The sequence below is a fragment of the Alloalcanivorax sp. C16-1 genome (assembly GCF_046507805.1).
Lineage (GTDB): Bacteria > Pseudomonadota > Gammaproteobacteria > Pseudomonadales > Alcanivoracaceae > Alloalcanivorax.
In genome coordinates this window covers 111,874-1,007,087 of the sequence record NZ_JBKFTK010000001.1, presented here as the reverse complement: position 1 = coordinate 1,007,087, position 895,214 = coordinate 111,874, and the positions used below count along the sequence as shown (strand labels likewise).

The 895,214-nt window shown below is 65.9% G+C and carries 850 protein-coding genes, 3 tRNA genes, 1 other RNA gene, 5 pseudogenes and 2 riboswitches (2 of these 861 only partly in view); of the genes and pseudogenes, 451 read left to right on the top strand and 408 right to left on the bottom strand.

The features are described 5' to 3' along the window. The 4 genes in view from ACLD0W_RS04840 to pilG are tightly spaced (at most 49 nt apart) and all read right to left on the bottom strand, a layout consistent with a single transcriptional unit that may run on beyond the window. Window positions 1-725: the 5' portion of a methyl-accepting chemotaxis protein gene (locus ACLD0W_RS04840; protein ID WP_410306357.1), read on the bottom strand. It extends 1,300 nt beyond the left edge of the window; the window shows 725 of its 2,025 coding nt (coding positions 1-725); its start codon is at window positions 723-725; the stop codon falls past the left edge of the window. Window positions 726-774: 49 nt separating this feature from the next. Beyond that, window positions 775-1,323, bottom strand: a complete 549-nt coding sequence (locus ACLD0W_RS04835) for a chemotaxis protein CheW (RefSeq protein WP_410306356.1) — start codon at window positions 1,321-1,323, stop codon at window positions 775-777. A 7-nt stretch (window positions 1,324-1,330) separates the two neighbouring features. After that, window positions 1,331-1,699 (bottom strand): twitching motility response regulator PilH, encoded by a 369-nt coding sequence (gene pilH, locus ACLD0W_RS04830; RefSeq protein ID WP_204426765.1) that lies wholly within the window; start codon window positions 1,697-1,699, stop codon window positions 1,331-1,333. Window positions 1,700-1,743: 44 nt separating this feature from the next. Next, the gene (gene pilG / locus ACLD0W_RS04825) at window positions 1,744-2,121 is read right to left on the bottom strand and encodes a twitching motility response regulator PilG (RefSeq protein WP_067606169.1); all 378 of its coding nucleotides are present in this window, start codon (window positions 2,119-2,121) and stop codon (window positions 1,744-1,746) included. 312 nt (window positions 2,122-2,433) lie between these two features. Here pilG and gshB point away from each other — a divergent pair, with 312 nt between their 5' ends. From gshB to ruvX, 4 genes are all read left to right on the top strand, one after another. Continuing rightward, complete coding sequence (gene gshB, locus ACLD0W_RS04820) at window positions 2,434-3,381, top strand: glutathione synthase (protein WP_410306355.1); 948 nt, start codon at window positions 2,434-2,436, stop codon at window positions 3,379-3,381. Between the two features lie 82 nt (window positions 3,382-3,463). Continuing rightward, a complete protein-coding gene (locus ACLD0W_RS04815; RefSeq protein WP_410306354.1) occupies window positions 3,464-4,333 on the top strand; it encodes an energy transducer TonB in 870 nt (289 codons plus the stop codon). A 55-nt stretch (window positions 4,334-4,388) separates the two neighbouring features. Continuing rightward, window positions 4,389-4,952: a YqgE/AlgH family protein gene (locus tag ACLD0W_RS04810; RefSeq protein ID WP_410306353.1), complete on the top strand. Its 564-nt coding sequence runs from the start codon at window positions 4,389-4,391 to the stop codon at window positions 4,950-4,952. Continuing rightward, on the top strand, window positions 4,952-5,356 hold the full coding sequence (gene ruvX, locus ACLD0W_RS04805) for a Holliday junction resolvase RuvX (RefSeq protein WP_410306805.1): 405 nt from the start codon (window positions 4,952-4,954) through the stop codon (window positions 5,354-5,356). Before ACLD0W_RS04810 ends, ruvX begins: the two co-directional genes overlap by 1 nt. Window positions 5,357-5,414: 58 nt before the next feature. Here ruvX and ACLD0W_RS04800 read toward each other — a convergent pair whose 3' ends face one another. Then, window positions 5,415-5,993, bottom strand: a complete 579-nt coding sequence (locus ACLD0W_RS04800) for a DUF2780 domain-containing protein (RefSeq protein WP_410306352.1) — start codon at window positions 5,991-5,993, stop codon at window positions 5,415-5,417. Window positions 5,994-6,178: 185 nt separating this feature from the next. Here ACLD0W_RS04800 and pyrR point away from each other — a divergent pair, with 185 nt between their 5' ends. Genes pyrR through ACLD0W_RS04785 form a run of 3 tightly spaced genes read left to right on the top strand, consistent with a single transcriptional unit; the run spans window position 6,179 to window position 8,977 of the window. Then, window positions 6,179-6,694 carry a bifunctional pyr operon transcriptional regulator/uracil phosphoribosyltransferase PyrR gene (pyrR, locus tag ACLD0W_RS04795; protein ID WP_410306351.1) on the top strand — a complete coding sequence of 172 codons (516 nt, stop codon included), beginning with the start codon at window positions 6,179-6,181 and terminating at the stop codon, window positions 6,692-6,694. Continuing rightward, the gene (locus ACLD0W_RS04790; protein WP_228232780.1) at window positions 6,691-7,707 is read left to right on the top strand and encodes an aspartate carbamoyltransferase catalytic subunit; all 1,017 of its coding nucleotides are present in this window, start codon (window positions 6,691-6,693) and stop codon (window positions 7,705-7,707) included. Before pyrR ends, ACLD0W_RS04790 begins: the two co-directional genes overlap by 4 nt. Continuing rightward, window positions 7,697-8,977, top strand: coding sequence for a dihydroorotase (locus tag ACLD0W_RS04785; protein ID WP_410306350.1), 1,281 nt, complete (start codon window positions 7,697-7,699; stop codon window positions 8,975-8,977). Before ACLD0W_RS04790 ends, ACLD0W_RS04785 begins: the two co-directional genes overlap by 11 nt. Before the next feature lie 16 nt (window positions 8,978-8,993). Here ACLD0W_RS04785 and dsbG read toward each other — a convergent pair whose 3' ends face one another. Both dsbG and ACLD0W_RS04775 read right to left on the bottom strand, forming a co-directional pair. Further along, complete coding sequence (dsbG, locus tag ACLD0W_RS04780) at window positions 8,994-9,566, bottom strand: thiol:disulfide interchange protein DsbG (RefSeq protein ID WP_410306349.1); 573 nt, start codon at window positions 9,564-9,566, stop codon at window positions 8,994-8,996. Between the two features lie 3 nt (window positions 9,567-9,569). Continuing rightward, on the bottom strand, window positions 9,570-10,388 hold the full coding sequence (locus tag ACLD0W_RS04775) for a prolipoprotein diacylglyceryl transferase family protein (RefSeq protein ID WP_410306348.1): 819 nt from the start codon (window positions 10,386-10,388) through the stop codon (window positions 9,570-9,572). A 124-nt stretch (window positions 10,389-10,512) separates the two neighbouring features. On the opposite strand from ACLD0W_RS04775, the gene ACLD0W_RS04770 reads away from it, so the two are divergent. Further along, window positions 10,513-11,175: a response regulator gene (locus ACLD0W_RS04770; RefSeq protein ID WP_410306347.1), complete on the top strand. Its 663-nt coding sequence runs from the start codon at window positions 10,513-10,515 to the stop codon at window positions 11,173-11,175. Beyond that, window positions 11,172-12,479 (top strand): sensor histidine kinase, encoded by a 1,308-nt coding sequence (locus tag ACLD0W_RS04765; RefSeq protein WP_410306346.1) that lies wholly within the window; start codon window positions 11,172-11,174, stop codon window positions 12,477-12,479. Before ACLD0W_RS04770 ends, ACLD0W_RS04765 begins: the two co-directional genes overlap by 4 nt. Here ACLD0W_RS04765 and ACLD0W_RS04760 read toward each other — a convergent pair. Further along, window positions 12,451-12,975, bottom strand: coding sequence for a DUF4136 domain-containing protein (locus ACLD0W_RS04760; protein WP_410306345.1), 525 nt, complete (start codon window positions 12,973-12,975; stop codon window positions 12,451-12,453). The genes ACLD0W_RS04765 and ACLD0W_RS04760 overlap by 29 nt on opposite strands. A 59-nt stretch (window positions 12,976-13,034) precedes the next feature. Continuing rightward, window positions 13,035-13,934, bottom strand: a complete 900-nt coding sequence (locus ACLD0W_RS04755) for a LysR family transcriptional regulator (protein ID WP_410306344.1) — start codon at window positions 13,932-13,934, stop codon at window positions 13,035-13,037. Window positions 13,935-14,031: 97 nt separating this feature from the next. Here ACLD0W_RS04755 and ACLD0W_RS04750 point away from each other — a divergent pair, with 97 nt between their 5' ends. The 5 genes from ACLD0W_RS04750 (at window position 14,032) to ACLD0W_RS04730 (ending at window position 18,003) form a co-directional block, all read left to right on the top strand. Then, window positions 14,032-14,655 carry an FMN-dependent NADH-azoreductase gene (locus ACLD0W_RS04750; protein WP_410306343.1) on the top strand — a complete coding sequence of 208 codons (624 nt, stop codon included), beginning with the start codon at window positions 14,032-14,034 and terminating at the stop codon, window positions 14,653-14,655. A 47-nt stretch (window positions 14,656-14,702) separates the two neighbouring features. Beyond that, on the top strand, window positions 14,703-15,707 hold the full coding sequence (locus ACLD0W_RS04745) for a glutathione S-transferase family protein (RefSeq protein WP_410306342.1): 1,005 nt from the start codon (window positions 14,703-14,705) through the stop codon (window positions 15,705-15,707). 46 nt (window positions 15,708-15,753) lie between these two features. Further along, the gene (locus ACLD0W_RS04740) at window positions 15,754-16,611 is read left to right on the top strand and encodes a pirin family protein (RefSeq protein ID WP_410306341.1); all 858 of its coding nucleotides are present in this window, start codon (window positions 15,754-15,756) and stop codon (window positions 16,609-16,611) included. A gap of 68 nt (window positions 16,612-16,679) precedes the next feature. After that, window positions 16,680-17,123, top strand: a complete 444-nt coding sequence (locus ACLD0W_RS04735) for an Rrf2 family transcriptional regulator (RefSeq protein ID WP_410306340.1) — start codon at window positions 16,680-16,682, stop codon at window positions 17,121-17,123. Continuing rightward, the gene (locus ACLD0W_RS04730; protein ID WP_410306339.1) at window positions 17,113-18,003 is read left to right on the top strand and encodes an FAD-dependent oxidoreductase; all 891 of its coding nucleotides are present in this window, start codon (window positions 17,113-17,115) and stop codon (window positions 18,001-18,003) included. The genes ACLD0W_RS04735 and ACLD0W_RS04730 overlap by 11 nt, the downstream gene beginning before the upstream one ends. A 25-nt stretch (window positions 18,004-18,028) precedes the next feature. On the opposite strand, the gene ACLD0W_RS04725 is transcribed toward ACLD0W_RS04730, so the two are convergent. From ACLD0W_RS04725 to ACLD0W_RS04705, 5 genes are all read right to left on the bottom strand, one after another. Next, window positions 18,029-18,343, bottom strand: a complete 315-nt coding sequence (locus ACLD0W_RS04725; RefSeq protein ID WP_410306338.1) for a HigA family addiction module antitoxin — start codon at window positions 18,341-18,343, stop codon at window positions 18,029-18,031. 24 nt (window positions 18,344-18,367) lie between these two features. Then, a complete protein-coding gene (locus tag ACLD0W_RS04720; protein WP_410306337.1) occupies window positions 18,368-18,652 on the bottom strand; it encodes a type II toxin-antitoxin system RelE/ParE family toxin in 285 nt (94 codons plus the stop codon). Between the two features lie 182 nt (window positions 18,653-18,834). Next, window positions 18,835-19,260, bottom strand: a complete 426-nt coding sequence (locus tag ACLD0W_RS04715) for an OsmC family protein (RefSeq protein ID WP_410306336.1) — start codon at window positions 19,258-19,260, stop codon at window positions 18,835-18,837. A gap of 139 nt (window positions 19,261-19,399) precedes the next feature. Then, window positions 19,400-20,518 carry a PilT/PilU family type 4a pilus ATPase gene (locus ACLD0W_RS04710; RefSeq protein WP_410306335.1) on the bottom strand — a complete coding sequence of 373 codons (1,119 nt, stop codon included), beginning with the start codon at window positions 20,516-20,518 and terminating at the stop codon, window positions 19,400-19,402. A 13-nt stretch (window positions 20,519-20,531) separates the two neighbouring features. Then, window positions 20,532-21,566: a type IV pilus twitching motility protein PilT gene (locus ACLD0W_RS04705; RefSeq protein ID WP_410306334.1), complete on the bottom strand. Its 1,035-nt coding sequence runs from the start codon at window positions 21,564-21,566 to the stop codon at window positions 20,532-20,534. Between the two features lie 61 nt (window positions 21,567-21,627). Here ACLD0W_RS04705 and ACLD0W_RS04700 point away from each other — a divergent pair, with 61 nt between their 5' ends. From ACLD0W_RS04700 to ACLD0W_RS04690, 3 genes are read left to right on the top strand one after another with little or no spacing between them, the layout of a single operon-like run. Next, window positions 21,628-22,320 carry a YggS family pyridoxal phosphate-dependent enzyme gene (locus ACLD0W_RS04700; protein ID WP_410306333.1) on the top strand — a complete coding sequence of 231 codons (693 nt, stop codon included), beginning with the start codon at window positions 21,628-21,630 and terminating at the stop codon, window positions 22,318-22,320. 23 nt (window positions 22,321-22,343) lie between these two features. Next, the gene (proC, locus tag ACLD0W_RS04695; RefSeq protein WP_410306332.1) at window positions 22,344-23,153 is read left to right on the top strand and encodes a pyrroline-5-carboxylate reductase; all 810 of its coding nucleotides are present in this window, start codon (window positions 22,344-22,346) and stop codon (window positions 23,151-23,153) included. A gap of 20 nt (window positions 23,154-23,173) precedes the next feature. Next, window positions 23,174-23,932, top strand: a complete 759-nt coding sequence (locus ACLD0W_RS04690; RefSeq protein WP_410306331.1) for an IclR family transcriptional regulator — start codon at window positions 23,174-23,176, stop codon at window positions 23,930-23,932. Window positions 23,933-23,973: 41 nt separating this feature from the next. Here the strand turns inward: ACLD0W_RS04690 and ACLD0W_RS04685 are convergent, their stop codons facing one another. Continuing rightward, window positions 23,974-24,990 (bottom strand): LysR family transcriptional regulator, encoded by a 1,017-nt coding sequence (locus tag ACLD0W_RS04685; RefSeq protein ID WP_410306330.1) that lies wholly within the window; start codon window positions 24,988-24,990, stop codon window positions 23,974-23,976. A 43-nt stretch (window positions 24,991-25,033) separates the two neighbouring features. Here ACLD0W_RS04685 and ACLD0W_RS04680 point away from each other — a divergent pair, with 43 nt between their 5' ends. The 4 genes from ACLD0W_RS04680 (at window position 25,034) to ACLD0W_RS04665 (ending at window position 28,431) form a co-directional block, all read left to right on the top strand. Next, complete coding sequence (locus tag ACLD0W_RS04680) at window positions 25,034-26,320, top strand: MFS transporter (RefSeq protein ID WP_410306329.1); 1,287 nt, start codon at window positions 25,034-25,036, stop codon at window positions 26,318-26,320. Between the two features lie 35 nt (window positions 26,321-26,355). After that, window positions 26,356-27,285 (top strand): nitrilase-related carbon-nitrogen hydrolase, encoded by a 930-nt coding sequence (locus ACLD0W_RS04675; RefSeq protein WP_410306328.1) that lies wholly within the window; start codon window positions 26,356-26,358, stop codon window positions 27,283-27,285. A gap of 38 nt (window positions 27,286-27,323) precedes the next feature. Beyond that, window positions 27,324-27,803: an ester cyclase gene (locus ACLD0W_RS04670; RefSeq protein ID WP_410306327.1), complete on the top strand. Its 480-nt coding sequence runs from the start codon at window positions 27,324-27,326 to the stop codon at window positions 27,801-27,803. A gap of 133 nt (window positions 27,804-27,936) precedes the next feature. Continuing rightward, the gene (locus tag ACLD0W_RS04665) at window positions 27,937-28,431 is read left to right on the top strand and encodes a carboxymuconolactone decarboxylase family protein (RefSeq protein WP_410306326.1); all 495 of its coding nucleotides are present in this window, start codon (window positions 27,937-27,939) and stop codon (window positions 28,429-28,431) included. Between the two features lie 59 nt (window positions 28,432-28,490). Here the strand turns inward: ACLD0W_RS04665 and ACLD0W_RS04660 are convergent, their stop codons facing one another. Together ACLD0W_RS04660 and ACLD0W_RS04655 are read right to left on the bottom strand one after the other, a co-directional pair. Beyond that, complete coding sequence (locus ACLD0W_RS04660; RefSeq protein WP_410306325.1) at window positions 28,491-29,987, bottom strand: CoA-acylating methylmalonate-semialdehyde dehydrogenase; 1,497 nt, start codon at window positions 29,985-29,987, stop codon at window positions 28,491-28,493. Window positions 29,988-30,023: 36 nt separating this feature from the next. Beyond that, window positions 30,024-31,181, bottom strand: coding sequence for an iron-containing alcohol dehydrogenase (locus ACLD0W_RS04655; protein ID WP_410306804.1), 1,158 nt, complete (start codon window positions 31,179-31,181; stop codon window positions 30,024-30,026). Between the two features lie 246 nt (window positions 31,182-31,427). Between ACLD0W_RS04655 and ACLD0W_RS04650 the strand changes: the two genes are divergently transcribed. After that, a complete protein-coding gene (locus tag ACLD0W_RS04650; protein ID WP_410306324.1) occupies window positions 31,428-31,976 on the top strand; it encodes a YggT family protein in 549 nt (182 codons plus the stop codon). An 18-nt stretch (window positions 31,977-31,994) separates the two neighbouring features. Here ACLD0W_RS04650 and ACLD0W_RS04645 read toward each other — a convergent pair whose 3' ends face one another. Next, window positions 31,995-32,873, bottom strand: coding sequence for a crotonase/enoyl-CoA hydratase family protein (locus ACLD0W_RS04645; protein WP_410306323.1), 879 nt, complete (start codon window positions 32,871-32,873; stop codon window positions 31,995-31,997). Between the two features lie 165 nt (window positions 32,874-33,038). On the opposite strand from ACLD0W_RS04645, the gene ACLD0W_RS04640 reads away from it, so the two are divergent. The 3 genes from ACLD0W_RS04640 to ACLD0W_RS04630 all read left to right on the top strand — a co-directional run bounded on the left by ACLD0W_RS04640 (window position 33,039) and on the right by ACLD0W_RS04630 (window position 36,832). After that, on the top strand, window positions 33,039-33,908 hold the full coding sequence (locus tag ACLD0W_RS04640; RefSeq protein WP_410306322.1) for a hypothetical protein: 870 nt from the start codon (window positions 33,039-33,041) through the stop codon (window positions 33,906-33,908). An 82-nt stretch (window positions 33,909-33,990) separates the two neighbouring features. Further along, window positions 33,991-35,604, top strand: coding sequence for a carboxypeptidase-like regulatory domain-containing protein (locus tag ACLD0W_RS04635; protein ID WP_410306321.1), 1,614 nt, complete (start codon window positions 33,991-33,993; stop codon window positions 35,602-35,604). Between the two features lie 85 nt (window positions 35,605-35,689). Further along, on the top strand, window positions 35,690-36,832 hold the full coding sequence (locus tag ACLD0W_RS04630) for a hypothetical protein (RefSeq protein ID WP_410306320.1): 1,143 nt from the start codon (window positions 35,690-35,692) through the stop codon (window positions 36,830-36,832). An 11-nt stretch (window positions 36,833-36,843) separates the two neighbouring features. Here ACLD0W_RS04630 and ACLD0W_RS04625 read toward each other — a convergent pair whose 3' ends face one another. Next, entirely contained in the window at window positions 36,844-37,764 is a 921-nt protein-coding gene (locus ACLD0W_RS04625) for a hydroxymethylglutaryl-CoA lyase (protein ID WP_410306319.1), read from the bottom strand. Window positions 37,765-37,962: 198 nt separating this feature from the next. Between ACLD0W_RS04625 and ACLD0W_RS04620 the strand changes: the two genes are divergently transcribed. From ACLD0W_RS04620 to ACLD0W_RS04595, 6 genes and pseudogenes are all read left to right on the top strand, one after another. Continuing rightward, on the top strand, window positions 37,963-38,796 hold the full coding sequence (locus ACLD0W_RS04620) for an alpha/beta fold hydrolase (protein ID WP_410306318.1): 834 nt from the start codon (window positions 37,963-37,965) through the stop codon (window positions 38,794-38,796). A gap of 74 nt (window positions 38,797-38,870) precedes the next feature. Beyond that, window positions 38,871-39,320, top strand: coding sequence for an OsmC family protein (locus tag ACLD0W_RS04615; protein WP_410306317.1), 450 nt, complete (start codon window positions 38,871-38,873; stop codon window positions 39,318-39,320). A gap of 121 nt (window positions 39,321-39,441) precedes the next feature. Further along, window positions 39,442-40,581, top strand: coding sequence for an acyl-CoA dehydrogenase family protein (locus ACLD0W_RS04610; RefSeq protein ID WP_410306316.1), 1,140 nt, complete (start codon window positions 39,442-39,444; stop codon window positions 40,579-40,581). A 164-nt stretch (window positions 40,582-40,745) separates the two neighbouring features. After that, window positions 40,746-41,216, top strand: coding sequence for a hypothetical protein (locus ACLD0W_RS04605; protein WP_410306315.1), 471 nt, complete (start codon window positions 40,746-40,748; stop codon window positions 41,214-41,216). Between the two features lie 186 nt (window positions 41,217-41,402). After that, a pseudogene (locus ACLD0W_RS04600) lies at window positions 41,403-41,618 on the top strand (DUF2834 domain-containing protein); the annotation flags it as partial. Window positions 41,619-41,708: 90 nt separating this feature from the next. Next, window positions 41,709-42,032 (top strand): hypothetical protein, encoded by a 324-nt coding sequence (locus ACLD0W_RS04595; protein WP_410306314.1) that lies wholly within the window; start codon window positions 41,709-41,711, stop codon window positions 42,030-42,032. A gap of 419 nt (window positions 42,033-42,451) precedes the next feature. On the opposite strand, the gene ACLD0W_RS04590 is transcribed toward ACLD0W_RS04595, so the two are convergent. The 3 genes from ACLD0W_RS04590 to ACLD0W_RS04580 are packed head-to-tail and all read right to left on the bottom strand — an operon-like array spanning window position 42,452 to window position 43,824. Further along, window positions 42,452-42,784 (bottom strand): helix-turn-helix transcriptional regulator, encoded by a 333-nt coding sequence (locus ACLD0W_RS04590; RefSeq protein ID WP_410306313.1) that lies wholly within the window; start codon window positions 42,782-42,784, stop codon window positions 42,452-42,454. After that, window positions 42,768-43,106 (bottom strand): type II toxin-antitoxin system RelE/ParE family toxin, encoded by a 339-nt coding sequence (locus ACLD0W_RS04585; protein ID WP_410306312.1) that lies wholly within the window; start codon window positions 43,104-43,106, stop codon window positions 42,768-42,770. Before ACLD0W_RS04585 ends, ACLD0W_RS04590 begins: the two co-directional genes overlap by 17 nt. Window positions 43,107-43,158: 52 nt before the next feature. After that, a complete protein-coding gene (locus ACLD0W_RS04580) occupies window positions 43,159-43,824 on the bottom strand; it encodes a GntR family transcriptional regulator (protein ID WP_410306311.1) in 666 nt (221 codons plus the stop codon). A 129-nt stretch (window positions 43,825-43,953) separates the two neighbouring features. Between ACLD0W_RS04580 and ACLD0W_RS04575 the strand changes: the two genes are divergently transcribed. Beyond that, the gene (locus ACLD0W_RS04575; protein ID WP_410306310.1) at window positions 43,954-45,102 is read left to right on the top strand and encodes an alkane 1-monooxygenase; all 1,149 of its coding nucleotides are present in this window, start codon (window positions 43,954-43,956) and stop codon (window positions 45,100-45,102) included. 26 nt (window positions 45,103-45,128) lie between these two features. Here ACLD0W_RS04575 and ACLD0W_RS04570 read toward each other — a convergent pair whose 3' ends face one another. The 6 genes from ACLD0W_RS04570 to def form a co-directional block, all read right to left on the bottom strand. Then, window positions 45,129-46,388 (bottom strand): MFS transporter, encoded by a 1,260-nt coding sequence (locus ACLD0W_RS04570; RefSeq protein ID WP_410306309.1) that lies wholly within the window; start codon window positions 46,386-46,388, stop codon window positions 45,129-45,131. Window positions 46,389-46,472: 84 nt separating this feature from the next. Next, entirely contained in the window at window positions 46,473-47,924 is a 1,452-nt protein-coding gene (locus ACLD0W_RS04565; RefSeq protein ID WP_410306308.1) for a TrkH family potassium uptake protein, read from the bottom strand. A gap of 9 nt (window positions 47,925-47,933) precedes the next feature. Continuing rightward, window positions 47,934-49,310, bottom strand: coding sequence for a Trk system potassium transporter TrkA (trkA, locus tag ACLD0W_RS04560; protein WP_410306307.1), 1,377 nt, complete (start codon window positions 49,308-49,310; stop codon window positions 47,934-47,936). Next, window positions 49,307-50,650 (bottom strand): 16S rRNA (cytosine(967)-C(5))-methyltransferase RsmB, encoded by a 1,344-nt coding sequence (rsmB, locus tag ACLD0W_RS04555; RefSeq protein WP_410306306.1) that lies wholly within the window; start codon window positions 50,648-50,650, stop codon window positions 49,307-49,309. Before rsmB ends, trkA begins: the two co-directional genes overlap by 4 nt. After that, window positions 50,643-51,599 (bottom strand): methionyl-tRNA formyltransferase, encoded by a 957-nt coding sequence (gene fmt, locus ACLD0W_RS04550; RefSeq protein ID WP_410306305.1) that lies wholly within the window; start codon window positions 51,597-51,599, stop codon window positions 50,643-50,645. Before fmt ends, rsmB begins: the two co-directional genes overlap by 8 nt. Beyond that, window positions 51,596-52,105: a peptide deformylase gene (gene def, locus ACLD0W_RS04545; protein WP_204431247.1), complete on the bottom strand. Its 510-nt coding sequence runs from the start codon at window positions 52,103-52,105 to the stop codon at window positions 51,596-51,598. The genes fmt and def overlap by 4 nt, the downstream gene beginning before the upstream one ends. 167 nt (window positions 52,106-52,272) lie before the next feature. Between def and ACLD0W_RS04540 the strand changes: the two genes are divergently transcribed. The 6 genes from ACLD0W_RS04540 to ACLD0W_RS04515 all read left to right on the top strand — a co-directional run bounded on the left by ACLD0W_RS04540 (window position 52,273) and on the right by ACLD0W_RS04515 (window position 57,985). Then, window positions 52,273-53,361, top strand: coding sequence for a LysM peptidoglycan-binding domain-containing protein (locus ACLD0W_RS04540; RefSeq protein ID WP_410306304.1), 1,089 nt, complete (start codon window positions 52,273-52,275; stop codon window positions 53,359-53,361). A 34-nt stretch (window positions 53,362-53,395) separates the two neighbouring features. Then, the gene (gene dprA, locus ACLD0W_RS04535; RefSeq protein WP_410306303.1) at window positions 53,396-54,463 is read left to right on the top strand and encodes a DNA-processing protein DprA; all 1,068 of its coding nucleotides are present in this window, start codon (window positions 53,396-53,398) and stop codon (window positions 54,461-54,463) included. A 58-nt stretch (window positions 54,464-54,521) separates the two neighbouring features. Next, window positions 54,522-55,067 (top strand): L-threonylcarbamoyladenylate synthase, encoded by a 546-nt coding sequence (locus tag ACLD0W_RS04530; RefSeq protein ID WP_410306302.1) that lies wholly within the window; start codon window positions 54,522-54,524, stop codon window positions 55,065-55,067. A 21-nt stretch (window positions 55,068-55,088) separates the two neighbouring features. Beyond that, window positions 55,089-55,997 carry an oxygen-dependent coproporphyrinogen oxidase gene (gene hemF / locus ACLD0W_RS04525; protein ID WP_410306301.1) on the top strand — a complete coding sequence of 303 codons (909 nt, stop codon included), beginning with the start codon at window positions 55,089-55,091 and terminating at the stop codon, window positions 55,995-55,997. Then, on the top strand, window positions 55,994-56,815 hold the full coding sequence (gene aroE, locus ACLD0W_RS04520; protein WP_410306300.1) for a shikimate dehydrogenase: 822 nt from the start codon (window positions 55,994-55,996) through the stop codon (window positions 56,813-56,815). The genes hemF and aroE overlap by 4 nt, the downstream gene beginning before the upstream one ends. Window positions 56,816-56,998: 183 nt before the next feature. After that, the gene (locus tag ACLD0W_RS04515; RefSeq protein WP_410306299.1) at window positions 56,999-57,985 is read left to right on the top strand and encodes a lipid A deacylase LpxR family protein; all 987 of its coding nucleotides are present in this window, start codon (window positions 56,999-57,001) and stop codon (window positions 57,983-57,985) included. Here the strand turns inward: ACLD0W_RS04515 and ACLD0W_RS04510 are convergent. After that, a complete protein-coding gene (locus ACLD0W_RS04510; RefSeq protein ID WP_204431254.1) occupies window positions 57,969-58,514 on the bottom strand; it encodes a gamma carbonic anhydrase family protein in 546 nt (181 codons plus the stop codon). The genes ACLD0W_RS04515 and ACLD0W_RS04510 overlap by 17 nt on opposite strands. Window positions 58,515-58,565: 51 nt before the next feature. On the opposite strand from ACLD0W_RS04510, the gene prlC reads away from it, so the two are divergent. Genes prlC through ACLD0W_RS04495 form a run of 3 tightly spaced genes read left to right on the top strand, consistent with a single transcriptional unit; the run spans window position 58,566 to window position 61,118 of the window. Beyond that, entirely contained in the window at window positions 58,566-60,602 is a 2,037-nt protein-coding gene (prlC, locus tag ACLD0W_RS04505; RefSeq protein ID WP_410306298.1) for an oligopeptidase A, read from the top strand. Window position 60,603: 1 nt separating this feature from the next. Beyond that, entirely contained in the window at window positions 60,604-60,804 is a 201-nt protein-coding gene (locus ACLD0W_RS04500; RefSeq protein WP_410306297.1) for a YheV family putative metal-binding protein, read from the top strand. A gap of 38 nt (window positions 60,805-60,842) precedes the next feature. Further along, window positions 60,843-61,118 (top strand): YrhK family protein, encoded by a 276-nt coding sequence (locus ACLD0W_RS04495; protein WP_410306296.1) that lies wholly within the window; start codon window positions 60,843-60,845, stop codon window positions 61,116-61,118. A gap of 30 nt (window positions 61,119-61,148) precedes the next feature. Here ACLD0W_RS04495 and ACLD0W_RS04490 read toward each other — a convergent pair whose 3' ends face one another. Next, window positions 61,149-61,742 carry a hypothetical protein gene (locus tag ACLD0W_RS04490; RefSeq protein ID WP_410306295.1) on the bottom strand — a complete coding sequence of 198 codons (594 nt, stop codon included), beginning with the start codon at window positions 61,740-61,742 and terminating at the stop codon, window positions 61,149-61,151. A gap of 229 nt (window positions 61,743-61,971) precedes the next feature. After that, window positions 61,972-62,748: a ferredoxin--NADP reductase gene (locus ACLD0W_RS04485; RefSeq protein WP_410306294.1), complete on the bottom strand. Its 777-nt coding sequence runs from the start codon at window positions 62,746-62,748 to the stop codon at window positions 61,972-61,974. Between the two features lie 168 nt (window positions 62,749-62,916). Here ACLD0W_RS04485 and ACLD0W_RS04480 point away from each other — a divergent pair, with 168 nt between their 5' ends. Further along, window positions 62,917-63,807 (top strand): LysR family transcriptional regulator, encoded by an 891-nt coding sequence (locus ACLD0W_RS04480; protein ID WP_410306293.1) that lies wholly within the window; start codon window positions 62,917-62,919, stop codon window positions 63,805-63,807. A 9-nt stretch (window positions 63,808-63,816) separates the two neighbouring features. On the opposite strand, the gene ACLD0W_RS04475 is transcribed toward ACLD0W_RS04480, so the two are convergent. Together ACLD0W_RS04475 and ACLD0W_RS04470 are read right to left on the bottom strand one after the other, a co-directional pair. Continuing rightward, on the bottom strand, window positions 63,817-64,695 hold the full coding sequence (locus tag ACLD0W_RS04475) for an RsiV family protein (RefSeq protein ID WP_410306292.1): 879 nt from the start codon (window positions 64,693-64,695) through the stop codon (window positions 63,817-63,819). Between the two features lie 94 nt (window positions 64,696-64,789). Then, window positions 64,790-66,496 (bottom strand): alkyl sulfatase dimerization domain-containing protein, encoded by a 1,707-nt coding sequence (locus ACLD0W_RS04470; protein ID WP_410306291.1) that lies wholly within the window; start codon window positions 66,494-66,496, stop codon window positions 64,790-64,792. A 90-nt stretch (window positions 66,497-66,586) separates the two neighbouring features. Here ACLD0W_RS04470 and ACLD0W_RS04465 point away from each other — a divergent pair, with 90 nt between their 5' ends. Continuing rightward, complete coding sequence (locus ACLD0W_RS04465; protein ID WP_410306290.1) at window positions 66,587-67,585, top strand: AraC family transcriptional regulator ligand-binding domain-containing protein; 999 nt, start codon at window positions 66,587-66,589, stop codon at window positions 67,583-67,585. A 92-nt stretch (window positions 67,586-67,677) separates the two neighbouring features. Continuing rightward, complete coding sequence (locus ACLD0W_RS04460) at window positions 67,678-68,154, top strand: hypothetical protein (protein WP_410306289.1); 477 nt, start codon at window positions 67,678-67,680, stop codon at window positions 68,152-68,154. Window positions 68,155-68,223: 69 nt separating this feature from the next. Here ACLD0W_RS04460 and ACLD0W_RS04455 read toward each other — a convergent pair whose 3' ends face one another. Beyond that, the gene (locus ACLD0W_RS04455; protein ID WP_410306288.1) at window positions 68,224-68,928 is read right to left on the bottom strand and encodes a winged helix-turn-helix transcriptional regulator; all 705 of its coding nucleotides are present in this window, start codon (window positions 68,926-68,928) and stop codon (window positions 68,224-68,226) included. Window positions 68,929-69,049: 121 nt separating this feature from the next. Here ACLD0W_RS04455 and ACLD0W_RS04450 point away from each other — a divergent pair, with 121 nt between their 5' ends. Further along, window positions 69,050-69,772, top strand: a complete 723-nt coding sequence (locus tag ACLD0W_RS04450; RefSeq protein ID WP_410306287.1) for a DUF1428 domain-containing protein — start codon at window positions 69,050-69,052, stop codon at window positions 69,770-69,772. A 15-nt stretch (window positions 69,773-69,787) separates the two neighbouring features. Here the strand turns inward: ACLD0W_RS04450 and recG are convergent, their stop codons facing one another. Both recG and ACLD0W_RS04440 read right to left on the bottom strand, forming a co-directional pair. Then, the gene (gene recG, locus ACLD0W_RS04445; protein ID WP_410306286.1) at window positions 69,788-71,866 is read right to left on the bottom strand and encodes an ATP-dependent DNA helicase RecG; all 2,079 of its coding nucleotides are present in this window, start codon (window positions 71,864-71,866) and stop codon (window positions 69,788-69,790) included. Window positions 71,867-71,890: 24 nt separating this feature from the next. Further along, window positions 71,891-72,793 (bottom strand): hydrogen peroxide-inducible genes activator, encoded by a 903-nt coding sequence (locus ACLD0W_RS04440; protein WP_138773740.1) that lies wholly within the window; start codon window positions 72,791-72,793, stop codon window positions 71,891-71,893. A 51-nt stretch (window positions 72,794-72,844) separates the two neighbouring features. Between ACLD0W_RS04440 and ACLD0W_RS04435 the strand changes: the two genes are divergently transcribed. The 3 genes from ACLD0W_RS04435 to ACLD0W_RS04425 all read left to right on the top strand — a co-directional run bounded on the left by ACLD0W_RS04435 (window position 72,845) and on the right by ACLD0W_RS04425 (window position 75,431). Beyond that, window positions 72,845-73,681, top strand: coding sequence for an NAD-dependent epimerase/dehydratase family protein (locus tag ACLD0W_RS04435; RefSeq protein ID WP_410306285.1), 837 nt, complete (start codon window positions 72,845-72,847; stop codon window positions 73,679-73,681). Between the two features lie 140 nt (window positions 73,682-73,821). Beyond that, complete coding sequence (purE, locus tag ACLD0W_RS04430; RefSeq protein WP_228232882.1) at window positions 73,822-74,322, top strand: 5-(carboxyamino)imidazole ribonucleotide mutase; 501 nt, start codon at window positions 73,822-73,824, stop codon at window positions 74,320-74,322. Further along, window positions 74,319-75,431 (top strand): 5-(carboxyamino)imidazole ribonucleotide synthase, encoded by a 1,113-nt coding sequence (locus ACLD0W_RS04425; protein ID WP_410306284.1) that lies wholly within the window; start codon window positions 74,319-74,321, stop codon window positions 75,429-75,431. Before purE ends, ACLD0W_RS04425 begins: the two co-directional genes overlap by 4 nt. Before the next feature lie 70 nt (window positions 75,432-75,501). On the opposite strand, the gene ACLD0W_RS04420 is transcribed toward ACLD0W_RS04425, so the two are convergent. The 6 genes from ACLD0W_RS04420 to gmk all read right to left on the bottom strand — a co-directional run bounded on the left by ACLD0W_RS04420 (window position 75,502) and on the right by gmk (window position 82,879). Next, entirely contained in the window at window positions 75,502-76,938 is a 1,437-nt protein-coding gene (locus ACLD0W_RS04420; protein ID WP_410306283.1) for an alpha/beta hydrolase family protein, read from the bottom strand. A gap of 214 nt (window positions 76,939-77,152) precedes the next feature. Next, complete coding sequence (locus ACLD0W_RS04415; protein WP_410306282.1) at window positions 77,153-78,937, bottom strand: alpha/beta hydrolase; 1,785 nt, start codon at window positions 78,935-78,937, stop codon at window positions 77,153-77,155. 284 nt (window positions 78,938-79,221) lie between these two features. Further along, on the bottom strand, window positions 79,222-79,608 hold the full coding sequence (locus ACLD0W_RS04410; RefSeq protein WP_228232888.1) for a RidA family protein: 387 nt from the start codon (window positions 79,606-79,608) through the stop codon (window positions 79,222-79,224). A 43-nt stretch (window positions 79,609-79,651) separates the two neighbouring features. Beyond that, window positions 79,652-81,769, bottom strand: a complete 2,118-nt coding sequence (gene spoT, locus ACLD0W_RS04405; RefSeq protein WP_410306281.1) for a bifunctional GTP diphosphokinase/guanosine-3',5'-bis pyrophosphate 3'-pyrophosphohydrolase — start codon at window positions 81,767-81,769, stop codon at window positions 79,652-79,654. 184 nt (window positions 81,770-81,953) lie between these two features. Next, window positions 81,954-82,217: a DNA-directed RNA polymerase subunit omega gene (rpoZ, locus tag ACLD0W_RS04400; RefSeq protein ID WP_204431273.1), complete on the bottom strand. Its 264-nt coding sequence runs from the start codon at window positions 82,215-82,217 to the stop codon at window positions 81,954-81,956. 29 nt (window positions 82,218-82,246) lie between these two features. Next, window positions 82,247-82,879, bottom strand: a complete 633-nt coding sequence (gene gmk / locus ACLD0W_RS04395) for a guanylate kinase (protein WP_410306280.1) — start codon at window positions 82,877-82,879, stop codon at window positions 82,247-82,249. Window positions 82,880-83,057: 178 nt separating this feature from the next. On the opposite strand from gmk, the gene doeB reads away from it, so the two are divergent. Together doeB and ACLD0W_RS04385 are read left to right on the top strand one after the other, a co-directional pair. Continuing rightward, window positions 83,058-84,071: a N(2)-acetyl-L-2,4-diaminobutanoate deacetylase DoeB gene (gene doeB, locus ACLD0W_RS04390; RefSeq protein WP_410306279.1), complete on the top strand. Its 1,014-nt coding sequence runs from the start codon at window positions 83,058-83,060 to the stop codon at window positions 84,069-84,071. Between the two features lie 24 nt (window positions 84,072-84,095). After that, window positions 84,096-85,058 (top strand): MBL fold metallo-hydrolase, encoded by a 963-nt coding sequence (locus tag ACLD0W_RS04385; protein WP_410306278.1) that lies wholly within the window; start codon window positions 84,096-84,098, stop codon window positions 85,056-85,058. Between the two features lie 12 nt (window positions 85,059-85,070). Here ACLD0W_RS04385 and ACLD0W_RS04380 read toward each other — a convergent pair whose 3' ends face one another. Genes ACLD0W_RS04380 through ACLD0W_RS04345 form a run of 8 tightly spaced genes read right to left on the bottom strand, consistent with a single transcriptional unit; the run spans window position 85,071 to window position 92,551 of the window. Then, on the bottom strand, window positions 85,071-86,378 hold the full coding sequence (locus ACLD0W_RS04380; RefSeq protein ID WP_410306277.1) for a TRAP transporter large permease: 1,308 nt from the start codon (window positions 86,376-86,378) through the stop codon (window positions 85,071-85,073). Further along, the gene (locus ACLD0W_RS04375) at window positions 86,371-86,949 is read right to left on the bottom strand and encodes a TRAP transporter small permease (protein ID WP_410306276.1); all 579 of its coding nucleotides are present in this window, start codon (window positions 86,947-86,949) and stop codon (window positions 86,371-86,373) included. The genes ACLD0W_RS04380 and ACLD0W_RS04375 overlap by 8 nt, the downstream gene beginning before the upstream one ends. A gap of 28 nt (window positions 86,950-86,977) precedes the next feature. Beyond that, the gene (locus ACLD0W_RS04370) at window positions 86,978-87,388 is read right to left on the bottom strand and encodes a hypothetical protein (RefSeq protein ID WP_410306275.1); all 411 of its coding nucleotides are present in this window, start codon (window positions 87,386-87,388) and stop codon (window positions 86,978-86,980) included. A gap of 5 nt (window positions 87,389-87,393) precedes the next feature. Further along, window positions 87,394-87,849 (bottom strand): MaoC family dehydratase N-terminal domain-containing protein, encoded by a 456-nt coding sequence (locus tag ACLD0W_RS04365; RefSeq protein WP_204431278.1) that lies wholly within the window; start codon window positions 87,847-87,849, stop codon window positions 87,394-87,396. A 51-nt stretch (window positions 87,850-87,900) separates the two neighbouring features. Next, complete coding sequence (locus tag ACLD0W_RS04360; RefSeq protein WP_410306274.1) at window positions 87,901-89,052, bottom strand: C4-dicarboxylate TRAP transporter substrate-binding protein; 1,152 nt, start codon at window positions 89,050-89,052, stop codon at window positions 87,901-87,903. A gap of 60 nt (window positions 89,053-89,112) precedes the next feature. Then, window positions 89,113-90,342 carry a CaiB/BaiF CoA transferase family protein gene (locus ACLD0W_RS04355; RefSeq protein ID WP_410306273.1) on the bottom strand — a complete coding sequence of 410 codons (1,230 nt, stop codon included), beginning with the start codon at window positions 90,340-90,342 and terminating at the stop codon, window positions 89,113-89,115. Next, window positions 90,339-91,268 carry a hydroxymethylglutaryl-CoA lyase gene (locus ACLD0W_RS04350; protein ID WP_410306272.1) on the bottom strand — a complete coding sequence of 310 codons (930 nt, stop codon included), beginning with the start codon at window positions 91,266-91,268 and terminating at the stop codon, window positions 90,339-90,341. Before ACLD0W_RS04350 ends, ACLD0W_RS04355 begins: the two co-directional genes overlap by 4 nt. Further along, window positions 91,265-92,551, bottom strand: a complete 1,287-nt coding sequence (locus ACLD0W_RS04345; protein ID WP_410306271.1) for a hydroxymethylglutaryl-CoA reductase, degradative — start codon at window positions 92,549-92,551, stop codon at window positions 91,265-91,267. Before ACLD0W_RS04345 ends, ACLD0W_RS04350 begins: the two co-directional genes overlap by 4 nt. 140 nt (window positions 92,552-92,691) lie before the next feature. On the opposite strand from ACLD0W_RS04345, the gene ACLD0W_RS04340 reads away from it, so the two are divergent. Beyond that, window positions 92,692-94,062 (top strand): PLP-dependent aminotransferase family protein, encoded by a 1,371-nt coding sequence (locus ACLD0W_RS04340; protein ID WP_410306270.1) that lies wholly within the window; start codon window positions 92,692-92,694, stop codon window positions 94,060-94,062. On the opposite strand, the gene ACLD0W_RS04335 is transcribed toward ACLD0W_RS04340, so the two are convergent. The 3 genes from ACLD0W_RS04335 to ACLD0W_RS04325 form a co-directional block, all read right to left on the bottom strand. Beyond that, a complete protein-coding gene (locus ACLD0W_RS04335; RefSeq protein WP_410306269.1) occupies window positions 94,020-95,777 on the bottom strand; it encodes an alpha/beta fold hydrolase in 1,758 nt (585 codons plus the stop codon). The genes ACLD0W_RS04340 and ACLD0W_RS04335 overlap by 43 nt on opposite strands. 111 nt (window positions 95,778-95,888) lie before the next feature. Continuing rightward, window positions 95,889-97,898 carry a hypothetical protein gene (locus tag ACLD0W_RS04330; RefSeq protein ID WP_410306268.1) on the bottom strand — a complete coding sequence of 670 codons (2,010 nt, stop codon included), beginning with the start codon at window positions 97,896-97,898 and terminating at the stop codon, window positions 95,889-95,891. Between the two features lie 336 nt (window positions 97,899-98,234). After that, window positions 98,235-99,098 (bottom strand): YicC/YloC family endoribonuclease, encoded by an 864-nt coding sequence (locus ACLD0W_RS04325; protein WP_410306267.1) that lies wholly within the window; start codon window positions 99,096-99,098, stop codon window positions 98,235-98,237. 196 nt (window positions 99,099-99,294) lie between these two features. Between ACLD0W_RS04325 and rph the strand changes: the two genes are divergently transcribed. From rph to ACLD0W_RS04310, 3 genes are read left to right on the top strand one after another with little or no spacing between them, the layout of a single operon-like run. Next, a complete protein-coding gene (gene rph / locus ACLD0W_RS04320) occupies window positions 99,295-100,014 on the top strand; it encodes a ribonuclease PH (RefSeq protein ID WP_410306266.1) in 720 nt (239 codons plus the stop codon). A 16-nt stretch (window positions 100,015-100,030) separates the two neighbouring features. Next, complete coding sequence (gene pyrE, locus ACLD0W_RS04315) at window positions 100,031-100,681, top strand: orotate phosphoribosyltransferase (protein WP_410306265.1); 651 nt, start codon at window positions 100,031-100,033, stop codon at window positions 100,679-100,681. Then, the gene (locus tag ACLD0W_RS04310; RefSeq protein ID WP_410306264.1) at window positions 100,678-101,313 is read left to right on the top strand and encodes a hypothetical protein; all 636 of its coding nucleotides are present in this window, start codon (window positions 100,678-100,680) and stop codon (window positions 101,311-101,313) included. Before pyrE ends, ACLD0W_RS04310 begins: the two co-directional genes overlap by 4 nt. On the opposite strand, the gene slmA is transcribed toward ACLD0W_RS04310, so the two are convergent. The 11 genes from slmA to ACLD0W_RS04255 all read right to left on the bottom strand — a co-directional run bounded on the left by slmA (window position 101,310) and on the right by ACLD0W_RS04255 (window position 112,219). After that, a complete protein-coding gene (gene slmA / locus ACLD0W_RS04305) occupies window positions 101,310-101,903 on the bottom strand; it encodes a nucleoid occlusion factor SlmA (protein ID WP_410306263.1) in 594 nt (197 codons plus the stop codon). The two genes, ACLD0W_RS04310 and slmA, sit on opposite strands and share 4 nt — an antisense overlap. A 34-nt stretch (window positions 101,904-101,937) precedes the next feature. Then, the gene (gene argB, locus ACLD0W_RS04300) at window positions 101,938-102,837 is read right to left on the bottom strand and encodes an acetylglutamate kinase (RefSeq protein ID WP_410306262.1); all 900 of its coding nucleotides are present in this window, start codon (window positions 102,835-102,837) and stop codon (window positions 101,938-101,940) included. A 21-nt stretch (window positions 102,838-102,858) separates the two neighbouring features. Beyond that, window positions 102,859-104,742, bottom strand: a complete 1,884-nt coding sequence (locus tag ACLD0W_RS04295; RefSeq protein ID WP_410306261.1) for a hypothetical protein — start codon at window positions 104,740-104,742, stop codon at window positions 102,859-102,861. Between the two features lie 65 nt (window positions 104,743-104,807). Continuing rightward, window positions 104,808-105,260: a dUTP diphosphatase gene (gene dut / locus ACLD0W_RS04290; RefSeq protein ID WP_410306260.1), complete on the bottom strand. Its 453-nt coding sequence runs from the start codon at window positions 105,258-105,260 to the stop codon at window positions 104,808-104,810. 118 nt (window positions 105,261-105,378) lie between these two features. After that, complete coding sequence (locus ACLD0W_RS04285) at window positions 105,379-106,149, bottom strand: ABC transporter permease (protein WP_410306259.1); 771 nt, start codon at window positions 106,147-106,149, stop codon at window positions 105,379-105,381. Next, window positions 106,146-106,988: an ABC transporter ATP-binding protein gene (locus tag ACLD0W_RS04280; protein WP_410306258.1), complete on the bottom strand. Its 843-nt coding sequence runs from the start codon at window positions 106,986-106,988 to the stop codon at window positions 106,146-106,148. The genes ACLD0W_RS04285 and ACLD0W_RS04280 overlap by 4 nt, the downstream gene beginning before the upstream one ends. 19 nt (window positions 106,989-107,007) lie before the next feature. Beyond that, window positions 107,008-108,036: an ABC transporter substrate-binding protein gene (locus ACLD0W_RS04275; RefSeq protein WP_410306257.1), complete on the bottom strand. Its 1,029-nt coding sequence runs from the start codon at window positions 108,034-108,036 to the stop codon at window positions 107,008-107,010. A gap of 66 nt (window positions 108,037-108,102) precedes the next feature. After that, window positions 108,103-109,074, bottom strand: coding sequence for an isopenicillin N synthase family dioxygenase (locus tag ACLD0W_RS04270; RefSeq protein ID WP_410306256.1), 972 nt, complete (start codon window positions 109,072-109,074; stop codon window positions 108,103-108,105). 15 nt (window positions 109,075-109,089) lie between these two features. After that, entirely contained in the window at window positions 109,090-109,857 is a 768-nt protein-coding gene (locus tag ACLD0W_RS04265) for an SDR family NAD(P)-dependent oxidoreductase (protein WP_410306255.1), read from the bottom strand. Next, window positions 109,854-110,960, bottom strand: a complete 1,107-nt coding sequence (locus tag ACLD0W_RS04260) for a DUF1116 domain-containing protein (protein WP_410306254.1) — start codon at window positions 110,958-110,960, stop codon at window positions 109,854-109,856. The genes ACLD0W_RS04265 and ACLD0W_RS04260 overlap by 4 nt, the downstream gene beginning before the upstream one ends. Beyond that, window positions 110,957-112,219 (bottom strand): amidohydrolase/deacetylase family metallohydrolase, encoded by a 1,263-nt coding sequence (locus ACLD0W_RS04255; protein WP_410306253.1) that lies wholly within the window; start codon window positions 112,217-112,219, stop codon window positions 110,957-110,959. Before ACLD0W_RS04255 ends, ACLD0W_RS04260 begins: the two co-directional genes overlap by 4 nt. 293 nt (window positions 112,220-112,512) lie before the next feature. Between ACLD0W_RS04255 and ACLD0W_RS04250 the strand changes: the two genes are divergently transcribed. Then, window positions 112,513-113,001: a MarR family winged helix-turn-helix transcriptional regulator gene (locus ACLD0W_RS04250; RefSeq protein ID WP_410306252.1), complete on the top strand. Its 489-nt coding sequence runs from the start codon at window positions 112,513-112,515 to the stop codon at window positions 112,999-113,001. A gap of 13 nt (window positions 113,002-113,014) precedes the next feature. On the opposite strand, the gene coaBC is transcribed toward ACLD0W_RS04250, so the two are convergent. Beyond that, a complete protein-coding gene (gene coaBC, locus ACLD0W_RS04245; protein WP_410306251.1) occupies window positions 113,015-114,211 on the bottom strand; it encodes a bifunctional phosphopantothenoylcysteine decarboxylase/phosphopantothenate--cysteine ligase CoaBC in 1,197 nt (398 codons plus the stop codon). Between the two features lie 226 nt (window positions 114,212-114,437). Here coaBC and radC point away from each other — a divergent pair, with 226 nt between their 5' ends. The 16 genes from radC to ACLD0W_RS04165 all read left to right on the top strand — a co-directional run bounded on the left by radC (window position 114,438) and on the right by ACLD0W_RS04165 (window position 127,675). Next, a complete protein-coding gene (radC, locus tag ACLD0W_RS04240; RefSeq protein ID WP_410306250.1) occupies window positions 114,438-115,115 on the top strand; it encodes a RadC family protein in 678 nt (225 codons plus the stop codon). A gap of 99 nt (window positions 115,116-115,214) precedes the next feature. Further along, window positions 115,215-115,448 (top strand): 50S ribosomal protein L28, encoded by a 234-nt coding sequence (gene rpmB / locus ACLD0W_RS04235; RefSeq protein ID WP_138773779.1) that lies wholly within the window; start codon window positions 115,215-115,217, stop codon window positions 115,446-115,448. Window positions 115,449-115,461: 13 nt separating this feature from the next. After that, window positions 115,462-115,632 (top strand): 50S ribosomal protein L33, encoded by a 171-nt coding sequence (gene rpmG, locus ACLD0W_RS04230; RefSeq protein WP_262731151.1) that lies wholly within the window; start codon window positions 115,462-115,464, stop codon window positions 115,630-115,632. Between the two features lie 472 nt (window positions 115,633-116,104). Continuing rightward, window positions 116,105-116,335 carry a Flp family type IVb pilin gene (locus tag ACLD0W_RS04225; protein WP_410306249.1) on the top strand — a complete coding sequence of 77 codons (231 nt, stop codon included), beginning with the start codon at window positions 116,105-116,107 and terminating at the stop codon, window positions 116,333-116,335. 6 nt (window positions 116,336-116,341) lie between these two features. Next, the gene (locus ACLD0W_RS04220; protein ID WP_410306248.1) at window positions 116,342-116,797 is read left to right on the top strand and encodes a TadE/TadG family type IV pilus assembly protein; all 456 of its coding nucleotides are present in this window, start codon (window positions 116,342-116,344) and stop codon (window positions 116,795-116,797) included. 46 nt (window positions 116,798-116,843) lie between these two features. Then, window positions 116,844-117,764, top strand: a complete 921-nt coding sequence (gene cpaB, locus ACLD0W_RS04215) for a Flp pilus assembly protein CpaB (RefSeq protein ID WP_410306247.1) — start codon at window positions 116,844-116,846, stop codon at window positions 117,762-117,764. Next, complete coding sequence (locus tag ACLD0W_RS04210) at window positions 117,754-118,914, top strand: type II and III secretion system protein family protein (RefSeq protein ID WP_410306246.1); 1,161 nt, start codon at window positions 117,754-117,756, stop codon at window positions 118,912-118,914. Before cpaB ends, ACLD0W_RS04210 begins: the two co-directional genes overlap by 11 nt. 2 nt (window positions 118,915-118,916) lie before the next feature. Next, the gene (locus ACLD0W_RS04205; RefSeq protein ID WP_410306245.1) at window positions 118,917-120,104 is read left to right on the top strand and encodes a CpaE family protein; all 1,188 of its coding nucleotides are present in this window, start codon (window positions 118,917-118,919) and stop codon (window positions 120,102-120,104) included. A 3-nt stretch (window positions 120,105-120,107) separates the two neighbouring features. Beyond that, window positions 120,108-121,274 (top strand): CpaF family protein, encoded by a 1,167-nt coding sequence (locus tag ACLD0W_RS04200; RefSeq protein WP_410306244.1) that lies wholly within the window; start codon window positions 120,108-120,110, stop codon window positions 121,272-121,274. Then, window positions 121,267-122,181: a type II secretion system F family protein gene (locus tag ACLD0W_RS04195; RefSeq protein ID WP_410306243.1), complete on the top strand. Its 915-nt coding sequence runs from the start codon at window positions 121,267-121,269 to the stop codon at window positions 122,179-122,181. Before ACLD0W_RS04200 ends, ACLD0W_RS04195 begins: the two co-directional genes overlap by 8 nt. Continuing rightward, window positions 122,174-123,043 carry a type II secretion system F family protein gene (locus ACLD0W_RS04190; RefSeq protein ID WP_410306242.1) on the top strand — a complete coding sequence of 290 codons (870 nt, stop codon included), beginning with the start codon at window positions 122,174-122,176 and terminating at the stop codon, window positions 123,041-123,043. The genes ACLD0W_RS04195 and ACLD0W_RS04190 overlap by 8 nt, the downstream gene beginning before the upstream one ends. Before the next feature lie 21 nt (window positions 123,044-123,064). Beyond that, window positions 123,065-123,739 (top strand): tetratricopeptide repeat protein, encoded by a 675-nt coding sequence (locus ACLD0W_RS04185; protein WP_410306241.1) that lies wholly within the window; start codon window positions 123,065-123,067, stop codon window positions 123,737-123,739. Further along, the gene (locus ACLD0W_RS04180; RefSeq protein ID WP_410306240.1) at window positions 123,736-124,002 is read left to right on the top strand and encodes a hypothetical protein; all 267 of its coding nucleotides are present in this window, start codon (window positions 123,736-123,738) and stop codon (window positions 124,000-124,002) included. The genes ACLD0W_RS04185 and ACLD0W_RS04180 overlap by 4 nt, the downstream gene beginning before the upstream one ends. Before the next feature lies 1 nt (window position 124,003). After that, a complete protein-coding gene (locus tag ACLD0W_RS04175) occupies window positions 124,004-125,701 on the top strand; it encodes a pilus assembly protein TadG-related protein (RefSeq protein WP_410306239.1) in 1,698 nt (565 codons plus the stop codon). A 60-nt stretch (window positions 125,702-125,761) separates the two neighbouring features. Further along, window positions 125,762-126,304 (top strand): outer membrane beta-barrel protein, encoded by a 543-nt coding sequence (locus ACLD0W_RS04170; protein WP_410306238.1) that lies wholly within the window; start codon window positions 125,762-125,764, stop codon window positions 126,302-126,304. 264 nt (window positions 126,305-126,568) lie between these two features. After that, the gene (locus ACLD0W_RS04165; RefSeq protein WP_410306237.1) at window positions 126,569-127,675 is read left to right on the top strand and encodes a phosphatase PAP2 family protein; all 1,107 of its coding nucleotides are present in this window, start codon (window positions 126,569-126,571) and stop codon (window positions 127,673-127,675) included. On the opposite strand, the gene ACLD0W_RS04160 is transcribed toward ACLD0W_RS04165, so the two are convergent. Together ACLD0W_RS04160 and ACLD0W_RS04155 are read right to left on the bottom strand one after the other, a co-directional pair. Further along, a complete protein-coding gene (locus ACLD0W_RS04160) occupies window positions 127,648-128,850 on the bottom strand; it encodes a fatty acid desaturase (protein WP_410306236.1) in 1,203 nt (400 codons plus the stop codon). The genes ACLD0W_RS04165 and ACLD0W_RS04160 overlap by 28 nt on opposite strands. Window positions 128,851-128,917: 67 nt before the next feature. Further along, a complete protein-coding gene (locus tag ACLD0W_RS04155) occupies window positions 128,918-130,894 on the bottom strand; it encodes a hydantoinase/oxoprolinase family protein (protein WP_410306235.1) in 1,977 nt (658 codons plus the stop codon). Between the two features lie 98 nt (window positions 130,895-130,992). Here ACLD0W_RS04155 and mutM point away from each other — a divergent pair, with 98 nt between their 5' ends. Both mutM and ACLD0W_RS04145 read left to right on the top strand, forming a co-directional pair. Continuing rightward, window positions 130,993-131,802 (top strand): bifunctional DNA-formamidopyrimidine glycosylase/DNA-(apurinic or apyrimidinic site) lyase, encoded by an 810-nt coding sequence (gene mutM, locus ACLD0W_RS04150; RefSeq protein ID WP_410306234.1) that lies wholly within the window; start codon window positions 130,993-130,995, stop codon window positions 131,800-131,802. A 178-nt stretch (window positions 131,803-131,980) separates the two neighbouring features. After that, complete coding sequence (locus ACLD0W_RS04145; protein WP_410306233.1) at window positions 131,981-132,334, top strand: hypothetical protein; 354 nt, start codon at window positions 131,981-131,983, stop codon at window positions 132,332-132,334. A 115-nt stretch (window positions 132,335-132,449) separates the two neighbouring features. Here ACLD0W_RS04145 and ACLD0W_RS04140 read toward each other — a convergent pair whose 3' ends face one another. The 6 genes from ACLD0W_RS04140 to ACLD0W_RS04115 form a co-directional block, all read right to left on the bottom strand. Beyond that, on the bottom strand, window positions 132,450-135,539 hold the full coding sequence (locus ACLD0W_RS04140) for an efflux RND transporter permease subunit (RefSeq protein ID WP_410306232.1): 3,090 nt from the start codon (window positions 135,537-135,539) through the stop codon (window positions 132,450-132,452). Between the two features lie 8 nt (window positions 135,540-135,547). Continuing rightward, window positions 135,548-136,732 carry an efflux RND transporter periplasmic adaptor subunit gene (locus ACLD0W_RS04135; RefSeq protein ID WP_410306231.1) on the bottom strand — a complete coding sequence of 395 codons (1,185 nt, stop codon included), beginning with the start codon at window positions 136,730-136,732 and terminating at the stop codon, window positions 135,548-135,550. A gap of 159 nt (window positions 136,733-136,891) precedes the next feature. After that, window positions 136,892-138,028 (bottom strand): radical SAM family heme chaperone HemW, encoded by a 1,137-nt coding sequence (gene hemW / locus ACLD0W_RS04130; protein ID WP_410306230.1) that lies wholly within the window; start codon window positions 138,026-138,028, stop codon window positions 136,892-136,894. Window positions 138,029-138,042: 14 nt separating this feature from the next. Then, on the bottom strand, window positions 138,043-138,642 hold the full coding sequence (gene rdgB / locus ACLD0W_RS04125) for an RdgB/HAM1 family non-canonical purine NTP pyrophosphatase (RefSeq protein WP_410306229.1): 600 nt from the start codon (window positions 138,640-138,642) through the stop codon (window positions 138,043-138,045). Window positions 138,643-138,658: 16 nt separating this feature from the next. Further along, window positions 138,659-139,288 carry a methionine biosynthesis protein MetW gene (metW, locus tag ACLD0W_RS04120; RefSeq protein ID WP_410306228.1) on the bottom strand — a complete coding sequence of 210 codons (630 nt, stop codon included), beginning with the start codon at window positions 139,286-139,288 and terminating at the stop codon, window positions 138,659-138,661. Further along, window positions 139,281-140,435 carry a homoserine O-acetyltransferase gene (locus ACLD0W_RS04115; RefSeq protein WP_410306227.1) on the bottom strand — a complete coding sequence of 385 codons (1,155 nt, stop codon included), beginning with the start codon at window positions 140,433-140,435 and terminating at the stop codon, window positions 139,281-139,283. The genes metW and ACLD0W_RS04115 overlap by 8 nt, the downstream gene beginning before the upstream one ends. A 170-nt stretch (window positions 140,436-140,605) precedes the next feature. Here ACLD0W_RS04115 and ACLD0W_RS04110 point away from each other — a divergent pair, with 170 nt between their 5' ends. After that, window positions 140,606-141,178 carry a type 1 glutamine amidotransferase domain-containing protein gene (locus ACLD0W_RS04110; protein WP_410306226.1) on the top strand — a complete coding sequence of 191 codons (573 nt, stop codon included), beginning with the start codon at window positions 140,606-140,608 and terminating at the stop codon, window positions 141,176-141,178. A gap of 57 nt (window positions 141,179-141,235) precedes the next feature. Here the strand turns inward: ACLD0W_RS04110 and ACLD0W_RS04105 are convergent, their stop codons facing one another. Continuing rightward, complete coding sequence (locus tag ACLD0W_RS04105) at window positions 141,236-141,751, bottom strand: hypothetical protein (RefSeq protein WP_410306225.1); 516 nt, start codon at window positions 141,749-141,751, stop codon at window positions 141,236-141,238. 112 nt (window positions 141,752-141,863) lie between these two features. Here ACLD0W_RS04105 and ACLD0W_RS04100 point away from each other — a divergent pair, with 112 nt between their 5' ends. Further along, window positions 141,864-143,195 (top strand): MFS transporter, encoded by a 1,332-nt coding sequence (locus ACLD0W_RS04100; RefSeq protein WP_410306224.1) that lies wholly within the window; start codon window positions 141,864-141,866, stop codon window positions 143,193-143,195. Between the two features lie 153 nt (window positions 143,196-143,348). Continuing rightward, window positions 143,349-143,945, top strand: a complete 597-nt coding sequence (locus ACLD0W_RS04095; protein WP_410306223.1) for an outer membrane beta-barrel protein — start codon at window positions 143,349-143,351, stop codon at window positions 143,943-143,945. Between the two features lie 6 nt (window positions 143,946-143,951). Here ACLD0W_RS04095 and trmB read toward each other — a convergent pair whose 3' ends face one another. The 11 genes from trmB to ACLD0W_RS04040 all read right to left on the bottom strand — a co-directional run bounded on the left by trmB (window position 143,952) and on the right by ACLD0W_RS04040 (window position 154,782). Beyond that, window positions 143,952-144,671, bottom strand: a complete 720-nt coding sequence (gene trmB, locus ACLD0W_RS04090; protein WP_410306222.1) for a tRNA (guanosine(46)-N7)-methyltransferase TrmB — start codon at window positions 144,669-144,671, stop codon at window positions 143,952-143,954. Between the two features lie 25 nt (window positions 144,672-144,696). After that, window positions 144,697-145,476: a thiazole synthase gene (locus ACLD0W_RS04085; RefSeq protein ID WP_138773805.1), complete on the bottom strand. Its 780-nt coding sequence runs from the start codon at window positions 145,474-145,476 to the stop codon at window positions 144,697-144,699. A gap of 107 nt (window positions 145,477-145,583) precedes the next feature. Further along, window positions 145,584-145,784, bottom strand: coding sequence for a sulfur carrier protein ThiS (gene thiS / locus ACLD0W_RS04080; protein WP_410306221.1), 201 nt, complete (start codon window positions 145,782-145,784; stop codon window positions 145,584-145,586). Window positions 145,785-145,828: 44 nt separating this feature from the next. Next, on the bottom strand, window positions 145,829-146,197 hold the full coding sequence (locus ACLD0W_RS04075; protein ID WP_204430067.1) for a DUF423 domain-containing protein: 369 nt from the start codon (window positions 146,195-146,197) through the stop codon (window positions 145,829-145,831). 116 nt (window positions 146,198-146,313) lie between these two features. Beyond that, the gene (gene rpoH / locus ACLD0W_RS04070) at window positions 146,314-147,180 is read right to left on the bottom strand and encodes an RNA polymerase sigma factor RpoH (protein WP_410306220.1); all 867 of its coding nucleotides are present in this window, start codon (window positions 147,178-147,180) and stop codon (window positions 146,314-146,316) included. Between the two features lie 198 nt (window positions 147,181-147,378). Then, window positions 147,379-148,368: a permease-like cell division protein FtsX gene (gene ftsX / locus ACLD0W_RS04065; protein WP_410306219.1), complete on the bottom strand. Its 990-nt coding sequence runs from the start codon at window positions 148,366-148,368 to the stop codon at window positions 147,379-147,381. Beyond that, window positions 148,358-149,089, bottom strand: coding sequence for a cell division ATP-binding protein FtsE (gene ftsE / locus ACLD0W_RS04060; RefSeq protein WP_239549823.1), 732 nt, complete (start codon window positions 149,087-149,089; stop codon window positions 148,358-148,360). The genes ftsX and ftsE overlap by 11 nt, the downstream gene beginning before the upstream one ends. 16 nt (window positions 149,090-149,105) lie before the next feature. After that, window positions 149,106-150,326: a signal recognition particle-docking protein FtsY gene (gene ftsY / locus ACLD0W_RS04055; RefSeq protein WP_410306218.1), complete on the bottom strand. Its 1,221-nt coding sequence runs from the start codon at window positions 150,324-150,326 to the stop codon at window positions 149,106-149,108. Between the two features lie 82 nt (window positions 150,327-150,408). Further along, window positions 150,409-151,992 (bottom strand): DHA2 family efflux MFS transporter permease subunit, encoded by a 1,584-nt coding sequence (locus ACLD0W_RS04050; RefSeq protein ID WP_410306217.1) that lies wholly within the window; start codon window positions 151,990-151,992, stop codon window positions 150,409-150,411. 26 nt (window positions 151,993-152,018) lie between these two features. After that, entirely contained in the window at window positions 152,019-153,242 is a 1,224-nt protein-coding gene (locus ACLD0W_RS04045) for an efflux RND transporter periplasmic adaptor subunit (protein ID WP_410306216.1), read from the bottom strand. Window positions 153,243-153,258: 16 nt separating this feature from the next. Continuing rightward, on the bottom strand, window positions 153,259-154,782 hold the full coding sequence (locus ACLD0W_RS04040) for an efflux transporter outer membrane subunit (protein ID WP_410306215.1): 1,524 nt from the start codon (window positions 154,780-154,782) through the stop codon (window positions 153,259-153,261). Between the two features lie 101 nt (window positions 154,783-154,883). Here ACLD0W_RS04040 and ACLD0W_RS04035 point away from each other — a divergent pair, with 101 nt between their 5' ends. The 10 genes from ACLD0W_RS04035 to ACLD0W_RS03990 all read left to right on the top strand — a co-directional run bounded on the left by ACLD0W_RS04035 (window position 154,884) and on the right by ACLD0W_RS03990 (window position 165,989). Continuing rightward, window positions 154,884-155,600 carry a CerR family C-terminal domain-containing protein gene (locus tag ACLD0W_RS04035; RefSeq protein ID WP_410306214.1) on the top strand — a complete coding sequence of 239 codons (717 nt, stop codon included), beginning with the start codon at window positions 154,884-154,886 and terminating at the stop codon, window positions 155,598-155,600. A gap of 126 nt (window positions 155,601-155,726) precedes the next feature. Beyond that, window positions 155,727-157,088, top strand: coding sequence for a M16 family metallopeptidase (locus ACLD0W_RS04030; RefSeq protein ID WP_410306213.1), 1,362 nt, complete (start codon window positions 155,727-155,729; stop codon window positions 157,086-157,088). After that, on the top strand, window positions 157,085-158,485 hold the full coding sequence (locus ACLD0W_RS04025; RefSeq protein WP_410306212.1) for a M16 family metallopeptidase: 1,401 nt from the start codon (window positions 157,085-157,087) through the stop codon (window positions 158,483-158,485). Before ACLD0W_RS04030 ends, ACLD0W_RS04025 begins: the two co-directional genes overlap by 4 nt. Continuing rightward, window positions 158,460-159,056, top strand: a complete 597-nt coding sequence (rsmD, locus tag ACLD0W_RS04020) for a 16S rRNA (guanine(966)-N(2))-methyltransferase RsmD (RefSeq protein WP_410306211.1) — start codon at window positions 158,460-158,462, stop codon at window positions 159,054-159,056. Before ACLD0W_RS04025 ends, rsmD begins: the two co-directional genes overlap by 26 nt. Continuing rightward, complete coding sequence (locus tag ACLD0W_RS04015) at window positions 159,053-160,045, top strand: calcium/sodium antiporter (RefSeq protein WP_410306210.1); 993 nt, start codon at window positions 159,053-159,055, stop codon at window positions 160,043-160,045. Before rsmD ends, ACLD0W_RS04015 begins: the two co-directional genes overlap by 4 nt. A gap of 50 nt (window positions 160,046-160,095) precedes the next feature. Continuing rightward, on the top strand, window positions 160,096-161,190 hold the full coding sequence (locus ACLD0W_RS04010) for an AI-2E family transporter (RefSeq protein ID WP_410306209.1): 1,095 nt from the start codon (window positions 160,096-160,098) through the stop codon (window positions 161,188-161,190). A gap of 30 nt (window positions 161,191-161,220) precedes the next feature. Next, window positions 161,221-162,009 (top strand): hypothetical protein, encoded by a 789-nt coding sequence (locus ACLD0W_RS04005; RefSeq protein WP_410306208.1) that lies wholly within the window; start codon window positions 161,221-161,223, stop codon window positions 162,007-162,009. 76 nt (window positions 162,010-162,085) lie between these two features. Continuing rightward, entirely contained in the window at window positions 162,086-163,177 is a 1,092-nt protein-coding gene (locus tag ACLD0W_RS04000; protein ID WP_410306207.1) for a patatin-like phospholipase family protein, read from the top strand. 159 nt (window positions 163,178-163,336) lie between these two features. Continuing rightward, complete coding sequence (locus ACLD0W_RS03995; RefSeq protein ID WP_410306803.1) at window positions 163,337-164,611, top strand: MATE family efflux transporter; 1,275 nt, start codon at window positions 163,337-163,339, stop codon at window positions 164,609-164,611. A 34-nt stretch (window positions 164,612-164,645) separates the two neighbouring features. Beyond that, on the top strand, window positions 164,646-165,989 hold the full coding sequence (locus tag ACLD0W_RS03990; protein ID WP_410306206.1) for an amidohydrolase: 1,344 nt from the start codon (window positions 164,646-164,648) through the stop codon (window positions 165,987-165,989). Between the two features lie 54 nt (window positions 165,990-166,043). Here the strand turns inward: ACLD0W_RS03990 and fghA are convergent, their stop codons facing one another. Together fghA and ACLD0W_RS03980 are read right to left on the bottom strand one after the other, a co-directional pair. Continuing rightward, window positions 166,044-166,901, bottom strand: coding sequence for an S-formylglutathione hydrolase (gene fghA / locus ACLD0W_RS03985; protein WP_410306205.1), 858 nt, complete (start codon window positions 166,899-166,901; stop codon window positions 166,044-166,046). Window positions 166,902-166,951: 50 nt separating this feature from the next. Then, window positions 166,952-168,061 carry an S-(hydroxymethyl)glutathione dehydrogenase/class III alcohol dehydrogenase gene (locus ACLD0W_RS03980; RefSeq protein WP_410306204.1) on the bottom strand — a complete coding sequence of 370 codons (1,110 nt, stop codon included), beginning with the start codon at window positions 168,059-168,061 and terminating at the stop codon, window positions 166,952-166,954. 105 nt (window positions 168,062-168,166) lie between these two features. Between ACLD0W_RS03980 and ACLD0W_RS03975 the strand changes: the two genes are divergently transcribed. From ACLD0W_RS03975 to ACLD0W_RS03965, 3 genes are all read left to right on the top strand, one after another. Then, a complete protein-coding gene (locus tag ACLD0W_RS03975; RefSeq protein WP_410306203.1) occupies window positions 168,167-169,045 on the top strand; it encodes a LysR substrate-binding domain-containing protein in 879 nt (292 codons plus the stop codon). Window positions 169,046-169,193: 148 nt separating this feature from the next. Further along, window positions 169,194-170,003, top strand: a complete 810-nt coding sequence (gene dkgB / locus ACLD0W_RS03970; RefSeq protein ID WP_410306202.1) for a 2,5-didehydrogluconate reductase DkgB — start codon at window positions 169,194-169,196, stop codon at window positions 170,001-170,003. A gap of 125 nt (window positions 170,004-170,128) precedes the next feature. Continuing rightward, window positions 170,129-171,157: an AraC family transcriptional regulator gene (locus ACLD0W_RS03965; RefSeq protein ID WP_410306201.1), complete on the top strand. Its 1,029-nt coding sequence runs from the start codon at window positions 170,129-170,131 to the stop codon at window positions 171,155-171,157. 210 nt (window positions 171,158-171,367) lie between these two features. Here the strand turns inward: ACLD0W_RS03965 and ACLD0W_RS03960 are convergent, their stop codons facing one another. From ACLD0W_RS03960 to ACLD0W_RS03950, 3 genes are all read right to left on the bottom strand, one after another. Beyond that, complete coding sequence (locus ACLD0W_RS03960) at window positions 171,368-172,261, bottom strand: alpha/beta hydrolase fold domain-containing protein (protein WP_410306200.1); 894 nt, start codon at window positions 172,259-172,261, stop codon at window positions 171,368-171,370. A gap of 75 nt (window positions 172,262-172,336) precedes the next feature. Beyond that, a complete protein-coding gene (locus tag ACLD0W_RS03955; protein WP_410306199.1) occupies window positions 172,337-173,281 on the bottom strand; it encodes a DegV family protein in 945 nt (314 codons plus the stop codon). 103 nt (window positions 173,282-173,384) lie between these two features. Next, on the bottom strand, window positions 173,385-174,440 hold the full coding sequence (locus tag ACLD0W_RS03950) for an AbrB family transcriptional regulator (RefSeq protein WP_410306198.1): 1,056 nt from the start codon (window positions 174,438-174,440) through the stop codon (window positions 173,385-173,387). Window positions 174,441-174,698: 258 nt separating this feature from the next. Between ACLD0W_RS03950 and leuC the strand changes: the two genes are divergently transcribed. Both leuC and leuD read left to right on the top strand, forming a co-directional pair. After that, window positions 174,699-176,126, top strand: coding sequence for a 3-isopropylmalate dehydratase large subunit (gene leuC / locus ACLD0W_RS03945; RefSeq protein WP_410306197.1), 1,428 nt, complete (start codon window positions 174,699-174,701; stop codon window positions 176,124-176,126). Then, window positions 176,126-176,734 (top strand): 3-isopropylmalate dehydratase small subunit, encoded by a 609-nt coding sequence (leuD, locus tag ACLD0W_RS03940; RefSeq protein WP_410306196.1) that lies wholly within the window; start codon window positions 176,126-176,128, stop codon window positions 176,732-176,734. Before leuC ends, leuD begins: the two co-directional genes overlap by 1 nt. Window positions 176,735-176,743: 9 nt before the next feature. On the opposite strand, the gene ACLD0W_RS03935 is transcribed toward leuD, so the two are convergent. Then, complete coding sequence (locus ACLD0W_RS03935; protein WP_410306195.1) at window positions 176,744-177,931, bottom strand: citrate synthase; 1,188 nt, start codon at window positions 177,929-177,931, stop codon at window positions 176,744-176,746. Window positions 177,932-178,109: 178 nt separating this feature from the next. Here ACLD0W_RS03935 and ACLD0W_RS03930 point away from each other — a divergent pair, with 178 nt between their 5' ends. The 6 genes from ACLD0W_RS03930 to ACLD0W_RS03905 all read left to right on the top strand — a co-directional run bounded on the left by ACLD0W_RS03930 (window position 178,110) and on the right by ACLD0W_RS03905 (window position 185,178). After that, window positions 178,110-179,399 (top strand): CitMHS family transporter, encoded by a 1,290-nt coding sequence (locus ACLD0W_RS03930; RefSeq protein ID WP_410306194.1) that lies wholly within the window; start codon window positions 178,110-178,112, stop codon window positions 179,397-179,399. Window positions 179,400-179,495: 96 nt separating this feature from the next. Then, on the top strand, window positions 179,496-180,881 hold the full coding sequence (locus ACLD0W_RS03925; RefSeq protein WP_410306193.1) for an OprD family outer membrane porin: 1,386 nt from the start codon (window positions 179,496-179,498) through the stop codon (window positions 180,879-180,881). A gap of 45 nt (window positions 180,882-180,926) precedes the next feature. After that, window positions 180,927-181,940 (top strand): phosphoglycerate dehydrogenase, encoded by a 1,014-nt coding sequence (locus tag ACLD0W_RS03920; protein ID WP_410306192.1) that lies wholly within the window; start codon window positions 180,927-180,929, stop codon window positions 181,938-181,940. Between the two features lie 23 nt (window positions 181,941-181,963). After that, complete coding sequence (locus ACLD0W_RS03915; RefSeq protein WP_410306191.1) at window positions 181,964-183,379, top strand: acyclic terpene utilization AtuA family protein; 1,416 nt, start codon at window positions 181,964-181,966, stop codon at window positions 183,377-183,379. Further along, the gene (locus ACLD0W_RS03910) at window positions 183,372-183,680 is read left to right on the top strand and encodes a DUF4387 domain-containing protein (protein ID WP_410306190.1); all 309 of its coding nucleotides are present in this window, start codon (window positions 183,372-183,374) and stop codon (window positions 183,678-183,680) included. Before ACLD0W_RS03915 ends, ACLD0W_RS03910 begins: the two co-directional genes overlap by 8 nt. A 133-nt stretch (window positions 183,681-183,813) precedes the next feature. Further along, window positions 183,814-185,178: an MmgE/PrpD family protein gene (locus ACLD0W_RS03905; RefSeq protein WP_410306189.1), complete on the top strand. Its 1,365-nt coding sequence runs from the start codon at window positions 183,814-183,816 to the stop codon at window positions 185,176-185,178. 15 nt (window positions 185,179-185,193) lie between these two features. On the opposite strand, the gene metF is transcribed toward ACLD0W_RS03905, so the two are convergent. The 4 genes from metF to ACLD0W_RS03885 form a co-directional block, all read right to left on the bottom strand. Beyond that, window positions 185,194-186,024: a methylenetetrahydrofolate reductase [NAD(P)H] gene (metF, locus tag ACLD0W_RS03900; protein WP_410306188.1), complete on the bottom strand. Its 831-nt coding sequence runs from the start codon at window positions 186,022-186,024 to the stop codon at window positions 185,194-185,196. Between the two features lie 73 nt (window positions 186,025-186,097). Further along, complete coding sequence (gene ahcY, locus ACLD0W_RS03895) at window positions 186,098-187,486, bottom strand: adenosylhomocysteinase (protein ID WP_410306187.1); 1,389 nt, start codon at window positions 187,484-187,486, stop codon at window positions 186,098-186,100. A 20-nt stretch (window positions 187,487-187,506) separates the two neighbouring features. Then, window positions 187,507-187,584, bottom strand: a riboswitch (S-adenosyl-L-homocysteine riboswitch). A gap of 105 nt (window positions 187,585-187,689) precedes the next feature. Beyond that, a complete protein-coding gene (gene metK / locus ACLD0W_RS03890) occupies window positions 187,690-188,838 on the bottom strand; it encodes a methionine adenosyltransferase (protein ID WP_410306186.1) in 1,149 nt (382 codons plus the stop codon). A 32-nt stretch (window positions 188,839-188,870) separates the two neighbouring features. Beyond that, window positions 188,871-189,854, bottom strand: a complete 984-nt coding sequence (locus ACLD0W_RS03885) for an ArsR/SmtB family transcription factor (protein ID WP_410306185.1) — start codon at window positions 189,852-189,854, stop codon at window positions 188,871-188,873. Window positions 189,855-190,044: 190 nt separating this feature from the next. Between ACLD0W_RS03885 and ACLD0W_RS03880 the strand changes: the two genes are divergently transcribed. From ACLD0W_RS03880 to ACLD0W_RS03835, 10 genes are all read left to right on the top strand, one after another. Beyond that, window positions 190,045-190,569 carry a hypothetical protein gene (locus ACLD0W_RS03880; protein ID WP_410306184.1) on the top strand — a complete coding sequence of 175 codons (525 nt, stop codon included), beginning with the start codon at window positions 190,045-190,047 and terminating at the stop codon, window positions 190,567-190,569. Between the two features lie 140 nt (window positions 190,570-190,709). Next, window positions 190,710-192,716: a transketolase gene (gene tkt, locus ACLD0W_RS03875; RefSeq protein ID WP_410306183.1), complete on the top strand. Its 2,007-nt coding sequence runs from the start codon at window positions 190,710-190,712 to the stop codon at window positions 192,714-192,716. Between the two features lie 25 nt (window positions 192,717-192,741). After that, entirely contained in the window at window positions 192,742-193,755 is a 1,014-nt protein-coding gene (locus tag ACLD0W_RS03870) for a type I glyceraldehyde-3-phosphate dehydrogenase (protein ID WP_410306182.1), read from the top strand. A gap of 66 nt (window positions 193,756-193,821) precedes the next feature. After that, window positions 193,822-194,985: a phosphoglycerate kinase gene (locus ACLD0W_RS03865; RefSeq protein ID WP_410306181.1), complete on the top strand. Its 1,164-nt coding sequence runs from the start codon at window positions 193,822-193,824 to the stop codon at window positions 194,983-194,985. Between the two features lie 31 nt (window positions 194,986-195,016). After that, window positions 195,017-196,081 carry a class II fructose-bisphosphate aldolase gene (fba, locus tag ACLD0W_RS03860; RefSeq protein ID WP_410306180.1) on the top strand — a complete coding sequence of 355 codons (1,065 nt, stop codon included), beginning with the start codon at window positions 195,017-195,019 and terminating at the stop codon, window positions 196,079-196,081. 116 nt (window positions 196,082-196,197) lie between these two features. Next, on the top strand, window positions 196,198-196,833 hold the full coding sequence (locus ACLD0W_RS03855) for a TetR/AcrR family transcriptional regulator (protein ID WP_410306179.1): 636 nt from the start codon (window positions 196,198-196,200) through the stop codon (window positions 196,831-196,833). Window positions 196,834-196,995: 162 nt separating this feature from the next. Further along, complete coding sequence (locus ACLD0W_RS03850; protein ID WP_410306178.1) at window positions 196,996-197,382, top strand: hypothetical protein; 387 nt, start codon at window positions 196,996-196,998, stop codon at window positions 197,380-197,382. 192 nt (window positions 197,383-197,574) lie between these two features. After that, window positions 197,575-198,528 (top strand): alpha/beta hydrolase, encoded by a 954-nt coding sequence (locus ACLD0W_RS03845; protein WP_410306177.1) that lies wholly within the window; start codon window positions 197,575-197,577, stop codon window positions 198,526-198,528. A 20-nt stretch (window positions 198,529-198,548) separates the two neighbouring features. Then, window positions 198,549-198,848, top strand: coding sequence for a hypothetical protein (locus tag ACLD0W_RS03840; protein WP_410306176.1), 300 nt, complete (start codon window positions 198,549-198,551; stop codon window positions 198,846-198,848). Between the two features lie 211 nt (window positions 198,849-199,059). Further along, complete coding sequence (locus tag ACLD0W_RS03835; RefSeq protein ID WP_410306175.1) at window positions 199,060-199,449, top strand: hypothetical protein; 390 nt, start codon at window positions 199,060-199,062, stop codon at window positions 199,447-199,449. A gap of 63 nt (window positions 199,450-199,512) precedes the next feature. On the opposite strand, the gene ACLD0W_RS03830 is transcribed toward ACLD0W_RS03835, so the two are convergent. Continuing rightward, the gene (locus ACLD0W_RS03830; protein ID WP_410306174.1) at window positions 199,513-202,809 is read right to left on the bottom strand and encodes an Ig-like domain-containing protein; all 3,297 of its coding nucleotides are present in this window, start codon (window positions 202,807-202,809) and stop codon (window positions 199,513-199,515) included. Between the two features lie 255 nt (window positions 202,810-203,064). Continuing rightward, window positions 203,065-203,718 carry a ribose-5-phosphate isomerase RpiA gene (gene rpiA, locus ACLD0W_RS03825; protein ID WP_410306173.1) on the bottom strand — a complete coding sequence of 218 codons (654 nt, stop codon included), beginning with the start codon at window positions 203,716-203,718 and terminating at the stop codon, window positions 203,065-203,067. 121 nt (window positions 203,719-203,839) lie between these two features. Between rpiA and ilvA the strand changes: the two genes are divergently transcribed. Both ilvA and ACLD0W_RS03815 read left to right on the top strand, forming a co-directional pair. Further along, window positions 203,840-205,357 carry a threonine ammonia-lyase, biosynthetic gene (gene ilvA, locus ACLD0W_RS03820; RefSeq protein ID WP_410306802.1) on the top strand — a complete coding sequence of 506 codons (1,518 nt, stop codon included), beginning with the start codon at window positions 203,840-203,842 and terminating at the stop codon, window positions 205,355-205,357. A gap of 375 nt (window positions 205,358-205,732) precedes the next feature. After that, window positions 205,733-205,882, top strand: coding sequence for a hypothetical protein (locus tag ACLD0W_RS03815; RefSeq protein ID WP_204431385.1), 150 nt, complete (start codon window positions 205,733-205,735; stop codon window positions 205,880-205,882). Here ACLD0W_RS03815 and ACLD0W_RS03810 read toward each other — a convergent pair. The 4 genes from ACLD0W_RS03810 to ACLD0W_RS03795 all read right to left on the bottom strand — a co-directional run bounded on the left by ACLD0W_RS03810 (window position 205,863) and on the right by ACLD0W_RS03795 (window position 207,281). After that, window positions 205,863-206,444: a 5-formyltetrahydrofolate cyclo-ligase gene (locus tag ACLD0W_RS03810; protein WP_410306172.1), complete on the bottom strand. Its 582-nt coding sequence runs from the start codon at window positions 206,442-206,444 to the stop codon at window positions 205,863-205,865. The genes ACLD0W_RS03815 and ACLD0W_RS03810 overlap by 20 nt on opposite strands. Before the next feature lie 83 nt (window positions 206,445-206,527). After that, window positions 206,528-206,713: non-coding RNA, 6S RNA (ssrS, locus tag ACLD0W_RS03805), on the bottom strand. Between the two features lie 35 nt (window positions 206,714-206,748). Beyond that, window positions 206,749-207,069, bottom strand: a complete 321-nt coding sequence (locus ACLD0W_RS03800; RefSeq protein WP_410306171.1) for a cell division protein ZapA — start codon at window positions 207,067-207,069, stop codon at window positions 206,749-206,751. Next, on the bottom strand, window positions 207,066-207,281 hold the full coding sequence (locus ACLD0W_RS03795; RefSeq protein ID WP_161382493.1) for a TIGR02449 family protein: 216 nt from the start codon (window positions 207,279-207,281) through the stop codon (window positions 207,066-207,068). The genes ACLD0W_RS03800 and ACLD0W_RS03795 overlap by 4 nt, the downstream gene beginning before the upstream one ends. 179 nt (window positions 207,282-207,460) lie before the next feature. On the opposite strand from ACLD0W_RS03795, the gene ACLD0W_RS03790 reads away from it, so the two are divergent. The 4 genes from ACLD0W_RS03790 to ACLD0W_RS03775 are packed head-to-tail and all read left to right on the top strand — an operon-like array spanning window position 207,461 to window position 211,828. Beyond that, the gene (locus ACLD0W_RS03790) at window positions 207,461-208,042 is read left to right on the top strand and encodes a UPF0149 family protein (RefSeq protein WP_410306170.1); all 582 of its coding nucleotides are present in this window, start codon (window positions 207,461-207,463) and stop codon (window positions 208,040-208,042) included. Between the two features lie 44 nt (window positions 208,043-208,086). Then, window positions 208,087-209,409, top strand: coding sequence for a Xaa-Pro aminopeptidase (gene pepP, locus ACLD0W_RS03785; RefSeq protein WP_410306169.1), 1,323 nt, complete (start codon window positions 208,087-208,089; stop codon window positions 209,407-209,409). Further along, window positions 209,406-210,575, top strand: a complete 1,170-nt coding sequence (locus ACLD0W_RS03780) for an FAD-dependent monooxygenase (RefSeq protein WP_410306168.1) — start codon at window positions 209,406-209,408, stop codon at window positions 210,573-210,575. Before pepP ends, ACLD0W_RS03780 begins: the two co-directional genes overlap by 4 nt. Before the next feature lie 20 nt (window positions 210,576-210,595). Further along, window positions 210,596-211,828, top strand: a complete 1,233-nt coding sequence (locus ACLD0W_RS03775; protein WP_410306167.1) for an FAD-dependent monooxygenase — start codon at window positions 210,596-210,598, stop codon at window positions 211,826-211,828. A gap of 10 nt (window positions 211,829-211,838) precedes the next feature. Here ACLD0W_RS03775 and ACLD0W_RS03770 read toward each other — a convergent pair whose 3' ends face one another. The 4 genes from ACLD0W_RS03770 to ACLD0W_RS03755 are packed head-to-tail and all read right to left on the bottom strand — an operon-like array spanning window position 211,839 to window position 217,066. After that, on the bottom strand, window positions 211,839-212,072 hold the full coding sequence (locus tag ACLD0W_RS03770) for a formate dehydrogenase subunit delta (protein WP_410306166.1): 234 nt from the start codon (window positions 212,070-212,072) through the stop codon (window positions 211,839-211,841). A gap of 10 nt (window positions 212,073-212,082) precedes the next feature. Beyond that, complete coding sequence (gene fdhF / locus ACLD0W_RS03765) at window positions 212,083-214,980, bottom strand: formate dehydrogenase subunit alpha (protein ID WP_410306165.1); 2,898 nt, start codon at window positions 214,978-214,980, stop codon at window positions 212,083-212,085. Continuing rightward, the gene (locus ACLD0W_RS03760) at window positions 214,974-216,530 is read right to left on the bottom strand and encodes a formate dehydrogenase beta subunit (RefSeq protein ID WP_410306164.1); all 1,557 of its coding nucleotides are present in this window, start codon (window positions 216,528-216,530) and stop codon (window positions 214,974-214,976) included. The genes fdhF and ACLD0W_RS03760 overlap by 7 nt, the downstream gene beginning before the upstream one ends. Further along, a complete protein-coding gene (locus ACLD0W_RS03755) occupies window positions 216,530-217,066 on the bottom strand; it encodes a formate dehydrogenase subunit gamma (RefSeq protein ID WP_410306163.1) in 537 nt (178 codons plus the stop codon). Before ACLD0W_RS03755 ends, ACLD0W_RS03760 begins: the two co-directional genes overlap by 1 nt. Window positions 217,067-217,200: 134 nt before the next feature. Between ACLD0W_RS03755 and ACLD0W_RS03750 the strand changes: the two genes are divergently transcribed. Further along, on the top strand, window positions 217,201-218,286 hold the full coding sequence (locus tag ACLD0W_RS03750) for a substrate-binding domain-containing protein (protein WP_410306162.1): 1,086 nt from the start codon (window positions 217,201-217,203) through the stop codon (window positions 218,284-218,286). 24 nt (window positions 218,287-218,310) lie between these two features. Here ACLD0W_RS03750 and ACLD0W_RS03745 read toward each other — a convergent pair whose 3' ends face one another. Beyond that, complete coding sequence (locus ACLD0W_RS03745) at window positions 218,311-219,960, bottom strand: OFA family MFS transporter (RefSeq protein WP_410306161.1); 1,650 nt, start codon at window positions 219,958-219,960, stop codon at window positions 218,311-218,313. Between the two features lie 626 nt (window positions 219,961-220,586). On the opposite strand from ACLD0W_RS03745, the gene ACLD0W_RS03740 reads away from it, so the two are divergent. From ACLD0W_RS03740 to ACLD0W_RS03705, 8 genes and pseudogenes are all read left to right on the top strand, one after another. Then, window positions 220,587-221,948, top strand: a complete 1,362-nt coding sequence (locus ACLD0W_RS03740) for an outer membrane protein transport protein (RefSeq protein ID WP_410306160.1) — start codon at window positions 220,587-220,589, stop codon at window positions 221,946-221,948. Between the two features lie 11 nt (window positions 221,949-221,959). Beyond that, window positions 221,960-225,034, top strand: coding sequence for an Ig-like domain-containing protein (locus tag ACLD0W_RS03735; protein WP_410306159.1), 3,075 nt, complete (start codon window positions 221,960-221,962; stop codon window positions 225,032-225,034). A 192-nt stretch (window positions 225,035-225,226) separates the two neighbouring features. Beyond that, entirely contained in the window at window positions 225,227-226,312 is a 1,086-nt protein-coding gene (gene gcvT / locus ACLD0W_RS03730) for a glycine cleavage system aminomethyltransferase GcvT (protein ID WP_410306158.1), read from the top strand. A 22-nt stretch (window positions 226,313-226,334) separates the two neighbouring features. Continuing rightward, the gene (gene gcvH, locus ACLD0W_RS03725) at window positions 226,335-226,721 is read left to right on the top strand and encodes a glycine cleavage system protein GcvH (protein ID WP_204431370.1); all 387 of its coding nucleotides are present in this window, start codon (window positions 226,335-226,337) and stop codon (window positions 226,719-226,721) included. A 162-nt stretch (window positions 226,722-226,883) separates the two neighbouring features. Beyond that, complete coding sequence (gene gcvPA / locus ACLD0W_RS03720) at window positions 226,884-228,242, top strand: aminomethyl-transferring glycine dehydrogenase subunit GcvPA (protein ID WP_410306157.1); 1,359 nt, start codon at window positions 226,884-226,886, stop codon at window positions 228,240-228,242. Further along, window positions 228,239-229,714, top strand: coding sequence for an aminomethyl-transferring glycine dehydrogenase subunit GcvPB (gcvPB, locus tag ACLD0W_RS03715; protein ID WP_410306156.1), 1,476 nt, complete (start codon window positions 228,239-228,241; stop codon window positions 229,712-229,714). Before gcvPA ends, gcvPB begins: the two co-directional genes overlap by 4 nt. 395 nt (window positions 229,715-230,109) lie before the next feature. Then, entirely contained in the window at window positions 230,110-230,334 is a 225-nt protein-coding gene (locus tag ACLD0W_RS03710) for a hypothetical protein (RefSeq protein WP_410306155.1), read from the top strand. 225 nt (window positions 230,335-230,559) lie between these two features. Further along, window positions 230,560-230,697, top strand: a pseudogene (locus tag ACLD0W_RS03705) (hypothetical protein); the annotation flags it as partial. Between the two features lie 71 nt (window positions 230,698-230,768). On the opposite strand, the gene ACLD0W_RS03700 reads toward ACLD0W_RS03705, so the two are convergent. From ACLD0W_RS03700 to ACLD0W_RS03690, 3 genes are all read right to left on the bottom strand, one after another. Further along, window positions 230,769-231,074: a type II toxin-antitoxin system RelE/ParE family toxin gene (locus ACLD0W_RS03700; RefSeq protein ID WP_410306154.1), complete on the bottom strand. Its 306-nt coding sequence runs from the start codon at window positions 231,072-231,074 to the stop codon at window positions 230,769-230,771. A gap of 10 nt (window positions 231,075-231,084) precedes the next feature. Next, a complete protein-coding gene (locus tag ACLD0W_RS03695; RefSeq protein WP_410306153.1) occupies window positions 231,085-231,315 on the bottom strand; it encodes an addiction module protein in 231 nt (76 codons plus the stop codon). A gap of 223 nt (window positions 231,316-231,538) precedes the next feature. After that, window positions 231,539-231,730, bottom strand: coding sequence for a SymE family type I addiction module toxin (locus ACLD0W_RS03690; protein ID WP_101675524.1), 192 nt, complete (start codon window positions 231,728-231,730; stop codon window positions 231,539-231,541). 773 nt (window positions 231,731-232,503) lie between these two features. Here ACLD0W_RS03690 and ACLD0W_RS03685 point away from each other — a divergent pair. The 6 genes from ACLD0W_RS03685 (at window position 232,504) to ACLD0W_RS03660 (ending at window position 238,490) form a co-directional block, all read left to right on the top strand. Then, entirely contained in the window at window positions 232,504-233,613 is a 1,110-nt protein-coding gene (locus ACLD0W_RS03685; protein WP_410306152.1) for a hypothetical protein, read from the top strand. A 120-nt stretch (window positions 233,614-233,733) separates the two neighbouring features. Continuing rightward, entirely contained in the window at window positions 233,734-234,927 is a 1,194-nt protein-coding gene (locus tag ACLD0W_RS03680; RefSeq protein ID WP_410306151.1) for a DUF3800 domain-containing protein, read from the top strand. Window positions 234,928-235,197: 270 nt separating this feature from the next. Then, window positions 235,198-235,860, top strand: coding sequence for a hypothetical protein (locus ACLD0W_RS03675; RefSeq protein WP_410306150.1), 663 nt, complete (start codon window positions 235,198-235,200; stop codon window positions 235,858-235,860). A 533-nt stretch (window positions 235,861-236,393) separates the two neighbouring features. Next, window positions 236,394-236,702 (top strand): hypothetical protein, encoded by a 309-nt coding sequence (locus ACLD0W_RS03670; RefSeq protein WP_410306149.1) that lies wholly within the window; start codon window positions 236,394-236,396, stop codon window positions 236,700-236,702. A 421-nt stretch (window positions 236,703-237,123) separates the two neighbouring features. After that, a complete protein-coding gene (locus ACLD0W_RS03665; protein WP_410306148.1) occupies window positions 237,124-238,017 on the top strand; it encodes a hypothetical protein in 894 nt (297 codons plus the stop codon). Further along, on the top strand, window positions 238,017-238,490 hold the full coding sequence (locus tag ACLD0W_RS03660) for a hypothetical protein (RefSeq protein ID WP_410306147.1): 474 nt from the start codon (window positions 238,017-238,019) through the stop codon (window positions 238,488-238,490). Before ACLD0W_RS03665 ends, ACLD0W_RS03660 begins: the two co-directional genes overlap by 1 nt. An 85-nt stretch (window positions 238,491-238,575) precedes the next feature. Here ACLD0W_RS03660 and ACLD0W_RS03655 read toward each other — a convergent pair whose 3' ends face one another. Then, window positions 238,576-238,776, bottom strand: a complete 201-nt coding sequence (locus ACLD0W_RS03655; RefSeq protein ID WP_410306146.1) for a SymE family type I addiction module toxin — start codon at window positions 238,774-238,776, stop codon at window positions 238,576-238,578. Window positions 238,777-239,152: 376 nt separating this feature from the next. On the opposite strand from ACLD0W_RS03655, the gene ACLD0W_RS03650 reads away from it, so the two are divergent. Beyond that, entirely contained in the window at window positions 239,153-239,458 is a 306-nt protein-coding gene (locus ACLD0W_RS03650; protein WP_410306145.1) for a hypothetical protein, read from the top strand. A gap of 42 nt (window positions 239,459-239,500) precedes the next feature. Here the strand turns inward: ACLD0W_RS03650 and ACLD0W_RS03645 are convergent, their stop codons facing one another. The 6 genes from ACLD0W_RS03645 to ACLD0W_RS03620 all read right to left on the bottom strand — a co-directional run bounded on the left by ACLD0W_RS03645 (window position 239,501) and on the right by ACLD0W_RS03620 (window position 246,490). Continuing rightward, the gene (locus tag ACLD0W_RS03645; RefSeq protein ID WP_410306144.1) at window positions 239,501-240,712 is read right to left on the bottom strand and encodes a PepSY-associated TM helix domain-containing protein; all 1,212 of its coding nucleotides are present in this window, start codon (window positions 240,710-240,712) and stop codon (window positions 239,501-239,503) included. A 13-nt stretch (window positions 240,713-240,725) separates the two neighbouring features. Next, window positions 240,726-243,056, bottom strand: a complete 2,331-nt coding sequence (locus tag ACLD0W_RS03640) for a TonB-dependent siderophore receptor (protein WP_410306143.1) — start codon at window positions 243,054-243,056, stop codon at window positions 240,726-240,728. A gap of 101 nt (window positions 243,057-243,157) precedes the next feature. Then, window positions 243,158-243,559, bottom strand: coding sequence for a hypothetical protein (locus ACLD0W_RS03635; protein WP_410306142.1), 402 nt, complete (start codon window positions 243,557-243,559; stop codon window positions 243,158-243,160). A 228-nt stretch (window positions 243,560-243,787) separates the two neighbouring features. Continuing rightward, window positions 243,788-244,702 (bottom strand): FecR family protein, encoded by a 915-nt coding sequence (locus ACLD0W_RS03630; RefSeq protein WP_410306141.1) that lies wholly within the window; start codon window positions 244,700-244,702, stop codon window positions 243,788-243,790. Then, window positions 244,690-245,256: a sigma-70 family RNA polymerase sigma factor gene (locus ACLD0W_RS03625; protein ID WP_410306140.1), complete on the bottom strand. Its 567-nt coding sequence runs from the start codon at window positions 245,254-245,256 to the stop codon at window positions 244,690-244,692. The genes ACLD0W_RS03630 and ACLD0W_RS03625 overlap by 13 nt, the downstream gene beginning before the upstream one ends. A 130-nt stretch (window positions 245,257-245,386) precedes the next feature. Beyond that, window positions 245,387-246,490, bottom strand: coding sequence for a helix-turn-helix transcriptional regulator (locus tag ACLD0W_RS03620; protein ID WP_410306139.1), 1,104 nt, complete (start codon window positions 246,488-246,490; stop codon window positions 245,387-245,389). 454 nt (window positions 246,491-246,944) lie between these two features. On the opposite strand from ACLD0W_RS03620, the gene ACLD0W_RS03615 reads away from it, so the two are divergent. Next, the gene (locus tag ACLD0W_RS03615; RefSeq protein ID WP_410306138.1) at window positions 246,945-247,223 is read left to right on the top strand and encodes a DUF3601 domain-containing protein; all 279 of its coding nucleotides are present in this window, start codon (window positions 246,945-246,947) and stop codon (window positions 247,221-247,223) included. A gap of 50 nt (window positions 247,224-247,273) precedes the next feature. Beyond that, on the top strand, window positions 247,274-247,753 hold the full coding sequence (locus tag ACLD0W_RS03610) for a DUF1294 domain-containing protein (RefSeq protein WP_410306137.1): 480 nt from the start codon (window positions 247,274-247,276) through the stop codon (window positions 247,751-247,753). A 144-nt stretch (window positions 247,754-247,897) separates the two neighbouring features. Here the strand turns inward: ACLD0W_RS03610 and ACLD0W_RS03605 are convergent, their stop codons facing one another. Both ACLD0W_RS03605 and ACLD0W_RS03600 read right to left on the bottom strand, forming a co-directional pair. After that, window positions 247,898-249,202, bottom strand: coding sequence for a PQQ-dependent sugar dehydrogenase (locus ACLD0W_RS03605; RefSeq protein WP_410306136.1), 1,305 nt, complete (start codon window positions 249,200-249,202; stop codon window positions 247,898-247,900). A 1-nt stretch (window position 249,203) separates the two neighbouring features. Continuing rightward, window positions 249,204-249,632: a DUF2231 domain-containing protein gene (locus tag ACLD0W_RS03600; RefSeq protein ID WP_410306135.1), complete on the bottom strand. Its 429-nt coding sequence runs from the start codon at window positions 249,630-249,632 to the stop codon at window positions 249,204-249,206. A 186-nt stretch (window positions 249,633-249,818) separates the two neighbouring features. Between ACLD0W_RS03600 and ACLD0W_RS03595 the strand changes: the two genes are divergently transcribed. The 3 genes from ACLD0W_RS03595 to ACLD0W_RS03585 all read left to right on the top strand — a co-directional run bounded on the left by ACLD0W_RS03595 (window position 249,819) and on the right by ACLD0W_RS03585 (window position 253,090). Next, window positions 249,819-250,229, top strand: coding sequence for a low affinity iron permease family protein (locus tag ACLD0W_RS03595; RefSeq protein ID WP_410306134.1), 411 nt, complete (start codon window positions 249,819-249,821; stop codon window positions 250,227-250,229). A 336-nt stretch (window positions 250,230-250,565) separates the two neighbouring features. After that, window positions 250,566-252,752, top strand: coding sequence for an OsmC domain/YcaO domain-containing protein (locus ACLD0W_RS03590; RefSeq protein ID WP_410306133.1), 2,187 nt, complete (start codon window positions 250,566-250,568; stop codon window positions 252,750-252,752). A 2-nt stretch (window positions 252,753-252,754) separates the two neighbouring features. Further along, window positions 252,755-253,090 (top strand): hypothetical protein, encoded by a 336-nt coding sequence (locus ACLD0W_RS03585; protein WP_410306132.1) that lies wholly within the window; start codon window positions 252,755-252,757, stop codon window positions 253,088-253,090. A 155-nt stretch (window positions 253,091-253,245) separates the two neighbouring features. Here the strand turns inward: ACLD0W_RS03585 and ACLD0W_RS03580 are convergent, their stop codons facing one another. Next, on the bottom strand, window positions 253,246-254,274 hold the full coding sequence (locus ACLD0W_RS03580; protein ID WP_410306131.1) for an AraC family transcriptional regulator ligand-binding domain-containing protein: 1,029 nt from the start codon (window positions 254,272-254,274) through the stop codon (window positions 253,246-253,248). Between the two features lie 146 nt (window positions 254,275-254,420). Between ACLD0W_RS03580 and ACLD0W_RS03575 the strand changes: the two genes are divergently transcribed. Beyond that, window positions 254,421-255,287, top strand: a complete 867-nt coding sequence (locus tag ACLD0W_RS03575; RefSeq protein WP_410306130.1) for a metal-dependent hydrolase — start codon at window positions 254,421-254,423, stop codon at window positions 255,285-255,287. Beyond that, window positions 255,287-256,123 carry an SDR family NAD(P)-dependent oxidoreductase gene (locus ACLD0W_RS03570; RefSeq protein WP_410306129.1) on the top strand — a complete coding sequence of 279 codons (837 nt, stop codon included), beginning with the start codon at window positions 255,287-255,289 and terminating at the stop codon, window positions 256,121-256,123. The genes ACLD0W_RS03575 and ACLD0W_RS03570 overlap by 1 nt, the downstream gene beginning before the upstream one ends. A 25-nt stretch (window positions 256,124-256,148) precedes the next feature. Here the strand turns inward: ACLD0W_RS03570 and ACLD0W_RS03565 are convergent. From ACLD0W_RS03565 to ACLD0W_RS03550, 4 genes and pseudogenes are all read right to left on the bottom strand, one after another. Then, a pseudogene (locus ACLD0W_RS03565) lies at window positions 256,149-256,802 on the bottom strand (PA1136 family autoinducer-binding transcriptional regulator); the annotation flags it as partial. 5 nt (window positions 256,803-256,807) lie between these two features. Then, window positions 256,808-257,179, bottom strand: a complete 372-nt coding sequence (locus tag ACLD0W_RS03560) for a hypothetical protein (RefSeq protein ID WP_410306128.1) — start codon at window positions 257,177-257,179, stop codon at window positions 256,808-256,810. A gap of 280 nt (window positions 257,180-257,459) precedes the next feature. Continuing rightward, window positions 257,460-257,864 carry a PaaI family thioesterase gene (locus ACLD0W_RS03555; RefSeq protein ID WP_410306127.1) on the bottom strand — a complete coding sequence of 135 codons (405 nt, stop codon included), beginning with the start codon at window positions 257,862-257,864 and terminating at the stop codon, window positions 257,460-257,462. Window positions 257,865-257,923: 59 nt separating this feature from the next. Continuing rightward, window positions 257,924-258,496, bottom strand: coding sequence for a TetR/AcrR family transcriptional regulator (locus ACLD0W_RS03550; RefSeq protein WP_410306126.1), 573 nt, complete (start codon window positions 258,494-258,496; stop codon window positions 257,924-257,926). A gap of 92 nt (window positions 258,497-258,588) precedes the next feature. On the opposite strand from ACLD0W_RS03550, the gene ACLD0W_RS03545 reads away from it, so the two are divergent. Beyond that, window positions 258,589-258,873, top strand: a complete 285-nt coding sequence (locus tag ACLD0W_RS03545; RefSeq protein ID WP_410306125.1) for a hypothetical protein — start codon at window positions 258,589-258,591, stop codon at window positions 258,871-258,873. Here the strand turns inward: ACLD0W_RS03545 and ACLD0W_RS03540 are convergent. Further along, the gene (locus tag ACLD0W_RS03540) at window positions 258,853-260,490 is read right to left on the bottom strand and encodes an FAD/NAD(P)-binding protein (protein WP_410306124.1); all 1,638 of its coding nucleotides are present in this window, start codon (window positions 260,488-260,490) and stop codon (window positions 258,853-258,855) included. The genes ACLD0W_RS03545 and ACLD0W_RS03540 overlap by 21 nt on opposite strands. Before the next feature lie 209 nt (window positions 260,491-260,699). Here ACLD0W_RS03540 and katG point away from each other — a divergent pair, with 209 nt between their 5' ends. The 3 genes from katG (at window position 260,700) to ACLD0W_RS03525 (ending at window position 264,555) form a co-directional block, all read left to right on the top strand. After that, window positions 260,700-262,868: a catalase/peroxidase HPI gene (gene katG, locus ACLD0W_RS03535; RefSeq protein ID WP_410306123.1), complete on the top strand. Its 2,169-nt coding sequence runs from the start codon at window positions 260,700-260,702 to the stop codon at window positions 262,866-262,868. A 156-nt stretch (window positions 262,869-263,024) separates the two neighbouring features. Continuing rightward, window positions 263,025-263,315: a helix-turn-helix domain-containing protein gene (locus tag ACLD0W_RS03530; protein ID WP_410306122.1), complete on the top strand. Its 291-nt coding sequence runs from the start codon at window positions 263,025-263,027 to the stop codon at window positions 263,313-263,315. Continuing rightward, the gene (locus ACLD0W_RS03525) at window positions 263,308-264,555 is read left to right on the top strand and encodes a type II toxin-antitoxin system HipA family toxin (protein WP_410306121.1); all 1,248 of its coding nucleotides are present in this window, start codon (window positions 263,308-263,310) and stop codon (window positions 264,553-264,555) included. Before ACLD0W_RS03530 ends, ACLD0W_RS03525 begins: the two co-directional genes overlap by 8 nt. Before the next feature lie 8 nt (window positions 264,556-264,563). Here the strand turns inward: ACLD0W_RS03525 and ACLD0W_RS03520 are convergent, their stop codons facing one another. The 4 genes from ACLD0W_RS03520 to ACLD0W_RS03505 all read right to left on the bottom strand — a co-directional run bounded on the left by ACLD0W_RS03520 (window position 264,564) and on the right by ACLD0W_RS03505 (window position 267,611). Beyond that, a complete protein-coding gene (locus ACLD0W_RS03520) occupies window positions 264,564-264,983 on the bottom strand; it encodes a type II toxin-antitoxin system VapC family toxin (protein ID WP_410306120.1) in 420 nt (139 codons plus the stop codon). Further along, window positions 264,980-265,225, bottom strand: a complete 246-nt coding sequence (locus tag ACLD0W_RS03515) for a FitA-like ribbon-helix-helix domain-containing protein (protein WP_410306119.1) — start codon at window positions 265,223-265,225, stop codon at window positions 264,980-264,982. Before ACLD0W_RS03515 ends, ACLD0W_RS03520 begins: the two co-directional genes overlap by 4 nt. A 75-nt stretch (window positions 265,226-265,300) precedes the next feature. Continuing rightward, complete coding sequence (locus ACLD0W_RS03510) at window positions 265,301-266,488, bottom strand: fatty acid desaturase family protein (RefSeq protein ID WP_410306118.1); 1,188 nt, start codon at window positions 266,486-266,488, stop codon at window positions 265,301-265,303. Between the two features lie 10 nt (window positions 266,489-266,498). Further along, entirely contained in the window at window positions 266,499-267,611 is a 1,113-nt protein-coding gene (locus tag ACLD0W_RS03505) for a ferredoxin reductase (protein ID WP_410306117.1), read from the bottom strand. A 192-nt stretch (window positions 267,612-267,803) separates the two neighbouring features. Between ACLD0W_RS03505 and ACLD0W_RS03500 the strand changes: the two genes are divergently transcribed. The 4 genes from ACLD0W_RS03500 to ACLD0W_RS03485 all read left to right on the top strand — a co-directional run bounded on the left by ACLD0W_RS03500 (window position 267,804) and on the right by ACLD0W_RS03485 (window position 270,233). Beyond that, window positions 267,804-268,262: a nucleoside deaminase gene (locus ACLD0W_RS03500; RefSeq protein WP_410306116.1), complete on the top strand. Its 459-nt coding sequence runs from the start codon at window positions 267,804-267,806 to the stop codon at window positions 268,260-268,262. A 95-nt stretch (window positions 268,263-268,357) separates the two neighbouring features. Further along, window positions 268,358-268,696 carry a zinc ribbon domain-containing protein YjdM gene (locus tag ACLD0W_RS03495; protein WP_410306115.1) on the top strand — a complete coding sequence of 113 codons (339 nt, stop codon included), beginning with the start codon at window positions 268,358-268,360 and terminating at the stop codon, window positions 268,694-268,696. A 144-nt stretch (window positions 268,697-268,840) separates the two neighbouring features. Further along, on the top strand, window positions 268,841-269,710 hold the full coding sequence (yghU, locus tag ACLD0W_RS03490) for a glutathione-dependent disulfide-bond oxidoreductase (protein ID WP_410306114.1): 870 nt from the start codon (window positions 268,841-268,843) through the stop codon (window positions 269,708-269,710). A gap of 7 nt (window positions 269,711-269,717) precedes the next feature. Then, entirely contained in the window at window positions 269,718-270,233 is a 516-nt protein-coding gene (locus tag ACLD0W_RS03485; RefSeq protein WP_410306113.1) for a hypothetical protein, read from the top strand. Between the two features lie 13 nt (window positions 270,234-270,246). Here the strand turns inward: ACLD0W_RS03485 and ACLD0W_RS03480 are convergent, their stop codons facing one another. The 7 genes from ACLD0W_RS03480 to ACLD0W_RS03450 all read right to left on the bottom strand — a co-directional run bounded on the left by ACLD0W_RS03480 (window position 270,247) and on the right by ACLD0W_RS03450 (window position 278,040). Continuing rightward, on the bottom strand, window positions 270,247-270,948 hold the full coding sequence (locus ACLD0W_RS03480; RefSeq protein ID WP_410306112.1) for a DUF2894 domain-containing protein: 702 nt from the start codon (window positions 270,946-270,948) through the stop codon (window positions 270,247-270,249). Continuing rightward, window positions 270,941-271,567, bottom strand: coding sequence for an OmpA family protein (locus tag ACLD0W_RS03475; RefSeq protein WP_410306111.1), 627 nt, complete (start codon window positions 271,565-271,567; stop codon window positions 270,941-270,943). Before ACLD0W_RS03475 ends, ACLD0W_RS03480 begins: the two co-directional genes overlap by 8 nt. Continuing rightward, entirely contained in the window at window positions 271,567-273,858 is a 2,292-nt protein-coding gene (locus ACLD0W_RS03470) for a DUF802 domain-containing protein (protein ID WP_410306110.1), read from the bottom strand. The genes ACLD0W_RS03475 and ACLD0W_RS03470 overlap by 1 nt, the downstream gene beginning before the upstream one ends. Further along, a complete protein-coding gene (locus ACLD0W_RS03465; RefSeq protein ID WP_410306109.1) occupies window positions 273,855-274,595 on the bottom strand; it encodes a DUF3348 family protein in 741 nt (246 codons plus the stop codon). The genes ACLD0W_RS03470 and ACLD0W_RS03465 overlap by 4 nt, the downstream gene beginning before the upstream one ends. 90 nt (window positions 274,596-274,685) lie before the next feature. Next, a complete protein-coding gene (locus ACLD0W_RS03460; protein ID WP_410306108.1) occupies window positions 274,686-275,900 on the bottom strand; it encodes an MFS transporter in 1,215 nt (404 codons plus the stop codon). A 36-nt stretch (window positions 275,901-275,936) separates the two neighbouring features. Continuing rightward, window positions 275,937-276,800, bottom strand: coding sequence for a TIGR03915 family putative DNA repair protein (locus ACLD0W_RS03455; RefSeq protein ID WP_410306107.1), 864 nt, complete (start codon window positions 276,798-276,800; stop codon window positions 275,937-275,939). Window positions 276,801-276,813: 13 nt separating this feature from the next. After that, the gene (locus ACLD0W_RS03450) at window positions 276,814-278,040 is read right to left on the bottom strand and encodes a putative DNA modification/repair radical SAM protein (protein ID WP_410306106.1); all 1,227 of its coding nucleotides are present in this window, start codon (window positions 278,038-278,040) and stop codon (window positions 276,814-276,816) included. 107 nt (window positions 278,041-278,147) lie between these two features. Between ACLD0W_RS03450 and ACLD0W_RS03445 the strand changes: the two genes are divergently transcribed. Continuing rightward, the gene (locus ACLD0W_RS03445; protein WP_138773919.1) at window positions 278,148-278,411 is read left to right on the top strand and encodes a DksA/TraR family C4-type zinc finger protein; all 264 of its coding nucleotides are present in this window, start codon (window positions 278,148-278,150) and stop codon (window positions 278,409-278,411) included. Window positions 278,412-278,507: 96 nt separating this feature from the next. On the opposite strand, the gene ACLD0W_RS03440 is transcribed toward ACLD0W_RS03445, so the two are convergent. The 3 genes from ACLD0W_RS03440 to ACLD0W_RS03430 form a co-directional block, all read right to left on the bottom strand. Continuing rightward, window positions 278,508-280,166, bottom strand: coding sequence for an FAD-binding dehydrogenase (locus ACLD0W_RS03440; RefSeq protein ID WP_410306105.1), 1,659 nt, complete (start codon window positions 280,164-280,166; stop codon window positions 278,508-278,510). 76 nt (window positions 280,167-280,242) lie between these two features. Beyond that, entirely contained in the window at window positions 280,243-280,755 is a 513-nt protein-coding gene (locus tag ACLD0W_RS03435) for a methylated-DNA--[protein]-cysteine S-methyltransferase (RefSeq protein WP_410306104.1), read from the bottom strand. Window positions 280,756-280,850: 95 nt separating this feature from the next. Then, window positions 280,851-281,951: an AI-2E family transporter gene (locus ACLD0W_RS03430; protein WP_410306103.1), complete on the bottom strand. Its 1,101-nt coding sequence runs from the start codon at window positions 281,949-281,951 to the stop codon at window positions 280,851-280,853. A gap of 214 nt (window positions 281,952-282,165) precedes the next feature. Between ACLD0W_RS03430 and ACLD0W_RS03425 the strand changes: the two genes are divergently transcribed. Next, on the top strand, window positions 282,166-283,473 hold the full coding sequence (locus tag ACLD0W_RS03425) for a short-chain fatty acid transporter (protein ID WP_410306102.1): 1,308 nt from the start codon (window positions 282,166-282,168) through the stop codon (window positions 283,471-283,473). On the opposite strand, the gene ACLD0W_RS03420 is transcribed toward ACLD0W_RS03425, so the two are convergent. Further along, window positions 283,460-284,500 carry a methyl-accepting chemotaxis protein gene (locus tag ACLD0W_RS03420; RefSeq protein ID WP_410306101.1) on the bottom strand — a complete coding sequence of 347 codons (1,041 nt, stop codon included), beginning with the start codon at window positions 284,498-284,500 and terminating at the stop codon, window positions 283,460-283,462. The two genes, ACLD0W_RS03425 and ACLD0W_RS03420, sit on opposite strands and share 14 nt — an antisense overlap. A 380-nt stretch (window positions 284,501-284,880) precedes the next feature. Between ACLD0W_RS03420 and ACLD0W_RS03415 the strand changes: the two genes are divergently transcribed. Both ACLD0W_RS03415 and ACLD0W_RS03410 read left to right on the top strand, forming a co-directional pair. Then, window positions 284,881-285,087, top strand: coding sequence for a cold-shock protein (locus ACLD0W_RS03415; protein ID WP_410306100.1), 207 nt, complete (start codon window positions 284,881-284,883; stop codon window positions 285,085-285,087). 161 nt (window positions 285,088-285,248) lie between these two features. After that, window positions 285,249-286,346, top strand: coding sequence for a histone deacetylase (locus tag ACLD0W_RS03410; RefSeq protein WP_410306099.1), 1,098 nt, complete (start codon window positions 285,249-285,251; stop codon window positions 286,344-286,346). On the opposite strand, the gene ACLD0W_RS03405 is transcribed toward ACLD0W_RS03410, so the two are convergent. After that, window positions 286,343-288,316 carry a hypothetical protein gene (locus tag ACLD0W_RS03405; RefSeq protein WP_410306098.1) on the bottom strand — a complete coding sequence of 658 codons (1,974 nt, stop codon included), beginning with the start codon at window positions 288,314-288,316 and terminating at the stop codon, window positions 286,343-286,345. The genes ACLD0W_RS03410 and ACLD0W_RS03405 overlap by 4 nt on opposite strands. Before the next feature lie 212 nt (window positions 288,317-288,528). Here ACLD0W_RS03405 and ACLD0W_RS03400 point away from each other — a divergent pair, with 212 nt between their 5' ends. From ACLD0W_RS03400 to ACLD0W_RS03365, 8 genes are all read left to right on the top strand, one after another. Next, on the top strand, window positions 288,529-289,755 hold the full coding sequence (locus tag ACLD0W_RS03400; protein WP_410306097.1) for an acetyl-CoA carboxylase biotin carboxylase subunit family protein: 1,227 nt from the start codon (window positions 288,529-288,531) through the stop codon (window positions 289,753-289,755). Window positions 289,756-289,967: 212 nt separating this feature from the next. Continuing rightward, on the top strand, window positions 289,968-290,945 hold the full coding sequence (locus ACLD0W_RS03395) for an IclR family transcriptional regulator C-terminal domain-containing protein (RefSeq protein WP_410306096.1): 978 nt from the start codon (window positions 289,968-289,970) through the stop codon (window positions 290,943-290,945). Window positions 290,946-290,978: 33 nt separating this feature from the next. Then, window positions 290,979-292,133, top strand: coding sequence for an acyl-CoA dehydrogenase family protein (locus ACLD0W_RS03390; RefSeq protein WP_410306095.1), 1,155 nt, complete (start codon window positions 290,979-290,981; stop codon window positions 292,131-292,133). A 38-nt stretch (window positions 292,134-292,171) separates the two neighbouring features. Further along, the gene (locus ACLD0W_RS03385; RefSeq protein ID WP_410306094.1) at window positions 292,172-293,134 is read left to right on the top strand and encodes a Bug family tripartite tricarboxylate transporter substrate binding protein; all 963 of its coding nucleotides are present in this window, start codon (window positions 292,172-292,174) and stop codon (window positions 293,132-293,134) included. Window positions 293,135-293,150: 16 nt separating this feature from the next. Further along, a complete protein-coding gene (locus tag ACLD0W_RS03380) occupies window positions 293,151-294,128 on the top strand; it encodes a tripartite tricarboxylate transporter substrate binding protein (RefSeq protein WP_410306093.1) in 978 nt (325 codons plus the stop codon). Between the two features lie 2 nt (window positions 294,129-294,130). After that, entirely contained in the window at window positions 294,131-294,601 is a 471-nt protein-coding gene (locus tag ACLD0W_RS03375) for a tripartite tricarboxylate transporter TctB family protein (protein ID WP_410306092.1), read from the top strand. A gap of 42 nt (window positions 294,602-294,643) precedes the next feature. Continuing rightward, window positions 294,644-296,140, top strand: coding sequence for a tripartite tricarboxylate transporter permease (locus ACLD0W_RS03370; RefSeq protein ID WP_410306091.1), 1,497 nt, complete (start codon window positions 294,644-294,646; stop codon window positions 296,138-296,140). Between the two features lie 5 nt (window positions 296,141-296,145). After that, on the top strand, window positions 296,146-297,360 hold the full coding sequence (locus ACLD0W_RS03365; RefSeq protein ID WP_410306090.1) for a CaiB/BaiF CoA transferase family protein: 1,215 nt from the start codon (window positions 296,146-296,148) through the stop codon (window positions 297,358-297,360). 24 nt (window positions 297,361-297,384) lie between these two features. Here ACLD0W_RS03365 and ACLD0W_RS03360 read toward each other — a convergent pair whose 3' ends face one another. Then, on the bottom strand, window positions 297,385-297,807 hold the full coding sequence (locus ACLD0W_RS03360; protein ID WP_410306089.1) for a VOC family protein: 423 nt from the start codon (window positions 297,805-297,807) through the stop codon (window positions 297,385-297,387). Window positions 297,808-297,883: 76 nt separating this feature from the next. Here ACLD0W_RS03360 and ACLD0W_RS03355 point away from each other — a divergent pair, with 76 nt between their 5' ends. From ACLD0W_RS03355 to ACLD0W_RS03340, 4 genes are all read left to right on the top strand, one after another. Next, a complete protein-coding gene (locus tag ACLD0W_RS03355; protein ID WP_410306088.1) occupies window positions 297,884-299,338 on the top strand; it encodes an amidase in 1,455 nt (484 codons plus the stop codon). Between the two features lie 172 nt (window positions 299,339-299,510). Continuing rightward, window positions 299,511-300,554 (top strand): TRAP transporter substrate-binding protein DctP, encoded by a 1,044-nt coding sequence (gene dctP / locus ACLD0W_RS03350; RefSeq protein WP_410306087.1) that lies wholly within the window; start codon window positions 299,511-299,513, stop codon window positions 300,552-300,554. A 77-nt stretch (window positions 300,555-300,631) separates the two neighbouring features. Next, a complete protein-coding gene (locus ACLD0W_RS03345; protein WP_410306086.1) occupies window positions 300,632-301,186 on the top strand; it encodes a TRAP transporter small permease subunit in 555 nt (184 codons plus the stop codon). Next, window positions 301,186-302,496, top strand: coding sequence for a TRAP transporter large permease subunit (locus ACLD0W_RS03340; protein ID WP_410306085.1), 1,311 nt, complete (start codon window positions 301,186-301,188; stop codon window positions 302,494-302,496). Before ACLD0W_RS03345 ends, ACLD0W_RS03340 begins: the two co-directional genes overlap by 1 nt. 61 nt (window positions 302,497-302,557) lie before the next feature. Here the strand turns inward: ACLD0W_RS03340 and ACLD0W_RS03335 are convergent, their stop codons facing one another. Both ACLD0W_RS03335 and ACLD0W_RS03330 read right to left on the bottom strand, forming a co-directional pair. After that, entirely contained in the window at window positions 302,558-303,793 is a 1,236-nt protein-coding gene (locus ACLD0W_RS03335; RefSeq protein WP_410306084.1) for a dienelactone hydrolase family protein, read from the bottom strand. A 142-nt stretch (window positions 303,794-303,935) separates the two neighbouring features. Then, a complete protein-coding gene (locus ACLD0W_RS03330; RefSeq protein WP_410306083.1) occupies window positions 303,936-305,555 on the bottom strand; it encodes a long-chain-fatty-acid--CoA ligase in 1,620 nt (539 codons plus the stop codon). A gap of 248 nt (window positions 305,556-305,803) precedes the next feature. Here ACLD0W_RS03330 and ACLD0W_RS03325 point away from each other — a divergent pair, with 248 nt between their 5' ends. After that, complete coding sequence (locus ACLD0W_RS03325) at window positions 305,804-306,718, top strand: recombination-associated protein RdgC (RefSeq protein ID WP_410306082.1); 915 nt, start codon at window positions 305,804-305,806, stop codon at window positions 306,716-306,718. Between the two features lie 88 nt (window positions 306,719-306,806). After that, the gene (locus ACLD0W_RS03320) at window positions 306,807-307,199 is read left to right on the top strand and encodes a nuclear transport factor 2 family protein (RefSeq protein WP_410306081.1); all 393 of its coding nucleotides are present in this window, start codon (window positions 306,807-306,809) and stop codon (window positions 307,197-307,199) included. On the opposite strand, the gene ACLD0W_RS03315 is transcribed toward ACLD0W_RS03320, so the two are convergent. The 3 genes from ACLD0W_RS03315 to ACLD0W_RS03305 form a co-directional block, all read right to left on the bottom strand. Continuing rightward, window positions 307,196-308,323 (bottom strand): zinc-dependent alcohol dehydrogenase family protein, encoded by a 1,128-nt coding sequence (locus tag ACLD0W_RS03315; protein WP_410306080.1) that lies wholly within the window; start codon window positions 308,321-308,323, stop codon window positions 307,196-307,198. The genes ACLD0W_RS03320 and ACLD0W_RS03315 overlap by 4 nt on opposite strands. Next, a complete protein-coding gene (locus tag ACLD0W_RS03310) occupies window positions 308,320-309,711 on the bottom strand; it encodes a hypothetical protein (RefSeq protein ID WP_410306079.1) in 1,392 nt (463 codons plus the stop codon). The genes ACLD0W_RS03315 and ACLD0W_RS03310 overlap by 4 nt, the downstream gene beginning before the upstream one ends. 82 nt (window positions 309,712-309,793) lie before the next feature. Continuing rightward, window positions 309,794-310,555 (bottom strand): TSUP family transporter, encoded by a 762-nt coding sequence (locus tag ACLD0W_RS03305; protein WP_410306078.1) that lies wholly within the window; start codon window positions 310,553-310,555, stop codon window positions 309,794-309,796. Window positions 310,556-310,671: 116 nt separating this feature from the next. On the opposite strand from ACLD0W_RS03305, the gene ACLD0W_RS03300 reads away from it, so the two are divergent. Both ACLD0W_RS03300 and ACLD0W_RS03295 read left to right on the top strand, forming a co-directional pair. Then, window positions 310,672-311,442 carry a hypothetical protein gene (locus tag ACLD0W_RS03300; RefSeq protein WP_410306077.1) on the top strand — a complete coding sequence of 257 codons (771 nt, stop codon included), beginning with the start codon at window positions 310,672-310,674 and terminating at the stop codon, window positions 311,440-311,442. Between the two features lie 28 nt (window positions 311,443-311,470). Next, window positions 311,471-312,124, top strand: a complete 654-nt coding sequence (locus ACLD0W_RS03295) for a hypothetical protein (protein WP_410306076.1) — start codon at window positions 311,471-311,473, stop codon at window positions 312,122-312,124. Window positions 312,125-312,134: 10 nt separating this feature from the next. Here ACLD0W_RS03295 and ACLD0W_RS03290 read toward each other — a convergent pair whose 3' ends face one another. After that, complete coding sequence (locus ACLD0W_RS03290) at window positions 312,135-315,197, bottom strand: efflux RND transporter permease subunit (protein WP_410306075.1); 3,063 nt, start codon at window positions 315,195-315,197, stop codon at window positions 312,135-312,137. 3 nt (window positions 315,198-315,200) lie between these two features. Beyond that, complete coding sequence (locus ACLD0W_RS03285; protein ID WP_410306074.1) at window positions 315,201-316,310, bottom strand: efflux RND transporter periplasmic adaptor subunit; 1,110 nt, start codon at window positions 316,308-316,310, stop codon at window positions 315,201-315,203. 170 nt (window positions 316,311-316,480) lie between these two features. On the opposite strand from ACLD0W_RS03285, the gene ACLD0W_RS03280 reads away from it, so the two are divergent. The 3 genes from ACLD0W_RS03280 (at window position 316,481) to alkA (ending at window position 319,312) form a co-directional block, all read left to right on the top strand. Further along, window positions 316,481-317,116, top strand: a complete 636-nt coding sequence (locus ACLD0W_RS03280; RefSeq protein ID WP_410306073.1) for a TetR/AcrR family transcriptional regulator — start codon at window positions 316,481-316,483, stop codon at window positions 317,114-317,116. A gap of 68 nt (window positions 317,117-317,184) precedes the next feature. Continuing rightward, the gene (locus tag ACLD0W_RS03275) at window positions 317,185-317,736 is read left to right on the top strand and encodes a DedA family protein (RefSeq protein ID WP_410306072.1); all 552 of its coding nucleotides are present in this window, start codon (window positions 317,185-317,187) and stop codon (window positions 317,734-317,736) included. A 100-nt stretch (window positions 317,737-317,836) separates the two neighbouring features. Beyond that, window positions 317,837-319,312 (top strand): DNA-3-methyladenine glycosylase 2, encoded by a 1,476-nt coding sequence (gene alkA, locus ACLD0W_RS03270; protein WP_410306071.1) that lies wholly within the window; start codon window positions 317,837-317,839, stop codon window positions 319,310-319,312. Here alkA and ACLD0W_RS03265 read toward each other — a convergent pair. Continuing rightward, on the bottom strand, window positions 319,276-320,490 hold the full coding sequence (locus ACLD0W_RS03265) for an MFS transporter (RefSeq protein ID WP_410306070.1): 1,215 nt from the start codon (window positions 320,488-320,490) through the stop codon (window positions 319,276-319,278). The two genes, alkA and ACLD0W_RS03265, sit on opposite strands and share 37 nt — an antisense overlap. A gap of 163 nt (window positions 320,491-320,653) precedes the next feature. Between ACLD0W_RS03265 and ACLD0W_RS03260 the strand changes: the two genes are divergently transcribed. Beyond that, the gene (locus ACLD0W_RS03260) at window positions 320,654-320,872 is read left to right on the top strand and encodes a DUF1653 domain-containing protein (protein WP_410306069.1); all 219 of its coding nucleotides are present in this window, start codon (window positions 320,654-320,656) and stop codon (window positions 320,870-320,872) included. A 37-nt stretch (window positions 320,873-320,909) separates the two neighbouring features. Then, on the top strand, window positions 320,910-322,112 hold the full coding sequence (locus ACLD0W_RS03255) for a class I SAM-dependent rRNA methyltransferase (RefSeq protein WP_410306801.1): 1,203 nt from the start codon (window positions 320,910-320,912) through the stop codon (window positions 322,110-322,112). 10 nt (window positions 322,113-322,122) lie between these two features. On the opposite strand, the gene ACLD0W_RS03250 is transcribed toward ACLD0W_RS03255, so the two are convergent. Continuing rightward, complete coding sequence (locus tag ACLD0W_RS03250) at window positions 322,123-322,725, bottom strand: LysE family translocator (RefSeq protein WP_410306068.1); 603 nt, start codon at window positions 322,723-322,725, stop codon at window positions 322,123-322,125. Window positions 322,726-323,006: 281 nt separating this feature from the next. Between ACLD0W_RS03250 and ACLD0W_RS03245 the strand changes: the two genes are divergently transcribed. Beyond that, on the top strand, window positions 323,007-324,818 hold the full coding sequence (locus ACLD0W_RS03245) for a hypothetical protein (RefSeq protein ID WP_410306067.1): 1,812 nt from the start codon (window positions 323,007-323,009) through the stop codon (window positions 324,816-324,818). A 68-nt stretch (window positions 324,819-324,886) separates the two neighbouring features. Here ACLD0W_RS03245 and ACLD0W_RS03240 read toward each other — a convergent pair whose 3' ends face one another. From ACLD0W_RS03240 to ACLD0W_RS03220, 5 genes are all read right to left on the bottom strand, one after another. Beyond that, a complete protein-coding gene (locus tag ACLD0W_RS03240) occupies window positions 324,887-325,582 on the bottom strand; it encodes a Fe2+-dependent dioxygenase (RefSeq protein WP_410306066.1) in 696 nt (231 codons plus the stop codon). A gap of 12 nt (window positions 325,583-325,594) precedes the next feature. Then, window positions 325,595-327,886 carry a catecholate siderophore receptor Fiu gene (locus ACLD0W_RS03235; RefSeq protein WP_410306065.1) on the bottom strand — a complete coding sequence of 764 codons (2,292 nt, stop codon included), beginning with the start codon at window positions 327,884-327,886 and terminating at the stop codon, window positions 325,595-325,597. 246 nt (window positions 327,887-328,132) lie between these two features. After that, window positions 328,133-328,558 (bottom strand): DUF411 domain-containing protein, encoded by a 426-nt coding sequence (locus ACLD0W_RS03230; protein ID WP_410306064.1) that lies wholly within the window; start codon window positions 328,556-328,558, stop codon window positions 328,133-328,135. 22 nt (window positions 328,559-328,580) lie between these two features. Continuing rightward, on the bottom strand, window positions 328,581-328,946 hold the full coding sequence (locus tag ACLD0W_RS03225) for a cupredoxin domain-containing protein (RefSeq protein WP_410306063.1): 366 nt from the start codon (window positions 328,944-328,946) through the stop codon (window positions 328,581-328,583). Then, window positions 328,943-331,462: a heavy metal translocating P-type ATPase gene (locus ACLD0W_RS03220; protein ID WP_410306062.1), complete on the bottom strand. Its 2,520-nt coding sequence runs from the start codon at window positions 331,460-331,462 to the stop codon at window positions 328,943-328,945. The genes ACLD0W_RS03225 and ACLD0W_RS03220 overlap by 4 nt, the downstream gene beginning before the upstream one ends. A 211-nt stretch (window positions 331,463-331,673) precedes the next feature. Here ACLD0W_RS03220 and ACLD0W_RS03215 point away from each other — a divergent pair, with 211 nt between their 5' ends. Beyond that, window positions 331,674-332,270 (top strand): hypothetical protein, encoded by a 597-nt coding sequence (locus tag ACLD0W_RS03215; protein WP_410306061.1) that lies wholly within the window; start codon window positions 331,674-331,676, stop codon window positions 332,268-332,270. A gap of 110 nt (window positions 332,271-332,380) precedes the next feature. Here ACLD0W_RS03215 and ACLD0W_RS03210 read toward each other — a convergent pair whose 3' ends face one another. Both ACLD0W_RS03210 and ACLD0W_RS03205 read right to left on the bottom strand, forming a co-directional pair. Next, the gene (locus ACLD0W_RS03210; RefSeq protein ID WP_410306060.1) at window positions 332,381-333,166 is read right to left on the bottom strand and encodes an aldo/keto reductase; all 786 of its coding nucleotides are present in this window, start codon (window positions 333,164-333,166) and stop codon (window positions 332,381-332,383) included. Next, on the bottom strand, window positions 333,166-334,383 hold the full coding sequence (locus ACLD0W_RS03205; RefSeq protein WP_410306059.1) for an FAD-dependent oxidoreductase: 1,218 nt from the start codon (window positions 334,381-334,383) through the stop codon (window positions 333,166-333,168). Before ACLD0W_RS03205 ends, ACLD0W_RS03210 begins: the two co-directional genes overlap by 1 nt. Before the next feature lie 103 nt (window positions 334,384-334,486). Between ACLD0W_RS03205 and waaA the strand changes: the two genes are divergently transcribed. Then, the gene (waaA, locus tag ACLD0W_RS03200; protein ID WP_410306058.1) at window positions 334,487-335,764 is read left to right on the top strand and encodes a lipid IV(A) 3-deoxy-D-manno-octulosonic acid transferase; all 1,278 of its coding nucleotides are present in this window, start codon (window positions 334,487-334,489) and stop codon (window positions 335,762-335,764) included. On the opposite strand, the gene ACLD0W_RS03195 is transcribed toward waaA, so the two are convergent. Continuing rightward, window positions 335,710-337,131, bottom strand: a complete 1,422-nt coding sequence (locus ACLD0W_RS03195; protein WP_410306057.1) for a TolC family outer membrane protein — start codon at window positions 337,129-337,131, stop codon at window positions 335,710-335,712. The genes waaA and ACLD0W_RS03195 overlap by 55 nt on opposite strands. Before the next feature lie 200 nt (window positions 337,132-337,331). Here ACLD0W_RS03195 and thiC point away from each other — a divergent pair, with 200 nt between their 5' ends. The 4 genes from thiC (at window position 337,332) to cpdA (ending at window position 341,306) form a co-directional block, all read left to right on the top strand. Beyond that, window positions 337,332-339,209 carry a phosphomethylpyrimidine synthase ThiC gene (gene thiC, locus ACLD0W_RS03190; RefSeq protein WP_410306056.1) on the top strand — a complete coding sequence of 626 codons (1,878 nt, stop codon included), beginning with the start codon at window positions 337,332-337,334 and terminating at the stop codon, window positions 339,207-339,209. Then, the gene (locus ACLD0W_RS03185; RefSeq protein ID WP_410306055.1) at window positions 339,202-339,828 is read left to right on the top strand and encodes an NUDIX domain-containing protein; all 627 of its coding nucleotides are present in this window, start codon (window positions 339,202-339,204) and stop codon (window positions 339,826-339,828) included. The genes thiC and ACLD0W_RS03185 overlap by 8 nt, the downstream gene beginning before the upstream one ends. After that, the gene (locus ACLD0W_RS03180) at window positions 339,825-340,283 is read left to right on the top strand and encodes a DUF1249 domain-containing protein (protein WP_410306054.1); all 459 of its coding nucleotides are present in this window, start codon (window positions 339,825-339,827) and stop codon (window positions 340,281-340,283) included. The genes ACLD0W_RS03185 and ACLD0W_RS03180 overlap by 4 nt, the downstream gene beginning before the upstream one ends. A gap of 216 nt (window positions 340,284-340,499) precedes the next feature. Next, window positions 340,500-341,306 carry a 3',5'-cyclic-AMP phosphodiesterase gene (gene cpdA, locus ACLD0W_RS03175; protein WP_410306053.1) on the top strand — a complete coding sequence of 269 codons (807 nt, stop codon included), beginning with the start codon at window positions 340,500-340,502 and terminating at the stop codon, window positions 341,304-341,306. On the opposite strand, the gene ACLD0W_RS03170 is transcribed toward cpdA, so the two are convergent. Beyond that, window positions 341,300-342,946, bottom strand: coding sequence for a Na/Pi cotransporter family protein (locus ACLD0W_RS03170; RefSeq protein ID WP_410306052.1), 1,647 nt, complete (start codon window positions 342,944-342,946; stop codon window positions 341,300-341,302). The two genes, cpdA and ACLD0W_RS03170, sit on opposite strands and share 7 nt — an antisense overlap. 159 nt (window positions 342,947-343,105) lie before the next feature. Here ACLD0W_RS03170 and ACLD0W_RS03165 point away from each other — a divergent pair, with 159 nt between their 5' ends. The 4 genes from ACLD0W_RS03165 (at window position 343,106) to ACLD0W_RS03150 (ending at window position 348,875) form a co-directional block, all read left to right on the top strand. Then, entirely contained in the window at window positions 343,106-343,690 is a 585-nt protein-coding gene (locus ACLD0W_RS03165) for a YqiA/YcfP family alpha/beta fold hydrolase (protein WP_410306051.1), read from the top strand. Window positions 343,691-343,718: 28 nt separating this feature from the next. After that, complete coding sequence (parE, locus tag ACLD0W_RS03160; RefSeq protein WP_410306050.1) at window positions 343,719-345,605, top strand: DNA topoisomerase IV subunit B; 1,887 nt, start codon at window positions 343,719-343,721, stop codon at window positions 345,603-345,605. 91 nt (window positions 345,606-345,696) lie between these two features. Further along, entirely contained in the window at window positions 345,697-347,937 is a 2,241-nt protein-coding gene (parC, locus tag ACLD0W_RS03155; RefSeq protein ID WP_410306049.1) for a DNA topoisomerase IV subunit A, read from the top strand. 53 nt (window positions 347,938-347,990) lie between these two features. After that, window positions 347,991-348,875 (top strand): acyltransferase, encoded by an 885-nt coding sequence (locus tag ACLD0W_RS03150; protein ID WP_410306048.1) that lies wholly within the window; start codon window positions 347,991-347,993, stop codon window positions 348,873-348,875. A gap of 8 nt (window positions 348,876-348,883) precedes the next feature. Here ACLD0W_RS03150 and ACLD0W_RS03145 read toward each other — a convergent pair whose 3' ends face one another. Then, window positions 348,884-349,618 (bottom strand): TIGR04219 family outer membrane beta-barrel protein, encoded by a 735-nt coding sequence (locus ACLD0W_RS03145; protein ID WP_410306047.1) that lies wholly within the window; start codon window positions 349,616-349,618, stop codon window positions 348,884-348,886. A 152-nt stretch (window positions 349,619-349,770) separates the two neighbouring features. Here ACLD0W_RS03145 and ACLD0W_RS03140 point away from each other — a divergent pair, with 152 nt between their 5' ends. The 5 genes from ACLD0W_RS03140 (at window position 349,771) to ACLD0W_RS03120 (ending at window position 355,476) form a co-directional block, all read left to right on the top strand. Then, window positions 349,771-350,307 carry a DUF2058 domain-containing protein gene (locus ACLD0W_RS03140; protein WP_410306046.1) on the top strand — a complete coding sequence of 179 codons (537 nt, stop codon included), beginning with the start codon at window positions 349,771-349,773 and terminating at the stop codon, window positions 350,305-350,307. Window positions 350,308-350,318: 11 nt separating this feature from the next. Continuing rightward, entirely contained in the window at window positions 350,319-351,149 is an 831-nt protein-coding gene (locus ACLD0W_RS03135; protein ID WP_410306045.1) for a S1 RNA-binding domain-containing protein, read from the top strand. 53 nt (window positions 351,150-351,202) lie between these two features. Beyond that, a complete protein-coding gene (locus tag ACLD0W_RS03130; RefSeq protein ID WP_410306044.1) occupies window positions 351,203-351,970 on the top strand; it encodes a helix-turn-helix transcriptional regulator in 768 nt (255 codons plus the stop codon). A gap of 113 nt (window positions 351,971-352,083) precedes the next feature. Then, complete coding sequence (locus tag ACLD0W_RS03125; RefSeq protein ID WP_410306043.1) at window positions 352,084-354,453, top strand: penicillin acylase family protein; 2,370 nt, start codon at window positions 352,084-352,086, stop codon at window positions 354,451-354,453. Window positions 354,454-354,549: 96 nt separating this feature from the next. Continuing rightward, a complete protein-coding gene (locus ACLD0W_RS03120) occupies window positions 354,550-355,476 on the top strand; it encodes an alpha/beta fold hydrolase (protein WP_410306042.1) in 927 nt (308 codons plus the stop codon). 54 nt (window positions 355,477-355,530) lie between these two features. On the opposite strand, the gene epmA is transcribed toward ACLD0W_RS03120, so the two are convergent. Next, entirely contained in the window at window positions 355,531-356,469 is a 939-nt protein-coding gene (gene epmA / locus ACLD0W_RS03115) for an EF-P lysine aminoacylase EpmA (RefSeq protein ID WP_410306041.1), read from the bottom strand. An 8-nt stretch (window positions 356,470-356,477) separates the two neighbouring features. Further along, complete coding sequence (gene efp / locus ACLD0W_RS03110; protein WP_204427450.1) at window positions 356,478-357,047, bottom strand: elongation factor P; 570 nt, start codon at window positions 357,045-357,047, stop codon at window positions 356,478-356,480. Window positions 357,048-357,100: 53 nt separating this feature from the next. Between efp and epmB the strand changes: the two genes are divergently transcribed. The 3 genes from epmB to ACLD0W_RS03095 all read left to right on the top strand — a co-directional run bounded on the left by epmB (window position 357,101) and on the right by ACLD0W_RS03095 (window position 361,835). Beyond that, window positions 357,101-358,108, top strand: coding sequence for an EF-P beta-lysylation protein EpmB (gene epmB / locus ACLD0W_RS03105; RefSeq protein WP_410306040.1), 1,008 nt, complete (start codon window positions 357,101-357,103; stop codon window positions 358,106-358,108). 103 nt (window positions 358,109-358,211) lie between these two features. Then, window positions 358,212-359,675, top strand: coding sequence for a hypothetical protein (locus ACLD0W_RS03100; protein WP_410306039.1), 1,464 nt, complete (start codon window positions 358,212-358,214; stop codon window positions 359,673-359,675). Window positions 359,676-359,756: 81 nt separating this feature from the next. Further along, window positions 359,757-361,835: an EAL domain-containing protein gene (locus ACLD0W_RS03095; RefSeq protein ID WP_410306038.1), complete on the top strand. Its 2,079-nt coding sequence runs from the start codon at window positions 359,757-359,759 to the stop codon at window positions 361,833-361,835. Window positions 361,836-361,874: 39 nt separating this feature from the next. Here the strand turns inward: ACLD0W_RS03095 and serB are convergent, their stop codons facing one another. Beyond that, window positions 361,875-363,104, bottom strand: a complete 1,230-nt coding sequence (gene serB / locus ACLD0W_RS03090) for a phosphoserine phosphatase SerB (protein ID WP_410306037.1) — start codon at window positions 363,102-363,104, stop codon at window positions 361,875-361,877. A 134-nt stretch (window positions 363,105-363,238) separates the two neighbouring features. On the opposite strand from serB, the gene ACLD0W_RS03085 reads away from it, so the two are divergent. Next, complete coding sequence (locus ACLD0W_RS03085) at window positions 363,239-364,459, top strand: hypothetical protein (RefSeq protein WP_410306036.1); 1,221 nt, start codon at window positions 363,239-363,241, stop codon at window positions 364,457-364,459. On the opposite strand, the gene ACLD0W_RS03080 is transcribed toward ACLD0W_RS03085, so the two are convergent. Beyond that, window positions 364,393-365,199, bottom strand: a complete 807-nt coding sequence (locus ACLD0W_RS03080) for a RimK family alpha-L-glutamate ligase (protein WP_410306035.1) — start codon at window positions 365,197-365,199, stop codon at window positions 364,393-364,395. The two genes, ACLD0W_RS03085 and ACLD0W_RS03080, sit on opposite strands and share 67 nt — an antisense overlap. A 144-nt stretch (window positions 365,200-365,343) precedes the next feature. Here ACLD0W_RS03080 and ACLD0W_RS03075 point away from each other — a divergent pair, with 144 nt between their 5' ends. Further along, a complete protein-coding gene (locus ACLD0W_RS03075) occupies window positions 365,344-366,117 on the top strand; it encodes an enoyl-CoA hydratase-related protein (RefSeq protein WP_410306034.1) in 774 nt (257 codons plus the stop codon). 226 nt (window positions 366,118-366,343) lie between these two features. On the opposite strand, the gene asd is transcribed toward ACLD0W_RS03075, so the two are convergent. From asd to rsgA, 3 genes are all read right to left on the bottom strand, one after another. Beyond that, on the bottom strand, window positions 366,344-367,204 hold the full coding sequence (gene asd, locus ACLD0W_RS03070) for an archaetidylserine decarboxylase (RefSeq protein ID WP_410306033.1): 861 nt from the start codon (window positions 367,202-367,204) through the stop codon (window positions 366,344-366,346). Between the two features lie 25 nt (window positions 367,205-367,229). Continuing rightward, window positions 367,230-368,054, bottom strand: coding sequence for a sulfurtransferase (locus ACLD0W_RS03065; protein WP_410306032.1), 825 nt, complete (start codon window positions 368,052-368,054; stop codon window positions 367,230-367,232). Window positions 368,055-368,130: 76 nt separating this feature from the next. Continuing rightward, on the bottom strand, window positions 368,131-369,159 hold the full coding sequence (gene rsgA / locus ACLD0W_RS03060; protein WP_410306031.1) for a small ribosomal subunit biogenesis GTPase RsgA: 1,029 nt from the start codon (window positions 369,157-369,159) through the stop codon (window positions 368,131-368,133). Window positions 369,160-369,316: 157 nt separating this feature from the next. On the opposite strand from rsgA, the gene orn reads away from it, so the two are divergent. Both orn and ACLD0W_RS03050 read left to right on the top strand, forming a co-directional pair. Continuing rightward, the gene (orn, locus tag ACLD0W_RS03055; RefSeq protein WP_410306030.1) at window positions 369,317-369,862 is read left to right on the top strand and encodes an oligoribonuclease; all 546 of its coding nucleotides are present in this window, start codon (window positions 369,317-369,319) and stop codon (window positions 369,860-369,862) included. A 21-nt stretch (window positions 369,863-369,883) separates the two neighbouring features. Beyond that, complete coding sequence (locus tag ACLD0W_RS03050; protein ID WP_410306029.1) at window positions 369,884-370,543, top strand: cytochrome b/b6 domain-containing protein; 660 nt, start codon at window positions 369,884-369,886, stop codon at window positions 370,541-370,543. Between the two features lie 19 nt (window positions 370,544-370,562). Here ACLD0W_RS03050 and ACLD0W_RS03045 read toward each other — a convergent pair whose 3' ends face one another. The 3 genes from ACLD0W_RS03045 to ACLD0W_RS03035 form a co-directional block, all read right to left on the bottom strand. After that, window positions 370,563-370,997: a c-type cytochrome gene (locus ACLD0W_RS03045; RefSeq protein ID WP_410306028.1), complete on the bottom strand. Its 435-nt coding sequence runs from the start codon at window positions 370,995-370,997 to the stop codon at window positions 370,563-370,565. 73 nt (window positions 370,998-371,070) lie between these two features. Next, entirely contained in the window at window positions 371,071-372,129 is a 1,059-nt protein-coding gene (queG, locus tag ACLD0W_RS03040) for a tRNA epoxyqueuosine(34) reductase QueG (protein ID WP_410306027.1), read from the bottom strand. Window positions 372,130-372,154: 25 nt separating this feature from the next. Beyond that, the gene (locus ACLD0W_RS03035; RefSeq protein WP_410306026.1) at window positions 372,155-373,066 is read right to left on the bottom strand and encodes a DMT family transporter; all 912 of its coding nucleotides are present in this window, start codon (window positions 373,064-373,066) and stop codon (window positions 372,155-372,157) included. An 84-nt stretch (window positions 373,067-373,150) separates the two neighbouring features. Here ACLD0W_RS03035 and ACLD0W_RS03030 point away from each other — a divergent pair, with 84 nt between their 5' ends. From ACLD0W_RS03030 to ACLD0W_RS02965, 14 genes are all read left to right on the top strand, one after another. Then, complete coding sequence (locus ACLD0W_RS03030; RefSeq protein WP_410306025.1) at window positions 373,151-374,647, top strand: NAD(P)H-hydrate dehydratase; 1,497 nt, start codon at window positions 373,151-373,153, stop codon at window positions 374,645-374,647. Then, window positions 374,631-375,071: a tRNA (adenosine(37)-N6)-threonylcarbamoyltransferase complex ATPase subunit type 1 TsaE gene (gene tsaE / locus ACLD0W_RS03025; RefSeq protein ID WP_410306024.1), complete on the top strand. Its 441-nt coding sequence runs from the start codon at window positions 374,631-374,633 to the stop codon at window positions 375,069-375,071. Before ACLD0W_RS03030 ends, tsaE begins: the two co-directional genes overlap by 17 nt. Further along, window positions 375,058-376,419, top strand: a complete 1,362-nt coding sequence (locus tag ACLD0W_RS03020; RefSeq protein ID WP_410306023.1) for an N-acetylmuramoyl-L-alanine amidase — start codon at window positions 375,058-375,060, stop codon at window positions 376,417-376,419. Before tsaE ends, ACLD0W_RS03020 begins: the two co-directional genes overlap by 14 nt. 11 nt (window positions 376,420-376,430) lie before the next feature. Then, window positions 376,431-378,308, top strand: coding sequence for a DNA mismatch repair endonuclease MutL (gene mutL, locus ACLD0W_RS03015; RefSeq protein ID WP_410306022.1), 1,878 nt, complete (start codon window positions 376,431-376,433; stop codon window positions 378,306-378,308). Next, a complete protein-coding gene (gene miaA, locus ACLD0W_RS03010) occupies window positions 378,309-379,295 on the top strand; it encodes a tRNA (adenosine(37)-N6)-dimethylallyltransferase MiaA (protein WP_410306021.1) in 987 nt (328 codons plus the stop codon). It begins immediately after the preceding gene. A 259-nt stretch (window positions 379,296-379,554) separates the two neighbouring features. Further along, window positions 379,555-379,851, top strand: a complete 297-nt coding sequence (hfq, locus tag ACLD0W_RS03005) for an RNA chaperone Hfq (RefSeq protein WP_410306020.1) — start codon at window positions 379,555-379,557, stop codon at window positions 379,849-379,851. 80 nt (window positions 379,852-379,931) lie between these two features. Continuing rightward, window positions 379,932-381,299 carry a ribosome rescue GTPase HflX gene (gene hflX / locus ACLD0W_RS03000; protein WP_410306019.1) on the top strand — a complete coding sequence of 456 codons (1,368 nt, stop codon included), beginning with the start codon at window positions 379,932-379,934 and terminating at the stop codon, window positions 381,297-381,299. A gap of 11 nt (window positions 381,300-381,310) precedes the next feature. Then, entirely contained in the window at window positions 381,311-382,501 is a 1,191-nt protein-coding gene (gene hflK, locus ACLD0W_RS02995; protein ID WP_410306018.1) for an FtsH protease activity modulator HflK, read from the top strand. After that, window positions 382,501-383,583 carry a protease modulator HflC gene (hflC, locus tag ACLD0W_RS02990; protein ID WP_410306017.1) on the top strand — a complete coding sequence of 361 codons (1,083 nt, stop codon included), beginning with the start codon at window positions 382,501-382,503 and terminating at the stop codon, window positions 383,581-383,583. Before hflK ends, hflC begins: the two co-directional genes overlap by 1 nt. A 251-nt stretch (window positions 383,584-383,834) precedes the next feature. Further along, window positions 383,835-385,595: an ATP-binding protein gene (locus ACLD0W_RS02985; protein WP_410306016.1), complete on the top strand. Its 1,761-nt coding sequence runs from the start codon at window positions 383,835-383,837 to the stop codon at window positions 385,593-385,595. After that, a complete protein-coding gene (locus ACLD0W_RS02980) occupies window positions 385,592-386,332 on the top strand; it encodes a response regulator transcription factor (RefSeq protein ID WP_410306015.1) in 741 nt (246 codons plus the stop codon). Before ACLD0W_RS02985 ends, ACLD0W_RS02980 begins: the two co-directional genes overlap by 4 nt. A 206-nt stretch (window positions 386,333-386,538) precedes the next feature. Further along, a complete protein-coding gene (locus ACLD0W_RS02975; protein ID WP_410306014.1) occupies window positions 386,539-387,255 on the top strand; it encodes a response regulator transcription factor in 717 nt (238 codons plus the stop codon). A gap of 230 nt (window positions 387,256-387,485) precedes the next feature. Continuing rightward, entirely contained in the window at window positions 387,486-388,664 is a 1,179-nt protein-coding gene (locus ACLD0W_RS02970; protein WP_410306013.1) for an ATP phosphoribosyltransferase regulatory subunit, read from the top strand. 18 nt (window positions 388,665-388,682) lie between these two features. Then, entirely contained in the window at window positions 388,683-389,975 is a 1,293-nt protein-coding gene (locus ACLD0W_RS02965) for an adenylosuccinate synthase (RefSeq protein ID WP_410306012.1), read from the top strand. A gap of 57 nt (window positions 389,976-390,032) precedes the next feature. Here the strand turns inward: ACLD0W_RS02965 and ACLD0W_RS02960 are convergent, their stop codons facing one another. The 4 genes from ACLD0W_RS02960 to ACLD0W_RS02945 all read right to left on the bottom strand — a co-directional run bounded on the left by ACLD0W_RS02960 (window position 390,033) and on the right by ACLD0W_RS02945 (window position 394,007). Next, a complete protein-coding gene (locus tag ACLD0W_RS02960; RefSeq protein ID WP_410306011.1) occupies window positions 390,033-391,658 on the bottom strand; it encodes a hypothetical protein in 1,626 nt (541 codons plus the stop codon). A gap of 94 nt (window positions 391,659-391,752) precedes the next feature. After that, window positions 391,753-393,498, bottom strand: coding sequence for an alkaline phosphatase PhoX (locus tag ACLD0W_RS02955; RefSeq protein ID WP_410306010.1), 1,746 nt, complete (start codon window positions 393,496-393,498; stop codon window positions 391,753-391,755). Between the two features lie 95 nt (window positions 393,499-393,593). Next, window positions 393,594-393,812 (bottom strand): hypothetical protein, encoded by a 219-nt coding sequence (locus ACLD0W_RS02950; protein ID WP_410306009.1) that lies wholly within the window; start codon window positions 393,810-393,812, stop codon window positions 393,594-393,596. Window positions 393,813-393,920: 108 nt separating this feature from the next. Then, window positions 393,921-394,007, bottom strand: a tRNA-Leu gene (locus ACLD0W_RS02945). Between the two features lie 191 nt (window positions 394,008-394,198). Here ACLD0W_RS02945 and rnr point away from each other — a divergent pair. The 12 genes from rnr (at window position 394,199) to ACLD0W_RS02885 (ending at window position 406,314) form a co-directional block, all read left to right on the top strand. Next, window positions 394,199-396,640: a ribonuclease R gene (gene rnr / locus ACLD0W_RS02940; RefSeq protein WP_410306008.1), complete on the top strand. Its 2,442-nt coding sequence runs from the start codon at window positions 394,199-394,201 to the stop codon at window positions 396,638-396,640. After that, the gene (gene rlmB / locus ACLD0W_RS02935; RefSeq protein WP_410306007.1) at window positions 396,637-397,416 is read left to right on the top strand and encodes a 23S rRNA (guanosine(2251)-2'-O)-methyltransferase RlmB; all 780 of its coding nucleotides are present in this window, start codon (window positions 396,637-396,639) and stop codon (window positions 397,414-397,416) included. Before rnr ends, rlmB begins: the two co-directional genes overlap by 4 nt. A 93-nt stretch (window positions 397,417-397,509) precedes the next feature. Beyond that, a complete protein-coding gene (gene rpsF / locus ACLD0W_RS02930; protein WP_138772679.1) occupies window positions 397,510-397,851 on the top strand; it encodes a 30S ribosomal protein S6 in 342 nt (113 codons plus the stop codon). Window positions 397,852-397,874: 23 nt separating this feature from the next. Next, entirely contained in the window at window positions 397,875-398,162 is a 288-nt protein-coding gene (priB, locus tag ACLD0W_RS02925; protein WP_410306006.1) for a primosomal replication protein N, read from the top strand. Window positions 398,163-398,183: 21 nt separating this feature from the next. Beyond that, on the top strand, window positions 398,184-398,414 hold the full coding sequence (gene rpsR, locus ACLD0W_RS02920) for a 30S ribosomal protein S18 (RefSeq protein ID WP_161384846.1): 231 nt from the start codon (window positions 398,184-398,186) through the stop codon (window positions 398,412-398,414). Window positions 398,415-398,429: 15 nt separating this feature from the next. Then, window positions 398,430-398,882, top strand: coding sequence for a 50S ribosomal protein L9 (rplI, locus tag ACLD0W_RS02915; protein WP_410306005.1), 453 nt, complete (start codon window positions 398,430-398,432; stop codon window positions 398,880-398,882). Window positions 398,883-399,009: 127 nt separating this feature from the next. Next, entirely contained in the window at window positions 399,010-400,401 is a 1,392-nt protein-coding gene (gene dnaB / locus ACLD0W_RS02910; protein ID WP_410306004.1) for a replicative DNA helicase, read from the top strand. Between the two features lie 7 nt (window positions 400,402-400,408). Then, window positions 400,409-401,476 carry an alanine racemase gene (gene alr / locus ACLD0W_RS02905; RefSeq protein ID WP_410306003.1) on the top strand — a complete coding sequence of 356 codons (1,068 nt, stop codon included), beginning with the start codon at window positions 400,409-400,411 and terminating at the stop codon, window positions 401,474-401,476. A gap of 32 nt (window positions 401,477-401,508) precedes the next feature. Next, complete coding sequence (gene radA / locus ACLD0W_RS02900; RefSeq protein WP_410306002.1) at window positions 401,509-402,873, top strand: DNA repair protein RadA; 1,365 nt, start codon at window positions 401,509-401,511, stop codon at window positions 402,871-402,873. A 42-nt stretch (window positions 402,874-402,915) separates the two neighbouring features. Further along, entirely contained in the window at window positions 402,916-403,566 is a 651-nt protein-coding gene (locus tag ACLD0W_RS02895; RefSeq protein ID WP_410306001.1) for a potassium channel family protein, read from the top strand. Next, the gene (locus tag ACLD0W_RS02890) at window positions 403,563-404,933 is read left to right on the top strand and encodes a TrkH family potassium uptake protein (RefSeq protein ID WP_410306000.1); all 1,371 of its coding nucleotides are present in this window, start codon (window positions 403,563-403,565) and stop codon (window positions 404,931-404,933) included. Before ACLD0W_RS02895 ends, ACLD0W_RS02890 begins: the two co-directional genes overlap by 4 nt. Before the next feature lie 10 nt (window positions 404,934-404,943). Continuing rightward, window positions 404,944-406,314 carry a TrkH family potassium uptake protein gene (locus ACLD0W_RS02885; protein WP_410305999.1) on the top strand — a complete coding sequence of 457 codons (1,371 nt, stop codon included), beginning with the start codon at window positions 404,944-404,946 and terminating at the stop codon, window positions 406,312-406,314. Between the two features lie 6 nt (window positions 406,315-406,320). Here the strand turns inward: ACLD0W_RS02885 and ACLD0W_RS02880 are convergent, their stop codons facing one another. The 12 genes from ACLD0W_RS02880 to ettA form a co-directional block, all read right to left on the bottom strand. Beyond that, window positions 406,321-406,752 carry a hypothetical protein gene (locus tag ACLD0W_RS02880; protein WP_410305998.1) on the bottom strand — a complete coding sequence of 144 codons (432 nt, stop codon included), beginning with the start codon at window positions 406,750-406,752 and terminating at the stop codon, window positions 406,321-406,323. A 121-nt stretch (window positions 406,753-406,873) separates the two neighbouring features. After that, window positions 406,874-407,977, bottom strand: a complete 1,104-nt coding sequence (locus tag ACLD0W_RS02875) for a PepSY-associated TM helix domain-containing protein (RefSeq protein WP_410305997.1) — start codon at window positions 407,975-407,977, stop codon at window positions 406,874-406,876. 17 nt (window positions 407,978-407,994) lie between these two features. Continuing rightward, window positions 407,995-410,136 carry a TonB-dependent receptor gene (locus ACLD0W_RS02870; RefSeq protein WP_410305996.1) on the bottom strand — a complete coding sequence of 714 codons (2,142 nt, stop codon included), beginning with the start codon at window positions 410,134-410,136 and terminating at the stop codon, window positions 407,995-407,997. 83 nt (window positions 410,137-410,219) lie between these two features. Next, on the bottom strand, window positions 410,220-411,023 hold the full coding sequence (locus ACLD0W_RS02865) for a DUF547 domain-containing protein (RefSeq protein ID WP_410305995.1): 804 nt from the start codon (window positions 411,021-411,023) through the stop codon (window positions 410,220-410,222). Between the two features lie 40 nt (window positions 411,024-411,063). Continuing rightward, complete coding sequence (locus ACLD0W_RS02860) at window positions 411,064-412,671, bottom strand: methyl-accepting chemotaxis protein (RefSeq protein WP_410305994.1); 1,608 nt, start codon at window positions 412,669-412,671, stop codon at window positions 411,064-411,066. A 163-nt stretch (window positions 412,672-412,834) separates the two neighbouring features. Continuing rightward, window positions 412,835-414,979 carry an FAD-dependent oxidoreductase gene (locus tag ACLD0W_RS02855; RefSeq protein WP_410305993.1) on the bottom strand — a complete coding sequence of 715 codons (2,145 nt, stop codon included), beginning with the start codon at window positions 414,977-414,979 and terminating at the stop codon, window positions 412,835-412,837. A 200-nt stretch (window positions 414,980-415,179) separates the two neighbouring features. Next, the gene (locus ACLD0W_RS02850; RefSeq protein ID WP_410305992.1) at window positions 415,180-416,223 is read right to left on the bottom strand and encodes a methyltransferase domain-containing protein; all 1,044 of its coding nucleotides are present in this window, start codon (window positions 416,221-416,223) and stop codon (window positions 415,180-415,182) included. 97 nt (window positions 416,224-416,320) lie between these two features. Further along, entirely contained in the window at window positions 416,321-417,565 is a 1,245-nt protein-coding gene (locus ACLD0W_RS02845) for an EAL domain-containing protein (RefSeq protein ID WP_410305991.1), read from the bottom strand. 103 nt (window positions 417,566-417,668) lie between these two features. Then, window positions 417,669-418,283, bottom strand: a complete 615-nt coding sequence (locus ACLD0W_RS02840; RefSeq protein WP_410305990.1) for a hypothetical protein — start codon at window positions 418,281-418,283, stop codon at window positions 417,669-417,671. A gap of 18 nt (window positions 418,284-418,301) precedes the next feature. Next, window positions 418,302-420,629 (bottom strand): FdhF/YdeP family oxidoreductase, encoded by a 2,328-nt coding sequence (locus ACLD0W_RS02835; protein ID WP_410305989.1) that lies wholly within the window; start codon window positions 420,627-420,629, stop codon window positions 418,302-418,304. Between the two features lie 37 nt (window positions 420,630-420,666). Next, a complete protein-coding gene (fdhD, locus tag ACLD0W_RS02830; protein WP_410305988.1) occupies window positions 420,667-421,500 on the bottom strand; it encodes a formate dehydrogenase accessory sulfurtransferase FdhD in 834 nt (277 codons plus the stop codon). Window positions 421,501-421,698: 198 nt separating this feature from the next. After that, window positions 421,699-423,366, bottom strand: a complete 1,668-nt coding sequence (ettA, locus tag ACLD0W_RS02825) for an energy-dependent translational throttle protein EttA (protein WP_410305987.1) — start codon at window positions 423,364-423,366, stop codon at window positions 421,699-421,701. A gap of 194 nt (window positions 423,367-423,560) precedes the next feature. Between ettA and ACLD0W_RS02820 the strand changes: the two genes are divergently transcribed. The 5 genes from ACLD0W_RS02820 (at window position 423,561) to ribD (ending at window position 430,214) form a co-directional block, all read left to right on the top strand. Beyond that, window positions 423,561-425,201: a methyl-accepting chemotaxis protein gene (locus tag ACLD0W_RS02820; RefSeq protein WP_410305986.1), complete on the top strand. Its 1,641-nt coding sequence runs from the start codon at window positions 423,561-423,563 to the stop codon at window positions 425,199-425,201. A 199-nt stretch (window positions 425,202-425,400) separates the two neighbouring features. Further along, window positions 425,401-427,035, top strand: coding sequence for a methyl-accepting chemotaxis protein (locus ACLD0W_RS02815; protein WP_410305985.1), 1,635 nt, complete (start codon window positions 425,401-425,403; stop codon window positions 427,033-427,035). Between the two features lie 41 nt (window positions 427,036-427,076). Continuing rightward, window positions 427,077-428,333, top strand: a complete 1,257-nt coding sequence (gene glyA, locus ACLD0W_RS02810; RefSeq protein ID WP_410305984.1) for a serine hydroxymethyltransferase — start codon at window positions 427,077-427,079, stop codon at window positions 428,331-428,333. Window positions 428,334-428,520: 187 nt separating this feature from the next. Next, window positions 428,521-429,000 (top strand): transcriptional regulator NrdR, encoded by a 480-nt coding sequence (gene nrdR / locus ACLD0W_RS02805; RefSeq protein WP_410305983.1) that lies wholly within the window; start codon window positions 428,521-428,523, stop codon window positions 428,998-429,000. 38 nt (window positions 429,001-429,038) lie between these two features. Beyond that, window positions 429,039-430,214, top strand: coding sequence for a bifunctional diaminohydroxyphosphoribosylaminopyrimidine deaminase/5-amino-6-(5-phosphoribosylamino)uracil reductase RibD (ribD, locus tag ACLD0W_RS02800; protein WP_410306800.1), 1,176 nt, complete (start codon window positions 429,039-429,041; stop codon window positions 430,212-430,214). Here the strand turns inward: ribD and ACLD0W_RS02795 are convergent. Then, window positions 430,172-431,437 carry a diguanylate cyclase gene (locus tag ACLD0W_RS02795; protein ID WP_410305982.1) on the bottom strand — a complete coding sequence of 422 codons (1,266 nt, stop codon included), beginning with the start codon at window positions 431,435-431,437 and terminating at the stop codon, window positions 430,172-430,174. The genes ribD and ACLD0W_RS02795 overlap by 43 nt on opposite strands. 412 nt (window positions 431,438-431,849) lie before the next feature. Between ACLD0W_RS02795 and paaA the strand changes: the two genes are divergently transcribed. From paaA to ACLD0W_RS02705, 18 genes are all read left to right on the top strand, one after another. Continuing rightward, the gene (gene paaA, locus ACLD0W_RS02790) at window positions 431,850-432,854 is read left to right on the top strand and encodes a 1,2-phenylacetyl-CoA epoxidase subunit PaaA (RefSeq protein ID WP_410306799.1); all 1,005 of its coding nucleotides are present in this window, start codon (window positions 431,850-431,852) and stop codon (window positions 432,852-432,854) included. 26 nt (window positions 432,855-432,880) lie between these two features. Further along, window positions 432,881-433,162 (top strand): 1,2-phenylacetyl-CoA epoxidase subunit PaaB, encoded by a 282-nt coding sequence (paaB, locus tag ACLD0W_RS02785; protein WP_256244643.1) that lies wholly within the window; start codon window positions 432,881-432,883, stop codon window positions 433,160-433,162. Between the two features lie 11 nt (window positions 433,163-433,173). Next, window positions 433,174-433,929 carry a 1,2-phenylacetyl-CoA epoxidase subunit PaaC gene (paaC, locus tag ACLD0W_RS02780; protein WP_410305981.1) on the top strand — a complete coding sequence of 252 codons (756 nt, stop codon included), beginning with the start codon at window positions 433,174-433,176 and terminating at the stop codon, window positions 433,927-433,929. Beyond that, a complete protein-coding gene (gene paaD / locus ACLD0W_RS02775; RefSeq protein ID WP_410305980.1) occupies window positions 433,916-434,455 on the top strand; it encodes a 1,2-phenylacetyl-CoA epoxidase subunit PaaD in 540 nt (179 codons plus the stop codon). Before paaC ends, paaD begins: the two co-directional genes overlap by 14 nt. Before the next feature lie 29 nt (window positions 434,456-434,484). Further along, complete coding sequence (gene paaE, locus ACLD0W_RS02770; protein WP_410305979.1) at window positions 434,485-435,561, top strand: 1,2-phenylacetyl-CoA epoxidase subunit PaaE; 1,077 nt, start codon at window positions 434,485-434,487, stop codon at window positions 435,559-435,561. A 336-nt stretch (window positions 435,562-435,897) separates the two neighbouring features. Further along, the gene (paaZ, locus tag ACLD0W_RS02765; protein WP_410305978.1) at window positions 435,898-437,949 is read left to right on the top strand and encodes a phenylacetic acid degradation bifunctional protein PaaZ; all 2,052 of its coding nucleotides are present in this window, start codon (window positions 435,898-435,900) and stop codon (window positions 437,947-437,949) included. Between the two features lie 152 nt (window positions 437,950-438,101). Next, the gene (locus tag ACLD0W_RS02760) at window positions 438,102-438,614 is read left to right on the top strand and encodes a hypothetical protein (RefSeq protein ID WP_410305977.1); all 513 of its coding nucleotides are present in this window, start codon (window positions 438,102-438,104) and stop codon (window positions 438,612-438,614) included. A 16-nt stretch (window positions 438,615-438,630) separates the two neighbouring features. Next, window positions 438,631-439,191, top strand: a complete 561-nt coding sequence (locus ACLD0W_RS02755) for a hypothetical protein (RefSeq protein ID WP_410305976.1) — start codon at window positions 438,631-438,633, stop codon at window positions 439,189-439,191. Between the two features lie 132 nt (window positions 439,192-439,323). Then, on the top strand, window positions 439,324-439,617 hold the full coding sequence (locus ACLD0W_RS02750) for a SymE family type I addiction module toxin (RefSeq protein ID WP_410305975.1): 294 nt from the start codon (window positions 439,324-439,326) through the stop codon (window positions 439,615-439,617). Between the two features lie 609 nt (window positions 439,618-440,226). Continuing rightward, window positions 440,227-440,427, top strand: coding sequence for a hypothetical protein (locus ACLD0W_RS02745; RefSeq protein WP_410305974.1), 201 nt, complete (start codon window positions 440,227-440,229; stop codon window positions 440,425-440,427). Further along, the gene (locus ACLD0W_RS02740) at window positions 440,411-441,337 is read left to right on the top strand and encodes a DUF4007 family protein (RefSeq protein ID WP_410305973.1); all 927 of its coding nucleotides are present in this window, start codon (window positions 440,411-440,413) and stop codon (window positions 441,335-441,337) included. Before ACLD0W_RS02745 ends, ACLD0W_RS02740 begins: the two co-directional genes overlap by 17 nt. Continuing rightward, on the top strand, window positions 441,334-444,834 hold the full coding sequence (locus tag ACLD0W_RS02735) for a hypothetical protein (protein ID WP_410305972.1): 3,501 nt from the start codon (window positions 441,334-441,336) through the stop codon (window positions 444,832-444,834). Before ACLD0W_RS02740 ends, ACLD0W_RS02735 begins: the two co-directional genes overlap by 4 nt. Further along, on the top strand, window positions 444,821-445,651 hold the full coding sequence (locus ACLD0W_RS02730; RefSeq protein ID WP_410305971.1) for a phosphoadenosine phosphosulfate reductase family protein: 831 nt from the start codon (window positions 444,821-444,823) through the stop codon (window positions 445,649-445,651). Before ACLD0W_RS02735 ends, ACLD0W_RS02730 begins: the two co-directional genes overlap by 14 nt. Before the next feature lie 29 nt (window positions 445,652-445,680). Beyond that, window positions 445,681-447,300 (top strand): DEAD/DEAH box helicase, encoded by a 1,620-nt coding sequence (locus tag ACLD0W_RS02725; RefSeq protein ID WP_410305970.1) that lies wholly within the window; start codon window positions 445,681-445,683, stop codon window positions 447,298-447,300. Then, window positions 447,297-449,120, top strand: a complete 1,824-nt coding sequence (locus ACLD0W_RS02720) for an ATP-binding protein (protein WP_410305969.1) — start codon at window positions 447,297-447,299, stop codon at window positions 449,118-449,120. The genes ACLD0W_RS02725 and ACLD0W_RS02720 overlap by 4 nt, the downstream gene beginning before the upstream one ends. Window positions 449,121-449,171: 51 nt before the next feature. Beyond that, window positions 449,172-450,065: a phospholipase D family protein gene (locus ACLD0W_RS02715; RefSeq protein WP_410305968.1), complete on the top strand. Its 894-nt coding sequence runs from the start codon at window positions 449,172-449,174 to the stop codon at window positions 450,063-450,065. Window positions 450,066-451,019: 954 nt separating this feature from the next. Beyond that, the gene (locus tag ACLD0W_RS02710; protein ID WP_410305967.1) at window positions 451,020-451,844 is read left to right on the top strand and encodes an HNH endonuclease; all 825 of its coding nucleotides are present in this window, start codon (window positions 451,020-451,022) and stop codon (window positions 451,842-451,844) included. A 139-nt stretch (window positions 451,845-451,983) separates the two neighbouring features. Continuing rightward, on the top strand, window positions 451,984-452,445 hold the full coding sequence (locus tag ACLD0W_RS02705; protein WP_410305966.1) for a DUF488 family protein: 462 nt from the start codon (window positions 451,984-451,986) through the stop codon (window positions 452,443-452,445). Here the strand turns inward: ACLD0W_RS02705 and ACLD0W_RS02700 are convergent. Beyond that, window positions 452,417-453,226 carry a hypothetical protein gene (locus ACLD0W_RS02700; protein WP_410305965.1) on the bottom strand — a complete coding sequence of 270 codons (810 nt, stop codon included), beginning with the start codon at window positions 453,224-453,226 and terminating at the stop codon, window positions 452,417-452,419. The genes ACLD0W_RS02705 and ACLD0W_RS02700 overlap by 29 nt on opposite strands. Window positions 453,227-453,298: 72 nt before the next feature. Between ACLD0W_RS02700 and ACLD0W_RS02695 the strand changes: the two genes are divergently transcribed. The 5 genes from ACLD0W_RS02695 (at window position 453,299) to ACLD0W_RS02675 (ending at window position 455,560) form a co-directional block, all read left to right on the top strand. Beyond that, window positions 453,299-453,532: a HigA family addiction module antitoxin gene (locus tag ACLD0W_RS02695; protein ID WP_203103138.1), complete on the top strand. Its 234-nt coding sequence runs from the start codon at window positions 453,299-453,301 to the stop codon at window positions 453,530-453,532. A 97-nt stretch (window positions 453,533-453,629) separates the two neighbouring features. After that, window positions 453,630-454,292: a nucleotidyltransferase domain-containing protein gene (locus ACLD0W_RS02690; RefSeq protein ID WP_410305964.1), complete on the top strand. Its 663-nt coding sequence runs from the start codon at window positions 453,630-453,632 to the stop codon at window positions 454,290-454,292. Then, window positions 454,240-454,605: a hypothetical protein gene (locus tag ACLD0W_RS02685; protein WP_410305963.1), complete on the top strand. Its 366-nt coding sequence runs from the start codon at window positions 454,240-454,242 to the stop codon at window positions 454,603-454,605. Before ACLD0W_RS02690 ends, ACLD0W_RS02685 begins: the two co-directional genes overlap by 53 nt. 306 nt (window positions 454,606-454,911) lie before the next feature. Then, window positions 454,912-455,142: a hypothetical protein gene (locus tag ACLD0W_RS02680; RefSeq protein ID WP_228232062.1), complete on the top strand. Its 231-nt coding sequence runs from the start codon at window positions 454,912-454,914 to the stop codon at window positions 455,140-455,142. Then, window positions 455,135-455,560 (top strand): PIN domain-containing protein, encoded by a 426-nt coding sequence (locus ACLD0W_RS02675; protein ID WP_410305962.1) that lies wholly within the window; start codon window positions 455,135-455,137, stop codon window positions 455,558-455,560. The genes ACLD0W_RS02680 and ACLD0W_RS02675 overlap by 8 nt, the downstream gene beginning before the upstream one ends. Here the strand turns inward: ACLD0W_RS02675 and ACLD0W_RS02670 are convergent. Next, a complete protein-coding gene (locus ACLD0W_RS02670; RefSeq protein ID WP_410305961.1) occupies window positions 455,557-456,567 on the bottom strand; it encodes a LysR family transcriptional regulator in 1,011 nt (336 codons plus the stop codon). The genes ACLD0W_RS02675 and ACLD0W_RS02670 overlap by 4 nt on opposite strands. A 14-nt stretch (window positions 456,568-456,581) precedes the next feature. On the opposite strand from ACLD0W_RS02670, the gene ACLD0W_RS02665 reads away from it, so the two are divergent. From ACLD0W_RS02665 to ACLD0W_RS02655, 3 genes are all read left to right on the top strand, one after another. Beyond that, window positions 456,582-456,998, top strand: a complete 417-nt coding sequence (locus ACLD0W_RS02665; RefSeq protein ID WP_262730139.1) for a VOC family protein — start codon at window positions 456,582-456,584, stop codon at window positions 456,996-456,998. Between the two features lie 11 nt (window positions 456,999-457,009). Continuing rightward, complete coding sequence (locus ACLD0W_RS02660) at window positions 457,010-457,606, top strand: glutathione S-transferase family protein (protein WP_410305960.1); 597 nt, start codon at window positions 457,010-457,012, stop codon at window positions 457,604-457,606. Window positions 457,607-457,741: 135 nt separating this feature from the next. After that, a complete protein-coding gene (locus ACLD0W_RS02655; RefSeq protein ID WP_410305959.1) occupies window positions 457,742-458,140 on the top strand; it encodes a VOC family protein in 399 nt (132 codons plus the stop codon). A gap of 19 nt (window positions 458,141-458,159) precedes the next feature. Here the strand turns inward: ACLD0W_RS02655 and ACLD0W_RS02650 are convergent, their stop codons facing one another. Beyond that, on the bottom strand, window positions 458,160-458,555 hold the full coding sequence (locus ACLD0W_RS02650) for a VOC family protein (RefSeq protein ID WP_410305958.1): 396 nt from the start codon (window positions 458,553-458,555) through the stop codon (window positions 458,160-458,162). Between the two features lie 138 nt (window positions 458,556-458,693). On the opposite strand from ACLD0W_RS02650, the gene ACLD0W_RS02645 reads away from it, so the two are divergent. From ACLD0W_RS02645 to ACLD0W_RS02630, 4 genes are all read left to right on the top strand, one after another. After that, entirely contained in the window at window positions 458,694-459,587 is an 894-nt protein-coding gene (locus tag ACLD0W_RS02645; RefSeq protein ID WP_410305957.1) for an AraC family transcriptional regulator N-terminal domain-containing protein, read from the top strand. Between the two features lie 191 nt (window positions 459,588-459,778). Further along, window positions 459,779-461,494, top strand: a complete 1,716-nt coding sequence (locus ACLD0W_RS02640; protein WP_410305956.1) for a tannase/feruloyl esterase family alpha/beta hydrolase — start codon at window positions 459,779-459,781, stop codon at window positions 461,492-461,494. A gap of 144 nt (window positions 461,495-461,638) precedes the next feature. Further along, window positions 461,639-462,703 (top strand): hypothetical protein, encoded by a 1,065-nt coding sequence (locus ACLD0W_RS02635; RefSeq protein ID WP_410305955.1) that lies wholly within the window; start codon window positions 461,639-461,641, stop codon window positions 462,701-462,703. Window positions 462,704-462,756: 53 nt separating this feature from the next. Then, entirely contained in the window at window positions 462,757-464,601 is a 1,845-nt protein-coding gene (locus ACLD0W_RS02630; protein WP_410305954.1) for a WD40 repeat domain-containing protein, read from the top strand. On the opposite strand, the gene ACLD0W_RS02625 is transcribed toward ACLD0W_RS02630, so the two are convergent. Continuing rightward, window positions 464,575-466,509, bottom strand: a complete 1,935-nt coding sequence (locus ACLD0W_RS02625) for an amidohydrolase (protein WP_410305953.1) — start codon at window positions 466,507-466,509, stop codon at window positions 464,575-464,577. The two genes, ACLD0W_RS02630 and ACLD0W_RS02625, sit on opposite strands and share 27 nt — an antisense overlap. 246 nt (window positions 466,510-466,755) lie before the next feature. Here ACLD0W_RS02625 and ACLD0W_RS02620 point away from each other — a divergent pair, with 246 nt between their 5' ends. Beyond that, a complete protein-coding gene (locus tag ACLD0W_RS02620) occupies window positions 466,756-468,141 on the top strand; it encodes a hypothetical protein (RefSeq protein WP_410305952.1) in 1,386 nt (461 codons plus the stop codon). A 9-nt stretch (window positions 468,142-468,150) separates the two neighbouring features. Here the strand turns inward: ACLD0W_RS02620 and ACLD0W_RS02615 are convergent, their stop codons facing one another. Further along, window positions 468,151-469,980 (bottom strand): 5'-nucleotidase C-terminal domain-containing protein, encoded by a 1,830-nt coding sequence (locus tag ACLD0W_RS02615; protein WP_410305951.1) that lies wholly within the window; start codon window positions 469,978-469,980, stop codon window positions 468,151-468,153. Between the two features lie 223 nt (window positions 469,981-470,203). On the opposite strand from ACLD0W_RS02615, the gene ACLD0W_RS02610 reads away from it, so the two are divergent. After that, the gene (locus ACLD0W_RS02610; protein ID WP_410305950.1) at window positions 470,204-470,899 is read left to right on the top strand and encodes a DUF3592 domain-containing protein; all 696 of its coding nucleotides are present in this window, start codon (window positions 470,204-470,206) and stop codon (window positions 470,897-470,899) included. 89 nt (window positions 470,900-470,988) lie between these two features. Here the strand turns inward: ACLD0W_RS02610 and oadA are convergent, their stop codons facing one another. Next, on the bottom strand, window positions 470,989-472,803 hold the full coding sequence (oadA, locus tag ACLD0W_RS02605; protein WP_410305949.1) for a sodium-extruding oxaloacetate decarboxylase subunit alpha: 1,815 nt from the start codon (window positions 472,801-472,803) through the stop codon (window positions 470,989-470,991). A gap of 16 nt (window positions 472,804-472,819) precedes the next feature. Continuing rightward, the gene (locus ACLD0W_RS02600) at window positions 472,820-474,238 is read right to left on the bottom strand and encodes an acetyl-CoA carboxylase biotin carboxylase subunit (RefSeq protein WP_410305948.1); all 1,419 of its coding nucleotides are present in this window, start codon (window positions 474,236-474,238) and stop codon (window positions 472,820-472,822) included. Between the two features lie 151 nt (window positions 474,239-474,389). On the opposite strand from ACLD0W_RS02600, the gene ACLD0W_RS02595 reads away from it, so the two are divergent. Continuing rightward, window positions 474,390-475,289 carry a LysR family transcriptional regulator gene (locus ACLD0W_RS02595; RefSeq protein ID WP_410305947.1) on the top strand — a complete coding sequence of 300 codons (900 nt, stop codon included), beginning with the start codon at window positions 474,390-474,392 and terminating at the stop codon, window positions 475,287-475,289. 97 nt (window positions 475,290-475,386) lie between these two features. Continuing rightward, window positions 475,387-477,690 carry a hypothetical protein gene (locus ACLD0W_RS02590; protein ID WP_410305946.1) on the top strand — a complete coding sequence of 768 codons (2,304 nt, stop codon included), beginning with the start codon at window positions 475,387-475,389 and terminating at the stop codon, window positions 477,688-477,690. Window positions 477,691-477,720: 30 nt separating this feature from the next. Here the strand turns inward: ACLD0W_RS02590 and ACLD0W_RS02585 are convergent, their stop codons facing one another. The 5 genes from ACLD0W_RS02585 to ACLD0W_RS02565 all read right to left on the bottom strand — a co-directional run bounded on the left by ACLD0W_RS02585 (window position 477,721) and on the right by ACLD0W_RS02565 (window position 482,438). Next, complete coding sequence (locus ACLD0W_RS02585; protein WP_410306798.1) at window positions 477,721-478,425, bottom strand: ABC transporter ATP-binding protein; 705 nt, start codon at window positions 478,423-478,425, stop codon at window positions 477,721-477,723. Between the two features lie 110 nt (window positions 478,426-478,535). Beyond that, on the bottom strand, window positions 478,536-479,321 hold the full coding sequence (locus ACLD0W_RS02580) for an ABC transporter ATP-binding protein (RefSeq protein WP_410305945.1): 786 nt from the start codon (window positions 479,319-479,321) through the stop codon (window positions 478,536-478,538). Further along, complete coding sequence (locus ACLD0W_RS02575; RefSeq protein ID WP_410305944.1) at window positions 479,318-480,328, bottom strand: branched-chain amino acid ABC transporter permease; 1,011 nt, start codon at window positions 480,326-480,328, stop codon at window positions 479,318-479,320. Before ACLD0W_RS02575 ends, ACLD0W_RS02580 begins: the two co-directional genes overlap by 4 nt. Then, a complete protein-coding gene (locus tag ACLD0W_RS02570; RefSeq protein ID WP_228232080.1) occupies window positions 480,328-481,203 on the bottom strand; it encodes a branched-chain amino acid ABC transporter permease in 876 nt (291 codons plus the stop codon). Before ACLD0W_RS02570 ends, ACLD0W_RS02575 begins: the two co-directional genes overlap by 1 nt. Before the next feature lie 77 nt (window positions 481,204-481,280). Beyond that, entirely contained in the window at window positions 481,281-482,438 is a 1,158-nt protein-coding gene (locus tag ACLD0W_RS02565; RefSeq protein ID WP_410305943.1) for an ABC transporter substrate-binding protein, read from the bottom strand. Between the two features lie 257 nt (window positions 482,439-482,695). Here ACLD0W_RS02565 and paaX point away from each other — a divergent pair, with 257 nt between their 5' ends. After that, window positions 482,696-483,622 (top strand): phenylacetic acid degradation operon negative regulatory protein PaaX, encoded by a 927-nt coding sequence (gene paaX / locus ACLD0W_RS02560; RefSeq protein ID WP_410305942.1) that lies wholly within the window; start codon window positions 482,696-482,698, stop codon window positions 483,620-483,622. Here the strand turns inward: paaX and ACLD0W_RS02555 are convergent. Then, entirely contained in the window at window positions 483,619-484,221 is a 603-nt protein-coding gene (locus ACLD0W_RS02555) for a phenylacetic acid degradation protein PaaY (protein WP_410305941.1), read from the bottom strand. The genes paaX and ACLD0W_RS02555 overlap by 4 nt on opposite strands. A 292-nt stretch (window positions 484,222-484,513) precedes the next feature. Between ACLD0W_RS02555 and paaG the strand changes: the two genes are divergently transcribed. The 5 genes from paaG (at window position 484,514) to ACLD0W_RS02530 (ending at window position 489,045) form a co-directional block, all read left to right on the top strand. After that, window positions 484,514-485,314, top strand: a complete 801-nt coding sequence (gene paaG, locus ACLD0W_RS02550) for a 2-(1,2-epoxy-1,2-dihydrophenyl)acetyl-CoA isomerase PaaG (RefSeq protein WP_410305940.1) — start codon at window positions 484,514-484,516, stop codon at window positions 485,312-485,314. A 72-nt stretch (window positions 485,315-485,386) separates the two neighbouring features. Further along, window positions 485,387-485,848, top strand: a complete 462-nt coding sequence (paaI, locus tag ACLD0W_RS02545) for a hydroxyphenylacetyl-CoA thioesterase PaaI (RefSeq protein ID WP_410305939.1) — start codon at window positions 485,387-485,389, stop codon at window positions 485,846-485,848. Further along, window positions 485,845-487,053: a 3-oxoadipyl-CoA thiolase gene (gene pcaF / locus ACLD0W_RS02540; RefSeq protein ID WP_410305938.1), complete on the top strand. Its 1,209-nt coding sequence runs from the start codon at window positions 485,845-485,847 to the stop codon at window positions 487,051-487,053. The genes paaI and pcaF overlap by 4 nt, the downstream gene beginning before the upstream one ends. 61 nt (window positions 487,054-487,114) lie before the next feature. Further along, window positions 487,115-488,422 (top strand): phenylacetate--CoA ligase PaaK, encoded by a 1,308-nt coding sequence (paaK, locus tag ACLD0W_RS02535; RefSeq protein ID WP_204427344.1) that lies wholly within the window; start codon window positions 487,115-487,117, stop codon window positions 488,420-488,422. A 296-nt stretch (window positions 488,423-488,718) separates the two neighbouring features. Beyond that, entirely contained in the window at window positions 488,719-489,045 is a 327-nt protein-coding gene (locus ACLD0W_RS02530; protein ID WP_410305937.1) for a YnfA family protein, read from the top strand. 306 nt (window positions 489,046-489,351) lie between these two features. Here ACLD0W_RS02530 and ACLD0W_RS02525 read toward each other — a convergent pair whose 3' ends face one another. The 15 genes from ACLD0W_RS02525 to ACLD0W_RS02455 form a co-directional block, all read right to left on the bottom strand. Next, complete coding sequence (locus ACLD0W_RS02525) at window positions 489,352-490,227, bottom strand: putative RNA methyltransferase (protein ID WP_410305936.1); 876 nt, start codon at window positions 490,225-490,227, stop codon at window positions 489,352-489,354. Window positions 490,228-490,486: 259 nt separating this feature from the next. Further along, complete coding sequence (locus ACLD0W_RS02520; protein WP_410305935.1) at window positions 490,487-490,687, bottom strand: hypothetical protein; 201 nt, start codon at window positions 490,685-490,687, stop codon at window positions 490,487-490,489. An 8-nt stretch (window positions 490,688-490,695) separates the two neighbouring features. Beyond that, the gene (locus ACLD0W_RS02515; RefSeq protein WP_410305934.1) at window positions 490,696-491,118 is read right to left on the bottom strand and encodes a PH domain-containing protein; all 423 of its coding nucleotides are present in this window, start codon (window positions 491,116-491,118) and stop codon (window positions 490,696-490,698) included. Window positions 491,119-491,231: 113 nt separating this feature from the next. After that, entirely contained in the window at window positions 491,232-492,134 is a 903-nt protein-coding gene (locus tag ACLD0W_RS02510) for an EamA/RhaT family transporter (protein ID WP_410305933.1), read from the bottom strand. A gap of 95 nt (window positions 492,135-492,229) precedes the next feature. After that, window positions 492,230-492,742 carry an aromatic-ring-hydroxylating dioxygenase subunit beta gene (locus tag ACLD0W_RS02505; protein ID WP_410305932.1) on the bottom strand — a complete coding sequence of 171 codons (513 nt, stop codon included), beginning with the start codon at window positions 492,740-492,742 and terminating at the stop codon, window positions 492,230-492,232. 11 nt (window positions 492,743-492,753) lie between these two features. Then, window positions 492,754-495,606 carry an FAD-dependent oxidoreductase gene (locus tag ACLD0W_RS02500; protein ID WP_410305931.1) on the bottom strand — a complete coding sequence of 951 codons (2,853 nt, stop codon included), beginning with the start codon at window positions 495,604-495,606 and terminating at the stop codon, window positions 492,754-492,756. Window positions 495,607-495,678: 72 nt separating this feature from the next. Continuing rightward, window positions 495,679-496,959 carry a TRAP transporter large permease gene (locus tag ACLD0W_RS02495; protein ID WP_410305930.1) on the bottom strand — a complete coding sequence of 427 codons (1,281 nt, stop codon included), beginning with the start codon at window positions 496,957-496,959 and terminating at the stop codon, window positions 495,679-495,681. Window positions 496,960-496,983: 24 nt separating this feature from the next. Then, window positions 496,984-497,496, bottom strand: a complete 513-nt coding sequence (locus tag ACLD0W_RS02490) for a TRAP transporter small permease (protein ID WP_410305929.1) — start codon at window positions 497,494-497,496, stop codon at window positions 496,984-496,986. A 22-nt stretch (window positions 497,497-497,518) separates the two neighbouring features. After that, window positions 497,519-498,532, bottom strand: coding sequence for a TRAP transporter substrate-binding protein (locus tag ACLD0W_RS02485; RefSeq protein WP_410305928.1), 1,014 nt, complete (start codon window positions 498,530-498,532; stop codon window positions 497,519-497,521). Window positions 498,533-498,806: 274 nt separating this feature from the next. Continuing rightward, complete coding sequence (locus tag ACLD0W_RS02480; protein ID WP_410305927.1) at window positions 498,807-499,769, bottom strand: amidohydrolase family protein; 963 nt, start codon at window positions 499,767-499,769, stop codon at window positions 498,807-498,809. Continuing rightward, window positions 499,766-500,404 carry an isochorismatase family protein gene (locus ACLD0W_RS02475; protein ID WP_410305926.1) on the bottom strand — a complete coding sequence of 213 codons (639 nt, stop codon included), beginning with the start codon at window positions 500,402-500,404 and terminating at the stop codon, window positions 499,766-499,768. The genes ACLD0W_RS02480 and ACLD0W_RS02475 overlap by 4 nt, the downstream gene beginning before the upstream one ends. Continuing rightward, window positions 500,401-501,174, bottom strand: a complete 774-nt coding sequence (locus ACLD0W_RS02470) for an Asp/Glu racemase (protein WP_410305925.1) — start codon at window positions 501,172-501,174, stop codon at window positions 500,401-500,403. Before ACLD0W_RS02470 ends, ACLD0W_RS02475 begins: the two co-directional genes overlap by 4 nt. Window positions 501,175-501,218: 44 nt before the next feature. Beyond that, on the bottom strand, window positions 501,219-502,037 hold the full coding sequence (locus ACLD0W_RS02465; protein ID WP_410305924.1) for an alpha/beta fold hydrolase: 819 nt from the start codon (window positions 502,035-502,037) through the stop codon (window positions 501,219-501,221). A gap of 200 nt (window positions 502,038-502,237) precedes the next feature. After that, window positions 502,238-502,741, bottom strand: a complete 504-nt coding sequence (locus ACLD0W_RS02460) for a MarR family winged helix-turn-helix transcriptional regulator (RefSeq protein ID WP_410305923.1) — start codon at window positions 502,739-502,741, stop codon at window positions 502,238-502,240. Between the two features lie 143 nt (window positions 502,742-502,884). Next, the gene (locus ACLD0W_RS02455; RefSeq protein ID WP_410305922.1) at window positions 502,885-503,835 is read right to left on the bottom strand and encodes a helix-turn-helix transcriptional regulator; all 951 of its coding nucleotides are present in this window, start codon (window positions 503,833-503,835) and stop codon (window positions 502,885-502,887) included. Between the two features lie 217 nt (window positions 503,836-504,052). On the opposite strand from ACLD0W_RS02455, the gene ACLD0W_RS02450 reads away from it, so the two are divergent. The 7 genes from ACLD0W_RS02450 to ACLD0W_RS02420 all read left to right on the top strand — a co-directional run bounded on the left by ACLD0W_RS02450 (window position 504,053) and on the right by ACLD0W_RS02420 (window position 512,473). After that, on the top strand, window positions 504,053-507,925 hold the full coding sequence (locus ACLD0W_RS02450; protein ID WP_410305921.1) for an autotransporter domain-containing protein: 3,873 nt from the start codon (window positions 504,053-504,055) through the stop codon (window positions 507,923-507,925). A gap of 171 nt (window positions 507,926-508,096) precedes the next feature. Beyond that, window positions 508,097-508,765, top strand: coding sequence for a riboflavin synthase (locus tag ACLD0W_RS02445; protein WP_410305920.1), 669 nt, complete (start codon window positions 508,097-508,099; stop codon window positions 508,763-508,765). 31 nt (window positions 508,766-508,796) lie between these two features. After that, window positions 508,797-509,906, top strand: a complete 1,110-nt coding sequence (gene ribBA / locus ACLD0W_RS02440) for a bifunctional 3,4-dihydroxy-2-butanone-4-phosphate synthase/GTP cyclohydrolase II (RefSeq protein ID WP_410305919.1) — start codon at window positions 508,797-508,799, stop codon at window positions 509,904-509,906. Window positions 509,907-509,953: 47 nt separating this feature from the next. Further along, a complete protein-coding gene (gene ribE, locus ACLD0W_RS02435; RefSeq protein ID WP_410305918.1) occupies window positions 509,954-510,424 on the top strand; it encodes a 6,7-dimethyl-8-ribityllumazine synthase in 471 nt (156 codons plus the stop codon). Further along, window positions 510,424-510,921, top strand: coding sequence for a transcription antitermination factor NusB (gene nusB, locus ACLD0W_RS02430; RefSeq protein WP_410305917.1), 498 nt, complete (start codon window positions 510,424-510,426; stop codon window positions 510,919-510,921). Before ribE ends, nusB begins: the two co-directional genes overlap by 1 nt. A gap of 18 nt (window positions 510,922-510,939) precedes the next feature. Next, window positions 510,940-511,863 (top strand): thiamine-phosphate kinase, encoded by a 924-nt coding sequence (gene thiL / locus ACLD0W_RS02425; RefSeq protein WP_410305916.1) that lies wholly within the window; start codon window positions 510,940-510,942, stop codon window positions 511,861-511,863. Between the two features lie 130 nt (window positions 511,864-511,993). Further along, window positions 511,994-512,473: a phosphatidylglycerophosphatase A gene (locus ACLD0W_RS02420; RefSeq protein ID WP_410305915.1), complete on the top strand. Its 480-nt coding sequence runs from the start codon at window positions 511,994-511,996 to the stop codon at window positions 512,471-512,473. A gap of 21 nt (window positions 512,474-512,494) precedes the next feature. On the opposite strand, the gene dxs is transcribed toward ACLD0W_RS02420, so the two are convergent. The 4 genes from dxs to ACLD0W_RS02400 all read right to left on the bottom strand — a co-directional run bounded on the left by dxs (window position 512,495) and on the right by ACLD0W_RS02400 (window position 516,112). Continuing rightward, complete coding sequence (gene dxs / locus ACLD0W_RS02415) at window positions 512,495-514,417, bottom strand: 1-deoxy-D-xylulose-5-phosphate synthase (protein ID WP_410305914.1); 1,923 nt, start codon at window positions 514,415-514,417, stop codon at window positions 512,495-512,497. Between the two features lie 84 nt (window positions 514,418-514,501). Then, complete coding sequence (locus tag ACLD0W_RS02410) at window positions 514,502-515,404, bottom strand: polyprenyl synthetase family protein (protein WP_410305913.1); 903 nt, start codon at window positions 515,402-515,404, stop codon at window positions 514,502-514,504. Next, window positions 515,394-515,630, bottom strand: coding sequence for an exodeoxyribonuclease VII small subunit (locus ACLD0W_RS02405; protein WP_204430172.1), 237 nt, complete (start codon window positions 515,628-515,630; stop codon window positions 515,394-515,396). Before ACLD0W_RS02405 ends, ACLD0W_RS02410 begins: the two co-directional genes overlap by 11 nt. Before the next feature lie 71 nt (window positions 515,631-515,701). Next, window positions 515,702-516,112, bottom strand: a complete 411-nt coding sequence (locus tag ACLD0W_RS02400; RefSeq protein WP_410305912.1) for a GFA family protein — start codon at window positions 516,110-516,112, stop codon at window positions 515,702-515,704. A 190-nt stretch (window positions 516,113-516,302) separates the two neighbouring features. Here ACLD0W_RS02400 and ACLD0W_RS02395 point away from each other — a divergent pair, with 190 nt between their 5' ends. The 7 genes from ACLD0W_RS02395 (at window position 516,303) to ACLD0W_RS02365 (ending at window position 525,682) form a co-directional block, all read left to right on the top strand. Beyond that, window positions 516,303-517,247, top strand: a complete 945-nt coding sequence (locus ACLD0W_RS02395) for a tRNA dihydrouridine synthase (RefSeq protein ID WP_410305911.1) — start codon at window positions 516,303-516,305, stop codon at window positions 517,245-517,247. A 120-nt stretch (window positions 517,248-517,367) separates the two neighbouring features. Then, window positions 517,368-517,625 (top strand): DUF4212 domain-containing protein, encoded by a 258-nt coding sequence (locus ACLD0W_RS02390; RefSeq protein WP_410305910.1) that lies wholly within the window; start codon window positions 517,368-517,370, stop codon window positions 517,623-517,625. A gap of 19 nt (window positions 517,626-517,644) precedes the next feature. Continuing rightward, window positions 517,645-519,441 (top strand): sodium:solute symporter family protein, encoded by a 1,797-nt coding sequence (locus tag ACLD0W_RS02385; RefSeq protein WP_410305909.1) that lies wholly within the window; start codon window positions 517,645-517,647, stop codon window positions 519,439-519,441. An 85-nt stretch (window positions 519,442-519,526) separates the two neighbouring features. Beyond that, window positions 519,527-521,350 (top strand): DUF294 nucleotidyltransferase-like domain-containing protein, encoded by a 1,824-nt coding sequence (locus ACLD0W_RS02380; protein ID WP_410305908.1) that lies wholly within the window; start codon window positions 519,527-519,529, stop codon window positions 521,348-521,350. Between the two features lie 18 nt (window positions 521,351-521,368). Continuing rightward, complete coding sequence (locus ACLD0W_RS02375; RefSeq protein WP_410305907.1) at window positions 521,369-521,974, top strand: 3'-5' exonuclease; 606 nt, start codon at window positions 521,369-521,371, stop codon at window positions 521,972-521,974. A gap of 11 nt (window positions 521,975-521,985) precedes the next feature. Then, the gene (locus tag ACLD0W_RS02370) at window positions 521,986-522,207 is read left to right on the top strand and encodes a hypothetical protein (RefSeq protein ID WP_410305906.1); all 222 of its coding nucleotides are present in this window, start codon (window positions 521,986-521,988) and stop codon (window positions 522,205-522,207) included. A 4-nt stretch (window positions 522,208-522,211) separates the two neighbouring features. Next, window positions 522,212-525,682, top strand: coding sequence for a NahK/ErcS family hybrid sensor histidine kinase/response regulator (locus ACLD0W_RS02365; protein ID WP_410305905.1), 3,471 nt, complete (start codon window positions 522,212-522,214; stop codon window positions 525,680-525,682). A 9-nt stretch (window positions 525,683-525,691) separates the two neighbouring features. Here ACLD0W_RS02365 and ACLD0W_RS02360 read toward each other — a convergent pair whose 3' ends face one another. The 5 genes from ACLD0W_RS02360 to ACLD0W_RS02340 form a co-directional block, all read right to left on the bottom strand. Beyond that, window positions 525,692-526,342: a response regulator gene (locus ACLD0W_RS02360; protein ID WP_410306797.1), complete on the bottom strand. Its 651-nt coding sequence runs from the start codon at window positions 526,340-526,342 to the stop codon at window positions 525,692-525,694. A 344-nt stretch (window positions 526,343-526,686) separates the two neighbouring features. Further along, complete coding sequence (locus tag ACLD0W_RS02355; protein WP_410305904.1) at window positions 526,687-527,085, bottom strand: ectoine synthase; 399 nt, start codon at window positions 527,083-527,085, stop codon at window positions 526,687-526,689. Window positions 527,086-527,166: 81 nt separating this feature from the next. Continuing rightward, window positions 527,167-528,471, bottom strand: a complete 1,305-nt coding sequence (gene ectB, locus ACLD0W_RS02350) for a diaminobutyrate--2-oxoglutarate transaminase (protein ID WP_410305903.1) — start codon at window positions 528,469-528,471, stop codon at window positions 527,167-527,169. 53 nt (window positions 528,472-528,524) lie between these two features. Continuing rightward, window positions 528,525-529,067 carry a diaminobutyrate acetyltransferase gene (ectA, locus tag ACLD0W_RS02345; protein ID WP_410305902.1) on the bottom strand — a complete coding sequence of 181 codons (543 nt, stop codon included), beginning with the start codon at window positions 529,065-529,067 and terminating at the stop codon, window positions 528,525-528,527. A gap of 5 nt (window positions 529,068-529,072) precedes the next feature. Beyond that, complete coding sequence (locus ACLD0W_RS02340) at window positions 529,073-529,609, bottom strand: MarR family winged helix-turn-helix transcriptional regulator (RefSeq protein WP_410305901.1); 537 nt, start codon at window positions 529,607-529,609, stop codon at window positions 529,073-529,075. Between the two features lie 200 nt (window positions 529,610-529,809). Here ACLD0W_RS02340 and ACLD0W_RS02335 point away from each other — a divergent pair, with 200 nt between their 5' ends. Next, entirely contained in the window at window positions 529,810-530,403 is a 594-nt protein-coding gene (locus ACLD0W_RS02335) for a TRAP transporter small permease (protein WP_410305900.1), read from the top strand. Between the two features lie 27 nt (window positions 530,404-530,430). Continuing rightward, on the top strand, window positions 530,431-531,714 hold the full coding sequence (locus tag ACLD0W_RS02330) for a TRAP transporter large permease (protein WP_410305899.1): 1,284 nt from the start codon (window positions 530,431-530,433) through the stop codon (window positions 531,712-531,714). Between the two features lie 21 nt (window positions 531,715-531,735). Here ACLD0W_RS02330 and dctP (ACLD0W_RS02325) read toward each other — a convergent pair whose 3' ends face one another. Further along, complete coding sequence (gene dctP, locus ACLD0W_RS02325) at window positions 531,736-532,758, bottom strand: TRAP transporter substrate-binding protein DctP (protein ID WP_410305898.1); 1,023 nt, start codon at window positions 532,756-532,758, stop codon at window positions 531,736-531,738. Between the two features lie 188 nt (window positions 532,759-532,946). Here dctP (ACLD0W_RS02325) and ACLD0W_RS02320 point away from each other — a divergent pair, with 188 nt between their 5' ends. Both ACLD0W_RS02320 and folE2 read left to right on the top strand, forming a co-directional pair. Then, window positions 532,947-533,849 carry a tetratricopeptide repeat protein gene (locus tag ACLD0W_RS02320; RefSeq protein ID WP_410305897.1) on the top strand — a complete coding sequence of 301 codons (903 nt, stop codon included), beginning with the start codon at window positions 532,947-532,949 and terminating at the stop codon, window positions 533,847-533,849. Window positions 533,850-534,069: 220 nt separating this feature from the next. Continuing rightward, window positions 534,070-535,032, top strand: a complete 963-nt coding sequence (gene folE2 / locus ACLD0W_RS02315) for a GTP cyclohydrolase FolE2 (RefSeq protein ID WP_204430200.1) — start codon at window positions 534,070-534,072, stop codon at window positions 535,030-535,032. 104 nt (window positions 535,033-535,136) lie between these two features. Here the strand turns inward: folE2 and ACLD0W_RS02310 are convergent, their stop codons facing one another. From ACLD0W_RS02310 to thrS, 8 genes are all read right to left on the bottom strand, one after another. Next, window positions 535,137-535,667, bottom strand: coding sequence for an outer membrane beta-barrel protein (locus tag ACLD0W_RS02310; protein WP_410305896.1), 531 nt, complete (start codon window positions 535,665-535,667; stop codon window positions 535,137-535,139). A 118-nt stretch (window positions 535,668-535,785) separates the two neighbouring features. After that, window positions 535,786-537,099, bottom strand: coding sequence for a hypothetical protein (locus tag ACLD0W_RS02305; protein ID WP_410305895.1), 1,314 nt, complete (start codon window positions 537,097-537,099; stop codon window positions 535,786-535,788). Window positions 537,100-537,133: 34 nt separating this feature from the next. Then, window positions 537,134-539,206 (bottom strand): TonB-dependent receptor domain-containing protein, encoded by a 2,073-nt coding sequence (locus ACLD0W_RS02300; protein ID WP_410305894.1) that lies wholly within the window; start codon window positions 539,204-539,206, stop codon window positions 537,134-537,136. 80 nt (window positions 539,207-539,286) lie between these two features. Continuing rightward, window positions 539,287-539,577 carry a hypothetical protein gene (locus ACLD0W_RS02295; protein WP_410305893.1) on the bottom strand — a complete coding sequence of 97 codons (291 nt, stop codon included), beginning with the start codon at window positions 539,575-539,577 and terminating at the stop codon, window positions 539,287-539,289. After that, on the bottom strand, window positions 539,570-539,800 hold the full coding sequence (gene yidD / locus ACLD0W_RS02290) for a membrane protein insertion efficiency factor YidD (RefSeq protein WP_138772544.1): 231 nt from the start codon (window positions 539,798-539,800) through the stop codon (window positions 539,570-539,572). Before yidD ends, ACLD0W_RS02295 begins: the two co-directional genes overlap by 8 nt. Before the next feature lie 104 nt (window positions 539,801-539,904). Continuing rightward, window positions 539,905-541,290 carry a cysteine--tRNA ligase gene (gene cysS / locus ACLD0W_RS02285; protein ID WP_410305892.1) on the bottom strand — a complete coding sequence of 462 codons (1,386 nt, stop codon included), beginning with the start codon at window positions 541,288-541,290 and terminating at the stop codon, window positions 539,905-539,907. 26 nt (window positions 541,291-541,316) lie between these two features. After that, window positions 541,317-541,742 (bottom strand): phosphoribosyl-AMP cyclohydrolase, encoded by a 426-nt coding sequence (gene hisI / locus ACLD0W_RS02280; RefSeq protein WP_410305891.1) that lies wholly within the window; start codon window positions 541,740-541,742, stop codon window positions 541,317-541,319. A gap of 29 nt (window positions 541,743-541,771) precedes the next feature. After that, on the bottom strand, window positions 541,772-543,685 hold the full coding sequence (gene thrS, locus ACLD0W_RS02275) for a threonine--tRNA ligase (protein WP_410305890.1): 1,914 nt from the start codon (window positions 543,683-543,685) through the stop codon (window positions 541,772-541,774). A gap of 139 nt (window positions 543,686-543,824) precedes the next feature. Here thrS and ACLD0W_RS02270 point away from each other — a divergent pair, with 139 nt between their 5' ends. Beyond that, window positions 543,825-545,393, top strand: coding sequence for an HD-GYP domain-containing protein (locus ACLD0W_RS02270; protein WP_410305889.1), 1,569 nt, complete (start codon window positions 543,825-543,827; stop codon window positions 545,391-545,393). Between the two features lie 10 nt (window positions 545,394-545,403). Continuing rightward, on the top strand, window positions 545,404-546,642 hold the full coding sequence (locus tag ACLD0W_RS02265) for an MFS transporter (protein ID WP_410305888.1): 1,239 nt from the start codon (window positions 545,404-545,406) through the stop codon (window positions 546,640-546,642). Here ACLD0W_RS02265 and ACLD0W_RS02260 read toward each other — a convergent pair. Further along, window positions 546,639-547,862: a GGDEF domain-containing protein gene (locus ACLD0W_RS02260; protein WP_410305887.1), complete on the bottom strand. Its 1,224-nt coding sequence runs from the start codon at window positions 547,860-547,862 to the stop codon at window positions 546,639-546,641. The genes ACLD0W_RS02265 and ACLD0W_RS02260 overlap by 4 nt on opposite strands. Before the next feature lie 127 nt (window positions 547,863-547,989). Beyond that, complete coding sequence (locus ACLD0W_RS02255) at window positions 547,990-548,262, bottom strand: Arc family DNA-binding protein (protein WP_410305886.1); 273 nt, start codon at window positions 548,260-548,262, stop codon at window positions 547,990-547,992. A 155-nt stretch (window positions 548,263-548,417) separates the two neighbouring features. Here ACLD0W_RS02255 and ACLD0W_RS02250 point away from each other — a divergent pair, with 155 nt between their 5' ends. Then, entirely contained in the window at window positions 548,418-549,368 is a 951-nt protein-coding gene (locus tag ACLD0W_RS02250) for a LysR family transcriptional regulator (protein ID WP_204430231.1), read from the top strand. 7 nt (window positions 549,369-549,375) lie between these two features. On the opposite strand, the gene ACLD0W_RS02245 is transcribed toward ACLD0W_RS02250, so the two are convergent. Further along, window positions 549,376-550,287, bottom strand: coding sequence for a 6-pyruvoyl trahydropterin synthase family protein (locus ACLD0W_RS02245; RefSeq protein ID WP_410305885.1), 912 nt, complete (start codon window positions 550,285-550,287; stop codon window positions 549,376-549,378). Between the two features lie 185 nt (window positions 550,288-550,472). Between ACLD0W_RS02245 and ACLD0W_RS02240 the strand changes: the two genes are divergently transcribed. The 4 genes from ACLD0W_RS02240 (at window position 550,473) to ACLD0W_RS02225 (ending at window position 552,616) form a co-directional block, all read left to right on the top strand. Continuing rightward, the gene (locus ACLD0W_RS02240) at window positions 550,473-550,811 is read left to right on the top strand and encodes a histidine triad nucleotide-binding protein (protein WP_410305884.1); all 339 of its coding nucleotides are present in this window, start codon (window positions 550,473-550,475) and stop codon (window positions 550,809-550,811) included. 95 nt (window positions 550,812-550,906) lie between these two features. After that, the gene (locus tag ACLD0W_RS02235; RefSeq protein ID WP_410305883.1) at window positions 550,907-551,323 is read left to right on the top strand and encodes a hypothetical protein; all 417 of its coding nucleotides are present in this window, start codon (window positions 550,907-550,909) and stop codon (window positions 551,321-551,323) included. Window positions 551,324-551,420: 97 nt separating this feature from the next. After that, window positions 551,421-552,017 carry a GNAT family N-acetyltransferase gene (locus tag ACLD0W_RS02230; RefSeq protein WP_410305882.1) on the top strand — a complete coding sequence of 199 codons (597 nt, stop codon included), beginning with the start codon at window positions 551,421-551,423 and terminating at the stop codon, window positions 552,015-552,017. Further along, window positions 552,014-552,616 carry an ACP phosphodiesterase gene (locus tag ACLD0W_RS02225; protein ID WP_410305881.1) on the top strand — a complete coding sequence of 201 codons (603 nt, stop codon included), beginning with the start codon at window positions 552,014-552,016 and terminating at the stop codon, window positions 552,614-552,616. The genes ACLD0W_RS02230 and ACLD0W_RS02225 overlap by 4 nt, the downstream gene beginning before the upstream one ends. Window positions 552,617-552,619: 3 nt before the next feature. Here ACLD0W_RS02225 and ACLD0W_RS02220 read toward each other — a convergent pair whose 3' ends face one another. Beyond that, window positions 552,620-553,453, bottom strand: a complete 834-nt coding sequence (locus ACLD0W_RS02220) for an SDR family NAD(P)-dependent oxidoreductase (RefSeq protein WP_410305880.1) — start codon at window positions 553,451-553,453, stop codon at window positions 552,620-552,622. 89 nt (window positions 553,454-553,542) lie between these two features. Then, window positions 553,543-554,391, bottom strand: a complete 849-nt coding sequence (locus tag ACLD0W_RS02215) for an alpha/beta fold hydrolase (protein WP_410305879.1) — start codon at window positions 554,389-554,391, stop codon at window positions 553,543-553,545. Window positions 554,392-554,414: 23 nt separating this feature from the next. Here ACLD0W_RS02215 and ACLD0W_RS02210 point away from each other — a divergent pair, with 23 nt between their 5' ends. Further along, entirely contained in the window at window positions 554,415-554,891 is a 477-nt protein-coding gene (locus ACLD0W_RS02210) for a 3D domain-containing protein (RefSeq protein ID WP_410305878.1), read from the top strand. Window positions 554,892-554,900: 9 nt separating this feature from the next. On the opposite strand, the gene ACLD0W_RS02205 is transcribed toward ACLD0W_RS02210, so the two are convergent. The 4 genes from ACLD0W_RS02205 to ACLD0W_RS02190 all read right to left on the bottom strand — a co-directional run bounded on the left by ACLD0W_RS02205 (window position 554,901) and on the right by ACLD0W_RS02190 (window position 558,632). Then, window positions 554,901-555,659 carry an SDR family oxidoreductase gene (locus tag ACLD0W_RS02205; protein WP_410305877.1) on the bottom strand — a complete coding sequence of 253 codons (759 nt, stop codon included), beginning with the start codon at window positions 555,657-555,659 and terminating at the stop codon, window positions 554,901-554,903. Beyond that, the gene (locus ACLD0W_RS02200; RefSeq protein ID WP_410305876.1) at window positions 555,656-556,597 is read right to left on the bottom strand and encodes an alpha/beta hydrolase; all 942 of its coding nucleotides are present in this window, start codon (window positions 556,595-556,597) and stop codon (window positions 555,656-555,658) included. The genes ACLD0W_RS02205 and ACLD0W_RS02200 overlap by 4 nt, the downstream gene beginning before the upstream one ends. Beyond that, window positions 556,581-558,035: a flavin-containing monooxygenase gene (locus ACLD0W_RS02195; RefSeq protein ID WP_410305875.1), complete on the bottom strand. Its 1,455-nt coding sequence runs from the start codon at window positions 558,033-558,035 to the stop codon at window positions 556,581-556,583. Before ACLD0W_RS02195 ends, ACLD0W_RS02200 begins: the two co-directional genes overlap by 17 nt. Window positions 558,036-558,161: 126 nt before the next feature. After that, on the bottom strand, window positions 558,162-558,632 hold the full coding sequence (locus ACLD0W_RS02190; RefSeq protein WP_204430257.1) for an LEA type 2 family protein: 471 nt from the start codon (window positions 558,630-558,632) through the stop codon (window positions 558,162-558,164). Between the two features lie 164 nt (window positions 558,633-558,796). On the opposite strand from ACLD0W_RS02190, the gene ACLD0W_RS02185 reads away from it, so the two are divergent. Beyond that, window positions 558,797-560,137 carry a nicotinate phosphoribosyltransferase gene (locus ACLD0W_RS02185; RefSeq protein WP_410305874.1) on the top strand — a complete coding sequence of 447 codons (1,341 nt, stop codon included), beginning with the start codon at window positions 558,797-558,799 and terminating at the stop codon, window positions 560,135-560,137. Between the two features lie 7 nt (window positions 560,138-560,144). Here the strand turns inward: ACLD0W_RS02185 and ACLD0W_RS02180 are convergent, their stop codons facing one another. Together ACLD0W_RS02180 and ACLD0W_RS02175 are read right to left on the bottom strand one after the other, a co-directional pair. Beyond that, window positions 560,145-560,282, bottom strand: a complete 138-nt coding sequence (locus ACLD0W_RS02180; protein WP_410305873.1) for a DUF2256 domain-containing protein — start codon at window positions 560,280-560,282, stop codon at window positions 560,145-560,147. Continuing rightward, on the bottom strand, window positions 560,279-561,019 hold the full coding sequence (locus ACLD0W_RS02175) for an SDR family NAD(P)-dependent oxidoreductase (RefSeq protein WP_410305872.1): 741 nt from the start codon (window positions 561,017-561,019) through the stop codon (window positions 560,279-560,281). Before ACLD0W_RS02175 ends, ACLD0W_RS02180 begins: the two co-directional genes overlap by 4 nt. Window positions 561,020-561,369: 350 nt before the next feature. On the opposite strand from ACLD0W_RS02175, the gene ACLD0W_RS02170 reads away from it, so the two are divergent. The 4 genes from ACLD0W_RS02170 to pdeM are packed head-to-tail and all read left to right on the top strand — an operon-like array spanning window position 561,370 to window position 567,089. Next, entirely contained in the window at window positions 561,370-562,380 is a 1,011-nt protein-coding gene (locus ACLD0W_RS02170; protein ID WP_410305871.1) for a ligase-associated DNA damage response exonuclease, read from the top strand. Beyond that, complete coding sequence (locus ACLD0W_RS02165; RefSeq protein ID WP_410305870.1) at window positions 562,380-563,990, top strand: ATP-dependent DNA ligase; 1,611 nt, start codon at window positions 562,380-562,382, stop codon at window positions 563,988-563,990. Before ACLD0W_RS02170 ends, ACLD0W_RS02165 begins: the two co-directional genes overlap by 1 nt. Continuing rightward, on the top strand, window positions 563,974-566,439 hold the full coding sequence (locus ACLD0W_RS02160; protein ID WP_410305869.1) for a ligase-associated DNA damage response DEXH box helicase: 2,466 nt from the start codon (window positions 563,974-563,976) through the stop codon (window positions 566,437-566,439). Before ACLD0W_RS02165 ends, ACLD0W_RS02160 begins: the two co-directional genes overlap by 17 nt. After that, window positions 566,436-567,089 (top strand): ligase-associated DNA damage response endonuclease PdeM, encoded by a 654-nt coding sequence (gene pdeM / locus ACLD0W_RS02155; RefSeq protein WP_410305868.1) that lies wholly within the window; start codon window positions 566,436-566,438, stop codon window positions 567,087-567,089. Before ACLD0W_RS02160 ends, pdeM begins: the two co-directional genes overlap by 4 nt. Here the strand turns inward: pdeM and ACLD0W_RS02150 are convergent. Together ACLD0W_RS02150 and ACLD0W_RS02145 are read right to left on the bottom strand one after the other, a co-directional pair. Further along, complete coding sequence (locus ACLD0W_RS02150) at window positions 567,084-568,115, bottom strand: phospholipase A (RefSeq protein WP_410305867.1); 1,032 nt, start codon at window positions 568,113-568,115, stop codon at window positions 567,084-567,086. The genes pdeM and ACLD0W_RS02150 overlap by 6 nt on opposite strands. Window positions 568,116-568,138: 23 nt before the next feature. Then, window positions 568,139-568,327 (bottom strand): Trm112 family protein, encoded by a 189-nt coding sequence (locus ACLD0W_RS02145; protein ID WP_410305866.1) that lies wholly within the window; start codon window positions 568,325-568,327, stop codon window positions 568,139-568,141. Between the two features lie 252 nt (window positions 568,328-568,579). Between ACLD0W_RS02145 and ACLD0W_RS02140 the strand changes: the two genes are divergently transcribed. The 6 genes from ACLD0W_RS02140 to ACLD0W_RS02115 all read left to right on the top strand — a co-directional run bounded on the left by ACLD0W_RS02140 (window position 568,580) and on the right by ACLD0W_RS02115 (window position 580,022). After that, a complete protein-coding gene (locus ACLD0W_RS02140; protein ID WP_410305865.1) occupies window positions 568,580-570,376 on the top strand; it encodes an acyl-CoA dehydrogenase C-terminal domain-containing protein in 1,797 nt (598 codons plus the stop codon). Between the two features lie 54 nt (window positions 570,377-570,430). Continuing rightward, window positions 570,431-570,865: a YbaN family protein gene (locus ACLD0W_RS02135; protein ID WP_410305864.1), complete on the top strand. Its 435-nt coding sequence runs from the start codon at window positions 570,431-570,433 to the stop codon at window positions 570,863-570,865. A 39-nt stretch (window positions 570,866-570,904) separates the two neighbouring features. Next, on the top strand, window positions 570,905-572,680 hold the full coding sequence (locus tag ACLD0W_RS02130) for an acyl-CoA dehydrogenase C-terminal domain-containing protein (RefSeq protein WP_410305863.1): 1,776 nt from the start codon (window positions 570,905-570,907) through the stop codon (window positions 572,678-572,680). A 233-nt stretch (window positions 572,681-572,913) separates the two neighbouring features. Next, window positions 572,914-577,401 (top strand): phosphodiester glycosidase family protein, encoded by a 4,488-nt coding sequence (locus ACLD0W_RS02125; protein ID WP_410305862.1) that lies wholly within the window; start codon window positions 572,914-572,916, stop codon window positions 577,399-577,401. Window positions 577,402-577,412: 11 nt separating this feature from the next. Further along, window positions 577,413-578,150 (top strand): hypothetical protein, encoded by a 738-nt coding sequence (locus ACLD0W_RS02120; RefSeq protein WP_410305861.1) that lies wholly within the window; start codon window positions 577,413-577,415, stop codon window positions 578,148-578,150. Between the two features lie 189 nt (window positions 578,151-578,339). Further along, window positions 578,340-580,022, top strand: coding sequence for a carboxylesterase/lipase family protein (locus ACLD0W_RS02115; protein ID WP_410305860.1), 1,683 nt, complete (start codon window positions 578,340-578,342; stop codon window positions 580,020-580,022). A gap of 11 nt (window positions 580,023-580,033) precedes the next feature. Here the strand turns inward: ACLD0W_RS02115 and ACLD0W_RS02110 are convergent, their stop codons facing one another. Beyond that, the gene (locus ACLD0W_RS02110; protein WP_410305859.1) at window positions 580,034-580,726 is read right to left on the bottom strand and encodes a 4'-phosphopantetheinyl transferase; all 693 of its coding nucleotides are present in this window, start codon (window positions 580,724-580,726) and stop codon (window positions 580,034-580,036) included. Between the two features lie 120 nt (window positions 580,727-580,846). On the opposite strand from ACLD0W_RS02110, the gene ACLD0W_RS02105 reads away from it, so the two are divergent. From ACLD0W_RS02105 to ACLD0W_RS02095, 3 genes are read left to right on the top strand one after another with little or no spacing between them, the layout of a single operon-like run. Continuing rightward, window positions 580,847-581,407 carry an NADPH-dependent FMN reductase gene (locus tag ACLD0W_RS02105; protein ID WP_410305858.1) on the top strand — a complete coding sequence of 187 codons (561 nt, stop codon included), beginning with the start codon at window positions 580,847-580,849 and terminating at the stop codon, window positions 581,405-581,407. Window positions 581,408-581,449: 42 nt separating this feature from the next. Continuing rightward, a complete protein-coding gene (locus tag ACLD0W_RS02100) occupies window positions 581,450-582,169 on the top strand; it encodes an SDR family oxidoreductase (protein ID WP_410305857.1) in 720 nt (239 codons plus the stop codon). After that, on the top strand, window positions 582,166-583,098 hold the full coding sequence (locus ACLD0W_RS02095) for an acyl-CoA dehydrogenase family protein (protein ID WP_410305856.1): 933 nt from the start codon (window positions 582,166-582,168) through the stop codon (window positions 583,096-583,098). The genes ACLD0W_RS02100 and ACLD0W_RS02095 overlap by 4 nt, the downstream gene beginning before the upstream one ends. A gap of 62 nt (window positions 583,099-583,160) precedes the next feature. Here ACLD0W_RS02095 and ACLD0W_RS02090 read toward each other — a convergent pair whose 3' ends face one another. Further along, complete coding sequence (locus tag ACLD0W_RS02090; RefSeq protein WP_410305855.1) at window positions 583,161-584,189, bottom strand: hypothetical protein; 1,029 nt, start codon at window positions 584,187-584,189, stop codon at window positions 583,161-583,163. A gap of 140 nt (window positions 584,190-584,329) precedes the next feature. Between ACLD0W_RS02090 and ACLD0W_RS02085 the strand changes: the two genes are divergently transcribed. Then, a complete protein-coding gene (locus ACLD0W_RS02085) occupies window positions 584,330-584,632 on the top strand; it encodes a DUF1330 domain-containing protein (RefSeq protein WP_410305854.1) in 303 nt (100 codons plus the stop codon). 24 nt (window positions 584,633-584,656) lie between these two features. Here ACLD0W_RS02085 and ACLD0W_RS02080 read toward each other — a convergent pair whose 3' ends face one another. Together ACLD0W_RS02080 and ACLD0W_RS02075 are read right to left on the bottom strand one after the other, a co-directional pair. Then, on the bottom strand, window positions 584,657-585,856 hold the full coding sequence (locus tag ACLD0W_RS02080) for a type II toxin-antitoxin system HipA family toxin (protein ID WP_410305853.1): 1,200 nt from the start codon (window positions 585,854-585,856) through the stop codon (window positions 584,657-584,659). Next, entirely contained in the window at window positions 585,853-586,113 is a 261-nt protein-coding gene (locus tag ACLD0W_RS02075; protein ID WP_410305852.1) for a helix-turn-helix domain-containing protein, read from the bottom strand. Before ACLD0W_RS02075 ends, ACLD0W_RS02080 begins: the two co-directional genes overlap by 4 nt. Before the next feature lie 122 nt (window positions 586,114-586,235). Between ACLD0W_RS02075 and gdhA the strand changes: the two genes are divergently transcribed. Continuing rightward, the gene (gene gdhA, locus ACLD0W_RS02070) at window positions 586,236-587,588 is read left to right on the top strand and encodes an NADP-specific glutamate dehydrogenase (RefSeq protein ID WP_410305851.1); all 1,353 of its coding nucleotides are present in this window, start codon (window positions 586,236-586,238) and stop codon (window positions 587,586-587,588) included. A 361-nt stretch (window positions 587,589-587,949) separates the two neighbouring features. After that, the gene (locus ACLD0W_RS02065) at window positions 587,950-588,192 is read left to right on the top strand and encodes a GreA/GreB family elongation factor (RefSeq protein WP_410305850.1); all 243 of its coding nucleotides are present in this window, start codon (window positions 587,950-587,952) and stop codon (window positions 588,190-588,192) included. A 46-nt stretch (window positions 588,193-588,238) separates the two neighbouring features. Here the strand turns inward: ACLD0W_RS02065 and ACLD0W_RS02060 are convergent. The 5 genes from ACLD0W_RS02060 to rpsU form a co-directional block, all read right to left on the bottom strand. After that, window positions 588,239-588,315, bottom strand: a tRNA-Ile gene (locus ACLD0W_RS02060). A 140-nt stretch (window positions 588,316-588,455) separates the two neighbouring features. Beyond that, window positions 588,456-590,360: an RNA polymerase sigma factor RpoD gene (gene rpoD, locus ACLD0W_RS02055; protein WP_410305849.1), complete on the bottom strand. Its 1,905-nt coding sequence runs from the start codon at window positions 590,358-590,360 to the stop codon at window positions 588,456-588,458. Window positions 590,361-590,493: 133 nt separating this feature from the next. Further along, on the bottom strand, window positions 590,494-592,425 hold the full coding sequence (dnaG, locus tag ACLD0W_RS02050) for a DNA primase (RefSeq protein WP_410305848.1): 1,932 nt from the start codon (window positions 592,423-592,425) through the stop codon (window positions 590,494-590,496). Window positions 592,426-592,481: 56 nt separating this feature from the next. Then, window positions 592,482-592,928, bottom strand: coding sequence for a GatB/YqeY domain-containing protein (locus tag ACLD0W_RS02045; RefSeq protein WP_204430352.1), 447 nt, complete (start codon window positions 592,926-592,928; stop codon window positions 592,482-592,484). A gap of 39 nt (window positions 592,929-592,967) precedes the next feature. Then, complete coding sequence (gene rpsU, locus ACLD0W_RS02040; protein WP_014993329.1) at window positions 592,968-593,183, bottom strand: 30S ribosomal protein S21; 216 nt, start codon at window positions 593,181-593,183, stop codon at window positions 592,968-592,970. Window positions 593,184-593,380: 197 nt separating this feature from the next. Here rpsU and tsaD point away from each other — a divergent pair, with 197 nt between their 5' ends. After that, window positions 593,381-594,412: a tRNA (adenosine(37)-N6)-threonylcarbamoyltransferase complex transferase subunit TsaD gene (tsaD, locus tag ACLD0W_RS02035; protein ID WP_410305847.1), complete on the top strand. Its 1,032-nt coding sequence runs from the start codon at window positions 593,381-593,383 to the stop codon at window positions 594,410-594,412. Here tsaD and plsY read toward each other — a convergent pair. Next, a complete protein-coding gene (gene plsY / locus ACLD0W_RS02030; RefSeq protein ID WP_410305846.1) occupies window positions 594,396-595,010 on the bottom strand; it encodes a glycerol-3-phosphate 1-O-acyltransferase PlsY in 615 nt (204 codons plus the stop codon). The genes tsaD and plsY overlap by 17 nt on opposite strands. Before the next feature lie 46 nt (window positions 595,011-595,056). On the opposite strand from plsY, the gene folB reads away from it, so the two are divergent. After that, window positions 595,057-595,413: a dihydroneopterin aldolase gene (gene folB, locus ACLD0W_RS02025; protein WP_410305845.1), complete on the top strand. Its 357-nt coding sequence runs from the start codon at window positions 595,057-595,059 to the stop codon at window positions 595,411-595,413. Continuing rightward, window positions 595,413-595,904 (top strand): 2-amino-4-hydroxy-6-hydroxymethyldihydropteridine diphosphokinase, encoded by a 492-nt coding sequence (folK, locus tag ACLD0W_RS02020; RefSeq protein ID WP_410305844.1) that lies wholly within the window; start codon window positions 595,413-595,415, stop codon window positions 595,902-595,904. The genes folB and folK overlap by 1 nt, the downstream gene beginning before the upstream one ends. An 18-nt stretch (window positions 595,905-595,922) precedes the next feature. Here folK and ACLD0W_RS02015 read toward each other — a convergent pair whose 3' ends face one another. From ACLD0W_RS02015 to ACLD0W_RS01995, 5 genes are all read right to left on the bottom strand, one after another. Then, window positions 595,923-596,855: a hypothetical protein gene (locus ACLD0W_RS02015; protein ID WP_410305843.1), complete on the bottom strand. Its 933-nt coding sequence runs from the start codon at window positions 596,853-596,855 to the stop codon at window positions 595,923-595,925. An 81-nt stretch (window positions 596,856-596,936) separates the two neighbouring features. Beyond that, window positions 596,937-597,815, bottom strand: a complete 879-nt coding sequence (locus ACLD0W_RS02010; protein ID WP_410305842.1) for a hypothetical protein — start codon at window positions 597,813-597,815, stop codon at window positions 596,937-596,939. Window positions 597,816-597,939: 124 nt separating this feature from the next. After that, complete coding sequence (locus ACLD0W_RS02005; protein ID WP_410305841.1) at window positions 597,940-598,857, bottom strand: hypothetical protein; 918 nt, start codon at window positions 598,855-598,857, stop codon at window positions 597,940-597,942. Window positions 598,858-599,256: 399 nt separating this feature from the next. Then, a complete protein-coding gene (locus ACLD0W_RS02000) occupies window positions 599,257-599,994 on the bottom strand; it encodes a pteridine reductase (RefSeq protein ID WP_410305840.1) in 738 nt (245 codons plus the stop codon). Then, complete coding sequence (locus ACLD0W_RS01995) at window positions 599,982-601,223, bottom strand: multifunctional CCA addition/repair protein (protein WP_410305839.1); 1,242 nt, start codon at window positions 601,221-601,223, stop codon at window positions 599,982-599,984. Before ACLD0W_RS01995 ends, ACLD0W_RS02000 begins: the two co-directional genes overlap by 13 nt. A gap of 195 nt (window positions 601,224-601,418) precedes the next feature. Here ACLD0W_RS01995 and ACLD0W_RS01990 point away from each other — a divergent pair, with 195 nt between their 5' ends. Both ACLD0W_RS01990 and ACLD0W_RS01985 read left to right on the top strand, forming a co-directional pair. After that, on the top strand, window positions 601,419-602,342 hold the full coding sequence (locus tag ACLD0W_RS01990; protein ID WP_410305838.1) for a DMT family transporter: 924 nt from the start codon (window positions 601,419-601,421) through the stop codon (window positions 602,340-602,342). A 63-nt stretch (window positions 602,343-602,405) separates the two neighbouring features. Beyond that, window positions 602,406-603,383, top strand: coding sequence for an NAD(P)H-dependent flavin oxidoreductase (locus tag ACLD0W_RS01985; protein ID WP_410305837.1), 978 nt, complete (start codon window positions 602,406-602,408; stop codon window positions 603,381-603,383). Here the strand turns inward: ACLD0W_RS01985 and ACLD0W_RS01980 are convergent. The 12 genes from ACLD0W_RS01980 to ACLD0W_RS01925 form a co-directional block, all read right to left on the bottom strand. Further along, window positions 603,356-604,417 (bottom strand): ABC transporter ATP-binding protein, encoded by a 1,062-nt coding sequence (locus ACLD0W_RS01980; protein ID WP_410305836.1) that lies wholly within the window; start codon window positions 604,415-604,417, stop codon window positions 603,356-603,358. The two genes, ACLD0W_RS01985 and ACLD0W_RS01980, sit on opposite strands and share 28 nt — an antisense overlap. Before the next feature lie 10 nt (window positions 604,418-604,427). Then, window positions 604,428-606,029, bottom strand: coding sequence for an ABC transporter permease (locus ACLD0W_RS01975; RefSeq protein ID WP_410305835.1), 1,602 nt, complete (start codon window positions 606,027-606,029; stop codon window positions 604,428-604,430). Window positions 606,030-606,033: 4 nt separating this feature from the next. Beyond that, window positions 606,034-607,056 (bottom strand): Fe(3+) ABC transporter substrate-binding protein, encoded by a 1,023-nt coding sequence (locus tag ACLD0W_RS01970; protein WP_410305834.1) that lies wholly within the window; start codon window positions 607,054-607,056, stop codon window positions 606,034-606,036. A 115-nt stretch (window positions 607,057-607,171) separates the two neighbouring features. Then, window positions 607,172-608,683: a SpoVR family protein gene (locus tag ACLD0W_RS01965; protein ID WP_410305833.1), complete on the bottom strand. Its 1,512-nt coding sequence runs from the start codon at window positions 608,681-608,683 to the stop codon at window positions 607,172-607,174. Then, the gene (locus ACLD0W_RS01960) at window positions 608,680-609,960 is read right to left on the bottom strand and encodes a YeaH/YhbH family protein (RefSeq protein WP_410305832.1); all 1,281 of its coding nucleotides are present in this window, start codon (window positions 609,958-609,960) and stop codon (window positions 608,680-608,682) included. The genes ACLD0W_RS01965 and ACLD0W_RS01960 overlap by 4 nt, the downstream gene beginning before the upstream one ends. A 25-nt stretch (window positions 609,961-609,985) precedes the next feature. Beyond that, window positions 609,986-611,908, bottom strand: coding sequence for a PrkA family serine protein kinase (locus ACLD0W_RS01955; RefSeq protein ID WP_410305831.1), 1,923 nt, complete (start codon window positions 611,906-611,908; stop codon window positions 609,986-609,988). Between the two features lie 409 nt (window positions 611,909-612,317). Further along, a complete protein-coding gene (locus ACLD0W_RS01950) occupies window positions 612,318-613,127 on the bottom strand; it encodes a symmetrical bis(5'-nucleosyl)-tetraphosphatase (protein ID WP_410305830.1) in 810 nt (269 codons plus the stop codon). Window positions 613,128-613,143: 16 nt separating this feature from the next. Next, on the bottom strand, window positions 613,144-613,533 hold the full coding sequence (gene apaG, locus ACLD0W_RS01945) for a Co2+/Mg2+ efflux protein ApaG (RefSeq protein WP_410305829.1): 390 nt from the start codon (window positions 613,531-613,533) through the stop codon (window positions 613,144-613,146). Next, window positions 613,530-614,336, bottom strand: coding sequence for a 16S rRNA (adenine(1518)-N(6)/adenine(1519)-N(6))-dimethyltransferase RsmA (gene rsmA / locus ACLD0W_RS01940; RefSeq protein WP_410305828.1), 807 nt, complete (start codon window positions 614,334-614,336; stop codon window positions 613,530-613,532). The genes apaG and rsmA overlap by 4 nt, the downstream gene beginning before the upstream one ends. Then, entirely contained in the window at window positions 614,333-615,325 is a 993-nt protein-coding gene (pdxA, locus tag ACLD0W_RS01935) for a 4-hydroxythreonine-4-phosphate dehydrogenase PdxA (RefSeq protein WP_410305827.1), read from the bottom strand. The genes rsmA and pdxA overlap by 4 nt, the downstream gene beginning before the upstream one ends. Then, entirely contained in the window at window positions 615,322-616,614 is a 1,293-nt protein-coding gene (locus tag ACLD0W_RS01930) for a peptidylprolyl isomerase (RefSeq protein WP_410305826.1), read from the bottom strand. Before ACLD0W_RS01930 ends, pdxA begins: the two co-directional genes overlap by 4 nt. Continuing rightward, entirely contained in the window at window positions 616,607-618,877 is a 2,271-nt protein-coding gene (locus tag ACLD0W_RS01925) for an LPS-assembly protein LptD (protein ID WP_410305825.1), read from the bottom strand. The genes ACLD0W_RS01930 and ACLD0W_RS01925 overlap by 8 nt, the downstream gene beginning before the upstream one ends. A gap of 145 nt (window positions 618,878-619,022) precedes the next feature. Here ACLD0W_RS01925 and ACLD0W_RS01920 point away from each other — a divergent pair, with 145 nt between their 5' ends. The 6 genes from ACLD0W_RS01920 (at window position 619,023) to ACLD0W_RS01895 (ending at window position 623,988) form a co-directional block, all read left to right on the top strand. Then, window positions 619,023-620,012: an aminoglycoside phosphotransferase family protein gene (locus ACLD0W_RS01920; protein ID WP_410305824.1), complete on the top strand. Its 990-nt coding sequence runs from the start codon at window positions 619,023-619,025 to the stop codon at window positions 620,010-620,012. A gap of 17 nt (window positions 620,013-620,029) precedes the next feature. Continuing rightward, window positions 620,030-620,695: an N-acetylmuramate alpha-1-phosphate uridylyltransferase MurU gene (murU, locus tag ACLD0W_RS01915; RefSeq protein WP_410306796.1), complete on the top strand. Its 666-nt coding sequence runs from the start codon at window positions 620,030-620,032 to the stop codon at window positions 620,693-620,695. Between the two features lie 21 nt (window positions 620,696-620,716). Beyond that, window positions 620,717-621,385 carry a ribulose-phosphate 3-epimerase gene (gene rpe / locus ACLD0W_RS01910; RefSeq protein ID WP_410305823.1) on the top strand — a complete coding sequence of 223 codons (669 nt, stop codon included), beginning with the start codon at window positions 620,717-620,719 and terminating at the stop codon, window positions 621,383-621,385. A 113-nt stretch (window positions 621,386-621,498) separates the two neighbouring features. After that, a complete protein-coding gene (locus ACLD0W_RS01905) occupies window positions 621,499-622,161 on the top strand; it encodes a DUF4396 domain-containing protein (RefSeq protein WP_410305822.1) in 663 nt (220 codons plus the stop codon). 63 nt (window positions 622,162-622,224) lie between these two features. Further along, window positions 622,225-622,821, top strand: a complete 597-nt coding sequence (locus ACLD0W_RS01900; RefSeq protein ID WP_410305821.1) for an NlpC/P60 family protein — start codon at window positions 622,225-622,227, stop codon at window positions 622,819-622,821. Window positions 622,822-622,875: 54 nt separating this feature from the next. Then, window positions 622,876-623,988 carry an NADH:flavin oxidoreductase gene (locus ACLD0W_RS01895; RefSeq protein ID WP_410305820.1) on the top strand — a complete coding sequence of 371 codons (1,113 nt, stop codon included), beginning with the start codon at window positions 622,876-622,878 and terminating at the stop codon, window positions 623,986-623,988. Window positions 623,989-624,098: 110 nt separating this feature from the next. Here ACLD0W_RS01895 and ACLD0W_RS01890 read toward each other — a convergent pair whose 3' ends face one another. Then, complete coding sequence (locus ACLD0W_RS01890) at window positions 624,099-625,412, bottom strand: MFS transporter (RefSeq protein ID WP_410305819.1); 1,314 nt, start codon at window positions 625,410-625,412, stop codon at window positions 624,099-624,101. 223 nt (window positions 625,413-625,635) lie between these two features. Between ACLD0W_RS01890 and cyoA the strand changes: the two genes are divergently transcribed. The 7 genes from cyoA to ACLD0W_RS01855 are packed head-to-tail and all read left to right on the top strand — an operon-like array spanning window position 625,636 to window position 632,316. Further along, the gene (gene cyoA, locus ACLD0W_RS01885) at window positions 625,636-626,664 is read left to right on the top strand and encodes a ubiquinol oxidase subunit II (protein WP_410305818.1); all 1,029 of its coding nucleotides are present in this window, start codon (window positions 625,636-625,638) and stop codon (window positions 626,662-626,664) included. A 23-nt stretch (window positions 626,665-626,687) separates the two neighbouring features. Further along, complete coding sequence (cyoB, locus tag ACLD0W_RS01880; protein WP_410305817.1) at window positions 626,688-628,688, top strand: cytochrome o ubiquinol oxidase subunit I; 2,001 nt, start codon at window positions 626,688-626,690, stop codon at window positions 628,686-628,688. After that, window positions 628,681-629,322, top strand: a complete 642-nt coding sequence (cyoC, locus tag ACLD0W_RS01875) for a cytochrome o ubiquinol oxidase subunit III (protein ID WP_410305816.1) — start codon at window positions 628,681-628,683, stop codon at window positions 629,320-629,322. Before cyoB ends, cyoC begins: the two co-directional genes overlap by 8 nt. Beyond that, complete coding sequence (gene cyoD / locus ACLD0W_RS01870; protein ID WP_204431178.1) at window positions 629,319-629,696, top strand: cytochrome o ubiquinol oxidase subunit IV; 378 nt, start codon at window positions 629,319-629,321, stop codon at window positions 629,694-629,696. Before cyoC ends, cyoD begins: the two co-directional genes overlap by 4 nt. Window positions 629,697-629,700: 4 nt before the next feature. Further along, the gene (locus ACLD0W_RS01865) at window positions 629,701-630,477 is read left to right on the top strand and encodes an SURF1 family protein (RefSeq protein ID WP_410305815.1); all 777 of its coding nucleotides are present in this window, start codon (window positions 629,701-629,703) and stop codon (window positions 630,475-630,477) included. Then, window positions 630,455-631,759 (top strand): ATP-binding protein, encoded by a 1,305-nt coding sequence (locus ACLD0W_RS01860; protein WP_410305814.1) that lies wholly within the window; start codon window positions 630,455-630,457, stop codon window positions 631,757-631,759. Before ACLD0W_RS01865 ends, ACLD0W_RS01860 begins: the two co-directional genes overlap by 23 nt. Continuing rightward, window positions 631,759-632,316 carry a response regulator transcription factor gene (locus ACLD0W_RS01855; RefSeq protein WP_410305813.1) on the top strand — a complete coding sequence of 186 codons (558 nt, stop codon included), beginning with the start codon at window positions 631,759-631,761 and terminating at the stop codon, window positions 632,314-632,316. Before ACLD0W_RS01860 ends, ACLD0W_RS01855 begins: the two co-directional genes overlap by 1 nt. Window positions 632,317-632,332: 16 nt before the next feature. On the opposite strand, the gene ACLD0W_RS01850 is transcribed toward ACLD0W_RS01855, so the two are convergent. Continuing rightward, window positions 632,333-632,881: a hypothetical protein gene (locus ACLD0W_RS01850; RefSeq protein ID WP_410305812.1), complete on the bottom strand. Its 549-nt coding sequence runs from the start codon at window positions 632,879-632,881 to the stop codon at window positions 632,333-632,335. Window positions 632,882-633,146: 265 nt separating this feature from the next. Here ACLD0W_RS01850 and trpE point away from each other — a divergent pair, with 265 nt between their 5' ends. From trpE to trpC, 4 genes are read left to right on the top strand one after another with little or no spacing between them, the layout of a single operon-like run. Then, entirely contained in the window at window positions 633,147-634,637 is a 1,491-nt protein-coding gene (trpE, locus tag ACLD0W_RS01845) for an anthranilate synthase component I (RefSeq protein WP_410305811.1), read from the top strand. Beyond that, entirely contained in the window at window positions 634,637-635,227 is a 591-nt protein-coding gene (locus tag ACLD0W_RS01840; RefSeq protein ID WP_410305810.1) for an anthranilate synthase component II, read from the top strand. Before trpE ends, ACLD0W_RS01840 begins: the two co-directional genes overlap by 1 nt. Continuing rightward, window positions 635,224-636,267 carry an anthranilate phosphoribosyltransferase gene (trpD, locus tag ACLD0W_RS01835; RefSeq protein WP_410305809.1) on the top strand — a complete coding sequence of 348 codons (1,044 nt, stop codon included), beginning with the start codon at window positions 635,224-635,226 and terminating at the stop codon, window positions 636,265-636,267. The genes ACLD0W_RS01840 and trpD overlap by 4 nt, the downstream gene beginning before the upstream one ends. Window positions 636,268-636,272: 5 nt before the next feature. Continuing rightward, a complete protein-coding gene (gene trpC / locus ACLD0W_RS01830; RefSeq protein ID WP_410306795.1) occupies window positions 636,273-637,067 on the top strand; it encodes an indole-3-glycerol phosphate synthase TrpC in 795 nt (264 codons plus the stop codon). Window positions 637,068-637,139: 72 nt separating this feature from the next. Here the strand turns inward: trpC and crp are convergent, their stop codons facing one another. Then, window positions 637,140-637,769 carry a cAMP-activated global transcriptional regulator CRP gene (gene crp, locus ACLD0W_RS01825; protein ID WP_138772954.1) on the bottom strand — a complete coding sequence of 210 codons (630 nt, stop codon included), beginning with the start codon at window positions 637,767-637,769 and terminating at the stop codon, window positions 637,140-637,142. 259 nt (window positions 637,770-638,028) lie between these two features. Here crp and ACLD0W_RS01820 point away from each other — a divergent pair, with 259 nt between their 5' ends. Beyond that, window positions 638,029-638,451, top strand: coding sequence for an OsmC family protein (locus ACLD0W_RS01820; RefSeq protein ID WP_410305808.1), 423 nt, complete (start codon window positions 638,029-638,031; stop codon window positions 638,449-638,451). Window positions 638,452-638,481: 30 nt separating this feature from the next. Further along, on the top strand, window positions 638,482-639,285 hold the full coding sequence (gene speD, locus ACLD0W_RS01815) for an adenosylmethionine decarboxylase (RefSeq protein WP_138772952.1): 804 nt from the start codon (window positions 638,482-638,484) through the stop codon (window positions 639,283-639,285). A 25-nt stretch (window positions 639,286-639,310) separates the two neighbouring features. On the opposite strand, the gene coq7 is transcribed toward speD, so the two are convergent. The 10 genes from coq7 to prmA form a co-directional block, all read right to left on the bottom strand. Next, window positions 639,311-639,961 (bottom strand): 2-polyprenyl-3-methyl-6-methoxy-1,4-benzoquinone monooxygenase, encoded by a 651-nt coding sequence (gene coq7, locus ACLD0W_RS01810; RefSeq protein WP_410305807.1) that lies wholly within the window; start codon window positions 639,959-639,961, stop codon window positions 639,311-639,313. A gap of 84 nt (window positions 639,962-640,045) precedes the next feature. Beyond that, window positions 640,046-642,748, bottom strand: coding sequence for a response regulator (locus ACLD0W_RS01805; RefSeq protein ID WP_410305806.1), 2,703 nt, complete (start codon window positions 642,746-642,748; stop codon window positions 640,046-640,048). A 37-nt stretch (window positions 642,749-642,785) separates the two neighbouring features. After that, window positions 642,786-643,895 carry a cyclic nucleotide-binding domain-containing protein gene (locus tag ACLD0W_RS01800; protein ID WP_410305805.1) on the bottom strand — a complete coding sequence of 370 codons (1,110 nt, stop codon included), beginning with the start codon at window positions 643,893-643,895 and terminating at the stop codon, window positions 642,786-642,788. 125 nt (window positions 643,896-644,020) lie between these two features. Beyond that, a complete protein-coding gene (locus tag ACLD0W_RS01795; RefSeq protein ID WP_410305804.1) occupies window positions 644,021-644,767 on the bottom strand; it encodes a TSUP family transporter in 747 nt (248 codons plus the stop codon). A gap of 9 nt (window positions 644,768-644,776) precedes the next feature. Next, window positions 644,777-646,063 (bottom strand): phosphoribosylamine--glycine ligase, encoded by a 1,287-nt coding sequence (gene purD, locus ACLD0W_RS01790; protein WP_410305803.1) that lies wholly within the window; start codon window positions 646,061-646,063, stop codon window positions 644,777-644,779. Between the two features lie 136 nt (window positions 646,064-646,199). Continuing rightward, a complete protein-coding gene (purH, locus tag ACLD0W_RS01785; RefSeq protein WP_410305802.1) occupies window positions 646,200-647,768 on the bottom strand; it encodes a bifunctional phosphoribosylaminoimidazolecarboxamide formyltransferase/IMP cyclohydrolase in 1,569 nt (522 codons plus the stop codon). A gap of 119 nt (window positions 647,769-647,887) precedes the next feature. Further along, complete coding sequence (gene fis, locus ACLD0W_RS01780) at window positions 647,888-648,169, bottom strand: DNA-binding transcriptional regulator Fis (RefSeq protein WP_138772945.1); 282 nt, start codon at window positions 648,167-648,169, stop codon at window positions 647,888-647,890. A 44-nt stretch (window positions 648,170-648,213) separates the two neighbouring features. Next, on the bottom strand, window positions 648,214-649,269 hold the full coding sequence (gene dusB / locus ACLD0W_RS01775; protein ID WP_410305801.1) for a tRNA dihydrouridine synthase DusB: 1,056 nt from the start codon (window positions 649,267-649,269) through the stop codon (window positions 648,214-648,216). 150 nt (window positions 649,270-649,419) lie between these two features. After that, window positions 649,420-650,574 (bottom strand): zinc-ribbon and DUF3426 domain-containing protein, encoded by a 1,155-nt coding sequence (locus ACLD0W_RS01770; RefSeq protein ID WP_410305800.1) that lies wholly within the window; start codon window positions 650,572-650,574, stop codon window positions 649,420-649,422. A gap of 114 nt (window positions 650,575-650,688) precedes the next feature. Next, entirely contained in the window at window positions 650,689-651,564 is an 876-nt protein-coding gene (gene prmA, locus ACLD0W_RS01765) for a 50S ribosomal protein L11 methyltransferase (protein ID WP_410305799.1), read from the bottom strand. A gap of 173 nt (window positions 651,565-651,737) precedes the next feature. Here prmA and ACLD0W_RS01760 point away from each other — a divergent pair, with 173 nt between their 5' ends. Continuing rightward, on the top strand, window positions 651,738-652,322 hold the full coding sequence (locus ACLD0W_RS01760) for an isoprenylcysteine carboxylmethyltransferase family protein (RefSeq protein ID WP_410305798.1): 585 nt from the start codon (window positions 651,738-651,740) through the stop codon (window positions 652,320-652,322). Window positions 652,323-652,354: 32 nt separating this feature from the next. Next, entirely contained in the window at window positions 652,355-653,017 is a 663-nt protein-coding gene (locus ACLD0W_RS01755) for a toluene tolerance protein (RefSeq protein WP_410305797.1), read from the top strand. A 222-nt stretch (window positions 653,018-653,239) separates the two neighbouring features. On the opposite strand, the gene accC is transcribed toward ACLD0W_RS01755, so the two are convergent. The 4 genes from accC to dsbD form a co-directional block, all read right to left on the bottom strand. Next, window positions 653,240-654,586, bottom strand: a complete 1,347-nt coding sequence (gene accC / locus ACLD0W_RS01750) for an acetyl-CoA carboxylase biotin carboxylase subunit (protein ID WP_410305796.1) — start codon at window positions 654,584-654,586, stop codon at window positions 653,240-653,242. A gap of 12 nt (window positions 654,587-654,598) precedes the next feature. Then, window positions 654,599-655,063 carry an acetyl-CoA carboxylase biotin carboxyl carrier protein gene (gene accB, locus ACLD0W_RS01745; protein ID WP_204431600.1) on the bottom strand — a complete coding sequence of 155 codons (465 nt, stop codon included), beginning with the start codon at window positions 655,061-655,063 and terminating at the stop codon, window positions 654,599-654,601. 2 nt (window positions 655,064-655,065) lie between these two features. Continuing rightward, the gene (aroQ, locus tag ACLD0W_RS01740) at window positions 655,066-655,515 is read right to left on the bottom strand and encodes a type II 3-dehydroquinate dehydratase (RefSeq protein ID WP_410305795.1); all 450 of its coding nucleotides are present in this window, start codon (window positions 655,513-655,515) and stop codon (window positions 655,066-655,068) included. A gap of 131 nt (window positions 655,516-655,646) precedes the next feature. After that, window positions 655,647-657,674, bottom strand: a complete 2,028-nt coding sequence (dsbD, locus tag ACLD0W_RS01735; protein WP_410305794.1) for a protein-disulfide reductase DsbD — start codon at window positions 657,672-657,674, stop codon at window positions 655,647-655,649. Between the two features lie 196 nt (window positions 657,675-657,870). Here dsbD and ACLD0W_RS01730 point away from each other — a divergent pair, with 196 nt between their 5' ends. The 3 genes from ACLD0W_RS01730 (at window position 657,871) to ACLD0W_RS01720 (ending at window position 660,974) form a co-directional block, all read left to right on the top strand. Continuing rightward, on the top strand, window positions 657,871-658,539 hold the full coding sequence (locus tag ACLD0W_RS01730) for a response regulator (RefSeq protein ID WP_410305793.1): 669 nt from the start codon (window positions 657,871-657,873) through the stop codon (window positions 658,537-658,539). Then, on the top strand, window positions 658,539-659,858 hold the full coding sequence (locus ACLD0W_RS01725) for an ATP-binding protein (protein WP_410305792.1): 1,320 nt from the start codon (window positions 658,539-658,541) through the stop codon (window positions 659,856-659,858). The genes ACLD0W_RS01730 and ACLD0W_RS01725 overlap by 1 nt, the downstream gene beginning before the upstream one ends. A 117-nt stretch (window positions 659,859-659,975) precedes the next feature. Next, window positions 659,976-660,974 carry a DUF2333 family protein gene (locus ACLD0W_RS01720; protein WP_410305791.1) on the top strand — a complete coding sequence of 333 codons (999 nt, stop codon included), beginning with the start codon at window positions 659,976-659,978 and terminating at the stop codon, window positions 660,972-660,974. 2 nt (window positions 660,975-660,976) lie between these two features. On the opposite strand, the gene cmoA is transcribed toward ACLD0W_RS01720, so the two are convergent. After that, entirely contained in the window at window positions 660,977-661,711 is a 735-nt protein-coding gene (cmoA, locus tag ACLD0W_RS01715; protein WP_410305790.1) for a carboxy-S-adenosyl-L-methionine synthase CmoA, read from the bottom strand. A 91-nt stretch (window positions 661,712-661,802) separates the two neighbouring features. After that, the gene (locus tag ACLD0W_RS01710; RefSeq protein WP_410305789.1) at window positions 661,803-662,672 is read right to left on the bottom strand and encodes a metal-dependent hydrolase; all 870 of its coding nucleotides are present in this window, start codon (window positions 662,670-662,672) and stop codon (window positions 661,803-661,805) included. A 91-nt stretch (window positions 662,673-662,763) separates the two neighbouring features. Here ACLD0W_RS01710 and ACLD0W_RS01705 point away from each other — a divergent pair, with 91 nt between their 5' ends. Beyond that, window positions 662,764-663,810 (top strand): AraC family transcriptional regulator, encoded by a 1,047-nt coding sequence (locus ACLD0W_RS01705; RefSeq protein ID WP_410305788.1) that lies wholly within the window; start codon window positions 662,764-662,766, stop codon window positions 663,808-663,810. A gap of 7 nt (window positions 663,811-663,817) precedes the next feature. Here ACLD0W_RS01705 and ACLD0W_RS01700 read toward each other — a convergent pair whose 3' ends face one another. The 7 genes from ACLD0W_RS01700 to ppa form a co-directional block, all read right to left on the bottom strand. Continuing rightward, the gene (locus ACLD0W_RS01700; RefSeq protein WP_410305787.1) at window positions 663,818-664,468 is read right to left on the bottom strand and encodes a tetratricopeptide repeat protein; all 651 of its coding nucleotides are present in this window, start codon (window positions 664,466-664,468) and stop codon (window positions 663,818-663,820) included. Beyond that, window positions 664,465-665,250, bottom strand: a complete 786-nt coding sequence (locus ACLD0W_RS01695; RefSeq protein WP_410305786.1) for an SDR family oxidoreductase — start codon at window positions 665,248-665,250, stop codon at window positions 664,465-664,467. The genes ACLD0W_RS01700 and ACLD0W_RS01695 overlap by 4 nt, the downstream gene beginning before the upstream one ends. Beyond that, window positions 665,234-665,926: a TenA family transcriptional regulator gene (locus ACLD0W_RS01690; protein WP_410305785.1), complete on the bottom strand. Its 693-nt coding sequence runs from the start codon at window positions 665,924-665,926 to the stop codon at window positions 665,234-665,236. Before ACLD0W_RS01690 ends, ACLD0W_RS01695 begins: the two co-directional genes overlap by 17 nt. Next, a complete protein-coding gene (locus ACLD0W_RS01685) occupies window positions 665,916-667,349 on the bottom strand; it encodes an AMP-binding protein (RefSeq protein ID WP_410305784.1) in 1,434 nt (477 codons plus the stop codon). The genes ACLD0W_RS01690 and ACLD0W_RS01685 overlap by 11 nt, the downstream gene beginning before the upstream one ends. After that, window positions 667,333-668,013 (bottom strand): thermostable hemolysin, encoded by a 681-nt coding sequence (locus tag ACLD0W_RS01680; protein ID WP_410305783.1) that lies wholly within the window; start codon window positions 668,011-668,013, stop codon window positions 667,333-667,335. Before ACLD0W_RS01680 ends, ACLD0W_RS01685 begins: the two co-directional genes overlap by 17 nt. Window positions 668,014-668,203: 190 nt before the next feature. Beyond that, window positions 668,204-668,875, bottom strand: a complete 672-nt coding sequence (locus tag ACLD0W_RS01675; RefSeq protein ID WP_410305782.1) for an OmpW/AlkL family protein — start codon at window positions 668,873-668,875, stop codon at window positions 668,204-668,206. A gap of 223 nt (window positions 668,876-669,098) precedes the next feature. Further along, window positions 669,099-669,629, bottom strand: coding sequence for an inorganic diphosphatase (gene ppa / locus ACLD0W_RS01670; protein WP_410305781.1), 531 nt, complete (start codon window positions 669,627-669,629; stop codon window positions 669,099-669,101). A gap of 213 nt (window positions 669,630-669,842) precedes the next feature. On the opposite strand from ppa, the gene upp reads away from it, so the two are divergent. Next, on the top strand, window positions 669,843-670,469 hold the full coding sequence (gene upp, locus ACLD0W_RS01665; RefSeq protein ID WP_410305780.1) for a uracil phosphoribosyltransferase: 627 nt from the start codon (window positions 669,843-669,845) through the stop codon (window positions 670,467-670,469). Between the two features lie 23 nt (window positions 670,470-670,492). Next, window positions 670,493-671,797 carry a uracil-xanthine permease family protein gene (locus tag ACLD0W_RS01660; RefSeq protein WP_410305779.1) on the top strand — a complete coding sequence of 435 codons (1,305 nt, stop codon included), beginning with the start codon at window positions 670,493-670,495 and terminating at the stop codon, window positions 671,795-671,797. 150 nt (window positions 671,798-671,947) lie between these two features. Here ACLD0W_RS01660 and ACLD0W_RS01655 read toward each other — a convergent pair whose 3' ends face one another. Both ACLD0W_RS01655 and ACLD0W_RS01650 read right to left on the bottom strand, forming a co-directional pair. Next, window positions 671,948-672,529, bottom strand: a complete 582-nt coding sequence (locus ACLD0W_RS01655; protein ID WP_410305778.1) for a TIGR00730 family Rossman fold protein — start codon at window positions 672,527-672,529, stop codon at window positions 671,948-671,950. A gap of 188 nt (window positions 672,530-672,717) precedes the next feature. Continuing rightward, window positions 672,718-673,986 carry a porin gene (locus ACLD0W_RS01650; protein WP_228232376.1) on the bottom strand — a complete coding sequence of 423 codons (1,269 nt, stop codon included), beginning with the start codon at window positions 673,984-673,986 and terminating at the stop codon, window positions 672,718-672,720. Between the two features lie 181 nt (window positions 673,987-674,167). Here ACLD0W_RS01650 and ACLD0W_RS01645 point away from each other — a divergent pair, with 181 nt between their 5' ends. The 8 genes from ACLD0W_RS01645 (at window position 674,168) to ACLD0W_RS01610 (ending at window position 683,906) form a co-directional block, all read left to right on the top strand. Beyond that, on the top strand, window positions 674,168-675,082 hold the full coding sequence (locus ACLD0W_RS01645; protein WP_410305777.1) for a LysR family transcriptional regulator: 915 nt from the start codon (window positions 674,168-674,170) through the stop codon (window positions 675,080-675,082). A gap of 128 nt (window positions 675,083-675,210) precedes the next feature. Next, a complete protein-coding gene (locus ACLD0W_RS01640; protein WP_410305776.1) occupies window positions 675,211-676,746 on the top strand; it encodes an ABC transporter substrate-binding protein in 1,536 nt (511 codons plus the stop codon). Further along, window positions 676,743-677,666 carry an ABC transporter permease gene (locus ACLD0W_RS01635; protein WP_410305775.1) on the top strand — a complete coding sequence of 308 codons (924 nt, stop codon included), beginning with the start codon at window positions 676,743-676,745 and terminating at the stop codon, window positions 677,664-677,666. The genes ACLD0W_RS01640 and ACLD0W_RS01635 overlap by 4 nt, the downstream gene beginning before the upstream one ends. 3 nt (window positions 677,667-677,669) lie before the next feature. Beyond that, on the top strand, window positions 677,670-678,596 hold the full coding sequence (locus tag ACLD0W_RS01630; RefSeq protein WP_410305774.1) for an ABC transporter permease: 927 nt from the start codon (window positions 677,670-677,672) through the stop codon (window positions 678,594-678,596). Window position 678,597: 1 nt separating this feature from the next. Next, window positions 678,598-680,670 carry a dipeptide ABC transporter ATP-binding protein gene (locus ACLD0W_RS01625; protein WP_410305773.1) on the top strand — a complete coding sequence of 691 codons (2,073 nt, stop codon included), beginning with the start codon at window positions 678,598-678,600 and terminating at the stop codon, window positions 680,668-680,670. Further along, a complete protein-coding gene (locus tag ACLD0W_RS01620; RefSeq protein ID WP_410305772.1) occupies window positions 680,667-681,758 on the top strand; it encodes a hypothetical protein in 1,092 nt (363 codons plus the stop codon). The genes ACLD0W_RS01625 and ACLD0W_RS01620 overlap by 4 nt, the downstream gene beginning before the upstream one ends. 19 nt (window positions 681,759-681,777) lie before the next feature. Beyond that, window positions 681,778-682,578 carry an alpha/beta fold hydrolase gene (locus ACLD0W_RS01615; protein ID WP_410305771.1) on the top strand — a complete coding sequence of 267 codons (801 nt, stop codon included), beginning with the start codon at window positions 681,778-681,780 and terminating at the stop codon, window positions 682,576-682,578. Further along, window positions 682,575-683,906 carry an adenylosuccinate lyase family protein gene (locus tag ACLD0W_RS01610; protein WP_410305770.1) on the top strand — a complete coding sequence of 444 codons (1,332 nt, stop codon included), beginning with the start codon at window positions 682,575-682,577 and terminating at the stop codon, window positions 683,904-683,906. Before ACLD0W_RS01615 ends, ACLD0W_RS01610 begins: the two co-directional genes overlap by 4 nt. 27 nt (window positions 683,907-683,933) lie before the next feature. Here ACLD0W_RS01610 and ACLD0W_RS01605 read toward each other — a convergent pair whose 3' ends face one another. The 5 genes from ACLD0W_RS01605 to ACLD0W_RS01585 all read right to left on the bottom strand — a co-directional run bounded on the left by ACLD0W_RS01605 (window position 683,934) and on the right by ACLD0W_RS01585 (window position 689,584). Next, entirely contained in the window at window positions 683,934-684,125 is a 192-nt protein-coding gene (locus tag ACLD0W_RS01605; RefSeq protein ID WP_410305769.1) for a hypothetical protein, read from the bottom strand. Further along, window positions 684,122-685,273, bottom strand: a complete 1,152-nt coding sequence (locus ACLD0W_RS01600) for a PepSY-associated TM helix domain-containing protein (protein ID WP_410305768.1) — start codon at window positions 685,271-685,273, stop codon at window positions 684,122-684,124. Before ACLD0W_RS01600 ends, ACLD0W_RS01605 begins: the two co-directional genes overlap by 4 nt. A gap of 49 nt (window positions 685,274-685,322) precedes the next feature. Further along, window positions 685,323-687,497: a TonB-dependent receptor gene (locus ACLD0W_RS01595; RefSeq protein WP_410305767.1), complete on the bottom strand. Its 2,175-nt coding sequence runs from the start codon at window positions 687,495-687,497 to the stop codon at window positions 685,323-685,325. Between the two features lie 73 nt (window positions 687,498-687,570). After that, window positions 687,571-688,269, bottom strand: coding sequence for a sulfite exporter TauE/SafE family protein (locus ACLD0W_RS01590; RefSeq protein ID WP_410306794.1), 699 nt, complete (start codon window positions 688,267-688,269; stop codon window positions 687,571-687,573). A gap of 52 nt (window positions 688,270-688,321) precedes the next feature. Further along, complete coding sequence (locus ACLD0W_RS01585; protein ID WP_410305766.1) at window positions 688,322-689,584, bottom strand: 6-phosphofructokinase; 1,263 nt, start codon at window positions 689,582-689,584, stop codon at window positions 688,322-688,324. A gap of 138 nt (window positions 689,585-689,722) precedes the next feature. On the opposite strand from ACLD0W_RS01585, the gene ACLD0W_RS01580 reads away from it, so the two are divergent. Further along, window positions 689,723-690,244: a hypothetical protein gene (locus ACLD0W_RS01580; protein ID WP_410305765.1), complete on the top strand. Its 522-nt coding sequence runs from the start codon at window positions 689,723-689,725 to the stop codon at window positions 690,242-690,244. Window positions 690,245-690,319: 75 nt separating this feature from the next. On the opposite strand, the gene ACLD0W_RS01575 is transcribed toward ACLD0W_RS01580, so the two are convergent. Together ACLD0W_RS01575 and ACLD0W_RS01570 are read right to left on the bottom strand one after the other, a co-directional pair. Further along, window positions 690,320-691,246, bottom strand: a complete 927-nt coding sequence (locus ACLD0W_RS01575) for a response regulator (protein WP_410305764.1) — start codon at window positions 691,244-691,246, stop codon at window positions 690,320-690,322. Next, a complete protein-coding gene (locus ACLD0W_RS01570) occupies window positions 691,243-694,590 on the bottom strand; it encodes an ATP-binding protein (RefSeq protein ID WP_410305763.1) in 3,348 nt (1,115 codons plus the stop codon). Before ACLD0W_RS01570 ends, ACLD0W_RS01575 begins: the two co-directional genes overlap by 4 nt. Window positions 694,591-694,829: 239 nt before the next feature. Between ACLD0W_RS01570 and urtA the strand changes: the two genes are divergently transcribed. From urtA to ACLD0W_RS01525, 9 genes are all read left to right on the top strand, one after another. After that, complete coding sequence (gene urtA / locus ACLD0W_RS01565; RefSeq protein ID WP_410305762.1) at window positions 694,830-696,086, top strand: urea ABC transporter substrate-binding protein; 1,257 nt, start codon at window positions 694,830-694,832, stop codon at window positions 696,084-696,086. A gap of 66 nt (window positions 696,087-696,152) precedes the next feature. Then, window positions 696,153-697,079: an urea ABC transporter permease subunit UrtB gene (gene urtB, locus ACLD0W_RS01560; protein WP_410305761.1), complete on the top strand. Its 927-nt coding sequence runs from the start codon at window positions 696,153-696,155 to the stop codon at window positions 697,077-697,079. 9 nt (window positions 697,080-697,088) lie between these two features. Then, window positions 697,089-698,264, top strand: a complete 1,176-nt coding sequence (gene urtC / locus ACLD0W_RS01555) for an urea ABC transporter permease subunit UrtC (protein WP_410305760.1) — start codon at window positions 697,089-697,091, stop codon at window positions 698,262-698,264. Beyond that, a complete protein-coding gene (gene urtD, locus ACLD0W_RS01550) occupies window positions 698,264-699,007 on the top strand; it encodes an urea ABC transporter ATP-binding protein UrtD (protein ID WP_410305759.1) in 744 nt (247 codons plus the stop codon). Before urtC ends, urtD begins: the two co-directional genes overlap by 1 nt. A gap of 16 nt (window positions 699,008-699,023) precedes the next feature. Beyond that, window positions 699,024-699,713, top strand: a complete 690-nt coding sequence (gene urtE, locus ACLD0W_RS01545; protein WP_410305758.1) for an urea ABC transporter ATP-binding subunit UrtE — start codon at window positions 699,024-699,026, stop codon at window positions 699,711-699,713. A 35-nt stretch (window positions 699,714-699,748) separates the two neighbouring features. After that, complete coding sequence (locus ACLD0W_RS01540; protein ID WP_138772891.1) at window positions 699,749-700,789, top strand: aliphatic amidase; 1,041 nt, start codon at window positions 699,749-699,751, stop codon at window positions 700,787-700,789. A gap of 13 nt (window positions 700,790-700,802) precedes the next feature. Further along, window positions 700,803-701,843 (top strand): AAA family ATPase, encoded by a 1,041-nt coding sequence (locus ACLD0W_RS01535; RefSeq protein ID WP_410305757.1) that lies wholly within the window; start codon window positions 700,803-700,805, stop codon window positions 701,841-701,843. 332 nt (window positions 701,844-702,175) lie between these two features. After that, window positions 702,176-703,405, top strand: coding sequence for a formamidase (gene fmdA / locus ACLD0W_RS01530; RefSeq protein ID WP_410305756.1), 1,230 nt, complete (start codon window positions 702,176-702,178; stop codon window positions 703,403-703,405). Window positions 703,406-703,419: 14 nt separating this feature from the next. Then, entirely contained in the window at window positions 703,420-703,752 is a 333-nt protein-coding gene (locus ACLD0W_RS01525; RefSeq protein ID WP_410305755.1) for an FmdB family zinc ribbon protein, read from the top strand. An 84-nt stretch (window positions 703,753-703,836) separates the two neighbouring features. On the opposite strand, the gene ACLD0W_RS01520 is transcribed toward ACLD0W_RS01525, so the two are convergent. Continuing rightward, window positions 703,837-704,295: a MaoC family dehydratase gene (locus tag ACLD0W_RS01520; protein WP_410305754.1), complete on the bottom strand. Its 459-nt coding sequence runs from the start codon at window positions 704,293-704,295 to the stop codon at window positions 703,837-703,839. A 71-nt stretch (window positions 704,296-704,366) separates the two neighbouring features. On the opposite strand from ACLD0W_RS01520, the gene mpl reads away from it, so the two are divergent. Further along, window positions 704,367-705,725 (top strand): UDP-N-acetylmuramate:L-alanyl-gamma-D-glutamyl-meso-diaminopimelate ligase, encoded by a 1,359-nt coding sequence (mpl, locus tag ACLD0W_RS01515; protein ID WP_410305753.1) that lies wholly within the window; start codon window positions 704,367-704,369, stop codon window positions 705,723-705,725. A gap of 41 nt (window positions 705,726-705,766) precedes the next feature. Here the strand turns inward: mpl and ACLD0W_RS01510 are convergent, their stop codons facing one another. From ACLD0W_RS01510 to ACLD0W_RS01485, 6 genes are all read right to left on the bottom strand, one after another. Further along, on the bottom strand, window positions 705,767-706,555 hold the full coding sequence (locus ACLD0W_RS01510; RefSeq protein WP_410305752.1) for an energy transducer TonB: 789 nt from the start codon (window positions 706,553-706,555) through the stop codon (window positions 705,767-705,769). Continuing rightward, complete coding sequence (locus tag ACLD0W_RS01505) at window positions 706,552-707,022, bottom strand: ExbD/TolR family protein (protein ID WP_410305751.1); 471 nt, start codon at window positions 707,020-707,022, stop codon at window positions 706,552-706,554. The genes ACLD0W_RS01510 and ACLD0W_RS01505 overlap by 4 nt, the downstream gene beginning before the upstream one ends. Continuing rightward, window positions 707,019-707,399, bottom strand: a complete 381-nt coding sequence (locus tag ACLD0W_RS01500; RefSeq protein WP_410305750.1) for an ExbD/TolR family protein — start codon at window positions 707,397-707,399, stop codon at window positions 707,019-707,021. Before ACLD0W_RS01500 ends, ACLD0W_RS01505 begins: the two co-directional genes overlap by 4 nt. 4 nt (window positions 707,400-707,403) lie before the next feature. After that, window positions 707,404-708,093, bottom strand: a complete 690-nt coding sequence (locus tag ACLD0W_RS01495; RefSeq protein ID WP_410305749.1) for a MotA/TolQ/ExbB proton channel family protein — start codon at window positions 708,091-708,093, stop codon at window positions 707,404-707,406. A 202-nt stretch (window positions 708,094-708,295) separates the two neighbouring features. Further along, complete coding sequence (locus tag ACLD0W_RS01490; RefSeq protein WP_410305748.1) at window positions 708,296-708,721, bottom strand: copper resistance protein NlpE; 426 nt, start codon at window positions 708,719-708,721, stop codon at window positions 708,296-708,298. Between the two features lie 479 nt (window positions 708,722-709,200). Next, complete coding sequence (locus ACLD0W_RS01485; protein ID WP_410305747.1) at window positions 709,201-709,872, bottom strand: glutathione S-transferase; 672 nt, start codon at window positions 709,870-709,872, stop codon at window positions 709,201-709,203. 171 nt (window positions 709,873-710,043) lie between these two features. On the opposite strand from ACLD0W_RS01485, the gene ACLD0W_RS01480 reads away from it, so the two are divergent. The 6 genes from ACLD0W_RS01480 (at window position 710,044) to ACLD0W_RS01455 (ending at window position 718,308) form a co-directional block, all read left to right on the top strand. Next, a complete protein-coding gene (locus ACLD0W_RS01480) occupies window positions 710,044-710,607 on the top strand; it encodes a sigma-70 family RNA polymerase sigma factor (RefSeq protein ID WP_410305746.1) in 564 nt (187 codons plus the stop codon). Then, the gene (locus tag ACLD0W_RS01475) at window positions 710,604-711,590 is read left to right on the top strand and encodes a FecR domain-containing protein (RefSeq protein WP_410305745.1); all 987 of its coding nucleotides are present in this window, start codon (window positions 710,604-710,606) and stop codon (window positions 711,588-711,590) included. Before ACLD0W_RS01480 ends, ACLD0W_RS01475 begins: the two co-directional genes overlap by 4 nt. Before the next feature lie 276 nt (window positions 711,591-711,866). Further along, window positions 711,867-714,299, top strand: coding sequence for a TonB-dependent siderophore receptor (locus ACLD0W_RS01470; protein WP_410305744.1), 2,433 nt, complete (start codon window positions 711,867-711,869; stop codon window positions 714,297-714,299). A gap of 102 nt (window positions 714,300-714,401) precedes the next feature. Then, complete coding sequence (locus ACLD0W_RS01465) at window positions 714,402-714,929, top strand: sigma-70 family RNA polymerase sigma factor (protein WP_410305743.1); 528 nt, start codon at window positions 714,402-714,404, stop codon at window positions 714,927-714,929. Next, on the top strand, window positions 714,926-715,864 hold the full coding sequence (locus ACLD0W_RS01460) for a FecR domain-containing protein (protein ID WP_410305742.1): 939 nt from the start codon (window positions 714,926-714,928) through the stop codon (window positions 715,862-715,864). Before ACLD0W_RS01465 ends, ACLD0W_RS01460 begins: the two co-directional genes overlap by 4 nt. Window positions 715,865-715,950: 86 nt before the next feature. Further along, window positions 715,951-718,308, top strand: coding sequence for a TonB-dependent siderophore receptor (locus tag ACLD0W_RS01455; RefSeq protein WP_410305741.1), 2,358 nt, complete (start codon window positions 715,951-715,953; stop codon window positions 718,306-718,308). On the opposite strand, the gene dacB is transcribed toward ACLD0W_RS01455, so the two are convergent. After that, on the bottom strand, window positions 718,305-719,834 hold the full coding sequence (gene dacB / locus ACLD0W_RS01450; protein ID WP_410305740.1) for a D-alanyl-D-alanine carboxypeptidase/D-alanyl-D-alanine-endopeptidase: 1,530 nt from the start codon (window positions 719,832-719,834) through the stop codon (window positions 718,305-718,307). The genes ACLD0W_RS01455 and dacB overlap by 4 nt on opposite strands. Before the next feature lie 151 nt (window positions 719,835-719,985). Here dacB and ACLD0W_RS01445 point away from each other — a divergent pair, with 151 nt between their 5' ends. Next, the gene (locus tag ACLD0W_RS01445) at window positions 719,986-720,348 is read left to right on the top strand and encodes a DUF6164 family protein (RefSeq protein ID WP_410305739.1); all 363 of its coding nucleotides are present in this window, start codon (window positions 719,986-719,988) and stop codon (window positions 720,346-720,348) included. Between the two features lie 49 nt (window positions 720,349-720,397). Here the strand turns inward: ACLD0W_RS01445 and lipA are convergent, their stop codons facing one another. From lipA to leuS, 16 genes are all read right to left on the bottom strand, one after another. Beyond that, window positions 720,398-721,402 carry a lipoyl synthase gene (gene lipA, locus ACLD0W_RS01440; protein WP_228232426.1) on the bottom strand — a complete coding sequence of 335 codons (1,005 nt, stop codon included), beginning with the start codon at window positions 721,400-721,402 and terminating at the stop codon, window positions 720,398-720,400. Window positions 721,403-721,439: 37 nt separating this feature from the next. Beyond that, the gene (gene lipB, locus ACLD0W_RS01435; protein WP_410305738.1) at window positions 721,440-722,096 is read right to left on the bottom strand and encodes a lipoyl(octanoyl) transferase LipB; all 657 of its coding nucleotides are present in this window, start codon (window positions 722,094-722,096) and stop codon (window positions 721,440-721,442) included. Continuing rightward, window positions 722,096-722,365 (bottom strand): YbeD family protein, encoded by a 270-nt coding sequence (locus ACLD0W_RS01430; RefSeq protein WP_410305737.1) that lies wholly within the window; start codon window positions 722,363-722,365, stop codon window positions 722,096-722,098. Before ACLD0W_RS01430 ends, lipB begins: the two co-directional genes overlap by 1 nt. Window positions 722,366-722,470: 105 nt before the next feature. Next, window positions 722,471-723,643 (bottom strand): D-alanyl-D-alanine carboxypeptidase family protein, encoded by a 1,173-nt coding sequence (locus tag ACLD0W_RS01425; RefSeq protein ID WP_410305736.1) that lies wholly within the window; start codon window positions 723,641-723,643, stop codon window positions 722,471-722,473. A 37-nt stretch (window positions 723,644-723,680) separates the two neighbouring features. Beyond that, window positions 723,681-724,616 carry a septal ring lytic transglycosylase RlpA family protein gene (locus tag ACLD0W_RS01420; protein WP_410306793.1) on the bottom strand — a complete coding sequence of 312 codons (936 nt, stop codon included), beginning with the start codon at window positions 724,614-724,616 and terminating at the stop codon, window positions 723,681-723,683. After that, window positions 724,616-725,665, bottom strand: coding sequence for a lytic murein transglycosylase B (gene mltB, locus ACLD0W_RS01415; RefSeq protein WP_410305735.1), 1,050 nt, complete (start codon window positions 725,663-725,665; stop codon window positions 724,616-724,618). Before mltB ends, ACLD0W_RS01420 begins: the two co-directional genes overlap by 1 nt. 23 nt (window positions 725,666-725,688) lie before the next feature. Beyond that, complete coding sequence (rodA, locus tag ACLD0W_RS01410; RefSeq protein WP_410305734.1) at window positions 725,689-726,831, bottom strand: rod shape-determining protein RodA; 1,143 nt, start codon at window positions 726,829-726,831, stop codon at window positions 725,689-725,691. Beyond that, a complete protein-coding gene (mrdA, locus tag ACLD0W_RS01405) occupies window positions 726,828-728,717 on the bottom strand; it encodes a penicillin-binding protein 2 (RefSeq protein ID WP_410305733.1) in 1,890 nt (629 codons plus the stop codon). The genes rodA and mrdA overlap by 4 nt, the downstream gene beginning before the upstream one ends. A gap of 21 nt (window positions 728,718-728,738) precedes the next feature. Continuing rightward, on the bottom strand, window positions 728,739-729,209 hold the full coding sequence (gene rlmH / locus ACLD0W_RS01400) for a 23S rRNA (pseudouridine(1915)-N(3))-methyltransferase RlmH (RefSeq protein ID WP_410305732.1): 471 nt from the start codon (window positions 729,207-729,209) through the stop codon (window positions 728,739-728,741). Window positions 729,210-729,301: 92 nt separating this feature from the next. Further along, window positions 729,302-729,661 carry a ribosome silencing factor gene (rsfS, locus tag ACLD0W_RS01395; RefSeq protein WP_138772871.1) on the bottom strand — a complete coding sequence of 120 codons (360 nt, stop codon included), beginning with the start codon at window positions 729,659-729,661 and terminating at the stop codon, window positions 729,302-729,304. After that, window positions 729,658-730,332 carry a nicotinate-nucleotide adenylyltransferase gene (gene nadD / locus ACLD0W_RS01390; protein ID WP_410305731.1) on the bottom strand — a complete coding sequence of 225 codons (675 nt, stop codon included), beginning with the start codon at window positions 730,330-730,332 and terminating at the stop codon, window positions 729,658-729,660. Before nadD ends, rsfS begins: the two co-directional genes overlap by 4 nt. Before the next feature lie 21 nt (window positions 730,333-730,353). Further along, the gene (locus ACLD0W_RS01385) at window positions 730,354-731,613 is read right to left on the bottom strand and encodes a glutamate-5-semialdehyde dehydrogenase (RefSeq protein ID WP_410305730.1); all 1,260 of its coding nucleotides are present in this window, start codon (window positions 731,611-731,613) and stop codon (window positions 730,354-730,356) included. A 79-nt stretch (window positions 731,614-731,692) separates the two neighbouring features. Further along, window positions 731,693-732,544, bottom strand: coding sequence for a class I SAM-dependent methyltransferase (locus ACLD0W_RS01380; protein ID WP_410305729.1), 852 nt, complete (start codon window positions 732,542-732,544; stop codon window positions 731,693-731,695). A 176-nt stretch (window positions 732,545-732,720) separates the two neighbouring features. Beyond that, window positions 732,721-733,722: a DNA polymerase III subunit delta gene (holA, locus tag ACLD0W_RS01375; RefSeq protein ID WP_410305728.1), complete on the bottom strand. Its 1,002-nt coding sequence runs from the start codon at window positions 733,720-733,722 to the stop codon at window positions 732,721-732,723. 3 nt (window positions 733,723-733,725) lie between these two features. Then, entirely contained in the window at window positions 733,726-734,220 is a 495-nt protein-coding gene (gene lptE, locus ACLD0W_RS01370) for an LPS assembly lipoprotein LptE (protein WP_410305727.1), read from the bottom strand. 2 nt (window positions 734,221-734,222) lie between these two features. Continuing rightward, complete coding sequence (leuS, locus tag ACLD0W_RS01365) at window positions 734,223-736,691, bottom strand: leucine--tRNA ligase (protein WP_410305726.1); 2,469 nt, start codon at window positions 736,689-736,691, stop codon at window positions 734,223-734,225. A gap of 73 nt (window positions 736,692-736,764) precedes the next feature. On the opposite strand from leuS, the gene ACLD0W_RS01360 reads away from it, so the two are divergent. Then, on the top strand, window positions 736,765-737,388 hold the full coding sequence (locus ACLD0W_RS01360; protein WP_410305725.1) for a YdcF family protein: 624 nt from the start codon (window positions 736,765-736,767) through the stop codon (window positions 737,386-737,388). Between the two features lie 15 nt (window positions 737,389-737,403). Here the strand turns inward: ACLD0W_RS01360 and ACLD0W_RS01355 are convergent, their stop codons facing one another. The 4 genes from ACLD0W_RS01355 to lnt form a co-directional block, all read right to left on the bottom strand. After that, window positions 737,404-739,131: a SulP family inorganic anion transporter gene (locus ACLD0W_RS01355; RefSeq protein WP_410305724.1), complete on the bottom strand. Its 1,728-nt coding sequence runs from the start codon at window positions 739,129-739,131 to the stop codon at window positions 737,404-737,406. A 10-nt stretch (window positions 739,132-739,141) separates the two neighbouring features. Next, window positions 739,142-739,483: a TIGR01244 family sulfur transferase gene (locus tag ACLD0W_RS01350; RefSeq protein WP_410305723.1), complete on the bottom strand. Its 342-nt coding sequence runs from the start codon at window positions 739,481-739,483 to the stop codon at window positions 739,142-739,144. Then, complete coding sequence (locus ACLD0W_RS01345; protein ID WP_410305722.1) at window positions 739,480-740,379, bottom strand: MBL fold metallo-hydrolase; 900 nt, start codon at window positions 740,377-740,379, stop codon at window positions 739,480-739,482. Before ACLD0W_RS01345 ends, ACLD0W_RS01350 begins: the two co-directional genes overlap by 4 nt. A 114-nt stretch (window positions 740,380-740,493) precedes the next feature. Next, window positions 740,494-741,981, bottom strand: coding sequence for an apolipoprotein N-acyltransferase (gene lnt, locus ACLD0W_RS01340; protein WP_410305721.1), 1,488 nt, complete (start codon window positions 741,979-741,981; stop codon window positions 740,494-740,496). A gap of 205 nt (window positions 741,982-742,186) precedes the next feature. Here lnt and ACLD0W_RS01335 point away from each other — a divergent pair, with 205 nt between their 5' ends. From ACLD0W_RS01335 to ACLD0W_RS01300, 8 genes are all read left to right on the top strand, one after another. Next, a complete protein-coding gene (locus ACLD0W_RS01335) occupies window positions 742,187-743,167 on the top strand; it encodes a LysR family transcriptional regulator (protein WP_410305720.1) in 981 nt (326 codons plus the stop codon). Window positions 743,168-743,271: 104 nt separating this feature from the next. Further along, the gene (locus ACLD0W_RS01330) at window positions 743,272-744,222 is read left to right on the top strand and encodes a tripartite tricarboxylate transporter substrate binding protein (protein WP_410305719.1); all 951 of its coding nucleotides are present in this window, start codon (window positions 743,272-743,274) and stop codon (window positions 744,220-744,222) included. A 29-nt stretch (window positions 744,223-744,251) separates the two neighbouring features. After that, a complete protein-coding gene (locus ACLD0W_RS01325; RefSeq protein WP_410305718.1) occupies window positions 744,252-744,701 on the top strand; it encodes a tripartite tricarboxylate transporter TctB family protein in 450 nt (149 codons plus the stop codon). Between the two features lie 9 nt (window positions 744,702-744,710). Next, window positions 744,711-746,213 (top strand): tripartite tricarboxylate transporter permease, encoded by a 1,503-nt coding sequence (locus tag ACLD0W_RS01320; protein WP_410305717.1) that lies wholly within the window; start codon window positions 744,711-744,713, stop codon window positions 746,211-746,213. A 218-nt stretch (window positions 746,214-746,431) separates the two neighbouring features. After that, window positions 746,432-747,982: an acyl-CoA synthetase gene (locus ACLD0W_RS01315; RefSeq protein WP_410305716.1), complete on the top strand. Its 1,551-nt coding sequence runs from the start codon at window positions 746,432-746,434 to the stop codon at window positions 747,980-747,982. 29 nt (window positions 747,983-748,011) lie between these two features. Further along, the gene (locus tag ACLD0W_RS01310) at window positions 748,012-749,205 is read left to right on the top strand and encodes an acyl-CoA dehydrogenase family protein (protein ID WP_410305715.1); all 1,194 of its coding nucleotides are present in this window, start codon (window positions 748,012-748,014) and stop codon (window positions 749,203-749,205) included. After that, entirely contained in the window at window positions 749,202-750,317 is a 1,116-nt protein-coding gene (locus tag ACLD0W_RS01305; RefSeq protein ID WP_410305714.1) for a CaiB/BaiF CoA transferase family protein, read from the top strand. Before ACLD0W_RS01310 ends, ACLD0W_RS01305 begins: the two co-directional genes overlap by 4 nt. Before the next feature lie 126 nt (window positions 750,318-750,443). Further along, on the top strand, window positions 750,444-751,538 hold the full coding sequence (locus ACLD0W_RS01300; protein WP_410305713.1) for a porin: 1,095 nt from the start codon (window positions 750,444-750,446) through the stop codon (window positions 751,536-751,538). 35 nt (window positions 751,539-751,573) lie between these two features. Here the strand turns inward: ACLD0W_RS01300 and ACLD0W_RS01295 are convergent, their stop codons facing one another. The 6 genes from ACLD0W_RS01295 to cysW all read right to left on the bottom strand — a co-directional run bounded on the left by ACLD0W_RS01295 (window position 751,574) and on the right by cysW (window position 757,064). Further along, on the bottom strand, window positions 751,574-752,443 hold the full coding sequence (locus ACLD0W_RS01295; protein WP_410305712.1) for an HlyC/CorC family transporter: 870 nt from the start codon (window positions 752,441-752,443) through the stop codon (window positions 751,574-751,576). Further along, window positions 752,443-752,964 carry an rRNA maturation RNase YbeY gene (gene ybeY / locus ACLD0W_RS01290; protein ID WP_204427076.1) on the bottom strand — a complete coding sequence of 174 codons (522 nt, stop codon included), beginning with the start codon at window positions 752,962-752,964 and terminating at the stop codon, window positions 752,443-752,445. Before ybeY ends, ACLD0W_RS01295 begins: the two co-directional genes overlap by 1 nt. Beyond that, window positions 752,936-753,925, bottom strand: a complete 990-nt coding sequence (locus tag ACLD0W_RS01285; protein WP_410305711.1) for a PhoH family protein — start codon at window positions 753,923-753,925, stop codon at window positions 752,936-752,938. The genes ybeY and ACLD0W_RS01285 overlap by 29 nt, the downstream gene beginning before the upstream one ends. A 181-nt stretch (window positions 753,926-754,106) precedes the next feature. Then, window positions 754,107-755,066: a zinc-binding alcohol dehydrogenase family protein gene (locus ACLD0W_RS01280; RefSeq protein ID WP_410305710.1), complete on the bottom strand. Its 960-nt coding sequence runs from the start codon at window positions 755,064-755,066 to the stop codon at window positions 754,107-754,109. Between the two features lie 73 nt (window positions 755,067-755,139). After that, a complete protein-coding gene (locus tag ACLD0W_RS01275; RefSeq protein WP_410305709.1) occupies window positions 755,140-756,234 on the bottom strand; it encodes a sulfate/molybdate ABC transporter ATP-binding protein in 1,095 nt (364 codons plus the stop codon). Beyond that, entirely contained in the window at window positions 756,231-757,064 is an 834-nt protein-coding gene (cysW, locus tag ACLD0W_RS01270; RefSeq protein ID WP_410305708.1) for a sulfate ABC transporter permease subunit CysW, read from the bottom strand. Before cysW ends, ACLD0W_RS01275 begins: the two co-directional genes overlap by 4 nt. Window positions 757,065-757,306: 242 nt before the next feature. Between cysW and ACLD0W_RS01265 the strand changes: the two genes are divergently transcribed. From ACLD0W_RS01265 to ACLD0W_RS01255, 3 genes are all read left to right on the top strand, one after another. Beyond that, on the top strand, window positions 757,307-759,310 hold the full coding sequence (locus tag ACLD0W_RS01265; RefSeq protein WP_410305707.1) for a hypothetical protein: 2,004 nt from the start codon (window positions 757,307-757,309) through the stop codon (window positions 759,308-759,310). 135 nt (window positions 759,311-759,445) lie between these two features. Next, window positions 759,446-760,000, top strand: coding sequence for an RNA polymerase sigma factor (locus tag ACLD0W_RS01260; RefSeq protein ID WP_410305706.1), 555 nt, complete (start codon window positions 759,446-759,448; stop codon window positions 759,998-760,000). Next, the gene (locus ACLD0W_RS01255) at window positions 759,997-760,674 is read left to right on the top strand and encodes an anti-sigma factor domain-containing protein (RefSeq protein WP_410305705.1); all 678 of its coding nucleotides are present in this window, start codon (window positions 759,997-759,999) and stop codon (window positions 760,672-760,674) included. Before ACLD0W_RS01260 ends, ACLD0W_RS01255 begins: the two co-directional genes overlap by 4 nt. A 16-nt stretch (window positions 760,675-760,690) precedes the next feature. On the opposite strand, the gene cysT is transcribed toward ACLD0W_RS01255, so the two are convergent. From cysT to miaB, 3 genes are all read right to left on the bottom strand, one after another. Continuing rightward, complete coding sequence (gene cysT / locus ACLD0W_RS01250) at window positions 760,691-761,521, bottom strand: sulfate ABC transporter permease subunit CysT (protein ID WP_262731517.1); 831 nt, start codon at window positions 761,519-761,521, stop codon at window positions 760,691-760,693. 6 nt (window positions 761,522-761,527) lie between these two features. Next, window positions 761,528-762,529, bottom strand: a complete 1,002-nt coding sequence (cysP, locus tag ACLD0W_RS01245) for a thiosulfate ABC transporter substrate-binding protein CysP (RefSeq protein WP_410305704.1) — start codon at window positions 762,527-762,529, stop codon at window positions 761,528-761,530. Window positions 762,530-762,659: 130 nt separating this feature from the next. After that, window positions 762,660-763,994: a tRNA (N6-isopentenyl adenosine(37)-C2)-methylthiotransferase MiaB gene (gene miaB / locus ACLD0W_RS01240; protein WP_410305703.1), complete on the bottom strand. Its 1,335-nt coding sequence runs from the start codon at window positions 763,992-763,994 to the stop codon at window positions 762,660-762,662. A gap of 159 nt (window positions 763,995-764,153) precedes the next feature. Between miaB and ACLD0W_RS01235 the strand changes: the two genes are divergently transcribed. From ACLD0W_RS01235 to ACLD0W_RS01225, 3 genes are all read left to right on the top strand, one after another. Further along, on the top strand, window positions 764,154-764,726 hold the full coding sequence (locus tag ACLD0W_RS01235; RefSeq protein WP_410305702.1) for an SCO family protein: 573 nt from the start codon (window positions 764,154-764,156) through the stop codon (window positions 764,724-764,726). After that, window positions 764,704-765,147 (top strand): copper chaperone PCu(A)C, encoded by a 444-nt coding sequence (locus ACLD0W_RS01230; protein WP_410305701.1) that lies wholly within the window; start codon window positions 764,704-764,706, stop codon window positions 765,145-765,147. Before ACLD0W_RS01235 ends, ACLD0W_RS01230 begins: the two co-directional genes overlap by 23 nt. A gap of 92 nt (window positions 765,148-765,239) precedes the next feature. Next, window positions 765,240-765,689, top strand: a complete 450-nt coding sequence (locus ACLD0W_RS01225; protein WP_410305700.1) for a copper chaperone PCu(A)C — start codon at window positions 765,240-765,242, stop codon at window positions 765,687-765,689. A gap of 176 nt (window positions 765,690-765,865) precedes the next feature. Here the strand turns inward: ACLD0W_RS01225 and ACLD0W_RS01220 are convergent, their stop codons facing one another. From ACLD0W_RS01220 to ACLD0W_RS01210, 3 genes are all read right to left on the bottom strand, one after another. Next, window positions 765,866-766,564: a TorF family putative porin gene (locus tag ACLD0W_RS01220; RefSeq protein ID WP_410305699.1), complete on the bottom strand. Its 699-nt coding sequence runs from the start codon at window positions 766,562-766,564 to the stop codon at window positions 765,866-765,868. A 243-nt stretch (window positions 766,565-766,807) separates the two neighbouring features. Next, on the bottom strand, window positions 766,808-767,287 hold the full coding sequence (locus ACLD0W_RS01215) for a hypothetical protein (RefSeq protein ID WP_410305698.1): 480 nt from the start codon (window positions 767,285-767,287) through the stop codon (window positions 766,808-766,810). 105 nt (window positions 767,288-767,392) lie between these two features. Next, complete coding sequence (locus ACLD0W_RS01210; protein WP_410305697.1) at window positions 767,393-768,436, bottom strand: M14 family zinc carboxypeptidase; 1,044 nt, start codon at window positions 768,434-768,436, stop codon at window positions 767,393-767,395. A gap of 175 nt (window positions 768,437-768,611) precedes the next feature. Here ACLD0W_RS01210 and ACLD0W_RS01205 point away from each other — a divergent pair, with 175 nt between their 5' ends. Next, window positions 768,612-769,307: a hypothetical protein gene (locus ACLD0W_RS01205; protein WP_410305696.1), complete on the top strand. Its 696-nt coding sequence runs from the start codon at window positions 768,612-768,614 to the stop codon at window positions 769,305-769,307. Here the strand turns inward: ACLD0W_RS01205 and ACLD0W_RS01200 are convergent. Beyond that, entirely contained in the window at window positions 769,207-769,680 is a 474-nt protein-coding gene (locus ACLD0W_RS01200; protein WP_410305695.1) for a methyltransferase family protein, read from the bottom strand. The two genes, ACLD0W_RS01205 and ACLD0W_RS01200, sit on opposite strands and share 101 nt — an antisense overlap. Before the next feature lie 251 nt (window positions 769,681-769,931). Between ACLD0W_RS01200 and ACLD0W_RS01195 the strand changes: the two genes are divergently transcribed. Then, window positions 769,932-771,389, top strand: a complete 1,458-nt coding sequence (locus ACLD0W_RS01195) for a PhoH family protein (RefSeq protein ID WP_410305694.1) — start codon at window positions 769,932-769,934, stop codon at window positions 771,387-771,389. Between the two features lie 49 nt (window positions 771,390-771,438). Here ACLD0W_RS01195 and ACLD0W_RS01190 read toward each other — a convergent pair whose 3' ends face one another. From ACLD0W_RS01190 to ACLD0W_RS01160, 7 genes are all read right to left on the bottom strand, one after another. Then, window positions 771,439-772,449: a hypothetical protein gene (locus ACLD0W_RS01190; protein WP_410305693.1), complete on the bottom strand. Its 1,011-nt coding sequence runs from the start codon at window positions 772,447-772,449 to the stop codon at window positions 771,439-771,441. Between the two features lie 94 nt (window positions 772,450-772,543). After that, on the bottom strand, window positions 772,544-772,879 hold the full coding sequence (gene glpE, locus ACLD0W_RS01185) for a thiosulfate sulfurtransferase GlpE (protein WP_410305692.1): 336 nt from the start codon (window positions 772,877-772,879) through the stop codon (window positions 772,544-772,546). A gap of 11 nt (window positions 772,880-772,890) precedes the next feature. Then, window positions 772,891-774,114, bottom strand: coding sequence for an ATP-dependent RNA helicase RhlB (gene rhlB / locus ACLD0W_RS01180; protein ID WP_410305691.1), 1,224 nt, complete (start codon window positions 774,112-774,114; stop codon window positions 772,891-772,893). Between the two features lie 130 nt (window positions 774,115-774,244). Next, complete coding sequence (locus tag ACLD0W_RS01175; protein ID WP_410305690.1) at window positions 774,245-774,832, bottom strand: DUF938 domain-containing protein; 588 nt, start codon at window positions 774,830-774,832, stop codon at window positions 774,245-774,247. A gap of 32 nt (window positions 774,833-774,864) precedes the next feature. After that, a complete protein-coding gene (locus ACLD0W_RS01170; RefSeq protein ID WP_410305689.1) occupies window positions 774,865-775,698 on the bottom strand; it encodes an SDR family NAD(P)-dependent oxidoreductase in 834 nt (277 codons plus the stop codon). A 105-nt stretch (window positions 775,699-775,803) separates the two neighbouring features. Then, on the bottom strand, window positions 775,804-776,544 hold the full coding sequence (locus tag ACLD0W_RS01165) for a lysophospholipid acyltransferase family protein (protein WP_410305688.1): 741 nt from the start codon (window positions 776,542-776,544) through the stop codon (window positions 775,804-775,806). Window positions 776,545-776,630: 86 nt separating this feature from the next. Beyond that, a complete protein-coding gene (locus tag ACLD0W_RS01160) occupies window positions 776,631-777,374 on the bottom strand; it encodes an START domain-containing protein (protein ID WP_410305687.1) in 744 nt (247 codons plus the stop codon). Window positions 777,375-777,609: 235 nt separating this feature from the next. On the opposite strand from ACLD0W_RS01160, the gene ACLD0W_RS01155 reads away from it, so the two are divergent. Together ACLD0W_RS01155 and ACLD0W_RS01150 are read left to right on the top strand one after the other, a co-directional pair. Beyond that, window positions 777,610-778,911: a sialidase family protein gene (locus ACLD0W_RS01155; protein WP_410305686.1), complete on the top strand. Its 1,302-nt coding sequence runs from the start codon at window positions 777,610-777,612 to the stop codon at window positions 778,909-778,911. Further along, window positions 778,908-779,546, top strand: a complete 639-nt coding sequence (locus tag ACLD0W_RS01150) for a hypothetical protein (RefSeq protein ID WP_410305685.1) — start codon at window positions 778,908-778,910, stop codon at window positions 779,544-779,546. Before ACLD0W_RS01155 ends, ACLD0W_RS01150 begins: the two co-directional genes overlap by 4 nt. Here the strand turns inward: ACLD0W_RS01150 and ACLD0W_RS01145 are convergent. Together ACLD0W_RS01145 and ACLD0W_RS01140 are read right to left on the bottom strand one after the other, a co-directional pair. After that, a pseudogene (locus tag ACLD0W_RS01145) lies at window positions 779,547-781,003 on the bottom strand (sodium:solute symporter family transporter). Further along, window positions 781,000-781,602 carry a cold shock domain-containing protein gene (locus tag ACLD0W_RS01140; RefSeq protein WP_410305684.1) on the bottom strand — a complete coding sequence of 201 codons (603 nt, stop codon included), beginning with the start codon at window positions 781,600-781,602 and terminating at the stop codon, window positions 781,000-781,002. Before ACLD0W_RS01140 ends, ACLD0W_RS01145 begins: the two are co-directional and overlap by 4 nt. Window positions 781,603-781,777: 175 nt before the next feature. On the opposite strand from ACLD0W_RS01140, the gene ACLD0W_RS01135 reads away from it, so the two are divergent. Further along, window positions 781,778-782,863, top strand: a complete 1,086-nt coding sequence (locus ACLD0W_RS01135; protein ID WP_410305683.1) for a GNAT family N-acetyltransferase — start codon at window positions 781,778-781,780, stop codon at window positions 782,861-782,863. On the opposite strand, the gene ACLD0W_RS01130 is transcribed toward ACLD0W_RS01135, so the two are convergent. From ACLD0W_RS01130 to ACLD0W_RS01100, 7 genes are all read right to left on the bottom strand, one after another. Then, on the bottom strand, window positions 782,809-783,201 hold the full coding sequence (locus tag ACLD0W_RS01130; protein ID WP_410305682.1) for a hypothetical protein: 393 nt from the start codon (window positions 783,199-783,201) through the stop codon (window positions 782,809-782,811). The genes ACLD0W_RS01135 and ACLD0W_RS01130 overlap by 55 nt on opposite strands. Window positions 783,202-783,253: 52 nt before the next feature. Next, window positions 783,254-785,035, bottom strand: coding sequence for a M48 family metalloprotease (locus ACLD0W_RS01125; RefSeq protein WP_410305681.1), 1,782 nt, complete (start codon window positions 785,033-785,035; stop codon window positions 783,254-783,256). 10 nt (window positions 785,036-785,045) lie between these two features. Beyond that, the gene (locus ACLD0W_RS01120; RefSeq protein ID WP_410305680.1) at window positions 785,046-785,633 is read right to left on the bottom strand and encodes a LemA family protein; all 588 of its coding nucleotides are present in this window, start codon (window positions 785,631-785,633) and stop codon (window positions 785,046-785,048) included. 90 nt (window positions 785,634-785,723) lie between these two features. Then, entirely contained in the window at window positions 785,724-786,641 is a 918-nt protein-coding gene (gene cyoE, locus ACLD0W_RS01115; RefSeq protein ID WP_410306792.1) for a heme o synthase, read from the bottom strand. 48 nt (window positions 786,642-786,689) lie between these two features. Beyond that, a complete protein-coding gene (locus ACLD0W_RS01110; protein ID WP_410305679.1) occupies window positions 786,690-787,769 on the bottom strand; it encodes a COX15/CtaA family protein in 1,080 nt (359 codons plus the stop codon). A gap of 33 nt (window positions 787,770-787,802) precedes the next feature. Next, the gene (locus ACLD0W_RS01105) at window positions 787,803-788,414 is read right to left on the bottom strand and encodes an SCO family protein (RefSeq protein WP_410305678.1); all 612 of its coding nucleotides are present in this window, start codon (window positions 788,412-788,414) and stop codon (window positions 787,803-787,805) included. A 6-nt stretch (window positions 788,415-788,420) separates the two neighbouring features. Next, entirely contained in the window at window positions 788,421-789,152 is a 732-nt protein-coding gene (locus ACLD0W_RS01100; RefSeq protein WP_410305677.1) for an SURF1 family protein, read from the bottom strand. Window positions 789,153-789,252: 100 nt separating this feature from the next. Here ACLD0W_RS01100 and ACLD0W_RS01095 point away from each other — a divergent pair, with 100 nt between their 5' ends. Further along, a complete protein-coding gene (locus ACLD0W_RS01095) occupies window positions 789,253-789,501 on the top strand; it encodes a twin transmembrane helix small protein (protein WP_228232519.1) in 249 nt (82 codons plus the stop codon). A gap of 64 nt (window positions 789,502-789,565) precedes the next feature. Here ACLD0W_RS01095 and ACLD0W_RS01090 read toward each other — a convergent pair whose 3' ends face one another. Genes ACLD0W_RS01090 through coxB form a run of 4 tightly spaced genes read right to left on the bottom strand, consistent with a single transcriptional unit; the run spans window position 789,566 to window position 793,908 of the window. Beyond that, window positions 789,566-790,447, bottom strand: a complete 882-nt coding sequence (locus tag ACLD0W_RS01090) for a cytochrome c oxidase subunit 3 (RefSeq protein WP_410305676.1) — start codon at window positions 790,445-790,447, stop codon at window positions 789,566-789,568. A gap of 30 nt (window positions 790,448-790,477) precedes the next feature. After that, window positions 790,478-791,062 (bottom strand): cytochrome c oxidase assembly protein, encoded by a 585-nt coding sequence (locus tag ACLD0W_RS01085; RefSeq protein ID WP_410305675.1) that lies wholly within the window; start codon window positions 791,060-791,062, stop codon window positions 790,478-790,480. Window positions 791,063-791,083: 21 nt separating this feature from the next. Then, entirely contained in the window at window positions 791,084-792,685 is a 1,602-nt protein-coding gene (gene ctaD / locus ACLD0W_RS01080; protein ID WP_410305674.1) for a cytochrome c oxidase subunit I, read from the bottom strand. 14 nt (window positions 792,686-792,699) lie between these two features. Then, the gene (gene coxB, locus ACLD0W_RS01075; RefSeq protein ID WP_410305673.1) at window positions 792,700-793,908 is read right to left on the bottom strand and encodes a cytochrome c oxidase subunit II; all 1,209 of its coding nucleotides are present in this window, start codon (window positions 793,906-793,908) and stop codon (window positions 792,700-792,702) included. A 403-nt stretch (window positions 793,909-794,311) separates the two neighbouring features. Here coxB and ACLD0W_RS01070 point away from each other — a divergent pair, with 403 nt between their 5' ends. Continuing rightward, the gene (locus ACLD0W_RS01070; protein WP_410305672.1) at window positions 794,312-794,644 is read left to right on the top strand and encodes a DUF1820 family protein; all 333 of its coding nucleotides are present in this window, start codon (window positions 794,312-794,314) and stop codon (window positions 794,642-794,644) included. A gap of 366 nt (window positions 794,645-795,010) precedes the next feature. Here the strand turns inward: ACLD0W_RS01070 and ACLD0W_RS01065 are convergent, their stop codons facing one another. After that, window positions 795,011-795,199 (bottom strand): hypothetical protein, encoded by a 189-nt coding sequence (locus ACLD0W_RS01065; RefSeq protein ID WP_410305671.1) that lies wholly within the window; start codon window positions 795,197-795,199, stop codon window positions 795,011-795,013. Window positions 795,200-795,289: 90 nt separating this feature from the next. Beyond that, window positions 795,290-795,736 carry a hypothetical protein gene (locus ACLD0W_RS01060; protein WP_410305670.1) on the bottom strand — a complete coding sequence of 149 codons (447 nt, stop codon included), beginning with the start codon at window positions 795,734-795,736 and terminating at the stop codon, window positions 795,290-795,292. 134 nt (window positions 795,737-795,870) lie between these two features. Between ACLD0W_RS01060 and ACLD0W_RS01055 the strand changes: the two genes are divergently transcribed. Then, a complete protein-coding gene (locus ACLD0W_RS01055; protein WP_410305669.1) occupies window positions 795,871-796,596 on the top strand; it encodes a dienelactone hydrolase family protein in 726 nt (241 codons plus the stop codon). 32 nt (window positions 796,597-796,628) lie between these two features. Here the strand turns inward: ACLD0W_RS01055 and ACLD0W_RS01050 are convergent, their stop codons facing one another. The 3 genes from ACLD0W_RS01050 to ACLD0W_RS01040 form a co-directional block, all read right to left on the bottom strand. Then, window positions 796,629-797,279, bottom strand: a complete 651-nt coding sequence (locus tag ACLD0W_RS01050; RefSeq protein ID WP_410305668.1) for an alpha/beta hydrolase — start codon at window positions 797,277-797,279, stop codon at window positions 796,629-796,631. Between the two features lie 11 nt (window positions 797,280-797,290). Continuing rightward, complete coding sequence (rapA, locus tag ACLD0W_RS01045; protein ID WP_410305667.1) at window positions 797,291-800,170, bottom strand: RNA polymerase-associated protein RapA; 2,880 nt, start codon at window positions 800,168-800,170, stop codon at window positions 797,291-797,293. A gap of 71 nt (window positions 800,171-800,241) precedes the next feature. Then, window positions 800,242-801,018 carry a helix-turn-helix domain-containing protein gene (locus ACLD0W_RS01040; RefSeq protein ID WP_410305666.1) on the bottom strand — a complete coding sequence of 259 codons (777 nt, stop codon included), beginning with the start codon at window positions 801,016-801,018 and terminating at the stop codon, window positions 800,242-800,244. A 97-nt stretch (window positions 801,019-801,115) separates the two neighbouring features. Here ACLD0W_RS01040 and ACLD0W_RS01035 point away from each other — a divergent pair, with 97 nt between their 5' ends. From ACLD0W_RS01035 to murI, 6 genes are all read left to right on the top strand, one after another. Then, entirely contained in the window at window positions 801,116-801,529 is a 414-nt protein-coding gene (locus tag ACLD0W_RS01035; RefSeq protein ID WP_410305665.1) for a hypothetical protein, read from the top strand. After that, window positions 801,526-801,879 (top strand): DUF4345 family protein, encoded by a 354-nt coding sequence (locus tag ACLD0W_RS01030; RefSeq protein ID WP_410305664.1) that lies wholly within the window; start codon window positions 801,526-801,528, stop codon window positions 801,877-801,879. Before ACLD0W_RS01035 ends, ACLD0W_RS01030 begins: the two co-directional genes overlap by 4 nt. A gap of 58 nt (window positions 801,880-801,937) precedes the next feature. Then, window positions 801,938-802,117 (top strand): hypothetical protein, encoded by a 180-nt coding sequence (locus ACLD0W_RS01025; RefSeq protein WP_410305663.1) that lies wholly within the window; start codon window positions 801,938-801,940, stop codon window positions 802,115-802,117. 15 nt (window positions 802,118-802,132) lie between these two features. Next, the gene (locus ACLD0W_RS01020; protein ID WP_410305662.1) at window positions 802,133-802,324 is read left to right on the top strand and encodes a DUF1272 domain-containing protein; all 192 of its coding nucleotides are present in this window, start codon (window positions 802,133-802,135) and stop codon (window positions 802,322-802,324) included. Beyond that, window positions 802,321-803,184: an alpha/beta fold hydrolase gene (locus ACLD0W_RS01015; RefSeq protein ID WP_410305661.1), complete on the top strand. Its 864-nt coding sequence runs from the start codon at window positions 802,321-802,323 to the stop codon at window positions 803,182-803,184. Before ACLD0W_RS01020 ends, ACLD0W_RS01015 begins: the two co-directional genes overlap by 4 nt. A gap of 124 nt (window positions 803,185-803,308) precedes the next feature. Next, window positions 803,309-804,148: a glutamate racemase gene (gene murI / locus ACLD0W_RS01010; RefSeq protein ID WP_410305660.1), complete on the top strand. Its 840-nt coding sequence runs from the start codon at window positions 803,309-803,311 to the stop codon at window positions 804,146-804,148. A 42-nt stretch (window positions 804,149-804,190) separates the two neighbouring features. On the opposite strand, the gene uca is transcribed toward murI, so the two are convergent. The 10 genes from uca to ACLD0W_RS00960 all read right to left on the bottom strand — a co-directional run bounded on the left by uca (window position 804,191) and on the right by ACLD0W_RS00960 (window position 814,591). Next, window positions 804,191-807,793: an urea carboxylase gene (gene uca / locus ACLD0W_RS01005; RefSeq protein WP_410305659.1), complete on the bottom strand. Its 3,603-nt coding sequence runs from the start codon at window positions 807,791-807,793 to the stop codon at window positions 804,191-804,193. Between the two features lie 83 nt (window positions 807,794-807,876). Beyond that, window positions 807,877-808,515 (bottom strand): urea amidolyase associated protein UAAP2, encoded by a 639-nt coding sequence (locus tag ACLD0W_RS01000; RefSeq protein ID WP_410305658.1) that lies wholly within the window; start codon window positions 808,513-808,515, stop codon window positions 807,877-807,879. Window positions 808,516-808,531: 16 nt separating this feature from the next. After that, window positions 808,532-809,248 carry an urea amidolyase associated protein UAAP1 gene (locus tag ACLD0W_RS00995; protein ID WP_410305657.1) on the bottom strand — a complete coding sequence of 239 codons (717 nt, stop codon included), beginning with the start codon at window positions 809,246-809,248 and terminating at the stop codon, window positions 808,532-808,534. After that, window positions 809,245-810,039: an ABC transporter ATP-binding protein gene (locus ACLD0W_RS00990; RefSeq protein ID WP_410305656.1), complete on the bottom strand. Its 795-nt coding sequence runs from the start codon at window positions 810,037-810,039 to the stop codon at window positions 809,245-809,247. The genes ACLD0W_RS00995 and ACLD0W_RS00990 overlap by 4 nt, the downstream gene beginning before the upstream one ends. Window positions 810,040-810,049: 10 nt before the next feature. Next, window positions 810,050-810,865, bottom strand: coding sequence for an ABC transporter permease (locus tag ACLD0W_RS00985; protein WP_410305655.1), 816 nt, complete (start codon window positions 810,863-810,865; stop codon window positions 810,050-810,052). Between the two features lie 19 nt (window positions 810,866-810,884). Next, on the bottom strand, window positions 810,885-811,955 hold the full coding sequence (locus ACLD0W_RS00980) for a putative urea ABC transporter substrate-binding protein (RefSeq protein ID WP_410305654.1): 1,071 nt from the start codon (window positions 811,953-811,955) through the stop codon (window positions 810,885-810,887). A 58-nt stretch (window positions 811,956-812,013) separates the two neighbouring features. After that, a riboswitch (guanidine-I (ykkC/yxkD leader) is annotated at window positions 812,014-812,113 on the bottom strand. A 199-nt stretch (window positions 812,114-812,312) separates the two neighbouring features. After that, the gene (locus tag ACLD0W_RS00975; RefSeq protein ID WP_410305653.1) at window positions 812,313-813,086 is read right to left on the bottom strand and encodes a dienelactone hydrolase family protein; all 774 of its coding nucleotides are present in this window, start codon (window positions 813,084-813,086) and stop codon (window positions 812,313-812,315) included. Between the two features lie 54 nt (window positions 813,087-813,140). Then, window positions 813,141-813,461: a hypothetical protein gene (locus tag ACLD0W_RS00970; RefSeq protein ID WP_228232557.1), complete on the bottom strand. Its 321-nt coding sequence runs from the start codon at window positions 813,459-813,461 to the stop codon at window positions 813,141-813,143. A gap of 69 nt (window positions 813,462-813,530) precedes the next feature. Further along, on the bottom strand, window positions 813,531-814,088 hold the full coding sequence (locus tag ACLD0W_RS00965; protein WP_410305652.1) for a glutathione peroxidase: 558 nt from the start codon (window positions 814,086-814,088) through the stop codon (window positions 813,531-813,533). An 89-nt stretch (window positions 814,089-814,177) separates the two neighbouring features. Continuing rightward, window positions 814,178-814,591 carry a hypothetical protein gene (locus tag ACLD0W_RS00960; protein WP_410305651.1) on the bottom strand — a complete coding sequence of 138 codons (414 nt, stop codon included), beginning with the start codon at window positions 814,589-814,591 and terminating at the stop codon, window positions 814,178-814,180. Window positions 814,592-814,663: 72 nt separating this feature from the next. Between ACLD0W_RS00960 and ACLD0W_RS00955 the strand changes: the two genes are divergently transcribed. The 6 genes from ACLD0W_RS00955 to ACLD0W_RS00930 all read left to right on the top strand — a co-directional run bounded on the left by ACLD0W_RS00955 (window position 814,664) and on the right by ACLD0W_RS00930 (window position 818,787). After that, window positions 814,664-814,987 carry a GIY-YIG nuclease family protein gene (locus tag ACLD0W_RS00955; protein WP_410305650.1) on the top strand — a complete coding sequence of 108 codons (324 nt, stop codon included), beginning with the start codon at window positions 814,664-814,666 and terminating at the stop codon, window positions 814,985-814,987. Next, window positions 814,984-815,574, top strand: coding sequence for a LemA family protein (locus ACLD0W_RS00950; protein ID WP_410305649.1), 591 nt, complete (start codon window positions 814,984-814,986; stop codon window positions 815,572-815,574). The genes ACLD0W_RS00955 and ACLD0W_RS00950 overlap by 4 nt, the downstream gene beginning before the upstream one ends. A gap of 19 nt (window positions 815,575-815,593) precedes the next feature. After that, entirely contained in the window at window positions 815,594-816,334 is a 741-nt protein-coding gene (locus ACLD0W_RS00945; RefSeq protein WP_410305648.1) for a TPM domain-containing protein, read from the top strand. Further along, complete coding sequence (locus ACLD0W_RS00940) at window positions 816,335-816,946, top strand: TPM domain-containing protein (protein WP_410305647.1); 612 nt, start codon at window positions 816,335-816,337, stop codon at window positions 816,944-816,946. Window positions 816,947-817,079: 133 nt separating this feature from the next. Then, window positions 817,080-817,697, top strand: coding sequence for a c-type cytochrome (locus ACLD0W_RS00935; protein WP_410305646.1), 618 nt, complete (start codon window positions 817,080-817,082; stop codon window positions 817,695-817,697). Window positions 817,698-817,719: 22 nt separating this feature from the next. Continuing rightward, window positions 817,720-818,787, top strand: a complete 1,068-nt coding sequence (locus tag ACLD0W_RS00930) for a c-type cytochrome (RefSeq protein ID WP_410305645.1) — start codon at window positions 817,720-817,722, stop codon at window positions 818,785-818,787. Between the two features lie 153 nt (window positions 818,788-818,940). Here the strand turns inward: ACLD0W_RS00930 and ACLD0W_RS00925 are convergent. Next, a tRNA-Met gene (locus ACLD0W_RS00925) sits at window positions 818,941-819,017 on the bottom strand. 194 nt (window positions 819,018-819,211) lie between these two features. Between ACLD0W_RS00925 and iscR the strand changes: the two genes are divergently transcribed. Both iscR and ACLD0W_RS00915 read left to right on the top strand, forming a co-directional pair. Further along, on the top strand, window positions 819,212-819,676 hold the full coding sequence (gene iscR, locus ACLD0W_RS00920) for a Fe-S cluster assembly transcriptional regulator IscR (RefSeq protein WP_204427139.1): 465 nt from the start codon (window positions 819,212-819,214) through the stop codon (window positions 819,674-819,676). A 24-nt stretch (window positions 819,677-819,700) separates the two neighbouring features. Next, a complete protein-coding gene (locus ACLD0W_RS00915; protein WP_410305644.1) occupies window positions 819,701-820,864 on the top strand; it encodes an IscS subfamily cysteine desulfurase in 1,164 nt (387 codons plus the stop codon). A 25-nt stretch (window positions 820,865-820,889) separates the two neighbouring features. On the opposite strand, the gene ACLD0W_RS00910 is transcribed toward ACLD0W_RS00915, so the two are convergent. From ACLD0W_RS00910 to sufB, 7 genes are read right to left on the bottom strand one after another with little or no spacing between them, the layout of a single operon-like run. Continuing rightward, the gene (locus tag ACLD0W_RS00910; RefSeq protein ID WP_410305643.1) at window positions 820,890-821,342 is read right to left on the bottom strand and encodes a SufE family protein; all 453 of its coding nucleotides are present in this window, start codon (window positions 821,340-821,342) and stop codon (window positions 820,890-820,892) included. 14 nt (window positions 821,343-821,356) lie between these two features. Then, on the bottom strand, window positions 821,357-821,938 hold the full coding sequence (gene sufT / locus ACLD0W_RS00905; protein WP_410305642.1) for a putative Fe-S cluster assembly protein SufT: 582 nt from the start codon (window positions 821,936-821,938) through the stop codon (window positions 821,357-821,359). 1 nt (window position 821,939) lies between these two features. Continuing rightward, window positions 821,940-822,308 carry a HesB/IscA family protein gene (locus ACLD0W_RS00900; protein ID WP_410305641.1) on the bottom strand — a complete coding sequence of 123 codons (369 nt, stop codon included), beginning with the start codon at window positions 822,306-822,308 and terminating at the stop codon, window positions 821,940-821,942. Between the two features lie 22 nt (window positions 822,309-822,330). After that, window positions 822,331-823,545: an aminotransferase class V-fold PLP-dependent enzyme gene (locus ACLD0W_RS00895; RefSeq protein ID WP_410305640.1), complete on the bottom strand. Its 1,215-nt coding sequence runs from the start codon at window positions 823,543-823,545 to the stop codon at window positions 822,331-822,333. Continuing rightward, on the bottom strand, window positions 823,542-824,801 hold the full coding sequence (gene sufD, locus ACLD0W_RS00890) for a Fe-S cluster assembly protein SufD (RefSeq protein WP_410305639.1): 1,260 nt from the start codon (window positions 824,799-824,801) through the stop codon (window positions 823,542-823,544). Before sufD ends, ACLD0W_RS00895 begins: the two co-directional genes overlap by 4 nt. Next, on the bottom strand, window positions 824,798-825,580 hold the full coding sequence (sufC, locus tag ACLD0W_RS00885; RefSeq protein ID WP_410305638.1) for a Fe-S cluster assembly ATPase SufC: 783 nt from the start codon (window positions 825,578-825,580) through the stop codon (window positions 824,798-824,800). The genes sufD and sufC overlap by 4 nt, the downstream gene beginning before the upstream one ends. Before the next feature lie 51 nt (window positions 825,581-825,631). Beyond that, window positions 825,632-827,089: a Fe-S cluster assembly protein SufB gene (gene sufB / locus ACLD0W_RS00880; protein WP_410305637.1), complete on the bottom strand. Its 1,458-nt coding sequence runs from the start codon at window positions 827,087-827,089 to the stop codon at window positions 825,632-825,634. A 215-nt stretch (window positions 827,090-827,304) separates the two neighbouring features. Between sufB and ndk the strand changes: the two genes are divergently transcribed. The 12 genes from ndk to ACLD0W_RS00820 are packed head-to-tail and all read left to right on the top strand — an operon-like array spanning window position 827,305 to window position 841,399. Next, complete coding sequence (ndk, locus tag ACLD0W_RS00875) at window positions 827,305-827,736, top strand: nucleoside-diphosphate kinase (protein ID WP_204427147.1); 432 nt, start codon at window positions 827,305-827,307, stop codon at window positions 827,734-827,736. Window positions 827,737-827,765: 29 nt separating this feature from the next. Next, window positions 827,766-828,953: a 23S rRNA (adenine(2503)-C(2))-methyltransferase RlmN gene (rlmN, locus tag ACLD0W_RS00870; protein WP_410305636.1), complete on the top strand. Its 1,188-nt coding sequence runs from the start codon at window positions 827,766-827,768 to the stop codon at window positions 828,951-828,953. Continuing rightward, on the top strand, window positions 828,950-829,747 hold the full coding sequence (gene pilW / locus ACLD0W_RS00865) for a type IV pilus biogenesis/stability protein PilW (RefSeq protein WP_410305635.1): 798 nt from the start codon (window positions 828,950-828,952) through the stop codon (window positions 829,745-829,747). Before rlmN ends, pilW begins: the two co-directional genes overlap by 4 nt. Beyond that, window positions 829,744-830,676 carry a RodZ domain-containing protein gene (locus ACLD0W_RS00860; RefSeq protein ID WP_410305634.1) on the top strand — a complete coding sequence of 311 codons (933 nt, stop codon included), beginning with the start codon at window positions 829,744-829,746 and terminating at the stop codon, window positions 830,674-830,676. The genes pilW and ACLD0W_RS00860 overlap by 4 nt, the downstream gene beginning before the upstream one ends. A gap of 59 nt (window positions 830,677-830,735) precedes the next feature. Next, on the top strand, window positions 830,736-831,854 hold the full coding sequence (gene ispG / locus ACLD0W_RS00855; RefSeq protein WP_410305633.1) for a flavodoxin-dependent (E)-4-hydroxy-3-methylbut-2-enyl-diphosphate synthase: 1,119 nt from the start codon (window positions 830,736-830,738) through the stop codon (window positions 831,852-831,854). Between the two features lie 23 nt (window positions 831,855-831,877). Further along, window positions 831,878-833,155, top strand: coding sequence for a histidine--tRNA ligase (hisS, locus tag ACLD0W_RS00850; RefSeq protein WP_410305632.1), 1,278 nt, complete (start codon window positions 831,878-831,880; stop codon window positions 833,153-833,155). A 12-nt stretch (window positions 833,156-833,167) separates the two neighbouring features. Then, window positions 833,168-833,803: a YfgM family protein gene (locus ACLD0W_RS00845; RefSeq protein ID WP_410305631.1), complete on the top strand. Its 636-nt coding sequence runs from the start codon at window positions 833,168-833,170 to the stop codon at window positions 833,801-833,803. Between the two features lie 10 nt (window positions 833,804-833,813). Then, a complete protein-coding gene (gene bamB / locus ACLD0W_RS00840) occupies window positions 833,814-834,971 on the top strand; it encodes an outer membrane protein assembly factor BamB (RefSeq protein WP_410305630.1) in 1,158 nt (385 codons plus the stop codon). A 6-nt stretch (window positions 834,972-834,977) separates the two neighbouring features. Beyond that, complete coding sequence (gene der / locus ACLD0W_RS00835; RefSeq protein ID WP_410305629.1) at window positions 834,978-836,387, top strand: ribosome biogenesis GTPase Der; 1,410 nt, start codon at window positions 834,978-834,980, stop codon at window positions 836,385-836,387. A 21-nt stretch (window positions 836,388-836,408) separates the two neighbouring features. Then, complete coding sequence (locus ACLD0W_RS00830) at window positions 836,409-838,535, top strand: TonB-dependent receptor plug domain-containing protein (RefSeq protein WP_410305628.1); 2,127 nt, start codon at window positions 836,409-836,411, stop codon at window positions 838,533-838,535. A gap of 37 nt (window positions 838,536-838,572) precedes the next feature. Continuing rightward, entirely contained in the window at window positions 838,573-839,517 is a 945-nt protein-coding gene (locus ACLD0W_RS00825) for a hypothetical protein (RefSeq protein WP_410305627.1), read from the top strand. A gap of 10 nt (window positions 839,518-839,527) precedes the next feature. Further along, window positions 839,528-841,399 (top strand): ATP-binding protein, encoded by a 1,872-nt coding sequence (locus ACLD0W_RS00820; protein WP_410305626.1) that lies wholly within the window; start codon window positions 839,528-839,530, stop codon window positions 841,397-841,399. Between the two features lie 23 nt (window positions 841,400-841,422). On the opposite strand, the gene xseA is transcribed toward ACLD0W_RS00820, so the two are convergent. After that, window positions 841,423-842,769 (bottom strand): exodeoxyribonuclease VII large subunit, encoded by a 1,347-nt coding sequence (xseA, locus tag ACLD0W_RS00815; protein WP_410305625.1) that lies wholly within the window; start codon window positions 842,767-842,769, stop codon window positions 841,423-841,425. A 276-nt stretch (window positions 842,770-843,045) separates the two neighbouring features. On the opposite strand from xseA, the gene guaB reads away from it, so the two are divergent. From guaB to ACLD0W_RS00770, 9 genes and pseudogenes are all read left to right on the top strand, one after another. After that, window positions 843,046-844,515: an IMP dehydrogenase gene (guaB, locus tag ACLD0W_RS00810; RefSeq protein ID WP_410305624.1), complete on the top strand. Its 1,470-nt coding sequence runs from the start codon at window positions 843,046-843,048 to the stop codon at window positions 844,513-844,515. 204 nt (window positions 844,516-844,719) lie between these two features. Then, a complete protein-coding gene (guaA, locus tag ACLD0W_RS00805; protein WP_410305623.1) occupies window positions 844,720-846,291 on the top strand; it encodes a glutamine-hydrolyzing GMP synthase in 1,572 nt (523 codons plus the stop codon). Window positions 846,292-846,541: 250 nt separating this feature from the next. Further along, window positions 846,542-847,339, top strand: a complete 798-nt coding sequence (locus tag ACLD0W_RS00800) for an FRG domain-containing protein (RefSeq protein WP_410305622.1) — start codon at window positions 846,542-846,544, stop codon at window positions 847,337-847,339. After that, window positions 847,336-848,412, top strand: coding sequence for a DUF262 domain-containing protein (locus ACLD0W_RS00795; RefSeq protein ID WP_410305621.1), 1,077 nt, complete (start codon window positions 847,336-847,338; stop codon window positions 848,410-848,412). The genes ACLD0W_RS00800 and ACLD0W_RS00795 overlap by 4 nt, the downstream gene beginning before the upstream one ends. Before the next feature lie 509 nt (window positions 848,413-848,921). Further along, window positions 848,922-849,350: a virulence RhuM family protein gene (locus ACLD0W_RS00790; RefSeq protein WP_410305620.1), complete on the top strand. Its 429-nt coding sequence runs from the start codon at window positions 848,922-848,924 to the stop codon at window positions 849,348-849,350. Further along, window positions 849,326-849,895, top strand: coding sequence for a type II toxin-antitoxin system death-on-curing family toxin (locus ACLD0W_RS00785; RefSeq protein ID WP_410305619.1), 570 nt, complete (start codon window positions 849,326-849,328; stop codon window positions 849,893-849,895). The genes ACLD0W_RS00790 and ACLD0W_RS00785 overlap by 25 nt, the downstream gene beginning before the upstream one ends. A 66-nt stretch (window positions 849,896-849,961) precedes the next feature. Then, a complete protein-coding gene (locus ACLD0W_RS00780) occupies window positions 849,962-850,393 on the top strand; it encodes an acetyltransferase (RefSeq protein WP_410305618.1) in 432 nt (143 codons plus the stop codon). A 42-nt stretch (window positions 850,394-850,435) separates the two neighbouring features. Then, window positions 850,436-851,203 (top strand): annotated as a pseudogene (locus ACLD0W_RS00775) (aminoglycoside adenylyltransferase family protein). An 81-nt stretch (window positions 851,204-851,284) separates the two neighbouring features. Next, window positions 851,285-851,764, top strand: coding sequence for a hypothetical protein (locus ACLD0W_RS00770; protein WP_410305617.1), 480 nt, complete (start codon window positions 851,285-851,287; stop codon window positions 851,762-851,764). 152 nt (window positions 851,765-851,916) lie between these two features. On the opposite strand, the gene ACLD0W_RS00765 is transcribed toward ACLD0W_RS00770, so the two are convergent. Genes ACLD0W_RS00765 through ACLD0W_RS00750 form a run of 4 tightly spaced genes read right to left on the bottom strand, consistent with a single transcriptional unit; the run spans window position 851,917 to window position 856,024 of the window. Continuing rightward, the gene (locus tag ACLD0W_RS00765; protein WP_410305616.1) at window positions 851,917-852,954 is read right to left on the bottom strand and encodes an alcohol dehydrogenase catalytic domain-containing protein; all 1,038 of its coding nucleotides are present in this window, start codon (window positions 852,952-852,954) and stop codon (window positions 851,917-851,919) included. 50 nt (window positions 852,955-853,004) lie between these two features. Next, window positions 853,005-853,961: a fumarylacetoacetate hydrolase family protein gene (locus tag ACLD0W_RS00760; protein WP_410305615.1), complete on the bottom strand. Its 957-nt coding sequence runs from the start codon at window positions 853,959-853,961 to the stop codon at window positions 853,005-853,007. A gap of 14 nt (window positions 853,962-853,975) precedes the next feature. After that, on the bottom strand, window positions 853,976-855,049 hold the full coding sequence (locus ACLD0W_RS00755) for a VOC family protein (RefSeq protein ID WP_410305614.1): 1,074 nt from the start codon (window positions 855,047-855,049) through the stop codon (window positions 853,976-853,978). A gap of 6 nt (window positions 855,050-855,055) precedes the next feature. Next, window positions 855,056-856,024, bottom strand: a complete 969-nt coding sequence (locus ACLD0W_RS00750) for a phytanoyl-CoA dioxygenase family protein (protein WP_410305613.1) — start codon at window positions 856,022-856,024, stop codon at window positions 855,056-855,058. Between the two features lie 167 nt (window positions 856,025-856,191). Here ACLD0W_RS00750 and ACLD0W_RS00745 point away from each other — a divergent pair, with 167 nt between their 5' ends. From ACLD0W_RS00745 to ACLD0W_RS00710, 8 genes are all read left to right on the top strand, one after another. Continuing rightward, window positions 856,192-857,781, top strand: a complete 1,590-nt coding sequence (locus ACLD0W_RS00745) for a bifunctional 3-(3-hydroxy-phenyl)propionate/3-hydroxycinnamic acid hydroxylase (RefSeq protein WP_410305612.1) — start codon at window positions 856,192-856,194, stop codon at window positions 857,779-857,781. 82 nt (window positions 857,782-857,863) lie between these two features. Further along, window positions 857,864-858,523: a TetR/AcrR family transcriptional regulator gene (locus tag ACLD0W_RS00740; RefSeq protein WP_410305611.1), complete on the top strand. Its 660-nt coding sequence runs from the start codon at window positions 857,864-857,866 to the stop codon at window positions 858,521-858,523. Between the two features lie 305 nt (window positions 858,524-858,828). Then, window positions 858,829-859,587 carry a hypothetical protein gene (locus ACLD0W_RS00735; RefSeq protein WP_410305610.1) on the top strand — a complete coding sequence of 253 codons (759 nt, stop codon included), beginning with the start codon at window positions 858,829-858,831 and terminating at the stop codon, window positions 859,585-859,587. Between the two features lie 120 nt (window positions 859,588-859,707). Then, the gene (locus ACLD0W_RS00730) at window positions 859,708-861,282 is read left to right on the top strand and encodes an SIR2 family protein (protein WP_410305609.1); all 1,575 of its coding nucleotides are present in this window, start codon (window positions 859,708-859,710) and stop codon (window positions 861,280-861,282) included. A gap of 88 nt (window positions 861,283-861,370) precedes the next feature. Continuing rightward, window positions 861,371-862,252 (top strand): hypothetical protein, encoded by an 882-nt coding sequence (locus tag ACLD0W_RS00725; protein ID WP_410305608.1) that lies wholly within the window; start codon window positions 861,371-861,373, stop codon window positions 862,250-862,252. A gap of 108 nt (window positions 862,253-862,360) precedes the next feature. Further along, window positions 862,361-863,179, top strand: coding sequence for a pentapeptide repeat-containing protein (locus ACLD0W_RS00720; protein ID WP_410305607.1), 819 nt, complete (start codon window positions 862,361-862,363; stop codon window positions 863,177-863,179). After that, window positions 863,179-863,808 carry a nucleotidyltransferase domain-containing protein gene (locus ACLD0W_RS00715; protein ID WP_410305606.1) on the top strand — a complete coding sequence of 210 codons (630 nt, stop codon included), beginning with the start codon at window positions 863,179-863,181 and terminating at the stop codon, window positions 863,806-863,808. The genes ACLD0W_RS00720 and ACLD0W_RS00715 overlap by 1 nt, the downstream gene beginning before the upstream one ends. Then, a complete protein-coding gene (locus ACLD0W_RS00710) occupies window positions 863,801-864,088 on the top strand; it encodes a hypothetical protein (RefSeq protein ID WP_410305605.1) in 288 nt (95 codons plus the stop codon). Before ACLD0W_RS00715 ends, ACLD0W_RS00710 begins: the two co-directional genes overlap by 8 nt. 717 nt (window positions 864,089-864,805) lie before the next feature. On the opposite strand, the gene ACLD0W_RS00705 is transcribed toward ACLD0W_RS00710, so the two are convergent. Further along, window positions 864,806-864,964, bottom strand: a complete 159-nt coding sequence (locus tag ACLD0W_RS00705; RefSeq protein ID WP_410305604.1) for a hypothetical protein — start codon at window positions 864,962-864,964, stop codon at window positions 864,806-864,808. Window positions 864,965-865,074: 110 nt separating this feature from the next. Between ACLD0W_RS00705 and ACLD0W_RS00700 the strand changes: the two genes are divergently transcribed. The 4 genes from ACLD0W_RS00700 (at window position 865,075) to ACLD0W_RS00685 (ending at window position 868,984) form a co-directional block, all read left to right on the top strand. Next, window positions 865,075-865,305, top strand: a complete 231-nt coding sequence (locus tag ACLD0W_RS00700; RefSeq protein ID WP_410305603.1) for a helix-turn-helix domain-containing protein — start codon at window positions 865,075-865,077, stop codon at window positions 865,303-865,305. Window positions 865,306-865,370: 65 nt separating this feature from the next. Next, the gene (gene lldD, locus ACLD0W_RS00695) at window positions 865,371-866,513 is read left to right on the top strand and encodes an FMN-dependent L-lactate dehydrogenase LldD (protein WP_410305602.1); all 1,143 of its coding nucleotides are present in this window, start codon (window positions 865,371-865,373) and stop codon (window positions 866,511-866,513) included. A gap of 210 nt (window positions 866,514-866,723) precedes the next feature. Continuing rightward, window positions 866,724-868,337 carry a Fic family protein gene (locus ACLD0W_RS00690; protein ID WP_410305601.1) on the top strand — a complete coding sequence of 538 codons (1,614 nt, stop codon included), beginning with the start codon at window positions 866,724-866,726 and terminating at the stop codon, window positions 868,335-868,337. 62 nt (window positions 868,338-868,399) lie between these two features. Beyond that, complete coding sequence (locus ACLD0W_RS00685) at window positions 868,400-868,984, top strand: TetR/AcrR family transcriptional regulator (RefSeq protein ID WP_410305600.1); 585 nt, start codon at window positions 868,400-868,402, stop codon at window positions 868,982-868,984. Between the two features lie 34 nt (window positions 868,985-869,018). Here ACLD0W_RS00685 and ACLD0W_RS00680 read toward each other — a convergent pair whose 3' ends face one another. Further along, a complete protein-coding gene (locus tag ACLD0W_RS00680; RefSeq protein WP_410305599.1) occupies window positions 869,019-870,002 on the bottom strand; it encodes an NAD-dependent epimerase/dehydratase family protein in 984 nt (327 codons plus the stop codon). Between the two features lie 130 nt (window positions 870,003-870,132). Then, window positions 870,133-870,555 (bottom strand): putative quinol monooxygenase, encoded by a 423-nt coding sequence (locus tag ACLD0W_RS00675; RefSeq protein ID WP_410305598.1) that lies wholly within the window; start codon window positions 870,553-870,555, stop codon window positions 870,133-870,135. Between the two features lie 131 nt (window positions 870,556-870,686). On the opposite strand from ACLD0W_RS00675, the gene ACLD0W_RS00670 reads away from it, so the two are divergent. Next, entirely contained in the window at window positions 870,687-871,583 is an 897-nt protein-coding gene (locus ACLD0W_RS00670; protein ID WP_410305597.1) for an AraC family transcriptional regulator N-terminal domain-containing protein, read from the top strand. Window positions 871,584-871,630: 47 nt separating this feature from the next. Here ACLD0W_RS00670 and ACLD0W_RS00665 read toward each other — a convergent pair whose 3' ends face one another. Next, the gene (locus ACLD0W_RS00665; RefSeq protein ID WP_410305596.1) at window positions 871,631-872,812 is read right to left on the bottom strand and encodes an MFS transporter; all 1,182 of its coding nucleotides are present in this window, start codon (window positions 872,810-872,812) and stop codon (window positions 871,631-871,633) included. 149 nt (window positions 872,813-872,961) lie between these two features. Here ACLD0W_RS00665 and ACLD0W_RS00660 point away from each other — a divergent pair, with 149 nt between their 5' ends. The 3 genes from ACLD0W_RS00660 to ACLD0W_RS00650 all read left to right on the top strand — a co-directional run bounded on the left by ACLD0W_RS00660 (window position 872,962) and on the right by ACLD0W_RS00650 (window position 875,412). Further along, a complete protein-coding gene (locus ACLD0W_RS00660) occupies window positions 872,962-873,408 on the top strand; it encodes an Lrp/AsnC family transcriptional regulator (RefSeq protein ID WP_410305595.1) in 447 nt (148 codons plus the stop codon). A 374-nt stretch (window positions 873,409-873,782) separates the two neighbouring features. Then, a complete protein-coding gene (locus tag ACLD0W_RS00655) occupies window positions 873,783-874,571 on the top strand; it encodes a type IV toxin-antitoxin system AbiEi family antitoxin domain-containing protein (protein ID WP_410305594.1) in 789 nt (262 codons plus the stop codon). A gap of 178 nt (window positions 874,572-874,749) precedes the next feature. Beyond that, complete coding sequence (locus ACLD0W_RS00650) at window positions 874,750-875,412, top strand: hypothetical protein (RefSeq protein ID WP_410305593.1); 663 nt, start codon at window positions 874,750-874,752, stop codon at window positions 875,410-875,412. Window positions 875,413-875,450: 38 nt separating this feature from the next. Here the strand turns inward: ACLD0W_RS00650 and ACLD0W_RS00645 are convergent, their stop codons facing one another. The 4 genes from ACLD0W_RS00645 to ACLD0W_RS00630 form a co-directional block, all read right to left on the bottom strand. Continuing rightward, entirely contained in the window at window positions 875,451-876,317 is an 867-nt protein-coding gene (locus ACLD0W_RS00645) for a PA4780 family RIO1-like protein kinase (protein ID WP_410305592.1), read from the bottom strand. 63 nt (window positions 876,318-876,380) lie between these two features. Next, window positions 876,381-878,561: a TRAP transporter permease gene (locus tag ACLD0W_RS00640; protein WP_410305591.1), complete on the bottom strand. Its 2,181-nt coding sequence runs from the start codon at window positions 878,559-878,561 to the stop codon at window positions 876,381-876,383. Beyond that, a complete protein-coding gene (locus ACLD0W_RS00635; protein ID WP_410305590.1) occupies window positions 878,558-879,040 on the bottom strand; it encodes a DUF1850 domain-containing protein in 483 nt (160 codons plus the stop codon). The genes ACLD0W_RS00640 and ACLD0W_RS00635 overlap by 4 nt, the downstream gene beginning before the upstream one ends. Window positions 879,041-879,109: 69 nt before the next feature. Then, entirely contained in the window at window positions 879,110-880,177 is a 1,068-nt protein-coding gene (locus ACLD0W_RS00630) for a TAXI family TRAP transporter solute-binding subunit (protein ID WP_410305589.1), read from the bottom strand. Between the two features lie 219 nt (window positions 880,178-880,396). Between ACLD0W_RS00630 and ACLD0W_RS00625 the strand changes: the two genes are divergently transcribed. From ACLD0W_RS00625 to ACLD0W_RS00605, 5 genes are all read left to right on the top strand, one after another. Then, a complete protein-coding gene (locus ACLD0W_RS00625) occupies window positions 880,397-880,735 on the top strand; it encodes a helix-turn-helix domain-containing protein (protein WP_410305588.1) in 339 nt (112 codons plus the stop codon). Beyond that, window positions 880,725-881,975: a type II toxin-antitoxin system HipA family toxin gene (locus ACLD0W_RS00620; protein ID WP_410305587.1), complete on the top strand. Its 1,251-nt coding sequence runs from the start codon at window positions 880,725-880,727 to the stop codon at window positions 881,973-881,975. The genes ACLD0W_RS00625 and ACLD0W_RS00620 overlap by 11 nt, the downstream gene beginning before the upstream one ends. A gap of 69 nt (window positions 881,976-882,044) precedes the next feature. Next, window positions 882,045-882,584 carry a hypothetical protein gene (locus tag ACLD0W_RS00615; RefSeq protein ID WP_410305586.1) on the top strand — a complete coding sequence of 180 codons (540 nt, stop codon included), beginning with the start codon at window positions 882,045-882,047 and terminating at the stop codon, window positions 882,582-882,584. Between the two features lie 70 nt (window positions 882,585-882,654). Further along, on the top strand, window positions 882,655-883,047 hold the full coding sequence (locus ACLD0W_RS00610) for a VOC family protein (RefSeq protein ID WP_410305585.1): 393 nt from the start codon (window positions 882,655-882,657) through the stop codon (window positions 883,045-883,047). Between the two features lie 181 nt (window positions 883,048-883,228). Beyond that, entirely contained in the window at window positions 883,229-885,013 is a 1,785-nt protein-coding gene (locus tag ACLD0W_RS00605; protein WP_410305584.1) for a hypothetical protein, read from the top strand. 31 nt (window positions 885,014-885,044) lie between these two features. Here the strand turns inward: ACLD0W_RS00605 and ACLD0W_RS00600 are convergent, their stop codons facing one another. Continuing rightward, window positions 885,045-886,112 carry an MBL fold metallo-hydrolase gene (locus ACLD0W_RS00600; protein WP_410305583.1) on the bottom strand — a complete coding sequence of 356 codons (1,068 nt, stop codon included), beginning with the start codon at window positions 886,110-886,112 and terminating at the stop codon, window positions 885,045-885,047. Between the two features lie 120 nt (window positions 886,113-886,232). Here ACLD0W_RS00600 and ACLD0W_RS00595 point away from each other — a divergent pair, with 120 nt between their 5' ends. Both ACLD0W_RS00595 and ACLD0W_RS00590 read left to right on the top strand, forming a co-directional pair. Next, window positions 886,233-886,850, top strand: a complete 618-nt coding sequence (locus ACLD0W_RS00595) for a TetR/AcrR family transcriptional regulator (RefSeq protein ID WP_410305582.1) — start codon at window positions 886,233-886,235, stop codon at window positions 886,848-886,850. 78 nt (window positions 886,851-886,928) lie between these two features. Next, window positions 886,929-887,624, top strand: a complete 696-nt coding sequence (locus ACLD0W_RS00590; protein WP_410305581.1) for a class I SAM-dependent methyltransferase — start codon at window positions 886,929-886,931, stop codon at window positions 887,622-887,624. Between the two features lies 1 nt (window position 887,625). Here ACLD0W_RS00590 and ACLD0W_RS00585 read toward each other — a convergent pair whose 3' ends face one another. Then, window positions 887,626-888,879: an NAD(P)/FAD-dependent oxidoreductase gene (locus ACLD0W_RS00585; RefSeq protein ID WP_410305580.1), complete on the bottom strand. Its 1,254-nt coding sequence runs from the start codon at window positions 888,877-888,879 to the stop codon at window positions 887,626-887,628. Window positions 888,880-888,994: 115 nt separating this feature from the next. Here ACLD0W_RS00585 and ACLD0W_RS00580 point away from each other — a divergent pair, with 115 nt between their 5' ends. The 6 genes from ACLD0W_RS00580 (at window position 888,995) to ACLD0W_RS00555 (ending at window position 893,314) form a co-directional block, all read left to right on the top strand. After that, window positions 888,995-889,564: a hypothetical protein gene (locus ACLD0W_RS00580; RefSeq protein ID WP_410305579.1), complete on the top strand. Its 570-nt coding sequence runs from the start codon at window positions 888,995-888,997 to the stop codon at window positions 889,562-889,564. Window positions 889,565-889,611: 47 nt separating this feature from the next. After that, window positions 889,612-889,842, top strand: a complete 231-nt coding sequence (locus ACLD0W_RS00575) for a DUF1413 domain-containing protein (protein ID WP_410305578.1) — start codon at window positions 889,612-889,614, stop codon at window positions 889,840-889,842. 100 nt (window positions 889,843-889,942) lie between these two features. Then, entirely contained in the window at window positions 889,943-890,518 is a 576-nt protein-coding gene (locus ACLD0W_RS00570) for an NnrU family protein (protein WP_410305577.1), read from the top strand. Between the two features lie 3 nt (window positions 890,519-890,521). Further along, complete coding sequence (locus ACLD0W_RS00565; RefSeq protein WP_410305576.1) at window positions 890,522-890,989, top strand: hypothetical protein; 468 nt, start codon at window positions 890,522-890,524, stop codon at window positions 890,987-890,989. A 122-nt stretch (window positions 890,990-891,111) separates the two neighbouring features. Continuing rightward, a complete protein-coding gene (locus tag ACLD0W_RS00560) occupies window positions 891,112-892,671 on the top strand; it encodes a phospholipase D family protein (protein WP_410305575.1) in 1,560 nt (519 codons plus the stop codon). Window positions 892,672-892,717: 46 nt separating this feature from the next. Further along, on the top strand, window positions 892,718-893,314 hold the full coding sequence (locus ACLD0W_RS00555) for a hypothetical protein (RefSeq protein ID WP_410305574.1): 597 nt from the start codon (window positions 892,718-892,720) through the stop codon (window positions 893,312-893,314). A 4-nt stretch (window positions 893,315-893,318) separates the two neighbouring features. Here ACLD0W_RS00555 and ACLD0W_RS00550 read toward each other — a convergent pair whose 3' ends face one another. Further along, window positions 893,319-895,214 carry the 3' portion of a TonB-dependent receptor domain-containing protein gene (locus tag ACLD0W_RS00550; protein ID WP_410305573.1) on the bottom strand. Its footprint extends 504 nt past the window's final position, so only the last 1,896 of its 2,400 coding nucleotides appear in the window; its start codon lies beyond the right edge, outside the window — the gene reads right to left on this strand; its stop codon occupies window positions 893,319-893,321.

Here is an 895,214-nt window from a genome sequence, read left to right as displayed (position 1 = left end):
TGCAGATAGTTGAGCGCCTCGGGGTTGGTGATCTGCTGGATGCCCATGGCCGGGTCGCCCTGCAGCATGCCGTTGAGCACGCGACCGAACTCGGTGGCGTCGCGGCCGAAGTTGTCGGCGGCGATCACCGCGTTGTCATCGCCTTCCAGTACCCGGGAAATGGAGCGCAGAATCCGTTCGGTGAGCAGAATCTGACGCTGGGCGAAGGCCACCTGATCGGGCGCGGCGTTGGTCGCCACCAGGATGTCCACCACCGCCTGGTATTCGGATTGCAGCTGGGGGATGGCCTGGGCCAGGGTATCCGCCACTTCGTGCAGGTCGAGCACCGCGTCGCGGCCGTTCAGAATGGTGGCGGTGTCCTCGCTGGCCTGATCCCACAGGGCCTGCAGGCGCTGCTTGACCTGATCGTTGGCCACCGGTTCTTCCTTGAGCCGGTTCCAGGCACCCTGAAAGTCGCCACGGGAATCCTGCAGCAGCACGAAGGCGTCGGCGTTCCCGGACGAAGCCTCCAGCGCGTTCTTGGCGATCTGCTGGGAGACCACGCGCAGTTCCGAGGCGTCGGTGATGTTTTCCTGGGCCAGGTTGGCCCGGGTCGCCGACAACAGAAAGTTGGCCAGCGCCAGGGCGATGAAAATGGCAAGCCCGATGTACAGGGCGATATTGAGCGGATTGCCCCCCGCGCTCCCCCGTGCCTTGCTGAACACGTTTCCCGGTTTGAACTTCATAACTGGCTCCTGGCCTGGCTCTGTTCTTATCTCCCCGGCGCGCCTTGCCTCAGCCCGTGCGGGCCGCCTGCATGAAGCGCGGATCCTGTGCCAGCCGCGTCAGGCTGAACACGGACCAGAGTTCCCCGTCCCTCAGATAGCCGCCACGCAGATAAGGCCCCAGGTCCTCGTACTCCGCGGTCGGCACCGGCCGGTAGGCATCGAGGGGGAAGTGCTGCATGCCCTGCACCTCATCCACGATGACTCCGGTATAAAGATCGTGCTGATCCAACACCAACAATCTGCGCCGTCGTTCCTGCAGCTCCGAAGCGCGGCCCAGGAAACGGCTCAGATCCATGATCGTCATCAGGCGGCCGCGCACGTTGGCCACCCCTTTCATCCAGGGCATCACCCCGGGCACCCGGGTGTAGGCCGGCACCGAGAGGATTTCCGACACCTCGTCCATGGGCGCCACCAGCCGGTGACGGTCCAGGGTGAAGCCCACGCCGCTCCAGTAGTCGACCGCGTCTTCCTGCATCGGCAGGCTGGCGGCCAGCCGGCGGCAGCGGACCAGATAGTCCGCCAGTTTGACGAAGGCGGCGGAGGCGGCGGTGCTCATGGATGCGTCACGCGCCGGTCAGCTGCCGGTCCACGGTCTGCAGCAGCACGTCTTCGTCCACCGGCTTGGTCAGGTAATCGCGGGCGCCCTGACGCTTGCCCCAGACCCGGTCGGTTTCCTGATCCTTGGTGGTCACGATGATGATCGGGATATGGGCGGTATCGGCGCCCTTGGTCAGTTGCCGGGTGGCCTGAAAGCCGTTCAGGCCGGGCATTACCACGTCCATCAGCACCAGGTCGGGCAGTTCGGAGCGGGCCAGCGCCACGCCGTCGGCGCCGTTGGCGGCCTCCAGGACGTGGTGGCCGTGTTTTTCCAGGATCTCCCGCAGTTTGTAGCACTCGGTGGGAGAATCATCGACGATCAGAATGCGTGCCATCTTTTCCTCTTCGGGTTGAGCGTCGCGGCTGCATTGAAGCGGTATTAAACGTGTTGACGAATGGCGCCCAGCAGTTCGTCCTTGGAGAACGGCTTGGTCAGGTATTCGTCGGACCCCACGATCCGGCCCTTGGCCTTGTCGAACAGGCCGTCCTTGGAGGACAGCATGATCACCGGCGTCGCCTTGAAGGCGCTGTTGTTCTTGATCAGGGCACAGGTCTGGTAGCCGTCCAGTCGCGGCATCATGATGTCCACGAAAATGATACTCGGCTTGCTGTCGGCGATCTTGGCCAGGGCATCGAACCCGTCGGTGGCGGTAATCACCTCGCAGCCCGCTTTCTTCAGCAAGGTTTCGGCGGTACGACGAATGGTTTTGGAGTCGTCGATCACCATTACCTTCAGGTCTTGGAAATTGTCAGTCATGGAGAACTGCCTTCAATCGTGAACCGTTACGGGCCGCAACGTCATGTCAGCGGGAGGCGCGGGCACAGCCGCCGTCCGGCGACGCCGAAAATCAGAGTTATTATGGGTCCGGTGAGCCTCTTCTTTGATCCCCGTTACGACTTTGTTCGGAGGCCCTACTGGGTGAAACAGCCCAAGCCGAGGTTTTAACACAGTTTCTACATTCAATCTATAAGACCCTGTGGGACCTGAGAAAAGCGTCCCGTAGCGGCCCGCGCGAGGCACTGATACCATTGCCCGGCATCCCTGCCGCGACTATTTCCTGGAGCCTCCATGAGCCTGAACATCGGCGTGGTGATGGACCCCATCGACCACATCAAACCCTGGAAAGACACCACCCTGGCCATGTTGCTGGAAGCCCAGCGGCGCGGTTGGGCCATCCATTATATGGAGCCCGCCGATCTGTACGTGCGCGACGGCGAGGTGCGGGCGGTAACCCGCGACCTGACCGTGCGCGACAATAATGACGACTGGTTCACACTTGGCGAGCCGGCGCCCCGGCCCCTGGCCGGTCTGGACATGATCCTGATGCGCCAGGACCCGCCCTTCAACGCCGCCTATCTGTACGCCACCTATATGTTGGAGAAGGTGGAGCGCGAAGGCGTGATGGTGGTCAACAGACCGGCCAGTGTCCGCGACAGCAACGAAAAACTGTTCGCCACCGATTTTCCCCAGTGCTGCGTGCCCACCCTGGTGTCCGGCCGCGCCGATCGTCTGCGCGAGTTTGTAAAGGAGCAGGGTGACACGGTGATGAAGCCGCTGGACGCCATGGGTGGCACCAATGTGTTCCGCATCGAGCCGGGCAGCGCCAACCTGAGCGTGATCATCGACGTGCTCACCGAGAACGGCAAAACGCCGGTGATGGCCCAGCGCTTCATTCCCGAGATCAAGGACGGCGACAAGCGCATCCTGATGATCAACGGCGAACCGGTGGACTACGCCCTGGCCCGCATTCCCAAGGAAGGCGAATTCCGGGGCAACCTGGCCGCCGGCGGCACCGGTCAGGGGCGTGAGCTGACCGACCGGGATCGCTGGATCTGCCAGCAGGTGGGCCCGGTGCTGCGCGAGAAGGGGCTCTACTTCGTGGGTCTGGATGTGATCGGCGACTACCTCACCGAGATCAATGTGACCAGCCCCACCTGCGTGCGCGAGCTGGACCAGATCTACGGCATCAATATCGCCGGCCAGCTGTTCGACGCCCTGCTGGAACTGCGCGGCTGATCGGGGAAATGCGCGCTACGTCCTGGGCGGCGTGGCGTGTTCCGGGGACAATGGGCACGATAATAAAGACACAAGATCCTTCATGGCTGCTCCTCAGGTAACCGCCGCCGACCGGCTCGGCTTCACATTGTTTCTGGCCCTGGCCGTGCACGGCGTGGTGCTGTTCGGCGTCCGTTTCGCGCCGGAGAAGCCGCGCGCGGCGCCCAACAGCCTGGAAGTGACCCTGGCCATGCACCGCGCCGACCAGGAACCGGAAGAGGCCGATTTCATCGCCCAGGCCAACCAGGCCGGTGCCGGTGACCAGGCGGAGAAGCGTGAGCTGACCACCACCGAAACCGCCCCGTTCAGCGACCCGGACACCGACACCGTGCAGCTGCAGGCGCCGTCCGCCCGGGAGCCGCGCCCGGTCACCCGCCAGAAGATCATCGTCACCCGCGCGCGCAGCGACCGGCCCGAGGAAAGCGAACAGAGCGACCGCCAGGAAAAAACGCCACGTCAGAAGGCGGAGCGGGACAACATGGACGAACTGAGCCGGGAGATCGCCAGCCTGCAGGCGCGCCTCGATCAGCAAAAGCAGGCCTACGCCAAGCGGCCCCGCATCCGCCGGCTCACCTCGGTGTCCGCCAAGGCCCATTACGAAGCCGCCTACATCGACGCTTTCCGCCGCAAGGTGGAGGTGGCCGGCACCCGCCACTTCCCCCGCCAGGCCCTGGAGAACAACACCTTCGGCGGGGTGCGGTTGATGGTGGCGCTGCGCCGCAACGGCGACATCGAGGAAGTGAAGGTGCTGGAATCCTCCGGGCACCGGTTCCTGGACCAGGCGGCGATCCAGAGCGTGCGGTTGGCGGCGCCGTTCGAGCCGTTCACCGACGAGATGCGCGAGCGCATGGACGTGCTGGAAATCATCCGCACCTGGCGCTTCGACGCCGGGCGCCGGGTGTCGTCCCAGTAGCGCCGGCGGCGCTTGTTCCCTTGCCCTCGCCGGGGCCGCGCCGGATACTGTGGCCATGGACAACGCCAGCCTCAAACATCAGCTTCTGATCGCCATGCCGCAGATGGACGATCCCAACTTCGAACACACCGTCACCTACATGGTGGAGCACAGTGACGAAGGCGCCATGGGGTTGACGCTGAACCGACCGGTATCGCTGAGCCTCAACGACATCCTGGCGGACATGGACATCGAGGTGGAAGTGCCCCCGTCCGAGCACCACCAGGTGGTGGCCGGCGGCCCGATCCAGCAGGACTCCGGTTTCGTGCTGCACCGCAGCACCCCGCGGCTGTGGGACTCCAGTATTCAGCTGGCCGACGGCCTGTGCCTGACCACCTCCCGGGACATCATGGAAGCCATCGCCCTGGGCGAGGGCCCGGAGGCCACCCTGGTGTGCCTCGGCTACGCCGGCTGGGACCGGGGACAACTGGAACAGGAGCTGGCCGAGAACGTCTGGCTGAGCGCCGCCAGTTCCCCGGAACTGGTGCTGGACACTCCCTTCAATCAACGCTGGCAGGCCGCCGCCGCCGGCCTCGGCGTGGACATCAGCCTGATCGCCACCCAGGTGGGCCACGGTTGATCCTGCTGGCCTTCGACTACGGTACCAAAAAGATCGGCCTGGCCACGGGCAATGATCTGATCGGTACCGCCTCGCCTCTGCCGCCGCTGCCCAGCCACAACGGCCAGCCGGACTGGGACCGGGTGACGGCCCTGCTCGACGAATGGCGCCCGGACACTCTGGTGGTGGGGCTGCCGCTCAATATGGACGGCACCGAAAGCCCCTCCAGCGCCCGCGCGCGCAAGTTCGCCCGCCGGCTGCACGGCCGCTTCGGCCTGCCGGTGGTGATGGTGGATGAGCGTCTGTCCACCCGCGAAGCCCGCGAACGCACCGGCCAGCGCGGCCCGGACCCGAAAGTGGACTCCATGGCCGCGGTGGTGATCGCCGAGGGGCTGCTGAACGGCGCCGAGCCGATACCGCCGTGACGGGCGCCCGGCTCAAGGCACGCCGCCGACGCCGCTGAGGGCGTCGGCGGCATCAGGCTCAGGTGGCCGGGGCCCAGAGGTTCTGGAGGGCGCCGATGACCGGGCCGGCCACGCCCTGGTTGCCCAGGAACTGAGTAATGATCGGCGTGAACTGGCCGATCATTTCCGGGCTCAGGCCCAGGGCGTTGAACGCCTGCTGCACGCCGGCCAGGGTCTTCACGTTGCCGAGCACGCCGCTCAGCAGGCCGCCGCCGGCGCCCTGGCCACCGCCGAGCAGGGTGCCGAGGCCGGAGACCTGGTCGGTGACGCCGCTGAACTGGTCGCCGGACAGCTGGGTTTTGGCCAGCGAGAACAGCGCGGCGGTGCCGCCGGCGGCCTGTTCGGTGGACACACCGAGCTGACTGGACAGATCGTTCACCAGGGTGGCGGTGTCGCCGGCCAGCCGGGCGCCGTCCACGGTGGCCTGGGATCGGTTGGTGGCGTCGGTGGCTTTTTTCTGTGCCTGATCCACCGCCTTGTTGGCGGAATCCATGGCGCCCTTGAGGTCGAACGCCTGAACCGGTTGCGCGAACGCGGCCACCAGGGCCACCGCTGCTATACTCTTGGTAAAGGCCATGCTCTTGGTAAAGAGTGTCATCCTAATTCCTGTTTTCCGTATCCATGTTGATGAACCCCCTAACGCCGCTCCGGCGCCGGTGGCCGTGGCGCGAGTGTAAACCAGGATGGGCTCCGGCAGGTTGGCGCGGCTCGCAAAAGACGCACGGCGCGCCGGCGATCTGCTACTCTACGCCGGTTCGAATCATCCACTTTCAGGAGACACCCTTGCGCTGGAACGAAGCGGAGATCGAGGCGCGCCTGGCCGCCATGGCGGAGCGGGTCGCGGCCGAGTATGGCGAGGCGCCGCCGGCGCTGGTGGGCATTCAGTCCGGCGGTGCCTGGGTGGCCGAGGCGCTCAACGCCCGGCTGGCCACCGCCGCGCCCCTGGGGTCCCTGGACGTGAGTTTCTACCGGGACGACTTCGACACCCGCGGACTGAAACGCACGGTGAAGCCGTCGGATCTGCCGTTCGAGGTGGACGGGGCCCATCTGCTGCTGGTGGACGACGTGCTGATGACCGGCCGCACCATCCGCGCCGCCATGAACGAACTGTTCGATTACGGCCGGCCGGCCTCGATCCGGCTGGCGGTGCTGTTCGACATCGGTCACCGGGAATTGCCGATCCGTCCTGATATTTGCGGGGAAACTTTGGCATTGCCGCCCCATCAGCGGGTAGAATTACGCGGGCCCGCGCCCCTGGTCGCGGAGGTGATTGAGATCCCCGTAAAGGCTGACGAATGACGCTTGCGCCGCCGCCCTCCTCCCGCGTGCAGCTCACCGATGACGGCAAGCTGCGACACTTTCTTTCCGTCGAACATCTCTCCCGTTCCCTGCTGGAAGACATCCTGGACACCGCCGCCAGTTTCGTCGACGTGGGCGGGCGCGCCATCAAGAAGGTGCCCCTGCTGCGCGGCAAGACGGTGGTGAACCTGTTCTTCGAATCCAGCACGCGCACGCGCAGCACCTTCGAGCTGGCCGCCAAGCGGCTCAGCGCCGACGTGCTCAACCTGGACATCGCCAAGTCCGCCACCAGCAAGGGCGAGACCCTGCTGGACACCCTGCGCAACCTGGAGGCGATGGCCGCCGACATGTTCGTGGTGCGCCACCAGGATTCCGGCGCGCCCTTCTTCATCGCCAACGAGGTGACCCCCGGCGTGGCGGTGATCAACGCCGGCGACGGCCGCCACGCGCACCCCACCCAGGCGATGCTGGATATGTACACCATCCGCCACTATAAGGGCGGCTTCGCCGGCCTGCGGGTGGCGATCGTCGGCGATGTGCTGCATTCGCGGGTGGCCCGCTCCCAGGTGCACGCGCTCAATATTCTGGGCGCCGAGGAAGTGCGCCTGATCGGCCCGCGTACCCTGCTGCCGGTGGCCGCCGCCGAGAGCCTGGGCGTCACCGTTTGCCACGACATGGCCCAGGGCCTCAAGGACGTGGACGTGGTGATCATGCTGCGCCTGCAAAAGGAACGCATGGACTCCGCCTTCCTGCCCAGCGAGGCGGAATTCTTCCGCCTGTACGGGCTGAACAACGAAAAACTGCGCCACGCCAAGCCGGACGCCATCGTCATGCACCCGGGACCGATCAACCGGGGCGTGGAAATCGCCTCCGAGGTGGCCGACGGCCCCCGCTCGGTGATTCTCAACCAGGTGACCTTCGGCATCGCCGTGCGCATGGCGGTGATGTCCATGGCCATCAGCGGCCAGGAAAGCAGCCAGAACCCGGAGCAGGGAGACCAGCATGGCCGCTAAGGCGCATCTGTTGATTCGCAAGGGCCGGGTGATCGACCCTGCCTCCGGCCGCGACGAGGTGGCCGACCTGCTGGTGGAGGACGGCCGTCTGGTGCGCATCGGCGCCAGCCTGGACGCCCCCGGCGCGGAGATCGTGGAGGCCGAGGGCCTGTGGGTGATCCCCGGCCTGGTGGACGCCTGCGTGCATCTGTCGCTGCCGGACAGCGGCCGCGCCGGCGACGTGACCTCGGAAACCCGCGCCGCCGCCGCCGGCGGCATCACCCACCTGGCCGCCCAGCCGGATTGCGGCCCGGTGGATTCCACCGCGGTGGTGCGCCTGATCCGCGAACAGGCCGGCCAGGCCGGCTTCGCGCGGGTGCTGCCGGTGGCCGCCCTGACCCAGGATCTGGATGGCGTGCAGTTGGCCGAGATGGCCACCCTGGCCCGGGCCGGCTGCATCGCCGTGGGCCAGGCCGGCGCGCCGGTGGCGGACGCCCTGGTGCTCAAGCGCGGCCTGGAATACGCCGCCACCTTCGATCTGCCGGTGATGTTCCGGCCCCAGGACGCGGCCCTGGCCGCCGGCGGCTGCGCCCACGACGGACCGGTGGCCACCCGGCTGGGGCTGCCCGGCATTCCGGCGGTGGCGGAATCCGTGGAGCTGGCCCGGGACCTGCTGCTGGTGGAGGCCACCGGGGTGCGCGCCCACTTCCAGCAAATCTCCAGCCGCGAATCCCTGCCCCTGCTGCGCGCCGCCAAGGCCCGCGGGCTGCCGGTGACCGCCGATGTGAGTGTTCACCATCTGCTGCTGGACGAATCCGCCCTGGAAGGCTTCGACAGCCACTGCCACGTGATCCCGCCCCTGCGCGGCGCCGCCGACCGGGAAGCCCTGCTGGCGGCGGTGGCCGACGGCACCATCGATGCGGTGTGCTCCCAGCACCAGCCCGCCGGCTCGTTCAGCAAGACCGCCCCGTTCCCCGCCACCCGGCCGGGCATCTCCGGCCTGGACACCCTGCTGCCGCTGATGCTCAAGCTGGTGGACGACGGCGCCCTGCCGTTGCACCGGGCGCTGGAGGCGGTGACCGCGTCGCCGGCGCGCTGCCTGGGCATCCAGGCCGGCCATCTGGAAGCCGGCCGGCCGGCCAGCCTGTGCGTGCTGGCGGCGGGCGAGAGCCGCACCCTGTCCAGCCACTGGCTGTCCGCCGGCCGCAACTCTCCCTGGCTGCACAGCCGCCTGCCCGGCGCGGTGAAACTCACCGTCTGCCAGGGCAAGGTCAGCTGGCTGAGCGACTGAGGGCCGCCGGCGGCCCTCAGTCCAGCTGAAACACCAGGCCGCGCAGGGTTTCCGGCTGCAACACGCCGGGGGCGAACTCCAGCTTGCCGGCCGGGTCCCGGAAAATCGTCGCCGGCGTGCCGCGAATGCCGAACTCCCGCATCAGCGCGTTGTTCTCCCTGAGCTGACGGCCCATCGCCTCGGGCACCGGGTCCAGCGGCTTCAATTCGCCCTTCTCGCCTTGCGCCAGCGCCGCCGCCGGGTCGTCCGCGGCCAGCACCGCCGCCCCTTCCCCGTAGCTGCCCGGGCGCAGCACCGCTACCACCACATGGCGCACCTGGGTGCGGTTGTCCGGGTCCGCCAGCAGGGGGCGCATGTCCCGCCACTGGCGCTCGCAATAGGGGCACTTCAGGTCGGTGAAGGTGTACACCACCCGGTCCGGGTTTTCCGCGCCCTCCGCCACCCAGTGGCTCCGTTCCAGTACGTCGAAAATCTGTCTTTCCAGCGCCGCCCGGTCCTTCGGCGTGTCCTCTTGGGCCTGGACGGCACCGGCGCTCAGAGTGGCGATCAGCAGCAGGGTCAGGGGGCGGAAAAAGCGGGATAACGGCACGGTTCACTCCGGGTCGGATGGAAGATGGGGGCGCAAAAAATGGCGCAGGCTGGCCGGCGACAGCGGGCCCAGGTGGCTGTTCACCACCCGGCCCCGGTCGTCCACCAGCAAGGTGGTGGGCAGGCCGCCGCCCAGGGCGCGGCCCAGGTCCCGGTGGGGGTCCAGCAAGACCCGTTCCAACCGCAGACCCCCGGTGCTCAGATACTGGCGCACGGTGTCGGCGTCCTCGCCCTGGTTGGCGTACAGAAAGCGCACCGCCGGGTAATCGGTTTGCCCCTGCTGCAGCACCGGCATTTCCCGCCGGCAGGGCGGGCACCAGCTGGCCCACAGATTGATCAGGGTCAGGCGTCCTTGGGTGGCGTCCGTCAGGGCCACCGGCGTGCCGCCCAGGTCGTACAGCGTGGCCTCGGGCAAGGGGGCGTCCCCGGCGCGCAGCGGCGCCAGGGCCAGGCCGGTCAGCAGGGCCGCCACCGCGCCGACCGTGCCGACACGTCCGGCTTCGGCCAGCGCCTTGCGATGGCCACGCCAGCGGGCCAGGGCGAGCCCCGCCAGCGCCCCCAGCACCGCCCCCGGCCACCAGAAACCGCCGTCGCGCACGTCCAGCATGGCCAGCGGCCCGGTGTACTGGTCCAGGTAGCGGAGCACGAACGCCAGCCGCGCGCCGATCAGCCCGCTGAACAGCATCCAGCTGAGCACCGGCTCGGCGTCCGGCCGTTTCCGGCGGCGCCGCCAGGCGGCCAGTATCCAGGCGACGATCACGCCGGCCAGCCAGGGCAGCACGGCCAGCGGCAGGGCCAGGGGGCCCAGATTGAAGGCGGTCATGAAAGCGGCTTTCTCCCGAGCGGTCTCTTGAGCGGTTGTCGACGACAGGCTGGCCGCCGATGATTAACGCCCGGTTAATTCGGCGCGGCCAGGATACCCGGCACGGTGAGCGGTGGGAGCGATAATGCACATTCTGCTGGTGGAAGACGATGCCCTGTTGGGCGACGGCGTACAGGCGGGCCTGGAGGTGCACGGCTTTTCGGTGGCCTGGGTACCGAATGCCGGCGCCGCGGAGGCGGCGCTGGCCGGCGCGGCATTCGATCTGGTGGTGCTGGACCTGGGCCTTCCGGATCGGGATGGTCTGTCGCTGCTGCGCCAATGGCGTCGGCAGGGTCGCGATGAGCCGGTGCTGGTGCTGACCGCCAGGGACGGCATCGCCCACCGGGTCGCCGGGCTCAACGCCGGCGCCGATGATTACCTGGAAAAACCCTTCGACCTGGACGAGCTGGTGGCGCGGGTACACGCCCTGTTGCGCCGGGCGGAGGGCCGGGCGGCGCCGCTGGTGGAATATGGCCGGCTGCGCTTCGACCCGGCCCGCCAACAGGTCTGGCTGGATCAACGGGAAATGGCCCTGACGCGCCGGGAGCGGGCTCTGCTTCAGGCGCTGCTCGGCGCCCGGGGGCGGGTGCTGACCGCCGACGACCTGGCCGACCGGGTCTACGGCTGGACCGAGAGTGTGGAGAGCAATGCCCTGGCGGTGCACATCCACAGCCTGCGCCGCAAGTTCGGTGAGGGGCTGATCGAGACCGTGCGCGGCGAGGGCTATCGTCTGGGGACCCCACCGTGAGGCTGGCGCCCGCCAGTTTGCGCGGCCGCCTGCTGCTGGGACTGGGTCTGGGTCTGTCGGTGCTGTGGCTGCTGCTGGCGGTATGGCTGCACCACGAGGTGCGCGACCGGGTGGCGGCGGTGCTCGACCAGCGGCTGGCGGCGTCGGCGCGGATGGTGGCGTCGCTGGTGGACGCCGGCGCGGCGGTGCCGGCGGCCCTGGCGAAAGGTGGCCGGCTGCCCCTGCGTGGCATCGCCTGCGAAGTGAGCGGTCTGCGCGGGGAGCTGCTGGCCCGTTCCAGCGGGGCCCCGGAGGGCGGTCTGGCACTGGATGGGGATGGCTTTGGCCAGCGCCATCTGGACGGTGAACTCTGGCGGGTGTTCACGGTGACCCAGGGTGATCTGAGAGTGGCATCCGCCGAACGCATGGCCGGGCGCACCGGCTTTATGCGTCAGGTGGCCCTGGTGCTGCTGGCGGCCCTGTCCCTTGGCCTTCTGGCCAGCCTGGCCCTGGTCTGGTGGGCGGTGGGCCGGGCCCTGGGCCCGCTGTCCTCGTTGCGCGACCAGCTGGCTGGCCGCGATGCCGGTGACCGGCGGACGGTGGCCACGCCACCGGGGGCGGTGGAACTGGAACCCATGGTGGCCACGCTCAACCAGGTGTTCGGCCGCGAACGGGAGGCCCTGGATCGGGAGCGCCGGCTCACCGACGACCTGGCCCATGAACTGCGCACCCCCTTGGCGGCGATCCGCACCCAGCTGCAGGTGGCGCAGCGCACCGAGGGGCCCCGCGCCGAACACGCCCGGGACGCGGCTCAGCAGGCGGCGGAGCGGCTCGGCCACAGCCTGGACCAGTTGCTGGCCCTGGCTCGGGAGCGCAGTGCCCCGGCGGATCGGGCGTCCCTGGACACGGTGCTGGACGGGGTATTGGAGGAACTGGCGGCGTCGCTTCGGGAACGGAACCTGAGCGTGCGGCGGGAGGCCGTGGCCGGCGTGCCGGCGGCGCCCGCCGGGCTGGTGCGCATCGTGCTGCGCAACGTGCTGGAGAATGCGGTGCGTCACAGCCCGGAAGGCGGGGTGATCACCTTGGCGCCGTTGGACGACGGGCGCGTGGGGCTGTGCATTGATGATCAGGGGCCCGGCCTGACTCCGGAACAGCGCCGCCGGGCCCTGCAGCGGGGTTGGCGCGGCCATGGCGGTGGTCGTGGCCTGGGGCTGGCCATCGTCACCACCATCATGGCGCGTACCGATGGCCGGGTGGCCCTGGACGGGGCGCCGGGCGGCGGCCTGCGCGTGCGGGTCAGCTGGCCGCCGGCGGATAGCGCTTGAGCATCTCGGCCACCATTTTGTCGATGCGCTCGGCGCGCCGCTGGCTGCTCAGTTCTTCATAGAGGGTGTCGCGGCTGGTGGCTTCCCAGACCACGTCCTTGGTGGCGCGGTCCACCATGGCCACCTGCAGCTTGTATTCCTTGTAGGTTTCGCCTTCCACCGGGGTGCTGGTGGACAGGCCATAGCCGCGCCCGAACCAGCCGAAGCCGAACTGCACGCCGCTGCCCTGGAATTTCTCCACCGGCACGAACCGGTAGCGCACCAGCATATCCGCCTGGTCCTTACCCGCGCTTTGCAGCGGGTGGTTGGCCAGCTCCCGGCGCAAGGCCTGCTGCACCCGCTGGCCGTCCAGGCTGAGCACCTCCTCATCGTCCGCGGGCGGATCAATGGCGTAGCTGCTGTATTCGGCGAAATCCGTGCCGCTGCGGTGATCCACCACCACCGGCGACACGCAGCCGGCCAGGGTCACGGCGAGAAACAGGGCAAACCAGCGCATGGTCTTTCTCCAGAATGGAAACGTGAGCTCCAGTATAAGCCGGTATCGGCGGGGTTACGTCAATGCCCGTCCTGGTCCTCGCCGGACGCCAGTTGCGCTTTGATGCCCTCGCCGAGAAAACGGGCGGCGCGCCCGGCGTACTGGCCGTCCGCGTAAACCAGGTAGAGGTCCTGGTAGCGGTCCACGCCTTCCCGCAGGGGCAGCGGCGTGAGCGCGCCGGAGGCCAGGTCGTCACGGATCTCCGGTTCCGGCACCCAGGCGAAGCCCAGGCCGCGCAGCAGCGCCTGCCGGCGGGTGTGGCCGTGGGAGAAGGTCCAGCGTTTCTCGGCGCCCAGCCAGCCGGAATCCACCCGCTGGCGACCGGAGTCGCGTACCACCAGCTGGCGGTGGGGGCGCAGATCGTCCAGGCCCAGCGGGCCCTGATGGTGCAGCGGGTGCCCCGCCGCCGCCACCGCCACGAAGCGGATGCGGATCAAGTGGTCGCCCATGAAGCCCGGCGGTACCCGACCGGTGATGGCCAGGTCCGCCTCGTGGCGCAGCAGGGCCTCCTCCGAGCCGGACAGAATGGTCTCCTGAAACTCCACCCGGGTCAGCGGGCTTTCCTCCGCCAGGCGCACCAGGGCGCACAGCACCAGGGTCTGCGGAAACAGGCCGTCGGCGGCCACTCGCACCAGGGGCTCCCAGCCGTGACCGAACTGGATGGCACTGCTTTCGATGCGGCCGGCCTCCTCCAGCAGTACCTTGGCCTGCCGGTAAAGCAGATGACCGGTTTCGGTCAGTTTGGCCCGGCGACCCTCCAGGGCGAAGGCGCGCACGCCCAGCTCGGTCTCGATTTTCTGCACCGCGTAGCTGATCGCCGACTGGCTCTTGTCCAGCGCCTCGGCGGCGGCGGCGTAGCCGCCCTCGTCCACCACCGCGATCAGTGCCTGCCATTGGTCCAAAGTAATTTTGGTCGACATATCGAATCAGTTGGCCATATCACACAGATGGATGCCGTTTTATATCGGATGATCCGAAAAGACAATGGGGCCATTCCCATCTTCCACGGAGACGGCCATGACCCGCATCCTCTATCTGCAAAACAGCCTGTTCGGCGCCGACGGCGCCTCCAGCCGCCTGAGCCGCGCCTTTATCGACGGTTACCGCGACGCCCACCCGGACACCGAGGTGGTGACCCGGGATCTGGTCAGTGACGGCGTGCCGCACCTGGACCTGGAACGGGCGGGTGCCCTGCGCGGCTTCAGCGACGGGCTCAACCAGGCACAGAAAGACGTTTTGGCCCGCTCCGACGCCTTCGTGCAGGAACTGCGCGACGCGGACCTGGTGGTGATCGGCATGCCGATGTACAACTTCGGCGCGCCCACCCAGTTCAAGGCCTGGATCGATCACATCGCCCGTGCCGGCGTCACCTTCAAGTACACCGACACCGGCCCGGTGGGCCTGCTCGAGGACAAACCGGTTCGCGTGTTCGCGGCCCACGGCGGTGTGCACGCCGGCCAGCCCTACGAAACCACCACGGTGTTCGTAAAACAGATTTTCGGTTTCATGGGTATTCGCGACGTCCGTTTCATTTACGCTGAAGGGCTCAACATGGGCGACGAGGTCAAGCACCAGGCGCTGGCCCGGGCGGAGGCGGAAATCGCCGCCGAACTGGAGGCGCTGAGCGCCACCGCCGCCTGAGCGCGGCACCGCCAACCCGGAAAGTCAGACACGGACAGGAGAGCGATATGGGACTGCTGGTCGACGGACAATGGCAGGACAAGTGGTACGACACCAAGAGCACCGGCGGGCGCTTCAAGCGCTCGGAAAGCCAGTTTCGCAACTGGGTCACCGCCGACGGCGCCGCCGGCCCGTCCGGTGACGACGGTTTCAAGGCGCAATCGGGCCGCTACCACCTGTACGTATCCTTCGCCTGCCCCTGGGCGCACCGGGCGCTGGTGATGCGCGCCTGGAAGGGCCTGGAACAGCACATCGACGTGTCGGTGGTACACCCGCACATGCTCGAGAACGGCTGGGAGCTGCGCGACGACTTCGACGGCGCCACCGGCGACCCGCTGTACGGCCTGGACAAGCTCTATCAGCTGTATCTGAAGGCCGACCCTCATTACACCGGCCGGGTCACGGTGCCGGTGCTGTGGGACAAGGAGCGGGAAACCATCGTCAGCAACGAGTCGGCGGACATCATCCGCATGCTCAACGGCGCTTTCGATGATCTCGGTGCGCGGCCCGGGGACTATTACCCCGAAGACCTGCGCGAGGCCATCGAGGCGATCAACGAGCCGGTCTATCACCATGTGAACAACGGCGTCTACAAGTCCGGCTTCGCCACCGGCCAGGAGGCCTACGACGAGGCGGTGACCGCCCTGTTCGACACCCTGGAGGACCTGGAGCGGAGGCTGGGCGAGAGCCGTTACCTGGTGGGCAACACCCTCACCGAGGCGGACCTGCGGCTGTGGACCACGCTGGTGCGTTTCGACGCGGTCTATGTCACCCACTTCAAGTGCGACCGCAAGCGCATCGTCGACTACCCGAATCTGAACGGGCTGCTCAACGAACTGTATCAGCTGCCCGGCGTGCCGGAGACGGTGCACATGGACCATATCCGCCACCATTATTTCCGCAGCCATCCCACGGTGAACCCCCACGGGATCATCCCGATCGGCCCGGATCTGGATTTCACCGCGCCCCATGGCCGTGAGCGGCTGGGCGAGCGGGAAATACGCGGCGCCTGAATCGGCCGGCGCCGCCGTGGATGCCCGCAAGGGCGAGGAGGCCATCATGAAAGATCGTCGTGTACTGCATACCATCCGGGCCCTGGAAACCTCCGACGGCGCCGGCGTCCGCCTGAAGCGGGCCCTCGGCCACAATCCCTCGGTGAGGCTGGATCCTTTCCTGATGCTGGACGCTTTCTCCTCGGACAATCCGGACGATTACATTGCCGGGTTCCCCGCGCACCCGCACCGGGGTTTCGAGACCGTGACCTACCTGGTCGAAGGGCACATGAAGCACCGCGACCATCTGGGCAACGAAGGCGACCTCAAACAGGGCGGCGTGCAGTGGATGACCGCCGGGCGCGGTATCATCCATGAAGAAATGCCCCAGCAGCAGGACGGTCTGCTGCGTGGCTTCCAGTTGTGGATCAACCTGCCGGCCCGGGAAAAAATGAAACCGGCGGGCTATCGGGACGTGGCGGACACGGAGATGCCGCGCCTTGACCTGGCCGGTGGCGGCCAGGTCAAGGCGATTGCCGGCGAGGTGGTGCTGGACGGGGAAACCCTGAGCGCGCCGGTCAAAGGCGGCGCCACGGATCCGCTGTATCTGGACGTGAAACTGCGTGCGGGTGAGTCGCTTACGGTGCCGATCAAGGCCGGTTACAACGCCTTTCTGTACCTGTTCGAGGGCGGCCTGAGCGTGGCCGGCGAAACGGTGCCGGCGGAACACACCGCGGTGCTCGACGACGGCGACCAGGTCACCCTGGCAGCCGGCGACCGGGGCGCGCGGCTGGTGCTGCTGGCGGGTAAACCCCTGGGCGAGCCCATCGCCCAGTACGGTCCTTTCGTGATGAACACTCAGGAAGAGATCGAGCAGGCCCTGCGCGACTACCGCGCCGGTACCCTCACCGAACCCGCGGCCTGACGCGATAGCCCTCGTCTCCATGCAGCGAGGGCTTTCTTTTTCCCATTTCATGTAATATCGTAAGTTACATGAAAAGAGACAGTCGATTATCCGGCGTTCTCCATGTGTTGCTGCACATGGCCGAAGCCGACCGCCCCCTGACCTCCGAAGCGCTGGCCTCCATGATGGCCACTAATCCGGTGGTGGTCCGCCGTGTCCTGGCGGGCCTGCGCCGGGAGGGCCTGGTGCACTCCGAAAAAGGCCATGGCGGTGGATGGCGCCTGACCCGGGACCTGCGGGATGTGACCTTGCGCGATATCCATGAGGCGTTGGGTGAACCCGGGGTGTTGGCCCTGGGGCACCGTACCGAGGCGCCGGGTTGCCTGGTGGAACAGGCCGTCAATGCGGCCATGGAGAAGGCTTTCCAGGAGGCGGAGGCGGTGCTGCTGGCCCGTTTCGGTGAAATCACCCTGGCGGCGCTCAGCGCCGATTTCCATGAACGTTTGTGCAGGCGGACCGGCGATGCGGTTTGATGTGATCGTAGTAGGTGGCAGCTATGCGGGTATGGCCGCGGCATTGCAATTGGCGCGTGCCCGGCGCCGGGTGCTGGTGTTGGATGGCGGGCAGCGCCGTAATCGTTTCACGAGTCATGCTCATGGCGTGTTGACCCAGGATGGGCGCGATCCGGCGGCGATTGCCGCCGACGGTCGCGCTCAGTTGTTGGCCTATCCGGATGTGACGTGGCGCCAGGACCGTGCGGCCCGGGCGGCGCGAACCGGAGCCCGTTTCGAGGTGAGCACGGAGAGCGGCGATCGGTTTGAAGGTGAACGTCTGATTCTCGCCTACGGGGTGGTCGACCAGCTGCCGCCGGTGCCTGGACTTTGGGAGCGCTGGGGCCGAACCGTGCTGCACTGTCCTTACTGTCACGGCTACGAACTGAACCAGGGTGAGCTGGGTGTGCTGGCCAGCGGTGCCCTATCGTTGCATCAGGCGTTGCTGATCCCCGAATGGGGGCCGACCACCTTTTTCACCAATGGCGTGCTGATACCGGATGCGGGCCAGCGGGCGCAATTGGCGGAGCGTGGTGTCAAGGTGGAAGAAGAATCGGTGCTGGCGGTGAAGGGCGAAGCGGAAGTGTGCCTGGCTGATGGCCGGTCATTGTCGCTGGCCGGGCTGTTCGTGGCCCCTGCTATCCGGGCGGCCAGCGACCTGGCGGTACAATTGGGCTGTGAAACCAGCGATACGCCGTTGGGGCCCGTGGTCAAAACAGACGCCCGTCAGGCCACCACGGTGGCGGGTGTATTCGCCTGCGGCGACCTGGCGCGGGGAGCGGGCAGTGTGTCGCTGGCGATCGGGGACGGTGCCATGGCGGGGACCGCAACGCACCAGTCGCTGGTGTTCCCCGCCACCTGAACCGCGGCGGAGAGCACGGCGCCGCTCAGGCCGCGGTCAGCGGTTTGATGCGCTCGATCTGGTCGCGAATGGCCTGTTCGGCGTCCCACAGATCCACCGCGCGCTGCGCGTTCAGCCAGAAGTCCGGCGTGTTGCCGAACAGGCGGGCCAGGCGCAGCGCCATTTCCGGGCTCAAGGCCCGCCGTTCGCGCAGCAGTTCGTTGATGGACTGGCGCGACACGCCCACCGCCGCGGCCAGGGACGTGACCGTCAGCCGGTAGTCGGGCAGAAAATCCTCGCGCAGCATTTCCCCGGGATGGGTGGGGCGGCGCTGCATGCCGGTGACACTGAAGAGGGCCATGGTGTGCCTCCCGCCGGCGGCGTTTTATGAATGGTAGTCGCAGAACAGCACGTCGTGGGCGTCTTCGCCGTCAAAGCGAAAGCAGATGCGCCATTGTTCGTTGACGCGGATGGAGTACCGTCCTTTCTGATCGCCTTCCAGCCGATGGAGCCGGTTGCCCGGTGGTACCCGCAGGTCATCCAGGCAGGTGGCCAAGTGCACATATTCCAGCTTGCGCGCGGCTCTGCGCTCCACATCCGGCGGCACTCCCAGGCAGCGGCCCGTGGCAAACAGGCGCCGGGTGGTTTTGTCGGCGAAAGACACGATCATTTGTAACTCATCACGTGATGGTTGTCAATGATGCTCCAGCGATTACCCGGGTGAAGACAGGAGCGGCAACGGTCAGTGTGACGAGGAACGTCGGGCAGGGGGATCAGCGATCTCTCAAGGATGCCGTGAGAGATCGACCATGATGATTGTAGGCGCCCGCCCGGGGCGGGCGCCGGGGACAGTCAGCTTTGCAGTTTGGCGTCCAGGGAGATATCCGCGTTGAGCAGCTTGGAGACCGGGCAGCCTTCCTTCGCCGCCTTGGCGATTTTCTGGAACTCGTCGTCGTCGATGCCGGGAATCTTCGCCGTCATATCCAGGTGCACCTTGGTGATGCTGAAGCCGTCGCCGTCCTTCTCCAGCGTGACCTTGGCCTTGGTGTCGATGCTGTCCGGGGTGTAGCCGGCATTACCCAGTTGCAGGGAGAAGGCCATGGAAAAACAGCCGGCGTGGGCGCCGCCGATCAGTTCCTCCGGGTTGGTGCCCGGCTCGTCCTCGAAGCGGGTGTTGAAGCCATAGGCCTGCTCCTTGAGCGCGCCACTCTGGGTGGAGATGGTGCCCTTGCCCTGCTTGATATCGCCTTGCCAATGAGCGGAAGCGAACTTGTTCATGATGGTGCTCTCCTTTTCCACGGTTCCAATGTTCATAACGCCCTGAGGGGGCGGGGGCATTCAGGAATAGCACGACGGCGCGGGCCGGCCCCAGCGCGGGCCGGCGGAAAAAGGTAAAAGAAGGCAAAACGGAGGCGGCTCAGTCGCCCTCGATGCTCAGGCCACGGGTGGCATGGTCCAGGCTGGAGGCGTCGGTCTCGTTGCCGAGCTTGATCATCAGGCGCAGATCGTTGGGGGAATCGGCGTGGGCGATGGCGTCTTCGTAGGTGATCTCGCCGGTATCGTAGAGGTCGTAGAGCGCCTGGTCGAAGGTCTGCATGCCCTGCTCCCGGGATTTGCTCATCAGCGCCTTGAGCAGATGGATCTCGCCCTTGCGGATATGATCGGACACCAGCGGTGTGTTGAGCAGTACTTCAATGGCGGCGCGGCGGCCCTTGCCGTCCGGGGTGGGAATCAACTGCTGGGCGACGATGCCGCGCAGGTTCAGCGACAGGTCCATGTACAGCTGCCCGTGCCGGTCGGCGGGGAAGAAGTGAATGATCCGGTCCAGGGCCTGGTTGGCGTTGTTGGCGTGCAGGGTGGCCAGGCACAGGTGGCCGGTCTCGGCGAAGGCGATGGCATAGTCCATGACTTCCCGGCTGCGCACCTCGCCGATCAGGATCACGTCCGGGGCCTGGCGCAGGGTGTTCTTCAAGGCGACGTCGAAGGACTCGGTGTCGATGCCCACCTCGCGCTGGGTGACGATGCAGCCCTGATGCTGATGCACGAATTCGATCGGGTCCTCGATGGAAATGATGTGGCCCTTCGAGTTCTTGTTGCGGTGGCCGATCATCGACGCCAGGGACGTGGATTTACCGGTGCCGGTGGCACCCACGAACAGCACCAGGCCGCGCTTGGTCATGGCCAGGTCCTTGATCACCGGCGGCAGGCGCAGCTCGTCCACCTGGGGAATCTTGGTTTCGATGCGGCGCAGCACCATGCCCACCAGATTGCGCTGGTAAAAGGCGCTGACCCGGAAGCGGCCGATGCCCCGGGCGGAAATGGCGAAGTTGCACTCGTGGTGTTCGAGAAATTCCTTACGCTGTTTCTCATTCATCACGTTGAGCACGATGTCCCGGGTCATGTCCGGGGTCAGGGCGTTGCGCGTCACCGGCAGCACCTTGCCGTGCACCTTCATACTGGGCGGCACGCCGGCGGTGATGAACAGGTCCGAGCCGCCTTTTTGCACCATCAGTTTGAGCAGATCATCGAATTCCACGGTGTCCCTCCCCTTAGAACGCGTCCGGGCTTTTCGCTTTTTCGCGGGCCGCCTCGCGGGACACCACGCCTTTTTGCACCAGCCCCTGCAGGCACTGATCCAGGGTCTGCATGCCCAGGGCGCCGCCGGTCTGGATCGCGGAATACATCTGCGCCACCTTGTCCTCGCGGATCAGGTTGCGGATCGCCGGGGTGCCGATCATGATCTCGTGGGCGGCCACCCGGCCGCCGCCGTTCTTCTTCATCAGCGTTTGGGAAATCACCGCCTGCAGGGATTCGGACAGCATCGAGCGGACCATGGATTTCTCCTCGGCGGGGAATACGTCCACCACCCGGTCGATGGTCTTGGCGGCGCTGGTGGTATGCAGGGTGCCGAACACCAGGTGCCCGGTTTCCGCCGCGGTCAGCGCCAGCCGGATGGTTTCCAGGTCGCGCATCTCACCCACCAGAATGATGTCCGGGTCTTCCCGCAGGGCGGAGCGCAGCGCCTCGGCGAAGCCCAGGGTGTCGCGGTGCACCTCGCGCTGGTTGACCAGGCATTTCTTCGATTCGTGCACGAATTCGATGGGGTCCTCGATGGTGAGGATGTGCTCGTAGCGGGACTCGTTGATGTAGTTCATCATCGCCGCCAGGGTGGTGGACTTACCGGAGCCGGTGGGGCCGGTGACCAGCACGATGCCGCGCGGAAAATCGGAGATCTTCTGGAACACCTTGCCCATGCCCAGATCCTCCATGGTCAGCACCTTGGAGGGAATGGTCCGGAACACGGCGCCGGCGCCCCGGTTCTGGTTGAAGGCGTTGACCCGGAAGCGGGCCACGCCGGGCACGTCGAAGGAGAAATCGGTCTCCAGGAACTCCTCGTAGTCCTTGCGCTGCTTGTCGTTCATGATGTCGTAGACCAGCGCGTGCACTTCCTTGTGTTCCATGGGAGGCAGGTTGATCCGGCGCACGTCCCCATCGACGCGGATCATCGGCGGCAGCCCGGCGGACAGATGCAGGTCCGAGGCGCCGTTTTTGGCACTGAAGGCAAGCAGTTCGGTGATATCCATTGGAATGACGTTTCTTCTCAGTAGAATTTCCTAAACTTAACCGCTCCCCGGAAGCCATTCAATGATGCCCGACACCGAGACGCCGCTAACCTCGATTCGCGCACGAATCCAGGCCGCCTGCGCCGCCGCCGGCCGCCCGCCGGAGGCGGTGACCCTGCTGGCGGTGAGCAAGACCCGGGGCGCCGACGAGATCGCCGCCCTGGCGGACCAGGGCCAGCGTCACTTCGGCGAGAACTACCTGCAGGAGGCGCTGGACAAGATGCCGGCCCTGGCCGGCCGGGGCCTGATCTGGCACTTCATCGGCCCGCTGCAATCCAACAAGACCCGGGACGTGGCGGCCCGCTTCGACTGGGTCCATTCCGTGGACCGGGCCAAGGTGGCGCGGCGGCTCAACGACCAGCGCCCGGCGGAGCTGCCGCCGCTCAACGTCTGTCTGCAGGTCAATGTGGACGACGAGGACAGCAAAAGCGGCGTGCCGCTGGCGGCGGTGCCGGCCCTGGCCGGGCAGTTCCAGGACTGGCCCCGGCTGCGGCTGCGCGGCCTGATGGCGATCCCCCGGGTCGACGCCGAGGACGGCAACCGGGCGGCGTTCCAGCAGCTCGCCATGACACTGTCACATTTGCGCAATACAATGCCGGCCCTCGACACCCTGTCGATGGGCATGAGCGCGGATTACCCCGTGGCCATCGAAGAGGGTGCCACCCTGGTCCGGATCGGCACCGCCCTGTTCGGACCACGCCCGCCGAAGGCGTGACGGACAAGAGGAACGGCGCAGTTATGGCACAGCAACTGATCGGATTCATCGGGGCCGGCAACATGGCCAACAGCCTGGCCGGCGGCATGATCGCCAAGGGCATCCGCCCGGCGCGCATCTGGATGAGCGACCCGTCCCGGGACCGCCTGGACGAAGTCGCCCAGCTGCACCGGGTGCACGTTACCGAGGACAACCTGGAGGTGTCCCGCCGGGTGGACGTGCTGGTGCTGGCGGTGAAGCCCCAGGTGATGGGCGACGCCTGCGCCGCCCTGCGTGAGGTGATCGAGGAGCGCCAGCCGCTGATCATCTCCATCGCCGCCGGCGTCACCGTGGAGAACCTGCGCCACTGGCTGGGCGATGCGCCCATCGTGCGCTGCATGCCCAATACCCCGGCGCTGGTACAGGCCGGTGCCACCGGCCTGTACGCCGCCGACGGCGTGAGCGAGGCCCAGAAGGACATGGCCAGCCAGATTCTGGGCGCCGTGGGCCTGACCTTCTGGTTCGAGGAAGAGAAGGAACTGGACGCGGTCACCGCGGTGTCCGGCTCCGGCCCGGCCTACTTCTTCCTGCTGATGGAATCCCTGATCGACGCCGCCGTGTCCCAGGGGTTGCCCCAGGCCACCGCCCGGCAGCTGGTGCTGCAAACCGCCTGGGGCGCCGCCCAGCTGGCGATCACCAGCGAGGTGGGTCCGGACGTGCTGCGCCAGCGGGTCACCAGCCCCGGCGGCACCACCGCCGCCGCCCTCGGGGTGTTCGAGGAGGCCGGCTTCCGCGAGCAGGTGCAGGCCGCCGTGGCCGCTGCCCGGGAGCGTTCCGAGGAGCTGGCGGACTAAGCTGAGTAAGGGGCGAACACATGGTCGTGAACAGACGAGAAAAGGGTTCGTCGATTACCCGGGTGCTGGGCATCATCGAGCGGGTATCCCGGGAGCAACGCCCGATCTCGCCGGCGGATCTCTCCCATCTTCTCGACATTCCCAAACCCAGTGTCCACCGATTGCTGCAGCAACTGGAAAAGGAAGATTTTCTGCGCATGGACAGTCGTGGCCTTTGGATTCCCGGCCCACGTCTTTACCGGATATCGCTGGATGTATTCCAGAGTGACGGTTACCGGCTGGAGCGTGAGGCGATTCTCAACAGGCTGGCGACACGGATCGGTGAGACCTGCTCCATCGCCATCCCCATGCAACTGGAGATGATGTACTCGGATCGGGCGCAGGCCAACTGGCCGCTGCACATTCATTTACCGGTGGGCACGCGCACACCCGTCTGGTGTACCGCCAGCGGCAAGCTTTATCTGGCGTTGTTGCCTGAAGAGCGTCGACGCTCGGTGGTGGCTAACCTGCCGTTGACCCGCATGGCGCGCAACACCTTTACCGACGAAGTCCGATTTCTTGATGAGTTGGCGGCCATCGCCGAGCGGGGAGAAAGCGAGGACAACGAGGAGTTCATCGACGGCATGGTGGCGGTGGCGGTACCGATCCGTGATTCTGACGGTCAGCCGTTCGCGTTTCTCAATGCGCATGCGCCGGTGATTCGTACCGACCTGGCCACGCTGCGCAATGCCTTGCCTCTGATGCGTGAAGCCGCCCGACAGTTGAGTGACGCCCGGTAGCGTCTGGCCCTTCTGTCGCCCGCCGACCGGATGGGAGCCGGTTACCCACCTTGGCCATGCAAGATGTGGGCATCCTGATGGGTAATGGTTCTTAGAAAGTCCATTACAGCTCGAATGCGCGGTACCTTCTCAAGATCCCGGTGTACCACCATCCACCAATCCCTGGTCAGGTTGATCTCGTCTCGAAACAGACGCGTCAGTCGGGGCTCGTTCTCCGCCATGAAGGCAGGCAGCATGGCCAGGCCGGAGCCCGCGCAGGTAACCTGAAACTGAGCGACCAGGCTACTGCAACTCAGTCGCACCCTGGGAGAGTCGAGTATGTCGGGTAACCACTGCACATAGGGCACTTCAATCAAATCCTCCACATAGGTCACAAAGGTGTGATCCGCCAGATCTCTCAGGCTTCCTGGCTGCCCGCTGCGTTCCAGATAGGACGGTGCGGCGTAGAGCCCCACGGAAAAGCGAGTCAGCTTCTCAACCAGAAAACGACCGCGCTGAGGTTCCATCATGTTCAGGGAAATGTCCGCTTCTCGTTCCGCCAGATTGACGATATGCGGCGCGGTCACCAGCTGAATGCTCAAATTGGGATGGGCGGCAACGAGCATTCCCAGCTTGGGCGCCAGGTAAAAGCTTCCAAATCCCTCCATCGTTGAAATACGAACCACGCCCAAAAGATCTCGCGACGCATCCGTCACGCTATTGGAAATTTCCTCACTTAACGTCTCCATGCGGCTGGCAATGGAATAGATGCGCTCGCCTTCGGCATTGAGTCGAAGCGATCTCCCGTGTTTCTCAAACAAACCGATGCCGATCTCTTCCTCGAGTCCGGCCAACCGTCGGCGCACCGTGGTCACATCCACACCAAGTCTTTCGCTTACCGCCGCGAGAGAAGGGCCGCGAGCCACTTCCAGAAAAATATTCAGATCGGACCAGGATGGTTTAAGCATAAGACGCCCCTTAAAAAGCGCGGCAAAAATGCACGGAAAGAAGTGGTTTTTTTGCCTGTTGTGTAAAAAAAATCTCAAAAATATACTGCTTTTTTTTGAGAATTCCAGCAACAGAGGGCCTCACCAAAACAGATAAAACCCTAGAGGGGAAACCATGAAATTCTGGATATCTGATCTTAACAAACAAGAGCGGCGCACCATGAGTGCCTGCTTCGGTGGTTGGGCGCTGGATGCGTTCGATGTGCAAATATACAGCTTTGTCATACCGACGCTTGTTGCCGTATGGGGAATGACAAGAGCCGAGGCGGGCTACCTTGGTACGGTCGCGCTGGTCTTCTCCGCCGTTGGCGGTGCCGTGGCCGGAAGGCTCAGTGATCGTATCGGGCGCGTACAGGTCCTTAAACTGACCGTAGCCTGGTTCGCTTTTTTTACCTTCCTGAGTGGATTCGCACAAAATTTTGAGCAGCTACTGGTTCTGCGGGCGCTTCAGGGCCTGGGGTTCGGCGGTGAATGGGCCGCTGGCGCCGTGCTCATGTCGGAGATCATTCGTCCTAAGTATCGCGGCCGTGCGGCGGGGACGGTGCACAGCGGCTTTGCCGTGGGATGGGGCGGCGCGGCATTGGTATATGCGCTGGTGTTTTCCTTGGTGCCGCAGGAATACGCATGGCGATGCCTGTTCTGGCTGGGGATTCTTCCGGCTTTTCTGATTGTCGTGATTCGTCGCTACGTCAAGGAATCGGAGACTTTTGAGGAGAAAGCCAAGCAAACCTCCACGCACAAGATCAGTGCGTTAGGAATTTTCAAACCGCCATTGCTGCGAAAAACACTGGCATCCTCGTTATTTGCCATTGGCATGCAAGGCGGGTACTACGCGGTGGTCACCTGGCTGCCCACTTACTTGAAAACCGAGCGCAACCTTTCGGTGCTCGGCACCGGCTCCTATCTTGCCGTGGTCATTGTTGGTGCATTCCTGGGTTTTCTTCTGGGCGCGCACTGCGCGGATGCCTTAGGGCGAAAAAAGACGCTGATGACGTTCGGTATTCTGTCCGCCGCGATGGTGTGCCTGTATATGTTCGCGCCGCTATCGAATTCCGCCATGTTGATACTCGGCTTTCCGCTTGGTTTGTTCGCCAACGCCATGTTTGCACCCACCGGAGCCTTCTATGCCGAGCTGTTTCCCACCGAGCTGCGAGGTACCGGGCAGGGCTTCGCGTACAACCTGGGAAGGGGCGTAGGCGCGTTTTTCCCCGCCCTGGTGGGTTTGTTGAGTGCCACCATGCCGCTGGGCATGGCCATCGGCATCTACACCGTCAGCGCCTACGGTATTGCCATCGTTGCGTTGCTTTTCCTTCCAGAGACACAGGGCGTGGCGCTGGATCAAGAGTCAAGTCCGGGCGAGCGCTTGTCCGGAGATGAACAACCGGGAAACACACCGGCATAAACCACATCCTGCCCTGTATTCAGAAGGAGATTGAGATGCAAAACCATGTACGCGTCGCGGTTATACAGACCGGCTCGGCGATGTTCGATATTGATGCCACGCTCGATAAGGTCGAAGCAAATGCCGTTTCGGCGGCGAAGAAGGGCGCCGAATTGGTGGTGTTTCCCGAAGCCTTTGTTTCGGCCTATCCAAAGGGCCTTGATTTTGGCTCGACCATCGGCCGGCGTACGCCGGAAGGCCGGGAAGACTATCGTCGCTATTACGACAGTGCCATTGAGGTGCCCTCGACATACAGTGAACGCCTCGCGCAGATCGCGGGCGACCTGAAGCTCTATATGATTATCGGCGTCATTGAGCGTGATGGTGGCACGCTCTATTGCACGGCTCTGTTTCTTGGGCCAGAGGGAACCGTGCTTGGCAAACACCGAAAGCTGATGCCAACGGCTGGAGAGCGGTTGGTTTGGGGCTCCGGGGACGGGTCGACGCTGCCGGTCTTCGATACGCCTTTCGGGCGTCTTGGCGCGGTGATTTGCTGGGAAAACTACATGCCGCTAATGCGTATGGCGATGTACGCCAAGGGCGTGCAAATCTACTGCGCGCCGACCGCCGATAACCGACCCACCTGGGTGCCGACCATGCAGCATGTGGCCCTGGAAGGTCGCTGTTTCGTGCTTTCTGCCTGCCAGCACCTGCGACGCAAGGATGCGCCTGAGTGGTACCGGGCCGTTCAGGGTGACGATCCGGACACCGTTCTGATGAGCGGTGGCAGTTGCATCGTCAGCCCGCTGGGCGAAATCCTCGCCGGTCCGATTTTCGATGAGGATGCCATTCTTATTCATGAACTCGACCTTGCCGATCTTGCCCGGGCGAAATACGACTTTGATGTGGCCGGGCACTACGCCCGCTCCGACGTCTTCCGCCTGCATGTTAACGAAGCCCCCATGCCCCCGGTTGTCTTTGAGTGACGCTGGCGGCCGGTTATTACGAGGAGAAGTATCCAAGCATGAAACATCATCCCGAAGAAAGCGAAATTGATCTTGAGCCCAGCCGTCTATCCACCAGGAAAAACGTTGTTCGGGTTTTCTACAAGGACATATGGGATCAGCAAAAGGTGGATTTGATTCCGAAGGTCTTTCACCCGGACTTTACCTTTCGCGGCTCCCTCGGGCCGGTACTGGTGGGCCATGAGCAATTCAAACAGTACGTTCTGTGGCTGACCGAGGCGCTGGAAGACTACACCTCGGACATACTGGACCTGATTGAGGAAGACGATCAGGTATCCGGCAAACTTCGCTTTCATGGTATCCATCGTGCCACGTTCTTCGGACACTCACCGACCCATGAACGTGTTTGGTGGCATGGCGCTCCGATCTTCACTTTCGACGGGGATAAGATCAGAGACCTTTGGGTACTGGGCGATATCTACGGTTTGGTGAAACGGCTGGAACTGTCCGAAAGCGCGGTGGAATTTTCCGTGCGATAGCCCTGCCAAGCGACCGATGTGGCAGCGCCTGCCGGCCACCGGCCGGAGGCTGGGCGGTGGGCGCGCTATTCATTGGAAAACGAAGGAGAGAATGAAGATGGTAGCGCGCTTACCCCGGATGGATCGGTCAAGCATGAGCACGGAGCAGCGGGCAGTGGCCGATGAAATCATCGCCGGGCCCCGAGGGCGTCTCGAGGGTCCTTTCCTCGCTTGGATAAACAGCCCTGATTTTGCCAGACACGCCCAGCGTCTCGGCGCCCTATGCCGTTATCAAAGTGGCTTGCCGACCAGGCTCGCGGAGCTGGCGGTGATGGTCACGGCGGTTCATTGGCGTTCGAACACCGAGTGGAACATTCATTATCGGATCGCGCGCGAAGCCGGCCTTTCCGAGAGCATTCTGGCGCTGATTCGCGCGGGCGCTTCCCCGGATTTCGGTGATCCTGAAGAGCGATTGGTTTATCACTTCACCAGGCAACTGCAGGATTCCGGAAGAGTCTCCGACAGGATATTCAATCAGGCCGTTGAGCGCTTTGGATTACGCATCGTGACCAATCTGGTGGGTTTGATCGGGTACTACACCAGCGTGGCGATGACCTTGAATGTGTTCGAGATAGAGCTCGACGAGTAACCATTAAGCGGCCAAGGTATTGCCTTGGCCGCCTGTGAAACGTCGAACCTGGTTGCAGGCTATCGCATGGTCGGCATCGAGAACTCGGCGTTCTCACGCACCGCCGAGGACGGCCAGCGCTGGGTCACGGTTTTGCGCTTGGTGTAGAAGCGCACGCCATCCGGGCCATAGGCGTGCAAGTCGCCGAACAGGGAGCGCTTCCAGCCGCCGAAGCTGTGGTAGGCCACCGGCACCGGCAGCGGGATGTTGATGCCCACCATGCCCACCTGAATGCCGTCGCTGAAATAGCGGGCCGCTTCCCCGTCTCGGGTGTAGATGCAGGTGCCGTTGCCGTACTCGTGGTCGTTGATCAGCGTCATCGCTTCTTCCATGGAACCGGCGCGCACCACCTGCAGCACCGGGCCGAAGATTTCCGCCTTGTAGCTGTCCATCTCGGCGGTGACGCCGTCGATCAGGGTGGCGCCCACGAAGAAGCCCTGTTCATAACCCGGCACGGTCAGATGGCGGCCATCCACCACCACCCGGGCGCCCTGGTCCTCGGCGCTGTCGATGTGGCCGATCACCCGGGCCTGGTGTTCGCGGGTGATGGTCGGGCCGAAGTCGTTGCTTTGCTCTTCGTAGACGCCCACTTTCAGGCCGGCCATGGCGTCCTTGAGTTTTTCCACCAGTTGATCGGCCACCTGGTCGCCCACCGCCACCGCCACGGACAGCGCCATGCAGCGTTCGCCGCAGGAGCCGAAGGCGGCGCCGAGCAGGGAGTTGACCACGTTGTCCATGTCCGCGTCGGGCATCACGATGGCGTGGTTCTTGGCGCCGCCCAGGGCCTGGCAGCGTTTGCCGTTGGCGCTGGCGGTGGCGTAGATGTACTCGGCGATGGGGGTGGAGCCGACGAAGCTCACCGCTTTCACGCGCGGATCGTTGAGCAGGGTGTCCACCGCTTCCTTGTCGCCGTTGACCACGTTGAACACGCCGTCCGGCAGACCCGCTTCCTTGAGCAACGCGGCCATCAACATGGAGGCGCTGGGGTCGCGCTCGGAGGGCTTGAGCACGAAGGTGTTGCCGCACACCAGCGCCATCGGGAACATCCACAGCGGCACCATGGCCGGGAAGTTGAACGGCGTGATGCCGGCCACCACGCCCAGGGGCTGGAACTCGCTCCAGGAATCGATGCCCGGGCCCACGTCCTTGGAGTATTCCCCTTTCAGCAGTTCCGGGGCGCCGCAGGCGTATTCCACGTTCTCGATGCCGCGCTGCAGTTCGCCGGCGGCGTCATGCAGAATCTTGCCGTGTTCGGAGCCGATGGCCCGGCACACCGCGTCGGCGTTTTGTTCCAGCAGTTCCTTGAAGCGGAACATGATGCGCGCGCGCTTCATGGGCGGGGTGGCACGCCAGGCGGGGAACGCCTGCTCAGCGGCGGCGACTGCCTCTTCAACGGTGCTCTTGGCGGCCAGCGCCACCTGGCTGCTGACTTCGCCGGTGGCCGGATTGAAAACGTCCTGGGTACGGCCGCTGTCTTCGCGCTCGGCGCCGTTGATGAAATGGCCTATCACTTTCATGGGGATACCTCGAATCGGTTCTGTTAAATCGCGGGCTCAGGCCCACAGGCTTTCGTAAAGGGTGACGATCTCGGCGGCGTCGGGAACGCGCGGGTTATTGCCCGGCGACCCGGAGGCCAGGGCCTGCTCGGCCATGGTCTGGCGCACCTGGAAGAAGTGATCGCGGTCAATGCCGAAATCCGCCGGCGTGGGCACCCGCAGTTCCCGGTTGATGGAAACCAGCGCCTCCAGCAGCTTGCGGTTGGCGTCGTCGTCGCCGTCGGTGGCGGCGGCGAAGCCCAGGGCCCGGGCGCAGTTGGCATAGCGCGGGCCGGCGCTGGGGATCGAATACTCGGTGACCGCTGGCAGCAACATGGCGTTGGAGAGGCCGTGGGGCACATGGAAAAAGGCGCCGATGGGGCGGCTCATGCCGTGCACCAGGGCCACCGACGAATTGCAGAAGGCGATGCCGGCCAGGGTGGCGCCCAGCATCATTCCTTCCCGGGCCTCACGGTCCTGGCCATCGTGGTAGGCGCGCCGCAGGTTGGGGCCGATCAGGCGCATGGCGGCCAGCGCCTGCTGGTCGCTGTAGGGGTTGGCCTTGCGGCTGACGTAGGCCTCCATGGCGTGGGTCATGGCGTCGATGCCGGTGTCGGCGGTGGTGCGCGCCGGCAGCGACAGGGTCAGCTCGAAGTCCACCAGGGCGGCCACCGGCATGAAGCTGGCGCCCACGCACAGCAGTTTTTCGTCGCTGTGGTCGTCGGCGATGATGGTGAAGCGGGTGGCCTCGGAGCCGGTGCCGGCGGTGGTCGGCACGGCGATGATCGGCAGCGCCGGCTCATTGACCTGCCGGGGGAACGCATAGTCGCGGATATCGCCGCCATGGCGGCCCATCACGGCGATGGCCTTGGCGCTGTCGATGGGGCTGCCGCCGCCCAGGGCGATGATGGCGTCGTAGTCGCCCTGCCGTACCCGCTCCACGCCGGCGGCGATCGACGAGGCGGTGGGTTCGGGGACGGTATCGGCGAACACCTCCACCTGGATGCCCAGGGGCTTCAGCACGTCGCGCACCCGGTCCACATAGCCCAGCTCCACCATCATCCGGTCGGTGACGATCAGCGGGCGGCGGCTTTGCAGGGTGGTCAGCACCTCGGGCAGGCGGGCCAGGGTGCCGGCGCCGATTTCCAGGATGCGGGGAAGAAGGATCGAGGCCATGCGGGTTCTCCTTATCGCGCCGCCGGGCACCCGGGTGGAGAAGGTGTCGAAGCGGCGGCGGGCCATCAGGTTTATTTTTTGATCATACATAACGATACGATACGTATCATTATTTGATAGGGATGAAATGTCAACCGATGGCGGGGCGGGGTCGGGGGCGGTGGAAATCGACGCGCCGCGTCCCGGTTTGAATTCGCCGCGCTTTACCCCAATACTCTGTCGCCAAACGGACAGTCTGGAGTCACCATGAACCCTCAGGGTGCCGCGGTTTTCCTGATCGATTTCGCGTTCAGCATCTATATCTTCATCGTGCTGACCCGCTTCGTGCTGCAGCTGGCGCGGGCGGACTTCTACAACCCGATTTCCCAGTTCGTGCTGCGCGCCACCAACCCGCTGCTGGCACCGCTGCGGCGCATCATTCCGGGCTATCGGGGGCTGGACATCGCGTCCCTGGTGCTGGTGGTGCTGCTGATCATCGTCAAGGCGCTGATGCTGATGACGCTGCAAACCGGGGGCATTCCGTCGGGGATCGGGCCGGCGTTGCTGGTCTATACGTTGCGGGAGCTGGCCACCCTGCTGCTGAACTATATCTTCTGGGCGGTGCTGATCCGGGTGATTCTGAGCTGGGTGGCGCCGGATCCGTCCAATCCCGTGGTGCGGGTGGTGATCCAGATCACCGAGCCGATCATGGCGCCCTGCCGGCGGCTGCTGCCGGCCATGGGCGGGCTCGATCTGAGCCCGCTGATCGTGTTGCTGGGCGTGCAGGTGCTGAAGATTCTGTTCCAGCTGCACTGACGCCCATGGGGCGGCCGCCTATTTGAACGGCGGCTCGCCCTGCCAATCGAAGAAGTCCGGCAGGTCTTGGGATACCTTGTCCGGGAACACCGCCGGCCGCTTCTCCAGAAACGACATCACCCCTTCCTTCACGTCCTCGGAACCACCCCGGGACTTCATCGCCTTGCTGTCCAGCTTGTGGGCTTCCATGGGATGCTCGGCGCCGGCCATGCGCCAGATCATCTGGCGGATCACCGCCACCGACACCGGCGCGCTCTGCTCCACCATTTCCTTGGCCAGGGCCACCGCCGCCGGGTACAGCTCGTCGGCCTTGTGCAGTGAGCGCACCAGGCCGCGCTCCTTGGCTTCGGCGGCGCTGAACACGCGGCCGGTGAAGCACCACTCCAGGGCCGAGGAGATGCCCACCACCCGGCTCAGGAACCAGGACGAGGCCGCCTCATTGACGATGCCCCGGCGTGAGAACACGAAGCCGAACTTGGCGTCCTCGGAGGCCATGCGCACGTCCATGGGCAGCTGCATGGTGATGCCCACGCCCACGGCGGCGCCGTTCACCGCGCCGATCACCGGCTTCAGGCTGCGGTAGATGCGCATCGCCACCTGGCCACCGCCGTCCCGGTGCGCGTCGTCCGGGTTGGCGCCTTCGCCGCCGCGCTTCTTGTAATCGAAGGTGTCGCCGCCGGAAGACAGGTCGGCGCCGGCGCAGAAGGCACGGCCCTTGCCGGTGACGATCACCGCGCGCACTTCGTCGTGCTGGTCGGTGAAATCGAAGGCGGCGAGCAGCTCGTCTTTCATCTCTCGATTGAAGGCGTTCATCTTCTCCGGGCGGTTCAGGAACAGGGTGGCGATGCCGTCGTCATCGACGGTCAGCGCCAGGGTGTTGAAGGCGGGAATGTCCATGCTGGGTCCTCGATACAAGCGTGATCGACCATCATTGGTCAGGCCCGGGGCCCCCGCAACCGCCAGTTACGACACTGGAGCGGCGGTTTCGGTCATGGTCGCCCCTGGGCGCGGCGCCCCGGCGGCGGTAGTCTTGCGGCTTTGAAATTGGTTGGGAGAGCCGCTTTGAACCCTGGAAGCAAACCGGACGGAGTCTGGCGCACGCCGCACGCCTACCCGTTCCAGCTGTCGCTGACACCGCACTACAGCCATCTGGACACCGAGCGCCACGTCAACAACGTGGCGGTGCACAGCTTTCATCTGGAGGCGCGTACCCGCTTTCTGATGGCGCGCCTGGACCGCCCGGTCTGGTACTCCGATGACCTGCTGCTGCGGCCGCGCCGCACGCTCACCCAGTTTCTCGGCGAAACCCACTACCCGCACCCGGTGACCGCCGCGGCCGTGGCGCTGCACGCGGACGGGCAGGGCGCCCATCTGCGCACCGCCCTGTTCCAGAACGAGGAATGCGTGGGTATCCAGGACTGTTTGCTGGGCGCCTGGCAGGGCGACCAATGGGTGCCGTTCCCCGAGTCCGTGCGGGCGGCCCTGGCGGGCGACCAGGGCCCGGCGGACTGGCCGCCGGAGCTGCCCCTGGACGCCGGCGCCTTTGCCGGCTATCCGGAACGGGTACCGCTGGTGTCCCGCTATGCGGACCTGGACCCGGACCGGGTGCTCTCGGAGCTGGCGCTGGCCCGGTACGCGGAGCAGGGCCGGGCCGGTTCCCTGTCGGTGCTGCGCCAGCCGCAACTGGGGTTGCTGGTGGCACGCATCGACCTGCGTTTCGGGCGCTGGGATCGGGGCATGGGCGAAGTGGCCCTGGCCACCGGCCTGTCGCGCATCGGCAATACGTCTTTTGTGCTGCGCGGCGGCATCACCGTGGACGGCGTCGCCACCGGCACCGTGGAAAGCGTCATGGTGCTGATCGACCGGGACAGCCACAGGCCCACACCGGTGGCTCCCTACGCGGACGACATGGCGGCGATCAGCATCGACTGAGCCCCCCTATTCGCGGGGGGTTCCGCTCGCCGGCGCTGCTCTAGGATGTGACGAAATAAAATCCAGTGCATGGAGAATCGTCATGTCCGTTCTTTCTACCTTCCGGCTTTTGCCGCTGGCCGGCCTGTTCGGCACGGTGTTGCTGGTCGCCGCCTGCGGCGGCGACAGCGACGACAATGATCCCGCCCCCGGCGGTGGAGGTGGCGGGCCCGAGGCCACTACGCTGAGCGGCTCGGTGGCGGTGGGGGCGCCGGTCGACGGCGCCACCGTGCAGGTCACCTGCCGGTCCGGCACCGGCGTGGCCTCGGTGACCAGTGCCGCCAACGGCGGCTATACGGTGCAAATTCCGAGCGCCGATTTTCCCTGTATTCTCCGCGTGACCGGCGGTGACCTGCCCGCCGGTATCGGCGCGCTGCACTCCTTCGCGCCGTCCGCGTCCCAGACCACCGTCAATGTCACCCCGCTCACCGACCTGGCGCTGTCCCTGGCGGTGATCAGCCAGGACGGCAGAAGTCTGGCCGACTGGTTCCAGGATCCGGACAACTGGGACGCGGTGAGCGGCGGGCTGAGCGCCGCCGCCGATTCCCTGCGCACCCGCCTGGACGATGCCGACTATTCGCTGCCCTCGTCCTGGGCGCCCGCGCAGTTGATGGCGCCGTTCTTCCTGGCCTTCACCCCCAGCGCGACGCCGGCGGCGGACACCCTGGATCGCCTGCTGGAAGACTTGCAAGCGGCCATCGAAGCCGCCGCCAGCGACTACCAGACGGTGCTGGCCAACGTCACCAGCGGCGGCGCCTTCCCGGACCCGGTGGAACCGGACCCCACGGACCCCACGGACCCCACTGATCCGACCGACCCCACCGATCCCCCGACGCCGCAGGGCGCCGTGGCCGCGGCGGACCTGGGTGACAACGCCGGGCCGACCCCGTCGGAATTCCTCAGCGTGATCTCGCGGACCTGGCCGGTGGCGATCTACGACGTGCCCGCCGAGCACCCGGAATGGTACGGCGAAGGCTCGCTGACCATTGGCGGCACCACCGACAACTGGACCGTCACCCTGCTGGGCGCCGATGGCGGCACCATCGTCAGCCAGTCCGCCGAAGGCGCTTTCACCCGGGCGCTGACGCCCTTCTCGGTCTCGGATTTCGGCTTCGGGCCGATCTATATGTCCGGGCAGGTGTTCATCAACCAGGGCACCGCCATTACCGACTTCGTCAACACCTTCCTGGAGTGGGACACGGGGCTGATCGAAGGCAGCGCCGGTGGCAACGGTGAAGTGAAATTCCGCAACAGCGTGCTGGCTTATGGCGAGGGCGTACCGGACATTTTCACCGACCTGGCCGGCACCTGGACCGGTTCCGCGCAGGTGTCCTGCAACGGGACGTTCGGGCCGTTCACCACGGTCACCAACACCATCACCATCACCGAGCAGGGCCAGTTCACGCTGGAGGGCCAGACCCAGCTGTGCGGTGGTGTTCTGCCCCGGGAAAATCAATGGGGCGGCAAGGATGATTTCCTGATCCCGGGCGTGGAAGAAAGCGACGGCGCCTTCCTGATGCACGTCGACGCGCAGGACCTGGTCAATGTCAGCGCCGGGCAGGTGCAGATCCGCTTCGACGACAACATGGCGGTGATCAAGATGAGTGCCTGGGTGGGGGGCGAGCTTTTCGAAATGAGAAACCCCGCCAGGCAATAACAACCTCAAGCGATAACAACCCATGGACACGACGCGCGGGAAGTTTTCCCGCGCGTTCTAACGCCACCGAGTCGGGAAGACAATCATGAAAATAATTCCGCGGAACAAGACCGTTCCCGCCATGACGCTGCTCGCGCTGGTATCCGGTTGTGCCGTTACCGGCGGCACGCCGGCGCCGGATTACAACGCCAGTAGCAGCGCCGCGAGCCAGGCCGGTACCTTTATCGAAGCCGACAACGAAAAACACATGCAAGGCGTGAACAAGGTGGGCGTGCTCTCCTGCAACGTCATGTTCGGCATGACCAGCGCCGCCTCCGCCTCCACCAGCGGTGGCTTCCGGGCCGGGGCCGACCGGGCCACCGGCACCATCAGTCGCTCCGATGTGAAAGTCACCGTGACCTACACCGTGGACGGCGTGGAAGAGAGCGAGCTGCAACGCATCGCCGACGACGCCTGCGCCGACGCGGAAACGCAACTGGCCGGCGCCGGCTTCCAGGTGGTGCCGCTGGCGACGATCCAGGCCAATCCCAATTACAGAAAGATTCAGGCCGGCGGCCGCCCCAGCCCGTTCGAATACAAAGAGAAACGCGGCGGTACCCGCTATCTGGTGCTGGCACGTACCGGTGAGACCGTCACGGACCCGCGCTATACCGGCGCCGCCCAGGGCTTCGCGCAATCCTTCAAGGCGGTGGCCGGTGACGCCACCGAACAGCTGGAAGGCCAGTTGATCAAGGACCTGGGAATGACCGGCGTGAACATCAATCTGCTGGTGGATTTCGCGTCCCTGGAATCCGACGGCCACAAAACCTTCGCCGGCCTGGCCAACAAAAACTCGGCCAAGGTGAAAGCCGATATCCAGCTGGCGGTGAGCGGTGACCTGCGCTTTCAGCCGCTACCCGCGCAAAAATGCTGGAAGGAATACGGCAAGGAAAAATGCCAGATCAAACTCAATCAGCAGCCGGTGTTCGCCACCCGGCAGCCGGTGGCCAGCGCCCGGCCGTTCTACACCAGCATCGAGAACGTCACCACCACCGGTGACAAGGTGACGTCCGGGCTGACCAAGGCGGTGGGCATGTTGAGCGCGCTGAGCGGCACCTCCAGCAAAGTGGCGCGCGACATCACCCGCTACCAGGTGAACGTGATTCCGGACGTTTACCAGACGGAAGCGGTGACGTTGTCGAAAGGGTTCGCGGGCATGGCGGCGGCCAAGGCCGCTTCGACCCGTTGAGCTGGCCGCCCTCACACACAGGGCGTTTTTCCCTGTTTCTCCTGGGACGCCATCCACGCAAGAATGCGCCCGCCCAGCGGGCGCTCCGTGGCTTCGGCGGCCAGGGCGATGGCTTCGCGCAGGCCCTGGATATCAATGCCGGTTTTCAGACCCACGCTTTCCAGCAGGTAGACCAGATCCTCGGTGGCCATGTTGCCGGTGGCGCCGGGGGCGAACGGGCAGCCGCCCAGGCCGCCCAGGGAAGCGTCGAAGCGGCGCACGCCCAGGTCCGCCGCCGCCCAGGCCATGGCCGCCGCCAGACCCCGGGTGTCGTGCAGGTGCACGTAGAAACGGTCGGCGCCGAACTCGCGGATCAGCGGCGCCATGATGTCCTTCATCTGGCGCGGATTGCCGCCGCCGATGGTGTCGGCGATGGCCACCTCGTCGCTGCCGGCGGCGAACATGCGCTCCGCCAGGGATTGCGTCAGCGCCACCGGTACCGGGCCGTCGTAGGGGCAGGCGAACGCGCCGGAGATGTAGGTGCGGGTGGCGACCCGGTCTTCCCGGGCTGCCTTCAGAATCGCCTCGCAGCTGGCGGCGGCCTGCTCCAGGCTCATGTTCAGGTTGCGCTGGTTGAAGGTGTCGGTGGTGGACAACACCAGTGCCACGGTGGGGTAACCCGCGTCGCGGGCCAGCTGATAGCCCTTCAGGTTGGGCACCAGGGCGGTGTAATGCAGGTCGTCCCGGCGCGGCAACCGCTCGGTGAGCGCCGCCGCGTCCGCCATCCGGGGCACCGCTTTCGGGCTCACGAAACTGACCGGCTCCAGATAACGCACGCCGGCGCTCACCAGCGCGTCGGCGATGCGCGCCTTGGCGTCGGTGCTGACCGGGACGGGCTGATTCTGCAGGCCATCGCGCAGGCCCACTTCATTGATGATGGCGGTATCGGTCACAACAGGCCCTCGCTGGGAACCACGGGGCCAGCAGTGTGCCACGGGCGACCGGCAGCGGCCACCGGCCGCTACGCCAACCGCCCCGCCCGGTCAATGGCCGCACCGGACCGGCGGTTGGCGGCGATTCGTTGTGATCGGGGGCGGGCCTGGGTACTGTCGATGCCAACAAGGGTGGCGAAGCGCTGTTGGAGAGCTCCTGTGATCTGGATTTTGTCCGTTGTGCTGGTGGTGGTCGCCCTGATCCCCACCTACATTACCCTGGCGTTCTATCTGGTCTGGTTCTATGACCGGCGTAATTTCCCCCAGTCGGAACCGGCCACCCTGCGCCCGGGCCGGGCCCTGGGCGCCATGCTGCTGGAGGCGGCCAGCCTCACCTTTCTGGTGGCCACCTATCCGCTGCGTCTGGTGCAGGACGCCTCGCCCAAGCGCAGCCGCGCCTGGGACCGGCCGCCGGTGATCCTGGTGCACGGGTACGGCGGCAACAGCGCCAATTTCCTGTGGATGCAGTGGCGCCTGCGGCGCTGGGGCTTTCGCAATGTCTACGCGGTGAGCTACACGCCGCCGCACATCAACGCCCGCAAACTGGCCGCCCAGGTGGCCCGGCACGTGGAACGGGTGCTGGAACGCACCGGCGCCCAACAGGTGGATCTGGTGTGCCACTCCATGGGCGGCCCGCTGAGCCGCTACGCGATCAAGAACCTGGGCCTGGCCGGCCGGGTGCGCACCGTGATCACCCTGGGCAGCCCCCACCACGGCACGCGCATCGCCGCCCTGTTCCCGGCCCGGGGTGCCGCCGCCCAGATGCGTTACCGCAGCCCCTTCGTGCGGGAACTGGCGGACGGCGGCGAATGCCCCGGCGGCGCGCGTTTCCACTGCCTCTACTCGGACATGGACAATTTCGTGATGCCGGCGGCCACCGCCACCCTGTCCGACGCGGCGGACAACCTCTGCCTGCCCTATCTCGGCCACTGCGCCCTGCTCTACAGCCCCCGGGTGGCGCGGGCGGTGGCGGAGCGATTGCGGATCGATTGATCTGGCACAGTATTGCCACTGGCGCACGGACATAGCATGGTTGGAGGTAAAACCAGAACGAGGGGAGAGGCACCATGAGTGAATACGGCGCGACCGTGGCCTGGCACCTGGCACCGGATGCCAGCTTCGACTATGAAACCTTCGACCGTTCCCATGAATGGACCTTCGCCGGCGGCGAGGTGATTTCCGCCTCCGCGTCGCCGGAATTCTTCGGCTCCGGCAACCGGGTCAACCCGGACGAAGCGGTGATCGCCGCCACCGCCAGCTGTCACATGCTCACCTTCCTGTCCATCGCCGCCAAACAGCGCCTCAAGGTGCTCAGCTACGTGGACCGGCCCCATGGCGTGGTGGAAAAGAACGAGGAAGGCCGCCTGGCGATCACCCGCATCGAGCTGCGTCCCCGGGTGGTGTTCGAAACCGACCCGGACGCGGCGGCCCTGAAGAAGCTGCACGACGCCGCCCACCGCAACTGCTTCGTGGCCAACTCCCTGCGCGCCGACGTCACCGTCGACCCGGACGCCTAGCCCGCCGCCGTGACCGGCCGGCCACGCCTGGCCGGCGACCGGGCGGTGCCGAATCGCTAAACTGTCGCCCTCCCCGGCGGCCAGGGGCCGCCTTTTTCCGCCAACGCAGAGAGGGCGAGCCATGCTTGATCAGAACGAAATCGACCTGTTTCGCGACAACGTCCGCAAGTTCCTGGAGAAGGAAGTACAGCCCCACTACGACCAGTGGGAAAAGGACGAAAAACTGCCCCGCGAACTCTGGAACCGCATGGGCGAAAACGGCCTGCTGTGCGTGGACGTGCCCGAGCAATACGGCGGCTTCGGCGCCGACTTCCGGCTCTCCGCCGTGATGGTGGAAGAAGCCTCGCGCATGGGCTTCGGCGCCCTGGCCTCCAACCTGTCCGTGCACTCCGACATCGTCGCCCCCTACATCCTCCACCTGGGCACCGAGGAACAAAAACAAGCCTGGCTGCCGAAAATGGTCACCGGTGAAGCCGTGGGCTCCATCGGCATGACCGAACCCGGCGCCGGCTCCGACCTGCAGGCCATGAAAACCCGCGCCGAAAAAGACGGCGCCGGTTACGTCATCAACGGCCAGAAAACCTTTATCACCAACGGCCAGCACTGCGACGTCATCGTGCTCGCCACCAAAACGGACCCCAACGCCGGCGCCAAAGGCGTCACCCTGTTCACCGTGGACGCCTCCCTCCCCGGCTTCTCCCGGGGCCGCAACCTGGAGAAAATGGGTCACCACGCCGCCGACACCTCGGAGCTGTTCTTCGAAGGCGTCCAGGTCGGCGCCGACCAGATCCTCGGCGGCGAAGGCAAAGGCTTCTTCAACCTGATGAACGAACTGCCCCGCGAACGCCTGATCCTTGCCCTCGGCGCCGTCGCCGCCTGCGAAGGCATGATCGACCGCACCGTGGCCTACACCCAGGAACGCCAGGCCTTCGGCCAATCCATCAGCAAATTCCAGAACACCCGCTTCGTGCTGGCGGACCTGCACGCCCAGGTCCAGGTCAACAAAGCCTTCTGCGCCCAATGCACCGACCAATACGACCGCGGCGAACTCAGCACCACCAACGCCTCCATCGCCAAACTCACCACCACCGAACTGCAAGGCAAGGTCGCCGACCAATGCCTGCAACTGTTCGGCGGCTACGGCTACATGAAGGAATACCCCATCTCCCGCGACTTCGTGGACGCCCGCATCCAGCGCATCTACGGCGGCACCAGCGAGATCATGAAAGAAATCATCGCGCGGGATATTCTCGGCCGCTGACCCCGGCCAGGCCGCCGGCGCCACCATGGAGCCCTGTGCCACCACGCACAGCGTCCCGGCGCCGGGCCCGGCCGACTGAAGCCATACCCCAAATGGGGCATGCGCGACGAGAAACCAACCCGGATCATCCAGTGCATCTCTTTCATTAACTTTGGGGACGCACCATGATCCACTCCACCTCACTCCAACGGGGCCTCGCCCTGCTCCTCCTCGCCGCCCCGGTGGCCGCCCTCGCCGTCGGCCCCGGCTCCGGCTCCCAAAGCCAAAGCAACATCCGCGTCGGCAACTGCCAGGTCAGCAACATACAGGTCATCTATAAACTGGACAGCCTCATGGGCGAACCCACCGTCAGCGGCTCCTACAAATGGACCGGCAACGGCAACTGCTCGCTCCCGTCCTCCACCACCATCTGGCTCAAAGTCGAAGACGGCAGCGGCGGCCGCGGCTACGTAAGGCTCAAGCCGGCGGTTCCCCAAGCCAACGGCGCCTACGGCTACAACACCTCCGGTTCCCCCGACTGGGACGAAGCCCTCTGTGGCTTCGACGGCAACCGTCGCACCAGCTGTCTGCCGCCCAGCGGTGCCAAAAACCTCTGGAAAAGCGGCCGCGTCACCGACTTCAGCGTGACCTGGTAAAAATACCCGCCTCAGGCAGGCGGGCAGACCTTCGGCCACCGCGCACAGCGCGTGCGGTACCGACATAAGAACGCGGTTTCGGCCGCGTTTTTTGTGCTTTTGCGGCAGGGCTTTGTTCGGGGCTGTCGACTTGGCGCTTTTTGGCATGACCTGAGAACCCCGATGTAGGGGGGCGCGTTCACGGCAGGTTTCGTGAACCCCTATTCGAGCGGCTATTCGATGGATGTGCTTGTGTGCTGGGTCATTCTTGCTGTCTGGGTGGCTTATGAAGCCAGGGCCTATGAGGTCCGAAGGGGGTGGGTTTGCCTGTTGCTTGGCATTGTGCCGGGTGTGGCGATGGGGTTTGCGCTATATTTGCTGCTTCGGGGAAAGCAAATCCGGGGGTTCAAGCGTGATGCATGACCGGCCGATCAAATACATTCTGTCCACGAAAAGGTCGACTTTCGCCAGGTTTGCCGGCGCCGGCCTTATTACTACAGCGGGGGGGTATCAGTGAAAAGAATTCTCCTGTTTTTTGCTTTGAGTATGGTGCTTTTGGGCTGTGATGCTGCTAGTGACATGAAAGAAATTTTCAATAAGCAGGAAGCAGCACAAAACTATGTTAAGGAAAAATATGGGTGGCAGTCTCAGCTGGGTTTCAACATCCACAATGGTGTTCTATCACAAGTGACGCTGATTCTTAGAGCAGAAGATGTGCGTAATGAAAGCGTGTCCCATCTAGAAGAAATTGCGAGAGAGGTTGTCTCTGCCTCCTTCAAGAGCACCCCAAAGGTGGTTTATATTCAGATAGTCACCACTGCCAGTGAGGATTCATAGCGAGCAGGGGGGCGGGTTAAATGAAAAGAAAAATACTATTGCGCGCGGTGATGGGCAAAAAATATGGATAACACGGCAGGGCTGATGATCATGTTCGCTTCCGTGGCCACGGTTTTGGGTGTTTCTCTTATCAGTGGCTACGTTGAGGGCCGGAACCGATCTGCCGTCGAGCTGATAAAGGGGCCGGGAATGAAATTTCATGCGGCGGGCAAGCAGGTTAAGTGCGTCCATTGTGGAGGCGAATCCTTCTCAAGTCGTCAGGTTCAACTCAACACTTGGTTGCGACGTTCTTGAACCTCGATTGGCTGAACCGAAGGGCGACGACCCCGGAATGCACATCCTGTGGGCAGATCCAATGGTTCAAACAAAAGCCGATGACCGCGAGCGAGAATGATTGAGCTGCGGTGACTAATGTCGGCCTAAGCCGCTCGGGGCTTGCCAGAAGAAATGACTCTCCCGACCTCTTTTGACGAAATGCCGAGGGCGAGTAGCGATCTCATAAGCAAATCCATGGAAACGCTCGGGTCGCCGGCTTCCATCTTGGCCACTCGAGACTGGCTGGACTTGATCAGTTTCGCCAGCTCTACCTGGCTCAGGTTTTTCTTGCGTCGACTTTCTTTGAGCGACTGACTGAGCGCCAGTTTCATTTCAATGTAGGCGGACTCTTCAGGGGCGAGCTCCAGGAACTCATCCGCATTGCCGATTTTCCAGCCGCTTTCCTCAAGCTTTTTACGCTTATTCGCATGCATCATCATACATCCTGAATCTGGTCTTACATGTATCGATTACCGTCTTCGGAGTTTTGCCGGTCTTCTTCTTAAGGATCTCCGCTATGACAATGGCATCCCTGTCTATCCGGTAAAATATACGCCAGATCTTATCGTCGTCCGTGATGCGAAGTTCGTGGCAATGAGCGCCGATGGAGGGCATGGGTCTGGAGTGCGGCATGGTAAGTGTTACACCGCGCTGCAGCTCACGCAGCAGGTAGCCCGCTTCTAATCTGGCGGCGGCCGAGAAAGGCGGCGTCTTTACATATCCATGTAGCCAGATCAGCGGCTTGTCCTTGGGGCTCATGTTCTACATGATATGTCAGATTCGACATGTCATCAAGCAGGTGTAGTGCCTGCTAAGCCGCGTTCCGCTTCGCCACCGCCCTCAGCACGATCCGACACTGATTCTCCCCGTATTCGCGAATGTCAGCGGCGGCCTGTTCCGGGTTGCGGGCGAGGACGTTTTCCAGGAGCCGCTGGAAGATCTTCAGGGACATGTCGAATTCCGTGGTTTCTTCCTGCAGGGCGATGTAGGAGAAGCGCTTGAGCAGGGGCACCAGGTCCTCGATGTCGGCGGCCAGGTAGCGGTTATCGGCGAAGCGGCGGGTGGCCAGTTCCACGAAGCGGAAGGCGACCTGGTGGGCGGCGGGCAGGTCGTTGGCCTGAAAGTGCCGTTCCAGCTCGGGCAGCATTCGGGCCAGGTCCTCGATCTGGCCGGGTTGCCAGTCCCGGGCGGCGCGGGCGGCCATGTGCGAGAGCAGCAGGAACAGAAAGCCGTACAGGTCACGGACCTCGCTTTCCGTGACGTCGCAAACCCGTGCGCCCCGCCGTGGTTGCAGTTCGATCAGGTGACGCTTTTCCAAGAGGCGGAAGGCTTCTCGGAGTGAGTTAGTACTCACATTTAGGCTTTTTGCCAGTTCCGCTTCGGGCAGTTTGGTGCCCGGGGCCAGTTCCCCCCGCACGATGCGCTCGCCGAGGTGATCGGCGATCTGTTCGCTGAGACTGACGGCTTTCAGGGACATCTTCTCCTCCTGTGGATGGCGCCATTATCCGCGTCGCGGCTGTCTATGTCACTAATTGAGTTGTTTGACAATTCAAGAAAGGCTGCTAATCTTGCCATCGAGGACTGATAACGTCACGGGAGACCGATCATGTTCGCCAACATGCATTCCGATACCATGCTGAAAATAAAAAAATGGGGGTATCTGGCCTTTTGGGCCCTGGTGCTGCCGCTGTTGCCGATGAGTGCCTTTATCGGGCGCGAGGCCGGGACCCAGGATTACTGGGCCTGGTTCATCTACTTCGTGGTGTTCGGCATCATTCCGGTGCTGGACTACCTGATCGGCAAGGACCCGTCCAATCCGGACGAGGAGGTCCAGGTGCCGTCGCTCAGCCAGGAGCGGCTTTATACCTATTCCCTGTTCCTGATGGGTTTCCTGTGGCTGGCGGTGTTGTTCTTCGCCGGCTGGGTGTTCGTGAACAACAACTATTCCTGGTTCGGCCAGCTGGGCTGGATCATTTCCATCGGCACCGTGGGCGGCATCATTGCCATCAACCTGGGCCATGAGTTCGTGCACAAGGACCCCAAGCTGGAAAACTGGATGGGCGGCCTGCTGTTGTCGTCGGTGACCTACGCCGGCTTTAAGGTGGAGCATGTGCGCGGCCATCATGTGCACGTGTCCACGCCGGAGGACGCGTCGTCTTCCCAGTACAACCAGGGGCTCTATGAATTCCTGCCCCATGCGTTCAAGCACAACTTTCTGAACGCCTGGAAGCTGGAGAAGCAGTACCTGGAGCGCAAGGGCAAGAAGAACCTGAGCGTCCACAACGAGCTGATCTGGTGGTATGCCATTTCCGCGCTGTTCGCGGTGGCCTTTGGCTTGGCGTTTGGCTGGATGGGCGTGCTGTTCTTCGTGGCGCAGAGCTTCGTGGCCGCCTTCACCCTGGAAGTGATCAACTACATCGAGCACTACGGTCTGCACCGTCGGGTGCGCGATAACGGCCGCTACGAGCGGGTCACCCCGGCGCACAGCTGGAATTCCAACTATCTGCTTACCAACCTGGCCCTGTTCCAGCTGCAGCGCCACAGCGACCATCACGCCTACGCCAAGCGCCGCTACCAGGTGCTGCGCCATTACGACGAGAGTCCGCAGCTGCCCGGCGGGTACGCGGCCATGTACGTGCTGGCGCTGGTGCCGCCGCTGTGGAAAAAGGTGATGAACCCGCGCGTGGAAGCCTATTACGAAGGCGAGATGGATCAGCTGTTCCGCGGCAGCCGCCGGGTCAACAATATCGCTTGAGGGGCGTGGCGGCGGGAGCGTCGCCGCTAGGTTTTTGTGGCCGGCGGTGTGTCCGCCGCCACGTCCTCGATGCGGTCCACCTTGCGCAGCGCCGGGAAGGCGCTCATCCACAGGCCCACCACGGCCAGGGTGCCGACCCCGCCGATCACCGCCGCCGGCACCGTACCGAACCAGGACGCGGTCACCCCGGATTCGAATTCGCCCAGCTCGTTGGAAGCGCCGATGAACAGCATGTTCACGGCGTTGACCCGGCCGCGCATGGCGTCCGGGGTGGCCAGCTGCAGCAGGGTCAGGCGCACGTACACGCTGATCATGTCGGCGGCGCCGGCCACGAACAGCGCCGCGAACGACAGCCAGAACTCCCGCGACAGGGCGAACACGATATTGGCCACGCCGAACACCGCCACCGCCGCGAACATCACCAGGCCGGCGCGCCGCTGAATGGCGCGCACGCCCAGATACAGACCCATCACGAAGGCGCCGGCGGCGATGGCGCTGCGCAGCGCGCCCAGCCCTTCCGGCCCCACATTCAGCACTTCCTCGGCGTACACCGGCAGCAGGGCGGTGATGCCGCCGAACAGCACCGCGAACAAATCCAGGGAGATAATGCCCAGGATCACCGGCTTGTGGCGGATATACAGGATGCCGGCGGTAAAGCGCCGCCAGGCGCTGGTTTCCGCCGGTGCCGGGTCGCCCCGGTAACGTATCCGCACCGCGAACAGCATCAGCACGCCCAGCACGAACAGGCTCAGGGTGACGCTGTAGGCCACCACCGGGCCCAGCGGATAGAGCAGGCCCCCGGCCACCGGGCCACCGATCACGGCGATCTTCATGATCGAGGAGTTCAGGGCGATGGCCTTGCCCAGCAGGCCGCGGGGCACGATCTGTGGCAGCAGACTTTGCAGCGTCGGGCCGGTGAAGGCGCGGGCGGCGCCGAACAGCACCAGCACCGCGTAGAACAGGCGGACGTCGGTGTCGGCGCGCCAGGACAACGCGATCAGCAGGGCGCTGCACAGCGCCTGCACGCCCCAGCTCAAATGCAGCAGCAGGCGCCGGTCCAACCGGTCCACCAGGTCGCCGGCGGGCAGCAGCAGGACCACCATGGGCAGAAACTGGGCCAGCCCCACATAGCCCAGCGACAGCGGGTCCCGGGTCAGGGCGTAGACCTGCCAGGCGACGATGATGGCCTGGATCTGCATGGCCGCCGAGGCGAACAGCCGGGCGATCAGAAAGGGCACGAAGCCGGGTTGGCGGTAGACGGCCGTGGCCGGATCGGAAACCGTCATGCTGGACCTGTGGCGGGCGGAGGGCCGCTCAATCAACCACCTTGCGGTTTTTGGGTCAAGCTTCCAGACCTACTGCTTCCAGATCTATTGTTTCCAGAAGAGCGGCGTGAACAGCACCAGGAAGGTAAAGATCTCCAGCCGACCCAGCAGCATCAGCAGGGTCATCATCCATTTCGCCGCCGGGGTGATGTTGGCGAAGCCGGCGCCCACCTGGCCGATGCCCACGCCCAGGTTGTTGATGGAGGCGGCCACGGCGCTGACGGCGGTGGTCAGGTCCATGCCGGTGACGGTGAACAGCAGGGTAAAGATCACCGAGATGGTGATGTAGACGCCAACGAAGCCCCACACCGCCTGCAGCACCCGGTCGTTGACCACGTGCTTGCCGAAGCGCAGCGCGAACACGCCGTTGGGGTAAATCAGCCGGCGCAGCTCGCGCAGGCTGTGGCGGGCCACCAGGGCGGCGCGCACCGCTTTCATACCGCCGCCGGTGGAGCCGGCGCAGCCGCCGATAAAGCTGATCAGCACCAGCAGATAGGGGATGTAGCCGGGCCAGGCGGCGGCGTTGGTGCTGGTCAGGCCGGTGCCGGTGCCGAACGACGCCACCTGGAAGGCGGCATGGCGGAACGCCTGATCCACCGGGTCGTGAACGTGGAACACCATCAGGCCCAGCCCCACCAGCAGGATGTAGAGCAGCATCAGGCCCATGAAGAAGCGGAATTCCGGGTCGCGCACGAAGGTCAGCAGCGAGCGGCTGCGCCAGGCGGCGAAGTGCAGCGCGAAGTTGACGCCACCGATCAGGATAAACACGGTCGCCACCCAGTCGATGGCGGCGTTGTCCCAGTAGGCCATGGAGGCGTCGTGGGTGGAAAAGCCGCCGGTGGAGACGGTGCTGAAGCTGTGGCAGATAGCGTCGAACAGGGTCATGCCGGCGGCCCAGAACGCCAGCGCGCAGGCCACGGTGATCGCCAGGTACACGTACCACAGGGCCTTGGCGGTTTCGGCGATGCGTGGGGTGAGCTTGGCTTCCTTCATGGGGCCGGGGATTTCCGCCTTGTAGAGCTGCATGCCACCGATGCCGAGCATAGGCAGAATCGCCACCGCCAGCACGATCACGCCCATGCCGCCGAGCCATTGCAGTTGCTGGCGGTAGAACAGCACCGACGGCGGCAGGTCGTCGATGCCGGACAAAATGGTGGCGCCGGTGGTGGTCAACCCGGACACGGACTCGAACACGGCGTCGGTGAAGCCCACCGGCACCGCGTCGGAAATCAGCAACGGCAGGGCGCCGATCAGGCCCAGCACCGACCAGAACAGGGTCACCACCAGAAAGCCGTCGCGGGTCTGCAGCTCGGCGCGATGGCGGAAAAACGGCAGCCACAGGGTCAGGCCCAGCAGCAGGGAAATACAGAACGAGGTCAGAAACGGCCCTTCGGTGCCGTCGCCGTAAAAAAACGCCACCGCCACCGGCGGCATCATGGTGAAGCTGAACACCACCAGCAGCAGACCGAGCACCTTGGAAATCAGCGCGAAATGCATCGGCCGGCCCTAGAAGAAGGTGAACCCGACCTGGAACAACTTCTCCACGTCGCGGGTCCGCCGTTTGTCGATCAGGAACAGGATCACATGGTCGTCCGGCTCGATCACCAGATCGTCATGAGCGATCAGCACTTTCTCACCGCGCACGATGGCGCCGATGGTGGTGCCCTCCGGCAGATCGATGTCCTCCACGGCGCGGCCCACCACCTTGGACGACTTGGCGTCGCCGTGGGCAATCGCCTCGATAGCCTCCGCCGCGCCACGGCGCAGGGAGTAAACGTTGACCACGTCGCCGCGCCGCACATGGGTGAGCAGGCTGCCGATGGTGGACTGCTGCGGTGAGATGGCGATGTCGATGTCGTGGCCCTGCACCAGGTCCACGTAGGCCGGGTTGGCGATCAGCGTCATCACCTTGCGCGCGCCCAGCCGCTTGGCCAGCAGCGAGGCCATGATGTTGGCTTCGTCGTCGTTGGTCAGCGCGCAGAACACGTCGGTGTTTTCGATGTTGGCCTTGAGCAGTTCATCCCGGTCGGTGCCCAGGCCCTGCAGCACCACCGTGTGATCCAGCTTTTCGCCGAGCCATTCGGCGCGCTGCGGCGAGCGCTCGATCAGCTTCACGTTGTAGCGGTGCTGGATGCTCTTGGCCAGGCGGTAGCCGATGTTGCCGCCGCCGGCGATCAGCACGCGCTTGTAGTTGTGCTCCAGGCGGCGCAGCTCGCTCATCACCGCGCGAATATCGTTCTTGGCGGCGATAAAGAACACTTCGTCGTCCGCCTCGATCACCGTATTGCCTTCCGGAATGATCGGCCGGTTGCGGCGGAAAATCGCCGCCACCCGGGTGTCCACGTTGGGCATGTGCTTGCGCAGTTCGCGCAGCTCGTTGCCCACCAGCGGGCCGCCGTAATAAGCGCGCACCGCCACCAGCTGCACCCGGCCGCCGGCGAAGTTCACCACCTGCAAGGCGCCCGGGTGTTCGATCAGCCGCTTGATGTAATCGGTGACCACCTGCTCGGGGCTGATGATCACATCGATGGGAATGGCGTTCTCGTTGAACAGCTTGTCGGCGCGGGCGGTGTAGTAGGCGGTGCGGATGCGGGCGATCTTGGTGGGAGTGCGGAACAGGGTGTAGGCGACCTGGCAGGCGACCATGTTCACTTCGTCGGAATTGGTCACCGCGATCAGCATGTCGGCGTCTTCGGCGCCGGCATCCTTGAGCACCCAGGGGTAACAGCCCATCCCCTGCACGGTGCCGATGTCGAGGCGGTCGCCCAGCTCCCGCAACCGCTCGCCGTCGATGTCGATGACGGTGATGTCGTTGCGTTCCCCCGCCAGGTTCTCCGCCAGGGTGCCGCCCACCTGGCCGGCACCGAGAATGATGATCTTCATGATCCGGGATCGATCGCCTTCTTGTTGGGGCCGCCCTGGTCCGGGTGCGCTTTGTCCAGACAGGCGAGGTAGAAGCCGTCCGGGCCGCCGTCGCGGGGCAGCAATTGCCAGCCCGCCGTTACCGCCACCGCCGTGTCCGGCCGTGGCGTGCGGTCCCGGGCGTCGTCGGTGCGCGCCAGAAACGCGGCCACCTGCTGGTCGTTCTCCGCGCGCAGCACCGAACAGGTGGCGTACACCAGCCGGCCCCCGGGCCGCAGAAGCGGCCATAGTGCATCCAGCATCCGCGCTTGTAAATCCACCAGCAGCGGGATGTCCGCCCGCCGGCGGTGCCACTTCACGTCCGGCTGACGGCGCAGGATGCCGGTGGCGGAACAGGGCGCGTCCAGCAGGATGGCGTCGAACGGCTCGCCGTCCCACCAGCCGCTCGGGTCGGCGGCGTCGCCCACGCGCGGGTCGGCCGCCACGCCCAGCCGGGCCAGCGTGTCGCGCACCCGGGCCAGGCGCCCTTCCGCCAGATCCAGGGCGGTGACCCGGGCGTCGGTGAACGCTTCCAGAATCTGGCCGGTCTTGCCGCCGGGGGCGGCGCAGGCGTCCAGCACCCGGCCACCGGCGGGCACGTTCAGATATTCCGCCGGCAACTGCGCGGCTTCGTCCTGCACCGAGAACGCGCCGGTCTCGAAGTCCGGCAATGCGGTCACCGGGCGCGGCGGGCTCAGATACAGGCTCCAGGGCGCCAGTTCACCGGGGCGGGCGCCGTCGCCAAGCAGCGCCAGGGCCTGCTCGCGAGTTTGCCGCCGGCGGTCCACGCGCAGCGTGAAAGGCGGCGGCGCCAGGCTGGCCTGGACCAGCTCCCCGGCCTGCGCCGGCCAGTCGTCCTGGAACTGGCGCCACAGCCAGTCCGGCAGGGAGCCGGCCACCGCCGGCGGGTAGTCGGCGAAGACGGTGGCGGCGTCGGTGCGGTCGGCCTTGCGCAGCACCGCGTTGGCCAGGCCGCTGGCCCAGCCGGCCTTGAGGCGCCGGCAAAGCTCCGGGTAGGCGTTGACCACCGCGTGGGCCGGCCGCTCGCTGAACCACAGCTCGTAGATGCCGCACAGCAACGCCAGCCGTACCGGCTGGGCCTTGGCCTTGAGGGGCTTATCGAGTTGGTCGTTGAGCCATTGATTGAGGGGGCGCAGATAGCGGCACACGCCGAAGCACAGGTCGCGGGTGAGGCCGCCGGCGCTGCCGTCGGGGACGCCGCGGCGCAGCACTTCGCGCAGGCTGGCGCCATCGCCCTGGCCGGGCAGTACGCGGTTAAGGGCGCGCACCGCGGCCAGGCGTGGATCCGGGCTTTCAGCCAAGGAAGGCTCCTGGTTGGAACAGATCGGGATGGCCACGGCGGATTTCCGCCACGGTCAGGGGTTTCTTGCCGGGCAATTGCAGCCGGGTCAGGCGCACGGCGCCGTCGCCGCAGGCCACCAGCAGGCCCTCGTCGCTAACAGTGAGAATGCGCCCCGGCTCGGCCTCGTCGTCGACGGCCTCGGGGGCCTCTTCCGCGCCCCACAGGCGCAGGGGCTGGCCGTTCAGCTCCACCCAGGCCACCGGCCAGGGATTGAAGGCGCGCACCCGGTTGACGATGGCCCGGGCCGGCAGGCCGAAGTCGACGCGGGCGCCGGCCTTGCTCAGCTTATGCGCGTAGGTGACGCCGTCCTCGGGCTGGGGCTCGGCCCGCTCCAGATGGCCGGGCAGGTCGTCCAGCACCGTGCTCAGCAGCCGGGCGCCCTGCTCGGCCAACCGGTCGTGCAGCTCGCCGCCGGTCTCCCGGTCGCCGATGGTCAGCGCCTCGCCGAGCAGCATGGGGCCGGTGTCCAGGCCCGCGTCCATCTTCATGATGGTGTTGCCGGTCTCGGTGTCGCCGGCCACGATCGCCCACTGGATCGGCGCCGCGCCGCGCCAGCGCGGCAGCAGCGAACCGTGCACGTTGACGCAGGCCAGGCGCGGCAGGTCGAGCACCGCGCGCGGGATGATCAGGCCGTAGGCCACCACGATCAGGGCGTCCAGGTTCAGGTCGGCGATCCGGCGCTGAATCTCCTCGCCTTTCAGGGATTCCGGCTGCAGCACCGGCAGATCGTGGGCCAGCGCCAGCTGCTTCACCGGGCTTTGCACCACCTTCTTGCCGCGCCCGGCGCCCCGGTCGGGCTGGGTGAGCACGGCGGCGATCTCATGGGGGCCGTCGATCAGGGCTTGCAGGCTGACGGCGGCGAAATCCGGGGTGCCGGCGAACGCGAGTCGCAGGGGGGAAGTGCTCATCCGGCGTTCTGGCGGTGGATTTTCTGGAGTTTCTTCTTGATCCGGTCGCGCTTCAGCCGCGACACGTAATCGACGAACAGCTTGCCGTCCAGATGGTCGATCTCGTGCTGGATGCAGGTGGCCAGGATGCCGTCGGTGACGATCTCGAAGGGCTCGCCGTTCCGGTCCAGGGCATTGATGCGCACCTTGGCCGGGCGCTGCACTTCCTCGTAGAAACCGGGCACCGACAGGCAGCCTTCCTCGTAGGGGGCCAGGTCCTCGGTAAGCGGGGTAATCTCCGGATTGATGAACACCAGGGGCTCGTCGCGGGCCTCGGACACGTCGATCACCAGCAGGCGCTGGTGCACGTTGACCTGGGTGGCCGCCAGGCCGATACCGGACGCGTCGTACATGGTCTCGATCATGTCGTCGATCAGTTTGCGAAGCGCGTCATCCACCTGCTCCACCGGTTTTGCTACGGTGCGAAGCCGTGGGTCGGGAAATTCCAGTATCTCCAGCTTTGCCATGGGGCTCCCGTGGGTCTCTTTTACGGACGAACAGCTACTTGCGAAGCTGCTTTAAATTCGGTTGCTAAATCTATGATCGCGTTGCTAATATCCGAGAACGACTGTGCTCGATCTGGGGGTGCGTTCGCCGTTTCGCGGACGCCGATAATGATAAAAGGAATCCGCTGATGATGAAATCGCTGCGGCGAATCCTGTGTCTGGGGGTCCTGTGTCTGGGAATGGGGTCCATCGCGTCCGCGGTGGTGGCCGATACCGTCCAGTTGCGCGACGGGCATCCCGATGTTTACTACGTCAAGAAGGGCGACACCCTGTGGGACATCAGCGCCCGCTTCCTGGAGAACCCCTGGCAGTGGCCGGAACTCTGGCACGACAACCCCCAGATCGACAACCCGCATCTTATCTATCCCGGCGATGAAATCCGCCTGTTGTGGGCCGATGGCGAGCCGCGCCTGACGGTGCGCCGCGACGGCAACAGCCGCACCGAACTGGCCGACGGCACCGTCAAACTGACGCCGCGGGCCCGGGAGCTGGACCGCGACAGTGCCATCCCCGCCATTCCCATGAACGCCATCCAGAGCTACCTGAAGGAAGCCCTGGTGGTGACCCGGGCCGAGATCAAGGCCGCGCCCTATGTGGTGGGCGGCCAGGACCGCCGGGTGGTGTACGGCATGGGCGACACCGTTTACGCCCGCGACCCGGATGACCAGTTCGAAAACGCCCCGCCGCGCTTCGGCATCTACCGGGTCGGCGAGGAATACGTGGACCCGGAAACCGATGAAGTGCTGGGCTACGAGGCGCGCCAGATCGGCCTGGCCACCATCACCGCCCACGACGAGGACATGGTCACCATGAAGGTGGTGCGCTCCTCCGAGGACGTGCGGGTGGACGACCGCCTGTTCCCGCAGCCGGACCGGCTGGTGCGGGCGGTGCTGTACCCGCACGCGCCGGCGGAGAAAACCACCGGCCACATCATCCGCTTCTTCGACCGCATCAACAGTGTGGCCCGCAACGACGTGGTGGTGATCAACAAGGGCGAGCGTGACGGCATGGAGCCCGGCCACGTGCTGGACATCTTCCAGCAGGGCGAGCTGGTGCGCGACCGCCAGCGCGACGAAATGGTGCGCCTGCCCCGCTCCCGCTCGGGCACCCTGGTGCTGTTCCGGGTGTACGAAAAAGTCAGCTACGGCCTGATTATGGAATCGATCCGGCCCATCTACATGAAAGACATCGTGGAAAGCCCGGAGGGCAGTTACTGATACTGACCTCTCGGCGCGCACAGGGAGGTGCGCGATGGACCCTCAACTCAAACGGCTGGCCCTGGCCGCCGCCTTTTCCCCCGCCTCCGCCCGGCTCGGCCGGGCGTTGCGCGAACGATCCCCGGACCGTCACCGGCCGCTCGATTATCTGAAGCATTTGCCGCCGGCCGGCGACGCCGGTGCGCTGCGTGACCCCGAAACCCTGGCGCCGGTGCTGCATAGGCTGGCCGACCTCGGCTGGCGCTGGCTGGCCCTGGGCGATGACGACTATCCACCGCTGCTGGCGGACCTGGAGGACGCCCCCGGGGTGCTGGCGGTACGCGGCGACCCGGCGGTGCTGGCGGCGCCGCAGCTGGCCCTGGTGGGCGCCCGCCATGCCAGCGCCGACGGCCTGGACAACGCGCACCGCTTCGCCCGCGCCTTCGCCGGGGCCGGCTTCACGGTGACCAGCGGCCTGGCCCTGGGAGTGGACGGCGCCGCCCATCAGGGGGCCCTGGCCGGGGGCGGCGCCACCGTGGCGGTGCTGGGCTGCGGCCCGGACCGCGTCTACCCGCCTCGCCACGCCGGTCTGGCCGAGCGGATCGTCCAGGGCGGCGGCGCCCTGGTCACCGAGTTCGCCCCCGGGGCCGGGCCGCTGGGTGCGCACTTTCCCCTGCGTAACCGGGTGATCAGCGGCCTCAGCCTGGCCACCGTGGTGGTGGAGGCGGCGTTGCGCAGCGGCTCGCTGATCACCGCGCGCACCGCCGCCGAGCAGGGCCGTGAGGTGTTCGCGGTGCCCGGCTCGCTGCACAATCCGCTCAGCAAGGGCTGCCACCGGCTGCTGCGGGACGGCGCCAACTGGCTGGAAAGCGTGGACGATGTGCTGGCCGCCTTCGGCGAATTCCGCCGCACCCTGGAACACAGCCCGGCGCTCAATACGGCGCGCCCCAGCGGCTTGCTCCGCCACTTCACCGGTGGCGTCAACGACCTGGACGCCCTGTGCCGGCGCAGCGGCCTGGCCATGGCCGAGCTGGCCGATCAGCTGGCGGAACTGGAACTGGAAGGCCGCGTGCAGCGGGTGGCCGGCGGGTACACGGCGCGCACCGCGCCGTCCCGGGACTGACGTCGGCCACCGCAATCGGTATCCTTGCCCGGTCCCTGACTACCGATGCCCGCGACCCATGAATCAGCACCTGGACACGGCCCTCCGCATCCTCCGCGCCGGCGGGGTCATCGCCTACCCCACGGAAACCGTCTACGGCCTGGGCTGCGACCCGTTCGACCAAGCGGCGGTGCGCCGGTTGCTGGCGATCAAGCAGCGGCCGGTGGAAAAGGGCCTGATCCTGCTGGCCGCCGACCTGGAGCAGCTGGACGACCTGGTGGTGCTGGACGACGCCCAGCGCCGCCGGCTGGCCGACACCTGGCCGGCGCCGGTCACCTACCTGCTGCCGGCCACCGAGCGGGTGCCGGTCTGGATCCGTGGCGCCCACGACAAGGTGGCGGTGCGGGTGGGCCCGCACCCCGTGGCCCGGGCCCTGGCCCGGGGGCTGGGCACGCCGCTGGTGTCCACCAGTGCCAACCGGGCGGGCCGGCCCGCCGCGCGCAACCGCTTTCTGGCCACGCGCCATCTGGGCCGGGACGTGGACTTCGTGGTCACCGGCGACACCGACCCGCGCGCCCGGCCCTCCGCCATCATCGATCTGCAAAGCGGCCGCGTGCTGCGCTAGTGCCCTGAAGGAGCGAGCAAGATGCAAGACGTGTCCCCGGACGCCGTGAAAGCCTGGTTGCTGGAGCTGCAGGACCACATCGTGGCGGAACTGGAAGCCGAGGACGGTGGTGGCCGCTTTATCGAGGACGCCTGGGACCGGGCCGAGGGCGGCGGTGGCCGCAGCCGGGTGCTGGCGGACGGCGCCGTGTTCGAAAAGGCCGGTGTGAACTTTTCCCATGTGTTCGGCGCCCGTCTGCCGCCGTCCGCCTCCGCCCATCGGCCGGAACTGGCCGGCCGATCGTTCCAGGCCATGGGCGTGTCCCTGGTGATCCACCCGCACAATCCCTACGTGCCCACCAGCCACGCCAACGTGCGTTTCTTTATCGCCGAGAAGGAAGGCGAGCCGCCGGTATGGTGGTTCGGCGGCGGCTTCGATCTGACGCCCTTCTACGGCTTCGAGGAGGACGCGGTGGCCTGGCACCGCACCGCCCGGGACGCCTGCGCGCCCTTCGGCGAGGACCTCTACCCCGAATTCAAGGCCTGGTGCGACGACTATTTCTTCATCAAGCATCGCGATGAACCGCGCGGCGTGGGCGGTCTGTTTTTCGACGACTTCAACCGCCTCGGCTTCGAGGACAGCTTCGCGCTCACGCGCGGCATCGGCGAGGCCTTCATCCACGCTTACCGGCCGATCGTGGCGCGCCGCAAGGCCCTGCCGTTCGGCCAGCGTGAGCGGGACTTCCAGCTCTACCGGCGCGGCCGCTACGTGGAATTCAATCTGGTCTACGACCGGGGCACCCTGTTCGGTCTGCAGTCCGGCGGGCGCACCGAATCCATTCTCATGTCCCTGCCGCCCCTGGTACGTTGGGATTATGACTGGCGGCCGGACCCGGGCAGCCCGGAAGCCGAGTTGTACGAGAAGTTTCTGATCCATCGGGAGTGGCTATGACTGATCGCTACGCGGTGTTCGGCAATCCGGTCAGCCATTCCCGGTCGCCGGACATCCACCATGCCTTCGCCGCCCAGCGCGGCGAGGACCTGAGCTACGAGCGCATCGAGGCGCCGGTGGACGACTTTGCCGGCGCGGTGGCGGCGTTTTTCGACGCCGGCGGACGCGGTGCCAATGTGACCGTGCCCTTCAAGGAAGAGGCCCATGCCCTGTGCGGCGAACTCACTGAGCGGGCCCGCCAGGCCGGCGCGGTGAACACCCTGTGGCGCCGCGAAGGGGTGCTGCACGGTGACAACACCGACGGCGCCGGCCTGGTGGCGGATCTGCGCGGCAATCAGGGCTGGGCCTTGCAAGGCAAGCGCCTGCTGGTACTGGGCGCCGGCGGCGCGGTGCGCGGTGTGCTCGGCCCGCTGCTGGCCCAGGCGCCGGCGGAGCTGGTGATCGCCAACCGCACGGTGGCCCGTGCGGAGACCCTGGTGGAACGGTTCGCGGGCCTGGGCGTGCCGCTGTTCGCCAGCGAACTGGACACCCTGAAAGGGCCGTTCGATGTGATCATCAATGCCATCTCCGCCGGCCTGCACGGCGAGATGCCGCCGCTGCCCGAGGGGCTGATCGGTGACGCTACCGTGGCCTGTGACATGGTCTACGGCGCCGAGCCCACGCCGTTCATGCGCTGGGCGCGGCAGGCCGGCGCCGCGGCGGTGTGCGATGGCCTGGGCATGCTGGTGGAACAAGCCGCGGAGGCCTACGCGGTATGGCGCGGCCACCGGCCGGACACCGCCCCGGTGCTGGCCGACCTGCGCCGCCAGCGGGGCTGAGCCGGTCCCGTATGTTGATGCGGTTTTACAACTTTTGTCGTCGCCCGTCTGGCGGCGTCGGCGCGGACGCGGTGAAATATTCGTCGGCGGCCGCCGGGGCGTCCGCCTTTTCCGCCTGATTGATTGTTTTTCGCGCCGGTCGACCGGCGTGCTTGCCCGTTTGCGTTTCGTGGAGATTCACCAATGCGTGCACTGTTGGGTGCGATGGTGTTGGCCGGCCTGCTGGGTCCGACCTTCGGCCAGGCCGATACGCTCGGCTTCTCGTGGGACAACGACCTGTTTCTCGGCCAGGACAAGAACTACACCAACGGAGTGCGGTTCAGCTGGGTGGGCGACGGGCAGGACGATTGCGAGCACAACGGCGGCGCCACCTGCGCGGTGGCCCGCACCCTGGACCCGCTGCCCGGTATTTCCGCCGCCGACGAGCGCCACGCGCTGACCGTCAGCCTCGAGCAGATCATGATCACCCCCTCGGACATCGAGCGGACCACGCCGGACTACAACGACCTGCCCTATGTGGGCTACGCCAACCTGGAAGTGGGTCTGTTCAGCTGGGACCAGCGCAACCTGTACGGCTACGGTCTGCGTGCAGGCGTGGTCGGGCCGGACTCCGGCGCCGAGAACAGCCAGAAATTCGTGCACCGGGTGGTCGGTTCCAACGAGCCCCAGGGCTGGGACAATCAGCTGGGCCCCGATGCCATCGGCGGGGTCTGGTTTCTGCACGCCCACCGCCTGTTCCGCCACACCGGCGACAATGGCTATGAGACCGAGCTGGGCACCGCCTGGGGCGTCGATGCCAACAACTTCGACGGCCATGCCCAGGCCGGCGGCTTCGTGCGCTTCGGACGCAACCTGCCGGGCAACTTCATTCCCGACTACGCCGGCATCGGCACCGCCGGCTCCCTGGTGGGCCTGTTCGACCGCCGCGGCTTCGGCTGGGAGCTGTTCCTGGGGCTGGCCGGCCAGTACAACGGCTATTCCTACATCGAGGAGCACGCCGGGCCCTACGACATCGAGGCCCGCGACTTCACCGGCACCGCCATCGGCGGCTTCGGTCTGCGCAACGACGGTTTCAGCTTCACCATGACCCTGCAGACCTCCACCTCGCCGCTGCGCGACAGCAACGACCCGCTCAGCTTCGGCAACCTGTCGTTTATGTGGGCGATCTAGCCTCCGCCCGGTAATCGTCCTTGAGTTTGACGTAGTTGCCGGCCACGTAGGGCAGAAAGCGCAATTCCTGCTCGGTCAGTTCGCGCACCGGCCGGGCCGGTCGGCCCCGGTACAGCCAGCCGGATTCCAACCGCTTGCCCGGGCTCACCAGGCTGCCGGCGGCCAGCATCACGTCGCTCTCCACCACGGCGCCGTCCATGATCATGGTCTGCATGCCGATCATCACCCGATCGCCCACCGTGCAGCCGTGCAGCATGGCCTGGTGGCCGATGGTCACGTCCTCGCCGATGTCCAGGGGGAAGCCGCCGGGATTGAACTCCGAGGCGTGTGTGATGTGCAGCACCGCGTTATCCTGCACGCTGGTGCGGGCGCCCACGCGAATGCGGTGCATGTCGCCGCGCACCACGGCGCCCGGCCACAGGGACACGTCGTCGGCCAGTTCCACCTCGCCGATCACGGTGGCGGCCGGGTCCACCCAGACCCGTTCACCCAGCGTCGGCGCCTTGTCTTTGAAGGGGCGAATCCCCATTTCACTACTCCTGAACGTTTCCGTTACCGCCCGTTTATACCGAGAGGTCCCATGAGCCACAATCCGCTGATCGATTATCCGGATCTGCCGCCGTTTTCCGACATCCGCCCCGAGCACGTGAAGCCGGCGGTGGAGACGCTGGTGGCCGCCGGTCGCGAACGCATCCGCGAGGTGCTGGCCAAGGGCGACTTCAGCTACCGCGCCCTGGAGCAGACCCTGGCCGAGGAAGACGACCGTCTCGGCAAGGCGTTCGGCCCGGTGGGCCATCTCAACGCGGTGGCCCAGAACGAAGCGCTGCGCGAAGCCTACAACGCCTGCCTGCCGCTGCTCAGTGAATACGGCACCGAGGTCGGCCAGAATGAAGATCTGTTCGCCGCCTACCAGGCGCTGCGCGACAGCGACGAATTCCAGCAGCTCAGCCCGGCCCAGCGCAAGGACATCGACAATACCCTGCGTGATTTCCGCCTCTCCGGCGTGGCGCTGTCCGGCGAGCAGAAAAAGCAGTACATGGAGAACGCCAAGCGGCTCTCCGAGCTGACCACCCGCTTCGAGAACAACCTGCTCGATGCCACCCAGGCGTGGAGCAAGCTGGTCACCGACGAAGCCGAGCTGGACGGCCTGCCGGAAACCGCCCTGGCCGGCACCGCCGACCGGGCCCGTGCCGAGGGCCATGAACAGGGCTGGCTGCTGACCCTGGACGTGCCGGTGTTCATCGCGGTGATGAGCCATGCGCGCAACCGCGCCCTGCGCGAGGAAATGTACCGCGCCTTCACCACCCGGGCCTCCGACCAGGGGCCCCAGGCCGGCGAGTACGACAACGCCGAGGTGATGGACGAGATTCTCAAGCTGCGCCATGCCCAGGCCAACCTGCTCGGGTTCGCCAATTACGCCGAGGAATCCCTGGCCACCAAGATGGCCCGGGACGTGGACGAGGTCACCACGTTTCTGAATGACCTGGCGCGCCGCGCCAAACCCCAGGCGGAGCAGGAGCTGGCGGACCTGAAGGCGTTCGCCGCCGAACAGGGCGCCGACGATCTGCAGCCCTGGGACCTGGGCTTCTGGAGCGAACGGCTGCGCGAAGCCCGCTACGACCTGTCCGAGGAGGCCCTGCGCCCCTGGTTCCCGGCGGAGACCGTCATCGACGGCATGTTCCAGGTGGTGGGCCGCCTGTTCGGCATCCGCTTCCGCCCCCGGGAAGACGTGGATACCTGGCACCCCGACGTGCGTTTCTACGAGCTGGTGGACGACGACGGCACCGTGCGCGCCGCCTTTTACCTGGACATGTACGCGCGCACCGGCAAACGGGGCGGTGCCTGGATGGACGACGCCCGCATCCGCCGCCGTCGTCCCGACGGCAGCCTGCAAACGCCGGTGGCCTACCTGACCTGCAATTTCGCGCCGCCGGCCGGTGGCAAGCCCGGGCTGCTGACACACGACGAGGTGGTCACCCTGTTCCACGAGTTCGGCCACGGCCTGCACCATATGCTCACCGAACAGGACGTGCCCGGGATTTCCGGCATCAACGGTGTGGCCTGGGACGCGGTGGAACTGCCCAGCCAGTTTCTGGAAAACTGGTGCTGGACCGAGGAAGGGCTGGCGTTGATTTCCGGCCACTACGAAACCGGCGAGCCGCTGCCCAAGGCGATGCTGGAAAAAATGCTCGCCGCCAAGAACTTCCAAAGCGCCATGGGCATGATGCGGCAGTTGGAATTCTCCCTGTTCGACATGCGCCTGCACGCCGAGTACCGGGACGGGCTGAGCATCCAGCAGGTGCTCGACGACGTGCGCGAGCAGGTGTCGGTGGTGCGGCCGCCGGCCTTCAATCGCTTCCAGAACGGCTTCGCGCACATCTTCGCCGGCGGCTATGCGGCGGGCTATTACAGCTACAAATGGGCGGAGGTGCTGTCCTGCGACGCCTATTCCCGCTTCGAGGAAGAGGGGCCGTTCAACGCCGACACCGGTCGGGATTTCCGCGAGAAAATCCTCGCCCAGGGCGGCAGCCAGGAGCCCATGGAGCTGTTCGTGGCGTTCCGTGGCCGTGAGCCGAGTGTGGAGCCGCTGCTGCGGCACAGCGGTATCGGAGGCTGAGATGGCGGTAAAGCGTCAATTCATCGCCGGTGCCGCCTGCCCGTCCTGCGGCGCGGTGGATCGGGTCCAGCGCTGTCTGGACGGCGAGCGCATCTGGATGGAGTGCGTCGCCTGCGGCATGGTCCGCGATCTGGACGAGCAGCCCGCCGCCGTCGATGCCAATGAACAACCGGTCGCTTTGCGAGGGCCAAAACCACGCTGATTGCATCAATGCTGATTGGATAAAAGAGGGAGGACAGGATGGCGAACCGTCGAATCGATGACCCGCTGACGCTGCATCTGGGCCACGAGGAACTGGTGATCCGGAGGCGTTACGAAACGCTCAGTATCATCAACGACTTTCTGATCGCCATCTGGTTTCTGGTGGGAAGCGTCCTCTTTCTTTATCCCAGCCTGGCGGAGCCGGCGGCCTGGCTGTTCATCATCGGCAGCTTCCAGTTTCTGATCCGGCCCACGCTGCGGCTGATCAGCCAGCTGCACCTGCAGCGCATGCCGGAGAGCAACTGGGAGCGCTAGCGCCGCTCCCCACTGCCGCTCCCCGCCGCCTCAGGGCATCCAGTTGGCCGTGGAGAGGGTGTAAAGGAACAGGGCGGCGCCGATCAGCGCCAGCACCATCAGCACGATGGCGATGATGCCCAGCACCATGCCGGCGGTGGTCTGCGGGCGGCCCCGTGGATCCATGGTGCCGGCCTCCATGGCCGCCAGATCGCGAATCCCCAGCACCATGGCGATCACCCCCAACGGCGCGAAAATCGCCACCGACAGGATCCCCATGACCAGAATCGGCGCCCCCCGGTGGGGCCGGGCATCCGGCGCCACCTCCACGACCGGGGCGGCCCGTCCGGCGAACACCGCCGTCAGCAGCAGCCCGGACGAGCCGATGCCGAGGATGAAGTGCACCGTCGAAGCGATCAGGCTGTAGGTTTCCCAGGTAATCACCCCGTCGCTGGCCAGGCGCACCAGGAACATGTTGGCCAGCATCATGAAGGCCCCCTGGAGCAGCAGCAGGACGCTGGCGATGATTACCATGATGGCCGGCTTGCGGTAGCGGGACAGAAACGCGCAGCCCAGAACGATGCCGATCAGGGCGGGTACGATCAGCGGAAAGATAGCCAGAAAATTACCAAACACTGCGGACATACCGGTCAAGCTCCTTGAAGGTTATGCGCGGGACCATACCGGGCCGCGCCGCCGCTGTCAGGCGAGAGCGCCGCATCTCACCAAAAAAACGCCGGGAGCTTTTTTTGACGTCGCGTCAGCGACGGCCCGAAGGGTGGCCGCCAGGGACGGCAGGCCACAAAAAAAGCCCCGCCGGGCGGCGGGGCAGGTACTGAAGATTCAGCGCGGGCTTATTTCGCGGGCTTAAGGCTTATTTCTCGACGAAAGCGCGTTCGATCACGTATTCGTGGGCGTGGCCGCCCCGGGACTCGCGGAAGCCCCAGCCGTCCAGAATGTCGGTGAGATCCTTGAGCATGGCCGGGCTGCCGCACAGCATGAAGCGGTCTTCTTCCAGATTCGGGGTCGGCAGGTTCAGATCCTCGAAGATCTTGCCGGAGGTCATCAGATCGGTCAGGCGGCCCTTGTTGCGGTACGGCTCCCGGGTCACGGTGGGGTAGTACAGCAGCTGGTTGCGCACGTACTCGCCGAAGAATTCATTGTTCGGCAGTTCGTTCTCGATGATTTCCCGATAGGCCAGCTCGGAGGTATAGCGCACCCCGTGGGTGAGAATCACCTGGTCGAACTGGTCGTAGATTTCCGGGTCCTTGATGATGCTCAGGAACGGCGCCAGGCCGGTGCCGGTGGACAGCAGCCACAGGCGCTTGCCGGGCAGCAGGTGGTCCGCCACCAGGGTGCCGGTGGGCTTGCGGCTCACGTAGATCTTGTCGCCGGGCTGGATTTTCTGCAGCTGGGAGGTGAGCGGGCCGTCCGGCACCTTGATGCTGAAGAACTCCAGCTCTTCCTCGTAATTGGCGCTGGCGATGGAATAGGCGCGCAGCAGCGGCCGGCCACCCTCCTGCTCCAGGCCGATCATGGTGAAATGACCGTTCTTGAAGCGGAAACCCGGGTCCCGGCTGGTGGTGAAGCTGAACAGCGTGTCGTTCCAATGGTGCACGCTGGTGACGGTTTCAGTATTCAAATTTGACATAAGCTAATGCGCTTTTATTCCCGAATCTTCAGTTGGTGAGAATGTAACCACTTTGCCGATATCGGTAAAATGGGTAATTCCGATATTTGATATCGGCATTGCCGATATATAAACGCTAATAGTTCGCATTTGTGCGCCGCGGGCGCATATATACACGGGATCGCCGCCATGCGCTACACCCTGAGGCAGTTGGAAGTCTTCCTGGCCACCGCCCACTTTGAAAACGTGAGCCGCGCCGCCGCCCATCTCAGCATGTCCCAGTCCGCCGCTTCCGGGGCGCTCAAGGAGCTGGAATCCCAGTTCGAGGTGAAGCTGTTCGAGCGCGCCGGCAAACGGCTGCGCCTCAACGAACTGGGCCGTCAGCTCTGGCCCCGGGCCGAGGCATTGCTGGCCCAGGCCCGGGACCTGGAGGCCGGCCTGCTGGCCCATCAGGAACTGGGCCAGCTCAAGGTGGGGGCGACCCTTACCATCGGCAACTACCTGGCGGTCAGCATCATGGCCCGCTACATGGCCGAGCAGCCCGGTGCCCGGGTGCAGCTGGAAGTGGCCAACACCCGCAACATTGTCGATCGGGTATTGGGCTTCGACCTTGATCTGGGTCTGATCGAGGGTGAAATCAATCACCGGGACCTGGATCTGTTGCCCTGGCGGGACGACGAACTGGTGGTGTTCTGCGCGCCGGACCACCCGCTGGCCAGGCGCGAGCGCCTCGACGACGACGATCTCAAGGCGGCCACCTGGATCGTGCGCGAGCCCGGCTCCGGCACCCGCCAGACCTTCGAGCGCGGCATGCACGGCATTCTGCCGGACCTGCACCTGCTGCTGGAGCTGGAGCACACTGAGGCGATCAAGCGCGCGGTGGAAACCGGGCTGGGCATCAGCTGCCTGTCACGGGTGTCCCTGCGCGAGGCGTTCCGGCGCGGCTCCCTGGTGCCGCTGGCGGTGCCGCACCGGGACTTCAGCCGGGCTTTCTATTTCGTGCTGCACCGGGAGAAGTACCGCAGCCCCGGGGTGGAGCGCTGGCTGGAGCTTTGCCGGGCGTCCACCCGTCCGGGCTGACCGGCCCCCTCAATGGGGCCGGTAACGGGGGCGGATCACGCCTTCCAGGTCCTTCCAGGGCACGGTCAGCTCCGGCTGGCCCATGGCGTAAGGGGCGATGCTGTAAACGTCGTAATGCAGCACCACCCCGGCCGGGGTAAGCCGGTAGGACTCGCTCTGCTGGAACGGCCAGTCCTCCCGGAAGCCGGCGTCGTCGGGGGCCTGTTTTTCCACCCAGCGGGCGTGGGCGCGCTCGGCGGCGTTCCAGAAGGCGCTTTCCTGGCCGGATTCGATCAGCCGGCCCAGGGGCACCGCGTGGTTTTCGCCCAGATCCCAGTTCAGCCAGCGGGTGACCGGCAGGCCATGGGCGCCGCCGGTGAATTCATAGCTACTGATGGCGATGGTCACCAGATCCTTCCAGCGACCCAATTGGCGGGTTTCGCCGGTCAGCTCCCAGCCATGGCTGCCTTCCCCGGAGACGCCGGCGGCGGTGCTCAGGAACTGCTCGGCGGCGGCCTCCAGGCTGTCCGGGCTGGCCGGGTTCTCGCTGGTGACCACCAGCTGCGAGGTGAGTTGGCGGCGCACCGCCGCGTTCAGCTCCGGCTGGCCCTCATAGACCTGCAGGCGTACCTCGAAGTGGGGGCAATCGTCCCCGTCGCAGCCTTGCGGGCGCCGTTCCAGGGTTTCCATCTGGTGGGTCAGCTTGGCCGGTACCGGCCGGGCCGCCTGTTTGTCGCCGCCGTCGGTCTCCACGGGCCGGTCCGGTTGCCCGTTGTCCGTGGCCGGCGCGGTGTCTTTCTTGTCGGGCTCGGCGGGGGCGTCGGTGCCGTTGTCACAGGCGGCCAGCGACAAGGCCAGGGCCAGGGCGGAGACGATCAGAAGGGGCGATTGCCCGGAGCGGCGCATCATGGCGAATTCCCGTCGGTTCCATCGAAAAAAGCGGCGCGGCCTGAGCCGCGCCATGGTCCGGGAGCATGCCTTGATTGCCCGCCATCGGGCAAGCTCAGTCCATTTTTTCGAAGTAGCCGAGAATGCGCAGCGCCGCGATCTTGCCGCCGCGGATATCCAGGTCGTCCCCGGCCAGGGCCATGGCCGGGTTGCGCTGGCCGGCGGCGATCTGTTTCCAGACCGGCTCGCGGGTGACCAGCACCGCGGCGGTGTCGTCGTCCAGGCCCTCGTGCACCACCGCCACGCCGTGACGGATGACCAGGGTGAAGGCGCGGCCGGAATCGGTGAACTCGAAGCCCAGCTTCTCCTCCGCGTCCAGGGTGTCCTCGGCCTTCAGGAACGCCGGCATGGCGTGCAGGAAGTTGTCGATGGGCAGGGTGGCCAGGAAGCCGTCCGGCGGCGGCGTCCGGAAGCCCGGCTTGAGCCCGTCGGCGGCTTCCCGGGCGGCGGTGAAGTAATAATTGCGGGCGTTGGGGTTGGCCTCGCCCTCGGCCAGCCGGCGCAGGGCGGCGGCGCGCAGATCGGCCACCTGGTCGTCGTCCGGGCGCAGCACCGCCAGATCGTCACTCAGGCTCAGCGCCCATTGGGCATCACCCTGTTCCAGCGCCTCGCGGGCCTTGTCCAGCAGGGCGGCATCGCCGCCGGCCAGCTCCGCCATATGCCGGGCGCGCTCGCCCTCCGGCAGGGGTTGCAGGGTGCTCGGGTTGCCGTCGAACCAGCCCAGGTAACCGTCGAACACGGAGCGGATCGACCAGCTGACCTTGCCATAGAACGGCTGCAGCCAGGGATGCTCCGCCAGATGCGGCGGCAGGTGCACCCGCTCGACGATCTGATCCGGCGTATAGCCCTTGTTCATATAGCGCAGGGTCTGGTCGTGCACGTACTGGATCGCGTCCCGATAGGCGGTCAGCGTCTTTTCGATGGTGTCGGCGCCGGTGAGCGGTCGGGTATGGCTGGGTACCAGGTACTCGGCGCCCAGCGCGCGGATCTTGTCGAGGCTGGCCACCCACTGCCCGGTGTCCCGGTAGGGGGTGCCGCGAATGGTGTACAGGTTCGGGAACGCCTGATAGATGTTGTCGCCGGACAGCACCACTTTCTTGTCCGGCAGCCACACGAACAGCTGGTCGTTGGTCTCCCCCGGGGCGTGCACCAGTTGCAGACGCAGGCCGGCGATGGTCACGTCCAGCTGTTCATCCACGGTATGGTCCGGCGGCAGGGCGAACAGCTCGCTGTCCTCGGCGACCCCCAGGAAGGGGCCGATGCCGTCGTTGATCAGTTCCCCTTCCGGCAGATGGTGGCCGAACATGCGCATGGAGCGGGCGGTAATGATCGGGCGGATCTGGTTCACCACCCGGTTGATGTAGTAGCCGGTGCTTTCATGGGCGTACACCGGTACCTCGCCGGGGGCGGCGAAGGCGCGCGCGCCGAACACATGGTCGGCGTGGTTGTGGGTGTAGATCAGCGCCTTGATCGGTTTGTCGGTGATGTTGCGGAATTCCGCCAGCACCCGGCGCCCCTCCGCCACCGTTTCCATGGTGTCGACAATGATGATGCCGTCGTCCCCTTCCAGCATAATGGAATTCGCCAGCCCGTAGCCGATCGCCACATACACGCCGTCGGTGACTTCCACCACGCCTTGCTTGAACACCTGGGTGTGCGCCTTCAGGGCCTCCGGCGCGGGGGTTTCGGAGGCGGCGATGGTGGTCTCGTCGTCGCCGCAGGCGGCCAGCGCCAGCGTCAGCAGAATAAAAAGGTATCGCATGGAATCTTGTCCTTATTGGAATGCCTGTCGGCAGGCTAGCCCCACGCCCGGGCCACACCAAGGTGGCAAACGGCCAGCGGATGGTGGCCGGTGACCACCGCCACCACCGTGGCCGCCTGGCCGCTGGCGCTGGTCGGCACCCTGGAGCGCGGCGGAGTGTCGGCGGCGGCATTGCTGGAGGCCGCCGGTCTGGAGCCGGCCCTGCTCGGTACCGAACCCGGCGGGCGTGTGCCGGTGGACGCCATGAGCCGGCTGTGGACGGCGGCGGAACGGCTCAGCGGCGACCCGGCCATCGGCCTGCGCGTGGGCCAGGTGGCGCAACCCATGCATCTGCGGTTGCTGGGCCTGCTGGTGCAGACCGCCCCGACCCTGGACCGGGTGCTGGATCTGGTGGTGCGATTCCAGGCGCTGATTTCCACCAGCGTCACGGTATCCCGGCTGCACCGGCCCGGCGCCGAGGGTCTGGCGATCCAGGCCCTGCCCGGCGAGCCGGTGCACGCCTGCGCCCTGGACGCCTTTGTCGCCGTGCACGTGAAACATCTGCAGCGGGTGGCGCGCCCCGGCGTGGTCCGTGATATCGAACTGAGCCGCCCGCGTCCGGCGGTGGCCGGCCTGTGGCGCGAGCGTCTGGGGGTGGAGGTTCGTTTCGGCGGTGAGCGCAATGTGATCTGGCACGACGCCGGCGGCCTGCGCGACCCGCTGCCCCTGGGCGACGCGGCGCTTTGCCGGCAGCACGAGCAGCTGGCGGAGCAGGCGCTGGCGGAACTGGACCGGGCGCCGCCGCTGATTCGCACCCTGCGCGGGCTGTTGCGGCTGCGCCCGGACAACCCGCCCTCCCTGGCCGAACTGGCCGCCTCCGTGAATCTCAGTGAGCGCTCACTGCGGCGCCATCTGGCGGAAGCCGGCAGCGGCTATCGCAAGCTCATCGAGGCGCAGCGGGCGGAGCAGGCCGCCGACTGGCTGCGCCGCGACGGCCTGCCGGTGGGCGAGGTGGCGCGGCGTCTCGGGTTCTCCGACGCCAGCAATTTCGGCAAGGCCTTTAAGCGCTGGTACGGCGTGAGCCCCGACCGGTTTCGGCAAGTTCGTTGAACTAACCCCTTGTTTTTCAGTGTTTTGCACCCATGTGTAATGGGGAAGACGATAATAGAGGAGTATCAGTGCCGAATTCCCGGAGAGACCCCATGCGACGACCTTCCCTTCTTCTTGCCGCCGCCTTGATGATGGCCACCACCGCCAGCAGTTGGGCACAGGACGCCACCGAAGGCGTTCCCAACGTGAAGCAACCCGAGCAGCAAAACGTTCAGGCCCAGATGCGCGACACCTGGCAAGCCATCAAACAGTTTTCCGTCGAACAGAAGGATCAGGCGCTGGCCGCCCTGAGCCAGGCCATGACCGCGCTGGACGAAGACATCGACCATGCCCGCGCCAACATCGACGAAAACTGGCAGGACATGTCCCAGGAAGCGCGCCTGCAGAAGCAGGAAGCGCTCGCCGACATGAAAGACAAGCGCGAGGACCTGGGTGAGGAATACCAGCAACTCAAAGCCGCCTCCGCGGACAATTGGGAAGTGGCCAAGGCCCGCTTTGGCGGTGCCTGGGAAAAGACCAAGGACGCCTGGGCGGAACTGACCGCGCCCCAGCCGAAAGCCGCCGATTAATCGGCGCCCTTCCCGTCACGTCGCGAGGGCCCGTCGAGCCGCGCGGGTGCTCTCCGTTCAGGTAGCCGTTCAGGTCTCGGTTCGGGCGGGCAGGACTTCGCCGTGGGGCGTAACCGTTCGAGGCGCGAGGCTGAACCCCGCCACGAACCGTTGCGCCGCGACGACATCACCGTTCAATTCAATCACCCCTTCATCGACCAGCGACGTCAACGGAACGGCGCCATAAACCGCTCTCGCCAGCGCGTTGCCATCGCCGGCCAGGGTAAAGTCCGTGTCCGGACGCGCCACCCGGCGGGTCGACAGCCGCCCTTCCCGCACCCGCATCTCAAAGGCTTCCTTGCCGAAATCGAACCCCGCCGACCCGGGCGGCTCGCCGGCTTTTGCCGGTACCTGATTCGCACCCATTGAAATCATCAACGCCGACGGACTGATGAACCGGGAAGGGTCGTGGCCCGGCACCGTCAGTGCCCATTGGCACAATCCCTCCAGAACCGGCAGCAGCCCCTGGCCGGTGGCCGTCAACGCATAGCTGCCCAGGCGTTCGTCGTGGGTGACCACGCCGGCTTCCCGCATCTGGGCCAGCCGTCCGGTCAGGACGCTGGCGGTGATGCCGGGCAGCCCGGCGCGAATCATCTGAAACCGTTTCGGCGCGAACATCAGTTCGCGCACCACCAGCAGTGCCCAGCGGTCGCCGATCAGGTTGAGCGCGTGGGCGGCCAGGCAGCCCTCGTCATAGCGGGGGCGGGATGCGGGCTTTTGGGTGCGACTAGTCATGTTTAAATACTATTGGTTGTTTTTTACTACTTCAAGTGCGATGCTGATTTCGCCCGGGGAATGGACGGCCCGGGCGACACGGTTTGAGCGTGTACTTGACGACGTCCCAGGAGAACTGGAAATGACCTATTACACCGGCTCCATCACGGCGGTGCCGACCAACAACAAACGCCAATACGAAGAACACCTGGTGGCCGCCTGGGCCATGCTGGAGCCCCTGGGCGCGACGCGAATGGTCGAGGGCTGGGGCGTGGATGTCCAGCGGGGCAAGGTCAACGATCTGTTTGGCGCGGTGCGGGCCAAGGACGACGAGAGCATCGTCTATGGCTGGATCGAATGGCCGGATCAGGCCAGCGCGGATGCCGCTTGGCAAAAAATGCAGGAGGACCCGGCGTCGCACCCCATGCCGGACATGCCCTTCGATGGCAGCCGTGCCATCTTCGGGGGCTTCAACCCCATCCTGGTGGCCGGCACGGACCGGGGGGTGGGTTATATCCAGGGCTTCGCGCTGGCGGTGCCGGAGCGCAACCAAAGCCGGTACCTGGACATGGCCCGGGGGGCCTGGGACGAGGCGTTCGGCCCCCGTGGGTGCCTGGGCATGGTGGAAGCCTGGGGCGTGGATGTTCCCCGTGGAAAGCAGACCGACTTCTACCGCGCCACCCTGGCCGAGGACGGCGAGGTGCCGGTGGTGGGTTGGACCCTGTGGCCGGACAAGGCCACCTGCGACGCGGCGGCCCGGGCCATGGAGGCGGACATGGAAGGCCAGGAATTCCCGGAGATGCCCTTTGATGGCATGCGAATGATGTGGGGTGGATTCGAGCTGCTGTTCGATTCGGCTCGCTGATTCCTCCCCGGCGCCTCAGACGTCGGCGAAATCCTCGCCGCCGCGCAGCCAGCGCCGCAGCAGCCGCTCCACCTGGTGCGGATGGTGCGCCAGCAGCTCGGCGGCCACCTGCCGCGCGGGGCCCATCAGTGCCTCATCGCGGACCAGGTCGGCGATGCGGAACGCCAGATCCCCGGTCTGGCGGGTGCCCAGCCATTCGCCGGGGCCGCGCAGCTTCAGATCCTCCTCGGCGATCACGAAACCGTCGCTGGTGTCGCGCATCACCGCCAGCCGCTTCTTGGCGGTCTGCGACAGGGGCGTCTGATACAGCAACAGACAGTAGCTCTGCTCACCGCCCCGGCCCACTCGTCCCCGCAACTGGTGCAACTGCGCCAGCCCCAGCCGTTCCGCGTTTTCCATCACCATCAGGGTGGCATTGGGCACGTCCACGCCCACCTCGATCACCGTGGTGGCCACCAGCAGCTGCGCCTCGCCCCGCGAGAAGCGCCCCATCCGTTCCTGCTTTTCCTTCGCCTTCATGCGCCCGTGCACCAGCTCCACGGTCAGTTCCGGCAACGCCTCGCGCAGGGTCTCGAAGGTGGCCTCGGCGGCCTGGGCCTGCAGCTCGTCGGATTCCTCGATCAGGGTGCACACCCAGTAGGCCTGGGTGCCCTCCAGGCAGGCGGCGCGGATGCGCGCGACCACGTCGTCGCGGCGCGAGGTGGGCAGCGCCAGGGTCTGGATCGGCTTGCGCCCGGGCGGCATTTCGTCGATCACCGAGGTGTCCAGGTCGCCGTAGACGCTCATCGCCAGGGTGCGCGGAATCGGCGTGGCGGTGAGCGTCAGCTGGTGCGGCACCTGGTTGCCGAAACGGCCTTTCTCGCGCAGCGCCAGCCGCTGCTGCACGCCGAAGCGGTGCTGCTCGTCGATGATGATCAGACCCAGGCGTTGGAACGCCACCGCCTCCTGGAACAGGGCATGGGTGCCCACCACCAGGGCGCCGCTGCCGTCGGCCAGAGCCGCCAGGGTTTCGCGCCGGGCCTTGACGCCGACACTGCCCGCCAGCCAGTGCACCGGGATGCCCAGGGGCGCCAGCCACTGGCGGAAATTGTTCAGATGCTGCTCGGCGAGCAATTCGGTGGGCGCCATCAGCGCCACCTGATAGCCGGATTCCATGGCGACCAGGGCGGCGGCGGCGGCCACCAGGGTTTTGCCGGAACCCACATCGCCCTGGATCAGCCGCAGCATGGGGTGGCGGCGGCGCAGGTCGGCGCGGATCTCGCCGATCACCCGCTGCTGGGCGCCGGTGAGCGCGAACGGCAGGCTCTGGAGCAGCCGGGCGGTGAGCCCGTCCCCTTGCAGGGCCGGCGCTTCCAGGGCCTTCTGGCCGGCCCGCTTGGTCAGCATGCCGAGCTGATGGGCCACCATCTCTTCCATTACCAGCCGCTTCACCGCCGGATGGTTGCCGTCCAGCAGCAGGTCCACCGGATCGTCGGGCTGCGGGTGGTGGAGCTTGCTGAGCGCTTCCGCCAGGCCGGGCAGGCCGCTGCGATCCAGCAGCCCGGCGGGGATCAGTTCCTCCGGCTCGTGGGTGCGCAGCCATTGCAGGGCCTGGCCGGCGAGATTGCGCAGCAGCTTCTGGCTGACGCCATCGGTGGTGGGGTAGACCGGGGTCAGGGATTTTTCCAGCGGCGGCAGGTCCGGGCCGGTCTGGTACTCCGGGTGGTAGAACTCCAGGCCGGCGGCGCCGGGCCGGGGTTCGCCGTAAACGCGAATGGCCCGGCCCTTCTCCAGGGCGTTCTTCTGGGCGGCGCTGAAATGATAGAAGCGCAGCACCACCAGACCGGTGCCGTCGCCCACCTTGCAGAGCAGCGAGCGGCGTTTGCCGAACACCACGTCGGCGGCCAGCACCTCGCCCTCGATCACCACCCCCTGTTCCGGGCGCAGGCCGCCGATGGGGGTGATGCGGGTGCGGTCCTCGTAGCGGAACGGCAGGTGAAAGAGCACGTCTTCCAGGGTGTGCAGTCCCAGTTTGGCGAGCCGCTCCGCCGCCCGGGGGCCGACCCCCTTGAGGCGGGTGATGTCGATGCGTTCCGGCGCGTCGGGCCGGCTCATACCGGAGCGCTCATCGGGACAAAATCAGGCCGCCAGTCCTTCACGGGGCACCGAATGGCGCAGCACTTCGATGGCCTTCGGCCGCGGGAAGCTGTCGCGCCACACCAGGGCGATGGTGCGCGACGGCACCGGCGGCGCGAACGGGCGCACCGCGAAGGTGGACTTGTCGTAGCCGTGCTGGTGCAGGGCGGAGTCCGGCAGCACCGTGATGCCCAGGCCCGAGGCCACCATGTGTCGCAGGGTCTCCAGGGAGCCGCCCTCGATCTGCACCAGGTTGCGCTGGCGCTCGGAATCGATGGCCGGGCACAGCTCCAGCACCTGATCGCGGAAACAGTGGCCCTCGCCGAGCAGCAGCAGGGTTTCTTCCAGCAGCTGTTCCGGACGGATCTGTTTCTGTTTGGTCCAGGGATGGTCGCCGGGCAGCAGCACCGAGAAGGATTCCTCGTACATTTTGGCGCGCACCAGGCCGCCGCCGGAGAACGGCAGCGCCACGATGATGGCGTCCAGCTCGCCCCGGTCCAGCTTGCCGCGCAGCACGTGGGTGTAGTTCTCCTCGATGAACAGGGGCATCTCCGGCGCTTCCGCGCGCACCCGTGGCACCATGGTCGGGAACAGATAGGGGGCCACGGTGAAGATGGCGCCCACCCGCAGCGGCGAACCGAGCTGGTCGCGCTGGCTCATGGCCATCTGCTCCAGCAGGTCGGCCTGCTCCAGCACGCGCTGGGCCTGGGCGACGATGGGCTCCGCCTGGGGCGTCACCACCACTTCCCGGGGGCGCCGCTCGAACAGCGGCATGCCCAGTTGTTCTTCCAGTTTCTTGATCGCCGCGCTGAGCGTCGGCTGGCTCACGTTGCAGACCTGGGCGGCGTGCCCGAAATGCCGTTCACGGGCGAGAGCGACCAGATAGCGAAGTTCTGTTAGGGTCATAAGCGCCAGAAGTTTTTTCGATGATGCACCATTCTGCCGGACTGCTACCCAATGAGCCATATTCTGATTGCCGGTCTCGGTGACCTGGGCACCGGCCTGGCCGCGCGGCTGGGCGCCGACGGCCACCGTATCAGCGGCATCCGCCGTGGTCACACCGCCCCCGCCGGGGTGGATCTGTACAGCCAGGACCTGCTCGACGGCGCGCCGCGCCTGCCGCCGGACCCGGTGGATCTGCTGGTGGTGATCATGACCCCGTCCCGTTACGACGAGGAAGGCTACCTGCAAGCCTATGTGCGGGCACCGCTGAATCTGCTGGACGGTCTGGCGGCGCGGCAGCCGCTGCCGCCGGTGCTGTTCGTGTCGAGCACGGCGGTGTTCGGCGACCAGGACGGCGACGTGGATGAGACCACCCCGCCCCGCCCGAGCCGCTACAACGGCAAGGTGGTGCTGGCGGCGGAAGAGGAAATCAGCGCCCGGGGGCTGGCCACGGCGGTGCGCTTCTCCGGTATTTACGGCCCCGGGCGCCATCGTCTGCTGAGCAAGGTGGAAAAACTGGCGCGCGGCGAAGAGGCACTGCCCGGGGCCGCCTGGAGCAACCGCATTCACCGCGACGACTGCGTCGGCCTGCTGCACACCCTGGCCACGCGCTGGCTGGCCGGCGAGACGATGCCGCCGCTGGTGGTGGGCACCGACAACCATCCGGCCAGCAATCTGGAGGTGTACGCCTGGCTGGCGGAACGCCTGGGATTGTCGCTGGCGGTGCCGGACGCGACCCCCACCGGCAAGCGCATCCACAGCCGGTTTATCGCCGAAGGCGGTTACACCCCGCGCTACGGCGATTACCGGGCGGGCTACCAAACGGTGCTGGCGGAGCACCGGCCGGAATGACCGTCCCGCTGGGCCTGAGGGGCGCGCTGCGGTATCTTTAGCGCCCTTGGCCGGGCTTGTGCCCGGGCCTGGAATCGGTACAGTGTGCGCCTTTCAGATCGGGCGCCGAGGGCGCGACCGCCCCAGGGGAGAATGAAGCGATGACGATACCGGTAGCCGTGGTAATGGGTTCCCAATCCGATTGGGAGACCATGAAGGAAGCCTGTGACGCCCTCAGCCAGTTCGGCGTGGGCTGGAAGGCCGAGGTGGTGTCCGCCCACCGCACGCCGAAACGGCTGGTGGAATTCGCCGAGCAGGCGGTGGACGAGGGCTACCAGATCATCGTCGCCGGCGCCGGCGGCGCCGCCCACCTGCCCGGCATGATCGCGTCCCTGACGCCGCTGCCGGTGCTGGGCGTGCCGGTGAAAAGCCGCGCCCTGTCCGGCCTGGACAGCCTGCTGTCCATCGTGCAGATGCCCAAGGGCGTGGCCGTGGGCACCCTGGCCATCGGCGCCTCCGGGGCCTGGAACGCCGGCCTGCTGGCGGCGCAGATGCTGGCCACCCGGGACCCGGACCTGCTCAAGCGCATCGCCGACTGGAAAGCCTCCCGCGCCGACGAGGTGCTGGCGGACGCGCAGCTCGGCCAGGAAAGCTTCGAATGAACCGGGTGCTGGTGCTCGGCGGCGGCCAGCTCGGCCTGATGATGGCCGAGGCGGCGGCCCGGCTCGGCCTGGTGGTGGACCGCTACGACCCGGAGCGGGCGGTGTTGCTGCCCGGTACCTCCGATCTGGCGGTGCCGATCACCTGGGAAGAGTGCCTGGAGCGCTACCCGGTGATCACCGTGGAACGGGAGGCCTTCCCGGATACCGGCCTGTCCGCGCAACTGGCGGCCAGTGACCGCTGCGCGGCGCGCGGCGCCCTGGCCACCATCCCCGACCGCTTCGATCAGAAAACCATGCTCGACCGCTTGGGCATCCCCACCGCGCCCTGGCGCCTGCTCGACCAAACCGACGATCTGACGGCGGCGGTGGCGGACTTCGGCGGCGTGGTGGTCAAGGCACGCAGCGGCGGCTACGACGGCCGTGGCACCTGGATCGTGGGCGAAGGCGGCGATCTGAGCGCGGTGCCCGTGGATGAGCTGGCCGGCCGGGCCATCGTCGAGCAGAAGATTCCGTTCCGCCGCGAGCTGTCCATCGTCGGCGCCCGGGCGCTGTCCGGCGAGACCCTGTTTTACCCGCTGACCCGCAACTGGCACGTGGACGGCATTCTGCGACTGAGCCTGGCGCCGGCCAATGCCAGCGCCGCGCTGCAGCCCCACGCCGAGGACATCCTGCGCCGCATCATGGAAGAGCTGGACTTCGCCGGCGTGATGGCGGTGGAGTTCTTCGAGCAGGACGGCGAGCTGCTGGTCAACGAGATCGCGCCGCGCGTGCACAACTCCGGCCACTGGACCCACGAGGGCGCCGACTGGTCCCAGTTCGACCTGCACGTGCACGCCCTGGCCGGCGTGCCCCTGCATTCGCTCAACGTGCACGGCCCCACCGCCATGGTGAACCTGATCGGTACCCCCTTCGATCAGGCCTGGCTGCAGCATCCCGGCGTGGTGCACTGGTACGGCAAATCCGTGCGCCCGGGCCGCAAGGTGGGCCACGCCAACCTGACCGCCCCGACCCTGGACAAACTGCGCGAGGACCTGCGCGCCTGGGCCGACGTGCTGCCGGAAGGGTTTGAGAAGGTGCTTAACTCGGAGCTGGACCTGGATCGCGGTTGAAGCGACCCCGCCCAATAAAAACGCCCCGCTCAGCGGGGCGTTTTCGTTTCCGGTCGATGGAACCCGCCGGTTACGGAGGCGTACAGGACGGCAGACCGGCGCGGCTGCTGCTGAACTGACAACCGAAGTCGTCGTTGGCCACCGCGGCGGCGTCCAGGAAGTCGTCCCCGTCGGGCACGATCGAGTTCTGTTCCCAGTTGATCATGTCGTCGAAGGCGGTTTCCTGCTCTTCCAGGGTGAAGTCGCAATGAGACAGGGACCGGATTGCCCGTTGTACCAGCCAACCGCCGCTGCCATTGGCTTCCGCCCGTTCGCGGTAAATCTTGCCGTGCTCGAACGGTACGTACAGATCCCCGAGCCCCTGCAGGCTGACCACCGGCACGTTGAACTCGCCGTTGATCACCGGAATCCAGCGCAGGCCGTCGCCACGCGGACCGTTGGCCGCCGGGTTGCCTTCCACCCGCAGGATGGTGTCATTGAAAGCCTGTTCCTCGCTGGTCAGCGCCGGATCGTTATCGAACTGATATTCCACGCCGGCGTTGCCGCTGAGATCACCGGTGAGGATGCCGTTGACGGTGCCGTCGCGGCCACCCGTGCCCATCACGGTACCCCAAAGGGCGGTTCGGAAACCGAGGTCGGCCAGGGGGCGCTCGCCGCCGGTAAGGTGCCGGAATAACGCCTGGAGTTTTTCGCCCTCTTCAGTGAGCACCCCCAAGGTCGCGCCTTGGGGCACCGTGCTCCATACCACGTCGTTGATGGCGGCCACATCGAAATTGGTGGCGGGAAACGCCTCCAGGGGCGGGGCATTGGGATCGACGGTGTGGGCGAAGTGCTGCGCCGCCAAAGTGGCCCGGGTCAGATAGTCAAACTCGTAGGTGTCGCCCACCACGCCGCAGAAGGGCACGGCGCCGTTGTACTGCACCTTGTTGTTGGCGGTCTGGTAGGTCTCCTCCTCGATGGCCGCGGCGGTGACGTGGCCGCCCATGGAGCCGCCCATGATGTAGATCTTGGTGGGCGCGGCCAGGCTGCGGCCGTTGTCCTCGGCGATGTCGTTGAACGCCAGCGCCAGCTCGTTGGTGTCCTCCACGCCGGTGCGCACGTCGTAGTAGTTGGTGGAGTAGCTGGAGGCGGCCCAGGCGTAGCCCTCATCGAGAAAATGCTGGCGGATGCTCGGGTTGCCCACGGTCAGCTCCTGGCCCTCGCCCCGGTAGCCGTGGGCGTACATGACGAGCATACCGTTCCAGGTTTCCGGCACCTCGATGCGGTAGCCGGCGCCGCTGGGGCGCACGCCCCACCAGCGGCTGGCGTTGGCGTGGCCGGTGACACCGGCCTCATCGAACGGCAGCGTCGCCTCGTTCACGGCGAACGTGCGGCTGTCCTGCTGGCGTTGAGGTTCGGGGGTTTCGGTGTAGTCGTTGTCGCTGTCGCCACCGCAGGCGGTGAGCAGTCCGGCGGCCAGCAGGCCGGCGAGCAGGGATCGGGTGCGTATTCCGGATGGAAAATCCACGATAAGTCTCCCGTTATTCTTGGCGTTATGGGTGTATTTTTCTTGCTGTCTTACCTGGTATTCCGCTCTGCGAAATAGCATTTTCACAAAGCGTGGAGCTAATATCCGGCTCGGTCGGAGAGGGTGTCAAGCGGAGAAGTGTATTTCGGTGAGGCTGTTCCGCTGTGCGGAATGGAAGCCCCGCCTTGGGCGGGGCCTCGCGGAGGAGAAACGGCTAGAAGTCCACCCGCTGCATCACCAGGTCGGTGATCTGCACGGTGCCCGCCGGGGTTTGGTCGAAACTCAGCTCCACCGCGTCGAGGCGGGTGAAGTCCACGCCGTCAAACGCGGTCAGCGGGATGTCCACGGCGTTGAGGGTGGTCTTCTGGGATCCGTGGTTGCTGTCGTAGAAGGCCCGGCCCGGCGGATAGAAAAGGCCGTCACTGTAGTCGCTGGCGAGCACCTCGACCCGCTTGCCATCGCGATCGGTCAGGGCCACATGGAAATCCTGGCCCGCCTGATTGTCGGTGTCGCCGTGGGAAATGCCCACGCGCACGGACAGCACCTGATAGTCGGTGGCGTTCAATCCGAGCAGCTCCGAGCGGTAGGTGGCGGTGGTGTCCCAGGCCATGAACAGCTGCTCGGCGATGTTGAAGGTAGGCGTGGCCACGTCGCAGCCTTCGCCGGGCCGGCCATTGGTCTGGCAAATCCCGTAGGAGGAGAAGCCGTCGAACCAGACCGAGCCGCCCAGGTTGTTGGTGGTCAGGCTGGCGGCGTCCAGGGTGTCGTCGATCACCAGCCGGTCCGCCGCCGGTGCCAGAACGCTGAGCAGGTAGCGGTCGTCGCACGGCCCCTGGCCGTCGGGGCAGATGCCCCCGGGCACCGGCGTCTGACCGTTCCAGTAGGCGCCGAATGCCTGTTCATGGCCGACGAAGTAGCGGAAGAAGGAGGCGATGAAGAACAGCCCCTGGGCCTGCTGCAGGTCCGGGGTGTCGCGGCCGTTGCCGGCGGCGTTCTCGCCGCACCAGGGGTCGTCGCCGTCGCTGTCCAGGATGGTCCAGTCGTCCGGGCGGCTGTCGCTGGTCCACACCGTGTTGTAGTAGTTGTGGTTGGCGCCCATGGGGATCAGCTGGAATTTGGGATAGGGATCATTGGCCAGGGCGTAGCGGCTGGTGTCGTAGGCGAAGTTGCCCATCAGGTCTTCCACGTCGCCGTCGCAGTAGCCGGCCAGCGCCACGAAGTTCACCCGGCTGACGGTCTGGGTGTTGTAGTCGGTGGGCGCCAGGGAGAACACCGCCGTGATGTTGTGGGGCTCCGGCCGGGCGCGGTTATAGAGCACGGTCTGGTTGACGCCCTCGCCGCCACGGGAGTGGCCCATGATGCCGATCTCGCTCATGTCGAGCTTGCCGACCAGGGCGTCCAGCCCCTGACCGCCGCCGGCGTTGATGGTGCGGAATTCGTCCAGATGGCGCACCACCAGCATGGCGCGGGCCAGGCCGCCGGTGTCGCCGTTGGAGGGGCCGCTGTCGTGGTCATTGATGTCGTTGGCGTCCACGGAAATCACCGCGTAGCCATGGCTGACCAGATTCCTGGAGATGTATTCGTAGCCCCGGAAGCTGGGAATCGGGTTCGCGCAATCGTCGTCGTCGATGCCTCGGCCGTCGTAGCAGGTGCCGTGCCGGCCGTGCAGGAACAGCACTACCGGGAAGGGGCCATCGGCGTCCTCCGGGTATTGGATATAGCCGTGGATGTCGGTGTCGTAGCTGTCGCCATTCTTGTTGTCGTACACGGTCATGCGGCCGAAGTCGTACTCTTCCTCGGCGACGGCGAAGCCGCCCATGGCGGCGGCATCGGCGGCGACCGTGTTGGTGACGGCGTCCGGCTGTGTTTTCGGCGCGGGTGTGCCGGTGGAATCGTCGTGGCTGTCGGAGTCACCGCCACAGGCGCTCAGTACCAGGGTGGCGGCTAAAACAAAGGTGCTCGTTCCCTTGTGAAAAAGGGAGGACATGGAAGTCGTCATGCTTTGTTCCCCGTTCATCAGTTGGCAAAAGCCCAGAGTCTGGACGGGGAGGAGCAGGCAAGTTGAATGCCATGCGGTGGCGGCGGGGAAAGGGAGCGAGGGGGTTGGGGCAAAGCTGTTGATTCTTCACGGGAATCATCGGGGCCGGCCATACCGGGTGGTATCGGGGCCCTCGGGAAGGCGGACCAGGCCGTGGTCCAGACCCGTGCGGACGCTAACAAAAAGGGGCATCACAATGATGCCCCTTGGTGCAAACCCGGTGATCCAGTCACCGGCGGATGGCGTCAGGCGATGTCCATGATGCCGTCCATTTCCACGCCGGCGCCTTTGGGCAGGGCCGCCACGCCGATGGCGGCGCGGGCCGGGTAGGGTTCCTGCAGGTAGCTGGCCATCACCTCGTTGACCAGGGCGAAATGGCTCAGGTCGGTGAGGAAGATGTTCAGTTTGACGATGTCCTTGAGGCCGCCGCCGGCCGCTTCGCAGACCGCGGTGAGGTTGTCGAAGACCTGGCGGATCTGGGCTTCCATGTCGCCGTCCACCAGTTCCATGGTGGCCGGGTCCAGGGGAATCTGCCCGGACAGGTAAACGGTGGCGCCGGCCTTGATGGCCTGGGAATAGGTGCCGATGGCGGCGGGCGCCCGGTCGGTGTTGATCACGGAACGATTGGACATGATTGTGCTTTCCTGCTGAATGAATGGCACCGGCCCGGCGGGCTCAGGCGCTGATACGGTGAATCCTCACAACATTATCCAGCGTACGCAAACGTTTGATGATGCGGGCCAGATGAATGCGGTCCTTGACGGTGAGGGTGACGTTGATGATCGAGAGCGTGGGGTCCTTCTCGGCCATGTCGATGGTGTCGATGTTGGAACCCAGCTCGGAGACGCTGTTGGCCAGGGTAGCCAGCACGCCGCGCTTGTTGACCAGCTCGATGCGCAGGGCGGCGGTGAATTCCTGGCCCACTTCCTTATCCCAGTCCAGGGGGATGCATTTTTCCGGGGCGCTGCGCATTTCCGCCAGCAGATTCTTGCAGGTGTCGCGGTGCACGACGATGCCGCGCCCGGCGCTCAGGTGGCCGAGGATGGTGTCACCGGGCAGCGGATAGCAGCACTTGGCGTAGGTCACCATCAGCCCTTCGCTGCCGCGGATCGCCAGCGGCCGGCGGTCCCGGTCGCGGCTTTCCTCTTCGTCCTCGCGGGCGCCGGCCAGTTTGCGCGCCACCAGCGGCGCCAGCCGGTTGCCCATGCCGATGTCCTCGAGCAGATCCTCGAAGCTGGCGTAGTTGTTGTCCGCCAGCTCCACCGCCAGGCTCGCCTCGGACAGCCGGCTCAGTTCCATCTCATAGCCGCTCAGGGCTTTTTCCAGCAGGCGCCGGCCCAGTTCGGCGGCGTCCTCCCGGCGTTGCTGTTTGAGGAAATGACGGATGTTGGAGCGTGCCTTGCCGGTGACCACGAAATTGAGCCAGCCCGGGTTCGGCGTGGCGCTGGGGGCGGTGATGATCTTCACGGTCTGGCCGGATTCCAGCGGCGTGGACAGGGCCGCCAGCTTGCCGTCGATGCGCGCCGCCACACAGCGATTGCCCACCTTGGTGTGCACCGCGTAGGCGAAGTCCACCGGGGTGGCGCCGGCGGGCAGTTCCTTGATGTCGCCCTTGGGCGTGAACACGTAGGCCTCGTCCGGGAACAGGTCCACCTTCACGTTTTCCAGGAACTCCATGGAGTTGCCCGCTTTCTGCTGGATCTCCAGCAGGCGCTGCATCCAGGACTGGGCGCGGGTGTGGGTGGGCGAGCCGGACTCGTCGCTGGCTTTGTAGAGCCAGTGGGCGGCGATGCCGTTGTTGGCCATCGCCTCCATTTCCTCGGTGCGGATCTGGATTTCCAGCGGGATGCCGGAGTGGGCCTTCAGGGTGGTGTGCAGCGACTGGTAGCCGTTGGCCTTGGGAATCGCCACATAGTCCTTGAAGCGGCCCGGAATCGGGATGAAGTGGTTGTGCACCGCCCCCAGCACCCGGTAACAGGTGTCGACCCGGTCGACGATGATGCGGAAGCCGAACACGTCCATGATCTCCGAGAACGGCTTATGCTGTTCCTTCATCTTCTGGTAGATGCTGTAGAGGTGCTTCTCGCGGCCCAGCACCCGGGCCTCGATGCCCTCTTCCTTGAGGCTGTGTTCGATGCTGGCCTTGATCGAGGAGAGGATTTCCTTGCGGTTGCCGCGCGCCGCCTGCACCGCCTTGCCGATGCGCCGGGCGCGCATCGGGTGGATGTTGTGGAAGGCCAGGTCCTCGTATTCCACCCGCATGTTGTACATGCCCAGGCGGAAGGCGATGGGGGCGTAGATCTCCAGGGTCTCGGTGGCGATGCGGCGGCGCTTCTCCGGCTTCATCACGTGCAGGGTGCGCATGTTGTGCAGCCGGTCGGCCAGTTTCACCAGGATCACGCGGATGTCGCGGGTCATGGCCAGCATCATCTTGCGCAGGTTCTCGGCCTGCTGCTCGGCCTTGGACTCGAACTTGATCTGGGCGATCTTGGAGACGCCGTCCACCAGCTCGGCCACCTCTTCGCTGAATTCCTCGGCGATCTGCTCCTTGCTGTAACCGGTGTCCTCGATCACGTCGTGCAACATGGCCGCCATCAGCGAGGCGGAGTCCATGTGCATGTCCACCAGGATGTTGGCCACCGCCAGCGGATGGGTGATGTAGGGGTCGCCGGTTCGCCGGTACTGGCCCTCGTGGGCCCGCTCGGCGAAATGGTAGGCGCGGGTCACCTGGGCGATCTGGTCGTCCGTCAGGTAACTGCGCAGCCGTTTTTCCAGGTTACGAATGGAGGGCAAGGGGCCTCGCCGTGCCGCCAGGGCGTTGAAGGTTAACGTTGATTCCTAGCTTAGGAGTGGCGTGACAATTTGTCTACGATGGGGCTCGTGAGTGCTTGATAAAGCAGGGATTTCCCCGGCGGGGGCACAACGAAAAAGCCCGCCTCGAAGGGCGGGCTCGCTCGGACGGCGTCAGTGGCGGCGATTATTCGCCGAACGACTGGGTCAGCAGGGCCAGGTCGTCCACTTCGGCGCCCTGATCGGCCATCGGGTTTTCCACCGATTCGGCGGTCACGTGGCCTTCGGCGATCTCACGCAGCGCCACCACGGTGGGCTTGTCGTTTTCCCAGGCTACCCGCGGCTCCTTGCCGCCGGTCTGCAGCTGGCGCGCGCGCCGGCTGGATACCAGAACCAGCTCGAAACGGTTGTCCAGTTTTTCCAGGCAGTCTTCTACGGTTACACGGGCCATGGAGGTTCTCCTGTTGCGGGAGCGGGATTTTACTGGGTTTCCGTGCCCGACAACAAGTCGGCAAGGGTGGCGGCCTGGCGGACCGCCTGGCGGGTGGTCCTCAGCCGGTCGGCCTCGACGATGCAGGCCATCTCGTGCAGGGCCCGCTCGAAGTTGTCGTTGACCACCAGATAGTCGAACTCGGCGTAGTGGCTCATCTCCTCCCGGGCGCCGGCCAGGCGCTTCTCGATCACATGGTCGTGGTCGGAGGCGCGGCCGCGCAGGCGCTGCGCCAGGGTCTTCAGGCACGGCGGCAGGATGAACAGGCTGACCGCATCGGGCATCAGGTGACGGATCTGCGAGGCGCCCTGCCAGTCGATCTCCAGGATCACGTCCTCGCCGTTGCGCAGGGTGTCCGCCACCCAGTCGGCACTGGTGCCGTAGAGGTTGCCGAACACCTCGGCGTGTTCCAGGAAGCGGCCTTCCTCGATCATGCGCACGAACTGCTCGCGGGCGGTGAAGTGGTAGTTCACCCCTTCCACCTCGCCCTCCCGGCGGGGCCGGGTGGTGTGTGACACGGAAATCCGCAGCCGTGGCAGCTTCTCGATCAGCGCGGCCACCAGCGATGTCTTGCCGGCGCCGGAGGGGGCCGACACGATATAAAGGGTGCCTTTGTCGGTCATGGGGGCGTCCTGTATGGCGGAGGGCGCGGCCGGGCCGCGAAAACCGGCATTATAGGGACAAAGCCCCGGCCCGTCATGGCCACGGACGCCGGGGCCCGCGGGGCTCGTAGAGGGGCGCGCCGGCAGGCTATATTGGCCTGCCCCCGCACCCGAACCACGCCGATCGCCAGGAGACCCCATGCAGGACAGCCCGACGCCGGACAGCCCGATCACCGCCACCGTGGACTACCACCGCGACGGCGTGCAGCACGGCTTCCTCAAGCTGCCCCACTCCCACGACGACTCGGCCTGGGGCAGCCTGATGATCCCGATCACCGTGGTGCGCAACGGCGAGGGCCCCACCGCCCTGCTCACCGGTGGCAACCACGGCGACGAATACGAGGGCATCACCGCCCTGCTGAAACTGGCCCGGCGCCTGCGCGCCGAGGACGTCACCGGCCGGGTGATCATCGTGCCGATGATGAACCACCCCGCCGCCCTCAACGGTACCCGCACCTCGCCCATCGACAAGGGCAACCTGAACCGGGCCTTTCCGGGCAACCCCACCGGCACCCTGACCGAGCGCATCGCCGACTATTTCACCCGCTATCTGGTGCCGCTGTGCGACCTGGCCCTGGACATTCACTCCGGCGGCCGCACCCTGGACCTGCTGCCCTTCGCCGCCACCCACCGGCTCGACGACGGGGACCTGGCCCGCCGCTGCCTGGAAGGCGCCCTGGCGTTCGGCGCCCCCAACACCCTGCTGATGGCGGAACTGGAAGGCGCCGCCCTCTACGACACCGTGGTGGAAGCGCAGGGCAAGGTGTTCATCAGCACGGAATTGCGCGGCGGAGGCACCTCTACCCCGGAAAGCGTGGCCCTGGCGGAACAGGGCGTGGAAAACGTGCTGCGCCACGCCGGCATCCTGGCCGGCGAACCCCAGGCCGGCCCCACCCGCCTGCTGGAAATCCCGGACGCCGCCCACTATCTGCAGAGCGAGCACGCCGGGCTGCTGGAATTCGCCGTCAACCTGGGCGACCCGGTCACCGCCGGCGACCTGATCGCCCGGGTGCACAGCCTGGAGCGCACCGGCGTCGACCCGGCGGAATACCGGGCGCCGGTGGACGGCCTGCTGATCGGCCGCCGCCACCCGGCGCGGGTCAGCCTGGGCGACACCTTCGCGGTGCTGGCGGTACCGCTGGACGCCTCATAAAAAAACGACTGGGGAGACGGATCTGTGTCCTTTTCACGCTACGAAGACCTGGGCCACGACATTACCCGCATCGACACCGCCATGCTCCGCGAGGAACTGGCGGCTTGCTATCTGCTGCGCGGCGGCGACGAGTTCGCCATCATCGAAACCGGCACCCACCACACGGTGCCGATCATTCTCGACCTGCTGGCGGAGCGGGGCATCGCTCGCGAACAGGTGAAATACGTGATTCCCACCCATGTGCACCTGGACCACGCCGGTGGCGTGGGCGGGCTGATGGCGGCGCTGCCCGAGGCCACCCTGCTGGTGCATCCGCGCGGGGCGCGGCACATGATCGATCCGGCCAGGCTGGTGGCCGGTGCCACCGCCGTGTACGGCGAGGCGGCGTTTCGCGAGACCTACGGCGAGATCCTGCCGGTGCCGGAATCGCGGGTGCGCACGCCCGGCGATGGCGACGAGGTGACGGTGGGGGATCGGCGGCTGGTGTTCCTGGATACGCCGGGCCACGCCAAACATCACTTCTGCGTGTACGACCCGGCCTCCGCCGGGGTCTTCACCGGCGATACCTTCGGGCTCTCCTACCCGTCGCTGACCACGGAGAAGGGCCCCTTCATTCTGCCCACCACCACGCCGGTGCAGTTCGATCCGCCGGCACTGCAGGCCTCCATCGGTAAGCTGATGGCATTGGACGCCGAGCGCATGTACCTCACGCACTATGGGCCGGTGGAAAACCCCGGCACCCTGGGCGAACGGCTGCGCGGCCAGGTGGACGATTACGTGGATCTGGCCGAGCGGGTGGCGGGCGAGGTCGAGGATGACCAGCTGGAGGCGGCGCTGCGCACCGCCCTGCGTGATTACCTGTTCCGTCAGGTCCGCGAGCACGGCGTGCGGCTGGACGATCAGCGGCTCGACGCGGTGCTGGGCATGGACCTGACGCTCAACAGCCAGGGGCTGGCGGTGTGGCTGCGGTCCCGGCGGACGGCCTGAGCCGCGCGCCGATCAGCCCAGCACCCGGGGCAGGAACAGAATGATGTCCGGGAACGCCATCAGTACCGCCAGCACCAGGATGTCCATTACCAGGAACCAGAGCACGCCCTTGAAGATGGCGCCGGTGGCGACCAGGTCGCCGACCACGCTTTTGATCACGAAGATGTTCATGCCGATGGGCGGCGTCACCATGCCGATCTCCAGCAGCTTGGTCAGCACCACCCCGAACCAGATCAGGCTGAGATCCACGCTATCGATGATCGGCAGCACGATGGGCAGCGTCAGCAGCATGGCGCCGATGGGTTCCAGGAACATGCCCAGCAGCAGATAGATCAGCACGATGATCAGCAGCACCATGAAGGTGCTGGCGCCGGCGTCGATCACCAGTGACGACAGAAAATCGCCGGCGCCGGACAGCGACAGGAAGCGGGTCAGCAGGCTGGCGCCCATGGCGATGATCAACAGCGTGCCGGTGGTGAGCAGGGTTTCCAGCACCGCGTCGCGGAAGCGGCCCCAGGTGAGCGTGCGTTTGCACAGCGCCACCACGCAGGCCAGAGCGGCGCCCACCGCGCCGGCTTCGGTGGGCGTGAACAGCCCGGCGAACAGACCGCCAAAGATGCCGACCATGATCGCCACCACCGGCCACACTTCCCACAGGGCTTTCCATTTTTCCGCGCGGTCGATGTGCTCGTCGGTGGCGGGCGCCAGCGCCGGATTCAGCTTGACCCGGGTCACCACCACGATGATGTAACCGAGCACCGTGATCAGGCCGGCGGCGATGCCGCCCAGGAACAGCTTGGTGATCGACTCCTGGGCGATGATGCCGTACAGAATCATGATGATCGACGGCGGCAGCAGCGCGCCCACCGTGCCGGCGATGGCCACGGTGCTGGTGGCAAGCCCGGGCTGATAGCGGTGTTCGATCATCTCCGGCACCGCCACCCGGCCCATGGCGGCGGAGCAGGCCACCGACGAACCGCATACCGCCGCGAAGCCGGTGGTACCGAAGATCGATGCCACCGCCAGCCCGCCGGGAATACGGGTCATCCACAGGCGCGCCGCCCGGAACAGGCCCTGGGTCAACTGCGCGTGGTAGCACACGTAGCCGAGCAACAGGAACATGGGCACCGAACTGAGCACCCAGTTGGCGGAGAACTGATAGGGAATCAAGCCGAGTGAGCCCCAGGCGATGCCCCAGCCCATCATGTACCAAAGGCCGGCGAAGGAGACGCCGATCAGCGCCAGCCCCACGGGCAGGCGCAGGGCGATCAGCACGAACAGCACCGCCAGCCCGGACAGACCGATCTGCACATCACTCATGGTGCCCGCCCTCCGCGTCGGCCTGGGGACGCACGTCCGCCTCGCGGCGGCGTTCCTCGTCGCTGACGCGCAGCCCGCTTCGGGCACCGGTCAGGTAGATCAGAAATTTATAGGCCAGTACCAGCACCATCAGACCGAGGCCCAGCGGCAGCATGAAGTAGCCCGGCCAGGTGATGATGGTGGTTCCGCCCTCCACCAGCGCGGCGCCGCTCTGGTATTTGGTGATCGCCTCGTCCCAGGTTTTCACGGTCATGAAGCCCAGCACCGTGGCGCTCACCGGCAGCAGCCAGTGGGCCAGATGGCGCTGCACGTTTCGCGGCAGCCGCTCCACCACCACCTCCACGCTGACATGAGCGTCGAGCTTTTCCGCGTAGGCCAGCGGCACGAAAGCGGCGATCACCATGTAGTAGTTGGACACATAGGTGATGGTGCCGGGGGGCGGTGACGAAAACAGAAAGCGCAGCACCACATCGGCGGTGATGTGCAGCATCATCAGCGCGATGGCGAGCCCGCCGATCAGGGTGGTGAAATCCGTCAGGCCCGAGAGCCAACGTCCTAGCCGGTACATCATGTTTTCTCCCGCATGCCCACGGGCCGGTTCAGGCGCGCGCCTGGAAGCGCACCCGGGCGGTGGCCACGGTGGTGGTTTTATCGTTCTGATTGTTCAGCGTCAGGCTGAGGGTGGCGCCCTGTTCATCGCACTCGGTGACCTGGCCGGCACCGGTCAGCACGTCGCCGAGATAGGCGGCCAACCGGTTGCTATAGGTAAACGAGGCCAGCACGCCATGTTCGCCGAGCCACTCCTCCACCATCTGTGTCAGCCAATCGCCCTGCAGCGGACCATCGATCAGCAGCTGCGGGTGGCCTTCGGCCTGTTGCGTGTAAGGCAGGTCGTAATGAATGCGGTGCGGATTCCAGATCGCCGCGTTGTAAAGAAAAAGCTGCACGCTGTCCGCTTCGAAACGGCGCGTTTCCAGAGTATCGCCAACGGCGACCGGAAGCCTGGACATGGCGGTTACCTCGCGATCCGGGTGAGATATTCGGTGACCACGGGTTCGCCGTCCCGGGTTTCGAAACGGTTTTCGAACACCATGAAAATCAGCGGCCCGGAGCCGCCCTGCTTTTCGTAAAGGTCCGACAGCTTCTGCCGGCAAACCAGTACCTGCCCGGGCAGGATGCGGCCGTGAACACGGTATTCGCTGCCGCCGGCCATGATGCGTTTCAACGGCAGCTCGGGAATCAGCGGGCTGTCGGGCTGGCGACCGTCCGGCAGCAGTTCGGACAGCGGAATCACCGGCATCATGGCGCTGAACAAAAACAACAGCGGTGCCTCGTCGCCGTTCAGATACCGCTGCTGGCGCTGGCCGGTGGCCACCGCGTACTTACGGATGTCGTTGCGGCTGATCTCGAACTCGAACGGCGCCACCTCGGTGCCGATCAACGCGCGCAGCTCGTCGGTCAGAATACTCATGTCTTTATCGCCAATAAAAAAGGGCGCGGCCACGAGGGCCGCGCCTTACTCTTAAAGACCGTGCTGGCTGACGTCCACCTTGGAGAAAATTTCCTGCCAGTAGAGATCGGCCAGCGCCTGTTCGCTGTCCACGTTCTGCACCAGGCCGGTCCACTTCTCCAGCAGCGCGCGGAATTCCTTGATCAGTGCCTCGCCGTTCTCGACGCCATAGCGCGCTTTATAGTCCTCGGCGATATGTTGCATGTCCTGCTCGATAAAGGCACGGTTCTTCTCGATCAGCGCCGCATCGGCATGATGGATTTTGACGCCCCGTTCCTTCGCCTCGGACAGAATACGATCTTCATGCTGATGGTAAATCCAGGGCACGCCGGCGGAGAACACGCTGGCGGCGCGCAGCATCACGGTGCGCTGCTCCTCGGAGAGAGCCTTCCAGGTATTGGCGTTGATATTGGTACCGGCGATCGGCATCGGGCCGCCGGGCACGTCCATATTGATGTCGGTGACCACGTCGGTAAGGCCGAAGTTATGAATCTCCGGCGAGGCCAGCACGATGCAGGACACCACACCCTGGCTCAAGGCCTCGAACATTTCGTTGGCGGACATGGTCACCGGCGAGGCGCCCACCGCCTCCGCCCAGCGTGACCAGTTGGCGGCGCCCACGCGCAGGCGCATGCCTTTCAGGTCCGCTTCCGTTTCCACCGGTTTGTTGCACACCAGGCCGTAGGACGTACCGCCGGTGCTGCCGGTATAAACCTGGTTCTGCTTCTTGAACTCCTGGTTGCACTCCGGGCATTTAAAGAAGGTGAACTCGGAGAGCGCGCCCATGAAGATCATACCTTCCCGGCCGCGTGCTTTTTCACCCAGCAGGCCCACCAGCATGGAAGCTTCCACCGCCACATTGCTGTGCGGGAATTCGGAGGGAAAGTAGGAGGTCAGCACGAAGCCGATGTCGGCCATGCCGTCGCGCACGCCGCCGGAGGTTTCCGCGAAGTTCAGCAGCGACATGGGGAAGACGCGCACCTTGAGATCACCGTCCGACTGTTCCTCGACGGTCTCGGCGTACTGTTTGGCGACATCCACCACGAAGGAGCTGGGTGGATGACCGATGGCGTACCGCAGGGTGCGGGCGTCGGCGGCGCCGCTCAGAGCGCCGAACAGGACGGTGCAGACCAGCGCCAGGCTGGCGAAATGTTTACCGTTCATAGCGATACCTTATTTTGTTGTTTAATGGTTTCTTGCTCAGGAAAAAAGGCGGACGCGGCGTTACACCACGCCGTCCCGCCGCAGTGCTTCCAGCTCTTCCTCGGAGCGTCCCAGCCAGCCCTGGTACACCGCCTGGTTGGACTCGCCCACCATGGGCGCACGGGCACCCTGCTCGTTGGTGCCACCGGACATCTTCACCGGGTTGCCGAACACCTGGAACCGGGCGCCCCGATAGTCCACCGGGATCACCATGTTGCGCTCGCGCACATGGGGATCCTCGACCACCTCGTCGATGGTCTTGATCGGTGACAGCGGGAACCGGGAGCCGGTCATCTCTTCGAGCTCCGCCTTGGTGTAGGTGGCGCACCAGCGCTCCACCACCGGATGCACGCGGCGCTGGTACACCTCGTGGTCGAAGCGCTTGGCCATGGTGTCGATTTCCGGATCGCTGATCAGGGCCTCGTCGCCGAACACCAGGCAGGCTTCGCGCCAGAATTTGTCCGTGTAGGCGCCGAAGAACACATAGCCGTCCTTGCAGGCAAAGCGGCCGTAGGGTTTGACGAACGGGTGGCCGTTGCCTTCCGGCACCGCCACCTTGCCGGTGGCGGTGTAGTTGACCAGGGCGTTCTCGGTGAGCGAGATGATCGAGTCCTGCTGGGAGATGTCCACATGCTGGCCGTGGCCGCCACGCTCCGCTTCGCGAAGGGCCCCCAGGGTGCCGATGGCGCCGTACAGGGCGGCGCTCAGATCACCGAGTACGGTGCCCACGCGCATCGGTTCCTCCACGGTACCGTTCATCGACCAGAGCCCGCCGGACGCCTGGGCACTGCTGTCGAAGGCGGGGCGCGGCGAGTTGGGCCCGCTTTGCCCGAAGCCGCTGATCGAGGTCATCACGATGGCCGGGTTGGCGGCCTTGAGCACCTCGTAACCCAGGTCCAGTTTGTCCATGGTGCCGGGCCGGAAGTTCTCCAGAACGATGTGCGCCTTGGCCACCATCTCCAGGAACAGTTCGCGGCCGGCGGTTGCTTTCAGGTCGAGGCTGATCGCCATCTTGTTTCTGTTGTATTGCGCGAAGAAGCCGCTGATGGCGTCTTCGCTTCCGCCGAGGGCCGGAGGAAAAGCGCGGGTCAGATCCGGATCACGAGGATGCTCGATCTTGATCACCGTGGCGCCCATGTCGGCCAGCAACATGGCGCAGTAGGGGCCGGCCACGACGCGGGTCAGGTCGAGGACGATGACATCCTTGAGCGCGCCCTTCGGCGGCATGGTCAGGCCGGTGTTATCGATCATGTGTTCTCCGAATTTATTGTCGTATTGGCGGCGTCCCTGGCGTGGTGGGCCCGGGCCACCCGGGATTGGGTGGCCCGGCCCAGGTGTCCGTCGACGAAGGCGCCGGCGGCCACCAGCCGGTCCAGGTCCACGCCGGTGTTCAGGCCAAGACCTTCGAACAGGTACACCAGCTCCTCGCTGGCCACGTTGCCGGTGGCGCCCGGCGAGTACGGGCAGCCGCCCAGGCCGGACACGGAGCTGTCGAACACCCGCACGCCCTGCTCCAGGGCGGTCAGACAGTTGGCCACCGCCATGCCCCGGGTGTCATGAAAATGCACCGCCAGCCGTTGCATCGGTATTTCCGTGGCGCAGGCGGCCAGCAGGGCTTTGACCGCCGACGGCACGCCGGCGCCGATGGTGTCACCCAGGCTGATCTCGTGACAGCCCAGGCGCGCCAGCGCCGAGGCGGTTCGCACCACCTGCTCCACGGGCACGTCGCCCTGGTAAGGGCAGCCCAGCACGCAGGACACATAGCCGCGCACCGGCACGCCCTCGGCTTTCGCCTGTTCCAGCACCGGCTCGAAGCGGGCCAGGCTGTCGGCGATGGAGCAGTTGATATTGCGCTGGTTGAACGCTTCCGAGGCGGCGGTGAACACCGCCACCTCATCGGCGCCGGCGGCCAGCGCCGCGCTCATGCCGCGTGCGTTGGGCACCAGCACGCTGTAGGTCAGGTCCGGCCGCTTCGGCAGCCGCGCCAGCACCTCATCGGTGCCGGCCATTTGCGGCACCCAGCGCGGCGACACGAAGGCGCCGGCCTCGATGTGCCGAAGGCCCGCGTCGACCAGGCGTCCGATCAGCTCGGCGCGCACCGCCGGCGCCAGCGTGCGGGCTTCGTTCTGCAGCCCGTCGCGGGCGCCGACCTCCACCAGCCGGACCGCCTCGCTCATTGCTCGCGCAACGCTTTCAGCAGGGCTTCCGCGCGGTCCGCGCGCACGTCGTGGTTCTCCACCATTTGCCGCACCAACTGATCCACCTCGGCGCCCCGGGCGCCGGCGGACAGCGCGATATTGCGTGCGTGCAGCGCCATATGACCGCGCTGGATGCCCTCGGTGGCGAGCGCGCGCAGGGCGCCCAGGTTCTGCGCCAGGCCCACCGCCACGGCGATTTCCGACAGCTCCTGGGAGGTCTTCACGCCCAGCAGGCGCAGGGACAATTGCGCCAGCGGATGGGTCTTGGTGGCGCCGCCCACCAGGCCCACCGGCATCGGCATCTCGATGGTGCCCACCAGATGGCCGCGGGCGTCCTTCTCCCAGGTGGTCAGCGAGCCGTAATGGCCCTTGCGGCAGGCCCAGGCGTGGGCGCCGGCCTCCACCGCCCGCCAGTCGTTGCCGGTGGCGACGATCAGCGGATCGATGCCGTTCATGATGCCCTTGTTGTGCGTGGCCGCGCGGTACGGATCGATGGCGGCGAAGGTGTAGGCGTCGATGATACGGTCGATCACGTCCGCGCCACCAAAGGCATCTGTTTCAAAGTGTTCGGGGGCGATGGAGACCTGGGCGCGGGCCAGCCGCAGATCGGCCAGATTGGACAGGATACGCAGGCGCACCTTGCCGCCGGTGACTTCCTCCATCAGCGGTGCCACCGCCTCGGCCATGGTGTTGACGGTGTTGGCGCCCATGGCGTCACGCACGTCCACCACCAGGTGGGCCACCACCATCGGGCCGCGCGGGCTGTCGGTGAACAGGTGCACCTCCAGATCGCGGCAGCCGCCGCCCAGCTTGTTGAGCAGGGCGTCCTTGCTGTTCGCCAGCTCGATGATGCGCTGGCGATGGCGCAGCAGGCTGAGGCGGGCGTTGGCCGGGTCGTCCAGGCCGATGATCTGGATCTGGGCGCGCATCAGGGGCGCGCTGCTGGAGGTCAGGAAGCCGCCGGCCGGTCGCGCCAGTTTGGCCATGTAGGACGCCGCCGCCACCACCGAGGGCTCTTCCACCGCCATCGGCACCACTACCTCGCGGCCGTTGATCATGAAGTTGCCGGCCAGCCCCAGGGGCAGCTCGAACTTGCCGATCACGTTCTCGATCATGCCGTCGGCGATCTCCAGGGGCAGCGCGCCCTGGTCGCGCAGCAGGGCGGTGTCCTCCTCGCTCAGCCCGAACTGTCGGCGCAGCACCTCCAGGCGCTCGGACGGAGAAAGATTACGGAAACCGGGGAGTTGGGAACTGGCAGTCACTGAAGACCCCTTCTGGGCAGCGTTGTTGTTAGAGAGCGCGTGTGATGGCGCCGGTTTCGATCTAACATATCGGCGCCTGTACCCATGAAAAAGGTACAGTTAGCGCAAACAGTGGGGCGGACCGGAAGGACATCGTGACGATGCGGCGAATCACCCTGACACAACGGATCGCGTCCGATATCGCGGGACAGATTACCGAGGGCATTCTCCGCGAAGGGGACAAGCTGCCGTCGCTGCGCGAGTACATGCGCCTGCACGGCTATTCCAAGAACACCGTGATCACCGCCTACGAATACCTGGCCGCCGAGGGGCTGGTGGAGGCCCGCCACGGGCGCGGCTTTTTTGTGCGCGCGGTGCCCGCCGCCGGCGAGGGGGACCAGACACCGCCGCCCTATGCCCGGGCATTGGACACCATCTGGATGATGCGACAGCAACTGGTGCGCGAGCCCGGCCATTCTCATCTGGGCGAAGGCTTCCCGCCGGTGGACTGGTTGATGGACATGCGCCTGGACAAGTTTCATCGTCAGGTGGTGCGCGGCGGCGTCACCACCCTGTTCCGCTACGGCAACCGCTACGGCAATGCCAGCCTGCGCGAGCAGCTGGTGAAGAAACTGGCCGGCTACGGCATCAACGCCAGCCCCGCCCAGATGCTGACCACCTTCGGCGCCAACCACGGCATGGACCTGATCATCCGCCGCTTCGTCAAACCCGGTGACCCGGTGCTGGTGGAAAGCCCCGGCTATTACCCCCTGTTCGGCAAGCTGCAACTGCAAGGCGCGCGCATGCTGCCGGTGCCCCGCCGCATCGACGGCCCGGACCTGAACGCGCTGCAACGCTACCTGGAGCGGGAAAAGCCCGCCCTGTTCTTCATGCAATCGGTGGGGCACAACCCCACCGGCACCGACCTCTCCGAAACGAAGGCCCGACGCATTCTCGAACTGGCGAACAAGCACAACCTGCTGGTGGTGGAAAACGACGCCATGGCCGACTTCAAGCTCAATACCTGTACCCGGCTTTCCACCCTGGATCAGCTGAAGCGCACCCTCTACGTGGGCAGCTTTTCAAAGCCGATCTCCGCCGCCCTGCGGGTGGGCTTTCTGGCCGGCGATGAAGGGCTGATCAGCGAGCTGGCGGACGTGAAAATGTTGCTGCACATCGGCGGCACCGAATACGCGGAACGCACCGTGGACGTGATTCTGCGGGAGGGAAACTACCTGCGCCATCTCTCCCGGCTGCAGGAAAAACTGCGCGCCGCCACCGTCACCGGCCTGCGCGTGCTCGACGAACTGGGCGCCGACGTCTTTCACCGCCCGGAGCAGAGCCTCTATCTGTGGGCCCGCTTCCCCGGCATCGGCGACGCCAACGACCTGACCCGCCGCTGCCTGGAACGGGGCGTGATGCTCGCCCCCGGATCGATCTTCTCGGTGGACCGCCGCGACCGGGTACCCTGGACCCGCCTCAACGTAGCCTATCTGGACGACCCGGCGTTCCGGGCCAGCTTGCGGACCTGAGCGGCGGCTGGCGCCGTCACTCGATGTTCTTTATCGGGTGATTCCTCGGGGCAGGAAAGTTCGAGCAGTTCAGTTAAAAACGCCTTCCAGACCCTGTAGATCATAAAACGCCCCAGGCTCGGGAAACTGCGAAAGCTGACGTTGGGCAGGCCAGCGGCAAGGCCACGGGCGCTGCCGACGGAGATGATGCGGTCGTCTTCCCCGTGCCAGTAGGTGATAGGCACGCTGATCTGGCTGAGATCCACATGCCAGGGGTGCTGCATACGCAGATACTCATCAATGATGATGCGGGCGCCTTGGAAGTGACTGAGCTTCATGCGCTCGATCAGTCGGGCCAGCAGGTCCGGGTTTTCGAGTACGGCCTGGTCTTCGGGGCACAGAGATTTGGCCAGTCGTGAGAAATACTTTTCCGGCGAGCGCTGCATTCCGCGCAGGGCGAGCCGTCCCACCAATACGAACAGACGTGGATCCTTACGGAAGATACGCAGGAGCATGGCGTGGATAGGGTCAAGCTTGTCCAGTTCGAAATGTTCGATCGGAACAGTACTGGATAGCAGCCCCAGTCGATCAAACAGATCCGGGTCCATGGCGGCGGAGCACAGTGCATAGGGGCCGCCGCCGCAATAGGCCGCCATCGGCGGTCGTTCGATATCGAGATGGCGGCATAGCGCGCGGATATCCGGACTGAAATCGCGGAACTCCATCTCCGGCCTTGCGGTTGAAAGGCCGTAACCGGGCCTTACGATCAGTATCATGCGCAGACCCTGTTCGCGATACCAGGTTTCGAACAGGCGGTGGTCGGGGAGTGCGCCACCGAGGTTATCCAATGTCAGCACCGGCCGCCCGGTTGGATCACCGTACTCGAACCAGCTCAATACCCGGCCGTCGGCCAGAGTCATGGTGCGCTCCGGTACTGGTGACGTAGTCCCGGGCGGCGCTGTCTGCACCAGAGCATGCCCCATTGCCTGGCTTACCAGTTGTACCTGGCTGTTAACGTCCAGCTTTGCCATGGCGGACTTGATCTGAGCGCGAGCGGTGTGAACGCTGATCGACAGTAATGCCGCGCTTTGATTGAGATTTCCGATCTTACACAGCAGGTGAAGAAGGCGGGATTCCGCGTGAGTGATGGGGAAGATGGCTTTCAAGGATTCCGGAGAGGGAGTCACTACATTCTGACCCGCCAATACCCAGATAATAGTCCGCACCCGGCTGATGGTGCCCGCGGCGTCGGACTTCTTCACTGGCAGACAGAGCAGGGTCACCGCGGCGTGTCGTGAAGTGAGTAGTTGGGTATGCCGGCCGGCCGCGCGGCTATTGACCCGCTTCAGTGACTGCTTCAGTTCCCGGTCGGCGATACGTAGTTGACCATCGGGCAGCAAGGTTACCGGCTCCCGGGTGAGCGTCTGACGCGCCGCCACGTTGCATTCCACTACATGCATTTCCTGGTCGAGCATCAGCATTGGCCAGGGCATTTGATCATACATGGTACTGAGGAGCTGTGTGCGGTCCTCAAGAGCATGTATATAGGCGCTGCCGCGTACCGCCCGCTCAAGGTGGCCGATCAACCGTTCCACATGAACGGGCGCATCGGGGGTATCCTTTGGCGGCGTGGTGTAGGTCCAGCCGGTAATGGTGTCCAGCAGTTCCACCCAATCGCCGGGGGACAAGGCTGTTTCATAGATCTTGCCAATCAGATCGTCATTATCATCCTGCAAGACAGAGGCCCCGGGCTCGGCGAAATATGACCTTGATCATAGAAAGCGTTTGCCGGCGGCGCAACGAAAACGGCCCCGACGGAGCGGGGCCGGAAATAGCCTGCTGATTTTTTACTGTATGTCGGGAGTGTCTTCCGTAACATCGACCAGGACCACCAGGCCGAGTTCATTGGGATCGCCATCATCCGGTACCCAACGGGTGGTGAATACACCCAGGCTGGCATCCTGGTTGAAGAACCCTTCCATGATGTTATGGCCGTCTTCGTCGTTGAGGGTCAGTGTTGTGGCGCCCTGGGCGTCGACGCTCACGGCCACGGGTTGATTGACGCTGTCCTGCTCCACGGAAAGATCACCGCCGAGACCGCGTTTTGCCACCACGGTAAAGTCACCGTCCAGGGTGCCGGCGGTGGCACTGCTCAGATTGATGTAGCTGTTGAACCGGCTGTTGATCATCTCAATATCACTGGTGCCGTTACCGACTCCTTCCAGTGACACGGACAACAGCATCAAACGGTATCGCTTACCGGCGATATCCGGGGTGCTTTCCGGTAATTTCACCATCAGGGTTTTGTTGAATTCCGCCCAGAAGGTGTCGTTGTTTTCGGTTTCCGCGAAGGCGATGAAGTCGAAGCTGTCGTTGATGAACCCATCGGTGGCCGTCGGCTGCCCTTGTTCGCTGCCCGCCGAAACAATATCCCCTTGGGCGGAGATGACAATCGGCTCTCCCGTGGAGCCGGTTTGGGATAGGGCCATATAGGTGTCGCCGCTGCTTTCCAGTCCGACCCGGTGCCCGCTGCCGTCGCCTTGGTCGAAGGTGCCGTCGCCGTTGAAAGTGACGCGGCTGACTTCAGTTTGCAGCTCGATAACACCGGCCTGCACGTAGGTCTCCATGAAAATCCGCCCGAAAGTGCCGTTGAGATCGGAGTTCTCCATGGACGAGGGAGAGCGTGCGAAGACCTCCAGGGCCCGAAACGCCTCGTCTCCTTTCCGGTCATTGGGGTTCAACGCATCTGGTTGCTGATCACCATTGGTGTCGGTAGTGCCATAGCGTACCGCGGCTTCCTGGGAAAGCAGGAAAAACAGGCCTTTTTCTTTCACTTTCTGCAGGTTGTAGACCATTGCGGGGTAGCGAAAGGCGTAATCACCGTTCACGCTTTCTTCGAAGGGGCCCTCTATGGTGAGGAGACCGGAATCACTCAAGGTACCCGAAAGGACTTCACTATCCCCGATGCCGGCTTCATAGAACAGTGAAGCGGTTGCCACGCTGGGGCCGGAGAAGTTGGAATACGCATTCTCTTCGGCCTCTAACGTGATTGACACGATATTGTCGCCGCCGTCGGCGAAACTGAATTCGCTTAGCCAAAGGTCATTGGCGAAGGTGCCGAAGTTTTCGTTGTCGCTGTCATGCAACCCCAGGCCGAAGGCGGAGCTACGATAGTTGCCGATAACGCCGCTGGCATCGCCCGGTTGACTATTGATGGCCGCGACCTGCTGTTCCACAAACTCACCCACTTCCAGGTCCAGTTTGGAAAGCATGTCACTGAGATCGTTGCCAGCGGTGAGGTCGAACGTATCCACCTTGCCTTTTAATGTCACCACTTCGGAGACGGTCAGCTGGTCAAGATCCGCCCCTTGTTCAATAAATTTTCGCAGCACGAATTCGGATGCCGGATTGATGTCCACTATCTCGTCGACCACCTGGGCGCGCATCTGAGCGCCGGACCCGGTGATACGCACGAGCAGATTGCCCGCCAGGTTCACATCTTGTGGCAGGGTCAAAGTGTAATCCCCGCTGATCGAGGTAACCGTTTCCGCAAGCACGTCTCCCACCGGGTTGCCTTCGTCATCGATTCGCAGAAGTTGGACGGTGGCGCCTGCCACCGGATCAAGACCGGTGATCGCCGCATTGGCGGAGGAAATCAACAGGTTCAGGGCGATCTCCAGGAAGCCCGGTTGAGGGTGAATGGCCACCGCGCCGGCTGGAGCGGTGGCGGTACCGTTGATGCTCAGGCCGGCATCGCCATCCCCGGCGGCGCCGCCGGAAGAGGAGGAGCCGCCGCACCCGGAAAGAAGTGTGGCTGATGCCACCGAAGCAATGAGGAGTAAGGCCGTTTTTTTCATCGTCGTTCCACCAGTCCCAAATCAGAGTTTCTTGAGTGTAGGGAGTAGGTAGAACGCGGACATACCCCATATGGGCTATCGGTGGATTCCACCGGGGCCAGAGCCTGTGCCCCGGGTGCCGATGGCCTTGATCACCGTGACTCTATCCGCTTCCCCCGTCCCCTGGGCCCTTCCTTTCTTTATTACTCCGGCTTGAACTCGGGCTTAGGTGCCCACGAGATTGCCCACCTTTTATGGTGGACAGTGGTGGATATCTTCGGACTATCTGGGAGGGTGGTTTATGAGAAAGTGCATTGAAAACAGGGGTTTAAGGATATAAAGGGATGCCCTGAGACTTTATTCGATGTTCTGCACCTGTTCGCGCATCTGCTCGATCAGCACCTTCAGTTCCACCGCGGCGGCGGTGGTGTCCGCGTCCACGGATTTGGAGCCCAGGGTGTTGGCTTCCCGGTTCAGTTCCTGCATCAGGAAGTCCAGGCGGCGGCCGGCGGGGCCGCCCTTGGTGACCACGCGGCGGACCTCGGCCACGTGGGTCACCAGGCGATCCAGTTCCTCGTCCACGTCCATTTTCTGGGCGGCCAGCACCAGTTCCTGTTCCAGGCGGTCCGGGTCGGGGCTGTCCACCGCGTCCTGAACGCGCTGTTTGAGGCGTTCGCGGAGGGCGTCGCGGATCGCCGGCAGCGCCTGGCGGACCCGTTCCACTTGCTGCTCCACGCGGTCGAGCCGGTCGAGGATCATTTTGCCCAGTTGTTCGCCTTCCCGTTCGCGGGTTTCCAGCAGGGCGTCCAGGGCCTGGTCCAGCAGTTCCAGGGCGGCGGCCTCCAGGGCGTCGCCGTCGATCTGGCGGGCACTGAGCACGCCGGGGAACTGCAGCACCTCCAGGGGATTCACCTGGCCGGGGTGCATGATCAGGTCGCCCACCCGACGGGCGGCGTCGGAGAGACGTTTGACCAGGGCTTCATTGAGCTCCAGCTCGGCGTCGGTGGCGTCGGGCTGGTAGCGCAGGGCGATGTCGACCTTGCCGCGGCCCAGGCGCTGGCGGCAGCGCTCGCGGGTGGCGTTCTCCAGGCCGCGCAGGGCGTCGGGGAGCCGTGGTATGAGTTCCAGGTAGCGGTGGTTCACCGAGCGGAGTTCCCAGGCCAGTTCGGCGCCCTGGAGGTGGCGGTCGGCGCGGGCGAAGGCGGTCATGCTGCGGATCATGGGCGTCCCCGTGGGTGGTTGCCTGTGGGCGGGTTGGGTACGACGAAGGTCGAATGAGCCCGACAGTGTACCGGTTCACACCGTCGCTGACATGGCCCGGCGCGGCGCGGCGGCGGGCCCGCCGGTGGTGGCGCCTCGCACAGGCCGGTGGGGGTTCGCTACAATGGGTCGCCTTTTCATCCATCAAGGAGTTTTCATGCGCCCTTCCGGCCGACAGCCCGACCAGATGCGCGAAGTATCCTTCGTGCGCGATTTCACCATGCACGCCGAAGGGTCGGTGCTGGTGACCTTCGGTAACACCAAGGTGCTGTGCACCGCGTCCGTGGAGGACGGTGTGCCGCGCTTCCTGAAAGGCAAGGGCCAGGGCTGGATCACCGCCGAATACGGCATGCTGCCCCGGGCCACCCACACCCGCTCCGGCCGGGAGGCGGCGCGCGGCAAGCAGGGCGGGCGCACCCTGGAGATCCAGCGTCTGATCGGTCGCTCCCTGCGCGCGGCGGTGGACCTGAAGAAGCTGGGCGAGAACACCATCTACCTGGATTGCGACGTGTTGCAGGCCGACGGCGGTACACGCACGGCGGCCATTTCCGGGGCCTGCGTGGCGCTGGTGGACGCCTTCACCACGCTGCTGGAGCGCAAGCGCATCAAGGAAGACCCGCTCAACGGCCTGATCGCCTCGGTGTCGGTGGGCCTGTACAAGGGCGAGCCGGTGCTGGATCTGGATTATGATGAAGATTCCAACGCCGACACGGACATGAACGTGGTAATGACCCAGCATGGCGGTTTCGTGGAGATTCAGGGCACCGCCGAGGGCGATGAGCCGTTCACCCGGCAGCAGTCCGATAGCCTGCTGGGGCTGGCCGAAAAGGGCATCGCCGAGATCGTTCAGAAGCAACAGGCCGTGCTGGGCTGGTGAGCCGGGGGAGACACCCATGAAGAACTACAAGAAGCACTTTCTGCGCTTCGCCGAGGAGCGTCAGGCACTGAAGTTCGGTGAGTTCACGCTCAAGTCCGGGCGCATCAGCCCTTACTTCTTCAATGCCGGCACCTTCCACACCGGCGAGGCGCTGGCGCGCCTGGGCCGCTATTACGCCGACGCCATCGTCGAATCCGGCATCGAGTTCGACATGCTGTTCGGCCCCGCCTACAAGGGCATCCCGCTGGTGGCGGCGGTGTCCGTGGCGCTGGCGGAGCACCATGGCCGCGATCTGCCCTGGGCTTTCAACCGCAAGGAAGCCAAGGACCATGGCGAGGGTGGCTGGCTGGTGGGCGCGCCCCTGCGGGGCCGGGCCCTGGTGATCGACGACGTGATCACCGCCGGTACCGCCATCCGCGAGGTGGCGGACCTGTTTGAAAAGACCGAGGCCAGCATCGCCGGGGTGTTCGTGGCGGTGGACCGCCAAGAGCGCGGGCGCGGCGAGTTGTCCGCCATCCAGGAAGTGCAGGACACCCTGGGCGTGCCGGTGCGCAGCATTGTCAGCATGGCCGATATCATCGGCTGGCTGGAGGAGGAGCCCGACCGCGAGGCGGACCGGGCGGCCATGCAGGCCTATCGGGACGAATACGGAGTGGCCGGCGCGTGAAACGGGCGGCGGTGTTGTTGCTGCTGCCGGTGCTGTGGTGGCCGGCCCTGTCGCCGGCCGCGCCGGCCCGTCCGGACCCGGACGCCGGTACGGTGATGTACCGTCATACCACCCCGGACGGCAACATCGCCATCAGCGCCACCCTCAGCCAGCAGGCCATCTTCGCCGGTTACCAGGTGCTCGATCACAATGGTCGGATCATCAAGGAAGTGGCACCGGCCCCACCGGAAGAACAGGCCCGCCGGCGCCAGGAACTGGCCGCCCGTCAGCAGGCCGCGCGCCAGGCGGAGCAGGACGAGTCCCTGCGGCGTCTGTACGCCGGCCCGGAGGACGCGGAGCGCGCCCGCGAACGGCAGGTGGATGCCCTGGAGCTGAAAATCGGCTACGCCCGCAACACCCTGGTGCAGCTGGAAAACAAGCGCGACGAGGAAATCAGCAACGCGGCGCGGGCGGAACGGGCCGGCCGCGACGTGCCGGACGGCACCCGCGAGGCCATCGAGCGCTATCACCGTCAGATAGCCGATACCCGCGAGGAGATCGCCGCCCATCACAAGGACATCGAAGCGGTGCGCGCCCAGTACGAGCCGATCATCGAGCGGCTGCGCCAGCTGGAGCGACAGGGCGCCCGTTAATCCCGCTCGCGAAACACGGTGGGCGCCAGCAGCGCCCATTGCTCCGGCCAGTCCTGGCCGGGGCGAATGCGGAAGCCGGAACGCACGAACTGGGCGATGCGCCCTTCCACCACCGCCATCAGCAGATTGGCGGTCACCGTGGGGGTGGCCCGGGTGCGTTTGTCTTCCTTGAACTCGGCGTCGCGCACCACCTGCTTGATCTGGCTCTCCACCCGGTCATAGAACTGCTGGATGCGCCGGTGCAGCCGCTCGTTCTCGCCGGTCAGGGCGTCGCCGGTGAGCAGCCGGGTGATGCCCGGGTTGCGTTCGGTGAAGCCCAGGATCAGGGTCAGGATCTGCTCCACCTGCATCAGCGCGTGGCCTTCGCCGGTAATGCGGTTGATGCGCGAGAAGATCGCGTCCTCGATGAAGTCGATCAGCCCTTCGAACATCTTCGCCTTACTGGGAAAATGCCGATACAGGGCGGCTTCCGATACCCCCACTTCCCGCGCCAGCCCGGCGGTGGTGATGCGTCCGCCGGGCTCGGCCTCCAGCATGTGTGCCAGGGCCTGCAGGATTTGCTCCTTTCTGGATGGTTTGTTCTCGGTCATTGGGTCCCCGTTGTCCGTTCGTTCCCCCGAAAAATCAGTCCTTGCTGATCAGCGTCCCCACGCCTTTGTCGGTCAGGATTTCCAGCAGCACCGCATGGGCCACGCGGCCGTCGATGATGTGCGAGGTGCGCACGCCGTTTTCCACCGCCTCCAGGGCACAGCGAATCTTCGGCAGCATGCCACCGTGGATGGTGCCGTCCTTGATCAGGGCGTTGACCCGTTCGGCGGTGAGGCCGGTGAGCACCTGGCCTTCCTTGTCCTTGAGACCGGCCACATTGGTGAGCAGGATCAGCTTTTCGGCGCGCAGCACTTCGGCCACCTTGCCGGCCACCAGGTCGGCGTTGATGTTGTAGCTGACGCCCTGATCGTCCACGCCGATGGGCGCGATCACCGGAATGAAGTCACTGCCGCCGAGCAGATCCAGCACCTTGGTGTCGATGCTGCGTACTTCGCCCACGTGGCCGATATCGATGATCTCGGAGGTGTTCAGTTCCGGGTCGTCGGTGTCCAGGTTCTTGAGCAGCATCTTGCTGGCCCGGATCAGGCGACCGTCCTTGCCGGTCAGGCCCACCGCCTGCCCGCCGTTGTGCTGGATCAGGTTGACGATGTCCTTGTTGACCAGCCCGCCCAGCACCATCTGCACCACGTCCATGGTTTCCTGGTCGGTGACGCGCATGCCCTGCACGAACTTGCTTTCCTTGCCGAGGCGGGCCAGCAGGTCGCCGATCTGCGGGCCGCCGCCGTGGACGATCACCGGATTGATGCCTACCTGCTTCATCATCACCACGTCGCGGGCGAAGCTGTTCTTGAGTTCGTCGTTTTCCATGGCGTTGCCGCCGTACTTGATCACTACGGTGGTGCCGGAGAAGCGCTGAATATAGGGCAGCGCTTCAATCAGAACGCGGGCGGTTTCCTGGGCGCTCTTGGTGTCCATGTGGTTACTCCAACCATCCAATCAAAAAGGCAGTTCCAGGGCGGCGAAGGCCCGGGCGCTGTCGCCACTCTGCAGCGACAGAATCTCCAGCAGCCGGGCGGCGGCATAGAGCCCGTCGTCGAACCCGAACCAGCGATCGGCGAAGCATATATGCCCGTCGCCGTCGCCGGCCAGCGGTGCCCCGCTTTCCCGCAGCCGCGCCTTAAGTGCGGTGATGCCGGCCTCCGGCACGATCACCGGCCGGCCGCCCAATTGGCGTACCGGCGTCGAGAGGGCACCGCCGCATTCTACGTCGAACAGCACGTCGCTGCCCGGATTCCGGCTCAGCACATCCCGGGCCAGCAGCAACAGTACCCGGCGCGGGTCCACGGTGGCGCCGTCCGCGGCCACCACCGTCAGGCGGGTGCCGTCGGCGCTCCAGGTCAGCCCCAGGTCCGCGCCGGCCGCGGGCACCGCCACCGCCAGCTCGGCGCCGTCCGCCCGCTGCACCGTGCAGCCCAGTTCCTGGAACAGCGCCTCGGCGCCCGGGGCCGGGGACCCGATCACCACCTTCATGGGGCGCGCCAGCACGATGTCGTCGCCCAGGTCGCGCCAGTAGCGCGGCGCCGGGTCGCGGGTTTGCCGCTCGCCGTGGCCCTGGTCCAGGCGGCCTTCGCGCAGGCGCTGGCCGAGAGCGGCGAGGGCGTCGCCGGTCAGGGTGGCGCCGTCCAGGCGCACTTCCAGGGTGGGGCCGTCGGTGTTGCCGCCCAGGTACAGGCCGCTCTGCGACTCCAGCACCTCGGTGGCGTAGTACAGCACGGGGCGGGGGGCGACGCCCAGATCCAGGACCGGCCGGCCGCTGGCCAGCAGGCCCGCCGCCAGGGCCTCGTACAGGGCATCATCGGGCCCATCCGGCTGGTGCGGCGCCCGGGCCAGAAACAGCGCGGGCTGGCCCACGGCCCCGGCCTCGGTGCCGATGGCCCGGCCCAGGTGGCGCAGGGCCTCGGCGTCCAGCCCCGGGCCGCCCAGGTGATCGGCGCGGAACAGGTCATCGTCGAGCTCCGGGCCCGGCGGGGGCGCCGGCCGGGCCGGCACGCTGGCCGGAGGCGGGTCGGGCCGTTTCGCCCTGCTCGGTGCGGTCGGCGTGGTCGGTGTGGCGCCGGGCTTGCCGGCGGGCGCCGCCGGCGGTGGCGCGCGGCGGCGCCGCACGATCAGCGCCAGGGCCGCGCCCAGCAGAATCAATGCGACGACGCCGCCCGCCGGCAGCAGCAGGGCGGCCCAGGGCGGCATCGCGGGGGGCACCGCCACGGTCAGGCGGAACGGGCCGCTTTGCGCTCGCGAGCGGGGTGCCGACTCGCCGGCATCGGCGCCGTGCCGGAGCACGGTCAGGCCGTCCTGTTCCAGGATCAGGACGGCGCCGGCGGGGAATGGGCGGGCGCTGTCGGCGAGCCAGCGGTCCAGGGCGTGTTCCAGAATCAGTGCGCCGCCGGGCCCGGCGCGGGCCAGCAGCAGGGCGGGTCGGGTGCCGCCCCGGGACGACAGGGTGGTGTCACCCTGCTCCGCCAACCGACGCAGCAGATCCTGCAACACATAGGAAAGCGCCGGGTCCAGGGCGGCGGCGGTGGGCACCAGCAGCAGGCGGCGGCCCTGGTCGTCCGGGTCGTCCTCGACCAGGCGGCCGCCGGCGAGGGCCTCACGGGCCCGGGGTGTGCGCGCCTGCTCGTCCAGGTGCCGCCGATCCCGCGCGATGAGGCCGTCCAGCGACGCCGCCCGCTCCTTTACCTGGACGCGGGCGGCGTCGGCCGCCTGCTGCCGGGCCCGCAGCTGAAGATAATGGTCCAGCCCCCCGGCGGCGAGCCCGATCAACAGCGCCGCGACCAACAGCAGCGGCGCCGGCCCGCTGAACGGGTTCTTGCTGTGCGCCATGCTCCCCCCTTTTTTTATTTCGCGGCGCGCCCCCCGCGCGCCGGCCATGCAGAGAACGTTGACCGTCAGTGCCGGCCGCTGTGGCCGAAGCCGCCCTCGCCTCGCTCGGTGTCGCTGAAAGCGTCCACCTGACGCAGGGCCACCTGCATCACCGGCACCACCACCAGTTGGGCGATGCGTTCGCCGGGCTCCACGGTGAAGCTGTCCCGGCCCCGATTCCAGCAGGACACCATCAACTGGCCCTGGTAATCGGAATCGATCAGGCCCACCAGGTTGCCCAGCACGATGCCGTGCTTATGGCCCAGCCCGGAGCGCGGCAGAATCAGGCCGGCGTAAGCCGGGTCGGCGATATGAATCGCCAGGCCGGTGGGCAGCAGGCTGGTGTCGCCGGGTTCCAGGGTCAGCGGGGCCTCCACCATGGCGCGCAGGTCGAGGCCGGCGGAGCCGGTGGTGGCGTATTCGGGCAGCGGAAAATCCCGGCCCAGGCGCGGGTCGAGCAGGCGGTATTGCAGTTCCACGGTGACGGGGCACTCCGGTTCGGATGGCAAGGCCGGCGGTGCCGGCGCGTGAAGACGCTACTTTACCACCGGGTGCCCGGGTTTGCAGAGGTCGACAAAGGGCCAGGTGAGCGGCGAGTCACAGAGAGCCGCCGCCGCGGGTGGCCCAGCGGGTGGAGCGTCGCTCGATCAGATCCGCGATCAGGTACATCAGGATACCCAGCACGCCCACCACCAGCAGCGCCGCGAACACCAGCGGCACCCGGAATGAAGAACTGGCGGTGAGCAGGAGATAGCCGATGCCGCCGTCGCTGGCCACCATTTCAGCGATCACGGAGCCGACGAACGCCAGGGAGATGGCGACTTTCAGGGAAGCGAACAGATACGGCAGCGCCCGCGGCAGGCCCACCTTGCGCAGTATCACGCTGCGTTTGGCGCCCAGGGAGCGCAACACGTCGGCCAACTCCGGCTCCAGGGTAGCGATGCCGGTGGCGACGTTGGCGAGAATCGGGAAGAAGGCGGTCAGGAAAGCGGTCAGGATGGCCGGCACGGAGCCGATGCCGAACCACATTACCAGCACCGGAACCATGGCCACCTTCGGCACCGAGTTGAAGCCGATCAACAGTGGATTGGTGGCGCGATACATGGCCTGGCTGGAGCCCACCAGGGCGCCCAGGGCCACGCCCACCACCAGGGCGATGAAGAAACCCACCAAGGTGGTGTACAGAGTCTGCATGGAAGCGGACAGAATCACCGGCCAGAACTCGATGCCGGCGCGCACCGAATCAATCGGCGACGGCAGAATCGATTGCGGGATATCAAACGCCAAACAGGCCACCTCCCAGACCGCGAAGAAGCCGCCGGCGGTGATCCAGGGGCTCAGGGCCTGGCGCAGTTTGCGTCGGTTCATGACGGGTCCTCCTGGGCATGTCCCACGTGCTGGCGGAGCTGGTACACGGCGTCGGCGAAGGCCGGAGAGAAGCGGTCATCACGGGTACGGCGCAACTCAGCGGGGATACGCTGGGAGTGCACCACCCGCCCGGGGCGCGCCGAGAGCACGTGCACGCTTTCGGCCATGTACACTGACTCGGTCAGGTCGTGAGTGATCAGTACGGCGGTAAACCGCTGTTCCTCCCAGAGCGCCTTCATGGTGTCCCACAGGTCCTCGCGGGTGAAAGCGTCCAGGGCGCCGAACGGCTCATCAAGCAAAAGAAGATCCGGCTCATGAATCAACGAACGGCACAATGAAACCCGCTGCTGCATGCCACCGGACAGCTGCCAGGGGAAACGATCCGCCACGTCCTTGAGCCCCACTTTTTCGAACAGCGCCATCGCGCGTTCCGCATGTCGGGCCCGTTCCCTGCGGAAGCTGCGGCGGTGCGGCTCGACGATTTCCAGGGGCAACAGCACATTGTCCAGCGACGTGCGCCAGGGCAGCAGCGTCGGGTTCTGGAACGCCATACCGACGATCTTCAGCGGTTTGCTGACCTCCTTGCCGGCGACGATGACGCCACCGCTGTCCGGTTGACGCAATCCACTGATCAGCTTCAGCGTGGTCGACTTGCCGCAGCCGGACGGGCCCACCAAAGCGGTGAACTCCCCCTGGCGTACGGAAAGGTTGAAATCCTGGAGGGCCAGCAGCCCATCGCCGAATTCACCGTAGGTCAGGCTGACGTTGGTGAGTTCGACGAACGGACGCTGGCCCGCCGACACTGGTTCCTCCGAGGTCGGCGGGGGCGTGTTGATCATGGCTGGGTACCCCATGCGATTACTCGGCGGACCAGGTCAGAATGTCGTCGGCGGGCAGATAGGCGTCGGTGTAGACGTCGTCGGGCTCCGGCACCGCGATACCCAGCGCCCGGGCGGCACCACTGGTGGTGTCGGCCAGCCGTTTCGGGTCCACCTGGCTCATGCCATGCTCGACCACCCAGGGCGTCGCCACGGACCAGTCCAGGGACAGTTGCAGGCGTTCCTGTTCCACCGCCTTGTCGGTAAGAGGATCTTTCCTGGCCAGTACCTCGATGGCGCCTTCCGGGTCCCGGGCGCTTTCCATGAACGCCTGTGCCACGCAGCCGATAAACTGCTTCACCGCCTCCGGATGTTCCTCGGCGAATTGCGGGCGGGTGACCAGGGAACTGCCGTAAAGTGGCACGCCGTTTTCCGCGTAGCGCAGCACCACCAGTTGATCCTCCGGCACGCCGGCGGCCTTGGCACCGATATAGCCGGTGAAAGCATGGCCCGCGATGGCGTCGGCCTGTTTGCGTGCCAGAGTGCTTTCGCGCAGTTCCGGCGACACGCTTTTCCAGTCCACATCGTTCTCATCAAAGTCGTTGGCCTTGGCGAGCAGACCGAACAGCCGCCGGGAGGCGTCGCCGGGCGGCGCGGCGATGGATTTGCCCACCAGGTCCGAGGGCCCGGTCACGCCGGTATCCTTACGGGTAATGATCGACAGCGGTGAACCGTCGTAGATTACGAAGATGGCGATCAGGGCATCGTCCGGATTGCGGGTGTTGAATTCCAGCATGGCGTTGATGTCGGCGAAGCCCACGTCGTAGGCGCCGGTGCTGACCTTGGTGATGGTGTCGCCGGAACCGAAACCCCGGTCGGTAACCACGTCCAGGCCGGCCTCGTCATAACAGCCGTTTTCATGGGGCAACAGGAACGGCGCCTGCGGACCCTGAAAAGCCCAGTCGGCGGCGAAGCGAAGATCCGCCGCGGAAGCGGCGCCGGCGGCGCACAGAACGCCGGTGAAACCCAGCGCGCGCAAGGCACGTAGAAGCTTGGTGGTGGAAGTCATGCTGCGTATACCCTCTTGTGGATAAACAAAAAAGAAAAACAAAAGTGAAACGGCCCGCGTCGATACTCAGCTGCGGGTCACCCGATACTTCTCATCGCGGTATTCGCCGGACAGCACCGGCGGGTACCTGGCTTCTCCCGGAGAAGCCACGCTCTCGATCAAGGCGTCGTAATTGGGATGGTGGAAGAAGCCAATGGAAATGCGCTGCGACAGGGACGCCGCGCTGGCGGGTGGATTCACCACCCGGTGCACGTTGGAAACCCAGCGATCATTGGTCCAGCGCATCAGCAGATCGCCGATGTTCACCACGAAGGTGTCCGGCGCGGTCTCCACGGGAATCCATTCACCGTCGCGTACCTGAACCTGCAAACCGCCCGGCTTGTTTTCGCCGTTGAGAATGGTGAGCAGGCCGTAGTCGGTGTGTTCGCCGGCACGCAATTGCCCGGGTTCCGGCGCGGTCTTCTGTTCGGGGTAAAAGTTGATGCGCATGGCGGTGATGTGCCGGTCGATCTTGTCGGCGAAGAACTGTTCGTCGAGGCCCAGCGCCAAAGCGGTCAGTTCCATCAGCTGTTCAGCCAGCGTTTCCACGCGCCGGTAGTAATCGGCGGCGGCGTCGGCAAAGTCCGATGGGCGGTCCGGCCAGCGGTTGGGAACGAAAAAGCGCTGGCCTTGTTCGCTGCTGTAATAAGGTTCGTCCGGCCAGCTCGGGCGGCCGAAATGGTAGTACTCCTTCAGATCCGGCGGGGTGTCGATGGTGTTGCCGTGGGAGAGTGCCTCGAAGCCGATGGCGCGGTAGCCACGCGGCACCGAGGGATTGTCCGGCTGCGCGCGCAGCTTTTCCGGCAACGGCAGATTGAAGAAGCGGCTGGCCCGGTCCCGCAGCCGGTCGATCACTTCCACCGGCACGCCATGACCGCGAATGGTGAAAAAGCCGACCTCGGTACAGGCGGCGTCGATCTCGCGGGCCACGCGGACCCGCTCACGGTGATCGCCACGGAGCGCCAGGGCCAGATCAATAACGGGAATGGAGGCGATCATGGAAGGCTCCTGGGATCAGTGAAAGTAAGCGCCGCCATCCACCACCAGCGTCTGGCCGGTGACGAAGGCGGCCTGGTCGCCGGCGAAGAAATCAATGGCGCCGGTGAGGTCGGCGGGCAACATGTCGCGGGCCAGCACCCGGTTGCGCAAAGAAGGTTCCTTGACGCCGGCCACCAGGTCCGCATTGCCGTGCACGCCGTCGCTCAGGGTGAAGCCAGGCGCCACGCTGTTGACGGTGATGGCGTGGCTGCCCAGCTCGGTGGCCAGCGCCCGGGTCAGCGAGATCACCGCGCCCTTGCTGGCTACGTAATGGGCCATCCACGGGTTGCCCTTGAAGGCCACCCCGGAGGAAATATTGATGATGCGAGCGTGTTCGCTGCTTTTGAGCAAAGGCAGCAACGCACGGCAGACCAGGAAAATGCCCATCACGTTGACGTCGAACACGCGCCGCCATTCGTCCAGGGAAAGCGTTTCGAAGGGGGCCGGTTTCAAGGACGAGTAGATCCCGGCGTTGTTGAGCAGAATGTCCAGCCGACCGTGGTGGTCGGTGACGGTGTCGGCCAGAGCGCTCACGGCGTCTTCCGAGGACACATCCACGCTGGCGCCGTGGGCGGACAGGCCCAGTTCGCGCAAATCGGCGGCGGCGTCTTCAGCGCCTTCGCGGTCGGCGATGATCACGGTGGCGCCACGCTGCGCCAGATGTCGGCCGGCGGCGAAGCCGATCCCCAGGGCGCCGCCGGTGACCACCGCCACGCGCCCGGCCAAGGGCAGTTGCGGATTCATGCCGGGTTCTCCGGAAAGTCGAAAAGACTCAAAGGGGGTTGGTAGAAGCCCCGGCCGAGCAGACCGGAAGCCTCGTCGCGGCCGAGAATCGCCAGATTGATGATCGGGGGGCGGCCGTCGGCGAGCAGCCGGGCCGGGTCCAGCGTGCCGGTATCCGCGTCGAACAGATCACGTCGTTCGCCGGCGTACCCGGGCAGGCTGTCGGCCCACTCCGCAAGCAGGGCCGGCGAGGCGCTGAGCGCCTGACCGCCCAGACCGCAGGCATCGATTACCGCGCTGTCGCCGATGGCACCGAGGGCGCTGTTCGAGTTCGCGCCGGGCAGAAGGGTGCCGCGTGGAGGTGCCGCCGGCACGGTGCGCCACTGGCTGGAGCCGCGCGGGCACACGCCGAAATCCACACCGTTGCCGCCGACCGCCCGGATCGGCGCCGCTCGCAGCAGCCAGGCGCTGGCCGCCATCAACGGAGTGAGCGCAAAAGACGCATTGGCGCCCAATTCGGCTTTTACCGGCCCGGGGAGGCCCTCCAGCCGGTCGAGCAGGGCCCGGGTCAGGGCGCCGGTGCGGGAATGGCAGTCGTCGCCTTCGGTAAGGGCGGACGCCACCACGGCGTGAAAGGAGATCGGATGTTTGCGGACTGTCGTTGCCAGATGGTCGGTGGCCAGTTGCGCCAGGTGCCGGAAGCGGAGCTGCCCGTCAACGGTCAGCGAACCGAAACGCACCGCCGGCGGAGGACCTTCCACCAGCGGTGCATAACGGGCGGTATCACCATCACCGGCCACGACCAACGGCATGCTGGCGCTTACCACCTGGGCCAGCGGCGTCACCACACCGTAATCCTGGGCCGGGGCCAGGGTCAGATGACCCTGCTTAAGCATATCCAGGGCTTCCGCCGCGCGGCTGGCCAGGCCTTCGAACAGAGCCGCCACCACCGCGGCGTTGCGGATGGCGTTGGGGGCGGCGCCGCGCAGCGGCGGGCCGGCGTGCAGCAGAGTGCGATCCGGCAGATCCGGCAGTGCCTGTCGGCGCGGTATCAGGTCGTGCCATAGGGCACCGGCGAACGGTGCCGCGAAGGGGTGGCCCGGATGTTGCGTGGCGCGACTCATACGGCGGTCCTTGCCAGATCCGGCAGAATCGGTGCGTCGGCGTCGTAACGCACGCCATTGAGCAGACAGAACAGCGGGCTCAGAAGACGCTGTGCGTCGACCGCCGTGTTCTCGTTGTCGCGCAGCACGAAACGACCGCGCTGATCGTCCAGAACGGTGATGTCCGCCGGATTCCCGGGTGCCAGCGAGCCGAGTTCTTCCGGCAGGCCGAAATTGGCCACCACATTGGTGGTGACCATTTTCACCACCTCCACCAGCGGCAGCCCCAGCGCCAACATGGAGGTCATTGCCGAGGCCAGCGAAAAGCGCTGTTTACCGAAGAACATGTGTTCCTTGTCGGTGTGTTCTTTGGGGGTACCGGCGGGACGGGGCACATGGGTGTTGTAGCCGTGCATATCCGCGCCCAGGGTGTGCGGCACGATGCCGGCGTCCAGGGCGATGCGCGCCATCTTGAAACTGAAATGCGAGCCGTGGCCCACATCCACCTTCAGGCCCCGGTCCAGCGCCTCGCGCACCATCGGGTGCACTTTGCCCTCCTGGTTGACGAAACCACCCGGGTGGCGCGTGAAAGGATGGGCCAGCATGTCGCCTGGCTTCAGTAGCGGCACCACGTCATCCAGTACCGAGTCGGGATCGATCGGGTGTTTGTCGGTGGGCAGCGGCCAGAGCTGGCCGAAATGAATATACAGTGGCAGGTTCGCGCGCTTTCCAATTTCCGCGCATTGGCGCATGACATCCAGCCCCCAACGCGACATCCCGCCGATCTCCGCATGGGCTTTGAAACCCTTTACCAGATCCGTGTTGGCCAGCGCCGAGGTCACCGTGGCTTCAACGTCCACGCAATCCGGTTTGTAGAGAGAGGGGTAATAGTGACCTTCCAGGCCGCCGACCAGATAGGTGGAAAGAAACGCGAAGGCCCGGGAACGATGTCCATTCGCGATGTATTCCCTGAACGCCGGTAACGTCATGCACGAGGGGCCGCCCTGATCAATCAGCGTGGTGACACCGGAGCGAACTCCACAGAGGTCAGGGTCGAGGCCGAAGCGCCCGGTCACGTACTGAAAGACATGGGCATGAGTGTCGATCATGCCGGGAATAACCAGCTTGCCGCCGACATCAATCGTTTGCGCCGCTGATGCCGCGCCGCCGGGTTCGGCCACCGCCTCGATGCGACCGTCGGTCACCAGCACGTCACGGGGGCCATCAATGTTCTGGGCGGGGTCGATCACATGCCCGCCCCTTATTAGCAGATCCGTCATGATCCGGGCTTGTCCTCTTGGTCCGTTTGGTGGAGGAAAGCTGCAACGGATATGCCAATGGTGCGGAGAACTTGAGCGGGGCTTTTTTAAGTTGTTGAAAACGAATGGTTTTCTCTGACCAATTCTTGATCTTTATAGGTGGTATGCCTCTTACATGGTGAGACTCGGGATTTTCGCATGCCGCATTAAGAGGCATACCACCTATATGCTGCACTGGTGCGGCGCTTGTTGCGTCCGCCCGGTGAGCTGGGGTGCAATAGAGCGGTTACCGCTACTCTTTTGAAGGAACATTGATGGAAGCGTCTTCTCCGCCCGCCTCGGTTGCCTCCCGGTCTTCACTCCTGGATCGGCCCGGCTTTTTGATCCGCCGGTTGCACCAGATTCACTGCTCCCTGTTTCTCGAAGAAACCCGCCGCTTCAATATCACACCGGTGCAATACAGTTTGTTGACGGCGTTGGCGGAGCGGGGAGAGCTGGATCAGGTGGGGCTGGCCACGGAAATCGGTTTGGAGCGCACCAGCGTAGCGGAAGTCATTCAGCGTCTTGAGGCGCGGGGACTGGTTTCGAGGCGACGCAGCGAAAGCGACCGGCGGGTGAAGCGGGTGCGTTTGGAGCGTAAGGGCCGTGCACTGGTCAAGCGTGTGGACGAGGCCGCGCAGCGGGCACACGATCGCACCATCGAGGCACTGCCCGAGCCGGAGCGGGCGGCCCTTTTGTCGCAATTGGTACGCCTGGTGGAGGCCAACAACGACAAAGGACAGGCGCCCTTTCGAATGCCCTAGGGCCGCCGCCCGCTCAGCTGTGGCGGATGGCGATCAGTTCGATCAGCTGCTTGGCGATCTGCGCCTTGGACGCCAGCGGCAGCACCTTGTGGCCATTGGGCCAGATCACGGTGAGGGCATTGTTGTCGCTGTTGAAGCCCACATCCGTACCGGACACATCGTTGGTGGCGATCATGTCCAGGTTCTTGTTTTTCAGCTTGCCCTGGGCGTACTCGATCACGTCCTGGGTCTCGGCGGCGAAGCCCACGGTGAAGGGGCGGTTGGCGTGGTCGGCCACGGCGGCGATGATGTCCGGGTTTTTCACCAAGGTCAGGTGAATTTCCTCGGTGGATTTCTTGATCTTGTGGTCGGCGGTGACCGTGGGCCGGTAGTCGGCCACGGCGGCGGTGGCGATAAAGATGTCGCAGCCTTTTTCCACCGCGTCCAGGCTGGCCTGGTACATTTCCTCGGCGCGGGCCACGTTGATGCGCTCCACCCGGTTGGGGGTGTCCAGCACCACCGGTCCGGCGATCAGCGTTACCCGGGCGCCGGCCTCGGCGGCGGCGGCGGCCAGGGCGAAGCCCATCTTCCCGGAGCTCTTGTTGGTCAGGTAACGCACCGGGTCGATGGGCTCGCGGGTGGGCCCGGCGGTGATTACCACATGGCGGCCGGTGAGCAGCTCATAGTCGAACACATCCGCCGCCTGGCGGATGATCTCCTCCGGTTCCTGCATGCGGCCCGGGCCCACTTCGCCGCAGGCCTGGCCGCCGCTGCCGGGGCCGAAGATGTGCACGCCTTTTTCCTGCAGGATCAGTTGGTTTTTCTGGGTGGCCGGATCCGCCCACATTTGCTGATTCATGGCCGGCGCCACCGCCACCGGGGCGCCGGTGGCCAGGCACAGGGTACTGAGCAGGTCATTGCCGTGGCCGTAGGCCAGCCGGGCCAGGAAATTGGCGGAGGCCGGGGCGATCAGCACCAGGTCGGCCCAGCGGGCCAGCTCGATGTGGCCCATGGCCGCCTCGGCGCGGGGGTCCAGCAGATCGGTGTGCACCGGGTGCCCGGACAGGGCCTGCATGGTGAGCGGCGTGATGAACTCGCAGGCGCCCTGGGTCATCACCACCCGCACTTCGGCGCCCGCGTCCTGCAGGCGGCGCACCAGGTCGGCGGCCTTGTAGGCGGCGATGCCGCCGGTCACGCCGAGGAGGATTCGCTTGTTGACCAGTCGCTGCATGCTGTTATTCCGTACAGTATTTTAAGATTTGGCTTACACGGTGGGTAGCCGATGTCGTCTGCCGTGATGGCGGCGGCTTTGGTGTAATGGGTGCCGCGGCGGTCGGAAACGGGCCGCGGCGTTCGGCAACCAGGGCCGCGGCGTTCAGAAACAGGGCAATAGAGTAGCACCAGCGTTGGCGGGCCGCATCAGGGTACCGGCGGGCGAGCCGGGAAAGGGAGGCAAGATGGCGATCTGTGATTGGCCCAAGGAAGAGCGGCCCAGGGAAAAGCTGCTGGAGCGGGGCGCGGCGTCGTTGAGCGACGCGGAGCTGCTGGCGATCTTTCTGCGCAGCGGTTCCCGTGGCCGCACCGCGGTGGATGTGGGCCGCGATATGTTGAAGCGTACCGGCAGCCTGCGTGGCCTGCTGGATCTGCCGCCGGCGCGGCTGGCGCAACTGCCGGGGATGCGGTCGGTGAACCGGCGGGCGCTGGTGCTGGGCGCGCTGGAGCTGGGTAAGCGCTACCTGGCCACGGAGCTGAAGCGCGGTTTCAGCCTGGACAATCCGGAGCCGGCGGCGCGGCTGCTCACCGCGGAATTGCGCGGTGAGCCCCGGGAGGTGTTCGCGGTGTTGTTTCTGGACAACAAGCACCGGGTGATCGGCTTCGAGAAAATGTTCTATGGCACCGTGGATGGCGCCGCCGTCTATCCCCGGGAAGTGGTGCGCCGGGCGCTGGAATTCAACGCGGCCAGCGTGATCGTGGGCCACAACCACCCGTCCGGCGTGGCCGAGCCCAGCCAGGCGGACCGGGACGTCACCGACCGGCTGCGTCGGGCCCTGGAACTGGTGGACGTGCGGGTGCTCGATCATCTGGTGATCGGGGACGGCCACTGGGAGTCGTTCAGCCGCCGCGGCTGGGTGTGAAAGCGCCGCCGGGCTTGATCATTGGCCGGGGGGATGGTATAAAACGCGCCCTTTACGGGGCTGCCCCGCCCCACAAGTTTGCATCACGGGAGCAAGATCATGTCCAAGGTTTGCCAGGTGACCGGCAAGCGGCCGGTGACGGGCCACAATGTGTCCCACTCCAACATCAAGACCAAGCGCCGCTTCGAGCCGAATCTCCACTACCACCGGTTCTGGGTGGAAAGTGAAAAGCGCTTCGTGCGCCTGCGTGTGTCCTCCAAGGGCATGCGCATCATCGACAAGAAGGGTATCGACACCGTTCTGGCCGATATCCGCGCCCGTGGCGCACTGTAAGGAGAGCTGACAGATGGCATCCGGTCCGATTCGCGAAAAGATCCGTCTGGTGTCCTCCGAGGGCACTGGTCACTTCTACACCACCACCAAGAACAAGCGTCTGCATCCCGAAAAGATGGAGACCAAGAAGTTCGATCCGGTGGTACGTAAGCACGTGATCTACAAGGAAGCGAAGATCAAGTAACGCTTCCTGCTTCCCGCTGCCAGCCTGGCAAGGGGCATTTGAAAAACCCGCCGTGGGGAATCCACGGCGGGTTTTTTCGTGTGTCTGGGATTCAGGTGGGGCCGCCGAGGTGGGGCCGCCCGGGCAGGGCCGCCATTTTGTGGCCCGCATCGCGAAAGAAACAATAAATTTCATAACGTCACAAAGTCACGCTTCCCGTTTTCCCCCAAGTTGACCATATTAAAGTCCGACGTGAGTTCCCGTTGAGGGATCCATTAGCGTCTTTTGTCCGGCGATTTCGGACGGGGCCAACAACCGGTTATCGCTCTAAAGGTACCGGTCGTCGTTCGTTTGTAACATGTAACTTGTTGATTTATTGGGGGAGTGAAACATCTATGCAATTCCATCCTGTTGTGATCAACATCACAAAGTGCCTAGTATCCCTGAGGGAAGCGTCATTGATCGCACAAGAAAGTGCCAAGGAGAGCTCACTATGAAATCGATCACTCAACTTCAATTCGGTCTCCAGAAACTGGCGGTACGGCTGTTCGGCGGTGTCTCCACCCGCGCCGACAAGCAGCGTGGGGCCAGCGCACTGGAATACATCGTTCTGGCGGCGGCGATCATTGTGATCGTCGGGGTGTTGGCGACCGTTTTCGGTGGCGACAGCAATCCGCTGTCCGATGCGTTCAGCAACCTCTTCAACAGCGCTCAAACGCCGTGATCAAAGGTGAAATCGAGCTTTAGTCGTCACCGAGGGGCGGTGGCATTGGAATTTCTGATGCTCTTCCCCTTCGTGGTGGCCATGCTCTACGCCGCCGCCGTCTACGGCATCGTGTTCTTCAGCCAGTACCGGCTGCAGAGCGTGGTGGACCGGTCGGTGGCCACGGCCCTGTACGTGGACCGTTCGGCCTATAGCGCCGATGAATTGGAAACCGAGGTTGAAGGCCGTGCCCGGAACGCGCTGACCGCCCTGCTGCAACAGCAGCCGGAACCGTTGGCGAGTATGGATCTGGACGGTGCTTCCTGTGGGGTGGAGGACGTTGGCGGCGTGACCATGTTGCACTGCCAGCTGACCTATAACTATGAGGAAAATCCCATCGTGCCGGTGATGAGTTTCGGCATGCTGGGCACATTTCCCCCGGTGCCGTCCACCCTGAACGCGGAGGCGCGAGCGGCCTTCTGACCTCCCCGATACGCTGTCGACCGACAGGGACGTTTTCGGAGGGGACATGGGATCGAAACTGCTGTACACCCTGCCGGCCCTGGGGTTGGCACTGCTGGCCCTGGTGCTGGCCCTGTTCGGCCTGAGCCGGGAGCCGGACTCCGATGGCTCGCGAAAGGTGGCTGAGAAACCGCCCGCCAGCGAGCAGGCGCCGACCTATCAATACTGGGTGGTCCGCCAGCCGGTGCCGGTGGGCGAGACGCTGTCCGAGGACAAGCTGGGCGTGGTCTCCTCGCCCACGCCGATCCCGGAGGCGCTGGCCGCCGACCAGCCCGTGGCCGGTAAGGAAGTGAAGCGCTTCGCCCGTGCCGGCGAACTGCTCGGCCCCCATCATCTGGCTGCCGGTGGCAACCTGCCCGCCAGCCTGCCCGAAGGGCACCGCGCCATCGCCATCGCGGTGGACAACGTGGTCAGCGCCGGTGGCCTGCTGCAGCCCGGCGACCGGGTGGACGTGGTCACCGCCTTCCGCCGTTCCGACAAGGACAACCCGGTGGCGCTGGTGATGCTGCGCGGGATCACGGTGCTGGCGGTGAAAGGCGCGCTTTCCGGCGCCGAGCAGAGCGACGACAACCGCCGTAACGAGACCGTGGTGCTGTCGATCCCGGAGGAAAAGGTGTCCGCGCTGATGCTGGCCTCCTCCCAGGGCCAGGTCCGTCTGGCGGTGGTGGCCGGCGACGAACGGCCCGGGACCCCGGAGGCGGAGGAACAACAACGCACCGCCGATACGACCCCGCCAACGTCGGCCACCGCGCCGGCGACGCCCCGGGTGGCGGCCAGTGACGAGCCGGCTCCGGCGCAACCCTTCTACTTCGACGACTTCTTCCCCGAAACGCCCAAGGCGGCGGCACCGGCGGCGCCCCGTGCCTCGCCGGGCCGTCGGGTCCAGGTGTTCGAGGGCGCGGAAGCAAGGAGCACCTATGTTCGCTAGCCGCGTACTGCTCGCCGCCGTGGCGCTGCTCTGCAGCCTGGTGGCTCAGGCCGAGCCCCTTTCCGGCTCCACCCGCCTGGCGCCGGGCGACCAGAAGGTGCTGACCTTCCCGGCGCCGGTGACCAAGATCGCCACCTCCAACCCGGAGGTCGCCCGGCTGACGGTGAGTGGCGACCAGGAAGTGCTGCTCACCGCCATGGCGGAAGGCACCTCGGAACTCACCATCTGGCTGCGCAATCGGGAGGCGCCCCTGCGCAGCAGTGTGGCGGTGGCCACCACACTCGGCGGCAGCCTGCCGTTCGGCACCCAGGTGCAGACCGACATCCGGGTGCTGGAGGTGAGCCGTTCGGAACTCAACAGCCTGGGCGTCTACTACGCGAATCTGTTCAACGGCGGTGAATCCGCCGTGGGCATAGCACCGCCGGGCAGCGGCTTCCGGGGCTTTCCCGGCGCCGGCGGCGCCCAGGCGCCGATCGGTGGCGACGGCTTCAACCTGTTCGGCATCGGCAGCAACTCCCTGACCATCATCAACGCCCTGGAAAGCGGCGGCTTCGCCTACACCCTGGCGGAACCTTCGTTGACCAGCCTGAGCGGCCAGAGCGCCTCGTTTCTGTCCGGCGGCGAATTCCCGGTACCCACCCGCAATGACAACAACGGCGTGCAGGTGGAGTTCAAGGAATTCGGTGTCGGCCTGAGCCTCACGCCCACCGTGATCAGCGGCGAACAGATCATCCTCAAGGTGGCCCCGGAGGTCAGCGAGCTGGACTTCTCCGCCGGCGTGGAAACCGGCGGCGTGGCGGTGCCCGGGCTGCGCGTGCGCCGCGCCGAAACCACCGTGTCCCTGGCGCCGGGGGAAACCTTCATCATCAGCGGACTGGTCAGCCGCAGCACCATCAACAGCAGCGACCGGGTGCCGGGCCTCGGCAACCTGCCGGTGCTGGGGGCCTTCTTCCGCTCCAGCCGCATTTCCCGGGACGACAAGGAGCTGGTGATGGTGGTGACGCCGCACCTGGTGACGCCCCGCAAAGCCGGCCGGCCGCCGGTCACCCTGCCCGGCGGCGCCTATCATGAGAGCAGCACCGGCTGGCTGGACATGGCCACGGAACCGCGACGCGGCTCGCAACCCATTCGCCACGGAGTGAGCTGGTAGCCATGAGCGACAACGACATTGTTCTCTCCGTAATCGACGATCCGGGCATCAAGAGCTGGCTGGAGCGGGCGGTGGACGATCCCTTCCGGGTGGAATTCGTGAGCCGCTCGGACGTTACCCGGGTGCTGCGCCTGCTGGAAGCCACCACCGCCCACCTGGTGCTGGTGGAGGTGAGCGAAAGCGATCTGGATCAGTCCCTGGCGATCATCACCGCGCTGACCAGCGCGCGGCCCTGGGTCACGGTGATCACCGTGTGCGGCTACGCCAATCAGGAGCTGTTGCTGCAGAGCATGCGCGCCGGCGCCCGGGACTGCTTCCTGGCCGGCAACGATGCCGCCGAGGTCCGTGACCGTCTGCGCCGGCATCAGTTGGTGCGCACCGGTCATTACGGCGACGAGACCCGCTCGTCGGTGAACAACCTGACCCTGGTGGCCGGCGCCGACGCCACCGTGGACACCCGCTTCCTGACCCAGAATCTGGCCATCGGCATGAACCGGCGGCACCCGCAATGGCGCTGTCTGGCCATTGATACCCAGCCCCGTGAACGGGGCGTCTTCTATCTGGAAGCCGGCAACGAGTTCACCCTGGAGAACCTGCTGTCCAGCCCGGAAACCCTGGACGAGACCCTGATCGAAACCGCCCTGGAGGAATATCGCCCGGGCCTGCGGCTGCTGTCCGGTGGTGGCGTGGTCGGCGAGCCCGCCGGCGACCGCAGCGCCGATTTGTTTATCGCCCTGAACCGCCTGATGCAGATGTTCGACCACGTGGTGGTCAATGTGGGCGTGATGCAGAGCCGCTACTGGGTGCGCGCCCTGGGCGTGCACACCCGCCATCTGCTGGTCGGCATGCAGCCGCTGGTGGACCACGTGCACGCCGCCCGCACCCTGGTGCAGGACTGGCGCTCCCACCTGGGCAAGGGCAGCGAGTTGGGCCTGGTGGTGGACGGCTACGACAGCGCCGTGCCACCGGACAAGAACGAGATCAGCGAGACCGTCCGCGCGCCGGTGTTCGCCACCCTGCCGATGGACTGGCGCCACCGTCTGATGGCGGTGAACTCCGGTCGACCGATACTCGAACAGGCGCCGCGCTGCGCCTACAGCCGCCACCTGGGCGGGCTGCTCAACATCATGGATGGTGACGCGGACACTTCGCGAGGGCAGGGCCTGCTGACTCGCGTCCTGGGGAGATAAGCCGTGCCGGGCCGTATCGACCAGGAATATCAGCAGCTGAAGGAGCGCGCTCACCGTTGGGTGGTGGAGCGCCTCGACGAGGAAGGCATCGAGGTGGGCCGCGCCGAACGGGAGGTGCTGGCGGAGTTCGTCAACCACCAGGTCGCTCAATACATAACGCAAAACCGGGTGCCCCTGTCGACGCAGGACCTGAAGCAGCTGTCGCGGGACACTCTCTTTGAAGTGGTGGGCTTCGGCCCGCTGGAGCCGCTGCTGATGGATGAGCGCGTCAACGACATTCTGGTCAACGGTCCCGAACATGTGTTCGTGGAAGTGGCCGGTATTCTTCAAAGAGCGCATACGCGTTTTATCAACGACGAACATGTGATCCGTGTGATCCGCCGTATGCTGGCGCCGCTGGGCCGGCGCCTGGACGAAGCCAGCCCGATGGTGGACGCCCGGCTGCCGGACGGTTCCCGGGTCAACGCCATCATTCCGCCGCTGGCGCTGGACGGGCCGTCCATCAGTATCCGTAAGTTCACCGGTAACCATCTGACCGCGCGGCAACTGATCGAAAGCGGCTCCATGACCCAGGCCTGCCTGGACGTGTTGATCCGCGCCGTGGAGTCGCGCCGCAATATCATCATCAGCGGCGGTACCGGCACCGGCAAGACCACCATGCTGAACCTGATCAGCCAGTACATCCCACGGACCGAGCGCATCCTGACCATCGAGGATTCCGCCGAGCTGGTGCTGCACCATCCCCACGTGGTGCGGCTGGAAACCCGTCCGGCCAACACCGAGGGCAAGGGCCGCATCTCGCCCCGGGAGCTGGTGGTCAATGCGCTGCGGATGCGCCCGGACCGGATCATTCTCGGTGAGGTGCGCTCCGCGGAAATCATCGAGCTGCTGCAGGCCATGAACACCGGCCACGAAGGGTCGATGAGTACCATCCACGCCAACAACACCCGCGATGCCCTGGTGCGCATCGAGACGCTGCTGGCGGTAAGCGGCTACGACGCCAGCGAAAAGGCCATCGGGCGGCTGATCGGCTCGGCGCTGGACATCATCATCCAGCTGGTACGCCGGCCGGACGGCAAGCGGGCGGTGAGCGAGGTGGTGTCGCTCAGCCCCACCGACACCGACCCGTACCATATGGATTACCTCTACCGGAGCCAGCAGGATGAGTAGCGTCGCGCTGCTCGGCGCCGCCCGGGCCCTGGCGATTCTGGCGGTGCTGCTGCTGGCGGGCCAGTTGCTGTGGATACGGTTCCGGGAGCGGCGTTATCTCAATGAGCGCGTGCGCCAGCGCATGAGCGTGGCGGCCACCGCCAGCGACGGCGCCGCGCGGGTCAAGCTGACGCCGCTGGAGAGCACCCTGCTGCGCGCTGATATTCAGCTGTCGCGACCCCAGCTGATGCTGATCGGCCTGCTGATTCTCACCTTCCTGGTGATGGTGGCGGCCATCAAGGGCACCCTGGTGGCACTGATCAGCGGTGTGCTGATCGCCATCACCCTGTGGATGTACTGGCGTATGCGTTTTCAGCAGCAACGCCGCCGTATCTACGAAGAACTGCCGGGCATCATCGACTCCGTGCTGCGTTACATGAGCGCCGGCCGTTCGCTGGAAAGCGCGTTGGTGGAAGCGTTCCGGGAAAGCTCGGCGGTGTTCGATACCCTGCAGTTCCGCTTGCGCAGCGCGGTGGAAGCGGGCCGCGACTACACCGGCCTGTTCGAGGATTACGCCGCCCTTTACCGGGTGCCGTCGTTGGTGCTGGTGTCCATCGCGCTGCGCACCTCGGCGCGTTTCGGGTCTTCCATTCAGCCGGTGTTCAGGCAGGTGGCCGGTTCGCTGCGTTCACAGCAGGAGCTGCGCCGGGAGTTCCTCGCCGCCACCGCCGAAATCCGCTTCACCGCCCTGGCCTTCGCGCTGCTGCCGGTGGGGCTGGCCGCCTACATGATCTTTATGAACGAGAACTACTCGGACGTGCTGCTGAGCAGCGACACCGGCCATTGGATGCTGGGCATCGCCGGCGGGTTGCAGGCCCTGGGCATGATCCTGATCTGGCGCATGATCCAGGGGGTGGGCCGTGACTGAAGCGCTGTTTCTGCTGGCTCTGTTGTTCGCCCTGTCGGCCGCCTGGGTGGGGCTTTATATGACGCCGCGCTGGATACGCCGTGCGCGGGTGCTGCGGCGTCTGGACCCGGGCGCCGCCGACACCGATGACGACGCCCAGTTCTGGCTGTCCCGCTGGGCCCGGCGGCTCACCGAGTCGTCGCTGGCGCGCGAGGATTATCGGGAGATCGGTGACGCCTTCCTGGTCACCGGTCGTTCCCCGGAGCGCGCCCAGTTGCTGTATCTGCTGTTCTGCTGGCTGGTACCGGCGATGGTCATCGTGGCCGGGTTCATGCTGTTCGGGGTATTGCCCGGCATGCTGATCGCCGCCGCCGCCTTTCTGGTGCCACGGCGCACCATTCGTTCCCTGGGCCACAAAGCCGAGCAGCAGCAGAACCTGGAAGCCATCGAGCTGTGCCACCTGACGCGCATGCTGATGGAAGCGGGCCTGTCCCTGGAGCGGGTGCTCAGATTGATCGCGGTGCAAGGCCGGCCGTTGCTGCCGGCCCTTTCGGTGCGACTGGACCGCTTCAACCGGTTGATGGAATCCGGCGCGGAACGCAGCCTGGCGCTGGATGAGCTGGGCGAGAACCGCAATATTCCGGTGCTGCGCAGCTACGTGATCCTGATGAAGCAAAGCAGCCAGGTGGGCGCGGCGGTGTCGGAGAGCCTGGACCAGATTATCGACGAAGCGCAGAACGTGGAGCGCAATCGTATCAGCGAACAGACCAATAAAATCGGCGCGAAAATGACCGTCATCATGATGGCTTTCATGCTGCCCGCGCTGTTCATTCTCATTGGCGGCCCGGCGATGATTTCCATCGCCGACTCACTGAGCCGATAAAGACAGGAAGGGAGTAGAGGGATGCGTTCAACGATTCTCGGACTGACGGTGGCGGTGCTGGCCGCCGGCTGTGCCTACCAGCCGCCGGCGTCCGACACCACGCATCGCACGGCGCCGGAGAACCTGACCTGCAACGCGCGCATACAGCCGGAAGAACAGGTGCAGCTGGACCGCGTGGACACCCTGATGGCGCGGGACCATGACCACGCCGCCCTGGCGCAACTGGAGGCGCGCCCGCTTTCCACGGTGGATCACTGGGTCCGCTACGGTCAGTTGAAGGCCGCCACCGGCCAGCTCGATGAAGCCGAGCGCGTGTTTCAGGGGCTGGTGGACCAGTGCGGTACCGGGCGTAGCCACCATGGGCTGGGCATGGTGCTGCTGAAGAAAGACGAAGTGCTGGCGGCGCTCAATCACCTCAAAGTGGCCCGGGAGAAAACGCCGGCGTCCGCCCAGGTGCGTAACGATTACGGCTATGTGCTGCTGATGATGGGCGAATACGACCAGGCGGCCTACGAACTGCGCACCGCCATGGAACTGGGCGACGGCCAGGGGCCGGTGCGCCAGAACCTGGCGGTGGCCTATCTGTTAACGGAAAACTGGGCCGGACTGCAGTGGATGACCCAGGAATACAACTTCACCGGCAAGGAACGGGACTACGCGGAACGCCTTGCGCAGACCTTCAGGAGCGTGCAATGAAAGCCTGGCTCGCACTACTCATCGCGCTGCCGCTGGCGGCCATCGCCGATCAACCGCCGGCCCATGGCCTGTCCGGCGACATCGCCGCCGACCGGCTGCCCACCGCCACCGAACGGGCACTGGAACAACAACGCCGCTCGCCACCGGCCACGCACAGCGAGATCTCCAACGGCGTCTACGTGGATTCTCAGCGCCGGCTGAGCGACAGCTTCCGCCAGCCGATCCCGGACAGTTTCGGCAACCAGACCCGCGACGAGAACTGACATGAACCGGCAGCGCGGCGCCCTGACTTTTATCGTCCCGTTGATCATGGTGATCATCGTGCTGTTCGGCACCCTGGCCATCGATGGCGCGCGCCTGTATTCGTTGCGCCAGGACATGCAGAGCCAGGTCAACGCCGCCGCCACCGCCGCGGCGGACAGCGCGCACAGCTGCTCGAGTTTTTCTTCGGTGCAGAGCGCGGGTCAGATTCAGGCCCTGGCCGAAGACGCCGCGAAGGCCAGCGGCTGGGACGGGCAAGGTGAGTTCCAGGTTGCCACCGGCGTTATCGATGGTCAGGAAGGCAGCCTGAATTTCCGGCCCGCTGATGTCCTTCAGGCCAACGCGGTGGCGGTGCGCTATGAACGAGATGTGCCAATTTCCTTATTGCTTCCGGATCGTTTCGCCAATCTCTCGTTGACGGTCAGTGCGGCGGCGAAGAAGGAAGTGCTGGCTACGGTCAGCGCCGCCGGAACCACGGCGGTAGCGGGCGGTGGAACGGGTTCGGCCACGGTGCTGAACAGCCTGTTGGGTGCGCTGTTCAATGGCGGTCAGCCTTACGCGTTTTCACCCACGGATCTCAATCAGCTGGCGGATGTGACCGTCCGGCTCGGTGATCTGCTGGACCAGACCGGCGTCGGAGGGGTGGTGAATAACCTGCCCGTGGACGCGGAAGGGCTCGCCGAAAATCTGTCGGGCGTGCTGGGCGCTTTGAGTCCCGCCGGCAGGCTGGCGGACGACCTGCTGGATTCGGCGGTGGGTCTGGATGGGGTCAGCGTGGAACAGGTTTTGAAACTGGCCGAGGAAGGCGCGGCGGTTCCCGAGAACGCCAGTATTCCGGTTTACGATCTGTTGATGAGCCTGGCTTTGAACACGCTTGAAGGCACCTCCGTGATGTTGGAAAACATCGGCGTCAGCGTGCCCGGCCTGGCCGACGTGGATGCCCGCGTGGAAGTGTTCAAAGCGCCTTCCGTGGTGGTGGCGCCGGCGAGACAGGACGAGAACGGAGAGTGGCTGGGGCATGTGGAAACCGCCGACGTGGCGATCCGCTTGGCCACCAAAATCGATACGAATCTTACCATTCTAGGAACCGGACTGAGAGCGCGTATTGATCTGCCTTTGGATGTGGAAACCGGCAGTGGTGAGGCGGACTTGGTACGAGCCCGTTGTGCCTCGGGTGCCGGCAATGACGTGGTGTTCGGTCTCACCGGGCGCATCGGCATTGCCGGTATCGATGGCGCCGCCGATATCAATGTGCAGCTCCAACTTTTGGGTATACCCATCACGCTTCTGGGCTTGCGGCTCAATGTGGACCTGCCGGTGGATGGTGGACCTTTTGATATTGAGACCGACCCGATTTCACTGAACGCCGTGGAAAAACAGAGCTTCGTACGTGGTGGCGATTTGCAGCTAGGGGGATTATCCGATGCGAACCTTTCCATTGAAGGGTCGGCGCACGCGGCCAGTTACAACTGTGGTCTGATTTGCGGTGCTGTAAATGTTCTGTTGAGCCCGATTGTTGCACTTTTGAATGGCGTGCTTCAATCCAGTTTGCTTGGGCTAGTCACCAATATTCTGGAAGCCGTGGTCAATCCGCTGCTGTCTGGCCTGGGCCTGGACCTGGGTGTGATGAATGTCGCGGTTACCGATGCGCAGCAAGGCCGGGTGGTCTTGATCGAAGGCTTGCAGGAGGACGTCTTCTAAATCATGTGGAGGTATGGGGGCGCTCCAAGGAAGATCACAATTAGAAAAGGAGAAACTAAGATGAAAATAAGGAAAGCGAAAACTTTTGGGGTTTGGTCCGCCGGCGTGATTCCGCTCGCTGCCGTGTTGGCGTTGCCTGTCAACGCTCAGGCCCGGGAAGGCCTGTTTTTGGGCGTGGGCGCAGGCTGGTCAGGAAGCGATGTGCAACTGGACTCCGGCCCGGTTCTTGATATTGACGGTGTTGCAGCGGATGGTCTGGCGGGCATCGCCTTCGCCGGCTATGGCTGGCGTGGTCGCCAGGGTTTCTTCGCCGTGGAGGCGAACATGGGTGCCCGCAATGCCGACGCGGACATTAATTTCGCCGGTGGCAAAATCAGTGTGGAAAGCTCAACCAGCTACGGACTTGGCGTATTGCTGGGCGGGGCGTTGGAAGGCGCAACGCCCTACTTGAGGTTGGGGTGGCAGGTATCGAACTACGAAGTGAGCGCTTTCCAAAGCGACGATCAGGATCACGATGGGTTCCGCTATGGTTTGGGGGCATTGCTGCCGCTTCAGGAGGGCCTGGACATGAGACTGGAGTGGACCCAGACCCGCTATGGATAGGAAAAATACTTCCAGAATCAGCTTGAGGTGGAGCCCACCGAAAACCTGTTTTCCGTGGCCCTTTCGTTACGCTATTGAGCATGACGATGCTGGCGGTCCGCCCGGTGAAGCCGGGCGGAACCCGCGTTCAGGGGTGTCGCGGTGGCGCCTACGGTATGTGATCAGAGGAGCGTTATGTGCTCGTCATCTTCCGGGGCTGATCGGCTCGTAAGGAAACCTGGTTCTACCGGCGTTGATCGGCTTCGCTTCCGTATCGTTCGTGGTATGCGCCAGGTCCTTATAGAGGATGGCGATATCATTACCCTTTTGCTCGCTTTCTCCGGCGCCACCTGGGCGGTCGCCCACCTCTATAATCTGGAAAACAGGTTTTCACTTACCATCTATCCGAGGATCGCGCTTATCGCTATCGGTGCGCTACTGGGGGTTCTTTTTCTCTGGCGTGCGTTGCGGCTGTTGTTGGTCATCAGGCCCGCCTATCCTCTGCGGGAGATGCTGCAAGAGGCAGTCGCTTTTGTTCGAGGGGCGGGGGTGCTGAGGACGGCGACTCTGCTTTTTTGCTTCAGCCTGTTCTTCTCCGCCGTTTCTTCCTTCAAATCCTTTATACCCGTGATCAACCCATATCACTGGGATGGCTTTTGGCTTGAGGCGGACAGAATTCTGCACGGAGGCACGGACCCGTGGCGGATCATCCACGACTTTGTCGTTTCCCTCCGCCTGACCTGGCCTATCAACGTTCTGTACAACCTGTGGTTTTTTCTGGTCGTCGGCGTGCTGTTCTGGATGATTGTCGATCATCGGCGGCCCGTGCTGAGAAAGCGCTTTATCATCAGCTACGCGTTGGCGTGGATCGTGAATGGTTGCCTGCTGGCGCTGCTTTTTTCTTCCGCGGGGCCCTGCTATTTCGGTCGGTTGTTCCCCGGTGTGGAGAATCCCTATGCGCCGCTGATGACGTACCTGGCGCAGGTGAGTGATGGTCAGCCGGTATGGGCGGTGGCCACGCAGAACTATCTCTGGGAACTGTACGAGAAAAACCGCTTTGCCATCGGTTCCGGCATATCAGCCATGCCCAGCATGCATGTTTCGCTGGCCTGGCTGCTGTTCCTGGCCGCGACGCGGATTGGCCGGCGACTGGCGGCTCTGGCCTTTGCCTACTCAATGGTGATCTTGCTGGGGTCCGTGCATCTTGGGTGGCATTATCTGGTGGATGGCTACCTTTCCATTGCCACCACGACCCTGATCTGGATCGTCGTTTGCCGTTGCTACGCGGGAGGGGGATCCAGGAAACCGGATCGAACGGTATTGTGGAATGATCCGCCCGGCGAGGCCGGGCGGTTCGGTCGGGATCAGGCGCGCACGGCGCTGACGCGGTAACCCTTCAACGTTTGCACGAAGTCCTGCAGGGCGTGGATGCCGGACGCTTCCGCGTCGCGGCACCATTGCGCCAGGGCTTCCAGCATATGGGCGGAGTCGCGGCTTTTCTGGCTCCAGATGGCCTGCAGGCGCAGGCGGTAATCATAGATCGTCGCCAGGGTATGGTTGTGCTCGGTGAGCCGGGTCAGGTCGTGGGTGTGGCGTTTCTTGAAGAAACGCTGATCCCGGTGCAGCAAGGCGCTGGCCCGGTGATAGAGGTCGCGGGTGGCGTCACAGGCGCGGGCGCGTTCCTGGGCGAACACCGGCTTGATCACCGCGCGGCGGTACTGCGCCATCACCTGGAAGCGGTGCTGCATCAGCGCGCGCAGGGTGTCCAGGTCGACGCTGTGCCGGGGACGGGCGAGCACCGGCTTGGGCGCCACTTTTTTCACCTTGGCGAGACGCAGGATCTCGAACAGGCGGATCCAGGCCCAGCCCATGTCGAACTCAAAGCGCCGCACGGACAGCTTGGCGGAGTTCGGGTAGGTGTGGTGGTTGTTGTGCAGCTCCTCGCCGCCGATCAGGATGCCCCAGGGCAGCACGTTGCGGGAGGCGTCGGCGCACTCGAAATTGCGGTAACCCCAGTAGTGGCCGATGCCATTGATCACCCCGGCGGCGAACAGGGGGATCCAGATCATCTGCACCGCCCAGACGGTGATGCCGGCCACGCCGAACAGGGCCAGATCAATGGCGCCCATCAGGGCGATGCCCAGAAAGCTGTAGCGGCTATAGACACGGCGCTCGACCCAGTCGTCCGGGCAGCCGGCGCCATATTTGTCCAGGGTTTCCTGGTTGGCGGCTTCCGCCTGGTACAGTTCGGCGCCTTCGCTGAACACCTTGCGAATGCCCAGGACCTGCGGGCTGTGCGGGTCTTCCTCGGTGTCGCAGCGGGCGTGGTGTTTGCGGTGGATGGCGGTCCAGGCGCGGGTGTTCTGGCCGGTGGTCAGCCACAGCCAGAAGCGGAAAAAGTGCTGCAGGGCCGGGTGCAGATCCAGGCTGCGGTGGGCCGAGTAGCGGTGCAGATAGACGGTCACGCTGACGATGGTCACATGGGTGAGAGCCAGGGTGATCAGCAGCAGGGTCCAGGGGCCGGGCGCGAGCAGGCCTCCGGAGAGGAAGTTCAGTACATCATTCATGGGAAGTAACACGGTTGCGGGACGCATGGCCCCTGATGGTAATCGGTATTTTCCGTGGCTAAGGGCCTCATTCCGAGGCGCTCCGGATCATCAGCAGATGACCCAAGGAGTGTACCCGAGCCCGCCAGCCGGGTGCCAGATAAACCGTGCCGACGGCCTCGAAGATCAGGGCCGGCCCGTCCAGGGTCTGGTCCGGCGCAAGATCCTCCCTGGCATAGACCGGAATCGGCGCCGACAGTTCCGCGATTCGGGCGTGCCAGGCCGGTGCCCCGGCGCCGCCGGCCAGCCGCGCCGGCGCCGGGGCGCGGGCGGCGGCCTGGCAGCGCACGCGCACGTTGACGCGGCGCACGGGCAGGGCCAGGCGGTGGCCGTAGCGGCGCTCATGGAGGGCATGGAAGGCCCGTTCGCAGGCCGCCGGGTCCCCGGTCCAGTCCAGGGCCAGGGTGGACGATTGGCCCTGATAACACAGATCCAGGCTTACCTCGGCGTGAATGTCGCTGTCGGCCACGCCCTCGGCGGTCAGTTCGGCGCGGCCGCGCCGCTCCAGGGCCGCCGCCAGGGCGTCCACGGCGTCGGCACAGGCGTCGGTGGACAGCGCCTGGATCAGCTCCCGCTTGCGCGGCGCGTAGACCAGCCCCTCGGCGGACAGCACCCCGGCGCGCACCGGCACCACCGCCCGCGCCATGCCCAGGTTCTCCGCCAGGGCGCACACGTGCAGCCCGCCGGCGCCGCCGAAGCTGACCAGGGTGAAATCCGCCGGGTCGAAGCCCTTCTGAATGGAGATCACCCGCAGGGCCTGGCTCATGTGCTCGTTGGCCAGGTCGACAATGCCCCGGGCCGCCGCCTCCGGGTCCAGCCCCAACGGCGCCGCCAGCCGCGCCACGGCCGCGCGGGCGGCGTCCACGTCCAGGCGCAGGCTGCCGCCCAGGGCGAAGTCGGGCTGCAGCCGGCCCAGCACCACATTGGCGTCGGTGACGGTGGGCGCCTGGCCGCCGCGCCCGTAGCAGGCCGGGCCCGGGTCGGCGCCGGCGGATTGCGGCCCCACGTGCAACAGTCCGGCGTCGTCCACCCGGGCCAGGGAGCCGCCGCCGGCGCCGATGGTGTGCATGTCCACCATCGGCACCGCCACCGGATAGGGGCCGATGCGCCCATCCCGGGTCAGGCGCACGTCGCCGTCCAGCAGCGCCACGTCGGTGGAGGTGCCGCCCATATCGAAGGTCATCAGATGGTCCTGGTCCAGATCCCGGGCCAGGCGCCGCGCCGCGTTGAGGCCGCCGGCGGGGCCCGAGAGCAGCAGGTTCACGGCGCGGTCGGCGGCCTGATCGGCGGCCACGGTGCCGCCGTGGGACTGCATGATGGCCAGGGGCGCCGGTCGGGTGTGCTCGGACAGCCGGTTCAGATAATGCCGCAGGCGGGGCGCCAGCCAGGCGTTCAGCCAGGTGGCCAGGCCGCGCTCGTACTCGCCCCGGGTGGGCAGCACCTGGCTGGACAGACTGACCGGAAAACCGGCGGCCTCCAGGGCCCGGCCCAGGCGGGTTTCGTGCTCGTCGTTGAGGTAGGAGAACAGCAGGCTGACCGCCACGGACTCAGGTTTGTGGGCACTCACACGCGCCACAAGGTCCTGAATATCGGACTCTTCCAGCGGCGTCACGATCTCGCCGCCGGCGCCCAGGCGGGCGTCCACGCCCTCCGTCGGGGTGTCGTGGAGGGCGGTGCGGGGTGCCGCCGGCGTCAGGTTGTACAGTTCCGGGCGGTTCTGACGGCCGATCAGGGGCACGTCCTCCAGGCCCCGGTTGGTGACTAGCACGGTGCGCGCGCCCTTGCCTTCCAGGGCCGCGTTGGTGGCCACGGTGGTGCCGTGCACGATGATCAGCTCGCCGGTGGCCAGGGCGGCCTCCAGGCCCAGCTCACGGATGCCCCGCAGGATCGCGTCCTCCGGCGCGGACGGCGTGGACAGCACCTTGTGAATGCGCGGCTCGCCCTCCCCCAGCAGCACGAAATCCGTGAAGGTGCCGCCGGTGTCCACGCCCAACCAGTACGCCATGGTGTCTCCGTGTTCCCTGTCCACTACAATGCGCACTCATACTAATGTGCCCGGCGGGTGCATGCACTCGCCCGCGACCCCGGATGCCTTGCCCGACCATGCCTGAACTGCCCGAAGTGGAAACCACCCGGCGCGGCATCGAGCCCTATGTGGCCGGCCGCGTGCTGACCGCCGTCACCGTTCGTGAACCGCGCCTGCGCTGGCCGGTGGACGCCCGGGTGGGCGACCTGCGTGACCGCCCGATCCGTGCCCTGCGGCGCCGCGCCAAATACCTGCTGATGGACCTGGGTGATCTGGAACTGGGCATCCATCTGGGCATGTCCGGCACCCTGCGGGTGGTGGAAGCGGACACGCCCCTGCGCAAACACGACCATGTGGATCTGCATCTGGATTCCGGCCGGCTGCTGCGGTTCAACGACCCGCGCCGGTTCGGCGCGGTGCTCTATCTGGGCGAAGGGCTGAGCCACCCGCTGCTGGCCAATCTGGGCCCGGAGCCCCTGGACGATGCCTTCGACGGCGACTGGCTGTACGCCCGCAGCCGGGGCCGCAAGGTGTCGGTGAAGAGCTTCATCATGGACAACGCCACGGTGGTCGGGGTGGGCAACATCTACGCCCAGGAAAGCCTGTTTCTGGCCGGCATCCATCCGTCCCGCCCGGCCGGGCGCATCAGCCTGGCCCGCTACCAGCGCCTGGCCCTGTCGATTCGCGCGGTGCTGGCCAAGGCCATCGAGGCCGGCGGCACCACGCTACGGGATTTCACCCGCGCCGACGGCCAGCCGGGCTACTTCGCCCAGCAACTGCTGGTCTACGGCCGGGCCGGGCAGCCCTGCCCACAGTGCGGCGCGCCGTTGCGCGGCGGCCGCCACGGCCAGCGCAGCACCGTGTTCTGCGCCGCCTGCCAGCGCTGAGGGCTGGCAGGCGGCAATATTGCCGGTCTCAGAACAAAGCTGTAGATTGTGAAGTGCTTGTCGGAAGAAGAATGTATTAGAAACGACAATAGGTCCGGAACGACCCTGGAACCTGTGAAAAATAAGTGCGAACGGTAAGCGCAAAAGAATAAGCGCGAACGATGAGAGGGGAACCACCATGAAGCGAGCTTTGCGCCTGATCGCCACCACGGCCTTCGTCTCGACGCTGTCACTCGGCGGGCCGGCCCAGGCCCGCGAGATGGAGCTGGACGACGCCCGTCCGTCGGCGCTGGCCATGTTCGGCGACGCCTTGATCGTCCGTCCGGTGATGACCGTGGCCACCGTGGGCGGCGCCGCTGTCTGGCTGGTGACGCTGCCGTTCAGCGCGATCGGTGGCAATACCGGCGAGGCCGCGGAAACCCTGGTGAAGGACCCCGCCGCCACCGCCTTCGTGCGTTGCCTGGGCTGCACCCCGCAGCAGCACGAGCGCCTGCGCGCGGACAAACGGGTGGCGCAAGCCAACGAAGAGTGATCCCATCGCGGCGGATGCCGCGATCAAGCCGGATAAAAAAAGCCCCGCCTTGTTCATTCAAGGCGGGGCTTTTTCATGGCGGCGGGTTCAGGGCGGGCAACGCCCGCCGCTCCGGTCAGTGGGTTACCGCCCCCTGCTCGCTGTCGTCGTGGCCTTCGTCGCGGCCCAGCAGCATGTACATGGCCGGCACCACGAACAGGGTAAAGAGCGTACCGATGGTCATGCCGGCGGCCACCACCAGGCCGATGGCGAAGCGGGCGCCGCCGCCGGGGCCGCTGGCGATCAGCAGCGGCACCATGGCCAGCACCAGCGCCGCGGTGGTCATCAGCACCGGCCGCAGCCGCACGGCGGCGGCGTGCTCGATGGCGCGGCGCTTGCTCATGCCCTCGTCCTGCATCTTGTTGGCGAATTCCACGATCAGAATCCCGTGTTTCGAGATCACCCCGATCAGCGTCACCAGGCCCACCTGGGTGTAGATGTTCAGGGTGGTCAGGCCCAGGCTTACGAAGATCATGGCGCCGCACACCGACATGGGCACGGTGATCAGCATGATGATCGGGTCACGCCAGGACTCGAACTGGGCGGCCAGCACCAGGTAGATCACGATCAGCGCGAAGAAGAAGGTCAGGACCAGGTCGCTGCCCTCCTTCTTGAACTGACGGGACTGGCCGGAGTAGTCCACCGAGTAACCCGGCGGCAGCACCTCGTTGGCGGCTTTTTCCAGCACGCCCAGGGCTTCACCCAGGGTCACGCCGGGGCGCTGCACGCCGGAAATGGTCACCGAGTTCAGCTGCTGGAAGCGTTTCAGTTGCTGCGGCTGAACCGTCTCTTCCAGGCTGATCACCGTGGCCAGGGGGACCAGGTCGCCGGCGCCGGTGCGCACGTAGTACTGCTTGAGCTGCTCCGGGGTCAGCCGGCCGCCGCGCTCCACCTGGGGAATCACCTTGTAGGAACGGTTCTCCAGGGAGAAGCGGTTGGCGTAGCCGCCGGCCAGCATGGCGCCCATCTCCTGGGCCAGTTGTTGCATGGTGATGCCCAGGCTGGCGGCCTTTTCCCGGTCGATAACGATGTTGTAGCGCGGCTTGTCGATCTTCAGGTCCGAGTCCATGAAGATGAACTTATTGCTGGCCCGGGCCTTGGCCAGCACCTCATTGGCGAACTCCTGAAGGTTCTCGGTGGGCTCGGTGGTCCCGATCACGAATTCCACCGGCAGCATGCCGCCGGCGGTGGGCAGGGAGGGCGGCACGAACGACGCCACCTGCAGGCCGGCGATGTTATTGATCTTCCCGGACAGCTCGGTGTTGGCTTCCGCGGTGGTCTGGTCGCGCTCATTCCAGCTTTTCAGCACGAAGCCGGCCAGGGCGGTGTTGGAAGCGGCGGTGCCGGCGCCGCCGCCGATGCCGTTGAGCAGGAACACATTGCCCACCGACGGCATGCTGTCGGCGATCTGATTGAACTCCCGGGTGAAGGGCTCCAGGTAGTCCAGCGTCACGTAAGGGTCGGCGGTGGACGAGGTCAGCACGAAGCCCTGGTCTTCTGCCGGTTCCAGCTCGCTGGGCGAGGTCACGAACAGGAAGTAACAGGACACCAGAATGATCACGCCGAACACGTAGATCACCGGCCGGTCGTTAAGAGCACCGTGCAGGCGCCGCTCGTAGCCTCGCTCCATCTTCTCGAAATTGCGGTTCAGCCATCGTTCGAAGCGGTGGCCTTCCCGGCCCGGATCGTGGGGCTTGAGGATCTTGGCGGCCATCATCGGCGACAGGGTCAGCGCCACGATGCCGGAGAGCAGCACGGCGCCGGCCAGGGAGAAGGCGAACTCCACGAACAGGGTGCCGGTGAGCCCGCCCATGAAACCGATGGGCAGGTACACCGCCACCAGGGTGGTGGTCATCGCCACCACCGGCCAGGCCAGCTCGCGGGCGCCCTTGATGGCGGCGTCGAACGGTGACAGGCCCTCCTCCACGTGTCGGTGCACGTTCTCCAGGACGATGATGGCGTCGTCCACCACGATGCCGATGGCCAGCACCATGGCCAGCAGGGTCAGCAGGTTGATGGAGAAGCCCATCAGCAGCATCAGGAACAGGGCGCCGACCATGGACAGCGGCACCGCGATGGCCGGGATCAACACCGAGCGCAGGGAGCCGAGGAACAGGTAGATCACCAGGATCACGATCAGCACCGCCTCCACCAGGGTCTTCACCACCTCGTCGATGGAGTCCTGAATGTACTCGGTGCCGTCGTAGGGAATGTCGCCGTTCATGCCTTCCGGCAACTGCGGGAAGATCTGGTTTTCTAGGGCGCCGCGGACTTCCGCGATTACATCCAGGGCATTGGCGTCGGTGGCCACTTCCACGCCGATAAAGGTGGCCTGCTTGCCGTTGAAGGTCACCGAGGACTGGTAGGACTCCGAGCCCAGCTCCACATCGGCCACGTCGCCGAGCCGCACGATGGCGTTGCCCTCGGAGCGGATGATCAGCCGCTCGAACTGCTCCGCGGAATTCAGATCGGTGCCGGCTTTCAGATCCAGGGCCACGTTGGTGCCCTTGGTGCTGCCCACCGCGGCCAGCACGTTCTGTTGTTGCAGGGCGCCATACACGTCCGAGGGCGTCACGCCCAGGGCCGCCATGCGCTCCGGCTTCAGCCAGGCGCGCATGGCGAAGGTGCGGTCGCCGAGCACGCGGGCGCGCTGCACGCCGGGGATGGTGGCGAGTTTGGGCTGGACCTCGCGGACGATGTAATCGGTGATCTGGTTGTTGTCGAGAATCTCCGACGAGAACGACAAATACATGGAGGCGATGTCCTCGCCCACCGCCAGTTCGATGGTCGGGTCCTCGGACTCCTGGGGCAGCTCGCTGCGCATCTTGTTGACCTTGGCCACGATCTGCGTGAGCGCCTCGTTGGGGTCGGCGCCCAGGCGGATGTAGGCCTGGATCGAGGACGCGCCCTGCAGGGAGGTGGAGACCAGGTAATCGATGCCCTCGGCGGAGGCGATTTCCTGTTCCAGGGGCGTGGTGATAAAGCCCTGGATCAGGTCCGCGTCGGCGCCGGTGTACACCGTGGTCACGGTGACCACGGCGTTTTCCATTTCCGGATACTGGCGCACGTTCAGCTCCGTGGCGGCGCGCAGGCCGAGCAGGAAGATGAACAGGCTGACCACGCTGGCCAGCACCGGTTTATTGATGAAAATATCCGTGAATTTCATGGGTGGCCTCAGCTGTTACCCGGCGTCGGCGCCGGGTCGGCGGAAGGCTGCACATCGTTTTCGATGGTCACCTTGGCGTCGTTGCGCAGTTTCAGCAGGCCGCTGGTGGCCACCACTTCGCCGGGCTTGAGCCCCTCCACCACCGCCACCAGGTCGCCGCGCTGGCGGCCCAGTTTCACGAAGCGCTTCTTGACGATCTTCTGAGGCTCGCCCTCGCTCTGGTCCCCGCTCTTGCCGTCGGCTTCCTCGCCATTCTTGCCCGCGTCGCTGTCCTGCAGCACGAACACGGCATTGCCGTAGGGCGCGTAGCTGATCGCGGTGCGCGGCACCACCACCACCTCTTCCGCCTGGGGCAGCTGAATGTCCACCTTGGCGAACATGCCCGGGCGCAGTTTGCGGTCCGCGTTCTCGAAGCGGGCCTGAATGTTCACGTTGCGGGTGGCGGCGTCCACCCCCGGCTCGATGGCGCTGATTTCGCCCTCGAAGGTCTGGTCCGGGAAGGCGTCCAGCCGCACCCGCACCTTGAGCCCCTGCTCCACCTTGCTGAGTTCCTGCTCGGGCAGGGAGAAGTCCACGAAGATCGGCTCCAGCTGGGTCAGGCTCACTACCGCGGTGCCGGGTTGCAGATACTGCCCCAGGTCCACCTGGCGAATGCCGAGGCGGCCGTCGAAGGGCGCGCGCACGGTTTTGTAGTTGAGCTGTTCCTGCTGAGCCTGGGCCTGGGCCATGGCCTGGTCGCGCTGGGCGCGGCGGTTGTCCAGCTCGGATTTGGAAATGCTGCCCTGTTTGGCCAGCCGCTCGTAACGGTCGAATTCCTGCCGGGACAGCCGGGCGGTGGCTTGCAGCGCGTTCAACTGGGCGCGGTCGGCGGCGGATTCCAGGGTCACCAGCACATCGCCTTTCTTGACCGTGTCGCCGGACTCGAACTCAATCTTCTGCACTTCGCCGGCCACCTGGCTGGTCACGTTCACGCCGTTCACCGCGTTGACGGTACCCACCGCTTCCAGCATCAGCGCCCAGCTGTCGGGGCGCGCTTCATAGGTGGAGACGGCGGCGGCGGGCTGCGGCATGTTGTCGAAGAACTCGTTCATCTTCATGCCGACGAAGGCCTTGAAGCCGAAGATCAATCCGAACACGACGGCCAGGATGATCAGCATGATCACCATGCGCTTGCTGATAATGCGCTTACTCATTGATCTGGACCCCTGATGAAAGGCGGTATTTTTAATGGTTGTGCCTGTAAGGGTATTGCTTGCGTGCCTGCCCGTGGGGGGACGTCGTTCCCTGGAGGTCGGTGTTATTCCCTTACAACGTAAAATCTGACCGCGAGCATACGACAGCGTGGCGGGATATTAAACCAGCCGTTCGAACAGGCGTTCCAGAACGGTATCCAGATGGCGCAGGCCCAGCGCCGTACACGCGGCCCGATCGCCATGTTCGACCAGCAACCCTTGCGCCCGGAATGGCGCCAGCGCGTCCTCAATGGTCGCCGCCGCCACGCCGCTGCGGGCGGCCAGGGTGTTGATACTGACGCCGTCGAGCAATCGCAAGCCGTTGAGCAGCGCTTCCTGAAGTGGCGCCTCGATGACCGTTTGGTGACGACGAGCCGCCGCCGGATCGGCCAGATAGTGGGCCGGCAGGCGGGTTTTCTGGTAACGCAGGCGGCGGTCCGGCAGGGTCAGTTTGCCGTGGGCACCGGCGCCGATGCCGAGGTAATCGCCAAAGCGCCAGTAATTGAGATTATGACGGCATTCCCGGCCGGGGCGGGCGAAGGCCGACACCTCATAGCGCCGGAAGCCGGCGTCGGCGAGCAGGGCGAAGCCGGCCTCCTCGGTGTCGGCCCGGTCGTCGCCGTCGGGCTGCGTCGGCGGCGCCCGGTAAAAGGCGGTGTTGGGTTCGATGGTGAGCTCGTACCAGCTCAGATGGGTGGGTTCCAGTTCCAGCGCGGCGCGCAGGTCGTCCAGGGCCTGCCCGGTGCTCTGGCCGGGCAGGGCGTGCATCAGGTCCAGATTGAAATTGTCGAAGCCGGCGGCCCGTGCCTCAAGGGCCGCCGCCCGCGCCTGATCCGGCCCGTGGATGCGCCCCAGGGCGCGCAGGTGATCCGGGTGGAAGCTCTGCACGCCGATGGACAGGCGGTTGATGCCGGCCTCGCGGAAGCCGGCGAAGCGGCCGGCCTCCAGGGTGCCGGGGTTGGCTTCCAGGGTGATCTCCGCGTCGTCGGCCAGGGTCAGCCGGTCGCGCAGGCCGAGGAACAGATCCCGGTAAAAGCCGGCACCCATCAGGCTCGGCGTGCCGCCGCCGATGAACACGGTTTCCACCGGTCGGCCGTCCAGCAAGGGCAGATCCTGGTCCAGGTCCGTGAGCAGGGCGCGCAGGTAGGCGTCCTCCTGCGGGTCGCCCTCGTGGGAGTTGAAGTCGCAATAGGGGCATTTGCGCACGCACCAGGGCACATGCACATAAAGGCTCAGCGGCGGTGTATCAGTGCTCATGGCCGTTAGCGGCTTCAGTTGCGATCCCCGTTCAGGCGGGCAATCAATTCCGCCATGGCGCGGCCGCGATGGCTGACGCGGTTCTTTTCCGTCGGGTCCAGCTCGGCGGCGGTCTTGCCCAGATCCGGCAGCAGGAAGTAGGGGTCGTAGCCGAAGCCGTGTTCGCCCCGGGGTTCCAGCACGATCTCGCCCTCCCAGGTGCCCTGGCAGATCAACGGCGTGGGGTCCTCGGCGTGACGCATCAGCACCAGCACCGCCTGGTAGCGGGCGGTGCGCGGTGCCTCCGGCAGGTCGCCCAGCATTTCCACCAGCAGGGCGTTGTTCTTGGCGTCGCTGGCGTCGGCGCCGGAGAAGCGGGCGGAATAAATGCCCGGCGCGCCATTGAGGGCGTCCACTTCCAGGCCGGAGTCGTCGGCGATGGCCGGCAGGCCGGTGACGCGGGCGGCGTTGCGCGCCTTGAGGATGGCGTTCTCCACGAAGGTCAGGCCGGTTTCCTCCGCCTCCGGCACGTCGAAATCGCTCTGCGGCACCACCTCGCGGTCCAGCGGCGCCAGGATGGCGCGCATCTCCTCGAGTTTCTTGCGGTTACCGGAAGCCAGTACCAGGGTAGCCATGATGTTCTCTCCGCGATCAGCGGGTGACACGGTAAACAGCGATTTCGCCGAACAGATTGGGCCAGGCCCGGGTCAGGGCACCGCTGCGATGGTGGCGGTTGACCACGGTGCGCTCGATGATGCGGATATCGTTGCGCTGACAGTGGACCTGGAAATCCTTCACCGTGCACAGGTGAATGTTGGGGGTGTCGTACCACTCGTAGGGCAGCGCCGAGGACACCGGCATGCGGCCCTTGAAACCCAGATAGGAGCGCACCCGCCAGTGGCCGAAATTGGGGAAGGTGATGATCGCCTCGCGGCCCACGCGCAGCATCTCGTCGAGAATCGCGTCCGGCCGCAGCACCGCCTGCAGGGCCTGGGTCATGATCACATAGTCGAAGCGCTCGCTCTGGAAGTTGCCCAGGCCCTTGTCCAGGTCCTGCTCGATCACATTGACGCCTTTTTCGAAGCAGGCGGCGATGTTGTCCTGATCGATCTCCAGACCATAGCCGTTCACGTCGCGCTCCTGGCGCAGGGAGGCCAGCAGGGAGCCGTCGCCGCAACCCAGGTCCAGCACCGTGGCGCCGCGCGGAATCCAGTCGCTGATCAGGCGCAGGTCGTCCCGATGGGCCGCTGTCTTGCGGGGGTCGGTGAAGGCTTCAGACATCGGCGCGCACCTCGTCCGCCACCCGGCCCAGGTAGGCGCTCAGCAGCTTGGTGTATTCAGGAATCGGCAGCAGGAAGGCATCGTGCCCCTTGGGGGTGTCGATCTCCGCGTAGCTCACATCGCGGCCCGCCTGCACCAGCGCGTTGACGATCTCGCGGCTGCGCTCCGGCGCGAACCGCCAGTCGGAGTTGAACGACATCACCAGAAACTTGCAGCGGGTCTGTTCCATGGCCTTTTCCAGGGAATGCTCGTAGTCCCGGGCCGGGTCGAAGTAGTCCAGCGCCTTGGTCATCAACAGATAGGTGTTGGCGTCGAAGTTGCGCGAGAAGGTCTCGCCCTGATGACGCAGATAGGATTCCACCTGGAACTCCACGTCGAAGCCGAAGTGGAAACGCCCGGAGCGCAGATCCCGCCCGAACTTCATGCGCATGGCATCGTCGCTCAGGTAGGTGATGTGGCCGACCATACGCGCCAGGATCAGACCCTGGCGCGGGTAGGTGTCGTGCAGATAGTAGCGCCCGCCGTGAAAGTTCGGATCGGTGAGGATCGACTGCCTCGCCACCTCGTTGAAGGCGATGTTCTGCGCGGACAATTTGGGCGCGCCGGCGATCACCACGGAATGACGCAGGCGGTCCGGGAAGTCGATGGCCCACTGCATGGCCTGCATGCCGCCCAGACTGCCGCCCACCACCGCCGCCCACTGCTGGACGCCCAGGGCGTCCGCCAGGCGGGTCTGGCTTTTCACCCAGTCCTTCACCGTCATCATCGGGAAATCCGGGCCCCACAGCTCGCCGGTCTCCGGATTGCGGGACAGCGGGCCGCTGGAGCCGTGGCAGCCGCCCAGATTGTTCGGGCACACCACGAAGAAGCGGTCGGTATCGATGGGCTTGCCCGGGCCGATGCAGCTGTCCCACCAGCCGGGCCGCTTGTCGTCGGCGCCGTGATAGCCGGCGGCGTGGTGATGGCCGGACAGGGCATGGCAGATCAGGATCGCGTTGGAGCCATCGGCGTTGAGGGTGCCGTAGGTCTCGTACACCAGGTCATAGGCGGGCAGCACGCGCCCGCATTCCAGCTCCAGGGGCTGGTCCACATGCAGGGTCTGGGGTTCAACCAGGCCCACGGAGTCCTGGGGAATCGATTCGGGCATTTCGGCTAACCATCCAAAGGTGGGCAAAGTCTATCGGCCACCCCCCGGCCGTGCAACGCGGGCGGTGCCTTCGGCGCGGTGCGTCTTTTGCAGTTTTTTAGGCGCCGTTGCCGTGCCGGCGGCCCGGAAAGGTCTAGCATGGGGCCTCATGCACGCAACAGGAGTACGTCATGAACACCCAAGCCTTGAACGGTAAGCGGGTGGCGATTCTCGCCACCGACGGTTTCGAGGAATCCGAATTGTCCGTGCCCAAGGCCTCCCTGGGCGGTCACGGTGTCGATGTGGACGTGGTGGCGCCGGCAGGGAAAGCCGACGGCATTCGCGCCTGGGCGGAAACCGACTGGGGCGACACCTATGAGGTGTCACGCACCCTGGATCAGGCCAAGGCCGCCGACTATCACGCCCTGGTACTGCCCGGTGGCCTGTTTAATCCCGACGCCCTGCGGCTTGACGAGGACGCGCTCAAGTTCGTGCGCGCCTTCTTCGAAAGCGGCAAACCGGTGGCCGCCATCTGTCACGCGCCCTGGATACTGATCAACGCCGGCGTGGTGGAAGGCCGCAAGATGACCTCGGTGCCCTCGGTGGCCCAGGACCTGAAGAACGCCGGTGCCCACTGGGAAGACAGCGAGGTGGTGGTGGACAACGGTCTGGTCACCAGCCGCACGCCCAAGGATCTGGACGCCTTCTGCAAACGTCTCGAGGAAGAGCTGGCCGAAGGCCGCCACTCCGGTCAGCACGGCTGATCCGGCGCGCCGGACCGGGGTCCCGCCCCGGTCCGACCATCCGGCGGGCCGGATCACTCAGAAGAACGGACTGAAAGAGCTTTCGTCGTCCCGGCGCTCGGCCCGCACGCTGGCGTCCAGCACCCGGTGAACGCGCTCGCGCTCCGGCTCCGAGTCCACGTCCACCATCAGCAAATAGAAGCCGCGGCGGATGTCCTTCAGATAGGGTTTCAGATGCCGGTTGTTCTGGGAAATGCCCCACATGCCGCCGGTCCAGGCGCCGTGGGCGCCGAAGAACAGCACGCACAGCACCACGCCGAGAAACCCGATCTGCACGCCCCACGGATCGATGCCGCTGAGCGCCCAGCCCACCAGCAGCCCGAGACCGCCGCCGATCAGCGCGCCGTAGAAGCCGTTGGTCATCAGGTTGGTGTCTTCCCAGGGGGTGGTGGCGTGGATGCCCTCGGCCCGTAGCTGACCGTTGTCGCGGGTCACCACGTGGGTGCGGTTGTCGCCGATGCCGGCGCGTTTGAGACCATTCAGAGCAACCTTCACCTGATCCAGGCTGCGTACGAGGTAATACACTCGGTACATGGTGATATCCTCCTTGAGAGCCTCTGATCTCCGCTTCCACGATGGTCCCGGGGAGGAAGGGGAACAAGGGGATTTTTCAAGGTTTTAAGAGGGAAGGATTCAAGGGGAAACAATGAGCAACCCGACGACCCGGGTGCGGGCCGGTGAGGACCGCGCCACTCTGTCCCGGCTGTATGCCCTGGTGGCCAACGATGAGGATGCGCGCACCTGTACCGACATCAGCGAGGAGGCCTGCCGGGAAGTGCCCGGCAATTTCTTCAAGATTATTCTGGCGAACCTGCTTTCCAAGATCGGCGACCTGCTGATCAATCCCAAGACGGTACTGGCCTGGCTGATCGGCGCGGTGGGCGCGCCCGCCGCCCTGGCCGGCGCCCTGGTGCCGATCCGCGAGTCCGGTTCGCTGATTCCGCAGCTGCTGATCGGCGCCTGGGTGCGCCGCCATCCGGTGCGCAAGGGATTCTGGGCCCTGGGGGCGGTGCTGCAGGGGCTGTGCGTGCTGGGCATGGCGCTGGCGGTGTGGCACTGGCGGGGCCTCGCCGCCGGGCTGGCGATTGTCGGGCTGCTGGTGATCTTCAGCCTGGGGCGCGGGTTCTGTTCCGTGGCCATGAAGGACGTGCAGGGCAAATGCATCCCCAAGTCCCGCCGTGGCCGCCTCACCGGCCTGGCCTCCACGCTCTCCGGCCTGGCCACCCTGGCGGTGGGGGTGTTTTTGTTCGGCGCCGAACAGGAGCCGGGCCTGCTGTTCTATTCCGTGCTGTTGGCGGCGGCGGGGCTGGCCTGGTGGCTGGCGGCGGCGGTGTTCGCCAGCGTCGACGAGTTCAAGGGTGAAACCGCCGGCGGCGGTCACGCCCTGCGCGAGGCTCTGGCCAGCCTCAACCTGCTGGTCGCCGACCGGCCTTTCCGCGATTTCGTGATCACCCGGGCGTTGCTGATGGCCTCCGCCCTGGGCTCGCCGTTTCTGGTGGTGCTGGCCCAGAAACAGGGCCAGGGGGCGGCGCTGCTGGGCGGCTTCCTGGTGGCCTCCAGCCTGGCCAGTACCCTCAGCGCCAGTGTCTGGGGCTACATGGCCGACGCCTCCAGCCGCCAGGTGATGATGCGCGGCGGCGGGCTGGCGGCCCTGGTCTGTCTGGGGGTGGCGGCGGTGGCGCTGCTGGCGCCCGACGCCGGATGGCTGGCCGGGTTCTATCCGGTGGCGTTCTTCGTGCTGTCGGTGGCCCATTCCGGGGTGCGCATCGGCCGCAAGACCTATCTGGTGGACATGGCCGGTGGCACCAAGCGCACCGACTACACGGCGGTCAGCAACACAGTGATCGGCGTGCTGTTGCTGGTGGTGGGCGGCATTAGTACCGGCGTGTCGGTGGCCGGCGCCCAATGGGCGCTGGTGTTCCTGGGATTGATGGGCGCCCTTGGTACCTTCTGGTCCTGGCGGCTGAAAGAGGTTTGAACGCTCTTTTCCAAGAGGCGCGGTTTTTAAGCGCGAGCCGGTTGTCAATTGGCCCGGGCACCGGCGCATCCGGAAAATCGGATTTACCTTTTATAACTTTTTTGTGTAGATTCCATCGCTCTATTAATAAAAAGCCATATTGGAGGGATCCCAATGAAAAAATCACTTTTGCTTGCCACCACCGCCGCCCTGGCCTTTTCGCCGCTGACGGTTCAGGCCGACCCGGGTTTTCTGATCGGGGCGTCCATCGCCCGTGATCAGAGCAACGCGGACGACTTTTTCGAGGACGCGGTGAACAACGTGGTCGATGCCGACTCGCCGGACGCGGAAATGGGCGGGGACGTTTACGTGGGCCTGGCGGCCAACGATATCTTCACCTTCCGGTTCGGTTACCGGAAATTTGGCGACGCGGAAGCCGATGTCCTGGGCGGCATCGGTAAATTCGAGGTGGAGGCCGATGGTTTCTACGTGGCCGCCGACGCCATGTTCCCGCTGACCCCGTCGTTCTACGTGGGTGGCACCCTGGGTATCCAGAACGCGGACATTACCTTCCGCGTGCGCGGCCCGGGTGGCTCCGACAGCATGGACGACGATGCCCGGGACTTCTTCTACGGTCTGCGCGCGGCCTGGCTGTTGAGCGAACAGGCCGGCGTGACCGCGTCCTACAGCCGCTATGCCTTCGAGGCGGACGACGTCAGCGAGGATCTGGAATACGACAGCCTGGCCGTGGGCCTGGAATACCGCTTCTAAATCCGCCTAGGGGGCCTTCTCGAACAGCAGGTCCCAAACGCCGTGGCCCAGACCGGCGCCACGGCGTTCGAATTTGGTTTCCGGGCGCCATTCCGGGCGCTCGGCGAACCGTCCGGCCCCGGCGCGGTTTTCAAAACCCGGTGCCCCGGCCATCACTTCCATCATGTATTCCGCGTAGTTTTCCCAGTCCGTGGCCATGTGCAGCACCCCGCCGGGGCGCAGCTTGCGGCCCACCAGCGCCACCCAGTCCGGCTGCACGATGCGCCGCTTGTGGTGTTTCTTCTTGTGCCAGGGATCGGGGAAATAAAGCTGCACCCGTTCCAGGCTGCCGTCAGGAATACACAGCTTGAGAATATCCACCGCGTCGTCGCAGTAGCTGCGCACATTGGCCAGCCCGCGCTGCTCGATCTCGATCAGCAGCGCGCCCACGCCGGGTCGGTGCACCTCGATGCCGATAAAATCCTTGTCCGGTGCCGCCTCGGCCATGGCCGCCAGGGAGGCGCCCATGCCGTAGCCGATCTCCAGCACCCGGGGCGCGTCCCGGCCGAACACCGCCACCGGGTCCAGCTCACCCTGGCCCCGTTCCAGGCCGAAGCGCGGCCACAGGGTGTCCAGGGCACGGCGCTGGCCGGCGGTGAGACGGCCCTCGCGCAGCACGAAGCTGCGCACCCGGCGCATCACCTTGCCGGTTTCCGGGTCCTTGTCCTGGTGCAGAAAATCGAGCATGTCGGGCGAATCCTTGGTTCGAGGCTCAGGACACCAGGCCTTCGGAGGGCGAGGACGGGTTGGCGAAGGCGCGCTTGGGCATGCGACCGGCCAGCAGGCCCTCGCGGCCGGCTTCGATGGCTTTTTTCATGGCGCTGGCCATCAGCACCGGGTTGCGGGCATGGGCGATGGCGGAGTTCATCAGGATGCCATCGCAGCCCAGTTCCATGGCCAGGGTGGCGTCGCTGGGGGTGCCCACGCCGGCGTCGACGATGATCGGTACCTTGGCCTCTTCCATGATCAGCAGAATATTGTGCGGGTTGAGCACGCCCAGGCCGGAGCCGATCAGCGAGCCCAGCGGCATCACCGACACGCAGCCCATGTCTTCCAGTTCCTTGGCGACGATGGGGTCGTCGTTGGTGTAGACCATCACGTCGAAGCCGTCGTCCACCAACTGTTGGGCGGCGCGCACGGTATGGGCGATGTTCGGGTACAGGGTTTTCTGGTCGCCCAGCACTTCCAGCTTCACCAGTTTGTGGCCGTCCAGCAGTTCCCGGGCCAGCTTGCAGGTGCGCACCGCGTCCTCGGCGTTAAAGCAGCCGGCGGTGTTGGGCAGGATGGTGTATTTGTCCGGGCTGACGAAATCGAGCAGGTTGGGCTCGCCGGCTTCCTGGCCCAGGTTGGTGCGGCGCACCGCGACGGTAACGATCTCCGCGCCGCTGGCTTCCACGGCCTGGCGGGTTTCCTCGAAATCCTTGTATTTGCCGGTGCCGATCAGCAGCCGGGACTGGTAGGTTTTGCCTGCGATGTGAAGCGGGTCGGACATGGTCATTTCCAAGGTTGGTTCGGTGATGTTCGTTGGGGGGCGCGGTGCCGGTTGGAGCGCCCGGCCCGGACGTCCTGTCCGGTCGTAAATCGCGCCGTAGGCGCGATTTACCCACCCCCGATGGCGTGCACGATTTCCACCACATCGCCGTCTTGCAGGCGGTGCTGGCCGTGCTCGCTCTTGGGCACGATGTCCCGGTTCACTTCCACCGCCAGCCGGCGGCCCTGCAGCTGCAGCTGGGCCACCAGGTCCGCGACGGTGGTGCCTTCCAGAGTCATGGGATCGCCGTTGACGGTCAGGGAAGTCATGGTCTTGCTCGCTATCCGTGGGTGAGGGTCGGCGTGGGTGCGTGTCAGCCGTGGGCGCGCCACAGGGACCAGGCCAGCCACAGCCAGCCCACGATCAGGGCGGTGCCGCCCAGGGGCGTGATGGCGCCCAGCCATTTCTGGCCGCTCAGCACCAGCGCGTAGAGGCTGCCGCTGAACACCAGGGTGCCGGCGAACAGAATCCAGCCGGCGGTCACCGCGCCGGCGCCGGCCTGGCGCGCCAGCAGGCCCACCAGCAGCAGCGCCAGGGCGTGGTAGAAATGATACTGGCTGGCGGTGCTCCAGACGTCGAGCATGGCCGCGTCGACGCGGTTTTTCAGCCCGTGGGCGCCGAACGCCCCGAGCGTGACCGCCAGGGCGCCGTTGAGGGCACCCAGCACAAGCAGGTATTTCATGGTCACCGGTGTGTTGGTCCGTGGAGACCCGATTGTACTGGAAATCGGGCGATGCCAAAAAAAAGCCCCGGCAGGGGGGTGCCAGGGCAAGGGGTAGTCGGCTTCGCGGAATCGCCTCAGGCGGCGATGGCGTTGCGAAGTTTCTTCAGCGCGTTGTTTTCAAGCTGGCGGATCCGCTCGGCGGACACACCATATTCATCGGCCAGTTCCTGAAGGGTGGCCTTCTGATCGGCCAACCAGCGGCGTTCAAGAATGTCGCGGCTGCGCTCGTCCAGGGTCATGATCGCGGAACCCAGCTGGCGGGAGCTGCGTTGCTGGTAATCTTCCTCTGCGACCAGGTCCGCCGGGTCGCTGTTGTCACTGTGCAGATAGGCCGCCGGCGACGGAATGGCGTTGTCCTCGTCGTCGTTGGTGGGGCCGTCGAAGCTGGCGTCGAAGGCGCCGAGGCGGCCTTCCATTTCCTTCACCTGGGCCGGAGTCACGCCCAGATCGTCCGCCACCCGCTTCGCTTCCTCGGTGGTCAGACGACCGAGGCGCTTCTTCTGGCCGCGCAGGTTGAAGAACAGCTTGCGCTGGGCCTTGGTGGTGGCGACCTTGACGATGCGCCAGTTCTTGATCACGTATTCGTGAATCTCGGCCTTGATCCAGTGCACCGCGAAGCTCACCAGGCGCACGCCTTTGTTCGGATCAAACCGCTTTACCGCCTTCATCAGGCCCACGTTGCCTTCCTGGATCAGGTCGCCCAGGGGCAGGCCGTAGCCGGTGTAGCTGCGGGCGATATGCACCACGAAGCGGAGATGGGCCAGCACCATGTTACGGGCGGCGTCCAGGTCCTCTTCAAAATACAACCGCTCGGCCAGCTGACGTTCCTCGTCGACGCTGAGCACGGGCACCGTGTTGACCGCGCGGATATAGGCATCCAGGTCGTCGCCCGGAACCGCCAGCGGCAACGCGTGGGCCTGTTGCAGTTGTTGGGTGGTCATTTCCCTTCTCCCTGTTTGGAATGGGATGGATATTAGCACTCGGGTTATAGGAGTGCTAATAGCCGGAATAGTTCCCCGTCATTCAATTCATCAATCGGTGAAAGGCGGGGGCCGGCGGGCCTTTTGGGCCCGGATCGGAGACTGTCCACTTTAGGCAAAAGCGCGGCGGGCGGGGGTAAAGAAACGAAAAACCGACGGTTAGAACTGCGGCTCGATGTCTCCCAGATGCCGGCTGACCGCCAGCCAGGCGCCAAGCAGCCCCAGGGTGCCGCTGAACAACGGCAGCACCAGCACGGTGGACGGGTTCATGCCGGTAAGCGAGTGCTCGCTTTCATAGAGGCGCAACAGCTCGTCGATGGGGCCGCCCAGCCACCACAGGGCCACGCTGATCAGGATCAGCGCCAGCACGCCGCCGGCGAAGCCGACGCAGAAACCGCTGTACAGGAAGGGGCGGCGCACGAAGCCATCGGTGCCGCCGACGATCTTGATCACCACGATCTCTTCGCGACGGCTTTCGATGGCCAGCCGAACGGTGTTCACCACCACCAGCACCACCGCCAGGGCCAGGCCCAGGGTAAGCACGCTGATCATGCGGTCGCCCAGCTCGATGATGGCGTGCAGACGCCGCACCCAGGCCACGTCCAACTGGGCGTTGTCCACCTCGGGCAGGTTGTCGAGGCGGCGCTGCAGGGCTTCCACCTGGCCCGGGGCCACGTCCTTCGGATACACCACGATCAGCGGCGGCAGCGGGTTGTCCGGCAGCGCTTGCAGCACATCGCCGAATCCGGACAGGGTTTTGAATTCTTCCAGGGCCTGGCCGCGGGTAATCACCTCGGTGCGCGCCACCGTGTCGAACCCGTCCCACTCCCGGGCCAGGGCGCGTTGGCGCTCCTCGGCGGTGTCCAGCTTCAGGAACACGGACAGGTGCGCCTGGCCGTCCCAGCCCTTGGTGATGGCGCGGGCGTTGTCCATCAGCACCGCCAGCCCGGCGGGCAGCGCCAGGGCGATGGCGATCACCAGCACCGTCATCAGCGCGGCGGTGGGCGCCGCCGCCATGCGGCCCAGGGCATCGCCCAGGGAATCCCGGTGATGCTGGCGCCAGGCGGTAAGGCGGTCGCCCAGGGAGGTGCGCGTGCTGCGCGCGCCGGCGGGCCGCCGCTGACGGGGTGGGCGAGTGTTACGGGCCACGGCGGTCCTCCCGGGGGCGGGCGTAAAGGGCCAGGTCCTGGTCGCGCTGGGACACCCCTTCCTCGCCATCGTGAATCAGGCGGCCCTCGCGCAGGGTCAGCAGCCGGTGCCGGTAGCGGGCGATCAGCGACAGGTCGTGGGTGGCGATCAGTACCGCCACGCCGACCCGGGCGAAATCGTGGAACAGGTCCATGATCTCGGCGCTGAGCGCCGGGTCCAGATTACCGGTGGGCTCGTCGGCGAGCAGCAGCGGCGGCTTGTTGACCACCGCCCGGGCGATGCCGATGCGCTGCTGTTCACCGCCGGAGAGCATGATCGGGTTGAGCTTTTCCTTGTCCAGCAGGCCGACCTTGTCCAGGGCGGCGCGCACCCGCTTGCCGATGTCGGCGCGGGCGAAGCCGGCGATCACCAGCGGCAGGGCCACGTTGTCGAACACACTGCGGTCGAACAGCAACTGGTGGTTCTGGTGGACCATGCCGATCTTGCGGCGCAGGAAGGGAATGTGGCGGCTGCCCACGCCGGTCAGGTTCTGGCCTTCCACGAACACCTGACCCTGGGTGGGGCGTTCGATCATCATGATCAGCTTCAGCAAGGTGGACTTGCCCGCCCCGGAGTGCCCGGTCAGGAAGGTCAGTTGCCCGGCGGGCAGTTCAAAGCTGATCTGCCGCAGGGCGTCCTTGCCGTTCGGGTAGCGTTTGCCGACCCGGTCGAATTTGATCATGGGTGCCTTGGGTTGATTATTTGGCCACGTCTTCGAACAACGCCTGCACGAACTCCTCGGCGTTGAAGGGGCGCAGATCCTCCAGCCGCTCGCCCACGCCGATAAAGCGGATCGGCAGCCCGGTGCGTTTGGCCAGAGCGAACAGGATACCGCCTTTGGCGGTGCCGTCGAGCTTGGTCAGCACCAGGCCGGTGACGCCGGCGGTGTCGCGGAATTCCTGGGCCTGGTTGATGGCGTTCTGGCCGGTGCCGGCGTCCAGCACCAGCAGCACCTCGTGGGGCGCCTCCGGCGACAGCTTCTTCATTACCCGGGTCACCTTGGAGAGCTCTTCCATCAGGTTGCCCCGGGTGTGCAGGCGCCCGGCGGTGTCGGCGATCAGCACGTCGGCGCCCCGGGACTGGGCGGCCTGCACCGCGTCATAGACCACGCTGGCGGAGTCCGCGCCGGTGTGCTGGGCCACCACCGGAATGTCGTTGCGCTCGCCCCACACCTGCAATTGCTCCACGGCGGCGGCGCGGAAGGTATCGCCGGCGGCCAGCATCACGCTGCGGCCCTCGGCCTTGAAGCGGCAGGCCAGCTTGCCGATGGTGGTGGTCTTGCCGACCCCGTTCACGCCCACCATCAGAATCACATAGGGCTTTTTCGAGGTGTCGATTTCCAGCGGGAGGTCCACCGGCACCAGCAGATTGCGCAGTTCTTCCTGCAGGGCTTCATAGAGGGCGTCGGCGTCCACCAGTTCCTGGCGGCCGACCCGTTCGGTGAGATTGCCGATGATGGTGTCGGTGGCTTCCACGCCCACGTCCGCCACCAGCAGCTGGGTTTCGATCTCCTCGAAGATCTCGTCGTCGATCTCCTTTGCACCCACCAGCAGGTCCGCCAGGCCCTTGCCCAGGTTCTTGCTGGTCTTGCTCATGCCCTGCTTCATGCGCGTCCAGAAGCCGCCGCCTTCGCCGGCGGGCTCCGGGGCGGGCGCCGCCGCCGGCTGCTCGGCGGGCGCCGGCGGGGTGGCCGGTTCGGCGCGCACCGGTTCGGGCGGGGCGGGCTCGGAGGGTGCCGGCTCGGAGGGGGCCGGTTCCCGGGTCGCGGGTTCCGCCGGCGTGCCGGTGTCGGGCTCCGCCCGGTCGCTGGACGGCGCCGGCTCCGGCTTGTCCTCGGGCTTGCGCCGGAACATGCGCGAGAAGAAGCCGCCTTTCTGCGCTTCCTCGTTGCGATCGTCGTCGCGGGCGTCGTCGTTCATCGGGTCGGATCCTGTGGGGTCGAATGCGGGGCGGTCGGTATGCTACCACCATGGGGGCGGGCAAAAAACGCCGGCGGCCCCCTCAATGCGCCCCGGCCGGCGCCCCCTGGCCGGCCACGCCGCGGCGGATAATGAACACCAGCGGCACCATGCACAGGAACAGAATCGCCATGAACTTAAACACGTCCAGGTAGCCCAGCATGCTGGCCTGGTTGAGCAGGTCCTGATACAGGATGCCGTGGCTGGCCAGGTCGCCGGCGCCGGTGGCCTGGCCGATCTGATGGATCTGGTCCTGGTAGGCCGGGTTGTAGGGCGTGATCTCCTCCGCCAGCCGCGACTGATGAAACTGGCTGCGCCGGGCCAGCAGGGTGGTGGCCAGGGAAATGCCGATGCTGCCGCCCAGGTTGCGGGCCAGGTTGATGATCGCCGAGGCGTCGTTGGATTTCTCCATGGGCAGGCCGTCGTAGGCGGCGGTGCTAATGGGAATGAACAGGAAACCCAGCGCCGAGGCCTGCAGCACCCGTGCCATCATGATGGTGTTGTAGTCCGCCTCCAGGCTGAAGCCGGTCATGGTGTACAGCCCCACGCCGCTGACCAGGAAGCCGAAGCCGATCAGATAACGGGTCTGCACCTTGCCCACCAATCGCCCCACCAGGGGCATCAGGCAGATGATGGCGATGCCGCCGGGGGTCAGCACCAGCCCGGCCTGGGTGGCGGTGTAGCCCATCAGTTCCTGCACGTACAGCGGCAGCACCGCGGTGCTGGCCAGCAGCACGAAGCCGAGGATCATCATGAACAGGTTGGCCACCGCGAAGTTGCGGTTGCGGAACAGGTGCACGTCGACGATCGGGTCCTTGTCGTACCACTCCCAGATCAGGAAGGCGATCAGCCCCACCGCCGCCAGGCAGGTCATGGCCAGGATAAAGCCGGAATGCCACCAGTCATCCTGCTGGCCCCGGTCGAGCATGATCTGCAGGGCGCCCAGGCCCACCACCAGCAGGCTGAAACCGATCAGGTCCACCCGGGGTCGCTTGCCGCCGCGCTTGTGGCGGGCGTCCTTCATGTAATCCGGGTCGCGGATCAGCGCCTGCACCAGGGGAATCAGAATCAGCCCCACCGGCAGGTTGATCAGAAACACCCAGCGCCAGGAAAAATGGTCGGTGATCCAGCCGCCCAGGGTGGGTCCGATGGCCGGCGCGAACACCACGGCGATGCCGTACATGGCGAACGCCATGCCGCGTTTGGCCGGCGGAAAGGCGTCCGACAGGATCGCCTGGGACACCGGCTGCAGGCCGCCGCCGGTGATGCCCTGCAGGCAGCGGAACAGGATCAGGGTGCCGAGGGTGGGCGCCAGCCCGCAGGCCAGGGAGGTGAGCGTGAAGCCGGCGATGCAGATCATGAAGAAGCGCTTGCGGCCGACCACGTTGGACAGCCAGCCGCTGATCGGCAGCACCACCGCGTTGGTCACGGTGTAGGAGGTGAGCACCCAGGTGGCTTCGTCCTGGGTGGCGGACAGCCCGCCGGCGATGTGCAGCAGGGCCACGTTGGCGATGGAGATGTCGAGCACCTCCATGAAGGCGGCGATGGCCACCACCGGGGCGATCACCCAGGGGCTCACGTTGTTGCGCGCCCCCGGGGTGCCGGCGCGGATGGAATCAACGGCCATGACGATTCTCCTCGTGGGCGCCGGGCTCAGGAGGCGCGGTCATCGCCGCCCCGGTTGGCGGCCAGGATCTCGGCGATCAGCGCGTCCACTTCACTCTGGTCGCGGCGGTACACGCCGGTTTCGAAGCGGGCGCCGGACACCGGCGCCTCGGCCAGGGTGCGGCCGTCCCGGTCGCGGGTTTCCACGGTGACTTCCATGGACAGCCCCACGCGCAGCGGGAAATCGCGGAGGTCGTCGCCGTCCAGGCGGATGCGCACCGGCACCCGCTGCACCACCTTGATCCAGTTGCCGGTGGCGTTCTGCGCCGGCAGCAGGGCGAAGGCGTTGCCGGTGCCGGCGGCCAGCCCGGCCACCTTGCCGTGGTAGACGTGGTCGTCGCCGTACAGATCGGCGGTCAGCTCCACCGGCTGGCCGATGCGCACATGGGTGAGCTCGGTTTCCTTGTAGTTGGCGTCCACCCACACCTGGTCCAGGGGCACCACCGCCATCATCTTGCTGCCGGGCTGCACCTCCTGGCCCACCTGCACGCCGCGCTGGGCCAGGTAGCCGTCGGTGGGCGCCAGAATGCGGGTGCGCTGCAGACGCAGCCAGGCCTGGCGCAGGTCCGCCTCCGCGCGCAGCACCTGGGGATGGTCGTCCAGGGTGGTGTCGGCCACCGCCGCGCGGCTGGCGGCCAGCTGATGGCGGGCTTCCTGATAGGAGGCGCGGGCGGTTTCCAGCTCGGTCTCCGCGTGCTGGAAGTCCTGGGTGGAAATGCCGCGCACCTGCTGGAGCCGCCGGGCCCGTTGATAGTCGCGGCGGGCCTGTTCCAGGGAGGCCTTGCGCAGGGTCACGGTGGCGTCCAGCTGGTCGGCCTGATCGAACAGGCGGCGCACTTCGCGCACGGTCTGGGCCAGGTTGGCCTTGGCCTGTTCCAGGGCCACGCGGGCGTCGGTGTCGTCCAGGGTCACCAGCAGGTCGCCGGCGGCCACCCGGTCGGTGTCCTCGGCGTGGATCGATACCACGGTGCCGTTCACCTGGGGCGATACGCTGACCACGTTGCCGCCCACGTAGGCGTCCTCGGTGGTAATGTGGAAGCGGCCCCACAGCAGCCAGTAGGCCAGGTAGCCGGCGGCGGCGATCACCACCACCAGGGCGAGAATCAGAAGCAGGCGTTTGCGTTTGCCGCCGTTGTTGTTCTCGGCGGGGGTGTCGCCGGACGGTGGCGGGGTGTCGCGGTTGGTGTCGGTGGGGGTGTCGTGCTCGGCCATGAAAGGTCTCCGGCGTTCAGGGGGCGGTCGGCGCGGCGGCCGTCCGGTCGTTCCGTTCGGGGGGTTCGCTCCACCAGCCGCCGCCCAGGGCGTGGTAGAGCGCGGCGGTGTCCACGTAGCGCTGACGCACCGCGTCGATGCGCGACAGCAGCGCCTGGTTGTAGCGTTGCTCGGCGCTGAGCACGTCCAGATAGCCGGCGGCGCCGGCCCGGTATTGCTTGCGCACCAGGGCCAGGCTGTCGCGGTTGGCTTCCAGGGAGTGGTCGCGGGCGTTGAGGGCGTCGGCGTCGCGCTGGATGGCGTCGAGCACGTCGGCCACCTGCACGAAGGCGCCCAGCACGGTGTCCCGGTAGCGGGCGTACTCCGCTTCCCAGGCGGCCTGGGCGGCTTTTTTATTGGCGCGCAGGGTGCCGCCATGGAACAGCGGCGCGGTCAGATCGGCGCCCAGGGTCCAGACCTTGGCGGCGGGTTCGAACAGGGCGTCACCGTGGTTGGCCACGGAGCCCAGGCTGGCGGTGAGATTCAGGTTGGGATAGAGCCGCGCGGTGGCCAGGCCCACCTGGGCGTTGGCGGCGTGCAGCTGCTCTTCCGCCGCCAGGATGTCGGGGCGCTGGCGCACCAGCTCCGAGGGCAGGCTCACCGGCAGCTCCGCCGGCAGGTTCAGGTCCGCCAGCGACAGCGGCGGCGCCTGGAAGGTGGCCGGGTCGGCGCCCACCAGCCGGGCCAGGGCATGCTCGGTGGTGGCCAGATCGTGGCGCAGGGAGGGCAGCTGGGCGCGGGTGTCGGCCAGCTGCGCCCGGGCGCGCAGCACGTCGGCGAAGGCCACCGAGCCGGCCTGTTCCTGCTCACTCAGCAGCTCCGCCTGATCACGTTGCAGGCGTACGATGGCTTCGCTGGCGGCGAGCCGGTCACGCAGGGCGGCCAGGCGCACCGTGGTCACCACCACGTTGTCCACCAGGGTCAGCATGCTGCCGCGCAGCAGGTTCCGGGCGTACTCCACCCGGGCCACCTGGGCTTCGGTCTCCCGGTCCGAGGCGCCGAACAGATCCAGGTCATAGCTCAACGCCAGCCGCGCTTCGTAGAGGTTGAAGACGTTGTTGAACATGGGATTGTCCTGGCCGATCCGCGCGCCATTGGAACGCTGGCGGGTGGCGCCGCCGGACAGGTCCAGGTCGGGCAGGTCGGAGCCGGACACCGCCTCCAGCTGGTGGGCGGCCTGGCGTAGGCTGGCCTGGCTGGCGCGCAGCGACGGGCTGTTGTCCATGGCCTGGCGGATCAGCGCGTCCAGCGCCGGGGACTCGAACAGCCGGTACCAGTCGGCGGCGATGGGCGCGCCCTCGGTGAACCGCTGGGCCTCGCCGCCGGGGCCGTCGGTGCGGGTGGTCTCGCCCGCCGGCGCCCGCACCTGGTAATCGTCGGCCAGCTCGTCCGCCGGCGATTGGAAGTCCGGGCCCACCGCGCAGGCGCCCAGCGTCAGCGCCATCAGCGCGATCAACGTGGGGCGCCGCCAACGGCGGACGGGGATGGGGGAACTGGGCATGGAACGCCTCCCGATGAAGTCGGGCAACATTCTTGAACAGTCCAATGACAAAATCAATCGATTGAATTAATATTGGCCCTTTCACGCCACCGGAACCGAGCATGGCCAAGCCCGGCACCGGGCCCGCCCCGGGCCCCGAATCCGCCCCCTCCGCGGGGCCCGCCCGCGCCGAATCCGCGCGCAGCGAAGCTACCCGCAAGCGGCTGGTGGACGCCGGCTTGCGCCTGTTCAGCCGCCAGGGCTTCGACGCGGTCAGTACCCGGGCCCTGGCGAACGCCGCCAAGGCCAATCAGGCCGCCATTCCTTACCACTTCCAATCCAAGGAAGGGCTCTACCGGGCGGTGGCCTGGCGCATCGTGGAAACCGTGCGCCCGGCCATGGAACCCGCCGTGCTGGAGGTGCGCGCCCGCCACGCCGGCGGCGTCACCGACCTGGCCCGGGCCCGCGAGGACGTGGCGTTGCTGGTGGGTGCCCTGCTCGACAAGATTCTCGCCCAGCGCGACAAATACGAGGTCGGCTACTTTCTTTTGCGCGAACAGATGCAGCCCACCGCCGCCATGGACATCCTCTACGACGAACTGATCCTGCCGGTGCACGAACTGCTGGCGCGTTTGGTGGGGCCGCTGCGCGGCAAGCCGGAAACCGACCCGGATGTGATCATCGAAGTGCAGGCGCTGTACGGCGAGGCTCTCGTGTTCGGCGTGCACCGCACCACCCTGATCCGCCGCCTGGGCGTCAAAAGCCTGGACGACGATCACCTGGCGCGCATCGCCCGGGTGGTGCGCGAAACCCTGCTGCGCCAGTTCCCGCTGCCGTAACCGTCGCCGGAACCTAACCGGCGTCGGGTCAGTCCTACCGGGTTATGGCCGCCGACGGCTCGCGTCGGCGGGGGCTAACCATCATAATCGCCGGTTCCCTGACCCCGGTTGTTCAGAGGAAAGCGCATGAAAAAACTGTGGATCGCCCTGGCGTTGAGCCTGGTCGCGGTGACCGCGCGGGCGGACCTGCCCACCCATGAATTCCAGCTCGACAATGGCCTGAAGGTACTGGTGCGCGAAGACCACCGCGCGCCGGTGATCACCGTGATGATCTGGTTCAAGGCCGGCAGCATCGACGAGGCGCCCTACGAAACCGGCGTCGCCCATCTGCTTGAGCACATGATGTTCCGCAACAGCAAGCACCTGGCCCCGGGGGAATTCGCCCGGCTGGTGGCGCGCTACGGCGGCTCCAACAACGCCTTTACCAGCTACGACTACACCGCCTATTTCCAGCAGTACGAAGCGTCGCGGCTGCCGCTGGCCCTGGAACTGGAAGCCGAGCGGCTCAAGAACCTGCGCATCGAGGACGACGACTTTTATCGTGAGCTGCAGGTGGTGATGGAAGAGCGCCGCCAGCGCACCGACGACCAGCCGTTCGCCCTGGCCCAGGAGAAATTCCAGGCGGTGGCACGGCCCGGCACCGGCTACGCCCACCCGATCATCGGCTGGCGCGATCAACTGGCCCAGCTCAAGCCGGAACAGGCGCGCAGCTGGTACGACCGCTTCTACGTGCCCGGCAACGCCACCCTGGTGATCGCCGGCGACGTGACCGAGGCGCAGGCGCGGCCGCTGGTGGAGAAGTTCTTCGGCGACATGCCCGCCGGCGAAACGCCGCCCCGTCCCAAACCGACCCTGAACCCGCCCGCCGGCGAACGGCGCATGACCCTGCATCTGCCGGTGCGGGTGCCGGCGCTGTTCATGCAGTACAACGTGCCGTCGCTGACCACGGCCGAGGACCCGGCCACCTTCTACGCCCTGACCATGCTGGCCGGCGTGCTGGACGGTGGCCTCAGCGCCCGGGTGGAAAGTCATCTGGTGCGCGGCCAGCGCCTGGCCGCCGGTGCCGGCGCCAGTTACGACGGCCTGCAGCGCGGCAACGGCACCTTCAGTTTCTCCGCCTCGCCCAACCCGGGCGTCAGCCTGGAGCAGCTGGAGCAGGGCTTCGAAGCGGAAGTGCGCAAGATCGCCGAACAACCGCCCAGCGCCGAGGAAATGGACCGGGTGCGCGCCGGCGTGCTGGCCGGGCAGGTGTTCCAGCGCGATTCGGTGATGGGCCAGGCCATGGAACTGGGCCGGCTGTCGGTGCTGGGCGTGGACTGGCGCCTGGCCGAACGCTTCGACGAGAACCTGGAGAAGGTCACCCCGGAGCAGGTGCAACAGGCCGCCCGCGACTGGCTGGTGGCCGAGCGTGGCGCCGTGGCCTATGTGTACCCGCCGGAGCCGCCCGCCGAGGCGTCACCATCCACCCGTCAGGAGGCGTCGCAATGATCGTCTGGAAACCCTTCGCCGCCGCCCTGTGCGCCCTGGCCCTGGCCGGCTGCGCCAGCTTTCCCACCACCGCCGCCCGGGTCGATCAGGCCAAGCCGGCGGCCCCGGCACTGACCATTCAATCCTGGACCACCGGGCAGGGCGCGAAAGTGCTGTTTGTGCCCTCCGACGCCCTGCCCATGCTCGACGTGCGCCTGGTGATGAACGCCGGCGGCGCCCGCGACGGCGACCAGCCGGGGCTGGCGTCCATGACCAGCGCGCTGCTCGGCGAAGGCGCCGAGGGCCTGACCGTGGACGACATCGCCCGGGGCTTCGAGGACCGGGGCGCCAGCTTCTCCACCGGCAGCTACCAGGACATGGGCGTGATCAGCCTGCGCACCCTGTCGCGGCCCGAATGGCGCGACGACGCGGTGAACCTGCTGGCCCGGGTGATCGGCTCGCCCAGCTTTCCCCAGGACGCCCTGGACCGGGTCCGCACCCGCGCCCTGCAGGGCCTGAAGATGGACCGCCAGGTGCCCGGGCCCCAGGTGGAAAAAGCCTTTCAGAAGGTGGTCTTCGGGGACCATCCCTACGGCCACGCGGACGACGGCACCCTGGAGAGCCTGCCCGGCATCACCCGCGCCGACGTGAGCCGCTTCTACCAGCGCTATTACGCCGCCGGCAACGCGGTGATCGCCCTGGTCGGCGACGTCAGCCGCGAGCAGGCGGAAGCCATCGCCGCGCGCCTCAGCGAGGCGCTGCCGGAGGGCGGCCCGGCGTCGCCGCTGCCCCGCGCCCAGCGTCTCACCGAGCGCACCGTGGAGCACATCGACTTCCCTTCCAACCAGACCCACATTCTGATCGGCAACCAGGCCACCTGGCGCGGTAACCCTGACCATGCGGCCCTGTACGTGGGCAACTACATCCTCGGCGGCGGGGGCTTCGCCTCCCTGCTCACCCAGCAGGTGCGCGAGGAGCATGGCTACGTGTACGGCGTATCCAGCTACTTTCAGCCGATGGCCGGCGGCGGCCCGTTCCGGCTGCAGCTGCAGACCGCCAACGACAACGCCGACCAGGCCCTGGCGCTGACCATGGGCATCCTGCGCGACTTCATCGCCGACGGCCCCACCCAGGAACAGCTGGACAACGCCAAGGCCAATATTCTTGGTCGCCGGGCACTGGAAACCGCCGACAACAGCGATATCATCGGCCAGCTCGGCGCCATCGGTTTCTACGACCTGCCGCTGGATTACCTCCAGCGCTTCAACGAGCAGGTCGAAGCGGTCACGGTGGCGGACATTCGCAACGCGTTCCAGCGCGCCCTGGACGCCGACAAGCTGGCCATCGTCAGCATCGGCCCGCGCGCGCCGGACGTGCCGCAAGGCGCACAGGATGAAATCCAGGGGCAAAACCAGTAAGGGTCAGGTTCGCATCATCGGCGGCGAGCGCCGTGGCCACCGGCTGCATTTCGTGGACCAGCGCGGCGACCTGCGGCCGTCCTCGGACCGCCTGCGCGAGACGCTGTTCAACTGGCTGCGGGCGGACGTGCCCGGGGCCCGGGTGCTGGACCTGTTCGCCGGCTCCGGCGCCCTGGGCGCCGAGGCCCTCAGCCGGGGGGCCGAACGGGCGGTGCTGGTGGAACGCAAGCGCGAGCGCTGCGCCGACCTGAGCCGGCAGCTGGAGCCGCTGTTCGCCGAGCGCGTGCGGGTGCAGTGCGCCGACGCGCTCAAGTGGCTGCCGCGTTGCGCCGAGCGGTTTGACCTGGTGTTCATCGACCCGCCCTATGATCTGGGGCTGGCGGCGCCGGCCTGCGCGGCCCTGGAAGACCTGGGCCTGCTCGCCGACGACGCCCTGATCTACGTGGAATCCCGCCGCCAGGCGGACGCCCCGCCGGTGCCGGAAAGCTGGGAGCTGATACGGGAAAAAGACGGCGGCGACGTGCGAGCGCGGCTTTATAGAAAAACTTCTTTTGTTGGAGGTCCATCTTGAGTCTTGCCATAGGCGCGGTGATCGCCGGGCTGATTTTGCTGATCTGGAGCGCCGATCGTTTCGTGGACGGGGCGTCCGCCACCGCCCGCCACGCCGGTATGCCCACCCTGTTGATTGGCATGCTGGTGATCGGCTTCGGCACCTCGGCGCCGGAGATGGTGGTGTCGGCGCTGGCCTCCCTGGACGGCAACCCGGGTCTGGCCCTGGGCAACGCCTACGGCTCCAACATCACCAATATCGCGCTGATTCTCGGCCTGACCGCCGTGATCAGCCCGATCGCCGTGCATTCCTCGGTGCTGCGCCGTGAGCTGCCGGTGCTCACCGTCATCACCCTGGTGTCCGGTTATCAGCTGCTCGACGGTCAGGTGGATACCGGCGACGCGGTGGTGTTGCTGGCGGCCTTCGCCGGGCTGATGGGCTGGTCCGTGTACCAAGGCATGCGCGGCAAGGGCGACCCCCTGGGCGGCGAGGTGGAAACCGAGCTGGACAGTCAGCCCATGCCCCTGGGCAAGGCGCTGTTCTGGCTGCTGCTGGGGCTGGTGCTGCTGGTGGTCAGCTCGCGCCTGCTGGTGTGGGGGGCGGTGACCATCGCCGAGTCCCTGGGCGTCAGCGATCTGATCATCGGCCTGACCGTGGTGGCGGTGGGCACCTCACTGCCGGAACTGGCTTCCAGCCTGGCGGCGATCCGCAAGAACGAACACGATCTGGCGCTGGGCAATGTGCTAGGCTCGAACCTGTTCAACACCCTGGCGGTGGTGGGCATCGCCGGCGCCATCAGCACCGTGCCCACCGAGCCGGCGGTGCTGTACCGGGACTGGACGGTGATGGCGGCGCTGACGGTGGTGCTGTTTCTGTTCGGTTATGGCTTCCGGGGCGCCGGCGAGGGCCGCATCAACCGCCTGGAAGGGGGCGTGCTGCTGGCCGCCTACCTGGGCTACACCGGCTACCTGATTTCCACCCTGGTCACCGCCCCCGGCGTCACCGCCTGAGCGACCGTGATAAGGCCGCACTGATAAGGCCGCACTGATAAGGAGAGTCGATGCGCTCGCCGCTCGAACAGAAGTCCTTCCTGGCCCTGCTGCTGGTGGTGAGCGTCGGCTTCCTGTGGGTCCTGAAGCCGTTCTACGCGCCGATCTTCTGGGCCTGCGCGGTTGCGCTGATTTTCTTCCCGATGCAGAAGAAGCTGCTCGCCAGGTGGCCGAACCGGCCCAGTCTGGCGGCGGCGGTGACCCTGCTGGTGTGCACCGTGGTGGTGGTGATCCCGGTGCTGGCGGTGGCCGCCTCCTTCGTCACCGAAGGGGTGGCCGTGTACCAGAAGATGCAGCAGGGCGACCTGGACCCGCAGAAATACATCGACGCCTTGCGCACCGGTTTTCCCTCCGCCTACCACCTGCTGGAGCGCGCCGGGGTGGAATTCGGCAACCTGGGTCAGCAGCTGATCGAGGGCCTTAAAAGCGCCGGTCAGTTCCTCGGCAAACGCGCCCTGGCGGTGGGCCAGAACACCTTCCAGTTCTTTATCGACCTGGGGCTGATGCTCTACCTCACCTTTTTCCTGCTGCGTGACGGTCCGCGGCTGGTCAATATGCTGATCCGCGCCCTGCCCCTGGGCGACGACCGGGAACGCCTGCTGTTCGACAAGTTCGCCGAGATCACCCGCGCCACTATCAAGGGCAACCTGGTGGTGGCGGCGGTGCAGGGCGCCCTGGGCGGCCTGATCTTCTGGATTCTCGGTATTCCGGCGGCGCTGCTGTGGGGGGTGGCCATGGCCCTGCTGTCGCTGATCCCGGCGGTGGGCGCCGGCCTGATCTGGCTGCCGGTGGCCTTGTACCTGTACGCCGTGGGGCAAACCGCCGACGCCGTGATCCTGACCCTGTTCGGTGCGCTGGTGATCGGTCTGGTGGACAATCTTCTGCGGCCAATTCTGGTCGGTCGGGATACCAAATTGCCCGATTATGTGGTGCTCTATTCGACGCTGGGCGGCCTGGCGCTGTTCGGCATCACCGGCTTCGCCCTGGGCCCGCTGATGGCCGGCCTGTTCGTGGCGTTCTGGCAGATATTCATCCAGGAATTCAACACGGAACCGCCGCCGGAACAGGCCGGTCCCAATGAACAACAGACCAATGAACAACAGTAAGAACAGGGACGCAATCCCGGGAGAACAACCATGAATCTGTTCTATGTCATGCCCATCGTGGTGGCGGCCGCCGTGGCCAGCAGCTGCGGCGACGACGAGGACGGCGGCTTCGGGGGCCTGCGTTCCGACGCCTCGGTGTTCTATTACAACCAGATCACCAGCAATGGCGCCGACGACCAGAGCACCCTGACCGCCGATGTCACCCTCTCCGGGGACGACAGTGATAGCGTATCCGGCGTGGGCTATTCCCGGGATGATGAAGGCCCGGAGTTGCGGGTTCGTATCGACGAGGGCAACGACAACGACGACAACAGCGTTTCCCTGGAGGGCGTGAACGGCAGCGGCGGCCGCCTGTTCCGGGCCCGGGTGAACCTGGCCAACAACAGCAACTACACGGCGGTGTCCTACGGCGACACCAGCTTCAATTCCACCGGGGTGGCGATTTTCGAGCAGGACGGTAGCGACGTGGATTCCGGCGCGCGCTTCCGGGTGATCAACACGGTGAACCCGGAAGATTTCAATGCCACCGGTTTTTCTCTGCGTTACAACGACGCCGGCACCGGTACATATTTTGCCACCGGTTTGCGCCTGGGACAGGCCACCGACTACCAAAGCACCAATGCCGGCAGCCTCAACCTGGTGGTGGCGCGTAGCGGCGTCAGCCCGGAGGAGCGGTTCGACCGGGTGGATTGCTCACTCAGCGGTTCCCGCACCTATGATGTGATCCTGGCCTCCGAGGACCCGTTGAATCCGCCGCTCAGCGAGAACGAGGCGGACGGCGCCCTGGTGCTCTATTGTCATCCCCAAGAACGAAATTGAGCGCAACCATTCCCGTCATTGTGTTTCCCGCGCCAGCGGTTAGCATGGCCCGGATCCGTTAGCCGGGGGAACCGCCTTGCCCGCCATCCATACCCGCCAGCCGGCGCTGGTGCTGCGCGCCGGCGCCCGGGCGCGCCAGCACCTGCTTGACCATGGCCTGCGCGCCGACGACGTGGACATCGTGCCCGGCGCCGCCGGCGGCCCCAAGGCGGTGGGCCTGGCCGGCCTGGACCGGGCCGTGTTCGGTGACTTCCTGCCCCGGGCGCCGCGCCCGCGCACCCTGATCGGCGCCTCCATCGGCAGCTGGCGGTTCGCCGCCGTGGCCGGCGCCCGGGACGGCCGTGATGCCGCTCACCGCCTGGCGCGGCTGGCCGATCTCTATACCTCCCAGCGGTTTCCCAAGGGCGTCACGCCCCGGGAGGTGTCCCGCCGTTGTGAAAAGATGCTGGCGGACCTGCTCGCCGACAGCGACGACCGCATCCTCACCAACCCGGACTACCGGCTGGTGGTGGTGGTGATCCGCAGCCGCCGGCTGATCAGTGGCGACCGGCCCCTGGGTCTGGGCCTGGGGCTGGCCGGGGTGATCGGCGGCAACCTGCTCAGCCGCCGGACCCTGGCCGCGTTCATGGAGCGCGGCCTGGCCTACACCGGCGAGCCGGAACTGCCCCTGGACGCCCTGCGCGACTTCGCCACCCACGCCATCCCGTTGGATGTGCAGAACCTGCGTGCCCTGCTGCTGGCCAGCGCCGCCATCCCCATGGTGCTGGAAGGGGTGCGCGACATTCCCGGCGCGCCGCCGGGGGTGTACCGGGACGGCGGCCTGCTCGACTACCACCTGGATCTGCCCTACCGCAGCGACGGCCTGGTGCTCTATCCGCATTTCACCGACCGGGTGATCCCGGGCTGGTTCGACAAGCCGCTGCGCTGGCGCAACGGCGACCCGGGCCGGCTGGCGCGCACCCTGCTGGTGGCGCCGTCGGCGGACTATCTGGCCCGCCTGCCCCACGGCAAGCTGCCGGACCGCAGCGATTTCAAGCGTTACCAGGGCGACGACCCGGGCCGCGAGCGCACCTGGCGCCGGGCCATCGACGAAAGCCGGCGCCTGGGCGACGAGTTTCTGGAGTTGGTGGAAACCGGCAAGCTCGCCGACCGTCTCACGCCGCTGTGATGATCGCGACCGGGGCGGCGCTCCGCTTCAGTCGCGGTCCCGCCGCCCATGACCACGGGCCTGCTGTGTTAGGCTTGCCGCTTCCCTGAAACCGCCGGAGCCCCAGTGCCCCACGTCGACGCCTCCCTGACCCGTCAAATCTGGCAGCAGACCTGGCCCATGACCCTGGGCGTGATGTCGCTGCTGGGCTTCAATCTGGTGGACAGCGTGTTCGTGGCCCGGCTGGGCACCGAGCCCCTGGCCGCCCAATCGTTTACCTTCCCGCTGGTGTTTCTCACCATCGGCGTGCAGGTGGGCATGGGCATCGCCATCGCCGCGCTGATCTCGCGGGCCATCGGCGCCGGCCAGGAACACCGGGCCGGGCGGCTCGGCGTGCTGGTGCTCACCGGCGGCGGCGCGGTGATGGCGGTGCTGCTGTTTCTGCTGTGGGCGGTGCAGGACCCGGCCTTCGCGCTGCTCGGCGCCAGCGAGCGCATCCGCGAGGTGATCCGGCCGTTCTGGAACGTGCAGGTGCTGGCCTCCTGGACCGGCGCCATGGCCTATTTCGGCTACAGCCTGTTCCGCGCCCACGGCAACACCCGCTTCCCCGGTTCCATGATGGTGATCACCAGTCTGGTGAACCTGGCGCTGGACCCGCTGCTGATTTTCGGCCTGGGCCCGGTGCCGGCCCTGGGTCTGGAAGGGGCGGCCTGGGCCTCCCTGGCGGCGTTCGCCACCGGCGGGGTGATCACCGCGGTGTACCTGCGCGGTCGTGGCTGGCTGGAGCGGGACGGCGTGCTGGCGGAGGTGCGGGCCTCCGCCGGACCCTTCGCCCACATCGCCGGGCCGGCCATGGTCAGCCAGCTGATGCCGCCGCTGGCGGCCATGCTGGCCACCGGCCTGGTGGCGCGGCTGGGCGAATCGGCGGTGGCCGCCTGGGGGCTGACCAGCCGTCTGGAGAGCTTCTCCATCGTGCTGGTGCTGGGCATGACCATGGCGCTGCCGCCCTGGCTGGGCCGTTGCTACGGCGCCGGGCGCTGGCGGGAGGTGCAGCAAGTGATGGCCACCGCCGCGCGCATGGTGGTGATCTGGCAGGTGGTGCTGGGCCTGCTGGCGGCCCTGTTCGCCGCGCCGCTGGCGGCGCTGCTGGTGGAGAGCCCGGCGGTGCGCGAGGCGCTCACCCAACTGATCCGTTTCCTGCCGCCCAGCTACGGGCTGCTGGGGGTGTGCATGCTGGTGGTGTCGGCCAGCAACGCCCTGGGCTGGCCCTGGCGGGCCATGCTGATTTCCTTTTTACGGCTGTTCGCCTGCTATCTGCCGCTGCTGTGGCTGGGCGCCTGGCTGGGCGGCCTCACCGGCCTGGCCATCGGCGCCGGCTGCGGCAATCTGCTGGCCGGCGTGATGGCCTGGACGTTCTATAAGAAGGGCCTGCGCCGGCACCTCGACGCTTCGTAGGCCCGCGGGTCCACATTTAACCAGGGGAGAGTGTATGTCTGTTTCATTGTCATGGCGGAAATCGCTGGCGGCGGCGCTGATGCTGGCCGCGGCCGGGGCCCAGGCCGCCACCGGGCTGAACGAACGGGTGGCCGAACTGGCCGAGGCCCAGGCGGATCAGCTCGAAAGCACTTTCAAGCACCTGCACGCCCATCCGGAGCTGGGTTTCCAGGAAACCGAAACCGCCAAGATGGTCAGCAAGCGTCTTAAAAAGCTCGGCTATCAGGTGCACACCGGCATCGGCGGCACCGGCGTGGCGGCGGTGCTGAAAAATGGCGACGGGCCGGTGGTCATGTTCCGCAGCGACATGGATGGACTGCCGCTGAAGGAAGACACTGACCTGGATTACGCCAGCAGCAAGCAGGTGACCCTGGACGACGGCAGCAAGGTGCACGTGGCCCACGCCTGCGGTCACGATGCCCACGTGAGCTGGCTGCTGGGCATCGCCAAGGTGATGCGCGACACCCGCGACGACTGGTCCGGCACCCTGGTGCTGGTGGCGCAGCCGGCGGAAGAGCTGCTGGAGGGCGCCCAGGCCATGGTCGACGACGGTCTTTATGACCGGGTGCCGAAGCCGGAATTGCTGATCAGCGCCCACGTTTTCCCGGCCTGGCCCTCGGGCACGGTAGCGGTGCGTGCCGGACGCCGCATGGCCGGCAGCGACCAGTTGGATGTGACCCTGCACGGTGTCGGCGGTCACGGCTCCATGCCGCAGGCCACCATCGACCCGGTGGTAATGGGCGCCCGCTCGGTGATGGCCTACCAGACCATCGTCAGCCGCAATGTGGACCCGCAGAAACCGGCGGTTCTTACCGTTGGCGCCAGCCAGATCGGCGAAGCCAACAACGTGATCTCTGAAACCGGTGTGCTGAAGCTCAACCTGCGTTGGTACGAAAAGTCGGTGCGCGATCAGATGATCGAGGCGATCAAGCGGGAAACCAACGGCATCGCCCTGGCCGCCGGCGTGGCCGAGGACAAGCTGCCGGAATACACCTTCAAGGGTTACTCCGAGCCGGTCTACAACGATGAGGCGTTGGCCAAACACGCCCAGGGCCTGCTGGCCGAAGGGCTCGGCAAGGACGCGCTGATGCCCGGCTTTCCGCCGGTGATGGGCTCCGAGGATTTCCCCATGCTGGTGGCCGGCATCGAGGACACCCGGACCCTGTTCATGGAAGTGGGCGGTGGGCCCGCGGACGTGGTCAAGAACTACATGGCGACGGGTAAGCTGCCGCCGATGAACCACAATCCCAAGTTCGAAATCATCGACCCGCGTCGGGTGATCACCACCGCCATCGAGGCCAACAGCCTGTTGCTGCTGGACGCCCTGGCGCCTCAATAGCAGCCTGGATGCTGCCGTGGGAGCGGCTGAAGCCGCTCCTACCGATCCGTGCTCTCAGGCGCTGCGCAGGTGATGCGCGTGGTAGCGCAGGTGGTCGTCGATAAAGCTGGCGATAAAGAAATAGGAGTGGTCGTAACCCGGCCGCATCTGCAGGGTCAGGCCGATGCCGGCGTCCTGGCAGGCCGCTTCCAGGGCCTCCGGACGAAGCTGCCCGTCCTGGTAGAAGTTGTCCGCGTCCCCCTGATCCACCTTGATTTCGTCCACCCGGGCGCCGCCGGCGATCAGTTCGCAGGCGTCCCATTCCTTCCAGCCTTCCCGGTCGTCGCCCAGGTAACCACCGAACGCCTTCTCGCCCCAGGGGCATTGGGTGGGGTTGGCGATGGGCGCGAACGCGGACACCGAGGTGTAGCGGTCCGGATTCTTGAGTGCGCAAATCAGCGCGCCGTGGCCGCCCATGGAATGGCCGCTGATCGCCTCGCGGCCATTCAGTGGGAAGTGTTCGCGCACCAGCGCCGGCAGCTCTTCGGTCACATAGTCGTACATCCGGTAGTGCTTGTTCCAGGGCGCCTGCTCCGCGTTCAGATAGAAGCCGGCGCCGGAACCGAAGTCGTAGCTGTCGTGTTCGCCGGGCAGGTCGGTGCCGCGCGGGCTGGTGTCCGGGCACACGAACGCCAGCCCCAGCTCCGCCGCCACCCGCTGGGCGCCGGCTTTCTGGGTGAAGTTCTCGTCGGTGCAGGTCAGGCCGGACAGCCACCACAGCAGCGGCACGTCCCGTTCCTCCGCCGCCGGCGGCAGGAAGATGGCGAACACCATCTCGCAGCCCAGCACCTTGCTTTGGTGCTTGTAGCGCTTGAGCCAGCCGCCGAAGCTCTTGTTGGCGGAAACCAGCTCCAGTTCGTTGGGCGTGGTCATGCTATCTCCTCGGGTACGTCGGGGGCGGTCGAACGACCGCCCCCACGGAATCAATAAAGAATGACGGAGCGGATGCTCTTGCCCTCGTGCATCAGATCGAACGCCTTGTTGATGTCATCCAGCGGCATGGTGTGGGTGACGAACTCGTCGATCTTGATCTCGCCCTTCATGTAACGGTCCACGTAGCCGGGCAGTTCGGTGCGGCCTTTCACGCCGCCGAAGGCGGAGCCTTTCCAGACCCGGCCGGTGACCAGCTGGAACGGGCGGGTGGAAATTTCCTCGCCGGCGCCGGCCACGCCGATGATGATCGATTCGCCCCAGCCTTTGTGGCAGCACTCCAGGGCGGAGCGCATCACGTTGACGTTGCCGATGCACTCGAAGGAGTAGTCCACGCCGCCGTCGGTGAGCTCGACGATCACTTCCTGGATGGAGTTGCTGTAATCCTTGGGATTGATGAAGTCGGTGGCGCCGAACTGGCGGGCGATTTTTTCCTTATCCTTGTTCACGTCGATGGCGATGATGCGCTCCGCCTTGGCCATCACCGCGCCCTGGATCACCGACAGGCCGATGCCGCCGAGGCCGAATACCGCCACCGTGGAACCGGGCTCCACCTTGGCGGTGTTGAGCACCGCGCCGATGCCGGTGGTGACACCGCAGCCGAGCAGGCAGATCTTGTCCAGCGGCGCTTCCTTGCTCACCTTCGCGAGGGACACTTCCGGCACCACGGTGTACTCGGAGAAGGTGCTGGTGCCCATGTAGTGGTTGATTTCCTTGCCGTTCAGGGAGAAGCGGCGGGTGCCGTCGGGCATCAGGCCCTGGCCCTGGGTGGCGCGCACCGCCGAGCACAGATTGGTCTTGCCGGACAGGCAGAACTTGCACTTGCCGCATTCGGCGGTGTACAGCGGGATCACATGGTCACCGGGCTTGACGCTGGTGACGCCCTCGCCCACTTCCTGCACGATGCCGGCGCCCTCGTGGCCGAAAATGGAGGGAAACAGCCCTTCCGGGTCCTTGCCGGACAGGGTGTAGGCGTCGGTGTGGCAGACGCCGGTGGCGACAATCTGTACCAGCACTTCACCGGCCTTGGGGCCGGCCACGTCCACTTCCTCGATGACCAGCGGCTTGCCCGCTTCCCAGGCCACGGCGGCTCTTGATTTCATGGTGTTCTCCCTCTGTGTCCATATGGCGTTGGCGCCCATGGTAGAGCAGCGCCGGGGGGCGGATTAAGGCATCATGGCGCAATAGATTATTGCTCAGGAGCAACAATGCAGCATTGGGACCGGATCGAGGCGTTCGTGGAAGTGGTGCGGCACGAATCCTTCGCCGGGGCCGCCCGCGCCCTGGGCGTCTCCAGCTCCCATGTGAGCCGGCTGGTGGCGCGTCTGGAAACGGAGCTGGGCACCCAGCTGCTCTACCGCACCACCCGGCGGCTGGGGCTCACCGACGCCGGGGCGGTCTATTACGAGCACTGCGCCCAGCTGTTCGACGGCTTCCAGGAGGCGCTCACCGCCATCAGCGACTATCAACAGCAGCCCAAGGGCGTGCTCAAGCTGACCTGCGCCACCACCTTCGGTGAGAAATTCATCGCGCCGGTGGTCAACGATTTCCTGGTCGCCCACCCCCAGTTGTCGGTGCGCATGGACTTCACCAACCGCCGGGTGGACATCGTCGACGAAGGCTTCGACGTGGCGATCCGCACCGGCGCCCTGCCCGCTTCCACGCTGATCGCCCGCAAGCTGTGCCCGCGCCGGGAGTACGTGGTGGGCTCGCCGGCCTATTTCGACCGTCACCCGCGCCCGCACACCCTGGGGGAACTGGCCGGCCACAACTGTCTGCTCGGGTCCACCGAGCACTGGGCCTTCGACATCGACGGCCAGCACCGCACCTGGCGGGTGCAGGGCAACTGGCGGGCCAACTCCGGGCTGGCGTTGCTGGACGCCGCCGTCAAAGGGCTGGGGCTGGTGCAGTTGCCGGACTATTACGTGGAGCCGGGGCTGGCGGACGGCAGCCTGGTGTCGGTGCTGGACCAGTACGGCTGCGGCCACACCGCCGTCTGGGTGGTCTATCCGCGCCATCGTCATCTGTCGCCGAAGGTGCGGCAGTTCGTGGATTTTCTGGTCGCCGCCATGGCGGATCGCGACTGAAGCGGAGCGCCGCCCGGTCGCTCCTACTTCGCTCCCCTGTAGGAGCGACCGGGCGGCGCTCCGCTTCAGTCGCGATCCGACCCTTGAAAGCCGCTTCACCCGCCGTCAGGTACAACCTTGTTGATGGATCAAACGGCAAGGAGAGATCATGGCTAAGGCGAACATTCCGGCCCTGGGGCTGGGCACCTTCCGGCTCAAGGGCGAACAGCTGATGGGCAGCATCCACACCGCCCTGGACCTGGGCTACCGGCACATCGACACGGCCCAGATGTACGACAACGAGGAGACCGTGGGCGCCGCCCTGGACGCCCACGACTTGCCCCGGGACGAGGTGTTTCTCACCACCAAGATCTGGCACGACCGGCTGCGTCACGACGACCTGCTGAAAAGTCTGCAGCAAAGCGTCAACCGGCTGCGCACCGACGCCGTCGATCTGGCCCTGATCCACTGGCCCAGCCCCGATGACGAAGTGCCCATGGACGAGTACATCGGCGCCCTGGCGGAAGCCAAGGCGCGCGGGCTGGCGCGCCATATCGGCGTGTCCAACTTTACCGTGGCGCAGCTGGAACAGGCCCTCAGCGTGCCCGGCGGCGAGCACATCGTCACCAACCAGATCGAGGTGCACCCGTTCCTCACCAACCGCAAGGTGGTGGACGCGGTGAAACGCGCCAACCTTACCGTCACCGCCTATATGCCGCTGGCGGTGGGCAAGGTGATGGAGGACGACACCCTGAAACAGCTGGCCGGAAAGTACGACGTGACCCCGGCCCAGCTGGTGCTGGCCTGGCTGCACCAGAAGGACATCGTGGTGATCCCGTCGTCCACCAAGGAGGCGCACCTGAAGGCCAACAAGGCGGCCCTGGACCTGACTCTGGAAGACGACGACATCGCCATCATCGAGCGGTTGGACCGGGGCGAGCGCATCGCCGATCCGGATTTCGCGCCCGCCTGGGACTGACCTTGCCCCGCTAAACCCTCCGGCCGGGTTCGCATGGAAAGTGTGAACCCGGTCTTAAACTTGTGCGCGGGCCCGCGCCGTGGTACCTGTTTTTGCCTATGTCCGGGTTTTCAGGAGACCACGGGATGGCGACTCCCACGGATCGCGCCGCTGCCTTGCCCCACGACCTGTTTCGCGCCGACCAGCTGCCCGAGGCGGACCGCTTTCCGGTCTGGCGGGAGAGCGTGCGCCCGCTGTTCGACTCCCTGCCGGCCACCTCGGAGCGCTTCGACGCCTGGGTGGAAAGCTACGACCTGCGCGAAGTGTTCATGGCCCGTTGCGGCTTTTCGCCGCTGACCTTCCAGCGCCGTGCCGGCGACACCGCCGACGGTGACCACTGGCTGGTGCAGCTTTATCTGCAAGGCGGCTATCTCGGCCACAACGGCGACCGGCCGGTGCGGGTCGGCCGCGGTGACATCGGCCTGCTGGACCTGGGGCGCGCCCTGGAGACCCGGGCGCCGGCCTCCCAGGTGCTGTCGGTGGTGATCCCGCGGGACGTGTTCCGCGCCCTGGTGCCCACCGCCACGCCCCGGCACGGCACCGTCCTGGCCGCCGGCCGCCCGGTGACCACCATCCTGACCCACCACCTGTCCACGGTCTGGAACAGCCTGCCCGAGCTGACCGTGGACGACCTGGAAGGGGTCAACCGCACCCTGGTCGGGGCGGTGGCCGGTGCCTTCGCCGGCGCCGGCGCGGGGGAAGCGTCCCGGGAGGCGCTGGCCCGGGCCGGCCTGGACGCCATGCTGGCCTGGATTCGCGATCACCTGGACCAGGACCTGACCCCGGAGCGGCTGTGCCGGCGGTTCGGCTGCTCGCGCACCGCGCTCTACCGGCGGTTTCAGCCGCTGGGCGGCGTCGCCGCCTATGTGCGCGAACAGCGGCTGCTGCGCTGCTATCGGGACCTGCGCCGTGCGGCGGTGACCGGTGAAAAGGTGGTGGACGTGGCGGTGCGCTGGGGCTTCGACAGTCAGAGCCACTTTTGCCGCCTGTTCCGGCGCGCCTTCGCCATGACCCCCAGCGACGTGATCGATCAGGCCCTGGCTCAGCCCGCCGACGGGGCCGGGCTGGCGGGGCTGGCCAGCCCCGCCTTCCATCATTGGCTGCGTCATCTGTGATCGGGACGCACGGTCAACGGATTCGGGACGTTCGGGCAAGCGCGGTTGCCCGGGCTTAATGCAAAATGGTGATGTGACCGTCGTTGAAACCGCAAGGGTTGTGAGCAATGCTCGGCGATATTGAGACGGTCGCCGGCGCCGGCACCGCTTAACCGTCGCGTCGCCCACCGGGGGGAGGGCGGCGCGGCGGGCGGCCGGACCGATCCTCGTTCAGTGCCCGTCGGGCGCCGTCAGGTGGCGCTCCAGAAACCGCAGCCCCGCCTTCTCCGCGCCGCCTCCGAACAGGAAGGTGGCCACATGGCCCCGCCCCTTCAGCAGATACAGTTCCGTGTCCACGCCGTTGTCCCGCAGGGTGTGATAAAAATCCACCGCGTGATCCTTGGGCACGGTGTGGTCCCAGGTGCCGTGGTACAGAAACACCGGCGGCGTGTTCGGCGTCACCGAGGTCACCGGCGAGGCCGCGGCGTAAACCGCCGGGATCGCCTCGCGCTCACCGCCCAGAAATTGCGGCACCAGCTCGCCGCCCTTGAATTTGCGCAGATCGCTGGGCGTGCCGCCGGCCACCACCGCCTTGGGCCGCGTCACCGGCCCGCCATGGGGTTGGTTCAGCGGATTGTCCGCGTCGCTGGCCACGGTGGCCAGCAGCGCCACCAGATGGGCGCCGGAAGAATAGCCCCAGGCGCCCACCCGGGTGCGGTCGATGCCGTACTCGTCGGCGTGCACGTGCAGCCAGCGCATGGCCATCTGCAGGTCCTGCAATTGCGCCGGGAAGGTGTAGGCCGGGGCGAACCGGTATTCGATGTTCACCGCCACCAGACCGTGCTCCGCCAGCCAGCGGGACAAATCCTCCATGTCCGCCGGCGAGCGCCTCGCCCAGCCGCCGCCGTGCACCACCAGCACCGCCGGGTAGCGGCCCTCGGCCCGGGGCCGGTAGACGCTGGCGTGCAGCGCCCGGGGCCAGTCGTCCGGCGTATAGACGCGGTCGTGGACCACGGCGATCGGCGTGGTCTCGGGCAGGGCCGCCGGTTCGCCGGCGGGGGCGCCGAGATGACGGACACAGCCGCCCAGTGCCAACAACAGCAGAGCGGGGAACAACAGACGCATGGCGTTTATCCTTGGCGTTTCCGGCCGTGGGCAAAACGCCATGCTGGCCCGGCCCGGATCAAGGCCGGGTGACGGTCAGTCCAGGAAGGTGGGGTCGTCCACGATCATGCCCAGGCTGAGCGCCCCCGGGCCGATGTTCACCGCGCCGGTGAGCCCCATGGTGCTGAGCAGCAGAGCCACGTCGTGGTCCTGGGCCGCCGCCGCCAGTTTGTCGAAGCCGGGCATCTGGCGGATGCGGCTTTCATCGCCGGCGTAGCTGATGCAGATCACCGGCGCGGTGAGGCCGCGCTCGATGCAACGCACCGCGTGGCGGAAGATCGCCTCCACCCCGGCGTCGAAGCCGCGCATTTTCGCCACCGGGAAGGTTTCGTCCTGGCGCGCGCACAGCACCGGCTTGATATCCAGGGCATTGCCAAGAATGGCACCGGCCCAGCTCACGCTTTTGTCGCCGCGCTTCTTGGCCCGTTTGTGCAGATAGTAGATGTCCGGCACCACCGCGTAGCCGGTGGCCTGGCTGGCCAGCACCTCCACGCTCTGGCGAATCTCGGTGATTTTCATGCCGGACTCGATCAGGCGCACGGTCTCCGCCGCCAGGGCGCCCTGGCCGGCGAACAGGGTCTGGCTGTCGGTGACGCGCAGGGCGAACGGCCCTTCCACCCCGGCACGTTTGCGGATCGGTTTGTACTCGCGAAGGATGGCGTGGGACGCCTCGGTGGCGTTGGCGAAAATCGGGCTGCGGCTTTTCGGTACCGTCTGCACCAGCGCGTAGTCGAAATCCAGCACCACCCGCTCCAGGAACAGCGCCTTGATCTGCTCCATGGTGAACGGCACGGACACGGCGTCGTGGGCTTTTTCCGCCACCTCGGTGGCGTAGAACTGGCGGGTGCGGTCAGGGTCCCGGTCATCGACGATCACCTGATCGCCCAGCCGGATCGAGACCGGCAATACCAGCAAACCGTATTCGTCGATAAAGGACTTGGGCAGGTCGCAGCCGGAGTCCACCACCAGGCCGATTCTCATCGTTATTATCCCCCGAGGTGTTTGAAACGAGTCTAACCAAAACGGGAGGGCCTGCAACCGCATTGAAAAATCCGCCAGCGACGCCCGGGCGGCGTCGTAGGCTTTACTTCGGAATCGGTGGATGGCGGCTCTGCCAGACCGCCACGGTGCGGGCCACGCGCGGCCCGATGGAAAGCACCATCAGCAGGCGCAGAAACTGCGAAGCCAGGATCAAGGGCAGCACCACGTCGGCTTCCCGGGCGATGATGATAATGGTCTCGATGCCCCCGGGGCTGAGCGACAGATAAGCGGTGAGCAGATCCATGCCGGGCACCAGCCACGTCAGCACCACCGCCATCAGCCCGCACATCAGAATCACCACGGCCGCCGCCGCCAGCATGATGGGCAGCAGTTTAAGACAGTGCTTGATGGCGGCCCGGGTGAAGGTCAGGCCCACGTACCAGCCAGTCAGGGTGAAGGCGGGGATGAAGAGGGCGGGCGGTACTTCGATGGTGACCACGCCGGCGCCCTGCAGGGCGGTGCCGGCGAAGGCCGGAATCAGCAAGGCCAGGGTGCCGTTGCCGCTGATCTTGCTCAGGGTATAGCCGAAGATCGCCAGCGCCAGAGCGGCGACAACCGGCAGGTACGCCGTCGGCAGCGACCAGGTCACCGGCAGCCCGCCGGAGCCGGCGTGCGCGGCACCCTGGGTTTGCTCCAGCAGCGCCGCCATGGCAATGGACGCCACGGACACCAGTACGATGCGCGAGTACTGCATCATCGCCACCACGCGGGGATCGGAATGGTGCGCGTCGGCGAGCAGGACCATGGCGGAGGCGGCACCGGGGAACAGGCCCCAGATGGCGGTGGTATCCGGCAGCCACCGGCGCCGGGCGATGGCCACGCTGATAAGCACGATCACCGCCATGGTGGACAGGTTGAGGGTGGTCAGCATCAACCAGTGGTCCCGGTAGGCGGCCAGCAATTGCGGAGTGATGAAGCCGGCGATCAGGCAGCCCATGACGCTTTGCGCGGCCACCGAAAAATTGCGATGCAATCGCAGGCCGCCGCCGCTCAAGGCGATCACCACGCCGGCCACCATCGGGCCGAGCATGAACGCCGCCGGCAGGGTCAGCAGGCGCATCAGCGTGGCGGCGCCGGCGGACAGCAGAATCAGGAGCAACCACAGGGCCGCCGAGCTTCTTGTTCGAAGGGGCATGACGATCAACATCGAAACGGTGGGTGATGGATCGTCGGAAGATATACCACTGATTCCGCTGAAAAAATCTGTACGCAATCGATCAACATCAGGTTCTTTCCGGGGTCGTTCCGATGCATGAAAACCGTCAATGATTGACAAAAACAGTAAACATTTACACATATTTTGTGGGTGTATATGCTCCGACCTTTCGTTGTCCCCCCGGCGAATTCTGGAGCAGCCATGGCCCCGAAGACCCTCTACGACAAACACATCGATTCGCACACCATCCGCAAGCTGGACGATCACGGGCATGTGCTGCTTTACATCGACCGGCAGGTGGCGAACGAGTACACCAGCCCGCAGGCGTTCAGCGGCCTGCGCGAAGCAGGGCGCAAGGTGCGCCGACCGAGCGCCACCCTCGGCGTGGTGGACCATGTGAACCCCACCGCGCCACAACGCACCGCGGAGGTGGCCGACGCCGGCGGCGCCCGCCAGGTGAGCTATTTCGGCCGCAACTGCGAGGACTTCGGCATCGAGTTGTTCGACATCCTCGACGGTCGCCAGGGCATCGAACACGTGGTGGCGCCGGAGCAGGGTTTCGTTCTGCCCGGCATGGTGGTGGCCGCCGGCGACAGCCACACCACCACCTACGGTGCCCTGGGGGCGTTCGGCTTCGGCATCGGCACCTCGGAGATCGAGCACCTGCTGGCCACCCAGACGCTGGTCTACAAGAAGCTCAAGGCGATGCGGGTGATCGTGCACGGGCCGCTGGCGCCGGGCGTCACCTCCAAGGACGTGATCATGGCGTTGATCGGACGTATCGGCGCGTCCGGTGCCTCCGGCTTTGCCATCGAGTTTTGCGGCTCCGCCATCGACGATCTGTCCGTGGAGGCGCGCATGACGATCTGCAACATGGCCGTGGAAGCCGGCGCCCGGGGTGCCTTCATGGCGCCGGACGACAAGGTGTACGCCTATCTGGCCGACAAGCCCCGGGCCCCCAAAGGCGAGATGTGGGACCGGGCGGTGGCGCAATGGCGGCGGCTGTACAGTGACCCGGGCGCCCACTTCGACCGGGTGGTGACCCTGGAGGCCGGCGAGCTGGCGCCCATGGTGACCTGGGGCACCAGCCCGGACCAGGTGGTGAGCATCGACGGCAGCGTCCCGGATCCCAAACAGGAACCGGATCCGCTGCGGCGGCGGGACATGGAGCGGGCCCTGCGCTACATGGACCTGGCGCCGGGCACCCGGCTCGACAGTCTGCCCATCACCCACGCCTTCATCGGCTCCTGCACCAACTCGCGCATCGAGGATCTGCGCGCCGCCGCCCGGGTGCTGCGCGGTCGCAAGGTGGCCGGCGGCGTGCGCGCCATGATCGTGCCCGGCTCCACCCCGGTGAAACGTCAGGCGGAAGAGGAAGGGCTGGCGCGGCGGTTCATCGACGCCGGCTTCGAATGGCGCCAGTCCGGCTGCTCCATGTGCCTGGCCATGAACGACGACGTACTCGCCCCGGGCGACCGTTGCGCGTCCAGTACCAACCGGAATTTCGAGGGCCGGCAGGGCGCCGGCGCGCGTACCCACCTGATGAGCCCGGCCATGGTGGTCGAGGCGGCCATCGCCGGGCGGCTGGCCGATGTCAGAAACACCCAGGGCAAGGAACCGGAGGCCTGATGGAACCTTTCACCACCGTCAGCGGCGTGGCCGCGCCGCTGCTTTCCGCCAATATCGACACCGACGTGATCATGCCCAAGCAATTCCTCAAGGGCATCGACCGGTCCGGCCTGGACCGGGGCACTTTCCACGATCTGAGGTTCCGGCCCGACGGTTCGGAAGACCCGGACTTCATCCTCAACCGACCGCCCTGGCGGCAGGCCCGCTTTCTGGTGGTGGGGCCCAACTTCGGCTGTGGGTCGAGCCGCGAACACGCGGTCTGGGGGCTGCGCCAGCTCGGCATCCGGGCGCTGATCGGCAGCAGCTTCGCCGGCATCTTCTTCGACAACTGTCAGCGCAACGGCGTGCTGCTGATCGAGCTTGATCAGGCGCGGGCGGCGGAGATCGGCGAGGTGGTGTCGGAGGCCGGCGCCGCCACCCTGGAGATCGACCTGCCGGCGCAGACCCTCACCCTGGCCAACGGCGTGGTGGTCGAGTTCGACATCGACGGGTTGCGTAAGGACGCACTGGTCTCGGGTCTGGACGCCATCGACCGCACCCTCACCCTGAGCGACCGCATCGAGCGGTTCGAGGCCCGGCATTTCGCCGCGCAGCCCTGGCTGGCCTGACGCCGGCGTTCAGGTCGGCAGCTTGCCCACATAGTTGGCGCGCTGCCGGGACACCGGTTGCTGGCATTGCTCACTGGCGTGGGCGATCCAGCCGATGGTCCGGGCGATGCCGGCCAGCGCCAACTCCTCGCCGACCAGGCCGCACTTGCGCCCCACGAAGCTGGCCAGCAGCACGAACTCCGGCGGCTTTCGCACCAGTTCATTGGCCACCTCGGCGGCTTTCATCAGATTCTGGAATTCCGGGTCGGACCCGAACATGGCGGCGAGGGCGTCCAGTAAATTCGCCACCCGCGGGTCTTCCACCTTGTGGGTGGAATGATTGAAACCGGGGATCTCACCGTTCTGGCTGAAGTACTGCAGCACCGGCGGGGTCGGGTCCCGGGCGGTGCAGATTTCCGTAAGCAGCCGATTGGCCGCCTGATGGCGGGCGTACGCCGTGCGCCGACCCTGGTAGGTGGTAAGGCCGGCAATGGCGGCGTAATAGGGCGTCACCCCGGTGCGCGCCGCCGCCCGCACGCTGTAGGTGCAGTGGTCGAATTCGTGGTCGATGAACAGCACCAGCAGGCGCCGGATCAAATCCTCGTAGGCCGGGTCCAGCCCCAGCTCGCGGGTCAGGGACTGGTGCAGCGGCGACGCATCCGGCACGCCCCGGCCGGCGATCAGCGAGGCCAGAATGCGCACCACGTCGGCGCCGGTGCGGGCGTAGGCGTCCGGCGACAGATCAAAGGCGCGCGGGTTCTCCCGCTCGACCAGCGGAAACAGCGCGATCGCCTTTTCCGACACGGTCATGCCCCGGTACAGCTCCAGCAGGGGCCGGGTGGCCCGGGGCATGGTCGGCAGCGACGCCGAAAACGCCCCCGGTGACTGCCAGACCAGCTCGGCGGCTTCTTCCACCGAGGCGGTATCGGCCAGTTCCGTGGCGCTCACGCCGCGGTAGTAGACGCCGTTGTCCGTCAGCAGGGTGATGGCGCTGCTTTTCATGCCCAGGTCCAGGTCCGGTCGCCGCTCGGTGGCCGGCCGGCCTTCGCCGCTGGCCAGCGTCTCGATGTCCGCCGCCCAGTAGCGCCGCTTTCGCGACCCCTCCACTTTCACCGAACGAATGCCCTTGCGGCTTACGTAGGCGTACAGCGTGGGCAGGCTCACGCCGAGCTTGCCGGCGGCCTCCTCGGCGGTCAGGTACAGGTGATCATCACTCACGGGAATCGGTCCTGTTGGTTCGCGAACGTGGCTCCGCGGCATTGGAACACGGATGAATAGTTATTGTAAATATGAACGATAAAAATCCAGATTTACTTGATTATAATCAATGTGTACGGTTCAGGCTTGATCGCCCAGGGGCGGTTCGCGTTATTCGGAAAATAAGAAGGAAAGCGATATGGCTTGGATTGGTTTCGGTATGGTCATCACCTTCATGACGCTGATCATGACCAAGCGGTTGTCCGCCGTGGTGGCCCTTATTCTTGTTCCGGTGCTGTTTGGTCTGCTCGCCGGTCTGGGGGCCGACATGGGCGGCATGATCATGGACGGCATGCGCAAGGTGGCGCCCATCGCGATCATGCTGGTGTTCGCGATTCTGCTGTTCTCGATCATGTACGACGCCGGCCTGTTCGAGCCGCTGGTTCGTTGGATCACCCGCTTCGCCGGCCACGATCCGCTGCGCATCGCGCTGGCCACCGCCTTTCTCGGTGCCGCCACCTCCCTGGATGGCGACGGCACCAGCACCGTGCTGATCGTGGTCACCGCCATGCTGCCGGTCTACCTGCGCATTGGCATGAATCCGCTGATCATCGCGCTGCTACTGCTGCTCACCAACACCATGATCAACATCATTCCCTGGGGCGGGCCCACCGCCCGGGTGGCCAGCGCGCTGCATCTGGATGTGATGGATATCTTCGTGGGTCTGATCCCCGCCGCTCTGCTGGGGCTGGTGTACGCCGCCGGGGTGGCCTGGTGGCTGGGCATGAAGGAGCGCAAGCGGCTGGGCTGGGCGCCCGGCAAGGATATGCTGGAGCCGGACGCCGCCCAGCACATGCCGGAGGCCGACAATGGCCACCAGCGTCCCCGGCTGGTCTGGGTGAATCTGCTGCTGATGCTGGGTATGGCCGCCGCCATGGGCACCGGCCTGGCGCCGCTGCCGGTGGTGATGGTGGTGACCTTCGCTCTGGCCCTGCTGATCAACTACCCGCGACTGGCGGATCAAAAGGCGCGCATCGCCGCCCACGCGGAAAATGCCGTTACCGTGGCCACGCTGATTTTTTCCGCCGGCGTGTTCACCGGCATTCTCACCGGCTCGGGCATGGTCGACGCCATGTCACAGGCCTTTGTGTCGATCATCCCGGACGCCGCCGGCGAGTACATGTCGCTGATTACCGCCTTCGCGTCGCTGCCGTTCACCTTCTTTGTCTCCAACGACGCCTACTTCTTCGGCATCGTGCCGATCCTCGCCTCCGCCGGGGCGGAGTACGGCGTTGATCCGATTCACATCGCCCGCGCTTCCATGCTGGGCCAGCCGGTTCATGCGCTGAGCCCGCTGATCGCCGCGGTCTATGTGATCAGCGGGTTGCTGAAACGGGAGGTGGGCGAGCTGCAGCGGTTCTCGCTGGTGCCCGCCGTGGTCGCGTCCCTGGTCTTTATCGCCGGAGCCTGGTTGACCGGCGCCATCTGAAACAACACCGGATAAAAAAACGGGCGCGCATCCGGCCACGCCGGGTGCACGGAGCCCCTCTGTCAAAAATAAGTATAAGAGGTAGCAAAGATGAACATGAAAAACGCAATGCTGACGGCGCTGGTGGTGGCCGTTCCCGCGCCGGCGATGGCGGTGAACATCCACGATTACGACCGCACCGGCAACGACGGTGAACTGAATGTATACATGCGCGCGGTGCATATCGATACCCGCATCGAGAACGATCTGATGGATGAGCTGCTCGGCGGCATCCCGATCGGCGAACGGTTGGGCGGCACCGCGCTGGGCGTGGTCACCGACTACGAATCCCGCTACTGGATGGACAGCGTCGGCTTCGACGCCTCCCTGTACGGCGTGGCCAAACTGGATGCGCGGCCCGAGGATCGGGACCTGTTCGACGATACCTCCGGCGACAGTAAGAGCTTCGGCAAGTTGGGCCAGGCCAACGTCAAGTTCCGCCATGGCGGCGAGAAGTGGCTGGCGGCGTTTCAGGTCGGCCGGGGCCGCTTCGACGCCGGCACCGTGGTGACCAAGGACACCCGCGCGGTACCGGGCAGCTATCAGGGCGCGCGCGGACAGATGCGTTTTGAAGGTCTGGATATCGGCCCCCTGCCCGGCGTGTTCAGTGTCGACGCCGCCTACATCAACCGTGCCTCGCCCCGGGACCGGGAAGACTTCGAGAAAATCGTCAGCGAAAGCGGGCAGGAGATCACCGACATCAAAACCGTCGGCGTGGAATACGACGCCCGCCTGTTCGCGCTCAAGTTCGCCCGCGGCGTGGCCCGCGATTTCAACCGCAACACCAGCTACGCGCTCACCCTGCGCGCGCCCATCGGTGAGGACGGCGGCGCCATTCTGGAAACCCAGTACTACGACTTCCAGAAGGACGGCGATATCTGGGAGCGTGACCTGGCCGCCGGCGAAGCGGCTTATGACGACGACGCCAATTGGTTGAACGTCAATCTGGGGCTGGAGATCGCCCGCTGGGGTCTTGGCCTTTCCTACTCCAAATCCGAGGCCGAGTTGAGCAACGGGCAGCTCGGCTACGCCTACTTCGACCATGGCGACAACGCCGATGGGCTGATGGACGCCTGGACCCGCTCCGGCAACGACTTCAACAACGATGGCGAGGAAGCCTGGCAGATCGGCCTGCGGTATGACTTCAGCGGCCTGTCCCTGGGCCGTATTCCGCTGGACGGCGTCAACGCCATGGCGCTGTTCAAGCGCGGCGAGTTCGACGCCACCAACCCGCTGACCGGCGTCAATACCGACGTGGAAGAAAAGCAGCTGGAGTACCGCCTGAACTACCGGTTCGACGAACCGGAGCATGAGGGCGTGTCCGTGGGCCTGATCTACACGCGCTACTGGATCAATGAGGACTTCGTGGCGCTGGTGTCCGCGCATCCGGACAACGTGCTGAACGGCGAGGAGCTGCGCGTCTATGTCGATTACGCATTCTGATATGGAAAGAAAGGCAGGGCGGCAAACGTGAGCGGTGAAACCAACATGGTAGATGAAAGAAAGTCGGTGGTGGTGACGCAGAAGTTCTTTGACGAGGGCACCCTTCGCTTCCTCGAGGAGAACGGCTGCGACGTCACCGTGGCCCGTTTCGCGGACGGTGTCACCGACGCCACCGCCAGTGAGGCGGAACTGATCGCCCTGCTCGGCGGGGCGGACGCCTGGATCGTCGGCCACGCCAGCGTGACCCTGAGCCTGCTGCGGGCGCTGCCGCGCCTGAAGGTCGTGGCACGTCGCGGCGTCGGCTACGAGAAAGTGGATCTCGACGCCGCCAAGCAAACCGGCAAGGCGGTGACCATCGCGGCCGGTGGCAATGAGGAAAGCGTGGCCGACCGCACCCTGGCGTTGATGCTGGGGGTGGCCCACCGGCTGCGCGAATCCCAGCAGCAGCTGATCGACGGCCCCGGCGCCATTCTGCTGGGCCACGATCTCTACGCGCGCACCGTCGGCATCGTCGGTCTCGGGCGCATTGCCCGCAACGTGGTGCGGAGGCTGAAAGCTTTCGATGTCACCGTGCTGGTCCACACGCCCCGGCCGGACCCGGCCTACGCGGAGGCCATGGGCGTCGAGTACGTGGACCTGGCCACCCTGCTCCGGCGCAGCGACTTCGTCTCCCTGCATGCGCCGTTCAAGCCGGATACCCGGCACCTCATCAACGCCGAACGGCTGTCCTTGATGAAGGGCGATGCGGTCCTGATCAACACCGCCCGGGGCGGCCTGGTCGATGACCGCGCTTTGCTGGCCGCGCTTGCCGCCGGGCGGCTGGGTGGCGCCGGGCTGGACGTGTTCGAAAGCGAGGCGGCGCCGGACCTGGCGGACGTGACCCGGGAGCTGGTGCGCCGGCCCGACGTGGTCGCCACGCCGCATTCCGGCGCCTCCACCCACGAGGGCCTGCGGCGCACCAACCGGGTGGCGGCCCACTGCGTGGTGTCGGTACTGAACAACCAGGCGCCGCCGGCCGGCTGCCTGATCGTCGGCCCCGCTCCGCGGCGCTCCGTTTAATGAAAGGTGTGGAGGACACTCTGATGAAACAGGATTCGGAACACAGCATTAAGGTGATCGTGCCTTGCGGCTCCCTGGGCGCCGGCGTGCGCGAGGAGGAAATCGAGCGCGGTTTCCGGCTCGGCGCCCGGGCCATCGCCACCGACGCCGGGTCCACCGACAGCGGCGCCGCCTATCTGGCGTTGGGCAAATCCAAGAACAGCCGGGGCGCGGTAAAGCGGGACCTGAAGATTCTGATGCGGGCCCGGGCCGGGCACGGCGTGCCCTTGATCGTGGGGACCTCCGGCCAGGCCGGCGGCGACCTGAACCTGGCCTGGACCCGGGACATCGTGTTGGAGGTGGCCGATGAGCTGGGCCAGTCCCCGCGCATCGCGCTGATCCACTGCGAACAGGACAAGGCCACGCTCAAGCGTCTGAACGCCGAGGGCCGCATCGCCCCGCTGCCGCCGCTGGGTGACCTGGAAGACGACACCATCGACGCCTGCGAGCACATCGTCGCCGCCCTGGGCGTGGAGCCGTTCGTGGCGGCCCTGGAGCAGGGCGCGGACATCATCCTGGCCGGTCGCGCCACGGACACCGCGGTGATCGCCGCCTTCCCGATCTGGAAAGGCGCACCCTGGGGCCCGGCCTGGCACGCCGGCAAGATCGCCGAATGCGGCGTGCAGTGCGCGGAAGATTCCACCGGCGGCTCCGGCGTGCTGATCAGCGTGGACGCCGACGGGTTCCAGGTGGAGCCGTTGGACCCGGCGAACCGCTGCACGCCGAACAGCGTGTCCGGGCACATGCTCTACGAAAACAGCGACCCATTCCGGCTCACCGAGCCCGGCGGCGTGCTGAACGTCACCGAAGCCCAATACCGGTCCGTGGACGAGCGCACCGTGCGGGTTACCGGCTCACGCTGGGAAAAACACCCCTACACCATGAAGCTGGAAGGCGCCGCCGCCGGCCCCTACCAGACCATCATGCTGGTCGGCATCCAGGACCCGGATGTGCTCGCCGACATCGAAGGCTTCCACGACCGCCTGCTGGCGGCGCTGTACCAGCGCACCCGGCAGAGCATTGCCGAGGAGGAGCTGGGCGAGTTTCATATTTCCCTGCGCATGTACGGCTGGAACGCGGTCACCGGCACGACGCCGCCACCGGGCACGCCGACGCCGCCGGAGCTGGGCATGCTGTTCGTCGCCACGGCGGACACCCAGGAACTGGCGAACACCATCGCCCACGCCTGCAACCCGTACTTTTTCCACTACCCCAGTATTCTGGGCAAGGAGCTGCCCTCCTACGGCTTTGCGTTCTCACCGGCGGATATCCCCCGTGGCCGCGTTTACGAATTCAAGCTCAACCACGTCGTCAAACTGGATGACCCCTTCGAGCTGATCACCACCGAGTGGGTCGGCCGGAGCGGTGCCCACCAACCCGAGGAGAAAGTGGATGCCTAAGCTGCGCGAAGTTTGCCGGTATGTGCGGTCGAAGCAGGCGGGTCCGTTCTGGATCACCTTCGATGTCTATTTCGATAGTCGGGAAAACTTTGATCGCTATCACCGGAGCCCGGCGCTGTCGGTGCAACGGTTCGCCACCCTGTACGGCGCCGATCCGGCGCTGGTGAAACACATACCGGTGCCACAGCTGAGCATGGTGAAGATTTCCTATCCCCGCCCCACGCCGCAGGGCGGCATGGTGGAGCGGGACATGCATGCCGGGCAGCAGTATGCGCGGTTGCTGGATGTTCAGCTGGATTGACGGTGTGCCATCCCTGATGTGGCTTGTGGTCGTCACATAGGGCTTTCGTTGCCCGCCTGGGCAGGCGCCGCCTCTTCGTTCGAAGCGGCGGCGTCCTCTTTACCTTCGATGAGAAATTGTGAGAGAAACCGCCGTGACACTTGCCAAGCGCCTCGCGCGTTACGCCTTCGATTTTCCTGCCGCCGATCTTCCCGAATCCCTCCGAGCCATCGTCCGCAGCCGGCTGCTGGACAGTCTGGCCTGCACCCTCGGCGCCTACCAGGCCGCCCCGGTGGACGCCGCCCTGGCCTACGCCTCGTCGTCGTCGGGACCCTGCGGGCTGTTCGGGTCGGCGCGCACCACCACCCCGGAGATCGCCGCCTTCGTCAACGGTGTGATGGTGCGTTTTCTGGACTACAACGACGGCTACATGGGCCTGGAGCCGGGCCACCCCAGTGACAACATTCCCGCCTGTCTGGCGGTGGCGCAGGCGGAACAGGCCGGTGGTGAGGAACTGATCGCCGCGATTCTGCTCGCCTATGAAATCCAGATGCGCTTTCAGGACGCCGCCAGTCTCAACAAGAAGGGCTGGGATCACGTCAATTACATCAATATCTCCGCCGCTCTGGCGGTGGGTAAACTGATGAAACTGAACCCGGACCAGCTCGAGCAGGCCATCAATATCTCGCTCAGCGGCCATCTGGCCCTGCGGCAGGTTCGCTCGGGTACGCTTTCGGATTGGAAGGGCTGTTCCGCCGCCAACGCCGCCCGCAACGCCATTTTCTCGGCGCAGCTGGCACGCCATGGCATGACCGGCCCGGCGCCGGTTTTTGAAGGGGCCATGGGGTTCGAGAAGCAGATCACCGGCGAGCTGGACCTGGACGTGGACCGCTTCGCAACGCTGGAGAACGACGATTTCGCCATCCGCCGCTCGCTGACCAAGACCTTTCCCACCAATGGTGAACTGCACACCGCCGTGTGGGCCGGTATCGACCTGCGTAAGCGCATCGACGATCTGGCCGCTATCCAGACCATCCGTATCGAGACGTCCGAGTTCAACCGGCGGGTGCTGGCGGACGGCGCCGACAAATGGCGCCCGAAAACCCGGGAGACCGCCGACCACAGCCTTCCCTACAACGTGGCCCGTGCCCTGCTGGACGGCGACATCACTCTGGCGTCTTACTCGCCGGAGAAGATCGCCGATCCGGCGGCGATCCAGTTGATGGACCGGACCACGGTGACCGTGGACCCGGCGCTCACCGCCCTGTTTCCCAAGCATCTCGCCAACCGGGTGGTGGTCACGGTGCACTCGGGGGAACGTCTGGTCAGCGAGGTGATCAGCGGACCGGGTTCGGTGGAAACACCCATGACCCCGGCGGCGTTCGAGGAAAAATTCCGCAAGATGGCGGCGCCGCATCTCAGTGACGGTGCCCAGGAAAAGACACTGGCCTTTGTCGCCGATCTGGACAGCCAGACCGGCTTCCAACCGCTCTTCGATGCCATGGTCAAAACGGTCTGACCATGGCGTCGCGGATCAAAGACCCAGGTTGTCGAGCACGCGCAGGATCGGCGCGGCCTGATTCATGGTGTAGAAGTGCAGGCCCGGCGCGCCCATGGCCAACAGCCGCTCGCACAGGCGGGTGACCACCTCCTCGCCGAACGCCTTCACCGCCGCCTCGTCGTCCTGCAGGTCGACGAGGCGGCCGCGCAGCCAGCGCGGGATGTCGGCGCCGCAGTTGTCCGAGAACCGGAACAGGTTGGCCACGTTGAGGATCGGCATGATACCCGGGTACACCGGCGCGTCGCAGCCGCGGCGGCGCAGCTCGTCCATGTAGTAGCCGTAGGCGTCGGCGTTGTAGAAATACTGGGTGATGCCGCTGTCGGCGCCGGCCGCCACTTTCCGTTTGAAGTGATCGATGTCGTCGCCGAAGCTGCGCGATTGCGGGTGGTTTTCCGGGTAGGCGGCCACTTCCAGATGGAAATGGTCGCCGGTCTCGGCGCGGATCAGCGCCACCAGGTCATCGGCGTATTTCACTTCGCTTTGCGCGTAGCCCATGCCGGAGGGCAGGTCGCCGCGCAGGGCGACGATGCGGGTCACGCCCTTTTCCTTGTAGCCGTTCACCAGTTCCATGATCTCGTCACGGCTCTGGCCGATGCAGCTCAGGTGCGGCGCGGTGTCCGGGTGCTGCTCGCGCAGCAGGTCCACCATTTGTTTGGTGTAATCCCGGGTGGAGCCGCCGGCGCCGAAAGTGCAGGAAAAGAATTCCGGTTTTTTGACCAGCAGTTTTTGCTGGGTGTTCAGCAGTTTCTCCCGGCCCTGTTCGGTTTTGGGCGGAAAGAATTCGAAGCTGATGCGTTTGGACATGGCAATACACGGGCCCCTTGCGGGGCCCCGTGCCTTTACAGATGACAACGGTTCCGGCGCACCGGAACAATATTCAGTACTTGTAGTGGTCCGGCTTGAACGGGCCGTCGGTGCCCACGCCGATGTAGTCGGCCTGGTCCTGGGTCAGTTTGGTGATCACGCCACCGAAGCCCTGCACCATGTACTTGGCCACTTCTTCGTCGAGATGCTTGGGCAGCACTTCCACCTTGAGCATCTTTTCCTTCACCGTGTCGGAGTGGCCGGCGAAGCCCTGGTCGAACAGGTACATCTGCGCCAGCACCTGATTGGCGAAGGAGCCATCCATGATGCGGCTGGGGTGGCCGGTGGCGTTGCCCAGGTTGACCAGGCGGCCTTCGGACAGCAGCAGCAGGAAGTCGGCGTTTTTCTTGTCGCGCCACACTTTATGCACCTGCGGCTTCACTTCTTCCCATTCCCAGGTGTTGCGCATGAAGGCGGTGTCCACTTCGTTGTCGAAGTGGCCGATGTTGCAGACCACGGCACCTTTCTTCAGCGCCTTGAGCATATTGGCGTCGCACACGTTCAGGTTGCCGGTGGTGGTCACCAGCAGGTCGGTGTTGCCCAGCAGCGCCCTGTCCACGGAGGCTTCGCTGCCGTCGTTGATGCCGTCCTTGTAGGCGCTGACCACCTCGAAGCCGTCCATGCAGGCCTGCATGGCGCAGATCGGGTCGATCTCGGTGATCTTCACGATCATGCCTTCCTGGCGCAGGGACTGGGCGGAACCCTTGCCCACGTCGCCGTAGCCCACCACCAGCGCTTTCTTGCCGGACAGCAGGTGGTCGGTGGCGCGTTTGATGGCGTCGTTGAGCGAGTGACGGCAACCGTATTTGTTGTCGTTCTTGCTCTTGGTGACGGAGTCGTTCACGTTCACCGCCGGCACTTTCAGGGTGCCTTTCTTGAGCATGTCGTAGAGACGGTGCACGCCGGTGGTGGTTTCCTCGGTGATGCCGTGGATGTTGTCCAGCATCTCCGGATAGGTGTCGTGGATGTAGGCGGTGAGGTCGCCGCCGTCGTCCAGGATCATGTTGGCGTCCCACAGCTTGCCGTCGCTGTCGCGGCAGGTCTGCTCGATGCACCACATATATTCTTCCTCGGTTTCGCCCTTCCAGGCGAACACCGGCACGCCGGCGGCGGCGATGGCGGCGGCGGCGTGATCCTGGGTGGAGAAGATGTTGCAGGAGGACCAGCGCACTTCCGCGCCCAGGGCCTTGAGGGTTTCGATCAGCACCGCGGTCTGAATCGTCATGTGGATGCAGCCGATGATGCGGGCGCCTTTCAGCGGCTGTTCGGCGCGGTATTTTTCCCGGATCGCCATCAGTGCGGGCATTTCGGTTTCCGCGATCTCGATTTCCGAGCGACCCCATTTGGCCAGGGAAATATCCGCGACCTTGTAGTCCTGCAACGCTTCTGCTTTTGCGTTCATTGCTTTCTCCATTCGTGGTTAGCGAATGGGCGCCGTTGTTCGTTTCGACCCCGTTTCATCGAGCCTCGCGGATGTCCGCTGCAGCGCCCCTCGATGATGATGGGGTTGTGTAGGAGCGGCTTCAGCCGCGAAGGGCGCCTATTCGCGGCCGGTGTTTCGCGGCTGAAGCCGCTCCTACGGAGGTTTTGATTTACGTTTTCTGCTTACAGCGCCGCTTTCAGCGCTTCGGCCTTGTCGGTGTTTTCCCAGCTGAAGCCTTCCCGGCCGAAGTGGCCGTAGCTGGCGGTGGGCCGGTAGATCGGCCGGCGCAGGTCGAGCATTTCGATGATGCCGCGCGGGCGCAGGTCGAAGTGTTCGCGTACCAGCGCCACGATCTGTTCGTCGGAGATCTTGCCGGTGCCGAAGGTGTTCACCGAAATGGAGGTGGGTTCGGCCACGCCGATGGCGTAGCTCACCTGGATTTCGCACTTGCTGGCCAGGCCGGCGGCGACGATGTTCTTGGCCACGTAGCGGCCGGCGTAGGCCGCGGAACGGTCCACCTTGGACGGGTCCTTGCCGGAGAAGGCGCCGCCGCCGTGGCGGGCCATGCCGCCGTAGGTGTCGACGATGATCTTGCGGCCGGTGAGCCCGCAGTCGCCCATCGGGCCGCCGATCACGAAATTGCCGGTGGGGTTGATGTGGTAAAGGGTCTTGTCGTGCAGCCACTCGGCGGGCAGCACCGGCTTGATGATCTCTTCCATCACCGCTTCACGCAGCTCGGGCAGTTTGATGTCCGGACAGTGCTGGGTGGAGAGCACCACCGCGTCCACCGCCACCGGCTTGCCGTTTTCGTAGCGCAGGGTCACCTGGCTCTTGGCGTCCGGGCGCAGCCAGCCCAGGCGGCCGTTCTTGCGCAGTTCCGCCTGGCGCTCCACCAGCCGGTGGGAGAAATAGATCGGAGCCGGCATCAGGGTGTCGGTCTCGTCGGTGGCGTAGCCGAACATCAGGCCCTGGTCACCGGCGCCCTGTTCCTTGTTGTCCGCCTCGTCCACGCCCATGGCGATGTCCGCGGACTGTTTGCCGATGCCGTTGAGCACCGCGCAGCTGGCGCCGTCGAAGCCCACGTCGGAGCTGTCGTAGCCGATGTCCAGGATCACCTTGCGGACGATGTCTTCCAGTTCCACGTAGGTGTTGGTGCGGACTTCACCGGCGACGATCGCCATGCCGGTTTTGACCAGCGTTTCCACCGCCACGCGGGCGTGGGGGTCGTCGGCGATGATGGCGTCCAGCACCGCGTCCGAGATCTGGTCGGCCATTTTGTCCGGATGGCCTTCGGAGACCGACTCGGAGGTAAAGATGGAATACTCACTCATTAGGGGGTCTCCCGTGATTTAACTGGTAACTTTCAACTGCTCTTTTCAAAACTTCTTACCTGCACCTGAAAACCGTTGCGCATGGCCAGAAACAGGCTTTCGCGCAGGCTCAGACCGGCCCGGCCGGCCCAGGCCACCAGATCGGCTTCGTCGAAGCCGAGCCAGAAATCGCCGCAGGCGTCCACCGCCCAGCGTTGATCGTGGCGACATAAATCAGTAACCACCAGCACGCCGCCCCCGTTCAGTTGCGCCGCCGCCGCCTTGAGGGCGCTGGCCGGCGAGGGCAGGTGGTGCAGCACCATGTTGAGCACCACCGCGTCCACCGGCGGTAAGCGCTCGCCGTCCTGGGGCCACTCGCCGGCCACCAGGGTCACATTGTCCAGTTTCGCCTCGCGCACCCGGCGCCGGGCCAGGGCCAGCATGGCCTCGCTGTTGTCCAGCGCCAGCACCTGCTCGAAACGGGCCGCCAGGGGCGCCAGAAAGCGGCCGTCGCCGGGGCCGATCTCCAGGGCGCGCCGCGCCGGAGCGCCGGCCAGGGCCCGGTCGAGCAGCTCGCAGGCCTGCTCGGCGTACTGATCGTACTCGGCGATCAGTTCCTGCTGGCGCGGCAGGTCGTCGGCGTGGCGGGCGAAAAACGCCCGGCTCTGCGCCGCCCGCTGGGCCTGCACCCCGGCCAGCCGCTCGGCGGTGCCGGTATCCAGCAGCGTTTCGTCCAGCTCCTCGAACAGGGCGCCGTGCAGCTTTTCGGTGGGCGCCTGGGGCGGCGGCAGCCGCCGCCGGTAGAAAATCGAGTTGCCCTCGCGGCGTTTCTCCACCAGCCCGGCCTGGGCCAGCACCTTGAGGTGGTGGCTCATGCCCGACTGCTTGATGGCCATGATCTCGCCCAGCTCCAGCACCCCGAAGCTGTTCTGCCCCAGCACCCGCAGCACCTCCAGACGCAACGGATCGCCCGCCGCCTTGAGGAAGGCGGCCAGGGTATCCAGGGGCTGCTCCAGCGGTGCCGCATCAATGGTCATAAGGCGCGAGTCTAAAGGAAGCGGAAGTCTGCATCAAAGTTTATTGATATAGGTGTCCCGGTGGCGTGAAAGCCGTGCTGCGTGGCGCCCGGGGCGGCTGGCCGGCCTGTCCCATTGTTGCCATCGGTCTTCACGTGTCACAAAAATCGTGTTCCCCGCGTGCATGGGTACCCGGGGCGGATAAAAATGAGTGTGGGGCTGGGATTCAGGGTTATTAATCGAAGCTGTATTGGGGGCGGATGTGAAATCAACGATCAAGAAAGCCGTAATCCTTTTTTTCGGGGTGCCGGGCACCCTGATCTACTTGCCCGCGCTGGCACTTTTTCTCGTTGCTTGTCTCCAGTTGTTCCTGCCGTTCGAAACGGGGTGGATAGGCAGGCTTTGGGAAACAAGCGATGACCGTGTCTCGCTGTATACGGCTTTTGTGCCGTTGTTTCTTGTCATCATAGGGGGATTTCTGGGGCTGATGGGCTTTTGGTGCTGGGCGCTGGCTGATCGGGAAACGGCCGGAGACAGGAAGCTGATCTTCATCTCCTGCTCTTGCGTCGCGGGGGCGGCGTCCATGTTCACCGTTCTGTTGTACTCCGGGGATTTCGATACTTATTTTGGCATTTACTCTTTAGCGGGGGCGGGGGTTGGTTTGGGGGTGGCCGTTGTGTCATTAACAGAGCTGGCTCGGCGGCGCTCTCGGCCAAATAGCCCGTCCGGCCTATAGGTGCCTCGGCCGCGATATCCAACGTTCCGGGCACGCTCCGGGCCAGCCCGTAAGCCCCGGGGTTTGCCCCCACCCCGGGCTTCGGCGACAATAGCGCCCCCTTTTCCCAGCGCTGTTCAAAAATCATCCAGGAGACGTGCATGTCCTCTGCTCCCGCTGCCCGTGATCTCGCCAACGCCATCCGTGCCCTCAGCATGGACGCGGTTCAGAAAGCCAACAGTGGCCACCCCGGTGCGCCCATGGGTATGGCGGACATCGCCGAGGTCCTCTGGCGCGGTTTCCTGAAGCACAACCCGGCCAACCCGCAGTGGGCCGACCGGGACCGCTTCGTGCTCTCCAACGGCCACGGTTCCATGCTGCTCTACAGCCTGCTGCACCTGACCGGTTACGGCGTCAGCCTGGACGACATCAAGAACTTCCGTCAGCTCGGCAGCCCCACCGCCGGCCACCCGGAATACGGCGACGCGCCGGGCATCGAGACCACCACCGGCCCGCTGGGCCAGGGCTTCGCCAACGCCGTGGGCATGGCCCTGGCGGAAAAGATGCTGGCCGCCCAGTTCAACCGGGACAGCCATAACATCGTCGACCACAACACCTTCTGCTTCCTGGGTGACGGTTGCATGATGGAGGGCATCTCCCACGAGGCCGCGTCCCTGGCCGGCACCCTGGGCCTGGGCAAGCTGGTAGCGTTCTACGACGACAACGGCATCTCCATCGACGGCGAGGTGGAAGGCTGGTTCACCGACGACACCGTGGCCCGCTTCCGCGCCTACGGCTGGCACGTGATCCCCAATGTGGACGGCCACAGCCCCCAGGAAGTGAAGCTGGCGGTGGAGAACGCGCTGAAGAAGAGCGACCAGCCCACCCTGATCTGCTGCAAGACCGTGATCGGCTTCGGCAGCCCCAACAAGCAGGGCAAGGAAGAGTCCCACGGCGCCGCCCTGGGCGAAGAGGAAATCACCCTGACCCGGGACGCCCTGGGCTGGCACCACGGCCCTTTCGAGGTGCCGGACGACATCTACCAGGCCTGGAACGCCCGCGCCGCCGGCGCCCGGGCGGAGGCCGACTGGCAGGCCCGCTTCGACGCCTACCGGGCCGAGCACCCGGAGCTGGCCGACGAGTTCCAGCGCCGCCTGGCCGGTGAGCTGCCGGCCACCTTCGAGCAGCAGGCCGACGATTTCATCGCCCAGTGCCAGCAGGCCATGGACAAGGTGGCCACCCGCAAGGCCAGCGAGCAGGCCCTCAACGCCTACGGCCCCGGGCTGCCGGAGCTGACCGGCGGTTCCGCCGACCTGGGTGGTTCCAACAACACCGTCTGGAAGGGCTGCAAGTCGATCACCGCCGGCGACGCGAATGGCAACTACATCCATTATGGCGTGCGCGAATTCGGCATGACCGCGATCATGAACGGCCTGTGCCTGCACGGCGGCGTGCGCCCCTACGGCGGCACCTTCCTGACCTTCATGGAATACGCCCGCAACGCGGTGCGCATGGCGGCGCTGATGCATCAGCCGAACATTCTGGTTTACACCCACGACTCCATCGGTCTGGGCGAGGACGGCCCCACCCACCAGCCCATCGAGCAGATCGCCAACCTGCGCATGACGCCGAACCTGAGCACCTGGCGGCCCTGCGACACGGTGGAAACCGCGGTGGCCTGGAAACACGCCATCCAGCGTGACGACGGCCCCACGGCGCTGATCTTCTCCCGCCAGGGCCTGCCGTGCCAGGAGCGCGACGACGCCGTGCTCGCTAACGTGGCCAAGGGCGGCTACACCCTGCTGCAGACCGGCGAGGGTCAGCCCGAGGCGATCATCCTGGCCACCGGTTCCGAGGTGGAGCTGGCGGTGAACGCCGCCCGCGCCCTGGGCGAGCAGGGCCGCAACGTGCGCGTGGTGTCCCTGCCCAGCGTCGACGCCTTCCTGTCGCAAAGCGCCGACTACCAGGAGCAGGTGCTGCCGTCGGCGGTGCGGGCCCGGGTGGCGGTGGAAGCGGCCATCGTCGACTACTGGTACCGCTTCGTGGGCCTGGACGGCAAGGTGATCGGCATGCACGGCTACGGCGCCTCGGCGCCCGCCGGTGACCTCTACAAGCACTTCAACATCACCGCCGAGGCCGTGCAGCAGGCGGTGGACAGTCTCCTCTGAACCGCGCACCGCGGAGGCGGGGCCCATGATCAACGTGGCAATCAACGGCTATGGCCGTATCGGCCGGTCGTTCGTGCGTGCCCTGGCCGAGCGCGAGGCCGCCGGCGGGCGGCCACCGTTCCGCCTGGTGGCGATCAATGACCCGGGCCGCGCCGAGGACCTGCTGTACCTGACCCGCTATGACACCACCCACGGTCGCCTGGCGGCGCCGGTGACCCTGGAGGACGGCTGCCTGCGCATCGGCGGGCAGGCGCCCCGGCTGTTCAGCGAGACGCGCCCGGAGGATCTGCCCTGGGGTGAACTGGGCGTGGACCTGGTGCTGGAATGCTCCGGCCATTTCCGTGGCCACGCCGACGCCAGCCGCCACCTGAGCGCCGGCGCCGGGCGGGTGATCATCGGCGCGGTGCCCTTCGACCGGGCCGACCAGACCATCGTCTACGGCGTCAATCACCGGGACCTGGACCCGGGCAGCCGGGTGCTGTCGGCGGCCTCCTGCACCACCCATTGCGTCGCCCCGCTGCTGGCGGCGCTGGACCGGGAGTTTGGCGTGCGTCAGGCGCTGATGAAGGAAATCCACGCCTACACCTCGGACCAGACCCTGCTCGACCACGTACACCGGGACCCGCGCCGGGGCCGGGCCGGGGCGCAGAACATCATTCCCACCACCAGCAGCGCCATCAAGGCGGTGCAGGCGGTGCTGCCGGCGCTGGCGGGCCGCATCGACGGCCACTCCATCCGCGTGCCCACGCTCAACGTGGCGATGGTGGAGCTGACCCTGCTGCTGGGCCGCACGCCGACCCCCGGTGACCTGAACCCCTGGCTGCGGGGCCTGTCCCAGGAACAACCGGAACTGATTGGTTACAATGACGAGCCGCTGGTCAGCGTGGACTTCAACCACCGGCCGGAATCCGCCGTGATCGACGCCACCCAGACCCGGGTGCAGGGCGACATGGTGCAGGTGGTGGCCTGGTACGACAACGAGTGGGGGTACGCCAACCGCCTGCTCGATTGGGTGACGAGTCTGGCGTCGGACGCCTGACGAACTATTTCGACCGCGAGTGTGCGCCACCCGGGAGCGGTGGTTTTCTACGAGGTAAGAGGAATCATGAATTTCAAACGCATGACCGACCTGGATCTGCAAGGGAAACGGGTGCTGATCCGCGAAGACCTGAACGTGCCGGTCAAGGACGGCAAGGTGACCAGCGACGCCCGCATTCGCGCCTCGCTGCCGACCATCGAGCAGGCGCTGAAAGCCGGTGCCCGGGTCATGCTGCTCTCTCACCTGGGCCGCCCCACCGAGGGCGAGTACGAAGAGCAGTACTCGCTGAAGCCGGTGGCCGAGCACCTGGGTGAGTTGCTCGGCCGTCCGGTGCCCTTGGTCAAGGACTGGCTCGACGGCGTGGACGTGGAGCCGGGCCAGGTGGTGCTGTGCGAGAACGTGCGCTTTCTCAAGGGCGAGAAGAAGGACGACGAGGCGCTGGCCAAGAAAATGGCGGCCCTGTGCGACGTCTATGTGATGGACGCCTTCGGCACCGCCCATCGCGCCCAGGCCTCCACCCATGGCGTGGCCCGCTTCGCGCCGGTGGCGTGCGCCGGCCCGCTGCTCGCCAATGAACTGGACGCGCTCAGCAAAGCGCTGCTGGAACCGGCCAAGCCGCTGGTGGCCATCGTCGGCGGCTCCAAGGTGTCCACCAAGCTGGAGGTGCTGGACGCCCTGGCTGATAAGGTGGACCAGCTGATCGTGGGCGGTGGCATCGCCAACACCTTCCTGGCCGCCGCCGGCCATCCGGTGGGCAAGTCCCTGTGCGAGCACGACCTGATCCCGGCGGCGAAAAAGCTCGCCGAGAAGGTCCACATTCCGCTGCCGGTGGACGTGGTGGTGGCCAAGGAATTCGCGGAATCCGCCGAAGCCACCACCAAGACGGTGGACGAAGTGGCCGACGACGACCTGATTCTGGACGTGGGCCCGCAGACCGCCCATGTGTTCGCGGCGCTGATGAAGGAAGCCCGCACCATCGTCTGGAACGGCCCGGTGGGCGTGTTTGAATTCGACCAGTTCGGTGAAGGCACCAAGGAGCTGGCGGAAGCCATCGCCGACAGCGAGGCGTTTTCCATCGCCGGCGGCGGCGATACCCTGGCGGCGGTGGACAAGTACGGCATCGCCGACCGCATCAGTTACATTTCCACCGGCGGCGGCGCCTTCCTGGAATTCGTGGAAGGCAAGACCCTGCCGGCGGTGGCGGTCCTCGAGGAACGGGCCCGGGACTGAAATCCAAACGGACAACCAGAGGGAAAACATCATGGCTCTGATCAGCATGCGTCAATTGCTGGACCACGCCGCCGAGCAAGGCTACGGCGTGCCGGCGTTCAACGTGAACAACCTGGAACAGATGCGCGCCATCATGGAGGCCGCCGACCAGACCAATTCCCCGGTGATCGTGCAGGCCAGCGCCGGTGCCCGCAAATACGCCGGCGCCCCCTTCCTGCGCCACCTGATCCTGGCCGCCGTGGAGGAGTTCCCGCACATTCCGGTGGTGATGCACCAGGACCACGGCACCAGCCCCTCGGTGTGCCAGCGCTCCATCCAGCTGGGCTTCTCCTCGGTGATGATGGACGGCTCCCTGGGCGAGGACGGCAAGACCCCCACGGACTATGACTACAACGTGGAAGTGACCCGCCGCACGGTGGAAATGGCGCACGCCTGCGGCGTGTCCGTGGAAGGCGAGCTGGGCTGCCTGGGCTCCCTGGAATCCGGCCAGGCCGGCGAAGAAGACGGCATCGGCGCCTCCGGCACCCTGACCCACGAGCAGATGCTCACCGACCCGGAAGAAGCGGCGGAGTTCGTCAAGGCCACCAAGGTGGACGCCCTGGCCATCGCCATCGGCACCAGCCACGGCGCCTACAAGTTCACCCGGCCGCCCACCGGTGACATTCTCGCCATCGAGCAGATCAAGGCGATCCACGCGCGCATCCCGGACACCCATCTGGTGATGCACGGCTCCTCCTCGGTGCCCCAGGACTGGCTGAAGATCATCAACGAGTACGGCGGCGAGATCCCGGAGACCTACGGCGTGCCCGTGGAAGAGATCCAGGAAGGCATCAAGCACGGCGTGCGCAAGGTCAACATCGACACCGACCTGCGCCTGGCCTCCACCGGCGCCATCCGCCGCTTCCTGGCCAACAACACCGCCGAGTTCGACCCGCGCAAATACCTGAAGGAATCGGTGGCCGCCATGCGCGACATCTGCGTGGCCCGCTATGAAGCCTTCGGCACCGCCGGCAACGCGGACAAGATCAAGCCGATCAACCTGGAAGACATGTTCGGCCGCTACGAAACCGGCGAACTGGACCCCCGCGTTAAGTAAACCCCCCGGCTCACCTGACAAGAGTGGGCCCGGCGACCGCCGGGCCCACTCTTGTTATTACTCCTGTGATCTGTAACTCTTTCCCTCCGACCCACGGCGGACCCAGGAGTAACAGAATGAGCGCAACCAAGGACAAAGCCGGCGCCGACACCCCCGGCCAGCGCGGCCCCGCCGACCATGAGCGCCGCGAGCAGATCCTGGCGGTGGCCGACGACCTGTTCAAGGCGCACGGCTACCGCAAGACCTCGGTCACCGACATCGCCCGCGAGATCGGCGTGTCCGGGGCCTACCTGTACAAGTTCTTCGACTCCAAACAGGCCATTGGCGAGGCGGTGTGCGCGCGCGCCCTGAGGTCCATGGACGACGCCCTGCGCGCGGTGGTGGAGCGCGACCAGCCGGCCACCCAGCGTCTGCGCGATATGCTGAAAACGCTGGTGGAGGAGGGGCTGAGGCTGTTCCTGAAGGAGCGCCGCATGCACGATATCGTGGTGGTCTCCATTGAAAACCAGTGGGCGGTCACCGAGGAGCACAACCAGGCGGTCTACGACGCCATCAAGCGCATCGTCTCCGACGGCCGCGAAAGCGGTGAGTTCGAGCGCAAGACTCCCCTGGACGAAGTGTGCATGGCGATCCGCATCACCGCCGCCGCCTACGCCCATCCGGTGCTGCTCAACCGGCTCGGCGACACCGATGAAATGGAAGCGAAACTGTCCGCGGTCACTAATCTGATCCTGCGCAGCCTGGCGCCCTGAGCCGATACCGGCCGGCTATGACGTCGATAGTTTTTACCTGGAAGGTTATAAGTTGACAGAACTGTAACTTGTAACCATACTGGCACCATCAAGCGTGGGAGGCCAGACACAGAGCGGTCCCGCCACGCGAAGGGAAACTCCCGAATCCGTGAGGTAAGGACCATGAAGAAAGCACTGATGATTCCGTTCGCCATCGCCGCCCTGAGCGCCGCCCCCCTGAGCTTCGCCCAGGCCAACGACTACCTGGCCCAGCGCCAGAACCTGGACAGCCCGGCGCACATCCAGGCGGTTGCCCGGCAGGCCATCGCCCAGGGTGAACAGGCCCGCGCCACCGGCCAGACCCAGGGCCAGGCCCGCGACTACCTGGCCGAGCGCCAGGACCTGGACCAGGGCGCCGCCATCGCCGACGCCTACCGCGATATCCAGGACCAGCAGGCCGTGGTGAAAGCGGAAGGCAATCCGGAAGGCGTCCGCGCCGACTACCTGGATGAGCGCCGCAGCCTGGACAACCAGGATCACATCCAGCGGGTACTGTTCGGTCAAAGCTGAATTCGAGTGCGCTGATTCGAATAGCTGATTTTCGAGGCGGATTGCGCCTCCGGGTTTTACCCCCCCCCCCTCGCCCCGGCCCCCCGCCGGGGCTTTTTTTATGGATCGCGGGCTTTATGGATGGCGGGCCGGCTTTTTTTTCCGGGCGCCGTGCGCCTATGATCAGGGTCCGATTGATTGACTGAAGCCGTCATGCCGTTTCCTTTTACCCGCGACGAAATCCTGCAGCACTGGCAGCCCCTCAACTGGGAAGCCTTCGACCCCCTGGATGAAAGTTCGCAACGCTATGCCCGCTATTACGGCATCGATTTCGACGCCCGCCTGCCGGAGCTGCAGCACGGGTTCGGCTACTTCGAGGCCGCCGGACACACCATCAGCGTGCATGCCTGGCGGCCGCCGGCGCCGCGCGGCACGGTGCTGATCTGCCATGGCTACTTCGACCATGTGGGGCTCTACCGGCACATCATCGGGCATGTGCTGCAACGGGGCTACGCGGTACTGGCCTACGACCTGCCGGGGCACGGCCTCAGTTCCGGGCCGCGCGCCGCCATCGACGACTTCCGTATCTATCGGGAGGTGCTGGAGCAGTGCCTGTCGCTGGCGTCCAACCATTTTCCCCGCCCCTGGAACGTGATCGGCCAGAGCACCGGTGGTGCCATCATCATGGATTACCTGGTGCACCACGGCTTTGACCGGGACGACAACCCGTTCGCCAACATCATCCTGCTGGCGCCACTGGTGCGGCCGTTCAAATGGGGCACCGCCCGCTGGCTGCACACCCTGGTGAAGCCCTTCGCGCGCTCCATCAAACGGGTGTTCACGGTCAACTCCGGCGACCCGGACTTTCTCGATTTCCTGGAGAACAAGGATCCGCTGCAGGACCGGCGCCTGCCGGCCCGCTGGGTCACCGCGTTGAAACGCTGGTTGCCGGGCTTCGAAGCGGCGGACCGGGTCAAGATCTCGCCGGTGGTGATTCAGGGCGACCAGGACGAAACCGTGGATTGGCGCTATAACCTCAAGGTGATTCGTGCCAAATTCGAGGATCCGGACATTCATATGCTGCCCGGCGCGCGCCATCATCTGGCCAACGAGCGGGATGAATTCCGGCGCAAGATCTTCGCCATCATCGACCGTTACCTGGGCTGAAACGCCAACGGGAGAGTGCCATGAAAACGATCACCGGAACCGCCCTGGCGGCCGCCTTGCTGGCCGCCACCACACTGGGGACGCCGGCCCTGGCCGCCGCTGACGAGGCCCTCGACGACAATGTGCGACAGCGTCAGCAGTTCGAGCGGGAGCGGGTCGAGGACCTGCGCGAGCGCACCCGCGACCAGACCCGGGAGCACCGCCAGATCATGCGTGAGCGCATCGACCGCATCGATCAGGACGCCCGCCAGCGCAATGACCGGATTCGTGAACAGTCGCAACGGCCCTTTGGTGCCCCCGGTTCTGTAAAAGAACATTAATTTCCCCGCGTCGGCGGCCGGTTTTCACTTAAAAATTGCGTATTCCACACCATGTTATGCGATACATTGTCATGGCCCGGTCACCTATACTGATCCGGGCACGACAAAAATCGTGACACCGCCGTGCAGTAGCCGAGGGGACGACGAATCGCCTTCGGAACATCGGAAGGAACTGTTCAGGCTTCTTAAAGCCGAGGCTAAGGAGAGGACCATGAAAAAGACGTTGCTTGTTTCCGCTATGTTGTCCATTTCCGGCGCGCTGATGGCGCCGGTCGCGCTGGCGCAGAACACCAATATCGACAGCCAGGAGCACATCAGCAAGGAATACCAGAAGGCCATGGAGAACGAGCGCCAGGCCCAGGAAATGAACAAGGCCGGCGACCCGGAATACCGCCAGGAGCGCAAGAACATCGACTCGCAGGAAAACATCAGCGAGGAGTACCGCGAGGCCATGAAGAACGAGCGTGAAGCCGCCGAGCGCAAAGGCTCGGGCATGCAGAACGACGCCCGTCAGCACCTGGAAGAGCGTAAGAACATCGACTCCCAGGAAAACATCAGCGAGGAATATCGTAAGGCGATGGAGAACGAGAAGAAGAAATAACCCTTCTCTCGTCAACCGGAAGGGGCCCCGTTCGGGGCCCCTTTTTTGTGGGCGGGATCCAGGCTATTCCTGGATCGATTTGCTCTGGTAGCTCAGGTTGATGCCGCCCACCGGAATGGTCAGGTTCACCTTGCCACCGGGGAGCACCTGCGCGGCGGTGATGTCCAGGGTCACGTCCTTGGCCTGCTGGTTCTCCAGGGCGATGAACAGCCGGCCGTCGGGCAGGAAGTCCAGGGTGCCTTCCAGGGTGATCTGGTCGATGGGCAGGCTTTTCACGTTGTGGTCCAGGGTCGGCGGCAGGGTCAGCGCCGGCGCGTCGAACAGCAGATCGAACTGGATCACGAAGCGCGGCGGGTCGCCGGCGGCCGGGTTGTCACCGGGCAGGATGTAGCCCACCGGCGCCCGGGTACGGTTGCCGTTTTCGTCCGGCTCATAGCGCACCCGCATGATGTTCGGGCCGGTGGCGGTGGGCAGCGGAATCAGGCCCAGCTCGCCGAGCTGGCCGAGTACCGGTTCCTCCAGCCCCAGCAGGTCCAGCACATCGCCCAGGGTGTTGAGCACGCCATCGAGCACGCCGCCCAACAGCGGCAGGTCGCTCAGCGAGGTGTCGCCGTTGGTGGTGTCCACTTCCACGCCGATGATGGCGGTGGCGTCCAGATTGGTGAGCGCCACCGTGGTCGGGTAGACGCGCACCGCCACGCCGCCCTGGCCGCGGCTCAGCTCCGGCGGCAGGTCCGGTTCTTCCTCGTAGCCGAGGATGTCGGTGTTGAGGGCGCCGGCGATGTACAGCAGCCGCTGGGCGTTGCAGTCCTCCTGTTGGCCTTCGCCGTAGGGGGGCGCGCCGCCGAAGCCGCAGCCGGTGTTGGCGGCCACCACCAGGCCGTCGCCGCTGTTGCCTTCCCGGGGCAGGATGCGGGTGGCGTTGGAGGGCGTGGGGGCGTCGTTGTCGGTGATCGGTGATTCGCCCTCGTCCACGGCGAAGTTGGCGTTCACGTCCACGCTGGGCAGATTGCTCAGTTCCTGGAACACGTCCAGGTTGGCCGCCGCGCCCCGGAACACGATGTCCATGTCCGGGCCGCCGGCGGTGCGGTCGCCGCCCAGCAGCAGGGCGGTCTGCAGCGGCAGGCCGGCCTCCGAACAGAGCGCGTCGCCGACGCAGCCGCTGGTTTCCGAAGCCAGCGTATAGCGGTACAGCGCGCCTTCTTCCCAGGGCTGATCCGGCAGGAACGTGATGGCGCGCGGCTCGATCTGCAGCACCCCGGGCACGGTGCCCTGGCAGACGCCGCTCTGATCAATGCGCTCCACGCGCACGCCGCCGGTGCCACAGCTCTCGCCCAGGGTCAGGGTGGCCGGGTCCATGTTCTGCGAGAAGCGCACGCGGATCGGCCGGTTGGCGGGCATGGCGTCGATGGGCAGCCGGTCCAGGACCACCTGCTCACTGTCGGAACTGGACGACAGGCACACACCCTGGCTGCCCTGGCCGTTGAAGTCCGCCAGATTCAGCTCGTCGCTGCTGGCGCACGGGAAGCCCGGGAACACCACCATGGCGAAGGGACCGCGCACCACGCTGTCACCGTCCTCGGTTTCCACGTATTCCGGCAGTGAGAAGGTCAGGGTGTCGCCGCCGTTGATCCGATCGATGGGCTGCAGTGAATTGCCGGCCAGGTCGGTGATGCCGGAGGTGGCGGTCACCGCGTACTGCACGCCGAAGTTCACCGGGTCATCCGGGTGAATGATCAGGGCGTTGCCGTTGAGCCGCCAGGAGAACGGCTCGGTGGCGCCGCCCTTGGTGAGCCGCAGGGTGCCGTTCTCGGTGATGCTGAGCGGGTCCAGGGTTTCGTCGAACTGCAGCACGATGGGCTCGCCGGGCACCATGCGGTCGGCGAAGTCTCCGGGCTGCCAGGACAGGCGCAGCTGGCCGTTCTGGGTCACCGCCTGCAGTTGCGGGCCGGTATTGTCCTGCTCCGGTTCCGGGGCGTTGACCTGGTCCGCGTAGGATTCCATGCGGAAGCTGAGCAGGCCATGGTGGTTCTCGATGCCCAGCACCCGCGGTTCCACCACGGTCAGGGCGTCGGCGCGCAGCCGGCCGTCGCTGACGCTGGCCTGGCCGATCAGTTCCAGATGCACCAGGTGCTGGGTGAAGGCGCCGTTGGCGCGGGCGTCGGCGGTGGTGGTGGCCACGTCCATGAACAGGCGCAGATTACGCGGCGCGCTGACGTCGTTGGAGTTGGGGTTGGGGAACAGATAGCCGGTGGCGTCGGTGATCATTTCCACGGTCACCGCGCCGGAATCGAAGCCCACCGGCACCTGGCCGCCGATGAATACTTCCAGGGCATCACCCACCAGCCGCGAGCCGCGCGCCACACGCAGCGGCGTGACCTGGGGGAAGTTGGGCTGGAACGCCAGTTCGCCGAACACATTGCCGGTCTGCTTGGAGGCGGTTTGGTCCTGCAGCAGCGTGCCTTTCACCGGCACGCAGTTGATCGGCTCGCCGGTGAGCGGCGACAGGCGCACATTCTGGTCGAGGCAACCCAGGGTCGGATCCGCCGCCGGCACCTCGGTGACCAGCGTCGCCCGTTCACCGGTGGGCGAGGCGGTGTTGCGCGGTTGCACCTCCCGCTGGAACGGCTCGATGGTTTCGTCGAAGCGGCTGCGCAGGCCCTCCACGGTGAGCCGGTAGGTGTCGCCCGGCGTCATGTCCTGCAGCGGGTCCACGGTCAGGGCGTTGCCCTTGGCGATCAGCAGCGCCGGCACCAGCTCGTCACCGCGCATCAGTTTGACGGTGTCGCCGTACACCGCGCTGCTCTCGTCCAGCGGGTGGCTGGTACGCAGCCGGAACGAGGAAAAGTCCACGGTCATGAACTGCTCGTCGTCCGGGAAGATGCTGGCCACCTCGAACGCCGGGCTTTCCTGCTGCAGCGTCACCGGGCCTTCCAGCGCCGGGCGGGTGGTGAATTCCAGCACCCCGTCGTTGGGGAACACCACCTGGTCGCCGTTCAGCATCACGTCGCGCAGCGCCACCCCGTAATCGGTGATCGGGCGCAGTGCCTCTGTGGGCTGCAGCACCACCCCCCGTCCGTTGTCCACGGCGCGCAGGTCGAACTCCACCGGGTTGCCGTCGGCGTCGGTAAAGCGGAAGTTGGCCTTGGCGGCGTTCACCGGCGCGCCGAAGCGCAGCACCACCGGGGCGTTCGGCGCCACGTCCTGCTGCTGGTCGAGGGGGTACGAGTAATACAGCGCTTCGCTGCTGGTGGGCGAGCGCGGCGTCAGTTCGCCGCCGCCGCCTCCGCCTCCGCCGCCGCCACAGGCGGCCAGCGCCAGGGTGGCGCCAAGAGTGGCTACTGTCAGGGTAGGACGCATGAGAGCACCTCGTTATTGGACTTATCTCTGTTTAATTCATATGCAATTCATAAAACAAAAGCGGTGGCCTTTGCCGTATGAAAAAGGTTGGAAACCGTACGCGGAAATGGAGCAAGGTTGCGGAACGTAGCCGCGCGGTAGCACAACGTTACCGCACGGTAAAAGCGGGCGGGTGAAGGCCCGGGAGGAAGTCGTGAAGGGTCAAGCCGCGTGGTCGCGGGCGGTCAAACCGGGCCCGGCGGGCCCGGCACCGGTTCAGTAGACGGAGACGCCGCCGCCTTCGCCCACCAGCACCACGTCCGCCGGGCGGCGGGCGAACAGGCCGTTGGTGACCACGCCGGTGATGTTGTTGAGGGTGGTTTCCAGCTCGATGGGATTGAGAATATCCAGGTTGTGCACGTCCAGGATCAGGTTGCCGTTGTCGGTGACGAAACCCTCCCGGTACTCCGGTCGCCCGCCCAGGGCCACCAGCTTGCGCGCCACATGGGAGCGGGCCATGGGGATCACCTCCACCGGCAGCGGAAAGCGGCCCAGCCGCTTCACCTTCTTGGAGGCGTCGACGATGCAGATGAACTCCCGGGCCACCGCCGCCACGATCTTCTCGCGGGTGAGGGCGCCGCCGCCGCCCTTGATCATCTCCCGGTGTTCGTTGACCTCGTCGGCGCCGTCCACGTACACCGGCAGGCGATCCACGTCGTTGAGCTCCAGCACCGCGATGCCGTGGCCGCGCAGCCGCTCGGCGGTGGCCTCGGAACTCGCCACGGCGCCGCGGATGCGGTCCTTGAGCGCGGCCAGGCCGTCGATGAAATGGTTGGCGGTGGAGCCGGTGCCCACGCCCACCACTTCGCCTTCCACGACGTACTGAAGGGCCGCTTCGGCCACCTGTTTCTTGAGCGCGTCCTGATCCATGCGATCCATCCTCGTTGCGACGGCGGGATTATACGGCTCGGGAGCCGCCGCTCCAATGGACGCTCCCGCCCCCGGCCCCGTAAACTAGCGGTTTTACCCTTCCGGAAATTCCATGCCTGCGATGCTTGACCAATACGTGAAACGGATTCTCCAATCCCGCGTCTATGACGTGGCCCACGAAACCCCGATCCATGCCGCGCCGCTGATTTCCAAGCGCATCGGCAACCGGGTGTTGCTCAAGCGCGAGGATCTGCAACCGGTGTTCTCGTTCAAGCTGCGCGGTGCCTACAACAAGCTGGCGGCGCTCACCGACGCCCAGCGCGAGCGCGGTGTGATCTGCGCCTCCGCCGGCAACCACGCCCAGGGCCTGGCCCTGGCCGCCAGCGCCATGGGCGTGCGCGCGGTGATCGTGATGCCGCGCACCACCCCGGAGATCAAGGTCAAGTCGGTGCGCCAGCGCGGCGGCAAGGTGGTGCTGCACGGCGACGGTTTCGACGAGGCCCTGGCCCATGCCCGCAAGCTGGAAGAGAAGGAAGCCCTGACCTTCGTGCACCCCTACGACGATCCGGACGTGATCGCCGGCCAGGGCACCGTGGGCATGGAGATCCTGCGCCAGCAGAGCCGCGAACTGGACGCCATCTTCATCCCGGTGGGCGGCGGCGGCCTGGCCGCCGGCGTGGCCGCCTACGTGAAATACGTGCGCCCGGACGTGAAAATCATCGCCGTGGAACCGGAGGACGCCGCCTGTCTGAAGGCCGCCCTGGAGCGCAAGCGCCGGGTCACCCTGTCCGAGGTGGGGCTGTTCGCCGATGGCGTGGCGGTCAAGCAGATCGGCAAGGAAACCTACCGGGTGTTGAAGGACACCGTGGACGAGGTGATCACCGCCACCACCGATGAAATCTGCGCCGCCATCAAGGATTCCTTCGAGGATACCCGGGCGGTGTGCGAACCCGCCGGTGCCCTGGCCCTGGCCGGTCTGAAGAACTGGGTGCACAAGCACGGGGTGGAGAATCAGACGCTGGTGGCGATCCAGTCCGGCGCCAATGTGAACTTCGACCGGCTGCGGCACATCTCCGAGCGCTCCGAAGTGGGCGAGCAGCGCGAGGCGATCCTGGCGGTGACGATCCCGGAAAAGCCCGGTGCCTACCGGAATTTCCTGCAGGTGGTGGGGCGCCGCAGCATCACCGAATTCAACTACCGCTATGCCGGCGACCACGAGGCCAACATCTTTGTCGGCATCCAGATCCGCCCGGGTGGCACGGACCTTGCTCCTCTGCTGGAGGAGTTGCGCGAGGCCGGCTATCCGGTGGTGGACATGACCGGCAACGAGATGGCCAAGCTGCACATCCGCCATATGGTGGGCGGCCATACCTCGCGGCAGGACCTGGACGAGATGCTGTTCCGGGTGGAATTTCCGGAGCGCCCCGGCGCTCTGCTGAAGTTCCTGTTGTCGCTGGGCCAGAAGTGGAACATCAGCCTGTTCCACTACCGCAACCACGGGGCCGCCTATGGGCGGGTGCTGGTGGGGTTCCAGGTGCCGTTCGGGGACCGGGGCGACCTGCGCAAGGACCTGAAAAAGGTGCCTTACCCCATGGTGGAAGAGAGCGACAACCCGGCCTACCGCCTGTTTTTGAACTAAAACGGGGCAGGGCGGGTCCCAACTTCCGATACCTTTTCAAGGATGAGACGGTGCGCAGCGATGTGCGTATGCGGTGCCGTGAAGCTTGTGAGTTGGCCGGTAGTTTTGTTAAGAAGCGTGAGCATTGCCCTGTAACTGCTTGACCTCAGGGGCTTTTGCTGTTGAATTTTGACCTACGTCTCATTGTGTTACGAAAAAAATGTCGTACCATTTCAAGTCTTTCGCCCTTATAGGGCACGGGGATACGGGAAACACCGCATCGGTGTCACGGCGGCAGCCGGTCGGCGCCATACAAAGCGGGGTTCCGTTGAATACAGTACCGCGCCGCGGGACCGTTCCGGTCGCCGGCATCATCATTTGGGGATTCGCAGCGTAATGAAGAAAAAGCCCGACGCTCTCGTCGTTCTTGCTTTTGTTTTTGCTCTTGGGGTTCTGGTCAGCACGCTGACCCACGGCGGTAACGACGCCGATCTGGAACGGTTCGCCAATTCGGCGGGCGTGAAAGTCAGCGTCTCGAGTCCGTGACCACCTGATCCAGCGGCCGGTCCCACTCCGCTTCGTCGACACGGGGCAGCCGCTGGAACTCAAACGCCACACCGATCAACAGGGGACGCCGGGGCCGGCGTGCCAGGTCACTGAGTGCGCGGTCGTAAAAGCCGCCGCCCATGCCCAGGCGATGCCCCCGGTCATCGAACCCCACCAGCGGCACCAGGATCGCGTCCAGCGCCCAGGCGGCCCGGGCCCGCTCCCGCCGGGCCGGCTCGCCGATGCCGAAGCGGTTGGCGCGCAGCCGCCGCTGCCGCCGCCACAGCCGGAAATGCATGTGGCCCCGGTGCACCCGATCCAGCGCCGGCAGGTACAGCCGCGCCCCCTGGAAGCGGCCCGCCGTCAGCCCCGCCAGCGGGTCCAGCTCGCCATCCCCGGCCAGATACAACGCCACCTCGCCGAACCGCCGCGGGCCCAGCGCCCGGGACAGATTGCGCGCGAAGCGCCGCTGCGCCTGGCGCCGCTCGCCGGCGGGCACGGCACGGCGCCGCGCGCGCAGGGTTCGCCGCAGGGACGCTCTTGAAGGGTTGGAATGGCTCATGGAGGGAAGATGATCCGTGCAGCGTGCAGCGTGCAGCGTGCAGCGTGCAGCGTGCAGCGTGCAGCGTGCAGCTTGAATAAAGCGTGCCTCCCGAACCGCCGCTGCGGGTGTGGCCCTTGAACCGAAAGGTTCAAGGCGGGAACCTCAGGCTAATGCCCTCAGGCTTTCCGCTCGAAGGCGGACATGCGCACAGGCACGCCAATTCGATCCCCTTTGGGTAAAGCATCGGCTCAGGGACATAACCCGTCTGGCGCACGGTCCAGGAAGCACTTAAGGCGAAGTATAACAGGGAGGAACGGTACGGTCAGGGCTTGACAGACGTGGGCGTCTGGCTTTCCTCGAAGGCGCGGATTTCGTTTTCCAGCCGGCTCAGCAGACCTTCCACCCGGACATCGCTGTCCGCGTCGCTGTCCAGGTGCTCGCGGGCCTCCAGCAGTTCGTGGCTCATGTTCAGCGCCGCCATGATGGCGATGCGCTCCAACCCGATCACATTGGCCTGGCGCACCTCGCGCATCTGCTCGTCCAGATAGCGGGCCGCGCGCAGCAGGTTGTCCTGCTCGCCGGGCGGGCAGGCCACGCGGTATTCCTTGTCCAGCAGGTGAATCACCAGGGAGCTGCCGCTCATGAATCCTCCTGCTCCAGGGACCGAAGGCGGGTTATGATGGCTTCCACGCGGCTTTTCGCCAGATCGTTTTTCTTGATCAGCTGGGTACGCTCGTCGAGCAGACGGGTCTCCCGTTCGCGCAGCAGGCGATTCTCCTGACGCAGGTGCGCGGAAATCCGCAGCAGCTCGTCCACGCGGGCTTCCAGTTGCCGGAGTTGTTGGTCCGTCGTCATGGCAAATTGGTCGCTGTTCGCCTAATGTTACGCCCCTGGGTTAAGCCCTTGATCCGGGCTCCGTTCGCCGCCTGTTGACGGCTTTTTGTACTATAGGTGGGCCCCCCGATAGGGTCAACGAAATTCCAAGGCGCAAGAGACACTTAGCGCCTTTTTGCAAAGACTGACTGAAGAATCCGATGTCCGATCTGCCTGATTTTGAACGCCTCGCCCAGGCCGCCTCCGCCGCCGGTTTGGCCACCTCTCCCAGCGAGCTGCACGGGGTCATCTGCGGCCTGCTCGCCACCGGTCACGGCCAGGAGGACGCCACCCTGCTGGGCATCCTCTCCGCCCACGCGGAACAGCCCCAGGGCCTGGGCGCGGACCTGGGCGGCGACCTGATGGAATGGCGCGACGCCGCCCGCGAGGGATTCGCCGGCACCGGCCTGGAGCTGGTGCTGCTGCTGCCCGGCGATGAGGAAGAGCTGGGCCTGCGCGTGGCGGCCCTGGGCCAGTGGGCCGAGGGCTTTCTGGTGGGCTTCGGCACCGGCGCCGCCGGCATCAACGACAGCCAGCTGTCCCCGGGCGTCCAGGAAGCGCTCTCCGACCTGTCCGCGATCAGCCAGGTGAGCACCCCGGAGGACGACGACGAGGAGCAGGAACAACTGCTGGAGCAGGTCACCGAGCACTGCCGGGTGTCGGCACTGATGATCTACACCGACCTGGTGATGAAGCCCGCCGCCAAGCCGGACCAGGCGCCGTCCAAACCCACCCGGCACTGAGCCGCGCCCAGCCTCAATCGCTCGCTACCGTTGAAAGGAGCCCCATGAGCATTCGCCCCGAGGAATTCCAGCAGCGCCGCGCCGAACTGATGGCGCAAATGGAGCCCAACAGCATCGCCATCCTGGCCGCCGCCCCGGAACGCACCCGCAACCGGGACGTGCAGCACCCCTACCGCCAGGACAGCGATTTCTGGTACCTGAGCGGCTTCCCGGAGCCGGAAGCGGTGATGGTGTTGCTGCCCGGTCGCGAGCACGGCGAGTACGTGCTGTTCTGCCGCGAGCGTGACCGCTCCCGGGAAATCTGGGACGGTTACCGGGCCGGCCAGGAAGGGGCGGTGGCTGAGTACGGCGCCGACGATGCCTTTCCGATCAACGACATCGACGACATCCTGCCGGGGCTGGTGGAAGGGCGTAACCGGGTCTACTACGACCTGGGCCGCGACGCCGGCTTCGACCGCCGCCTGATGGGCTGGGTCAACGCCATCCGCGAACGGGTGCGCACCGGCGCCCAGCCCCCCGGCGAGTTCGTCGCCCTGTCGCACCTGCTGCACGACATGCGCCTGTTCAAGAGCAAGGCGGAGGCGGACCTGATGCGCCGCGCCGGCGTCATTTCCGCCGGCGCCCATGTGCGCGCCATGAAGGCGGTGCGCCCGGGCATGTATGAGTACCAGCTGGAAGCGGAATACCTGCACGAATTCATGCGCCACGGCGCCCGCAGCCCGGCCTATCCGAGCATCGTCGGCGGCGGCGCCAACGGCTGCGTACTGCACTACATCGAAAACAGCGCCGCACTGAAGGACGGCGACCTGGTGCTGATCGACGCCGGCTGCGAACTGGAAAACTACGCCTCCGACATCACCCGCACCTTCCCGGTGAACGGCACTTTCAGCGGCGAACAGCGCGCCCTCTACGAGCTGGTGCTGCGCTCCCAGTACGCCGCCATCGCCGACACCCACCCGGGCCACCACTGGAACGTGCCCCACGAAACCGTGGTGCGCATCCTCACCGAGGGCCTGGTGGACCTGGGCCTGCTCAAGGGCAAGGTGGACGACCTGATCGAGGAAATGGCCTATCAGCGCTTCTACATGCACCGCACCGGCCACTGGCTGGGCCTGGACGTGCACGACGTGGGCGATTACCGGGTGGGCGGCGAATGGCGCCAGCTGGAACCGGGCATGACCCTGACCGTGGAACCGGGCCTCTACATCGCCCCGGACGACGACACCGTGGAGGAACGCTGGCGCGGCATCGGCATCCGCATCGAGGACGATGTGCTGGTCACGAAAGACGGGTGCGAGGTGCTCACCGGGGATGTGCCGAAGGATATCGATGATATCGAGGCGCTGATGCGCGAGGCGCGCGCGTGAACGGCGACGCGCCGCTGATCATCGGCGGAGGCATGGCCGGGGCGGCGCTGGCGCTGTTGTTGCGCCACCATGGCACGCCGGCGGTGACGCTGGTGGAAAGCCACGCCATCGCCGCCGGCGAGCCGCCGGACACGCCTAGCTTTGATGCCCGCAGCACGGCGTTGTCCGCCGGCAGTCTGGCGACCCTGGCGGAACTGGGCTTGTTGGAAGCGGTGCTGGAGCGGGCGGCGGGCATCGAGACCGTGCATGTGTCGCGCCGGGAGCGGCTGGGCATCACCCGGCTGCACGCCGAGGAGCACGCCCTGCCACGGCTGGGCGCGGTGGTCGAGAACCGCTGGTTCGGCCATGTGCTGCTGCGCGCGGTGGAAGCGGATCCGGCCATCACCCTGTGCGCGCCGGCCCGGGTCACCGGCATTCGCCGCCATGAACACGGCTACACCGCCACCTTCGAGGACGGCGACACCCTGGACACGCCGCTGCTGATCGCCGCCGACGGCGCCCGCTCAGAGACCCGGGACTGGATGGGCATCACCGCCCGCCACGAGGACCTGGGCCAGGACGCCCTGATCGCCAACCTGGGGCTGGCGGAACCGCACCACAACGTGGCCTTCGAGCGCTTTCTGGACGACGGCCCCCTGGCGCTGCTGCCGCTGCCGGACCAGCGCCAGGCGCTGGTTTGGACCGGCCCCCGGGAGCAGGTGGACGCCTGGATGGCCCTGGACGACGACGCCTTCCTGGCCGCCCTGCGCCAGCGGGTCGGCGGCGCCGTGCCCCGGCTGGCCCGGGTCGGTGAACGGCACCGCTACCCGCTGATCCTCACCGAAGCCTGTGGCCAGGCGGTGCCGTTCGGTGTGGTGGTGGGCAACGCCGCCCACACCCTGCACCCGGTGGCCGGCCAAGGCTTCAATCTCACCTTCCGGGACCTGGCCCTGCTTGCCGAACGGGTCGGCGGCCAGCCCGACCCGGGTCGCCTGGACCGGCTCTCCGCCTGGGCCGCCGAACGCCGCCGCGACCAGACCGACATCGGCCAGGCCTCGCGCTGGCTGCCGGAACTGTTCCGCGTGCGCCACCCGCTGTTCGCCCACACCCGCCAGCTCGGTTTGCTGGCCCTGGACCTGTTTCCGGCGGCCCGCAAAAGCTTCGCCCGCCGGGCCATGGGGTTATGAGAATGTCAGACACACAGGCCATGAAAGAACCCTCCCACACCGACATCCTGATCATCGGCGGCGGCATGGCCGGGGGGCTGCAGGCGTTGTTGCTGGCGGAGCTGGGCTTCCGCGTGCGGGTGCTGGACGGCGCGCCGGCGCCGGCTTGGCCGGAGGGGCCGGCGGCGGCGCGGGTGTCGACGCTGAGCGAGGCCAGCCACTGGCTGCTGCGGCACACCGGCGTCTGGGAACGGCTGCGCCCGGAGCGGGTGCAGGGCTACACCTCCATGCGCGTGTGGGACCAGGACGGCACCGGCGAGGTGGCGTTCGACGCCGCCGACGCCGGCGCCGCGCACCTGGGCTGGCTGCTGGAAAACGACCATCTCACCGCCGCCCTGTACGACACCGCCCAACAACGGGACGCGCTGGATTGGCAATGCGACCGGCCGGCCACCGTCATCGAACGGGACGGCCGGCGCTGGCGGGTGGAGGCCGGTGGCGAGACCTTCACCGCCGCCCTGCTGATCGGCGCCGACGGCGCCCGCTCCCGGGTGCGGGAAAAGGCCGGCATCCCGGACGGGCTGCGTGACACCGGCCACCACGCCATCGTCTGCACCATCGAGACCGAGCGGCCCCACGGTGCCTGCGCCCGCCAGGTGTTCATGGATTCCGGGCCGCTGGCGTTGCTGCCGTTGTTCCCGGAAGAAAAAGGCGGCGATGGCCACCAGTGCTCCATCGTCTGGTCCGCCTGGCCACATCGGGTGGAAGAACTGATGGCCCTGGACGACCACGCCTTCGGCGTGGCCCTCTCACAGGCCAGCGGCAACGTCCTGGGCGCGGCCCGGCCGGTGAGCCGGCGTTTCGTGTTTCCGATCCAGGAGCGCCACGCCAGCAGTTATGTGGCACCGGGCCTGGCGCTGATCGGCGACGCCGCCCACGTGGTGCACCCGCTGGCCGGGCAGGGCATCAACCTGGGCCTGCTGGACGCGGCGGTGCTGGCGGAGGAACTGGGCCGCGCCCGGGAAGCGGGTGTGGCGGTGGATCACCCGGCGGTGCTGGCGCGCTACGAACGCCGCCGCCGCGCCGACAATCTGCTGATGCAGAACGCCATGCGCGGCTTCAAGCTGCTGTTCGAACGGCGGGAACTGCCGGTGCGCTGGCTGCGCAACAGCGGTCTGAACCTGGTCAACCGGCTGGCGCCGGCCCGGCAGGCGTTCATGCACCGGGCCCTGGGCCGCGCCGGGGATTTGCCCCGCACGGCGCGGGGGCGTTAGACGCCCCCACTCACCCCGCCGCGCGCACTTCCCGCAGCTTCTCCACCGCTTGCCGCGAGATCGGCGTCAGATCCTCGCCGCCGTCGTCGGCGTAGGCGAGGATCTGTTCCTTCATGCTGCGCGCCCAGAACTTCTGCAGGTGCGTGGCCACCTTGTCGGCGGCCTGTTCGTCGGTGGCGCCGTGCATATTGGCGCTGATCTGATTGACCATCTTCACCAGCTGGTCGAGACCCTGTCCGCTCATCGCTGTGTCCTCACTTGCCCATCGGCGCCGGTTCGTCGGCGCTGGCGTCCGCCCCGGCGTTCTCCAGGTAGTCCTTCTGGCGACGGTCGAAGTCCTGGAAATTCCGCTGCCATTGCGACGGCTGCGACACCTTCTCCACCTGCACCGCGGTGACCTTGTACTCGGGGCAGTTGGTGGCCCAGTCGGAGCTGTCCGTGGTGATCACGTTGGCGCCGCTGCCGGGATGGTGGAAGGTGGTGTAGACCACGCCGGGCTGCATGCGGTCGCTGATGCGGCAGCGCAGCACCGTGTGGCCCACGCGGCTGGACACGCCCAGCCAGTCGCCGTCGCGGATGCCGCGCAGCTCGGCGTCGCTGGGATGGATCTCCAGCACGTCCTCGTCGTGCCACTGGCTGTTGGCGGTGCGCCGGGTCTGCGCGCCCACGTTGTACTGGCTGAGAATGCGGCCGGTGGTGAGCAGCAGCGGGAAGCGCCGGGTGGTGCGTTCTTCGGTGGGCACGTATTCGGTGACCGCGAAGTGGCCCTTGCCGATGGGGAAATCCACCTCGTGCATGGTCGGCGTGCCGTCCGGGTGGCTCTCGTTACAGGGCCACTGGATGCTGCCCCGCTCTTCCAGTTTGCCGTAGCTGACGCCGGTGAAGGTGGGCGTGAGCAGGGCGATCTCGTCCATGATTTCGGACGGGTGCGAATAGTTCATCGGGTAGCCCAGAGCGTTGGCCAGCTCCTGGGTCACTTCCCAGTCTTCCTTGCCGGCCACCGGCGGCATCACCTTGCGTACCCGGTTGATGCGCCGTTCCGCGTTGGTGAAGGTGCCGTTCTTCTCCAGGAAGGTGGAACCGGGCAGCAGCACATGGGCGTACTTGGCGGTTTCGTTGAGGAAGATGTCCTGCACGATCAGGCAGTCCAGGCTGGTCAGCGCCGCCTGCACATGCTGAGTGTTGGGGTCGGACTGGGCGATGTCCTCGCCCTGCACGTACAGCGCCTTGAAGGTGCCGGCGATGGCCGAGTCGAACATATTGGGAATGCGCAGGCCCGGCTCGTCGTCGATTTTCACCTTCCACACCGCCTCGAAGCGGTCGCGCACCGCCGGGTCGGCCACGTGCTGGTAGCCCGGCAGTTCGTGGGGGAAGGAACCCATGTCGCAGGAGCCCTGCACATTGTTCTGGCCACGCAGCGGGTTCACGCCCACGCCCTCGCGGCCAATGTTGCCGGTGGCCATGGCCAGGTTGGCGATGCCCATCACCATGGTGGAACCCTGGCTGTGTTCGGTGACGCCCAGGCCGTAGTAGATGGCGCCGTTGTGCACCTCGGCGTAGGCGCGGGCGGCCTCGCGGACCTTGTCGGCGGCCACGCCGGTGACCGCTTCCAGGGCTTCCGGCGAATTGCGCTCTTCCAGAATGAACTGGCGCCAGGCGTGGTAGGCGTCGGACTCGCAGCGGGATTCGATAAAGGCTTTGTCTTCCAGGCCCTCGGACACCACCACGTGGGCCAGGGAATTGATCAGCGCCACGTTGGTACCCGGGCGCAGCGGCAGGTGCAGCATGCGCCCGCCATGGGGTGTTTTCAGCAGGTCGATGCGGCGCGGGTCGGCGACAATCAGGGTGGCGCCCTCACGCAGCCGGCGGCGCATCTGCGAGCCGAACACCGGGTGCGCGTCGGTGGGGTTGGCGCCGATCACCAGGATGGTGTCCGACTTCATCACCGAATCGAAGGTCTGGGTGCCGGCGGATTCGCCCAGGGTGGTTTTCAGGCCGAAGCCGGTGGGTGAATGGCACACCCGCGCGCAGGTGTCGGTGTTGTTGTTGCCGAAGGCGGCGCGGATCAGCTTCTGCACCAGGTAGGTTTCCTCGTTGGTGCAGCGCGAGGAGGTGATGCCGCCGATGCTTTCCCGACCGTACCTGGCCTGGGTTTCCTTCAGGCGCCGGGCGGAGAATTGAATCGCCTCGTCCCAGGACACTTCCCGCCACGGCTCGTCGATGGAGTCGCGGATCATCGGTGTCTTGATACGGTCCTTGTGGGTGGCGTAGCCGAACGCGAAGCGGCCTTTCACGCAGGAGTGGCCGTGGTTCGCGTCGCCGCCCTTGTAGGGCACCATGCGCACCAGCTGGTCGCCTTTCATCTCCGCCTTGAACGAGCAGCCCACGCCGCAGTAGGCGCAGGTGGTGACCACGCTGTGCTCCGGCACGCCCTGGTCGATCACGCTCTTTTCCATCAGCGTGGACGTGGGGCAGGCCTGCACGCAGGCGCCGCAGGACACGCACTCAGAGTCCATGAAGTCCTCATCCTGCCCGGCGGCCACCTTGGAGTCGAAGCCACGGCCGTCGATGGTCAGCGCGAAGGTGCCCTGCACTTCCTCGCAGGCGCGCACGCAGCGCGAGCAGACGATGCACTTGCTGGCGTCGAAGCTGAAATAGGGGTTGGAGTCATCGGTGGGGGCGTCCAGATGGTTGGCGCCCTCGAAGCCGTAGCGCACCTCGCGCAGGCCCACCGCGCCGGCCATGTCCTGCAGCTCGCAGTCACCGTTGGCCGGGCAGGTCAGGCAGTCCAGCGGGTGGTCGGAGATGTACAGCTCCATGATGTTGCGGCGCAGCTTGGCCAGCTTGCCGTTCTGGGTGGTCACCGCCATGCCGTCCGCCACCGGCGTGGTGCAGGACGCCGGGTAACCGCGCCGGCCCTCGATCTGCACCGCGCACAGCCGGCAGGAGCCGAACGCTTCCAGGTTATCCGTGGCGCACAGCTTGGGAATGGTGATGCCGGCCAGGGCGGCGGCGCGCATCACCGAGGTGCCCTCCGGCACGCTGATCTCCAGACCGTCGACGGTCAGGGCGACCTGTTTTTCGGACAGCCGGGCGGGGGTGCCCAGGTCACGGGAAAAAGCGTCCTTACGGGGATCGTAATAATTCAGCATGGCGAACCTCCACGGGATCGGGTCAGGTCGTCCGGAAAATGTTTGAGTACGCTCTGCACCGGGAACGGGGTCATGCCGCCCATGGCGCACAGGGAGCCGTCCACCATGGTGTCGCAGAGCTCACCGAGCAGTTCGAGATTGGCGGCCTGATTCTCGCCGGCGCGGATGCGGTCGATCACCTCCACGCCACGCACCGAGCCGATGCGGCAGGGCGTGCACTTGCCGCAGGATTCCACGGTGCAGAATTCCATGGCGAAGCGGGCCTGCTCGCCCATGTCCACGGTGTCGTCGAACATCACCACGCCACCGTGGCCCACCACCCCGCCGAAGGCGGCGAAGGCTTCGTAATCCATGGGGCTGTCCCACTGGCTTTCCGGCAGGTAGGCGCCCAGCGGGCCGCCCACCTGCACGGCTTTCAGCGGCCGGCCACTGCGCGTGCCGCCGCCGAAGTCCTCCATCAGCGCCCGCAGGGTGGTGCCGAAGGCCAGTTCCACCAGGCCGCCGCGCTTCACGTTGCCGGCCAGTTGAATGGCCAGGGTGCCCCGGGAGCGGCCCAGGCCGTAGTCGGCGTAGGCCTGGCCGCCCTGGTCGAGGATGAACGGCACCGCCGCCAGGGACAGCACGTTGTTGACCACCGTGGGCCGGCCGAACAGGCCCTGGATGGCGGGCAGCGGCGGCTTGGCGCGCACCATTCCGCGCTTGCCTTCCAGGCTGTCCAGCAGGGAGGTTTCCTCGCCGCAGATGTAGGCGCCGGCGCCCAGCCGCACTTCCAGATCGAAGCGCTTGCCGCTGCCGAGGAGGTCCTCGCCCAGATAGCCCGCCGCGTAGGCGCGCTCCAGGGCTTCATTGAAGATTTTTTGCGCCAGCGGGTACTCCGAGCGCAGGTAGATGTAGCCCTGGGTGGCGCCCACCGCCAGGCCGGCGATGGTCATGCCCTCGATCAGCATGTAGGGGTCGCATTCCATCACCAGCCGGTCGGCGAAGGTGCCGGAGTCGCCTTCGTCCGCGTTGCAGACGATGTACTTCTGGCCCGGCGGTTCGTCGTGCACGGTTTGCCACTTGATGGCGGTGGGGAAGGCGGCGCCGCCCCGGCCGCGCAGGCCGGAGGCTTTGACCTGGTCGATGATGCCCTGGCCGTCGAGAGTGAGCGCTTTCCTGAGGCCCTCGAAACCGCGCAGGCCGGTGTAGTCGTCCAGGGACAGCGGATCGGTGATGCCGATCCGCGAGAAAGTCAGCCGCTGCTGGTTCTTCAGGTAAGGAATGTCCTCGGTAAGGCCCAGGGCCAGATCGTGCTCCTGGCCGCCCTCGAACAGGCCGGCTTCCACCAGCGCCGGCACCGCCTCGGGGGTCACCGGGCCGTAGGCCACGCGGCCCTCCGGCGTGGCCACTTCCACCAGCGGCTCCAGCCAGAACAGGCCCCGGGAGCCGTTGCGGATCAGGTTCAGGTCCAGGCCCCGTTCATCGGCGGCCTGGCGCAGGGCATCGGCCACCCGGTCGGCGCCCAGGGCGCGGGCGGTGGTGTCGGCGGGGACGTACAGGGTCACGGTCATCACTTCACCTCCACCACGGTGGCGGACAGGTCGTCCACCAGGGCATCGAAGCGCGCCGGATCGACCCGCCCATGAATCTCATCGCCCACCCGAATGGACGGCCCGCAGGCGCAGTTGCCCAGGCAATAGACCGGCTCCAGGGTGAACTGCCGGTCCAGGGTGGTGCCGTGGTAGTCCACGCCCAGGCTGGCCTTGGCGTGCTGCTCCAGTTGCCGGCCGCCCACCGCCTGGCAGGCCTCCGCGCGGCAGATCTGCACCACATGGCGGCCCGCCGGCCGGGTGCGGAAATGGTGGTAGAAGCTGATGATGCCGTGCACCTCGGCGCGGGTATGGCGCAGGGTCTCGGCGATGATCGGCACCGCCTCGTCGGGGATATAGCCGAACCGATCCTGAATGGCGTGCAGGATCGGCAGCATGGCGCCGGGCTTGTGCTTGAGGGCGTCCACCTCGTCCTGAATCGCCTGCTGCGCCGGCGAAAGCGTGGCCAGGGCATTGGTGGACAGGACCTGCCCACCCTGGTTATTGTGCTTATACATATGAATAACCAATCCTAATTGTTTTGTCGGTCAACCGGCTTGTACAGCCTGTTTACCGCGTTTCCGGGAAAGGTATCACCGCCCAATACCCATATAAATATGAAGGGCAATGCCTAAAAGATGACGCCGCAAAAATGATAGTGAAGAAGAAACTCCACATCGCCCCGGCCTGGGTGTTCCGCAGCGAAGAGGGCGAACTGTTCGACCCGGTGATCTTCCGGCTGCTCAAGGGCATCCGCGACGCCGGCAAGCTCACCGCCGCCTCGGCGGAGGCCGGCATCTCCTACCGGCACGCCTGGAACCTGCTGAACCGCAGCGGTGACTTCTTCGGCGCGCCCTTGGTGGACATGCGCAAGGGCCACGGCACCGTCCTGTCGCCCCTGGGCGAGGCGCTGCTGTGGTCCGAGCAGCGGCTCAAGGCGCGGCTCGGGCCGCAGATCGACAGCATGGCCTCGGAGCTGAACACCCAGCTCCAGCAGTTGCTGGCCGGCGAGCACCCGGTGCTGCGTCTGCACGCCAGCCACGGCTACGCGGTGGCGCTGCTGCCGGAGTTTTCCGATTGGGTGGAGCTGGATCTGCAGTACACCAATCCAGCCAACGCCCTGAGCATCCTGGCCCGGGGCGAGTCCGACCTGGCCAGCTTCCACTTTCCCGCCAGCCCGCGCCTGGCGGACCAGGTGATGGCGCTGTACCGGGAGCGGATGAACCTGAACGACCTGCGGGTAATCCGCTTCGTCACCCGCGAGCAGGGCCTGATCCTGCGCGCGGAAACCCGCGCCCGGGTGCGCGGGCTGGCGGACCTGACCCGCCCGGACGTGCGCTTTATCAACCGCGACCGGCACGCCGGCACGCGCATCCTGTTCAATCTGCTGCTCGACGAGGAAGGCGTCGACGCCGGGCGCATTCAGGGCGCCGACCAGGAGGAGTTCACCCACACCGCGGTGGCCGCCTACGTGGCCGCCGGCATGGCCGACGCCGGCTTCGGCGTGGAAGCGGCGGCGCGCCAGTTCGGCCTCGACTTCATCGACCTGGCCACCGAGCACTATCTGCTGGTTTGCCATAAGGACTCCCTCGGCCAGGGCAACATGAAGCAGTTGCTGGCTCTGATGCGGGCGCCGGAGTTCCTCGCCGAGATCGAGCGGTTGCCCGGCTATGCCCCGGACCGCTGCGGCGAGGTGTGCACCTTCGCCCAGTTGCTGGCCAGCGACCGGGCGACCTGAGCGGCCGCCCGGCCCGGGCCTGGATCAGAACAGCGCCGCCGCCTTGGCGATGGCGATGTACAGGCCGATCAGGAAGGGCACGCCCACGCCCAGCCAGCACAGCACGCCACCCAGGCCGAAGCGGCCGCGCGCGGCGGTATCGGCGTTGGCGGCCACGCCGCTGTCGTGCTGCAGGGCGCGCTCGCGGGCCACTTCCTCTTCGCTCATCTGGTCGGACGCCTTCACCGGCCGCACCAGGGCGTTACAGATCAGCCCCACGAACAGCAGCCCGGCCATGATGTAGAGGGTGCGGTCGTAGACCAGCGCCTGGTCCACGCCCGAGGCCAGCTGGGCGTCACGCAGGGCGCCGATGATCAGCGGCCCGACCAGGCCGGCGGCGCTCCAGGCGGTGAGCAGGCGGCCGTGGATGGCGCCCACCATCTGGGTGCCGAAGATGTCCGCCAGGTAGGCCGGCACGGTGGCGAAGCCGCCGCCGTACATGCTCAGAATCACGCAGATGGAGATCACGAACAGCCCGGCCATGCCCAGGTGGCCCCAGGTGGGCAGCAGGCTGTAGACGACGATGCCGATCACGAAGAAGCAGAAGTAGGTGTTCTTGCGGCCGATCTTGTCCGACAGCGACGCCCAGAACAGCCGGCCCAGGCTGTTGAACAGACTGATCAGGCCGACCAGGCCCGCCGCCGCCGCGGCCACCGCCGCCAGTTGCGCCTCGGTGAGGGTGGCGCCGGGGTCGTCCACGCCCACCAGGATGCCGCCGAACACTTCCTGCAGCATGGGGCTGGCCATGGAGATCACCGCGATACCGGCGGTCACGTTGAGGAACAGCACCGCCCAGATCAGCCAGAACTGTTTGGTCTTCCAGGCCCGGTTCAGGTGCACGTGGCCGGTGGTGATCATGGCGCTGCCGTTGTCTTCCTTGGGCTGCCAGCCACGCGGCTTCCAGCCGTTGGGCGGCACCCGGAACCCGAAGGCGCCGCAGCTCATCACGATGGCGTAGATCACGCCCATGGTGATCAGGGTGCGCGCCACGCCGGTGCCGCCGTCGGCGGAGAAATGGCTCATCAGCGCCACCGCCAGCGGCGCGCCGATCATGGCGCCGCCGCCGTAGCCCATGATCGCGAAGCCGGTGGCCATGCCGCGCCGGTCCGGGAACCACTTGATCAGCGTCGATACCGGGGTGATGTAGCCCAGGCCCTGGCCCACGCCGCCCAGCACCCCGGCGCCCAGATACACCAGCCACAGCTGGTGCATCATCACGCCGATGCCGCCGACGATCATGCCGCCGCCCCAGCACAGGGCGGCGATAAAGCCGGCCTTGCGAGGCCCGGCGTGCTCCAGCCAGGCGCCCCAGATGGCCGCCGACACGCCCAGCATGGCGATAAAGATGCCGAACACATAGGTCACGTGGGACACCGACCAGTTGCAGGTGGTGGTGAACAGCGCCTGCATCAGGCCGATGTCGCCGCAGCTGGCCGGCGGATTGGCGATCTCGTTGCTCATCGGCAGCCAGAACACGGAGAACCCGTAGGCCATGCCGATACACAGATGGATGGCCAGCGCCGCGGTGGGCACCAGCCAGCGGTTGAAATTGGGGCCCGCGATGGTGCGTTCGCGGGACAGGATGCCCGGATTGGAACCGCCCGAGGAGCGGGCGCCGTCAGTAATGCCGTCCATAAACCTTCCTCTCTTTATTCGTGCTTCTTGGTCTTATCGGCCGCGTATATGAAGTGCGGATCCTATTGCGGGAAGTGTCTTTACCCAAGCGTTATACCGAACCGCCTCTTACGGAGAAAAGCGTTGTGTGGGGAAATTATCCAAAAGTCTTATGACGCCGGGTTCATAGCTTGGGCCGGCGCCGACACCGCGCCGCAGGCTTCGTGGGTTAACGCTTGTCCTCGCCGAAGCGCTTGACAACGGCGGGCGGGTTCCCGTCTTCACTGCATTTTTACAATGTTTGTGTTTCACGACGGGTGACGGTTTTTCACAATCGAACTCAGGTGGGCGCACGCAGGGAAGCCGGGGCAAAGCCCTTGAAAGCCGCGTCCGCCGGGCTTCGCGCCGGTATACGACTGACTGGCGTGCCAAAAACGATACTTAATTATTAACCTATAAAAGCAGAATCAGTAAAAAGGTTTGTCTACCGGAATTGGTTAACAAAAGTGCACGAAATGTGGCGTAACACAGTGTTTCGTGCAATTTCGGTAGCGCATACTGCGCCGCCTGAATGTGAACGCCTGTACCGGGCGGATTCGATAATAAAGTGCCGTTGCTTTTGAGCGGCCCACTCGGAGAAGTCGAACATGAAAAACAACAAGATCGCCCGGGGCCTGGCCCTGGCGCTTGTCATGGGAACCGGCAGCACCGCTTTCGCCAGCATGGGGAACATCGGCACCACCTATGGGGTATTGCCCACCGATGTGGCCTCCGCACAAGCCCTGTCCATGTTCAACAGCAAGGTTTCCTCGGTCTATTACAACCCGGCCTACCTGGCCAAGGACCCGCGCGGCGAACTCACCGTGGGGCTGCTGCACGCGGAGCACGAACTGCGCGTGAACAGCCTCGGTGGCCCGGCGGCGCCGATCCGGCGCGGCGACGTGCTGCAGGACTCGCCCTCCCAGCACACCCTGATCGGCCTCAAATCGAACCTCTCCAACCTGACCCGCTTCAACCATCCGCTCTACCTGGGCGTGATGATCGGCATCGAGAAATACGGCGAGGAAATGCTCGCCTTTGAATCGGAAACCTCGCGCACCGGCCAGTATTTCGAATACGGCCGCCAGCCCCTGTTCCTGAGCCTGGGCGGCGCCACCCAGCTGTGGCGTGGCATCGACGTGGGCGCCTCCGCGCGCATCACCCTGCAGTCCGAGGCGGAACTGCGCGCCTACACCAACCTGGCCGGCGAAACCGAATACGAGAAGCTGGATGTGTCCGCCAAACCGGAAATCCGGCCCACCCTCAGTGTCACCATGGACCTGGGCGAGACCTTCTGCCCGGACGGCGACTGCTGGCTGAACGGCTTCGAAACCGCCTTCGCCTTCCGCGGCTACTCCAACACCAACACCACCGTGGACGCCAACACCGTGATCCCCGGCGTGATCGACGAGCCGGGCCTGTCCCTGGCGGTGACCACCCTGGATTCCTACCAGCCCAACATCTACTCCGCCGGCCTGCTCTACCGCACCGACCGCCTGCGCGTGGGCGCCAGCCTGGAACTGCAGCAGTGGTCCGACCTGGAAGACGAATTCGACGGCGACACCATCAAGGACCAGGCGGTATCCAACGAGGACGGCGTCGGCATCCTGGAATTCCAGGACGTGGTGATCCCGCGCATCGGCGCCGAGTACCAGCTCAACCAGAATTTCGCGGTCACCGGCGGCGTGGCCTACAGCGAGAGCCCGCTGAAATCCAACGCCTCCCTGAACGTGAACTACCTGGACACCGACAAGTGGATCTTCGGCCTGGGCCTGACCGCCAAGTACGAACGCACCCGCTTCTTCTCGTTCCCGGTACGCTTCGACATCGCCTACCAGTACCAGAAGCTGGACCCGCGCACCTTCGACCTCTATGACACCCGCTCGCCCAGCTATCCCCAGCCCTACGAAACCGTGGAAGCGGACGGTGACGTGAACGTCATCACCGGCGCCGTGACGCTCAAGTTCTGAGGAGGCGGACCATGAAACTGCGTACTTTATTGCTGGCCGGCGCCGCCCTGGCCCTGGCCGCCTGTGGCGGCGGTGGCGGCAGCGAACAGACCGTGGACTTCAGCACCTGGGTGGAAGCCGAGGTGTTCTATACCTACCCCTATGAAGGGCAGCAGGACGTGGCGCCCCGGGCGCCGGTGATCGTGCGCTTCTCCGAGCCGGTGGACGTGGACGCCGGCAACTTCACCCTGGAAGGCCCGGACGGCCCGGTAACGTTCACCGTCGAGCAGGTGGACGGTGGCCTCAGCGCGGTGCTGACCCCGGACGACGCCCTGGCGGTGAAAAGCGATTACACCCTGACCCTCAACGATATCCGCACCGACAACGGCGAGCCTTCCCTGCCCGGCGACGCGCTGCACTTCACCACCCGTCCGGCCCTGAAAGGCCCGTTCGAGCTGCGCGAAAGCACCGAGGACTTCCAGGTGCTGCGCGTCACCCCCGGCGACGACGTGCCGTTCCTGGACTTCTCCTCGGTGAACCTGCTGATGTCCCAGCCGGTGGACGCGGACAGCCTGGTCTACGGCCAGTCCATCTCGCTGACCCAGAACGGCGAACTGGTGCCCGCCACCCTGCTGGTGGACGGCCGCCACATCACCCTGGACCCCCGCGACGGCGTGGACGGCCAGGGCGAGCCGGTGGACGCCGTGGAAGCCGGCGCCACCCTGACGCTGACCCTCAATAACACGGTGCGCAATCTGCGCGGCGACACCCTGCCGGCCTACACCCGGGAGTTCATGCCCCGCGACACCACGCCCCGTTCGGTGCTGGTGCAGGAAGCCGCCCCGGCGGACACCCAGCTGGGCTGCCTGGACCAGGGCATCCAGACCTCGCCGATCACCGGCGACGGCATCAACTGCGTGCCGCTGATCGCCAGACTGCTGGGCGACAACACCGCCTCCAAACAGCAGGGCAATGTGTTCGCCGAACTGGCCTTCGCGCCCAACTTCCCGGACAAAACGCCGCTGCGCATTCCGCGAGGCTCGCTGCTCAAGGGCGACCCGTTGGAAGTGAACATCGGCGGCGCGGTGCCGGCGGGCTTCGACTCCGGCGAGGTCACCGTGACCTTCCTGTCCGACGCCAACGGCTATCTGCTGCCCAATCCCTACTCCGACGACCCGGGTGCGCCCAAGCAACTGCGCGTGACCATGGATGTGGCCTTCGACACCAAAACCCAGAAGGCCAACGGCGCCTTCAACCAGAACCTGCTGCAGGTGGAGCTGGTGGGCTACGCCATCACCAATGTGGAAACCGGTCGCCTGGTGGCCGACGCCGTGGGCGTGGTGGAGCCGGAAGTGCTGGGCGTGGAAAACGCCTACGGGGTGCTCAGCTTCCACATGGAATCCTACAAGGACCAGCAGAACGCGCCGCAGCGCCCGGAGGACATGACCAACCCCTCCCTGGTGGCCTCCATGCCCGGCGACAACGTGGACAAACAGCGTCCCGGCGACCCCATCATCCTCACCTTCGATGAGCCGCTGGACCCCAACTCCATCGAACCGGGCACCAGCCTGACGCTCACCGCCGGCGGCGCCGCCGAACCGTTCGACTACTATCTCGACGGCGTCAATATCGTGATCCAGCCGGAACAACCGCTGCGTTACGGCACCGAATACGTGGCCAGCTTCACCAGCGGCATCACCGATGTGGCCGGCAACCCGGCCCAGCCGGACAGCGTCAGCTTCGCCCTGCCGGAATACCTGGGCGCCGGCCATCCGGCCATCGCCACCACCACCTACCCGGGCTTCCCCTGCGCGGCGGACAAAACCACCTGGGACATCGCCGCCGGCGACCATGGCATTTGCCGGGGCGGCGAAAGCGACGACGACCACCTGCCGGTGATGCCGATGCCCGGCCGCCGGCCCATCGTGGTGCAGTTCTCCCAGGTGATCGCCGAGGACAGCCTGCAGGTCGGCCAGACCTGTGACACCGGCAGCTTCCGCGTGGAAAAAATCGCCGACGCCGGCCAGGCCCCGGCGGGCAGCGTGGACGGCGAAGGCCGCACCCAGTACGCCTGCCAGAGCGTGGTGCCCGGCCAGCTGCAATACGGCGGCCGCAAGGTCACCTTCGTGCCCGAGCAACCCTGGCAGGAAGGCGCCACCTACCGCTACGTGCTGATGTCCGAAAACCAGGACTTCACCGTGGACGACTGCACCAGCGGCGAAGCCATCTGCACGGTGGACAACGGCCCCCTGCAAACCGCGGTGCTGGAAGCGCCCACCGATGACATGGGCGGCCCCAACCTGGAGCTCTACTTCACCGGCGCCGCCGCCAACGACAATGTGTTCCAGGAACTGCGCAACCTGCCGGCCTACGACACCAACGCCGACTTCGTGCACCAGGACCAGGAACCGCAGCCCCAGGAACAGCCGGCGGGCTCCGGTGAATTCCCGTCGCCGCCCAACAGCACCGAGTTGTTCGTCAAGGACACCGGCGGCCTGTTGCTGGAAGCCCGGGTAGGCTGCGACTACGACGGCCCGGCCTGCCCCAGCGAGAAGTTCATCTACGTGACCGCCGACCTGGACGTGGAACTGGTGGGCTACGACCCGCAGGAAGACGCGGTGCGGGTGAACATCTACCCGACCCTGCTCAAGACCTCCTCCGTGGACGTTTACGCCCAACTGCTGCTGGTGCTGTTCCCCATCGACCAGATCATCGCCACCGGCCCGCAGATCATGCGCATTCGCTACGAGGACCGGGGCAACGGCCGCACCGAGCCGGTCACCGGCTGGATCCGCGAGACCCCGGACGGGCCGGTGTTCGAGACCAACCTGGACATCTACCTGTCCGCCCCGTACCTGCGGCCCAGCGCCGCCGGTCTCGAGCTTAGCCACGACCTGTACAGCTACCCGCTGAGCCTGAACCTGGTGGGCGACGTCACCTTCCTGGAAGACGGCCGTTTGCAGATCGAGCAACGCAACCAGGCCGAGCAGGACGTGGTGGTGAACATCGACCTGATCGACAACGTCATCAAAGCGGCGGACATGACCCTCGGCATCCCCGCCGGCGGCGTGTTCCTCAACTACGTCTCCGCCCCGATCAAAAACTGACCGAATCAGCGTCCACTTGCCGGCCCTTATGGGCCGGCTTTTTTATGCCAGTTTTGTATACAGGACCGTCCGGTCAGCCACCGCCTAGGCGCCGTGCGCCGGGTCCGTTATCCTTCACCCCTGACAACCAACGGGCCTGACCGGGCGACCCACTCGCCGCCCCCGGCCCACGGACCTGGAGCCCGCCTTCCCATGGGTCAGCGCACACCTTTATACGACGCCCATCTCGCCGCCGGTGCCAAGATGGTGGACTTCGGTGGCTGGGACATGCCCATCCACTACGGCTCCCAGCTGGAAGAGCACCACGCCGTGCGTCAGGGCGTGGGCCTGTTCGACGTCTCGCACATGACCGTGGTGGACGTGGCCGGTAAGGACACCCGCGCCTACTTGCGCCGCCTGCTCGCCAACGACCTGGACAAGGTGGGCGAGGGCCGCGCCCTCTACACCTGTATGCTCAACGAACGCGGTGGCGTGGTGGACGACCTGATCGTCTACAAGATCGCCGCCGACCAGGCGCGCCTGGTGGTCAACTGCGCCACCCGCGACAAGGACCTGGACTGGATGGAAAAGCAGGCCGGCGGCTTCGCCGTGGACATCCAGGAACGCCCGGACCTGGCCATGCTCGCGGTGCAGGGCCCCAAGGCCCGTGCCTTTCTCCAGGACCTGGTGTGTGACGACGCCCGCGCCGCCCTGGGCGAGCTGCCGTTCTTCGGCTTCGCCCAGGTGGGCAGCTGGTTGATCGCCCGCACCGGCTACACCGGCGAGGACGGCGCCGAGATCATCCTGCCCGGCGACAAAGCCCCGGAACTGTGGCAGCGGCTCACCGACGCCGGCGCCCGCCCGGCGGGCCTGGGCGCCCGCGACACCCTGCGCCTGGAAGCCGGCCTCAACCTGTACGGCAACGACATGGACGACGGTGTTACCCCCTGGGAAGCCAACCTGGGCTGGACCGTGGCCCTGGACGATCCGGACCGGGACTTCGTCGGCCGCGCCGCCCTGGAAGCGCAAAAACAGAAAGACCACCCGGTGCTGCGCGGCCTGGTGCTGGAAGGGAAGGGCGTGCTGCGCCCCCACCAGACCGTGCACACGGCCGGCGGCGAAGGCGAGACCACCAGCGGCACCTTCTCGCCGACCCTGGGCCAGGCCATCGCCTTCGCGCGCCTGCCCGCCGGCACCACCGGCACCGTGGAAGTGGAAATCCGCAACAAGCGCCTCAAGGCGCACGTGGTGAAACCCCCGTTCGTCAAGAACGGCAAAGCAGCCTATAAAACGATCTGAGTCCGCCCCGAGGGAGAAAACAATGAGCGAGATTCCTGCCGAACTGCGTTACCGCCAAAGCCATGAATGGGTCCGCGTCGACGGCGACGTGGCCGTGGTGGGCATCACCGACCACGCCCAGGACGCCATGGGCGACCTTGTCTACGTGGAACTGCCCGACGTGGGCCAGGTGTTCGCCGCCGGCGACGAAGCCGGCGTGGTCGAATCCGTGAAAGCCGCCTCCGACATCTACGCCCCGGTCTCTGGTGAAATCACTGAAATCAATGAAGCCCTGGACGACGAACCCGAGCTGGTCAACAACGACCCCTACGCCGGCGGCTGGCTGTTCAAGATCAAAATGGCCGACGACGGCGAGCTGAAAGAAATGCTCACCGCCGACCAGTACCAGGAACAGATCGACAGCGAATAAGTTCGCCGCCCAACGCCCGCCCCGAAGCCCCGTAGGAGCGGCTTCAGCCGCGATCCGGCACCAAGACGCCGGCACATCGCGGCTGAAGCCGCTCCTACAGTGGTGGAGGGGTTGGGCGAAGCGGATCAATCCCACACCGCAGCGCCACAGTCCGGAACCCCCATGCCCTACATCCCCCATACCGAAGACGACGTCCACGCCATGCTGGCGGCGATCGGCGCCGACAGCATCGAACAGCTCTTCGATGAAATCCCCGCCCACCTGAAAGCCGGCCAGGCCCTGGACGCCCTGCCCGAAGGGCGCGGCGAAATGGAAGTGACCCGCCTGATGGCCGAGCGCGCCGAGCAGGACCGCTTCGCGCTCAGCTTTATCGGCGGCGGCGCCTACGCGCACCACATCCCGGCGGCGGTATGGGAAATCGCGACGCGGGGCGAGTACTACACCGCCTACACCCCGTACCAGGCGGAAGCCAGCCAGGGCACCCTGCAGGTGATCTACGAATACCAGACCCTGATCGCCCGCCTCACCGGCATGGACGTCTCCAACGCCTCGGTCTACGACGGCGCCTCCGGCCTGGCCGAAGCGGTACTCATGAGCCTGCGCGCCAACCGCAAATCCAAGAGCCGCAAAGTGCTGGTGCCGGAGGCGCTTAACCCGCGCTACCGCAGCGCCTGCGACGCCATCGTCCGCAACCAGGACGTGGAACTGGTGTCCGTGCCGTTCTGCGGCGACGCCGGCCAGACCCTGGTGGACGGCCTCAAGGAACACGAAGGCCAGGACTTTGCCGCCCTGGTGATCAGCCAGCCCAACTACTTTGGCAGCCTGGAAGACGTGGACGCCCTCGCCGACTGGGCCCACGCCAACGGCCTGCTGGTGATCGCTGTGGTCAACCCCACCTCCCTGGCGCTGCTCACGCCCCCGGGCGAGTGGGGCGAGCAGGGCGCCGACATCGTGGTCGGCGAAGGCCAGCCCCTGGGCATCCCGCTCAGCTCCGGCGGCCCCTACTTCGGTTTCATGGCCTGCACCCAGAAACACGTGCGCCAGATGCCCGGCCGCATCATCGGCCGCACCATCGACATGGAAGGCAAGCAGGGCTTCACCCTCACCCTGCAAGCCCGCGAGCAGCACATCCGCCGCTCCAAGGCCACCAGTAACATCTGCACCAACCAGGGCCTGGCCATGACCGCCGCCACCATCTACACCTCGCTGCTCGGCCCCGACGGCCTCGCCAGCGTCGCCGGCCACTGCCACGCCAACACCCAGAAACTGGCGGACAAACTCTGCGCCCTCGACGGCGTCGAACGCGCCTTCAGCGCCCCGGTGTTCCACGAAGTGGCCCTCACGCTGCCCCAGGACGCCGACACCGTGCTCGCCCGCCTGGCGGAAAAAGACATCCTCGGCGGCCTCAGCCTCGCCAAGGATTATTCGATGAAGAATGCGATCCTGGTGAACGCGACGGAAGTCCACACCGAAGGCGACCTTGATCTGTTTGTGGCCGCAATGAAGGAGGTTCTGGCATGAGCAACGAAACCACGCTGATCTTCCAACACTCCCGTCCCGGCCGCAGCGCCACCGCCCAAGCGCCCAAGCCCGTGAGTGAGGACCAACTGTCCGCGATCCCCGCCAGCCTGCGCCGCAAAAACAAACCCGGCCTGCCGGAAGTGGGCGAGCTGGAAGTGGTGCGCCACTACACCAACCTCTCCACCAAGAACTTCGCCATCGACAAGCAGTTCTACCCGCTCGGCTCCTGCACCATGAAATACAACCCGCGCGGCGCCAACCGCGCGGCCATGCTGCCCGGCTTCCTCAACCGGCACCCGCTCGCCCCGGCCAGCCACAGCCAGGGCTACCTGGCCTGTATGTACGAACTGCAGAACTTCCTCAAGGAAGTCACCGGCATGAAAGGCGTCTCGCTCGCCCCCATGGCCGGCGCCCAGGGTGAATTCGCCGGCGTCGCCATGATCCGCGCCTACCACGAAGCCCGCGGCGACGACGCCCGCACCGAAATCCTGATCCCCGAAGCCGCCCACGGCACCAACCCGGCCACCGCCGTCATGTGCGGCTACAAAGTCCGCGAAGTCCCCGTCGGCAAAAACGGCGACGTGGACCTGGAAGCCCTCAAGGAAGCCTGCGGCCCGCAAACCGCCGGCCTGATGATGACCAACCCCTCCACCTGCGGCGTCTTTGAACGGCAAATCGAAGCCATCAGCAAAGCCGTCCACGACGCCGGCGGCCTGCTCTACTACGACGGCGCCAACCTCAACGCCATCCTCGGCAAGGTCCGCCCCGGCGACATGGGCTTCGACGTCATCCACATGAACCTGCACAAAACCTTCGCCACCCCCCACGGCGGCGGCGGCCCCGGCGCCGGCCCGGTGGGCGTCTCCCAGCGCCTGCTGGATTACCTGCCCACCCCCATGGCCGGGCAAGACAGCGAATCCGGCGACTACCACTGGATCGACACCGACACCCTGCCCACCAGCATCGGCCACCTCAGCGCCTTCATGGGCAACGCCGGCGTCCTCCTGCGCGCCTACTTCTACGCCATGGTGCTCGGCCGCGAAGGCATGATCCGCGTCGGCGAATACTCCACCCTCGCCGCCAACTACCTGCTCAAACGCCTCGAAGCCATCGGCTGCCAGGCCGCCTACCCGGACCGCCGCGCCAGCCACGAATTCATCCTCACCTTCGCCAAACTGGCCAAGGACCAACACGTCACCGCCCTCGACATCGCCAAACGCCTGCTCGACTACAACCAGCACGCCCCCACCATCTACTTCCCGCTGCTGGTGCCCGAATGCTTCCTCATCGAGCCCACCGAAACCGAAACCAAGGAAGCCATGGACGACTTCATCGACGCCATGGCCAAGATCCTGGAAGAAGCCAACACCAACCCGGACACCGTCACCCAGGCGCCGTTTACCCAGCCCGTGCGCCGGCTGGACGATGTGAAGGCGGCGAAGGAGTTGGATTTGGTTTGGAGTGAGGACTGACGGTGCTTTAAGCGTTAGTTAGTCGTTACTATTTGAAGGGGCCTTTTCGGACCCCTTTTTTGTGCCTGCGCGACATGCGGATACAGGTGTTGACTTGTGATGTTGGTCACGTTTTTATTCGTGGAAAGCTAGGGTGGATGTTGGCGAAACGTGAGCCCCGTGATCGTTGGCTCTTGCCTTTGGTTAAAGAGTGTGCGCCTCCTCTCGGTTAAAAATAAAATTAATAGGGTGATAGGATGGCGTGAGCGAATAAAAATAAGAGCGTATGTGGAATTAATGAAATGGTGAGCAGGAAGGATTCGTAATATAGGCGACGCGGAGTCTAAGAATCTGCTTGCTTTGCCTGAACGCCCAACAATCTAGTTCGTTGCGCAATAAGAAAAGCCGAGAGACATATGAAAGAAGAAGACAACTTGTTTGAAAGTAAACTTTATGCCGACCTCGAAGAGGCATGGAAGGATGTTAAAGGCGCACGCGGGGCCGGAGAAACCGCGGCCAAAACAACCACGCTCGCCGGAAAGACTGTCTGGAATACAGCTGTTTTGGCTGCAAAGCTTGGAGCCAAATGCCTGAAAGAAGCGCCTCGTATTATCGAAGAACACAAAAAACGTTCATACTGATTCATTCATAGGAAGATTTTAGGAGATTGATATGTCTGACGGATTTAAAGGTAGTCCCGAGTGGGAGAAATGGATTGAATCTGGTGGCCGAGATGAGGACTATTCGTACTACTATAACGAGTGGCATAGGCGCGTGATGCGTTGACTTTCTATGCCAGAAACTTGCGCCATCGACGGCTTTGGAAAGTTTGACGCCCAGCCCCAGCTCCAGCCCGGCGTCGCCGCCACTTCTCCCGTGAGTTCAAGGCCCGGACCGTCGCCGCCTGTCAGGAGCCGGGCGTGTCCGTTTCCCGAGTCGCCTTGGACAACAGGCTAGTCGTCACGTCGTTGGAGCACAGTAGGCTGAGGGCGAAGCTGTTGTAAGCCATCGGCGCTTCTTTTTGAGAGCATTTCCCTGCACTACGGAGCGCTTGATGACCGGCATTGCTGGAATGCTAGACGCGATCTATCCAGTATCCCGGCTTGCGGGAATGGTGGTCGAATGCAATGACAACGATGGTCGGCCCACGGCTCAGGGTAACGAGGGAAAAGGGAAAGCGATGCAAGAGCAATCGTTTGGCCCCGCGGCTGCCGGCTTTGCCACCCACGGGAGTTAGCGGCGGATTGGGTTCTTCAAGAAGGCGCACGGCGTGGGCAAAAGCGTCAACCAGACGAGCTCCCAGCCCCGCGTCTTCCTTTTCGTACCAGGCTGCGGATTCTTCCAGCTCTTGGGCAGCTTCCTTGCTGACTTCAATGATCAAAACTAACTCTCTATCCGATCCGGGCCCGTATGCGCGCGAGAACGTCTTCGACGTCCAGCAGTTCGGCTTTTCCAGTCTCTACTTCATTGATGCGGCGGCAAAGCTCAATGTCCCAGGCTTCCGCAACATCGTTATCGGCAGGGCCGTCCAGGCTGGCTATCAGGTCTCTGGCCAGCTTCGCCCGCTCCGCTTCGGAAAGCGCCAGGGCGGCGTCTCTCAGGGCTTCGGGGTCTGTACCCATGTCTTGCTCCATATGTGGTTCTATAGGGCTATGATGCCTTATGGCGCGCCGTTATGCCCAGGCCAATGTCCTTGCGACATTGCGTGGATTTAGCGCAACAAGCTCGAAGCTGACAATTCCAAGTTTGCGGCAGTTTGCTAATCATCCGGATGCCTTGGCTACCGCCGCCTATCGGGACATTGCCGTGAACGGGCCCCCGGCCTTTGGCCGGGGGCCCATATTTTTACCGACGAATGATCGAGAGCCGCCCTTCCTCCACGGTGACGGACACCGGGGTATCGATGGTGAACCCGGCCTGTTCCAGCCAAGTGCCTTTCAGGAGAAGGAAAGGAGTGATCGGGTTGCCGCTGCAAGGTTTGCTTTTCAGGGTGTAGTCCCGGTGGCCTTTGCGGACTTTGAGAGTGCGATATTTCATGGTGTTGCTCCGATAGATGAACGTCCAAATTTGCCCTATAAGGGCGGTCGGGCAGTTGAACACCGCTCTATCAGACGGCCGCGCGCCTTCCCCGGAGGTATTGTATAGCTACGCGCTACCCGACCATTGATTGGTCACGGGCGTTACAGTACCGCAAATCCAATGGGCACGGCGACTGCTGACAGTAGGTGTGTTCAAGCACCGATCATTAGCGTAAAAGATGACGCTCGGCGGAGCGGTAAGCGTTCTCAGTCAGTTTGTGTAAGCCATTTGCTCTTTCTTTGCGACCAAGATAGTACGTTTCAGAACGGCCATACGGTCGACTTCTCGTTCTTAGTCCCGAGCACTTCCTTACCGAGCTCACCGAAACCAAAGCGGCAACGGACGACTTCTTCAATCCCGTGATCCTGAAAGAATTGAGTCCTAGCCCGGGAGCCGTCACTACGGCAACGTTCACGCAGCCGGAGCGCCGTGAAAGCAGCCTAGAAGTTGGTTTGGTGAAAGATGAATGATGGTGCGGTTTTGAGGGTTAGTGAGTTATTACCATTCCAATGCGCTGTGTTTGGCCGCTTTTGTGTATTCGCGACATGTGAGTGCGGGCGTTGACTTGTGATGCCGATCACGTCTTTACTTTCTCAGGTGGCAGGGAAATTGCCTAAGCGAAATGCACAAGTCGCGCGAAGTCGCTGCGCTTCGTTATTCAACAAGCGCATACGCTTCTTAATACCCACTAGAGTAATTCGCGAATTGAAACAATTTAAGGAGATATAATTATGGCGGCGAAAAAGAAGGTGCCACAAAAAAATAAAATTGCTGCTAAGAAGGTTGCTTCCAAGGCTAAGGCGAAGTCGAGTGGCAAAGGAAAAGCATGGACATTCCCTAAAAACTCCCTTGAAGAGTCGCTGAGGGTTGCTAGAGCAATCGAGGACAAGAACGCAGGAAATCCCATGAGGGCTGCTGATCTTGGTAGGGCATTAGGTTTCAATAGGCCGGCTGATTGGCGGTTTCAAGATCTATTAAAATCTTCCAATCAATACGGCTTAACTTCTGGATCTGGAGCGAATGCTACTGTCGAGCTAGACAGTATAGGGGAAGATATTGTTGCACCTAGTTCGTCTGGCCAGAGGCAGCAAGCATTAGTAAATGCGTTTAGAAACGTAGAAGAATTTCGAAAAGTGGAAGATTTCTATGGAGGGAAGAGGCTGCCTGAAGATGAGTTTTTTGAGAATACTTTGGTTCGAGACTTCAGCATACCTAGAGATAGAGTAAGGACATTTATTGACGTCTTTACGAGTAACCTTAAATACATAAAGCCGTTTGCAGGTCTGTCTTCAGAAAGCGAATCAAGTGTTCCTGAAAGCATAGATGGCGCTGACAATAACAGTGGAAAAACAATAGCGCCAAAAGCGAAGGAAAACGAAAGGATTAGGCAGTTTCTTGATACATGTTTTGTAATGATGCCATTTGGGGAATGGTTTAATCGATATTACCAGGAGATCTATGTTCCGGCTATCCGTGAAGCCGGCTTCGAACCTGTTCGTGGTGATGAGTTATTCACCACGGGAAGCGTGGTCGAACAGATCTGGGAACAGGTAGCAAAATCACCCGTGTTGCTCGCAGATCTTACTGGTAAAAATGCAAACGTTTTTTACGAGCTTGGTCTTGCTCATGCAGCGCGGAAGCCAGTCGTATTTACGGCTTCGAACATTGAAGATGTACCTTTTGACCTTCGGCATCTCAGAGTTATTGTTTACGATATTCGCGAGCCGAATTGGGCAGAGAAGCTCAGCAACGAAGTAACCGAATACCTAAAAAATGCGAAAATAGAGCCAGAAAAGTCAATTCCACAGCCGTTTAGGGATTTTCAGAACGGTGAAGAATGAGATTGTACTATAAAAACTAAAAAGTTAGTCCTTCAATTTTATGAGCTATAGCTCCACGAAGCCGGCGGTTGTTGTGAGTGTTGACAATTGCGAAGTCGAATGTCGCATTAGGGGGCCTGAATGAGCCAAAATAGCAAAGCTAATAGAGAAAAAAAGCTGGTTAAAGAAAGAAAAAAGCTGCGAGCTGCAAGAGCGAAGGTTAAAGCGCAGAAGAACAAAATAGCCACTATATTTATGGATGAGTCTGGCAATACCGGCAGTAATATAATAGATAAAGATCAGCCTATATTTACGCTTTCTGGATGTAAATATTCAAACGGTGAAGCAAAAAAGTTACTCGCCCTTACAGGGTCGAAAGCACCGAAAGAGGCTCATTTCAAAAATCTAAAACGGAGGAAATCAGGTCAAGATGGTATTGTTCGTTTTATGCGGCATCACCTGATAAAGCCTGATTATGTAAAGGTCACTTTGTTCCATAAAGATTTCATGGTTACTACAAAAATTGTAGATTTACTCATAGAGCCTATGATGCATCGAGTCGGTCACGACCTATATAAAAACGGTGAGAACATCGCACTCTCTAATATGTGGTTCTTTTGCATGCCGGTGTTTTGCGGAGCTGAACCAGTACGAAGAACGTATGAGTCATTCGTCAAAATGATCAAAGTGCAATCACCGGACTTGATTGAAAATTTTTATAATAACGTAGAAGAGTTAAAAAACAATTCGGCTAGTGATGAATTTAGAGACCATCTCGATGTGCTCATATCTACCAAAAAATATATCCGTGATGCGCTCGAGGGGATAGAAAAATCGTCACTCGATCCATCAATCCCAGCTCTTTTTTCGCAATGTGTAGCATGGGGCAAAACCCACTCGAAAGGGTTCCATGTAGTTCATGATGATTCTCACAGTATCGAGAGCCAAAAGTTGCTCTTTGCCCAATTTATGGATTGGTCTCAAAGTTCTGTAGAACTGGGTTACGACCGAAGAAGGTTCAGCTTGCCGCTAAAAGGTAAGAGTTTGAAGTTTGCAAGTTCTGATAAGCATGCTCAATTACAAGTTGCTGATATTATAGCAAGCGCTGTCGCGTACTGGGCGCATGGTGTCGCGAGGGATGAGAAGGAAGATTATTTATTTCTTGAATTAAGTAAGCTGGATTTAGCCAATTTAGTTACACATCAGGTCTGGCCGACGCAAAGCGTAACGCCTAGTGAGCTCGGGACGATTCATGATGGAGGCCTAAACCCAGCGGACCATACTGCCGAGTTTCTAATGAAGGCGAACTCGGATGATAGAGAGGATGATGCTTAACAAGCTGTCGGTTGGGATCTACTGTTCCTCGCTTTGGTGGATAAGTCATGTCGGCAACATTCTTCGCAAAGTGGGTAGGCGCTGTCAATAAAAAGCCGGTTGGCTTTATTTGCTTGCCTTGGTATTCGGTCGGCGCGGTCTATATATCTATCGTCAGAAAATACTGCCACTAATGCCTCAGCCTGGACGCTGACGTTTAAGGCTATTAAACTTTCTTCTGTTTTAGTTCGTACTTGTTTGGTTGCTATAAAAATGATTAAAGAGTCACAATTGCCTGGTTATAATTTATATGTGCTTGCTGCTTTTCCTCAGCCTTTTTTTGAAAGGGGTGCTGGCTATATAATGTACGATTATAAAATGAAAAGAGATGGGGGCTTGCAGTGGTTTGTGCGGTACCTAAAAAATGGCAGCGGTTTTAAGGCTGACTATTATGAGGAATTAGATAAAGCTATAGATGCCGCTGAGGAAATGAATGAGCATTTGATAAACAATGTGGATTCTTTGGATGTATCTAATGAGGATAAAGCCTCTATAAAGATAAAGGTCGAAAAAGCTGTGATAGTTAGAAAAAGGCGCCTTTTAGAAGAGCGACTGATGCTAACTGAAGCAATTAATAGAAGTGGTGAGATAGGCCTGCTCCAGCACGAAGATCTCGCAGTCCCCAGCGACAGGGAGGTTTTGAAAGTAGCTTTGTTTGAAGCTTTGAAGGAAACGCCTTATGTGAAATTGGTTAGGCTTGCTCAACATGGAGTAACACTCATGGAGGAAAGCGGGCGCTGGGTATATGCAAGACATAATAAAAAACGGCGGTGTATTCTTACCGAGAACGTATCGCTAGGGGGTTCGGTCATGCGGGCTGGGATCATTGGGGCAAAACGAAGTCTTCTATTCGGTCAATGCTGCGTCCTAGAGCAAACAAACTTTTACAGTTAGCAAGCGTAAAGAGAATTCTGAATGACGCTAGGTCGCGAGGACTAAGAGTTCTGGTTTTAGGTGGGTTTGTTTTTTGGTTTGAGGATAACAAAAGTTTTGGTTGGAGCGTTAAAACGCTTGGCGACTCTACAAATAGCGAAAAGGGAAAAACCTTGTGGGTGGAAGGGAGGATACTTTCAAAGAATCATGGAAGAATAGTTATACTCCCATACATTAAAGAAAATGGTGACCACATTCTTGGCCACACAAAAAATTCGCCGCATGATGGTAAAGCCCTGCCTAGACATAAAGACGACTATGTTGAGCTTCCGTTTGAGATGCTGGAGGATGATCTGATGATCGGGTTATTTGGAGAGATAAAATATGAATAAAGCGTTAGAAGCAGAAAGAATGCGCGGTACGGTTCATTTTTTTCTTGGTTCTATTTTAATGTTTAATATATAAAGGATGTATGGCTTGCTGTAGTGGTTTTACAGTAGCGGGCGTGGCGTAGCTCTGTGAGCCGCTCGCGAGCTTTTTTCTAAGGAGCATAAATGGATACAGATGAACCAGAAGAAGACGTCGTTGAGGACTCCACAACGGCGGATAATATCCTTGCCTGGAAAGAACTGCTAAGTTCTAAAGAAGCAAAAGAGTTTATCGACGCTCTACTTCAAAGGTCTGCTCAATTATTTGGACAAACTCACACCGCCAAAATAATTAATTTGTGCGCTAGCGTCCTGCTAATGATTGTCGCATTTATCAGCATTGGTGGTTTGGCATATCTTAATTTAATACCAGATGCCACCACTGGCGTTTTGTCTGGCATTGTGATTGGCTACTTTTTCAAGCGCGGTGATTAGACCGTATAAGTGATGGCTGCTTCCTCCGTCTGGTATGTTAGAGTTTAGTGCTAAACGGCGGGTGAATATTCGAGTTGCCTATAAAGAGCTATTTTATCAAAGGATAGATTCACGACTCTGCTGCTTTGCGTTTGCTTCGGAATCATTTGCCCCGCCGATTGATCCCAGGAGCACGGCTACGCATGATGATCGGTCGTCGTTCGACGATCTTGAAGTTGTTAGTCCTGCTTCCAGTCGTGGATGTGGGCTGATCTCTCGCAGAGAAAGCATCGACTTTGTAAGCGGTGATTGTGGTGGCGTGAGCGCAAAGTGCTACCTGTGAGAAGCGGATGTGGGCGGCCCAGGCTTAATTTCTTCCTTTCAGCGCGACCAGCCTGCGGGTTTGATTATCGGTTAAATAATAATTAGGTTAGGAGGGCGGATGAGCAGGAAAGGTACTTATTACTTGGGCCGAGTGGTAAAAACCGGTGCATTACGAAACGATGATATAAAATCAGCTCTTCGCTGGCCCGAGAGTGTTACTAGGTACGGCTCGGCATGGACGTTTATTGATTTAAGAGAACTGTCTGATGGCGGGTCTTCATATTACTTTGGGCGCCTCGGGAAATACGATCCCGATGGTGAGGTTTCTGTAGTCGATCCTCATAAGCATAAGGAGACAACACAGCGTCAGCCCAATATTACTCGTGCCTCCAGCCCTTTCATTTACGTTCCAGAGTATTCAGGTATTGCATTCTTGCATGTGTCTAACCAGATCGAGTACAGCACGTTCATGAACCGATGGGCTGAAGTCATCAACGCATCCCATCATCAGGTTTTGGCCCGGTGTGACGTTGACCCAATAGCCGATCTTCGCTCATTCGCGCGCAAGCTTAAGAGCCTGGATGGTATTTATCGGGTTTCTGCAACGGTATCACCACCCAATCCGTTGTTCGGCCCGTTGTGGGAAGATCTGAAAGATTACCTCAAGTCCCGAAATACCGATCGGATGAAGGTGGAAGAGGACAGCAGCCAGAGTTTGCCGCTAGATACGAACCTGCCTGAGCACGTGGCGGGCATTGTCAGCCAAAGCAAGGTTCAACCATACTTACCCGGCGCACTTCCCATAGGAGACGCGGCAATACTGATGGCTGCGGACGGCTACGGTAAGGGGTATGTTAGAGGTAAACAGGGCGACGAAGTTATAGTCATAAGAACGGCGGAAACAGTGAGAAACTTTTCTTTCTCCCGCGACCCCGATCCAGAGGAGCTTTACAGAAAGACGGTTGGGATATTGGAGCGGATCAAAGAAGAGCGTCATATGGAGCATGATTAATGCTCTCTAAAGCTCTAGATCTAAAGCGCCTTCTTCTTGTGTCGCCGGAGGTTCTGTGCATACTTGTCGTGATCTTATTCTTCCAACGGTATCCTGCCCTTTTTGAGGGTATCGCTATAACCGTCAAGCATTCCAGAGGGCTTCCCAGCTTCCTCGGCGGGCTACCGCTTCTCCTCGTCGGTATTAGTTACCAGCTTGGTATGGGAGTATTGCGCCCGGGAGATGAGGTTGAAAATAAGGTGCTATATGAGTGGCCTTATTACTGGGCTCTAGAATTTCGAGTATATGGTTCGATTGCCATCTGTGCTTTAGCGACGTGTGCGACGGCATTGTTTTATCTCAATCCATTGGACTGGCCCCTCGAGGTTTTAGGAGCAACATTTGTCTGCGCGATGCTCGTCCCTGTTGTTACCGTGGTTCCACTTTTGCTTGCAAAGATGACTATTAGGAAGATCTTGACATTGCATGGCTAATACTGTGATTTAGAGACTTCTTGAGGGGAGCTTTTTTTGCTTTCTGGGACCTGGGAAGCCCCAGCGTTTAGCTGGGGCTGCACTTTCAGTGGTTGCAGTCGCGGACAATTGCAATCCGGCCATCCTCAACTGTTATCGATACGGGCGTATCTACGGTAAAGCCAGCTTGCTCAAGCCAGGTGCCTTTGAGAAGAAGGAACGGGGTAATACGGTTGCCGCTGTAAGGGTCGCTTTTCAGCGTGTAATCCCAGTGGCCTTTGCGGACTTTCAGCTTGCGCTGTTTCATGGTGTTGCTCCTTGTGCTTATTTCGAATTAAAAGCAATGGGTGGTCAGGAGGTTCGAAACAGCCACAAGAACTGCTCTGGGTATTTCCCGAAGGTGTTGTATTCCCCAGACCTCCCGACCCTTACAGGCCGGTTTTCAGGCACAAAAATACCGCGGTTGGTTCGGGTTGCGGTGAGGCCCGCTTGTGGGAGTTTCGACGCTCCTTATGGAAAAGTGTACTTGGATTTGCGGTACTGTCAATGCGTCCAGTGCTCGGCAGGCGAGAAGGCTTTTCTCCTACAAATAGTTAAGCTATTGCTTACGCTGAGCTGTGTTTGAGGGTGTTATCCAGTACCGCCGCCCGGTTGATGGATAAGGAAAGAAGGGAAATATAAAGATGAAAGTAGGAAGCTCGTACTTAAAAGATAGTAGCGATTGGGCGGAGCATGAGGAATATCTCGTCGGCGATGAGGCTGGCCTGCGTAACCTTATGGTCGCCTGCGAGGCGGCTATCGAGAATGGCGAGGCTCGACGAAAGGATCTAGGCGACTACGCTGGCGTGAAATGCCTCAGTCCCGCCTTCTTCGAAAAGCCCGATGAGGTCGGTTCGAGTTTTGAGACTGGCATCCTCGTGGTAATGATTGTGCTCGCCGTCGCGCTGATGTTGATCGGGCTCTATACGGTTGGCACCTGGCTGTTTTAGGCTGCTGATCCGGCAGTTTTGTCCCCGCCACCTCACGTGCTGTCATCCACCTCGAAGGCGGGCTGATTGCTTCCGCCACCAGACCATCACCCCCGTAACGCTCAGTACAATCACCGCCACCCCCAAAACCGTCGCAACAACCCGATAACCCACCCCACCCACCGCCGCAATATGCAGGCTGGTCAACCAGGTCGTCACCGTATTCCCCGCCGCTTCTCCGGTGGGCAGGTATTGGCCCAGCAGGGCGCCGTCCGTGGCGTCCACGTACACCCAGGTCTCCCCGAACCGCTCGTTCACATCGCTGCTGGTGCGCGCCATCAGTTTGAGGGCGTTCTTGTGCGGGGTGTAGGCGAAACGTTCCAGGGCGTGGATTGTTATGTCGCGGTCCTCGGCCAGGGCTTCCAGGTGTTGGCGGGCGGCGTGGTAGCCGGGTTCCCAGCCGATGGGCGGTTGTGGGCTGGGGTTGGCGCGGGTGGGCACGGTCGCGAGCGGGTCTTCCTGGAAGCTGAGGAACAGGCCGGTGGTGGGGCGGTAGATTGGGTCGTAGAGGGTGAGGGCGACGCCGCTCCAGGCGAAGACGAGCAGCAGGGCCCAGGGCCAGAGGCCAACCGCGCGGTGCAGGTCGAAGGTGCGTTTGTGGCCGCCGGCGCGCCAGCGGATTTGCCAGGCTTTGGCCCAGCGTGTCCAGAAGCGGCGGGGGCGGTGCCGGGCGTCGCGGCGTCGTGGCGGGGGGAAGGTGAGCCAGGCGCCGACGAAGCAGTCCAGGGTCCAGAGCAGGGCGATGAGGCCGAAGATCCAGGTGCCAGTGGTGCCGATGGCCAGGGAGTGGTGCAGGCGGTAGACGAAGGGCATCAGGTTGCTGATGCCCTGGCTGAGGTCGCCCCACAGGCGGCCGCCGAGGATCTGGCCGGTGTAGGGGTTCACGAACACTTCGTCGATGGGGGGCGCCGGCGCGCCCGGTTTGGTGCTGAGGAAAAAGCGCAGCGGGCTGTGGGCGTCCGGGGGCGCGAGCATCATCCAGTGCACGTTGGCGTCCGGGTAGGCGGCGTCCACTCGGTCGCGCAGGGCGAAGGACGAGAGCGGTTCGCTGTGCGCGGTGGGCGGCTCGACCTTGAGCCAGTGCGGGTTGATCAGGGCGTCCAGCTCGTAATACCACACCAGCAGGGCGCCGGTGAGGCCGGCGATGATCAGGAAGCCCGCCATCACCAGCCCCACGTAGCGGTGCAGTAGCACCAGCCGTTGGCGCATCCTCATTCAGCGCGCCCCCTTAAAACAGGTACTTCACGCGCGCCAGGTAGGTGCGGCCTTCTTCGCGGATCACGCCGTCGAACGAGCCGGGGGAGAAGATCTCCTCGTCGGTGACGTTGTTGAACAGCAGGTCCAGTTGCAGGGCGTCGGTGACGGCGTAGTAGGCGCCCAGGTCCACGCGGGTGTAGGCGGGCAGGGTGACGCTGTTGTCCGCGTTGGCGGGGCGTTCGTCCACGTAGGCGACGGTGCCGCCCAGGCTCAGGCCGGTGACGGCGTTGAGGTAGTAGCGGCTTTGCAGGGCGGCGGTGTGCAGGGGCACGTTGATAAAGCGGTTGCCTTCCAGGGTCTCGTCGTCGGTGCGCAGCACTTCGGTGTCGGTGTAGCCGTAGCCGGCGCTCAGGTAGAGGTTGCTGGTGGCGTAGCCGTCCACGGTGAGCTCGGCGCCTTTGGAGCGGGCGCGGCCTTGGGCCACCAGGAAGCCGGCGTTGAGCGGGTCGCTGATGGGCATGTTGTCCTTGTCGATGACGAAGCCGGCGGCGTTGATGTTGAGGCGGCCGGCGGTGACGCGCACGCCTGCTTCGTATTGCACGCTTTCCTCGGCTTTCAGGGGCTGGCGGCCGGAGGTGGTGCCTTGTTTGGGCACGAAGGCTTCGTTGCGGCTGGCGTAGAGCGAGGTGCTGTCAGTGAGGTCGTAGACCAGGCCGAGCTGCGTGGTCCAGGCGGTTTCGCCGAGCTCGGCGCGGGTGACGGCGTCGCCGGCCAGGAAGTCGGTGGTTTTCTGGGATTGTTCCGCGTCGGTGTAGCGCAGGCCGGCGAGCAGGGTCCACTTCTCGGTGAAGGCAATGCGGTCCTGGACGAAGCCGGCGAGGATCCGGTCGGTCTGGGTGAAGCCGCGGTCGCGGGCTTTGGTGCTCAGGTCCATGGGGCCGTAGACCGGGTCGTACAGGTCGACCGGGTCCACCAGGTACACCTGGGTAGGCCGGGTGCTGTCGGAGTCGCGGAAGTTCACGCCGGCGATAAAACGGTGGGTCATGCCGGCCAGGGTGGCTTCGCCGCTCAGGTCGAGGATCACTTCGTGGTCGGTCTGCTTGGCGTCGTCGCTGGCGAAGATGATGCGGTTGAGGGTGCGGAAGTCCGCGCCCAGGCCGAATGGGGCGTATTCCTGGAACTCCTGATCGTTGCGGGTGTAGGCGTAGCTCAGGCGGGCGTCGATGGTGTCGGTGAGCGCCTGGGTGAGGCGGGCGTTCAGGTAGACGGAGTCCCGCTCGGTGGTGGCGTCTTTCCAGGCCACGTTGAAGTCGTCGCTGTAGTCGCCGTTGGGGTTGGGCTCGATGGCGCCTTGCGCCGGGGCGCCGCCGGGCAGGGCGGTCCATTCGTTGCGCGAGTAGCTGCCTTCCACGGTGAGGTTGGTGGTGTCGGTGAGATCCATGGTGACGTTGGGCGCCACGAACAGGCGCTCGTAGCCCCAGTAGTCCATGGAGGCGTGGCTGTCCTGGTGGGCCAGGTTGAGGCGGGCGCGCACCCGGTCGTTGAGCGGGCCGGTCACGTCCAGGGTGGCGCGGTGGTAATCGTAGCGGCCGTACTCGGCGCCCACTTCCGCCTGGTAGTAATCCAGCGGTTGTTTGGTGACCACGTTGATGGTGCCGCCCGGTTCCATCTGGCCGTACAGCACCGAGGCCGGGCCCTTGAGGATTTCCAGGCGCTCCACGTTGGCCAGGTCCGTGGGGTGGTCGGTCTGGCGGAAGCCCAGGCCGTTGACGGATTGCTCCGCGTTGAAGCCGCGGATCAGGAAGTCGTCGGCGAACATGTCGCGGCCGGAGCCGGACCGGTTGGCGCTGGGGGTGAGGCGCACCACGTCGCCGACGGTGTTGGCCTGGGCCAGCTCGAAGTTTTCCCGGTCGTAGACGCTGACGCTTTGCGGGATGGCTTCCACCGTGTCGTTTTTCTGGCGGCCGTACACGGAAACGGCGTCCAGGGTATTGCTTTCGCTGGTTTCCTGCGGCGCCGCTTCCAGCCGGTAGCCATTCTCCACCCGCACGGCGGTGACGCCGCTGCCGGCCAACAGGGCGCGCAGGGCTTGGGCCGGCGTGTAGTCGCCGCTCAGCGCCGGCGCCTGTTTGCCTTCCAGCAGCGCAGCGTCGCCGCCGATGGCCAGCCCGGTCTGCCGGGCCAGGTCGATCACCGCCTGGTCCAGGGGCTGGGCGGGCAGGTTGATGGTCTGCGTGGTCGCGGCCTGCGCCCGGGCCGGCTGGGGAAGCAGCGGCGCGGTGAGCAGCGGGGTCAGCAAGCCAAGCAGCAACAGCGCCTTCGGCGACGTCGTTGCGGTGTTCGGTTTTTGTGAGCGAATCATGGGGGCTCCAGCAGGGATGCGCGGTGTCTTTACCTATGAAGACAAAGCAGCGGAGCCCATCGGGCAGTGGTGGCGGAAAAATTTTTTTGGGGAGGGTGTCCCTACCGCCACCACTGACCTTGGAGCTGGATGGTATCCACGCCCGGAGAAAACGAGGCGGTGTTCAGGGTGAACGGGGGCAGGCCATCCCGGTCGACGTGGGCGAGCAGCTTCTTCGCGCTATCCAGCCGTTGCGGGCCACAGCCATCGGTGAGTTGGAAGTAAAGGTACTGCTGATCGTTGCCTTGAACGGCGGCGCTGGGCGGGACCCGGTTGAAGCCCATATCCGGGGCCTGGGCTACTGACTTCACCAGGGCTTTCAATGCATCCTGCTTATCGCCCCGAAATCCGCTCCAATCCAGATCGACACGGAAAATGCAGTCGCTTCTCGCCGGCTTGTTCTCCATGGCGTGCGCCAGAGAGGCGATGGTGATGAGGAGAAGGAGAGCAAAAGTTCGAGCCATGGGTGCCTCGTTCACTGAAAGCCAGCTCGCGACGGTATCGATGCATCCACAATGTCCTGCTTCTTTTTTAAGCTCAACCCCGTGCTCCTCCAATGAGCCCACGGTAGGAGCGACTGGGCGGCACTCCGCTTCAGTCGCGATAAAGCCGTCTGTTGAGAACACCTATCGCGACTGAAGTCGCTCCTACGGCGTTCTTTCGGCGGTTTTGGCACGTTTCCGTCGTGGTGGTTATGGCGAGCGGCGGCGGACGGTGACGTACCAGGGGGTGAGGTAGCGCACTTCCAGATTGAGGGTGTCGGCGAGCAGGGCCAGGGCGGCGTCGCTGTCGTTGGCGGGGAGCACGCCGGTAAATCGGCGTGGGCTGTTGGCGAGGGCGTCGTCCAGGGTCAGCAGGCCGGGGCGGTGACGGGCCAGGCGCTCGACCACTTCCGTGAGCGGGGCTTTGCTGAAGGCCAGGCGGCCGTCGGCCCAGTCCGGGCGTTGGCGTGGGGTGGTGGCGCGGGTGAGCACGCCTTGGCGGTTCAGGTCCGCCTGTTGGCCGGCAGTGAGCTTGAGGTCGTCGCCGCCGTCCCGGGGCGCCACCGCCACGGTGGATTCCTGCACCGCCACCCGGGTGAAGCGGTCTTCCTGACGCACGCTGTATCGGGTGCCCAGGGCGGTGGCGGTGAGGTCCCGGGTGGTGACCTGGAAGGGGCGGTCCGCGGCCTTGGCCACGGTGGCCAGCAGCTCGCCGCGCACCAGCTTCACGGTGCGACGGGCGTCGCTGTAGTCCAGGTCGATGGCGCTGCCGCTGTTGAGCACCACCTGGCTGCCGTCGGGCAGGGTGAGCGTGCGGATCTCGCCGGCGGCGGTGCGGTAGTCGGCGCCCCAGTAGGCCCAGGGCAATTGCGCGCCGGCCAGCACCAGCAGCAGCGCGGCGCCCAGGCCAGTGAGCCGGCGGCGGCGTTGACGGCGCCGGGCCTGGGCGGGCTCGGTGGCCTGCCACATACGCTGGATTTGCTCGAGCACCTGGCGGCGGCGCGGGTCCTTGGCCTGCCAGGTGTCGCACTCCGCCCGCAGACGGTCGTGCTCGTCGGCGCCGGCGGTTTGCAGGGCGACCACCCATTCGGCGGCCTGCTGGCGGATGCGGTTCAGCTCGGACATGGCGCGTCCGCCAAGCTGTCGTAGAGGCGTGCGTGGCAGTGGGCGAAGGCCTTGGCCAGGTACTGCTTAACGCTGCTCTCGGACACCGACAACCGGCGCGCGATCTGCCGGTAGGTCAGACCTTCCAGCCGTGCCATCAGGAACGCCCGGCGCGGTTTCTCCGGCAGCTCGTCCACCAGCAGGCGGAGCACCGTCACCAGCAGATTGTGGGCGGCGGCGATCTCTGCCGGGCCTCGATCGTCCCGGGTCTCCACCAGGATCGCCACCTGGCGCAGGGCTTCCTCTTCCACCTGCCGGCGGTGGTGGCGATTGATCATCAGCCGGCTGGCGATGACCATCAGATAGGCGCGCGGATCGCGCAGTGCCTCCAGCGATTGCTCGCCCAGAATCAGCCGCAGGAAGGTGTCCTGGCTCAGATCCGCCGCGTCCTGCGGGCAGCGCAGCCGCCCCTGCAGCCAATGCGTCAACCAGCCATGATGCGCCGCATACAGCTCACCCAGCTCCCGTTGGGAGCCGGGCAACAGCGGTTGGGTGTCGGTGGCGGCGCCGGACATTAGAGGTTTGGGTTACGCTTTTAGGTGAGAGTGATTATCAATTAAAGGGTGGGAGGGCGCAACTCGTCCTTCGCACGGTTCCGAAAAGTGAGCAGGTCGCCCGGCGGCCGCAGCAAACGGGCCCTTGGCTTCAACCCAAAGCCCGCACCAACATGGACACCAGCTCGGTCTGCTTGCGGTAACCGTTCTTGCTGAGCAAGCTCTTGATGTGCTGGCGGGCGGTGTGCACGGAGATGCGCCGTTTCTCGGCGATGTCTTTGGCGCTCAGGCCCTGTATCAGCTCGCCAGCGACGGCGGCTTCCGCGGGCGTGCACTGGAACAGGATCTGCAGCCTGTCCAGATCCGGGGGCAGGGTGTTGTCGAAGCTGAACAGCTCGGCCAGCACGCCGTTGTTTTCGGCGCTTTCGGCCACCAGGGGCGTGAGGCACAGGGCGATACGTTCCTGCGGGGTGTGGATGAACAGCGTGCCGGTGTCCAGCTTGCCCTGGTGAGATCGAATGATGCAGGTGCCAATGGCGTCGTTGAGCTTGCGAGCGAGGCGCTCGTCCTGGCAGCGCAGGCGTTGTTCGCCGTTGATGAACAGGGTACCGCTGTTTTCCAGCAGCGCGCGGGCGGCGTCGTTGGCCTGGGCGATGATGCCCAGGGCATTGAAGACCACCAGCGGCTTTTTGACATGGTTCAGGGCCAGCGCCAGGTTTTCGTTGTTGTTAGCCGATTGATAGAGCTTCAGGTGCAGAGTCACCGCGTTTTCGATGTGCGGCGCCAGCAGGTTCATCTGTACCAGTTCGTCCTGCGTGTAGGGCCCGTGGTCCAGGTGCCGGTTGGCTATGAACACCACGCTGGTGCCGTTCTCGCGGCTCACCAGCATGCCGGCGCTGTCGCCCATGCCCACCGCCTCCGCCCAGGCGCGGCTCTCCGGGCCGAGGATATCGAGGATGGTGCGGCTGCCGTCGCCGCGCAGGAAGGAGTCGAACTGGCGCGGCGGCAGCGCTACGTAACGGGCCAGGGCTTCGTCCCGTTCCGGCAGGCTGCTGTTGATGTACCACTCCTCGAAGCCTTCCGGATAGCCGAAGGTCCAGCCGAATATCATACGTCGCGGGTTTGCGGTGATCCCCAAAATGCCACCTTGCAGGGCCTTGAAGTGCTGCTGGAAAGCGTCGAAGAACGGCTGGAAGCCGGCACCGTCCTGCAGGCAGCGGTACAGCGTGATCAGCAGTTCGTTATACGCCTGCAAGGCCTCCCCACCGATGGACGGAAAGGGAAGTGAGGCGGTTTGCGGGGCATTCATGAGCAATAAACCTCATCATTCACGCTGTGGGCATCATGTTCTAAGATTGCCACGAAGCAGGCGGATTCTGAACCGGCGAGCTTCTGGTTCGGATACACAATGGATCACGGCGTGGGGGCAGGAGTGGCCGGTGCCGAAGCAAGGACCTTGCGGGTCGGACCACGTTAACCGGTTGATTTAAAGGGCCTTTGTGCTCTCTGGATCGGTTTCAAAAGGCTTAAACGGATAATTTCGTGGGGCAATCGATACCTTTAACGTGGGCTTCGGGCCGCGGACTTTGCTTAGAGGCGATTTACCGGGCCATTAAACGCGGGCTAACGCTCGTGAAGACGTCAAAAAGCCAAGAGAATGCTTAACAAACAATGAGTAATCACGGTCCGACCCTAGGGACGCCAGCCCGATGAATGATTGGCTCGATAAACTGGATAGGGAGTATCGGCATCTCAAGGCCGGACAGATCTATCGGGTGGCGCGCGCTTTCCGGGACTATGACGGCGAATGCCATGAGGAAGGAAAAACCTTTGAGTTCGTCGGCGCCAACTTCGTGCCCTACCACGATGGGCTGTCGTTGTTCGTGAAACGAGAAGGGCGCGAAGAACAGATCCGACTGCAACTTCATCCTGAGGAGCAGCAGGCTATCGTCGAGCAATTGGAGGTCTACCTGAGGCCTGTGTCGTGAAGGCCGACCGATCAGGCCATGATGAATGTTGTCGATCGCGAGCGGTCGATGTGGATTTTAAGGCCAGCGGTCGTACAGCGCGGCGGCCGAAGAAAGGGAAAGGGCTGTTTCCCGCGCTGCTGATGGTGGCGGCTTTTTTTGTCAGTCTTCTGGCGGTTATGCCTCCGCATGAGTGGTGGCGGATGGCCGGTGTGTACGGTTTGGTAAGTCTGCTGACGTTTGTGCTTTATGGGCTGGATAAACGGGCGGCGAGACGTGGCGCCTGGCGGACGGCCGAGGCGCGTCTCCATTTCTTTGAGCTCTGCGGCGGCTGGCCAGGTGCCTTGCTTGCCCAACGGATGTTTCGACACAAAACCCGCAAGGTGCCCTTTCTGGTGGTCTTTGCTTTTGCGGTTATCGCCAACCTGGCGGCGCTGGGTTGGCTGCTTTACGCGGACGCCGGTGAGGCGCTGCGGCATCTCCTCGGCGTTAGCCAGGTGGCTGGCTTCCAAGCCGCCGGCCTTGGCTGGTGCCACAGTTTGATTTCTTAAAAGCCGGTTTTGGGGCCTGAAACCAAGCTCTAAGACCCGCGAAGCCGCTCAGAGAATCGGAAAAGACTTACGAATCAATGAGTAACCGTGGTCCGACCCCTGGGCCCCGGCCGGGCCCGCCGGGGCGGGCCGGTGTGGGGTGGGTCAGTTTGGGGCGGTGGGGGTGACGCGCCAGATGGTGTTGGAGAGGTCGTCGGCGATGATCACGGCGCCTTCCGGGTCCACGGTGACGCCCACCGGGCGGCCGCGGGCCTTGCCGTCGTCGCTGAGGAAGCCGGTGGCGAAGTCCACCGGGTCGCCGGCGGGTTCGCCGTTCTGGAAGGGCACAAACACCACCTTGAAACCCACCGGGTCGCTGCGGTTCCAACTGCCGTGCTGGCCGACGAAGGCGCCTTCGGCGAAGTCGCCGCCCACGGCGGAGTTGGAGAAGTCCACGCCCAGCGCCGCCACGTGGGAGCCCAGCGCATAGTCCGGTTTGATGGCCTGCTCGACCCTCTCCGGTTTGGGCGGTTTGACCCGGGTGTCCTCGTTCTGGCCCCAGTAGCTGTAAGGCCAGCCATAGAAAGCGCCTTCCTTCACCGAGGTCAGATAGTCCGGCACCAGGTTGGGACCGATCTCATCCCGCTCATTGGCCACCGCCCACAGCTCGCCGGTGTCCGGCTGGATGGTCAGGGCGGTGGGGTTGCGCAGGCCGGTGGCGAAGGGGCGGTGCAGGCCGGTTTCCGCTTCGATCTGCCAGACCATGGCACGGTCTTCTTCCACTTCCATGCCGCGCTCGCCGATGTTGCTGTTGGAGCCGATGCCGACGTACAGGAAGCGGCCATCCGGGCCCGCGGTCATGGCCTTGGTCCAGTGGTGGTTGATCACCGCTGGCAGGTCGGTGACTTTTTCCGGCGAGCCGCTGGCCTGGGTCTGGCCTTCTTCGTAGTCGAAGCGCACCAGGGCGTCCTGGTTGGCGACATAAAGGGCATCATCAATGAGAGCCAGCCCGTAGGGGGCATTCAGGTTGTCGGCGAACACCCCTTGCTGCTCGTAGCGGCCGTCGCCGTCGGCGTCGCGCAGCAGGGTGAGCCGGTTGCCGCTGTCCGCCGCGCTCTTGCCCTGCTTCTTGATGTAGCCGGCGATCAGGTCCTTGGGCCGCAGGGTCGGAGCGTGGCCGCCGGAGCCTTCCGCCACCAGGATATCGCCGTTGGGCAGCACCAGGGTTTGGCGCGGGATTTTCAGGTCGGTGGCGATGGCCTCGATCTCATAGCCGTCCGGCACGGTGGGCTTCTGGTCGCCCCATTCCGCCGGTTTGGAAATGTTCATGTTCGGCAGCAGGCCGCGCTGCGGCTTTGGCAGCGTCGGGTTGGCGCCGTGTTGCTCGGCGGGCTCGACCTGGTTTCCGCCGCCGCAGGCGGTCAGCGCGAACAGCAAAGGGAGCGACAGCAGGGGGATGGCGTAACGCATGTTATTTCACTCCTCCACGCAGACCTGAGTAGCCGACCAGGCTCGCCACCAGGGCCAGCACCGTCACGATCGCCGACAGCCACAACCCGGCGGGCATGGCCGCCCAGGCGTCCTTGGCATGCACCAGCGCGTTGATAAAGCCGAGCATCCACATCACAAGCAGCACGAGGAAATAGACCGCATGTCTGGCGGTGCGGGCCGGCCCGCTGATTACCCATTCGACCAGCGCCCACAGCAGCGCGAAGCCGCCACCCACCAGGGCCCCGGCGATCAGCCAGGAAGCGAAATTGGTCCACTGCACCTGGTAACTGGTGGAGTAGGCCCAATCGCTGAGCAGCGCGCCCAGAAACAGGGGCAGTGGGAAAGCAAGCAGAATGGCGTGCAGCGGATGCAGCGCCCGACCGGCCTTTGGTTGGAGGTTATTAGTCATGGTGTCTCTCAAGTCCTTTGAACCATACTGAGTTACCGCATCTTCGCGGACAGGGTGTGAGAGCGGAAACACCAACGCGGCGAGCGCCGGCGGATTTGACCAGTGTTTACAATTGTCCGCGCAGTCTTGCCTGCTTCAACGTCGGTTCACGGAAGAGTGGGCACTGCGCCCTCGCGGGAGAGCATCATGAGTCGTACTACCTGGTACTCGGGCTTCGCTAAATCGGCTTCGCATTTTTGCGGCAGGCCCCGTGTTTTTGTCTTGGCCGTGGCGGTGATCCTGGCCTGGATCGTCACGGGCCCGTTGTTTTCCTTCAGCGACACCTGGCAACTGGTGATCAACACCGGCACCACCATCGTTACCTTTCTGATGGTGTTTCTCATCCAGAACACGCAAAACCGGGACACGGAGGCGATCCAGGTGAAGCTGGACGAGCTGATCCGGGCGACGAAGGGGGCGCACAACGCACTGCTCGATCTTGAAGAACTGGAAGAAGAACGCCTCGACGCCTTTAAGCGCCGATACCAGGCCCTGGCCGCCGCGGCACGCCACGAACTCGAGACCGGAAGCCCCGACACCGGCACCCCCGAACCCTGACCCCGCCCCGGCGCCCCGGCGCACCGGGGTCGGACCACGCTAAGTGACTGAATTGTCGGGATCAGTAGCCCCTAGGGAGTGTATTTCGCGCCTTAACGGCCGGTTTTCGCCCTGGAAAATCGCCGCTTAGGGCCAGTGCCCGGATCGGTCCGACACTTCGGCTTTAGCGGCTTTTTATAGGGGTCAAAACCCGCGGCTAAGTGGCCCTAACGGCGCCCTGAAGCAGCGAAACGCTTATAAATCAGTAAGTAACCGTGGTCCGACCCCGGTGGGCGACGGTTGGGGGGAAAATCTGGATAATGGCGCGCATTCGCGTTCCCAACCGGCAGTCCTTTCATGGAAATCAAGGTCAACTTCCTCGACAACCTCCGCCTGGAGGCCAAATTCGACGATTTCACGGTCATCACCGACCAGCCGATCCGCTACAAGGGCGACGGTTCGGCGCCCAGTCCGTTCGACTATTTCCTGGCGTCGTCGGCGTTGTGCGCGGCCTATTTCGTGAAGGTGTACTGCAAGGCACGGGACATTCCCACCGACAACATCCGGCTGTCGCAGAACAACATCGTCGACCCGGAGAACCGCTACAACCAGATCTTCCGCATCCAGGTGGAACTGCCGGAGGATCTGTCCGACAAGGACCGCCAGGGCATCCTGCGTTCCATCGAGCGCTGCACGGTGAAGAAGGTGGTGCAGACCGGGCCGGAGTTCCAGATCGAGACCGTGGACAATCTGGACGAGGACGCCCAGGCGTTGTTGATGGCCGGGGTGGACGGCGAGGCACGTACCTTTATCGAGGGCAAGGACCGGCCGCTGGAGGAGACCATCGCCACTATGAGCCGGGCGCTGGAAGCCCTGGGCATGAAGATCGAGATCGCCTCCTGGCGCAACATCGTGCCGCACGTGTGGTCGCTGCACATCCGTGACGCCGCCTCGCCCATGTGCTTTACCAATGGCAAGGGCGCCACCAAGGAGAGCGCGCTCTGTTCCGCGCTCGGCGAGTTCATCGAGCGACTGAACTGCAACTTCTTCTACAACGACCAGTTCTTCGGCGAGGAGATCGCCAACGCGGCGTTCGTGCATTACCCCAATGAACACTGGTTCCAGCCCGGCCCCGAGGATGAACTGCCGGCGGAGATTCTGGATGACCATTGCCGGGCCATCTACGACCCGGACGGTGAGCTGCAGGGCTCGAACCTGATCGACACCAACTCCGGTCGGGTGGATCGCGGTATCTGCTCCCTGCCGTTCGAGCGTCGCTCCGACGGCGAGACCGTGTGGTTTCCTTCCAATCTGATCGAGAACCTGTTCCTCAGCAACGGCATGAGCGCCGGCAACACCCTGGCCGAGGCCCAGGTGCAGTGCCTGTCGGAGATCTTCGAGCGGGCGGTGAAAAAGCAAATCATCGAGGAAGAGTTGGCGCTGCCGGATGTACCAAAAGCGGTGCTGGCGAAGTACCCCAAGCTGGTGGAAGGCGTCGAAGCGCTGGAGGCCCAGGGCTTCCCGGTGCTGGTCAAGGACGCCTCCCTGGGCGGCCAATTCCCGGTGGCCTGCGTGGCGCTGATGAACCCGCGCACCGGCGGTGTGTTCGCCTCCTTCGGTGCTCACCCGAGCATGGCGGTGGCGCTGGAGCGTTCGCTCACCGAGCTGCTGCAGGGGCGTAGCTTCGAAGGACTCAACGACTTCCCGCCGCCCACCTTCAACAGCCTGGCGGTGACCGAGCCGAACAACTTCGTGGAGCACTTCATCGATTCCAGCGGCGTGGTGTCCTGGCGCTTCTTCAGCGCCAAGGCGGACGTGGCATTCCACGAGTGGGATTTCTCCGGCACGACCGAGGAAGAAGCCGCGCGCCTGTTCGCCATCCTCGAGGACCTGGGTAAGGAGGTCTATACCGCCGCCTACCACGAGCTGGGCGCACCGGCCTGCCGCATTCTGGTGCCGGGCTATTCCGAGGTCTACCCGGTGGAAGACCTGGTCTGGGATAACACCAACAAGGCCCTGGATTACCGCGAGGATCTCCTCAATCTGCACCGCCTGGACGACGACCAACTCGCCGCCCTGGTGGAGCATCTGGAAGAAAGCCAGATCGATGACTACACCGACATCCGCACGCTGATCGGCATCGAGTTCGACGAGAACACGGTCTGGGGCCAGCTCACCGTGCTGGAACTGAAGCTGCTGATCAACCTGGCGCTGGGTCAGCACGACGAGGCCCTGGAGCGCACCGAGGCGTTCCTGCAGTTCAACGACAACACGGTGCAGCGCAACCTGTTCTACCGCGCCGTCAGCGCGGTGCTGGAAATCACCCTGGACGACGAACTGGAACTGGACGATTACCTGACCAACCTGGGCCGCATGTACGGCGAAGACACCATGACGGAAGTGGTCGGCGCGGTGAATGGCACCGTCCGCTTCCCCGGTCTTACCCCCACCAACATGCAGCTCGAGGGCCTGGACCGTCACCTGCGCCTGATCGAAAGCTACAAGAAACTCCACGCCGCCCGCGCGGCGCGAGCGCAGAGATAACTATGGCAGCGCCCCTGATCCCCATTATCAAAGCCGTCGCGCCCTACGTGGCCCAGATCGCCACGGTCGCGATACCCGCCTTCACGTCCCGCAACGCCGAGACCGGGCCGGCCGACCCGGTGGTGACCAAACAGATCCAGGAACTGCAGGAAGCCGCCACCCACAACGCGGAATCCGTTCAGGTACTGGCGGACAAGTTGCAGCAGGCCCTGGACGGCGTGGAGATGGCGGCCAGGGAGTCGGAGGCCCGCTTCGCCAGATACCGGCTCGCCCTTGCCGCCGCGTTGGTGGTGTCCGGCGCGTCCCTGGCGCTGAGCGCTTTCCTGCTTTTCAGCTAGGTCCCGTTAACCCGGCCAGGAGGGATTATGGATTCCGGAACCGAACATCGCGGCGTCTGCCTTGGCGGCGCGGTAGGCGTTACCGAAGAGGACGTCTTTAACCGCTAGGGGAATGCCGCTGCGAGTGCCGCCACGACAGAGTCCGCCGAACCGCTTTAGCGGTGCGTGGCGCGGTACGCGGATGGCGTCATCGACGCCTGTTTCCGGAACGCCCGGGTGAAATTGGCGGCATCGCTATAGCCGAGAAGTTCGGCGATGCGGGCGATTTCCAGCCCCGGCTCATCGAGCAATTTAATGGCGTCCCTGAGGCGAATCTTTTCCACCAGGGACGAGTAGGCGGTGCCCTCGGCGTGCAGCTTGCGCCTTAACGTGCGCGCGGTCATACCGAATCTGTCAGCGATCACGTCCAGGGTGGGATAACCGCCCGCCTGGTACCCCAGCGCCTGCTGCACCCGCGCGCTGACGTTCTGATCCCTTTTTAAAAGACGCGCTTCGTTTTCACATTGCCGTACCGCCTGACGGTAGCCGGTGGCGCTGGCCAGTGGCAGCGGTGTTTTGAGCAGGGCGGCGGGGAAGCGGCACTGAACCAGTGGCATATCAAAGCGCAGGGTGCCGATCATCTGGAAGGCTTCATGTTCGCCGCGCGGCGGTGGGTGGTCGAGCCATACCTGAGTGCCCCGGCCCACATCGGGTAGCAGCAGGGAAGCGCCTCGGAACAAACTGAAGACGATGGAATCCACCGTCAGATCACGCATGGGGCCGACGAGGTAATCTTCAGCGAAAAATGTCAGAACGCAGAGCTGATCCTCGCTGACCAGGTTGAGTTTGACGCCGCGCACCACCAGCCCCCAGTACCGCTCCAGCAGCGCCAGAGCAGTGCCCACATCCGGGCTGGCGAGCAGCGCGCTGCCCAGGCTGCCGAAGCTGGTGGGCGGCATGCGCCAGCCCACATCGAACCCCATCAGGTCGTCGCCGCCGTGCCGGTAAATGGCCTCCAGTAAGCGGCGCAGCTTTTCCATGGTGATGCCGGCGGAAAACGAGGACGCGAACTCCTGCGCCAGCCCCGCCTGCTTGAGAATCTCATCGCGCGGGAGTCGCCGGTCGGCCACATAGGACAGCCAGCTTGTGGGCACGGCGCCGGGCACGAAGACGTTGTCCGGCCAGTGGCTCTCTGTTGTTTTCATAGCGCTCGTTTGCCGCCGGTATCGAGGCAGTCTAGTTGTTGATGGCCGCAAATGACAAGCAAACGGTCCGGCTTGTCCCTCACGCCGCTGGCGGGTGGGCGCCTAGACTTTCCGGCACGCTAACGCAGCCATGCAGGAGATCGACCATGAGCAGTCAGAGTGCCGTTACCCCGATAGGTGGCGAAGGCCCCGCCAAGGCAAAGCGACTGCGCGGCGAGGAGGTCGGCGTGCCGGTGCGCCGTATGGATCTGTCCTATGACGATCGGTTGCCGCTGGCCTGGTTTGACGGCAATGCACTGATCAGCCTGTTCCTGACGGCTTTTTCCGCGTCACTGCCGGAAGGCGAGAGCCATTTTATCCATAGTGTGCGGTTGTTTCAGGATCAGATCACCGACCCTGTGCTGAGGGCTCAGATTCGCGCCTTTATTGGCCAGGAGGGCCACCACTCCAAAGAGCATGACACCTTCAACGATGCCATGCGCCAACGGGGCGTGGATATCGATACGGTGGAGAGGCGCATGGCCGCTTCGGTGACACAGTGGAAAAAGCGCTCCGCCAAATACCAGTTGGCGCACACCGTCTGCGCCGAACACTTTACCGCCTTGCTGGCGGACGTGCTGCTGAGCAAGCACCCGGAAATGCTCGACAGGATGTCGCCGCAGGCCCGCACGATCTGGGCCTGGCACGCCATCGAGGAGGCCGAGCACAAAGCGGTGGCCTTTGATGTCTACGAGCAAACCGTGGGCGACCGGAAGTATCTGAAACGGGTGATGGCGTGGGTCACCGCCGAGTTTGTCGTCAAGAACACTCGCAGCGCCTGGACCTTGTTCCGTGGTACCGGGCAGCGGCGAGATCTTAAAAAATGGCGGGAGCTGTTCACTCTGCTGCGCACCCTGGGCAAAGACACCTGGAAGGATTACAGGGATTTCTACCGGGACGACTTTCATCCCTGGCAGCACGACAATCGCGAAGCCGTCGAGGCCGCCAAGAAGCAGTATCTCGAGGGCAAATAATGAGTCGCTTCAGCGGGAAGGTTATCGCCATCACGGGCGCCGCATCCGGGATAGGCCGCGCCACGGCGGTGAAGCTGGCCGGCCACCAGGTCGCGCTGTCGCTCTGTGATGTCAGTGACGAGGGGCTGCGCGAAACCGAGCGGCTTTGCCGGGCCGCGGGCGCGTCCGTTCGCAGCGCGCGGTTGGATGTGTCGGATCACGCCGCGGTTAACGCTTGGGCCGAAGACACCCACGACGCCTTCGGTGGCGTAAATGCGATTATTAATAATGCCGGCGTGTCGTTATCCGGTGCGGTCGGCGACCTGACCCTGGATGACTTCGAGTGGATCATGGGCATCAATTTCTGGGGCGTGGTGCATGGCACCCGCGCTTTTCTGCCTTATCTGCGCGCCAGTGGCGACGGCCATATCGTCAATATATCCAGCCTGTTCGGGATCATCGCCATGCCCGGCGCGAGCGCCTACAACGCGTCCAAGTTCGCGGTGCGCGGGTTCACCGAATCACTCAGTGAAGAGCTGCGGCTTGAGCGGGCGCCGGTGCGGGTCACCTGTGTGCATCCGGGCGGCATCGACACCAACATCGTCGCGGGGGGCCGGGTGACGCCCAGCGAAAGCCTGGGTTTCGAGACCGTCGACCAGGCCGCCCGTGACTTCAAGCGGTTGGCGCGCACCTCTCCCGAGGCGGCGGCCGCACGGATCGTCCGCGCCATGACGAGGGGCCGCCGCCGGCAGTTGATCGGCACCGACGCCTGGTTACTGGAAAAAATGCAGCGCCTGGCGCCGGTCGCCTACCAGAATCTGATGGTTTCCTTCGCGCGCAGAAGTGCCCGGCGCTAACCCTTCCCCGGGGGGCGGTGGTGGCCACGCCAAGCCGGCGGCGGGCGCTGCGCAAATGATTCTCCACCGTGCGGGCGGACAGCCCCAGCGTGGCGGCGATGTCGGTTTGGCGTCGGCCCACGGCGGTCCAGGTGAGCACCTCCCTCTCCCGCGCGGAAAGCGTCATAACGGTGTCCGCTCTGGGCGCTTCCAACAAGGCGCGGGCGGCGAAAAAAGCGGTGCTGGCCACCAGGCTGATGGCCAACCGGGCCGCCGGCGCCGTGTCGATACGTTCTCCACCCAGGCTGATCGCGCCTTCCAGGCCGTGGGGGCCGAACACCGGCACCTGCAGGCCATGAATGCCGGGCCCGTTGGGCTTGCGAACGATCCGATAGCGAGCGCCGTCCCGGTCTGAAATCTTGGACCAGAAAAACGGTTTGTCCGTTTTCAGAATATGCCGGGTAACCGGGCAGTGGCGGACATAGGTCGTCGCGTCCACCGCTTCCCCGTTGCTGAACCAGTCGCCTTCCACCCAGTAGATGCGTTCGACGATGTCCTCCCGCGTCGGAGAGGCGGAGAACAAGACGAAGCGGTCGTAGCCGTAGGGCCTGGCAAATTCCCGAACCGCGCTTTCAATGGCTTGAAGGCTGTCGCTAGCTTCGATGGAGAGCGCGGTTCGGATCGCAGCGTTGGCGTGCATGCGGATTAACGGCCGCCGACTTCTTTGAGCAGGGCGTCCGCCGCGAGCTTACCCAGGGCGTTGCCGGCCAGGGGGCTGTCCCCGGTGAGCATCTTCCTGTCCTGGTGGGTGGCGCCGGCCCACTGCCCCTTTACCTCCTCGTCCTCGGAGGGCATTGCCCACGGCTCGAACTTGACCGGGTTACCGGACAGGGTGGCCATGTCGAACGAGAAGCCGGCCTTGTCCAGATGGTACATGGGCAGCAGGGTTTCCACCGGGTGGTTGCCGGTGGAGAAGAAACTGCCGTTGTCCGTTCTCAGGTAGCGTTCGTCCGCGCCGATCACCAGGATTTTCCAGCGGCCGCCGGTGTAGGGAGAGGGATAGTCAGCGCCACTCAAATCCGATTTGGGTGATGTGAACTGACTAAGAGAATACGGCGACGGAAAGAACGCGCGGTCTTCCGCGCGGTCCGGGGTCGGACGTTTGTCTGCGGCTCGAGCATCCATGATGGTGGCCTCCTGCGTCGGTCGATATGGAGCATCCTACTATAGGGGGCCGTCGACGCTTTTGTAGGAGGGATATCCCTCAACCATCTTTTACCTATAGACCCTGCCACCCCTTGAAAGGAGCGGAGGCCTGACGCGGTTGATCAAGTGCCGCGCATGCCCTTGCTCCGGCTTAACGCTGCACTTTGAACACGCCGGTGGCGCGGGCGCAGGGGGCGCCGTCGGCGAGCACGGTGGCGCTGGCGAAACTGAGGCTGCGGCCCACCCGGGTGACTTCGGCGCGAAACTCCAGCCACTGGTCGACCCGGGCGCTGCCCAGGAAATCCAGGTTCAGATTGACGGTGACCAGGCCCTTGGCGTCGACCAGGTGCGGCACGCAGCTCAATCCCATGGCGTTGTCGCACAGGGCGGAGAGCAGACCGCCGTGGACAAAGCCGCGGCTGTTGGCGTGGGCGTCACCGGCCCGCAGGCCCAGGCTGATGCCGTTGTCGTGGGGACGGTGATAGATCGGTTCCCAAGGGGCGGTGAAACCGCTTTTGCGGGTGTGGGGCTGGAAGCCTTCGGGGATGCTGGTCATGGGCATGCTCCAAAATATGATGTAGACCAGTCTATATAAAATTGGAGCGAAAGCCATCCTCAGTTGGCATCGATCAGCGCCGCCACTTGCTCGCAGGCGTCCCGGATCGGCGCCGGGTCGCGGGCCACGCGGGCCTGGATCAGAGCCCCTTCCAGGGCCGAGATGGCCAGCGAAGCTAGGCGTTGGGCACGGGCGTCGTCCGGCGCCTGGGGGTCGATCAGGGTGGCCAGCGTTCGCCGCCAGGCGGCGTAGGCCTGGCCGGCGGCGGCGGTGATTGGCTCGGACGCCGGGGTGACTTCCAGCACCGTGGTGGCGAGGGGACAGCCGTCGCGGTAGTCGGAGTCGGCCAGCCAGCCCGCCAGCAGCACGCCGTAGGCGCGCAGGGTATCGCCGGGGCTGCCGTGGGCGAGGGCCAGCCGCTCCAGGGTGCCGGTGACCAGGGCGCCGGCGTGGCGGATGGCCGCCGCGCCCAGTTCTTCCTTGCCGCCGGGAAAGTAGTGGTAGAAGGAGCCTTTGGGCGCTCCGGCCTCCTTGAGGATGTCGTTGACGCCGGTGGCCGCGTAGCCGCGCTGGCGGAACAGGCGGGCGGCGGTGTGGACCAGATTGTCCCGGTGCTTGGGGCGGGCTCCCATGACGCACTCCATCGAAAATTCGTAGACCGGTCTGTATGGTGACACAATCCGGCGGCGCCGGAGGCCCTTTCCTGTTTGTGAGTGTGGAGTTCATGCAACAGCACGACGATTTTCACCTTTGGAAAACCGACCTGTTGGGCGCGCTGCTGCTCTACGGCGGTTTCGCCTTTGCCCTGGTGCCGGCCTTTATGCACCGCTCCTTTCCCCTGGGGATTCTGATCGGCACGGTGCTGGTGGGCAGTTTCTTTCTGCGCAACGTCAAGGATCACTTCGGCTTTTTCCAGTTGCCGAAGTACGCGGTGGTGATCAATTGCTATGTGGGTGGCCTGATCATTTCGGCGATCTGGTACGGCCTGTCACAGGGGATGCTGAACTAGCGGCGTCTCGATCAGCGAGCGGCCCACGGCGGTGCCGATCTCCGCACAGACTTCGATGCCCTGCACGAAGGGTCGGTGGTGCATCAGAAACGGCAGCGCCGCCAGTGCGATGCGGTGGCCGCCGATGGCCGGTACCCGCAGGCTGTAATCCTCCGCCAGGAGCGGCAGCGGGCCGCCGTGGTCGAGCAACTGCCGCCGCAGGCTCGGCAGCGGCAGGTCGTTCAGGTCCTTCGGTTTCTGGCCGCGGGCGTTGATCACCACGGCGAAGCGGTACTCGCCGTGGTCGGCGATCAGCCGGGTGTGGTCATTGCCCACCTCCATCCGGTAGTCGGCGCCCAGGGCCCGCAGGTCGAGCACGCCGGCGGCGCGCAGGGCCAGCAGACGGCGGATCGACTCCGGCGGCACCGCCGCGTAGTTGTCCACAAAGACCTTGCGCAGGCCGGCGTCGAACCGCTGGCGGTCCGCTTCCGTCAAATGGGGCGCGATGGGCTCCATCACCTCATGCAACCGCAACAGCGCGTAGCGCCAGGGCACCGTGTGCCGGGCCCGTTTGTTGCGTTCCACTTCCTCCAGATTGTGGCGCGCCCAGTGGAACGGATTGCGCCGTGCCCGCTCCTCGAAATACGCGCCCGCGAAGGTGTCCGCGTTCTGCTCCTCCAGCCCCAGGCGCGCGCTCCAGGCCGGGTCCTGCCGCCGCAGTTCCTGGATCATCAGGTCGAAGGCCCGGTCCAGCAGCCCGTCGGCGCCGGCTTCAATTTCCCGGTCCAGACGGGCCTCGGTGGCCACCTGCAGCGGTTGGTGGGGGATCGGGCAGTAGAAGTCCGCTTCCGGCAGCAGGCCGGTCCGCGACATCAAGGTGATGCGCAGGTCGTCACTGCCCGGGCGCAGCCGGAACCGCAGGCTGTGCTCGGGGTGGTCCGGCTGCTCCTCGAAGTGACCGTGCTGCACCGCCACCGCCAGGGCCGCGTCGATGCCACTGAGGGAGGTGCCCAGTATGCCCACCGGGGCGGCGGGCAGGTCGGCGTCGATCAGGCCGGTCCAGGGGCTGGGAAAGTAGGCCCGGTTGCCGGATGCCGGCGACGGCCACACATGGCCGGTGGCGATCACCGCGCGATCAAACGCCAAAGGCGCCCCGTGGCGATCGGTCCACAGACGCAGGCCATCGGAATCGGCGGCCAGATCCAGCACCCGGCATCGTTCCTCCACGGTGATCCGGTGGCCACGCTGCCGGCCGGCCCGCACCAGCGCCAGGCACTGGTCGCGGAAGTAATGCCCGAGCAATACCCGGGGCAGAAACTGCCGGTCATGCAGGCCGGCCTTGTCCACGCCGTAATCGGCGAGAAAACCGGAGGATTGCGCGCGCAGCCAGTCGAGATAACTTTGCGTTAGCGGCGGGATTTCGATGCTGGCGATATTGGCGAGCATGGCCCGGTGGTTGGCGTGCTCGTCGTAGGGCATGCCCACGCCGGCCTGGTCACCTTCCTCGAACAGGGTGATGCAAAGAGGGGCCTCGCCGTGGATCAGCGTTGCCAGGGTATAGAGGCTGGTCGGTCCCGCACCAATCAGGGCGATGCGCCGCATGAGTTCCGTCTCGCTGACCACCGGGAGAATGAGCATGGGCGCGTGGGCCTGGAGGTGTCCAGCGGGTGGCGACGGATTTTACCTTCCCCAGTGCGCTGTTTACGTTGGTATTTACGTCAAGCAACAGCCACTGACAAAAGCTATCACTTTCGTTGATAGCCTGTATTGGATCGATAGGGAGCAAAAGGTTACTTCTTGTAGGGCCTGGCCGTCCTTCCACTGGCCGTCAAACAGGGAGAATAATCATGACCGAGAGCAAATGCCCCTTTCATCAGACCGCCGGCGGCGGCACCACCAATCAGGATTGGTGGCCCAACCAGCTGCGCCTCGACATCCTGCACCAGCACGCGCCGGTGACCAGCCCCATGGGCGCGGACTTCAACTACGCCGAGGCGTTCAAGAGCCTGGACCTGGCGGCGCTGAAGAAAGACCTGACCGACCTGATGACCGATTCCCAGGACTGGTGGCCGGCGGACTTCGGCCATTACGGCCCGCTGTTTATCCGCATGGCCTGGCACAGTGCCGGCACCTACCGGCTGGGCGATGGCCGGGGCGGCGCCGGCACCGGCACCCAGCGCTTCGCGCCGCTCAACAGCTGGCCGGACAACGTCAACCTGGATAAGGCGCGGCGGCTGCTGTGGCCGATCAAGAAAAAATACGGCAACAAAATCTCCTGGGCCGATCTGATCGTGCTCACGGGCAACGTGGCGCTGGAATCCATGGGGTTCAAAACCTTCGGTTTCGCCGGCGGCCGCGAGGACCTGTACGAGCCCGAGACCGACATCTATTGGGGCGAGGAAAGCGACTGGCTGGGCACCGACAAGCGCTACTCCGGCGAACGCGACCTGGAGGACCCGCTGGGTGCCACCACCATGGGGCTGATCTACGTGAACCCGGAAGGCCCGGAAGGCGAGCCGGACCCGCTGAAAGCGGCCCACGATATCCGCGAAACCTTCGGCCGCATGGCCATGGACGATGAAGAGACCGTGGCCCTGATCGCCGGCGGCCACACCTTCGGCAAAACCCACGGCGCCGGCGACCCGGGTCTGATCGGGCCGGAGCCGGAAGCGTCGCCCATCGAGTCCATGGGGCTGGGCTGGCACAGCCGCCACGGCAGCGGTTTCGGCGATGACACCATCACCGGTGGCCCGGAAGTGACGTGGACACAAAAACCGACCCAATGGAGCCACCTGTTTTTCGAGAACCTGTTCGGCCACGAATGGGAGCTGGAGAAGAGCCCGGCGGGCGCCTACCAGTGGGTGGCCAAGGATGCGCCGGCGGACATCCCCTACGCCCACGACAAGAGCAAAAAGCGCAAGCCCACCATGCTCACCACCGACCTGTCGCTGCGCTTCGACCCGGCCTACGAGAAAATCTCCCGGCGCTTTTACGAGAACCCGGCGGAATTCGCCGATGCCTTCGCCCGCGCCTGGTACAAGCTCACTCACCGGGACATGGGCCCCATCGAGCGTTACCTGGGCCCGGAAGTACCCAAGGAAGAGCTGATCTGGCAGGACCCGGTGCCCAAGGTGGACCACGCCCTGATCGACGACCAGGACATCGCCGCCCTCAAGGCGAAAATCCTGGACAGTGGCCTGTCCATTGCGGATCTGGTGAAAGCCGCCTGGGCCTCCGCCTCCAGCTATCGCGGGTCCGACATGCGCGGCGGGTCCAACGGCGCCCGGGTGCGGCTGGCGCCCCAGAAGGACTGGGCGGTGAACGATCCCAATAATCTGGACAAGGTGCTGAAGGCGCTGGAAGGCATCCGGACGGAGTTCAATGGCGCCGCTTCCGGTGGCAAGAAAGTGTCGCTGGCGGACCTGATCGTGCTGGCCGGCGCGGCGGCGGTGGAGAAAGCCGCGGAGAAGGGCGGCCACAAGGTTTCCGTGCCGTTCACCCCGGGCCGCACCGACGCGTCCCTGGAACAGACCGATGTGGATTCCTTCAAGTACCTGGAGCCGTTCGTGGACGCCATGCGCAACTATCGCAAGGCGAAAGCCACGGTGGACGCGGAGCATCTGATGATCGACCGCGCCCAGCTGCTCACCGTCACCGCCCCGGAACTGACCGTGCTGGTGGCCGGGATGCGCGCGCTCAACGCCAACTACGACGGTTCCGAGCACGGCGTCTTCACCGACCGCCCGGAAACGCTAAGCAACGACTTCTTCAAAACCGTGGTGGACATGAGCATCGCCTGGGCACCGATGTCCGAGGACGACGACTACCTGTTCGAAGGCCGCGACCGGTCCACCGGCCAGCTCAAGTGGACCGCCACCCGGCTCGACCTGATCTTCGGCGCCAACTCCCAGCTCCGTGCCCTCTCCGAGGTGTACGGCGCCGACGACGCCGAAGCCAAGTTCGTGAAGGACTTCGTGGCCGCCTGGGCCAAGGTCATGGACCTGGGCCGGTTCTGATCCATCCCCGGCGGGACCCCGGGAGTGACATCACCCCCGGGGTGCCCCTCTTTCTTGATTCAATGTAATCTTCATGAGACATTAAATGGCTTAATGACTCACGAAGATTACATTATGCCTGCTCCATATCGTCCCTCTCCGGCGGCCCGCCGAGCCTTGCGGAAACTGGGCGAGGATATCCGCGAAGCGCGCCTGCGCCGTAACCTTTCCATGGAAATCGTGGCCGAGCGGGCCGCGACTTCCCGCGCCACTCTGACCCGTTTGGAGAAGGGGGACACGGCGGTGAGCGTCGCGATTCTGGCCGGTGTGCTGCAGGCCCTGGGCATGCTGCCCCGGCTGGCGGACCTGGCCGACAGCGCCGAGGACCCCCAAGGGCTTGAGATCAGCCGGGAATCGCTGCGCCAGCGGGCCTCATCGCCGCGCCCGAGGGTGGACCGGGATGAGTAACGTCGAAGTGTTTCTGGATTGGCGGCGCCGGCATCGTCGCGTTGGCCTGTTGCGCCGCCATGCCAGCCGGGGCCGGGAAACGGTGACCTTCGAGTACGCGCCGGAATGGTTGGCGGCGGACGACCGCTTTTCCATGGACCCGGCGCTGCCGGTGGGGCCGGGCCTGTTCCGCCCGCCGGCGGGCGCGGAAATGTTCGGCACCCTGGGCGATTCCGCGCCGGACACTTGGGGCCGCATGCTGATGCGCCGCCGGGAACGGCGCGCGGCGGAACGGGAAGGCCGGGCGGTGCGCCCCCTTCACGAGACCGACTTTCTGCTCGGTGTCTCGGACCTGACCCGGCTTGGCGCGCTGCGCTTTCGGTGGGAAGGCGATGAGGTCTTTCAGGCGCCTCAATCCCGGGGCGTGCCGGACCTGCTTGCATTGGGAGATTTGCTCGGAGCTTCGGAGCGGATCGTTCGCGGTGACGAGACCGATGAAGACCTGCGCATGATCTTCGCGCCCGGCTCTTCGCTGGGGGGCGCCCGCCCCAAGGCGTCGGTGGTCGATCAGCACGGCCGGCTGGCGATCGCCGAATTCCCCAAGGAAACCGACGAGTATTCCCTGGAACGCTGGGAAGCCATCGCCCTGGATCTCGCGGCGCGGGCGGGGATCCGCGCGGCTGACCACGAATTGCATGAAGTGGCCGGGCGGCCTGTGTTGTTGTCCCGCCGATTCGACCGCGACGGCGATGAGCGGATTCCTTTCCTGTCGGCCATGTCGATGACCGAGCACCGGGATGGCGAACGGGGCAGCTATCTGGAGATCGTCGATGCGATTGCCGAGCAAGGGGCCAGCGCCCGCGAGGATCGCCAGGAACTGTTCCGGCGAGTGGCGTTTTCCATCCTGGTTTCCAACGTGGACGATCATCTGCGCAATCACGGATTCTTGTGGCAAGGCGGTGCCGGCTGGTCCCTGTCGCCGGCCTATGACCTCAACCCCACGCCCCAGGATATGAAAGCCCGCGTATTGGCCACCAACATCGATCTGGATGACGGCACCTGCTCCATCGAACTGCTGCGCTCCGTGGCGGACCAATTTTCCCTCAAACCGGCGGAAGCGGATGCGTGCATTCGGGAAGTGGCCAAAGCCTGCAAGGGGTGGCGTGATGCGGCGAGAAAGAGGGGCGCTCCCGCTGCTGAAATCAAGCGCATGGAAAGCGCCTTCGAACATGAGGACCTGGCCACTGCCACCCGTTTGTAGAAGCGGTGTTACGAGATCCAGGGGTTGATCAAGGGAATGCCAAGAGGCTCGAAGTCTTTGGTGTTGCGGGTCGCCAGGGTGGCGCCGTGGGTGTGGCAGAGGGCGGCGATCTGGCCGTCGGCCATGCTCACCGGGGTGCCGTTGCGTTCCGCTTCGGCCATCTTCTGCGCGTAGTGGCTGGCGGCCAGGGCGTCGAAGGTCAGCAGGCGTCCGCTGAATTCCTGATCGAACAGTTCGGCGGCGAGCATCGCCAGGGTGCGTTGCCGGCGGCCGGCGGGCAGCCGCTCGATGCCGTACAGAATCTCCGCCACGGTGATGCTGGTGGTGGCCACGTCCCGGGCCGGTTGCCGGTCCAGCCAGTGCACCACCACCGGGTTCGGCGCCGGGCGCATCAGTTCGGAGAGCACATTGGTGTCGAGGACGATCACGGTTCCAGGTCCGCCGGACGCGGCGGGTCGCGGCGCTCGGGCAGCTCCAGCTCCTGGCCGTCGTAGGCGGCGAAGCGGTCACGGATGCGGCTGCCCAGGCCCTGTTCCGGCGCCGGCTCGCTCAGGGCCCGGCGCAGGATCCGGCGCGCTTCCTCCTCCATGGAATGCCCGTTCCGGGCGGCTTCCAGCCGCAGGCGCTGCTTCAGGTCGTCATCGAGATTGCGGACGGTCAGAGTGCTCATCGGCGTTCTCCTCAATGGATGACAGCAATGCTATCACTGCTGTCATCCAGGGGAAAGCCGCCGCCGGGCGGGCCCTCAGGCCCGCGCCGGTTCCGGCGGTGTGGTGCCGCCGGGGAGGGCCAGCCGCAGGTTGTTCAGCCAGGTGGTGCCGAACTGCCGCCACATGGGCGCGGAGTTGTAGGGCAGGCCGTAGCGGTCCGCCAGGGCTTTCACCCTGGGCGCCACTTCCGGATAGCGGTTGCTGCACAGGTCCGGGAACAGGTGGTGCTCGATCTGGTGGCTCAGGTTGCCGGACATCACATGGAACAGCGGGCCGCCGGTGATGTTGGCGGAGCCCAGCAGTTGCCGCAGGTACCACTGGCCACGGGATTCCCCTTCGGTTTGCTCCTGGGTGAAGTGATAAACGCCGGCGGGGAAGTGCCCGCAGAAGATGATCGTGAACGCCCAGATATTGCGCATGATGTTGGCCACCGCGTTGGCCGCCGCCACCAGCAGGAACACGGTCAGCGGCGACTCCGGCACCACCAGGGAAATCGGCAGCGCCACCAGGGCGGCCAGGCCCGGCCACATGATGTAGTCCTTGCGCACCTGGCCCCACACCTTGCGGCCGATGTGCTTCATCAGCGGCAGGATTTCCTTGGGCTTTTTCTTGCGCTCGGCCACGTCGATCAGCGCCTGCTCGTGCAGCGCCACGCCTTCCTCGAACAGCAGCATCAGCAGCACGAAGTACACCGGCTGCAGCAGGTAAGCGGGCTTCCAGGGCTGGTGCGGGGTCACGCGCATGATGCCGTAGCCCACGTCCAGATCCTTTTCCAGCACATTGGTCCAGGTGTGGTGCACCACATTGTGGGAGTGCATCCAGCGGTCCGAGGGGCTCATGGTGTCCCACTCCCAGGTATTGGACTGGATCTCCGGGTCCTTCATCCAGTCCCACTGGGCGTGCAGCACGTTGTGGGCGATTTCCATGTTCTCCAGGATCTTGGCCAGGCCCAGCAGGATCACGCCCAGGGCCATGACGATCAGCGTGGACGGCCAGCCGGCCAGGGCGTGGCCCCAGGCGGGCAGCAGGAACAGGCTGGCGTAGATCACCAGCCGGCCCAGCAGTGCCATGCTGCGTTGGGTGCGGATCAGCCGCAGGATGTAGAGCCGGTCCTTCTCGCCCCGGGATTCCAGGGTTTCGTGGTAGATGGCGTCCATCTCGCGACCGAACTCGTCGATCTGTTCGTCGGTGAGGTCCACCGGCAAGGGTCGTTTCGTGCTCATGACGTTCTCCCTAAAGTGCCAGTTCGCAGTCCCCGGCGGCCGCGCACACGCACACTTGCACGATGGCGCCGGGTTCGTTGATGAAGTCGCCGCTGCGCAGGTCGCGTACGCAGCCGGATCGGAGCGTGGTGTTGCAGGTATGGCAAATGCCCATGCGGCAGCCGTGGGGCGGGTTGAGCCCGGCGTCCTCGGCCACGCGCAGCAGGTTGGTCTCGCCGTCCGCGTCCACGTCCAGGTCGCTGTCGGCGAAGCGCACCTTACCGCCCACGGCGTCGTCGGGAATCGGCGCGAAGTCGGCGCGAAAGCGCTCGATGTGCAGGCGCTGGGTCAGCCCGGCGGCTTCCCAGGTGCGCTCCAGGGCGGCCAGCAGGGCCGGCGGGCCGCAGGCGTAGCAGTCGCGCTCGCGCCAGTCCGGACACAGCCGCTCCAGCTGCGCCTCGGTAAAGTGGTTCTGGTCCTCCGGCGCCTGACGGGTGTGTACCTCGTGCAGATGGTAGTGCGGCTGCGCCTGATCCAGCCGGCGCAGCTCGCGGCCGAAGATGGTGTCGAACTCATGGGGCGCGTAATGGATATGCACCGTGTCCGGCAGCCGCTCCTGGGCGATCAGGCTGCGCACCATGCTCATCGCCGGGGTGATGCCGCTGCCGGCGGTGATGAACAACGGTTGCACCGGCGAGGCGTCCGGCAGATAGAACTCGCCCTGGGGCAGCCCCACCGGAATGAAATCGCCCACCTTCAGATTGCGCACGATGTGGTGGGACAGCCGCCCGCCGTCGATCTTCTTGACGGTAATGGTGAAGCAGCCATCGTCGCGTTCCGGCGGCGAGGAAATGGTATAAGTGCGGGTGTAGTGGCGGCCGTCCACCGGAATGCCCACGCGGATATGCTGGCCGGGCCGGTGCAGCCGCCAGTTGGCGCCGGGCTTCAGGGTCACGGTGCGGGCGTCGCGGGTCTCGTCCCACACGTCCACCACCCGGGCGTGCATGCGGTGGGTGGTCCACAGCGGGTTCACCAGCTCCACGTAGTGGGAGGTGCGCAGCGGGAACGCGAACATGTCGCTGATCGCGGACAGCCGCGTCAGCCAGCGCCTGGGTGCCTTGCCTCGGGGTACCGGGGTGGTCATGCCGCTCTCCTGTGGTTTATGTGTACAGGTGTTCACGGTAACGGCAAAGTGGTTATTTTGGAAGACGGCAAATTTGTTCAAGGTTGCACCCGAGCCGGGAGCCACGGCGTGAAGGTCAATGGGCCCCCGGGCGAGATGGTGCGGTATAGTCCCCGCCGTTTCCCAATGGCCGGTAAGGAAGGAGCAATGACCATGGCGGACACTTTGGATTACGCGGCGATGTTGGCGGTGGCTCTGGGTGAGGCCCGCCTGGGGCTGGCCGAGGGCGGCATTCCCATCGGCGCCGCCCTGTTCGACGCCGAAGGCACCCTGCTGGGCGCGGGCCACAACCGGCGCATCCAGGAAGACGACCCCTCGGTGCACGCCGAGACCGACGCCTTCCGCAAGGCCGGCCGCCAGCGCGGCTACGGCGACAAGATCATGGTCACCACCCTGGCGCCGTGCCTGTACTGCAGCGGCCTGGTGCGCCAGTTCCGCATCGGCACCGTGGTGGTGGGCGAGTCGGCCAACTTCGCCGGCGGCCTGGACGAGCTGCGCGCCCATGGCGTGCGGGTGATCGAACTGGACGACCCGGACTGCAAGGCCCTGCTCGCCGATTACATCAGCGCCCATCCGGACATCTGGAACGAGGACATCGGCGAAGCCGACTAGAACTCGCCAGGGCCGGCTCGCCAACGAAGCGCGTAGGCGGTGTTATAATGGCGCTTTTACGCGCCCCTGGCGCCTTTGCCCGTCCGAGAAAACTGATGAGTGATTTGCCCGCCTGCCCGAAATGCGATTCCCCCTATACCTATGAAGACGGCACCATGTTCGTGTGCCCGGAATGCGCCCACGAATGGAACGCCGCCGACCAGCAGGCCGCCGCCGAGGCGGGCCTGATCCGCGACGCCAACGGCAACGTGCTTAGCGATGGCGACACCGTCACCGTGATCAAGGACCTGAAGGTCAAAGGTTCGTCCTCGGTGGTCAAAGTCGGCACCAAGGTCAAGGGCATCCGCCTGGTGGGCGGCGATCACGACATCGACTGCCGCATCGACGGCATCGGCGCCATGAAGTTGAAGTCGGAGTTCGTGAAAAAGGTCTGACCCCGGGGCCGCTCGCCATCGGCCCGGCCTTTCGCCATGATAGAGAAGCTTTGCGGCGCTGCCCGTTCCAACCCCGGCCGGGACGTTTTAAGGTGCCGGATCCGGCCCAGCGCCGTCTTCGTTTCTGCACGGGAGAGAAGTTTCATGTCCGATGACACCTACACGCCACCGAAGGTCTGGAAATGGGAACCGGGCAACGGCGGGCGCTTCGCCAGCATCAATCGCCCCATCGCCGGCCCCACCCACGATAAGGAACTGCCGGTGGGCGAGCACCCTCTGCAGCTCTATTCCCTGGCCACCCCCAACGGCGTCAAGGTCACGGTGATGCTGGAGGAACTGCTGGCTCTGGGCCACTCCGGCGCGGAATACGACGCCTGGCTGATCAACATCGGCGAGGGCGACCAGTTCGGCAGCGGCTTCGTGGAGATCAATCCCAACTCCAAGATCCCGGCGATGATGGACCACGGCGTGGAACCGCCCCGCCGGGTGTTTGAAACCGCCTCCATCGTGCTCTACCTGGCGGAGAAATTCGGCGCCCTGATTCCCGAAGGCGCCGCCCGCACCGAATGCTTCAACTGGCTGTTCTGGCAGCAGGGCGCGGCGCCCTTCCTGGGCGGCGGCTTCGGCCACTTCTACGCCTACGCGCCGGAAAAATACCAGTACCCCATCGATCGCTACACCATGGAAGTGAAGCGTCAGCTGGACGTGCTCGACCGTCATCTGGCGGAACACACCTGGCTGGCCGGCGACGACTATTCCATCGCCGACATCGCCACCTGGCCCTGGTACGGGCAGCTGGTGCTGGGCCGGCTCTACAGCGCCGCCGAGTTCCTGGACGTGACGTCCTACAAGAACGTGCTGCGCTGGGCCGAGGCCATCGACGCGCGCCCGGCGGTGCAGCGTGGCCGCATGGTCAACCGCACCTTCGGCGAGCCGTCCACGCAGCTGCGCGAACGGCACCACGCGTCCGACTTCGACACCCGCACCCAGGACAAGATCGGCGACGGGGACTGACGCGAGCATGGACCGGTTTCTGCTGCGCCCGCGCAGCGGCATCAACGAAATCCGCCTGGGCGACCCGCCGGAGGCGGTACGTGCCGCGGTGGGCCAGGCGCCGGAGCACTGGCCGGCGCGGCAGCAGTTCGGCATTGATTTCCCGGCCCGGGATCTGTTCTTCGACGGCGCGCTGGTGGTGCATTACGACGAGCACCAGCGCGCCGAATGGATCGCCGCCGGCGACGGCCTGCCGCTGCGCCACGAGGGCCTGGACCTGTTCCAGGCCGCCGCCGACACCGTGCTGGTGCACCTGATGCAGTTCGGTACCCTGGAAGAAGACGACCAGGAACCCGGCCGCGCCTATGTGTTCCCCTCCCTGCAGCTGTCCCTGTGGCGCCCGGACGACCCCCGTGTGCTGCAGGAAGAGCTGGCCGCCAGCGGCAATGAAAAGGAACGGCGCGCCCTGCGCCAGGCCCTGGCCCGGGCCACCTTTTTTCAGCAAATCGCGGTGTTCTCCGAAGGCTATTGGGATACGCCCTAGCACTGACTCGCTGCTAGAGGTCGCGGCCGCCGGTATTTTTGGGCGCGGCTTTTTCCAGGGCCATCAGCGTGTCCACGTAGCCCACGAACCGTTCCAGGTAGCCGGGGGCGATGGTGTGCAGGCGTTCCAGGGCGCGCACCACCTGGCGGTGGGCGTTGAGGGGGCCGGCGTCGCCGGTGGGGTGGTCCACCGCATGGCGGATGCGCCGGGCGGTGTGCTGGCGGGCGCGGCTGGCCTGCAGGGTGGCCAGGGTTTTCAGTTCCCGGCGCGGGGCGTCCTGGTCGCCGCGCTGGTCGGCGCGCAGGCGGCGGTGCTGGGTGTCCAGCAGGGCGTCCAGGGTGTCGGTGTCCGGGCCGGCGGCGGCGATCTCGCCGTGGTCGCGCAGGCGGTGGGTCAGGTCGGTCAGCGTTGCGAGGCGTGGGCCGCCTTGCCGGGCCAGCCGCCGTACCGCTTTGTAGTCGCCGGCGTCGTACAGGGCTTGCAGGCGCGCCCGGTGGGGGCCGTCGTCCGCGCCGTCCTCAAGCAATCCTTCCGCCTCGTGTCGGGCTTGTTGGAAGTCCTGTTCGAACGCCGGCAGGCGATCCGAGAGGGTGGCGCCGGCGCCCCGGCGGGCCAGGCTTTCCAGGTAGTGAAAACGCATCGGGTCGTAGTGGGCGGCGCCCTGGTCGCGCAGGGTCTCCAGGCGTTTATCGACGTCGCTCAAGAGGTCATTCATCGGCGGCGTCCTGGCGCGGCACGGTGGTGATTTCCACCCGGCGGTTGCGGGCCCGGGCGTCGTCGTCGGTGTTCGGCGCCACCGGCTGGTTGTCGCCGAAGGCGGCGGCGAAGATGCGTTCCTCGGGCAGGCCCTGGGCGATCAGCGTGCGGGTGACGGTGAGCGCGCGCTGCGCCGACAGGCCCCAGTTGTCGGTGTAGCGGGCGTTGCCTTTCTGGATCGGCAGGTCGTCGGTGAAGCCACTCACCATCAGCAGGTCGTCGTGGGCGGCCAGGTATTTTTTCAGGGGCGTGACCAGGCTTTGCAGCAGGTCTTCACCGTCGTTCTGCAGCCGGTCGGAGTTGAGCGAGAACAGCACGCTGCCGTTGATGCCGATGCGGCCGTTCTGGAACGAAATACGGCCGCTGGCCAGCGGGTCGGCCAGGGCTTCCTCCAGGGCGGCGCGGCGTTGCTGCTCGGTTTCCAACTTGGCGCGTTCCTCGCTCAGCGACTGGCTGAGATCGAGCTGGATGCCGATCACCCACACCAGCATCAGCACGAAGATCCCCACCAGGGCCGCCATCAGGTCCGAGAAGATCGCCCAGACCGGCGTGGTCTGTACGTCGCCGTCCTGTTCCATCAGTGGGCCCCGTCGCCGTCAGCGGGCCGTGCCTGGCCCAGTGCCTCGATCACGTCCTTCTGCGCGGCCAGGCTCAGATCGATCACTTCCCGGGCCTGCTCCACGTAGTAGGCGAGCTGTTCGTCGTGGCGGCTGGCGGACTGCTCCAGGGCGCTCTCGATGCGCTGCAGGGTATCCAGCAGCTTGTCGTTGGATTCGCCGAACAGGTTCACGGCGGTGCCGAAGGCGTCGCTCAGGCTGGCCACGTCCCGGGCGCCTTCGGTGAGGTCCCCGGCCAGGCTGTCCAGCTGCGCGCTTTGCCGTTCCACCTGGACACCGAAGGTGTCGCTGACGTCGCGCAGGGCGCCGCCGGCGTCCTGGATCAGCGCTTCCACCGCTTCGCGCTGGGCTTCCGCCGCCTGGCGCTGGGTGGCCAGCAGGGCGTCCAGTTCGTGCATCAGACGGTGGCGTTCCTCGAGCAGCTCATTGTCGCGTTCGCCGCTGCGGGCCATTTCCTCGCGCAGCCGGGCGATCACCTCGGCGGCGGCTTTGGGGGTTTCCGAGGCGGTTTCGATCAGGCGCGCCAGGGGCGCTTCCAGGGCGGTGCCCAGATCGGTGAGATGGCGCGCCGCGGTGGCTTCCAGATCGGCCAGCCGTTGCGTGGCGGCGTCGGCCCGGGCCGCTTCCTGATCGCGCAGCGCGGACAGCGCATCGCCGGTGCGCGCCAGTAGGGCGTCCAGGCCCTGGCGCTGGCCGTCGAGCAGCTCGCCGGTGGTGCGCTGGAAGGCGTCCTGATGACGTTGCAGACCGGTGTCCAGGGCCTGGAGCAGGGCATCCTGGTGCCGGCGCTGGTCGGCCAGGCCGTCCCGCTGCGCGGCCTGCCAGTGTTCGGCGCTGTCCTGGAAGCGCCGGTCGTGGGCTTCCAGGGCGGTGGCCAGCTCGGCGATCAGGGTGGTTCCCTGGCGTTGCTGTTCCTCCAGGGCCGTGCGCCAGTGCCCGGCGATCTGGTCGGTGTCGGCGGCGAAGCGTTCGGCGGTGGTTTGCAGTTGTTCGCGGTGCTGCTCGGTGAAGCGGGTCTGCTGCTCGCGGGCGTGGGCCACCAGCGCCTGGTTGTCCTCGCGCAGCTGGACGGCGGTGGCCTCCAGGGCCCGGGCCAGACGTTCGGCCTGTTCCCCCTGGTGCCGGTTCTGTTCCGCCAGGCCGTCCCGCCAGGTGTCGCCGAGGCCGGTGGTGACCTGCTCGAAGCGCTCCGCCCACTGAGCCAGTTGCCGGTCCTGGGCAGCGCGGGCATCCGCCAGTCCCTTTTGCCACTGTTCGGCGGTGCCGTCGGTGGTGGCCTGGAAGCGTTCGGCCAGGCCGGCCAGTTGCTGTTCGGTCAGCTCGCCCAACCGTTGATGGGTGCGCTCGGCCTGTTCCCGCAGTCCGGCCATGGCGTCTTCCATCACCGGGCGCATGCCCTCGGCGGCCTGGCGGGCGCCGTCGGCCAGGTGCCGCTGCAGGCTGTCGCCCACCGCCCGGGCCAGGGTCTGGTATTCGCCGCTGATGCGGTCGTGGAAGTCACGCTGGTTGTCGGTCAGGGAGCCGGCCAGCCGTTCGCTCTGGCCGTCCAGGCGCTCGGTGAGCGCGCGCAGCTGCTCGACCACGGCGGGGAACGCCTGGGACTGGTCGCGCAGGGCCTGGAAGGCGTCGCGTTGCTGTTGTTTCAGGGAGAAGGGGCGCAGCTCGCGGCTGATCTTGCCGTCCAGGTCGCGGCCCACCAGCAGCCGCTCGCGGCGGCACAGGGTGGCGCCCAGCCCGAGCATGGCGGAGGCGGCGACGCCGGCGATGGAGGTGCCGAACGCCAGGCTGAGGCCGGCGATGGGCGCCGCCAGGGCGCTCTGGATCGCTTGCAGATCGCTGCCGCCGTCCAGGGCGGTGACCGCGCCCTGCAGGGTCACGGTCATGCCCACGAAGGTGCCCAGCAGGCCGAGCATCACCAGCAAGCCGGACAGGTAGGGCGTCAGCATCGGGCCGGGCAGCGCCGCCGGTTCGCCTTCCACCCGGCGGCGCACCGGGCCGCGCAGGTCCGCCGGCAGGCTGGCCAGCCAGCCGCCCAGGCTCTGTTCGTCGCAGGGCGTGGAGCGCAGGGTGTCGCGCAGCTGGTCGGTGGCGCGGCGGAAGCGCAGCAGCTCCAGGAAGCCGAAGCCATAGACCAGGGCGATCAGCGCGGTGGCCAGCAGTGCCACCGGCGGGCCGGCGACGAAGCCCAGCCCCACCCAGAGCACCGCGGCGGCGCCCAGAAAGAAAGCGAGTGCAAACAGAAAACGTGTCATGTGCGGTCGCGTACCTCGTTGTACAAAGCGTCCAGCAGGCCGCGCGGGGGTTCCAGGCGGGCCTCCAGTTCGGCGAGCAGCAGCAGCTGCATTTCGCCGGTAAAACGGTGCAGCCAGCCCCCCGGCGCCATCCAGGCCGCCGGGTCGTCGGTGTCGTCTTCCAGCAGTCGGCGCTGGCCGTCCGGTTTGAGCGCCTCGAAACGGCGCGCCAGCAAGCGCGGAATGGCGCCGAAGGCGCGGCGGCCGTAGGCGGTCAGGGTGGCCTCGAACACGGTATCCAGCTCGGCCAGCTGCGCCGCCGCCGGGCCGGCGTCGGCCAGGGCGCCGCGCAGCCGCACGCGCACCGGCTGCAGGCCGGCGGTGAGCTGTCGCTGGCGGGCCACATAGAATTGCTGGTAGGGCTCGTAGTCGGCCACCGGCGCCGGCAGGCCGTTGCGGGTGCCTTGCTGTTCCGGCTCGAAGGCCCGGGTGAGGGCCGCCACCAGTTTGTCGCGGGCCTTGTCCAGATCGCCGCGCAGACGCTGGTAATCCTTGAGACCGGCAAAGAAGGGGCCGGCGGCCCGGTGTCCGTTGGCGGCGTCCAGGGCTACCGTGTCGGACAGGTCGAACAGGCGCCCCAGCCGTTCCGCGAAGTCCGTCTCCGGCTGGCCGTTGAGCAGCTTCAATTCGGCCAGCAGGCGGGCCAGCCGGCCGCCCGGAACGGAGGTTTGCGAAACGCTGTGCACGCCGTTGCTCATGCTTGCCACCCTGGCCGGATCACGGGCCCGGCGGCGCCGGTTCGGGGCCCCGGCCGGGCGAAGCGGCACATTCTAGGGCCTGTTCCGGGCTCAGGCCACCGCCGGCGTGCGCGGGAAGGCGCGGATCCGCAAAGCCAGCAGCAGCGCCACCAGTAGCGAGGCGCAGGTGAAGCCCACCGCCAGATGGAAACCGCCGCTGAATTCGATCAGCCAGCCGGCGATGGCCGGCCCCAGAAACTGGCCACCGGCGAAGAACACGGTGACGTAACTGAAGGCGATGGGGATGAAGCGCGGCGCCACCTGATCGGTGCTGGCGGCCTGGATCATGGTGAAGGCGCCGTTCATGGCGCAGCCCATCAGCAGGAAGTGCAGGAAGAACGTCAGCAGGCTCTGGCTCAGCAGCGGCAGGCCCATGGCCACGGACACCACGGCGATGGCCAGGGCCAGGGCGTTGCCGCGCCCCCAGATGTCGGACAGCAACCCCCACAGCGGGCCGCTGGCCACCGACAGCAGCCCGGACATGGCCAGCAGCCAGCCGGCCACGTCGTCGCCGTGGCCGGCCTCCACCACGTAGCTGACCATGAAGATCGACTGGATGATGTAGACCATGCCGATCACCCCATAGACGGTGGCCATGGTAATCACCCGGGGATGCCGATAGATGCGCCATTTGTCCGCCGGCGCCGGTCGCTGCGGGTCGTCCACCGCCACCGGTTGCGGGTCGCGCACCGCCACCAGCACCAGCACCACGGTCAGCGCCGCCGTCGCCCCGAACAGGCCCCAGGCCAGCCGCCAGCCATGCTCGCCGAAGGCGGCGGACAGCCAGGGCACCAGCAGGCCGGTGGCGAACAGGCCGGCGCCCACCCCGGCGCTCATGCAGCCGATCACCAGGCCGCGTTTGTCCGGGTACCAGGTGGCCAGCAGCGACACCATGGGGGCGAAACAGAAGGCGGTGCCCAGGCCCAGCAGCCCCATCAGCGCGATGATCAGCCGGTAGTCCGAGGCCAGGGCCAGGCCGGTGAACGCCAGGGTCAGAATAAACAGCCCCAGGGCCACCGCCCGGCGGGCGCCCCAGCGGCCGGCGGCCACCCCGCCCACCAGCACGAACAGCAGATAGCCCAGGGCGGTCACCGTGCCCAGATTGCCGGCCTGCCGATAGCTCAGCGCCAGGTCCTCGCGCATCGGAGGCAGAATCACCCCATAGGCGAGCCGCGCGAACACAATCGCCACCAGCGCCGTGAGGATGCCCCCGGTCACCATGACGGCGGCGTTGGGGCGGTGCGGCGGCGGCGTAACGAGGGACATGAAGGCTTCCGAAGGGTGGCGGGTCGGACGGGTGCGCTACTTTAGCGCACCGGGCGGTGGCGGCGCATCCGGCGATTTCGGTGCCCGCAGCGCCTTGCCGGGCAGGGCGCCGACGGCGGCGGCCTGGCCATGGCGACGGGCGCCGCGCCGGGCGTCCGCCACCAGGCCGGGGATGTCGCGGCCCTCCGGGGTGTGGGCGCGAAAGCGCGCCGGCATGTGCCCCTGCATGGCGGTGGGGTTGAGCCGGGCCGGATTGAACAGGCTGCGGTAGTAGGTGCGCCATAACGGGTCGTCCTGGTCACGGGCGGCCCGCGCCAGGGCCTGCCAGCTCTCCGGGCAGGGCGCGTGATGGTGGCTCCGCTCCCCGTCGTACCAGACCCCGTCCTGCGGTGTGGCGATCAGCCAGCGCCGGCGGCCCAGGCGGTGGGCAAAGTGCTCACTGGCCCACGGCAGGATGTCGTGGGCCGGTTCGAACCAGGCCAGCAAGTCCAGGGGCCGTTGCGGGTCGTCGTCGGCCACCGGCTGAAAGCGCAGAAAGGCGTGCAGGTGATGCGCTTCCCGCTGCACCGCCTTGATGCGCCGCTGCAGCGCGCTGCCGTCCTGGTCGCCGGGCAGATGGGCCTGCCGCTCGCCGTGGGCGCCGCGCCACAGCACCCGGTAGAGCAGGTTCCAACGGCCGGCCACCCGGTAGGGCGCGGCCTGCCGCAGGGCCGCCACCAGCGCCGCCGGCACCCGGGGCGCCGGGCCCTCGCCGGCGGCCGGCGGCGGCGACAGACCGAACAGGGAAGGGCGGTCCGGCGCTTCCCAGCTCACCGTTTCCGGCGCGGCGCCCTGGCCCAGCAGAGCCCGCGCCTGCTGGCGCCAGGCGTCGAAGGTCAGGGTGTCGGAGAGAATACGCACGGCGGCCTCTCGATCAGTCCCACAGGCTGGCCTGCACCGGCGCGTCCACCAGCTGCCGGCGCAGGGCCGGGGTGTCCAGGCCGGCGTCGCGCGGGCGATGGTCGGCGGTGACCACGAACGGCCGCGCCTTGGCCACCACGCAGCGCAGCCGCACCAGATCCTCGAAGCGCACCCGGCGGTGGCGGCGCAGGGCCACCAGCCGCTCGGCGCTGCGCAGGCCGATGCCCGGGACCCGGCCGATCAGTTCGCGGGGCGCCCGGTTCAGGTCCAGGGGAAACAGCGCCCGATGGCGCAGCGCCCAGGCCAGCTTGGGGTCGATGTCCAGCGGCAACTGCTCGTTGTCGGCGAGCAGTTCACCGGGCTGGAAGCCGTAGCCGCGCAGCAGGAAATCGGCCTGGTACAACCGGTGCTCGCGCAGCAACGGCGGCGGCCGCAGCGGCACCGTGCCGGGGCTGTTGGGGATCGGGCTGAACGCGGAGTAGTAGACCCGCTTGAGACGGAAGCGGCGGTACAGCTGGTCGGCGGTGTCCAGGATCAGCCGGTCGCTGCTGGCGTCGGCGCCGACGATCATCTGCGTACTCTGGCCGCCGGGGGCGTAGCGGGGCCGCTTCGGCGAGCGGCTTTTGTCCGCCTGATCCGCCTCGGTGCCGGCGTGGATGGTGCCCATGGCGCGGCGAATGCCACCCAGCTGTTTTTCCGGCGCCAGATCGCGCAGCCCCCGTTCACTGGGCAGCTCGATGTTCACGCTCAGCCGGTCGGCGAACCGGGCGGCCTGATCGATCAGCGCCGGGTCCGCCTCGGGAATGGTCTTGAGATGAATGTAGCCGCGAAAGCCGTGCTCTTCCCGCAGCAGCCGCGCCACCCGCGCCAGTTGCTCCATGGTGTAGTCCGGCGAGCGGATGATGCCGGAACTGAGAAACAGGCCACTGACGTAGTTGCGCTGGTAGAAGTCCAGCGTCAGGCGCACCACTTCCTCCGGGGTGAAGCGCGCCCGGGGCACGTCGCTGGAGCGCCGGTTCACGCAGTACTGGCAATCGTAGAGGCAGAAATTGGTGAGCAGGATCTTGAGCAGGGACACACAGCGCCCGTCCGGCGTGTAGCTGTGGCAGATGCCGGTGCCGTTGCTGTTGCCGAGGCCGGCCTTGCCCCGGGAGCTGCGCCGGGGCGCGCCGCTGCTGGCGCAGGAGGCATCGTATTTGGCCGCGTCGGCGAGCACGGCGAGCTTGCGGGTCACGTCCATGAAACGGGTCTCGGGATACTGTTCATAAGGACAGTATACGGAAGGCGCCGGACGCTTGCATTCGTTGCCGGGAAGGTGTGTTCTGGATGGACGCGACGGAGGACACCATGGCCACGGGATGGGCGCCGGAAGGCGCGGTACAGGATCAGATCGACAGCACCGTGGATTCCTCGGTGCAGTACGCCCGCAGCCGTCTGCCGGCGGGTGACAGTCTTACCCACTGCGAGGAATGCGGCGAGCCGATTCCCGAGGCGCGCCGCCAGGCGCTGCCCGGCGTGCGCCTGTGCGTGCCCTGCCAGAGCGAGCACGACGACGACCTGCGCTCCGAGGGCTACAACCGACGCGGCAGCAAGGACAGCCAGCTGCGCTGAGGCTCCTCTTACCCCCGCTGAAGCTCTTCGTTCACTTCCGCTGAAGCTCTTCGTGCACCCCCGCTGAAGCTCTTCATGCACCCCCGCTGAAGCTCCCTAAACCACCGTGGCGGCGTGGCGGCCGGCGTTGCGGCCGGAGAAAATACAGCCGCCCAGGAAGGTGCCCTCCAGCGCGTTGTAGCCGTGGTAGCCGCCGCCGCCGAAGCCGGCCACTTCGCCGGCGGCGTACAGGCCCGCTACCGGCTCGCCGTCGGCGCCCAGCACCTGGCCGTCCACGTTGGTGTGCAGGCCGCCCAGGGTCTTGCGGGTAAGAATGTGCAGGCGCACCGCGATCAGCGGGCCGTGGGCCGGGTCGAGCATCTTGTGCGGTTTGGCGGCGCGGAACAGCTTGTCGCCCAGGTAATGGCGGGCGCCGTGGATGGCGGTGATCTGCGCGTCCTTGGCGTAGGGGTTGTCCATCTGGCGATCGCGGGCGGCCAGTTCCGCGTGCAGTCTTTGATGGTCGATGCGGTGCTCGCCGGTGAGCCGGTTCATGCCGTCCACCAGGGTCTTGAGATCGTCGGCCACCACGAAGTCCTCGCCGTGTTGCTTGAACGCTTCCACCGGCGGCGGCGCGCCCTTGCCCAGGCGGCTCTTGAGCACCTCCTTCCATTGTCCGGAGGTCATGTCCGGGTTCTGTTCCGAACCGGACAGGGCGAACTCTTTTTCGATGATCGACTGGTCGAGCACGAACCAGGAGTAGTCGTGGCCGCTGCGCAGGATTTCCTTGAGCGTGGCCAGGGTGTCGTAGCCGGGCAGGCAGGGCGCCGGCAGGCGCCGGCCGTTGGCGTCGAACCACATGGACGAGGGCCCGGGAATGATGCGGATGCCGTGGTTGGGCCAGATCGGGTTCCAGTTTTTCAGCCCCTCGGTGTAATGCCACATGCGGTCGCTGTTGATCACCGCCGCGCCGGCCTCCCGGGTAATGGCGATCATGCGGCCGTCCACATGGTGGGGCACGCCGGAGACCATGCTGGCCGGCGGTTCGCCGAGGCGGTCCCGGGGCCAGTATTCGCGCACCAGGTCGTGGTTGCCGCCGATGCCGCCGGAGGTCACCATCACGGCGCCGGCCTGGAACTGAAAGTCGCCGATCACGTCCCGGGAGGACCGTTCGCCGCGCTGTACGGTGCTGGGCGACAGCACCTCGCCGGCCACCCCGGTGACGCGGCCGTCGGCGGTCAGTATCCGGCTCACCTGGTGGCGGGCCTTGAGGGTGATGCGGCCTTTATCCATATGTTCGCGCACGCGCCGCTCGAACGGTGCCACCACGCCGGGGCCGGTGCCCCAGGTAATGTGGAAGCGCGGCACCGAATTGCCGTGGCCGGTGGCCGTCGAGCCGCCCCGTTCCGCCCAGCCCACCACCGGGAACCAGCGCATGCCCTGGCCGTGCAGCCAGGACCGCATCTCGCCGGCGGCGAACTCGATAAAGGCTTCGGCGGTGCGGCGCGGCCAGTGGTCCTCGTCGCGGTCGAAGCCGGCGCTGCCCAGCCAGTCCTGCAGCGCCAGCTCGGCGCTGTCCTTGATGCGCATGCGGCGCTGTTCCGGGCTGTCCACCAGGAACAGGCCGCCCAGGGACCAGTGCGCCTGGCCCCCCACGGCGTTCTCGCCTTCCTGTTCGACCAGGGTCACGGTTTTGCCGGCGTCGGCCAGTTCCGCCGCGGCCACCAGGCCGGCCAGGCCGGCGCCCACGACGATTGCATCGCTGTTGTTGTTCATGATGATGCCCGGGAGGTTTGCGAAGTCTTAAACCTAGCAGGTTTCTGGCACCATCGTCAGGGGTTGCCGTCGGGCGTCAGCCAAAGCCGGGCAGGGCGCCCTGGCCGCCGGCCAGGCGGCGTTCGTGTTCCAGCAGCCATTGCTTGCGCTCCAGCCCGCCGCCGTAGCCGGTGAGGGTGCCGTTGGCGCCGATCACCCGGTGGCAGGGCACGATGATGCCCAGCGGATTGCGGCCATTGGCCAGGCCCACCGCCCGGGCGGCGCCGGGTTTGCCGAGCCGTTGCGCCAGTTCGCCGTAGCTGGCGGTGTCGCCGTAGGGAATGTCCAGCAGGGCGCGCCATACCGATTGCTGGAAGGCACTGCCCGCCGGGGCCAGGGGCAGGTCGAAGACACGCAGTTCGCCGGCGAAGTAGGCGGCCAGTTGTTCGCGGGCGGCGCGGAAGGCGGCGTCGTCGCGGCGGCGTTCCCGTTCCAGGGCCGGGCGGTGTTTCTGCGCGTTCATGTACAGCCCGCTGAGCGCCTCGCCGTCGCCCAGCAGCAGCAACGGGCCCAGCGGGGAATCGGTTTCGCTGTAGAGAAGAGCGGTCATGGCGTCTCCGCGATCAATGTCCGGGGAAGCGTCAGACTACCCCGGGCGGCGGCGCGGTACTCGCCCTTTTCGGACCTGGTGTCGGGGCGTTCCCGTTAGCGGCCCATGAACTCGGAGACCAGGCTCAGCGAGTCGATGTTGTCGCACACCAGCTTGATGCACACCAGCAGCGGCACCGCGATCAGAATACCGACCACGCCCCACATCCAGCCCCACAGCAGAATCGACAGGAATACCATCACCGGGCTCAGTGCCAGGCGGTGGCCGGCGATGGTGGGCGTGATGAACTGCCCTTCCAGCACGTTCAGCCCGAGGATCAGGGCCGCCGGCAGCAGGGCTTCGTACAGGCCGTTGAATTCCAGGATGCTGACCAGGGCGATCACCACCAGGCTCACCACCGGCCCGATGTAGGGGGCGTAGTTGAACAGGCCGACCATGACGCCGAACAGAATCGGGTTGGGCACGTCGAGCAGATACAGAATCAGGGACGCGGCCACCGCCAGGCACAGGTTGATGATGGTGATGGTGCCCAGATAGACGGCGATGCTGTTCTGGATCTCGCGCACCGTTTCCACCGCCGCGCGCTTGTTCTCGAATTGGGGGATCACCCGCACCAGCTTGCGCAGGAAGGTGTCGCCGGAGGCCAGCATGAAGTAGAGAAGGATAAAGCTGATGGCGATGCCGTAGAGCGCCGACCAGGTGCCGGACATCAACCATTCCACCGGGCTCCACGGCATGTCCGCCTCGCCCTGACCGCCGGCGCCTTTGTCCGGGGCGGTGATCAGAGCGAACTGCTCGCGGGCCTGGCGCAGCTTTTCCATGGGCGCCGCCAGTTCGCGGAACTCCAGCTCGATCTGGCGCAGATCGCGGGGCGCCTTATCGAGCCATTCCATGGCCGGCTCACTGAGCCCGTACAGGGCGCTGACCACGATCGAGAACACCAGCACCACCACCGCCGCGGCGCTCACCGGCGGCGGGATGCGCAGGGGCCGCAGTGCCCGCACCAGGGGGGTGAAGATCAGGCTGGTCAGAAAAGCCACCACCAGGGGCGCGAACAGGGTGGCGGCGGCATAGAGGGTGTACATCACCAGCAGAATGAAAATGCCGGTGAGCATCGCCGAGCGCACCGTCACCGATTCCACCAGTTTCCGGGTTTCCTCTTCCGAGCGGGTTTCCGAGGCCTGCGAGTCGTCCATGAAGGCAACCGTCATGTTGTTGGGATACTGTGAACGCACAGCCTACTACGGTCTTCACGCGGTCTCGCTCGGTGGACCGTAAAAAGCGGTAAACAGGCTGTCTGAATCAGGACTTCGACTTTAGTCGTAAGGGCGGGCCCGTTGATTGCCCCGGGCGAGGCCGCCCGGGATAATTCCTGGTACGTTGAATAATAATTCTATGGAGAGCCCGGCCATGTTGAATCGCGCATCCCAACCCCTGGTGCGTCTGGTGGAACGCTATCTGCCGGACCCCTACATTTTCGTGCTGATCCTGACCCTGGTGGCGGCGCTGGCGGCGATGCTGGTGGAGGGCCGTTCGCCGGTGGCGGTGATGGACATGTGGGGCAAGGGCTTCTGGGGCCTGCTCACCTTTTCCATGCAGATGCTGCTGGTGCTGGTCACCGGCTTCATGCTGGCCAGCACGCCGCTGGTCAAGGGCATCCTCGATAAGCTGGCGGCGCTGGCGCGCACGCCGGGCCAGGCGATTCTGCTGGTCACCTACGTGTCCCTGGCGGCGAGCTGGATCAACTGGGGCTTCGGTCTGGTGGTGGGCGCCCTGTTCGCCAAGGCCCTGGCGCGCCGTATCCAGGTGCATTACCCGCTGCTGATCGCCAGCGCCTACGGCGGCTTCGTGGTCTGGCACGGCGGCCTGGCCGGGTCCATTCCGCTGACCATCGCCACGCCGGGCCACTTCACCGAGAGCCAGATCGGCGTGATCGGCACCGGCGACACCATCTTCGCGTTCTTCAATCTGGCCATCGTGGCGGCCCTGTTCATCGTGGTGCCGGTGATCAACCGGTTGATGCTGCCGCCGCCGGAGGAAAGCGTGTTCGCCGATCCCAAGGCGATCCAGGACCCGGAGGTGCCGGACGTGACGCCGTCGCGCCCCGCCGAGCATCTGGAAAACAGCCGCGTGCTGGCCTGGCTGATCGGCTTCAGCGGTGTCGCCTACGCGATCCATTATTTCAGCCAGGGCGGCGGCCTGAACCTGAACATCGTCAACTTCATGTTCCTGTTCCTGGCCATCGTGCTGCACCAGACCCCGCGCCGGCTGCTGATCAGCCTTAACGAGGCGGTCAAGGGCGGCGCCGGCATCGTCATCCAGTTTCCGTTCTACGCCGGCATCATGGCGATCATGACCGACTCCGGCCTGGCCGGCACCATCTCCAACGGTTTCGCCTCCATCGCCACCGATCAAACCCTGCCGTTCTGGAGCTTCATCAGTGCCGGCGTGGTCAACATCTTCGTGCCCTCCGGCGGCGGCCAGTGGGCGGTGCAGGCCCCGGTGATGCTGCCCGCCGCCGCGGCGCTGGGCGCCGACGTGCCGCGGGTGGCCATGGCGGTGGCCTGGGGCGACGCCTGGACCAACCTGCTGCAGCCGTTCTGGGCGCTGCCGGTGCTGGCCATCGCCGGCCTCAAGGCCAAGGACATCATGGGCTACTGCCTGATGCTGCTGATCGTCACCGGCGTGATCATCAGCCTGGGGCTCACCTTCCTGTAGCGGCGGCCCCCAGGTCGCACTCGATCACGCCGTACCAGCCCAGCCCCCGGTAGGTTTCGTAGCCCGGGGTCAGGGCGAAGGCCACCAGTTTGTCGCCGTCCTGATAGTAGCCGCGCTCGCGGCCTTCGGGGCACAGCGGGTAGAGGCTGCCCAGTTCGCCGCGCCCGGTGGCGTCGGCGATGACGCGGTGTTCCGCGTCGAGCAGCATGACCCGGCATTGGGCCCGCTCTTCATCGCTGAGCCCCACCCCCTTCACCACGTCCTCGGCCTGGGGCGTCCAGTCGAAGAAGATGCCAAGCACGCCCAGCGGCGCGCCGTGCACGTCGCCGCCGGCGCGGATGGCGGTGGCGTAGGTGGCCACCGCCGCGTCGTCCAGGGCACCGTTGCGGGCGATGTCGGTGACCGTGAACTCATCGCCGCTGGCGGTGTTCATGGCCTGCTGGAACCAGGCGCTGCGCGCCACGTTCAGCCCCACCGCGTCGGGATAACGGTCCGGGCGCCCGTTGGCCACCACCCGCCCGTCGGCGTCGGCGATCCACAAATCCAGGTACACCACATAGGAACGCAGAATGGTGGCCAGGCGGTCGCTGGCATGGTCCCGCACCGTCGGATCGTCGCCGTCCACGGCGGCCACCACCGCCGAGTCGGTGGCCCACCAGCGCACGTCGCAGGATCGCTCGAACAGGTTGCGGTCGATGATCTCGATGGCGTTCAGCGACAGGTCGGTGAACCGCTGACCGCGAAACTCCGTCAGCATGCGTCCACCCGCTTCCTCGATGCGTTGGGTGTGGCCTTCCACCGCGTCGCGGAAATCGGAGGCGATGTGGTTGATCTCCTCGGAGACCTTGCCGATCTCCTCGGCGACCACCCCGAAGGCGGCCCCGGCAACGCCGGCCCGGGCCGCTTCGATGCGCGCGTTGAGGGCCAGGATCTTGGTGGTTTGCATGATGTCCTCGATGGCGCCCACCTTGTCGCGGGTCATCTCGGAAATGTCATAGGCCAGGTTCAGAATGGTGTTGTCCTGCATGGGCATTCTCCGGTTCGTCGTGGACCGGGAAGGCGGACCCTCCCTGCTCCTGGCCTTGCAATAAATGGGCCCTCTCTCGATTGCTTAGTTGTTGTTTTTAATGGAAAAAGTCCGCCTATTCACTGTTATCGGCGGGGTTGGGGAAAAACTTGAGCGGCGGGCGACGGTGCGAGGGATTCGGATCGCAACACAAAAGGGGTTGACCGGGCCGACAACGGGTGTATCCTCGCCGGTAGCTAGAAAGTACGGCAGTATTTATGAATCCCCGTTCGATACCCTTCCTTAGTGTTCGTCCTGACCTTCATAAGTAACAGTAGATTTCCAGCGCCCCCAGGATCCGGTAACGGATCTGAAATTTTATGATTGATCAGGAGATCATTATGTCTACCACCACCGGTACCGTTAAGTGGTTCAACGAATCCAAAGGTTTTGGCTTTATCGAGCAGAGCGGCGGTCCTGACGTGTTCGTACACTTCAGCGCCATCACCGGCTCCGGCTTCAAAACCCTGGCCGAAGGCCAGCGCGTTGAGTTCACCGTGACTCAAGGCCAGAAAGGTCCGCAGGCTGAAAACGTCGTCGCCGTATAAGGCGATGGGCGACGGCCTCCGGGCCGGCACCTGCTGGTCGCGCTTCGGCGCGGCCCGAAAAAAGCGGAGCCTTCGGGCTCCGTTTTTTTTGTGCCCGTTAAACGTGTTTTCCCCGGCCGGGTCGCGGTATAAGGGAGGAACTCGAGTCGGACGGGGGTGCCATGATCGGCGACCGTGAAGTGATCCTGTTCCACGACCCGCGCACCCTGGCCCACCAGCCGGACGCGGACGCCGCCTTTCTGCCTGGTCGGCTGGACCGCCGGGTGCGGGAGATCCTGTCCGGCCTGGGCGCCAAATGGAGCTACCCGGAGCACCCCGGTCGTCTGCGCGCGGTGCTGGAGCTGCTGGAGCGGGAGCCGGTGCCCGGCGTGTGTCTGGCGCCCGGCGTGGCCGCCACCCGTGAACAGCTGGCGCGGGTGCACACCACCTCCTATCTCGACGGTATCCAGGCCATGCGCGGCGAGAACGCCTGGCTGGATGTGGACACCACGGCGGTGTCGCCGGGCAGCGTGGAGGCCGCCGAGGTGGCCGCCGGCACCGCCATCGCCGCCGTGGAAGCGGTGGTGACCGGCCGTGTCCGGGGCGCCTTCGCCGCGGTGAGACCGCCGGGCCACCATGCGGAATCGGTGCGGGCCCGGGGTTTCTGTCTGTTCAACAACGTGGCGGTGGCGGCGGCCCACGCCCAGGCCGCGCTGGGGTGCCGGCGGGTGCTGATCGTCGACTGGGACGCCCACCACGGTAACGGCACCCAGGAAATCTTCTGGGCCGACCCGGATGTGCTGTTTTTCGATACCCACCGGGCGGCGCCCTTTTATCCCGGCTCCGGGGCACTCGGCGAAGTGGGCGGCGGCCTCGGCGAAGGGTACACGGTGAATGTGCCGTTGCCCGGGGGCGCCGGCGACATGGCCATGCTGAAAGCGTTTCGCGACATCCTGGTGCCGGCGGCGGACGCGTTCCGGCCCGATCTGGTGCTGGTATCCGCCGGTTTTGACGCCCACCGGTTCGATCTGGCGATGAACGTGAGCTACGAGGGCTTCGCGTCGATGACCGCCATCGTCCGTGATATCGCCGACCGCCATTGCGGCGGGCGGCTGGCCATGGTGCTGGAGGGCGGCTATCACACCGAGTCGCTGGCGCGGGGCGTGCACGCCACCCTGGAGGTGATGGCCGGCGCCGACCCGGAGGATCCCTGGGCGCCGGGCCTGGCCGCCGTGGACGAGGCCGCGGCCTTTCACCGCGACGCGTTCAAGGACGACTAGCGTTCCAGCGCCCAGCTGCCGCGCGCCAGGGCTTCCACCTCGGCCACGTCGTCGTCGGGCACCCGGGTCGGGTCCAGGTGTTCCAGCGGGTCGAAATGGAAGATGTAGAGGCGCGAAACGAATTCCGCCACCGGCAGCGAGGACTCGCCGTAGCGCTCGCCGCGCCCCTCGGTGGACACCTTCACGCCGTTGCCGAGATCCTGCCCGGAATCGTTGTTGGGGTTGTAGAAATACACCCGCATGACCTCGTCCTGGTCCAGGGTGAGGCGCTGGATGGTGATGGCGTGCCAGCCCACGAAGCGGGCGGCGCTGTCGGTGACCGCCAAACCGGCCGGCTGCGGATAGATCAGCGGCTGGTTGCCGTTGTGCAGTGGGTGATAGCAGGCGTAGAAATGGCGCACGAAGGCGTCGTAGTCGTGCAGCTTGCCGGTGGCCAGGTCCACCGCCAGGCAGAAGCCTCGCCCTACCCACCAGCCGTGAAACTCCGGATTGATCCAGCGATGCGGGTCGTCATTGCGATCGGCGCACAGACGGCCCATGGCGTGGTAGATACGGTCCAGATGGGGCACCAGCACCGCCGACACCGCGTCCACATCCTGGGGGGCGATGGCCGGCATGGTCAGCGCCAGCTCCTTGGACGACAGCCGCTGGCCTTCGAAATGCATCACCAGGTCGTCGTCCCGGGTGGCCCAGACGATCATCTGCAGCAGGTAGTCCGGGTCGTTGTAGGCCCACATTGAGATCGCCCGCGCCGACTGGCAGGTGGGGTTGTTGCCCTGGCCCACGCCCAGCGGCAGGCCCAGCACCGTGAGCACGCCGGCGATCAGCTGTACCTTGGCCGGCCGGGCGTCCCCCAGGGCCTGGACGATGGCGGCGTCGGCGCTGGGGCTCAGGGTCTGACCGAGTTGCCGCCACAGGGCCGGCGCCGCCGGCGGCGCGAACAGCACCCCCCGTTCCAGCATCAGGGCCAGGCCGTAGGCGGCCTGGGCGGTTTCCGGAAACACCGAGGCCTCGATCAATGCGTAGACCAGCTCCTGATAGCAGAGCAGGGCGTCGCGGCCGGTGGCGCTGAGCCCCAGGGCGGCGCTCACCAGTTCACTGGACTGGGTCAGCGCGAAACGCAGAAATACCGGCTGATAGGCGGACACCAGTCCGGTGTCGTGCATCGCCCGGGCGAAGCCGCCGGCCTCCTGTTGCAGGGCCTGGCTGTCCATCGCCGCCAGGCGCTCGGCGTAGACCTCCAGGCCCGGGTCCTCCACGGAGGCCTGGGTGGGGCCGAACAGGGCACTCACCAGCCGGTCCGCGCCACGGCTGTTGGAGACGGTGATGGCCGGGTTGTACAGGCAAGCGGCGATTTGCGTGATCATCGCCTTGATATGGTCCACGCGCACCGGCCGCTGGGCCAGGATGCGCCAGATTTCCTCGATCAGCCGGTCGATGATCTGGTCGTAACCGATGTGCGAGACCAGGGTGTGCAGCACGCCGCGCACCGCCGCCGCCATACGCCCCTGGCGCACGCGGATCGCTTCGCCGCCGGTTTCGAACAGCAGGTCCAGATTGAGGGCCAGCACCTGGGCCAGATAGTGGTGGGCCTGTTCGGCGGACAACGCCGGATGGGACAGCTCGCCGAGGGCCACCGCCAGCAGGCGCAGCTCGCTCAGGCTTTCCAGGGCGATGTCGTCGGCGCCGCCCAGCCGCAGGGTCTGCACGGTGATGTCGGCCTGCAGGATTTCCGGTTGCGCCCAGTCGGTGCCATCGAACAGGCCCGCCTGTTCGATGGCGGCGGCCCGCCGGTACAGCTGCTCGGCGCCCTGGGGCTGGCACAGCACCCGGCCGGCCAGTTGCAGCACCTTGCCCACGTGCCGGGCCTTGGCGAACCGACTGGCCGCGGCCACCTGCGCCAGGGCGTCATCAAAGCGTGTCACCAGGTCTGGCGTGGCGTTGTCGTGCTGCGTTTCGCTACTGCTCATGCTCTCCCCGGGTGCCACTGGCGGCCGCCGACAGGGCGACCCGCAGGACACTATACCCCAAGATGAACCCTCGACCCTTGACGCGGCAAGCGCTGTGTTCTGTTACGCTGAAGTCCGGGTCAGCGACCCGGTGTGCAAGGACGCCACGCCGAACCCCGCGGTGGCATGCCGCACTCCCTCCTCCACGGTCGGCCCGAAACAAGGAGACGCTGATGACGGCGAAAGATCCGCACAAAGGTTACGTGGCCCTGCTGGGATGGAGTCTTAACGCCATCGAGGCACTGGAGAAATTCGATCGGCGGTTCATCGTGGTGGCGCCGGACTGGGCCCGCGCGTTCGCCGAGGAACACGATATCCCCTTCATGAGCTGGGATTTCGAGCGGCTCAACGACCGATCCATGGAAATCGCCGTCAAGCTGAAGGACGAGGGCGTGGACGTGGCGATTCCCCTGTTCGAGGAAACCGTCGAATGGGCCGGGGCGGTGAACTCCGTGTTGATGGACAATCCACGTCTCTATGGCCAGTCGGTGCTGTTCCGCGACAAGGCGCTGATGAAGCGGCGCGCCCAGCTGGGCGGCATTCGTGTCGGCATTTTCGAGGAAGCCCACGACCGGGACGACGTGATCCGCTTTCTCAAGCGGGTCAATCAAACTCTGCTGAAGCTGGACGGCGACCCCAACGACCCGATTCACCTGAAAGCCTTCGACAAGGCCGGTTGTCTCGGCCACCGGGTGATCCGCACGCCGGATGAGGTGGACACCATTCCCGACGAGGAATTTCCGGTGCTGATGGAAAGCCACCTGGACGGTTGGGAGTTCGCCGTCGAGGCCTGGATCCACGACGGTAAGATCCGCTTCCTGAATATCTCCGAGTACGTGACCCTGGGCTATTCGGTGTTCGTGCCGGCCAGCCCGGAGCTGGAAAGCTGGCGGCCGCGCATCGAGCAGGAAATCGAAAAGCTGATCAGAACCTTCGACCTGAAGTCCGGTTTCATTCACCCGGAATACTTCGTCACCAGCGACGGCACCATGTATTTCGGCGAGGTGGCTTACCGGCCGCCGGGCTTCAAGGTGTTCGAACTGCTCGAGAAGGTCTACGGCTTCAACGCCTATCAGGCCATGGTGCTGGTGTTCGACCCGAAGAGCACGGAAGAGGAGATCACGGGCTTTTTCCCCAGGGAGGTGGTGGACGCCAAGGGGCACGCCGGCTGCTTCGGGGTGTACCCGCGCCGTCGGGTGGTGAGCCAGCTGGAGATTCCGGAGGAAACGCTGGACCACCCCTACTTCGATTTCCACGAGCTCACCGCGCCCCTGGAGGAAACCGTCACCAAGCGCACTGCCTTCGGTACCCACTGGGGGCTGGTGTATTTCCACGGCGACGACCCCTACCGCCTGCGCGATCTGCTCAAGCACCAGGAAGACCTGGACTTCTACGTCTGAACCCCTTACGTCTGAACCACTGAACCCGCGCGCCGTCCGGCGCGCGGTCCTCGCACCGGGCCCGTGGCGGCCCGCTCCCTCCTTTCTCGTCTCTCGCTTCCTCCAGGCGTGCCCTGGCGGTCCGGCGGCGTCATGCTGTGCGCGGGCGGGCGTGGGGTTGACAGTCTTCCGCGCTTTTTCTTAAATAGATAACAGTTTCGGAGAAAGAAAAAATGGCCAGCAGCTACCAATTACAAACATTGGCCCGTGCTCTCGACGTTCTGGAATTGATGGAACGCACCCCGGAGCCCATGTCCCTGACCGAGATCGCCGATGCCATGGGCGAGGCCACGGCCATCGTCTATCGCATCCTGCATACCCTGGAGGCCCGGGGTTACCTGTACCGGCGCCCCCAGGACAAGCGCTACAGCTATACCGGCCGGTCCACCGGCGCCGGCGCCGTGAGTCGGGCGGTGGACGTGCTGCAGGCGGCCTCGGCGGCGGTGCCGGAGGGCGCCCCCCTGGAGCGGTTGGCCAGCAGCGTGGGCCTGGACCCGCGCATCGCCGAAGAGATTCTGGTGCCGCTCAGCGAAAAAGGGCTGATGCGCCGGGACGCCGATACGGAGCGCTGGCACCTTTCCCACGCGGTCATGGAACTGGCCCGCCCCTTCCTCAACAGCGACGACGTGCTGGTGCGCGTGCGGCCGCTGATGGAGCAATGGCACGCGGAGACCGGCGAGACCGTGTCCCTGTTCCATCGTGCCGGTAACCAGCAGATCGTCACCGCCGCGCTGCCCAGCACGCACCCGGTGCGCTATGCCCTGGAAGTGGGCAGTGCGTTTCCGCTTTATCTGGGCGCGGGTGGCAAGGCGATGCTGGCGTTCCTGCCGGAGGCGGAGCGCGAGTCCCTGATCAAGGCCGGCGCCCTCGACGCCATGACCCGCTATGTCCCCAACGCCTCCACCCTGCGCAAGGAACTGGCCCTGATCCGCCAGCGCGGCTTTGCCATTTCCAGTGGTGAGCGGGTGGAAGGGGCCAGCGCGGTGGCGCTGCCGATTCTGCGCGAGGACGGCCGTCCGGCGGCGGTGTTGGGGCTGATGATGCCCAGCTTCCGCACCTCCGATGCCGAGCTGCAGCGGCTCGGCGAACGACTTTCCGAAGCGCTGCGGTCGCTGTACCTGCCCGTGGGCGAGCGCGGCCGCGGCGCCTGATACCAATAAAGAAGTACCCATAAGGAGAACACCATGATTCGTGATCAGGAGGGCCTGACGGCACTGCTGGAAGAGGTTCGGGGCTGGGTCCGCGAGGTGGCGATTCCCGCCGAGGACACGGTGGAAGCCCGGGACGAAGTGCCGGAGGAACTGGTCGAGGACATGCGCCGCCGGGGCTTTTTCGGCTGGAGCATTCCCGAGCAGTATGGCGGCGCCGGCCTGACCTGTGAGGAACTGGTGCTGGGCGCCATGGAGCTGTCCCAGGCCGCCACCGCCTTCCGCGCCCGGGTCGGCACCAACACCGGCATCGGTTCCGAGGCCCTGGTGGCGGACGGCACCGAGGAGCAGAAGGACCGCTATCTGCCGGCCCTGGCCCGGGGCGAAATCACCGGCTGCTTCGCGCTCACCGAACCGGAGGCCGGCTCCGACGCCACCGCCCTGACCACCAGCGCGCGCCGGGACGGCGACCACTACGTGCTCAACGGCACCAAGTGCTACATCACCAACGCCCCCATCGCCGGCCTGTTCACGGTGATGGCGCGCACCGACCCGGACAACCTGACCGCCGGCGGCATCAGCGCCTTTCTGGTGGAAGCGGGCACGCCGGGCCTGAGCGTGGGGCCGGCCTATAAAAAGATGGGCCAGGCCGGTTCGCCGGTGTCGGAAGTCTATTTGCAGGACTGCCGCGTACCCGCCGCCAATCTGATCGGCGGCGTGGAAGGGCAGGGTTTCGCCACCGCCATGAAGGTGCTCAACAAGCAGCGCCTGCACCTGAGCGCCCTGTGCACCGGCCCGGCCATGCGCATGCGCGATGAAGCTCTGGCCCACGCCAGCAAGCGCCGCCAGTTCGGCCGCCCGGTGGCCGAGTTCCAACTGGTGCAGGCGATGATCGCCGACATGCAGACCGAAATTCACGCGGCGCGCGCGTTGATCCTGGAAACCGCGCGCAAGCGGGACGCCGGCGGCGACGTCAAGCTGGACGCTTCCATGTGCAAGTACTTCGCCTCTGAGATGTGCGGCCGGGTGGCCGACCGGGCGGTGCAGATTTTTGGTGGCGCCGGCTATGTGGCGGACTACAGCTGCATCGAACGGCTGTACCGCGACGTGCGTCTGTTCCGGCTCTACGAAGGCACCAGCCAGATTCATCAGCTCAATATAGCCAAGCTCACCCTTCGGCAGGCGTCCTGAACGCCGCCGTTCTCTCTGAAACCAAGAGGAAAGACGACATGCTTACAACAATCACCCGTCGCATCCGTGGTCTGGCCGTGATCGGCGCGGCCCTGGCCTGTCTCAACCCGGCCTGGGCCGCCGATTACCCGGAGCGTCCGGTCACCGCCATGGTGCCGTTCCCGGCCGGCGGCAGCACCGACTTGATGGCCCGCGCCATCGCCCAGGAACTGACCGACAGCCTGAACACCAACGTGGTGGTGGACAACCGCTCCGGCGGCGCCGGCACCGTGGGGCTGGCGGCCCTGGCCCGGGCCCGGGCGGACGGCTACACCATCGGCGTGGCGCCGGCCGCGACCCTGGTCAATCAGCCCCATATGCGCCGCACCCCTTACGAACTGGATTCATTCGACTACATCTGCCAGTTCTTCGAGAGCCCGCTGGCGCTGGCGGTGAAACCCGACTCGCCGTTCACCGATCTGCAGCAACTGGTGAGCTACGCGAAATCCCATCCCGGCGAGCTGACCTATGGCAGCCCCGGCCCCGGGTCCCTGCCCAATCTCTCCATGGAGCAGTTTCTGGAGAAGGCCGGCGTGGAGATCACCCATGTGCCGTTCGCCGGCGACGGGCCGGGTGTGACCGCGCTGATGGGCGGGCATGTGGACTTGTATATGGCCATGTCCAACGTGGCCGCCGACCGCGAGCTGAACTCGGTGGCGGTGTTCAATGACGAGCCGTTGGACAGTCTGCCTGGCGTGCGCACCGCCGCCGATCAGGGCTATGACCTCACCGCCTCCTGGTGGGGCGGGTTGATCGTGCCCAAGGGCACGTCGGATGAAGTGCGCGCCGTACTGGAGCAAGGCTGCAAGGAGGCCGCCGGATCCGAACGGCTGGGCAAGGTATTCGAGCGCCTGGGCACCCGGCCGGTGTACCTGAATCCGGCGGATTTCCGCGCCAAGGTGGAATCCATCTCCGAGACCAATGGACGGTTGATCGAAAAAGTTCTGAAGAACCGGTCCTGATAGCGGAGGCATCACGATGACAATAACAACCCGGAAAACCACTTTCTCCCGTTCCCTGCTCGGGCTCGCGTTGAGTGTTCTGCCGCTGCTGGCGGCGCCGGCCTGGGCGGCCGATTATCCGTCCCGTCCGATCACCGAGATCGTGCCCTATCCGGCCGGCGGCAGCACCGACCTGGCCGGCCGCGCGGTGGCCAACGCCATGGGCGAAGTGCTGGGCGCCAAGGTGGTGGTGGACAACCGCTCCGGTGGCGGCGGCAGCGTCGGCATGGCGGCCCTGGCCCGGGCCCGGGCCGACGGCTACACCATCGGCGTGGCACCGGTGGGCACCATCGCCAACCAGCCGCACATGCACCGCACGCCTTATAGCGCCGACTCCTTCGACTATCTGTGCCAGTTCTATTACGCGCCCCAGGTGCTGGCGGTGAAGCCCGGTTCGCCCTTCAAAACGTTGAAGGAGGTGGTGGACTACGCCAAGGCCCACCCCGGCGAGCTGACCTACGGCACGCCCGGCCCGGGCACCCTGCCGCACCTGCAGATCGAACAGTTCAAACGCCTGGCCGGCGCGGACATCACCCATGTGCCCTTCGCCGGTGACGGCCCGGGCCTGACCGCTCTGATGGGCGGTCATATCGATCTGTATTTCGCCCTGCCCAATACCGTGACCGATCGGGACCTGCGGGCGGTGGCCGTGTTCAGTGACGAGCCCATCGAAGCGTTGCCCGACCTGAAGACCGCCATCCAGCAAGGTTATGACATGACCGCCGCGGTGGCCGGCGGCCTGGTGGCGCCCAAGGGCGTTCCCGATGAGGTGCGCGACCGGTTGGCGTCGGCCTGTGAACAGGCCACCGGTTCCGAGGCATTGAAAACCGTACTCGGCCGGGTCGGCCTGGACGCGGTCTATCTGGGTCCCCAGGCGTTCCAGGACCTGGTGCTCTCCACCTCGAAAACCAACGGTGAACTGATCCGCGACGTGCTCAAGGGCGGAGGCCACTGACCATGAAAGGGCGCGTTCTGGATCTGTGCTACGGCGCGGCGGCCCTGGCCGCCGCCCTGGCGGTGTATCTGGCCGGCGGCGGCAACGACCGGCCGGTGGCGGTGGCCAGCAATCCGTACTGGTACCCGAAGCTGCTGCTGGCGCTGATCGGAGTGTGCGCGGTGTGGTTGATGGTGCGGGCGGCGCTCAACGGCGGCCCGGCCACCGCGCCGGAGCGGCTGCGCTGGCGCAGCCTCACCGGCACCGTGGTGATCAGCGGCGCCTACCTGCTGGCCTATGAGTGGCTGGGCTTCGTGCCCGCCACCCTGGCGCTGATGCTGGTGTTTCCGCTGTTCCAGGGCTTCCGCCGGCCGTTGTGGTTGGTGGTGGTGGCGGTGTTGTTCACCGCCCTGGTCTGGTACGGCTTCGCCGATCTGCTCAACCGTCCGCCACCGGGGCCGGCCCTGCCGTCCCTGAGCGCACTGTTTTCCTGATTCCTAAAAGAACATGGCCCCTGGCGGGGCCCGGAGGTTCCTATGGACGCCTTGTTGTCCGCCCTCTCCATGCTCGCCGCCCCGGACGCCCTGCTGGCGGTGGTGGCGGGGACCCTGGTCGGCATCATTATCGGCGCGCTGCCCGGTCTCGGCTCCCTGCTGGCGATCACCATGGCGCTGCCGCTGACCTTCGTGCTCGGCCAGGGCGCCAGTGTGGCGTTGCTGCTGGGTATTTATTGTGGCTCGGTGTACGGCGGCTCGCTGTCGGCGATTCTGATCAACACGCCGGGCACGCCGCAATCCGCCGCCACCGTGCTCGACGGCTACCCCATGGCGCGGCGCGGCGAGGCGGGTCTGGCCCTGGGCTGGGCGACCACCGCGTCCGCCTTCGGCGGCATTCTGGCCACCGTGATTCTGGCGGTGGCGTCGCCGTTGCTGGCGCGCATCGGTTTGAAGTTCGGGCCGGTGGAGTATTTCGCCCTGGGCGTGTTCGCGCTGACCTGCATCGTCACCGTGTCCCGGGACAATCTGGCCAAGGGGCTGATGGCCGGCCTGATCGGCCTGTTCGTGGCGGTGGTGGGCCAGGACCCGGTCACCGGCTACCTGCGCTACGATTTCAATGTGTTCGATCTGTCCGCCGGCATCGGGCTGGTGCCGTTCCTGGTCGGCCTGTTCGCCCTGTCGGAAGTGTTCTGGCGCGCCGCCGAACGGGCCGGCGGCAGCGTGCCGGTGATTCGCTCCGCGTTCCGCTGCCCCTCCCTGGGTGAACTGCGGCGGCGTTTTTCCATGCTGCTCAAGTCATCGTTGATCGGTACCTGGATCGGCACCCTGCCCGGCGTGGGCGCCTCCTCGGCGTCGATGATCAGCTACGCGGAAGCCAAGCGCAGTTCGCGCAACCGGGACAAGTTCGGCACCGGTGAACCGGACGGCCTGATCGCCTCCGAGGCGGCCAACAACGCGGTGACCTCCGGCGCCATGGTGCCCACGCTGTCGCTGGGCGTGCCCGGCGATCCGATCACCGCGGTGATGCTGGGCGCTCTGGTGCTGCAGGGCGTGACCCCGGGCCCGCGCCTGTTTCTGGATAACCAGGAACTGGTGCTGTTCATCTTCCTGATGCTGTTCGTGGCCAACATCTGCATGTTCTTCGGCGGCTGGCTGATGTCGCCCCTGTTCTCGCGCATCCTGCGCCTGCCCGAGCCGCTGTTGATGGCGGCGGTGGTGGTGCTGGTGGCCGCCGGCACCTACAGCATCAACGGCAACCCCTTCGATCTGCTGGTGGTGCTGCTGGCCGGCATCGGCGGTTTTCTGCTGCGCTACAACGGCTTTCCGCTGGCGCCCATGGTGATCGGCTTCGTGCTCAGTCCGATGATCGAGCAGAGCCTGCGCCAGGGCCTGCTGATGAATCGCGGCAGCTTCCTGGGCTTCTTCGCCAGCCCGATCGCTTCGGTCCTGTTTCTGATTACCGCGCTGTTCCTGTTGTGGCCGCTGTTGAGCGGTCTGCGCAGGCGCCTGTTTCCCTCAAGCACCGTGAAGGAATGATTCCCATGACAAACGACAAACCGCTGGCCGGCATCAAGGTCATCGAGTTCGGGCAGTTCATCGCCGGCCCTGGCGCGACGCAGATTCTCGCCGACCTGGGCGCCGAGGTGATCAAGATCGAGAACTTCAACGGCGATAACAGTCGACGCTTCGGGGTGAGCGAAAAAAGCGGTCACCGCAGCGGCATGTTCATGGCCTATAACCGGGGCAAGAAATCCGTGGCCCTGGACCTGCGCAACGCCGAGGGCGTGGCGGTGGCCCGGGAACTGGCTCTGGGCGCGGACGTGGTGGTGCAGAACAGCCGCGTCGGCGTCATGGAAGGCCTGGGCCTGGACGCGGCCACGTTGCGCGCGCAAAAGCCGAGCCTGATCCACGCCTCGATTTCCGGGTTCGGCACCCGAGGCCCGTCCCGGGAGCGCCCCGGGCTGGACATCGCCGCCCAGGCGGAAAGCGGCATGATGTCGTTGACCGGTGAACCCGGCGGCGCGCCGCTCAAAACCGGCTTCGCGGTGGTCGACGCGGCCACCGCCACCGCCGCCGCCAATGCCATTCTGGCGGCGCTGTTTCGCTGCGCCCGCCACGGCGAGGGCGCCACCATCGAAACCTCCCTGCTGGCGGTGGCGGTGGGCCTGCAAGCGCAGATCTGGGCGGAGTACGGTTGCTCCGGTCAGTTGCCGCAGCGGGCCGGCAACGCCCAGCCGCTGGTGGCGCCGGCGGCGGACCTGATCCAGGTGCGCGACGGCCACATCGTGATCTCCGCCTATATGGAAGACCACTGGCAGCGGCTGTGCCGGGCCATCGAACAGCCGGAGCTGGGCACCGACCCGCGCTTCGCCACCAGCAATGACCGGGTCGCCAACCGGCCCGCCATGGTGGCCATTCTCAATCAGGCCCTGGGCGGCTTCGGCGGGGAGGAAGCCCGGGCCCGGCTGGAGGCGTTCGGGGTGGTGTGCGGTGTGGTGCGTAACTACACCCAGGTGCGCGCCAGCGCCGATGTGCAAGCCACCGGCATCTTCCAGCGGGTGCTGGACGGCAAGGGCGGCGAGGTGGACGTGCCGGCGCTGCCCTACACCTTCGGGGAGGGCGTTGCCGAGGAGACCACCGCCCTGCCCGAACTGGGCCAGCATACCCTGGCCGTACTGGAACAGGCCGGCTTCTCCGCCGAGCGCCGCCAGGCGTTGCTGGACGGCAAGGTGATCGCCACCGGCGGGCGTGCCTGACGAGGCCCGCCGCTGACCGGCCGCTTACCAGCTGCCGGTATTCTCCATCGACGCCCAGGGTTCCTGGGGAGCCAGGGCGTCGCCTTTCTGCAGCAATTCCACCGAGATCAGATCCGGCGAGCGCACGAACGCCATGTGGCCGTCCCGGGGCGGGCGGTTGATGGTGTAGCCCATCTCTTGCAGGTGCGCGCACAGCGCATAGATGTCGTCCACCCGGAACGCCAGGTGGCCGAAGTTGCGCGCCGAGCCCATGTCCGGTTCCGGGTCCCAGTTCCAGGTCAGTTCCAGCTCCGCGTCCGGGGTTTCCGGGGCGGCCAGAAACACCAGCGTGAAGCGGCCCTGGGGCACTTCCTTGCGGCGGTTCTCGCGCAGACCCAGCCCGTCACAATAAAAGCGCAGGGAGGCGTCCAGGTCGCTGACCCGCACCATGGTGTGCAGATACTTCATGTTTTCGATCCCGTTTGATAGAAGAGAGCGGTCGGGTTAAGCAGAATGGTCTTTCATAATAACAGAGGGAGAGTGCATGGACCTGCATCGCATCGGTGCCCGCGCCCTGGCGCGCCGCATCAAGCAGAAAACCATTACCGCCGAGGCGGCCCTGGAATATTTCATTGATCGGGTGGAGCGTCTTGACGGCCCGCTCAACGCGGTGGTGGTCCGGCGCTTCGACCAGGCCCGGGAGCGGGCCCGCGAAGCGGACCGGGCGCTGGCCCGGGGCGAGGACTGGGGCGACCTGCACGGCGTGCCCATGACCATCAAGGAAACCTACGAGATCGCCGGCTGGCCGACCACCGCCGGGGTGCTGCGGGATCACGTTTCCAGCACCACCAGCCGCGCGGTACAGCGGTTGCTGGACGCCGGCGCGGTGGTGTTCGGCAAAACCAATGTGCCGGCCATGGCCGGTGACCTGCAGAGCTACAACGACATTTACGGCACCACCAACAACCCCTGGAACACGGCGCTCACCCCGGGCGGTTCCTCCGGGGGCGCCGCCGCCGCCCTGGCCGCCGGCTTCACGCCGCTGGAACTGGGCAGCGACATCGGCGGCTCGATCCGCACCCCGGCGGCGTTCTGCGGCGTGTGCGGGCTCAAGCCCAGCTTCGGGCTGATCTCCACCCGGGGTCATATTCCCGGCCCGCCGGGGGCGCTGGCCCGCCGTGATATCTCCGTGGCCGGCCCCATGGCTCTGAACCCGGGGGATCTGTCCCTGGCCCTGGACCTGCTGGCGGCGCCGGACGACGAGGAGGCGCCCGGTTGGGCACTCAGCCTGCCGGCGCCGCGCCACCAGGCGCTGCGGGACTTTCGCGTGGCGGCCTGGCTGGATGACCCGCGCTGTCCGGTGGACGACGCCATCCGCGAGGCCCTGGAAGGGCTCACCCGGGAACTGGCCGGGCAGGGCGCCACCGTGGATCCGCGGGCGCGCCCCGACGGCCTCACGCTGGAAAGCGCCTACGACGTCTACTATCAGTTGCTGGCCGGCACCATGGGCGTGGGCCTGCCGGATGATCTCTACGGGCAGTTGCAACAGGATGTGGCGGAGGCGGCGCCGGACGACGACGGCTACCGGGTGCGCTTTGCCCGGGGCGTGACCCAGTCCCATACCGACTGGTTGCACGCGGACGAACGACGCCAGGGCCAGCGCGCCGCCTGGCATCGGTTCTTCCAGGATTTCGACGTGCTGCTGTGTCCGGTGGTGCAGACCCTGCCGTTCCCCCACCAGCAGAAGCCCGGGCCCGGTGGCCGGGTGCTGCGCGTCAATGGCCGCGACCAGCCTTACCTGGACATCATGGTGTGGGTGGGCCTGGCCGGGGCGGTCTATCTGCCGGCGGTGACGCTGCCCATCGGCCTGACCCGGGACGGCCTGCCACTGGCGGTGCAGATCATCGGGCCCTACCTGGAGGACCGTACCGTGCTGGCCTTCGCGGAGCGCCTCTCGGAGGTGCTGGCGCCGCTGCCGCCGTCACCGCCGGCGGAGTAAAAGCCCACAAAGCCGGAAAATGTGTATACATTGCTGAGACAATGAGCGGACGTCATAAAAAGAGGGTATTGGGAAAGCGGGGAGCTGTGCTACATTCCGTCCAGTAGTTTCATTTTTCGGCCTTACTATTTCGCTCTGCGGAACAGGCAAAACAACAAACCAGGAGCTCCCCATGACTCTGATGCATCGTTTCCGTAACACGCTGGCGTTCGGTGGCTCGGCAATCGCCCTCGCGGCCACCGTGGCATTCAGTGCCACCGCCCACGCCGCCGATACCATTACCTGGAAGGTTCAATCCCACTGGCCCGGTTCCAGCAGTTCCTATGAGGACAGCCTCAAGCGCATCAAGCGCGTGATCGAAGAGCGCACCGACGGTCAGCTGAAGCTGGAGCTGTACGAGGCCGGCCAGCTGTTCAAGGCCCAGGAAACCTTCAACGCGGTAAGCCGTGGCGTGATCCAGATGGGCACCATCTCTCCGGCCTACGCCCAGGACAAGATGACCCTGGCGGGCATCGCCTCCGGTCTGCCGTTCGCGTTCCGCAACGTTTGGGAAGCGTCCTATTTCCACAAGAACCTGGGCTTCGAGGACATGCTTCGCGAGGAAGCGGCCAAGTTCAACGTGTACTACTCCACGGACAAGGTGTATCCCACCGAGATGGTTTCCAAGAAACCGATCAACAGCTGGGAAGACTTCAAGGGCCTGAAGATCCGCTCTTCCGGCGCGCTGCAGAAGTTCCTCACCGAAGCCGGCGCGGCCGGTACCTATGTGCCGGGCGGTGAACTCTACCAGGCGCTGTCCAGCGGCGTGGTCGACGCGGCCCACTGGGGCGCGGCGCAGGGCGCGGCCAGCATGGGTCTGTATGAAGTGGCCAAGTACCACGTGCAACCGGCGCTGAACATCGCCGGTACCGACGCCTTCATCGTCAGCCAGAAAGCGCTGGATAAACTGCCGGAAGGCATGGCCAAGATCGTCAAGGACGCCCTCGACGAGCAGTTCTGGATCCGTACCAGCGAATACCTGTACAAGGAAAAAATCACCCTGGCCAAGGTTCAGGCCGAGCAGGGCGTGAAGATCAACACCATGCCCCAGGACGTGCAGGACCGTCTCGCCAAAGTGGCCCAGAAAACCTGGGACGAGGAAGCCAAGCGCAGCGACAAGGCCGCCGAAGCGGTGAAGAAGCTGAAAGGTTTCCTGAGCGACCTGGGTTACCTGTAACAGCGGACCCGACCCCGGGGGGAGCCAGCAGGCTCCCCCTTTTTAGTGTTTACCGTTAAGCCCCCCGCGGAGGAACCATGTCCTTCCTTCAGAAGTTGATCAACGGCGTGACCCGTCTCAATGACGTGCTGGGCCGATGGATCGCGTTGCTGGTTTTCGTGATGACCGCGCTGCTGCTGCTCGAGGTCGTTTGTCGTTACCTGCTGAACTCGCCCACGGTGTGGACGTCCGAGCTGACCCAGTTCGTGTTCGGTGTGTACGCGATCATGGCCGGCGGCTATGTGATGGCGCACAAGGGCCATGTCAACGTGGACCTGCTGTATTCCCGTTTCTCGGTGCGCACGCAGGCGATCATCGACGTGTTCACCTCCGTGTTGTTCTACATCTTTATTCTGGCGTTTCTGTATTTCGCGTCCTCGATGGCCTGGGAATCCTTCCAGGGCAGCGAGACCACCTATTCCGCATGGAACCCGCCGGTGTGGCCGGTGAAGGCGTTCATGCCGCTGGCCATCGTTCTGGTTCTGCTGCAGGGCACCGTCAAGCTGCTGCGCGACATCGCCGTGGCGATCAACCCGGACAATGCCAACGTTCTTAAAGACAGCATCGATGACGGCACGGAGGAGTCGCACTGATGAGCATCGAGATGATCACTCTGCTGTTCTTCGGCTCGTTGCTGGTGTTCCTGGTGCTGGGTCTGCCGCTGACCTTCGTGCTGGGCGGCGTGTCCGTGGTGTTCCTGTATTTCACCTGGGGGCCGGATGCCTTCTATATGGTGGCGTCGCAGATCTGGAGCACCATGGGCAGCTTCAGCCTGGTGGCGATACCGCTGTTCGTGTTCATGGCCATGGTGCTGGAGCGCACCGGCGTGGCCAAGGATCTGTACCGGATGATGTTCCTGTGGTGGGGCGGCCTGCGCGGCGGCCTGGCCATCGGCACCCTGGTGATCTGCGCCATCTTCGCCGCCATGTGCGGCATCTCCGGCGCCGCCGTGGTGGCCATGGGCACCATCGCCCTGCCGTCCATGCTGGAGCGCGGCTACGACAAGCGCATGGTGCTGGGCTGCATCAACACCGGCGGTGGCTGGGGCATCCTGATTCCGCCCAGCATCCTGATGATTCTCTACTCGCTGATCACCGGCGTGTCGGTGGGTCAGATGTTCGCCGCCGGCGTGCTGCCGGGCCTGCTGCTGATGGTGCTGACCTGCGCCTACATCCTGATCCGCTGCTACTTCCAGCCGGAACTGGCGCCGGCCCTTCCCAAGGAAGAGCGCGCCTCCTGGCCGGAGAAACTGAAGGCGCTGCGCGCGGTGATTCTGCCGATGCTGATCGTGGTGATGGTGCTCGGCTCCATCATCGCCGGCATCACCACCCCCACCGAAGCGGCCGCCATGGGCGTGTTCGGCGCGCTGCTGTCGGCGGTGGTGTACCGCAAGATGACCTGGGAGCTGATGCGCGACGCCTCGATCCGCACCTTCAAGCTCACCGGCATGATCATGTGGATCCTGTTCGCCGCCCACGCCTTCAGCGCCGCTTATCAGAGCATGGGCGCCCAGGAACTGTTCGAAGGCTGGATCACCTCGATCCCCGGCGGCCCCTGGGCGGTGATCATCACCATGATGGTGATCATTTTCTTCCTGGCCATGGTGCTGGATCCGGTGGGTATCATGCTGATCACCCTGCCGGTGTTCCTGCCGGTGGTGAAAGCGATGGGCTTTGATCCGGTGTGGTTCGGTATCCTGTTCGTGATCAACATGGAAATCGGCTATATGACACCACCCTTCGGGTTCAACCTCTTCTATTTGAAGGGGGTGGTGCCACCCAGCATCACCATGAGGGACATCTATGTGTCGGTGATTCCCTTCGTGCTGGTGGAGATCGTGGGCATCGCCCTGATCATGATGTTCCCGCAAATCGCCACCTACCTGCCGCAGCTGTTCTTCTGACGCTGTCCGGCAGACGCAAGAAGGCCGCCCTCGGGCGGCCTTTTTTTGTGCGCGGTGCGCGTTATTTTCCTTCGCTTTCTTTCCAGCGCGCCATCAGGGCGTTGGAGTCCAGGCTCTCATCGAGCAGCTTGCGGGCGGTCTCGGCGCCGGCCACCGGCAGACCCTCGCCGTCCAGCAGACCAATCTGCTTGAGCACGCTGGCCTGATCCCAATAGATGTGCTCGTGGCACAGCTTGTCACCCCGGAAGCGGATCACCCCGAGCATGGGAATGTCCACTTTCTTGCCGGTGGGCGCCACGCCGGGCAGCATCCAGTCGATTTCCCGGTCGTGGGTAAAGCTGAGAATGAACTCGTCCACCAGCTGGGTGGCGCCCACCGTGCGCGATACCGGCACCAGCGTCATGTCGTCCGGATTGCCGTGCACGAAGTGGTTGCGATAGAAGCGGCTGAGCTGTTGGTAGCCGACACCGCCGGTCATGGTGGGGATGTGGTTCACGTAGGGCTCGGCCACCATGGTCGCCATGGTGGCGTCCACGTCGCGGGTGGCGAACTCTTGGCGGCAGTGCTCGTCCCACAGGGCCGACAGGTCCACGTCCGGGCCGATCTCCCGTTTCAGCGCGGCGATGGTGCGCTCGTGGGCCATGTCGGCGCTGGTCTTGTGGTAATGGTCGCCGCCGGGGCGCGCGAAGGCATGGTCCACGCCGGGATAGACGAAGGTTTCCAGCTTGCTGACGGTACCGCCCAGGGCGGTGATGATGCGGTTGCGGGTGGCCTCGTCGCAGAAGCCATCCAGCTCGGCGAAGTGCAGCACCAGGCGGCCTTTGATACTGGCGGCCTCATCCAGGTGTTCCTCAATGCCCACGCCGTAGTAGCCGACGGACACCGCCACCCGGGTGCGCGCGGCGGTCAGGTAGGCGAGCTTGCCGCCCAGGCAGAAGCCCACGAAACCCAGGTCGCCGCCGGTGACCTCCGGGCGCGCCGCCAGGGTCTCCAGGCTGGCGTCGATGTCGTCGATGGCGCGGTCGATGTCCACGGTCTGGAACAGCTCGAAGGCGCGCTGAAAATCCGCCTCGCCGTAGCCCAGCTCGATCCCCGGCTCGATGCGCCAGAACAGATCCGGCACCAGCACCACATAGCCTTCCTCGGCGAAGCCGTCGGCCACCCGACGCATGGTCTCGTTGACCCCGAAAATCTCCTGCCCCACCACCAGGCCCGGGCCCTTGCCCGACGGCGGCAGTGCCAGATAGGCGCGGAACCGGCCACCGTCTTTGGCGGTGACGTCGATGAACTCTCCCATGGTGTTTCCTTCCTGTGCGCGTAAAGCGAAAAGCCTAGCAGCGCTTCAGGAAGCTGTCGAAAGGGGAGGGGGAACCCGGATACAGGATTCAGGATGCAGGATACAGGGGGAAGCCTGGTGCCTCCCCCCGGATGGGTCGGGCTCAGTCGAGCAGGTGGTTCTCGTACTCGTCACGCAGCTTGTTCTTGAGCACCTTGCCGGTGGCGTTGCGGGGCAGGGCGTCCACGAACACCACCGCGTCCGGCACCTGCCAGGAGGCCACCTGGCCTTCGAAGCCGGCCAGCACGTCCTGTTCCGACGGGTCCTGGCCCTCGGCCTTGACCACGATCAGCAGCGGCCGCTCATCCCACTTGGCGTGCTTGGCGGCGATCACCGCCGCGTCCGCCACCATGTCCATGCCCATGGCGATGTTTTCCAGCTCCACGGAGCTGATCCACTCGCCGCCGGACTTGATCACGTCCTTGGAACGATCCTTGATGGTGAGGATGCCGTTGGCGTCCAGGGTGGCGATGTCACCGGTGGGGAACCAGCCCTGCTTGTGCGGCGCCGGGGTGTCCACGTTGAAGTATTCGCTGATCACCCAATGACCCTTGGCATACAGGTCGCCCTGGGTGTCGCCGTCCATGGGTTTCTCGTTGCCGTCCTCGTCGCCGATCATCAGGTCCACGCCGAACGGCGGCCGGCCCTGCTTGGCGCGGATCGCCGCCTGTTCCTCCGGTGACAGGGCCATGTGCTTGTGCAGCAGGGTGCTCACCGAGCCCACCGGGCTCATTTCGGTCATGCCCCAGGCGTGCAGGGTGTCCACGCCGTAGTCGTCGCGGAAGGTGGCGATCATGGACGGCGGGCAGGCGGAGCCGCCGATCACCGTGCGGGTCAGGCTGGGCACCTTCTCGCCGGCCTTCTTAAGGGCGCCGATCAGGCCCTGCCACAGGGTCGGCACGCCGGCGGCGCAGGTCACTTGCTCGCCATTGATCAGATTCTTGAGGCTGTCGCCGTCCAGGCCCGGGCCGGGCAGCACCACCTTGGCGCCGACCATGGCCGCCGCGTAGGGAATGCCCCAGGCGTTGACATGGAACATGGGCACCACGGGCAGCAGGCAGTCCCGGGCGGTCAGCGCCAGGCTGTCGGGCAGGGCCACGGCCATGGAGTGCAGCACCGTGGAGCGGTGGGAGTAGAGCGCGCCCTTGGGATTGCCGGTGGTGCCGGAGGTGTAGCACAGGCTGGAGGCGGTGTTCTCGTCGAACTCCGGCCATTCAAAGTCCTCGTCGCCCTGTTCGATCAGGTCCTCGTAGAACTTCAGACCGGGCACCTTGGCGGCGGCCTCGTCGTCCTTGCCGCTGAGCAGGTAGACGTGCTCCAGCTTGGGCAGCTTGTCCTGAAGCGCCTCGATCAGTGGCAGGAAGGTCTTTTCGATGAACAGGACCTTGTCCTCGGCGTGGTTGAAAATATAGACCAGCTGTTCCGGGAACAGGCGCGGGTTGATGGTATGGCACACCATGCCGGCGCCGGACACGCCGAAATAGATTTCCAGGTGGCGGTGATTGTTCCAGGCCAGGGTGGCCACCCGGTCGCTGCGCTCGAGCCCCAGGCCCTGCAGCGCGGAGCCCAGGCGCCGCGCCCGCTGCTCCACTTCGCCCCAGTTGGTGCGGTGCACGCCGCCGGCGGTTTCCACCGATACGATTTCGCCGTCGGCATGGTAGCGGGCGGCATGGCGGATCTGGCTGCTGATCAGCAGCGGCTGGTTCATCATCTGGCCTAGCATAGTGCTCTCCGAGTGCTTGGCGTTGTTGTTGTGAGACCTTCGAGATTTGCCGTATCCGGGGACGCTGTCAAATCCGGAGGTCCAGGGTGCGGTCGCGGCGGTCGCGCCAGTGTGAAAGGAAACGGGTTCGGCGCCGCAAACTGAATAAGCCCGCTTGACCCACCGCTGGGACGCGCACGGTTTTCTTCCGCGCCCGCCTGGGCTAATGTGGCCGCCCTTTCGTGACAGCCGCTTTCCGGAACCCTGCTATGTGGATCAAGAACCTCACCGTTTTTCTGGGCACCGAACCCTTCAACTGGAGCGCCGCCGAACTGGAGGAGCGCCTGGACGGCAACCGCTGTCCGCCCTGCGGGCGCCAGAGCCCGAGCAGCGAAGGCTTCGTGCCGCCGCTGAAGAACGATGACCGCATGGTGGTGGCCGCCGGCAGCTACTTCTACCTGGTGCACCAGGAGATCGCCCGGCTGCTGCCCGGCCCGGTGATCAAGGAAGAGCTCGACGCCCGGGTGGAGGAAATCCGCGACCGCGAAGGCCGCCCGGTGGGCCGCAAGGAACGGGCCGACCTCAAGGACCAGATCACTTTCGAGCTGCTGCCCCAGGCGTTCACCCGCTCGCGGCGCACCGGCGTGCTGATCGACCCCCAGCGGCGCCGGGTGATGGTGGACTGCGGCTCCGAGAGCCGCGCCGAGCAGGTGGTGTCGGCGCTGCGCAAGGCGCTGGATTCGCTGCCGGTGACCCGCCCCACCGCCGCCAGTGCCACCACCGCCGCGTTCGCCCACTGGCTGCGCGAACCCGGTGCCCTGCCGGAGGGCTTCACCCTCGGCGACCGCTGTGAATTCAAGAACGGCGACGGCGCCAGCGTGCGCATCACCGCCCTCGACCTGGGCCGGGAGGAAATTCTCGCTCACCTGGAAGAGCTGGCGGCGGTGAAGGTGAACCTGTGCTGGAAGGACGAGCTGGAGTTCGATCTGCAACAGGACCTGGCGGTGAAGCGTCTCAAGCCCCTGGACCTGATTCAGGAAAACCTGGACGGCATCAACGCCGAGGACGCCCTGGACGAGATGATGGCGCGCCTGGAGCTGCAGGGCGGCACCCTGCGCGGCGCCCTGGATACCCTGTTCGACTACTTCGAGATCAAGGCGGAAAGCAAACCCGACGCGGCCTAGCGGGGCCGCCGGGGCTGGTCCCGGCGGCGCAAAAGCGATACAGTCCCGGGTTAATGTTTACACTGTAAACACTGACCCGGAGACCGCCATGATTGAACAGACCATAGAACGCTGGCACCGCCTGGTGGACGCCAAGGACGCGGACGCCCTGAACGACATCCTCGCCGACAACGTCACCTTCCACTCCCCGGTGGTGCACACCCCCCAGGAAGGCAAGGCCATCACCCGGATGTACCTGACCGCCGCCCTGCACACGCTCAACAACGAGCACTTTCGTTATGAGCGCGAGATCCTGCAGGGCGACAACGCCATGCTGGAATTCACCACCGTCCTGGACGGCATCCAGCTCAACGGCGTGGACATCATCCACTGCGACGCGGATGGCCGCATCGACGATTTCAAGGTGATGGTGCGCCCGCTCAAAGCGGTCAATAAGATCCACGAAATGATGGGCGCGATGTTGGAGAAGATGAAAGGTTAGTCGAAAACAATCACCTGCCGGATCGCCTCACCCTTGGCCAGCCGCTCGAAGCCCTCGTTGATGTCCTCGAGCTTGAGCCGGTGGGTGAGCAGCTTGTCCACCGGCATCCGGCCGGCCTGGTAGAGGGCCACGTATTCCGGAATATCCAGCGCCGGAACGTGGCCGCCCAGGTAAGAACCCATCAGGGAGCGTTCCTCGGCGACCAGCTGCACCGGGCTCACCGCCAGGCGGGTTTTCGGGTGGGGCAGGCCGGCGGTGACCGTCTTGCCGCCCTTGCCGGTGGCGGCGAAGGCGAATTCCAGGGCCGGGCCGACGCCGGCGAATTCCGCGGCGATGTCCACGCCGCCGCCGCTGATCGCTTTCACCTGCTCCACCGCGTCCTCGTCACCGGAGTTCACCACATGGGTGGCGCCCAGGGATTTGGCCATGTCCAGTTTGTCCTGGGCGATGTCGGCGGCGATCACCTGGCGGGCGCCGCCGGCCACCGCGCCCAGCACCGCGGACAGGCCCACGCCGCCCAGGCCCACCACCAGCACCGACTGACCGGCACGCAGACCGGCGGTGTGCACCACCGCGCCCACCCCGGTAAGCACCGCGCAGCCGAACACGGCGGCGATGTCGAACGGCAGGTCCTTGGGAATCTTCACCGCCGAGCGCCGCGAGGTGACCACGTGCTCGGCGAAGCCGGACACGCCCAGGTGATGGTTCACCGTGGTGTCGCCCTGGTGCAGCCGGCGGCCGCCGCCCAGCAGCACGCCCTCGTTATTGGCCACCGCCCCCGGCGCGCACAGGGCGGCGCGGCCGTCCAGGCAATAGGGGCAGGTGCCGCAGCTGGGCACGAAGGAGAACACCACGTGGTCGCCCACCTCCAGGTCGGTGACGCCGGGGCCCACCTCCATGATCTCGCCGGCGGCCTCGTGGCCCAGCGCCATGGGCAGCGGGCGGGGCCGGTTGCCGTCGATCACCGACAGGTCCGAGTGGCACAGACCGGCGGCGCGCACCCGCACCAGAATCTCGCCGTGCTCGGGAGCGTCCAGCTCCACCTCTTCGATTTTCAGCGGTTGGGATTTGCCGTAGGGGCGCTCGGCGCCCATTTCACGAAGTACTGCCGCGCGGGTTTTCATGGGGTTTCCTCTTCGTTGTTCCGGGAATCAAGGTCCTTGGTGAAGGTCTGGTCGTTCTCGCCGCTGAAGAAATGGCGGCCATAGATCAGGAAGCACAGGGCCACGCCCACCGCGAACGCCCAGGTGGCGCCCTGGGTGGCGAGCACCGCCGCGGTGACACCGGCGATGCCCAGATCGCGCTGGCTGCGCGCTTCGAGAATGCCGATGCGCACGCTCACATAGCCCTGGATCAGCAGGGTCAGCGCCAGCGCCACGCCGAGAATCGGCTCCACCAGGCTGACGATGGGCATCAGAATCAGGCCGGTGTTGGTGCCCCAGCGGAACGAGCCGGCGCCGCCGAAGATCGAGTCCATCGCCTTGCGGCCTTCCTTGAAGCGCTCCACGATCACCACGTGCATGGCCGCCCACAGCGGACCGCACATGGCCACGTCCGGGCCGATGATGCTCATGGTGGCGTTGCGGCCGCCGAAAATCATGTGCGCCCGGTCCGGGTCGTAATCGATCTTCTCGTCGCGGCGGGCTTCGTCCGCCTCGGTGAGCAGCGCCTTGCCCTGCAGCACGTCGCCGAACAACACGATGTAGGCGGCCAGCATGGTGGGCACCGCCTGCAGGAACATCTGTGGCGACGGCAGGCCCAGGCCGAACACCGTGTACTCGGTCCACAGGGTGACGAAGTCCGGCTTGGTGAAGCCCCACTCGATGGTCGGCCAGGGCGCCTCGGCGAACAGCGGCGCGATGACGATGGCCAGGGCGATGATCGGGAAGATGCCGAGCTTACCCAGCAAGCCCCAGAAGCGGTTGCGGTTTTTCAGCCAGGCGAAGTGCCGGGAGAAGATCAGGTAGAAGGCGATGCCGATGGCGATGGAAATGGTCCAGGGGAAGCTTTCGAAACGGCCCCCCACCTTGAACACCGAGATCACCGCGGCGATGCCGGCGCCCATGATGATGCCCGCCTTGATCGCCGGCGGTACCAGGCCCACCACTTTTCTCGACAGCCCGGTGGCGCCCAGGCCGATACAGAACAGGCCCAATAACAGCTGGAAGGCAATCAGTGCGTGCACCCGCTCCGGGCCCTCCGGAAAGGTCTCGCAGTAGACGATCAGCAGCGGAATGGCCGGGGTGATCCAGCCGGGTACCACCGGGTCGCCCAGCAGGTGATGGGCCAGGTAGAGCAGGCCGTTGAGCAACACCACCGCCAGCGCCGCCTCGAAGGGCATCCCCAGCAGTTCGGTCATCAGCGGAATGGCGGCGAGATCCACCGCGCACATCAGCAGCCCCTGGAAGTAATCGGGCCACTCGAATCGGTAATGCAGGAACGGCAGACGGACCTTGAACGGACCCAGGGGCCAGTAGCGTGTCTCGCCGTCCGGACGACGGTAATCGGTCATGAAGGGTTCCCGAGCTGAAATAGTATTTTGAAATTCTGGAAATACTGTAGAGGTCCGGAGGACGGGGTCAACCGTTAGCCGCTCAAGTTTGCACGACGCCGTACAGATAGCGGGCGATCATGGCCAGGCACATCAGCACGATCAGCGGCCGGATCAGGCGCTGGCCGCCGCGCAGCACCGCGTGGGCGCCCAGCCAGGCGCCCAGCATCTGGCCCAGAATCATGGTGGCGCCCACCAGCCACAGCACCTTGCCGCCGATCACGAACAGGGTCAGGGAGGCGACGTTGCTGGCGAAATTGAACGCCTTGGCGTGGGCGGTGGCGGTGATCAGCTCGCGGCCGCGCAGCGCCACCTCCGCCAGCGAGAAGAAGGAGCCGGTGCCGGGCCCGAAGAAGCCGTCGTAGAAGCCGATGGCCGGTACCACGGTGCGTTCGTACAGGGCGCCGCCCAGCCGCGGCGCCCGTTCCACCCGGCCGGCCCCCGGTGTGAGCAGAAAGTACAGAGCGATCACCGCCAGCACCACCGGCACCAGCACTTCCAGCGCGCCGGTGTCGACCACCTGCACCACCACCGTGCCCACGGCGCTGCCGGCCAGGGCCCACAAAAAGGGTCGCCGCACCGCCGCTGGCGAAAAGCGGCGCAGCCGCAGCAGCGTGAAGGTGGCCATGCCCGAGCCGAAGGTGCCCTGCAGCTTGTTGGTGGCCAGCGCCTGCACCGGTGGCAAACCGGCCAGCAGCAGGCCGGGCAGGGTCAGCAGGCCGCCGCCGCCGGCCAGGGTATCGATAAAGCCGGCCAGCAGCGCCAGGCCGCCGAGCAGCAGCAGGGTGGTGAGTTCCAATTCCAAGTCCGTTCCCCGGTTGGGAAGTCAAAGCCGTTAAAGAGTGTAAAGCAGTGCAGCCGGTACGGCGTCATTCGCCGTAGCATGGGGTCTGTTACGGAACAGGATTCAAGGAGGATCCCATGCGTTATTCCCTGGCCCTGGTGGCCACCGGCACCTTGCTGCTGGCCGCCTGCCAACCCCCGGACGAAGACCAGAGCAAAAACAAGACCACCGGCGACGGTGCGCCGATTCAGGAAAGCCAGCCCGGCGACCGGGTCGGCGACGACGCCACCGGCCAGCCGCGGCCCACCGTGGACAGCGCCGGCGCCCCGTCCGCCCAGGACGAGCCGGGCGCCAAGCCGGCGGCGAAGGGCAAGACCGCCACCTACAAGAGCGACGAGTACCGCGTTGAGGTCACCTTTCCGCGCAACCTCAAGGTGGTGAACAGCCGCGCCGGGCGTATCAGCGACACCGACGCGGATCATAACGGCAGTGACCGCCAGAGCCAGTCCAGCGACGATCAGGGAAGTTGGAAGGCGTTCGCCGGCAAGGACGAGGACGGCAAGCGCCTGCTGACTCTGAAGGTGCCTGACCAGCAGGCCCGCTTCCAGCTCGGCGTGAGCCGCTCCACCCAGGGCCTGAGCCATTGCAAGGACCAGCCCACCGGGGCCGCCGGCGACACGGAAACGTCGCGCACCATCGACGATGTGCCGTTCCGTCGTTACGAGGTCACTGAAACCGGCGAGAACGGCTACCGCATGATGCAGGGCTACCGGGCTACTTACGGAGAGGCCTGTTATGCCATCGACCTGATCGCCAGCGGCGAGGGCGACGCTGGTGACGGCGAGGCGCAGAAACAGGCGCTGGAGGATCTGCAGTCGGTGATCGACGGTATCCGCTTCAACAAGTAACGGTGACGTTTCCACGGGAGGATCGACCATGCGCGGCGTTACCGCGACCCTGATGCTGGCGGCCCTGGCCGGGCTGAGCGGCTGTGATGCACCCTCGGCGAGCGGTGGCGGCGGGCACAGCACCGCCGTGGAATCCGGCGCCCCCCAGGCCCGCTACGAAAACGTGGAATACGGCATCGCCGTGGATTACCCGAAGGACGGAGTGGTCCGGGTGGATGACCGGGAGGCCGGCAAGGGCTATTTCAACGAAGGCGGCTGGCGGGTGGGCGTGGGCCCGGACCAGCCCGGCGCCGCCCTGCTGGTGCTGCGGCTGAAAGGCTCCGATGAGATCCGCACCGGTGAATTGCGGCTGGGCGCCAGCCGCGACGAACAGGCGCGGGCGAGCTGCACCGAGCCGGATGCCTGGGCCCGGCCGAACAGCGTCGGCGAAGCGGAGCTGGACGGCGTCGCCTTCACCACCTTCCAGGGCGGCGACGCGGCCATGAACCACAGCCGTCAGGTGCACGCTTGGCGGGCGCTGCGCGACGGCACCTGCTTCGCCATCGATCTGGTGGTGCAGGGCAGCAACGGCCAGGTCTACGACCCGCCCCGGCAGGCGCCGTTCAGCGAAACCCGCGCCTTCAACGACCTCAGCGCCCTGCTCGGCGGCGTCCATTTCATGGACGCCACCGTCCTCCACTGATCGGCCGCGCTCAGGGCGCGGCGTGTTCCTCCTTGACCCGGAACCAGGCGGCGTACAGCGCCGGCAGGAACAGCAGGGTCAGGGCGGTGGCCACGATCAGGCCGCCCATGATCGCCACCGCCATGGGGCCGAAGAAATCGCTCCGCGACAGCGGGATCATGGCCAGCACGGCGGTCAAAGCGGTCAGCGCGATGGGCCGGAAGCGCCGCACCGTGGACTCGATGATGGCATCCCACTGGCTGCGCCCCTGGTCGATGTCCTGCTGAATCTGATCCACCAGAATCACCGAGTTGCGCATGATCATGCCGGCCAGGGCGATGGTGCCGAGCATGGCCACGAAGCCGAACGGCTCACCGAACAGCAGCAGGAACACGGTCACCCCGATCAGCCCCAGCGGCGCGGTGAGGAACACCATGGTGGTCAGCGAGAAGCTGCGCAGCTGTAGCATCAGCAGGGTCAGCACCACCAGAATGAACAGTGGCATGCCGGCGTTCACCGACGCCTGGCCCCGGGCGGACTCTTCCACGGTGCCGCCCACCTCCAGCAGGTAGCCCGGCGGCAGCTCGTCGCGGATGCCGTCGAACTGGGGCCAGATGCGGTCCACCAGCGTGGCCGGCTGCTCATCGCCGTAGACGTCCGCGCGCACCGTCACCGTGGGCAGCCGGTTGCGGTGCCAGATAATGCCTTCCTCGAAGCCGTATTCCAGGGTGGCGATCTGGTTCAGCGGCACGCTGCGGCCGGAGTCGGTCTGCACCGCCAGATTGCCGAGCTGGCCGAGGGCGTGGCGTTCGCGGCTGTCGCCGCGCACTTCCACGTCGATCAGTTCGTTGTCCTCCCGGTACTGGCTCACCACCACCCCGGACAGGGAACTCTGCAGGGCCCGGGACAGGTCGGCGCTGTTCACGCCCAGGGCCCGGGCGCGGGCCTGGTCGATGTCCAGGCGCACCACCTTGCTGGGCTCTTCCCAATCCAGGTGCACGTTGGTCACCTCCGGATTCTCGCGCACCTTGGCGGCCACCTGGCGGGCAATGGCGCGCACCTCGGGAATGTGCTCGCCGGAGACGCGGAACTGGATCGGGTAGCCCACCGGCGGGCCGTTCTCCAGCCGCGAGACCCGGCTGCGCAGGGTGGGGAATTCCTCGCGCAGGGTGTCGATCAGCCAGGCGCGCACTTCCTCCCGTTCCTCGATATTGCGGGTCAGCAGCACGAACTGGGCGAAGCTGGCCGCCGGCAGTTGCTGGTCCAGCGGCAGGTAGAAACGCGGGGAGCCGGCGCCCACGTAGGCCACGTAGTTTTCGATCTTGTCGTGGCCGGCGATCATTTTCTCCAGCCGCCGCGCCTGTTCGTCGGTGGCGGTCAGTGACGCCCCTTCATGGAGCTTCAGGTCCACCATCAGCTCCAGCCGCGCCGACGGCGGGAAGAACTGCTGCGGCACCAGCCGGAACAGGGCCACCGCCGCCATGAAGATCACCACGGTGAGCACGATCACCGTCTTGCGGTAACGCACGCACCACAGCACCAGCCGCCGGAAGCGCTGATAGAAGGGCTTCTGATAAGGGTCGTGCACCTGGCCGCTGTCGTCGCGGCGGGCCAGGTTGGGCAGCAGCTTGTCGCCCAGGTAGGGCACGAACACCACCGCTGTGATCCAGGACACCAGCAACGACAAGGTGACCACCTGGAAGATCGAGCGGGTGTACTCGCCGGTGCCGGATTCCGCCGTGGCGATGGGCAAAAAGCCGGCGGCGGTGATCAGGGTGCCGGTGAGCATCGGGAAGGCGGTGCTGGTCCAGGCGAAGCCGGCGGCCTTGATGCGGCTGAGGCCCTGTTCCATTTTGATCGCCATCATTTCCACGGCGATGATGGCGTCGTCCACCATCAGCCCCAGGGCCAGCACCAGCGCGCCCAGGGAAATCTTGTGCAGGCCGATGTCGAAGTAGTGCATCAGCGCGAAGGTCATGGCCAGCACCAGGGGAATGGACAGCGCCACCACCAGGCCGGTACGCACGCCCAGGGAAAAGAAGCTGACCAGCAGCACGATCACCAGGGCCTCGATCAGCACCTGCACGAACTCGCCCACGCCCTGTTCCACCGCCGCCGGCTGGTCGGACACCTTGCGCAGCTCGAGCCCGGCGGGCAGGGTGTCCTGCAGCCGCTTGAACTCCGCGTCCAGGTGCTCGCCCAGGGCCAGGATGTCGCCGCCGTCCTTCATGGACACCGCCAGGCCGATGGCGTCCTCGCCCATGAAGCGCATGCGCGGCTGCGGCGGATCGCTGAAGCCCCGGTAGACGTGGGCGATGTCGCCCAGCCGCAGGGTGCGGCCATCGGCGCGGATCGGGAAGCGGCGGATTTCGTCCACCGATTCGAACTGGCCGCTGACCCGCAGCCGCACCCGGTCGCTGGGGGTTTCGAAAAAGCCGGCCTCGGCCACGGCGTTCTGGGACTGCAGGGCCTGCTGCACGGCGCCCATGGGAATGCCCAGGGACGCCAGCTTGGTGTTGGAGATTTCCACCCAGATCTTTTCGTCCTGCAGCCCCACCAGCTCCACCTTGCCCACGTCCTTGACGCGTTGCAGGGCCAGCTGCAGCCGGTCGGCGTAATCCTTCATCACCGCGTAGTCGAAACCGGGGCCGGTGAGCGCATAGATGTTGCCGAAGGTGGTGCCGAATTCATCGTTGAAGAACGGGCCCTGGATGTCCCGGGGCAGGGTATGGCGAATGTCGCCGACCTTCTTGCGCACCTGGTACCAGAGGTCCGGGATGTCCCGGGAGTGCATATCGTCGCGGGCCACGAACAGCACCTGGGACTGGCCCGGCCGCGAGAACGAGGTGATGCGGTCGTAGTCGCCGGTCTCCATCAGTTTCTTTTCGATGCGCTCGGTGACCTGCCGCGATACCTCCTTGGCGCTGGCGCCGGGCCACACGGTGTTGATCACCATCACCTTGAAGGTGAAGGGCGGGTCCTCGCTCTGGCCGAGCTGGCTGTAGGACAGGACGCCGAGGGCGCCCAGCAGGATCATCGCGTAGAGCACCAGGGTGCGGTTGCGCAGGGCCCATTCGGAAAGGTTGAAGCGCATCGCTTACTCCCCGTCCGCGCCGTTCAGGTGCACCGGCCGGTTCTGGCGGTCCACCGGTCGCACTTTCTGGCCCTCGCGCAGCACCTGGGTGCCGGCGGCCACCACCCAGGCGTCCGCCGCCAGCCCGTCCAGCACCGGGATGCGCTCGGCGTGGTAGGCACCGGTTTTCACCGGTGTCTTGCGCAGGGTCTGGCTGGCCGGGTCGACCACCCACACATAGGCGTCGCCGTCGTCGGCGGTGACCGCCGCCAGCGGCAGGCTCAGGGTGTCCTCGCCGTTGGCGCCGTGCACCAGTACCCGGGCGCTCTGGCCCAGTTCGGCGCCCACCGGGTCATTGTCGAACGCCACCCGCGCCTCGAAGGTGCGCGACGCCGGGTCCGCCGCCGGCGCCAGTTCGCGGAGGCGGCCCGGGAAGGTGTCGCCGGGGCGTGACCACAGCTCCACGGTGACCTCGTCGCCCACCTGGAAACGGTCCGCGTCCTGCTCGGGCAGATCGATGCGCACCTCCCGGCTGCCGTCCACCGCCAGCACGAACACGGTCTGGCCGGCCGCCACCACCTGGCCGGCCTCCGCCAGCCGCCGGGCGATCACGCCGTTGTCCGGGGCCGCCAGCACCGCGTAGCCGGCCTGGTTGCGGGCCACGTCCATCTGCGCCCGGGCCTGCTTGAGCTGGGCCTCGGCGGCCTGGAAGCGGCTTTCCACGTTGTCGAACTGGGAACCGCTGACCACGCCCCGGTCGAGCAGCGGCCGGTAGCGGTCCAGCTCACTGGCGGCCAGCTGGTGGTCGGCGCGGGCGGAGGCCAGCCGTGCCCGGGCGGCGTCCAGTTCCAGGCCCACGTCCTCGGCGTTCAGTTCCGCCAGCGGCTGGCCCTTCTCCACCCGGTCGCCCACGGTCACCAGGCGGCGGCTGATCTTGCCGCCGATGCGGAACGCCAGCTCCGGCTCGTAGCGGGCACGTACCTCGCCGGGAAAGATGTCCATCAGGCCGTCGGCGCCCTGGGGTTGCACCACCAGGGCCGGGCGCGGCGCCGCCTCCTGGGGTGTTTCCGGGGACGAGCAGGCGGCCAGGGAAAGCGCCAAGGGCAGCACAATCAACAGCGGAGAACGGAACATGTAAACCCCCATAAAAATGGCCGGGAGCCATTTTCAACGTCGCGCGAGCGACGGCCCGGCAGGGTGGCCGCCAGGGACGGCCGGTCATAAAAAACGCGCGGATAGCGCATCGGCAATGCTATACTCGCCAGTATAGTAATTTTATTGAACTTACTGGTCCAGTATTTGATATGTCCGATAACGACACCCAGACAGGTTTGCGCGGCCGGCCCAAGGATCCGGCCAAACGCCAGGCGATTCTGGATGCCGCCAAGACCCTGTTCCTTTCCCAGGGCTTTTCCGGGACCAGCATGGATGCCGTGGCCGCCGACGCGGGGGTTTCCAAACTCACCGTCTACAGTCATTTTTCCGACAAAGTGACCCTGTTCGCCGCCGCCGTGGAGGCCAAGTGCCAGGAGTCGATGCCGTTTCCGATTTTCTCCCTGGAAGCGGACGACCAACTGCCCACGGTGCTGGCGCGCATCGGCCGGGCCTTCATGGAACTGACCAACAGCGACGAGGCCATCCAACTGGAGCGGCTGATGAACAGCCTGGCGGTCCAGGATCCGGAAATGGCGCGGCTGTTTTTCGACGCCGGCCCGGCCAAGACGCTGAGCGAGATGGAACGGTTGCTGATCAAGGCCCGGGACCGGCGCTTGCTGACGCTCCAGGACCCGGTCGCCGCCGCCGAGTTGTTTTTCGGCATGCTGCTGAGCTGCCGGCACATGCAGGTGCTGATCGGCTGCGCCGCGCCGCCGGGCCCGGCCGAATCCGAAGAGCACGTACGCGAAGTGGTGCGGGTTTTCCTGAAAGGCTACGCCCCCTGAACGCCGCGCTTTTGTCCGTGGCGGGAACCGGCTAGGCTGCCGGCTGCGTCTTCTGCCCGAGGCCGGCCATGCTGCAGGACTTTCTCGAACATTTCGGTTACCTCGCCTTGTTTCTCGGCACCTTCTTCGAGGGCGAGGCGGTGTTGGTGCTGGCCGGTTTTCTGGCCTTTCAGGGCTATCTGCGTCTGGAGCTGGTGGTGCTGGTGGCGTTCCTGGGCGCCTGGTCCGGCGACCAGCTCTGGTACACCCTGGGGCGCCGCTATGGGCGCGGGCTGCTGGCGCGCAAACCGCGCTGGGAGCAGCTCGGCGAAAAGGCCCTGGTGCGGCTGCGCCGGCATCCGGACCTGTGGGTGCTGGGTTTCCGCTTCGTCTATGGGCTGCGCACGGTGATGCCGCTGGCGATCGGCGTGTCCGGCTATCCGCCGCGCCGTTTTCTGCTGTTCAATGGGCTGGGCGCGGCGATCTGGGCCTCGGTGCTGGGCCTTGCCGCCTTCCATTTCGGCAACCTTCTGGAAGCCATCCTCGGCGAAGTAAAACGCTACGAGCTATTCGTGCTGGCGGCGCTGCTGGTGCTGGCGGCGCTGTTCTGGCTGTGGCGTCGCTGGCGTCAGCGTCCCTGAAAATGACACCCAGCAGGCGTGATGCAAGTAGTGTGAACAGGCCCTAAGCCGGGTCCGAAAACGGCGAGTGTCCGGCCCCGCCCGGGCGTATCATGCGGGCATGTTCGATGACGATGTCTGCTACCGCGCCCTGAGCGCCCGGGATCCCCGCTTCGATGGCCACTTCTATGTGGCGGTCTCCACCACCGGCGTGTACTGCCGGCCGGTGTGTCCGGCGCGCCTGCCGCGCCGGGCCAATTGCCTGTTCTTCACCAGCGCCGCCGCCGCCGAGGCCCGGGGCTATCGGCCCTGCCTGCGCTGCCGCCCGGAGCTGGCGCCGGGGCTGGCCAGTGTGGATGCCCGCCGGCGGCTGGCGCGGGCCGCCGCCGCCCGCCTGGACGCCGGGCTGGCGGACCAGGACCTGGCCGGTCTGGCCGACGCCCTGGGGGTCAGCGACCGGCACCTGCGGCGCGTGTTCCGGCTGGAATACGGGGTCACGCCGGTGGCCTACGCCCAGACCCAGCGCCTGCTGCTGGCCAAGCGGTTGCTCACCGACACCCGCCTGCCGGTCACCGAGGTGGCGCTGGCGGCCGGGTTCGGCAGCCTGCGCCGCTTCAACGCCCTGTTCCGCCAGCGTTACCGTCTCAAGCCCTCCAGCCTGCGTCGCCCCGGCGGTGCCGGTGACGCCGACAGCTTTACCCTGCGGCTGGCCTATCGCCCGCCCTATGATTGGCCGGCGCTGCGGGATTTTCTCGGCCAGCGCGCCATCGCCGGGGTGGAAAGCGTGGAGGACGGCGTCTACCGGCGCACCGTGGCGCTGCGGCGGCGGGACCACGGCTATCGGGGCTGGCTGGCGGTGGCGCCGGTGAAAGGCCGCGATCAGCTGGCGGTGACCCTGTCCGCGTCCCTGGCCGGGGCGGTGCCGGAGGTGCTGGCGCGGCTGCGCCCTCTGTTCGACCTGGACTGCCAGCCGACCGAGGTGGCCGCCGCCCTGGGGCCGTTGATCGAGGCCCACCCGGGCCTGCGGGTGCCCGGCGCCTTCGACGGGTTCGAGGCGGCGGTGCGCGCGGTGCTGGGCCAGCAGATCACGGTGCGTGCCGCCCAGACCCTGGCCGGCCGGGTGGCGGCGGCCCTGGGCGAGCCCCTGGAAACGCCGTTCGCGGCGCTTACCCACACCTTCCCGGACGCCGCCACCGTGGCCGCCACCGACGCCGATACCCTGGGCGGGCTGGGCATTCTGCGCAGCCGCGTGGGCGCGATCCGGGCGCTGGCCTCGGCCTGTGACCGCGGCGAACTGACGCTGGCGCCGGGGGCGCCGGTGGAGGACACCCTGGCGGCGCTGAAAGCATTGCCGGGCATCGGCGACTGGACCGCGCACTATCTGGCCCTGCGCGCGCTGTCCTGGCCGGACGCCTTTCCGGCCGCCGACTACGGCGTGCTCAAGGCGCTTGGTGAGCGCTCACCGGCGCGGGCCCGGCGCCACGCCGAGGCCTGGCGGCCCTGGCGGGCCTACGCGGTGATGGCGCTGTGGCGGAACCTGGCGATGCAGGACACGGCGGCTCAGTCCGCGCAGGGCACCGGCAGCGGCGGGCGCTGATGGCGGCGACTGTAGGCGCTGAGCAGCACGCCGATGACCATGGCCACGCAGCTCAGCGCGAACACCAGCCGGAAGCCGTCGCGCCATTCGATCAGCGGCCCCGCCAGGGCCGGCCCCAGTAGCTGCCCCACCGCGTAGAACAGGGTCACGAAGCTCACCGCCACCGGCGCCCGGTGGGCCGGTACCGTTTCGGTGGACGCGGCCAGCACGGTGGAGAACATGCCCGCCGCGCACAGCCCCATCAGCAGAAAATGGGCGCCGAACGCCCAGGTCACCGGATGCAGCACCGGGATGACGGTGGCCAGCAGCGACAGCCCCATGGACAGCATCAGACCGTTGGCGTAGCCGAGCCGGTCGGAGAGCCAGCCCCAGGCCGGCCCGGCGAACACCGACAGCATGCCCATGGCGGAGACCAGATGGCCGGCGGTGCGCGCCGGTGTGTCCGCGGCCAGCGCGTAGCTGTACATAAAAGTGCTTTGCACGATAAAGGTGAGCCCCAGCACGCCGTACACCAGCCCCACGATCACCACATGGGGATTACGGAAGATCGGTGCGTCCGGCTCGCCCAGGGCCGAGGCGGTGTCCGCCGCCAGCGGACGCGGCGGGTTACGCAGAAACAGGGCCACCAGCACGGTGACCAGCACGCCGCCGCCGGCGAACAGCAGCCAGACCTGGCGCCAGCCGTGGCCACTGGTCTCGGTGAGCGGCGGCGCCAGGGCGCCGATCAGCAGCATGCCGATGCCCACGCCGCTGTTGACGAAGCCGATCACCGCGCCACGTCGTTGCGGGTAGGTGTTGGCGAGCAGCGAGATCAGCGGCGTATAGCCAAAGGCGGTGCCCATGCCGAGCAGCACCATCAGCACCAGAGCCATGCCATAGCGGGTGGTCTGGCTCAGTCCCAGAAAGCCGGCGATCACCAGTACCAGCCCCAGCAGCACCGAGGTCTTGCCGCCAAAGCGGGCGGCGAACACCCCGGCCACCATCACCAGCAACAGATAGCCCAGGGCATTGGCGGTGCTCAGGTTGGCGGCCTGACCGTAGCTCAGCTGCAGCCCTTCGCGCATGGCCGGCAGCACCAGCCCGTAGCTGAGCCGGGCGAACACCAGCAGCACCACGATGCAGGCGGCGCCGGTGGACACCATCAGAAAAAACGGCGGACGACGGTCAAGGAAGCGCATGGCGGACGTGCCCTGATTTTTGTTATGAGACCCGGCAGTGTACTCCGGCCCCGGCGACGGGCATACCCACAGGTATGTGGAAAGATTCCAGACTTTCGCGCCCCGCCGGCCGGCGCCGGCTGGTATGCTGGGCGCCCTTGTCTTCCACCCTCTGGAGAACCCCATGGACAGCCCACGCCCCGGCCGCTACCGGCATTTCAAGGGCAACGAGTACCAGGTGCTGGGCACCGCCACCCATTCGGAAACCGGTGAGGCCCTGGTGGTCTACCGGCCCCTGTACGGCGACGGCGACCTGTGGGTGCGACCGCTGGCCATGTTCCAGGAAACCGTGCTGCGCGATGGCCAGGAACGCCCGCGCTTCGCCTTTGTCGCCGACCATTGAGTGCCCTAAAATGCCCGTTTTGCGTGAGCCCACCACCATGTCCGAGTCGATCCCCGTCCTGCGCCTGCGAAAGAACGAAGAGCGCCGCCTCAAGGCCGGCCACGATTGGATCTATGCCAATGAGGTGGACACCGGGGAAACCCCGGTGAAAAGCCTGCCGGCCGGGGCCGCCGCCCGGGTCGAGGATTCCCGTGGCAAACCCCTGGGGCGGGCGCTGCTGAGCCCCAACTCGCTGATCGTCGGCCGTCTTTACAGCCGCGACCCGGAACAGGAACCCAGCCGCAGCTTCTTCAAAAAACGCATCGAGCAGGCCCTGGCCCTGCGCGAGACACTGTTCGACGCGCCCGGCTACCGGCTGGTGCACGGCGAGGCCGACGGCCTGCCCGGGCTGGTGGTGGACCGCTACGACGACACCCTGGTGCTGCAGGCCGGCACCGCCGGCATGGAAGCGCACCTGGACACGGTGGTCTCGGCCCTGGACGCGCTGCTGTCACCCACCAACATCGTGGTGCGCAACGAAGCCGGCGTCCGCGAGCTGGAGGATCTGCCGCTCTACACCCGGGCGCTCAAGGGCGAGGTGCCGGAGTCGGTGACCCTGAGTGAGAACGGCGGCCGCTTCACCGCGCCGCTGCGTGAAGGCCAGAAGACCGGCTGGTTCTTCGATCACCGCGCCGCCCGTGCACGCATGGCGCCGCTGGCCAAGGATGCCCGGGTGCTGGACGTGTTCGCCTACTGCGGTGGTTGGGGCGTGCAGGCGGCGCTGGCCGGCGCCCGTGAAGTGACCGGCGTGGACAGTTCCGGGCTGGCCCTGGATTACATGCACCGCAACGCGGAACTGAACGGCGTGGGTGACCGGCTGCGCACCCTGGAGGGCGACGCGGTGGCGGCCATGAAGGAACTGATCGCCGACGGCGAAAAGTTCGACCTGGTGATCCTGGATCCGCCGGCGTTCATTAAACGGCGCAAGGATTTCAAGAATGGCCTGGCCGGCTACCACGCCATCAACGAACTGGCGGTGCGGCTGGTGAAGCCCGGCGGCTATCTGATCTCCGCGTCCTGCTCCATGCACCTGCCCGCCGACAAACTGCTGGACGTGATGCGCGCCTCCGCGCGGCACATCGACCGTGGCCTGCAGATCATCGGGCAGGAAGGGCAGGGGCCGGACCATCCGGTGCAACCGGCGATGCCGGAAACCGCCTATCTGAAGAGCTGGTTCGGGCGGTTGCTGTTCCGATTTTAAGGCCGCGTTTCTATACCCAGACGATGACCGCGATCACCGCCAGCACGATGGCGCTGGCCCGCTCCACGCGACCTTGGTGTCGGCGCAGGGCGGCCAGTACCGGCCCCCGCGCCAGGGTCAGCGCCACCAGGCTGTACCAGCCCCCGTCGATGACCACCGCCGTGGCCGCCACCTGCACCCGGGCCAGGGTGCCCATGCCGGCGTCGATGAACTGGCTGAACAGGGCCAGGAAAAACAGCGCCACCTTGGGATTCAGAAACGCGATCAGAAAGCCGTCCCGGGCCGGCCGCGCGCCGTTGCTTGCCGGTCCGTGGTCCGCCGCCGCGCCGGCCTGGTGCCAGGTCTTCCAGGCCATCCACAACAGGAACAGGGAGCCGGCCAGGCGGATGCCGGTTTCCAGGGACGGAAAGCGGTGCAACACCACCGCCAATCCGGCCACGGTGGCGGCGGCATAGACGCCGATGCCCAGCGCGTGGGCCAGGGCGGTGCGCACCCCGGCCCGGGCCGAGCCGTGCAGGGTGTGATGCAGCACCATGGCCAGGCTGGCCCCCGGCGTCATCGCACCCAGGGCGCAAACCCCGGCCAGTAACAGCCACTCCTGAATTGTCAGCATCGATCTTCCCCCGCCGTGAAGCGTGGCATTGCACGTCAGCACGTGCTCGCCGTCAACGCCCGTGCGAAGAAACGCTTACATAAAAACACCAAAAATTCCCCACCGGCTAAGCCACTGAATCCAATCAGCTTATAAAACCGTGGGCGGCGACCTTCACGCCGGGGCTCACGCGGGCTTGACGACGTTCACGCCGGCCTTGACCCGACCCTCACCGGAGCGCGCGCAGCGTCGGGCGCAGGTCCTCGTGGAACGACCTCCCGATACGTACAAGGAGAACAACGATGAACAGCCAGCCGCTCCGGCCAGCCCTGTCCCGCGCCGCGCCTCTATGGTCGCCGGTGCGCCTTGCCCTGATACTCAGTGCCCTCGTGGCCACCGCCCTGCTGGGCGGCTGCGGCGGCGACAGCGACGATGACGATCCGGTGGTGCGCGGCCCCAGCGCCGAGCAGGGCCGCCAGGTGTTCCGCTACGAAACCTTCGGCAACCAGCGCTTCTGGACCGACGCCATGCAACTGCCCCAGGGCATCGCCGGCGCCGGCGTTACGCCCCTGCAGGCGCTGGGCCTGGGGCTTAACGTCAATGTGGCGGCGCTCAGCGACGGCACCGCCCAGGCGCTGCTGGAGGCGCTGGATCAGGTCGGCAACGGCACCCCGCCGGAAGACACCGCCCTGGGTAACCCGGCGGTGACGCTGCTGCTGATCAATGAAGGCGCGGTGATCGGCGTGGTGCCCTTCGACGAAAACGGCGACCGCAAGCCCCTGGGCAGCGACGCCGCCTACAACAGCCAGGACGCACTGGACATCGCCGGCGGCGACAAGGTGGGCGTTACCTGCGCGCTCTGCCACGCCAAGACCGACGGCAGCGTGGTGCCCGCCGGCGCGGTGGGGCCCGGTTCCGTGGGCGCGGAAACCGACGGTGTGATCGCCGGTGGCCTGGACGTGGGGGCGATCTTCGCCGCCGCCGACAACCCGCTGGCCTATTTGCCACTGCTGCAATTGCAGTTCGACGCCCTGGAAGGCGCCACCATCGGCAAGGGTGACTTCACCGGCATCGCCTCCGGCGGCACCGTGGCCGACGCCACCGCCGCCGCCCGTACCTACCTGACCGGCACCTTCGAGGACGGCGGGGAAGAGAAGCGCTACTACGGCAGCACTTCCTTCGACGCCACCCCGGACGGCATCGGCAACGCCACCTATATCCCGCCGTTCTTCCGCACCGATCTGGCGGCACCCTGGGGCCACAGCGGCGCCTTCGCCGAGCTCAATGACTTCAACAACCTGGTCTACACCGTGGCGCTGGATCCCACCAGTCTGCTGACGGCGGACGGGCGCGCCTTCCTGAACGTACTGGCCGGCCCGGTGGGCGATGAAATCGCCGATCGTTACGAAGCGGTGCTGCGCGACACCGGGGTGATTCCCGACGGCATGGCGGTGGCCGATGTGCTGCCCTATGTGGACGTGGCGCGGACCGATCTGGCGCCGGGCAGCGCCGCCGGCCCGGTGGGCCGCCGGGTCAGCAATGCCCGCCTGGCCGATCTGGCCGCCTACACCGACCGGCTGGCGGCCCCGCCGGCGCCGGAGGGCCTGAACGCGGAGCTGATCAGCCAGGGCGAAACCCTGTTCACCACCGCGCGGATGGACGGCGGCGCCGGCTGCTCCGGCTGCCACACCGCCAACCCGAACCAGCCGGTGAAGGACGTCATCATTCCGATCGCCACTCTGTATCCGGCCTACGGCATGCCGCCGGTGATTCTCGACCGCTCCGGCGCCGGCCTGACGCCGATCCAGAACAGCAACGCCGGCCCGGCACCGTCCTACGATGATTCGGTGGTGGTGCTGGATGCCAGCGTGCGCGGTGAAGTGCGTGGCGAGGCCAAGCCGTTGCTGCTGGGGCTGAACACCAAGCTGAACTACTTGCACGACGGTTCGGTGGGTGGCGACAGCCCGGCGGAAGGCTTGGAGGCGCTGCTCAACCCGGCCCGCGGCGCGGACTCACCGCACCCGTTCTACTTCCCGCGTAACCTGGACGGCGGCGACGACCAGGGCGGCCGGGACGCGCTGGTGGAGTACCTGCTCAGCCGCACCACCGACTGACCGGCGCGGTTATCCCGCCAACAGGAAAGGGCCTCCGAGGAGGCCCTTTTTTTGTTCATCGTGGTGCTTCAGGTTTCCGACCACTGACGCAGCAGGTTGTGGTAAACGCCGGTCAGTTGCAGCACCGCCGCGTCATCGCCGCCGGTTTGTTTGAGGCGGGTGATGGCGGTGTCCATGTCGAACAGCAGGGTGCGCCGGGCGTCATCGCGGATCATGCTCTGTATCCAGAAGAACGACGCCAGGCGGGCGCCCCGGGTGACCGGCTGCACCTGGTGCAGGCTGGACGCCGGGTACAGGATCAGGTCCCCGGCGGGCAGTTTCACCTCGTGCTCGCCGTAGGTGTCGGCGACGATCAGCTCGCCACCTTCGTATTCCTCCGGCTCGCACAGGAACAGGGTGCAGGACAGGTCGGTGCGCAGCTGTCGGCCGGGAAAGCCGGTCTGGTCCGGCAGCCGCATCACCGCGCCGTCCACGTGCATGCCGTAGGTGCCGCCGCCCCGATAGCGGTTGAAGCGCGGCGGCAGAATCTCCACCGGCAGGGCGGCGGCGAAGAACATCGGGTGGCGCGCCAGCGCCGCCAGCACCTGCTCCGCCAGCCGCCGCCGCAGCGCGGACGCCTCCGCCAGCTGCTGGTTGTGTTTCACGGCGGCGCCCTGGGCGCCCACCGTTTCCCGCCCGTCCACCCACTGATCGCTGGTTTCCAGGGCCTGGCGTATCGCTTGGACTTCCCCGGGGTCGAGGACTTCGGGCACGTGCAGCAGCATGGTCGGACTACATCAATAGTGGACGTTCACGGACAGCAGCGCGGTGCGCGGCGTGCCCGGCGTGTAGCGATAGCCGCTCTTGTTGATGGCGGCCACGTATTCCTCATCGAAGAGGTTATACACATTGAGCTGCAGGTCCACATTACGGTTCAACGGATAGCGCGCCATGGCGTCCGCCACCCAATAGCCCTCGGTGTGGTCCGGCGTGCCCACCGCGCCATCGCGGCCGCGCTTGAGACCGCCGGTGTAGCGCGCGCCGGCGCCCACGGTGAGGTCGAACGGCAGGTGGTAGGTGGTCCAGCTGGTGAAGGCGTGTTTGGGGGTGTAGCTCAGGCGGCTGCCGCCGTCCTGGGACTGGGCCGCGCCTTCTTCCACGGTGGCGTTCATGGTGGTGTAGCCGGCGCTCAGGTTCCAATCCGGCGTGATGTTGCCCACCACCGACACTTCCACCCCTTGCACCCGTTTTTCGCCGGTCTGGTAGTAGTTGCCGTCGGTGGGGTCCTGTTCCACCAGGTCACTGACCTCGGTGCGGTACACCGCGGTGGTCAGCAGCAGCTGGTTATGGGCCAGCTTCCACTTGGCGCCCACCTCGGCGGTGCGCGCCTTCTGCGGATCATAGTCGCTGTTGTCGGCGCTGCGCTCGCTGTCGCTGAGCTGCAGGTTCTCGCCGCCGGGGGGCTGGTGGGATACCGCGTAGTCGGCGTACAGATTCAGCCAGGGGGTGGTTTTGTGCAGCACCCCGGCCTTCCAGTTGAACAGGGTGTCGCTGCTGTCGGTGTCCACCGAGGGCACCACGGTGCCCACCGCCTGGCCGGCGCAGGCCGCCGGGTCGCGGCCGCCGCCGGTGCAGGCGGTGGTGCTTTTGTAATCCGCCTTGTAGCGGTCCAGGCGCACGCCGCCGTTGAGCTGCCAGTGTTCGCCGAAGGTCAGGGTGTCGAACAGGTAACCGGCCACGGTGTCGGTGGTGCCTTCACCGCCGCTGCCGTCCTTGCCGGCGCCGTAATAGAAGTGGTCGTTGGGATCATAGAGCGAGGCGTCGGGCACCGTGGGCCGGGTCAGACCGGAGGTCTCGATCTCCTCGCGGGTCACTTCCACGCCGTAGGACAGGGTGTGCGATACCGGGCCGGTGTCCAGCGCCGTGACCAGCCCGGTCTGGTTGGTGAGGATGGTGTTGGTCTGGTCCTTCAGATTGGGCAGGCGCCGCACCGTCCAGTCCGACGGGTCGGTGGAGCCGTTGGCGTTCACCGCCATGATCGCGGTCAGCCGGTAGTCCTGGTGGGTGCGGCCCCAGCGCAGGGTATTGTGCAGCCGGGTGTGGTCGGTCAGGTCGTACTCATAGAGCACGGTGGCCATGTCCACGTCGGCGTCGTCGTGGTCCGATTCGGCGCCGTAGAAGTTCTCGCTGTCCACTTTGGGGGCGGCGCTGATCTGTGGAAACGCCGGGTCCGGGGTGGTGTAGCCGGGCAGCCCCACGGTGGAAACGCCGCCGTCGGGGATGTTGTTCTGGGTGATGTGGAGGAAATTGAACGTCAGCCGGCCCCGGTCGTTGAGGTCCAGGGTCAGCGACGGAGCGATGCCCCAGCGGCTGTTGTTGACCGTATCGCGGCCGGCCACGTCGCTGTCCTGGGCCATCAGGTTGAGGCGCCCGGCCAGGTTGTCGGTCAGCCGGCGGTTGAGGTCCAGGGTGGCTCGTTTCTGACCGTCGGTGCCGCCGCTCAGGGAGCCGGCACTGAGCTCGCCCTGGAACGCCTGCTTGGTGGCCAGATTGATGGAGCCGGTGGGCGCGGTGCGGCCATAGTCGGCGCCGGCGGGGCCCTTGATCACTTCCACCTGCTCGATGTTGAAGGTGTCCCGGGAGATCGAGCCCAGATCGCGGACACCGTCCACGAAGATCGAGCTGGAGCTGTCGAAGCCGCGCATGTACACCGAATCGCCGGTGGTGCTGGCGCCGTTTTCGCCGGCAAAGAAGGTGCCCACCCCGGGGCTGTTGCGCAGTGCCTCGGTGAGGGTGGTGGCCTGCTGGTCGTGCATCAGCTGCTTGTTGATGACCTGAATGGTACGCGGCGTTTCCGATACCGGCTGGGTGAATTTCGGGGTGCTCAGCCGGTCGCTTTTGTAGTCACCGGTGTGCGGTGACTGCACCGACACTTCGTCGAGCCGGTAGGCGGCGGGGCTGTCGTCCGGCAGGCCGGCGGCGCCGGCGGTGGAGGCCATCAGCCCGGTCAGGACGGCGCTGCCCAGGGACAGGCTTTGGGAAACGGGGCGGCGAGCCACCGGGTGTTTGCGGCGGGTAATGTAAGCCATGGAATCCAGTTCTCATTCACAACGGGTGGAAACGCCGCGGCAAGCGTAAGGGCGGCGTGATTCAGGTCTGCATGAACGGAGCTGGCGTTGGCTGGCGATGGGTCAGCGAAACCTGTCCCCCGATCCCCAGCGGATCGGATCGCGAAAGATGCTATTGATAATGGTAATGAGTTGCAACTGCATTGATGGGCCGAAGCGCCGGACGTACCGGCGGCAGGGCCGCCGGCGTGTCGGGGCGGAGCTGGATCAGGGGTGCGTGGCGAACACCCGCACGCCATCGTCGCCGTAGAGCAGTACTTCGTAGGCGTCGCGGCGGTCGCCCATTTCCATGCCCGGGGAGCCCACCGGCATGCCTGGTACGGTGAGACCGTGGGCGTCCGGGCGTTCCTCCAGCAGCCGTTTCACATCCTCGGCGGGCACATGACCCTCGATGGCGTAGCCGTCGATAAAGGCGGTGTGGCAGGAGCCCAGGCCCGGTTTCAGGCCGGCTTTTTCCTTGATGGATTGCAGGTTCTGGGTCTCGTGTACCTTCACTTCGAAGCCGTTGTCGCGCATGTGTTCGGCCCAGGCCGTGCAGCAGCCGCAGCTCGGCGATTTGTACATTTCCAGAGTGCCGGCGGCGGCCAGGGTGCTGGTTAGAAGCAGGCCGGCGGCGATCATCAAACGGGTCATAAGAATCTCCTTTTTCTCTTTTCTAGTGAACAATCAGAGTGCCCTGGTACATCTGCATCTGGCAGGTGAACCGGTAGGTGCCCGGCGTTTTCGGGGTCAGGGTGACGGTGGTCTTCTCGCCCACCGGCAGCGTCCGGCTCACGTCCAGCTTGTGAAAGATCACCTGTTCGGCGCAGGGGCTCGGGTCGCGCCGGTCGAAGCGCAGCGTCAGGGTCTCGCCGGCGTCGGCTTCAATCACCGAGGGTTCGTAAACACCGTCGTCCACCACGATATCGATGGCGCCGCCATGCTCGGCCCGTTTTGCCGGGCGGCCCTTGGAAGACAGCCAGAACCACCACACGATCAGGGCCATCAGCGCCAGCCCGGTGACATTGATCAATACGCTCATGAATGATCTCCCGTTTTGGCGCGCGGGCCGTGATGACCGCGCGGCTTGAAGAAGCGCAGCCGGTTGGCGTTGCTGACCACGGTCACCGAACTCAGGGACATGGCGGCGCCGGCGATCACCGGGCTGAGCAGCCAGCCGGTGAACGGGTAGAGCAGGCCGGCGGCGACCGGCACGCCCAGGCTGTTGTAGACGAAGGCGCCGAACAGGTTCTGCTTGATATTGCGCAGGGTCGCCCGGGAAATCGCCATGGCGTCCGCCACCCCGTGCAGGGAGCCGCTCATCAGCGTGATGGACGCGGACTCAATGGCCACGTCGGTGCCGGTGCCGATGGCGAAGCCCACGTCCGCCTGGGCCAGGGCCGGGGCGTCGTTGATGCCGTCGCCGACCATGGCCACCTTGCGGCCTTCCTGCTGCAGTTTTTCCACTTCGCGGGCCTTGTCCTCCGGCAGCACCTCGGCGAGCACTTCGTCCACGCCGGCCTGGCGGGCGATGGCGTCGGCGGTGGCCCGGATGTCGCCGGTGATCATCACCACCCGGATATCCCGGTCGCGCAGCCGGCGAATCGCCTCGGCAGCGTCCGCCTTGATGCGGTCGGCCACGCCCAGCACGCCGATCACGGTGTGGTCGCGGGTCAGAAACAGGGGCGTGGCGGCCTGATCACTGAGCTGCCGGGCTTGTTCTTCCATGCCCAGGGCGATGCCTTCCTGTTGCAGCCAGCGGCGGTTGCCCAGGCGCAGCAGGGCGCCGTCCTGGCGGGCGCTGACGCCCTTGCCATTGAGGGCGCGGAAGTCGCTCACCGGCGCCGTCTTCAGGCCGCGTTCCCCGGCGGCGTCCAGAATCGCCCGCGCCAGCGGGTGCTCGGAACCGGCTTCCAGGCTGGCCGCCAGGCGCAGCACGGTCTCCTCGTCCTGACCGTCGGCGGCGATCACCCGGGTCACCGAGGGCCGGCCCTCGGTGATGGTGCCGGTCTTGTCCAGCACCACCGTGTCCAGCTCGGCGGCGGTTTGCAGGGCGGCGTCCTGGCGGATCAGGATGCCGGACTCCGCCGCCTTGCCCACCGCCACCATCACCGACATGGGCGTGGCCAGACCCAGGGCGCAGGGACAGGCGATGATCAGCACGGTCACCGAGGCCACCACCATGTAGGCGGCCACCGGCTGCGGGCCCAGGTTGTACCAGATCAGCGCGGTGGCCACGGCGATCAGCAGAATGGTGGGCACGAACACACCGGCCACGGTATCCGCCAGCCGGCCGATGGGCGGCTTGGCGCCCTGGGCCTTCTTGACCAGGTCGATGATGCGCGCCAGGGCGGTGTCGGCGCCCACCCGGGTGGCGCGGTACACCAGGGTGCCGCTGCCGTTCAGGGTGCCGGCGGCCACGGTGTCGCCCTCGCTTTTCACCACCGGCATGGGTTCGCCGGTGAGCATGGATTCGTCCACCTCGCTGTCGCCTTCCAGTACCTCGCCGTCCACGGCGATGGTTTCACCGGGGCGCACCCGCAGGCGGTCGTCCACGCGGATGTCTTCCACCGGCACGTCGTGCTCGCCGTCGTCGTCCAGCCGGCGGGCGGTTTTGGCGCCCAGGTTGAGCAGCCGCTTCACGGCGGCGCCGGTCTTGCCCCGGGCACGCAGCTCCAGGGCCAGGCCCAGGTTCACCAGGCCGATGATCATCGGGCTGGCCTCGAAATAAACGTGGCGGGCCATTTCCGGCAGCAGGTCCGGGGCGATCACCACCAGGGTGGAATAGCCCCAGGCGGCGCCGGTGCCCACCGCGATCAGGGTGTCCATATTGGCGTTGTGATGACGGAACGCCTTCCAGGCACCGACGAAGAAATGCCGGCCCGGGAAAGCCAGCATCAGGAAGGTGATCACCGACACCGCGCCCCAGCCCCACTGGCTGGCGGTACCGGCCTCCACGGTCATGGTGCCGCCGAACCAGCCCCACAGCATGATCGGCAGGCCCACCGCCAGGGCCACGCTGGTTTGGCGCACCAGCTTGCGGTACAGCTGGCGTTCCTGTTCCTCGCGGTCCTCCTCGGCGCGGGCCGGGTCGCGCACCGGCGCCGCGTCATAGCCCACCTTCTGCACCGCGCGCACCAGCGCATCCGGGTCCGCGCTGCCGCGCACCCGGGCGGTGTGGTTGGCCAGGTTCATGCTGGCCTGGCGCACGCCGGGTACGCCGTGCAGCGCGTCCTCGATGGTGCGCACGCAGGAGGCGCAATGGGCGCCGGTCACCGACAGGGACAGGTCCCGGTCGTCGGCCCCTCCGGCGGACGCCGACGGGGCATCCGGGGGCGGCTGAGGGGCGTCCGGTTGGTCGTCCGCGGCGGCGTAACCGGCTTCCTCCAGCGCTGCGCGCAGGGCGGCCCGGTCGGCGTCGCCGTCCACGGTGACCGATTGCCGTTGCAGATCCACCTGCACCCCGCGCACCCCGGCGACGGCGCCCAGGGCCTTCTCGATGGTCCTGACGCAGTGCTGGCAGGTGGCGCCGTGGATGGCAAGGGTTTGGCTGTTCATGGTGGTCTCCAATGCAAAAAGCCTCGGACTGTCAGTATCCAACCTCCGGGTAACCCCCAGGTCAACAAGGCGCCCGGTCGTGAAGGGTCTATGACAATGAAAACTTTTATAAAAGCGCCGGGTTTTCGCGACCTGGTGACTGGCGCGGATCGCGGTGCCCATGGAAGATGAGCCTCGTTCGACAGTCGCCAACTTAAGCGAGGACATGGACATGTTGAAGAAAACCCTGATCGCTTCCGCGATTGCCGCCGGCACCCTGGCCAGCCTGGGCGCCCAAGCGCAAAGCACCACCCCGGTACGGGACAATGGTTTTTCCTACACCTACGGTCAGTTCGGTTATGACCGTTGGGATTACGACAACGGCCCGGACGTGGACGTGCTGACCGGCGAAGGCGCCTTCGCCCTGGATGAACATCTGTTTCTGCGTGGCGGCCTGAGCTTCTACGACGGCGACTATGACAGCCCGGGCAGCGACGACGTGGACGGCAACCGTGTCTACGTGGGTGCCGGTTTCCACACCCCGCTGCAGCGCGGCCTGGACCTGGTGGGTACCGCGGACATGATCCGCGACGACAACGATTTCAACGATGAAGAGTGGGGCTACGCGCTGCGCGCCGGCCTGCGCCACCAGACCACGGATATGCTGCAGCTGTCCGGTGGTGCCGTCTACGAAGACATCTACGACGGCAACTTCGGTGTGTACGGTCAGGGTCTGGTGGAACTGAACCGGGCCTGGGACGTGGGCGCCCGGGTGAGCTTCACCGACGATTCCGACAACATCGGTCTGTTCGGTCGCTACAACTTCTAACGCCCGACGCGGATTCGAATCCCTCCCCCCGCCGGCGCGGCTCAGGCCCGCCGGCGTTTTTTATGGGTCAGCGCGCGCCCCAATTTCCCGCCAAAGCGCGATGAACCTTTTTATCTCTCCTGGCAGGCGCGGCGGGCCTTGGCCACGTTTTCTTCCAGGTGGTGGGGATTGACGGTGCCGGCGATCACGGCGCCCACGCCGGGGGTGCCGAGCACCTGGTCCAGGCTGGCCTGCACCGGGTCCGGGTGGTCGGCGGGCAGGTGGCCGCTGGCGAAGGCTTTCTTGATCAGGATGCCCTTGCCCTGTTCGGCGGCGTAGTCGATCACCGGCTTCTCATCCTGCTGCGCAAGATTGTAGGTGACCATGGCCACGTCGGCGCGGCGCAGGGTTTCCAGGCCGCCTTCCACGGTTTTGGTGGAGACGCCGGTGGCGCGGATTTTCCCTTCCCGTTTCAGATCGTCGAGCACTTCCAGGGTGCCCTGGCGCAGCACGTCCAGGTCGTTGCCGTCGGAGTGCACCAGTACCACGTCCAGGTAATCGGTGTTCAGGCGGCGCAGGCTGCGCTCCACCGAGGCGCGGGTGTGTTCCGGGGTGAAGTCGAAGCGGCTTTGGCCGTGCTCGAATTCCTCGCCCACCTTGGTGACGATCACCCAGTGGTCGCGGTGGCTGAGCAGCTGGCCCAGTCGTTCCTCGCTGCGGCCGTAGGCCGGAGCGGTGTCGATCAGGTTGAGGCCCAGGTCGCGGGCGCGGGCCAGCAGGTGGCGCACGGCGTCGTCGTCGGGAATGGTGAAGGCGTCCGGGTATTTGACGCCCTGGTCGCGGCCGATCTTCACCGTGCCCAGGCCCAGGGCGCTGACCGTCAGGCCGGTGTCGCCGAGCGCGCGCAGAAAGCCCATCAGTGTTCTCCGAAGCAGCGGTACCAGTGGGGCTGGCCGGCGGCGGCGCGGGGCAGGGCGTCGGGCAGGTCGCCCAGGGGCGCGCCGGGGGTCAGGCCGTGCTGGTCCACCAGGGCGTCCACCCGGTCGCCCAGGTCCGGGGCCAGGGTCAGTTTGGTGGGCCAGGTGATGATCAGGTCCTGGTCGCGGCGGGCGTAGGCGTTGTCCGGTTTGGCCAGGCTCTGCTGGCGGGGCTCGGCGCGGGCCACGTCCATCACCGCGAAGCGGGCGTCGCCGAAATCCAGCCAGGGTAACAGGGTGTCCAGCTCCGCCCGGGCGGCGGCGATCTGTTCCGCGTCGGTGCGGTCCACGCCGCGCTCCGCCAGGTCGCCGCCCAGGTACCAGACCAGGTCGCCGTCCGGCAGGTCGTGGGTGGTGACGGTGAGGCGGGGTTTGTTGCTGGCGCCGATGCAGTGGGCGTACAGGCGGTGGCCCAGGCGGTGTTTCACCAGCACCATTTTCAGCGGCCGGCTCTGGGCCGCCTCGCGGGGGAACAGGCTCGCTTTCTGGGCGTCGGCGAGCAACCCGGCGTTGCCTTCGCCGGCGGCCAGGATGGTCAACCGGGGTTGAATACGCACGCCGTTGATCTCGGCGGCCTCCAGGCCGGTGTCGCCCCAGTGCAACCGGTCCCGGGACGGATCGAATTGCAGCAGCCGGTCACGGACCGGTGCCACCAGCACCCGCAGCAGGCTTTCCGTATCCACCACCAGATCGTCCAGGCGGTACACCTGACCTTTGAAGCGCCGGTCGGCCAGGGCCGAGGGAAACTGGTCGCGCTTCAGCTTCTCGATGCGGCCGCGCAGCATCTTGCTGGCGAAGAAGCTGGTCATACGGCTGGCCACCGAGCCGGTGGACCACAGGTTCTGGGTGTCGGCCAGCACCCGCAGCCCGCTCAGATCGACGCCGCCCTGGCCGGCGATGGCCGCCCGCCAGCGGTCCGGCATGCCGGCGATGGCCTCGGATTCGCTGGACAGACCGCCGCCCAGGGCGTACTTCAGGCCGCCGTGGATGATGCCCTGGCTGGCCAGGGTCTGGGCGCCGCCCAGGGTGTCGGTTTCCAGCAGCAGGCATTGGAAGCCGCGCGCCCGCAGCCGGTTGATCAGCCACAGGCCGGCGATGCCGCCGCCGAAAATCAGAATGTCCGGGGTCAGGGCCGGAGCCCGGGAGGAATCAGTCATGGGGCCACCTCGGTTCAACGCGCGGCTATGCTAGCATAGCCGGCCGGGTCGGACGCGGAGGTCCGACGGCGTTGTCCTTTTTGTTTCCGCCGATGGATCGAGCATGCGCGTCCTCTATTCGACTCTCTGGTACCTGTTGCTGCCCGCCCTGTTCCTGCGCCTGTGGTGGCGCGGCCGCCGCGCGCCGGCCTACCGGCAACGCTGGCGCGAGCGGCTGGCGCTGGGCTACCGCCCCGGCACTCTCACCGGCAGTGTCTGGATCCACGCGGTGTCGGTGGGCGAGACCCTGGCGGCGGCGCCGTTGATCGAGGCGCTGCTGGCGGAGTTTCCGGACACGCCGCTGGTGGTGACCACCACCACGCCCACCGGTTCCGAACGGGTGCGTGCCCTGTTCGGCGACCGGGTCACCCACGTTTATTGCCCCTGGGAGCTGCCCACCGCCTACCGGCGTTTCCTGCGTGCCTTCGACCCGCGCCTGGTGGTGATTCTGGAAACCGAGCTGTGGCCCAACCTGTGCGCCGCCGCCCGTGCCCATGGGGCGCGCCTGCTACTGATGAACGGCCGGCTCTCGGAGAAGAGCTTCCGCGGCTACGCCCGGCTGCCGCGTCTGGTGCGGCCGATGCTGGCGCGCTTCGATGTGCTGGCGGTGCAGACCGAGGCGGAGGCGCGGCGCTTCGAGGCGCTGGGCGCGAGCCCGGACCAGGTGCGCGTCAATGGCAGCATCAAGTTCGATCTCAGTTTGACCGACGAGGTGCGCGCCCGCGCCGCCGAGCTGCGCGCGCCCTGGGGCACGCGCCCGGTGTGGATCGCCGCCAGTACCCATCCCGGCGAGGATGAGAAGGTGCTGGAGGCGCACCGGCGGCTGCGCGCGTCGCACCCGGATGCCCTGCTGATCCTGGTGCCGCGCCATCCGGAGCGCTTCGACGAGGTGGCCGGGCTGATCCGCCGGCAAGGCGTCGGGCTGGCCCGGCGCAGCCGCCAGGACGCGGTGGACGACGGGGTGCAGGTGTATCTGGCGGACACCATGGGCGAACTGCTGATGCTGTTCGGCGCCGCGGACCTGGCCTTCGTGGGCGGTTCCCTGGTGCCGGTGGGCGGTCACAATCTGCTGGAGCCGGCGGCCTGGGGGCTGCCGGTGCTGAGCGGGCCCCATCTGCACAATTTCACCGCCATCGCCGCCCTGCTGGACGAGGCCGGCGCGCTCACCGTGGTGGAGGGGGAACAGCCGCTGGCGGCGGCGCTGGCCGCCCTCTACGACGACGCCGGCGAGCGCCGGCGTCGGGGGGAAGCGGCGGCCGGGGTGGTGGCCGCCAATCGTGGCGCGCTTCAGCGCGGCGTGGGGATCTGCTCTTCGCTCTGGCCTTCCAGGTCCGGATTGTAGAGATCCAGGGTTTCCTGGTTGGACAGCCACTCGTTCACCGCCACCAGTTGCTCCACGTCCAGCTCGCCGGCGGCGGCCTTCAGGTTGAGGCTGTCGAGGATGTAGTCGTAGCGGGCGTTGGCGTAGTCCCGCTGGGCGGCGTACAGCGCCTGCTGGGCGTTGAGCACGTCCACCACGTTACGGGTGCCGACTTCATAGCCGGCCTGGGTGGCGTCGAGGGCGGAGCGGGCGGAACGGATCGCCTGCTCGCGGGCCTGCACCCGCAGGGAGTCCGCCTCCACGGTGCGGTAGGCGGTGCGCGCCTGCTGGCTGATGTCGCGAATCGCCTGTTCGTACTGCTGCTGGGCGGCGTCCGCCTGCAGCGCGGCCTGCTTGCGCTGGCTGTTCAGACCGCCGCCCCGGAACAGCGGCATGGACACTTCGATGCCCACCTGGGTGCCGTGGTTGTCCGGCGTGATGCCGGTGCTGCCCGTGGTGCCGCCGCCCAGGTTGGCGGAGCCGCTGTCCGGGTCGGTGTGTTCGTGGGTGTAGCTGCCCACCAGTTGCACCCGGGGCAGCATGGCGCCGAACTGACGGTCGGCGGTGAAGCCGGCGGCCTTGGCGCTGTATTCGGCGGCCAGGATCTGCGGGTTCTGGTAGGCGGCCTTGTCGATCCAGGCGCTCATTTCCGCCGGCTGCGGGCCGGCCATGGGCAGGTCCTGGCGCAGTTCCGACAGGGTTTCCCACTGACGGCCGGTGAGGGTTTCCAACTGGTCGCGGGCGATCTCGAATTCCTGCTGGGCGACGATCAGATTAACCCGGGTCAGGTCGTAGGCGGCCTGGGCCTCTTCCACGTCGGTGTTGGGCACCAGGCCCACCTCGAAGCGTTCATTGGTCTGGTCGAGCTGACGGCGGATGGCCTTTTCCTCGGCCTGGGCGGACACCAGGGTGTCCCAGGCGCGCAGCACGCCGAAATAGCCCTGCGCCACGCGCAGCACGAAGTCCTGGCGGGACTGGTAGAAGTTGGCCTGGGCCACGGAAGTGAAGGCTTTCGCTTCCTTGTAGCCATAGAAGGCGTCGAGCCGGAACAGCGGCTGGGTCAGGGTTACCGCGGTGGTCTCGCTGTCGTATTCCAGGTCCACGTCGGCGTCTTCGATGGTGCGGTCGTTGCGATAGCGGCCGTAGGAGGCATCAATGGTCGGTAACAGAGCGGCGCGGCCCTGTACCAGGGTCTCCTGTTCCGCTTCCCAGGTCTTGCGGTCGGCGCGCCAGGTGCCGTCATAGTCCCAGGCGGCGTTGGCCACTTCGGTGAGATCGGCGGCCTGCACGGCGCCGGCGGCCAGCGTGGCCATCAGCACGCCAAGCGGCGTAAGGGAGCTGCGCTTCATGAGATCGTCCACTGTGGTTGAAGGTTCTTACTAAGCTGAACTGGGCAGTATGGTAATGGTATGTCCACCGGATTGACACTCCCGCCGTGCTCAGGGTTCCGTCGGGCCCGGATCGCGCCGAGCGCGGTTGTTCGGGTCAGACGCCGTGGCTATAGTGGGGGCGCCCTCCTCCCCACACACCTTAAGTCTGGAGTCCGATCGTGCCCGACGAGCAACGTCACGCCGTACCCAATGCCATCGACGAAGCCTGCCAGCCCATCTCGGGTTCGCGAAAAATCTATGTGACCGGCAGTCGGGATGACCTTCGCGTGCCGATGCGGGAAATCCGCCAGCATCCGACCCCGCTGGCGGACGGAAAGTTCGAGGATAACCCGCCGCTGGCGGTGTATGACACCTCGGGCCCCTACACCGACCCGGACGCGAACATCGACGTGCGCCGTGGCCTGCCGCCCTTGCGCGACGCCTGGATCGAAGAGCGCGGCGACAGCGAGCGGCTGGCCGGCCAGAGCAGCGAATTCGGTCGCCGCCGGGCCCGGGACGTGACCACCGAAGGATTGCGCTTTCCGCACATCCGGCCGCCGCGGCGGGCGCTGGCCGGCAAGAACGTATCGCAGATGCACTACGCGCGCCAGGGCATCGTCACCCCGGAGATGGAATTCATCGCCATCCGCGAAAACCAGAAGCTGCGCGAACACCGCGCCGCCGGCCTGCCCACCGGCCAGCATCCGGGACAGAATTTCGGCGCCGCCATCCCCGACGAGATCACGCCGGAGTTCGTGCGCGACGAAGTGGCCCGGGGCCGGGCGGTCATCCCCGCCAACGTCAACCACCCGGAAATCGAGCCGATGATCATCGGCCGCAATTTCCTCACCAAGATCAACGCCAATATCGGCAACTCGGCGGTCACCTCGTCCATCGAGGAAGAGGTCTCCAAGATGACCTGGGCCACCCGCTGGGGCGGCGACACGGTGATGGATCTGTCCACCGGCCAGAACATTCATGAGACCCGCGAGTGGATTCTGCGCAACTCGCCGGTGCCGATCGGCACGGTGCCGATCTACCAGGCCCTGGAAAAGGTCAACGGCATCGCCGAGGACCTGACCTGGGAAATCTACCGGGACACCCTGATCGAACAGGCCGAGCAGGGCGTGGACTATTTCACCATCCACGCCGGCGTGCTGCTGCGCTATGTGCCGCTGACCGCCAACCGGGTCACCGGCATCGTCTCCCGGGGCGGCTCGATCATGGCCAAGTGGTGCCTGGCCCACCACAAGGAAAATTTCCTCTACACGCACTTCGAGGACATCTGCGAGATCATGAAGGCCTACGACGTCACCTTCAGCCTGGGTGACGGCCTGCGCCCGGGCTCGGTGGCGGACGCCAACGACGAGGCCCAGTTCTCCGAACTGCGCACCCTCGGCGAGCTCACCAAGATCGCCTGGAAGCACGACGTCCAGGTGATGATCGAGGGCCCGGGCCATGTGCCCATGCACATGATCAAGCAGAACATGGAGGAGCAGCTCAAGCACTGCGACGAGGCGCCGTTCTACACGCTGGGCCCGCTGACCCTTGATATTTCCCCGGGGTATGACCACATCAGCAGCGCCATCGGCGCCGCCATGATCGGCTGGTACGGCACCGCCATGCTCTGCTACGTGACGCCCAAGGAGCATCTGGGGCTGCCCAACCGGGAAGACGTGAAGGAAGGCATCATCAGCTACAAGATCGCCGCCCACGCCGCCGATCTGGCCAAGGGCCACCCGGGCGCCCAGCTGCGTGACAACGCCCTGTCCAAGGCGCGTTTCGAATTCCGCTGGGAAGATCAGTTCAATCTGGGGCTGGACCCGGACCGGGCACGGGCCTTCCACGACGAGACCCTGCCCAAGCAGGCCCACAAGGTGGCGCACTTCTGTTCCATGTGCGGGCCCAAGTTCTGCTCCATGAAGATCAGCCAGGAAGTGCGCGACACTTATGGTGACGGTCGCGCCCAGGTGGCGCGGGCGGAAGCCGGCATGGAGGAGAAGTCCCGGGAATTTCGTGAACAAGGCGCGGAGATTTATCACAAAGCCAATGAATGATCCGAAACCGGTATTCACCGCCGACGACGTGGAAATCCTGGAACGGGAAACGCCGTTCCAGGGTTTTTTTCATATCGACCGTCTGACGCTGCGCCACCGCCACTATGAGGGCGGCTGGGGCGCGCCGATCAAGCGGGAACTGTTCATGCGCCCGCCGGCGGCGGCGGTGCTGCCCTACGACCCGGTGCGCGGCGAGATTCTGCTGATCGAGCAGTTTCGCGTCGGCGCCCTGGACTGGCGCGACAGCCCCTGGTGCCTGGAGCTGGTGGCCGGCCTGGCCGACAAGGCCGGCGAGCCGGTGGCCGACCTGGTGCGCCGGGAAGCGCTGGAGGAAGCCGGCGTGGAGATCGGCGAACTGCGGCCGGTGGCCCACTACATGCCCAGCCCCGGTGGTTCCAACGAACGCCTCCAGGTGTTCGTGGGCCGCGCCGATCTGAGTGGCGCCGGCGGCATTCACGGTGTGGCCGAGGAGGGCGAGGACATCCGCGTGGTGGTGCAGCCGGTCTCCGCCATCGAAGCGCTGCTGCAAAGCGGCCGGGTGGACAACGCCGCCTCGCTGATCACCCTGCAGTGGCTGCTGCTGCACCGCGAGACCCTGGACCGGGAGTGGCGGTCATGAGCAACGCCCGTCGCTACCGGCTGAACTTTCGCGACCTGATGGCCCAGTGCGAATCCAACTACGCCCGCCTGCTGCCGTTTATCCGCGCCCTGGGCGAACGGGACAGCCTGGATCTGGCGCTCGGGCGCGGGCGCCCGCGCACCGTGCACATCCGCGTGCTGGAACGCTCGCCCTACACCACCACCCTGCGTCTGCAGGACCAGGCCCTGCACGACGCCATGCCGGCGCCGCGCCTGACCGTGCGGCTCTATCACGACGCGCGGCTCGCCGAGGTCACCGAGGCCAGCCCGTTCCGCCGTGTCCAGGCCCGTTACCCCTATCCCAACTCGCAGATGCACCAGCGCGACGAGAAAGCCCAGTGGAACCGCTTTCTCGGTGAGTGGCTGGCCCATGTGCACGACCACGGCCGCGACGCCGCGTCGCCCTGGCGCCGCTCCGGTACCACCGGCGACTGACTGCGGATTGGTTCCGGAAACCGAACCGCCTTCCTGGCAAACCGCCATTATCTTCGCTATAACCGTACCCGACGATAATCATAGAGCCGCTGGTCTCCCCGGGGAGGATGCCGGCGGTTTTTGACTGGGGGCCCGCGGTGGCGTCACCACGGACGCGGGTATCACGACGATCTTGACCAAGACCATCTTGATTGAGAAAAGGACGGGAGCGGGGCTTTGACGCAACCGGTGCAACCGCTGCGCATGGTGCAGTTGTCGGATTTCCACCTGTTCGCGGATCGCGACGGCAGGTTGCTGGGTCTGAACACGCAGTTCAGCCTGGAGAAGGTGCTTGAGCGCGTGCGCCAGGAGCGCCCGGTACCCGATTTCGTGGTCGCCACCGGCGACCTGTCCCAGGACGGCTCCTTCGAATCCTACCAACGCCTGGAAGACACCCTGGCGGTGCTGAACGCGCCGGTCTACTGGCTGGAAGGCAACCACGACAAGCCGGCGCCGATGCTGCGCGCCCTGAGCGGCCAGGCCGGCCGCATCAGCCCGTGCGTGGCGGAGGAAGGGCCCTGGACCCTGGTGCTGCTCGATTCCACCATTCCCGGCGAGGTGCCCGGCGAACTGTTCGACGACGATCTCAGCTTTCTCGATCAGGCTCTGGCCTCGGCCCGGGGCGAGCATGTGCTGGTGTGTTTGCACCATCACCCGGTGCCCATGGGCAGCCGCTGGCTGGACACCCAGCTGGTGGCCAGCGCCGAACGTTTCTTCCAGGTGATCGACGCCCATCCCCGCGTGCGCGGTATCCTCTGGGGCCATGTGCACCAGGAGTACGACGCCGAGCGCAACGGCGTGCGCCTGCTGGCGGTGCCCAGCACCTGCGTGCAGTTCAAACCCGGCAGCGAGGACTTCGCGGTGGACGATGCCAGCCCCGGCTATCGCTGGCTGGACCTGTGGCCGGACGGTCGCATCGACACCGCCGTGAGCCGGGTGGAAGGCATCGAGTTCAGCGTCGACCTCACCGTCAAAGGCTACTGAGGGACCGGTCCCACTCGCCGGTCGCCCTCGTCCTCCAGCCCTTCCAGGGCGGTGAAGGCCACCGCGCAGAACAGCGAGTTCAGCCGCTTCATATCGCCGATCAGCTCCAGATGCAGGGAACTGGTCTCGATGCTTTCCACCACCTTGCGATGCAGCCGCTCCAGATGGGCGTGGGACAGATGGCGCTGGCGGGCGCGGAAGCGGTTCTTCTCCATCAGCAACTGCCGGGCGCTTTCCTCGTCGCCGCTGAGAAACACGGACAGGCCCAGGCGCAGGTTGGCCTTGAGCAGACCGTGCAGATCGATCAGTTCCTGCAGGCCGCTGTCGGAGAACGAGCGGCGGCGGGCGGTCTTGCGGTCGCGCACCTTCTCCATCATGTGCTCGATCTGATCGCCGGCCTGCTCCAGGTTGATGCTCATTTCCACCACCTGGGACCAGCGCCGCCGGTCGCTCTCCTGCAACTGAGTCCGGGACACCCGCGCCAGGTACAGCTTGATGCCGGTGTACAGCTCGTCCAGATCGTCGTCCAAAGCGCCCAGGTCCCGGTCGCTGCCCACCCGCTCGTTGCGCAGCGCCTCGACGATGGCGTCGAGCATGGTTTCCACCGTGTCGCCCATGCGCAGCACCTCCCGGGTGGCGTTGGCCAGGGCCAGCCGTGGCGTGTCCAGGGCATCCGGGTCCAGATGGCGCGGCCGGGCGCGGTCGTCGGCGCCGTCCGGCCAGTCCGGCATCAGACGCCGGGTGAGCCGCGCCATGGGGCCGGTGAGCGCCAGAAACAGCACGCAGCGCAGCCCGTTGTAGGCCACGTGAAAACCGATCACCAGGTCCTGATTATTGAACGGCAGGGCCGGCATCCTCTGTGCCAGCAGCGGAATCGCCGGCAGCACCAGCGCCAGGCCGAGCAGCTTGAACAGCAGATTGCCCAGCGCCACCCGGCGCCCGGCCACGTTTTGCAGGCTGGTGTTCATCAGCGCCAGCAGACCACTGCCCACGTTGGCGCCGACCACCAGGGACAGGGCCACCGGCAGCGACAGCACATCGGTGGCGGCCAGGGTGGCGGTGAGCAGCACCGCCGCCAGGCTCGACCAGGTGATCAGGGTGAACAGGGCGCCCACCAGGGCGTCCAGCAACAGGTCGCCGGTCAGGGACGCGAACAGCACCTGCACGCCCCGGGCCTCGGTGATCGGCCCCATGGCGGTGATGATCTGTTCCAGGGCCATCAGAATCAGCCCCAGCCCGATGGCCACCCGGCCCAGCTGGCCGGCGCGGCTCTGCTTGCGCGACAGGAACAACGGCACGCCGACGATCACCAGCAGCGGCGACAGCCAGGCCAGGTCCAGAGTCAGCACCCGGGCCATCAGCGCGGTGCCCAGGTCGGCGCCGAGCAGAATCGCCAGGGCGGTGGCCAGCGGCATCAGCCCGTCGGCGACGAAGCCACTGGCCAGCAGGGCGGTGGCGTTGCTGCTCTGCACCAGGGCGGTGACGCCGGTGCCGGCGCCGAACGCCACCGCCCGGTTCATGCGCCCGCCCAGCCAGCGTCGCAGCCGCGCCCCGTACACGCGCAATATGCCGGTGCGCACGATGTGCGTGCCCCAGACCAACAGTGCCACCGCGGACACCAGGTGCATCAACGTCAGCATGGCAAGCCTTGGTGGCGACCTCCCTGATCAACGATTGTCATAAAACGGTTATAGCACGGCACGGGCGGCGGCGGGGACCGACCTTTGGCGGCAGGGAGTGGCCCGGCGTCGCCGGGCCCGGTACCCTTGGCGTCCGATTCCGCAGCCGATGGCGAAACCATGAGCGTACCGGCCACCAGCCTGATCTACATCCACGGGTTCAACAGTTCACCGGCGTCGTTCAAGGCCGGCGTGTTGCGCCGGGTGTTCGAGCAGGCCGGCGCCGGCGACCGGCTGCACATCCCGGCCCTGCCGCCGGAGCCGCGCCGGGCCATGGCGATGCTGGACGCCACCCTGGCCGCCGCCGGCCCCTGCGCGCTGCTCGGGTCGTCCCTGGGCGGCTTTTACGCCACCTGGCTGGCCGCCCACCACGATCTGCGCGCGGCGCTGGTCAATCCGGCGGTGCGGCCCTGGCGACTACTGGACAAATACACAGGTATCAATCATAACTACCACACCGGCGAGGCCTACCGGCTCGATCCGGCCTGGGTGGCGCAGTTGCGCCATTACCAGGTGCCGGTGATCGAGCGGCCGGAGCAGTTGCTGCTGCTCACCCAGACCGGCGACGAATCCCTGGACTGGCGGGACGGCTGGGAATACTACGCCGACTGCCACCTCTACCGCGGGCTGGGCGGCAGCCACGGCTTTGATGACTTCGACGCCTTTGTTCCGCTAGTGTTGCGCTTTTGCGGAATAGAGCTGTAACCCGCCCGCGGCGTTTTTTAGGACACCTATGAGCAACACCTATACCTCCGAAAACATCGAGGTCCTCTCGGGCCTGGAACCGGTGCGCAAACGCCCGGGCATGTACACCGACACCAGCCGTCCCAACCACCTGATCCAGGAAGTGGTGGACAACTCCGTGGACGAGGCCCTGGCCGGCCACGCCAAGAGCATCCGCGTGACGCTGCTGGCGGACGGCGGCGTCGAGGTGGAGGACGATGGCCGCGGCATGCCGGTGGACCCGCACCCGGTGCAGAAGAAGCCCGGCGTGGAAGTGATCCTCGCCACCCTGCACGCCGGCGGCAAGTTCTCCAACAAGAGCTACCAGTTCTCCGGCGGCCTGCACGGGGTCGGCGTGTCGGTGGTCAACGCCCTGTCGAAGAAGCTGGAGGTGCTGGTCAAGCGGGACGGCCAGCTGCACCGCATGGAATTCGGCGGCGGTGAAAAGGTCAGCGACCTGGAAGTGATCGACACGGTGGGCAAGCGCAACACCGGCACCATCATGCGTTTCTGGCCGGACGAAAAATACTTCGACTCACCGAAGATTTCGGTGTCGCGCCTGCGCCATTTGCTGCGCGCCAAGGCGGTGCTTTGCCCGGGGCTGAACGTGACCCTGGACAACAAGCAGACCGGCGAAAGCGAAACCTGGGAATTCGCCGACGGTCTGGTGGAATACCTGATGGACAGCACCCGGGGTTGGGAGCGGGTGCCCGCCGAGGCGTTCGACGGCGCCATGAGCGGCGACACCGAAGCGGTGGACTGGGCGGTGGTGTGGCTGCCGGAAGGCGGCGAGCTGGTCACCGAGTCCTACGTGAACCTGATCCCCACCGCCCAGGGCGGCACCCATGTGAACGGCCTGCGCTCCGGCCTGCTGGAAGCCATGCGCGAGTTCTGCGAATTCCGCAACCTGCTGCCGCGCGGCGTCAAACTGACCCCCGAGGACATCTGGGAGCGGGCCTGTTACGTGCTCAGCGTGAAAATGCAGGACCCCATGTTCGCCGGCCAGACCAAGGAGCGGCTCAGCTCCCGGCAGACCGCGCCGTTCGTGTCCGGGGTGGTCAAGGACGCCTTCTCCCTGTGGCTGAACCAGCACACCGACGAAGCCGAGCGCCTCGCCGAGCTGTGCATCAACAACGCCCAGAAACGGCTGCGCGCCGCCAAGAAGGTGACCCGCAAGAAAGTGGTCAGCGGCCCGGCGCTGCCCGGCAAGCTGGCGGACTGCACCAGCGACGACCCGGCCCAGACCGAGATCTTCCTGGTGGAAGGGGACTCCGCCGGCGGCTCCGCCAAGCAGGCCCGGGACCGGGTCTACCAGGCGATCATGCCGCTGCGCGGCAAGATCCTGAACACCTGGGAAGTGGACCCGGCGGAAGTGCTGGGCAGCCAGGAAATTCACGATATCGCCGTGGCCCTGGGCATCGAGCCGGGCAGCGACGACATCGGCGCGCTGCGCTACGGCAAGGTCTGCATCCTGGCCGACGCGGACTCCGACGGGCTGCACATCGCCACCCTGCTGTGTGCCCTGTTCCTGCGTCATTTCCCGGCGCTGGTGCGCGGCGGCCATGTGTTCGTGGCGATGCCGCCGCTGTACCGCATCGACGTGGGCAAGGACGTCTATTACGCCCTGGACCAGGAAGAGCGCGCCGGCGTGCTGGACCGCATCAAGGCGGAGAAAAAGCGCGGCAAGGTCAGCGTTACCCGCTTCAAGGGGCTGGGCGAAATGAGCCCCATGCAACTGCGCGAAACCACCATGGCCCGGGACACCCGCCGGCTGGTGCGCCTGAGCGTGGACGGCGCCGACGACACCCACCAGCTGATGGATATGTTGCTCAGCAAGAAGCGCGCCTCCGACCGCAAGGTCTGGCTGGAACAGAAAGGCAACCTCGCCGAAGTGTAGCGTCAACCCTTCGCGGCTGAAGCCGCTCCTGCATTCAATGCCCCCGTAGGAGCGGCTTCAGCCGCGAACCGATGAGCGAAGCGAATTAAAGATGGCCGACGATTTCGAAGACCTGTCCCTCCGGGACTACACGGAAAAAGCGTACCTGGACTATTCCATGTACGTGATCATGGACCGGGCGCTGCCGAAGATTGGCGACGGCCTGAAACCGGTGCAGCGGCGCATCATCTACGCGATGAGCGAGCTGGGCCTGAAGAACACCGCCAAGTACAAGAAGTCCGCCCGCACCGTGGGCGACGTGCTGGGTAAGTTCCACCCGCACGGCGATTCCGCTTGCTACGAGGCCATGGTGCTGATGGCGCAGCCGTTCAGCTACCGCTACCCGCTGGTGGACGGCCAGGGCAACTGGGGCAGCCCGGACGATCCCAAGTCGTTCGCCGCCATGCGCTACACCGAATCCAAGCTGGCCCCCTACGCGGAAACGCTGCTCTCCGAGCTGGGCCAGGGCACGGTGGAATGGGTGCCCAACTTCGACGGCACCATGGACGAGCCCAAGCTGCTGCCGGCGCGGCTGCCCAATGTGCTGCTCAACGGCACCACCGGCATCGCCGTGGGCATGAGCACCGACATTCCGCCGCACAACCTGAAGGAAGTGGCGCGGGCCTGCATTCATCTGCTCAAGGATCCGGGCGCGTCGCTGGATGATCTTCTGGAGCATATCCAGGGCCCGGACTTCCCCACCGAGGCGGAGATCGTCACCCCCCGCAACGACATCATCCGTATGTACGCGGAGGGCAAGGGCAGCCTCAAGCAGCGCGCCGTTTACGAACGCGAGGAAAACGACATCGTGGTCACCGCGCTGCCCTACCAGGTGTCCGGCGCCAAGGTGCTGGAGCAGATCGCCGACCTGATGCAGAAGAAAAAGCTGCCCATGGTCAGCGACCTGCGCGACGAGTCCGACCACGAAAACCCCACCCGCCTGGTGATCACGCCGCGCTCCAACCGGGTGGACGTGGAACAGCTGATGAGCCACCTGTTCGCCAGCACCGACCTGGAGAAGAACTACCGGGTCAACCTGAACATGATTGGCATCGATGAGCGGCCCCAGGTGAAAAGCCTGGACACCATTCTCAACGAATGGCTGCAGTTCCGACTGGTCACCGTGCGCCGGCGTTTGCAGCACCGCCTGGACAAGGTGCTGGACCGGCTGCATCTGCTGGAAGGGTTGTTGATCGCCTACCTGAACATCGACGAGGTGATCGAGATCATCCGCCGGGAAGACGCGCCCAAGCCGGTGCTGATGGAGCGCTTCGGGCTCAGCGACCAGCAGGCGGAAGCGATCCTGGAACTGAAACTGCGCCACCTGGCGAAGCTCGAGGAAATGAAAATCCGCGGTGAGCAGGACGAGCTCGCCGAGGAGCGCGCCCATCTGCAGGCGACCCTGGATTCGCCGGCGAAAATGAAAAAGCTGATCGCCTCCGAGCTGGAAGAGGACATGGAGAAGTACGGCGACGAGCGCCGTTCTCCGCTGGTCGAGCGCGCCGAGGCCCGGGCCCTGGACGAAACCGATCTGGTCGGCGCCGACCCGGTCACCGTGGTGCTCTCGGAAAAAGGCTGGATTCGCGCCGCCAAGGGCCACGACGTGGACGCCGCCGGCCTCAGCTACAAGGCCGGCGACAAGTTCCTGGCCGCCGCCCAGGGCAAGTCCAATCAGCCGGTGTGTTTCCTGGACTCCACCGGGCGCAGCTATTCGTTGCCCACTCATACCCTGCCCAGTGCGCGCGGGCAGGGCGAGCCGCTGTCCGGCCGGGTCAGCCCGCCCTCCGGCGCGCACTTCGTGGCGGCGGTGATCGGCAAGGAAAAAGACGCCTACCTGATGAGCACCGATGCGGGCTACGGCTTTATCGTCCGCTACGGCGACCTGCTGGCCAACAAGAAAGCCGGCAAGAACGTGCTCAATGTGCCCAAGGGCGCCAAGGTGCTGGCGCCCTGCCGGGTGGCCGATCCGGACCAGGATCTGATCGCGCTGGTGTCCAACGAAGGGCGCCTGCTGGTGTTCCCGGTGCGCGACCTGCCGGAGATGGCACGCGGCAAGGGCAACAAGATGATGGCGATTCCTTCCGCGCGGGTGGCGGACCGTTCCGAGTTCGTGCAGGACGTGCAGGTGCTGGGGCCCGAGGACCTGCTGGTGATCCGCGCCGGCAAGCGGCATCTGAGCCTCAAACCCGGTGACCTGGAGCACTACCTGGGCGAGCGCGGCCGGCGTGGCGCCAAGCTGCCGCGCGGGTTCCAGAACGTGGACCTGCTGGAAGTGGAGCGGCGCGGTGACTAAGCGGCATTTTTCGGTATCATCCGCTTTGATCTGAGGAAAAGGAGCGTCGGCGGATGCGGGCCTGGATGACCGGTATCGTCACTTTTTTGCTGTTGCTGCTGAACACCCTGGTGCTGATCGGGCCGATGATGGCCATCGCGCTGCTGAAGCTGGTGGTGCCGGGGCAAAGGAACAAGGCGCGGCTGTCCGCCGCGGTGATGTGGATCGCCGAGACCTGGGCGGAACTGTGCAAGGCGATCTTCGCCCTGATGACCCCCACCCGGTGGGACATCCGGGGCGACGAGGGTCTGCGCCAGGACACCTCCTATCTGGTGGTCAGCAACCACCAGTCCTGGGTGGACATCGCCGCGCTGGTGCAGACCTTCAACCGCAAAACGCCGTACTTCAAATTTTTTCTCAAAAAAGAACTGATCTGGGTGCCGTTTCTGGGGCTGGCGTTCTGGGCCCTGGACTACCCCTTCATGAAGCGCTACTCCAAGAGTCAGCTGGACAAGCGCCCCGAACTCAAGGGCAAGGACCTGGAGATCACTCGCGCCGCCTGCGAGAAGTTCGGTGATATGCCGGTGACGGTGGTGAATTTTCTGGAAGGCACCCGCTGCACGCCGGAAAAGCAGGCCCGGCAGAATTCTCCCTACCGCTACCTGTTGCGGCCCAAGGCTGGCGGCGTGGCCTTCGTGCTGGCGGCCCTGGGCGACAATCTGGACGCCCTGCTGGACGTGACGGTGGTGTATCCGGAAGGAAAACCGCCGGGTTTCTGGGCGCTGCTCAGCGGCCAGGTCCGGCGGGTGATCGTGGACGTGCGCACCCTCAAGCTGGAACCCTGGCTGTGGCAGGGTGATTACCAGGAAGACCGGCAGTTCCGGGCCCGGGTGCAGAAATGGGTCAGCGCCCTGTGGGCCGAGAAAGATGCCCGCATCCAGGCGCTGATGAAGGAATAACGTTACCGCTAGAACGACAAAGTGGCGGCGATGTAAGGCCCGCCGATTTCCAGATCGGAATCCAGGTCGCTCACGTCGTCCAGTTCCACTTCCAGGCGGGAATAGCCCGCTTCCACGCCGAGCAGAAAGTCCGAGCGCCAGCCCACGTAGGCGGAATAATCGCGCATGCCGCTGCCGTCGTATTCGATGGCGTTGATCTCACCGCCCACGTAGACGCCGGTCAGCGGCAGGTTGGCGCGTGCCGCCAGGTGGCCCATGGGGAAGGTTTCCTCGGCGCTCTGGGAGGCGCGCATGCCGGGGCTGGCAATGGTGAAATCGGCGTCCATACGGCGCACGGTCACGCCCAGGTCCAGCTTCACCACGTTGTCCAGCGGCGTCCAGTAGAAGGTGCCGTCGAGGATGTCCATGTCGTAGTCGGAGGTTACGTTGCCGGCGAAGGTCTGGCCGTCGAAGGTGATCGGCGCCGCCAGGGTGTTGCGACCGTCGTCGGACAGGTCCATATGGCGCAGGCGCACGTTGGGCAGAATCGGCACCGCGTGTTCCACGCCCAGGTACAGCACGGTCTGGCTGCCGTCGTCGTAGCCCAGATCGTCTTCCATATCGATGTCGGCGGAGCCGGAGGCAATGGTGCCGCTGGTTTCGGCGTTCCAGCTGTAGCCACCGAAATAAACGTCCACCAGCGGGGCGGCCTGAACGGCGGGGGCGGCGGCGGTCAGCGCGGCCAGCAGGGTAAGGCGTTTCATGATGTCGGATCCTTTTTTGGTCGGTATCGCGCCGCAGTATTGCACCCGGCGGAGCCGCTCAAAAGCCCGTTTAACCAGTGTTTTACCTTTCCTGTTCGAGCCTTTCACTTTCCTTTATGCTCGGTGGCCTGCGAACAGGACACGGACCGATCATGGCCAATTCTCTTCAGGACCAGCTCATGAAAGCGGGGCTGGCGGACAAAAAGAAGGCGCGCCGCGCCAAACAGGCGAAGCGCGAGGACGCCAACCGCGCCAAGCGGGGCGAAATCGAGTTCGAGGACCCGGCGGAACGGGCCCGCCGCCAGCGCGCCGAGCAGGCCGAGCGCGACCGCGCTCTGGCCCGCGAAAATCAGGAGCGCCAGCGCGAGAAGGAAATCGCCGCCCAGATCCGCCAGCTGATCGAGCAGCACCGGCTGGCCCGGGGCGACGCCGACCAGTCCTACCAGTTCGTGCAGGACAAGAAGATCAAGAAGCTCAACGTCACTGCACGGCAGCAGGACCAGCTGGCGCGCGGACTGATCGCCATCGTCGCCCTCGGTGACCGCCACGAACTGGTGCCGGCCCCGATCGCCGAGAAGATCCGCCAGCGCGATGAGGCGGTGGTGGTGCTGCTCAACGAAAAGGGCACCGGCGTGGACGAGGACGATCCCTACGCGGATTACCCGATTCCCGACGATCTGATGTGGTGAGTAACGCCCCGATGGAAGATCAGCCCGCGGTGGGCGCGGTGGCGGTGCTGCCGGTGCGGCGCCGGGTGCGCGCCGGCCTGCTGCTGGACGGCGGCGCTCTGGGCGAGGTGCTGTTGCCGGACCGGGAGGTGGATGAAGAGCTCACCGCCAAGGCGCTGCGCGTTTTTGTCTACGAGGACGGCGACGGTCAGGTGCGCGCCAGCGCCCGCCTGCCCCGGCTGCTGCCTGGCCAGGTGGGGCGGCTGCGGGTGGTCTCCACCAGCCGGGTGGGCGCGTTTCTGGATTGGGGCCTGCCCAAGGATCTGCTGCTGCCGTTCGCCGAACAGGGCAACCGGCCGGAAGTGGGCCGCTGGCAAACCGTGCGGGTGGTCCGTGATCATGCCGGCCGGCTGTTCGCCAGTGCCCGCCTGGACCGCTGGCTGGAAGACACCTGCGACGCCTACGCCCAGGGCGACGCGGTGCCGCTGGTGGTGGTGCAGCGCACCGAGCTGGGCTACAAGGTGGCGGTGGACGATCGCTACTGGGGCCTGCTGGCGGAGGACGGCCGGAGCGACCTGAAGCCGGGCCAGCGGCTCACCGGCTATGTGCAGCGGCTGCGGCCGGACGGTCGCCTGAGCCTGTCCGCCAACCCGCCCGGCGCCGCCAAGCGCGAAGGCGTGGCGGAGCGGGTACTGCAGCGGCTGCGCCAGGAAGACGGTTTTCTGCCGCTCGGCGACAAGAGCCCGCCGGACGATATTCGCGCCGCCTTCGGCTGCAGCAAGAACGCCTTCAAGCAGGCCATCGGCAAGCTGTACAAGGACGGCGAGATCGTTATCGAGCCGGCCGGCATCCGCCTGCGTTGAGGTCGCGCCGCCGGCCCCCGGAATTCCAATAACAACGTCTCGGGAGGCGAACCATGGCGCAACAGAATCGCCTGTATGTGTGGGACGACCGCTTTCTTTATCTGACCGGCGGCATCGTCTCCGGGCTGACCCAGCGCCACACCTTGACCTTGCTGGTGTCCCTGGGCGACCAGGGTTTCGAACTGGGCGACGCCCAGGGCCAGCGCCAGCGTTTCGCGGCGGCGCTGGTGGGTAACCAGACGCCCCGTTCCCTGGACGCCGGCCTGGAACCGCTGCTGTCGCTGAACTTCGACCCGCAAAGCTACGAATACCACTGCCTGGCGGCCATGCTGGGCCGCCGCCCGGTGCGTTCGGTGATCCTGATGCCCGACCGCGTCGATCACGACGCGGTGCGCGCCGCCGGCGAAGGCCGGCTGGAGCCGGCCGGCCTGTTCCGGCTGACCACCGCCCTGCCCAGGGCCCTGAGCGGCTACCGGGCGATCCGCCTGCCCATGGACATGCGCGTCAGTCACATCGCCCAGAAGATCAAGAAAGAGCTGCCGCTGACCAGCACCCTGGAGCAGCTGGGCGCCGAGGTGGGCCTGTCCGCCCACCGGCTGCGGCATCTTTTCTCCGACAAGCTGGGCATTTCCATCAAGAGCTACACCCTGTGGGCGCGCATGCGGCGGGCGGTGGAACTGATCGCCCAGGGCGTGCCGCTGTCCATGGTGGCCCACGACGTGGGGTTTTCCGACGCCGCCCACCTGACCCGCACCCTCAAGCAGTTCTTCGGGCTGACGCCCTCATTCCTGGCCCGTGGGATGGAAGTGCGCATGCTCTAGCCCCGCTTGCCGGAATAGCCGCTGCGTTCAAGTCCCGGCCGGGGTTTTTCACGTACGCTTTCCGGTCTGGACGCCGCCGTGGCGTCCGCATAACAACAACTCGGGAGACCACAATGATCACTTCCTTTCGACCCCCGCTCTGGTCGCGCGGCGTCGTGCTCGGCCTGACGGTGGCCCTGGCCGCCTGCGGCGGTGACAGCGATGACCACTACGTACCGGACACCCAGCACTACCAGGCCACCATCGAACGCACCACCTACGGCGTGCCGCACATCACCGCCGGCAGCTACGGCGGCGCCGGCTATGGCCACGGCTACGCCATCGCCGAGGACAACCTCTGCACCCTGGCGGACGCCTTCGTCACCTTCCGTGGCGAACGCTCCAAATATTTCGGGCCGGACGGCAAGGCGGCGGTGATGGGCACCTTCGGCTCGCCGGACAACCTGCCGGCGGACCTGTTCTTCCGCTTCGTGGTGGACGATGAGCGGGTGGCCGCCTTCCGCGACGCCCAGCCCGCCAACATCCGCGACCTGTCGAAAGGTTTCGCCGCCGGTTTCAGCCGCTACGTGCGTGAAATCCAGGCCGGCGAGCACGACGGCCGTCACCAGGCCTGCCGCGACGCGGACTGGCTGGCCGGCATCAGCGAGGACGACGTTTATCGTCGTCTGGTGGCCCTGAATCTGGCCGCCAGCAGCGCCAACCTGCTGCCGGCCATCGCCAGTGCCCAGCCGCCCGGCGCCGGGCTGACCCTGCGTACCGCCGGCGACGACGCCGTCGCGCTCAACCCGGACCGCTTCAAGGTGGGCCAGGAAGCGGGCATCGGCAGCAACACCCTGGCGTTCGGTGCCGACGTCACCGACACCGGCCGTTCGCTGCTGTTCGCCAACCCGCACTGGTATCAGCTGGGCGTGGACCGTTTCTACCAGCTGCAGCTCACCATTCCCGGCCGTCTGAACGTGTCCGGGGTGTCCATCATGGGCGCGCCCATGGTGCTGATGGGCTTCAACGACAACATTGCCTGGGCCCATACCGTGTCCACCGCCAGCCGCTTCACCGTCTACGCCCTGGCGCTGTCACCGGACGACCCCACCGTCTACATCAAGGACAACGAGCCCCACGCGATGACGGCGGTGACCGTGGAAGTGCCGGTGAAGCAAGGCGATGGCAGCCTGCAAACCGTCACCCGCACGCTGTATGAGTCCGAGTACGGCCCGATGATCAATCCGGCGGTGCTCAATCCGGCGGTGTCCTGGAACACCACCCAGGCGTTCACCCTGCGTGACATCAACCTGGAGAACACCCGCAGCTTCCAGAACTTCTTCGCCTTCGACCACGCCCGGTCCCTGCAGGACTTCTACGACGCCATCACCGAGTTCGTGGGCATCCCCTGGGTGAACACCACCGCCATTGGCCGCGACGACGACCGGGCGCTGTACTCCGACATCACGGCCGTGCCCAACGTGCCGGACGCCGTGCTGCAGGGCTGCGCGGTACCCGGGTTCAGCGCGCCGCTGCTGGAGGCCGGCGTGGTGCTGCTGGGCGGCACCAACTCCGCCTGCGACTGGCAAGACGATCCGGACAGCCGCCAGCCCGGTGCCTTCGGTCCCGGTAATCTGCCGCACCTGTTCCGCCGCGATTACGTGGCCAACATGAACGACAGCTACTGGCTCACCAACGCGGACAATCCGATCACCGGCTTCGCCCGCATCATCGGCCAGGAAGACTACCGCCAGAGCCTGCGCTCGCGCCTCGGTCACACCCTGGTGGAAGACCGCTTCGCCGGCGCCGACGGCCTGGCCGGCAGCCAGGTGAGCAGCGAGAACCTGCGCCAGATCGTGGTGAACAGCCGCAACCTGTCCGCGGAACTGCTCAAGGACGAGGTGCTGTCCGCGGTGTGCGGCGCGCCCAGCGGCACCGAGGCCCAGGCCTGCCAGGTGCTGACCGCCTGGGACAACCGCGCCAACCTGGACTCCGTGGGGGCGCATATCTGGACCGCGCTCTTCGAAGGCGGCGACGACTACGACGGGCTCCGTGATATCGAGAATCTCTGGGCCACGCCGTTCGACGCCCAGGACCCGGTGCACACCCCGCGCGGCCTGAACAGCGCCGTCACCGGCCAGGTGCAGACCGCCTTCAGCGCCGCCGTGGCCGCCGTGGTCGACAGTGGCGTGGCCCTGGACGCCGAGGTGGGCGAGTATCAGAAGTACCTGAAACCGGAAACCGACATTCCGCAGTTCGGCGGTGAAGGTTCCGAGGGCTACTTCACGGTGCTGCGCAACACCTACATGCACGTGGTGGATTTCCCCGAGGGTGAGCCGGTACGCGCCTTCACCTTCCTGACCCACGGCGTGTCCGACGACCCGGCCAGCGATTACTACGGCAGCTACACCCAGGCCTACTCGCAGAAGAACTGGCACCGGGTGCCGTTCACCCGCGAACAGATCGAGGACGCCCGCATCTCGACCCTGGAGCTGAGCGAGTAATCACCGGCCCATCGGGCCAGAATGCCCGGCGGCGCTTGTGGGCGCCGCCGGGCTTTTTTATGTTGTGCGCCTGTCCCCACTCAGAGAGAGGCGCCCATGGCCACCGGCACGGTGCACAGCAACGGCATCGAACTGTTCTACGAAACCCGCGGTCCCGAGGACGGCGTTCCGCTGATCTTCATCATGGGCCTGTCCGCGCAACTGGTGTTCTGGCCGGAGGGGCTGCTGGACGCCCTGGCCAACCGGGGCTACCGGGTGATCGCCTTCGACAACCGCGACGCCGGTAAATCCACCCGCATCCGCGCCCCCTTCAAGTACGGCCCGCTGCAGGCGATGCTGCGCTACATGGTGGGTGCCCGGGTGCACGCGCCCTATACCCTGGACGATCTGGTCGCCGATACCTTCGGGTTGATGGATGCCCTGGGTATCCAGCGGGCCCACCTGGTGGGTGCCTCCATGGGCGGCATGGTGGTGCAGCTGGCCGCCGCCACCGACGCGGATCGGGTGCTCAGCGTCACCTCGATCATGTCCAGCACCAACAGCCCGTTGCTGCCGCCGCCGAAACCGACGGCGTTGAAAACGCTGGTGGCGCCACGGGTGGAAATCGAGACCGTGGACCAGTACGTGGCGTTCGGCCTGGACATGATGGCGAAGCTGGGCGGCACCCTGGATCAGGGTCGCGACGAGTTGGAGAACATGTTCCGGCGCAGCTGGGAGCGGGGCCTGAACCCGCGCGGCATCCGCAATCAGTTTCTCGCCATTCTCGCCACCGGCAACCTGACCAAACGCCTGAAACGGGTGCGCTGCCCGGCCCAGGTGATCCACGGCGGCGCCGATCCACTGATCCGCCCCGCCGGCGGCAAGGCCTCGGCCCGCGCCATTCCCGGTGCCCGGCTGACGATCATCGACGGCATGGGCCACGACCTGCCGCCGTCGGCGCAGCCGCGCATCGTGGAATTGATCGATGGCAATTGCCAGCGAGCGGGAGTGGGTGAAACGGTGGTGGAGGGCGCCCGATGCTGATCGCGGCTGAAGCCGCTCCTACATCGCCGTAGGAGCGGCTTCAGCCGCGATCCCTCAGGCGCGCTCGCGGGGAAACGGCCACACCCGCTCGATACGCCCGGCGCCGCTGAGTACCATCTGCAGCCGTTCCAGGCCCAGGGCCACGCCGCTGCACGGCGGCAGGCCGGCGCGCAGGGCGGCCAGCAGGTAGGGGTCCGGCGTCATCGGGCGCTTGCCGGCGGCCCGGCGCTGGTCGTTGTCCCGCGCGAAGCGCCGCGCCTGTTCGTCGGCGTCCAGCAGTTCCTGATAGCCGTTGGCCAGTTCCAGGCCGCGATGGTAGATCTCGAAGCGCCGCGCCACGGTGGCGCCGTCCTGGTCCTCGGCGGTCCGTGCCAGGGCCGCCGCCCAGCCCGGGAAATCCACCACCACGCTGAGCACCGCCGGATCCAGGGCCGGCTCCACCTCCACGGCCATCAGATAGTCCACCGCCTGGGGGCCGTTCAGGCCCGCCGGAGCGCCGCCCCGTTCCGCCCGGGCGGCCAGTTCCCCGGCCGGGGCGGTGAGCGGGTCTAGCCCGGTGACCGTGGCGAACAGCTCGCGGAACCGGTGGCGCTCGGCGCCGGCGCCGCAAAGCGGCGTCAGCAGCGCCAGGCATTCGTCCACCAGGGCGTCCAGGTCGAAGCCGGGGCGGTACCATTCCAGCAGGGTGAATTCCGGGTTGTGGCGGGCACCGGCCTCGCCGTCGCGAAAGGCCCGGGCGATCTGATAGATCGGCCCGCTGCCGGCGGCCAGCAGGCGCTTCATGTGGTATTCCGGGGAGGTCTGCAGCCAGCCGTGGCCGGGCACTTCGATGGCGTCGATGTGCTCGTCGCTGACCGCGTGGGCGGCCAGCAGCGGGGTGCTCACTTCCAGCACGCCGCGCCCATCAAAAAAGGCGCGCACCGTCCGCAGCAGGTCGGCGCGCGCCTTCAGGGCATCGTGGGCGGTGGTGGGCCGCCAGGATGCATCGCTCATGGGCGGTCTCAGTTCTTGATGCGGCCCACGTATTCGCCGGTGCGGGTGTCCACCTTGATCACCTCGCCTTCCTGCACGAACAGGGGCACGCGCACCACGGCGCCGGTGCTCAGGGTGGCCGGCTTGCCACCGGTGCCGGCGGTGTCGCCCTTCACGCCCGGGTCGGTCTGGGTGATTTCCAGTTCCACGAAGTTGGGCGGGGACACGCTCAGCGGTTCACCGTTGTAGAGGGTGACCTCGCACATGTCCTCTTCCTTCAGCCACTGCTTGGCGTCGCCCACGGCGTCGGCGCCGGCCGGCTTCTGGTCGAAGGTGTTGGGGTCCATGAAGTGCCAGAATTCGCCATCGCTGTAGATGTACTGCATGGTGACGTCGAGCACGTCGGCGCCTTCCAGGCTGTCGCCGGACTTGAAGGTGCGTTCGATCACCTTGCCGGTTTTCAGGTTACGCAGTTTCACGCGATTGAAGGCCTGGCCCTTGCCCGGTTTGACGAACTCGTTTTCGATGATCGAACACGGGTCGCCGTCGAGCATGAGCTTCAAGCCGGATTTGAATTCGCTGGTAGAATAGCTGGCCATAGACTCTGATCCACTGTTGCGGGAATTTCCGGATGGCGTTGAAAAGGCTGGCCATGATAACTCAGGAGGCCGACGGTTGGCAGGTGCCCGATTGGCGGCGCCTGCAGGCGGACCTGATCACCGATGTGGCGGCGTTGTGCGAGGCGCTGGACCTGCGCCCGGAGCAGGTGCCCGGCGGCGTTGACGCGGACAGCGATTTTCCCCTGCGGGTGCCGCGCCGTTATCTGAGCCGCATCGAGCCCGGCAACCCGGACGACCCGCTGCTGCGCCAGGTGCTGGCCAGCGCCCGGGAGCGCGAGCCGGTGCCCGGCTACGGGCCGGACCCGCTGGAGGAGGCGGCGCACACCCCGGTGCCCGGGCTGCTGCACAAGTACCACGGCCGCGCCCTGCTGGTGGTCACCGGCGCCTGCGCGGTGCACTGCCGCTACTGCTTCCGCCGCCATTTCCCTTATCAGAGCCACCTGTCCGGGGGCCGCTGGAAGCAGGCGCTGGACTGGCTGCGCGCCCACCCGGACATCCGCGAGGTGATCCTCAGTGGCGGCGACCCGCTGACCCTGAGCAACGAGCGCCTGGGCGGACTGCTGGAAGAACTGGCGGCGATTCCTCACCTGGACCGGCTACGCTTCCACACCCGTACGCCGGTGGTGGTTCCGGAGCGGCTCGACGACGGGCTGCTGGCGCTGCTGGACACCCCCCGCTGGCGGGTCACCCTGGTGCTGCACGCCAATCACCCCCGCGAAATCGACCCGGATCTGTCCGGGCGCTGCCGGGCCCTGGCGCGGGCCGGGGTGACGCTGCTGAATCAGTCGGTGCTGCTGGCCGGGGTCAATGATCGGGTGGAGACCCTGGCGGCGCTGTCCGACGCCCTCCACGACGCCGGCGTGCTGCCGTATTACCTGCACCAGCTGGACGCGGTGGCCGGCGCCGCCCATTTCGCCGTGCCCGACCACCGGGCCTTCGCTTTGCACAAGGCGCTGCGCGCCCGTCTGCCCGGCTTCCTGGTGCCGCGCCTGGCCCGCGAGGAGCCCGGGGAAAGCGGCAAAACCGTGCTCAAAGGCTGATTTACAGCGGCGCCGCTTTGCCGTACGGTTTTTGTGAAGCAGTTCACAAAAACGGCGGGTCATGCCGGGGTGTGCCCCGCCCCTGGGTGAAGGACAATCACCAATGCACGAGGCATGGCCAACGGATTGGGCGTGGGCGCTGCCGGCGGACACGGACGCGCCCCTGGATTCACTGTCTCTGGCCGGTACCCGGCCCCCTGATCTGCGCGCCTGGCTGACGGCGCTGCCCGCCGGGGACCCGCTCACCAGCGCCGCATCCCTGACGCGGTTGCTTGAGGAACTGACCCGCCTGCCCCTGGATACCCGCTGCCGCCTGGCGCTGCTGGAGGACATCCGCCCCCGCGTGCACCGCTTGGCGGCGGTGCTGCAGAGCCATTATCTGGACACCCCGCTGTCCCTGAGCACGCCGGCCCGGGAGGCCGCCGACCGGGTGGCCGATCTGTTCGACGCTCTGGCCCGCGCCTACCAGCGGGTGGCGGCGGCGCTGCTGGCCACCCCGCCGGGGCCGGCCCGGCGCCAGGCGGCGGCCACCGCCGTGCAACGGGCCCTGGACGCGCTCAGCCAGCAGCTGGGGCAGCACTGGCTACTGTACACGCCGGCACGCGCCGGGCTCTGGTGGCGGCTGCACCGTCTTTACGCGGGCGCCGCGTTGCACGCCCTGCACACCCTCCCGGTGGCGGATCCGGAAGCGCCGGGCCACGAGAGTTCCGTGCATCTGGCGTACACCCGCGCCCTGTTGATGGCCAGCGCCCAGCCCCAGCAATTGCGGCCGCCGGCGCTGATCGCCCTGTTCCGGGCCGCCGGGCAATGGGGGCGCCGGTTGCCGCTGCACGCCGCTCCGCTGGAAGGCGGCTTCGACGTGGCCCTGGACCAGGACCGGGGGCCCGCCCCGGCCGGTGACCCGGCACGGAGTGGCCCCCGTTGGCGCCATTTCGATACCCGCCCGCTGGCCGAGGCGCTCTGCGACGGTGGCGGCGATCCCGGTCGGCCGTTCTCGTCGCTGCTGCGGGCCCATCTGCGCACGGTATGGTCGGCGCCCCGGGGCCGGGCGGCGCCGCGCCGCGCCGGCCGGGAAACGGTGCGGGTGGTGTTGGGCCTGAACGGCGCCCACGCCTGCCTGGACCAGCCGGCGCGGGTCCATAACGCGGAACCGGTGCGCTGTCAGGACCGGGGCGAGCAGGGTTGTGGTTTGATCTGGCACGGCCCCGCGCCCCGCGGGTTGAGGGTGGGCGCGGTGCTGGCCCTGGCCGGCGCCGACGGCGGCCCCTGGCGGGTCGGGGAAATCCGCTGGCTGGCCCGCGCCGCCGAAGGCGTGCGCGCCGGCGTGCAATGGCTGCCCGGCGAGGTGCGGCCGGTGCGCATCAGCCACGGCTACGGCGACACCCTGCCGACTCCGGCGTTGCTGGTGCCGGCGGCGGACGGCGCCGACACCTTGCTGGTGCCCACCGCCGGTTTCGCCGCCGGGGCCCGGGTGACGGTGTGGGACGGCCCGCCACGGCTGGTGCGCCTGGGTGCCCGGGTGGCCGGCTCGGCGGACGCCTGCCGCTATCGACTGCGCCTGGCATGAACACCGATTCAGTTCTTTGGAGAACCGGGTCCGGTCAGGCACAATGGTTGCCCTACGAATAACGGATGAGCACCGGCGCCGATGACTTACGCTCTCGATACCCTCCGCTTGTTGATCGCCCACGACTCTCAGGATGAAGCCGAACAATTGATGAACGCCCTGCGTAACGCCGGTCGCGCGACGCGGGCGCAATTGGCGCTCAACGAGGACGATCTGGTACGGGCATTGAAAGGCGGCGCCTGGGAGCTGATGCTGTGCCGCCCGCGCTTCGGCGACGGCAGTTTCGAAAGCGCCATGGCGCACATCAACCGCCTCGGCAAGGCGCTGCCGGTGGTGCTGCTCAGCGATGATTACAACGCCACCATCGTGCGCGACGCCTACAACGCCGGCGCCCGCGCGGTGGCGCCCAAGGACGACCGCGAGCTGCTGATGCAGTGCGTGGACCGGCTGATGGAGTTCCTGCGGCTGCGCAAGGAGCTGCAGCATTCGGAGATCACCCGCCACGAGGCGGAGAAGCGCCTGCGCCTGCTGATGGACCAGAGCCGCGACGCCATCGCCTATGTGCTGGACGGCATGCACATCCACGCCAATGACAACTACGCGCGCATGTTCGGCTACGACGACGCCGACGAACTGGCCGGCGTGCCGATCATGGACATGGTGTCGGCCAGCGACCACGACCGGCTCAAGACGCTGCTGCGCAACCGCGCCCAGGACCAGAGCCAGACCAATGAGCTGGAATGCCGGGGCGTGCACACCGATGGCAAGGAGTTCGACGCCAACTTCATCTTCTCGCCGAGCACCTTCGACGGCGAAGCCTGCACCCAGATCGTGATCCGCGCCGCCAGCCTGGACGAAAGCGCCCTGCAGGAGCGGCTCCACGAGATCAGCCAGACCGACCAGGTCACCGGGCTGTACAGCCGCACCTGGTTCATGGAGCAGCTCGATCAGGCGGTCAGCGACGCGGCCCGCCAGGGGCAGTTGGCGGCGGTGCTGTACCTGCGCCTGGACGATTTCGAGCAGCACCAGTCCAGCCTCGGCATGGAGGGCGCCGACGACGCCCTGCGGGCGGTGGCCGACTGGCTGCGCGGCCATTGTGGCGACGCCAAGCTGGCGCGGGTGGACGGCGAGGACTTCGCGGTGCTCAAGCCGGTCAACGACATCGACGAGGCCGCCGCCCTGGCGGAGACCCTGCGCGCCGGCATCGAGACCCTGATGCCGGAGGTTGCCGCCCGCACCGTGCACATCACCGCCAGCCTGGGCGTGGCGTTCGCCCGGGAGGACGCGCGCAGCAGCCAGGACATCCTCACCAAGGCGCTGAAATGCTGTAACCAGGCCCAGCGCCAGAACGATGAGCAGGGCAACGCCATCAAGATCCACGATCCCATGGACGATGTGGCCGCCGGCTCCAACGAAGCGGTGGCGCTGAGCATCCGCCAGGCGCTGGAGAAGGGCAGTTTCCGGCTGCGCTATCAGCCGCTGATGAGTCTGCGCGACGACGGCGAGCAGATTTTCGAAGTGTTCGTGCACATGCCGCAGAAGCAGGGCGACGACCTGGCCGCCGCCGCCTTCATGCCGGTGGCCGCCGACCAGGGCATGGCCGGCAAGGTGGACCGCTGGGTGGTGCTCAACGCCATGCGCGCCGCCGCCGCCCATGAAGAGAAAATCACCCTGCTGGTCAATCTGAGCGGCTACTCCCTGGGCGAGCCGGGCCTGGCGGAATGGCTGTCGAAAGCCATGCGCGCCGCCCGCCTGTCCGGCGAGCAGGTGATCTTCCAGTTCTCCGAGGGCGATACGGTGAACTACCTGAAGCAGGCCGGCGCCTTTGCCCAGGCCATGCGCAAACTGGGCTGCGGGCTATCCATCAGCCGCTTCGGCGGCAGTCTGGACCCGTTCAAGCTGTTCGAGCATATCCCCGCCACCATGGTGAAGTTCGAGGGCTCGTTCACCCAGGAACTGGGCAAGACCGAGAGTCGGGAGCGGTTCGCGGAATTGATCCAGCAGGTGCAGAACAGTGGCCGGCGCACGCTGGTCGGGTTCGTGGAATCCGCCGCCCAGATGCAGACCCTGTGGACCCTGGGCGGGGTGGACTACCTGCAGGGTTACTACCTGCAGGCGCCCATGGACCGGCTGGAGGTGGCGGAAACCACCGAAGGGTAGGTAAAGGAAAGCTTGCAGCTTGCGGCTTGAAGCTTGCCGCTACCGCAGCAGTTCCTGCTGATCCTTGTCGCGCACCCCCACCAGATAAAGAATGCCGTCCAGGCCCAGGGTGGAAATGGAATGGGCGGCGTTCTTCTTCACCAGCGGTTTGGCGCGGAAGGCGATGCCCAGGCCGGCGGCGCCCAGCATGGGCAGGTCGTTGGCGCCATCGCCCACGGCGATCACCTGCTCCAGGTCGATGCCCTCCCGGGCGGCGATCTCGCGCAGCAGTTCCGCCTTGCGTTCGCCGTTGACGATGGGCTCCGCCACCTCGCCGGTAACCCGACCGTCCTCGATCATCAGCTCGTTGGCGTACACATAGTCGATGCCCAGCAGCGTTTGCAGCCAATGGCCGAACCAGGTGAAACCGCCGGACAGAATCGCGGTGCGGTAGCCCAGCGCCTTGAGCGTGCGGATCAGCCGGTCGGCGCCCTCGGTCAGTTCGATGCGCTGGCGCACCCGCTCCAGGGCGCCTTCGTCCAGGCCCTTGAGCAGGGCCACCCGGGCCCGGAAGCTGGCGTTGAAATCCAGCTCGCCGCGCATGGCGCGCTCGGTGATGGCCGCCACCTGGTCGCCCACCCCGGCCTCGGCGGCCAGCTCGTCGATCACCTCCGAACGGATCAGGGTGGAATCCATGTCGAACACCACCAGTCGCCGGTTGCGGCGGAAGGCGCTGTCGCGCTGGAAGGAAATGTCCACGTTGCGCTGGTTGGCGATGGCCAGGAAGGCGGCGCGCATGGCGGCGGTATCGCGGGGCTCGCCGCGCACGGAAATCTCCACGCAGGCGCGGGCATTGGGGTCGCCGTCCTCGCCTTCCAGATGCACGCGCCCGGACAGCCGCGCGATGCTGTCGATGTTCAGATTGTTTTCCGCCACCACCGTGGTCACGTCGCCAAGCTGCTCGGCGGTGATCTTGCGCGACAGCAGGGTGATGATGTGGCGGTCCTTGCCCTGGCCGGACACCCACTGTTCGTAGCGGTCCTCGTCGATGGGCCGGAAACGCACCGAGGTGTCCCGCTTGTGCGCCTCGAACAGCAGATCCTTGAGCATGGAGGAGGCGTCGGCCCCCGGCGGTACCTCCACCAGAATGCCCAGCGACAGGCTGTCGTGGATCACCGCCTGGCCGATGTCGAGAATATTGAGATGGTACCGGGCCAGAATCCGGGTAAAGGCCGCGGTGAGGCCGGGGCGGTCGCTGCCGGACACCTGGATGAGAATAATCTCGCGCACGCTGGGGGGCTCCTTGAGGGCCACGGGCTGGAAGGGCGTCAAGATTACCAGAAAAAGCGCCGCTGATTGAGGTCCCGCCGGCGTTCCCCGGTTATACTCGGCGCCCATCGAACCGGAGCTGAGGAAGGCACCGCATGGCCCTGTGGCAACCGCTTTGGGAGCAATTCCGGGAACACGGACGCCCGTGGCTTCGGCGCGAGAAGCGTCTGCTGTGGGAACTGGTCCTGATGCTGCTGGTGGCCCTGGTGATCGGGGTCTACTTTCTGGAGCACTTTTCCGCCCGCCTGGCCGCCGAACAGCGGGTGCAGCTGGAGGCGCTGGCCCGCCAGACCGGGCTGCGCGCCGCCGAGTCCCTGGCCGGCGGTGACCTGATCGGCCTCAACGTGATCGTGCGCGAAACCCGGGATCTGAAGCCGGTGGCCGGCGCCCGTTTCCTGGACACCGCCGGCGAACCGGTGTCCGGCTCGCTGCCGGAGCTGACCCCGGTGACCGTGGAAGTGCCGGTGGCGCTGCCGGATGGCGAACTGGCGGGGGCGCTGCAGCTGGCGGCGCGGCCGGACGCGGCGCCGCGCCAACGGCTGGAAACCGGCTATGTGCTGGTGGTGCTGGGTATTCTGATCCTGCGCCTGGCCGGGGAGGCGATTTACCGGCGCTTGTTCCGGGAAGCGCCGCCGCCTGCCGACGCCACCCGGGTCGAGGCGCCGGCGGCGGCCAACGTGGTCGGCGACGGCCCGGCCACGGACCCGGGCACCGCGTCGGAGCAAGGGCCGGCCACGGAGCTGCGCCTCAGCGTCGTCAACTTCGATCATTTCCAGCAGCGCTACACCCGCGCCGCGCTGACCGCGTTACTGGACGATTACCACCACCTGCTGGACGAGGTGGCCGGCCTCTATGGCGGTCGCGTGGTGGCCCGCCTGGGCGACCAGGCGCGGGTGCGGTTCGGCGGCGAACCGCTCTCCCATCGGGCCTTCTCGGCGCTGTGCGCCGGGTTGCTGTTTCTGCGGGTGGCGCGCCTGCAGGCGCCGCGTCGCAAGGCCAGCCAGGCGCCGGCCCTGGAATTCAAGGCACTGGTCAGCGAACAGTTCGTCGATGAGGACAGCTGGGCGCTGTGCCTGGCCGGGATTCCCGGCCGGCTGAACGTGCCGGAGAGCGAACTGACCCGCGCCGAGCTGGATGTGAAGGCGCTCTACCAAAGCGAGCGCGCCCTGGTGGTGCAGGCCGGCGACCGGCAGGTGCGCCTGCAGCCGGTGGAGCAGCTCGCCCACCGCTACCAGACACTGCTGCGCACTCAGGCGGAGCGGGTCATGGGCGCCGGCGAATCGTCCGGCGGCGACTCGCTCTCGCCCAGCAAGTAGGTGCGCATGGCCGCGCCCACCCGGCGCGGCAGGTCGGGAATGCCCCGGTTGCCGAACAGCCGGTTGAACTCCAGCACATAGGGCTGGCCGTCCACCCAGGCCACGTCGAACCCGGCGTGGTCGATGTTCAGCCGCCGCGCCAGATTCTCCACCAGCGCCAGGGCGTCGTCGGGCACCGGCAGATCGGTGCGGATGCGCGCCCCCCGGGCCAGGTTGTTGTGGAAGCTGGTGCCCTCCCGCCAGTAGCTGGCGATGATCCGCCGGCCCACCACCACCACGCGCAGATCGCGCACGATCGGCAGCAGCTTCTGGATGTACAGCACCTCGTTATTGGCGGCGTAGTCCAGCAGTTGCTGGCGGTTCTCCACCAGGAACACGCCGTCGCCCTGGCTGGAGCGCACCCGCTTGGCCACGAACGGGAACGACCAGGTATCCAGGATGCGGCTCACATCGCTGTGGCTGGACGACAGGATCTCCGTTTCCGGCAGGTTGTCCGGGCAGACCAGCCGCAGGGCGCGGGTCATTTCCACCTTGTCGTGGCCCAGATGGTACGTCGCCAGGCTGGGGAACAGCGCCCGCTGCAGCACGTAGTGCAGGCCGTGGATCTGCCAGTAGGCCGGGAACAGCACCCAATCGGCGGCCAACACCTCGTCGCGCTGGGCGAACATGTGCTCCGGCTTGATGTAGCGCACCCCCGGCAGGCCCAGGGTACGGAAAGGATCGAAAGTGATGAGTTTCAAGGCCCTCGGACCTCACGACAGACCCCGTCAAGGGGAACCGGCGATTTATAGGACGAAATCAGGCGCCGGGCAATAGTTTTGGTCCTTGGCCGAGGGGGCGTGGAGGGGCTAGGCTTTGCGCAACCTTAACCGTGGGAGACAGACGTGCGATTACCAGCACCGGAAAGCGGCCAGATTCTGGTCAAGACCACCGAAGCGGTGATGACCATCACCCTTAACCGTCCGGACAAGCTGAACGCGCTGACCGGCGCCATGTACCAGGATCTGGTGAACCTGCTGGCGTTGGCCGAAGAGCATGACGACGTGGGCGCGGTGCTGATCGAGGGCCAGGGTAAATCGTTCTGCGCCGGCAATGACCTGGGCGATTTCCTGGCCGCCGGCAACGCCGGCGACAACGCCACCGAGGGCGGCGCCGCGCCGTTTATCCGGGCGGTAAGCCGCTTCGAGAAGCCGCTGGTGGTGGCGGTGCAGGGCAACGCGGTGGGCGTGGGCGTCACCATGCTGCTGCACGCGGACATCGTGGTGGCCGCCGACGACGCCAAATTCATCACCCCGTTCGTGGACCTGGGCGCGGTGCCGGAAGCCGGCTCCTCCAAACTGCTGCCGGCCTGGCTGGGCTATCAGCGTGCCGCCCGCATGCTGCTGGCCGGCGAGCCGTTGGGCGCCGAGGAGGCGCTGCAGTGTGGTCTGGTGGCCAAGGTGGTGGGGCGCGCGGAGCTGGAAGGCGCGGCCCGGGCCTACGCGGTGGCGCTGGCGGCCAAGCCGCGTCGGGCCATGCGCGAGAGCAAGCGGTTGATGCGCCAGGCGCCGGAGATGGCGTTGCACGATCTGATCGATCATGACCTGGCGTTGTTCGCGGAGTTGCTGCGTGGGGACGAGGCGAAAGCGATTCTGGCTGCGAAACTGGGTAAGAAATAAAGCTCGGTAACAAATAACGGTCTGGCGTTTTGTGGCTCCAGCCGTGGCGCGAAGCTGCGTGGGTCCCTTCCGGGATCGCTCAAGCCGTCCCTGGGCGCTCCCGTTTTTGGCATCCCTGCCAAAAAGGGTCCCGGAAGGGACCCACACAGCTTCGCTTCGAGGCAGCAGAACCTTGGGTGGGGGAGGGGGCGCCACCCAGGCCCGCGACCCTGCTGGAGAGGAACGCTTAGACGTAGTGGCCGAACGCTTCGCCCATGCGCACCTTGGCGCCGGGGGCGGCGGCGGTGTCCAGGTCGGCGGCGCCTTCCGGGAACAGCACGATCACCGTGGAGCCGAGCAGGAAGCGGCCCAGTTCGGCGCCTTTCTCCAGCACCACCGGTTGCGGGTCACGGTACTGGCGGCGGGTGACTTCGCCGGGCTGCGGGGTGACCTGGCCGGCGAACACGGTTTCGATGCCGGCCACGATCATGGCGCCCACCAGAATCACCGCCATCGGTCCGCGCTCGGTATCGAACACGCACACCAGCCGCTCGTTGCGGGCGAACAGGCGCGGCACCCGTTCGGTGGTGGCTTGGTTCACCGAGAACAGCCGCCCGGGCACATAGACGGTTTCGCGCAGGGTGCCGGTGCAGGGCATGTGCACCCGGTGATAGTCGCTGGGCGACAGGTAGACGGTGGCGAACTGGCCGTTGCTGAACTCGGCGGCCAGGGTGCCGTCGCCGCCCAGCAATTCGAACAGGGAATAGTAATGCCCCTTGGCCTGCAGCAGATCACTGCCGCGCAGCGGGCCGCGCTGGCTGACGGTGCCGTCCGCCGGGCAGGCCAGGGTGGCGTCGCCCTCGGCGATGGGGCGGGCGTCGTCCTTGAGGGCGCGGGTGAAGAAGGCGTTGAAATTCTCGAACTGGTCCGGGTCCTCGATACACGCTTCGCTCAGGTCCACCTTGAAGCGGCGGATGAAGGCGTGGATGAAGCGCGTTTTGATCCACGGGATCTCACTGCGCGCCAGCCAGCCCACCAGCCGCGAAAGACCGTGCTGGGGCACGCAGTACTGAAGCGCCACGAAGGCTTTTTCGATCAGGGTGTTCAAGGGCGGACCTCGTTGTTGTTGTCGGTTATTGCGGTTTTTCCACCGGGGTCTCGGGGTGGTTGCCCCATTCGGCCCAGGACCCGGCGTAGCCACGGATGTCCCGGAATCCCAGGATTTTGCCCACCAGCCAGGTGAAGCTGGAGCGGTGGTGGGTCTGGCAGTGGGTGATCACCTGCTTGTCCGCCTGGATGCCCCGTTCCGCCAGTTCCTGGCGAATCGCGTCCAGATCACGCAGGCGCAGGTTGTTGGTCTTGTCCATGGCGTCGGTCCACTCGTACAGGGTGGCGCCGGGAATGTGGCCGGCTTTCTGGGCGAAGGCGCGCACGCCGGCGAACTCCTCCTCGGAGCGCGCGTCCCACACCACCACGTCCGGGTCGCGGTGGTGGGCCAGCAGGTAATCCAGATCCACGTTGGCCTTCGGATCATGGGGGCCGACCTGGTAATCGGACGGTTCCGGCTCGCCGGGCTCGGTGCTGGTGGGCAGATCCGCCGCCAGCCAGCCGTGGATGCCGCCGTTCAGGTAGCCGTAACGGTGGTGGCCGATCACTTCCAGGGTCCACAGCAGGCGGGCGGCCCAGCCGCCGCCTTCGTCGTCGTAGGCGACCACGAAGGTGTCCGGGGTCAGGCCCAGGTCGGAAAACAGCGCGGACAGCGCCCGGTCGTCCGGCAGCAGGCCCGGGGCCGGCTGAGTGCCGGCCAGCAGGCGTTTGAAGTCCAGGTGCACGGCGCCGGGCACATGGGCCTGATCGTAGACCTGGTCCTTGCACAGATCGACGATCAGCAGGTGATCGTCGTCCAGATGACGGGCCAGTTCGGACGGTTCGATGAGCAGGGGCAGTTGAGCGGTCATGGCGAGTCTTCGTCGTTGCCGGTGGCGGTCATTGTAATCAAGGACAGAGGAGGTGTCAGATGCGTCGCCGCCGGTTTCAGGGCTGATAGCGCTGACGCGCCTCCTCATCCAGGGTCGCGGCGATCTGGAAAAAGTTGTTAAGCCGTTCCGGGCTGATGCGTCCCTGCTCCGCCGCCTCTTGCAGGGCGCAGCCCGGTTCGTGGCGATGGGTGCAGTTGCGGAAGCGGCAATGGCCGGCCTGCTCCGACAGTTCCCGATAGCCGTGCAGCAGCTCTTCCTCGCTGATGTGCCACAGCCCGAATTCGCGGATCCCCGGGGAGTCGATCAGACGGCCGCCGTCGGGCAGCGGAAACAGCCGGGCGGTGGTGGTGGTGTGCTGGCCCAGGCCGGACACGTCGGACAGGTCGCCGACCGCCAGCTCCGCCTCGGGCAGCAGGGCGTTGACCAGGGACGATTTGCCGACCCCGGACTGGCCGACGAAGGCCACGGTGTGGCCGGCCAGGGCCTCGCGCAGGTCGTCCAGGCCGTCGCGGGCCTTGGCGGACACCGGGATCACCGGGTAGCCCAGGCTCCGGTACAGACCCAGCAGGCGCTCGATCAGCACGTCGTCCTCGCCCACCAGGTCCGCTTTGTTGAGTACCAGGGTGGCGGGGATGCCGGACAGTTCGGCGGCCACCAGATAGCGGTCCAGCAGCACGCTGGAGGGTTCCGGCCGGGGCGCGAACACCACCAGCAGGCGATCCAGGTTGGCGCCCACCGGCTTCAGCTTGCCGTAGTTGTCCGGGCGTTTCAGCACCGTGGCACGGGGCATCAGCGCGGTGACCACGCCATCGCCCTCGCCTTCGGGGGCCTGCCAGATCACCCGGTCACCGACCACCAGCTGTTCCAGGTTGGCGCGGAAATGACAGCGGGCCGGGGCGCCCTGGTCCGCTTCCACCAGCACCTGGCCACCGAAGTGAGCGATCACCGTGCCGTGCTGTTCCTCGCCCAGATCGGAGGCCTGGGGGCGGTCCCGTTCCGCCTTGCGCTGGGCACGCTCGCGGCGCTCCTGCTGGATCTTTTCGATGCGCCAGCGCTGCCGACGATTGAGATTGCGTTTGGCCATAAAAGCGTGGGGCTTCGCCGCCTGTACCGGGTAAAGGATGAAGGGTGCAGGATACAGGAATCGGACCGTCGCGGGCACGGCTTTGCCGCTGGCAGGGCCGGCTCCGCGCTGTATCCTGTATCCTTCACCTGGTAGCCGCTTTTTCCCCGGGAGCATCATGACGCAAGCAAAGGACAACCTGATCTGGATCGACCTGGAGATGACCGGTCTGGATCCCAGCCACGACCGCATCATCGAGATCGCCACCATCGTCACCGACGCCCATCTCAATGTGCTGGCCGAGGGGCCGGTGATGGCGGTCCGGCAGAGCGACGCCTTGCTCGAGGGCATGGACGAATGGAACACCCGCCACCACAACAACTCCGGTCTGGTGGAGCGGGTGCGGCGCAGCGACGTGGACGACGCCGAGGCGGAACGCCGCACGCTGGCCTTCCTGGAGCAGTACCTGGCGCCGGGCGTGTCGCCCATGTGCGGCAACAGCATCTGCCAGGACCGCCGCTTCCTGGCCAACTACATGCCGGGGCTGGAAGCCTTCTTCCACTACCGCAATCTGGACGTGTCCACCCTCAAGGAACTGGCGCGGCGCTGGAAGCCGGGCATCCTGGACGGCTTCCAGAAAGCCAACAAGCATCTGGCGCTGGACGACATTCGTGAGTCCATCGCGGAACTGGCCTATTACCGTGAGCATCTGATTCAGCTGTAAGCATCGTCAGGGAGAGCAAGGGTGAAAGAGTCCGTGTCGGCGGGCCGGGTCTGGGATCTGCCCACCCGCCTGTTTCATTGGTTGCTGGTGGCGCTGTTCGCCTTTCTGTGGTTTTCCGGCGGCGAGAGCGACGCCCTGATGAAGTGGCACATGCTGGCCGGCTACACGCTGCTGGCGCTGTTGCTGTTCCGGATCGCCTGGGGGTTTGTCGGTTCGAGGCGCAGCCGTTTCGCGGACTTCCTGGCGCCGCCGGCGGTGGCCTGGCGTTACGGACGCGACTTTCTGCGTAATCGGGCGCCGGCCTGGGACGGCCACAACCCGCTGGGCGGCTGGATGGTGCTGGCCATGCTGGTGCTGTTGCTGGCCCAGGCGGTGAGCGGCCTGTTCGCCACCGACGACATCAGCATCGCCGGCCCGCTCAATGGCGCGGTGGCCTCCGGCGTGGGCGATGCGCTCACCGACTTCCACGGCTTCAACATCAATCTGCTGCTGGTGCTGGCCGGGCTGCACGTGGCGGCGGTGGCCGCCCACCGGCTGCGCGGTGAGCGGCTTACCGGTGCCATGATCAGCGGCCGCAAAGCCGGCGCCGCCGACCAGCCGCCGGCGCCGGCCTGGCGGGCGCTGGTGCTGGCGGTGCTGGCGGCGGGGATCGTCTGGCTGTTGGTGACGTTGGGCGGTTGAACCGGTATCGCGACCGCGATTACTTGCGGTATTCCTGGTGGCAGGCCTTGCAGGCCTGACCGACCTGGCCCACCTGGGCGAGCATCGCCTGCTGGTCGCCTTCCCGGGACAGCCGCGACAGTTCGGCGGTCTCGCGCATCAGGTCGTCGGCCTTGGCGTCGAAGTCCGCTTTGTTCTCCCAGATCTCCGGCTTGGCGTCGCTGCCGTCGGCGGTGCCTTCCTGAAACCCTTCCCAGGGCAGCCGCGCCAGGTTTTCCAGAATGCCGGCCTTGCGTTCGAACACCGCCTGATCGAACGGCTGCTCGCCCTTGGCCATGGCGCCCAGGGTGCCGAAGTGCCAGGCGATCACGTGGAAGATGGAATGGCGGTATTCCGCCGCTTCGTTGGGCCCGCTGGAACAGGCGTTGAGCAGCGGCGCGGCGATGGCGAGCAGGATCAGGGCTGGCTTTTTCATGGCTGGCATTCCCTTCGTGGACAGTGAACTTGGACGGTGACTGAAGTTAGGAGCATACCGTTTCATGTGAACATTACGAGTGACGCCGATCGCGAAGCCGCGCCAGGGCCCAGTGCACGTGTTCGCGGATCAGCCCGTCATGGTCGTCCCGCCGCCGGTTCAGAGCGGCGAACGCCTCGTCGCTGGCGGGCCCGTTGCCCAGCGCCACCGCCAGGTTGCGCAGCCAGCGCCGGTAGCCGGCGCGGCGGATGGCGGAGCCCTCGGTGCGCGCCAGAAAAGTGGCCTCGTCCCACAGGAACAGCTCCACCAGTTGCCGGTCCTCGAGCCCGTGGCGGGGGTGAAAGTCGGTCTCGCCGCTGTGCGAGGCGAAGCGGTTCCAGGGGCACATCAACTGGCAATCGTCGCAGCCGAACACCCGGTTGCCGATGCCCGGGCGCAGGTCCTCGGGGATCGATCCCGGGTGCTCGATGGTCAGGTAGGAGATGCAGCGGCGCGCGTCCAGCTGATAGGGGGCGACGATGGCGTCGGTGGGGCACACCGTCATGCAGGCGGAGCACTTGCCGCAATGGTCCTCGCCGGGGGCGTCCACCGGCAGCGGCAGGTCGGTGTAGATCTCGCCGAGAAAAAACCAGCTGCCCGCTTCCCGATTGAGCAGCAGAGTATGCTTGCCCTGCCAGCCCAGCCCGGCTTTCTCCGCCAGCGGCTTTTCCATCACCGGGGCGCTGTCCACGAAGGCCCGGGCCAGCCGGCTGTCGGCCACCTCTTCGCGCATCCAGCCGGCCAGCCGCGCCAGCCGCTTGCGGATCAGCTTGTGGTAGTCGCGGCCCAGGGCATAGCGCGACACATAGGCCTTGTCGTGCTGGCGCAGCACCTTCACCGGCTGGGTGTCCGGCGGCAGATAGTCCATGCGCAGCGACAGCACCCGCACCGTGGCCGGCTCCAGCTCCTCCGGGCGCGATCTTTTATTGCCGTGGGCTTCCATCCACGTCATGTCGCCGTGGCGGCCGGCGGCCAGCCACTCCCGCAACCGTGCTTCCGCCTGGCTCAGGTCCAGATCGGCCACGCCCATTTGCTGGAAACCCAGGGTGCGGGCCTGGTCGGCGATGCGGCGTTTGAGATCGGCGAGGTCCATGGCGGGGAATCCGGATCGGCGCGGCTCAGTCGGCCACCGCCACCCGGGCCGCGTCGCGGCGCTGCCGGGCGGTGACGAACAACGATGCCGCCACCACCAGGGCGCCGCCGGTGAGCGCCAGCGGCCCCGGGGTTTCCCCCAGCACCAGGGCGGCCAGCAGGGTGGCGTAGGGCACCTGCAGGGCCAGGGTGAACGACACCGTGGTGGCGCTCAAGCGGCGCAGGCCATGGGTGATCAGGGTGTGCGGCACGGCGGTGAACACGGTGCCGAGCAGCAGCATCAGCCCCCAGGTGCCCGCCGACAGCTCGCTGGGGGACACGCTCAGGAAGGGGGCGAACACCAGCGCCGTGAGGGCGCCCTGGTAAAGCATCACCTGGGGCCCGGAGACGCCGTCCAGGAAACGTTTTTGCAATAAATTACGCAGCGAATAGAGCACCGCGGAAAACACGCCCACCGCCAGACCCAGCGGCACATTGCCGCCCAGGCCGCTTTCCAGGCCGATCAGGGTGACGCCGGTGAGCACGCCCAGGCCGGCCAGCAGCGCATAGCCGTGCGGCGGACGTTGCTGTAAAAGAGGCGGTTCGATCACCGCGGTGATCACCGGGAAGGTCAGCAGCGCCACCACGCCCACCGCCACGGTGGAAACCTGCATGGCATGGAAGTAGGTCATCCAGTGCACCGCGAACAGCAGCCCGCCCACCAGCATGGCCAGGTAGTGGCGGCGGCTCGGCAGGCGCAGGGGCGCGCGCCGCACCGCCATCACCAGCAGCAGGGCCACGGCGGCGATGCCACCGCGCAGTCCGGTGATGTCCAGCGCCGGCAACGGCACCAGCTTGGCGAACAGGGCGGTGCCGGCGAGCATGAAGGCGGCCAGATGCAGGCCGTACAGGTCCCACTGCGGGCCTTGTTGATCGGGCGAGCTGCGTTGTTCGGGCAAGCTGACCATCCTCCGAGGATGAAAACAGAACAGGTATACTGGGCGCGCAGCCCATCGTCACGGCGGAGCCAAGGATAACAGTCCATGTCGGTAAGATCGTTACCCGATCGTCTTTACAGCGCCGCCCAGACCCGCGAGCTGGACCGTCTGGCCGGCGAGGCCGGGCTGAGCGGTGAACAATTGATGGAGCGGGCCGGGCGCGCCGCTTTCGAACTGCTGGTGCAGCGCTGGCCCGAGGTCACCCGGCCGGCGATTCTGTGCGGCGGCGGCAACAACGGCGGCGACGGCTACGTGGTGGCGCGCCTGGCCCGCGAGGCCGGTCTGCAACCGGTGATCTTTCAGGACCGGCCGGTGGAGGAAATGAAGGGCGATGCCCTGACCATGGCCCGCCGCGCCCGCGACCAGGGCGTGCCAATGCGGCCGCTGTCGCCGGACAGCCTGCCGGCGGACGCGCCGGTGCTGGTGGACGCGCTGCTCGGCACCGGCCTGTCCGGCCCGTTGCGCGACGACAAGAAAGCACTGATCCAGGCCCTGGACCGGCTCGGCAAGCCGGTGCTGGCGGTGGACGTGCCCTCCGGCCTGGCCGCCGACAGCGGCGCTTCCACCGGCGCGGTGCTGCACGCCACCTGCACCCTGACCTTTATCGGCGTCAACCGGGGCCTGCTCACCGGCATCGGGCCGGTGTGTACCGGGGAACTGCTGTTTGATGGCCTGGGCGTGGAAGCACGCGTGCACGCGCGCATCGACGCCCCGGTGTGGCGGCCGACGCCGGTGGACCGGGCCCGCTGGCTGCCAGCGCGCCGGCGGGACGGGTACAAGAAAACCTACGGACACGTGCTGGTAATCGGCGGCGACCACGGCTTCGGCGGCGCGCCCATGCTGACCGCCCAGGCCGCCGCCCATGCCGGCGCCGGTCTGGTGAGCCTGGCCACCCGCGCGGAGCACGTGGCGCCGCTGCTGGCCCGCCAGCCGGAGGTGATGGCGCGGGCGGTGGACAACGTGGACCAGCTGGCGCCGCTGCTGGAGCGGGCCACGGTGGTGGCCATCGGCCCGGGCCTGGGCCTGGACGCCTGGGGCCGGTCGCTGCTGGAAGCCGCCCTGGACAGCGGCCTGCCCCTGGTGGTGGACGCGGACGCGCTGACGCTGATCGCCGAATGGCAACCGGACGCCCGTGAGGACTGGGTGCTGACGCCCCACCCCGGCGAAGCGGCCCGGCTGCTGGACAGCGGCACCGGTGCCGTGCAGGGTGACCGCTTCGCGGCGGTGGAGTCGCTGGCCGCCCGCTACGGTGGCGCGGTGCTGCTCAAGGGATTGGGTACCCTGGTGCGCGGCGCCGGGGGCACCGCCCTGATCAGCGACGGCAACCCGGGCATGGGCAGCGGTGGCATGGGCGACCTGCTCACCGGGGTGATCGCCGCCCTGCGCGCCCAGGGGCTGCCGCCGTACCCGGCCGCCGCTCTGGGTGCCATGATTCACGCCCGCGCCGCCGACGGCGCGGCGCGCCGTGATGGGGAACGGGGCCTGCTGGCCACCGATCTGTTGACCGACCTGCGCCGGGAATTGAATGGGCACGACCACTGAACAACACCGGCTCGCCGACGAGGACGCCACCCTGGCGCTGGGGGCGGACCTGGCGCGCCGTCTGAAACCGGGCGCCTGCGTCTACCTGCGCGGCGACCTGGGCGCCGGCAAGACCACCCTGGTGCGCGGCCTGTTGCAGGCTCTGGGCCACCGTGGCGCGGTGAAAAGTCCCACCTATACCCTGGTGGAACCCTATGAAACCGGCGGGGTCCCTATCTATCATTTCGATCTGTACCGGCTCGGCGATCCCGAGGAGCTGGAGATGATCGGTATCCGTGATTATTTTGACGGTCGGGCCCTGTGCCTGCTGGAGTGGCCGGAACGTGGCCGGGGCATGATTCCGGCGCCGGACCTGACCGTAACCCTGGCCGTGGAGGGACGGGGACGTCATGCCAACCTGGAATGGGCCGATGGCCAACACTGAACGCGGCGACATCAAGCGCAATCACGGCCCGCGCCGGGTCCTGACCCTGACGCTGCTGGCCCTGGGCCTGCTGGTCAGCGGTCTGGTACAGGCGGTCACCGTCGATTCCGTGCGTCTGCACCGGGCGCCGGACCACACCCGGATCGTGTTCGATCTGCCCAAGCCGGTGGAGCTGTCCCTGGACAAGCTGGCCAACCCGGACCGTATCGTGGTGGACCTGCCGGACACCGAGCTGAACTTCGACATGGGCACCCTGGACATCAGCGATAGCCCGATCACCGGTATCCGCGTGGGTCAGCACCCGGGCATGACCCGGGTGGTGTTCGACCTCTCCGAAGCGGTGCGTCCGCGCACCAATCTGCTCAAGCCGGTGGCGCCCCACGACTGGCGTCTGGTGGTGGACCTGTTCGACAGCACCCCGGAACCGGTGAAAACCGTGGACAAGCCGGAGGTGGACAGCGGCGCGCCCCGCGACATGATCGTCGCCGTGGACCCGGGCCACGGCGGGGAAGACCCGGGCGCGTCCGGCCCCGGCGGGCTGCGCGAAAAAGACGTGGTGCTGCAGATCGCCAAGAAAGTGAAGGCGCGCATCGACGCCCAGCCTGGCATGAAGGCGGTGCTGGTGCGCGACGGCGACTACTATGTGCCGCTGGCGGAGCGGCGCCGCATCGCCCGCCGGGACAACCACGCGGATGTGTTTATCTCGATCCACGCCGACGCCTTCACCGACCCGCGCGCCCACGGCGCCAGCGTGTTCGCCCTGTCCAATCGGGGCGCCACCAGTGCCCGCGCCCGCTATCTGGCGGAGATGGCCAACGAGTCGGACAAGGTGGCCGGGGTCTACGAGGAAGAAAAGGACGACTCCAATCTGCTCAGCGTGCTCGCCGATATGCGCATGAGCGGCTCCATGGCCCACAGTCTCTACCTGGGCCGGCAGATTCTCGGCGAGATGGGCCAGATCACCCGACTGCACGGCGGCCGCGACACCGTGGAGCAGGCCGCCTTCGTGGTGCTCAAGGAGCCGGAAATGGTGTCGGTGCTGGTGGAAACCGGCTTTATCTCCAACAAGGAGGAAGCCAGCAAGTTGCGTTCCAGTGCCCATCAGGACAAACTCGCGCGATCCATCGTGGCGGGCGTGGAACATTACTTCCGCACCCATCCGGCGCCGGGCAGCTGGTTCGCCGCGCAGCGTTCCCACAACAGCGACCAGTACCGGATTCAGCCCGGCGACACCCTGTCCGGCATCGCCCGCCGGCATCAGGTCACCGAGCAGGCGCTGCGCTCCGCCAACAATATCCAGGATGACCGCATCATCGTCGGCCAGACGCTGGTTATCCCGCAATCCTGAGGTCCCTTACCGTGGCAAAGATTCACCGGCTGGATTCCCGACTCGCCAACCAGATCGCCGCCGGCGAGGTGGTGGAGCGGCCTGCCTCGGTACTTAAGGAGCTGCTGGAGAATGCGCTGGACGCCGGCGCCCGGCAGATCACCGTGGACGTGGAGCAGGGCGGCATCAAACTGGTGAAGGTGCGCGACGACGGCGGCGGCATCGGCCACGACGATCTGCCGCTGGCCCTGTCCCGGCACGCCACCAGTAAGATTCAGAACCAGGAAGACCTGGAAGCCATCGGTACCCTGGGGTTCCGGGGCGAGGCCCTGGCGGCGATCAGTTCGGTGTCGCGGCTGACCCTGGCCAGCAACGACGGCGACCGGCCCCAGGGCTGGCAGGTCACCGTGGAGGGCCGCGACATGGCCCCCAGCGTGGCGCCGGCGGCGCACCCGCGCGGCACCACCGTGACCATGCGCGACCTGTTCTTCAACACGCCGGCCCGGCGTCGTTTTCTGCGCACCGAAAAAACCGAATTCAATCATCTGGAAGAGGTGTTCCGGCGGGTCGCCCTGAGCGAGTTCCAGACCGGCTTCCGGCTCACCCATAACCAGAAGGTGATCCACCAGCTGCCCGCCGGCGACGACGCCGCCCTGCGCGCCGCCCGGGTGGCGCGCCTGTGCGGCCGCGCCTTCATGGAGCAGTCCCTGGAAGTGGACATCGAACACGGCGGCCTGCGCCTGCACGGCTGGATGGGGCTGCCCACCTTTTCCCGGTCCCAGGCGGACCTGCAGTACTTCTACGTCAACGGCCGGGTGATCCGCGACAAGGTGGTCAGCCACGCGGTGCGCCAGGCCTATTCCGACGTGCTCTACCACGGCCGCCACCCGGCCTATGTGCTGTTTTTCGAGGTGGACCCGGCGCTGGTGGACGTCAACGTGCACCCCACCAAACACGAAGTGCGTTTCCGCGAGCAGCGCCAGGTGCACGACTTCCTGTTCCGTACCCTGCACCGGGCCATCGCCGAGGTGCGCCCCGGCGACGACGGCCGCCCGGAGCGCGGGCCGGTCAGCGCCGAGGTGGCGCCCACCCAGGGCCACATGCCGCTGACCACGCCCCGTGATGAGCCGGCCGCCACCGGCACGGGCGATATTGGTCAGGGTGGGTTCAATGCCGGCGGCGCCGGTGGCGGCGGTTACGCGGGCTACGGCGGCGCCGCGCCGTCGCGCCCCGGCGGCATCGCCGACGGCGCCCGTCAGGCCGGCGCCTACGGGGCTCTGGTGAATCCGGCCCCGGATCTGACCGTGGCCCCGGAGGCGGGCCGCACGCCGCCGCTGGGCTACGCGGTGGCGCAACTGCACGGCATCTTTATCGTCGCCGAGAACGAACACGGCATGGTGCTGGTGGACATGCACGCCGCCCACGAGCGCATCACCTACGAGCGTATGAAACGGGACTGGGCCGAGGAAAAGGTGCGCAGCCAGCCGCTGCTGGTGCCGGTGTCCATGGCGGTGTCGTCCCGGGAAGCGGACTTCGCCGAGCAGCAGCCCCAGGTGTTCCAGCGGCTCGGTTTCCTGGTCGAACGGGCCGGGCCGGAAACCCTGGTGGTGCGTGAAGTGCCCGCCCTGCTGCGCAACGCGGACAGTGAAACCCTGGTGCGCGATGTGCTCTCCGATCTGCTCGCCCAGGGCAGCAGCGAACGGATCGAACAGAAGCTCGACGAGCTGCTCTCCACCATGGCCTGCCACGGCAGCGTGCGCGCCAACCGGCGTCTGACGGTGCCGGAAATGAACGCCCTGCTGCGCGACATGGAAGCCACCGAGCGGTCCGGTCAGTGCAACCACGGCCGTCCCACCTGGACCCAGATGACCGTCAAGGACCTGGACCGGCTGTTCATGCGGGGCCAATAGATGGCCGCCGCCACCGCGCCGCCGGTGATTCTGCTGATGGGGCCCACCGCCGCCGGCAAGACGGCGCTGGCCATGGAAGCCGCGCACACCCTGCCGGTGGAACTGATCAACGTGGACTCCGCGCTGGTCTATCGGGGCCTGAACATCGGCGCCGCCCGGCCTTCCGACGAAGAACTGGCCCGGGCGCCGCACCGTTTGCTGGGCTTCCGGGACCCGGCGCGACCCTATTCGGCGGCGGATTTCCGCGCCGACGCGCTGCGCGAGATCGACGACATCGTGGCCGCCGGCCGGATCCCCCTGCTGGTGGGCGGCACCATGCTGTACTTCAAGGCCCTGGTGGAGGGGCTGGCGCCGCTGCCGGAGGCGGACCCGGCGGTGCGCGCGGAGATCGCCGCCCTGGCGGAACGGGACGGCTGGCCGGCGGTGCACGCGGCGCTGGCGCGGGTGGACCCGGCCAGCGCCGCGCGCCTCAAACGCACCGACCGCCAGCGCCTGCAGCGGGCTCTGGAGGTGTACCGGCTCACCGGCCGGCCGCTGAGCGCCTTTCACGGCGAGCACGAGACCGCCGGCGAGGCGTTGGCGGACGGCTTTTACCGCTTTCCCGGCCTGTCCTGTCCGGTGCTGAGCCTGGCGGTGGCGCCGCAGCGTGCCGAATTGCACCGGCGCATCGAGGCGCGTTTCCGGGCCATGCTCGACCAGGGTCTGGTGGAGGAGGTGGCGGCGCTGCGCGCCCGCGGCGATCTGCACGCGGATCTGCCGGCCCTGAAAGCGGTGGGTTATCGCCAGGTTTGGCGCTATCTGGACGGCGATTGGGATTACACCACCATGGTGGAAAAGGGTATTATTGCCACCCGGCAGTTGGCCAAAAGGCAGCTCACCTGGCTGCGCAAATGGCCCGGTCTTACCTGGTACGACGGCGCCCGTGACGAGAGTCGCAGGGCGTGCGCGACCCGTCTTGCAGGCGTTTGTAAAACCGTGTTTAGTTGATTCCGAGGGTTCCGGGGAGAAGTTGCCCCACGAGGCTTGTTTTTATTGGGACCAAGCCCCATTAGAGGACCACGTCGACACAGGGCTTTACTGAGGGTGGGGCTGAAACCTTTTCCCCCAAAGGCTGCCAAAGAGAAGTCCTTGGCCCACGGGCCGTCCGGCAGGGATGGCCGGCCTCGTGTAGTCCGGACGTAAGCGCTGATGATTGCCCGAACGCTTGGGCGCTCACTTTTTATGAATGTGTAAGGAGATTTTTGCCATGTCAAAAGGGCACTCGCTACAAGACCCTTTTCTCAATGCGTTGAGAAAGGAGCGCATCCCGGTTTCCATCTTCCTGGTGAATGGCATCAAACTGCAGGGTCAGATTGAGTCCTTTGACCAGTACGTGGTCTTGCTGAAGAACGCGGTGAGCCAGATGGTTTACAAGCATGCCATTTCCACCGTGGTGCCGGCCCGCAATCCGCGCGCTGCCGGCAGTGGCGGTAATCCGGCCATGCAGGGCGGCCAGGCAGGTGGCGCCCAGGGGGGAGTGGGTGACGATTTCGGCAATCAATAAGCCGTCCGTCGCGTCCCACCCCCGCCAAAGCCACGCCGTCCGGCGTGGCTTTGTTTTTTCCCTTCGATACACTGGAACCCATGGATCTGTTTGACCGTACCGAACAGGTGCGCACCGGTGCCGGCGAAAAAGCCGTGCTGGTGCACCTGGAGCTGCCCGACGCCCTGGGCCGTGAGGACCTGGATGAATTCCATCATCTGGTCACGTCCTCCGGCGTGGAGCCGGTGACCGAGCTGGTGAGCAAGCGTGACCGGCCCGACCCGGCGTTGTTCATCGGCTCCGGCAAGGTGGAGGAACTGGCCGAGCTGGTGCGCCAGCACGAGGCGGATGTGGTGCTGTTCAACCACGCCCTCAGCCCCGGCCAGGAGCGCAACCTGGAGCGGGTGGTCAAGTGCCGGGTGCTGGATCGCACCGGCCTGATCCTGGACATTTTCGCCCAGCGTGCCCGCACTCATGAGGGCCGGTTGCAGGTGGAACTGGCGCAACTGCAGCACCTGTCCACCCGGCTGGTGCGGGGCTGGACCCACCTGGAGCGGCAGAAGGGCGGCATCGGCCTGCGCGGGCCCGGCGAAACCCAGCTGGAAACCGACCGCCGGCTGCTCCGCGATCGAATCCGCTCGATCCAGGCGCGGCTGGACAAGGTGCGCAAGCAGCGCGCCCAGGGCCGCCGCGCCCGGGACCGCTCGGAAACCCCGCTGATTTCCCTGGTCGGCTACACCAACGCCGGCAAGTCCACCCTGTTCAACGCCCTTACCACCGGCGACGTCTATGTGGCGGACCAGCTGTTCGCCACCCTGGACCCGACCCTGCGAAAGGTGCGCGTGCCGGGTGTCGGCCCGGCGATCCTGGCCGACACCGTGGGGTTTATCCGTCATCTGCCCCACCGGCTGGTGCAGGCGTTCCAGGCCACCCTGGAAGAGACCGTTAACGCTTCCTTGCTGCTGCACGTGACAGACAGTAGTGCCGAGGAACGCGACGCCAATGTGGACGCGGTCAACGAGGTGCTCGAGGAGATCGGCGCCGACCAGGTGCCGGTGCTGCATGTGTACAACAAGGTGGACCGGCTCGACGGGGCGCCGCGGGTGGAGCGCGATGAGCAGGGGCTGCCCTGGCGGGTGTGGCTGTCGGCCACCACCGGCGAGGGTTTCGACCTGTTGTACGCGGCCATCTCCGAGCGGCTGGCCGATCGCTGGGTGGACCGCTGGTTGCGGTTGCCGCCGTCGGCGGGCAAGCTGCGCGCGCGGCTGCACGAAGCCGGCGAAGTCCTCGACGAGCGCGCCGCCACCGACGGCGGCATGCTGCTGCGGGTACACGTCAACCGGGTTCACTTTGATCGGCTGCTGCGCGAGGCGGGGCTGGACGAAGAACAGGTAAAGGTACCGGACCCGTCGGTTGCAGACGCGGAGACCCCTTCCTACAATCCTGAACGCTCGCACAGAGCGGGATAACGGAGAATTCAATGGCCTGGAATGAACCCGGCGGCAACAAGCCCAGGGACCCCTGGGGTGGGGGTGGCGGCGGCGGCGATCAACGCCCCCCGGATCTCGACGAAGCACTGAAGAACCTCAAGGACCGCATCAACAATTTGTTCGGCGGCAAAAGCAGCGGTGGAGGCGGCGGCAAGAAGCCGTCCGGCGGCTTCCCCGGCGGCCTGCTGGCGGTGGTCCTGGTGATCCTGGCGGTCGGCTATGTGCTGATGGGGTTTTATGTGGTGGACCAGAGCCAGCGCGCCGTGGTGCTGCGCTTCGGTGAGTTCAACCGCATGGTGGATCCGGGCCTGAACTGGCGCGCGCCGGTCATCGAGCAATCCATGAAAGTGGACGTGGGCCAGAACCGCAGCTACGAGCTTAGCGAGGAAATGCTCACCGAGGACACCAACATCGTGGCGGTGACCCTGGAGGTGCAGTACAAGGTGCTGGACCCGCAGGCCTACCTGCTGCGCGTGGGGGCGCCGGAAGCGATTCTCGAGCATGCCACCAGTTCCGCCCTGCGCCATGTGGTGGGCAGCTCCACCATGGACGGCGTCCTGAAGGACCGCCGCGAGGACATTCGTCTGGAAGTGCGCGAGCGGCTGCAGGATTACCTGGACCGTTACAACACCGGCCTGGTGATCAACCAGGTGGTGCTGGACAAGACCGCGGCGCCGGAAGCGGTGCGTGACGCCTTCGACGACGTGGCCAAGGCCAAGGAAGACGAAGACCGCTTCAAGAAAGAGGCGGAAGCCTATTACAACTCGGTGATTCCCCAGGCCCGCGGTCAGGGCGCCCGGGTCGAGGCCGAGGCGGACGCCTACAAGACCCGCGTGGTGGCGGAAGCCCAGGGTGACGCGGCGCGCTTCAACGATATGGTGACCGAATATCGCAAGGCGCCGGAGGTGACCCGGCAGCGCCTCTACCTGCAAACCGTCTCCGAGGTGCTGAGCAATTCCAGCAAGGTGCTGGCCGATATCCCCAACGGTGACAGCCTGATGTACCTGCCGCTGGATCAGATGCTCAAGGGCCGCGCCGGCAAGAGCGGCGGCCAGAGCGGTGACGCGAGCAAGGCGGGCGCCAATTCTTCTGACCCGTCCAGCGCCGGCGCCGATGACGGCGGCGGCAGCCGCCCGGCGTCGCGCAGTCTGTACCAAAGCAACCGCACGGAGATTCGCTGATGGGCACACGTAGCTGGCTGGTGCTGGTGGCAGTGGGCGTGCTGTTGCTGCTGGCGCTGGATTCGTTCTACATCGTCAATGAAACCGAGAAGGCCGTGCTGAAGCGCTTCAGCCGGGTGGAACAGGCGGACATCAAGCCGGGTATTTACCCGAAGGTGCCGCTGATCGACGAGGTGATCCGGGTGGACGGCCGCCTGCTCACCCACGACGTGCCCACCCAGTCGTTTCTCACCGCCGAGAAGAAGCTGCTCAACGTGGACGCCTTCGTGACCTGGCGCATCGCCGACGTGCAGCGCTATATCGTCAGTGTCGGCGCCGGCGCCAACAACGGCCAGGCCATGGAGCGCCGTGCCCGCGAGCTGCTGGACCCGCGCGTCAATGAGGCGCTGCGCAACCAGTTCGCCTCGCGCACCGTGCAGGAAGTGGTGGCCGGCCGGGGCGGCGCGCTGCCCGATGAAGCCCTGGACCCGTCGGCGGTGAGCACCGGTGAGCTGATGAACGGCACCACCTCCGCCCAGGAACAGACGGAAGCGGCGCAGGCGGCCGATGAGGAGGCCGCCGCCGTCACTCGGGCGCAGCCGGACCCGGACGCGGGCAGCGGCCCGCCGCCGGAAAAGGACGATCAGCGCGAGGAGCTGATGAATTCGGTGGCCCAGGAAGTGAACGCCGCCACCCTGGAAGACCTGGGTATTGAAGTGGTGGATGTGCGCGTCAAACAGGTGGACTGGCCGGAGCAGGTGCGTGGCCGGGTGTTCGACCGGATGCGCGCCGAGCGTGCCCGCGACGCCGCCGAGCACCGTGCCCGGGGCCGGGAAGTGGCCGAGCGTATCCGCGCCGCCGCCGACCGGGAGCGCACCGAGATTCTCGCCCAGGCCTACGAGGCGGCGCAGAAAACCCGGGGTGAGGGCGACGCCCGCGCCACCAATATCTACGCCAACGCCTACTCCAAGGACCGTGAGTTCTTCCGCTTCTACCGCAGCCTGCAGGCCTACCGGGACAGCTTCAATTCCCCGGACGATCTGCTGATCCTGTCGCCGGATAGCGAGTTCTTCCGGTACATGAAACAATCCGGGGCGGACTGACGCCGGCCCGGATCGGAGAAAACCCGCCTTACGGCGGGTTTTTTTTTGCCAGGGCGCCGGGCCTGATCAGGGCGGTGATGTTTAGACCATTGTTGGAATACGTGTCGGCGCCAACAATGGTATTAATGGGACGCTCATACGTATTCCGTAGCAGCGGCCGGTGAATTAGGGTGGAATATCTCCAGACGAGACCATAGTCAATTAATGGCATAATAACGCCCGGGCGCGCCGGCGCAGGGAGAAAAGGCGGAATGCACAACAAAGCACGCGACTGGCTGGCCCGGGTGCCGGCGGGCGATGGGGATCGCCGCAAGGCCCGGGCGCTGCAACGGGTGCTGTTGCTGATCGGCGTGCTGGTGCCGGTGTTTTGGACCACGCGGCTGCTGGGCGGCGGGGCCCTGGCGCCCATTGAGCGTACTTACCTGGTGGTGCATGGCGGGGTGGCGGCGCTGGCGATGATCAGCCTGGCGTGCGTGCGGGTGGGTCGCTTCCGGTTTGGCGCGGTGCTGTTTCTGGTCGGCTGTCTGGCGGTGATCCTGGTGGTGTACGCGCTGAACGGCGTGAACGGCCCGGGCCCGGCGCAGATCACCCATGTATTCCCGCTGGCGCTGGCCGGGCTGTTGTTCGGCCGCCGGGCGTTGTGGGCGACGTTGATATTCATCGGCCTGTGCGTGCTGGTGGGGGTCGGCCGTGAACTGGCGAACGGTACCCGGCCGGGCCTGGTCGCCGAGATTGCCGTTGGTCTGATGATCAGCTTTCTGGTGGTGGCGGTGGTGTTCGACAGCACCGTGGCCGGGCTGCAGGCCTATTTGGCGGACGTGGAAGAGCGGCATCGGGAATTAGAGCAGGCGCGGCGCTCGCTGAAAGCGGAAAAAGAAGAACGGGAGCACACCATGGAGCAGCTGGTGCATGTTCAGAAAGTGAGGGCCATCGGCCAGCTGGCCGGCGGCGTGGCCCACGATTTCAACAATATTCTCGGGGTGATTCTCGGCTACGCCCGCTGGCGCGAACGGCGCGACGGCGAGGCGCCCCTGCGCGAAGCGCTGGCCGGCGTGGAGACCGCCGCCCGGCGCGGCGCGGCGATCAGCCGCAAGCTGCTCAACTTCAGCCGCCAGGACGTGGCCCATCCGGAAGTGTTCGATGTCGGCGAGGCCCTGCACGGCCTGGAAAGCATGCTGCGACAGCTGTTCGATCCCCGGGTGCGCATCGAACTGGTGCTGCCCGCCGAGAGTCTGCCGGTGCGCGCCGACCGCGGCCAGTTGGAACTGGCGGTGCTCAACGTGGCCACCAACGCCCGCGACGTCATGCCGGACGGCGGCCATTTCCGGCTGGCGGTGAGCAGGGTCCGGGACGAGCGGGGCCGTTCGCTGGTGGAGATTGCTCTCAGCGACACCGGCGAAGGCATGGAGGAGGCGGTACGGCGCCGCATCTTCGAGCCGTTTTTCACCACCAAGAGCCAGAGCAGCGGCACCGGTCTGGGCCTGGCGGTGGTGGGTCGGGTGATCCATGAAGCCGGCGGCGAGATCCTGGTGGACAGTACACCGGGCCGGGGCAGCCGGTTCCGGCTGCGGCTGCCGGAGCCGGTGCCGGTGCCGGTGCCGGCGACCGAAAGTGCGTCGCCGCGGGTGTTGTTGGTGGACGATGACGATGAATGGCGCTCGGCCCTGGTGACGGCCCTGGAGCAGGGCGGCTGCCAGGTGCTCAGTGCCCGGGACGGGCGCGAAGCCTGGCGGGTGATTGCCCGGGGCCGGGTGCCGGACGTGCTGATCACCGATTACCGCATGCCGGGCCTGGATGGTCTGGCCCTGATCCGCCGCCTGCGGGCCCGGTATCCCGATCTGGCCATGGTGCTGATTTCCGATTATCTGCCCGAGGCCGCGCAACTGGCCCGGGATTTGCCGCCGGACGTGGAGCGGTTGTCGAAACCGTTTTCCCCGGCGTTGTTGCTGCAGTACGTGTTTATGTTGACCACTTCGCCGGAACAGTCCGGCGATGAAGGAGGGGGTGGATGAGCGAAAGACGGCTCAACGTGGTTGTCGTGGAAGACGACGCGGAACAAAGAGAACTGGTGATCAATGAAATCGCCGCCAAGGGTTTCAACGTTAAGGGCTGCGCCGACGCCACCGCGCTGTGGCGGCACCTGACCGTGTCCCATTGTGATCTGATTGTGCTGGACGTGGGACTGCCGGGGGAGGATGGTCTGTCGGTGGCGGAACATCTGCGCACCTCCTCCCAGGTCGGCATCGTCATGCTCACCGGCTATTCCGCCAGCGCTGATCAGGTGCGCGGGCTGCGCCATGGCGCCGACGCCTACCTGACCAAACCGGTGGATTACCCGGTGCTGGTGGCGACCCTGGAAAGCCTGGGCCGGCGTCTGCGCGGCCGGCACGCGCCGACGCCGGTCACCGCACCGGAAGATGGCGACGGCGGCTGGCGGCTGGTGGCGGACGGTTGGAAGCTGCGTACCCCGGACCAGCAGGACGTGATTCTTACCGCCTACGAGCGGGACATGCTGCGCTGCCTGATCCGGGCCAGCGGCCGGCCCATCGACCGGGAAAGTCTGATCGGCGCCTTGACCCGGGACGTGCACGACTTCGACCCGCACCGCCTGGAAATGGTGATCTACCGTCTGCGCCGCAAGATTCGCGCGATCAGTGAGTGGATCCTGCCTCTGGAAGCGGTGCGCGGGGTCGGCTATCTGGTGAACGGGATGAGCGAGGAACGGGCCCTGGCGCATCCCCTGGACTGAGTCCGGTGGCCGGATCAGTGAGCGAGGGGTGAGTGTGCGGCTATATGAAGATTGGTGAACGAGTTCACAGTTTTCCCTAGAGTCCCGCTGATTATCAACGCCAATCCCGGTGCCGCTCAGGTGATGACCGTTCTTTATGCCGTGTTTGGGAAAGCGTCGAGCGTCGCGATGGGACCTCGCCGGTATCGCCTGCCGGGGCCGCCGTCGTGCCTGATCGCCGCCCGCGCGTGGCGGTGGTGGAGGACTATGGCCCGATGCGCGCGCTGCTGGTTCGGGATCTCTCCGGCAGCGGCTTTCGCGTGGACAGCTACGCCGACGCCGCCTCCCTGTGGCGCCAGTTCCCCCACCGGCACTTCGATCTGGTGGTGCTCAACATCGGGCTGCCGGATGAGGACGGTTTCTCGGTCAGTCGCCGGCTGCGCCGCCATACCAACATTCCGGTGGTGCTGCTGTCCGGCTACGGCAGCCACGAACACCAGTTACTGGGGCTGCGCGAGGGGGCGGACGCCTACCTGGTGAAACCGGTGGAGCCGCGGCTGCTGGTGGCGACCCTGAACCGGCTGGCGCGGCGCCTGGGCGCCGACGAGGGGGTATCGTCCGGGCCCGGCGGCTGGTGGCTGGTGGAGCAGGGCTGGCTGCTGCGTCCGCCGGGTGGACCGGACATCGGCCTGAACGGCCACGAACGGGCTCTGCTGCGGGCGCTGGCGGCGGCCGATGGCCGCTGGCTGGGCGGTGAGAGCCTGGTGGCGACGTTGAGCCGGGCCGGCGGCGCGCCCGGTCGCCGGTTGCTGGCCCGCACGGTCTGGCGGCTGCGCCGCAAGACGGCCGCCTTCACCGCCGCCGCCCTGCCGCTGGAAGAGCACCAGGGGGCCTGGCGTTTCGTCGCGCTGGGCGACGAACGGCGCCCGCCGGGGACGGACTGATCACGCGAAGGGGCCCGCACCAAGGTACCTGCGCCAGGGCGGACGTGTTAGAATGCCGCAACCGGGCCTTAGGGACCCGGTTTTTTTGTGGCCCGCCGTTCATGGCCGCCACCTTTCTGGCCACCGTCCGTGGTCGTTGAAGGGTGGGTCCACGCCCCGCGGCGACACACGAGACTCATCGGGCCGGCGGCGCGAGCCTCGCCGGCCTCCTGCTGTTGGTACGGTCCCGGATGAATCAGGAAGAACAGTGGCTGCTCCCCGATGGCGTCGAGGAAGTGCTCCCCGAACGCGCCCGGGCCATCGAACAACTGCGCCGGCGGGCCCTGGATCTGTATCGATCCTGGGGCTACGAGCTGGTATTCCCGCCGCTGATTGAATTTCTCGAATCCCTGCTCAATGGCGCCGGCCGTGATCTGGAGCGGGACACCTTCAAGATCACCGACCAGCTCAGCGGCCGCCTGATGGGCGTGCGCGCGGACATGACCCCGCAGGTGGCGCGTATCGACGCCCACGGCCTGCGCCGCAACGGCCCCACCCGGCTGTGTTATTGCTCCACCGCGCTGCGCGCCAAGCCGGCCCAGGCCGGTGGCACCCGGCTGCCCTATCAGCTCGGCGTCGAGCTGTTCGGCCACGCCGGCGCCGACAGCGACCTGGAAGTGGTACTGCTGCTGCTCGACACCCTGGCGCTGGCCGGCGCCGGCGACCGGGTGGTGCTGGACCTGGGCCACGTGGGTATTTTCCGCGCCGTGCTCGGCGCCTGCGACCTGAGCGCCGCCGAGCAGAGCACCCTGGAAGACATTTACCTGCGCAAGGCGCGCACCGAACTGGACCGCTTCCTGGCCGAGCGCGCGCTGCCGGCCAACGCCACCCGCGCCCTGGCGGCGCTGCCGTTCCTGGACGGCGACGGCGCCGTGTTCTCCCAGGCCCGCGAGCTGCTGGCGGATTTCCCGGCGGCCACCGAGGCGCTGGCGGAACTGGAACGGCTGGTGGCGGTGCTGGAAGCGGGCGGCACCCGGGTGCATCTGGACCTGGGCGAACTGCGCGGTTACCACTACCATACCGGCTGTGTATTCGCCGCCTATCTGCCCGGCGACAGCGAGCCGCTGGCCAAGGGCGGCCGTTACGATCACATCGGCGAGGTATTCGGCCGGGCACGGCCGGCCACTGGCTTCAGCGCCGATCTCAAGAAACTGGCGTCGCTGACGCCGGTGCCCCGCGGTGAAGGCATTCTGGCTCGCGGGGGCCTCGACGACCCGGACTTCCGTGAGCGGGTCGCGCAATTGCGCGCCCGGGGCGAGCGTGTGCTGCTGGCCCTGGACGGCGCCGACAACGATCCGGCCGAACTCGGCTGCGACCGCGAGCTGGTGGTCGCCGACGGCGGCTGGACTCTTCAACCCATTTCCTTCTGACAGGCCAAGCGAACAGCCATGGGCAAGAACGTAGTCATTCTCGGTACCCAATGGGGTGATGAAGGCAAGGGCAAGATCGTCGATCTGCTCACCGACCAGGCCGCCTATGTGGCGCGCTTCCAGGGCGGCCACAACGCCGGCCACACGCTGGTGATCGACGGCAAGAAAACCGTCCTGCATCTGATTCCCTCCGGCATCCTGCGCGATAACGTGCAATGCCTGATCGGCAACGGCGTGGTGCTGTCGCTGGAGGCGCTGCTCAAGGAAATTCGCGGCCTGGAAGAGCAGGGCGTGCCGGTGCGCGAGCGCCTGCGGCTGTCTTCCGCCTGCCCGCTGATCCTGCCCGTGCACGTGGCCCTGGACCAGGCCCGGGAAGTGGCCCGGGGTGCCCAGAAGATCGGTACCACCGGCCGTGGTATCGGCCCGGCCTACGAAGACAAGGTGGCGCGCCGTGGCGTGCGCCTGGGCGATGTGTTCCACCGCGAGCGTTTCGCCGCCAAGCTCGGCGAGGTGATGGACTACCACAACTTCATCCTGCGCAGCTTCTATAACGCCGAGCCGGTGGACTTCCAGCGGACCCTGGATGAAACCCTGGCCCTGGCCGAGGAAATCCGCGCCATGGTGTGCGACGTGACCGCCCGCCTGCACGGTGCCCGGGAGCGTGGTGAGAACATCATGTTCGAAGGCGCCCAGGGCACCCTGCTGGACATTGACCACGGCACCTACCCGTACGTGACCAGCTCCAACACCACCGCCGGCGGCACCGCCACCGGCACCGGCTTCGGTCCGCTCTACCTGGATTACGTGCTGGGCATCACCAAGGCCTACACCACCCGGGTGGGCGGCGGCCCGTTCCCCACCGAGCTGTTCGATGAAACCGGTCGTCACCTGGCGGAAAAGGGCCACGAATTCGGCGCCACCACCGGCCGCGCCCGCCGTTGCGGCTGGTTCGACGCCATCGCGTTGAAGCGCGCCATCCAGATCAACTCGATCAGCGGCCTGTGCCTGACCAAGCTGGACGTGCTGGACGGTCTGGAAGAGGTGAACATCTGCATCGGCTATAAGGGTCCCGACGGCGAAATTCTGGAGTGCGCCTGGGACGCGGACAGCTACGCGGAAGTGACGCCGGTGTACGAGTCCGTACCCGGCTGGCGGGAATCCACCATCGGTGTGAAAAAGCTCGAGGACCTGCCCGCCAACGCCCTGGCCTACCTCAAGCGCATCGAGGAAGTCACCGGCGCCCCCATCGACATCATCTCCACCGGCCCGGACCGGGCCGAGACCATCATCAAGCGCCACCCGTTCGGGTAAGCGCCGTGCGGTAGGCGGCGGAACGGGCACACCCCTTCCGCCGCCTTCCTTTTCCGACTATTTCTCCGACCAATCCAACCGGATGTCGTAGGCGTCGATGCGCTTCTCCGGTCTGAGAGGCTCAATCTCTTCCGGATCGATATGCCGGAATACGTTCTCCGCCGGCTTCAGGGTGGCGTCCCGGCCATACAGGAAGCTCTGCTCCTCGACGATCAGCTTGTAGGCCTTGTTCAGAGCCAGGGTCCGGTCACGGCTGGGCGTGATCAGATCGTAGACGTCGGCGCCCTCCAACCTTTCCCGGTCCAGGCGGCCGTCGTCATGGAACCAGCGGGCTCGCATCTCGTCGTTTTCCCGGAACTCGTTGCCGCCGCCCACCAGTGACAGGTACTGGGCGATCTCGCCTTGGTCCTGATTGATGGCCGGCACATCCGGCATGCCCTTCAGATCAATGTAACCCCAACCGTCGGCGCCGGTGACCTTGCGGGGAAACGCGAAGGTCTGGTCGATGGTGGTGCCGATGGTGGTGTGGCAGCCCATGCAGAACCGCTGCTCCTGATTGCTCTGTGGACGCAGGGCGCCGTCCGCTTTCTCGATAAAGCCGAGCACCATCCAGCCGAAGCCGTTGTCCATGCCCCGGTCACCGTGGTCGGTATAAGTGGGCAGGTTGCCTTCCATCTTTTCCTGATGCTCATTGCCATACAGCGACTTCAGATGGCTGCTTTCGTAGAAGCGGATCTTGTTCATGTAGCGCACTTCCTTCATGCGCCGTGGCACACCGATGGCGCCGTCCTGGTCCACGCCCACATAGCGCACCGTGTGCAGAAACTCGATGCCCACCGGGTAGAGCATGTCCACCACCGGCACGTCCATGGCGTTGCCCAGGTAATGATCGCGGCGCAGCAGGGTGGTGGCGGTGGTCAGCTGGCCATCGCCATCCAGGTCCGCGCACACCGTCTGTTCGTCCAGTGGCGGGGTGTCGATGCGGTCCAGCTCCTTGATGGCCATTTCCATCAGCGACAGGTTGGCCAGATAGACATCCCGGGACTCGCCGGTCTGGCAGGTGCTGGTGCGGAATTTTTCCGGCAGGCGCACCATCACGTCGTCGGTGCTGCCGTTGGTGGGCCAGAAGGTACTGGGCAGCGGCTTATAGTTGAACGCCACCCAATGGCTGTCGTCGCGGGCGAAGCCCTGCTGGTCGAACGCGGCGGCGCCCTCGGCCAGGTTCTCGATGTAGGGTACCGGTCCGTTCCATTGGTCGGAGCCGGCCAGCGTCTTCATGTAATCGGTGTAGTTGTCCTGATCGATGTAATCCAGGATTGCCTGATCGTCCATTCTGGCTACCGCCTCGCGGCGGTCCACGAACAGATTGAGCCAGTGGTTGGTTTCCCCCAGCTCGGAAAAATCGTAGCTGCCCTGCAGGTAGCCGTCCCACATGGTGTTGGGCCGGGCCCGGTCCGGGTAGGTCTGGTGACAGGTGTAGCAGGGATTGAACTGCCCCTCGGTGCGTGTGTAGCACTGCGGCGGAATCGGCGCTTCCTGATTGTAGATGCGAGTCAGATCCGCCGGCAGTTTTCGTTCCAGGACGGCGGCGGGCACGGTGCCGGCCGGGGCGCTTACGGCGTCGGTCTGGTCGCAGCCGGCCAGAGCGAGGCCGGCCAGGCAAAGAGCGGCAAGAGCTTTCATGGTCGGATAACCGGTTGATTGAAAGGGGGCGTCACAACGGAAAACGGGGAGGGCGCCAGGCGCGCCTCCCCGGGGTGGGAAACGAAGGGCGTGGTCAGCCTTTCGGATCCAGCAGCCACACCATGTTGTTCTCGTGACCGCCGGTGTCCTCGCCGATCAGCACCCGGCCGTCGTCCGTCACCGCCACGTTGTCCGGGCCGGACAGGCCGTCCACGCTGCAGGTGTTGGCTGCGTCATCGGGCTGATAGGGACCACCCAGCTCCACCATTTCCAGACGGGACACGTTGTAGCCGGCTTCCAGGGGCATGCGGAAAACGCCGCCACAGTGGGTGTCCTCGTTGGTCAGCTGCACCAGGCCGTCGCTGTCGGTCATCTTGCCGCTGATGTCGGACATGGCCACGTACACGTAGGCCTGGGGACCGTTGTTCTCGACGCTGGCGCGGGCCCGCTCCAGATGGATGTTGATGCCTTCCATCTTGTTGAACTCACCGGTGGCGCCCAGCTTCACCGCTGCCTTGCGGGATTCCAGGAAGGCCACGCGGTCATCGCCGAAGGGGTTGGCGGCCACGCCGCCGACACCGTCCAGGTCCTGGTTCAGCTTGGCTTCCGCCCAGTCGTTGACCTGCTGATCGGAGATGTAGCTGTTGGCGCCGTCCACGTAGTCGGCGGCGGTGATGCCGTCGTACTCGTCCACCCAGCCCTCGATCTCGGCGTTGTTGCCGCTGGCCAGTTCCACCCACTCGATGTCGAAGCCGGCCTGGGCGGCGTCCATGGGCACCGTGTCCTGCTGCACGCTGGCGGCGTACAGGGTGCCGCTGCTCAGGTCGCCGGCGGTGTCCGCCACGAACTTGAACAGAATCACGCCGCCGCCGTCATCGCTCATGTAGACGGTTTTCTGGTCGGGCATCACCACGGAGTTTTCGTGGGAGTAGCGGCCCAGGGTGAAGTGTTTCACCGGGGTCGGGGTGCCGGTGGGGTCGGTGATCTCGACGATGTAGCCGTAATCGTAGGGGTTCGGATAGGCGGCGTCGTAGTCGCTGTTGATCTCGCCGGCCAGGTAGTCGGCCAGGTCCTGAACACCGCCTTCGCCGGGCGCGTTCCAGTTGATGGTGTCGTCGAAGTACAGTTCCTCGGACGTCAGCGGCGTGTTCCACGGGGACACGGTGCCGAAGCAGTTCACCCAGGTGCCCTTGACGTTGGAGAAGTCCACCATGGTGGCGTTGTTGTCACTCACCACCCAGCGGCCTTCGCCGTCGCGGATCAGATGCAGGCGGCTCATGCCGCCGGGGCGGTCTTCCCAGTTGGTGAACAGATAGCCTTCGTCGTCGCTGACCGGAATCCAGCCGTTGAAGTCGGGGTCGTTGGAGACGCGGATCAGCGCGCTGCCGTCGGCCACGTCGATACCACCCAGGCCGGGCTGCGGCGCGCCGGCCCAGGCGTCGCCCTGCTGGCCGAGCACGTTATAGCGACCCAGGGCCACGCGCATCACCTGCTTTTCTTCCGCGGTTTCCGGTACGGACACGGCGGTAAACGGCTTGCGCACGTCGGCGCCTTCGATCACGCCCACGGTGGCGAACTTATAGATGTTGCCTTCCGCATCAACGGTGGTGTTGGCGTCGGACGGATGCTGGATGTTGGTGAACACCTCGCCGTCGTCCTTGAGGAACAGGCCGGTGGCTTCCGAGCCCAGGGGCAGGGTGGCGATGCGGGTCAGTCGCTGCATCTGCGGCTCGGCGGCGGCGTCATCGTGGTCGCTGTCGCCGCCACAGGCGGTCAGGGCGAGCGAGGTGGCGATGGCCAGTGCGCTCAGTTTAAAACGGGCGTCGTTCCGTACAAACATGGATTTTTCTCCGTCTTATAAAGGAATGGAGCTTGGGGAGGCGCTCCATCCTGGCGGAGGAATATGTCAATCCGGTGTACCGGCCGGTGACGGCGTTATTTTTTGCGCCGGCGTGTGATCACGATCAAGGCGATGGTCAGCCCCAGGGCGCCGGCGGGGAACAGCATCAGCAGGCGCTCGCGGTGCTTGATCTTCTCGCGCTGGGCGTCGGCTTTCTGGATTTCCGGATGGACCGCGCCGTTGTCCTGGGCGGAAGCGGGCGGCGTCAGGCTCAGGCCCATGGTCAGGACCAGAGTGGCGAGAAAAAGGCGCATGGTGTCAGGCCTTTGTCGTTGGAGAAGGGAACCGCCGGGGAGGCGGAAACAAAAAGGGCTCCCTGAGGGAGCCCTTTTGGCGGTGAGCTCCGGGAGCTCATCCTGAATTGGTGCCGAGGAGAGGACTTGAACCTCCACGGGGTTGCCCCCACTAGCACCTGAAGCTAGCGTGTCTACCAATTTCACCACCTCGGCTTATCGATACCAGCCCGTTGGGCCTGTATCGCGAAAGCGCGTGCATTCTAGTATATGATGGCCGGATGTCAACGGTTGATTTCCTCTCTTTTCTCCGCTGCGTTAAGGTAGCCACCGCCAGCGCCGCTCAGCGCGCCGCCGGCGGCGCCCGATGAGAGGTGTCATACATGTATTTTCATAGAGGTTTTTGAATGTCATCCAGGAAACGCTACGAGGATCCCCACGCGGATCGGGAAGCGGAAAAGTACGACAATCCGGTTCCCAGCCGTGAGCTGATCCTCAAGGTCCTCGACGACCAGGGAAAGCCGCTCGGCAAGCATGAGCTCGCCGACATCCTGGAGGTGGGCGAAGACGGCGAAGTGGGGCTGGAACGCCGTCTCAAGGCGATGTTGCGCGACGGCCAGTTGGTGGAGAACCGCAACGGCAAGGTCGGCATCGCTTCGCGCATGGACCTGATCGCCGGCCGGGTGCAGGCGCACCGGGACGGCTTCGGCTTCCTGATCGCCGACGACGCCGACCGTAAGGACCTGTTTCTGGCGCCGCGCCAGATGCAGAAGGTGATGGACGGCGACCGGGTACTGGTCAGCGTGGCCGGCTTCAACCGCTTCGGCAAGGAAGAGGCGCGCATCGTCGAGATCGCCGAGCGGGCGGTCACCGAGATCGTCGGTCGCTATCGCAAAGAGGCCGGCGTGGCCTTTATCGATCCGGAGAACCGGCGCATCACCAAGGAAGTGCTGGTGGAGGACCACAACGGTCTGAAGCCGGGCGCCGGCGACCATGTGCGCGCCGAGATCACCCAGTACCCGTCCCGGGACCACAACGTGCTGGTGCGGCTGGAAGAAATCATCGCCACCCCGGATCAGCCGGGCATGGAAGTGGACGTGGCCCTGCGCCGCTTCGAGATTCCGCACCAATGGCCGGACGGCGTGGAGCAGGAGGCCGAGCGCTTCGGCGCCGAGGTGCCCCATCCCGCCAAGGCCCACCGGGTGGATCTGCGCGACCTGCCGCTGGTCACCATCGACGGCGAGGACGCCCGCGACTTCGACGACGCGGTCTACGTGGAGCGCCGCAAGCGCGGCGGCTGGCGGCTGATCGTGGCGATCGCCGACGTCAGCCACTATGTGCATCCGGGCAGTGCCCTGGACAACGAAGCCCACAAACGCGGCAACTCCGTGTACTTCCCCAACCGGGTGGTGCCGATGCTGCCGGAGGCCCTGTCCAACGGCCTGTGCTCGTTGAACCCACACGTGGACCGGCTGTGTCTGTACTGCGACATGCTGGTGTCCGCCAATGGCCGGGTGTCGCGCTTCGTGTTCCGCGAGGGCGTGATGCGCTCCCGCCACCGCCTCACCTACACCAAGGTGGGCGCGCTGATCGAGGAACCGGAATCGCCGCTGGCCATGGAGACCGTGGAGAGCCTGGACGACGAGTCCCTGGACTCGATCTGGGCGTTCCATGAGATGTACGGTGCCCTGCGCCGGCGCCGGGAGCTGCGTGGCGCCATCGACTTCGAGAGCGACGAAAGTCGCATGCTCTACGACGAGAACCAGAAGATCCGCGACATCGTGCCGGTGCACCGCAACGTGGCCCACGTGATGATCGAGGAGGCCATGCTGGCGGCCAACATCTGCGCCGCCCGGCTGCTGGAGAAGGCTGAGGTGCCGGCGCTGTACCGCAACCACGAGCCGCCCAAGGAAGAGCGCCTGACCAACCTGCAGCAGTTTCTGGGTGGGTTGGGACTGAGCATTCCCTGGTCGGAAGGGCCGATCGGCCCGCAGGTGTTCCAGCAGCTCGCCGAGACCATCGCCGAGCGCCCGGACCGCCAGGTGATCCAGACCATGATGCTGCGCACCATGTCCCAGGCGAAGTACGAGGCGGAAGTGAAGGGCCACTTTGGTCTGGCCTACAACGCCTACACTCACTTCACCTCGCCGATCCGCCGTTATCCGGACCTGCTGGTGCACCGCGCCATCCGTTTCCTGATCCGGGGCGGCGGCGAAACGCCCCACGCGGACAACCCCGGCGAGCTGCCGGCCATTCCCCGCGATCACATCCTGCCCTACAGCCAGGGCGACATGATCACCATGGGCGAGCACTGCTCAATGACCGAACGGCGCGCCGACGAGGCCACCCGCGACGTGGTGCAATGGCTCAAGTGCCAGTTCATGGAAGATCGTCTGGGCGAGGAGTTCGACGGCGTGGTCAGCGGCGTGGCCGCCTTTGGCCTGTTCGTGCAGATCCAGGACCTGAACATCGATGGCCTGGTGCATGTGGCCAACCTGGACAGCGACTACTACCACTTCGACGACGTCAACATGGCGCTGGTGGGCGAGTCTTCCGGACGCCGCTTCAGCCTCGGCGACGGCGTGCGCGTGAAGGTGGCCGGTGTGCACACCGAAGAGCGCAAGATCGACCTGGAGCTGATCAGCAGCACCCCGTCGAAGAAGCCTCGCGGCGGTCGCAAGGGCGGCGGCAAGGCGTCCGGTGGCAAAGCCGGCGGCAATAGCGCCTCCAAGAGTAATGGCGCTTCCAAGGGCGGCGGTTCCGAGCGCGAGAAGCTGGCCCGCGGTGAACTGCCCAAGAAAGCCGCCGCCAAGAAAAGCGGCGCCCGCAAGGGACGCCGCCGTCGATGAGCAAGGGTCAGCCCAAGCCGCTGATGTACTCCGGTATCCACGCGGTGGAGTCGCTGCTGCGGCACCGCCCGGAAGCGGTGCTGGAACTGTTCGTGCTGGACACCCGGGCGAAGCGCGGCGACGCCCGCCTGGAGACGCTGATCATCGCCGCCCGGGACCAGGGCATCGCCGTGCAGATGGCGCGCCGGGAGTCCCTGGACAAGCTGGCCGGCCCCCAGAACCAGGGCGTGGCGGCCCGCGCCCGGCCGCGCCGGCCCGGCGACGAGCTGGCCCTGGACAACCACCTGGACCGGCTCGGCCGGCCGCCCTTCCTGCTGATTCTGGAGGGCGTCACCGACCCGCATAACCTGGGGGCCTGCCTGCGCAGCGCCGACGCCGCCGGCGTCGACGCGGTGATCGTGCCGCGCCGTCACGCCGCTGGCCTGACCCCGGTGGCCTGCCGCAGCGCCGCCGGCGCCGCCGAGTCGCTGGCCTATTTCGAGGTCGGCAACCTGGCGCGCCTGCTGGAGCGGCTCAAGGAGCGTCAGGTGCGCATCGCCGGCACCGCCCTGCACGAGCGCAGTGCCCCGCTGTTCGACTACGCGCCGCCCGCCGGCCTGGCGGTGGTGATGGGCGCCGAGGGCGAGGGCCTGCGCCGCCTGACGCTGGAGGGCTGCGACGACCTGTTGGCGATCCCCATGGCCGGCGACGTGCAGAGCCTGAATGTGTCGGTGGCCACCGGCGTGGTGTTGTTCCATATCCGCGCCCGGCTTGAGCCGGCGGCCGGTCTGGGCTAGAATCCCCGCCCTTCCGTTTCCCGGCCCGCCGGGGAGCGGATCTCCTTGCCTCACCGCCCAACGCGGGAGGCTGCCAATCCGTAAGGAGCTACAATGCGTCATTACGAAGTTGTGTTCCTGGTCCACCCGGACCAGAGTGAACAGGTTCCCGCCATGGTGGAGCGCTACAGCGCCGTGATCACCGACGGCAACGGGATCATCCACCGTCAGGAAGATTGGGGCCGCCGTCAGCTGGCCTACCCGATCAACAAGATCCACAAGGCACACTACGTGCTGCTGAACATCGAATGTGACGGCGACACCCTCGCCGAACTGGAAAACACCTTCCGGTTCAACGATGCCGTAATCCGTCACCTCGTGGTTCGCCGTCACCGGGCCATCACCGAGCCCTCGCCGCTGGCGAAATCCAACGAGAAGGAGGAGGCCACCAGCTGATTTCCGACGGCAATCACTGCCAGTTGACCGGCGTCGTCGTTCGTCTCGAGAAGACGGCGATCACACCGGCCGGTGTGCCCCGCCAGCGTTTCTGGCTGGAGCACCGCTCCCGGCAGGAGGAAGACGGTCATCCCCGTGAAGTCCAGGTACGCCTCGCCGTGGTTCTGGTCGGCCGCAAAGCCGAACTGATCCAGGGTCTGAAGGAAGGACAGAACGTGCGGGTGACGGGGTTTCTCAGCCGGGCCGGTTACAAGGGCGAAGCCCGCGACCGGGTGCAGTTGATTGCGGAAACACTGGTGCCCCTGGACTAAGGAATCGAGAGGAGATTATCCATGGCCCGTTTTTATCGCCGTCGCAAGTTCTGCCGCTTCACCGCGGAAGGTGTGGAGTTCATTGACTACAAGGACCTCGACACCCTGAAAGCCTACATCACCGAAACCGGCAAGATCGTGCCCAGCCGCATCACCGGCACCAAGGCGCGCTATCAGCGTCAGCTGGCCACCGCTGTCAAGCAGGCCCGCTTCCTGGCGCTGCTGCCGTACTCCGACAGCCACGACAATTAAGCCGAGGGGACCGTCATGCAAGTGATCCTGCTGGAAACCATCAAGAACCTGGGTGACCTGGGCTCCGTGGTGGACGTTCGCCCCGGTTACGGCCGTAACTTCCTGATCCCGCAAGGCAAGGCTCTGCCCGCCACCAAGGACAACCTGGCCGAGGTGGAAACCCGCCGCGCGGAACTGGAAAAACAAGCCGCCGAGCAACTCAGCGCCGCCGAAGGCCGTGCCGAGAAGCTGGCCGAAGCGAGTGTCACCGTGGCCGCCAAGTCCGGCGACGAAGGCAAGCTGTTCGGCTCCGTGGGCACCGCCAACATCGCCGACGCCATCACCGAGCAGAGCGGTGTGGAAGTGGCCAAGGCCGAAGTCAAACTGCCCTATGGCGCGATCCGCCAGACCGGCGAGTACGACATCGATCTGGCGCTGCACGCCGATGTGACCGTGACCATCAAGCTGGTCGTGGTGCCCCAGGAGTAATTACTCCCGGCACCCGGTCGGTCGCCGTTTGCCCCTGGTCGGGCGCGGTGACAGAATCAAGGGCACCGTCCGGCATCGGACGGTGCCTTTTTCTTTTCAGACACCCGATTCGCCACGCGGACCCGCCATGAACGAACCCCTGAGCCTGGACAACCATCTGCCGGACAACCTGCGCCTGCCCCCCAACTCCCTGGAGGCGGAACAGGCGGTGCTGGGGGGGCTGTTGCTCAATAACGAGGCCTGGGACGACGTGGCCGAGCGGGTCGGCGCCAAGGACTTCTACCGCAAGGAGCACCGGCTGATCTTCCAGGTGATCGGCCAGCTGGTGGAAGAAGAGAAGCCCAGCGATCTGGTCACCGTGTCCCAGGCGCTCACCCATCTGGGGCAGCTCGACGACGTGGGCGGCATGAGCTATCTCTCCGAGCTGGCCCGCAACACGCCCAGCGCCGCCAACATCACCGCCTATTCCGACATCGTCCGTGAGCGCAGCATCCTGCGCCAGCTGATTCAGGTGTCGCACAGCATCGCCGACCAGTCGTTCAATCCCAAGGGGCGGCCGTCCCTGGAGATTCTCGACCACGCGGAATCGTCGATCTTCGAGATCGCCGAGCAGCAGAAAAAGGGCTCCGGCCCCCAGGACATCAAGTCGGTGCTCAAGAAGGCGGTGGACCGCATCGACGAGCTGTACAAGAACAAGAACTCGCTGACCGGTCTGACCACCGGTTTCGAGGAACTGGACAAGATGACCGCCGGCCTGCAACCCGCCGACATGGTGGTGGTGGCCGGCCGGCCTTCCATGGGTAAGACCACCTTCGCCATGAACCTGTGCGAGAACGTGGCCCTCAAGGCGCACAAGCCGGTGCTGGTGTTCTCCATGGAGATGCCCGCCGACTCCATCGTCATGCGGATGCTGTCGTCCCTGGGGCGCATCAACCAGGGGGCGATCCGTTCCGGCCGCCTGGAGCAGGACGACTGGCCGCGCATCACCTCGGCGATCCAGATGCTCAGCGAGCAGAAGTTCTATATTGACGATACCCCGGCGCTGAGCCCGCTGGAGATGCGCGCCCGGGCGCGCCGGGTGGCGCGGGAATGCGGCGGTGAACTGGGCCTGATCATGGTCGACTATCTGCAGCTGATGCAGGTGCCCGGCGCCGACAGCCGGGTCAACGAGATCTCCGAGATCTCGCGCTCGCTGAAGGGCCTGGCCAAGGAGCTGCACTGCCCGCTGATCGCCCTGTCCCAGCTCAACCGCTCCCTGGAGCAGCGTCCCAACAAGCGGCCGGTGATGTCGGATCTGCGGGAATCCGGGGCCATCGAGCAGGACGCCGACTTGATCATGTTCCTGTACCGGGACGAGGTCTATAACCAGGAAACCACGGAAAAAGGCATCGCCGAGGTGATCATCGGCAAGCAACGGAACGGCCCCATCGGCACGACACGCCTGGCGTTCCGGGGCGAATTCACCCGCTTCGACGACCTGGCGCCGGAGTACTACCAGCAATACAGCAGCGACGAGTAGCGCGCCCATGCGTGGTACCCGGCTGGAACTGCGACCCGGCGCCCTGGCCCACAACGCCCGGCGCGCCCGTGCCCTGGCCGGCGGCGCCCGGGTGTTCGCCATGGTCAAGGCCAACGGCTACGGCCACGGGTTGGGGCTGGCGGCCCGTGCCCTGGCCCATCAGGTGGACGGCCTGGGCGTGGCGCTGATGGAAGAGGCCCAGGCGCTGCGGCACCTGGGGCTGGCGCACCCGATCCTGGTGGCGGAAGGCTTCTTCGACGCCGACGAGCTGGCCCTGGCCGCCCGCCTGCACGCCGAGGTGGTGGTGCACTCCTCCTGGCAGGTGGATCTGCTGGTGGCGCAACCGCGCCCGGTGGGGGTGTGGCTCAAGGTCAACACCGGCATGAACCGGCTCGGCATGGCGCCGGACCTGGCCCGCGCCCAGGCGGCCCGGCTGCGCGGGCTGAAGGGCGTGCGGCTGCTTGGCGTGATGAGCCATTTTGCCTGCGCCGACGTGGCCGACGACACCCGCACCGCCTCGCAGCTGGCCCTGGCCCGGGCTCTGGCCGGGGAGTTGCGCGTGCCGCTCAGCGCCGCCAATTCCGCCGCCCTGATCCGCTACCCGGACGCCCGCGCCGACCGGGTGCGCCCGGGCATCATGCTGTACGGCTCCTCGCCGTTTGCCTGGCGCGCCGCCACCGACCTGGACCTGCGCCCCACCCAGCGCTTCAGCGCTCGTCTGATCGCCATCAACCCGGTGCAGGCCGGTGACAGCGTCGGCTACGGCGCCACCTGGACCGCCGCCGGCCCCGGCCGCGTCGGGGTGGTGGCGGTGGGCTACGGCGACGGCTACCCGCGCCACGCCCCCAACGGCACCCCGGTGGCGGTCAACGGCCACCGCACCCGGCTGGCCGGCCGGGTGTCCATGGACATGCTCACCGTGGACCTGAACGGCATCGACGCCCGGGTCGGCGACGAGGTGGAGCTGTGGGGCGACGTGGTCAGCGCCGACGAAGTGGCCGCCGCCTGCGGCACCATCAGTTATGAATTATTCTGTCAGGTCACCGCGCGGCCGGTGCGTGTGATCGCGGAATAGCACGAGTAGGTGCGGATCAGTAAGGAGTTCCCGTGGCGAAAAAGAAAACCGCCTTTGTGTGCACCGAGTGCGGTGCCGACTTTCCAAAATGGCAGGGTCAGTGCCCGGCCTGCGGCGCCTGGAACACCCTGCAGGAATTCGTGGTGGATCCGGCCACGCCGAAAAGCCGGGGCGCCGAGCGCACCGGTTACAGCGGTGAGCTCACCGAGGTGCGCAACCTCAACGAGATCGTGCTGGAGGAAACGCCGCGCATCGACACCGGCATGGGTGAACTGGACCGGGTGCTGGGCGGCGGCCTGGTGCCGGGCTCGGCGATCCTGATCGGCGGGCACCCGGGGGCCGGTAAATCCACCTTGCTGCTGCAGGTCATGTGCCGGCTGGCCGACACCGAGTCCTGCCTGTACGTGACCGGCGAGGAATCCCTGTCCCAGGTGGCGATGCGCGCCGATCGCCTTAAGCTGCCCAAGGAAAAATTGCGCCTGGCGGCGGAAACCGACGTGGAACAGATCCTCGATCTGGCGCGTAAGGAACGCCCCCGCCTGCTGGTGGTGGATTCCATCCAGGTGATGTATCTGGCCGGCCTGCAATCGGCGCCGGGTTCGGTGGCCCAGGTGCGCGAGTGCGCCGCCGCCTTGACGCGATTCGCCAAGCAAACCGGTACCGTGTTGCTGTTGGTGGGCCATGTCACCAAGGACGGCACCCTGGCCGGGCCCAAGGTGCTGGAACACATGATCGACTGCTCGTTGATGCTGGAGGGTTCCACGGACTCGCGCTTCCGCACTCTGCGTGGGCTCAAGAACCGCTTCGGCGCGGTCAACGAACTGGGGGTGTTCGCCATGACCGGCGAGGGCCTGAAGGAAGTGAAGAACCCCTCCGCCATCTTCCTGAACCGCGCCGAGGAGATCGCCGCCGGCTCCCTGGTCACGGTGGTCTGGGAAGGCACCCGGCCGCTGCTGGTGGAACTGCAGGCGCTGGTGGACGCCAGCCACTTCGGCAACCCCCGCCGGGTATGCGTGGGCCTGGAGGCCAACCGGCTGGCCATGCTGCTGGCGGTGCTGCACCGCCACGGCGGCATCCAGGTGGGCGACCAGGACGTGTTCGCCAACGTGGTGGGGGGCGTCAAGGTGGCGGAAACCGCCGCCGACCTGGCGCTGGTGCTGTCGATCGTGTCCAGCTTCCGGGACCGGCCCCTGGGCCGGGACCTGGTGGTGTTCGGCGAGATCGGGCTGTCCGGTGAAATCCGCCCGGTGCCCCAGGGGCAGGAGCGGCTTTATGAGGCGGTGAAACACGGCTTCAAACGGGCCATCATCCCCAAGGCCAACCGGCCCCGGCAGCTGCCGGATGGGGTGGAAGTGGTGGCGGTGGCCACCCTGGCCGAGGCCCTGGAACAACTGTAGGCGGCGGCCCGACCGCCGCCACGAGCAGCACAAGGAGCACGAATGAAAAAACAATTCGCGATCATGGGCCTGGGCGGTTTCGGGGAAGCCGTGGGCGTGGAGCTGGTGCGCCTCGGCCATGAAGTGCTGGGCGTGGATTCCGATGAGACCAAGGCCAACCAACTGGCGGACAAGCTCACCCAGGTGGTGATCGCCGACGCCACCGACGAGGCCTCGCTCAAGGAACTGAAGCTGGAGCGCTTCGACGCGGTACTGGTGGCCATTGGCGAGAACATCGAGGCCAGCATCCTGTGCACCATGCACCTGGAATCCCTGAAGGCCAGGGAAGTGTGGGTCAAGGCGATCACGCCCACCCACCACAAGATCGTGGAAAAGCTGGGTGCCGAACGCATCTTCCATCCGGAATACGAAATGGGGCTGCGGGTGGCGCAGACCATGGCGCACCCCAACATGCTCGATTACCTGGCCCTGGGGGATAATTATTTCGTCATCGAGGTGCGCCCCGGCGAGGTGCTGGACGACCGGCCGTTCTCGGACCTGAAGATCGATCCGGACAAGATCCGCCTGCTGGCGATCAAGCACGGCAACAGCGTCACCTTCGAGCCGGCGCCGGACTACCGTTTGCGTCGCAACGATCATCTGGTGCTGCTGGGCGACGAGAAAGCCCTGCGCGAGTTCACCTCCGGCCTATGAGAAGCTGGCTGCCCCGTCTGCGCGGCCGCGTCACTCTCAAGGCGCGCATGCGCCGGGCCTGGCGGCTCAGCCCGCCGGTCTTGCTGGCGGGCGGCTTCGCGGTCTTCATCCTGATCGGCACGCTGCTGTTCTGGCTGCCGTTTGCCAGCCACGAGGGCCTGTCGCTGTGGCAGGCGCTGTTCACCGCCACCGCCTCGATCACCGTGACCGGCCTGTCGCTGGCGGACCCGGCCCGGGACCTGACCCTGTTCGGGCAGATCGTGGTGATGGTGCTGTTCCATGTGGGCGGGCTGGGGTTGATGACCTTCGCCGTGCTCACCGTGCTGGCCCTGGGCGGGCGCCTGGGGCTGGGCGGCCAGCGGGTGGTGCGCGAGGCCATGAACCAGACCTCCCCCGGCGACGTGATCCTGCTGGTGCGTCAGGTGGCGCTGCTGGCGCTGACCCTGGAGCTGATCGGCGCCGCGGTGCTGGCCACCGCCTGGGTGCCGGAGATGGGCTGGGGGCGGGGGCTGTGGATGAGCTTTTTCCACGCCGCCTCCGCGTTCAACAACGCCGGGGTGTCGATCCTGCCCGACGGGCTGGCGCCCTGGGCCGCCACGCCGCTGGTCACGGTGGTGATCACCGGCCTGTTCATGGTCGGCGGTCTGGGCTTCACGGTGATCAACGATCTGTGGCGCGAGCGCCGCTTCAGCCGCCTCAGTCTGCACAGCAAGCTGACCCTGACCGGCACCCTGATACTGGCGCTGTCCGCCTGGCTGATGGTGATGGGCTTCGAGTGGAGCAATGGCAACACCCTGGCCGCCCTGGCGCCGGAGCAGCGCCCCTGGCTGGCCTGGTTCATGGCGGTGGTGCCGCGCAGCGCCGGCTTCGCGGTGGTCGACATCAGCGTCGCCTACGCGCCGACGGTGCTGCTGACCATGTTCCTGATCTTTATCGGCGGCGGCAGCAACTCCACCGCTTCCGGTATCAAGGTGAGCACCTTCATGGTGGTGATCCTGGCCACCCGCGCCTTTCTCACCGGCCGCCAGCGGCCCACCGCCTTCAGACGCATGGTGTCGCTGAACTCGGTGTTCCGCGCCTACACGGTGGTGGTGCTGAGTCTGCTGATGGTAATGCTGGGCTGTTTTCTGCTGGTCATTCTGGAGCCGGAGATGCGGCCCATGGACGTGCTGTTCGAAGGGTTCTCCGCGTTCGGTAACGCCGGCATGACCCGCGGCATCACCGGCGACATGTCGATGGCCAGCCAGGCCATCGTGATGGTGCTGATGTTCGTGGGCCGGATCGGGCCGCTGGCGCTGGCGTTTTCCCTGGCGCGGCCGCGCCCGGTGCGGCTGCGCTATGCGGAGGACGAGGTGCAGATCGGGTGAGGGGCGCGCCATGAAGAGCTGGCAACCGCGTCTCAGCGGACGCCTCACTCTGAAGGCGCAACTGCGCCGGCCCTGGCGATTCAGCCCGCCGGCGCTGCTGGCGCTGAGTTTTCTCGCCTTGATCCTGGTCGGCGGGCTGCTGCTGTGGATGCCGATCGCCAGCCACGGCGGGCTGGGGCTCGGCCAGGCCCTGTTCACCGCCTGCTCGGCGGTGACCGTCACCGGCCTGGTGGTGGTCGACACCGGCAGCGTGCTGACCGGCTTCGGTCAGGCGGTGGTGCTGGTGCTGATCCATCTCGGCGGGTTGGGCCTGATGACGTTCGCCGGGCTCACCATTCTCGCGCTCGGCGGCCGCCTGGGGCTGGGCGGCCGGCGGGTGGTGCGCGAGGCGCTGGACCAGACCGCCCCCGGCGACGTGCTGGTGCTGGTCCGCCACATCGCCATTCTGGCCCTGTCCCTGGAGCTGGTCGGGGCGCTGCTGCTGGCGCTGGTGTGGGTGCCGGAAATGGGCTGGGGCGAGGGGCTCTGGTTCAGCGTCTTCCACGCGGTGTCCGCGTTCAACAACGCCGGCTTCGGCCTGCGCCCGGACAGCCTGATGCCCTGGGCCGGTCAGCCACTGGTGAATATCGTCATCACCGCCCTGTTCATCACCGGCGGGCTGGGCTTCACGGTGATTCTGGATCTCTGGCGGCGGCGCCGCTTCGCCCGCCTCACCCTGCACAGCAAACTGACCCTCACCGGCACCGCCATCCTGGCGCTGGGCGGCTGGCTGCTGATGCTGGGCTTCGAATGGCGCAATCCACACACCCTCGGAGCGCTGCCGGTGGTGGACCGGCTGTGGGCCGCCTGGTTCACGGCGGTGACCCCGCGCACCGCCGGCTTCAACAGCGTCGACACCGGCGCCCTGGGCATGCCCGCCACGCTGCTGACCATGATGCTGATGTTCATCGGCGGCGGCAGCAACTCCACCGCCTCCGGCATCAAGGTATCCACCTTCATGGTGCTGCTGCTGTCCACCCGGGCGATTCTGCGTGGCGAGCAGCAGCCGCGCCTGTTCCGCCGCGCGGTGGCCCTGGCGGCGGTGTTCCGCGCCTACGCGGTGGTCATGCTCAGTGTCATGCTGTTGCTGCTGGCGGGCTTCGTGCTGGTGATCCTGCAACCGCAGATGCGACCGCTGGACGTGCTGTTCGAGAGCTTTTCGGCGTTCGGCACCGTGGGGTTGTCGCGGGGCATCACCGCGCGGATCGGCGCGCCGGGGCAGGGCATTTTGATGCTGCTGATGTTCGTCGGCCGCATCGGGCCGCTGGCGTTCGCCTACGCACTGGCGCGGCCCAATCCGGCCCGGGTGCGCTACACCGAGGCCGAGGTGCAGATCGGCTGAGGGCGATCAGAGGCCGTCGGCGGCCAGGTTCAGACGCCGGTCCCGCCACCAGCGCCAGGACGCCACGGTGTCGAAGAACAGCGCCACGGAATTGACCATCACCACCATCACCGCCAGCATCCATTCATCCCATTCCAGCGCGTCCGGCCCCCAGCCGCCGATCAGCCGCGCCACCAGCGCCGCCTGCAGCGGCACCCAGGCGAGCAGGTGGGGCAGCGCCAGGGCCCGGTTCAGGGAGGCGTAGCGCCACAGGGTGAGGCCGTTGGTGACCATCACGAAGACGGCGGCCCAGGCCACCAGATGGCCGCTGGCGGTGTGCAGCATGAAGAAACCGGCGGCGTTGACCGGGATCAGCACCAGCAAAATCCACACCCGCATCCAGAGCGGCAGACGGCGGTAGGAATCGTGAATGCGATCCAGGCGTTCGATATGACTCATACAATCCCTTGAGGCGCTTTCCGGGTCGATTGGCTGGCTACCTTGAAGGAAGCGGCGTGCTGGGCGCGTGAGAGGGTGCTTGCAAGCGACCGCCGGTTAAATGGTGGCGGCGGCGCCGGTTTCAAGAGCGCGGGGCGCGCCGGCGTCGGGCTTTGCGGCTCAGTTGGCGCTTTTTCCACCACAGGTACAGCCCGGTGAAGAACAGCAGCCCGGGCAGCAGGCCGCCGGCCACCACCAGCCAGCGGCCCACCAGGCCCAGGGCGTCACCGTTGTGCAGCGGGAACTGCCAGACCAGGAACTTGCTGCCGGCGGCCACCGTCAGCGGATCCCAGCGGTCCAGCACGGCGCCGCTGTAGCGGTCCACCCAGACCCGGGTGGCCGGATAATGGTCCCAGGCTTCGCCGGGCTGGTTGTAGGCGAGGATATAGGGAGAGCGGGGTTCGGTGGGCAGGTAGACCCGCTTCAGGGTGGCGCCGGGGAAGACACCGGCACCCGCCGCCACCGCCTGATCCACGGTCAGCGGAGCGGCCCCCAGCGCCGGCGGCGCGGAACGATGCACCGGGCGCGGCTCCAGCGGCAGCACCGTGCCCACCAGGGTGGCGAGCGGGCCGGGAAACACCAGGGCCACGCCGGAGAACGCCACCACCATCAACACCGGCAGGGTCAGGACACCGACGCTTTTGTGCAGGTCATGGTTGAGACGGAAGGCGCCCTTGTCGGTACGGATGGCCAGGGCGCCGCGCCAGCGGCCCTTGCGCGGCCACCACAGGTACAGGCCGCTGAAACCGAAAAACAGCAGGCACAGACCGGCCACGCCCACCACGTACTTGCCGGGGGTGCCGGCCAGCAGCGTGTAGTGCAGGCGGTACACCCAACTGGTGGGGTAGACGCCCCACTGGCGCACCGCCACCACCCGGGCGGTGTCCGGCGCCACGCTCACTTCCAGCGGGCCGGGGGCGCCGTCGGGTCCGGCGAACCGTACCGTGTGGGCGTCCCCCGGCGCCGCCAGATACAGCCGCTGGGCGGGCCGCTCCGGCGCCGCCCGGCGGGCGGCGTCCACCACCTCGGCCAGCGGCGCCGGCTCGCCGCCGCTCTGCACGCGCACCGCCGGCGTCAGCCAGCGGTCCAGGGTGTCGTGAAACACCAGCAGACTGCCGGTGACACCGATCAGGGTGAGCAGCACGCCGGCGATCAGGCCGGCGTATTTGTGCAGGGTGAACAGCATGAATCGCCCGGGAAATCTCAGAAGTCGAGATTGTACCCGAGGCTCACCACGCGGCCACGTCCGGCGAAGTAGCGCTCGTCCAGGTCCGAGGCGGATTGCGAGAAGAAGGTGATGTACTGCTCGTTGAACAGGTTCTCCACGCCCAGGGTCAGCTGCCCCCGGGCCAGCCGGTAACCGGCGAACAGGTCGAACAACTGATAGCTGTCGAAGTTGGCGTCCTGGCCGTTGATCCGGTCATAGCGGCGGCTGAAATAATGGTTGCCCTGCAACTGGGTGGTGAGGCGGTCGTTCCAGTTGGCTTGCCAGCGCACCGTCACCCGGTCCGGGGAAATGTTGCGGGCGTCCATGCGCTGGTCCGGCACGCCATTGCCATTGCTGTCCACCTCGCCGCTGACGTGGGCGTAGCCGACGCTGACCCGGTGCCCTTCCCGCAGCCGCCAGCCCAGGTCCGCCTCCACGCCGTGGATATCGGTGGCGCTGCGTTCCACTTCATAGACGCCGTTGTTGAGCACCAGCACCGAACCCAGATCGGAGTCGGACTGGTAGTAGCTCAGTTCCAGGTCCGCCGCGCCGCGCTTCAGGCGCACGCCGATTTCCTGGTTTTCGGTGACGATGGGTTGCAGGTCCACGTAGTCGTCCACGTCCTGACCGGGCTGGTTCACGCCACGCAACACCCGGCCCACGTCGGGCATGCCGAAGCCCTCGGAGTAGTTGGCGAACCACTGCATCCAGTCGGTGGCCTGGAACACCAGACCACCGTTGACCAGGGTTTCCTCGAAGCTCGGGCTGCCGCCGGCCACGGTATGGCCGCCGTAGGAGGCCAGCACCTGGTAGGTGTCCACGTTCAGCTTGGCGTATTCGTGGCGGGCGCCGCCGTGCACGGTGAGCCGGTCGGTGAGCCGGTATTCCAGTTGCAGGAAAGGCGCGGCGTTGCGGAAGCGGGCTTCCGGCACCCATTCGCGATCGGTGAGCACCAGTACCTGACGGGTTTCGTCCTGGAGAAGGTCCAGCCCGGCGGTGGCCTTCAGGCGACCGTCGAGCAGGCCGTCCCGGTTGACGGTGAACTTGGCCCCGTACTTCTCCGATTCGTTCTGGGACTGATCGTACACATTGGCGCCGTAGGCCGGGTCCTGATAGGTGCCGAAGGTGCCGCCGCCATAGCGGGCGCGGAAGCGCTGGCTGTAGAACTGTACCTTGAGGTCGTTGCCGGCCAGATCCAGATGCCGATAGGCGAGGCTGGTGGTCAGCGCCTGATTGCGTACCGGCCGGCCGCGCGGATCGCCTTTCACCGAGGTGGCGGGAACGCCGGCGGCGCGGTCGCCGGGCACGTTCACGTAATCGTGGTTGCCCTCCAGTTCGAAGCGATTGACGCTCAGTTCCAGGTTCTGGTTGTCGTCCAGCCAGTAGCCGAGCTTCACGAACAGGTCGTGGCTCTCGGAATCCATGATGTCGCCCTGGGCTTCGTCCACGCCGATGGCGCGACCGTCGCCGTCGTAAAACAGGCCCCGGGACCGATAGCTGCCGCCGAGCAGGTAATCCCAGTCGCCCTGAATCCCCTCCACACGGTAGTCGGCCTGGTAGCCCAGACCGTCGGAGTCATAGTCGGTGGGGGCGCTGACGCCCACCCCCACATGCTGCTTGAGCGCGCCACCCTGGGGGCGCCGGGTGACGAAATTGATGATGCCGCCGGTGGCGCCCAGGCCATGCTCGGCGCTGGCGCCGTGGATGATCTCAATTCGCTCCACCATGGCCAGATCGATGGTGTAGCCGTCCCGGGACCCGTCCCGCAGGGGATTGGATTGCGGAATGCCGTCCACCAGGAACAGCGGATCCCGCCCGCGGAACGTCTCGCCGGCGTTGGTCAGCTTCTGGCGACTGGGGGAATAGGAGGGCAGCAGATTGCTCAGCACCTGAGCCTGATCCGCGGTGATCGCCAGTTGTTCCTCGATCTGCTCGCGGGTCACCACGGTGATTTTCTGCGGCGTTTCCCCCAGCGCGCTGTTGGCACGGGTGGCGGTGACCGTGACCGGGGCCAGCTGGTTATTACCGGTTTGGGCACCGGTTTGGTCGTCGGTCTGCGCGAACGCCGGGGAAATCGGTGCCGCCAGAGCGGCGGTCAGGGGCAACAGAGTGAATCGTCGGCAAGCAGAACGGAACATGACGGTTCCTCCCGGGATATTGTCAGTTTTGTAAGGGCCGGAGGAACCTATAGAGAATGAGAATTATTGTCAATCAATCGGCTTCAACGATCCTCGTCGTTGAGCGACCAGTCGTACTTCAGGAAATCAATCTCCAGTTTATCGTCGCGCAGGGCGGAACGGGCCGACGCCGGCACGCCCAGGGCGTCCGCATGGGCCGCCAGCCAGGCGCCCAGGCTGCCGGCGTCCGCCACGAAGTCTTCCCGGTACCAGTCGAAGATGGACGACACCCACAGGGTGCCATCCCGGTAACGGTTGCGCTGACGGTCGGACAGAAAGCGACGGGTGGCGTCGTCGAGCTGGCGGTCCAGGGCGTCGCCGGTGTAGGCCTCCGGGCGCAGGGCCGGGCAGCCCACGGACGCGCAGTTCACCGCGAAGTGGATGCGCGTGTCCATCAGCGCCGGATTGCCGCGAATCAGGTCGTGCTCCACCTCATCCAGGGTGCGCCGCTCGCCGAGCAGCGTGAAAAAGCGCTGGCTCCAGGGCCCGCGAAAAATCGATCCGATGTCCCGGATCGAGGCGGGCCTGGATTCCTGGCGCAGAATCAGTTGCACGGTAAAGGCGTTGTAGGCGTTGATCAGAAACGCCAGCCGGGCCGGACGGGGCCATTGTTGAAACCGGCCCGGCGCCACCGCGCCGAGCCGGTCCAGGTAGGCGTCCAGGGCCGGCCGGTCCGCGGCGAAGCCGGCGTAGTCCACCGTGGAGGCCACGCCGTCCCGGCGCCAGGTCACGTGCTCCCGCAGCAGCGTGTCCCAGGCGCCGTGATCGAAGTCCTCGGCGGCCAGCGCCGGGGGCGTGATCAGAGCCAGTAGCAGCAGCCCCGGCCACCATCGATAAAGACAACGCATAACCTTTCTCCGCGAGGACCTTCGTGTCAGTCGGACCCTGTCAGTCGGGCGTGCCCGAATCCCGCCGTAAGGATAGCCGCGCCGGCGTGCCGGTGGAGTGAGCGTCGGCGGCCTGGAAGAAGCCCATTTCCTTGAGCAGCGCCCGGGCCTGGGCCTGAAGCGAGCGACTGGCGGCGCTGGATTGTTCCACCATGCTGGCATTCTGCTGGATCGCCGCGTCCATTTGCGAGACCGCCAGGTTGACCTGCTCGATGCCCTGGGACTGTTCGCGGCTGGCCACCGCGATCTCGCCGACCAGCGAGGTAACCTGATCCACGCCCTTGGCGATATGCCCGAGCGTGTCGGCGGCCCGGTCCACCAGGGCGGTGCCGGCGTCCACCCGGTCCACGCTTTCGTCGACCAGCGTCTTGATTTCCCGCGCCGCTTCGGCGCTGCGTCCGGCCAGGCTGCGCACCTCGCCGGCCACCACCGCGAAGCCACGGCCCTGTTCACCGGCGCGCGCCGCTTCCACCGAGGCGTTCAGCGCCAGCAGATTGGTCTGGAAGGCGATTTCGTCGATCAGCGTGACGATGCTGGTGATCTTGCGGCTGGAGCCGCTGATCTCGGCCATGGCGGAGATCGCCTGGCGGGCGATTTCGCCGCCCTCCCGGGCCTGGTCGCTGACGCGATGGGCCAGCCCGTCCGCCTCGCCGGCGTTGTCGGCGTTCTGACGTACCGTGGAGGTGATCTCATCCATGGAGGCGGCGGTTTCTTCCAGACTGGCGGCCTGGTCCTGGGTGCGCCGGCTCAAGTCGTCGGTGCCCTGGGAAATCTCGGTGGAGGCAATGCTCACCGACTCGGCGTTGTTGCGCACCGAGCGCACCACGTCGGAAAGCTTCTCCTGCATGCTGCGCAGATCGCGGAGCATATCGCCGAATTCATCCTGGCAGGTGATATGAATCTCGTCGTCCAGCCGGCCCTCGGACAGGGAGCGGGCCAGGTCGCGGGCCTTGCCCAGCGGCGTCATGATGCCGCGCACCAACCAGATCGTCAGCAGCAGCGCCGCCACCACGGAGGCGGCCATCAGCCCCAGCACCAGATTGCGGGATTGCCGGTAGCTGGCCAGCGCGTTCTGATAATGGCTTTCCGCCTGTTCACGGTTGCGCGTCACCAGGTCGTTGATGTTATCCAGTACGCCCCGGTAGTCCTCGCGGATCTTCCCCGTGGCCAGGGTGCGCGCCTGATCGAAATCGCCGGCCATCATCAGGCCGTTGAGTTCGTTCAGATCCCCACGCAACGTCTCCAGGCCGGCCTGAAAGTGTTCGGCGATGGCCCGTTCGCGCTCGCCGCTGATCCGCTGCGGGAAATAGTCCGCCCAGTACTGATCGATGAGAAGGTTGTTGTCCTTCACCTGGGCGCTGACCTGGGTGGCACGATTTATATCCCGGTCGCGCTGCGCGGCGGTGATTTTCACGCGCGTATCCAGCAGAGCTTCGCGCACCGCGCCAAGATCCAGCAACGTGATCAGGTTCTGGTTGTACGTTTGTTCAAGGTCATGACGCACCGAACTGGTACTGAGGATGCCGACCACGCCGATGGCGATAAGCAGAACGATACAGAGCCCCAGGCTGAGCGAGAGCCTGAGTTTGACGCTTTTGTTGAGCAACATAGAAGAGGAGCCTTGTGTGAAGATATCTGCGCCGGGCGGCGTCCCGGGCGGGAATGGTTCCGCCGCTTGAATGACGGGCGTCCTTGTCGTCCGCCTTATCGGCAAGTCGCGGCGGGATTTAACAGGTTGCAGATATTTTCTTTAAAGACTTTGACTCTTCACGTTATCGTCGCGCGGTGTGGAACCGTTGCACCCAACGCAGCAGTTTTTCCGGCTTGTGCGCCTTCTTCCATTCACCGGCGGCGAACTTGTTGGCCTCGGCGCGGGTGGGATAAATGTGGATGGTGCCAAGAATTTTGTTCAGGCCCAGGCCGTGCTTCATGGCCAGCACGTATTCGCTGATCAGATCCGAGGCCGCTTCGCCGACGATGGTCACGCCGAGAATGCGATCCTTGCCCGGCGGCGTCAGCACCTTGACGAAACCCCGGTCGCTGCCGTCGGCGATGGCCCGGTCCAGATCGTCGATGCCGTAGCGGGTCACCTCCACCGCGATGCCTTTTTCCCGGGCCTCCTGTTCGTTGAGGCCGACCCGCGCCACCTCCGGCGCGGTGAAGGTGGCCCAGGGGATCACCCGGTAATCGGCCTTGAAGGTTTTCAGTCCGCTGAACAAAGCGTTTACCGCGGCGTACCAGGCCTGGTGAGCGGCCACATGGGTGAACTGGTAGGGGCCGGCCACATCGCCGCAGCCGTAAATGTTGGGAAAGCGCGTGCGCAGTCGCTCGTCCAGATCCAGGGTGCCGTTGTCGCCGGTGGTGATGCCCAGATCCTCCAGGCCCAGCCCGGCGGTATTGGCGCGCCGGCCCACCGCCACCAGCACCGCGTCGAACGGCAGCCGTCGCTGGCCCTGTTCACTCTCGGTATGAACACGCTGCTCGCCGTCCTCCACGCTGAAGCGGATCGCCTTGTGGCCGGTGAGCAATTCCACGCCGTCCTCGCGCAACGCCTCGGCCACCGCCCGGGCGGCGTCGTCGTCCTCGCGGGGTAGCAGACGCGGGCCTTGCTCGACCTGGGTCACCCGGCTGCCCAACCGCGCGAAGCTCTGCGCCAGCTCGCAACCAATCGGACCGCCGCCCAGCACCAGCAGGCGCGGTGGCAGCTCGGTGACCCGCCAGAGGTTTTCCGAGGTGAGCACGCGCACCTGGTCGATGCCGGGAATCGACGGCACCAGCGGTCGCGCGCCGGTGGCGATAACGATGGCGCGCGCGCTCAGCCGGCGCTCGCCGTCCACCGTTTCGATGGCCACCTCCCAAGGCGACACCAGCCGCGCGCGCCCCTGGATACAATCCACCCCCAGGGCCTGGTAGCGTTCCACGGAATCGTGGGGCTCGATGCGACCGATTACCCGCTGGATGCGTGCCTGGATATCGGCGAAGTCGAACTCCGTGGTAATGCGTTTGAAGCCGTACCGCTCGGGCACCCTTTCCAGATGCGCCAGTGACGCGCTCTTGATCAGCGCCTTGGACGGCACGCAACCGGTGTTCAAACAATCGCCGCCCATTTTTTCCGCCTCGATCAGCGACACCTTCGCCTTCACGGTGGCGGCGATATAGGCGCTCACCAGACCGGCGGACCCGGCGCCGATCACGATCAGATTGCGGTCGAAGTGTTTGGGTTTGTCATAGCCGCGATACACTTGGCGACGCCGCACCACGGCCAGCACCGCCCTGGCCAGCCACGGAAACAACCCCAGCAATACCAACGCCCCCAATAAGCCGGGCGACAGCAAACCGGACAATGACGACAGCTCACCCAACTGAGTGCCCGCGTTCACGTACACCGCGGTTCCCGCCAGCATCCCCACCTGGCTCACCCAGTAAAACGTCCAGGTCTTCAACGGTGTCAGCGCCATCACCAGATTGATCACGAAAAACGGAAACGCCGGAATCAAACGCAACGTAAAAAGATAAAAGGCCCCGTCCTTCTCCACCCCCGCATTGATCTTCTTCAACCGCTCGCCGAACCGCGCCTGCACCGCGTCCTTGAACAGAAACCGCGCCGCCAGAAACGCCAGCGTCGCGCCCACGCTGGACGCGAACGACACCAACAACAACGCCACCCAGAACCCGAACAACGCCCCCGCCGCCAGCGTCATGATCGCCGCCCCGGGCAAGCTCAACGCCGTCACCAGCACGTACAACGCGAAAAACCCACCCAGCACCGCCACCGGATGTTCCCCGGCCAACGCCTGAAACGCGCCGCGTTGCGCTTTCAGATAATCCAGGCTCAGATACTGACCCACATCGAAAAAGAAGTAACCCGCCACCAGCGCCACGATCACCAACAGTAACGCCACCTTCTTAATGCTCATAAATCACCCTTATCCACTGGGACGTTTTTGTTCGGCGATTGGCAACCACCTTTACGCTTATGATGAGCCGGGTTCGGTTTTGCCCTTCCAGGACCTTTGAAGACAGGGATGTCTGAAAAGAGCCTCCAGGGATGGATTCACGGCGTGTCCTGGAAGGGCAAAACCGAAACCGGCGCCCTCAATGGAGGGCAACGCCTCCACTAACAGCAAGCACCGGACGACGCATCGACGTCACCCTCCTCGAACGGCACCCTCAACCCACATCCCTCGAAAACCCCAAAATGCCGGGAAAAATCCCCAACAAAATCAAAATGCCCCGCGAACCGACTCTCCGCCAACATCCGCCAGGTATTCCCACACACCGGAAACACCCGACCGGTCTCCATCACATGATGATCATCCAACACGAACGCCTCCGGCTGCTCCGCCAACGTCCCCTGATAAATCACCGCCTGCCCGTAATCCTCGCAGGCCGGCTCCAGCGCCTCGATATTGAACAGCCGGTACGTGGCGGAATAAAAACGCAGGTTGCCCAGCTTCGCCTCGATGGCCGGGTTGTCCACGGTCAGGCGCCGGGACTCCACCAGCCGCGGGTCGCCGAAACCGCACCCCGTGGCCAGATGGAGAAAATCGTTCCAATACAGCGCGCCGGCCAGACACTCGCCGTACAGCACCGGATCCCTGGTCAGCGCCGCCGGCACCCGCCGATCCGCGTACACATCGGAAAAATAAAACTCGCCGCCGGGCTTGAGCAGCCGCTTCACGTCACCGATCACCTTGGCCTTATCGGTACTCAGGTTGATCACGCAGTTGGACACCACGATGTCGAAATAGCCGTCTTCCAGGTCCAGGGCGTCCAGTTCCTCGATATAGCCTTTCAGAAAACGCACGTTGCTCTCGGCGAAACCGAACGCTTCCCGATGGTAATCCCGGTGGCGTCGGGCCACCGCCAGCTGCTCGTCGGTCATGTCCACGCCGACCACCTCGCCGTGCTCTCCCACCAGCGCGGACAGCAGATAGACGTCGCGGCCGGAGCCGCAGCCCAGATCCAGAATCCGCCGACCTTCCAGCGCCGCCGGTGCCACCAGGCCGCAACCGTAATAGCGGCTCAGCACCTCTTCGTGGAGGCGTGTCAGCAGGGGTTTCAGATGGTCCGGCGGAGTCTGATCGCAGCAGGCGTTGGTCTGCAGATCCTGGCTGCCGGTGAGATGTTGGCCATAGTACTGTTGAACGTCGTCGCGCACGCTGCTGTCTCCCGAGGTCCGGAATAGGGGCCGCTGCCCGGCAGCCTATAACCGGAACAGGCGGTACTCCGTGAAGACGGTAAGCGTGGCGCGGGGATCAGTCCACCGCGGTGAAGCGCAGGGCGTCCTCAATGGGCATCGGTTTACCGACGAAATACCCCTGCACCTTGGCCACGCCGAGCCGCCGCAAGGTCGCCAGTTCTTCCCGGCTCTCCACGCCTTCGGCGATAACGCGCGCGCCGATCACCTCGCCGAAACGGATCAGTGCCGCCGCCAGCGCCTGACGGGCCCGGTCGCGGTGAATGTCCCGAATCAAACTGATGTCGAGCTTGATGATCTCGGCCTCCAGCTCCAGTACATGCTGAAAACTGGCGTAGCCGGCGCCGGCGTCATCCACGGCGATGTCCATCCCTTGCTCGCGCAACGGTGCCAGCGCCTGGCGCAGCGCGGGATAGTCACTGATGCGCGCGTGCTCGGTGATCTCCAGCAAAACACGATCCGTTGGCCAGCCCCGCAGGTCGTCGGCCAGCTTGCCATCAAGGATCTGTTCGGGGGAGACGTTCAAGGAAAGGTAAGAGGTCTTCGGCAAGGGCGCGGCGGTTCGCAGAGCGGTTTGCACCGCCAGCTTTTGCAATTCCAGTCCCAGCCCCACCCGGTCGGCCTCATCGAACCACAGGTTTGGCGGTCGACAGGGTTCGGTATCAAAGCGTGTCAGGGCCTCGAAACCAACCACGCGGCGTTCTTCCATATGCAGGATGGGTTGAAATACGGTGCGCAGGCGTTGATGCCGGATCACGTTGAGAATCCGCTCCCTGATTTCGCGGTCACCGGCTTCCCGTTCCATGCTCTGGCCGATCAGGCGGCCGGCGAACTCGGCGAAGGCGCCGAGCAAAGCCTGGTCCCTGGGGCCCAGGTTCCGGCCAGTTTTGTGGTCGAAACAACAGAAGGTGCCGAACAATGAACCGTCCGGCAGATGGACGGGCACGCCGATGTAGTTGGCGATATCGAGTGCCTGTGTGACCGGCATATTGCGGGTCAGCGGATGCAGCGAGGTGTCCGCCAAGATGCCGTCCAGCTCACCGTTGGCGATGTAATGGCAATAACTATCCTCGAGCGGATGGCTGTCACCGGAAGCCAGCCTGCCGGCAGAGTGTTTGCTGTCCACATGCCGGATGACGCGCTTTCCATCGAGAAATTCCGCGATGAACGCCACGTCCATGCCCAGGTGGGTTCTCAATGTCTTGAGAATATGCTCGATATCCTGAACGTGGTGGCTGCCGTCCGTGCCGAAGCGTTTGTCGGCGGCGGCCAGCAAGGGCGCGATCAGACTGTCGTTATCCATGGCCAATCCAGCCGAATTGGAGAATACGTTCAGGCTAAAGTCGCTCCCGATAAAGTCAATATAAAGGGCCTTGCAGTCAGGCGGCGCGCGCCGGGCCGGATGCTCAGAGCCGACCCCGGGAGGGCGGTGAGGAACCGACGCCACCAGGGGATCGGTGCCGGCGCCAGCGGCGTTCCCAGCCGATTCCGCTGACCAGCCCCAGCAACAGACCGCCGGCGGTAAGCGCCGGCCGCCATCCGGCGGGATCGATCCCCGCCGTGCGACTGGCCACCGGCAAATAACGCGTGGCGGCGCCGGGGCGGCGGCTGAACCGTTGTAGATAAGCGTCAATGTCGTCGCCGCTGGCCACCGGCGTAGGGCTTTGCACCGTGAGCCGCGCCGGGCCCGGACCCGGCCAGGCGACGCGCACCTCACAGCGATGACCGAGCCACAGTAATAAAGGGTCGCGGTGGCAGCCGGCCAGCGCCGTGACCGTGCCGGTGCGCAGGGCCTTGCCTTTATCCGCGTACAGCACCGTGGCGATATCCAGGGCCGCGGTGGGGATCAGAAAACCCACCGCCAGGCAAAGCATCACGCGCAACCGGCCGACGACCCTGTCGCCGCCCGCGCCTTGTTGTGGGTGGGCGTGGCCGTGGCGGCAATGGCGCAGGTCCAGTACCGCCAGGGTCACCAGTGCCGCCAGCAGGCCCGCCAGGCTCAGGGCCAGGAAGCCGCTCACCGGCGTGGCCCTCGGTGGTCAGGCAATGCGCGCCGGGGCACGGCTGGCTTCCAAACGAATGGCGATCAGCTTGGAGGTGGGCGTGAAGCTGCCGTCCCCGTAGCTGTCCATGGGCACCAACGGGTTGGTTTCCGGATAGTAGGCGGCGGCCTGGCCGGCGGGCACGTCGTACGCGAGCAGGGTGAAATCGCTCACCCGCCGCTCCTTGCCGTCGCGCCACAGCGACACCAGGTCGATTTTATCGCCGGCCTTGAAGCCCAGACGTTTGATATCCGCGGCGTTGGCGAACAGCACCTTGCGGCCGTTGTGCACGCCCCGGTAACGGTCGTGCAGGCCGTAGATGGTGGTGTTGTACTGATCGTGGGAGCGCAGGGTCTGCAGCACCAGATCCGGCTGATCGCCCCGGGCCAGGATCTCGCTGTCCACCAGACTGTCCGGCAGGGCATTCGCGGCCAGATGGGCGTGGCCGCTGTCGGTGTGCCATTGACGGTCGCGGGCCGGATTGCCCAGATAGAAGCCGCCCGGGTGTTTAAGCCGCTGGTTGAAATTCTCGAAGCCGGGGATGGTGTCCTGGATCAGTTCGCGGATGCGATCGTAGTCCTCCACCAGAGCGGACCAGTCCACCGGCGTCTTGCCCAGGGTGGCCTCGGCGATGCCGGCGATGATCGCCGGCTCGGAGCGCATGCGGTCGGACAGCGGCTTAAGCTGGCCGTGGGAGATGTGCACCATGGAGAAGGAATCCTCCACGGTAACGCCCTGGGGCCCGGTCGCCTGGCGGTCGATGTCGGTGCGTCCCAGACAGGGCAGAATCAGGCCCTCCTTGCCGCACACCAGATGGCTGCGGTTGAGTTTGGTACTGATCTGCACGGTCAGGTCACAGCTGCGCAACGCCTCATGGGTGCGCGGCGTGTCCGGGGTGGCCTGGGCGAAGTTGCCGCCCAGCGCCAGGAACACCTTGAGCTTGCCCGCCACCATGGCCTGCAGGGTGGTGATCACGTTGTAGCCGGGCTCCCGGGGCGGCTGGAAATCGAAACGTTTTTCCAGGGCATCCAGCAGCGCCGCCGGCGGTTCGTCGGCGATGCCCACGGTGCGGTCGCCCTGCACATTGGAATGACCGCGCACCGGACACAGGCCGGCGCCTTCGCCGAACTGGCCGCGCAGCAGCTGCAGGTTGGCGATCTCCTGAATGGTGGGCACCGAGTGCTTGTGCTGGGTGAGGCCCATGGCCCAGCAGATGATTACCCGTTTGCTGTCCCGGTGAATGCGCGCGGCCTGTTCGATGACGTCGCGGCTCAGGCCGGATTGTGCCTCGATGCGTTCCCAGGAGGTGGCGTCCACCTGCTGAAGATAGTCGTCCAGGCCGGTGGTGTGCTCGGCGATGAAAGCATGGTCGAACACCGGCTCGCCGCCGTTCTCCGCCGCCTCCCGGTCCCACTGCAGCAGCCACTTCACCATGCCGCGCACGGCGGCCATGTCCCCGCCCAGGCCCGGCCGAAAATAGGCGGTATTCAGCGGAGAGGAACCGCCGGTGAGCATTTCCTTCGGGTCCTGGGGCGCCTGGAAGCGCTCCAGGCCGCGCTCGCGCAGCGGGTTGAACACCGCCACCTGGGCGCCGCGTTTCACCGCGTCGCGGATTGGCTCCAGCATGCGCGGGTGATTGGTGCCCGGATTCTGGCCGAAGATAAACAGGGCGTCCGCCTTCTCGAAATCCTCGAAGGTCACCGTGCCCTTGCCGGTGCCGATGCTCTCCGCCAGGGCCACGCCGCTGGCCTCGTGGCACATGTTCGAGCAGTCCGGAAAATTGTTGGTGCCGAAGGCGCGCACGAACAGCTGGTACAGAAACGCCACCTCGTTGCTGGCCCGGCCGGAGGTGTAGAAGGCGGCGTCGTGGGGGCTGTCCAGGTTTTTCAGGTGGCGGGCGACCAGCGCGAAGGCGTCGTCCCAATCAATCGGCTCATAGTGATCGGTGGCCCGGTTGTAGACCATCGGTTCGGTGAGCCGACCCTGGAATTCCAGCCAGTAATCGTCCTGCTTGAGCAGGTCGCTGACGCTGTGTTCGGCGAAGAACGCCGCATCCACCCGGCGGCTGGTGGCTTCCCAGTTCACCGCCTTGGCGCCGTTCTCGCAGAACTTGATCATGCCGCCCTGGGGCGCCTCGCCCCAGGCGCAGCCGGGGCAGTCGAAACCGTTGCTCTTGTTGGTCTTCACCATGGCGAACAGGTTCTTGAACGGTTGCTTGCTCTCGAACCAGTGGTCGGTGACGGCGCGCAACGCGCCCCACCCGGCGGCGGGGCCCGGGTAGGGCTTGAAGCGCAACCGATCGGCGGGGGTATGAGGATCACTCATTGGGGGTCTCCATGTTCCCGGGCCCGTGTTCCGGGAGTCAGGGGGTCGGGCTGTACAGCCGCGGCGCGCCCTGCCGTGGCTGGTGAATCAGATTCAGCGCACTGCGCCGTGCCTGGCGCACGCTCAGCGACGACGGCGCGGACAGGCTCACCAGGGTGCCGGCGCCGGCGCGCACCGCCTTGTGGATCAGTTCCAGACCACAGCGGCTGGTGATCGCCAAAAAGCCGTCTGCCGGGTCCAGACCCTGGCGAAGGCAGGCACCGATCAGCTTGTCCAGGGCGTTGTGCCGGCCGATGTCCTCCCGGCAAATCCGTGTTTCGCCGTTGCCGTCCACGTAAATCGCCGCGTGCATGGCGCCGCTGTGCCGCGCCAGCCGCTGGGTGGCCTCGAAGCGCTCGCGCAGTGCCTCCAGGTGCTCCGGCGGCGGTAACGGGCCCCGGTCGCGCTCTGGCAACGGTGGCAGCGCCTGATCCAGCGCCTCCACCCCGCACAGGCCGCAGCCGCCGGTGCCGGCCTGGCCACGGCGCTGCTGCTTGAAACCGGCGAAGGCCCGGCTGCTCAGCGTCACCGCCGCTTCCACCGCGTCTTCCAGGGGCGTCAGTTCGATGTCGTAGAGGGCGCGGGCGTCGTCCACCAGACCGGCGGTCAGGGTGAAACCGGTGACGAAGTCTTCCAAGTGTTCCGGAGTGGCCATCATCACCGCGTGATTGATGCCGTTGTAGCTGATCGCCACCGCCACCTCGGCGGCCAGCGCCTGCTCGCCGCCGGCGCCATCGGCGCCGTATTCCCGATAGGCAAAACGGGGCGACGGATCGTTCAGCGGTGTTTCCGCGGGATCATGCCCGGCATCGTGCCGGGGCGGGGAGGTCATGCCGGTGCCTCTCGCGGTTGGCTGGGGTTGCGGTTGGCGTATGCGTTACTCAGCGAAAGAATAGACGCTTTGCGGGCGACGGCCAAATCAGGAATGCCTATCGTCGGATGGATATTTCATCGCGGCTGAAGCCGCTCCTGCCGGGGCGAACCGTTGTAGGAGCGGCTTCGGCCGCGATCAGCCATCGTTCGGTGGGACTTACACCTCGATGCGCTTGTACTTCATGCGCTTGGGTTGCAGGGCCTCGTCGCCGAGTTGTTTGCGGCGGTATTCCTCGAACTCGGTGTAGGAGCCCTCGAACCATTCCACCTGGGCATCGCCCTCGAAGGCCAGGATGTGGGTGGCCACGCGGTCCAGGAACCAGCGGTCGTGCGAGATCACCACCGCGCAGCCGGGGAAGGCCAGCAGCGCTTCTTCCAAGGCACGCAGGGTTTCCACGTCCAGGTCGTTGGTGGGTTCGTCGAGCAGCAGCACGTTGGCGCCCTGTTTGAGCAGCTTGGCCAGGTGCAGGCGGTTGCGTTCCCCACCGGACAGGTCGCCGACCCGCTTTTGCTGGTCGCCGCCTTTGAAGTTGAAGCGGCCCAGGTAGGCGCGGCTGGGCACCTCGTAACTGCCGATCTTCAGAATGTCGTTGCCGCCGGACACCTCTTCCCAGACCGATTTCTTGGGGTCCAGGTCCTCGCGGCTCTGGTCCACGTAGGCCAGGTCCACGGTCTCGCCCTTGTCGATCTCGCCGGAATCCGGGGTTTCCTCGCCGGTGAGCATGCGGAACAGGGTGGTCTTACCGGCGCCGTTGGGGCCGATGATGCCGACGATGGCGCCGCGCGGGATCGAGAAGTCCAGGTGCTCGTAGAGCAGCTTGCCGTCGAACTGCTTGCTCACGTCCTTGATCTCGAACACCTTCTCGCCCAGGCGCTCGCCGGGCGGAATGTACAGTTCCTGGGTTTCGTTACGCTTCTGGAAGTCCTGGCTGGCCAGTTCCTCGAAGGCGTTGACCCGGGCCTTGTTCTTGGCGCGCCGGCCTTTCGGGTTCTGGCGCACCCATTCCAGCTCTTTCTCCACGGTTTTGCGGTGGGCGCTTTCGCTTTTCGCTTCCTGCTCCAGGCGCTGCTCTTTCTGTTCCAGCCAGGAGGAGTAGTTGCCCTTCCAGGGAATGCCTTCGCCCCGGTCCAGTTCGAGAATCCACTCGCAGGAGTTGTCCAGGAAGTAGCGGTCGTGGGTCACCGCCACCACGGTGCCGGGGAATTCGTGCAGGAAGCGCTCCAGCCAGGCCACCGACTCCGCGTCCAGGTGGTTGGTGGGCTCGTCCAGCAGCAGCATGTCCGGGGCGCTCATCAGCAGCCGGCACAGGGCCACCCGGCGGCGCTCACCGCCGGACAGGTTGGCCACGTTGGCGTCCCAGGGTGGCAGACGCAGCGCGTCGGCGGCGATGTCCAGGCGGCGCTCGATATTGTGGGCGTCGGTGGCTTCGATGATGTTTTCCAGTTTGGCCTGTTCCTCGGCCAGCTTCTCGAAGTCCGCGTCCTCTTCCGCGTAGGCGGCGTACACCTCTTCCAGGCGGGTCTGGGCGTTGCGGATCTCGGAGAGGGACTCCTCGACGATCTCGCGCACGTTCTTGTCCGGGTCCAGCTCCGGCTCCTGGGGCAGGTAGCCGATGTTGATGCCGGGCTGCGGGCGCGCCTCGCCCAGGTAGTCCTTGTCGACGCCGGCCATGATCCGTAACAGAGTGGACTTGCCGGCGCCGTTCAGGCCCAGCACGCCGATCTTGGCACCCGGGAAGAACGACAGGGAGATGTCCTTGAGAATCTGTTTCTTGGGCGGGACGACCTTGCCCACCTTATCCATGGTGAAAATGTACTGGGACATAGTAAGGAACTGCCTGAAATCACGGTGAAAGGCCCGCCATACGGGGCGCGGGCGGAATGGCGCCTAAACTAACCGAACCGGGCCCGGGATGAAAGCCCGCGCCCGGCGGGCCTAAAGTCCGACGCCCCGCCGCCGATATCCCGGAAGAATAACAAAAGCGGGCGTGCAGCCCGCTCTCAAACGGGAGTCGAGCCGTGTTCGCCAAATTCAATCGGATCAATGTGAAGTACGGCGCCGCCTTTATTGGTGTGGCGCTGGCCCTGCTGGTGGTGGTTACCGCCAACGCGATGCTGGTCAATACCGTGAAAAACCGCATGGTGGAGGTGGCGGAGGTGTTCAATCAGGCACTGGCGCTGACCGTCAATGCGGACCGTGACCTGTACCAGGCGCGCATCGCCGAAATGTCCTATCTGGCCACCGTGCCGGATACCCCGGAGGCCGAGGCTCAGCGGCAGGCCTGGGAGGAAAACGCCGACCAGGCCCGCGACCGCCTTGAGCGGGTGGCCCAGCTGCTGGCGCCGTATACCGACACCCAGGATCAGCTGACGCAATTCCAGGGGTTGTACGGCACCTGGCGGGAAAACTCCGGCCAGGTGTTCGCGCTCTATGACGATCAGGACATCGGCGGCGCCATGGAAATGATCGATGGTGGCTCCATGGACGCCTTCCAGGCCCTGCGTACCTTTTATGACGAAACCGGCACCGCCGTGGAACAGCGCGTCCAGGCCCTGGAGGCGGACACGCTGGCCTATGTGGAGCGCCAGCAGGCGCTGGTGATCGGCTTCGCGGCGGTGGTCGGCCTGGCCGCCATCGCCATCGCGCTGATCGGCCCGCATCTGATGTCCAAGGCGATCCGCCAGGTGTCCGCGCGCATCCAGGAAATCACCGACGGGGATGGCGATCTGACCGCCCGTATCGAAAGCAGCCGCCGCGACGAGATCGGCGAGCTGGCCGATCAGTTCAACGCCTTTATCGAGCGCATCGACACCACCCTGCAGTCGGTGCGCCGCAATGCCCTGGGTGTGCACCGGGCGTCCGACGAGATTGCCCAGGGCAGCCAGGAGCTGGCCTCGCGCACCGAGCAGTCCGCCGCCAACCTGCAGCAGACCTCCGCCTCCATGGAGCAGATCACCACCACGGTGCGCAACACGTCCGATTCCGCCGGCCAGGCGGACCGGCTGGCGCACACCACGGTGGACGTGGCGCGGCGCGGCCAGCAGGCGATGCGCGATGTGGAAAGCACCATGGCCGAGATCAGCGCCTCTTCGGCGAAGATCAACGAAATCATCGCCCTGATCGACGGCATTGCCTTTCAGACCAATATTCTGGCGCTGAACGCCTCGGTGGAGGCGGCCCGGGCTGGCGAACACGGTAAGGGCTTCGCGGTGGTGGCCCAGGAAGTGCGCACCCTGGCCGGCCGCTCCGGCGACGCCTCCCGGGACATCCGCGCGCTGGTGGACCGTTCGGTGAGCAGCACCCGCAGTGGCGCGGACATGGTCAAGAACGCCGGCCGCACCATGGAGGAAATCGTCGACAGCATCGAGCAGGTGACCCGCGTGATCGGCGAGATCAGTGCCGGTGCCAGCGAGCAGAGCCAGGGCATCGGCCAGGTCAACACGGCGGTGAGCGAACTGGACGCCATGACCCAGCACAACGCCGCCCTGGTGGAAGAGAGCAGCGCCGCCGCCGAGTCCATGCGTCATCAGGCCGAGGCCCTGGCCCGGCTGATCGCCGGCTTCCGCCTCAGCGACGGCGGCGAGGCGGTGCCCGAAAAAGCCCCGGCGCCGGTGTTGCGCGCGGTGCGCGACGACCGCGAGGAAGAGCGCGCCGCCTGACCGGGGCGATGCCCGACGCCCGCACGGACCGGTGCCGCCGGTCCGTGCTTTCGTGTGCCTGGAGAAAATGCATTTTTGGGGCATGATGGGCGTCAATCGCGGCCTGATAGCGATTTTTTGCGACGCAATTCACTAATTTGCAACAGGGGGTGCTGATCCTCTCCGGGTCGCTGCTTATCAGGCTCGCCCAGGAGGCCCCATGCTTCGCTCCCTCAATCGGATCAACGTCAAATACGCCCTGGCCTTTATCGGCGTGGCGCTGTCGCTATGGCTGGTGGTGCTGGCGGACGCGCTGCTGGTGAACACCCTGCGCGACCGGCTCGACGCCTTCAGCGGCCCGTTCCATGAAGCCACGGTGGCGGTGATGGGCGCCCAGCGCGACCTCTATCAGGCCCGGTCCGCGGAAAATGAGTACCTGCGCTATATCCCGGGCATGCCCGAATCCAAGGCCGCCAAGGCCAGCTACGAGGCGATGGCGGACCAGGCGGAGCAGGCGCTGGCGCGGTTCCGGGTGGCCCTGGCCGGCTATCCGGAGGTGCTGGCCAGTGCCGAGGGGGCCGAGGCCGGCTTCGCCGCCTGGCGGCAGGCCTCCCGGGCCACCTTCGACTTCTACGACGACCAGAACGTGGTGCGCGCCACCCAGCAGATCGACCGGGATTCCCTGGACGCCTTCGAGGCGCTGGGCGCACGGTTGAACGAGGTCAGCCAGGCGGTGGACGCCAAGACCACGCAACTGGCGGCGCAAACGGCGGGCCGGATTGCCCGCCAGCGCCTGGCGGTGGGTGTGTTCGCCGTGCTGGTGGGGCTGTTCGCCCTGGCGGTGGCCCTTGTCGGGCCACACCTGATGTCCCGGGCGATCCGGGGCATCACCGGACGCATTCGGGAGATCTCCGACGGCGACGGCGACCTCACCGCCCGCATCGACAGCCCGCGCCGCGATGAAATCGGCGACCTGGCGCGCGCCTTCGACGCCTTTATCGAGCGCATCGACCGCACCTTGCAGGGCGTCCGCGACAACGCCCTGGGCGTGCACCAGGCCGCCGATGACATCGCCCGGGGCAGCCAGGAGCTGGCCGGCCGCACCGAGCAATCCGCCGCCAACCTGCAGCAGACCTCCGCCTCCATCGAGCAGATCACCACCACGGTGGGGCACACCGCCGACGCCGCCGGCGAGGCGGACGGGCTGGCCCGGGACACGGCGGCGGTGGCGCGCCGTGGGCGCGCCGCCATGCAAAAGGTGGAGATCACCATGGACGAGATCAACGCGGCCTCCTCGCGCATCAATGAGATCGTCGCGCTGATCGACGGCATCGCCTTCCAGACCAATATCCTGGCGCTGAACGCCTCGGTGGAGGCGGCCCGGGCCGGCGAGCACGGGCGTGGCTTCGCGGTGGTGGCCCAGGAGGTACGCACCCTGGCCGCCCGCAGCGGGGACGCCTCCCGGGATATCCGCGATCTGGTGGAGCGCTCGGTGACCAGCGCCCGGGGCGGCGTGGATCTGGTGCGTGACGCCGGTCGCACCATGGGCGAGATCGTCGCCGGCATCGAGCAGGTGAGCCGGGTGATCGGCGCGATCAGCACCGGCGCCCGGGAGCAGAGCCAGGGCATCGGCCAGGTGAACACCGCGGTCAGCGAGCTGGACGCCATGACCCAGCACAACGCCGCCCTGGTGGAGGAAAGCAGCGGCGCCGCCGACGGCATGCGTCGTCAGGCGGAGGAACTGGCCGCCCTGATCGCCGGCTTCCGGCTCAGTGACGAGAGCGACACCCCCGTGAAGCCCGTTCAAGGTCATGATGAGGGGCTTTCATGTGCCAAAAGCCCGGCTTTTGGGTAGAATGCGGGCCCCGAAACCCACCACCCAGGTACAGGTAGCGCATGTTCCCGAAATCCATGTCCATCGCCGAGTTCGACCCGGAAATCCAGGCCGCCATCGACGCCGAGCGCGAGCGCCAGGAACAGCACATCGAGCTGATCGCCTCCGAGAACTACGCCTCGCCCCGGGTGATGGAAGCCCAGGGCTCCGTGCTCACCAACAAATACGCCGAGGGCTACCCGGGCAAGCGTTACTACGGCGGTTGCGAGCACGTGGACGTGGTCGAGCAACTGGCCATCGACCGGGCCTGTGCGCTGTTCGGCGCCGACTGGGCCAACGTGCAGCCGCACTCCGGTTCCCAGGCCAACGCCGCCGTCTACATGGCGGTGCTCAACCCCGGTGACACGGTGCTGGGCATGAGCCTGGACGCCGGCGGCCACCTGACCCACGGCGCCAAGCCCAACTTCTCCGGCAAGATGTACAACGCCGTGCAGTACGGCCTGGACAACGACACCGGTCTGATCGACTACGATCAGGTGGAAAAACTGGCCCGCGAGCACAAGCCGAAGATGATCGTGGCCGGCTTCTCCGCTTACTCCCAGGTCGTGGACTGGCAGCGCTTCCGTGACATCGCCGACGAAGTGGGCGCCATCCTGCTGGTGGACATGGCCCACGTGGCCGGCCTGGTCGCCGCCGGCGTCTATCCGAGCCCGGTGGGCATCGCCGACATCACCACCACCACCACCCACAAGACCATCGGTGGCCCCCGTGGTGGCCTGATCATGGGCAAGGCCAACGAAGACCTGCAGAAGAAAATCAATTCCGCGGTGTTCCCCGGTGGCCAGGGTGGCCCCCTGGAGCACGTCATCGCCGCCAAGGCGATCTGCTTCAAGGAAGCCATGGACCCGTCGTTCAAGACCTACCAGCAGAACGTGGTGAAGAACGCCAAGGCCATGGCCAAGGTGTTCATTGACCGGGGTTTTGATGTGGTCTCCAACGGCACCGAGAACCACCTGTTCCTGCTCAGCCTGATCAAGCAGGACATCACCGGTAAGGACGCCGACGCCGCCCTCGGCCGCGCCCACATCACCGTCAACAAGAACGCCGTGCCCAACGACCCGCGCTCCCCGTTCGTCACCTCCGGCCTGCGCATCGGTTCGCCGTCCATCACCCGCCGTGGCTTCAACGAACAGGACGCCACCGAGCTGGCCGGCTGGATCTGCGACATTCTCGACAACATGGGCGACGAGAGCGTGATCGACGCGGTACGCGGCAAGGTCGCCGAGATCTGCAAGCGCCTGCCGGTGTACGAGCGCTGAGAAGACCCGGTTAAAAGTTGAAAGTTAAAAGTTGAAGGCGCGCGCGGCCCTGGTCATGATATTTGACGCTGGTCGCCGCGCCTTTTGCTTAAGCGCGGCCTGAAGCGCCGAACAAAAGAGCGTATTCACCCGCGTTTCAACTTTTAACTTGTCACTTTCAACGTGTTTGTTTCGGCCGGAGGCCGCCATGTATTGCCCCTTCTGTGGAGCCCAGGACACCAAGGTCATCGATTCCCGTCTGGTCGCCGACGGCGGCCAGGTGCGGCGTCGCCGTGAGTGCCTGAGCTGCACGGAGCGCTTCACCACCTTCGAGACCGCCGAGCTGGTGATGCCCCGGGTGATCAAGTCCGACGGCACCCGCGAGCCGTTCGACGAGAACAAGCTGCGCGCCGGCATGCAGCGGGCGCTGGAGAAGCGCCCGGTGAGCGTGGAGGATCTGGAGGCGGCGATCAGCCGCATCTGCCACCGCCTGCGCGCCACCGGCGAGCGGGAAGTGCCGGCCCGGGAAATGGGCGAGTTCGTCATGGAGGCGCTGCAGGAACTGGACGACGTGGCCTATGTGCGGTTCGCCTCCGTGTATCGCAGTTTCCAGGACATCTCCGAGTTCGCCGCCGAGGTGGACCGCCTGCGGGGCGGCAAGAAAAGCGGCAAAAAAGGCGACGCGTGAGCGGCGCCACCCCCTTCTCCGTCTTTGACCAGCGCTGCATGCTGCGGGCACTGGAACTGGCCCGCCGTGGCCTTTACACCACCGACCCCAACCCCCGGGTGGGCTGCGTGATCGCAATGGGCGACGAAATCCTGGCCGAGGGCTTCCACGCCCGCGCCGGTGAGCCCCACGCCGAACGCCATGCCCTGGCCGCCGCTGGCGACCGCGCCCGGGGCGCCACCGCCTACGTCACCCTGGAACCCTGCTCCCATACCGGTCGCACCGGCCCCTGCGCCGATGCGCTGATCGCCGCCGGCGTGGCGCGGGTGGTGGTGGCCATGCAGGATCCCAATCCGCAAGTGGCCGGCAATGGCTTTGCCAGGCTGCGCGAGGCCGGCATCCAGGTGGACGTGGGCCTGCAGGAAGCGGAGGCGCTGGCGCTGAACCCCGGGTTCGTGCATCGCATGCGCGGCGAGCGCCCCTACGTGCGCATCAAGGCCGCCGCCAGCCTGGACGGCCGCACCGCCATGGCCAGTGGCGAGTCCCAGTGGATCACCGGCGCCGCCGCCCGGGAAGATGTGCAGCGCCTGCGCGCGCGCAGCAGCGCCATCATCACCGGCATCGGCACGGTGCTGGCGGACCGGCCCTCCTACACGGTGCGCCCGGAGCAGTGGGCGCTGGGTGATTATCGAGACCACGGTGTATTGCCGGTGCGCGCGCCCCTGCGGGTGATCCTGGACCCGGCCCTGCGCACGCCGCCGGACAGCCCGGTGATCAGCGCCGCCGGCCCCTGCTTGATCGCCCATGCGGACGATCCCACCGCCAGCGAAGCGCGTCGCCAGGCGCTGCGGGCCGCCGGCGCGGAATTGCTGGTGTTGCCCCGGGCCGTCCGCCCGGAAGGCGACCGCGACGCGCCACTGGGCGTGGAGCGACGCGGGCTGGATCTGGGCGCCCTGCTGGATGAGCTGGCCCGCCGGGAATGCAATGAGGTGCTGGTGGAATGCGGCGCCACCCTGGCTGGCGCCTTCGTGCAGGAGGGGCTGTTCGACGAACTGATCGTCTACCTGGCGCCGGCGCTGCTGGGCACCGATGCCCGGGGCCTGCTGACCCTGCCGTTCGCCCGCATGGCGGAGAAAATCCCCCTGCAATGGCAGGACCTGCGCCGGGTCGGCGATGATCTGCGGCTGACGCTTCAGCCCACCGCCAGCCGGTTGCGGCCCTCCGCCTTGGCCTGATACAGGGCCTGATCGGCGCGCTGCAGGGTGGCGCGCCAGTCTTCGTCGCGCAACGCCGCGAAGCCCACGCTGGCGCCCACGTCCAGATTCGGCGTGCCGTCCAGCTGCAGGTGACGGAAGGCGCGCAGCAACCGCTCCACCACCACCCGCGCCGCCGCCTCGTCGGCGTCCGCCAGATACACCACGAACTCGTCGCCACCCCAGCGACAGGCGATGTCCTGCTCGCGCACCGTGCGCCGGATGGCGTCCGCCACCGCGCGGATCAGCTGATCGCCGTGGTCGTGGCCGAACCGATCGTTGACGCCCTTGAAGTGATCCAGATCGATAAACAGCAGGCCGCCGCCCATCCCCGGTGGCAGGTGATCGAGCCGCTGCTCCAGATGGGCGCGGTTGAACAGGCCGGACAGCGGGTCGCGGATCACCCGATCCTCGAGTCGCCGCAGCTGATGGTCATGGTGTGCGCGTTCGCGCAGGGTATGGGAATAGTGCAGCACCATGGTGGCGAAGGCGCCGATCTGAAACACCGCGCAGCCCAGGGTCAGGCCGCTGAAGGGCAGCAGCTCCAGGCCCAGCTCACGGAACATGTCGTGCAGACCGGCCAGGAAGAACACCGCGAAACCGAACATGGTCATCCGCCAAAGCAGCCGCCCCCGGGCGCGGAACGCCTGGCGCAGCATGCCGATGGACACCACCACCAGGGCGATCAGGCAGCCGGCGTAGAAGGGCGCCGCCAGGGTGCCGTAGTCGGCGAACACGCCGACGTTGGTGACCCGGTAGCGCTCCGAAGCGATGATCAGCAGGGGATGGTCCACCCAGAACAGGCCGGCGATCAGCGCGCCGGTGCCATAGATGGCGCCCAGCCGGCGGGTCGCCACGATCCGGCTGGCCAGCACCCGGTGCAATGCGAACAGCGAGGCCAGGGCCATCACCACCGCGCTCAGGGAAAGGCGGTAGGGAATCATCACGTGGCGCAGATCGTTTTCGAGCAGACACAGCCGCACGCCGATGTCGCCGGCCACATAGGCGGTGGCGCACAGGTTGGCCACGCTGAAATGCAGCGCCACCGACGCCTCGCGATCCCGGTGGCGGTAAAGGGCCACGGTGAACACCAGCATCAGGGCGGACAGGGTGGCGGTGGCCCCCACGGCCATGATCTTGATCCACAGCGTCCAGGTGTCCACGCCCGCGCCGGCCAATCCAGCGACCACTATCTCATTCGGCATACCGCCCCTATTCCGGTCAACAGACCCGATCAATAACCCCAATCAATACGCTCCCCGCGGAAAGAGTAGCAAAAGGGCGGCGCCGTCGCCGCTTCAGCAGGTGTCAAAGCGTTGCGGTTTGTTTCCTGCCGCAAGTCGGGCAGTAAAGTGACGATTCCATGTATCGGATTGCGTGAAGTTGTCGTCTTTTATGACTCACGATGCGCGGATTGAGACAGCCGTATTGATCATTTAATGGCGATAAAAAACAGGGCCTTACAGATGTTTTGGGTGCCTTCTCCGGGTGTCGGGCATAAAATGATACGCAAAATGAATATTGACACGAAATTATGTGTCGTATAAAAAGGAGTCATTCATGGCGGAAACCCCGGGCGCCGCCCCGGCGTTCCGCGCACCCATCAAGGAGGCACCCATGTACGCACAACAGGTGGACACCGGCAGCAAGGGCCTGAAGAGCCTGGACGAAATGAGCCCGGAAGAACGTCACTTCCAGGAGAAGGTGGACGCGGAAGTCCGTATCGAGCCCAAGAACTGGATGCCCGACGGTTACCGCAAGACCCTGATTCGCCAGATCTCCCAGCACGCCCACTCCGAGATTGTCGGCATGCTGCCGGAGGGCAACTGGCTGACCCGCGCGCCTTCGCTGAAACGCAAGCTGCAGCTGATGGCCAAGATCCAGGACGAGGCCGGCCACGGCCTGTACCTGTACAGCGCCATGGAAACCCTGGGCGCGGATCGTGACGAGGAAATCGAAAAGCTGCACCGGGGGGAAGTGAAGTTCTCCTCCATCTTTACCTACCCGACGCTCACCTGGGCGGACATGGGCGCCATCGGCTGGCTGGTGGACGGCGCCGCCATCGTCAACCAGGTGCCCCTGCAGCGCTGCTCCTATGGCCCTTACTCCCGCGCCATGATCCGTGTCTGCAAGGAAGAAAGCTTCCACCAGCGCCAGGGTTACGAAATCCTGCTGACCATGATGCGCGAAGGCACCGACGAGCAGAAAGAGATGGTGCAGGACGCCATCAACCGTTTCTGGTGGCCGTCGCTGATGATGTTCGGCCCCTCGGACGAAAACTCGCCCAACTCCGCGCAATCCATGGCCTGGAAAATCAAACGCCACGGCAACGACGAACTGCGCCAGCGCTTCCTGGACCAGACCGTACCGCAGCTGGAATTCCTCGGCTGCACCGCCCCGGACCCGGACCTGAAATGGAACGAGGAAACCGGCCACTACGACTTCGGCGAAATCCAATGGCAGGAATTCTTCGACGTGCTCAAGGGCCACAGCCCCTGTGGCGTCGAGCGCATCCAACAGCGCAAGAAAGCCATCGACGAAGGCCAGTGGGTGCGCGACGCCGCCGTGGCCTACGCCCAAAAGCAAGAACAGAAAGAGAAGCAAAAAGCGAACGCCGCTTAAACCGAATTAATTCAACGGAAATTGAAATGGCAGACTGGACCCTCTTCGAAGTCTTCGTGCGCAGCAAGCACGGCCTCAACCACAAACACGTGGGCAGCGTGCACGCCGCGGACGCCACCATGGCCCTGGAAAACGCCCGCGAGCTTTATACGCGTAGAAGTGAAGGCGTCAGCATCTGGGTGGTGCCCGCCGCGCAGATCACCGCCAGCGCCGGCGACGAAAAAGAACCCTTCTTCGACCCGGCCGACGACAAGGTCTACCGCCACGCCAGCTTCTACAAGCTGCCCCCGGAAGTGGACCAGATGTGAGGAGCGTGACGATGAATAACGATCAAGCACTCACCGAATATCTTCTTCGCCTGGCCGACACCGACATGGTGCTCGCCCAGCGCTTCTGCGAATGGTGCGGCAACGCCCCGGCCCTGGAAGAAGAAGTGGCGATGATGAACGTGGGCCTGGACCTGATCGGTCAGGCACGCAACTGGTACGACTACGCCGCCGAACTGCTCGACGATGGCCGCGACGCCGACTATCTGGCGTTTCGCCGTAATGAGCGCGAATACCGCAACCTGCTGCTGGCGGAACAGCCGCGCGGTGATTACGCCGTCACCACCGCCAAGCAGTTCTTCTTCGACGTCTGGCACCATCTGGTGCTCACGCGCCTGACCGAATCCAGCGACGAGCGCATCGCCGGCATCGCCGCCAAGGGCCTCAAGGAAGCCGCCTACCACCGCCGCCGCTCCACCGAATGGATGCTGCGCCTGGGGCAGGGCACCGATGAAAGCCACCGCCGTCTTACCGACGCCGTGCAAAACCTGTGGCGCTTCACCTACGAGCTCACCGATACCGACGAGATCGAGGACCAGCTCGCCGAGGCGGGCATCGGCGCCGGCAACGTGGGCGACGCCTGGCGCGCCGAAGTGGCCCGCGTGTTCGCCGAAGCCGGCCTGGAACTGCCGGAACCGGCGCGCCACTTCTACATGGACGGCAAGAACGGCAAACACACGGAGCACCTGGGCTTCTTGCTGGCCGAGATGCAGTACCTGCCGCGGGCCTACCCCGATGCAACCTGGTGATCTGATCTACCGCGAGCGCAAAGCCTACCAAGGCCCCGCGCTCGGCGAAGACGACCTGCCCCGGGCCTGGGAGTGCCTAACCGAGGTGATGGACCCGGAAGTGCCGGTGGTCAGCGTGGTCGATCTGGGCATGATCCGCGCGGTGGAATGGGAGGGCGACCGCCTCAAGGTGAAAGTCTCGCCGACTTACTCCGGCTGCCCGGCCACCGAGGTCATCGAGCGCGACGTGCAGGAAGCCCTGGAAGACACCGGCTTCAAGAACCCGCGCATCGAACGGGTGCTGGCCCCGGCCTGGACCACCGACTGGATCACCGAAAAGGGCCGCCAACAGCTGCGGGACTACGGCATCGCGCCGCCGGCGGTGGGCGAGGGGCGCGATACATTGCGCGACCCCGGCCCCGCCGAGTGCCCGCACTGCGGCGGCATCCATACCGAACAAGTCAGCGAATTCGGCTCCACCGCCTGCAAGGCCTTGTACAAGTGCCGCGACTGCCTGGAACCGTTCGATTATTTCAAGTGCCTCTGATCAAGAGATACTGTTCAAGAGCTCTGACCATGACTCAATTTCATTCCCTTAAAATTCGTGAAGTGCGCCCCGAAACCCGCGAAGCGGTGTCCATCGCCTTCGACGTACCCCCGGAATTGAACGACACCTTCCGCTTCACCCAGGGCCAGCACCTGATCGTGCGCACCCACATGGACGGCGAAGAAGTGCGCCGCTCCTACTCCATCTGCACCGGCGTCCACGACGGCGACCTGCGCGTGGCGGTAAAAAAAGTCCCCGGTGGCCGCTTCTCCGGCTTCGCCAACGGCGAGCTCAAAGAAGGCGACACCCTGGAAGTGATGCCCCCCAGCGGCCACTTCTTTATCGAGCTGGACCCGCGACGCCAGGCCCACTACCTGGCCGTGGCCGCCGGCAGCGGCATCACGCCGATCCTGTCGATCATCAAAACCACCCTGGAAGCCGAGCCCCACAGCCAGTTCACGCTGCTCTACGGCAACCGCTCCAGCAACTCCACCCTGTTCCGCGAAGCGCTCAGCGACCTGAAAAACCAGTACCTCGGCCGCTTCAACGTGATCTACCTCTTCAGCCGCGAACAACAGGACGTGGACCTCTACAACGGCCGCATCGACGCCGACAAATGCGACGCCATCTTCTCCCGCTGGCTCGACACCCCGAACCTGCACGCCGCCTTCCTCTGCGGCCCGCAATCCATGACCGAAACCGTCAAGGAACGGCTGGTCGCCAACGGCCTGGATAAAAGCCGCGTGCACTTCGAACTGTTCGGCGTGGAAGGCGAAACGAAACGCCGCGAACGCCGCCCGGAAGAAATCGCCACCGACGAAACCAAAACCCAGGTCACCATCATCGCCGACGGCCGCGAAGTGCTCGTCGAACTGCCCCGGGACTCCAAGAACATCCTCGACGCCGCCAACGAAAACGGCGCCGACCTGCCGTTCTCCTGCAAGGCCGGCGTCTGCTCCACCTGCCGCTGCAAGGTGGTGGAAGGCGAAGTGGAAATGGACAACAACTTCGCCCTGGAAGACTACGAAGTCGCCGCCGGCTACGTGCTCTCCTGCCAGAGCTACCCGGTCACCGACAAAGTCGTTCTCGATTTCGACCAGCCCTAGGAAATGTATTGAGGCGCGGGACGTTATTTGCTGACGCCAGACGCCAGACGCCAGACGCCAGACGCCAGACGCTTGAAAATCCATCGCGACTGAAGCCGCTCCTACGGCCCGATTCGAAACCACTGTAGGAGCGACCGGGGCGCGGAGCCTTTAGTCGCGATTCCCCCGGTTGCCGCAAACAGGCGCCCGGGCAGGCAACAGGCCGTAGAAGCGGCCGGGGCGCGCAGCTTTCAGCCGCGATCCCCCGGTAGCCGCCCAACCGCGGCAGCCCAAACAAAACACAGGCCGCGGCCCCAAGAAGCCGCGCCCATACGCAGACAAACAAGGAGCCACGCCATGACCGTTCTCCAAAGCTACCTCGCCGGCCAATGGTTCGGCAGCCAGGCCGCCAAACCCCTGGCCAGCGCCATCAACGGCGAGATCGTCGCCCACACCCACGACGACGCCCCCGACTTCGCCGCCGCCGTGGACTACGCCCGCACCACCGGCACCCGCGAACTGCTCAAGCTCGACTTCCAGGAACGGGCCGCCCGCCTCAAGGCCATGGCGCTCTACCTGCAAGAACACAAAAAAGAGCTCTATAAACTCTCGCGCCACACCGGTGCCACCAAAGGCGACAACGCTTTCGACATCGACGGCGGCTTCGGCACCCTGTTCGCCTACGCCAGCATGGGCCGCAAGGAATTGCCCTCCGGCAACGTCCTCCACGAAGGCCCGGTGGTCCCCCTCGGCAAGGAAAACCACTTCGCCGCCACTCACATCCTGGTACCGCGCCGGGGCGTCGCCGTGCACATCAACGCCTTCAACTTCCCGGTCTGGGGCATGCTGGAAAAATTCGCCGGCAACTTCCTCGCCGGCATGCCGTGCATCGTTAAACCGGCCACCGCCACCAGCTACCTCACCGCCGCCTGCGTGCGCCTGATTCAAGACTCCGGCGCCCTGCCGGAAGGGGCCCTGCAACTGATTATCGGCGGCACCGGTGACCTGCTCGACCAGCTCGACGAACAGGACATGGTCACCTTCACCGGCTCGGCCAGCACCGCCCGCAAACTGCGCGCGCACCCGAACATCATCAACCGCTCGATCCCCTTCAACGCCGAAGCGGACTCCCTCAACAGCGCCATCCTCGCCCCGGACGTCACCCCCGACGACGAGGAATTCGACCTGCTGGCCAAGGAAGTGGTCCGCGAGATGACCGTTAAAGCCGGCCAGAAATGCACCGCCATCCGCCGCATCCTGGTGCCCCAACAGCACCTGGACGCCTTCGGTGAACGCCTGATCCAACGCCTGGAAAAAATCACCCTCGGCGACCCGGACGAAGAAGGCGTGCGCATGGGCGCGCTCGCCTCCCTGGACCAGAAAGAAGACGTGGCCGCCGCCGTCAACGACCTGCTCAACACATCCGAATGTATCTTCGGCGGCAACGGCGACCCGCAGCCCATCGGCCAGGGCACCGACAAAGGCGCCTTCTTCGGCCCGCGCCTGCTGCGCAGCAACGACCCCCACGCCGACGGCGGCGCCCACGACATCGAAGCCTTCGGCCCGGTCAGCACCCTCATGGGCTACGGCGACCTGGACGAAGCCATCGCCCTCGCCGACAAAGGCAAAGGCAGCCTGGTCACCACCTTCGCCACCAAAGACCCCCAAAACGCCGCCCGCGCCATCCCCGTGCTCGCCGCCCGCCACGGCCGCCTGCAAGTGCTCAACGCCGAATCGGCCCAGGAATCCACCGGCCACGGCGCGCCGCTCCCCATGCTCAAACACGGCGGCCCCGGCCGCGCCGGCGGCGGTGAAGAACTCGGCGGCATCCGCGCCGTGCGCCACTACCTCCAACGCACCGCCATCCAGGGCTCCCCCACCATGCTCGCCGCCGTCACCGGCGAATACGTGCGCGGCGCCGACGTCCTCGAAACCGAAGTGCACCCCTTCCGCCGCCACTTCGACGACCTCGCCATCGGCGAATCCCTGCTCACCCACCGCCGCACCGTCACCGAAGCCGACATCGTCAACTTCGGCTGCCTCTCCGGCGACCACTTCTACATGCACTTCGACGAAATCGCCGCCAAGGACTCCCAATTCGGCAAACGCATCGCCCACGGTTACTTCCTCCTCTCCGCCGCCGCCGGCCTCTTCGTCTCCCCGGCCCCCGGCCCCGTCCTCGCCAACTACGGCCTCGACACCCTCCGCTTCATCACCCCCGTCGGCGCCGGCGACACCATCCAGGCCCGCCTGACCTGCAAACGCAAAATCGACCAGGGCAAAGCCGCCCCCGACGGCACCCCCCAAGGCGTGGTGGTCTGGGATGTGCAGGTCAAAAACCAGGACGACGAACTCGTCGCCAGCTACGACATCCTCACGCTGGTGGCGAAAAAGAAAGGGGACGCATAACCGCCATGTGGTGAGTTAGTCCTTACTCCTTAAATCCAGGCTTCCTTGGTGATGGCCGCTCCTTTTGGGGCGGCCTTTTTTTGTGCTTTTTCTATGTGTTGGGAAAATGGCATCATCGATGAATCGGCAAAAATAAAAAGGGGTTGTTATTTATGGATGGCTTTATTTCCATCGGTGGAGCTTGGAAGTTTCTCACATGGCTGCCTAAGTTCATTTTGAGAAGAATATTCACGAAAGAAAGAATGTCCGAGCTGATTCTCTTTGACATAAGGCCCAGAGGAAGAAATGTCACTCTTAATTTGGGCGGGGGCGCGAATTATGATGTATGGGTCAGGTTTATTAATATCTCCCCGTTTGCGGTTGAGCTGGAGAAGCTCGAAGCTGAGCTCTGGTGTAATGGGGCAATATTGAAGACGGGGGTAAATAAGAGGATAAATATTGCTCCGGGGGAAGTTATGGAGCAGAGGCTTTGGGGTAATATTCCGGATAGCCACGCTGATCAGATTGCCAACAACGGCCCGGAAGGCCCGTTGGTGCTAAAAGGGAATATGGATTTCAATTGTAAAATAGTGAATTTTTCTAAGCATGATTGGAGCTTGGGTGATATTTATCCGGAGGTGATGAATGGTAATTTGAGGAAGAAGCAGGCTGAAACTGGGGTGTAATTTGAGGGGGTGGATTATGTGGGTTTCTATTGGCTCTGTTGTTGTGGCTGTTTTGGCATTTTTGTTTTCGGTGTTTTCTTTTAGAGAGAGCCGAAAAATTGATTTTGATAAGGCGATGCTGGGTTCGTGCGATGATTTACTCGGTCAGTCTTATGAATCGTTGATAAAGGGAAGGCAGGAGAATGGCTTTCCTGTATCCGATCGTCTTCAATGGCTAACCTCGGCGCGGCATATAATGAGATATTATGATGCCAAGAAGAGAATAAAAACAAAACCCTACCAAGTTTTGGTGGAAAATATGGAGGCGGTTTGGAGACATGATTTTTATAAGGCTCTGGATTTCCCGGATGTAATGCGGGGGCGGTACTTCTATCATGACGAAGATGGCGGAATCTATCCGCCTTCCGCGATGATTGTCGCCGAATTCTCTGCATGGAAGGAAGGTAGTCGTGACCCGGTGGAAGACTATGATGTTGAGAATTTTTTAAGTAATGAAGATTATAAATCGATGTTTTCCGCAATTTTTAGTCATGCTCGGCGATACTCGAAATATCGGGAGATAATGGCTGACGAATAAATGCAGTTTACGGATGCTTGAGATTTGGATGGTCTATTGCTAGATTTAAAGGGCCTCTTGGAAGAGGCACTGCCTCCGGGTGCGGCAACACCCGAAGGCAGCTAACCACAACAGACTGTACAGGAGTCCATCATGGCTGCTCGCAATCATAAGCCACGCGCCCGCGTGGGTAAAAGCGAAACCCCCAAACCCAACCGCGAATTTCCCTATATTCGCCACCTCAAGGTCCACCCCGGCCAGTACTACTCGTCCGGCGAGCCTCTGTATCTCCACCTAAGCCGCCCACCCAAGCCCCCGGTGCCCTGGGTCCACGTGAAGGGCTACTGGCTCGCCGAGGCCGGCTTTGCCATCGGCACCCAACTGGAGGTGGAAGTCAGCGGAGGCCGCCTGGTGATCTCGGCGGCCTCCGAGCCCTCCGGCACCTGACTGCCGCCCGCGCCGCCGCCTTGCCGGGCCGCGGCGCACAATTCCGCTTTATGTTGCGGATCTAAATCTACACTGATTGCCGCGGCGCCCCAGTAGCGGCGTTAAAGGCGGGCAAATTATGTGCTCTTATGAATAGCGCCTATGGCGTGTTTGTTGGTACTTGCTAACGATGTGCAAGCTGAAAAATAGAGCATCGGACTGAGTTTAACAAACTATCCGCGCGAGATAGCTCTGCTTGAAAAGTGTGATAGAGTTCTTGTGTTAAACGCTTTATATCGTGGCCCCAATAATAAGTAATGGCTCATAAAAGTGACAAAAAACAGGCATTTGTATGGCACTCTGCTGGAGGCTTTGTAGCAAAAATGAAGAAGCGAGCTGTAAGGCTGGTAGTATGTCAACGTTTGAGAATCAGGCACAGGAATCTCTCCGCTCAAATCTTGGAAGGCAAGAGTTCATCGCTGCCTACCAAGTGATGAGTTATTGATGCTTATCACTCGCTAAGGCTGTGCTGAAAGACCACTGTCCAAATGGACAGATCGTGTGACATGACTTACACTTGGCCTGCGCACGATGTAATGTCACATCGTGAATGTTACATGGTGATCCGGAATGGCGGTTGGAAAAAGCGGAAGGATCGTTCTCGAGGTCGAGCCCGAATTTAAAAGAGAATTGTACGATGCTCTTCATCAGGAAGGTAAGGGGCTTAAGCAATGGTTCCTCGAGAGCGCAGAAATGTTTCTTAAGGATAGAAATCAGTTAAATCTATTTGATGAAGACCAGGAGCATCATCCCGATGAAGCTCAATCCTGAAAAAACAAGCTTTGGTCGGCATGAGACTTTTCCTCTTCGATATGGCTGGTTGCCGAAAGGTTTTCAGGCTGTGCAGAAAGATCCTCATATATTCGAAAATGCCGATGAGGCTACAGTACGGATGGGGGTCGGAAAGAATATGGTCCACTCAATCCGGTATTGGCTTCGAGCAACGGGTATGATGGCGTCTAACGATTACTCATTGACTCAGTTGGGGAAGAAACTTTTAAACGAAGAGAAGCCCAGGGGCTGGGATCCATATCTTGAAGATGAAACCACTATATGGTTGCTGCATTGGCTGTTGGCGTCTAATTCAGAGTTAAGTACAACTTGGTTCTGGTTTTTCAATAGCTTCCACAAGCCGAAATTTACGGCTCAGGAGGCACAAGTGGCGCTCCGAGATTTCGTAAAAGCTAACGTAAAGAGTGCTGTGGCAACAACTACGCTAAAAAGCGACGCGGCTGTATTGTTGCGCATGTATGTGCAATCGAAAGGCAATACACGGACGCCGCTGGAGGACGCCTTGGATTCACCTCTCTCCGTACTTGGCCTGATAAATCAAGAGCCGGGGGGTAAAAGTTATATGTCGCAAGCCTCACCCAGACATGGGTTGCCGGAAGCTGTACTTGCTTACGCAGTGATTGAATTGTTTCGCTATCGTGAAGTTCAGGCCTTGCCGCTAGAAGAGCTTATGTATAGCCGTCAAGGCTATGCGGCACCGGGAGCAGTCTTCCGCCTTAGTGAATCCACGTTGGTTGGAAAGCTCGAAAACCTCGTTGAGGTGTTTCCTGGAATATTTGAAATTCGTGAAACAGCAGGTCTTCACCAGCTCTATCAGCTAGATGAAGTTGACCCTCTTAAAGTTTTGAACGCCCACTATCGATCACGACCCTTGGAGTCCGCAGCATGACTTTGGCGGGGAAGATATCTGTCAGCACCCACTACACGCGTTCGATCAATGTTGAGAGAGATCAAAGCCAGATCGACGTGGTGAAGTCTTATGTCCCTACCTCAAGGGCACTGCGAACTTTGCAGCGCATCGTAGATGCATTTTCGGATGAGCAGCATCCGAGGGCTTGGTCATTGATCGGGCCTTACGGCTCTGGGAAGTCCGCTTTCGGTATTTATGTGCGAGGTTTGCTGGCGGCTTCTGGCTCAGAGCTTGGAAGAGCTGCTCGCGATAGCCTTAAGGATGTTTCTCCCTCGCTGGCGCATGCATTTGAGCAACAGGCTCAGGAAACTGAGGGGTACCTTCCGGTTATGGTTTCGGGGTCACCGGAACCCTTGTCTACGCGTCTAGTCGCAGCGATGGCTTCTGCCGCTTACTTGCGTTGGGGGGAAAAGCCGGGACCCAAACCGGCAGTTTTATCAAAGCTTGAGGAGGCATCTCGGCAATCGTCTATCCCTGCCTCCGTGGTGATAGATTTACTGGATGAGCTTGTTAGCAAGCTTGAGAATCAGAAAGGTGTAATACGTGGAGGCGTGGTCCTGGTAATCGACGAACTAGGAAAATTCCTTGAGTATGAGGCGCATAATTATGGTGCAAATGATATTTATATTCTTCAGGCCCTAGCAGAGTATGCCTGTGACTCTGGACCATCGAAGGTTTTTGTCTTTGCACTCCTTCATCAGTCGTTTGAGCAGTATGCTAAGGGGTTGGGAGAAAGTCTTAAAGCTGAATGGGCAAAGATCCAGGGCCGGTTTGAAGAAATTCCCTTCATTGAGTCTTCAGAACAGGTTTTGCGAGTGGTGTCGCATGCTCTTATTCAAAATTTATCTAAGCAAGATGAGAAAACGGTTAAAGAGAAGGTATCTAGCGCTACTCGAAAGCTTCTAAAAGCGAAAGCAATCCCTGGGGAGCTTAAAGAGGCGGAGGCGGTTGATCTTTTCACTAAATGCTATCCTTTACACCCACTGGCCGCACTTCTCTTGCCTGTTCTATGCCAGAAAGTTGCGCAGAACGAGCGTACATTATTTAGTTATCTGGGGAGCCAAGAAGAATTTGGTTTCCAAGATAAGCTGAGTTCTCTCGAAAGTGTTGGAGAATGGATATACCCGGTCGATATTTATGAGTATTTTGTGGCGAACCAACCGGCGGTTTTGTCCGATCAATTGACTCATCGGCGCTGGGCAGAGGTGCTCACCGTAGTCGAACGTCTAAATGATGTTACGCCACAAGACATGCATCTGCTAAAGACTATTGGGTTGCTGAATATCATTGGAGCAAGAGGCGGATTGAAGGCTTCTAAGGCGGTCCTGGAGTCGGCGTTTTCATCCCATGAGTTAAATAAATCTATTGGGTGTCTGAAAGATTTTTCTGCAGTTACATATCGTAAATTTAATAGCGAATATCGGGTGTGGCAGGGGAGTGATTTCGACCTGGAAGAGGCGATACACTCACAGGTTTCTGAACTTGGTAATTTTTCCCTTTCGGAAGAGCTTAATGGGTCTGATCAGGTCCTTCCTGTTGTGGCGCGAGCGTACTCCATAAAGACTGGAGCGCTGCGGTATTTCCAGCCTGTTTTTATTGATGCATCCACATTCAAGAAAGTTCCAATTGAAGACGTCAACCCACGGATTTTGTTTTACCTCGTTTTCGGCCAAGACGATATAGAATTCTTTAAACGTGAAGTCTCAGGGTATTTCTCTGCCTCGGATATTGTGGCTCTCTGCTTGAACGGGCCCAGGATCCGTGAAGCAGTTCAAGAAGTGCTGGCGCTAAGGGCTGTGGAGTCAACTCGTCAAGAGTTGGCAAATGATCCTGTTGCGCAAAGAGAATTTCGAGACCGGCTGACGGGAGCTTTGGCATCGAGAGACTCCTTCTTGCGGAATTTGATGCAGGAGCCTAAGCAAAATCAGTGGCATTGGAAGGGAAGAAGGCTGCAGGTCGAAGACAAGCGCGCACTTCAAAAACAGCTGTCGATTGTTCTAGAGAATGTATTCTCAAAATCTGCTGGGTTACATAATGAACTTATCAATCGGGACAAGCCGAGCAGCCAGGCCACGGCGGGAAGAAATAAATTGCTTTATGCCATGCTGGCAAATCCTGAGAAAGCTGACTTGGCAATTGAAAAATTCCCTCCGGAAAAGGCTATATACCGATCTATTTTAAGGGAGACGGGTCTTCATGTCCCTTCCAGAGACTCGGTGAATAGCTGGATGTTCGAGGAGCCGAAGAAAGGAAGTGAATTATTTGAAGTCTGGCGTGAGTTGAAACGCTTTCTTGAAGCTACAGAGGCTGCGCCAAAAAGTTTTACGGAGTTGACTGACGTGTTGACCCGGCCTCCTTATGGTGTGAAAAAAGGGGTGTTGCCAATTCTTTATGCTGCCTCGCTCTTGATATATAAGAATGAGGTGGCGTTATACGAGAATCGGCGTTTTGTGGCCCACTTGACCGACGAAATATTGGAGCGTTTTTCAAAGGTCCCAGAGGAATTTTCTGTTCAGAGATTTAAGATAGAAGGACTTCGTAGATCAGTCTACGAGCAGTACCAGGAAGCGCTGTTCTCCGACGATAAAGACCGGTCAGTGCTCGAATTAGTTCGCCCTCTTGCCTCTTTCATAGGCAATTTGCCCGATTATACAAAAAAAACTAAGTCCGCAGACCTTTCGCTGCGGGCCAAAGAGTTGAGAGCAGCATTCAATCTAAGTAAATCGCCGCAATTATTGATTTTTGAAGACGTTCCGAGAGCTTTGGGGTTCGAGCCCGATAGCTCAGCTGAGAATATTAGAGGGATGGCGGCGGCTCTCCAGGATGCACTGAGGGAACTTAAATACGCATTCCCGAACATGGTCGAGCATCAGAGAAAGCTAATTGCTCAGGCGTTTCATCTTGACCCCAATACACCATTGCCTGCGCTACGCACTGCGCTTGCTGGGCGGTACCGTGGGCTAGAGTCGTACACCGTCGACGTTGATGGTATGCGAGCATTCTTAAAGCGCTTATGTAAAGACTCTGGTGGGGATGAGCATTGGCTGAGTAACATTCTAATGTTTTTAGGCCAAAAGCCAGCGGAAAAATGGGGCGATGCGGACCGCGCAGAAGCAGAGGTTAAGCTGGCTGATTTCTCCAAGCGCATTCTCGACCTGGAGGCACTGCGTCTTCATCATGATAAGGTGGCTGGCAAATATGATACAGACTTTGATGTTTATCTGCTTCGCTCACTTAAGAAAGGCGGAGAGCCGATCGATGAAGTTGTCGCTATAGGAGAGCAAGAGCGAGACTCTATTAGAGTCGTAAAAGAGTCGGTTATGGAGGCTTTGGCAGGTGATGGTGGCACTCTGAATCAGGAATCTCAACTGGCTGTGCTTGCTGAGTTAGTGGATGAATTTTTGACTCAATACAGGGCTCTTGCCAGAAAAAAACAGACGATCCGCCCCGCAAGGAGACAAGATGGACAAGCGTAAATATTCTCTTGCAGCAGCGTTCGAGAATGACGGTGCTAGGCACGTTCTTGGTTTATCTGGAGGGAAAGATAGCGCCGCACTAGCAATTTATATTAAAGATCGATATCCGGAACTTCATGAGAAGATAGAGTATTTTTTTTCGGATACTGGAGCTGAACTTCAGGAAGTCTATGATTTTCTGGACAAGATGGAGGCTTATCTAGGCAAGGAGGTCGTGCGTCTATCTAGCGGGCGACCATTCGAGCACTGGCTAAAACTGCACTCAGACTTTTTGCCCTCCGCTAGACAGCGTTGGTGTACTAGAGTGATGAAAATTAAGCCTTTCGAAGATTACGTCGGTAATGATTCAGTGATCAGTTATATAGGAATTAGGGCTGATGAGTTCCGAGAAGGATATGTGAGCCATAAAGAAACGATAAAGGCGGTCTTTCCTTTCATAGAAGACGGCCTTGCAAGAGAGGATATATTTCAGATTCTTGAAAACTCCGTTGGTATACCAGAGTATTATAAATGGAGGTCAAGGTCAGGTTGCTATTTTTGCTTCTTTCAAAGCCAAAAGGAATGGTTGGGATTAAAAAGGAATCACCCCGGGCTCTTTGAGGATGCGAAGCGGATAGAACAGGAAGCTGGTAATGGATACACCTGGGTTAACGGAAAGAGCCTGGATGAGGTGGTTGCGAGAGCGGAAGAACGAGAAAGAGAAGAAGGCGTGATCGGGCGTTTCTCGTCATCAACAGGAAAGCGCTGGCAAGATGAACTTCGCGCTAGTGAAGATGATGACCCACAAGATCAGGCATGTTTGATATGTTCTCTTTAATATAAAAATAAAATGATGCAGCGATATATATGGTAAATCCGGGTGAATCTATACAAACGATAGTGTCGCGCTTTTCGATTGATGAGTTGAAAGATGCTGTCGGGGAAGACATCTGCAGATCGCTTAGGGGCGTGGTCTCACCAGGGAATTTGCAGCGCTCCTTAGAAAAAGTTTGTTGTGCGCTAATAGAGGATGACTGCCATCAGTACCTCTCAGATCCAAATAAAAGGAAACTAATCCATACAAAGATCTCTAACGATAAGTTCTCTGAGTTGCTTGGCCGACTGCGGATAGGTGGTGAAAAAGGAGACATTGAGTTAATTGGAATTGAAGAAGATAAAGAGCTTTTCCGACAGTACCTTGGTTTCTTTGGGTTGTCTTCTTCAGGCTTTAAACTTCCGCCGTCATCGCTTGCAATAGAGGTAGTTGAACCTGAGTACACGCTTTTTAAGCACCAACGGGATCTGATGTGGAGAGTACATTCCTATGTATCGCACGGGCGTCCGGTCGTTCTTCATATGCCTACCGGGTCAGGCAAGACGCGAACATCTATGCACCTCGTTGCGCATTACTTAAAAGAGCGTGAGCCTGGTCTGGTCCTCTGGCTTGCGAGTACATCGGAACTGCTGGAGCAGGCTGCGGATACGTTCGCCAGTGCATGGGGCAAGTTAGGTAATAGGCGTTGCGGTATATATCGGGTCTGGGGCGACAAAGCTATCGATCTTGGAGAGATAGACGATGGGCTTGTAGTCTCTGGCTTTCAAAAGCTGACATCTTTATGGAAAATCGACCCAGTTGATGTTTTGAGGCTTGCTGCGAAAGTTAGTTTGGTGGTTGTGGACGAGGCTCATCAGGCCATTGCGCCGACTTATAAGGATCTGATTGAAAAATTCCTGCTCACCGGTCGTCGTGGTGTTCTTGTGGGATTGACCGCGACACCGGGGCGTACTTGGGATGATATAGAAAGAGACCAGGAGCTTGCGGACTTTTTCAATCAAAACAAAGTTTCACTCGAGATTGATGGGTGGGATAATCCTGTCTCATATTTAATTGAGAAGGGGTATTTGGCAAAGCCTGTATTTAAAAAACTAGATTACGGAAGTGCGGGAAACGCTGGTAGCAAAAAGGGTGATGGAGATGATTTTTCTTCGTCAGACTTGGATCGTGTCGCTAGAGATCAAGATCGTAATATTCAGGTTATAAAAGAAGTCCAAAGACTGGTCGAGGTAGGCCATAAGAGAATAATAGTATTTTGTGCGTCCGTCTATCATTGCAAAATCATTTCGCACATGCTGCGAGCTTTATCCATTGATAGTGGGTACATACACGGCGGAACAGATGATGAAAAAAGGAAGAGAATAATTAAGCGTTTCAAGTCTCAAGGTAATGCTCCCCAAGTTATTTGTAATTTTGGGGTGTTAACGACAGGGTTTGACGCGCCGCAAACCAGCGCGGCCATCATCGCACGTCCTACAAGGTCATTAGTTCTTTTCAGTCAGATGGTCGGCCGAGCGATTAGGGGCGAGAGAGCCGGTGGTAACCGCGAGGCGGAGATTGTGACGATTGTTGACACATCTCTCCCGGGGTTCGGCGATGTGGCGGAAGCGTTTTCTAATTGGGAAGATGTGTGGAAGAAGAAGGGGGCATGATGAATAACTATGAGTCAGAAGTAATTCCTAGTAGCTTGGCCATTACCGCCATGAGGGATTCTGGGTATAAAAATACAGCTTACGCCATTGCGGAACTCATCGATAATGCACAGCAGGCAGGTGCAAAAAATATTGAGGTTCTCTGTTTGGAGAAAGCTGAGCTCGTAGAGTCCAGACGACGCTCCAGGATTAATAAGATCGCGGTGATGGACGATGGCTCTGGTATGGACGCGAAAACGCTTCGGGCCGCCTTGCAATTTGGTAACGGGACACGTTTAGGCGACCGCTCAGGTATTGGCCGCTTTGGTATGGGCCTGCCAAATTCCTCGATTTCACAGGCTGGCCGAGTTGATGTATGGACGTGGAAGAATGGATATGACAACGCTGTCCATAGTTATTTATGTATTTCGGAGATTGAGTCGGGAGACATGCGTTTCGTCCCGGAGCCGGAGCACTCCCCGGTGCCTGAAGAATGGAGGGAGTTAAGTGACAACGAGGGGGCTACTGGAACGTTGGTTGTTTGGTCGGAGGTTGATGCACGACGCCTTACATGGAAGGGCGCGCGGGCTACACTTCAGAATACCGAAAAACTGGCGGGCCGAATTTACCGGTACTTTATAGAAGAAGGCGCACTAAGCATCAGATTGTTTGCAAAAAATATGGATTCCGGTGAAGTGATACACGATGATGAAGCGAAAATAAGTGACCCGCTGTATTTAATGAAATCCCCTTTAGTGCCAGAGCCATTTTCGAACCGCCCAATGTTTGATCTTTTTGTTGAGGAGACGCACTCAATTGAGTACGAGGGCGCTGTCCATGAGGTAAAAGTCCGTTATTCCGTAGCAAAGAAAGAAACGGCAGATAAGTCCGGAACTGCTGAACGAGGCAAAACAGCTTACGGTCGGCATGCTAAGGGAAACATCGGCGTTTCTTTGATAAGGGCGAGGAGGGAAATAGTATTAGATCACGGGTGGTGTATAGGATACGACCCTCGAGAGCGCTGGTGGGGAGCTGAGGTGATATTTACTCCGGAGCTTGATGAGGTTTTTGGAGTTACAAATAACAAACAGGCCGCTGTTCATTTTTCTGAGCTTGCAGGATTGGAATGGGAGGATTTGGCTGAGGATGATGAGGAGTTTCGTGACGTTGTATCAAGGCTGAAAGACGATGGTGATCCACGAGCTTGGCTGCTTGAATTGTCAGATAGCATCAAGCGCAACCTTGGGCAGCTTAGGTCGGCTATTAAGTCCCAAGCTGCTGGGGGAAGGTCTACTGGCAAGACTCGACATAACGATATCGATGACGTAACAGATAGCGTAAATGATAAGTGGAAAGACCGGTCAAAAGAAACACCGATCGAAAGCGAAGGTGAGCCGTTAGGAGAAAAAGACTACGACAAAGTTAAAGAGGATCTAGTTAAAGGAAAAGACTACTCCGAAGACGAGGCGGATGAAATTATTGGGCTTATTAAGGAGAAAGAGCTGCGAGTTATTTTTTTAGAGGCAGATTTTCCTGACGAGTTTCAATTGTTTTCAGTGGATATAAAGGGTTCTTTGACGGAAATCACCTTTAACAGAAAGCATCCCGCATTTGATGATGTTTTTGGAACAGTCAATACAGTCGACGAGGATGTGAACGACTTAACCAAAGAAGAGGTTCTTGGAAGGCTTGGTCGTGCTATTAACGCCTCAAAAATAATTTTTGCTGCATGGGCTCGCTACGAGCGCGAGGCAGGGCTCGATAAGGCCCGACAACTTAGCAAAATAAGGTTAAATTGGGGGCAGATAGCCGCCGATTTTTTAACGCCTGATATGGACTGAAGATTTGGCGCTGAAATTTTAGGAGGGGGTATGCGCGCGGACGGAGAGCGATTGGTTCAGCATATTTCGGAGGCTCGAAGCGAGGTCATCCTTTGCGCTCCATTTATTAAGAAAGGTGTTCTCGCTGCACTTATTAAGGTAGTTAACCCTCAGGTATCATTAAAAGTTATAACCCGGTGGCTCCCCGGCGAAATTGCGTTGGGAGTGTCGGATTTGGAGGTTTTTGAACTAATTCGGAAGCGCGAGAACTCCTTTCTCGGCCTCCTGGATAACCTTCACGCTAAGATGTATGTCTCAGATGAGAAATGTCTCATCGGTTCGGCGAACTTAACCTCAAAAGCTTTAGGGTGGGCGCCGGCGTCGAATATTGAAATGCTTTTTGGGGTATCCCGATCTGAACAAGAGGTCAGTAACCTTTTGGCAAAATTGGATTGCGCGAGAGAGGCCACCTTCGCTGAGTATGAATCAGTAAACGAACAAGCTGCTGAATTAAGGGGTGCGCTTCCAGAGGCGGCCATGGTGGCTGATGAAATGACGGTTGAGAATCCGTTGGAATGGTGGCTGCCTGAGTGTGCCGTTCCCAGTGCTCTTTACGCTACTTATGCTGGACGATATCAAAAGCTTGCAGAAGGAGTTGCGGAAGACGCTAGACTGGATTTAGATGTGCTATCTGTTCCAGAAGGTCTGGATGAGGAGAGCTTTAGAAATTATGTGGCTCTGGCCATCGTCAATATGGGGGGCGTTAGGGAAATTGTTAAGCAAATACCTGCTAGAATCAGCGATCAAAAGGGTGAGTATCTGGTAGGTTCCATGAGGTCTGATTTTGATGGGCAGGCTAGAGACAAGCAGTGGCAGATTATTCGAGAGTGGATCGACTTTTTCCTTTCCGACACTTACGAAGTTGCTCCCGAGAGTTACGTGGTCCGTCTCCGCCCTAAGTACTAAGAAGTGTTTGATTTGCTATGCGCCGAGGCTTCTTTCTTTTCTTGCTCCATCTTGCAGCAAAGTCTACTTATCTTTGTTCTCAAAGAATCATAAGTCTGGTGAATTAATAGCATGCTTTTGATGCTGATTCCTATGAGAGCCTTTGCGTAACGGTCTCTCGTGGATAGCGAAGCCGGGAAGAGGAAAATATCACATGAATCCTGGAGTGACATGGGTAAGTGTCCGGCGATATATATTGAAGAGGTCGCCGCCTTAAAATATGAAAAATCCCTCTCAAGATAATGATTTGCACTCATCAGTACTGTTACGAATCAGACGCAAAGCTTTTGGATCTTCCCTGGCATGTAAAAAGTTTTCTGATCAACCGGTGATCTTGTTTCGATTAGCATTTTCTTTGCGGGGGGGCTTTTGGTGAAGTTGGTGGTATTATCAGAAAGAACCGATTATTTTCCGCCTAATCGGTGAAGAGGGCGATGAGATAATATGCGGTGTGACGCAAGTCGCAATCGGCGATCATCTCCACACCGCCGATACCGAGTAGGATGCCAAAGATAACTTTGACGATAACACGGACTTTATAGTCTCAATCACAGCCAATCTTATTGATGAAGATGGTGTTTATTTGATCACGTCCGATCATATGTAAATTGGCTCTTTGCGCATTGGATAAGATCATTTTTCCGGCTTTACAGACCCCCTTTGTGAAGGTCAGATAAGGTCGAGCCTGCCCTTCAGTTCGAACCTTTGATGCCCTCCTCGCCGCTTCTTTCCTGCGGAAGGGCTCTGGCGCACTCTAGTTACTTCCTCTACTTGCATATATCACTAATGCGAATCCCTGCGTTGCAGGGCTGCAATGAAGAGCGCATACCCGTTATGATCCCTGACGAACAATAATCGTCGACGCTCTGGCTCTGGTCCGGGCGTCCAGGTAGTCAGTTGGCTTGGGGAAGCGCAGTGTTTGAAGTGGGGAAAGAGTATCACCGCCGTTCGCAGATTCACGAGGTGTATGGCGGACAGCAGCAAGGCGGTATCTCCACACCAAAGAACGCGCCCTATGTGTTCCTGTTCGTTTCAGAGACCGGCGGTCGGCACGGTTACACGGACGAATTCAAAGAGGGCGTCTTTTTCTATACCGGGGCGGGGCAAGTCGGGGACATGGTGCTCACCGGCGGCAATCGCGCCATTGCTCATCATCAGCAAGATGGTAAGACGTTGCACCTCTTCGAATACACGCGCCGTGGGTACGTTCGTTATATCGGGCAGGCGGACTGTATTGGTTACCACCAGGAAGAGCGGCCTGACCGGGATGGTAAGCTGCGTCAGGCCTTGGTGTTTCATCTCGATGTGAATTCGTCGCCTCCTTCCTCGTCCGTGCGGGAGGCTCGGCCGCTCTACGACCCTAGCGATACAGATAGGCTGAAGCGCTATTCGCTGGCGCAGCTTCGGGATGCGGCGCTCCCTAAGGCCGTTAGCACCGCCGAGCCACAGACTCGAATGCGAGTTGCCTACTACCGGGCCGAAGCGATTCGCCGCTATGCGTTGGCGCGTGCCAAAGGCTATTGCGAGGGCTGTGCCCAGCCGGCGCCGTTTTCCTCGTCACAAGGTCCTTATCTTGAGTGCCACCACCTTCACCGTGTGGCCGATGGTGGGCCGGACCATCCCGAGAATGTGGTTGCGCTGTGCCCGAACTGTCATCGTAGGGCCCATTACGCGAGGGATGCCGTGAGCTTTAACGCCCGGCTGGTACAGATTGCAAAAGCCGCTGAGGGGGGCTCCTAAACTTCGCAGAATCCCGGCTCCCCGGCTCGTGAGCGTAAATCTCAGGCAGCTTGCGGGGTAAGAGATCGGACATGGACAGGGGCCGTTGGCCCATGGACAATGCTCTGCCAGAAGTGCTGTCATTCCGCAGGTAAATACTATGTTGCTCTACACCGCCGGTTATGAAGGCGTTGATATCGAGGCCTTCGTGCAGGGTCTCAGAGAGGCCGGTGTCGACCAGATCATTGATGTGCGCCAGTATCCGATTTCCCGTAAACGGGGCTTTTCCAAGACGGCGTTCTCCGAAAAGCTGGCAGAGGCCGGTATTGCCTACCGCCATATCCGGGAGCTGGGGTGCCCCAAGCCGATCCGGGAGCAATACAAGCTTGATGGCGACTGGTCCCGGTATGAGAAGGACTTTCTGCGTTACATCCAGAGTCAGGAGACAGCCCTGAATCAGGTGGTGGATCAGTCGCGTGCTACGTATTCCTGCCTGATCTGCTTCGAGGCGGACGCCACCTTCTGCCATCGTCGCCTGGTGGCAGAGGCGAGCCAGCAGATTCAGCCTCGCCTCACTATCGATCATCTCTCGATCAGAAAAGAGTCTGCTGCGGCTCTTTAGGTGGATAGATCAGGCTGACGATCAGCCACTGATGCCTGTGCCGGTGCATGTTGCCCATTAGAAAGAGCAAGTCGGTTTCACCCAATTGGCGCATTAACTTATCCCGGAACGGTGCTTGCCAGCCTTGCGGCCCGTGTTGCGCGATGAGTTTTCGATACAGGGCGCAGACTTCCCAGTCCACGATTTTGTTCTTATGAATTTGTGGTCCCGCCGGGGTTTTGCACTCGTAGTGGTAGTGAAAATCAAAGGGGATCTTCTGGAGAACACGAACGCTGCTTCGGGTCTCTTGAAAAAGCTCACCTTGTTTCTGGAGCTGCATCAATTTATCCAGCTCCTCCGCCGTCCAGTCCTTTTCCTTGGTGGGGTTAATTTCCAACTCCACCAATTTCTTGGGGCGGAGTAAGCCGAGTGAGATGTCTTGTTCTACTCGGGCGCGCTCCAGATCATCGAAGCTGCTAAAGATGGGGATTGATTGTATCGCTTGCCGGCGTTCTAGCCAGCCTTGGCGTGTAGAAAGCGGCTCTTGACGCTCCAGGTCGTCGACGTAGATGCGATGACTTTCCGGGCGATGATCGTCCCTGGTCTTTTCGATCCTTGCGTTGATCCATTGCCATTTTCTGAATTTCTGCTCCTCGGTGAGGAACCGGAAAGGAACGGGATAAAGCCGGATCAGGCGCCCGGTCTCTTCCATGCCGGCCACGCAGGATGTTTCAGCGTATCGCTTGCTCGGTGATGGGTAGGTCTTGCACAGAATAAGAATATTGGCTCTTCGAGTAGCCATAACATCCCCCAACTTTTCCTTGTCAGTGTTTTTTTATCCCTTTTACGATATCGCTATTGGGTAAGCAATAATTTGTGTCTCTTCCGCAATAATCGCCTCGCCAAGGAAATCGGCGTACCTGCGCAGCACATCGGCGATATCGTCGCCGGCAAGTGCGCCATCACCGCGGATACGGATCTGCGGCTGTGTCGTTTCTTCGGCCTGTCCCGTGGTTATTGGCTGCGGGCGGAGGTGGCGCACGATACCGAGGCGACCGAGCGTGAGCCGATTGTCCTTTGTACTGGAAGTAGGCGGGGCGGTGTTTGAGCGCTGTTGCTGGCTGGGTACCCAATTTGGGGTTCTGGGGACTCAATATGAGTTTTCTCATAAGAAAATACTCATATTGGGTTTATAGTTACCCATTATGGGTATAAATCACGGTATCGAAACCAATCCCGGCCGCCTCTCCCTGGCCGATGCCTTGTTCTCCAACACTCAGCAGCGAGTGCTGGGGCTGCTGTTCGGCCAGCCGGAGCGGAGCTTCTTCGGCGCCGAGGTTATCGGCCTGCTGGGTATGGGCTCCGGCGGGGTGCAGCGGGAGCTGAAGAAGCTGGCCGATAGTGGGCTGGTCCGGGTGTTTCGGGTGGGCAACCAGAAGCACTATCAGGCCAATCCGGAATCGCCGATCTATGCCGAGTTGGTGGCCCTGATCCGCAAGACGGTGGGCCTGGTTGAACCGCTGCGGGGGGCGCTGGCAGCCTCTCCGGAGGCCATTGATCTGGCGCTGGTCTACGGCTCGGTGGCGAAGGGCGGGGCGACGGCGGCGAGCGATATTGACCTGCTGCTGGTGTCCGATACCCTGACTCTTGAATCGGCCTACGGGATGCTGGCCGATGTGGAGAGCACCTTGGGGCGGCCGATTAATCCGACGTTGTACACCAACGCGGAGTTCGAGAAGCGGCTGCGGGACGGCAATCCGTTCCTGCATAAGGTGCTTTCAGGGGACACGATACTGTTGCAAGGACGCTTACCCGATGACTTCCGATCCTCTGGAGAATCTGGCCCGCACCGGCCAGCTCAAACATGAACCGCCCGCCCAGGCCGAACTCAACGGCCTGTTCCTCTCTGGGCAGCGCCGACTGGGCGACGCCGAGCAGGAAAGTCTGAGCCTGGAGAGCCGTTTCGATCTGGCCTACAACGCGGCCCATGCCCTGGCGCTTACCGCCCTCCGCTTGCAGGGCTACCGCTCGGAAAGCCGCTATCTGATCTTTCAGTGTCTCAAGCACACGGCGGATTTGCCGAACGTTCAGTGGCGGGTGCTGGACCAAGCCCACCGGAAACGAATCTGGCTGAGTACGAAGGCCATCTGGAAGTTGACGAATCGCTGGTGGCCGCGATGATTCGGGTGGCCCGCGATGTCGAGGCCTCGGTTCGGTTGCGCCTGCAAGGTTGACGACTGGCAGGAATCAGGTTTAACGGCTCAGAACACAGAAAGCGAGAAGCCCCGGTGCATCCACCGAGGCTTTAACGCCGAACTCGTCCGGCGTCCCACTCCATGTCCAGTTATGTCGCCGGCCCAAGCCGCCCGCACCGCCGCCTTGCCGGTCGGCGGCTTTAGTATTTGGTGTAAGTGTGTGGTTACTCAGGTCTGCAGCTCTACTTAGGTGGTGTGATAGGCTGACGGTCTGCTTAGGAGGTGCTTCACGATGGCAACGATACTGAGCCCTGAAGATTGGCAAGAGCGTGCGAAAGCCGCTGGTACGAGCGGTGCTATGAGTGTTCGCGAAGAGAAGGCGAAGTACTCATCGGCCGAGGAAGAAGAGTCGCTGGTTAAAACCACTCTTCCTTTGGAGCGCCGTACCGTCAGCGATGAAGCGTATCGCAGGATCTATGAGCAAGCCGCTCGCGATCTAGAGCTGATTCGTCACGGTGACTGACCGTCTCCTCTTCGACACCTGCGCGCTTTTGCCCTGGTGTTATCAGCGCCTGCCTGACTCCTTGAGTGCCATTGAACGTCCGATGGTGGCTGCGGTGAGTATTCAAGAACTATGGGCGGGCGTACATCGCCCCTTGGCACAAAAAGATCCGGACGTCATGGAAGAGTGCCGCTGGCAAGCGAGTTTGGTCACAGCGCGGGCGGAAGTCGTTCCTTTTGGCCGTCATGAGGCTGAAATCATGGCGCGCTTACGCGGCCCTTATATTCGAGAGGCGCGTCGGGATAGTCGTCTCTTCTCGGATATGATGATTGCAGCAACCGGCTTGGCAAATGATTTACCCATCGTCACGGTCAACGTGGATGATTTCGCACGTCTGAGCGATGACCTCACGGTCGTGGCACTTCCCGCCCCGCGCTAACCCTCATCCCCGGCCGCCTCCGCCAAACGCTCCTTCAACGCCCCCTCCACCGCCTCGATAAAATGCCGCACCCGCGGCGACAGCAGCCTGCTGTGCGGAAACACGAACTGCACCGGCAGCGGCGGCGGGTTGTAGTCGCTGAGCACGGGCACCAGGGTGCCGCGCTTGAAGTCGTGTTGGGCCTGGTAGCTGAGCACGCGGCAGAGGCCGAGGCCGTCGCGGGCGGCGGCGAGTTGGGTGTCGACCTGGTTGGCGCGGATGAGTGGGTCGATGCGTTGGGGCCAGGGTTTGCCGTCCACCTGGAAGTGCCAGGTGCTGCCGGCGGGGGCGAAGCAGACGGTAGGCCAGTGGGCGAGGTCCTGGGGGTGCTGGGGTTGGCTCTTCTGTTCGATGAGGTCGGGGCTGGCGCAGAGGACGTAGCCGGTGTGGCCGAGCGGGCGGGCGATGAGGGTGCTGTCGGCGAGGTGGCCGATGCGCAGGGCGAGGTCGAAGCCTTCTTCGAGCAGGTCGGTGACGCGGTCGAGGAGGGTGAGTTCGGCGCGCATGTGCGGGTGTTGTTTGAGCCACTGGTTGAGCAGGGGGGTGAGGTGGAGGTGGCCGAACATTACCGGAGCGGTGATGGAGAGGGTGCCGGCGGGTTCGCTGCGGTGGCTGTCGAGGCGGGCTTCGGCGGTGTGGATGTCGGCGAGGATCTGGCGGCAGTGTTGCAGGTAGTCGCGGCCTTCGTCGGTGAGGGCGAGGCGGCGGGTGCTGCGGTTGAGCAGGCGCACGCCCAGGTGCTGTTCGAGGCCGGCGAGGGTGCGGACGATGGCGGCGGGGGAGCGGTCCAGTTTGTCACCGGCGGCGGAGAGGCTGCCCTGGTCGACGATGGCGACGAAGGTGCTCATGGCTTTGAGTTTGTCCATGGGAGGCGCGCGGCTCCATCTTTGCGAAAAGCTGAATAAAGCTAACAGGTTGGCGCCATTTATTGAAATTAAAGAAAGGCGTGTACTGGGCTTCCGTTTCACAGAGGGAGCCAGTGATGAAACAACCGCAGCCCATTCGCGAGTACGACCATGTGGGCATCCGGGTCAGCGATCGCCAGGAGGCAGTGGCGTTCTACGAGCAGCTCGGGTTCACGGAGGTGCGCCGCTTCGAGCGGTTCGAGGCCAACGAGATGGAGACGCCGGGTGGCGTGCGCATCAATCTGATTTTCAACGGCACGCGGTTGCCCCATGGCCGCAACGTGCTGCTGGACGAGCCGGTGAAGCTGCCGGGCGTGACCCATCCGGCGTTCGTGGTGGACGACCTGTATGCCCTGAAGGATTGGCTGGACCAGGCAGGCATCGAGATCACCGAGGGCATCCATCGTCTGGGCCCGCGCCGCATCACCCTGTTTATCCGCGACCCGGATCGCAACGTGCTGGAGTTCAACCAGCTGCTTCCGGAAACCGAGTAAGGAGTCCCGCCATGAAACTGTACGATATGGAATTGTCCGGTAACTGCTACAAGGTGCGCCTGTTCGCCGCTCTGGTGGGCATCGAGCTGGAGCTGGTGCCGGTGGATCTGGCCGCCGGCGAGCACCAGCAGTCGCCGTTTATCGATCTGAACCCGTGGGCCCAGGTGCCGGTGTTGCAGGACGGCGACGTGTTGCTGCGCGATTCCCAGGCGATCCTGGTCTATCTGGCGCGCCGTTACGGCGGCCACCAGTGGTGGCCGGACAGCCCGGCCCACCAGGGCGAGGTGATGCAGTGGCTCTCCACTGCCGCCAATGAAATCCACGCAGGCCCCAATGCGGCGCGGCTGATCGACAAGTTCGGCTACCCGCTAGATAAGGCGCGGGCGCTGGCCGTGAGCGACCGGGTGTTGCCGCTGATCGAACGGCACCTGAGCGAGCATCAATGGCTGGCCCTGGGCCGGCCGACCATCGCCGAGTGCGCGGTGTTTCCCTACATCGCTCTGGGCTGGGAAGGTGGCGTGAGCCTGAAGCCGTACCCGGCCATCCGCGCCTGGATGGAACGCATCAAGAACCTGCCGGGGTATGTGGCGATGCCCGGGATCGGATAACGGACATCAGGTTGCCGCGACGATCAGGCAGGGTTTCGCCCGTTTTCGGCCAGTGGCGCAGGCAGAGGATGGGGCACAATGGACGGGCCGGCGATGGGCCGGCCTCCGAAACGCTACCTTCAGACGGACAGCCTTATGACGTTACTGGATCATGTGGAATTCGCCGTGCGCGACGCCGAGGTGTCGCGCCGTTTTTATGAGCAGGCGCTGGCGCCGCTGGGCATGACCCGCCTTATCACGGTCGGGCCGGAGCGCACCCGCAGCAGCGGCACGCGCCACGGCTTCGGCAGGGACGGTTATCCCCGTTTGTGGGTGCACGATAACGAGCAGGCCGGGGCGGGCACCCATGTGGCGTTCGCGGCGGCGGAGCGTTCCGTGGTCGACGCCTTCCATGACGCGGCGCTGGCGGCGGGTGGGGACGACAACGGCGCGCCGGGGGTTCGGGCGCATTATCACGATCACTATTACGCTGCCTATGTGCTGGACCCGGACGGCGTCAATGTGGAAGTGGTGTGCCAGGCGGTGCCCGCCTGAAACCCGGGCCCGGCGACGTTCAGTGCTGCCAGCTTTTGTACACGAACTCCAGGCTGTAGCCGTCCGGGTCGAGCACGTTGGCGGCGTAATAGCGTGGGTCGTAGTGCAGACGCGGGCCGGGAGCGCCATTGTCGGTGCCGCCGGCGGCCATGGCGGCGGTGTAGGCGGCGTCCACTTGGGCCTGGCTGTCGGCGACAAAGCCGATGTGGACGGCGCGGGCGTCCACGCTGCCGTGGCGCAGCCAGAAGAACATGCGCCCGTGGGCGCCGAAGCCTTTCAGGTCCGGGTGGCCCGGCGGGCCGTCCTTGCCGTCGTAGTCGTGGCGGTTGACGATGCCCAGCGGCGCCAGCGCCCGGGTGTAGAAGGCGATGGAGCGGTCCGGGTCGCTGACGGATACGAAGATGTGATCGAGCATGGTGTCTCCTGATGGGGACAAGGGGGTGGTTACACGATAGGGCGGCGCCGGAGACCGGGCTCACCGGTTCCTGTTTGAAGCCTGCCTGTTTCTGCTTTTCCGCTTGTGCCGACGGCGGCGCCAGCGTCCAATAAGCGGATGAACGACTCCCTGAACGAACTGCGGGCGCTGGCCGCCCACGCGCAAAACCGCCGCACCGAGACCGGCATTCCCCGGGTGGCCATGGTCCAGGGCGAGATCCCCGAACATCAGCTCGCCGCCGTGTATGATCCGATGATCAATCTGATTTTGCAGGGTGGTAAGTCGATGACGGTCGGCGGGCAAACGCTGCATTATGATCCCGCCACCTATTTCGTGATGTCGGTGGATCTGCCGGCGGCGGGGGTGGTGCATGCGGCCGCGTCCGGTGAACCCTATCTCGCGGTGAGCCTGACCCTGGACTCGCGAATTCTGACGGAGCTGTTGGCGGATCTGCCCGATCCTGCCGGACAGGCTGGTCCGGAGCGTGCCTTTTCGGTGGCGGCGACCACCCCGGAACTGTTGGGCGCCTGGGTGCGCCTGCTGCGTTTGATGCGAAGCCCGGAAGATATACCTGCCTTGGCGCCCGCTTACGAACGGGAAATTCTTTATCGCGTATTGCGGGGGCCCATGGGCTGGATGTTGCGCGACATCGCCACGCCGGACAGCGCCCTGGCAAGGGTGCACCGGGCAATTCAGCGGCTGCGTCGGGAGTACACGAGGCCACTGCGCATGGACACGCTGGCGCAGGAAGCGGCCATGAGCCTGTCCGCGTTTCATCGCCACTTCAAGGCGGTGACCAACCTCAGCCCGCTGCAGTACCAGAAGCAGTTGCGCTTATTGCAGGCGCGCACCCTGCTGGTGGCCGCCGGCTACAGCGTCACCCGCGCGGCCCACGAAGTGGGCTACGAGAGCCCCACCCAGTTCAGCCGGGAGTACGCCAGGGCCTTTGGCCTGGCGCCCTCCAAGGACGCGGCCCGGCTGGTTTTGGGTTTGAGGGCGCGCGAGGGGTAGCGGCTCCGACACGTTAAGACGGGAGAAAGCCATCGCCGTGGCGCGTCTTATTGTTTACTCACTAACGTTCGAGTGAATACAGGACCGGCCCGGTCTATGATGGGCCAACATCGCTCCCGCGCGCCCATCGGCGCCGGGCACGGTGCCAAGACAGACAACCCGACCAATAACGACAACACCGGGAGAGCATCATGAAAACAACAAACGGCCTGCAACGGCTGGGCATCACTCTGTGCGGTTTGTCCGCCCTGGCCCTGGTGGGCTGCGGTGGCGATAGCGACCACGATGACGTCGAACAACCCCAATCCTTAAGCTGCGAGCAGTTGCCCGGGCTGGCGATTCCCGCCGATGCGTTCGCGCTGGCGACCTCCGGCGGTGAGGTGACGGCGGCCACGGTGGTGGCCGCCAGCGGCAGCGGCGCGGCGGCGCTGCCGGAGCACTGTCTGGTGGAGGGCCGCATCGCGCCGGTGGACCCGGCGGCGCCGGACATTCTGTTCAAGGTGGCCCTGCCCGCCGACTGGAACAAGAAAGCGCTGATGTTCGGCGGCGGCGGTTTCAACGGTTCCATCCCCAATATCACCGGCAACATCGCCCAGGGCGCGGTGGACCAGCCGCTGCCGGTGGCGCGCGGCTACGCCACCTTCGCCAGCGATTCCGGGCACCAGGCCAACGCCTACGGTTCCCAGGATGGCCGCTGGGGGCTCAACGACGAGGCGGTGGACAACTTCGCCGGCGATGCGCTGAAGAAAACCCGCGACGCCTCCCTGTTCATTATCAAGCAGCGCTACGGCAGCGCGCCGGCGCACAGCTATTTCGCCGGCGGTTCCACCGGCGGCCGCGAGGCGTTGACCAGCATCCAGCGCTGGCCGGACGATTGGGACGGGGCCATCGCCTGGTACCCGGCCTGGAACGACGCGGAAGCGCTGCTGGCCGGTCAGCATTACAGTCGCGCCCTGTCCCAGCCCGGCGCTTACCCGAGCTTCGCCAAGCGGCAATTGCTGCTGGACGCGGCCCTGGAAGCCTGCGACGAGCTGGACGGGCTGGCGGACGATCTGATCAATGACCAGCGCCAGTGCAACGCCATCTTCGACCCGTCCACGGCCATGGTGAACGGCAATCCGCTGCGTTGCCCCGGCGGCGGTGACGACGGCGACAGCTGCTTGTCCGACGCGCAGATCAACGCTCTGAAAGCCATGGACCAGGGCGTGACCTTCAACTTCCCGCTGGCCAGCGGCGAGACCGGCTACCCGGGCTCCAATGTGTGGGGCGCGGATCTGGGCATCGACACCAGCACGCCGATCGGCAACACCATCACCTTCCTGAACTTCGGCTACACCGCGCCGGTGTTTCCGAACATGCCCCAGTACGCGCCCTACCTGAGCGTGCTGGTGGATCAGTGGGTGAAATACTCCGTGGCCCGGGACGCCTCGTTCAACTCCTACAACCTGGACCCGATCAACCCGGCGCCGCAGTACGCCCAGCGCATCAGCGAGCTGAGCGTGGGCCTGAACGCGGGCACCAATATCTCCGCGTTCGAGGCACGCGGCGGCAAGCTGCTGCTGGCCCACGGCATGTCGGATGTGCTGGTGAGCACCCGCGCCACCGAGATGTACTACGGCCGGCTGCTGAACCAGATGGGCGCGGAAAAAGTGGATTCGTTCGTGCGCTTCTATGAAGTGGCGGGCTTCGGCCACGCGGCCAGCCTCAGCTTCAACGCCACCTGGGATTCGCTGACCGCGCTGGAGGACTGGGTGGAAGACGGCAGCGCGCCGGAGAATCAGGTGACCACGGACACCGTGGGCGCACCGGGCCGCACCCGGCCGCTGTGCGACTATCCGGCCTGGCCGCGCTATATCGATGGCGGCGACCCGATGGAAGCGGCCTCGTTCGAGTGCGCGCTGGAGTAACGGCCCGGCGCGGACCCGTAATCGGTTGGCGGTGGTAATGCGGCCCGGCTCACGCTCCGTGGGCCACCGCATTGCGCCGCTCCCGCCCGCCGGGTAGGTTCTGGATAACGAACCGACCGGTGGGGCGGAGCCCCTTCTACCATCATGGCCGATACCCGATCTTCTGCTCGCTCCGTTTTGTCCCTGGTGCTGCTACTGTCTCCGATCTCGCTGGCCGCGCCTTTGTCGGTCACGCCCCTGCCCCTGGACGATGCGGAACAGGCGAAAGCGTACCGCTTTCCGCTGGTAACCGGCGGTGTGGAAGCGGAGGCCATCAATACCTGGCTGCAGGTTCAGGTGCTGGAGCGTTATCCGTTCTCCACGGAAATCGCGCCGTTCGAGCGCGTGGGCCCGGACCCGCACGGCTGGGGCATCCGCCGCCTGGATTATCAGGTCACCGGCAACACCCCGGCGTATCTGTCGCTGGCCATCGACGGCGATTTCCTGGGCGCCTACGACACTCAGTACCAAAGCCACTTTACCTTTGATGCCGGTACCGGCCGGCCCCTGGATCTGGCGGATTTCTTTAGCAAGGGCGGCCTCGGCGATTTCGAAGCGCGGGTACGGCGGCAGTGGCGGGACGAAATCCGCGCGGTGCTGTCGGCGCCTTCGGAGCTGGACGACGAGGACCGCCAGGTACAGCGCGAGCACTACGAAAGCTGTCTCGACGTTCTGAAGGAGTCGCGAACGTCCTGGGATTTTTTCGTCGATGACGCCGGCCTGCACGTGAGCTGGCAGTGCGGTTTTGGCCGCGCTTACCGGGCCCTGGATGAGCTGGGCCCGCTGCAAGCCGGCGGCGATGGCGAAACGCTGCGGCCCTGGCTCAGCGACTTCGGGGCCTGCGCCCTGGCCGGAGACCGGACATCCTGCCCACGCACCTACGGCGAGAAGGGCGTGTATTTCGGGCGCATTGACCGGCACAGGATCGTGCTGGTTCTCGATGGCGAGGACGGTGGTTCCTACGCCTACCGAAACGTGGGCACGCCGATTCCCCTGCGTCTGACCGGCCGGAAAAACGAGGCGCTGGTTCTCAAGTGGGGGGGCGACACGCCGGCGGGGCGGGAAATGTTCATTCTGGAACCGGAGGCGGACGGCTTCCGGGGTGTCTGGATGCGCCGGACCGATCCGGCACCGTTCGACGTTGAACTGATGGCCAGGCCTCAACCATGAGCCGGGTGGCGCGGAAAGCGCGGAGCCTGGTCGGAGCGCTCGCGGGAGTCGCTATGTCCTTGTTCATGGCCCCGGCGGATGCCGGCGACTTTCCGGAAAAAAGCCGCGCGGATTGGCGGGCGTCCACGGAGCGAGAGGCATTCTTGCCGCGCACCCCCGCCGCGCTGCGGGTGCCGGTGGTGGTGTTTGGCGAAGGCCGTCGCTTTGCATCCGAGCGGGCGGTGGTGCTGGTGGACGCCGGCTACGAGACGGTGCTTGAAGTGATCGAGCCCGCCTGGGCCAGGCTTGGGTGGACGCTGGATACGGCGCCGCAAACGGTGGCGGACTGGCCCGACCCCTGGCGCCGCTGGTGGCTGGCGGCCAGCCCGGAGGCGCGCCGTGCCTGGGTGGACCAGGGGCTGGCGCCGGCGCTGCGGCGGGCGGTGAGCCAGGGCGCCCTGACGGAACCGGAAAGCGCCGCCCGCCAGCGGCGCTTGCTGGCCAATGTGGCGTCCGACCCGGAAAGGATGCGTGGCCTGCCCGGCTTTTCAGCCCGGTTGGCGGGCGCGCGCTTCGTCCACGAAAGGCGGGAGGACAAGGTGCCGGTGACGGACTCCGCCCGGCTGCTGGACCTGAGCCCGATCCTCGGGCGGCCAGCGTCCGCCATCGTGCTGCAACGCTGCCAGTCCATTCCCCTGCCGGAACCGGTGGCGGGTAACTGGGGCGCGGCGCCTCAATTTAAGCGGCAATGCGTGGTACCGGCCTCCTGGCTGACCACCACCCTGGAGGCGCTGGCCGGCCACTGGCCGGAGCAGGCGCTGCGCCTGTCCGATGAGGTGGCGCTCTGGGTGCCTGACATGCGGGTGCCGGAGACCCTGCCGGCGCCCCGCTGGCGAACGCCCAAGAAGACGGGCGCGCCGGTGAAGCCGAGGGTCCAGGACCTGCGCAGCGACGATGCCCTGCAACTGAAAGCCATGGCGCCGGGGAGTGACGGCGCCTTTTTGCTGGGCGTGGACCGCCAGGCGCGGGTGGAGGGCGAGGACCGTATGATCGCCGAGCTATGGCGCCTGGACTCGGAGGCGCAACAGGTCCAGGTGCTGTGGCGGGCGGCGGAGGGCGCCGCCCGGTTCACGGACACAGCCTCCGGCGTGTATTTTTCCGGTCGAATCTTCGGTGAGTCGCTGCCGTCCCTGTTTCGTTATCACGATGGCGAAGTGACGCACCTGCCGTTGCCGGAAGACCGCCGCCGCGCTTTGCAGGGCGGTGCCTGGGTCGCCACCGGCGACCGGTCGCAACTCGTGGAGCGGGGCGCGGACGGAATACGCGCCTGGCAGGACGGGGCGCTCTCGCCTCGGCGGGCGGTGCCGCGCGCGGCGGCCATGTCCGGGCGCTTACGGGTGCTGGGTGGCGGCGACAGCCTGTGGGTGGAGGACGATCACGGCGTGGCGGCGCTGAGTTGGAAGGACGGCGCGACCCGTCGCGCCTTCCCGGTACCGTCGCGTGTGGCCGGGGCGCCGGCGGTGACCTATCCGGACGGCCTGGACCCGCGCACCGCCCTGGTGGCGGGCGCGGGCACGGTGTCGGAGACGGGCCGCTGGCTGGCCACGGCCTTCGCCGTGGAAGGCCCGGATGCCCGGGCCGGCGTCCATGTGCTGGACACCGACAAGGGCACCGTGCTCGCTTCCATCGTTCTGCCCGGCGCCACCGGCGTGCGGCTGGCGGCGGCCTCGCCGGATGGCCGCTACCTGGCCCTGTACGACGACGGCGGCGCGCTCACCCTGTGGCGGCCCCGTGCCGGTGCCGTGGCCAAGACACTGGCGCCCCCCGCCAGCGCCCTGGCGGACCTGAGCTTCTCGGCGGACGGCGCCACCCTGCACGGCGTGGGCGGCCGTTTACTGATGAGCTGGCCGCTGGACTGAGTCGCCGCCGGCCTCGGCCGGATGCCCGGCGCCGGTGAGGCGGTGGAAAATCACCTCCAGGCCCGGCGCGAAGCAGCCGTCACCGCCGTAGTGGTCATGTTCATGAGCATGATCATGTGCATGAGCGGCCAGCGCCGGTGCCAGGCCCAGGGCCGGCGGCACGCCGGCGGTATCGTCGGCGGCGCGGTGGTAGATGCTCGCGCCTTCCTTGATGGTTTCTTCCACGCGCAGGTCGACCAGGGTGGCCGGTTCCACGGTGAGCGGGTTGTCCGAGAGCACCACGAAGTCCGCCAGTTTGCCCACTTCGATGGAGCCTTTGCGGTCTTCCTCGAAGTGCTGCCAGGCGGACCACAGGGTCATCGCTTTCAGCGCCGTCATCACGTCCACTTTCTGGTTCTCGCCGAGCACCCGGCCGCTGCGGGTGGTGCGGTTCACGGTCGCGTCGAGCACGCGCATGGAATCCGGCAGCGCCACCGGGGCGTCGTGGTGGGTGGTGAAGCGCATCCCGCGCTCGCGCAGCCAGCCGGTGGGGGAGATATTCTCCGCCCGCTCCGGGCCGAGCACGGAATCCCGGTGCCAGTCGCCCCAGTAGAAAGTGTGCATGGGGAACAGGGACGGGAAGATGCCCAGCTCCTGCAGTGCCGGGATCTGGTCCTTGCGCAGGGTCTGGCCGTGGATCAGCACCGGGCGCACGTCCACGCCGGGCACCTGGGCCTCGGCTTCCCGCCAGCCCATGATCATCTGGTCGATGGCCCGGTCGCCGTTGGCGTGGGTGAGGGTCTGCCAGCGGTTCTCCAGGGCCTGGGTGTAGACCTCCACCACCTTGTCGTCGTCCACCACGCCGTAGCCGGCGTAGTCCGCGCCCTTGCCTTCCGGCGGCTGGTAGTAGGGTTCGGTGAGCCAGGCGGTCTTGCCCTGGGGCGAGCCGTCCAGGGTCAGCTTGATGCCGCCGATGCGGAAGTGGTTGTGGTATTGCGGCGTGCTCTCCACGTTGTGATAGAAGGGCGGCACCATCAGCTCCGCCACCCCCGGATTAAGGATGTCCGGGTAGGAGACGATGTCCGCGCGCAGCGCCCCGGCGTTGGCCGCCGCTTCGGCGATCTTGACGTGCATCGGCGCGCTGCGGCCGTCCTGCAGCGTGGTGTAGCCGTAGCGGGTGTAGAGCTTCTCGCCCTCCCGCAGCATGGCGATGGCTTGTTGCGGGTTCATTTTCGGGAACAGCTTGCCCAGGGCCATGAAGAAAGCGTTCTCTTCCAGCAGCCCGTTGGGCTCGCCGGTGGCCGGGTCCTTGCCGATCACCCCGCCTTTGGGGTTGTCGCTGTCGGCGGTGATCCCCAGTTGCTTGAGCCCGGCGCTGTTGACCACGCCGAAGTGGGCGGACTGATGAATCACCAGCACCGGCTGCTCGGTGCTTACCCGGTCCAGTTCCGCGCGGGTGGGATGGCGTTGCTCGGCCAGTTGGGAATCGTCATAGCCGAAGCCGTAGATCAGGCCGAACTGCTCGCGCAGCACCGAGTCCCTGGAAAACGTTTTCAAGGTTTCGACCATGGAGGCCACATCGGTGACGCCGCCATCCGGCGGCGGCAAAAGATTGGCGCTCATCGCCTGGAAGCCGACGAAGAACACATGGCCGTGGGCGTCCACGAAGCCGGGCAGCAGGGCGCGGTCTTGCAGGTCGTGGACGGCGGTGGCTTCACCCTGGTAGCGCAACACCGCCTTGCGTTTGCCCACCGCCACGATGCGCCCGTCGCGCACCGCCACGGCTTCCGCCTGAGGGTGCGCGTCGTCGATGGTGATGATCGGTCCGTTCAGCCAGATGGCGTCCGCCGGTTCAACCGGCGCTGCATGCTGGCACCCCACCAAGGCCGCCAGGCCAATCGCCGGCAGCAGTCGTTTGAAGAAAGTCATGGCTCTCCCTCTTTCGTTATCGTTGTTGTTCGTTCGGGCCGCGTTGCCACCCGCCCTCATCATACCCGCTCACGCCGGGTTGCGGGCGGCTTTGGGGGCGGCGGCAATGACCGGGTTTCGCCCGGCGGGTGTCCCGGGTGCCGGGGTATTCTCGTGCAGTCTGTGCTAGATTCGAACGGATGCAGGTCGCCCGTTCAGAGGCGACCGCCCATTCATTGGAATCTGGTTTTCAGGGAGGGACGCCTTATGGCGCGGAACGGTTTTCGGGTTTTTTCTTTGGTGATCGGTGTCGGTGCCGCTTTCGTCGCGGGCGTGAGCGCGGCCTCGGTGTTGGACGAGGGGGAGCCGGTCAATCTGTACGCCGCTGACGCGGGTGTACGGTTCGTGGGCTTCGACGTGGCGGCGCTCCCGGACAACGACTTCGCGGTGACCTGGCTGGAGCGCAACGCCGCCGAGCAGACCGAGTCCTTGCGGGTCGCCCGCTTCGATCGGAATGGCGAGCCGCTGGGCGACGCTTTGATCATGGACGAGACCTTCGACACTGATAACTATCCTCGCCTCTCTAATCCTGTTATCGCCACCAACTCCGCCGGTAATAGTGTCGCGGTTTGGAATAGCGGATCCGCGGAGGGGGCCTCGGAATGCAGGCAGTTTGTGCAGTTCCGGTTGGTAGACAGCAATAGTACGGCCTCGCCTGTCCAGCTTTTCTTTTACCCAGGGGCTGGCTCCAATTGCAATCCTGAAGTGGCAATGAATGAACAAGGACTTTCTGTTCTGAGCGCGTGGTACGGCCTTGAGGATAAGTATCTGATGCAGCTGCGTGGTCAGGATGGCACGTCGGTGGGCGGTCCGATGACGCGTGGTCAAAATGTTGGATCAGCATTGCCCATGGCCGTGGCGCTGCAGGAAAGCTCGGGCATGGCGGTCTGGTCCGAGCAGGAGGGCCCAGGCACGGTGCTACTGGCGTCACGCTTCGGACTGACCGGGGATTCCCTCGGCGACGGCGACTTCCGCTTCGACAACAACGCCCACGATGCCGATGGCCTGTACCAGGGCTCGGTGAGCCTGGACGCCACCGCGAACGGCGGCTACCTGGGCGCCTGGCTACAAAGCGAAGACGATGGTCAGCAGCTGGTCTACAGCCAGCATATACAGCGCTGGCGCGCGGACGGCACGGCGGCGGGTTCGGCCCGGGTCGGCGGTACCGCGTTTGAATCGTCCACGGATCGGATGGACCTGGATGCGGGCGCCGGCGACGGCGCCATCCTGGCGTGGACGCACAGTCGTGACGATGGCGCCCGCGAGCGTTATGCCACGGTGGTCTACGGTCATCGGGCCGTTCGTGACAACCCGACGGTGATCGCGCGAAGCGATGCCGGGCTGTTCGAAAGCTCCGCATTGACCAAGGTGGCGCTGGCGGACGATACCGCCATGGTGCTCTGGTATGAGCAGGATGAGGAAAGCAACGGTCCGGTTCTCAAGGCGCGCATCGGCGAGCGGCCGGCCCCTGCCGTTGAATCGGATGGCGGAAGTGGTGGCGGGGGCGGTCCGATCGGGCCCGTGGTTCTGCTCGGCACGCTGGCGCTGCTGTTGAGAAGAAAAAAGCCGGGCGGAAACCTCCGCCCGGCTTGATCGCTCTGGCTAGCGCAGGTCGGTGACGGACTTGAGGCTGTACTGGTTCGGGTCCAGCGCCGGTAGGGTCTGATCGGGCAGTTCTTCGCGGAAGTACTCCAGCAGGGGCACCACGTAGGTGACGTTGGAGTTTTCGAAGGCGTCCGGGTTCGCCGCCTGCACCTCACCGAAGGTGACGTAGCCGTCCTTGCCCTGGCCGGTGAAGGAGTTGGTGGCCACCGAGTAGGTTTCGCTTTCCACGATGGGCGCCCAGTTGCCGTTGTCGTCGCGCACTTCCACGTTTTCGATGCCGGTGCCTTCCGGGGCGCCCAGCGTCACGTCGTAGCGCAGGCCGGCGGAGTAGGGGAAGGCGCCGGTGGAGGCGGAGATGCCCTGGGCGTAGTCCAGGCCTTCGTTAAGCACCTTGACGATCTCGGCGCCGGTCATATCGATGGTGACCACGGTGTTGGAGAACGGCAGGATGTCGTAAGCGTTGGCCACGGTGAAGGTGCCGTCGTTCAGTGGCGCGCGCACGCCGCCGGCGTTCTGGATCGCCACGTCGGCCTTGGGCAGATACTTCAGGAAGGCGTCGGCCACCACCCAGGCGGCGTAGCTGCCGGTGGGCGTGTCGCCGGCGTTGAACGGCGCCGGGATGCGCTCGAAGGGCATCGGTTCGGTGACCTGGCCCAGGGTTTCCTGCTTGAAGCTTTCCATCTGCTCTTTATAGGGCGCCAGGATGTCCAGGATTTGCTGGGATTCCTCGGCGGTGCGGATGGTGGTGAGATCGTCGATCACGCCGTTGATGCGGGCGGTCTGGTCCGCGTCGGCGGTGACCCAGGCGCCGCCGGCGTCCTGCACCTGGTAGGGCCCGCCCACCAGCAGTTCCATGTTGCCGTCGATGTCGGTGACCACGCCATCCGCGTCGAAGTCGATGTTCAGCCGCCCGAGACCCTTGGCGTATTCCCAGGCCTGCACGATGTACACCGGCTTGCCGTCCGGGTCCTGAACCACGGTGGGGTAGTCGCCGTCCACCTCCAGGCCCATGGCGGCCAGTTCGCCAGTGGAGTCCAGTACGTTGTGGGTGTCGCCGCCGATGATCACGTCGATGTCGCGCACATTTTCGGCGAGCACTTGATCGAACTCATAGCCCAGGTGGCTGAGCACGATGAACTTGTTGATGCCCTGATCCTTCAGCGCATAGATATGGTCGCGCACGGACAGGATCTCGTCGTCGAATTCCACCGCGTCGGTGACCAGCGAGGATTCCCGGGTTTTCTCCACTTTCAGCACGCCGATCACGGCCACCTTCTCGCCGTCGATTTCCTTGACCACGTAGGGCTTGATGTCGCTGTTGAACAGCGGGCTGTCCACGGTGGGACGGATGTTGCCGGTGATCACCGGGAAGTTGGCGGTTTCCAGCAGGTCGCGCAGATGTGCTTCGCCTTCGTCGAACTCATGGTTGCCGAGCTGGTAGGCGTCCAGGCCCAGGGTATTGAATACCTTGAAGTCCACCTCGCCCTTGAACAGGCTGAAATAGAGGGTGCCGTTCAGCTCGCCGTTGTTGAGCACCAGGGTGTGGTCGTCCCGGTAGTCGTTCATGGCGGTGATGATGCGGGGGAAGCCGCCGAGGCTCAGGCGTACGGTTTCGCCGCCAGGCTGGTTGGCGTCGTAGTCCAGGTTCAGGTCGAAGCTCTGGCCTTCGAAGTAAGAGTGATGGTCGTTGGTGTAAAGCACCTGCAGGTTCAGAGGTTTGGCGGCATCGGAGGCGTCGCCGTGGTGGTCATCATCGCCACCGCAGGCGGCGAGGAAAAGTGACAAACCGGTGACGGCTAGGGCGGAAAAACGGAGTTGGAAAGGCACGGTCGGCTCCCATGGGTTCTGCGTAAAGGATCAGCGCGGGAGAGTACTGGAGCCGTGTGACACACCGGTGGCACTTTCTTTGCCGTGGATTCCGGGTCTTGCTTTACGGAGCGTTTTCGTGCGTTACCGCTCGGCATCCCGCGGGGTAAGCCGGTAAAGTGCCGCGCTCGAACCACCAGGGCAACGATACGAAACAAGGCATGAATCGGGGAGACCATTGCGCATGAAAGTGACCACCGTGGCGGGCGCCGGGCTGCTCGCGTTCGGCGTGCTGGCATTGGCCGGCGGCGGCACCGCCGCCTGGAACAGCGCGCGCTTTCTGGAGACCACGGTGACCGCCGCGGGCATGGTCACCGATCTGGTGCCCAAGCGGGACAGTGAGGGCGACGTGCTGTACAGCCCGCAGGTGCATTTCCGGGATCGGGACGGTCGGAGCGTGGTGTTCGTGCCCAATATGAGCAGCCGCCCGCCGGCCTATGCGGTGGGCGAGCGGGTGGAGGTGCTGTACGCACCGGGGCACAGCGAGGACGCGCGTCTTCAAGGTTTCTTCTCGCAATGGGGCGCGCCGTTGATCGCCGGCGTATTAGGCGTGATTCTGTGCCTTGTCGGCGGCGGCCTGCTGCTGTGGCCGAGATGGAAGGCGCGCAAGGTGGCCTGGTTGCGCAAGCATGGGCGGAAGGTGGCCGCCGAGCCGGTGGAAGTGGTGCTGGACCGTTCGATCAGCGTTAACCATCGCCATCCTTACCGGATCGTGTGCCAATGGCGGGACCCGGCGGGTGGCGAGACCCATCTGTTTCGCAGTGATGCGCTGTGGGCGGACCCGGGCCCGATGCTCGGTAACCAACCGCTCACCGTATGGGTGGCACCGGATGATCCGCGCCGCTACCACGTGGAGCTGCCATTCCTGAAAGAATCCTAAAAAAACGCCGCGACGGTTAAGGCAACGTCGCGGCGGTGAAGGTGGCGCCCGGGCGGGCGCCGGTGGAGTCGAATCCCGTAGCGGGAAAATCAGCGCACTTCGATCAATACTTCCCCCGGCGTCACTCGGTCGCCCTTGGCCACGAAGATTCCCCGCACGGTGCCACCGGTGGGGGCCTGCACCTCGGATTCCATTTTCATCGCTTCGATCACCAGTACCGGCTGGCCGGCTTTTACTTCGTCGCCTTCGGCGACCAGCACATCGACGATGTTGCCGGGCATGTTGGTGGTCACGTCGCCGGGGCCGCCGGCCTGCTTGCGGCCGCCGCCTTCACCTTTCTGGTAGGCGTTGAGCGGTTCGAAGATCACCTCCTCGGGCATACCGTCCAGGGTCAGGAAGAATCGGCGTTTGTCGCTGCCCTTCAGGCCCACGCCGGTGATCGCCACCTGGTAGGTTTCGCCGTGCACGTCGATCATGAATTCGGTGGGCTGGCCGCTGACCTCGGCGCCGCCACCCTGGATGCTGTCCGCCGGCAGCAAGGGCTCGGGCTTCAACGTGCCGGCGGCGCGCTCCTCCAGGAAGGCGCGGCCGATGTCCGGGAACATGGCGAAGGTGAGCACGTCTTCTTCGTTACGCGCCAGCTCTCCGATGTCGTCGCGCAGCTTGTTCAGTTCCCGGGGCAGCAGGTCGGCGGGACGCCCGTCGATCACTTCTTCGTTACCCACCGCGCGCTGCTGCAGGCTGGCGTCGACCTTGGCCGGGGCGGCGCCGTAGTGGCCCAGCAGGTAGCGCTTCACCTCGTTGGTGATGGTCTTGTAGCGCTCGCCGGCGAGCACGTTCATCACCGCCTGGGTGCCGACGATCTGCGAGGTGGGCGTGACCAGGGGCGGGTAGCCCAGGTCCTGGCGCACCCGGGGTATTTCCGCGAACACCTGGTCGATCTTGTCCAGGGCGCCCTGTTCCTTCAGCTGGTTGGCCAGGTTGGACATCATGCCGCCGGGCACCTGGTTTACCTGCACGCCGATGTCCTCACCGGTGTAGTCGCTTTCGAACTGGTGGTACTTCTTGCGCACCTCGCGGAGGTAGTCGGCGATGGGCTGCAGTTTTTCCAGATCAAGACCGGTGTCGTACGGCGTGCCTTTGAGGGCCGCCACCATGGATTCCGTGGCCGGGTGGCTGGTGCCGCCGGCGAACGGCGACATGGCGGTATCGATATGGTCCACGCCGTTTTCGATGGCCTTCAGCTGGCACATGGTGGCCAGCCCGGAGGTGCTGTGCGAATGCAAAAACAGCGGCAGGTCCACGGCGTCCTTCAAGGCCGCCACCAGCTCGCCGGTGGCGTAGGGAGTGAGCAGGCCGGCCATGTCCTTGATGGCGATGGAGTCACTGCCCATGTCCGCCAGCTGTCTGGCCAGGGCCACGAAACGCTCCGGGGTGTGCACCGGACCGGTGGTGTAGCAGAGCGTGCCCTGGGCGTGCTTGCCGTTGGCTTTCACCGCGCGCAGGGCGGTTTCCAGGTTGCGCGGGTCGTTCATGGCGTCGAACACGCGGAACACGTCGATGCCGTTTTCGGCGGCGCGTTCCACGAAGGCGTCCACCACGTCATCGCCGTAGTGGCGGTAGCCGAGCAGGTTCTGGCCGCGCAGCAGCATCTGCAGGCGCGTGTTGGGCAGGGCCTCGCGCAGCTGGCGCAGGCGCTCCCAGGGATCTTCCTTGAGGAAGCGCACGCAGGCGTCGAAGGTGGCGCCGCCCCACACTTCCAGGGACCAGAAGCCCACCGCGTCGAGCTGCTCGCAGATCGGCAGCATGTCCTCGGTGCGCAGGCGAGTGGCGATCAAGGACTGATGGCCGTCGCGCAGGGCCACGTCGGTGATTTCGATTTTTCTGCTTTTGTTCGCGTTCATGGCGGTTCTCCTGCGCTTAAAGCCCGGTGTGAGCGGCGATTGCCGTGGCGATGGCCAGCGCGATTTCTTCGGGTTTGGTCTTCTCGGAGTAGTCGAGCAGTTCCGGGTGGGCGTCCACATAGCCGGTGTCGAACTGGCCACTCCGGAAGCCGGGGTCGTCGAGAATCTTCAAGTAGTAGGGGGCGGTGGTTTTCACCCCTTGCAGGCGCATGTCGTTGATGGCGCGCTTGGCCCGTTCCAGGGCGTCTTCCCAGGTCAGGCTCCAGGCGATCAGCTTCAGGCACATGGAGTCGAAGTAGGGCGGAATGGTGTAGCCGGTGTAGATGGCGGTATCCACGCGCACCCCCGGGCCTCCCGGCGCGTAATAGCGGCTGATGCGGCCGAAGCTGGGCAGGAAGTTGTTTTTCGGGTCTTCCGCGTTGATGCGGAACTGCAGCGCGAAACCCTGGTGGCGGATATCGCTTTGCCGGTAGGCCAGCGGGTCGCCGGCGGCGATGCGGATCTGTTCGCGCACGATGTCCACCCCGGTGATCTGCTCGGTGATGGTGTGCTCCACCTGCACCCGGGTGTTCATTTCCATGAAGTACACCTGGTTGCCGGTGAACAGGAACTCCACGGTGCCGGCGTTGGTGTAGCCCACCGCCTCGGCGGCGCGCACCGCCAGGTCGCCCACATAGGTGCGTTGTTCCGGGGTGAGCTGCGGCGACGGGGCGATCTCGATCAGCTTTTGATTGCGCCGCTGGATCGAGCAGTCGCGCTCGAACAGATGGATGGTGTTGCCGTGCTGGTCGGCCAGGATCTGCACTTCGATATGGCGCGGGTCGACGATGCATTTTTCCAGAAACACATCGGCGCTGCCGAACGCCTTGGTGGCCTCCGAGACCACCCGATCGAAGTTGCGCGCCAGCTCCTCCTCATTATCGCAACGGCGGATACCCCGGCCGCCGCCGCCGGAGGTGGCCTTGAGCATCACCGGGTAGCCCACCCGCTCCGCTTCCCGGCGGGCCTCGTCCAGGCCGCTCAGGTTGTTTTCCGAGCCCGGTGTCACCGGCACGCCGGCGTCGATCATCGCCTGGCGGGCGCGGGTCTTGTCGCCCATGCGGCGGATCACCTCCGCCGAGGGGCCGATAAAGGTCACGCCGCGCTGGGCGCAGATTTCCGCCAGCTCCGCGTTCTCCGAGAGAAAGCCGTAGCCCGGGTGCAGGGCGTCACAGCCGGTCTGCACCGCCATATTGACGATGTGGTGCGGGTTCAGATAGCCGGCCAGCGGGTCGTCGCCCAGGCTGTAGGCTTCGTCGGCGCGCTTCACGTGCAGGGCATAGCGGTCCGGTTCGGTGAACACCGCCACCGAGCGGATACCCAGCTCGGCGCAGGCGCGCACGATGCGCACCGCGATCTCGCCGCGGTTGGCGATGAGGATTTTTCTTATCGGCATGCTGCGTCTCCCGAGGGCCCCTGGGGGCGTCAGTGAGGGCACGGTAGCGGGAAAATGGCGGGATAAAGAAATTGATATTACTATGGGGAAATATAATTGATTGTTTATAAGTAAGTGCTCGCTTACTTTCTGGCCCCGATTTATTGATCCTATGAGTACCGCCTACCTCAGTCGTCTGACCCTGCGCCAGTTGCACATTTTTCTGACCGTGTGCCAGCAGGAGAGCTATTCCCGCGCCGCCGAGGAGCTGGCCCTCACCCAGCCGGCGGTGAGCGCCCAGGTGCGCAATCTGGAAGATCTGATCGGCGAACCCCTGTTCGATTACGTGGGCCGGCGGCTGTCGCTGACCCCGGCGGGCCAGGCCATGCGCCGGGCCGGCCAGGACCTGATGCAGCGCCTGGGTCAGGCGGAAATGGAGCTGGCGGAACTGCGCGGGGTGATGCAGGGCACCCTGACCCTGGCGGTGGAGACCAGCGCCCAATACTTCATGCCCGGGCAGATCACGGCCTTTTGCCGGCAGCACCCGGAGGTGGAAGTGCGGATGCGGGTCATGAACCACGGCGAGGCGCTGAAAAGCCTGCGCGAGGACCGCCATGACCTGACCATCATGGGCCTGGTGCCGGACGACCGGCGCCTGAGTTTCGTGCCGTTCCGGCAAAACCGGCTGGTGGCGGTGGCGCCGCCGGACCATCCACTGGCCGGGGTGGGGGATGTGTCCCTGAATCGTTTCCTGGATTTCCCGCTGCTGATCCGCGAGCCCGGCTCCGGCAGTCGCCGGGTGTTCGAGGCGCTGTATCAAAGCCGTGGGTTGCGCCCGCGCCGCTGCCAGCAGCTGGGCTCCCTGGAAGCCATCAAAGCCGGCGTGCGCGCCGGCCTGGGGCTGGCGGTGCTGCCCCGGGAAGCCTGCGCCGACGACCTGGACGCCGGCCGGCTGGTGACGCTGATCGTGGAGGGCCTGCCCCTGAAGCGCTCCTGGTGCGTGGTGCATCCACGCGCGCGGCAACTGACGCCGGTGGCGGACGCCTTTCTCCAGGCCCTCATCCGGGTTTGAGGGGCGTGGCGCGAACCGGGCCCTGAATTTTCTTGGCGGAGCGGTTAGGGTACGGCGGCGCCCATATCCTGGCCCCGGTCCTGTATCAAGGAGCCCCATGATCCGCCTCGCCTTGCCCCTGCTGTCCCTGTGCTCTGCCCTGTTCGCCGTGAGCGGTTGCCAGCTGCTCCAGGACACCGTCACCTTCGAGCCCGAGCCGGGCGACCAGCGCGGCTACCGGCTCTATACCCGCGCCGAATTCCAGATGCCCAGCGGCACCACCCGCAATGATGTGGTGATCGAATCCGAGGGCCTGGTGCGCTACCGCATGGCCGATGACGGCGATCTGCGTCTGACGCCCCTCAACCTGTGTGTCGGCGGCCAGCGCAAGAGCCGCACTTATTGCAGCGCCTGGACCGGTGACCGGGCGCCGGCCCTGGCCGCCGTGCTGCGCGGCGGCTTCCGTCTCGGCGACGGCGCCGGGGAAGACGACGGCGCGACCTGGGCGCGGGCCCTGGACGGCCAGGCATTGGCCTCCCTGGCCGAGCAGGACGACGACCTGGGCCGGCTGCTGCCACGTCAGTTTCCGGCGCCCGGGTTGATCGCCGGCCTGCCGGCGGAGCTTGGCGCCGAGCGCCGCCTGGATAAAGTGGTGGGCCTGCCGCCCCTGCGCGCCGAGGTGGTGGCGGTCACCGACCAGCGGGTGTTCGCCACCCTGCGCGAAGGCCGGGACGGCGAGCACCTGTCCGGGGTGCTGGTGGTGGAGCGTGGCAGCGGCTGGGTGGAGCGCCTGGCGGTGGTCTACGAGAGCCAGGATTCCATGGGGCGCGAAGAACCGGTGCGGCAACTGCTGGCGCTGGTCCCCGATAATTGGGAGGCCGGCGTCCTCCATCGGCAATACGGCGAGGCCCCGGGCAGCGTGCCCTGGACCCGGATGGCGCCGACCCCGTACCTGGCCGCTGCCACCGTGGCCGGCGGCACCGACGATCTGGTGGCCCGCGCCGAAGTCGGAGAAGCCGCGCCGCTCACCGAGGAGCAGGTGTTCGGCTCACCCATCGGTGCCTTCAAGGCGGAAACCGCCTGGGGCGTGGAACTGTTCTACGACCACCCGCTCTGGCGGGACGCCCGGGACCGGTTCGGCCGGCTGGTGTTCCAGGACCCGGTGGTCCTGGATGAAGACGGTGAGCCCCTGAACTTGGAGTTGGTCGGCGCCCTGCCGAATACCACCGTGCAGACCTTCAAGGGCAGCCTGGAAACCAAGGTCCGCCTGTTGCCCCTGGGCCTGGAAGGCGTGGGCGAGCGCGTGGAGCAGGTGCGCGGCGCCACCGCCACCGCCCGCTACTACCCGCCCGGCCCGGTGAAGGAATTGGATCTGACGGTGTCGGCACCGGGGAAGGTCAGCGAGGCGCGCACCGAGGACGGCATCCAGGCCCGCCTGCGGATGGTCGACGGGCGGCGTGCCGAACTGCTGATCAGCGGCCCGGGGCATTATCTTAGCCAGCTCGTTGTGAAAGCGGGCGCCAAGACCGTGCCCGCGGAGCCCGACACCAGCGGCCCGGACTGGCGGCGCCCCGGCGAGGCCCATTTGTTCCAGACCCTGCTCGGCAACGGCGGCGCGCGTCTTCTGCGCCTGCGCCTGGCCGACGGGGTCGACACCCTGCGTGTCCAGGTGATGGCCTTCGCCGACCAGCCGGCCTTCGAGAAGGAGCTGCGTTTTGTCAGCAAGGCGGATCACTACAACGCCGTGGACGTGCCTCCGGGCGTGCGCATTCCGCTGATTGCCGACGACAAATTCGCACGGGAAGAGGAAGCGCCGCTGATCCAGGACGACGGGGAGCTGGCGCCCCGGGCCATGGACAGCGGCGCGCCGGTGCTGCGCCTGAGCCGTGAACAAAGTGGCCGCTGCCAGCTTTCCGCCGAGGTGGAAGGCGACGGCGAAGCGCCGCGCTGGCGGGTGATCGAACACAAGCGGCCCACCCGTCCCGGCGCAGACCGGCAACTGCCGGCGCTGCTGGTGTGGCGGCTGTTGTCCGCCGACGGCGGCCCGGCCAACGAAAACGGCGCGGTGACCTTTGGCCTGAGCTGCTGCCAGGGGCAATGGCGGGACGCGGACCATGGGCTCGGTGACCGGCCCTGGCTGGTGGACGTGCGGGCACTGACCGGCGAAGCGCCGGACCCGGCCTTGCCGATGCCGGTGTTTCTGGGGCGCTACCGCTTCCTCGATGATAACGGCGAGGCACTGGGCCTGCTGCCGCCGCGCTATGACCATTACTGGGAGCGGCATTTGAGCAGCGGTCGGTTGGGTGACTTCCTGGTGGACGGGCGCTACCTGCGCATCGCCGGCGTCCCGGTCACCGTCCAGCAATGGCGACCGGGGCCGGTGACCGAGGAAAAGACCTGGCGTCTTGATGCGGGACGATAACCGGCCGCCGCTACAATAAGCGGGGCCGGCTCAGCCGCCCAGGTAGGCGGCCTTGACGCTGTCGTCGTTGAGCAGGGTTTCACCGCTGCCGGTGGCGACGATGTCGCCGGTCTCCAGCACATAGCCTCGGTCGGCGATGGCCAGGGCTTCCGAGGCGTTCTGCTCCACCACGAAGATGGTGATGCCCTCGCGCTTCAGCTCGGTGATGATGCCGAAGATTTCCTCGATGATCAGCGGCGCCAGGCCCATGCTCGGCTCATCCAGCAACAGCAGGCGCGGTTTGGCCATCAGGGCGCGACCCATGGCCAGCATCTGCTGTTGGCCGCCGGATAAATTGCCGGCGTGCAGGCGGCGCTTTTCCTTGAGGATCGGGAAGCGCTGGTACATGGACTCCAGATTGTCGGCCACGTCCTTGTCCCGTTGGCGGCTGAAGGCGCCGAGCATCAGGTTGTCTTCCACCGACAGGCCGGCGAACACCTGGCGGCCTTCCGGCACCTGGACGATCCCCCGGTGCACCCGGTCGGCGGCCTTGCGCCGGTTCAGGTTCTCGCCGTCGAAGGTGACGGTGCCGCCGGTGAGCGGCTGCAGGCCGGAGATCACCTTCAGCAGGGTGGACTTGCCGGCGCCGTTGGCGCCCACCAGGGCCACGGTCTCGCCGGGATGAATGGCCACGTCCAGGCCGTGCAGGGCCTCTATGCGGCCATAGCCGGTGCGGATGCCCTTCAGGTCCAGCAGCGGTGTGCCACGGGCGGCGTCGGTGCCGTCCGCGCGCTCACCGGCGGGCCGGTGGTCGTCGGCCGGGCGGGCCCGTTGCTGGCTTTGCGGGTCGGCGGTCACGGTATTGATCATGCGGTGGCCTCCTCGCGGGAATGGCGGTTGCCCAGGTAGGCGTCGATCACATCCGGGTTGGCGCGGATTTCCTCCGGGGTGCCCTCGGCCAGCTTGCGACCGTAGCAGAGCACCAGCACCTGGTCGGAAATGCTCATCACCAGTTTCATATCGTGCTCCACCAGCACCACGGTGATGCCCCGGTCGGCGATCTTGCGGATCACCTCGCGCAGGGCATCGGTCTCGGTGCGGTTGAGGCCGGCGGCGGGTTCATCGAGCAGCAGAATATCCGGCGAGGCCGCCAGGGCGCGGGCGATTTCCAGGCGCTTGAGCGCGCCGTAGGGCATCGCCGAGGCGTGGTGTCGGATGTATTGGCCACAGCCGACGAATTCCATCAGCTCGGCGCATTCCTCCCGGCATTGCTGATCGGCCCGGCGCAGGGCGGGCAGCTTGAACAGCGAGGTGAAGGTGCCCTGCTTGAGGTGCCGGTGGCGCCCCAGCATCACGTTTTCCAGGGCCGTCATGTTCATGCAGATCTGCAGGTTCTGGAAGGTGCGGCACATGCCCAGCGGCGCCAGCTCATGGGGCTGGTGGCCGGCCAGGCTGCGGCCGTTCAGGTGCACGCTGCCACTGCTGGGCTGATAAAGCCCGGTGATCAGATTGAACAGGGTGGTCTTGCCGGCGCCGTTGGGGCCGATGATGGAATGAATGCGGCCTTTCTCCACCTGGAAGCTCAGGTCCTCCACGGCGTGCACGCCGCCGAACTCCTTGCCCAGCTGGTCCACGGAAAGCAATGCGGTCATGAGGCCTCCTTCTGGAAGCGGCGGGCGAGGGTCGGCACCAGGCCGCGCGGCATGAAGATCATCACTACCATCAGGATGGCGCCGAACAGCACCATCTCCAGCTCTTGAAAGCCGGTCAGGAACTGCGGAATCAGCAGCAGGATCACGGTGCCCAGGATCACGCCGTAGGTGGAGGCCATGCCGCCCAGCACGACGATGGTGATCAGTTCGATGGAGTGGGTGAACGAGGCGATATTGGGGGTGATAAAGCCGCCGTAGTAGCCGTACAGGCTGCCGGCCAGGCTGGCGTAGACGGCGGAGATCACGAACACCCGCAGCTTGAATTTACCGGTGTCCACGCCGGCCACCTGGGCGGCGATTTCCGAGCCGTGCAGGGCGCGCAGGGCGCGGCCCAGGGGCGAATCGATCAGGTTCAACGCGAACAGTACCGACAGAAACAGAAACCCGGCGGCGATGCCGTACCACACCTGGGTGCCGGTAATGGCGACACCGAACAGGTCGTAGCTGCCGAACACGCTGAGCTCATGGCCGAACAGGCTCAGCGGCGCCACCGGCAGGCCGTCCGGCCCGCCGGTGAGCTGGTCCTCGTTGTTGATCACGATGGCGGCGATCACGCCCAGGCCGAGGGTGGCCATGGACAGATAGTGGCCCTTCAGGTGCAGGATCGGCTTGCCCACCAGCCAGGCCAGCGCCGCCACGCCCACCGCGGCCAGCAGCATGGCCGGCACCGGGGTGAGTTCGAATTGCTGCACCAGCAGGGCACTGCCGTAGGCGCCGGCGGCATAGAACGCCGCATGGCCCAGGCTGATCTGACCGGCGTAGCCCACCAGCAGATTGAGCCCCACCGCGACGCCGGCGGTCAGGGCGATTTTGATCATCAGATCGTAGTGGTAGTCGTTGCCGGCCAGAAAGGGCAGCACCAGCAGCACCACGGCGAGTACCGTCAGCCCCGGCCATTTGGCGGTGGCGCGGACCCGGGACGGGCTGTGCGGAGTCGCTTCGCTCATTACACTCGCTCCACGGCGCGGCTGCCCAGCAGACCGTTGGGCAGGAAGAACAGAATCGCCAGGATGATCACGAACGGCACCGCGTCCTTGTAATCCGACGAGATGTAGCCGGCGGTGTAGGCTTCGGCCAGACCCAGCAAAAGACCACCGAGGATGGCGCCGGTGCTGCTGCCCAGGCCGCCGATGGCGGCGGCGATAAAGCCCTTCAGACCGAGCATGATGCCGATGTCGTAGGAGGTCAGGGTAATCGGCGCCACGATCACGCCGGCGGCGGCGCCGATCACCGCGGAAATGCCGAACGCCATCATCAGAATGGCGCCGGTCTTGATGCCCATCAGGCTGGCCGCGTCCTTGTTCATGGAGGTGGCCAGCAGCGCCTTGCCCAGAGCGGTGCGAGTAAAGAACAGCCCCAGGGCGGTGACCAGCACCGCGGCGATGCCAAGAATCCACAGGCTCTGGGTAAGCAGAATGGCGCCGCCCAGATTGATCGATTCGGTGGCGCTGAAATTGGGCAGGGCGTGGTATTCCTTGCCCCAGAACACCTGGGCCAGGCCGCGCAGGAAAATCGACGCGCCGATGGTGATGATGATCAGCGTCACCACGTCGGCGTTTTTCGCCGGCGCGATGGCCAGCCGGTGCAGCAGGATACCGGCCACGCCGGCCATGGCTATGGCCAGCGGAATGGCGAAGTAGATCGGCACGCCGGCGTCCATCAGGACCACGGTGCCCATGCCGCCGATCATCAGGAATTCGCCCTGGGCGAAGTTGATCACATGGCTGGCGTTGTAGATCAGGGTGAAACCCAGGGCCACCAACGCGTAGATGGCGCCCAGGGTGACCCCCGAGAAGGTGAACTGGAAAAACTCGCTGAACATGATAGTGCCCGGGATGGTCGTGGGGGGAGGGCGGGGGCGATCGCGACGGCGGTGCCGCCGCGATCAGGCGTGAGGACTTATTCCGTCAGCGCCCAGTCGCCGTCCTTCACCTCGAGGATGCGGAAGGACTCGGCGGTGAGGCCCATATGGTCCTCGGGGCTCATCCGGTAGGTACCGGTCACGCCCACCGCGCCGTCGATGTTTTCAAGGGCGTCGCGCACCTTGGCCTTGTCGGTGCTGCCGGCCTTCATCATTGCCTGGACCGCCAGTTGCAGGCCGTCGTAGGCGTAGGCGCCGAAGGTGGACACCGACTCGTTGTAGTGGCTTTCGTAGTCGTTCTTGTAGCGGTTCAGCACATCGTACTGCGGGTCGGATTCCGGCAGCTTGTCCGCCACCAGCAGCGCGGAGGCGGGCAGACGCAGGCCTTCGGCGGCGTCACCGGCCAGTTCCAGGAAGCTGTCGGAAGCCACGCCGTGGGACTGGTAGAAGGGGATGTCGATGCCCAGCTGGGCGTAGTTGCGGGTCACGATGGCCGGACCCTGGCCGAAGTCGAAGTTCAGGATCGCCTGCACACCGTCGGTGTTGCGGATACGGGTGAGCTGGGCGGTGGTGTCGGTGTCCTTCGGGTTGTAGGTCTCGTCGGCGACGATCTCAATGCCGAAGTTGCCGGCCTCTTCCTTGGTCACGTTGCGGCCGGAGGCGCCGAAGCCGCCGGTGCCGGAAATCAGGCCGATCTTGGTGAAGCCGCGCTCTTTCATGTCCATCAGGATCCGGCGGGCGGCCTGACGGTCGGACTGTGGGGTCTTGAACACCCACTTCTTCACCGGGGTGGTGATGGTCTCGGCGCCGGCCAGGGAAATGAACGGCACGCCGGCCTGCTCGATCAGCGGTACCGCCGCCATGGTGGCGCCGGTGGTGGAGCCGCCCACGATCAGATCCACCCGGTCCTGGCGCAGCAGGCGGTTGGCGAAGGTGCGCGCCTTGGAGGCGTCGCCGGCGTCGTCGTAGTGGATCAGCTCCAGCTTCTTGCCCAGCACGCCGCCGCTGCCGTTGATTTTGTCGATGTAGAGTTCCAGGGTTTTCAATTCCGGATCGCCCAGGAAGGAGGCCGGTCCGGTAACAGAAAGGAAGGAACCGATTCGGATGGTGTCGGCGGCCTGGGCCGGCACGGTGGCCAGGGTCAGACCGAGAGCGGTGACCGCGCCGGCGGCCAGCTGTTTCAGCATTCTTTTCATTATCGCACCTTTAAACGTATGCCAGTTGTTCTTATGGCGGGCCTGAGATGTCCCATCCGGGCCCGACGATAGGCACAGGTATAAAGCGATACGCCATGCAAGTCAATACGGCGTTTAATGTGTCATAAAAGTGGACCTATGCCGCCAAGTGCCCGATTTAGCGTGGAATTCGTGTGTTGTTTGTGTCATATAGAGGGGCCGTTTGGTAGTATGTCGAATCTTTTCGAGGGCCCGTTGGCGCATAAGGGGATAGGGTTTTGGACCTGCAGTCCGAGCATCTGGAAACGCTGATCAAACGCTTTCAGCAGCGCCGTCCGCTGCGCACCGGCTCATTGATCATCACCGTGTTCGGTGATGCGATCGTGCCCCGTGGCGGCACCGTCTGGCTGGGCAGCCTGATCGAATTGCTGGCCCCCATGGGTGTCAATCAGCGCCTGGTGCGCACCTCCGTGTTCCGGCTCACCCGCGAGGGCTGGCTGATCGCCGAGAAGGTCGGCCGGCGCAGTTATTACGGCCTCACCGGCGCCGGTCGGCGGCGCTTCGAAAAAGCCTTCAAGCGCGTCTATTCCGGTGGGCAGCCGGCCTGGGACGGTGCCTGGACCCTGGTGATCCTCAACCAGCTGGACGCCGACCGTCGCCGCGACGTGCGCCAGGAACTGGAGTGGATGGGCTTTGGCGCCTTCGCGCCCACGGTGCTGGCGCACCCGGGCGTGGACCGGGCCGAGCTGAACGCCTCGCTGCAGGAGCTGGGCGCCCTGGACGACGCTATTCTGTTCCAGACGGATACCGTGGATCAATTCGCCACCCGCCCGCTGCGCCGTCTGGTGCGCGAAGCCTGGAATCTGGATCAGCTGGCGGAAGGCTACCGGGACTTTCTCGATCAGTTCCGGCCGCTCTGGAATCAGATGCGCAAGGAGCGCACCCTGCCGCCCCGGGAATGCTTTCTGGCGCGCACCCTGCTGATTCACGAATACCGGAAGCTGCTGCTGCGCGATCCGCTGCTGCCCGACGAGCTGCTGCCCGCCGATTGGGAGGGCCGCGCCGCCCGGCAATTGGCCCGCAACCTCTACCGGCTCACCGGCCAGGGCGCGGAAACCTGGGTCAGCCAACACGCCGAAACCGCCCAGGGCCCGCTCCCGGAAGCCGGGGAAAGTTTCTACCAACGCTTCGGCGGCCTGGACTAGCTCGCCGCTTCCTCGCCTTTTGGCGCGATCTTATTGGTTTGCATGCGCGGGCGGTCCGCTTCCTGTTCGGTGAGCGGGTCGCAGGGCTTCATGGCCCGCTGATAACGACGCGCCAGCTCCTGGTATTCCAGGGTGCCTTCGTATTTCCAGCGCACCTCTTCCTCGCTGAGTTCGCGCTTCACCACCGCCGGCGCGCCGATCACCATGGAGCGCGGCGGGCAGGTGAAGCGGCCCTTGACCAGGGCGCCGGCGGCGACGATGGAGGACTCGCCGATTTCCGCGTAGTCCAGGATCACCGCGTTCATACCCACCATGGCGTTGCGGCCGATGCGGCAACCGTGCAGCACCGCGCCGTGGCCGATGTGGCCGTCTTCCTCGACGATGGTGTCGGTGCCGGGGAAGCCGTGCATCACGCAGGTGTCCTGAAGATTGGCGCCGCGTTCCAGGATCAGGCGGCCGAAGTCGCCGCGCAGGCTGGCGCAGGGGCCCACGTAGCAATCCGGGCCGACGATCACATCGCCGATCAGGACGGCGGTCGGGTCCACATAGGCGTCCGGGTGCACCACCGGGGTGATGCCTTCAAGCTGATAACAGGGCATGGCGGGTCTCCAGGAAAAGCGGGGCCGGGGCCGTGAAGGTAGGCTGAATAAGCTACATGACCTGTAATGCGCGATCAAAGGAGTAATCGTGTAACATGAAAGGGTGGTTCTCAGATGTTATTGCAAGCTATTGTTTTAAAATAAAAAAATCCTAAAAAAAGAAAGAATGGATGTCCGGCAAGGCGTAAATGCGATACACGAATATGTGTCTTATGTATTGACTGGTGTCACGTTTGAGCTATGCTCGGAAACTCCTCATCCGTCATCTGTCACGAGAGATAAGAGACGCACCATGGCCTACGACACCCTCGAATTTTCGCTTCGCGACGGCGTGGCCACCCTGGTTCTCAATCGGCCGGATCGCCTCAACAGTTTCAACGAAACCATGCATCAGGAAGTGCGCCAGTCGCTTACCGAGGTGCAGGCGGCGGTGGAAACCGGCGACTGCCGGGCGCTGCTGCTCACCGGCAACGGCCGTGGCTTCTGCGCCGGCCAGGACCTGTCCGACCGTAACGTGGCCCCCGGTGACGACATGCCCGACCTGGGCTATTCCATCGAGACCTATTACAACCCGCTGATCCGCACCCTGACCGCCCTGCCGGTGCCGGTGGTGTGCGCGGTCAACGGCGTGGCCGCCGGCGCCGGCGCCAATATCGCCCTGGCCTGCGACATCGTGCTGGCGGCCCGCTCGGCCAGCTTTACCCAGGCGTTCGCCAAAATCGGCCTGGTGCCGGATTCCGGCGGCACCTGGCAGCTGCCCCGTCAGGTGGGTCTGGCCCGCGCCAAGGGGCTGGCCATGCTGGGCGACAAGCTCAGCGCCGAGCAGGCGGAAGCCTGGGGGCTGATCTGGCGGGTGGTGGACGACGAGGCCCTGCGTGACGAGGCCGCCGCCCTGGCCGCCCACCTGGCCACCCAGCCCACCCGTGGGCTGGCGCTGATCAAGCAGGCGCTCAACGAAAGCGGCACCAACGATCTGGACACCCAGCTCGACCTGGAGCGCGACCTGCAGCGCCAGGCCGGCCGCACCGCCGATTACCGCGAAGGCGTCGCCGCCTTCATGGAAAAACGCAAACCGGAATTCAAGGGCGAATAACGCCCCGGGCCGGCGCTCGCCAACGGCGGGCCGGTCTCAGAATAAAAGCCATACGCAGTAGGGAGAGTTATGATGCCCGAATCCTCCGCCACGGTGGATGCCGGCGCTCTGGCACGGCAATGCGCCGACGCCATGTTTGCCCGTGACCGCGCCAGCCAGGCGCTGAACATTCGCCTGGACACCATCGAGCCGGGCCGCGCCGTGCTCACCATGCCGATCACCGAGACCATGATCCAGGGTCACGATTCCTGCCACGGTGGCTATATCTTCACCCTGGCGGATTCGGCCTTCGCCTTTGCCTGTAACACCTACAACGAGGCCACCGTGGCCTCCGGCTGCGCCATCGAATACGTGGCGCCGGGCAAGCTGGGCGACACCCTCACCGCCGACGCCCGCGAGCAAACCCGCAAGGGCCGCACCGGTGTCTACGACGTGCGCGTCACCAATGGTGACGGCGAGCTGGTGGCCCTGTTTCGTGGCAAGTCCTACAAAATCCGTGGTCCGGTGATTCATGAACAGGAGGGCGACGCATGAGCGACGCACTGATTTTCGACGCCATCCGTACCCCGGTGGGCCGCTACGGCGGCGCCCTGGCCAGCGTGCGCGCCGATGACCTGGGCGCGATTCCCATGAAGGCGCTGATGGAGCGTCACGCGGACGTGGACTGGAGCGCCGTGGACGATGTGTTCTACGGCTGCGCCAACCAGGCCGGCGAGGACAACCGCAACGTGGCGCGCATGAGTGCGCTGCTGGCGGGCCTGCCGGTGGACGTGCCCGGCGTCACCCTGAACCGCCTGTGCGGCTCCGGCATGGACGCGGTGGGCAGTGCCGCCCGCGCCCTGCGTTGCGGTGAGGGCGAGCTGATGATCGCCGGCGGTGTGGAGTCCATGTCCCGGGCACCGTTCGTGATGGGCAAGGCGGAGCAGGCGTTCTCCCGGCAAGCGGACGTCTTCGACACCACCATCGGTTGGCGCTTCGTCAATAAACTCATGAAGGACCAGTACGGCATCGACTCCATGCCGGAAACCGCCGAGAACGTGGCCGAGCAGTTCAAGATCAGCCGTGAGGACCAGGACGCCTTCGCCGTCCGCAGCCAGCAGAAGGCCGGCCGGGCCATGGCCGACGGCACCTTCGCCGACGAGATCGTGCCGGTGAGCGTGCCGCGCCGTAAGCAGGACCCGCTGATCGTCCGCGACGACGAACACCCGCGCCCGCGGACCACCCTGGAGGCGCTGGCCAAACTGCCGACGCCGTTCCGCCGCGAAGGCGGCAGCGTCACCGCCGGCAATGCCTCCGGCGTCAACGACGGCGCCTGCGCCCTGCTGATGGGCAGCGAAGCGGCGGCCAAACGCTGGGGTCTGAAGCCCCGCGCCCGGGTGCTGGGCATGGCCACCGCCGGCGTGGAACCGCGCATCATGGGCATCGGCCCGGCGCCGGCCACGCAAAAGGTGTTGGCCACCACCGGTCTGAAGCTGGCGGATATGGATGTGATCGAGCTGAACGAAGCGTTCGCTTCCCAGTCCCTGGCGGTGCTGCGCGAGCTGGGTCTGCCGGACGACGCCGAGCACGTGAACCCCAATGGCGGCGCCATTGCCCTGGGGCACCCCCTGGGCATGAGCGGCGCGCGCCTGATCACCACCGCCCTCCATGAACTGGAGCGCCGCCAGGGCCGCTATGCGCTGTGCACCATGTGCATTGGCGTTGGCCAGGGCATCGCGGTCATCATCGAAAGAATCTGAAGCAACGCAGTCGGGCGCGGCGCGCCCGGCCATTAGAGAATAAAGAGAGGCGGAGATGGATATGCCATTCAACCTTGAGAATCGTTTTGACTCGGTGGAGATGAGCGACGTCGCCCAGCTCCGCGAACTGCAGCTCGACCGCATGCGCTGGAGTCTTACCCACGCCTACAACAACGTGCCCTTCTACCGGAAGAGCTTCGACGACGCCGGCGTGCACCCCTACGACCTGCGCAGCCTGGACGACCTGCGGCACTTCCCGTTCACGGTGAAGAACGACCTGCGCGACAACTACCCGTTCGGCATGGTGGCGGTGCCCATGCGCGACGTGGTGCGCGTGCACGCCTCCAGCGGCACCACCGGCAAGCCCACCGTGGTGGCCTACACCCAGAACGACATCGATGTGTGGTCCGACGTGATGGCGCGCTCGATCCGCGCCGGCGGCGGTCATGCCGGCGACAAGGTGCACGTGGCCTACGGCTATGGCCTGTTCACCGGCGGCCTGGGCGCCCACTACGGCGCCGAGCGTCTCGGTTGCACCGTGATCCCCATGTCCGGCGGCCAGACCGAGAAACAGGTCCAGCTGATCAACGACTTCAAGCCGGACATCATCATGGTCACGCCCTCCTACATGCTCAACATCGCCGACGAGATGGAGCGCCAGGGCCTGGATCCGAAAGCCTCCAGCCTGCGGGTGGGCATCTTCGGCGCCGAGCCGTGGACCCAGACCATGCGCGAGGAACTGGAAGCGCGCCTGGGCATCCACGCCCTGGACATCTATGGCCTCTCCGAAGTGATGGGTCCCGGCGTCGGCATGGAATGCATCGAAACCAAGGACGGCCCGACCATCTGGGAAGACCACTTCTATCCGGAAATCATCAACCCGGAAACCGGCGAAGTGCTGCCCGACGGCGAATACGGCGAGCTGGTGTTCACCTCGCTCAGCAAGGAAGCCCTGCCGATCATCCGCTACCGCACCCGCGACCTGACCCGGCTGCTGCCCGGCCAGGCCCGCCCCATGCGCCGCATCGACAAGATCACCGGCCGCAGCGACGACATGCTGATCATCCGCGGCGTAAACGTGTTCCCCACCCAGGTGGAAGAACAGATCCTCAAGATCGAGGCCCTGGCCCCGCACTACGAAATCCACGTGGAAAAGGAAGGCAACCTGGATCACGTCACCGTGCGCGTGGAACTGAAACCGGAAGCCGCGCCGCAGGCCGAAACCCTGTCCGTGGAAGTGATCAAGGAGCTGCAGCACCGGGTGAAAACCCACATCGGCATCAGCACCAAAGTGGACCTGGCCGCCCCCGGCACCCTGGCCCGCTCCGAAGGCAAAGCCAAACACGTCTTCGACAACCGCCCCAAATAACCCCCAACCCGCCCTCACCCCGCCACCTGGCGGGGCTGGCGGGGTCGGACCTCGGTAACCCTCTGATTTAGTAGATATAGATACCCCGGAATGCCTGTATTTGCCGCCTTACAGGTCTGTTTTGGGCGGCAAATCGGCGCTTTTAGCCGGTATCGGCTCCGCGTTGTTTTCTTAAACGCTGCTTTCAGGCCCCATACAGGCGGTTTAAGGATCAAAGAACCACTTAGGAACTGCGGAAATACTTATAAATCAATAAGTAGCTGAGGTCCGACCCCGGTGGGTACAATCCACGAATCATGATGACGCCCTTGCTTTACATCGCCGCCGCCCTGGCGGAAATCGCCGGTTGTTTCTCCGTGTGGGCCTGGTGGCGTCTGGAAAAATCGCCGCTGTGGCTGGTGCCGGGGCTGCTGAGTCTGGCGCTGTTCGCCTGGCTGCTCAGCCTGGTGGACACCGATTACGCCGGCCGGGCCTATGCCGCCTATGGTGGCGTCTACATCGTGATGTCGCTGCTCTGGCTGTGGATCGTGGAGCACCGGGCTCCCGATCGTTGGGACCTGCTGGGGGCGGGAATTTGTCTGGTCGGCGCCGGTGTCATTCTTCTTGGGCCCAGAGCGGCGTAACCGATCGTTCGCCAGCTTCCAGGCTGGTTCGCGGCTGAAGTCGCGGTGGCGTTAGCCGCGACCGTTGCCCAGGGTTACGCCCCGGCCTCGCGGGGCCTCGCGGGGTCGGACCTCGGTAACGCTTTGATTTCATGGGTTCCGATGCCCTGATCGGCCCGAATTTTTCGCCTTACGAGGCTGGTTTGGGGTAGCAAAACCAAGCTTTCAGCCAAGCATTCGGCTCGGGCGGCCTGCTTAAACGCCGGTTTGAGGCCCCGTATAGGTGGTTTAAGGGATGAAAACCGATACGAAAACCAGGGAAAGTGCCTATAAATCAATAAGTAACCGAGGTCCGACCCCCGGGGCACGCTCGAGTCGCATCAGGCGTACATCCACGGTGACGGTGAGCGTTTCAAGCGCTGCCGCTCGCGCCCGGCCTTCGGCGTTGGCGCGATAGAGATGCGGGGTCATCGCCAACAGGTCGGCGATGGGTTGCGCGCCGGCCAGCTTGAGCGGATAGCGGATCGTCTCGGTCCCCAGCAGGGTAAAGCCCGGCGGCGTTTCCGGGCTGCCCGCGCGCTCCGGCTTGAGTGTCGGGTAGATGATCTCGCGCAGCTCACGCAGATGATCAGGCCCGGCATCGACCTGTAACAGCAGCCCACCGGGCTTCAGCACGCGGGCGAACTCGTCATATACGGGAAAGCCGAACAGGCACAGCAGCCGGTCCAGCGTGGCGGACAGCACGGGGAGCCTGGCGTTGCTGCCCACCACCCACCGGGCGCGCTTATCCTGTTTCGCGGCGGCCAGCACCGCCGGCTTGGAAATATCCAGCCCGAGCAGTGCCAGGGGCGGCTTTCCATCGGCGAAACGGGCCAACTCCCGCAGATAGTGGCCCTCCCCGCAACCGGCATCGAGGCAGTGAGCCATCGCATCGGCGGGTAGCCCTTCCAGCGCCGCGCGGCTTACCGCTTCGGCAATCGGCCGGTAATGACCGGCGGCGAGAAAGCGCTGACGGGCCGCCACCATATCCGTGCTGTCGCCGGGGTCCCGTGAACGCTTGCGCTGGACCGGCAGCAGGTGAACGTAGCCCTGGCGGGCGATATCGAAACTGTGGCCGCCGGCGCAGTGCCAGGTGCGGTCACCTTGCCGCAGCGGCTCGCCATCCAACGGGCAGGCCAGCGCCTGAAAAGGGGTAATGTTCATGGTTGGCCGTACCTTGTTGGGTGGGGTCGGACCTCGGCAACCCTTTGATTTAATGGAGGTCGACGCCTTGCTCAGCCCGCAGTTTCTGCTTTAAGAGGCTATTTTGGGGGAGCAAATCGGTAGTTTAGCCGACATTCGCTCCTGGCTACTTTCTTAAACGCCATTTTCCGGCCCCATATACGCGGTCTAAGGACCTGAAACTGGCTTGGAAATCGGAAAAGCATTTATAAATCAATAAGTAGCCGAGGTCCGACCCCGTCTAGGGGAGGGCGATCCAGATCATCAGGAGGCCGGCGGCGAGGCCGAGGAAGAACAGGCCCCAGAGGGTGCCGATGTTGGTTTCGTCGCCGAATTTGTCGGAGAGTTTGACGGCGCGGGCGAACAGGGCGATGCCGGACACGGCGCCCAGTACCAGCAGCGCCAGGCCGACGATCAGCAGAATAATGTCAAAGGTTGTCATGGCGGTCCTTATTCCACGTCGAATTCGCGCACGCCTTTGGCGGTGCGACATTCTTCAACGTACTGGCGCAGTTTCTCGCGCAGCTCCTCGCCGTTCTCGATGGCTTTGATGACCACCACCGGGCTGGTTCGGTCGGAGGTCCGCAGGATCACGTTACCCAGGGAAAACAGCCGCAGGAAAAAGGGCTCTTCAAGCTGGTAGTCGCGCACCCGGTAGAGCTCCAGTTCGTTGGTTTTGCGGTTGAGCACGCCGTAGCGGGTGCGCAGTCTCTGGGTGGTGAGCTCGTACTTGGTGTACTTCACCTCCAGCCAGCGCCACAGGGCGATAAACAGGGGAATCACCAGGAAAAACAGCAGCCCGCACACAATGAAGGTGCCCAGGTTGACCACCTGGGAAGGGGTGCCGTACCAGACGTCTTTTTCTTCGCGCATGGCCATCTCTTTGTCTTCGATAGCCGGTTTGTACCATTGAAGGGCGCCGGACTCGACCGGTGTTTCACTTTTTGCGGTGAAATTTTGCCGGATTTGACGCCGGAACCGGCCGGTCAGGTGCGGGCGCCACGATGAAACAAGAGGGTGCCGGCGGCCACCAGCACCACCGCCAGCCCGAAAAACGGCGGTGGCGCTTCGCCCAGGGCGAGGATGGCGATCAGGGTGCCGACCAGGGCCGCGACCGTGCCGATCTGGCTCAGGTACACCGGGCCGGCCATTTTCTGTAGCACGAAATAGAACGAATACAGCACCGCGAACACGCCCACTTCGATCCACAGCAACCGTACGGTTGCGTCGTTGGCCAGCAGTTCGCCGCCGCGACCCGGCTCCAGCAGCAGCACGCAGGGCACCAGCATCAGGGCGGCGCCGATTTCCATCAGGCCGGCCAGAAACAGGGGCGAGGTATTGGCGGGCCAGCGAAGCGAGCGGTACACGTTGCCGGCGGCCAGCATCATCGGCATGGCCAGTACCAGCAGCGCCCAGCCCGGCGAAGCGCTGGCGTTGCCGGCCTTGGCGGCGGCCAGCAGCAGCCCCCCGGCGAGCCCCAGGGCGACGCCGGTGAGCCGCAGCAGCCGCACCCTTTCCAATCGCATCACGGTGGCGATGATCCAGGTGAACAGCACCGGAAAGGCAAAACTCATGGACAGGTAGCCGGCGCCCACATGGCGCACCGCCAGAAAGCCCAGGGCGGTGGGCGCCGCCAGCAGAAAGCCGGAGATCAGCCCGTACTCCAGCGTGCGCCGGTTGATCGGCATGGATTGCCGGGTCAGAGCGGAGAGCACGGTCAGGATCAGGCCGGCGCCGCCGATGCCCACCATCAGAAAGGTGAGCCGGGGCGCACCGGCCTGGTCGGCGAGCTTAGCCAGAATCAGCGACAGGCCGAGGAAAGTGCCCACCAGCAGCAGGCAGCCAAAGGCGGCCAGCCCGGCCTTGCCGGTGCCGGTCAGGTTGGACATGACCCTCTCCATGGCGTTAGAGAATAAAGTGGCGTTAGAGAATAAGGTGGCGTTAGAGAATAAAAAAGGCGCGCCACCGGGGCGCGCCAAGAGGGTTACACGGGATACACCAAGTCATTGTTCAGCAGCAGGTTGTCGTAGATGGCCCGCCGTTCCTGGAGCTTCAGTTCGCCGTTCTCGAACACGAAGCGGTCCAGATAGCAGCCCACCTGATGCAGGGTGGCGGTGGGCTGGTCCATGAGTACCTGAGTGAGCATGTAGTTGGCGCCGGCGACGATGGTGCCGTCGTCCTGGGGTTCGGCGTAGGTGTTGGTGACGAAGTGCCGCAGGTAGCGGGGCGCGAACATGGACGTCTCCAGGATCGCCAGGGCGCGGTCCTTGAGCATGCCCTTGCCTTCGCAATAGACCAGGCCCACCGGCAGATTGGCGGCGTGGTTTTCACGGCCGGACACCACGTAGTAAGCGTCTTCGGTGAAGAACTCCACCCAGTCGTGCAGGCGCCCGTCGTCCAGGGCGCGGCAATAATCGGTATTGAAGCGCTCGATGGCGTGGACCAGTTGCCCCTGGTCGAGCCCGGGAGCGGCCTGATTTTTCTTGATCGCTTCCATAACAGTCTCCCTTATTCGATGTCCAGGGCCTGGCGCCAGCTTTGGTACATGGCGCGGATGGCGGATTCAGAAATCAGCGTGTCGGCGGTGCCGGCGGGGGTGTCCGGATCCAGCGCCACCAGATGTTCGCCCGGCTGAGTGCGCTTCATGCCGTCCTGGACGAACTTGATCGCTTCGTTGTCCTCCAGACCGAGGAAGCCGGCCGGGCCCATCAGGTTGCCCTGGCGCAGGCGGTGGCGGGTCATTTCCTCGTCGTCGTCGGCGAAGCCGAACATGGTCCAGTTCATGACGAATTCGTCCGGGCCGCCGGGCACGATCTGCCGCACGCCCAGGGTGTTCATCTCCCGCTGCACGATCAGGTTGGGCCAGATCGTCAACATGGTGACGCTCCACTCCGAGTTGAACTCGGGAATGAAGTCGAGCATGTCTTCCCGCTCCAGCTGGAATTCGGGCCGGTAGGCGCGCATCTCTTTCTGGTTTTCCTCACTGACGGTGCCGCCGTCGCTTTTCGCCGAGGCCATGGCACCGTGCAGACCGGTTTCATCGCAGATCATCTGCGACTTGTTGCCGGCCACCAGCAGCCCGAAGCTGACCAGGAAGGTGTGCAGCAGGGTGGCGTGGTAGGGGTCCTTCAGGTTCTCGTGGTAGAGCTTCCAGTTGCCCGGCAGGGAGTTGCGGTAATAGCCCAGCAACTTCAGCTCGCGGCCGTCGAAGGTGGCGTCGAACTCGCGCAGCATGTCCGGGCCCAGATAGTCTTCCAGCGGCTTCATGTCGTGATCGAAGGAGGCGAATACCACGCCGTGGCGGGTGGTCACCTTCAGCTTGGTGGGGCCGTGGTCGCAGGTCTTGAAGTCCTTGGGCATGCCGCCCTTGCCGTCCACGCCACGCCGGAACGGCACCCCGGCCAGGTTGCCCTTCAGGTCGTAGGACCACTGGTGGTAGGGGCAGACGAACTCTTCGGTGTTGCCGCGCAGGTCGCGGCAGAACTGGGCGGCGCGGTGCGAGCAGCGGTTGACGAACACATTGATGTCGCCGTCCTCATCGCGGCTCACCACCACCGGGGTGGGGCCCACGTTGCTCTGTTTGAAATCGCCGGCGTTGGGGATTTCCACTTCCAGGGCCACGTAGTTCCAGGTCGGCCCGTGGAAGATACGTTCCACTTCCAGTTCGAAAATATAGGGGTCGGTGTACACCCAGTCCGGCACGCGGGTCAGACCTTCCCGGGGCCAGACGTAGTAGTTGGACAGATCGCTCATCGTTCCTCTCCGGAGTGGGGCGGGCAGTCGGGCATCACCGGCGGCGCCGGCGGTGTTCTCCAAAAGGCGGTTCAGGGCGTCGACGGACAGACCCCGACGCAGCCATTCGCGACCCCGGCGTATGGCGCCGGGATCATTGAAGGCGATCACCCCGGTGAGGCGCTCGCCGTTGTGGAAGTACAGCGTTTCGGACCCGTTCGAGCCGGCCTTGGCGACCATCTGGTCGTCCGCCGTGGGCAGGCCCAGCATCTGAATGTTGTGCCCGAACTGGTCGCTCCAGAACCAGGGCACGGCGTCGTGGGCGGTGTCCTGGCCGGCCATGGTGCGGGCGGCGGCGGCGGCCTGTTCCTGGGCGTTCTGCCAGGATTCCAGTCGCAGAAGGGTGCCGTCCTGGCGGCGGGTGACGGCGGCATCGCCGGCGGCGAACACGCCGTCCAGGCCGGTGCGGCCAAAGCGGTCCACCACGATGCCGTTCTCGATATCCAGGCCCAGGCTCTCCGCCAGAGCGGTTTCCGGAATCACGCCGATGCCGACCAGCACGCTGTCCGCGCGCAGGGTGTCGCCGTTGTTCAGCTTGAGGACCACGCCGCCGTCGGCGGCTTCGAAGGCGGTGGTTTGCACATCGGTGAGAATGCGCACGCCGTTTTGTTCAGCCAGCTTATGCACGCGCAGCGCCGCCAGGGGGTGCAGGGCGCGGCTGCAGATGCGCGGCGCGGCTTCCACCAGGGTCACTTCACAGCCCCGTTGACGGGCCGCCGACGCAACCTCCAGGCCGATAAAGCCGCTGCCGATAATGGCGATATGGCGGCCCGGTTGCAGGGCACGCTTGAAGGCGATGGCGTCTTCCAGGGTGCGCAGGCTGTGCACCGCGGACAGGTCCGCGCCGGGAATCGGCAGCGGGCGCGGCGAGGCGCCGGTGGCCAGCAGCAGTTGGTCGTAGGTGTGACTGTCGCCGTCGCTGGCGGTGAGGGTCTTTCGTTCCGCGTCGATATCGGTGACCGTCACGCCCAGGTGCAGCTCGATGTTCAGCTCAGCCGCGTCGGCGTTGTCCAGCAGCGTGGGGCCGTGCAGCGGCGCCTCGCCCAGCAGGATCGCTTTCGACAGGGGCGGGCGTTCATAGGGCAGCGCCTGTTCTCGGGCGAACAGTTTGACGGTGCCGGTAAAGCCCGCGTCGCGCAGGGCACGGGCGGCGCTGGCCGCCGCCTGGCCGCCGCCGACGATAACGAAGCAGCGGTCATCCCGTTCCTCGGCCATGGCGATGCGGTTGTCGGCGGGCGCTTCGGCGACCTCGGCCGGGCGGGTCACGTCCACGAACACCTGGCCGTCTTCCACCTTCACCGCGTAGGTCTCCAGATCCTTGCTCACCGGGCCGGACAGGGCTTTGCCGGTGCGCACGTCGAACACCGCCTGGTGGAGCGGGCACTCCACGCAGCCGTCTTCCACGAAGCCATCGCTGAGCAGCGCGTACTGGTGGGTGCAGATATTGCCGGTGGCCAGATAGTCCTCGCCGAACCGGTAGAGCGCCACCGCTATCTTGTCGATGGTGACGGCCATGACGCCGCCGTCCGGAGACAGTGCGTCGGCGCCCTTCACTGGGGTCCAGGCCATGGTGATCAACCTCGCAATTTAATCAGTATACTTCCTAATAATACAAAAAAGTCCACCTCCCCACCAAGGTCTTTAATTGAGCAGACCGGGCAGGAAAGTGGAGACGGACGGAAACAGGGTGACCAGCATCAACACCACCAGGTTGACCAGCAGGAACGGCCAGACACCGGCGATGATCTCGGTGACCGGCACGCGCAGCGCGCTGGAGGCGACGAACAGGTCCAGGCCGAACGGCGGCGTGATGGTACCAATGGCCACGTTCAGGACCACGATGATGCCGAATTGCACCGGGTCCACGCCCAGGGCCATGGCCACCGGCGCCAGCACGGGGACCAGTACAATCTGCATGGACACCGGATCCATGAACATGCCGGCGATCAAAAACACCACGTTGACGATCAGCAGAAACTGCAGCGCGCTGATGTCGGCGCTGGCGATAAAGGCGCCGATCGCCGCCGGCACGCCGGCCACGGTCACCAGGTAGCTGGCGAAACTGCCCACCGCGAGAATGATGAACAGGGTGGTGGTGATCAGCGCCGAGGACTCGGCCACTTGAGCCACGCCTTTCCAGCTCAGCGCCCGGGTGATCAGGGTCTCCACCAGCAGGGCGTAGAGCGCCGCCACGGCGGCGGCCTCTGTGGTGGTGAACAGGCCGCTGTAGATGCCGCCGAGAATGATGATCGGCATGCCGATGGGCAGCAGCGCCGCTTTCACCGCTTTGCAGCGTTGCTCACGGCTGGCTTTCTCGCCGAGCTGCGAGGTTTCCTTGCGGCTTTTCAGATGCACATAAACGGTGAAGGCGGCGGCCAGCACGGTACCCACCGCCAGGCCGGCGGCGAACAGATCAATGATCGAGGTGCCGGTGAGCCAGCCGTAGATGATCAGGGTGATGCTGGGCGGCACCAGCAAGGAAATTTCCGCGGTGGCGACGATCAGGCCCACCGCGAAGGAGCGGCTGGCGCCGGTGGCGATCAGCCGTGGGAACAGAATCTTGCCCAGGCCGGCCACGGTGGCCGGCGCCGAGCCGCTCACCGCGCCGAACGCGAAACAGGCGCCGGTGGTGGTGTGGCTGAGGCCGCCGCGGCGGTGGCCGATGAACGCTTCGACCATGCCGGTGAGGCGCGCGGCGATGCTGCCGCGTGCCATCAGCTCGGCGGCGAACACGAACAGCGGAATCGCCAGCAAGGTGGATTGGTTGATGCCGCCGATCATCTTCTGGACCATGACGATGTCCGGCAGGTTTTCCAGGAACAGGTGCTTGCCCACCAACCCGGACACGCCCAGCACCAGAAAAATTTCCGCGCCGGCCACGAACAGGGCCACGGCGACGACGGTGATCAGAACAGACTTCATGAAGGAATCCTTGGCCGTCGGGCGTCAGTCGGCGCTGTCGAGCGCCGGCCGGTGCGTGGGGAACAGAACGTAGCGCACGTAGCGCAGGGTCAGCAGCACCATGCCCAGGGGCAGGGCGGCGTACAGCCAGCCCATGGACACATCCAGCGTGTTGCTCACCTGGCCGGTGGCGATGATGCGTTGCAGAAACTGCCAGCCAAGTACCGTCATATAGGCGCAGAACAGCGCCCCGATTACGTCCAGCCCACGCTGTATCCAGACCAGCAGCGAGGCGCCGATGAACCGCTGTAGCAGGTTCATGGACACGTGCCGGCCCTTGTCCATGGTGTAGCCGAGGCTGACGCACACCAGCCATACCAGGATGAAGCGGGACAACTCATCCACGCCGTCCAGGTGCCGGGCCAGGCCGGGAGCCAGGTTATGCAGCAGCACGTTGATGCCGTAAAGAATCGGCAAGGCCAGCATCAGGCACACCAGCAGCGCGCGCTCCACGCCGGCCAGGGCGCTCCAGAGTTTCATCCACATTATTTTGTCCACATCGTCCCGCTCCGGCGCGCCGTTATTCAGTGATGTCGCTGTACGTGGCTTCGTACAGATCGATCAGCGTCTGGCCCTTCTTGCCGGCCTGGTCCAGGAAGGCGTCCCGGGCGGCGGGGTACATTTTTTCACGCAGGGCCTGCTGTTCGGCGTCATCCAGCTCGTTGATGGTGAGACCGGCGGCTTTGATTTCCTCCAGCGCCTGCTTCTGGTTCTCGCCTTTCACCTTGGCCAGTTCCAGGGCGTTATCGACGAACACCTGGCGCACGGTTTTCTTATCGGCGTCGGACAGACCGGCCCAGAAGGTGGGGCTGAACAGCACCACGTTTTCCACCACGCCGTGGGCGGACAGCAGCAGGTACTTCTGCACTTCGTGGAATTTCATGCGAGCGATGGAATCGAGCGGGTTTTCCTGGCCGTCGACCACGCCGGTTTGCAGCGAGGTGTACACATCACCGAACGGAATCGGCATGGCCTGGGCGCCCACCGCTTCAAACTGGGCGCGCAGCACGCGGGAGTCCATGATGCGGAATTTCTGGCCTTTGAAATCGTCGATGCCTTCCAGCTTTTTGTTGGACGTGAAGTGTTTGAAGCCGCCGGGCCACAGGGCCACCGCTTCGAAGCCTTTTTCCTTGAAGGAATCCAGCAGGGCGCGGCCGAAGTCGCTCTTGCGCAGGGCGTTGGCCTGGTCGTCGCTGGTGGGAATCAGATAAGGAATGTCGAGGATCGACACCAGCGGGTTGAAGCCGCCGATGAACGCGGCGGGCACCACCACGGCGTCCTGCATGCCGAGCTGGACCGCTTCGGTCATGGCGCGGGCGTTGCCGAGCTGGGAGGAGGGGAACACGGAGAATTCCACCCGGCCGTCGGTGCGTTCGGCGATCTGTTTGGCGCTCAGTTTGAGCACCTGGTCCAGGGGCTGGCCGGAAGCCTCCACATGGCCGACGCGAGCGGCGGTATGGCCGACAACGGGCAGGGTCAGAGCCAGGGTGGTGGCGATCAGAAAGGCGTGGCGTAAGGCTGCGTATGCTTTCATTTTTTCAGTACCTGTACAGAGTGCGATTCGGGCGGAGCCCGTGGCCGGACTCCGGTTCATCCCTGAACGCTGTTTGTTAATAGTCAGTATGCTGATCTATTGGCGGAGGCTGACTGCTCCAACGAAGCTAAGAGCAAATGTTGTGCCAGCCGCAGGCCCGCCAATGTCCGACTTTTTTGTATACTAGAGCACGTTATTGGTGCTGGTGCACCGGTTTGATTCATATGGCGGGTCGGTTTCCCGCCTTTTTACCGCGCCGGCAAGCCGGCTGTGCTTAAAGTTTCAGAAGCCGTTTGGCGTTGTCGCGGCACACCTTGGCGCGTACTTCGTCGCTCATCGGCGCGTCGTCAATAAAACGGGTGGCCAGTTCCGTGGATTCGTAGGGATAGTCCACGGAGAACAGCACGCTGTCCTCGCCCATTTCGCCGATGGCCGCCATCAGGGTCGGTGCCGAGCACACCCCTGAGGTGGTGATCACGATATTGCGACCGAAGTATTCGGACGGCGCCCGCTCCAGGGTCACGCCCTGGGCATAGACCGGGAAACGGCTGTCGAAGCGCCAGCGCATGAACGGCAGGCCCTCGCCCATATGGCCGATAATGATTTTCAGGTTCGGGAAGCGATCGAAGACGCCGCCGAACAGCAGCCGCAGCGCATGGGTGCCGGTTTCCACGCCCCAGCCCCACACGGCACCGGCCAGTTCCGGGTGGCCGCGCATGGAATCCACTTCCTTCCAGGGATTGATGGGGTGCAGATACAGCGGCACGTCCAGATCCTGCATGCGCTCCCAGAAGGCGTCATAGGCCGGGTCGTCGTAGTAGACGCCGTTGGTGTGGCCGTTCACCAGTGAGCCCTTGAAGCCCAGCTCGCGCACCGCGTATTCCAGTTCATCGGCGGCGGTGGTCGGGTCCTGCATGGCCAGTGTGGCGAAGCCGGCGTAGCGGTCGCCGTGGGGCGCGATGCGGTCCGCCAGATAGTCGTTGTTTTCCCGGGCACGACGGATCGCCCGTTGGGTGTCCGCTTCCGCCTGCACGCTCGGACCGGACTGGGACAGCACCACGGTTTCGATGCCGTGGCGGTCCATTTCTTCCAGGCGCAGCTGGTCGAAGTCGTCCAGCCGGGCGGCCAGTTCCTTTTGGCCCGCCGACTCGATCTTGTCGAAGAACATGGCGGTGTATTCCTGGAAACCCGGCGCCATGAAATGCTCTTCCAGGGCGATTTTCTTGATCGTTGTCATGGGGTCGTTCCCGCTTGTTTGAGATGCTCGAGGAAATCGGCGGTGTCGATCACGTCGCCGTACTTGCCGTTGATGTCGAACAGGTTGGCCTCGTGGGGCGCCGGATGGCGGTCGCCGACGCCGTCGCGCAACACCATCACACGGAAGCCGTGTTGCAGGCCGTCCACCGCCGAGGCGCGAATGCAGCCGCTGGTGGAACAACCCACCAGCACCAGGGTGTCCACGCCCAGGGCGGTGAGGGTGGCGGCCAGGGAGGTGCCGAAAAAGGCGCTGGCGTATTGCTTGGTGATCACCAGCTCATCGTCGCGGGGGATCACCTCATCGCAGAATTCCGCCAGTGGATTACCGGCCACCATGGCTTTCATCACCGGCGCTTTCTTTACCCAGACGCCGCCGTCCAGAAACCGGCCGGGCTGATAACGGATGTTGGTGTGAATCACCGGTACGCCGGCGTCGCGGGCGGCGGCCAGGGCGCGGGCGGCCTGGGGCAGGGCGTCCACCACGCCGGGGGCGTACAGGTCGGCGCCGTCGGTGGTGTAGGCCTTCATGAAATCGATGCTGATCAGCGCCGGGCGTTGCCCGAAGCCGATGCGCGTGTCCCAGACGCCCGCATAGTTATCGCTGGCGGTGCTCATGACGCCCTGGCCTCCGGGGTCGGGTAGCGACCGCTGAGCAGGGCGCCGGCGCCGGGCACCACCGGTTCCAGGCCGAGCCGGTCGAGCATGCCGCGCACGGTGCACACGGCGGTGGACACCACCGGAATGCCGAGTGCGTCCTCCACGGTCTGGATCGCCGGCAGCGAGGGCATCTGCACACAGGCGGACAGCACCACCGCGTCCACGCCGCTGGTCTTCAGCTCGGCCACGTCCTCGATCAGTTTGAGCGGGTCGCGGCGGCCCACTTCCAGGTTGTCGGGGATTTCAAAGCAGCGCCAGTCAGTGACCTGCACGCCTTCGTGCTCGATGTAGGCGACTACCTTTTCGGTGAGCGGTTTCATGTAAGGCGCCAGCAGCGCCACTTTCTTCGCGCCGAGAATATGCAGCCCTTCGACCAGCGCGCCGGCGGAGGTCATCACCGGCGCCTCGCAGTGGTTTTCCCGGGCGGCCTGGCGCAGCTCTTCCTCGGTCTGGCGGTGGTAACCCAGACCCTGGGCCATGATCGCCACCAGGCAGGCGGTGCTCATCACGTCCACCCGGGCGTCGGCCAGCTCGGCGGCGCAGCGTACGCCCTGGGCGTTCATGGCTTTCAGTTCCTCCGGCGTCACCTTGTGCATGCGCATGCGACTGGAATGGAAGGTGAAGCGTTCCGGGAAGCGGCTTTCCCGGGCGCGCAGCATGGCGGGGATTTCCGTTTCCATGGTGGTGTTGGAGCTGGGAACGATCTGGCCGATGCGATAGGTGGTCATGGCGTGGGTCCTTTTCTTATTACGGGCCGTTTTGTCCGGAGCGGTTAGAGCGGCTGGTCGAGCAAGTCGGATAGGGCGCGGAAGAAACCTTCCAGATCGTCCCAGGGAATCATGTGCCCGGCGTCCGGGGTGCGGCTGATGCGCAGATCCGGCAACTGCTCGCGCAGCTCCGCTTCGTCCTCGGGCAGGATCACGTCGCCCCGGCCGGCCACCATCAGGCCGGTGCGGATGCCGGTCAGGGCCGGCAGGTCGGCGTGCACGTCGTCCTGGTGAAAGCCGTCGTAGCTGGCGCGGATGGCGCGCAGGTCGCAGGTGTGCAGCCACTCCGCGCGCAGTTGCAGCTGTTCCTCGCTCCAGGTGGCGCAGTAGTGGCGCATGCGGTCCGCGTCGATGCCCTTCTGGCATTCCAGGATGGAATCCTGGTACCAGGGCCAGGCGCTGGGGTAAGCGCGGCGGCCCGGGCCGGAGACTGGCGGGTCCACCATGATCAGATGGGCGATGCGGCCGTCGGCGCCGCCCCGTTTCACGGCGCGGATACCGTGGCGGCCGCCCATGGAGTGCCCGACCAGGATCACATCGTGCAGATCCAGCGCGCCGATCAACGCCAGCACGTCGTCGGCGCAGGCGTCCAGACCGTAGTCCAGATGCTCACCGCTTTCCGACAGGCCGCGCCCGCGCACGTCCAGCACCCAGGTGTCGAAGTGCCGGCCCAGCCGTTCCGCCACGAAGCCCCAGGTTACCGCCGGGCTGGTGATGCCGGGCACCAGCAGCAGGGTCGGGCCCTGGCCGCCGTAACGCAGCACGTGCTGGCGGATCCCGTTGGCGTGGACGTGGCGCCCGTACAGAAAAGTGGTGCCGGTCATGGGCTGCTCCTGATCATTCTGCGATTTCTCGCAATATATATCAGTATACTTCCTAATTTCAAGGAAGCGCCCTTCGACGTTTTTTTCTATAAGTGCATGTATTTAATAGGTTTATTTGTGGTGGCTGGGCTTTTCTCCTGGATTAATAATCAGTGTGCTTCCCAAATGACAAGACCAAAGGGCAAAACGAGGCGGCGTGGTCAGGTGGGATGAAACACGGCGCGGCCCAGGTGGTTGTTGGCGCTCACCAGACGCATCAGCATCATGATGAAGGCGTTCTGGTCTTCCGGCGGCAGCGGTGCCAGCAGCTTGTCCTGGGCGCGGCGCATACTGTCGTACATCCGCTGCGTAATGCGCTCGCCTTCCTCGGTGAGGCGGCTGAGCTTCATGCGGCGGTCCCGCTGGCTGGGGTGACGACTGACCAGGCCGCGCTTCTCCAGGCGGCGCAGAATGTCGGCGGCGTTGCTGCGGTCGATGCCTACTTCCTGGGCCAGGGAGATCTGGTCGATATCCGGATGCTCGCGCAGTTCCGTGAGCACGCCGTATTGCACCGGGGTGAGGTCGAATTCCTCGCATTCGCTGAGGAACATGGCGTAGTGGATCTGATTGAGCCGACGGATCAGAAAACCGGCCCGGCTCCAAAGCGGCATGGTTTCCGAATCCAGTGGCAACGGATTCATGGGCGCGCTGTCTTGCTTCTTCATTACCCCTGTTTCCTCCAATGATCGGGGCCGGCGTCAAGCGGGCGCCGGCCGGGGGACACGGTTGATGGGAGTGTCGGGTTCGAGGCAGGCAAATAGTGCATGTTTTTCCCGGTCCCGTCGAACCGGCGCCCGGCGGCGCGGGCTCAGCGGGTCAATGCCCGACGCAGGGTGCGCGCGGGCGGTTCGCCGAAGCGGGCGCGGTAGGCGCGGGAGAAATTGCTGACATGGCTGTAGCCCGCTCGCGCCGCCACCACCTTGACCGGGGCGTCGCCGGTTTCCAGCAGTCGCTGGGCCTGGTCCAGGCGCTCGCCGCGTATGAACTCCGCGCAGGAGCGTTTTTCCTGGTGCTGGAACAACTGATTGAGGCGGCTTTCGGAGAGGCCGGCCCGGTCCGCCAGAGCGGGGATGGATAACGGCGCCCCCGGGTCGTCGATAATGGCATCACGGATTTCCCGGAAGGCCTGTTCTTCCCAGGCGGGCAGCGTCTCGGTGGCCGGGCTGTCGCAATAATTTTCCAGAATTTCCGACAAAAACAGCAGGGCCGCGCCTTCCATCTTCATGCCCCGGCACAGGCCCTGGGCATGGGTGGTGAACAGGCTGGTGGCCAACTGCCGCAGGCGGCTGCTGGGATGCAGCGCACGCACCGCCACCGTGTCGCCATAGCGGCCGACGAAGGGCTTCAGGGCTGTCGGCAGCCCGCCGCCCAGGTGGTCGCGGAGCACGTCCAGGGGGCAGGCCACGCCAATGTGCCGGACCTGTTCGCCACGGCTGAGTCGGAAGCAGGTGCCGCTGATGTCGGTGCGTACCAGCAGGGCGCGCTCCGGCGTGACCTGGTGATGGCTGCCGTCCGGCAGCTCCATGCCGGAGCGGCCCTGAATATGGAAAATGCTTCCGATCCAGGGCTGCTGGAAGGTGGGGCGGTCGAGCTGCAAGGTGCAGTCTTCTCCAGCCCGGTAATCCACCCGATACAGCACCAGGCCGCTGGCCAATTCCAGCCGTTCCATTCGTCCGCGTACCCCGGGCAGTTCGAACCGCTCCCCGCCGCCCATTCCCAAGGCGTGGACGGTGCCCGGTGGGTTGTCTTGGCTGATCAATTGCTTCCCCCTTTTGAATCATCTCTGTTGTCTTTTTTTGGATGATAACTTTCACGAAATTCATAAAACGGCGCCGTGGTGAGGCGATCGGCGCCTTGCTATTTTTCTGCCCTATCGTTGATAAAAATACCGAATCGAGGGTGCGATGTCCTGTTCTCTTTCTGGCCCTTGGGGGGCTGCTTTTACCCGAAAAAAACGGGTCGGGTTGTGTTTTTCCATGGCGCTGTTGCCGGCGATGGCGTCGGCGGTGTCCGGCATGCCGGGGGCGGATGGCACCGGCTCCGATGGCGTGCGCGGCGGCGCCGGGGGTGACGGTGGAGGCGCCGTGATCAATGCCGATGCCTCCCTGATCATCGGCGCGGGCACCGTGCACGACGGCGGCACGGGCGGGCAGGGGCATTCGCTGGATGGCTATTCTGAAGCCGCGGAGACCGCCGCCTATGGCCTGGACGGCACGGCGCCGCTGGCCGGCCAGAAGGGCATTGTGCCCGGCGACAGTTTCAGCATCACCATTGACGGCGTAACGGCAACCATCGTGATCGAAGCCACGGATACCCCGCGGGACATCGCCGACAAGATCAGCGGCGCCTTCGCTTCCGGGCTTATCAGTGTCTATGCCACCCAACGTGGCGCCGCCGATTACCTGTCAATCGGGCAGACAAGCTATCTCTACAACATCGAGATGAGCAACACGAACAATACGCCCCTGCACGCCCTTGGGCTGCTGTATTGGAAGTTGGCGCGGCCTTTTGACGATGGCGGCCATGGCGGTATGGGCGGCCATGGCGTGGTGCGGCAAGGCGTGGGTCTCGGCACTCATAATGCCGGTGAACTGTACGGAGGGGATGGGGGCGAAGGCGGTTTTTCTGACTATTACCTGGCCGGCGAAGGGGGCAACGGCGGTGATGGCGGCGATGCCTTCCGAAACATGGACGGCGGCGGCACCCTGACCAATGACGCCGGCGGCTATATCCAGGGTGGCAACGGCGGCGAAGGCGGTGCCGGCAGTACCTATGACTATCCCGCCGCCGGTGGTGCCGGCGGCAAGGGCGGCACCGGTGTGCGCATGTCGGGCGCCACGCTGATCAACCGGGGCGATATCCTTGGCGGCGACGGTGGCCTCGGCGAGCGCGGCGGCGACGGGGGCGCCGCCGGTGACGCGGTGTGGATCGACAACGCCGCCACCGTGCGTCAATTCTCCGGTGGCCTGTATGGCGGTTGGGGCGGTGACAGCGTTGGCTCCGGCGGTGATGGCGCTGACGGCGGCGCGGGCATGCGCCTCACCGGCGGCGGCAGTGTGGAAATTCTCGGTGGCGAGGTGATGGGCGGCCGGGGCGGCGACGGCGCCCAGAGCGGCGACGGCGGTGCCGGCATCGTCATGGACGGCGGTGACCTGCTGATCGCCAGCGGCGCCGAGGTACAAGGTGGCGGCAGCGGTTTCGTCGGTTTCGGCATGGTGGCGGAGGGCGGCGTTGGCGTCAGCGGCGCGGATCTGGACGTTACCCTGGGCGGCACGGTGAGCGGCGGCACTCGCAGTAACGGCAGCAATCGCGCTGCCGCCATCCATTTCACCGGCGGCGCCAACCGGCTGACGCTGCTGAGCGGTTTCCAGCAGAGCGGCGGGGTCCGGGCCGAGGGCGGCAACGATATGCTGGCCCTGGGTGGCGCCGACGACGGGGTCTTCGATCTGGGCGACATCGGCACGGCGTTCCAGGGGTTCGAGGCGTTCGCCAAACGCGGCGCCGGTACCTGGCGGCTGACCGGCAACGGCGCCCAGGACTGGTTGATCGAAGGGGGCACCCTGGCCGGGAACAGCGACGCGCTTGGGGGGAATGTGACCAACCAGGGGGTGCTGCGCTTTGAGCAAAGCCTGGACGGCGTCTACGCCGGTACCATCAGCGGCGCCGGGGTGCTGGAAAAAACCGGCGCCGGCGTGCTGACCCTGAGTGGCGCCAATGGTCATGCCGGCGGCACCCTGGTCCGCGAGGGCGGCCTGTCGGTGGCCTCCGATGGCGCCCTGGGCGGCGGTGCTCTGGGCCTGGATGGCGGCACGCTGATCGTTACCGGCACCGGGTTCAGCGACACGGCCCGGCAACTGCAGTTGGGCGTCGCCGGCGGCACCCTGGAGGTGACCGCCGCCGGCCATGCCTTGACCTGGAACGGTGAATTGCAGGGCGCCGGCGGGTTGGAGAAAACCGGCGCCGGGGACCTGGTGCTCACCGGCGCCAACGGGTTCGGCGGCGGGCTGACGGTGAGCGGCGGCACGCTCACCGGGTCCGCGGCCAGCCTGGGCGGGGGCGATATTGTCAATAACGCCACCCTGGTCATCGACCAGGCCGCCGCCGCCGTGTTGAACAATGGTTTCTCGGGCACCGGCGCGCTGCGCAAGCGCGGGGCGGGCTGGTTGACGCTCAACGGTGACGGCGCCGCTTTCTCCGGTGCCACGCGGATTGATCAAGGGGGGCTGGCGGTGAACGGCGATTGGCGCGCCAGCGCCATGACCGTGGCCGACGGCGCCACCCTGGGCGGCACCGGCACGGTCGGGGCCACCGTGGTGGAAACCGGTGGCACCCTGGCGGCGGGCAACTCCATCGGTACCCTGGCCGTGGGTGGCGATCTGACCCTGAACAGCGGTGCCACCCTGGCGGTGGAAGTGGACCCGTCCGGCGGCGACGGTGACCGGATCCAGGTGGCGGGCCAGGCCCGGCTGGCCGGGTCGGTGATTCATGTCGGCGCCAGCGGTGGTTATCGCCCGCTTAGCGAATACACCTTTCTTAGCGCCGATGGGGGGATCCTCGGCCAGTTCGACGACGTGTCCTCGGATTATGCTTTTCTTGATCCGTCGCTGGTGTACGGCGCCCGCGACGTTACTCTGCGGCTGGCCCGCAATGACGTGCGCTTTGCCAGCCTGGCGGGAACCGACAACCAGCGGGCAGTGGCGACCCACGCGGAAACCCTGCCCACCGGCCACGCCGTCCAGCAGCTTCTGTTGCCGCTCAGCGGCGCCGGGGCGCCGGCGGCGTTCTCCGCGCTGAGCGGCGACAGCCTGTTGGCCGGCCCCACGGTGGCGGTGGCGTTGCAGCGTCAGTTCGCGGATGCCCTGCGTCAGCGCGGTGGTGCCCTGGACGGCGGCTCGCGGGCCACGCTGAATCAGCGTCTGCAACGGGGACTGCAGGCCCTGGCGGCCCCAACCGGGAGTGCCCATCGTACCGTGGCGCCCACCGGGCTGACGCCGGCCCGGGCCGCCGGGGAGGGGCGTGGTGAGCGCGGAGGCGTGTGGGTGCAGGCGCGCTCTTCCCGCTATCAGGAAGACGGCGATTTCCCCACGGGTAACGCCGCCTACACCTTCCGGGGGGAGCAATTGGCCCTGGGCGTGGACGGGCGCCGGGGCGACTGGCTGTTGGGCGCCGCCGCCGGGCGCGGCCAGGGGGACTTCCACTACGATAACCGGGACGCGGATGGCGACCTGAGGGCCTGGTTCGCCGGCCTGTACGGACGCTGGCAAGGGGGCGAGGGCCTGTATGCGCGGGGCGATCTCAATTACGGCCGTGCCCGGGTGGATCATCGTCGGGCCGCCGGCGCCGGCGTGTACGCCGAGTCCGACAGCGAACTGCGGAGCCTGCGGGTCGACCTGGAAGCCGGCGTCGACCTGATGCAGGGCGACGTGGTGTTGCGGCCCTACGGCCGGGTGGGCTGGACCCGGCTGGAGCGGGACGCCTTCACGGAAACCGGCGCCGGCGCGCTGGGTCTGGCCGTGGACGACACCACTCTGGGCGTCGGGGAAGCCGCCGTGGGGGTCGACGGCGCCCGCTATTTCCAGATTGGCCGCCAACGCTTGAGCCTGCACGGTGGCCTCGCCCTGGAGCGCGGCTTCGGCGACGCCCGCGCCGAGCAGGACGCCGCCTTCGTGGGGACGGCGGGCGCTTTCCGGGTGTCTGGCGCCGAGCGCGACAGCCTGCAGCTGGCCCCGCACCTGGGTGTCGGCCTGGCGGTGAACCCGGCCCTTTCCCTGTGGGCCGGTTACCAGGCCCGCCTGGGCGGCGAGCACCACAGCCAGGGGGCACTGCTCAGCGGCCGCCTCACCTGGTAGGGCCCTTCTTTCCCGTCTGCTTACCCACCTTCCACGCCCCGGGTTTGGACTGAATCCCCCGGGGCGTTTATGATTGCGCTCCTCCTGCATATTTCCGCGCGCCCGGCGGTTCTCCCGCACGCTCGGCCGGTCTTCACCGGCGTCCGCATCCGGATCCACAGAGGTACAGTCATGTTTACAGGCATCATTGAAGCCCAGGGACGGGTGGCGGCGTTGACCCCCGCCAATGGGGACGTGACGCTGCGCATCCAGAGCGCTGAATTGGACTTCGGCGACGTCAAACTGGGCGATTCCATCGCCGTTAACGGCGTTTGCCTGACGGTCACCGCCCTGAGCGGCGGCGACACCTTCAGCGCCGACGTGTCCGGCGAAACCCTGTCGCTGACGTCTCTGAAGCAGCTCAAGGCCGGCAGCCGGGTGAACCTGGAGAAGGCAATGACGCCGTCCACCCGCATGGGCGGCCACCTGGTCAGCGGCCACGTGGACGGGCTCGGTACGGTCAAATCGCTGACGCCGGACGCGCGTTCGGTGCGTATCGACATCGAGGCGCCGGCGGAACTGGCCCGCTACATCGCCCAGAAAGGCTCGATCACCGTGGACGGCATCAGCCTGACGGTGAACAGCGTGGACGGCGCGGTGTTCTCCCTGAACATCATTCCCCACACCCAGCAGGTCACCACCATCCAGGATTGGGCGGTGGGGACGCCAGTGAATCTGGAAGTTGATATTATTGCGCGCTATCTGGAGCGGTTGCTGCTCGGCGAGCGGGCCGCCCAGGCCGGCTCCCAGGGCATCTCCATGGCGTTTCTGGCCGAACACGGTTTTCTGAACGGCGTCTGACCCGACGTTGGACGCGGACAAAGGCAGTCACATGCAACTCAACAGCATTGAAGAACTGATCGAGGACATCCGTCAGGGCAAGATGGTGATCCTGATGGACGATGAGGACCGGGAAAACGAGGGCGATCTGGTGATGGCCGCCGAGCACGTCACCCCGGAGGCGATCAATTTCATGGCCAAGTACGGCCGCGGCCTGATCTGCATGCCCATGTCCCGGGCCCGCTGCGAGCAGCTCGACCTGCCGCTCATGGTGCGCGCCAACGGCAGCGGCTTCGGCACCAAGTTCACGGTTTCCATCGAGGCCCGTGAAGGCGTCACCACCGGTATTTCCGCCGCCGACCGGGCGCGCACCGTGCAGGCCGCGGTGGCCCGTGACGCCAAGGCGTCGGATATTGTCCAGCCCGGCCACATCTTCCCGCTGATGGCCGAGCCCGGCGGCGTGCTGCGCCGCGCCGGCCACACCGAAGCGGCCTGTGATCTGGCGGTGATGGCCGGCTGCGAAGCCGCCGGCGTGATCTGTGAGGTGATGAACGAGGACGGCTCCATGGCGCGCCGTCCGGACCTGGAGGCGTTCGCCGAGCAGCACGGCATCAAGATCGGTACCATCGCCGACCTGATTCAGTACCGGGCACTCAACGAGCAGACCATCGAGCAGGTTTCCGAGCACCCGCTGGACACCTGGTACGGCCAGTTCCGTCTGGTGGCCTTCAACGACACCGTGGACGGACACCTGCACGTGGCCCTGGTGAAGGGCGAGATCCGGGAAGACCAGGAAGTGCTGGTGCGGGTGCATCAGGTGGACCCGCTGCGCGATCTGATGAGCGCCAAGCTGGACGGTCGCACCGGCTGGAACATGCACCGCGTGCTGGAAGCGGTGGCCGAGGCGGAGACCGGGGTGGTGATCCTGCTCGGTCAGGACGAGGACGCGGAGCCCACCCTCAACCGTCTGCGGGCGTTCTTCGAGGGGCAGACCCAGGCCCCCAAGGGGCAGTCCCGGGCCTATCGCAATATCGGTACCGGCTCGCAGATTCTCAAGGCACTGGGCGTGCGCAAGATGCGCCTGCTCAGCTCGCCGATGCGCTTTAACGCGCTCTCCGGCTTCGGCCTGGAGATTACCGAATACGTGGAAGCGGACAGCTGACAGAGACGGCACTCGCGCGCCGCGCGGGCCAACAAAGGAAACACGACATGCACGACATCAAGACCTTCGAAGGCACTCTGAACAACGTGGGCGGCCGCTACGCCCTGGTGGTGACCCGTTTCAACAGCTTCGTGGTGGAAGCCCTGCTGGCCGGCGCGGTGGACGCGCTGGTACGCCACGGCGTGAGCCGCGACGACATCGAAATCATCCGCGTGCCCGGCGCCTGGGAACTGCCGGTGGCGGTGAAGAACCTGCTGGCCAAGCGCGACTACGACGCGGTGGTGGCGCTGGGCGCGGTGATCCGTGGCGGCACCGCCCATTTCGAGTACGTTGCCGGCGAAGCGGCCAAGGGTCTGGCGGCGGTACAGAACGACTCCGGCGTGCCGGTGGCGTTCGGCGTGCTGACCGTGGACAGTATCGAACAGGCCATTGAGCGCAGCGGCACCAAAGCCGGCAACAAAGGCGCAGAGGCCGCCATGTCCGCGTTGGAAATGGTTTCCCTGCTCAAGGCGCTTTGATGACCGTTCCGTCTTCCCCCTCCGCGCGCCGCAAGGCGCGCCGTTACGCGCTGCAGGCGCTCTACCAGTGGCAACTGGCGGGCACCGCGCTGAGCGACATCGAGGCGCAGTTCCTGGCCACCAACGATATGGAAAAGGTGGACCGCACTTACTTCCACGACCTGCTGCACGGCGTGCCGGGGCAGGTCGGGGAGCTGGACGAGGCGCTGCGGCCATTTCTGGACCGCCGCGTGGAGGAGCTCTCCCAGGTGGAGAAGGCGCTGCTGCGACTCGGCGCGTTCGAGCTCAAGGAACGTCTGGACGTGCCCTACCGGGTGGTGATCAACGAAGGCATCGAGCTGGCCAAGGTGTTCGGCGCCGAGGACTCCTTCAAGTACGTCAACGGCGTGCTCGACAAGCTGGCGCGGCGCCTGCGCTCCGCGGAAACCGCCCACCGCCGCCGTGAACCGGACAATACGGATCAGGACAGCGGCGACCGGGACGGCGGCGACGCCTGAGCCGGCCGGGAGCGGGCCATGGACGAATTCTCCCTGATTGATCGCTACTTTCGCCGTCCCGGTGGCCCGGACGGCGAAGGCGTGCTGCTGGGCCCCGGCGACGACGCCGCGCTGCTGGCCCCGCCCGCCGGCGAACAACTGGTGATGACCCTGGACACCAGCATCGCCGGCCGCCACTTCCCCGAGGATCTGCCCCCCTTCGAAACCGGCCATCGTTGTTTGGCGGTGAACCTCTCCGATCTGTACGCCATGGGCGCCCGCCCGCTCTGGTTTCTGCTGTCGCTGACTCTGCCCCGGGTGGAGGACGCCTGGCTGGCCGATTTCAGCCGCGGGATGTTCGCCCTGGCGGACCGGGCCGGCATCGCGCTGGTGGGCGGGGACATCACGCGGGGCCCGCTGAGCGTGGCGATCCAGGCCACCGGCGCGGTGCGCGCCGACCGGGTGCTGCGCCGCGACGGCGCCTTGCCCGGCCAGATCCTGGCGGTGAGCGGCGTGCCCGGGCTGGGCGGCCTGGGGCTGCGGTACTGGCGGGCCGGTCGCCGGGATTCGTTCAGCGCCCGCCATTTCGCCGCCCCGGATCTGGACCTGACCCTGGGGCAGCGCCTGGCTGGCCGGGCCGGCGCCTGCATCGATATTTCCGACGGGCTGCTCCAGGACCTGGGCCATGTGCTCAAGGCCAGCGGCGGTCTGGGCGCGGTGATCGACACCGCCGCGCTGCCAGTGAACGAGGAACTGGCCGCCCTGGAGGCGGAGGACCGCCTGGCTCTGCAGCTGGCCGGCGGTGACGACTACCGGCTGCTGTTCACCTGGCCCGGCGACGAACCGCTGCCGGAGGGCACCCATGCCATCGGCCGCATCAGCGGCCCTGGGCCGGTACGCCTGCGCGACCCGGACGGCACCGAACGCCCCGCCGCCGCCCCCGGCTGGCGCCATTTCTCGTAGGAACGCCGCGGCATTGTTTTGTAGGAGCGGCTTTAGCCGCGATGGCCGCACCGGTTGATCGCGGCTAAAGCGGATTGCCGCCCAGCCGCTCCTGCAACAGCCGCACGAAATCCAACCAAGGAAACGCCCTATGCATCCGGAATCCTTTCTCGTCCTGCTGGCCCAGGGCCTGGGCGCCGGGCTGTCGCCCTGGGCGCCGGGCACGGTGGCGTCCTTGCTGTTTCTGCTGATCTGGTGGCCTTTGGCGCGGCTGCCACGGCGCCACTACCTGGTGGTGGTGGGGCTGGTGGCGGTGGCCGGCGTGCCGCTGTGCGGGCTGGCGTCCGAGGCGCTCGGCGTCCATGACGCGGGCTCGGTGGTCTGGGATGAGCTGGGTGGGTTGCTGCTGGCGCTGACGGTGGTGCCCCGCCATGTCGGCTGGGGGTTGGTCGGCTTTGCCGTGTTCCGCTTTTTCGATGTGCTCAAGCCGGGCCCGGTGGGCTGGGCGGACCTGCATCTGAACGGCGGTCTCGGCATCGTGCTGGACGACCTGGTGGCCGGCGGGCTGGCGCTGGCGGTGCTGCTGCTGGCGCGCGCCGCTTGGCGCCGGCGCGCTTCCAGGTCGCCGTAGGTGTAGGAGCGGCGCCCGGACTCAGGCCCGGTGGGGCAGGGCGCTGTCCAGCCGCTTGAGACGCTCGCGCACGCTGGTCTCGATGCCGGCGGCGTCCAGGCCATGCTGGGCCAGCAGCTCGTCGCGCTTACCGTGATGGATAAAGTGGTCCGGCAGCCCCAGGTTCAGCACCGGCACCGCCAGGCCCTCGTCCAGCACCAGTTCGTTCACCGCCGAGCCGGCGCCGCCCATGCGTTGATGGTCTTCCAGGGTCACCAGCAGGCTGTGGCGGGCGGCGGCATCCAGCACCGCCCGGCGGTCCAGGGGTTTCACCCAGCGCATGTCGATCACGGTGGCGTCCAGCTTCTCCGCCGCTTCCAGGGCCGCCGGCACCAGCGCGCCGAAGGCCAGCAGCGCGGCCGGACCCTTGCCCTGGCGCAGGGTGCGGCTCTCGCCCACCGGCAGGGCCGTCATGGCGTACTGAATGGCGGCGCCGGGGCCGGTGCCGCGCGGGTAGCGCACCGCCGCCGGTCCCTCATGCAGCCAGGCGGTGTAGAGCAGCTGGCGGCACTCGTTCTCGTCCGAGGGCGCCGCCACGATCATATTGGGCACGGTGCGCAGGTAAGCCAGATCGAACACGCCGCCGTGGGTGGCGCCGTCCTCGCCCACCAGGCCGGCCCGGTCCAGGCCGAAGGTCACGTCCAGGTTCTGCAGGGCCACGTCGTGGATCAGTTGATCGTAGGCGCGCTGCAGGAAGGTGGAGTAGATCGCCACCACCGGCTTGCGGCCCTCGCAGGCCATGCCGCCGGCCAGGGTCACCGCGTGCTGCTCGCAGATCGCCACGTCGTGGTAGCGGTCCGGGAATCGGCGGGCGAAGTCCACCATGCCGGAGCCTTCGCACATGGCCGGGGTGATGCCGATCAGCCGTTCGTCCTTCTCGGCCAGGTCGCACAGCCAGTCGCCGAACACCTGCTGGTACTTGGGCCCCTTGGTCGGCGCCGGTTTGGCCACCGCCACCTTGGGCTTGGGCTCGATCTTGTTGATCGCGTGGTAGCCCACCGGGTCCGCTTCGGCGGGGCCGAAGCCCTTGCCCTTGGTGGTGTAGACGTGCAGCAGCTGCGGGCCTTCCAGGTCGCGCATGGTGGCCAGGGTGGCGGTCAGCTCGTCCAGGTCGTGGCCGTCGATGGGGCCGATGTAATTGAAGCCGATGGCCTCGAACAGCATGTCCGGGCTCACCATGTTCTTCATGCTCTCCTCGGTGCGGCGCACGAAGTCCCAGGCCGCCGGCATGGCGGAGAGCACCTTCTTGCCGCCCTCGCGCAGGGCAATGTAGGTCTTGGAGGCCCAGATGCGGGCGAAATAGTTGGCCAGCCCGCCCACGTTGTGGCCGATGGACATGGTGTTGTCGTTGAGCACCACCAGCAGGTTGGCGCGGGTGTGGGCGGCGTGGCTGAGCGCCTCGAAGGCCTGGCCGGCGGTCATGGCGCCATCGCCGATCACCGCCACGGTGCGTCGCTTCTCGCCGGCGTTCTCGGCGCCCAGGGCCATGCCCAGGGCGGCGCTGATGGAGGTGGAGGAATGGCCCACCCCGAAGGTGTCGTACTCGGATTCACCCCGTTTGGGGAAGCCGGACGGGCCGCCCTGCTGGCGCACCTTGAGCAGGTCGTCGCGGCGGCCGGTGAGCACCTTGTGCGGGTAGCACTGATGGCCCACGTCCCACACCAGCCGGTCGTGGGGCGTCTCGAACAGGTAGTGCAGCGCCAGGGTCAGCTCCACCACGCCCAGGCCGGCGCCGAAGTGGCCGCCGCTGCGGCCCACCGCGTAGAGCAGGTAGGCGCGCAGTTCGTCGGCCAGCCGTTCCAGTTGCGCCTCCGGCAGCTGGCGCAGGTCCGCCGGCGCCGCGATGCGGTCCAGCAGGGGCGTGTTCGGGCGGGTCAACGGAATGTCGGTGAACGTCTTTGGCATGGATTCGAGCCTGAATCAGTCAGCGGCGGCATGACAAGGGCGAAGTATAACGGTCACGGCCGGGGTGCGTCAGTGGCCGCGCCGTCAGTGCGTGCGTCGCACGATAAAGTCCGCCAATTGTTGCAGAGGCCGGGCGGCGGCACCGTAGCCGTCCAGGGCGGCGCGGGCCTGGTCACACAGGGCCTGGGCGCGCTGGCGGCTGGCGTCCAGGCCGAGCAGGGCCGGGAAGGTGCTTTTACCGTGTTTTTCATCGGAGCGGCTGGGCTTGCCCAATTGATCGGTGTCGGCGGTGACGTCGAGAATGTCGTCCTGAATCTGGAAGGCCAGGCCGATGGCGTCGCCGAAGGCGATCAGGGCGGCTTCCAGGTCGGCGTCGGCGCGTTCCGCCGCGTGGTAGCCGAGCAGCAGGCTGGCGGTGATCAGGCGGCCGGTCTTCAGGTAGTGCATGCGTTCCAGGGCTGCCGGGTCCTGCAGGCGGCCGTGGGCGGCCATGTCCAGCATCTGGCCGGCGGCCATGCCGGTGCCGCCGGCGGCGCGGCACAGCACCCGCACCATGGCCACCCGGGCGGCGTCGGAGTAGTCGCCGGCGCCGGCCAGCAGGTCGAAGGCCAGGGTGTGCAGGGTATCGCCGGCGAGGATCGCGGTGGCCTCGTCGAAGGCCCGGTGGCAGGTGGGTTGGCCGCGCCGCAGGTCGTCGTCGTCCATGGCCGGCAGGTCGTCATGGACCAGGGAGTAGGCGTGGATCGCCTCCACCGCCACCGCCGCCACGTCGGCCCGCTCCGGCTCGCCGCCGGCCAGCCGGCAGGCGGCGTACACCAGCATCGGGCGGATCCGCTTGCCGCCGTTCAGCGCCGCATAGCGCATCGCCTCGGCCAGCCGCGGGCTGGCGCTGGTGGCGGGGTCCGGCAGCAGGCGATGGAGCGCCGCCTGAAGCCGGACGCGGGCTTCATCGGCGAACGGCTCGAGCCGGTTCGGGTCACTGTTCATCGCGGTCTTCGAACGGCGCGGGCTCCGCGTTCGGGTCCTGGTCGAGCAGGATGCGGACCTTCTGCTCGGCGCGGGTCAGGGCCTGCTGGCATTCGCGGGTCAGCTTGACCCCTTGCTCGAAGGCCGCCAGCGATTCTTCCAGCGTCAAATCACCGGATTCCATCCGCTCCACCAGGGCTTCCAGGCTGTCCAGGGCTTCTTCCAACTGTGGGGCTTTACTGGCCATGGGTCTCTCTCTCGGAATGCGGCGCAACAGTACTGGAGCGCCGTGGGGCGGTCAATCCGGCGGCGCGCGGCTTAGTCGCCCGGGAGGCCAGGGTACTTTTTGGCGCCGATGCCGGGTTCGTACCACTCGGCCCGGTCTTCCCAGAAAATGTGGTCGTTGGGATCCAGATCCGGGGCCTGGTCCAGACCGCCGGCGGGGATCACCGCCAGGCTGCCGTCCCTTCGGGCGTGGGGCACCATGCTGCCGCACTCACCGCAGAAGGCACGGGCGAAGGTCTTCGCTTCCGGCAGGTCGAAACGTCGTACCAGCTCCTCGCCGCTAAGCCATTCCAGACTGTCCGCGGGGGCCATCAGATTGGCGGCGTGGGCGGTGCCGCTGAAGCGCCGGCAGCGGGAGCAGTGACAGAGGTGAAACTGGTGAAAAGGGCCGTGGATCCGGTAGCGCACCTTGCCGCACAGGCAGCCGCCATCGTGGGTACTCATGGGCAAATTCCTCATTCCAAAAGGGTCTAACCACGGCCTTCCGCCGGGTCACCGGGGCACCTATAGTGAAATGCCCGCCGGGTCGTCGCAAGCGGCTTCTTCCTCTGATCTCCTTATATCTATGGCGTTTCGCTTGCGGTGCCGGCGGGGCTCGCCGCTGCCCGTTTCCCCTGCTGTATACTCCGCGCCCATGAAACTGATCCTCGCCCCCATGGAGGGTCTGGCGGACTATTGGGTCCGCCAGGCGCTCACCGCCTCCGCCACCTACGACTGGTGCGTCAGCGAGTTCGTGCGCGTCAGCGGCGAAGTGCTGCCGCCGCGCGTCTTTTACCGCTGGTGCCCGGAGCTGCGTCACGGCGCCCGCACCCTGGCGGGGACGCCGGTGCATCTGCAATTGCTCGGCTCCGACCCGTCCTGCGTGGCGGACAACGCGGCGCGGGCGGTGGAGCTGGGGGCGCCGGCCATTGATCTGAACTTCGGCTGCCCGGCGAAAACCGTGAACCGCCATCGCGGCGGCGCGGTGCTGCTGGATGAACCGGAGCTGGTGCACGCGGTCACCGCCGCCGTGCGCGGTACCGTGCCCGCCACGGTGCCGGTGTCGGTGAAGATGCGGCTCGGCAACGCCGACGACCAGCGCGCCCTGGACAACGCCCGGGCGGTGCAGGACGCCGGCGCCGCCTGGCTGACCGTGCACGGGCGCACCAAGCGCCAGGGCTACCGGCCGCCGGCCTACTGGGACCGCATCGACGATATCCGCCGGGCGGTGGCCCTGCCGGTGATCGCCAATGGCGAGATCTGGACCCGCGAGGACGCCCGCCGCTGCCAGCGTGAGAGCGGCTGTGACGATCTGATGCTGGGCCGTGGCGCGGTGGCGGATCCACTGCTGTGCCGGGAAGTGCGCGGCGGTCCGCCGGCGGGCTGGGACGAGGTGCTGGCGGTGCTTTGCCGGTTCGCCGACGCCATCGTCGACACCGGCACCGACGCGCAACTGTGTGGCCGGGTCAAACAATGGCTGAGCTATTCCCGGCGCCGCTGGCCCGAAGCCGGCCCTTTGCTGGAATCGGTGAAACGGGAAACCCGCCTTGCCCCTCTGACCGCCACCCTGTACCGCGCCGCCGGCACGCTGCCGGCCTGAGCCCGCGCCGCCCCTCCCCTGGGTTCGACTAAAGTCATACTGTGGCCACCCGCGCCTTTGTTTAGTCTCTGCGGCAAGACTCGCAAGAGTTTTCCAGTCAGTACGCAGAGGGGTAGACCAATGAGAGAAGAAAATGCCCGCGCCTACTGGGCCGCCAATATCCGGTTGATTCTGAGTTACCTGGTTGTCTGGTTCGTCGTGTCCTACGGTTGCGGCATCCTGCTCGCGGACGCGCTCAACAACATTCAGTTCTTCGGTTTCAAACTGGGCTTCTGGTTCGCCCAACAAGGCTCGATCTATGTGTTCCTGGCGCTGATCGTCATGTACGCGCGCTCCATGAACAAACTGGATCGTAAATTCGACGTCCACGAAGAGTAATAAAAAGAGGACCGGAAAAATGGATGTTCAATTTCTGACCTATCTGTTTGTGGGCGGATCGTTCGCGCTGTATATCGGCATTGCGATCTGGTCCCGGGCGGGTTCCACCAAAGAGTTCTATGTGGCCGGCGGCGGTGTTTCGCCTCTGGCCAACGGCGCGGCCACCGCCGCGGACTGGATGTCGGCGGCGTCCTTTATCTCCATGGCGGGGATCATCGCCTTCTCTGGTTACGACGCCTCTGTGTATTTGATGGGGTGGACCGGCGGTTATGTGTTGCTGGCCATGTTGCTGGCGCCCTATCTGCGTAAATTCGGCAAGTTCACCGTGCCCGACTTTATCGGCGACCGTTACTATTCGAACGTGGCCCGTACCGTGGCGGTGATCTGCGTGATCTTCGTCTCGTTCACCTATGTGGCCGGCCAGATGCGTGGCGTCGGCATCGTGTTCGCGCGCTTCCTGGAAGTGGACGTGAACATCGGCGTGATCATCGGCATGGCGATCGTGTTCTTCTATGCGGTGCTGGGTGGCATGAAAGGCATCACCTACACCCAGGTGGCGCAGTACTGCGTGCTGATCTTCGCCTTCCTGGTGCCGGCGGTGTTCCTGTCCATCATGATGACCGGCCATGTGCTGCCGCAAACCGGCTTCGGCGCCACGGTGCTTGATGCCGCCGGCAACGACACCGGGGTCTATCTGCTCGACCGGCTCGACCAGATCGTTCAGGACCTGGGCTTCGGCGCCTACACCGACGGTTCCAAGAGCACTATCGATGTGTTCTTCATCACCGCCGCCCTGATGTGCGGTACCGCCGGTCTGCCCCACGTGATCGTACGGTTCTTTACCGTGCCGACGGTGCGCGATGCGCGGATCAGTGCCGGCTGGGCCCTGTTCTTTATCGCTCTGCTGTACACCACCGCGCCGGCGGTGGGTGCCTTCGCCCGTACCAACCTGATCGAAACCGTCAACAACACCGAATACCAGGAGCTGCCCGGCTGGTTCTACAACTGGGAAAACTCCGGTCTGATCGGCTGGCTGGACAAGAACAACGACGGGCGCGTGCAGATGGCCGCCGGCGACCCCTTTAAGGGCGCGCCGACCTTCGCGGGCAGCCGTGAGGAAGCCACCGGCGACGTGGGCCAGCGGGTGATCACCAACGCGCCCACCGACAACGCCTCCGAGATCTACGTGGACCGGGACATCATGGTGCTGGCGAATCCGGAGATCGGCAATCTGCCGGCCTGGGTGATCGCCCTGGTGGCCGCCGGTGGCGTGGCCGCGGCACTGTCCACGGCGGCCGGGTTGTTGCTGGTGATCTCCTCGGCGGTATCCCACGACCTGCTCAAGAAGACGCTCAAGCCGGACATCAGTGAGAAACAGGAGCTGTTGGCCGCGCGGCTGGCGGCGGTGGTGGCGATCATCATCGCCGGCTACTTCGGCATCAATCCACCGGGCTTCGTGGCGCAGGTGGTCGCCTTCGCGTTCGGCCTGGCGGCGGCCAGCTTCTTCCCGGTGATTCTCATGGGCATCTTCTACAAGCGCATGAACAAGGAAGGGGCGATCGCCGGCATGGCCGTGGGCCTGGCCTTCACCTTCTGCTACATCGTTTACTTCAAGTTCGTGTCGCCGGAGCTGAACACCGCGGACAACTGGCTGTTCGGGGTGTCGCCGGAGGGCATCGGTACCGTCGGCATGATCCTCAACTTTATCGTCGCCCTGGTGGTGTCCCGCGTGACCGCGCCGCCGCCGGAGCACATCCAGCATATCGTCGAGGACATCCGCGTACCGCGCGGCGCCGGAGCGGCCCAGGCCCACTGACGCCCGCCACGGTAAACGGAGTAAACTGAAATCGGGGTGGCGCGTGGCGCCGCCCCGATTGCCGTTTAGACACCGGTGCATCGCCATGATCGACGTGGATTTCGAGCAACTGCCGTTCTCCCTGTTGGAAGAGGACCACCGCGAGCGTCTCAAGGCGGCCATGGAAATGGCCTTCTTCGAGGCCGGCCAGGTGCTGCTCGAGGCGCGCCGGCCCGCCGATTACGTGCACGTGGTGCACAAGGGCGCGGTGCTGGAGCTGGACCCCACCCTGCCGGCGGATGCCGGTCGGCTCGGGGTCTATACCGCCGGCGACGTGTTTGGCGCGCTCAGCGTGCTGAACGGCCGCAGCCGGTACCGGTTCATTACCGAGGAAGAAACCCTCTGCTATCTGATTCCCGCCGCGCTGTTCAAAACCCTGTGTGATGAGCAGCCGGCGTTCGCTGATTATTTCCGGCAGCGGCTGGCCAGCAAGAACCGGCTGCTCGCCGAACGCCGCGAGGGCGGCGTCACCATGGCCGGGTTCATGCTCGCCAAGGTGCATCAGTGCATGCGCGAGCCGCTGGTGCTGCCCACCGGAGGGACGGTGCAGCAGGCGGTGGCGGCGCTCAACGCGCGGCAGGCGGACAGTCTGCTGGTGGAGCGCGACGGTCACGTTGGCGTGATCACCAAAACCGACCTGTTGCGCGGGCTGGTGGACGAAGGGCTGACGCCGGCCTCGCCGGCCCTGTCCCTGGCCACCTTCCGGCTGGTCAAGGTGCCGCCGGACGAATACCTGTTCGCCGCCCTGGTCAGCATGACCCGCCACGAGGTGGAGCGGGTGGTGGTCATGGAAGGGCGCAAGCCGGTGGGCGTGGTGGAGCTCACCGATGTGCTCAGCTTCTTCTCCAGCCGCTCCTACGTGGTGGGCCTGGAGGTGGAGCGCGCCGACAACCTGCCGGCGCTGTCGCTGGCCAGCGCGCGCCTGCCGGAACTGGTGCGGGCGCTGATGGCCCAGGGCGTGAAGATGCGCTTCGCCATGGACCTGCTGGCGGCGCTCAACGGCCGCATCATCAGCAAGGCTTTTCAATTCGTGGTGCCGGAGGCCCATCAGGAGCACGGCTGCCTGCTGGTGCTGGGCAGTGAAGGGCGCGGCGAGCAGATTCTCAAGACCGACCAGGACAACGCCCTGATCCTCGACGACGCCGCCGATTGGCCGGACCGCGACGAGCACATGCGCCGCTTCACGGAAACGCTGCTGACCCTGGGTTATCCCCGTTGCCCCGGCAACATCATGGTGTCCAACCCGGAGTGGGTGGGCTCGCTGTCGGACTGGCGCGGGAAGGTGTCACGCTGGGCCGGCCAGGGCGACGACGCGGCGATGATGAACCTGGCGATTCTGATCGACGCCCATCCGGTGGCCGGCCGGGTGGAATTGGTGGAGACGCTGCGCGAGACCCTGTTCCAGCGCTGCAGCGCCGACCAGATCCTGCTGTCCCGGTTTGCCCGGCCGTCGCTGAAGTTCGCCACCCCGTTGAACTGGTTCGGTGCCCTGAAAAAGCCGGACCAGGGCATCGATATCAAGAAAGGCGGCCTGTTTCCGGTGGTGCACGGGGTGCGCGCCATGAGCCTGGAACAGCGGATCCGGGACACCGGCACCCTGGCGCGGCTCGACCGGCTGGTGGACGCGGGCCAGATGGACGCGGGCTTCGCCGAGGAACTGGGCGAGGCCATGGCCCTGTTCGCGGAACTGCGGCTGCGCCAGCAACTGGCCCGGTTGGAAGGCGACGGCGGCGAGGATCCGCATTTGCCCGGCAACCAACTGTTGGTGGATCGTCTGTCCGCCCTGGAGCGGGATCTGTTGCGCGAATCCCTGCAGGTGGTCAACGAATTCAAGAAGCGCTTGTCCCGGCGCTTTCATCTGGAGTATTGAACGATCCGGAGTATCGATGTGCTGAAAAGGCTGGTACAGAAACGGCGCCACGGCAGCGGGCCCTACGGTCATCTGTTCCGGACGCCGGACGGCCAGGAGCTGATGGCCCTGGATTGCGAGACCACCGGGCTGGACCCGCGCCGGGCGGAGCTGGTGTCGGTGGCGGCGGTGCCGATCCGCGAGGGCCGGGTGCGGGCCGGGGCGGCCCTGGAGCTGCATCTGGCGCCGCCGGCCAGTCTCAGCGGGGACTCGATCCGCATCCATCGGCTGCGCGGCGTGGACCTGGCGCAGGGCCTGGACGTACACCAGGCCCTGGAGCAACTGCTGGCATTCATCGGCAACCGCCCGCTGGTAGGGTGGTGCCTGGACTTCGACCTGGCGGTGATCAATCGTTACCTGCGACCGGCGCTGGGCTTTGATCTGCCCAATCCGGTGGTGGAGCTTTCCGATCTGTACCGCAAGCGCGAACGCTACCGCAGCCCGGATGCGCTGCCGGACCTGCGCTTCGAGCGCGTGGCCGGCAAACTGGGGGTGCCGGTGATCGGCCGGCACACCGCCCGCGGCGACGCCACCACGGCGGCGCTGATGTACCTGAAACTGAACCCCGCGGTCGCCGAACAATAAGGAGAACACTCATGGCATACCTGCAAAGCGTCCTGTTGCTGCTGGGCCTGGCGCTGGTCCTCTTCGCCTACGGCCACTACATCCACCGGACCGGCGACTGGGGCGGCGTGCTGCGCTTCTGGACCCGGGGCATGACGCTCTCGGTGGCGGAGTTCAAGATCCAGCGCGCCGGCCTGTTGGTGCTGATCCTGGCGGTGGTGGTACGGTTCGGTCAGGTTCTGTTTCAGTGGTGATCCCTTGCTGAGTCTGTGGCAGCTCGGCCTGCTGGCCCTGTTGTATGTGATGGTGCTGTTCGTCATTGCCTGGTGGGGCGACCGTGCCGAACGGCGCGGCCTGCCGGTGGTGAACAACGCCTGGACCTACAGCCTGGGGCTGGGGGTGTACTGCACCTCCTGGACCTTCTACGGGGCGGTGGGGGAGGCGGCGCACAGCGGCTGGACCTACCTGCCCATTTATCTGGGTCCGATTCTCACCATGCTGCTGGGCGGGGAACTGATCTATAAGCTGGTGTCGGTGGGCAAGCAGCACCACATCACCTCCATCGCCGACTTCCTGGCGGCGCGCTACGGCAAATCCCGGCAGCTGGCGGTGCTGGTCACGGTGGTGGCGATCGTCGGCGTGCTCCCTTACATCGCCCTCCAGCTGAAGGCGGTGACCCTGTCCTTTGAACACGTGGTCGGCATCAACGCCACCCCGCCACTGGACATCGCCCTGGCGGTGTCCGCGCTGATGGCGGTGTTCACTCTGTTGTTCGGCACCCGCCATATCGACGCCACCGAGCACCAGTCCGGGCTGATGCTGGCGGTCAGCTTCGAGTCCTTTATCAAGCTGGTGGCGTTCGTGATTATCGGTCTGTTCTGCCTGTTCGTGGTGTTCAACGGGCCGCTGGATCTGTGGCGCAACATGATGGCCTCGCCGCGCATCCGCGGCACCTTCGAGCCGGCGCTGTTCTCGCAGAACTTCGTCACCGCCCTGTTGCTGTCGATGCTGGCCATTCTCTGCCTGCCGCGCCAGTTCCATGCCGGCGTGGTGGAGAACAACGACCTGCAGCATCTGCGCAAGGCGCGCTGGCTGATGCCGCTCTATCTGGGCTTGTTCGCCCTGTTCGTGCTGCCGATCGTGGCCGCCGGCCTGCTTACCCAGTCCCATGGCGGGCCGGCGGACATGTACATGCTGTCGCTGCCCATGGCGATGGGCAACAACGGCATGATGCTGCTGGCTTTTATCGGCGGCATCGCCGCCGCCACCGGCATGGTGATCATGTCGACCATGGCCCTGGCGATCATGCTCACCAACGAGGTGCTGATGCCGGCCTGGGTGCAGTATCGGATCCAGGGGGACGAGGAGCTCTCCGACCTGAGTAATCAGGTGCGTCTGCTGCGGCGGCTGAGCATCGTGGTGCTGCTGGCGCTGGCCTTTCTGTTCCACATTCTGATCGACCGCTTCGAGGGGCTGGCGCGCATCGGGCTGCTGTCGTTCGCCGCCGTGGCGCAGCTGGCGCCGGCGCTGCTGGGCGGCCTGTACTGGCGGCGCGGCCATCAGAGCGGCGCCTTTGTCGGCCTGATCCTGGGCTTCCTGGTCTGGTTCTATTGTCTGCTGCTGCCCCTGGTGCTGCCGGTGAGCTGGGTGGACTATCTGAACCAGAGCGGGCTGCTGGGCCTGGGCATCCTGCGGCCCTACGCCCTGTTCGGCATCGAGGGGCTGGAACCGCTCACCCATGGCGTGTTCTGGAGCCTGAGCCTGAACCTGCTGGCCTATGTGTCGCTCTCCCGCCGGGCCCGGCACAGCCCGCTGGACGAAACCCAGGCCACCCGTTTCGTCGACACCCCCACGGACTGGTGGCGGGAGGGCATGGGCCATCCGCTGATCACCACCGGCGAACTGCTGCAGGTGTGCGAGCGCGGGCTGGGCCACCCCCGGGCCCGGCCGCTGTTTTTCGATTACCTGCACCGGCGTCAGATTTCCGAGGATCCGTCGCTGCCCGCGCCCCTGCATCTGGTGCGCTATGTGGAGCGCCTGCTGGCCGGCGCCATGGGCGCGTCCACCGCCCGCATCGTGATGGGTTCGCTGCTCAGCAAGCAGAGCGTGCGCCGTGACGACATGGTGCGGATCATGGACGAAGCGTCGCAGCTGATACAGTTCAATCACCAGCTGTTGCGCACCACCATCGAGACCATCAGCCAGGGCATCTGCGTGGTGGACCGGGACCTGAACATCGTCGCCTGGAACCAGGCCTACGTGAACCTGTTCGACTATCCGGAGGGCTTTATCCGGCTGGGGCGGCCCATCGAGGAGGTCTACCGGCACAACGCGGAACGGGGCTTCTACGACGGCCACGACCTGGACGAGGACGTGCGCAAGCGCGTGCAGCTGTTGCGCGAGGGCAGCGCCCATCGCTTCGAGCGGGAGCTGCCCAACGGGGTGATCGTGGAGGTGCGTGGCAATCCCATGGAAGGCGGCGGTTTCGTCAGTACCTATATGGACGTTACCGAGCGCAAGCGTGACGAGATCGCCCTGCGGCAGATCAACGAGAACCTGGAGCAGATGGTCTCCGAGCGCACCCGCCGGCTGTCGGAGGTGAACAGTCAGCTGGAGCAGGCCAATGAGGGCAAGACCCGCTTCCTGGCCGCCGCCGGCCACGACCTGATGCAGCCGCTCAACGCCGCCCAGCTGTTCGCCTCGTCCCTGTCCCAGCGGCTCGGCCAGCGCGGCGATCAGTTCGGCGACGAGCGGCAGGTGCTGGGGCATATCGACAGTTCCCTGCGCGCCGCCGAGCAGATCATCTCGGCGCTGCTGGAAATCAGCCGCCTGGACACCGGCACCATGCAGGCCCATCCCTCGGTGGTGGCGGTGCGCCCCCTGATGCAACAGCTTGGCGAGGAGTTCAGCGTGCTGGCCCGGGCCGAAGGGTTGGATCTGCACACCGTCTACAGTGACCTGCGGGTGTGCACCGACGAGGCCCTGCTACGGCGGGTACTGCAGAACCTGCTGTCCAACGCGGTGCGCTACACCGAGCGCGGCCGGGTGCTGTTCGGCTGCCGGCGCCGGGGCGACACCCTGCGCATCGAGATCTGGGACACCGGCCCCGGCATCCCCGAGGACCAGCACACACGGGTCTTCCACGAATTCATGCGGCTGCCCCAGCAGGGGCGGCGGCAGGTCAAGGGGTTGGGGCTGGGCCTGGCCATCGCCGACCGCATTTGCCGCCTGCTCGGGCACCGCATCACCGTGGATTCCTGGCCCGGTCGAGGCACGGTGTTCTCCGTCTATGTGCCCCTGGCCGAGGCCGAGGCGCCGGCGGCCACCCCGGCGCCGGCCGCGCCGGCGGTGGAGGACCGCCGCGATCTGGCCGGTACCCGGGTGTTCTGCGTGGACAATGATCCGGGGCTGCTGGCCAGCCTGGAGGCATTGCTGCGCGCCCTGGGCTGCGACCCGGTCACCGCCCGCTCCCGGGAGGAGGCCCTGCGCCGGGCCGCCGGCGCCCCGGAGCCGGACCTGCTGCTGGTGGATTACCAGCTGGATGACGACGAGAACGGGTTCCAGGTGATCGAGGCGCTGGACGGGTACTGGGAAGAGGTGGTGCCGGCGGTGCTGATCACCGCCGACCGGTGCGCGCAAATCCGCGCCGAGGCCGAGGAGCGGGGCGTCGGTTTTCTACAGAAGCCGGTCAGCGAGGAGGCCATTCTGCGCGTGCTGCGGGGGCTGTAGCCCCCGGGGTCATTCCAGGCCGGGCGGCTCGATGGCCAGGTCCTTGAGCGCCAGTACCGCCTGGGTGCGGTTGCGCACGCCCAGCTTGCGGAAAATGGCGGTCATGTGCGCCTTCACGGTGGCCTCGGACACGTCCAGTTCGTAGGCGATCACCTTGTTCTGCATGCCTTCCATCAGCATACCCATGACACGGAACTGTTGCGGCGTGAGCTGGGTGATGCGCTCGCGCATGCCGGCGAACTCCCCCGGGTCCGGCGGGGCGTGGCGGCGGGCGTAGTCCGGCACCCAGCGTTCGCCGCCGATAATCCGGGACAGGGCCCGGGTCATGGCGTCCACCGAGGCGGATTTGGGGATGAAACCATCGGCGCCGAACTGCAAGGAGCGCTGCACCACTTCCACCGCCTCATTGGCGGAGATCACCACCACCGGCACCTTGCGGTACAGCTCGCGCAGATAGATCAGCCCGGAAAAGCCATGGGTACCGGGCATGTGCAGGTCGAGCAGAATCAGCTCAAAGGGCACCTGGTCCTCGCCCAGTTTTTCCAGGGCGGCCAGGGAGTCCGCCTCGACGATGTCGGCCCGTTGGAAGCTCATATCCACGGCCTGGCGCAGGGCGGCGCGAAAAAGAGGATGGTCGTCGGCGATCAGTATTTTCATTATTGGGGCCTGTGACTCGTTATCCCGGCAGTATACACGGCCAGGACCCGGTTGCCGTGCCCCCGGTCGGCGTCCGGCAAAGCGTGGCGCCCGGGAAAAAACGGCTCAAAAAAAGAGGAGGGCCCCTCCCGTAGGAGGGGCACCGTGGAAACTCTCCAGAGCCATAAATTGTCGGTGCAAGGCTGGATTCACCGGCGCGTGGCGGTTTCCCCGACCGCCGCGAAGTGGTTGTACTATGGCGAAAATTCAGGGGGGCCTGAATTAGACCTTGGTCGATTCCCGTGGCCCATAAAAAAAGCGGAGCCAGAGGCTCCGCTTCGGGTGTTCGCACCGGGCGAATCCTGGGATCAGTCCAGGTCGGCGGGGTAGACACCGTTTTCGTCGTGCACTTCCTTACCGCTCAGCGGCGGGGTGAAGGCGCAGGCCACCACCATGTCCTCGTTCTCGCCACCATAGAGATAGTGCTCGTCGTGCTGGTCGAGCAGATAGATGGTGCCGGGGGTCAGTTCGTGGACGTCACCGGTTTCGATCATCTCAATCTTGCCTTTGCCGGAAATCACGTACACGGATTCCCAGTGGTTGGCGTATTTGATGTGGGTCTTGGTGCCCTTGAAGATGGTGGTGATGTTGAAGGAGTGGCCCATGCCATCTTCCTTCAGGGACAGGCGCACGGACTGCCAATTGCCGTTCTCGGCGACCACTCGACGTTCCGTTTTTTCAGCTTCCGCCAGGGTACGAACAATCATCGGGACCTCCAAAGGATTGGAATAAAGGAAAAGGGGAGATAAACCGGCCGCCGGGAAGGCGGCCGGGGTCGGCGTTTTGAATCAGCCCGCCAGGCTGGAGACGGAGTGCGCGTCGCCGCGTTTGATCCGGTCTTTCATGACTTCGGCCACGCTTTCCTTGAGGATGTCCATGGCTTCGTTCAGCTCGTCCTCGGACACGGTCAGCGGGCACAGGGTCTTGATCACCTGGTCGTCGGCGCCGGAGGTCTCGATCACCAGCTTGCGACGGAAGGCCGCCTTGGTGATTTCCTCGGCGAGCTGGCCGTCACGACACACCAGGCCCTGCATCATGCCGCGGCCGTTCAGGTAGAACCAGTGATCCTCGTAGGCGCCGGCGATGTCGCGGAAGCGCTCGGTGATCAGGTCGCCTTTCTTCTGCACTTCCTTGGCGAAGGTGTCGTCGCTCCAGAAGTGGGCCAGTGCCTTGGCGGCGGTGGCGAAGGCCAGGTTATGGCCCCGGAAGGTACCGTTGTGCTCGCCCGGTTTCCACAGGTCCAGCTCCGGTTTGAGCAGTACCACGGCGAACGGCAGGCCATAGCCGCTGAGCGACTTGGACAGGGTGATGATGTCCGGCTTGATGCCCACGTTGTCGAAGCTGAAGAAGGTACCGGTACGACCGCAGCCGGCCTGGATGTCGTCCAGGATCAGCAGCATGTCGTGCTTGCGGCAGACCCGCTCCAGGTTACGCAGCCACTCGAAGCTGGCCGCGTTGATGCCGCCCTCGCCCTGCACCGTTTCCACGATCACCGCGGCGGGATGGTCGACGCCGCTGGAGGAGTCGCACAGCACCTTGTCCAGGTACTCGGTGGTGTCGAAGGCATCGCCCAGGTAGCCGTCGTAGGGCATCACGCTGACGCCGCCCATGGTCACGCCGGCCACGCCACGGTGGTGGCTGTTACCGGTGGCGGACAGGGCGCCCAGGCTGACGCCGTGGAAGCCGTTGGTGAAGCTGATGATGTTCTCGCGGCCCTTGATGTTACGGGCGATCTTCAGCGCCGCTTCCACGGCGTTGGTGCCGGTGGGGCCGGTGAACTGCACCACGTGGTCCATTTCACGGGGTTTGAGAATGTACTCGTCCAGGGCTTCCAGGAAGTCACGCTTGGCGACGGTGTGCATGTCCAGGCCGTGCACGATCTTGTCGTTCTGGATGTACTCCAGCAGCACTTCCTTAAGCACCGGGTTGTTGTGCCCGTAGTTCAGGGTGCCGGCGCCGGCCAGAAAGTCCAGGTAGCGGGTACCGGCCTCGTCGTACAGATAGCTGCCCTGGGCCTTGTCGAAGACCACCGGGAAGCTGCGTGCGTAACTCTGTACCTCGGATTCGATATTCTCAAAAATTTCCGTATCCATGGTCTACCTCTCTATCGCTGTCTGGTCAGATTCAATCAATTCAGATTCGGTGTTCAGGCGTCGTCCCGGTTGAACGGGCCGATCCGCAGAAGGTGCTCATCGTTGTGCTGCCCGGCGAAATGCAGGCGCGAGTCGAACAGGATGAACTCCTCGGTGGGCATCCGGCGCTCATAGGCGAAGCTGCGGAACATACCCCAGGAGGCTTCATTATCCGGGGTGATGGTGGTGTCGATGAATTGCACGTCCCGGCTCTCGTCGCGCTCGATCAGGTTGGCCAGCATGCGCTTCGCCAGACCGTGACCGCGGGCCTTGGCGTGCACCGCCACCTGCCACACGAACAGGGTGTTCTGCTGCTTGGGCGGGATATAGCCGGAGATAAAACCCACCAGTTCGCCGTCCATCTCGGCCGCCACGGAGGTGTCCGCGAAGTGCGTGCACTGCAGCAGATTGCAGTACACGGAGTTTTCGTCCAGCGGCTTGCACTCGGCGATCAGCTTGTGCACGCGTGGGCCGTCCTGACTTTCAGGCTTGCGCAGAATGATCTCTTTTTTGATGTCGGCGGGGGTCGAGGCCCCTTTTTGATCGTCTGATGGCATTCGGTTCACTTCCGGTCAGGTTGATAGGGTGAAGAGTCGCGACGCCGGCGCTGGCCGTCGCCATTGGGCTGGATGCGGTCGATGGCGCCCAGATCCAGCACCGGCGAGGCGTCGATGTCGCCGGCGTTCATCATCGCCGCGACACGCTGCAGCGAGCTGAGGATCAACGACTGCTCCCAGTCCTCGAGCCGCTCGAAGCGGGCCATGAACTCGTCCTGAAGCGGCGTCGGGGCGCGCTCCATGATGTCGCGGCCGGACGGGGTCAAATAAGCATAGACCCGCCGTTTGTCCCGTTCACCCCTTTTGCGCTCGATCAAGCCGCGCTTCTCGAGGCGATCAAGGATGGTGGTCACGGTGGCCTGGCTGACCGACACCTCCGTGGCGATGTCCCCCATGGTCATCTCGCCCCGCGAGGCAATCGCCTGCAGGATCAACAATTGGGGCGCCGTGAGGCCGGCGACCTTGCTCAGCTTGCGCGAGTAAAGGTCCGTGGCGCGGATGATTTGGCGTAGAGCAATCAGCACTTCGTCGTGTCGGGCCATGGTCGTTAATTCTCTGGATAACAAACTAATGTGACCGTGTCGCGTCAGCGTCATTTTGATGTAAAAACACGTTTTACATTTGAATTTCGGCTGGAGACCAACGGCATGGCCGAGCGATTCCTTGCGAATAATGGTAGGCTAGTTTAGAGATATAATATTTAGATGTCAAAGTACTTTCTCCGCTGGGGTGGTAGAGATCGATGAATAACGCCTTCAAAGGGCTGCTGACCGCGCTGGCCGCGTTTGATCGTGTCATCGGGGTGGTCGAGCGGCTGATCATCGGCGGCACCGTGCTGTTGATGGCGCTGCTGATGAGTGTCCATGTGGTGGGGCAGCTGGTGTTCGACCGGGGTATTCCGGGCACTTATGAAGTCACCGAAATGCTGATCGTGGTGATGACTTTCGTGGGCGTCAGCTACGCCGCCCGCCATGCCCGCCACATTCGCATGTCCGCGCTTTACGAGCAGCTGAGGGGCCGCGCCCGCAAGGGCCTGTTGATGCTGATCTGCCTCGGCACGGCGGCGCTGATGTTCTACTTCGCCTGGAAGTCCGGTCAGTACGTGGTCGATATCCATGACCGGGGCCGGGTCAGCTCGTCCCTGGGCCTGCCGATGTGGATCGTCTACCTGGCGCTGCCCGCCGGCTTCGGCCTGGCCGGGATCCAGTACCTGCTGACCCTGGCCCGCAACGCCCTGTCGCCGGGCATCTGGCGCTCGTTCAACGAACAGGAAACCTATTCGGATACGCCGGTGCACGGCGGGGAAATGGGAGGGGCCGGCGATGACCGTGTCTGAACCGCGACCGGGCCGGAGGGCGCCGTCATGCTGATCGCTCTGGCTCTGATCATGCTGGTCCTGCTGCTGCTCGGTTACCCGATGATGGTGCCGCTGGCGGTGGGCACCCTGTTCATGATGTTCTCCGGGCTGACTTTCTTCGGCCCCGAACAGGCGGTGACCTGGATGATCACCGGCGTGGGCAGCTGGGTGCTGGCGGCGGTGCCGATGTTCATCTTCGCCGCCGACATCCTTACCAAGGGTCACACCGCCAACCGGCTGCTCGACCTGGTGGACTCGTTCAGCCGCCACTGGCGCGGCGGCCTGCCGATCACCACGGCGGCGGGCTGCGCCGTGTTCGGCGCGGTGTCCGGTTCCACCCAGGCCACCGTGGTCGCCATGGGCGGGCCCATGCGCCCGCGCCTGCTGGCCAAGGGCTATTCGGACAGCTTCGCCCTGGCGCTGATCATCAACGCCAGCGACATTGCCCTGCTGATTCCGCCCAGCATCGGCTTTATCGTCTATGGCGTGGTGATGGGCACCTCCATCGGCGATCTGTTCCTGGCCGGCATTCTGCCCGGCATCCTGATTCTGCTGATGTTCGCCGCCTATTGCTGGCTCGGCGCCCGTGTCCAGGGCATCGAACCGGAGCCGCGGGCCACCTGGGCGGAGCGCTTCAAGGCCCTGCGCGGCGCGATTCTGCCACTGGGCTTTCCGGTGTTGGTGGTGGGGGGCATCTACCTGGGCTTTTTCAGTGCGGTGGAGGCCTCCGCCGTGGCGGTGGCCTATGCCCTGGTGCTGGAGGTGGTGATCTACCGGAAGGTCAGTATCCGTGATCTGGGCGGCCTGGCGTTGTCCTCGGGGATGATCACCGCGGTGGTGTTCATCCTGGTGGCCATCGGCGCCGCCTTTTCGCACACCCTGGGCACCGCCGGTATTCCGGAAAAAGTGCTCGGGCCGGCCATCGAGGCGATTGGCGACAATCAGACCGCCGCCCTGGCCCTGATCGCGGTGGCGTTCTTTATCGGCTGCATGTTCGTGGACCCGATCGTGGTGATCCTGATCCTGGTGCCGATCTTCAAGCCGCTGGTGCAGTCCGCCGGCCTGGACCCGGTCCATGTGGGGGTGATCGTGACCCTGCAGGCGGCCATCGGCTCGGCCACGCCGCCGTTCGGCTGCGACATCTTCACGGCCATCGCCGTGTTCCGCCGGCCCTATCTGGAGGTGATCCGGGGCACGCCGCCGTTCATCCTGATCCTGATGCTGGCCACGGTGATTCTGATCGCCTACCCGCAGATTTCCCTGTGGCTGCCGTCCTTGGGCAGCCTTTGATGGAACGGTCGGGCCGGTGAATCAGGACTTGTCGCCGGCCTGGTCGAACGCCTCGAGCAGGGTGTCCAGGACCTGTTGGCCACGCTCGCCCACCTCGTCGATGTAGGTCTGACGCACCGGCCGGACCTGTTCCCGGAACGCCTGGCGCTGGGCGTCGCTCAGCTCGATGATCTCGATGTCGCTGGCCTTGCGGATCGCCTTGAGCCGCTTCTTATTAAAGCTGGTCTGCAGCTCATGGCCTTCGCGTACCAGTTTGCCGACCACCTTGTCGACCATCGCCCGGCGTTCCTCGGAGAGGCCGTCGTACCATTGCTCGTTGCCCATCAGGGTGGCCACGAACTGGGCCTGGCGGGCGAAGATCATGTACTGCTGCACTTCGTAGAAGCCCATTTCCTGGTGGGCGAACACCGGCTGGATATTGGCCTCCGCCTGTCCCTGCTGCAGGGCACTGTACAGCTCGCCGTAGGCGATGGTGGTGGGCGCCGCGCCGTAGGCCTGATAGGTGGCGCGCAGCAGGCTGTTGTCCATGACGCGGATTTTCAGGCCCTTCATGTCCGCCGGCTGGCGGATGGCCCGGTTGGCGGTCCATACCTGGTAACCCTCGGGCAGCTCGGCCAGCGGTACCAGATCGCGCTGGCGGAACGACTGCTGCCAGGCGTCGCTTTTCAGGAAGGCGTCGGAGTTGAGCACCCGGGCGGTGCGCCACTCATCGGCGGGCATCACGAAGTTCAGGTTGAGCAGCTGGCTTTCCGGCACCGTGCCGCCCAGGGCGCCGGAGCCGAACGCCATCTGGATGGCGCCGCTCTGCACCGCGTCGTAGAGGGCGGTATAGGTGGAGCCCCAGGTACCGTAGGGCAGCAGCTGCACGGTGATGTCACCGTCGCTGCGTTTCTCGATCAGCGCCTTGAAGCGTTCCGCGTAGCGGTGCTGGACGCTGCCTTCGATCTCTTCCAGGCCGAGGCGCCAGGTTTCCGCCGCGGCGCCGGTGCTGAACGTCATCAGCAAGAGCGCCGCGGCGGCGCCCATGAGTCTTGGGATTCTCATGAAACTCCTTGGTGTTGGCATGCGGGATCAACTCACTACATGGCATCGCGGTAAGCCTGTCAAGCGCGCTCCGGTTCGCTTTTGCCCGGTTCAGGCTGGCGGAGGGCGGGTCTTAATGCCACCATACTCGCGGTTTTTCCCGGCCACGGCCGTTGCCGTGGCGAATCAGCAATAAAGAGGAAGCGGTCTTGTTCAAGCGTTGCCTGAAGGCGGGAATCTGGGTGCTGTTGCTGACCATGAGCGCCATGGCGGCGGCCCAGTCGGAGCCCGCCGACCCCCGTCCGGAATCGGAGAGCGAGATCGAGAAGGGCCCGGTGATCTCCCAGTTCCGGGAGAACTGGATCCTGGGTGAGCTGCGCTCCATCCGTCAGGACATGATGGAGTACCGCAACGACATGAACCGCATCGTCACCGACCGGGAGCTGGAGGTGGCGGACAAGGCCATGGGCTACGCCACCAACACGGTGACCTACTTCTTCTATCTGATTGCCGGCGCCGCCTCGATCCTGGCCCTGGTGGGCTGGTCCACGATCCGCGACCTGAAGGACAACATCCGTGTCTACGCCGAGAAGGAAATGTCCCGGCTGACGGTGGAATACGAGTCGCGGCTGGCGGACCTGGAGCAGGAGCTGCGCCAGAAATCCCGCACCATCGCCGAGAACCAGGAAGAGATCGAGCGCACCAACGAGATCCACAGCCTGTGGCTGAAAGCCACCAAGGAAGGCAGCTACAAGGAGAAGATCGAGCTCTACGATCGCATCCTGGAGCTGCGCCCGGACGATCCGGAGGCGCTGGCCTGGAAAGCGGACGCCGCCCTGGAGCTGGGCGAGCAGCGCTGGGCGCTGAGCCTCTGCGACCGGGTGCTGGAGGTGGACGAGGACAACGCCCACGCCCTTTACCAGCGCGCCTGCGCCTGGGCCGGCCTGGGTGAGAACGACAATGCCCTGCGCGACCTGCAGCAGGCGGTGAGCATTTCCGAGGCCCTGCGGCGTCACGCCCGGGCGGAGGAAATGTTCGTGCCGTTGCGCGATCTGGAGCGTTTCCAGGAGGTGGTGGGGCGCCCGGAGGACGACCCGGAATCGCTGCTGTAGGCGGCCGGGACACCCTGTTTACCCGGCTATGGGCAGGTCCGGATTGATAGGCCGGGCCTGTCGCCGCCATTGCCAAAGCCCGCCCGGTGGAAGGTCTATTTGTGCGGGTGATTCTGCTACAATCCGCCTCCCTGTGTGATCGGGCGATGACAATCAGGTTGCCATTTCATTCACCTGATCGGCGTCATGATTCGCCGCCGTCGTCCCTACGGAGATTCCCATGAAGCGCGATAGTGGTGCGGACACCACCAAATCCATGCCCGATGTGGCGACCAATTCCATGGTGGACCATCTTCACAGCACCCTGGACTGGGTCGGCATGAGCGAGATACATCTGCCCGCCCGGATCAGCGATACCCTGGCCGGCGAACGGCCGGTGAGCACCTCCATCCAGGCCTATGTAAGCCTGTCCAACCCGGACGCCAAGGGCATCCACATGTCCCGGCTGTATCTGATGCTGGAGGAGACGTTCGGGGACCACTCGGTGAGCGCTCACTCCATCGAGACGCTGCTGGACAACTTCCTGGACACCCACGACGGCCTTAGCGACAAGGCCTTCGTGCAGTTCGATTTCGAATACTCCATGCGCCGCCCGGCGCTGAAAAGCAGCTACGCCGGCTGGAAGAGCTACCCGGTGACCATCAAGGCCACCAAGGCGCCGGACGGTCTGCGCATTGAGCTGGCCGTGGAAGTGCCGTACTCCTCCACCTGCCCCTGCTCCGCGGCCCTGGCCCGGCAATTGATCCAGGAGCAGTTCCGCGAGGACTTCGGCAAGGACAGCCAGGTGGACGTGGACAAGGTGTTCGAATGGCTGGGCACCGAGGAAGGCATCATGGCCACGCCGCACAGCCAGCGCTCGGTGGCCCAGGTGCGGGTGCTGCTGGACGCCGGTTGTGACGAGGCGTTCCCGATCACCGCCTTGATCGACACCATCGAGGGCGCTCTGAAGACGCCGGTGCAGACCGCCGTGAAGCGGGTGGACGAGCAGGAGTTCGCCAAGCTCAACGGTCAGAACCTGATGTTCTGCGAGGACGCCGCCCGGCGCCTCAAGCAGGCCCTGGACCCGCAGCCGTGCTATCAGGATTTCTGGCTGCGCGTGAATCACCTGGAAAGCCTGCACGCCCACAACGCCGTGGCGATCGTCACCAAGCAGGTGGACGGCGGCTACCTGCCGATTCCCTGACGGGGAGCTTCAAGCCTCAAGCTTCAAGCTACAGGCTTAACACCTCCGAACAGCATGACGGCCCCGAAGGGGCCGTCATGCTTTCTGGGCTTGCAGCTGCCGGCCTAGAACCTGCCGTTCAGACCCACGCCGATGTTGTTGATCTCATCGCCGCCGCTGTCCACCGCGCGCAGATACTCCACGCTCAGGAACACCACGTCGGTGAGACTGATGTCGGCGCCCAGGCCCAGGGACAGGCCGCTGTAGTTGTCGCCGCTGGAGCCGCCGTCGGGGTAGTCAACGGTGGTTTCCACGCGGGTCAGGCCGATCAGGCCGTAGGGGCGCACCGGCAGGGTATTGGGGAACTGGCCACGGAAATAGGCGCCGTAGTAGCGGTCGATTTCCACGTCAACGCCACCGCCCAGGCTGTCGTCGCCGATGCCCAGGCCCAGGCGCAGCTCGCCGCCCAGGGTTTCGTTGCGATTGATCCAGCTGCCGAACTTGAATTGCAGAGCGGAGGGATCGGCGCTGCCGCCGCGGTCGGGACTGATATCCGCGCTGACGTAATCCAGGCCGGCGTAGCCCGCCGCCAGAACCGGGGCGGACAGAACGGAAAAGGGCAGGGCAAGGCCAGCGGCCAACAGCCATCGTTTCATGGGAGACTCCGAGTTCCACTGCTTTGAGGACGAGCCTCATTGTAGTGAAAAGCGGTGCCCATGGCGACGCGGCGGGAAGGAGAAACGGGATGCCCCGGCCAGCGGCCGGGGCCGGACCTCAATGTTCGTGGTCGTGATCGTGGTCGCCGTCTTCCCCGCCGTGGTCATGGGCCGCCACGGTGCCGGTCCAGGCCAGCCCGGTGGGGGCGAAGTCCAGATCCACGGTGTCCACCGACAGCGCTTCCAGATCGACGATGTGCAGGGCCCGGGCCGCCGGGTCGCTGACGAACGCCTGGTCACCGCTGCCGCTCACCGCCAGCGTCGGCGCCGGGCCGGCGCTGGGAACCGTGCCGAGCAGGGCCAGGGCGGCGCGATGGGACCAGTCGGTGGTCTCCAGCACGTGCAGGTCGCCCTCGCCGTCCAGCACCAGCAGATGCTCACCGTGGGCATCGAACGCCTGGGCCTTCGGCGTTACCGGATTGCCGCCGCCGTCCACGGCGCCGTCCCGCCAGTCCACCTCGGTAGCGGTGCCCGCCGCCGGGTCGATGGCGTACAGGTTGCCGTCCGGGTAGGACACACCGATCAGCGTTTCCACGTCCGGATGGCCCAGCACCGTGGCGATCCGCTCCGGCACCGCCACCTTGGCGTCGTGGAAATGGTCGCCGTGCAGTTCCGCCACCAGCACGCCGTCCTGGCAACCGAACACACTGTAGACGCCGTGGGTGGCAGCGCCGTGCAGGCCCGGGCAGGCGGTGGCCAGTTCACCTTCGGCGTGGAAGTGATCACCGTGCAGTTCGAACACCGTGACGCCGTCCGCGGAACCGCCGCTGGTGGCGGCATGGCTGGCCAGCACCAGGCCGTCCAAGGGCTCGGCCACGCCGTGGTGGGCGGTGTCCAGGGTTTGCGCGGCGAGCACGCCGCCGTCGGCGAGGCTCTCGTCGCTGAACAGCTGGAAGCGGCTCAGCTGCGCGGTGCCGCTGTCGCCGTCAAAGTAGAGGGCGGCGTGTTCACCGTTGGCGCGGTAATGAGTCGGTGCCACGCCGTTCAGGGTGAAGCCGAGCATGGCCGGCGCGTCCTCGTGCACATGGTCGCCGTGCAGATGGATGCCGCTGTCCAGGAATTCCACCTGGTCGTTGTCGCGCTGCACGATCACCGCATAGCGGCCTTCCGGGCTGGTGTAGACGCCGGTGGCCGGATGCACCAGGGCGAAATCGTTGATCGTTTCGCCGCTTTCCAGGTCGTGCACATAGACCCGGGAGTTGGCGCCGTCGGCGTGGGTGAACACCAGCCGGCCGGCGGCTTCGCCGTGTTCATGCTCGTGATCGTGGTCGTCGCCGGGCAGCTCGGTGCCGCCGGTGTCGTTGTTACAGGCGGCAAGCAGCACCGAGGCCGCCAGCAGGGCGGCGCCGGTGGGAGAAAAATAGCGTTTCATCGTGGTCTCCGAATTTGTTTTTCAGTGGATCGCGTCAAAAGGTCATGCGCACGCCGGCGGTCAGGTTGCGACCGGGTTCCGGCACCGTGCGCGCCAGGAAGGACGCGTGGTTCCACACTTCCTCGCCGAGCAGATTGCTGGCCCGCAGGAAGACGTTGTATTGGGGTTTGCCGGTGAAGGTGTAGCTCACCGTGGCATTGAGCATGTCGTGGCCCGGGGTGCGGGTCTCGAACGCGGCGATGTCGTCCTGGGCGAACACCCGGTAGAACTCGACTTCGCCGTCGAACGCGCGCCAGAAGGTGTTCACCCGGGCGCCCAGGCGGTGGGCCGGGATGCGCGGCAGGCTGTCGCCGCCGTCCTTGAACTCCCCGCGTACCGTGTCACCGAACAGGGTGGTGGAGAAACGCTCGGTCCACTGGTAGGTGGCCTCGGCCTCGGCGCCGGTGAATTCCACGTCCGCCTGGCTGTACTTGATCAGTCGGAATTCCTCGATCTGGTCCAGGGTGCGGGCATAGACGTAGTCGTTCACGCGGTTGTGGAACAGACCCAGGTCGAAGGTCAGGGCGCCGCTCACCTTGCGCAGGTTGATGCCGGCGTTGTAGGACGTTTCGGTTTCCAGGCCGGCGTCGTTGGCGGTACCGCCACAGGTAAAGCTGTCGGCGAGCAGGCCGCACTCGTAGGTGTTGGTGGCCAGATGCACGCCTCGCGCGTAGACCTCCTGGGCCTGGGGCAGCCGCTCGGAGCGGGCCAGCGACACGGATACGTTGTAGTCCGGCCGGAATGCCCAGGTCAGCGCCGTGGACAGGGAGGTGGCGGATTCGCTGTAGGACGGCAGCGGCCGGTCGGCGTCGTCCGGGTCCAGCTTCTGGTGCTCGAAGCGGGCGCCCGCTTCCAGCTGCCAGCGTTCGTTGAAACGATAGCGCTCCACGGCGAACACCGCGGCCGTGCGGGTGTCGGTTTTCGGGACCACCGCTTCCTCGCCGCTGGTCTCGATCCGGCCGTCGGTGACCTGGGTGCCGAAGGTGCCCCGCCAGCCCAGGATCGGCGCGTGCTCCGCTTCCACCCGGGCGTCTACGCCCCGGTGCCGGAAGGTGGTGCCGATCACGTCTTCCTCGATTTCATGGTGGCGATAGTCGGTGTGGCTGGCGCGCAGGCGCACCGCCTCGATGCCGGCCACCGGCTGCCGGTATTCGCCGCGCAAATCCACCCGGCGGCTGTCCAGGTCCACGAACGGCGCCTGGTGCGCACCGTGTTCGTGGTCGTGCTCTTCCTCGGCGCACTCCAGGCTGGAGCCATTGGCGCTGCAGCCCTCGAACTCGTGGCTGTGGCCGGGCAGGCCGTACAGGTCGCCCCGGTAGGAGTAGGCCAGGCCCAGGTAGCCCCGGTCGCCGATCCAGGACAAACCGACGCTGCCGTTATTGCTCTCCGCCCAGGTGCCGTCGACGGTCTTATCGGTGAAGCCGTTGATCTCGTAGTCGTCGGCGTCCCGGCGGGCGCCTTCCACGTGCAGGGCCAGGTGGTCGCCGGCACGGGTGGTGAGCCCGAAGGCGGCGGCGCCCTCATCGGCCACGGTATTGCCACGGCCCTCGAAGAACCCTTGCACCGGCCCGTCGGGCATGCGGGTGGGGATCTTGTCGTCGAGCACGTTGACCACGCCGCCGATGGCGCCGCCGCCGTACAGCAGCGTGGACGGACCGCGCAGCACTTCCACCTTGCGGCTGAGCATGGGCTCCACGGTGGTGGCGTGGTCCGGTGAGATGGCGGACATGTCGAACAGCTGAGCGCCGTCGGACAGCACGCTGACCCGGGGCGCGGTCTGGCCGCGAATCACCGGGCGGCTGCTGCCGCCGCCAAAGGTGTCGGCGTGCACGCCGGGCAGACCATTGAGCGTATCGCCCAGGGTCGCTTCGCTCTGCTGGAACAGCAGTTCGTCTTCGAGCAGGTCGTAGGAGGCGGGAGTCAGGTTGGCATCGCTGCCCAAGGGCAGGGCGGACACTTCCACCGCGTCGAGACGGTTGTCGTTGGAATCAGCGGGTTGGGCAACGGCCACGGACCCGCCCATGGCGGCCAGGGTGGCGGCCGCCATGGGGAAAATTACGCGTTTCATGGTATCTCCTGGATACGGACACGGCCGTTCCCGGCGTTATACCGGGCACGGTCATGGGAACAACTATGGAAAAGCCGGTATCAGGAGAGAGCGGGTGGAGCGCGGGCCGGGTGAATCCGGGGCAGGGTCACGTCGGGGGCGGCGACGATGATGCCGGCTCCGGTCACCAGTGGGCAGTGGACAGGGGGGGCGATGAAAAGGGTGGGCGGCGTGGCCATGCCGTGGCCATGCAGCGCTTCGCAATCGTGCTGCGCCACCGTGTCCCGGTGGCCGTCGAAAATATGGCTGGGGGCGTGCCAGGCCAGTACCGTCTGCGCCACCAGCAGCAGGGCGGCGAGCAGCAGATGATGGTGCCGGCGGCGCTCAGTCATGGTCGGCCTCGCGGCCGGGGACCGGGTCGAAGCCGCCGGGATGCCAGGGGTGGCATTTGCACAGCCGCTTGGCCGCCAGGGCACTGCCGCGCAGGCTGCCATGGGTTTCCACCGCCTGCCGGGCGTACTCCGAACAGGTCGGATAGAAGCGGCACTGGTTGCCCACCCAGGGGCTGAGCACCAGTTGGTAGAACCGCAGACCGGCAAGCAAAACGGGTTTCACGGCGACATCCGCAGACGGAGGTGAATTCAGCGGGCCATCATAAACCGAACACTATAACAAAAACCAGCGCGCGCTCCGGCTCACCTCCGTTCCCGGTGCCGACCTCAGCCACGGGTCCAGCGGGTGCCCTCGCGGGTGTCCTCGAGCTGGATGCCGGCGTTCTTGAGCTGGTCGCGGATGTCGTCGGCGCGGGCGAAATCCCGGTCCTTCTTGGCCTGGTTGCGCTCTTCAACCAGGGCGTCGATGGTGGCGTTGTCCAACTCGTCCTCGCCGCCGCCCTGCTTGTTCTGGAACCAGCCGGTGGGGTCGGCCTCAAGCAGACCGAGCAGGCCGGCGCCGGCCAGCAGTTCCGCCTTCAGGGCCGGTTTGTCGTCGGGCTCCGCCTTGTTCAGGCGGGCGGCCACCGCGTGCAGGGCGCTGATCGCCTCGGCGGTGTTCAGGTCGTCGAGCAGGGCGCTGACCACCGGGTGATCGTCGGGCAGCCGGTAGTCCGGGTCGGCGCGCACGATGCGGCCCCGGCCCAGCAGGGCGTAGTAGAGCGAATCCAGGCTGCCGCGGGCCTGCTCCAGCAACTCCACGGAAAAGTTCAGCGGCGAGCGGTAGTGGCTGGACAGCAGGGCGAAGCGCAGCACCTCGCCGGGGTAGTGCTGGAGCAGGTCACGCACCAGCCGGAAGTTGCCCAGGGATTTGGACATCTTCTCGCCGTCGATATTGATGTAGCCGTTGTGCATCCAGTAGCGCACGTATTCGGTGCCATGCGCGCAGCAACCCTGGGCGATCTCGTTTTCGTGGTGCGGGAAAATCAGATCCTGGCCGCCGCCGTGAATATCGATCACATCGCCCAGGTGGCGATGGATCATCGCCGAGCACTCGATGTGCCAGCCCGGGCGGCCGCGCCCCCAGGGCGAGTCCCAGCCGGGCTGGTCGTCGCTGCTGGGTTTCCACAGCACGAAGTCGCCGGGGTGGCGCTTGTAGTCCGCCACTTCCACCCGCGCGCCGGCCAGCATGTCTTCCAGGTTGCGCCCGGAGAGCTTGCCGTAGTCGGGCATGGATTCCACCGCGAACAGCACGTGGCCCTGGGACTCGTAGGCGTGGCCCTTGGCGATCAGCGTCTCGATCATGGCGACCATGTCGCCGATATGATCGGTGGCCAGCGGCGTGATCGACGGCTCCAGCGCCCCCAGGGCGGCCATGTCCTCGCGGAAGGCGCTGGTGAAGCGGCTGGTCAGCGCCGCCATGGATTCACCGGTGTCGGCGCAGGCGTTGATGATCTTGTCGTCGATGTCGGTGATGTTGCGGGCGTAAACCACCTTGGGATACAGCCGCGCCAGCAGCCGATAGAGCACGTCGAACACCACCACCGGGCGGGCGTTGCCGATGTGGACGTAGTTATAGACCGTGGGCCCGCACACATAGAGCGTCACGCGCTCTGGGTCCAGCGGTTGGAAAACGTCCTTCTGCCCGGTGAGGGTGTTGTGCAATGTCAGCATGGAACAGGCGGCTCGTCCGTGGTCGGTCACTTATAAAGGTCCGCCGGGTCGATCAGCGGCGTTTTGTCGATGGTGGCGCGGTCGCCGTCGAGCTTCCAGTAGAAGCAATCACGGCGCCCGGTGTGGCAGGCCGGGCCGGTCTGGTCCACCCGCGCCAGCAGCACGTCGCCGTCGCAATCCGCGCGCAGTTCGCGCAGGGTCTGTACCTGGCCGGAGGATTCCCCCTTGCGCCACAGCGTGCCCCGCGAGCGCGAGTAATAACAGACCCGGCCGGTACGCAGGGTTTCCTCGATGGCCTCCCGGTTCATCCAGGCGAACATCAGCACCTCGCCGGTGTCGTGTTGCTGGGCGATCACCGGAATCAGGCCGGCGTCGTTGAACGCCAGATCGTCCAGCGCCTCGCCCAGCAATACGCTGAACCCTTCCGCCTGCTGCTCGTTCTCTTTGAACATGGTGCCTCCAAAGGCTGGGGGCGGCTCCGTCAGATGGGCAACCGGGTGGCGGCGGCCAGATCGGCCACCGCCTGGTCCAGGTCCAGGGTCTCGGTGTCCTTGGAGCCGAGCCGGCGAATCGCCACCTGGCGTTCCTCGGCTTCCTGCTTGCCGAGCACCAGGATCACCGGAATCTTGGCGCGGGAGTGCTCGCGCACCTTATAGCCGATTTTTTCGTTACGCAGGTCCATTTCCACGGTCACGCCGGCGGCTTCCAGCTGCTGCTTGACGACGTGGGCATAGTCGTCGGCGGCGTTGGTGATGGTGGCGATCACCACCGGCACCGGCGCCAGCCACAGCGGCAGGTGGCCGGCATGGTGCTCGATCAGAATACCGATAAAGCGCTCCATGGAGCCGACGATGGCCCGGTGCAGCATGATCGGCCGCTGCCGCTGGGAGTGCTCGTCCACGTATTCCGCGTCGAGACGCTCGGGCATCATCGGATCGAACTGCACGGTGCCCATCTGCCAGGCGCGGCCGATGGAATCCTTGAGGTGGTACTCGATCTTGGGGCCATAGAAGGCCCCCTCGCCGGGCAGCTCCTCCCATTCCACGCCGGCATTACGCAGGGCGGCCCGCAGCCCGCTTTCCGCCTTATCCCAGGCTTCATCGGTACCGATGCGCTTTTCCGGACGCAGCGCCAGTTTCACTGAGATGTTTTCAAAACCGAAGTCGGCGTAGACCGCCATGGCCTGCTTGTGGAAGGCGGTCACTTCCCCTTCCACCTGATCCTCGGTGCAGAAGATGTGGCCATCGTCCTGGGTGAAGGCGCGCACCCGCATGATGCCGTGCAGGGCGCCGGACGGCTCGTTGCGGTGGCAGCCGCCGAATTCCGCGTAGCGGATCGGCAGGTCCCGGTAGCTGTGCAGGGCGGCGTTGTAAATCTGCACGTGGCCGGGGCAGTTCATCGGCTTCACCGCGTAGGTCCGCTTCTCGGACTCGGTGAAGAACATGTTTTCCTGATAATTGTCCCAGTGCCCGGAGCGCTTCCACAGGCTGACGTCCATGATCTGCGGGCCGCGCACTTCCTGGTAACCGCTGTCGCGATACACCCGCCGCACGTACTGCTCCACCTTTTGCCAGATGGCCCAGCCGCGCGGGTGCCAGAACACCATGCCCGGCGCCTCTTCCTGCTGGTGGAACAAGTCCATTTCCCGGCCCAGCTTGCGGTGGTCGCGCTTGGCGGCCTCCTCAAGCTGCTTGAGGTAGGCGTTGAGTTCCTTCTTGTCCCGCCAGGCGGTGCCGTAGACGCGCTGAAGCTGGGCGTTGTCGGCGTTGCCGCGCCAGTAGGCGCCGGCCACCTTCATGACCTTGAAGCCGTCGCCGAGCTTGCTGGTGGAGGGCAGGTGGGGGCCCCGGCACAGGTCGATGAAGTCGCCCTGGCGGTACAGGGACACTTCCTGGTCGGCGGGCAGCTCACGGATGATCTCCGCCTTGAAGTCCTCGCCCTTGTCCAGGAAGAAGCGGACCGCCTCGTCCCGGTCCCAGACCTCCCGGCGGATGTCCTCGTTACGCCGTACGATCTCCTGCATGCGCTTCTCGATGGCCTGCAGGTCTTCCGGCGTGAACGGGGCCTCCCGGTGGAAGTCGTAATAAAAGCCGTTCTCGATGGTCGGGCCGATGGTCACCTGGGTGTCGGGAAACAGCTCCTGGACCGCCTCCGCCATCACGTGGGCGGCGTCATGGCGAATCAGCTCCAGGGCGTCTTCATGGTCCCGGGTGATGATTTCCACTTCGGTCCCGTCGGTGAGCGGCAGATAGACGTCCGTGAGGCGCCCGTCGGCCTTCACGGCCAGCGCCTGCTTGGCGAGTTTTTTGCTGATCCGCTCGGCGATCTCCAGGGCGGAGGCCGGCTGATCAAACTCCAGGGTTGCCCCATCGGGCAGTCGGTATTGCGCGCTCATGAATGAAATGGGATCCGAGGCTGAGGGTTGCAGAACCGGAGAATGGTAGGCAATCGCTCCCCGCCGTTCAAGCGAGCATGCTTTACCGTTACGACCGCCTGTGCCTATGCTTGGCGCCAACGTCCAAGGAATCGACGCGATGAGCAAGCTGGAACGGGTGCCCGGCACCCGGTTGCCGCCGCTGTTGCGGGTGGCCCGTCAGATCAACGCGCAGAGCGATCTGGCGCCGCTCACCCGTACCGTTCTGGAGGAGGCTCTGGAGCTGGCCCGCGCCGAGGCCGGCGTGCTCTGGCTGCGACGGGACGACAACCAGGAAGATTGGCTGGAGTGCGCCCGCCAGGCCACCGCCGGCGAGACCGGCAGCGTCGGGCCCGGTCCGGATCAGCCGCGCCTGCCGCTGGACGACGCCCACCGTGACCATCCGGCGGCGCGGGTGGTGCACGGCGGGGACATGCTGCATCTGGCCGATCCGGCGGCGTTGTCCGATAACGACCGGGCGCGGCTGGTGCCCGGTCTGGTGACCCGGGTGGTGTCCCTGTTACTGGTGCCGCTGACCAACCACGAGGGCCGGGTGGTGGGCGTGCTGCAGCTGGTCAACGCCCGGGGCGAAAGCGGGCCGGGCCCGTTCCCGACGCGCACCCGCGCGCTGCTCGGGGCGCTCGGTGGCTACGCCGGCATCGCCCTCAATAATCTGCTGCTGGTGCAGGAACTGAAGGACCTGCTGGACGCCTTCGTGCGGGTGTTCGCCCGCGCCATCGACGCCAAAAGCTCGCACACCAGCGCGCACTGCGAACGGGTGCCTCTTCTGACCGAATTGCTGGCCCGCGCCGCCTGCGACGACGGCGGTACCTTCGCGGACTTCCAGCTCGACGAGGACGAGTGGTACGAGCTGCGGGTGGCGGCCTGGCTGCACGATTGCGGCAAGCTGGCGATCCCCGATTCGGTGCTCGACAAGGCCACCAAGCTGCACGGCCTGCACGACCGTATCGAACTGGTGGCGGCGCGTTTCTCGGCGCTGCGCGCCGACATTGAGCGGCGCTATGAACGGGAGTCGCTCAGCGACCCGGCCCGGGAGCCGGAGCACCGGCGCCGCCTGGAGGCGGATATCGCCGCCCTGGAATCCGACCTGGCGTTCCTGGAGCGCATCAACAAGGGCGGCGAGGCCATGGCCGCCGACGACAAGGCGCGGGTGCGCGGCATCGCCGAACGGCCCTGGACCGACGCCCACGGCCAGACGCGGCCGCTGCTCACCGAGGACGAGGTGGACAACCTGTGCATCACCCGGGGCACCCTCACCGACCGGGAGCGGGAGATCATCAACGGGCATATGGACGTAACCCTGGAGATGCTGGAGTCGCTGCCGTTCCCGCGCAATCTGCGGCGGGTGCCGGAGTACGCCGGCGGCCATCACGAACGCATGGACGGCAGCGGCTTCCCCCGTGGGCTGACCCGCGAGCAGATGTCGATTCCGGCGCGCATCATGGCCATCGCCGATGTGTTCGAGGCCCTCACCGCCCGTGAACGCCCCTACAAAATTCCTCTGAAAATTTCCGAGGCGCTGGGCATCATGCGGAGCATGCGCGACAATCGCCACCTTGATCCCGACCTCTATCGGCTGTTCCTCGATGCCGGGGTGTGGCGTGACTACGCCCGTGTCGCCCTGGACCCGGAACAACTGGATGTGGTCGATCCCGCGCCTTTCCGTTAACGGATCCGAAATGTCATCAAACGCTGAAACGGCGACCATGCCGGCGTGGCTGGTATGGATGCTGGCCACCGCCTGCGGTCTGATCGTCGCCAATATTTACTACACCCAGCCCCTGGTGGGCCCGATCGCCGAATCCCTGTCTCTGTCGCCGGCCGCCGCCGGCCTGATCGTGACCATGACCCAGGTGGGCTATGGCGTGGGCCTGCTGCTGATCGTGCCGCTGGGGGACCTGATCGAGAACCGCCGCCTGGTGATCTCGGTGATCCTGCTCGCCGCGGTGGCGCTGGTGGCCGCGCTGTTCGCCCGCCAGGGCACCCAGTTCCTGACCGCCGCCCTGTTCGTCGGTTTCGGCTCGGTGGCGGTGCAGATTCTGTTGCCCTACGCCGCCCACCTGGCGTCGCCGGCGCGCCGGGGCCAGGTGGTGGGCACGGTGATGAGCGGTCTGATGCTGGGCATCATGCTGGCGCGGCCGGTGGCCAGCGCGCTCACCGAGGTGTTTGGCTGGCAGTCGGTGTTCGTGCTGTCCTCGCTGCTGATGGTGGTGCTGAGCCTGGTGCTGACGCGGGTGATGCCACAGCGGCACCCCACGGCGGCGCTGGGCTACGGCGCCTTGCTGTTGTCCATGGGCCGGCTGGTCCGGACCACGCCGATCCTGCGCCGGCGGGCCCTCTATCAGGCCTTCCTGTTCGGCGCCTTCAGCGTGTTCTGGACAGCGGTGCCGCTGCTGCTGGCCAGCCCGGTGTACGGGTTTTCCCAAGGTGATATCGCCCTGTTCGGTCTGGCCGGCGTGGCCGGGGCGGTGGCCGCGCCCATCGCCGGCCGGCTCGCCGACCGCGGGCTGACCCGGCCGGCCACGGTGATGGCGATGCTGATTGCCAGCGGCGCCTTTCTGCTCACCTTGATCGCCGAGCCAGGCACGGCGCTGGCGGTGGCGCTGCTGGTGGTGGCGGCGGTGGTGCTGGATTTCGGCGTCTCCGCCAACGTGGTGCTGGGGCAGCGCGCCATCTACAGCCTGGGGGACAACTACCGGGGCCGGCTCAACGGCTTGTACATGGCCACTTTCTTTACCGGCGGGGCGATCGGTTCGGCCCTGGGCGGCTGGTCCCAGGCCCACGGTGGCTGGAGCCTGACCGGCTGGATCGGCGCCGCCCTGCCGGTGCTGGCGTTGCTGTACTTCCTGACCGAACTGGCGTTTGGCGTGCCCGAGCCGTTATGGATGGAAGGCGGTGACGCGGAGGCCGGGGGCTAGAGCGTCGCCACCCGGCCCTGATCGCTCATGTAGGCGACCCGGTTGCGGCCGGCGCCCTTGGCCTGATAGAGCGCTTCGTCGGCGCATTTGATCAGGGTGGTGGCGTCGGCGGCGCGCTCCCCGGCGCACACCACCCCGACGCTGATGGTGACCACCTGGCTGACCCGCGAGCCGCTGTGCGGCAGGCCCAGCTGCTCGATGCGGGTACGCATGCGCTCGGCGAACACCAGGGCATCCTTGAGGCTGGTGTTGGCCAGCACCACCATGAACTCCTCACCGCCGTAGCGGGCCACGAAGTCCTTGTCGCCCTGGGTCAGGGCGCGCGGGATCGAGGCCACCGTCTTCAGGCATTCGTCGCCGGCCTGGTGCCCGTAGGTGTCGTTGTATTGCTTGAAGAAATCGATATCGAACAGCAGCACCGAGGCGCGTTCACCGGCGCCACCACGGCCGAAGCCGTGCAGCAGCTCGTCCAGCCGGCCCTCCATGCCGCGCCGGTTCAGGCAGCCGGTCAGGCCGTCCACGGTGGCCTGGCTCTCCAGCACCCGGTTGGCGGAGTGCAGTTCGTCGCGGTGCTGGAACAGCACGTTCTCGGACAGAAAATGCTGCCGCAGCAGGCGCTCGTAAATGTACTGCCCGAACAGGCTCATGCTGGCGCTGGCCAGGGACAGCAGCAGCAACACCAGCGACAGTTCCAGGCCGATGTGCTGGCTGGTGCGCAGGCTGGCGGCCAGCGCCCCGATCAGCGCCACGCTGCCGGCCACCGCCCAGTAGAACGGCACCCGCAGCAGCACCGACATCAGCAGGATCGCCAGCGGGGTCTGCAGGAACAGGCTGAACCCGAGAGGGTGGTTCACCGCCACGCCCATCCAGTCGCCGGTGAGGGCCACCGCGAAGGCCAGGGCCAGGCTCACGGTATGCAGCCAGCGCCGCCATTCGGCCCGGCGCGCCACCAGGATGGTGGCCACCGCCAGCATCGCGCACAGCAGTCGCGGCCGCCAGGTGCGGGCCGCCACTTCCGGCGAGATGTAGAGCTCCAGAGCCAGGGCCAGCACCAGCAGCAGTATCACGTTGAGCGCCGCCCAGGGCGCCACGGTGGCGACGCTGTTGCGGAAGAACTCGGCGAAATCCCGCTCCAGCGGACCGGGCAGGCGCAGGTGCCAGGGCAGGCGCAGATCGCTGCCGCTGGGCAAAACGCTGATCCGTTGCGATTCGTCCTTCAAGGTGTGTTCCATCCCCCGACGTAGCCCGTGGCCCGTCGCGACAAGCGGCTAAAAAAGACGGAAGTAGAGTAACAGCAAAGGGTCTCCCAATGCTCCCCTGACGCGCCTCAAGGGCGGCGGCCCGGCGTCAGTCCAGCAGCCCCAGCAGGGCGCGTTGACGGGCCGGGGTGAGACGCCGGAAGCGCTGCAGAAGTACCTGCTCCTCGTGGCCCACCGGAATGGCGTGCTGTTGGGCGGCCTCCACCGTGGGCCAGTGGGTCAGACTGTGCTGTATGCGGGCGACGATTTCCGCGTTCATGCTGCGGTGGTTGCGCGCGGCGATTTCCGTGATACGGCCGCGCATGCCCGACGGAAACCGCACCACGAATTTCTCCGCCTGGCTGCTTACGTCCTGCTTCATAATCCTTACCGGCCTGACAAAAGAAGGGATCACAATACGCACTTTTTTTCAGCCGGGCGAGTGGCAAAGCGCCATGATCTGTCGGGACAGTGACGGAGTTAACAGGGGGCGGTGCTATACTCCTCCGGTTTTCCGGTTTCCGTCGAGCCCCTTTCATGAACATCGCCAGCGCCGATCTCAATCTGCTCAAGTACCTGGATGTGCTGTTGCGCGAGAAGAACGTGACCCGCGCCGCCGAGCAATTGGGCATTACCCAGCCGGCCATGAGCAACAGCCTCAAGCGGCTGCGGCTGATGTTCGGTGACCCGCTGCTGATCCGCACCAGCGAAGGCATGACCGCCACCGATCGGGCCCAGGAGCTGCAGCCGCTGGTGCGTCAGCTGATCGCCCAGGCGGAATCCCTGTTCACGCCGGAAGACGGCTTCCGACCGGCGGAAAGCCGCCGGGTATTCCGCATCATGACCAGCGATTACGCCGAGGGCACCCTGGTGCCGCACATCGTGCGCCGGTTGCGCGAGGAGGCGCCGGAGGTGGTGCTGGATTTCGTCACGCCGTCGGACGTGAGCTACCCGGACATGGAACAGGGGCGGGTGGACATGGCCATCAACCGCTTCAACGAGATCCCCGGCTCCTTCCATCAGGTGACGCTGTGGCGGGACGCCTTCTCCTGCCTGCTCAACCGGGACAACCCCATCGCTCGCCATTTCGACCTGGACAGCTACCTGTCCGCGCAGCACATCTGGGTGTCCAAGACCGGCTTCGGGGTGGGCTTCGGCATGAACCCGGAAAAGCTCGGCGGCCTGGGCTGGATCGACCACGCCCTGCAGCGGCTGGGCCGCAGCCGCAAGATCACCATCTTCACCCGCCACTACCAGATGCCCGGTCTGCTGGCCATGAACAACGATCTGGTGGCCACCCTGCCGAGCCGGGTGGCGCGCATGCAGGCGCAGAACCCGCAGCTGATCATCAAACCGCCGCCGTTCGAGATTCCCGAGTTCGAGCTGAAAATGGCCTGGTCGCCGCTGCTGCACCACAACGCCGCGCACCGCTGGCTGCGCCGCCTGATTCAGGAAGAAGCGGAACGGATTCTGGCGGAAGACCCCTGACGCCGGCCTAAAAGACCGACGAGCCGGTGAGCCAGCCGCCCTTGGCCAGGCGCGGATTGTCCTCGCCGGCCTCGGCGATGGCGCCCTTGCCCACGCCCTCGAAGGCGCGCACCCGGAAGCGCTTGCCCGGCGCCTCCCGGGCCAGTTCCGCGGCGATGTGTTCGGCCAGGTTTTCCACCGTGGAGTCGCAGTCCACCAGATAGCAGTGGTCCTCCGGGATCACCAGCTCGAAGTGGCCCTGGGGGGCGTCGTAGCGGAACCGGTGATGAGGCGTTTCCTCCACGTAGTAGGTGCCTTCCAGGTCTTCCCGCGTGCCGATATAGATGTCTTCCCAGCGGTCCGCCCAGAGCTTTTCCCAATAGCGGCTGCGGCGGCCGTTCTCGAAAATCTCGATGCCGGAGCGGTGGCCATGGGCGATGCGCTGGCAGTTGCCGTCGTGCTTCTTGAGACCGTGGGAATAGTGGTAGAAGGGCGCGGTGCCGGTGTCCTGCTCGCGCAGGATCACGTGGATCTCGCTGACGTTGTCGGGCACCGCGTCGCGGATCAGTTCCATCAGATAGAGGGTCACGCCGGCCTTGCTGACTTCCAGGCCGGGCAGATCCAGCACGCCGGCGGCGGGGGTCACCATGCGGACTTCCCCGGCCAGATACCGCCAGGTCAGGGCCAGGTGGCCGTCGTCCCGGGCGTGCAGGTCGAGCTGGTCGCTGTCGGCGGGCACCAGCAGCCGGTGGTCGACGCGCTCGTCCACGGTGTGTTTGACGGTTTTCTTGATGCGTCCGAAATCGAACACCATGCCCTGGGCATCCAGATCGCCGGACAGTTCCAGGTCGACGATCCAGGACTCACCCACCATGCCGCGCTTGGCGTGCAGATAGGAAAAGTCCACCACGGTCAGGTTTTCGACGAACAGGGTGGCCATAAGCTCTTCATTGAAAGGGGTTGCAAGCAGGGCGGCCATTATAGTCGCAGCGGCGCCCGGGTCTCACCCCGGGTTTTGTAAATTGCCGTTCCCGCATGGCCGTGATGTGACCCGGAACACGCATCGACGTGAAGGCCGCCTTGTTCTATGGTTGGGCCTTTCACGCCAGAGGCCGGAGAGCGAGCATGAGCGAGACCATCTTTTCCAAGATCATCGACCGGGAGATCCCCGCCGACATCGTCTATGAGGACGATCAGTGCCTGGCGTTCAAGGACATCAACCCGCAGGCGCCCACCCATTTTCTCGTGATCCCCCGCAAGCCGATCCCCAAACTGTCCGACGCCGACCAGGACGACAAGGAACTGCTCGGTCATCTGCTGCTGGTGGCCGGCCAGGTGGCCCGTGAACAGGGGCTCGAGGATTTCCGGCTCAACGTCAACAACGGCGCCGGCGCCAGCCAGACCGTCTTCCACCTGCACGTGCACGTGCTGGGCGGCCGCCCGTTCTCCTGGCCCCCGGGCTGAACTCCGGAGACTGGCGCGGGTCTCAGAGCACGGCCCGGGTTTCCCGGCCTGGGCCGAAGCACGACCATCCCGAACAATAAAAAAGGAGTGTACCCATGAAACGCCTGCTGATTTCCGCCCTGGCCCTGTGCCTGACCGGCCCGGCCCTGGCCGTGGCGCCGGAAAACCCGGAACAGATCAACGGCATGATCGCCGAACTGGAATCGCTGCACGCCAGTGGCCAGGCCCTGAAGAAGGCCTACGATCCCGCCGACGAGAGCGCGCTGAAAACCTGCCGCGCCGAGCACGGCGCGCTCCACGAGCAGGCGGTGGCCCTGCGCGACCGCGCCGCCAAGCTGCCGCAGCTGGCCTACCGGGTCAATCTGACCATGGCGGCCAGCGCCGCCGCCGGCTGCGTGGCCTGTGATCAGGGCGCCGACCAGTGCGACGCGGTGGCCCCGGCCCTGGCCCGCACCCGCCAGCAGATGGAAACCCCCGCCGCCAACAAGCCGGACGCCGCCAAGCCGGAGTAATTCACGGCCGGAGTAATTCACGAAAGGCGCCGCGCGGCCTGCGTCGCGCGGCGCCTTCCGCTATGCTCAAGCTTCTGTTATCACGCCGGGAGCCGCCATGGCCCGCTGGATCGAACCGGTCACCCTGGAAGGCGATCGGGTCACGCTGGAGCCGCTCACGGCGGCCCACGCCGACGACCTGATCGAAGCCTGCCAGGATGGCGAACTCTGGAAGCTCTGGTTTACCTTCGCGCCGTCGCCGGAAGGGGTGGCGGCCTACATCGACACCGCCCTGGCCGGCCGTGACCAGGGCGATCTGCCGTTCGCGGTGCGCCACCGGGAAAGTGGCCGGGTGATCGGCAGCACCCGGTTCTTCAAGGTGGACGAAGACAACCGCCGTCTGGAACTGGGCCACACCTGGTACGCCGGCCGTTACCAGCGCACCGGCGTCAACACCGAGTGCAAATGGCTGCTGTTGCGCCACGCCTTTGAAACCCTGGACGCCATCGCCGTGGAGTTTCGCACCCACTGGCACAACCGCGCCTCCCGGGCCGCCATCGCCCGGCTCGGCGCCAAGCAGGACGGCGTGCTGCGCCACCACACGGTGAGCGACGACGGCGTTTACCGGGACACCGTGGTGTTCTCGATCATCAATCAGGAATGGCCGGCGGTGCGCCAGAATCTGCGTTTTCTGATGGCCCGGGGCGGGCCGTGAACTACTTCGCCCATCTGGCGCTGGCGCAGCCCACCGCCGAATCCAAGGTGGGGAATCTGCTCGGCGATTTCATGCGCGGTGTGCGCGAGGAGGACCTGTCCGAACCGGTGCGGCGCGGCCTGCTCAACCACCGGCTGGTGGACCGGGTCACCGACGATCACCCGCCGGTGCGCCACAGCCGGCAGCTGTTCGCCGCCCCCCGGCGGCGTTTCGCCGGGGTCGCCCTGGACGTGCTGTTCGACCATTTTCTGGTGCGCCACTGGGACCGCTTCCACGACGAACCCCTGCACCGGGCCATCGACCGCGACTACCGCTTGCTGGGCGAAGGCCGCGCCCTGATGCCGGTGCCCATGCGGGCGGTGGTGGAGCGCATGGTGGCCCAGGACTGGGTGCGCCACTACGCCGAGCTGGACACCGTGGGGCGGGCGCTGGACCGCATCGCCGCCCGGGTGCGCTTCGCCAACCGGTTCCAGGGCTGCCAGGCGGACATCGAACACCACTACGAGCACCTGGAGCAGGTGTTCCTGGAGCTCTATCCCGGGCTGCAGCACGCGGTGGCCGAGCGGGCCCTGGAGCGGGCGCCCTTTACAGCGGAGTGAGACTCACAGCGGATTGATACCCAGCAGCTTCATGCTTTCCCGATACAGCTTCTCGCCGCTGGCCTTGTTGCGCGCCCGGGGTGACCGGGTGGCGGGGCCCTTGGCGTCGAAATAGCCGCCGGTGACGCCGTTGTAGCGGTCGTCCAGGGCCAGACTCACCGGCAGGCGGGCGGCGTTCTCCGGCGTGGTCAGGGTGGGGCGGATGGCTTTCATCAGCAGTTCCGGCGTGTGCCGGAAGATCGGCGTGTCGACGCCGCCCGGGTGCAGCGCATTGCTGGTGATGTCCTGGGCGGCCAGCCGCTGGGCCAGCACGTCGCTGAACAGAATATTGGCCAGCTTGGACTGCCCGTAGGCGTCCAGCATCAGATAGGGGCGGCGCCCGCGCCAGGTGCCCGGATTGATGCGCCCCAGCCAGTGGGCCACCGAGGCCACGTGCACCACCCGGGCGCCGGGGCGCTGTTGCAGCAGCGGCAGCAGCAGATGGGTGAGCAGCACCGGCGCCAGGTAGTTGACCCCGAACTGCATCTCGAAGCCGTCGGCGGTGAACTGCTGGCGGCGCGGCACCACCCCGGCGTTGTTGATCAACACATCCAGCCCGTCCAGTTCGTCGTTGAGCTGGCCGGCCACGCCGCGCACCCGGTTCAGGTCCGCCAGGTCCAGGCTCACCAACCGCACCCGGGCGTCCGGGTTGTTATGTTTGATGCGCGCCAGCGCCGCCTGCCCCTTGGCCTGGTCGCGGCAGGCGAGAATCACCTCCGCGCCGCGGGCCGCCAGTTGTTCCGCGGTGCACAGACCGATGCCGGAATTGCCGCCGGTGATCAGAACCCGTTTGCTCATGGTGCCGTTATCTCCTGGAAAGGGGGCGATAGGCCAAGCCTAGCAAATTCCGGCGCCGATACCGGGGCCTGATCGCCGCCGATCCGTCGTCAGTGCGGCAACCGGGGCGGGTCCGCCAGCCATTGCTCGATGGTCTCCACCACCGCCGGCCAGTGGCGGCCCTGCAAAAGCAGGTGCGGGCCGTCCGGGAAGTACCGATAATCGCCCCGTTTCCCCAGGTGCTGGTTGAGCCGCTCGATGCCCACCGCCGGCACCGAGCTGTCCAGGCCGCCGTACAGCACCAGGGTGGGCAGGGTCAGGGAGGGGGCCGCGTCGCTGGCGCTGTCGGCCAGCTTGATCAGGCCCCAGTAGGCGTCCAGGCGCACCCGGCGCATCACCTGGGGATCCTCCGCCAGGCGCCGGGCGGCGGCGGGCGCCAGCTTGGGATCGTCCGGCGAGCGCGACACGGTCAGTGGATAGCCCGGCGCCAGGGTGGCGGCGGTGGCGATCAGAACGTTCCAGCCGTAGCGCAGTCGAATGCCTTCGCGCACCGCCGGCGCGGCCAGGATCAGGCCGTCCACCGGCAGGTCCGCATGGCGTGCCGCCACCAGTATCGCCACCGCGCCGCCCAGGCTCTCGCCGAGCAGGTAAAGCGGCCGGTCCGGGTGCTGGCGGGCCGCCTGACGGACCAGCTCGGCGGCGTCCGCCACCAGCCGCTCCTCGCCGGCCCAGCGGCCGCCCTTGAGGGTGCGGTCGCCGAAGCCGGCCTGGTCGAAGGCGTAGACGGTGTAGCCGGCCTCCGCCAGCGCCGGCGCCGCCAGATTGAAGGCGTCGTCGTGGTCGCCGAAACTGTGCAAGGCCACCAGCACCGCCCGCGGCGGCCCCTCGGCGGACCAGACCCGGGGTTCCGGCGGAGGCGGCGCGGGGGCCGTGGCGCAGGCGGAAAGTGCGAACAGCATCAACAGGCAAACCAGGAATCGCGATGACATCGACAAACTATGCCGACATCGAGGTGAAGAGCGGGTTCAGAACGAAACCGGCGCGCCGGCCCCTGTCCGTGGCGGCGGCCGCGCTGCTGGCCGTGCTGGCGGTGGCGACGCCGGGGCCGGCGACGGCGCAGCATCCGCCCGCCGAAGCGTTCAAGGAGACCACCACGGTCACCGCCACCGCCTACAATTCCCTGGAGGGCCAGGGCGCCGGCAACGACCACAGCGTGGCCGCCTGGGGCGACACCCTGGTGCCCGGCATGAAGGCCATCGCCGTGTCCCGGGACCTGATCGGCGCCGGCCTGGATTACGGCACCCCGGTGCGCATCGAGGGCCTGGACGGGGTCTGGTATGTGCGCGACAAGATGCACAGCCGCTGGCAGAACAAGATCGACATCTATATGGGCGAGGACCTGGACGCGGCGCGCGACTGGGGCCGCCGCCGGGTGGTGATCCACTGGGGCGAGGAGTAGCGGCGCCGGTCAGCGACTCAGCCGGCGCATCAGCTCCCGGGTCACCCAACGGGGCGCCAGTTTTTCCATCAGCACGGTGATCCGGAACGGCAGCCCCACCGGGGTATGCACCCGCCCGCTCTCCAGCGCCTGCTCCGCCGCCTGGGCAATGTCGTCGGCGCTCAGTTTCACCCCCATGCGGTCCACCACCGCCGCCCGATAGCGCTGGCCGGTGACCATCGGTGTGTTCACGAACGGCGGCATCAGGTCCTGCACCAGGATGCCGTGCCGCTGCCATTCCAGATTAAGCGCTTCGGTGAGACCGCGCACCGCGAACTTGGACGCGGAATACACCGCCAGGTCCGGCACGCCGTACAGGGCCGAGGCGGAACTCATGTTCAGCACCCGGGGCCGGGCGGACCGTTTGAGGTGGGGCAGGCACGCCAGGCTCATGTGCAGCACCCCTTTCACATTGATGTCCAGGGTGCGGTGGTGGTTCAGCAGGGGCACTTCCTCCACCGGCCCCATGTGCAGCAGCCCGGCGCTGTTGAACAGCACGTCCAGGCCGTCTGCCCGGGCGGCGAAGGCGTCGGCGGCGGCCCGGCAGGCGGCCGGATCGGTCACGTCCACCGCCTGGAACCAGGTGTCGGCCCCCAGCTCCGCGTGCACCGAACGCAGGGCGTTGTCGTTCACATCCACCAGCCCCACCTGCCAGCCCCGGGCGTGGAAGCGCTGGGCGGTGGCCAGGCCGATGCCGCTGGCGGCGCCGGTGATCAGAATGCGGTTCATGGGCGCGCCTCCCCTTGGAAACGGTCGGCCAGGAAGTCGCGGATCGAAGCCAGCGCCCGGTCCGCGTCGGCGAGCACCCCGGCGTGCAGTTGAAACACGTGCCAGCGATCGGCGAACCGCTGGTAGCGGCCCTGGGTGTCCGCCTGATCCAGGGCGTCGGCCAGCCGCTCGCTGTCGGCGCCGAGAATCTCGTCGCCACCGCATTGGATCAATAGCGGCGGCAGGCCGTTCAGGTCGCCCAGCAGCGGCGACACCTCCGGCCGGTCCCGGCGCTCGCCGGCATAGGCCCGGGCGGCGGCATCCAGCCAGGCGCGGCTGAGCATGGCCTCGCCGGCGACGTGCTCCGGCGTGTGCGCCAGGGTCAGATCCAGCCACGGCGACAGCAGCACGCCGGCCGCCGGCAACGGCAGGGTGCCGCCGTCGCGCAGGTGCTGCAAAAACGCCAGGCTCAGGCCGCCGCCGGCGGAATCACCGGCCACCGCCAGCCGTTCCGGCGGGTGGCCGTGGTCCAGCAGCGCCCGGTACACCGCCAGGGTGTCGTCCAGGGCCGCCGGACTCGGGTGCTCCGGCGCCAGCCGGTAATCCACCACCATCACGGTGGCGTCCAGCGCCTTCGCCAGCCGGGTGGTGAGGGCCCGGTGGGTGGCCGGGCCGCCGGCGATGTAGCCGCCGCCGTGCAGGTACAGCACGGTGCCGGCGCGCCCCTGGCCGACCACCTCCACCGGCACCCCGGCGAAACGGGTGTGGTGCCGGGGCACGCCCCGGGCGGGCAGGGTGGCCCGCGCCACGGTGGCCAGCCAGCGCCGCTGCAGCGACACCGGCGCCCGCGCCTGGAAGGCGGGGCCGAGCAGGCTTTTCAGGGCGCCGCGCAGGGTGGCGGCGATCAGGCGTTGCGACGGGCCCGGGGCCTCGCCGCCGGTTTCACGGGTACAACTCATAATCGCGGGGATCCAATCGTCGGGTGCGGCGCCGGTATTGGAAGGTGAAACCGGGCCAGTTGTTGGTGTTCTTGCCGCTGGCGGTCTTGTACCAGCTCTCGCAGCCGCGCTCCCAGACGGTGTCGCGCAGCCGCCGCTGCAGCTCCCGATTGAAGCGGTCCTGCACGGTGGCGGACACCTCCAGCCGCTCGACGCCGGGCCGTTCCAGGGTCTCCAGGGCGCTCAGCACATAGGCGATCTGTGACTCCAGCATGTAGACGATGGAGTTGTGGCCCAGGTTGGTATTGGGCCCGTACAGCATGAACAGATTGGGGAAACCGCTCACGCTGATGCCCAGGTAGGCTTCGGCGCCGTCCCGCCAGGCCCGGTTGAGGTCGCGGCCATCGCGGCCGGTGATGGCCATGGGCGCCAGGAAGTCGGTGGCCTGGAAGCCGGTACCCAGGATCAGCACCTGGGCGTCGTGATGGCGGCCCCGGGCGTCCACCACCCCGGTTTCGTCCACCGCCGTCACGCCGCCGTCGTGCACCTCGATGGCGTGGCGCTCGATGGCCTGGAAATAGTCGTTGGAGATCAGGATGCGCTTGCAGCCCATGGGGTAGTCCGGCGTCAGCGTCTCGCGCAGGGCCGGGTCGCTGATGGTGCGCCGCAGGTAGCGCCAGAACAGCCACTCGTAGACCCGCATCACGCTCTGCAGGGCGGTGAAGCCCAGCACCCGGCTCTCGTTCTGCGCGTAGATGCGCGCCCGGTCCAGGCGCTGCAGCATGGGAAAACGCCGCATCAGGGCGTGCTCCAGGGCGGAGTAGGGCCGGTCCGGCTTGGGAATCACATAGGCGGCGGAGCGCTGGAACAGCTTTACCTGGGCCGCCACCCGCGCCACCTCCGGCACGAACTGGATGGCGCTGGCGCCGGTGCCGACCACCGCCACCGTTTTGCCGGTCAGGTCCACGTCGTGGTCCCAGCGGGCGCTGTGGAAGGCGGCGCCCTGAAAGCGCTCCAGGCCCGGCAGGCGCGGCCAGGCGGGCCTGTTCAACTGGCCGGTGGCGGTGATCAGGGCCCGGGCGGTGACCGGGCCATCGCCGGTGTCGATGTGCCAGAGATGGTCGTTTTCGTCGAAGCGGGCGCCGCGCACTTCACAACGGAAACGCAGATGCGGCGCCAGATCGTGGTCGCGCACGCACTGCCGCAGGTAGGCGAGGATCTCCGCCTGGGGGGCGAAGCGGCGTGACCAATCAAACTTGCGGGTGAACGAGAAGGAGTACAGGTGCGACGGCACGTCGCAGGCGGCGCCGGGGTAGGTATTGTCCCGCCAGGCGCCGCCCACGCCGTCGGCCTTTTCGAGGATCACCAGAGAGTGGCGGCCGCGTTTTTTCAGCTCGATGGCCATGCCCAGCCCGCCAAAGCCGGCGCCGATAATGGCCACCTGGAAGTCCGGTTGCATAAATAGGGCCCCTAGTCAGGCCCCACTGTAGCCCGCCCGCCGGCGGCGGGGGATGACCGGAACGCTCGGCGGGGTGGCCGCCCGGGTCAGGTTGGATCGTTTGCAGGGCTGGCGCGGCGGCACCTTTTAGCGCAGCGGCACCGTGTCCGGCAGCCGGAATTCGCCGCGCTGATCGAAGTTCAGCGGAAAGGCCAGGCCCTTGACCCGGGCGGTGCCCTTGATGCGGTAGTCCAGCGGCGCCCCCGGTTCCTGCTGCAGGCCCTTCAGCTTGCCCAGGGTCTGCATCAGGCTGGTGGTGATGCGGGTGCTGACCAGGGCATCGCCCATGGCCGGCAGGGTCACGTCGTCGCCGGTCAGGCCGCGGGCCAGCTTCTCGCCGTTGACGAACAGTTCATAATCCAGACTTTTGAGCGTCAGGTCGCGGTCGTTGGGGTTGCGCGCGCGCAGCACCACCTGCCACTGTTGCTCAAACACGCTGACCTGTTCCAGGCGGAGACTGGACAGGTTCACCTCCGGGGCTTCCAGCCCGGTGAGGGTCTGGCAGGCGCCGAGCAGGGCCAGCAGGCCGAGCACGCCGATTCGCGCCAGAGTTCGCATAGTGTTCTCCCGTTCACGCTGTTTTAAACACACAGGCCCGCAGCGGATCATACCCGAGCCGGGCCGCGATGCCAGGAAGCCGGTCATGGCTCCGGGCCTTGAAAAGCGCCCGCCGGGGAGCAATCCATAGCGGTGTTTGATACCACCAGCCGAAGGAAGCGCCGATGACCGCAGTCTGGCCACGGGCGGACGAACTGGGTCTGCTCACCGATCTCTACGAATTGAACATGGCCCAGGCCTACCATCTGGACGAACGGCGGGGCGAGGCGGTGTTCAGCCTGTTCTACCGGGTGTTGCCCGGCCAGCGTAATTTCGCCGTGGCCTGTGGCCAGGAGCACGCCGCCCGGCTGATCAGCGAACTGCGGTTTCCCGAGGAGCAGGTGCGCCGCCTGGCGCCGCTGGGTTTCCGCGATGAATTCCTGGACTGGCTGGCCGGCTTCCGCTTCAGCGGCGAGGTGCGGGCGCTGCCGGAGGGCTCCCTGGTGTTCCCCCAGGAGCCGTTGCTGGAACTGCGCGCGCCGGTGGCCGAGGGGCAGTTGCTGGAAAGCCTGCTGATGAACTACGTGAACCTGGAGACCCTGCTCGCCTCCAAGGCGGCGCGGGTGGTGCTGGCCGCCGGCGACGCCCCGGTGCTGGATTTCGGCATGCGCCGCATGCACGGCCTGGAAGCCGCCTGGCGCAGCGTGCGCGCCTACCGGGTGGCGGGCATCCAGGCCACCAGCAATGTGCTGGGCGGGCTGACCTTCGACCTGCCGCTGCGCGGCACCATGGCGCACTCCTACATCCAGTCGTTCGACGACGAAACCGAGGCGTTCCGCCGCTATGCCCGCGACTACCCGGGCACCACCCTGCTGATCGACACCTACGACGCCCTGGCCGCCACCGACAAGGTGATCGGTCTGGTGCGCGACGAGGGCCTGGAAGTGGGCGCGCTGCGCATCGACTCCGGGGATCTGGCCGCCCTGGCCCGGGCGGTGCGCGACAAACTGGACGGCGCCGGCCTGTCGCGCATCCGCGTGGTGGTCAGCGGTGGCCTGGACGAATGGAAAGTGGCGGATCTGGTGGCCGGCGGCGCCCCCATCGACGGCTTCGGCGTGGGCACCGAGATGGGCTCGGTGGCGGACGCGCCGTCCCTGGACTTCGCCTACAAACTCACCGAATACGATGGCCGCCCGCGCCTCAAGGCGTCGCCGGGCAAGCCGGTCTACCCGGGCGCCAAGCAGGTGTGGCGGCAGTACGACGGCGAGGGCCGGCTGATGGGCGACGAGATCACCGCCGCCGACGAGGAACGCCACGGCGAGCCGCTGTTGCGCACCGTGGTGGCGGACGGCGCGCCGGTGGTGCCGCCGCCGGACCCGGACGCCGCCCGCGAGCGTCTGCGCCGGGAACTGGCCTCCCTGCCGGCAGCGCTGCGCGGCACCGCCCGCGCCGACGCGCCCTACCCGGTGCGCTTCAGCGACGCCCTGGAAGACCTGCGCAAGCGCACCCTGGAGCACCTTCCCTGAGCCCGCTTCACCGGCGGCTCCGGCGGCAGCGTTGCGAACAGTAGATCACCCGCTCCCAGTCCCGGGCCCACTTGCGCCGCCAGCGGAACGGCCGGCCGCACACCGGGCAGGTTTTCTCCGGCAGGGTGGCCTTGTGGTGGCTCACCAGGGAATGTCCTTGCCGTCCCAGGCCAGGAAGCGGCCGCTGTCCGCCTCGCCGGCGCCGTCGATCAGGCCCAGCAGCCGCTCGGCGGCGAACGCCGGGCTGAACAGCTTGCCCTCCGGCACATTGCGCTGAAACGGGCGCGACAGTTCGGTGTCCACGGTGCCCGGATGCAGCGCCAGCACGATCAGACCCGGCGCCCGCCGCCGCGCTTCCACCGCGAAGGTGCGGATAAACTGGTTCTGCGCCGCCTTGGAGGCCCGGTAGGCGTACCAGCCGCCGAGCCGGTTGTCGGCGATGCTGCCGACCCGCGCGGACAGAGAGGCGAACACCGCCCGCCGGCCCCGACGCAGCAGCGGCAGACCGTGCTTGGCCAACAGCATGGGCGCGCTGGCGTTGAGCGCGAAGGCGTGCGCCAGGGCGGCGCCGTCCAGATCCTCCAAACGCTTCTCCGGCGCCAGTCCGTGGGCCTCGTCGTGCAGCACGCCGGCGCAGTGAATCAGACTGTCCAGCGCCTCGCCGGCCCCGGCCACCCGCTCCATCAACGCGGCGATATCCGCTTCCCGGGTCAGATCCGCCGCCACCGGAATCAGCCGCTGCTCTCCATGACCCGCCGGCGCCCGGCCCTCGCCCGGCCGCCGGCTCACCGCGAACACGGTATCCCCGGCCTCCAGACAACGCCGCGTCAGCGCGCCACCAATGCCGCCGCTGGCACCGGTGATCAAACGGACTTTCCCCATACCGCCTCCCTCGCTCCATGGAAACCCGGCCAGCCTAACCACGCCCGCGCCCCAACCCCGTGAACACCCGACCCGGCGCGCCGCCATCGCGCCCAAACGACCGCTCCCACCCCACCCACCCCAACCACGGAGCCGCGCGGGAAGCTACCTCGAAGCGTCTCGGCGTGGCCCTCCTTCCGGGACCCTTGAGAACAGGACGTTCGAAAGGGAGCCCCCAGGGACGGGTTCACGGCGTTCCCGGAAGGAGGGCCACGCCGAGACGCGGCCCCGCTGGAGGGTTCAACCTTTGTTTGCAAAGCACCCCGAATTTTTTCACGACGGAATCACCATTCTCCGGGCACACTGACCCCATGACGAAGGACCAGTCCACGCCCCCGCTGATCGTGCCCACGGACCAGGGCCTGTACTGCGCCGCCGGCGACTTCCACATCGACCCCTGGCGCCCGGTGCCCCGGGCGGTGCTCACCCACGCCCACGCCGACCACGCGCGCACCGGCAGCCAACGCTACTTCGCCCAGGCCGACGGCGTGCCCCTGCTGCGCCACCGGCTCGGTAACCAGGACTTCGAACCCCTCGACTACGGCGAGCGGCGCCGCTTCGGCGCGGTGCGCGTCAGCCTGCATTCCGCCGGCCATGTGCTGGGCTCTTCCCAGGTTCGCGTGGAGCACGACGACGGCCGGGTGTGGCTGTTCACCGGCGATTTCAAACGGGACGCCGATCCCACCTGCGCGCCCTTCGAAGTGGTGCCCTGCGACACCCTGATCACCGAGGCCACCTTCGCGCTGCCCTGCTACCGCTGGCCGCCGGTGGAACGGGTCGGCGAGCGCATTCACCACTGGTGGGCGGCGCATCCGGACCGGCCCTGCATTCTGTTCACCTACGCCCTGGGCAAGGCTCAGCGGGTGCTGGCGGCGCTGACCGCGCACACCGGCCGCACCGTGCATCTGCACGGCGCCATGGTGCCGTTGACCGAGCTCTACCGGCAGGCCGGCGTGACCATGCTGCCCACGGAGCCGGTGTCCGCGCTGCCGCGCGATCACGATTTCCGCGGCGCGCTGATCCTGGCGCCGCCCTCCGCCGCCGGCAGCCCTTGGATGCGCCGCTTCAAGAACGCCAGCACCGGTTTCGCCTCCGGCTGGATGCGCATTCGCGGCAACCGCCGCCGGCGCGGCTACGATTACGGCTTCGAACTGAGCGACCACGCCGACTGGCCGGCGCTGCTGCGGACCGTCCGCGACTGCGGCGCGCGCACCGTGCTCACCACCCACGGCCGCAGCGACGAACTGGTGCGTTACCTCAATGAGGTGGAAGGCGTGGATGCCCGCGCCCTCAGCACCCTGTACGGCGGGGAGGACGACTGATGCAGGCCTTCGCCGCCCTGTTCGCTGAGCTGGACGCCACCACCCGCACCCGCGTCAAGCTGGACGCCCTGAAAGACTACTTCGAGCAGGTCGATCCCATGGACGGTGCCTGGGCGGTGTACGTGCTCACCGGCCGGCGCATGAAACGCCTGATCGGCGCCCGCAAACTGCGCGACTGGCTCGGCGAGGCCAGCGGCCTGCCGGACTGGCTGGTGGAGGAGACCTACCAGCACGTGGGCGACCTGGCGGAAACCGTCAGTCTGCTCATGGACGACGGCGAGGACCGCCCGGCGGTGGAAGGCTCGCTGGCGGAATGGGTGGAGCAGGGCGTACTGGCCCTGCGCGGCCTGGACGAGCAGGACCAGAAGGCCCGGGTGCTGGCCCATTGGCGTCGGCTGCCCCGGTCCGCCTGTTTTCTCTACAACAAGCTGCTCACCGGCAGCCTGCGGGTGGGTGTATCCCGGGGCCTGGTGGAGCGCGCCCTGGCGGAATTGAGCGACCGGCCCCGGGCGCTGATCGCCCGCCGGCTGATGGGCGAGTTCGAACCGTCCGCCGATTTCTACCGGCATCTGCTCAGCGAGGAACGGCGCGAGGAGCGCGACGGCCAGCCCTACCCGTTCTTCCTCGCCTCGCCCCTGGAAAGCGAGCCGGACAGCCTGGGACCGCTCACCGACTGGCAGGCGGAATGGAAGTGGGACGGCATCCGCGCCCAACTGATCGCGCGGCCGGCGGACGCCGAGCCCAATCAGGTGTGGCTGTGGTCCCGGGGCGAGGAACCCATGGCCGGGCGCTTTCCGGAGGTGGAAGCCGCCGCCGGGGCGCTGCCGGAGGTGGTCCTGGACGGCGAGCTGGTGGCCTGGAAGGACGGCGTGCTGCCGTTCTCCGAGATGCAGCGGCGCATCCAGCGCAAGAAGGTCGGCGACAAACTGCTGCGCGAGGTGCCGGTGGCGTTTCTGGCCTACGACCTGCTGGAGTACGGTGGCGAGGATTGGCGCGCGCGGCCGCTCAGCGAACGGCGCGCCGCCCTGGAAACGCTGATCGGCGACCTCGACGCCCCTGCCCTCAAGCTCAGCCCCACGGTGGCGGCGGACGACTGGGCGGCGCTGGCGGCCCTGCGCGAGAACAGCCGCGAACACCGGGTCGAGGGCCTGATGCTCAAGCGTGCCGACACCCCCTACCGCAGCGGTCGGGTGCGCGGCGACTGGTGGAAGTGGAAGCTCGACCCGCTGACCCTGGACGCGGTGCTGCTCTACGCCCAGCCCGGCCACGGCCGCCGCGCCAACCTGTACACCGACTACACCCTGGCGGTGCCGGACGGCGACAGCTACGTGCCCATCGCCAAGGCCTACTCCGGCCTCACCGACAAGGAAATCGGCCAGCTGGACCGCTGGATCCGCCGCAATACCGTGGAGAAGTTCGGCCCGGTGCGCTCCCTGCGCCCCCACCATGTATTCGAAATCGCCTTTGAGGGCATTCAGCCGTCGTCGCGGCACAAGTCCGGCATTGCTCTGCGCTTCCCGCGCATCGCCCGCTGGCGCCAGGATCTCACCCCGGAGCAGGCGGACAGCCTCGCCCAGGTGAAGGAGCTGCTGAATGCCTTCGGCAGCTGACGGCCTGGCCCGGGTCGACGCCTGGTTCGCGGAGCAGGGCTGGACGCCGGCGCCGTTCCAGCGCCGCGCCTGGGCGGCGTTCCGCGAGGGCCGCTCCGGGCTGGTCCACTCGCCCACCGGCTCGGGCAAATCCCTGGCCGCCTGGCTGGGTCCGGTGTCCCGGGCGCTGGAACGGGAGGACGGCAAGCCCGGCCCGCGGGTGCTGTGGATCACGCCGCTGCGCGCCCTGGCGGCGGACACCGCTGAAAACCTGCGCGCCGCCCTGGACGGCGTGGGGCTGGACTGGAAGGTGGAAACCCGCACCGGCGACACCGGCGCCGCCGCCCGCGCCCGCCAGCGTAAAAGGCTGCCGGAGGCGCTGATCACCACCCCGGAAAGCCTGTCGCTGCTGCTGTCCTACAAGCAGGCGGCGGAGCGCTTCCAGCACCTGGACGCGGTGATCGTGGACGAATGGCACGAGCTGCTGGGTAGCAAGCGCGGCGTGCAGCTGGAACTGTGCCTGGCCTGGCTGCGGGCCCGCCGGCCCGGGCTGCCGGTGTGGGGGTTGTCCGCCACCCTGGGCAATCTGGACGAAGCCATGGCGGTACTGCTGGGCCCGCATGCGGACGCCGGCGAGCGCATCGCCGGCGACAGCCCCAAGACGCTCACCGTGCGCGGCCTGTGCCCGGAGCAATTGGACCGCTTTCCCTGGGCCGGCCATCTGGGTCTGTCCCAGCTCCAGCCGGTGATCGACTACCTGGAGCAGGGCCAAAGCGCGCTGCTGTTCACCAACACCCGCTCCCAGGCGGAGCTGTGGTTCGAGGCCCTGGCCAAGACCAAGCTGGAGTGGATCACCGAAATCGGCCTGCACCACGGCTCCATCGACCGGCCCCTGCGGCAGAAGCTGGAGCAGGGCCTGCGCGAGGGCGCCTTCCGCTGCGTGGTGTGCACCTCCAGCCTGGATCTGGGGGTGGATTTTTCGCCGGTGGACCGGGTGGTGCAGGTGGGCAGCCCCAAGGGCGTGGCGCGGCTGATGCAGCGCGCCGGCCGCTCCGGCCACCGGCCCGGCGCCGACAGCGAAATCCTCTGTGTGCCGAGCCACGCCTTCGAGCTGGTGGAAATCGCCGCCGCCCGCCGTGCCTGGGCCGCCGGCCGGGTGGAGGCGCGCCACCCCCTGACCTTGTGCCTGGACGTGCTGGTGCAGCACTTGGTGACCCTGGCGGTGGGCGACGGCTTCGAGCCTGGCGCCGCCCTGGCCGAGGCCCGCGCCACCCATGCCTTCGCTGCGCTGACCGATGAGCAGTTTCAATGGTGCCTGGACTTCATTACCCGGGGCGGGCCGGTGCTGGAACATTACCCCCAGTTCCAGCGGGTGGTGGAAGAGGGCGGCCGCTACCGGGTCACCGACCAGGGGCTGGCCCGGCGCCACCGGATGTCCGTGGGCACCATCACCAGCGACTATCAGATGCGGGTGAAATTCCTGCGTGGCCCGGGCCTGGGCACCATCGAGGAAAGCTTTATCGCCCGCCTCAAACCCGGCGACACCTTTTTGTTTTCCGGCCGCGCCCTGGAGCTGGTGAAGGTGCGCGATATGGTCGCCTATGTGCGCGCCGCCAAGGGCCGGCGCTCCCTGGTGCCGCGCTGGCAGGGCGGGCGGCTGCCGCTGTCCACGGAGCTGGCGGACACGGTGCTGGAGATTCTCGAGGAGGTGGCCGGCGGCGACTATGTTGATGATGAAGTGCAGGCGATCCGGCCGATTCTCGAGGTGCAGCTGGACCAGTCGGCGCTGCCCTCCCGACACCGGCTGCTGATCGAACGCAGCCGCTCCCGGGAGGGCAGCCACCTGTTTCTGTTCCCGTTCGCCGGGCGCCTGGCCCACGAGGGGCTGGCGGCGCTGCTGGCCTGGCGGCTCGGGCAGCGGCTGCCGGCCACCTTCTCGATCTCGGTGAACGATTACGGGCTGGAACTGCTCACCGCCAGCGCGCTGCCGGCGTTGTCGGAACAGGATTGGCGCGCGCTGCTGTCGCCGGAGCGCCTGGTGGACGACGTGCTGGCCGCGCTCAATGCCAGTGAGCTGGCCCGGCGCCGGTTCCGCGACATCGCCCGGATCAGCGGGCTGGTGTTCCAGGGCTACCCGGGCAAGGGCAAGACCGGCAAGCAGCTGCAGGCCTCCAGCGGCCTGCTTTACGACACTCTGGACCGCTACGACCCGAGCCACCGTCTGCTCGATCAGGCGCGCCGGGAAGTGCTGGAAAGCCAGCTGGAACTGGGCCGCCTGCGCGCCGTGCTGGAGCGGGTGGCGGACCAGGCTCTGTGCCTCACCGAACCGGAGCGCTTCACGCCGCTGGCGTTTCCGCTGTGGGTGGAGCGCCTGCGCAACCGGCTCAGCACGGAAAGCTGGCGGGACCGGGTGGCGCGCATGACCGAGCGTCTGGAGAAACACGCCGATCGGCGCGCGGGGGGCGGATGAGCGAGGTTCTGACCCTGCCCCTGGCCGGCGAAACCGTACTGCTGCACGGCGACCGGGCCCTGTATTACCCGGCGCAGCGGGCGCTGCTGGTGGCCGACACTCACTTCGGCAAGGGCGCCTTTCTGCGTCGCCAGGGGCTGGCGGTGCCCGGCGGCGGCAGCGCCGCCGATCTGGACCGGCTGAGCGCCCTGATCGGCCATTTCCGGCCGGACCGGCTGATCGTGCTGGGGGATTTTTTCCATCACCGGCCACGCCCCGGCGAACCGTTTCTGGCGGCCTGGCCGCGCTGGCGGGCGGCGCACCCGACGCTGACGCCGGAGGTGGTGATCGGCAACCATGACCGGCACGCGGAGGGCCTGGACCTGGATCTGATCTGGCATGACGAGCTGGATCTGGGGCCGTTCCGGTTGCGTCACGCCCCGGAGCCGGTGGCCGGCCGCCACGTGCTAGGCGGCCACCTGCACCCGGCCTACCGGCTGCGCGGCGCCGGCGACGGGGTGCGCGCGCCGGTGTTCTGGCTGCGCCAGGCGGTCACCGTGCTGCCCGCCTTCGGCGGCCTCACCGGCGGCTGGACCGTGCGCCCGGCCCGCGGCGAACGGCTGGTGCTGGCCCTGGACGGCGGGCTCTACCCGCTGCCCGCGCCCTTATAGGGTGTCGGTGAGCAGAATGCCCAGGCTGAAGCGGGTTTCGTAATCGTCGTAATTGATCAGCGAATCGCCGTAGCCGGTGAACACCTGCACCAGCCCCTTGAAGCGATCATTGATGGGGAAGGAGTAATTGACGCGGCCGGCGCCCTTGTTGTCGGAGCGCAGGTTGTTGCGCACCATCAGCTCCACCACGTGGTTGCCAAACGCGCGCGCCACCTCCAGCTCGAAATGCCCCATGTACTTTTCGATGTCCGGGTTGTTGTCGCCACGCGGGTCCAGCGGATAGTCCTTATCGTCCTCTGGCAGCCGGTACCAGGGCATCAGCGACACATAGTACGGGCCGATCTGGGAGATGTGGCGCAGGTAAAGCCGGTTCCAGCTCCGTGAGGTGGGCTCGTCCTCGCCGTTGGAATCGTGGCGGAAGCCGAACGCCAGCAGCTCGCTCTGCACCGGGCCCAGTTTCCAGTCCACCGGTTTGGCCAGGAAGATTTCCGGGGTGAAATTGATTTCCCGGAACGGGCTCGACTCGCTCTTGTTGTAGGCCTGCCAGAAAAACACCCCGGTGAACGCCATGTACAGGGTGCTGCCGTCCCAGAAATCGCTGTACAGCGGCGCCTTCAGAGAGATCTGGAACTTGACCTCCTTGGAGTCCAGCTCCTGGCCCTGACGGTCCGGGTCGTTCCATTTGGGGTTGGACCAGTGGCTGTAGGGCAGCAGGTAATTGCGCCGGTGCGGGGTGATCACGAAGGGGTTGTCCTGGCTGGAGCGTTCCAGGGCCAGCCGGGTACGCAGGGCGTCTTCGTGGGGCGAACGTTCCCTGGGCCGGGGCGCGTCTTCCAGGCACCAGGCGCGCAGCTGCTGGGCGGTGATGTCGTCACCCACGGTGCGCGCGGCGCGCAGCAGACACTCGTTCTGTTCTTCCAGGCGCGCGGTGGCCGGGTCCTCCGCCGGGGTGATCGGATCGGTGTTCTCGGCGGCAAAGACCGGCGCCGCCAGACACAACAGCAGAGCGAGAAGCGGGCGGGGCATAGGGGAGGTCCTTGGCAAGGGGGTCAGAGCGCGCGCAGTTCGTCGTCGTTCAGGGTGCGCGCTTCTTCCTCCAGCATCACCGGAATGCCGTCGCGTACCGGGTAGGCCAGCCCGCTGGCCTTGCATTTCAATTCGGCGCGTTGCTCGTCGTAGATCAACGGCGCCTTGCTTACCGGACAGACCAGAATGTCCAGCAGATTGGGGTCGATCATGGGGTGGTACTCCTGTCGGGAACCCGAGAATAACGGGGCTCTGGGGGCGGACTATACCAGTGTTGTCGGACAAAAGTGATTTCAAACGCTTGTTTGACTTACGGGTCACAAATAGTTGTGGGCAGCGGCTCCGGGGCGCGGCTACCATTTCCTCCCTGACGATGGACCCGCCCCCGCCCGCTGCCTCTGTCACAGCCCGTTCCGGGGCCGGTTTTCCCACTTAACGACGACTCATTCCTGGGAGACCTGATCATGCCCGAGTACAAAGCTCCCCTGCGCGATATGCGCTTCGTGCTCAACGAAGTGCTGGACCTGGACGGCCATTACGCCAAGCTGGGTCTGGAAGAGGTGAACAGCGAACTGCTCAACGCTTTTCTTGAAGAAGGCGCCAAATTCTCCGAGAACGAACTGGCTCCCCTGAACCGGTCCGGCGACGAGGAAGGCTGCCACTTCGAGGACGGCGTGGTGACCACGCCGAAAGGCTTCAAGGAAGCCTACGCCAAGTACGTGGAAGGTGGCTGGCCGGCCATCAACGGCGATCCGGAATTCGGCGGCCAGGGCCTGCCCGGCTCCGCCAGCATCGCCATTTCCGAAATGACCGGCACCGCCAACTGGTCCTGGAGCATGTATCCGGGCCTGTCCCACGGCGCCGTGGCCACCATCGAGGAGCACGGCACCGACCAGCAGAAGAACGCTTACCTGCCGAAGCTGACCAGCGGTGAATGGACCGGCACCATGTGTCTGACCGAGCCGCACTGCGGTTCCGACCTGGGTATCCTGAAAACCAAGGCCGAACCCAACGCCGACGGCAGCTATAGCATCACCGGCACCAAGATCTTCATCTCCGCCGGCGAACACGACATGGCCGAGAACATCGTGCACATCGTGCTGGCGCGCCTGCCCGATGCCCCGAAAGGCACCAAGGGCATTTCCCTGTTCATCGTGCCCAAGTTCCTCACCGACGGTAGCGGCGGCGTGGGCGAGCGCAACGCGGTGGCCTGCGGTTCCATCGAACACAAGATGGGCATCAAGGCCTCCGCCACCTGCGTGATGAACTTCGACGGCGCCACCGGCTACCTGATCGGCCCGGAGAATAAAGGCCTGAACTGCATGTTCACCTTTATGAACTTCGCCCGTCTGGGCACCGCCATCCAGGGCGTGGCCCACGCCGAGCTGGGTTTCCAGGGCGGTCTGGCCTATGCGAAGGAACGGCTCGCCATGCGCAGCCTGTCCGGCCCGAAAAACCCGGACGGCCCGGCGGATCCGATCATCGTGCACCCGGACGTGCGCCGCATGCTGCTCACTTCCAAGGCGTTCGCCGAAGGCGGCCGTGCGCTGGTCTATCTGTGCGCCCAGCTCGGCGACCAGGTGAAGCTGGCCCGTGACGACGCCGAGCGTGAACAGGCCCACGATCTGATGGCGCTGCTCACTCCGATCGCCAAGGCATTCGTCACCGAGGTGGGCCTGGAAGCGGCCAACCATGGCGTGCAGATCTACGGCGGCCACGGTTTCATCCGCGAATGGGGCATGGAGCAGAACGTGCGCGACGCGCGCATCTCCACCCTCTACGAAGGCACCACCGGCATTCAGGCGCTGGACCTGCTGGGCCGCAAGGTGATGATGACCCAGGGCCAGGCCCTGCGGAACTTCACCAAGATCGTGCACAAGTTCTGCGAAGCCCACGCCGACAACGGTGAGCTCAAGGAGCTGATCGACCCGGTGGCCCACTACAACCGCGAGTGGGGCGAGCTGACCCAGGCGATCGCCATGCAGGCCATGCAGAACCCGGACTACGTGGGCGCCGCCTCGGTGGACTACCTGATGTACTCCGGCTACGTGACCCTCGCCTACCTGTGGGCGCGGATGGCCGCCAAGGCCCAGGAGCAACTGGCCGCCGGTACCGGCGACGAGGACTTCTACAAGGCCAAGATCAGCACCGCCCGCTTCTACATGAAGCGCATCCTGCCGCGCGCGGCGGGTCACAAGGGCGCCATCGAAGGCGGTCTCGACTGCCTGATGGAACTGGACCAGGAACACTTCGCGTTCTGATCCGGCCTGCTCCGGCATGGCTCTGAAAAAGCCCCGCTTCGGCGGGGCTTTTTTGTGTCTTATACTGCGGCCATGCTGCGTACTTTTCTCTGGCGCGGTCTGGCACTGCTGTGCGTGGCCCTGGGGCTGATCGGCGTGGTGGTGCCGGGCATGCCGACCACCGTGTTCATGCTGATCGCCGCCTGGGCGGGCACCCGGGGCTGGCCGCGTCTGGAACACTGGCTGCTCAACCATCCCCGCTTCGGCCCGCCCATCGTGCTGTGGCGGGAGCAGGGCGCCATGTCGCGCCGCGCCAAATGCGCCGCCTCCACGGTGATGCTGATCAGCGTGGTGCTGATCGCGCTTTCCGGCGCGCCGAACAGCGTAAAAATCGGCGTGCCGGTTTTTCTGTGCGGGTTGCTGCTGTGGATGTGGCGTCGCCCGGAACCCACCGTTGAGGATGAACGGCGGGTCACAAATAAACGTTTACGCCCCGTTCGCCGCGACTAAACTAGGCTCCCGCAATCGCCACGTTTCGGGAGATTTTTCATGGCTACCTACAAAGCGCCGTTGGAAGACATGCGTTTCATTTTGAACGATGTATTTCAGGCTGATCGTTTGTGGGCGTCCATGCCCGCCACCGCCGAGGTCACCCGCGATCTGTCCGACGCGATTCTGGACGAAGCGGGCAAAATGGTGGAAAACCTGCTCTTCCCGCTCAACCGCGACGGTGACGAAGAAGGCTGCCACTTCGACAACGGCCAGGTCACCACGCCGAAAGGTTTCAAGGACGCGTTCAAAACCTACGCCGAAAACGGCTGGACCGCGTTCTCCGGCAATCCGGAATTCGGTGGCCAGGGCATGCCCAAATCCCTGGCGGTGCTGTTCGAGGAAATGATGCACAGCGCCAACTCCTCGTTCGCGCTTTATCCGGCGCTGACCAACGGCGCCACCCTGTGTCTGGATGCTCACGCCAGCGACGACCTCAAGCAGGCCTATCTGCCCAAGCTGTACAGCGGCGAGTGGAGCGGCACCATGTGCCTGACCGAACCGCACAGCGGCACCGACCTGGGCATCATGCGCACCAAGGCCGTGCCCAACGACGACGGCTCCTTCAATATTTCCGGCACCAAGATTTTTATCACCGGCGGTGAACACGACATGGTGGACAACATCATCCACCTGGTGCTCGCCAAACTGCCCGATGCCCCCGCCGGTTCCAAGGGCATTTCCCTGTTCCTGGTGCCCAAGTTCCTGCCCGACGCGGACGGCAACCCGGGTGAACGCAACGGCGTGGCCGCCGGCTCCATCGAACACAAGATGGGCATCAAGGGTTCCGCCACCTGCGTGATGAACTTCGACGACGCCAAAGGCTGGATCATCGGCGAAGCCAACCAGGGGCTGGCCGCCATGTTCACCATGATGAACTATGAGCGTCTGTCCATCGGCATCCAGGGTCTGGGCCTGGGCGAGGTGAGCTACCAGAGCGCCGCCGACTACGCCCGCGAACGTCTGCAGGGCCGCGCCGCCACCGGCGTCCAGAACGAAGGCGGCAACGCCGACCCGATCATTGTGCACGGCGACGTGCGCCGCATGCTGCTGACCATGCGCGCCCTCAACGAAGGCGGCCGTGCCCTGTCCACCTACGTGGGCATGGAACTGGACAAGGCCAAGTTCTCCGAGAACGACGCGGAGCAGAAAGCGGCCCAGGACCGGGTGGCGCTGCTCACCCCCATCGCCAAGGCGTTTTTCACCGACCGCGGCTTTGACACCACGGTGATTGGCCAGCAGGTGTTCGGTGGCCACGGCTATGTGCGCGAGTGGGGCATGGAGCAGTTCGTGCGCGATTGCCGCATCTCGCAAATCTACGAAGGCACCAACGGCATTCAGGCGCTGGATCTGGCGGGCCGCAAGGTGACCCGCAACGGCGGCAAGTACGTGGACGCCTTCCTGGCCGACGTGCGCGGCTGGATCGACGAAAACGCCAACGAGCAGGGCCTGGACAGCATCCGCGAACGGCTGGTGGCCGCCGTGGACCTGCTGGAAAGCACCACCGCCGAACTGCTGCGCCAGGCCGGCGACAACCCGGACATGGTCAACGCCAGCGCGGTGGAGTATCTGGACCTGTTCGGCTATGTCACCTACGCCTGGCTGTGGGCGCGCATGATGGTCACCGCCGCGCAACGGGACGACGACTTCGGCCGCGCCAAGCTCACCGTGGGACGCTTCTACTTCGAGCGCCTGCTGCCCCGCGCCGGCGCCCTGGCCGAACAGATCAAGGCCGGCCCGGCCACCCTGATGAGCCTGGACCAGGACCTGTTCTGAACCATCGGCATCATCGCGTTAAAGAAAGGCGGCCTTCGGGCCGCTTTTTTCTTCTGATCCTACTCCATGGGACGAAATCGCTGACATAAATCCCGTCATGCCCGGGTCACCGCGCTGCAACAGGCGGCCACTACCGTACCGGCTTTGTTTGGCCCCTTTACCAACAATGACCGGGAGAAAAAACGGTGAGCAGTCGTCCCAGGTGGCGCCACGCAGGCGTGGCCCCGTTGTGCTTGTTGGCCGTCGCCGCGTTGAGCGGCTGCGGCGGTGATACCGATACCGTCTACCGCGACCAGCCGGTGGATGTGCCCTATGTGGAGGATCTGTCCGGCGCGGAATCGTTCAGCGCCAACGTGATCGCGCCACCGGAGGACGCCGAGGCGCAGTTCGCGCCGGCCACGCCGCCCGCGGTGTCCGGCACCACCGCCCGGGAGACCGTGCCCACCGAGATCAGCGACTTCCACCGCTATGCCGTGAACCGGGATCTGACGATCACCGAGGGGCGGCTCAACCACACCCGCGACGAAGCCATCATCAGCGCCGAGTTCAATTTGGGCGACAGCCTGTCCCTGGTGCCGGTGACCCGCTCGCGGGGGCAGTTTTCCTTCGAGCGCACCACCACCTCGGCCAACCACGCCATCGACAACGGCGACAACCTGATCCTGGCGGTGAACGCGGATCCCTACAGCATGACCCAAGGCTGGAACACCGGTCTGATCAAGAAGGATGGCGTTACCTACACCGGCTTCTCCGACCGCAACGAAGACCTGATCGTGGTCTACCAGGATGGCCGCGCCGATATCCTGCGGGAGGTGCCCACTTTCACGCTCAACCTCTACCAGGACGGCAGCGCTCTGGGTGAGCTGGGTACCGTGCACTACTTCGACAACGCCACCCAGGTGAACACCGGCTTCAGCCGGGGCAACGGCGAGGTGGAACTGTACCTGGCGGAAAGTTACCGGGGCACCGTGGACCTGACAGGTCGCTCCGCCGCGCTGGTGAAGGCGGAAGCCAACGGCATCAGTGTGGTGACGCTGGAGCACGGCGGCATCAGTGCCCAGTTGCCGCCGCTGAGCGGCACCGTGGTGGCACGCGTCGAGGACCGCGACGGCTATGTGATCCCCGCCGGCCATGCCCTGCTGGTGGACGACGGCGCCCTGAACGCTGGCGCCCGGGTGGACATCCGCTATGAAACCGACGACCCGGACTGGGCCAATGTGAAAAGCGCTCTGGGCGCTGGCTTCGGTCGGGGCCTGCTGGTGGAGAACGGCCAGCTCGGCGACAACCAGAACGAGAACGCGATCAGCGGCCGCACCGCCTTCGGCGTGCGCGCCGACGGCAGCTATTTCTTCCTGGTGGTGGACAAGCCGGTGGGCTCGCTCACCGACGGCATCACCGAGACCAAGCTGGGGCAGTTGATGATCGCCTACGGCGCCGACCGCGCCATCAATCTGGACGGCGGCGGCTCCACCACGCTGGCGGCGCGCCTGCCCGGTGAACGCTACACCTATCTGCTCAATACCCCGTCCGACGGCGGCGAGCGGGTCACCGCCACCAAGTGGGGGCTGGCGCTCAACACCGAGCGGGCCCGCGCGGCCAGCGACGCGGTGGCGGTCTACCCGCGCACCATTACCCTGATGGCCGGTTCCACCTACCGGCGCTTCAAGGGCGTGGGCTATGACGCCGCGTCCTGGGAGCGCGGCGGCGAGGTGCCGGAATACGGCATCAGCGAAGCCGGCCTGGGCCTGATCGATGCCCGCACCGGCGCCTTCCGGGCCGGTGACGGTAATCAGGAAGGCTATGTGGTGGTGAAAGTGGGGGACCGCAAAGGCGTGGCCCGGGTCCGTGTCACCGCGGAACTGGACGAGATCCGTTTCGCCAGCGCCGCCATCGCCGTGGACAGTGGCGCTACCGTGGCGCTGCAACCGCGACTGATCAGTCAGGGCGAGGCGGTGACTTTCTCCGCCGAGGCGCTGGCGTATCAGGTGGACGACGCCGCCCTGTGCCAGGTGAACACCAGCGCCGGCACGGTGACCACCGCGCCGGTACAAGGCCGCCAGTGCACGGTCACGGTCAGCGCCGCCGGCAAAAGCGCCGCGCTCACCATCAATATCGGCGTGGCGCCGGAGATCGTCGCCGACTTCGAGGGCGACGTGAGCATGTTCCAGGCCGCCGGCGCCCGCCACCGCCGCGTGGAGATCGAGCGGGTCCAGGACCAGGTGTTCGACGGCGCCCATTCCATGGCGCTGCGCTGGGAGGCCAACCCGGATCAGCCCGGCACATTCGGCGCTTACCTCACCGACCCCGGCGGCGTCACCGAACTGCCCGGTTACCCGAAATACCTGGGCGTCAACGTGTACATTCCCGATGAACTGGCCGGCAAGGTCTGGTGGGTGCGGGGCAGCCTCAAGGACGCGGACGGCAAGACCGTCACCATCAACTACAACAACGACGGCGAGCAACTGCCGGAGCGTGGCTGGCACTTTATGAAGGCCAGCATCGGCAGCGGCTACCGCGAGCCGCTGACCTTCTACCAGCCATTCCGCTTCCTGGTGCTGAAGACCGCCGAGCGTATTGATTCCCAGGTGGTGCTGGACAACTTTACCGCCATCTACAGCGACGACACCGATCTGGCCGGCCCGGGCGTCACCGCCACGCCGGCGTCCGGCGATACCGTGGACAGCGCCGACCCGCTGATTTCCCTGCAGGTGAACGACGCCTCCGGCGTGGACTTCGCCGCCAGCCAGCTGACCCTGGACGGCCGCGACATATCCGCCGATCTGACCAACAACGGCACTGACCGGATCCGCTACCAGGCCGCCGGCCTGGCCGACGGCTGGCACCGGCTGGACTACCGCCTGTTCGACATCAACGGCAACGTTACCGCCGGCAACTACCTGTTCAATGTGGTCACCGGCGCGCCGCGTCTCTATATCGACAGCGACAACGTTCAGCTCTACCCGGGCGGTATCTTCAGTATTCCGATCCGAGCGGTGGGCGCCGGGGCGTTCAATGATCTATCGCTGACGCTGGACTACGACAGCACCAAAGCCACCATGACCGTGGACGACGGGGATCTCACCGCCACCGGCGTCAGTGAGACCAGCGGCCGTTGGCAGGGGCGTTTTACCGGGTTCAGCGACGCCACCGGCGTGGTGGCCTATCTGAACCTACGGGTACGCGACTACATCCAGAACACCTTCGTCTCGGTGGTGGTGAACGGCACCCTGGACGGTGACACCTTCCATCATCCGGTGGTGCGCAAGGAAGTGGGCAGCCGCTACCGCCTGCTCACCGACTGGGGCATCGAAGGCGAAAGCACGCGGATGCTGGTGGTGGATCAGGCCGGCAATCCGGCCCCGGGCGTGACGCTGGAAACCTTCCGCTACAACAGCGGCACCGATCAGATCAGTGATGTCACGGTACTCGGCGATACGGATGCGGAGGGCCGGCTGAACGTCACCCTGCCGACCGCCGCCGATACCCAATCGCTGCTGTTCCGCGCCTACGACGGCCAGGGCTCCTCCCTGATGACCGATGTGCGGGCGCTGGTGGAACGCCTCGGCGATACGCCGCGCTATGTGTTCCTCACGCCCGGCCGGGATGCCACCGCCATGAACGTGGCCTGGTTCACCGCCAGTACCGTGACCGATTCGCGCGTGCGCTTTGGCGTGGGCGGCCTGGATCAGGAGATCATCGGCGAATCGCGCATCGTGCCGTTCTTCTACGGCAGCGAGGCCGGCGTGGTGCGCGTGCACCGGGCCACCCTGGAGGGTCTGCGGGCCGCCACCGACTACCAGTATCGGGTGGGCGCTGACGGTGCCATGAGCGAGACCCACCGCTTCGCCACCGACGACGGCGACGATCGGGTGCGCATTCATCTGTTCGGCGACACCCAGACGGTGTCCAACGACAACCTGTTCAACGGCAGTGGCCTGGTCACTGAGCTGTACCGGAAAATGCAAGCGCAGTTGCCGGACGGGGATCTGATTCTGCACGTGGGCGACTTCACCGAGGACCTGACCGACTATCGGCTGGTGCGGCTGTTCTTCGAAGCGCTGGAAGGTGACGACATGCTGGCCTCCCATCCGTTCGTGCCGGCCCAGGGCAACCACGAGGTCTACAATGAAGGCGCCGAGAAGTTCGCCGACCTGATTCCGCTGCCCGGCAATGACAGCGGCCTGCCGGCGCCCTATGACGACGCGGTCTACAGCTTCGACCACGGGCCGGCGCACATCGCCGTGATCACCTCGGAACTGCAAAGCGAAGCGGACTGGCCGGTGATGATGGACTGGCTGCGCCGCGACATGAATGCCAGCGACGCCACCTGGAAGATCCTGATGGTGCATCGCCCGCCGTACAACGGCAACGCCGCCTCCGGCAACGGTCGCTCCCAGGCCTATATCCCGGCGGTGGTGGATGAAACCGGCATCGATCTGGTGCTCTCCGGCCACGACCACATGTACTCACGCAGTCTGCCGCTGACCGCCGGCAAGCCGGCGCCGGGTGGCGCCACCTACCTGATCGCCGGCTCCGACTCCGCCAAGTACTACGACAACAACGGCGGCGGCATCGCGCTGATCGCTGATGTGCTGTTCGACGACAACGTTAACACCTACACCACTCTGGATATTCAGGGCGAGGACCTGCATGTGCTGACCCGCACCCTGGACGGCACCGTGGTGGACGACGTCACCCTGCACCCGCGCAGCGACCGCTGAGGAGAGCCGCGATGAAACTGAAAAACGCTTTGCCGATCACGCTGCTCGCCGCCGCCCTGGCCGCCTGCGGTGGCGACGACGATACCCGCTACGTGGATCGCGACGATCCGACACCGGTGGAGTACATGCCGGTGGATGGCTATGTGCTGGGCTTCTGGGTCATGGACACGCAGGACGATTGCGACGGCCCCTGCATCAACGACCACTCGCCCTATGGCGACCCGCTGTACGGGCTGGACGCTGCCGGTCAGCCGGCGGCGCCGGCCCTGAACGATGGCGGTGAAGTGGGGCGCGTGGCGGTGTTCGCCGATAACTATCGCCTGGTCACCCGCGACACCGGCTCGCTGAACAACAGCGTGATCGGCGAACGGTTCTCTGTGCACTTGCGCGCCCGCACCGATCAGACCGACGCAGTGCCGGTGATGGCCCTGGCCGGCGACGGCGGCACCGCGCTGCGCGTCAGCCTGGCCCGGGACCGCCTGCTGGTGGAGCTGCCGTCGCAGAACCGCCGGCTGCTCACCGGGCTGGAAGCGGGCGACGGCTGGCGGGAAATCCAGCTGACCGGCGACGGCCAGCGGGTCACGTTGTCCGTGGACTGCGAGACCGTGGAAGGGTTCGATGTGGCGCCGGGCGTGCCGGTGTTGAGCAGCGGTCCGGTGGGTGCCGTGGTCGGCGACGGCTTCACCGGCGCGGTGGATCTGGTGCGGATCAGCCGCCGGGAGGAGGGCAATCTGTTCTGTGCTGACTAGCAACCGGCTGCCGAACAAAAAACGCGGCCTTCTGGCCGCTTTTTTTTTGTGCGGCAAAGCCGCTTACCGCCGGGTGGCGGTGGACAGGGAGGGTCTGTTGATTTAATTATCTCTCTGGTGAGTGAATTAAATGGTCGACCCTCCCGGGCGGCCGCATAAATACAACAACCTGAGATTCACGGAGCACTTATGGTTTTCAAAACGCCGCCCCTGGCCAGAACGCTGTTGCTCGCGATGCTGGTGGGCCCGCTGACCGCCTGCCTGGATTCCGATTCCTCCGACTCCGCGCCGCCCACGGCCCGGCCTGAAGTCCGCGTGGAGCAGGGTCGACTGAGCGGTGTCCAAGAGGCCGGCCTCGCGGTCTTCAAAGGCATCCCCTACGCGGCACCGCCGGTGGGTGAGGGGCGCTGGCGGGCGCCCCGCCCGGCGGCCCATTGGCAAGGCGTGCGCCGTGCCGAGGCCTTCGGCCCGAGCTGTGTGCAGCCTGATGTGGCGGAAACCAGCCTCTATCGGGACCCACCGGCGTCGATGAGCGAGGACTGTCTGACGCTGAATGTCTGGGCCCCGGATGACGCCGGGCGTCTGCCGGTGATCGTATGGGTGCATGGCGGTTCCTTGCGCATCGGCGGCAGCGGCCAGCCGGTTTTCGACGGCGCCCGGTTGGCGCGGGAAGGCGCCGTGGTGGTGTCGTTCAACTACCGCCTGGGCGTCCTTGGCTGGCTGGCTTTGGCGGGGTTGAGTGCCGAGTCCGAACAGGGCGTGTCGGGCAATTATGGTCTGCTTGACCAGATCCAGGCCCTGCGCTGGGTACGCGACAACATCGGGCAGTTCGGCGGCGACCCCGCCAATGTCACGATCATGGGCGAATCCGCCGGCGCCTTCAGCGTCACCTATCTGCTGACCAGTCCGCTGGCGCGCGACCTGTTCGACAAGGCCATCGCCCAGAGTGCCAATACCCGTTCCCTGCCCATGCTGAGCAGCGCCGCGAATGGCCTGCCGTCGGCGGAACAGCTCGGCGCGGTGGTGATGGACGAAGCCGGCGCGGCCGGGCCGGAAGCGCTGCGCGCCATGGACGCGGAACAGCTGGTGGCGATCGGCGAGCAGGTCGGCTTCCGGCCGGAAGGCACGGTGGACGGCTGGGCGCTGCCGGACCAGCTGGTGGCCACCTTCGATGCCGGCGAGCAGGCGCGGGTGCCGCTGCTGGCGGGCTTCAACGAGGGGGAGGTGCGCTCCCAGCGAATTTTCATCGCCCCGGCGCCAGCGGATGGCGCCGCCTACGAAAGCCGGATCGGTGAATTGTACGGGGATCTGGCGGACGACTTTCTCACCGTCTATCCCGCCTCGGACCTGGAGTACAGCCTGATGGCCACCGCCCGCGACGCGCTCTATGGGTGGGCCGCGGAGCGCCTGGTTCGCAAGCAGACGGCGGCAGGCGTGCCCGCCTATCTGTACCGCTTCGACTACTGTTACCCGGCTGCCCAGGCGCTGGATCTTTGCGCGTTCCATGCCAGTGACGTGCCGTTCGTGTTCGGCCATGTCGGCGCGGGCGCGCCCCTCTCGGAGAACTGGCCCCGGCCGGTAGGCGAGACGTCCCGCCAGCTGTCGGCGGCGATGATGGACTACTGGGTGTCCTTCGCGCGTACCGGCACGCCGGAGAGCGCGGGACACGCGCAATGGCAGCCTTACGGCACCGACCAGAACTTCATGCGCTTCGCCGACCAGCCGGAGGCCGATACCAACCTGCAGCCGGGCATGTTCGAGCTGGTGGAGGAAGTGGTCTGCCGCCGGCGGGCCGCCGGGCAGCAGTGGTTCTACAACGCCGGTTTGTACGCCGATCCGGTGCCGGCCACGCCGGGCTGCGCCTTGCCATGAAGCCGTTGGGCTCAGGCCGGGACCAGGATCCAGCTGAGCAGGCCGGTGGCATCTTCTTCCACGTCGAACCGCAAGCCATGTCCGGCGCGCCAGTCCGGGGACAGATCGGTGAGCAGCCGGATCCGGTCGCCCTCCAGGGCGGCGTCCTGAAAATAGAAGCGCCGGCCGGTGAGCGGGTAGAGCGCCTTGAACAGGCTCTCCTTCACCGAAAACGTGAGCGTGACGCGGCGGGCCAGGGCGTCCTCGGACAGGCCGGTCAGGGTGTCGCGCTCCGCCGGGGTCAGCAGTTCGTCGCGCAGCCGCGCCGCCCGCGCCGGCGCCAGCCAGCGTTCCCGGTCCAGGCCCAGGCCGCGCCACTGGCGGGCGTCGCCGGTGAGCGCGGCGGCCTCGCCGTGGGAATGGGTGATGGCGCCCACCGCCCCGGCCGGCCAGCGCGGCGCGCGGTCGTCGCCGATGGCGGGCACCGCGTCCAGGCCGGTGGCCAGGCCCAGGGCGGCGCGGGCGCACACACGCCCCGCCAGGTACTCAAGGCGGCGCTTGGCCACCGCCCGTTCCAGCCCCGGAGGCAGCGGGATGCCGGTGCGGGCGAAGGCGTCCCCGGCGAACGCTTCCGGTCGGTAACCACAGCGAGCTAGCACCAGGCCGGGGCCCCGGGCAAGGGTTTCCAGATCGTGCAGGCAGGGGGGCAGGGCGATGTCGGGCATGGCGCCTAGAATAGTGCGCCCGGGACGTGCCGGCCAGCGGCGCCCGTTGCGCCGGGTGCCTGGATAGTGCTAAACCCGGTGTCTCGTTTTTCTTCACCGTCATCGCAAAAGGAGTCGAACATGCTGCGCCTCAACGTGATCATCGCCAGTACCCGCCCGGGCCGGGTGGGGTCCGCCGTGGGCACCTGGTTCTACGAGCTGGCCCGCCACCATGGCAATTTCGACGCTCGCTGGGTGGACCTGGCGGACTTCAACCTGCCGGTGTTCGACGAGCCCTACCACCCCCGTCAGCAGAACTACCAGCACGAACACACCAAGCGCTGGGCCGCCAGCGTGGCCGAGGCGGACGCCTATGTGCTGGTGGTGCCGGAGTACAATTTCGGCCCCACCCCGGCGTTGCTGAACGCCCTCAACTACGTCTACCACGAGTGGAATTACAAGCCGGCGGCGTTCGTCAGCTACGGCGGCATCTCCGGCGGCATGCGTTCCGTGGAGGCCACCAAACCGACCCTGACCACCCTGAAGATGATGCCGCTGATCGAGCAGGTGGCGGTACCGATGGTCCAGGAGCAGCTGGAGGACGGCACCTTCAAGGCCAAGGACATCCAGGAAAAATCCGCCATCGCCATGCTCGATGAACTGGAACGCTGGGCCGACGCCCTCAAGCCGATGCGCGGCTGAAAACACCAATCGCTGAATCAACAATAACAATGGGAGAGCTTGATGAAACGCACCTATCTGATCACCGGTGCCACCAAGGGCATCGGCCGGGCCACCGCCGAGCGGCTGGCCGCCGCCGGCCACGGCGTGGTGGGCATCGCCCGACAGGGCGACGACCCGGACTTTCCCGGCACCCTGGTCAGTGCCGACCTGGGCGACCGGGACCAGGCCGAGGCGGTGTTCAAGGATCTTGCCGGCCGCTTCCAGTTCGACGGTCTGGTCAATAATGTGGGCATGATCAAACCCCAGGCCCTGGGCGAGATCGATCTGGACACCTTCGACGCCATCCACGCCCTGCATCTGCACCCGGCCATCCAGGCCAGCCAGGCGCTGCTGCCGGGCATGAAAGAAAGAGGCTGGGGCCGCATCGTCAATGTCTCCAGCCTGACCATCTTCGGCCTGCCCGGGCGCACCGCCTACGGCAGCGCCAAGGCGGCCATGGTCAACTTCACTCGCACCTGGGCCCTGGAGCTGGCGCGCACCGGCATCACCGTCAACGCCATCGCCCCGGGTCCCATCGAGACCGAACTGTTTCGCGCCAACAACCCCGAGGGCAGCGACCGGGAAGCCGCCTACCTGGCCATGGTGCCCATGGACCGGCTCGGCGAGCCCCGGGAAATCGCCGCCACCCTGGAATTCATGCTTGGCGAGGACAGCGGCTACATGACCGGCCAGACGATCTGCGTGGACGGCGGCGCATCCGTCGGGCGGGCCGCCTTTTGAGTGGGGGTTGGGAGGCATTACGTTCGCTGCTGAGCGCGCCGCCCACGGTCACGGCGCCTCCGGATCTGGCGGCCTGGTCCCGGGGCTGGGCGGCGCTGACGGCGGCGCACCAGGACCCGGTGGCGCTGGCCCTGCACGGCGGCTTCGCCGCCGATCGGGTGGGCTGGGCGTTCGCCGCCGGCTACCAGGCGGCTCTGCGCCGGCTGCTGGCGAACTTCGGCCAGGCCCCCGCCGACGGCGCCCGCCTGGCCCTGTGCGCCACGGAGGAGGGCGGCAATCGCCCCCGGGACATCGCCACCACCCTGCGCGCGGCCGGCGACGGCTGGCGGCTGGATGGCGCCAAAAGCTGGATTACCCTGGGGCCGGTCTGTGACCAACTGCTGGTGGTGGCGCGGCTGGATCAGGAGGGCGACCGCCCGGCGTTGAAAGTGGCGCGGGTGTCCGCCGGCGCCGACGGCGTCCATCTGCGGGACAAACCGCCCCTGGCGTTCGTACCGGAGATTCCCCACACCGCCGCCACCTTCGAGGCGGTGGCGCTGTCCGGGGACGCCCTGCTGGACGGTGACGGCTACGACACCGTGGTCAAACCGTTCCGCACCGTGGAGGACACCTTTATCGCCCTGGCGGTACAGAGCTGGCTGCTGCGCGAAGCCCGGGCGCGCCACTGGCCGGCGGACTTCGCCGAAGCGCTGGCCGCCAGCCTGGTGACCCTGGCCACCCTCAGCGACCGGCCCGCCGATGACCCGGTGACCCATCTGGCGCTGGCCGGCGCCCTGGCCCGCACCCAGAGTCTCTATCAGCAAGCGGACGGTCTCTGGGACGGCGAGACCGACGCCGCCGCCGACCGCTGGCGCCGCGACCGGCCCCTGTTCCAGGTGGCCGGCAAGGCCCGCGCCCTGCGCGCCCAACGGGCCTGGGAACGACTGTAGGCGCCGGCGATCCGCCTTGTCGTTTGCGCGGCTGAAGCCGCTCCTACAACGGGGGGCTTCTTTCAGCGCACAGGGACGGCTTGAAAGAACCCGGCGCTTTGATTGTCGGTGATTGCCAATACCCGGCCTTCCGGATCCTGATGGACCGCCTGGCCGGGTGGCACCGGCGGGCCGTCCCGCCGCCTCGCCGCACCGTCCTCAACCGGGCTGAACCACCAGGACTCCGGCTGTCCCGTCTTGAAGCGCACCCGCACCCGGGTGCCTTCGGGGTAGGACAGAGCGCCCAGGGAAAAGGCGTCATCCAGAGCGCCCTGTACGCGCACCGGCCGGTGTTCCGCGTCCAGGTGGATGCGCCCGCGCAGCCGGGCGCCGGCCAGCGGCACCGCCTCCGCCTCGGGCAGCTCCACCACCCATCGATCCGGGTCCCGCCGGCCATTGGTGTAGACCGTGCCTTTTGAGGCGCGCAGGGCACTGCCGGCGGGCAGCCCGGCGCCGGCCAGCCGGTTGCCGGCGGCCAGCACGCAGCCGTTCACCCACTGCGGCGTACCGCCAGGGTCCAGGTCCGCGGTCAGCGGCTCGTCGCCGGCGCAGCGCCAGCCGTCCCATTCCTGATCACCGGTCAGCCTCATACGCAGCCGCCGGGGAACGTAGTGCCGGCCCTGCTCGCCCCGGTCCAGAAAGCGGCGCACCGCCGACGCCTGGAAGCCGTACACGGATACCGGCGCCGGAAACGCCACCCACTCGAAACTCTCCAGCCGGTCCTTTTCCTTCAGCACCAGCTCGCTGCCGGCGGGCATATCGATGCCCGCCACCCGGGTCGGTGCCTCCAGGGTCACCCGCAGCGCCGCCTGCTCCCGGGCTCCGGCGATCAGCGACCACAGCCCCAGCGCCTGCCAGGCCACATAGGGCACGAACAAAACGCCCAGCCCCGCCGACAGCCACACCGTGCCGCGCCCGTGCCGCTGGCGCCAGCGTCGTACCCGTTGGTTGCCGTGCACCGCCAACCAGAACAACGCCAGCGCCGCGCCGGCCAGCATCGACAGTGTCAGCAGGCCGAGAAAAAGCGGAGAAAAAGAGGCAACCGGAATCACAGCGTCCATCCATCGACGAAGAGGCGCCCGTTATAACAGGGGCGCCCCCGACCCCGCCAGGAAGCGCCGGGCAAAACGGTCATTGCCGGTGCCGGCGGCGCCATGGATAGTCAGGCTTTCGCTTTGACGAGGACAAGCCGATGACTTGCTATGCTGTGGCCCTGATCGACTTCACCGACCCGGGCTGGATCAAGGACTACGTGGCCCGGGTCACGCCCATGGTGGAACGTGCCGGCGGTCGTTACCTGGCGCGCACCAACGCGGTGGACCAGCTGGAAGGGGAGGGCGCGCCACCCCAGACCTTTCTGATTATCGAGTTCCCCTCCCGGGAGGTGGCCGAAGGCTTTTACCGGAGCGAACAATACGCGCCGTTCAAGGCGGCCCGGCAACAGGGTTCGGTGGGGCAGTTTTTCCTGGTGGAGGGACTGGACGGAGCGGGTTGAACGTGGAGTGCGCGGGCCTCGCCTTCAGTGCGGCGTGTTCAGAAAATCGGCCAGTTCGTTGCGAGCCCGCGTCCATTGTTCTTTCATCGATTGGCCGATGTCGCGGAAGTAGGGCGGCGCCTCGTCCATTTCCGGAACCACCCGGTCGACGGCGTTAACCACCTTGGCCATCTGCTCACGGACCGTGGCGGGCGACAACTTGCAGTGCCGTCGGCCCAGCTGTTCGAGCATCTTCACTTTCCACCAGCGCTTGCTGCCGCCGAGCTGCAGAGCCGGCACGTCCTTGCTCAGGTAGACGGTGGTGGTGACGATGTCGAAGGCGGGGGCGAGCCTGACCGCCGACCGGGTATCGGCGTACAGCAACCCGAAGTTTTTCAGATGGGCATCGCCATTTCTTACCGCCCATGACACCAGTAAGGAGGTGAACAAGGTCCGCCGGGCCCGGTTCACCTGCTCCGGGGAGACGTAGGTTTCAACGGTGGCGATCAGCCGTTCGTAGGTACTGTCGTATTTCTCTTCCGGCACCAGGCCCTGCAGGGAACAGGCGTCCTCGAAGCCAAGGAAGCCGCCGTCCCCTTTTACGTCGAAGCGCTCCATCACGAACAGCCGTCCATCCAGGGAAACGTCGAAGCGGGGTACCTCCAGGCCGGCCAGGTCAGCCACCCGCATGCAGTAATACTCGTTCAGCGCCAATTGCGGAAAGTCGTCCCCCCAGGATTTCACGATCAGACGGCCAGAGCGGATCGCGGCTTTATCGCGCAGGTCCACCAGCACTTTGGGTTGGACACCGGAGATCCCCGAACGCAGGGCGTATTTTTCCACCAACTGATCGAACAGATCGGGATCGCCGGAGCGCAGCAGTCCGTCCAGAGTCTCGCCGGACGCCGGCGATTCAACCGGCGTCCCGGGCGCCTGATAGCCAAGCCGGCCGATCTGAAACGGGCCCAGCGAGGCCAGTAACGCCAGGTCGCTGGCGCCATGGAGCTTGCGGACCGTACGGGCCAGCACGTCCTTCAGATAGCCCTCCGGCAGATTCTGGGCGAACACCGGATGCACGCCGGGGAAGTGCCAGGACGCGTCCCGCCAAGGCATGGTCAGTGACACCTCCCGGTCGCGGGCCTCCGGATGATAGGTGAAAGAGAAATCCTTTCTGCCCTGTTCGACCAGGCTGCCCGCCGGCTCACCGTCCACGGTCACGGTGATGCGCTTCACCGGATTGGTCATGTCCGCCTGCCTCTCTCGCCGCGCGCCTGCAGATCATCCAGAGTAGGTCGCGGGCGCACCGGCACCGGTTCGATGGAAAAGCCATACAATTGAAACAGGCGCTCGAGCTTGCCGACGCCCAGCTCCGCGAGCTGCCCGGTCTCGAACTTGGCCACCGTGGTCCGGTCCATGCCGGCCCGCTCGGCCACGGTGCTCTGGGTGTCTCCGGCCAGCCGGCGCAGCTCTCTGAAGCGGCCGCCCAGTTCAATAAGGTCCATAATAGGGTTTCCGTTTTGGCTTTGTGAATATATACCATAAATTAACGATTTTGAGCCGTTATGTGGTTTATATTCACTTTTGAGCCGCTTTTTCGTTTGGCTCGTTGCTACAGGGAATCGTCATGAACCATGTTTCCAGCGTTATCGATGGACTGCGGCAAAGCAGTCCGGGGCAAACCGAGTTTTATCAGGCCGTGGAAGAAGTACTGGAGGTGTTGGCCCCGGTGCTGGACGCCGACCCCCGCTACAAGAACGAAGGGGTTCTGGAGCGTCTGGTGGAGCCGGAGCGTCAGATTTTGTTCCGGGTGGCCTGGGTCGATGACCAGGGCGCGGTGCGGGTCAACAAAGGCTACCGGGTGCAATTCAACTCGGCCCTGGGACCCTACAAGGGGGGGCTCCGTTTTCACCCCAGCGTGAACGGCGGCATCATCAAATTCCTGGGCTTCGAGCAGATTTTCAAGAATGCGCTCACCGGCCTGCCCCTGGGCGGCGGCAAGGGCGGATCGGACTTCAACCCCAAGGGGCGCTCCCAGGGGGAAGTGATGCGCTTCTGCCAGGCGTTCATGACCGCCCTCTATCGGCATATCGGCGCCACCATCGATGTGCCCGCCGGGGACATTGGCGTGGGGCACCGGGAAATCGGCTACCTGTACGGCCAATACCGCCGCCTGAGCGGTCGCTTCGAGGGCGTGCTCACCGGCAAATCGCCGGGCTGGGGCGGCTCCCTGGGGCGTAAGGAAGCCACCGGCTACGGCTGCGTATATTTCGCCGAGAACATGCTGGCGGAGAGAGGCGAGTCGCTGCAAGGCAAACGCTGCCTGGTGTCCGGCGCAGGCAATGTGGCGCTCTACACCCTGGAGAAACTGACGGAACTGGGTGCCCGGCCGATCACCTGCTCGGACTCCAGCGGCACCCTGATCCACCCCGCCGGCCTCGACGTGCCGCTGCTGAAAACCATCAAGGAACAAACACGCGCCGCCCTGGCCTCCTATCGGGACACCCATAAAGAGGCCACCTTTATTCCGGTGGCGGACTACCCGGACGGCGGTTCGCCGGTCTGGCGGCAGGCCGGTGACATCGCCTTCCCCTGCGCCACCCAGAACGAACTGAACGGCGCCGACGCGGAAACCCTGCTCGCCAACGGCGTGGCCTGCGTGTGCGAAGGCGCCAATATGCCCTGCACCCGGGAAGCGGTGTCCCTGTTCCTGCGCGCCGGCATTCTCTACGGCCCGGGCAAGGCCGCCAACGCCGGCGGCGTGGCCGTCAGCCAGCTGGAAATGCAGCAAAACGCCGCCATGGCCCGCTGGCCGGTGGAACAGGTGGACGACACCTTGCGCGCCATCATGCGTGGCATCCACCAAAGCGCCAGCCAAACAGCGCTGGAATTCGGCGCCCCCGGCAACCTGGTGCTCGGCGCCAACATCGCCGGCTTCCGCCGCGTCGCCGACGCCATGATCGACCAGGGCGTGTTCTGAACGGCGACGCCATCAGGCTGGCTTGCTTTATCTTTTTATTGGGCTATGGTCGAGCGTTGAGTTCATTCATGGTTCGAGGCACGCCGTGATTATCCGCCGCATTTTTCTGACCGTTTCCCCCACCTTCCTCCCTTAAGCCGGACGGGCCCGCCCGTCCGGCGTTTCGTGCTTTATCCATATCGTTAATTTCCAATCAGGAGATGTGCTGATGGCGCCCCTGTGTGCGCGACGCTGCCTGCCCGGTTTCTCGGCGAAGGCGCGCGGCTACCTGTCCGTTCGCGGATGGTGGATGTTATCCCCGCCGTTGCTCGGCGGTTTGTTGGCAAGAATGGAACAAAGAAGGGACCGGCGGGACCGCTCAATGACCGCGGACATCGACACCCGGGTCTGGATCATCGACCTGGACCACGGCGGCGAAATGGACTTCGTACTGGTGGAACCGGCCCGCGCGAAGCCCAACCGTCGCCTGATCTCCATCCTCTCGCCCTTCGGCGAGGCGCTGTTCGGCGCCCGCGTGGGCGACATGGTCCACCCGCGATTTCTCGGCCACGAATACAGTGTCCTGATCAAACGGGTGGAACCCTGGCAGGAGTCAGAATCATGAGTAAGGAAAGAGAAAAAGGGATGAGTGGAGGGGCGAGCGAAGCGAGTGGTGGGCCCACCAGGACTTGAACCTGGAACCAACGGATTATGAGTCCGCTGCTCTAACCAATTGAGCTATAGGCCCGCTGAGCGGTCTGGCTGTCTTTAAAAGGAGGGCGTGTGTCTTTTGTGTGTCTGTCTCTACGTCCTTGTGGCGCCTTTCCGGCGCTTCTTATAAAACGGCCCGGGCGGGGTTGCCGTCCGGGCCGGTAGTTATAAACCAGCTTACATGTCCGCGTCCAGGAAACTGCGGAGGTGCTCGCTGCGCGAGGGATGGCGCAGCTTGCGCAGGGCCTTGGCCTCGATCTGACGGATCCGCTCCCGGGTCACGTCGAACTGCTTGCCGACTTCTTCCAGGGTGTGGTCCGTGTTCATGTCGATGCCGAAGCGCATGCGCAGCACCTTGGCTTCCCGGGCGGTGAGGTTGGCCAGCACTTCCCGGGTGGCCTCTTCCAGGCCCAGGGAGGTGGCGGAGTCCACCGGGGAGTCCATGTTGCCGTCCTCGATAAAGTCGCCCAGGCTGGAGTCCTCGTCGTCGCCGATGGGAGTCTCCATGGAGATCGGTTCCTTGGCGATCTTCAGGACCTTGCGCACTTTGTCTTCCGGCATTTCCAGGCGCTGGCCCAGTTCTTCCGGGGTCGGTTCACGGCCCATTTCCTGGAGCATCTGGCGCTGCACGCGGTTGATCTTGTTGATCGTCTCTATCATGTGCACCGGAATCCGGATGGTGCGGGCCTGGTCCGCGATGGAGCGGGTGATGGCCTGCCGGATCCACCAGGTGGCGTAGGTGGAGAACTTGTAACCGCGACGGTATTCGAACTTGTCCACCGCCTTCATCAGGCCGATGTTGCCTTCCTGGATCAGGTCCAGGAACTGCAGGCCCCGGTTGGTGTACTTCTTGGCGATGGAGATCACCAGACGCAGGTTGGCCTCGACCATTTCCTTCTTGGCGCGGCGGGCCTTGGCTTCACCGATGGAGATGCGACGGTTGATCTCCTTGATGTCCGCCACCGGCAGGCCGACGATCTCTTCCAGGGTGCTGATCTTGCGCTGGTTGCGCTGGATGTCTTCCTTCATCAGCGACAGCTTGTCGCCGTAATCCTTGGCTTTCTTGCCCTTGAGCTGGCTGTCCACCCAGTCGGTGTTGGTTTCGTTGCCCGGGAACACCTTGATGAAGTCGCGGCGCGGCATGCCGGCGCGGCGAATCGCCAGGGTCATGATCTGGCGTTCGAACTTGCGGGTGGTGTCCAGGTGGTTACGGGCGGCGTTGAGCAGCTCGTCGTAAATACGCGGCACCAGCTTGAACAGGGTGAAGTGTTCAGCCAGGGATTCCTGGGCCTTGGCGGTGCTGGCGTGGTCGCGGCCGTTGCGCTTCAGCGAGCGCAGGGCTTTTTCCTGGCGCTTGCGCAGTTCCGCGAAGCGCTCGGCGGCCAGTACCGGATCCAGACCACCTTCATCTTCCTCGGAGTCGTCGTCGGATTCCTTGTCATCGGAGTCCTCGTCGTCGTCCTCCTCTTCTTTTTCCTTCGCCTTGGCGGCGGCTTCTTCGTCCTTTTTCTTCTGGCTGAAGCGCGGCTCTTTATTGGCGGCGGTGGCGGCGGCGCCGTCGTCATTCGGGTCCAGATAGCCGGCGATCACGTCGGTGAGCTTGCGCTCCTCGTCGACGATGCGCTGGTATTCGTCGAGCACCATGTCCACCGCGCCGGGCCAGTAGGCCAGGGCGTGCATCACTTCGCGGGTGCCTTCCTCGATGCGCTTGGCGATTTCGATCTCGCCTTCGCGGGTGAGCAGCTCCACGGTGCCCATTTCGCGCATGTACATGCGCACCGGGTCGGTGGTACGGCCGGGCTCGTTCTCCACCGAAGCCAGTACGGCGGCGGCTTCCTCGGCGGCCATCTCGTCGGTGCTTTCCGCACTCTCGTCCATCATGATCTGATCGGCATCGGTGGCTTTCTCGACCACGGAGATGCCCATGTCGTTGATCATCTGGATGATGTCTTCCACCTGATCCGTGTCCGTGATGGACTCGGGCAGATGGTCGTTCACCTCGGCGTAGGTCAGGTAACCCTGTTCCTTGCCCAGCGCGATCAACTGCTTCAGCTGTGATTGCTGCTGTTTTTGAGTGCTCATGCGTAAAGCCCGTAGGTTGACGAGGTGTCTTGGGGAAACGGCGTATTATACGTGGATATGGGGGTCGGAGCCAGTTTGTACAAGGTGGTGTGCGTGTCTTGGCATGGTCCCGGTGGCGCGCCACCGGGGCGGCTCAGCGGTCCCGGGCCGACACTTCGCGGGCCCGGTGCCGGGCATCGGCCAGGGCGCGGATCAGCTCCGCCAGCCGGCCCACGTCCGGATCAGGGCGGCGCTGCTCTTCTTCAAGGGCCTGCTCCAGGGCCAGGGTGTGCAGGTGCTGCAGGGCGTCTTCCCAATAGAGGCGCGCCACCCGGGCGTCCATGGGCGGTTTGAGCGCCTCGCGGAGCAACGTGGACAGGTTTTCGCCCTGTTCCAGGGCCATGGCCGCGCCCAGCAGGGCCGCCGGCGTGCCGCCCTGGTCCCGGGCGGTGTGGGCCACCTGGGTCAGCAGGTCCTTCTGCGGCAAATGCAGCCGCTCGAGCCCTTCCGGCAGGGGGTGCTCTTCCAGCACCTGGGGGTGCGACAGCAGCACCAGCACCAGCCGTTCCACCAGGGTCAGGCCGCCGCCGGCGGGGCGGCTCTGGCGGGCCGGCCGGCGGGCCCGGGGGGCCGCCGCCGCGTAGTCCTGGTGGTCCGGGGGGCTGTCCCAGTCTGGCGGTGGGCCCGGGTCGTGGTCCGGGGGCGGCGCGTCCCAGGGGGCCGCTTCCGGCTCCCGGCGGGGCGCCGGCGCTTCGGCGGCGGTGCGCCGGCCCGGCAGGCTTTCGCGCAGCTTTTCCAGGGAGGCCCGCTCCAGGCGGGTGAGCCGTGCCAGCTCTTCCTCGAGCAGCGCCCGGTAGACCGGCCCCGCCGGCTTGTCGAGGAACGGCAGCGCCAGGCGCGCCAGGCGGGCGCGGCCGTCCACGGTGTTCAGATCCAGCCCCTCGGACAGGTGACTGAACAGGTAAGTGGCCAGGGTGTCCGCCTTGTCAGTAAGCGCTAACAAAGCTTCCGGCCCCTGGGCGCGCACCAGGGTGTCCGGGTCTTCGCCCTCCGGCAGAAACAGGAAGCGGGCCTGCTTGCCGTCGTCCAGGGCCGGCAGGGCGGATTCCAGGGCGCGCCAGGCGGCGCGCCGGCCGGCGTTGTCGCCGTCGAAGCAGAACACCACCTCGTTGACCTGCCGGAACAGGGTGTGGCAGTGGTCCTCGCTGGTGGCGGTGCCCAGGGTGGCCACCGCGTTGGGCACGCCGTGCTGGGCCAGGGCAATCACGTCCATATAGCCTTCCACCACATACAGGCGGTCGGTCTTGTCGCGGCTCTGGCGCCACTCCCACAGGCCATACAGTTCGCGGCCCTTGTGGAACACCGGGGTTTCCGGGCTGTTCAGGTATTTCGGCTTGCCGTCGCCGAGCACCCGGCCGCCGAAGCCGATGGTGCGGCCGCGGCTGTCGCGGATCGGAAACTGGATGCGGTCGCGGAATTTGTCGTAGGTGCGGCCGCTGTCTTCCTTGCGCACCAGCAGGCCGGCGGTGAGAGCCTGCTCTATGCCCTCGTTGTCCAGGCTCAGGCCCTGGCTCAGGTTGTCGTAGCCCGGCGGCGCGAAGCCCAGCCCGTAGCGGGCGGCGATCTCGCCGGTGAGGCCGCGGCCCTTCAGGTACTGCACCGCTTTCTGACGGTCCGGGGCGCTCTTGAGCTGCTGGCGGTAGAAGCGCTCCGCCCGGGTGAGCAGGTCGTAGAGGGTCTGCAGCCGGTCTCGCTTGGCCTTTTCCTTGCGCCCGTCGTGGCCTTCCTCGCGGGGGATCTCCATGCCGGCGCGGGTGGCCAGCTGCTCCACCGCCTCGGGGAAGTTGAGGTGGTCGTATTCCATCAGGAAGCCCACCGCGTTGCCGGAGGCGCCACAGCCGAAGCAGTAATAGAACTGCTTGTCCGGGGCCACCGTGAACGACGGCGTTTTTTCCTGGTGGAAGGGGCAGCAGGCGGAATAGTTGCGGCCGGTCTTCTTCAGCGGCACACGGGCGTCGATCAACGCCACCAGATCGGTGCGGGCGAGAAGATCCTGGATGAAATGTTCGGGAATGCGGCCGGCCATGGAAGGAAATCTTCCTCGCAGTGTCGCGCCGGATCAAGCAGTGGCGCGGGCCAGCGCTAGCTCAGGCGTTGTTTGACCTTGCCGCTGACGGCGCCGATGTCGGCGCGGCCCTGCAGTCGCGGCTTGAGCTCGCCCATCACCTTGCCCATGTCCTGCATGCCGGCGGCGCCGGTGCTGGCGATGGCGTCATCGATCAGGGCGTCGATTTCGGCGTCGGTGAGCGGGGTGGGCAGAAATTCCTGGAGCACCGCCATTTCCGCTTCTTCGGTCTCGGCCAGATCGTTCCGGCCGGCGTCGCGGTATTGCTGGGCGGCGTCCTTGCGCTGCTTGATCTGCTTGTCGAGCAGCGCAAGGATGCGCGCGTCGTCCAACTCAATGCGCTCGTCCACCTCGACCTGTTTGATCGCGGCGGTGGCCATGCGCAGGGTGCCCAGACGGGCCTTATCCCGGGCGCGCATGGCGTCCTTGACGGCGGCGTTGAGTTGGTCCTTGAGCGCGCTCATTACAGCATCGGCACGCCGGGCGGGCGCCCGGCGAAAGCCTTAGTACAGGCGCTTACGCGCCAGCTGTTCGCGCTGGAGCTTCTTCAGGTGACGCTTTACAGCGGCGGCACGCTTGCGCTTACGCTCCTGAGTGGGCTTCTCGTAGTTCTCACGACGACGGACTTCGGAGAGCACACCGGCTTTTTCGCAGGAACGTTTGAAACGGCGCAGGGCCACGTCGAAGGGTTCGCCTTCTTTCACTTTCACCTGAGGCATGAAGTATCACCTACCTTGAATATAACGGTTAATTGGAGCTGCCGGGGCTCAGGTGTCCCTCGGGCAACCGGTCGGCCACCCGGGCAGCAGGGCGCGAATTCTACCTTAGCGCGGAGAAAATGCAAAGCCGGGACCGGGGCGGTATCATGCGCCCCCCGGCGGGGCATTGCGCCCGGGCCGGCGAAACGGGAGCAACAATGCGCGTATTGGGCATCGAATCCAGCTGCGACGAGACCGGCGTGGCCCTCTATGACACCGAGCGCGGCCTGCTTGGCCAGGCCCTGTTCAGCCAGATCGACATGCACGCCGCCTACGGGGGCGTGGTGCCGGAACTGGCCAGCCGCGACCATGTGCGCCGCCTGCTGCCGCTGATCCGTCAGGTGCTGAGCGAGGCGGGCTGCGGCCCGGAGCAGGTGGACGGCGTGGCCTTCACCGCCGGGCCGGGGCTGGCCGGGGCGCTGCTGGTGGGCGCCGGCGTGGGCCGGGCCCTGGCCTATGGCTGGGGTGTGCCGGCGGTACCGGTGCACCATATGGAAGGCCACTTGCTGGCGCCGTTGCTGGAGGACGATGGGCCGGAGTTCCCGTTCGTGGCGCTGCTGGTCAGCGGCGGCCATTCGCTGCTGCTGGAAGCCCGCGCCCTGGGCGACTACCACCCCCTGGGCGAGTCCGTGGACGACGCCGCCGGCGAGGCCTTCGACAAGGTCGCCAAGATGATGGGCCTGGGTTACCCGGGCGGCCCGCGGGTGGCCGCCCTGGCGGAGAAGGGCCAGGCCGGCCGGTTCCGCTTTCCCCGGCCGATGACCGATCGGCCCGGCCTGGACATGAGCTTTTCCGGGCTCAAGACCTTTACGCTCAACACCATTAATGACCTGGGGGGCGCCGAGGCGCTGTCCGACCAGGACCGGGCGGACATCGCCCTGGCCTTCCAGGACGCGGCGGTGGACACGCTGGTGATCAAATGCCGGCGGGCCATGGAGCAGACCGGCGGCAAACGGCTGGTGGTGGCTGGTGGGGTGAGCGCCAACCGCGCCCTGCGCGAGAAGCTGGACGCGGCCATGGCCAAACGGGGCGTGCGGGTGTTCTATCCGGCACTGGCCTACTGCACCGACAACGGCGCCATGATCGCCTACGCCGGCGCTCTGCGCCTGGCCGCCGGCGAACGCAGCGGCCTGCCCATCGCCGTGCGCCCGCGCTGGCCGCTGGCGGAGCTGGCTAGCCTTTCTTCTTAAAGCCCAACTCCTCGCCGCTGAGCAGCTTGGCCAGATTGCTGCGGTGGCGGAACACCATAATGGCGGTGAGCGCCACCATCGGCCAGAACGCCGCCGGCAGCCAGAACCACAGACTGATCGGCGCGGCCACGAAGGCGCTCAGCGACGCCACCGAGGAAATCCGCGTCACCGCGAACACCGCCAGCCAGACCGCGCCGGCCACCAGCCCGGTGGGCCAGTGCAGCGGGAACAGCAGGCCGAAGGCGGTGGCCACGCCCTTGCCGCCCCGGAACTGGAAGAACACCGGGAACAAGTGACCGAGAAAGGCGCAGAAGCCCACCAGGGCGGCGCCGAAGGCGTTCATGCCCAGCCCGTAGGCCACCGCCACCGGAATCGTGCCCTTCAGCACATCGCCCAGCAGCGTCAGGGCGGCGGCGGGCTTGCCGCCGATGCGCAGCACATTGGTGGCGCCGGGATTGCTGGAGCCCTGGGTACGCGGGTCGGGATAGCCGAACAGCCGGCACACCAGAATGGCGCTGGAAATCGATCCCAGCAGATAGGCCGCCGCGCACAAAGGCAGCAGCCAGACTCCGCTTTCCTGTAATGCTAAGGTGTCCACCGGCTATAATCCCGCTACGAAATCCCGGGCATTATCAAGGACCAGCATGGACATCGTCTATATCAGCGACCTGAAGGTCGACACGGTGATCGGCATCTACGACTGGGAGCGCCGCATCCGCCAGACCGTCAGCCTCGACCTGGAGATGGCCACCGACATCCGTCGCGCCGCCGCCAGCGATCACATCGACGACGCGCTTAACTACAAGGCCATTGGCAAGCGCATTATTCAGTACATCGAGGACAGCGATTTCCAGCTGGTGGAAACCCTGGCGGAACGGGTGGCGGAGCTGGTGCGCGACGAGTTCGGCGTCACCTGGCTGAAGCTGCGGTTGAGCAAGCCCGGCGCCCTGCGCGGTTCCCGGGACGTGGGGGTGATCATCGAGCGGGGGGAGCGGTCCTGATGCCCACGGTCTATCTGAGCCTCGGTTCCAATATCGACCGCGACCACAATATCCACTCCGGCCTCGATCAACTGGCCGCCGAATTCGGTGAGCTGGGCCTCAGCCCGGTGTACGAAAGCGAAGCGGTGGGGTTCAGCGGCGACGCCTTCTACAATCTGGTGGCGTCCCTGGACACGGACCTGCCGGTGGGCAAGCTGGCTGAGCGCCTGCACGCCATCGAGCGGGCCCATGGCCGGGTGCGCGGCGAAAAGAAATTCGCCAGCCGCACCCTGGACATCGACATCCTTACCTACGGCGACCTCACCGGCGACATCGACGGCGTGGAACTGCCCCGCGGCGAGATCCTCAAGCACGCCTTCGTGCTGCGCCCACTGGCCGACCTGGCCCCGCGCGCCGAGCATCCGGTGCTGAAGCGCACCTACGCGGCGCTGCTCGAGGACTATCGCTTCCCCGAACAGCGCCTGTGGCAGGTGCCGTTCGTCTGGCCCTGAGCGGGCTCAGAGACCGGCTCAGAAGGGCGCGAATATCGGGCCGATGGCCTCCGTGACCCACTGCTCGAATTCCTCGCAGGTGTAATGGGTGCCCACGCCGTTCAGGGTGATCAGAATGTCATCGGTCTCCACCACGGTCAGGTTCAGGCTGGTGCCCTCACCGCCTTCCAAGGTGAGGTCGCCCTGGGTCGGGCAGAGCTGGAAGATAAACGGGGTGATCGGTGCGTGGGTGGTCAGGGTGATCGAGCCACCGGCCAGGCCCACCTGGCCTGAAAGCGCCATGACCGGGCCGTTGCCCTGGTCGAGCAGTCGCTGGGTGTAGTCTTTCAGCACCCAGTTGAAATCTCCGCTTGGTAGCTCGCTGTTTTCATCAATATCGACCAAATAACCCAGGGTGCCGTTCACGTTCTCGAAATTCGGGCTTTCCAGGCCGGTCTCGAAGTCGAGCGGCATAACGCCGTCGAAGCCAAACACGATGCGGCCATTCAGTTCACTCTGAGGGTCCTCGTCCACGACCGAGACACGATAGTCGTCGGCCTTGATCAGGCTGGGCGGCGCTTCTCCATTCTCGCTGGGATACTCGATACTCAGCGCCCCGTCCACGGTGATGCGACTGCTCTGGCCGTTTTCCTCCACAACGCAATCGTTCGCCGTCAATCGCGTCGGACGTCCTTGTTCATCCTCGACCACCGAGCCTTGTCCGCTCAGACAGTCGCTCCCGTCCAGTAGATAATTCACCGGCGAGAAGAGCGCCTGCGGGCCGTAAAGCAGGAAGCCGTTCAGCAGCACAATGTCACCGGTGACCCGGGCCGCATTGTCTTCGGTGAAAACCAGGGTACTGCCGGACGCCTGCGGTTCCGGGTCGGGTCGATAGTTGTCGTCCTCGCAGGCGGACAACAGTACGGACGCGGCGAGCAGCGCCGCCATGGCGTGGTGTTTTTCGAGTTTCATTTCGAGTCGCCCCCCTAAGAGCGTGGGCCCGGCCGGACCTTGCCACCCTGGCTCGGTCCTGGCCGGGTTCGGTGGTGGTCATCAGTGATTGATAAAAGCCAGGTATTCGTCGCAGGTCCGTTCCGGCTGAGCCACGCCGTTAACGGACACCACGATGTGGTCCTCGCCATTGAAGGTGGCGCTGGTGTAGCTGCCGTCGGCGGCGGTGAGTGTCAGGGTGCCGGACACCGCGCAGGACGAACCGGACGGACGACGCAGGCCATCGCCGCCGGTGTCCACGGTCAGGTAGCTGTCGCGGCCCGGCAGGCTGATGCCGCCGTTCATGATCTGGATGATATCAGTGCCGCTCACTGAGCTCTGGACCTGGAAGTCCTGGAAGCCCATGGCCACGTTTTGGATGTCATCCGGAAATTCGCGGACAAACTCGTACTGGCCGTTGGCGGTGTAGCTGGGCGGCGAGGCCGGGCCTTCTGGAAAGTCCATGGTGCCGTCGAACCGGACCACCTGATGCTCGGCGCCCAGCACCGTGTCCTCGGAAAAGCCGTCCATGATCAGGCGCACCAACGTGCCTTGGGTGTCGTACTCGAAGGTCACCACGCCGTCGGTGAGCGAGGAAAAGCCCGGGCCGAAATCCTCGCTGCAGGCGTTGTAGGTGATGCGCGAAACCCGATCGTCGGTATCGGTCTCCACCAGAACGTCACCGTCACTGAAGCAGGGGCCGGTGGACGCCGTGTTGGACAGTACCGGGCCGTAGTTGATGATCTTCGGCGCCGCGAAATAACTTTCGGTGGACTGTTCCAGCGCCACCGGCGCGCTGGTTTCGGTGACCGTGGGTTCCCCCGGTTCCGGATCCGGACGGTAGTTGTCGTCCTCACAGGCGGTGAGCAATACGGACGCGCACAGCACGGCGGGCACGCCCCAGCGGATCGCCGGAGCGCGGTGGTAAGAATAAAGTCTCATTTTTCCCTATCCCAAGGCAATTTTTTCTTAAGTTTTATGGAAATAGTGCAATAAAAAATTGTTGAGAGAGCCTATCGGGATGGAAATAAAAAGCAAAATGAAATTTGCGTGTGCTCCAGGGCGCCTAGTGCGCGATCACCAGCACCGCCATCGGATCGGCCAGATCCAGCAGGTCGCCGCACTCGATCAGCCGGGCATTGCCGTTGGTGGTGATCACTGCTTCATCGGCGTGCTGAACGCTGAGGCGCACCTGGCTGTCTTCCGCGCCGGTGACGGTCAGGTCGCCGGAGTCCGGGCAGGCCGCCATGGAGGTGGACAGCAGCGGGTCGGTGTCCACGTCGACGAACCCGGCGGACTGTTCCGGGCCGGTCAGCGACAGCCTTCCGCGGGCGCCGATACCCATGCCGCCGGTCATCAGGTCCACGGCGAACGGCACGGCGAAGTCTTGCAATTGCCACTCCCGGGTATGCAGGGACTGATCGTCCTCCAGGTACTCGAAGGCCAGGGTCAGCCCGGCGTCGCTGACGCTGGCGAACGGCAGGCCGGCGATCGGGTCCGGTGTCATGCGCAGGGTGCCGTCCAGGCGGGTGCGGTTGCCGTAAACGATGCCGCCCTGATTCTCGCGCAAATCGGAAACGAAGGCCGTGGCATCGATTTGGAAGGGCGAGGCCGGGTCGGCGCTGTCGTACTGGAAAGCCAGGCCGCCATCGAGCCTCAGGTCGGTGTCCGGCCCCAGGGAGATCCGGCAGTTTTCATAATCAATCGCGGTGACGCGCCCGGCACCGCCCGGCTCACTTTCCCTTGCCACGGTGCCGTCGTTGTCGCAGGCGGTTGCCGGCATCACCACGCTGTACATGTTCAGGTCGTAGGCCACGTTCAGGGTCATCAGATTGGTGACGAACATCACCTCGCCGAGTAACACTTCGGCGTTTTGCGCGTCCACGGCGATGGCTCGGGCATCGTCGCTTGGTGGCGCCCTGTCGACGGGCCGGTGATCGTGGTCGCCGCCACAGGCGGCCAGCAGCACAACGAGCCCGGGCACGGCCCGGCGCGGAAGCGATGCGAACTTGAAAGGCATGAACATGGGTATTCCCCCTGGCGGTACGTTGTTGTCGCGCCGCAGTCTGCCAAGAGCAAAGGCCCCCGGCTTTCACCCCCGTCCCTCCCCAATATGCATTCCGTCCGACCCTGCCCGGGGTCGGACCTCGGCAAGTCGTTGATTTAATGAATTTAAATAAGCTTTATGGCGGCTATTTTGGGCTTGGAGGGCTTTTTTGAGGGGCAAATACCGGCTGTTAGCGCAGGGCGCGCCCGGTCTTTTTTTCCTTAGAAGGGCCTTTTTGCTGTCGTAAAAGTAACCTAAGGCCTGTAAATCTGCCCGTTATTTAATGGTTTTTCTTATAAATCAGTGACTTGCGGTGGTCCGACCCGATCAGCCCGATCAGGTGCCGGCGAGGGCGAGGGAGCGGCCGCCGTCCACGGCCAGGATCTGGCCGGTGACGTAGGGGGCGTCCAGGGCCAGCCAGGTGACCGCGCCGGCGATGTCGTCCGGGTCGCCGGGCCGTTTCAGGGCGCTGGCCTTGAGCACCGCGTCCTGGTCGGCGCCGCCCTGTTCGGGCCACAGTATCGGGCCCGGTGAGACGCCGTTGACGCGCACCGCCGGGCCCAGGTCGCGGGCCAGGCTTTTGGTCATCATCGCCAGGCCGGCCTTGGCCATGCAGTAGAGGGGGTGGTCGGCGAGGGGTTTCTCGGCGTAGACGTCCACCAGGTTGACGATGGCGCCCCGGCCGGAGCGGGCCAGGTCGTCGGCCAGGGCCTGGCTGAGCAGAAAGGGCGCGCGCAGGTTGCTGTGCACCAGCTCATCCCAGTCGTGGTCGCTGGCCTCGGCCAGGGGGGTGGGGTAGAAGCTGGAGGCGTTGTTGACCAGCAGGTCCAGGCCACCGAAGCAGGCGCGGGCCTCGGCGGCCAGCCGGCGCACGGCGGCCGGGTCGCTCAGGTCCGCTTGCAGGCAGGCGGCGCTGTCCGCGCGCAGGGCGTTCAGCTCCGCCGCCAGGGCCGCGGCCTCGGCCTCGCTGTTCCGGTAGTGAATCACCACCCGGCAATCGCGGGCGTGCAGGGCGCGTACGATGCGCGCGCCGATGCGGCGGGCGCTGCCGGTGACCAGCGCTATGGCTGCCATCGTTCGAGAAACTCCTTTTTGTATTCCTTGATGATCTTGAGGCGCTTTTCGTCCAGAGCATGGCCCAGGGCCTGGCCAGCCAGACCGGCCTCGCGCAGGCCCGCCACGTCCACCTTGCGCACCGCCTCGGCGACACCGGCCAGGTACTCGCCCTGGGGGAACGGCGCCTTGGGGTCGGCGGCGCAGGTGCGCGCGTCCGCTTCGCAGGCGGCGAGGAAAAACTTCAGCCGCCGGGGGCGACGCACCACGTCCAGGCTGCGCAGCATTTCCCAGACATCGGCGGGGCGCAGTTTCAGGGCCCGTTGGGCGCGCCGCTGCCAGCGGGTCATGGTCACGGCGGCGTCGGCCAGTTCCTTGGAGACGCGCAGGCGCTGGGACATTTCCCGGGCCAGGTTCTCGCCGCGCCGTTCATGGCCCTTGTGCTCCGGCCAGCCGTCCGGTGGCGTTTCCGCCTTGCCCAGATCGTGGCAAAGCAGGGCGTAACGGGACGTCAACGGCAGTTGCTGGCGAGCCGCCTGGGCCAGGCAGCGGTATTGATGGGTAAGTACGTCCACGGTGGGGTGGTGGTCCGGGCACTGGGGCACGCCGTCCAGGTGCGCCAGTTCCGGAAACAGCTCCGCCAGGGCGCCGCAGTCGTGCAGGGTCTGGAAGTAGGCCTGGGGGGAGCGCTCCATCAGCGCCCGGTTGGTCTCTTTCCAGACCCGCTCGGCGGGCAGATGGGCGAGCTCGCCGCTGATGGTGATGCGGGTCATCAGCTCCAGGGTTTCCTCGGCCACGCGGAACCCCATCCAGCGGTAGCGGGCGGCCAGCCGGGCCACCCGCAGCACCCGCAACGGGTCCTCGGTGAACGCCGGCGACACATGGCGCAGCAGCCGGGCCTTGAGGTCCCGCTTGCCGCCGAACGGGTCGATGATTTCGCCGTCGGCGGTGCGCGCCATGGCGTTGACGGTCAGGTCCCGGCGGATCAGGTCCTGCTCCAGGGACACGTCCGGTTCAGCGTGGAACACGAAGCCGCTGTAGCCGTGGCCGCTTTTGCGTTCGGTACGCGCCAGCGCGTATTCCTCCCGGGTATCCGGGTGCAGGAACACGGGGAAGTCCTTGCCCACCGGCTTGAAGCCCTGATCGATGAGCTGCTGTGGGGTGGCGCCCACCACGACCCAGTCTCGTTCCTTGACCGGCAGGCCCAGCAGTTCGTCACGAACCGCTCCGCCTACTAAATAAATATCCATTTGTTGTTACCCACCCTTTGCAGCAGAATATTCTCGCGAGCCGCGGTGCTGTACAAGCCCGCGGCTTTTTGTTTGGCCGCTTTCCATGGCGGCCACCCTTCGGCATCCCCATTGTTGATCGGTCCGGGTATTGTCTCCGGCCTCCGAAGCCTTCACAACCTCGCCGCAACCGCGTCACCTTACGCAAGGAATGACATGAACACCTTGGCCGCCTATCTGATCGTGATTGCCGTTTGGGCGACCACGCCGCTGGGCATCAAATGGAGCGGCGAGGCGTTGCCGGCGTTCGCCGCCGCCGGCGGGCGCATGGCGCTGGCGGCGCTGCTCGGGGTGGTGTGGTTGCTGGTGCGGCGTCAGGGGCTGCCGCTGCACCGGCGTGCCCTGGCCAGCTACGGCGCCGCCCTGCCGGGCATTTTCGGGGCCATGGGCTGCAGCTACATGGCGGCGCGGGATCTGCCCTCCGGGTTGCTGTCGGTGGTGTTCGGCATGGCGCCGCTGATTTCCGGGGTGATGTTACTGGCGGTGCGCGGCGGCGCCCGTTTCAATGCCTGGCACTGGCTGGCCTGCCTGCTGGGGCTGGCCGGGCTGGCGCTGGTATTCGGCGACAGTCTGTCGGCCCTGGGCCGGGACGGGGCGGCGCTGGACGGCCGTGGTCGCGGCATGTTGTGGATTCTGGCGGCGGTGAGCCTGTTCGCGCTGTCCGGCATCGTGGTGCAGCGGGTCGGTGCCGGCCTGGCGCCGATGCAGCAGACCGTGGGCGGGCTGATCGGCTCGCTGCCGCTGTACGGCCTGGCCATGCTGATCACCGGCCAGGGCGTGCAGTGGAGCGGCGATGTGCGCGGTCTCGGGGCGATCGTTTACCTGGCGGTGTTCGGTTCCCTGGTGGGCTTCTATTGCTACTTTCTGGTGCTGGCCCGGCTGCCGGCGGCCACCGTGGCGCTGGTGACCCTGATCACGCCGGTGCTGGCGCTGTCGCTGGGCGCCGGGCTCAACGACGAACAGCTCGGGCCGCGGGTGCTGGCGGGGGCGGCGGTGATCGTCGCCGCCCTGGGGTTGTACCTGTTCGGCGACCGGCGGGTGCGCAGTCAGGTCGTTTCCGCCACAGTCGGTGACGGATAAGATCATTGTACGGCGCCCGGTGGCTGGGTAGGGTCGGTGAACCACGATGGGAGAGAGACCTTCATGAAAACGCGTCTTACCGAATTGCTGGGTACCCGCTACCCGATCATCCAGGGCGGCATGCAGAACGTGGGCTACGCGGAGCTGGCCTCCGCGGTGTCCAACGCCGGCGCCCTGGGCATCATCACCGGCCTGACCCAGCCCACGCCGGAGGATCTGGCCCGGGAAATCGCCCGCTGCCAGGAGATGACCGACCAGCCGTTCGGCGTCAACCTGACCCTGCTGCCGACCATCAAGCCGGTGCCCTATGAGGAATACGCCCGGGCCATCGTCGAGTCCGGCGTCAAGATCGTGGAAACCGCCGGGCGCAGCCCGGAGCCGTTCATGGCGCTGTTCAACGAGCACGGCGTCAAGGTGATCCACAAGTGTACCTCGGTGCGCCATTCCCTGAAGGCCCAGAGCCTGGGCTGCGCGGCGGTGTCGGTGGACGGCTTTGAGTGCGCCGGCCACCCGGGTGAGGACGACGTCACCAACCTGGTGCTGCTGCCCGCCGCCGCCCGGGTGCTGGACATTCCCATGGTTGCCTCCGGCGGCATCGGCACCGGCGCGCAGATGGCCGCCTGCCTGGCCCTGGGCGCCGACGGCATCAACATGGGCACGCGCTTCATGGCCACCCAGGAAGCGCCCATCCACGAGAACATCAAGCGCGCCATCGTCGAGGGCAGCGAACGCGACACGGCGCTGGTTTACCGGCCCCTGCGCAACACCGCCCGGGTCTATAAGAACAAGGTGGCGGAGCGGGTCAACGAGATCGAGCGCGAGGCCGGCAAGGACATGAAGTTCGAGCTGATCAGCGACATGGTGGCCGGCGCCAAGGGCAAGGTGGCCCTCAAGGAAGGCGACGTGGACTACGGCATCTGGACCAGCGGCATGGTGCAGGGCCTGATCGATACCATTCCTTCCTGCGATGAACTGGTGGCCTCGATCATCGAGGAGTGCACCTCCACCATCCGTCAGCGGCTGGTGAATTTGCTCGACTGATCCCGCGGGAACACCACCAGGTGTTCCAGGTCCAGACGCACCGCCACGCCCGTGCCTTGCGCATGGGCGTGGTGGCTGCTGGCCAGGCAAGGCAGTCTCTGGCCGTTGTCCAGTTCCAGGGTGTAGAGCATGCGCGCCCCCCGGAACAGGCACTCCACCACCCGCGCCCGGCGCGGCCCGCCGTCGTCGATCACCAGATCGTCCGGTCTGACCAGCACATCCACTTCGGCGCCCGGCACCAGCCCCGGCGGTAGCGGCCCACGCAGCTCGCCCAGCGCGGTGTCCACCCGGTCCGCGTCCCGCACCCGGCCCGGTATCAACACGCCGCCACCGATAAAGTCCGCCACCGTGCGGTCCGCCGGTTGATGGTAGACCTGGTAGGGCGTGTCCCATTGCCGCAGCCGCCCGCCGTGCATCACCCCCACGTAATCGGCCAGGGCGAAGGCTTCGTTCTGGTCGTGGGTGACGAACAGCGCGGTGATGCCCTCGCGCAGCAGAATCTGCCGCACCTCCCGGCTGATCTGTTCGCGCAGTTCCGCGTCCAGGGCCGAAAACGGCTCATCGAGCAACAACAGGCGCGGCCGGGGCGCCAGCGCCCGGGCCAGGGCCACCCGTTGTTGCTGGCCACCGGACAATTGGTGCGGGTAGCGGTCGCCGAGACCGGGAAGGCCGACCAGCGTCAGCAGCTCGCCGACCCGGGCACGGCGTGCCGCCGGCGGCTGCCGGTGCAGGCCGAAGGCGATGTTGTCGGTCACATCGAGATGCGGAAACAGGGCGATGTCCTGGAACACCATGCCCACCCGGCGCTGCTCCGGCGGGGTCTGCCGGTGCGCTTCGGCCACCGGCTCGCCGTCCAGCAGCACGCGGCCGGCGTCGGGGGCAAGGAAGCCGGCGATCAGCCGCAGCAGCGAGGTCTTGCCGCAGCCGGACGGGCCGATCAGGCAGCCGATGCGGCCCTGGTCCAGGGTCAGGCTGATCGTGTCCAGCACCGGCTGGCGGTCGAAGCGCAGGGAAAGACGGTCCAGGGTCAGCATAACGAAACGCTCACGGTGACGGGGCGTGGGGCACGCGCATGGAACGGGTCAGCAGGATCACCGGCGCCACCCCGGCCAGCAGAATCGCCAGCGCCGGCAGGGCGGCGTCCGCCAGCCGTTCATCGGAGGCCAGTTCGAAGGCGCGCACCGCCAGGGTATTGGTATTGAAGGGGCGCAGCACCAGCGCCGCCGGCAGTTCCTTGAGGGTGTCCACGAACACCAGCAAGGCGCTGGTGGCCAGGGGCACCCGCAGCAACGGCAGGTGCACCCGCCGCAGCAGGCCGGCGGGGCGGGCGCCCAGGGAGCGGGCGGCGCTGTCCAGATTGGGCGACAGGTTCTGCAGGCCGGCGTCCAGGCCCTGCACCGGAATGGTCAGAAAGCGCACCGTGCAGGCGAAGATCACCGCGAACAGGGTGCCGGAAAACAGCAGCCCCGGCGTCGGCAGGCCGAGCGCGGCGAGCCCGTCGTTGAGGCCCCGGTCGAGACTCGCCAGCACCATCACCACGCCCACCGCCAGCACCGTGCCGGGCACCGCGTAACCGAACCCGGCCAGCCGCGCGGCGGCCCGCCGGGGGCGGTCCGCGCGCAGCCGCCGGGCCCAGATCAGCAACAGCCCCAGGGCGGTGGCCGCCAGCGCGGTGCTGGCGGCGATCAACAGACTGGTGCCGAGCAACGCCAGAAAGTCCGGCGCCAGCAGGCCGCGCCAACGGGGCAGGCTCCAGAGCGCCAGCTGCAGCACCGGCAGCGCGAAGCCAAGCACGATGGGCAGCCACAGCAGCGCCGCCACCAGCAGCCCGGGCAACGGGCGCAGGGGCGTGGCCGGAGCCGGCGGGCCGCCGGCGGCGATGCGCCGTTGCTGGCGGGCGTGGCGCTCCACCCACAGCAGCACCACCATGGCCAGCAGCAGCACGCCGGCCAGCTGCGCCGCCGCCAGCCGGTCGCCAAGCCCGAACCAGGTGCGGTAGATGCCGGTGCTCAGGGTGGGCACGCCGAAATAGGCCACGGTGCCGTAATCGGCCAGGGTCTCCATCAGCACCAGCGCCAGGCCGGCCACGATGGCCGGCCGCGCCAGCGGCAGCGCCACCCGGAAGAAGCGCCGCCAGGGGCCGGCGCCCAGGGTGCGGGCGACTTCCTGGGCCAGCGCCGCCTGGCTGACGAAGGCGGCCCGCGCCATCAGGTACACATAGGGGTAAAGCACCAGGGTGAACATGGCCACCGCCCCGGCGGGACCACGGATGTCCGGCAGGGGCACGGCCAGGGCCCGTTGCAGGGCGCCTTCGCTGGCCAGCAGGCCGGTCCAGGTATAGGCGATCAGATAGGCGGGGCAGGCCAGCGGCAGCAGCAGGGCCCATTCCAATTGCCGGCGCCCGGGAAAGCGCAGCCGCGCCACCGCCCAGGCGGCGCCCACGCCGATCACCAGCGCGCCCAGGCCGGTGCCCAGGGCCAGCAGCAGCGACAGGCGCACATAGCCGGGCAGCACCGTGGCGCGCAGGTGCGCCCAGTTGGGGGAGGCGCCGGCCAGCCAGCTGCCGGCCACCACCAGCACCGGCGCGGCCAGCGCCAGGGCCAGAATCAGCAGCAGCCAGGAGCGGCCGCCCGCCGTGAATCGCAAGGGGTTATTTCCAGCCGGCCTGGTCCATCACCTTGACGGCGTCCGCGTTCAGCTCACCCAGCTTCACCAGCGGCAGGTCGTCCTGCTTGAACTCGCCCCAGCTTTGCAGCAGCTCGCTGGCCGGCACGCCCGGGCGCACCGGGTACTCGTGGTTGGTTTCCGCGTACCACTGCTGGGACTCGTCGCTGACCAGGAATTCCAGCAGCTTTTGCGCGTTGTCGGGGTTGGGGGCGTTGGCGGCGACGCCGGCGCCGGAGATATTGACGTGGATGCCGCGGCCGTCCTGATTCGGCCAGAACACCCGCACCCGGTGGGCGATGTCGCGGGTTTCATCGTCCTGATCGGCCTGCATCATGCCGAGATAGTAGGTGTTCACCACCGCCAGATCGCAGTCGCCGGCGGCCACCGCCTTGATCTGGTCGCGGTCGCCGCCCACCGGATCCCGGGCCATGTTGGCCACCAGGCCCTTGGCCCACTCGCCGGTGGCCTGCTCGCCGTCGTGGGCGATCAGGCTGGCCACCAGGGACTGGTTGTAGATGTTGTCCGAGGAGCGGATGCAGATACGGTCGGCCCATTGTTCGTCGGCCAGGGCTTCGTAGCTGGACAGGTTGGCCGGGTCCACCCGGTCCGGGGCATAAACGATCACCCGGCCGCGCACCGACAGGCCGAACCAGCGGCCCTCCGGTTCGCGCAGGGCCGGCGGTACCTGGCGGTCCAGCTCCTGGCTGCTGGTGGCGGCCAGCAGGCCCTCTTCCTGGGCCCGGTACAGGCGGCCGGCGTCCACGGTGACCAGCACATCGGCGGGGCTGTGTTCGCCCTCCGCCTTCATGCGCTCCACCAGGGCGTCGGCGCTGCCGGTGATCAGGTTCACGGTGGTGCCGGTCTGTTCGGAGAAGCGGTCCAGAAGCGGCTTGATCAGCGCTTCCTTGCGGGCGGAGTAGACGTTTACTTCGTCGGTTTGCGTGCCGCAACCGGTGGTGATCAGGGCGGCGACGAGCAGGGAAACGAGCAGGCCAAAACGGCGCATGGGGGAAGGCTCCAGGCAGAAAAACACGCGCCGGATACAATCATTAATGAGAATATTTATCAATCAAGGCACCGGACGTATCTGTTCGCCGCCGGCGGTCGCGCCCGGCGGCGGATCAGGGCGCGGGCATCGACAGCCGTTCCACCACGGTGCCGTTGTCGATGCTCTCCAGGTGCACGTCGAAGCCCCACAGGCGGTGCAGGTGGCGCAGCACCTCGCGGCCACTGTCCGGGTCCAGGGGGCGGTGGTGCTGGCGGATGTGCTGCAGGGTCAGGGAGCGGTCGCCGCGCACGTCCGCGTGGTAGACCTGGATATTGGGCTCCTGGATGCTCAGGTTGTACTGCTCGGAGAGCTGGTTACGGATCAGCTGGTAGCCGCGCTCGTCATGGATGGCGTCGATCTCTATGAAGTCCCGTTCGGCGTCGTCGAACAGGCTGAACAGCTTGAACTCCCGGATCAGCCGGGGTGACAGGAACTGCTGGATAAAGCTCTCGTCCTTGAAGCTTTCCATGGCGAACTTGAGGGTTTTCAGCCAGTCGCTGCCGGCGATGTCCGGAAACCAGTGCTGGTCCTCCTCGGTGGGGTGCTCGCAGATGCGGCGGATGTCGGTGAACATGGCGAACCCCAGGGCATAGGGGTTGATGCCGGAGTAGTACCTGGAATCGAACGGCGGTTGATAGACCACCTGACTGTGGTTCTGCAGAAACTCCAGCATGAAGCCGTCGCCCACCTGGCCGCTGTCGTACAGGTCGTGGAGCAGGGTGTAGTGCCAGAAGGTGGCCCAGCCCTCGTTCATGACCTTGGTCTGGCGTTGCGGGTAGAAGTACTGGGCCATCTTGCGCACGATGCGCAGCATTTCCCGCTGCCAGGGTTCCAGCAGCGGCGCGTTCTTCTCCAGAAAATAGAGCAGGTTTTCCTGGGGCTCCGCCGGAAAACGGGAATTGGGCTCACGGCGTTGCATCGCCGGCTGCAGTTCCGGAAAGGTCTTCCACAGCTCCGAAACCTGGCGCTGCAGAATCTCCTCGCGCTCCCGCTGGCGCTGCCGTTCCCGCTGGGCGGAAATCGGCGTGGGCCGCTTGTAGCGGTCCACGCCGTAGTTCATCAGGGCGTGGCAGGAATCCAGGGTCTCTTCCACCGCCGCCACGCCGTGGCGCTGCTCGCATTCGGCGATGTAATGACGGGCGAACACCAGGTAGTCGATGATCGCCGAGGCATCGGTCCAGGTCTTGAACAGGTAGTTGCCCTTGAAGAAGGAATTGTGGCCGTAGCTGGCGTGGGCGATCACCAGTGCCTGCATGGTGATGGTGTTCTCTTCCATCAGGTAGGCGATGCACGGGTTGGAGTTGATCACGATCTCGTAGGCCAGCCCCATCTGGCCGCGCCGGTAGCGGCCTTCCACCTCCACGAACTGCTTGCCGAACGACCAGTGGTTGTAGCCCACCGGCATGCCCACCGAGGAATAGGCGTCCATCATCTGTTCCGAGGAGATCACCTCGATCTGGTTGGGATAGGTGTCCAGGCCGTATTTGCCGTGGGCCAGCTCGGCGATGGCCTGGTCGTAGCGGGCCAGGGTGTCGAAGTCCCAGTCCGAGCCGGTGGACAGCAGTTTGCTTTCGGTCACCGTCATGCCGCCTCCATCCGCTTTTTGAACAGACGCCGGAACACCGGGTAGATGTCGCCGGGTTCGTCGAGCTGGGCCATGGAGAAGCTGTCCCCGTGCCGGTCCTGCACGCTCTGGTACTGCTCCCACAGGGCCTGGTGGCTGCGCGGCATCACTTCCACGTAGGAGAAGTGCTGCAGGCGCGGCAACAGTTCCTTTTCCAGAAGGCCCGCGCAGGATGGCGAATCGTCGTTCCAGTTGTCGCCGTCGGAGGCCTGGGCGGCATACAGATTCCATTCGTCCACCGGGTAACGCTGCTTGATGATGTCCAGGGTCAGTTTGAGCGCGCTGGAGACGATGGTGCCGCCGGTTTCCCGGGAGTAGAAGAACTCTTCCTCGGTGACTTCCTTGGCGCTGGTGTGGTGGCGGATAAACACCACCTCGGTGTGCTCGTAGTTCCGTTGCAGGAACAGGTAGAGCAGCAGGAAGAAGCGCTTGGCCAGATCCTTCATGTCCTGATTCATGGAGCCGGACACGTCCATGATGCAGAACATCACCGCCCGGCTGACCGGGGTGGGCACCTGGACGTGGTGGTTGTAGCGCAGATCCACCTCGTCCAGAAACGGGATGCGCTCCAGCCGCCGTTGCAGGCGGGCGATCTGCTCCTCCAGTTCCGCCAGACGCTGATGGCGCTCCGGCGACTGATCCCGTAGCAGCAGGTCGTCGCGCTCCGCCTTGAGCAGGCGCAGCCGTTTGCGGCTGGCCGAGGAGAGGGCGCGGCGGCGCATGGAGGCCTGGCGCATGGAGCGCACGATATTGATCTTGGCCGGCAGGCCATGGCTGACGATGCCGCCGTGGCGACGATGGAAGTTGCGGGTGCCCTGCAGGTGGCGTTTCACCAGATTGGGCAGGGCCAGGTCCTCGAACAGAAAGTTGAGGAACTCACGCTGGTCGATCTCGAAGGCGAATTCGTCGTCGCCATCGCCGCTGTCCCCCGCCTTCTGACCACCGGCGCCACCCTGGCCGCCGGACGGCTTCTTGATGCGGTCGCCTTGCTGGAATTCCTTGTTGCCGGGGTGCACCACATTGCGCCGGCCGCCGGCGCCATGGTGGAAGCCCGGCTCGGACAGGTCCTTGCGCGGGATGGAAATACGTTCGCCCTGTTCCATGTCGGTGATCGAGCGCCGCCCCACCGCGTCGTTCACCGCCTCGCGGATGTGGCGCCGGTAGCGCTCCAGAAAGCGCTGCCGGTTCACCGTGCTTTTGTGCTTGCCGTTAAGACGCCGGTCGATGATGTAGCTCATGGGCTTACTCCGGAAGCAACTGCCTTTATTGGGCTTTCCGTACGCGCAGGTACCATTCCGACAGCAGGCGCACCTGCTTCTCGGTGTAGCCCCGGTCCATCATCCGTTTGACGAAGTTGTCGTGCTTGCGACGGTCGTCCTCGCTGCCCTTGGGATTGAAGGAGATCACCGGCAGCAGATCTTCCGTGTTGGAGAACATTTTCTTCTCGATCACGTCGCGCAGCTTCTGGTAGCTCATCCAGCTGGGGTTGCGACCGGCGTTGTTGGCGCGGGCGCGCAGCACGAAGTTGACCACCTCGTTGCGGAAGTCCTTGGGATTGGAAATGCCCGCCGGTTTTTCGATTTTCTCCAGTTCCTCGTTGAGCGCCTGACGGTCGAAGATTTCGCCGGTGTCCGGGTCGCGGAATTCCTGATCCTGAATCCAGAAGTCCGCGTACATCACGTAGCGGTCGAAGATGTTCTGGCCGTATTCGGAGTAGGACTCCAGGTAGGCGGTCTGGATTTCCTTGCCGATGAACTCCACATAGTGGGGCACCAGGTATTCCTTGATAAAACGGCGGTACTGGTCCTGCCGTTCCTGGGAATACTGTTCCTGCTCGATGCGCTGCTCCAGCACGTGCATCAGATGCACCGGGTTGGCGGCCACTTCGGTGTGATCGAAGTTGAACACCTTGGACAGAATCTTGAAGGCGAAGCGGGTGGAGAGCCCGTCCATGCCCTCGTCCACGCCGGCCATGTCGCGGTATTCCTGGATCGACTTGGCGCGCGGGTCGATGTCCTTCAGGTTCTCGCCGTCGTAGATGCGCATCTTCGAATAGATGCTGGAGTTCTCCGGTTCCTTCAGGCGCGTGAGCACCGAGAACTGGGCCAGCATGCGCAGGGTGTCCGGCGCGCAGTGCGCCTCGCGCAGGCTGGAGTTGCGCAGCAGCTTGTCGTAGATCTGCTGCTCCTCGGTGACGCGCAGGCAGTAGGGCACCTTGACGATATAGACCCGGTCGATAAAGGCCTCGTTGTTCTTGTTGTTCTTGAAGGTCTGCCACTCCGCTTCGTTGGAGTGCGCCAGCACGATGCCGTCGAAGGGAATCGCGCCCATGTGCTCGGTGCCGTTGTAGTTGCCCTCCTGGGTGGCGGTGAGCAGCGGGTGCAGCACCTTGATCGGCGCCTTGAACATCTCCACGAATTCCAGCAGCCCCTGGTTGGCCCGGCACAGACCGCCGGAGAAGCTGTAGGCGTCCGGGTCTTCCTGGGCGAAGTCCTCCAGCTTGCGAATGTCCACCTTGCCCACCAGGGAGGAAATGTCCTGGTTGTTCTCGTCACCGGGTTCGGTCTTGGCCACCGCCACCTGGTCGAGAATCGAGGGGTAGCGTTTGACCACGCGGAACTGGCTCAGGTCGCCGCCGAACTCCTTGAGCCGCTTCACCGCCCAGGGCGACATGATGGTGTTCACGTAGCGGCGCGGGATGCCGTATTCCTCTTCCAGAATCGGGCCGTCCTCTTCCGGGTCGAACAGGCCCAACGGTGACTCGTTCACCGGTGAGTCCTTGATCGCGTAGAACGGAATCTTCTGCATCAGTGCTTTCAGTTTTTCCGCCAGCGAGGATTTGCCCCCGCCCACCGGGCCCAGCAGGTAAAGAATCTGCTTGCGCTCTTCCAGACCCTGGGCGGCGTGCCGGTAGTAGCTGACGATGTTCTCGATCACGTCCTCCAGCCCGTAGAACTCGGAGAACGCCGGGTAGCGCCGGATCATCTTGTTGGAAAAGATGCGGGAGAGGCGCGGATCCTTGGAGGTGTCCACCAATTCCGGTTCACCGATGGCCATCAGCATGCGCTCGGCGGCCGAGGCGTACACGCCGGGGTCGGTCTTGCACAGGGCGAGGTAATCCTCCAGGGACAGTTCATCTTCCTGGGCGGCATCGAACCGGGCCTGATAGTGGCGAAGAATACTCATGCCTTACTCCCTCCTGACGATGGGGAATCGGTGGAATCAAACGGATGCCATGCCAGTTCCGTTCCAACTTCGCGGCGCGGGGTCGTCAGCGGGGCAAGAAAAAACGGGACGGCGGAAAGAATTAAAGCGGGCCCGTGCCACCGGGCGGTGGTCAGAAAAAGCGAGATCAGGGTCCGCGCATAATTCATCGGATACTCCCGGCCGACGTCCGCGGACGGCGGCGTGATGACGGGGTCGAGCAATGCGGGCGGATTCAAAACCGTGGAATGTTTTGAATCACTCTGGTTCTAGCATGGCGCCAAAACGAACGCCAAGTCAAAAGCAAAAATGAATGGAACCGTGAAGAAAAAGTGCAGGGAGTGTGATATCGGATAAGCGGTGGAGAACGCCCGCCGGGCGTGCGCCGCGATCAGCAGTCGCAGCGGAAACGGGCGTTGTCGTCGAGGCGTAAAGCGGTCAGGCAACCGCCCCACACGCAGCCGGTGTCCAGGGCTTCCACACCGGCCACGCCGCTGCGGCCCTCGAGGGCCGCCCAGTGGCCGAACAGCACGCGGCACCCGGGGTCCAGGCGATCCGGATGCTCGAACCAGGGCACGAAGCCCGCCGGCGGTTGATCGGCCTCGCCCTTGGTGGTCAGGTCCAGGTCGCCCTGGCGGTCGACGAAGCGCATGCGCGTGAAATAATTGGTGATTACCCGCCAGCGGGTGGCGCCGGTCAGGTCGTCGCGCCAGCCCGCCGGCTGGTTGCCGTACATCTGGCTGAAAAACGTGTCGGCGCTGTCCGGGTCGGCCAGCACCCCGGTGATCTCCGCCGCCCGCCGGCGGGCCTGGTCCAGGGTCCACAGCGGTGGCAGGCCGGCATGGGTCATCACGGCGTCGAATTCCGGCGCCTCCACCAGCAACGGCTGGCTTTGCAGCCAGTTGAGCAGGGTGTCCCGGTCCGGGGCGTCCAGAATCGGCTGCAGGGTGTCCTTGCTCTTCGGCCGGGCGTGGCCGTGGGCCACCGCCAGCAAGTGCAGGTCGTGGTTGCCCAGCACCACCTGCGCATTGTCGCGCAGGGCGTGCACCCGGCGCAGGGTGCCCAGGGAGTCCGGGCCCCGGTTGACCAGGTCGCCGGCCAGCAGCAGCCGGTCCCGGTCCGGGTTGAAGCCAATGCTGTCGAGCAGCGCCTCGAAGGGGGCCAGACAGCCCTGCAGGTCGCCGATCGCGAAGGTACTCATGGGGCGCTCCGGTGTCTCAATGCAGGGCCCGCGGTACCGCCAGCGTGAAGGCCGGGATTTCCGCGTCGAAACAGGTGCCGTCCTCGGCCAGCATCTGGTAACTGCCGTGCATGGTGCCCACCTCGGTTTCCAGCACCGCGCCGCTGGAATACTGGTAGAAGCTGCCGGGGGCGATACTGGGCTGTTCGCCGATCACGCCTTCGCCGTGCACCTCGCGGGTGCGCTCCTCGCCGTCGGTGATTACCCAGTGGCGGGTCAGCAGGCGGGCGGTCTGCTTGCCCTTGTTCTTCAGGGTGACGTGGTAGGCGAACACCCAGCGCTGGTTGTCCGCGTCGCTCTGTTCGGGCAGGTATTCCACTTTCACGGAAACCTGGATCCGGTAGCGGTTCGGGTCCGCGACGGTCATGAACGGGCTCCTTGTGATTCCGGGGCGCCGCCGCTGGCATTGGCCAGGGCCACGTAGTCGGCCACCGTCAGGTGGTCAGGGCGCAGGCCCGGGTCGATGCCGGTGGCGGCGAACAGGTCGGTGTCGATCAGGCTTTTCAGGCTGTTGCGAATCGCCTTGCGGCGCTGGCTGAAGGCCTGGGCCACCAGCCGCGCCAGCCAGGTCGGGTCGTCGGCCGGCCAGGGCGGCGTGGCGTAGGGGGTCAGGCGCACCACCGCCGAATCCACCTTGGGCGGCGGCTGGAAGGCCCCCGGCGGCACGAAGAACAGGTAATCCGCCTGGCAATGATACTGCACCATCACCGACAGGCGCCCGTAGTCCTTGCCGCCGGGGGCGGCGGTCAGCCGGTCCACCACTTCCTTCTGCAGCATGAAGGTCATGTCGGCGATGGCGCCGGCCTGGTCGAGCAGATGGAAGATCAGCGGCGTGGAAATGTTGTAGGGCAGGTTGCCCACCACCCGCAGCGGACGGCCGTCCGCCAGGGCGGCGAAGTCGAACCGCAGGGCGTCTCCCTCGTGGATGGTGAGCCGTTCCGGGGCGATGCGTTCACGCAGCAGCGCGATCAGGTCCCGGTCCAGCTCCACCACCTGCAGATGGTCCACCTCGTCCAGCAGCGGGTAGGTGAGGGCGCCCTGGCCGGGGCCGATTTCCACCAGCGACTGGCCCTCGCCGGGGGCGACGCTGCGCACCAGCCGTTCGATGATGGCCGGATCGTGCAGAAAGTGCTGCCCGAAGCGCTTGCGGGCGCGGTGCGGGGTGCTCATGAGGCGGTCTCCGACGGGGCGGCACGCTGCGCCAGTTGCGCCGCCAGCCGGGTGGCGGCGCGCAGGCTGCCGGCCAGGGCGCGGCCGGTGCCGGCCAGATCGAAGGCGGTGCCGTGGTCCACCGAGGTGCGGATGAACGGCAGGCCCAGGGTCAGGTTCACCGCCTCGCCGAAGCCGGCGAATTTGAGCACCGGCAGGCCCTGGTCGTGGTACATGGCCAGCACCGCGTCGTGGCGCTCCAGCAGGGCCGGCTGGAAGGCGGTGTCCGCCGGCACCGGGCCGGTCAGATCGAAGCCCTCGCCGCGCAGGCGTTCCAGGGTGGGGATGATGATGTCCAGCTCCTCGCGGCCCAGGTGGCCGCCTTCGCCGGCGTGGGGGTTGAGCCCCAGCACCAGGATGCGCGGCCGTGGCAGGGCGAATTTGGCGCGCAGATCGTCGCGCAGAATGGTCAGCACCCGGGTCAGGCCGGCGTCGGTGATCGCCGCCGGCACCTTGGCCAGGGGCAGGTGGGTGGTGGCCAGGGCCACCCGCAGGTCGCCGGCGGCCAGCATCATTACCACCCGGTCCACGCCGGCGCGCTCGGCCAGAAACTCGGTGTGGCCGGTAAAGGCCGGGTCGGCGCGCTCGCAGATCACGTTCTTGGCCACCGGGGCGGTGACCATGCCTGAAAAGGTACCGTCCAGACAGCCATCGGCGGCACGCCGCAGCATTTCCAGGGTGCCGGCGCCGGTGGCCGGGTCCGGGCGGCCGGCGGTGACCGCCGCCCCCGCCGGGCAGTGCCAGAGCGCGGCGCCGGAAGGCACCGGCTGGCCCGGGACCCAGTCCGGCAGGTTCAGGTCCAGACCCAGGGCCCGGGCGCGCTCGGCCAGCACCCGGCGGTCACCGAGGATCACCAGCGGCGTGGCCGATGCCTCCGCCGCCAGGGTCAGGGCCAGGTCCGGACCGATGCCGGCCGGATCGCCGCTGGTCAGGGCCAGGGGGCGGATCATGAATCCGGGTTCAGGCGGATGTCCACGTAGGCCTCCGCGCGCTGCTCCTGCAGCCAGGTTTGCAGCTCTTCGTCGAAGCGGCGCTTCTGCAGGGCCTGGCGGGCCTGCAGATCCCGGTAGCGGTCGCTCATGTCGGTTTCGCGCACGTCCTCCACCTGCAGGAAGTGCCAGCCGAACTGGGTCTGGAAGGTGGGCGACAGCTGGCCTTTGGGCGTTTCCTGCATCATCTGCTCGAACTCCGGCACCATTTCGCCGGGGGCCACCCAGCCCAGCTCGCCGCCGGCGCGGGCGCTGCCCGGGTCGTCGGAGGACCGCTCGGCGGCCTGGGCGAAGGTGAGCTCGCCGGAGGCCACCTGGTCGTGCAGCCGGTCGATTTCCTGGCGGGCCTGCTCCTCGGTGGTGAGCGTGTCCGGGCGCACCAGCACATGGCGCACCTTGTACTGGGTGACCAGGCGCTCGCCGCCGCCGCGACGGTCGATCATCTTGAGGATGTGGAAGCCGGCGCCGGAGCGCAGCGGCTCGCTGATCTCGCCTTTTTGCATATCGATGGCGGCATCGGCGAACAGGCTCGGCCACTGGGCCGCCTCGCGCCAGCCCAGGTCGCCGCCTTCCAGGGCTTCCGGGCCGTCGGATTCCGCCACCGCGGTTTCCGCGAAGTCGGCGCCGCCGCGCAGGCGGCCGACCAGATCGTCGGCTTTCTGCTTGGCCGCGCGCACCTGGTCCGGGCTGGCGCCGCCGGGCACCTTGACCAGAATATGGCCGAGATGGAAATCCGCCTGGAACATGCGTTTGCCGGTCTCGGACTGCAGGAAGCGCTCCACCTCCCGGTCGGTGACGCGGATCCGCGATGCCACGCTGCGCTGCTGCAGGCGTGAGATCACCATCTCGTTGCGGATCTGTTCGCGGAACTGGGACCAGTCGTAACCCTCGCCGCGCAGCCGCTCGGAAAACTGCGGCAGGGTCATGTTGTTCTGGCGGGCAATGCCCTCCAGGGCCTGGTTGAGCGCCGCGTCGTCCACGCGGATGCCGCCGCGCTCGGCCATCTGCAGCTGCACCCGCTCCAGGATCATGCGGTCCAGCACCTGCTCGCGCATCACCTCCAGCGGCGGCAGCGGGCGGTTGTCGGCGCGGAACTGGGCGGCGATGTCGTTGACCCGCGCGTCCAGTTCGCTGTCCATGATCACGCCGTCGTTGACCACCGCCACGATGCGGTCCAGCGGCTGCATGTCCGCCTGGGCGGCCTGGGTCATCAACAACGCGCCCAGCAACCAGGCTCCGATCCTAATCATACTCACTCCTGTATCCGGGAATACTGCGCTCCAGCAGGCTGTCCACGCGCCCGCCGAACCCGCCGAGCCCGGTCATTTGAATCTGCATTAATACCGTGGAGTCGCCTTCCAGGGTGCCGTTGCCGTCGTCGTCGACCAGCTCCCGCTGGCTGACCAGACGAATCTTCCAGCAGCAATTGCGCCATTCGGCGCCGGCCAGGGTCTCCAGGGTGCGCTGGTTTTCCAGGTCGTACAGCCAGCGGCCGATCAGGCGCCAGTTGCGGTGGATCGGCCAGATGGCGGCGATTTCCGATTGCTGGATGTCCCGTTCCGCCAGGTCATGAAAACCCAGGTTGAGGACGCGGCGCTCCCGGTCGGTGTAGCCCAGGCGCAGGGACGAGCGCTGGCGCTGGTTGGCGTGCGTGTCCCACTGGCCTTCGGAATAGAGGTACCAATCGTGCCCAAAGTTCCAGCGCGCGTCGGCGACCATCGGGGTCTGGTCGGCGTCATCCGGCTCCCGGCCGCGCAGTTGCACCTTGCGCTCGCCGGTGTAATAGCCCTGGCCCACCCGCAGACGCAGCTGCTCGCGGCCGTCGTCGCTGCGCAGGAAACGGCTGGTCAGGCCCACCGACATCTTTTCCTCGTCGCCGATGCGATCGTAGCCGATGAAGCGGTTTTCCCGGAACAGGGTGTTGTAGGAGAAGGTCAGCTCACCGGCGTCGAAGTTGGGCAGATCGTCCTGATACTCGTAGGCCACCTTGTTGATGAATACCCGCGGTTCCAGGGTCTGGGTGTAGCCGCGCCCGAACAGGCTGGTGTCGCGCTGCAGGAACAGCCCGGAATCCAGGCTGGCGCCCCAGGTGGTCAGGGTCGGGTCGGCGCTGTTGTCGGCGTCGTCCAGCTGGTAGCGGGTGTGGTAGACCCGCGCCCGGGGTTCCACATAGCCCCAGGGTTTCTTGAGCCGCACCGCCAGCCCCGGGGCCATGTGCACCCGGGCGCCGGTGGGATTGTTGCTGGTGTCGTTGTCGGCCCGGTCGAAGGCGGTCACGTCGCTCAGCCACAGGCCGTGCAGGGGGCCGAACAGTTGCGGGTCGCCGGACAGCTGCAGCTGCGGCAGACGCCGGTAGGGTTCCAGGTTGTCCGGCAGGGTCGGGTCGATGGTCTGCCAGGACTGAATGCGGGCCAGGGCCTGCCAGCGGCGGCCGTAATAGCGGGCCTCGCCGAGGCGCGGCAGGTGGGTCTGGGAACTGACCTCCAGGCCGGTGTCCAGATCCTTGAAATAGAAGTCGTCGGACACGTAATTGACGTCGGCGGTGAGCTGCCAGCGGCGCACCGAGCCGCTGTGCCGCCAGGACGCCACTTCCCGGTTCTCGTCGTTGAACTGGCGGTCGCTGAACAGCACCCCGTAGCTGACCTGGCCCAGGCCGAAGCGGTTCAGGTAACGGAACTCGGTTTCCAGGCCGCTGCCCCGGCCGTCGATGTAGCGCGGCGCCACGGTGGCGTCCATCTGCGGGTGCAGATTGATGTAGATCGGCTGGGTCACGTCCAGGCCGCCGCTGTCGCTGGTGGCGATGGTCGGGAACAGCAGGCCGGTCTTGCGGCGATCATCGATGGGAAAGGTGATCCACGGCAGCCACAGCACCGGCACGCCCTTGACCCGCAACGTCACGTCCCGCGCCTCGCCCCAGCCCTGGCTGCGGTCCAGGCGGATCTGGCGGCCGTTCAACTGCCAGCCGTTGGAGGCCGGCGGACAGGTGGTGTAGCTGCCCTGCTCGATGGTTACGAAGTTGTCGACCAGATCGATGTAATCGGCGGTGCCCCGGGCACCCGGGCCGAACAGGGAATAGCGCACGCCGTCCAGGCTCACCTCGCGGCGGTCGGTCTGGCCGCTCATGCCGTCGGCGAGGAAGGTGAACTGGTCGGTCTCCAGGCGCAGGTCGTTGTCCACCTGGAACTTGCCGCTGGACTGGTCGAGCAGGGCGGACTGGGTGGTGAGCCGGCGGCCGGGCTCCTCGATCAGCACGTCGCCGCCCATCTCGATCAGGCCGTCCTGGGTGAGACTGGTGCGGTCGGCGGTGATCACCGTGTCGCTGCGCTCGGCGGGCATGCCCACTCGCGGGTTGTAATAGATGCCGCTGCACCACACCGGAATCGGCCGTTGCAGGACCGGGGGCAGGGCTTCCATGGACTCCCGGTCGACCCAGTTGAGGTCGTCATCGGCGCCGGCGAAGCCGGCCAGGATCAGTGCCAGGCCGGGTAAAAACGATGGTTTGGGCAGTGGCATCGGCTGCTCGGAACAGGTAAAAAGGCCGTTTCGGAATCCCCGACCGCGTCCTTGATGGCGCGTACCCTGCCGGTGGGGCCGGCGTTGTCGTTGGCGGTGCGGAGTTTCAGTCGAATCGCGGCAGTGTAATGGATTGAAGGTGGCAATGCAGCCTGAGAACGGTAATCAGGATCACCGGCGCGCGGCGCTGGACCAATGGGTGAGTGCCTGGGTGGGCGCTCCGGTGGCCGGCGAGCCGGCCTCGGCGGACGCCAGTTTCCGCCGCTACTTTCGTTACCGGCACGGCGGCCGCACCCTGGTGGCCATGGACGCGCCGCCCGAGCAGGAGGATTGCCGGCCCTTTATCGACGTGGCCCGGCGGCTGGCCGCCGCCGGCGTGCACGTGCCGGAGATCCTGCACCGGGACCTGGAGCAGGGCTTTCTGCTGCTCACCGACATGGGCACCGAAACCTGGCTTACCGCCCTGGACGACGGCAACGCGGACGCCTGGTTCGGCGCCGCCCTGGACACCCTGATCGCCCAGCAGAGCGGCGCCGACGCCGACGGGCTGCCGGTTTACGACCGGGCCCTGCTGCGCCGTGAGCTGGGGCTGTTCAGCGAATGGTACCTGGGGCGCCATCGCGGTCTGACCCTGGAGGGCGCCGACACGGCGCGCCTGGAGGCGGTGTTCGACACCCTGATCGAGTCCGCCCTGGCCCAGCCGCGGGTGTTCGTGCACCGGGATTTCATGCCCCGCAATCTGATGGTCAGCGACCCCAATCCGGGGGTCATCGATTTCCAGGACGCGGTGGCGGGCCCGCTCAGCTACGACCCGATCTGCCTGTTCAAGGACGCCTTTCTGAGCTGGCCGGAGGACCGGGTGCGGGTCTGGCTGCGGCTTTACCATGAACGGGCCGGCGCCGCCGGCCTGCCGGTGCCGGCGGCCTTCGACGACTGGCTGCGCTGGTGCGATCTGATGGGCGCCCAGCGTCACCTGAAGGTGATCGGCATCTTCGCGCGCATCCGGCACCGGGACGGCAAGCCGAAATACCTGGAGGACGCGCCGCGCTTCTTCGCCTACCTGCGCACCGTGATCACCCGGCGGCCGGAGCTGGCCGACCTGGGCCGGCTGCTGGACCAGTGGGGCTGCCCGTGAGCGGGGAGTCCACCGCCATGATCCTGGCCGCCGGCTACGGCAAACGCATGCGTCCGCTCACCGACCGCACCCCCAAGCCGTTGCTGGAGGCCGGCGGCAAGCCGCTGATCCAGTACCCCATCGAGGCCCTGCGCGACGCCGGGGTGAGCGATATTGTGATCAACACCGGCTGGCTCGGCGAGCAGCTGCCGGCGCGGCTGGGCGATGGCGCGGATCTGGGGGTGCGCCTGCACTGGTCCCACGAGGGCACGCCGCTGGAAACCGCCGGCGGCATCCGCCGGGCGCTGCCGCTGCTGGGCGAGGCGCCCTTTATTCTGGTCAACGGCGACATCTGGACCGACTACGATTTCCGCGATCTCGGCGCGCTGGCCGGCGACGACCGCGCCCATCTGGTGCTGGTGGACAACCCGGCCCACCATCCCGACGGGGATTTCCATTTAACAGAGCACGGCCGGCTGAGCGATAATGCCGCCCCCCGGCTCACCTACGCCGGCATCGCGCGGCTGCATCCGGCCCTGTTCCGGGACCTGGACGACGGCGAACGACCGCTGGCGCCGCTGCTGCGCGCCGCCATTGCCGCCGACCGCGCCACCGGCGAGCACCATGCCGGGCACTGGTGGGACATCGGCACGCCCGAGCGTCTCGCCGAACTGGACCGCTTTCTGTCCCAACGCCGCCGCTGAGTCACGCACCGAGGATTTTTCATGGCCAAGCAAACCCCCTGGATCGCTCCCTCCATTCTCGCCGCCGACTTCGCGCGCCTGGGCGAGGAGTGCGAGGCGGTGCTCGACGCCGGCGCCGACGTGATCCATTTCGACGTGATGGACAATCATTACGTGCCCAACCTGACCATTGGCCCGATGGTCTGCCAGGCCCTGCGCAAACACGGCATCACCGCGCCCATCGACGTGCACCTGATGGTCAGCCCGGTGGACGACCTGATCGGCATGTTCGCCGACGCCGGCGCCTCCATGATCACCTTTCACCCGGAAGCCTCCCGCCACGTGGACCGTTCCCTGCAGCTGATCCGCGACGCCGGCTGCCAGGCCGGTCTGGTGCTGAATCCGGCCACCTCGCCGGACTGCCTGGAATACGTCCTCGACAAGCTGGACATGATCCTGCTGATGAGCGTGAACCCGGGCTTCGGCGGCCAGAAGTTCATCCCCGGTACCCTCAGGAAGATCGAGCGGGTGCGCCGCCTGATCGACGACAGCGGCCGTGACATCCGCCTGGAAGTGGACGGCGGCGTCTCCGAGAACAACATCGGCGAGGTGGCCGCCGCCGGCGCCGATACCTTCGTGGCCGGCTCGGCCATTTTCGGCAAGGGCGACTACCGGACGGTGATCGACGCCATGCGCGCGCAACTGGCCTGACCCCGGACCGCCCGCCGCCTATCGTCAAACACCGTAAAGGTTGCCCGGGCCGCCTTGCCACGCCGCCATTGTCCCCGTTGCAATGACCGGGTATTCCGGCAAGGAGGCGAACCGTGCTTGAAGGACTGACCTGGCCAGTGCTGGCGGCGTGGGCCCTGGTGGCCCTGGCCTGCGCCGCCTGGACGGCGCGCGATCTGCACCGCAACAACCCGTTCCTCGGCGGCATGATGAAGGTCGCCTGGGTGCTCACCGTGCTGTATTCCGGCCCGCTGGGGCTGGCCATTTACTACTACTCCGGGCGCGGCCAGATCCGCCAGGATTCCCTGTGGCGGCGCAGTTTCCGCTCGGTGGCGCACTGCTATTCCGGCTGCGGCCTGGGTGAGATCATCGGCGTGCTGTTCATGGTCGGGGTGCTGGCTCTGAGCGGCTGGCCGGTGAATCTGGTGACCTTCGCGCTGGCCTATCTGATCGGTTTCGCCTTCACCCTGGGGCCGCTGGTGCAAAGTGGCGAGGCGCTGGCGGTGGCTCTCAAGGATTCGGTGCTGGCGGAAACGCTCAGTATCACCGCCATGGAAGCGTCCGCCCTGGGCGTGAACACCTGGCTGGGGGGCGGCGCCCGGCTCGGGGACCCGCATTTCTGGGGCGCCCTGGTGATTTCCCTGACCGCCGGCCTGCTGGTGGCCTACCCGGTCAATGTGCTGCTGATCCGCTTCGGCGTGAAAGAGGGCATGCACAACCCCAAACACATGATGGAGCACGGCCACGGCGGCCATTGAGGCGGACCCGGGCGCAACGGTATAGTCCGTGGAATCGAATTCCGGAAACCCCAGGGAGACGCCGTGCCCGGTGTGTTGTACCCCCGCTCCTGGCGAACCGTTCTGACCGCGCTGGTGCTGGCGGCCCTGCTGGGTGGCTGCGCCACCCGCTCCATGGACCATGGACCCCGGGTGGAAGAGCGTAGCGCCGGCGCCGAGCCGCCGCCCTTGCTGCGTGACGACGTGCCCGCCGATGCCGCTGATGCGGCTCCCATCTCACCGCTGCTGCGCGCCCAGGCGGAGCAATGGCGGGGCGTGCCCTACCGGCTGGGCGGCAGCGACCGCCAGGGCATTGATTGCTCCGCCTTCGTGCAGGTCACCTTCCAGTCGCAGTTGGGCATCGATGTGCCGCGCACCACCGACGAACTGGCCCGGGAGGGGCGCCGGGTGGGCCGCGACGAACTGCGAGCCGGCGATCTGGTGTTCTTCAAGACCGGCTTCCGCCAGCGCCATGTGGGCATCTACATGGGCGGCGACCGCTTCCTGCACGCCTCCACCAGCCGGGGCGTGATGACCTCTTCCCTGAACAACGTCTACTGGCGGCGCCATTACTGGAAGGCGCGCCGCCTGGATCTGGACGAACGGCCTTCGGCGGTGTCGCTTTCGGACGAATCACGGTAGATTACGTCACTGTTTTTGTGAGTCATCACCGTTTGATTGACCGGGAGAGTGTTAATGAGCGCCGATCTCGCGCCCCTGTTTCGTCCGTTTGAATGCAAGTCCCTGAAGCTGCGCAACCGCGTGGCCATGGCCCCCATGACCCGTAACTTCTCACCCGGCCAGGTGCCCGGCGAGAACGTGGCCGGCTACTACCGCCGGCGCGCGGAAGGGCAGGTGGGCCTGCTGATCACCGAAGGCACCACCATCAATCACCCGGGCGCCCCGGGCCACGACGCGGTGCCCGCCTTCCACGGCGAGGCCGCGCTGGCCGGCTGGAAGCGGGTGGTGGAGGAAGTGCACGGCGCCGGCGGCGCCATCATTCCCCAGCTCTGGCACGTGGGCGGCACCCGCCGGCCCGGCGTGGGCCCGGACAAGGACGCCCCCGGCTATTCGCCGTCCGGCCTGTTCAAACCCGGCAAGCCCAACGGCAAGGCCATGGACCAGCAGGACATCGATGATGTGATCCGTGCGTTCGCCGACGGCGCCCGGGACGCCAAGGCGCTGGGCTTCGACGGGGTGGAAATCCACGGCGCCCACGGCTATCTGCTGGACCAGTTCTTCTGGGAAGGCACCAACCAGCGCGACGACCAGTACGGCGGCTCCCTGGAAAACCGCGCCCGCTTTGGCGTGGAAGTGGTCCAGGCGGTGCGTGACGCGGTGGGCGAGGACTTCGCCATCGTGCTGCGCTACTCGCAATGGAAGCAGCAGGACTACGAGGCGCGCCTGGCCCACAATCCAGAGGAGCTGGAGCGTTTCCTGGCGCTGTTCGTGGACGCCGGGGTGGACCTGTTCCATGCCTCCACCCGCCGTTTCTGGGTGCCGGAATTCGAAGGCTCGGATCTGAACCTGGCGGGCTGGACCAGGAAGCTCACCGGCAAGCCGGCGATCTCCGTGGGCAGCGTGGGGTTGGACGACGATTTCATCGGCGCCAACAACCAGGGCATCGGCGGTACCGCCAACCCGAAAGGCATCGAGGAGCTGGTCAAGCGCATGGCGGCGGACGAGTTCGACCTGATCGCGGTGGGCCGGGCCCTGCTGCAGGACCCGAACTGGCTGGTGAAAATGCGCGAAGGTCAGGGCGGCGAGATCGAGCCCTTCACCAAGGCGGCGCTGGGGTCGTTGAGCTGACCCCGGTTAAAAGTTGAAGGTTAAAAGTTGAAACGCGGGCCGGGCCCCGATGACGGCAAGGCCCTGCCCGCGCTTTGACCTTTTAACTTGTCACTTTCAACTGATCCTTCTCAGTCGTTTTCCAGGCGCTTGTTGATGCGCAGCGCCAGCAAGGTGCAGACCACCCCGGACAGCAGGTAAACGCTGACATAGGCGAGACCGAATTTCGCCGACAGGCCCAGGGCCACCAGCGGCGCGAAGGCGGCGCCGAACAGCCAGGCGAAGTCAGAGGTGAGGGCGGCGCCGGTGTAGCGGAATCGGCGCTCGAAGTTGGCGGTCACGGTGCCGGAGGCCTGGCCATAGGACACGCCCAGCAGGGCGAAGCCGATCAGGATGAACAGGTCCTGCTGCAGCGGCGAACCGTTCATCAGCATCGGCGTGAACAGGCTGAACACCCCGATCAGCACCGCCAGGGTGGCCACCGTGGTGCGCTTGCCGATGCGGTCGGCGATCCAGCCGGAAAACACCGTGCCGCCCATGCCGATGATGGCGCCGACGATCTGGATCGCCAGCACGTTGCTGATCGCCTGGGTGTCGCCCAGGTAGATCCAGGACAGCGGGAAGATAGTCACCATGTGGAACAGGGCGTAGCTGGCCAGGGCGGCGAACGAGCCGATAAAGATGTTGTAGCCCTGCTTGCGCAGCATTTCCCGGGTGCCCAGCGGTTCCAGCTCACGCTCTTCCAGGGCGGCGGTGTACTCATGGGTCACCACCAGCCGCAGCCGGGCGAACAGCGCCACCACGTTGATGGCGAACGCCACGAAGAACGGGTAACGCCAGCCCCAGCCCTGGAAATCCTCGCTGGGCAGGCTGGTGAACAGAAACAGGAACAGGGCGCTGGCCACCAGGAAGCCGATCGGCGCGCCCAGCTGGCCGAGCATGGCGTACCAGCTGCGCCGGTCGCGTGGGGCATTGAGCGCCAGCAGCGAGGGCAGGCCGTCCCAGGAGCCACCCAATGCAACCCCTTGCACGATCCGGAACAGGGCCAGCAACAGGATCGAGAAGCCGCCCAGGGTCTCGTAGCCGGGAAGGAAGGCGATGCCGGCGGTGGCGGTGCCGAGCATGAACAGTGAGGCGGTCAGCTTGACGCTGCGGTCCCAGCGCCGCTGGATCATCATGAACAGGGCGGTGCCGAACGGCCGGGCGATGAACGCGAACGAGAAGATGGTGAAGGCGTACAGCAGCCCTTCCAGCTGGCTGGCGAACGGGAAAAACACCGACGGGAACACCAGCACCGAGGCGATGCCGTAAACGAAGAAGTCGAAGTATTCGGAGGTGCGCCCCACCACCACGCCGACCGCGATCTCGCCCGGCGCCACCTTGGCGCGGTGCTCGGCGGACGACGCAGTGACGTCGGCGGGGTTGGGCTCGTAGGCTGTGGACATGCTCGGCTCTCGCTGCGTACTGGTCTGTTTCAATCCATTAAGGGTATGCTGGCCCCGGCGGCGAAGGAAATCCACTCCTTTAAACCGGTGCGCCGTACTATCGCGTGGGCGAAGGATGCCCGGAAGCGCGAGCCTTCGCCATGGGACAAAATGTCCAATTTTCGCCACCCTCCCCGGCGGGTACAGTGCGTCGCACCCTGGGCCACCTCTGTTTGATCCGGTAATGCGACTACACAACTTTTTTCGTTTCGTCCCTCTCGTCGCCGCCGCCGTTCTGCTGAGCGGCTGCGATATGGTGCTGATGTCGCCGTCCGGTGATATTGCCGCCCAGCAGCGCGACCTGATTCTCTGGTCCACCTTCCTGATGTTGCTGGTGATCGTGCCGGTAATCATCCTGACGCTGGTGTTCGCGATCCGCTACCGGGCCGGCAACAATGCCACCTACAAGCCCGACTGGGATCACTCCACGGTGCTGGAGCTGGTGATTTGGGGCGCGCCCCTGCTGATCATCATCGCCCTGGGCGCCATGACCTGGGTGAGCACCCACAAGCTGGACCCCTACCGGCCGCTGGAGCGCATCGACGCCGGGCGCCCGCTGCCCGAGGGCGTGGAGCCGCTGGTCATCGAGGTGGTGTCCCTGGATTGGAAATGGCTGTTCTTCTACCCCGAGCAGGGCATCGCCACGGTCAATGAGCTGGCGGCGCCGGTGGACCAGCCGATCCGCTTCAAGATCACCTCCGACCGGGTGATGAACTCGTTCTTCATCCCGGCCCTGGCCGGCCAGATCTATTCCATGGCCGGCATGGAGACCAAGCTGCACGCGGTGATCAACGAGCCCGGCGTCTACGACGGCTTCTCCGCCAACTACAGCGGCGCCGGCTTCTCGCAGATGCGCTTCAAGTTCCACGGTCTCAGCGACGCCGACTTCGACGCCTGGGTGGCCAAGGTGAAAAGCAGCGGCGAGGCGCTCAGCCGCGGCGAGTACCGGCAGCTGGAGCAACCCAGCGAGAACCACCCGGTGACCTACTACGCCAGCGCCGATGACAACCTCTATCACGACATCCTCAACCGGTGTCTGAACGAGGGCGATGTGTGCATGGACGAGATGATGGCCTTCACGGAACTGGGCATGCCCATGTGCATCGCCGGCGATCCCCGCGATCGCAAGGCGCGCCGCGAGGACAACGAGCTTCGCGAACTTCTGGACCTGACCATGGCCGACGACAGCGACCGTCGGTCCCTCAATCAGTAAACGCTGCCAGCGTCGGATAAGAGATGTCTGAATTGGACCTGACAAAGCTGATCTTCGGTCGCCTCTCCTGGGAGTCGATCCCGTTACACGATCCCATCCTGATCGGCACCTTCATCATGGTCGCCATCGGTGGCACCGCGGTGCTGGGCTTCATCACCTACAAGAAGGCCTGGGGTTACCTGTGGCATGAGTGGTTCACCAGCATCGACCACAAGAAGATCGGCATCATGTACATGGTGCTGGGTCTGGTGATGCTGCTGCGCGGCTTCGCCGACGCCATCATGATGCGCATCCAGCAGGCCTGGGCGTTCGGTGGTTCGGAGGGGTATCTGCCGCCGGAACACTACGACCAGATCTTCACCGCCCACGGCGTGATCATGATCTTCTTCGTCGCCATGCCGCTGATCACCGGCGTCATGAACTACGTGGTGCCGCTGCAGATCGGCGCCCGCGACGTGGCCTTCCCGTTCCTCAACAACTTCAGCTTCTGGATGACCACCGCCGGCGCCGTGCTGGTGATGGTGTCGCTGTTCATCGGCGAATTCGCCAAGACCGGCTGGCTGGCCTATCCACCGCTATCGGGGATCATAAAAAGTCCCGGGGTAGGGGTGGACTATTACATATGGGCGCTACAGATCGCCGGGGTGGGGACACTGCTATCGGGGGTCAACCTGCTGGTCACCATCGTCAAGATGCGGGCCCCGGGCATGTCCCTGATGCGCATGCCGGTGTTCACCTGGACCGCGCTGTGCACCAACGTGCTGATCGTTGCCGCCTTCCCGGTACTGACCGCGGTACTGGCGCTGCTGGCGCTGGACCGCTACGCCGACTTCGCGTTCTTCACCACCGATCTGGGTGGCAACGTGATGATGTACATCAACCTGATCTGGATCTGGGGTCACCCGGAGGTGTACATCCTGATTCTGCCGGCGTTCGGTATCTTCTCCGAAGTGGTCTCCACCTTCTCGCGCAAGCGCCTGTTCGGTTATGCGTCCATGGTCTATGCCACGGTGGTGATCACGGTGCTGTCGTACCTGGTATGGCTGCACCACTTCTTCACCATGGGCTCCGGGCCGACGGTGAACTCGTTCTTCGGCATCACCACCATGATCATCTCGATCCCCACCGGGGCCAAGGTGTTCAACTGGCTGTTCACCATGTACCGCGGCCGCATCGAGTTCGACGTGCCGATGCTGTGGACGGTGGGCTTCATCATCACCTTCGTGATCGGTGGCATGACCGGCGTGCTGCTGGCGGTGCCGCCGGCGGACTTCGTGCTGCACAACAGCCTGTTCCTGGTGGCGCACTTCCATAACGTGATCATCGGTGGCGTGCTGTTCGGCCTGTTCGCCGGCATCACCTACTGGTACCCGAAAGCGTTCGGTTACAAGCTGGATCCGTTCTGGGGCAAGATGTCGTTCTGGTTCTGGACCATCGGCTTCTATTTCGCCTTCATGCCGCTGTATGTGCTGGGCCTGATGGGCGTGACCCGCCGCATGAACAAGTTCGACGATCCGTCCCTGCAGATCTGGTTCGTGATCGCCGCCTTCGGCGCGGTGTTGATCGCCATCGGCATCGCCAGCTTCCTGATCCAGCTGTACGTCAGCTACCGCCGCCGCGACGAGCTGCGCGACGACAGCGGTGATCCGTGGCATGGCCGCACCCTGGAGTGGTCCACCTCCTCGCCGCCGCCGTACTACAACTTCGCGTTCACGCCGCGCGTGCACGATCTGGATGCCTGGTGGCAGATGAAGGAACAGGGATATCAACGCCCTGAAAGCGGCTTCCTGCCGATCCACATGCCCAAGAACACCGGCGCCGGCATCATTCTGGCGGGCATCAGCATGGTGCTGGGCTTCGCATTGATCTGGCACATGTGGCTGCTGGTGGGCGTGAGCTTCTTCGCCCTGCTGGCGGTGGCCATCGGCCATACCTTCAACTATGACCGCGACTATCACATCCCCGCCGACGAAGTGGCCGGGATCGAGGCGGAACGTACACGGATGCTTGCCAACCATGTCTGAGATCACCCACGACACCCTGGCCGGTAGCGCGGAAGACGGGCAGCGCCTGCAATTCCACGAGACCACCGAGCACCACCCGGAGACCGGCACGCTGCTGGGTTTCTGGATCTACCTGATGAGCGACTGCCTGATCTTCGCCAGTCTGTTCGCCACCTACGGGGTGCTCGGCCGTGCCTACGCCCACGGCCCCACCGGCGAGGAGTTGTTCGACCTGCCGCTGGTGGCGATGAACACCACCCTGCTGCTGCTGTCCTCGATCACCTACGGCTTCGCCATGCTGCGCATGCAGATGGGCAAGCTCGGCGGCGTGATGGTGTGGCTGGCGATCACCGGCCTGCTGGGCGCCGGCTTCCTGGGCCTGGAACTGTACGAATTCCATCACCTGATCACCGAGGACGCGGGCCCCGGCCGCAGCGCCTTCCTGAGCTCGTTCTTCGCCCTGGTCGGCACCCACGGTCTGCACGTGCTGTTCGGCATCGTGTGGCTGGTGACCCTGCTGTTCCAGCTCAAGAAGCACGGCCTGATCGCCGAGAACCGCCGCCGGCTGTTCTGCCTGTCCATGTTCTGGCACTTCCTGGACGTGGTCTGGATCGGCGTTTTCACCTTCGTTTACCTGATGGGAGTGCTGCCATGAGCCAGTCCGATCACGCTCACGACCCGCACGGCCACGATCATCACGACGACGCGCCGCACAGCACCTTCAAGGGCTACATGACCGGCTTCGTGCTGTCGGTGATCCTCACCGCCATTCCGTTCTGGCTGGTGATGGCCGGAGTGATCCAGGATTCCGGCATGACCGCGCTGGTGATCCTGGGCTTCGCCGCGGTGCAGATCGTGGTGCACATGATCTACTTCCTGCACATGAACTTTCACTCCGAGGGCGGCTGGAACATGCTCGCCCTGATCTTCACGGCGGTGATCGTGTTCATCGCCCTGGCCGGTTCACTGTGGGTGATGTACCACCTGAACGTGAACATGATGCCCGGGTTGATGAAGGAGTACCTGTAAGCGCATGTCCCGCTCGGCCACCGCGCCGGTGAGCGCCCGCCGCCAGATCGCCCGCCTGCTGTGGGGGCTGCTGGCACTGGGCGCTTTTCTGGGCTTTCTGGCCCTGGGCCACTGGCAGGTGGAGCGGCGCGCCTGGAAGCTGGACCTGATCCAGCGCGTCGATGAGCGGGTCCACGCCGATCCGCTGCCCGCCCCCCGCGCGGCGGACTGGCCCTCCCTCAACCAAGACCGGGACGAATACCGCCCGGTGCGTCTGCAAGGCCATTATCTGCACGACCGCGACACCCTGGTGCAGGCCACCACCCGGCTGGGCGGCGGCTACTGGGTGATGACGCCGCTGGCCCGCGACGACGGCAGCATGGTGCTGATCAATCGCGGCTTCGTGGCCGGCCGGGACGCGGACTACGCGCGCCCTGACGGGTCGGTGTCGGTGACCGGCCTGTTGCGCCTGAGCCAGCCCGGCGGCGGCTTTCTGCGCGACAACGACCCCCAGGCGGACCGCTGGTACTCCCGGGACCTGGACGCCATCGCCGCCGCCCGCGGGCTGGCCGGGGTGGCGCCGTACTTCGTCGACGTCACCGGCGATCCGCAGGCGGCGCCCGCCGCCGGGCCGGTGCCCGGCCTCACGGTGGTCGAGTTTCACAACAATCACCTGGTCTATGCCGTCACCTGGTATATGCTCGCCCTGATGGTGGCCGCCGGCGCGCTGTTCGTGGCGCGTCACGAATTCCGGCCCGCGCCCCGGGGAGACACACGCCATGACCGCACCGGTACCCACTGAGCTCGACGCCACCGGCCGCAAGAACATGCAGCAACTGATCCAGCTCCGCTGGATCGCCGTGCTCGGCCAGATCGGCACCATCCTGGTGGCCAATCTGGTGTTCCAGGTGGCGTTGCCGTTGTACTACATGCTGGCGGTGCTGGCCGGCCTGGTGGCGTTCAACGGCCTCAGCATGCTGCGCTTGAAGTGGGTGCGCCGCCAGGTCAGCAACGGCGAGCTGTTCCTGGCGCTGCTGGTGGATGTGATCACTTTCACCCTGCAGCTGTGCCTGAGCGGCGGCGCCACCAATCCCTTTATCTTCCTCTATCTGTTGCAGGTGGTGCTGGCGGCGGTGCTGTTGGAGGCCTGGTCCACCTGGCTGATCGTGCTGGTCACCGCCGTGGGGTTCGTGTGGCTGGAGTTCGCCGGCCGCCCGCTGACCCTGCCGCCGGACTACGAGCGCGGCCCGTTCAGCCTCTATATCCAGGGCATGCTGATCTGCTTCGTGCTTAATGCGGTGCTGCTGGTGATCTTTATCAGCCGTATCACCCGCAACCGGCGCGAACGGGACGAGCGGTTGGCGGCCCTGCGCCAGCGCGCCGCCGAGGAAGAGCACATCGTGCGCATGGGCCTGCTGGCCTCCGGCGCCGCCCATGAACTGGGCACGCCGCTCTCCACCCTGGCGGTGATCCTGGGCGACTGGCGCCATATGCCGGTGTTCAAGGGCGACGCGGACCTGGATCAGGAGATCGCTGAAATGCAGGCCCAGGTGCAGCGCTGCAAATCCATCGTCAGCGGTATTCTGCTGTCCGCCGGCGAGGCGCGTGGTGAATCCTCGGCGGAAACCACGGTGCACGCCTTCCTGAACGACATCGTCGACGAATGGCGCCGCACCCGGCCAGTGGGCGACTTTGCCTACTACAATGAGTTCGGCGAGGACGTGGACATCGCCTCCGACTCGGCCATCAAGCAGAGCCTGCACAATATGCTCGACAACGCCCTGGAGGCATCGCGCCGGCGGGTGGTGCTGACGGTGCGCCGCCGCGAGGAAGAACTGGTGCTGACGGTGAGCGACGACGGCCCGGGCTTCAGCGACGCCATGTTGTCGCGGCTGGGGCGCCCCTATCAGTCCACCAAGGGTCGGGCGGGCAGCGGCCTGGGCCTGTTTCTGGTGGTCAATGTGGCGCGTACCCTGGGCGGCGGGCTGGAAGCCCGCAACCGGCCCCAGGGCGGCGCCGAGGTGACTTTATCGCTGCCGCTGGATTCGTTGATGCTGGAAGACGCGCAGCAAGGAGAACCCTGATGAACGCCGATACCGAGACGCCGGAAGAGATCCGGCGGCTGCTGATCGTCGAGGACGATGCCGCCCTGGCACGCACCCTGGGCCGCTCCTTCGAGCGGCGCGGGTACCAGGTACGCAGCGTGGAGGGCATGGACGGGCTCACGGAAACGCTCACCGATTACCGCCCCGGTTACGCGGTGGTCGACCTGAAACTCAAGGGCGACGCCTCCGGGCTGACCTGTGTGCAGGCGCTGCATGACCACGATCCGGACATGCTGATCGTGGTGCTCACCGGCTACGCCAGCATCGCCACGGCGGTGGAGGCGATCAAGCTGGGCGCTTGCCATTATCTGGCCAAACCGTCCAACACCGACGACATCGAAGCCGCCTTCGAACGCGCCGACGGCAGCACCGAGGTGGCGGTGGAAGGCCGTCCCACCTCGATCAAAACCCTGGAATGGGAACGCATCCACCAAACCCTGGCGGAAACCGGTTTTAACATCTCCGAAACCGCCCGCCGGCTGGGCATGCACCGGCGCACTCTTGCCCGCAAATTGGGGAAGCGGCAGGTTAAGTGATGGCTGCAAGCTGCCCCTAAGGCATCAACCGCGTCGGCGCGGCCCGCCCCTCCCCGGGGTAGTACCAATGCCGATGCGGCAGGTCCGCCAGTTCCAGCACCTTCACGTGTTCCGCGCGCAGCACCAGGATGGAAAAATCCTCGGCGATGTGGTCCCCCGGTTGCGGCAGGCCGGTCTGGTGCAGGCTGCCCGGCGGCGGGCCGTGGAAGCGGGCCCGGTCGGCGTCGTCCAGTTTTTCCCACAGTCGCTGGCAGTCCTGCGGGTGGGTGTCCGGCAGCAGGAACCGCACCGGCCCGCGAAAACGCCACTGGGTGCGGCTGGTCAGGTCGTACCAGCAGGCCTCCGCGTGGGGGTGGCCCTGGGGGGGCGCCTGACGCTGCAGCTCGATGACCTTCTCGCTGCGCTGGTCGGTGGTGAACCACAGCTCGGCGCCGTGTCGTTCGCGCATCGCCAGGGTACGGCAGCGGGCGCCGTCCGGGCCCACGGTGGCGAGCTGGGCGAAGCAATGGGGCGCGCCGGCGCGGGTGGCGTCGAACCAGGCGGTCCAGGGTTGAGGTACGCTCATGGGGTGGTTCTCCCTCCTTGGCTGATGGTTGGCTTTTGCGTTGCTCGCGGGCTAGAATCCGGCCATTCATTCGCTTGAACGTCCCCGAGGATTCGTGGTGATTCTGTCGCGCCCGCACAATCCGCTGCTGTTTTCCGCCCCCCGCGGCCCCGCCCGCTGGCGATGGTGAAGCTCGCCCCCGCGTGCCGTTGAGGCGCGTCCGCCGGTAACGGCGCCCCTTTGTTTTCGCTACAATCCGACACCTGAATAAGAACCGGGGACCACCATGTCACCACGCAATCTCGATGATGCCGCCCGTCAGGGCTTTACCCGCGTACCCGTGGTGCGCGAAGTCCTGGCGGACCTGGACACGCCGCTGTCCGCCTATCGCAAACTGGCCGCCGGGCCCTACAGCTACCTGTTCGAGTCGGTGCAGGGCGGCGAGCGCTGGGGGCGCTACTCGATGATCGGCCTGCCGGCCCGGGAGGTGGTGCGCATCACCGGCCAGCATATCATTGTCGAGGGCGAGAGCGGGCGTCGGGAACTGCACTGCGAGGACCCGATCGCCTGGATCGAGGAGTACCGCCAGCAGTACCGCACCCCGGACCTGCCCGATCTGCCACGCTTCAACGGTGGCCTGGTGGGCTATTTCGGTTACGACAGCGTGCGCTATTTCGAGCCGCGGCTGGGACCGGCGCCGGGGGAAGACGTGCTGGGGGTGCCGGACATCCTGCTGATGCGCTCCGAGGAAGTGGTGGTGTTCGATAACCTGCGCGGCAGCCTGTTCCTGGTGGTGCACGTGGACCCGGCGGAGGCCGGCGCCGAGGCCCGCGCCGAAGCGCGCCTGGACGAACTGGAGCGGCGGCTGCGCGCGCCCCTGCCGGAGCCGGAGCATCAGGTCTACGGCGAGCCGGTGGACGAGAACGATTTCGTCTCCGAGTTTCCCCGCGACCGCCACGCGGCGGCGGTGGAAACGATCCGCGAGTACATCCTGGCCGGTGACGTGATGCAGGTGGTGCCGGCCCAGCGCATGAGCTGCGAATTCCCGGCGCCGGCCATGGACCTGTATCGGGCGCTGCGCTATCTGAACCCGTCGCCCTACATGTTCTATCTGGACCTGGAGGACTTCCACATCGCCGGCTCCTCGCCGGAGATCCTGACCCGGGTGGAGGACGACCAGGTCACGGTGCGGCCCATCGCCGGCACCCGCAAACGCGGCGCCACGCCGGAGCGCGACAAGGAACTGGAGGAAGAGCTGCTGGCGGATCCCAAGGAGATCGCCGAGCACCTGATGCTGATCGACCTGGGCCGCAACGACGTGGGCCGGGTCGCCGAACCGGGCCAGGTGCGCGTCACCGGCAACATGGAGATCGAGCGCTACTCCCACGTCATGCATATCGTCTCCAATGTGGAAGGCACCCTGCGCAAGGGGCTGGGGCCCCTGGAAGTACTGGCCGCCACCTTCCCGGCGGGCACCCTCAGCGGCGCGCCCAAGATCCGCGCCATGGAGATCATCGACGAACTGGAACCCACCAAACGCGGCGTTTACGGCGGCGCGGTGGGCTACATCGGCTTCAACGACGATATGGACATGGCCATCGCCATCCGCACCGCGGTGGTCAAGGACGGCCGGCTCTATGTGCAGGCCGGCGGCGGCATCGTCGCCGACTCGGTGCCGGACCTGGAGTGGAAAGAGACCATGAACAAGGCACGCGCCGTGTTCCGCGCCGTGAACATGGCCCTGGGCGGGCTCGATCTGAACGGGGAGGGCAAATAATGCGCGTGCTGATGATCGACAACTACGACAGCTTTACCTACAACCTGGTGCAGTACCTCCAGGAGCTGGGCGCGGAGGTGCTGGTGCACCGCAATGACCGCATCGATCTGGCCGGCATGGAAGCGCTCAACGCCGACCGGCTGATGATTTCCCCGGGGCCGTGCACCCCCAATGAGGCGGGCATTTCCGTGGACGCCATCCGCCACTTCGCCGGCAAACTGCCGATTCTCGGCGTCTGCCTGGGCCACCAGGCCCTGGGGCAGGCGTTTGGCGCCAAGGTGGTACGGGCCCGCACCGTGATGCACGGCAAGACCTCGCCGGTGCATCACACCGGCCAGGGCGTGTTCCGTGGCCTGCCCAGCCCCTATGTGGCCACCCGCTACCATTCCCTGGTGGTGGACAAGGCCAGCCTGCCGGATTGCTTCGAGATCACCGCCTGGACCCTGGACGACAACGGGGAAATGGACGAGATCATGGGCATGCGCCACAAGGAGCTGCCCCTGGAAGGCGTCCAGTACCATCCGGAATCGATTCTCACCGAACACGGCCACGACCTGCTGAACAACTTTCTCAAGGGGGAGCGCCCATGAACATCAAGGAAGCCCTGGCCACGGTGGTGGACCACATCGACCTGACCACCGACCAGATGCAGGACGTGATGCGCGAAATCATGACCGGCGGCGCCACCGACGCCCAGATCGGCGGCTTCCTGGTGGCCCTGCGCATGAAGAGCGAATCCCTGGACGAGATCACCGGCGCCGCCATGGTGATGCGCGAGCTGGTCACCCCGGTGGTGGTGGACAACCGCCGCCATCTGGTGGACATCGTCGGCACCGGCGGTGACGGCGCCAACCTGTTCAACGTGTCCACCGCCAGCGCCTTCGTGGCCGCCGCCGCCGGCTGCCGGGTGGCCAAGCACGGCAACCGCTCGGTGAGTTCGAAAAGCGGCTCCTCGGACCTGCTGGAAGCGGCCGGCATCCGTCTCGATCTGAGCCCGGCGGAGATCGCCCGCTGCGTGGACGGCGTGGGTGTGGGCTTCATGTTCGCGCCGGCCCACCATGGCGCCATGAAGTACGCCATCGGCCCGCGCAAGGAGCTGGGCATGCGCACCCTGTTCAATATTCTTGGCCCGATGACCAACCCGGCCGGCGTGCAGCGCCTGGTGGTGGGGGTGTTCTCCGACAAGCTGTGCCGGCCCATGGCCGAGGTGCTGGGGCGCCTGGGCGCCGAGCATGTGATGGTGGTGCACGGCCTGGACGGCCTGGACGAGATCAGCCTGGCCGGGCGCACTCATGTGGCCGAGTACAAGGACGGCGGCGTCAACGAATACACCCTGACGCCGGAAGACGTGGGCCTGGAGTCCGATTCCCTGGTGGGGCTGGACGTCACCGACCCGCAGGCGTCCCTGGCACTGATTCGCGACGCCTTTGGCAAGCGCCAGGGCCGCCACGCCGGCAAGGCTGCCGACATGATCACGCTCAATGCCGGCGCCGCCATCTACGTGGCCGGCGTCACCCGCACCCTGGAGGAAGGGGTTCGGATGGCGGAGGATCTGGTCCACAATGGCGAGGCAGCGGAACGCATGCGCGAACTGGCGCAATTCTCAGTCGCCCTCAAAGAGGAGGTGTAGAGCCCATCATGAGTGAAACGATTCTGGACCGGATCATTGAACGCAAACGGGCGGAGATCCACGCCGGCCAGCAGCATTATACGATCGGCGATTTCGAGGCGATGGCGCGGAACCAGGGCAAGGCCAGGGGGTTCGCCGCGGCGCTGTACCGCAGTGTCGCCGAACGGCGGCCGGCGGTGATCGCCGAGATCAAGAAGGCGTCGCCGAGCAAGGGCGTGATCCGTGAGGATTTCGACCCGGTGGACATCGCCCGCCGCTATCAGGCCGCCGGCGCCAGCGCCCTGTCGGTGCTGACCGACGAGGAGTTCTTCCAGGGGCACGAGGACTACCTGCGCGCCGCCCGCAACGCGGTGACCCTGCCGGTGCTGCGCAAGGACTTCATGATCGACCCCTGGCAGATCTTCCAGAGCCGCGCCATGGGCGCGGACGCGGTGCTGCTGATCGTGGCGGCGCTGTCCGACGCCCAGCTCGACGAGCTCTACCACGCCGCCCAGCGGGCCGGCTGCGATGTGCTGGTGGAGGTGCATTCCGGGGAGGAGCTGGAGCGCGCCATGAAGCTGAATATCGAGCTGGTGGGCATCAACAACCGGGATCTGAAAACCTTCGAGACCCGCCTGGACACGACGCTGACCCTGGCCGAGCAGGTCCCCGGCGACCATCTGGTGATCACCGAGAGCGGCATCCACAGCCGTGAGGACGTACGGCTGATGCGTGCCAGCGGCATCAACGGCTTCCTGGTCGGTGAGGCCTTCATGAAGGCGGATGACCCGGGCGCCGCCCTCACGGCGTTGTTCTTCTAGCTTGTCGCTTCCCCGGTAACGAAAAAGCCCGCGTCAGCGGGCTTTTTCGTGGAGCGCCGGGGCGGGGCGCCGTCAGCGTGTGCCGTAGACCACCATGGTCTTGCCCTTCACCGACACCAGGCCCTGTTCTTCCAGGTTCTTGAGGACCCGGCCCACCATTTCCCGGGAACAGCCGACGATACGGCCGATCTCCTGGCGGGTGACCTTGATCTGCATGCCGTCCGGGTGGGTCATGGCGTCGGGCTGCTTGCACAGGTCCAGCAGGGTGCCCGCCACGCGACCGGTCACGTCCAGGAACGCCAGGTCGCCCACCTTGCGGGTGGTGGCGCGCAGGCGACCGGCGATCTGGGCGGACACCGCGAACAGAATATCGGCGTCCTCCCGGGTCAGCTGGCGGAACTTGGCGTAGCTGACCTCGGCCACCTCGCACTCGGTTTTCGCCTTGACCCAGGCGGAGCGGGACGGCTCGGCCTCGAACAACCCCATCTCACCGAAGAAATCCCCGGCGTTCAGGTAGGCCATGATCATCTCGCGGCCGTCGTCGTCCTCGATCATGACGGTGACGGAACCCTTCAGGATGTAATATAAGGCGTCCGATTCGTCGCCGGCGTAAATAATCGTGCTTTTGGCCGGGTATTTACGGCGGTGGCAATTGGCCAGAAACCGATCCAGATTGGGAATTATCTTATTTCCGTCGCTCATGGGAACTCTGCTTTGGCACTGCTTGATGGCTTTCAGGGCTTGGGGCCGAAAGCCGGAAAAAAGTCGTAGCAATTCAAGCTAAAGGAGTTTGCCTTTTTTTCACGTGGCTGCCAAGGGATGTGGTGCACACTCTGTATCTTCCCGTCTCCCCTCCCGACCGTCCTCAACGCCGCCCGGACGGGCGGTCGGACTATGGCGAAACGCCGCTCTGTGGTAGTCTGCGCGGCCATTCCGGGACGCTTTGAGCAGGAGAGAGCGGATGAAGGCGGTGGTCGAATGGCAGGGCGATGTCTGCTTCCAGGCGGAATCCGGCAGCGGGCACACAATCGTAATGGACGGTCCTCCGGACCACGGTGGCCAGAATCGGGGCGCGCGCCCCATGGAAACCGTGCTGATGGGCCTGGGCGGTTGTTCCAGCTTCGACGTGGTGCACATTCTCGGCAAGGCCCGGCAGGACGTGAGCGCCTGCCGTTGCGAACTCAGCGCGGAACGCGCCGAGGACGAGATCCCCGCCGTTTTTACCAAAATTCACCTGCACTTCGTGGTGTCCGGCAATAACCTCAAGGAAGCGCACGTCAAGCGCGCGGTGTCCTTGTCCGCGGAGAAGTACTGTTCCGCGACCATCATGCTCAGCCGTGGGGGTGTCGAGGTAACCCACAGCTATACCATCGAGTCCCGCTAACGCGGTAGCAACGGTCAACGGGGAAACGCCGTGGTGAAAGATCCCAATCCCAAGATTACGGTCCATGGTTTCAACAACCTGACCAAATCCCTGAGTTTCAATATCTTCGATATCGCCTACGCGAAGACCGAGCAGCACCGCAAGGAGTACATCGAATACATCGATGAGCTTTATAACGCGGAACGGCTCACCGAGATTCTCACCAATGTGACGCGCATCATCGGCGCCAACATCCTCAATATCGCCCGTCAGGATTACGATCCCCAGGGCGCCAGCGTGACCATGCTGATCGCCGAGCACGAGTCGCCGCCCACCGATGAGGACTGGGACGAGGAAGCGCCGGGGCCGCTGCCGGATTCGGTGGTGGCGCACTTGAACAAGAGCCACGTGACGGTGCATACCTATCCGGAGTCGCACCCGGACAATGGCATCTCCACCTTCCGGGTGGACGTGGACGTGTCCACCTGCGGGGTGATTTCACCGCTGCGCGCGCTCAATTACCTGATCCACAGCTTCGATTCGGACATCGTCACCATCGATTACCGGGTGCGCGGCATGACCCGCGACGTGGACGGCACCAAGCACTACATCGACCACGACATCAACTCGATCCAGAACTTCCTGACCGAGAGCACGCAGAACGCCTATCAGATGATCGACGTAAACGTGTACCAGGAGAACATCTTCCACACCAAGATGTTGCTCAAGGAGTTCGACATCGAGAACTACCTGTTCGGCGCCGGCAGCGACGAATTCGACGAGGCCGCCCTGGCCAACATCAAGGAGCGCCTGCGCACCGAGATGCTGGAGATCTTCTACAGCCGCAATATGTAGTGGTCGCAAGCTTCAAGCTACAGGCTCAGATTCGGTAGGTGGCGAAGGTCATCACCTTGCTCATCAGCGTCATGGCGCCGCGCACCGGCGGCGGCAGCGGGGCGCCGCCGGCGTCGCTGGCGGTGACCGCGTGCTTCAGCTCATCGGTGCGCATCTGCTCCAGAATGGCCCGGCTGCGGCGGTCCCGCAGGGGCAGCCGGCTCATATGATTCTCCAGGTGGCGCACCACCTGATTCTCCGTTTCCGCCACGAAACCCAGGCTCCAGCGGTCGCCGGCCAGGCCGGCGCCGGCGCCCAGGGTGTAGCTCATGGCATAGAAAATCGGGTTGAGGCGGCTGGGCACGCCGCCCAGTTCGCGGATGCGATCCTCGCACCAGGCCAGGTGATCCTCTTCCTCCCGGGCCGCTTCCTCCATGGCATGGCGCACATGGGGCAGGGTGGCGGTACTGGCCTGGCCCTGGTAGAGGCCCTGGGCGCACACCTCGCCGGTATGGTTGATGCGCATCAGCCCGGTGACGTGCCGCCGTTCGCCGTCGGACAGGGGGCCCTCGTCGCGGGCCTGATCGAGCCCGGGGGGCTGGCGCTCGGCGCGGGCGGAGCCCGGCGTCAGGGTGCGCAGGGCGCTGTCCACCCGGCTGAGCAGGCGGTCCAGGGGGGTTAGCTGTCGTTCGGTCATGACGGTCTCCGAAGCACGGTTGCGGGCATGCTAGCGCCAAAGGCCGCCGCCGTGAAGCGCCGGGCCGTCCGTCGTTGCGGTGGATCAAGCCGGGCCGGCGGGATCGTCCGTTCTCCCGGTGAAACGCACCAGCGCCTCCCGCAGCACGCTCATCTCCACCGGCTTGGGGATGTGGGCGTTCATGCCCGAGGCCAGGCTGCGCTCACGATGCTCGCGCAGGATATGGGCGGTCAGCGCCACGATCGGCACCGCCGGACGGCCGCTGCGCCGTTCGTGCTCGCGGATGCGGCGGGTGGCCTCGAAGCCGTCCATCACCGGCATTTCGCAGTCCATCAGAATCAGGTCGTAGCGGGTCCGTTCCGCCATCGCCACCGCCTCCTGGCCGTTGGCCGCCAGCTCCGGCGTCAGCCCCAGCTTGTGCAGCATGCCGCGGATCACCTTCTGGCTGAGCTTGTGGTCCTCCACCACCAGCAGCCGCAGGTGCGGGTCCGGCGCGGTTTGCGGGTCCCGGCGCGCCGGCGCCTTCAGGCCCAGTTCCTCGGCCAGGGCCTGCTTGAGCCGGGGCGCCGACACCGGTTTGGGCAGCACTCGGTGGATGCCGGCGTTGCGCGCTTCGTTGTCGTCCGGGGTGCTGTTCACGCCACTGAGCATGATCAGCACCGCCGGGTGGGTGATCACCGGGTCCTCGTGGATGCGCGCCGCCAGTTGCAGCCCGCTCATGCCCGGCATCAGCTGGTCCACCAGCACCACATCGTAGGGTTCGTGAATATTGGCCTGGGTGCGCAGGGAGGCCAGCGCTTCGCGGGGATCGTGGCTGGCGGTGACCCGCATGCCCCAGCTCAGCGCCAGATGGCGGATCACCCGGGTCACCGTGGAGGAATCGTCCACCACCAGCATGCTGCGGCCCTGCAGCAGCTGGTCGTCGGTGTCCGCCGGCGCGTGGCCCGGGTCCAGGGACGGCAGCGGCAGCACGAACCAGTAGCCCGGCTCCGCGCCGTGTTCGTCGCGGCGACCGTGGCGGCCGCCCATGGCGGTGATCAGTTGTTCGGCGATGACCCGATTGAGGCCGGCGCTGTCCCGGCGGCTGTCCTGCTCGCGCAGCCGCCGCAGGCTGCCGGCCCGCAGGGCGCTGCCGGCCAGCTCGAAGCGCACCAGGCCGGCCCGGCCGGTGGGTTCCAGGGAAATGTCGATGACCAGTTCGCCGGGCTGGGCGTGGCGGATCAGGGCGCCGATCAGGTTGGTGAGCACCTGGCGCAGCCGGCCGGCGTCGCCTTCCACCAGGGTCGGCACATTGGTGTGCACATGGGTGATCAGCTCCACCTGCTTCTCCTCGGCCCGCTCGCGGAACAGGTCCACCGCGTCCATCAGCAGGTCGTGGGTGTTGAGGGCCTCCCGGTCCAGCTCCACCTCCTGGTCGGCCAGCTGCGAGTATTCCAGCACGTTGTTGATGATCTTCAGCAAATTCTCGCCGGCGTTGCGGATGCCGCCCACGCACTCGCGCTGGTTCGGCGACAGGGGTGTGTCCTCGAGGATCTCGGCCATGCCGAGAATGCCGCTCAGCGGGGTGCGCACGTCGTGGCCCATGCGCGCCAGGGTTTCCCGGCGGGTGCGCTCCACCGCCTCCGCCACCGCCCGGTCGCGGCGTGCCTCGGCCACCAGCCGTTGCCGGCGTTGCAGTTGGATGCGCAGGCCCACCGCCTGCACCAGGGCCGCCAGGTTGACCGCGATCATCACGCTCAGCACCAGATCGAAGCCGCCGTCGGCGATGCCGAACATGGTCAGGCAGGCCAGCACCAGCGGGCTGGAGATCAGCAGGCTGGTGAAGAAATAAAGGCTGCCCTGGGGCGCCTCCCGGTGCCAGGCCTGGTAGGCCAGCATCACCAGCAAGGCCGCCGCCACCAGCGCCAGGCCGAAGGCCAGGCTCAGGCCGGTGACCACCGGCAGCCAGGGCGCCGCCAGCAGGCCCGCCACCGCCAGCCCGGCGACGCCCAGCAGCAGCCGGTGCAGCCAGGGGGCGTAGCGGCGGCTGTCGACGAAGGTGCGGCCGACCCCGCAGGCGCACAGGATCACCAGCATGATCGAGGCCACCTTCAGCGCCGGCAACGCCGGGCCCCAGAACCGGCTGTCGGCGAGCTGACCGGAGGCGAACAGCAGCAGCGCCACCATCGCCACCAGGAAGCCGGCGTGGTAGCCGTGGCTGGGGCCGCCGCGCAACAGCGCCACCAGCAGGTTGTAGAGCGCCAGGGTCAGCATCACCCCGAGCAGGACCCAATACAGCAGGTAGCGGGGATCGTTGTCCACGGCGCCGGCCAGGTCGGTCAGGCTCACCGAGTAGAGCATGCTGCCGCGGGGATTGACCCGCCAATAGAACACCCGGGTGCGCTGCGGCGGCAGGTCCACCAGGTACACCGGGTCGCGGTGCACGAAGCGCTCCGCGTCGGTGGCCGGCCGGTAGCCGTCGTCGCCGGGCACGAACAGGGTACTGTCGAAATAGTTGCGGGGTCCCAGCACCAGCGCGAAGCGGCCCGCCACCGGCAGGTCGTTGCGCACCGCCACGCGGATCCACCAGGGATGATCGCTGAGGCCCAGCCGCTCCACGAAGCGGGCGCCGGGGCGGAAATCGCCGTCGCGGGCGCCGGCGGCCAGGGCCTGCACGGTGAGGGTGCCGTCCGGGTCGGCCAGATACTCGGAATAAATGGTGATGCGGGCCTCGTCCAGCGGGCCGGCGATCACATAGGGGGGCGGCGTGCCGGCCCGGGCCAGGCCGGCGATCAGCAGGCACGACACCAGCAGCCAGCGAATTCGCGGCGATGGCCGCGCCGCGCTAGCGGGGCGCCATCGCCTCGGCGTGCTCTTGGTCCTGCTGCGTTGCCCTGTCGTCATGGTTTCCCCGATCCAGCACCAGGGCGTCCAGCCCCGCCTCGGAGAGGATATAGGCTCCCAGCTCACTGCGTCGACCTTCCGCGCACAGCACGTAGGTAAAGGCGCGCTCCAGGCGCCGGGCGCGCTGGCGCAGCTCGTGCAGGGGCAGGTTGCGGGCGCCGGGGATCATATCGTGGCGCGCTTCCATGGGCAGGCGCACGTCCACCAGCACCAGCGGCCGTTCCCCTTCCAGCACCAGGGTGTCCAACTGGTCCTCGCTGACGCGGCGGATCACCGAGCTCTGCAGCAGCGCCTGGAAGTCCGCCTTGTCCAGGCACATCAGTTCGCCGTCGCTGGTCATGGTGACGGTGGCGTTGCGCGGCTGGTCGCTGATCAGCGCGTCCTCGCCGAAGAAGCGCCCGGCGGACAGCGCCGCCAGCGGCTCGCTGCCGGCGGCGCCGGCGCGGGTGACCATGGCCTTGCCGCGTTTGATGACATAGAAGGTGTCGCCGGCGGCGCCTTCCTCGATCACCGTTTCACCGAGCTGCACCGGTCGCGGCTGGAACTTGACGAACAACGCGTGCAACTGCGCCGGCGGTACCTGGGCGAGCAGCCCGGAGGCGAGCAGGGCGTCCATCCAGTCGTGGTCGTCGGGGTGTTCATCGGGCAGCAGATCCGGGGCCTGGGTCCAGGCCATCAGCAGGTCCAGCTTGTCCCGGTCGATGCTGTACAGCACGGCGCTGTCGCGGGTGATGGCGTTGACCGTATGGCGCGGATAGTTGTCCAGCGCCAGATAGTTTTCGTCGTCGTCGGCGGCGAAGGCGCGCACCGTGTAGCCGGCGTCGATCAGATCCAGCTCGCCGTCGATCAGAAAGAACGCCTGGTCCGGCGTCTGGCCGCGTTTGAACAGCAGCCGCCCGGCGGGCAGGCGTTGCACCGTCACCTGATCGCGGATCTCGGCCAGATGCGATTCGCTCAGGCCGTCGAATGGAATGAACAGGCTCAGCCGGCTCATGTCGGCGCTGTCGCCGTCCGGGGACGGGAGGCGCGTGTCGGGCCCGGTGGCGCTCATGGAACTCCCCCTTTTTTTGTCGTTGCGGGCCGTCCCCCAGGGCGGCCAGCCTCCCACTGTAGGGGCTTTCGCGGCGCCACGCACGGGCCGGGGCCCGCCGGTGTGATGGAGTCGGCGCGAGGGCCCTACAGCAGCGCCAGCAGGGTCACGGCGGCGCCGCTGAGCATCAGCAGCAGGAACACGAAGCGGCGCATGGCGCGCTCGCCGAGCGGCGGCGGGTAGCGGCGGCCGAGCCAGGCCGCCAGCGCCACCACCGGCAGGCTCATCAGGCCGGTGCGCAGCACGTCGCCGGTCAGGTCGCCGCTGGCGGCGACCACGGTGAGGCGGCCCAGGGAGGTGAGTGAGAACAGCGCCACCAGGGTCAGGCGCAGGGTGGCCGCCGGCACCGGCTGGCGGTAAAACTGGTAGACCACCGGCGGGCCGCCGATGCTGAACAGGCCGCCGAAGAAGCCGCCCAGGGCGCCGGCACCGATGAACGCCGGGGCCGAGGAGAGGGTGTCACGCTGGTTGGGCCGGCGCGCCATCACCGCGCCGGCGGCGAAGATCAGGCCGCCCAGCAACAGGTGCAGCAGGTGCTCGGCGTTGCGGTCCAGGTAGCCCAGGGCGACCACGCCCAGGGCCATGGCCGGCAGGCCGCCGGCCAGGCTCAGGGCAATCAGGCGCCAGTTCACCTGGCGCAGACGGGGCAGCACCACCATGGAGCCGAGCAGCAGGTTCATGATGTTGAGCGCGGTGGCGGTGACCGGAATGGAGGCCACCTGGGTGAGGGTGACCACGGTAAGCACGAAGATGCCCAGGGCAAACCCGGTCACCGTCTGGATGTAGCAGCCGATCGCCACCGCCGCCAGGAACAGTGGGATCGACTCAGGCACGGTAGGGGGTCACGCCTGCTCCCGGGCCACCGCCCGGTAGCCGATGTCGGTGCGATGGTAGGCGCCACGCCAGGAAATCCGCGCCACGCCCTGATAGGCGTGCTTCTGGGCGTCGGCCACGCTGTCGCCCAGGGCGGTGACACACAGTACCCGGCCGCCGCTGGTGAGCACCTTGCCGTCGGTGCCACGGGTGCCGGCGTGGAACACCTTGACGGTGTCCGAGTCGGCGTCGTCCAGGCCATGGATTTCATCGCCCTTGTCGTAGCTGTCCGGGTAGCCGCCGGCGGCCATCACCACGCCCAGGGTGGGGCGCGGGTCCCAGTCCGCTTCCACCTGGTCCAGCGTGCCGTCCAGGGCCGCCAGGCACAGCGCCGCCAGATCGGAGCGCAGACGCATCATGATCGGCTGGGTTTCCGGATCGCCGAAGCGGCAGTTGTACTCGATCACCTTGGGCTGGCCGTCGCCGTCGATCATCAGACCGGCGTACAGGAAGCCGGTGTAGGGCATGCCCTCGGCGGCCATGCCGGCCACGGTGGGGCGGATCACCTGGTCCATGATGCGCTGATGCACCTGGTCGGTGACCACCGGCGCCGGGGAGTAGGCGCCCATGCCGCCGGTGTTGGGGCCGGTGTCGCCGTCGCCGACGCGCTTGTGATCCTGGCTGGTGGCCATGGGCAGGATGTGCTCGCCGTCCACCATGACGATAAAGCTGGCTTCCTCGCCGTCCAGGAACTCCTCCACCACCACCCGGTGGCCGGCGTCGCCGAACTTGTTGCCGTCCAGCATATCGCGCACCGCGTCCTCGGCCTCTTCCAGGGTCATCGCCACGATCACGCCCTTGCCGGCGGCCAGGCCGTCGGCCTTGATCACGATCGGCGCGCCCTGCTCGCGCACATAGGCGAGGGCTTCATCCATATCGGTGAAGTTGCCGTAGGCGGCGGTGGGGATGGCGTGGCGGGCCAGGAAATCCTTGGTGAAGGCCTTGGAGCCTTCCAGCTGGGCGGCGGCCTTGCCCGGGCCGAAGCACTTCAGGCCACGGCTCTGGAAGTAATCCACCAGCCCTTCCACCAGCGGCGCTTCCGGGCCGACGATGGTCAGCGCCACCCCTTCCCGTTCGGCCAGCTCCGCCAGGCCCTGCTGGTCGAGCACGTCCAGGGCCACGTTTTCCACCTTGGCCTCGCGGGCGGTGCCGGCGTTGCCCGGCGCCACCAGCACCTTCTCCACGGTGTCCGCCTGGGCCACTTTCCAGGCCAGTGCATGCTCGCGGCCACCGCCGCCGATAATCAGGACTTTCATGCTTCGATCCACCTCTGAACCGTTTCTCGGGGTGCTTTATGAGGGGCAGCCCCGGTCAGTTGAAAGTTAAAAGTTAAAAGTTGAAAGGGCACCCCGGTGAGGGTTTTAACTTTCTCCTTTCAACTTTCAACTGCTTTTAATGCCGGAAATGGCGCATGCCGGTGAACACCATCGCCATGTCCGCTTCGTCGGCGGCGGCGATCACTTCCTCGTCGCGGATCGAGCCGCCGGGCTGGATCACGCAGTGAATGCCGGTCTCGGCGGCGTTGTCGATGCCGTCGCGGAACGGGAAGAAGGCGTCGGAGGCCATCACCGAGCCCTTCACTTCCAGGCCCGCGTGCTCGGCCTTGATGGCGGCGATGCGCGCGGAATTGACGCGGCTCATCTGGCCGGCGCCGACGCCGATGGTCTGCCGGTTACGGGCGTAGACGATGGCGTTGGACTTGACGAACTTGGCCACCTTCCAGGCGAAGATCAGATCGTGCATCTCGGCTTCCGTGGGCGCCCGCTTGGTGACCACCTTCAGGTCGCCCTCGGTGATCATGCCCACGTCCCGGTCCTGCACCAGCAGGCCGCCGTTGACGCGCTTGTAGTCCAGGCCCCGGGCGGTGGGACCGTCGATCTCGCCGCACTCCAGCACGCGCACGTTTTTCTTGGCGGCGGTGATGGCCAGGGCCTCTTCGCTGACCCGCGGGGCGATGATCACCTCCACGAACTGGCGGTCGACGATGGCCTTGGCGGTGGCCGCGTCCAGTTCCCGGTTGAAGGCGATGATGCCGCCGAAGGCGGATTCCGGGTCGGTGGCGAAGGCCAGGTCGTAGGCGTGCTCGATGCCGTCCAGGCTGACCGCCACGCCGCAGGGGTTGGCGTGCTTGACGATCACACAGGCCGGTTTGGTGAACGACTTGACGCACTCCAGGGCGGCGTCGGTGTCGGCGATGTTGTTGTAGCTGAGCGCCTTGCCCTGCAGCTGCCGGGCGGTGGCGACGCTGGCGGAGGCCGGCTCGCGCTCCACGTAGAAGGCCGCTTTCTGGTGCGGGTTCTCGCCGTAGCGCATGTCCTGCGCCTTGCGGAAATTCAGATTGATGGTGCGCGGGAAGTCCTGGTTGTTCTCGCCCACCAGCTTGCCGAAGTGGTTGGCGATGGCGCTGTCGTAGGCGGCGGTGTGCTCGAACGCCTTGATCGCCAGGTCGAACCGCAGGCCGTCGGACAGGGCGCCCTGGTGGGCCTGCATGTCGTCCAGCACCCGGGCGTAGTCGGCGGCGTCGGTGACGATGCCCACATGGGCGTGGTTCTTGGCCGCCGAGCGCACCATGGTCGGGCCGCCGATGTCGATGTTCTCCACCGCCTCTTCCAGGCTGCAGTCGGGCCGCGCCACGGTGGCTTCGAAGGGATACAGGTTGACCACCACCAGGTCGATGCGCTGGATGCCGTTGTCCGCCATCACCCCGTCGTCCTGGCCGCGCCGACCGAGAATGCCGCCGTGCACCTTGGGATGCAGGGTCTTGACGCGGCCGTCCATCATTTCCGGGAAGCCGGTGTAGTCGGACACTTCGCGCACCGTGATGCCGGCGTCCCGGATGGCGCGGAAGGTGCCGCCGGTGGACAGCAGCTCGACGCCCTGGTCCGCCAGGGCGCGGGCGAAGTCGACGATGCCGGTTTTGTCGGAAACGCTGATCAGCGCGCGTTCAACGGCCTTGCTCATGGTTGTTCACCTTCGGTGTCACGCCGGCACGCCGGGGGCGGCGCGGGGCGCGCGTGCATTCATCGGGTCGGAAAAGAAAAAAGGGCAGTATCACTGCCCTTGGGATCGGCGGCCCGCCGTTACAGCAGGCCGTACTGCTTGAGTTTCTTGCGCAGCGTGCCCCGGTTCAGGCCCAGCAGCTCGGCGGCCTTGGTCTGGTTGCCACGGGTGTATTCCAGGACTTTTTCCAGCAGCGGAATTTCCATCTCCGCCAGCACCATCTGATAGAGCTCGCTGACCGGCTCACCGTCGAGCTGGTTGAAGTAGTCGGCGAGGGAACGACGCACGCAGTTGCGCAGGGTGTCGTGGGTCTCGCTACGGGCCAGCGTCAGATGGGGTTTACGTGATTCGGCGGTATTCATTTCTGTGAGTGTCCGTGCTGCAGCGGTCTTCATTGAAGAAAGGGTCATGCGGCCAATGCTCCGTCTTTTGTCCGGGCTGAGGGGTTCCGGGCAGACACCTCGCCATAGCGACCGAAGCGGACACGGTCGCCGAGGGCGTTGATCTCTTGGAAAAACTGCTCAACGGCCCGCTGTTGTGGGCCGGCCTCGTCCAGCTTGTTGAACCCGCGCCGGAAAGCGTCTCCGCCGGGCAGGTATTGCGTGTACCAGCCCAGATGTTTGCGGGCGATACGTACGCCGGTGTATTCCCCATAAAAGTGGTGCAGGTCCGCGAGATGCGTCAGGACGCGCTCGCGCACTTCCTCGACCCGCGGTGCCTGGGGCAGCCGGCCGTGTTCCAGGTAATGCAGGGTGTCCCGGAATATCCAGGGATTACCCTGGGCGGCGCGGCCGATCATAATACCACTGGCACCCGTGGATTCCAGTATCCGATGGGCGTTTCGCGGCGATTTGATATCACCATTGGCGATAACCGGCAGGCTCACCGATTCCACCACCGTCTTTATGGTCTCGAACTCCGCCTCGCCGTTGAACTTGTCGGCCCGGGTGCGGCCATGAATGGCCAGCGCCTGAATGCCGGCGCGTTCCGCCAGGCGGGCGATCTCCACGGCGTTGCGGTGCTCGCGGTCGGGCCCGGTGCGGATCTTCAAGGTCACCGGCACGTCCACGGCGGCCACCACCGCGTCCAGGATCCGCGCCACCAGGTCCGGATCGGACAGCAGCGCGGAGCCGGCGGCGCGCTTGCACACCTTCTTCGCCGGGCAGCCCATGTTGATGTCGATGATCTGGGCGCCCCGGTCCACATTGGCGCGGGCGGCCTCCGCCATCATGCGCGGCTCGCCGCCGGCGATCTGCACCGAGATCGGCCCGGGCTCATCGCCGTGGTCCAGGCGCTGGGCGGATTTGCGAGAGTTCCAGAGACGCGTGTCCGAGGTCACCATTTCCGACACCACCAGCCCGGCCCCCAGCTCCCGGCAAAGACGCCGGAACGGGCGATCGGTCACGCCGGCCATGGGCGCGAGAATCAGGGGGGTGGGAAGCAGGTGGGGGCCGATCCGCATGGCAACTCGTTGTGAAAAGCGTCGGGTTGGCAGGATTTCCGTTTCAGGGTGTCGCCTGAAAATACGTTCAAGGCCCCGCGCGGGGGCACGGGGGGCGACAATGATAGAGACCCGGGGCCCGGCTGGAAAGCCCCGATTGGCGCGGCGGGCTCAGGGCGCCCGGCTGACGCGGGCGGGGGCGGCCTCGGCGGGCAGCAGGCGCAGGTCGTAATTGACCGCCCGGGGGCCCGGATCGACGATCTCCAGGCCAATGTGCACCGGGGTGCCGCTGGGCATGGCGGTGGCGCCGCTGAAGTCGCCGCGCAGGTATTCGGCGGGCGGAAAGCGTCGGCTGGCCACCACCTGGCCCTGCAGATCGGTGAAGGTGAGCTCCAGCACCGGGAACGGCTGCGGCCAGTCCGCCTCGTTGAACAGCAGGGCGTCCACCATCAGGGCGTCCCGGAACCGGGGGTGGCTGCGTACCACCAGATTGGCGCCGCGCAGCCGCGACGGGTCGGAGTGCAGGGGCAGGGCGCAGCCCAGCGCCTGGCAGGCCTGGGCGTAGTAGGGGCGCCACTGGGGCTGGCGGGCCAGCTCCTGAAAATGGAACACCGCGTACTGGCCGACCAGCACCAGCAGGGCCAGCAGTGACAGCAGCCCCCACTTGAACAGCCCCGCCGGCGGCGGGGCCACATAATCGAGCCGTTCGTTGGCGGCGCGGTGGCGGGCGGCGTTGCGGTTGAGGAAGTCGAACGGGTCGGGGTCATCGTCCTCCGGCCGGTCGGGGTCGGGATCCGCGGTGTTGCGGGTCAGCAGCGCCGAGGCGGGCGGGACGGAAGAGGCCGGTGCGCCCCGCTCGGGGCCGGCCGGGGCGGCGGGCCGGGAAGGGGCGTGGTCGTCCTCGTGGTCGTCTTCCAGGTCGCGCAGCAGCGCCTCGGCCCAGGACTCGTCCGCCCGGTCGTGATCGTCGCCGGCTTGAGAGTGATCCGGGCCGGCGACGGACGGGGCGCCGCCCAGGGCGTCGTCCAGATCCGTGAAGCGGTCGCCACGCTGGTCGCCGTCCATATCCAGAAAGGCGTCGCTCAATTCCAGCCCGCCGTGACCGGCGCCGTCGGCGGCCAGCCGTGGCGCGTCCTCGTCCAGGGCCCGTTCCCAGCGGCTGTCCTCGGCGCGCGGGGCGGCGTCGCCGATCAGATGATCGGTGGCCTGGAAAATCCGCAGACAGGACCCGCACCGCACCGCGCCGCGGGCCTGGTTCAGGTGTTCGTCGCTGATCTTGAACTGGGCGCCGCAATGCGGGCAGCGGGTTTTATAGGGGCCGGCCATGGTTGGACGTCTCGGCGCATCGGAGCAAGCTGTAGGAAATAAAGGTTGTACAGAACAAAGCGGGTACGCCGCAAGACTGGCGGTTGCCGTTTGCTACCTGGAACACGCCGGCGCTCAGCGGCGCACGCCGTCGATGCGCACCCAGTCGCCGCGCTGACGGGTGGGGGCCAGATCGAACCAGGGCGCGTAGGCCTCGCGCACCGCCGCCGCCTGATCCGCCAGGATGCCGGACAGCGCCAGGGGCGCGCCGGGGCGGCAGCGGCCGGCCAGGGTGGCGGCCAGCTCGATCAACGGCCCGGCCAGAATATTGGCCACCAGCAGATCGTACTGTTCCTCCGCCGCCAACGCGTCGGGCAGGCACAGACTGAGCCGCTCGCCGACGCCGTTGGCTGTGGCGTTGTCGGCGCTGGCGGTGAGCGCCTGGGGGTCGATGTCGGTGCCCACGGCGGCGTCGGCGCCCAGCAGCAGGGCGGCGATGGCCAGCACCCCGGAGCCGCAGCCGAAGTCCAGTACCCGGCGGCCGCGCAGGTCGGCGCCGTCCAGCCATTCCAGGCACAGCGCGGTGGTGTCGTGGGTGCCGGTGCCGAACGCCAGGCCCGGGTCCAGTTTCAGGTTCACCGCGTCCGGTTCCGGCGCCTCGCTCCAGCTCGGCACGATCCACAGCCGTTCGCCGAAGCGCATGGGCCGGAAGTCGTCCATCCAGGCCCGTTCCCAGGCCTGTTCGGCCAGCGGCTCCACCCGGTGGTCGGCGAAGGTCAGGCCCTGCTCGCCGAGGGCAGCCAGCACCGCGCCCAGGTCGGCGCCGTCCTCGAACAGGGCGGTGACCACGGTGGTGTTCCACAGCGGCCGGGCCCCCGGGGGCGGTTCGAACACCGGCTGGTCGGCGCCATCGGTGAGGGTGACCGCGGCGGCGCCCAGGTTTTCCAGCGTGTCCTGGAAGGCGTCCGCGTGGCGCGGGTCGGTGGCGATGTGCAGCTGCTGCCAGGCCATGGCGTCTCCGGTGGTCGTGGGTCGGAACCAAACCCGCGCAGTGTATATCACAGTGGGGGCGGGTTCAGCCGCGACGCGCCCGGCTGGCGGCACCGCGAGCGGGGCGCGTATAGTTGAAGTGAAACTTATTCCGCGACCGCCGAACGGCGGCCGCTGCCTCCAAGAGGACACCCATGACCGAAAATATGGCGGAAACCATCCTGGCGGCGATGGCGTTGCTGGCCCTCGGCGTGCACGGGTTGGTACCGCGTCTGTCGCTGTTCGCCAGTCTCGGTGCGCGCGCCAAGGGCGACCTGGAGAAGCGTTTGCTGCAGGTGCTGGTGGTGCTGGCCATGGTGGTGGTGCCGCTGTGCGACGCGCTGCTGCCCTGGTTCGAATTCGCTGACGTGGTGTTTCTGGACGAGGTGGCCTGGGTCGGGCTGATGCTCGGCAGCGCCGCCATCTGGCTGTTCTGGCGCGCCGGTCGCGACCGGGGGCCGGCGCTGGCGCCCTGCGGCACCCTGCGCGGCGGCGGCGTGTACCGCTATCTGCGCCATCCGGTGTACGCCGCCATGCTGTTGTGGGCGCTGGCGCAGTTGCTGTTGTTGCAGAACTGGCTGGCCGGGCCGGTGGCGGCACTGACCTTCACGCTGGCCTACCTGTTGCGGGTGCCCCTGGAGGAGCAGCAGAACCTGGAGCGTCACGGGCATCGGTATCTGGATTATATGGAGCGGACCGGGGGCATCATTCCCCGGCTGACGCGTCCGCGGTCCGATTGAGCGGCCGCCGGCGTACACGGGAGTTCGAAGTCATGGTTCACATTCACCCTCTCAGCCGCGCGCAATTGGACCGCGTGGTGGCCGATTCCCAGGTGGTGGAGCGGGACGGGCACGGCATCAAGGTGCTGCGGCTGCGGGATGGACGCTATCTGAAGTATTTCCGGCGCAAGCGCTTTTTCAACCGCGAGCTGCTGTCGCCGGCGGCGGTGCGTTTCGCGCGCCATGCGCGGCGGCTGGAGCGCTTGCGGATTCCCACCCTGGAGGTGGAGAGCCTGCATCGCATTATCGGCGAGCCGCACACCGTGGCGGTGTATCAGCCGATGCCCGGCGATACGTTGCGGGCGTTGCTGGCGCGGGGCGAGACGGACGCCCAGTTGATGTATCGGGTGGGCGTGTTCCTGGCGCGGTTGCATCGCCAGGGTGTGTTCTTCCGGTCGGTGCATCCGGGCAATATCGTGATCGACGGGTTCCGTATCGGTCTGATCGATGTGCTGGATATGAAGGTGCGGCCGTGGTCCATGTCGCGTTGGGCGCGGCGGCGCAACTGGCTGCATTTTCTGCGCTGCGTGGAGGATCGGGCCCATTGGCGGCCGGAGCTGATCGAGGCGTTGCTGTTCGGGTATCGGGACGCGGCGGATTTGCCGATGCGGGAGGTGGGGGAAGTGGCGGAGCGGATTCGCGACTTTCTGTTCTAGGGGGGCTTTCGGGGTGGGGTTCTCCAGAGAGGCCGGCGGGAGGATTTTCCCCTGGCCCGGACACGCCGTGAACCCGTCCCTGGGGGCTCGTTTCAGACATCCCTGTCTTCAACGGTCCGGGCCAGGGGAAAATCCTCCCGCCTCCGTGCCAACCGCAATGGGCCGCCACGGTGGGGTTGGGTGTAGGAGCGGCTTCAGCCGCGATGCCGGCCCCTTTCCGGGTCAGTGGTTGCCCAGTTTTCTTTCCAGGTGATGGATGTCCACGCCGCCTTCCTTGAAGGCCGGGTCGCGGAAGATTTTGTCCCGGTGCAGGGCCACGTTGGTTTTGATGCCTTCCACCACGATTTCTTCCAGGGCGATGCGCATGCGCTCGAAGGCCACGTCGCGGTTCTCGCCCCAGGTGATCAGTTTGCCGATCAGGGAGTCGTAGAAGGGCGGTACCGTGTAGCCGCCGTAGACGTGGGAGTCGACGCGCACGCCGTTGCCGCCGGGGGCGTGGAAGTAGGTGATTTTGCCGGGGCTGGGCACGAAGCTGGCCGGGTCCTCGGCGTTGACACGCACTTCGATGGCGTGGCCCTGGAAGGTCACGTCTTCCTGTTTGATGGTCAGGCCCTCGCCGCCGGCGATGCGCAGCTGTTCCTTGACGATGTCCACGCCGGTGATCATTTCCGTGACCGGGTGTTCCACCTGCACGCGGGTGTTCATCTCGATGAAGTAGAAGCCTTCGTTTTCGTAGAGGAACTCGAAGGTGCCGGCGCCCCGGTAGTTGATTTCCTTGCAGGCGTTGACGCAGCGCTGGGCCACTTCTTCCTTCAGGTGAGCGGGAATGCCCGGTGCCGGGGCTTCTTCCACCACTTTCTGATGGCGGCGCTGCAGGGAGCAGTCCCGGTCGCCCAGGTGAATGGCGTGGCCGGCGCCGTCGGAGAGCACCTGGATTTCCACGTGGCGCGGCTTCTGCAGGAACTTCTCCATGTACACGGTGCTGTCGCCGAAGGCGTTCTTGGCCTCGGAGCGGGTCAGGGTCACCGCGTTGAGCAGTTGCTGGCGGTCTTCCACCACGCGCATGCCGCGCCCGCCGCCGCCGGCGGCGGCCTTGATGATCACCGGGTAGCCGATTTCCTCGGCCATCATCAGGGTGGCGTCCTCGTCGTCGCCCACCGGGCCGTTGGAGCCGGGTACCGTGGGTACGCCGGCGGCCTTCATGGCCTCGATGGCGGACACCTTGTTGCCCATCAGGCGGATGGTGTCGGCGCGCGGTCCGATAAAGATGAAGCCGGAGCGCTCCACGCTTTCGGCGAAGTCGGCGTTCTCGGCCAGGAAACCGTAGCCCGGGTGGATGGCGTCCGCGTCGGTGACCTCGGCGGCGCTGATAATGGCCGGGATGTTCAGGTAGGAGTCGGTGGACGGCGCCGGGCCGATGCACACCGCTTCGTCGGCGAGCCGCACGTGCATCAGGTCACGGTCGGCCTTGGAATACACCGCCACGGTACGGATGCCCAGCTCCTTGCAGGCACGCAGGATGCGCAGGGCGATTTCGCCTCGGTTGGCGATCAGAACCTTTTCCAGCATGGGAAACCCCCGTTAGACGATGGAGAACAGGGGCTGGTCGAACTCCACCGGCTCGCCGTCCTCCACCAGGATGGCATCGATGGTGCCGGACTTGTCCGCCTCGATCTGGTTCATCATTTTCATCGCCTCGACGATGCACAGCACGTCGCCGGCCTGCACTTTCTGGCCCACTTCCACGAAGGTGGCGGCGCCGGGGGACGGCGAGCGGTAGAAGGTGCCGACCATGGGCGAGCGCACCAGATGGCCGCTGGGCGTGTCGTCACGGGGCGCCGGGGCGCTGTCGGCGGCGGGCGCGGGGGCCGGCGCCGGTGCCGGAGCGGCGTACTGGGGATACGGGGCGTACTGCGGCGCCGGCGCACCGGAATGGCGGCCGCCACGGCTGATGCGGACGGATTCCTCGCCCTCCTGGATTTCCAGTTCCTCGATGCCGGATTCTTCCAGCAGTTCGATCAGTTTCTTGATTTTACGGATGTCCATGCTCAGTCCTGTGCCTGATCCAGATGTTCCAGGGCGGCGGTCAGCGCCAGTTGGTACCCGGCGGCGCCCAAACCACAAATCACGCCCTCGGCGATGTCGGAAAAATACGAATGCTGCCGGAACGGCTCGCGGGCGTGCACGTTCGACAAATGCACTTCAATGAACGGCAGCGCCACCGCCAGCAGAGCGTCGCGCAGGGCCACGCTGGTGTGCGTGAACGCCGCCGGATTGAAGAGGATGAAATCGGTGCCGTCGGTGCGCGCCGCGTGGATGCGCTCGATCAGCTGATGTTCGGCGTTGCTTTGCAGATGCTCCAGCCGGTGGCCCGCCGCGGTGGCCCGCTGGTGCAGGTCACGGTCGATGGCCGCCAGCGTGGTGTGGCCGTACTTGTCGGGCTCGCGCTGACCCAGAAGGTTCAGATTGGGCCCGTGGAGTACGAGGATGCTAGCCAAGACGTCTACCCCTGAAAGTGCGGTCATCTGCGTTGAACGTGTGACGAAATACCGGTTTGTCCGGCTTTTTCCATCAACGCTGGCAGTCTAAGGGTATCCGCTTGCGGAAATAAAGGACTTTACACCATTGGTTACAAGTGGGCGCCGGTGGCCGGCAGGATCCGGTTGTTCAGGTGCTTCAGGAAGCGTGGCGAATCCATTTCGCCCAGCACCCGGGCGTCCGGGATCTCGCGGCCGTCGCGGTCGAAGAACACGAAGCTGGGCAGGCCGAAGATGTTGTACTCCGCCATGATCTTCTGGTTCTCGTCGTTGATCTCGGTGATGTCCACCCGGTACAGGTCGAAGCCGGCCATGGCGTCCAGCACCGTGGGGTCGGCCAGGGTGGTGTCCTCCATGACCTTGCAGGCCACGCACCATTCGGCGAAGAAATCCACCAGCACCGGCCGGTCGGCGTCGGCGGAGGCGGCCAGGGCGTCGCGCAGGGGGCCACGGCCGGCCAGGCTCACCCAGGGGCCGTGCTCGTCGTCGGCGGCGGGCCGCGTGGGGCGGTCGGCCGCCCCGGGGGCGGTCCCGGGGCCCGGGGCGGTGGCCACGACGGCCGGCGCGGTGAGCGGTGCCAGCGGCTGCCAGGGATCGTCGCCGCCGGCGGCGGCGCCGATCAGCATCAGCGTGCCGTACAGGGCCAGCACCAGGGCCAGGGCGCGCTTCAGCCGGCTGGCGCCCTCGGCCACCGGCTCCAGGGCGCCGAGCAGCACCCCGTAGACCAGCAGCAGCAGGCCGTACAGGCCCAGGGTCAGGGTGTCGGAGACGATGCGGTCCAGCAGCCAGATGGCCACGCCCAGCATCACCACGCCGAAGAAGCGCTTGATCTCTTCCATCCACAGCCCGGCCCGGGGCAGCAGGTGGCCGCCGCCGGTGCCGAAGATGATCAGCGGCACGCCCATGCCCAGGGCCAGGGCGAACAGGGAGGCGGCGCCGGTGAGGGCATCGCCGGTGCCGGCCACGTAGAGCAGGGCGCCGGCCAGGATCGGCGTCACGCAGGGGGACACCACCAGGGCGGAAATCACCCCCAGCAGCACCGCGCCGGGCACGCCACCGCCGCCGTCCGGCCCGGCCCGGTTGAGGCGATCGCGCAGGGCGGCGGGCAGTTGCAGCTCATAGAGACCGAACATGGACAGCGCCAGCAACACGAAGATCACCACGCTGGTGAGGATCGCCGCCGGCTGCTGCAGCAGGAACTGCAGATTGAGGCCGGCGCCGAACACCGCCACCAGCAGGCCCGCCAGGGTATAGGGCACGGCCACGCCGAGCACATAGGCGACGCTCAGCACGAAGCCGCGCCGGGCCCCGGCGGCGCCGCCGGCGGTGGCGCCGCGCCCGGCGATGATGCCGGACAGAATCGGCACCATGGGGAACACGCAGGGGGTGAAGGCGAGCAGGATGCCGCCGGCGAAGAACAGCGCCACGATCAGGCCCAGACCGCGCCCGTTCATCCATTGATTGAAGGCGTTGGCGTCCTCGGAAAACAGGGTGGCGAAAAAGCCGTCTTCGTTGGCGTTGGCGTTGGCGTTGGTGTTGGAGGTGGAGACCGCGGTGGACGCCGACCCGGCGGCGGGCGTGGCGGTGCCGCGATCGTTACCGCCCGGGGTCGGCGCGCTGAAGGCGTAGGTGCGGATCTCCGGCGGGTAGCACAGCCGGTCCTCGATGCAGCCCTGGTACTTCACCTCCAGTTCGGTGTCCGCCAGGGGCACGCTGTCCAGCGGCAGGGTGACGTCCAACTGGCCGTAATAGACCTGGGTGTCGCCGTAGATCTCGTCGGTCTTGTCCTCCGCCGGGGGCAGGTCCAGGTCGTCGAAATCGGCCAGAAGATTGCCGTTGGCGTCGCGCAGGGTGAAGTCCAGCTTGTGCCGGTACAGGTAGACGTGGTCGCGGAGCATGAAGCTGACCAGCAGCCGCTGGCGGTCCCAGTCCGCGTCGGTAACCACCTGGATCGCCTCGTCCACGGACGGCAGCGCATCGCTGTCGTCGCCGAACCCGGACAGCCCGCCGTCGCTCAGGGACAAGGCCCCGGCCGGTCCGGCCATGATCAGCAGCCCGAGCAACGCCGTCAGCACGATGCCTGGTAAGCGGCGCGCCCGCCCCCCCTTGAAGAACGTCATTCCTTTCTCCCACCGGTTTGCGCTATTGGATACCTCCCGGCCCGGGAGGTTCCGGGCAGCCTGCCGGCCCGGCTTTAAGAATCCGTTAAGCCCCGAGGGCCTATTGTCCCCGCAACCCGAAGGTGGTGCAAAAGCCGTCGGGACTTTTATAGTGACCGGGTGCAGGGCAAAGGATGCTGCCGGGGAGAGAAAGCCGATGCGGATTCTGCTGGTGGAAGACGACGAGATGCTGGCGGACGGCCTGGTCCGGGCCCTGCGCCATGACGGCTATGCGGTGGACCATGTGGCCCGCGGTGACCTGGCCCAGGCGGCGGTGGAGGACGGCCGCTTCGACGCCGTGCTGCTGGACCTGGGGTTGCCCGGTCTGGACGGTCTGGACGTGCTGCGCGCCCTGCGGCGCCGGCGCCACCCGGTACCGGTGATCGTGATCAGTGCCCGGGACCGGCTGGACGACCGTATTCATGGCCTGGACGCCGGCGCCGACGACTATCTGATCAAGCCGTTTTCGGTGGACGAACTGCGCGCCCGGTTGCGCGCCCGCCTGCGACGCGGGGCGGAACCGGCCCGGGAACTGCTGCGCATCGATGATCTGGAAATCGATCCGGATGCCATGACGGTGACCCGGGATGGCCAGCCGCTGCGCCTGCCGCGTCGGGAAATGGCGCTGCTGGTGGAGCTGGCGCGCGGCGCCGGCCGGGTGCTCACCCGCGACCACCTGGAGCAGGCCCTGTACGGTTGGAGCGAGGAAGTGGAGAGCAACGCCCTGGAAGTCCACATTCACCATTTGCGCCGCAAACTCGGTGGCGACCTGATCAAGACCGTGCGCGGGGTGGGCTACCTCCTGGCACCGCCCGAGGGCCGTTGATGTTCTCGATCCGACGTTTCCTGATGACCGCCCTGGTTTCGGTGATCCTGGGCGGTGGCGTGCTGCTGGGCTGGGGCACCTACCACACCCTCTACCACGAACTGGACGAGCAGTACGACGCGGAGCTGGTGCAGAGCACCCGGCTGCTGGCGTCGTTCTGGGACGACGACGCGCCGGACCCCCGGGTGGCCAGGCTGGAACCCTCCGAGCAGCGTTATCAGCGCTATTTCGTCTATCAGCTGTGGCGCGATGGTGAGCTGGTGATGGGCAGCGACGGCGCCCCCCGGGAGCCGCTGTTGCCGCTCGCCGACCCGGAGCTTGGCGGCCGCTATCGGGAGGTCGGTGGCTGGCACGCCTATGCCCTGCCGCTGTCCGGGCGGCGCTGGGTGGTGGTGGCGGAGAGCGACCGGGCGCGCCGCTCGCTGGTCACCAACACCGCCGTCACGGTGCTGGCGCCCTATGTGCTGAGCGTGCCGGTGATCCTGATGCTGGTGTGGCTGGCGGTGCGCTGGGGCCTGCGCCCGCTGACCCGGCTGGCGCGGTCGGTAGCGGCCCGGGACGCCAATAATCTGACGCCGCTGCGGCACCGCCCGGTGCGCGAGCTGGCGCCGCTCACCGAGGCCATCAACACCCTGCTGGCGCGGCTGGTGGGCACCCTGGAGCGGGAGAAGCGCTTTACCGCCGACGCCGCCCACGAACTGCGTACCCTGCTGATGGCGCTGCGCCTGCACGCGGACAACGCGGCCCAGCTCGACGATCCCCAGGAGGTGGCGGCGTCGCTGAGCCAATTGACTCGCGCGGTGGACCGGGCCGGTCGCACCGTGGAACAACTGATGCAGCTGTCGCGGCTGGACCCGCAGCGGGCCGCCGCCGGTGACCGCTGCGACCTGGTGGCGGTGGCCCGGGACTGCATCACCCTGATCGCGCCGCTGGCCGAACAGCGCCGCCAGACCGTGGCCCTGGAAGCGCCGCCGCATGTGTGGGTGGCGATGCCCGCCGAAGTGGCCGACATGCTGATCCGTAATCTGCTCGACAACGCCTGCCGCTATTCCCCGGAAGGCGCCGCCGTGGGGGTGCGCGTGGGCGAGGCCGAAGGGCAGGCGCGGGTGGAGGTGAGCGACGGCGGGCCCGGCCTCACCGCCGAGCAACAGCGGCGTTTCACGGGGCGTTTCAGCCGGGGCCGGCAGGATGTGCCCGGTGCCGGGCTTGGCCTCTCCATTGTCGATCGCATCCTCAGCATCTATGGTGGGGCGCTTCGGTTCCGGCTGCGCGACGAGGACCGTCCGGCGGCGGCGGTGATGACGCTACCGCGCGGTTGACGGCGCCGCCCTGCGGTCGAGGTGGATAGCGCCGCGCGGCACCGGCCGGCGAGGAGTATAGTGACCGTCATACAGTGACCGCCATGAAGCGGTGGCGATGGCAACGGGGAAGGGCCCATGAAGGAAGATAAATTCGGACAGAAAGTCGGCGACCGGCTGCTTGATCCGAAAAACAATCGTATCTGGAAGGGTCTGCTGGGCCTGGTGTTGATCCTGCTGCTGGTGGACGCGCTGCTGGGCTGGTACTGGAGCCTGGAGCCGGATCTGGAACCGGTGAGCCGGGCCGACGGCGCGGTGGCCGGCGAGACCGTTACCCGTGAAGTGATCCATGTGGCCAGCACCCTGCTGGACAAGCCCGGCGGCTACCTGAGCAACGACATGCTGCCCCACCGGCTGTGGCTGGACAATATGCCGAGCTGGGAATACGGCGTGCTGGTGCAGCTGCGCGACGTGACCCGGGTGATGCGCCGCGACATGAGCCGCTCCCAGTCGCAGAGCCAGGAGGACCGTTTCCTGGCGGTGGCTGAACCGCAGTTCAATTTCGATTCGGAAAGCTGGGCCATGCCGGCCACGGAGAACGAATACCGGCGCGGCATCCGGGCGCTGCAAAACTACCTGGAAGCGCTGCGCCGCGATGACGGCAGCGCCCATTTCTATACCCGGGCGGACAACCTGAATTACTGGCTCAATGAAGTGCAGAACCGGCTCGGCTCCCTGAGTCTGAGCCTCAGCCAGAGCGTGGGCCGCAGCCAGCTGAACACCGATGAAGACACGCCGGTGGGGCAGCTCGACGAGCGCGAGACCTACGTGCAAACCCCGTGGATGGAAATCGACAACGTCTTTTACGAGGCGCGCGGTGCCTCCTGGGCCCTGGCGCAGCTGATGCGCGCCGTGGAGGTGGACTTCGCCGACGTGCTGCGGCGCAAGAACGCCACGGTCAGCTTCCGGCAGATGGTGCGCGAACTGGAGGCCACCCAGCAGACCCTGTGGAGCCCGATGATTCTGAACGGGTCCGGCTTCGGTCTGTTCGCCAACCATTCCCTGGTGATGGCCAACTACCTGTCCCGCGCCAACGCCGCCCTGGTGGACCTGAGAAAACTCCTGCAGGAAGGGTAAATCTACCCTTTCACCCCGATGAAGCCGGCGAAGTTGTACCACTTGAAGAACATGTCCACGCTGTCCAGGCCCGCCCTGGACAGCATGCGCAGGTTCTCGTCCGGTCGATACGGAATCAGCACGTTTTCCAGCGCTTCCCGCTTGCGGGCGATCTCCGTTTCCGAATAACCGTTGCGCTTTTTCATGTCGTAATAGAGCTTGATCCACTGACGGTTCAGCAGGGCATCGCTGCCCAGCACTTTCTCCACCAGGATCAGCGCGCCGCCCGGGCGCAGCCCTTCCACCAGGGCGCGCAGCAACCCCTCGCGGTTGATCGGCCGCACGAACTGCAAGGTGAGATTGAGCACCACCACCGAGGCGTTTTCGATGGCCACGCCGTCGTTGAGGTCGCCGGCGCACAGCCGCAGGCGGCCCGCCGGCAGGTCGGCCAGATTGGCGCGGGCCTTGTCCAGCATGGCCTCGGAATAGTCCACCCCCACCAGCTCCGCCGCCGGGTCCACCGCCCGGTGCAGGCTGTTCAGGGTGATGCCGGTGGAGCAGCCCAGGTCGTAGACCCGGGAGCCGGCGGTGGCGAACTGCGCCGCCAGTTCGCCGATCATGCGTTGCAGCTCCCGGTACTGGGGAATGCTGCGATCGAGCATGTCGTCGAACACCTCGGCGGTGCGTTCGCCGAAGTCGAAGTCGGCGATCGCCCGGTCCTGTTCCGTGAACAGGCGGTCCTTGCGGTCGGATGTCATAGTCTGCCTCGCGTGCTGTGCGAGGCAGAGTGTAACGGAACTTGCCGGCGCGGCGGAGCCCCGCGCCGGCGCCGGACAAGAAGAGCGAAGGTCAGGCGGCGGCGGACACCGCCGGTTCCGGCAGGGTGGCGCGCCACTTTTCCAGCAGATGGGTATTGTCGTCCTGCCAGGGGTGGAAGCCCGGCCGCAGGTACTGGAACCAGGCGGGAATCGCCTGACTGACCACGCCTTTGTAGCCGAACATCTTCCACAGCCCCTTGGCCACCGTCAGCGGACGGCGGTGCGTGCCGTCCTCCTTGAGAAAACGCCAGGTGAAGTAGGTGCTGAACACCGCCAGGTAGGCGGTGCCGTAGAAGAACGCCCGTTGCCGGCGCCAGTAGTCACCGTCCACGTCCTGGTAGAGATCGAAGGCCACTGCCTTATGCTCGGTTTCCTCGATGGCGTGCCACACCCACAGGGGGCGCACCGACGGATCCATTTTCTCCACCATGTCCGCGCGCCGCAGAATGGTGTCGGCGAGGATCGCGGTGATGTGTTCCAGGCCGGCGGTGGCCGCCAGCTGGCGCTCCGCGCTGAGATGCTTGCGCGCCCCGGCCAGCAACCGCTGCGCCACGCCCAGGGCCTCGTTGACCAGGGCGTCGTAGCCGGGCCCGTGGCCGGCCACCAGGTCGTTGAAGGCTTTGTGTTCCAGGGAGTGCATGGCCTCCTGGCCGATAAAGCCGGAAATGTCCTTCTGCCGCTGCGGGTCGCCCACCCGGTCGCGGAAGGCGCGCACCGCGTCCACGAAAAAGCGCTCGCCGTCCGGGAAGGTCACCGACAGCACATTCATGAAGTGGGTCAGCACCGGATCGTTGTCGAACCAGTAGCGGCTTTGCTCGAAGCCCTGGAATTTGAAGTTCATCCGCCGGGGGCGGATCGGCAGCCGCGCCACCGCGCGGCGTGAACGGGAAAGCAGTGTCATCGGTGACTCCGGTTTCGGGTGTCATTGATTGATGCTCACAACTATGGTCCAGTCGAGCCTTTGCGGTCTTGTTGTGGAGGGCCAACCTGTGGTGACTTCGGGCCGTGCCTGGTTCACCCCCGGCATACCGGGTATCTATGTGGTGTTGCTGTGCGACGTGCTGCGCGAGCTGGGCCATGACCCGGCACCGCTGCTGCGCCGCCTGGGCACCGGCCGCGAGCAGCTGCTGGACCCGGAATTCCGGCTGCCCATGGAGCGTGCCAACCTGGCCGCCGAGATCGGCCTGGCCCTGGTCGGGGACGCCGGTCTGGGGTTCCGCTATGCCCGGGCCATGCGCATTACCTTGCATGGCCCGGTGGGCCTGCTGGCCCTCTCCAGCCCCACCATCGACGATGGTCTGGAAGCGGCGCGCCGCTACCTGGGCCTGCGCGCGCCCTTTCTGGTGGTGGAGCGCGAACCCCTGGAACGGCAGCGGCAGGCGTTGAGCTTTCGCACCGATTTCGGCCCCGGCCCGGTACGCAGCTTCGTGATCGAGGCCATGGTGATCGGCTTCGTCTATATGCTCGAGCAGCTGATGGAAGCCTCGCCGGACGGCGCCGAGGTGCATTTCCAGGGACCGCCGCCGGCCCACGCGGAAGCCCTGCGACGGGCGTTGCCGGTGCCGGTGCGCTACGACCAGCCCCGCGATGCCCTGATCCTGTCCGCCGCGCTGCTGGCGGCGCGGCCACGGCTGGCCGACCCGCAGGCGGAGGCCCTGGCCCGGGAGCAGTGTGAACTGGAATTCCGGCGCTGGCGCGCCAATCAGGAGGGGCCGTTGCCGGAGCGGGTACGCGCCGCCCTCCGTGATGGAGACGGCGCGCCGCCGGACCTGGCCGATATGGCCGAGCGGCTGGCGGTGTCGCCCCGTACTCTGAAGCGGCACCTGCAGCAGGCCGGCCTGACCTACCGGGAACTTCAGGACGAAGTCCGCTACCGGCGGGCGCGCAAGCTGCTGAGCGACGGCACCTTGCGCATCAGCGAGGTGGCCTATGCCCTGGGCTATAACGATGTGGCCAACTTCTCCCGCGCTTTCAAGCGCTGGAGCGGTCGCACGCCCAAGGCCTACCGGGGCGGGGAGGACCCCGGCGAGGCCGGTTAGCGGGTTCTCAGGAGTTCATGCCTTTCAGCTTGTTCTGGATGTCCTGCCGGCGGCCCTGGTCGGCCAGCGGTCGCTGCGGGCGCGGCGGGGCCTGCAGGGCCTTGGTGAAGTAACGGCGGGCGCCATCCTGGTCGCCCTGGTCGAGCAGAAAGTCCGCGTAGAAATAATTGCTGTCGATGCCGTCCGGATTGATTTCCAGGGCGCGGGTCAGCAGCTCGCGGGCCTTGTCGTCATCACCGAAGCCGATCGGCCAGCCGGGCACCTGATAGTAGAGGCTGCCCAGGGAGGTGAGCGCGGAGCCGTCCAGGCTGCGTTCATCCTGGGCCAGGGCCTGCTCGAAATCCTGGCGCGCTTTTTTCACCAGCGACAGGGCACCCAACCCGCCCTTGGCGCCGGCCCAGGTGCTGAGCACGATGCCGTCCCAGATTTTTGCTTCCGGGCGCTCCGGGTGGGCGGCGGCGAACCGCTGGCTGCGGTCGTGCAGCGCTTCGAAGGCATCGGCCTTCTGGTCGTCGGCGGTCTGATACTGGATTTCCGCCCAGCGGGTCTGGATCGCCAGCAGCTCGTCGTCGAAGGCATCGGCCCGGGCCACCCAGGGCAGGGCCACCAGCATCACCGCCAGCAGGCGGGGCAGAACGAAACCAAAGAAGTGTTTCACGATGAAGCTCCTTGTTTAAGAAAGCGTTGAATCACGGGCAGTTGTTTACGCAGGGCCTTGTCCACCAGGCGCGGCAGCAGGGCGTTGAGACGCACGAACAGTTTTTCCGGCCAGCCCAGGAAGGTGTTGGCGGGGCGCCCATCGAGGGCGCCCACGATGCGGCGTGCCACCGCCTCCGGGGCATCCATGCGGTTGCCCAGAGTGCGGTTCATGGCTTCCACCCGGTGGCCGTTCATGGCGGTGCGGGTGGCCCGGGGGGCCACGTAGCGCACCCGGATATGGGTGTCCGCCAGCTCCCGGCGCAGCGCCTCGGTAAAGCCGCGCAGACCGAACTTGCTGGCGCAGTAGGCGGTGTAGCCGGGGTAGCCGATGCTGCCGAAGGTGGAGCCGACGAACAGCAGGGTGCCCCGGTCGCGCCGGCGCAGGCCGGGCAGCAGCTCGCGGGTGAGCACCAGGGCGCTGCGCAGATTGACGTCCAGGGTTTCCGCCAGGCCGGCGTCGTCGTTGCCGTCGGCGGCCACGAAGTGGTTGATGCCGGCGCAGTGGATCAGCCCGTCGGGCAGACCGTGCTCGGCGATCAGGTCGACCACCCGGGCGCCCAGGTCCGGGGCACTCAGGTCCAGGCGCACCGGCACCGCCCGCTCGTGCTCGATGGGCGTGACGCCGCGCCGGGACGCCACCAGCACCCGGTCACCCCGGTCCAGCAGGCCGCGCAGCACCTCCTTGCCGATGCCGCCGCTGGCGCCAAGCAGCAGCCAGCAGCGTTCAGGCGACCCGCTCATGGGCACCTCCGCGCCGCTGCGCCACGCCGCCGGCCACCGGCACCGCGTGCAGCATGTCGCCGTACAGCCGGTAGACCACGCGGCTGGCGTGGATCACCGCCTGGCGGTCGTCGTCGGCCTCGATGCGATTGATCAGGCCGGTGAAGAATTGATAGTGGTCCTGGTCCAGGGCGCCGTGGGAGTACAGATAACTGAACGCCTTCTTGGGCAGATCCAGGGTGGTCTGCACCTGCTCGCCGAGCGGGGTGGCCAGGGCGATGCTGGTGCCTTCCAGCACGTGCACCATGCCGAAGAACGACACCGGATTGCCGCGGGCGATGGCGTCGTACAGCCAGGCCACCATCATTTCGATGGGCAAGTCCGGCTGGCCGTGGCGCACCGCGTCCACGTCCGCGCCCAGGGCTTCCAGGTCGTTGAGAATCCACTCCTGGTGGCCGTACTCGTCGCGGATGTATTCCACCAGCGCCTCGCGCATCCACTCCAGTCGTGCCGGCAGGCGTGCGCCGCAGGCCATCATCAACGGCACCGTGTGCTTGACGTGGTGGTAGGCCTGGCTGAGGAAATAGCGGTAGCTGTCCAGGTTGAAGCGGCCTTCGGGGATGGCCGCCAGCACCGGCGCGTGCAGCAGATAGGCGCGGGCATCCTCGGTTTGACGTTGCAGGATGTCATGAAACATGGGGTACCTCGGGTTCCGGTTCGGAAAGGGGGATAAACAGGGATTCGGGATAGCGCGCCACGATGGCGTCGCGGCGCGGCCGCCCGTTGGCGGTGGCCAGCCCGTTGTCGACGGTGAAGGGGCTGTCGGCCACGGCGATGTGGGTGACCCGGGCGTAGTCGGGCAGGCCGGCGTTGACCGTCGCGATCTGTGCCCGCAGTTGCTCGCGGTCGGTGCCGGCAACCGGCACCACCACCGCGCGCAGAGTCGCTTCGCCATCGCCCTGTACCACCAGGGTGTGCACGGACGGGCAGACCTGGAAGGCGGTTTCCACCCACTCCGGGCTGACGTTGCGACCGAACGCGGTGATCAGCAGGTTCTTGCTGCGCCCGTGCACGTACAGAAAGCCGTCCGCGTCCAGGCGGCCCAGGTCACCGGTGGGCCACTCGTCGCCGGCGGCCTGACCCAGATAACCCTCCATCACCGCGTCGCGCACATGGATCTCGCCGTGCTCGTCCACCCGCACCCAGGCATGGGGCAGCACCCGGCCGACACTGCCGGGGCGGTCGGCGCCGGGCACATTGAGCGCCACCACCGAGCCGCATTCGGACAGGCCGTAGCCTTCATGGACCGGCAGCCCCAGCCGGCGGGCGCCGGTCAGCAGCCCCGGGTCCACCTTGCCGCCGCCCACCGCGATAAAGCGCAGGGACGCCGGCGGCGGCGCGCCGCGGGTGGCCATCATCATCAGCACGCGCAGCAGCTCCGGCACCAAGATCACGCTGTGTGGCTGCCAGTGCGTGAGGGCGCCGGCGAACGTCGCCGGGTCCAGCCGCGAGCTGCCGGTGAAGCCCAGGGTGGCCAGGTCCGGCAGGATCACCCGGGCACCCAGCCACAGCGGCACGTACACGCCGGCCACGTTTTCCAGCAAGGTGGCCAGGGGCAGCACGCACAGGTGGCGCTGGCCGGCATGGGGCGCCAGGGCGTCGGCCAGGGCGGTGACGGTGCGCCGCAGATGGTCGTCGCTCAGGCACACCCCTTTCGGAGTGCCGGTGCTGCCGGAGGTAAAGGTGATCTTGGCCGGCCCGCCGGCTTCCGAGGTGGGCGCCACGCCGGTGCCGGCCAGGCGGTCCTGGTCGGCCTGGTAAAGGTGGTCCAGGCGCGCCTCGTGGATCAGGTGGCGGCGTTGCTCGTCGCTGAAGAACGGCGGCACCGGCACCACCGGCAAGTCCAGCCGGCGGGCGGCCAGGTCGGCCACCACCCAGGCCGGGCTGTTGCCGCCGGCCAGCGCCAGACGGCGCACGCCGGCTTCCCGGAAACGTTCCGCCTGACGGGCCACGCGCAGATGCAGGGCGGCGTAGGTGATTTCGCCGTCGGCGTTTTCCAGGGCCACGGCCCGGGGCCGGCGACGGGCGTGCTCGGCGAGGCGATCAGGCAACCACGTCATGACGCACCTCCGGATCGCCGTAGCCCGGGGCCGGATGCAGCCAGCCGGCGCGGCTCAGGGTGTGGTGGCCGGGCGGCACATAGCCGGCCATCACCCGGGGATCGTGGCGATAGTAATCGCCCCAGCGGGCGGCGTCGGTGCGCAGCCGTGCCGGATCCGCCGGGGCCAGGCAGACCGGCGCCAGCCCCAGGCGCGCGAACATATTGCGCACCTGAACGGTGGCGGTGAAGGCGATCCAGTCCACGCCCAGCGACGGCAGCAGGGCGGTCAGGGCAATGAACAGCAGGCGCCCGGCGCCGGAGCCATCCGCCGCCAGGCTGGCCACTTCCAGCAGTTGCCGCCGGCTCACCGGCGCGCCCGCCAGGGCGCCCACCGCCTGATCCAGCGGCACATCCAGGTACTGTTCCAGAAACAGCCGGCGACCGGCGGCCGGGGTCAGGGCGGCCACCGCCCGGGGGCGGCCGAGCGGATCGGTGAGGGCCATCAGCAGCGGTGCGCTGATGCGTGGCCGGGCCCCGTAGATGGCACGGTAGCGCTGTCGGGCAAAGGCGGCGGCGTTGCGGTAGCCCGGCTCGCCGGGGCGGAACAGCCGGGCCTCCAGCGGCACGCCCTGAAGCATCAGCGGGCGGCGCGGGTGGACGGGGTGGAAAGCGGTCAGCGTCATAGGGGAACTCCCGGTTCTGAGAGTCCCATTCGGCGCCCGCAGTCTTAATGTTCTCTTAAACCGGAAAAGGCAAAAAAATAAAAATCGTTAATCGTTTTCGTGATTAATAAAAGAAATCATTCTTAATAGCGGTGACGGGAGAAGAAAGGAGAGGAAAGAGGCGGGGCGGTGGTGCCACCCCGCCGGGGGATCAGAACTTGTAGCCCAGGCCCACCATGTACACCCAGGGATCCACGTCCACGTTTACCTTGGTTTCGCTGATGCTCAGGGCGCTGGGGCCCTTCACGGTGGCGTCGGTTTCGATGTCCATGTACCAGACCGAAGCGTTCACCAGCAGCTTGTCGGTGAGCATGTAGTCGACGCCGGCCTCCAGGGCCAGGCCCCAGGAATCATCCAGTTCCAGATCGCTGAAGCCCTGAGCCTTGCGGGTGTCGGTCAGGTCTTCCTCGAAGAAGGTGGTGTAGTTGATGCCGGCGCCCACATAGGGTTGCACGGCGGACGCCGGGTCCATGGGATAGTACTGCAGCAGCACCGTGGGCGGCAGGTGTTTGATGTCCGCCAGCTTGCCGTCCAGGCCGGCGCCCAGACCCTTGACGCCCACCTCGTGCTCGAACGGGGTGGCGCCCACCAGCTCCACGCCGAGCCGGTCGGAGAGCATGTAGGTGAAGGTCAGGCCGAGCTGGGTGTCGCTGTCCAGGGTGGCGCCGGTGCCGGGGGCGGCCACGCCATTGAACTTCAGATTGCCGCTGTCCTCGCGCGGGTCCACGGTGGCGGCGCCGGCGCGCACGATAAAGCTGCCGGCTTCATGGGCCGCCGCCACGCCGGAGGCGCCCAGCAGGGTGCCCATCATTGCCAGCGTCATCGCTTTCGCGAGAGCGTTTGTGGGAAAAGTGCGCCGTGAAAATGCCATTTTGCTGTCCCCTGTTTGATGCTGAAAGTGGTCCTGATTGCGATGGGGACAGGGTGCCCCGGCCACCGGCAAAAAGAATTGCCCTGGGTCAAGACCGTGGACGCAAAACGAAAAAGGCCGGGCGGGGCCCGGCCTTTCTCCGACGGTCGGCGGAACATCCGCGCGACGGTGGCGCTTACTGTTTTTCGTAGGCGGCCACGGACTTGAGGATTTCCTTCTTGGCGGCTTCGGCGTTGTCCCAGCCATCCACCTGCACCCATTTGCCGGCTTCCAGGTCCTTGTAGTTTTCGAAGAAGTGCTTGATCTGGGCCAGCAGCAGCTCGGGCAGATCGGTGACTTCCTGGACGTGGTCGTACAGCTTGCTCAGCTTGGTGTGCGGCACCGCCACCAGCTTGGCGTCCTTACCGGCTTCGTCGGTCATGTTGAGGATGCCCACCGGGCGGCAGCGGATCACGGAACCGGGCACCACCGGGTACGGGGTCACCACCAGCACGTCCAGCGGATCGCCGTCCTCGGACAGGGTGTTGGGGATGTAGCCGTAGTTGGCCGGGTAGAACATGGGGGTGGCCATGAACCGATCCACGAAAATGGCGTTGCTGTCCTTGTCGATCTCATACTTGATGGGATCGGCGTTGGCCGGAATCTCGATGGCCACGTAGATGTCTTCGGGAACGTCTTTTCCGGCGGGTACCTTTGCAAAATCCATGGTCTGTCCTTCAGCGTATGGGTCAGCGGGCAGGGGACCGCGGCGGTGCCCCGTTGAATGGGCGCGGATTATAGCAATGGCGCGGCCCGCGTGGCTAATCGGCGACCGCCGGCGGGCACGAAAGTGGCAGGGACCCGTGAGAAGACGGCGCCGGGCCGGTACAATCCGGGCTTTGATGTGTACGTGAACCGCACCGCCGAGGAGTCGCCGCCCATGCCCGTCCATGAAATCACCCACCCCCTGGTCAAGCACAAGCTGGGTATCCTGCGCCAGCAGAGCCTGAGCACCCGCAGTTTCCGGCAGGTCACCGCCGAGCTGGCGGCCCTGCTGACCTACGAAGCGACCAGCGACCTGACCCTGGAAGACTACCAGGTGCAGACCTGGGCGGGGCCGGCGCCGGCCCAGCGCATCAAGGGCAAGAAGGTCACCGTGGTGCCGATTCTGCGCGCCGGCATCGGCATGCTGGACGGCGTGCTGGAGCTGATCCCCAGCGCCCGGGTCAGCGTGGTGGGGGTCTACCGCAACGAGGAAACCCTGCAGCCGGTGGCCTACTTCGAAAAGCTGGCCCACGGCCTGAACGAACGGCTGGCCCTGGTGGTGGACCCGATGCTGGCCACCGGCGGTTCCATGCTGGCCACCATCGAGATGCTAAAAAAAGCGGGCTGTAAGCAAATCCGCGCACTGGTGCTGGTGGCCGCGCCGGAAGGCGTGCGCCGGGTCGAGCAGGAACATCCGGACGTGACCATCTACACCGCCAGCATCGACCAGGGCCTCAATGAGGACGGTTACATCATGCCGGGCCTGGGCGACGCCGGCGACAAGATCTTCGGCACCAAGTAATCGCTAGCGAGGGGGCGACACCCATGGACCGCACACCGGGTTTCTGGAACTGGAAGATCATTCTGATCGGCGCGCAGATGCTGTTCGTGGCGTTTGGCGCCATGGTGCTGATGCCGCTGCTCACCGGCCTGGACCCGAGCGTGGCGCTGTTCACCGCCGGCTTGGGCACGCTGTTGTTCCAGTGGATCACCGGCCGTTCGGTGCCGGTGTTCCTGGCCTCGTCGTTCGTGTTCGTGGCGCCGATCAGCCACGGCATCGACCAATGGGGCGTGGCCGCCACCATGGGCGCGCTGATGTGCACCGCGGTGGTCTACGTGATCCTCGGTGCCCTGGTGAAATGGCGCGGCCCGGGCTTTCTGCATCGCCTGATGCCGCCGGTGGTCACCGGCCCGATCATCATGGTGATCGGCCTGAGCCTGGCGCCCACCGCGGTGAATTTCGCCATGGGCATGACCGGCAACGGCGCCGAGCGCCTGTTTCCCTACGGCGAGGCCCTGCTGGTGTCCACCGTGGCCCTGGCCACCACCGCCCTGGTGGCGACCCTGGCCCACGGCCTGTTCCGGCTGCTGCCGATTCTGTGCGGCGTGCTGGCCGGTTATCTGGCGGCCCTGCTGCTGGGCATGGTGGATTTCACCACCGTGGAGCAGGCCGGCTGGCTGGCGGTGCCGGCCTTCGTCACCCCCAGCTTCCACCTGCCGGCGATCCTGTTCATGATTCCGGTGGCCCTGGCGCCGGCCATCGAGCACGTGGGCGACGTGCTGGCGATCAGCAACGTCACCGGCAAGGACTACATCAAGAAGCCGGGCCTGCACCGCACCCTCACCGGCGACGGCATCGCCAGCATGGCGGCGGCGCTGTTCGGCGGCCCGCCCAACACCACCTATTCCGAAGTCACCGGCGCGGTGATGTTGACCAAGGTGTTCAACCCGGTGGTGATGACCTGGACCGCGATCTTCGCCATCGCCCTGGCCTTTATCGGTAAATTCGGCCAGCTGCTGCAGAGCATCCCCACCCCGGTGATGGGCGGCATCCTGATCCTGATGTTCGGCTCCATCGCCAGCGTCGGCATGAACACCCTGATCAAGGCCCGGGTGGACCTGCACCAGCAGCGCAACCTGGTGATCGTGGCGGTGACCCTGATCTTCGGCATCGGCGGCATGGTGGTGGGCAACGGCGAATTCACCCTGCAGGGCATCAGCCTGTGCGGCCTGGTGGCGGTGTTCCTTAACCAGGTGCTGCCGGCGCACCGGGACGAGGTCGACGATCTCCACGAAGAACAGGAATACGTGGACGATTTGCTGGAGCATGCCCGGAAGAAAGAGCATTGAGAGTTCGAAGTTGAAAGTTACAAGTTAAAAGTTAAAACGCGGGTCGGGTCCGAGCGTGCGACAAGGCCGTGCCCGCGTTTCAATAAGATCAAACCCGTGGTAAGGCGCTTCGGGTGCGACCTTTCAACTTTTCACTTTCAACTGCTCTCCTCACAAATCCGCTTTCCTGACCCAGGTCTTGGCCTCCGGCTTCTGATACTCCGCCATGCGGTCCAGCAGCCGGACCGGGTCCGACTCCACGATCAGCATGTCCCGGTGGGCCGGGCGCAGAAAGGCTTCGCCGGTGGCGTGATCGAGAAAGGCGGTGAGGCCGTCGTAGTAGCCGTCCACATTGAGCAGCGCGCAGGGATTCTCATGCCAGCCCAGCTGCCCCCAGGTCCAGATCTCGAACAGTTCCTCCAGGGTGCCGACGCCGCCGGGCATGGCGATAAAGCCGTCGGCGAGCGCGGCCATCCGGGTCTTGCGCTCGTGCATGGAGGCGGTGACGTGCAGCTCGGTGAGCCCGGGGTGGGCGAGCTCCTTATCGCGCAGGGCCTCGGGAATCACCCCGGTGGCGCGCCCGCCGGCGTCCAGCACCGCGTCCGCCACCACGCCCATGATGCCCACGCTGGCGCCGCCGTAGACCAGCCCCAGATCCCGCTTCACCATCTCCCCGGCCAGCGCCCGGGCGGCCTCGGCGTAAACCGCCCGGCGCCCGGGGCTGGACCCGCAATACACACAAACACTGCGCATGCACTCTCTCCACTGATTGGCTGTCTCGATTCGGGCGCCAAGGATGACCCGCCGCGCCGACGCGCGCAAACCGGAACGGCGACAGCCAGACCCGCGGCCCGGCTGGAGAGGAAGGTTGGAAATCCTAAAAAAGCCGATGACGTCCGTGTCATCGTTGCTCGGGAGAGCGAGAGGCAGAGTCGGAGGGATCAGAACTTCACGCGGCCGCCGGTGGTGACGATGGTGATGTCTTCGTACTTGGGGTTGTAGCAGGTGCGCCCGGAGGAGGTGCACCACTCGCCGCGCTCAAAGCTGTGAATCTTGGCGCCGGCATAAATATCGAACATCTCCGTGGGGCTCCACACATAACCGGCGCCCACCACCGAACCCTTCTCATCGTCCTTGTTGCGATCCCGGGTTTCCCCGTAATGGATATCGAACGCATGGTGCCGGCTGGGGCGGTAGCCCAGCTTGATATAGCGGAACTGGCCCAGCTCGGAACGCGTGGACGAGAAGGTGCCGGTGCGCTCGTCGGTGGTCAGCTCCGCCTCGTAGTTCACCGCCGCCAGGGTGATGTTGAAACCGGTGCTGCTGTGAAAATAGGACACCGAGCCGCCGTAGGTGGTGACGTCCGGGTCCGCTTCCGGGTCGAAGCGCTGATCCGGGGTCTCCCCTTTGCGGGTGGCGATGGAATAGCCCAGACCCACCAGCATGCGGCCGCCGGGCACGCGCAGACCGGACTTCATGCCGAACTGGGTAATGGTCTCATAGTTGTCCGAGTCGCTGCCGTGGCCGGTGCTGGCGGACAGGGTCACCGGGCCGATGCGCGGGCTGTCGTAGCGGATACGGTCGTGGCGGCCCTCGAAGTTGTAGTCGCGGATGCTGCCACTGATGGAGGTGCGGTTGTTGTCGCCTTCCTGCAGATCGAACGCCTCGGTACCGGTGAAGTTGCCGTTGGCGTCGAACTTGCGTTTGAACGAGGAGTCCTTGAGCGCGTAGCTGAGCCCGCCGCCGATCAGCGACGGGTTACGGAAACTGATCACGCCGGTGCCGGAGTAGTCCAGGCGGCCGGTGTTGTAGGCGGCGCCTTCGCCATGGCCCACGGTGATCTTGCCGTAGGGCGAATCGATAAAGGCATCGGTAATGCGCTGATCGAAATCGCCGTCGATGGATTTCTCTTCCGGGTTCACGTCGTTGGACGGGTTGGAGAGGATGCCCACTTCCACCAGGGCGCCGCCGGTCCAGCCTTCCATCAGGCGCTGGGTGCCGCCGATGTGCACCCGGGTCGGGCTGTTGCGGTTGTCCACGTGGTAGAACTCGGTGCTGGAGCCCACGCCCAGATAGTCGGGGGCGTAGCCGTCCTCGACGAACATCACGGCGCGGTTGACCTGGCCGCCCACCTCGAATTCCGCCGCCAGGGCGGGGGCGGCGATCAGACTGGATACGGTGATCGCCAGGAGCGATTTCGGGGATCCCATGCTTCCTCCGGATATTGTTGTTTTATCGTGCGACGTGCTTGTGAAGACGCGCTTTGTCGATAGTGGTGCGCCGCTGGCCGGCGCGATCAGGTTTACTTTATCCGCCACCGTTGATACTTATGTAAATTGAAAACATCCTATGAATATATGCGTTTTCTGCATTTGAGGGGCTGGCGCCGCCATGAACATCAAAAAGTTGAAGTGCTTTCGCGCGGTGGTGATTCACGGCTCCCTGGTGGCCGCCGCCTCGGTGATGAACCTGAGCCAGCCGGCCACCAGCCGCCTGATCTCCACCCTGGAAGACGAGCTCAAGCTGAAGCTGTTCAAGCGCGAAAAACGCCGTCTGGTGCTGACGCCGGAGGGCAAGAAATTCTACCAGGAAGCGGAAAAAATCCTCGCCAACCTGGAAGACCTGCCGCGCATCGTCCAGGAGATCAAGGAGGGCGGCCAGCGCACCCTGCGCATCGTGGCGCTGGCGCGGCTGGCCAACAGCTTGGTGTCACCGGCGCTGGCGCGCTTCGCGGGCGAGCATCCGGAGCAACGTTTCAGCGTGGACGTGCGTGGCCACCGCGACATCGAGCAATGGGTGGCCGGGCGCCACTACGACATCGCCGTGGCGCTGACCCGGCCCTGCAATCATCCTTCGGTGATCCAGCGGCCGTTCTTCGATACCGACGCCATGGTGATGGTGCCCAAGGGGCATCCGCTGGAGAGTGCCCGGTCGGTGACGCCGGCGCAGCTTGCCCGCCACGACATCATCGCCCTGGCACCGGGCCTGCGGCCCCGTTTTCAGATGGAGGAAATTTTCCAGAAGGCGGGGGTGGAGCTGCGCTGCAAGATCGAAACCACCTCCACGTCCCTGGCCTGCCAGATGGTGGTGGACGGGCTGGGCGTGACCATCATCGACCGGTTGGCGGCCCTGGCGGTGGACCCGGCGCGGTTTGCTCTGCGGCCCCTGCGCCCGGCCTATCGGCTGGAGTTCGTGCTGTTGTTTCCGCCCGGTTTCGAGGAAACCCCGGCCACCACCGATCTGGTGCGCTGCCTGGGCGAACAGGTGAAAGCCTCGCTGGGGCGGCATGCGACCATGACCGGATAGGGTGGAATCAATAGATGCACAAAACGCATAGAAACATACGATATATTCAATTTTAAGATATAGCGGCCCCGCCTAGACTGCCGATCAGCGTTCCATAACGTTTCGAATAACGATAAGCGGGAGGAAAGATGGCGATTCGCTGCCCGGTCCGGGTGGTCACCTTGCTGATCAGTGCGCTGGCGGCGGCCCTTTGGCCGGCCACGGCGGCGGCGGGACCCGACGACGATACCCTGGTGGTGGCGTTCTCCAAGGCGCTGACCACGGTGGACCGGCTCTACTCGATCCAGCGGGAAGGTCTGATTCTGTCGCGGCTCACCGACGACGGTCTGTTCTACGTGGACCCGGACACCCTGGAGTTCGAACCGCTGGCCGCCGCGTCCTATGAGTGGGTGGACGATACCCGCCTGGACGTGACCCTGCGCGAGGGCATCCGCTTCCACGACGGCAGTCCGCTCACCGCCGACGATGTGGTCTACACCTTTCAGTGGGTGCTCAACGAAGACTCCGATACCAGTCGCGGCGCGGTGATTCGCGGCTGGCTGAAGGGGGTGGAGAAGACCGGCCCGCTGTCCGTGCGCTTCACCCTCAACATGCCGTATCCCATGGCGCTGCGTGATCTGGCCATCAGCATTCCGTTGCGCAAGCGCGGCACCTACCACGATCATCACGACGACAGCCGCCCGCTTAACGGCATCGGCCCCTACCGGGTGACCCGCTTCAGCGCCGGCCGGGAGATCGTGCTGGAACGGTTCGAGGACTATTACGCGGACAGTCCCAAGGCCCACCCGGCGATCCGCAACATGGTGTTCCGGGTGATTCCGGACGAGGGCACCCAGCAGGCGGAGCTGCTCAGCGGCGGCATCGACCTGATGATGGACGTGCCGCCGGACGTGGCCGACAACGTCAGCGCGCTGCCCGGCGTGGCGCGGCTGGAAGGCAACGATATCCGTATCGGCTATCTGACCCTGGACGCCGGCGGCTACGCCGACCCGGATTCGCCGATGACCAACCTCAAGGTGCGCCAGGCGATCAATCACGCCATCGACCGGGAAGCGATCACCCGCTATTTGATGCGCGGCAGCGCCCGGGCCATTCCCTATGCCTGCCACCCGCGCCAGTTCGGCTGTGACTCGGACGGCCCCCGTTATCCCTACGACCCGGAAAAAGCCAGAAAGCTGCTGGCGGAGGCCGGCTACCTGAACGGCTTTTCGTTCAAGCTATGGGCCTATCGGGAAAAGATCATCGCCGAGGCCATCGTCAATAATCTGCAAGCGGTGGGGCTCGACGTGGACCTGCGCTTCGTCAAGCTGAACGTGTTTTCCAAGGTGCGCAACGAGCACCGCATGGAGGCCTTCTTCGCTTCCTACGGCAGCGGCGGCACGCCGGACGCCTCGGCCTCCACCGGCGTGCATTTCGCCGCCAACTCCTCGCGCAACTATTCCGGCGACGCCGAACTGTCGCGCACCGTGCTGGCGGCGGAGCGCACCATCGATCCCGAGCAACGCCGCCGGCTGTACCGCCAGGCCCTGGACCGCATCGCCGAGCAGGCGTACTGGGTGCCGCTGTTCTCCTACAGCCAGAATTATCTGCTCACCCCGGCGCTCTCGCTGCCGGTGCCGGACGACGGCGTACCGCGGCTCTGGCAAGCCGCCTGGAGGCCATGACCATGATGAATTATGTGATGCGCCGGGCTCTACTGGCGTTGCTGGTGGCGCTCACCGTGTCGTTCGGCACCTTCGCGCTGTTCTACTTCGCCACCGACCCGGCGCAGACCATCGCCGGCGAGGACGCGCCCCAGGAAATGGTGGAGGCGATCCGCGTGCAGTACGGCTTCGACCGGCCGATCACGGTGCAGTACGTGGACTGGCTGGGTGGCGTGCTGCAGGGCGACTTCGGGCAGAGCTATTTCTGGAAGCAGCCGGTGGTGGAGCTGATCCGCGAACACGCCAAGGTGACCCTGCTGCTGGCGTTCTCGGCCCTGGCGGTGACCATTCTGATCGCCTTGCCGCTGGGCATCGGCGCCGCCCTGCGACCGAACAGCTGGGTGGACCGCTTCGCCTTGTCCACGGCGGTGTCGGCCCAGGCGATTCCCAATTTCTGGCTGGGCCTGATGCTGATCATTCTGTTCGCGGTGACCTTTCCGATCTTTCCGGTCTCCGGCGATTCCAGCTGGCGGCATTACGTGCTGCCGGCGTTGGTGCTGGGCGCCAGTTCGGTGCCGGCGGTGATGCGCCTGACCCGCACCGGGTTGCTTGATGTGATGGGCTCGGACTATATCCGCACCGCCCGCGCCAAGGGGTTTACCGGCTACCGGCTGATCGTGCGCCAGGCCCTGCGCAACGCGCTGCTGCCCATCGTCAGCGTGCTGGCGGTGCAGCTCGGCAACAAGCTGGGCGGCTCCATCGTCACCGAATCGGTGTTCAGCATGAACGGCCTGGGCCGGCTGGCGGTGGAATCGATCTTCAATTCCGACATTCCCACCGTGCAGTCCTTGATCCTGCTGTTCGTGCTGACCTTCGTGCTGTTGACGCTGGCGGCGGACCTGATCAACGCCTGGCTCGACCCACGCATCCGGATGGGCTGAACCATGACACTCAAAGAAACCGTGGACCAAACCGATCTGGCGGCGGCGCCGCCGCAACAGGAAACCCTGGGGCTGACCCCCGGGCAGGCCGCGCTCAAGCGCGCCCGCCATCATCTCGGGCTGCAACTGGGGCTGGGCATGCTGTTGGTGATGGGCGTGTTCGCGCTGCTGGCGCCGTGGTTGGCGCCCCATGATCCCTACCTGCAGAACCTGTCCCTGCGGCTGCTGCCGCCGGCCTGGGTCGACGGCGGCCAGTGGCACTACGTGCTGGGCACCGACCATTTGGGGCGCGATTACCTGAGCCGCATCATCTACGGCGCCCGCATCTCGATGATGATCGGCCTGGGTGCCGCCACCATCGGCGCGCTGATCGGCGTCACCCTGGGCATTATCGCCGGCTACTTCGGCGGCTGGCTGGATCAAGCGGTCAACTTTCTGGTCACCTGCCAGCTGGCGGTACCCAGCCTGCTGCTGATCATGGCCCTGGTGTTCGTCATCGGCCAGTCGATCACGGTGGTGATCTTCGTGATCGGCGCCACCCACTGGGTGTTCTATCTGGTGGTCACCCGGGCCGCCACCCTGCGCATTCGCGAGCTGGATTTCGTGGCCGCCGCCGGCGCCATGGGCGCCAGCAAATGGCAGATCGCGGTGAAGGAAATCCTGCCCAACCTGGTCAACCAGATCATGGTGATCTTCACCCTGGAAGTGGCGGTGGCGATCCTCAACGAAGCCACCCTGTCGTTCCTCGGCCTGGGCGTGCCGTCGCCGATTCCGTCCTGGGGGCTGATGATCGCCGAGGGCAAGACCGCCATGTTCTTCCAGCCGTGGCTGGTGATTCTGCCGGGCGTCGCCCTGTTCGTGCTGGTGATCGCCATCAACCTGCTCGGCGACGGCGTGCGCGACGTCACCGTGACCAACCGGAGGAGCTGACATGAGCACGGCACCCCTGCTTGAGATCCGCGACCTGTCGGTGACCCTGCCCACCGACAGCAGCGCCCTGCGCGCGGTGCGCGGCGTCAGCCTGGACCTGCGCCGGGGCGAGACCCTGGGCATCGTCGGCGAGTCCGGCTCCGGCAAATCCATGACCGCCCTGGCACTGATGAACCTGCTGCCACCGGCGGCCCGGCGCCAGGCCGCCGCCATCCGCTTCGGCGATGACGACCTGGCGGCGATGGGCGAGAAGGACCTGGCCGGGCGGGTGCGCGGCCGCCGCATCGGCATGATCTTCCAGGAGCCGATGACCAGCCTTAACCCGGTCTACACCATCGGCCGGCAGCTGATCGAAACCATGACCATTCACGGTGGCACCTCGGTCGCCGCCGCCCGCCGCCGCGCCATCGAACTGCTGGAAAAGGTGGGCCTGCCGGACCCGGCCAGCCGCCTTAAGCAATACCCCCACGAGATGTCCGGCGGCCAGCGCCAGCGGGTGATGATCGCCATGGCGCTGATGAACGAGCCGGAACTGCTGATCGCCGACGAGCCCACCACCGCCCTGGACGTGACCATCCAGGCGCAGATCCTGCACCTTCTGAGCGAGCTGCAGCGGGAGTTGGGCATGGCGATGATTCTGATCACCCATGACCTGGGCGTGGTGTCGCGGGCCGCCGACCGCATCGCGGTGATGTACGCCGGCGACATCGTCGAAACCGGCACCACCGAGGCGGTGCTGAGCGCGCCGTGCCACCCCTACACGCAAGGGTTGCTGGAATGCGTGCCCGGTTACCGGGAAGCGTCCGCCCGCCGGCTCGGCTCGATCCCCGGTATCGTGCCGTCGATGACCGGCGAAATTCGCGGCTGCGCGTTCGCCGCGCGCTGCCCACGGGCGGTGCCCCGCTGCCACCAGGAAGATCCGCCGCGCCGTCCGGTGGAGACCGCCGGGGCGGGCGCGCAGCCGGCGCGCAGCTTCGTGTGCCACGACCCGGAAGAAACCCGTGGCCGGGGCTTCACCGGCGGCGACACCGCCACCGGCCCGGCCGCGCCGCGCACCGGCGACAGCGTGCTGCGGGTGGACGACGCCAGCTGCACCTTCTCCGTGCGCCGGGGCCTGTTCGGCAAGCGCAAACCGCTGCGCGCCCTGGACCGGGTAAGCCTGGATATCCGCAAGGGCGAGGTGCTGGCGCTGGTGGGCGAGTCCGGCTGTGGCAAGACCACCCTGACGCGCACCATCATGGGCCTGCAGACTCCGGACGCCGGCACCGTCACCCTGGCCGGCCGGCCCCTGGGCGAGCAGCCGGCGCGGCAACGCGCCCGGCTGATCCAGCCGATTTTCCAGGACCCCTATTCGTCCCTGAACCCGCGCCACACCATCGGCGACATCATCCGCCGGCCGCTGGTGATCAACCGGCTCGGCGACGCCGGCGAACAGCGCGCCAGGGTACACCGCATGATGGACTACGTGGGCCTGCCGAGCCGCGTGTTCAACAGCTTCCCCGATCAGCTCTCCGGCGGGCAGCGCCAGCGCGCGGCCATCGCCCGGGCCCTGATTCTGGACCCGGAGATCGTGATCTGCGACGAACCCACCTCGGCCCTGGATGTGTCGGTGCAGGCGCAGATTCTCAACCTGCTGCTGGACCTGCGCGATGAGCTGGACCTGACCTATCTGTTCGTCACCCATGACCTGTCCGTGGTGCGCCATCTGGCCGACCGGGTGGCGGTGATGTACCTGGGCGAGATCGTCGAGTGCGGGCCCGGAGAGCAGGTGCTGAACCGCCCCAAACACCCCTATACCCGGGCCCTGCTGGATTCGGCGCTGAGCATCGAGCCGGCCCTGGGCGTGCCGGCGCCGGATCTGGCCGGCGATTTCCCCAACCCCATGAACCGGCCGTCCGGCTGCCCGTTCCACCCGCGCTGCCCGCTGGCCGATCAACGCTGCCGCCAGCAGGTGCCGGCCACCGAGACGCTGGACGGCACCCTGGTGAAATGCTGGAAGGCGGACTCCGTGCCGCCGTCCGCCCCCCTGGATTTTCGCCCTGACCACAACAACAAAGAGGACGCCGCGCCATGAACGCAAGGCTGATACCGATGGCCGGGCTGCTGGCCCTGCTGGCCGCCTGCCAGGCCACCCCCACGCCTCCGGAGGCGTACACCGAAAGCACCACCGACGAGGCGGTGCAACCGGCCACCTTCGAACGCTACGGCACCCTGACGGTGGCCGCCGGCACCGAGGAAAAGCCCCTGGACATGCGCCTGTGGTACGCGCGCCCGGACCAGGTCACCCCGAATACACCGGTGGTGCTGGTGATGCACGGTGGCCGCCGGGACGCCGACAACTACCGGGATTACTGGGGCCCCTACGCGAAAAAGTACAACGTGCTGGTGGTGGCGCCGGAAGTCACCCAGAAGGCGTTTCCCACCGGCTGGGGTTACCAGACCGGCAACTGGGTGAGCCGCGATTCGTCGTCCACCGACGCCAGCAAGGGCCACCGCAATCCGGTGGAGGAGACTTCCTTCGCCGCCGTCAATCGCGCCTTTGAAAGCCTGTGCGACCGGCTCGGCCTGAACGCCACCACCTACGACATCTGGGGCCACGGCAGCGGCGCCCAGTTCGTGGCGCGCATGGTGATGCTCTACCCGCAGGCCCATATCCGCACGGCGGTGGCCGCCAACTCCGGCACCTACACCTTCCCGGACTGGAGCCTGCCGCTGCGTTATGGCCTGAAGAACACCGGCCTGGCGCCGGAGGATCTGGCACCGGCCTACGCCCACCATCTGGTGATCATGCTCGGCGAGGAAGACAACGACCCCTCCCACCGGCTGCTCAGCAAGCTCGACATCGCCGAGGCCCAGGGCGCCCATCGCCTGGCCAAGGGCAAGAACTTCTTCGCCGCCAACAAAGCGATGGCCGAAAAACTCGGCGTGCCGTTCAACTGGGAGCTGCGCACCGTGTACGGCATCGGCCACAGCGGCAGCAAGATGAGCGAACCCGGCGCCCGCTATCTGTTGGCCGGCAAGGCGGAGGAAGCGCTGTTCCCGCTCAAGCCCCGCGCCAAGACGCCGCCCGCCGATGAAACGCCCCGCGAACAGGAACAGCGCCAGCGCAACCAGGAACTGCTGCGCGGCTCCGGCACCGACGGCGAAGCCTCACCGTTCTGAACCGCGCCAAGGAAAGGTTATGAAACAGGAACGACAACGGATCGATCTGAGCCAGGGCACGCTCAGCTATTTGCGGGCCGGCAACGGCCCGCCGGTGATGTTCTTCCACGGCCTCAACGGCAACGCGGAGAGCTGGCGCCGGCAACTGGACGGGCTGGCCGGCTCGCTGGAAATGTGGGCCTGGGACGCCCCCGGCTACGGGGACTCCGACCCGGGCGGTGACGGTCTCGACGATCTGGCCGCCGCCGCCCTGGCCTTTATCGAGCGGGTGACGGCGGGACCGGTGCATCTGGTCGGCCATTCCATGGGCGGGCTGGTGGCCATGGCCGTGGCCCTGCGCGCACCGGAGCGGGTCCGGCGGCTGGTGCTGTCCTGCACCCACCCCGGGCACGGCCTGAGCGGCGCGGACGCCGCCGATGAACGCTACCGGCGACGCCTGCGCGAGCTGGGCGAACTGCCGCCGGCGGAATACGGCGCCCGGCGCGCCCGCGGCATGCTGCCGGAGGGCACCGACCCGGCGGTCCAGGCCGAGGTGGCGCGCATCGCCGCCGGCGCCCGCGCCGAGGGCCTGGGCGCCGCCGCCCTGGCGATCCAGCGCGCCAACCTGCAGCCGGAACTGCACCGGATCCAGGCGCCCACCCTGGTGCTCACCGCCGACCGCGACCGTGTCGCGCCGCTGGCCAAGGCGCGGCCGTTGCTGGAGGGCATCCCGCAGGCGCGCCATCAGGTGCTGGAGGGGCTGGGCCACGCGCCGTACATTGAAGACAGCGCCCGCTACAACGCCGTCCTGGCGGATTTTCTGTCGCGGTCCGAGCCGTGAATCCGGACGCGCTGTTCAGTACCCCGCGAAAAATCCAGGCCTGGCTGGACATCGAAGTGGCGCTGGCCCACAGCCAGGCGGAGCTGGGCATGATCCCGGTGTACGCCGCCGTGGAAATCGCCCGCCAGGGTCGCCTGGAACGGCTCGACCAGCGGGCGTTGCTGGACGATATGGCGGCCACCAAGGCGCCGATCGTGTCGCTGGTGAAGTTTCTGGCGGCGGCCTGCGAGGGCGACGCCGGGGGCTATGTGCACTGGGGCGCCACCACCCAGAACGTGATGCAGACCGCCGAGGTGCTGCTGCTGCGCGACGCCCACCGCGATCTGCTGGCGCGGCTGGCGGCCAGCCTGGACGCGCTGGCCGGCCACGCCGAGCGCGGCGCCACCGTGGTGATGGCCGGCCGCACCCAGCGTCGCCACGCCCTGCCGATCACCTTCGGCTTCAAGGTGGCCGCCTGGATCGACGAACTGCTGCGCCACGAAACCCGCTTCCGGGAAGCGGAGCCGCGGGTGTTCACGCTGGTGTTCGGCGGCGCCGTGGGCGGCTGGCATTCGTTCGATGGCCGGGGCGAGGCGCTGCAACGGACGTTGGCGAACCGGCTCGACCTGGGCTGCTTCCAGGTGCCCAGCCGCGCGGTCTACGACCATATGGTGGAGTACGTGCTGCTGCTCGGGCTGCTGGCCAGCACCTGCGCCAAGATCGCCCAGGAACTGTTCACGCTGATGGGTGAGGAGATCGGCGAGGTCCGCGAGGATCTGGACGAGGCGGTGGTGGGCAGCAGTACCATGCCGCAGAAGGTGAACCCCAAGCTCTCGGTGCAGGTGATCGCCCTGGCCGCGCGGCTGCGCGCCCAGCTCGGGCTGGCCCTGGACGCCGGCCAGATCAGCCATGAGGGCGACGCCGCCTCCAGCCAGATGCTCTATGCGGCGGTGGACACCGCCTGCCCGCTGGCGCTGGAGATGCTGGCCGCCCTCGAAGCGCTGATCATCGGCCTGCGCATCGAGCCCGACGCCATGCGCGCCAACCTGGCGCTCAGCGACGGTTTGATCAACGGCGAGAATCTGATGATGGCGCTGGCCCGGGGCGGGCTGGGGCGCCAGCGGGCCCACGATCTGGTCCACGAGGCGGCGCTCGCCGCCGGAGAAAGCGGTCGCGCCTTCCGCGAGGTGCTGGCCGACGACGCCCGGGTGCGGGCCGTTCTGGACCCGGCGGGCCTGGAGGCCGCCCTGGCGCCGGAGCACTATCTGGGCGACTGCGTACGGCTGGCCGAACAACAGGCCCGCCGCGCCCGCCATCTGGCCGCGGACATCCGCCGGCGCTTGCCGTAGAAGCGGTGGTTCGACCGCGATGGGGCGTCAGCGACGCCGGGTGCGCATGGCCCAGACCACCGCCGCCACCGGAATGCCCAGCCCCAGCCAGGACAGCGCGTCCATCGGCCCATCGCCGAGCAGCGCCGCCACCAGGCCGATCAGGCTGGCCAGGGCGATCAGCAGCGGCACGGCGAAGATGCCGCGCAGGCCGCGAACGGCGCGGGGCGCGCCGTTCACGGGGCACCCCCGGCATGGGGCGTGGCCGGCGCGCCGGCCGTGCGCGCCGCCGGCTGGCGCCGGGCCAGCCACAGATACAGCCCGCTGATCAGCACCACGATGGTGATCAGATCCAGCACCGCCCACAGAATCTTCAGCGGCAGGCCGCCGTAATCCCCGAAATGCAAAGGCCCGGACAGGGCCAGGGTTTTGTTGTACCAGGGCATCTCGCGCAGGGCGGCGAACTGGCCGGTGCGGGCGTCCACCAGGGCCGGGGTGACGATGTGCGAGGTCACCGGCGTATTGCCGTGCAGGAACACCGCATAGTGATAGTCCGTGGACCAGCCGCCGCCGGGAAAGGCCACGAACTGCAGGGTCTGGTCCGGCGCCGCCTGCTCGGCCTGCGCCACGGCGGCGTCCAGGGACGCCATCTCCGCCGGGGTCGGCACGGCGGCACCCTGGTAGCCGGCGGTCAGGTCCGCCAGGGACTGGTTCTTCCAGGTGTCCAGAATCGGCGTGGCCAGCGTATTCACCACCCCGGTCAGCCCCACCACGGTGAGCCAGGCCACGGTGACGATGCCGAGCAGGTTGTGGTAGTCCAGCCACTTCAGACGCCGCGAGCGCTTCACCCGCAGGGTGCCGAAGTCCAGCTTGCGCATGAAGGGCGCGTACAGCACCACCCCGGAGACAATGGCGGCGATCAGCAGAACGCCCATGAAGCCGAGAAACAGCATACCCGGCAGGCCCAGGAACATGTCCGTGTGCAGCTGCAACAGAAACTCCATGACGCCGTCCTGGTGGCCGGGTACCGGCTCGCCGCTGGTGCGGTCAAAGGAGGCGAAATGCATCTCGCCGCCGGGGGCGTCCGGGGTCGGCCCGGTGGTCACGTTGACCACCGGTCGGTCGGTGTCGAAGCTCATGAACAGCGGCACTTCGCCGGGCCGGTTGGCCAGGGCCGCGTCCAGCATCCGGTCCAGGGACAGCAGCGGGCCGTCCGGATTGGCCGGTTGCCAGTGATCGGTGTCGAAGGCGGCCTCGATCTCATCGTGGAAGATCAACGGCAGGCCGGTCAGGCACAGCATCAGCATGAAGGCGGTGCAGATCAGGCTGGTCCATTTGTGGATCGCGGACCAGATTCTCAGCGTGCGGTGTGGCATCGGTTGTCGCATGGGAAGACTGCCTGGGCGCCCCGGCGGACCGGGGCGCTGGGTGGTCGGTTCAGAAATCCAGGGTGGCGGACAGCATGTAGGTGCGCGGCGCGCCCACGGTCAGGTAACCGGCGCCGGGATAGCCGCCGGCGGAGGCCCAGTAGTCCTCGCCGGTGACGTTCTCCACCCGGGCGCGCAGGGTCAGAAACTGGCTGTCGCTCAGGGCGATCAGATAGCGGCCGCCCAGGTCCAACCGGGTCCAGCTGTCCACTTTCTGAGTGTTGTCCTCGTCGGCGTACTGGGAGCTGGTGTAGATCACCCGGCCGTCCACCGCCAGGTCCGGCATCCGAGGCAGCCGGTATTCCAGGTTCAGGTTGGCCTGGGTGTCCGGGGAGCCGATGGCGTCGTTGCCGTCGGCGTCCGCGTCCAGCAGGCTGACGCCGCCCAGCACGGTCAGGTCGCGGGTCAGATTGCCGTAGGCCATCAGTTCCACGCCGGTGTTTTCCTGGTCGTAGAGCTCTTCGTACACGTTGGCGTCGTTAAGGCCGGCGATCGGCTTGCGGCTGCGATACACGGACACGCTGCCGCCCAGGCCGTCGGCCTGATATTTCACGCCCACCTCGCCTTGCTCGGTGCGGTACGGGTCGAGCACCTCACCCACGTTGGCGGCGCCGGCGGAGCGGAAGTCACCGCCGACCCGTTCGCCTTTTTGCAGGCCCTCGATGTAGCTGGCGTACACGGACACCGCCGGCGTTACTTTATAGAGCACGCCCACGGTGGGGGTCACCGCGTCCTCGTCATAGCTGGAGGGCAGGCGTTCGCCACTCTCGTAGTCGTAGGCGTAGTCCTTGAGGGCCTGGTAGCGGGCGCCCAGGGTCACCAGCAGGCGGTCTTCCAGAAGGGAGAGCTGATCCGCCAGGGCGACGCTTTGGAAGCGGGTCTTGATGGTCATGGCCGGATCGTCCAGATCGCCGCCGCCCACGGTGCCCAGCAGCGGCGGACGGGCGATGGGGTCGCGGCTGTAAATGTTGCCGGACAGGCCGCCGAAGGTGGAATAGTCGAAGGCGTTATCGGACTTCAGCTGATAGCTGGCGGCGCTGACCGTCACCGCGTGGCCCACGGCGCCGGTTTGGACGTTGAAGCGCACGCCGGTTTCCCCGGTCAGCACCGAGTCCTCGCGGGCGGTGTCGAAGCGGTAGGCGGTGTAGTCGCCGTTGGTGTCGTTCACGGTGGGGTTGGCGAAGGTGGAGTTCTCCTCGCCGTGGCGGGCGCCCACCGCCAGCCAGCCGGTGATGTTGTCGGCGAAATCGTATTCGGCGCGCAGGGTGCCGAACACGTCGTTGGAATCCGAGTAGGTCCAGGACTGGCCGATGGACTCGTCCGCGTCCGGCACATCGCCGATGGGCACGCCGGCGGCGTAGGTGATGTTGGGCTGGCCGCCGTCGACGCGGTGTTTCTGGAAGCCCAGGTCGGCGGACAGGCGGAACACGTCCTCGCGGAAATCAAGCCCGATATGGGCCATGGACAGCTCCGCTTCCTCGCCGTCCACGGCGGTGTCGCCGTCGCGGCGGGCCACATTGACGCGGGTGCCGAAGCGGCCGTCCTCGGAGCGCCCGGCGAAGTCCGCCGCCAGGCCGGTCTGGCCGCCGCTGCGGGTGTCCAGGGTGATCTGGTTCAGGTCCTGGTTGGGGGCGCGCTTGGGCACGATATTGACCGCGCCACCCAGGCCGCTGCCGCCGGGAGCGGCGCCGTTCAGGAAGGTGTTGGCGCCACGGAATACCTGCACCCGCTCGATGAACTCGGAGGCCAGGTACTGGCGTGGCAGCAGGCCATAAAGGCCGTTATAGGTGATGTCGTCGGAGAACACCGGCAGGCCACGCACAAGGTACACCTGCTGGTAGTTGCCGAAGCCCCGCGCCACCCGCACCGCCGGGTCGTTGAGCAGGATGTCGCCGACGCTGGCGGCCTGCTGGTCCTCGATCAGTTGCTCGGTGTAGGTGGTGTAGCTGTAGGGGGTGTCCATCACGTCCTGGGTGCCCAGGATGCCGACCTTGCCGCCCTCGGCCACCTGGCCGCCGGCGAACACCTCGCTCAGCCCTTCCTTGGAAGCGTCGGCGCTGGACTGCACCTGGACCGCGTCCAGGTCGTAGCTGCCGTCGTCGTTCTGCGCGCTGGTCTGGGCCTGGGCCGTGGCGGCAAGCACGGCGAGGGTGAGGGCGGAAAGCCGGAAGGCGGTCGGTCGCATGCTGATCCCCATGGAGAGAGTTATTCGGCGGATTCGATGGCTGCGACTATACCTATAATGAGAATGGTTTGCATTATGTTCCGCCGTGCAGGCCGCGCCAGATCAGCTGCACGCCGATCAGCGCCATGCACACGATGATCAGGCGGAAAAACGCCTTCTCGTTGACCCGCGCCTGCAGCCAGATGCCGCTGCGCACGCCGAACCAGGCCACCGGGATCAGCAGGGCGGAGGCGGCCAGGCTGTGGGCGGTCAGTTCGCCCAGCCAGATGAAGGGGCCGATCTTGAGGGCATTGATAAAGGCGAAGCTGACCACACTGGTGGCGATAAAGGTGGCCTTGGGCAGCTGCCGGGGCAGCAGATACAGGTTCATGGGCGGGCCGCCGGCGTGGGCGAGGGTGCTGGTGAAGCCGGCGCCGCCGCCGCACAGCGCCGCCCACAGCCGGCCGGGCCGGCGCTGCATGGAGGGCTTGAACACCATGTAGGCGGCGAAGGCGAGGGAGATCACGCCCAGCATCAGGCGCACCTTGTCCTCGTCCAGGCTGCCCACGGTCAGGGTACCGATGACGATGCCCACGGCGGCGGCGGGCACCAGCCGCTTCACCTCGCCGGCGTCGTGCTGGCCCCACCAGGCGCGCAGGCTGAGCAGGTCCATGACGATCAGCAGGGGAAGCAGCAGCCCGGCGGCCTGCATGGGGCCGATGGCCAGGGCCATCAGCGGCACCGACAGGGAGCCGAAGCCGCCGGCGAACCCGCCCTTGGAGATACCGGTGATGTAAGTGGACGCCAGGATCAGCGTCCACGCCAGCGGGGAAAAATCCGGCAGCTTACACCTCGAAAACGTCGTTGAGCTTCTTCGCCACCGGCGTCAGTTTGAGCTCGGCGAACTGCGGCAGGCCGTTCTTGTAGGGCGGGTAGGATTCGCCGCCGATCAGCGGCTCCAGGTAGGCGCGGCCGGCGGGGGTGATGCCGAAGCCGTCCTTGCTGATGAACTTGCGCGGCATCTTCTTCTCGACGTTGGCCACTTTCTTGAGCGGCGCCTCGCCGATGGTCCAGCTGTACTTTTTGGTTTTCTTGCGCTCGATGGTGGGCATCACCGCGTTCTTGCCGGCCACCGCGAATTCCACCGCCGCCCGGCCCACCGCGTAGGCCTGCTCCACGTCGGTGGCGGAGGCGATATGGCGCGCCGCCCGCTGCAGGTAGTCGCTCACCGCCCAGTGGTATTTGTAGCCCAGCTCATTCTTGACCATCTGCGCCAGCACCGGCGCCACGCCGCCCAGCTGCTTGTGGCCGAAGGCGTCGGTGCCGCCGGCGTCGGCGAGGAAGGTGCCGTCGGCGGTGCGCGCGCCCTCGGACACCACGATCACGCAGTAGCCCACCTTCTTGACCGTGTCGTCCACCTTCTTGAGGAAGGCTTGCTGATCGAAGGCGATCTCCGGAAACAGGATCACATGGGGGGCGTCGTCGGGCTTGTCCTTGGCCAGGCCGGCGGCGGCGGCGATCCAGCCAGCGTGGCGGCCCATCACTTCCATCACGAACACCTTGGTGGAGGTGGCGCACATGCTGGCCACGTCCAGGGCCGCCTCGCGGCAGCTCACCGCGGTGTACTTGGCCACCGAGCCGAAGCCCGGGCAAACGTCGGTGATCGGCAGGTCGTTGTCCACGGTCTTGGGCACGTGGATGGCCTGGATCGGGTAGCCCATGGTCTTGGACAGCTGGGAGATCTTCAGACAGGTGTCGGCGGAGTCGCCGCCGCCGTTGTAGAAGAAGTAGCCGATGTCGTGGGCCTTGAACACCTCGATCAGGCGCTCGTACTCGCGCCGGGAGGTTTCCAGATCCTTGAGTTTATAGCGGCAGGAGCCGAAGGCGCCGCCGGGGGTGTGCTTGAGCGCGGCGATGGCGCTTTTGCTTTCCTTGGAGGTGTCGATCAGGTCCTCGGTGAGGGCGCCGATGATGCCGTTGCGGCCGGCGTACACCTTGCCGATGGCGGCCTTGTGTTCGCGGGCGGCTTCGATAACGCCGGCGGCGGAGGCATTGATGACGGCGGTGACACCACCGGATTGGGCGTAGAAAGCGTTTTTGCGCGCCATGGGGGGCTCCTGCGGGGGTTCAGGCGCGCATTCTAGCTCAGGGAGAAAACAGTTACATGCCCGCGCCGGCAAAAGTGGAGTCCCGCGCCGGCCTTTGAAACAATACGCCGCCGACGCCAGCCCTGGACGCCCGAGACCATGAACGCTTTGTTGAAACTCTATGCCGGCCTGTGCCTGTTCCGCCGTGGCCCGGAGGACATGCCCCCCATCCCGCCGCTGCTGGGCATACTGCTGGCGCTGTGGATGGTGCTGCAGTTGCTGGCCGCCAGCCTGCAGACCGGCCTTACCCTGGCGCAAATGGTGGGCGCCCAGTTGATCGCCCTGGGGCTGGTACTGGGGGCCAGCGCGGCGATCCTCACGTTCAAGGGGCTGCGCCAGCGCTGGCTGCAGACCGCCCTGGCGCTGGTGGGCGTGGACATCGCCCTGACCCTGGTGTCGTTGCCGCTGCTGTTGCTGGGCCACGCCGCCGGCGGCACCCCGGGGTTCATCAACGGGCTCTATCTGCTGCTGATCAGCTGGCAACTGGCGGTGCAGAGTTTCATCTTCCACCGTGCCTTCGCGGTGGGGCCGCTGCTCGGTCTGGCGCTGGCGTTCGGGTTGTTTATTCTCACGTTTCTGCTGATCGGCATGGCGATGCCGGAGGCCCTGCAGGCCGGGTAATCCCGGATCGCGGCTGAAGCCGCTCCTACGGCGTATCGCAGGGGTTCGTAGGAGCGGCTTCAGCCGCGATGCCCCTCAGCCGCTGGTCAGGCAACGCAGCGCCATGCCGGCGGCGGCGGTGCGGTTCTCCACGCCGAGTTTGCGGAACACCTGCTCCAGGTGCTTGTTCACGGTACGCGGGCTCAGATCCAGAATCTGACCGATCTCCCGATTGGTCTTGCCCTGGGCGATCCACAGCAGCACCTGGGCTTCCCGGCGGGTCAGGTGCAACTGCCGGCGCAGCAGTTCGCTTTCCTCCTCCCCGTCCCGTTGCAACAACCGGAACAGGCATTCGCCGGCGGCGGTGTCGCCCAGATAGCGCAGGCGCAGCTCGGCGCCGTCCCCGGGACCGGCCGGGTCCAGGTCCAGGGCGGACTGGTCGCCGGGGGCCGGCTGGTGGTCGAGCCAGCGGCGCACCCGGGTGGCCAGGGCGACCAGCCGTGGCTCCCGGTCGGCGCCGTGCAGGGCCAGCCGCTCCTCGGCGCCGGGGGTGGCCCAGCGCCAGCGGCCGGCGCTGTCGGTGGCGAAGGCGGCCTGGCCGAGCCGGTCCAGGGCGGTGTGGGCGCCCCGGGTGATGCGCGCGTTGTTCAGATGCACGCGGATGCGGGCGATCAGCTCGTCCGGGCGCACCGGCTTGGTCACATAGTCCACGCCGCCGGCCTCCAGGCCGCGCACCACGTCCTCGGCGTCGGTGAGGCCGGTCATGAAGATCACCGGTACCGCCGCCAGTTCCGGATGACGCTTGAGGCGCCGGCAGGTTTCGAAACCGTCCATGTTGGGCATCAGCGCATCCAGCAGCACCAGGTCGGGCACCATCTTTTCGGCGATGCCCAGGGCCTGTTCCCCTTCCAGGGCCACCAGGGCGGTGAGGCCGGCCCGGTCCAGGGCATGGTGGATCATGCCCAGGGAATCCGGGGAATCGTCCACCACCAGGATCACGTCCTTTCGCGCCGCTTGATTCATGAGTGAGGCTCCAGCAATCGCATCAGGGCTTGAAAATCAAACCGCTCCAGGGCGGCCTTGAGGGCGCCGGCGTCCGCTTCCCCCAGCCGGCGTTGTTGTTCGGCGCGGGTGAGGGCGTCGCGCAAGCCGGCCAGATGGCCGATTTCCGCCAGCGCCTGCAGTTCGTCGCGCAGGGCTTCATCGAGCAGGGTGCGGGTGGGGATGCGCGCCGCCGGCGGCGGGTCGTCCGGGTGGCGCCAGCTCAGGTTCAGATGGCGGGCCAGGCTGTCCAGCAGGCTGCTCAGTTTGAACGGCTTTACCAGGTAATCGTCGTGCACGCCGTCGGCGCCCTGGGGATCGTGGTCGCGGGCGTTGGCGGACAGCATCACCAGCGGACCCCGGTAGCCCTGGGCGCGCAGCCGGCGGGCGGTTTGCCAGCCGTTGAGGCCGGGCATGGAGATATCCAGCAGCACCAGGTCCGGCGGATTCTGCGCCGCCAGGGCCAGCCCGGTGGCGCCGTCCGGGGCCTCGCTCACCGCGAAGCCCAGTGGCACCAGCAGGTCGCTGACCAGCCCCCGGTGGGAAGCGTCGTCGTCGATCACCAGCAGGCCGCGGGCGGCGCCGTGGTAGCCCACCACCGGCCGCGGGTCGTCCGCCTCGGCGGGCTGGCCGGAGCCGGCCACGCTGGAGAGCATCACCCACAGGCGGAACTCGCTGCCCCGCCCGGGCGCGCTGGTCACCTGCAGGTCGCCGCCCATGATGTCCACCAGCAGCTTGGTGATGGTCAGCCCCAGGCCGGTGCCGTGCACCGCCGGCACCCCCGGCTTCCGCACCCGTTCGAAGGGCCGGAAAATGCGCTGCAGGTCCTCCTCGGCGATGCCCACGCCGGTATCGCGAATGGTGAACTCGGCCACCTGGTTGCGGTAGCGCACGTGCAGGGTGACCCGCCCCTGGCGGGTGAATTTAATGGCGTTGGAGAGCAGGTTGATGAGGATCTGGCGCAGCCGCTTCTCGTCGGTGGTGACCCAGTCCGGCAGCCGCCCCTGGCTCTGGAATTCGAACTCGATGCCCTTGTCCTGGGCCTGCAGCCGGAACATGGTGACCAGCTCATCGATCAGCGAGCGCAGCCGCACCCGGTTGCGATACAGCTCCAGGCGACCGGCCTCGATCTTGGAAATCTCCAGCAGTCCCTCGATCAAATCCGACAGATGGCCGGTGCTGCGGCGGATCGCCGCCACCGCCTCGCGGCGGTTGGCGGGAATGTCCGGGTCGTGCTCCAGCAGTTGCGCGTAGCCGAAGGCGGCGTTGAGCGGCGAGCGCAGTTCATGGCTGAGGCCGGTGAGGTAGCGGCTCTTGGCCTGGTTGGCCGCCTCCGCCAGTTCCTTGGCTTTTTGCAGCGCGCGGTCGGTTTTTTCGTGGGCCTTGATCTCGGCGGTGAGCATGCGGGTTTGCCGCTGGGACTCCTCCTGGGCCACCACCCGGCTTTCGTGGGCCAGCACGAACAGCCAGGCCACCACGCCGCTGATGATCAGCAGAATGGCGAACACCTTGGCCAGGGTGGTGGCCATCAGATGGCGCACCGCCTCGTTCTCCACCGGCACCTGGTAATAGACCAGGGTAAGCAGCCCGGCGATCACCAGCGATACCAGCGTCAGCAGCCCGAGGAAATGGCCCAGCCGGGAGCGCAGCTGCTGCAGGATACGGTCCGGCAGCACGCCGCCGAGCCAGTCGATCAACTGCTCCTGGAAACGCGCATGGTGTTTGCAGGCGTCGTTGCAGCGCGCGTCCAGGGAGCAGCACAGCGAGCAGATCGGGCCGTTGTAGGCCGGGCAGAACGCCATGTCCTCCTCATCGAAGTGGTGCTCGCAGATGCAGCAGCGCTGGCCGCGCACCGCGGTGGCCGGCTCCGGCCGGCGGGCGATGTAGTAGCGCCCGCCGGTGATCACGGCGATCAGCGGCGCGGCGACGAAGGCGGTGAGCAGCGCCAGGAACGAGGCCAGGGCGCTGGCGGTGTCGCCCCACAGGCCGGCCCGCGCCAGCAGCCCCACGGCGGTGGCCAGCAGCATGGCGCCGAACCCCACCGGGTTGAGGTCGTAGAGGTAGGCCCGTTTGAACTCGATGTGCTTGGGGCTCAGCCCCAGCGGCTTGTTGATCACCAGGTCCGCCACCAGGGCGCCCATCCAGGCCACGGCCACCAGCGCGTAGCTGCCGAGAATCGACTCGAACGCCCGGTAGATGCCGATCTCCATCAGCACCAGGGCGATCACCACATTGAACACCAGCCACACCACCCGGCCCGGGTGGCTGTGGGTGAGCCGGGAGAAGAAGTTCGACCAGGCAATGGAACCGGCGTAGGCGTTGGTGACATTGATCTTGAGCTGGGACAGCACCACGAAGATGCCGGCCAGGGCCAGCAGGGTGGCCGGGTGGGCGGTGATGTGGCTGAACGCCACCAGGTACATGTACATGGGTTCCTGGGCCTGGCTTTGCGGCAGGCCGTGGGAGAACGCCAGCACCGCCAGGAAGGAGCCGAACAGCGCCTTGAGCGCGCCCATCACCACCCAGCCCGGGCCGCCGGCCAGCATCGCCAGCCACCAGCGGCGCCGGCTTCCCGGGGCGGGCTCCGGCATGAAGCGCAGAAAATCCACCTGCTCGCCGATCTGCGCCACCAACGAAAACAGCACCGTGGCGGTGGCGCCGAACATCAGCAGATTGAAACCGCCGGCGCCGGTGTCCAGGCCCGGGAAACCGGCCCAGCGCTCCAGGGACACCGGGTCCTGGAACAGGATGAACACGAACGGCGCCAGTTGCAGCATCAGCCACAACGGCTGGGTCCACACCTGGAACCGGCTGATGTAGGTGATGCCGTGGGTGACCAGGGGAATCGCCACCAGGGAACTGACCACATAGCCCAGGCTCAGCGGCAGGCCGAACATCACCTCCAGGGCCAGCGCCATGATCGCCGCTTCCAGGGCGAAGAAAATAAAGGTGAAGGAGGCGTAGATCAGCGAGGTCAGCGTCGAACCCAGGTAGCCGAAGCCGGCGCCCCGGGTGAGCAGATCGATGTCGACCCCATCGCGGGCGGCGTAGTAGCTCACCGGCAGGCCGAGCAGAAACAGCACCGTCATCACCGCGACGATCGCCCAGACCGCGTTGGTGAAGCCGTAGTTGAGAGTGGCGGCGCCGCCGATGGCCTCCAGCGCCAGAAACGAAATCGCCCCCAGGGCGGTGGCCGCCACCCGGCCGGCGGACCAGCGCCGCGCCGCCTTGCCGGTGAAGCGCAGCGCGAAGTCTTCCAGGGTCTGGTTGGCGACCCATTGGTTGTAATTGCGCCGCACCCGGAAGATGCGCTGCTGAATGGCCATGGATTCCGTTGTCCGCAAAAGCATCCTTGTCAGGATGCGAAGCACGAATCGTGCCTGAATCATTATGGGCGGGCCCCCCGACCCGTGTACGCGAGCTTAGAGGGGCCGGTCTGGCCCCGGAATGCGTCAAATGACGTAGGCCCATGACGTATTCGGCGAATGGGCACGCCGGGGGCGGCTTTCCATACTCGTTGGCGATCACACATGCAGCCCATCCATACGCTGACGAGGGGAACACCATGAAACAACGGAACCATCGCACACCGGGGCGTGCGCGCCGCCTGCTGGCGGGGCTGGCCGCGCTGCCGGCACTGGTCGCACTGGCGTCGCCGGCGTTCGCCGCCGGGCCGCCCACCGCCGAGGTCAACACCACCGACCTGGCGGTCACCGACGACACGGTCAAGGTCGGTATCCTGCATTCCATCACCGGCACCATGGCGATCAGCGAGATCGGTTCGGTGCAGGCGGAAAAACTGGCCATCAAACAGATCAACGAAAGCGGCGGCGTACTGGGGCGCCAGATCGAATTCGTGCAGGAAGACGGCGCCAGCGACTGGCCCACCTTCGCCGAGAAAACCCGCAAGCTGCTGCGCCAGGACAAGGTGGCGGCGATCTTCGGCTGCTGGACGTCCGCGTCCCGCAAGGCGGTGCTGCCGGTGATGGAGCAGTTCAACGGCATGCTCTATTACCCGACCTTCTACGAGGGTCTGGAACAGTCGCCGAACGTGATCTACACCGGTCAGGAAGCCACCCAGCAGATCCTTGCCGGCATCGACTGGGCGGTGAAGGAGAAGGGCGCCAAGACCTTCTACCTGCTCGGCTCCGACTACATCTGGCCGCGTACCTCCAACAAAATCGCCCGCAAGCACATCGAGAAGAAAGGGCTGAAAGTGGTGGGCGAGGAGTACTACCCGCTCGGCCACACCCAGTTCAACTCGGTGATCAACAAGATCAAGCTGCGCAAGCCGGACGTGATCTTCGCCTCCGTGGTGGGCGGTTCCAACGTGGCGTTCTACAAGCAGATGAAAGCCGCCGGCGTGGACTTCACCAAGGAAAGCCCGCTGCTGCTCACCATCTCGGTGACCGAGGATGAAATCCGCGGCATCGGCGGTGAGAACGTGGACGGCATCTACGCCTCCATGAAGTACTTCCAGAGCCTGGACAACGCCAACAACAAGGAATTCGTGGCCGCCTTCAAGGACGCCTACGGCGACGACATGGTGATCGGCGACGTGACCCAGGCCGCCTATCTGGGCCCCTGGCTGTGGAAGATGGCGGTGGAAAAAGCCGGCTCCTTCGACATCGATAAGATTCGCGAAGCGTCACCGGGCATCGAGTTCAAGAAAGCGCCGGAAGGCTACGTGCGCATCCACGAAAACCACCACCTCTGGTCGAAGACCCGCATCGGCCGGGCGCAACCCAACGGTCAGTACGAAGTGGTCTACGAGACCCAGGAATTGATGGAACCCGATCCGTTCCCCGAAGGCTATCAGTAACCGTCCGTACCCGGCGCCCGCCAACCAGGGCGTCGGGCTTTTTCCCGACCGCAGGGGAGTCTTGCCATGTTCGCTGATTATTCTTCCACGGAATTGCTGTCCATCTTCGCCATGCAGGGCTTCGCCGGTCTGTCCCTGTTTTCCGTGTTCGTGCTGATGGCCATGGGGCTGGCCATCATTTTCGGACAGATGGGGGTGATCAATATGGCCCACGGGGAGTTCATGATCCTCGGCGCCTACACCACCTATCTCACCTCCCAGTTTTTCCAGACCTACATGCCCGGTTTTTTCGCCGGCTACTTTTTTGTCGCCATGGTGCTGGCGTTCCTGATTTCCGGCGCCCTGGGGGCGTTCGTGGAGTGGGCCATGGTGCGCCACCTGTACCGGCGGCCGCTGGACACCCTGCTGGCCACCTGGGGGCTCAGCCTGATCATGCAGCAGGCCTACCGCAGTATTTTCGGTGCCCGGGAAGTGGGGGTGAACCTGCCCGACTGGATGATGGGCGCCTTCCAGGTCAGCGACCTGGTGCAGCTGCCGGTGAACGGGCTGTTCGTGATGGTCATCGCCCTGTCCATCGCCCTGGCCGTGTATCTGCTCATGTTCCGCTCCGGCTGGGGCCGCAAGGTGCGCGCCGTGGTGCAGAACCGGCCCATGGCCGAGGCGGTGGGCATCAACACCGCCGGCGTCGACCGCGCCACCTTCGCCCTGGGCTGTGGCATCGCCGGCGTGGCCGGCAGCGCCTTCACCATGATCGGCTCCACCGGGCCGTCCTCCGGGCAGGCCTATATCGTCGACACCTTCCTGGTGGTGGTGTTCGGCGGCGCCCAGAGCCTGATCGGCACCATCGTGTCCGCGTTCAGCATTTCCCAGGCCCAGTCCACCATGGAGTTCTTCCTGAGCGGGTCCATGGCCAAGGTGCTGACGCTGCTGACCGTGGTGATCATTCTGATGTTGCGTCCCGAGGGGCTGATGGCCCTGAAGATCCGTCGCTAGGAGTCCGCCGTGAAATCCTCCTCTCCGCTTAATTGGCTGAAGTCCCGGGAAGGGCTCTACTATCTGGCGCTGGCCCTGCTGCTGGTGGTGATCCTGCCGCTGGCCCTGGACCCGTTCCGTCTCAATATGGTGGGCAAATACCTCACCTATGCGTTCGTCGCCATCGGCCTGGTGATGTGCTGGGGCAAGGCCGGCATCCTCAGTCTCGGCCAGGGTGTGTTCTTCGGCCTGGGCGGCTATTGCATGGCCATGTTCCTGAAGCTGGAAGCGTCCACCCCGGAGGCCACCGCCCACCAGTCCACACCGGGCATTCCCGACTTCATGGACTGGAACCAGGTCACCGAGCTGCCCTGGTTCTGGCAACCCTTCCACAGTTTCTCGTTCACGCTGATGGCGGTGTTGCTGGTGCCCGGCCTGCTGGCGTTCATTATCGGCGTGGCCATGTTCAAGCGCCGGGTCAGTGGCGTGTACTTCGCCATCATCACCCAGGCCATCGCCTCGATCCTGACCATCCTGATCATCGGCCAGCAGGGCTACACCGGGGGCGTCAACGGCATCACCGATCTGCAAACGCTGATGGGCTGGAGCATCCGCACCGACGCCGCCAAGACCACCCTGTACTTCGTCGGCGTGGCCACCCTGTTCGTGTGTCTGTTCGTGGCCCGCTGGGTACAGAACAGTAAGTTCGGTCGCATTCTGGTGGCCATGCGCGACCAGGAAAACCGGGTGCGGTTCTCCGGCTACGACGTGGCCGCGTTCAAGATTTTCATCTTCTGTCTGGCGGCCATGTTCGCCGGCGTCGGCGGTGCTCTGTTCACCTTGCAGGTGGGCTTTATGTCGCCGTCGTTCGTGGGCATCGTGCCGTCCATCGAGATGGTGGTGTTCTGCGCCCTGGGCGGTCGCTATTCGCTGCTCGGCGGGGTCTACGGCGCGCTGCTGGTGAACGCCGCCAAGAGCGGCTTCTCCGAATCGTTTCCGGAGCTGTGGCCCTATGCCATGGGCGCCCTGTTCATCGGCGTGGTGCTGGCGTTCCCCAACGGCCTGGCCGGTCTGTATCGCCGCTATGTGATGCCGCTGGAAGACCGTCTTTTCACGCGCAAGCCCGCCGCCAAAACCGGCAAGGCCGAACCGGCCAGGTCCGGGGATGAGTCGCTGCCCGATCACCTGAGCGTGGAGAAACCCTGATGAACAACGACGACTTCCTGCTTTCGGTGGAGGGGCTCACCGTGTCCTTCGACGGCTTCAAGGCGGTGGACGATCTGTCCTTCTATCTTGAGCCCCAGGAGATCCGCGTGATCATCGGCCCCAACGGTGCCGGCAAGACCACGGTACTGGATCTGATCTGCGGCAAGACCCGCGCCACCGCCGGCTCGATTCGTTTTCGCGGCAAGGAGCTGACGAAAATGAAGGAGCACCAGATCGTGCACGCCGGGGTGGGGCGCAAGTTCCAGAACCCGTCGGTGTTCGAGGACCTGACCGTGTTCGAGAACCTGGAGGTGTCCTACCCGATGGGGCACACGGTGATGGGCTCACTGGCGTTCAAGCGCGACGCCGCGGTCATCGAGGCGGTGGAGAGCGTGGCGCACACCATCTTTCTGCAGGACCTGCTGGGGGAGCCGGCGGGGCTGCTCAGCCACGGCCAGAAGCAATGGCTGGAGATCGGCATGCTGCTGATCCAGAAGCCGGCCCTGCTGATGCTGGACGAACCGGTGGCCGGCATGTCGGTGGCGGAGCGCAAGAAAACCGCGGAGCTGCTGCGCGTGATCACCCGCGATCACACCGTGCTGGTGATCGAACACGACATGCAGTTCGTCGGCGACATCGCCGATCGGGTGACGGTGATGCACCAGGGCAAGGTGCTGTCCGAAGGCTCCATCGACCACGTCAAGAACGACCCCAGGGTCATCGAAGTTTATCTGGGCCACTGACGCCCCGGAGGAGCACATGCTTACCGTTGACCATCATTCCGTCGCCTACGGGCAAAGCACCATTATCCGTGACCTGAACCTGGGCGTCGGCGAAAACGAGATCGTCGCCGTGGTGGGCCGCAACGGCATGGGCAAGACCACGCTGATGAAATCCCTGATCGGCATGACGCCCAGCCGGGCCGGCCGGGTAGCGCTGAACGACACCGACCTGACGGCCATGAAAAGTTACCAGCGGGTGCGCGCCGGCCTGGGTTTCGTGCCCCAGGGCCGGATGATCTTCCCCACCCTGACGGTGCGCGAAAACATCGAGACCGGCCTGGCGGCGGTGGGCGAGAAGAAAGTGCCCGCCGACCTCTACGAACTGTTCCCGGTGCTGGAGGAAATGCAGCACCGGCGTGGCGGCAATCTTTCCGGCGGCCAGCAGCAGCAGCTGGCCATCGCGAGGGCCCTGGCCACCCGGCCCAAGGTGCTGCTGCTGGACGAACCCACCGAGGGCATCCAGCCGTCCATTATCCAGGACATGGCGCGCACCCTGAAGCGCATCCGCGACCAGCGTGGCCTGTCCATCGTGGTGTCCGAGCAGGTGCTCAGCTTCGTGATGGACATCGCCGACCGCATCCTGGTGATCGAAAAAGGCGAGATCGTCCACGAGGAAGCGGGCGAGGGCGCCGACCAGGACAAGATCGCGGGCTACCTGTCCGTGTAACCCTTCCTTCAAGCGAACCGCCGAGGAGCAATCCCATGCGACACGGAGACATTTCCAGCAGCCCGGACACGGTGGGCGTGGCCGTGGTCAACTACAAGATGCCGCGTCTGCACAGCCGCGCCGAGGTGCTCGACAACGCCCGCGCCATCGCCGATATGATCAAGGGCATGAAGCAGGGCCTGCCGGGCATGGACCTGGTGATCTTTCCCGAATACAGCACCATGGGCATCATGTACGACCCGGACGAAATGATGGACACCGCCGCCACCGTACCCGGCGACGAGACCGCCATCTTTTCCGCCGCCTGCCGGGAAGCCAACACCTGGGGCGTGTTCTCGCTCACCGGCGAACGCCATGAAGAGCACCCGAAAAAAGCGCCCTACAACACCCTGGTGCTGATCAACAACCATGGCGAGGTGGTGCAGAAATACCGTAAGTGCATCCCCTGGTGCCCGATTGAAGGCTGGTACCCCGGCGATACCACCTACGTCACCGAAGGCCCCAAGGGCATGAAGATCAGCCTGATCATCTGTGACGACGGCAACTACCCGGAGATCTGGCGGGACTGCGCCATGAAGGGCGCCGAGCTGATCGTGCGCTGCCAGGGCTATATGTACCCGGCCAAGGACCAGCAGGTGATGATGGCCAAGAGCATGGCCTGGGCCAACAACTGCTATGTGGCGGTGGCCAACGCCACCGGCTTCGACGGCGTCTACTCCTACTTCGGCCACTCGGCGATCATCGGCTTCGACGGCCGCACCCTGGGCGAATGCGGCGAAGAAGAGATGGGCATTCAATACGCCCAGCTTTCCGTCAGCCAGATCCGCGACGCCCGCGCCAACGATCAGTCGCAGAATCATCTGTTCAAGCTGCTGCACCGGGGCTACTCCGGCGTGCACGCCTCCGGCGACGGCGACAAGGGCATCGCCGACTGCCCCTTCGAGTTCTACCGCACCTGGGTGATGGACGCGCAAAAAGCCCAGCAAAATGTGGAGGCCATGACCCGCACCACGGTGGGCGTGGCCGACTGCCCGGTGGGCGAACTGCCGGTGGAGGGCAAGGAAAAAACCGCTTGAGGTGCTTTCCTCCATGATGCCGTTTATCAACGATCGCCTGGAAAGGAACCAGGAACTGCTTAACCAGCAACGCCGCGCCGCCCGGCCGCAACGGGCGGCGCGTTTCCTGTTCGAACCGGAACGGGTAATGGCCCTGCTGCGGGCGCGGCTGGTGGGCCAGGACCCGGTGCTGGACGCACTGGAAGACATGCTCTGGGTGCTCAAAGCGGACTTGGGCGACCCGCAGCGGCCCCTGGCGGTGCATCTTTTCGTCGGCCCCACCGGCGTCGGCAAAACGGAAACCGCCCGGCTGCTCGCCGAGGCCATCCACGGCTATGCGGATGCCCTGTGCCGCATCGATATGAACACCCTGGCCCAGGAGCACTACGCCGCCGCCCTCACCGGCGCGCCGCCGGGCTACGTGGGCAGCAAGGAAGGCCACACCCTGTTTGACGCGGACGCCATCCAGGGCAGTTACAGCAAGCCCGGCATGGTCCTGTTCGACGAACTGGAAAAAGCGGACAGCGAGGTGATCCGCACCCTCCTCAACGTGCTGGAACGGGGCCGCCTGACCCTGTCCGGCGGCACCCGAACCCTGGACTTCCGCAACAGCATCATCCTGATGACCAGCAACATCGGCGCCGCCGACGCCGCCGCCCACCGGCGGCGCCACCAGCGCGGCTGGCGAAACTGGTTCGGCGACGGCGAGCCGGTTGCCCGACAGAAAGTGGAACAGGCCCTGCGGCAACGCTTCGACCCGGAATTCCTCAACCGCATCGACCGCATCCACCACTTCCAGACCCTGGACGAAGACCGCCTGGACGCCCTGCTGGACATTGAACTGGCCAGGCTCCAGCACCGCCTCGCCCGCCGCGACGCCGACCTGACCCTGGACAACAGCGCCCGCGCCTGGCTGCAACAACACCACGACCCGGCCTACGGCGCCCGCCACCTGGCCCGCCGCCTGCGCACCCACCTGGAACCCCCCCTGGCCCGCGCCCTGCTCGAACACCCCGACCACACCCGCTTCCACGCCACCCTCCACCAAGACCACCTCCACATCACCCCCGAATAACTCCAACTCCACCACTCACCGACGGAGCCGCCCACGACGCTCCAAAGGAGCAAGCCCACCGCCGGCCCCCCTTCCGGGACCCTTGAGAACAGGACGTTCGAAAGGGAGCGTACATGGACGTACTCGCAGCGTTCCCGGAAGGGGGGCCGGCGGTGGGCTTGCGGGCCGTCTGGAGAACCCACCTCAACGAATAACGCCCCAAAAAACCGACCCCAAGAAAGCCTCCAGAACAATACGTCATCCAACGTACCCCCCTCGGCCCTTTCACGAATGCCGAAAACCACCCCCCACCCCTACCCTGAACCAAAACAGGCTCGCCAACCGGAGGCACCATGGCTGACACCATCATCAAAATCGATCTCAATAAATCCCCCTACGACAACGAAGGCGTCCACAACCGCTGGCACCCGGACATCCCCATGGCCGCCATGGTCAAACCCGGCGACGACTTTATCCTCGAATGCCACGACTGGACCGGCGGCCAGATCGAGAACAACGACAACGCCGAGGACGTGCGCGACGTGGACCTCACCCAGGTGCACTTCCTCACCGGCCCGGTGGGCGTGGAAGGCGCCGAGCCCGGCGACCTGCTGGTGGTGGACATCCTCGACATCGGCGCCTTCGACGAAAGCCAGTGGGGCTTCAACGGCTTCTTCTCCAAACAAAACGGCGGCGGCTTTCTCACCGAACATTTCCCCGAGGCGCAGAAAACCATCTGGGACTTCAACGGCATGTTCACCAAGTCCCGCCACATCCCCGGCGTGGAATTCGCCGGCCTGATCCACCCGGGCCTGATCGGCTGTCTGCCCTCCAAGGAAATGCTCAAGGAATGGAACGACCGGGAAAAAGCGCTCTACGACACCGACCCGGACCGGGTGCCCGGCCTGGTCAATCTGCCCTACGCGGACACCGCCCACATGGGCAAGCTCAAGGGCAGTGAGAAGGACGCCGCCGCGGCCGAGGGCGCGCGCACGGTGCCGCCCCGGGAACACGGCGGTAACTGCGACATCAAGGATCTGTCGCGGGGCTCCCAGGTGTACTTCCCGGTGTATGTGAAGGACGCCGGCCTGTCCGTGGGCGACCTGCACTTCAGCCAGGGCGACGGCGAGATCACCTTCTGCGGCGCCATCGAAATGGCCGGCTGGATCCATCTGCGGGTCAGCCTGATCAAGGGCGGCATGGAGAAGTACGCGATCAAGAATCCGATCTTCAAACCCAGCCCCATGGCGCCCAAGTACGACGACTATCTGATCTTCGAAGGCATCTCCGTGGACGAGCAGGGCAAGCAGCACTACCTGGACGTGCACATCGCCTACCGTCAGGCCTGCCTCAATGCCATCGAATACCTGAAGAAATTCGGCTACAGCGGCGCCCAGGCCTACTCGCTGCTCGGCTGTGCCCCGGTGCAGGGTCACATCAGCGGCGTGGTGGACGTGCCCAATGCCTGCGCCACCCTGTGGCTGCCCACGGACATCTTCGACTTCGATCTCAAACCGGGCGTGGACGGGCCCCAGCACAGCGTGGCCGGCGGCCCGGACGTGCCGCTGGCGAAAGACAAATAGGGGAGGGCGCGGACATGCCGCTGTACGACTACAAGTGCGCCGAGCACGGCCTGTTTCATCAACTGGTGGAGGTGGCGGACGCGGGTGAGGCCCGCGCCTGCCCCACCTGCGCCACCCTGTGTGCCCGGGTGATCCTGGTGGCGCCCACGGTGCTGGAGATGGCCCCGCAACGGCGCGCCGCCTTCGAGCGCAACGAACGGGCCGCCCACGAACCGCGCCGGGGCAACCTGCACTCGGAAAAGGAACAGGGCTGCTGTCACCACGCCAAGGCCAAACCGAAAGTGTTCTACACCGCCGACGGCAAGAAGATGTTTCCCTCGGCGCGGCCCTGGATGATCAGCCACTGACGCAAAAAAAACGCCCCCGTAGGAGCGGCTTCAGCCGCGATTGAACCCGCGATGATCGCGGCTGAAGCCGCTCCTACGGTGCCCTCAGAACAACACCATCCCCAGACTTTCCGCGATGCACGCCGGTTTCTCGCTGCCCTCCAGTTCGATGGTGATCTCGTTGCAGAGCAGGTAGCGGCCCTCGCCTTTCTGCTGCACGGATTTCATCAGGAAGCGGCCGCGCACGCGGGCGTCGGCGGGCACCGGCGCCAGGAAGCGGCAGCTGTTGAGGCCGTAGTTGATGCCGGCCTTGACGCCCTCGATGGTGTAGATCTGATCCTTGAACATGGGAATCAGCGACAGGGTCAGGTGGCCGTGGGCGATGGTGCCGCCGAACGGTGACTCCCGTTTGGCCCGTTCCCGGTCCACATGGATCCACTGGAAATCGCCGGTGGCCTCGGCGAACTGATCGATGCGCGCCTGGCTCACCGTCATCCACTCGGTGACGCCCAGTTCCTTGCCCACCCAGGCGTTCAGTTCCTCGGGGCCGGTTATTGTCAGCATGGTCTCTCCTCGAACGATTCAAACAAGCAGCCGATGTTGTATCCTGCCTGCAGCTGATTTTCGAGGTTTTCATGCACATTCACATTCTCGGTATCTGCGGCACTTTCATGGGGTCGCTGGCGTTGCTGGCGCGGGCCAGCGGGCACCGGGTGACCGGTTCGGACCAGAACGTCTATCCGCCGATGAGCGACCAGCTGGCCGCCGCCGGCATTGAACTGATCGAAGGCTACGACCCGGCCCAACTGGATCCGGCGCCGGATCTGGTGGTGGTGGGCAATGCGCTGAGCCGGGGCAATCCGGCGGTGGAGTATGTGCTCGACCGGGGGCTGCCCTATACCTCCGGTGCCCAGATGCTGGCCGAGATCGTGCTGCCCGGCCGTTGGGTGCTGGCGGTGGCGGGCACCCACGGCAAGACCACCACCAGCTCCATGCTGGCCTGGATTCTGGAGCACGCCGGCTTGGCGCCGGGCTATCTGATCGGCGGCGTGCCCGGCAACTTCGGTGTTTCCGCCCGCCTCGGCGAGACGCCGTTTTTCGTGGTGGAGGCGGACGAGTACGACACCGCCTTCTTCGACAAGCGCAGCAAGTTCGTCCATTACCGGCCGCGCACCGCCATCCTCAATAATCTGGAATTCGACCACGCGGATATCTTCGCCGATCTGGGCGCCATCCAGACCCAGTTTCACCATCTGATCCGCACCATCCCGTCCCAGGGGCGCATTATCCTGCCCGCCGGCGAGGCGGCCCTGGAAGCGACCCTGGAGAAGGGTTGCTGGAGCGAGGTGGAACGCTTCGCCGAAGGCGGCGAGCCCGGCTACCGGCTGGAGCGCGAAGACGGCGGTGCCTTTACCGTGCTGGAGAACGGCCGCGAGGCGGGCCGGGTGGAGTGGGACCTGACCGGCCGGCATAACGTCAACAATGCCATGGCGGCGCTGCTGGCGGCCCGCCATGTGGGCGTGACCCTGGCGGACGGCGCCGCCGCCCTGTGCGAGTTCCAGGGCGTGAAGCGGCGCATGGAGTTGCGTGGCGAGGTCGGCGGCGTGCGCGTCTACGATGACTTCGCCCACCATCCCACCGCCATCGCCACGACCCTGGAAGGCCTGCGCCGCAAGGTCGGCAAGGAGCGGGTGCTGGCGGTGATCGAGCCGCGCTCCAACACCATGCGTCTGGGCCGCCACCGGGACGCCCTGGCGGCCAGTACCGCCGACGCGGACCGGGTGATCTGGTATCAGCCGCCGGGGCTGGACTGGTCCCTGGATCCGGTGGTGGCGGACTCGCCGGTGCCGGCCTCGGTGTCGCGGGATCTGCAGGAACTGGTGGCCACGGTGGCCGCCGAATCCGGGCCGCTGCACGTGGTGGTGATGAGCAACGGAGGCTTCGGCGGTGTGCACGAGAAGCTGCTGACGGCGCTGCGGGCCAGCCACCCCTGAGGCGCGGATCGCGGTCGAATGACCGCGATCCGCCTTATGGTCTACAGAGTGTAATGAATCGGCACGGTCACCGAGATCGGTTCACCGGCCAGTTCCGGCGGCGGCTCCGGGAAGCGCAGCCGGCGCACCAGTTCCAGGGACTGCTGATCGAGAATGCGGCTGTCCGAGCTGCTTTTCAGGGTCACGTCCAGGGCCCGGCCATCGCCGTTAAGCTGGAAACTCACCTCCACCACGCCCTGCTGGCGGCGCATGCGCGCCCGCGCCGGGTACTCCTTGTTGTACTCGATGGTGTCGCGCACCTTGGCCAGGTAGCGGTTGAGCAGGTTGTCGTGGTCGCCGCTGCGGTGCACGCCCTTGCCCGGGTCGCCGGCGCGGCCCTTCTGGCCCTGGGGCTGCTGCTGGCCGGAGGCGGTGCGGGTCTGCTCATCCACCTGGTCCGCCGGCGCCGCCGGCTGCGGCGCGGGGGCCGGCTCCGGCCGGGGCTGCGGTTGCGGCTCGGGCACCGGTTCCGGTTTCGGCTCGGGCTTGGGCTTCGGTTTGGGTTTCGGCTTGGGCTCGGGCTTCGGTTCCGGCTTGGGCTTCGGCTTCGGTTTGGGCTCCGGTTTCGGCTCGGGTTTGGGGGCCGGCTTGGGCTCCGGGGCCGGCTGCGGCGCGGTGCTGACGGTGTCGGTGGTGGGCTTCTGGGCCAGGCTCAGGGTCACCGCCTGCTCCACGCCGGGCTTGGCCGGGCGGCCGCCGGCCAGGGTCAGGCTTTCGATGCCCACCAGAAAGGCGCCATGGGCCAGCAGGGCCAGGGTCCAGGCAAGAATCAGGCGCGGTTTACGACTCACGGGGCGCTCTCACTCCGGGTAACCAGACGGACTTCCTCGACGCCGGCATCGCGCAGCAGGTCGAGACTTTCGCGCAGGCTTTTCAGGGGCGTGCCGGCGTCGGCCAGCAGCCGCACCGGGTCCTGCTGTTCGGCGGCTTCGGTTTGCTGACGAATCAGGGCCTCCTCGGCGCGTCGGCGGTCGCCTTGCGCCTGATAGTCGCGCACCAGCTCGGTGACCTGGCCGGCATCCACCGGCTGGCCGTCGTGCAGCAGGCGCCCGTCGGTGTCCAGCACCAGCAGCAGCTGTTCCAGGTCTTCCTCGGTGCCGGCGGTGGCGCTGTCCGGGGCGGTGGCGTCGCCTTCCGGGCGCGGCGCCAGCTGGCCGGCCACCATGAAGAAGATCAGCAGCAGGAACACCACGTTGATCAGCGGCAGCACCGGCTCCAGGGGCGGGCGGCGACCGCTGTCCGGCGATTCCAGATTCATGGCATCAACTCCAGCTGCACATCCTTGACGCCGGCGGCGCGCACCGCGTCCAGGGTGGCCATGGCCGCCTGCAGCGGCGCCTCCGGCTCACCGGTGATCAGCACGGTACGGCCGCTGTCCAGGTGATCGGCCAGCTCATCGATGGCGTAACGGTTGTCGCCGATCGCCACCTGGCCGTCCGCTTCCACGGTCAGGGTCAGCCAGTCCTTATCCTGCTGGTCGGCGCTTTCCTCGGCGGGCAGCACGTTCACCGGCAGGTCCTTCCAGTCGCCGAAACGGCTGGCCAGCATGAAGAACACCAGCAGAATGAACACCACATCGATCAGGGGCGTCAGGCTGATGCTCGGTGAACGGTGACGTTCCGGTTCCAGGTGCATGGTGTCAGCCGGCCACCGCCTGGCGGCGGGGTGCTTCGTCGGCGGCCTGATGGCGGGCCGCCGGCGCGCTGTCCGCCACGCCACGGAGCTGTACCTTCAGGCGGGCCAGACGGTCCTGCAGCTTTTCCCGGCACAGCTCGATGGTGCGGTCCGCCCAATGGAAGGCGGCCAGGGCGGGGATCGCCACGGTGAGACCGGCGGCGGTGGTGATCAGGGCTTCCCAGATACCGCCGGACAGAATCGACGGGTCCACCTGGGAGCCGGCGGACTCCAGCGCCTGGAAGGCGCCGATCATGCCGAACACGGTGCCCAGCAGGCCCACCAGCGGGGCCAGGGCGCTGATCACTTCCAGGGCACGCAGGCCGCCGCGCATTTCTTCCAGGGCCTCGCGGCCCCGGCGCAGGCTGTCTTCTTCCCAGCTGGCCGGGGTCATGCCGCGGTTCCGCCAGGCGGTCAGGATCACCCGGTCGATGGGGGCGTTACCCGGGGTGCTTTCCTCCGGGGTACGGCCGCGCTCCAGGCTCTCCAGCAGGGCGTCCGCCTTTTTGCTGGAGACCGGGCGCAGGCGCGCGAATTGCAGAATCTTGGCGATCAGGGTGGCGAGGCCGACCACTGACATCAGAGCGAGAACCCACATGGCGGCGCCGCCGGCGACGAACCAATCGGGAAGTTGAAATTGCAGGAAAGAGGTCATGTCCGGACTCCTGTTGACGGGCGGCCGTCGCCATCGGAGATGGTCATAACAGGACGGTGCCGCCAGAGTGCCGGGAGTCTAGCACTTGCAATACTGAATGCAAGTCATTCCTATTTGCACACAAGGAGGGCACGGAAGGGGGGAGAAGCGGGTCCGAAAGCGGCCGGTGACCGCTTTCGGGGCAGGGCGGATCGGGGCGGGATTACTGCTGCATCAGAATGTAGTTGAACTCGGAATTGATGCGCTTGCCTTCGGCGTTGAGCAGCTCCACCGCGTTGGTGGCGTTCCGCAGAAAACGCATCTGCTCATCCGGCTGTTCCGGGTTCAGCACGAACACCGGGTAATCGCGACCGTCCATGTCGGTGCGCTGCTCCGCCCAGTTGCCTTTGTCGCTGTTGCTGTCCTTCTCGCGGCCCTTGCCCAGATAGCTCTGGTCGAGTTCGTAGCGGGACGCCTTGCCGTCCTGATCGCGGTACAGAGTGAGGGTGGTCTTGATGCCGGCGCAGTCGGCGCAGGGCAGCACGCCCTGATAAACGGTGCTGCTGGCTTTCGGGTCCATCGGCTGGCTCTGGCAGGCGGCCAGGGCCAAAGTGCCGGCAAGACCAAGGGTGTAGAGTGCTTTTTTCATGGTGTGTCTCCCTGACAACGAATCAGTGGGTCCTGATTGGAGTGTGTCCCGAGTGGACAGTGTCAGTATAGACAACACACCGTGACGGGGTTCACGGCTTTAACAGAGTTTAACCGGCGTCAAGTGGCCGTCAGGAGCCCCGGCGGCGCGCCAGATAACGTTGCACGCCTTCGGAAATCACGAACCCCAGAGCCAGAGCGATCAAGAAGTAGAGTAGGATCATAGTTCCCCGCATCGGTCGAAAAGCCGACTTGTTACCATCCGAATAGTGGTGTCACCGCAGCTTAGGCCGGTAATTCGCCTTAAAACAGTGAGTTACTGTTTGTGCTTTGTAATTATTCAGAACCGGAGCGGCTGACCTGGAATCGAGCATAAACGGGGGCGGGGACGGCGTCAGAAACGCCCGGTCAGTTTTTGACCTGTGTCACAAATTGCATTGACCGGACGCCGCCCGGGGCGGCGTCCGAGGACGGCGGTATTCAGCCGCCCAGCAATTGCAGCGGGCCGCCGCGCTCAATGGCGCGCTGGTAGGCGGGCAGCGCCTCCACCCGCTGGATGAAATCGCGGATGCGCGGCAGGTTGTCCAGATTGGCGCGGCTGGCGGCGGCCTGCAGCGGGAAGCTCATCTGCACGTCGGCGGCGCTCATTTGGTCGCCGGCGAACCAGGTATGGCGGGACAGGTGATCCTCCACCAGCTCCAGCTGGTCCTGGATGCGCGGCTGCAGGAACTGACCGTTCATCTTGCCGCTGATCTTGCGGGCGATGGGCTTGGCGAAAAACGGCATCGGCGCGTTGGCCACCCGGCCGAACACCAGCTTCATCACCATCAGCGGCATCAGCGACCCTTCGGCGAAATGCATCCAGTAGACGTAATCCAGCCATTGCGGCGTGTCGGTGGCCGGTTTCAGGCGACCGTCGCCGTAGCGCTCCACCAGATATTCGAGGATGGCGCCGGACTCCGCCATTACCACGGCGCCGTCGCTGATCACCGGCGCCTTGCCGAGCCGGTGCACCCGACGCAGGCTCTCCGGCGCCAGGCTGGTGTTCGGGTCCCGCTTGTAGTGCTCGATTTCGTAGGGCAGTTCCAATTCCTCGAGCAGCCAGAGGATGCGCTGCGAGCGCGAGTGTTCCAGATGGTGAACGATGATCATGATGGCTCCCGGCCGGGATGAATGAGAAAACCCCGCGAGCATAGCATTCCGCCGGGTGTCGGCCACGTCACGGAACGCCGGCGGCGATTGACCCGGGCGGCCGGTGAATAGAGAATGAGAACAATTCACATTAAGGGCATCTTGCCCTCGCTTGCCGTTGGAATCCCTTTCATGGACACCTCCGAGTCCATCGCTGATCTGTACACCGACCACCATGGCTGGCTGCAGCGCTTGCTGCGGCGCCGCCTGGGCTGCTCGGAGACCGCCGCCGATCTGGCCCATGACGCCTTTCTGCGATTGCTGGCGCGGCCGCGCCGCTTCGATAGCCCGGCGGGTGCCCGCGCCTACCTGAGCCGCATGGCCCGGGGCCTGTGCGTGGACCTGTGGCGGCGCCGGGAGATCGAGCAGGCGTGGCTGGTGGCGCTGGCGGAACAGCCGGAGCCGGTGGCGCCCTCCGCCGAGGACCGGGTGGCGGTGATCGAGACCCTGTATCGGGTGGACGCCATGCTGCGGCGGCTGCCGGAGAAGGTGGCCCGCGCCTTCCTGATGGCCCAACTGCACGGGCAGGGCTACAAGGCCATCGGCGCCGAGCTGGGCGTGTCCGAGCGCATGGTGAAGAAATACATGGCCCGGGCCATGCTGGAGTGCGCCCTGCTGGAAGTTCGCCTGCACCAGGAAGCGGGCGGCCTTGCCGGGCCGCTTGCGGCGCCGGTGGACGAAGGGGCGGGCCGGTGAGCGGCGGCGAGGGCGTTGCTCCGGACTATCACAGCCTGGAGCAGGCGGCGGAATGGTTCGCGCTGCTCGGTGACGACAGCGTCTCCGAGGCCCAGCGGACGGCCTGGCGCCACTGGCTGAGTGCCAGCCCGGACCATCGCCGGGCCTGGGAGTACGTGGAAGCGGTGGGGCGCCGTTTCGCGCGGCTGCGCGACGGCGACGCGGCGCTCAGCGACGGTACCCTGCAACGGGCCCGGCAGCAGCGGCTGTCGCGACGGCGGGCGCTCAAGGGGCTGGCGGTACTGGCGGGCACCGGCCTGCTGGCCGGCGCCGGCTGGCGTTACACGCCGCTGCCGTCCCTGGCCCGGGCCTGGCGCGCCGATTACCGCACCCCGGTGGGCCAGCGCCGTGCCCTGACCCTGGAGGACGGCACCCGCCTGTGGCTGAACACGGACAGCGCCGTGAACCTGGATTACGACCGCCAGCGCCGCCGGCTCACCCTGGTGCGGGGGCAGGTGCTGGTGGACACCGGCCGGGACCCCCGGCCCCTGGATCTGATCACCGGTGACGGCGAATTGCGGCCCCTGGGGACCCGTTTCGACGTGCGCCAGGAGGACCGGGGCTCGCGGTTGTCGGTGTACCAGGGCGCGGTGCGGGTGCGCACCGCCCGCGGCGGTGAGGAGCGGCGCGTCCCCGCCGGCCGCCAGGTGCGTTTCGACGGCGAGCGGATCGGCCCGACCGGTCCCGCCGACCCGTCCGCCGAGGCCTGGACCCATGGGCTGCTGGTGGCCGAGGAGCGCCCCCTGGGCGAGTTGGTGGAGGAACTGGCCCGCTACCGCCACGGCCACCTGGCGGTGGCCCCGGAAGTGGCCGGCCTGCCGGTGATGGGCACCTACCCCCTGGACGACACCGACCGGGCCCTGGCCATGCTGGAACGGGCCCTGCCGATCCGGGTCCGCCGGGTGCTGCCCTGGTGGGTCACCCTGGAACCCGCGGCGCCCTGACCCCTTTCCCCCCTCCTTTTTTGCGCCGGTGTGCTCCTCTGAGCGATTCCGCGCGGCGCCCTTTCGGGACCTTTGAGAACAGGACGTTCGAAAGGGAGCCCCCAGGGACGGGTTCACGGCGTTCCCGGAAGGGCGCCGCCCGGAATCGCGACCCGGCTGGAGAACCCGTGCCAGACCCTCGCGATAAGATAAAAAAACGAATCACGGTTCCCCCCGACCCACCGTCGTTCGATTCCTTCCATAACAACGCGATTTTTTCCGGGAGGAACCCTGTCCATGCCGTTTTCACCCTTGCGCCCCCTGGCCCTGTCCGTGCCCCTGTTGCTGCCCTTGGCCCTGGCCGGCCTGCCGCTGGCGGCGGTGCCGGTCCCGGCGTCCGCCCAGAACGCCACCGAGGGCACCACGGAGAACGCCGTCCTGGTCGACTTCCAGGTGGAGCCCGGCCCGCTGAGCCGCTGCCTCAACCGCTTCGCCGACCAGGCCGGCCTCTATCTGAGCGCTGCCGGCGAGCTCACCGCCGGCAAACGATGCACCGGCCTGCGGGGCCGCTACGCGCCCCGCCAAGGGCTCGCCGAACTGCTGGCCGGCACCGGCCTGATGGCGCGCTTCGCCGACGACCGCACTGCCACGCTGTATGACGCCGGCCAGGCCAACGCCCTGGACCCGGTATCGGTGACCGCCGCCAGCGCCGGGTCGGTGATCGGCCCGGACCGGGGCTATCAGGCCGCGCACAGCTTGGTGGCCACCAAGACCCGGGTACCGCTGTCGGAAACGCCCCGCTCGGTGAGCGTGGTGACCCGCGAGCGCCTGGAGGACCAGGGCTCCCAGACCCTCACCGACGCGCTCGGCTATGTGCCCGGCATCTTCGCGCCGCCGCTGGCCGCCGGCGACGGCCTGGCCGGCGACTTCTTCTTTATCCGTGGTTTCAATGCCACCGATTATGGCTATGGCCTGTACCGGGACGGCCTGCGCGTGCAGCCCAACCGCTACGACACCACCACCGAGCCCTACGGCCTGGAACGGGTGGAGGTGTTTCGCGGGCCCAGCTCGATTCTGTATGGCGAGAACGCCCCCGGCGGCCTGGTCAATCTGGTCAGCAAACGACCCACCCACGAGGCCCGCGGCGAGGTGCGCGCCACCTACGGCAGCTACGACCGCCGGCAACTGGGCGTGGACGTGTCCGGGCCCCTGGCCGGCGACAAGGTGCTGGGCCGGCTGGTGATGCTGGGCCGCGAGGCCGATACCCAGACCGACCATATGCCCGACGACCGGGTTTATCTGGCGCCCTCGCTGACGCTGAGACTGAGCGACGACGATACCCTGACCTTGCTGAGCAGCTACCAGAAGGACACCACTAAACTGGAACTGGGCCTGCCCGCCGCCGGCACCCTGCTGTACAACCCCAACGGTGAGCTGGACCGGAGCACCCTGATCGGCCACCCGGACTGGGATCACTTCGAGCGGGAGGTCTGGTCCCTGGGCTACGAGTACCAGCACTGGTTCAACGACGCCTGGCAGTTCCGCCAGAACGCCCGTTATCTGGAGTCCCGGGTGTCACGCCACGAGATCTGGTGGCAGCCGCTGGACGACGGCGGCTTCGGCACCCGGGTGAACACCGCCGCCTACGACCGCAGTAACCGGGCCTACACCTTCTCGGTGGACAATCAGCTGGAAGGGGAACTGCGCACCGGCGCCCTGGAGCAGACGCTCCTGTTCGGGCTCGGTTACGACCGCTCCCACTGGTCGCAGCTCTGGTACGCCGGCATGGGGGAAACCATTGATGTGTTCGATCCGCAATGGAGCGCCGAGCCGGCCACGCCGCTGCTGCAGCAGGACGCGGTGACCCGCCAGGCAATGACCGGCCTCTATGGCCAGTGGCACGGCCACTATAACGACTGGATCGTGCTGCTCGGCGGCCGCTACGACACCGTGGACAGCGAGTATGAAGACGCGGTGTCCGGCACCGACCTGGACACCGACGATGAGGCCTTCACTTGGCAAAGCGGCCTGATGTACCAGTTCGACAACGGCGTCTCACCCTATCTCAGCTACGCCACCAGCTTCGTGCCGGTGCAGCAGCTGTCCAGCACCCGGGGCAGCCTGGACCCGATCACCGGCGAGCAGGTGGAAGCCGGCGTCAAAATCGCCCCGCCGGGCAGCCGCACGGAACTGGCCCTGTCGGTCTACGACCTGCGCAAGGAAGACGATGTGATCTACGACGGCACCCTGGGCGACTACCGGCAGGTGGGGGAAAGCCGCTCGGAAGGGGTGGAAGTGGAACTGACCAGCGCGCTCAGTGAGCGGCTGCGGGTGACCGCCTCCTACACCCACACCAACGCGCGCATCACCGAGGACGCCCCCGGTTCCTTGCAGGAGGACGAGCAGATGGTGTTCGTGCCCAAGGACCAGGCGTCCGCCTGGGCCCACTACCGCTTCACCGACGGCGACCTGGCCGGTCTGCGCCTGGGCGGCGGCCTGCGCTACATCGGCGAAACCTACGCCTACTCCAACCTCTATGGGGAACTGGAAACCGACGCGGTGGTGCTGGCGGATCTGGCCCTGGGCTATCGCTTCACCGGCGGCTGGGCCCTGGACCTGAACGTCCAGAACCTGTTCGACAAGGAATACTTTACCGCCTGCAACAACGCCGGCCGCTGCTACTTCGGCCAGGAGCGCACCCTGCAGGGCAGCCTGAGCTACCGCTGGTAGCGGGCAGGGGCGACGACGCCACGGACGGCGGCGCCCGGTTCTGTCTGTTAACGATTCTCATTTTCTTATAAGGTGGCGGCGTCATCGTTCGCGGAGAACCCCGTGTCGTCCGTTCCTTCATCCGCCGTGGCCAGCCTGTATCGCGACCATCTGGGCTGGCTTCGCACCCTGCTTTGCCGCCGGCTGGGTTGCTCGGAAACCGCCGCCGATCTGGCCCAGGACACCTTCGTGCGGCTGTTGCACCGGGATCGCGCCGGCGCCGACCTGCGCGAGCCGCGCGCCTACCTGACCCGCATCGCCCAGGGCCTGCTCGCCAATCATTGGCGCCGGCAGGATATCGAGCGGGCCTATCTGGACGCGCTGCGCCACCGTTCGCCGGCGGTGGCGGTGTCGCCGGAGGAGCGGCAACTGGTGCTGGAAACCCTGTACCGGGTGGACGCGCGGCTGAGCGCTCTGCCCGCCCGTGCGCGACAGGCGTTTCTGATGTCGCGGCTGGACGGCCTGGGCTATCGGGCCATCGGTGAGCGGCTGGGCGTCTCCGAGCGCATGGTCAAGAAATACATGGCGCGGGCCATGCTGGAGTGCCTGCGCCTGGTGGATGAGGGCGCCGACGAGGAGGGCCTGGGATGAGCGCGCCGCTTGGCGACGGAGTGCTGGAAGAGGCGGCCAACTGGTTCGCGGTGCTTCACGCCGAGACGGTGAATGATGCCGATCGCCGTGCCTGGCGGAGCTGGCTGGCCGGCGATCCCCGTCACCGCCGGGCCTGGGCGGCGGTGGAGGCCATCGACCGGGATTTCCACGGTCTGTCGGCGGGCCCGGCCCGGGCGGCGTTGAACGCGGCCGGGCGTCGGCGGCGCCACCTGCTGTTGGGGCTGGCGGCCCTGGCCGCCGGTGGGCCGGCGGTGTGGCACGGATGGCGCAGTCCGCAAGCCCGCGCTTGGCGGGCGGAATACCGCACCGCGGTGGGAGAGCGGCGGGCGTGGACGCTGGCGGGCGGAACCCGTCTGTGGCTGGATACCGACAGCGCCCTGAACCGTCGCGATGACCCGGGCCGGCGCGTGCTCGAGCTGGTGCATGGTGAGATCAGCGTGGCCACCGGCCATGACGATCCGCGCCCGCTGGTCGTGCGCACCGTGGCCGGCACCGTGCAACCACTGGGCACCCGCTTTCTGGTGGCGGACCGGGGCGCGCAAGTGACGGTGCGCGTGTTGGAGGGCCGGGTTCGTATCACCCCGTTAGCCGGCGAGGCCCGCCTGCTGGCCGCCGGTGAGGAGGCCGGTTTCAACGCCACCGGCGTGGACGCCGGCCGGCCACTGCGGGGCGAACCGGCGGCCTGGACCGAGGGCCGTCTGGTGGCGGACGGGCAACGGCTGGACCGCTTTCTGGCCCGGCTGGCCCGCCACCGTCATGGCGTGCTGCGCTGCCAGCCGGAGGTGGCCGGCCTGCGACTGGTGGGCGCTTTCCCGCTCAACGACACCGACGCGGTGCTGCGTGCCCTGGCGGAAACCCTGCCGCTGCGGGTCGATTACCTGACCCCTTGGTGGGTGACCGTCGGCCCGCGATAAAAAAACATCTCCGCCAGTTCCCCTTTTTCCCTTTCCCGGGGCAAACCCGATGACCGTACAGAATCATCGTTTTACCGAGGGGAACCATGACGCCATTGAAACCGTTTGCCTGCTTGCTGTTGGTGCTGTGCACGCTGACCGGCATCGCCCGTGCCGACCAGGCCCGTGACTATCATCTTGACGCCGGCCCGCTGGGCACGGTGCTGAGTCGTTTTGCCCATCAGGCCGGGTTGACCCTGTCGGTGGACGCCCGTCTGACCACCGGCAAGACCAGCCCCGGCCTGGAGGGCCGCTACCCGCCGCGGGAGGGATTGCTGGCCTTGCTGTCCGGCACCGGCCTGACCGCCCGGGTCACCGAGGGCGGCGTGGTCACTCTGGTGGCGGTGGACGAACACGCCCTGGCCCCGGTGACGGTGGCCTCGGGGGTGCCGTCCCGGGCGCCGGTCAGCGAGAACAGCGGCGCTTACACAATGTTCGAATCGACGCTGGGCAAAACGCCGCAATCGCTGCGCGAGACCCCGCGGTCGGTGTCGGTGCTGACCCGGCAGCGGCTCGACGACCAGGGTGTCAGTTCGCTGCCGGAGGCAATGAAATACGTGACCGGTGTCACCGTGGAGCGCTTCGACGGCGGCGGCTACTTCAATAACTTCACTGCCCGTGGTTATCCGGCGGACACCTTCCAATTGGACGGCATCAACGTTCAGACCAACGCCAACATGACCGACACGGACCTGGTGGTGTACGACCGGGTGGAGATTCTGCGCGGCGCCTCCGGCCTGTTTCAGGGCAGTGGCGAACCCGGCGTCACGGTGAATCTGGCGCGCAAGCGGGCGCTGGCGGAGTACCGGGCCAGGGGTCTGCTCAGCGCCGGACGCTGGGACAGCTACCGTGGGGAAGCGGACCTGACCGGGCCGCTCACCGAGGATGGCCGGCTGCGCGGGCGCCTGGTGGCCGCCTACGACGACCGGGATTCCTATATGGACCGGATGGACAGCGAAAAGCAGGTGGCCTACGGCACCCTGGAATACGACCTGGACGAAATGACCACCCTGTCGCTGGGGCTGACCTGGCAGGAGGTGGACGCGATCACCAACCAGGGTTTGCCGCTGGGAGCGAACGGGCAGTTGCTGGACCTGCCCCGCTCCACCGCCATCGTCGCCGACTGGACCACCCTGGATATGAAGACCCTGGACGGTTTCGCCGAGCTGGAGCGCCGCCTGCGCAATGGCGGTGAGGTGAAGCTGGCGGTCCGCCGGGTGGAGCGGGACCGCACCTATCGGTCGATTCAATCCACCAGCCTGGCGGACGCCAATGGCGATTTCACCACCGCGTATTACGTGGTTCCCGCCGAGCTGGAGGACACCAGCGCGGATCTGTACCTGAATACGCCGTTTCACTTTGGCGGGCGGACCCATGATCTGGTGGTGGGCACCGACTACCGGCGCAGCGACAACCTGAATCTGTACGGGCAGGTGGTCTACAGCCCGGCGGCGGGCGGTGGCAATGTCTTTGACTTCGTGCCTCCGACGGAGCCGGCGGAGGTGGACGGCGGGCGCAGTCCGTCGGTGACGGAGGTGGAGCAATTCGGCGTCTACGCGCGTACCCGCCTGCGCGTCACCGACCGCCTCAGTACCTTGCTTGGCCTGCGCGGCACCTGGTGGGACTCACGCACCCGCGACCGGGGCACCGGCGCCACCACCGGTGAGTACGATGTGGATCGCGAAGTTACCCCTTACGGCGCTCTGCTCTACGAGTTGAACGATCAATGGTCCGCTTACACCAGCTACGCGGAAATCTTTAAACCGCAAAACGCGGTGACCCGCACCGGTGATCAGATCGAGCCGCGCACCGGCGAGCAATACGAGGTGGGCCTGAAGGGTGAGTACATGCAGGGCCGGCTCAACGTGCACGCCGCCCTGTTTCGTATCGAGGATCGCAACCGGGCCCTGCCCGACCCGGCGGACCCGACCTTTTCCGTCGCCCTCGGTCGCGCCCGCAGCGAAGGGTTTGAAACCGAGATCAGCGGCTATCTGACCGAGCGCTGGTTGCTGACCGCCGGCTACGCCTACACCTCCACGGAATACGTGCGGGCGGGGGACGGTCAGGAGGGCGAGACGTTCAGCCCGCTGACGCCTCGTCACAATGTCAATCTGTGGGCGAAATACGGGTTCAGCGGCGGGGCGCTGACCGGGCTGGATCTGGGCGGCGGGGTGCGCGCGGTCAGCGACTTTTACGCGGGCAGTGGCAATGCCACCGTGGATGCGCCGGGCTATGCCACGGTGTCGCTGTTCGCCGGTTACCCGCTGGGCGAACACACCCGTGTCGCGCTGAACGTGGATAACCTGCTGGACAAGAAATACTACGAGAAGGTCAACGCGGGCACCCGTCAGAACTATTACGGCATGCCGCGCAATATTACGTTGACGTTGCGCGCCCGCTTTTAGCCACCCGGCGCCGCCTTGCCGGTGTCGCGGCGCGACACCGCCGTGGCGCTCTCCGCCGGCAGGCCGTGCACCGCTTCCAGCACCTGGTCGAGCACCGCCTGCCCCTTCCACGCCGACGGCGTGTTGACGATGGCGGACACCGCCCAGGTGGTGTTGTCCCGGTCCCGGGTGAAGCCGGCCACCGCGCGCACATTGGTCAGTGAGCCGGTTTTGATGTGGCCTTCGCCGCGCAGGCCGGTGTCGCGCAGCCGGTTGTGCATGGTGCCGTCCATGGCCACCAGCGGCAGGGAGGCGATCAGCTCGGCGGCGAACGGGCTGCGCCAGGCCTGTTGCAGCATCTTGATCTGTTCCATGGGGCTGATGCGCGCTTCCCGGGACAGGCCGGCGCCGTTGTCCAGTACCACCTGATCCGGGTTCATGCCCTTCAGCGCCATCCATTCGCGCACCGTGCGCCGGGCGGCGGCCAGGTCGTCCGCGTCGCCGGCCAGGCGGTGCTCGGCGCCGATGGTCAGAAACAGCTGCCGGGCCATCACGTTGCTGCTCCACTTGTTGATGTCGCGGACCATGGTGACCAGGTCCGGCGAGGAGGTGGTGGCGAGCAGGTCCACGCCCCGGGGCAGGCGGTCGAAGCGGTTGGCGCCGTGGATCTCTCCGCCCAGCTGGCGCCACAGGCCGCGCAGCAGAGCGGCGGTATAGTCGCCCTGATCTAGCAGGGACAGGTAGCGATTGGCCCGGCAGCCTTCCGGCATGGCGCCCTTGAGAGTCACCACCCGGTCGCCGCGCGCATCGACGCCGTGGGTGATTTTCAGACTGCGGCCGGACGGGCAGTAGCGGCCCTTGGACAGGGTCAGCTGATTGTCCAGGGTAAGCCCGTCGGTGACCGGTTCCACCCAGGCCTGCACCCGGTCGGCGCGGCCCATCATCTGGATATGGAACAGATTGAGGTTGGTGAGCAGGGCATGGGGCTGCACCAGGAAGGGCGCGTTGGGGTTGTCACCGTCGTCGTCGAAGCGCGGCAGGCCGCCGTCCGGCAGCTGGAAATAGCTGCCGTCCAGCACCAGATCGCCGCTTACCTCACGGATGCCGTAGGCGCGCAGGTCGCGCAGCAGCTTCCACAGGCGCTCCTCGGTAAGCTTGGGATCGCCCACGCCGACGAAAATCAAATCGCCGTCGAGCACGTCGCCGTTCAGCTCGCCGTTGGTGTACACCCGGGTGTGCCATTTGAAGGTCGGACCGAGCAGCTCCAGGGCCGCGTAGGTGGTCAGCAGCTTCATGGTGGAGCCCGGGTTCATCACCCGATCGGCGTTGACGAAGCGGGACTGCCCGGGGCCGTCCAGGGGCACCGCCGCCAGCGCCAGGGCGTCGTCGGGCAGGTCCAGTTCCTTGAGCTTGGACTGAATCGTCACCGGCCAATCCGGACTGGACGCGGTCACCGACCGCTGGTCCGCCAGCCCGGCCACCGGCACGGTGACCATCATCACCAGCAACAACATCAACGGCACCGGAAATCGCGCGACAAGCCCCATATACTGCATGCTCTTCTGTTTAGGTTAGCGCTTACTAGCGTGCTAATAGCGTAGAGGAAAAGCGGCAGCCGGTCAGGAGGCCGCGGGTACTGGAATTGTAAATTCTGCGTCGTGATATAGTGGCCCGCCATGCCGCCAGGGCCGAGTCTTCATGTCCATCTTGCTGATCAATCTGCGCCGGGTGCCCGACCAGGAGCGGGACCAGGTGTGCGCGCTGCTGGACGAGCACGGCATCGAGTACTTTCTGACGCCGCCCAGTGTCTGGGGGATTTCCGCCGGCGGGCTGTGGCTGCGCCACGATCAGGACTGGGAGCGGGCGCAACCGCTGCTGGCGGCGTATCAGAACCGCCGTTATCAACAGGAACGGGCGGCCTTCGAACAGGCCCATCGGGACGGGGACGTGACCACGGTGACGCGCAATCTGCGCCGCCACCCGCTGCGCACCCTGGCGTTTCTGGTGGCCACCGTGGCGGTGCTGTTGCTGGCGGTGGTGCCGTTTCTTACCTTCGGGTGATCGCGGCCGGGCGGCGTACCACTTCAGCCGCGATCACCGTCGCTCTCTTTCAGGCCTGGTGGCCCAGGTTATCCGGATCACCCACGTCGATGCCCTTGTGCTGCAGGTCCGCGTGGTAGGAGCTGCGCACCATGGGGCCGGAGGCCACCGAGGTGAAGCCCATCTTGCGGCCTTCGTCCGCGAACATCCTGAACTCGTCCGGGTGCACGTAGCGCTCCACCGGCGCGTGGAATTTGCTGGGCTGCAGGTACTGGCCGATGGTGATCATATCCACGTCGTGGTCGCGCAGGTCGCGCAGGGTTTCCAGCACCTGATCGTTGGTCTCGCCCAGGCCGACCATGATGCCGGACTTGGTGGGCACCTGGGGCACGCGGGCACCGAACTGCTGCAGCAGCTTCAGGGAGTGCTCATAGCGGGCGCCGGGGCGGGCCTTCTTGTACAGGTGCGGCACGGTCTCGATGTTGTGGTTGAACACGTCCGGCGGGGTGGCCTGGAGAATGTCCAGGGCGTCTTCCAGGCAGGGGCGGAAGTCCGGGGTGAGAATTTCGATCTTGGTGCCCGGGCTTTTCTCGTGGACCGCCTCGATGCAGTCGGCGAAGTGGCGGGCGCCGCCGTCCGGCAGGTCGTCCCGGTCCACGGAGGTGATCACCACGTATTTCAGGCCCAGGTCGGCCACCGATTCCGCCAGGTGCAGGGGCTCGTCCGGGTCCAGGCCGTTGGGGCGGCCGAAGCCCACGTCGCAGAACGAGCAGCGGCGGGTGCAGATGTCGCCCATGATCATGAAGGTGGCGGTGCCGCCGCCGAAGCATTCCGGCAGGTTGGGGCAGGCCGCTTCCTCGCACACGGTGTGCAGCTTCTGCCGGCGCAGCATGGTCTTGATGCGCTGGATTTCGCCGCTGGCGGGGACCCGCACCCGGATCCAGTCCGGTTTGCGCTCGCGCACCGGGGCGCTTTCATTGACCAGGGGGATGGTGCGGACCTTGTCGGCGCCGCGCAGTTTGTCGCCGACTTGAACCTTCGCTTTCGCCGGGCGTTTGGCCTGGGCTTCGCTCATGGAGATGTCTCTCTCGCGGTTGGGTGCCTTTTGGGCGTCAGGATTGGGTAGGAGTATACCAGTCCGGCGGAGGCGCTGTCCGGGGGGTGAGGCCCAGCCGGCCCGCCAGAATCGTTACCAGATCCTGCTCCACGGTGGCCCGGTCCGGGTCCAGCCCCTCGCCGGCCAGGCTGGTCATCGGCTGCCCGGCATGGCCGCAGGGGTTGATGCGCCGCCAGGGGGCCGGGTCCTCCACCCGGTTCAGCGCCAGGCCGTGGTAGCTGCCGGTGCGACGGATGCGCAGCCCCAGGGAGGCGATCTTGGCGCCGTTCACGTACACCCCGGGGGCATCCGCGCGGCTGACCGCGTCCAGGCCCCGCTGGCGCAGATAATCCACCACGCTGTCCTCCAGGGCGCTGACCACGGCGCGGGCGCCGATGCCCAGCCGCTGCACGTCCACCATCAGGTAGATCACGGTCTGGCCGGGGCCGTGGTAGGTGACCTGGCCGCCCCGGTCGGTGCGCACCACCGGAATCTCACCGGGGGCCAGCACGTGCTCGGGCTTGCCGGCCTGGCCCAGGGTGTACACCGGCGGATGCTCCAGCACCCAGAACTCATCCTCGGTGCCGGCGTCGCGGGCGCCGGTGAAGGCGCGCATGGCCTCCCAGCAGGGCGAGTAGTCGACGCTGGGCAGGCGGCGGACCAGAACGTCCATCAGAGCGTGATCTTCACGTGGGGGCTGGCGTCCAGGTCCCGGTAGATGCTTTCCACCTGCTCCTTGTTGTGCACGGTGATATTGGCGGTGATCGACACGAACGTGCCCTTGGTGCTGGGCTTGCGGCTCAGGTTCATGGAGCGGTCGAAATCGCCGAGATGGGTTTCCAGCACCGTCACCACCACTTCTTCCAGCGGCGCGTCGGCGGCGCCCATCACTTTCAATTGCATGACGTGCGGGAAGTCCCACAGTTCTTCGCGGATGGCCATGGCGGGTCCTCGGATTCGGATGGCGGCGGCGCGCCGCCGCGAAAAAAACGGTTACCCGGGGATATGGTGGTGCGCCCCGGGGTTTCCAAGTGGCGCCCGGGCTGGCTAGCTGAACAGGCCCTTGAAGAACAGCACGACATGGTCCCAGATGCGCGAGAAGAAGCCGGCCTGTTCCACCGTTTCCAGGGCCACCAACGGGCGCTCCACCAGCTGCTCGTCGCCGAGCCGCACGGTCAGGGTGCCGTATTGCTGGCCCTTCTGGATCGGCGCGCGCAGTTCCGGCTGGATGCTCATCTCCGCCTTGAGCTGGTCGCGGCTGCCCTTGGGAATGGTCAGCACCAGCGCTTCGTCCAGGCCCAGGCGCACCTGGTCGGCCTCGCCCAGCCACACCTCCGGGGTGTCCAGCACGTCCTCGGCGCCATAGCCTTCGTAGGTCTCATAGAAGCGGAAACCGTAGCTCAGCAGCTTCTGGGATTCGCGGGCCCGGGCGGCCTCGGAATCGGTGCCCATCACCACCGCGATCAGGCGCATGCCGTCCTGCTTGGCGGAGGACACCAGGCAATAGCCCGCTTCCTCGGTGTGGCCGGTCTTCAGGCCGTCCACGGATTCGTCCCGCCACAGCAGCAGGTTGCGGTTGGGCTGGGTGATGCCGTTGTAGGTGAATTCCTTCTCGGCGTAGATATCGTAGTGTTCCGGGTAGTCGCGGATGATGGCGCGGGCCAGCCAGGCCAGGTCGTGGGCGGTGGTGTAGTGGTTCTCCGCCGGCCAGCCGGTGGCGTTGACGAAGTGGGTGTGGTCCATGCCCAGCTGGCGGGCCTGGTTGTTCATCAGGTCGGCGAAGGCGTCCTCGGAGCCGGCCACGTATTCCGCCAGGGCCACGCTGGCGTCGTTGCCGGATTGCACGATCACACCCTTGAGCAGGTCGATCAGCGGCACCCGGGTGCCTTCCTTGACGAACATCCGCGAACCGCCCATGCGCCAGGCCTTGACGCTGATCGGCACCATGTCCTGCTCGTTGATGTTGCCGCTCTGGATCTCCTTCTCCACCAGATAGGCGGTCATCATCTTGGTCAGACTGGCGGGCGGCAGCTCCTTGTTGGCGTCGTGCTCGACCAGAATCTGTCCGCTCTTGGCGTCCAGCAGCAGATAGCTGCGCGCCTCCACCTGGGGCGGCCGGGGGATCATGGTCTCCGCCCGCGCCAGCAGCGGCGCGGTGGTCAGCAGGCAGCACAGGAACAGCCAGAACGCGGAGTAACGGGGGGAACGGGTTTGCATCATCATCGGGGCCTTTGGGTGTTTTTCGCTTCCGGGCGGATCAGGGGTTCACGGAGATGGGCGCGGCGAAGCCGGCCTGGGTCACGGTGTGGCGGGCGCGATCGCGGTCCTCGTTGCTGGCGAACGGGCCCAGCCACACTTTGTAGAGATTGCCCGAGGCCGGCTGGCGTACCGACACCGGCAGGCGCAGCTGCTCACGCAGGCGCTTTTCCAGGGCGCGGGCGCCGTCCAGTCCCTGGAAGGCGCCGGCCTGCAGGTACAGGTCGCCGCCAGCGGCGGTGGGGGTGGTGGCACTGGCGGTGGCCGGCGGCGGGCTGTCCACGGCGGCGCGCACCGCGGTGGGCACGCGGCCGTCGCTTTTGTTGGGCGTCGGGTCGTTGTTGGCGGTCAGCGCCTCCACCCGCACCCGGCCGGTGCCGTTCTGCTCGATGCCCAGGCGCACGGCGGCGGCCCAGGACAGGTCGATGATGCGGTCGGAGTGGAAGGGGCCGCGGTCATTGACCCGCACCACCAGGCTTTTGCCGTTGTCCAGGTTGGTCACCCGGGCGTAGGTGGGCAGCGGCAGGGTGCGGTGGGCGGCGGTGAAGCGGTACATATCGAAGGCTTCGCCGCTGGAGGTCCGGTAGCCGTGGAATTTGCGGCCGTACCAGGACGCCAGGCCCTCCTCATGGTAGCCCTCGGCGGTGGGCAGCACCTGGTAGGTCTGGCCCCACACCGTGTAGGTGTCCGGGTTGCCGTAGGCGCTGCGCGGTTCCACCTTGGGCACCGGCTCCGGCTGGGCGCTGACGTCCCGGCGCTCGTCCGGGCCGGCGTCCACGTTGTGTTTGTAGCGGTCGGAGCCCGGCGCCCCGGCCGCCGACCGGTCCGGCTTGGAAGCCGGCGGCGGCGTGCCGCTGCCGGTGTCCGGGCCCGGCCCGGGGGCGGTGGCGCAGGCGCCCAGCGCCAGGGAGACGGTCAGAATCAGTAACGGTCGCATCACGGCCGGGCGTCCTTCAGGGCGTCGGCGATGCGATGGGAAAGCTGCAACACGGCCATGGCATAAAGCTCGCTGTGGTTGTAGCGGGTGATCACATAGAAATTGTCGGTGGCCAGCCAGAATTCATGGCCGTCCTCGCCGGTCAGGTCGAGCACCGCCACCGGCTGGGTGCCGGGCAGTCCCTGATCCGACGTGTCGAAGCAGTACTGGCTGCTCAGCCTATCATCGCCGCAGGACAGTGCCACTACGCCGTTTTTCCGGGCCTGTTCCAGGGTAAAGGACGGTTTGTAGCCCGCTTCGGCCATTTTCACGTAGCCGTCGCCGTCCACCCGGGCCCGCGCCGCCACCGGCAGGCCGGGCTGCCAGCGGTGCTGTTTGAAGTAGTTGGCGACGCTGCCGATGGCGTCCACCGGGCTGTTGACCAGATCGATGACGCCGTCGCCGTCGAAGTCCACCGCATAGGCTTCATAGCTGGTGGGAATGAACTGCGGGAAGCCCATGGCGCCGGCGTAGGAGCCGGTGATGGTGCCGGCGTCGATGTGCGCGTCGCGCTCCATTTTGAACAGCGCGATCAGCTGCTTGCGGAAAAAGGCGCCCCGGGGCGGATAGTCGAAGCCCAGGGTGGTGAGGGCGTCGAGCACCCGGTAGCTGCCCTTGTGGCGCCCATAGCGGGTTTCCACGCCGATGATGGCCAGGATGATCTCGCGGGGAATCTGGTACTCGCGCTCGGCCCGGTCCAGGGCCTCGGCGTGTTCCTCGGCGAACGCCACGCCCTGGCGCACCCGGTCTTCCTGCAGGAAGATGCGGCTGTACTCGGCCCAGGTCAGGGTCCGTTCCGCCGGCCGGGCAATGGCCTCCAGAATGCTGTCCTTGCGCTTGGCGTCGGCCAGCAGCTGGCGCACCCGGTCTTCGTCGAGGCCGTTTTCGCGCACCGCCTTCAGCACCTCCTTGGCCTCCGGATGCTCGGCGTAATTGGCGGTTTCGGCCCAAGCCGGAGCGGGACCGGCCAGGGCGGCACAGACGGCGAACAGCAGCCCGGTTTTTTTCACGTGGTTCTCCTCGGAAATCCTTGTCAGTAACTCATCAGTCGGCGATGGGTATGCATGGACATGAGCATGCCGAAACTGGCCATCAGGGTAACGATGGACGTGCCGCCATAGCTGACCAGCGGCAAGGGTACCCCCACCACCGGTAAGAGTCCGGACACCATCCCGACGTTCACAAAAATATAAATAAAAAAGGTCATGGTCAGCGCCGCCGCCAGCAGCCTCGAGAAGGTCTCCTGGGCCTGCCAGCTGATAAAGAAGCCACGCCCGACGATCACCAGGTAGACGATCATCAGCAGCACGAAGCCGGCCAGCCCGAATTCCTCGCCCAATACCGCCAGGATGAAGTCGGTGGACGACTCCGGCAGAAAATCCAGATGGGACTGGGTGCCGTCCAGCCAGCCCTTGCCGGTGACGCCGCCGGAGCCGATGGCGGTTTTCGACTGGATGATGTTCCAGCCGGCGCCCCGCGGGTCCGCCTCCGGGTTCAGGAAGGTGTCCACCCGGCTGCGCTGGTAGTCGTGCAGCACGAAGAAATACATCAGCGGCGCCGCCACCAGCAACACCACCACCGCCAGCCCGATCAGCCGCCAGGACAGGCCGGCCACGAACAGCACCACCAGGCCGGCGGCGGCGATCAGGATCGAGGTGCCCAGGTCCGGCTGCACGGCGATCAGCACCACCGGCAGAAAAATCAGTGCCAGGGCGATCAGCACGTCGAGCAGACGGGGCGGCAGATTCCGCTCGCTGAAGAACCAGGCGACCATGGCCGGCACCGCCAGTTTCATGATCTCCGCCGGTTGGAAGCGGCCGATGCCGGGGATGTACAGCCAGCGGGCGGCGCCCTTGGCCTCGAAACCGATCACCACCACCAGGATCAGCATCACCACGCCGATGGCGTAGACCACCGGCGCCCAGAACCGGAAGCTGCGTGGCGGAATCTGCGCCACCACCACCATCAAGGCCGCGCCGGCGGCGATGCGCATGGCCTGGCGCGCCACCAGATCGAGACTGCCGCCGCCGGCGCTGTAGAGCACCGTCAGGCCGCCCAGGGCCAGCAGCATCAGTGCCGCCAGCAGCGGCGCGTCCAGATGCAGGCGGGCGCTCAGGCCGTTGCCCAGGGTCACGCCCTGGCCGGGCATTTGTCGCAGGTATTCCCGTACGCTCATGGCGCGGTCTCTCCAGCGGTGGGCGCCCGCGTCAGGGGCGCCGGCACGTCCAGTTCGCCCTGGTCGTTGAGCAGCCAGGCGTCCATCACCTGGCGCGCCACCGGGCCGGCGGTGGAGCCGCCGTGGCGGCCGTTCTCCACCAGCACCGCCACGGCGATGGCCGGGTGGTCCACCGGCGCGAAGCTGATCAGCAGGGCATGGTCGAGCAGGCGCTCGGCCAGCTCGTCCTCGTTGTAGGTTTCTTCCTGGCCCACCGAGAACACCTGGGAGGTGCCGCTCTTGGCGCCCATCCGATAGGGCGCGTCCTTGGCCATCACCCGGGCGGTGCCGTGGTTGCCGTGCACCACTTCCTCCATGGCGTGTTCCATGCGCAACCAGTCCCGGTCGTCGTTGAGCTGGATGTCCGGGCGCGGCGGCGGGCGCAGTTCGTCGGCGGCCAGGGTGGGCGTCACCTGCTTGCCCTGGTGGGCGAGGATGGCGGTGGCGGTGGCCAGTTGCAACGGCGTGGTCAGCACGAAGCCCTGGCCGATGCTGGCGTTGATGGTATCACCGTGGAACCAGGGCGTGCCCCGGGCGGCGCGCTTCCATTCCTTGGACGGCAGCAGGCCGGCGGACTCATTGAGCAGATCGATGCCGGTGGGCTGGCCCAGGGAGAAGTCGGACAGGAAGTCGTGCATGCGGGCGATGCCCAGCTTGAAGCCCAGGTCGTAGAAATAGGTGTCGCAGGACTCCACCACCGCCTTGGTCATGTCCACCCAGCCGTGGCCCCAGCGCTTCCAGTCCCGGTAGCGGTGCGGGTTGTCCTCCAGCTGGTAGTAGCCGGGATCGAAAATGGTGCGCTGCCAGTCGGTGACGCCGGCATCCAGGCCGGCCAGGCCGATAAAGGGTTTCACCGTGGAACCGGGCGGGTAGCGGCCCTGCAGGGCGCGGTTGAACAGCGGGTTGTCGTGGTCTTCCCGGTAGCGGGCGTAGTCCTGGTGGGAGATGCCGTTGACGAACAGGTTGGGCTCGAAGCCCGGCCGGCTGACGAAGGCCAGCACGCTGCCGTCCCGGGGGTCGATGGCCACCACCGCGCCCCGGCGGTCGCCGAGGGCGTCGTAGGCGGCCCGCTGCACCTTCATGTCCAGGGTCAGGCGCAGGTTCTGGCCGGGCTCCGGCGGCTGCTCCTCCAGAACCCGCAGAATCCGGCCCCGGGCGTTGGTCTCCACCTGGCGGTAGCCCACCTTGCCGTGCAGGCGCTGCTCGTAATAGCGCTCGATGCCGGTGCGCCCGTAGTAATGGGTGCCGGCATAGTTGGACTGCTCGGTGAGCGTCATGGCGTCCAGGTCCTCCACGTTGAGCCGGTTCACATAGCCGAGCACATGGGAGAACAGCTTGCCGTGGGGATAATGACGCACCAGGTTGGCGGCCACCCGCACCCCGGGCAGGCGGTGCTGGTTGACGGTCAGGCGGGCGATTTCTTCTTCGCTGAGACGGCCGCGCAGGGGAATCGGGTCCCAGGGCCGGCGCGGGCTGGCCAGGCGCCGCCGGAAGCGTTCCATATCGTCCGGCGCCAGGGTCACCAGCTCGCCGATGCGGGTCAGGGTGGCCTCCAGATCGGGGACCTGTTCGATGATCAGTTCCACCGCGAAGTCCGGCCGGTTGGCGGCCAGAATCTCGCCATTGCGGTCGGTGATCAGGCCGCGCGGCGGCGGCACCGCCTGGGTCTGCACCCGGTTCTCGTCGCTCAGCGTGGTATAGCGGCTGTGCTGCGAGATCTGCAGCCAGGCCATGCGCCCCACCAGCACCAGCGACAGGGCGACCACCAGAAAGGCGGCCACCAGCAGGCGGAAGCTGAAGATCCGCTGCTCGTGGTGATGGTCCTTGAGGGTCAGTGGTCGGCGCATGGATGCCCGTTGTTTGAATCGTTAGCGGTGATAAGGATGGCCCGCCAGCAGCGTCCAGCCCCGGTACAGCTGCTCGGCCAGCAGCACCCGCACCAGCGGGTGCGGCAGGGTCAGCGACGACAGGGACCAGCGTTCATGGGCGGCGGCGGACACCCGCGGGCAGAGCCCGTCCGGCCCGCCCACCAGAATCGCCAGATCCTGACCCAGATCGCGCAGGGTGACCAGTTTTTCGCTCAGCCCGGGCGTATCCAGGGCGCGGCCGGTGACCTCCAGGGCCACGCGGTGGGCGGCGGGGTGTTTTTCCAGCCGTTTTTCCAGCGCTTCGCCTTCCGCCCGCACCAGCGCGGCGGTGTCGCCCCTGGAACGCTTAGGCAACGGAATCTCCTCAAGTTCCAGGCGCATGTCCGGCGGCATCCGTTTCTGGTACTCGCGGAAGCCGTCGTTGACCCAGGCGGGCATTTTGGTGCCGATGGCGAGAAGGTGGATGCGCAAGGCGAGTCTCTCCCAGACACTGGCTCGGACACGGGTGGGTAACCCGGCAACGATGACGTGGCGACGGGCCGCACCGGTGCGGCCCGTCGGCTTCACTGGTCGCGCTGGTCGCGGTCCGGATGATGGTCCGGGGTCTTCCAGAGCCGCTCCAGGTCGTAGAACTCGCGGGTGGCGGGCAGCATCAGATGCACGATCACGTCGCCCAGATCCACCAGGATCCATTCCGCGCCGCGCTCGCCTTCGGTGCCCAGCGGCGAGTAGCCGGCCTGCTTGGCCTTTTCCATCACGTTGTCGGCCATCGCCTTGACGTGGCGGCTGGAGGTGCCGCTGGCGATCACCATGTCATCGGCCACGCTGGTCATGGCGCGCACGTCCAGGCTGGCTACGTTCTTGGCTTTCATTTCTTCCAGGGCGTCGAGCACCAGATCCAGCAAAGGGGGTTGGGAACTCATGGGGCCTCGTTGAGTGCGTGCACGGAATTGTCGGCGGCGTTGCCGCGATGAACGGACTGATTATACAGCCCATGGCGATGGATATGGGCGCGCACCGCCGGGGTCAGCAGCGGGCTGTCGCCCTGGGCGCGCAGGGTTTCCCGAATATCGCTGGCAGCCACGTCCAGCACCGGCCGCGCCAGCATCAGCCGGCGTCCCGCCGGGCGGGCGCGCAGCAGCCGGCCGCCGGCGCGGGGAAAGGCGCGCTGCACCCGCAGCGGCGCCGACGCCGCGCCGGGGCGCGGCACCACCGCCAGATGGCAGAGGGCGGCGTATTCCCGCCAGCGATGCCAGCGGTCCAGATGGGCGAAGCTGTCGGCGCCGACCACGAACACCAGCGGCCGCCGGCCGATCAGGCGCCGGAAATGCTTCAGGGTGTTCAGGGTAAAGGAGGGCGCGCCGCCCCGTTCGCGCAGCTCCCAGTCGTCGGCGATCAACTGCGGATAGCCGGCGCAGGCCTGGCGCACCATGGCCAGGCGCTGGGCGCCGCTGGCCTGGGGCTGGGCCCGGTGCGGCGGCACCGCGTTGGGCAGCAGGTGCACCGGCGCGTCGCCCAGGGCCCGGGATACCGCCAGGGCGGCACGCACATGGGCCCGGTGAATCGGGTCGAAGGTGCCGCCGAACAGGATCAAGGGTTTCAGAACCGGCCCCTGCTATTGGCGCACATGGCCGTCGCCGAATACCACCCACTTCTGGCTGGTGAGCCCTTCCAGGCCCACCGGGCCCCGGGCGTGCAGCTTGTCGGTGGAAATGCCGATCTCCGCGCCCAGGCCGTATTCGAAGCCGTCGGCGAAGCGGGTGGAGGCGTTCACCATCACCGAGCTGGAGTCCACCTCCGCCAGGAAGCGGCGGGCGTGGCTGTAGTTCTCGGTGATGATCGACTCGGTGTGCCCGGAGCTGTAGCGATGGATATGGTCCAGGGCCTGGTCCAGGTCATCCACTATTTTGATCGCCAGCACCGGCGCCAGGTATTCCTCTTCCCAGTCGGTGTCGGTGGCCTCGGCCACGTCGTCGCCGAGCAGTTTGCGCACCCGCGCGCAGCCGCGCAGTTCCACGCCGGCCTGGCGGTACTGGTCGGCCAGCTCCGGCAGCACCCGCTCGGCGATGCCGGCGTGCACCAGCAGGGTTTCCAGGGTGTTGCAGGTGCCGTAGCGCTGGGTCTTGGCGTTGTAGGCCACTTTTACCGCCTTGCCCGGGTCCGCCTCGGCATCGATGAACACATGGCAGTTGCCGTCCAGATGCTTGATCACCGGTACCCGGGCCTCGGCGCTGATGCGCTCGATCAGGCTCTTGCCGCCGCGCGGCACGATCACGTCCACGAACTCGGGATGGCGGATCAGCTCGCCCACGGCGGCCCGGTCGGTGGTTTCGATCACCTGCACCGCGGTCTCCGGCAGGCCCGCTTCGCGCAGCCCGGCGCGCAGGCACTCGGCGATCGCCTGGTTGGAATCGATGGCCTCGGAACCGCCGCGCAGAATCGCCGCGTTGCCGGATTTCAGGCACAGGGCGGCGGCGTCGATGGTCACATTGGGCCGGGATTCATAGATGATGCCGATCACGCCCAGGGGCACGCGCATCTTGCCCACCTGGATGCCGCTGGGGCGGAAGTTCAGGTCGGTGATGGCGCCCACCGGATCGGCCAGGGCGCTGACCTGCTCCAGGCCCTCCACCATGCCGTCGAAGCGGGCCGGGGTCAGTTCCAGACGGTCCAGCAGGGCCGGGTCCAGGCCATTGTCGCGGCCCCGCGCCAGATCGCGCTGGTTGGCATCGAGAATGGCACTGCGATGGGCACGCAGCGCGGCGGCGATGGCGCCGAGCGCGGCGTTCTTCTCGCCGGTGGTGGCCCGGGCCATGGCCCGGGAGGCGGCGCGGGCCTGCCGGCCCACGTCGGCCATGTACTGCTGGATATCCATGTGAAACGCCTGTCGGGAAACGAAAAGGCGCATTATACGGGGTTCCGGGCGGGCCGCGAAACAGCCCTGGCGTCGGGAATCAGGCCGCCTCCGCCTCCAGGATGCGCACCATGGGTGTGCCCCGGGTGCGTGGGATCGGCAGCCGGTCGTAGTAATTCGCCGGGTCGTGCACGGTCAGCGCGGCGAAGCCCTGCTCCCGAAAGTGCGCCTCGGTGGCCCGGTCGGAGTCGAAATGGAAGGCCACGTTGCTGCGCGACAGGGCGCCCAGCAGCCCGCCCAGGGTCTTCAGGGTGCGGTGGAAGCGCATGTTGGCGTACAGCGGGTAGTTGTCGGTGAGGTAAACGCCGCGCGGAAACGCCTTCAAGGCGTCCGCCAGCCGCGCCCAGAACGGGCTGATGGTGGCCAGATCGAAATAATTGATCAGCCCTTCGGTGACCACCGCCACCGGCCGCGCCGGGTCCAGGCGCTGGAGCAGGGCGGCGACGCTGTGGTCGCCGTCGGGCACCAGAATATTCACGGTCTCCACCCGGTGCCGTTCGCCCAGGGCGCCCTGGCGGGCCAGCAGCCGTTGCTTGCGCCGCGCCATGTCCGGCAGGTCCGCTTCCACATAGTCGATGCCGGGATGGCGGGCCCGCAGCCGGCTGCCGCGCGGGCTCAGCCCGCAGGCGATCTCCACGATCTGCAGGTCCGGGTGATCGGCGATCAGCGCCTCCAGGCGCGCGTCGATCAGATGATGACGCTGCAGCAGAAAGGTGCGGATATTGCCGCCCATCAGCCGCTTGCCCACCGCCTCGAAGGGCGTCATGGCGCCGTACAGCAGCGCCCCGGCGGGGGTGCGGAAACCGGGCTCGGACAGGCCGTGGCGCACCCACACCTGACCGGTATAGAGGGCGGTAAAGCTGATCGAGGAGGTATCGAGACGTTGGACCATAAGGTGCTTCACGCGGCAAGGGGCATTCCCGCGACCCTAGCAAAGCCGCCGGCTCCGCGCGGGCCAATCGGTGGCGCCGGAATGGCCGGTTTCCCGATGCCCTGAGAGCGGCGGATTACCCGGGCCGGGAGCGATTCGAGCAGAAAATCTGGCCGGTTCCGTGGCCGGTTGGTGGGCTATTTTTCCAGGATCGCGGGCAGCGGCCGGCCGCACAGGCGCAGGATCAGGCCGGCCAGGTATTGCCAGGGGTCGCCGGGGCCCATGCCCTTGATCGCCTGGTCGGCGCGGATCGCCAGGGCCTGGGCGCGGTGCAACTGGCGCGGCGGCAGCTGGCGGGCGCGGGTTTCCAGGGCGCGCAGCCGTTGCGGCGGCAGGCGCGGCGGCTGGCCGCCGGTGACCAGGGCGTCCAGGGCGCGGATATCCCGGCCCAGGGCCCACAGCACCACCGGCGCTTCCACGCCTTCGGCGCGCAGGGTGCGCAGAATGCGCAGGGCCCGTTCCGCGTCGCCACGGCCGGTGGCGTCGGTGAGGTCGAAGGGGGTGTAGCGGCTGGAGTCGCCCACCGCCTGCTGCACGGTGTCGGCGTTGACCCGGCCGTCCTCGGTGAGCAGGGCCAGCTTGTCCACTTCCTGGGCGGCGGCCAGCAGGTTGCCCTCGCTGCGCTGGATCAGCAGTTCCAGGGCGTCGTCGTCGATGGCCAGGCCGCGGCCGGCCAGCCGGTCGCGCAGCCAGTGCTGCAGTTGCTTGCCTTCCACCGGCCAGATTTCCAGCACCGCGCCGCTGCCTTCCACCGCTTTCACCCAGGCGCTGTTCCAGTCCTTGCGGCGGTCCAGCTTGGAGCAGCGGATCAGCAGCAGGGTGTCCGGGGAGGGCGGGTCAAGCAGATCGCGCAGGGTCTGGCTGCCGGCCTTGTCCGGCCGCTTTTCGCCAAGCACCACTTCGAGAATGCGGCGGCCGCCGAACAGGCTCAGGCTCTGGGCCTCGTTGCGCAGGGCGTTCCAGTCGATGCCGGTGTCGGCGCTGAAGCGATGGCGCTCATCGAAGCCCTGGTCGCGGGCGGCGGCGCGCAGCGCATCCAGGGCTTCGTCCTGCTGCAGCGGTTCGTCGCCGGCCACCAGATAGACCGGCAGCAGGTCGCCCTGCAGGTGCTTGGCCAGATGCTCCGCGCGCAGACGCATGGTTCAGTCCTGGATTTTGCGCGAGGCGTTGGCGAGCTGATTGATCAGCCGGTAGCTGATGTCCTCGATCAGATCGGTGCGCACCAGGTCCTCTTCGTCGGAGGTGGCGGTGACGTTGTCCGGCGAGTAGGCGAAGCTGCGGATCGCGGTCAGCCGGCGCGGCGGGTTGAGCATGGCGCCGGTGTCCCGGTCGATCAGCTGCCAGGTGATCTCGTAGCGCAGTTCGCGCTCGGCGGCGCGGCCCCGGTCGTCCACCGCCGCGGTGCGCTGGTTCCATTCCTCGTCGGTGATTTTCACCACGTAGGGGGACTGGTTGTGCACCAGCACGCCATTGGGTTCGAGCAGGTCTTCCAGGGTGTAGCGCAGCCGCGCGCTGGCGCCCTGCAGGGTGATGCTCTCGAAGTCGGGCGTGGAAGTCTGCCCGCGCAGCTGCCAGCCGGAACAGGCGGACAGCAGCAGGGCGGCGAACAGCAGGGCGAGCGCGGGACGAAGGGACATGATCAATTGGCCACGATATTGACGAGTTTGCCGGGAATCACGATCACCTTGCGCACCGTTTTGTCTTCGGTGAAACGCTGCACATTGGGCTCTTCCCGGGCCAGTTGTTCCAGGGTGTCCTTATCGGCATCGGCGGGCACCTCCAGCTTGGCGCGCACCTTGCCGTTGACCTGCACCACCAGTTCGAGGGTGTCCTTGACCAGGGCGCTTTCGTCCACCGTCGGCCAGGGCGCGTCGATGGCCGCCTGATCGTGCCCCAGGGCCCGCCACAGAGTGTGCGCGGCATGGGGGATGATCGGCGAGAGCAGCAGCACCGCCGCTTCCAGGGCCTCCTGCACCGCCGCCCGGCCGGCGTCGTCGGCGGGCTGGAAGCGGCTGATCTCGTTGCACAGCTCCATGGCGGCGGCGATGGCGGTGTTGAAGGTGTAGCGGCGGCTGATGTCGTCGCTGACCTTCTGGATGGTTTCATGGGTCTTGCGGCGCAGGGCCTTGCCGTCGCCGTCCAGGGTGGAAAAATCCCGGGTCGCCGGGGCCGGGGTGCCGGCTTCGACGTGCTCGGCCACCAGTCGCCACAGGCGCTTGATAAAGCGGTGGGCGCCTTCCACGCCGGCGTCGTTCCACTCCAGGGACTGCTCCGGCGGCGCGGCGAACATCATGAACAGGCGCACGGTGTCGGCGCCGAATTCCTCGATCATCGCCTGCGGGTCCACGGTGTTGCCCTTGGACTTGGACATCTTGGCGCCGTCCTTGAGCACCATGCCCTGACACAGCAGGCGCTTGAACGGCTCGTCGGAGTTCACCAGCCCGGCGTCGCGCAACAGCTTGTGGAAGAAGCGCGAATACAGCAGATGCAGAATGGCATGCTCGATGCCGCCCACGTACTGATCCACCGGCAGCCAGTAGTTGGCGCGTTGCGGGTCGAGCATGGCGGTGTCGTTGTCCGGGCAGGTAAAGCGCGCCGCGTACCAGCTCGATTCCATGAAGGTGTCGAAGGTGTCGGTCTCGCGGGTGGCGGGCTGGCCGTTGTATTCGGTTTTCGCCCACTCCGGATCGGCCTTGATCGGCGAGGTGACGCCGTCCATTTCCACGTCTTCCGGCAGCACCACCGGCAACTGGTCCTCGGGCACCGGCACCTGGGTGCCGTCTTCCAGGGTCAGCATGGGAATCGGCGCGCCCCAGTAGCGCTGGCGGGATACGCCCCAGTCGCGCAGGCGATAGTTGACCTTGGTTTCGCCCAGGCCCCGTTCCGCCAGCCAGGTGGCGATGGCGTCGAAGGCGTCGGCGGAGCTGAGCCCGTCGAACTTACCGCTGTTGACCAGTTTGCCCTTGGCGGTGAACGCCTCGGTGGCCAGGTCGATGGGCTCGTCGCCGGCGGGCTCGATCACCTGCTTGATCGGCAGGTCGTATTTTTGCGCGAATTCGAAATCGCGCTGGTCATGGGCGGGCACCGCCATCACCGCGCCGGAGCCGTAATCCATCAGCACGAAGTTGGCGATCCACACCGGCACTTCCTCGCCACTGATCGGATGGATCGCGAAGCGGCCGGTGAAGATGCCCTTCTTCTCCATGGTGGCCAGGTCCGCCTCGGCCACCTTGGTGTGGGTGCAGTCCTCGATAAAGGCGGCGATCCCCGGGTTGCCCTCGGCGGCCTGGCGGGCCACCGGGTGCTGGGCGGCCACCGCCACATAGCTGACGCCCATCAGGGTGTCCGGGCGGGTGGTGTAGACGCTCAGCGCCTGGTCGCCGTCCTTCAACGCATCCTTTAATGCAAAGTCCAGCTGCACACCCTCGGAACGGCCGATCCAGTTGCGCTGCATGGCCTTGACCTGTTCCGGCCAGCCGTCCAGCTGGTCCAGGTCTTCCAGCAGTTCATCCGCGTAGGCGGTGATCTTCACGAACCACTGGGGGATGTCCTTGCGTTCCACCAGGGCGCCGGAGCGCCAGCCGCGCCCGTCGATGACCTGCTCGTTGGCCAGCACGGTCTGATCCACCGGGTCCCAGTTCACCGTGGACATCTTCTTGTAGACCAGGCCCTTCTCGTACAGCTTGGTGAAGAACCATTGCTCCCAGCGGTAGTACTCCGGGGTGCAGGTGGCCAGCTCGCGGCTCCAGTCGTAGCCGAAGCCCAGGCGTTTGAGCTGGCCCTTCATGTAGTCGATGTTTTCGTAGGTCCAGGCGGCCGGGGCGCTCTTGTTCTTCACCGCCGCGTTTTCCGCCGGCAGGCCGAAGGCGTCCCAGCCCATGGGCTGCAGCACGTTCTTGCCCTGCATGCGCTGGTAGCGGCTGATCACGTCACCGATGGTGTAGTTGCGCACATGGCCCATGTGCAGGCGTCCGGACGGGTAGGGGAACATGCTCAGGCAATAGAACTTCTCCTTGCCGGGCTGTTCGGTGACCTTGAAGCTGCCGGATTCTTCCCAGTGCTGCTGGGCTTCATCTTCTACCTGCTTGGGATGATACTGTGCGTCCATCGGATCTCTATGAGTCGGGGTGGCGATTGGAAAGCCCCATAGGATACATGAGCGGAAGGCGGGCAGACAGCGGATGCGCGGGGTGTTGATCACGGTGGTGCTGGGCGTGGCGCTGGTGGCGGCGACTCTGCCGGCCATGGTGCGCCAGTTGTATCCGCCGGTGCCGGCGGCGCCCGCCGGGGTGGCGCCGGCGGTGGTGGTGGTGCCCGGCGCCGGCCGCCAGCGCCACGGCGACGGCTACCGGCTCACCCCCGCCGGCCTGCGGCGCCTGCATCGCGGCGTGGAGGAGGCCCGCCGACTGGGCCTGCCGCTGCTGCTCACCGGCGGCGCCGAGGACCGCACACCCCGCGACCCGGACGATTCCGAGGCGGCGATGATGGCCGACCAGGCCCGGCGGCTGTGGCCCGAGGCACGAACGTGGATCGAACCGCGCAGTCGCAGCACCTGGGAAAACGCGGTCAACAGCGCCCCGCTGCTGCGCCGCCAGGGCATCGAGTCGGTACTGCTGGTCACCGACCGCGCCCACCTGCCCCGCGCCACCCTCAGCTTCCGCCGCCAGGGCCTCACGGTCACGCCGGTGGCGGTGGAGACCCTGCCCCGGGAAGCCTGGCTGCCCTCCGCCGGCGCCCTGGCGGAGGTGCCGGTGATCTGGCGGGAGTGGGTGGCGTTGGTCTGGTATCGGATCCGGTATTTCTGAGAGCCAGTTGAACGTTCAACTGGCCCCTTTTGTCGTCTCGGCGTCCAGCGCCTGCAGCGCCTGGTAATGGCTGAGAAACACCTCCCCGGTAAGCTGCTGGAGAAAATCGCTGCGCTGCAGCTGGTCCATCACCGGGCCTTTCACTTCCGAGAGATGCAGGGTCACGCCGGCGTCGGCCAGGCGGCGGTTGAGGGCCTGCAGGCTGTCCAGGGCGCTGGCGTCGATGTGGTTGATGGCCGAGCACAGCAGCACCACGTGGCGGCGGCCGTCGCAGTGCAGGGCGCGGTCGTAGATGGCGTCCTCGGTGCGCCGGGCGTTGGCGAAATAGAGCGATTCATCGACACGCATCGACAGCACCCGGGGCGAGGTGATCACCCGGTGGCGGCGCACATTGCGGAAGTGCTCGGTGCCGGGCATCTGGCCCAGTTCCGCGATGTGCGGCTGGCTGGTGCGCCACAGGTGCAGGGCCAGGGCCGCCGCCACCCCGGCGATCACGCCGGCTTCCACCCCCGCCGCCAGCACCCCCAGCAGGGTCACCAGCATGGCGGTGAAATCCGCCTTCGAGTAACGCCAGGCCCGCGCCAGCGCCGGCAGGTCCACCAGGGTCAGCACCGCCACGATGATGGTGGCGGCCAGGGTGGCCTTGGGCAGGTATTGGAACCAGGGCGTGAAAAACAGGGCGGTCAGGGCGATGCCGCCGGCGGTGAAGACACCGGCCAGCGGCGTGCGGGCGCCGGCGTCGAAGTTGACCACCGAGCGGGAGAAGCCGCCGGTCACCGGAATGCCGCCGCTCACCCCGGAGGCCAGGTTGGCGGCGCCCAGGCCGATCAGCTCGGCGTTGGAGTCCACCCGCTGGCGACGCTTGGCGGCCAGGGTCTGGGCCACCGACACCGATTCCACGAAACCGATCAGGCTGATCAGTACCGCCGGCAGCCACAGCGCCCGCCACAGGCCGGCGTCAAAGGCCGGCAGGGTCGGCACCGGCAGCCCGCCGGGCACCGGTCCCACCACCGCCACGCCGTGTTCCGCCAGGCCGCCGGGGCCGGCGGCGAGGGTGGTGGCGATCACCGCCACCACCGGGCCGGCCTTGGTCAGCAAATCCACCAGCCACGGCGGCAGGGCGGTGCGCCCGAGAAGCCGCTTCAGCGGCCCCCGCGCCCACAGCAGAAACAGCATGGCGGCGCCGCCCAGCAGCACCGTGGGGGCGTGTGTCTGGTGCAGGTGACGGGCGCCGGACACCGCCAGTTGCCAGAGGGTGTCGCCGCCCATGTCGATGCCGAGCAGATGGCGGAGCTGACTGGCGGCGATCAGCAGGCCGGAGGCGGTGATAAAGCCGCTGATCACCGAATGGCTGAGCAGATTGGCGATCCAGCCCAGGCGCAGCACGCCCATCACCACCAGCAGCCCGCCGGACATCAGCGCCAGCACCACGGTGGCGGCCAGGTAACGGTCGGCGTCGCCGCCGGCGACCTGACCGGCGGCGGCCGCCGTCATCAGCGACACCACCGCCACCGGGCCCACCGCCAGGGTGCGGCTGGAGCCGAACAGGGCGTAGGCGATCAGCGGCAGAATGCTGGCGTACAGCCCCACCTGGGCCGGCACCCCGGCGAGCAGCGCATAGGCCAGGCTCTGGGGAATCAGCATCAGGGTAACGATCAGCGCCGCCAGACCGTCGGCGGCGGCGTCGTCGCGCCGGTAGCCGGACAGCCAGCCGGCGGCGGGCAGCCAGCGACTCAGTCCCATGGGCAGCGGTTCAGGGGTTCAGGGTTTGTGCCCGTTCCCACAGTTTGCCGCAGCGGTTGCCGGTGCGGCAGAACGCCAGCACCGGGCCCGGTTGCTGGCGGACCAGCTCGGCGAAGCGGCGGGCGTCGTCGTCGTTGATCTCGCTGGCCACCACCGGCTGGTAGTGATACTCCAGCCCCGCCGCCCGGGCGGCCTGTTCCATGGTCCGGTGGTCCGGCTGGTCCTCGCCTTCGCCGTCCGGCCGGTTGTTGATCACCACCCGGAAACCGGCCCGCGCCAGGGCGGCCATGTCCTCGGGGCGCAGCTGGGGCGATACCGCCAGGTCCGGGGTGAGATGGGTAAAGTCGCTCATGGGGCCTCCGGGGCGCCGAATACGTTGAGGGGAATCTTCAGATAGCGGGTGCCGTTGCTCTCCGCCGGCGGCAGATGGCCGGCGCGCATGTTCACCTGCACCGACGGCAGAATCAGCCGGGGCATGCCCAGGGTGGCGTCGCGCTGCTCGCGCATGGCCACGAAGGCGTCCTCGGCGATGCCCTCGTGGACATGGATATTGTCCCGGCGCTGGTCGCCCACGGTGGTTTGCCAGTGGAAGTCCTCGCGGCCCTCCGGCAGATAGTCGTGGCACAGAAACATGCGGGTCTGATCGGGCAGGGCCAGCAACTTCTGGATCGAGCGATACAGGGTGCGGGCGTCGCCGCCGGGGAAGTCGCAGCGGGCGGTGCCGTAGTCCGGCATGAACAGGGTGTCGCCGACGAACACGGCGTCACCGATCAGGTGGCTCATGCAGGCCGGGGTATGGCCGGGGGTGTGCAGGGCGCGGCAGGACAGGTTGCCGATTGAGTAGGTTTCGCCGTCGTGGAACAGATGATCGAACTGGCCGCCGTCCCGGGCGAAGTCGGTGCCGGCGTTGAAAATGCGGCCGAAGGTCTCCTGCACGGTGCGGATCCGGTCGCCGATGGCCAGCTTGCCGCCCACCCGTTCCTGCAGCCAGGGCGCCGCCGACAGGTGGTCGGCGTGCACGTGGGTCTCCAGCAGCCATTCCACGGTCAGCTCGTGGGCGCGCACGAAATCCACCAGGCGCCGGGCGCCCTGATGGCGGGTACGGCCGGCGGCCGGGTCGTAATCGAGCACCGAGTCGACGATGGCGCAATGGCGGGTCGCCGGGTCGATGACCACATAGCTGACGGTGTTGGTGTCGTGATCGAAAAAGCTTTCCACCTGGGGGTGTTCGGTGGGCGCGGATGTCATGACGGCCTCCTCGGGAAAAAGGGATCCCTGGTGCTGTTTATAGGAGGCCGGGGCGGCGCTGTCAAACAGGTTATATGCTTATTCCTAAAAAATATAAATGGGCGCCACGTGGCCTCAGCGCCCGGGGAAGGTATCCAGCAGACCCCGGGCCCGGCGCCCCCGATTCAGCACCACCAGGGCCAGCGCCAGCAGCAGGGTGGGCCAGGCGCCGGTGGCCATGAACGGGGTGCTGCCCTGGCGGGGCTGGTACTCGGTGAGCAGCAGGTCGCGCTGGAACTGGGGCAGCCGGTCGCGCACCTTGCCGTGGTGGTCGACCACCGCGGTGATGCCGTTGTTGGTGCCGCGCAGCAGCCAGCGGCCGGTTTCCACGGCGCGCAGGCGGCTCATCTGAAAGTGCTGATGGGGCCCGGCGGAGGTGCCGAACCAGGCGTCGTTGCTGATTGTCAGCAGCACATCGGCGCCGGCGCTGCGGGTGGCCACCAGATCCGGGTAGAGAATCTCGTAGCAAATAAAGGGCGCGATCTCATGGCCCAGGGCGTGCAGGTTGGGCTGGCCCGGGTGGCCCGGCGTGAAGCTGGACATGGGCAGATCGAAGAATGGAATCAGCCCGCGCAGCAGGTCCTGGAACGGTACGTACTCGCCGAACGGCACCAGCTTTTGTTTGTGGTAGACGCCGTCGTCGTGGTCGGTGCCCACCACCGCGATGCTGTTGTGGTAGGTGGTGGGCAGGTGGCGGTCGTCGCGCCAGGGCAGGCCGCTGATCAGCGCCCCGCCCCGGGCGGCCAGGGCCTGGCCCTCGCCGTCCACGAAGCCCTGGATGTCCTGGTAGAACTCGATCATCGCCGACTCCGGCCAGATCACCAGGGTGCCGTCGGGCACCTGGTCGGTGAGGCCGGCGTAGATCTCGCGGGTTTCCTGGCGCATGGTGGCCAGCCATTTCAGGTCCTGGGGCACGTTGCCCTGGGCCAGGGCCACCGCCTGGCGGTCGCCGGCGGGGTGGGTAAAGGTCAACTGGCCGCCCACCAGGGCGGCCACCACCAGCAGCGCCGACAGCGCCAGCGGGCCGGTGGCGCGCCCGCGCCGGGCGATCAGATCAATGCCGGTGGCGGACAGCAGCACCGCCGCCAGGGTCATCGCCCAGATGCCGCCCAGCGGCGCCAGCCCGGACAGCGGCGTGTCGATGGCGGCGTAGCCGGCGTACAGCCAGGGGAACCCGGTGAACAGCCAGCCGCGCACCCAGTCCAGCAGCACCCAGACCCCGGCGAACATCAGCGCGCCGCCGCCCATCCGCCGGGTCAGCCAGAAGGTGAGGCCGGGGAACAGCGCCATCACGGCGGCGAACGCGGCGGTGAACGGAATCGCCATCCACAGCGGCATGAAGCCGTAGTCGGTCATCGACACATGCAGCCAACTGACGCCGAAGCCGAACAGGCCCAGCCCGTACAGCCAGCCGTGCAGCAACGCCCGGCGCGGGGTCGGTGCGCGCACCAGGGTCACGTAGCCGAGGGCCAGGCTCACCGGCAGCAGCGGCCACAGGTCGTAGGGCGCGAACGCCAGTGGAAACAGTAGCCCGGCGATCAGGGCAAGCAGCAGGTTGAGCATGGATGTCGGCGGTCCCGGTGCTGGAATGATGGCGGGGCAAGCGCCCCGGCGGGTGAAGCCACGTTATACGCAAATTCAGCGTTTCATGCCATGGGACGGCGGCGGCGCGACACTTGCCATTGCCATAGCAAAAAGAGATAAAGGCGCCCTTCGCATCACAAAAAACGATTCGCCGGGCCGGCCCCGGCGCCGTCGGGAGACGCCCATGAACCTGAAGCAACTGAACGCGCTGGTGGCGGTGTTCGAGGAAGGCAGCTTTTCCGCCGCCGCCCAGCGGCTGAATATCGTGCAGCCGGCCCTCAGCCAGCAAATCATCGGCCTGGAAAAAGAGCTGGCGGTGCAGCTGTTCGAGCGCACCAATCGGGGGGTGGCGCCCACCCGCCACGGCCAGCGGCTGGTCAACCACGCCCGGCTGATCCTGCGGCAGATGGAAATTGCCCGTAACGATCTGCGCACTTCGCTGGAATCGGAGCCCGCCGGCGACGTGATCATCGCCCTGCCGGTGACGGTGACCGCTTTTCTGGCGCCGCGCCTGCTGGCCTGGCTGGAGCAGCACTATCCCCGTATCCGGTTGCACATCGTCGAGGGCCTCAGTTCGGAAAGCGGCCATGTGGTGGAAACCGGCAAGGTGGAGCTGGGGGTCAACCCCAACGCCGCGGAACTGGATGACGTGGAGTCGATCCCGGTACTGCGCGAGTACTTTTACCTGATCGGCGCGCCGGAGCTGGTGGGGCCGGAAACCGGCGATATCGATCTGGCGGACGCGGTGAGCCGGCCGCTGATTCTCGGCGACCGCACTCACAATATGCGCCGCGTGATCGACGAGCACGTGGTGGCCGCCGGCGCCCAGCTGAACCTGCGCTTCGAACAGAACGGCCCGAAAACGCTGGCCTCGGTGGTGGATCAGGGCATGGCCTGCATCATCGCCAATCTGCCCATGCCGCTGGCGGACAACCGCACCCATCCGCGTCGGGCGCGGCGCATCGTCAACCCTCTGGTGCAGCGCCTGATGACCGTGGCCTGGCCGCGCAAGCGCCCCCTGTCGCGCCCGGCGGAACGGGTGCGCGACGGGCTGATCACCCTGATGGTGGAGGCCGCCCGGTCCGGCGACTGGCAGGCCGAGGTGGTGCTGCCGGCGGAGCAGATGCCGGCATTAAAAAATATGATGTCTGATATCGTGAAATAATATTTTTTTCTCCTGAGTGGCCCTCGTACTCTGCTTGGAACGCTTTGGGCCCCTGGCCCTCCGTGCAAAAAAGAAAACTGGGCGAGCTGCCCGTGGAGAGCAGAATGAGACTAATAAAACACTGCGCCGCCGCCGTTCTGGCGGTGTGCACCCTGACCGCGATGACCCTTTCCCCGTCGGCGACGGCGGATCAATGGCCATCCAAACCGATTACGCTGCTGGTGGGCTTTTCCGCCGGGGGCGGCGCCGACACCCTGGCGCGCTTGATGGCCCGGGCCCTGGAAGAAGACCTGGGCCAGCCGGTGGTGGTGGAGAACAAAGCCGGCGGCGGCGGCGTGGTGATGGCCACCCTGCTGCAACGCGCTCCGGCGGACGGTTACACCATTGGCTTTACCTCGGATTCCACCTTCGATGCGCTGCCGTTCATCGTGCGCACCGCCTATCAGCCCGATGATTTCGATTATCTGGCTACCGTCACCGAGCTGCAGAACGCCCTGGTGGCCGGCGCCAGCGCGCCGTTTTCCACCTGGGAAGAGATGCTCGCCTATGCCCGCGAGCAGGGCGGCCTCACCTTCGGTTCGCTGTCGCCGATCACCACCAAGTTCGCGGAACGTCTGGCCAAGCAGGAAGACATCCGTGTGCGCACCGTGCCGATCAAGGGCGGGCGCCAGATCATCACCGATGTGATGGGCCGTCACCTGGACGTGGGCTGGAGCGCCGGCGTGCATCAGGCGTACCTGAACGACCAGGGCGTCAAGGTGATCGTGGCCATGAACAGCGAGCGTCTGCGCACCTCCCCGGATGTGCCCACCATCCGTGAGCAGGGCTACGACCGCAGCTACACCAGCTATTTCATGCTGGCGGCGCCCAAGGGCATTCCCGCGCCGACCCGTGAAAAGCTGCTGGCGGCGATCCGCAAGGCGGCCACCTCCAAGGACGTGGTGAACCTGGCCGAAGAAAAAATGAAGTTCCCCAATGTGGTGCTGCCGGCGGAAAAACTGACCCGCTTTATCCAGCTCCGCAGCGCCGATAACGAGCGCGAATTCTCCGAATAATCACCGCGTTTTTTCGAGGCAAAGCTGTCATGAACGCTCGGATCGTGGATCTGTCGGCGGGGGTGGTCGTCACCCTGGCCGGCCTCTTCGCCCTGCTTTATCTGATTCCCCAACACATCAGCCCGAGCCTGGGGTTCGGGCTGTCGCCCCGGGCCTTTCCGTACCTGTGCGCCACGGCGGTGACGGTGCTGGGCGTGGCGCTGGTGATCTTCAGCGCCCGTGACCGTGCTCTGGCCGAACGGCTGGCGCCGGTCAGCCGCGCCGCTCTGAAGCGGCTGGTGGTGGTGCTGGCGGTGCTGGCCCTGGTGCTGGCGCTGATGCAGTGGGTCGGTTTTGTGGCGGCGGCGGTGGTGGCGGTGGCCCTGCTGATGCTGCTCATGGGTGAGCGCCGCTGGTTGCCCATCGTGCTGACCTCGGTGGGCTGGAGCCTGTTTCTCTGGGTTCTGTTTGATCGCGTGCTGGGCACCCCGCTGCCTTAGGAGATTCCCATGGAAACGATACTCGCCGGTTTCTCCGACGCCTTTACCCTGAGCAACGTGCTGTTCGTGCTGCTCGGTATTCTGATTGGCCAGCTGTTCGCCGCCGCCCCGGGCGTCGGTTCGTTGATCGCCATTACCATCGCCGTGCCCTACACCTTCTATATGAGTCCGGTGGCGGCGCTGGGTTTTCTGATCGGCATCAACAAGGGGGGCACCATCGGCGGCGCGGTGTCGGCGATCCTGATGAACACCCCCGGTTCGCCGGAGGCCACCGCCAGCACCTTCGACGGCTACCCCATGACCCAACAGGGCAAGGCGCGCAAGGCGCTCCGGGCGGCGCATTTTTCCTCGGTGACCGGCGATACCCTCAGTGATCTGGTGCTGATCTTCGTGGCCGCGCCGTTGTCCATCGTGGCCATGAAAATGGGCCCGCCGGAAATGGCCGCCGTGATTCTGGTGGCCCTGGTGATCATCGCCGGCCTGGTGGGCAACTCCATGATCAAGGGGTTGATCGCCGCTTTCCTGGGCCTGTTCATGAGCCTGGTGGGCATGGACCAGAGCACCGCCGCGGAGCGACTCACCTTCGGCATTCCGGAACTGATGGACGGCATCTCGATCACCGCCGCCGGCATCGGTGTGCTGGCGCTGGGCGAGATTCTCCGGCAAATCGTGTTCTCCGACAGCCTGCCGCGCCTGGACCAGAAGAACAGCGAATCGGTGAAGGCCGGCGAGCCGTTTACCTGGCAGGATTTCCGCACCATCCTGCCCACCATTCTACGTTCCACCCTGATTGGCACTCTGATCGGTGCGATTCCCGGGATCGGTTCCAGCGCCGCCGGCTTTCTCGGTTACACCGCCGCCAAGCGGGCCTCGAAAAATCCGGAGCGTTTCGGCAAAGGTGAAATCCGCGGCGTGGCCGCCTCGGAAGCGGCCAACAGTTCGGTGGTGGGCGCCAACTTTATTCCGCTGCTGTCGCTGGGCATTCCCGGCAACGTGGCGGCGGCGATCATACTCGGTGCCTTCCTGATCCACGGCCTGACGCCCGGCCCGCAGTTGTTCTCGGAACAACCGCGCCTGGTCTATTCGCTGTTCGCGGTGATGCTGATCGGTGATCTGCTCAACCTGATCACCGGTCTGTTCACCATGGGCCTGTTTGCCCGGGTGATTCGTATTCCGCTCACCTACATCATTCCCTGCGTGGTGGTGCTGTGTATCACCGGCGTGATCGTCGCCGACAGCCTGTTCGATGCCTGGCTGTTGCTCGGCATGGCGGTGGCCGGCTTCTTTATGCGCATGCTGAATTTCTCGTTCGTTACTTTCATTATCGGCTATGTGCTCGGGCCCATGTTCGAGGAAGCCTTCGGCCAGGCCATGATCATGGCCGACGGCGATCCGATGTATCTTTTGCAGCGTCCCATTGCCTGCATTTTTATCGTTCTGGCGGCGGTGATATTGATCAGTCTTCTGCGTCAGCATCGGCGTGGACGAAAAGCCGGGATCCTCACGAAATAAGCGCTGATTTCCGTCTCCCTATGGGCTGGCCGGTCTCGCATGGGCCGGCCTTTTTTTTTGAAAAAAGAACAGAAAAGGCAGGTTTCAGATAAAAAGAAATGTGATGGCGAAAATCATAAAATAATATTTTTCAATGCATTCGCCCTTGGCCATGATTTTTGAATGACTTACCGCCGGTTCGTGGCGGCCATTCGAATAACAGGAACAGGGAGAAGGCAGTGAACCTTGGTCATCTGGTGACCCGCAGCGCACGTTATTGGCCGGACCGCCCGGCGGTGGCGGACCGCCACCGCCGGCTCAGCTACCGGCAGCTGGAAGAACGTTCCAACCGGCTCGCCAATGGATTGCTCGGGCTGGGTCTGGAGCCCGGTGATCGGGTCGCCCTCTACAGCCTCAACCGGGTGGAACTGGTGGAGGCGGAGGTGGCCCTGTACAAGGCGGGACTGGTAAAGGCGCCGCTGAACGCCCGTCTGTCCACCGAGGAAGCCCTGCACGTACTGGAGGACGCCCAGGCGCGGGTGCTGATCGTCGGCCCGGAGCACGCCCCCGGGATTCTGGACCGCCGGAACGATCTGCCGGTGGTGGAGCGGGTGGTGGTGATCGGCGCCGAGGACGATGACGGCTTCGAAGCGCTGCTGGCCAAGGGCGATGCGGCGCTGCCGTCGGTGCAGGTGGATCAGGACGCGCCCGCCGTGCTGCATTACACCTCCGGTTCCTCCGGCCGTCTGAAGGCGGCGGTACAGACCTTCGGTAACCGCCTGGCGCTGGTGCGCAAATCGCTGATGCTGCCGGAAGGCCGGTTCGCCCAGGACGAGGTGCTCGGCCACGTGGGCCCGGTGACCCACGCCAGCGGCATGCAGATCATGCCGACCCTGACCACCGGCGGCTGCAACTATCTGATCGACCGCTTCGACATCGCCGAGCTGTTCGCCACCATCCAGCGCGAGCGCATCACCCGTTTCTTCGCCGTGCCCACCATGCTGTATCGCCTGATCGACAGCGGTCTGGCCGGTGACTATGACCTGTCCAGCCTGCGTCGCATCACCTACGGCGCGGCGCCCATGGCGCCGTCGCGGCTGCGCGAGGCGATGGAGATGTTCGGCCCGATCTTCACCCAGGGCTACGGCGCCGGCGAGACCACTTCGACCATTTCCATCCTCACCCTGGAAGACCACCTGCGCGGCCTGAACGACAAGCCGGAGCTGCTCGGCTCCTGTGGCCGCCCCTATGGCGAATCCGAGGTGATCATCGCCGACGACGACGGTAATCCGCTGCCGGACGGCGAGGCCGGTGAAATTCTGGTGCGCGGCCCGGACGTGATGCAGGGCTACTGGAATGCGCCGGACCTCACCAAGGAAGTGATCCAGGACGGCTGGTACCACACCGGTGACGTGGCGCGCCGGGACGAGGAAGGCTTCCTGTACATCATCGATCGTAAGAAGGACATGATCATTTCCGGCGGCTTCAACATCTACCCGGCGGAAATCGAAACGGTGCTGTTCCGTCACCCGGCGGTGGCGGAGTGCTGCGTGGTGGGCGCGCCGGACGAGGAGTGGGGCGAGCAGGTGATCGCCTTCGTGGTGTGCCGCCCCGGCGAAGCCGTGGAGGAAGCCGTGCTGGTCGACTACTGCGCCGAGCACCTGGCCAGCTTCAAGAAGCCCCGTCATGTGCGCTTCATCGATGAACTGCCCAAGAACCCCAACGGCAAGGTGGCCCGGCGCCTGGTGCGCGACACCTTCTGGAAGGATCACGACCGCCAGGTCGGCTGATCGTCGTCCGGTCGAACAGGAGCATCATCATGTACGAACGCTTCACCGCCAGTGACAACGGCGAACGGGTGCGCGCCGAGGCCCGTGACTTCATCGACAACTACCTTAAGCCGCTGGAAGCGGAGCACGGCATCGGCTTTGAAAGCGAGCCGTCCATGGACTTGCTGCGTGGCATCTGGAAAGCGTCGCGGGACGCCGGCCTGTACGGCGCGCAATTGCCCGAGGCCCAGGGCGGCCGGGGTCTGAGCGTTTACGACCAGTGCCTGCTCAAGGAAGACGTGGCCGCTTCCGGCGCCAAGCTGTCCGCCCATGTGCTGGGTGAGCTGGGTGGCCCGGGCCGGGTCGGGCATCTGTTCCATATCGCCACGCCCGGGCAGATGGAAAGCCACCTGCTGCCGGTGGTGCGCGCCGAGCGCACCGTCTGCTTCGCGCTCACCGAGCCGGAAGCGGGCTCCGACGCCAGCAACCTGAGCACCCGGGCGGTCCGTGACGGTGACCATTATGTGCTCAACGGTCTCAAACGTTATATCTCCGGCGCCCCCTACGCGGACTTCGCCATCCTGATGGCGGTCACCGACGACAACGCCGGGGCCCGGGGCGTCACCGCCTTCCTGGTCGACTTCGACCGCCCCGGGGTCACCGTCAGCTCGGACTACACGCCGATTTCCGGCAAGAATCAGCACGCCGATATCCGCCTGGAGGACGTGCGCATCCCCGCCACCCAGGTGCTCGGCGAGGAAGGGCAGGGGTTCCGGCTCGGCATGTCGCGGATCACCGTGAACCGGCTGCTGCATTGCCCGACCATGACCGGCCTGGCGATCCAGTCCCTGGACGCCTCCGCCCGTTATGCCACCCGACGCCGCCAGTTCGGCCAGCCGATCGCCGGCTTCCAGGCGATCCAGCACACCCTGGCGGACATGGCCACCGACCTGCACGCCGCCCGTTGCCTGATGCTGGATGTGGCGCGCCGCATCGACCGGGGCGAGGACACCCGCGAAGCCTCGGCGATGAGCAAGCTGTTCTGTTCCGAAAAAGCCTTCGCCATCGCCGACCGCGCCATCCAGGTGCACGGCGGCGTGGGGCTGATGCAGGGCAGCACCGTGGAATGGGTGTTCCGGATGCTGCGCATGTACCGCATCGTCACCGGCACCAGCGAGATCCAGCGTAACACCATCGCCAAGGGTTATCTGAAGCGCTACGCCGACCAGGCCGCGTCCTCATGAACCGGCCGCTGGCGGGCACCACGGTGGTGGAACTGGCCGGGCTGCTGCCCGGCCCCCACGCCGGCCTGCTGTTGGCGCAGCTGGGCGCCGAGGTGATCAAGGTGGAGCGCGCCGACGGCGGCGACGGCACGCGAGCCCTGGGGGAGCGGGTGTTCGCCACCTACAACCGGGGCAAACGCTCCATCGCCGTGGATCTGAAAAGCGAGCAGGGCGTGGACACCGTGCGCGCCCTGTTCCGGCGGGCCGATGTGGTGCTGGAAGGGTTTCGTCCCGGCGTCGCCGAACGCCTGGGCATCGGCTGGCCCCAGGCGCGGGCCCTTAACCCGAAGCTGGTGTACTGCTCGATCAGCAGCTTCGGCCAGGATGGCCCCTATCGGGACCGCACCGCCCACGATCTCAACTGCCTGTCCCTGGCGGGCTACTTCGCGACGCCTTCCCAGGTGGAGGACCGCATCGCCCGGCCCAAGGTACGGCTGGCCGATTACGCCGCCGCCATGCACGCCGCCCTGGGCGTGGTGCAGGCGCTGATGACGGTGCGGCTGGGCGGCGACGGCTGCCATCTGGATGTGGCCATCCAGGAATCGATCAGTGCCTGGTGTCTGCCCCATGCCCTGGCGGTGCGCGACGGCGAGGCCGGGGATATGGAACACACCCGCTCGGTGATGCCCGACAACGACCTGTTCCTGTGCGCCGACGGCCGGTGGCTGAGCCTGGGCATTTTCGAGAACCGCTATTGGGGCCAGCTCGCCGAGCTGTTCGGTGACCGGTGCCCGGCGTTGCGCGAGCCGGCCCTGCGCCGGCGGGCGGAGCGCCAGGCCCGCAAGCGCGAGGTCCACGGCCTGCTGAAGGCGTTGTTCGCCGGCGAGCCCCGGGACCATTGGGCGCGGGCGCTGGACGCCAGCGACATTCCCTGGGCGCCGGTCTACGACCGGGACCAGGCCCTGGACGACCCGCAGCTGCTGCACCGGCAACTGACCGGGCCGCTGGCCGGCGGCCAGGAAACCGATCTGCGCCTGCCCATGCTGATCGACGGTCAGGCGCTGTGGTCGCCACGACCGGCGCCGGCCCTGGGCGAGCACACCGAGGAGATCCTGGCTGAACTGAATCCGTGAATCCGGCCCGGCGGCGCCGCCAAGCCGCTCTTTATCACTCGAACCGCTTTCCGTGCGGCGCCGCGACGCGCCGCCCCGGGCAAGTCGTGTTCATAAAACCAAGAACCGAAAAATGTGGAGTCTTGAATGAAAACAAAAATCGCACCGGCGCTGCCGGTCTTGCTCGCCGGCCTGACACCGATGGTAGCGGGCGCCATTCCGCTGGCCGCGGAGAAACTGGAAATCTACGGCGCCCTGCGTTTGTCCGTGGACTACGCGGATTCCGACCTGGGCGACACGCCGGAAAATCCCTCCGCCGGGCTGGTGGACGGCGGCCACAGCCTTTCCACCAATACCTCGGTGCTGGGCCTGCGCGGCCGTCACACCCTGAATGACCGGTACGATCTGGTCTGGCAGGTGGAACAGAACATCGACCCGGACTCGCCCCGTAACCGGGGCATCGGCAACCGGGACACCTTCGCCGGTTTCGATACCCCGGCGGGCCTGATCCGCTTCGGCATCATGGATACGCCCTACAAGCGCAACGGCATCCGCATGAGCCAGTTCACCTCCACGGTGGCCGATCCGCAGGCGATCCTGGGTCGAGGCGGCGGCGGCAACCAGCGCCTGAGCCTGCGCGCGGAGAACTCGATTCGCTGGGACCGCAAGTTTCTCGACAAACGTCTGCAGCTGGCGCTGCAGTATGGCGCCGGCCAGCAGGACACCGACGGCGTCACCGACAACAACGACAGCAGCATGTGGAGCGGCGCGGCGATCTGGCGCCAGGGTGGTCTGGTGGCCAGCGTCGCCTACGCGGACTGGTCGGAGCTGTACGCCGGCGGTGATGTGAGCGGCCTTAACGGCGGCCTCAACTACCGCTTCGGAACGGTCACGGTGGGCGCGCTGTTCGACCGGCTGGAAGCCGACGACGTGGCGTACCTGAACCGGGATGCCTGGGGCGGTTTCGTGACCTGGGATCTACGGCGGGATTACACCCTGGGCGCGCAATGGATCCACGCCGATGAATCCGACGCCGGTGACGACGAGGCCGATCAGTACAGCCTGGTGGGTACCTGGCACGCGGCGCCGGCGCTGGATCTGTACCTGGCGGCCACCACCACGGTGAACCAGGGCGATAGCGGTGTTTACCGTACCGCGGACTATGCCCACGGCGACCGGGTCAACACGGTGCCCGGCGGTGACCCGAAAGTGCTGTCCCTGGGGATGGCGTTCAAGTTCTGACGTTCAGGCTCTGATTCCGGCCCCCTCCGCCGGCGCTATTCGGCGCCGGCGGTGGCGGTCGCGTCCAGCGGCGTGACCCGCAGCAGCCGGATGGTGCGCCCGTCGGCGCTCAGCACGGTAAAGCGGAAGCCGCCCATTTCCACCGCCTCTTCCCGCTGCGGCAGATGCCCGAAGGCCTGCATCACCAGGCCACCGATGGTGTCGAATTCCTCGTCGCTGAAGCCGGTCTTGAAGTGTTCGTTGAACTCGTCGATGGGCGTCAGCGCCTTGACGGTGTAGTCGTCGCCTTCCAGATCCTTGATCAGGTAGTCGTCGTCCTCGATGTCATGCTCGTCCTCGATCTCGCCGACGATCTGTTCCAGCACGTCCTCGATGGTGACCAGCCCGGCCACGCCGCCGTATTCATTGACCACGATGGCCATGTGATTCTTGGTGATGCGGAATTCCCGCAGCAGTGAATCCAGACGCTTGGATTCCGGCACCACCATGGCGGAGCGCACGTGGTCCTTGATCGAGAAGCGCTCCATCTTGGCCGGTTCCAGAATCAGGGCCAGCAGGTCCTTGGCCAGCAGAATACCGATGATTTCGTCCGGGTCGTCGCCCAGCACCGGGAAACGGGAGTGGGCGCAGTCGATGATGGTGGGCAGGAAATCGCGGGGGTCGTCGGAGCCGCGGATGCTGACCATCTGCGAGCGCGGAATCAGAATTTCCCGCACCTGCATATCGGAGACGCAGATGGCGCCTTCGATGATGCCCAGGGTGTCGCCGTCGATCACGTCGCTGTCGCGCATGGAGCGCATCAGAGCCAGCAGTTCTTCCCGGGAGCCGGGGGTGGAGGTGAAAAACTGGCCGACGCGCTCCAGCCAACTTCGGCCGGTGCCGCTATCGGAATAATCGTCCGACATCAGGGGTCGAGCTCCATGCTTTCGGTGGAAGGTTGATCATCAAGGGGTTGGTACGGGTCCGGGTAGCCCAGCTCGGCCAGGGCGCGGACTTCCAGGGCCTCCATGACCTCCGCGTCCTCGTCCTCGATATGGTCGTAGCCAAGCAGGTGCAGCACGCCGTGGGTGACCATGTGCGCCCAGTGGGCGTCCAGGGCCTTGTCCTGCTCGGCGGCTTCGCGGCGCACCACCGGCGCGCTGATCACGATGTCGCCAAGCAGCGGCTCGAAGGCGTCCTCGGGCAGGCCCTCGGGCATGTCGAAGGGAAAGGACAGGACATTGGTGGCTTTGTCCTTGCCCCGGTACTCCCGGTTGAGAACCCGGATCTCGGCGTCGTCCACCACCCGCACGGTGATGTCGCCGACCACGCCGCCGGCCACTTCCGCGGCTTTCAGGGCCCAGGCCCGCAAGTCCGATTCGTCGGGGGCGTCGCTGGCGTCGCTGGCCCACTGGACCTCAACGCTGGGTGTCGGTATCCCGCTCATGACGGTCGTAGGCCTCTACTATGCGTTGCACCAGCGGGTGGCGGACCACGTCGCGGCTGTCGAAACGGGTGACGCCGATCTCGGTCTCGCCGTCCAGCACGTCCAGGGCGTTGACCAGCCCGGAGCGCTGATGGCGGGGCAGATCCACCTGGGTCACGTCGCCGGTGATCACCGCCTTGGAGCCGAAGCCGATGCGGGTGAGGAACATCTTCATCTGTTCCGGCGTGGTGTTCTGCGCCTCGTCGAGAATCACGAAGCTGTTGTTCAGGGTGCGCCCGCGCATATAGGCCAGCGGCGCCACCTCGATCACCATGCGGTCCATCAGCTTGGCGACTTTCTCGAAGCCGAGCATTTCATAGAGGGCGTCGTAGAGCGGGCGCAGGTAGGGGTCGATCTTCTCCGCCAGGTCGCCGGGCAGGAAGCCCAGCTTCTCGCCGGCCTCCACCGCCGGGCGCACCAGCAGAATGCGCTGCACCTCGGCTTTTTCCAGGGCGTCCACGGCGCAGGCCACCGCCAGCCAGGTCTTGCCGGTGCCGGCCGGGCCGATGCCGAAGTTGATGTCGAAGCGGCGTACCTTCTTGACGTATTCCCGCTGGTGGCCGCCGCGCGGTTTGATGCGCGCCCGCTTGGTGCGGATCACCACCTCGTCGCTGGGGAAGGCCACGGTGTTGTCCACCTTTTCCGACAGCTCGGACTGCTGCAGCTGCAGATGCACCATTTCCGGGGTCAGGTCTTCCACTTCCGCGGTCTGCTCGTAGAGATCACTGAGCACCGAGGACGCGGCCTGCACCGCCTGGGAGTCGCCGGACAAATGGAACACGTTACCGCGGTTGCGGATGTCCACCTTCAGGCGTTGGGCGATCTGCTTGATGTGCTCGTCCAGCCGGCCACAGAGGCTGGCCAGGCGACGGGAGTCGTAGGGTTCAAGACTGACTTGCTGGGAAGCGGCTGGTGTGTCCAAGTGGGTAAAGGGGGCCCCGCGGGCTGTTGTCGATGAATTGAGCATACCCCGAAGCCAGGTTCGGGGAAAGCGCCGGGAGGCCGCTGGCCGACCTCTCCTTCACGCGCACTCTAGCCGCCCGGTCAGGTCCGGGGCAAGAGGTACCGGGCCGGTTGTCGGACAGCCGCCGGCGGGCCGCGCCTCAATCCGGGATCAGGGCCCGTTTGCGGGTGCTGCCGGCGTCGATCTCGTGGTAGGCGTCGATGGCCCGGGAAAACGGGACTTCCTGGAATTCCAGCGGCGCCGGCACCGCGCCGTTCTCGAAAAACGCACCGATCCGGTCCAGCATGGCGGCGCTGGCGGGCAGCTCGTGAAGCATGGAATTGATGCCCACGATGCTGCCGCCGCGGCGATACAAATTGATGATCGGTGTCTCCACCTTGCCGTTGGTCGGCGCGGCGATCACCGCGATGCGGCCGAACGGCGCCACGGTTTCCACCGCGGCGGGCAGCCAGAAGCCGGTGGTGTCCAGGATCACCTCCGGGGCGTCGCCCAGCAGTGCGCGTACCTCGTCGCCGAGATTGTTGGCCGCCGGCAGGGTCAGGGCGCGCAGGCCCTGGTCGCCGAACTGCTCCACCTGGGCGGAACGGCGCGCCGCCAGGATCACCCGGGCACCCAGCGCCCGCGCCAGCCCCGCCGCGGCCCGGGCCACCGCGCCGGCGCCGATGATCAGCACCGCGGTGCCGGCCTTTACCTGGCAGCGTTCCAGGGACTCCAGGGCGGTCAGATAGGGCACGCCGCTGACCGCCGCCTGGGCGAACGACAGGGCCGCCGGCTTGCGGCTGACGCCGTTCACCGGCACCACCAGATACTCCGCGTGGCTGCCGTCCAGGGTGAAGCCGGGGCCCTTGCCACTGCCCCACACTTCCAGGCCGATCATGTCGGCGGGGCCGGCGTCGATGACGCCGGCGAAATCACGGCCGGGAATACGCGGGGTGGTGGTGTAGGGGAAGCGGCCAAGCACGTTTTTCACGTCACTGGGGTTGAGGCCGGCGGCGCGGATCGCCACCCGGACCTCGCCCTCCGCCGGCTGCGGGGTCGGTCGCTCGGTGAGTGTCAGGTTGCCGAGGCTTCCGGTGGCGGAAAAGATCAGTGCTCGCATCGCGACTCCTTGGGGCTGAGCCCGCAGTGTAACCCGTGAGGCGCCGCGGTTTTACCGATTTTACAGAGTTCGCTCAGGCCGGCCGCACCCGGGGGCCCAGGTCGCCGTCGCAGGTCACCGTCTGCAGATCCCGGGGCAGCAGGAACAGCGGTTCGTCCCGTTGCGGGTCCAGCTCGCGCCAGGCTTCCCGGTCCACTTCCACTTCCACGATGCCCCGGCCCCAGCCGCGCGGTTCCAGCTCCACGGTGACGGTGCCGCCGAACACGCTGCGACCGGCCACCCGCACCGGCAGGGAGGCGCTGTCGCTGGGCTGGCGGGCCAGCTCCGCCTCGTGGGGGCGCAGGTACAGGGTCAGGTCGCCGTTCGGGCAGGCGCCGTGGGTGTCCAGGCGCAGGCTGGCCTCGCCATCCCGCCACAGGCGCCCGTCGTACTGACCTTCCAGAGCGTTGATGTGGCCCAGGAAATCGAACACGAAGCGGCTGGCCGGCTGTTCATAGACCTGCAGCGGCGTGCCCACCTGCTCGATGTGGCCCTGGCTCATCACCACCACCCGGTCGGAGACCTCCATGGCCTCTTCCTGGTCGTGGGTGACGAACAGGCTGGTCACGTCGATCTGCTCGTGCAGGTGGCGCAGCCAGCGGCGCAGCTCCTTGCGCACCTTGGCGTCCAGGGCGCCGAACGGTTCATCCAGCAACAGCACCTCGGGCTTCAGCGCCAGGGCCCGGGCCAGCGCCACCCGCTGCTTCTGGCCGCCGGACAGCTGCGCCGGGTAGCGGCCGGTCATGGTGTCCATCTGCACCAGCTCCAGCAGCTCGCGCACCCGGGCGCGAATGGCGTCGCGGGACGGGCGCTGGTCGCGGGGCAGCATGCGCAGGCCGAAGGCCACGTTGTCGGCCACGGTGAGATGGCGGAACAGGGCGTATTGCTGGAACACGAAGCCCACCCGGCGGCGGCGAGCGTCCAGGGTGGTCACGTCCCGGTCGTTGAAGAACACCCGGCCCCGGTCCGGCCGCTCCAGGCCGGCGATGATGCGCAGCAAGGTGGTCTTGCCGGACCCGGACGGGCCCAGCAGGCCCACCAGGCCGCCGTCGGAGACGTCCAGGCTGATGTCGTCCAGGGCGGTGAAGCCGCCGAAGGTTTTGCGGATCGACTCGACGCGGATACTCACGGGGTTACCTCCTGGGCGGCATCGATTTTGTGGCGCTGGCGCCATTCCAGCACGGTTTTCAGCAGCAGGGTGACCAGCGCCAGGGCGGCCAGCAGGCCGGCGGCGGTGAACGCGCCCACGCTGTTGTAGTCCTCGTTGAGCATCTGGATCAGCAGCGGCAGGGTCAGGGTCTCGCCGCGAATCAGCCCGGACACCACGCTGACCGCGCCGAATTCGCCCACCGCCCGGGCGTTGGTGAGCACCACCCCGTAGAGCAGCGCCCAGCGGATCTTCGGCAGGGTCACGTACCAGAACGCCTGCCAGCCGGAGGCGCCCAGCAGCACCGCCGCCTCCTCTTCCTCGGTGCCCTGGGACTGCATCAGCGGAATCAGCACCCGGGCCACATAGGGGCAGGTCACGAACACGGTGACCATGATCATGCCCGGCAGGGCGAACATCAGCTGCAGCCCCAAGGTGTCGTCCAGCCACTGCCCGACCACGCTCTGGCCGCCGTAGACCACCAGGTAGCAGAGGCCGGCCACCACCGGGGACATGGCGAAGGGGATGTCGATCAGGGTGGTGAGCAGCTTGCGGCCCCGGAATTCATAGCGGGTCACGCACCAGGCCAGCAGCACCCCGAACACCAGGTTCACCGGCACCGTCACCAGGGCCACGATCACGGTCAGTTTGATGGCGCTGATCATGTCGGTGCTGGTCAGGTTGTCGGCCACCACGGCGGCGCCCTGGGAAAAGGCCTCACTGAAGATCAGCACCAGCGGCAGCACCAGCAACACCACCACGGCGCCGAAGGCGGCCAGGATCAGGGCCCATTGGTGCCAATGTCGGGGCATGGGGCGGCGACTCCGTCTCGGGGGAAGAAAAGCAGGGTCCCGATTCTATATTCCGTATCAGCAAAATAAAGCGCTGTTTTAGAACATCTGGGCATTCGGTTAGATCACCGGCCCACCCTTCGCCACATTTTTTTACCCACGGTTACATCCAAAACCGCCCGCCGTGCGTATCACCCCAGGGAAATCGGAGCGCGAGACGCCCGGCCCACGGTGAAGCATTCCAGCTTAACAAGGAGAAAAGCATGAACGTGAAAGGCAAAGGTTTGATGTGGCTGACGCCCCTGGCGATGGCGGTGACCCTGGCCGCCTGCGGCGGCAACAGTGACAGCCGGCGGGCGCCGGGCGGCGGCGACGCCGCGCCACGGGGCACGCCCCTGCTGGTGATGCACAACGGCGGCGGCGTGGTCGGTCAGGTGGATCGGCTGGACGCCGACCTGAACGTCACCGCCACCTTCGCGGCGGACGCCAACGAGGGCATCGCCCTGGATCTGCTGGGTAACCTGTACGCCGCCAACGACCGCAACGGCGCGCCCAGCAGCCTGCAGGTGCTGCACCGCCTCGCCGAGCGCGCCGACGCCGGTTCCCCGGACGCCGCCCTGGACCGCGATTTTCCGGCGGACGGCTCGATGACCCTGAAGGGCATCGCCATCGCCCACCGGGCCGGTCTGGTGATGGCCGCCAACACCGGCGGCAACAGCGTGCAGGTGTTCGGCACCGCCGCCGGTGAGGATGCCGTGCCCCTGGCCACCACCGCGCTGCCCGCCAACGCCTGGGACCTGGTCTATGACGAGGACGCCGACCGGGTGTTCCTGGCCATGACCAATGGCACCGTGCTGGTGATCGACGACTACGTGGCCGGCGGCTTCATGGCCACCCCGGCGCGCACCATCACCCCGGACGGCGCCGGTACGCCCTCCAATATTCACGGCATCGACTACCGCGCCGACACCGACACCCTGGTGATCACCGACGTGGGTGACGCGGCCATCGCCGACGACGGCGCCCTGTACGTGATCGAGAACGCCTCCACCGCCAGCGGCACCGTGACCCCGTCGCGCACCGTGGCCGGCCCGGCCACCCGCCTGGGCAACCCGGTGGATCTGATCCTGGATGGCGATACCGCCTACATCGCCGAGAAGTCCAACGACGCGGTGCTGGTGTACCGCAACGTGTTCAGCGGCGCCAGCGGCGACGTGGCCCCGAACCTGGTGGTGGACAGCGTCAAACCGGAATCCCTGGCGCGTCTGGTGGAGTACACGCCGATGCCGGATCTGTCCGACATCGACGCCACCGGCGTCACCTTTACCGGCGTGGCCGTGACCAGCAACCCGCCGGCGGCGCCGGGGGACGCGGACGTGGTGATTCTGGACCTGGGTCTGACCAGCCAGCAGCGCGGCTTCACCACCGGCCAGGACCGGGAAAGCCTGGCGTTCAATCAGATGGGCGACGCCTATGTGACCGCCGACACCGGCATCGCCGTGATCAACCGCCTGGCCACCGGCCGTGACGGTGACAGCCTGGACGCCAGCCGCGACCGTATTATCGAGGGGGGCAATACCGGCCTGTCCGCGCCCAAGGGCTTCGACGTGGCCGACGGCCTCGGCTGGGTGCTGGTCACCGACCAGGGCGATCCGGCGGTGCGCGTGTTCAGCACCCAGGCCGGCGGCGACAGCGCGCCGGTGTTCGTCACCGATCTGACCGTGGCGCCCTGGGACCTGGACTATGACCCGGACGGCGACCGCCTGTACGTGGCGCTCACCAACGGCACCGTGGCGGTGTTCGACGACTACGGCAGCGAGCGCGGCGCCTCCGGCGCGGACCGCATCATCGTGCCCGCCGAGGGTGGCACCGCTTTCGCCGCGCCCACCAACCTGCACGGCATCGTCCATGTGGCGGAAACCGACCAGCTGATCCTGTCCGACGTGGGCAGCGGCGCCAACCCCACCGACGGCAAGCTGTACGTGCTTGACGGCGCGTCCACCGCCGACGGCATCACCAACGTGGCGGTGCGCATCGACAACGGCGACAACGGCACCGTGGGCAACACCCTGCTCGGCAACCCGGTGGACATCGCCTTCGACGGTGAGCACCTGTACGTGGCCGAGAAATCCCAGGGCAAGGTACTGCGCTTCGACAACATCCTGGAAGCCGCCAGTGGCGACATCGCGCCGTCGCTGAGCTACGACCAGGCGTCACCGGAATCGGTGTCGCTGATCGCCGACTACCTGGGCCGCGCGCCCGAATAAGGGCCGGCGGGTCACTCTTCCCGGTCAGGGAAGGGTGGCCGCCTGTTCCGGGGGGAGTGGCGGGCCGCGTTGACAGACTCTTCTCGCCGACACCGGCAAGATCACGTCAATCTTCTTCGCGCCCCGGATCCCGCCATGGACGACGGCCAGCAAGACCTGGAACACGGCAACACCCTGCTGATGGCCTGCGCCGACGGTGATCGGAACGCCTTCCATCGGCTCTATCTTCGAGAAGCACCGCGTCTGCTGGCGCTGGCCCGTCGCTTTACCGGCGACGGCGCCGCCGCCGAGGACGCGGTGCAGGACACCTTCGTGCAGGCCTGGCGCAACGCGCGCCGGTTCCACCACGAACGGGGCAGCGCCCGGGCCTGGCTGCACGGTATCCTGCGCTTGCGGCTGCTCAGCCAGCACCGTGGCGCGCGGCGCCACGACCACGAGGCGTTGCCCGGCGACGACTGGCCCGACCCGGGCCCCTCGCCGGAGCAATGCTCCCTGGACGAGCGCCGGGACCGGGCCCTGCGCGTCTGTCTGCGCGGTTTGCGCGGCGAGCGGCGGCGGCCGATCCTGATGGCGTTTTACCTGGGCTATACCTATGAACAGATCGCTGAACACCTGGCGGTGCCCCTGGGCACCATCAAGAGCCGGATCCGGTCCGGCCTGAAGGGGCTGGAGGAGTGTCTGCGGCTATGATCCCCGACGACCCGCGGGAGCGCCGTCTGCTGATCGCCGAGTACGTACTCGGTTTGCATCAGGGCGAGCGCGCCGAGGAAATCGAGCGCTGGCTGGCGCTGGACCTGGAAGCGGCCCGGCTGGCGGCGCGCTGGCGGGAAAGCTGGACCGGCGCCGCCGACCTGCTGCCGGAGGAGCGCCTGCCGCCCCATCTGTGGCGGCGGGTGGCGCGCCAGGCCGGCCTGGCCACGCCCTGGTGGCGGGCCGGCTGGGCCAGTGTGTCGGTGTGGCGCACGGTGAGCGCCGCGCTGCTGGTGGCGGTGGTGCTGCTGGCCGGGCCCCTGCGCGCCCCGGCGCCGGTCTACACGGTGGTGCTGCAGGCCCCCGGCGAGGCCGCCAGCCCCGGCTGGCGCGTCACCGTGTCCGCCGACGGCGACCTGCAACTGACGCCGTTGGTGGCCGGTCAGTACGCGGCGGACCGCAGCGTGCAGTTCTGGACTCTGGAAAACGACGCCCCGGGCCCCCGCTCCCTGGGGCTGGTGGAACCGGGCCGGACGCTGGTGATCCCCGCCAGCCAGGTGGGCGGCGTGGAGAGCGGTCAGTTGTTCGAACTGACCCTGGAACCGCAAGGCGGCTCGCCCAAGGACCGCCCCACCGGGCCGGTGTTGTTCATCGGGCGGGCTGTCGCAATATAGAAGGGAGCTTGCAGCTTCACCCGCCCTGCCAACGCTTGATCATCCGCCCCTGCACCACCTGAATCCCGAACAACAGAACCAGCGATGCGCCGAGGATCACCGAGGCCAGGGCGCTGGCGGCGGCGAAGTCGTATTCTTCCAGACGGATATTGACCAGCAGCGAGATGATCTCGGTTTCGAACGGCATGTTGCCGGCGATAAAGATCACCGCGCCGTATTCCCCCAGGCTGCGGGTAAAGGCCAGGGCGGTGCCGGTGAGCAGGGCCGGCATCAGCTGGGCCAGCACCACCTTGAAGAACGACGCCATCGGCGTGGCGCCCAGGGTGGCGGCGGCTTCTTCCACGTCCGGGGTCAGGTCCTCCAGCACCGGCTGCACCGCGCGCACCACGAACGGCAGGCTGGTGAAGCTCATGGCGATCATGATGCCCAGTGGCGTGTAGGCCACCGGAATGCCGGCGGCCTCGAACCACTGGCCCAGCCAGCCGTTGGCGGCGAACAGCGCCGACAGGGTCAGGCCGGCCACGGCGGTGGGCAGGGCGAAGGGCAGGTCCACCAGGGCGTCCATCACCCGGCGGCCGGGGAAGCGATAGCGCACCAGCACCCAGGCCAGCAGCATACCGACCACCGCGTTGATCAGGCTGGCGCCGGCGGCGGACAGCACCGTGACCTTGAAGCTGGCCAGGCTGCGCGGGTTGCTGATCACCGACCAGTAGCGGTCCCAGCTCATGTCACTGACGTGCAGCACCAGCCCGGACAGCGGCACCAGAATCACCAGGCAGATAAAGAACACGCTCAGCGCGAAGCTGAGCGTGAAGCCGGGCAGAACCGAATGTCGGGTGCGCAGGATCGCCAATTAACGCAGGCTCCGTGCCTTGGCCTGCAGCTTGTCCAGTTCGCCGCCGGAGGCGAAGTGGGTCTGCTGGGCGTTTTCCCAGGAGCCGAAGTAGTCCTCCACCTTGAGCAGTTTCACCGGCGGGAACTGGTCCTCGGTGGCCTTGACCACCTCGGGATCATGCACGCGATAGTTGAAGGTGGTGAGCAACTGCTGGATGTCCTTGCTGTAAAGGTATTCCAGGTACTCGGTGGCCACTTCGCGGGTGCCGCGCTTGTCCACCACCTTGTCGACCACGGTCACCGGGAACTCGGCCAGTACCGAGGTCTTCGGCACCACCACGTCGTACTCGTCGCTGCCGTACTGCTTGCGGATGTTGTTCACCTCGGACTCGAAGCTGATCAGCACGTCGCCGATCTGGCGCTCGGCGAAGGTCACCGTGGCGCCACGGCCGCCGGAATCGAACACCGACACATTGGCCAGGAAGTGGGCCATGTAATCGCGGATCTTTTCCTCGTCGCCGTCAAAGCGCTCCTCGGCGGCCATCCAGGCGGCCAGATAGGTGTAGCGGCCGTTGCCGGAGGTCTTGGGGTTGGGGAACACCACGTCCACCCCGTCCTTGGCCAGATCGGCCCAGCCCTGGATGTTCTTGGGGTTGCCCTTGCGCACCAGGAAGGCGGTGGTGGAATAGTAGGGGCTGGAGTTGTTCGGCAGCCGGGTGTTCCAGTCCGCCGGAATCAGGTTGCCCTTGTCGTGCAGCACGTTCACGTCGGTGACCTGGTTGAAGGTCACCACGTCCGCGTCCAGGCCCTGGAGGATGGCGCGGGCCTGCTTGGAGGAACCGGCGTGGGACTGCTTGATGGTGATGTCCTCGCCGGTCTTCTCTTTCCAGTGGGCCTGGAATTCCGGGTTGTAGGCCTGGAACAGCTCCCGGGCGATGTCGTAGGAACTGTTGAGGATGGTCTGCTGGGCGCTGGCCAGGGAGGCCAGGGACAGCAAAGCGGCGGTCAGCCAAACACGCATTTGTCGGGCTCCTTATCAATGGATACGGGCGAATCGGAAACGAATGGACGCCAGTTTATATAACCGCTGGTTTAAATAAAGATCACGGTTAAACCGATTTGGAATTTCAATATGGCCATCGACGCTCGGTTCAGACGAGCGCCGTGAGCCCGCCCCGTAAAGAATTCGGCAGGGCCTCCAGGATCTCCACGTCCACGAATTCGCCGATCAGGTCGATGTCGTCGCAGGCGAAGTTCACCACCCGGTTGTTCTCGGTGCGGCCCTTGAGCTGGCCCGGGTCCTTCTTGGAAAAGCCGTCCACCAGGATGCGCTGGGTGCTGCCCACCATCTTGCGGGAAATATCCAGAGCCTGCTGGTTGATGCGCTGCTGCAGCAGGCGCAGCCGTTCCTTCTTCACCGCCATCGGCACGTCGTCGGGCAGGTCCGCCGCCGGGGTGCCCGGCCGCGGGCTGTAGATAAAGCTGAACGAGGCGTCGTAGCCGATGTCGGCGATCAGGTTCATGGTCGCCTCGAAGTCCGCGTCGGTTTCGCCGGGGAAGCCGATGATGAAATCGGAGCTGTAGGAGATGTCCGGGCGGATGCGGCGCAGCTTGCGCAGTTTGGCCTTGTACTCCAGCGCCGTGTGGTTGCGCTTCATCAGCGCCAGGATGCGGTCGGAGCCGGACTGCACCGGCAGATGCAGGTGGTCCACCAGTTCCGGAATTTCCCGGTACACCTCGATCAGCGCATCGGAGAACTCCATCGGATGGCTGGTGGTGTAGCGGATGCGGTCGATACCCTCGATGTCGCGGATCAGCAGCAGCAGCTCGGCGAAATCCACCATCGCGCCGCCGGCGCCCTGGCCCCGGTAGGCGTTCACGTTCTGGCCCAGCAGGTTGACCTCGCGCACGCCCAGGTCGGCCAGGTGACGGATCTCATCCAGCACCGGGCGCACCGGGCGGCTCACTTCCTCGCCACGGGTATAGGGCACCACGCAGAAGGTGCAGTATTTGGAGCAGCCTTCCATGATCGACACGAAGGCACTGGGGCCGTCCACGCTGGGTTCCGGCAGATTGTCGAACTTCTCGATTTCCGGGAAGGTCACGTCGATGGCCAGGGACCGGGTGGTGGACGCCTGGGTGATCAGGCCGGGCAGGCGGTGCAGGGTTTGCGGGCCGAACACCACGTCCACATAGGGCGCGCGCTCGCGGATCGCCTCGCCTTCCTGGCTGGCCACGCAGCCGCCCACGCCGATGATCAGGTCCGGATTGCGGTCCTTCAGGCGCTTCCAGCGGCCCAGCTGGTGGAACACTTTTTCCTGGGCCTTTTCGCGGATCGAACAGGTGTTGAGCAGCAGCACGTCCGCTTCTTCCGGATTGTCGGTGGGCTGCAGATCGTGGCTCGACCCCAGCAGGTCCGCCATGCGGGTGGAGTCGTACTCGTTCATCTGGCAGCCGTGGGTCTGAATAAACAGCTTGCGCGCCATGGGGGAACACCGTCGATCACTGGAAAATGGGCGCCGATTGTACCGCCGGCGGCGCTAAACTGCGAACCCCGGGCGTGGCAAAACGCCGCACCGTCTGGCTCGCGGCGGACCCGGCGCGGTATCATCCGGCGCCGCCGTCGCACTCCGGAGCAGGAACCGATGTTGACCGTTTTTCGTTCGTGGCCGGCCCTGGCGGGCCTGCTGCTGCTGACCGCCTGCGCCGAGCCGCGCCAGGAACTGCCGGTGAACACCCGCCTGGGCGGGGATTTCACCCTCACCGACCATCACGGCCAGCCGTTCCGGCTGAGCGACCAGCAAGGGCGGGTGGTGCTGATGTTCTTCGGCTACACCCACTGCCCGGATATCTGCCCGGCGACCCTGGCGCGGGTGTCCCAGGTGTACCGCAACCTGCGCGAGGCCGGTGATGCGGAGGCGGTGCAGCCGCTGTTCATCACCTTCGACCCGAAGCGGGACACGCCGGCGCACCTGAGCGAGTACGTGCCCTGGTTCAAGGCCAACGTGATCGGCCTGACCGGTAGCGAGGCGGGGATCCGCGCGGTGGCGGAGCAATACGGGGTGGTCTATCTGCAATCCGGCGACGGCGGGCGGGAGTACGACTTTACCCACAGTGACTATGTTTACCTGCTGGACCAGCAGGGGCGGGTGCGCAAGCTGTACCCGTCGGACTTCAACATCGACGAGGTGACCGATGATGTACAAAGCCTTCTTTAACGGCCTGGCCGGCGCGGCCCTGCTGGCCCTGGCGGGCGCCGCGTCCGCCGACGACCTGGTGCTGGACAACGCCTGGCTGCGCGCGGTGCCGCCGGTATCCCCGACCATGGCCGGCTACTTCACCCTGCGTAACGACGGCGACCAGGCGGTGGAACTCACCGGCGCCAAAACCGATATCGCCGGCGGGGCCATGCTGCACGACACCGAAACCACCGAGGACGGCCAGGCGCGCATGGTGCACCTGAGCGGCATCACCCTGGAGCCCGGTGACCAGGCCACCTTCGCCCCCGGCGGCAAGCATCTGATGCTGATGAAGGTCGCCTCGATCCCCGAAGCCGGGGAAGAGGTGAAGATCTGTCTGACCTTTACCGATCACGACGATCTGTGCAGCGACTTCCCGGTGCGCCGCGAGGCCCCCTGAGCGCCTTTCCCGCCGCACCCGCCCACCCCGGGCGGGTGCATCGCGCCTCCCGATCCCCTAGCCTGGGCGGTCCTGACCGATGGAGGTGAACGATGCCACGTACCCTTGGCGTTCTTCGCGGCGCCCTGCTGGGCGCCGGTCTGCTGGCGGGTGCCACCGGCGCCGCCGCCGATGACCTGACCCTCGGCAACGCCTGGCTGCGCGCCGTGCCGCCGGTGGCCCCGGCCATGGCCGGCTACTTTGACCTGTACAACCGGGGCAATCGGTCGGTGCGTCTGGAAGGCGCCGAGGCCCGCTTCGCCGGTAGCGCCGAATTGCGCGAGATGGTGGCCGGCGAGGGCGGCCAGCGGCGCGAGCGCGGGCTCGACGAGGTGCGGCTGGACCCCGGTGACCGGCTGCGTTTCCGGCCCGGCCGGCGCTTTCTGCAACTGACCCGTTTGACCGATGTGCCCCGTGCCGGGGAGCGGGTCGAGGTGTGCCTGACGTTCAGCAACCACGATGATCTTTGCGGTGCGTTCGAGGTGCGCCACAGCGCCCCCTAGAGGGTGGGGAATTCAGAGGGAGGAATTAAAAAACACCGTGGGGCCTGCTTGCGTTTCCAGCGAGGACCAGGGAGGGCCCCACGGTGTGAAAAAGGTTGGGCGGGGGGAGAGAGCCCGCCCGGGTTTTCTGCCTATCCGTCTTTCAAACGGTCTATCAAAACGTCAAAGGTCGTTGCTTAGAACGACAGCGCATAGGTGACCACGAACAGCGTATCGTTGGCGTCGTCCATGTTGTCGTCATCGGAGTCGACCACCTTGGAGACGGTGAAGCCCAGCTCATCGGTCAGGGCGTAGGTCAGGTCCACGTGGGTGTAGTCGGAAGAATCCGCGTCGAAATCGAAGTAACCCACGTTGATGCCGAACTGATCGTAGCTGTAGCCCAGGTTGTAGTAGTTGTCCTTGTTGTCCACCGCGTCGCTGCCGTGGCCGTAGTCGCCCACGCCGATGTAGGCGGCGGCGGAGAAGCCGGCCAGGCCCAGGCTGGCGACCACTTCCTGGAAGTCCGCGTCGGTGGCGTTCGGGTAGTTGTAGTCCACGAAGGACAGGTCGTAGCTGAAGTCCCCCACGGCGCCGCCGTAGCCCAGGTACAGGTCGTATTCCATGCCGCCGGTGCTGGCGTCGCCGTCACCGTCGGTGTCGTTTTCGGAGCTGCCCCACACACCGGCGTACAGACCGGAGGAATGCGCGTAGTCCAAGCCACCGAAGACCTGGGCGTTACCGGCGGACAGATCCTGACCACGCCACAGGTAGATGTTGGATACACCCACGTTGCCGCTGACCTCGGCCACCGCCACGGACGGCGCGGCCAGTACGGCGGCGGAGGTGGCCACCGCGGCGGCCAGAACGGTCTTCTTCATCTTGGATACCTGTTTCATGTGCAACCCTCTTTGCAAATAACTGTTTTTGTGCGCTCCTGGCGCACTGGCCCGGGAGGCTGAATGTTATTTAGCAGGGAGCGTGCCAAAAATAGAAAAACGTTCTGTATCAGGGGATTGGGGAAGGTCAGGCGGAGCGGGAAAGGTAAAATAACGAAAACGGGGAGGGGGCGGGGCTCTGTTTTGGTGCGTCGCACCAGGATGGGGCGGCGCCGATGCCCGCCGCCCCCGGTGTGGCCGGTGTCAGTCCGGGCACTGCCAGTCCACCGGCACGGCGTCGGCGCGGGCGCCGTCCTCGCCGCGGATCTCCAGGCCGCAGGCGCCGGTGTCGGTGCGGGTAAAACGGGCCTGGTAACGTTCCCCGGCGCGGGCCTCGAACTGGGCCGCCACCCGGCAACGGTCCCGGCCGCCGCCGGCGCGGGCCTCGCTGAACACCACGCCCACCCGGGCCTGGTCCGACGGCGCCAGCGCCACGGTCACCGTTTCGCTTTTCTTCATGGTCTGGAACAGCTTGTCGAAGGCGTTGGTTTCCCAGGGCTTCACGGCCAGCGCCTCGCGGGTGTCCTTGAAGCCGCTGCCCGGCACGCACACCGCCGGTTGGGCGGCGGCGTCACCGGTGAAGGTGACGGTGGCGGTGTCCGCGCCGGTGGGTTCCTGATAGGCGAACATCTGGCAGCCGGTGAGCAGCGCCAGCGGCAGCAGCGCGGTGGTTATTCTGATCATGGTGGTCCTCCTCAACGATTGAAACGAGTGTACGGATGCAAGAGGAGGGCCACCAGCGGGTTTATGGAAAGCCACCAGCGGGATTAAGAAAAGCCACCAGCGGGATTAAGATTCTCCAAACCAGTGCCGCACCGCCTCCCGGGCGAGGGCGCGGCGGCGTTCGCCGGTGGGCAGCCAGTTGCCAGCGTTGGCGGCGGCGGCGATCAGAAAATCGCAAAGCGGCAGGTGCTGGCGCAGTACCCGGTCGTGGCGGTGTCCGATGATGGGATTGAAATAGCCGAAGAAGTCGAACATCTGGCGCGGGTTCTTGCGCACCCACAGCCACGAGCCCATTTCCAGGGTGAACGGCAGGAAGGTGCGCTCCGGGTGCCGCTCCAGGGCCTGGTCGTACAGATAATCCCAGAGGTCGCCGTGGGTGGTGTAATTGAGCGACTGGGGTTCGATCAGATAGGGGTGGTGGTGCGGGTAGGTGTTTTCCAGCAGCTGCTTGAGCCGGAACACCTCGGCGAGATGCTCGATGGGTTTGTGGGTGCGCGCGTAGCAACACCAGAGGCGGTCGCGGCGGCCGAAGCCGCTGTGGCAGTCCAGGCTCAGCGACACCGGCGCGTTCAGCAACCGTTCTTGCACCACCTGGATCAGCGCCCGGGCCTCCGCTTCCATGGGCGCGCCGGCGCGGCCCCGGTACCAGGGCAGCCGGCGGCTCAGGCGGTGGCCGCCGACCAGAAACGACACCCGGCCGTCGGCGTCCACCGGCGCGTTGCGCATCAGGTCCACGCCGTTGGGGTTGCTGCGGGTACGCCGCCAGATGCCGCCCGGATTGACCATCGGCATGAACACCAGCCGCACGCTCTCCAGCCGCCGGTGCATCTGGTCGTCCCATTGCAGCCGGTGGATCAGGCTGTGCAGCAGGGACAGAATCACCTGGGTACCGATCCGCTCCACGCCGTGCACGCCGCCGAAGAAACCGATCGCCGGCGCCGCCGGTGAACGGCTGCCCATCTCGATCACCCGCACCGGCAGGTCCAGGCCGCCCTGGCGCACGCTGAGCACCTCACTGACACGAAGATGCCGTTCGCCGAGACGGATCAGGCTGTCCAGATGGAGCAGTTCGGGCAGGTGTCGTTGCAGCAGATAGAGTCGTTCTTGCATGGCGGGAACCGGCGACGTTGGGGCCCATCCTGGCACGGTCGGATCACGGTTTTATGACAGCGCCTGACGACAGGGCGGGTGGTCCGGCTGTCACCCAACCGAGACCAAACTGTCAGGGTGCTGTCACGGCGGGCCGCCAGTCTGCCTGACGAGTCCCGGCTTTTCGGTGGGTATCGTGGTGATCCCTGCTTCGTCCGTTTCGTCCCTGCAAACCGGCGATCTGTTGCTGTTCGCCGGCCGTGGTCTGGTCAGTGCCACCATCCGGTTGTTCACCCGCAGCCGCTGGAGTCACATCGCCATGATCGTGCGCCTGCCCGGCGACGACCGCCCGCTGGTGCTGGAGGCCATGGGCACCAGCGAATCCGCCGACCTGCATCTGGGCCGCCCGGTGAACGGGGTGGCGCTGGTGCCGCTGGCCGACAAGCTGCGCGATTACCCCGGTGAGATCGTGGTGCGCCGGCGCCTGGGGCCGCCGCCGTGCCCGCGCCGGCAGCGGTTGGTGGCGCGGCTGGTGCGGCGCCTGCTGCACCGTCCCTACAAGAATTTTCTCTGGTGCAACGCGCTGGACCTGCTCAGCGGCTACACCCGGCCGCCGGACCGGCGCGGCTGGTTCTGTTCGGAGCTGGTGGCGGAGATGTACCGGCGTCTGGACTGGCTGCCCCGGGAGGTCCGGGTGGCCGGCTTCGTGCCCGGCGATTTCGACTCGCCCAGATTGCGGCTGCGCGCCGGCGAACTGGCGCCGCCGGAGCGGCTGAAGGCCTGGCGCGGCGTTACAGCCAGCGCCGTACCCGTTGGCGATAGGCCCGCCACTGATCGCCGAAGCGCCCGGCGTGAAACGCTTCTTCCGCGGCGATCACGTGAGTTTGCATGACCCACAATACCGCCAGCAGCATCAACAGCATGCCGGGGCTGGCCAGGCTCAGGGCGCAGGCCAGATGCAGCAGCGCGAACGACAAATAGATCGGATTGCGGCTCAGCCGGAACACGCCGCCGGTGACCAGCACCCGGGCGGCGCGGTGTGGCATGACCGTGGTGCGATGGCGGGCCAGCTGCAGCAGGGCCGCCACCACCAGCACGGCGCCGGTCACCGCCAGCACCGTGGCCAGGGTCTGGCGGCCGGGAAAGTCCGGCAGCGTCCAGCCCAGGGCCCGGTCCAGGCCGTGGCCGATCAGCAGGCCGCCCAGATGCAGCAGGGGCGGCGGCATGCGCACCTCGGGGTGCGCCGGGGAAGGTTCCTCGGGCATGGTCGGCTCTCGCGTTATCGGTCTCGTTGTCAGGGGTGAAAAGCTGGGTTATGGTAATTCACATCCCGCCCGCGCGGGAGGGATCGCGATCCGAACTGTGCCAGACCAGCCACCGCCGGTCAGTAAAAAACACGGCGGCAGGAGCGCGCGTCACTCTCGCGATCCGCTTGATCCATTCGCGAGAAACCGCAAGGGACGTTCGCCCCGGTCGCCCAACCGCACCGCCAGGTGCAGACCAACAGGGGAAACGCATGGAAGAGCGCGCGGCCACTTTGCATTCCGTCTCCGCAGCCAAATCCCAACCGTCCAACGCCCGCCACGGCCAACCCGACGCCACGCCGAAAACCTACGTTCTCGATACCAATGTGTTGATCCATGATCCCAACTCGCTGCTCAACTTCGAGGAGCACCGGGTGGCGATTCCGATGACCGTTCTGGAGGAACTGGACCGTCTGAAAACCGGTAAATCCCACACCGCCTCGGACTGCCGGGCGGCGATCCGTCAGATCGACCGGGTGCTGGGTCAGGCCAGTCCGGCGGAGGTGGAAGCCGGTATCCCCATCAACCGGGGCCGCACCGACCAGGGCACCCTCACCGTGCTGATGCCGCGCGGTGGCAGCGGCGGCGGCGCCCTGCCCGAGCACCTCAACGACAACCGCATCATCAACGATGTGATGGCCATGAAGATGGCCGACCCGGACAGCCGCTACGTGCTGGTCACCAAGGACATCAACATGCGCCTCAAGGCGCGCGCCTGTGGCATCGACGCGGAGGACTACCAGAACGACCAGCTGGTCTCCGACATCAAGCAACTGACCCGGGGTTTCTTCGAGGTGCCCGGCTCGTTCTGGGACCAGGTCACCGAGGTGGAGACCGTGCAGGAGGGCGCGGAGACCCTGCATCGGCTGCCCCACGGCCTGGTGGTGAGCGACATCCTCGGCGAGGAGGTCTATCCCAACCAGTTCATCCTCGATGAGCAGGGCTTCGTGGGCCGTATCGTCAGTGTGCAAGGCGGCGTGGTGACCCTGCGGCACCACAAGGCGGAAACGCTGATGGATCAGGAAGCCTGGGGCCTCAAGCCGATGAACATCCAGCAGGCGGTGGCGCTGCAATTGCTGCTCGATCCGGACATCCATCTGGTCACGCTGACCGGCGCCGCCGGCTCCGGCAAAACCATTCTGGCCCTGGCGGCGGCCATCGAAATGACCGTGGAGCAGCGTCGCTTCAACAAGATCATCGCCACCCGCTCCACGCCGCCGCTGGCCGAGGAACACGGCTTCCTGCCCGGCACCGAGGAAGAGAAGATGGACCCCTGGCTGGGCGCCATCAACGACAACATCGAGGCGCTGCACCTCAACGACGAGAATCCCCAGGGCAGCATTCAGTACGTCAAGGAACGGGCCAATATTCAGTTCAAGGCGCTCAACTACATCCGTGGCCGCAGCTTCCAGAAATCCCTGATCCTGATCGACGAAAGCCAGAACCTGACGCCCCATCAGATGAAGGCGATCATCACCCGCGCCGGGGAGGGTTCCAAGGTGGTGTGCCTGGGCAACCTGGCACAGATCGATACGCCCTACCTGTCGCCGATCAGCTCCGGGCTCACCTACATGACCGAACGCTTCAAGGGGTTCGAGCACGGCGGCTCGGTGCAGTTGATGGGCGTGCCGAGGTCGTTGCTGGCGGAGTACGCGGAAACCTGGCTGTAGCGTTCACCCACCCTGCGGGAGCGGTTGTCCGACCGCTCCCGCATCGCTGCTATCTCCCCAGCGCCTCCTCCAAAACCCCCCGACACGCCTCGCTGTCGTAGAAGTCTCCCAGGGCATTCTCGATCCAGGGCGTGAGCACGCCCTGTTCGTCGAGCACCCGGGCGCCGCTGGCCAGGGCCGGGGCGAGCACCTTGCTGCGTTGTTTCGGGGTGGTGCCCATGGCCTTGAGCAGGCCGGGCAGGTCGTGATCCAGCAGCGCCCGCACGGCGGCCAGCACGCCGGCGTTCACCAGCGCGCGGCTGTAGTCCAGGCGCGCCGCCTGGTCGGCGATCACCACCGCGTGCGGCACGGTCTGGGCCACCAGGTCGTCCGGTGCCTGGCGGAGGGCGTCGGCGGGGCGCAGCGGCGCCAGCCGGCGGTAACCGTCGCGGGCCAGTTCGGCGATGCGGCGGTCGGTGAGCTGGGCGTTGAGCCACTGCTCGCCAGTGCGCAGGGTGGCGCGGATATTGTGGCGCAGGTAATCGCGAATCGGTTCTTCCAGGCCGCCCATGGCGCGGCCCACGCTTTTGCGGCCCAGCTTCATCATGCTGCTGACGCCGGGCAGTTTGGCCAGGGCGTTTTCCTCGAGCAGAAAATTCTTGATGCCGGTGTAGAGCATCTCGCTGACCATGTCGCTGACCAGCGGATGGTTCAGGCAGGCGTGGATGGCTTTTTCGCGCAGCGGCTTGAGCCGCAGGGCCTGGGCCAGGATCGCCTCGAAATGCTGTTCCTCGAGCAACTCGCCCACGGTGGCCGGCTCGTCGATGGCGCGCCGGCGCACCGCCTCGGCCACCTGCAGGATCACCGGTTCCAGGCCTCGGCTGGTGTGCACCTGGGCGAGCCAGTCGTCGACCACGGTGGCCAGGACTTCGGCGTCCACCAGGGCGCCCACCGGCGTCTTGCCCAGCGCTTTGACGCCGTCGTCCAGTTGCGTTTGCCAGTAGGTTTTTTGTTGCAAGCGCTCACGGGCGTGAGCGACGTGGGCCGCGCGCAGGGTGGCGGCCAGGTCGGCTGCGTTCATCCGCTTCCTCGTTATTCAGAACGGGTGGGCGCCATCATGGCCAAAAGCGGCGCCGGCCGCGCCACTGCCGCGACGGCGGCGGCGGGCGCTGGTGCTAACCGGCCAGGCCGTCGTCGCCGGCTTCCACCTGATCGGGATAGGCCTGCCGCCAGTACTCGAAGCCGCCGTCCAGGCTGACCACGGATTGAAACCCCTGGTCGCTGAGAAAGTCGCTGGCCGACTGACTGGAATGGCCGTGGTAGCAGTACACCACCAGCGGGTGGGCGCGGTCGGTGGCGGCCAGGAAAGCCTCCAGACCGGCCTGATTGAGGGGCAGGGCGCCGGGGATGCGGGCCTGCCGGTGGCTGTCCGGGTCGCGCACATCGATGAACAGGGCGCGCCCGTCTTGCAGGATCTCCAGACCCTGCTCCGGACCAATACGTTCCGACATGAGAAGCTCCGTTAGCGGTCGGCGACCAGGGTCGCGTCCGGGTGTTCGCAGTTGAGTTTCCGGCCGATGGCTTCTTCCAGCTGCGGCAACAGGAAGGCGTCGTCCTCGCAGGCGAAGCTGATCGACACGCCGCTGGCGCCGGCCCGGCCGGTACGGCCGATGCGATGCACGTAATCCTCCGGGTCTTCCGGCAGGTTGTAGTTGATCACGTGGGAGACGCCTTCGATATGGATGCCGCGGCCGGCCACGTCGGTGGCGATCAGCACCTGCAGGTCGCCGGCCCGGAACCGCTCCAGGGTCTTGAGCCGCTGGTTCTGTGGCACGTCGCCGGAAATCAGCGACACCTTCAGGCCCTTCTTGTGCAGCCGGTCGTTCAGGCGGCGGGTGATGTCGCGGCGGTTGGCGAACACGATCACCTTGTCCATGTTCTCGCGGGTGATCAGGTTATAGAGCAGGTTGAACTTGTCGTCGGTGGCGGTGATGTAGACCTTCTGATCGACGGTTTCGGTGGTCACCTGGGTGGGCTCGATCTCGACCACGGCGGCGTCCTCGGTCCAGCGTTGCGACAGGGCCATGACATCGTCGTTGAAGGTGGCGGAGAACAGCTGGGTTTGCCGGTAGCGGCTCGGTGGGGTCATGCGCACGATGCGTTTCACGTCGGGGATGAAGCCCATGTCCAGCATCCGGTCCGCTTCATCCAGCACCAGGGATTCCACCCGGTCCAGCCACAGGTCACGGCGCTTGGCGAAATCCAGCAGCCGCCCCGGGGTGGCCACCAGAATGTCGATCAGCCGGGTCTGCAAACGTTCCTGCTGCCGGTTGAAGTTCATGCCGCCGACCACGCTCATCACCTGCAGGTCGGTGTGCGCCGACAGCTGTTTGGCGTCCTTCTCGATCTGCATGGCCAGCTCACGGGTGGGGGCCACGATCAGGGCGCGGGGTTCGCCGGCGAAGCGCGGCACGGTGATCGGATTGCGCAGCAGATCGTTGATCATGGTGATCAGGAAGGCGGCGGTCTTGCCGGTGCCGGTCTGGGCGCGGCCAATGGCGTCGGCGCCGGCCAGGGTATGGGCCAGCACGCTGGCCTGGATCGGCGTGCAGTATTGAAAGCCCGCGTCGGCGATGCCGCGCATCAGTGCCGGTTCCAGATCGAAGTCGTGGAAACGGGTCTCCCCCTCTTTTTCCGGCACCTGGAATTGCTCCAGGGTCCAGTCTTGCGTGGTCTCGTTTTGCATTGAATCGCTCGGTCAGGAAAGCCGGGAACGGCGGGGTGCGGCGCTGTCGGCCGGCCCTCGCCGGGCGCCGCCAAGGGCTTTCCTTCCGGTCGGCGGCGCGGTCAGGGGGGACAGTGTATAAAAAGCAGGCTCATCCGAATACCAAAACCCGGTTATTGGCGGGCATGGCGTGGTCGCCGAGCAGCGCGCGCCCCTGTTCGGCGAAGCGCGCCGTCACCCATTCCTGGTCGCGCAGCCCCATGGCCGGATCCCGGGCGCGCAGGCTCTCGTCGAAGCGGCGGTTGCTGTCGGTGGTGGGCTGGCCGCCATAGCGGAACGGGCCGTACACGACGAAGCGTCCGCCGGTTGCGAGCCGCCGGCAGGCCTGGTCGATGCAGCGCATCACCTGGTCGCGGCTCATGATGTGGAAGGTGTTGACCGTGAGCACGTAGTCGAAGGGACCGTCCGGCCAGGCGTCGTCGTCCTCGACACTCAGGCCGATGGCCGGGCGCAGGTTGGCGGCGGGTTCGGAGGCCAGCCGGGGCAGCAAGGCGTCCAGGTAGTGAGGCTGTTCCGACGGCGTCCACTGGACGTCGGGAAAGCGGGGCGCCAGCCAGACCGCGTGCTGGCCGGTGCCCGAGCCGATCTCCAGCAGTGTTCCCGGGGCGGTGAGGTATTCGCGCAGGACCTCGAGGAGGGGGCCCTTGTTGTTCTCGGCCGCCTGGGAAAACGGGAGCATGGTCGATCCTTATTGCTTAATGGCTTACGCGGTTACTTACGCGCCATCTTCTGGCCGGCCACCATGATGCGCTGGTAGGCGGTGGGCATCAGCCGCTGCATGCTGTCGATGGCGCGCGCGTCGGAGCCGATCAACACGCGCCGCTTGTTGCCGCGCACGCCCTTGAGAATGGTGCGCGCCGCTTCTTCCGGCGTGGTGCGGAACATTTTCTCGAAGTCCCGACGGGCCTTTTCCGGATCGCCGGTGATGCGTTCCATGCCGTCGGCCATGCGCGCATTGCGGGCGATGTTGGTTTTGATGCCGCCCGGGTGCACGCTGGTGCAGGACACCCGGCCACCCTCGATTTCCAGTTCCTGACGCAGGGATTCGGTGAAACCGCGCACCGCGAACTTGGCGGCGTTGTAGGCGGACTGGGTGGGCACGCCGATCAGGCCGAACACGCTGGAAATGTTGACGATATGCCCTTCGCCGGCGCGCTTCAAATGGGGCAGGAACGCCTTGGTGCCGTACACCACGCCCCAGAAGTTGATGCCCATGAGCCATTCGAAGTCGTCGTAGCTCATGTCTTCCACGGTGGCGCCCAGGGCCACGCCGGCGTTGTTGATCACCAGGTGCACGGCGCCGAAGTGTCCGGCCACCCGGTCGGCGAAGGCGTACACCGCGTCCCGGTCGGCCACGTCGAAGGCCTCGGTGATCAGGCGGTCCTCGCCGAGCCCCAGGTCGCGGGCGGTGTCCCGCAGGCCGGCTTCATTGATGTCGGAAAGCGCCAGCCGGGCGCCCGCTCCGGCCAGTTGGTGGGCCAGGGCGCGACCGATGCCGGAACCGGCGCCGGTGACCACGGCGACCTTATCGTTGAACTGTTTCATTGCGACTTCGTCCGTTGCAAGGGAATGGCCGGAGTGTAGCGATTCCGGCCATTCCAAACGGGCCAATCACCCGGTGGGCGCTGACCCTGCCGCCGTGGCGCGATGTCAGGTCGGCTCCAGGCAGCCTTCGGCGGCGACCCCGGCAATCGCCGAGCGGCAGCGCGCCAGCGCCGCCTCCAGCGCCGCCTCGTCGGTGCCGTCCACCGCCACCGGCGCGTGCACGGTGAGCGCGGCGCCGCCGGGGTGCATGCGCAGGCTGTCCGGAGGCAGAATTTCGCGGGTGCCGGTCAGGGTCACCGGCAGCAGGGGCAGGCCCAGGTCCTGGGCCATGCGGAAGGCGCCTTTCTTGAACGGCCGCAGTTCGCCGTCGCGGCTGCGGGTGCCTTCCGGGAAGAACAGGATGCTGGTGCCGCCCACCAGGCGGGCCTTGGCCGTCTCCAGGCTGGCGATGGCGGCCCGGGAATCGCCGCGGTCGATAAAGATGTGGCCGAGCAGGGCGCAGCAGGGGCCGATCACCGGCATCTTGCGCAGTTCGTGCTTCATGACCCAGCGGAAGTCCTTGTCCAGGTGGCCGTACAGCACCCAGATGTCGTACTGGCTGAGGTGGTTGGCGACGATCACGTAGCTTTGCTTCGGGTCCAGGTGTTCCAGCCCGTGCAGCCGTACCTGCACGCCGCTGAGCATCAGGCCCAGGCGCGACCAGGGCACGGCGGTAAGGCGGCCGGCGCGGCGCGGGCCCAGGAACGGCACCAGCAGGAAACACAGCAGCCCGAACAGCACGGTGGCGGCCAGCATCAGGGGCGCGAAGATAAACCAGGAGTATACGAAGAAGAGCGCGTTGACCATGCCTGTCGACTCCGTCCGGGCGGCGAAAAAGGAGCGGGGCTCAAGAGTAGGGGAATAGTAGCGGAGCTGTCCGAAAACGACAGGTGTTATTGGGGTTTTGTTACGTTTTCCGCACGCGCCGGGCGGCCCGGGCCGCGCAGCTCCAGGCCGCTGTAATAATGCCCCTGGTAACGCGGTTGGCGCACCGCCGCGCGCAGGCGCCGCAGGGTGAAATGGGCCGCGTCGCGCAGCAGCAGGCGGGCCAGCCAGGCGGGCAGATCGCCGCCCGGGTCCAGCCGCAGGCGGTAGTCCACCTCCACCCGGTCGTCCCCCAGGCGGCGGAACGCCAGGCTGCCGTGCAGCCGGGGCACGCGCACATAGTCCGGGTCCGGGGGCAGCAGCCCGGGCCGGTTGCTCAACGCCACGGTGACCTGATCCGCCGCCGTGGCATTGCGCACCAGGCGGCTTTCCAGCAGCGCTTCCCGGTCGCGCAGCGGCCAGGGCAGCCGGGTGGCGAAGCGCAGCCGGCGGCTGCCGTCGGCGCCGGGGGCCAGTTCGTCCACCTCGGTGACGAAGTGCAGCCATTGTGGATAGGCGGCGTAATCCCGCAGCACCGCCACCAGGGCGTACTCGTCGCGCAGCGCGAAACGGGTGGTGCCGCGAATGGCGAAATCGTGCCGGTCGTCGCCGTGCCCGGTGCCGCTTTGGCGGAACACCCGCACTTGCTGGCGGTCACTGATCAGGGACCAGAGCGGTGGCGGACCGTCCGACACCGGCGCCACGCCGCCGGCACTGCCCACCAGCAGGGGCAGAAGCAGCACCATGGGCAGGGGTAGGACGCTTTTTCGCATATCGTCTGATCCGAACGTCGTAGGAGGTCGCGGCCATGATAGGCTCATCCTCTGGTAAGGGGTGGGCCGTTGGTCCGATTTTCAAGCCCGCCGGGCGGTCCGGCCGAGGCCAAAGGCGGCGCGCCGGTGTTAGACTCGGCGCTCTTGACGGCACGCGGCGCGCCTCACGGCGACGCGGCGGATCAAACAACGACGCAGCAGCGAATGACAACGCAACGATGAGACGCCCGCGATTATGACGAAGCGTTTCCCGCCCCGATGGACGCATCGGTGGCTGCATTGGGTGGTAGGGGTGATGGTGGTGGCGGCCTTTCTGGTGACGCTGCCGGAACACGAGGAACGGGTGGATGAGCCCGCTTTCCGGACCGACTACGTGAGCGGCCACGACAATCTGGACGGCCGCTGGCAGATGCGGTTCGCCTCCGACGCGGAAACCCCCCTGGTGCACGCCGCCTCCATGGTGGAATTGCCCGATGGCCGGTTGCGGGCGTTCTGGTTCGCCGGCTCCGCCGAGGGCGCCGAGGACGTGGGCATTCACTCCGCCGTGTTCGATCCGCGCCGCTCGCGCTGGAGCGAGGAGGAGCGGGTGGTCACCCGCGAGCAGATCCGCCTGCAATGGGGGCGCCACGTGCGCAAGCTCGGCAACGCCGTGCCGGTGCTCGACGACGACGGCCGCATGCGCCTGTTCGTGGTGGCGGTGAGCTTCGGTGGCTGGGCGGCCAGCCGGCTGGTGGTGATGGACTCCCACGATCTGGGCGCCACCTGGAGCTTCGATGAAGCGCTCACCACCAGCCCGTTCCTGAACATCAGCACCCTGGTGAAAACCCCGCCGATCCATTACCAGGACGGCACCGTGGGCTTGCCGGTCTACCACGAGATGGTGGGCAAGTTCGGCGAGATCCTGCGCCTGGATCGCAACAATCATATCGTCGACAAGGAACGCATCGGTCACGGTCGCAAGGCGATCCAGCCGCTGGTTCTGGTGGACGGACCGAAGCGTGCCACCGCCCTGCTGCGCAACGAAAGCGAGGACGACCAGGGGCGTCTGTACCGCAGCGACACCGGCGACGGCGGCAACGACTGGACGCCGCTGTACGGCTCCAAGCTCATCAATCCATCGGCGGCGGTGGGCGGCGTGGTGCTGTCCCCGGGCCACTGGCTGGTGGTGGCCAACTGCAACGCCTATGAGCGCGACGACCTGTGCGTGCACGAGACCTTCGACAGCGGCCACACCTGGACCGACCGGCTGTTCTTCCACAATCGCGAAGCCTGGCGCGAAGGCCGGGTGGAGGAAACCGCCTTCCTGGGCATGATCGACGAGGAAGTGGCGGATACCCTCAACGCGGAGAATCCGGCGCTGCTGCGCCGCCGCGTGGACCACAACAAGTGCGCCCACGACGGCTGTGAATTTCAGTACGACTACCCCTATGTGCTGCAGGCCAGCAACGGTGATGTGCACATTCTCTACACCTGGAACAAGACCGCCATTCGCCACGCCTGGCTGCCCGCCGGTGACGGCCAGGGGGACAAAGGATGATGATGCCGGAACTGATCTGCGCGCTGGTGCTGGTGGCGGTGGCCCTGCGGCTGGGCGCGCGCCTGCCGAAACCGGCCCGGGGAGGGCTGGCGGCGCTGGCCCTGGTGGCCGCGCTGCTGCCGTTTCCCTATGGCCTGAGCGGCTGGGTGCTCAGCTATCTGAGCCACTTCAGCCTGTCATCCGGCCTGCTGGCGCTGGTCGCCATCCAGCACCGGCTGACCGGCCACTACTGGCTGCCGGTGCGGGAACTGCGCGCCGCCTGTCTGCTGCTGGTGGGGCTGGCGCTGTGGTTCTACCCGATGAGCCTGGGCTCCAGCTACGCGGACCCCTACGCGCTGGGCTTCGGCGATACCCTGTTCAGCGCGGTGCTGCTGCTGGTGGGGGTGTTCGCCTGGCTGAACCGGGCCTACGCCAGCTGCGTGGTGCTGGTGGTGGCCCAGCTCGCCTACGGCGCCAATGTGCTGCACTCCGACAATCTCTGGGACTATCTGGTCGATCCCTGGCTGGTGTTCTGGGCGATTGGCTGGCTGGTGCGCGACCGCCTGCTGGTACGCCGCGCCCAGCGGGCGCCGGCGGCGCAACCGTCGCTGGACAGCCCCGCCCCCGCGGCGGTGCGGGTGGCCGGCCAGCGCTGATCAGCCGGCCCGGCGCGGCCAGCACAGGGCCGCGCCATAGCCCACCAGAAACATCACCAGATTGCCGATCAGGCCGGTGTAATAAAGATCGAACGGCGCGCTCAGCGCCGCCGGCAGCGCCCCTTCGTTGGTCAATACCGTCCACAACGTGAACAGCAGGGTGGCGGCGATGCCCCACCAGGCCGCCCGCGCGTCCCCCCGCCGGCTCAGAAAACCGAGCAGATAGAGCCCCAGCATGCCGCCGCCGAACAGCGACACCAATATGGTGGAGGTGTCCTGCAGGGTGTGGGTGTCGGCGCCGTTGAGCCACAGGGCGCCGACGATCATCAGCACGGTGACGCCGGTGGCCACCCAGCGCGCCGAGCGCAGATAGTGGCGGTCGTCGAGCCCGGTGCGCAGGTGCCGCCGGTAGAGGTCGACGATGGACACCGTGGCCACCGAGTTGATGCTGGAATCCAGGGAACTCATGGCCGCCGCCAGCGCCGCCGCCACCACCAGCCCGGCCACCCCGGCGGGCAGATACTCGGTGATGAACCAGGGCACGATGGTCTCGGCTTTGGCGGTGCCGGCCAGCACCGCCTCGGCCACCGGATCCGGGTGGTGCTGGAAGAACACCCACAGGGCGGTGCCCAGCAGCATATAGAAGGCCCACACCGGCAGCGCCGTGAACAGGTACACCCACAGCCCCCGGCGCGCTTCCCGGGTGGAGCGCGACGCGCAATAGCGCTGCACCGTGTTCTGATTGCTGGAGTACTCGGTGAGCCAGTTGGTGAGGCCGATGAACAGCATCATGGTGGCGGTCTTCTCACTCAGCGATAGCCCCCAGCGCAAAACACCTGGCCGAGCCCGCCGGGCAGGGCCTCCACCACCACCCAGATGCACAGCAGGCCGCCGAGCAGCAGCACCAGGGTTTGCAGCACATCGGTCCAGATCACCGCGTCGATGCCGCCGACCACGGTATAGAGGCCCACGAACAGACCGGCGGCGATGATCGCCACGGTCGGCGAGACCTCCACCAGTTGCAGGATCAGCAGCGACAGCAGCCACAGGATCATGGCCAGGCGCACCAGCTGGGCGACGATGAACGCCACCGCCCCGTACACCCGCACGCTGGGGCCGAAGCGCAGCTCCAGAAACTCGTAGGCGCTGGTCATGTTGCCGCGCCGGAAAAACGGCAGGAACACCCGGGCCGCCATCACCAGCGCCAGGGGCAGGGCCAGATTGGGCAGATAGCGCAGCCAGCCGGTTTTAAAGGCATCGGCGGGGTAGGCCAGGAAGGTGACGGAGCTGATCGAGGTACCCACCAGGGACAGGCCGATCACCCAGCCGCGGAAGCGGCGCCCGCCCACGAAGTACTCCTCGGTGCTGGTGTTGCGCCGCGCGAACCAGAAGCCGATCAGCAGCACCACCGCCAGATAGAACAGCAGCACCGCCCAGTCCAGGGGCGCCAGGGTCATTCCAGGATTTCCACCTGATCGGCCTGTTCACCGCGCTCGGACTGGCGGGTGACGAAGCGCACCGGGGTGCCCGCGCGCAGGCTGCGGCGGCCGCCGTCGAGCACCGCCTTGAAGTGCACGAAGATCTCTTCGCCGTCGTCGGCGAGAATGAAGCCGAAGCCCTTCTTGGGGTTGAACCACTTCACCTCGCCCCGGCGGCGACCGTCGTTGCCCGCCGCGGCCGGCATCCGGGGCGTGGGCAGGCGGCCCCAGGGCAACAGAGCCACGGCGTACAGCAGCACCGGCACCCACAGCCAGGCGGCGGCGCCGAAGGCGGCCTCGCCGTGGCTGGCCACCAGCCCGATCAGGTACACCAGCACCGCCGCGTGCAGCGGCCGGCGGGTGGCGCCGCCGGCCAGGCACACCAGATTGACCGCCGCCGCCAGCAGCAGGCCCAGGCCGGTCTGCTGGGACAATAGCGGCGAGATCATCAGTACCCGCTCGCCGCCGTGGACCAGCAGCACGAAGCGGTCGGGGGCGAACAGCAAGCCGGCGCCGGGCAGCGCCAGCAACAGGACGGCCAGAGCGTACACGGCCGCCAGGGGTTTGGAGACTTTCATGGAATCGGCTTACCTTTTTCGAAGCAAATAGGTGACGGAACGGATCGGAGGCTTGAAGCTCGGCCTCTCTGGTTATCGCTGCGCATTTTGTTGCCGCGCATTGTAACCAAGCGGACACGCAATCTCATGTCCCGTGGCTCTCGCCGCGACGCGCCACGGCCAGTATCATGCGGAAATGCGCTTTCCCTTTCTCACCGACGCCTTCCTGGGCGCCCTGGAGGACACCGGCGCCGCCACCCCGGCGCGCGGCTGGACCCCCTCTCATCTCGAACACGGCGACGCTTTCCTGCCGCTCTATGCCCGCGACGGCTCTCGGGGCGAGTACGTGTTTGATTTCGCCTGGGCCGATGCTTACCAGCGCCACGGGCTGCCCTATTACCCCAAGCTGGTCACCGCCATCCCGTTCACCCCGGTGGTGGGGCCCCGCTGGCGCGGTGAGTGGCGCGCCGACGACCTGTGGCGGGGGGTGCGCGAGCGGGTCAGGGAGCAGGGGGCCAGCGGCTGGCATCTGCTGTTTCCGGACCGCCCCGCCCGGGAGGCACTGGCGGAGTTACCCCTGATCGAGCGCCAGGCCTGCCACTTCCGCTGGTTCAACCGGGACTACGCGGATTTCGAGGCGTTCCTGGCCACCTTCAATTCCCGCAAGCGCAAGAGCGTGCGCCGGGAGCGCCGCCGGGTGGCGGAGCAGGGCCTCACCGTGGAGCGGCTCACCGGCGCCGATATCGGACCGCGAAGCTGGCGGTTCTTCTACCATTGCTACGCCAACACCTACCTGGTGCGCGGCCAGTTGCCCTATCTGAGCGAAGCGTTTTTCCTGCGGCTGGCGGAGCGTCTGGGCGACCAGCTGCTGCTGGTGCTGGCGCGCCATGGCGACGAGCCGGTGGCGGCGGGGCTGTATCTGTTCGATGAGCGGGCGCTGTATGGCCGCTACTGGGGCAGCGTGCGCGAGTACGACGCTTTGCATTTCGAGGTCTGCTACTACCAGGGCATCGAGTTCGCCATCGAGCGGTGCCTGGCGGAGTTCGACCCCGGCGTGCAGGGGGAGCACAAGATTCTGCGCGGCTTCGAGCCGGTACTCACCTATTCGCTGCACTGGCTGGCGGAGCCGGCCTTCCATGAGGCGGTGGCGGATTTCTGTCAGCGCGAGGCGCGCCAGGTGCTGGCCTATCGGGACGAGGCACGCACCTTGCTTCCCTACCGGGTGGATCAGGCCGGCTCGGTGACCGGCGCCGGGTCCGTGGACGGCGCCAGCCCGAGCTGAATCATCAGCGCCATGGTCACCGGGTCGCGCGGGTCGGTGCGCGGGTGGGTGGGGCATTTCGGGCCCAGGGCGCCGGTCACGTCGTCCACGGTGTCGTCGTCGCTGTCGTCCAGATTCACCAGGTATTCCAATACCCGGCCACCGCCGTCCACCAGGGTACCGGTGTACATGCGCTCGTCGCAGCGGCACACCAGGGCGAACACACTGTCGCCGACGATCACCCCCTGGGCGGTCAGCCAGGCGGTCAGGCCCGGGTCCAGTTCGCCGTCGCGGATAAGACGGGTGCGCTCGCACACCGCCTGCCAGGTATTACGATGACTGATCTTGGTCAGTTCCATCCCGTGTTCCCCCCTTCCCGATTTGTGAACGGTATCACAAAATGTAAAATGTTCAAATATTGGCCAGGGAGGACCGGAACAGCGGCGGCATGGGGCAGTCCAGCAGCGCGCACAGGGCACGCAACAGCTCGGCTTCCGCCACCTGGACCTGGCCGTCGGAGAGCACCAGGTCGGCGGCGGCGTCGATCAGCGGCGCTTTCAGCAGTGGGGTCAACCGGGTCAGCCGGTCCACGGCGGTCCGCAGCCGGTCCGGCCCGCAGCGGTCCGGCGGCAGCAGCAGACGGCCGGGCGGCAGCAGCCCATGAGTGGCGCGCTGGAACGCGGCCAGGGCGGTGGTACGGGCGGAATCGCCGGCCCAGGCCAGCACCGAGAACACCACCTGGATTTCGTTGGCCACCGCGCTCAGACGGCGGATCTCCAGGCCCGGCAGGCGCCGTTTCGGCGGCGTCAGCGCCTGGCGCGCGATGGCCGCCAGGGCCCGGCACAGCAGGTCGTCCTGGCCCCGGTGCCGGGTGATCGCCTGCAACTGGCCGACGATCACCGGGCGGCGCCGCTCCGGGGCCTGGCGCAGGGTGGCCACCGCCAGGTCCAGCAGCGGCAGGCGCAGACGCGTGCCCAGGCCGCGCACCTGCTCCACCAGGGCGCCCCGGCGACCGCCGCGCAGGGCCGGCGGCGGGGGCGTATCGCCCAGCACCAGCGCGTAGAGTACGCATTCGGCGCCTTCCTGGGTGTGCAGCGCTCGCTGCAGGTGGTCGGGAATGCTGGCCAGCAGCGAGCGCGCATAGCCCAGGTTGGCCGGGTCCAGGTGGCCGACCTGGGCGGACGCCGCCGACGCCGGCGCCCGGGCGCGCACCCGGGCCCGTACCGGCCAGTCCGCGCCCAGGGCGCGCAGCCGCTGATCCAGACTGGGGTGGGTGGCCAGCAGGCGCCGCCAGCGCAACCCCAGGGTTTCGGCGAAGGCCATATGGCTGAGGTCCTCCGCGTGCAGACTGCGCAGGTGCGACCCCTCCTCGCGGATCTTGATCAGGGCGCCGGCCAGGCCGGCGGGCTGGCGGGTGAACTGTACCGCGCTGGCGTCGGCCAGCCGCTCCCGCTGACGGGAGATGGCGGCCTTGATCAGTCGCCCGAGGAACAGACCGGCGAAGCCGATCGCCAGCAGCACCACTCCGCCCAGGGCGAACAGCGGCAGGCCCCGGCGATGCCCGTCGCCGGCGGCGGCGTGCAGCAGGAACTCACCCACCTTGCCGATCGCCAGCACCCCGGCCAGGGCAGCCAGCAGGCGCAGATTCAGGCGCATGTCCGCGTTCAGGATATGGCTGAACTCGTGGGCCACCACGCCCTGCAGTTCGTCCCGGCTGAGCCGTTCCAGGGCGCCCCGGGTGACCACCAGCACGGTGCTCGAGGGCGTCAGCCCGGCCACCAGGGCGTTGATGCCGGTCTCGCGCTCCAGCACATAGGTACGAGGCGGCACGGTGCCGGCGGCCAGGCTCATCTCTTCCACCACCTGCAGCAGGCGCCGCTGGCGGGCGTCGCGGGGCTGGGCCGGCACTTCCCGGGCGCCCAGCAGCCGCGCCAGGGCCGGGCCGCCGTCGCGCAGTTGCCAGGCCTTGCGCAGGGACCCGCCGATCAGCACCGCCAGGGTGGCGGCGGTGAGCCACAGACCGGCGTCGCTGAGCAGCCAGTGGCGCCACGACAGACCCGGGTGCAGCCAGTGGCCGATCAGCCAGGCACAGAGGTTGACGGCGGCGGCCACCGCCGCCAGCGCCGCCAGGAAATACCCCACCAGCAGCACCGTGCGTCGCCGGGCTCGCGCCTGATGATCGAAGAAGTCCATGGTGGGAGAGTCAGAAGGCGACGTGGACCGCGCGGCGCGCTTCCGGATTCTCGATGTCCAGCAGGGCGGCTTCCTTGAACGGCCCGAAGAAGCCGCTCACCGCGTTATGGGGGAACTGTTCCCGGTAGGTGTTGTAGCGCATCACCGCGTCATTGAAGGCCTGGCGGGCGAAGCCGATGCGGTTTTCGGTGGCGGCCAGTTCCTCCATCAGGTCGGCCATGGTGCGGTCGGCCTTCAGGTCCGGGTAGTTTTCGCTGACCGCCAGCAGCCGCGACAGGCTGCCGGAGAGGATCGATTCGGCCCGGCCCAGGCGGTCCATGACGGTGCCGTCGTCCGGCCGTCCGGCGGCGTCGCGGCGGGCGCCCTCGGCCTGGTCGCGGGCTTCGGTGACCCGCGTCAGGGTCTCGCGCTCATGGTCCAGGTAGGCCTTGGCGGTGTTCACCAGATTAGGAATCAGATCGTGGCGGCGCTGCAGCTGCACGTCGATCTGCGCGAAGGCGTTTCTGAAGCGGTTGCGCAGGCTGACCAGGCGATTGTAGATCGCCACCAGATAGATCAGCCCGGCGATAATGACGGCGAAGAACAGCCAGGTACCCATGTTTCCCCCTTTCCCCTGCCGGGTCGGCTTGACCGTGCTTAACGTTACTGCAAGCGCCGGCCCCTGGCTATTGGCCTGATGACGATCCCGTCACGGTTGCAGCGGATGCAGGGGCAGGTAGTGATCCACCAGCAGGGCGGTGAACAGCACGAACAGATAGACGATGGAATAACCAAAGGTCTTCATCGGCAGTTTCGGATTGCTGCTGAAGCGCAACCGCACCGCGTGCACCAGGAAAATACCGCTGAGGATCACCGCGCTGACCAGATAGATCAGCCCGCTCATGCCGGTCAGGTAGGGCAGCAGCGAGCAGATGAACAGCAGGATGGTGTAGTACAGCACCGATTCGCGGGTGAAGGGGATGCCGTGGGTCACCGGCAGCATGGGTACGTCCGCCTTGGCGTATTCGTCGGCGCGGTGGATGGCCAGCGCCCAGAAGTGCGGCGGCGTCCAGACGAAGATGATCAGCACCAGCAGCCAGGCGTAGGGGTCCAGGGAATTGGTCACCGCCGCCCAGCCGAGCAGCGGCGGGATGGCGCCGGCGATGCCGCCGATCACGATGTTCTGCGGGGTGGCGCGCTTCAGGTAGAGGGTATAGACAAAGGCATAGCCGACGAAGCCGAACAGGGTCAGCCCGGCGGTCAGCGGATTGACCAGAAAATAGAGCATCGCCATGGACGCCAGCGCCAGCAGCACCGCGAACGTCACCGCCGCCTTCGGGGAAATCTTGCCGGCCACCAGCGGGCGCTTCTCGGTGCGCTTCATGATGGCGTCGATCTTCTGATCCATGATCTGGTTGATCGCCGCCGATGCCATCATCGCCAGGGACAGCCCCACGAAGGCGGGGATGAAGATGTCCAGGGGCACCATGCCCGGCGGGTCGGTGGCCAGGAACATGCCGGCCACGGCGGTGACCATCAGCAGCATCACCACGCCGGGTTTGGTCAGCGCCAGAAAGTCGCGCCAGCCCGGCGTCGGGCGTTCACGCGGCTCCGGCGCGGCGCTCATGGTCTTGTCGTTCGCGCTCATGGTGGCTCCCTCTCGGCCTGATCTGGACTAGTCCCGGGGCGGCCCGTCCGGGCCCCGAGGATGACGGGCCGCGCATTTTACGTTGATGGCGCGGATAAAGAGTACCAGCGATATCAGCAGCAGCACCGCCACGAAATTGTGCGACACGGCCACCCACAGCGGCACCGAGAACACCACATTGCTGATGCCCAGGGTGATCTGCAACGCCAGCAGGCCCAGGATAACCAGGCCGAAGTTGCGGAAGAAGACACTGCGCGCCCGGGTCAGGATACGTCCCACCAGCAGCAGCACCATCAGCGTCACCAGCAGGGCGCCGAAGCGATGCAGCACGTGGATGGTGGTGCGCGCGTCGTTCTGCAGCACGCCGAACTCGTAGTCCGGCTTGTCGTGCTCATGGCCCCAGAATACGAAGGCGTCCTCGAAATTGATGTGCTCCACCCAGCCGTCCTCGCAGATCGGCAGCTCGGTGCACACCACCGCGGCGTAGTTGGCGGTGGTCCAGCCGCCCAGGGCGATCTGCAGCACCACCGCCGCCAGGCTCAACCCGCCCAGGGTCTTCAGGCTGCGCACGTCGCAATCGTTGAGAAAGCGCGGCCAACGGTACAGGCGGGCGGTGAGCAGGGCCAGCAGGGTAAGGGTGGTGAAGCCGCCCAGCAGATGCAGCATGACGATGGTGGGCTGCAGCCCCATGGTCACCGTCCACATGCCGAGAATGCCCTGGAAGATCACCAGCGCCACCAGAAACAGGGGCAGCTTGAGCGGCTGTTTTTCGCGCTTGCGGTTGGCCACGCTGAGGCCGGCGATGATCAGGATCAGCAGCCCCAGGGTGGAGGCGAAATAGCGGTGCACCATCTCCGGGACGGTTTTGTGCGCCTCGCGCAGCTCGCCGGGGTTGGTGGCGTTCTGTTCATTGACGTGCTCGATGGCCTTGCGCACGTCCAGGTGGCCGTAGCAGCCGGGCCAGTCCGGGCAGCCCAGGCCGGCATCGGAGAGCCGGGTCCAGGCGCCCAGAATGATCACGCCGGCGGCCAGGATCAGCGCCAGCACGGCCACGCGGCGCAGCCAGATTTGCGAGGAAGTCAGAGGTTGCCGGGGTTCGGGATGCATGTGTCGAAACCTGTAGGGGTAGCGGGCGCCGCCTCAGATCAGCGAGCCCTTCAAGGTACGTTCAAGATCCAGGCGGATGTTTTCCGCCTCCTCGAGAGTGGCGTCCATGTCCTCGTGGGTGGGGTAGCGCAGAAAGATCTGGCCGTCCGGGCTGACCACGAAAATATCGCCCACGGCGTCGCCGCCGGCGTCTTCGTAGGCCGGGGCCAGCGCCGCCTTGACGGTGTCGGCGTCGCCCCGTGTTTCCACCATGCCGGCGGCCTGATCGTCCAGAAAGCCGCGCAGGTCCCCGGACGCCGGCGCGGTGAGTACCACCACCCGGCGCAGCCGTTCCATGTTCTCGCCCAGGGTGCGTTGCACCTGGCGCATCTGATAGTAAAGGCCGTTCTTGCAGGCCCGGTCGCAGTCGGCGCCGGCCACGTACAGCAGGCTCCACAGGCCCTTGGTGTCGGTGTCGTCGTAGGGTTCGCCGTCGGCGTCACGCAGGTCCAGGGCGGCGATCTGCACGTGGGGGATGATCAGCTGGCCCTTGTTTTCCCGGGGCAGGGACCAGGGGTCCACGAAATAGCGTCCGATGATGAAGAACAGGATAAAGGGGCCGACGATGGCCAGCAGGGTCAGCCTGTTTTTAAGACGTGGCGACATGATGTTTCAGTGATCCGGTCGGGGGCGCCGGCGGAAATGGGCGACCAGGTACATGATCAGGGCGGCCAGACCCAGCCCCAGCCACTGCAGCGCATAGGCCTGGTGACGTTCCGGGCTGATCGCCGCCGTGATGTCCTGCCAGGGCCTTGGCAGCACGGGGGCGTCGCCCAGGGACTGTTCGGGCGGCACCCGAATCTCGAAGGGCGCCAATTCTACCCCAAGTCGGCGCCCGATGGCTGCAAAATCCACCTTCTGCACCCGCAACGGCCATTGGTGCTCCGCCAGCGGCGTGTCCTTGAGCACCAGGGCACGGGCATCCGGCTCGTAGAGAGACCCGGTGACCGTCACCGTGCCGGTCACCGGCGCCACCTCGGGCAGCGTGCCGCGGTCGGCGCCACGGGGCAGCCAGCCCCGATTGATCAGCACCCAGCGGCCGTGGTCGTCGCGCAGCGGGCTGAGCAGGTAATAGCCGGCCACGCCCTGGTAGGTGCGGTTGTCCAGCAGCACCGGGTGGTCGTTGTCGATCTCTCCGTGCACCCGCACCGGCAGGTGCTGGCGGTCGTCGCGGCGCAGTGCCTCGGCCAGGTCCACCGGCTCGGCGTGGGCCTTGGCCGCCTGATCGGCCAGCCAGGCGCGTTTCTCGCCGGCGCGCTGCCATTGCCACCAGGACAGGCTCAGACACGCCGCGACCACCATAAGCGTGAGCAACAGGCCAAGTGGGGAAAAGCGCCTCTTCATCTTTCACTCGCTGGGGTGGCGGCTACAATGGGCGCGTATTGTACCCGACCGGGTTCGCACGTCGAGGCAATGCCGCCCGGCGTTGGCTAAGGAGAAACATATGTGGTGGGTGAAGCTGATCGTCATCGTGCTGTTGATCGCGGCGGTGGCCTCCCTGGGCAAGGCGCTGATGTCGCTGGTGCGCGGCCAGGGCAAGGACGGCAAGACCATGCGCGCTCTGGCCTGGCGGGTGGGCTTCTCGGCGGCGGTGTTCCTGTTCATCCTGCTGAGCATGATGATGGGCTGGATCCAGCCCCACGACGTGAACCCGGGCCAGCGCTACGGGGAACCCATCGAACAGGCGCAATAAAGACCGAAAACAAAAAGCCCCGGCTTGTGACCGGGGCTTTTTGTTTCCAGGGTGGTCGGCGGGGTTACAGCCAGTACACCACCACGAAAAGGAACAGCCAGACCACGTCCACGAAGTGCCAGTACCAGGCCCCCGCTTCCCAGGCGAAATTGTTTTCCGCGTCGAAGTGGCCCTTGATCACACGCATCAGCGTGACGAACAGGAAGATGGTGCCGATGGTCACGTGGGCGCCGTGGAAGCCGGTGAGCAGGAAGAACAGGCTGCCGTAGATGCCGGCGTGCAGGGTCAGGCCCATTTCCACGTAGGCGTGGTGGTATTCCCACGCCTGCAGGCCCAGGAAGATGGCGCCCAGCAGCACGGTGACCGCCTGGAAGCCGATCAGCTTGCCGCGCTTGCCTTCCAGCAGAGCGTGGTGGGCGATGGTCAGGGTGATGGAGCTGGTCAGCAGGATGGCGGTGTTGATCGCCGGCAGACCCCAGGCGCCCATGGCCTGGGTGGTGGTGCCGTCCGGGGTCTTGATCAGCGGCCACATGGCCTGGAAGTTCGGCCACAGCAGCTCATGGGTCATGGCGTTGCTGCCTTCGCCGGCCAGCCACGGCACGATCAGCCAGCGGGTGTAGAACAGGGCGCCGAAGAAGGCACCGAAGAACATCACTTCGGAGAAGATGAACCACAGCATGCCCTGGCGGTAGGAAATGCCCAGCTGCTTGCTGTGCAGGCCGCCCACGGATTCCTTGATGGTGTCGCGCCACCAGATGGCGATCACCAGCCACAGGGTGGCCAGGCCGAAGAAGAACAGCGGCATCCCCCAGCTGCCCTGGAACTTGTCCGGGGCGGTGCTCTGCTGGATAAAGTGGGCGCCGCCCACGGCGGTCATGAACAGCCCGACGGAGGCCGCCAGGGGCCAGGGGCTGCTCTCGGGTACGTAATACTTCTCAGTAGCCATTTTGAAAAAGTCTCCTGTACAACCGGGCCGTTACTTGGCAGCCGTATTGTTGTTAATCACGGTGTCGTTGGTGGCGGCGACCCGGTCGGTCACGTCGAATATCGTGTACGACAGTGTCAGCGTGGTGATGTGGTCCGGCAGCTCCGGGTCCAGATAAAAGATCATCGGCATTTCCTTGCGCTCGCCGGCGCCCAGGGTCTGCTGGTCAAAGCAGAAACACTGGGTTTTGTGCAGGTAGCGCGCCGCTTCCCCGGGGGTCACGGACGGAATGCTCTGGGTGACGATCTCGCTGGTCTTCGGATTGCTGGCGTAGAAATTCACCAGGGTGATTTCCCCGGGATGTACCTTCACCCGGCGGGTGGCGGACATGAAGTCCCCGTTCACGCCCTGGCCGCGCTGGGTGATGAATTCCACGGTCACGGTGCGGTCTTCCACGGTCCGTGACGGACCCTCGGTGCTCGCCGTCGACGAGGTCTTTCCATTCAAACCGGTGATGTCACAGATCACGTCGTAGAACGGCACCATGGCGAACGCGAACCCGAACATCGCCAGCGCCCAGATCAGGAGCTTGCGCAGGGTGCGCTTGTTGCGATGTTCGAGGCTGTCGTGACTCATGGCGCCGTTATCCGTGATCCGTTATTTCACCACCGGGGGCGTTTCAAAGGTATGGAACGGGGCCGGAGAGGGCACTTCCCATTCCAGACCCTCGGCACCGTCCCAGGGACGGGCTGCGGCCTTCTCACCTTTCTTCATGGCGCACAGCAGACAGACCGCCAGGAAGAACAGCTGGGACAGACCGAACCAGAAACCGCCGATGGAAATCCAGAAGTTGTAGTCCGCGAACTGCAGCGCGTAGTCGGCATAGCGACGCGGCATGCCGGCCAGGCCCACGAAGTGCATCGGGAAGAACAGCAGGTTCACCGACAGCAGGGAACTCCAGAAATGCAGCTCGCCGAGCAGTTTGTTGGGCATCACGCCGGACCACTTGGGCAGCCAGTAGTAGGCGGCGGCGAACATGCTGAACACGGCGCCGGTCACCAGCACGTAGTGGAAATGCGCCACCACGAAGTAGGTGTCGTGGTACTGGAAGTCCACCGGAGTGATCGCCAGCATCAGGCCGGACAGGCCGCCACAGGTGAACAGGATCACGAAGGCGATGGCCCACTTCATGGGCAGCTCGAAGGTCATCGAGCCGCGCCACATGGTGGCCACCCAGTTGAACACCTTCACGCCGGTGGGCACCGAGATCAGCATGGTCATGTACATGAAGAACAGGGTGCCGGCCAGCGGCATGCCCACGGTGAACATGTGGTGGGCCCAGACCACGAAGCTGAGCAGTGCGATGGAGGCGGTGGCGTAAACCATGGAGGCGTAGCCGAACAGCTGCTTGCGCGCGAAGGTCGGAATGATGGACGACACGATCCCGAACGCGGGCAGGATCATGATGTACACCTCGGGGTGCCCGAAGAACCAGAACACGTGCTGGAACAGCACCGGGTCACCGCCGCCGGCGGCGCTGAAGAAGCTGGTGCCGAAGTGGCGGTCGGTGAGCATCATGGTCACCGCGCCGGCCAGTACCGGCATCACCGCGATCAGCAGGAAGGCGGTGATCAGCCAGGTCCACACGAACAGCGGCATTTTCATCAGGGTCATGCCCGGCGCGCGCAGGTTGAACACGGTCACGATCACGTTGATCGCGCCCATGATGGAAGAGATACCCATCATGTGCACGGACAGGATGAACAGGTCGGTGGAGGCCGGGCCGTACTCGGTGGAGAGCGGCGCGTAGAAGGTCCAGCCGAAGTTCGGCGCGCTCGGGTGACCGGCGCCGAAGGCGCTCATGAACACCGAGCTCAGCAGGATCAGGAACGCGAACGGCAGAATCCAGAACGACCAGTTGTTCATGCGCGGCAGCGCCATGTCCGGCGCGCCGATCATCAGCGGGATCATCCAGTTGGCGAACCCGACGAAGCCCGGCATGACGGCGCCGAACACCATGGCCAGGCCGTGGACGGTGGTCATCTGGTTGAAGAATTCCGGGTCCACGAACTGCATGCCCGGTTCCAGCAACTCGGTACGGATCACCATGGCCAGCAGGCCACCGACCATGAACATGGTGAAGCTGAACCACAGGTACAGCGTGCCAATGTCCTTATGGTTGGTGCTGAACAGCCAGCGTTTCAGGCCGGTCGGGGCGTGGTGATGATGGTCATCGTGTGCAGCGGCAGCGGTACTCATCGCTCTCCCCTCCCTCACTCTTGTTCGTAGACGTCGTCGGGTTGAATCAGATCGCCGGTCTCGTTACCCCAAGCGTTACGCTCGTAGGTAATGACGGAAGCGATCTGGCGCGGTGACAGCTGGGCGGCGAAAGCGGGCATGGCGCCACGGCCTTCCACCAGCACGTGGATGTGCTCTTCCAGATGTTCTTTCTTGGTGGCGAAGTCGCTGCCCGCGAACGGCAGGCCCACACCGCCTTCCCCATTGTTGCCATGACACACGGCGCAGTTGCCGGCGTAGGTCTGCTGGCCCAGCTCCATGGCCTCGTTCAGATCGGCGAACGGCGTCAGGTCCGGGGCGGCCGCGGCCTCTTCCTTCTTCTGCGCCAGCCAGTCGGCGAACTCGGCCTGGCTCACCACCTTGGCCTCGATGGGCATGAAGGCGTGGTTCTTGCCGCACAGCTCGGCGCACTGACCATAGTAGGTGCCTTCCTTGCCTTCGGGAACCTTGGCCCAGGTCTCGTTGACAAAGCCGGGGATGGCGTCCTTCTTGCCGCCGAAGTCCGGCACCCAGAAGGAGTGGATCACGTCGGCGGAAGTCACCAGGAAGCGCACCTTCTGGCCGGAGGGCAGCACCAGCGGCTGGTCCACTTCCAGGTTGTAGTTGGCGCCTTTCTCGGGGAACTCGTTACCCACGGCGTCCTTGGCGGTGCCGTAGGGGAACAGGCCGCCGGACAGTACCGGGTTGTTGATCTGTTCCGGCGGCGTGGCGATGTTGGACATGAAGGAGACGCCGATATTGTTGTCGTCGGCGTAGGTGAGGTACTCGTACTCCCACTTCCAGCGATGGCCGGTGACCTTCACGGTGAGTTCCGCGTCGGAGGAGTCATCCAGCTCGATCAGCACGCGGGTGGCGGGCACCGCCATGGCGATCAGGATGATGAACGGAATCACCGTCCACAGCACCTCCAGGAACACGTGCTCATGGAACGTGGCCGGGTTCGGATGGCGGGAGCGGCGGTGACGGATCATGGAGACCAGGATCAGGCCGAACACCAGCAAGCCGATGATGGTGACGATCCAGAGGATGGTGGTGTGAAGATCGTACACTTCCTGGCTGACCGCGGTGACCCCGGGCCGCAGGTTGTGGTCGGAACGTTCAGTCCAGTCGCTGGCCACGGTCATGCCGCTGATCATCAGCGAAATGAGACCGACCGCCGCGCGGTGGAACAGAGTTGACTGCATGCGTTAGCTCCCTGTTTTCCCCAGCGAGTCCCCCCCGGAACAAGGGGGCACGCCTTTTCTATTGCCGTCACCGGCACCTGGAAATCGAGTTTCAGGATAAGATGCTGTGGAGCCCTGCCGGGGCCCTGCCCGGAAGGGCGGGGGCGGCCAAGGGGGTGGCCAAAAACCCGCCTTATTATTGAGAAAATCGCCTTAGAACAATCACTTACAGGAAGTGAGGGAAAAGGCGGCGGTCTCCCAGGGTGCGGCAAAATGCCCCACGGCATTGTGGGCCGTAACTCTAGTCATTCAAAGGGGCAAAGTCCAGCCGCCAAGCCCGCAAAACAGAGGCTTGCGGGGGATGCCGGGCGGCCAATCTGTGCTAGACTGCGCGCCCGTTTCAGGCACTCATACCTCCCGGATCATGTCGAAAAGCCGTCAAATCTATCGGGTTATTTTCCTCAACCAGGGGCAGATCTACGAAATCTACGTAGGTCAGATCTACGCCAGCGACCTTTATGGCTTTATCGAAGTGGAAGAATTCCTGTTCGGTGAGCGGGCGCAAATGGTGGTGGACCCCTCCGAGGAGAAGCTCAAGAACCAGTTCGCCGGGGTACAGCGTTCCTTTATTCCCATGCACGCGGTGATTCGCATCGACGAGGTGGAGAAGGAAGGCGTGGGCACGATCACCGAGGCGGGCAGCAACGTCACCGCCTTTCCGCTGCCGTTCGGTCCCGGCGGCGGCAAGAAGACCTGACCCCCCCAGAAAAGCCTGCCCCCAGAAAAAAAGAAGGGCGCCAGCTTTGCTGTGCGCCCGGAGGGTTGCCTGATTGTATTGGGAGACTCATGGGGTTAGTGCCGTATCGGTGGAGGAAGTTCCCCACCTGGCGTTCCCGTCCCGATAAATTTTCGAATCAGCGCATTTCGATTCGGTCCGACCGCGCCGGCGGAGCGTTCGCATCCTTGCTCCCTGGCCCTCCCTGATGGCCCTGCGCCCACCAACAATCGCGCCGTCGGTATGCAATCAGAGGCTTTCCCCGGGCAGTCGTTCCTGCCCCGGCAAGGAACTGTGAACGAGCGCACGCCGGTTTTTCGGATTTAACCTTTCATGGCTCCGCCGGGGTCAATCCCGGCGGTCGCGGTCGGCGGCGGGCATGAACAGGGTGGGGCTGTTCTCCGCCGCGTCGTCGTTCACCGAGCGGGCTTCGCCGGCCTGATCGCCGCCCCAGACCGTGCGGGCCAGATCGGCCTGGGCGGGCAGCCAGAGAGCGGAGGTGATGGCGATCAGACCCTGAATGGCCAGTTTGGTCATGGCGAGCACTCCTGAACGGCAATGATTTCCATTTTTGAGAGCGGCCCGCCCGATTCGGTTCCGTGGCGCGTCTCTTAATGAAGCGACGGCTCAGCGGTTGAGTCTGAAAATGTCCATGATGACCTGGGTCGCATCCAGAATACGGACCACCTCGTTGTCGATCACCACGTCCGAGTAGCCATTCGGAGTCCGATAGACCGACTCGGGAAGACGGTAGCCGTGATAGTAGAGGTCGTCCGGCAGTCGCCGCCCTTCCCGCAGTTTGTCCCGCCAGCCCGGTGGCAGATCGCCCCCCCGGGCCACTTTCTTACGCAGCCCCGGCGGCAGATCGTCCAGGTCGCGGCGTTCCCCATAGTGAAGCAGCGCCTGCCGTTCCCGGTCACTGAAGATGCGCGCATCGGCGTCCATGCCGGCATGGCGCGGGGCGGCGCCTTGCTTGCCGCCCTGGCCGGCCCAGGCCGGCGGGTCCGCCAGGGCGGCCGGGGTCAGGGCCAGCACGGCGGCGGTGAGCAGAGTGGTTCGCAGTGCGTTTCTCATGGCGTGTCTCCTGCAAGGGATGGCCCTCCATGAAAGCCGCCCGCGGGTGAAGGTGCCATGACGCGGTTCCGGTTGTTTGCGGGGGCAAGGTAACGAAGTGTTTAATGGCGTGCGCTTTGACCGGGAGATAAGTAATGAGTGATATCGTCAATCAGGCCATCGACTACGACGTGGACGGCCGCACCTTCCAGGGCCATCTTCTTTATCTGCGCGGCGCCACCCCCAGCCGCGCCCTGTTGATGGCCCCCAATTTCTTCGGCATCAGCGACGCCGCCATCGCCCAGGCGGAGCGCCGCCTGGACAACACCCGGGCGATTTTCGTGTTGGACCCGTTCGGCAAGGAGGTGCGCCCGCAAACCCCGGACCAGGCCATGGAGGCCATGGGCGCGGTGCGAGCGGACAATGCCGCCCTGCGCGCGCGGCTGCGCGGCGCCCTGGCGGTGCTGGAGCGGGAGGCCGGTGAGCTGGGCATTGCCCGGGACCGGCTGGCCATGTTCGGCTTCTGTTTCGGCGGCGCCTGTGCCCTGGAACTGGCCCGCGACGGCGCCGACCTGCGCGCCTTTGTCAGCTTCCACGGCCTGCTGGATACACCGGCGCCGGCCACCGGCCCGGTGAAGGGCAGCGTGCTGGTGCTCAACGGGGCCGACGATCCCATGGTCAGTGAGGACTCACTGAAGGCGTTCAAGGAAGAGATGGACGGGGCCGGCGCGGACTGGCAGCTCACCCACTTCGGCGGCGCGGTGCATTCCTTCACCGACCCGGGGGCGAACATGCCGGGCCGTTCGGTCTACGACCCGAAAGTGTCGCGGCGCGCGTTCGCGGCCATGGACGACCTGTTCGACGAGGTATTCAGCGCCTGAGCCGGATCGCGGTCGTTCGACCGCGATCGCCGTTAATCGAGGACCCGCGCCAGAAACGCGGCAATATCCTGGATCTCCTCCAGGCACACCGCGTGCTCCATCGGGTAGGTCTTGTACTCGGTGGGGTAACCCTTGGCGCTCAGGGTGTCCGCCGCCCGGCGGCCGCCCTGTTCCGGCACCATCGGGTCGAAGGTGCCGTGGGCGATGAACACCGGCAGGCCGGCGTTGGCCTCGCTGAACGCCACGCTGTCGGCGGTGGCGAAATAGGTGGACAGCGCCATCAGCCCGGCCAGCTTTTGCGGATGCCGCAGGGCCGCTTCGTAGGCCACCGCGCCACCCTGGGAAAAGCCCGCCACCACGATCCGCTCGGCGGGCACGCCGCGTTCGATTTCGCGTTCGATCAGGGCGTCCACCTGGGCGGCGGAACGGCGGATGCCGTCCTCGTCCACCGGGCTGGTGCCGCCCAGGCCGGCGATGTCGTACCAGGCCGGCATCACCATGCCGCCGTTCACCGTCACCGGGATTTGCGGGGCATGGGGAAACACGAAGCGGGTGCGCTTGCGGCCCAGCTCCGGCACCACCGGCTCGAAGTCGTGGCCGCTGGCGCCAAGGCCGTGCAGCCAGATCACGCTGGAGTCGGCGGGCTGTTGCGGGTCCAGTTCCACGCAGGGCAGATAGTCCATGCTGTTCTCCTTCAGTTGCCGGCGACGATGACGCGCACCGCCTCCAGGCGGAAGCGGGCATCGCCGATGCGCTCTTCCAGGGCTTCGGTCTGCCGTTCCAGGTAGGTGATTTCCTCCTCCCGGACCAGCGGGTTCTTGTCACGCAGGGCGCGCAGCCGGCGCAGTGCCTGGTCCTGGCTGTCGCGCATGGCGGCCAGGGCCTGGTCGATCACCGCGCGGGCCTGGCCGGCGGCGTTCTGCTCGTCGTCCTTGAGCAACTGCTCCAGCAGCCCCTTCTGGCTGGCCACGATCTTACGCGCCAGCGGCTTCTCCAGCTTGTGGCATTGCCGGCACAGCGCGTCGTGGGTGATCGCCGAGGACAGGTCGCGGCCGTTGGCGTCCAGCAGCCGGCGCACCGTGGTCACCGGCAGAAAGCGGTCCGCCTGCAGGTGCCGGGGCGCCACCGGCTCCACCGTATAGACCGCCTCCACCAGCAGGGTGCCGGCCTTGATCTTGGGATTCTTGAGCAGGCTTACCGAGGCCTTGCCCCGGTGCTCGTCGAGAATCAGATCCAGGGCGCCGCCCACCAGCGGATGCTCCCAGGTCAGGAACTGCATGTCGTCGCGGGCGATGGCGGTGCCACGCCGGTCGGTGACGGTGACGCCTTCCTCGGGCAGGTGCGGGAACGGCTCGCGCAGGTGCGGGCCCGGCTTGAGGATCCAGGCGTCGTCGGAATGCTCTTCCTGATCCACGCCGTAATGGTCGAACACCCGGGTCATGAACGGCCAGGGGCTGTCGGCGTCGGCGGCGGCCAGTTGTTCCTTGAGGGTCTCCGCCCGGGCGGGGTCGAAGGAGGCCAGCTCCAGCAGCCGGTCGCGGCCCTGTTCCAGCCGCTCGCGCAGGGCGCCGGCCTCGCGGCGGGTGAGGCTTACCAGGTCGTCCAGCAGGGCGCCGTCGTCCGGCCGGGTGAGCGCCGCCTCCAGGGCCTCGCCGGTGCGCTGGCGGATTTCGTGGCCAGCGGGGTTGGTGTGCTCGAAGGCGTTCATGCCCTGGTGGTACCAGTGGAACAGCACCTCCTGGGCGTGGCCCTGGAAGTAGGGCACATGGATCCGGACGTCCTCGCTCTGGCCGATGCGGTCCAGGCGGCCGATGCGCTGTTCCAGCAGGTCCGGGTCCAGGGGCAGGTCGATCAGCACCAGATGGTGGGCGAACTGGAAGTTACGGCCCTCGGAACCGATCTCGGAACAGATCAGCGCCTGGGCGCCGTCCTCGTGATCGGCGAAATAGGCGGCGGCCCGGTCCCGCTCGATCAGGTCCATGCCTTCATGGAACACCGCCAGGTTCATGCCCAGCTTGTAGCCACAATGGGCGTGCAGGTCGATGGCGGTGTCGCGGCGGGCGCAGATCACCAGCACTTTGTCGCCCCGGTGTTCCTTGAGAAAACGCTCCAGCCAGGTGACGCGCGGGTCCTCGCCGCACCAGCGGTCGTCGCCGAAGCCGGCTTCCGGGTACAGGCGCAGGGCCAGCTCTTCGTCCGCGTCCACCCGGTAGTTGTCCGGCAGCGTCAGGGGCTCGCCGTGCACCTGGCGGGCCGGGAAGCCGGCCACGTTATGGCGGGTGTTGCGGAACATCACCCGGCCCGGGCCGAAGCGGTCCAGCAGCTCGGCCAGCACCGCCTCGCGGTGGGCTTCGTCCACGGTTTCGTCGGGCAGCAGCGCGGCGGCGCGCTGTTTCAGGTCCGTCGGCCAGCTTTCCTGATCGTGCAGTTCGCCGACCAGCTCCGCCACCTCCCGGTAGCGGGTCTGTTCGGCGACGAAGGTATCCAGGTCCGGGTAACGGTCCGGGTCCAGCAGGCGCAACCGGGCGAAGTGGCTTTCCAGGCCGAGCTGTTCCGGGGTGGCGGTGAGCAGCAGCAGGCCCCGGCTGGCGTCGGCCAGTTGTTCCACCCGCCGGTAGGCCTCGGAGGGCGCCTCCGGCGACCAGTGCAGATGGTGGGCTTCATCGACGATCACCAGGTCCCAGTCGGCCGCCGCCAGGCTGTCGATGTCGCAGCCTTGCAGAAAGGCGGTGCTGCACAGCACCAACTGCTCGGAGAGGAAGGGGTTGTCGTCCACCTCCGGCGCGGCGCCTTCGCCCTCCGCCTCGGCGAACAGGTCCGCCAGCATTTCCTTGACCTCGTCCACGCTGGGGCGGGACAGGGCGCTCAGGCGTTCCTCGTCGAAAATGGAAAAGCGCAGATTGAAGCGGCGGGCCATTTCCACGAACCACTGGTGCACCAGGGCGTCGGGCACCACGATCAGAACGCGGCGGGCGCGGCCGGTTTCCAGTTGCTGGTGCAGAATCAGACCCGCTTCGATGGTCTTGCCCAGGCCCACTTCGTCGGCCAGCAGCACCCGGGGGGCGTAACGGCGCGCCACCTGGTCGGCAATATGAAGCTGGTGGCCGATCAGATCGATGCGCGGGCCGCGCAGGCCCTGGATCGGTGAGCCTTCACGGCGGGCGCGGGCCTGCAGCGCCGACACCCGCAGTTCGAACCAGCGGTTCGAGGACAGCTGGTTGGTGAGCAACCGGTCCAGGGCGCCGCTCAGGCGCAGACGGTGGCCGAGCAGGGATTCCGGCACCGGCTGCACGTTGTCCGGCTCGTCGGCGGGATGGGCGTGATAGACCATCAGGCCGTTGTGGTCCTCCACGTCCTTGACCACCAGGTCCAGGCCGTCGCCGGTGGTCAGGGTATCGCCCACGTCGAAGGTGATGCGCGACAGTGGCGCGTTGTTCTTCGCGTAGGTCCGTTCTTCTTCCACGGCCGGGTAACTGACCGTCACCAGACGGTAGTCCACCTCCTTGATCAGTCCGAGCCCCAGTTCGGTCTCGGATTCGCTGAGCCAGCGCTGGCCGGGGGTAAATTCGGTCATGGCTATCCTGTGGCCGATCAATTGGGGAGCGGGATTATACGGGTTCGGCCGCGTCGGCGCGATGAACGGGCTCAGTCCATTGCGTCGAAAAAGGCGCGAGTGGCGTCATCGGCGGGGAAATAATGCTCGATGCGCAGCTCCTCCATGATCACATCCATGGCGGTGCCGAAGCTGGCCAGGGTGGAGAAGGTGGTCAGGCGCTGGCCGCCCACCATCATCTGCAGGGTCAGCATGGGTTCCACGCTGACCGGCGTGGCGCCCAGCAGAGCGGGCACGTCCGCCAGGTCCTCCAGGCGCCGGTACAGGCGCTGCAGCTGCGGGTCCGGGCGCAGGTCCAGGTCCCGGCGCAGGCGCCGCAGCAGCGCCGCGGCGACCAGCTCCCAGTTGAGGATAAAGGGTTTGAAGCCGTCCGCATGAAACACCAGCTCGACGATATTGCCGGTGGCCGGCAGCGGGCCGGCCTCGGCGACCATTGCCTGGATCAGCCCCTGCAGGGCGCCGTTGGCCAGCAGCAGGTTCCAGTGGGCGTCGAGCACGGCGGCCGGGTAGGGCAGGTGGTTGTCGAGCATCACTTCCAGGGCCTGGCGCACCGGCGCCATGGCCGGCTCGTCCAGGCGCGTCTCGCCGTACACCGGCGCATGGCCGGCGGCCACCAGCAGCTGGTTGGTATCGCGGCAATTCAGGTCCAGGGCCGCCGCCAGGCGCCGCAGCAGGCCGGCGCTGGCCCGGGCGCGGCCGGTTTCCACGAAACTCAGATGGCGGCTCGACACCGCCGCCCGGCCGGCCAGCTCCAGCTGGCTGAGACGGCGCGTTTTGCGCCAGTCGGAAAGCAATTCGCCCGGTTCCATCTCCGCTCCTTGTGTTGCGTCACTACCCACCAGGTAATTGTTTCACTTCCCCGGCGCAACGATGCTGACTCTACCAGAAACGACGAGGAGAAAGACCATGCCCTGGCAATCCCTGAAGCACGCGCTTTGGTTCAACGCCGTCGGCACCGCTCTGCTGGGTGTCGTCCTGATCGCCGCCGCCGGCCCCCTGGCGGGCCTGTTCAGCGCCTACTCCGGCGCCGTGCCGCCGCTGCTGATGACCGGCGCCGGTGTCGTCTGCCTGCTGTTCGCCGTGGACCTGGCCTGGGCGGCCCGCCGCTCGGACCGTGGCGTCGGCTTTGCCCGCCTGCTGACCCTGGCGGACGCCGGCCTGGTGCTGGCATTGCCGCTGGTGATGCTGGTGGCCGCGTCGCGCCTGTCGCTGTGGGGCCAGCTGCTGCTGGCGGACCTGGCCCTGATCACCGCCTTCCTGGTCTGGTGCCAATGGCGGGGCCTGGGCGCCCCGGCGGTGGCCCTGGACGCCCGCCGATGAGCGCGCTGATCGCGGTGGCGCTGGCCTTTCTGGCCATGGGGGCGGTGGCCATCGCCGCCCCCGACCGGGTGCTGGCGCTGGTGGATGTCCCGCGCCTGCCGTGGGCGGCCCGCAACGAGGTGAGGGCGGTGTACGGCGGTTTCGGTCTGGCGGTGGGTGGGCTGTTGCTGGCGGCGCCGGCCTTGCCCGCTTGGCGGGCCGGCATCGTGGTGACGGTGGCGGTGGCCCTGCTGGGCATGGCCGGCGGACGGCTGGCCGGTCTGCTGCTGGACCGCCGCCTGCCGGGCTGGCCGGCGGGTTTTCTGGTGGCGGAATTGCTGCTCTCGGCGTGGTTGTTGTGGACCCTTTGACACCGGCGCCCGCCGGTTGCGGTATTCTGGGGGCGGGTAAGTCAATCAAGGTGATGCGATGGGCGACATCGTTCCGTTCAAGAAGCCGGCCCGTAAGAAGCCCAAGAAGGGAATGTGCCAGCACGGCTTCCACAAGTGGAAGGTGGTCAAGAACACCCGCTTCGACAGTCAGCGTGGCAAGCTGGTGACCCGTTACCAATGCGAGCGTTGCGGCAAACGGAAGGTGGAGGCGCACTGATATGGTGGAGATGACATGCTGGAAATGAAACACCACTGTGAACACTGCCGGCAGGCCCTGGCCGAGGACGGCGAGGCCTACATCTGCTCCTACGAGTGCAGCTTCTGCGTGGACTGCTGCACCGCCTTCAGCGCCACCTGCCCCAACTGCGCCGGGGAACTGGTGCGCCGGCCCCGGCGCGCGGTACCCACGGACGCCGCCGAATGAACGGCGAGCCGTTCAGCGTCGACAACGGCGCCGGCTACCGGGTACCGCTGAGCTGGTACCCGGCCGCCGCCGGCGCGCCGATTCTGCTGGTGCTGCCGGCCCTGGGCGTGTCCGTGCGTTTTTACGACAAGCTGGCGGCGGCCCTGGCGGCCCGTGGCTTCAGCGTGGCGCTGATGGAGCAGCGCGGCCACGGCGACAGCGCGCTGCGCCCGTCCCGGCGCAGCGACTGGGGCTTCGCCGAGGTGCTGGACCGGGACGTGCCGGCGGTGCTGGACTGGCTGCGCGACCACCATCCGGAAGCGCCGCTGTACCTGCTGGGCCACAGCCTGGGCGGCCATTTCGCCGCCCTCACCGCCGGGCGTCTGCCGGCGCGGGTGGACGGGCTGGTGCTGGTGGCCACCGGCAGCCCCTGGCTGAACGCCTTCGCCGGCCCCATGCGCAAGAAGGTCCGGCTGCTCACCCGGCTGATTCCGGTCTGCAATCTGGTGCTGGGCTATTACCCCGGTGACCGCATCGGCTTCGGCGCCCGGGAGGCCCGCACGCTGATGGCGGACTGGCGCGGGCTGGCGTTGACCAACCGCTATCACGCGCGGGGCCTGGACCAGGACCTGGATGCCGCCGTGGCCGCGTACCCGGGGCCGGTGCTGGCGATCCGGCTGGCGGACGACGCCTTCGCGCCGGCGGACTCGGTGCACGCGGTCACCGACAAATTCCGCGCCGCCCGCCTGATCGAGGAAACCCTGGACGCCAATCAGCTCGGCGACAAGGCGGACCATTTCCGCTGGGCCCGCCAGGCCGACACCGTGGCGGAACGGGTACGTATCTGGCACGGCGCGCCGGGGACGCCCCCGGCGGGCTGAGCCGGCCTTTGTTCCCGGGCCCCGCTGGCGGTACTCTTAGCGGCCAGAGCCCGTTCTTGAGAAGCAACCCCAAGAGTCACCGCTGACCCGCGTTGCCGGGTCGCTGGAGTGCCGTCCGGAAACCATGCCTGTGTCCACCCCGCCGACTGAACCCTCCACCACCGATCCCGTGCTGATCTTCGATTCCGGCGTCGGCGGCTTGTCCGTGGTGCGCGCCCTGCGCGCGCAACTGCCCGGCGTGCCGCTGGCCTATGTGTGCGACAACGCGGCGCTGCCTTACGGCACCAAGGCGGACGACTGGCTGGTGGCGCGCATCGTGGCGGTATGCGCGGCGGCGGTGGCGGCCAGCGGCGCCCGCGCCCTGGTGGTGGCCTGCAACACCGCCAGCACCCTGGCCCTGGAGGCGTTGCGCGAACGCCTGGTGATTCCGGTGGTGGGCACGGTGCCGGCGATCAAACCCGCCGCCGCCCTCAGCCGCAGTGGCGTGATCGGCCTGCTGGCCACCTCCGCCACTGTGTGCCGGCCCTACACCGACCGCCTGATCGCCGACTTCGCCGCCGGGCATATCGTGCAGCGGGTGGCCGCCGACACGCTGGTGGCCCAGGCGGAACGTTTGATCGCCGGCGAACCTCTCGATCCCGACGCCCTGGACCGGGCGCTGGCGCCGCTGTGGGCCGAGGAGCGTCTGGATACCGTGGTGCTGGGTTGCACCCATTTTCCGTTACTCAGCGACGTGCTCGCCGAGCGCGCCCCACGCCCGGTGCATTGGGTGGACTCCGGCGCGGCCATCGCCCGGCGGGTGGCGCAGGTGCTTGACCCTTCGGCGCCCGCCGGCAACAACGCTGGCACCAACGCCGGCACCAACGCCAGCGACCCGGCCTGGGCCACCGGCCCGGTATCGCCGGGTTTGACACGGGGCTTCGCCGGCTTCGGTTTCGGCGCGCCCCGGTCGTTGCTGGTCTGATCCGGGCCGGATCGCGGTCGGACGACCGCTCCTATACCGCGCCTAGGGGGCGCCGAGCACCATCACCGCCTGGCCGGCGTTGATCTGCTGGCCCTCCTGGCGGGCCACATGGATCACTTTGCCCGCCTCCGGCGCGGTCACTTCGATCTCCATCTTCATGGCTTCCAGAATCGCCACCGGTTGCCCGGCGTCCACCGTATCGCCCTCGGCCACCAGCAGCTTCCAGATATTGCCCGCCGTCGGCGCTTCCACCGGGGTGCCCTCGGGCAGGCCGTCGGCGTCGCCGGCGTTCAGGTCCTGTTGCGCTTCGAAGTGCAGCTGGCCGCTTTCCTCCCAGCGTTGCAGTTCGTCGTCGAAGGCCCGGTTGCGAGCGTCGGTGAAGTCGCGGATCGAGGCGTCGTTGCGTTCCAGAAAGCGCTGGTATTCGCCCAGGTTGAAGGTGGTGTCCTCGACCCGGAACGGGTAGCGGCCCTTGGGAAAATCCCGGCGGATTTGCCGCAGCTCCTCGGCGGAGACTTCGTAGAAGCGGATCTGGTCGAAGAAGCGCAGCAGCCAGGGCTGGGGGAACGCCTCGGTTTGGTGAAAGCGGTTCCACATCTGGAAGGTGCGTCCCACGAACTGGTAGCCGCCGGGCCCTTCCATGCCGTACACGCACAGATAAGAGCCGCCGATGCCCACCGAGTTTTCCGCGGTCCAGGTGCGCGCCGGGTTGTACTTGGTGGTCACCAGCCGGTGGCGCGGGTCATAGGGCGTGGCCACCGGCGCGCCCAGGTACACATCACCCAGGCCCATCACCACATAGCTGGCCTCGAACAGAATCCGTTTTACCTCGTCGATGCTGTCCAGGCCGTTGATGCGGCGGATGAACTCGATATTGCTCGGGCACCAGGGCGCATCGTGGCGCACCGACTGCATGTACTTTTCGATGGCCAGGCGGCAGGCTTCGTCGTCCCAACTCAGAGGCAGATGGACGATGCGCGAGGGCACTTCCAGGTCGTCCTGTTGGTCCAGGGTCAGCTCGGCGTCCTTGAGGGTGGCCAGCAGCTCCGCCCGGGGCAGCACCGCGGGATCGAAGTGCACCTGCAGGGAGCGGATGCCCGGGGTCAGCTCCAGCACGCCGGGCAGGTTTTTTTCCTCCAGCCACAGCATTAGGGCGTGGGCGCGGAAGCGCAGCCGCAGGTCCAGCTCCAGGGGGCCGTATTCCACCAGCAGATAGCGGTCGCCGGCGGCCCGGTAAACCACCGCCGGGCCTTCGGCCTGTTCCTCCAGGCGGTCGAGCACCGGGGTGGTCACCGCCGCTGGCCGGGCCGTCAGGGTCGGGGCGCTCAGGGTGTCGATACAGCGGTCCTGTTCGGCAGCCAGGGCGTCCGCGTCGTCCAGACTCACCGGCACGAAGCGCAGGCGGTCGCCGGCCTTCAACTGACCCAGCTTCCAGCGATCCGCCAGGATCACCGTGGCCGGGCACACGAAGCCGCCCAGGGAGGGGCCGTCCGGGCCCAGGATCACCGGCATGTCGCCGGTGAAATCCACGCTGCCGATGGCGTAGGCGTTGTCGTGAATATTGGACGGGTGCATACCCGCCTCGCCGCCGTCCCGGCGTGCCCATTGCGGCTTCGGGCCCACCAGGCGTACGCCGGTGCGGCTGGAGTTGTAGTGCACCTGCCAGTCGCTGGCGAAGAAGGTGGCCATGTCCTGGTCGGTGAAAAAGTCCGGCGCGCCGTGGGGCCCGTAGATCACCCGCAGTTCCCAGCGGTCGCCGAGGGCGGGTTTGAGTGCTTCCGGCACCGCCGGTGACGTTTCCCCGCCGGCGGCCTCGCCCAGATGCAGCACGTCGCCGGTGCGCAGCGCCCGGCCACCGTGGCCGCCGAACTGCCCCAGGGTGAAGGTGCCGCGCGAGCCCAGGTAGGGCTGGCACTGCAGACCGCCGGCCACCGCCAGGTAGGCGCGGGCGCCGTGGCCGCTTACCTTGCCGAGTTTGAGAGTCTGGCCGGCGCCGACCGCGATCGCCTGGTAGGCGGCCACCGGTTCGCCGTCCAGGGTGGCGTTCATGTCGGCGCCGGTGAGGGCGACGCGGGTGGCGCGATTAAAGCGCAGGGTCGGGCCGTTGAGGGTGAATTCCAGGCCGGCGGCGTTTTCCTGGTTGCCCAGCAGCCGGTTGCCGAGCCGGAAACTCAGCGCATCGAAGGGCCCGGACGGCGGCACCCCCACCGGCCAGTAGCCCTGGCGGCCCGGGTAGTCCTGCACCGTGGTCAGGGTGCCGCCGGCCAGCACGTCCAGGGTGGCGGGCACATAGTGGAAGTGATTGAGATAGCGGGTGGTCATCTCGCCGTTACGGAACACCGGGTCGGCCAGCACCGCGCCCAGGTACTCACGGTTGGTCTCGATGCCTTCGATCAGGGTGTGCGCCAGGGCGTCCTCCAGGGCCGCCAGAGCGCCGTCGCGGTCCGCCCGGTGAACGATCACCTTGGCCAGCATCGGGTCGAAGAACGGCGACACGGTCAGGCCCGCCTCGATCCAATGGTCGATGCGCAGCCCCTCGGTTCGCGCCTCGGTTTCCGGAAAGGCCACCGCCGTCAGCAGGCCGGCGCAGGGTTGGAAATCCTTGTTCGGATCTTCCGCGTAGAGGCGCGCCTGGATGGCGTGCCCGCGTGGGCGCAGCGGCGCCGCCAGGGCGTGCAGGTCGTCCAGCTCGCCGGCGGCCAGGCGCACCATCCAGTCCACCAGGTCCACGCCGTAGACCGCCTCGGTGACGCCGTGCTCCACCTGCAGCCGGGTGTTCACCTCAAGAAAATAAAAGTCATTGCTGTCCTGATCGACGATGAATTCCACGGTGCCGGCGTTGCGGTAGCGGACCGCCGCCATCAGCCGGCGGGCGGTATCGTGCAGGGTGGCGCGCACGGCATCCGGCAGGTGCGGCGCCGGGGTTTCCTCCAGCACCTTCTGGTGCCGCCGTTGCGCGGAGCAGTCGCGCTCGCCCAGGGCCACGGCGGTGCCCCGGCCGTCGCCGAACACCTGCACCTCGATGTGCCGGGCCCGCTCGATGTATTTCTCCAGAAACACGCCGTCGTTGGAAAAATTGTTGGCGCTGAGCCGGCGCACCGTGTCCCAGGCTTTCGTCAGTTCGCCGTCGTCGCGGCAGATCTGCATGCCGATGCCGCCGCCGCCGGCGGTGCTCTTGAGCATCACCGGGTAGCCGATGTCATCCGCCGCCCGGCGGGCCGCGTCCAGGTCGTCCAGCAGGCCGGTGCCCGGCAGCAACGGCACGCCGTTGGCTTCGGCCAGGGCGCGGGCGGTGTGCTTGAGGCCGAAGTCGCGCATCTGGTCCGGAGTCGGGCCGATAAAGGCGATGCCGTTGGCCTCGCAGCGTTCCACGAACGAGGGGTTCTCGCTGAGAAAGCCGTAGCCGGGGTGCACCGCGTCGATGCCGTGTTCCGCCATCAGCGCGAACAGCTTGTCCTGGTTCAGATAGGTGTGCGCGGCGTTGCCCTCGCCCAGGCTCAGGGCCAGGTCGGCCTCGGCCACATGGCGGGAGTCCGCGTCGGCGTCGGCGTACACGGCCACGCCGGTGACGCCCAGGGCACGCAGGGTGCGCAGAATACGGGTGGCGATGGCGCCACGGTTGGCGATCAGTACCTTCTTGAACATGGGGTCGCTCGCTGGCGTGGCGGGCCGTCCCGCCGTGGTCACGGATCACCGGGGTCGTCCCCGGCGCGGCGCGCGGGCGCCGGTCAGTGCCAGATCAGCACTTCGATGGGCGTCGGGTCGTAGCCGTTGCAGGGGTTGTTGAGCTGCGGGCAGTTGGAAATCAGCACCACGGTGTTCATCAGGGCCTTCATTTCCACGTACTTGCCCGGCGCGGAGATGCCGTCCTCGAAGGTCAGGCCGCCCTCGGCGGTGACCGGCACGTTCATGAAGAAATTGATGTTGTGGGCGATGTCGCGCTTATCCAGGCCGAACTCTTCGTGTTCGTTGATGGCCAGCATCCAGCTGTCCCGGCAGGCGTGCATGCAGCGCTTCTCCAGGTCGTAGCGCACCGTATTGCTCTCGGTGGCGCAGGCGCCGCCCAGGGTGTCGTGGCGGCCGCAGGTGTCGGCGGTGATTTCCAGCATCGGCCGGTTGCGGTTGGAGCGCAGCACCGAGCCGGCGGTGAGATAGACATTGCCCTGTTCGCGCACCGTGTCCTGGGCGCTGTAGCGCTCGGCGGTGTCGTCGGCGTTGTAGAACAGGGTGTCGGCGGCCTGGTTGCCTTCCAGGTCAAGAATGCGGAAGGTCTCGCCGGCGCGCACCACTTTCAGGAAATAATCCCCGGCGGGCACCACCTCCCTGAAGACGGCGTCGTCGGGTTTGAACGGGCTTTCCTTGATCATCGTCGTGCTCCTCCTGTCAGGCGCCCAGGTAATAAAGGCGGTTGTTCTCGAAGGCGCGGGCGTTCTCCGGCCGGAAGTTGAGGCAGTAGTCGTCCTTGGTGACCGGTTCCGCCTTGAGCATTTCCAGCCGCACTTTTTTCTTCGGGTATTCCGGCGCCGGATTGAGCGGGTGCGGGCAGGTGTGCAGCAGCACCAGGGTGTCCATGTCGAAACGCAGGGTGACCCGGGCGCCGGCCTTCGCCGCGGAGGGATCGAAACGCAGGGCGCCGTCGTCGCCGGTGACCACCTTGCTGAACAGATTCAGATTGGCGGCCAGGTCACGCTCGTTGAGGCCGTACTTGGCCATCTCCACCAGGAAGCTGTCGTGGCCGCTCAGGTACCAGCCGTTGCGGTGTTCCTGATAGCCGTGTTCGCCGTACTTTTCCTTGAGCGTGTCCGGGTGCAGGTTGCCGCACACGGTGTCGTGCCAGCCGAAGTCGTCCTCGACGATGGAGGCGAACACCCGGCCCATGTCGGAGTAGAGACAGTTGCCCCGGGTCAGCTTGAAGGTGTGCTGGCCCTTGAGGGTGTCCGGCGCGTTGTAGCGCTCGCGTTTTTCTTCCGGGTTGTAGAACAGCAGGCCCACATTGGCGCCGCCGTCCAGGTCGGTGAGCCGCAGGGCGGTGCCGCGGCGCATCCGGAACGACCAGTGGGCGCCGCCGGGCATGGTGTACTCGTACAGCGGTTCGGTCATGGCGTGGCTCCTTCTAGCAAACGGGAGGTGTCGTGCACATTGCGGGCGATGGCCTGCAGGGTGCCCTTCTGGCTGTCGCCCACCGGCAGGTCGTAGGTGAGGCGGGCGCCGTAGCTTTCCGGGGACTGGGCGTCCCGGCGCACCTTGTCGAGTACCCACAGGCGGGTGCCCAGATAAAAGCCCTCCGCCAGGTCGTGGGTGATCATGAACACGGTGAGCCGCTGTTCGCGCCACAGCTCCAGCACCAGCTGGTGCATGTCGCGGCGGATGCCCGGGTCCAGGGCGCCGAACGGTTCGTCCAGCAGCAGAATGCGCGGCTTCTTGATCAGCGCCTGGGCCAGGGCCAGGCGCTGCTGCATGCCGCCGGACAGTTCGTGGGGGTATTTGTCCAGGGCGCCGCCCAGGCCCACCGCTTCCAGCATCGCCACGGCGCGGTCGCGGATCGCCTTGCGCGTGGCGCCGAAGGCGCGGCCCAGCCAGCGGTTGGCGTCCAGTTCGCCGCACAGGCTGGCGTTCTGCAGGGCGGTCAGGTGCGGCAGCACCGAGTAGCGCTGGAACACGATGCCCCGGCTTGCGTCCGGTTCGCCGGGAATCGGCGCGCCGTCCAGCAGCAGCTGGCCCCGGCTCGGGCTTTCCGTGCCCAGCAGCATTTTCAGCAAGGTGGTCTTGCCGCAGCCGGAGGCGCCCACCAGGGTGACGAACTCGCCTTCCTCGACGCGGGCGTTGAGGCGTTCCAGCACCACCTGGTCGCCGTACTCCTTCCACAGATTGTTCAGTTCGATGATGGCCATGGTTCCCTCCTCAACGGGCCTGGTGGAACCAGGGGTAGCGCCAGCGGGAATAGCGCGCCAGCGCGAAATCGATGGCGAACGCCAGGAAGGTGATCCAGACCACGTAGGGCAGAATCACGTCCATGGCCAGATAGCGCCGCACCAGGAAGATCCGGTAACCGAGCCCGTCGGTGGCGGCGATCGCCTCGGCGGCGATCAGGAACAGCCAGGCGGAGCCCAGCGACAGACGCACGGCACCGATCAGGCGCGGCATCACCTGGGGCCACACCAGCCGCACAATGATCTGCCAGGTGTTGGCGCCCAGGGTCTGCATCTTGATCACCTGCTCGGCGGGGATTTCCTCGGCGCGCTGCTGCAGATCGCGGATCAGAAACGGGGTAATGCCGATCACGATCAGCACCACCTTGGCCAGCTCGCCCAGGCCGAACACGATGAACAGGATCGGCAGCACCGCCAGGGGCGGCACCAGCGACAGCCCGGTGACCAGCGGCGCGATGCCGGCACGCACCAGGGGCAGGGCGCCGGTGGCGATGCCCACCACCAGCCCGATGGCGGCGCTGATGGCCACGCCCAGGGCCAGCCGGGTGAGGCTGGCCAGGGTGTCCTGCCACAGCAGGTAGTCGCCGGTGCGTTTGCTGGGCTCGAAGGCCATGCGCTGGATGGCGTCCACGAAGCTGGCCAGATCCGGCAGCAGCTTGTCGTTGGGGTTCGCCGCCAGGCGCGCGTCGGAGGCCAGCAGATAGAGCACCACCAGGATCACGAATGGCAGCAGCCCCAGGGCCCAGCGGCCCACCGGCCCGGGCTGACGGTTGATGAACTTCTTCATGTCGGCTCCCGGCCGGCGCTCAGAGGTCGCCGTCGGCGGCCATCTTCATGTAGGCGGGGTCGAAGCGCAGTTGCACGTTGCCGTCACTGCCGTACACACCGGAGGGGGTTTCCACGCCGACGAAGCCGGCGTCCGGCGCGCCCTCGCCGAGCAGGCCGTGCTCGAAGGAGAACTCCGCCACCCGCTGCATGGTGGTCTTCAGGTCCGGGCTGTTGACGAAGCTCACCGCCTCGCCGGCGTCATAGAACATGCGGGTGGCGTTCAATTGCGCCTCGAAGCCGGCCCGGTCGGTGCCGGCGATCTCGCCCATGGCGGCGCGGGCCTGGCGGGCGGGCTCACCGTCGCCCTGCATGCGATCCATGATTTCGTACCAGGCACCGACCAGCGCCTTGCCCAGCTTCGGGTTGGCCTTGAGGGTGTCGGTGTTGACCACCATCAGGTCGATGATTTCGCCGGGAATTTTCGAGGAGTCGAACACCAGGTTGGCGCCGGGCTGGGCGGTGAGGGTGCTGAGCAGCGGGTTCCAGGTGACCACCGAGGTCACGTCGTCGGTCTGGTAGGCGGCCACCAGGTCCGCGTCGGAGGTGTTCACCACGGTCACGTCGCGCTCGCTCATGCCCACGCTTTCCAGGGCCCGGGCCAGCAGGTAATGGGAGACCGACAGCTCGACCAGATTGACGTTCTGGCCCTTGATGTCGGCGAGGCGGGTTTTGTCCTTCAGCACCACGCCGTCGTTGCCGTCGGAGAAGTCGCCAACGATCAGGGCGGTGCTGTCCACGCCGCCGGCGGCGGGGATGGTCAGCGCGTCCATGTTGGTCATGGTGCAGCCGTCGTACTGGCCGGCGGTGTATTGGTTGATGGACTCGATGTAGTCGTTGATCTGCACCACGTCGATGCTGATGTCGTACTTGTCGGCCCATTTGTCGACGATGCCCTGGGCGTCGCCGTACTGCCAGGGAATCCAGCCCACGTAGATGGACCAGCACACTTTGAAGTCGTCCCGTTCGCCGGCGGCCAGGGCCGGTTTGGGCAGCGCGGAGAGCGTCAGCAACGCGGCCGCGGAAAGGCAGGCAGTCAGAATGCGGGTCATGTCGACCTCCTTCAGGCTATGACGGTGAGGAATCCAATGACACTGTCGTCATGGTGTCTCCTCCCGGGCTTTTGTCCCGCCGTGTAACCTTGCAAGAAGGTCGATCGCTCTCGGACCAGTCGTGGGCGCAGCCCACCGGAACCCTAGCGATCCATTTTTCCAGATTGTCCGAGTCGTGATGGCCACAGACGCCATTCGATTCCTGCGTCGAACCACGCAAGTCCGATGCCAGTCCGGGCAAGCGGCTGATTTGAAAGGGAGAAGACGGGGAGAGCGGGGTGGGGCGTGAGCGTTAACGGGGCCGGGAGTGGGCCGCCATGGTGCGCCGTGCCCCGGGGTGGGGCACGGCGGGCGGGGTCAGGGCGTGTCGATAAAGTCCTTGAGCGCGCCCCAGCTGATGTCGTCGGCGTGGCCGTCGTAGGCCAGCGGCAGCTCGAAGCGCTGGCCAAGCTGGTCGGCGCGCGGGTTGGTGAAGCCGTGTTGGACACCCGGGAAGCTCAGCAGTTGGAACGCCACGCCGGCGGCGGTCATCTCCTGGACCAGGGCGCTGACCTGCTCGGCGGGCACCATCGGGTCCGCCTGGCCGGTGGCCACCAGCACCTTGCCCGCGAAGGTGCCGCTTTGCAGCGGCTGTTCGGTGCCGAGGGGGCCGTGGAAGCTGGCCACGCCGGCCAGATCGTTGCCCTGCCGGGCCTGTTCCAGCACCACGCCGCCGCCGAAGCAGTAGCCCACCGCGAACACCCGGTCGTCGTCCACGTACTGCTGCTCCCGGAGCAGTTTCTTGGCGGCGTTGATGCGGGCGGTGGTGCGCTCCGGATTGGCCTGGGCCTGGGCCATGAACGCCTTGGCGTCCTTCGGGTGGCTGGCCACCTGGCCCTGCTCGTAGAGGTTCACGGCCAGGGCCACGTAGCCCTCCTTGGCCAACAGACGCGCCCGGTTACGGGCATAGTCATTGAGGCCCCACCATTCGTGCACCACGATCACCCCGGCGGTTATGCGATCCAGGTCATCGTCCATGAACAGCACGCCGTCGCCGGCGCCGCCGGGCAGCTTGATGTCCTGTTCGATCACCTCGGCGCCGGCGCCACCGGCGCACAGCAGCAAACAGAGAAAGGCGGTCAGGCGTTTCATGATGGAGCTCCTTCACGGAAATCAATGGGATGAACGAACGGGGCGGTGCGGTGGCTAGTCTTCCCACACCCAGCGCAGCGGTTCGCCGAAGTCATCATAGACCAGCTTGCGGCGCGGGCCGCGCCGGGCGGCCGGGCGGCGGGCACGGCGGGCTTTCTTGCGGGCATCGATGGTGGCCGCCACCTGGGACAGGTCGGTGCGGGTGGCGGGGGGACCCTGGGTAAACGGAAAGGAACGCCGCTCGCGGGGCTGGTCCGGGGCATCGCCGGTGGTGCCGCTGGGCACTTCCTCGATACGCCCGCCCCGGGAGAGGAACCGCTCCATGTCCCGCCGCAGGCGCTGGCGTTGTTGTTCCTTGCTGTTGCGCACTTTCATGGGACTGTGGATGGCGGTGGCGAGCCTTCAACCATAGCAAGGCCGCGCCCGGGGGGCCAGCCGGGCCGGTCAGAGCGCGGCGCGCACCGCGTCTTCCAGTTCGCCGTCCAGCGGCCTGGCCGAGGACGGGTAGTGCTTGATCACGGTGCCGTCGCGGTCCACCAGATATTTGTTGAAGTTCCAGCGCGGCTCGCCGGCGTCCTCATTGAGGCCGCGGAACACCGGGTTGGCGGCTTTGCCGCGCACCGGGGAGGTGGCCATCATCGGGAAGGTGACACCGTAATTGATGTAGCAGACCTTGGCGGTCTGGCCTTCGTCGTCCAGTTCCTGGCGAAAATCGTCGGAGGGGAAGCCCAGCACCACCAGGCCCTGGTCCCGGTACTTCTTATACAGCGCCTCCAGGCCCTCGAACTGGGGCGTGAAGCCGCACTGGCTGGCGGTGTTGACCACCAGCACCACCTTGCCGGCGGTGGCCGCGCACAGGTCCAGGTTGTCCTGGCTGTGCAGCTTGCGCACCTCATGGTCGAAGCGAGCCGCGCATTCGTCGGCCCGCGCCTTGGTGGTCAGCGCCAGGCTGAACACGCTCAGCAGCAACACTAAGGCAAAGCACCAGCGTAGATGGATCATCGAAGATTCCTCACGGTTTACCAAAGGCTACTATCCGGCGCCGCCGGTCAAGGCGGCGCCAAGGTGTTCAACGGGAACCGCCGGCGGCCTTACAGCGGCGTGCGCGGGCCGTCCGGAATGGCGGTGCCGCTGGCGCCGCCGTTGCCGGCGCGCAGCGGGTTGCAGTTCTTGATCACCACCTGGCCTTCCAGCAGGTTGCCCCGGGAGTATTCGCGGAAGATGCAGCGATTGGTTTCCGGGTCATAGTTTTCGATCCACAGGTTGTCGCCTTTCCAGGTGGCGGCGATGTGCTGCTGGCCCTGGGGCACGTCCAGGTTCATGGTGCCGCCCAGACGCTTGACGAAAATCTGTTCCAGCCAGAAGTAGTAGAGCAGGGTACCGGCCAGCCAGATGATCACGGCGATGATCAGCGCCGGCTTCCATTTGCCCATGCGCACGCCGATCCCGAACAGCGCGGCGAAGATGATCAGCGCCAGCACCAACCAATATAAATAGGTGATCATGCGAAACTCCCTGTTTCAGGCTATTGTTTACCGCACGATGATAGCAACTTGATCGCAAGGAGATGTAAAACCGTGAAACAGGGCACGGGTTGGTGGGTTTACATGCTGCGCTGCGCCGATGGCTCCCTGTACACCGGCGTCACCACCGATGTGCTGCGGCGCTGGAAAGAGCACAATGGCGGCCCGCGGGGCGCCCGTTACACCCGGGTACGACGCCCGGTGGCCCTGGTGCTGTGCGTGGAAGTGCCCGACCGGGCCCGCGCCGGCCGCCTGGAGGCGCGCCTCAAGGGTCTGACCCGGGCGCGCAAGGAACGGCTGATCCGCGCCGTTACGGTTGCCAACGACGCCGGGAGTTGCTTGACTGCCGACACTTCTCAACAGGAGATTCTTGCATGAACCTTTGGCGCGCCTTCGTGCTGGCCTGGCTGGCCATGACCCTGGCCGGCTGCGGCATCAACACCATTCCCACCTACGACGAGCAGGTCAAGGCGGCCTGGTCCCAGGTGGAAAACCAGTATCAGCGCCGCGCCGACCTGGTGCCCAACCTGGTCAACACGGTGAAGGGCTTCGCCGCCCAGGAGCGGGAAGTGCTGGTGGAAGTCACCGAGGCGCGGGCCAAGGTGGGCTCGATCCAGGCCGGCGAGGACATCCTCAACGACCCGCAGAAATTCAAGCAGTTCGAGCAGGCCCAGAACCAGCTGGGTTCGGCCCTGCAACGGCTGATGGTGGTGGTGGAGCGCTACCCGGAGCTGAAATCCAACCAGAATTTCCTGGCTCTGCAGTCGCAGCTGGAAGGCACCGAAAACCGCATCGCCGTGGCCCGCCGGGACTATATCGAGGCGGTGCGGCAGTACAACACCGAGATCCGCACCTTCCCGGGCCGTATCTGGCACAGCCTGCTGTACAGCGAGCTGGAGCCCCGCGAGAACTTCGAAGCCACCACGGAGAACGCCGAACAGGCCCCCTCCGTCAACTTTGAGTGAACCGGATCGTGAGTAAATCATGACGCTGACGCGACACGGCCTGGCCGTTCTGCTCGGGCTGCTGCTGACCGCGGCGGCCTGGGCGGCGCCGGACTTTCCCGCCCTCACCGGCCGGGTAGTGGACAACGCCAACCTGCTGACAACCGCCCAGGAACAGGCGCTCACCGAAAAGCTGGCCGCCGAGGAGCAGCAAAGCTCCAACCAGGTGGTGGTGGTGACGCTGCCCGACCTGCAGGGCTACGCCATCGAGGAATACGGCTACCAGCTCGGCCGCGAGTGGGGCATCGGCCAGGAAGGCAAGGACAACGGCGTGCTGCTGATCATCGCCCCCAACGAGCGCCGCATCCGTATCGAGGTGGGCTACGGCCTGGAGGGCGCGCTCACCGACGCGCTCTCCTCGGTGATCATCCAGCGGGAAATCCGCCCCGCCTTCCGCGCCGGCGACTTCGCCGGTGGCATCAACGCCGGCGTGGACGCCATCCGCGCGGCCATCGCCGGTGAGTACAAGGCGGAGCCGGTCAAGAAAGGCAACGGGCAGCTCGGCAGCGTGCTGATCTATCTGCTGGTGCTGGTGTTCATCACCATTTTCCTGGGGCTCGGCGCCCTGGGCGGTGGTGGCCGTGGCGGTCGCGGCGGCGGCGCCGTGTTCCTGCCCATGGGCGGGGGCTTCGGCGGCGGCGGCGGCGGTGGTTTTGGCGGCGGCGGCTTCGGTGGCGGCGGCGGTGGTTTCGGCGGCGGCGGTGCCTCGGGAGGCTGGTAGATGTTATTGAACGAAGAAGACCAGAAACGGGTGGCCCGCGCGATCGCGGCCATCGAAAAGGACACCGACGCGGAGCTGGTCACGGTGCTGGCCCGCCAGTCCGACGACTACCGCTACATTCCCCTGCTGTGGGCGGCGCTGTTGTCGCTGCTGGTGCCCCTGGCGCTGGCGTTTCTGCCGATCTGGCTGAGCGCCCTGGAAACCCTGCTGGCCCAGTGGACCGTGCTGGTGGTGCTGGGGCTGCTGTTCCGCTGGCCGCCGCTGATGATGGCCCTGGTGCCGCGCCGCGTGAAGCAATGGCGCGCCGCCAACCTGGCCCGCCGCACCTTCCTCGACCAGGGCCTGCACCACACCCGCGGCGGCACCGGCCTGCTGATCTTCGTCAGCGAGGCCGAGCACTACGTGGAAATCCTGGCCGACCGGGGCATCGCCGAGAAGGTTCCGGACGAACGCTGGCAATCCATCGTCGACACCTTCACCGGCCACGTGAAGCAGGGTGAGGTGCTGAACGGCTTCCTGGAATGCATCGCCTCCTGCGGCGACGAGCTGATCCTCAAGATCCCGGCCACGGAACAGAAGAACGAGTTGCCCAACCACCTGGTCCTGCTCTAGCGACCCGGGAAGGTATCCGCACTGGTGGTGTGGGTACCCCGGTGGTGCTAGGCTTTTTGCCATTCCCCCGAGGAAAAGTCGGCATCGAACCGGCATTGACCCGGTCCCGCCTGGCATGGAAAAGGAACCCGGTATGGCACGTTTGCCCGTGATCCTGGGATTGTGTGTGCTTTTCTCCTGCGCCTTCGCCCAACAGACCCCGCCGCCCGCCGCTGGTAGCTGCGTGGCCTGCCACGGCCAGGAGGGGCAGGGCGCCGCTGCCTTCCCGCATCTGGCCGGCCTGGGCGAAGCCTATATCCGCCGCCAGCTGGACGCCTTCGCCAGTGGCGAGCGCGCCAACGCCACCATGAAACCGATCGCGTCCGGCCTGTCCGAAACGCAACGGCAGGCGGTGGCCGCCTACTTCAGTGGCCTGAAAATGGCGCCGGCGGATTCCGCCAGCGCCGAGCCGCCCGACGGTCCGGGCCGGGAGCTAGCGGTGCACGGTCGCTGGGACCAGGAGCTGCCGGCCTGCGTGCAATGCCATGGCCCGGACGGGCGCGGCATCGGTGAGGACTTTCCACCCCTGGCCGGCCAGCCCGCCGGCTATCTCGAAAACCAGCTGAAAGCCTGGCGTGCCGGCCAGCGTCCGGCGGGGCCCCAGGAGTTGATGGGGCACATCGCCGAACGACTCGACGCCGACGACCTGAAGGCGGTGGCGGAGTACTTCGCCGCGCTGCCGGCGGCGACAGCGGAGGCCGGTGATGACTAAGCCCGCAATAAATAGACCCGAGATGAACCGATCCTTGCTGATGGTGATGGCGGGCTGCGCCGCGCTGGCCATCGGAGCCTGGTTGCTCGCCATGGCGCTCACCGGCGGGCCCGAGGATTACGCGGAGCGTTACGCCGGCCAGTCGGCCCCTTCTTCCCGGGCCGACGATTCCGCTTCGGCGGCCGGGGCGGTGTCCTCCTCCCCACGGCCCTCTGCTTCGGCGTCATCGGCTTCGCCGTCGTCGTCTGAATCCGGGCAGGCCGCTGCTCCGGCGGCGGCGCCAGCCAAGGCGGCGCCGCCGCGCAGCGCCATCCCGGACAATGAGTTCGGCGAACTGGTGCGCCAGGGCGAGCGCATCTTCGCCGACCCGGGGCAATTCGCCAGCGACTGGGTGGGCAACGACCTGAGCTGTCAGAACTGTCATTTCGACGCCGGCCGATACGACAAGACCGCCTCGCTGCGCAGCGCCTGGCCCATGTACCCCGCCTATCGAAGCAAGAACCAACACGTCAACGATTTCGCCGAGCGCCTGCAGGGCTGTTTCACCTACAGCATGAACGGCAAAGCGCCGCCCCGGGACGGCGAGGTGATCCAGGCCCTGCAGGCCTACTCGTTCTGGCTGGCCAAGGGCATGCCCACCGGCGAGGCGCCGGACGTGCGTGGTTACCCGGACGTGGGCGACCCGCCGGAGCCGCCCTCCTTCGCGCGCGGAGAAACCGTGTTCCAGGAGCACTGTGCCCTCTGCCATGGCGACGACGGCCAGGGCCAGAAGGCCGCCGGCGGGGCGCCGGGTTTCCCGCCCCTGTGGGGCCCGCGCTCCTACAACTGGGGCGCCGGCATGCACCGCATCAACACGGCGGCCGCCTTTATCAAAGCGGCCATGCCGCTGGGCAAACCGAACCTCACCGACCAGCAGGCCTGGGACGTGGCGCTGTTCATCAACAGCCACGAACGCCCCCAGGACCCGCGCTTCACCGGCTCGGTCCAGGACACCGCGGAGCGGTTCCACAAGCACCAGGGCCAGTACGGCAAGACGGTCAACGGTCAGGTCCTCGGCGAGCATTCGCCGCCCTCCGGCACGGTACCCTGAAGGGCCTTCGTGAAGAGTGGTAGCAAGGGGCGGACTTGAACGGGCAGGCCACCCTGCGCTGAGCCCAGCACATAAAGAGCAGGGTCGGCCGAGTTGGTGGGAACGCGGCGCCGCAAACGAAAAAGGCCGCCCGGAGGCGGCCTTTCCATGTTGTGGTAGCAAGGGGCGGACTTGAACCGCCGACCCCAGCATTATGAGTGCTGTGCTCTAACCAGCTGAGCTACCTTGCCACAGAGGCCGCGAATTGTCCGCGAGCGTCCCGCGCCTGTCAAGGCGGGGAACCCCCGGCGGGGTTCGGGCGTCCATTTCTTGTACATTCGTGTTTTACTTGATAATGATTATCAATTATCGTGTCGGTAATACTTGACCGATTTAGTCGGTTTTCACTACTCTATCGCGTTAATCACGTACCAAAGGTGTGGGTATGCGTCTGACCACCAAAGGCCGCTATGCGGTGACCGCGATGCTGGATCTGGCACTGCACGCGGAAGCCGGGCCCGTCTCCCTGGCGGACATCTCCGAACGCCAGGGCATTTCCATTTCCTACCTGGAGCAGCTGTTCGCCAAGCTGCGCCGGCGCCAGCTGGTGACCAGCGTGCGCGGGCCCGGGGGCGGCTACCGCCTCAGCCGGGACAGTGAGGAGATCGATGTGGCGGCGGTGATCGCCGCCGTGGATGAGTCCGTGGACGCCACCCGCTGTGGCGGGCAGGGCGACTGCCAGGAGGGCAACATCTGCCTGACCCATCACCTGTGGTGCGACCTCTCCGACCAGATTCAGGATTTTCTGGCCGGCATCACCCTGGGTGAACTGGTGGCGCGTCATGAAGTGCGTTCGGTGGCCCAGCGGCAGGATGCCCACCAGAACCGGGTCCCGGTGAGCACTCTTTAACCCGACCTACGAAGTCTTCCCATCATGTCGCAAGCGGTTTATCTGGATTACGCCGCCACCACCCCGGTGGACCCCCGGGTGGTGGCGGCGATGACGGCCTGTCTGGGGCCGGACGCCAACTTCGGCAACCCGGCCTCGCGCAGCCATCTGTACGGCTGGCTGGCGGAGGAGGCGGTGGAAAATGCCCGCCGCCAGGTGGCCGATGCCCTCAACGCCGACCCCCGCGAAATCGTCTGGACCAGCGGCGCCACCGAGGCCAATAACCTGGCCATCAAGGGCGTGCTGGAGCAAAAGGGCGGCGGCCATATCATCACCTCCGTCACCGAGCACAAGGCGGTGTTGGACCCCTGCGCCTGGCTGGAGCGGAAAGGGCTGGCCACGGTCACCTGGCTGACGCCCGGCGCCGACGGGCGCATCGACCCGGCGCAGGTGGCCGGCGCGTTGCGGGACGACACCGTGCTGGTGTCGATCATGCACGCCAACAACGAAACCGGGGTGATCAACGACATCGCCACCATCGGTGCCCTGTGCCGTGAGCACGGTGCGCTGTTCCACACCGACGCGGCGCAGAGCGCCGGCAAGCTGCCGCTGGACGTGCGCGCGCTGCCGGTGGATCTGGTGTCCCTGTGCGCCCACAAAATCTACGGCCCGAAAGGGGTGGGGGCGCTTTACGTGCGCCGGCACCCCGACGTGCGCGTGGCCTCGCAGATCCACGGCGGCGGCCACGAGCGCAATATGCGCTCCGGCACCCTGCCCACCCATCAGATCGTCGGCCTGGGCGAAGCCCTGGCCCTGGCGATGGCGGATCGCGACGCGGAACAGGCGCGCCTGGGCGCCCTGCGGGATCGGTTGTGGGCGCATCTGCGCGCGCTGCCCGGCGTGCATCTGAACGGCGGCGAGGCCCCCCGTCTGGCGGGCCATCTCAATGTGGCGTTCGAGGGCGTGGACGGCGAGATGCTGCTCACCGCGCTCACCGAGGCGGCGGTGTCCACCGGCTCCGCCTGCACCTCCGCCTCCCTGGAGCCGTCCTATGTGCTCAAGGCCATGGGGCTCAGCGATGAATTGGCGCAGAGCGCGCTGCGGTTCTCCGTGGGGCGGTTCACCGACGAGGCCGGCATCGACCGGGCCGGCGAGGATGTGGTGGGCGTGGTCACCCGGCTGCGGGACGCGGCGCGCAGCCGCGCCTGAACGAGGGCGTCAGGCCGCCAGGGTGTCAAGCCGCCAGAGTGGCGGCCTCCTGCTTGACGCGGCCGACCATGGACAGCAGGCCGTTGCCCCGGGTGGGGCTCAGGTGGCGCAGCAGATCGATGCGCTCGAAGAAGGCGTCCATGTCGTAGTCGGCCACTTGCTTCGGCGTCTTGCCGTTGAGAGCGGTGACGACGATCGCCCCCAGGCCGCGCACGATCAGGGCGTCGGATTCCACCGCCAGATACAGGGTGTCGCTGTCCGCGTCGTAGTCGGTGACCAGCCACACCTGGCTCTGGCAGCCGCGCACGAAACGGTCCTCGGTGCGCAGTGCCTCGGGCATCGCCGGCAGCTGCTTGCCCAGATCGATGATGTAGCGGTAGCGCTCTTCCCAGTCGTCCAGGAATTCCAGGTCCTCGCGGATGTCCTCAGCGGTCACGTCGCGGCCCAGTTTGATGGCGCGGATATCGAAATCGGACAAGGGAATCAGGCTCCTTAAAACAGCCCCAGCTCGAGCTGGGCTTCCTCGGTCATCATGTCGCGGCTCCAGGGCGGATCGAAGATCAGCGCTACTTCCACCGCGTCCACGTTCGGCACCTTGGCCAGCCGGTCCTCCACGTCGCCCACCAGCACCGGGCCCATGCCGCAGTTGGGGGCGGTGAGGGTCATGCGTACCTGGACTACGTTTTTCGTTTCCCCCGAATCGAGAGAACGGCGGATCACGTCGCAGCCGTACACCAGGCCCAGGTCGACGATATTCACCGGAATCTCCGGGTCGAAGATGGTGCCCAGCACCTGCTTCAGGTCTGCGTCGCGCACCGAGCCGTCTTCTTCCGGCGCCTCGAAATCCAGCTCCAGCGGGGTCTGGCCGATGGCGTCGGCGTCGGTGCCGTCGATGCGCGCCATATTGCCGTTCAGGGTCACCGTGTAGGTGCCGCCCAGGGCCTGGCGCAGGTTGACGAAACTGTTCTTGTGAATGGTGATGCGGGTGCCGTCCGGCACCAGGCGCGCGGGCACGTCGCGGCTCACCACCACGGTGCGCTGCTCGGTGGCACGGCCCCCGGAAGGGATGTTCAAATCAAACCTCGTCCATATCTTCGACGGTGAAGCTCTCGCCGCAGCCGCATTCGCCGGTGGCGTTGGGGTTGCGGAACTTGAACAGGCTGTTGACGCCTTCCTTCACATAATCGATTTGCAGGCCATTGAGCATGGCCAGCCATTTTTCCGGCACGTACAGCACCACGCCGTCCACCTCGAAACGGCGGTCGCCGTCTTCCGGTTGTTCGACGAAGTTGAGCTCGTACATATAGCCGGAGCAGCCCGACTCATCCAGGTCCAGACGGATGCCGCCGGCGCTGGCGCGGGCGATCTCGCGACGGGCCTGGTCACGGGCGGCCGGGGTCAGATGAATCTCGGCCTGGCCGGGTACGAATGTCTGTACCGTCATGGTTTGCCTCCAGAAAGGCGTCCTACAAAAAAGTGCGAACCTTCTCCAATGCGCGGAACAGGCTGTCCACCTCTTCCAGCGTATTGTAGATCGAAAACGACGCGCGCACGGTGCCGGGAATACCCAGACCGTCCATCAGTGGCATGCAGCAATGGTGGCCGGTGCGCACCGCCACGCCCTGCTGGTCGAGCAGGGTGCCCACGTCCGCCGGGTGGGCGCCGTCCAGCAGAAAGGACAATACACCGACCTTGGTGGCGGCGTTGCCGATGATTTTCAAGCCGTCGAACGCTTGTGCCTGCTCGGTGGCGGCGGCCAGCAGGGCGTTTTCGTGGGCCGCCAGGGCGGCGCGGTCCTGCTGTTGCAGCCAGCCCACGGCGATGCCGAAGCCGATCACCCCGGCGATATTGGGGGTGCCCGGCTCGAACTTGTAGGGCAGCTGGTTCCAGGTGCTCTTCTCGAAGCTCACCGTCTCGATCATCTCGCCGCCGGTCTGATAGGGCGGCATGGCGTCGAGCCGCTCGCGGCGGCCGTACAGGGCGCCGATGCCGGTGGGACCGAACAGCTTGTGGGCGGAGAAGGCGTAGAAATCGCAGCCCAGGGCCTGCACGTCCACCGGGAAATGGCCCACCGCCTGGGCGCCGTCCACTAGGGTCACGGCGCCCACGTCGCGGGCCGCGCTCAGCCAGTCCGCCACCGGGTTCACGGTGCCCAGGCTGTTGGACACATGGGACACGGCGACGATGCGGGTGCGCTCGCCCAGCAGCCGGTAAAAGGCCTCGTCGTCGACGCTGCCGTCCTCACGCAGGGGCACCACCTTGAGGGTGGCGCCGGTGCGCTCGCAGGCCTGCTGCCAGGGCACGATGTTGGCGTGGTGTTCCAGGGCGGTGATCAGCACCTCGTCGCCGGGCTTGAGCTGCTCGCGGCCGTGGCACTGGGCCACCAGGTTGATGCCTTCGGTGGTGCCCTTGGTCCAGATGATTTCCTCGCGGGCGGCGTTGACGAACTCCGCCACGGTGGCCCGGGCCGCCTCGAAGGCGCTGGTGGCCTTGTCGCTCAGGTAATGGGCGGCGCGGTGCACATTGCTGTTGCTGCCTTCGTAGTAGTCGCGCACGGCATCGATCACCTGGCGCGGCTTCTGGGTGGTGGCGGCGTTGTCCAGGTACACCAGCGGTTTGCCGTTCACCTCCTGTTCGAGGATCGGGAACTGCGCGCGCAGGGCCTGTACATCGAAGCTCATGCGGCCTCCTCGTCGGCGCCCGGGCGGCCGCCCAGCTCGGTGGCCAGCCACGGCTGGGCCCAGTCGGCCACCGCCTGGTCCGGCAGGCCCATGATCAGCTCGTTGACGAAGCCCAGGCTCAGCATGCGCTTGGCCTCGGCGGCGTTGATGCCACGGGACTGCAGATAGAACTGCTGCAGGGCGTCGAGCTGGCCGACGGTGGCGCCGTGGGCGCACTTGACGTCGTCGTTGTAGATTTCCAGTTCCGGCTTGGTGTCGATCTCGGCGCCGGCGTTGAGCAGCAGGTTTTTGTTGCTCAGCTCCGCCAGGGTGCCCTTGGCGCCCGGGTGGATATGGATGCGGCCGTTCAGCACCGCCCGGCCTTTTTCGCCGGCCAGGCCCCGGTAGACCTGGTTGGAGGTGCAGTCCGGCACCCGGTGCTCCACGCACAGCTGGTTGTCGATGTGGCTGCGGTCGCGGGCCACGAACACGCCCTGCATGTTCAGCTCGGCGCCGCTCTTGTCCAGGAAGGCGCGCACGTCGTTGCGGCGCAGCCGGTTGCCGGCCATCAGCTGGTAGCTGTCGATGCGGCTGACGCCGCTCTGCTGGAACAGCAGGGTGCCGATGTGCAGGCTGTCGCCGGCGTCGGCCTGCAGCCGGTAATGGGTCAGGTGGGCATTGTCGGCGGCCTGAATGGCGGTGACCGCGTTGGTCAGCACCGGGCCCCGGGCCAGGTACTGCTCGATCAGGGTCAGGCGGCTGCCGGTGCCCAGGTTCACTTCCAGGCGCACGTTGCAGTGCGAGGGGGCGTCGCCGGCGGCCACGTGCAGCACCTGGATCGGTGCCGCCACGTCGGCGTTGGCGGCCACGTCCAGGGTCACCGCGTCGTCCAGGGCGGCGCCGTTGTAGAAGGCGAACGGCGTGGTCAGGCCCTCCAGGTGGCGCGCCGACCGGCCCAGGGTCACGCCCTCGGGCAGGGCGGTGTGGGTTTCGTCCAGGCGACCGTTGACGATCACCAGCCGGTAGTCGCTCAGCGCCGGCAGGTCCGCCGGCGCGGCGCCCTCGGCGCGGGCCGCCAGATGGCCGTCGGTGAGTGGGTACAGGGAGGTGTATTTCCAGGCCTCGGTCTTGCGACCGGGGAAGGCGGCGCCTTCCAGGGCGGCCAGGGCGTCCTGGCGCAGGGGCGCCAGCGCTTCCGCCGGCGTTGCCTGGCGGGCGTTCTGCAGGGCCCGGGTTTTCAGGTCCTCGGGCAGGTTCAGGGCGGTTTCGCCACTCATGCCGTGCGGTCCTCTTTGTCGCTTTGCGCGCCGTTCTGGCCGCCGGTCAGCCAGCCGTAGCCGTGCTGCTCCAGCTCCAGGGCCAGTTCCTTGCCGCCGGATTTGATGATCTTGCCGCCGGAGAGCACGTGCACATAGTCCGGCACGATGTAGTCCAGCAGGCGCTGGTAGTGGGTCACCAGCACGATGCCGCGCTCCGGGCCGCGCAGGGAGTTGACCCCCTTGGCCACGGTTTGCAGGGCGTCGATGTCCAGGCCGGAGTCGGTTTCATCCAGCAGCGCCAGCTTCGGCTCCATCAGCAGCATCTGCATGATTTCGTTGCGCTTTTTCTCGCCGCCGGAGAAGCCCTCGTTGACGCCGCGCTTGAGGAACTGCGGGTCCAGGTCCACCTGTTTGCAGGCCTCGCGGGCCTTGCGCAGCAGGGTCACCGAATCCCACTCTTCCTTGCCCTGGGCCGCCCGGGTCGCTTCCAGGGCGGCTTTCAGGAATTCCATATTGGAGACACCGGGGATTTCCACCGGGTACTGGAACGCCAGGAACAGGCCCAGCTGCGCCCGCTCTTCCGGTTCCAGGTCCGCCAGGCTCTTGCCGTCGAACAGCGCTTCGCCGCCGGTGATCTCGTAGTTGTCGCGCCCGGCCAGCACATTGGCCAGGGTGGACTTGCCGGAGCCGTTGGGGCCCATGATGGCGTGCACCTCGCCGGGTTTAACGGTGAGGTTTAGGCCCTTGAGGATCGGTTGGCCGGCCACGGAGGCGTGCAGATCGCGAATTTCCAGCATTAATCGACTTCCAGACAATTCATTCAGATTCAAATCGGGTTCGACGGTGGCTCAGCCCACCGCCCCTTCCAGGCTCACTTCCAGCAACTTGCCGGCTTCCACCGCGAACTCCATGGGCAGTTCCTTGAACACTTCCTTACAGAAGCCGTTGACGATCATGGAGATCGCCTTCTCCGGGTCGATGCCGCGCTGGCGGCACAGGAACAGCTGGTCGTCACTCACCTTGGAGGTGGTGGCCTCGTGCTCGATGGTGGCGCTGGGGTGCTTGGATTCGATGTAGGGGAAGGTGTGCGCGCCGCAGCGGTCGCCCAGCAGCAGCGAATCGCACTGGGTGAAGTTGCGCGCGTTCTCCGCCCGCGGCCCCATGCGTACCAGGCCCCGATAGGCGTTGGAGCTCTTGCCCGCCGAGATGCCCTTGGAAACGATGGTGCTCTTGGTGTTGCGGCCCAGATGGATCATCTTGGTGCCGGTGTCCGCCTGCTGGGCGTGGCGGGTCAGCGCCACCGAGTAGAACTCGCCCACGGAATGGTCGCCGCGCAGCACCACCGACGGGTACTTCCAGGTGATCGCGGAGCCGGTTTCCACCTGGGTCCAGCTGATCTTGGCGTGGTCGTGGGCGACGCCGCGCTTGGTCACGAAGTTGTAGATGCCGCCCTTGCCGTCCTTATCGCCCGGGTACCAGTTCTGCACCGTGGAATACTTGATCTCGGCGCCGGGCAGGGCCACCAGCTCGACCACCGCCGCGTGCAGCTGGTTCTCGTCGCGCTGGGGCGCGGTGCAGCCTTCCAGGTAGCTCACATAGCTGCCCTCGTCGGCGACGATCAGGGTGCGCTCGAACTGGCCGGTGTTGGCCTCGTTGATGCGGAAGTAGGTGGACAGCTCCATGGGGCAGCGCACGCCCTTGGGGATGTAAACAAAAGAGCCGTCGGTGAACACCGCGGAATTGAGGCCGGCGAAATAGTTGTCGCCCTTGGGCACCACCGAGCCCAGGTACTCGCGCACCAGCTCCGGGTGCTCCTGCACCGCCTCGGAGATCGAGCAGAAGATCACCCCGGCCTCGGCCAGCTTCGCCTTGAAGGTGGTGCCCACGGACACCGAGTCGAACACCGCGTCCACCGCCACCCCGGCGAGCATTTCCTGCTCGTGCAGGGGAATGCCCAGCTTTTTATAGGTGTCGAGCAGTTCCGGGTCCACCTCATCCAGGCTTTTCGGACGATCTTCCATGCTTTTCGGCGCGGAATAGTAGGAGATCGCGTTCAAATCCACCGGCGGGTACTGCACGTGGGCCCAGTTCGGCTCCTGCATGGTCTGCCAGTGGCGGTAGGCTTCCAGGCGCCATTCCAGCAGCCATTCCGGCTCATCCTTCTTGGCGGAGATAACGCGGATGACGTCTTCATTGAGACCCGGGGGCAGGGTGTCGGACTCCACCAGGGTGGTGAACCCCGCCTCGTACTCGGAACGGATGACACGGTCCAGTTCGGAATTGTCGAGTTCGGCTTGGCTGCTCATAGTCACGGGCTCATCGTTGCGAAATACCGGTCTTCACGGACGGAATACCAGAGTAAATTACTCAGGTATTATAGAGGATAAGGCGCCGAGGGGGAATCCGACCGTCATCGCCGGCCATAAGGGGCGCCAACGGTATCATAATTCGCCCCGCGTGCGTATAATCCGCCGGCTTCAAAGACCCCAAAGACCTATGCAATTCTGGAGTGATCAGACAGATGGCTGTTGAGCGTACCCTCTCTATTATCAAGCCTGATGCCGTGGCCAAGAACGCGATCGGCGAGATCCTGGGCCGTTTCGAGAAAGCCGGCCTCAAGGTCGTGGCCCTGAAGATGCTGCACCTGAGCCGCGAACAGGCCGAAGGCTTCTACGCCGAGCACAAAGAGCGTCCGTTCTTCGGCGACCTGGTGGCCTTCATGACCAGCGGCCCGGTGACCGTGCAGGTGCTGGAAGGCGAGGACGCGGTGAAGAAAAACCGTGATCTGATGGGCGCCACCAACCCCAAGGACGCGGAAGCCGGTACCATTCGCGCCGATTTCGCGGAAACCATCGACGAAAACGCTGTCCATGGTTCTGATTCCACCGAATCCGCCGCCCGCGAGGTGGACTACTTCTTCGCCGACGAGGAACTCTGCCCGCGCACTCGCTGAGTGCCCGGTCATTCCCTGGAGGTAAGCCAATGACTGCCCACGAGGCCGACCGCGATTCCCAAGTCGGGGATGCGGTGCAAACCGAAAAGGTCAATCTGCTCGGACTCACCCGGCCGCAAATGGAAGAATTCTTCCTGGCCATGGGGGAGAAGAAATTCCGTGCCCAGCAGGTGCTCAAGTGGATCCACCATCACCAGGCGGACGACTTCGAGCAAATGACCGACGTGGGCAAGGCCTTGCGCGAGAAGCTGGCCCGGGTGGCCGAGATCCGCGGCCCCAAGGTGCTCCACGAGGGCATCTCCCGGGACGGCACCCGCAAATGGGTGTTCGAGGCGGACAACGGCGGCGCCGTGGAGACCGTGTTCATTCCCGACGGTCGCCGCGGCACCCTGTGCGTCTCCTCCCAGGTGGGCTGCGCGGTGGACTGCAGTTTCTGCTCCACCGGCAAGCAGGGCTTCCAGCGCGACATGACCAGCGCCGAGATCATCGGCCAGGTGTGGCAGGCCAGCCGCGCCTTCGGTCCGCGCAAGAATCTGGGCGAGGACCCGATCACCAACGTGGTGATGATGGGCATGGGCGAGCCGATGCTGAACTACGAGCCGGTGCTGTCCGCCATGCGCATCATGCGCGACGACCTGGGCTACGGCATCAGCAAGCGCCGCATCACCCTCTCCACCTCCGGCGTGGTGCCCAGGATCGACCAGCTCAGCCGCGACCTGGACGTGTCCCTGGCGGTGAGCCTGCACGCCCCCAACGACGAGCTGCGCAACCAGCTGGTGCCGCTCAACCGCAAGTACCCGCTGGCCGACCTGATGGCCGCCTGCAAGCGCTACAGTGACGCCATTACCCATCGCCACAACACCATCACCATGGAATACGTGATGCTGCGCGATGTGAACGACAAACCGGAACACGCCCGCCAGCTGGTCAAGCTGCTCAAGGGCATCCCGGTGAAGGTGAACCTGATTCCCTTCAACCCGTTTCCCCATGCCGGCTATGAGCGCTCGCGCAAAGCGGACATTCTGGCATTCCACAAATTCCTGAACGACAATGGCGTGCTTACCACGGTGCGCACCACCCGCGGCGACGACATCGACGCCGCCTGCGGCCAGCTGGTGGGCGAGGTCAAGGACCGCACCCGCCGCAGTGAACGCTGGCAAGCGTCCATCTTCCATCGCACCGAGCAACCGGACAGCAACGCAGCGCCCGCGCAATGAGCCCTACGCTTCGACAGTTCGTCCTCACTGTTCTCCTGGCCGGCCTGTTCGGCCTGATGGCCGGCTGCGTGACGGTCACCGAGGGCGGCAACCCCAACGAAGTGAACGTGGACGAGGCGGTGGCCACCCGGGTGGCCGCCGGCATGAAGTACCTGCAGATGGGCAACCCCTCCGAGGCGCGCCGCCATTTTTCCCGGGCCCTGTCGCTGAACGACAACAGCGCCCAGGCGCACAACGCCATGGCGCTGCTCTACAACTATGAGCGCGACGCCAAGCAGGAAGAGCACCACTACCGCAAGGCCCTGGCCGCGGACCGCGACTACGCGCCGGCGTTGAACAACTACGGCACCCTGCTGTTCTCCCAGGGCCGTTACGACGAAGCCCTGGAGAAGTTCAAGCGCGCCGCCAACGACCCCAACTACGAGGGCCGCGCCAGCGCCTTCAACAATATGGGCGCCGCCTACAAGGCCCTGGGCGAAATGGACCGTGCCCGTGAAGCCTATATCCGTTCGCTGCGCCTGAACCCGGGCAACGGCCAGTTGCTGCTGGAGCTGGCGCGGCTGTATTACCAGGACGACCGTGCCCGTATCGGCTGGGATTATTACCGCGATTACGAGCGGCGCGTGCGTCCGCAGAGCGCCGAGGCCCTGTGGGTGGGCATCCGCCTGGCCGCCGCCCTCGGCAAACGTGACCAGCAGGCCAGCTATGAACTGGCGCTGCAGAATCTCTACCCGGGTAGCCGCGAGGTCCGCCTCTGGCGGGCCTGGCGCGCCGGGCAGGAGGGAGCCGAATGAGCGAGGACAACGCCGCCATGCTGCCCGGTGAACGTGTACGCCGGGCCCGTGAAGAGCAGGGCCTGAGTCAGGAAGAGGTGTCCAAGCAACTGCGCTTGTCGCTGTCCTATCTGAAGGCGCTGGAGGACGACGACTACAGCCGCCTCCCCGAGCCCACCTTCATCAAGGGCTACCTGCGCAACTACGCGCGCCTTCTGGGCCTGCCCGCCGAGGAACTGGCGCGGCGCTTCCAGCAGGAAGTGGACCAGCAGCGCGACGCGGAACACGAACGGGAGCAGCAGGCCCTGGAAGACTCGCCGCGCCGTCGTGAATGGCGGCTGCCGCTGGCGGTGATCCTGCTGGTGGTACTGGCGGTGGCCGTGGGCTGGTGGCTGTGGCCCCGGGGCGAGCAAACGCCGGCGCCGGTGGAGTCGCCGTCTGAACTGTCGCCGCCGAGCGGGCAGTTTGGCGAACCCGCCCCGGACAATCCGGACCCGGCGCTGCCCGACGACACCGAGCCCATGGCGCCGGCGGATGAAAACCTGACGCCCTCCGGGGACGAGGGCGCCGGCCCCGCTTCCGAGATCGATGCCGGCCCGCAGACGCCGCCCGCCGCCGCGCCCGCGCGGCCCGGCAACAGCAGCGAATCCGCCGTGGCCGACGCCGGCCAGGGCGAGCGGAGCGCCCCGGCGCAACCGGCCGCCGACGGCGTGGACAGCATCAGCCTGTCCTTTTCCCGGGTCTGCTGGGTACGCGTGGTGGACGCCGCCGGCGCCACCCTCAGCCAGGGCCAGCGCAACGCCGGCGACACCCTGAACCTGGAAGGCGAGGCCCCGTTTCGCCTGACCGTGGGCGACGCCGCCGCGGTCTCCGCCCTGTCCATCAACGGCGAGTCCGTGTCCCTGCCCAGCCAGCGCTCCGGCGACGTGGTCCGCGTTACCTTGCCCTAGAGTTCTGCCGGCCACGGCGCCCATACTTCATACAGCTCGAACGTTTCAGGAAGCAGGTTATGGAACCGGAACTGTCCATTCAGCGTCGCAAATCGCGCCAGATCCACGTCGGCAAGGTGCCGGTGGGCGGTGATGCGCCGATCTCGGTGCAGAGCATGACCAACACCGACACCTGTGACGTGGACGCCACCGTGGGCCAGATCCGCCGGCTCGAAGAGGTGGGCGCGGACATCGTGCGGGTCTCGGTGCCGACCATGGAGGCCGCCGAGGCCTTTGGCAACATCAAACGCCAGGTGTCGGTGCCGCTGGTGGCCGACATTCATTACGACTACAAGATCGCCCTCAAGGTGGCCGACGAAGGCGCCGACTGCCTGCGCATCAACCCCGGCAACATCGGCCGCGAGGACCGGGTGCGCGCGGTGATCGAATCCGCCCGGGACCACGGCGTGCCGATCCGCATCGGCGTCAACGCCGGCTCCCTGGAGAAGGAACTGCAGCGCAAATACGGTGAGCCCACCAGCGACGCCCTGGTGGAATCCGCCCTGCGCCACGCCGAGATTCTGGACCGCTACGACTTCCAGGACTTCAAGGTCAGCGTCAAGGCCTCCAATGTATTCATGACCCTGCAGGCCTACCGCAAACTGGCCAGCCAGCTGGAGCAGCCCCTGCATCTGGGTGTGACCGAGGCCGGCACCTTCCGCTCCGGCACGGTGAAGTCCGCGGTGGCCCTGGGTGGCCTGCTGATGGAAGGCATCGGCGACACCATCCGCATTTCCCTGGCCACCGACCCGGTGGAGGAAATCCGCGTCGGCTTCGACATCCTCAAGAGCCTCAATCTGCGCAAGAAGGGCGTCAACATCATCGCCTGCCCCAGCTGCTCCCGGCAGAACTTCAACGTGATCGACACGGTCAACGAGCTGGAAGCGCGCCTGGAGGACATCAACGAGTCGGTGGACCTGGCGGTGATCGGCTGCCTGGTGAACGGCCCCGGCGAAGCCCGCGAGGCGGACATCGGCCTCACCGGCGGCACCCCCAACAACCTGTCCTACTCGGAGGGCAAGAAAAGCCACCACATCACCTCCGAAAACCTGGTGGACGAGCTGGAGCGGATGGTGCGCGCCAAGGTGGAAAAGATGCGCGAGGACGAGGCCAAGGGCATCATCGCGCGCAGCGAATAATCGTATTGGAACAAGGAGCACCGGTGAGCAAGAAGATCGCGTCGGTACGCGGCATGAACGACGTATTGCCCGAGCAGACCCCGCTCTGGCAATGGCTGGAACAGCGCGCCCGCACGGTGCTGGCGGCCTATGGGTACCGGGAAATCCGCATGCCCATCGTGGAGCGCACCGAGCTGTTCGCCCGCGGCATCGGCGAGGTCACCGACATCGTCGAGAAGGAGATGTACACCTTCGAGGACCGCAGCGGCGACAGCCTGACCCTGCGCCCGGAAGGCACCGCCGGCTGCGTGCGCGCCGCCCAGGAACACGGCCTGCTGTACAACCAGACCCAGCGTCTCTGGTACACCGGCCCCATGTTCCGCCACGAGCGCCCCCAGGCCGGCCGCTACCGCCAGTTCCACCAGATCGGCGTGGAAACCTTCGGCATGGAAGGCCCGGACATCGACGCCGAGGTGATCCTGCTCACCGCCCGCCTGTGGAAGGACCTGGGGCTGAGCGATCAGGTCACCCTGGAACTGAACACCCTGGGCGACCCGGACGACCGGGCCCGCTACCGGGACGCCCTGGTGGCGTTTCTGCGCGAGCACCGCGAGCGCCTGGACGAGGACTCCAAGAACCGCCTGGAGCGCAACCCGCTGCGGGTGCTGGACAGCAAGGACCCGGGCACCCGCGAGGTGCTGCAGGACGCGCCACGGCTGGCCGATCACCTGGGCGACGCCGCCCGCGATCACTTCGAGCAGCTCAAGGCGCTGCTGGAAGCCGCCGGCGTCGACTACGTGATCAACCCCAACCTGGTGCGCGGGCTGGATTACTACGGGCGAACCGTGTTTGAGTGGACCACCGACGCGCTGGGCGCCCAGGGCACGGTGTGCGCCGGCGGTCGCTACGACGGCCTGGTGCAGCAATTGGGCGGCAAACCCACCCCGGCGGTGGGCTTCGGCATGGGCCTGGAACGGCTGGTGCTGCTGCTGGAAAAACAGGGCCAGGAACTGCCCGGCCCGGTGGCGATCTATATTACCGCCATGGGGGACGTGCAGGCCCAGGCGCTGACCCTGGCCGAACGCCTGCGGGATGCGCTGCCGGGCGTTGGCATCCAGTGCCACTGCGGTGGCGGCGGCTTCAAGAGTCAGATGAAGAAAGCGGACCGCAGCGGCGCCCGTTACGCCCTGATCCTGGGCGAGGACGAAGTGGCCGCCGGTCAGGTGACGGTCAAACCGTTGCGCGAGCAAGACGAGCAACAGCAACTTAACCAGAACGAGGTGGCCGATTGGCTGGCCGCCCGTCTGCACGAAGGGTACTAAGGAGAATCCGGGGTGGTCGATTACATTCGCGACGAAGAAGAACAGGCCGAACGCATCAAGGAGTGGTGGCAGAAATACGGCATCGCCACGGTCATCGTGATCGTGCTGGCGGTGGGCGCCCTGCTGGGCTGGCGCCAGTGGCAGGAGCACAGCGCCGGCGAATCCGGCAAGGCCTCGGTGCACTATGAAACCATGATGCAGGCGATGGCCGCCGGCAACGCCGAGCAGGCGCGCGGCGCCGCCGCCACCCTGATGGACGACTACCAAGGCACGGCCTACGCCGATTACGCCCGCCTGGCTCTGGCCAAGCTGGCGGTGGACGCCGGTGACCTGAACGCCGCCGCCGACCAGCTCGGCGAGGTGGCCGACAACGCCGCCACCCGTGAACTGGAATACACCGCCCGCCTGCGCCTGGCGCGGGTACAGGTGGCGCAGGGGGATCTGGATGCCGCGAACGAGCAGATTTCGCGCACCTTCCCGGAGGCCTGGCAAGGCCAGGCGCTGGAGTTGAAGGGGGACATCGCCAGCGCCCGGGAAAACTGGGACGCGGCCCGCGCCGCCTACGGCGACGCCCTGGAGGCCCTGGACGAAGGGGCCGGCCGGGACCGCGTACAAATGAAACTCGACGATCTCAAGTCGCAATCGTGAGTCCGTATTCGTGAAATATTCCTTCTCCACCCCCGCGGCCGCCGTGCTTCTCTGCGTGATGGCGCTGGCCGGTTGCGCCAGCAACCCCAACGCCATCGAGCCCAACCCGCTGCCGGACTTCGACAAGCGCTTCGACGTGGACCGCCTGTGGCGCTCCGGCGCCGGTGACGGCGTGGACGAGACCGCCATGAAGCTGCGCCCGGCGGTGACCGCCCAGCGCGTGTTCGCCGCCGACATCCACGGCCGGGTCTACGCCTTTAACCGGGAAAACGGCAAACGCCAGTGGCGCACCAAAACCGAGGACCGCATCTCCGGCGGCCTCTACGCCGGCTACGGCCAGGTGCTGTACGGCACCCGCGAAGGCGAGGCGGTGGCCCTGGACGCGGAATCCGGCGACGAGCTGTGGCGCAGCCGGGTCAGCAGCGAAGTGCTGGCGCCGCCCACCAGCGACGGCCTGCTGGCGATCTTCCAGACCATCGACGGCCATGTGCTGGCCCTGGACGCGGAAACCGGCGAGCAGCGCTGGGACTACGAAACCACGGTGCCCAACCTGACCCTGCTGGGCGGCACCCAGCCGGTGATCGAAAGCGGCCGGGTCTATGCCGGCTTCGCCAGCGGCAAGGTGGCCGCCATCGAACTGGAAACCGGCGCGCCGCTGTGGGAACGGCGGGTGGCCGAGCCCACCGGCCGCTCCGAACTGGACCGTCTGGTGGACGTGGACTCCAGCCTGCTGGTGGAAAACGGCGGCGTGTTCACCGCCACCTTCCAGGGCAAGCTGGCGGTGCTCGACTGGGAGAATGGCCGCCCCTACTGGGCCAAGGACATCTCCACCCATCAGGAAATCAGTTCCTACCTGTCCACCGTGTTCGTGGCCGACAGCGAGGGCCTGGTGCGCGGCGCCGAGCAGCGCAGCGGCACCTTCCTGTGGCAGCAGGACAAGCTCTACGGCCGGCGCCTCACCGGCACCGCCGTGCAGAACGGCCTGGTGGTGGTGGGTGACTTCGAGGGTTACCTGCACTGGATGGACAGCGAAACCGGCGAGCTGGTGGCCCGTTACCGGGACAACCGGGACGGCTTCGCCGATACCCCGGTGGTCTACGACGACGTGCTCTACGCGCTGAGCGCCGACGGCAAAGTCGCCGCCTACCGTATCGAAGAGCGGGACTGAGCCTGAATGAAACCCGTGATCGCCCTGGTGGGCCGACCCAATGTGGGCAAGTCCACCCTCTTTAACCGCCTGACCCGCACCCGCGACGCCATCGTGGCGGACTTTCCGGGCCTCACCCGGGACCGCCAGTACGGCGACGGCAAGCTGGGCGAGCGTCCCTATACCGTGGTGGACACCGGCGGCATCGGCGAAAGCGAGGAAGGCATCGACCGGCCGATGACCGACCAGGCCCTGCAGGCCGTGGGCGAGGCCGATGTGGTGCTGTTCCTGGTGGACGGCCGCGCCGGCCTCACCGCCGCCGATGAACAGGTGGCCACCGCCCTGCGCAAGCTGCCCAAGCCGGTGTTCCTGGCGGTCAACAAGACCGACGGCCTGGACCCGGAAACCGCCATGGCGGACTTCTACGCCCTCGGCCTCACCGACCTGTTCCCGATCGCCGCCGCCCACGGCCGCGGCGTGCGCGCCATGATGGACGCGGTGCTCAAGGATTTCCCCGAGGCGGAAGACAGCGACGCCGCCCCGGAAGACCCGGACACCGTGCGCGTGGCGGTGCTGGGCCGCCCCAACGTGGGCAAGTCCACGCTGATCAACCGCATCCTCGGCGAGGAGCGGGTCATCGTCTACGACCACGCCGGCACCACCCGCGACAGCATCGAGGTGCCGTTCACCCGCCAGCCCCGGGACGGCGGTGAGGCCCGCGACTACGTGCTGATCGACACCGCCGGCATCCGCCGCCGGGGCAAGGTCCACGAGACGGTGGAAAAGTTCTCCGTGATCAAGGCCCTGCAGGCGGTGGAAGCGGCCCAGGTGGTGGTGCTGGTGGTGGACGCTCGCGACGGCATCACCGACCAGGACCTGCACCTGATCGGCTACACCATCGAGGCCGGCCGCGCCCTGGTGGTGGCGGTCAACAAATGGGACAACCTGGAAAGCGACCACAAGGACTGGGTCAAGCGGGAAGTGGGGCGGCGCCTGCACTTCGCGCCCTGGGTCAAAGTGCATTACATCTCGGCGCTGCACGGCACCGGCGTGGGCGACCTGTTCGCCTTCGTCGAGCGGGCCTGGGACTCCGCCTTCATCAAGCTGGGCAGCAACGCCCTGACCCGCATGCTGGAAGACATCACCGGGTCGCACCCGCCGCCGCGCAACGGCCGCTTCCGGGCCAAGCTGCGCTATGCGCACCTGGGGGGCTCCAACCCGCCCACGGTGGTGATCCACGGCAACCGCACCGACTCGTTACCGAACAGCTACCAGCGTTATCTGGAAAACCGCTTCCGGGAGCTGTTAAAAATCGAAGGATCGCCGATCCGGCTGGAACTGAAATCCGGCGACAACCCGTTCGAGGGCCGCAAGAACGCGCTCACCGAACGGCAAATCAAACGCAAACGCCGCATGATGAAGCATGTGAAGAAGTAGACCACCGGTCTGGGGGGCTTCGTGAAACGCATTGGGGGATGCGCGCTGCTGGCACTGGGAATGTCGGCGGCGCCGGCCTGGGGGCAATTCGACGACACAACGGGCCCGGTGCCCCGGGTGCTGACCCCGGCGCGCCTGGATCAGCCCATTTCCGAAGTCCCCGCCAGCGTCACCGTCATCGACCGGGAACTGATCCTCGCCAGCGGCGCCCGCGAACTCTATGAAGTGATGCGCCTGGTGCCGGGCATGAGCGTGGCCAAGACCGACGGCAACCTGCCCTCGGTGGCCTACCACGGCACCCAGGCCCGCGATCAGCGCCGCATGCTGGTGCTGCTGGACGGCCGCAGCGTCTACCAGCCGGGCTTTGCCCGGGTCAATTGGAACGCCATTCCGGTGGCCCTGGAGGACGTGGAGCGCATCGAGGTAACGCGCGGCCCGGCCTCCGCCGCCTACGGCGCCAACGCCTTCACCGGCGTCATCAACATCATCACCCGAGACCCCCGCGACGTGGAGGGCCAGCAGGCGCGCCTGCGCGCCGGCAACAACGGCATCCGCGACGCCCGCGTGGCCGCCAGCCACCAGTTCGATGGCGGCGCCTGGCGACTCAGCGTCAACGACCTGCGCGACGACGGCTACGACGCCGACCTGCCGCCCCTGGACACCGGCGACCGCAAGCACGTCACCAGCGTCAATGGCCGGGCGGTGTGGGAGCCGGGCCCCCGGGATTCCCTGACCTTTCACGCCGGCGGCAGCCGCACCCGCCTCGACCGCCCCTATGAAAGCGGCCTGCAGGAACTGGGCGAGTACACCGACGAGAGCGTGGAGCGCGCCGACCGGGTGTTCGTGGGGCTGGACTGGCAGCGCCAGTTCTCCTCCCGCCACCAGCTCAAGGTCAGCTTCTACGCCCAGCACAACGACGAAGACACCAACCTGGACCTGTGCTATTTCGACCCGCTCACCGGCAACCCCGGGCCCGGCGGCGGCCTGTTCTACTCCAAGGAACTGCGCGACCACTTCCTGGCCAACGGCGGGGACATCGGCCAGACCCTGGCCACCGCCGCCGCCGACCCGGCCATCCAGAACCGCTACGCCACGCTGCTGGCCAACGGCGGCGAACCGTTCTGCGGCACCGCCTGGCTGGACGTGAGCGAAACCCGCTACGACCTGGAGATCCAGGACACCTTGCAGTTCAGCGAGTGGGTGCGGCTGGTGGCCGGCATCAACGTGCGCCACGACCGGGGTGAGTCCCAGGCGTTCGTATCCGGCACCGCGGAGAACGTGAGCCGCCGGCTGTTCGCCAACCTGGCCCTGAAACCGCTGCCTCCGGTGACCGTGAACCTGGGCGGTTTCTGGGAGCACGACGACATCAGCGGCGAGCACTTCAGCCCCCGCGCCGGCGTCAACTGGGAGGTGCTGCCCGGCCACACCCTGCGCGCGGTCTACGCCCGCGCCCTGCGTACCCCGGACATTTACGAAGACCAGGCCAACATCAACCTGGCGATCCACGATCTGCCCGGCAGCTACGCCGACCGGGAAGCACTGCTGGGCTGGTCGCCGGCCTACTTCTTCGTTAACCAACAGAGCCCGGGCACCCTCAAGCCGGAGCGCATCCGCTCCCGGGAACTGGGCTACTACGGGCGCTTCACCGCCGGCACCCTGGGCGCGGTGGAGCTGGACGTGCGCTATTTCCAGGAAGAGCTCTGGGACCTGGTGAGCGGCGCGCTCAACCCGTTCAACTTCGAACCGACCAATGACGGCGAGGTGCGCCACCGGGGCACCGAGGCGCAACTGAGCTGGCGGCCCGCCGCCCGCCACCTGCTGCGCCTCACCGGGGCCCACATTCACACCGACACCGAGCAGGGCGCCGAGCAGCGGTTCGCCGCCCGCGACAGCGCCGGGGCGCTCTGGTACTGGCGCTTGGGCGGCGGCTGGTGGTGGTCCACCGCCTACCACCTGGCGCGGGATTACAACGATTACCCCTTTGAACGGATCGACGCGCAGATCGGCCGGCGCCAGCGCCTGGCCGGCACGGAACTGGAATGGCGCCTGCTATTGCAGCACCCTCTGAACGACGAACCCGTGGTGTTCGAGGAAAACCGGTATCAGGACGATCCACGCTACTGGCTCACGGTCACCGTGAACTTCTGACAGCGAGCCCGGGCATGGGGCCCGGGAAGGAACCGGCATGAAGGACGCGACAGCCCGCACAGGACGACGCCCGCGCCGGCCCCGCCACGGGCCGGCGGCCGTGCTGTTGCGCCCGGCCAGATGGCTGGCGGTGCCGGTGCTGCTGGCGGTGCTGGGCGCGCTGACGGGGCCGGCGGCCGCCGACCCGACCGGGCCGGTGGAGCCGGTCAGCGTGCGCTTGCGGGCCGTCGCCGGGCCGGTCAGCGAGGCCCTCGCCGCCCGCCTGCGCGTCCACGGCGGCGAGCGCATACGGCTCACGGAGCAGCGCGCCGACGTGACCCTGGCCCTGGGCGATGCCGCCTTCCGCGCCGCCCTGGCGGCCCCCGGCCACGGCCCGGTGCTGGGCCTGGGCATCGGCGCCGCCCGGATACGCGAGCAGGTGTCGCCGGACTGCCGCTGCTCGGCGGTGCGCGCCGGGGTGCCGCTGGCCGCGCAACTGGCGGTGCTCCGCGACCTGATGCCCGGCGCCCGCCGGGTGGGCGTGATGCTCGGCCCGGACAGCGCCTGGCGGGCGCCGCTGGCGGCCCCGGTGGGGCTGCTGCTGGACGTGGTGGAGGTGGACCCGCCGCAACGGCTGGGGCCCCTGCTGCGCCGCCATCTGCCGGACTGGGACGCGCTGCTGCTGCCCGACGACCCGGTGCTGTTCGGCCCCGGCACCGCCCGGCTGGTGCTGCTCACCAGTTACCGCCAGCGGGTGCCGGTGTTCGGCCCTGGCGCCGATTACGTGCACGCCGGCAGCGTCGCCAGCGCCACGCCGGGCAGTGACGGCCTGGCCCGGGCCGCCCTGGATTGGCTGAGCCGATGGCGCGCCACCGGCGAATGGCCGGCACCGGATTTCGCCGGCCACTACGGCCTGGAGATCAACGATTACGTGGCCCGCGCCTACGACCTGAAGGTCGCGCCGGGGGCCCGTCTGGAGCGCCGTCTGGAGACCGACCCATGAGCGTTTCGTCATGAAGACCCGCAGCGGCATTCGCCGCCAGCTGCAGTGGCTGGGCGTGATCCCGGCGCTGATCATGCTGGTCCTGGTGCTGGTGGCGCTGACCTGGCAGCGTTTTCAGGACGCCGACAAGGAGGTGCGCCAGCTGGGCGGCTTCCTGGCCCAGCAACTGGCCGCCAGCGCCGAATACGGGGTGCTCTCCGGCAACGCCTCGGACCTGGGCCGCCAGGCGCGCATGGTGCTGGAGCGCCCGGACGTGCGCCGGGTAAAGTTCCTCGACCGGGACGGCGAGCTGCTGCTCAGCGCCGGGGAGGGCGCCGGCGACGGCGAGGTGCTGGAGTTCCGCGCCGGCATCTACCGGCAGCCGGTGCTGTTCACCGGCGAGGCCGCCACCGGCGCCGAGCCGGACCGCATCGGCGAGGTGGTGCTGGGCCTGTCCCGGGGCCGCATCCTGGCCCGCCAGAAGGAAATTCTGCTGGCCAGCCTGCTGCCGGCGCTGTTCGCGGTGCTGGTCGGGCTGCTCAGCGCCCGCTACCTGGCCCGCGCCATCGCCGAGCCGCTGGTGCACCTGACCCGGCTGGTGCGGGTGATCCGCGGCGGCGACTACCAGGCCCGGGGCGACCGCCGTCTGGACGGCGAAATGGGCGACCTGCAAACCAACATCAACGACCTGGCGGACGGCCTGGAGCGCGCCCGCCATAACCAGCAAAAGGCCATCGCCGACCTGCGCGACGCCCACCGCCAGGCGGAACAGGCCAGCCAGGCCAAGAGCGACTTCCTGGCGATGATGAGCCACGAACTGCGCACCCCCATGAACGGCGTGCTGGGCATGCTGCAGCTGCTGGAAACCACCTCCCAGGACAACGAGCAGCGCGAGTACACCCAGGCTGCCCTGGAATCCACCGGCCACCTGCTGGAAGTGATCAACGACATCCTCGACTTCTCGCGCATCGAAGCCGGCCGCATGGAAGTGGAGCAGACCTTCTTCGACCCGCTGCCGGTGCTCAACAACTGCGTCAATACGTTCCGCTATCTGGCCCGGGAGAAGGGCCTCTACCTGCGCCTGGAAGGCGCCGCCTGCCTGGCCGGCCTGGAAGTGTGCTCGGACCCGGTGCGCCTGCGGCAGATCCTCAGCAACCTGATCTCCAACGCGGTGAAGTTCACCGACCAGGGCGGCATCCGCGTGCAGGCCAGCGTCATGTACCAGCAGGAACACACCATCGACCTGGCCATCGACGTGCGCGACACCGGCATCGGCATCGGCGATGACCAGCGCGACCGCCTGTTCCAGGCATTCTCCCAGCTCGACTCGTCACCGTCCCGGCGCCACGGCGGCACCGGCCTGGGCCTGGTGATCGCCCGCCGGCTGGCGCAGATCCTGGGCGGCGACCTGACCCTGATCAGCGCGGCGGGGGAGGGCAGCTGCTTCACCCTGAGCCTGCGCCTGCGTACCCGGCCGGCTGCGGATACCGGCGCCAAACCGGCGCCGGTGGCGGTGGACCGCCTGCGCGGGCGGGTGCTGCTGGTGGAGGACAACGAAGTGAACCGGCTGGTGGCCCGGCGCATGCTGGAACACCTGGGCCTGGACGTGGCCACCGCCGGCGACGGCGCCAGCGCCCTGTCCCGGGCCGGGGAGGAGCGCTTCGACTGCATCCTGATGGACGTGCAGATGCCGGTGATGGACGGCCTGGAAGCGACCCGGGCCCTGCGCCGCCGGGAGCGGGAGAATGGCCGCGACCCGGTGCCGATCGTGGCGCTCACCGCCAACGCCATGTTCGAGGAGCGCCAGCGCTGCCTGGCCGCCGGCATGGACGCCCACCTGGCCAAACCGTTCCGCCGCCACCTGCTGGCCAACCTGCTCAGCCGCTTTCTGCCGGCGGCCTGAGCCGCGCCCGCGTGCGCGCCGGCTTACTCCGGCGGTTTGACGCGGGTAACGGTGGCTTCGAAGGCGCCCTTGGCCAGCCGCGTTTCCACGGTCTGGCCCTCTTTAAGGTGCTCCACCGAGCGCAGCGGCTCGCCGTCCACCAGCGTCAGCGAATAGCCCCGGTCCAGGGTGGCCAGGGGGCTGGCGGTGTTGAGCCGATGGCCCAGGCCGGAGAGGCGCTGGGCCAGATGGCGCTGCTGATGGGAGAGCGGCACCGGCAGCCGCCGGCGCAACTCCGCCAGCCGCTGGGCCTGGCGGGCCACCTGCTGGGCCGGCGACTGCTGGCGCAGGCGCACGTCCAGGGGCCGCCAGCGGCTCTGCAATAACGTCAGCTTATGGCTCAGGGCCCGGGCCATCCGCGCCTGCTGCTCGTCCACCAGCTGCCGGGTCTGCTCCAGCTGCCGCTCCGGGTGGCGCACCTGCAGGCGCCGGGTCAGCCCGTCCAGCCGCTGGCGCTGGCTCTTCAAGGCCACGCCCATGCTGTGGCGCTGGCGGCGCGCCAGCACCCGCAGGCGCTGCAACAGCGCCTCGCCGTCCGGGCTGATCAGCTCCGCCGCCGCCGACGGCGTGGGCGCGCGCACGTCCGCCGCGAAATCGGTGAGCGACACGTCCACCTCGTGGCCCACGGCGCTGATCACCGGCACCGGGCTGGCCGCCACCGCCCGCACCAGGGCCTCATCGTTGAACGCCCACAGATCCTCCAGGCTGCCGCCGCCGCGCCCCAGCACCAGCACATCGCAATCGCCCCGCGCGGTGGCCCGCTCCAGGGCGGCGCGGATCTGCGCCGGTGCCTCGGCGCCCTGCACCGGGGTGGGGAAGATCAGCACCGGAATCCCCGGCGCGCGCCGCTGCAGCACATGCAAAATGTCGCGGATCGCCGCCCCGCTGGGGCTGGTGATCACCCCGATCTGCCTGGGCCAGGCGGGAAGTGGGCGCTTACGTTCCTGGGCGAACAGCCCCTCGGACTCGAGCTTCGCCTTGAGCGCGTCGAACTGCGCCCGCAGGGCCCCTTCACCGGCTTCTTCCATGTGCTCGACGATGATCTGGAAACCGCCCCGGGGCACGTACAGGGTGATGCGCGCCCGCACCAGCACCTGCTGCCCGTCCCGGGGCTGGAACCGCAGCAGGCTGTTACGATTCCGAAACATGGCCCCGCTAACCTGGGCCCGGTCGTCCTTGAGGCTGAAATACAGATGCCCGGAACGGGGCCGCGCCAGATTGGACAGCTCCCCCTGAAGCCAGATCAAGGGAAAGCTGCCCTCCAGCAGGCCCTGGGCTTCCAGGTTCAAGCGGCTGACGGAATAGGGTTGGCTGCGCGATGAAGGGTCCATGGCGCGCAATTTACGGCGCTTGGGCGCCGGCTACAAGCTGCAAACCTCAAGCTACAAGCCGGGCCCTTCATCCAGCACGGCCTGCCTGTGGCTTGTAGCTTGAGGCTTGCAGCTTCCATTGCCGCTAAGGCAGCAAATGTTCTATAATGTCCGGCTTAATTTAACGGAGCCCCTGGTTCGCCCTCGCGCCGGCTCCTCCCTGCCCGACCCGGCTTCCCGGCCGGCGACAGCCCGGCGCACCGGGGTCCAGACTCCCCCAGTTGTATACGGTGCAAAATGCTCAGAATCGCGCAAGAAGCACTCACGTTCGATGACGTCCTGCTGCTGCCCGCTCACTCCGATGTGCTGCCCAACGCGGTCTCGCTGAAGACCCGGCTGACCCGCAACATCGAGCTGAATATCCCGCTGATCTCGGCGGCCATGGACACCGTCACCGAACATCGCCTGGCCATCACCATGGCCCAGGAAGGCGGCATCGGCATCCTGCACAAAAGCATGCCGGTGGACGACCAGGCCCGGCAGGTGCGCGCGGTCAAGAAGTTCGAGTCCGGCGTGGTCAAGGACCCGATCACCATCAGCCCCAACGCCACCGTCCGTGAGCTGATCCACCTCACCGACGCCAACAACATCTCCGGCGTGCCGGTGGTGGAAGGCGAGCAGGTGGTGGGCATCGTCACCAGCCGTGACACCCGCTTCATCACCGACTACGACCAGTCCGTGGCCGACATCATGACCGGTCGCGACCGCCTGGTGACGGTGGGCGAGGGCGCCGACGCCAGCGAAGTGCAGGCGCTGCTGCACAAGCACCGCATCGAGAAAATTCTGGTGGTCAATGAATCCGGCGCCCTGCGCGGCATGATCACCGTCAAGGACATCGAAAAAGCCACCCGCTACCCGAACGCCTGCAAGGACGCCCAGGGCCGCCTGCGCGTGGGCGCGGCGGTGGGCACCGGCGGCGGCACCGAGGAGCGCGTGGCCGCCCTGGTGGAAGCCGGCGTGGACGTGATCGTGGTGGACACTGCCCACGGCCACTCCCAGGGCGTGCTCAACCGGGTCGCCTGGGTCAAGAAGAACTTCCCCGACGTGGACGTGATCGGCGGCAACATCGCCACCGCCGAGGCCGCCAAGGCCCTGATGGAAGCCGGCGCCGACGGCGTCAAGGTGGGCATCGGCCCGGGCTCCATCTGCACCACCCGCATCGTCGCCGGCATCGGCGTGCCGCAGATCACCGCCGTCTCCGAAGTGGCCGCCGCCCTCAAGGGCACCGACGTGCCGCTGATCTCCGACGGCGGCATCCGCTTCTCCGGCGACATCGCCAAGGCCGTCGCCGCCGGGGCGCATGCCATTATGATCGGCTCCCTGCTGGCCGGCACCGAGGAAGCCCCCGGCGAAGTGGAACTGTTCCAGGGCGGCTACTACAAAGCCTACCGGGGCATGGGCTCCCTGGGCGCCATGTCCGGCAAAACCGGCTCCTCCGACCGCTACTTCCAGGACGCCGCCGCCGGCATCGAGAAGCTGGTGCCCGAAGGTATCGAAGGCCGGGTGCCCTACAAAGGCCCCATGAGCGCCATCGTCCACCAACTGATGGGCGGCCTGCGCGCCTCCATGGGCTACACCGGCTGCGCCAACATCGAAGAAATGCGCACCAAGCCCTACTTCGTGAAGGTCACCAACGCGGGCATGAAAGAGAGCCACGTGCATGATGTGACGATTACCAAGGAAGCACCGAATTACCCCGTCGGGTGAGACGCGACCGAAGCACCGCTTCGCAGCGCGGCTCACGCCCGGCCAAGGACGGCCGGGCAGGGCGCTCTGGAGAGGGGGCGTTGCGCCAGGGAAGGCAAGCACGGCGCCTCGACGAAGCTCAACAGAATTTGAACTGGCCGGCTCACCCGCCGGCCTTTGCATTTAAAACCGGCCCGCAACCGCCGGCCTAACCGGAAACGGACCATGCAAGACATCCACGCCCAGCGCATCCTGATCCTCGACTTCGGCTCCCAGTACACCCAGCTGATCGCCCGCCGCGTGCGCGAAATCGGCGTCTACTGCGAAATCCGTGCCTTCGACGCCACCGCCGAGGACATCGCCGAGTTCGACCCCAAAGGCATCATCCTCTCCGGCGGCCCGGAATCCGTCACCGCCGCCGAGACCCCCCGCGCCCCGCAAGCGGTGTTCGAACAGGGCGTGCCGGTGCTGGGCATCTGCTACGGCATGCAAACCATGGCCGAGCAACTGGGCGGCTCCGTCATCGCCGGTGAAAAACACGAATTCGGCTACGCCCGCGTCACCAAGGCCGACGGCAACGACCTGCTCAGCGGCATCGTCGACCACGAAGAAGCCGGCCACGAATACCTGGACGTCTGGATGAGCCACGGCGACCGCGTCGGCGCCATCCCCGACGGCTTCGTCGTCACCGCCACCACCGACAGCTGCCCCATCGCCGGCATGGCCAACGACGACAAGCGCTTCTACGGCATCCAGTTCCACCCGGAAGTCACCCACACCCTCCAGGGCGGCCGCCTGCTGGAACGCTTTATCCGCGAAATCTGCGTCTGCGACGCCCTCTGGACCCCGGCCAAAATCATCGACGACGCCATCGCCACCATCCAGGAACAGGTCGGCACCGACCACGTCATCCTCGGCCTCTCCGGCGGCGTTGACTCTTCCGTGGTCGCCGCGCTCCTGCACAAAGCCATCGGCGACCAACTCACCTGCGTCTTCGTCGACAACGGCCTCCTCCGCCACGGCGAAGGCGACCAGGTCATGGAAATGTTCGCCGACCACATGGGCGTCCGCGTCCTCCGCGTCGACGCCGAAGACCACTTCCTCTCCCGCCTGGCCGGCGAAGCCGACCCGGAGAAGAAACGCAAAATCATCGGCAACACCTTCATCGACATCTTCGACGCCGAAGCCGCCAAACTGAAAAACGCCAACTGGCTCGCCCAAGGCACCATCTACCCCGACGTGATCGAATCCGCCGCCTCCAAAACCGGCGGCGCCCACGTCATCAAATCCCACCACAACGTGGGTGGCCTCCCCGAGCACATGAAGCTCAAACTGGTCGAACCCCTGCGCGAACTCTTCAAAGACGAAGTCCGTAAAATCGGCCTCGAACTCGGCCTCCCCTACGACATGGTCTACCGCCACCCCTTCCCCGGCCCCGGCCTGGGCGTGCGCATCCTCGGCGAAGTCAAAAAGGAATACGCCGACACCCTCCGCCTCGCGGACCACATCTTCATCGAAGAACTCAAAGCCGACGGCCTCTACCACAAAACCAGCCAGGCCTTCGCCGTCTTCCTCCCGGTCAAATCCGTCGGCGTCGTCGGCGACGCCCGCCGCTACGAATACGTGGTGGCGCTCCGCGCCGTCGAAACCATCGACTTCATGACCGCCCGCTGGGCGCACCTGCCCTACGAGTTCCTGGAGAAGGTTTCCAGCCGGATCATTAACGAGATTCCGGGGATCAGCCGGGTGACGTATGACATCTCGTCCAAGCCGCCGGCGACGATTGAGTGGGAATGATCTGATTTAAGCTGCTAGTAAGGGCTTACTTGGAAGGCCGCCGGCGCGGGAGCGTCGGCGGCCTTTTTGTTTTGGAAGAAAGAGTTTTCCAAGATTTATGGGGGCATCTTGATGACTAAGTTTGTAAGTGGCTGACTTTTCTGGTTTTATTTTACGATGGCGAATACCAAAAAGAGATATTACGTAAGGGCGATCGGTGGATATCCGGGCCGGTGTCCTAATGCCTGTTAGAGGCCAAGAGATAGTATAGATGCCATCCCAACAGATCACCGATCATAAGCCCAAGTCGCTTGCTGAATACATCGAGATTGTGGAGTTTCTTCAGCGTGACTCCATAGGTGCGCTTTGGTACCGCGGAGCCTCAAAACTTTCGAATCAGTTGCTTCCCTCTCTTTATCGAAAGCGCGCAAACCCTGACGCATTTGGACACGACCTCTCGCAGCTCGAAGAACAGTTGGTCGCTAGATTTAGAGATCGTAGCCTCCCGTACCACAATCGAGAATTGGTCGACGGCCTGGAGACTCTATTCTTCATGCAGCACTTTGGTGTGCCGACAAGGCTCCTAGACTGGACTGCTAACCCCTTCGTCGGCCTGTTCTTCGCTTTAAGAACTGCACGGAAGGGTGATCGGCCAGCGGTTTGGGTTCTTGATCCGGCCAAGTGGAATCAGAATGCCTTGAGCCGCACTAGCTATAGTGGTGGTCCGTTGGACCCGGCGAATGAGCTACTTTCGGGGTATAGACAGGTCGGAGACATGACGAGTTTGTCTGACGCCCCGGTCGCCATATTTGGGGCGCACAATAGTCCGAGAATCGTTGCACAACAGGGTACGTTTGTCATCTTTGGATCGCAGACTTTCCCTATGGAAACGCTATACCGGAATGGAGCATTTCCAGAAAAATCCATTTCCCGTATCGTAATTGCTGGGAGTGCTGTCGAAACGCTGAGAAATTCCATTTTTTCTCATGGTATTACAGAGGGCGCCATGTTCCCTGATCTAGAGGGCCTAGGCCGCGATCTTCGACGAACATTTGGGTTTAACTCATGAGCAGCGCGTCTTACTCAAAATTTCAAGTTAAGAATTTCGATCCGCGAACGCTTACATGGTGGAAAAGCAAACGGTTACAGATTGATATGGATCCTCCATACCAGCGTCGTGGACGGCTTTGGTCAACGGCAGATAAGGCCTATCTAATCGATTCGATCTTGAATGGCTTTGACGTGCCGAAGATTTACTTGGCAGATTTCACTTGGTCAGATTCCAAACTCAATAAAAGGCGGCTCCCGTATGCAATCATTGACGGAAAGCAGAGGTTTGAGGCAATTTTCGATTTTTTTGATGGTGATCTTGTTCTAAATGCGGATTTTGTCCTTCGGTCAGACCCTGCTCTGAAGCTCGGGGGCCTTGGTTATCGTGATCTGCAGCGACAATTTTCGGCGGTCGCTGAAGAGTTCGACAACTTTCACTTGCATGTAATGTCCGTCTTCGCCGAGACAGAAGAACCAATTAATGATCTTTTCGTCCGATTGAATCGGAGTAAAGCTCTGACTGGTGCTGAAATCCGGAATGCTATGGGCGGTCCGGTGCCGGAAATGCTGAGAGAGATCGCTTCCCGGGACTTCTTTATCGAAAACGTTCGTTTCTCGGTAACGAGAGGGCAGGACCTGAATACTGCAGCGAAGTTCTTACTGTTCGAATCGTTAGAAGAGCTTCAAGAGACCAAGAAGTCGACGCTAGACAAGTTTGTGCAAAGGGCGAAGGCTGCTCCCAGCGCTGAGCGTTCCAATCTTGAGCTTGCGGCAAGGCGGGTGGTGGATGTACTACGCGACATGGAAAGCGTCTTTCTGCCGAAGGATCAACTGCTAGCATCTGCAGGCATAGTGCCCGTCTATTACTGGTTGGTCCGTTCTCTTTCACCGAAGCAGCAAAATCGTCTCAGGGCCTTCTTGGTTAAGTTTGAAGACCTCCGTAGAAAGAACCGAGAGCTTCTTAAAGAGAAGCCAGACAGCGACAAAATCGATGGCCAGCTTGTGGAGTATGACAACTACAACCGGAGCACAAATGATCAGCTCAGTCATGTTGGACGCTTCCGAATTCTCAAAGAGCGGTTTGGCGATTAGTTCGCGAGATCCGAGAAGTAAGGGGGAGACCAGCCCCTGATGCTTGCTTTCGAGCGATGCGGCCCGGGCGTAGCGGACAGGCGGTAGCCCGATATGGCGGGTGAAAGCGACGGTGCACGTGCTCGCGGAGCTGTAACCGACCCACTCTACGACTTCAGCGATGCTGATTTTTCCTCGGCGCAGCAATCCTTGGCCAATGCCATGCGCCAAGTGAGGAGGTATTCCATTGGGGCAGTCCCTACAGCACGACGAAGCCGCTCGTAAGACGCGGATCGCGCGTGTAAGCAATGAGGGTCGTGTCTTGCCTTTGTCTACCCCGCTGGAGTGAGAAGCCCCGGAGCGAAGAGGGGGCCAAACACTCACTGAACGCGCTTCCGAACAATCGATAGCCGCCCGTCCCCCCATGTTTACGGACATCGGCGTATCAATGGTGAATCCGGTGTGTTTTTTACCTCCGTGCACTGTACTACCAATATAGCCAGTGTGGCTAATTGCGATAAAGAGGTTGTGTGACTGACATTGTCATTTTTGAGGAGGGCGCCGGGCCGGTGGAGGTTCGCCTGGAGGGTGAGACCCTGTGGGCGACGCAAGGCCAGATGGCCGAGCTTTTTGATACCTCCACGGACAACATCGGCCTGCACCTTAAGAACATCTACGCGGATGCCGAATTGGACGAGTCGGCAACCACCGAGGATTTCTCGGTAGTTCGTCAGGAGGGCAAGCGCCAGGTCCGGCGGCGGCTCAAGCACTACAACCTGGATGCGGTGATATCCGTCGGCTACCGGGTTAGTTCCCGGCGCGCCACGCGCTTCCGCCAATGGGCCACCCGCGTTCTCCGCGCACATCTGACCCAGGGCTACACCTCAACGAGCATCGTCTGGCCCGGCAGGGCCTCGCCGAGCTCGAGCAGGCCGTGGAGCTGCTCGGCCAGACCCTGACCCGGCAGGAGCTGGTCTCCGACATCGGTCAGGAAGTGGTCGGTCTGATCCTCGGCTATGCGCGCACTTGGCGTTTGCTCCAGGATTATGACGAAGGCGCGCTGGGCGTGCCTCCCGGGGCCCGCCCGGCCCGTGGCGTGTTGGGCGTGGATGAAGCCCGCCGTGCCCTGGATGCTCTGGCCGGCGAATTGCGTGATAGGGGAGAAGCCAGCGACCTTTTTGCCCGGGACCGGGATGACGGCCTGGCCTCTATCCTCGGGAACCTGGAACAAAGCATGTTCGGTGAGCCCCTCTACGGCACCCGCGAGGAACGCGCCGCGCACCTGTTGTATTTCGTGATCAAGAACCACCCCTTCTCGGACGGCAACAAGCGCTCCGGCGCCTTCCTGTTCCTGCTCTATCTGCGCCAGGAAGGCATGCGCCTGACCTTGAACGAGCAGGGCCTGACCGCCCTGACGTTGCTGATCGCCGAAAGCGACCCGAAGGCCAAGGATCTGATGGCTCGGCTCGTCATGAACCTGATTGCGGACGATAATAGGGCTTAGCAGCCTTTGGTATCATTCTGCCCGCTGTCCAGCGGACCGGGCTTTCAATTTCAATCGGGTTGAGTGATGAATATTGGCGTTGTAGAGAAAGCAGATCATCCGAAGCTGATGGAGATCTGGGAGGCCTCGGTGAGAGCCACCCATGACTTTTTGGCTGAAGACGACCTGCAGGAATTAAAGCCGCTGATTCTGGAGCAGTACTTTGAGGCCGTTGATTTGAGGTGTGCCAAGGACGGGGATGGCGAAATACAGGGCTTCTGCGGCGTGCATGACGGCAATATCGAGATGCTGTTTATCTCACCCGATGCGCGCGGCAAAGGCATTGGGGCAATGTTGGCGGCACATGCCATTAATGAGCAGGGGGCGTCAAAGGTGGATGTGAACGAGCAGAATGAGCAGGCGCTGGGCTTCTACCGACATATAGGCTTTAAAGTCACGGGCCGTTCCCCGCTCGACGGGCAGCGCAAGCCCTACCCGCTGTTGCATATGGCGCTATAAGGCTTCACAAGACCAGTAATCGCGGCAACTCATAGGGCAAGCATGGAGATACCCGAGCAGGCGAAACAGGCACAGGCCGTCGTTTAAGGTGTGCTTGGTGATTCCATCATCGGTATCTATCTGTTCGGCTCCGCGGTGGCGGGCGGCCTAAGGCGGGACAGCGACGTGGATGTTCTGGTCGTGGTCACCGACCCGCCAACCTTTGAGCAAAGGAAGGCCTTGGTTGCTCAGTTAATGCGCGTCTCCGGTGCGATGGGCAATGCACAAGCCGTGAGGCCGCTGGAACTGACCGTGATCACGCTTTCCGATGTGGTGCCGTGGCGGTTTCCCCCACGGGCGGAGTTTGTCTACGGTGAATGGCTGCGTGAGGCGTTTGAAGCCGGAAGCGTTCCGGAGCCGGCCCGCGACCCTGATCTCGCCATTGTGCTGAAGAAAGTGTTCGACAGTAGTTGGCCGCTGTATGGCCGCCCTGCTGAAACGGTGCTTGAGCCGGTACCCATCACGGATATTCGGCGGGCCATTCGGGATTCCTTGCCCGGCCTTCTCGTCGAGACAGCTGGGGACGAACGCAATGTGGTGTTGACCTTGGCCCGTATGTGGCTGACCGCCGCCACCGGCGATATTGCGCGAAAAGATGTGGCGGCGGCGTGGGCGGAACAGCAAGTACCTCCCGATCACCGCGCTCTGCTGAAGTATGCGCGGGAAGGCTACCTGGGCCTGATCGAGGATCAGTGGGGCGAGCAGGGAGGCTTTGAAGCGCTTGTGGCCTGTATGAAAGACTCGATTAAGGCGTGTCTCGATTCGCCGTAACAAAACCCCTGTCGGTCTCCGGCACAAGGGAAAATGGCACCGGCTCTCAGAACCTTACGAGGAATCAGGCGTTAGACTCTCATGACAAGAAAACTCCTCATATCGGTAATCGTACTAGGCTGGATCATAGCCTCAATTCAGCTGATCCGATCAGTATTCAGCAATACGCTTGATCATGGCATTTTGACCGTGGTGAGCATTGCTCTTGGCCTGCTTGTGACAGCAGGGCTAAATCTTGTCTTCAGCAAGGTAAAGATCCGGTTCAATTGGCCTATGGCGGCTTTCTTTCTGGTTTTTCTCTCAACCGCGTGTATTGGGCTGCTAAATTACCAGCTGGCTTCACCACATCATCAGAAGAAGGAATTTGTCGTAAAAGGCTCTGGCGGCAGAGTGATTCGATTCGATTTGATGGAGTATGTACGGCTCACTGATGGCACTTCCTCATTCAAGTATATGGGGCTCGATAAGGGCGCAATGCCACGGGCAGGGGAAGTTCTGGAAGGTACGGTGAGAAAAGGCTTTTTCGGTTTCGATATTGTGGAAATATCAGATCAACCTTGACGCCGTGGCCCAGATCGACGGCTGGCACAGATGTTAGTTGGCCACCTACCTTTTCCTCATCTATGAACTCCCATGGGGCCAGCGAAAACCTTCTTCTCGGCGTGAATTCTTTGGCGGCGCCTTAGGCTTGGGCGCCGCGCTACCAAGCCGGCTCAGGGCGCCTCAACCATAAATACCCCTTTCCCCGGCGACGGCGGCCCCTTTGGATCGTTGAACGCCTCCGGCAGCGCATCAAGCGGCTGGCTGGCGCTGACGACAGTGGGCGTGTCCGGATCGGCGAACACCCGGGCCAGGTAGGCCAGCTTTTCCTCGTCTTCCTTGAACAGCACCCAGCGGTAGCGGATGCCCGCCCGGTGTGCCGCCAGGCGTTTCTTGAGGTAGATCCCGCCGCTGGTGCCAAGACCGCGTAGCACGCCCTTGTCGGTGACCGCGCCGAGCACCGGTGTGCTGGTGGTGACGTAGGCGCCGCCGGTGGGGGCGCGGCGGAGCAGGTCGTCAAGCAGGGGATCGTGTTGGCGGTGGCCGTCGGAGGGCGTAGCGAAGTTGAGAATGATGTCCGCGTCGATGGCGGCCATGGCCGCCGGGTCCCGGTAGTCCACGGTCTGGTCGGCGCCCAGGCGCCGTACCCAGTCCTGGTTCCGTTCGGAGGCCACGGCGGTGAGGGTGGCGCCCCAGCGTCGGGCCAGCACCAGGGCGATGGAGCCCACGCCGCCGCTGGCGCCGTTGATGCACAGTCGCCTGCCTCTGGCGTTGTCGGCGGAGAGGCCGGCGGCGGCTAGTGCCTGGAGGGCGGTGAGCCCGGCGTAGCCCAGGCCGGCGGCGGTGGCGTCGCTGAGGGTGTCGGCGATGGGCGCCACGCATTTCCGTGGCAGATTAAAGAGAGCCGCATAGGTGCCGCCGGTGCGTGGCGAGGCCGCCACCAGCACGCGTTGGCCGGGCCGCAGGCCGGTGACGCCCTTGCCCACCTCGACTATCCGGGCCACCGCGTCCCGGCCCGGGATCAGCGGCCCTTGCCGTTTGCGGTCCAGCAGCGGGGCGCCGTAGCCCTTGGCCACCAGCGGGTCGATGGGGTTGATGGAGGTGCCGATCAGTTCAAGCTGTACCTGGTCCTCGGCGGGGGCCGGCGGCGCCGGCATCTCGTTGGGGCGCAGCGTGCCGGTGCTCTGATCGACGATGGTAAAAGCCTTCATCTTGTCTCCTTGCGGTCGCCGCGTCCGGAGGTGCCGTGAACGGGGCCTGCTCAGGCCCCGTCTTTAACCGTATGACGTTGCTTGCCCAGGTTCAGCACCTGGTCGCGGCTGGTGATGGTGGATTCCACCACATCCCCGGCCTGAAGGTATTGGCGCCGGCGCTTTTGTGACTTGATAAAAAGCTGCCATTTTTTTGACTCGGGCAGCAAGGCGGCCACCTTGGTCACCGCCGGGCTGGGCAGGCCCAGGGCGCAGCCGGCGGGGGTGCCGGTCATCAGCACGTCGCCGGGGGCGAAGTTGTGAATCAGGGAATACTCGGTGAGGGTTTCGGCGGGCTTGAACACCAGGTTCGCCGTGCTGTCCTGCTGCCGCGTTTCGCCGTTCACGGTCAGGCTCAGCTGCATCTCATCCAGGTAATGCATTTCGCTCTTGTCCAGCAGGCACAGCACCGGCCCCAGCGGGCAGAAGGTGCGGTAGCTCTTGCCCTTGTGAAACTGCATCTGGGGAATCTGCACGTCCCGGGCGGACACGTCGTTGCCAATGCAAATGCCCGCCACGAACTCGTGCAGGTTGGCGGCGGTGACGTCCACCGGGCCGTCGGTTTTCTTGCCCAGCACTAGGGTCAGCTCGATCTCGTAATCCAGCAGCTGCACGTGGGCGGGCTTGACGATCTCGCCGCTGGGGCCGGTGATCGACCCGGAGGATTTGGTGAAGAACATGTTGAAGCTTTTGTCGTCCGGGTTCATGCCGGAGTCGATCATGTGCTGGCGGTAATTGGCGCCCTGGCACAGCACCTTGGCCTCGTTGGTGATCGGCGATAGAAGCGTGACGTCTTCCAATGCCAGCTCGGCGCCATCGCCGGCGGCCGCGCGGATCGCCTCATGGCCCTGTTCGATCAGCGCGGCGGTGGTGGTGCAGGGCAGATCCAGGGGCTTGATGGTCGAGCCTTCCAGCAGGCCCCAACGGGGCTGGTCCTGGTGTTCAAAGCGGACAAGGTGCAGTGCCATGGTCTTTTCTCCAGTCAGCCAAATATCTTGGCGAGGGTGATCAGTTTTTTCACCGACAGGTCCGGGCTGCGGCGCAGATTGCGCGTCAGCTCACGGAGTGCCGTCGGCGTGAGTTTGGGTTTGGTGAAGCTGGCCGGCATCGGCTGACCCCACTGGGACATGGCTTCCCGGCTCACCGGGTGCACGCCCATGGGCCGCTCGGCGGTGAACACATCGCCGTCGCAATAGTGCTCATGCTTGGCCGCCCAGGGGTCTTCCCAGTAGTCGAAAATCTGGCTGCCGAGAACGTGCCGGCCAATGCCCCAGGCGTGCTTCCAGCCGGCCGCCTTGAGCACCCGCTGGCCCATGCCCACCGCGTCAGTGTCGATCACCTCATAGGCGCTGTGGCTGTACAGCGGCATAAAGCCCTGAGCCATGGCGATGGTGTGGTGGTCCGCCGGCGTGTCGCCCAGATCCAGACGCAGGAACACCACCGCCGGCGAGCCGTCCGGCAGCACCTGCACGTCACTGGGAATCAGCCCGAGGTGTTGCGTGTACCAGCCGCAGGTGGCCTGAAAGTCCGCTACCTCCAACACCACATGGCCCAGCCGCGTCACCTCCGGCGGGGCCACCGGCGGGCGCTGGGTGCCGTTCACCCGGGGCTGTTTTTCCGGGAAATTGATCGGCAGCGCGTCCCGGTGGGGCAGGGGTTCCGCCGGCGTTTGCCCGTGGATCGCCTCCACGAGGAAACCAGACGGATCGGTGAGCCGCACCCGCTCGCCGCCGCCGGGGTAGTCCACCGGTTCGATCGCCGACGCGTCGGGCAGCCGGCTCAGCCGGTCCAGGTCCTCGCGGGCCGCCACCTCGAACCCGATGCCCATAAAGCCCGCGTCCTCACCCTTGGCCACCCGATAGCAGAACGGCTCCGGGCCGGTACTGCGCAGGTAAAGCGCTTCCGCCGAGCGCGCCACCGTGTGCAGGCCAAAGTCATTGAGGAAGCACTCGGCTTTCTCCAGGTCGGGACGCTCGAACAGCAGGTAGGCCAGTTTGCTGGCCTTTACCGTGGGCGCCGGATGCCGGGCCGGTTGCGGAGTGGTCAGTTGGGCCATTGGCGCTTACCTCGTCCAGGTTTGTTTCGGCGTGGGCGTGCGTTTGGCGCGCAGGGTCTGGCGCGCGGCCGCCACCGCATTGTGAATGCCCGAGGCCAGCAGCTTGCCGGCGTCGGCCCGTTCCGCCTGCAGCCGGGCGGCGCGCTCCTTGGGCTCCTGCTCCGGCAGAATACGCGGGAAGGCGGCGCCACGAAGCGGCCCGCCCGCCACCGATTCGTGCTTGTAATGAATCGGCATCCGCTTGCTCGACGGCGCATAGACCACGTCATCGCCGGTCCAGCGCAGCGCCAGCGCGCGCCGACGGCGGGTGCGCGATGCGTTGCCGTAGGAGCCGTGCAGGGTCAGCGGATGGAACGCCAGAATGTCCCCGGGCTCCATGTCCCAGTCCACCAGATCGTACTGGTCCGGGTTGGCGTTGATGTCGGGGATGTCTTCCATGTCCTCGTCGATGATGCTGGCCACATAGTCCGGCGAAATGGCTTTAAAGCGCTGCGGCCAGCGGTGTGAGCCGCGCACGTAGAGCAGGCCGCTGTTGTCCCGGTTCACCGGGTCGCAGGGAATCCAGAACGAACAGATCTGCTCGCCACGGATCGGCCAGAAGCTCAGATCCTGGTGCCAGGGCGTGGGCGCGTCGGTGCCCGGTTCCTTGACGAACATCTGGTCGTAGAAAAAGCGCACCTCTTCGGAGCCCATCAACTGCCGGGCCAGGTGCGCGCAGGGGCTGTAATAGATCAGGTCGCGCAGGATATCGATGCGCTTCCACAGGAAAATGTCCATCTGGTAGCCCTCGACCTTGCGCGACATAAACCGGCCGAGCAGGGAGCTTTGCCGGCGGGCCTGCTCAATGCCGGCCTCCACCATGGCCATCCAGTTCGGCGCCAAAGCCTGTTTCAGCATTACCACGCCGTCCTCCTGAAACGCACGGATCTCTTCCGCCGTCAGGTCGCGTTTGGGCAGGGCCGCGAAGGTCATCATGCACCTCTTCCGTTGTTGTCATTGGTGGCCGGCGGCTTGCTGGCTCGAATAATTGAGATTAGATTCAATATTGAAATAGATGTCAATAAAAGATACAAAGACCGCTTTCCGGGTGGACCACCGGCCAGGCCGGGCCGCCCGTCTTCTTGCGAATGGGTGATAAGGCGATGACGAACAACAAAGAGACTCTGCCCCAGAGCACCGACGTGCTGGTGATTGGCTATGGCCCGGTGGGCGCCGCGCTGTGCGCGCTGCTGGGCCGCTACGGCGTGACCACCCTGGTGGTGGATAAGGTAGCGGAGGTGATGCTGGCGCCCCGCGCCATCGCCCTGGACAACGAGGCCCTGCGCATCCTGCAAATGGCCGGCCTCGGCGAAGACGCCTTCGAGCGCATCGCCATCCCGGAAGTGAAGATGCACTGCCGCTACCTGGGCGAATTCGGCCGCGCCAACACCTCCGGCACCATCGATGGCCACCCCAAGCTGGTGACCTTCTACCAGCCGGACCTGGAGCACGCCCTGCGCCGGCAGGTGGCGGCGTACCCCAACGTCACCTTCCGCCACGGCTATGAACTGGTGGACCTGAGCCAGTCCGACACCGGCGTGACCGCCCATCTGAAGGACCGGGACGGCCACCACCATGAGATCAGCGCGCGCTATCTGGTGGGCGCGGACGGCGCCAGCTCCGCCGTGCGCGGCCTGATCGGCCAGGCCTTCCAGGGCGAGACCTACCCGGAGGACTGGCTGATCGTCGACGCCAAGGCCCGCGAAGGCAAAGCCATCGACCACGTGGAATTTCTCTGTGACAGCGCCCGGCCCACCCCGCACATGCCCGCCCCCGGCGGCCGCGAACGCTGGGAATTCATGCTCCAGCCCGGCGAAACCCACGAAGAGATGGAACGCCCGGAAAAAGTCGCCGAACTGCTGGCCCCCTGGATCGCCCCGGAAGACCTGGTGGTGGAGCGCAAGGCGGTGTACCGCTTCCACGCCCGCTGCTGCACCACCTTCCAGCAAGGCCGGGTGTTCCTCGCCGGCGACGCCGCCCACATCACCCCGCCCTTCGTCGGCCAGGGCCTGGTTGCCGGCCTGCGCGACGTGGCCAACCTGGGCTGGAAACTGGCCTGGGTGGTCAAAGGCCAGGCCGCCCCGGCCCTGCTCGACAGCTACGACCAGGAACGCCGCCCCCACGCCAAGAAAATGATCGGCCTGGCCAAGCTCATGGGCAGCCTGGTCATGCCTCGCAGCCGCTTCAAGGCCATCACCGTGCACGGCGCCATGCGCCTGGGCCGCCTGGTGCCCCGGCTGCGCCGCCAGCTCGAAGAACTGGAAATCAAACCGCCCAACCGCTTCCGCAAAGGCTTTCTCATCAAAGGCCGCGGCCGCAAGGGCGTCACCCGAGGCGCCACCTTGGCCCAGGGCCTGGTCCGCCACGAGGGGAGCATCCTCCCCAGCGACGACGTACTCGGCGACCACCTCACCCTGATCGGCTTCGGCGTCGACCCCCGCGAAGCCTTGGACGACGCCACCCGCACCCGCTGGCAAGACCACGGTGGCGCCTTCCTGCGCATCGGCCTGCGCGGCCAACACCCGGCCACCGACACTCCCTTCGCCGAGGACCTCTCCGACTGCCTGGCCAACGGCCCCTCCCGGGGCACCCTGGTGGTGTGCCGCCCGGACCGAGTCATCCTCCACGACGGCCCGGCCCGTGACGCGGAACGCATCGTCGAGGCGTGCTTATCGGCGCTCACCGCCGCCTAAAGGCACTTATGATGAAGGACTCTCAATATTGAGCTTTTCCCAGTACCATGGCGCCACCCAAGCCCACGGTTGGAACGGTCACATGGCAAAAAAAGCGACGTCTGATACCGGTAAAGCCCCGGCCAACACCCTCACCCGGGGCCACAAAAAGAAAGCCCGCACCCGGCGGCAACTGCTGGACGCCGCCCTGCGCATCTACGCCCGCGCGGGCGTCGGCGACCTCGCCCTCAACACCCTCGCCGACGAAGCCGGCGTCTCCAACGGCACCGTCTACAACTACTTCCGCTCCCGCGAACAAGTCCTCGAAGCCGTCGGCCTGGAACTCGCCGTCCAACTCTCCGAACAAATCCTCACCGTCAGCGAAGCCGTGGACAGCGGCGCCGAACGCCTCAGCATCGCCGTGCGCACCTTCATGAACAAAGCCCGCACCGACCCCGACTGGACCCGCGCCCTCATCACCGTGGTCCGCTACGCCGAAGGCATGCGCTCCGCCCTCGCCACCTACCTCCGCGCCGACCTCCAAGCCGGACGCCGCCAAGGCGACTTCCACTACGCCCACGAAGAAATGGCCATGAGCATGGTCATCTCCGCCACCCTGGGCGCCATGAACCTGCTCGTGGAAGAGGGAGAGGTGGAGCATGCCGATCGTATTGCGGCGGAGATGGTGCTGCAGGCGCTTGGCGTGCCGCCGGAGAAGGCTAAGCGGATTGCTGGGTTGCCGTTGCCTGGCGAGGGTGAATAGCCGGCCTTATCGCAGGGTGGTTGGCTGATCTGCGATTTATCTGATTTGGGGAATTAGTAAGGGCTTACTTAGAAGGCTGTTTGCGCTTGGCGCTGGCGGCATTTTTTGTTTCTTAGGAGAGTGAGGTAGTCAAGATATCAGGGAGTGGCCTACTCACTGAGTTTGTAAGTGGCTGACTTTTCTGGTTTTATTTTGCACTAGGGGGAAAACGAGAAAGGAGATATGACGCTGGCGCGTTCATTGGATATTCGAGCCGGCGTCCTAATACCTGTTAAATCGAAGATGATCTTCGGAGTTCACAAAGAATGAAAGAGCCATTGTCATACACGACAACTGTAATGTCGTGGAACTTCCTGCTCTCGTCTTTCAAAAGGGCTGAGGCAGCTGCGAGTGCCAATGGCAAGATAGATCTTAACCTTGAGGCGCCATCCTCAATTGTTCTCTGTTGTATATCGATAGAAGCATTCTGTAATGAGATATCTTCATTGTCTCGTGCGTTTTTATTTGATCATGAAAAAGAGATGATTCCGTCGTGGACGGATTTCGCTGGTATCTCTTACGAGAATTTGAACACCCTTTCTGCAATAAGCGAGGACTCTTCAGGTTCGTTCTATGACCGTTATAAACGAACTAATAGACTAATTGTGGAGAAAAGTCCCGGATTTATGGCTGACCTGGTTCATCTGCGTGATCTCAGGGACTCATTAGTTCATTTTCGGTTTTGTGATGTTCCTATAAAACAGGAAGAGGATGGGGTCATCCGATCTGCACAGGAATCCCCAGCTGTCCTCCATGCGCTAAAAAATAGGAGAATATCAGGGAAACCGGTCATCTCGGCAGGTAAAGGGGAAGAGTGGACGCTGAGGATATCAACCAGTGCCATGGCTAATTGGGCACTTGATCTGACATGCCAAGCTATCTTATATCTCCTCGACTCATTGCCAGACGGGTGTTTCCAAAAGTTCGTTCTCGAAAGATATAGACCGAGAGACAGAGGCTATAGGGATCTGTACTCTAAGGCAAAATACGACGTTGGAGCCTGGGGACGTGAGGTTTTAGGTTGACACCCGGGCAGGATTTAACAAGGCCGTGCACCAGATGCCAAAACCTCCGCTTCGCTCCGGCGTTGTCACCGGTGACGGCGGGCGTTATGCAAAAGATCTTGGAACTTAGAAGGAAAACTCGTGACCTTTAAACAGCTTCTTTCCGAGCATTTTAATAAGTTTTCGGCATCACCCTTCTTGTTTGTAGGGTCTGGCATGTCAAGACGCTATATGGGGGCGGAAAACTGGGAAGATCTTTTGAAAAGGTTTTGCGAGCGAATTGGTGAAAACTACACAAAAATCAGGTCACAAGCCGATGGGGATTTGACCAAAATAGCTAGCGTCCTATCTAAGTCATACAGTGAAAATTGGTGGGATAGTGAAATTAAAGGGGATAAGGACGAGCGCTACGCTGATCACCTTTTAAAATCGGACTCTCCGTTGAAAGTAGAGATATCAGACTATCTAAAAGGAATTCATGAGAACGTCAACGAAGAATATAGAGACGAAATCGAATTCTTAAGATCAAGTAAAATTGATGGTGTGATTACCACTAACTGGGATCTTTTCTTGGAGTCTATTTTTAGTGAATTTTCTGTCTTTATCGGGCAGGATGGATTGTTTGCAAGCAGGAACTACGGGATTGCTGAGATCTATAAAATTCATGGCAGCTGTAAGGATCCGAACAGTTTAATTTTAACTCATGATGACTATGAGAGGTTTAGAAAAAAGAATCCATATTTATCATCAAAGCTTTTAACTATATTTGTAGAGCACCCGATTATATTTCTTGGATACTCTCTTACGGACCCGCATATCTTAGAGATCTTAGAGGAAATTGTAGAGTGCATACCGGAAAACAAGATGGATGCTCTCAAAGAGAATATTATCTTTGTGGAATGGGATCCTGAATTGAATGAGCCAACATTAACAGAGTCAATAATACTAAAAACTCTGCCGGTGAAGCTCATTAGGGCTAACTCTTATCGAGATATATTTGAAGTTTTGTCTGAGGTAAAGCGCCGAATTCCCGCTCATATCTTCCGCCAGATAAAAGACGAACTATATGAGCTAGTAATAACAAACGATCCCAAAGGGAAGTTGTATGTTAAAGAGGCTGATGACGTAGGGGCTCTAGATGGCCAGCAAGAGTTTGTGGTCGGATATGGTGCAATCAGCAAAATCAAAAAATCCGAGGAAATGGCGAAGCAAGGACTCATTGGCTTATCAAGAGAAGATATTGTAAGAGACGTAATTTTTGACAATGGCGGATATGATTCGTCTTCAATCGTATTCGAAGTTTTTCCAAATCTCATAAAAGGCCAAATAAATATTCCTATATTTAAGTATATTAATGGTGCTGGTTTGATTTTTGAGCGTGGAAAGACAAATGAAGATGGACTCTGTGGTTCATTGGTGACTAGGATAGGATACGGTGTAGAACACTACCGGCCCAGCGGTTTCGAGGAGCGAAGGGCGAACACGCTTCCTCAAATCAAGGAGGGCATCGAACAGCTATATAACTCAGTTGATTTTAACCTCTTTTTACGCATGGCGGTATTCGTGCCCCCAGAGGTCTTGGACTTGGATGCGCTCGAGAAAATTTTGAAAAAGCATGCAGACGACGATTTTTCACCAGGAGAAAAAAGCCAGTTTATTAAGATCGTATGTGTCTATGACTTGGTTAAATATTCACGCAGGTATGACCCTGCATAACCAATGAATTAAGCCGACCAATTTTCCGCTGCCGCTCCAAATTGGCGGCTTATTCAAGGCGTTATGCATCAGGGAGTAAAGAGATAAATTGAAGCTTTTAATTCCAGAGTTTCATGTTGGGGCTGAAAAAGCAGATAAATATATTTGTCAGTTGTTCAAAGATCTCAAAATACCAGTTCCCCCTAAAGGGGATCGAAGGAAGACAGTAAAGATTACTGTAGGGGCTAATGTTACTGAAATAGATCTTGAGAAGGAGTTTCAGTACATAAAGAAAAATGGAAAAGGTTTTGCGCTCCAGATGATGCTTGACCAGAATGACCGCTTCTTAAATACGCCTCTTAGTCTGGGCATAACCGGAGATGATTGCGGAATAAAAATAAAATCCACTAGCGAGTATGGGGGTTATGTATCTACAATTGAATTCCCAGGTATTATAGAAGCTCCAGAAATATCCTTTTCTGATGATGTTGAGTTCTTCAGACATGAGGCTGTACGCACTTTTAATGATGATGATCTATCTGGATTTGCTAGGTCATACCGAGGATTTCTTCAAAGCTCAATCTCGTTGGTTGATTGCTTCTTGCACCGATACACGTTTCATGTAAAGCGCCTCGTTCCTTCCACAAAAGAATATGCCAATACTGAGGCCCTTGATTCAAGAAGATCGCTTGAGGAAAGATTAGAAGCTTGGATAACTACTTTTGCCCCTCATAAAATGGAAGAATATATTGGCTCCAAGCAACGCTCTAAGTTCATTGAGCTAAAAAGTCAAAGGAATTGCATTGTTCATCCATCTAACCCAAGCATCCCATATGGGGTAAAACAGGCTGTTAGGTACTTGAATTACGCTCAAGATGGTATAGGTGGTTTACTTAGTGAGCTTCGTAGTTACACTGGATATTCGGAAAACATAGGGTTTATACGTCAAGTGAAGACGTTACCTGTAATATCGGTACGGAAAAATGCATAACAAGCACATCAAAAATCTCTCCGCTGCGTTCCGCTGGACCTCCTTACGCTGCGCTTCAGTCGGCCTTTTATGTGGGCGTTATAAGGTATGAAGGGTGAGTCTCACGGCATGAATGATCACTTTCGCCCAACGGGCAGGGAAATTATCTCAGACCAAGCTGTCGCCCATGACCTTGAAGGCGTAAACCTGAAAAATAAACAATTTGAACGTTTGGTTGCCAAGAAGAAACGCTTCACAGATTGCGATTTCAGCTACTCGCAGTTCAACTCAGCATACTTGCATAAGTGTATTTTTGATTCCTGCAAATTTGTTGGGTGTAAGTTCACTAACTCAAACCTTAGAGGTAGCAAGTTTGAGGGCTGCGTGTTTGATTACGCAGAGTTTTCCCAAACGCAAGTAGAGCCCGAGATTCTTGATACAGGGTGCCCCGGCCAAGAAAACCTTCAGCAGAAATTTGCCAGAACGCTTAGGGTGAATTTCCATCAAATTGGAAATTCAGTTGCTGCAAACAAGGCGATTAAAATTGAACTCGAGGCCGGCCGTGTTCATTTGTATAAAGCTTGGCGGTCTCGTGAGGCCTATTACCGAAAGCATTATCTAGGTGTAACGCGAATTAAGGCTTTTTTGGAATGGCTTGATTTTGTATTGCTTGATGCGTTCTGGGGTAATGGTGAAAGCTCCATAAAGCTGCTTAGAGCATTGCTTCTGGTAATATTAGTTATTGCATTGGGCGAGGTTTATTTCTTAGAGGATGCAGCCTCACTGAACAGTTATTTTGAGGCAGTAAAAAATGCTCCGCAAGTATTCCTTGGCGTCGCTAGGCCAGATGGGTTTTCGGGCCTGCTGTTAGCAGGTATCGCGGCTTTGAGGTATATAATGCTTGCCTGCTTGGTGTCGATTCTAGTTAAACGGTTTAGTCGTCGATAATGCATATCTACGCTTTTGGATCAATCTGTCGCGGTGATATTTCTGTTGACTCTGATGTCGACCTTCTGGCGCTTGTGGAAGGTCGGGATTCTCGCCTCGATCCTGAGAAATTTTCGATTTACTCGTATGCGAGGATAATTGAACTTTGGGAAGCTGGTAACGCATTCGCTTGGCATCTGTCTCTTGAAAGTCGTCTGATTTACGCCGCTGATGGGGCTGACGTTCTTAAGAGCTTGGGGTCGCCATCTAAATACTTGGGGGCAGTAGCCGATTGCTTAAAATTTCGAGATATATTTGAATCCTCATTCCGGTCCGTTCAAAAAGGCACGCCAAGTCTTGTGTTTGAGCTTTCAACGATTTTTCTAGCTTTGCGAAATGTCGCGACCTGTTATTCGCTTTCAAGGACGGACAGCCCAGCCTTCGGAAGGGATTCGGCGAGAAGCCTTGGTCCGAGAAGCCTGGATATTGATGAGAATGTTTATTCTTTGCTAATGCAGGCTAGGCTGCTTTCCACGAGAGGGGCCGGGGAAAGTATTGGTGATATCGATCTGGCGATTTTATTGCCGGAGTTGAAGCGCTGCCGATCTTGGATCGATGAACTATGCCATGAGGTGAAATTAAATGGATGAGTTTGTTAGCCGAATGGCGACCCAAAGACATGTTCTGGACATGGTCAACTCAAGGCTCGATCTTGACGAAAAGCTCTTCGGGCTGTCCTCCAGTGCGATTGACCGTTGGGCGGTGAACAACCGACTTGGGCCATCTTCTAGAGTGGTTAGCCTACTGAAGAATATCTCATCTGAGCTATTTTTTATGGCTACTCGTAGCCAAGAGCCAGTAAGTAGTGAATATGAGGCGAGAAGAGATAAAATTATTGAAGCGGTTACCGAACTTGCGGATGCGGTGTAAACAGTGGCTGTTGTCGGGCGCACTTACGCTGCGTTTCGGTACGCCGCAAACCCAAGTGTTATGCGTCCGGGTAGGCTATGGAAGAACTATCTAGAAAATTGAGCGAAATAGATGCGCTAGAAACATGGAAAGATCATGTTCAAGGCTTTTCTAGGCCTCAAGTGGCAGAGGCATATGAAAGAGCGCAGTCTCTATGGGTTCATAGGATGATTTGTGAGAACAAGCTCTACTTACATCCTGATGTAATTGAGTAGCTTGAGGGGCAAAACTGGATTCCAAATGATCTGCATAAGCGGATGATATGGGCTAGCCTAATAGCTTCTGATGAAAGTCCAAATAGCAAGAAGAGAATGTACAAAATAAAGGGTGGTCTTATCAGAAAGCATGGCAAGGACTGGTGGGAAGATGTTTATTCTCGCCTCAAGCATGCTTACGCAGCCAAAGAAAGAATAAAGAAAATTCGATCTGGGCCAGCAGTGTCAGCTTTTATTGCTAACACTTTCATTGGGGCAGAAGCTGCCAATGAGGAACGAGTTAAAGCCCTAATAATGATTCCACGATCATGATGCACATAACTAGGTAGTGCAGTGGAGCCAGTTACGCTCAGCCATTTTTATGGTATCGCTTCACTGTTTTTGCCATAAAAATTTTTCTACTACACTGGCCCACTGACCATAGCGTTGCAAAAGCGCGCAGGCTGATCATGCCACTTGTCGGTTACAGTTTTGGTTTGGAACGACTCAGCAAAGCCGATTTGATCGCCTCCGCCCCCTTCCGATAACAAACCACCGCAAGCAGCTCCGAATCAACCCAAACGCCCCAGTAGCGGCTCCCACGATAGTGCCCGATCTCAATGTTCGGCTTGCGCTTCTTCATGATTCCCTCCATGAGTTTCAATGATACGTAAAGTCATCATAGAGCATGGTGCCCAGATATGCTACTTATAGTATGTAGATTTATAGTCATCTATAAGAACAATTTGAAATATGACTACTCACATTAATGACGCACAGAAAAAGCTGGGTTCCGTGATCCGGGAGCGGAGACGGGCCGCCGGTATTTCCCAGGAAGCTTTCGCCACCGAGGTGGGGATTCATCGCACCTATATCGGGGCGGTGGAGCGGGGCGAGCGCAACGTCTCCCTGGCGAACATCCTGCGTATCGCCAGGGCGTTGAACGTCTCCGCAGCCCAATTGTTCAATGAGGCCGGCCTTTAGTTCTTACGGATTGCAAAGTCTTCCTCTCCAAGCTGCCCGGTTCGCCAAGCCACCAGGAGACAACCATGATCATCTCCTCCACCCACGATTACCGCCTCGCCGCCAAGCGCCGCCTGCCGCCGTTCCTGTTCCATTACATCGACGGGGGCGCGTACGACGAGCACACCCTGGCGCGCAATGTGGCGGATCTGCGCGATCTGGCGTTGCGGCAGCGGGTGTTGAAGGAGGTGGGGGAGGTGGATCTGTCGGCGCGGTGGTTCGGGGAGGCGGTGAGCCTGCCGGTGGCGTTGGCGCCGGTGGGGCTTACCGGGATGTTCGCGCGGCGGGGCGAGGTGCAGGCGGCGCGGGCGGCGGCGTCGCGGGGCGTGCCGTTTACGTTGTCGTCGGTGTCGGTGTGTCCCATCGAGGAGGTGCAGCCGGCGATGACGCGGCCGATGTGGTTTCAGCTGTATGTGCTGCGCGACCGCGGGTTCATGAAGAACGCGCTGGAGCGGGCCTGGGCGGCGGGGGTGCGGACCCTGGTGTTCACGGTGGATATGCCGGTGCCGGGGGCGCGCTATCGCGATCGGCATTCGGGGATGTCCGGGCCGTTCGCGGCCTGGCGGCGGGTGCTGCAGGCGGTGACGCACCCGCGCTGGGCGTGGGACGTGGGCCTGCGCGGGCGGCCGCACGATCTGGGCAATGTGTCGGCCTATCTGGGCCATCGCATTCACCTGGAGGATTACATCGGCTGGCTGGGCGAGAACTTCGATCCGGCCATCGGCTGGCGGGATCTGGAATGGATTCGGGAGTCTTGGAAGGGCTCGATGGTGCTCAAGGGCATTCTCGACCCGGAGGACGCCCGCGAGGCGGTGCGGTTCGGCGCGGACGGCATCGTCGTTTCCAACCACGGCGGGCGCCAGCTCGATGGCGTGCTGTCCTCGGCCCGGGCCCTGCCGGCCATCGCCGACGCGGTGCAGGGCGACCTGACGATCCTGGCGGATTCCGGCGTCCGCTCCGGCCTGGACGTGGTACGCCTGCTCGCCCAGGGCGCGGATGGCGTGCTGCTGGGCCGCGCCTTCGTCTACGCCCTCGCCGCCGCCGGCGAGCAGGGCGTGGCCCATGTGCTGGACCTGATCGCCAGCGAGATGAAGGTGGCGATGACGCTTACCGGGGCGCGGGCGGTTGGGGAGATTTCGCGGGAGAGTCTGGTGCGGGCGGGTGGTTGATCCTTGGTGCCTTGTTAAAGGCTGGCTTTAGTGCGCGCTACCTGTCTGTTCATCCAGTGCTTGGCACTTTGCACCAACCAAGGCACAATCATTTTTGTGCAAACCCTTATTGGTGTAACCGTTTTTGTGCACAGATAACCCGTTTTGTGCAGCGGCTAGTTTGTGTCACCGCTTTGGGTTGTCCAAAAGCCGTTTTATTCGGAGGTCCCCATGACGGAATTGCCCGCCGATCCCATTGGTGCCGCCTGGCTGGCACGGGCGTATGACGTCATGCCGCTGGGGGCCCTGGCGGTGGTGAGCCAGGTGGGCGGCCGTCGTAGCACCGAGGTGAACGAGGGCTTCCGGCTGGAAACCTATCCCGAGGCCATGCGACCGCCGTCAACCCCGGCGGCGCATTTACAGTTCCACCTGCGTCATGAGGTGCCGCACCTGGAGTTTCTCGCCCGTTTGTTCGAGCGCACCGGACCCGGGTTTGTGCAGGCGTGGGTGGCGGCGGAGCCCACCGGCCAGTACGCCCGCCGCGCCGCCTTTCTGTACGAATGGTTGACGGACGAGGCGCTGGCGGTGCCCGAACGGCTGGGGGGCAACTACGTGGATGCCCTCGATGACAGCAAGTTGGTGGCGGCCTCCGCTGATCAAGTGATCAAGAGCAAACGCTGGCGGGTCAACGATAACCTGGCGGGTACGCGGCATTTTTGCCCCATGGCGGTCAAGACCGAGGCGCTGGCCCAGGCGGCGGGGCTGGATGTGGGTGCGCTGTTTGGCGAGCTCACCGAGGAGTTCGGCGAGGACCTCCTGGTGCGCGCGGCGGTGTGGATGACCCTGCGGGAGAGCAAAGCCAGCTTTGCCATCGAGGGGGAGGCGGATCAGGTGGGGCGGGTACAGCGTTTCGCCGACGTCATGGCACGGCGCACCGGGGAGGGAAGCCTCCCTCTGGATGATGCGGGGCTGGCCGATCTGCAACGGGAAATTCTGGGCGAGAGAACCACCATCCAACATTTTGGCGTTCGTCAGTCGCCGGTGTTTGTCGGCGAGGTGGTGCGCTACCAGGAAGTGGTGCATTACGTGGCGCCGCCGGATGATGCCGCTGCCGCGATGCTGCAAGGCCTGCGGGTGTTTCTGGAGCGGACCCGGGGCCAGTCTTCCACAATGCGCAGCGCGGTGGCGGCCTTCGGGTTTGTGTACATCCACCCGCTGGCCGATGGCAACGGCCGCGTGCATCGTTTCCTGATCAACGATGTTCTGCGCCGTGACGGCGTGATCCCGGACCCGGTGATCCTGCCGGTGTCCGCCGTGATCATGGATGACGCGGGTGAGAGGCGTGGCTACGACCGGGTGCTGGACGAGGTCTCCAAACCCCTGATGCAGGCCGTGCGCCAGCACGTCGAGTTCACGCCGACACAAACCACCTACCCGGATGGCGTGGTGTCCAACCTGGTGTTCCATGGTACGAAGCAGGCCATGCCGCTTTGGCGCTATCCCGACCTGACGCCCCATGTGATTTTTCTGGCGGCGATTCTCCGTCGGACCTTGACCGAGCAGATGCGCGTGGAGTCCCGATACCTGCGCACTCACGCGCGGGCCCGTACGGCGCTCAAGGAGGTGGTGGAGATGCCGGACCCTCAGGCCGATCGCCTGTTGCGCTCCATCGAACAAAATGGCGGGCGACTCAGCAACGTCCTGGCCAAGGAAATGCCGGTGCTTCGCAGAGCCGGGGTGTGGGAAGAACTTGTTGAGGCTGTTGCGCGAGTCTTTCAGGAAGAGGAAGCGACGGACGCCAGGGTGCTGGATCGGTATCGCCCGGAGAAGCCGGCTGGGAAGTAGTATCCATCCCGAGCGTTTCATTTTCCTCTATATCATTGGTATATTCCGCTCGTGTCGGGGCGATGGCCGACGTAAAAACCAGAGAGAGCATTTTGAGTTCAAGTACGGAAGACGCAATCCTGAGCGCCGCGGCCGAGGTGCTTGAACGCGGTGGGGTGGCGGCGTTGACCACGCGCGCGGTCTGCGAAGCGGCGGGGGTGAAGTCGCCGACGCTGTATCACTACTTCGGGGACAAGGACGGGCTGGCATCCGCTTTGGTGCGTCGCGGTTGGACGGAGTTCATGGCGCGCAAGCGGGCCGCGCCGGATACCGATGATCCCATGACGCTGCTGCGTAACGGCTGGGACCAGGCGGTGGATTTCGCATTGAAACGTCCGGCGCTCCATGCGCTGTATGCGGCGCAATTGCGAATACAGCCGGAATTGGCGAACGAAGCCTACGCGCTGATGCGCGGACGGGTTCAACGTCTGGTGGACCGGGGCGTCTTCAAGGTCGCGGTGGACGAAGCCGCCCGCGCGGTCTGGGCTGGCTGCAACGGGGTGCTGGCGTTGACGGGCCGGGGCTTGTCGCGGCGGGACATCGAGGCTACTAGCGATCTTCTCTTCGATGCGGTGGTGGCGCGGCTGAGCGTGGCGAACCGGAGTTGACGCCCACGCCCGGCGGCGGGAGAGGCTTCTTTTTTCAGGTCGACTGCATGGCGGCGAGCCCCTGTTCCCAGGAGACGATGGGGCGGTAGCCCAGTTCCCGTTCGGCCTTGTCGATGTTGAGCGTGAAGGGCTGGCCGATCAGTCGCAGCATTTGGCGGGTGATGGGCGGTTCGCCAGGCCGGTTGAAAACCCGCCACACCCACTCCATGCATTGCGCCAACCGCCACGCCACGGGAAGCGGTACGGAGGCCTTCGGCGCGTCGATACCCCGGGACCGCAGCAAGGCGGTCATCACCTCGCGCAAGGTGCCGTCGCGGCCGTCGCTGATGAAATAGGCCTGGCCGCCCGTGCCGCGTTCCAAAGCTAGTAGGGCCGCGTGGCAGACGTTGTCCACGTGGGCGGTCGACATGGCTTGGGAGCCGTCGCCCACCCAGCGGAACTGTCCTGCCCGCACGTTTTCGATCATCTTATCCAGCGTTGGCATCCCTTGTCCCCAGATCATCGGCGGCCTGATGACGACGGTCTCGAAATGGCCGGGGTCGTTGGCGCCCAGCACCAGGGCCTCGGCGCGTGCCTTGGAGGCGCTGTACGGTGCCCAGGGCCGCTCCTGGCGCGGCAACGATTCGTCGGCGCGCATCATGGGCTCCAGGCCGCCCATCACCACGGCCGCCGCGCCCACTTGCACGAAACGGCGAACGCTGGCGGTGGCGGCCGCGGCCTCCAGCAGGTTCCGCGTGCCCTGGACATTCGCCCGCTCGAACTCGTCCTTGCCGCCCCATAGCTTAAAGACTGCGGCCACATGAATAACGGCTTCGCAGCCCTCCAGGGCCCGCTTCAATGCCTGCGGATCGTCGAGATCCCCGGAGGCGGCCTTGGCACCCAGTGCGGCCACCCGTTGCGCGGCGGAGGGGGATCGGGCCAGGGCGCGAACCTCCCAGCCTTGACTCTTCATACGTTGGATTAAGCGGCCACCGACGAAACCCGAACCGCCGGTGACGAGAACTTTTCGTGTATTCATGATTGTGTATCTGTATCGTTGATACACATAAAATATATCGATGATATATTGGCTGTCAATCGCAAGGACGCCCTGATCAAAGTGCGGGCCTTGCCGCCGGTGGCGGGCGGGTCGGCAAGGGCCGCCAGATTCAGCGCCGGGCGAACACTTCTTTGCCCATTAGTACATCCAGGCGGTGCACATGGGCCGGGCGCGCCAGGATGGCGTTCATCCGCTGCAGGTCGCGGAAGATGTCGCCGCCGCCGCCTTCCACATGGGCCTGGCGGCCGGCCCGGTCGGGAAACACCTCGAAGATGCCGAACACCCGTTGCGAGTACCGCACCGCGTACCAGGGGCCGGTGGCCGGTTCGTCACGGACGCAGGCGAGGATGTCCTCCAGCATGCGCAGCACCTCCTGCTCCTTTCCGGGCAGGGCTTCGATGTGGATATAGAAGGCTTTTCGGCCTTCTTCCCCGTCCTCGCCGGAGACTTCCACGCCCCGGTGCGGGCGGGCGAGGTCGGTGGTGGCGGGTTCGGGCGTGGGGCCGGGTTGCCTTGGGGGCTTGTCGGTCATGGTTCACCTCCTTTGCTGAGGCTTCCACGGTACCGGTGGGGCTCCGCAGGGCGGTGCCTGAAGCGCGCTATGGTTTGCCTGATTGTGCCGATTGGGCTGTACCGGGCGTCATGCCTGGATAACAATGGGCCATGTCCGATGCTCTGTGCCAGGCGGTGCGCCGCTATACCCGATTGCAGGCCAATACGGCGGGGATTGCCTCCACGCCGGTGGCCGGGCTGTTCCTGGTGTCGGGCGAGCGCCCCGGCGCGCTGGAGCACGCCATCAGCAAGCCGCTGGTGTGCCTGGTGCTGCAGGGCAGCAAGCGGGTCACCATCGGCCCGCGCACCGTCACTTTCGCCGCCGGCGATGCCATGATCGTCACCGCCAATGTGCCCACCGTCAGCCGTATCCGCGAGGCCAGCGCCGCCCGCCCGTACCTGGCGGTGGCCCTGGATCTGGACCCGACGGTGATCGCCGAGCTGGAGATGACCCTGGGGGCTCACGAGGCATTGAAAGAGCCGGCCTTTGATGACGCCGAGGTTCAGCTCCGGGACGCGGTGTGGCGGCTGGTGCGGTTGCTGGAACAGCCGCGCTCGCTGGCGGTGCTGGGCCCGTCGCTGGTCCGTGAGATCCATTACTGGCTGCTGCTGGGCCGCCAGGGCCCGGCGATTCGTCATCTCGGCTTGCCGGAGGGCCGGGTGCGCCGCATCGGCCGGGCCGTGGCCCTGCTGCGCCGGGACTACGCCCGGCCCCTGACCATCGAACAACTGGCCGACGCGGCCGGCATGAGCCGCTCCGCCTTCCACCGGCACTTTCGCGCGGTGACCTCCCTGTCGCCGCTGCAATTCCAGAAGCAGCTGCGCCTGATCGAGGCGCGCCGCCTGCTGATCTCGGAAGGCAAAACCGCCAGCCGCGCCGCCTTCGAGGTGGGCTACGCCAGCGTGTCCCAGTTCACCCGGGAATACGCGCGCCTGCACGGCCGCCCGCCGGTGCGGGATCGCAACGCGGTGGCGGAGCAGGGCGAGGCCGCCGCAGACTCAAGATAATCGGGTTTGGGGCCGGTCCGCTTTGGCTCTCTGTTGGCCGCCGGGCTTCAGAGCGATTCTGGTTTCACCGCCGAGGAGCCTTCCTGCCCGGCGCTGGCCCAGGCTATAACCGTCAGGCCCAGCGCCACCAGCGAGAGCAGGGCGCCGGCCCAGTTCGGCGAGGCCAGGCCAAAGCCGGCGGCGATGGTGGCGCCGCCCAACCAGGCGCCTAGAGCGTTGCCCAGGTTGAACATGCCGATGTTCACCGAGGCGGCCATGGTGGGCGCGCCCGCCCGGTTGGCACGGTCCATCACCAGCTTCTGGATCGGGGAGACCGTGGCGAAGCCGAAGGCGGCCATCAGGAACACGGAAGCCGACGCCACGATGCCGTTCTGCACGCCGAGCCAGAATACCAGCAGCACCGCCGCCTGCGCAGCCAGAGTCACGAACAGCGTGCCGAACAGGGACCGGTCCGCGAAGCGGCCGCCGATCCAGTTGCCCACGGCCAGGCCGAGCCCGAACAGGATCATCAGCCGTGCGACACCGCCTTCCGAGAACCCCGCTTCCTGAATCATCATCGGCGCGATGTACGTGATGGAGGTAAAGAAGGCGGCGGGGCCGAATACGGTGATGCCCATGGACAGCAGCACCTGCGGGTCCACGAACGCGCGCAATTCGGTCTTCAGCGCGATCGCCTTGCCCGCTTCGATGCGCGGCACCAGCAGCGCGACGCTGGCCACGGTGACCAGGCCGATGCCGGCGATCAGCCAGAACACCAGCCGCCAGTCATAGGCTTGGGCTAGCCAGGTACCGACCGGCACACCGATCAGGTTGGCTATGGTCAGGCCGGAGAACATAAAGGCGATGGCGCTGGCCTGCCGTTCCCGGGCCACCAGGGAGGCGGCGATGATGGAGCCGACGCCAAAGAAGGTACCGTGGTTGAACGCGGTCAGGATACGGCCCGCCAGCGCGATCGGCAGTGTCGGCGCCAGGGCGGTGATCACGTTGCCCAGCGTGAAAATCAGCGCCAGTCCGATGAGCAGGATTTTGCGGGGCACTTTGGCGCCGAGGACGGTCAGAATCGGGGCGCCCACGAACACCCCCAGGGCGTAGGTGGTGGCCATCAAACCGGCCGAGGGAATGTCGACGCCGAAATCCGTGGCGATTTGAGGCAGGATGCCGGCGACGACGAATTCGGTCAGGCCAATGCCGAAAGCGCCGATGGCCAGCGCGAAGAGGGCGGCGGGCATGGGAGGGTCTCCAGATTAAGAGGTTTTCATTCGAAGATGATTCGGTTAAAAAGAGTATATTCGAGATGAAATTCGGAGATAAACCGGAAATGCCCGTCCCAGGTAAAGAAAAAGATGCTGTTCGGCAGGTTCGCCATCATCCGGCTGATTTGGACGCGATTGACCGAAAAATATTAGGGGCGCTGGCCGAAGATGCCTCGCGCAGCTACGCGGAACTCAGCAAGATCGTGAACCTGTCCGCCCCCGCCGTGCACGATCGGGTAAAGCGGCTCAAGCGCGATGGCGTTATCAAGGGCACCGTGGCCGTGCTCGATGGCTGCAAACTGGGCCGGACCTTGCTGACGTTTCTGGTGGTCGATACCAGTAACTACAGCGCCACGCGCAAACTGCTCACCTTCGCCGGCCGGCCGGAAGTGGAAGAGCTGCATACCGTCGCCGGCGACGGCTGTGTGCTGGTGAAGGTACGCGCCAATGACACCGAATCCCTGGAAAGCTTTCTGATGGAGATCCAGAGCCTGGAAGGGGTGCGGTCGGTGCGCAGCTACATCGCACTGTCCACTTTCCTGGAGAGGGGCCCTTCCCCGGGCCCGGCCTGAGTTTATACAAAACCCAAAACGCTTTTGTTCTTCGCCTGCGCCTGATCGAGCAGCACCTCCACGACGGCCCGCCGATGCGGGATCGCAATGCGGTGGCGGAGCAGGGAGAGGCCACCTCGCTGCCACGGTGACCGCTTTTCAGGGGCCATCTGGGCTGGCGGCGTCCTGACTCTGCCCCGCTATTTGCGTTTGCACCCGGCGATATCGCTCACAGGGATTGTCTCTCCTCGCTGACACCTTTTTCCGTTTTTGCCCACTGTTGCCCGCCGCGCCCCAGAGCGATGCTGGCCGTCGATATCTGTTCCCGTCGAGGACGACCAAGCAGCGTCGGATATTTGAAAAGTAATTAGTTATCGTAGTTAGGCTTCGTTTAAATGAGGTTTTCCAAATTGCTTAATATTTTGGAAAGGCGTATAAGTCGTAGTGTGACTACGCCAAAGCGAAATAAACTAAATACGCTCTACACCCGGCTCCGGCCCGGCGCCCCGGTGACCTCCGAGGATCTGGCGAACTTGGGCATCTCCGCTGATCTGGCGGTGCACTACGTGCGGGCCGGTTGGCTCACCCGGCTGGCCCGTGGGGTGTATCGCCGGCCCAACGATACCCTGGTGCTGGAGCCTTGCCTGGTGGTGCTGCAGCGCCGCTTTGAAGGCCTGCATGTGGGCGGCAAAACCGCCCTGGATTGGCATGGCGTGCGCCAGTACGTGGCCCGGCAGCCGGTGTTGCAGCTGTATGGTTGGCGGTCCGGCCATCTGCCGGCCTGGTTCACGGATCGCTTCCCCGCCGAGTACCACCGCAAGCGGCTGTTTGATGAAGAGCCCGATGTGCTACGACATGCGGGGCCCTTCGAGGGCGCCCCGAAGGCGCCGCGGATTTCCGCGCCGGAGCGCGCCTTGCTGGAGATGCTCAGCGAAGTAGGAGTGCGCCAGCCGCTGCAGGAGGCCCGCGAACTGGTGGCGAGCACTTACAGCCTGCGGGCCCGGGTACTGCAAGAGCTGCTGGAGCACTGCACCAGCGTCAAGACCGTACGGCTGTGCTTGCAGTTGGGCCGTGAGGGCGGTTTGCCCTGGGCGGCCAAGCTCGATGCCGACAAGCTGCCCACCGGCAGCGACCGGCCCTGGGTGTCCCGGTCCGAGGACGGCCTGCTGGTGATCAAGCCATGAGGTCCGTTTACCTGGACACGGCCCGCCTGCTCACTCAAGTGGCGCCCCTGGTGTTCGTCGCGAGCTCCATAATCTGGCCCTGCGCTCGAAGGAAAGGCGGGCGGCCGGCAAAGAACAGTTAGAATACTGTCTGGGGCGGATAGTCAGACAGGTCAGTGAAAGATAATGGGGGAAGTTCATGGATGAGTTCTTCAGGCTTTTGGCGGAAGGCCTGCAAAAAGGGAATGTGCTGCTCGTCATCATTGTGCTTGTGGTGCTTTTTGTTCTGAATGCGCACAAGTTGTACCCCCTCTTTGTGGAGAGGAAAAAGAGCCGTTTGAAGAGTCTGGAAGCGGCCTTGCAGTCGGAGTGGGTGCAGGGCGCGGAAAGAGAGTGCCTGAAGAAACAGGCGGAGACGGAACATTTCCATGCCGCCACCGGAATCATGCTGGAGAAGGCGCCGCGTGAAGCGTTACTGCGGATCTACGAGCGTAGTGGCGGACGCTTGCCATTCGTTTACTTCAGGCGTGCTGCATTTTATGTTCGATATGAAAACGGCGAGCTCGAAGTACGGCTTAGTCGATTAGAGCGCTTGATGATGTGGGGTGGCCTCGGAGGTGGGTTACCTGTATTCGCCATATCGCTTACTTTGCTTCTTTGGACTCTCTGTGCGCTGGTGCTTTGGGGTAGCGAGCCCTTCGGCCCCTGGAGATTCTGGTTGATTTCCAGCGTGATTGGATGGACGGGCGCCTTGTCGTCCCGCTCAGCCTATTCCGCGAATCGCGTTCGCCGGGAAATACAGCGCCAGGCCAGCGAAACAGACACCCCCGGTGACGTAACCAATCCGCCCGCTACCCCCTAATGCGAAGACACAAACTCCGCGCCCTCATGGGCCGCCGGTCAGTGGGCGGCGCCGTCGTCCTCGTCCGGCCGGGCGCGGCGGAGGCGTTCCTGTTCTTCCTCGAAGGCGGCTTTGATTTCGGCGAGCACGTCTTCCACGTTGGCGGCCTGGCCGGCGTCCTGGAATTCGCCGGTGAGGGGCGTGTCCGGGTGCAGCTCGCCGGCTTCGTAGAGCGCCCAGATTTCCTCGCCGTAGCGGCTGTCGAGCAGGGCCGGGGCGAATTGGCCGTAATAGCGGGTCATGTTGTGGACGTCGCGCAGCAGGAAGGCTTTGGCGTGGTTGTTGGCGGCGGCGTTGACCGCCTGGGGCAGGTCGATGATCACCGGGCCGTAGGCGTCCAGCAGCACGTTGAATTCGGACAGGTCGCCGTGGACCAGGCCGGCGCACAGCATGCGTACCACGTAGCGCATCATCTGGGCGTGGTCTTCCAGGGCCTGCTCCTCGGAGGGCACCACATCGCACAGCCGGGGCGCCACATCGCCCTGGTCGTCGGTGATCAGCTCCATGAGCAGCACGCCTTCCAGCATGTCGTAGGGGCGCGGCACGCGCACGTCGGCGGCGGCCAGGCGACGCAGGGCGTCCACCTCGGCGGTCTGCCAGATTTTTTCCTGCTGGTCGCGGCCGAAGCGGGAGCCTTTCTCCATGGCGCGGGCGCGGCGGGTGCTGCGCACCTTGCGCCCTTCCTGGTAGTGCACGGCCTGTTTGAAGCCGCGCTGGGCGGCTTCTTTATAAACCTTGGCGCATTGCACTTTGTCGCCGCAGCGCACCACGTAGATGTCGGCTTCCTTGCCGCTCATCAGGCGGCTGATCACTTCGTCCACCAGGCCGTCGTCGACCAGGGGCTGTAGGCGTTTCGGGGTTTTCATGCCGCCCTTATACGCTATTCGCCGGGCCCCGGCATCCATGCCGACATCCACGAGAGGCGCCCTTCATACCGGATCGGTGATCTCCCCCTTTTGTTTGGCCAGCAAAAACAGCACCACCGCCGCCACCGCGCCGATGGCGTCGCTCCACAGGCCCGGGTAGATCAGCGCCAGGGCGCCCACCAGGGCGAGCACCCGCCAGGGCGGGCTCAGTGGTCTTCGCAGATAGCCTTCCACGGCCACCGCCAGCAGCAGCACGCCAATCACGCTGGTGACGATCACCCAGAGGGTGTTGGCCAGGGTGGCGTCGATCATCAGCATGCTGTGGGCGAACACGAACATGTACGGCACCAGGAAGCCGGCGATCGCCAGCTTCATGGCCTGGAAGCCGGTGGCGTTGGGCGAGCCGCCGCTGATGCCGGCGGCGGCGTAGGCGGCCAGCGCCACCGGCGGTGTCAGGTTGGCGAAGATGCCGAAGTAGAACACGAACATGTGGGCCACGAAGATGGCCGTGTCGTTGCTGCCGGCCAGCTCGCGGAACAGGGGCAGGTTGAGCAGGATCGGCGCGGCCATGGTGCTGGTGATGATGTAGGTGGGGATGCTGGGCAGCCCCATGCCGAGCACGATGGAGGCGATCATGGTGAGCAGCAGGGTGACCAGCAGCTGCAGGGTCGGGAACGGGATCGATTGGCCCAGCTGCACCACCGCGTCGGCGGCGTCCAGGGCGATGCCGGTGAGGGTGGCCACGCCCACCACGATGCCCACGGCGCCGCAGGCCAGGGCCACCGGGATCGAGTTGCGCACGCCGTTGGTCATGGCGTCGCGGCAGTCGGCGAGGTCGATTTTCTCCGCTTCCAGGCCCAGGCGGGCGCGCAGGGCGTTGATCACCACCGGCAGGGCGATCACCGCGAACAGGCTCCAGCGGCTGGCCGGCATGTTGGGCATCGAGTGGCCCAGGGCCAGGGCGCGCAGTTGCGGCTCGAAGATCAGTAGCGCCAGCAGCACGCTCAGGCCGATGGTGACCCGGCGGGTGCCGCAGATCAGCACGGTGGCGGCGATGGACCAGAAAGCGGCGAAGAAGGGCGCGCGGCCTTCGAACAGCAGCCACAGCAGCACCGCCATGGGCACCAGCAGGTGGCCGCGTTTGAGCAGCACTTCGCGGATCGGCGTGAGCTGAGAGCGGGGAATGCCTTCCAGGCCGTTGCGCATGGCGCGCAGGTGCACCTGGAACAGCACGCCCAGATAAAACAGCAACGCCGGAATAATGCCGGCCAGAATCACCTGGGTGTACGGCACCGACAACACCTCCGCCATGATAAAGGCGGCGGCGCCCATGATCGGCGGCAGGATCTGCCCGCCGACGCTGGCGGAGGCTTCCACGGCGCCGGCGAAGTTGGGCTTGTAGCCGGTGCGCTTCATCAACGGAATGGTAAAGGCGCCGGTGGTGACCACGTTGGCGATGGCGGAGCCGTTGATGGAACCGAGCAGGCCGCTGGCCAGCACCGCCACCTTGGCGGGGCCGCCCCGGGTGTGGCCGGCCACCGCCAGGGCCAGGTCGTTGAACAACTGGCCCAGTCCGGATTTCACCAGAAAGGCACCGAACAGAATAAACAGGATGATGTAGCTGGCGGACACGGCGATGGCGGTGCCCAGCAGCCCTTCGGTGATGAACACCAGGTGCGACATGATCTGCCGGCCGGTGGCCAGCACGATGTTTTGGTTGAGTTCAGGGTAGAACGACAGCTTGGCGTAAAAGCCATAGATCAGAAACAGCACGCCCAGCAGGGTCAGGCCCCAGCCGGTGACCCGGCGGGTGGCGTCCAGCACCATCAGGATCGCCACCGCGCCGACGATCATGTCGGTGGTGTTGACGCGCCCGCCGGAGGCGATCACCCGGTCCGCCACCACCAGCATGTAGATGCCGATGCCAAAGGCGGCGGCGGCCAGCAGCAGGTCGAGCCAGGGCACCCGGTCGCGCACGCCCTTCTTGGTGATCGGATAAAGGATAAAGGTCAGTGCCAGCAGCGTATAAAGATGGATACTGCGTTGCGCCACGTCCACCAGCGGCCCGGAGAACGAGGTGTAAAGATGGAACGCCGCCAGCAGTACGCACACTGTGGTGACGAACACCACCGTCCAGCGCGGCAGGGCGTCGCGGACCACGCTCTCGCGGTCGTACTTTTCCAGGGCTTCCTTGACCGCCGGATCGGTGTCGTCCGGGGCCGGCGGCGGGGATAACTGGCTCATGGGCTTCTCCAGCTTGCCGCCGCCCGCAGCAGGGCGGGCAGCATGGTGAACAGGGGGGCGTCACGGGTGGTGAAGGTCAGCACCTTCGGCGGGCCGGGGTCGGCCAGTATCAGCGTAACGCCCCGGTAACGCAGCCGATAATGCTCCGTGGCGGCGGCCTGCACGTTGAGCGGGTCCACCGGGCGGTGGATGCCGTCCATGATCACCCAGCCGTTCTCCAGGCGGGTGTCCGTGCCGGCCTGATCCGGCACGCCGGCGCCGAAGGTCTTGAAGCGGGTGGCCACCAGCATCAGACCGCCGTCCGGTTCGATCCGGAACCGTTCTTCCCAGTCTTCCTTCTCCACGGAATGGGTCCAGCGCACCACGAAGGGGGTGCCGGCGGGGCCGGGCAGGGCGAAGCGCGCCCGGTCACCGTCCAGCACCATCAGCCAGGGCAGGGGCAGCAGCGCCGCCGTGGCGCCCGCCACTGACAGCGCCACGACCAGCGCCAGCCACCCGCCCGGCCACCCTCGGCGGCGAAGACCCGCCATCGCCGGCGGCCTCGGACTTTAGTCGTCGTTGCTGTCGCCGGCGCCTTCGCGGTCGTCGTAATAGGCCTTGGCGCCCGGGTGCAGCGGTACCACCAGATTCTCGTCCATGCTGGCCGGGTCGATGTCCTTGAGCGCGCCCACGGACACCTTGTCGGAGCCCAGGTAGTCGTCGAAGCGTTTGGTCAGTTCCTTGGCCACCGCTTCGTCCATGGAGGTGGGCACGATCAGGATATTGCGGATCGCCACGGTGGTGACCGCGTTATCCAGGCCGTAGCGCTCGGGTTTGCCCGCCGGGATGGTGTAGGTCTCGTAGTAGGGGTAGGCCTCCAGCAGCTTGTCGGACACTTCGCCTTCCACCGGCACGAAGGTCACGTCGCTGGTCTGCATCAGGCCGGTGATGCTGGAGTTGGGCACCCCGGAGGTGAAGAAGGCCGCGTCCAGGTTGCCGTTGCTCATCTCGGTGACGCTGTCCGCGTAGCCGGTGTGGCTGACCCGGGCCAGATCGTCATAGGTGAGCCCGGCGGATTCCAGTACCTTCTGGGCGCTCTGCTCCACGCCGGAGCCGACCTTGCCCACGCCGACGCGCTTGCCCTTCAGGTCCGCTACGCCCTGGATGCCGCTGTCCGCGGTGGCCACGATCTGCACCACGTTGGGGTACAGGCCCGCCAGGGTGGCGATGTCGGCCTTGGCCCCTTCAAACTGGTTCTTGCCGTTGACGGCGTCGTAGGCCACGTCGCTCATGACAATGGCGATCTGGTTCAGGCCGTCCTGAATGTTCTGGATATTCTGCACCGAGGCACCGGTGGACACCACCTGCACCCCGCCGATCATGTCGCTGGCTTCGAAGATCGGCTTGAGGGCGCCGCCGATGGGGTAGTAGGAGCCGGAGGTGCCGCCGGTCCCGAAGATCAGGTTCACTTCCTGCTGGCCGGCGTCGGCCTGGGCGGATTCGTCGGTGGCGCTGCCGGCCATATTGCCGGTGTCGGCGTCTTTCTTGGCGGCGTCGTTGCCGTTGTCGCTGCAGCCGGCCAGCAGGGCGCCGGACAGCCCGAGGGCGGCGGCCAGTATCAGAGTGCGAGATAGCATGGGTCTCTCCTGATGTTCACGGTGGTTTATTGCTGTTATCGAGACTGCCCACAGCTTACGAGCGGTGTCTTCCCGATACTACGCCAGGAAGGGCGGTTAAGACTAAGGTCGAACGTGTTCATGGCCGGGCCGGCAGGGGAGACCCGAAGGGTAGGTTGTATTAGAGCTAAAAGGTCTATAAATTGATCACAAAGAATCATATTGGTTTATTATTGGATCATGTCGAAACCCGAGAACCGCCCGTACTCCCGCTACAGTCGCGATGCCGTCCAGCTTCTTGGGCGGCTGATCCGCCGTGCCCGCATCGAGCAGGGCCTCACCGCCGAGGCACTGGCGGAGCGCGCCGCCATCTCCCGGGGCTTAATGCAACGCATTGAGCGGGGAGAGATGGGCTGTGCCATTGGCGCCGTTTTTGAGGTGGCGAGCATCGTTGGCGTCCCCTTGTTCGACGCGTCGCCAACGGAATTGGCCGCGCGGGTGGCGGAGACGGAGTACACGTTGCGGTTACTGCCCCGGTCGGTGCGCACCTCGGACAGGAAGGTGAAGGATGACTTCTGACCCTCGGGAAGCCTATGTCTGGGTGTGGCTGCCCGGTCGCGTCGAGCCGGTGGTGGCGGGCCGGGTTTATCGCGATGGCGACCGGCTGTCGTTCAACTACGGCCGCAGCTATCTGGAACGCGAGAACGCCATACCGCTGTACCTGCCCGAATTGCCTTTACGGCGCGGCGCCATCCCGCCCTTGCCGGGGCTTGCCCTGGCCGGCTGCCTGCGGGATGGCGCGCCGGATGCCTGGGGGCGCCGGGTGGTGCTGAACCGGCTGCTGGGTGCCCGGGGTGCGGAGCCGGACGTCGGTCAGCTCGATGAGCTGACCTACCTGCTTCAGTCCGGTTCCGACCGCCCCGGTGCCCTGGATTTCCAGCGCTCGCCCACCGAGTACCTGGCCCGCTCCCCCGCCGGCGCCTCGCTTGAGCAATTATTGGAGGCCGCGGCGCTGGTGGAGGCGGGTCAAAGCTTGCCGCCGTCGTTGGACCTGACTCTGTTCCACGGCAGTTCCCTGGGCGGTGCCCGGCCCAAGGCGGAGATTGAAAGCAACCAGCGCAAGTACATCGCCAAGTTCTCTTCCAGTACCGACACCTATAATGTGGTGAAGGCGGAGTATGTGGCCATGCGATTGGCGGCCCGTGTTGGTCTGCGGGTGGCCCCGGTGTTGCTGGAACGCGTCGCCGGCAAGGACGTGCTTCTTGTGGAGCGATTTGACCGGACGCGGGCCGAGAGCGGTTGGATTCGTAAAGCGATGGTGTCCGCCCTGACGCTGTTCGGGCTCGACGAAATGATGGCGCGCTATGCCAGTTACGAAACCCTGGCGGAGATTATCCGCCACCGCTTTCATGAGCCCGCCGCCACCTTGCGTGAGTTGTTCGGCCGGCTCGTCTTTAACGTGCTGTGCGGGAATACCGATGATCACGCCCGCAATCACGCCGCCTTCTGGGACGGTGGCTCCCTGGCTCTGACTCCGGCCTACGACATCTGTCCCCAGGCCCGCACCGGTAACGAGGCATCCCAGGCAATGCTCATTGACGACAGCCGTCGTCTAAGCAATCTACAGGTTTGCCGGGGTGCCGCGCGTCATTTCCTGCTGTCACTGGATCAGGCCGGCGCGATCATCGATGAACAGGTCGCGCTGATCCGCGACAATCTGCCGGCGGTGATGGAAGAAGCAGAACTGGGCGAGGTGGATCGCCGCTTTCTCACCGAACGGGTATTTTTGAACCCGGCGGTGTTCGAACCCGCAAGTTGAAACCATAATTTCAGATCACGTTGCCTGTGGTGGAGACACCCCGGGTTGAACGTCTTTGGGAGGGGAAGGATGAAGAGGCTGGCGTGGGGCCTGCTGATACTCGCACTGGTTGGTTGCGAGCAGCGATATGACGTGGACTATTTACCCTTGGCGTCCTCGGTCGCGCCCGAGGTGGTGGTGGCGCCGGAGGGCGAGTTCGTGGTGCCGTTTCTTGGCGAGGCCGGGCAATCCCGTCTGACCCTGGCAGTGACCCTCGATGAACTGAAAACAGGCACCGACTGGTCGCCCTGGGTGACCGCCGGCTTTACCTCCATCGATAAGCAGCGGCAGGTGAAAGCCTTTGTGTCGGCACCGGATCGGGACTCGGAGACGCTGAGTGGCGGTTATCAGGTGATCGAGGCGGGCAAAATTCAAAAGCAGGTGACGCTGATCACCGGCGAGCCGGGTTCGCGGACCATGCGGGTTCAGTTGGTCCGGGGCGCCGAGGGCGCGGTTTACATCCGTGTCGACGACCGCGAAGCCCGGGTCACCCTACCCACCGGAGAGCCGCTGTTCCCGGTGGTGCTGGTGGCCTCCGCCACCGCCTCACTGCGGTGGCAGGCGGACTGATCGGAGTTCCGATATAGTCTCTGGCCAAACGACAAAAGCTGGCAGTTTGCCAACAACAAAGGAGAGCACAATGTTCAACCACATCATGATCGGTTCCAGCGACATTGATCGTTCCGAGCGCTTCTACACCGCCGTGCTCGGCGTGCTGGGCGCCGGCGAGCCGGTGCGCAACGAATCGCCCACCGGTCATATGCGCCTGTTCTACCGGCACAACGGCAACACCCTCGCCATCACTCAGCCGATCAACAACGAGCCGGCCTGCGGCGCCAATGGCGGCACCATCGGTTTCAAGTGCGACTCCCCGGAGCAGGTGAAGGAATTCCACGATGTGGCCGTGGCCCACGGTGGCCGGTCCGTGGAAGATCCGCCGGGGCTGCGTGAAAGCGCCATGGGCGCCATGCACCTGAGCTACGTGCTGGACCCGGACGGCAACAAGCTGTGCGGCATCTACCGGGTGCGGTGACACCGGGTCGTGCCGGGGCGGTCATGCCACCCGGAAGTGGGTGCGTGGGCCGCCTGCCGAGATACGCCAGACACGCATTGAGCGGAACACAGGGAATGCCGGCGGCGGTTGTATTCCTTACTCGGGCCTTGGGAATTCTTATATGGAAATAGTGCGGCGAGCCTCCTTCGGGCTGTTGTGGATGATTGTTTTTCTGATCGGGTGCGCGGAGAGAACCTCGGAAGAGAAACTTCAGGCGCTGGAGGAAAAACAGAAGGCGTATCAGGCACGTATCGACGGCATCAGCGATGAAGAGGCGCGGCGCACACTGACTCATCTGAACGACATGGTCTTCTGGGTCGAGCGCTCGGAGCTGGAGCAAAAAGTGCCCCCCGAGCAAGTGGAATACCAGCCATCGGCGTTCACGATCCTGGACGACTATGAGAATCCACGGGACATGGCGGAACAATGGGCCGCCGGCCTGCTGCTGGTCAGTGACCTGCGTTATCGCCCGGCGGAAACCCGCGTGCTGCCACCTTTTGAATATCCCTTCGAGAGCCGACTGGAATGGCAATCGGTAACGTTGAAAGACGGAACGGCGTTGTCGGTGGTGGAGCGTGACCCCTTCGCCGACCAGACGGATCTTGGCCCGATCGTGCTATGGAATAGCTCTTTTCAGCGTTTGGAAACGCAGCTGGAACGACATCGTAACCTGCCGATTGGGCAGGTTCCTCCGCGGCCCGCGCCAGTGGTTCGGGCGCGGGGAACGCTCGCGCTCAAGGTGCCTGAGGCGCTGCCGACGCTGGCGTTCACCGCCGCCGAGGTGGGTGAGACAAAGGCGGTGGCGGACTGGCGCTTTACTCTCAAGGAGGTAGACGGGCATCGAGCGCGGCTGATCGTCGGTTTGCCGAAGGATTTTGATCAGGAGAATGTAGACGCGGTGCTGGATTCGATGGTCGTGGAAGCCAGTGACGAGAGCGGCCGCTTTCTCTCGCGCAGCGGTAGCTCCCAGGGGGCCGAGGGCCGCGAAGGCGGTATGCTGGACGTGCTCGAAACGCTGATCAAGGCGGCCGAGGCCGGCGAGCTGGATGACGAAGACATGCTGGAGCGCGTGGTTCGGGAACAGCGTAATCTACTCGATGAGGATCATCCGGAACTTTACTACGAGGTCGCGTTCCGCGGCACGCCGAGTCGCATCCAGTTGCGCATACCCGGTCTGGCCAAGGAAAGCGTGCTCACCGTGCCTCTGGATATGGCGCCGGTGCAGTTCGAGGTGCCGGATAATCTGAATGAGCCGAAGCCATTTGGCGTGACGGCCCGGGTTTACGATCATGATGCCGCCGACTGGTTGCTGAACCAGCCGCTGGAAGCCAGGCCGGATGAGCTGGCGTCGTTGATCACGCCCACATTCGTGGCGGGCGAGGATATCGGCACGCCCGGCTTTGAGGTTACCGACAAGGTTTACTTCCATTTTCCGGACCGGATGAGTAATCGTCTGGTTTCCACCTTCGAACGCTTTGATGACGTGAATGCTCTGGCGCTCCTGGATGAGAGTGGGAAGGTGCTCTATGAGTATGATCCGGATGATCGCGATGCGCCCTTGAAGTTCACGGTTGATCGCGTTGAGTATCAGCCCGGCCGATTCGATGTTCCGCCAGCCACACTACGCGGCGAAATCGATATCACCCTGTATACCAATATCAATGTGAGCGACTATTCGATCGACGCCTTGCCGGAGGGTTATGAGATGCATGGGCCGGTGTTGTTCGGTCCATCGGCGGCGGACAATCAGGTTCCGGACCTGGTGCTGGCGTATGATGAAGAAGAGAACTATCTGAAAAAAATCACCACCGTGCGTCATGGATTCGACGAAGGCTGGTCCCGTCGCGCCTACCACTTTTACGGCACGCCCGCGGGTTTCGTGTTTGTTTCGCGGGGAACGGGGCAGAAAGTGCCTTATGCGTTCCAGGTCTCTCTTCAGGAGTAAGTGTCCCGTCGTTAGCGAGCCCGCGCGTGGATTACGCCGGGCGCCACCAGGGCGTGCCGGGTGCCGGTGCGTGAAGGTCCAGCCGCTCGCCCATCATCGGCGTGGTGATCGACACCCCGTGCTCGGCGGCGAGCGCGGTGATCCGCTCGAACGGTTGGTGCCAGGGGTGCAGGGCGAGGTTGAAGGTGCCGTTGTGGATCGGCAGCATCCAGCGGCCGCGCAGGTCCAGATGCGCCTGCAGGGATTGCTCGGGCAGCATATGCACATAGGTCCAGCGCTCGTTGTAGGCGCCGGTTTCCACCAGGGTCAGGTCGAACGGGCCGTAAGCGTTACCAATTGCCTTGAAGCCATCGAAATAGCCACTGTCGCCACTGAAGAACACCCGCAGCTCGGCGGCCTCGATCACCCAGGACGCCCACAGGCTTTGATTGCCGTCGCGCAGGCCGCGCCCGGAGAAGTGCTGGGCAGGCGTGGCGGTGAGGCGCAGACCCTCGATCTCGGTGGATTGCCACCAGTCCAGCTGCCGCACCTTCGCCGCGTCCACGCCCCAGCGGACCAATTGATCGCCGACGCCCAGCGGTGCCACGAAATGCTCGGCCTTCTCCGCCAACCGGAGGATGGCGGTCCGGTCCAGATGATCGTAATGGTTGTGCGACAGGATCACGCCGGTGATCGGCGGCAACTCCTCAATGCGGATCGGCGGCGTATGGAAGCGTGCCGGACCGGCCCATTGCACCGGGGAAGCGCGTTTGCTGAACACCGGGTCGGTGAGCCAGTAGCGGTGGTTCAGCTTCAGCAGCACGGTGGAATGGCCGAGCCGGTACAGACTGCCGTCGGCGGCCGCTTCCAGTTGTGCCCGTGTCAGGGGCAGAACGGGAATCGCCCGGTCCGGCACCGTGTCGGCGGGCTTGTCGAACAGTGCCGTCCAGATCAGCTTCAAGGTGCCGCGCCAGCCGGAAGACGGCGGGCGCGCCGCCTTATTGCGGAAGCGGCCTTCCCGGTGCTGCGGTGATTCCGGGAAGCCGGTGCTGTTCCGGCGGTCGCGGCGGGTGCGGCAACGGTGCACCGCGCGACGCGGGCGGGCGGAGGAGGCGGTCATGGTCAGGCTTCCTGGTGACGGAATGGGAAAAGGTACACTGGGCAGTGTAGGTTTGCCTTTTGAAAAAGTAAACTGGCAAGTGTAAAGTTTGCCGTGCCCACGATTGCCCAGGCCGTGCCCATGCCCTCATCCCCGCAACGCCTCACCGACCGCAAACGCGCGGCCATTCTGCGCGCGGCGGCGGAGGAATTCCGTCAGGCCGGTTTCGAGGCCACCAGCATGGATCGCATTGCCGCCGCCGCCGGCGTTTCCAAGCGCACGGTCTACAATCATTTTCCCGGTAAGGAAGCGCTGTTCGCCCGCATTCTTGAACAACTTTGGGAGAGCAGCGTGGGCGGCGTGGCGCTGACTTACCGCGCGGACCGGCCCCTGGCCCCACAATTGAAGCAATTGCTGTTGCAGAAGCTGCTGCTTCTCGGCGACCCGAATTTCATCGACCTGGCCCGGGTGGCCATGGCCGAGATCATCCACGCCCCGGAGCGGGCCCGGGAGATCATCGGTCGTATGGACGAGAAAGAGGGCGGGCTGGTGCGCTGGATCCGCGCCGCCATCGCCGATGGGCGCCTGCGGAGCGTGGATGAGGATTTCGCCGGCCAGCAATTGCAGGGGCTGGTGAAGAGCTTCGCGCTCTGGCCGCAGATCATGATGGGGCAGCCGCCGCTCGATGAAACCGAACGCGAGCGCGTGGCGGAGTCCGCGGTGGCGATGTTCTTGGGACGCTACGGCCGCGGCGACTGACGATTGCCCGGTTCACGGCGTTGCCGTCCCGGGCGAGGCGGGCCGATCTTCCGTTACTTTTCACCAGGGAGCCACCCCATGGATCAGGATCAAATCAAAGCCCTGTTCGATCAACAGGCGGAAGGTTACGACGCGCAGTGGGCGAAGACCGCGCCGATCCGCGAGTGCCTGCATTTTCTGCTGGATTCCCTGTTCGCGGATTTACCCGACGACGCGCGCGTTCTTTGTGTCGGCGCGGGCACCGGGGCGGAGATCGCGCATCTGGCGGCTCGGCACCCCGGTTGGCGTTTCGTGGCGGTGGAGCCCTCCGGCGCCATGCTTGAAGAGTGCCGGCGCAAGGCGGAGCGGGAAGGCTTCGCGGACCGGTGCACCTTCCACGAAGGCTATCTGGAGTCGCTGGTCGCCGACCAGCGGCATGACGCGGCCACCTGTTTTCTGGTCTCCCAGTTCATTCTCGACGAGGCGGAGCGCATCCGCTTCTTCGCGGAGATCGCCCGGCGTTTGACGCCGGGTGGCTTGCTGGCCAGCTCCGATCTGGCGTCGGATGTGGCGTCGCCGGAGTACGAGGTGCTGCTGCGGGCCTGGATGACCATGATGGCCACCTCGGAGGTCTCCCCGGAAATGATCGAGCGCATGCGCCATGCCTACGCCAACGATGTGGGCGTGCTGCCGCCGACCCGGATCGCGTCGATGATTGCCGCCGGCGGCTTCGAGTTACCGGTGCCGTTCTTCCAGGCCGGGCTGATCCACGCCTGGTGTTCCCGGCGGGCCTGAATCAGAACCGGTCCGCCCCATAGGGCGTCATGTCCACGTCGGTGTCTTCACCGTCCATCATCTGCCCGAGCAGCTTGCCGGTCACCGGCCCCAGGGTGAAGCCCTGGTGGCCGTGGCCGAAGGCCAGCCACAGGCCCGGCAGGCCGGGGGCCGGACCGATCACCGGTTTCATGTCCGGGGTGCAGGGGCGCGCGCCCATCCAGGGGTGCGGGTCGAGCCGGTCCCCCAGGGGGAACAGGCGGCGGGCGGCGGCTTCGGCGGCGTCCAGTTGCTGTAGATGGGGTGGGTCGTCCTGGGGGGCCAGCTCGGCGCCGGTGGTCAGGCGGATGCCGGCGCGCATGGGCGCCAGCAGGTAGCCGGTTTCCGCGTCCATGATCCAGTGATGCAGTTGCGCGCCGTCGCGGCTGCTGTAGTGCATGTGGTAACCCCGTTTCACGAACTGCGGCACGCGCAGCCCCTGGCGGGCCAGCCAGGGGGCGGACCAGGGGCCGAGGGCCAGCACCACCTGTTCGGCGTCCAGCGCCTCGCCGTCGACCATCGCCCGCCAGCCGTGCCCGGTGCGTGTCAGGGTCTCCAGGGTGCCGCGCACCAGGTGGCCGCCCTGTTGCTGGAAGTGGTCGGCGTAGGCGGCCACCAGGGCGCCCGGGTCGGTGACGGTCCAGGGCTGGGTCCAGTGCACCGCCCCGGCCAGACCTCCCTTGCTGAGGTCCGGCTCCTTGCGCGCCAGGGCGGCCCGGTCCAGTACCCGGTAGGTGACGCCGTAGCCGGCGGCGTTCTGTTCCGCTTGATGGCATTCCGCATCCAGGGCACGGGCGGTGCGGAATACCTTGAGGTAGCCGTCCTGGCGGATCAGGTGGTCGGCCCCGGCGGCGCGGATCATCTCGTCGTGGGTATCCAGGGCGCGGGTGATCAGCGCCGCGTAGGCCGGCACGATGTGCGCGTAGTTCTGGGGCGCGGAGTGGCGCCAGTAGTGAAACAGCGGCCCCATGGCGCCGGCCATGCCGGAGGGGCGGTAGCGGATGTCGATCTCCCGGTTGGGCAGTACCCGCAGCAGGGTCGGCAGGTCGCGGGGAAACCGGTAGGGGCGCACCGCCTCGCGCTGAATGATGCCGGCGTTGCCGAAGGAAGTCTCGCGGCCCGGCGCGCCCCGGTCCACCAGCGTGACCCGGTGGCCGCGCCGGCGCAGATGCCAGGCCACGCACACGCCGACCATGCCGGCGCCCAGCACCAGGATGTCGCGGGCGGACGGTGACACGATTGCAATCTCCTGCAAAAAAGCGAACGTCTCGGCGGCGACCCGGCGGGCGCCACGTTACTCTCCATGATTCTCCACCCACACTTAAGCATCCGGCGGCCGTTGGAGGAAAGCGTTGAGCGACAGTTGCACACACATCGTGCCGGTGCACACCGGCGACTACCCCGACGCGGAGGCCAAGGCGCGGGAGATCCTGGCCTGGTTCCAGGCGCGGGGCATGGTGGCGGCGGAACCGTCGGACTGCACCCTGGACGGCCCGGGCTATGCCTTTACGCCGAAGATTCAGACGCTGTTTATCGAGCCCATGGACCCCCGTGTCCACGACGGCGTTACCCGGGGCTTGGAACTGCACGCCGGCGAGCGCAAGGTGTTCCATCCCATGGAAGGGACGGAGCTGAGTTTTGTTTGCCCGGGCTGCGGCCACGACCAGGGCTGGGACGCAGTGGACGCCATCGGCGCCTGGTTCGCCGGCGAGGACGATGAGCCTGCGTGCCCGGCCTGCGGCGAACGCTTCCACATCAACCGCTACGCCACTGATCGGGGTGGCACGGACACACCATGGGCTTTCAGTAATCTGGGCATCACCCTGTGGAACGACCACGGCGGTGCCTTCCAGCCCGAATTTCTGGAGGCCATGCGTGGCCTGTACGGCACCGATATTCGCGTGGTCGAGGTGCACATATGAGAGCGGCCCGCCAGCGGCTTGAACGGAACAGGGTCAGGGAACCCGCCATGAACGAAGCACTGCAACAACGGTTGGAAGCGGCCCTGAAAAAACGGCCGCCCGGGGAGTTCCATTTCCCGCAAGTGTACGGTGCCGGTTGGGATGAGCTCTACATCGGCGACCGGGTAAAGCTGGGCAACACCTTCCTGCGGCTGGTGCGCTTGGGGTGCTTCCCGGGTGTCGAGGACACCGGCAAGAAGAAAGACGGCGGCCGGGTGTACCGCAAAACCGGTCGCTAGCACGGCGCCGGAAAACCCGGATTTTTCGCCGGGTTATTCTCCCGGCGCACCGGTTCCGGCACTATAGGCGCAACCGTCCGCGTCCGAAGAGAGAAAAACGATGACAATGCTGATTCTCGGCCTGGTCCTGTTCCTGGGCATTCACTGCACCGGCTTCGCGCCGGCCTGGCGCGACCGCCAGGTGGCCCGCTTCGGGGCGAACGGCTGGAAGGGCCTGTACAGCCTGGTGGCCCTGGCCGGCTTCGTGCTGATTATCTGGGGCTTCCAGCAGGCGCGCCTGAATCCGGTGCTGCTGTACACGCCGCCGGTGTGGATGGGCCACCTGAATGCGCTGTTCACCCTGATCGCCTTTATTCTGCTGGCTGCCGCCTACGTGCCCGGCAACCGCATCCACGCCAAGCTGGGTCACCCGATGGTGGCCGGTACCAAGGTCTGGGCCCTGGGCCATTTGCTGTCCATCGGCTTTCTGCGCGATGTGGTGCTGTTCGGCGCCTTTCTGGTGTGGGCCATCGTCGCTTTCGCCCGGCTGCGCCGCCGCGACCGGGCCCGGGGCGTGAGCCCGGCGCCGGGTACCCTCAAGGGTGACGTGATTACCGTGGTGGTGGGTGTGGTGGCCTGGGCGCTGTTCGCGTTCTGGCTGCACGGTCCCTTGATCGGGGTGAGGCCGTTCGGCTAAGCGATGAACCGAACCTCCAAGCGCCGCCACGGCGGCAAGATGCCCTGGACCCAGCTTTACCTGCACGGGCTGGGCGTCTCGGTCAGCCACAACGCCCAGGCGTTCGGCTTTTCCATTCTGATCACGGTGAGCTATGGGGTGGTGTCCAGCGTCGCCGACGACCCCACGCCATTACAGTTGATCGGCTTCGCGTTGTCGGCGGTGGCGTCCCTGTCGTTTCTGAACCTGATGGTCGCCTTCCTGAAACGGGACGAGCCCGACGACAGCGAACGCACGCCGGTGCTGCTGGTGGCCACCGCCACGGATTTTATTTCCGTGGGCGCCGGTCTGGCGGCGGCCTTCGGCGTCGCCAAGGCGTTCGAGAACTGGATGTGCTGGCTGGTGGCGCCGTTCGCCGCCGGCCTGATCTACTGCCTGGTTCAGGGCCTGCAGATCGCGGTGGCCCGGCGCGGCGCGGACATTCAGGAATAGGCCCTGGGCGCCCCGTTGTGCGCTAAATTCGGTAAAAAATTCTCGCCGGGTTATCCGCTTCCCGCACCGCTTCGGTTATTGATGTTTGATGGTAGCCCCCGGACATCAGGAGCGAGAGAACCTTGGCATCGACACCGCCGGGCCCGGTACGCGGGCGCCGGCTTTCCCCCTTGTTATGGTTGCTGTGGCTGCCGGTGTTTCTGCTCGGTGGCTGCGCCGGCCTGCCGTCCCTGGAAGGGCGCACGCCCTCCCACGCCTTAAGCGCCGAGCAGGCCGCCGAGACCGATCTGGGCGAATTGACCCGGCCGTTGACCCGGGCCCACCCCGGCCAGTCCGGCGTGCACCTGCTGGCCGATCCCCATGATGCGTTCGCGGCGCGCCTGCGGCTGGCGGACGCCGCTCAGCGCACGCTGGATGTGCAGTATTACATCTGGCGGCCGGACACCACCGGCAAGCTGCTGTTCGACGCCCTGCGCCGGGCGGCGGACCGGGGCGTACGGGTACGGTTGCTGCTGGATGACTACAACACCGTCGGTATGGACCCGCTGCTGGCGGCCCTGAACGCCCATGACAACATCGAAGTGCGGCTGTTCAATCCGTTCGTGGTGCGCCGCCCGCGCTTCTGGGACCTGCTCACCGATCTGCCGCGCGTCAACCGGCGCATGCACAACAAAACCTTTATCGCCGACAACAGCCTGCTGGTATTGGGCGGGCGCAACGTGGCCGACGAATACTTCGGCGCCACGGAGACGCTGTTTTCCGATCTGGATGTGCTGGTGATGGGCCCGGTGGTGGCGTCGGTGTCCGACGCCTTCGACCGCTACTGGCGCAGCGACTCGGCCTATCCGGCGGAGCGCATTCTGCGCGTGGACGGGTCCGGTGAACCGCCTCCCGAAGCGGAGGGGGATTCGCGGGCGGACTACCTGGAGGAACTGGGCGACCGCGATCCGGTGGCGGCGCTGCGTGATCGCGAACTGGCGCTGTGCTGGGCGACCACGCGGCTGGTGGTGGACGACCCGGCCAAGGGGCTGGGCGAGGCGGAAGGCGCGGAGTTGTTCCTGGCCCAGTTGAATCGGGCCGTGGGGGATCCGGAGCAGCGGCTGGACATCATCTCCTCTTATTTCATTCCCACCCGCGACGGGGTGGAGGACCTGACCGGCCTGGCCGACCGGGGCGTTCAGGTGCGGGTGCTGACCAACTCCATGGCCGCCACCGATGTGGCGCTGGTGCATTCCGGCTACGCCAAATGGCGCCGCGACCTGCTGGAAGGCGGCGTGCAGCTCTATGAAATGAAACGGGGCGACGGGCCGCGCGATGCGCCTCATCTGCGCGCCGGTCCCTACGGCAGCGCCCGTTCCACCCTTCATGCCAAGGCGTTCGCGGTGGACGGCGAGCAGTTGGTGGTAGGCTCGTTCAACGCCGATCCGCGTTCCGCCAATCTGAACACCGAGCTGGGCCTGGTGATCGACTGCCCGGCGCTGGCCGACAAAATCCACGGCGCTTTCCCGGATAGGGTGATGAAACACGCCTACCGGGTGGAACTGGACGACGGCGGCCACCTGTACTGGGTCGGCGAGAAAGAGGGCGAGCGCATTCGCTTTGATCGCGAGCCGGACACCACTCCGTGGCAGCGGCTTTCCCTGCCGGTATTTTCCATCCTGCCCATCGACGGCCTGCTGTAGGACACCGGCCTTGTCGCCGGCGGAATGAAAGGAGACATCCATCGACATGAAAAACGCGGTCATGATTCTGGCGGTGGCCCTGCTCGCCGGCTGCGCCGGCCCGGGTGAGCCCACCGCCGAAAAACTCAAACAGGGCTTACAGGCACATTTCGACCAGTACCAACTGCCGGCCCAGTGCGTGGGCAAGCGGTTCCATGAGTTTCCCTATGCGGCGGATCCGGAGCGGCTGAACTTCCGTTACCAACCGGACGGGCCCTCCAACGGCGAGCTGCTGGCCGGCCTGGAAAGCGCCGGTCTGGTGCACCAGCAGGACGGAAGCTACCGGCTCACTGATCAAGGCCGCCAGGTGTTTCTGCCGGAGGCCGGCTTCTGCTACGGGCGCCTGCGCGTGCAGTCGGTGGACCGCATCGGCGAGATAATGAAGCCGGACGACGTTCGCGCGGTGCGGGTGGCTTACACGGTGGAGATTCTGGATCGGCCGGCCTGGTCGGAGGCGCCCGGCTTTGTGCGCGCCTTCGACATCACCGACAGCGGCTTCCAGAACCGCAAGCGCTTCGCCGGCCCGGACCAGCCTCACCCGGAGGGGCGTGAGGCGGTATTGGCTGATGACGGCGGCGACTGGGCGGTGCCGGGTTTTTTGTAATCAGTTAGAAATCCAGGCCGTAGCCGAGGCTGACGACGCGGCCACGGCCCTTGAAGTACTGATTGTTCTGGGACGAGGCGGTCTGCGAGAAATAGGTGAAGTAGTCCTCGTTGAACAGATTCTCGATGCCGGCGCTGAGCTCGCCCTTGGGCAGCCGGTACAGCAAGGACAGATCCACCAGATTGTAGCCCTCGAAATGCTGGTCGGGATCGTCGAACGACCGGCTGAAATAGCGGGTGCCTTGCAGTCGCGTGCGCAGGCGCTCACTCCAGCTCGCCTGCCAGTGCAGCGAAAGCTGGTTCGGTGCCACGTTACGGCCGTCCAGTTTGCTGTCCACCTTGCCGTCCTGGTCGCTGTCGTATTCGCCGCGTACCCGGGCGTAGCTGGCGCCCAGGGTGTGCTGGTCCAGCACCCGCCACTCGGCGCTGGCTTCCCAGCCGTCGATTTCGGTTTTCTCCCGGCGTACCTCGGCGATGCCGTTGACGTTCTCCAGCCGTGAGCCCAGGTCCGAATCGGACCGGTAGTAGCTCAGCTCCACGCTGACCCGGTCGCGGTGGAAGCGCACGCCGATTTCGCGGTTGTCGGTGACCACCGGGCGCAGATCCAGATAGTCGTCCAGGTTCTGGTCGGGCACGCTGATCTCACGGATCACCCGGCCCACGTCCGGCATGCCGAACCCCTCCGCATAACTGCCGAACAATTGCCAGCTGTTGCTCAGTTGATAGGTCAGGCCGGCGTTCAGCAGGGTTTCGTCGAAGCTGGGGGAGCCACCGTTGACGTCGGTGCCGCCGCCGTAGGAGGCCAGGGTGGTGTAGTCATCCACGTCCAGGCGTGCGTACTCGTAGCGCGCGCCGGTTTGCAGGTTGAGCCGTTCGCTCAGACGCCATTGGGTTTGCAGGAACGGGGCGATGTTCCGGAAACGGGTCTCCGGCACCCATTCCCGGTCGGTGAGTATCATCATCTGCCGGGTTTCGTCCTGCAGCAGGTCGAGGCCCGCGGTGACCCCCAGCAGGCCGCCGAGAAGGCCGGCCCGGTTGAGCGTGAATTTGGCGCCGACTTTGTCCGCTTCGTTCTGCGATTGATCGAACAGGTTGCCGGTAGGGTCGATGGCCGGGTCCTGGAAGGTGGCGAACACGCCGCCGCCATAGCGGGCCCGGAAACGCTGGGTATAAAGCTGCGCGCGCAGGTCGTTGCCGCCCAGGTCGCGGTGTTGATAGACCAGGCTGGTGGTCAGCACCTCGTTGCGTGGCGCCTTGCCTTCCGGGCGGCCGCGCCGGGAGGTGGTGGACACGCCGGTGGCGCGGTCGCCGTCCACGGTCTCGTAGTCGTAGTCCCCTTCCAGAAAGAAGCGGTTGACGGTGAATTGCAGGTTCTGGTCGTCGTCGAACCAATAGCCGATTTTGGCCATCAGGTCGTGGCCCCGGGAATCCATGATATCGCCCTGGCTGCGGTCCACGCCCACCGGTCGGTCGTGGGCGTCGTAGAACAGGCCATGGGACTGGTAGGACACGCCGGCCAGGTATTCCCAGTTGCCGCTGTTGCCCTGCAGACGATAGTCGGTTTTGTAGCTCAGGCTGTCGGACGGGAACTTCGGGTCGGCACTGAGCCGCACCCCGGCGTGCTGATGCACGCCGTCGCCCTCAGGGTGGCGGGTGACGAAGTTGATGATGCCGCCGGTGGCGCCCAGGCCATGTTCGGCGCTGGCGCCGTGGATCACCTCGATACGGTCGAGCATCGAGAAATCGATGGTGTAGCCTTCGCGGCTGCTGTCGCGCAGCGGGTTGGACTGGGGCACGCCGTCGATCAGGATCAGCGGTTTGCGGCCGCGAAAGGTCTCGCCGTAGTTGGTGAGCTTCTGACGGCTGGGGCCGTAGGAAGGAATCAGGCTGCTGAGCACCGA

Bases quoted from the DNA above. Each gene is read 5' to 3' on its own strand.
- ACLD0W_RS00740 (WP_410305611.1), top strand. From the start codon at position 857,864: ATGGCAAAAAAAGCGACGTCTGATACCGGTAAAGCCCCGGCCAACACC.
- ACLD0W_RS01030 (WP_410305664.1), top strand. From the start codon at position 801,526: ATGAGCGCGCTGATCGCGGTGGCGCTGGCCTTTCTGGCCATGGGGGCG.
- ACLD0W_RS00630 (WP_410305589.1), bottom strand. From the start codon at position 880,177: ATGCTATCTCGCACTCTGATACTGGCCGCCGCCCTCGGGCTGTCCGGC.
- ACLD0W_RS02175 (WP_410305872.1), bottom strand. From the start codon at position 561,019: ATGGGGAAAGTCCGTTTGATCACCGGTGCCAGCGGCGGCATTGGTGGC.
- ACLD0W_RS03280 (WP_410306073.1), top strand. From the start codon at position 316,481: ATGTCCGATAACGACACCCAGACAGGTTTGCGCGGCCGGCCCAAGGAT.
- ACLD0W_RS03790 (WP_410306170.1), top strand. From the start codon at position 207,461: ATGTCCGATCTGCCTGATTTTGAACGCCTCGCCCAGGCCGCCTCCGCC.
- ACLD0W_RS03420 (WP_410306101.1), bottom strand. From the start codon at position 284,500: ATGCAGGACAACACCATTCTGAACCTGGCCTATGACATTTCCGAGATG.
- ACLD0W_RS02100 (WP_410305857.1), top strand. From the start codon at position 581,450: ATGAAACGCACCTATCTGATCACCGGTGCCACCAAGGGCATCGGCCGG.
- ACLD0W_RS00600 (WP_410305583.1), bottom strand. From the start codon at position 886,112: ATGACCGCCTCCTCCGCCCGCCCGCGTCGCGCGGTGCACCGTTGCCGC.
- ACLD0W_RS00780 (WP_410305618.1), top strand. From the start codon at position 849,962: ATGAATATTGGCGTTGTAGAGAAAGCAGATCATCCGAAGCTGATGGAG.
- ACLD0W_RS04490 (WP_410306295.1), bottom strand. From the start codon at position 61,742: ATGTCCGCAGTGTTTGGTAATTTTCTGGCTATCTTTCCGCTGATCGTA.
- ACLD0W_RS01505 (WP_410305751.1), bottom strand. From the start codon at position 707,022: ATGAATCTGGAATCGCCGGACAGCGGTCGCCGCCCGCCCCTGGAGCCG.
- ACLD0W_RS02955 (WP_410306010.1), bottom strand. From the start codon at position 393,498: ATGTTTGTACGGAACGACGCCCGTTTTAAACTGAGCGCACTGGCCATC.
- nrdR (WP_410305983.1), top strand. From the start codon at position 428,521: ATGTATTGCCCCTTCTGTGGAGCCCAGGACACCAAGGTCATCGATTCC.
- hemW (WP_410306230.1), bottom strand. From the start codon at position 138,028: ATGAGCACTGATACACCGCCGCTGAGCCTTTATGTGCATGTGCCCTGG.
- ACLD0W_RS04265 (WP_410306255.1), bottom strand. From the start codon at position 109,857: ATGAATCCGCAACTGCCCTTGGCCGGGCGCGTGGCGGTGGTCACCGGC.
- ACLD0W_RS04460 (WP_410306289.1), top strand. From the start codon at position 67,678: ATGCGACGACCTTCCCTTCTTCTTGCCGCCGCCTTGATGATGGCCACC.
- ACLD0W_RS03810 (WP_410306172.1), bottom strand. From the start codon at position 206,444: ATGAGCCATTCCAACCCTTCAAGAGCGTCCCTGCGGCGAACCCTGCGC.
- ACLD0W_RS01065 (WP_410305671.1), bottom strand. From the start codon at position 795,199: ATGACCAAACTGGCCATTCAGGGTCTGATCGCCATCACCTCCGCTCTC.
- tkt (WP_410306183.1), top strand. From the start codon at position 190,710: ATGTCCTCTGCTCCCGCTGCCCGTGATCTCGCCAACGCCATCCGTGCC.
- ribE (WP_410305918.1), top strand. From the start codon at position 509,954: ATGCACGACATCAAGACCTTCGAAGGCACTCTGAACAACGTGGGCGGC.
- ACLD0W_RS03375 (WP_410306092.1), top strand. From the start codon at position 294,131: ATGAAAGGGCGCGTTCTGGATCTGTGCTACGGCGCGGCGGCCCTGGCC.
- ACLD0W_RS03135 (WP_410306045.1), top strand. From the start codon at position 350,319: ATGGAAGATCAGCCCGCGGTGGGCGCGGTGGCGGTGCTGCCGGTGCGG.
- oadA (WP_410305949.1), bottom strand. From the start codon at position 472,803: ATGAACGCGAACAAAAGCAGAAAAATCGAAATCACCGACGTGGCCCTG.
- gshB (WP_410306355.1), top strand. From the start codon at position 2,434: ATGAGCCTGAACATCGGCGTGGTGATGGACCCCATCGACCACATCAAA.
- yghU (WP_410306114.1), top strand. From the start codon at position 268,841: ATGTCCGATGACACCTACACGCCACCGAAGGTCTGGAAATGGGAACCG.
- apaG (WP_410305829.1), bottom strand. From the start codon at position 613,533: ATGACCGTCGCGGACCCGAACCGCTACCGGATCCAGGTTTCCGTGAAA.
- ACLD0W_RS03410 (WP_410306099.1), top strand. From the start codon at position 285,249: ATGATCGGCGACCGTGAAGTGATCCTGTTCCACGACCCGCGCACCCTG.
- ACLD0W_RS01850 (WP_410305812.1), bottom strand. From the start codon at position 632,881: ATGAGCGTACCTCAACCCTGGACCGCCTGGTTCGACGCCACCCGCGCC.
- ACLD0W_RS04450 (WP_410306287.1), top strand. From the start codon at position 69,050: ATGACCTATTACACCGGCTCCATCACGGCGGTGCCGACCAACAACAAA.
- holA (WP_410305728.1), bottom strand. From the start codon at position 733,722: ATGCGTCTGCGCGCGGAGCATCTGGCCAAGCACCTGCAGGGCGACCTG.
- mutM (WP_410306234.1), top strand. From the start codon at position 130,993: ATGCCTGAACTGCCCGAAGTGGAAACCACCCGGCGCGGCATCGAGCCC.
- ACLD0W_RS02295 (WP_410305893.1), bottom strand. From the start codon at position 539,577: ATGACTGAGCGCCGCCGGCACCATCATCTGCTGCTCGCCGCCCTGCTG.
- ACLD0W_RS01040 (WP_410305666.1), bottom strand. From the start codon at position 801,018: ATGGAACCGGGCGAATTGCTTTCCGACTGGCGCAAAACGCGCCGTCTC.
- cyoE (WP_410306792.1), bottom strand. From the start codon at position 786,641: ATGAGCGCCGCGCCGGAGCCGCGTGAACGCCCGACGCCGGGCTGGCGC.
- ACLD0W_RS03800 (WP_410306171.1), bottom strand. From the start codon at position 207,069: ATGAGCGGCAGCTCCCTGGTGATTCACCTGCTGGACAAGGAATACCGC.
- ACLD0W_RS01225 (WP_410305700.1), top strand. From the start codon at position 765,240: ATGCCACGTACCCTTGGCGTTCTTCGCGGCGCCCTGCTGGGCGCCGGT.
- ACLD0W_RS03795 (WP_161382493.1), bottom strand. From the start codon at position 207,281: ATGACGACGGACCAACAACTCCGGCAACTGGAAGCCCGCGTGGACGAG.
- ACLD0W_RS01585 (WP_410305766.1), bottom strand. From the start codon at position 689,584: ATGGCGCGCAAAAACGCTTTCTACGCCCAATCCGGTGGTGTCACCGCC.
- ACLD0W_RS02265 (WP_410305888.1), top strand. From the start codon at position 545,404: ATGTCATCAAACGCTGAAACGGCGACCATGCCGGCGTGGCTGGTATGG.
- ACLD0W_RS01580 (WP_410305765.1), top strand. From the start codon at position 689,723: ATGAACGCTTTGTTGAAACTCTATGCCGGCCTGTGCCTGTTCCGCCGT.
- mpl (WP_410305753.1), top strand. From the start codon at position 704,367: ATGCACATTCACATTCTCGGTATCTGCGGCACTTTCATGGGGTCGCTG.
- ACLD0W_RS01950 (WP_410305830.1), bottom strand. From the start codon at position 613,127: ATGAGTACCTTCGCGATCGGCGACCTGCAGGGCTGTCTGGCCCCCTTC.
- ACLD0W_RS04650 (WP_410306324.1), top strand. From the start codon at position 31,428: ATGAACCCTCAGGGTGCCGCGGTTTTCCTGATCGATTTCGCGTTCAGC.
- ACLD0W_RS01575 (WP_410305764.1), bottom strand. From the start codon at position 691,246: ATGAATCAAGCGGCGCGAAAGGACGTGATCCTGGTGGTGGACGATTCC.
- ACLD0W_RS01110 (WP_410305679.1), bottom strand. From the start codon at position 787,769: ATGCATCCCGAACCCCGGCAACCTCTGACTTCCTCGCAAATCTGGCTG.
- ACLD0W_RS03240 (WP_410306066.1), bottom strand. From the start codon at position 325,582: ATGCTGCTGCACGTGCCCGAAGTCCTCGACCCCGGGGAAGTCCAAGCG.
- ACLD0W_RS03975 (WP_410306203.1), top strand. From the start codon at position 168,167: ATGCAGCATTGGGACCGGATCGAGGCGTTCGTGGAAGTGGTGCGGCAC.
- ACLD0W_RS04775 (WP_410306348.1), bottom strand. From the start codon at position 10,388: ATGACCGCCTTCAATCTGGGCCCCCTGGCCCTGCCGCTGGCCGTGCTG.
- cysW (WP_410305708.1), bottom strand. From the start codon at position 757,064: ATGCCCCGACATTGGCACCAATGGGCCCTGATCCTGGCCGCCTTCGGC.
- ACLD0W_RS04580 (WP_410306311.1), bottom strand. From the start codon at position 43,824: ATGTCCCTGAAAGCCGTCAGTCTCAGCGAACAGATCGCCGATCACCTC.
- rapA (WP_410305667.1), bottom strand. From the start codon at position 800,170: ATGACCGAATTTACCCCCGGCCAGCGCTGGCTCAGCGAATCCGAGACC.
- ACLD0W_RS03670 (WP_410306149.1), top strand. From the start codon at position 236,394: ATGGATACAGATGAACCAGAAGAAGACGTCGTTGAGGACTCCACAACG.
- ACLD0W_RS02570 (WP_228232080.1), bottom strand. From the start codon at position 481,203: ATGTTCAGCGAGTTTTTCCAGTTCACCTTCTCGGGGGTCACCCTGGGC.
- ACLD0W_RS01305 (WP_410305714.1), top strand. From the start codon at position 749,202: ATGAACCGGCCGCTGGCGGGCACCACGGTGGTGGAACTGGCCGGGCTG.
- ACLD0W_RS04675 (WP_410306328.1), top strand. From the start codon at position 26,356: ATGCAAAACCATGTACGCGTCGCGGTTATACAGACCGGCTCGGCGATG.
- ACLD0W_RS00655 (WP_410305594.1), top strand. From the start codon at position 873,783: ATGAGGTTTTCCAAATTGCTTAATATTTTGGAAAGGCGTATAAGTCGT.
- ACLD0W_RS03840 (WP_410306176.1), top strand. From the start codon at position 198,549: ATGAAAACGATCACCGGAACCGCCCTGGCGGCCGCCTTGCTGGCCGCC.
- ACLD0W_RS03575 (WP_410306130.1), top strand. From the start codon at position 254,421: ATGAGCAGTCAGAGTGCCGTTACCCCGATAGGTGGCGAAGGCCCCGCC.
- ACLD0W_RS01280 (WP_410305710.1), bottom strand. From the start codon at position 755,066: ATGCGAGCACTGATCTTTTCCGCCACCGGAAGCCTCGGCAACCTGACA.
- ACLD0W_RS00985 (WP_410305655.1), bottom strand. From the start codon at position 810,865: ATGAAGAAGTTCATCAACCGTCAGCCCGGGCCGGTGGGCCGCTGGGCC.
- sufC (WP_410305638.1), bottom strand. From the start codon at position 825,580: ATGCTGGAAATTCGCGATCTGCACGCCTCCGTGGCCGGCCAACCGATC.
- ACLD0W_RS02445 (WP_410305920.1), top strand. From the start codon at position 508,097: ATGTTTACAGGCATCATTGAAGCCCAGGGACGGGTGGCGGCGTTGACC.
- ACLD0W_RS00760 (WP_410305615.1), bottom strand. From the start codon at position 853,961: ATGGCACTGCACCTTGTCCGCTTTGAACACCAGGACCAGCCCCGTTGG.
- ACLD0W_RS04670 (WP_410306327.1), top strand. From the start codon at position 27,324: ATGAAACATCATCCCGAAGAAAGCGAAATTGATCTTGAGCCCAGCCGT.
- trkA (WP_410306307.1), bottom strand. From the start codon at position 49,310: ATGAAGATCATCATTCTCGGTGCCGGCCAGGTGGGCGGCACCCTGGCG.
- ACLD0W_RS03340 (WP_410306085.1), top strand. From the start codon at position 301,186: ATGAGCATCGAGATGATCACTCTGCTGTTCTTCGGCTCGTTGCTGGTG.
- paaZ (WP_410305978.1), top strand. From the start codon at position 435,898: ATGACCGTTCTCCAAAGCTACCTCGCCGGCCAATGGTTCGGCAGCCAG.
- recG (WP_410306286.1), bottom strand. From the start codon at position 71,866: ATGAGCCGGCCCGACGCGCCGGAACGCATCGACATCACCCGCCTCAAG.
- uca (WP_410305659.1), bottom strand. From the start codon at position 807,793: ATGTTCAAGAAGGTACTGATCGCCAACCGTGGCGCCATCGCCACCCGT.
- ACLD0W_RS02145 (WP_410305866.1), bottom strand. From the start codon at position 568,327: ATGATCGACCCCAATCTGCTGGACATTCTGGTCTGTCCGGTAAGCAAG.
- ACLD0W_RS01155 (WP_410305686.1), top strand. From the start codon at position 777,610: ATGACGAAGCGTTTCCCGCCCCGATGGACGCATCGGTGGCTGCATTGG.
- ACLD0W_RS03260 (WP_410306069.1), top strand. From the start codon at position 320,654: ATGGACAGCCCACGCCCCGGCCGCTACCGGCATTTCAAGGGCAACGAG.
- ACLD0W_RS01690 (WP_410305785.1), bottom strand. From the start codon at position 665,926: ATGTTTCATGACATCCTGCAACGTCAAACCGAGGATGCCCGCGCCTAT.
- ACLD0W_RS02880 (WP_410305998.1), bottom strand. From the start codon at position 406,752: ATGAGTCATATCGAACGCCTGGATCGCATTCACGATTCCTACCGCCGT.
- ACLD0W_RS04085 (WP_138773805.1), bottom strand. From the start codon at position 145,476: ATGTCCGACCCGCTTCACATCGCAGGCAAAACCTACCAGTCCCGGCTG.
- ACLD0W_RS04355 (WP_410306273.1), bottom strand. From the start codon at position 90,342: ATGATCGATAACACCGGCCTGACCATGCCGCCGAAGGGCGCGCTCAAG.
- ACLD0W_RS01335 (WP_410305720.1), top strand. From the start codon at position 742,187: ATGAACCTGAAGCAACTGAACGCGCTGGTGGCGGTGTTCGAGGAAGGC.
- ACLD0W_RS04425 (WP_410306284.1), top strand. From the start codon at position 74,319: ATGAACCGGGTGCTGGTGCTCGGCGGCGGCCAGCTCGGCCTGATGATG.
- ACLD0W_RS04485 (WP_410306294.1), bottom strand. From the start codon at position 62,748: ATGTCAAATTTGAATACTGAAACCGTCACCAGCGTGCACCATTGGAAC.
- rplI (WP_410306005.1), top strand. From the start codon at position 398,430: ATGCAAGTGATCCTGCTGGAAACCATCAAGAACCTGGGTGACCTGGGC.
- ACLD0W_RS00720 (WP_410305607.1), top strand. From the start codon at position 862,361: ATGAATGATCACTTTCGCCCAACGGGCAGGGAAATTATCTCAGACCAA.
- ACLD0W_RS03690 (WP_101675524.1), bottom strand. From the start codon at position 231,730: ATGAAATATCGCACTCTCAAAGTCCGCAAAGGCCACCGGGACTACACC.
- leuS (WP_410305726.1), bottom strand. From the start codon at position 736,691: ATGGACGCACAGTATCATCCCAAGCAGGTAGAAGATGAAGCCCAGCAG.
- ACLD0W_RS04075 (WP_204430067.1), bottom strand. From the start codon at position 146,197: ATGAAATACCTGCTTGTGCTGGGTGCCCTCAACGGCGCCCTGGCGGTC.
- ACLD0W_RS00570 (WP_410305577.1), top strand. From the start codon at position 889,943: ATGACAATGCTGATTCTCGGCCTGGTCCTGTTCCTGGGCATTCACTGC.
- ACLD0W_RS02330 (WP_410305899.1), top strand. From the start codon at position 530,431: ATGCTGATCGCTCTGGCTCTGATCATGCTGGTCCTGCTGCTGCTCGGT.
- ACLD0W_RS01995 (WP_410305839.1), bottom strand. From the start codon at position 601,223: ATGGATATTTATTTAGTAGGCGGAGCGGTTCGTGACGAACTGCTGGGC.
- cyoB (WP_410305817.1), top strand. From the start codon at position 626,688: ATGTCTGAATTGGACCTGACAAAGCTGATCTTCGGTCGCCTCTCCTGG.
- paaG (WP_410305940.1), top strand. From the start codon at position 484,514: ATGGCCTACGACACCCTCGAATTTTCGCTTCGCGACGGCGTGGCCACC.
- lptE (WP_410305727.1), bottom strand. From the start codon at position 734,220: ATGTCCCTTCGTCCCGCGCTCGCCCTGCTGTTCGCCGCCCTGCTGCTG.
- ACLD0W_RS04350 (WP_410306272.1), bottom strand. From the start codon at position 91,268: ATGAGCGAGGCGGTCCGGCTGGTGGAGGTCGGCGCCCGCGACGGGCTG.
- ACLD0W_RS02890 (WP_410306000.1), top strand. From the start codon at position 403,563: ATGAGAAGCTGGCTGCCCCGTCTGCGCGGCCGCGTCACTCTCAAGGCG.
- ACLD0W_RS01015 (WP_410305661.1), top strand. From the start codon at position 802,321: ATGAACGGCGAGCCGTTCAGCGTCGACAACGGCGCCGGCTACCGGGTA.
- ACLD0W_RS04410 (WP_228232888.1), bottom strand. From the start codon at position 79,608: ATGTCCAATCGTTCCGTGATCAACACCGACCGGGCGCCCGCCGCCATC.
- ACLD0W_RS03150 (WP_410306048.1), top strand. From the start codon at position 347,991: ATGCGGGCCTGGATGACCGGTATCGTCACTTTTTTGCTGTTGCTGCTG.
- ACLD0W_RS00825 (WP_410305627.1), top strand. From the start codon at position 838,573: ATGAAGGACGCGACAGCCCGCACAGGACGACGCCCGCGCCGGCCCCGC.
- prmA (WP_410305799.1), bottom strand. From the start codon at position 651,564: ATGGCCTGGCAGCAGCTGCACATCGCCACCGACCCGCGCCACGCGGAC.
- ACLD0W_RS03665 (WP_410306148.1), top strand. From the start codon at position 237,124: ATGAGCAGGAAAGGTACTTATTACTTGGGCCGAGTGGTAAAAACCGGT.
- ACLD0W_RS02855 (WP_410305993.1), bottom strand. From the start codon at position 414,979: ATGAGCATTAAGAAGGTGGCGTTACTGTTGGTGATCGTGGCGCTGGTG.
- ACLD0W_RS03365 (WP_410306090.1), top strand. From the start codon at position 296,146: ATGACAAACGACAAACCGCTGGCCGGCATCAAGGTCATCGAGTTCGGG.
- dusB (WP_410305801.1), bottom strand. From the start codon at position 649,269: ATGCGGATCGGCCCCCACCTGCTTCCCACCCCCCTGATTCTCGCGCCC.
- ACLD0W_RS04195 (WP_410306243.1), top strand. From the start codon at position 121,267: ATGAGTAGCGTCGCGCTGCTCGGCGCCGCCCGGGCCCTGGCGATTCTG.
- ACLD0W_RS04760 (WP_410306345.1), bottom strand. From the start codon at position 12,975: ATGCGCTGGTTTGCCCTGTTTCTCGCCGTGACCCTGGCCGGCTGCGTG.
- ACLD0W_RS03310 (WP_410306079.1), bottom strand. From the start codon at position 309,711: ATGACCGATTACCGTCGTCCGGACGGCGAGACACGCTACTGGCCCCTG.
- hisI (WP_410305891.1), bottom strand. From the start codon at position 541,742: ATGTTCAAAGAGAACGAGCAGCAGGCGGAAGGGTTCAGCGTATTGCTG.
- ACLD0W_RS03470 (WP_410306110.1), bottom strand. From the start codon at position 273,858: ATGACACGTTTTCTGTTTGCACTCGCTTTCTTTCTGGGCGCCGCCGCG.
- ACLD0W_RS01260 (WP_410305706.1), top strand. From the start codon at position 759,446: ATGGACGACGGCCAGCAAGACCTGGAACACGGCAACACCCTGCTGATG.
- rpoD (WP_410305849.1), bottom strand. From the start codon at position 590,360: ATGAGCACTCAAAAACAGCAGCAATCACAGCTGAAGCAGTTGATCGCG.
- ACLD0W_RS04785 (WP_410306350.1), top strand. From the start codon at position 7,697: ATGGCCGCTAAGGCGCATCTGTTGATTCGCAAGGGCCGGGTGATCGAC.
- ACLD0W_RS03500 (WP_410306116.1), top strand. From the start codon at position 267,804: ATGGCGGACACTTTGGATTACGCGGCGATGTTGGCGGTGGCTCTGGGT.
- ACLD0W_RS03650 (WP_410306145.1), top strand. From the start codon at position 239,153: ATGAAAGTAGGAAGCTCGTACTTAAAAGATAGTAGCGATTGGGCGGAG.
- ACLD0W_RS04700 (WP_410306333.1), top strand. From the start codon at position 21,628: ATGATGCCCGACACCGAGACGCCGCTAACCTCGATTCGCGCACGAATC.
- ACLD0W_RS01000 (WP_410305658.1), bottom strand. From the start codon at position 808,515: ATGATCAAGGAAAGCCCGTTCAAACCCGACGACGCCGTCTTCAGGGAG.
- ACLD0W_RS04260 (WP_410306254.1), bottom strand. From the start codon at position 110,960: ATGAGTCGCGCCACGCAACATCCGGGCCACCCCTTCGCGGCACCGTTC.
- ACLD0W_RS00915 (WP_410305644.1), top strand. From the start codon at position 819,701: ATGTCGCAAGCGGTTTATCTGGATTACGCCGCCACCACCCCGGTGGAC.
- ACLD0W_RS03215 (WP_410306061.1), top strand. From the start codon at position 331,674: ATGTTGAAGAAAACCCTGATCGCTTCCGCGATTGCCGCCGGCACCCTG.
- ACLD0W_RS03920 (WP_410306192.1), top strand. From the start codon at position 180,927: ATGGTAGATGAAAGAAAGTCGGTGGTGGTGACGCAGAAGTTCTTTGAC.
- ACLD0W_RS03505 (WP_410306117.1), bottom strand. From the start codon at position 267,611: ATGACCACCCCGGTACCCCGAGGCAAGGCACCCAGGCGCTGGCTGACG.
- ACLD0W_RS03485 (WP_410306113.1), top strand. From the start codon at position 269,718: ATGGACCGGTTTCTGCTGCGCCCGCGCAGCGGCATCAACGAAATCCGC.
- ACLD0W_RS01140 (WP_410305684.1), bottom strand. From the start codon at position 781,602: ATGAAAGTCTCCAAACCCCTGGCGGCCGTGTACGCTCTGGCCGTCCTG.
- gcvPB (WP_410306156.1), top strand. From the start codon at position 228,239: ATGAGCAACGAAACCACGCTGATCTTCCAACACTCCCGTCCCGGCCGC.
- ACLD0W_RS02395 (WP_410305911.1), top strand. From the start codon at position 516,303: ATGAAACTGATCCTCGCCCCCATGGAGGGTCTGGCGGACTATTGGGTC.
- ACLD0W_RS03640 (WP_410306143.1), bottom strand. From the start codon at position 243,056: ATGATTCGCTCACAAAAACCGAACACCGCAACGACGTCGCCGAAGGCG.
- ACLD0W_RS02160 (WP_410305869.1), top strand. From the start codon at position 563,974: ATGCCTTCGGCAGCTGACGGCCTGGCCCGGGTCGACGCCTGGTTCGCG.
- ACLD0W_RS03385 (WP_410306094.1), top strand. From the start codon at position 292,172: ATGCTTACAACAATCACCCGTCGCATCCGTGGTCTGGCCGTGATCGGC.
- hemF (WP_410306301.1), top strand. From the start codon at position 55,089: ATGCAAGACGTGTCCCCGGACGCCGTGAAAGCCTGGTTGCTGGAGCTG.
- ACLD0W_RS01055 (WP_410305669.1), top strand. From the start codon at position 795,871: ATGAGTGATATCGTCAATCAGGCCATCGACTACGACGTGGACGGCCGC.
- ACLD0W_RS00935 (WP_410305646.1), top strand. From the start codon at position 817,080: ATGGCACGTTTGCCCGTGATCCTGGGATTGTGTGTGCTTTTCTCCTGC.
- ACLD0W_RS04050 (WP_410306217.1), bottom strand. From the start codon at position 151,992: ATGGCCGTTGATTCCATCCGCGCCGGCACCCCGGGGGCGCGCAACAAC.
- ACLD0W_RS02760 (WP_410305977.1), top strand. From the start codon at position 438,102: ATGGATGGCTTTATTTCCATCGGTGGAGCTTGGAAGTTTCTCACATGG.
- ACLD0W_RS04645 (WP_410306323.1), bottom strand. From the start codon at position 32,873: ATGGACATTCCCGCCTTCAACACCCTGGCGCTGACCGTCGATGACGAC.
- metK (WP_410306186.1), bottom strand. From the start codon at position 188,838: ATGAGTGAGTATTCCATCTTTACCTCCGAGTCGGTCTCCGAAGGCCAT.
- ACLD0W_RS04030 (WP_410306213.1), top strand. From the start codon at position 155,727: ATGAAAAAACTGTGGATCGCCCTGGCGTTGAGCCTGGTCGCGGTGACC.
- ACLD0W_RS04810 (WP_410306353.1), top strand. From the start codon at position 4,389: ATGGACAACGCCAGCCTCAAACATCAGCTTCTGATCGCCATGCCGCAG.
- ACLD0W_RS02390 (WP_410305910.1), top strand. From the start codon at position 517,368: ATGAGAGAAGAAAATGCCCGCGCCTACTGGGCCGCCAATATCCGGTTG.
- ACLD0W_RS04470 (WP_410306291.1), bottom strand. From the start codon at position 66,496: ATGCGATACCTTTTTATTCTGCTGACGCTGGCGCTGGCCGCCTGCGGC.
- ACLD0W_RS03845 (WP_410306177.1), top strand. From the start codon at position 197,575: ATGCCGTTTCCTTTTACCCGCGACGAAATCCTGCAGCACTGGCAGCCC.
- ACLD0W_RS00950 (WP_410305649.1), top strand. From the start codon at position 814,984: ATGAACCTTTGGCGCGCCTTCGTGCTGGCCTGGCTGGCCATGACCCTG.
- ACLD0W_RS04370 (WP_410306275.1), bottom strand. From the start codon at position 87,388: ATGTCCAGGCTTCCGGTCGCCGTTGGCGATACTCTGGAAACGCGCCGT.
- hflK (WP_410306018.1), top strand. From the start codon at position 381,311: ATGGCCTGGAATGAACCCGGCGGCAACAAGCCCAGGGACCCCTGGGGT.
- slmA (WP_410306263.1), bottom strand. From the start codon at position 101,903: ATGACCGAGAACAAACCATCCAGAAAGGAGCAAATCCTGCAGGCCCTG.
- ACLD0W_RS02530 (WP_410305937.1), top strand. From the start codon at position 488,719: ATGATGACGCCCTTGCTTTACATCGCCGCCGCCCTGGCGGAAATCGCC.
- ACLD0W_RS03465 (WP_410306109.1), bottom strand. From the start codon at position 274,595: ATGAGCAACGGCGTGCACAGCGTTTCGCAAACCTCCGTTCCGGGCGGC.
- ACLD0W_RS04270 (WP_410306256.1), bottom strand. From the start codon at position 109,074: ATGATCGCCTCCATTCCCGTTATTGATCTGGCCCTGGCGCTCCGTGGC.
- der (WP_410305629.1), top strand. From the start codon at position 834,978: ATGAAACCCGTGATCGCCCTGGTGGGCCGACCCAATGTGGGCAAGTCC.
- ACLD0W_RS01100 (WP_410305677.1), bottom strand. From the start codon at position 789,152: ATGAAGAGGCGCTTTTCCCCACTTGGCCTGTTGCTCACGCTTATGGTG.
- rsmA (WP_410305828.1), bottom strand. From the start codon at position 614,336: ATGAGCACCCCGCACCGCGCCCGCAAGCGCTTCGGGCAGCACTTTCTG.
- ACLD0W_RS04145 (WP_410306233.1), top strand. From the start codon at position 131,981: ATGAAGCGAGCTTTGCGCCTGATCGCCACCACGGCCTTCGTCTCGACG.
- ACLD0W_RS01195 (WP_410305694.1), top strand. From the start codon at position 769,932: ATGGAAGAGCGCGCGGCCACTTTGCATTCCGTCTCCGCAGCCAAATCC.
- ACLD0W_RS00575 (WP_410305578.1), top strand. From the start codon at position 889,612: ATGAACGAAGCACTGCAACAACGGTTGGAAGCGGCCCTGAAAAAACGG.
- ACLD0W_RS01105 (WP_410305678.1), bottom strand. From the start codon at position 788,414: ATGTCGCCACGTCTTAAAAACAGGCTGACCCTGCTGGCCATCGTCGGC.
- ACLD0W_RS03255 (WP_410306801.1), top strand. From the start codon at position 320,910: ATGTCCGAGTCGATCCCCGTCCTGCGCCTGCGAAAGAACGAAGAGCGC.
- ACLD0W_RS01965 (WP_410305833.1), bottom strand. From the start codon at position 608,683: ATGACGGTGACCGAAAGCAAACTGCTGTCCACCGGCTCGGACTGGGAC.
- ACLD0W_RS01985 (WP_410305837.1), top strand. From the start codon at position 602,406: ATGAAAACGCGTCTTACCGAATTGCTGGGTACCCGCTACCCGATCATC.
- parE (WP_410306050.1), top strand. From the start codon at position 343,719: ATGAGCAACACCTATACCTCCGAAAACATCGAGGTCCTCTCGGGCCTG.
- ACLD0W_RS02875 (WP_410305997.1), bottom strand. From the start codon at position 407,977: ATGCTGTTCACCCTGCACAAATACGCCGGCCTGATCGCCGGCGTGCTG.
- folB (WP_410305845.1), top strand. From the start codon at position 595,057: ATGGACATCGTCTATATCAGCGACCTGAAGGTCGACACGGTGATCGGC.
- ACLD0W_RS04330 (WP_410306268.1), bottom strand. From the start codon at position 97,898: ATGAAAAAAACGGCCTTACTCCTCATTGCTTCGGTGGCATCAGCCACA.
- parC (WP_410306049.1), top strand. From the start codon at position 345,697: ATGGCCGACGATTTCGAAGACCTGTCCCTCCGGGACTACACGGAAAAA.
- ilvA (WP_410306802.1), top strand. From the start codon at position 203,840: ATGCTTGACCAATACGTGAAACGGATTCTCCAATCCCGCGTCTATGAC.
- ACLD0W_RS04115 (WP_410306227.1), bottom strand. From the start codon at position 140,435: ATGCCCGAATCGATTCCCCAGGACTCCGTGGGCCTGGTTGAACCCCAG.
- ACLD0W_RS03830 (WP_410306174.1), bottom strand. From the start codon at position 202,809: ATGCGTCCTACCCTGACAGTAGCCACTCTTGGCGCCACCCTGGCGCTG.
- ACLD0W_RS00960 (WP_410305651.1), bottom strand. From the start codon at position 814,591: ATGATCACCTATTTATATTGGTTGGTGCTGGCGCTGATCATCTTCGCC.
- ACLD0W_RS01135 (WP_410305683.1), top strand. From the start codon at position 781,778: ATGCGCTTTCCCTTTCTCACCGACGCCTTCCTGGGCGCCCTGGAGGAC.
- ACLD0W_RS02495 (WP_410305930.1), bottom strand. From the start codon at position 496,959: ATGAAGTCTGTTCTGATCACCGTCGTCGCCGTGGCCCTGTTCGTGGCC.
- pepP (WP_410306169.1), top strand. From the start codon at position 208,087: ATGAGCATTCGCCCCGAGGAATTCCAGCAGCGCCGCGCCGAACTGATG.
- ACLD0W_RS04510 (WP_204431254.1), bottom strand. From the start codon at position 58,514: ATGGGGATTCGCCCCTTCAAAGACAAGGCGCCGACGCTGGGTGAACGG.
- proC (WP_410306332.1), top strand. From the start codon at position 22,344: ATGGCACAGCAACTGATCGGATTCATCGGGGCCGGCAACATGGCCAAC.
- ACLD0W_RS04790 (WP_228232780.1), top strand. From the start codon at position 6,691: ATGACGCTTGCGCCGCCGCCCTCCTCCCGCGTGCAGCTCACCGATGAC.
- ACLD0W_RS02485 (WP_410305928.1), bottom strand. From the start codon at position 498,532: ATGAAAGCATACGCAGCCTTACGCCACGCCTTTCTGATCGCCACCACC.
- ACLD0W_RS04705 (WP_410306334.1), bottom strand. From the start codon at position 21,566: ATGGATATCACCGAACTGCTTGCCTTCAGTGCCAAAAACGGCGCCTCG.
- urtE (WP_410305758.1), top strand. From the start codon at position 699,024: ATGCTTACCGTTGACCATCATTCCGTCGCCTACGGGCAAAGCACCATT.
- ACLD0W_RS03425 (WP_410306102.1), top strand. From the start codon at position 282,166: ATGTTGAATCGCGCATCCCAACCCCTGGTGCGTCTGGTGGAACGCTAT.
- ACLD0W_RS03540 (WP_410306124.1), bottom strand. From the start codon at position 260,490: ATGCTCATTCTCCCGGTGGTCAGCGAGACGGAACTCATGCGGCGCATC.
- ACLD0W_RS02730 (WP_410305971.1), top strand. From the start codon at position 444,821: ATGGACAAGCGTAAATATTCTCTTGCAGCAGCGTTCGAGAATGACGGT.
- rsgA (WP_410306031.1), bottom strand. From the start codon at position 369,159: ATGGCCAAACGCAATCTCAATCGTCGGCAGCGCTGGCGCATCGAAAAG.
- ACLD0W_RS00930 (WP_410305645.1), top strand. From the start codon at position 817,720: ATGAACCGATCCTTGCTGATGGTGATGGCGGGCTGCGCCGCGCTGGCC.
- ACLD0W_RS04280 (WP_410306258.1), bottom strand. From the start codon at position 106,988: ATGATCAACACGCCCCCGCCGACCTCGGAGGAACCAGTGTCGGCGGGC.
- pdxA (WP_410305827.1), bottom strand. From the start codon at position 615,325: ATGATCCGCCCCCTGGCCCTGACCAGCGGCGATCCGGCCGGCATCGGT.
- ACLD0W_RS02600 (WP_410305948.1), bottom strand. From the start codon at position 474,238: ATGCCGATAAGAAAAATCCTCATCGCCAACCGCGGCGAGATCGCGGTG.
- ACLD0W_RS01035 (WP_410305665.1), top strand. From the start codon at position 801,116: ATGCCCTGGCAATCCCTGAAGCACGCGCTTTGGTTCAACGCCGTCGGC.
- ACLD0W_RS04180 (WP_410306240.1), top strand. From the start codon at position 123,736: ATGAAAGCCTGGCTCGCACTACTCATCGCGCTGCCGCTGGCGGCCATC.
- ACLD0W_RS02620 (WP_410305952.1), top strand. From the start codon at position 466,756: ATGGCGCGGAACGGTTTTCGGGTTTTTTCTTTGGTGATCGGTGTCGGT.
- ACLD0W_RS00820 (WP_410305626.1), top strand. From the start codon at position 839,528: ATGAAGACCCGCAGCGGCATTCGCCGCCAGCTGCAGTGGCTGGGCGTG.
- ACLD0W_RS04455 (WP_410306288.1), bottom strand. From the start codon at position 68,928: ATGACTAGTCGCACCCAAAAGCCCGCATCCCGCCCCCGCTATGACGAG.
- cysP (WP_410305704.1), bottom strand. From the start codon at position 762,529: ATGCGTGTTTGGCTGACCGCCGCTTTGCTGTCCCTGGCCTCCCTGGCC.
- ACLD0W_RS02420 (WP_410305915.1), top strand. From the start codon at position 511,994: ATGCATCCGGAATCCTTTCTCGTCCTGCTGGCCCAGGGCCTGGGCGCC.
- ACLD0W_RS02510 (WP_410305933.1), bottom strand. From the start codon at position 492,134: ATGTCCAACCTGACCGGCACCGGCAAGGCCGGGCTGGCCGCCTTTGGC.
- ACLD0W_RS02980 (WP_410306015.1), top strand. From the start codon at position 385,592: ATGAGCGAAAGACGGCTCAACGTGGTTGTCGTGGAAGACGACGCGGAA.
- ACLD0W_RS03405 (WP_410306098.1), bottom strand. From the start codon at position 288,316: ATGAGCAGTAGCGAAACGCAGCACGACAACGCCACGCCAGACCTGGTG.
- ACLD0W_RS01200 (WP_410305695.1), bottom strand. From the start codon at position 769,680: ATGCCCGAGGAACCTTCCCCGGCGCACCCCGAGGTGCGCATGCCGCCG.
- dctP (WP_410305898.1), bottom strand. From the start codon at position 532,758: ATGAGAATCCCAAGACTCATGGGCGCCGCCGCGGCGCTCTTGCTGATG.
- pdeM (WP_410305868.1), top strand. From the start codon at position 566,436: ATGAGCGAGGTTCTGACCCTGCCCCTGGCCGGCGAAACCGTACTGCTG.
- paaK (WP_204427344.1), top strand. From the start codon at position 487,115: ATGCCATTCAACCTTGAGAATCGTTTTGACTCGGTGGAGATGAGCGAC.
- ACLD0W_RS03120 (WP_410306042.1), top strand. From the start codon at position 354,550: ATGGCCACCGGCACGGTGCACAGCAACGGCATCGAACTGTTCTACGAA.
- ACLD0W_RS03370 (WP_410306091.1), top strand. From the start codon at position 294,644: ATGGACGCCTTGTTGTCCGCCCTCTCCATGCTCGCCGCCCCGGACGCC.
- ACLD0W_RS01380 (WP_410305729.1), bottom strand. From the start codon at position 732,544: ATGGTCCAACGTCTCGATACCTCCTCGATCAGCTTTACCGCCCTCTAT.
- ACLD0W_RS00990 (WP_410305656.1), bottom strand. From the start codon at position 810,039: ATGGCCATCATCGAACTGAACAATCTGTGGAAGGAGTACGGCGACCAG.
- ACLD0W_RS02645 (WP_410305957.1), top strand. From the start codon at position 458,694: ATGAACGACTCCCTGAACGAACTGCGGGCGCTGGCCGCCCACGCGCAA.
- ACLD0W_RS04155 (WP_410306235.1), bottom strand. From the start codon at position 130,894: ATGGCGTACTGGTTGGGCGTGGACACCGGCGGCACCTTCACGGATTTC.
- ACLD0W_RS04770 (WP_410306347.1), top strand. From the start codon at position 10,513: ATGCACATTCTGCTGGTGGAAGACGATGCCCTGTTGGGCGACGGCGTA.
- thrS (WP_410305890.1), bottom strand. From the start codon at position 543,685: ATGAGCGCGCAATACCGACTGCCCGATGGGGCAACCCTGGAGTTTGAT.
- ACLD0W_RS00755 (WP_410305614.1), bottom strand. From the start codon at position 855,049: ATGGCCCAACTGACCACTCCGCAACCGGCCCGGCATCCGGCGCCCACG.
- ACLD0W_RS01070 (WP_410305672.1), top strand. From the start codon at position 794,312: ATGTCGAAAAGCCGTCAAATCTATCGGGTTATTTTCCTCAACCAGGGG.
- ACLD0W_RS03550 (WP_410306126.1), bottom strand. From the start codon at position 258,496: ATGGGAGCCCGCCCCAAGCACCGGGACAATCTGGTCCACACCGCCGCC.
- ACLD0W_RS01655 (WP_410305778.1), bottom strand. From the start codon at position 672,529: ATGCGCAGTGTTTGTGTGTATTGCGGGTCCAGCCCCGGGCGCCGGGCG.
- ACLD0W_RS03085 (WP_410306036.1), top strand. From the start codon at position 363,239: ATGGCCCTGTGGCAACCGCTTTGGGAGCAATTCCGGGAACACGGACGC.
- ACLD0W_RS02470 (WP_410305925.1), bottom strand. From the start codon at position 501,174: ATGACCACCTATCGCATCGGCCAGATCGTTCCCAGCTCCAACACCACC.
- ACLD0W_RS03390 (WP_410306095.1), top strand. From the start codon at position 290,979: ATGATTCGTGATCAGGAGGGCCTGACGGCACTGCTGGAAGAGGTTCGG.
- dsbD (WP_410305794.1), bottom strand. From the start codon at position 657,674: ATGACGTTCTTCAAGGGGGGGCGGGCGCGCCGCTTACCAGGCATCGTG.
- purE (WP_228232882.1), top strand. From the start codon at position 73,822: ATGACGATACCGGTAGCCGTGGTAATGGGTTCCCAATCCGATTGGGAG.
- ACLD0W_RS04755 (WP_410306344.1), bottom strand. From the start codon at position 13,934: ATGTCGACCAAAATTACTTTGGACCAATGGCAGGCACTGATCGCGGTG.
- ACLD0W_RS02120 (WP_410305861.1), top strand. From the start codon at position 577,413: ATGAAACTGAAAAACGCTTTGCCGATCACGCTGCTCGCCGCCGCCCTG.
- ACLD0W_RS01385 (WP_410305730.1), bottom strand. From the start codon at position 731,613: ATGGATATCCAGCAGTACATGGCCGACGTGGGCCGGCAGGCCCGCGCC.
- folE2 (WP_204430200.1), top strand. From the start codon at position 534,070: ATGAAGCGCGATAGTGGTGCGGACACCACCAAATCCATGCCCGATGTG.
- ACLD0W_RS04040 (WP_410306215.1), bottom strand. From the start codon at position 154,782: ATGCCCAGTTCCCCCATCCCCGTCCGCCGTTGGCGGCGCCCCACGTTG.
- ACLD0W_RS02580 (WP_410305945.1), bottom strand. From the start codon at position 479,321: ATGACCGCATTGCTTTCCGTGGACCAGCTGGGCAAGGAGTTCGGCGGC.
- ACLD0W_RS01890 (WP_410305819.1), bottom strand. From the start codon at position 625,412: ATGTCCACAGCCTACGAGCCCAACCCCGCCGACGTCACTGCGTCGTCC.
- ACLD0W_RS04170 (WP_410306238.1), top strand. From the start codon at position 125,762: ATGAAAATAAGGAAAGCGAAAACTTTTGGGGTTTGGTCCGCCGGCGTG.
- ACLD0W_RS02015 (WP_410305843.1), bottom strand. From the start codon at position 596,855: ATGAAACTCGAAAAACACCACGCCATGGCGGCGCTGCTCGCCGCGTCC.
- epmA (WP_410306041.1), bottom strand. From the start codon at position 356,469: ATGAGCGATGCATCCTGGCGGCCCACCACCGCCCACGATGCCCTGAAG.
- ACLD0W_RS03320 (WP_410306081.1), top strand. From the start codon at position 306,807: ATGATTGAACAGACCATAGAACGCTGGCACCGCCTGGTGGACGCCAAG.
- ACLD0W_RS02340 (WP_410305901.1), bottom strand. From the start codon at position 529,609: ATGGCCCGACACGACGAAGTGCTGATTGCTCTACGCCAAATCATCCGC.
- ACLD0W_RS02950 (WP_410306009.1), bottom strand. From the start codon at position 393,812: ATGCGCCTTTTTCTCGCCACTCTGGTCCTGACCATGGGCCTGAGCCTG.
- ACLD0W_RS02335 (WP_410305900.1), top strand. From the start codon at position 529,810: ATGAATAACGCCTTCAAAGGGCTGCTGACCGCGCTGGCCGCGTTTGAT.
- alkA (WP_410306071.1), top strand. From the start codon at position 317,837: ATGTTCGATGACGATGTCTGCTACCGCGCCCTGAGCGCCCGGGATCCC.
- ACLD0W_RS01060 (WP_410305670.1), bottom strand. From the start codon at position 795,736: ATGAGAAACGCACTGCGAACCACTCTGCTCACCGCCGCCGTGCTGGCC.
- ACLD0W_RS01190 (WP_410305693.1), bottom strand. From the start codon at position 772,449: ATGAACGCAGCCGACCTGGCCGCCACCCTGCGCGCGGCCCACGTCGCT.
- ACLD0W_RS00975 (WP_410305653.1), bottom strand. From the start codon at position 813,086: ATGAAACGCCTGACCGCCTTTCTCTGTTTGCTGCTGTGCGCCGGTGGC.
- ACLD0W_RS03525 (WP_410306121.1), top strand. From the start codon at position 263,308: ATGAGTAACGTCGAAGTGTTTCTGGATTGGCGGCGCCGGCATCGTCGC.
- ACLD0W_RS03990 (WP_410306206.1), top strand. From the start codon at position 164,646: ATGTCTGTTTCATTGTCATGGCGGAAATCGCTGGCGGCGGCGCTGATG.
- ACLD0W_RS00610 (WP_410305585.1), top strand. From the start codon at position 882,655: ATGTTCAACCACATCATGATCGGTTCCAGCGACATTGATCGTTCCGAG.
- ACLD0W_RS02230 (WP_410305882.1), top strand. From the start codon at position 551,421: ATGGCCCGCTGGATCGAACCGGTCACCCTGGAAGGCGATCGGGTCACG.
- ACLD0W_RS03315 (WP_410306080.1), bottom strand. From the start codon at position 308,323: ATGAAAACCCGCGCGGCAGTACTTCGTGAAATGGGCGCCGAGCGCCCC.
- ACLD0W_RS04495 (WP_410306296.1), top strand. From the start codon at position 60,843: ATGGCGAACCGTCGAATCGATGACCCGCTGACGCTGCATCTGGGCCAC.
- gmk (WP_410306280.1), bottom strand. From the start codon at position 82,879: ATGACCGACAAAGGCACCCTTTATATCGTGTCGGCCCCCTCCGGCGCC.
- ACLD0W_RS03395 (WP_410306096.1), top strand. From the start codon at position 289,968: ATGGCCAGCAGCTACCAATTACAAACATTGGCCCGTGCTCTCGACGTT.
- ACLD0W_RS01755 (WP_410305797.1), top strand. From the start codon at position 652,355: ATGGTTCACATTCACCCTCTCAGCCGCGCGCAATTGGACCGCGTGGTG.
- ACLD0W_RS01600 (WP_410305768.1), bottom strand. From the start codon at position 685,273: ATGCGACAACCGATGCCACACCGCACGCTGAGAATCTGGTCCGCGATC.
- ACLD0W_RS00735 (WP_410305610.1), top strand. From the start codon at position 858,829: ATGAAAGAGCCATTGTCATACACGACAACTGTAATGTCGTGGAACTTC.
- ACLD0W_RS03745 (WP_410306161.1), bottom strand. From the start codon at position 219,960: ATGGACGGCATTACTGACGGCGCCCGCTCCTCGGGCGGTTCCAATCCG.
- ACLD0W_RS03775 (WP_410306167.1), top strand. From the start codon at position 210,596: ATGAAAGAACCCTCCCACACCGACATCCTGATCATCGGCGGCGGCATG.
- lipB (WP_410305738.1), bottom strand. From the start codon at position 722,096: ATGGACGTTCTGGTCCGCCGCCTGCCCAGCGTCGACTACTCGCCCTGC.
- purH (WP_410305802.1), bottom strand. From the start codon at position 647,768: ATGAGCAAGGCCGTTGAACGCGCGCTGATCAGCGTTTCCGACAAAACC.
- ACLD0W_RS03885 (WP_410306185.1), bottom strand. From the start codon at position 189,854: ATGACCATTGATGCGGCACCGCTGGAGCAGCCCCTGGATACCCTGGCC.
- trpD (WP_410305809.1), top strand. From the start codon at position 635,224: ATGAACATCAAGGAAGCCCTGGCCACGGTGGTGGACCACATCGACCTG.
- ACLD0W_RS01125 (WP_410305681.1), bottom strand. From the start codon at position 785,035: ATGGACTTCTTCGATCATCAGGCGCGAGCCCGGCGACGCACGGTGCTG.
- ACLD0W_RS01350 (WP_410305723.1), bottom strand. From the start codon at position 739,483: ATGAGCGACTTTACCCATCTCACCCCGGACCTGGCGGTATCGCCCCAG.
- leuD (WP_410306196.1), top strand. From the start codon at position 176,126: ATGGAACCTTTCACCACCGTCAGCGGCGTGGCCGCGCCGCTGCTTTCC.
- ACLD0W_RS03660 (WP_410306147.1), top strand. From the start codon at position 238,017: ATGCTCTCTAAAGCTCTAGATCTAAAGCGCCTTCTTCTTGTGTCGCCG.
- ACLD0W_RS00670 (WP_410305597.1), top strand. From the start codon at position 870,687: ATGTCCGATGCTCTGTGCCAGGCGGTGCGCCGCTATACCCGATTGCAG.
- ACLD0W_RS03635 (WP_410306142.1), bottom strand. From the start codon at position 243,559: ATGGCTCGAACTTTTGCTCTCCTTCTCCTCATCACCATCGCCTCTCTG.
- ACLD0W_RS02575 (WP_410305944.1), bottom strand. From the start codon at position 480,328: ATGAGCGAAGCGACTCCGCACAGCCCGTCCCGGGTCCGCGCCACCGCC.
- ACLD0W_RS03285 (WP_410306074.1), bottom strand. From the start codon at position 316,310: ATGTTCCGTTCTCCGCTGTTGATTGTGCTGCCCTTGGCGCTTTCCCTG.
- ACLD0W_RS03865 (WP_410306181.1), top strand. From the start codon at position 193,822: ATGAATTTCAAACGCATGACCGACCTGGATCTGCAAGGGAAACGGGTG.
- ACLD0W_RS01425 (WP_410305736.1), bottom strand. From the start codon at position 723,643: ATGATGCAAACCCGTTCCCCCCGTTACTCCGCGTTCTGGCTGTTCCTG.
- rpmB (WP_138773779.1), top strand. From the start codon at position 115,215: ATGTCCAAGGTTTGCCAGGTGACCGGCAAGCGGCCGGTGACGGGCCAC.
- ACLD0W_RS04360 (WP_410306274.1), bottom strand. From the start codon at position 89,052: ATGAACGGTAAACATTTCGCCAGCCTGGCGCTGGTCTGCACCGTCCTG.
- ACLD0W_RS00685 (WP_410305600.1), top strand. From the start codon at position 868,400: ATGGCCGACGTAAAAACCAGAGAGAGCATTTTGAGTTCAAGTACGGAA.
- ACLD0W_RS04610 (WP_410306316.1), top strand. From the start codon at position 39,442: ATGCTTGATCAGAACGAAATCGACCTGTTTCGCGACAACGTCCGCAAG.
- ACLD0W_RS03225 (WP_410306063.1), bottom strand. From the start codon at position 328,946: ATGAGCGTATTGATCAATGTCACCGGGCTGGCGCTGATGGCCCTGATC.
- ACLD0W_RS03625 (WP_410306140.1), bottom strand. From the start codon at position 245,256: ATGTCCGGCGCCGCCACCGACACCCAACCGCTGTTGCCCGGCTCCCAA.
- pilW (WP_410305635.1), top strand. From the start codon at position 828,950: ATGAGCCCTACGCTTCGACAGTTCGTCCTCACTGTTCTCCTGGCCGGC.
- ACLD0W_RS03020 (WP_410306023.1), top strand. From the start codon at position 375,058: ATGGCCAACACTGAACGCGGCGACATCAAGCGCAATCACGGCCCGCGC.
- ACLD0W_RS01895 (WP_410305820.1), top strand. From the start codon at position 622,876: ATGAGCGCCGATCTCGCGCCCCTGTTTCGTCCGTTTGAATGCAAGTCC.
- ACLD0W_RS04815 (WP_410306354.1), top strand. From the start codon at position 3,464: ATGGCTGCTCCTCAGGTAACCGCCGCCGACCGGCTCGGCTTCACATTG.
- ACLD0W_RS01160 (WP_410305687.1), bottom strand. From the start codon at position 777,374: ATGCGAAAAAGCGTCCTACCCCTGCCCATGGTGCTGCTTCTGCCCCTG.
- ACLD0W_RS01595 (WP_410305767.1), bottom strand. From the start codon at position 687,497: ATGCGACCGACCGCCTTCCGGCTTTCCGCCCTCACCCTCGCCGTGCTT.
- coq7 (WP_410305807.1), bottom strand. From the start codon at position 639,961: ATGACCGAACGACAGCTAACCCCCCTGGACCGCCTGCTCAGCCGGGTG.
- ACLD0W_RS01085 (WP_410305675.1), bottom strand. From the start codon at position 791,062: ATGAGTCACGACAGCCTCGAACATCGCAACAAGCGCACCCTGCGCAAG.
- ACLD0W_RS03220 (WP_410306062.1), bottom strand. From the start codon at position 331,462: ATGAACAGCCAAACCCTTGCCATCCACGGCGCCACCTGCCAGCACTGC.
- guaB (WP_410305624.1), top strand. From the start codon at position 843,046: ATGCTCAGAATCGCGCAAGAAGCACTCACGTTCGATGACGTCCTGCTG.
- rph (WP_410306266.1), top strand. From the start codon at position 99,295: ATGCGCCCTTCCGGCCGACAGCCCGACCAGATGCGCGAAGTATCCTTC.
- ACLD0W_RS03630 (WP_410306141.1), bottom strand. From the start codon at position 244,702: ATGTCCGAGCTGAACCGCATCCGCCAGCAGGCCGCCGAATGGGTGGTC.
- ACLD0W_RS01420 (WP_410306793.1), bottom strand. From the start codon at position 724,616: ATGCGACCGTTACTGATTCTGACCGTCTCCCTGGCGCTGGGCGCCTGC.
- fghA (WP_410306205.1), bottom strand. From the start codon at position 166,901: ATGACCACGCCCAACGAACTGGAGCTGGTTTCCGCCAACAAGAGCTTC.
- accB (WP_204431600.1), bottom strand. From the start codon at position 655,063: ATGGACATCCGTAAAATCAAGAAACTGATCGAACTGCTGGAAGAATCC.
- ACLD0W_RS04250 (WP_410306252.1), top strand. From the start codon at position 112,513: ATGGAAGCGTCTTCTCCGCCCGCCTCGGTTGCCTCCCGGTCTTCACTC.
- sufD (WP_410305639.1), bottom strand. From the start codon at position 824,801: ATGAGTGGCGAAACCGCCCTGAACCTGCCCGAGGACCTGAAAACCCGG.
- ACLD0W_RS03995 (WP_410306803.1), top strand. From the start codon at position 163,337: ATGACCCTGGGCGTGATGTCGCTGCTGGGCTTCAATCTGGTGGACAGC.
- ACLD0W_RS02140 (WP_410305865.1), top strand. From the start codon at position 568,580: ATGCCCGAGTACAAAGCTCCCCTGCGCGATATGCGCTTCGTGCTCAAC.
- ACLD0W_RS02665 (WP_262730139.1), top strand. From the start codon at position 456,582: ATGAAACAACCGCAGCCCATTCGCGAGTACGACCATGTGGGCATCCGG.
- ACLD0W_RS02525 (WP_410305936.1), bottom strand. From the start codon at position 490,227: ATGAACATTACCCCTTTTCAGGCGCTGGCCTGCCCGTTGGATGGCGAG.
- def (WP_204431247.1), bottom strand. From the start codon at position 52,105: ATGGCAAAGCTGGAGATACTGGAATTTCCCGACCCACGGCTTCGCACC.
- ACLD0W_RS03165 (WP_410306051.1), top strand. From the start codon at position 343,106: ATGAGCGTACCGGCCACCAGCCTGATCTACATCCACGGGTTCAACAGT.
- ACLD0W_RS03755 (WP_410306163.1), bottom strand. From the start codon at position 217,066: ATGTATAAGCACAATAACCAGGGTGGGCAGGTCCTGTCCACCAATGCC.
- murU (WP_410306796.1), top strand. From the start codon at position 620,030: ATGATCCTGGCCGCCGGCTACGGCAAACGCATGCGTCCGCTCACCGAC.
- ACLD0W_RS04715 (WP_410306336.1), bottom strand. From the start codon at position 19,260: ATGAACAAGTTCGCTTCCGCTCATTGGCAAGGCGATATCAAGCAGGGC.
- ACLD0W_RS03145 (WP_410306047.1), bottom strand. From the start codon at position 349,618: ATGAAACGCCTTACCCTGCTGGCCGCGCTGACCGCCGCCGCCCCCGCC.
- ACLD0W_RS02720 (WP_410305969.1), top strand. From the start codon at position 447,297: ATGATGAATAACTATGAGTCAGAAGTAATTCCTAGTAGCTTGGCCATT.
- ndk (WP_204427147.1), top strand. From the start codon at position 827,305: ATGGCTGTTGAGCGTACCCTCTCTATTATCAAGCCTGATGCCGTGGCC.
- ACLD0W_RS01325 (WP_410305718.1), top strand. From the start codon at position 744,252: ATGAACGCTCGGATCGTGGATCTGTCGGCGGGGGTGGTCGTCACCCTG.
- rsmD (WP_410306211.1), top strand. From the start codon at position 158,460: ATGAAATCCAGGGGCAAAACCAGTAAGGGTCAGGTTCGCATCATCGGC.
- paaI (WP_410305939.1), top strand. From the start codon at position 485,387: ATGCCCGAATCCTCCGCCACGGTGGATGCCGGCGCTCTGGCACGGCAA.
- ACLD0W_RS01355 (WP_410305724.1), bottom strand. From the start codon at position 739,131: ATGGGACTGAGTCGCTGGCTGCCCGCCGCCGGCTGGCTGTCCGGCTAC.
- paaB (WP_256244643.1), top strand. From the start codon at position 432,881: ATGGCAGACTGGACCCTCTTCGAAGTCTTCGTGCGCAGCAAGCACGGC.
- ACLD0W_RS00995 (WP_410305657.1), bottom strand. From the start codon at position 809,248: ATGACCGAACCGCTGTACGAGTACACCATGCCCGGCGGCGCCCACTGG.
- ACLD0W_RS01535 (WP_410305757.1), top strand. From the start codon at position 700,803: ATGATGCCGTTTATCAACGATCGCCTGGAAAGGAACCAGGAACTGCTT.
- ectB (WP_410305903.1), bottom strand. From the start codon at position 528,471: ATGGATACGGAAATTTTTGAGAATATCGAATCCGAGGTACAGAGTTAC.
- ACLD0W_RS00965 (WP_410305652.1), bottom strand. From the start codon at position 814,088: ATGATCCATCTACGCTGGTGCTTTGCCTTAGTGTTGCTGCTGAGCGTG.
- ACLD0W_RS03850 (WP_410306178.1), top strand. From the start codon at position 196,996: ATGAAGAAAGCACTGATGATTCCGTTCGCCATCGCCGCCCTGAGCGCC.
- ACLD0W_RS04750 (WP_410306343.1), top strand. From the start codon at position 14,032: ATGACCCGCATCCTCTATCTGCAAAACAGCCTGTTCGGCGCCGACGGC.
- pyrE (WP_410306265.1), top strand. From the start codon at position 100,031: ATGAAGAACTACAAGAAGCACTTTCTGCGCTTCGCCGAGGAGCGTCAG.
- doeB (WP_410306279.1), top strand. From the start codon at position 83,058: ATGCAGGACAGCCCGACGCCGGACAGCCCGATCACCGCCACCGTGGAC.
- ACLD0W_RS04665 (WP_410306326.1), top strand. From the start codon at position 27,937: ATGAGCACGGAGCAGCGGGCAGTGGCCGATGAAATCATCGCCGGGCCC.
- ACLD0W_RS04730 (WP_410306339.1), top strand. From the start codon at position 17,113: ATGCGGTTTGATGTGATCGTAGTAGGTGGCAGCTATGCGGGTATGGCC.
- ACLD0W_RS02165 (WP_410305870.1), top strand. From the start codon at position 562,380: ATGCAGGCCTTCGCCGCCCTGTTCGCTGAGCTGGACGCCACCACCCGC.
- ACLD0W_RS02885 (WP_410305999.1), top strand. From the start codon at position 404,944: ATGAAGAGCTGGCAACCGCGTCTCAGCGGACGCCTCACTCTGAAGGCG.
- katG (WP_410306123.1), top strand. From the start codon at position 260,700: ATGACCGAGAGCAAATGCCCCTTTCATCAGACCGCCGGCGGCGGCACC.
- ACLD0W_RS03430 (WP_410306103.1), bottom strand. From the start codon at position 281,951: ATGGACGACTCGCAGGCCTCGGAAACCCGCTCGGAAGAGGAAACCCGG.
- ACLD0W_RS04110 (WP_410306226.1), top strand. From the start codon at position 140,606: ATGAACACCCAAGCCTTGAACGGTAAGCGGGTGGCGATTCTCGCCACC.
- ACLD0W_RS02630 (WP_410305954.1), top strand. From the start codon at position 462,757: ATGTCCTTGTTCATGGCCCCGGCGGATGCCGGCGACTTTCCGGAAAAA.
- ACLD0W_RS01820 (WP_410305808.1), top strand. From the start codon at position 638,029: ATGAAGGCGGTGGTCGAATGGCAGGGCGATGTCTGCTTCCAGGCGGAA.
- ACLD0W_RS03345 (WP_410306086.1), top strand. From the start codon at position 300,632: ATGTCCTTCCTTCAGAAGTTGATCAACGGCGTGACCCGTCTCAATGAC.
- paaD (WP_410305980.1), top strand. From the start codon at position 433,916: ATGCAACCTGGTGATCTGATCTACCGCGAGCGCAAAGCCTACCAAGGC.
- ACLD0W_RS02370 (WP_410305906.1), top strand. From the start codon at position 521,986: ATGGCATACCTGCAAAGCGTCCTGTTGCTGCTGGGCCTGGCGCTGGTC.
- rpe (WP_410305823.1), top strand. From the start codon at position 620,717: ATGGCCAAGCAAACCCCCTGGATCGCTCCCTCCATTCTCGCCGCCGAC.
- ACLD0W_RS01720 (WP_410305791.1), top strand. From the start codon at position 659,976: ATGAAGGAAGATAAATTCGGACAGAAAGTCGGCGACCGGCTGCTTGAT.
- ACLD0W_RS01090 (WP_410305676.1), bottom strand. From the start codon at position 790,447: ATGGCTACTGAGAAGTATTACGTACCCGAGAGCAGCCCCTGGCCCCTG.
- ACLD0W_RS03290 (WP_410306075.1), bottom strand. From the start codon at position 315,197: ATGCGCTTCAACCTTTCCGAATGGGCCCTGCGCAACCGCACCCTGGTG.
- ACLD0W_RS00770 (WP_410305617.1), top strand. From the start codon at position 851,285: ATGACAAGAAAACTCCTCATATCGGTAATCGTACTAGGCTGGATCATA.
- guaA (WP_410305623.1), top strand. From the start codon at position 844,720: ATGCAAGACATCCACGCCCAGCGCATCCTGATCCTCGACTTCGGCTCC.
- rlmB (WP_410306007.1), top strand. From the start codon at position 396,637: ATGAGCAAGGGTCAGCCCAAGCCGCTGATGTACTCCGGTATCCACGCG.
- ACLD0W_RS01360 (WP_410305725.1), top strand. From the start codon at position 736,765: ATGCGCGGGGTGTTGATCACGGTGGTGCTGGGCGTGGCGCTGGTGGCG.
- ACLD0W_RS03495 (WP_410306115.1), top strand. From the start codon at position 268,358: ATGAGTGATTTGCCCGCCTGCCCGAAATGCGATTCCCCCTATACCTAT.
- ACLD0W_RS01640 (WP_410305776.1), top strand. From the start codon at position 675,211: ATGGCGATTCGCTGCCCGGTCCGGGTGGTCACCTTGCTGATCAGTGCG.
- ACLD0W_RS02080 (WP_410305853.1), bottom strand. From the start codon at position 585,856: ATGACCAATCCGGTGAAGCGCATCACCGTGACCGTGGACGGTGAGCCG.
- ACLD0W_RS04160 (WP_410306236.1), bottom strand. From the start codon at position 128,850: ATGAATGATGTACTGAACTTCCTCTCCGGAGGCCTGCTCGCGCCCGGC.
- ACLD0W_RS02735 (WP_410305972.1), top strand. From the start codon at position 441,334: ATGACTTTGGCGGGGAAGATATCTGTCAGCACCCACTACACGCGTTCG.
- ACLD0W_RS03180 (WP_410306054.1), top strand. From the start codon at position 339,825: ATGAGCAACGCCCGTCGCTACCGGCTGAACTTTCGCGACCTGATGGCC.
- ACLD0W_RS02985 (WP_410306016.1), top strand. From the start codon at position 383,835: ATGCACAACAAAGCACGCGACTGGCTGGCCCGGGTGCCGGCGGGCGAT.
- ACLD0W_RS04255 (WP_410306253.1), bottom strand. From the start codon at position 112,219: ATGACGGATCTGCTAATAAGGGGCGGGCATGTGATCGACCCCGCCCAG.
- ACLD0W_RS03195 (WP_410306057.1), bottom strand. From the start codon at position 337,131: ATGAAGCGCAGCTCCCTTACGCCGCTTGGCGTGCTGATGGCCACGCTG.
- ACLD0W_RS04095 (WP_410306223.1), top strand. From the start codon at position 143,349: ATGAAAAAATCACTTTTGCTTGCCACCACCGCCGCCCTGGCCTTTTCG.
- ACLD0W_RS02130 (WP_410305863.1), top strand. From the start codon at position 570,905: ATGGCTACCTACAAAGCGCCGTTGGAAGACATGCGTTTCATTTTGAAC.
- ACLD0W_RS04655 (WP_410306804.1), bottom strand. From the start codon at position 31,181: ATGGCCTCGATCCTTCTTCCCCGCATCCTGGAAATCGGCGCCGGCACC.
- ACLD0W_RS01170 (WP_410305689.1), bottom strand. From the start codon at position 775,698: ATGAAACAGTTCAACGATAAGGTCGCCGTGGTCACCGGCGCCGGTTCC.
- ACLD0W_RS04690 (WP_410306331.1), top strand. From the start codon at position 23,174: ATGGTCGTGAACAGACGAGAAAAGGGTTCGTCGATTACCCGGGTGCTG.
- ACLD0W_RS02310 (WP_410305896.1), bottom strand. From the start codon at position 535,667: ATGAAACGATGGCTGTTGGCCGCTGGCCTTGCCCTGCCCTTTTCCGTT.
- ACLD0W_RS04540 (WP_410306304.1), top strand. From the start codon at position 52,273: ATGATGAAATCGCTGCGGCGAATCCTGTGTCTGGGGGTCCTGTGTCTG.
- ACLD0W_RS02750 (WP_410305975.1), top strand. From the start codon at position 439,324: ATGGCTGCTCGCAATCATAAGCCACGCGCCCGCGTGGGTAAAAGCGAA.
- ACLD0W_RS01525 (WP_410305755.1), top strand. From the start codon at position 703,420: ATGCCGCTGTACGACTACAAGTGCGCCGAGCACGGCCTGTTTCATCAA.
- paaC (WP_410305981.1), top strand. From the start codon at position 433,174: ATGAATAACGATCAAGCACTCACCGAATATCTTCTTCGCCTGGCCGAC.
- ACLD0W_RS02300 (WP_410305894.1), bottom strand. From the start codon at position 539,206: ATGAAACGCGTAATTTTCCCCATGGCGGCCGCCACCCTGGCCGCCATG.
- ACLD0W_RS03265 (WP_410306070.1), bottom strand. From the start codon at position 320,490: ATGCGCTTCCTTGACCGTCGTCCGCCGTTTTTTCTGATGGTGTCCACC.
- ACLD0W_RS02215 (WP_410305879.1), bottom strand. From the start codon at position 554,391: ATGCTGTTCGCACTTTCCGCCTGCGCCACGGCCCCCGCGCCGCCTCCG.
- ACLD0W_RS04735 (WP_410306340.1), top strand. From the start codon at position 16,680: ATGAAAAGAGACAGTCGATTATCCGGCGTTCTCCATGTGTTGCTGCAC.
- ACLD0W_RS01025 (WP_410305663.1), top strand. From the start codon at position 801,938: ATGGGCGACATCGTTCCGTTCAAGAAGCCGGCCCGTAAGAAGCCCAAG.
- dacB (WP_410305740.1), bottom strand. From the start codon at position 719,834: ATGGGGCTTGTCGCGCGATTTCCGGTGCCGTTGATGTTGTTGCTGGTG.
- ACLD0W_RS01660 (WP_410305779.1), top strand. From the start codon at position 670,493: ATGGACCGCACACCGGGTTTCTGGAACTGGAAGATCATTCTGATCGGC.
- ACLD0W_RS01645 (WP_410305777.1), top strand. From the start codon at position 674,168: ATGAACATCAAAAAGTTGAAGTGCTTTCGCGCGGTGGTGATTCACGGC.
- upp (WP_410305780.1), top strand. From the start codon at position 669,843: ATGCCCGTCCATGAAATCACCCACCCCCTGGTCAAGCACAAGCTGGGT.
- ACLD0W_RS00715 (WP_410305606.1), top strand. From the start codon at position 863,179: ATGCATATCTACGCTTTTGGATCAATCTGTCGCGGTGATATTTCTGTT.
- ACLD0W_RS03095 (WP_410306038.1), top strand. From the start codon at position 359,757: ATGACTTACGCTCTCGATACCCTCCGCTTGTTGATCGCCCACGACTCT.
- ACLD0W_RS02460 (WP_410305923.1), bottom strand. From the start codon at position 502,741: ATGAAGAAGCAAGACAGCGCGCCCATGAATCCGTTGCCACTGGATTCG.
- ACLD0W_RS01480 (WP_410305746.1), top strand. From the start codon at position 710,044: ATGGACACCTCCGAGTCCATCGCTGATCTGTACACCGACCACCATGGC.
- alr (WP_410306003.1), top strand. From the start codon at position 400,409: ATGCGTGGTACCCGGCTGGAACTGCGACCCGGCGCCCTGGCCCACAAC.
- ACLD0W_RS03415 (WP_410306100.1), top strand. From the start codon at position 284,881: ATGTCTACCACCACCGGTACCGTTAAGTGGTTCAACGAATCCAAAGGT.
- efp (WP_204427450.1), bottom strand. From the start codon at position 357,047: ATGGCCAGCTATTCTACCAGCGAATTCAAATCCGGCTTGAAGCTCATG.
- paaE (WP_410305979.1), top strand. From the start codon at position 434,485: ATGACTCAATTTCATTCCCTTAAAATTCGTGAAGTGCGCCCCGAAACC.
- rdgB (WP_410306229.1), bottom strand. From the start codon at position 138,642: ATGGCTACCCTGGTACTGGCTTCCGGTAACCGCAAGAAACTCGAGGAG.
- ybeY (WP_204427076.1), bottom strand. From the start codon at position 752,964: ATGAGCGGGATACCGACACCCAGCGTTGAGGTCCAGTGGGCCAGCGAC.
- cyoC (WP_410305816.1), top strand. From the start codon at position 628,681: ATGTCTGAGATCACCCACGACACCCTGGCCGGTAGCGCGGAAGACGGG.
- ACLD0W_RS01130 (WP_410305682.1), bottom strand. From the start codon at position 783,201: ATGGAACTGACCAAGATCAGTCATCGTAATACCTGGCAGGCGGTGTGC.
- cmoA (WP_410305790.1), bottom strand. From the start codon at position 661,711: ATGACATCCGACCGCAAGGACCGCCTGTTCACGGAACAGGACCGGGCG.
- ACLD0W_RS01235 (WP_410305702.1), top strand. From the start codon at position 764,154: ATGTTGACCGTTTTTCGTTCGTGGCCGGCCCTGGCGGGCCTGCTGCTG.
- ACLD0W_RS04500 (WP_410306297.1), top strand. From the start codon at position 60,604: ATGGCGGTAAAGCGTCAATTCATCGCCGGTGCCGCCTGCCCGTCCTGC.
- ACLD0W_RS01445 (WP_410305739.1), top strand. From the start codon at position 719,986: ATGTCCATCTTGCTGATCAATCTGCGCCGGGTGCCCGACCAGGAGCGG.
- ribBA (WP_410305919.1), top strand. From the start codon at position 508,797: ATGCAACTCAACAGCATTGAAGAACTGATCGAGGACATCCGTCAGGGC.
- ACLD0W_RS02625 (WP_410305953.1), bottom strand. From the start codon at position 466,509: ATGACTTTCTTCAAACGACTGCTGCCGGCGATTGGCCTGGCGGCCTTG.
- ACLD0W_RS01725 (WP_410305792.1), top strand. From the start codon at position 658,539: ATGTTCTCGATCCGACGTTTCCTGATGACCGCCCTGGTTTCGGTGATC.
- ACLD0W_RS03815 (WP_204431385.1), top strand. From the start codon at position 205,733: ATGAAGAAAAAGCCCGACGCTCTCGTCGTTCTTGCTTTTGTTTTTGCT.
- ACLD0W_RS00900 (WP_410305641.1), bottom strand. From the start codon at position 822,308: ATGACGGTACAGACATTCGTACCCGGCCAGGCCGAGATTCATCTGACC.
- rpmG (WP_262731151.1), top strand. From the start codon at position 115,462: ATGGCATCCGGTCCGATTCGCGAAAAGATCCGTCTGGTGTCCTCCGAG.
- ACLD0W_RS04745 (WP_410306342.1), top strand. From the start codon at position 14,703: ATGGGACTGCTGGTCGACGGACAATGGCAGGACAAGTGGTACGACACC.
- ACLD0W_RS03460 (WP_410306108.1), bottom strand. From the start codon at position 275,900: ATGTCCCTCGTTACGCCGCCGCCGCACCGCCCCAACGCCGCCGTCATG.
- ACLD0W_RS04660 (WP_410306325.1), bottom strand. From the start codon at position 29,987: ATGAAAGTGATAGGCCATTTCATCAACGGCGCCGAGCGCGAAGACAGC.
- ACLD0W_RS00750 (WP_410305613.1), bottom strand. From the start codon at position 856,024: ATGATGACCTTCGCGGCCCTGCCCAAACGCGACCTGACGGCGGAAGAG.
- ACLD0W_RS00860 (WP_410305634.1), top strand. From the start codon at position 829,744: ATGAGCGAGGACAACGCCGCCATGCTGCCCGGTGAACGTGTACGCCGG.
- ACLD0W_RS03445 (WP_138773919.1), top strand. From the start codon at position 278,148: ATGGCCACGGGATGGGCGCCGGAAGGCGCGGTACAGGATCAGATCGAC.
- ACLD0W_RS01520 (WP_410305754.1), bottom strand. From the start codon at position 704,295: ATGCTGACAATAACCGGCCCCGAGGAACTGAACGCCTGGGTGGGCAAG.
- gcvT (WP_410306158.1), top strand. From the start codon at position 225,227: ATGGGTCAGCGCACACCTTTATACGACGCCCATCTCGCCGCCGGTGCC.
- ACLD0W_RS03205 (WP_410306059.1), bottom strand. From the start codon at position 334,383: ATGACTGATTCCTCCCGGGCTCCGGCCCTGACCCCGGACATTCTGATT.
- ACLD0W_RS03910 (WP_410306190.1), top strand. From the start codon at position 183,372: ATGCCTAAGCTGCGCGAAGTTTGCCGGTATGTGCGGTCGAAGCAGGCG.
- rpoH (WP_410306220.1), bottom strand. From the start codon at position 147,180: ATGACCACCCAACAACTGCAACAGGCCCACGCGTTGCCGCTGGCGGTT.
- ACLD0W_RS02085 (WP_410305854.1), top strand. From the start codon at position 584,330: ATGACTTGCTATGCTGTGGCCCTGATCGACTTCACCGACCCGGGCTGG.
- ACLD0W_RS02195 (WP_410305875.1), bottom strand. From the start codon at position 558,035: ATGCAACCGGACTTCCAGGTGGCCATTATCGGCGCCGGCTTTGGCGGG.
- dxs (WP_410305914.1), bottom strand. From the start codon at position 514,417: ATGCCAAAGACGTTCACCGACATTCCGTTGACCCGCCCGAACACGCCC.
- ACLD0W_RS00625 (WP_410305588.1), top strand. From the start codon at position 880,397: ATGTCGAAACCCGAGAACCGCCCGTACTCCCGCTACAGTCGCGATGCC.
- ACLD0W_RS01220 (WP_410305699.1), bottom strand. From the start codon at position 766,564: ATGAAACAGGTATCCAAGATGAAGAAGACCGTTCTGGCCGCCGCGGTG.
- ACLD0W_RS01255 (WP_410305705.1), top strand. From the start codon at position 759,997: ATGATCCCCGACGACCCGCGGGAGCGCCGTCTGCTGATCGCCGAGTAC.
- ACLD0W_RS02655 (WP_410305959.1), top strand. From the start codon at position 457,742: ATGACGTTACTGGATCATGTGGAATTCGCCGTGCGCGACGCCGAGGTG.
- ACLD0W_RS02740 (WP_410305973.1), top strand. From the start codon at position 440,411: ATGAAGCTCAATCCTGAAAAAACAAGCTTTGGTCGGCATGAGACTTTT.
- ACLD0W_RS03400 (WP_410306097.1), top strand. From the start codon at position 288,529: ATGACGGCGAAAGATCCGCACAAAGGTTACGTGGCCCTGCTGGGATGG.
- ACLD0W_RS04740 (WP_410306341.1), top strand. From the start codon at position 15,754: ATGAAAGATCGTCGTGTACTGCATACCATCCGGGCCCTGGAAACCTCC.
- tsaE (WP_410306024.1), top strand. From the start codon at position 374,631: ATGGGCACGACCACTGAACAACACCGGCTCGCCGACGAGGACGCCACC.
- ACLD0W_RS00705 (WP_410305604.1), bottom strand. From the start codon at position 864,964: ATGAAGAAGCGCAAGCCGAACATTGAGATCGGGCACTATCGTGGGAGC.
- ACLD0W_RS03965 (WP_410306201.1), top strand. From the start codon at position 170,129: ATGGCGACTCCCACGGATCGCGCCGCTGCCTTGCCCCACGACCTGTTT.
- ACLD0W_RS01930 (WP_410305826.1), bottom strand. From the start codon at position 616,614: ATGATTAGGATCGGAGCCTGGTTGCTGGGCGCGTTGTTGATGACCCAG.
- ACLD0W_RS00765 (WP_410305616.1), bottom strand. From the start codon at position 852,954: ATGAAGGCTTTTACCATCGTCGATCAGAGCACCGGCACGCTGCGCCCC.
- metW (WP_410306228.1), bottom strand. From the start codon at position 139,288: ATGTCTGAAGCCTTCACCGACCCCCGCAAGACAGCGGCCCATCGGGAC.
- ACLD0W_RS03770 (WP_410306166.1), bottom strand. From the start codon at position 212,072: ATGAGCGGACAGGGTCTCGACCAGCTGGTGAAGATGGTCAATCAGATC.
- ACLD0W_RS00605 (WP_410305584.1), top strand. From the start codon at position 883,229: ATGATTGTTTTTCTGATCGGGTGCGCGGAGAGAACCTCGGAAGAGAAA.
- ACLD0W_RS03555 (WP_410306127.1), bottom strand. From the start codon at position 257,864: ATGACCAGCATCCCCGAAGGCTTCCAGCCCCACACCCGCAAAAGCGGT.
- sufB (WP_410305637.1), bottom strand. From the start codon at position 827,089: ATGAGCAGCCAAGCCGAACTCGACAATTCCGAACTGGACCGTGTCATC.
- ACLD0W_RS03510 (WP_410306118.1), bottom strand. From the start codon at position 266,488: ATGAGCACGAAACGACCCTTGCCGGTGGACCTCACCGACGAACAGATC.
- ACLD0W_RS04140 (WP_410306232.1), bottom strand. From the start codon at position 135,539: ATGAAATTCACGGATATTTTCATCAATAAACCGGTGCTGGCCAGCGTG.
- ACLD0W_RS00690 (WP_410305601.1), top strand. From the start codon at position 866,724: ATGACGGAATTGCCCGCCGATCCCATTGGTGCCGCCTGGCTGGCACGG.
- ACLD0W_RS03915 (WP_410306191.1), top strand. From the start codon at position 181,964: ATGAAACAGGATTCGGAACACAGCATTAAGGTGATCGTGCCTTGCGGC.
- ACLD0W_RS00620 (WP_410305587.1), top strand. From the start codon at position 880,725: ATGACTTCTGACCCTCGGGAAGCCTATGTCTGGGTGTGGCTGCCCGGT.
- ACLD0W_RS02650 (WP_410305958.1), bottom strand. From the start codon at position 458,555: ATGCTCGATCACATCTTCGTATCCGTCAGCGACCCGGACCGCTCCATC.
- ACLD0W_RS04720 (WP_410306337.1), bottom strand. From the start codon at position 18,652: ATGATCGTGTCTTTCGCCGACAAAACCACCCGGCGCCTGTTTGCCACG.
- ACLD0W_RS03450 (WP_410306106.1), bottom strand. From the start codon at position 278,040: ATGGACGTGACCCGCAAGCTCGCCGTGCTCGCCGACGCGGCCAAATAC.
- miaB (WP_410305703.1), bottom strand. From the start codon at position 763,994: ATGGCGCGCAAGCTGTTTATTCAGACCCACGGCTGCCAGATGAACGAG.
- ACLD0W_RS01540 (WP_138772891.1), top strand. From the start codon at position 699,749: ATGCGACACGGAGACATTTCCAGCAGCCCGGACACGGTGGGCGTGGCC.
- ACLD0W_RS03925 (WP_410306193.1), top strand. From the start codon at position 179,496: ATGAAAAACGCAATGCTGACGGCGCTGGTGGTGGCCGTTCCCGCGCCG.
- ACLD0W_RS01860 (WP_410305814.1), top strand. From the start codon at position 630,455: ATGACCGCACCGGTACCCACTGAGCTCGACGCCACCGGCCGCAAGAAC.
- ACLD0W_RS03360 (WP_410306089.1), bottom strand. From the start codon at position 297,807: ATGAAGTATCTGCACACCATGGTGCGGGTCAGCGACCTGGACGCCTCC.
- ACLD0W_RS01680 (WP_410305783.1), bottom strand. From the start codon at position 668,013: ATGACGCTGACCGCTTTCCACCCCGTCCACCCGCGCCGCCCGCTGATG.
- ACLD0W_RS02685 (WP_410305963.1), top strand. From the start codon at position 454,240: ATGACTTCCGATCCTCTGGAGAATCTGGCCCGCACCGGCCAGCTCAAA.
- ACLD0W_RS02745 (WP_410305974.1), top strand. From the start codon at position 440,227: ATGGCGGTTGGAAAAAGCGGAAGGATCGTTCTCGAGGTCGAGCCCGAA.
- ACLD0W_RS02355 (WP_410305904.1), bottom strand. From the start codon at position 527,085: ATGATTGTTCGTACCCTGGCGGAAGCTGAAAAAACGGAACGTCGAGTG.
- ACLD0W_RS04105 (WP_410306225.1), bottom strand. From the start codon at position 141,751: ATGTACCGAGTGTATTACCTCGTACGCAGCCTGGATCAGGTGAAGGTT.
- ACLD0W_RS02105 (WP_410305858.1), top strand. From the start codon at position 580,847: ATGCTGCGCCTCAACGTGATCATCGCCAGTACCCGCCCGGGCCGGGTG.
- ACLD0W_RS02965 (WP_410306012.1), top strand. From the start codon at position 388,683: ATGGGCAAGAACGTAGTCATTCTCGGTACCCAATGGGGTGATGAAGGC.
- ACLD0W_RS02150 (WP_410305867.1), bottom strand. From the start codon at position 568,115: ATGCCCCGCCCGCTTCTCGCTCTGCTGTTGTGTCTGGCGGCGCCGGTC.
- rpsU (WP_014993329.1), bottom strand. From the start codon at position 593,183: ATGCCTCAGGTGAAAGTGAAAGAAGGCGAACCCTTCGACGTGGCCCTG.
- ACLD0W_RS00645 (WP_410305592.1), bottom strand. From the start codon at position 876,317: ATGAAAACCCCGAAACGCCTACAGCCCCTGGTCGACGACGGCCTGGTG.
- ACLD0W_RS01295 (WP_410305712.1), bottom strand. From the start codon at position 752,443: ATGTCGGACGATTATTCCGATAGCGGCACCGGCCGAAGTTGGCTGGAG.
- ACLD0W_RS03250 (WP_410306068.1), bottom strand. From the start codon at position 322,725: ATGCTGACAATTCAGGAGTGGCTGTTACTGGCCGGGGTTTGCGCCCTG.
- ACLD0W_RS01095 (WP_228232519.1), top strand. From the start codon at position 789,253: ATGTGGTGGGTGAAGCTGATCGTCATCGTGCTGTTGATCGCGGCGGTG.
- ACLD0W_RS03740 (WP_410306160.1), top strand. From the start codon at position 220,587: ATGAAAAACAACAAGATCGCCCGGGGCCTGGCCCTGGCGCTTGTCATG.
- ACLD0W_RS03570 (WP_410306129.1), top strand. From the start codon at position 255,287: ATGAGTCGCTTCAGCGGGAAGGTTATCGCCATCACGGGCGCCGCATCC.
- purD (WP_410305803.1), bottom strand. From the start codon at position 646,063: ATGAAAGTCCTGATTATCGGCGGCGGTGGCCGCGAGCATGCACTGGCC.
- ACLD0W_RS03680 (WP_410306151.1), top strand. From the start codon at position 233,734: ATGAGCCAAAATAGCAAAGCTAATAGAGAAAAAAAGCTGGTTAAAGAA.
- ACLD0W_RS02385 (WP_410305909.1), top strand. From the start codon at position 517,645: ATGGATGTTCAATTTCTGACCTATCTGTTTGTGGGCGGATCGTTCGCG.
- ACLD0W_RS02205 (WP_410305877.1), bottom strand. From the start codon at position 555,659: ATGAACCGCATTCTGATCACCGGCGCCGCCAGCGGCATCGGCCTGGCC.
- ACLD0W_RS03185 (WP_410306055.1), top strand. From the start codon at position 339,202: ATGAATGATCCGAAACCGGTATTCACCGCCGACGACGTGGAAATCCTG.
- ACLD0W_RS03545 (WP_410306125.1), top strand. From the start codon at position 258,589: ATGCAACAGCACGACGATTTTCACCTTTGGAAAACCGACCTGTTGGGC.
- ACLD0W_RS04100 (WP_410306224.1), top strand. From the start codon at position 141,864: ATGAGCAACCCGACGACCCGGGTGCGGGCCGGTGAGGACCGCGCCACT.
- ACLD0W_RS02000 (WP_410305840.1), bottom strand. From the start codon at position 599,994: ATGGCAGCCATAGCGCTGGTCACCGGCAGCGCCCGCCGCATCGGCGCG.
- rpoZ (WP_204431273.1), bottom strand. From the start codon at position 82,217: ATGGCCCGTGTAACCGTAGAAGACTGCCTGGAAAAACTGGACAACCGT.
- rpsF (WP_138772679.1), top strand. From the start codon at position 397,510: ATGCGTCATTACGAAGTTGTGTTCCTGGTCCACCCGGACCAGAGTGAA.
- ACLD0W_RS04435 (WP_410306285.1), top strand. From the start codon at position 72,845: ATGAGCCATATTCTGATTGCCGGTCTCGGTGACCTGGGCACCGGCCTG.
- ACLD0W_RS01150 (WP_410305685.1), top strand. From the start codon at position 778,908: ATGATGATGCCGGAACTGATCTGCGCGCTGGTGCTGGTGGCGGTGGCC.
- aroE (WP_410306300.1), top strand. From the start codon at position 55,994: ATGACTGATCGCTACGCGGTGTTCGGCAATCCGGTCAGCCATTCCCGG.
- ACLD0W_RS01650 (WP_228232376.1), bottom strand. From the start codon at position 673,986: ATGGGATCCCCGAAATCGCTCCTGGCGATCACCGTATCCAGTCTGATC.
- ACLD0W_RS02450 (WP_410305921.1), top strand. From the start codon at position 504,053: ATGGCGCTGTTGCCGGCGATGGCGTCGGCGGTGTCCGGCATGCCGGGG.
- ACLD0W_RS03870 (WP_410306182.1), top strand. From the start codon at position 192,742: ATGATCAACGTGGCAATCAACGGCTATGGCCGTATCGGCCGGTCGTTC.
- ACLD0W_RS03030 (WP_410306025.1), top strand. From the start codon at position 373,151: ATGTCGGTAAGATCGTTACCCGATCGTCTTTACAGCGCCGCCCAGACC.
- ACLD0W_RS03300 (WP_410306077.1), top strand. From the start codon at position 310,672: ATGCGTTATTCCCTGGCCCTGGTGGCCACCGGCACCTTGCTGCTGGCC.
- iscR (WP_204427139.1), top strand. From the start codon at position 819,212: ATGCGTCTGACCACCAAAGGCCGCTATGCGGTGACCGCGATGCTGGAT.
- ACLD0W_RS02895 (WP_410306001.1), top strand. From the start codon at position 402,916: ATGAAAAAACAATTCGCGATCATGGGCCTGGGCGGTTTCGGGGAAGCC.
- ACLD0W_RS04800 (WP_410306352.1), bottom strand. From the start codon at position 5,993: ATGACACTCTTTACCAAGAGCATGGCCTTTACCAAGAGTATAGCAGCG.
- ACLD0W_RS02400 (WP_410305912.1), bottom strand. From the start codon at position 516,112: ATGAGTACCCACGATGGCGGCTGCCTGTGCGGCAAGGTGCGCTACCGG.
- ACLD0W_RS02475 (WP_410305926.1), bottom strand. From the start codon at position 500,404: ATGAGCACCGCCAGCGATAACTATGCGGGCGTCTGGGACACGCGCATC.
- ACLD0W_RS04325 (WP_410306267.1), bottom strand. From the start codon at position 99,098: ATGATCCGCAGCATGACCGCCTTCGCCCGCGCCGACCGCCACCTCCAG.
- ACLD0W_RS02705 (WP_410305966.1), top strand. From the start codon at position 451,984: ATGTTGCTCTACACCGCCGGTTATGAAGGCGTTGATATCGAGGCCTTC.
- ACLD0W_RS01800 (WP_410305805.1), bottom strand. From the start codon at position 643,895: ATGAGCGCCACCGGGCCCGACACGCGCCTCCCGTCCCCGGACGGCGAC.
- ACLD0W_RS02635 (WP_410305955.1), top strand. From the start codon at position 461,639: ATGGCCGATACCCGATCTTCTGCTCGCTCCGTTTTGTCCCTGGTGCTG.
- ACLD0W_RS02860 (WP_410305994.1), bottom strand. From the start codon at position 412,671: ATGTTGCTCAACAAAAGCGTCAAACTCAGGCTCTCGCTCAGCCTGGGG.
- dkgB (WP_410306202.1), top strand. From the start codon at position 169,194: ATGGCTAAGGCGAACATTCCGGCCCTGGGGCTGGGCACCTTCCGGCTC.
- ACLD0W_RS04185 (WP_410306241.1), top strand. From the start codon at position 123,065: ATGCGTTCAACGATTCTCGGACTGACGGTGGCGGTGCTGGCCGCCGGC.
- ACLD0W_RS03750 (WP_410306162.1), top strand. From the start codon at position 217,201: ATGATAGTGAAGAAGAAACTCCACATCGCCCCGGCCTGGGTGTTCCGC.
- ACLD0W_RS01955 (WP_410305831.1), bottom strand. From the start codon at position 611,908: ATGAGTATTCTTCGCCACTATCAGGCCCGGTTCGATGCCGCCCAGGAA.
- ACLD0W_RS02660 (WP_410305960.1), top strand. From the start codon at position 457,010: ATGAAACTGTACGATATGGAATTGTCCGGTAACTGCTACAAGGTGCGC.
- murI (WP_410305660.1), top strand. From the start codon at position 803,309: ATGCCTGTGTCCACCCCGCCGACTGAACCCTCCACCACCGATCCCGTG.
- ACLD0W_RS04035 (WP_410306214.1), top strand. From the start codon at position 154,884: ATGGCCAAGCCCGGCACCGGGCCCGCCCCGGGCCCCGAATCCGCCCCC.
- ACLD0W_RS02520 (WP_410305935.1), bottom strand. From the start codon at position 490,687: ATGACAACCTTTGACATTATTCTGCTGATCGTCGGCCTGGCGCTGCTG.
- paaA (WP_410306799.1), top strand. From the start codon at position 431,850: ATGTACGCACAACAGGTGGACACCGGCAGCAAGGGCCTGAAGAGCCTG.
- radC (WP_410306250.1), top strand. From the start codon at position 114,438: ATGGCGATCTGTGATTGGCCCAAGGAAGAGCGGCCCAGGGAAAAGCTG.
- ACLD0W_RS03600 (WP_410306135.1), bottom strand. From the start codon at position 249,632: ATGACTAATAACCTCCAACCAAAGGCCGGTCGGGCGCTGCATCCGCTG.
- ACLD0W_RS01330 (WP_410305719.1), top strand. From the start codon at position 743,272: ATGAGACTAATAAAACACTGCGCCGCCGCCGTTCTGGCGGTGTGCACC.
- ACLD0W_RS00650 (WP_410305593.1), top strand. From the start codon at position 874,750: ATGGATGAGTTCTTCAGGCTTTTGGCGGAAGGCCTGCAAAAAGGGAAT.
- ACLD0W_RS04835 (WP_410306356.1), bottom strand. From the start codon at position 1,323: ATGAGCACCGCCGCCTCCGCCGCCTTCGTCAAACTGGCGGACTATCTG.
- ACLD0W_RS02835 (WP_410305989.1), bottom strand. From the start codon at position 420,629: ATGAGTGATCCTCATACCCCCGCCGATCGGTTGCGCTTCAAGCCCTAC.
- ACLD0W_RS01230 (WP_410305701.1), top strand. From the start codon at position 764,704: ATGATGTACAAAGCCTTCTTTAACGGCCTGGCCGGCGCGGCCCTGCTG.
- ACLD0W_RS02845 (WP_410305991.1), bottom strand. From the start codon at position 417,565: ATGGATAACGACAGTCTGATCGCGCCCTTGCTGGCCGCCGCCGACAAA.
- lnt (WP_410305721.1), bottom strand. From the start codon at position 741,981: ATGCTCAACCTGCTGCTTGCCCTGATCGCCGGGCTACTGTTTCCACTG.
- hflC (WP_410306017.1), top strand. From the start codon at position 382,501: ATGGGCACACGTAGCTGGCTGGTGCTGGTGGCAGTGGGCGTGCTGTTG.
- lldD (WP_410305602.1), top strand. From the start codon at position 865,371: ATGATCATCTCCTCCACCCACGATTACCGCCTCGCCGCCAAGCGCCGC.
- ACLD0W_RS02210 (WP_410305878.1), top strand. From the start codon at position 554,415: ATGACATCGACAAACTATGCCGACATCGAGGTGAAGAGCGGGTTCAGA.
- ACLD0W_RS01615 (WP_410305771.1), top strand. From the start codon at position 681,778: ATGAAACAGGAACGACAACGGATCGATCTGAGCCAGGGCACGCTCAGC.
- ACLD0W_RS02200 (WP_410305876.1), bottom strand. From the start codon at position 556,597: ATGAGTTGTACCCGTGAAACCGGCGGCGAGGCCCCGGGCCCGTCGCAA.
- ftsE (WP_239549823.1), bottom strand. From the start codon at position 149,089: ATGATCAAATTCGACCGGGTCGGCAAACGCTACCCGAACGGCAAGGAC.
- fis (WP_138772945.1), bottom strand. From the start codon at position 648,169: ATGAATACCGCCGAATCACGTAAACCCCATCTGACGCTGGCCCGTAGC.
- ACLD0W_RS03710 (WP_410306155.1), top strand. From the start codon at position 230,110: ATGAAAGAAGAAGACAACTTGTTTGAAAGTAAACTTTATGCCGACCTC.
- ACLD0W_RS03230 (WP_410306064.1), bottom strand. From the start codon at position 328,558: ATGACCCGTTTGATGATCGCCGCCGGCCTGCTTCTAACCAGCACCCTG.
- ACLD0W_RS04440 (WP_138773740.1), bottom strand. From the start codon at position 72,793: ATGACCCTAACAGAACTTCGCTATCTGGTCGCTCTCGCCCGTGAACGG.
- dnaB (WP_410306004.1), top strand. From the start codon at position 399,010: ATGAACGAACCCCTGAGCCTGGACAACCATCTGCCGGACAACCTGCGC.
- ACLD0W_RS01500 (WP_410305750.1), bottom strand. From the start codon at position 707,399: ATGCACCTGGAACCGGAACGTCACCGTTCACCGAGCATCAGCCTGACG.
- thiL (WP_410305916.1), top strand. From the start codon at position 510,940: ATGGACGAATTCTCCCTGATTGATCGCTACTTTCGCCGTCCCGGTGGC.
- dctP (WP_410306087.1), top strand. From the start codon at position 299,511: ATGACTCTGATGCATCGTTTCCGTAACACGCTGGCGTTCGGTGGCTCG.
- ACLD0W_RS02970 (WP_410306013.1), top strand. From the start codon at position 387,486: ATGAATCAGGAAGAACAGTGGCTGCTCCCCGATGGCGTCGAGGAAGTG.
- gcvH (WP_204431370.1), top strand. From the start codon at position 226,335: ATGAGCGAGATTCCTGCCGAACTGCGTTACCGCCAAAGCCATGAATGG.
- ACLD0W_RS01625 (WP_410305773.1), top strand. From the start codon at position 678,598: ATGAGCACGGCACCCCTGCTTGAGATCCGCGACCTGTCGGTGACCCTG.
- rpiA (WP_410306173.1), bottom strand. From the start codon at position 203,718: ATGGATCAGGACGCGCTCAAGAAACAGGTGGCCGAAGCGGCCCTTCAG.
- ACLD0W_RS01460 (WP_410305742.1), top strand. From the start codon at position 714,926: ATGAGCGCGCCGCTTGGCGACGGAGTGCTGGAAGAGGCGGCCAACTGG.
- ACLD0W_RS02115 (WP_410305860.1), top strand. From the start codon at position 578,340: ATGGTTTTCAAAACGCCGCCCCTGGCCAGAACGCTGTTGCTCGCGATG.
- ACLD0W_RS04295 (WP_410306261.1), bottom strand. From the start codon at position 104,742: ATGGCGCACAGCAAGAACCCGTTCAGCGGGCCGGCGCCGCTGCTGTTG.
- ACLD0W_RS03685 (WP_410306152.1), top strand. From the start codon at position 232,504: ATGGCGGCGAAAAAGAAGGTGCCACAAAAAAATAAAATTGCTGCTAAG.
- queG (WP_410306027.1), bottom strand. From the start codon at position 372,129: ATGGACCTCGCCGATCTCAAACGCCGCATCGCCGACCAGGCCCGCACC.
- ACLD0W_RS03245 (WP_410306067.1), top strand. From the start codon at position 323,007: ATGAACAGCCAGCCGCTCCGGCCAGCCCTGTCCCGCGCCGCGCCTCTA.
- ACLD0W_RS01760 (WP_410305798.1), top strand. From the start codon at position 651,738: ATGACCGAAAATATGGCGGAAACCATCCTGGCGGCGATGGCGTTGCTG.
- ACLD0W_RS01990 (WP_410305838.1), top strand. From the start codon at position 601,419: ATGAACACCTTGGCCGCCTATCTGATCGTGATTGCCGTTTGGGCGACC.
- ACLD0W_RS02240 (WP_410305884.1), top strand. From the start codon at position 550,473: ATGAGCGAGACCATCTTTTCCAAGATCATCGACCGGGAGATCCCCGCC.
- coxB (WP_410305673.1), bottom strand. From the start codon at position 793,908: ATGCAGTCAACTCTGTTCCACCGCGCGGCGGTCGGTCTCATTTCGCTG.
- ACLD0W_RS04340 (WP_410306270.1), top strand. From the start codon at position 92,692: ATGCGGCGAATCACCCTGACACAACGGATCGCGTCCGATATCGCGGGA.
- ACLD0W_RS04475 (WP_410306292.1), bottom strand. From the start codon at position 64,695: ATGATGCGCCGCTCCGGGCAATCGCCCCTTCTGATCGTCTCCGCCCTG.
- ACLD0W_RS01865 (WP_410305815.1), top strand. From the start codon at position 629,701: ATGTCCCGCTCGGCCACCGCGCCGGTGAGCGCCCGCCGCCAGATCGCC.
- ACLD0W_RS04530 (WP_410306302.1), top strand. From the start codon at position 54,522: ATGAATCAGCACCTGGACACGGCCCTCCGCATCCTCCGCGCCGGCGGG.
- ACLD0W_RS02065 (WP_410305850.1), top strand. From the start codon at position 587,950: ATGACCGCGGACATCGACACCCGGGTCTGGATCATCGACCTGGACCAC.
- ACLD0W_RS01485 (WP_410305747.1), bottom strand. From the start codon at position 709,872: ATGATCATCGTTCACCATCTGGAACACTCGCGCTCGCAGCGCATCCTC.
- glpE (WP_410305692.1), bottom strand. From the start codon at position 772,879: ATGTCGGAACGTATTGGTCCGGAGCAGGGTCTGGAGATCCTGCAAGAC.
- ACLD0W_RS03835 (WP_410306175.1), top strand. From the start codon at position 199,060: ATGAAAAAGACGTTGCTTGTTTCCGCTATGTTGTCCATTTCCGGCGCG.
- ACLD0W_RS03480 (WP_410306112.1), bottom strand. From the start codon at position 270,948: ATGAATGACCTCTTGAGCGACGTCGATAAACGCCTGGAGACCCTGCGC.
- ACLD0W_RS04010 (WP_410306209.1), top strand. From the start codon at position 160,096: ATGCGCTCGCCGCTCGAACAGAAGTCCTTCCTGGCCCTGCTGCTGGTG.
- ACLD0W_RS04005 (WP_410306208.1), top strand. From the start codon at position 161,221: ATGAATCTGTTCTATGTCATGCCCATCGTGGTGGCGGCCGCCGTGGCC.
- ACLD0W_RS01320 (WP_410305717.1), top strand. From the start codon at position 744,711: ATGGAAACGATACTCGCCGGTTTCTCCGACGCCTTTACCCTGAGCAAC.
- ACLD0W_RS00590 (WP_410305581.1), top strand. From the start codon at position 886,929: ATGGATCAGGATCAAATCAAAGCCCTGTTCGATCAACAGGCGGAAGGT.
- ACLD0W_RS01265 (WP_410305707.1), top strand. From the start codon at position 757,307: ATGAACGTGAAAGGCAAAGGTTTGATGTGGCTGACGCCCCTGGCGATG.
- ACLD0W_RS01175 (WP_410305690.1), bottom strand. From the start codon at position 774,832: ATGCTCCCGTTTTCCCAGGCGGCCGAGAACAACAAGGGCCCCCTCCTC.
- ACLD0W_RS04375 (WP_410306276.1), bottom strand. From the start codon at position 86,949: ATGATGTACCGGCTAGGACGTTGGCTCTCGGGCCTGACGGATTTCACC.
- ACLD0W_RS02245 (WP_410305885.1), bottom strand. From the start codon at position 550,287: ATGGCCACCCTGTTCGTCGAAAACCTGACCGTGGTGGACTTTTCCTAT.
- ppa (WP_410305781.1), bottom strand. From the start codon at position 669,629: ATGGATTTTGCAAAGGTACCCGCCGGAAAAGACGTTCCCGAAGACATC.
- ACLD0W_RS03595 (WP_410306134.1), top strand. From the start codon at position 249,819: ATGAGTCGTACTACCTGGTACTCGGGCTTCGCTAAATCGGCTTCGCAT.
- ACLD0W_RS01020 (WP_410305662.1), top strand. From the start codon at position 802,133: ATGCTGGAAATGAAACACCACTGTGAACACTGCCGGCAGGCCCTGGCC.
- ribD (WP_410306800.1), top strand. From the start codon at position 429,039: ATGCTGCGGGCACTGGAACTGGCCCGCCGTGGCCTTTACACCACCGAC.
- ACLD0W_RS00745 (WP_410305612.1), top strand. From the start codon at position 856,192: ATGACGAACAACAAAGAGACTCTGCCCCAGAGCACCGACGTGCTGGTG.
- pilG (WP_067606169.1), bottom strand. From the start codon at position 2,121: ATGACTGACAATTTCCAAGACCTGAAGGTAATGGTGATCGACGACTCC.
- ACLD0W_RS02690 (WP_410305964.1), top strand. From the start codon at position 453,630: ATGGGTATAAATCACGGTATCGAAACCAATCCCGGCCGCCTCTCCCTG.
- ACLD0W_RS03695 (WP_410306153.1), bottom strand. From the start codon at position 231,315: ATGGGTACAGACCCCGAAGCCCTGAGAGACGCCGCCCTGGCGCTTTCC.
- hfq (WP_410306020.1), top strand. From the start codon at position 379,555: ATGTCAAAAGGGCACTCGCTACAAGACCCTTTTCTCAATGCGTTGAGA.
- ACLD0W_RS00680 (WP_410305599.1), bottom strand. From the start codon at position 870,002: ATGAATACACGAAAAGTTCTCGTCACCGGCGGTTCGGGTTTCGTCGGT.
- ACLD0W_RS02190 (WP_204430257.1), bottom strand. From the start codon at position 558,632: ATGCGAACTCTGGCGCGAATCGGCGTGCTCGGCCTGCTGGCCCTGCTC.
- ACLD0W_RS02960 (WP_410306011.1), bottom strand. From the start codon at position 391,658: ATGAAAGCTCTTGCCGCTCTTTGCCTGGCCGGCCTCGCTCTGGCCGGC.
- ACLD0W_RS01630 (WP_410305774.1), top strand. From the start codon at position 677,670: ATGACACTCAAAGAAACCGTGGACCAAACCGATCTGGCGGCGGCGCCG.
- ACLD0W_RS03330 (WP_410306083.1), bottom strand. From the start codon at position 305,555: ATGCTAGGCCAGATGATGAACCAGCCGCTGCTGATCAGCAGCCAGATC.
- ACLD0W_RS01980 (WP_410305836.1), bottom strand. From the start codon at position 604,417: ATGCTGACCCTGGACCGTCTTTCCCTGCGCTTCGACCGCCAGCCGGTG.
- ACLD0W_RS03130 (WP_410306044.1), top strand. From the start codon at position 351,203: ATGGCGCAACAGAATCGCCTGTATGTGTGGGACGACCGCTTTCTTTAT.
- ACLD0W_RS03930 (WP_410306194.1), top strand. From the start codon at position 178,110: ATGGCTTGGATTGGTTTCGGTATGGTCATCACCTTCATGACGCTGATC.
- ACLD0W_RS03065 (WP_410306032.1), bottom strand. From the start codon at position 368,054: ATGACCGCTCAACTGCCCCTGCTCATCGAACCGTCCGAACTGGCCCGT.
- ACLD0W_RS02640 (WP_410305956.1), top strand. From the start codon at position 459,779: ATGAAAACAACAAACGGCCTGCAACGGCTGGGCATCACTCTGTGCGGT.
- ACLD0W_RS04175 (WP_410306239.1), top strand. From the start codon at position 124,004: ATGAACCGGCAGCGCGGCGCCCTGACTTTTATCGTCCCGTTGATCATG.
- ACLD0W_RS01345 (WP_410305722.1), bottom strand. From the start codon at position 740,379: ATGACATCCGCGCCCACCGAACACCCCCAGGTGGAAAGCTTTTTCGAT.
- ACLD0W_RS00700 (WP_410305603.1), top strand. From the start codon at position 865,075: ATGACTACTCACATTAATGACGCACAGAAAAAGCTGGGTTCCGTGATC.
- ACLD0W_RS02725 (WP_410305970.1), top strand. From the start codon at position 445,681: ATGGTAAATCCGGGTGAATCTATACAAACGATAGTGTCGCGCTTTTCG.
- ACLD0W_RS01210 (WP_410305697.1), bottom strand. From the start codon at position 768,436: ATGCAAGAACGACTCTATCTGCTGCAACGACACCTGCCCGAACTGCTC.
- hflX (WP_410306019.1), top strand. From the start codon at position 379,932: ATGGATCTGTTTGACCGTACCGAACAGGTGCGCACCGGTGCCGGCGAA.
- ACLD0W_RS03960 (WP_410306200.1), bottom strand. From the start codon at position 172,261: ATGCGTCTGTTGTTCCCCGCTCTGCTGTTGTTGGCACTGGGCGGCTGT.
- ACLD0W_RS02610 (WP_410305950.1), top strand. From the start codon at position 470,204: ATGAAAGTGACCACCGTGGCGGGCGCCGGGCTGCTCGCGTTCGGCGTG.
- ACLD0W_RS02170 (WP_410305871.1), top strand. From the start codon at position 561,370: ATGACGAAGGACCAGTCCACGCCCCCGCTGATCGTGCCCACGGACCAG.
- ACLD0W_RS00565 (WP_410305576.1), top strand. From the start codon at position 890,522: ATGAACCGAACCTCCAAGCGCCGCCACGGCGGCAAGATGCCCTGGACC.
- ACLD0W_RS01300 (WP_410305713.1), top strand. From the start codon at position 750,444: ATGAAAACAAAAATCGCACCGGCGCTGCCGGTCTTGCTCGCCGGCCTG.
- tsaD (WP_410305847.1), top strand. From the start codon at position 593,381: ATGCGCGTATTGGGCATCGAATCCAGCTGCGACGAGACCGGCGTGGCC.
- rodA (WP_410305734.1), bottom strand. From the start codon at position 726,831: ATGAGCGTACGGGAATACCTGCGACAAATGCCCGGCCAGGGCGTGACC.
- ACLD0W_RS03295 (WP_410306076.1), top strand. From the start codon at position 311,471: ATGCGCGGCGTTACCGCGACCCTGATGCTGGCGGCCCTGGCCGGGCTG.
- trpE (WP_410305811.1), top strand. From the start codon at position 633,147: ATGTCACCACGCAATCTCGATGATGCCGCCCGTCAGGGCTTTACCCGC.
- ACLD0W_RS01455 (WP_410305741.1), top strand. From the start codon at position 715,951: ATGACGCCATTGAAACCGTTTGCCTGCTTGCTGTTGGTGCTGTGCACG.
- ACLD0W_RS04635 (WP_410306321.1), top strand. From the start codon at position 33,991: ATGTCCGTTCTTTCTACCTTCCGGCTTTTGCCGCTGGCCGGCCTGTTC.
- ACLD0W_RS03045 (WP_410306028.1), bottom strand. From the start codon at position 370,997: ATGAAAAAGCCAGCCCTGATCCTGCTCGCCATCGCCGCGCCGCTGCTC.
- ACLD0W_RS02305 (WP_410305895.1), bottom strand. From the start codon at position 537,099: ATGAAACGCTATTTTTCTCCCACCGGCGCCGCCCTGCTGGCGGCCTCG.
- leuC (WP_410306197.1), top strand. From the start codon at position 174,699: ATGGCCCCGAAGACCCTCTACGACAAACACATCGATTCGCACACCATC.
- rsfS (WP_138772871.1), bottom strand. From the start codon at position 729,661: ATGAGTTCCCAACCCCCTTTGCTGGATCTGGTGCTCGACGCCCTGGAA.
- ACLD0W_RS02815 (WP_410305985.1), top strand. From the start codon at position 425,401: ATGCTTCGCTCCCTCAATCGGATCAACGTCAAATACGCCCTGGCCTTT.
- cysS (WP_410305892.1), bottom strand. From the start codon at position 541,290: ATGCTGACATTGCACAACACCCTCACCGGGCAGAAGGACGTTTTCCAA.
- ACLD0W_RS04575 (WP_410306310.1), top strand. From the start codon at position 43,954: ATGTTCGCCAACATGCATTCCGATACCATGCTGAAAATAAAAAAATGG.
- ACLD0W_RS04725 (WP_410306338.1), bottom strand. From the start codon at position 18,343: ATGGCCCTCTTCAGTGTCACCGGCATGCAGCGCCGCCCCACCCATCCC.
- ACLD0W_RS02045 (WP_204430352.1), bottom strand. From the start codon at position 592,928: ATGAGCGCGCTCAAGGACCAACTCAACGCCGCCGTCAAGGACGCCATG.
- nusB (WP_410305917.1), top strand. From the start codon at position 510,424: ATGACCGTTCCGTCTTCCCCCTCCGCGCGCCGCAAGGCGCGCCGTTAC.
- ACLD0W_RS03615 (WP_410306138.1), top strand. From the start codon at position 246,945: ATGAATGATTGGCTCGATAAACTGGATAGGGAGTATCGGCATCTCAAG.
- prlC (WP_410306298.1), top strand. From the start codon at position 58,566: ATGAGCCACAATCCGCTGATCGATTATCCGGATCTGCCGCCGTTTTCC.
- folK (WP_410305844.1), top strand. From the start codon at position 595,413: ATGCCCACGGTCTATCTGAGCCTCGGTTCCAATATCGACCGCGACCAC.
- pilH (WP_204426765.1), bottom strand. From the start codon at position 1,699: ATGGCACGCATTCTGATCGTCGATGATTCTCCCACCGAGTGCTACAAA.
- ACLD0W_RS01490 (WP_410305748.1), bottom strand. From the start codon at position 708,721: ATGAAAAAAGCACTCTACACCCTTGGTCTTGCCGGCACTTTGGCCCTG.
- crp (WP_138772954.1), bottom strand. From the start codon at position 637,769: ATGAGCGACGGAAATAAGATAATTCCCAATCTGGATCGGTTTCTGGCC.
- ACLD0W_RS03435 (WP_410306104.1), bottom strand. From the start codon at position 280,755: ATGACCGCTCTTCTCTACAGCGAAACCGATTCCCCGCTGGGCCCGTTG.
- lipA (WP_228232426.1), bottom strand. From the start codon at position 721,402: ATGAGCGAAGCCCAGGCCAAACGCCCGGCGAAAGCGAAGGTTCAAGTC.
- ACLD0W_RS02235 (WP_410305883.1), top strand. From the start codon at position 550,907: ATGAAACGCCTGCTGATTTCCGCCCTGGCCCTGTGCCTGACCGGCCCG.
- ACLD0W_RS02755 (WP_410305976.1), top strand. From the start codon at position 438,631: ATGTGGGTTTCTATTGGCTCTGTTGTTGTGGCTGTTTTGGCATTTTTG.
- ACLD0W_RS03275 (WP_410306072.1), top strand. From the start codon at position 317,185: ATGCTGCAGGACTTTCTCGAACATTTCGGTTACCTCGCCTTGTTTCTC.
- ACLD0W_RS01960 (WP_410305832.1), bottom strand. From the start codon at position 609,960: ATGAGCTACATCATCGACCGGCGTCTTAACGGCAAGCACAAAAGCACG.
- fdhD (WP_410305988.1), bottom strand. From the start codon at position 421,500: ATGACCTCCCCGCCCCGGCACGATGCCGGGCATGATCCCGCGGAAACA.
- ACLD0W_RS02010 (WP_410305842.1), bottom strand. From the start codon at position 597,815: ATGAGACTTTATTCTTACCACCGCGCTCCGGCGATCCGCTGGGGCGTG.
- ACLD0W_RS04210 (WP_410306246.1), top strand. From the start codon at position 117,754: ATGTTCGCTAGCCGCGTACTGCTCGCCGCCGTGGCGCTGCTCTGCAGC.
- ACLD0W_RS03475 (WP_410306111.1), bottom strand. From the start codon at position 271,567: ATGGAACAGGACGGCGACGTACAGACCACGCCGGTCTGGGCGATCTTC.
- ACLD0W_RS01730 (WP_410305793.1), top strand. From the start codon at position 657,871: ATGCGGATTCTGCTGGTGGAAGACGACGAGATGCTGGCGGACGGCCTG.
- ACLD0W_RS02110 (WP_410305859.1), bottom strand. From the start codon at position 580,726: ATGCCCGACATCGCCCTGCCCCCCTGCCTGCACGATCTGGAAACCCTT.
- ACLD0W_RS00945 (WP_410305648.1), top strand. From the start codon at position 815,594: ATGACGCTGACGCGACACGGCCTGGCCGTTCTGCTCGGGCTGCTGCTG.
- ACLD0W_RS02700 (WP_410305965.1), bottom strand. From the start codon at position 453,226: ATGGCTACTCGAAGAGCCAATATTCTTATTCTGTGCAAGACCTACCCA.
- ACLD0W_RS04605 (WP_410306315.1), top strand. From the start codon at position 40,746: ATGATCCACTCCACCTCACTCCAACGGGGCCTCGCCCTGCTCCTCCTC.
- ACLD0W_RS03440 (WP_410306105.1), bottom strand. From the start codon at position 280,166: ATGAACAACAACAGCGATGCAATCGTCGTGGGCGCCGGCCTGGCCGGC.
- ACLD0W_RS03645 (WP_410306144.1), bottom strand. From the start codon at position 240,712: ATGAGGATGCGCCAACGGCTGGTGCTACTGCACCGCTACGTGGGGCTG.
- ACLD0W_RS02380 (WP_410305908.1), top strand. From the start codon at position 519,527: ATGATCGACGTGGATTTCGAGCAACTGCCGTTCTCCCTGTTGGAAGAG.
- ACLD0W_RS00675 (WP_410305598.1), bottom strand. From the start codon at position 870,555: ATGACCGACAAGCCCCCAAGGCAACCCGGCCCCACGCCCGAACCCGCC.
- ACLD0W_RS02405 (WP_204430172.1), bottom strand. From the start codon at position 515,630: ATGGCCAGTAAAGCCCCACAGTTGGAAGAAGCCCTGGACAGCCTGGAA.
- pcaF (WP_410305938.1), top strand. From the start codon at position 485,845: ATGAGCGACGCACTGATTTTCGACGCCATCCGTACCCCGGTGGGCCGC.
- ACLD0W_RS01970 (WP_410305834.1), bottom strand. From the start codon at position 607,056: ATGCGCCGTTTTGGCCTGCTCGTTTCCCTGCTCGTCGCCGCCCTGATC.
- fdhF (WP_410306165.1), bottom strand. From the start codon at position 214,980: ATGCTGAATTATTACGATCCCCGTAAGGACGCTTTTTCCCGTGACCTG.
- ACLD0W_RS00595 (WP_410305582.1), top strand. From the start codon at position 886,233: ATGCCCTCATCCCCGCAACGCCTCACCGACCGCAAACGCGCGGCCATT.
- ACLD0W_RS01635 (WP_410305775.1), top strand. From the start codon at position 676,743: ATGACCATGATGAATTATGTGATGCGCCGGGCTCTACTGGCGTTGCTG.
- ACLD0W_RS03655 (WP_410306146.1), bottom strand. From the start codon at position 238,776: ATGAAACAGCGCAAGCTGAAAGTCCGCAAAGGCCACTGGGATTACACG.
- ACLD0W_RS03210 (WP_410306060.1), bottom strand. From the start codon at position 333,166: ATGGGCTTTCTGCGCGCGCTCGGCGACACCGGCCTGACGGTCAGCGCC.
- mrdA (WP_410305733.1), bottom strand. From the start codon at position 728,717: ATGCGCCGACCACTGACCCTCAAGGACCATCACCACGAGCAGCGGATC.
- ACLD0W_RS02590 (WP_410305946.1), top strand. From the start codon at position 475,387: ATGATCCGCCTCGCCTTGCCCCTGCTGTCCCTGTGCTCTGCCCTGTTC.
- ACLD0W_RS01710 (WP_410305789.1), bottom strand. From the start codon at position 662,672: ATGACACTGCTTTCCCGTTCACGCCGCGCGGTGGCGCGGCTGCCGATC.
- ACLD0W_RS03100 (WP_410306039.1), top strand. From the start codon at position 358,212: ATGCACGAGGCATGGCCAACGGATTGGGCGTGGGCGCTGCCGGCGGAC.
- urtD (WP_410305759.1), top strand. From the start codon at position 698,264: ATGAACAACGACGACTTCCTGCTTTCGGTGGAGGGGCTCACCGTGTCC.
- ACLD0W_RS02465 (WP_410305924.1), bottom strand. From the start codon at position 502,037: ATGACCGGCACCACTTTTCTGTACGGGCGCCACGTCCACGCCAACGGG.
- ACLD0W_RS04590 (WP_410306313.1), bottom strand. From the start codon at position 42,784: ATGATGCATGCGAATAAGCGTAAAAAGCTTGAGGAAAGCGGCTGGAAA.
- argB (WP_410306262.1), bottom strand. From the start codon at position 102,837: ATGGACACCAAGAGCGCCCAGGAAACCGCCCGCGTTCTGATTGAAGCG.
- ACLD0W_RS04615 (WP_410306317.1), top strand. From the start codon at position 38,871: ATGAGTGAATACGGCGCGACCGTGGCCTGGCACCTGGCACCGGATGCC.
- ACLD0W_RS01770 (WP_410305800.1), bottom strand. From the start codon at position 650,574: ATGGCCGGCCCCTATAAAACCCGCTGCCCGCATTGCGGCGCCCAGTTC.
- ACLD0W_RS02500 (WP_410305931.1), bottom strand. From the start codon at position 495,606: ATGGCCTGGACCCCAGTGAAGGGCGCCGACGCACTGTCTCCGGACGGC.
- ACLD0W_RS03515 (WP_410306119.1), bottom strand. From the start codon at position 265,225: ATGAGCACTCTGACCGTCCGCAATCTCGATGACGACCTGAAGCAGCGC.
- ACLD0W_RS01165 (WP_410305688.1), bottom strand. From the start codon at position 776,544: ATGGTCAACGCGCTCTTCTTCGTATACTCCTGGTTTATCTTCGCGCCC.
- ACLD0W_RS02515 (WP_410305934.1), bottom strand. From the start codon at position 491,118: ATGCGCGAAGAAAAAGACGTCTGGTACGGCACCCCTTCCCAGGTGGTC.
- ACLD0W_RS03580 (WP_410306131.1), bottom strand. From the start codon at position 254,274: ATGAAAACAACAGAGAGCCACTGGCCGGACAACGTCTTCGTGCCCGGC.
- ACLD0W_RS02870 (WP_410305996.1), bottom strand. From the start codon at position 410,136: ATGTTCCGTTCTGCTTGCCGACGATTCACTCTGTTGCCCCTGACCGCC.
- rhlB (WP_410305691.1), bottom strand. From the start codon at position 774,114: ATGCAAAACGAGACCACGCAAGACTGGACCCTGGAGCAATTCCAGGTG.
- urtA (WP_410305762.1), top strand. From the start codon at position 694,830: ATGAAACAACGGAACCATCGCACACCGGGGCGTGCGCGCCGCCTGCTG.
- ACLD0W_RS04415 (WP_410306282.1), bottom strand. From the start codon at position 78,937: ATGACGACTTCCATGTCCTCCCTTTTTCACAAGGGAACGAGCACCTTT.
- ACLD0W_RS04045 (WP_410306216.1), bottom strand. From the start codon at position 153,242: ATGGCCGAGCACGACACCCCCACCGACACCAACCGCGACACCCCGCCA.
- ACLD0W_RS04380 (WP_410306277.1), bottom strand. From the start codon at position 86,378: ATGAGTGATGTGCAGATCGGTCTGTCCGGGCTGGCGGTGCTGTTCGTG.
- fba (WP_410306180.1), top strand. From the start codon at position 195,017: ATGGCTCTGATCAGCATGCGTCAATTGCTGGACCACGCCGCCGAGCAA.
- ACLD0W_RS02865 (WP_410305995.1), bottom strand. From the start codon at position 411,023: ATGCGTTGTCTTTATCGATGGTGGCCGGGGCTGCTGCTACTGGCTCTG.
- ctaD (WP_410305674.1), bottom strand. From the start codon at position 792,685: ATGAGTACCGCTGCCGCTGCACACGATGACCATCATCACCACGCCCCG.
- fmdA (WP_410305756.1), top strand. From the start codon at position 702,176: ATGGCTGACACCATCATCAAAATCGATCTCAATAAATCCCCCTACGAC.
- ACLD0W_RS04680 (WP_410306329.1), top strand. From the start codon at position 25,034: ATGAAATTCTGGATATCTGATCTTAACAAACAAGAGCGGCGCACCATG.
- ACLD0W_RS02250 (WP_204430231.1), top strand. From the start codon at position 548,418: ATGAACATCGCCAGCGCCGATCTCAATCTGCTCAAGTACCTGGATGTG.
- coaBC (WP_410306251.1), bottom strand. From the start codon at position 114,211: ATGCAGCGACTGGTCAACAAGCGAATCCTCCTCGGCGTGACCGGCGGC.
- ACLD0W_RS02255 (WP_410305886.1), bottom strand. From the start codon at position 548,262: ATGAAGCAGGACGTAAGCAGCCAGGCGGAGAAATTCGTGGTGCGGTTT.
- ACLD0W_RS01495 (WP_410305749.1), bottom strand. From the start codon at position 708,093: ATGACCTCTTTCCTGCAATTTCAACTTCCCGATTGGTTCGTCGCCGGC.
- ACLD0W_RS03125 (WP_410306043.1), top strand. From the start codon at position 352,084: ATGATCACTTCCTTTCGACCCCCGCTCTGGTCGCGCGGCGTCGTGCTC.
- ACLD0W_RS00795 (WP_410305621.1), top strand. From the start codon at position 847,336: ATGAGCAGCGCGTCTTACTCAAAATTTCAAGTTAAGAATTTCGATCCG.
- ACLD0W_RS04165 (WP_410306237.1), top strand. From the start codon at position 126,569: ATGCGCCAGGTCCTTATAGAGGATGGCGATATCATTACCCTTTTGCTC.
- gcvPA (WP_410306157.1), top strand. From the start codon at position 226,884: ATGCCCTACATCCCCCATACCGAAGACGACGTCCACGCCATGCTGGCG.
- ACLD0W_RS01925 (WP_410305825.1), bottom strand. From the start codon at position 618,877: ATGCCACTGCCCAAACCATCGTTTTTACCCGGCCTGGCACTGATCCTG.
- ACLD0W_RS03855 (WP_410306179.1), top strand. From the start codon at position 196,198: ATGAGCGCAACCAAGGACAAAGCCGGCGCCGACACCCCCGGCCAGCGC.
- orn (WP_410306030.1), top strand. From the start codon at position 369,317: ATGACGCAAGCAAAGGACAACCTGATCTGGATCGACCTGGAGATGACC.
- ACLD0W_RS03335 (WP_410306084.1), bottom strand. From the start codon at position 303,793: ATGGGAGAGTTCATCGACGTCACCGCCAAAGACGGTGGCCGGTTCCGC.
- ACLD0W_RS03140 (WP_410306046.1), top strand. From the start codon at position 349,771: ATGGCCAATTCTCTTCAGGACCAGCTCATGAAAGCGGGGCTGGCGGAC.
- ACLD0W_RS02075 (WP_410305852.1), bottom strand. From the start codon at position 586,113: ATGGACCTTATTGAACTGGGCGGCCGCTTCAGAGAGCTGCGCCGGCTG.
- xseA (WP_410305625.1), bottom strand. From the start codon at position 842,769: ATGGACCCTTCATCGCGCAGCCAACCCTATTCCGTCAGCCGCTTGAAC.
- ACLD0W_RS01310 (WP_410305715.1), top strand. From the start codon at position 748,012: ATGTACGAACGCTTCACCGCCAGTGACAACGGCGAACGGGTGCGCGCC.
- ACLD0W_RS00895 (WP_410305640.1), bottom strand. From the start codon at position 823,545: ATGAGCTTCGATGTACAGGCCCTGCGCGCGCAGTTCCCGATCCTCGAA.
- ACLD0W_RS02680 (WP_228232062.1), top strand. From the start codon at position 454,912: ATGGCAACGATACTGAGCCCTGAAGATTGGCAAGAGCGTGCGAAAGCC.
- ACLD0W_RS00800 (WP_410305622.1), top strand. From the start codon at position 846,542: ATGCCATCCCAACAGATCACCGATCATAAGCCCAAGTCGCTTGCTGAA.
- epmB (WP_410306040.1), top strand. From the start codon at position 357,101: ATGATAACTCAGGAGGCCGACGGTTGGCAGGTGCCCGATTGGCGGCGC.
- ACLD0W_RS01675 (WP_410305782.1), bottom strand. From the start codon at position 668,875: ATGACGCTGGCAATGATGGGCACCCTGCTGGGCGCCTCCGGCGTGGCG.
- ACLD0W_RS02220 (WP_410305880.1), bottom strand. From the start codon at position 553,453: ATGAGCAAACGGGTTCTGATCACCGGCGGCAATTCCGGCATCGGTCTG.
- metF (WP_410306188.1), bottom strand. From the start codon at position 186,024: ATGTCCAAACGCATCAGCTTCGAATTCTTTCCGCCCAAAACCGAACAG.
- ACLD0W_RS00640 (WP_410305591.1), bottom strand. From the start codon at position 878,561: ATGAGCCAGTTATCCCCGCCGCCGGCCCCGGACGACACCGATCCGGCG.
- ACLD0W_RS04135 (WP_410306231.1), bottom strand. From the start codon at position 136,732: ATGAGTAAGCGCATTATCAGCAAGCGCATGGTGATCATGCTGATCATC.
- ACLD0W_RS01920 (WP_410305824.1), top strand. From the start codon at position 619,023: ATGCAGCCTGAGAACGGTAATCAGGATCACCGGCGCGCGGCGCTGGAC.
- ACLD0W_RS00665 (WP_410305596.1), bottom strand. From the start codon at position 872,812: ATGCCCGCCGCCCTCTTCGCGCTGGCCATCGGCGCTTTCGGCATTGGC.
- ACLD0W_RS03235 (WP_410306065.1), bottom strand. From the start codon at position 327,886: ATGGCTTACATTACCCGCCGCAAACACCCGGTGGCTCGCCGCCCCGTT.
- accC (WP_410305796.1), bottom strand. From the start codon at position 654,586: ATGCTGGAAAAGGTTCTGATCGCCAACCGAGGCGAAATCGCCCTGCGC.
- ACLD0W_RS00970 (WP_228232557.1), bottom strand. From the start codon at position 813,461: ATGAAAGTGCGCAACAGCAAGGAACAACAACGCCAGCGCCTGCGGCGG.
- ACLD0W_RS01855 (WP_410305813.1), top strand. From the start codon at position 631,759: ATGAACGCCGATACCGAGACGCCGGAAGAGATCCGGCGGCTGCTGATC.
- ACLD0W_RS00710 (WP_410305605.1), top strand. From the start codon at position 863,801: ATGGATGAGTTTGTTAGCCGAATGGCGACCCAAAGACATGTTCTGGAC.
- ACLD0W_RS03955 (WP_410306199.1), bottom strand. From the start codon at position 173,281: ATGAGAATCGGCCTGGTGGTGGACTCCGGCTGCGACCTGCCCAAGTCC.
- cpaB (WP_410306247.1), top strand. From the start codon at position 116,844: ATGGGATCGAAACTGCTGTACACCCTGCCGGCCCTGGGGTTGGCACTG.
- ACLD0W_RS03735 (WP_410306159.1), top strand. From the start codon at position 221,960: ATGAAACTGCGTACTTTATTGCTGGCCGGCGCCGCCCTGGCCCTGGCC.
- ACLD0W_RS04275 (WP_410306257.1), bottom strand. From the start codon at position 108,036: ATGACTTCCACCACCAAGCTTCTACGTGCCTTGCGCGCGCTGGGTTTC.
- ACLD0W_RS01470 (WP_410305744.1), top strand. From the start codon at position 711,867: ATGCCGTTTTCACCCTTGCGCCCCCTGGCCCTGTCCGTGCCCCTGTTG.
- cyoD (WP_204431178.1), top strand. From the start codon at position 629,319: ATGAGCCAGTCCGATCACGCTCACGACCCGCACGGCCACGATCATCAC.
- ACLD0W_RS00980 (WP_410305654.1), bottom strand. From the start codon at position 811,955: ATGACCCGCATTCTGACTGCCTGCCTTTCCGCGGCCGCGTTGCTGACG.
- ahcY (WP_410306187.1), bottom strand. From the start codon at position 187,486: ATGAACGCAAAAGCAGAAGCGTTGCAGGACTACAAGGTCGCGGATATT.
- urtB (WP_410305761.1), top strand. From the start codon at position 696,153: ATGTTCGCTGATTATTCTTCCACGGAATTGCTGTCCATCTTCGCCATG.
- ectA (WP_410305902.1), bottom strand. From the start codon at position 529,067: ATGCCATCAGACGATCAAAAAGGGGCCTCGACCCCCGCCGACATCAAA.
- ACLD0W_RS04025 (WP_410306212.1), top strand. From the start codon at position 157,085: ATGATCGTCTGGAAACCCTTCGCCGCCGCCCTGTGCGCCCTGGCCCTG.
- dnaG (WP_410305848.1), bottom strand. From the start codon at position 592,425: ATGGCCGGCCGCATTCCCGAACATTTCATCCAGGATCTTCTCGCCCGC.
- dprA (WP_410306303.1), top strand. From the start codon at position 53,396: ATGGACCCTCAACTCAAACGGCTGGCCCTGGCCGCCGCCTTTTCCCCC.
- ACLD0W_RS02565 (WP_410305943.1), bottom strand. From the start codon at position 482,438: ATGAAAAGAATGCTGAAACAGCTGGCCGCCGGCGCGGTCACCGCTCTC.
- thiS (WP_410306221.1), bottom strand. From the start codon at position 145,784: ATGACTTCCCTGACCGTCAACGGCGATCCCATGACTCTGGAAGGCACC.
- ACLD0W_RS03590 (WP_410306133.1), top strand. From the start codon at position 250,566: ATGGAAATCAAGGTCAACTTCCTCGACAACCTCCGCCTGGAGGCCAAA.
- ACLD0W_RS04205 (WP_410306245.1), top strand. From the start codon at position 118,917: ATGAGCGACAACGACATTGTTCTCTCCGTAATCGACGATCCGGGCATC.
- ettA (WP_410305987.1), bottom strand. From the start codon at position 423,366: ATGTCCCAGTACATTTTCACCATGGATAAGGTGGGCAAGGTCGTCCCG.
- ACLD0W_RS04570 (WP_410306309.1), bottom strand. From the start codon at position 46,388: ATGACGGTTTCCGATCCGGCCACGGCCGTCTACCGCCAACCCGGCTTC.
- ACLD0W_RS01430 (WP_410305737.1), bottom strand. From the start codon at position 722,365: ATGGCCATCCGCGAAGAACTGTGGGACTTCCCGCACGTCATGCAATTG.
- miaA (WP_410306021.1), top strand. From the start codon at position 378,309: ATGGCCGCCGCCACCGCGCCGCCGGTGATTCTGCTGATGGGGCCCACC.
- ACLD0W_RS04285 (WP_410306259.1), bottom strand. From the start codon at position 106,149: ATGAACCGACGCAAACTGCGCCAGGCCCTGAGCCCCTGGATCACCGCC.
- ACLD0W_RS01050 (WP_410305668.1), bottom strand. From the start codon at position 797,279: ATGGACTATCTGCCCTGCGTGGAACTGGACCCGCAACAGCCCGCCGAC.
- glyA (WP_410305984.1), top strand. From the start codon at position 427,077: ATGTTCCCGAAATCCATGTCCATCGCCGAGTTCGACCCGGAAATCCAG.
- ACLD0W_RS00940 (WP_410305647.1), top strand. From the start codon at position 816,335: ATGTTATTGAACGAAGAAGACCAGAAACGGGTGGCCCGCGCGATCGCG.
- ACLD0W_RS03585 (WP_410306132.1), top strand. From the start codon at position 252,755: ATGGCAGCGCCCCTGATCCCCATTATCAAAGCCGTCGCGCCCTACGTG.
- ACLD0W_RS02410 (WP_410305913.1), bottom strand. From the start codon at position 515,404: ATGAACAGTGACCCGAACCGGCTCGAGCCGTTCGCCGATGAAGCCCGC.
- ispG (WP_410305633.1), top strand. From the start codon at position 830,736: ATGGAACCGGAACTGTCCATTCAGCGTCGCAAATCGCGCCAGATCCAC.
- ACLD0W_RS01120 (WP_410305680.1), bottom strand. From the start codon at position 785,633: ATGGGTACCTGGCTGTTCTTCGCCGTCATTATCGCCGGGCTGATCTAT.
- ACLD0W_RS04515 (WP_410306299.1), top strand. From the start codon at position 56,999: ATGCGTGCACTGTTGGGTGCGATGGTGTTGGCCGGCCTGCTGGGTCCG.
- ACLD0W_RS03355 (WP_410306088.1), top strand. From the start codon at position 297,884: ATGGACCTGCATCGCATCGGTGCCCGCGCCCTGGCGCGCCGCATCAAG.
- ACLD0W_RS03605 (WP_410306136.1), bottom strand. From the start codon at position 249,202: ATGCGTTACGCCATCCCCCTGCTGTCGCTCCCTTTGCTGTTCGCGCTG.
- ACLD0W_RS02595 (WP_410305947.1), top strand. From the start codon at position 474,390: ATGAGTACCGCCTACCTCAGTCGTCTGACCCTGCGCCAGTTGCACATT.
- ACLD0W_RS04225 (WP_410306249.1), top strand. From the start codon at position 116,105: ATGAAATCGATCACTCAACTTCAATTCGGTCTCCAGAAACTGGCGGTA.
- rpsR (WP_161384846.1), top strand. From the start codon at position 398,184: ATGGCCCGTTTTTATCGCCGTCGCAAGTTCTGCCGCTTCACCGCGGAA.
- ACLD0W_RS01215 (WP_410305698.1), bottom strand. From the start codon at position 767,287: ATGATCAGAATAACCACCGCGCTGCTGCCGCTGGCGCTGCTCACCGGC.
- ACLD0W_RS02270 (WP_410305889.1), top strand. From the start codon at position 543,825: ATGAGCAAGCTGGAACGGGTGCCCGGCACCCGGTTGCCGCCGCTGTTG.
- ACLD0W_RS00615 (WP_410305586.1), top strand. From the start codon at position 882,045: ATGAAGAGGCTGGCGTGGGGCCTGCTGATACTCGCACTGGTTGGTTGC.
- ACLD0W_RS03980 (WP_410306204.1), bottom strand. From the start codon at position 168,061: ATGAAATCAAGAGCCGCCGTGGCCTGGGAAGCGGGCAAGCCGCTGGTC.
- ACLD0W_RS02480 (WP_410305927.1), bottom strand. From the start codon at position 499,769: ATGACAACGATCAAGAAAATCGCCCTGGAAGAGCATTTCATGGCGCCG.
- ACLD0W_RS02555 (WP_410305941.1), bottom strand. From the start codon at position 484,221: ATGCCCTGTTATCAGCTTGAAGGCATCACCCCGGTGGTGCACCCGGAC.
- waaA (WP_410306058.1), top strand. From the start codon at position 334,487: ATGCGCGTCCTCTATTCGACTCTCTGGTACCTGTTGCTGCCCGCCCTG.
- gdhA (WP_410305851.1), top strand. From the start codon at position 586,236: ATGAACCATGTTTCCAGCGTTATCGATGGACTGCGGCAAAGCAGTCCG.
- ACLD0W_RS01695 (WP_410305786.1), bottom strand. From the start codon at position 665,250: ATGAGCGGGTCGCCTGAACGCTGCTGGCTGCTGCTTGGCGCCAGCGGC.
- ACLD0W_RS01685 (WP_410305784.1), bottom strand. From the start codon at position 667,349: ATGACGTGGTTGCCTGATCGCCTCGCCGAGCACGCCCGTCGCCGGCCC.
- rlmN (WP_410305636.1), top strand. From the start codon at position 827,766: ATGACTGCCCACGAGGCCGACCGCGATTCCCAAGTCGGGGATGCGGTG.
- ftsY (WP_410306218.1), bottom strand. From the start codon at position 150,326: ATGAACGACGACGCCCGCGACGACGATCGCAACGAGGAAGCGCAGAAA.
- trmB (WP_410306222.1), bottom strand. From the start codon at position 144,671: ATGCTCGATTTTCTGCACCAGGACAAGGACCCGGAAACCGGCAAGGTG.
- ACLD0W_RS02795 (WP_410305982.1), bottom strand. From the start codon at position 431,437: ATGCCGAATGAGATAGTGGTCGCTGGATTGGCCGGCGCGGGCGTGGAC.
- ACLD0W_RS00555 (WP_410305574.1), top strand. From the start codon at position 892,718: ATGAAAAACGCGGTCATGATTCTGGCGGTGGCCCTGCTCGCCGGCTGC.
- ACLD0W_RS01570 (WP_410305763.1), bottom strand. From the start codon at position 694,590: ATGGCCATTCAGCAGCGCATCTTCCGGGTGCGGCGCAATTACAACCAA.
- ACLD0W_RS03170 (WP_410306052.1), bottom strand. From the start codon at position 342,946: ATGCTGACGTTGATGCACCTGGTGTCCGCGGTGGCACTGTTGGTCTGG.
- ACLD0W_RS04585 (WP_410306312.1), bottom strand. From the start codon at position 43,106: ATGAGCCCCAAGGACAAGCCGCTGATCTGGCTACATGGATATGTAAAG.
- fmt (WP_410306305.1), bottom strand. From the start codon at position 51,599: ATGAGCACTTCCCCCCTGCGACTCGCGTTCGCCGGCACCCCGGATTTC.
- ACLD0W_RS01620 (WP_410305772.1), top strand. From the start codon at position 680,667: ATGAACGCAAGGCTGATACCGATGGCCGGGCTGCTGGCCCTGCTGGCC.
- ACLD0W_RS02505 (WP_410305932.1), bottom strand. From the start codon at position 492,742: ATGGAAGCGATCAAGAAAAATCAGGCCGCTCCCGGGCTCGACCAGGGG.
- ACLD0W_RS04365 (WP_204431278.1), bottom strand. From the start codon at position 87,849: ATGAGTATTCTGACCGACGAGCTGCGCGCGTTGATCGGCACCGAGGTG.
- cyoA (WP_410305818.1), top strand. From the start codon at position 625,636: ATGCGACTACACAACTTTTTTCGTTTCGTCCCTCTCGTCGCCGCCGCC.
- ACLD0W_RS02185 (WP_410305874.1), top strand. From the start codon at position 558,797: ATGACCGCAGTCTGGCCACGGGCGGACGAACTGGGTCTGCTCACCGAT.
- rnr (WP_410306008.1), top strand. From the start codon at position 394,199: ATGTCATCCAGGAAACGCTACGAGGATCCCCACGCGGATCGGGAAGCG.
- ACLD0W_RS03325 (WP_410306082.1), top strand. From the start codon at position 305,804: ATGTGGATCAAGAACCTCACCGTTTTTCTGGGCACCGAACCCTTCAAC.
- ACLD0W_RS03380 (WP_410306093.1), top strand. From the start codon at position 293,151: ATGACAATAACAACCCGGAAAACCACTTTCTCCCGTTCCCTGCTCGGG.
- ACLD0W_RS04565 (WP_410306308.1), bottom strand. From the start codon at position 47,924: ATGCATTTCGCGCTGATTTCCAAGGTGCTCGGTCTGCTGCTGGTGGTG.
- ACLD0W_RS01840 (WP_410305810.1), top strand. From the start codon at position 634,637: ATGCGCGTGCTGATGATCGACAACTACGACAGCTTTACCTACAACCTG.
- ACLD0W_RS04480 (WP_410306293.1), top strand. From the start codon at position 62,917: ATGCGCTACACCCTGAGGCAGTTGGAAGTCTTCCTGGCCACCGCCCAC.
- ACLD0W_RS04630 (WP_410306320.1), top strand. From the start codon at position 35,690: ATGAAAATAATTCCGCGGAACAAGACCGTTCCCGCCATGACGCTGCTC.
- ACLD0W_RS03760 (WP_410306164.1), bottom strand. From the start codon at position 216,530: ATGACCGTGACCCTGTACGTCCCCGCCGACACCACCGCCCGCGCCCTG.